General features: G+C 56.6%; 774 protein-coding genes, 17 tRNA genes, 2 other RNA genes, 4 pseudogenes and 2 riboswitches (1 of these 799 cut by a window edge). Of the genes and pseudogenes, 334 read left to right on the top strand and 463 right to left on the bottom strand.

Translation table 11 applies throughout. From position 1 onward, the window contains the following. From hemC to bchM, 7 genes are all read right to left on the bottom strand, one after another. Nucleotides 1–826, bottom strand: the 5' portion of a protein-coding gene (gene hemC / locus CAUR_RS13620) for a hydroxymethylbilane synthase (RefSeq protein WP_012258453.1). 149 nt of this gene lie to the left of the window's left edge; only the first 826 of its 975 coding nucleotides appear in the window; the start codon lies at nucleotides 824–826; its stop codon lies beyond the left edge, outside the window. An 8-nt stretch (nucleotides 827–834) separates the two neighbouring features. Continuing rightward, a complete protein-coding gene (gene hemA, locus CAUR_RS13615; RefSeq protein ID WP_012258452.1) occupies nucleotides 835–2,139 on the bottom strand; it encodes a glutamyl-tRNA reductase in 1,305 nt (434 codons plus the stop codon). A 180-nt stretch (nucleotides 2,140–2,319) separates the two neighbouring features. Next, nucleotides 2,320–3,618, bottom strand: a complete 1,299-nt coding sequence (locus CAUR_RS13610) for a BCD family MFS transporter (protein ID WP_012258451.1) — start codon at nucleotides 3,616–3,618, stop codon at nucleotides 2,320–2,322. Then, nucleotides 3,615–7,391 (bottom strand): magnesium chelatase subunit H, encoded by a 3,777-nt coding sequence (locus tag CAUR_RS13605; RefSeq protein WP_273067666.1) that lies wholly within the window; start codon nucleotides 7,389–7,391, stop codon nucleotides 3,615–3,617. The genes CAUR_RS13610 and CAUR_RS13605 overlap by 4 nt, the downstream gene beginning before the upstream one ends. 81 nt (nucleotides 7,392–7,472) lie before the next feature. Further along, nucleotides 7,473–8,600, bottom strand: coding sequence for a magnesium-protoporphyrin IX monomethyl ester (oxidative) cyclase (gene acsF, locus CAUR_RS13600; protein WP_012258449.1), 1,128 nt, complete (start codon nucleotides 8,598–8,600; stop codon nucleotides 7,473–7,475). Nucleotides 8,601–8,665: 65 nt separating this feature from the next. Beyond that, on the bottom strand, nucleotides 8,666–9,001 hold the full coding sequence (locus CAUR_RS13595) for a hypothetical protein (protein ID WP_012258448.1): 336 nt from the start codon (nucleotides 8,999–9,001) through the stop codon (nucleotides 8,666–8,668). Between the two features lie 36 nt (nucleotides 9,002–9,037). Beyond that, on the bottom strand, nucleotides 9,038–9,724 hold the full coding sequence (gene bchM, locus CAUR_RS13590) for a magnesium protoporphyrin IX methyltransferase (RefSeq protein ID WP_012258447.1): 687 nt from the start codon (nucleotides 9,722–9,724) through the stop codon (nucleotides 9,038–9,040). Nucleotides 9,725–10,130: 406 nt separating this feature from the next. Here bchM and ltaE point away from each other — a divergent pair, with 406 nt between their 5' ends. The 15 genes from ltaE (at nucleotide 10,131) to cbiB (ending at nucleotide 28,742) form a co-directional block, all read left to right on the top strand. Next, nucleotides 10,131–11,204, top strand: coding sequence for a low-specificity L-threonine aldolase (ltaE, locus tag CAUR_RS13585; protein ID WP_012258446.1), 1,074 nt, complete (start codon nucleotides 10,131–10,133; stop codon nucleotides 11,202–11,204). Between the two features lie 176 nt (nucleotides 11,205–11,380). Next, the gene (locus tag CAUR_RS13580) at nucleotides 11,381–13,150 is read left to right on the top strand and encodes a GGDEF domain-containing protein (RefSeq protein ID WP_012258445.1); all 1,770 of its coding nucleotides are present in this window, start codon (nucleotides 11,381–11,383) and stop codon (nucleotides 13,148–13,150) included. Further along, nucleotides 13,137–14,654: a threonine ammonia-lyase, biosynthetic gene (gene ilvA, locus CAUR_RS13575; protein WP_012258444.1), complete on the top strand. Its 1,518-nt coding sequence runs from the start codon at nucleotides 13,137–13,139 to the stop codon at nucleotides 14,652–14,654. Before CAUR_RS13580 ends, ilvA begins: the two co-directional genes overlap by 14 nt. Before the next feature lie 474 nt (nucleotides 14,655–15,128). After that, nucleotides 15,129–15,563, top strand: a complete 435-nt coding sequence (locus CAUR_RS13570; protein WP_012258443.1) for an iron chaperone — start codon at nucleotides 15,129–15,131, stop codon at nucleotides 15,561–15,563. 313 nt (nucleotides 15,564–15,876) lie between these two features. After that, nucleotides 15,877–16,998 carry a beta propeller repeat protein gene (locus CAUR_RS13565; RefSeq protein WP_012258442.1) on the top strand — a complete coding sequence of 374 codons (1,122 nt, stop codon included), beginning with the start codon at nucleotides 15,877–15,879 and terminating at the stop codon, nucleotides 16,996–16,998. Further along, complete coding sequence (locus CAUR_RS13560; protein WP_012258441.1) at nucleotides 16,995–17,291, top strand: MoaD/ThiS family protein; 297 nt, start codon at nucleotides 16,995–16,997, stop codon at nucleotides 17,289–17,291. Before CAUR_RS13565 ends, CAUR_RS13560 begins: the two co-directional genes overlap by 4 nt. Nucleotides 17,292–18,158: 867 nt before the next feature. Then, entirely contained in the window at nucleotides 18,159–18,569 is a 411-nt protein-coding gene (locus tag CAUR_RS13555; RefSeq protein ID WP_012258440.1) for a cupredoxin domain-containing protein, read from the top strand. A 412-nt stretch (nucleotides 18,570–18,981) separates the two neighbouring features. Beyond that, a riboswitch (cobalamin riboswitch) is annotated at nucleotides 18,982–19,130 on the top strand. A 126-nt stretch (nucleotides 19,131–19,256) separates the two neighbouring features. Further along, nucleotides 19,257–19,865 (top strand): cob(I)yrinic acid a,c-diamide adenosyltransferase, encoded by a 609-nt coding sequence (gene cobO / locus CAUR_RS13550; RefSeq protein WP_012258439.1) that lies wholly within the window; start codon nucleotides 19,257–19,259, stop codon nucleotides 19,863–19,865. A gap of 12 nt (nucleotides 19,866–19,877) precedes the next feature. Then, a complete protein-coding gene (gene cobN, locus CAUR_RS13545; protein WP_012258438.1) occupies nucleotides 19,878–24,140 on the top strand; it encodes a cobaltochelatase subunit CobN in 4,263 nt (1,420 codons plus the stop codon). Between the two features lie 29 nt (nucleotides 24,141–24,169). Further along, nucleotides 24,170–25,225, top strand: coding sequence for a nicotinate-nucleotide--dimethylbenzimidazole phosphoribosyltransferase (gene cobT, locus CAUR_RS13540; RefSeq protein WP_012258437.1), 1,056 nt, complete (start codon nucleotides 24,170–24,172; stop codon nucleotides 25,223–25,225). Nucleotides 25,226–25,241: 16 nt separating this feature from the next. After that, nucleotides 25,242–25,982, top strand: a complete 741-nt coding sequence (locus CAUR_RS13535) for an energy-coupling factor ABC transporter permease (protein WP_012258436.1) — start codon at nucleotides 25,242–25,244, stop codon at nucleotides 25,980–25,982. Continuing rightward, entirely contained in the window at nucleotides 25,979–26,281 is a 303-nt protein-coding gene (locus tag CAUR_RS13530; RefSeq protein ID WP_012258435.1) for an energy-coupling factor ABC transporter substrate-binding protein, read from the top strand. The genes CAUR_RS13535 and CAUR_RS13530 overlap by 4 nt, the downstream gene beginning before the upstream one ends. Next, the gene (gene cbiQ, locus CAUR_RS13525; protein ID WP_012258434.1) at nucleotides 26,253–27,047 is read left to right on the top strand and encodes a cobalt ECF transporter T component CbiQ; all 795 of its coding nucleotides are present in this window, start codon (nucleotides 26,253–26,255) and stop codon (nucleotides 27,045–27,047) included. Before CAUR_RS13530 ends, cbiQ begins: the two co-directional genes overlap by 29 nt. Beyond that, entirely contained in the window at nucleotides 27,044–27,790 is a 747-nt protein-coding gene (locus tag CAUR_RS13520) for an energy-coupling factor ABC transporter ATP-binding protein (protein ID WP_012258433.1), read from the top strand. Before cbiQ ends, CAUR_RS13520 begins: the two co-directional genes overlap by 4 nt. Next, a complete protein-coding gene (gene cbiB, locus CAUR_RS13515; protein ID WP_012258432.1) occupies nucleotides 27,777–28,742 on the top strand; it encodes an adenosylcobinamide-phosphate synthase CbiB in 966 nt (321 codons plus the stop codon). The genes CAUR_RS13520 and cbiB overlap by 14 nt, the downstream gene beginning before the upstream one ends. A 756-nt stretch (nucleotides 28,743–29,498) precedes the next feature. Here cbiB and CAUR_RS21245 read toward each other — a convergent pair. Continuing rightward, on the bottom strand, nucleotides 29,499–29,732 hold the full coding sequence (locus CAUR_RS21245) for a hypothetical protein (RefSeq protein ID WP_044233642.1): 234 nt from the start codon (nucleotides 29,730–29,732) through the stop codon (nucleotides 29,499–29,501). Between the two features lie 470 nt (nucleotides 29,733–30,202). Here CAUR_RS21245 and CAUR_RS13505 point away from each other — a divergent pair, with 470 nt between their 5' ends. Genes CAUR_RS13505 through CAUR_RS13445 form a run of 13 tightly spaced genes read left to right on the top strand, consistent with a single transcriptional unit; the run spans nucleotide 30,203 to nucleotide 44,516 of the window. Next, nucleotides 30,203–31,597, top strand: a complete 1,395-nt coding sequence (locus CAUR_RS13505; RefSeq protein WP_012258431.1) for a sirohydrochlorin chelatase — start codon at nucleotides 30,203–30,205, stop codon at nucleotides 31,595–31,597. Then, entirely contained in the window at nucleotides 31,594–32,118 is a 525-nt protein-coding gene (locus tag CAUR_RS13500; RefSeq protein WP_012258430.1) for an NAD(P)H-dependent oxidoreductase, read from the top strand. Before CAUR_RS13505 ends, CAUR_RS13500 begins: the two co-directional genes overlap by 4 nt. Then, on the top strand, nucleotides 32,115–32,777 hold the full coding sequence (locus CAUR_RS13495; protein ID WP_012258429.1) for a precorrin-8X methylmutase: 663 nt from the start codon (nucleotides 32,115–32,117) through the stop codon (nucleotides 32,775–32,777). Before CAUR_RS13500 ends, CAUR_RS13495 begins: the two co-directional genes overlap by 4 nt. 12 nt (nucleotides 32,778–32,789) lie before the next feature. Continuing rightward, nucleotides 32,790–34,022: a cobalt-precorrin-5B (C(1))-methyltransferase gene (locus CAUR_RS13490; RefSeq protein ID WP_012258428.1), complete on the top strand. Its 1,233-nt coding sequence runs from the start codon at nucleotides 32,790–32,792 to the stop codon at nucleotides 34,020–34,022. Continuing rightward, on the top strand, nucleotides 34,019–35,239 hold the full coding sequence (locus CAUR_RS13485; protein ID WP_012258427.1) for a bifunctional cobalt-precorrin-7 (C(5))-methyltransferase/cobalt-precorrin-6B (C(15))-methyltransferase: 1,221 nt from the start codon (nucleotides 34,019–34,021) through the stop codon (nucleotides 35,237–35,239). Before CAUR_RS13490 ends, CAUR_RS13485 begins: the two co-directional genes overlap by 4 nt. After that, nucleotides 35,232–35,960 carry a precorrin-2 C(20)-methyltransferase gene (cobI, locus tag CAUR_RS13480; RefSeq protein WP_012258426.1) on the top strand — a complete coding sequence of 243 codons (729 nt, stop codon included), beginning with the start codon at nucleotides 35,232–35,234 and terminating at the stop codon, nucleotides 35,958–35,960. Before CAUR_RS13485 ends, cobI begins: the two co-directional genes overlap by 8 nt. Further along, nucleotides 35,957–36,781: a precorrin-4 C(11)-methyltransferase gene (cobM, locus tag CAUR_RS13475; protein ID WP_012258425.1), complete on the top strand. Its 825-nt coding sequence runs from the start codon at nucleotides 35,957–35,959 to the stop codon at nucleotides 36,779–36,781. The genes cobI and cobM overlap by 4 nt, the downstream gene beginning before the upstream one ends. A gap of 19 nt (nucleotides 36,782–36,800) precedes the next feature. After that, the gene (cobJ, locus tag CAUR_RS13470) at nucleotides 36,801–39,152 is read left to right on the top strand and encodes a precorrin-3B C(17)-methyltransferase (protein ID WP_012258424.1); all 2,352 of its coding nucleotides are present in this window, start codon (nucleotides 36,801–36,803) and stop codon (nucleotides 39,150–39,152) included. Next, a complete protein-coding gene (cobA, locus tag CAUR_RS13465) occupies nucleotides 39,142–39,921 on the top strand; it encodes a uroporphyrinogen-III C-methyltransferase (protein ID WP_012258423.1) in 780 nt (259 codons plus the stop codon). Before cobJ ends, cobA begins: the two co-directional genes overlap by 11 nt. 54 nt (nucleotides 39,922–39,975) lie before the next feature. Further along, the gene (locus CAUR_RS13460; RefSeq protein ID WP_012258422.1) at nucleotides 39,976–41,400 is read left to right on the top strand and encodes a cobyrinic acid a,c-diamide synthase CobB; all 1,425 of its coding nucleotides are present in this window, start codon (nucleotides 39,976–39,978) and stop codon (nucleotides 41,398–41,400) included. Continuing rightward, nucleotides 41,397–41,951: a bifunctional adenosylcobinamide kinase/adenosylcobinamide-phosphate guanylyltransferase gene (gene cobU, locus CAUR_RS13455; protein WP_012258421.1), complete on the top strand. Its 555-nt coding sequence runs from the start codon at nucleotides 41,397–41,399 to the stop codon at nucleotides 41,949–41,951. Before CAUR_RS13460 ends, cobU begins: the two co-directional genes overlap by 4 nt. Beyond that, entirely contained in the window at nucleotides 41,930–43,015 is a 1,086-nt protein-coding gene (locus CAUR_RS13450; RefSeq protein WP_012258420.1) for a pyridoxal phosphate-dependent aminotransferase, read from the top strand. Before cobU ends, CAUR_RS13450 begins: the two co-directional genes overlap by 22 nt. 31 nt (nucleotides 43,016–43,046) lie before the next feature. Next, nucleotides 43,047–44,516, top strand: a complete 1,470-nt coding sequence (locus CAUR_RS13445) for a cobyric acid synthase (RefSeq protein ID WP_012258419.1) — start codon at nucleotides 43,047–43,049, stop codon at nucleotides 44,514–44,516. A 940-nt stretch (nucleotides 44,517–45,456) separates the two neighbouring features. Here CAUR_RS13445 and CAUR_RS13440 read toward each other — a convergent pair. Beyond that, nucleotides 45,457–46,530 (bottom strand): tetratricopeptide repeat protein, encoded by a 1,074-nt coding sequence (locus CAUR_RS13440; protein ID WP_012258418.1) that lies wholly within the window; start codon nucleotides 46,528–46,530, stop codon nucleotides 45,457–45,459. Nucleotides 46,531–46,554: 24 nt separating this feature from the next. Further along, nucleotides 46,555–47,928, bottom strand: coding sequence for a tetratricopeptide repeat protein (locus CAUR_RS13435; RefSeq protein WP_012258417.1), 1,374 nt, complete (start codon nucleotides 47,926–47,928; stop codon nucleotides 46,555–46,557). Nucleotides 47,929–48,683: 755 nt separating this feature from the next. Here CAUR_RS13435 and bchN point away from each other — a divergent pair. From bchN to bchL, 4 genes are read left to right on the top strand one after another with little or no spacing between them, the layout of a single operon-like run. Continuing rightward, on the top strand, nucleotides 48,684–49,964 hold the full coding sequence (bchN, locus tag CAUR_RS13430) for a ferredoxin:protochlorophyllide reductase (ATP-dependent) subunit N (RefSeq protein ID WP_012258416.1): 1,281 nt from the start codon (nucleotides 48,684–48,686) through the stop codon (nucleotides 49,962–49,964). Nucleotides 49,965–49,976: 12 nt separating this feature from the next. After that, nucleotides 49,977–51,602, top strand: a complete 1,626-nt coding sequence (locus CAUR_RS13425) for a ferredoxin:protochlorophyllide reductase (ATP-dependent) subunit B (protein WP_012258415.1) — start codon at nucleotides 49,977–49,979, stop codon at nucleotides 51,600–51,602. Further along, a complete protein-coding gene (locus tag CAUR_RS13420; RefSeq protein WP_012258414.1) occupies nucleotides 51,599–52,888 on the top strand; it encodes a Coenzyme F420 hydrogenase/dehydrogenase, beta subunit C-terminal domain in 1,290 nt (429 codons plus the stop codon). The genes CAUR_RS13425 and CAUR_RS13420 overlap by 4 nt, the downstream gene beginning before the upstream one ends. 57 nt (nucleotides 52,889–52,945) lie before the next feature. Continuing rightward, nucleotides 52,946–53,767, top strand: coding sequence for a ferredoxin:protochlorophyllide reductase (ATP-dependent) iron-sulfur ATP-binding protein (bchL, locus tag CAUR_RS13415; protein ID WP_012258413.1), 822 nt, complete (start codon nucleotides 52,946–52,948; stop codon nucleotides 53,765–53,767). 1,173 nt (nucleotides 53,768–54,940) lie between these two features. Here bchL and CAUR_RS21240 read toward each other — a convergent pair. Next, nucleotides 54,941–55,084, bottom strand: coding sequence for a hypothetical protein (locus CAUR_RS21240; protein ID WP_157866448.1), 144 nt, complete (start codon nucleotides 55,082–55,084; stop codon nucleotides 54,941–54,943). Between the two features lie 753 nt (nucleotides 55,085–55,837). Between CAUR_RS21240 and CAUR_RS13405 the strand changes: the two genes are divergently transcribed. After that, nucleotides 55,838–56,869 carry a Uma2 family endonuclease gene (locus CAUR_RS13405; protein WP_012258412.1) on the top strand — a complete coding sequence of 344 codons (1,032 nt, stop codon included), beginning with the start codon at nucleotides 55,838–55,840 and terminating at the stop codon, nucleotides 56,867–56,869. Nucleotides 56,870–57,085: 216 nt separating this feature from the next. Here CAUR_RS13405 and pgl read toward each other — a convergent pair whose 3' ends face one another. From pgl to CAUR_RS13370, 7 genes are all read right to left on the bottom strand, one after another. Next, nucleotides 57,086–57,835 carry a 6-phosphogluconolactonase gene (gene pgl, locus CAUR_RS13400; RefSeq protein ID WP_012258411.1) on the bottom strand — a complete coding sequence of 250 codons (750 nt, stop codon included), beginning with the start codon at nucleotides 57,833–57,835 and terminating at the stop codon, nucleotides 57,086–57,088. Between the two features lie 159 nt (nucleotides 57,836–57,994). After that, on the bottom strand, nucleotides 57,995–58,978 hold the full coding sequence (locus tag CAUR_RS13395; protein WP_012258410.1) for an aminoglycoside phosphotransferase family protein: 984 nt from the start codon (nucleotides 58,976–58,978) through the stop codon (nucleotides 57,995–57,997). Continuing rightward, nucleotides 58,975–62,343 (bottom strand): flippase activity-associated protein Agl23, encoded by a 3,369-nt coding sequence (locus CAUR_RS13390; RefSeq protein ID WP_015909245.1) that lies wholly within the window; start codon nucleotides 62,341–62,343, stop codon nucleotides 58,975–58,977. The genes CAUR_RS13395 and CAUR_RS13390 overlap by 4 nt, the downstream gene beginning before the upstream one ends. 25 nt (nucleotides 62,344–62,368) lie before the next feature. Next, nucleotides 62,369–64,822 carry a flippase activity-associated protein Agl23 gene (locus CAUR_RS13385; protein WP_012258408.1) on the bottom strand — a complete coding sequence of 818 codons (2,454 nt, stop codon included), beginning with the start codon at nucleotides 64,820–64,822 and terminating at the stop codon, nucleotides 62,369–62,371. Between the two features lie 88 nt (nucleotides 64,823–64,910). Beyond that, nucleotides 64,911–65,198 carry a hypothetical protein gene (locus tag CAUR_RS13380; protein WP_012258407.1) on the bottom strand — a complete coding sequence of 96 codons (288 nt, stop codon included), beginning with the start codon at nucleotides 65,196–65,198 and terminating at the stop codon, nucleotides 64,911–64,913. Between the two features lie 234 nt (nucleotides 65,199–65,432). Then, nucleotides 65,433–66,668, bottom strand: a complete 1,236-nt coding sequence (locus CAUR_RS13375) for an MFS transporter (RefSeq protein ID WP_015909244.1) — start codon at nucleotides 66,666–66,668, stop codon at nucleotides 65,433–65,435. Between the two features lie 92 nt (nucleotides 66,669–66,760). Next, a tRNA-Val gene (locus CAUR_RS13370) sits at nucleotides 66,761–66,837 on the bottom strand. A gap of 172 nt (nucleotides 66,838–67,009) precedes the next feature. Here CAUR_RS13370 and ppk1 point away from each other — a divergent pair. After that, nucleotides 67,010–69,109 (top strand): polyphosphate kinase 1, encoded by a 2,100-nt coding sequence (ppk1, locus tag CAUR_RS13365; protein WP_044233899.1) that lies wholly within the window; start codon nucleotides 67,010–67,012, stop codon nucleotides 69,107–69,109. Here the strand turns inward: ppk1 and CAUR_RS13360 are convergent. Next, on the bottom strand, nucleotides 69,093–70,298 hold the full coding sequence (locus CAUR_RS13360) for a DUF3095 domain-containing protein (protein WP_012258404.1): 1,206 nt from the start codon (nucleotides 70,296–70,298) through the stop codon (nucleotides 69,093–69,095). The two genes, ppk1 and CAUR_RS13360, sit on opposite strands and share 17 nt — an antisense overlap. 49 nt (nucleotides 70,299–70,347) lie before the next feature. Between CAUR_RS13360 and CAUR_RS13355 the strand changes: the two genes are divergently transcribed. Then, complete coding sequence (locus CAUR_RS13355) at nucleotides 70,348–71,754, top strand: peptidase MA family metallohydrolase (RefSeq protein WP_012258403.1); 1,407 nt, start codon at nucleotides 70,348–70,350, stop codon at nucleotides 71,752–71,754. 405 nt (nucleotides 71,755–72,159) lie between these two features. Here the strand turns inward: CAUR_RS13355 and CAUR_RS13350 are convergent, their stop codons facing one another. Together CAUR_RS13350 and CAUR_RS13345 are read right to left on the bottom strand one after the other, a co-directional pair. Continuing rightward, entirely contained in the window at nucleotides 72,160–73,419 is a 1,260-nt protein-coding gene (locus CAUR_RS13350; protein ID WP_012258402.1) for a serine hydroxymethyltransferase, read from the bottom strand. A gap of 132 nt (nucleotides 73,420–73,551) precedes the next feature. Next, on the bottom strand, nucleotides 73,552–74,283 hold the full coding sequence (locus tag CAUR_RS13345) for a metal-dependent hydrolase (RefSeq protein WP_012258401.1): 732 nt from the start codon (nucleotides 74,281–74,283) through the stop codon (nucleotides 73,552–73,554). A 205-nt stretch (nucleotides 74,284–74,488) separates the two neighbouring features. Between CAUR_RS13345 and trxA the strand changes: the two genes are divergently transcribed. Further along, nucleotides 74,489–74,842 (top strand): thioredoxin, encoded by a 354-nt coding sequence (trxA, locus tag CAUR_RS13340; RefSeq protein ID WP_273067920.1) that lies wholly within the window; start codon nucleotides 74,489–74,491, stop codon nucleotides 74,840–74,842. A gap of 41 nt (nucleotides 74,843–74,883) precedes the next feature. Continuing rightward, nucleotides 74,884–75,162 carry a metal-sensitive transcriptional regulator gene (locus CAUR_RS13335; protein ID WP_012258399.1) on the top strand — a complete coding sequence of 93 codons (279 nt, stop codon included), beginning with the start codon at nucleotides 74,884–74,886 and terminating at the stop codon, nucleotides 75,160–75,162. Nucleotides 75,163–75,219: 57 nt separating this feature from the next. On the opposite strand, the gene CAUR_RS13330 is transcribed toward CAUR_RS13335, so the two are convergent. Next, nucleotides 75,220–77,178: an alpha-amylase family glycosyl hydrolase gene (locus tag CAUR_RS13330; protein WP_012258398.1), complete on the bottom strand. Its 1,959-nt coding sequence runs from the start codon at nucleotides 77,176–77,178 to the stop codon at nucleotides 75,220–75,222. A 267-nt stretch (nucleotides 77,179–77,445) separates the two neighbouring features. Between CAUR_RS13330 and CAUR_RS13325 the strand changes: the two genes are divergently transcribed. Both CAUR_RS13325 and CAUR_RS13320 read left to right on the top strand, forming a co-directional pair. Next, on the top strand, nucleotides 77,446–78,216 hold the full coding sequence (locus CAUR_RS13325; RefSeq protein WP_242604929.1) for an ABC transporter permease: 771 nt from the start codon (nucleotides 77,446–77,448) through the stop codon (nucleotides 78,214–78,216). A 37-nt stretch (nucleotides 78,217–78,253) separates the two neighbouring features. Next, complete coding sequence (locus CAUR_RS13320) at nucleotides 78,254–79,276, top strand: ABC transporter substrate-binding protein (protein WP_012258396.1); 1,023 nt, start codon at nucleotides 78,254–78,256, stop codon at nucleotides 79,274–79,276. 247 nt (nucleotides 79,277–79,523) lie between these two features. Here CAUR_RS13320 and CAUR_RS13315 read toward each other — a convergent pair whose 3' ends face one another. Beyond that, nucleotides 79,524–81,098, bottom strand: coding sequence for an alkaline phosphatase (locus CAUR_RS13315; RefSeq protein WP_012258395.1), 1,575 nt, complete (start codon nucleotides 81,096–81,098; stop codon nucleotides 79,524–79,526). Nucleotides 81,099–81,580: 482 nt separating this feature from the next. On the opposite strand from CAUR_RS13315, the gene CAUR_RS13310 reads away from it, so the two are divergent. Beyond that, a complete protein-coding gene (locus CAUR_RS13310; RefSeq protein WP_012258394.1) occupies nucleotides 81,581–81,838 on the top strand; it encodes a hypothetical protein in 258 nt (85 codons plus the stop codon). Between the two features lie 600 nt (nucleotides 81,839–82,438). Next, the gene (locus CAUR_RS13305) at nucleotides 82,439–82,822 is read left to right on the top strand and encodes a TIGR04086 family membrane protein (RefSeq protein ID WP_012258393.1); all 384 of its coding nucleotides are present in this window, start codon (nucleotides 82,439–82,441) and stop codon (nucleotides 82,820–82,822) included. 209 nt (nucleotides 82,823–83,031) lie between these two features. Here the strand turns inward: CAUR_RS13305 and CAUR_RS13300 are convergent, their stop codons facing one another. Then, nucleotides 83,032–83,952, bottom strand: a complete 921-nt coding sequence (locus CAUR_RS13300) for an RluA family pseudouridine synthase (RefSeq protein WP_012258392.1) — start codon at nucleotides 83,950–83,952, stop codon at nucleotides 83,032–83,034. Then, on the bottom strand, nucleotides 83,949–85,082 hold the full coding sequence (locus tag CAUR_RS13295) for an aminotransferase-like domain-containing protein (protein WP_012258391.1): 1,134 nt from the start codon (nucleotides 85,080–85,082) through the stop codon (nucleotides 83,949–83,951). The genes CAUR_RS13300 and CAUR_RS13295 overlap by 4 nt, the downstream gene beginning before the upstream one ends. 137 nt (nucleotides 85,083–85,219) lie before the next feature. On the opposite strand from CAUR_RS13295, the gene CAUR_RS13290 reads away from it, so the two are divergent. Beyond that, nucleotides 85,220–86,614: a S41 family peptidase gene (locus CAUR_RS13290; protein WP_012258390.1), complete on the top strand. Its 1,395-nt coding sequence runs from the start codon at nucleotides 85,220–85,222 to the stop codon at nucleotides 86,612–86,614. Nucleotides 86,615–86,705: 91 nt separating this feature from the next. Here CAUR_RS13290 and CAUR_RS13285 read toward each other — a convergent pair whose 3' ends face one another. Continuing rightward, the gene (locus tag CAUR_RS13285) at nucleotides 86,706–87,527 is read right to left on the bottom strand and encodes a universal stress protein (RefSeq protein ID WP_012258389.1); all 822 of its coding nucleotides are present in this window, start codon (nucleotides 87,525–87,527) and stop codon (nucleotides 86,706–86,708) included. Nucleotides 87,528–87,534: 7 nt separating this feature from the next. After that, nucleotides 87,535–88,710 (bottom strand): hypothetical protein, encoded by a 1,176-nt coding sequence (locus CAUR_RS13280; protein WP_242604928.1) that lies wholly within the window; start codon nucleotides 88,708–88,710, stop codon nucleotides 87,535–87,537. Nucleotides 88,711–88,792: 82 nt separating this feature from the next. Here CAUR_RS13280 and CAUR_RS13275 point away from each other — a divergent pair, with 82 nt between their 5' ends. Next, nucleotides 88,793–89,284, top strand: coding sequence for an MOSC domain-containing protein (locus CAUR_RS13275; protein WP_012258387.1), 492 nt, complete (start codon nucleotides 88,793–88,795; stop codon nucleotides 89,282–89,284). Between the two features lie 4 nt (nucleotides 89,285–89,288). Here the strand turns inward: CAUR_RS13275 and CAUR_RS13270 are convergent, their stop codons facing one another. The 4 genes from CAUR_RS13270 to CAUR_RS13255 form a co-directional block, all read right to left on the bottom strand. After that, nucleotides 89,289–90,161 (bottom strand): universal stress protein, encoded by an 873-nt coding sequence (locus tag CAUR_RS13270; RefSeq protein WP_012258386.1) that lies wholly within the window; start codon nucleotides 90,159–90,161, stop codon nucleotides 89,289–89,291. 122 nt (nucleotides 90,162–90,283) lie between these two features. Next, nucleotides 90,284–91,186: a DNA adenine methylase gene (locus tag CAUR_RS13265; RefSeq protein ID WP_012258385.1), complete on the bottom strand. Its 903-nt coding sequence runs from the start codon at nucleotides 91,184–91,186 to the stop codon at nucleotides 90,284–90,286. 19 nt (nucleotides 91,187–91,205) lie between these two features. Beyond that, nucleotides 91,206–92,075 (bottom strand): NotI family restriction endonuclease, encoded by an 870-nt coding sequence (locus tag CAUR_RS13260; RefSeq protein WP_015909241.1) that lies wholly within the window; start codon nucleotides 92,073–92,075, stop codon nucleotides 91,206–91,208. Between the two features lie 18 nt (nucleotides 92,076–92,093). Beyond that, complete coding sequence (locus CAUR_RS13255; RefSeq protein ID WP_012258383.1) at nucleotides 92,094–92,570, bottom strand: hypothetical protein; 477 nt, start codon at nucleotides 92,568–92,570, stop codon at nucleotides 92,094–92,096. 536 nt (nucleotides 92,571–93,106) lie between these two features. On the opposite strand from CAUR_RS13255, the gene CAUR_RS13250 reads away from it, so the two are divergent. The 12 genes from CAUR_RS13250 to CAUR_RS13195 all read left to right on the top strand — a co-directional run bounded on the left by CAUR_RS13250 (nucleotide 93,107) and on the right by CAUR_RS13195 (nucleotide 103,977). Further along, nucleotides 93,107–94,360, top strand: a complete 1,254-nt coding sequence (locus tag CAUR_RS13250) for a glucose-1-phosphate adenylyltransferase (RefSeq protein WP_012258382.1) — start codon at nucleotides 93,107–93,109, stop codon at nucleotides 94,358–94,360. 84 nt (nucleotides 94,361–94,444) lie between these two features. After that, entirely contained in the window at nucleotides 94,445–95,686 is a 1,242-nt protein-coding gene (locus CAUR_RS13245) for a glucose-1-phosphate adenylyltransferase family protein (RefSeq protein WP_012258381.1), read from the top strand. A 29-nt stretch (nucleotides 95,687–95,715) separates the two neighbouring features. Beyond that, nucleotides 95,716–96,900, top strand: a complete 1,185-nt coding sequence (locus CAUR_RS13240) for a class I SAM-dependent rRNA methyltransferase (RefSeq protein WP_012258380.1) — start codon at nucleotides 95,716–95,718, stop codon at nucleotides 96,898–96,900. A 276-nt stretch (nucleotides 96,901–97,176) separates the two neighbouring features. Continuing rightward, nucleotides 97,177–98,385, top strand: coding sequence for a glycosyltransferase family 4 protein (locus CAUR_RS13235; RefSeq protein WP_012258379.1), 1,209 nt, complete (start codon nucleotides 97,177–97,179; stop codon nucleotides 98,383–98,385). Nucleotides 98,386–98,408: 23 nt separating this feature from the next. Then, nucleotides 98,409–99,503, top strand: a complete 1,095-nt coding sequence (gene aroC / locus CAUR_RS13230) for a chorismate synthase (protein WP_012258378.1) — start codon at nucleotides 98,409–98,411, stop codon at nucleotides 99,501–99,503. After that, a complete protein-coding gene (locus CAUR_RS13225) occupies nucleotides 99,496–100,095 on the top strand; it encodes a hypothetical protein (RefSeq protein ID WP_012258377.1) in 600 nt (199 codons plus the stop codon). The genes aroC and CAUR_RS13225 overlap by 8 nt, the downstream gene beginning before the upstream one ends. A 24-nt stretch (nucleotides 100,096–100,119) precedes the next feature. Then, nucleotides 100,120–101,088, top strand: a complete 969-nt coding sequence (locus CAUR_RS13220) for a prephenate dehydrogenase (RefSeq protein WP_012258376.1) — start codon at nucleotides 100,120–100,122, stop codon at nucleotides 101,086–101,088. Nucleotides 101,089–101,700: 612 nt separating this feature from the next. Further along, on the top strand, nucleotides 101,701–102,822 hold the full coding sequence (locus CAUR_RS13215; RefSeq protein WP_012258375.1) for an STAS domain-containing protein: 1,122 nt from the start codon (nucleotides 101,701–101,703) through the stop codon (nucleotides 102,820–102,822). Between the two features lie 40 nt (nucleotides 102,823–102,862). Beyond that, nucleotides 102,863–102,952: transfer RNA gene (locus CAUR_RS13210), tRNA-Leu, on the top strand. A gap of 6 nt (nucleotides 102,953–102,958) precedes the next feature. After that, nucleotides 102,959–103,033 (top strand) — tRNA-Val (locus CAUR_RS13205). A gap of 18 nt (nucleotides 103,034–103,051) precedes the next feature. Beyond that, nucleotides 103,052–103,127 (top strand) — tRNA-Phe (locus tag CAUR_RS13200). A 160-nt stretch (nucleotides 103,128–103,287) separates the two neighbouring features. After that, nucleotides 103,288–103,977, top strand: a complete 690-nt coding sequence (locus CAUR_RS13195; RefSeq protein ID WP_012258374.1) for a CPBP family intramembrane glutamic endopeptidase — start codon at nucleotides 103,288–103,290, stop codon at nucleotides 103,975–103,977. Between the two features lie 887 nt (nucleotides 103,978–104,864). Here the strand turns inward: CAUR_RS13195 and CAUR_RS13190 are convergent. Further along, nucleotides 104,865–105,668, bottom strand: coding sequence for a Uma2 family endonuclease (locus CAUR_RS13190; RefSeq protein WP_012258373.1), 804 nt, complete (start codon nucleotides 105,666–105,668; stop codon nucleotides 104,865–104,867). Nucleotides 105,669–106,760: 1,092 nt separating this feature from the next. Between CAUR_RS13190 and CAUR_RS13185 the strand changes: the two genes are divergently transcribed. The 3 genes from CAUR_RS13185 to fahA all read left to right on the top strand — a co-directional run bounded on the left by CAUR_RS13185 (nucleotide 106,761) and on the right by fahA (nucleotide 111,011). Next, nucleotides 106,761–106,836 (top strand) — tRNA-Arg (locus CAUR_RS13185). Nucleotides 106,837–106,912: 76 nt separating this feature from the next. Next, nucleotides 106,913–108,079, top strand: coding sequence for a homogentisate 1,2-dioxygenase (locus CAUR_RS13180; protein ID WP_012258372.1), 1,167 nt, complete (start codon nucleotides 106,913–106,915; stop codon nucleotides 108,077–108,079). A gap of 1,672 nt (nucleotides 108,080–109,751) precedes the next feature. After that, complete coding sequence (gene fahA / locus CAUR_RS13175; RefSeq protein ID WP_015909236.1) at nucleotides 109,752–111,011, top strand: fumarylacetoacetase; 1,260 nt, start codon at nucleotides 109,752–109,754, stop codon at nucleotides 111,009–111,011. On the opposite strand, the gene CAUR_RS13170 is transcribed toward fahA, so the two are convergent. Both CAUR_RS13170 and CAUR_RS13165 read right to left on the bottom strand, forming a co-directional pair. Continuing rightward, nucleotides 111,003–111,788, bottom strand: a complete 786-nt coding sequence (locus CAUR_RS13170; RefSeq protein WP_015909235.1) for an APH(3') family aminoglycoside O-phosphotransferase — start codon at nucleotides 111,786–111,788, stop codon at nucleotides 111,003–111,005. The two genes, fahA and CAUR_RS13170, sit on opposite strands and share 9 nt — an antisense overlap. Nucleotides 111,789–112,561: 773 nt before the next feature. Beyond that, complete coding sequence (locus CAUR_RS13165) at nucleotides 112,562–113,698, bottom strand: M20 family metallopeptidase (RefSeq protein ID WP_012258369.1); 1,137 nt, start codon at nucleotides 113,696–113,698, stop codon at nucleotides 112,562–112,564. A 284-nt stretch (nucleotides 113,699–113,982) separates the two neighbouring features. Between CAUR_RS13165 and CAUR_RS13160 the strand changes: the two genes are divergently transcribed. From CAUR_RS13160 to meaB, 3 genes are read left to right on the top strand one after another with little or no spacing between them, the layout of a single operon-like run. Further along, nucleotides 113,983–116,136, top strand: a complete 2,154-nt coding sequence (locus CAUR_RS13160) for a methylmalonyl-CoA mutase family protein (protein WP_012258368.1) — start codon at nucleotides 113,983–113,985, stop codon at nucleotides 116,134–116,136. Next, entirely contained in the window at nucleotides 116,133–118,334 is a 2,202-nt protein-coding gene (gene scpA, locus CAUR_RS13155; RefSeq protein WP_012258367.1) for a methylmalonyl-CoA mutase, read from the top strand. Before CAUR_RS13160 ends, scpA begins: the two co-directional genes overlap by 4 nt. 19 nt (nucleotides 118,335–118,353) lie before the next feature. After that, nucleotides 118,354–119,490 carry a methylmalonyl Co-A mutase-associated GTPase MeaB gene (gene meaB / locus CAUR_RS13150; protein WP_012258366.1) on the top strand — a complete coding sequence of 379 codons (1,137 nt, stop codon included), beginning with the start codon at nucleotides 118,354–118,356 and terminating at the stop codon, nucleotides 119,488–119,490. Between the two features lie 43 nt (nucleotides 119,491–119,533). Here the strand turns inward: meaB and CAUR_RS13145 are convergent, their stop codons facing one another. The 7 genes from CAUR_RS13145 to CAUR_RS13115 form a co-directional block, all read right to left on the bottom strand. Further along, nucleotides 119,534–120,211 (bottom strand): response regulator transcription factor, encoded by a 678-nt coding sequence (locus CAUR_RS13145; protein ID WP_012258365.1) that lies wholly within the window; start codon nucleotides 120,209–120,211, stop codon nucleotides 119,534–119,536. A 533-nt stretch (nucleotides 120,212–120,744) separates the two neighbouring features. Then, nucleotides 120,745–121,287 (bottom strand): acyl-CoA thioesterase, encoded by a 543-nt coding sequence (locus CAUR_RS13140; RefSeq protein ID WP_012258364.1) that lies wholly within the window; start codon nucleotides 121,285–121,287, stop codon nucleotides 120,745–120,747. 359 nt (nucleotides 121,288–121,646) lie between these two features. Further along, nucleotides 121,647–122,462 carry a class I SAM-dependent methyltransferase gene (locus tag CAUR_RS13135; protein WP_242604926.1) on the bottom strand — a complete coding sequence of 272 codons (816 nt, stop codon included), beginning with the start codon at nucleotides 122,460–122,462 and terminating at the stop codon, nucleotides 121,647–121,649. A 23-nt stretch (nucleotides 122,463–122,485) separates the two neighbouring features. Continuing rightward, entirely contained in the window at nucleotides 122,486–123,802 is a 1,317-nt protein-coding gene (locus CAUR_RS13130; RefSeq protein ID WP_012258362.1) for a WD40 repeat domain-containing protein, read from the bottom strand. A gap of 507 nt (nucleotides 123,803–124,309) precedes the next feature. Further along, a complete protein-coding gene (gene mobA / locus CAUR_RS13125) occupies nucleotides 124,310–124,927 on the bottom strand; it encodes a molybdenum cofactor guanylyltransferase (protein WP_012258361.1) in 618 nt (205 codons plus the stop codon). Between the two features lie 32 nt (nucleotides 124,928–124,959). Next, nucleotides 124,960–126,207 carry a transcription termination factor Rho gene (gene rho, locus CAUR_RS13120; protein WP_242604925.1) on the bottom strand — a complete coding sequence of 416 codons (1,248 nt, stop codon included), beginning with the start codon at nucleotides 126,205–126,207 and terminating at the stop codon, nucleotides 124,960–124,962. A gap of 26 nt (nucleotides 126,208–126,233) precedes the next feature. After that, the gene (locus CAUR_RS13115) at nucleotides 126,234–127,241 is read right to left on the bottom strand and encodes a DNA-directed RNA polymerase subunit alpha (RefSeq protein WP_012258359.1); all 1,008 of its coding nucleotides are present in this window, start codon (nucleotides 127,239–127,241) and stop codon (nucleotides 126,234–126,236) included. A gap of 314 nt (nucleotides 127,242–127,555) precedes the next feature. Between CAUR_RS13115 and CAUR_RS13110 the strand changes: the two genes are divergently transcribed. The 5 genes from CAUR_RS13110 (at nucleotide 127,556) to CAUR_RS13090 (ending at nucleotide 131,845) form a co-directional block, all read left to right on the top strand. Further along, a complete protein-coding gene (locus CAUR_RS13110) occupies nucleotides 127,556–128,101 on the top strand; it encodes a TlpA family protein disulfide reductase (RefSeq protein ID WP_012258358.1) in 546 nt (181 codons plus the stop codon). 57 nt (nucleotides 128,102–128,158) lie between these two features. Continuing rightward, nucleotides 128,159–128,893, top strand: coding sequence for a prolipoprotein diacylglyceryl transferase (locus CAUR_RS13105; RefSeq protein ID WP_012258357.1), 735 nt, complete (start codon nucleotides 128,159–128,161; stop codon nucleotides 128,891–128,893). Nucleotides 128,894–128,944: 51 nt separating this feature from the next. Next, nucleotides 128,945–130,219 (top strand): response regulator, encoded by a 1,275-nt coding sequence (locus CAUR_RS13100; protein WP_012258356.1) that lies wholly within the window; start codon nucleotides 128,945–128,947, stop codon nucleotides 130,217–130,219. Between the two features lie 167 nt (nucleotides 130,220–130,386). Then, nucleotides 130,387–130,692 carry a circadian clock KaiB family protein gene (locus CAUR_RS13095; RefSeq protein ID WP_015909232.1) on the top strand — a complete coding sequence of 102 codons (306 nt, stop codon included), beginning with the start codon at nucleotides 130,387–130,389 and terminating at the stop codon, nucleotides 130,690–130,692. A 10-nt stretch (nucleotides 130,693–130,702) separates the two neighbouring features. Further along, nucleotides 130,703–131,845, top strand: coding sequence for a histidine kinase dimerization/phosphoacceptor domain -containing protein (locus CAUR_RS13090; protein ID WP_012258354.1), 1,143 nt, complete (start codon nucleotides 130,703–130,705; stop codon nucleotides 131,843–131,845). 76 nt (nucleotides 131,846–131,921) lie between these two features. Here CAUR_RS13090 and CAUR_RS13085 read toward each other — a convergent pair whose 3' ends face one another. The 7 genes from CAUR_RS13085 to CAUR_RS13060 all read right to left on the bottom strand — a co-directional run bounded on the left by CAUR_RS13085 (nucleotide 131,922) and on the right by CAUR_RS13060 (nucleotide 136,873). Beyond that, nucleotides 131,922–132,554, bottom strand: coding sequence for a translin family protein (locus CAUR_RS13085; protein WP_012258353.1), 633 nt, complete (start codon nucleotides 132,552–132,554; stop codon nucleotides 131,922–131,924). Nucleotides 132,555–133,061: 507 nt separating this feature from the next. Beyond that, complete coding sequence (locus CAUR_RS13080) at nucleotides 133,062–133,703, bottom strand: cyclase family protein (protein WP_012258352.1); 642 nt, start codon at nucleotides 133,701–133,703, stop codon at nucleotides 133,062–133,064. Next, nucleotides 133,700–134,527 (bottom strand): ABC transporter ATP-binding protein, encoded by an 828-nt coding sequence (locus tag CAUR_RS13075; protein ID WP_278043619.1) that lies wholly within the window; start codon nucleotides 134,525–134,527, stop codon nucleotides 133,700–133,702. Before CAUR_RS13075 ends, CAUR_RS13080 begins: the two co-directional genes overlap by 4 nt. 13 nt (nucleotides 134,528–134,540) lie before the next feature. After that, nucleotides 134,541–134,843, bottom strand: a complete 303-nt coding sequence (locus CAUR_RS21770; protein ID WP_278043618.1) for an ATP-binding cassette domain-containing protein — start codon at nucleotides 134,841–134,843, stop codon at nucleotides 134,541–134,543. Then, entirely contained in the window at nucleotides 134,821–135,516 is a 696-nt protein-coding gene (gene modB / locus CAUR_RS13070) for a molybdate ABC transporter permease subunit (protein ID WP_012258351.1), read from the bottom strand. The genes CAUR_RS21770 and modB overlap by 23 nt, the downstream gene beginning before the upstream one ends. An 8-nt stretch (nucleotides 135,517–135,524) precedes the next feature. After that, nucleotides 135,525–136,304: a molybdate ABC transporter substrate-binding protein gene (modA, locus tag CAUR_RS13065; protein ID WP_012258350.1), complete on the bottom strand. Its 780-nt coding sequence runs from the start codon at nucleotides 136,302–136,304 to the stop codon at nucleotides 135,525–135,527. Then, complete coding sequence (locus CAUR_RS13060; protein ID WP_012258349.1) at nucleotides 136,304–136,873, bottom strand: PadR family transcriptional regulator; 570 nt, start codon at nucleotides 136,871–136,873, stop codon at nucleotides 136,304–136,306. The genes modA and CAUR_RS13060 overlap by 1 nt, the downstream gene beginning before the upstream one ends. 247 nt (nucleotides 136,874–137,120) lie before the next feature. On the opposite strand from CAUR_RS13060, the gene CAUR_RS13055 reads away from it, so the two are divergent. Further along, nucleotides 137,121–138,053 (top strand): molybdopterin-dependent oxidoreductase, encoded by a 933-nt coding sequence (locus tag CAUR_RS13055; RefSeq protein ID WP_012258348.1) that lies wholly within the window; start codon nucleotides 137,121–137,123, stop codon nucleotides 138,051–138,053. 516 nt (nucleotides 138,054–138,569) lie between these two features. Here CAUR_RS13055 and CAUR_RS21765 read toward each other — a convergent pair. The 4 genes from CAUR_RS21765 to CAUR_RS13035 form a co-directional block, all read right to left on the bottom strand. Further along, the gene (locus CAUR_RS21765) at nucleotides 138,570–138,695 is read right to left on the bottom strand and encodes a His/Gly/Thr/Pro-type tRNA ligase C-terminal domain-containing protein (protein WP_083772572.1); all 126 of its coding nucleotides are present in this window, start codon (nucleotides 138,693–138,695) and stop codon (nucleotides 138,570–138,572) included. Further along, entirely contained in the window at nucleotides 138,692–140,311 is a 1,620-nt protein-coding gene (locus CAUR_RS13045; RefSeq protein WP_012258347.1) for a glycine--tRNA ligase, read from the bottom strand. The genes CAUR_RS21765 and CAUR_RS13045 overlap by 4 nt, the downstream gene beginning before the upstream one ends. Nucleotides 140,312–140,582: 271 nt before the next feature. Next, on the bottom strand, nucleotides 140,583–141,443 hold the full coding sequence (locus tag CAUR_RS13040; protein WP_012258346.1) for a tyrosine recombinase: 861 nt from the start codon (nucleotides 141,441–141,443) through the stop codon (nucleotides 140,583–140,585). Between the two features lie 80 nt (nucleotides 141,444–141,523). Next, on the bottom strand, nucleotides 141,524–141,709 hold the full coding sequence (locus CAUR_RS13035) for a hypothetical protein (RefSeq protein WP_015909230.1): 186 nt from the start codon (nucleotides 141,707–141,709) through the stop codon (nucleotides 141,524–141,526). 133 nt (nucleotides 141,710–141,842) lie between these two features. Between CAUR_RS13035 and CAUR_RS13030 the strand changes: the two genes are divergently transcribed. Together CAUR_RS13030 and CAUR_RS13025 are read left to right on the top strand one after the other, a co-directional pair. Continuing rightward, complete coding sequence (locus tag CAUR_RS13030; protein WP_012258345.1) at nucleotides 141,843–142,814, top strand: diacylglycerol/lipid kinase family protein; 972 nt, start codon at nucleotides 141,843–141,845, stop codon at nucleotides 142,812–142,814. A gap of 29 nt (nucleotides 142,815–142,843) precedes the next feature. Beyond that, nucleotides 142,844–143,833, top strand: coding sequence for a TolB-like translocation protein (locus tag CAUR_RS13025; RefSeq protein ID WP_012258344.1), 990 nt, complete (start codon nucleotides 142,844–142,846; stop codon nucleotides 143,831–143,833). Here CAUR_RS13025 and CAUR_RS13020 read toward each other — a convergent pair. The 7 genes from CAUR_RS13020 to CAUR_RS12990 form a co-directional block, all read right to left on the bottom strand. Then, a complete protein-coding gene (locus CAUR_RS13020; protein WP_012258343.1) occupies nucleotides 143,830–145,311 on the bottom strand; it encodes a nitronate monooxygenase in 1,482 nt (493 codons plus the stop codon). The genes CAUR_RS13025 and CAUR_RS13020 overlap by 4 nt on opposite strands. 190 nt (nucleotides 145,312–145,501) lie before the next feature. Beyond that, nucleotides 145,502–146,083, bottom strand: coding sequence for a 5-formyltetrahydrofolate cyclo-ligase (locus CAUR_RS13015; RefSeq protein WP_012258342.1), 582 nt, complete (start codon nucleotides 146,081–146,083; stop codon nucleotides 145,502–145,504). Between the two features lie 331 nt (nucleotides 146,084–146,414). After that, a complete protein-coding gene (locus tag CAUR_RS13010; RefSeq protein WP_012258341.1) occupies nucleotides 146,415–146,750 on the bottom strand; it encodes a DUF4491 family protein in 336 nt (111 codons plus the stop codon). 33 nt (nucleotides 146,751–146,783) lie between these two features. Further along, nucleotides 146,784–147,197: a DUF4491 family protein gene (locus CAUR_RS13005; RefSeq protein WP_012258340.1), complete on the bottom strand. Its 414-nt coding sequence runs from the start codon at nucleotides 147,195–147,197 to the stop codon at nucleotides 146,784–146,786. Nucleotides 147,198–149,575: 2,378 nt separating this feature from the next. Continuing rightward, nucleotides 149,576–150,220 carry an NUDIX hydrolase gene (locus CAUR_RS13000; protein WP_012258339.1) on the bottom strand — a complete coding sequence of 215 codons (645 nt, stop codon included), beginning with the start codon at nucleotides 150,218–150,220 and terminating at the stop codon, nucleotides 149,576–149,578. A 2-nt stretch (nucleotides 150,221–150,222) separates the two neighbouring features. Continuing rightward, nucleotides 150,223–151,044, bottom strand: coding sequence for a PHP domain-containing protein (locus CAUR_RS12995; protein ID WP_012258338.1), 822 nt, complete (start codon nucleotides 151,042–151,044; stop codon nucleotides 150,223–150,225). Continuing rightward, nucleotides 151,041–151,559: a rhodanese-like domain-containing protein gene (locus tag CAUR_RS12990; RefSeq protein ID WP_012258337.1), complete on the bottom strand. Its 519-nt coding sequence runs from the start codon at nucleotides 151,557–151,559 to the stop codon at nucleotides 151,041–151,043. The genes CAUR_RS12995 and CAUR_RS12990 overlap by 4 nt, the downstream gene beginning before the upstream one ends. An 88-nt stretch (nucleotides 151,560–151,647) precedes the next feature. Here CAUR_RS12990 and CAUR_RS12985 point away from each other — a divergent pair, with 88 nt between their 5' ends. The 4 genes from CAUR_RS12985 (at nucleotide 151,648) to CAUR_RS12970 (ending at nucleotide 157,515) form a co-directional block, all read left to right on the top strand. Continuing rightward, nucleotides 151,648–152,613: an MBL fold metallo-hydrolase gene (locus tag CAUR_RS12985; RefSeq protein WP_012258336.1), complete on the top strand. Its 966-nt coding sequence runs from the start codon at nucleotides 151,648–151,650 to the stop codon at nucleotides 152,611–152,613. Nucleotides 152,614–152,717: 104 nt separating this feature from the next. Next, on the top strand, nucleotides 152,718–153,578 hold the full coding sequence (locus CAUR_RS12980; protein WP_012258335.1) for a phosphate regulon sensor protein PhoR: 861 nt from the start codon (nucleotides 152,718–152,720) through the stop codon (nucleotides 153,576–153,578). Between the two features lie 105 nt (nucleotides 153,579–153,683). Further along, nucleotides 153,684–154,883 carry a 30S ribosomal protein S1 gene (gene rpsA, locus CAUR_RS12975; RefSeq protein ID WP_012258334.1) on the top strand — a complete coding sequence of 400 codons (1,200 nt, stop codon included), beginning with the start codon at nucleotides 153,684–153,686 and terminating at the stop codon, nucleotides 154,881–154,883. Nucleotides 154,884–155,013: 130 nt separating this feature from the next. Beyond that, nucleotides 155,014–157,515 carry an ATP-dependent Clp protease ATP-binding subunit gene (locus CAUR_RS12970; protein ID WP_012258333.1) on the top strand — a complete coding sequence of 834 codons (2,502 nt, stop codon included), beginning with the start codon at nucleotides 155,014–155,016 and terminating at the stop codon, nucleotides 157,513–157,515. A gap of 117 nt (nucleotides 157,516–157,632) precedes the next feature. On the opposite strand, the gene CAUR_RS12965 is transcribed toward CAUR_RS12970, so the two are convergent. The 7 genes from CAUR_RS12965 to CAUR_RS12935 form a co-directional block, all read right to left on the bottom strand. After that, nucleotides 157,633–158,940, bottom strand: a complete 1,308-nt coding sequence (locus CAUR_RS12965) for a DUF190 domain-containing protein (RefSeq protein ID WP_012258332.1) — start codon at nucleotides 158,938–158,940, stop codon at nucleotides 157,633–157,635. A 17-nt stretch (nucleotides 158,941–158,957) separates the two neighbouring features. Beyond that, nucleotides 158,958–159,338 (bottom strand): fluoride efflux transporter CrcB, encoded by a 381-nt coding sequence (gene crcB / locus CAUR_RS12960; RefSeq protein ID WP_012258331.1) that lies wholly within the window; start codon nucleotides 159,336–159,338, stop codon nucleotides 158,958–158,960. Nucleotides 159,339–159,918: 580 nt separating this feature from the next. Continuing rightward, complete coding sequence (locus CAUR_RS12955; RefSeq protein ID WP_012258330.1) at nucleotides 159,919–160,908, bottom strand: ABC transporter permease; 990 nt, start codon at nucleotides 160,906–160,908, stop codon at nucleotides 159,919–159,921. Continuing rightward, nucleotides 160,892–161,842, bottom strand: coding sequence for an ABC transporter ATP-binding protein (locus tag CAUR_RS12950; protein WP_012258329.1), 951 nt, complete (start codon nucleotides 161,840–161,842; stop codon nucleotides 160,892–160,894). Before CAUR_RS12950 ends, CAUR_RS12955 begins: the two co-directional genes overlap by 17 nt. An 86-nt stretch (nucleotides 161,843–161,928) precedes the next feature. After that, the gene (locus tag CAUR_RS12945; RefSeq protein ID WP_012258328.1) at nucleotides 161,929–163,098 is read right to left on the bottom strand and encodes a COG1470 family protein; all 1,170 of its coding nucleotides are present in this window, start codon (nucleotides 163,096–163,098) and stop codon (nucleotides 161,929–161,931) included. 402 nt (nucleotides 163,099–163,500) lie between these two features. Then, the gene (locus tag CAUR_RS12940; RefSeq protein ID WP_015909229.1) at nucleotides 163,501–163,947 is read right to left on the bottom strand and encodes a hypothetical protein; all 447 of its coding nucleotides are present in this window, start codon (nucleotides 163,945–163,947) and stop codon (nucleotides 163,501–163,503) included. A gap of 612 nt (nucleotides 163,948–164,559) precedes the next feature. Further along, entirely contained in the window at nucleotides 164,560–165,288 is a 729-nt protein-coding gene (locus tag CAUR_RS12935) for a class I SAM-dependent methyltransferase (RefSeq protein WP_012258327.1), read from the bottom strand. 711 nt (nucleotides 165,289–165,999) lie between these two features. Here CAUR_RS12935 and CAUR_RS12930 point away from each other — a divergent pair. The 5 genes from CAUR_RS12930 to CAUR_RS12910 all read left to right on the top strand — a co-directional run bounded on the left by CAUR_RS12930 (nucleotide 166,000) and on the right by CAUR_RS12910 (nucleotide 169,388). Next, the gene (locus CAUR_RS12930) at nucleotides 166,000–166,227 is read left to right on the top strand and encodes a type II toxin-antitoxin system Phd/YefM family antitoxin (protein ID WP_012258326.1); all 228 of its coding nucleotides are present in this window, start codon (nucleotides 166,000–166,002) and stop codon (nucleotides 166,225–166,227) included. Continuing rightward, entirely contained in the window at nucleotides 166,224–166,535 is a 312-nt protein-coding gene (locus CAUR_RS12925; protein WP_012258325.1) for a type II toxin-antitoxin system VapC family toxin, read from the top strand. The genes CAUR_RS12930 and CAUR_RS12925 overlap by 4 nt, the downstream gene beginning before the upstream one ends. A gap of 270 nt (nucleotides 166,536–166,805) precedes the next feature. Beyond that, nucleotides 166,806–167,150, top strand: a complete 345-nt coding sequence (locus tag CAUR_RS21915; protein WP_353846948.1) for a transposase — start codon at nucleotides 166,806–166,808, stop codon at nucleotides 167,148–167,150. Continuing rightward, nucleotides 167,057–167,584, top strand: coding sequence for an IS5 family transposase (locus tag CAUR_RS12915; protein WP_157866446.1), 528 nt, complete (start codon nucleotides 167,057–167,059; stop codon nucleotides 167,582–167,584). The genes CAUR_RS21915 and CAUR_RS12915 overlap by 94 nt, the downstream gene beginning before the upstream one ends. Nucleotides 167,585–167,651: 67 nt before the next feature. Next, nucleotides 167,652–169,388 carry a TIR domain-containing protein gene (locus CAUR_RS12910; protein WP_012258323.1) on the top strand — a complete coding sequence of 579 codons (1,737 nt, stop codon included), beginning with the start codon at nucleotides 167,652–167,654 and terminating at the stop codon, nucleotides 169,386–169,388. Here the strand turns inward: CAUR_RS12910 and CAUR_RS12905 are convergent. From CAUR_RS12905 to CAUR_RS12835, 14 genes are all read right to left on the bottom strand, one after another. Continuing rightward, nucleotides 169,360–172,611: an O-antigen ligase family protein gene (locus CAUR_RS12905; protein ID WP_012258322.1), complete on the bottom strand. Its 3,252-nt coding sequence runs from the start codon at nucleotides 172,609–172,611 to the stop codon at nucleotides 169,360–169,362. The genes CAUR_RS12910 and CAUR_RS12905 overlap by 29 nt on opposite strands. Before the next feature lie 421 nt (nucleotides 172,612–173,032). Beyond that, a complete protein-coding gene (locus CAUR_RS12900; protein WP_162015882.1) occupies nucleotides 173,033–173,176 on the bottom strand; it encodes a hypothetical protein in 144 nt (47 codons plus the stop codon). Between the two features lie 19 nt (nucleotides 173,177–173,195). Next, nucleotides 173,196–173,441: a hypothetical protein gene (locus CAUR_RS12895; RefSeq protein WP_015909226.1), complete on the bottom strand. Its 246-nt coding sequence runs from the start codon at nucleotides 173,439–173,441 to the stop codon at nucleotides 173,196–173,198. 769 nt (nucleotides 173,442–174,210) lie between these two features. Then, nucleotides 174,211–174,849 carry a dihydrofolate reductase family protein gene (locus tag CAUR_RS12890; protein WP_012258321.1) on the bottom strand — a complete coding sequence of 213 codons (639 nt, stop codon included), beginning with the start codon at nucleotides 174,847–174,849 and terminating at the stop codon, nucleotides 174,211–174,213. A 59-nt stretch (nucleotides 174,850–174,908) separates the two neighbouring features. Beyond that, nucleotides 174,909–175,295 carry a DUF1428 domain-containing protein gene (locus tag CAUR_RS12885; RefSeq protein WP_012258320.1) on the bottom strand — a complete coding sequence of 129 codons (387 nt, stop codon included), beginning with the start codon at nucleotides 175,293–175,295 and terminating at the stop codon, nucleotides 174,909–174,911. 15 nt (nucleotides 175,296–175,310) lie between these two features. Continuing rightward, the gene (locus CAUR_RS12880; RefSeq protein WP_012258319.1) at nucleotides 175,311–175,886 is read right to left on the bottom strand and encodes a DUF4256 domain-containing protein; all 576 of its coding nucleotides are present in this window, start codon (nucleotides 175,884–175,886) and stop codon (nucleotides 175,311–175,313) included. 163 nt (nucleotides 175,887–176,049) lie between these two features. Next, nucleotides 176,050–176,415 (bottom strand): DUF2200 domain-containing protein, encoded by a 366-nt coding sequence (locus CAUR_RS12875; RefSeq protein WP_012258318.1) that lies wholly within the window; start codon nucleotides 176,413–176,415, stop codon nucleotides 176,050–176,052. Nucleotides 176,416–176,521: 106 nt separating this feature from the next. After that, on the bottom strand, nucleotides 176,522–177,268 hold the full coding sequence (locus CAUR_RS12870; protein ID WP_012258317.1) for a class I SAM-dependent methyltransferase: 747 nt from the start codon (nucleotides 177,266–177,268) through the stop codon (nucleotides 176,522–176,524). 71 nt (nucleotides 177,269–177,339) lie between these two features. Beyond that, nucleotides 177,340–178,152 (bottom strand): arylamine N-acetyltransferase family protein, encoded by an 813-nt coding sequence (locus CAUR_RS12865; RefSeq protein WP_012258316.1) that lies wholly within the window; start codon nucleotides 178,150–178,152, stop codon nucleotides 177,340–177,342. A 185-nt stretch (nucleotides 178,153–178,337) separates the two neighbouring features. Then, nucleotides 178,338–178,895 (bottom strand): dihydrofolate reductase family protein, encoded by a 558-nt coding sequence (locus CAUR_RS12860; protein WP_012258315.1) that lies wholly within the window; start codon nucleotides 178,893–178,895, stop codon nucleotides 178,338–178,340. Nucleotides 178,896–179,271: 376 nt separating this feature from the next. Continuing rightward, nucleotides 179,272–179,832 carry a dihydrofolate reductase family protein gene (locus tag CAUR_RS12850; RefSeq protein ID WP_012258313.1) on the bottom strand — a complete coding sequence of 187 codons (561 nt, stop codon included), beginning with the start codon at nucleotides 179,830–179,832 and terminating at the stop codon, nucleotides 179,272–179,274. 134 nt (nucleotides 179,833–179,966) lie between these two features. Then, on the bottom strand, nucleotides 179,967–180,521 hold the full coding sequence (locus tag CAUR_RS12845; RefSeq protein ID WP_012258312.1) for an alpha/beta fold hydrolase: 555 nt from the start codon (nucleotides 180,519–180,521) through the stop codon (nucleotides 179,967–179,969). 147 nt (nucleotides 180,522–180,668) lie between these two features. Continuing rightward, nucleotides 180,669–181,418 carry an SDR family NAD(P)-dependent oxidoreductase gene (locus tag CAUR_RS12840; RefSeq protein WP_012258311.1) on the bottom strand — a complete coding sequence of 250 codons (750 nt, stop codon included), beginning with the start codon at nucleotides 181,416–181,418 and terminating at the stop codon, nucleotides 180,669–180,671. 168 nt (nucleotides 181,419–181,586) lie between these two features. Then, complete coding sequence (locus tag CAUR_RS12835; protein WP_012258310.1) at nucleotides 181,587–182,000, bottom strand: nuclear transport factor 2 family protein; 414 nt, start codon at nucleotides 181,998–182,000, stop codon at nucleotides 181,587–181,589. A 68-nt stretch (nucleotides 182,001–182,068) separates the two neighbouring features. Between CAUR_RS12835 and CAUR_RS21910 the strand changes: the two genes are divergently transcribed. Both CAUR_RS21910 and CAUR_RS12825 read left to right on the top strand, forming a co-directional pair. Then, nucleotides 182,069–182,440 (top strand): IS5 family transposase, encoded by a 372-nt coding sequence (locus CAUR_RS21910; protein ID WP_012258309.1) that lies wholly within the window; start codon nucleotides 182,069–182,071, stop codon nucleotides 182,438–182,440. Beyond that, nucleotides 182,347–182,874, top strand: a complete 528-nt coding sequence (locus CAUR_RS12825; RefSeq protein WP_083772569.1) for an IS5 family transposase — start codon at nucleotides 182,347–182,349, stop codon at nucleotides 182,872–182,874. The genes CAUR_RS21910 and CAUR_RS12825 overlap by 94 nt, the downstream gene beginning before the upstream one ends. Before the next feature lie 29 nt (nucleotides 182,875–182,903). Here CAUR_RS12825 and CAUR_RS12820 read toward each other — a convergent pair whose 3' ends face one another. The 8 genes from CAUR_RS12820 to CAUR_RS12785 form a co-directional block, all read right to left on the bottom strand. Beyond that, nucleotides 182,904–183,146: a dihydrofolate reductase family protein gene (locus CAUR_RS12820; protein ID WP_278043617.1), complete on the bottom strand. Its 243-nt coding sequence runs from the start codon at nucleotides 183,144–183,146 to the stop codon at nucleotides 182,904–182,906. Nucleotides 183,147–183,153: 7 nt separating this feature from the next. Then, nucleotides 183,154–184,152, bottom strand: a complete 999-nt coding sequence (locus CAUR_RS12815) for an IS701 family transposase (protein ID WP_012258307.1) — start codon at nucleotides 184,150–184,152, stop codon at nucleotides 183,154–183,156. 71 nt (nucleotides 184,153–184,223) lie between these two features. Further along, nucleotides 184,224–184,589, bottom strand: a complete 366-nt coding sequence (locus tag CAUR_RS12810) for a dihydrofolate reductase family protein (RefSeq protein WP_015909222.1) — start codon at nucleotides 184,587–184,589, stop codon at nucleotides 184,224–184,226. A 122-nt stretch (nucleotides 184,590–184,711) separates the two neighbouring features. Then, complete coding sequence (locus CAUR_RS12805) at nucleotides 184,712–185,095, bottom strand: VOC family protein (protein ID WP_012258306.1); 384 nt, start codon at nucleotides 185,093–185,095, stop codon at nucleotides 184,712–184,714. 71 nt (nucleotides 185,096–185,166) lie between these two features. Next, entirely contained in the window at nucleotides 185,167–185,469 is a 303-nt protein-coding gene (locus CAUR_RS12800; RefSeq protein WP_012258305.1) for a putative quinol monooxygenase, read from the bottom strand. A 177-nt stretch (nucleotides 185,470–185,646) separates the two neighbouring features. Beyond that, the gene (locus CAUR_RS12795) at nucleotides 185,647–186,237 is read right to left on the bottom strand and encodes a dihydrofolate reductase family protein (protein ID WP_012258304.1); all 591 of its coding nucleotides are present in this window, start codon (nucleotides 186,235–186,237) and stop codon (nucleotides 185,647–185,649) included. Nucleotides 186,238–186,400: 163 nt separating this feature from the next. Beyond that, on the bottom strand, nucleotides 186,401–186,802 hold the full coding sequence (locus tag CAUR_RS21905; RefSeq protein ID WP_423191606.1) for an MBL fold metallo-hydrolase: 402 nt from the start codon (nucleotides 186,800–186,802) through the stop codon (nucleotides 186,401–186,403). Nucleotides 186,803–187,163: 361 nt separating this feature from the next. Continuing rightward, nucleotides 187,164–187,760 carry a DUF4126 domain-containing protein gene (locus CAUR_RS12785; RefSeq protein ID WP_012258302.1) on the bottom strand — a complete coding sequence of 199 codons (597 nt, stop codon included), beginning with the start codon at nucleotides 187,758–187,760 and terminating at the stop codon, nucleotides 187,164–187,166. 186 nt (nucleotides 187,761–187,946) lie between these two features. Here CAUR_RS12785 and CAUR_RS12780 point away from each other — a divergent pair, with 186 nt between their 5' ends. Next, nucleotides 187,947–189,818 carry an ABC transporter ATP-binding protein gene (locus CAUR_RS12780; RefSeq protein WP_012258301.1) on the top strand — a complete coding sequence of 624 codons (1,872 nt, stop codon included), beginning with the start codon at nucleotides 187,947–187,949 and terminating at the stop codon, nucleotides 189,816–189,818. Nucleotides 189,819–189,875: 57 nt separating this feature from the next. Here the strand turns inward: CAUR_RS12780 and CAUR_RS12775 are convergent, their stop codons facing one another. After that, nucleotides 189,876–190,049: a hypothetical protein gene (locus CAUR_RS12775; RefSeq protein WP_015909221.1), complete on the bottom strand. Its 174-nt coding sequence runs from the start codon at nucleotides 190,047–190,049 to the stop codon at nucleotides 189,876–189,878. Nucleotides 190,050–190,470: 421 nt separating this feature from the next. On the opposite strand from CAUR_RS12775, the gene CAUR_RS12770 reads away from it, so the two are divergent. From CAUR_RS12770 to CAUR_RS12745, 6 genes are all read left to right on the top strand, one after another. Further along, on the top strand, nucleotides 190,471–191,073 hold the full coding sequence (locus CAUR_RS12770; RefSeq protein ID WP_012258300.1) for a hypothetical protein: 603 nt from the start codon (nucleotides 190,471–190,473) through the stop codon (nucleotides 191,071–191,073). Nucleotides 191,074–191,184: 111 nt separating this feature from the next. Beyond that, entirely contained in the window at nucleotides 191,185–191,901 is a 717-nt protein-coding gene (locus CAUR_RS12765; RefSeq protein WP_012258299.1) for a response regulator transcription factor, read from the top strand. Between the two features lie 7 nt (nucleotides 191,902–191,908). Beyond that, nucleotides 191,909–193,333, top strand: coding sequence for a HAMP domain-containing sensor histidine kinase (locus CAUR_RS12760; protein WP_242604924.1), 1,425 nt, complete (start codon nucleotides 191,909–191,911; stop codon nucleotides 193,331–193,333). A gap of 354 nt (nucleotides 193,334–193,687) precedes the next feature. Further along, a complete protein-coding gene (locus CAUR_RS12755; RefSeq protein WP_012258297.1) occupies nucleotides 193,688–194,236 on the top strand; it encodes a DUF305 domain-containing protein in 549 nt (182 codons plus the stop codon). 372 nt (nucleotides 194,237–194,608) lie between these two features. Continuing rightward, nucleotides 194,609–195,304: a response regulator transcription factor gene (locus CAUR_RS12750; RefSeq protein WP_012258296.1), complete on the top strand. Its 696-nt coding sequence runs from the start codon at nucleotides 194,609–194,611 to the stop codon at nucleotides 195,302–195,304. After that, nucleotides 195,301–196,440 (top strand): sensor histidine kinase, encoded by a 1,140-nt coding sequence (locus CAUR_RS12745; protein WP_012258295.1) that lies wholly within the window; start codon nucleotides 195,301–195,303, stop codon nucleotides 196,438–196,440. Before CAUR_RS12750 ends, CAUR_RS12745 begins: the two co-directional genes overlap by 4 nt. A 366-nt stretch (nucleotides 196,441–196,806) precedes the next feature. On the opposite strand, the gene CAUR_RS12740 is transcribed toward CAUR_RS12745, so the two are convergent. The 10 genes and pseudogenes from CAUR_RS12740 to CAUR_RS12700 form a co-directional block, all read right to left on the bottom strand. Then, on the bottom strand, nucleotides 196,807–197,940 hold the full coding sequence (locus CAUR_RS12740) for a Uma2 family endonuclease (protein WP_012258294.1): 1,134 nt from the start codon (nucleotides 197,938–197,940) through the stop codon (nucleotides 196,807–196,809). Between the two features lie 878 nt (nucleotides 197,941–198,818). Next, complete coding sequence (locus CAUR_RS12735; protein ID WP_012258293.1) at nucleotides 198,819–199,514, bottom strand: metal-dependent transcriptional regulator; 696 nt, start codon at nucleotides 199,512–199,514, stop codon at nucleotides 198,819–198,821. 209 nt (nucleotides 199,515–199,723) lie between these two features. Then, complete coding sequence (locus CAUR_RS12730) at nucleotides 199,724–200,086, bottom strand: antibiotic biosynthesis monooxygenase family protein (protein ID WP_012258292.1); 363 nt, start codon at nucleotides 200,084–200,086, stop codon at nucleotides 199,724–199,726. 16 nt (nucleotides 200,087–200,102) lie between these two features. Continuing rightward, nucleotides 200,103–201,166: pseudogene (locus tag CAUR_RS12725) on the bottom strand (FecCD family ABC transporter permease). Further along, nucleotides 201,163–202,227, bottom strand: coding sequence for a heme/hemin ABC transporter substrate-binding protein (locus CAUR_RS12720; RefSeq protein WP_012258290.1), 1,065 nt, complete (start codon nucleotides 202,225–202,227; stop codon nucleotides 201,163–201,165). Before CAUR_RS12720 ends, CAUR_RS12725 begins: the two are co-directional and overlap by 4 nt. Continuing rightward, nucleotides 202,208–203,023 (bottom strand): heme ABC transporter ATP-binding protein, encoded by an 816-nt coding sequence (locus tag CAUR_RS12715; RefSeq protein WP_012258289.1) that lies wholly within the window; start codon nucleotides 203,021–203,023, stop codon nucleotides 202,208–202,210. The genes CAUR_RS12720 and CAUR_RS12715 overlap by 20 nt, the downstream gene beginning before the upstream one ends. A gap of 283 nt (nucleotides 203,024–203,306) precedes the next feature. Then, entirely contained in the window at nucleotides 203,307–204,986 is a 1,680-nt protein-coding gene (locus CAUR_RS12710; protein ID WP_012258288.1) for a b(o/a)3-type cytochrome-c oxidase subunit 1, read from the bottom strand. A gap of 39 nt (nucleotides 204,987–205,025) precedes the next feature. After that, nucleotides 205,026–205,514: a cytochrome c oxidase subunit II gene (locus tag CAUR_RS12705; protein WP_012258287.1), complete on the bottom strand. Its 489-nt coding sequence runs from the start codon at nucleotides 205,512–205,514 to the stop codon at nucleotides 205,026–205,028. Then, entirely contained in the window at nucleotides 205,511–205,672 is a 162-nt protein-coding gene (locus tag CAUR_RS20965; protein WP_012258286.1) for a hypothetical protein, read from the bottom strand. Before CAUR_RS20965 ends, CAUR_RS12705 begins: the two co-directional genes overlap by 4 nt. 16 nt (nucleotides 205,673–205,688) lie before the next feature. Continuing rightward, on the bottom strand, nucleotides 205,689–206,330 hold the full coding sequence (locus CAUR_RS12700; protein WP_242604923.1) for an SCO family protein: 642 nt from the start codon (nucleotides 206,328–206,330) through the stop codon (nucleotides 205,689–205,691). A 563-nt stretch (nucleotides 206,331–206,893) separates the two neighbouring features. On the opposite strand from CAUR_RS12700, the gene CAUR_RS12695 reads away from it, so the two are divergent. Next, entirely contained in the window at nucleotides 206,894–208,378 is a 1,485-nt protein-coding gene (locus CAUR_RS12695; RefSeq protein ID WP_012258284.1) for a phytoene desaturase, read from the top strand. A 188-nt stretch (nucleotides 208,379–208,566) separates the two neighbouring features. On the opposite strand, the gene CAUR_RS12690 is transcribed toward CAUR_RS12695, so the two are convergent. Continuing rightward, nucleotides 208,567–208,776 carry a hypothetical protein gene (locus tag CAUR_RS12690; protein WP_015909218.1) on the bottom strand — a complete coding sequence of 70 codons (210 nt, stop codon included), beginning with the start codon at nucleotides 208,774–208,776 and terminating at the stop codon, nucleotides 208,567–208,569. Nucleotides 208,777–208,969: 193 nt separating this feature from the next. After that, on the bottom strand, nucleotides 208,970–210,535 hold the full coding sequence (gene murJ / locus CAUR_RS12685; protein ID WP_012258283.1) for a murein biosynthesis integral membrane protein MurJ: 1,566 nt from the start codon (nucleotides 210,533–210,535) through the stop codon (nucleotides 208,970–208,972). 101 nt (nucleotides 210,536–210,636) lie between these two features. Between murJ and rpsT the strand changes: the two genes are divergently transcribed. Next, on the top strand, nucleotides 210,637–210,921 hold the full coding sequence (rpsT, locus tag CAUR_RS12680; protein ID WP_012258282.1) for a 30S ribosomal protein S20: 285 nt from the start codon (nucleotides 210,637–210,639) through the stop codon (nucleotides 210,919–210,921). Nucleotides 210,922–211,038: 117 nt separating this feature from the next. On the opposite strand, the gene holA is transcribed toward rpsT, so the two are convergent. Genes holA through CAUR_RS12665 form a run of 3 tightly spaced genes read right to left on the bottom strand, consistent with a single transcriptional unit; the run spans nucleotide 211,039 to nucleotide 214,622 of the window. After that, complete coding sequence (gene holA, locus CAUR_RS12675; protein ID WP_012258281.1) at nucleotides 211,039–212,010, bottom strand: DNA polymerase III subunit delta; 972 nt, start codon at nucleotides 212,008–212,010, stop codon at nucleotides 211,039–211,041. Then, complete coding sequence (locus tag CAUR_RS12670) at nucleotides 211,982–213,130, bottom strand: hypothetical protein (protein ID WP_012258280.1); 1,149 nt, start codon at nucleotides 213,128–213,130, stop codon at nucleotides 211,982–211,984. The genes holA and CAUR_RS12670 overlap by 29 nt, the downstream gene beginning before the upstream one ends. A 16-nt stretch (nucleotides 213,131–213,146) precedes the next feature. Then, nucleotides 213,147–214,622, bottom strand: a complete 1,476-nt coding sequence (locus tag CAUR_RS12665; RefSeq protein WP_012258279.1) for an NEW3 domain-containing protein — start codon at nucleotides 214,620–214,622, stop codon at nucleotides 213,147–213,149. A 365-nt stretch (nucleotides 214,623–214,987) separates the two neighbouring features. On the opposite strand from CAUR_RS12665, the gene CAUR_RS12660 reads away from it, so the two are divergent. From CAUR_RS12660 to CAUR_RS12630, 7 genes are all read left to right on the top strand, one after another. Beyond that, nucleotides 214,988–215,311, top strand: a complete 324-nt coding sequence (locus CAUR_RS12660; protein WP_012258278.1) for a hypothetical protein — start codon at nucleotides 214,988–214,990, stop codon at nucleotides 215,309–215,311. 449 nt (nucleotides 215,312–215,760) lie between these two features. Then, nucleotides 215,761–216,381: a hypothetical protein gene (locus CAUR_RS12655; protein ID WP_012258277.1), complete on the top strand. Its 621-nt coding sequence runs from the start codon at nucleotides 215,761–215,763 to the stop codon at nucleotides 216,379–216,381. A gap of 7 nt (nucleotides 216,382–216,388) precedes the next feature. Further along, nucleotides 216,389–217,789 carry a tRNA (N6-isopentenyl adenosine(37)-C2)-methylthiotransferase MiaB gene (gene miaB / locus CAUR_RS12650; RefSeq protein ID WP_012258276.1) on the top strand — a complete coding sequence of 467 codons (1,401 nt, stop codon included), beginning with the start codon at nucleotides 216,389–216,391 and terminating at the stop codon, nucleotides 217,787–217,789. Next, the gene (locus tag CAUR_RS12645; protein ID WP_012258275.1) at nucleotides 217,767–218,615 is read left to right on the top strand and encodes a tetratricopeptide repeat protein; all 849 of its coding nucleotides are present in this window, start codon (nucleotides 217,767–217,769) and stop codon (nucleotides 218,613–218,615) included. Before miaB ends, CAUR_RS12645 begins: the two co-directional genes overlap by 23 nt. A gap of 582 nt (nucleotides 218,616–219,197) precedes the next feature. Further along, nucleotides 219,198–220,577, top strand: a complete 1,380-nt coding sequence (locus tag CAUR_RS12640) for an AAA family ATPase (protein WP_012258274.1) — start codon at nucleotides 219,198–219,200, stop codon at nucleotides 220,575–220,577. A 91-nt stretch (nucleotides 220,578–220,668) separates the two neighbouring features. Next, nucleotides 220,669–222,132: a TadA family conjugal transfer-associated ATPase gene (locus CAUR_RS12635; RefSeq protein WP_012258273.1), complete on the top strand. Its 1,464-nt coding sequence runs from the start codon at nucleotides 220,669–220,671 to the stop codon at nucleotides 222,130–222,132. Between the two features lie 279 nt (nucleotides 222,133–222,411). Next, complete coding sequence (locus tag CAUR_RS12630) at nucleotides 222,412–223,806, top strand: phytoene desaturase family protein (protein ID WP_338067498.1); 1,395 nt, start codon at nucleotides 222,412–222,414, stop codon at nucleotides 223,804–223,806. A 781-nt stretch (nucleotides 223,807–224,587) separates the two neighbouring features. On the opposite strand, the gene CAUR_RS12625 is transcribed toward CAUR_RS12630, so the two are convergent. The 47 genes from CAUR_RS12625 to rpsL all read right to left on the bottom strand — a co-directional run bounded on the left by CAUR_RS12625 (nucleotide 224,588) and on the right by rpsL (nucleotide 253,449). Further along, nucleotides 224,588–225,337 carry a 3-oxoacyl-ACP reductase family protein gene (locus tag CAUR_RS12625; protein WP_012258271.1) on the bottom strand — a complete coding sequence of 250 codons (750 nt, stop codon included), beginning with the start codon at nucleotides 225,335–225,337 and terminating at the stop codon, nucleotides 224,588–224,590. A 14-nt stretch (nucleotides 225,338–225,351) separates the two neighbouring features. Continuing rightward, the gene (locus CAUR_RS12620; protein ID WP_012258270.1) at nucleotides 225,352–226,098 is read right to left on the bottom strand and encodes a 3-oxoacyl-ACP reductase family protein; all 747 of its coding nucleotides are present in this window, start codon (nucleotides 226,096–226,098) and stop codon (nucleotides 225,352–225,354) included. An 8-nt stretch (nucleotides 226,099–226,106) separates the two neighbouring features. Beyond that, nucleotides 226,107–227,063 (bottom strand): ACP S-malonyltransferase, encoded by a 957-nt coding sequence (fabD, locus tag CAUR_RS12615; protein WP_012258269.1) that lies wholly within the window; start codon nucleotides 227,061–227,063, stop codon nucleotides 226,107–226,109. Nucleotides 227,064–227,266: 203 nt separating this feature from the next. Next, nucleotides 227,267–228,271, bottom strand: a complete 1,005-nt coding sequence (locus CAUR_RS12610) for a beta-ketoacyl-ACP synthase III (RefSeq protein WP_012258268.1) — start codon at nucleotides 228,269–228,271, stop codon at nucleotides 227,267–227,269. 102 nt (nucleotides 228,272–228,373) lie between these two features. After that, nucleotides 228,374–228,559 carry a 50S ribosomal protein L32 gene (rpmF, locus tag CAUR_RS12605; RefSeq protein ID WP_012258267.1) on the bottom strand — a complete coding sequence of 62 codons (186 nt, stop codon included), beginning with the start codon at nucleotides 228,557–228,559 and terminating at the stop codon, nucleotides 228,374–228,376. A 12-nt stretch (nucleotides 228,560–228,571) separates the two neighbouring features. Then, a complete protein-coding gene (locus tag CAUR_RS12600; RefSeq protein ID WP_012258266.1) occupies nucleotides 228,572–229,105 on the bottom strand; it encodes a YceD family protein in 534 nt (177 codons plus the stop codon). A 69-nt stretch (nucleotides 229,106–229,174) separates the two neighbouring features. Further along, nucleotides 229,175–229,609 (bottom strand): hypothetical protein, encoded by a 435-nt coding sequence (locus tag CAUR_RS12595; RefSeq protein WP_012258265.1) that lies wholly within the window; start codon nucleotides 229,607–229,609, stop codon nucleotides 229,175–229,177. Beyond that, a complete protein-coding gene (coaD, locus tag CAUR_RS12590) occupies nucleotides 229,606–230,091 on the bottom strand; it encodes a pantetheine-phosphate adenylyltransferase (protein ID WP_012258264.1) in 486 nt (161 codons plus the stop codon). Before coaD ends, CAUR_RS12595 begins: the two co-directional genes overlap by 4 nt. 3 nt (nucleotides 230,092–230,094) lie before the next feature. Then, nucleotides 230,095–230,673, bottom strand: a complete 579-nt coding sequence (rsmD, locus tag CAUR_RS12585; protein WP_012258263.1) for a 16S rRNA (guanine(966)-N(2))-methyltransferase RsmD — start codon at nucleotides 230,671–230,673, stop codon at nucleotides 230,095–230,097. An 83-nt stretch (nucleotides 230,674–230,756) separates the two neighbouring features. After that, entirely contained in the window at nucleotides 230,757–231,155 is a 399-nt protein-coding gene (gene rpsI, locus CAUR_RS12580; protein WP_012258262.1) for a 30S ribosomal protein S9, read from the bottom strand. A 90-nt stretch (nucleotides 231,156–231,245) separates the two neighbouring features. Further along, entirely contained in the window at nucleotides 231,246–231,680 is a 435-nt protein-coding gene (gene rplM, locus CAUR_RS12575; protein ID WP_012258261.1) for a 50S ribosomal protein L13, read from the bottom strand. Nucleotides 231,681–231,685: 5 nt separating this feature from the next. Beyond that, nucleotides 231,686–232,522 carry a tRNA pseudouridine(38-40) synthase TruA gene (gene truA, locus CAUR_RS12570; RefSeq protein WP_012258260.1) on the bottom strand — a complete coding sequence of 279 codons (837 nt, stop codon included), beginning with the start codon at nucleotides 232,520–232,522 and terminating at the stop codon, nucleotides 231,686–231,688. Next, nucleotides 232,522–232,872 (bottom strand): 50S ribosomal protein L17, encoded by a 351-nt coding sequence (rplQ, locus tag CAUR_RS12565; RefSeq protein ID WP_012258259.1) that lies wholly within the window; start codon nucleotides 232,870–232,872, stop codon nucleotides 232,522–232,524. Before rplQ ends, truA begins: the two co-directional genes overlap by 1 nt. Nucleotides 232,873–232,887: 15 nt before the next feature. Then, nucleotides 232,888–233,844 carry a DNA-directed RNA polymerase subunit alpha gene (locus CAUR_RS12560; RefSeq protein WP_012258258.1) on the bottom strand — a complete coding sequence of 319 codons (957 nt, stop codon included), beginning with the start codon at nucleotides 233,842–233,844 and terminating at the stop codon, nucleotides 232,888–232,890. A 44-nt stretch (nucleotides 233,845–233,888) separates the two neighbouring features. Further along, nucleotides 233,889–234,509, bottom strand: coding sequence for a 30S ribosomal protein S4 (gene rpsD, locus CAUR_RS12555; protein ID WP_012258257.1), 621 nt, complete (start codon nucleotides 234,507–234,509; stop codon nucleotides 233,889–233,891). A 193-nt stretch (nucleotides 234,510–234,702) separates the two neighbouring features. Further along, the gene (rpsK, locus tag CAUR_RS12550) at nucleotides 234,703–235,113 is read right to left on the bottom strand and encodes a 30S ribosomal protein S11 (RefSeq protein ID WP_012258256.1); all 411 of its coding nucleotides are present in this window, start codon (nucleotides 235,111–235,113) and stop codon (nucleotides 234,703–234,705) included. 20 nt (nucleotides 235,114–235,133) lie between these two features. After that, nucleotides 235,134–235,517 (bottom strand): 30S ribosomal protein S13, encoded by a 384-nt coding sequence (gene rpsM, locus CAUR_RS12545; protein WP_012258255.1) that lies wholly within the window; start codon nucleotides 235,515–235,517, stop codon nucleotides 235,134–235,136. A 96-nt stretch (nucleotides 235,518–235,613) separates the two neighbouring features. Next, nucleotides 235,614–235,730: a 50S ribosomal protein L36 gene (gene rpmJ / locus CAUR_RS12540; RefSeq protein WP_012258254.1), complete on the bottom strand. Its 117-nt coding sequence runs from the start codon at nucleotides 235,728–235,730 to the stop codon at nucleotides 235,614–235,616. A 48-nt stretch (nucleotides 235,731–235,778) separates the two neighbouring features. Beyond that, nucleotides 235,779–236,000, bottom strand: coding sequence for a translation initiation factor IF-1 (gene infA, locus CAUR_RS12535; RefSeq protein ID WP_012258253.1), 222 nt, complete (start codon nucleotides 235,998–236,000; stop codon nucleotides 235,779–235,781). A gap of 12 nt (nucleotides 236,001–236,012) precedes the next feature. Further along, the gene (locus CAUR_RS12530) at nucleotides 236,013–236,681 is read right to left on the bottom strand and encodes an adenylate kinase (RefSeq protein WP_012258252.1); all 669 of its coding nucleotides are present in this window, start codon (nucleotides 236,679–236,681) and stop codon (nucleotides 236,013–236,015) included. A 147-nt stretch (nucleotides 236,682–236,828) separates the two neighbouring features. Then, the gene (gene secY, locus CAUR_RS12525) at nucleotides 236,829–238,181 is read right to left on the bottom strand and encodes a preprotein translocase subunit SecY (protein WP_012258251.1); all 1,353 of its coding nucleotides are present in this window, start codon (nucleotides 238,179–238,181) and stop codon (nucleotides 236,829–236,831) included. 54 nt (nucleotides 238,182–238,235) lie between these two features. Beyond that, nucleotides 238,236–238,748 carry a 50S ribosomal protein L15 gene (rplO, locus tag CAUR_RS12520; RefSeq protein WP_012258250.1) on the bottom strand — a complete coding sequence of 171 codons (513 nt, stop codon included), beginning with the start codon at nucleotides 238,746–238,748 and terminating at the stop codon, nucleotides 238,236–238,238. Beyond that, complete coding sequence (gene rpmD, locus CAUR_RS12515) at nucleotides 238,745–238,942, bottom strand: 50S ribosomal protein L30 (protein WP_012258249.1); 198 nt, start codon at nucleotides 238,940–238,942, stop codon at nucleotides 238,745–238,747. Before rpmD ends, rplO begins: the two co-directional genes overlap by 4 nt. Beyond that, nucleotides 238,942–239,478 (bottom strand): 30S ribosomal protein S5, encoded by a 537-nt coding sequence (gene rpsE, locus CAUR_RS12510; protein WP_012258248.1) that lies wholly within the window; start codon nucleotides 239,476–239,478, stop codon nucleotides 238,942–238,944. Before rpsE ends, rpmD begins: the two co-directional genes overlap by 1 nt. 29 nt (nucleotides 239,479–239,507) lie before the next feature. After that, on the bottom strand, nucleotides 239,508–239,870 hold the full coding sequence (rplR, locus tag CAUR_RS12505) for a 50S ribosomal protein L18 (protein ID WP_012258247.1): 363 nt from the start codon (nucleotides 239,868–239,870) through the stop codon (nucleotides 239,508–239,510). Between the two features lie 90 nt (nucleotides 239,871–239,960). Beyond that, nucleotides 239,961–240,524, bottom strand: a complete 564-nt coding sequence (gene rplF, locus CAUR_RS12500) for a 50S ribosomal protein L6 (protein WP_012258246.1) — start codon at nucleotides 240,522–240,524, stop codon at nucleotides 239,961–239,963. An 18-nt stretch (nucleotides 240,525–240,542) separates the two neighbouring features. Continuing rightward, a complete protein-coding gene (rpsH, locus tag CAUR_RS12495; RefSeq protein WP_012258245.1) occupies nucleotides 240,543–240,944 on the bottom strand; it encodes a 30S ribosomal protein S8 in 402 nt (133 codons plus the stop codon). Between the two features lie 55 nt (nucleotides 240,945–240,999). Continuing rightward, a complete protein-coding gene (locus tag CAUR_RS12490; RefSeq protein WP_012258244.1) occupies nucleotides 241,000–241,185 on the bottom strand; it encodes a type Z 30S ribosomal protein S14 in 186 nt (61 codons plus the stop codon). A 56-nt stretch (nucleotides 241,186–241,241) separates the two neighbouring features. Then, nucleotides 241,242–241,784 carry a 50S ribosomal protein L5 gene (rplE, locus tag CAUR_RS12485; RefSeq protein ID WP_012258243.1) on the bottom strand — a complete coding sequence of 181 codons (543 nt, stop codon included), beginning with the start codon at nucleotides 241,782–241,784 and terminating at the stop codon, nucleotides 241,242–241,244. Nucleotides 241,785–241,838: 54 nt separating this feature from the next. After that, nucleotides 241,839–242,171, bottom strand: a complete 333-nt coding sequence (gene rplX / locus CAUR_RS12480; protein WP_012258242.1) for a 50S ribosomal protein L24 — start codon at nucleotides 242,169–242,171, stop codon at nucleotides 241,839–241,841. Then, nucleotides 242,171–242,539: a 50S ribosomal protein L14 gene (rplN, locus tag CAUR_RS12475; protein WP_012258241.1), complete on the bottom strand. Its 369-nt coding sequence runs from the start codon at nucleotides 242,537–242,539 to the stop codon at nucleotides 242,171–242,173. The genes rplX and rplN overlap by 1 nt, the downstream gene beginning before the upstream one ends. 2 nt (nucleotides 242,540–242,541) lie before the next feature. Continuing rightward, a complete protein-coding gene (rpsQ, locus tag CAUR_RS12470; protein ID WP_012258240.1) occupies nucleotides 242,542–242,811 on the bottom strand; it encodes a 30S ribosomal protein S17 in 270 nt (89 codons plus the stop codon). An 18-nt stretch (nucleotides 242,812–242,829) separates the two neighbouring features. Next, on the bottom strand, nucleotides 242,830–243,036 hold the full coding sequence (rpmC, locus tag CAUR_RS12465; RefSeq protein WP_012258239.1) for a 50S ribosomal protein L29: 207 nt from the start codon (nucleotides 243,034–243,036) through the stop codon (nucleotides 242,830–242,832). Continuing rightward, a complete protein-coding gene (gene rplP / locus CAUR_RS12460; protein WP_012258238.1) occupies nucleotides 243,023–243,478 on the bottom strand; it encodes a 50S ribosomal protein L16 in 456 nt (151 codons plus the stop codon). Before rplP ends, rpmC begins: the two co-directional genes overlap by 14 nt. Further along, nucleotides 243,465–244,196 carry a 30S ribosomal protein S3 gene (gene rpsC, locus CAUR_RS12455; RefSeq protein ID WP_012258237.1) on the bottom strand — a complete coding sequence of 244 codons (732 nt, stop codon included), beginning with the start codon at nucleotides 244,194–244,196 and terminating at the stop codon, nucleotides 243,465–243,467. Before rpsC ends, rplP begins: the two co-directional genes overlap by 14 nt. A 15-nt stretch (nucleotides 244,197–244,211) precedes the next feature. Further along, the gene (rplV, locus tag CAUR_RS12450; protein WP_012258236.1) at nucleotides 244,212–244,553 is read right to left on the bottom strand and encodes a 50S ribosomal protein L22; all 342 of its coding nucleotides are present in this window, start codon (nucleotides 244,551–244,553) and stop codon (nucleotides 244,212–244,214) included. 91 nt (nucleotides 244,554–244,644) lie between these two features. After that, a complete protein-coding gene (rpsS, locus tag CAUR_RS12445) occupies nucleotides 244,645–244,932 on the bottom strand; it encodes a 30S ribosomal protein S19 (protein WP_015909214.1) in 288 nt (95 codons plus the stop codon). A gap of 233 nt (nucleotides 244,933–245,165) precedes the next feature. Continuing rightward, on the bottom strand, nucleotides 245,166–245,990 hold the full coding sequence (gene rplB / locus CAUR_RS12440; protein ID WP_012258234.1) for a 50S ribosomal protein L2: 825 nt from the start codon (nucleotides 245,988–245,990) through the stop codon (nucleotides 245,166–245,168). A gap of 75 nt (nucleotides 245,991–246,065) precedes the next feature. Beyond that, the gene (gene rplW, locus CAUR_RS12435) at nucleotides 246,066–246,350 is read right to left on the bottom strand and encodes a 50S ribosomal protein L23 (protein ID WP_012258233.1); all 285 of its coding nucleotides are present in this window, start codon (nucleotides 246,348–246,350) and stop codon (nucleotides 246,066–246,068) included. A 2-nt stretch (nucleotides 246,351–246,352) separates the two neighbouring features. Beyond that, nucleotides 246,353–247,021: a 50S ribosomal protein L4 gene (gene rplD, locus CAUR_RS12430; RefSeq protein ID WP_012258232.1), complete on the bottom strand. Its 669-nt coding sequence runs from the start codon at nucleotides 247,019–247,021 to the stop codon at nucleotides 246,353–246,355. Between the two features lie 12 nt (nucleotides 247,022–247,033). After that, nucleotides 247,034–247,666, bottom strand: a complete 633-nt coding sequence (rplC, locus tag CAUR_RS12425; protein ID WP_012258231.1) for a 50S ribosomal protein L3 — start codon at nucleotides 247,664–247,666, stop codon at nucleotides 247,034–247,036. A gap of 110 nt (nucleotides 247,667–247,776) precedes the next feature. After that, the gene (gene rpsJ, locus CAUR_RS12420; protein ID WP_012258230.1) at nucleotides 247,777–248,085 is read right to left on the bottom strand and encodes a 30S ribosomal protein S10; all 309 of its coding nucleotides are present in this window, start codon (nucleotides 248,083–248,085) and stop codon (nucleotides 247,777–247,779) included. Nucleotides 248,086–248,147: 62 nt separating this feature from the next. Beyond that, complete coding sequence (tuf, locus tag CAUR_RS12415; protein WP_012258047.1) at nucleotides 248,148–249,353, bottom strand: elongation factor Tu; 1,206 nt, start codon at nucleotides 249,351–249,353, stop codon at nucleotides 248,148–248,150. A 46-nt stretch (nucleotides 249,354–249,399) separates the two neighbouring features. Then, nucleotides 249,400–250,323 carry a class I SAM-dependent methyltransferase gene (locus CAUR_RS12410; RefSeq protein ID WP_012258229.1) on the bottom strand — a complete coding sequence of 308 codons (924 nt, stop codon included), beginning with the start codon at nucleotides 250,321–250,323 and terminating at the stop codon, nucleotides 249,400–249,402. A 25-nt stretch (nucleotides 250,324–250,348) separates the two neighbouring features. Further along, nucleotides 250,349–252,457 (bottom strand): elongation factor G, encoded by a 2,109-nt coding sequence (fusA, locus tag CAUR_RS12405; protein WP_012258228.1) that lies wholly within the window; start codon nucleotides 252,455–252,457, stop codon nucleotides 250,349–250,351. Between the two features lie 65 nt (nucleotides 252,458–252,522). Further along, the gene (rpsG, locus tag CAUR_RS12400; protein ID WP_012258227.1) at nucleotides 252,523–252,996 is read right to left on the bottom strand and encodes a 30S ribosomal protein S7; all 474 of its coding nucleotides are present in this window, start codon (nucleotides 252,994–252,996) and stop codon (nucleotides 252,523–252,525) included. A gap of 12 nt (nucleotides 252,997–253,008) precedes the next feature. Beyond that, nucleotides 253,009–253,449, bottom strand: a complete 441-nt coding sequence (gene rpsL / locus CAUR_RS12395; RefSeq protein WP_012258226.1) for a 30S ribosomal protein S12 — start codon at nucleotides 253,447–253,449, stop codon at nucleotides 253,009–253,011. A 110-nt stretch (nucleotides 253,450–253,559) separates the two neighbouring features. Here rpsL and CAUR_RS12390 point away from each other — a divergent pair, with 110 nt between their 5' ends. Beyond that, entirely contained in the window at nucleotides 253,560–253,838 is a 279-nt protein-coding gene (locus tag CAUR_RS12390) for a hypothetical protein (protein ID WP_157866444.1), read from the top strand. A gap of 89 nt (nucleotides 253,839–253,927) precedes the next feature. Here the strand turns inward: CAUR_RS12390 and CAUR_RS12385 are convergent, their stop codons facing one another. Then, on the bottom strand, nucleotides 253,928–254,296 hold the full coding sequence (locus CAUR_RS12385; protein ID WP_015909212.1) for a hypothetical protein: 369 nt from the start codon (nucleotides 254,294–254,296) through the stop codon (nucleotides 253,928–253,930). Between the two features lie 181 nt (nucleotides 254,297–254,477). Here CAUR_RS12385 and CAUR_RS12380 point away from each other — a divergent pair, with 181 nt between their 5' ends. The 5 genes from CAUR_RS12380 (at nucleotide 254,478) to CAUR_RS12360 (ending at nucleotide 258,529) form a co-directional block, all read left to right on the top strand. After that, the gene (locus tag CAUR_RS12380; protein ID WP_012258224.1) at nucleotides 254,478–255,227 is read left to right on the top strand and encodes a WecB/TagA/CpsF family glycosyltransferase; all 750 of its coding nucleotides are present in this window, start codon (nucleotides 254,478–254,480) and stop codon (nucleotides 255,225–255,227) included. Between the two features lie 288 nt (nucleotides 255,228–255,515). Continuing rightward, nucleotides 255,516–257,069, top strand: coding sequence for an acyl-CoA carboxylase subunit beta (locus CAUR_RS12375; RefSeq protein ID WP_012258223.1), 1,554 nt, complete (start codon nucleotides 255,516–255,518; stop codon nucleotides 257,067–257,069). 147 nt (nucleotides 257,070–257,216) lie between these two features. After that, entirely contained in the window at nucleotides 257,217–257,675 is a 459-nt protein-coding gene (locus CAUR_RS12370; protein ID WP_012258222.1) for an ATP-binding protein, read from the top strand. Between the two features lie 23 nt (nucleotides 257,676–257,698). After that, entirely contained in the window at nucleotides 257,699–258,130 is a 432-nt protein-coding gene (locus tag CAUR_RS12365) for an ATP-binding protein (RefSeq protein WP_012258221.1), read from the top strand. Nucleotides 258,131–258,160: 30 nt separating this feature from the next. Beyond that, nucleotides 258,161–258,529 (top strand): STAS domain-containing protein, encoded by a 369-nt coding sequence (locus tag CAUR_RS12360; RefSeq protein ID WP_012258220.1) that lies wholly within the window; start codon nucleotides 258,161–258,163, stop codon nucleotides 258,527–258,529. A gap of 52 nt (nucleotides 258,530–258,581) precedes the next feature. Here the strand turns inward: CAUR_RS12360 and CAUR_RS12355 are convergent, their stop codons facing one another. From CAUR_RS12355 to CAUR_RS12340, 4 genes are all read right to left on the bottom strand, one after another. Then, the gene (locus tag CAUR_RS12355) at nucleotides 258,582–259,583 is read right to left on the bottom strand and encodes a bifunctional ADP-heptose synthase (protein ID WP_012258219.1); all 1,002 of its coding nucleotides are present in this window, start codon (nucleotides 259,581–259,583) and stop codon (nucleotides 258,582–258,584) included. Nucleotides 259,584–259,629: 46 nt separating this feature from the next. Continuing rightward, nucleotides 259,630–260,853, bottom strand: coding sequence for a pyridoxal phosphate-dependent aminotransferase (locus tag CAUR_RS12350; protein ID WP_012258218.1), 1,224 nt, complete (start codon nucleotides 260,851–260,853; stop codon nucleotides 259,630–259,632). A 2,658-nt stretch (nucleotides 260,854–263,511) separates the two neighbouring features. Beyond that, nucleotides 263,512–264,582 carry a DICT sensory domain-containing protein gene (locus CAUR_RS12345; protein WP_012258217.1) on the bottom strand — a complete coding sequence of 357 codons (1,071 nt, stop codon included), beginning with the start codon at nucleotides 264,580–264,582 and terminating at the stop codon, nucleotides 263,512–263,514. 477 nt (nucleotides 264,583–265,059) lie between these two features. After that, nucleotides 265,060–266,196: a glycoside hydrolase 5 family protein gene (locus CAUR_RS12340; RefSeq protein WP_242604921.1), complete on the bottom strand. Its 1,137-nt coding sequence runs from the start codon at nucleotides 266,194–266,196 to the stop codon at nucleotides 265,060–265,062. A gap of 790 nt (nucleotides 266,197–266,986) precedes the next feature. On the opposite strand from CAUR_RS12340, the gene CAUR_RS12335 reads away from it, so the two are divergent. Both CAUR_RS12335 and CAUR_RS12330 read left to right on the top strand, forming a co-directional pair. Then, nucleotides 266,987–268,378: an FAD-dependent oxidoreductase gene (locus CAUR_RS12335; RefSeq protein WP_012258215.1), complete on the top strand. Its 1,392-nt coding sequence runs from the start codon at nucleotides 266,987–266,989 to the stop codon at nucleotides 268,376–268,378. A gap of 90 nt (nucleotides 268,379–268,468) precedes the next feature. Continuing rightward, nucleotides 268,469–271,474, top strand: coding sequence for a protein kinase domain-containing protein (locus tag CAUR_RS12330; RefSeq protein WP_012258214.1), 3,006 nt, complete (start codon nucleotides 268,469–268,471; stop codon nucleotides 271,472–271,474). A gap of 342 nt (nucleotides 271,475–271,816) precedes the next feature. Here the strand turns inward: CAUR_RS12330 and CAUR_RS12325 are convergent, their stop codons facing one another. Continuing rightward, nucleotides 271,817–273,046 carry a glycosyltransferase gene (locus tag CAUR_RS12325; RefSeq protein WP_012258213.1) on the bottom strand — a complete coding sequence of 410 codons (1,230 nt, stop codon included), beginning with the start codon at nucleotides 273,044–273,046 and terminating at the stop codon, nucleotides 271,817–271,819. 38 nt (nucleotides 273,047–273,084) lie between these two features. Beyond that, the gene (locus CAUR_RS12320) at nucleotides 273,085–274,200 is read right to left on the bottom strand and encodes an aromatic ring-hydroxylating oxygenase subunit alpha (protein ID WP_012258212.1); all 1,116 of its coding nucleotides are present in this window, start codon (nucleotides 274,198–274,200) and stop codon (nucleotides 273,085–273,087) included. A gap of 74 nt (nucleotides 274,201–274,274) precedes the next feature. Between CAUR_RS12320 and CAUR_RS12315 the strand changes: the two genes are divergently transcribed. The 11 genes from CAUR_RS12315 to CAUR_RS12265 all read left to right on the top strand — a co-directional run bounded on the left by CAUR_RS12315 (nucleotide 274,275) and on the right by CAUR_RS12265 (nucleotide 286,582). Next, nucleotides 274,275–274,889, top strand: a complete 615-nt coding sequence (locus tag CAUR_RS12315; RefSeq protein WP_012258211.1) for a sulfite oxidase-like oxidoreductase — start codon at nucleotides 274,275–274,277, stop codon at nucleotides 274,887–274,889. Beyond that, a complete protein-coding gene (gene nfi, locus CAUR_RS12310) occupies nucleotides 274,876–275,568 on the top strand; it encodes a deoxyribonuclease V (protein ID WP_012258210.1) in 693 nt (230 codons plus the stop codon). The genes CAUR_RS12315 and nfi overlap by 14 nt, the downstream gene beginning before the upstream one ends. Before the next feature lie 80 nt (nucleotides 275,569–275,648). Further along, nucleotides 275,649–278,123, top strand: a complete 2,475-nt coding sequence (locus CAUR_RS12305; protein WP_012258209.1) for a lamin tail domain-containing protein — start codon at nucleotides 275,649–275,651, stop codon at nucleotides 278,121–278,123. Nucleotides 278,124–278,175: 52 nt separating this feature from the next. Next, nucleotides 278,176–279,147, top strand: a complete 972-nt coding sequence (locus CAUR_RS12300) for an ROK family protein (protein WP_012258208.1) — start codon at nucleotides 278,176–278,178, stop codon at nucleotides 279,145–279,147. Nucleotides 279,148–279,273: 126 nt separating this feature from the next. Continuing rightward, nucleotides 279,274–279,426, top strand: a complete 153-nt coding sequence (locus tag CAUR_RS12295; RefSeq protein WP_162015784.1) for a hypothetical protein — start codon at nucleotides 279,274–279,276, stop codon at nucleotides 279,424–279,426. Next, the gene (locus tag CAUR_RS12290) at nucleotides 279,423–281,372 is read left to right on the top strand and encodes a hypothetical protein (protein WP_012258206.1); all 1,950 of its coding nucleotides are present in this window, start codon (nucleotides 279,423–279,425) and stop codon (nucleotides 281,370–281,372) included. Before CAUR_RS12295 ends, CAUR_RS12290 begins: the two co-directional genes overlap by 4 nt. Before the next feature lie 63 nt (nucleotides 281,373–281,435). Continuing rightward, entirely contained in the window at nucleotides 281,436–282,347 is a 912-nt protein-coding gene (locus CAUR_RS12285) for a HEAT repeat domain-containing protein (RefSeq protein WP_012258205.1), read from the top strand. 6 nt (nucleotides 282,348–282,353) lie between these two features. After that, a complete protein-coding gene (locus CAUR_RS12280; RefSeq protein ID WP_012258204.1) occupies nucleotides 282,354–283,163 on the top strand; it encodes a PIG-L deacetylase family protein in 810 nt (269 codons plus the stop codon). Next, a complete protein-coding gene (locus tag CAUR_RS12275) occupies nucleotides 283,160–284,218 on the top strand; it encodes a lipid II:glycine glycyltransferase FemX (protein WP_012258203.1) in 1,059 nt (352 codons plus the stop codon). Before CAUR_RS12280 ends, CAUR_RS12275 begins: the two co-directional genes overlap by 4 nt. Nucleotides 284,219–284,223: 5 nt before the next feature. Next, entirely contained in the window at nucleotides 284,224–285,753 is a 1,530-nt protein-coding gene (locus CAUR_RS12270) for a UDP-N-acetylmuramoyl-L-alanyl-D-glutamate--2,6-diaminopimelate ligase (protein ID WP_012258202.1), read from the top strand. Then, nucleotides 285,746–286,582 carry a beta/alpha barrel domain-containing protein gene (locus CAUR_RS12265; protein WP_012258201.1) on the top strand — a complete coding sequence of 279 codons (837 nt, stop codon included), beginning with the start codon at nucleotides 285,746–285,748 and terminating at the stop codon, nucleotides 286,580–286,582. The genes CAUR_RS12270 and CAUR_RS12265 overlap by 8 nt, the downstream gene beginning before the upstream one ends. A 450-nt stretch (nucleotides 286,583–287,032) precedes the next feature. Here the strand turns inward: CAUR_RS12265 and CAUR_RS12260 are convergent, their stop codons facing one another. The 3 genes from CAUR_RS12260 to CAUR_RS12250 form a co-directional block, all read right to left on the bottom strand. Next, complete coding sequence (locus CAUR_RS12260; RefSeq protein ID WP_012258200.1) at nucleotides 287,033–289,405, bottom strand: RCC1 domain-containing protein; 2,373 nt, start codon at nucleotides 289,403–289,405, stop codon at nucleotides 287,033–287,035. 412 nt (nucleotides 289,406–289,817) lie between these two features. Further along, nucleotides 289,818–290,921, bottom strand: coding sequence for a hypothetical protein (locus tag CAUR_RS12255; protein WP_012258199.1), 1,104 nt, complete (start codon nucleotides 290,919–290,921; stop codon nucleotides 289,818–289,820). A gap of 137 nt (nucleotides 290,922–291,058) precedes the next feature. Next, nucleotides 291,059–293,170, bottom strand: a complete 2,112-nt coding sequence (locus CAUR_RS12250; protein ID WP_242604920.1) for an ArnT family glycosyltransferase — start codon at nucleotides 293,168–293,170, stop codon at nucleotides 291,059–291,061. Nucleotides 293,171–293,470: 300 nt separating this feature from the next. Between CAUR_RS12250 and CAUR_RS12245 the strand changes: the two genes are divergently transcribed. Next, complete coding sequence (locus CAUR_RS12245) at nucleotides 293,471–294,247, top strand: iron-sulfur cluster-binding protein (RefSeq protein WP_012258197.1); 777 nt, start codon at nucleotides 293,471–293,473, stop codon at nucleotides 294,245–294,247. A gap of 63 nt (nucleotides 294,248–294,310) precedes the next feature. On the opposite strand, the gene CAUR_RS12240 is transcribed toward CAUR_RS12245, so the two are convergent. Both CAUR_RS12240 and secG read right to left on the bottom strand, forming a co-directional pair. Beyond that, nucleotides 294,311–295,975: a peptide ABC transporter substrate-binding protein gene (locus CAUR_RS12240; RefSeq protein WP_012258196.1), complete on the bottom strand. Its 1,665-nt coding sequence runs from the start codon at nucleotides 295,973–295,975 to the stop codon at nucleotides 294,311–294,313. 3 nt (nucleotides 295,976–295,978) lie between these two features. Then, entirely contained in the window at nucleotides 295,979–296,194 is a 216-nt protein-coding gene (gene secG / locus CAUR_RS12235; protein ID WP_012258195.1) for a preprotein translocase subunit SecG, read from the bottom strand. 285 nt (nucleotides 296,195–296,479) lie between these two features. Here secG and CAUR_RS12230 point away from each other — a divergent pair, with 285 nt between their 5' ends. The 3 genes from CAUR_RS12230 to CAUR_RS12220 all read left to right on the top strand — a co-directional run bounded on the left by CAUR_RS12230 (nucleotide 296,480) and on the right by CAUR_RS12220 (nucleotide 300,549). After that, nucleotides 296,480–298,315, top strand: a complete 1,836-nt coding sequence (locus CAUR_RS12230; protein WP_012258194.1) for a phosphoenolpyruvate carboxykinase (GTP) — start codon at nucleotides 296,480–296,482, stop codon at nucleotides 298,313–298,315. Between the two features lie 324 nt (nucleotides 298,316–298,639). Next, nucleotides 298,640–299,200 carry a TRAP transporter small permease subunit gene (locus CAUR_RS12225; protein WP_012258193.1) on the top strand — a complete coding sequence of 187 codons (561 nt, stop codon included), beginning with the start codon at nucleotides 298,640–298,642 and terminating at the stop codon, nucleotides 299,198–299,200. A 14-nt stretch (nucleotides 299,201–299,214) separates the two neighbouring features. After that, nucleotides 299,215–300,549, top strand: a complete 1,335-nt coding sequence (locus tag CAUR_RS12220; RefSeq protein WP_012258192.1) for a TRAP transporter large permease — start codon at nucleotides 299,215–299,217, stop codon at nucleotides 300,547–300,549. Nucleotides 300,550–303,506: 2,957 nt separating this feature from the next. Here CAUR_RS12220 and CAUR_RS12215 read toward each other — a convergent pair. Continuing rightward, nucleotides 303,507–304,718, bottom strand: a complete 1,212-nt coding sequence (locus CAUR_RS12215) for a TRAP transporter substrate-binding protein (RefSeq protein ID WP_012258191.1) — start codon at nucleotides 304,716–304,718, stop codon at nucleotides 303,507–303,509. A 133-nt stretch (nucleotides 304,719–304,851) separates the two neighbouring features. Beyond that, nucleotides 304,852–305,757, bottom strand: a complete 906-nt coding sequence (locus CAUR_RS12210) for an AEC family transporter (RefSeq protein ID WP_012258190.1) — start codon at nucleotides 305,755–305,757, stop codon at nucleotides 304,852–304,854. A 737-nt stretch (nucleotides 305,758–306,494) separates the two neighbouring features. Here CAUR_RS12210 and CAUR_RS12205 point away from each other — a divergent pair. Together CAUR_RS12205 and CAUR_RS20955 are read left to right on the top strand one after the other, a co-directional pair. After that, complete coding sequence (locus CAUR_RS12205) at nucleotides 306,495–306,890, top strand: response regulator (RefSeq protein ID WP_012258189.1); 396 nt, start codon at nucleotides 306,495–306,497, stop codon at nucleotides 306,888–306,890. A gap of 93 nt (nucleotides 306,891–306,983) precedes the next feature. Further along, a complete protein-coding gene (locus CAUR_RS20955; protein ID WP_015909202.1) occupies nucleotides 306,984–307,136 on the top strand; it encodes a hypothetical protein in 153 nt (50 codons plus the stop codon). Between the two features lie 7 nt (nucleotides 307,137–307,143). Here the strand turns inward: CAUR_RS20955 and CAUR_RS12200 are convergent, their stop codons facing one another. The 4 genes from CAUR_RS12200 to CAUR_RS12185 are packed head-to-tail and all read right to left on the bottom strand — an operon-like array spanning nucleotide 307,144 to nucleotide 311,584. After that, nucleotides 307,144–308,646 carry a tRNA nucleotidyltransferase/poly(A) polymerase-related protein gene (locus tag CAUR_RS12200; protein WP_012258188.1) on the bottom strand — a complete coding sequence of 501 codons (1,503 nt, stop codon included), beginning with the start codon at nucleotides 308,644–308,646 and terminating at the stop codon, nucleotides 307,144–307,146. 6 nt (nucleotides 308,647–308,652) lie between these two features. Beyond that, nucleotides 308,653–308,892, bottom strand: a complete 240-nt coding sequence (locus CAUR_RS12195; RefSeq protein ID WP_012258187.1) for a nucleotidyltransferase family protein — start codon at nucleotides 308,890–308,892, stop codon at nucleotides 308,653–308,655. A gap of 6 nt (nucleotides 308,893–308,898) precedes the next feature. Then, nucleotides 308,899–309,138 (bottom strand): nucleotidyltransferase family protein, encoded by a 240-nt coding sequence (locus CAUR_RS12190; RefSeq protein WP_012258186.1) that lies wholly within the window; start codon nucleotides 309,136–309,138, stop codon nucleotides 308,899–308,901. Continuing rightward, nucleotides 309,128–311,584, bottom strand: a complete 2,457-nt coding sequence (locus CAUR_RS12185) for a penicillin acylase family protein (protein ID WP_012258185.1) — start codon at nucleotides 311,582–311,584, stop codon at nucleotides 309,128–309,130. The genes CAUR_RS12190 and CAUR_RS12185 overlap by 11 nt, the downstream gene beginning before the upstream one ends. A 712-nt stretch (nucleotides 311,585–312,296) precedes the next feature. On the opposite strand from CAUR_RS12185, the gene CAUR_RS12180 reads away from it, so the two are divergent. The 6 genes from CAUR_RS12180 (at nucleotide 312,297) to rpmE (ending at nucleotide 317,462) form a co-directional block, all read left to right on the top strand. Further along, nucleotides 312,297–313,214, top strand: coding sequence for a polyprenyl synthetase family protein (locus CAUR_RS12180; protein ID WP_012258184.1), 918 nt, complete (start codon nucleotides 312,297–312,299; stop codon nucleotides 313,212–313,214). Between the two features lie 72 nt (nucleotides 313,215–313,286). After that, entirely contained in the window at nucleotides 313,287–315,056 is a 1,770-nt protein-coding gene (aspS, locus tag CAUR_RS12175; protein WP_012258183.1) for an aspartate--tRNA ligase, read from the top strand. A gap of 442 nt (nucleotides 315,057–315,498) precedes the next feature. Beyond that, entirely contained in the window at nucleotides 315,499–316,422 is a 924-nt protein-coding gene (locus CAUR_RS12170) for a response regulator (protein ID WP_012258182.1), read from the top strand. Between the two features lie 126 nt (nucleotides 316,423–316,548). Continuing rightward, on the top strand, nucleotides 316,549–316,860 hold the full coding sequence (gene rplU / locus CAUR_RS12165) for a 50S ribosomal protein L21 (RefSeq protein ID WP_012258181.1): 312 nt from the start codon (nucleotides 316,549–316,551) through the stop codon (nucleotides 316,858–316,860). Nucleotides 316,861–316,874: 14 nt separating this feature from the next. Further along, nucleotides 316,875–317,150 carry a 50S ribosomal protein L27 gene (gene rpmA, locus CAUR_RS12160; protein WP_012258180.1) on the top strand — a complete coding sequence of 92 codons (276 nt, stop codon included), beginning with the start codon at nucleotides 316,875–316,877 and terminating at the stop codon, nucleotides 317,148–317,150. A gap of 12 nt (nucleotides 317,151–317,162) precedes the next feature. Continuing rightward, complete coding sequence (gene rpmE / locus CAUR_RS12155; protein ID WP_012258179.1) at nucleotides 317,163–317,462, top strand: 50S ribosomal protein L31; 300 nt, start codon at nucleotides 317,163–317,165, stop codon at nucleotides 317,460–317,462. A gap of 892 nt (nucleotides 317,463–318,354) precedes the next feature. On the opposite strand, the gene CAUR_RS12145 is transcribed toward rpmE, so the two are convergent. Together CAUR_RS12145 and CAUR_RS12140 are read right to left on the bottom strand one after the other, a co-directional pair. After that, nucleotides 318,355–319,323, bottom strand: a complete 969-nt coding sequence (locus CAUR_RS12145; RefSeq protein ID WP_012258178.1) for a helix-turn-helix transcriptional regulator — start codon at nucleotides 319,321–319,323, stop codon at nucleotides 318,355–318,357. A gap of 2 nt (nucleotides 319,324–319,325) precedes the next feature. Next, entirely contained in the window at nucleotides 319,326–319,520 is a 195-nt protein-coding gene (locus CAUR_RS12140) for a hypothetical protein (protein WP_015909199.1), read from the bottom strand. 159 nt (nucleotides 319,521–319,679) lie between these two features. On the opposite strand from CAUR_RS12140, the gene CAUR_RS12135 reads away from it, so the two are divergent. From CAUR_RS12135 to rfbB, 3 genes are all read left to right on the top strand, one after another. Next, nucleotides 319,680–320,822, top strand: coding sequence for a 5-(carboxyamino)imidazole ribonucleotide synthase (locus tag CAUR_RS12135; RefSeq protein WP_015909198.1), 1,143 nt, complete (start codon nucleotides 319,680–319,682; stop codon nucleotides 320,820–320,822). Between the two features lie 50 nt (nucleotides 320,823–320,872). Beyond that, on the top strand, nucleotides 320,873–321,367 hold the full coding sequence (purE, locus tag CAUR_RS12130; RefSeq protein ID WP_012258176.1) for a 5-(carboxyamino)imidazole ribonucleotide mutase: 495 nt from the start codon (nucleotides 320,873–320,875) through the stop codon (nucleotides 321,365–321,367). A gap of 125 nt (nucleotides 321,368–321,492) precedes the next feature. Then, nucleotides 321,493–322,506 (top strand): dTDP-glucose 4,6-dehydratase, encoded by a 1,014-nt coding sequence (gene rfbB, locus CAUR_RS12125; RefSeq protein ID WP_012258175.1) that lies wholly within the window; start codon nucleotides 321,493–321,495, stop codon nucleotides 322,504–322,506. Nucleotides 322,507–322,581: 75 nt separating this feature from the next. On the opposite strand, the gene CAUR_RS12120 is transcribed toward rfbB, so the two are convergent. Next, entirely contained in the window at nucleotides 322,582–322,797 is a 216-nt protein-coding gene (locus tag CAUR_RS12120) for a hypothetical protein (RefSeq protein WP_012258174.1), read from the bottom strand. Continuing rightward, on the bottom strand, nucleotides 322,785–323,507 hold the full coding sequence (locus tag CAUR_RS12115) for an LOG family protein (RefSeq protein WP_012258173.1): 723 nt from the start codon (nucleotides 323,505–323,507) through the stop codon (nucleotides 322,785–322,787). The genes CAUR_RS12120 and CAUR_RS12115 overlap by 13 nt, the downstream gene beginning before the upstream one ends. Before the next feature lie 67 nt (nucleotides 323,508–323,574). Here CAUR_RS12115 and CAUR_RS12110 point away from each other — a divergent pair, with 67 nt between their 5' ends. Continuing rightward, entirely contained in the window at nucleotides 323,575–324,156 is a 582-nt protein-coding gene (locus CAUR_RS12110) for a thymidine kinase (RefSeq protein WP_012258172.1), read from the top strand. A gap of 63 nt (nucleotides 324,157–324,219) precedes the next feature. Here the strand turns inward: CAUR_RS12110 and CAUR_RS12105 are convergent, their stop codons facing one another. From CAUR_RS12105 to CAUR_RS12020, 17 genes are all read right to left on the bottom strand, one after another. Beyond that, nucleotides 324,220–324,882 (bottom strand): PspA/IM30 family protein, encoded by a 663-nt coding sequence (locus tag CAUR_RS12105; RefSeq protein WP_012258171.1) that lies wholly within the window; start codon nucleotides 324,880–324,882, stop codon nucleotides 324,220–324,222. A gap of 1,100 nt (nucleotides 324,883–325,982) precedes the next feature. Then, a complete protein-coding gene (rsmG, locus tag CAUR_RS12100) occupies nucleotides 325,983–326,699 on the bottom strand; it encodes a 16S rRNA (guanine(527)-N(7))-methyltransferase RsmG (protein WP_012258170.1) in 717 nt (238 codons plus the stop codon). Further along, entirely contained in the window at nucleotides 326,696–327,313 is a 618-nt protein-coding gene (gene nadD, locus CAUR_RS12095) for a nicotinate-nucleotide adenylyltransferase (protein WP_012258169.1), read from the bottom strand. Before nadD ends, rsmG begins: the two co-directional genes overlap by 4 nt. A 12-nt stretch (nucleotides 327,314–327,325) precedes the next feature. Further along, nucleotides 327,326–327,568, bottom strand: a complete 243-nt coding sequence (locus tag CAUR_RS12090; protein WP_012258168.1) for a hypothetical protein — start codon at nucleotides 327,566–327,568, stop codon at nucleotides 327,326–327,328. Between the two features lie 11 nt (nucleotides 327,569–327,579). Then, nucleotides 327,580–328,482, bottom strand: coding sequence for a hypothetical protein (locus tag CAUR_RS12085; protein WP_012258167.1), 903 nt, complete (start codon nucleotides 328,480–328,482; stop codon nucleotides 327,580–327,582). Nucleotides 328,483–328,576: 94 nt separating this feature from the next. Beyond that, nucleotides 328,577–329,224, bottom strand: coding sequence for a hypothetical protein (locus CAUR_RS12080; RefSeq protein WP_012258166.1), 648 nt, complete (start codon nucleotides 329,222–329,224; stop codon nucleotides 328,577–328,579). A 520-nt stretch (nucleotides 329,225–329,744) separates the two neighbouring features. Further along, nucleotides 329,745–330,665 (bottom strand): PDDEXK family nuclease, encoded by a 921-nt coding sequence (locus tag CAUR_RS12075; protein WP_012258165.1) that lies wholly within the window; start codon nucleotides 330,663–330,665, stop codon nucleotides 329,745–329,747. A gap of 53 nt (nucleotides 330,666–330,718) precedes the next feature. Beyond that, the gene (locus CAUR_RS12070) at nucleotides 330,719–331,726 is read right to left on the bottom strand and encodes a CRISPR-associated protein Csx14 (protein ID WP_012258164.1); all 1,008 of its coding nucleotides are present in this window, start codon (nucleotides 331,724–331,726) and stop codon (nucleotides 330,719–330,721) included. Nucleotides 331,727–331,728: 2 nt separating this feature from the next. Further along, nucleotides 331,729–332,250, bottom strand: a complete 522-nt coding sequence (locus CAUR_RS12065; protein ID WP_012258163.1) for a PIN domain-containing protein — start codon at nucleotides 332,248–332,250, stop codon at nucleotides 331,729–331,731. A gap of 328 nt (nucleotides 332,251–332,578) precedes the next feature. Then, the gene (locus CAUR_RS12055) at nucleotides 332,579–333,544 is read right to left on the bottom strand and encodes an RAMP superfamily CRISPR-associated protein (protein ID WP_012258161.1); all 966 of its coding nucleotides are present in this window, start codon (nucleotides 333,542–333,544) and stop codon (nucleotides 332,579–332,581) included. Then, the gene (locus tag CAUR_RS12050; RefSeq protein WP_012258160.1) at nucleotides 333,519–333,986 is read right to left on the bottom strand and encodes a hypothetical protein; all 468 of its coding nucleotides are present in this window, start codon (nucleotides 333,984–333,986) and stop codon (nucleotides 333,519–333,521) included. Before CAUR_RS12050 ends, CAUR_RS12055 begins: the two co-directional genes overlap by 26 nt. A 10-nt stretch (nucleotides 333,987–333,996) precedes the next feature. Continuing rightward, nucleotides 333,997–334,881, bottom strand: coding sequence for an RAMP superfamily CRISPR-associated protein (locus CAUR_RS12045; RefSeq protein WP_012258159.1), 885 nt, complete (start codon nucleotides 334,879–334,881; stop codon nucleotides 333,997–333,999). Further along, nucleotides 334,874–335,680 (bottom strand): type III CRISPR-associated RAMP protein Csx7, encoded by an 807-nt coding sequence (gene csx7 / locus CAUR_RS12040; RefSeq protein ID WP_012258158.1) that lies wholly within the window; start codon nucleotides 335,678–335,680, stop codon nucleotides 334,874–334,876. Before csx7 ends, CAUR_RS12045 begins: the two co-directional genes overlap by 8 nt. Further along, nucleotides 335,677–336,132 carry a hypothetical protein gene (locus CAUR_RS12035; protein ID WP_012258157.1) on the bottom strand — a complete coding sequence of 152 codons (456 nt, stop codon included), beginning with the start codon at nucleotides 336,130–336,132 and terminating at the stop codon, nucleotides 335,677–335,679. Before CAUR_RS12035 ends, csx7 begins: the two co-directional genes overlap by 4 nt. Then, nucleotides 336,129–337,331, bottom strand: a complete 1,203-nt coding sequence (gene csx10 / locus CAUR_RS12030) for a type III-D CRISPR-associated RAMP protein Csx10 (RefSeq protein WP_012258156.1) — start codon at nucleotides 337,329–337,331, stop codon at nucleotides 336,129–336,131. The genes CAUR_RS12035 and csx10 (CAUR_RS12030) overlap by 4 nt, the downstream gene beginning before the upstream one ends. After that, nucleotides 337,315–337,983 carry an RAMP superfamily CRISPR-associated protein gene (locus CAUR_RS12025; RefSeq protein ID WP_012258155.1) on the bottom strand — a complete coding sequence of 223 codons (669 nt, stop codon included), beginning with the start codon at nucleotides 337,981–337,983 and terminating at the stop codon, nucleotides 337,315–337,317. Before CAUR_RS12025 ends, csx10 (CAUR_RS12030) begins: the two co-directional genes overlap by 17 nt. Then, nucleotides 337,983–339,647 carry a Cas10/Cmr2 second palm domain-containing protein gene (locus CAUR_RS12020; RefSeq protein WP_012258154.1) on the bottom strand — a complete coding sequence of 555 codons (1,665 nt, stop codon included), beginning with the start codon at nucleotides 339,645–339,647 and terminating at the stop codon, nucleotides 337,983–337,985. Before CAUR_RS12020 ends, CAUR_RS12025 begins: the two co-directional genes overlap by 1 nt. Before the next feature lie 1,210 nt (nucleotides 339,648–340,857). On the opposite strand from CAUR_RS12020, the gene CAUR_RS12015 reads away from it, so the two are divergent. From CAUR_RS12015 to CAUR_RS11965, 11 genes are all read left to right on the top strand, one after another. Then, nucleotides 340,858–341,640, top strand: a complete 783-nt coding sequence (locus CAUR_RS12015; RefSeq protein ID WP_012258153.1) for a DeoR/GlpR family DNA-binding transcription regulator — start codon at nucleotides 340,858–340,860, stop codon at nucleotides 341,638–341,640. A gap of 10 nt (nucleotides 341,641–341,650) precedes the next feature. Beyond that, complete coding sequence (locus CAUR_RS12010; protein ID WP_012258152.1) at nucleotides 341,651–343,162, top strand: sugar ABC transporter ATP-binding protein; 1,512 nt, start codon at nucleotides 341,651–341,653, stop codon at nucleotides 343,160–343,162. Between the two features lie 75 nt (nucleotides 343,163–343,237). Next, nucleotides 343,238–344,269, top strand: a complete 1,032-nt coding sequence (locus CAUR_RS12005) for an ABC transporter permease (RefSeq protein WP_012258151.1) — start codon at nucleotides 343,238–343,240, stop codon at nucleotides 344,267–344,269. Continuing rightward, a complete protein-coding gene (locus CAUR_RS12000) occupies nucleotides 344,259–345,272 on the top strand; it encodes an ABC transporter permease (protein ID WP_012258150.1) in 1,014 nt (337 codons plus the stop codon). Before CAUR_RS12005 ends, CAUR_RS12000 begins: the two co-directional genes overlap by 11 nt. Before the next feature lie 57 nt (nucleotides 345,273–345,329). After that, nucleotides 345,330–347,456 (top strand): rhamnose ABC transporter substrate-binding protein, encoded by a 2,127-nt coding sequence (locus CAUR_RS11995; protein ID WP_012258149.1) that lies wholly within the window; start codon nucleotides 345,330–345,332, stop codon nucleotides 347,454–347,456. Between the two features lie 121 nt (nucleotides 347,457–347,577). Beyond that, nucleotides 347,578–347,901: an L-rhamnose mutarotase gene (locus CAUR_RS11990; RefSeq protein WP_012258148.1), complete on the top strand. Its 324-nt coding sequence runs from the start codon at nucleotides 347,578–347,580 to the stop codon at nucleotides 347,899–347,901. Nucleotides 347,902–348,108: 207 nt separating this feature from the next. Next, a complete protein-coding gene (locus CAUR_RS11985) occupies nucleotides 348,109–349,392 on the top strand; it encodes an L-rhamnose isomerase (RefSeq protein ID WP_012258147.1) in 1,284 nt (427 codons plus the stop codon). A gap of 45 nt (nucleotides 349,393–349,437) precedes the next feature. Continuing rightward, entirely contained in the window at nucleotides 349,438–351,630 is a 2,193-nt protein-coding gene (locus tag CAUR_RS11980) for a bifunctional rhamnulose-1-phosphate aldolase/short-chain dehydrogenase (RefSeq protein WP_012258146.1), read from the top strand. A gap of 12 nt (nucleotides 351,631–351,642) precedes the next feature. Beyond that, on the top strand, nucleotides 351,643–353,079 hold the full coding sequence (locus CAUR_RS11975; protein ID WP_012258145.1) for a rhamnulokinase: 1,437 nt from the start codon (nucleotides 351,643–351,645) through the stop codon (nucleotides 353,077–353,079). A 702-nt stretch (nucleotides 353,080–353,781) separates the two neighbouring features. Beyond that, nucleotides 353,782–353,994 carry a hypothetical protein gene (locus CAUR_RS11970; RefSeq protein WP_044233614.1) on the top strand — a complete coding sequence of 71 codons (213 nt, stop codon included), beginning with the start codon at nucleotides 353,782–353,784 and terminating at the stop codon, nucleotides 353,992–353,994. Between the two features lie 1,009 nt (nucleotides 353,995–355,003). After that, the gene (locus CAUR_RS11965) at nucleotides 355,004–355,213 is read left to right on the top strand and encodes a hypothetical protein (RefSeq protein ID WP_015909192.1); all 210 of its coding nucleotides are present in this window, start codon (nucleotides 355,004–355,006) and stop codon (nucleotides 355,211–355,213) included. A gap of 620 nt (nucleotides 355,214–355,833) precedes the next feature. Here CAUR_RS11965 and CAUR_RS11960 read toward each other — a convergent pair. After that, complete coding sequence (locus CAUR_RS11960) at nucleotides 355,834–356,820, bottom strand: zinc-dependent alcohol dehydrogenase family protein (RefSeq protein ID WP_012258144.1); 987 nt, start codon at nucleotides 356,818–356,820, stop codon at nucleotides 355,834–355,836. Between the two features lie 560 nt (nucleotides 356,821–357,380). Between CAUR_RS11960 and CAUR_RS11955 the strand changes: the two genes are divergently transcribed. Both CAUR_RS11955 and CAUR_RS11950 read left to right on the top strand, forming a co-directional pair. Beyond that, on the top strand, nucleotides 357,381–358,700 hold the full coding sequence (locus CAUR_RS11955; protein ID WP_012258143.1) for an MBL fold metallo-hydrolase: 1,320 nt from the start codon (nucleotides 357,381–357,383) through the stop codon (nucleotides 358,698–358,700). 20 nt (nucleotides 358,701–358,720) lie between these two features. Then, nucleotides 358,721–359,002, top strand: a complete 282-nt coding sequence (locus CAUR_RS11950; RefSeq protein WP_012258142.1) for a DUF3006 domain-containing protein — start codon at nucleotides 358,721–358,723, stop codon at nucleotides 359,000–359,002. 414 nt (nucleotides 359,003–359,416) lie between these two features. On the opposite strand, the gene CAUR_RS11945 is transcribed toward CAUR_RS11950, so the two are convergent. The 10 genes from CAUR_RS11945 to CAUR_RS11900 form a co-directional block, all read right to left on the bottom strand. Beyond that, a complete protein-coding gene (locus CAUR_RS11945) occupies nucleotides 359,417–360,292 on the bottom strand; it encodes a helix-turn-helix domain-containing protein (protein WP_012258141.1) in 876 nt (291 codons plus the stop codon). A 259-nt stretch (nucleotides 360,293–360,551) separates the two neighbouring features. Beyond that, the gene (locus CAUR_RS11940; protein WP_015909191.1) at nucleotides 360,552–360,695 is read right to left on the bottom strand and encodes an AAA family ATPase; all 144 of its coding nucleotides are present in this window, start codon (nucleotides 360,693–360,695) and stop codon (nucleotides 360,552–360,554) included. A gap of 1 nt (nucleotide 360,696) precedes the next feature. Continuing rightward, nucleotides 360,697–363,024 carry a TIGR03986 family type III CRISPR-associated RAMP protein gene (locus CAUR_RS11935; protein ID WP_012258140.1) on the bottom strand — a complete coding sequence of 776 codons (2,328 nt, stop codon included), beginning with the start codon at nucleotides 363,022–363,024 and terminating at the stop codon, nucleotides 360,697–360,699. 10 nt (nucleotides 363,025–363,034) lie between these two features. Then, nucleotides 363,035–363,595 (bottom strand): type III-D CRISPR-associated protein Csx19, encoded by a 561-nt coding sequence (csx19, locus tag CAUR_RS11930; RefSeq protein ID WP_012258139.1) that lies wholly within the window; start codon nucleotides 363,593–363,595, stop codon nucleotides 363,035–363,037. Then, the gene (locus tag CAUR_RS11925) at nucleotides 363,592–365,067 is read right to left on the bottom strand and encodes an RAMP superfamily CRISPR-associated protein (protein ID WP_012258138.1); all 1,476 of its coding nucleotides are present in this window, start codon (nucleotides 365,065–365,067) and stop codon (nucleotides 363,592–363,594) included. The genes csx19 and CAUR_RS11925 overlap by 4 nt, the downstream gene beginning before the upstream one ends. After that, nucleotides 365,064–366,692, bottom strand: coding sequence for a type III-D CRISPR-associated RAMP protein Csx10 (gene csx10 / locus CAUR_RS11920; RefSeq protein WP_012258137.1), 1,629 nt, complete (start codon nucleotides 366,690–366,692; stop codon nucleotides 365,064–365,066). Before csx10 (CAUR_RS11920) ends, CAUR_RS11925 begins: the two co-directional genes overlap by 4 nt. Further along, a complete protein-coding gene (locus CAUR_RS11915) occupies nucleotides 366,689–367,351 on the bottom strand; it encodes an RAMP superfamily CRISPR-associated protein (protein WP_012258136.1) in 663 nt (220 codons plus the stop codon). The genes csx10 (CAUR_RS11920) and CAUR_RS11915 overlap by 4 nt, the downstream gene beginning before the upstream one ends. Continuing rightward, entirely contained in the window at nucleotides 367,338–368,960 is a 1,623-nt protein-coding gene (locus CAUR_RS11910; protein ID WP_012258135.1) for a Cas10/Cmr2 second palm domain-containing protein, read from the bottom strand. The genes CAUR_RS11915 and CAUR_RS11910 overlap by 14 nt, the downstream gene beginning before the upstream one ends. After that, entirely contained in the window at nucleotides 368,957–370,303 is a 1,347-nt protein-coding gene (locus CAUR_RS11905) for a PDDEXK family nuclease (protein ID WP_242604918.1), read from the bottom strand. The genes CAUR_RS11910 and CAUR_RS11905 overlap by 4 nt, the downstream gene beginning before the upstream one ends. 65 nt (nucleotides 370,304–370,368) lie before the next feature. After that, nucleotides 370,369–371,253, bottom strand: coding sequence for a CRISPR-associated ring nuclease (locus CAUR_RS11900; protein ID WP_012258133.1), 885 nt, complete (start codon nucleotides 371,251–371,253; stop codon nucleotides 370,369–370,371). A 67-nt stretch (nucleotides 371,254–371,320) separates the two neighbouring features. On the opposite strand from CAUR_RS11900, the gene CAUR_RS11895 reads away from it, so the two are divergent. Then, nucleotides 371,321–372,475, top strand: a complete 1,155-nt coding sequence (locus CAUR_RS11895) for a CRISPR-associated protein Csx3 (RefSeq protein ID WP_012258132.1) — start codon at nucleotides 371,321–371,323, stop codon at nucleotides 372,473–372,475. 324 nt (nucleotides 372,476–372,799) lie between these two features. Here CAUR_RS11895 and CAUR_RS11890 read toward each other — a convergent pair whose 3' ends face one another. Further along, entirely contained in the window at nucleotides 372,800–373,801 is a 1,002-nt protein-coding gene (locus CAUR_RS11890) for a glycosyltransferase family 2 protein (protein WP_012258131.1), read from the bottom strand. Between the two features lie 236 nt (nucleotides 373,802–374,037). Here CAUR_RS11890 and CAUR_RS11885 point away from each other — a divergent pair, with 236 nt between their 5' ends. The 6 genes from CAUR_RS11885 (at nucleotide 374,038) to CAUR_RS11860 (ending at nucleotide 381,773) form a co-directional block, all read left to right on the top strand. After that, the gene (locus CAUR_RS11885; protein ID WP_012258130.1) at nucleotides 374,038–374,739 is read left to right on the top strand and encodes a GntR family transcriptional regulator; all 702 of its coding nucleotides are present in this window, start codon (nucleotides 374,038–374,040) and stop codon (nucleotides 374,737–374,739) included. 6 nt (nucleotides 374,740–374,745) lie between these two features. Then, on the top strand, nucleotides 374,746–375,954 hold the full coding sequence (locus CAUR_RS11880; protein ID WP_012258129.1) for a CaiB/BaiF CoA transferase family protein: 1,209 nt from the start codon (nucleotides 374,746–374,748) through the stop codon (nucleotides 375,952–375,954). Further along, entirely contained in the window at nucleotides 375,954–376,907 is a 954-nt protein-coding gene (locus CAUR_RS11875) for a hydroxymethylglutaryl-CoA lyase (protein WP_012258128.1), read from the top strand. The genes CAUR_RS11880 and CAUR_RS11875 overlap by 1 nt, the downstream gene beginning before the upstream one ends. A 45-nt stretch (nucleotides 376,908–376,952) precedes the next feature. Further along, on the top strand, nucleotides 376,953–378,998 hold the full coding sequence (locus CAUR_RS11870; RefSeq protein WP_012258127.1) for a hydantoinase/oxoprolinase family protein: 2,046 nt from the start codon (nucleotides 376,953–376,955) through the stop codon (nucleotides 378,996–378,998). Between the two features lie 22 nt (nucleotides 378,999–379,020). Then, nucleotides 379,021–380,955 carry a hydantoinase B/oxoprolinase family protein gene (locus CAUR_RS11865; protein WP_012258126.1) on the top strand — a complete coding sequence of 645 codons (1,935 nt, stop codon included), beginning with the start codon at nucleotides 379,021–379,023 and terminating at the stop codon, nucleotides 380,953–380,955. A gap of 173 nt (nucleotides 380,956–381,128) precedes the next feature. After that, the gene (locus CAUR_RS11860) at nucleotides 381,129–381,773 is read left to right on the top strand and encodes an N-carbamoylsarcosine amidohydrolase (protein WP_012258125.1); all 645 of its coding nucleotides are present in this window, start codon (nucleotides 381,129–381,131) and stop codon (nucleotides 381,771–381,773) included. Between the two features lie 80 nt (nucleotides 381,774–381,853). On the opposite strand, the gene CAUR_RS11855 is transcribed toward CAUR_RS11860, so the two are convergent. Next, nucleotides 381,854–381,929: transfer RNA gene (locus tag CAUR_RS11855), tRNA-Ala, on the bottom strand. A gap of 43 nt (nucleotides 381,930–381,972) precedes the next feature. Beyond that, a tRNA-Ile gene (locus tag CAUR_RS11850) sits at nucleotides 381,973–382,049 on the bottom strand. A 184-nt stretch (nucleotides 382,050–382,233) separates the two neighbouring features. Here CAUR_RS11850 and CAUR_RS11845 point away from each other — a divergent pair. Genes CAUR_RS11845 through CAUR_RS11835 form a run of 3 tightly spaced genes read left to right on the top strand, consistent with a single transcriptional unit; the run spans nucleotide 382,234 to nucleotide 384,581 of the window. Further along, entirely contained in the window at nucleotides 382,234–383,250 is a 1,017-nt protein-coding gene (locus CAUR_RS11845) for an ABC transporter ATP-binding protein (protein ID WP_012258124.1), read from the top strand. Nucleotides 383,251–383,265: 15 nt separating this feature from the next. Next, on the top strand, nucleotides 383,266–384,369 hold the full coding sequence (locus CAUR_RS11840) for an ABC transporter ATP-binding protein (RefSeq protein WP_012258123.1): 1,104 nt from the start codon (nucleotides 383,266–383,268) through the stop codon (nucleotides 384,367–384,369). Between the two features lie 23 nt (nucleotides 384,370–384,392). After that, nucleotides 384,393–384,581, top strand: coding sequence for a hypothetical protein (locus CAUR_RS11835; protein WP_179944190.1), 189 nt, complete (start codon nucleotides 384,393–384,395; stop codon nucleotides 384,579–384,581). 61 nt (nucleotides 384,582–384,642) lie between these two features. Here CAUR_RS11835 and CAUR_RS21235 read toward each other — a convergent pair whose 3' ends face one another. The 3 genes from CAUR_RS21235 to CAUR_RS11815 form a co-directional block, all read right to left on the bottom strand. Then, nucleotides 384,643–384,891: a hypothetical protein gene (locus CAUR_RS21235; RefSeq protein WP_179944188.1), complete on the bottom strand. Its 249-nt coding sequence runs from the start codon at nucleotides 384,889–384,891 to the stop codon at nucleotides 384,643–384,645. 579 nt (nucleotides 384,892–385,470) lie between these two features. Then, nucleotides 385,471–388,524 carry an ATP-binding protein gene (locus CAUR_RS11820; RefSeq protein ID WP_012258122.1) on the bottom strand — a complete coding sequence of 1,018 codons (3,054 nt, stop codon included), beginning with the start codon at nucleotides 388,522–388,524 and terminating at the stop codon, nucleotides 385,471–385,473. After that, nucleotides 388,521–389,210: a phosphoribosyltransferase gene (locus CAUR_RS11815; RefSeq protein ID WP_012258121.1), complete on the bottom strand. Its 690-nt coding sequence runs from the start codon at nucleotides 389,208–389,210 to the stop codon at nucleotides 388,521–388,523. The genes CAUR_RS11820 and CAUR_RS11815 overlap by 4 nt, the downstream gene beginning before the upstream one ends. Before the next feature lie 222 nt (nucleotides 389,211–389,432). Here CAUR_RS11815 and CAUR_RS11810 point away from each other — a divergent pair, with 222 nt between their 5' ends. The 7 genes from CAUR_RS11810 (at nucleotide 389,433) to CAUR_RS11780 (ending at nucleotide 397,909) form a co-directional block, all read left to right on the top strand. Continuing rightward, on the top strand, nucleotides 389,433–389,675 hold the full coding sequence (locus tag CAUR_RS11810; RefSeq protein WP_012258120.1) for a cyclic-di-AMP receptor: 243 nt from the start codon (nucleotides 389,433–389,435) through the stop codon (nucleotides 389,673–389,675). A 6-nt stretch (nucleotides 389,676–389,681) separates the two neighbouring features. Beyond that, on the top strand, nucleotides 389,682–390,857 hold the full coding sequence (locus CAUR_RS11805; protein WP_012258119.1) for a glycosyltransferase family 4 protein: 1,176 nt from the start codon (nucleotides 389,682–389,684) through the stop codon (nucleotides 390,855–390,857). 220 nt (nucleotides 390,858–391,077) lie between these two features. Further along, nucleotides 391,078–392,391 carry an adenylate/guanylate cyclase domain-containing protein gene (locus tag CAUR_RS11800; RefSeq protein ID WP_012258118.1) on the top strand — a complete coding sequence of 438 codons (1,314 nt, stop codon included), beginning with the start codon at nucleotides 391,078–391,080 and terminating at the stop codon, nucleotides 392,389–392,391. Between the two features lie 236 nt (nucleotides 392,392–392,627). Continuing rightward, a complete protein-coding gene (locus tag CAUR_RS11795; RefSeq protein ID WP_012258117.1) occupies nucleotides 392,628–392,843 on the top strand; it encodes a hypothetical protein in 216 nt (71 codons plus the stop codon). Next, complete coding sequence (locus CAUR_RS11790; RefSeq protein ID WP_012258116.1) at nucleotides 392,840–393,232, top strand: type II toxin-antitoxin system VapC family toxin; 393 nt, start codon at nucleotides 392,840–392,842, stop codon at nucleotides 393,230–393,232. Before CAUR_RS11795 ends, CAUR_RS11790 begins: the two co-directional genes overlap by 4 nt. A 130-nt stretch (nucleotides 393,233–393,362) precedes the next feature. Continuing rightward, nucleotides 393,363–393,785: a hypothetical protein gene (locus CAUR_RS11785; RefSeq protein ID WP_012258115.1), complete on the top strand. Its 423-nt coding sequence runs from the start codon at nucleotides 393,363–393,365 to the stop codon at nucleotides 393,783–393,785. A 362-nt stretch (nucleotides 393,786–394,147) separates the two neighbouring features. After that, nucleotides 394,148–397,909, top strand: coding sequence for an AAA family ATPase (locus CAUR_RS11780; RefSeq protein WP_012258114.1), 3,762 nt, complete (start codon nucleotides 394,148–394,150; stop codon nucleotides 397,907–397,909). 463 nt (nucleotides 397,910–398,372) lie between these two features. Here CAUR_RS11780 and dnaK (CAUR_RS11775) read toward each other — a convergent pair whose 3' ends face one another. From dnaK (CAUR_RS11775) to CAUR_RS11760, 4 genes are all read right to left on the bottom strand, one after another. Then, nucleotides 398,373–400,247 carry a molecular chaperone DnaK gene (dnaK, locus tag CAUR_RS11775; protein ID WP_012258113.1) on the bottom strand — a complete coding sequence of 625 codons (1,875 nt, stop codon included), beginning with the start codon at nucleotides 400,245–400,247 and terminating at the stop codon, nucleotides 398,373–398,375. A 119-nt stretch (nucleotides 400,248–400,366) separates the two neighbouring features. Beyond that, a complete protein-coding gene (locus CAUR_RS11770) occupies nucleotides 400,367–401,584 on the bottom strand; it encodes a flavin monoamine oxidase family protein (RefSeq protein ID WP_012258112.1) in 1,218 nt (405 codons plus the stop codon). Between the two features lie 496 nt (nucleotides 401,585–402,080). After that, nucleotides 402,081–403,007: a LysR family transcriptional regulator gene (locus CAUR_RS11765; RefSeq protein WP_012258111.1), complete on the bottom strand. Its 927-nt coding sequence runs from the start codon at nucleotides 403,005–403,007 to the stop codon at nucleotides 402,081–402,083. A 4-nt stretch (nucleotides 403,008–403,011) separates the two neighbouring features. Further along, nucleotides 403,012–403,767, bottom strand: coding sequence for a TerC family protein (locus tag CAUR_RS11760; RefSeq protein WP_012258110.1), 756 nt, complete (start codon nucleotides 403,765–403,767; stop codon nucleotides 403,012–403,014). Between the two features lie 678 nt (nucleotides 403,768–404,445). Between CAUR_RS11760 and CAUR_RS11755 the strand changes: the two genes are divergently transcribed. The 4 genes from CAUR_RS11755 to CAUR_RS11745 are packed head-to-tail and all read left to right on the top strand — an operon-like array spanning nucleotide 404,446 to nucleotide 409,165. Further along, nucleotides 404,446–404,946 (top strand): hypothetical protein, encoded by a 501-nt coding sequence (locus CAUR_RS11755; protein WP_012258109.1) that lies wholly within the window; start codon nucleotides 404,446–404,448, stop codon nucleotides 404,944–404,946. 30 nt (nucleotides 404,947–404,976) lie between these two features. Next, a complete protein-coding gene (locus CAUR_RS11750) occupies nucleotides 404,977–408,075 on the top strand; it encodes an AAA family ATPase (protein WP_012258108.1) in 3,099 nt (1,032 codons plus the stop codon). Nucleotides 408,076–408,130: 55 nt separating this feature from the next. Then, nucleotides 408,131–408,274: a hypothetical protein gene (locus CAUR_RS20945; protein WP_015909190.1), complete on the top strand. Its 144-nt coding sequence runs from the start codon at nucleotides 408,131–408,133 to the stop codon at nucleotides 408,272–408,274. A gap of 3 nt (nucleotides 408,275–408,277) precedes the next feature. Beyond that, nucleotides 408,278–409,165 carry a metallophosphoesterase family protein gene (locus tag CAUR_RS11745; RefSeq protein WP_012258107.1) on the top strand — a complete coding sequence of 296 codons (888 nt, stop codon included), beginning with the start codon at nucleotides 408,278–408,280 and terminating at the stop codon, nucleotides 409,163–409,165. Here CAUR_RS11745 and CAUR_RS11740 read toward each other — a convergent pair. Continuing rightward, nucleotides 409,105–410,010, bottom strand: a complete 906-nt coding sequence (locus CAUR_RS11740; protein ID WP_052303786.1) for a PIG-L deacetylase family protein — start codon at nucleotides 410,008–410,010, stop codon at nucleotides 409,105–409,107. The genes CAUR_RS11745 and CAUR_RS11740 overlap by 61 nt on opposite strands. A gap of 516 nt (nucleotides 410,011–410,526) precedes the next feature. Here CAUR_RS11740 and CAUR_RS11735 point away from each other — a divergent pair. The 4 genes from CAUR_RS11735 to CAUR_RS11720 all read left to right on the top strand — a co-directional run bounded on the left by CAUR_RS11735 (nucleotide 410,527) and on the right by CAUR_RS11720 (nucleotide 416,024). Next, nucleotides 410,527–412,818, top strand: a complete 2,292-nt coding sequence (locus CAUR_RS11735; protein ID WP_012258105.1) for a delta-60 repeat domain-containing protein — start codon at nucleotides 410,527–410,529, stop codon at nucleotides 412,816–412,818. Between the two features lie 207 nt (nucleotides 412,819–413,025). Then, nucleotides 413,026–413,844, top strand: a complete 819-nt coding sequence (gene proC, locus CAUR_RS11730; protein WP_012258104.1) for a pyrroline-5-carboxylate reductase — start codon at nucleotides 413,026–413,028, stop codon at nucleotides 413,842–413,844. Next, on the top strand, nucleotides 413,845–414,618 hold the full coding sequence (locus CAUR_RS11725) for a hypothetical protein (RefSeq protein WP_012258103.1): 774 nt from the start codon (nucleotides 413,845–413,847) through the stop codon (nucleotides 414,616–414,618). It abuts the gene before it with no gap. Between the two features lie 5 nt (nucleotides 414,619–414,623). Continuing rightward, nucleotides 414,624–416,024 carry a MurT ligase domain-containing protein gene (locus tag CAUR_RS11720; RefSeq protein ID WP_012258102.1) on the top strand — a complete coding sequence of 467 codons (1,401 nt, stop codon included), beginning with the start codon at nucleotides 414,624–414,626 and terminating at the stop codon, nucleotides 416,022–416,024. A 529-nt stretch (nucleotides 416,025–416,553) separates the two neighbouring features. On the opposite strand, the gene CAUR_RS11715 is transcribed toward CAUR_RS11720, so the two are convergent. The 12 genes from CAUR_RS11715 to CAUR_RS11660 form a co-directional block, all read right to left on the bottom strand. Further along, on the bottom strand, nucleotides 416,554–418,329 hold the full coding sequence (locus CAUR_RS11715) for a peptide ABC transporter substrate-binding protein (RefSeq protein WP_012258101.1): 1,776 nt from the start codon (nucleotides 418,327–418,329) through the stop codon (nucleotides 416,554–416,556). Nucleotides 418,330–418,571: 242 nt separating this feature from the next. Continuing rightward, entirely contained in the window at nucleotides 418,572–419,534 is a 963-nt protein-coding gene (locus tag CAUR_RS11710; protein ID WP_012258100.1) for a P1 family peptidase, read from the bottom strand. Next, nucleotides 419,531–420,043, bottom strand: coding sequence for a zinc ribbon domain-containing protein (locus tag CAUR_RS11705; protein ID WP_012258099.1), 513 nt, complete (start codon nucleotides 420,041–420,043; stop codon nucleotides 419,531–419,533). The genes CAUR_RS11710 and CAUR_RS11705 overlap by 4 nt, the downstream gene beginning before the upstream one ends. A gap of 13 nt (nucleotides 420,044–420,056) precedes the next feature. Continuing rightward, on the bottom strand, nucleotides 420,057–420,383 hold the full coding sequence (locus CAUR_RS11700; protein ID WP_012258098.1) for a cyclic-di-AMP receptor: 327 nt from the start codon (nucleotides 420,381–420,383) through the stop codon (nucleotides 420,057–420,059). 34 nt (nucleotides 420,384–420,417) lie between these two features. Then, nucleotides 420,418–421,098: a dTMP kinase gene (gene tmk / locus CAUR_RS11695; protein ID WP_012258097.1), complete on the bottom strand. Its 681-nt coding sequence runs from the start codon at nucleotides 421,096–421,098 to the stop codon at nucleotides 420,418–420,420. Between the two features lie 70 nt (nucleotides 421,099–421,168). Further along, a complete protein-coding gene (locus CAUR_RS11690) occupies nucleotides 421,169–422,788 on the bottom strand; it encodes a R3H domain-containing nucleic acid-binding protein (RefSeq protein WP_012258096.1) in 1,620 nt (539 codons plus the stop codon). A gap of 6 nt (nucleotides 422,789–422,794) precedes the next feature. Next, on the bottom strand, nucleotides 422,795–423,790 hold the full coding sequence (locus CAUR_RS11685) for a hypothetical protein (protein WP_012258095.1): 996 nt from the start codon (nucleotides 423,788–423,790) through the stop codon (nucleotides 422,795–422,797). Further along, a complete protein-coding gene (pdxT, locus tag CAUR_RS11680; protein WP_012258094.1) occupies nucleotides 423,787–424,359 on the bottom strand; it encodes a pyridoxal 5'-phosphate synthase glutaminase subunit PdxT in 573 nt (190 codons plus the stop codon). The genes CAUR_RS11685 and pdxT overlap by 4 nt, the downstream gene beginning before the upstream one ends. A gap of 43 nt (nucleotides 424,360–424,402) precedes the next feature. After that, entirely contained in the window at nucleotides 424,403–425,284 is an 882-nt protein-coding gene (gene pdxS, locus CAUR_RS11675; RefSeq protein WP_012258093.1) for a pyridoxal 5'-phosphate synthase lyase subunit PdxS, read from the bottom strand. A 268-nt stretch (nucleotides 425,285–425,552) separates the two neighbouring features. Beyond that, entirely contained in the window at nucleotides 425,553–426,569 is a 1,017-nt protein-coding gene (gene aroF / locus CAUR_RS11670; protein ID WP_012258092.1) for a 3-deoxy-7-phosphoheptulonate synthase, read from the bottom strand. Between the two features lie 95 nt (nucleotides 426,570–426,664). Beyond that, entirely contained in the window at nucleotides 426,665–427,084 is a 420-nt protein-coding gene (aroH, locus tag CAUR_RS11665; protein ID WP_012258091.1) for a chorismate mutase, read from the bottom strand. Between the two features lie 240 nt (nucleotides 427,085–427,324). Beyond that, nucleotides 427,325–427,909 carry an ANTAR domain-containing response regulator gene (locus CAUR_RS11660; protein WP_012258090.1) on the bottom strand — a complete coding sequence of 195 codons (585 nt, stop codon included), beginning with the start codon at nucleotides 427,907–427,909 and terminating at the stop codon, nucleotides 427,325–427,327. 169 nt (nucleotides 427,910–428,078) lie between these two features. On the opposite strand from CAUR_RS11660, the gene CAUR_RS11655 reads away from it, so the two are divergent. From CAUR_RS11655 to CAUR_RS11640, 4 genes are all read left to right on the top strand, one after another. Then, the gene (locus CAUR_RS11655; protein WP_012258089.1) at nucleotides 428,079–428,732 is read left to right on the top strand and encodes an O-methyltransferase; all 654 of its coding nucleotides are present in this window, start codon (nucleotides 428,079–428,081) and stop codon (nucleotides 428,730–428,732) included. A 253-nt stretch (nucleotides 428,733–428,985) separates the two neighbouring features. After that, nucleotides 428,986–430,758, top strand: a complete 1,773-nt coding sequence (locus tag CAUR_RS11650) for a GAF domain-containing SpoIIE family protein phosphatase (RefSeq protein ID WP_012258088.1) — start codon at nucleotides 428,986–428,988, stop codon at nucleotides 430,756–430,758. A gap of 73 nt (nucleotides 430,759–430,831) precedes the next feature. After that, nucleotides 430,832–430,921 (top strand) — tRNA-OTHER (locus tag CAUR_RS11645). A gap of 56 nt (nucleotides 430,922–430,977) precedes the next feature. Then, nucleotides 430,978–431,277, top strand: a complete 300-nt coding sequence (locus tag CAUR_RS11640; RefSeq protein WP_012258087.1) for a hypothetical protein — start codon at nucleotides 430,978–430,980, stop codon at nucleotides 431,275–431,277. Between the two features lie 895 nt (nucleotides 431,278–432,172). Here CAUR_RS11640 and CAUR_RS11635 read toward each other — a convergent pair. The 12 genes from CAUR_RS11635 to mbhE all read right to left on the bottom strand — a co-directional run bounded on the left by CAUR_RS11635 (nucleotide 432,173) and on the right by mbhE (nucleotide 442,941). Beyond that, a complete protein-coding gene (locus CAUR_RS11635; protein WP_012258086.1) occupies nucleotides 432,173–432,709 on the bottom strand; it encodes a hypothetical protein in 537 nt (178 codons plus the stop codon). 54 nt (nucleotides 432,710–432,763) lie between these two features. Beyond that, nucleotides 432,764–434,170, bottom strand: a complete 1,407-nt coding sequence (locus CAUR_RS11630; protein WP_012258085.1) for a DHA2 family efflux MFS transporter permease subunit — start codon at nucleotides 434,168–434,170, stop codon at nucleotides 432,764–432,766. Between the two features lie 163 nt (nucleotides 434,171–434,333). Further along, nucleotides 434,334–434,930 (bottom strand): TetR/AcrR family transcriptional regulator, encoded by a 597-nt coding sequence (locus CAUR_RS11625; protein WP_012258084.1) that lies wholly within the window; start codon nucleotides 434,928–434,930, stop codon nucleotides 434,334–434,336. A 248-nt stretch (nucleotides 434,931–435,178) separates the two neighbouring features. Continuing rightward, nucleotides 435,179–436,465: an MFS transporter gene (locus tag CAUR_RS11620; RefSeq protein ID WP_012258083.1), complete on the bottom strand. Its 1,287-nt coding sequence runs from the start codon at nucleotides 436,463–436,465 to the stop codon at nucleotides 435,179–435,181. A 240-nt stretch (nucleotides 436,466–436,705) separates the two neighbouring features. Further along, a tRNA-Sec gene (locus CAUR_RS11615) sits at nucleotides 436,706–436,799 on the bottom strand. Nucleotides 436,800–437,045: 246 nt separating this feature from the next. Next, complete coding sequence (gene mnhG / locus CAUR_RS11610; protein ID WP_012258082.1) at nucleotides 437,046–437,399, bottom strand: monovalent cation/H(+) antiporter subunit G; 354 nt, start codon at nucleotides 437,397–437,399, stop codon at nucleotides 437,046–437,048. Continuing rightward, on the bottom strand, nucleotides 437,399–437,668 hold the full coding sequence (locus tag CAUR_RS11605; protein ID WP_012258081.1) for an MrpF/PhaF family protein: 270 nt from the start codon (nucleotides 437,666–437,668) through the stop codon (nucleotides 437,399–437,401). The genes mnhG and CAUR_RS11605 overlap by 1 nt, the downstream gene beginning before the upstream one ends. A gap of 12 nt (nucleotides 437,669–437,680) precedes the next feature. Beyond that, a complete protein-coding gene (locus tag CAUR_RS11600; RefSeq protein ID WP_012258080.1) occupies nucleotides 437,681–438,193 on the bottom strand; it encodes a Na+/H+ antiporter subunit E in 513 nt (170 codons plus the stop codon). 8 nt (nucleotides 438,194–438,201) lie between these two features. Beyond that, nucleotides 438,202–439,719, bottom strand: coding sequence for a proton-conducting transporter transmembrane domain-containing protein (locus CAUR_RS11595; protein WP_012258079.1), 1,518 nt, complete (start codon nucleotides 439,717–439,719; stop codon nucleotides 438,202–438,204). Nucleotides 439,720–439,746: 27 nt separating this feature from the next. Continuing rightward, complete coding sequence (locus tag CAUR_RS11590) at nucleotides 439,747–440,097, bottom strand: sodium:proton antiporter (protein ID WP_012258078.1); 351 nt, start codon at nucleotides 440,095–440,097, stop codon at nucleotides 439,747–439,749. Further along, the gene (locus CAUR_RS11585) at nucleotides 440,094–440,582 is read right to left on the bottom strand and encodes a Na+/H+ antiporter subunit B (protein ID WP_012258077.1); all 489 of its coding nucleotides are present in this window, start codon (nucleotides 440,580–440,582) and stop codon (nucleotides 440,094–440,096) included. The genes CAUR_RS11590 and CAUR_RS11585 overlap by 4 nt, the downstream gene beginning before the upstream one ends. Next, nucleotides 440,569–442,941 (bottom strand): hydrogen gas-evolving membrane-bound hydrogenase subunit E, encoded by a 2,373-nt coding sequence (gene mbhE / locus CAUR_RS11580; protein WP_012258076.1) that lies wholly within the window; start codon nucleotides 442,939–442,941, stop codon nucleotides 440,569–440,571. The genes CAUR_RS11585 and mbhE overlap by 14 nt, the downstream gene beginning before the upstream one ends. Nucleotides 442,942–443,288: 347 nt before the next feature. On the opposite strand from mbhE, the gene CAUR_RS11575 reads away from it, so the two are divergent. Beyond that, nucleotides 443,289–443,666: a cupredoxin domain-containing protein gene (locus tag CAUR_RS11575; protein ID WP_012258075.1), complete on the top strand. Its 378-nt coding sequence runs from the start codon at nucleotides 443,289–443,291 to the stop codon at nucleotides 443,664–443,666. Between the two features lie 9 nt (nucleotides 443,667–443,675). Here the strand turns inward: CAUR_RS11575 and CAUR_RS11570 are convergent, their stop codons facing one another. Further along, nucleotides 443,676–444,779, bottom strand: coding sequence for a calcium/sodium antiporter (locus CAUR_RS11570; RefSeq protein WP_012258074.1), 1,104 nt, complete (start codon nucleotides 444,777–444,779; stop codon nucleotides 443,676–443,678). Nucleotides 444,780–445,138: 359 nt separating this feature from the next. Between CAUR_RS11570 and CAUR_RS11565 the strand changes: the two genes are divergently transcribed. Continuing rightward, nucleotides 445,139–446,143, top strand: a complete 1,005-nt coding sequence (locus CAUR_RS11565; RefSeq protein WP_012258073.1) for a TerC family protein — start codon at nucleotides 445,139–445,141, stop codon at nucleotides 446,141–446,143. On the opposite strand, the gene CAUR_RS11560 is transcribed toward CAUR_RS11565, so the two are convergent. Next, nucleotides 446,129–447,070 carry an alpha/beta fold hydrolase gene (locus CAUR_RS11560; RefSeq protein WP_012258072.1) on the bottom strand — a complete coding sequence of 314 codons (942 nt, stop codon included), beginning with the start codon at nucleotides 447,068–447,070 and terminating at the stop codon, nucleotides 446,129–446,131. The genes CAUR_RS11565 and CAUR_RS11560 overlap by 15 nt on opposite strands. 283 nt (nucleotides 447,071–447,353) lie before the next feature. Here CAUR_RS11560 and panB point away from each other — a divergent pair, with 283 nt between their 5' ends. Then, nucleotides 447,354–448,199: a 3-methyl-2-oxobutanoate hydroxymethyltransferase gene (gene panB / locus CAUR_RS11555; RefSeq protein WP_012258071.1), complete on the top strand. Its 846-nt coding sequence runs from the start codon at nucleotides 447,354–447,356 to the stop codon at nucleotides 448,197–448,199. An 852-nt stretch (nucleotides 448,200–449,051) separates the two neighbouring features. Beyond that, nucleotides 449,052–449,897 carry a pantoate--beta-alanine ligase gene (gene panC, locus CAUR_RS11550; protein ID WP_012258070.1) on the top strand — a complete coding sequence of 282 codons (846 nt, stop codon included), beginning with the start codon at nucleotides 449,052–449,054 and terminating at the stop codon, nucleotides 449,895–449,897. Between the two features lie 573 nt (nucleotides 449,898–450,470). Here panC and CAUR_RS11545 read toward each other — a convergent pair. Further along, the gene (locus tag CAUR_RS11545) at nucleotides 450,471–451,826 is read right to left on the bottom strand and encodes an aminotransferase family protein (protein ID WP_012258069.1); all 1,356 of its coding nucleotides are present in this window, start codon (nucleotides 451,824–451,826) and stop codon (nucleotides 450,471–450,473) included. A 144-nt stretch (nucleotides 451,827–451,970) separates the two neighbouring features. Between CAUR_RS11545 and CAUR_RS11540 the strand changes: the two genes are divergently transcribed. Next, nucleotides 451,971–452,612, top strand: coding sequence for an NUDIX hydrolase (locus tag CAUR_RS11540; protein ID WP_012258068.1), 642 nt, complete (start codon nucleotides 451,971–451,973; stop codon nucleotides 452,610–452,612). A 682-nt stretch (nucleotides 452,613–453,294) separates the two neighbouring features. On the opposite strand, the gene CAUR_RS11535 is transcribed toward CAUR_RS11540, so the two are convergent. The 6 genes from CAUR_RS11535 to ribD all read right to left on the bottom strand — a co-directional run bounded on the left by CAUR_RS11535 (nucleotide 453,295) and on the right by ribD (nucleotide 462,336). Further along, nucleotides 453,295–454,467 (bottom strand): S1C family serine protease, encoded by a 1,173-nt coding sequence (locus CAUR_RS11535; RefSeq protein ID WP_012258067.1) that lies wholly within the window; start codon nucleotides 454,465–454,467, stop codon nucleotides 453,295–453,297. A 368-nt stretch (nucleotides 454,468–454,835) separates the two neighbouring features. Beyond that, the gene (locus CAUR_RS11530) at nucleotides 454,836–455,789 is read right to left on the bottom strand and encodes a TIGR01777 family oxidoreductase (protein ID WP_012258066.1); all 954 of its coding nucleotides are present in this window, start codon (nucleotides 455,787–455,789) and stop codon (nucleotides 454,836–454,838) included. 3,120 nt (nucleotides 455,790–458,909) lie between these two features. Next, on the bottom strand, nucleotides 458,910–459,377 hold the full coding sequence (ribH, locus tag CAUR_RS11525) for a 6,7-dimethyl-8-ribityllumazine synthase (RefSeq protein ID WP_012258065.1): 468 nt from the start codon (nucleotides 459,375–459,377) through the stop codon (nucleotides 458,910–458,912). Next, on the bottom strand, nucleotides 459,364–460,572 hold the full coding sequence (locus CAUR_RS11520) for a bifunctional 3,4-dihydroxy-2-butanone-4-phosphate synthase/GTP cyclohydrolase II (RefSeq protein ID WP_012258064.1): 1,209 nt from the start codon (nucleotides 460,570–460,572) through the stop codon (nucleotides 459,364–459,366). The genes ribH and CAUR_RS11520 overlap by 14 nt, the downstream gene beginning before the upstream one ends. Then, on the bottom strand, nucleotides 460,572–461,180 hold the full coding sequence (gene ribE, locus CAUR_RS11515) for a riboflavin synthase (RefSeq protein ID WP_012258063.1): 609 nt from the start codon (nucleotides 461,178–461,180) through the stop codon (nucleotides 460,572–460,574). The genes CAUR_RS11520 and ribE overlap by 1 nt, the downstream gene beginning before the upstream one ends. Beyond that, nucleotides 461,161–462,336 carry a bifunctional diaminohydroxyphosphoribosylaminopyrimidine deaminase/5-amino-6-(5-phosphoribosylamino)uracil reductase RibD gene (gene ribD, locus CAUR_RS11510; RefSeq protein ID WP_012258062.1) on the bottom strand — a complete coding sequence of 392 codons (1,176 nt, stop codon included), beginning with the start codon at nucleotides 462,334–462,336 and terminating at the stop codon, nucleotides 461,161–461,163. The genes ribE and ribD overlap by 20 nt, the downstream gene beginning before the upstream one ends. Nucleotides 462,337–462,487: 151 nt before the next feature. Then, a riboswitch (FMN riboswitch) is annotated at nucleotides 462,488–462,620 on the bottom strand. A gap of 659 nt (nucleotides 462,621–463,279) precedes the next feature. On the opposite strand from ribD, the gene CAUR_RS11500 reads away from it, so the two are divergent. Then, on the top strand, nucleotides 463,280–463,429 hold the full coding sequence (locus CAUR_RS11500; RefSeq protein WP_015909185.1) for a hypothetical protein: 150 nt from the start codon (nucleotides 463,280–463,282) through the stop codon (nucleotides 463,427–463,429). Between the two features lie 292 nt (nucleotides 463,430–463,721). Here CAUR_RS11500 and ettA read toward each other — a convergent pair whose 3' ends face one another. Beyond that, entirely contained in the window at nucleotides 463,722–465,398 is a 1,677-nt protein-coding gene (gene ettA, locus CAUR_RS11495; protein ID WP_012258061.1) for an energy-dependent translational throttle protein EttA, read from the bottom strand. A gap of 616 nt (nucleotides 465,399–466,014) precedes the next feature. On the opposite strand from ettA, the gene CAUR_RS11490 reads away from it, so the two are divergent. The 4 genes from CAUR_RS11490 (at nucleotide 466,015) to cdd (ending at nucleotide 469,006) form a co-directional block, all read left to right on the top strand. Further along, a tRNA-Gln gene (locus tag CAUR_RS11490) sits at nucleotides 466,015–466,088 on the top strand. A 152-nt stretch (nucleotides 466,089–466,240) separates the two neighbouring features. Continuing rightward, nucleotides 466,241–467,179, top strand: a complete 939-nt coding sequence (locus tag CAUR_RS11485; RefSeq protein ID WP_012258060.1) for a ribose-phosphate diphosphokinase — start codon at nucleotides 466,241–466,243, stop codon at nucleotides 467,177–467,179. 86 nt (nucleotides 467,180–467,265) lie between these two features. Beyond that, the gene (locus tag CAUR_RS11480; protein WP_012258059.1) at nucleotides 467,266–468,618 is read left to right on the top strand and encodes a hemolysin family protein; all 1,353 of its coding nucleotides are present in this window, start codon (nucleotides 467,266–467,268) and stop codon (nucleotides 468,616–468,618) included. Then, entirely contained in the window at nucleotides 468,599–469,006 is a 408-nt protein-coding gene (cdd, locus tag CAUR_RS11475; protein WP_012258058.1) for a cytidine deaminase, read from the top strand. Before CAUR_RS11480 ends, cdd begins: the two co-directional genes overlap by 20 nt. 306 nt (nucleotides 469,007–469,312) lie before the next feature. Here cdd and CAUR_RS11470 read toward each other — a convergent pair whose 3' ends face one another. After that, a complete protein-coding gene (locus tag CAUR_RS11470) occupies nucleotides 469,313–469,501 on the bottom strand; it encodes a hypothetical protein (protein ID WP_157866442.1) in 189 nt (62 codons plus the stop codon). Nucleotides 469,502–469,639: 138 nt separating this feature from the next. Next, nucleotides 469,640–470,293, bottom strand: a complete 654-nt coding sequence (locus tag CAUR_RS11465; RefSeq protein WP_012258057.1) for a hypothetical protein — start codon at nucleotides 470,291–470,293, stop codon at nucleotides 469,640–469,642. A 90-nt stretch (nucleotides 470,294–470,383) separates the two neighbouring features. Between CAUR_RS11465 and ffs the strand changes: the two genes are divergently transcribed. Beyond that, an RNA gene (ffs, locus tag CAUR_RS11460) (signal recognition particle sRNA small type) lies at nucleotides 470,384–470,482 on the top strand. Here the strand turns inward: ffs and CAUR_RS11455 are convergent. From CAUR_RS11455 to CAUR_RS11450, 3 genes are all read right to left on the bottom strand, one after another. Further along, nucleotides 470,482–473,439: an ATP-binding protein gene (locus CAUR_RS11455; RefSeq protein WP_012258056.1), complete on the bottom strand. Its 2,958-nt coding sequence runs from the start codon at nucleotides 473,437–473,439 to the stop codon at nucleotides 470,482–470,484. The genes ffs and CAUR_RS11455 overlap by 1 nt on opposite strands. A 702-nt stretch (nucleotides 473,440–474,141) precedes the next feature. Beyond that, on the bottom strand, nucleotides 474,142–474,294 hold the full coding sequence (locus CAUR_RS21900; protein WP_353846971.1) for a PIN domain-containing protein: 153 nt from the start codon (nucleotides 474,292–474,294) through the stop codon (nucleotides 474,142–474,144). Between the two features lie 247 nt (nucleotides 474,295–474,541). After that, nucleotides 474,542–474,799, bottom strand: coding sequence for a hypothetical protein (locus tag CAUR_RS11450; RefSeq protein ID WP_242604917.1), 258 nt, complete (start codon nucleotides 474,797–474,799; stop codon nucleotides 474,542–474,544). A gap of 1,276 nt (nucleotides 474,800–476,075) precedes the next feature. Between CAUR_RS11450 and CAUR_RS21560 the strand changes: the two genes are divergently transcribed. Then, entirely contained in the window at nucleotides 476,076–476,327 is a 252-nt protein-coding gene (locus tag CAUR_RS21560; RefSeq protein WP_242604916.1) for a hypothetical protein, read from the top strand. A 78-nt stretch (nucleotides 476,328–476,405) separates the two neighbouring features. Further along, the gene (locus CAUR_RS21820) at nucleotides 476,406–477,074 is read left to right on the top strand and encodes a transposase (RefSeq protein WP_338067497.1); all 669 of its coding nucleotides are present in this window, start codon (nucleotides 476,406–476,408) and stop codon (nucleotides 477,072–477,074) included. A gap of 181 nt (nucleotides 477,075–477,255) precedes the next feature. Here the strand turns inward: CAUR_RS21820 and rplL are convergent, their stop codons facing one another. The 10 genes from rplL to CAUR_RS11395 all read right to left on the bottom strand — a co-directional run bounded on the left by rplL (nucleotide 477,256) and on the right by CAUR_RS11395 (nucleotide 482,250). After that, on the bottom strand, nucleotides 477,256–477,654 hold the full coding sequence (rplL, locus tag CAUR_RS11440) for a 50S ribosomal protein L7/L12 (RefSeq protein WP_012258053.1): 399 nt from the start codon (nucleotides 477,652–477,654) through the stop codon (nucleotides 477,256–477,258). 69 nt (nucleotides 477,655–477,723) lie between these two features. Further along, complete coding sequence (rplJ, locus tag CAUR_RS11435) at nucleotides 477,724–478,272, bottom strand: 50S ribosomal protein L10 (RefSeq protein ID WP_012258052.1); 549 nt, start codon at nucleotides 478,270–478,272, stop codon at nucleotides 477,724–477,726. A gap of 210 nt (nucleotides 478,273–478,482) precedes the next feature. Further along, nucleotides 478,483–479,196 (bottom strand): 50S ribosomal protein L1, encoded by a 714-nt coding sequence (gene rplA / locus CAUR_RS11430; protein WP_012258051.1) that lies wholly within the window; start codon nucleotides 479,194–479,196, stop codon nucleotides 478,483–478,485. 58 nt (nucleotides 479,197–479,254) lie between these two features. Next, nucleotides 479,255–479,680, bottom strand: a complete 426-nt coding sequence (gene rplK / locus CAUR_RS11425; protein WP_012258050.1) for a 50S ribosomal protein L11 — start codon at nucleotides 479,678–479,680, stop codon at nucleotides 479,255–479,257. Nucleotides 479,681–479,757: 77 nt separating this feature from the next. Continuing rightward, nucleotides 479,758–480,321, bottom strand: a complete 564-nt coding sequence (nusG, locus tag CAUR_RS11420) for a transcription termination/antitermination protein NusG (protein WP_012258049.1) — start codon at nucleotides 480,319–480,321, stop codon at nucleotides 479,758–479,760. A 23-nt stretch (nucleotides 480,322–480,344) separates the two neighbouring features. Then, the gene (gene secE / locus CAUR_RS11415; protein WP_012258048.1) at nucleotides 480,345–480,572 is read right to left on the bottom strand and encodes a preprotein translocase subunit SecE; all 228 of its coding nucleotides are present in this window, start codon (nucleotides 480,570–480,572) and stop codon (nucleotides 480,345–480,347) included. Between the two features lie 72 nt (nucleotides 480,573–480,644). Then, nucleotides 480,645–481,850, bottom strand: a complete 1,206-nt coding sequence (tuf, locus tag CAUR_RS11410) for an elongation factor Tu (protein WP_012258047.1) — start codon at nucleotides 481,848–481,850, stop codon at nucleotides 480,645–480,647. Nucleotides 481,851–481,958: 108 nt separating this feature from the next. Then, nucleotides 481,959–482,034: transfer RNA gene (locus CAUR_RS11405), tRNA-Thr, on the bottom strand. 42 nt (nucleotides 482,035–482,076) lie between these two features. Further along, a tRNA-Tyr gene (locus tag CAUR_RS11400) sits at nucleotides 482,077–482,162 on the bottom strand. A 12-nt stretch (nucleotides 482,163–482,174) separates the two neighbouring features. Continuing rightward, nucleotides 482,175–482,250 (bottom strand) — tRNA-Thr (locus CAUR_RS11395). A 160-nt stretch (nucleotides 482,251–482,410) separates the two neighbouring features. Here CAUR_RS11395 and CAUR_RS11390 point away from each other — a divergent pair. Continuing rightward, nucleotides 482,411–482,752 carry a hypothetical protein gene (locus CAUR_RS11390; protein ID WP_012258046.1) on the top strand — a complete coding sequence of 114 codons (342 nt, stop codon included), beginning with the start codon at nucleotides 482,411–482,413 and terminating at the stop codon, nucleotides 482,750–482,752. Here the strand turns inward: CAUR_RS11390 and CAUR_RS11385 are convergent. After that, complete coding sequence (locus tag CAUR_RS11385; protein WP_012258045.1) at nucleotides 482,747–483,088, bottom strand: cupin domain-containing protein; 342 nt, start codon at nucleotides 483,086–483,088, stop codon at nucleotides 482,747–482,749. The genes CAUR_RS11390 and CAUR_RS11385 overlap by 6 nt on opposite strands. Before the next feature lie 294 nt (nucleotides 483,089–483,382). On the opposite strand from CAUR_RS11385, the gene CAUR_RS11380 reads away from it, so the two are divergent. The 3 genes from CAUR_RS11380 (at nucleotide 483,383) to CAUR_RS11370 (ending at nucleotide 485,773) form a co-directional block, all read left to right on the top strand. Further along, nucleotides 483,383–484,789: a glucose-6-phosphate isomerase gene (locus tag CAUR_RS11380; protein ID WP_012258044.1), complete on the top strand. Its 1,407-nt coding sequence runs from the start codon at nucleotides 483,383–483,385 to the stop codon at nucleotides 484,787–484,789. Between the two features lie 70 nt (nucleotides 484,790–484,859). Next, nucleotides 484,860–485,246, top strand: coding sequence for a hypothetical protein (locus tag CAUR_RS11375; RefSeq protein ID WP_012258043.1), 387 nt, complete (start codon nucleotides 484,860–484,862; stop codon nucleotides 485,244–485,246). Then, nucleotides 485,243–485,773, top strand: coding sequence for an adenylyltransferase/cytidyltransferase family protein (locus CAUR_RS11370; protein ID WP_012258042.1), 531 nt, complete (start codon nucleotides 485,243–485,245; stop codon nucleotides 485,771–485,773). The genes CAUR_RS11375 and CAUR_RS11370 overlap by 4 nt, the downstream gene beginning before the upstream one ends. Nucleotides 485,774–486,014: 241 nt before the next feature. On the opposite strand, the gene CAUR_RS11365 is transcribed toward CAUR_RS11370, so the two are convergent. Beyond that, nucleotides 486,015–486,296: a hypothetical protein gene (locus CAUR_RS11365; protein ID WP_179944189.1), complete on the bottom strand. Its 282-nt coding sequence runs from the start codon at nucleotides 486,294–486,296 to the stop codon at nucleotides 486,015–486,017. Here CAUR_RS11365 and CAUR_RS11360 point away from each other — a divergent pair. Then, on the top strand, nucleotides 486,283–488,049 hold the full coding sequence (locus CAUR_RS11360) for a hypothetical protein (RefSeq protein WP_012258041.1): 1,767 nt from the start codon (nucleotides 486,283–486,285) through the stop codon (nucleotides 488,047–488,049). The genes CAUR_RS11365 and CAUR_RS11360 overlap by 14 nt on opposite strands. A gap of 722 nt (nucleotides 488,050–488,771) precedes the next feature. Here CAUR_RS11360 and CAUR_RS11355 read toward each other — a convergent pair. The 20 genes from CAUR_RS11355 to CAUR_RS11260 all read right to left on the bottom strand — a co-directional run bounded on the left by CAUR_RS11355 (nucleotide 488,772) and on the right by CAUR_RS11260 (nucleotide 516,475). Then, the gene (locus CAUR_RS11355; RefSeq protein ID WP_012258040.1) at nucleotides 488,772–491,879 is read right to left on the bottom strand and encodes a DUF6519 domain-containing protein; all 3,108 of its coding nucleotides are present in this window, start codon (nucleotides 491,877–491,879) and stop codon (nucleotides 488,772–488,774) included. A gap of 49 nt (nucleotides 491,880–491,928) precedes the next feature. Next, entirely contained in the window at nucleotides 491,929–494,061 is a 2,133-nt protein-coding gene (locus CAUR_RS11350; protein ID WP_012258039.1) for a hypothetical protein, read from the bottom strand. Between the two features lie 16 nt (nucleotides 494,062–494,077). Further along, nucleotides 494,078–496,597, bottom strand: coding sequence for a putative baseplate assembly protein (locus CAUR_RS11345; RefSeq protein ID WP_012258038.1), 2,520 nt, complete (start codon nucleotides 496,595–496,597; stop codon nucleotides 494,078–494,080). Beyond that, a complete protein-coding gene (locus CAUR_RS11340; protein ID WP_012258037.1) occupies nucleotides 496,594–499,104 on the bottom strand; it encodes a putative baseplate assembly protein in 2,511 nt (836 codons plus the stop codon). The genes CAUR_RS11345 and CAUR_RS11340 overlap by 4 nt, the downstream gene beginning before the upstream one ends. 2 nt (nucleotides 499,105–499,106) lie before the next feature. Next, the gene (locus CAUR_RS11335) at nucleotides 499,107–499,457 is read right to left on the bottom strand and encodes a GPW/gp25 family protein (protein ID WP_012258036.1); all 351 of its coding nucleotides are present in this window, start codon (nucleotides 499,455–499,457) and stop codon (nucleotides 499,107–499,109) included. Further along, nucleotides 499,457–499,777 (bottom strand): hypothetical protein, encoded by a 321-nt coding sequence (locus CAUR_RS11330; protein ID WP_012258035.1) that lies wholly within the window; start codon nucleotides 499,775–499,777, stop codon nucleotides 499,457–499,459. The genes CAUR_RS11335 and CAUR_RS11330 overlap by 1 nt, the downstream gene beginning before the upstream one ends. Continuing rightward, the gene (locus CAUR_RS11325; RefSeq protein ID WP_012258034.1) at nucleotides 499,777–500,262 is read right to left on the bottom strand and encodes a phage baseplate assembly protein V; all 486 of its coding nucleotides are present in this window, start codon (nucleotides 500,260–500,262) and stop codon (nucleotides 499,777–499,779) included. Before CAUR_RS11325 ends, CAUR_RS11330 begins: the two co-directional genes overlap by 1 nt. Beyond that, entirely contained in the window at nucleotides 500,259–501,386 is a 1,128-nt protein-coding gene (locus tag CAUR_RS11320; protein ID WP_012258033.1) for a hypothetical protein, read from the bottom strand. Before CAUR_RS11320 ends, CAUR_RS11325 begins: the two co-directional genes overlap by 4 nt. Before the next feature lie 5 nt (nucleotides 501,387–501,391). Then, nucleotides 501,392–501,688 (bottom strand): hypothetical protein, encoded by a 297-nt coding sequence (locus CAUR_RS11315; protein WP_012258032.1) that lies wholly within the window; start codon nucleotides 501,686–501,688, stop codon nucleotides 501,392–501,394. Between the two features lie 11 nt (nucleotides 501,689–501,699). Next, nucleotides 501,700–502,332: a hypothetical protein gene (locus CAUR_RS11310; protein WP_012258031.1), complete on the bottom strand. Its 633-nt coding sequence runs from the start codon at nucleotides 502,330–502,332 to the stop codon at nucleotides 501,700–501,702. A 14-nt stretch (nucleotides 502,333–502,346) separates the two neighbouring features. Next, nucleotides 502,347–503,294, bottom strand: coding sequence for an eCIS core domain-containing protein (locus CAUR_RS11305; protein WP_012258030.1), 948 nt, complete (start codon nucleotides 503,292–503,294; stop codon nucleotides 502,347–502,349). Nucleotides 503,295–503,308: 14 nt separating this feature from the next. Next, complete coding sequence (locus CAUR_RS11300) at nucleotides 503,309–507,583, bottom strand: DNA/RNA non-specific endonuclease (RefSeq protein ID WP_012258029.1); 4,275 nt, start codon at nucleotides 507,581–507,583, stop codon at nucleotides 503,309–503,311. After that, the gene (locus tag CAUR_RS11295; RefSeq protein ID WP_012258028.1) at nucleotides 507,580–507,831 is read right to left on the bottom strand and encodes a hypothetical protein; all 252 of its coding nucleotides are present in this window, start codon (nucleotides 507,829–507,831) and stop codon (nucleotides 507,580–507,582) included. The genes CAUR_RS11300 and CAUR_RS11295 overlap by 4 nt, the downstream gene beginning before the upstream one ends. A 27-nt stretch (nucleotides 507,832–507,858) precedes the next feature. Next, a complete protein-coding gene (locus CAUR_RS11290) occupies nucleotides 507,859–509,814 on the bottom strand; it encodes an ATP-binding protein (protein ID WP_012258027.1) in 1,956 nt (651 codons plus the stop codon). Further along, complete coding sequence (locus CAUR_RS11285) at nucleotides 509,811–511,118, bottom strand: Pvc16 family protein (protein WP_012258026.1); 1,308 nt, start codon at nucleotides 511,116–511,118, stop codon at nucleotides 509,811–509,813. Before CAUR_RS11285 ends, CAUR_RS11290 begins: the two co-directional genes overlap by 4 nt. Then, a complete protein-coding gene (locus CAUR_RS11280; RefSeq protein ID WP_012258025.1) occupies nucleotides 511,115–511,897 on the bottom strand; it encodes a hypothetical protein in 783 nt (260 codons plus the stop codon). Before CAUR_RS11280 ends, CAUR_RS11285 begins: the two co-directional genes overlap by 4 nt. Beyond that, complete coding sequence (locus CAUR_RS11275) at nucleotides 511,878–512,579, bottom strand: T4 family baseplate hub assembly chaperone (RefSeq protein ID WP_242604914.1); 702 nt, start codon at nucleotides 512,577–512,579, stop codon at nucleotides 511,878–511,880. Before CAUR_RS11275 ends, CAUR_RS11280 begins: the two co-directional genes overlap by 20 nt. A 2-nt stretch (nucleotides 512,580–512,581) precedes the next feature. Further along, nucleotides 512,582–513,106 (bottom strand): phage tail protein, encoded by a 525-nt coding sequence (locus tag CAUR_RS11270; RefSeq protein ID WP_012258023.1) that lies wholly within the window; start codon nucleotides 513,104–513,106, stop codon nucleotides 512,582–512,584. A gap of 79 nt (nucleotides 513,107–513,185) precedes the next feature. Further along, on the bottom strand, nucleotides 513,186–514,766 hold the full coding sequence (locus CAUR_RS11265) for a phage tail sheath family protein (protein WP_012258022.1): 1,581 nt from the start codon (nucleotides 514,764–514,766) through the stop codon (nucleotides 513,186–513,188). A gap of 905 nt (nucleotides 514,767–515,671) precedes the next feature. Beyond that, nucleotides 515,672–516,475 (bottom strand): alpha/beta hydrolase, encoded by an 804-nt coding sequence (locus tag CAUR_RS11260; RefSeq protein WP_012258021.1) that lies wholly within the window; start codon nucleotides 516,473–516,475, stop codon nucleotides 515,672–515,674. A gap of 1,112 nt (nucleotides 516,476–517,587) precedes the next feature. Here CAUR_RS11260 and CAUR_RS11255 point away from each other — a divergent pair. From CAUR_RS11255 to CAUR_RS11245, 3 genes are all read left to right on the top strand, one after another. Next, nucleotides 517,588–518,235, top strand: coding sequence for an AP2/ERF family transcription factor (locus CAUR_RS11255; protein ID WP_012258020.1), 648 nt, complete (start codon nucleotides 517,588–517,590; stop codon nucleotides 518,233–518,235). Between the two features lie 476 nt (nucleotides 518,236–518,711). After that, nucleotides 518,712–519,347, top strand: coding sequence for a cupin domain-containing protein (locus tag CAUR_RS11250; protein ID WP_012258019.1), 636 nt, complete (start codon nucleotides 518,712–518,714; stop codon nucleotides 519,345–519,347). A 4-nt stretch (nucleotides 519,348–519,351) separates the two neighbouring features. Continuing rightward, entirely contained in the window at nucleotides 519,352–519,753 is a 402-nt protein-coding gene (locus CAUR_RS11245; RefSeq protein ID WP_012258018.1) for a hypothetical protein, read from the top strand. Between the two features lie 672 nt (nucleotides 519,754–520,425). On the opposite strand, the gene CAUR_RS11240 is transcribed toward CAUR_RS11245, so the two are convergent. The 6 genes from CAUR_RS11240 to CAUR_RS11215 form a co-directional block, all read right to left on the bottom strand. Beyond that, nucleotides 520,426–521,286 (bottom strand): DUF2085 domain-containing protein, encoded by an 861-nt coding sequence (locus CAUR_RS11240; protein ID WP_012258017.1) that lies wholly within the window; start codon nucleotides 521,284–521,286, stop codon nucleotides 520,426–520,428. A gap of 662 nt (nucleotides 521,287–521,948) precedes the next feature. Further along, the gene (locus CAUR_RS11235) at nucleotides 521,949–522,446 is read right to left on the bottom strand and encodes a metallophosphoesterase family protein (RefSeq protein WP_012258016.1); all 498 of its coding nucleotides are present in this window, start codon (nucleotides 522,444–522,446) and stop codon (nucleotides 521,949–521,951) included. A gap of 3 nt (nucleotides 522,447–522,449) precedes the next feature. After that, complete coding sequence (locus tag CAUR_RS11230; protein WP_012258015.1) at nucleotides 522,450–522,875, bottom strand: arsenate-mycothiol transferase ArsC; 426 nt, start codon at nucleotides 522,873–522,875, stop codon at nucleotides 522,450–522,452. Beyond that, nucleotides 522,872–523,972, bottom strand: coding sequence for a C45 family autoproteolytic acyltransferase/hydrolase (locus CAUR_RS11225; RefSeq protein WP_012258014.1), 1,101 nt, complete (start codon nucleotides 523,970–523,972; stop codon nucleotides 522,872–522,874). Before CAUR_RS11225 ends, CAUR_RS11230 begins: the two co-directional genes overlap by 4 nt. Beyond that, nucleotides 523,969–524,940, bottom strand: coding sequence for a GNAT family N-acetyltransferase (locus tag CAUR_RS11220; protein ID WP_012258013.1), 972 nt, complete (start codon nucleotides 524,938–524,940; stop codon nucleotides 523,969–523,971). Before CAUR_RS11220 ends, CAUR_RS11225 begins: the two co-directional genes overlap by 4 nt. After that, nucleotides 524,937–525,923 (bottom strand): GNAT family N-acetyltransferase, encoded by a 987-nt coding sequence (locus CAUR_RS11215; protein ID WP_012258012.1) that lies wholly within the window; start codon nucleotides 525,921–525,923, stop codon nucleotides 524,937–524,939. Before CAUR_RS11215 ends, CAUR_RS11220 begins: the two co-directional genes overlap by 4 nt. A gap of 494 nt (nucleotides 525,924–526,417) precedes the next feature. Between CAUR_RS11215 and CAUR_RS11210 the strand changes: the two genes are divergently transcribed. Then, nucleotides 526,418–526,639 (top strand): hypothetical protein, encoded by a 222-nt coding sequence (locus CAUR_RS11210; protein ID WP_157866440.1) that lies wholly within the window; start codon nucleotides 526,418–526,420, stop codon nucleotides 526,637–526,639. 2,177 nt (nucleotides 526,640–528,816) lie between these two features. On the opposite strand, the gene CAUR_RS21230 is transcribed toward CAUR_RS11210, so the two are convergent. Further along, the gene (locus tag CAUR_RS21230; RefSeq protein WP_157866438.1) at nucleotides 528,817–528,960 is read right to left on the bottom strand and encodes a hypothetical protein; all 144 of its coding nucleotides are present in this window, start codon (nucleotides 528,958–528,960) and stop codon (nucleotides 528,817–528,819) included. 597 nt (nucleotides 528,961–529,557) lie between these two features. Here CAUR_RS21230 and CAUR_RS11200 point away from each other — a divergent pair. Further along, nucleotides 529,558–530,241, top strand: coding sequence for an HAD family hydrolase (locus CAUR_RS11200; RefSeq protein WP_012258011.1), 684 nt, complete (start codon nucleotides 529,558–529,560; stop codon nucleotides 530,239–530,241). Between the two features lie 1,069 nt (nucleotides 530,242–531,310). On the opposite strand, the gene CAUR_RS11195 is transcribed toward CAUR_RS11200, so the two are convergent. From CAUR_RS11195 to CAUR_RS11135, 13 genes are all read right to left on the bottom strand, one after another. Beyond that, the gene (locus tag CAUR_RS11195; RefSeq protein ID WP_012258010.1) at nucleotides 531,311–531,676 is read right to left on the bottom strand and encodes a cytochrome C oxidase subunit IV family protein; all 366 of its coding nucleotides are present in this window, start codon (nucleotides 531,674–531,676) and stop codon (nucleotides 531,311–531,313) included. 9 nt (nucleotides 531,677–531,685) lie between these two features. Continuing rightward, on the bottom strand, nucleotides 531,686–532,474 hold the full coding sequence (locus CAUR_RS11190) for a cytochrome c oxidase subunit 3 (protein ID WP_012258009.1): 789 nt from the start codon (nucleotides 532,472–532,474) through the stop codon (nucleotides 531,686–531,688). An 80-nt stretch (nucleotides 532,475–532,554) separates the two neighbouring features. Then, on the bottom strand, nucleotides 532,555–534,213 hold the full coding sequence (gene ctaD / locus CAUR_RS11185; RefSeq protein WP_012258008.1) for a cytochrome c oxidase subunit I: 1,659 nt from the start codon (nucleotides 534,211–534,213) through the stop codon (nucleotides 532,555–532,557). Nucleotides 534,214–534,216: 3 nt separating this feature from the next. Next, complete coding sequence (gene coxB / locus CAUR_RS11180; protein WP_012258007.1) at nucleotides 534,217–535,209, bottom strand: cytochrome c oxidase subunit II; 993 nt, start codon at nucleotides 535,207–535,209, stop codon at nucleotides 534,217–534,219. A 46-nt stretch (nucleotides 535,210–535,255) separates the two neighbouring features. Further along, nucleotides 535,256–536,095 carry an SCO family protein gene (locus tag CAUR_RS11175; protein WP_012258006.1) on the bottom strand — a complete coding sequence of 280 codons (840 nt, stop codon included), beginning with the start codon at nucleotides 536,093–536,095 and terminating at the stop codon, nucleotides 535,256–535,258. Nucleotides 536,096–536,128: 33 nt separating this feature from the next. Next, complete coding sequence (locus CAUR_RS11170) at nucleotides 536,129–536,533, bottom strand: hypothetical protein (RefSeq protein WP_012258005.1); 405 nt, start codon at nucleotides 536,531–536,533, stop codon at nucleotides 536,129–536,131. Between the two features lie 13 nt (nucleotides 536,534–536,546). Beyond that, nucleotides 536,547–537,209: a cytochrome c3 family protein gene (locus CAUR_RS11165; RefSeq protein WP_012258004.1), complete on the bottom strand. Its 663-nt coding sequence runs from the start codon at nucleotides 537,207–537,209 to the stop codon at nucleotides 536,547–536,549. Between the two features lie 24 nt (nucleotides 537,210–537,233). Next, the gene (locus CAUR_RS11160; RefSeq protein WP_012258003.1) at nucleotides 537,234–537,839 is read right to left on the bottom strand and encodes a c-type cytochrome; all 606 of its coding nucleotides are present in this window, start codon (nucleotides 537,837–537,839) and stop codon (nucleotides 537,234–537,236) included. 50 nt (nucleotides 537,840–537,889) lie between these two features. After that, nucleotides 537,890–541,012 (bottom strand): TAT-variant-translocated molybdopterin oxidoreductase, encoded by a 3,123-nt coding sequence (locus CAUR_RS11155; protein WP_012258002.1) that lies wholly within the window; start codon nucleotides 541,010–541,012, stop codon nucleotides 537,890–537,892. A 382-nt stretch (nucleotides 541,013–541,394) separates the two neighbouring features. After that, complete coding sequence (locus tag CAUR_RS11150; RefSeq protein ID WP_012258001.1) at nucleotides 541,395–542,795, bottom strand: (Fe-S)-binding protein; 1,401 nt, start codon at nucleotides 542,793–542,795, stop codon at nucleotides 541,395–541,397. A 19-nt stretch (nucleotides 542,796–542,814) separates the two neighbouring features. Further along, the gene (locus tag CAUR_RS11145; protein WP_242604913.1) at nucleotides 542,815–545,448 is read right to left on the bottom strand and encodes an FAD-binding oxidoreductase; all 2,634 of its coding nucleotides are present in this window, start codon (nucleotides 545,446–545,448) and stop codon (nucleotides 542,815–542,817) included. Nucleotides 545,449–545,477: 29 nt separating this feature from the next. After that, nucleotides 545,478–546,758, bottom strand: coding sequence for an FAD-binding oxidoreductase (locus tag CAUR_RS11140; protein WP_012257999.1), 1,281 nt, complete (start codon nucleotides 546,756–546,758; stop codon nucleotides 545,478–545,480). 5 nt (nucleotides 546,759–546,763) lie between these two features. Beyond that, on the bottom strand, nucleotides 546,764–548,212 hold the full coding sequence (locus tag CAUR_RS11135) for an FAD-binding oxidoreductase (protein WP_012257998.1): 1,449 nt from the start codon (nucleotides 548,210–548,212) through the stop codon (nucleotides 546,764–546,766). Between the two features lie 1,167 nt (nucleotides 548,213–549,379). Here CAUR_RS11135 and CAUR_RS11130 point away from each other — a divergent pair. Next, nucleotides 549,380–550,375, top strand: coding sequence for a small ribosomal subunit Rsm22 family protein (locus CAUR_RS11130; protein ID WP_012257997.1), 996 nt, complete (start codon nucleotides 549,380–549,382; stop codon nucleotides 550,373–550,375). Between the two features lie 63 nt (nucleotides 550,376–550,438). Then, on the top strand, nucleotides 550,439–553,534 hold the full coding sequence (locus tag CAUR_RS11125; protein ID WP_012257996.1) for a PAS domain-containing protein: 3,096 nt from the start codon (nucleotides 550,439–550,441) through the stop codon (nucleotides 553,532–553,534). Here the strand turns inward: CAUR_RS11125 and CAUR_RS11120 are convergent. The 24 genes from CAUR_RS11120 to CAUR_RS11005 form a co-directional block, all read right to left on the bottom strand. Then, nucleotides 553,523–554,758: a glycosyltransferase family 4 protein gene (locus CAUR_RS11120; RefSeq protein WP_012257995.1), complete on the bottom strand. Its 1,236-nt coding sequence runs from the start codon at nucleotides 554,756–554,758 to the stop codon at nucleotides 553,523–553,525. The genes CAUR_RS11125 and CAUR_RS11120 overlap by 12 nt on opposite strands. A 4-nt stretch (nucleotides 554,759–554,762) precedes the next feature. After that, on the bottom strand, nucleotides 554,763–556,148 hold the full coding sequence (locus CAUR_RS11115; protein WP_012257994.1) for a phenylacetate--CoA ligase family protein: 1,386 nt from the start codon (nucleotides 556,146–556,148) through the stop codon (nucleotides 554,763–554,765). Further along, entirely contained in the window at nucleotides 556,148–557,014 is an 867-nt protein-coding gene (locus CAUR_RS11110) for a carbohydrate deacetylase (protein WP_012257993.1), read from the bottom strand. The genes CAUR_RS11115 and CAUR_RS11110 overlap by 1 nt, the downstream gene beginning before the upstream one ends. After that, nucleotides 557,011–558,237 (bottom strand): glycosyltransferase family 4 protein, encoded by a 1,227-nt coding sequence (locus tag CAUR_RS11105; RefSeq protein ID WP_242604912.1) that lies wholly within the window; start codon nucleotides 558,235–558,237, stop codon nucleotides 557,011–557,013. The genes CAUR_RS11110 and CAUR_RS11105 overlap by 4 nt, the downstream gene beginning before the upstream one ends. Next, nucleotides 558,159–558,971 carry a glycosyltransferase family 2 protein gene (locus CAUR_RS11100; RefSeq protein ID WP_012257991.1) on the bottom strand — a complete coding sequence of 271 codons (813 nt, stop codon included), beginning with the start codon at nucleotides 558,969–558,971 and terminating at the stop codon, nucleotides 558,159–558,161. Before CAUR_RS11100 ends, CAUR_RS11105 begins: the two co-directional genes overlap by 79 nt. Then, the gene (locus CAUR_RS11095; RefSeq protein ID WP_012257990.1) at nucleotides 558,968–560,158 is read right to left on the bottom strand and encodes a glycosyltransferase family A protein; all 1,191 of its coding nucleotides are present in this window, start codon (nucleotides 560,156–560,158) and stop codon (nucleotides 558,968–558,970) included. Before CAUR_RS11095 ends, CAUR_RS11100 begins: the two co-directional genes overlap by 4 nt. Further along, nucleotides 560,151–561,509 carry an O-antigen ligase family protein gene (locus CAUR_RS11090; RefSeq protein WP_012257989.1) on the bottom strand — a complete coding sequence of 453 codons (1,359 nt, stop codon included), beginning with the start codon at nucleotides 561,507–561,509 and terminating at the stop codon, nucleotides 560,151–560,153. The genes CAUR_RS11095 and CAUR_RS11090 overlap by 8 nt, the downstream gene beginning before the upstream one ends. A gap of 12 nt (nucleotides 561,510–561,521) precedes the next feature. Beyond that, entirely contained in the window at nucleotides 561,522–562,427 is a 906-nt protein-coding gene (locus CAUR_RS11085) for a glycosyltransferase family 2 protein (RefSeq protein ID WP_012257988.1), read from the bottom strand. A gap of 1 nt (nucleotide 562,428) precedes the next feature. Then, nucleotides 562,429–563,436, bottom strand: a complete 1,008-nt coding sequence (locus tag CAUR_RS11080; RefSeq protein ID WP_012257987.1) for a GDP-L-fucose synthase family protein — start codon at nucleotides 563,434–563,436, stop codon at nucleotides 562,429–562,431. A 21-nt stretch (nucleotides 563,437–563,457) separates the two neighbouring features. Further along, nucleotides 563,458–564,498 carry an NAD-dependent epimerase/dehydratase family protein gene (locus tag CAUR_RS11075; protein WP_012257986.1) on the bottom strand — a complete coding sequence of 347 codons (1,041 nt, stop codon included), beginning with the start codon at nucleotides 564,496–564,498 and terminating at the stop codon, nucleotides 563,458–563,460. 21 nt (nucleotides 564,499–564,519) lie between these two features. Beyond that, on the bottom strand, nucleotides 564,520–566,040 hold the full coding sequence (locus CAUR_RS11070) for a putative HlyD family type I secretion protein (protein WP_012257985.1): 1,521 nt from the start codon (nucleotides 566,038–566,040) through the stop codon (nucleotides 564,520–564,522). A gap of 3 nt (nucleotides 566,041–566,043) precedes the next feature. Beyond that, nucleotides 566,044–567,453, bottom strand: a complete 1,410-nt coding sequence (locus CAUR_RS11065; protein WP_012257984.1) for a tyrosine-protein kinase domain-containing protein — start codon at nucleotides 567,451–567,453, stop codon at nucleotides 566,044–566,046. 218 nt (nucleotides 567,454–567,671) lie between these two features. Next, entirely contained in the window at nucleotides 567,672–568,967 is a 1,296-nt protein-coding gene (locus tag CAUR_RS11060) for a glycosyltransferase family 4 protein (RefSeq protein WP_012257983.1), read from the bottom strand. Nucleotides 568,968–568,972: 5 nt separating this feature from the next. Beyond that, nucleotides 568,973–569,953: a glycosyltransferase family 2 protein gene (locus CAUR_RS11055; RefSeq protein ID WP_012257982.1), complete on the bottom strand. Its 981-nt coding sequence runs from the start codon at nucleotides 569,951–569,953 to the stop codon at nucleotides 568,973–568,975. Nucleotides 569,954–569,956: 3 nt separating this feature from the next. Beyond that, on the bottom strand, nucleotides 569,957–570,646 hold the full coding sequence (locus CAUR_RS11050; RefSeq protein ID WP_012257981.1) for an acyltransferase: 690 nt from the start codon (nucleotides 570,644–570,646) through the stop codon (nucleotides 569,957–569,959). A gap of 20 nt (nucleotides 570,647–570,666) precedes the next feature. Beyond that, nucleotides 570,667–571,449 (bottom strand): sulfotransferase domain-containing protein, encoded by a 783-nt coding sequence (locus tag CAUR_RS11045; protein ID WP_012257980.1) that lies wholly within the window; start codon nucleotides 571,447–571,449, stop codon nucleotides 570,667–570,669. Continuing rightward, nucleotides 571,450–573,159 carry a bifunctional sulfate adenylyltransferase/adenylylsulfate kinase gene (locus tag CAUR_RS11040; protein ID WP_012257979.1) on the bottom strand — a complete coding sequence of 570 codons (1,710 nt, stop codon included), beginning with the start codon at nucleotides 573,157–573,159 and terminating at the stop codon, nucleotides 571,450–571,452. 60 nt (nucleotides 573,160–573,219) lie between these two features. Further along, on the bottom strand, nucleotides 573,220–573,951 hold the full coding sequence (locus CAUR_RS11035) for a polysaccharide deacetylase family protein (protein WP_012257978.1): 732 nt from the start codon (nucleotides 573,949–573,951) through the stop codon (nucleotides 573,220–573,222). A 48-nt stretch (nucleotides 573,952–573,999) separates the two neighbouring features. Next, the gene (locus CAUR_RS11030) at nucleotides 574,000–574,899 is read right to left on the bottom strand and encodes a glycosyltransferase family 2 protein (RefSeq protein ID WP_012257977.1); all 900 of its coding nucleotides are present in this window, start codon (nucleotides 574,897–574,899) and stop codon (nucleotides 574,000–574,002) included. 90 nt (nucleotides 574,900–574,989) lie between these two features. Next, a complete protein-coding gene (locus tag CAUR_RS11025; RefSeq protein ID WP_012257976.1) occupies nucleotides 574,990–576,312 on the bottom strand; it encodes a nucleotide sugar dehydrogenase in 1,323 nt (440 codons plus the stop codon). A 44-nt stretch (nucleotides 576,313–576,356) separates the two neighbouring features. Continuing rightward, nucleotides 576,357–578,111, bottom strand: a complete 1,755-nt coding sequence (locus tag CAUR_RS11020; RefSeq protein ID WP_012257975.1) for a PQQ-dependent sugar dehydrogenase — start codon at nucleotides 578,109–578,111, stop codon at nucleotides 576,357–576,359. Further along, nucleotides 578,108–579,607 (bottom strand): VanZ family protein, encoded by a 1,500-nt coding sequence (locus CAUR_RS11015; protein ID WP_015909173.1) that lies wholly within the window; start codon nucleotides 579,605–579,607, stop codon nucleotides 578,108–578,110. The genes CAUR_RS11020 and CAUR_RS11015 overlap by 4 nt, the downstream gene beginning before the upstream one ends. Next, a complete protein-coding gene (locus CAUR_RS11010) occupies nucleotides 579,591–580,859 on the bottom strand; it encodes an ABC transporter ATP-binding protein (protein WP_012257973.1) in 1,269 nt (422 codons plus the stop codon). The genes CAUR_RS11015 and CAUR_RS11010 overlap by 17 nt, the downstream gene beginning before the upstream one ends. A 3-nt stretch (nucleotides 580,860–580,862) precedes the next feature. Further along, a complete protein-coding gene (locus tag CAUR_RS11005; protein ID WP_012257972.1) occupies nucleotides 580,863–581,750 on the bottom strand; it encodes an ABC transporter permease in 888 nt (295 codons plus the stop codon). 276 nt (nucleotides 581,751–582,026) lie between these two features. Here CAUR_RS11005 and CAUR_RS11000 point away from each other — a divergent pair, with 276 nt between their 5' ends. The 8 genes from CAUR_RS11000 (at nucleotide 582,027) to CAUR_RS10965 (ending at nucleotide 588,219) form a co-directional block, all read left to right on the top strand. After that, a complete protein-coding gene (locus CAUR_RS11000) occupies nucleotides 582,027–584,357 on the top strand; it encodes a xanthine dehydrogenase family protein molybdopterin-binding subunit (RefSeq protein ID WP_012257971.1) in 2,331 nt (776 codons plus the stop codon). 3 nt (nucleotides 584,358–584,360) lie between these two features. Beyond that, a complete protein-coding gene (locus CAUR_RS10995) occupies nucleotides 584,361–585,590 on the top strand; it encodes a molybdopterin molybdotransferase MoeA (RefSeq protein WP_012257970.1) in 1,230 nt (409 codons plus the stop codon). 141 nt (nucleotides 585,591–585,731) lie between these two features. Then, entirely contained in the window at nucleotides 585,732–586,850 is a 1,119-nt protein-coding gene (aroB, locus tag CAUR_RS10990) for a 3-dehydroquinate synthase (RefSeq protein WP_012257969.1), read from the top strand. A gap of 134 nt (nucleotides 586,851–586,984) precedes the next feature. Beyond that, on the top strand, nucleotides 586,985–587,134 hold the full coding sequence (locus tag CAUR_RS10985) for a hypothetical protein (protein WP_012257968.1): 150 nt from the start codon (nucleotides 586,985–586,987) through the stop codon (nucleotides 587,132–587,134). A 2-nt stretch (nucleotides 587,135–587,136) separates the two neighbouring features. Next, nucleotides 587,137–587,451: a nucleotidyltransferase family protein gene (locus CAUR_RS10980; RefSeq protein ID WP_012257967.1), complete on the top strand. Its 315-nt coding sequence runs from the start codon at nucleotides 587,137–587,139 to the stop codon at nucleotides 587,449–587,451. Continuing rightward, nucleotides 587,438–587,653, top strand: a complete 216-nt coding sequence (locus tag CAUR_RS10975) for a ribonuclease HepT family protein (protein ID WP_012257966.1) — start codon at nucleotides 587,438–587,440, stop codon at nucleotides 587,651–587,653. The genes CAUR_RS10980 and CAUR_RS10975 overlap by 14 nt, the downstream gene beginning before the upstream one ends. 13 nt (nucleotides 587,654–587,666) lie before the next feature. Next, complete coding sequence (locus CAUR_RS10970) at nucleotides 587,667–587,972, top strand: nucleotidyltransferase family protein (RefSeq protein ID WP_012257965.1); 306 nt, start codon at nucleotides 587,667–587,669, stop codon at nucleotides 587,970–587,972. A 43-nt stretch (nucleotides 587,973–588,015) separates the two neighbouring features. After that, nucleotides 588,016–588,219: a HepT-like ribonuclease domain-containing protein gene (locus CAUR_RS10965; RefSeq protein WP_012257964.1), complete on the top strand. Its 204-nt coding sequence runs from the start codon at nucleotides 588,016–588,018 to the stop codon at nucleotides 588,217–588,219. Here CAUR_RS10965 and CAUR_RS10960 read toward each other — a convergent pair. After that, complete coding sequence (locus tag CAUR_RS10960; protein ID WP_012257963.1) at nucleotides 588,200–589,006, bottom strand: IS5 family transposase; 807 nt, start codon at nucleotides 589,004–589,006, stop codon at nucleotides 588,200–588,202. The two genes, CAUR_RS10965 and CAUR_RS10960, sit on opposite strands and share 20 nt — an antisense overlap. Nucleotides 589,007–589,443: 437 nt before the next feature. Then, complete coding sequence (locus tag CAUR_RS10955) at nucleotides 589,444–592,218, bottom strand: N-acetylmuramoyl-L-alanine amidase (protein ID WP_242604911.1); 2,775 nt, start codon at nucleotides 592,216–592,218, stop codon at nucleotides 589,444–589,446. An 838-nt stretch (nucleotides 592,219–593,056) separates the two neighbouring features. Here CAUR_RS10955 and CAUR_RS10945 point away from each other — a divergent pair. Together CAUR_RS10945 and CAUR_RS10940 are read left to right on the top strand one after the other, a co-directional pair. Next, nucleotides 593,057–595,687, top strand: coding sequence for a sensor histidine kinase (locus tag CAUR_RS10945; RefSeq protein ID WP_012257961.1), 2,631 nt, complete (start codon nucleotides 593,057–593,059; stop codon nucleotides 595,685–595,687). Further along, on the top strand, nucleotides 595,684–596,874 hold the full coding sequence (locus CAUR_RS10940; RefSeq protein WP_012257960.1) for a hybrid sensor histidine kinase/response regulator: 1,191 nt from the start codon (nucleotides 595,684–595,686) through the stop codon (nucleotides 596,872–596,874). Before CAUR_RS10945 ends, CAUR_RS10940 begins: the two co-directional genes overlap by 4 nt. 175 nt (nucleotides 596,875–597,049) lie before the next feature. Here CAUR_RS10940 and CAUR_RS10935 read toward each other — a convergent pair whose 3' ends face one another. Further along, nucleotides 597,050–598,834 (bottom strand): ABC transporter ATP-binding protein, encoded by a 1,785-nt coding sequence (locus CAUR_RS10935; RefSeq protein ID WP_012257959.1) that lies wholly within the window; start codon nucleotides 598,832–598,834, stop codon nucleotides 597,050–597,052. 140 nt (nucleotides 598,835–598,974) lie between these two features. Continuing rightward, entirely contained in the window at nucleotides 598,975–600,723 is a 1,749-nt protein-coding gene (locus CAUR_RS10930) for an ABC transporter ATP-binding protein (protein ID WP_012257958.1), read from the bottom strand. 834 nt (nucleotides 600,724–601,557) lie between these two features. Between CAUR_RS10930 and pufB the strand changes: the two genes are divergently transcribed. The 5 genes from pufB (at nucleotide 601,558) to CAUR_RS10905 (ending at nucleotide 605,699) form a co-directional block, all read left to right on the top strand. Then, complete coding sequence (gene pufB / locus CAUR_RS10925; RefSeq protein WP_012257957.1) at nucleotides 601,558–601,719, top strand: light-harvesting antenna LH1, beta subunit; 162 nt, start codon at nucleotides 601,558–601,560, stop codon at nucleotides 601,717–601,719. Between the two features lie 27 nt (nucleotides 601,720–601,746). Continuing rightward, a complete protein-coding gene (gene pufA / locus CAUR_RS10920) occupies nucleotides 601,747–601,920 on the top strand; it encodes a light-harvesting protein (protein ID WP_012257956.1) in 174 nt (57 codons plus the stop codon). Nucleotides 601,921–602,168: 248 nt separating this feature from the next. Continuing rightward, nucleotides 602,169–603,413 carry a cytochrome c-554 Puf2C gene (gene puf2C / locus CAUR_RS10915; RefSeq protein WP_012257955.1) on the top strand — a complete coding sequence of 415 codons (1,245 nt, stop codon included), beginning with the start codon at nucleotides 602,169–602,171 and terminating at the stop codon, nucleotides 603,411–603,413. Between the two features lie 73 nt (nucleotides 603,414–603,486). Further along, nucleotides 603,487–604,410 (top strand): chlorophyll synthase ChlG, encoded by a 924-nt coding sequence (chlG, locus tag CAUR_RS10910; protein ID WP_242604910.1) that lies wholly within the window; start codon nucleotides 603,487–603,489, stop codon nucleotides 604,408–604,410. Between the two features lie 29 nt (nucleotides 604,411–604,439). Then, nucleotides 604,440–605,699, top strand: coding sequence for a geranylgeranyl diphosphate reductase (locus CAUR_RS10905; RefSeq protein ID WP_012257953.1), 1,260 nt, complete (start codon nucleotides 604,440–604,442; stop codon nucleotides 605,697–605,699). Between the two features lie 663 nt (nucleotides 605,700–606,362). Here the strand turns inward: CAUR_RS10905 and CAUR_RS10900 are convergent. From CAUR_RS10900 to nifJ, 7 genes are all read right to left on the bottom strand, one after another. Continuing rightward, a complete protein-coding gene (locus CAUR_RS10900) occupies nucleotides 606,363–607,754 on the bottom strand; it encodes a dipeptidase (protein WP_012257952.1) in 1,392 nt (463 codons plus the stop codon). A 54-nt stretch (nucleotides 607,755–607,808) separates the two neighbouring features. Next, nucleotides 607,809–610,343, bottom strand: a complete 2,535-nt coding sequence (locus CAUR_RS10895; RefSeq protein WP_012257951.1) for an SDR family NAD(P)-dependent oxidoreductase — start codon at nucleotides 610,341–610,343, stop codon at nucleotides 607,809–607,811. 94 nt (nucleotides 610,344–610,437) lie between these two features. Continuing rightward, on the bottom strand, nucleotides 610,438–611,862 hold the full coding sequence (locus CAUR_RS10890) for a pyridoxal phosphate-dependent decarboxylase family protein (RefSeq protein ID WP_012257950.1): 1,425 nt from the start codon (nucleotides 611,860–611,862) through the stop codon (nucleotides 610,438–610,440). Next, the gene (locus CAUR_RS10885; protein ID WP_012257949.1) at nucleotides 611,859–613,196 is read right to left on the bottom strand and encodes an MFS transporter; all 1,338 of its coding nucleotides are present in this window, start codon (nucleotides 613,194–613,196) and stop codon (nucleotides 611,859–611,861) included. The genes CAUR_RS10890 and CAUR_RS10885 overlap by 4 nt, the downstream gene beginning before the upstream one ends. A gap of 27 nt (nucleotides 613,197–613,223) precedes the next feature. Beyond that, nucleotides 613,224–613,898 carry a TetR/AcrR family transcriptional regulator gene (locus CAUR_RS10880; RefSeq protein WP_012257948.1) on the bottom strand — a complete coding sequence of 225 codons (675 nt, stop codon included), beginning with the start codon at nucleotides 613,896–613,898 and terminating at the stop codon, nucleotides 613,224–613,226. 310 nt (nucleotides 613,899–614,208) lie between these two features. Beyond that, nucleotides 614,209–615,273: a dihydroorotate dehydrogenase-like protein gene (locus tag CAUR_RS10875; protein WP_012257947.1), complete on the bottom strand. Its 1,065-nt coding sequence runs from the start codon at nucleotides 615,271–615,273 to the stop codon at nucleotides 614,209–614,211. Then, nucleotides 615,270–618,851 carry a pyruvate:ferredoxin (flavodoxin) oxidoreductase gene (nifJ, locus tag CAUR_RS10870; RefSeq protein ID WP_242604909.1) on the bottom strand — a complete coding sequence of 1,194 codons (3,582 nt, stop codon included), beginning with the start codon at nucleotides 618,849–618,851 and terminating at the stop codon, nucleotides 615,270–615,272. Before nifJ ends, CAUR_RS10875 begins: the two co-directional genes overlap by 4 nt. Before the next feature lie 237 nt (nucleotides 618,852–619,088). On the opposite strand from nifJ, the gene CAUR_RS10865 reads away from it, so the two are divergent. From CAUR_RS10865 to CAUR_RS10810, 13 genes are all read left to right on the top strand, one after another. Next, complete coding sequence (locus tag CAUR_RS10865; RefSeq protein ID WP_012257945.1) at nucleotides 619,089–619,646, top strand: DUF2064 domain-containing protein; 558 nt, start codon at nucleotides 619,089–619,091, stop codon at nucleotides 619,644–619,646. Between the two features lie 745 nt (nucleotides 619,647–620,391). Further along, a complete protein-coding gene (locus tag CAUR_RS10860) occupies nucleotides 620,392–622,002 on the top strand; it encodes an SBBP repeat-containing protein (protein WP_012257944.1) in 1,611 nt (536 codons plus the stop codon). Between the two features lie 65 nt (nucleotides 622,003–622,067). Then, a complete protein-coding gene (locus CAUR_RS10855; protein WP_012257943.1) occupies nucleotides 622,068–624,275 on the top strand; it encodes an SBBP repeat-containing protein in 2,208 nt (735 codons plus the stop codon). 272 nt (nucleotides 624,276–624,547) lie between these two features. Further along, nucleotides 624,548–625,666 carry a heat-inducible transcriptional repressor HrcA gene (hrcA, locus tag CAUR_RS10850; protein ID WP_012257942.1) on the top strand — a complete coding sequence of 373 codons (1,119 nt, stop codon included), beginning with the start codon at nucleotides 624,548–624,550 and terminating at the stop codon, nucleotides 625,664–625,666. Nucleotides 625,667–625,696: 30 nt separating this feature from the next. After that, entirely contained in the window at nucleotides 625,697–626,296 is a 600-nt protein-coding gene (gene grpE / locus CAUR_RS10845; protein WP_012257941.1) for a nucleotide exchange factor GrpE, read from the top strand. Between the two features lie 39 nt (nucleotides 626,297–626,335). After that, nucleotides 626,336–628,183, top strand: coding sequence for a molecular chaperone DnaK (dnaK, locus tag CAUR_RS10840; RefSeq protein WP_012257940.1), 1,848 nt, complete (start codon nucleotides 626,336–626,338; stop codon nucleotides 628,181–628,183). A gap of 62 nt (nucleotides 628,184–628,245) precedes the next feature. Next, nucleotides 628,246–629,367, top strand: a complete 1,122-nt coding sequence (gene dnaJ / locus CAUR_RS10835; protein ID WP_012257939.1) for a molecular chaperone DnaJ — start codon at nucleotides 628,246–628,248, stop codon at nucleotides 629,365–629,367. A 49-nt stretch (nucleotides 629,368–629,416) separates the two neighbouring features. Beyond that, nucleotides 629,417–630,175: a 23S rRNA (guanosine(2251)-2'-O)-methyltransferase RlmB gene (gene rlmB, locus CAUR_RS10830; protein WP_012257938.1), complete on the top strand. Its 759-nt coding sequence runs from the start codon at nucleotides 629,417–629,419 to the stop codon at nucleotides 630,173–630,175. 402 nt (nucleotides 630,176–630,577) lie between these two features. Continuing rightward, entirely contained in the window at nucleotides 630,578–630,730 is a 153-nt protein-coding gene (locus CAUR_RS20935) for a hypothetical protein (RefSeq protein WP_015909165.1), read from the top strand. Nucleotides 630,731–630,742: 12 nt separating this feature from the next. Continuing rightward, nucleotides 630,743–631,393: a GNAT family N-acetyltransferase gene (locus tag CAUR_RS10825; RefSeq protein WP_012257937.1), complete on the top strand. Its 651-nt coding sequence runs from the start codon at nucleotides 630,743–630,745 to the stop codon at nucleotides 631,391–631,393. A 275-nt stretch (nucleotides 631,394–631,668) separates the two neighbouring features. Further along, the gene (locus CAUR_RS10820) at nucleotides 631,669–632,934 is read left to right on the top strand and encodes a Glu/Leu/Phe/Val family dehydrogenase (protein WP_012257936.1); all 1,266 of its coding nucleotides are present in this window, start codon (nucleotides 631,669–631,671) and stop codon (nucleotides 632,932–632,934) included. Nucleotides 632,935–633,006: 72 nt separating this feature from the next. Then, nucleotides 633,007–633,375: a response regulator gene (locus tag CAUR_RS10815; protein ID WP_012257935.1), complete on the top strand. Its 369-nt coding sequence runs from the start codon at nucleotides 633,007–633,009 to the stop codon at nucleotides 633,373–633,375. A gap of 26 nt (nucleotides 633,376–633,401) precedes the next feature. After that, on the top strand, nucleotides 633,402–634,091 hold the full coding sequence (locus CAUR_RS10810; protein ID WP_015909164.1) for an HAD family hydrolase: 690 nt from the start codon (nucleotides 633,402–633,404) through the stop codon (nucleotides 634,089–634,091). A gap of 76 nt (nucleotides 634,092–634,167) precedes the next feature. Here CAUR_RS10810 and CAUR_RS10805 read toward each other — a convergent pair whose 3' ends face one another. The 4 genes from CAUR_RS10805 to CAUR_RS10790 form a co-directional block, all read right to left on the bottom strand. Next, nucleotides 634,168–634,422: a hypothetical protein gene (locus CAUR_RS10805; RefSeq protein ID WP_012257933.1), complete on the bottom strand. Its 255-nt coding sequence runs from the start codon at nucleotides 634,420–634,422 to the stop codon at nucleotides 634,168–634,170. An 80-nt stretch (nucleotides 634,423–634,502) separates the two neighbouring features. After that, nucleotides 634,503–635,456: a thioredoxin-disulfide reductase gene (gene trxB / locus CAUR_RS10800; protein ID WP_012257932.1), complete on the bottom strand. Its 954-nt coding sequence runs from the start codon at nucleotides 635,454–635,456 to the stop codon at nucleotides 634,503–634,505. A 117-nt stretch (nucleotides 635,457–635,573) separates the two neighbouring features. After that, nucleotides 635,574–636,782 (bottom strand): DUF58 domain-containing protein, encoded by a 1,209-nt coding sequence (locus tag CAUR_RS10795; protein ID WP_012257931.1) that lies wholly within the window; start codon nucleotides 636,780–636,782, stop codon nucleotides 635,574–635,576. A gap of 148 nt (nucleotides 636,783–636,930) precedes the next feature. Beyond that, nucleotides 636,931–638,493: an ATP-binding protein gene (locus CAUR_RS10790; protein ID WP_242604908.1), complete on the bottom strand. Its 1,563-nt coding sequence runs from the start codon at nucleotides 638,491–638,493 to the stop codon at nucleotides 636,931–636,933. A gap of 454 nt (nucleotides 638,494–638,947) precedes the next feature. Between CAUR_RS10790 and CAUR_RS10785 the strand changes: the two genes are divergently transcribed. The 8 genes from CAUR_RS10785 (at nucleotide 638,948) to CAUR_RS10750 (ending at nucleotide 646,067) form a co-directional block, all read left to right on the top strand. Further along, on the top strand, nucleotides 638,948–639,244 hold the full coding sequence (locus CAUR_RS10785) for a hypothetical protein (RefSeq protein WP_012257929.1): 297 nt from the start codon (nucleotides 638,948–638,950) through the stop codon (nucleotides 639,242–639,244). 78 nt (nucleotides 639,245–639,322) lie between these two features. Continuing rightward, entirely contained in the window at nucleotides 639,323–639,688 is a 366-nt protein-coding gene (locus CAUR_RS10780; RefSeq protein WP_012257928.1) for a roadblock/LC7 domain-containing protein, read from the top strand. A gap of 71 nt (nucleotides 639,689–639,759) precedes the next feature. Further along, complete coding sequence (locus tag CAUR_RS10775) at nucleotides 639,760–640,254, top strand: roadblock/LC7 domain-containing protein (protein ID WP_012257927.1); 495 nt, start codon at nucleotides 639,760–639,762, stop codon at nucleotides 640,252–640,254. Nucleotides 640,255–640,320: 66 nt separating this feature from the next. Then, nucleotides 640,321–640,908, top strand: coding sequence for a GTP-binding protein (locus tag CAUR_RS10770; protein ID WP_012257926.1), 588 nt, complete (start codon nucleotides 640,321–640,323; stop codon nucleotides 640,906–640,908). Between the two features lie 48 nt (nucleotides 640,909–640,956). Continuing rightward, a complete protein-coding gene (locus CAUR_RS10765; RefSeq protein WP_012257925.1) occupies nucleotides 640,957–641,757 on the top strand; it encodes a DUF4388 domain-containing protein in 801 nt (266 codons plus the stop codon). Nucleotides 641,758–641,847: 90 nt separating this feature from the next. Continuing rightward, on the top strand, nucleotides 641,848–643,365 hold the full coding sequence (gene purH, locus CAUR_RS10760) for a bifunctional phosphoribosylaminoimidazolecarboxamide formyltransferase/IMP cyclohydrolase (protein WP_015909162.1): 1,518 nt from the start codon (nucleotides 641,848–641,850) through the stop codon (nucleotides 643,363–643,365). A gap of 58 nt (nucleotides 643,366–643,423) precedes the next feature. Then, on the top strand, nucleotides 643,424–644,041 hold the full coding sequence (gene hisIE / locus CAUR_RS10755) for a bifunctional phosphoribosyl-AMP cyclohydrolase/phosphoribosyl-ATP diphosphatase HisIE (RefSeq protein WP_012257923.1): 618 nt from the start codon (nucleotides 643,424–643,426) through the stop codon (nucleotides 644,039–644,041). A gap of 25 nt (nucleotides 644,042–644,066) precedes the next feature. Continuing rightward, nucleotides 644,067–646,067 (top strand): hybrid sensor histidine kinase/response regulator, encoded by a 2,001-nt coding sequence (locus tag CAUR_RS10750; RefSeq protein ID WP_012257922.1) that lies wholly within the window; start codon nucleotides 644,067–644,069, stop codon nucleotides 646,065–646,067. A 3-nt stretch (nucleotides 646,068–646,070) separates the two neighbouring features. Here CAUR_RS10750 and rimM read toward each other — a convergent pair whose 3' ends face one another. From rimM to ffh, 4 genes are all read right to left on the bottom strand, one after another. Then, the gene (gene rimM, locus CAUR_RS10745; protein WP_012257921.1) at nucleotides 646,071–646,580 is read right to left on the bottom strand and encodes a ribosome maturation factor RimM; all 510 of its coding nucleotides are present in this window, start codon (nucleotides 646,578–646,580) and stop codon (nucleotides 646,071–646,073) included. Between the two features lie 63 nt (nucleotides 646,581–646,643). Further along, on the bottom strand, nucleotides 646,644–646,871 hold the full coding sequence (locus CAUR_RS10740) for a KH domain-containing protein (RefSeq protein ID WP_012257920.1): 228 nt from the start codon (nucleotides 646,869–646,871) through the stop codon (nucleotides 646,644–646,646). A gap of 22 nt (nucleotides 646,872–646,893) precedes the next feature. Then, complete coding sequence (gene rpsP, locus CAUR_RS10735; RefSeq protein WP_012257919.1) at nucleotides 646,894–647,163, bottom strand: 30S ribosomal protein S16; 270 nt, start codon at nucleotides 647,161–647,163, stop codon at nucleotides 646,894–646,896. A gap of 145 nt (nucleotides 647,164–647,308) precedes the next feature. Then, nucleotides 647,309–648,661: a signal recognition particle protein gene (ffh, locus tag CAUR_RS10730; RefSeq protein ID WP_012257918.1), complete on the bottom strand. Its 1,353-nt coding sequence runs from the start codon at nucleotides 648,659–648,661 to the stop codon at nucleotides 647,309–647,311. Between the two features lie 179 nt (nucleotides 648,662–648,840). On the opposite strand from ffh, the gene CAUR_RS10725 reads away from it, so the two are divergent. Continuing rightward, nucleotides 648,841–651,276 carry a PP2C family protein-serine/threonine phosphatase gene (locus tag CAUR_RS10725; protein ID WP_012257917.1) on the top strand — a complete coding sequence of 812 codons (2,436 nt, stop codon included), beginning with the start codon at nucleotides 648,841–648,843 and terminating at the stop codon, nucleotides 651,274–651,276. Next, nucleotides 651,273–651,800, top strand: a complete 528-nt coding sequence (locus CAUR_RS10720) for a hypothetical protein (protein ID WP_012257916.1) — start codon at nucleotides 651,273–651,275, stop codon at nucleotides 651,798–651,800. Before CAUR_RS10725 ends, CAUR_RS10720 begins: the two co-directional genes overlap by 4 nt. Before the next feature lie 481 nt (nucleotides 651,801–652,281). On the opposite strand, the gene CAUR_RS10715 is transcribed toward CAUR_RS10720, so the two are convergent. The 4 genes from CAUR_RS10715 to rpsO form a co-directional block, all read right to left on the bottom strand. Continuing rightward, on the bottom strand, nucleotides 652,282–653,973 hold the full coding sequence (locus tag CAUR_RS10715; RefSeq protein ID WP_012257915.1) for a RecQ family ATP-dependent DNA helicase: 1,692 nt from the start codon (nucleotides 653,971–653,973) through the stop codon (nucleotides 652,282–652,284). A gap of 189 nt (nucleotides 653,974–654,162) precedes the next feature. Beyond that, nucleotides 654,163–655,014 carry an alpha/beta fold hydrolase gene (locus tag CAUR_RS10710; RefSeq protein WP_012257914.1) on the bottom strand — a complete coding sequence of 284 codons (852 nt, stop codon included), beginning with the start codon at nucleotides 655,012–655,014 and terminating at the stop codon, nucleotides 654,163–654,165. Between the two features lie 117 nt (nucleotides 655,015–655,131). Next, nucleotides 655,132–657,399, bottom strand: coding sequence for a polyribonucleotide nucleotidyltransferase (gene pnp / locus CAUR_RS10705; protein ID WP_012257913.1), 2,268 nt, complete (start codon nucleotides 657,397–657,399; stop codon nucleotides 655,132–655,134). A 238-nt stretch (nucleotides 657,400–657,637) separates the two neighbouring features. Continuing rightward, nucleotides 657,638–657,907, bottom strand: a complete 270-nt coding sequence (gene rpsO / locus CAUR_RS10700) for a 30S ribosomal protein S15 (RefSeq protein ID WP_012257912.1) — start codon at nucleotides 657,905–657,907, stop codon at nucleotides 657,638–657,640. Between the two features lie 653 nt (nucleotides 657,908–658,560). Here rpsO and CAUR_RS10695 point away from each other — a divergent pair. From CAUR_RS10695 to CAUR_RS10675, 5 genes are all read left to right on the top strand, one after another. Beyond that, complete coding sequence (locus CAUR_RS10695) at nucleotides 658,561–660,171, top strand: gamma-glutamyltransferase family protein (RefSeq protein WP_012257911.1); 1,611 nt, start codon at nucleotides 658,561–658,563, stop codon at nucleotides 660,169–660,171. A gap of 38 nt (nucleotides 660,172–660,209) precedes the next feature. Continuing rightward, nucleotides 660,210–661,721, top strand: a complete 1,512-nt coding sequence (locus tag CAUR_RS10690; RefSeq protein ID WP_242604907.1) for an acyl--CoA ligase — start codon at nucleotides 660,210–660,212, stop codon at nucleotides 661,719–661,721. Nucleotides 661,722–661,747: 26 nt separating this feature from the next. Then, a complete protein-coding gene (gene coaA / locus CAUR_RS10685; protein WP_012257909.1) occupies nucleotides 661,748–662,704 on the top strand; it encodes a type I pantothenate kinase in 957 nt (318 codons plus the stop codon). Between the two features lie 27 nt (nucleotides 662,705–662,731). Continuing rightward, nucleotides 662,732–663,712: a 2-dehydropantoate 2-reductase gene (locus CAUR_RS10680; protein ID WP_012257908.1), complete on the top strand. Its 981-nt coding sequence runs from the start codon at nucleotides 662,732–662,734 to the stop codon at nucleotides 663,710–663,712. A gap of 326 nt (nucleotides 663,713–664,038) precedes the next feature. Beyond that, entirely contained in the window at nucleotides 664,039–664,908 is an 870-nt protein-coding gene (locus CAUR_RS10675) for an ABC transporter permease (RefSeq protein WP_012257907.1), read from the top strand. Nucleotides 664,909–666,497: 1,589 nt separating this feature from the next. Here the strand turns inward: CAUR_RS10675 and ftsH are convergent. The 9 genes from ftsH to uvrC form a co-directional block, all read right to left on the bottom strand. Beyond that, nucleotides 666,498–668,462 carry an ATP-dependent zinc metalloprotease FtsH gene (gene ftsH / locus CAUR_RS10670; RefSeq protein ID WP_012257906.1) on the bottom strand — a complete coding sequence of 655 codons (1,965 nt, stop codon included), beginning with the start codon at nucleotides 668,460–668,462 and terminating at the stop codon, nucleotides 666,498–666,500. Nucleotides 668,463–668,658: 196 nt separating this feature from the next. Beyond that, a complete protein-coding gene (gene hpt, locus CAUR_RS10665) occupies nucleotides 668,659–669,204 on the bottom strand; it encodes a hypoxanthine phosphoribosyltransferase (RefSeq protein ID WP_012257905.1) in 546 nt (181 codons plus the stop codon). Nucleotides 669,205–669,206: 2 nt separating this feature from the next. Next, a complete protein-coding gene (gene tilS / locus CAUR_RS10660; protein WP_012257904.1) occupies nucleotides 669,207–670,631 on the bottom strand; it encodes a tRNA lysidine(34) synthetase TilS in 1,425 nt (474 codons plus the stop codon). Between the two features lie 52 nt (nucleotides 670,632–670,683). Next, a tRNA-Met gene (locus tag CAUR_RS10655) sits at nucleotides 670,684–670,758 on the bottom strand. A 497-nt stretch (nucleotides 670,759–671,255) separates the two neighbouring features. Beyond that, entirely contained in the window at nucleotides 671,256–672,293 is a 1,038-nt protein-coding gene (locus CAUR_RS10650; protein WP_012257903.1) for a sigma-70 family RNA polymerase sigma factor, read from the bottom strand. Nucleotides 672,294–672,529: 236 nt separating this feature from the next. Continuing rightward, nucleotides 672,530–673,447, bottom strand: a complete 918-nt coding sequence (locus CAUR_RS10645) for a pseudouridine-5'-phosphate glycosidase (RefSeq protein ID WP_012257902.1) — start codon at nucleotides 673,445–673,447, stop codon at nucleotides 672,530–672,532. 56 nt (nucleotides 673,448–673,503) lie between these two features. Then, nucleotides 673,504–674,673, bottom strand: a complete 1,170-nt coding sequence (locus tag CAUR_RS10640; RefSeq protein ID WP_012257901.1) for a DUF58 domain-containing protein — start codon at nucleotides 674,671–674,673, stop codon at nucleotides 673,504–673,506. Nucleotides 674,674–674,680: 7 nt separating this feature from the next. Further along, nucleotides 674,681–676,288, bottom strand: coding sequence for a propionyl-CoA carboxylase (locus CAUR_RS10635; protein WP_012257900.1), 1,608 nt, complete (start codon nucleotides 676,286–676,288; stop codon nucleotides 674,681–674,683). A gap of 16 nt (nucleotides 676,289–676,304) precedes the next feature. Next, the gene (gene uvrC, locus CAUR_RS10630) at nucleotides 676,305–678,260 is read right to left on the bottom strand and encodes an excinuclease ABC subunit UvrC (protein WP_012257899.1); all 1,956 of its coding nucleotides are present in this window, start codon (nucleotides 678,258–678,260) and stop codon (nucleotides 676,305–676,307) included. Nucleotides 678,261–678,618: 358 nt separating this feature from the next. On the opposite strand from uvrC, the gene CAUR_RS10625 reads away from it, so the two are divergent. Together CAUR_RS10625 and CAUR_RS10620 are read left to right on the top strand one after the other, a co-directional pair. Beyond that, entirely contained in the window at nucleotides 678,619–679,650 is a 1,032-nt protein-coding gene (locus CAUR_RS10625) for a metallophosphoesterase (protein WP_015909160.1), read from the top strand. 1,106 nt (nucleotides 679,651–680,756) lie between these two features. After that, a pseudogene (locus CAUR_RS10620) lies at nucleotides 680,757–681,818 on the top strand (IS630 family transposase). 101 nt (nucleotides 681,819–681,919) lie between these two features. Here the strand turns inward: CAUR_RS10620 and CAUR_RS10615 are convergent. The 6 genes and pseudogenes from CAUR_RS10615 to argS all read right to left on the bottom strand — a co-directional run bounded on the left by CAUR_RS10615 (nucleotide 681,920) and on the right by argS (nucleotide 688,522). Continuing rightward, entirely contained in the window at nucleotides 681,920–683,098 is a 1,179-nt protein-coding gene (locus tag CAUR_RS10615; protein ID WP_012257896.1) for a Fic family protein, read from the bottom strand. Between the two features lie 8 nt (nucleotides 683,099–683,106). Then, nucleotides 683,107–683,244, bottom strand: a pseudogene (locus tag CAUR_RS10610) (JAB domain-containing protein); the annotation flags it as partial. Nucleotides 683,245–683,626: 382 nt separating this feature from the next. Beyond that, nucleotides 683,627–683,797 carry a hypothetical protein gene (locus CAUR_RS21550; protein WP_015909159.1) on the bottom strand — a complete coding sequence of 57 codons (171 nt, stop codon included), beginning with the start codon at nucleotides 683,795–683,797 and terminating at the stop codon, nucleotides 683,627–683,629. 80 nt (nucleotides 683,798–683,877) lie between these two features. Next, entirely contained in the window at nucleotides 683,878–684,684 is an 807-nt protein-coding gene (locus tag CAUR_RS10600; protein WP_015909158.1) for an HAD-IIA family hydrolase, read from the bottom strand. Nucleotides 684,685–684,994: 310 nt separating this feature from the next. Continuing rightward, nucleotides 684,995–686,701 carry a DUF262 domain-containing protein gene (locus CAUR_RS10595; RefSeq protein WP_012257894.1) on the bottom strand — a complete coding sequence of 569 codons (1,707 nt, stop codon included), beginning with the start codon at nucleotides 686,699–686,701 and terminating at the stop codon, nucleotides 684,995–684,997. 96 nt (nucleotides 686,702–686,797) lie between these two features. Further along, nucleotides 686,798–688,522 (bottom strand): arginine--tRNA ligase, encoded by a 1,725-nt coding sequence (gene argS / locus CAUR_RS10590; protein WP_012257893.1) that lies wholly within the window; start codon nucleotides 688,520–688,522, stop codon nucleotides 686,798–686,800. 1,060 nt (nucleotides 688,523–689,582) lie between these two features. On the opposite strand from argS, the gene CAUR_RS10585 reads away from it, so the two are divergent. From CAUR_RS10585 to CAUR_RS10555, 7 genes are all read left to right on the top strand, one after another. Continuing rightward, entirely contained in the window at nucleotides 689,583–690,602 is a 1,020-nt protein-coding gene (locus tag CAUR_RS10585; protein WP_242604906.1) for a LacI family DNA-binding transcriptional regulator, read from the top strand. Between the two features lie 157 nt (nucleotides 690,603–690,759). Continuing rightward, on the top strand, nucleotides 690,760–692,097 hold the full coding sequence (locus tag CAUR_RS10580; protein WP_012257891.1) for an ABC transporter substrate-binding protein: 1,338 nt from the start codon (nucleotides 690,760–690,762) through the stop codon (nucleotides 692,095–692,097). 63 nt (nucleotides 692,098–692,160) lie between these two features. Next, the gene (locus CAUR_RS10575; RefSeq protein WP_012257890.1) at nucleotides 692,161–693,051 is read left to right on the top strand and encodes a carbohydrate ABC transporter permease; all 891 of its coding nucleotides are present in this window, start codon (nucleotides 692,161–692,163) and stop codon (nucleotides 693,049–693,051) included. A 13-nt stretch (nucleotides 693,052–693,064) separates the two neighbouring features. Beyond that, nucleotides 693,065–693,988, top strand: a complete 924-nt coding sequence (locus tag CAUR_RS10570; protein WP_012257889.1) for a carbohydrate ABC transporter permease — start codon at nucleotides 693,065–693,067, stop codon at nucleotides 693,986–693,988. 111 nt (nucleotides 693,989–694,099) lie between these two features. Continuing rightward, the gene (locus tag CAUR_RS10565; protein WP_012257888.1) at nucleotides 694,100–696,265 is read left to right on the top strand and encodes a glycoside hydrolase family 65 protein; all 2,166 of its coding nucleotides are present in this window, start codon (nucleotides 694,100–694,102) and stop codon (nucleotides 696,263–696,265) included. Nucleotides 696,266–696,348: 83 nt separating this feature from the next. Further along, a complete protein-coding gene (pgmB, locus tag CAUR_RS10560; RefSeq protein WP_012257887.1) occupies nucleotides 696,349–697,011 on the top strand; it encodes a beta-phosphoglucomutase in 663 nt (220 codons plus the stop codon). Between the two features lie 646 nt (nucleotides 697,012–697,657). Beyond that, nucleotides 697,658–698,836, top strand: coding sequence for a CPBP family intramembrane glutamic endopeptidase (locus CAUR_RS10555; RefSeq protein ID WP_012257886.1), 1,179 nt, complete (start codon nucleotides 697,658–697,660; stop codon nucleotides 698,834–698,836). A 299-nt stretch (nucleotides 698,837–699,135) separates the two neighbouring features. Here the strand turns inward: CAUR_RS10555 and CAUR_RS10550 are convergent, their stop codons facing one another. Both CAUR_RS10550 and CAUR_RS10545 read right to left on the bottom strand, forming a co-directional pair. Further along, the gene (locus CAUR_RS10550; RefSeq protein WP_012257885.1) at nucleotides 699,136–700,089 is read right to left on the bottom strand and encodes a lamin tail domain-containing protein; all 954 of its coding nucleotides are present in this window, start codon (nucleotides 700,087–700,089) and stop codon (nucleotides 699,136–699,138) included. A gap of 20 nt (nucleotides 700,090–700,109) precedes the next feature. Next, nucleotides 700,110–700,186, bottom strand: a tRNA-Val gene (locus CAUR_RS10545). Nucleotides 700,187–700,231: 45 nt separating this feature from the next. Between CAUR_RS10545 and CAUR_RS10540 the strand changes: the two genes are divergently transcribed. From CAUR_RS10540 to CAUR_RS10530, 3 genes are read left to right on the top strand one after another with little or no spacing between them, the layout of a single operon-like run. Beyond that, on the top strand, nucleotides 700,232–701,494 hold the full coding sequence (locus tag CAUR_RS10540) for a CCA tRNA nucleotidyltransferase (protein ID WP_012257884.1): 1,263 nt from the start codon (nucleotides 700,232–700,234) through the stop codon (nucleotides 701,492–701,494). A gap of 30 nt (nucleotides 701,495–701,524) precedes the next feature. Beyond that, nucleotides 701,525–702,592, top strand: coding sequence for a M42 family metallopeptidase (locus tag CAUR_RS10535; RefSeq protein ID WP_242605129.1), 1,068 nt, complete (start codon nucleotides 701,525–701,527; stop codon nucleotides 702,590–702,592). Between the two features lie 9 nt (nucleotides 702,593–702,601). Further along, on the top strand, nucleotides 702,602–703,873 hold the full coding sequence (locus CAUR_RS10530) for a S41 family peptidase (RefSeq protein ID WP_012257882.1): 1,272 nt from the start codon (nucleotides 702,602–702,604) through the stop codon (nucleotides 703,871–703,873). A gap of 1,181 nt (nucleotides 703,874–705,054) precedes the next feature. Here CAUR_RS10530 and CAUR_RS10525 read toward each other — a convergent pair. Together CAUR_RS10525 and CAUR_RS10520 are read right to left on the bottom strand one after the other, a co-directional pair. Next, nucleotides 705,055–705,130, bottom strand: a tRNA-Asp gene (locus CAUR_RS10525). Continuing rightward, a tRNA-Glu gene (locus CAUR_RS10520) sits at nucleotides 705,131–705,207 on the bottom strand. Nucleotides 705,208–705,444: 237 nt separating this feature from the next. Between CAUR_RS10520 and CAUR_RS10515 the strand changes: the two genes are divergently transcribed. The 6 genes from CAUR_RS10515 (at nucleotide 705,445) to CAUR_RS10490 (ending at nucleotide 713,741) form a co-directional block, all read left to right on the top strand. After that, nucleotides 705,445–706,329 carry an acyl-CoA desaturase gene (locus CAUR_RS10515; RefSeq protein WP_012257881.1) on the top strand — a complete coding sequence of 295 codons (885 nt, stop codon included), beginning with the start codon at nucleotides 705,445–705,447 and terminating at the stop codon, nucleotides 706,327–706,329. A gap of 289 nt (nucleotides 706,330–706,618) precedes the next feature. After that, nucleotides 706,619–708,085, top strand: a complete 1,467-nt coding sequence (locus CAUR_RS10510; protein WP_012257880.1) for a circularly permuted type 2 ATP-grasp protein — start codon at nucleotides 706,619–706,621, stop codon at nucleotides 708,083–708,085. A 65-nt stretch (nucleotides 708,086–708,150) separates the two neighbouring features. Then, entirely contained in the window at nucleotides 708,151–709,104 is a 954-nt protein-coding gene (locus CAUR_RS10505) for an alpha-E domain-containing protein (protein WP_012257879.1), read from the top strand. A gap of 34 nt (nucleotides 709,105–709,138) precedes the next feature. Further along, nucleotides 709,139–710,080 carry a transglutaminase family protein gene (locus CAUR_RS10500; protein WP_012257878.1) on the top strand — a complete coding sequence of 314 codons (942 nt, stop codon included), beginning with the start codon at nucleotides 709,139–709,141 and terminating at the stop codon, nucleotides 710,078–710,080. 982 nt (nucleotides 710,081–711,062) lie between these two features. Further along, nucleotides 711,063–712,448, top strand: coding sequence for a CUAEP/CCAEP-tail radical SAM (seleno)protein (locus CAUR_RS10495; RefSeq protein ID WP_012257877.1), 1,386 nt, complete (start codon nucleotides 711,063–711,065; stop codon nucleotides 712,446–712,448). A gap of 24 nt (nucleotides 712,449–712,472) precedes the next feature. Continuing rightward, nucleotides 712,473–713,741, top strand: coding sequence for an ATP-grasp domain-containing protein (locus CAUR_RS10490; protein WP_012257876.1), 1,269 nt, complete (start codon nucleotides 712,473–712,475; stop codon nucleotides 713,739–713,741). A 45-nt stretch (nucleotides 713,742–713,786) separates the two neighbouring features. On the opposite strand, the gene CAUR_RS10485 is transcribed toward CAUR_RS10490, so the two are convergent. Then, on the bottom strand, nucleotides 713,787–714,089 hold the full coding sequence (locus CAUR_RS10485) for an oxidative damage protection protein (RefSeq protein WP_044233591.1): 303 nt from the start codon (nucleotides 714,087–714,089) through the stop codon (nucleotides 713,787–713,789). A gap of 66 nt (nucleotides 714,090–714,155) precedes the next feature. Here CAUR_RS10485 and CAUR_RS10480 point away from each other — a divergent pair, with 66 nt between their 5' ends. Continuing rightward, complete coding sequence (locus CAUR_RS10480) at nucleotides 714,156–715,046, top strand: methionyl-tRNA formyltransferase (protein WP_012257874.1); 891 nt, start codon at nucleotides 714,156–714,158, stop codon at nucleotides 715,044–715,046. Nucleotides 715,047–715,203: 157 nt separating this feature from the next. Continuing rightward, on the top strand, nucleotides 715,204–716,265 hold the full coding sequence (locus CAUR_RS10475) for an STAS domain-containing protein (protein ID WP_012257873.1): 1,062 nt from the start codon (nucleotides 715,204–715,206) through the stop codon (nucleotides 716,263–716,265). A gap of 570 nt (nucleotides 716,266–716,835) precedes the next feature. On the opposite strand, the gene bcp is transcribed toward CAUR_RS10475, so the two are convergent. Further along, on the bottom strand, nucleotides 716,836–717,303 hold the full coding sequence (bcp, locus tag CAUR_RS10465) for a thioredoxin-dependent thiol peroxidase (RefSeq protein WP_012257872.1): 468 nt from the start codon (nucleotides 717,301–717,303) through the stop codon (nucleotides 716,836–716,838). A 150-nt stretch (nucleotides 717,304–717,453) separates the two neighbouring features. On the opposite strand from bcp, the gene CAUR_RS10460 reads away from it, so the two are divergent. Then, the gene (locus CAUR_RS10460; protein ID WP_012257871.1) at nucleotides 717,454–718,494 is read left to right on the top strand and encodes a ketopantoate reductase family protein; all 1,041 of its coding nucleotides are present in this window, start codon (nucleotides 717,454–717,456) and stop codon (nucleotides 718,492–718,494) included. Nucleotides 718,495–720,150: 1,656 nt separating this feature from the next. Continuing rightward, a complete protein-coding gene (locus CAUR_RS10455) occupies nucleotides 720,151–720,294 on the top strand; it encodes a hypothetical protein (protein ID WP_157866432.1) in 144 nt (47 codons plus the stop codon). Between the two features lie 482 nt (nucleotides 720,295–720,776). Here CAUR_RS10455 and CAUR_RS10450 read toward each other — a convergent pair whose 3' ends face one another. Next, nucleotides 720,777–721,517: a response regulator transcription factor gene (locus CAUR_RS10450; RefSeq protein WP_012257870.1), complete on the bottom strand. Its 741-nt coding sequence runs from the start codon at nucleotides 721,515–721,517 to the stop codon at nucleotides 720,777–720,779. Then, nucleotides 721,480–722,133: a protein-methionine-sulfoxide reductase heme-binding subunit MsrQ gene (locus CAUR_RS10445; protein WP_012257869.1), complete on the bottom strand. Its 654-nt coding sequence runs from the start codon at nucleotides 722,131–722,133 to the stop codon at nucleotides 721,480–721,482. Before CAUR_RS10445 ends, CAUR_RS10450 begins: the two co-directional genes overlap by 38 nt. A gap of 407 nt (nucleotides 722,134–722,540) precedes the next feature. On the opposite strand from CAUR_RS10445, the gene CAUR_RS10440 reads away from it, so the two are divergent. Beyond that, nucleotides 722,541–722,801: a hypothetical protein gene (locus CAUR_RS10440; protein WP_083772560.1), complete on the top strand. Its 261-nt coding sequence runs from the start codon at nucleotides 722,541–722,543 to the stop codon at nucleotides 722,799–722,801. A gap of 143 nt (nucleotides 722,802–722,944) precedes the next feature. On the opposite strand, the gene msrP is transcribed toward CAUR_RS10440, so the two are convergent. The 8 genes from msrP to CAUR_RS10405 form a co-directional block, all read right to left on the bottom strand. After that, on the bottom strand, nucleotides 722,945–723,892 hold the full coding sequence (gene msrP / locus CAUR_RS10435) for a protein-methionine-sulfoxide reductase catalytic subunit MsrP (protein ID WP_012257868.1): 948 nt from the start codon (nucleotides 723,890–723,892) through the stop codon (nucleotides 722,945–722,947). 163 nt (nucleotides 723,893–724,055) lie between these two features. Further along, nucleotides 724,056–724,640 carry a hypothetical protein gene (locus CAUR_RS10430; protein WP_015909150.1) on the bottom strand — a complete coding sequence of 195 codons (585 nt, stop codon included), beginning with the start codon at nucleotides 724,638–724,640 and terminating at the stop codon, nucleotides 724,056–724,058. A gap of 59 nt (nucleotides 724,641–724,699) precedes the next feature. After that, on the bottom strand, nucleotides 724,700–724,834 hold the full coding sequence (locus tag CAUR_RS21760) for a hypothetical protein (RefSeq protein ID WP_273068779.1): 135 nt from the start codon (nucleotides 724,832–724,834) through the stop codon (nucleotides 724,700–724,702). Nucleotides 724,835–724,874: 40 nt separating this feature from the next. Next, entirely contained in the window at nucleotides 724,875–725,450 is a 576-nt protein-coding gene (locus tag CAUR_RS10425; protein WP_012257866.1) for an ANTAR domain-containing response regulator, read from the bottom strand. 136 nt (nucleotides 725,451–725,586) lie between these two features. Beyond that, nucleotides 725,587–728,205 (bottom strand): CapA family protein, encoded by a 2,619-nt coding sequence (locus CAUR_RS10420; RefSeq protein WP_012257865.1) that lies wholly within the window; start codon nucleotides 728,203–728,205, stop codon nucleotides 725,587–725,589. Between the two features lie 83 nt (nucleotides 728,206–728,288). Further along, entirely contained in the window at nucleotides 728,289–729,125 is an 837-nt protein-coding gene (locus tag CAUR_RS10415) for a metal ABC transporter permease (RefSeq protein ID WP_012257864.1), read from the bottom strand. Continuing rightward, nucleotides 729,122–729,955: a metal ABC transporter ATP-binding protein gene (locus CAUR_RS10410; RefSeq protein WP_012257863.1), complete on the bottom strand. Its 834-nt coding sequence runs from the start codon at nucleotides 729,953–729,955 to the stop codon at nucleotides 729,122–729,124. The genes CAUR_RS10415 and CAUR_RS10410 overlap by 4 nt, the downstream gene beginning before the upstream one ends. 90 nt (nucleotides 729,956–730,045) lie before the next feature. Beyond that, nucleotides 730,046–731,137, bottom strand: a complete 1,092-nt coding sequence (locus tag CAUR_RS10405) for a metal ABC transporter substrate-binding protein (RefSeq protein WP_012257862.1) — start codon at nucleotides 731,135–731,137, stop codon at nucleotides 730,046–730,048. 212 nt (nucleotides 731,138–731,349) lie between these two features. Here CAUR_RS10405 and CAUR_RS10400 point away from each other — a divergent pair, with 212 nt between their 5' ends. The 17 genes from CAUR_RS10400 (at nucleotide 731,350) to CAUR_RS10320 (ending at nucleotide 748,243) form a co-directional block, all read left to right on the top strand. Continuing rightward, nucleotides 731,350–731,715, top strand: a complete 366-nt coding sequence (locus tag CAUR_RS10400; RefSeq protein ID WP_012257861.1) for a hypothetical protein — start codon at nucleotides 731,350–731,352, stop codon at nucleotides 731,713–731,715. Between the two features lie 103 nt (nucleotides 731,716–731,818). Further along, nucleotides 731,819–732,340 carry a tRNA (adenosine(37)-N6)-threonylcarbamoyltransferase complex ATPase subunit type 1 TsaE gene (gene tsaE / locus CAUR_RS10395; RefSeq protein ID WP_242604905.1) on the top strand — a complete coding sequence of 174 codons (522 nt, stop codon included), beginning with the start codon at nucleotides 731,819–731,821 and terminating at the stop codon, nucleotides 732,338–732,340. Continuing rightward, nucleotides 732,340–733,017 (top strand): tRNA (adenosine(37)-N6)-threonylcarbamoyltransferase complex dimerization subunit type 1 TsaB, encoded by a 678-nt coding sequence (gene tsaB / locus CAUR_RS10390; RefSeq protein ID WP_012257859.1) that lies wholly within the window; start codon nucleotides 732,340–732,342, stop codon nucleotides 733,015–733,017. Before tsaE ends, tsaB begins: the two co-directional genes overlap by 1 nt. A 266-nt stretch (nucleotides 733,018–733,283) precedes the next feature. Further along, nucleotides 733,284–734,000, top strand: a complete 717-nt coding sequence (locus tag CAUR_RS10385) for an FhaA domain-containing protein (protein ID WP_012257858.1) — start codon at nucleotides 733,284–733,286, stop codon at nucleotides 733,998–734,000. A gap of 3 nt (nucleotides 734,001–734,003) precedes the next feature. Then, on the top strand, nucleotides 734,004–734,465 hold the full coding sequence (locus CAUR_RS10380; protein ID WP_012257857.1) for an FHA domain-containing protein: 462 nt from the start codon (nucleotides 734,004–734,006) through the stop codon (nucleotides 734,463–734,465). A gap of 323 nt (nucleotides 734,466–734,788) precedes the next feature. Further along, complete coding sequence (locus CAUR_RS10375; protein ID WP_012257856.1) at nucleotides 734,789–735,145, top strand: NADH-quinone oxidoreductase subunit A; 357 nt, start codon at nucleotides 734,789–734,791, stop codon at nucleotides 735,143–735,145. 2 nt (nucleotides 735,146–735,147) lie between these two features. Then, nucleotides 735,148–735,942 carry an NADH-quinone oxidoreductase subunit B gene (locus CAUR_RS10370; protein ID WP_012257855.1) on the top strand — a complete coding sequence of 265 codons (795 nt, stop codon included), beginning with the start codon at nucleotides 735,148–735,150 and terminating at the stop codon, nucleotides 735,940–735,942. Beyond that, the gene (locus CAUR_RS10365; protein WP_012257854.1) at nucleotides 735,935–736,456 is read left to right on the top strand and encodes an NADH-quinone oxidoreductase subunit C; all 522 of its coding nucleotides are present in this window, start codon (nucleotides 735,935–735,937) and stop codon (nucleotides 736,454–736,456) included. The genes CAUR_RS10370 and CAUR_RS10365 overlap by 8 nt, the downstream gene beginning before the upstream one ends. Nucleotides 736,457–736,531: 75 nt before the next feature. Beyond that, nucleotides 736,532–737,641 carry an NADH-quinone oxidoreductase subunit D gene (locus tag CAUR_RS10360; RefSeq protein ID WP_012257853.1) on the top strand — a complete coding sequence of 370 codons (1,110 nt, stop codon included), beginning with the start codon at nucleotides 736,532–736,534 and terminating at the stop codon, nucleotides 737,639–737,641. Continuing rightward, nucleotides 737,638–738,714, top strand: coding sequence for a 4Fe-4S dicluster domain-containing protein (locus CAUR_RS10355; protein ID WP_012257852.1), 1,077 nt, complete (start codon nucleotides 737,638–737,640; stop codon nucleotides 738,712–738,714). Before CAUR_RS10360 ends, CAUR_RS10355 begins: the two co-directional genes overlap by 4 nt. A 17-nt stretch (nucleotides 738,715–738,731) precedes the next feature. Beyond that, entirely contained in the window at nucleotides 738,732–740,054 is a 1,323-nt protein-coding gene (gene nuoH / locus CAUR_RS10350; protein ID WP_012257851.1) for an NADH-quinone oxidoreductase subunit NuoH, read from the top strand. 52 nt (nucleotides 740,055–740,106) lie between these two features. Then, a complete protein-coding gene (locus CAUR_RS10345; RefSeq protein WP_012257850.1) occupies nucleotides 740,107–740,757 on the top strand; it encodes an NADH-quinone oxidoreductase subunit J family protein in 651 nt (216 codons plus the stop codon). 2 nt (nucleotides 740,758–740,759) lie between these two features. After that, nucleotides 740,760–741,077, top strand: a complete 318-nt coding sequence (gene nuoK / locus CAUR_RS10340; protein ID WP_012257849.1) for an NADH-quinone oxidoreductase subunit NuoK — start codon at nucleotides 740,760–740,762, stop codon at nucleotides 741,075–741,077. A gap of 133 nt (nucleotides 741,078–741,210) precedes the next feature. After that, nucleotides 741,211–743,409 (top strand): NADH-quinone oxidoreductase subunit L, encoded by a 2,199-nt coding sequence (gene nuoL, locus CAUR_RS10335; protein WP_012257848.1) that lies wholly within the window; start codon nucleotides 741,211–741,213, stop codon nucleotides 743,407–743,409. 3 nt (nucleotides 743,410–743,412) lie between these two features. Continuing rightward, the gene (locus tag CAUR_RS10330) at nucleotides 743,413–745,077 is read left to right on the top strand and encodes a complex I subunit 4 family protein (RefSeq protein WP_012257847.1); all 1,665 of its coding nucleotides are present in this window, start codon (nucleotides 743,413–743,415) and stop codon (nucleotides 745,075–745,077) included. 44 nt (nucleotides 745,078–745,121) lie between these two features. After that, the gene (locus CAUR_RS10325) at nucleotides 745,122–746,633 is read left to right on the top strand and encodes a complex I subunit 4 family protein (protein WP_012257846.1); all 1,512 of its coding nucleotides are present in this window, start codon (nucleotides 745,122–745,124) and stop codon (nucleotides 746,631–746,633) included. 23 nt (nucleotides 746,634–746,656) lie between these two features. After that, entirely contained in the window at nucleotides 746,657–748,243 is a 1,587-nt protein-coding gene (locus tag CAUR_RS10320; RefSeq protein WP_012257845.1) for an NADH-quinone oxidoreductase subunit N, read from the top strand. Nucleotides 748,244–749,035: 792 nt separating this feature from the next. Here CAUR_RS10320 and CAUR_RS10315 read toward each other — a convergent pair. The 5 genes from CAUR_RS10315 to CAUR_RS10295 form a co-directional block, all read right to left on the bottom strand. Further along, the gene (locus CAUR_RS10315) at nucleotides 749,036–749,932 is read right to left on the bottom strand and encodes a sulfurtransferase (protein ID WP_012257844.1); all 897 of its coding nucleotides are present in this window, start codon (nucleotides 749,930–749,932) and stop codon (nucleotides 749,036–749,038) included. Between the two features lie 208 nt (nucleotides 749,933–750,140). Continuing rightward, a complete protein-coding gene (locus tag CAUR_RS10310) occupies nucleotides 750,141–751,493 on the bottom strand; it encodes a dihydrolipoamide acetyltransferase family protein (RefSeq protein ID WP_012257843.1) in 1,353 nt (450 codons plus the stop codon). A gap of 29 nt (nucleotides 751,494–751,522) precedes the next feature. Then, complete coding sequence (locus CAUR_RS10305) at nucleotides 751,523–752,518, bottom strand: pyruvate dehydrogenase complex E1 component subunit beta (RefSeq protein WP_012257842.1); 996 nt, start codon at nucleotides 752,516–752,518, stop codon at nucleotides 751,523–751,525. A gap of 92 nt (nucleotides 752,519–752,610) precedes the next feature. After that, nucleotides 752,611–753,684, bottom strand: coding sequence for a pyruvate dehydrogenase (acetyl-transferring) E1 component subunit alpha (gene pdhA / locus CAUR_RS10300; RefSeq protein ID WP_012257841.1), 1,074 nt, complete (start codon nucleotides 753,682–753,684; stop codon nucleotides 752,611–752,613). A 567-nt stretch (nucleotides 753,685–754,251) separates the two neighbouring features. Next, on the bottom strand, nucleotides 754,252–754,719 hold the full coding sequence (locus CAUR_RS10295) for a CBS domain-containing protein (protein WP_012257840.1): 468 nt from the start codon (nucleotides 754,717–754,719) through the stop codon (nucleotides 754,252–754,254). A gap of 981 nt (nucleotides 754,720–755,700) precedes the next feature. On the opposite strand from CAUR_RS10295, the gene CAUR_RS10290 reads away from it, so the two are divergent. Both CAUR_RS10290 and rsmI read left to right on the top strand, forming a co-directional pair. After that, a complete protein-coding gene (locus CAUR_RS10290; protein ID WP_012257839.1) occupies nucleotides 755,701–756,678 on the top strand; it encodes a GDP-mannose 4,6-dehydratase in 978 nt (325 codons plus the stop codon). Between the two features lie 3 nt (nucleotides 756,679–756,681). Further along, entirely contained in the window at nucleotides 756,682–757,557 is an 876-nt protein-coding gene (rsmI, locus tag CAUR_RS10285) for a 16S rRNA (cytidine(1402)-2'-O)-methyltransferase (RefSeq protein ID WP_012257838.1), read from the top strand. An 8-nt stretch (nucleotides 757,558–757,565) separates the two neighbouring features. On the opposite strand, the gene CAUR_RS10280 is transcribed toward rsmI, so the two are convergent. Further along, a complete protein-coding gene (locus CAUR_RS10280) occupies nucleotides 757,566–758,633 on the bottom strand; it encodes a glucose-1-phosphate thymidylyltransferase (protein ID WP_012257837.1) in 1,068 nt (355 codons plus the stop codon). Nucleotides 758,634–758,757: 124 nt separating this feature from the next. Between CAUR_RS10280 and CAUR_RS10275 the strand changes: the two genes are divergently transcribed. The 3 genes from CAUR_RS10275 (at nucleotide 758,758) to CAUR_RS10265 (ending at nucleotide 762,358) form a co-directional block, all read left to right on the top strand. Continuing rightward, nucleotides 758,758–759,657, top strand: a complete 900-nt coding sequence (locus CAUR_RS10275; protein ID WP_012257836.1) for a dihydrodipicolinate synthase family protein — start codon at nucleotides 758,758–758,760, stop codon at nucleotides 759,655–759,657. Between the two features lie 97 nt (nucleotides 759,658–759,754). Next, nucleotides 759,755–760,810 (top strand): 3-deoxy-7-phosphoheptulonate synthase, encoded by a 1,056-nt coding sequence (locus CAUR_RS10270; RefSeq protein WP_012257835.1) that lies wholly within the window; start codon nucleotides 759,755–759,757, stop codon nucleotides 760,808–760,810. A 318-nt stretch (nucleotides 760,811–761,128) separates the two neighbouring features. Then, nucleotides 761,129–762,358 (top strand): DarT ssDNA thymidine ADP-ribosyltransferase family protein, encoded by a 1,230-nt coding sequence (locus CAUR_RS10265; protein WP_012257834.1) that lies wholly within the window; start codon nucleotides 761,129–761,131, stop codon nucleotides 762,356–762,358. 600 nt (nucleotides 762,359–762,958) lie between these two features. Here CAUR_RS10265 and CAUR_RS10260 read toward each other — a convergent pair. Next, entirely contained in the window at nucleotides 762,959–764,359 is a 1,401-nt protein-coding gene (locus CAUR_RS10260) for an aspartate kinase (RefSeq protein WP_012257833.1), read from the bottom strand. A gap of 107 nt (nucleotides 764,360–764,466) precedes the next feature. Beyond that, nucleotides 764,467–765,435 carry a quinone oxidoreductase family protein gene (locus CAUR_RS10255; protein WP_012257832.1) on the bottom strand — a complete coding sequence of 323 codons (969 nt, stop codon included), beginning with the start codon at nucleotides 765,433–765,435 and terminating at the stop codon, nucleotides 764,467–764,469. A 246-nt stretch (nucleotides 765,436–765,681) separates the two neighbouring features. On the opposite strand from CAUR_RS10255, the gene CAUR_RS10250 reads away from it, so the two are divergent. The 6 genes from CAUR_RS10250 to CAUR_RS21755 all read left to right on the top strand — a co-directional run bounded on the left by CAUR_RS10250 (nucleotide 765,682) and on the right by CAUR_RS21755 (nucleotide 770,179). Continuing rightward, on the top strand, nucleotides 765,682–766,311 hold the full coding sequence (locus tag CAUR_RS10250) for a class I SAM-dependent methyltransferase (protein WP_242604904.1): 630 nt from the start codon (nucleotides 765,682–765,684) through the stop codon (nucleotides 766,309–766,311). A 39-nt stretch (nucleotides 766,312–766,350) separates the two neighbouring features. After that, nucleotides 766,351–767,658: a CpXC domain-containing protein gene (locus CAUR_RS10245; protein WP_012257830.1), complete on the top strand. Its 1,308-nt coding sequence runs from the start codon at nucleotides 766,351–766,353 to the stop codon at nucleotides 767,656–767,658. 51 nt (nucleotides 767,659–767,709) lie between these two features. Beyond that, nucleotides 767,710–768,834: a glycosyltransferase family 9 protein gene (locus tag CAUR_RS10240; protein ID WP_012257829.1), complete on the top strand. Its 1,125-nt coding sequence runs from the start codon at nucleotides 767,710–767,712 to the stop codon at nucleotides 768,832–768,834. Nucleotides 768,835–768,909: 75 nt separating this feature from the next. After that, nucleotides 768,910–769,314, top strand: a complete 405-nt coding sequence (locus CAUR_RS10235; protein ID WP_012257828.1) for a hypothetical protein — start codon at nucleotides 768,910–768,912, stop codon at nucleotides 769,312–769,314. Beyond that, nucleotides 769,315–769,749, top strand: coding sequence for a cbb3-type cytochrome c oxidase subunit I (locus CAUR_RS10230; RefSeq protein ID WP_012257827.1), 435 nt, complete (start codon nucleotides 769,315–769,317; stop codon nucleotides 769,747–769,749). Nucleotides 769,750–769,792: 43 nt separating this feature from the next. Further along, entirely contained in the window at nucleotides 769,793–770,179 is a 387-nt protein-coding gene (locus tag CAUR_RS21755; protein ID WP_012257826.1) for a LysM peptidoglycan-binding domain-containing protein, read from the top strand. 118 nt (nucleotides 770,180–770,297) lie between these two features. Here the strand turns inward: CAUR_RS21755 and CAUR_RS10220 are convergent, their stop codons facing one another. The 6 genes from CAUR_RS10220 to CAUR_RS10195 all read right to left on the bottom strand — a co-directional run bounded on the left by CAUR_RS10220 (nucleotide 770,298) and on the right by CAUR_RS10195 (nucleotide 779,452). After that, nucleotides 770,298–770,711, bottom strand: coding sequence for an ATP-binding protein (locus CAUR_RS10220; RefSeq protein WP_242604903.1), 414 nt, complete (start codon nucleotides 770,709–770,711; stop codon nucleotides 770,298–770,300). Nucleotides 770,712–770,767: 56 nt separating this feature from the next. After that, complete coding sequence (locus tag CAUR_RS10215; RefSeq protein ID WP_242604902.1) at nucleotides 770,768–771,136, bottom strand: STAS domain-containing protein; 369 nt, start codon at nucleotides 771,134–771,136, stop codon at nucleotides 770,768–770,770. Then, nucleotides 771,129–773,123, bottom strand: coding sequence for a glycosyltransferase (locus CAUR_RS10210; RefSeq protein WP_012257823.1), 1,995 nt, complete (start codon nucleotides 773,121–773,123; stop codon nucleotides 771,129–771,131). Before CAUR_RS10210 ends, CAUR_RS10215 begins: the two co-directional genes overlap by 8 nt. 10 nt (nucleotides 773,124–773,133) lie before the next feature. Further along, complete coding sequence (locus CAUR_RS10205; RefSeq protein ID WP_012257822.1) at nucleotides 773,134–775,197, bottom strand: cellulose biosynthesis cyclic di-GMP-binding regulatory protein BcsB; 2,064 nt, start codon at nucleotides 775,195–775,197, stop codon at nucleotides 773,134–773,136. 3 nt (nucleotides 775,198–775,200) lie between these two features. Then, the gene (locus tag CAUR_RS10200; protein WP_012257821.1) at nucleotides 775,201–778,023 is read right to left on the bottom strand and encodes a response regulator; all 2,823 of its coding nucleotides are present in this window, start codon (nucleotides 778,021–778,023) and stop codon (nucleotides 775,201–775,203) included. Nucleotides 778,024–778,528: 505 nt separating this feature from the next. Then, nucleotides 778,529–779,452 (bottom strand): DMT family transporter, encoded by a 924-nt coding sequence (locus CAUR_RS10195; protein WP_012257820.1) that lies wholly within the window; start codon nucleotides 779,450–779,452, stop codon nucleotides 778,529–778,531. A 111-nt stretch (nucleotides 779,453–779,563) separates the two neighbouring features. On the opposite strand from CAUR_RS10195, the gene CAUR_RS10190 reads away from it, so the two are divergent. Beyond that, nucleotides 779,564–780,271: a plastocyanin/azurin family copper-binding protein gene (locus CAUR_RS10190; protein ID WP_012257819.1), complete on the top strand. Its 708-nt coding sequence runs from the start codon at nucleotides 779,564–779,566 to the stop codon at nucleotides 780,269–780,271. Between the two features lie 26 nt (nucleotides 780,272–780,297). Here CAUR_RS10190 and rlmD read toward each other — a convergent pair whose 3' ends face one another. From rlmD to CAUR_RS10170, 4 genes are all read right to left on the bottom strand, one after another. Then, on the bottom strand, nucleotides 780,298–781,497 hold the full coding sequence (gene rlmD, locus CAUR_RS10185) for a 23S rRNA (uracil(1939)-C(5))-methyltransferase RlmD (protein ID WP_012257818.1): 1,200 nt from the start codon (nucleotides 781,495–781,497) through the stop codon (nucleotides 780,298–780,300). A 464-nt stretch (nucleotides 781,498–781,961) separates the two neighbouring features. After that, complete coding sequence (locus tag CAUR_RS10180) at nucleotides 781,962–782,969, bottom strand: STAS domain-containing protein (RefSeq protein ID WP_012257817.1); 1,008 nt, start codon at nucleotides 782,967–782,969, stop codon at nucleotides 781,962–781,964. Between the two features lie 282 nt (nucleotides 782,970–783,251). Beyond that, the gene (gene thrC, locus CAUR_RS10175) at nucleotides 783,252–784,580 is read right to left on the bottom strand and encodes a threonine synthase (RefSeq protein ID WP_012257816.1); all 1,329 of its coding nucleotides are present in this window, start codon (nucleotides 784,578–784,580) and stop codon (nucleotides 783,252–783,254) included. Nucleotides 784,581–784,598: 18 nt separating this feature from the next. Further along, on the bottom strand, nucleotides 784,599–785,027 hold the full coding sequence (locus tag CAUR_RS10170; RefSeq protein ID WP_012257815.1) for a tetratricopeptide repeat protein: 429 nt from the start codon (nucleotides 785,025–785,027) through the stop codon (nucleotides 784,599–784,601). Between the two features lie 512 nt (nucleotides 785,028–785,539). Between CAUR_RS10170 and mltG the strand changes: the two genes are divergently transcribed. The 4 genes from mltG to CAUR_RS10150 are packed head-to-tail and all read left to right on the top strand — an operon-like array spanning nucleotide 785,540 to nucleotide 788,974. Continuing rightward, complete coding sequence (gene mltG / locus CAUR_RS10165; RefSeq protein ID WP_012257814.1) at nucleotides 785,540–786,610, top strand: endolytic transglycosylase MltG; 1,071 nt, start codon at nucleotides 785,540–785,542, stop codon at nucleotides 786,608–786,610. Then, nucleotides 786,601–787,458: a shikimate dehydrogenase gene (gene aroE, locus CAUR_RS10160; RefSeq protein ID WP_012257813.1), complete on the top strand. Its 858-nt coding sequence runs from the start codon at nucleotides 786,601–786,603 to the stop codon at nucleotides 787,456–787,458. The genes mltG and aroE overlap by 10 nt, the downstream gene beginning before the upstream one ends. After that, nucleotides 787,455–788,198, top strand: a complete 744-nt coding sequence (locus CAUR_RS10155; protein WP_012257812.1) for a prepilin peptidase — start codon at nucleotides 787,455–787,457, stop codon at nucleotides 788,196–788,198. Before aroE ends, CAUR_RS10155 begins: the two co-directional genes overlap by 4 nt. Continuing rightward, the gene (locus tag CAUR_RS10150; protein WP_012257811.1) at nucleotides 788,198–788,974 is read left to right on the top strand and encodes a nucleotidyltransferase family protein; all 777 of its coding nucleotides are present in this window, start codon (nucleotides 788,198–788,200) and stop codon (nucleotides 788,972–788,974) included. Before CAUR_RS10155 ends, CAUR_RS10150 begins: the two co-directional genes overlap by 1 nt. 449 nt (nucleotides 788,975–789,423) lie before the next feature. Here CAUR_RS10150 and CAUR_RS10145 read toward each other — a convergent pair whose 3' ends face one another. Together CAUR_RS10145 and CAUR_RS10140 are read right to left on the bottom strand one after the other, a co-directional pair. Next, a complete protein-coding gene (locus CAUR_RS10145; protein ID WP_012257810.1) occupies nucleotides 789,424–790,716 on the bottom strand; it encodes an adenylosuccinate synthase in 1,293 nt (430 codons plus the stop codon). Between the two features lie 112 nt (nucleotides 790,717–790,828). Beyond that, nucleotides 790,829–792,031 carry an aspartate aminotransferase family protein gene (locus tag CAUR_RS10140; protein ID WP_012257809.1) on the bottom strand — a complete coding sequence of 401 codons (1,203 nt, stop codon included), beginning with the start codon at nucleotides 792,029–792,031 and terminating at the stop codon, nucleotides 790,829–790,831. A gap of 287 nt (nucleotides 792,032–792,318) precedes the next feature. Between CAUR_RS10140 and CAUR_RS10135 the strand changes: the two genes are divergently transcribed. The 3 genes from CAUR_RS10135 to CAUR_RS10125 are packed head-to-tail and all read left to right on the top strand — an operon-like array spanning nucleotide 792,319 to nucleotide 793,754. After that, nucleotides 792,319–792,897 (top strand): hypothetical protein, encoded by a 579-nt coding sequence (locus CAUR_RS10135; protein ID WP_012257808.1) that lies wholly within the window; start codon nucleotides 792,319–792,321, stop codon nucleotides 792,895–792,897. Nucleotides 792,898–792,948: 51 nt separating this feature from the next. Beyond that, entirely contained in the window at nucleotides 792,949–793,320 is a 372-nt protein-coding gene (locus CAUR_RS21895; protein WP_012257807.1) for an IS5 family transposase, read from the top strand. Further along, complete coding sequence (locus tag CAUR_RS10125; protein ID WP_423191605.1) at nucleotides 793,227–793,754, top strand: IS5 family transposase; 528 nt, start codon at nucleotides 793,227–793,229, stop codon at nucleotides 793,752–793,754. The genes CAUR_RS21895 and CAUR_RS10125 overlap by 94 nt, the downstream gene beginning before the upstream one ends. 3 nt (nucleotides 793,755–793,757) lie before the next feature. Here the strand turns inward: CAUR_RS10125 and CAUR_RS10120 are convergent, their stop codons facing one another. The 5 genes from CAUR_RS10120 to hisC are packed head-to-tail and all read right to left on the bottom strand — an operon-like array spanning nucleotide 793,758 to nucleotide 797,541. Next, nucleotides 793,758–794,744: a PrsW family intramembrane metalloprotease gene (locus CAUR_RS10120; RefSeq protein ID WP_012257805.1), complete on the bottom strand. Its 987-nt coding sequence runs from the start codon at nucleotides 794,742–794,744 to the stop codon at nucleotides 793,758–793,760. Beyond that, nucleotides 794,741–795,358 (bottom strand): imidazoleglycerol-phosphate dehydratase HisB, encoded by a 618-nt coding sequence (gene hisB, locus CAUR_RS10115; RefSeq protein ID WP_012257804.1) that lies wholly within the window; start codon nucleotides 795,356–795,358, stop codon nucleotides 794,741–794,743. The genes CAUR_RS10120 and hisB overlap by 4 nt, the downstream gene beginning before the upstream one ends. Beyond that, nucleotides 795,330–795,656 (bottom strand): nucleoside triphosphate pyrophosphohydrolase family protein, encoded by a 327-nt coding sequence (locus CAUR_RS10110; RefSeq protein ID WP_012257803.1) that lies wholly within the window; start codon nucleotides 795,654–795,656, stop codon nucleotides 795,330–795,332. Before CAUR_RS10110 ends, hisB begins: the two co-directional genes overlap by 29 nt. Further along, nucleotides 795,653–796,438: an inositol monophosphatase family protein gene (locus CAUR_RS10105; RefSeq protein WP_012257802.1), complete on the bottom strand. Its 786-nt coding sequence runs from the start codon at nucleotides 796,436–796,438 to the stop codon at nucleotides 795,653–795,655. The genes CAUR_RS10110 and CAUR_RS10105 overlap by 4 nt, the downstream gene beginning before the upstream one ends. Continuing rightward, on the bottom strand, nucleotides 796,435–797,541 hold the full coding sequence (hisC, locus tag CAUR_RS10100; protein ID WP_012257801.1) for a histidinol-phosphate transaminase: 1,107 nt from the start codon (nucleotides 797,539–797,541) through the stop codon (nucleotides 796,435–796,437). Before hisC ends, CAUR_RS10105 begins: the two co-directional genes overlap by 4 nt. A gap of 109 nt (nucleotides 797,542–797,650) precedes the next feature. On the opposite strand from hisC, the gene fabF reads away from it, so the two are divergent. The 4 genes from fabF to CAUR_RS10080 all read left to right on the top strand — a co-directional run bounded on the left by fabF (nucleotide 797,651) and on the right by CAUR_RS10080 (nucleotide 806,931). Continuing rightward, nucleotides 797,651–799,066: a beta-ketoacyl-ACP synthase II gene (gene fabF, locus CAUR_RS10095; protein WP_012257800.1), complete on the top strand. Its 1,416-nt coding sequence runs from the start codon at nucleotides 797,651–797,653 to the stop codon at nucleotides 799,064–799,066. 84 nt (nucleotides 799,067–799,150) lie between these two features. Then, a complete protein-coding gene (gene holB, locus CAUR_RS10090) occupies nucleotides 799,151–800,173 on the top strand; it encodes a DNA polymerase III subunit delta' (protein WP_012257799.1) in 1,023 nt (340 codons plus the stop codon). A gap of 11 nt (nucleotides 800,174–800,184) precedes the next feature. After that, the gene (locus CAUR_RS10085; protein ID WP_012257798.1) at nucleotides 800,185–805,260 is read left to right on the top strand and encodes a DEAD/DEAH box helicase; all 5,076 of its coding nucleotides are present in this window, start codon (nucleotides 800,185–800,187) and stop codon (nucleotides 805,258–805,260) included. A 78-nt stretch (nucleotides 805,261–805,338) separates the two neighbouring features. Then, nucleotides 805,339–806,931, top strand: a complete 1,593-nt coding sequence (locus CAUR_RS10080; RefSeq protein ID WP_012257797.1) for an ATP-binding cassette domain-containing protein — start codon at nucleotides 805,339–805,341, stop codon at nucleotides 806,929–806,931. Here CAUR_RS10080 and CAUR_RS10075 read toward each other — a convergent pair. From CAUR_RS10075 to CAUR_RS10060, 4 genes are all read right to left on the bottom strand, one after another. Further along, nucleotides 806,928–808,001 (bottom strand): response regulator transcription factor, encoded by a 1,074-nt coding sequence (locus tag CAUR_RS10075; RefSeq protein ID WP_012257796.1) that lies wholly within the window; start codon nucleotides 807,999–808,001, stop codon nucleotides 806,928–806,930. The two genes, CAUR_RS10080 and CAUR_RS10075, sit on opposite strands and share 4 nt — an antisense overlap. 380 nt (nucleotides 808,002–808,381) lie before the next feature. After that, nucleotides 808,382–809,596, bottom strand: a complete 1,215-nt coding sequence (locus CAUR_RS10070; protein ID WP_012257795.1) for a sugar ABC transporter permease — start codon at nucleotides 809,594–809,596, stop codon at nucleotides 808,382–808,384. Between the two features lie 56 nt (nucleotides 809,597–809,652). Next, complete coding sequence (locus CAUR_RS10065) at nucleotides 809,653–811,176, bottom strand: ATP-binding cassette domain-containing protein (protein ID WP_012257794.1); 1,524 nt, start codon at nucleotides 811,174–811,176, stop codon at nucleotides 809,653–809,655. A 122-nt stretch (nucleotides 811,177–811,298) separates the two neighbouring features. Next, nucleotides 811,299–812,462 carry a sugar ABC transporter substrate-binding protein gene (locus CAUR_RS10060; protein ID WP_012257793.1) on the bottom strand — a complete coding sequence of 388 codons (1,164 nt, stop codon included), beginning with the start codon at nucleotides 812,460–812,462 and terminating at the stop codon, nucleotides 811,299–811,301. A 555-nt stretch (nucleotides 812,463–813,017) separates the two neighbouring features. On the opposite strand from CAUR_RS10060, the gene CAUR_RS21750 reads away from it, so the two are divergent. Continuing rightward, on the top strand, nucleotides 813,018–815,768 hold the full coding sequence (locus CAUR_RS21750; protein ID WP_012257792.1) for a winged helix-turn-helix domain-containing protein: 2,751 nt from the start codon (nucleotides 813,018–813,020) through the stop codon (nucleotides 815,766–815,768). Here the strand turns inward: CAUR_RS21750 and CAUR_RS10050 are convergent. Next, entirely contained in the window at nucleotides 815,765–816,829 is a 1,065-nt protein-coding gene (locus tag CAUR_RS10050; protein WP_012257791.1) for a homoserine dehydrogenase, read from the bottom strand. The genes CAUR_RS21750 and CAUR_RS10050 overlap by 4 nt on opposite strands. A gap of 178 nt (nucleotides 816,830–817,007) precedes the next feature. Here CAUR_RS10050 and CAUR_RS10045 point away from each other — a divergent pair, with 178 nt between their 5' ends. The 4 genes from CAUR_RS10045 (at nucleotide 817,008) to CAUR_RS10030 (ending at nucleotide 822,431) form a co-directional block, all read left to right on the top strand. Further along, on the top strand, nucleotides 817,008–817,706 hold the full coding sequence (locus CAUR_RS10045; protein ID WP_242604901.1) for a cyclic di-GMP-binding domain-containing protein, MshE-related: 699 nt from the start codon (nucleotides 817,008–817,010) through the stop codon (nucleotides 817,704–817,706). A 277-nt stretch (nucleotides 817,707–817,983) separates the two neighbouring features. Beyond that, a complete protein-coding gene (locus tag CAUR_RS10040; RefSeq protein WP_242604900.1) occupies nucleotides 817,984–820,002 on the top strand; it encodes a hypothetical protein in 2,019 nt (672 codons plus the stop codon). Continuing rightward, nucleotides 819,987–821,159 carry a glycosyltransferase gene (locus CAUR_RS10035; protein ID WP_242604899.1) on the top strand — a complete coding sequence of 391 codons (1,173 nt, stop codon included), beginning with the start codon at nucleotides 819,987–819,989 and terminating at the stop codon, nucleotides 821,157–821,159. The genes CAUR_RS10040 and CAUR_RS10035 overlap by 16 nt, the downstream gene beginning before the upstream one ends. A gap of 18 nt (nucleotides 821,160–821,177) precedes the next feature. Beyond that, the gene (locus CAUR_RS10030; protein WP_162015877.1) at nucleotides 821,178–822,431 is read left to right on the top strand and encodes a glycosyltransferase; all 1,254 of its coding nucleotides are present in this window, start codon (nucleotides 821,178–821,180) and stop codon (nucleotides 822,429–822,431) included. 81 nt (nucleotides 822,432–822,512) lie between these two features. Here the strand turns inward: CAUR_RS10030 and CAUR_RS10025 are convergent, their stop codons facing one another. Continuing rightward, entirely contained in the window at nucleotides 822,513–823,976 is a 1,464-nt protein-coding gene (locus tag CAUR_RS10025; protein ID WP_012257786.1) for a Kelch repeat-containing protein, read from the bottom strand. A gap of 429 nt (nucleotides 823,977–824,405) precedes the next feature. On the opposite strand from CAUR_RS10025, the gene CAUR_RS10020 reads away from it, so the two are divergent. Together CAUR_RS10020 and CAUR_RS10015 are read left to right on the top strand one after the other, a co-directional pair. After that, a complete protein-coding gene (locus CAUR_RS10020; RefSeq protein ID WP_012257785.1) occupies nucleotides 824,406–826,691 on the top strand; it encodes a hypothetical protein in 2,286 nt (761 codons plus the stop codon). A 92-nt stretch (nucleotides 826,692–826,783) separates the two neighbouring features. Beyond that, nucleotides 826,784–827,590: a hypothetical protein gene (locus CAUR_RS10015; protein ID WP_162015874.1), complete on the top strand. Its 807-nt coding sequence runs from the start codon at nucleotides 826,784–826,786 to the stop codon at nucleotides 827,588–827,590. A gap of 254 nt (nucleotides 827,591–827,844) precedes the next feature. Here the strand turns inward: CAUR_RS10015 and CAUR_RS21225 are convergent, their stop codons facing one another. The 4 genes from CAUR_RS21225 to CAUR_RS09995 form a co-directional block, all read right to left on the bottom strand. Continuing rightward, nucleotides 827,845–827,988, bottom strand: a complete 144-nt coding sequence (locus CAUR_RS21225; RefSeq protein ID WP_162015872.1) for a hypothetical protein — start codon at nucleotides 827,986–827,988, stop codon at nucleotides 827,845–827,847. A gap of 553 nt (nucleotides 827,989–828,541) precedes the next feature. Next, on the bottom strand, nucleotides 828,542–830,578 hold the full coding sequence (locus tag CAUR_RS10005; protein WP_012257782.1) for a hypothetical protein: 2,037 nt from the start codon (nucleotides 830,576–830,578) through the stop codon (nucleotides 828,542–828,544). Nucleotides 830,579–831,540: 962 nt separating this feature from the next. Continuing rightward, a complete protein-coding gene (locus CAUR_RS10000; protein ID WP_012257781.1) occupies nucleotides 831,541–831,858 on the bottom strand; it encodes a hypothetical protein in 318 nt (105 codons plus the stop codon). An 11-nt stretch (nucleotides 831,859–831,869) separates the two neighbouring features. Next, on the bottom strand, nucleotides 831,870–833,030 hold the full coding sequence (locus CAUR_RS09995; RefSeq protein ID WP_012257780.1) for an aminotransferase class I/II-fold pyridoxal phosphate-dependent enzyme: 1,161 nt from the start codon (nucleotides 833,028–833,030) through the stop codon (nucleotides 831,870–831,872). Between the two features lie 69 nt (nucleotides 833,031–833,099). Here CAUR_RS09995 and CAUR_RS09990 point away from each other — a divergent pair, with 69 nt between their 5' ends. Then, on the top strand, nucleotides 833,100–835,502 hold the full coding sequence (locus CAUR_RS09990) for a hypothetical protein (protein ID WP_015909141.1): 2,403 nt from the start codon (nucleotides 833,100–833,102) through the stop codon (nucleotides 835,500–835,502). A 243-nt stretch (nucleotides 835,503–835,745) separates the two neighbouring features. On the opposite strand, the gene CAUR_RS09985 is transcribed toward CAUR_RS09990, so the two are convergent. Next, nucleotides 835,746–838,907, bottom strand: a complete 3,162-nt coding sequence (locus tag CAUR_RS09985; RefSeq protein ID WP_012257778.1) for a S8 family serine peptidase — start codon at nucleotides 838,905–838,907, stop codon at nucleotides 835,746–835,748. 472 nt (nucleotides 838,908–839,379) lie between these two features. Here CAUR_RS09985 and CAUR_RS09980 point away from each other — a divergent pair, with 472 nt between their 5' ends. The 3 genes from CAUR_RS09980 to CAUR_RS09970 all read left to right on the top strand — a co-directional run bounded on the left by CAUR_RS09980 (nucleotide 839,380) and on the right by CAUR_RS09970 (nucleotide 841,491). Then, nucleotides 839,380–840,096 (top strand): hypothetical protein, encoded by a 717-nt coding sequence (locus tag CAUR_RS09980; protein ID WP_015909140.1) that lies wholly within the window; start codon nucleotides 839,380–839,382, stop codon nucleotides 840,094–840,096. Nucleotides 840,097–840,345: 249 nt separating this feature from the next. After that, entirely contained in the window at nucleotides 840,346–840,744 is a 399-nt protein-coding gene (locus CAUR_RS09975) for a hypothetical protein (RefSeq protein ID WP_012257776.1), read from the top strand. 69 nt (nucleotides 840,745–840,813) lie between these two features. Beyond that, nucleotides 840,814–841,491: an SOS response-associated peptidase gene (locus tag CAUR_RS09970; protein WP_012257775.1), complete on the top strand. Its 678-nt coding sequence runs from the start codon at nucleotides 840,814–840,816 to the stop codon at nucleotides 841,489–841,491. Nucleotides 841,492–842,226: 735 nt separating this feature from the next. Here the strand turns inward: CAUR_RS09970 and murA are convergent. Continuing rightward, the gene (gene murA, locus CAUR_RS09965; protein ID WP_012257774.1) at nucleotides 842,227–843,519 is read right to left on the bottom strand and encodes a UDP-N-acetylglucosamine 1-carboxyvinyltransferase; all 1,293 of its coding nucleotides are present in this window, start codon (nucleotides 843,517–843,519) and stop codon (nucleotides 842,227–842,229) included. A 1,181-nt stretch (nucleotides 843,520–844,700) separates the two neighbouring features. Beyond that, nucleotides 844,701–846,080: an MATE family efflux transporter gene (locus tag CAUR_RS09960; protein WP_242605120.1), complete on the bottom strand. Its 1,380-nt coding sequence runs from the start codon at nucleotides 846,078–846,080 to the stop codon at nucleotides 844,701–844,703. 113 nt (nucleotides 846,081–846,193) lie between these two features. On the opposite strand from CAUR_RS09960, the gene CAUR_RS09955 reads away from it, so the two are divergent. After that, on the top strand, nucleotides 846,194–848,164 hold the full coding sequence (locus CAUR_RS09955; protein ID WP_012257772.1) for an amidohydrolase family protein: 1,971 nt from the start codon (nucleotides 846,194–846,196) through the stop codon (nucleotides 848,162–848,164). Further along, entirely contained in the window at nucleotides 848,161–848,817 is a 657-nt protein-coding gene (coaE, locus tag CAUR_RS09950) for a dephospho-CoA kinase (RefSeq protein WP_012257771.1), read from the top strand. Before CAUR_RS09955 ends, coaE begins: the two co-directional genes overlap by 4 nt. Here the strand turns inward: coaE and CAUR_RS09945 are convergent. Then, on the bottom strand, nucleotides 848,805–851,321 hold the full coding sequence (locus tag CAUR_RS09945; protein WP_012257770.1) for a transglycosylase domain-containing protein: 2,517 nt from the start codon (nucleotides 851,319–851,321) through the stop codon (nucleotides 848,805–848,807). The two genes, coaE and CAUR_RS09945, sit on opposite strands and share 13 nt — an antisense overlap. Before the next feature lie 345 nt (nucleotides 851,322–851,666). Between CAUR_RS09945 and CAUR_RS09940 the strand changes: the two genes are divergently transcribed. Beyond that, on the top strand, nucleotides 851,667–853,379 hold the full coding sequence (locus CAUR_RS09940) for an AAA family ATPase (protein WP_012257769.1): 1,713 nt from the start codon (nucleotides 851,667–851,669) through the stop codon (nucleotides 853,377–853,379). 26 nt (nucleotides 853,380–853,405) lie between these two features. On the opposite strand, the gene CAUR_RS09935 is transcribed toward CAUR_RS09940, so the two are convergent. Next, on the bottom strand, nucleotides 853,406–853,750 hold the full coding sequence (locus tag CAUR_RS09935; RefSeq protein ID WP_012257768.1) for a nucleotidyltransferase family protein: 345 nt from the start codon (nucleotides 853,748–853,750) through the stop codon (nucleotides 853,406–853,408). Continuing rightward, a complete protein-coding gene (locus CAUR_RS09930; protein WP_012257767.1) occupies nucleotides 853,747–854,196 on the bottom strand; it encodes a nucleotidyltransferase substrate binding protein in 450 nt (149 codons plus the stop codon). Before CAUR_RS09930 ends, CAUR_RS09935 begins: the two co-directional genes overlap by 4 nt. A gap of 310 nt (nucleotides 854,197–854,506) precedes the next feature. Here CAUR_RS09930 and CAUR_RS09925 point away from each other — a divergent pair, with 310 nt between their 5' ends. Next, nucleotides 854,507–856,951, top strand: a complete 2,445-nt coding sequence (locus CAUR_RS09925; protein WP_012257766.1) for a glycoside hydrolase family 31 protein — start codon at nucleotides 854,507–854,509, stop codon at nucleotides 856,949–856,951. 917 nt (nucleotides 856,952–857,868) lie between these two features. Here the strand turns inward: CAUR_RS09925 and CAUR_RS09920 are convergent. Beyond that, nucleotides 857,869–858,264, bottom strand: coding sequence for a hypothetical protein (locus CAUR_RS09920; protein WP_012257765.1), 396 nt, complete (start codon nucleotides 858,262–858,264; stop codon nucleotides 857,869–857,871). A gap of 156 nt (nucleotides 858,265–858,420) precedes the next feature. Here CAUR_RS09920 and CAUR_RS09915 point away from each other — a divergent pair, with 156 nt between their 5' ends. Further along, nucleotides 858,421–859,611 carry a methionine aminotransferase gene (locus CAUR_RS09915; RefSeq protein ID WP_012257764.1) on the top strand — a complete coding sequence of 397 codons (1,191 nt, stop codon included), beginning with the start codon at nucleotides 858,421–858,423 and terminating at the stop codon, nucleotides 859,609–859,611. 16 nt (nucleotides 859,612–859,627) lie between these two features. Further along, the gene (locus CAUR_RS09910; RefSeq protein WP_012257763.1) at nucleotides 859,628–861,145 is read left to right on the top strand and encodes a carboxypeptidase M32; all 1,518 of its coding nucleotides are present in this window, start codon (nucleotides 859,628–859,630) and stop codon (nucleotides 861,143–861,145) included. Between the two features lie 296 nt (nucleotides 861,146–861,441). Here the strand turns inward: CAUR_RS09910 and CAUR_RS09905 are convergent, their stop codons facing one another. The 7 genes from CAUR_RS09905 to CAUR_RS09875 form a co-directional block, all read right to left on the bottom strand. Continuing rightward, nucleotides 861,442–862,473 (bottom strand): WXG100 family type VII secretion target, encoded by a 1,032-nt coding sequence (locus CAUR_RS09905; RefSeq protein ID WP_012257762.1) that lies wholly within the window; start codon nucleotides 862,471–862,473, stop codon nucleotides 861,442–861,444. Nucleotides 862,474–862,809: 336 nt separating this feature from the next. Then, the gene (locus CAUR_RS09900) at nucleotides 862,810–864,270 is read right to left on the bottom strand and encodes a dihydroorotase (RefSeq protein WP_012257761.1); all 1,461 of its coding nucleotides are present in this window, start codon (nucleotides 864,268–864,270) and stop codon (nucleotides 862,810–862,812) included. A 12-nt stretch (nucleotides 864,271–864,282) separates the two neighbouring features. Further along, complete coding sequence (locus tag CAUR_RS09895; protein ID WP_012257760.1) at nucleotides 864,283–865,209, bottom strand: aspartate carbamoyltransferase catalytic subunit; 927 nt, start codon at nucleotides 865,207–865,209, stop codon at nucleotides 864,283–864,285. Beyond that, a complete protein-coding gene (pyrR, locus tag CAUR_RS09890; RefSeq protein ID WP_012257759.1) occupies nucleotides 865,202–865,750 on the bottom strand; it encodes a bifunctional pyr operon transcriptional regulator/uracil phosphoribosyltransferase PyrR in 549 nt (182 codons plus the stop codon). The genes CAUR_RS09895 and pyrR overlap by 8 nt, the downstream gene beginning before the upstream one ends. A gap of 228 nt (nucleotides 865,751–865,978) precedes the next feature. Next, nucleotides 865,979–866,581, bottom strand: a complete 603-nt coding sequence (locus tag CAUR_RS09885) for an MBL fold metallo-hydrolase (protein WP_012257758.1) — start codon at nucleotides 866,579–866,581, stop codon at nucleotides 865,979–865,981. A 526-nt stretch (nucleotides 866,582–867,107) separates the two neighbouring features. After that, on the bottom strand, nucleotides 867,108–867,263 hold the full coding sequence (locus tag CAUR_RS21220) for a hypothetical protein (protein ID WP_162015870.1): 156 nt from the start codon (nucleotides 867,261–867,263) through the stop codon (nucleotides 867,108–867,110). 245 nt (nucleotides 867,264–867,508) lie between these two features. Then, the gene (locus CAUR_RS09875) at nucleotides 867,509–869,155 is read right to left on the bottom strand and encodes an acyl-CoA synthetase (RefSeq protein ID WP_012257757.1); all 1,647 of its coding nucleotides are present in this window, start codon (nucleotides 869,153–869,155) and stop codon (nucleotides 867,509–867,511) included. Between the two features lie 917 nt (nucleotides 869,156–870,072). On the opposite strand from CAUR_RS09875, the gene ssrA reads away from it, so the two are divergent. From ssrA to CAUR_RS21215, 3 genes are all read left to right on the top strand, one after another. Continuing rightward, nucleotides 870,073–870,433: a transfer-messenger RNA gene (ssrA, locus tag CAUR_RS09870) on the top strand. An 875-nt stretch (nucleotides 870,434–871,308) separates the two neighbouring features. Then, nucleotides 871,309–872,283: a tetratricopeptide repeat protein gene (locus CAUR_RS09865; protein ID WP_012257756.1), complete on the top strand. Its 975-nt coding sequence runs from the start codon at nucleotides 871,309–871,311 to the stop codon at nucleotides 872,281–872,283. Nucleotides 872,284–872,966: 683 nt separating this feature from the next. Continuing rightward, nucleotides 872,967–873,110, top strand: coding sequence for a hypothetical protein (locus CAUR_RS21215; protein WP_157866430.1), 144 nt, complete (start codon nucleotides 872,967–872,969; stop codon nucleotides 873,108–873,110). A gap of 894 nt (nucleotides 873,111–874,004) precedes the next feature. Here the strand turns inward: CAUR_RS21215 and CAUR_RS09855 are convergent. Genes CAUR_RS09855 through CAUR_RS09845 form a run of 3 tightly spaced genes read right to left on the bottom strand, consistent with a single transcriptional unit; the run spans nucleotide 874,005 to nucleotide 876,507 of the window. Next, nucleotides 874,005–874,679: a M23 family metallopeptidase gene (locus CAUR_RS09855; protein WP_012257755.1), complete on the bottom strand. Its 675-nt coding sequence runs from the start codon at nucleotides 874,677–874,679 to the stop codon at nucleotides 874,005–874,007. A gap of 56 nt (nucleotides 874,680–874,735) precedes the next feature. Then, entirely contained in the window at nucleotides 874,736–876,004 is a 1,269-nt protein-coding gene (locus CAUR_RS09850; RefSeq protein ID WP_012257754.1) for a glucosaminidase domain-containing protein, read from the bottom strand. Beyond that, nucleotides 876,001–876,507, bottom strand: a complete 507-nt coding sequence (locus CAUR_RS09845) for a hypothetical protein (RefSeq protein WP_012257753.1) — start codon at nucleotides 876,505–876,507, stop codon at nucleotides 876,001–876,003. The genes CAUR_RS09850 and CAUR_RS09845 overlap by 4 nt, the downstream gene beginning before the upstream one ends. A gap of 388 nt (nucleotides 876,508–876,895) precedes the next feature. On the opposite strand from CAUR_RS09845, the gene CAUR_RS09840 reads away from it, so the two are divergent. From CAUR_RS09840 to CAUR_RS09825, 4 genes are all read left to right on the top strand, one after another. Further along, nucleotides 876,896–878,512, top strand: coding sequence for an ATPase AAA (locus CAUR_RS09840; RefSeq protein ID WP_012257752.1), 1,617 nt, complete (start codon nucleotides 876,896–876,898; stop codon nucleotides 878,510–878,512). A 1,445-nt stretch (nucleotides 878,513–879,957) separates the two neighbouring features. Continuing rightward, nucleotides 879,958–880,677, top strand: coding sequence for a succinate dehydrogenase cytochrome b subunit (locus CAUR_RS09835; protein WP_012257751.1), 720 nt, complete (start codon nucleotides 879,958–879,960; stop codon nucleotides 880,675–880,677). Between the two features lie 38 nt (nucleotides 880,678–880,715). Next, on the top strand, nucleotides 880,716–882,689 hold the full coding sequence (locus CAUR_RS09830) for a fumarate reductase/succinate dehydrogenase flavoprotein subunit (protein ID WP_012257750.1): 1,974 nt from the start codon (nucleotides 880,716–880,718) through the stop codon (nucleotides 882,687–882,689). Between the two features lie 95 nt (nucleotides 882,690–882,784). After that, entirely contained in the window at nucleotides 882,785–883,567 is a 783-nt protein-coding gene (locus tag CAUR_RS09825) for a succinate dehydrogenase/fumarate reductase iron-sulfur subunit (protein WP_012257749.1), read from the top strand. Nucleotides 883,568–884,005: 438 nt separating this feature from the next. Here CAUR_RS09825 and CAUR_RS22045 read toward each other — a convergent pair whose 3' ends face one another. The 3 genes and pseudogenes from CAUR_RS22045 to CAUR_RS09815 form a co-directional block, all read right to left on the bottom strand. Beyond that, nucleotides 884,006–884,323: a restriction system modified-DNA reader domain-containing protein gene (locus tag CAUR_RS22045; protein ID WP_273067090.1), complete on the bottom strand. Its 318-nt coding sequence runs from the start codon at nucleotides 884,321–884,323 to the stop codon at nucleotides 884,006–884,008. Nucleotides 884,324–884,359: 36 nt separating this feature from the next. Then, nucleotides 884,360–885,103, bottom strand: a pseudogene (locus CAUR_RS21205) (DNA-methyltransferase); the annotation flags it as partial. Between the two features lie 44 nt (nucleotides 885,104–885,147). Continuing rightward, entirely contained in the window at nucleotides 885,148–886,314 is a 1,167-nt protein-coding gene (locus CAUR_RS09815; RefSeq protein ID WP_015909136.1) for a glycosyltransferase family 4 protein, read from the bottom strand. Between the two features lie 237 nt (nucleotides 886,315–886,551). Between CAUR_RS09815 and CAUR_RS09810 the strand changes: the two genes are divergently transcribed. Further along, nucleotides 886,552–887,673 carry a trans-sulfuration enzyme family protein gene (locus CAUR_RS09810; protein ID WP_012257747.1) on the top strand — a complete coding sequence of 374 codons (1,122 nt, stop codon included), beginning with the start codon at nucleotides 886,552–886,554 and terminating at the stop codon, nucleotides 887,671–887,673. Nucleotides 887,674–887,676: 3 nt separating this feature from the next. On the opposite strand, the gene CAUR_RS09805 is transcribed toward CAUR_RS09810, so the two are convergent. Next, nucleotides 887,677–888,237, bottom strand: coding sequence for an HD domain-containing protein (locus CAUR_RS09805; protein ID WP_015909135.1), 561 nt, complete (start codon nucleotides 888,235–888,237; stop codon nucleotides 887,677–887,679). A 691-nt stretch (nucleotides 888,238–888,928) separates the two neighbouring features. Here CAUR_RS09805 and CAUR_RS09800 point away from each other — a divergent pair. Beyond that, on the top strand, nucleotides 888,929–890,050 hold the full coding sequence (locus CAUR_RS09800; protein WP_015909134.1) for an AAA family ATPase: 1,122 nt from the start codon (nucleotides 888,929–888,931) through the stop codon (nucleotides 890,048–890,050). Nucleotides 890,051–890,414: 364 nt separating this feature from the next. Here CAUR_RS09800 and CAUR_RS09795 read toward each other — a convergent pair whose 3' ends face one another. From CAUR_RS09795 to CAUR_RS09700, 21 genes are all read right to left on the bottom strand, one after another. Further along, nucleotides 890,415–891,044, bottom strand: a complete 630-nt coding sequence (locus CAUR_RS09795; protein ID WP_012257744.1) for a response regulator — start codon at nucleotides 891,042–891,044, stop codon at nucleotides 890,415–890,417. 97 nt (nucleotides 891,045–891,141) lie between these two features. After that, on the bottom strand, nucleotides 891,142–891,978 hold the full coding sequence (gene mutM, locus CAUR_RS09790; RefSeq protein ID WP_012257743.1) for a bifunctional DNA-formamidopyrimidine glycosylase/DNA-(apurinic or apyrimidinic site) lyase: 837 nt from the start codon (nucleotides 891,976–891,978) through the stop codon (nucleotides 891,142–891,144). Nucleotides 891,979–891,988: 10 nt separating this feature from the next. Next, complete coding sequence (locus tag CAUR_RS09785) at nucleotides 891,989–892,402, bottom strand: molybdenum cofactor biosynthesis protein MoaE (protein WP_012257742.1); 414 nt, start codon at nucleotides 892,400–892,402, stop codon at nucleotides 891,989–891,991. Nucleotides 892,403–892,405: 3 nt separating this feature from the next. Beyond that, entirely contained in the window at nucleotides 892,406–892,660 is a 255-nt protein-coding gene (moaD, locus tag CAUR_RS09780) for a molybdopterin converting factor subunit 1 (protein ID WP_012257741.1), read from the bottom strand. Nucleotides 892,661–892,674: 14 nt separating this feature from the next. Further along, nucleotides 892,675–893,445, bottom strand: coding sequence for an SDR family NAD(P)-dependent oxidoreductase (locus tag CAUR_RS09775; RefSeq protein ID WP_012257740.1), 771 nt, complete (start codon nucleotides 893,443–893,445; stop codon nucleotides 892,675–892,677). Nucleotides 893,446–893,448: 3 nt separating this feature from the next. Next, the gene (locus CAUR_RS09770) at nucleotides 893,449–893,919 is read right to left on the bottom strand and encodes a cryptochrome/DNA photolyase family protein (RefSeq protein WP_012257739.1); all 471 of its coding nucleotides are present in this window, start codon (nucleotides 893,917–893,919) and stop codon (nucleotides 893,449–893,451) included. Then, nucleotides 893,916–894,335: an FAD-binding domain-containing protein gene (locus tag CAUR_RS21530; protein WP_242605119.1), complete on the bottom strand. Its 420-nt coding sequence runs from the start codon at nucleotides 894,333–894,335 to the stop codon at nucleotides 893,916–893,918. The genes CAUR_RS09770 and CAUR_RS21530 overlap by 4 nt, the downstream gene beginning before the upstream one ends. Further along, on the bottom strand, nucleotides 894,305–894,736 hold the full coding sequence (locus tag CAUR_RS21525) for a hypothetical protein (protein ID WP_242605118.1): 432 nt from the start codon (nucleotides 894,734–894,736) through the stop codon (nucleotides 894,305–894,307). Before CAUR_RS21525 ends, CAUR_RS21530 begins: the two co-directional genes overlap by 31 nt. A 199-nt stretch (nucleotides 894,737–894,935) precedes the next feature. Next, nucleotides 894,936–896,945 carry a hypothetical protein gene (locus CAUR_RS09760; protein ID WP_012257738.1) on the bottom strand — a complete coding sequence of 670 codons (2,010 nt, stop codon included), beginning with the start codon at nucleotides 896,943–896,945 and terminating at the stop codon, nucleotides 894,936–894,938. Further along, the gene (locus CAUR_RS09755; protein ID WP_012257737.1) at nucleotides 896,935–897,144 is read right to left on the bottom strand and encodes a hypothetical protein; all 210 of its coding nucleotides are present in this window, start codon (nucleotides 897,142–897,144) and stop codon (nucleotides 896,935–896,937) included. Before CAUR_RS09755 ends, CAUR_RS09760 begins: the two co-directional genes overlap by 11 nt. Nucleotides 897,145–897,170: 26 nt before the next feature. Further along, the gene (locus CAUR_RS09750) at nucleotides 897,171–898,145 is read right to left on the bottom strand and encodes an AAA family ATPase (RefSeq protein ID WP_012257736.1); all 975 of its coding nucleotides are present in this window, start codon (nucleotides 898,143–898,145) and stop codon (nucleotides 897,171–897,173) included. 242 nt (nucleotides 898,146–898,387) lie between these two features. Beyond that, nucleotides 898,388–900,787, bottom strand: coding sequence for a peptidoglycan recognition protein family protein (locus CAUR_RS09745; protein ID WP_012257735.1), 2,400 nt, complete (start codon nucleotides 900,785–900,787; stop codon nucleotides 898,388–898,390). Between the two features lie 42 nt (nucleotides 900,788–900,829). Further along, nucleotides 900,830–902,911, bottom strand: a complete 2,082-nt coding sequence (locus tag CAUR_RS09740; protein WP_012257734.1) for a putative glycoside hydrolase — start codon at nucleotides 902,909–902,911, stop codon at nucleotides 900,830–900,832. A gap of 987 nt (nucleotides 902,912–903,898) precedes the next feature. Then, nucleotides 903,899–906,844 (bottom strand): GAF domain-containing protein, encoded by a 2,946-nt coding sequence (locus tag CAUR_RS09735; RefSeq protein WP_012257733.1) that lies wholly within the window; start codon nucleotides 906,842–906,844, stop codon nucleotides 903,899–903,901. A gap of 480 nt (nucleotides 906,845–907,324) precedes the next feature. Beyond that, complete coding sequence (locus tag CAUR_RS09730; RefSeq protein ID WP_012257732.1) at nucleotides 907,325–908,104, bottom strand: anti-sigma factor; 780 nt, start codon at nucleotides 908,102–908,104, stop codon at nucleotides 907,325–907,327. Nucleotide 908,105: 1 nt separating this feature from the next. After that, a complete protein-coding gene (locus tag CAUR_RS09725) occupies nucleotides 908,106–908,699 on the bottom strand; it encodes a sigma-70 family RNA polymerase sigma factor (protein ID WP_012257731.1) in 594 nt (197 codons plus the stop codon). Between the two features lie 182 nt (nucleotides 908,700–908,881). Further along, nucleotides 908,882–909,616 carry a ferritin-like domain-containing protein gene (locus CAUR_RS09720; protein WP_012257730.1) on the bottom strand — a complete coding sequence of 245 codons (735 nt, stop codon included), beginning with the start codon at nucleotides 909,614–909,616 and terminating at the stop codon, nucleotides 908,882–908,884. A gap of 125 nt (nucleotides 909,617–909,741) precedes the next feature. Next, the gene (locus tag CAUR_RS09715) at nucleotides 909,742–910,638 is read right to left on the bottom strand and encodes a histone deacetylase family protein (protein WP_012257729.1); all 897 of its coding nucleotides are present in this window, start codon (nucleotides 910,636–910,638) and stop codon (nucleotides 909,742–909,744) included. Beyond that, nucleotides 910,639–911,724, bottom strand: a complete 1,086-nt coding sequence (locus tag CAUR_RS09710; RefSeq protein ID WP_012257728.1) for a calcium/sodium antiporter — start codon at nucleotides 911,722–911,724, stop codon at nucleotides 910,639–910,641. A gap of 97 nt (nucleotides 911,725–911,821) precedes the next feature. Beyond that, nucleotides 911,822–912,124 carry an RNA recognition motif domain-containing protein gene (locus CAUR_RS09705; protein ID WP_012257727.1) on the bottom strand — a complete coding sequence of 101 codons (303 nt, stop codon included), beginning with the start codon at nucleotides 912,122–912,124 and terminating at the stop codon, nucleotides 911,822–911,824. A 388-nt stretch (nucleotides 912,125–912,512) separates the two neighbouring features. Continuing rightward, a complete protein-coding gene (locus tag CAUR_RS09700) occupies nucleotides 912,513–913,544 on the bottom strand; it encodes a polyprenyl synthetase family protein (protein ID WP_242605117.1) in 1,032 nt (343 codons plus the stop codon). Nucleotides 913,545–913,737: 193 nt separating this feature from the next. Here CAUR_RS09700 and CAUR_RS09695 point away from each other — a divergent pair, with 193 nt between their 5' ends. Then, entirely contained in the window at nucleotides 913,738–914,163 is a 426-nt protein-coding gene (locus CAUR_RS09695; protein WP_012257725.1) for a BlaI/MecI/CopY family transcriptional regulator, read from the top strand. A gap of 59 nt (nucleotides 914,164–914,222) precedes the next feature. Here the strand turns inward: CAUR_RS09695 and rimO are convergent, their stop codons facing one another. The 3 genes from rimO to CAUR_RS09680 form a co-directional block, all read right to left on the bottom strand. Then, nucleotides 914,223–915,590, bottom strand: a complete 1,368-nt coding sequence (rimO, locus tag CAUR_RS09690) for a 30S ribosomal protein S12 methylthiotransferase RimO (RefSeq protein WP_012257724.1) — start codon at nucleotides 915,588–915,590, stop codon at nucleotides 914,223–914,225. 207 nt (nucleotides 915,591–915,797) lie between these two features. Next, nucleotides 915,798–916,295 (bottom strand): YajQ family cyclic di-GMP-binding protein, encoded by a 498-nt coding sequence (locus CAUR_RS09685; protein ID WP_012257723.1) that lies wholly within the window; start codon nucleotides 916,293–916,295, stop codon nucleotides 915,798–915,800. A 24-nt stretch (nucleotides 916,296–916,319) separates the two neighbouring features. Beyond that, entirely contained in the window at nucleotides 916,320–917,132 is an 813-nt protein-coding gene (locus CAUR_RS09680) for a helix-turn-helix domain-containing protein (RefSeq protein WP_012257722.1), read from the bottom strand. Between the two features lie 294 nt (nucleotides 917,133–917,426). On the opposite strand from CAUR_RS09680, the gene CAUR_RS09675 reads away from it, so the two are divergent. Together CAUR_RS09675 and CAUR_RS09670 are read left to right on the top strand one after the other, a co-directional pair. Continuing rightward, complete coding sequence (locus tag CAUR_RS09675; RefSeq protein WP_012257721.1) at nucleotides 917,427–917,618, top strand: hypothetical protein; 192 nt, start codon at nucleotides 917,427–917,429, stop codon at nucleotides 917,616–917,618. Next, entirely contained in the window at nucleotides 917,615–917,788 is a 174-nt protein-coding gene (locus tag CAUR_RS09670) for a hypothetical protein (RefSeq protein WP_015909132.1), read from the top strand. The genes CAUR_RS09675 and CAUR_RS09670 overlap by 4 nt, the downstream gene beginning before the upstream one ends. A gap of 99 nt (nucleotides 917,789–917,887) precedes the next feature. Here the strand turns inward: CAUR_RS09670 and CAUR_RS09665 are convergent, their stop codons facing one another. Together CAUR_RS09665 and CAUR_RS09660 are read right to left on the bottom strand one after the other, a co-directional pair. Next, nucleotides 917,888–918,778, bottom strand: coding sequence for a restriction endonuclease (locus CAUR_RS09665; RefSeq protein WP_015909131.1), 891 nt, complete (start codon nucleotides 918,776–918,778; stop codon nucleotides 917,888–917,890). Between the two features lie 32 nt (nucleotides 918,779–918,810). Beyond that, on the bottom strand, nucleotides 918,811–920,148 hold the full coding sequence (locus CAUR_RS09660; RefSeq protein ID WP_012257719.1) for an amidohydrolase: 1,338 nt from the start codon (nucleotides 920,146–920,148) through the stop codon (nucleotides 918,811–918,813). Nucleotides 920,149–920,322: 174 nt separating this feature from the next. Between CAUR_RS09660 and CAUR_RS09655 the strand changes: the two genes are divergently transcribed. Next, on the top strand, nucleotides 920,323–920,979 hold the full coding sequence (locus CAUR_RS09655) for a hypothetical protein (RefSeq protein WP_012257718.1): 657 nt from the start codon (nucleotides 920,323–920,325) through the stop codon (nucleotides 920,977–920,979). Nucleotides 920,980–922,746: the final 1,767 nt, after the last annotated feature.

Here is a 922,746-nt window from a genome sequence, read left to right as displayed (position 1 = left end):
GAGTACCAACCATCCCGCGCAGATGCATACCGGTATCGGTCATAACCGCGTGAGCTGCCACCGGAATCTGACAGCCACCTTCCAGACGGCGCAACAGCGCACGTTCAGCGAGTGCCGCTGCTCTGGCTGCCGGATCGTCAAGTGACTCTACCAGCGTGCGCGTTGCCTCATCATCGGCGCGGGTCTCGATAGCCAGAATACCCTGCGCCACCGCCGGCAGCATCACCGATGGCTCAAGCGGATACACAACCGCTTCGCCGATCTGTGCGCCGGGGGTGCCATCCCACAAACCCAGCCGCCGCAACCCGGCCGCAGCCAGAATGAGCGCATCGTACTGACCGGAGGCCAGTTTACGCAGGCGCGTATCAACATTGCCCCGAACGTCAGTCAATTGCAGATCGGGCCGATGATGGCGCACCTGACTGGTTCGCCGCAGGCTTGACGTGCCCACCCGTGCACCGGCAGGCAACGTAGCGAGATCGGTGCCCAAACCGGCCTGACGGACAACCAGCACATCACGCGGATCAACGCGCACCGGAAACGCCGCCAACACCAGACCATCCGGGGTCGCCGTCGGCATATCTTTTGCGCTATGTACGCACAGATCAACCTCACTGGCCAGCAAGGCATGCTCAAGTTCTTTCACGAACAGACCTTTATCACCGACCGCCGACAAGGCCACATCGAGCACCCGATCACCGGTGGTCGAAATAATCCGCAGCTCAACCTCTAATGAGGGAAAGGCCGTGCGGAGCGCGTCGGCAACCCACACGGACTGAACACGGGCAAGTGCCGAACCACGAGTACCAAGCAATAAACGTGCCATAACTCCTCTCAATGCTCCAGATTAAAGAGTTCGGCCAGAATGGAAGCATAGCGTTTGCCCTGACCATGCGCGGCGGCTTCGCGCAGGCAACGGGTAGGCAGGTGCAACAGCTTGTTCACGATACTCCGCGACAGCCCTTCAATGACTGCCCGCTGTTCGGGTGAGAGATCGTGCAAGCGACGCAAGGCACGGGCCAGTTCCTCATTCCGTACCTCCTCAGCCCGCTGGCGCAACATTGTCAGTACCGGCAGGGCCTCCTGGGTACGCATCCAGGACAGAAACTCCTGCACCTGCTCTTCAACAATCTGTTGGGCAATCTCCAGGACTGCGCTCCGCAACTCAATCGTATGACTCACAACCTCACGCAGATCATCAACCGTGAAGAGGTGTACACCGGGAATCTGGGCGACATCAGCCGCAATGTCGCGGGGCACGGCCAGATCGATCAACAACATCGTCGGCGGATCGCACTCACCACAGGCGCGAGCCCGCTGTTTATGGGCAATCGCCTCGGCCACGTGATGGCGGTAAATAATCGGTACCGGTGCTGCGGTCGAGCTAATGACAATGTCGGCGCGGGCCAACGCCTGGGGTAGAGCACCGAAATCAAGCATCTCAGCACCGTAGCGTTCGGCCAGGGCGGCAGCACGCGCCGACGTGCGATTGACAATCGTCAATCGATCAGCACCGTTGGCGATCAGATTCTGGGCGGCAAGCTCGCTCACCTCACCGCCGCCGATCAACAACACCTCACGGCCCCGTAGATCACCGAGCCGACGACGGGCAAGCTCAACACCGGCCTGCGAAACACTCGCCGCCCCTTTCCCGATAGTCGTTTCGTGGCGCACCCGTTTCCCGGCGACCAGGGCAATCTGAAACAGACGGTGCAAGATCGAACCGACACTGCCGATCCGTTGCGCCGCTTCGTAGGCATTGCGCACCTGACCCTGAATTTGGGCCTCTCCCAAAACCAGCGAACGTAACCCGGCGGCAGTTGCACACAAATGACGGGCAACGGCTTCACCCTGGTAAAAATAGAGCGTGTGGACAAAGCTCGCGGCTGGACGACGGTGAAAAGCGGCCAGAAAATCGACAACGTGTTGGGCCGTCGTTCCAGGGTTCGTTACACCGTACAATTCAACTCGATTGCAGGTCGAAAGAATCACGGCCTCGGCAAAGAGCGGCGGCGTGCCGGTTTCTGAACTGGTCAATTGCATCAGGGCTGAAGGCAAATCAGTCTGGCTGAAGGCAAGTTGTTCGCGAATCTCAACCGGCGCAGTCGTATGATCGAGACCGGCAAGGAACAGATTCATACTCCTGATCCTTTGCTTTGCAAAATGCTCACGGCAAGACACCGAATGGTGAACCATTGTATCCAGACAGGCGGATGGCGACAAAAACCCCGCCCGCCCGCCCCGACGCCCCTTCGCGTTGATACGGGCCGTATCATTATACTGCAAATAGTTTCAAAATCTGCGTATTTCTATACTTTTCTATGCATCGCCCATTGCGGCAACCAACTGTCCCAGCTCGCGGCGCTGACTACGGAAGGCACTCACATCAATTGCCCGCAGCATCACCAGTGCCGTACAGAGGATAAGCGCTTCAATCAAAAAGACTGTGGCATATGCACCGGTAGAACCCACCACCAGAGCCGCGAGATCACGGATCACGCCGGCCAGCAAGTTGCCCAAACCACGGGCAGCAGCATCGGCAACGCCCCAGGCGCCGATGAAGAGGCCAACCTGTTGTGGTGTTGTCATATCGAGCATTAGCGCCAGATTGGTTGCTGTTGCAATGCCGGTACCAAAACCGAGCAGCGCAATCGCTGGAACAAACAACGGCTCGACATGCAAGATGCCGCTAAGTGCGATCAAGGTTAGACCAACCGCCGCAATCGAGCCGCCGATCATTGCGCCACGCTTGTTGCTGAGCCAACGGCTGAACACAACACCATGCAACAGCAGAGCAAGGAGCGTTGCCCCACCCCAGACGGCGGTCAATTGGGTTGTTGATCGCACATCCATCCCAAAAGCCTGGGCGCCATACGGTTCGAGCAAGACATCCTGACCCAGGATAGCGGACAGCATAAGCATCAGATAGACGAAGAACCGGCGCGCAAGTGGATCACGGACAACCGTTCGCACCGACTCGGCAGCCGAGTAGCGCTCTTCGTGACTCAGCGGGATTGCGTTGCGCGGCTCAAGGCCGATTAAACCGAGTGCACCAACCGTCAGTGCCACGCCAGCACAGATGGCAAAGACCTCGATTAACCGCTCCGGCGAATAGGGTTCCAGTGCGCGACCGGTGCTAATCGCCGTCCCAATCACTGCCGTAATCATCATAAACCACATGACGGCAATCGTGCGCGAGCGCAGGTGTGAAGGAGACATATCACTGGCTAACGAGAGATACGAAACAACCGCAGTATTGAAGCCCACTCCCCAGATACCGAACACGAGGAGCGCCAGCGCCAGCCCCGGCCAGAAGCTGGCATCCATTGCAAATGCAGCGAAGGGGGTGAGAGCAGCACCACCGATGCAGAGCAGTAAGCCTAATGCAATATACGGAGTGCGCCGATAGCCCCAGAACGGATGGCGATCAGAGAACTGACCGATAAAGACCTGCATTGGCGAGAAGAGGTGGGGAAGAATGATCAAGGCAGCAACGATACTGGCCATCAAACCGAGTTCGTGGATCATAATCCGATTGAGGACACCGGTAATCGGCACCAGACTAATCGCCACCGCGACGTGCAACATGCCAAGGCGAATCATCTTAAACCAGCTCATCCTACACTCCTCTCTTCGGTAATGCCTTCCAGTCGATCTTCGAGGTCCTGATAGATTTCCTGCAGGCGGTTGAGGGTTGCTTCATCGGCAGCCCAGAAGCCACGTCCGGCAGCTTCGAGCAGACGCCGAACAACCCCGGCGGTCGCAGTTGGATTGAGGGCGGCCATCCGTTCACGCATCGCGTCGTCGAGTGCGTAGGTGGCTGCAATTTCGTCGTACACCCAGTCTTCTACCGCATTCGCTGTTGCACTCCAGCCATAGGTATGACCAACACGCGCCTCTATCTCGCGCACACCGGCAAAGCCGTGGGCGAGCATGGCTTCGTGCCACTTCGGATTGAGCAATTTCGCCCGCGTTTCAAGGCGCAGCATCGTTTCAATCGAGGCCACGCGACTGGCGCCGGGTGAGCTGATCGCATCGGCAACCAGTACCGGCGGCGGTTCGCCACGCAACCTGGCAACACTCTTTGCCATCCCGCCCAGGTTTTCGTAGTAGTTGTCAATATCCGTGAGACCCACCTCAAAGCTGTCGATGTTCTGGAATGTGGCCTGAACGTGACGCAACGCGCCTTCAAGCAAGCTACGGGCTTCCCGCCATTGCCCATCAGCAGTACGAACAAAGCTTTTGCGTGATAGAAAGGCGTCGCTGAGCTGGTCGTCGTTCTCCCAGGTACCACTCTCGACCAGGAAGTTGACATTCGCTCCGTAGCTTCCAGGCGCATTGGCGAAGACGCGAATGGCCGCTTCGGCTAACGAGACGCCAGTCTCGGCCACCTGGGCGAGCGCATGCGCCCGCACAAAATTCCACTCTGGCGGCTCATCGGCAGTTGCCGCCAGATACGCCGCCCGATCAATCAGGCGCATCTGATGGCTGAGCAGATCGCGGAAGATACCGCTCACCGTCACCACCACGTCGATCCGGGGGCGGCCTAGCTCGGCGAGTGGGCGCAGCGCGACATCGGACACATTGCCCAGTTCATCGATGACCGGACGGGCGCCGATCAGCGCCAGCACCTGCGCGACAGCTTCACAATCGCTCTTGAGATTGTCGGTACCCCACAACACAATCGCGATGCTGGAAGGAAACTGGCCCTGCTCACGACGCAAGCGCTCGATCAGTTCAGTGGCCAGCGCTTCACCACGCTGCATTGAGGCCGGCGTAGGCACCCGGTAGGGATCGAGTGCAAACAGATTCCGTCCGGTCGGCAGCACTGCCGGATTGCGGACTGCATCATTGCTCGGGGAGGGAGGGATAAAGCCACCACGCAGACCGTGCAACAGATTCCGTAGCTCGTGATTGGTCAACAGACCGGTACGCAATTCAGCCAGTTTCGGCCAGAGGGGGCGAAGTGCGGTTGCCGGCACCAGATCGGCAAGTGCAGTGGATGCCGCACGCGCGCCAGTCTCGGCATCAGGGGCTTCGGCATAGGCCAGCATCGCCGCCCTTCCTCGCTCTTCGATCAACCGAAGCTGGCTTTGGGCCGCCAGATCGCTATGTAGGCGCGTGCATAAATCAGCGTAATCAATTCCCATCCCACGGGCAATCAAAGCGGGCAAACCACCATCTGGTTGTAAACTGGCGTAGAGCAGGAGAAAGTCGGCCAGCTCAGCCGGTGCCGGGGGTTGGCCGAGGACGTGCAGGCCGAGAGGGATCATGCGCTGCTCGATCCGCAGTAGCTCGTGAGCCAGACCGGCAACATCAGCGTAATCATCACCACTGGCCGCCATTGGAATGCCTAATTGCGCTGCCCGCTCGCGCACATCGCTCACCAGGGCAGGATCGGGATGGCGTTCAAACTGATCAATTGCATCGCGCAGCGTCCGCAGCCCTTTGTACAGCCCTGCCTGTTGCACCGGTGGTACCAGATAGCTCACCAGTGTGGCCGCGCCGCGCCGCTTTGCAATCGCCGCCTCGCTCGGATTGTTCACACTGTAGACGTAGAAATTGGGCAACGGCCCGATCAGGCGCAGCGGCCAGCAGCGGGCACTCAACCCAACCTGCTTGCCCGGCATAAACTCCATTGCGCCGTGTGTGCCAAGATGAATGACAGCATCGGCGCGGAATTTGTGGATCAGCCAGGTGTAGAATGCGGCAAAGGCATGATTCGGGGCAGCATCTTTCGCCAGCAACAACCGCATTGGGTCGCGCTCGTAGCCAAAACTGGGCTGTACCCCGACAAAGACATTTCCAAACTGACGACCGAGAATCCGAATCCCACGATTGTCGCGCAGCAGATCACCCGGTGCCGGTCCCCAGTACGGCTCGATGTCGGTATACGCCGGGAAGAGCCGGCGATACTCGTCCGCGCTGAGCCAATCGGCGATGTGCGCATCGGCACCGTGGGCCGGTCCATCGGCCAACAGAAGCTGGCGTAACGCATCAACGCTTTCCGGCACCTCAACCTGATAGCCGTCGGCAGCCAGCGCCTGTAACAGACGAAACAGACTGGCAAAGACATCGAGATAGGCGGCAGTGCCAACCGTGCCCAGGGCCGGGGGAAAGTTGTAGATCACCACCGCCAGCCGCTTCTGCGCGTTCGGCATCCGACGTAGGGCCACCCGGCGCGCAATCCGGTCGGCAATCTGCTCGATTTCCGCCTGGGCTGGGGCAAAGCGCTGACCATCAGCCGCCGGCCCGCCAAAGATCAGCGGTTCGGCAGCACCTTCCAGTTCGGGAATGGCGACACTCAGCGCCTGCTGCACCGGCACCAGACCGTTATCATCGGCGCGCCAGTCGTCGATTCGTTGAAACGCCAGCGGTACCAGACTGAGGTATGGACGGTCGAAGCGAGTTAATGCCTCGGCAGCCTGCTGAGGCTGGCTCTCGGCTGGGCCACCAACCAGAGCAAACCCGGTTGCATTGACCAGCAGGTCGACATCGGCCAGCTCCTTATCGAGCAGCGGACGCAAATCAAGCCCGGCAGCGTAGGCGACACGGGCTTCCAGCCCGCGCGCCTCAATAGCGCGGGCCAATGCATCAATATGCGGGGTATTCCCACTCAACACCACCGTCCGCAGGGTCAGAATACCAACCTTACCCGCAGACGGTATGCGTTTTCCACGCCAGCGGTAGTAATCGTTCAACGACGTAAAGAGATCGGGCGCGTCGGGGTGGTAGATCGCCGTATCGGGATAGGTTAGTGGGTCAAGCTGTGGCAGCTTTGGGCGCGGCGATGGGCCATAACGACCGATGAGCACGCAAAGCAGGCGGTAGAGATTCTCTGGCGAGGCATTCAGCCAGTATTGATGACTGGTAATGTAGGTGTACAAATCGCGGGACGTGCCGGGGATAACTTTCAACACCTTACTTAAATTGCGCAAAATCGCCAATTGACGCCGGGCCTCGCCTGCACCACCCTGCGGTCGGAGCTTCTGCACCCAACGACGAAGTGGCCCCGGTTCGTTCTCGCTTTCGCGCCGCAACGAAAAGCCACCGATCCGGGTACAACGGATCAGTGCCGGATTTGAGGTAATAATCAGCGTTGGTCGTTCAAAATGGGCCAATCGTTCGACCAGTGGCCGCACCAGGTCTTCGCTGAACAGGCGTGCCCCGAACACCAGATCGGCCCTTGCCAGATCGCGGTCGAGTTTCGCCCATCCTGCGGCATTACTCAACGTTGCCGCATCGTAGATAGCCAAGCTCAGATCAACCTTATGATCGCGGCGCAGCCGCTCGGCAGCCACCAACAGCGCCGGACGATGATTACCGTCGATGGTTAACACCACAACGTGCATGCGCATTTCCCCATCACTCGTACCGGGCGAAACCGGAATTGCGACAAAACCGGAGCCAGACGGCAGGAAATGTTCCTGCCGCCAGTACCGACAGCAATGTATACCCGCGAACGGACGATCCTAATCGGCTGCTACCACACGCTGCGGACGGTTAGGACCGGGATAATTGGGGAAGCCGGGCAAGCCCTTCCAGCGAATCGCCTCCGTCGTTTTACGGGTGGGCAACCGATAGATAGCCAGCAGGCGGAGCGCAATTGCCGCTTTCAGGCGGGTCGAATGGGCCATTGCAATCGGATCCTTCCGGCTCTCCAGCGCCCGCAAAGCCCGGTCGTATTCAACCAGCTTATCCATGTAGGCGAAGAAGCGTGGATCATCGAGATTCATCGTCTCGGGATAGACCTGGGTTGCAATATCGTTGCACAGCCGGATCACCGTCTGATCGTAGTCACGCCAGTCGAGACCGAGCGCGGCGTAGAAATTGGATCGGCGCGCATCGTTGAGATACATCGTCGCGTACACAGCGAGCAAGAAGAACCGGATCCAGCGCCGGTTAACGCCCTCAAGCATCTCAGGTTGCGAGCGCATCAGCAGGGCAAAGAATTCACCGTGGCGATATTCATCGTTGCACCACTGCTCAAACCACTTGAAGATCGGATGGATGCAGTACTGCGGATTACGTTCGAGGTGACGATAGATAGTGATGTAGCGCGAATAGCCAATCTTTTCGGACAGGTAAACGGAGTAGAAGATAAACTTCGGTTGGAAGTAGGTATACTTCTTCCGCTTCTGCAACACCGTCAGATCGAGGGCCACATTCAGATCGGCCATCGTGCGGTTGAGAAAGCCGGCGTGCCGACCTTCATCGCGGCTCATATACTTGAAAATGGCCCGCAGCGTCGGATCGTGCAGATGCTTAACCATCTCGGCATAGAGCAAACAACCGCTGAACTCCGCAGTACACGAACGCTCAAGAAAATCGATAAAGGAATCGCGTTCGGGCATATCATCGAAATCCTGCAAAAATTCATCGGTGCGGCGGAAGTGGGTGCGGTTGTAATCGTAGGCAAACTCGTCGCGGATCCAATCGAACTCGTCGCGCAGCCCATTGCGGTCGATTTCCAGTCTGTCGATAGCCTTAAAATCGGTCGTGTAGAAGCGAGGTGAGAGGATAGCTTCCTTCAGCGCATGGCGAGTCGTGCGGCTAAACTCACCGGGCATTTCCATCATCAGCGGATTAATCCAGAACATTTCAGCGCTCCTTTGCGATCTGGCAATTCCTGACGTCTCACGGGCCAAAGGCCCGATCACCAACACTACGGATGCTCAACCAGCTCGTTAATCTCGACCAGACTGCTCTTCTTGGTCAGAAAACGGCGGAGGGCACTGGCCTTGTAGAGCCGGATCGGGCTGCGATAGCAGATCTCGCCGCTGGTACGACCATCTTCGGTCGGCGGGAGATGCATAATTTCGAGCGTATCGCCAGGTTGAATCTCCATACCGGGTGGCAGATCGACGTGGAAGTGAAAATGTTCGTGCTCGCTCTGCAAGCGAACAAAGCCCTCACCTTCCAGCAACACCTCACGGTTGTACCACTTGTGCAGTGCAAACGCGGCTGCACCAAGGGCCAGCAATGCCAGCAATCGTCGCATAGTGTACTCCTGTAGTTACGTTTCTGAACTACAACCTTATGAAACTAGCCGCACGGCTTCAATCAACGTAACGTGATAAAACCGGCTACGGATTGGTTGCACCCGCCGTACCTGCAAACCAGACTGGCTCAGCATTGCAGCCACCTCGTGATCGCGGATCATCTGAATCTCGGTGCGTCGTTGACTATGCGGGAACCAGCCGCCGATCCGGTGTAGCGCAGCCAGCAGCGTGCTGTAGGGAGCGTATGTGAGAAGCAGAGTATGTTCGGTAAGCTTTGCCAGATGGGTGCAGAGCTGACCAAAGGCCGGCTGAGGGTAGTGGATCAAGACATCGAAACAGGCGACAAGCTGGGCCGGTTCACGTAACGATTCAATATCGGCCTCGATGCACTCAACTCGATCAGACAGCCCGGCCTCAGCAACTGCCTGCGCCGTTGCAGCGACCATTTGCGGTGCAATATCAGCGGCCCGAACCCGATAGCCACGACGGGCCAGCATCAGACTAAACAGGCCAACGCCACAGCCAACATCGAGCGCAGTGGTTGGTGGTGGTTGATCGTCAAGCCACGAATCGGCAATCGCCAGCATGCGTTTATGACCGTCACGAATGCTCTGCCTCACCAGTGAAAGAGGGGCATTCCCGTAAATAGCCGACCAGCGTTCAAAGCCCAAACCGTTGAAATAGTCACGCAATTGAGCCTTGTGCTGAGATAGCTCTAGCACGACTGCCTCCTGGTTGTCTTACAACGTAGTCCAAACCTGGAACTACGTTCACAAAGAATTCCTATCGACCGGCAGGTTGAAACGTGGCTGTTCTTGATCTGGAATAGCGTAGTGCAGAATCAAAACTACGAATCTTCAAATAAATTGTAGCATGAGAGTCAACAACATGGAATATAGACAATGATTGTGCAAAATCTTTGCGTTTCATATCAATTGAGCAAAAAGGCATTGCAATGCGGTTAACGAGCGTTGGCAGTACAGAGAAATAGTGACGCAATTGGGATAGCATTGTTGCATAGAGTACACATCTCTCAGCAAAAGCAGTCATACAACCATCATCGCAGAAGCACGTGCTATAATTGGGCAGCAACATTTTTGATTGCCCGTACACCGGAGGATTCTGGCTATGCAAGGCTATGCTCTGCCTCTCGCTGATCCGCTGCCTGATCGGATCGATCTGCGCAGTGATACAGTAACTTTACCCAGTCCGGCAATGCGTGCTGCTATGAGTGCAGCGGCACTCGGTGATGATGTCTATGGTGAAGACCCCACAGTCAACGAGCTGGAACGACTGGCCGCCGAACGAGTTGGCAAAGAAGCCGCGGTACTGGTCGTCAGCGGCACAATGGGGAACCTGGCTGCCATGCTCGCCCATTGTCAGCGTGGTCAACGGGTGATTCTCGGCAACGAGAGCCACATTTACCACTACGAAGCTGGTGGGGCGAGTGCGTTGGGTGGACTGATCTACCATCCGCTGTCAACCGATCCCAACGGCTGCATCGATCTGGCAGAACTGGCCGAGGCAGCAACGACCATCGACGATGCCCACTTTGCGCCTCCGGGGGTTATTTGTCTGGAAAACACGCACAACCGCCGCGGTGGGGTTGTGCTAACCCCTGATTATCTTGCTCAGGTGCGGCGGATCGCCAATGATCACAGCTTGCCGGTGCACCTTGATGGTGCACGCATCTTCAATGCCGCCGTTGCCCTGGGTGTACCGGTGACCGACCTCACCAGGCACGTCGATACGGTCATGTTTTGCCTCTCGAAAGGGCTATCTGCCCCGGTTGGTTCGCTGGTCGCCGGCCCTGCCGATGTGATTGCACGAGTACGTCGGGTGCGCAAAATGCTCGGTGGTGGCATGCGTCAAGCGGGGGTGATTGCCGCAGCCGGTATTGTGGCCTTGACCGAGATGGTTGATCGCCTGGCTGAGGATCACACTAATGCCCGCCTGCTGGCCGCCGGTCTGGCTGAATTGCCGGGTATCCAGATCGATCTGAGCAAAGTACAAACCAACATCGTGCGCTTCACCTTTGTCCATCCTCGTCTGAGCGTCGAGGCATTCCTGGCCGCCCTACGTAAGCGTGGCATTCTGATGGGTAGTATGAGCAACACCAGCATCCGGGCTGTGACCCATTACGGCATCGAGGCAGCGCATATTGAACAGGTGGTTAGCGCAGCGGCTGAGATTCTGGCCTGATAGATGTTCAACGACACGCCAGGACTGCGATCACCGGTTTCGGGTGTTGTTAGTGAACAGGTCGAGTTGAGAGGAAGCACAGCAGGCAGTAGACCGGCAGGCGCAGCATCAGAACACCTCAACCCCTGATCTACATGCCTCTATTTGGAGCTACCCTGCTCCAACAGGTATGTTCTATGAACCATGACACCTCTTCTGAACAATACATTCTGGTCACAGGTAGTGGACAGGTTCTGGCAGTAAGTGATACAGCTCAATCATTAATCCCTCATATCTCACCATTGCTACCTGATCTGATCAACGGAGCAGGCGAGGATACCGTCCTGCTCAACGGGCGCACGTACCAGATACACCGACACCTTCTGAAGAGCGAGAGCGGCGAGTCATACGGTCTGCTCATCTCATTGCAACAGACAAGCGCAGTGCAATCATCCGATCCCCGGCTCGGGGCAATTGCGCTCGCCCTTTCAGACAAATTAGAGATCAATCACGTTCTGGAGAACGTTGTGCGCTTCGCGATGGATCTGCTCAACGCTGACGCTGGCGCACTTCCCATCTACGACCCGGATACCGACCGTCTGTTGCCGGGGCATCTGGTCAATTTACCGGTTGATCTGATCGTACCGGTGATCGGGCAACGCCGTGGCCTCATGTGGCAGATTGTCCATCAGGGAAGCTCAATTCTGATCGCCGATTATGCAGACCATCCGGCGGCACTACCGGAACTGGTACAGGTCGGTGTACGTTCGTTACTGGCAACCCCTATCATTTACGGCAAAACACCGCTTGGCATCCTGGCGATGTATCGTTTGCGCAATGAACCATTTAGCGAAAGTGATCGCGAGTTACTCCAGGCAATCGCTCGCCAGACGGCTATCGCTCTCCAGAATGCCCGTTTGTATCAGCGCGCCATTCGCAACGCCGACGAGCGCTTTGCGTTGTACCAGGCCAGTATCGAGATCGGTGCTACCCTTGATCTTGAGCAACTGTACCAGGTAATCTATCGCGCCACAACACGGTTGGTCAGCCATCAACGTTTCGTAATTGCGATCCCGACCGAAAACCGGATGGTTGAATATGTTCATATCGTGACCCCCACCGGACGACAGGCACCGCAACAGGTACCACTACACTGCGGACTTGCCGGCTACGTCTTGCGTTTTGGCGTGTCACTACGACTATCCGGTGCACAGGCTCTCCCAGAACCGGCTGTCCAACTGCTGCCAGAAATTGAAGGTGAACTCGCCGACGGCTCGTTACTGGCAGCCCCGCTGATTGTTGGTGATCGGATCATCGGTGCTCTCCTGGTGTGGAGCAACCACCACGATGCTTACACCATGGCCGATTTGAACGCGCTTGAACTGCTGGCAGCAACTGTAGCCGTGGCGTTGCACAACGCATTTCGCTTTGCTCAGATCCAATCACAGGCAATCACCGATAATCTCACCGGGTTAGCAAACCGGCGCCACTTCCTTCAGGTACTGCACCAGGAAATGGAACGTAACCGACGCTACCACACACCGGTCAGTATCGCGATGATCGACGTTGATCACTTCAAACAGATCAACGATACCTTTGGTCATATCGCCGGCGATTATGTACTCCGTGAAATTGCCCGACGCTGTCGCCAACAATTGCGAGATGTTGATGTTCTGGCCCGCTACGGGGGAGAAGAATTTGGTCTTATCTTACCAGAAACCACCTATGAACAGGCTTTGAAAGCTACGGAACGGCTACGAACAGTTCTGGCAACCACGCCGATCATGATTGATGGTCGGCAGATCAATCCGACCATCAGCATCGGTGTTGCATCATTTCATCCAACCGTCTATCCCGATCCATCTTCACTGATTGCCGACGCTGATCGCGCGCTCTACCTGGCCAAACAACAGGGGCGCAATCGCGTCTGCGGTGTACAGGAGCTGACCAACGATGCCCAACCCTGATTTTACCTACGTTCAACGCATCCTGACCAGTCGGGTCTATGATGTTGTCAAAGAGACCCCATTGCAACATGCGCCTCTTCTCAGCGCCCGCCTGGGAGCACAGATCTTTTTCAAACGTGAGGATCTGTTGCCCATCTTCTCTTTTAAGCTCCGTGGTGCCTATAACCGCATGGCTCATCTCAGTCCTGCCGAGAAAGAACGCGGCGTCATCACAGCCTCTGCCGGCAATCACGCCCAGGGAGTCGCCTTTTCTGGCCAGCAGCTCGGCGTGCGCACGCTGATTGTCATGCCGGCAACCACCCCAGAGATCAAGGTGGCAGCCTGTCGGCGTCGGAATGCAGAAGTTGTCCTGTACGGCGACAGCTATAGTGACGCTGAAGCGCACGCCTACCGCTTACAGCAAGAATTGGGCTTAACCTTCATCCATCCCTACGACGATCCGCTGGTGATTGCCGGTCAGGGTACGATTGGGCTGGAGATTTCCCAACAGATGCGCGCCGAGCGATACCGTGTCTTCGTGCCGGTAGGTGGCGGCGGTCTGATTGCCGGCATCGCGATCTTCTTGAAGAGCATCAATCCCAATATTGAGATCATTGCCGTCGAGCCAGATGACTCTGATGCGATGTACCAGAGCGTCCGGGCCGGCTATCGGGTCACCCTTGATCAGGTCGGAATCTTTGTTGATGGCGTGGCAGTTCGGCGGGTTGGCGAACACACCTTTGCGATTGTTCAGCGCTACGTCGATGATTTTGTGCGGGTGACAACCGACGAGGTCTGTGCGGCGATCAAAGATGTCTTTGAGGACACCCGGGCCATTATGGAGCCAGCCGGCGCGCTGGCCGTCGCCGGGTTAAAGCGCTATATCGCCGAACACGGGGCCGATCTACCGGCAGTAGCCTTAACGTGTGGCGCTAACATGAACTTTGACCGTCTGCGCCACGTTGCCGAACGGGCCGAAATTGGCGAACGGCGTGAGGCGTTGTTTGCTGTGACCATCCCTGAACGACCCGGCTCATTCAAGCAATTTTGTCGCGTGATCGGACCACACAATATCACCGAATTCAACTACCGCTATGCACCGCGCCCCGAAGCCAATGTCTTTGTGGGTGTACAACTGACCAATGCCAATCAGCGCCACGAGCTGGCCGAACGTATGCGCAACGCCGGTTATACGGTGCTTGACCTGACCAACGACGAGCTGGCAATCATTCATCTACGCCACATGGTTGGTGGACGAGCACCCGAAGCAACCGACGAACGGCTCTTCACCTTCGAGTTCCCGGAGCGACCGGGAGCGCTCTTGCAATTTCTCGAGTCGCTCGATGCCTCGTGGAACATCAGCCTCTTCCACTACCGCAACCATGGCAGCGCCCATGGGCGGGTACTGGCCGGTATTCAGGTGCCCGATGCCGATCTCGACCGTTTCTACGCCTCACTGGCTCGCCTGGGATACCCGTATCAGGAGCAGAGTGATAATCCGGCGTACCACCTGTTTTTGAAATGAGCAACGCCCCCGGTAGAGCCGGGTGGCGGAGCGATTGAGCGCCACGATTGAACAGAATGCCCGTCGCACCAGATGGTGTGACGGGCAGTGCAGAGTTTATTATCAAACCTAATACAATTCAATACCCAACAATCGATCCAATCCGTCACCTTTCGCCATCCCCGTTCTCACCGCATCCCGCCTGAAGAACACCGCCAGGTGCGGATGGTGCCACGCCTGACGGCATCATCACGTGCATCGGCGCACCCCGCGCCACCTGCGTTGTGCCGGCGCACCCCATAGATCGTCGCGGATCACCGCATATCTGGTGCCAGGCCGTGATGCACCGGATCGCCCACGATGTGAGATGACGCCAGATAACGAGGAATTTGTGCAGATTCTCCTCACGACAACATATCACACCTTGACAAGATATGCCTGCCGTGATATTATCGATTAGAACATTTATTCTATTGTACAATAAACAGAGAGACTATGGCATCAGAACCAAACGAAGGCTTCACCGCCGAAGAGCGGGCGGCAATGCAAGAGCGTGCCCGCGAGCTACGCACTGAACGGCAGGCCAAAAAAGGGAAGGCGGACGGCGAGCGTGATGTTCTGACCAGAATTGCCGAAATGCCTGAGCCGGATCGCACGATAGCCGGGCGCATTCATGCCATCATCAAAACAGTTGCCCCAGAGCTGACACCGAAAACCTGGTACGGTATGCCGGCGTATGCCAGAGGCGGCAGTGTCATCTGCTTCTTCCAAAGTGCCAACAAATTCAAAACCCGCTATGCGACCCTTGGCTTCACTGATACCGCGCACCTTGACGAAGATGACATGTGGCCGGTAGCGTTTGCGTTAAAGGAGCTAACCCCAGCCGTTGAAGCACAGATCAGCGCGTTGATCAAAAAGGCAGTACGGTGAACAACACTGATACACGGGCAGCAGTTATCACGGCGAGAACGTAATCAGGTTTGTCCAGACATATCATCGCAAAGTGACTGGTAACCCAATCCGGTAAGGGACGGTGAACAGGAGAATCACTGCAATCGGCGCACGGTCTGGCACAGAACGGCAGCGCCACCATCGAAAGGGTGTTTGAGGTGAACGTGTCACCTATGCGCGCCGCACCGGTGTTGAGCGGGATTGGGTTATTTTCGGAACATCTGCACGCGAGAGGGTTCGCTACGAATGCCGGAGTTACCCGGTACAGGAAGAACGAAAGACAGGAAAAACAATGAGCACAGTACGCCTGCTGGTCGGTACCCGCAAAGGAGCCTTCATCTTGACCACGGATGAAAAACGCAGCCAATGGCAAATCAACGGCCCGTATTTTGCCGGATGGGAAGTATTTCATCTCAAAGGCTCACCGGTTGATCATAACCGCATATACGCTTCCCAATCAAACGGCTGGTTCGGACAACTTATCCAACGCTCTGATGATGGAGGTCAGACCTGGCATCCGATGAACAACGAGTTTCGCTACGAAGGTGTTCCGGGCACTCATCAATGGTATGATGGCAGTCAGCATCCCTGGCAATTCCAGCGTGTCTGGCGTTTAGAACCATCGCTCACCGATCCGGACACCGTCTACGCAGGTGTAGAGGATGCAGCGCTCTTTCGATCAACTGATGGCGGCCAGAGCTGGCAGGAATTAGCCGGCTTACGTTCAGTAAAGGGCCATCTCTGGCAACCGGGTGCTGGAGGTCTTTGTCTGCACACTATTCTGCTCGATCCACACAATCCTGATCGTATCTTTGTTGCCATCTCGGCTGCCGGCGCGTTCCGTAGTGATGATGGCGGACAGACCTGGCAAGCGATTAACCGTGGATTGGCCTCGCCAGGCGAATTGCCGGATGCTACCGCAGAAGTGGGGCATTGTGTTCACAGTCTGGCGTTACATCCTTCACGTCCTGATGTCATATTCATGCAAAAACACTGGGATGTCATGCGTAGCGATAATGCCGGTGAGTGGTGGTATGAAATTAGCAACGATCTTCCCAGTGACTTTGGTTTTCCTATTGCAGTGCATGCCCACGAGCCGGACACCGTCTTTGTCGTCCCTATTAAAAGCGACTCAGAACACTTTCCCCCTGAAGGTGCACTTCGTGTCTATCGGGGTCACCGCGATGGTGAACGGTATCACTGGCAGGCACTAAGCACAGGTCTACCGCAAAGCCACTGCTACGTCAATGTGCTCCGGCAGGCACTGACAGTTGACACATTAGATCCGTGCGGAGTCTATTTCGGTACAACCGGCGGACAAATCTACGCATCTGCCGACGACGGTGAGCACTGGACACCACTGGCAAGCCATTTACCGCCGGTTCTCTCGGTCGAAGTGCAGGTTATCCCATGATCCGCATCATACTGCCTTACCATCTGAGCAATCTGGCCCGTATTGACCGCGAAATACAGATTGAGGTTACCGGGCCAGTAACCCAGCGTTCGCTATTGGATGCGCTGGAACGCACGTATCCAGCGCTACGTGGTACTATTCGCGATCACGTAACGAAACAACGGCGACCTTTCATCCGCTTTTTCGCGTGTGGTCAAGATCTCTCACACCTATCGCCCGATATACCGCTGCCTGATGAAGTTATCAGCGGTGCTGAACCATTTCTGGTCGTTGGAGCGATGGCCGGTGGCTAATGTTGTGGTAGGGAGGAGAAACTATTTCGCGCTTCCATGCAGCAATCACGCGCTGGATGGGATTGCCTTGCGTGCATGACGAGCGGGTAAGGCAACTAATCCAGCGCGTGATGGCACCGAAGATAGTCGTTAGCCATCCTCGCTGCCACACCGGCAGCCTGGGAGCAGGATATAATAGCGTTGGCGATTGGCAAGCATTCATGCGCCTGGGCGACCGTCTGAGAGCACGACAGCACAGCTTTTATGAAATAAGTTTTAGCAACCTTCCACCTGGTTACACCCTGGCCGCAGTATCACACCTCTCAACCTCCGCTACACCTTAGCACTTGCTATCACAATGGGATTAGAGAGCGGTGCTGATTCTATCGACATCTTACCACCTTTAAGATCACCAACCACGACATTTAATACCTCGAAAGTAATACCCCGAAAGTCAGGCTATAGTGGATAACCTTATCACATTCGTGAACCGGTAGACCGCAGGCAACAGTTGCACGTCATCCATCGAATATATCGATGGCTCCTATCGAATATGCAACATTCGCGATATGTGCAAGTCTGGCAATTTTGAGTTAAACGAAGGAAAAATATCTTCAGCAACTTTACATTGTTGTGAAGCTACATTTCACTTCTGCATTACTGCATGTAAGTTTAAGGTTTAGTAAACAGCTCATTGCTAATAAATGCTTATAACAAAAAAAAGACCAACCTTGACAAGACAATCATGCGGTTATATTATTCATAACGAACAGATATTCGTTTAATCAAACATTTACTTGATCCACCCTTCAATATCTTGTAATCAACAGTGACATTGAAGGTTAGTCAAGTATTCCCTCTTTCACAATCCCAGAAAGGAGATGCCTTATGAAGAAAATCGGTCTGCTCCTATTAGTTATCATTGCATCCATCATCCCCATGACAGCCTGTGGACGCAGGAACAGTTATTCAACCAATATTGATGTAACGATGGTTGATTATCAATATGAGCCAAATGAGATTGATATCCCGGCAGGCCAACAAATTACGCTCAATTTAACCAATAATGGCGCTGTCCACCATGAATTTGTTATCATGAAGCTGGGAACCACAGTTGGCGAAAGTTTTGGAGATGAAGATGAAGAGAATATTTATTGGGAACAAGAGGTAGAACCCGGTCAGCAGATGAGTGTTGCCTTTACCGCCCCAAGTGAGCCTGGTGTTTACCAGTTTGTGTGTGGCATCGAAGGGCATTATACGGCTGGCATGAAAGGAACAATTCGCGTAGTTGCACCGTAAATATGCACTTTACCCTGAATGCGAAGCAACGATAGGTGACTTCAATACCCTAACCTGATTGAGCGCAGGGACGATCAGGGTATCGTCCCTTTTACATTTGTGTATGAAGGTTCTCCGGATAGGAGAACAGGTCGTAATACGTTCTATGAATGCAAATCGGTTGTGATATGCCATGATGTTGGAAGCGGCATGTGGTAGTTCAAACTACAAACCGTAGTGACACTTCTGCACGAGTATGAACATGCCCTGGTTGTATGGCTAACGAGTGATGTGGGATGTTGCATACCCTACTAAGGTTCTGCGTTGGTGTGGGCAACCAATATGCAGAGATGTTGTTGGTAACAAAACCTCCAATGCAACACACATTCCCGCCTCAACCTGTGCTATAATCAGACCACTGTTGCACTCTGCCAAGTTCGTAGATCGTCGCGGTGACCCGTTGGCCCGGATGCCAGGGCGTAAAGGTGGAAGGAAGCTGGTGAAAGTCCAGCACTGTGCCGCAACTGTAACCGGCTGTTTCAGGCCGGAAGTCAGGACGCCTGCCGCGATGTGTTGTTCGTTCAGCCCTTCTCGAGCCAAGGAGGATGAACGAGACCTGCATGCTTTGTACTTGCAGTGTTGTCGTTTCATTACCCCGACCCGAGAAGGTCGGGGTTTTTGTTTATATGTCAACAGAAGGAGACTGCCGTGTCTGATGAGACAACCACACCGGTTGGGCCGGGTTCGTCGCCAGAAGCTGAAGCCCGTCGTAAAGCAGTGCGCGCCAGTCATACACCGAAGGGCCTGGTGATTGTTAATACCGGCAATGGTAAAGGAAAAACTACTGCCGCGCTCGGTGTCTTGTTGCGCGCCTGGGGGCGCAATATGCGTGTCGGTGGTGTGCAGTTTATCAAGCACGAGCAGGCGAAATTCGGTGAATTACGCGCGCTTGAACGGATGGGAATTACCCTGACCCCGCTCGGCGATGGGTTTACCTGGACGAGTCGCGATCTTGATGAGACGCAGGCACGAGCAGTACACGGTTGGGAGGTCGCTAAAACGCAGATTATCAGTGGCAATTACGATGTCTTTCTCCTCGATGAGTTTACGTATGTGATGCACTACGGCTGGGTACCTGCCACTGAGGTGGTGGCATGGCTGCGCGCAAATAAACCGCCGATGCTGCACCTGATCATTACTGGTCGTTACGCACCCGCCGAGCTGATTGAATACGCTGACCTGGTGACTGAAATGCGGGAGGTGAAGCATCCGTTCCGTGATCAGGGGATTCGGGCGCAACCGGGTATTGAGTATTGAGCGAGCAGAACGATGGCTGAACAACTCAAGCGCAATATGGTGCAGCGCCTTGATGGGCGGATGGTAAATGCCGGCGCACGACGCGGGATGTTGATTGTCTGTGCAACCGGATGTTGTTGTGGTCACACCGAACGCGGGTTTGCTCCGGTATTGACCGATCTCTACCACGAAGAATGGGAGCGACGACGCCTGCGTAATCGGGTGCATCTCAGTCAAGGCGGGTGTCTGGGGCCATGCCCGCTGGCGAATGTTGCCCTCTTGCTGTTTGATGGCCGTCCGTATTGGTTTCACTCGCTCAACGATCCGGCATTGATCCCGATCCTGTATGATTTCATTGAAGAACTGCTGAATACCGGCCAATCAGCAGCCCTGCCACCGGCATTGATCCCTCACGTCTTTAATGGTTTTAGTTGGGACGGTGTTACTGCGCCGATGGTTGCCACCGAACGGATTCCGACGGTGGCCGGTAATGGCATTCTCGTGTTGAGTCAGGCAGATACCGATCTGCTGGCGCTTGAGCAGGCGTTGACGTTGCTTCCCGATGGGTTTGCACCGGTACGCATGGCGCATATTGGCCGCCTGACCGAGCCGGCAGCGATTGACCGCTTGCTTGAACAGCATTTGCCGGCGGCAGCCATTGTGTTGGTGCGGCTCCATAGTGCAGCTTCGTTTACATATGGTTTGGAGCGCTTGCAGCAGTGGGCGGCAACCACCGATGGGTTCCTACTCTGTCTGCCGGCAGTTGAGCAGCTTGATCCCGATCTCATGGCTCGCTCGACGGTTGGTGTGCCTCTGGCCATGCTGGTAAGTGCCTATTTTCAGGCGGGCGGCGCCGTGAATCTCGCCAATGGTTTGCAATGTCTGAGCGATCACCTGCTGGTGAGTGGTTGGGGCTACGATCCGCCTGTTGAACTACCACTCCACGGTATATACACCCCACCCCAACCATCGCGCCGGGGCAGAGTCAGACAAACGGCGAACCCTGTATCACCCGCCAACGATGGGCCGGTCGTCGGTCTGCTCTTCTACCGGGCACATTTGCTGAGCGGGAATACCGGATTCGTGGACGCGCTGATCAATGGGTTGCAGTCCCGTGGCCTGCGGGTGCGCGCTGTCTATACCCAATCTCTGAAAGCGATCAATGCGGAAGGTATCCCGATTGGGCTGGCTTTGATCGAACAGGCGGGGACGGTGGATGTGATCATCTCTACCCTGAGTTTTGCGCTTGGCGATGATGATCCGCATCCCTTTACCCGTCTCGACGTGCCGGTGATACAGGCCCTCCTCAGCAGTAGCAGCCGGGAAGCCTGGCAACGGGACGGGCGTGGTCTGGGGCCGCTCGATACCGCGATGAATGTCGCCCTGCCGGAGCTTGATGGACGAATCATCAGCGTACCGATAGCGTTTAAGGCGCAAGAAGGTGAAGCGGCTGCGCGGTCGCTGCCTGACCCTGAACGAATTGAACGACTGGCCGGACTGGTCTGGCGATTGAGTCAACTTCGGCACAAACCGAATGCACAGAAGCGGATCGCTATCATCTTGACTAACAGCAGTGCCAAAGCGCAGCGGATTGGAAATGCAGTTGGTCTTGATGCACCTGCCTCGCTGATGCGTCTGTTTGCTGCGTTGCAAGATGCCGGCTATTCCGTTGCTGGCCTGCCGGAGCATGGTGACCGTCTAATTGCCGATTTGATTGCTCGCTGCTCATACGACGAGACCTGGCTGACGACTGAGCAGTTGGCACAGGCGTATCGCATTCCCAGCACGACCTATCAACGCTGGTTTGCCGAATTACCATTGTCGTTACAAGAGGCGATGACGCGCCAATGGGGACCGCCACCGGGTCGTGCGTATGTTCATCGCGGGGAGCTGGCGCTGGCGGGGTTGGAGTTTGGCAACTGCTTTGTCGCCCTGCAACCACCACGTGGATACGATATGGATCCAAACGCCATTTACCATCGCCCCGATTTACCACCGCCTCACAACTACTACGCGCTCTACCGCTGGTTGCGTGATGTGTGGCAGGCCGATGCCATCATCCATCTCGGCAAACACGGTACGCTCGAATGGCTGCCCGGTAAGGGGGTTGGCTTGAGTGCCACCTGCTTCCCCGATCCCTTCCTGGGCGATATGCCTCTGATCTATCCGTTTATCATCAACGATCCCGGCGAGGGGACACAGGCCAAACGGCGAGCGCATGCGGTAATCATCGACCATCTCACGCCACCGATGACGAGTGCCGGCGCGTATGGTGACCTGGCCGAACTGGCGCACCTGGTCGATGAGTATTACCGCATGGAACGGCTTGATCCAACGAAGCTCCCGCTGTTGCAACGCCAAATCTGGGATGTGTTGCAACGCAGCCAACTGGCCGACGACTTGCGCTACATTCTCCAGGCCGACCACGGCGATCACCGTCATGAATGGGACGGCAGCGTGCTGGAAGATGGTACGCCTACCGTGCTGGCCGAGTTGGAGGGGCGCGAGGTAGCGCATCTGCTTGAGGATATTGAAGGGTATTTGTGTGAACTGACCGGAGCACAGATTCGCGACGGTCTGCACATTCTCGGCACGCTGCCGGAGGGTGATCAGCTTGTTGATCTGGTTTACCACCTCTTGCGATTACCCAACCTGCACGCACCGGCACTGCCGGCGTCTGTCGCCACCGCACTCGGTGTCGATTGGTATGCACTCCAGAACACACCGGGACAACGGCGCAATGGTGACGATCACTTTTTGACGAATGCCGATGTGATTGCCCATATCGAAACGCTCTGTCGCGATCTGCTGCGGCGGCTTCAGGCAGAGCACTGGCAAGCGGCGATGATCACGTCAGTAATCGAACAGGTGCTGCCGGCGTGTCGTGATACCACTGCGGTTGCGACAGCACTGCAATACGCCTGCGATTGGATTATCCCCCGCCTGCGGCAGAGTGCAATTGATGAGATCGATCATCTGCTGGCGGCACTGGCCGGGCGCTTCGTTCCACCAGGGCCGAGCGGCGCTCCGACACGCGGTATGGCGCACGTCTTGCCCACGGGACGCAACTTCTACAGTCTCGATCCGCGAAGCGTACCGGCAATGGCAGCCTGGGAGACCGGGCTGGGACTGGCGAATGACCTGCTGCGCCGTTATCAGCGGGAATACGGTACGCTGCCGGAAAGCGTCGGTATCAGTATCTGGGGTACCAGCCTGATCCGCACTGCCGGTGACGACGTGGCGCAGGTTATGGCGCTGCTGGGAGTGCGTCCGCGCTGGCAACGCGAAAATCGTCGGGTAATCGGTTTTGAAGTCATTCCACTGACGGAATTGGGCCGGCCACGTATTGATGTTGTCTGCCGGATTAGCGGTTTCTTCCGTGATGCCTTCCCGCATCTGATCGAGCTGCTCGATCAGGCGATCCAAACGGTCATCGACCTCGATGAACCGCTCGAACTGAATTTTCCCCGCAAGCATGCCTACCTGACCGCACAGGCGCTGGTCAATGGCGGTACCGATCAGGAAACGGCCCAACGCGAGGCTCGCTATCGCATCTTTGGTAGTCCACCGGGTAGCTATGGCGCAGGTATGTTGCCCTTAATTGACGGGCAAAACTGGACGAATGACGCCGATTTGGCCAGGGTGTATCTGCGATGGGGCGGATATGCGTACACGGCAACCGAACAGGGAGTACCGGCTGAAACGGCCTTTGCTGCTGCACTCAGCACCGTCCAGGTTGCGACCAAAAATCAGGACACGCGCGAACACGACATTTTCGATAGCGATGACTATTTTCAGTTCCACGGTGGCATGATCGCGGCCATCCGTGCGCTCAGTGGGCGTAATCCGGCCCGCTACTTTGGCGACAGTAGCGATCCGGCTCGCCCGCGCACGCGCGATCTGCGCGAAGAGGCGCGCCGCGTCTTCCGGGCGCGGGTCATCAATCCAAAGTGGCTGGCCAGTATGCGCCGGCACGGGTACAAAGGCGGCCTGGAGCTGGCGGCAACGGTCGATTATCTCTTCGGCTATGACGCCACAGCCCAGGTGCTGGCAGATTGGATGTACGAGCAGGTGACGACCCATTACATCCGCGACCCTGAGATTCAGCAGTGGTTACACGAAGTAAATCCGTGGGCGCTCCAGGCAATCGCCGAGCGGCTCAACGAGGCCATCGGGCGGGGCATGTGGCGCCATCCTTCACCTGAAGCGCAGGCCGCTATCGCCGAGGTTCTGGCACAGGGGGAGGAGTTACGTGAAGGGTTTTCAGCTCCTCGCGACATTGATCGCGAAGGGTAGGGTACAGAGCGTAGAGGAAGGAGAGGAAGATGGACCTGGTACAAAGCACCATCAACCAGATCGGCCCCCTCGATGATCGGGCAGCGACGGCTGCACGCCGTCGGCAAGACATGCTCACCAAACCGGCAGGATCGCTGGGGCGATTGGAAGAGCTATCAATCCGTATCGCGGGTATTACCGGTCGTGAACGGCCACGCCTGACCAATCCGGCAGTCATCGTGATGGCTGCCGATCACGGCGTAGCCCGCCAGGGTGTGAGCGCATTTCCGGCTGAGGTCACGCCCCAGATGGTCTTGAACTTTCTGCGCGGTGGGGCGGCGATCAACGTCCTGGCCCGCCATGTCGGAGCACGGGTAATCGTCGTTGATATTGGCGTAGCGACCGATCTGCCTCCACATCCCGACCTGGTCAGTCGCAAGCTGGCGTATGGCACTGCCGATTTCAGCCAGGAACCGGCGATGAGCCACGAAACCGCCCGGCAAGCCATTGCCGTTGGGATTGCCTGCGCGAACCAGGCTATCGATAGCGGCGTTGATCTGCTGGCGACCGGCGAGATGGGCATCGCCAACACCACCGCTGCCAGTGCGGTGGTTGCTGCCATCACCCGCCGCCCGGCGAGTGAGGTCACCGGACGCGGCACCGGCATTGATGACAGTGGGCTGGCGCGAAAGATAGCTGTTATCGAACAGGCGTTGCATCGCCACCAGCCCAATCCAGACGACGGGCTTGATGTGCTGGCGAAGGTGGGTGGCCTCGAGATCGGCGGCCTGGCCGGCGTGATTCTAGGGGCGGCGGCCCGGCGGGTGCCGGTGGTCATCGACGGCTTCATCGCCGGCGCGGCAGCGTTGATCGCGGCAACGCTGGCACCGGCAGCCACTGCCTACATGATCGCCGGTCACCGTTCGGTTGAGCGTGGACATGCGGCGGTCTTTTCGCACCTCGATCTCCAACCCTTGCTCGACCTCAACATGCGGCTCGGTGAGGGTACCGGTGCTGTGCTGGCGATGTCGATCTGTCAGGCGGCCTGCAAGATTCTCGACGAAATGGCCACCTTCGCTGAAGCCGGTGTGTCTGAGAAGGTCTGAAGCAAGGAGCACTGCTATGAAACACCGTTGGCTTCTCATCAGTCTCGGCGCAGCCATCCTGATCGTATTCGAGGCTCGACCAGCTTACGCGATGCACATTATGGAGGGGTTCTTACCGCCTCTGTGGGCGCTCTTCTGGTTCGCCGTCGTCATCCCATTCTGGATCATTGGCTTTCGCCGCCTGCGCGCTATCGTGAACGACAAGCCCGAATTGCGCTTACTGCTCGGTTTTGCGGCTGCGTTCACCTTTGTGCTTAGCGCACTGAAGTTACCCAGTGTCACCGGATCAAGCAGCCACCCCACCGGTACCGGCCTGGGAGCCATCCTGTTCGGGCCGTGGGTGATGAGTGTGCTCGGTTCAATTGTTTTACTGTTCCAGGCGCTATTAATCGCCCACGGCGGTCTGACCACGCTCGGTGCCAATGCGTTCAGCATGGCCGTTGTCGGGCCATGGGTCGCCTGGCTGATCTGGCGTGGCCTGAGCGGACGCCTTCCATTCTGGTTGACGGTATTCCTGGCGGCAGCGCTGGCAAATCTCTCAACCTACGTCGTGACCTCGCTGCAACTGGCGCTGGCGCACCCCGATCCGGTGGGTGGGATCGTTGCTTCGTTCATCAAATTCGGCACCATCTTTGCCATTACCCAGATTCCGCTGGCGATAAGCGAAGGTATTCTCACGGTGTTGATTATGAATGCGCTGCAAACGACGGCTGCATCCGAACTGCAAGCCCTTGCAATGAAAGGGGTACGTTCATGATGACGCCCAAACCGTTGTCGTGGCCGGTGATGATCGTGCTCTCGCTGATTGTCATCGGTCTTGCAATCACACCGATCTTGCTGATCCGCGATACGGAGTTTGGTGGCGCCGACGCCGCTGCCGAAGTGGCGATTGTCGAAATCAATCCCGACTACGAACCATGGTTTGCTCCGCTGTTCGAGCCACCGGGTAGCGAAACCGAAAGCCTCTTGTTTGCGTTGCAGGCCGGGTTAGGAGCAGGCTTCATCGGCTTTTTCTTCGGCTGGCACCATGGCCGCCGGCGACGCCCGGATCGGTGACATGCTACGGGTGATTGATCGCTATGCGTTTAGCAACCGGCTACGCAATGTTGATCCGGCTCAGAAGAGCGGGATCGCTCTGGCAACGATCCTGCTTTGCTTGCTGCTGGATCGCCCACTGGTCGGTTGGATTGCCACGGTCTGGATGGTTGGGATCATGGCCGGCTATGCGCGAATACCTTTGCACGTCGTGATTGCTGTACTGACAACCGAGAGCGTCTTTCTCGTTCTCTCGGTTGTCGGTATCGCGGTGAGCGTCGGTTTTGAAGCATCAGAAGCGGCACTCCGGTTGGGGCCGTTGTGGATAGGCTTTCATCACGCAGCGCTCCCTCTCGCGCTCCAGGTGTTTAGTCGGGCACTGGGGTGTACCGCCGCTCTCAACTTTCTGGTCTTAACGACACCGCTCGTCGATCTGATCGAGCTGATGCATCGGTTGCGCGTGCCAGCACTCCTGGTTGAAGTTATGATGCTGAGTTATCGGGCGATTTTTGTGCTCCTCGACACTCTTGAACAGATGGTCACTGCGCAAACTGCACGCCTTGGCTATACCTCGTGGCAGTCAACACTGCGCAGTTCAGCGCTGATCGGCAGTCGCTTGTTTGTCATCGCCTACCAGCGGAGTCAGGCGCTCGAACAAGCTCTGATCGGGCGTGGCTTCGATGGCGATGTGCGCGTACTACCACTATCGTACCGGACTGAACAAACCCTCTGGCTGATCGGTATCCTGATCTTCGTTAGCCTCTTTCTGGCAAGGTGGTGGTCATGACAGCAGCGCTGACGTTTGCAGCGGTATCGTACCGCTTCACCGGTAACCCGACACCGGCACTTCACCGGGTATCGCTCTCGATTGACCCCGGTCGGCGGATTGCTGTCCTGGGGCGCAACGGCGCCGGCAAAAGTACGCTGCTCTTGCTGGCCGCCGGCATCTTGCGCCCCCAAGAAGGGCAGATTCGCCTGGGCGACACGCCGATCAGCTACTCACGTTCGGGATTGCGGCACCTGCGCCGGCATGTTGGCCTGGTCATGCAATCACCTGATGAACAACTCTTCAGTGCCAGTGTCTGGCAAGACATCAGTTTTGGGCCACTCAATCTTGGTCTTAGCCCTGCCGAAGCCCGGCGCGCCGTCCACGAAGCGGCTGCGTTGTGTGATGTGAGCGATCTGCTCGACCGACCCACCCATGCGTTGAGTGGGGGGCAGAAAGCACGAGTGGCACTTGCCGGCGTATTGGCCATGCGACCACAGTATCTGCTGGTTGATGAGGCAACATCAGGATTAGATCGCTGGGCACGCCGACAGATCGTACAGGTATTTGATCGACTGGCTGCGCAGGGCAAGACGGTCGTACTGGCGACGCACGATCTGGCGCTTGCCCGCCGCTGGGCCGATTTGGTGATAGTTTTGGATGCGGGTAGCGTGGCAGCCGTGGGAACGCCGGCGCGTGTGTTTGCTGATGAGACCCTGCGTCACCTGATTGCACCGGCAGAGGACTGGCATGATGATTGGTGAAGAGCTACGTCGGCGTTGCGCGATTGCCCTCCTGGCCCTGGTGCTCGACTTCGCGTTGGGTGATCCGCCCAACCAGCTTCATCCGGTGAGCCTGATGGGGCATTGGTTGAAATGGGGGGAACGATTAGCACCAGCGACACCGTTGGCCCGCCTGGCCTGGGGTGGTGGGTGGCTATACGGGGGCTGGTGGCTGGTGGGGAGAGTGGCTTCCCGCCTGCCGCGTCATCTGCTGGTGCAGGGGGCATGCGTTTCCCTGCTTCTGGCCTACCGGGGACTTGATCGAGCAGTTGCCGGGGTGGAACAGGCGTTGCGAACGGGCAATCTTGCAGAAGCGCGTCATCTGCTTGGCTGGCACCTCGTCAGTCGGCCAACCGCCGACCTTAGTGCGGCTGAAGTGGCCGGTGCAGCCATCGAGTCGCTGGCCGAAAATCTGAGTGACAGCATCATCGCTCCTCTGTTGGCCTTTCTGGTGGGTGGTCTGCCCGCCCTGGCTATCTACCGCCTGACCAACACCGCCGATGCGATGTGGGGGTATCGCACAGAGCGCTACGAGTATCTGGGCAAAATTGCTGCCCGCTGCGACGATGCCTTCAACCTGGTACCGGCCCGCCTGACCGCACTGCTACTTGCGCTGGCTACCCACCTGATCAACGGACGGGGGTGGCACGCCTGGCAGACCGCCCTGCGTGACGCCCGGCACACTGCTTCGCCGAATGCCGGCTGGCCGATGGCTGCTATGGCCGGTGCGCTGGATACCGTCCTCACCAAACGCGATCACTACGCCCTGGGTGATGGGAGCTGTATTCCTGATGCGGCGATGATTGGGCAAGCGCGCCGTATCGTGCAGGTAGCAATGGCGATAGTGGTGAGTGGACTGTGGATCGGCATACTTACCGGTGCAGGGATACGGCGTGCCGCGCCTCTGCACCCAGATGCCACGCTAAGGGGGTGACGGGATGCCGGCAATCTTACCCACAACTCCTCCCCCCAGCGAGGGAATCACCTTCAATTCCTCCCCCCAGCGGGGGGAGGTTAGGAGGGGGGCGGAATTGATGCGAATGGGAACCATTATGGAGCATGTCCGTCACCACTCCCCTGCTCCTCGCCCTAGGGGAGAGGAGTGGGGGTCTGGGGAGCGAGAGGAAGGGAACCCCCCACCCCAGCCCGCCCCCGCTGGGGGCGGGGGAATTACCTTCAATTCCTCCCCCCAGCGAGGGAATCACCTTCAATTCCTCCCCCCAGCGGGGGGAGGTTAGGAGGGGGGCGGAATTGATGCGAACGGGAACCATTATGGAGCATGTCCGTCACCACTCCCCCGCTCCTCCCCTAGGGGAGAGGAGCGAGGGTCTGGGGAGCGAGAGGAAGGGAACACCCCCACCCCAACCCGCCCCCGCTGGGGGCTATGCATTACCCATACCTCGCATACTGCCTTGCCCGCGTGCCGGAGCGGGTCGGGGGCGTGATGACGGGCGTGATCCCCAGCCGGGAGCTGGGAACGCGCGCCTCCGGCGCGCATGGTGCCGGTACCATTGCTGGAGGGAGGAGCCAGGCGCAAGCTCCCACCCCTGGCGGCATTCACAAACGGCCAGGACAGATGAACGAACCCAACGTATACCCTATCAGGAAGCCCTGGCTCACACGTCTGCCCTCCCCGCTATACATTACCCACAACTGGTGTCAACCACGTGCGTATCAGCGGGTATGATCGCTATTGGTGCTGGTTTGAGCGACTGGCCCGGGGCAGTTCGCTGCTCAAGCCGTGCCGGCGCGTGCTGGATTGATTGCCGTATCCGCTCGTCATGCGCGTGTCGCGCAGTTTGGCGTGCGGCAGCCATGCTGCCGCGCCAGCCGTACTCACGATTCGGCTCGTGGCATACCGTTGACCCTGCTGGTCACGAGGATGGTGGATGTATTCGTGATGGTCATCGAGTCGGTCAGGCATGCATGCGATCCCTGCGCGTAGACGTATTGTTACACCAGGTTCGTGCCTGCGTACCAGCGGTCATGGCCAGACCCTGCCGACGGTGGATGGAATGCCTCCACAGGGAGCGCTTGCAGCCCGACCTAACGCAGCGTGACATGTGGGTAATGCATAGCCCGCTGGGGGCGGGAGGATGCCCTCACCCCTCACCACTCCCCCGACAGAAGTGGAGTGGGGGTCTGGGGAGCGAGAGGAAGGGAACACCCCCATCCCAGCCCGCCCCCGCTGGGGACGGAGGAATTACCTTCAATTCCTCCCCCCAGCGGGGGGAGGTTAGGAGGGGGGCGGAAGCAAGGTGGGCGGGATGCATACGGAGCACGTCCGTCACCACTCCCCCGACAGAAGCGGAGCAGGGGCTGGGGGGTAAAGTGAAGGGAGGAAGCCAGCCGACGTGTACACCATCTACAGCGTAATGAACGGAGACCACGACGATGACCAGAACAGCAATCTTACTGATCGGGCACGGCACTGATGACAGTGATGGTCTGGCCGAGTATCGCCAACTGGCCGGCATGCTGCAAGAGCGGCTCGATCTCCCAGTGCAGCCATGCTTTCTCGAACTGGCCGATCCTCCGATTGGGCAGGCGATTGACGAGTGCGCGCGTGCCGGGTATCAACGTTTGATCGCGATACCGCTGCTCCTAGGCGCAGCCGGCCATCAGAAAAATGATATTCCTGTTGCACTTCAGCAGGCGCGCCTGCGCTGGCCGGAACTTACCATTCAATACGGTACGCCACTCGGTGTGCAGTATTCACTGCTCAAAGCACTGGCCGACCGTCTGGCAACGGCAGAAGCAGCCGCCCCACCTGTACCACGTGCCGAAACCGCCCTGGCCCTGATCGGGCGCGGCAGCAGTGACCCCGACAGTAACGCTGATGTTGCCCGCATGGCACGTTTGCTGTGGGAAGGTCGTGGCTATGCTCACGTCACTTATGGCTTTTACAGCATTACTACACCGCGAGTACCGCAAACGCTCGATGCCTGCATCGCGCTAGGTGCGCGTCGCATCATCGTGATCCCGTATCTGCTCTTCACCGGACGCATTCTGCGACGGATCATTGCTCAGGTCGCTGCGGCCCGCCAAACATATCCCGATCACGACTTCGTTGTGACCGAACACCTTGGTCTGCACGAAGGTGTCCTTGCCGCCATCATGCAACGGGTACAGGAAGCCATGAATGGTCAGTCGGCGGCCAACTGTGACGTTTGTAAATATCGACGGCTCTTTCCAGGGTTTACCGCCGACTTCGGGCGCCCCCAGACCAGCGATCACGAACACGGCTTACGCGGCGAAGCATCTGGCAGTATGACGAACATCCTCCCGCCTCGCTACCGTGGTGGCCGGGCAGTGAGCGCAGCGCCGATGACTGCCGCCCCGCTTGTCTTTGACGAACATGGGCAGGTCGCGTGGGATCGTATCTGGGGCGGTGATGATCCTGACAATCCCTTCTGCGAGCTGGCACTGGCCGGTGGCCCGCCCCACCGGGGAACGCTGCTTGAGCCGGTCGATCCGGCAACGATCCAGGCCGACCCGGCAGGCTACGCCCGTGTCATTGCCGAACTCCGCCGGGCATTGACGATGGTCACCGATCTGCCGGTAACGACCGACACCGCCCCTGGCTGGATCGGTCTGGTCTGTGAAAGTGAAGAGATGGCAATCTGGCTCTTGCGGGCAATTATCGTGGAAAATGTCAGTGTCCGTCGCGAAGACCGCACGCTACTCTTACCGGCGGGGCCGCATTTTCGGCTGGAGGGAGAGATCAAAAATGTGGTCACGGCAGTTGCCAAGACCTATCACTACTGGAAGGAGCATATACAGCGATGACAACGCCAACCTGCCGCATCTTCATCCTGCACGATCACGGTGAGCACGTGACCCAATTGGCGCAGGCGATTGGAGAGGGAGCCGCCGGCGTTACCGGTGTCACGGTTAAGATCAGTCTGCCCCATCACGCGACGAAAGCCGATTTGCTGGAGGCTGATGGGATCATTATCGGCACACCCAATTGGACTGGCATCAAGGGCACCCTCAAGCGCTGGCTCGATACAACCGGTGATCTGTGGGAAGAGGGTAGCCTGTCCGGGAAGGTAGGGGCAGCCTTCACCAGTAGTGCCGGGCGCCATTCGGGTACCGAATTTACGCTGCTCTCGGTGCTGCACTGGATGTTGGGCAGCGGCATGATCATCGTTGGCTTACCGTGGAGTCCGTTGATGGAACAGGCTGGCTCGTACTACGGAGCAACCGCAGTTGGCACGATTACTGAAGCCGATCTGATCCAGGCCAGGGCACTGGGGCGACGGGTTGCTGAACTTGCCCTTCAGTTACGCCGGGGAGCAGCATCATGAACGACCAATCGCCATTGGTATCGGCAGGAGCCGACATTGCCGCCCGTTCGTTTGCGATTATTCGGGCCGAATTACAGGCGCGCAACCTGATCATCCCGCAACCGCTCGCGGCAATTGTCGAGCGCATCATTCACACGACTGCCGATTTCGAGTTTGCCGAACTGACTAGAGCCAGTGCCGGTGCGGTAGAAGCAGGGATCAACGCACTCCGGCGTGGATGCCTGGTGATTACCGATGTCCAGATGGTTCGGGCAGGCATCGATCAACGACGCCTGCAACATTTTGGCGGCAGTGTAGCCTGCTTCAACGACAACCAGGCGGTCATGGAACTGGCCGCGGCTACCGGCCTTACCCGCAGTGCCGCCGCTATGCGCTGGGCACACGAGCAGGGGTATCTGAACGGCGCGCTGGTCGCGATTGGCAATGCACCGACGGCCCTGTTTGAATTGATCAGCCTCATTGACCAGGGTGCCCGCCCGGCCATCGTGATCGGTATGCCGGTCGGCTTTGTCAACACGGTTGAAAGCAAAGCCGCGCTGATGAACCGCACCGATGTGGCCTGGATCGTGACCATGGGGCGCAAGGGTGGCTCACCGGTTGCCACAGCCACCGTGAATGCCCTGCTCCGCCTGGCAACCGGTGAAGACAACAGCGCGTAACGGAGATCAACTATGGCCGATATGGTTCCGCCACGCAACAAACGAGGGTCGCGTACCGGTTACACCACCGGCAGCAATGCGGCAGCAGCAGCCAAAGCAGCCACCATTGCGCTGCTAAGCGGGCACTGGCCGGATCAGGTCACGATCACCTTGCCGATTGGCGAGACGGCCACCATGACACCGGCGGTCACCCGCCTCGATGCCGAACAGGCGTACTGCTGCATGGTGAAAGATGCCGGCGACGATCCTGATGTGACCCACGGTGCCCTGATCTGTGCGTTGGTGCGCATTGTGGAAACGCCGGGAATCCACCTGGATGGTGGCGAAGGCGTTGGGCGAGTCACCTTGCCCGGCCTCGGCTTACCGGTCGGTGGGCCGGCCATCAATCCGGTACCGCGTCAGCAGATCACGGCGAATGTGCTCGACGCCGTGCGCGAATATGCTCCCGGCGGCGAAGCCTTTCTGGAACGCCTGGGGCTTGAGGTCATCATCAGCGTGCCTGATGGTGAACGGATTGCGCAAAAGACCCTCAATCCGCGTCTCGGCATCATCGGCGGGATCAGTATTCTCGGCACGACCGGTAAAGTCTTTCCGTACAGCACTGCCGCCTGGCGCGCGAGTGTCATTCAGGCGGTTGAGATGGCTGCCCGCAACGCCGTTCCCAAAATTGTTTTATGCACCGGCGGTCGATCAGAAAAGTTTGCCATGCAACTCTTCCCTGAATTGCCAGAGCTTGCGTTTGTCGAATTGAGTGTCTTTACCGGTGATGCTCTCAAGACCTGTGTCACGCACGGCGTACCGGCGGCAGTCTTCGTCGGCATGATCGGCAAGATGATCAAAACAGCGCAGGGGCATATGCAGACCCACGTGGCGGGCAATCAGGTTGATTTTGCCTTCCTGGCCCAGGTATGCCGTGATGTCGGCGCACCAGAGTCATTTGTGCAGGCGGTCGCACAGGCCAATACCGGTCGCCATTTCCTCGAACTCTGCCAGGAGCATGGCCAACTGGCACCGCTGCAACGGATCGTCGAACTGGCCCGCGATCAGTGCCTGCGCTTCATCGCCGATCACGGCGGTGCGATGGACTTCGAGGCCATTCTGGTCGATTTCGATGGTCGGGTATTGGCACGGGCAGCAGCTACAGCACCGGCGCATACCAGACCGGCGTCGCTGCCGGCACCGCTGATCGAGCGTCTACCCAACGATCCGTTGCCTGAAACTGATGAGCCGGTGGAGGATGCATGAGTCGACGCACGCCCATTCTTGTGGTTGGATTGACGGCTGCCGGCAGCGACGGTCTGTCATCCGCGCTGATCGAGCGCGTGCTCCGCGCCGATCTGCTGGTAGGCGGGCGACGGCACCTGGCGGCGTTTCCTGATTTTGCCGGCGAACGGTTAACGATAGAGGCGAGTGTGGAACCGGCGCTGACCCGTCTGCACGCAGCGTGGCAAAACGGCGAGGTGGCAGTGGTGCTGGCGTCGGGTGATCCACTCTGGTACGGCATCGGCAGCAGTCTGCGCCGTGTGTTTCCGCCAGACGCACTGGAAATCGTGCCGGCACCAACCTCGGCGCAACTCGCATTTGCGGCGCTGGCCGAACCCTGGCACGATGCGGTCTTGCTCAGCGCGCACGGACGCCCGTTAGCAGCCATCATTCCTGCTGTGCTCACCGCGTCCAAAGCGGCAATTCTCACCGATCACCATCAGACACCGGCTGTCGTTGCGCAGGCACTCATCGCCGCCGGTCTGGCGCCAGAAAGCCGCTGCGCCGTCTGTGAACAGCTTGGCGGTACGAAACAGCGAATCGTCCAGGCCACTCTCACCGACATTGCAGAGGCGACCTTTGACCCCCTGAATGTCTTGATCGTCTGGAACGACCATCCCCGCCGACCATTTCCACCCGGCCTTACCGATGAAGCCTTCAGCACTGAAGCCGGCCAACTGACCAAGCGCGAAGTACGTCTGCTGAGCCTGGCCGAACTGGCTTTGCAACCGGGTGAGGTGATGTGGGACATCGGTGCCGGCAGCGGCGCGGTCGCTATCGAAGCTGCGCGCGCCTGCCCAACCGCGCAAGTCTACGCGGTCGAGCGGCGTGCCACCTTTATCGGTCATATCCAGACCAACCTGGTGCGCTTTCCGGCGCCCAATCTGCACATCACGCACGGCGAAGCTCCGGCAGCCTGCCATGACTTGCCCGATCCGCACGCCATCTTTGTCGGTGGTAGTGGCGGGCGCCTTGCCGAAATCGTGGCTCTGGCCCGCCACCGACTACGACCCGGTGGCAGACTGGTGCTCAACCTGATAATGACCGGCCATCTCGCCGAGGCGGTGCAGCTTTTGCCCACCGCACGGGTTACCCAGATTCAAGTCAATCGCGGCACGCCCATCCAATCCGATCTACGCTTTGCCGCACTCAACCCGGTGTACATCGTTGTCTGGCGGAATGAGGAACACCATGACTGACACACCAGAACTGATCGCGGTCGGGCTTGGCCCCGGCGATCCCGAACTGATTACGGTTAAGGGGCTACGTGCTATTCAGGCGGCTGATGTGATCTTTGCGCCGCAGAGTCGCGATGGCGATGCCAGTATTGCGCTCCAGATTGCCACCCCGTGGATCGATCAATCGCGACAGCGCATTATCACGCTCCCCCTGCCCATGACCCGCGACTCCGGACAGTTACGCCCGGCGTGGCAGGCCGCTGCGACCGTGATGCAGCAGGAATTCGGCCAACACCGCCGCGGTGTCTACCTGTTGCTCGGCGATCCCCTGCTCTACGGCACATTCGTCTACCTCTGGCGCGAGCTGCGTGCTGCGGCGCCAGACATCACGGTCAGCATTATCCCTGGCATCACCTCATTTGCCGCTGCCGCTGCCGCCGGTGGCATCCCACTCACCATGGCCGATGAGCGCCTGATCGTGGTGCCGGCCAGTTACGAAACCGATGCCGGTGCTCTGCAACGACTGCTCAGCGATTTTACCACCGTCGTGTTGATGAAAGCAGGCACAGCATTGCCGGCTATCGTCGCGGCACTACACCAGCTCAACCTGATCGATCACGCCCTCTACGCCGAACGGGTTGGCTTAGCCGGTGAGTTTATCACTCGTGATCTGCGCACACTCGACCTGAACCATCGTCCGTATCTGTCACTCGTAATTGTTCGTCGCGGAGAGCTACTATGACCTACCCTGCTATTCCAGGAACTGTCTACTTCGTGGGTGCCGGCCCCGGTGCACCCGATTTGATAACAGTGCGTGGCCGTGATCTGCTGGCCCAGGCCGATCTCATTCTCTACGCCGATAGTCTGGTTGACGCGGCCTTGCCGGCAGCCTACGCTCGCGCCGATGCCCGCATCCTCGGTTCGGTTGAGATGCACCTCGAACAAATTGTGCGGCTGATGTGCGAGGCAGCGCGAGCCGGCCAGGTCGTTGTGCGGCTGCATAGTGGCGATCCGGCACTCTACGGCGCCATCCACGAGCAGATGGCTGCTCTCGACGAAGCCGGTGTGCCTTACGAGATTGTACCGGGTGTGACTGCTGCATTTGCGCTCGCCGCCCGCCTGGGGGTTGAGCTGACGGTTCCTGAACTGGTGCAGACAATCATCCTGACCCGGCCCGCCGGACGCACACCGCTCCCCGAACACGAACAACTGAGCCGAATGGCGGCCCATGGCGCATCACTGGCGATCTATCTCGGCATTACCCGGATGCAACAGGTCGTGCGTGATCTGCTGACCGGTGGCGTCTACACGCCGGACACACCGGTCGTTGTTGCCTACCGCATTACCTGGCCCGACGAGGTGATCATTCACGGCACATTGGGCGACATCGCCGAAAAGGTGAAAGCTGCCGGCTTTACCCGGCAGGCATTGATCCTGGTTAGCCCTGCGCTTGATCCGGCCAACAAGCGTACCGACCGGCCAACCAGCCGGCTCTACGATCCAACCTACAGTCATCGGTTGCGCCGTCGCCGTGAACCGGCTGATGAGACGGCAGAGGCATAACAGCCGGGAAGAGGTTCGTATGACAACAACAGCCATCTTTGCCCTCACCCGTAACGGCGTTGAACTGGCCACTCGCCTGGCCGCAACGTTACCGGCAACTATCTGGCTCCCAGAGCGGTTTGCTGCGTTTGCGCCTGGTGGACGCTGCTACACCAACCTCAGCGCAGCCGTGCAAACAGCCTGGCAACAGAGCAAAGCAATCATTCTGATCGCGGCTACCGGCATTGCTGTACGCCTGATTGCCCCGCTCCTCCAGGCGAAGACCAGCGATCCGGCTGTGATCTGCCTTGATGAACAGGGACATGTAGTCGTGCCGTTGATCGGTGGTCATCGCGCCGGTGCCAATGCCCTGGCCCGGCAGATCGCTGCACTCACCGGAGGTCAGGCTGCGATCACCACCGCCAGCGATGGGCAGGGGTTACCGGCGCTCGATCTGATCGGTCAGGCGCAGGGCTGGCGCATCGCCACCGACTCGGCCACCACCCACGTGATGGCGTGTCTGGTCAATGGTGATCCGATTGGGGTCTGGGTTGACCCCGACCTACCCGCTGCACGGGCACTGCTCGGCGCCGAACTGGCACCGGTAGCGACAGTCGAATGGGTCGCCGATTCCGAAGAGCTAACCAACCCACGCTTCGCAGCAGCCATTGTTGTCTCACACCGTCGCCTCGATCCGCTGTGGCACAAACTACGCGATAAAGGGTTGCGGTACATGCCTCCGGTACTGGTGATCGGGATCGGGTGTCGGCGCGATGTACCGGTACACGAACTCGCTACCGCCGTCTCCGCGACCCTGGCGACCGCCGATCTTGCCCCGGAGTGCGTGGCAACTATTGCGACCGCCGATCTCAAGGCTGACGAAGCCGGCATCAGCGATCTGGCGCGGCAACTCGGTGTACCGCTCACTATCGTCACAACTGCTCAGCTCCAGACCCTTGACCCGACAGCCTTTAGCCCCAGTGCGGCCAGTCGCTTCGATATTCCCGGTGTGGCCGAACCCTGCGCCACCCTGGTCGCGCAGGGGCCACTGCTGGTACCGAAACAGCGCTTTGCCCGTTGCACCGTCGCTGTTGCTTTGCAGCAGGCAACGTTCGGTAGCGACACCACACCGACCGGCCAGCTCACCCTGGTCAGCATCGGCCCTGGCGATCTCGCCCACCTGACCGAAGCGGCGCGACTGGCCCTGATCAAAGCCGAGGTCATCACCGGTTATGCCCGCTACATCGATCTGATCCGGCCCCTGCTGCGTCCAGACCAGGAAGTTATCGCAACACCGGCGATGGGTGACGAGATGGGGCGAGCGCGCCACGCCATTGAGCTGGCCCGCAGCGGGCGGCGGGTGGCGCTGATCAGCAGCGGAGACATCGGCATCTACGCTATGGCCGCACCGGTCTTCGAGAACCTTCAGGCCGGCGGCTGGGATGGGCGACACCCACAAGTCGAGGTCATTCCGGGGGTGAGCGCATTTCAGGCACTGGCCGCCCGCATCGGCGCTCCGATCAACCACGATCTCTGCCTGATCAGCCTGAGCGACCTGCTCACGCCATGGCCTCTGATCGAACGCCGGCTACGAGCTGCGGCACATGCCGACTTTGTCGTTGCCCTATACAACCCCCGCTCGCAGGGTCGAAACTGGCAACTGGCCACAGCACTCTCTATCCTGCGCGACCACCGACCGGCAACGACACCGGTCGTCTTTGGCCGGCAGGTGAGTCGCGAAGACGAACAGATTACGATAACCACCCTGGCCGACGCCGATCCGCAACAGGCCGACATGCTGACCCTGGTGCTAATTGGGAACAGTCAGAGCTTTCATCTGGCCGGCCACGTCGTCACCCCGCGTGGCTACACGACCCAACCAGCCCGACCGTCAGACTTTCTTATGTCAAACAAAACAACAGATTACCCGATTGTGATCACCAAACCGGCCCACATGCCGGCAGTGGTGATTGGTGGTGGTGCGGTTGGCGAACGCAAAGTCCGTGGCTTGCTGGCCGCCGGCATACCGGTACGGCTCATCAGCCCAACCGCAACCGACCAACTGATGGCGTGGGCGCAGGAAGGGCGCCTGATCTGGGAACGGCGCACATACCAGTCCGGCGACCTCACCGGTGCCCGGTTGGTCTTCGCCGCCACCAATGATCGTGCAGTCAATGCCCGCATCGCTGCGGCGGCGATTGCCGCCGGCGCACTCTGCAATGTCGCCGATGCCCCAGACGAAGGCGATTTTCACGTTCCGGCAATCTATCGCAGTGGCGGGATCACGATTACGGTGAGCAGCGCCGGCACAGCCCCAGGTCGGGCCGTTGCCTTGCGCGATGCAATCGCCGATTGGCTAGACAGCATTGGAGTTCACAACCATGAGCGGTAAAGCATACCTTGTCGGCGCCGGCCCCGGTCGCGCCGATCTGATCACAGTGCGTGGGTTGACGGTGTTGCGCCAGGCTGATGTCGTGCTCTACGACCGGCTGATCGCCGCTGCCCTGCTCGACGAAGCACCGGCTCACGCCGAACGCATCTTTGTCGGGAAAAGGCCAGGCCACCACGCCTTTCGTCAGGATGGGATCAACGAGACGCTGGTGCGCTTGGTGCGCGAAGGCTTACAGGTGGTGCGCTTGAAGGGTGGCGATCCCGGCGTCTTCGCCCACGTCGCCGAAGAAGCGGCTGCCCTGGCCGCCGCCGGTCTACCCTTCGAGATCGTTCCCGGCGTGTCATCGGCCCTGGCCGTTCCTCTGTACGCTGGCATTCCGCTGACGTGGCGCGGCGTAGCGACTGCCTTCACCGTTGTCTCCGGCCATGAAGCGACCCCACACGGTTGCAGCGGCATCAGTTGGTCACTCCTGGCCGCCTCGCCAACCGTGGTCGTACTGATGGCCCTCGGTCGGCTTGAACAGGTCTGTTCGGCCCTGATCGCTGCCGGACGCAATCCCGACACTCCGGCAGCACTGATCAGCCGGGGTGCCACATCCCAACAGGCAACCTTGCGGGCAACGCTGGCAACCCTTTGCGACCAGCAACGGCTGATCCAGCTCCCACCGCCCGCGGTGCTGGTGGTGGGAGAGGTTGCGGCGCTGGCAGATCGACTTGCCTGGTACAACCCTGCCCGATCTCCTGGCGACGCCATGCTGTGGGAAGAGTAGCGATACCGCACCCATTAGCCATGGATAACGAGCGGAATAGACGGAGTACATGCGATGCAGCTTCCCCGACTGTTGCTCGCCGCACCGATGAGCGGGAGCGGCAAAACGACGTTGACTGCCGGTTTGATTGGTGCCCTCCGGCAACGCGGCTTGCGGATTGCACCCTTCAAGTGCGGCCCGGACTATATCGACCCCGGTTACCATGCGCTGGCTGCTGAACGACCCTGCCACAACCTTGACTCCTGGCTGATGCCTGTCGATCAGATCGCCGGCATCCTGGCCCGCCGGAGTGGCGATGCCGATCTGGCGCTCATCGAAGGCGTCATGGGTCTCTTCGACGGCTACGGTACCGACGATGACACCGGCAGTAGTGCTCACATTGCCCGCTTGACGGCAACCCCGGTGATCATCGTGCTCGATGCCAGAGCGATGGCGCGCACGGCTGCCGCGCTGGTTGCCGGTCTGCGCGACTTCGACCGCCGGCTGCATATCGGCGGGGTCATTTTGAATCGAGTCGGTAGCCCACGCCACGCTACCATCATTCAGACGGCCATTGAACAGACGATTGGGGTGCCGGTGTTGGGGTACCTTGAACGGGCTGAAGGGTTGACATTACCCGAACGCCATCTGGGGCTGGTGCCGGTGGCCGAGCCTGGGCATTGGCAAGAGTGGTTAACTGCGGTCACCAACCGAATTGCGGCTACCGTCGATCTTGATCGTCTGCTCGCGATTGCCCGTAGCGCTCCGCCCCTTACCATCCCGCCGCTCCCGACCGTCACCGCAACCGATCAGAGCAACAGACCGGTCATCGCCGTGGCCCGCGACGAAGCCTTCAACTTTATCTATCCCGACAACCTCGACCTGCTGGAAGCTGCCGGTGCCCGCCTGGCCTTCTTCAGCCCCTTGCACGACAGGGCACTACCGGCAGCGACTGCCGCGATCTACCTGTGTGGTGGGTTTCCCGAACTCTACGCTGCGCAACTGAGTGCGAACCAATCTCTGCGTGACGCGATACGTACCGCAGCCGCAAGCGGCATGCCGGTATACGCCGAGTGCGGCGGACTGATGTACCTGACCGAATCTCTGATCGATCAGCACGGCCAGACCTTTCCAATGGTCGGTCTCTTGCCCGGTCACTCACGAATGACCCGCCGTCTGACCCTCGGCTACCGCACGGTCGTTGCCCAAACCGATACCTGGCTCTGGCACGCCGGCGAGACCATCCGCGGCCACGAGTTTCACTACTCGGTGTGGGAAGAGCGTCCGCCAACTGTCACTCCCCTCTACACCTGTCTGCCCGACGCTTTGCGACCACAATCCGCAACGGAAGGCATTGTCAATGGTCAAACCCTGGCGTCGTACATTCATCTGCACTTTCTGAGCTGCCCACAGGCGGCGACGCGATTCGTGGCGGCGGCAGGCCGGTATCAGACCGGCCAGAAGGAAGAGCGATATACCAACCGGGGAGATGCTGTATGAGTCAGATTGTTCTTTTCACCGGCGGCGCCCGCAGTGGCAAGAGTCGCTGTGCCGAACACTATGCGGCCCGGCTGAGCGAACAGATCGTCTACATCGCCACTGCCACTGCCGGCGACGATGAAATGCGCGAACGGATTGCCCACCACCGTGCCCGTCGCCCGGATACCTGGCACACCATCGAAGCCCCGACCGGCGTGGCCAGTGTGCTTACCGATCTCCCGCCCGGCACAGTCGTCTTACTCGACTGCCTGGCGCTGCTGGTGAGTAACCTCTTGCTGGCCCACGAAGCGGCACCGGAACCGGCGATTGATGACGAAATCACCGCGATGCTGGCCACCATTGCCAGCCGCAACCTCACCTTTGTTGCGGTCACGAACGAGGTCGGGATGGGGATTGTGCCGGCGTACCCGCTTGGCCGGCATTATCGCGATCTCCTGGGTCGGGTCAATCAGCAGATCGCCGCCGCCGCCGCCGAAGTCTATCTGGTGGTATGCGGCATACCAGTCGAATTACGCTCTCTGGAGGCAGCATGGATGCGTACAAACCGGTAGTGCACGGTGCGCTCGACGAGGCTGAACTGGCCCGGCTTGGCCTGCGCGCCGACCATCTGATCGACTTCAGCAGCAACATCAACCCCTTCGGGCCACCAGAATCGGTTCTACAGGCGCTGCGTACCCTCAATCCAGCCCCCTACCCTGATCGCAGTTGTCTGCACCTGCGCAGGCATCTGGCAGCCATCCATCACTGTCAGCCGGAGGCCGTTCTGGTGGGAAACGGGGCGAATGAGCTGATCCACCTGGTAGCCCGTGCCCTCGGTGAACCCGGTGCCACAGCTCTGGTCGTAGCCCCAACCTACGGCGAATACGCCTACGCCTCACACCTGGCCGGCATGCGGGTGATCGAGATACGGAGCACCGTTGGCAACGGCTTCCAACCCGATCTCGCCGAACTCCTGCTCACCATCGAACGACTGCGTCCACGGCTGATCTGGCTGTGCTCCCCCAACAATCCCACCGGGGTCAATCTGTCGGTAACGACGATCACAGAACTGGCTCATACCTGCGCACTTCATCAAGGCTGGCTCATCCTCGACCGGGCCTATCTGGCGTTGGGTCGTGACGAGACCGGTCACGATCCACTCGACCACAACAGCCCGTCGCGCCTGATCCGTATCTACTCGCTCACCAAAAGCTATGCGGTTGCCGGCCTCCGCATTGGCTACATGATTGCCGATCCCGACGTGATAGCCGCAACTGCCCGCTTCCAACCGGCGTGGAGCGTGAGCAGTGCAGCGCAGGCTGCCGCCGCAGCGATGCTGCACGATACCGGCTTTCTTGCCACCACGCTCCCGGCGCTATGGGATGCCAGCAGCGAACTGGCCCAAAACCTGCGCCAGATCGGCCTGACCGTCTGGCGCGCCCATCTGCCGTTTATGCTTGTCCATTGCGACAATGCGGCACTGACCCGCCAGCAACTGCTGGTGCGCGGGTGCGTTGTGCGCGACTGTACATCGTTCGGGTTACCGGAATGGGTGCGGGTTGCGCCCCGACGCCCATCCGAGAATGCCCGGTTACTGGCAGCCTGGCGCGATGTCCACGCCAGAACTCAGGTATAAGCCCGCGCTGTTACAAACGAGAGGATTGACAATGCAAGCGCCTGTACTCATGGTCGTCGGAACTGCATCATCAGTTGGCAAGAGCACCCTGGTCACCGCCCTCTGCCGGTTGGCCTATCGGCGCGGACTTCGAGTAGCACCGTTCAAAGCCCAAAACATGAGCAACAACGCTGCCGTCACCGCCGACGGCAAAGAGATCGCCCGCAGCACGGCTGTCCAGGCCGCTGCTGCCGGCATCGCGCCGACAGTGGCGATGAATCCCATTCTCATCAAGCCCGAAGGCCAGCGGCGCAGCCAGATCATCGTCGAAGGCCGGCCCTGGCAAAGCCTGACAGCGACCGATTTCTGGCAACGCAAAGCCCAGCTCTGGTCGGTCGTAACCCGCAACCTGGACCATCTGCGGGCAACGTATGATCTGGTCATCGCCGAGGGTGCCGGTAGTCCGGTTGAACTCAACCTGAAACCGGGCGACATTGTCAATATGCGCGTTGCGCGCTATGCACAGGCTCAAACCATCCTGGTCGGCGACATTGATCGCGGCGGTATCTTTGCCCAATTACTGGGCACGCTTATGCTGCTCGAACCCGAAGAACGGCAGCTCATCACCGGTTGTATCGTGAACCGGTTTCGCGGCGATCCCTCCCTCTTCGCCGACGGCGTAACCATCCTGGAAGAGCGCAGCGGATTGCCGGTGCTGGGAGTCATACCGTGGCTGGACGACCTGGGGCTACCCGAAGAGGATGCGGTTGCACTGGAGCAACCGCCGGTCGCGCCTGCCCACGGCCTGATCATCGCCGTGATTCGTCTACCCACCATTGCCAACTTCGACGACTTCGATCCGCTGGCCCGCGAGCCGGGTGTCGTCGTGCGCTACATCGATCACCCGCTTGAACTCACCGGTGCCGCTGCCGTTATCCTGCCCGGCGTCAAACACACCCTCGCCGCCCGGCACTGGCTCCACGAACGCGGATTTGACAACGCACTCCGGGAATTCACCGGCGCCATTGTTGGTATTTGTGGCGGTTATCAACTGTTGGGTGAACGGATCAGCGATCCACTGGCGGTTGAAGGGAGTGGCGGTGAGGCCGCCGGTCTGGGCTTACTGCCCATCGAAACCATCTTCACCACTGCCAAACAAACAACCCAGACCATTGCCTGCGCTCAGGTTCCCTGGGCCGGCAATGAGCCACTGCAAGGCTATGAAATCCATATGGGGCAAAGTTACCGACGCGGCGAAGCGCCGGCATTCCTGCGCATCATCCAGCGCGGCAACACTCCCACGAGCGCCGACGATGGTTGCATCAGCTCTGATGGCCGGGTCTGGGGATGTTACCTGCACGGCATTTTCGCCAATGACACATTCCGGCGGGGCTGGCTTCGCCGGTTAGGCTGGCAACCACCCACCACACCCGTGGCAAGAGCCGATCCCTTTGACCGGTTAGCCGATCATGTTGCCGCTGCGTTGGGGCCGGCAGTACTAGACCGTTTGATGAGAAGATAGGAGATAGGAGGTAGAAAATAGGTTGAGAAGAAGGGGCCGATTGTAGAAGAGAGGAGAGAGGAAATAGTTGGGAAGGGGGATGGTTGTAGAAGGTAGGAGATAGAAGATAGAAAATAGGTTGGAGGAAAGGGGTTGGCGGCATGATTGTAGAAGAGAGGAGAGAGGAAATAGGTTGGGAGGGAGATGGTTGTAGAAGGTAGGAGATAGAAGATAGAAAAATAGAAGATAGAAAATAGGTTGGAGGAAAGGGGGGGGGCGGCATGATTGTAGAAGAGAGGAGAGGAAATAGGTTGGGAAGGGGGTGCTGATGATTAGAACTTATTTCATAAACGCTGTGCTGTCGTGCTACCAGACGGTCGCACGGGCACCTGCACGCCTGCCCATCACCACCGACAGCCTACCCGGCTCCTGACTCGTTGGCAGAGGGCAACTCCGGTTATGCCATCACGCGCTCGATGGGTTGCCTTACCCGCCTGTCATACACGTGTCGCGACGTTTGGATTGCAGCAGCTACGCTGCCGCGCCAGCCGTGCTTACGATCCGGCGCGTGTCCCACCGTTACCCATCCTGGTCACAGGGATGCTGGATGTGCTTGTTTCGATCATCGAGTCGGTCAGGCATGCATGCGATCCCTGCGCGTAGACGTGTTGTTGCAATAAGTTCGTGCCTGTGCACCAACGGCCACGGCCAACCCCTGATGGCGGTGGCGATGATGCCTGCGCGCGGGCTGGAAGCCCGCGCCACGGGGAGCGCTTGCAGCCCACTAACGCAGCGTGACATGTGGGTAATGCATAGCCCAGCGGGGGCGGGCCAGGGTGGGGGCGTGTCGCATAGTACCTCTAAAAACAGCGCAAGCCACTCACGCTATCCCAACCATCAGCTCGACGCTACCCGACAGCGCCGGAAGGAAGTCATCCTGGAGAGCGCACTGGTGACGTATTCACCGCAACTGCCAGCCCTTGTCTCCCACCCACAACCGCACCGGTGTCCGCTGGCGCGGCAATTCAAACACGAGAGGGACACTCCGCAAGCCACTTTGGGCCGTGAACTGGTCTTCCAGGGCCAGGTCACCGTACAGACCGCGGCCAAACTGATCAAGGTAGCGCAGCGAAGCACCTGGCAGAGGATAGTAGCGTTGACCTGTATCGTCTTCGATGGTAAACAGACCGGACGGCAGCGTGCGCTCACGCGACGCTTCATTACTCACTGCGATCAAGGCAATTAACAACCGACCATCGGATTGGAGCAAGCCCAACGCACCATCGACCACCACTACATCATCCGGTCGCAACAGACTGATCTGCCAGCCATCGTAGGCCACAAACTGACCGAAGGGATTGGTATCCGGCACCGGCGAAGGGGAAGGTAGCGGCAGTGGTGTCGGCGGTGGCGGTGATGGTGTCGGCACCGGTACCGTAACTGCTATCGTCTGCACCGACAATGGTGATGGTAGGGGGCCAATGGCCGACTGCGTCGGCGGTGTAGCAACGGATGGCGCTGCCTCGAACAGTTGCCCGGCAAGCATGACTATCAACCATCCACCCAACACCAGCAGGACGACCAGCAACCACCAGCCGCGCCAGCGGGTCTGCTGGTCTGTAACCGGCGTGACAGCTTGTGGTTGAGGAAGAGTCTGCGGCGAGACAACTTGCTGCGGTTGCATCACAGCAGTATCCGACACCGAAGGAGAGGGTGGAATTGCGTCAATATTCAGCGATGACGCTACAGGTAAAGACTGTTGAGTGGGATGCAACGCTGCACCAGCGCGCTGGTGCAGGTCGGGGGGCAGGGGTTGGAGCACAGCATTAGCAACTCCAGCACGACGCAAAGCCTCTTCCCGCTCGGCAGCACTCTCGGCCACCCGTGCCAGCCCAATCCACACCCGCCGCTCAGCAGGCGCCCGGCGACTCAAAGCCCGAAAGATACGCCGGGCCATCACAAAATCACCGCGGCGCGCTGCTAACGCGCCGCGGGTCAGCCATTGCTCAAGATCGTCAGGAGTCAAATCCCCCACCCATCCTCCCCGAACACGACGCAACTACACGCGAGGTAAGACCAGCCAGCCTTGATCGGGATTGCTGCGCGCAAAGAAGACCAGATCAGTCGCATCGGGGGCGACATCAAACAGAATTGCCACACTGCGCACAAAACCGTCAGCAGGCACCGGCTCGCTATGGCTCAAGTCGGCATTGATCCCCCGGATAAGGTACGCATCAGACGCATCGAGGCGCGGTGTCCACACCCGACCCTGGGCATCCTTCAGGACGAAGAAGTCCAGCGGTACCGGCTGATCCTGACCGGTCGTGTTACGGACAAACACCAGCACAACCACGAAGCGACCGTTGTTGGGAGTAATCCCATTGAGTGGACCAATAATCGGTGCTGCATAGGTTGGCTGATTGAAATCGTAAGCCCATCCATTACTGGTCAGCTCCGTACCAGGACTCACCAGTGTCGGGTTCGCCAGCGCCGGATCGGGCGTTGGTGGAATCGGCTCTAGTGTCGGCTCCGGTGTTGGTTCCGGTGTCGGTTCCTCAGTCGGTGCCGTAGTTGGTTCAGGCTGGGGTTCGGTCGGTGTTGTCGGTGCCAGCGATGCCTCGGTTGTGGCCGCAATACTGGTCGCCGCCTGTGATGTAGCCTGAGCTGGAGAAGGTGTCGCCACCTGATTGCGCTGCGACAAAAAGATGAAGCCAAGACCGATACAACTGATCAGCAGCACTGCCAGGAGCACCAACGTCAATGGGGTCAGGCCACGCTTTGCCGGCACCGTCTCTTCGTCCATATCATCTCCCCTCTGCGGTGGTGGCCCTGAGCGACGGAAAAGGCCACCAAACAAGCCTCCGCTACGGGCCGGTTTCGCCGGCTTGCTACTGCTACTGCCCCGTGCCCAACTGGTGCTGGGACGACTTGTTCGTGGTGGTTCAGCAGCACGTGACGGACGGGGCGGCGGTGCAGAGGTCGATGCAGGCGACTCACTCTCACTTGTCGTCTCCGGTCGTGGTGTTGCCGGATCGCGTCGCACCGGGCCGGCATCGGTCGCCATCACCTCAGACAGCGCATCAAGCTGGGCGAACGGATCGTCTTCGTCAATATCGGGCATCGTTGATACGGGAGCTGGTGCCGGGGATGGTGGTGGTGATGGCGGTGCCGGCGGCGGAGCTGCTTTTGGTGTCACACCCAGAGCCTGCAATCCCTTTTTAGCCATCTCATTTTGCGGATCGAGGCGTAACACCTGTTCGAGTGCAGCTTGCCGCTCTTCGCGATCCGCTGCCACACCGGCAAGCCAGAGCCATCCTTGAATATTCTCTGGATGTTCACGGGTCAACAGGCGGAAGAGCCTACGCGCTTCGTCTTTCTCCCCTTTCCGCGCCGCCTCAATACCAAGTTGCAAGATGCTGTCGGGATCCGCCATGACCTGTCCTTCCTTCTACTTCCGCCCCAAGGCAGTGATCAGGATTCTGTGGTAATCGCGCCTATTCTAGCATGGATACCGGCAATGGTCAACACATTTTTGATCAAATAGCGCACTCATACGCCATGGACAGCAAGCATGGACAAAAAAAGTGCAAAGAGTTTTGCAGGTAAATTGAACATCTGTCTCATTTCACTCTTTCTGCCTGCCATTATCAACCTGACCCGCGTTGTCGATATCCATCCATAGCACTGGTTCGGTAATGCAGGCAGTGCTTAGACATTCCTCTGATGCAAGTGCGTTCAGTGGAATGATACTCTGCTTGATATGCAAACATCACCTCCCTTCAGCAGCTCAGGGGTGGAAAGAAAATACGAGCTAACGCAACTTCTACTGCACCAAGCCACCCTGGCACAGCCCGCTGGTTGACCTCTCCCGCCGTGCGGGTTTGGATATTCCAGATCGCCCCCAAGCCCTATCTCCTGCGTACACTCGCATGCTGTCCGATCCCGAAGATACACGAGCGAGGAGTCGGAGCTGAGGACACCCAAGACATCACTAGGCTCTATACTCATGCATAAGTCTGACTGAAGATAGGAAAAAGCATTCACCTCTGCACGCTGTCATCGCATCCTCCCCTCCCTTGCACGGCTTTTGCACCAAATTTGTTTATACTTCACCTTCTTGCTTTTTATGCTAAAATGTTTCTAAATCCGGTAGTTCCAAATGGGTACTACAATCTGCGAGGAGGCGCTATGCAGTCAAAAGCGACTCCCATCCGTGAGGATGGTATTTACCACTCGTTCTGCGGCCTGGTCAGTGTCGGCTGGCTCTATCAGAAGATCAAAGACAGCTTCTTCCTCATCCTCGGCACCCATACCTGCGCTCATCTGCTGCAAAATACGCTCGGCGTGATGATCTTCGCCCGACCACGTTTTGCGGTCTCACTGCTCGAAGAGTCTGACCTGAGTTCATCACAACCCGACATCTCGGCCCAGATCGAGGAGATCAAGCGCGAGCACCATCCCTCCGTGATCTTTCTGCTCTCGTCGTGTACGCCTGAAGTGATGAAGGTTGAGTTTGAAGGACTGGCAGCTTCGGTCAGCACACCGGAAGTGCCGGTGCTGTTTGTGCCGGCCTCTGGCCTCGATTATACGTTTTCGCAGAGCGAGGATTCGGTGTTGCAGGCGCTGATCCCCTTCTGCCCACCGGCACCACCGGACGATAAGCGGGTGGTTTTCCTTGGCTCGGTCAATGATGCGATTGCCGATGACTTTTCGCTCGAAGCGGCACGCCTGGGCATTCCGGTCGCCGGTTTCTTGCCCGCCAGCCATTTCACCGAGTTGCCACCAATTGGACCGGGGACTGTCATTGCCCCGCTCCAACCCTATCTGCACAAGACCGCGACCCAATTGCGCAATGAACGTGGCTGCACGGTGCTCTCTTCGTTGTTCCCCTTCGGCCCTGATGGAACCCGTCGCTTCTGGGAAGATTTGGCAGCTCAGTTTGGGATGCAGGTCGATCTGAGTGAGCGCGAGGCGGCAGCCTGGGAGCGGATTAAACATCATACCGATCTGCTGCGCGGTAAGAAGATTTTCTTCGCCAGTGATACGCTGATGGAATTGCCACTGGCTCGTTTTCTCAAGGCGTGTGGAGCCGAAGTTGTCGAGTGCTCTACCCCCTACATCAATCGCCGCTTCCACGCCGCCGAGCTGGCGGCACTCGATGGAGTCCGTCTCGTCGAACAGGCCAATTTCCATCGCCAGTTGCGCACAATTACCGAGACAAAGCCCGATCTGATTATTTCCAACATCATCACCACCAATCCGCTGGTCGGTCAGGGAACGGTTGCCAAGTGGGGTACTGAATATTGTTTTCTCCCCATTCACGGCTGGGCCGGCGTCAATAATCTGGTGACATCCTTTACCCGCGCTCTGCAACGCCATGCCCGTCTCGATCCACTCGGCTCCGATCCGATCTGGCTGACCGGTATGATGCCCGGTTCGTCCGGTGGTGTTATCTCTTTGCAATCCTAGAGGAGACGATTCATGCGGCTGGCTTACTGGATGTATGAAGGGACTGCTCACCACGGTGTGGGCCGGATCGCCAACAGTATGCGGAATGTGCACGCCGTCTTTCACGCCCCCCAGGGTGATGATTATGTCAATGCCATCTTTGCGATGCTCGACCGCACACCCAATTTTCCGGCCATGACGACCAGCGTGGTCAGCGGTACCGACCTTGCGCGCGGCACGATCCGGCTGCCCGATACGCTGCGTCAGGTGGAAGAACGAGTCCACCCCGATCTGATTGTCGTGGTTGCCTCGTGTTCCACCATTTTGTTGCAAGAGAATCTTGAAATCGCGGCTCAGCATGCCGGCTTGCAGTGCGAGGTGATGGTGTACGATGCCAATCCCTACCGTATGCAAGAGATAGTTGCCGCCGAGAGTCTGTTTACCGATCTGGTGAAGCGCTTTGCTAAACCGCAGCCCCGCACCGAACGTCCGACAGTGAATATCCTCGGCCCGGCGTCACTCGGTTTTCACGCCCGCCACGACCTGATCAGTCTCCGGCGTATGCTGAAGACGTTAGGGCTTGAGGTGAACGTGGTTGCACCCTGGGGCGCGAGTATCGCCGATCTGCGCCGTTTGCCGGCGGCATGGCTCACGATTGCTCCCTACCGCGAGCTTGGTCTGCGTGCTGCCATCTATCTCGAAGAGCAGTTTGGGGTGCCGGCCCTCCTCGATGCACCGATTGGTGTCCAACCCACGCTACGCTGGATCGAACGTCTCCGTGAGCTACTGGCCCAGGCCGGGGCCGATGTGCCAATGCCACCGCTGACCGCCTTCTCACTCGACGGTATGTCGGCACCATCTGCTGTGCCCTGGTTCGCCCGTACCGCTGATATGGATAGCTTTTCCGGCAAGCCGGCCTTTGTCTTCGGCGATGCCACCCACGTGGTTGGAGTCACGCGCTTTTTGCGCGATGAGCTGGGCATGCCGATTGCCGGCGCCGGCACCTATGTCAAGCATCAGGCCGATTGGGTGCGTGAGCAGTTGACCGGCTATGTCGATGAGGTGCTGGTAACCGATGAGTTTCAGGTGGTGGCAGACCGCATTGCTGCCCTGCGCCCTGAATTGGTGTGCGGCACTCAGATGGAACGCCATACCTCACGACGGTACGATCTCAACTGCATGGTCATCTCACCGCCAACCCACATCGAGAACCATCTCCTCGCCTATCGCCCCTTCCTGGGTTTCGACGGTGCTGATGTCATCGCCGATGAGGTCTACACGACCTGTACCCTCGGTATGGAGAAGCATCTGATCGATCTGTTCGGTGATGCCGGCCTCGATCTGCCCGAGAAAACCGAGCGCACTCCTGTCGCTGAACCGGCTCCAGTAGCGGCAACGGTCGAGAGTCCCCAACCGCAGAACGAACCGGCTATCGCCGTGGCATCTGCTCCATCTCTCACCAGCGCACCCGCGACACCCACACCTGCCGCCGTCGTTGATCCAGTGTGGGCTGCCGATGCGGAAGCTATGCTCAAGAAAGTGCCATTCTTTGTGCGTGGCCGGGTGCGCGGGAATGTCGAGAAATATGCCCGTCAGCGTGGTCACGCGGTCATTACGGCAGAGGTGCTGCTGGCCGCGAAGGAGGAGCTTGGCGCATGAGCACAGCCCTTTCTCCCAACGTGCCTCGCCGGCCAAAACCTTCGCGTCAACTGGCCGAGATCGCGCTGCTCTCTCGCGAAGAGCGCCTGGCCGGACGACCAAAACTGTGTAGCGATTGCGGCATCTGCACCGGCGAATTGCGGCCATTCATGGCGCAGAGCTGCGTCTTCGTCAACAACCGTGCTGAAGAGATCGAGCGTCGCCTGCACGGACGCAACCGTCGTGACGGCGATGAACTCCTCTTTGGCATCTATCGCGATCTGCGCGTCTTCCGCATGCGGCCACCGGTGCCCGATGCCCAATGGAGCGGCGCTGTCACCAGCCTCGGCGCTCTGCTCCTCGAACACGGCCTGGTCGAAGGGGTGATTACGACCGGTGCAGTGCCCGGTACCCGGTATGCGCCTCTCCCCATTCTGGCCCGTACTCCAGACGAAGTGCGTGCGACTCGCGGCAACAAACCCTGCCTTGCGCCAACGCTCGACGTCCTGACCCAGGTCCGCCAGAGTGGGTTGCGCCGGATTGCTTACATTGGCACCGGTTGTCAGGTTCACGCCCTGCGCGCAATTGAAGATCAGCTCGGCCTGGAACGCCTCTACGTCATCGGGATTCCCTGCACCGACAACACAACCTATCCCGATCTGCAACGCTTCTTGCAGGTTGTCTCGCGCTCGCCGGAGACGGTTATTCATCACGAGTTTATGCAGGATTTTCGTATCTGGCTCAAACACGAAGACGGTTCGGTCGAGAAAGTCAACTTCGTCGATCTCGATGTTGACCGTCTCGGCGGCCAGTTAGGGGTCTTTCCACCGGCCTGTCTAAGCTGCTTCGATTACCAGAATGGGCTATCGGATTTAACCATCGGCTACATGGGCGCACCACTACCACCCGACGAGCGCTGGCAGTGGACTCTCATCCGTACCGAACGGGGGGCTGAACTCTACGATCTGCTGCGCTCCCACGTTGAGGAGCGGGAGCCGATCAGCGGCGGCGACCGCACGCGAGGTATGCCGGCCTACATCCAGATGCTGCGCCAGCCGCGCAAACGACCGCCCTGGCCAATCCGCCAGCTCGTCGCCTTCATCCAGCGCCGTAGCGGGCCAAAAGGTCTCGAATTCGCTCGTTCGGTCATCGAGATGAAGCTCCTGCGCAACCTGCAATTCGTCCGTGAACGGCATGGTCGGCTGGAACGACGCATCGTACCCGGTTACGTCTACCGTGCGCTCGCCCGCTATGCCGATGTCTACCGACGCGAATTCAATCGCGATCTCGAACCATCCGCCTCGTAACGTATACGTACAGGTTATTCGCAGCCGGCATCGCCGGCCCAAAAGAAGGAGTTGTCCATGTCCCTCATCCTCGCAATCTATGGCAAGGGTGGGATCGGCAAGTCGACCACCTCGGCCAACCTCTCGGCGGCAATGGCGCTCAAAGGCGCCAAAGTGCTCCAGATCGGTTGTGATCCGAAGCACGACAGCACCTTTCCGTTAACCGGCCATCTCCAACCGACCGTGATCGACGTGCTGGACAGCGTAAATTTCCATCTCGAAGACGTGAGTAAGGAAGATGTGATTCGCACCGGTTTTGCCGGCGTTGACACACTTGAGTCCGGTGGTCCACCGGCCGGTAGCGGATGCGGCGGCTATGTCGTGGGTGAGACGGTCAAACTGCTGAAAGAATTTGGTCTCTACGACAAGTACGACGTCATCGTCTTCGACGTACTCGGCGACGTGGTCTGTGGCGGCTTTTCAGCACCGCTCAACTACGCCGACTACGGCCTGATCATTGCCTGCAACGACTTCGACAGCATCTTCGCCGCCAACCGGCTCTGCCTGGCAATATCGCAAAAATCACAGCGCCACAAGGTGAAACTGGCCGGCATCATTGCCAATCGCGTGGACTACGAATATGGCGGTGGCACCAACCTGCTCGACCAGTTTGCCGAGAAGGTCGGCACCAAAGTCATTGGGCGCGTTCCGTACCACGATCTCATTCGCCGCTCGCGGCTCGCCGGTAAAACCCTCTTCGAGATGGAGGGGCCGGGGAAAGAGGAATGCACGCGCCCCTTCGAGGAGATGGCCGAATATCTGTTGGCACAACCGCAGGCAACAGTCCCTCAACCATACCACGACCGCGCCATTTTCGAGGCCATTGGCGGCTGGCGATAGGTCCCTGCAACGGTAGGGGTAATATCCTATCTGGATGGTAGAGGTCATACGCCATCCAACCTCACCCTAACGATGCACCTAACATCAAATCTTGCTCAACAAGGTGCATCGTTCAGGTGTACCACCGGCGCGTCATAAGCAGGCGGTCGCCAGACTGTAGGGGCACGGCATGCCGTGCCCCTACGACTCTCGTCGGCAGGGGTCATGCCTGCAATGCAACCGGATTTGATACGAGTGTTGCACCGTTGTGCGCACGCCTCCGCCTCGCCCCTCTGGAAGCCGGACATGCGCTCGCCTGCAAGCTGGAAGCGCGCGCCTCCGGCGCACCCCTCTGGAAGCCGGGCACGCGCTCGCCTGCGATCTGGGAGCGCACGCCTCCGGCGCACCCCTCTGGAAGCCGGGTACGCGCTCGCCTGCGATCTGGGAGCGCGCGCCTCCGGCGCACCCCTCTGGAAGCCGGGCACGCGCTCGCCTGCGATCTGGGAGCGCGCGCCTCCGGCGCACCCCTCTGGAAGCCGGGCACGCGCACTGCTGCAAGCTGGGAGCGCACGCCTCCGGCGCACCCCTCTGGAAGCCGGACACGCGCTCGCCTGCAAGATGGGAGCGCGCGCCTCCGGCGCGCCCTTCTGGAAGCCGGGCACGCGCTCGCCTGCAAGCTGGGAGTGCGCGCCTCCGGTGCGCTCCTCTGGAAGCCGGGCACGCGCTCGCCTGCGATCTGGGAGCACGCGCCTCCGACGTCCTCCTCTGGAAGCCGGGCACGCGCACTGCTGCAAGCTGGGAGCGCACGCCTCCGGTGCGCCCCTCTGGAAGCCGGGCACGCGCACTGCTGCAAGCTGGGAGCGCGCTAGAGGCGCGCGCTCCCCAGCCTGTAGTATCTGTACCCGACGGCATATCGCACCCCTGAACCAACTTGCGACAGCAAAAGCTATCCTGCACCCATAGTTCCCGCCCCCAGCGGGGGCGGATTAGGGTGGGGGCGAGCCGTAGCGCACTGCTGAACAACATACTAAACCAGTCAATACACCTGCGACGACCCGCTGGTGGTACGCCTGACAGCGCTTCACCACGGCTGTTACAACCCGAATGATGCATAGTGTCGGTTCAGATTTGATAGAATCCCCCCGCCCCCGCTGCGCTATGCATTACCCATACCTGGTGTCAACCACGTGCGTATCAGCGGGGATGATCACCATAGGTGCTGTTGTGAGCGACTGGCCCGGCGGCAGGGCGCCACTCCAGCCGTGCCGGCACGTGCTGGATGGATTGCTGTACCCGCTCGTTATGCGCGTGTCGCACGGTGTGGAGTGCGGCAGCCATGCTGCCGCGCCAGCCGTACTCACGATCCGGCGCGTGGCCCACCGTTACCCATCCTGGTCACGGGGATGCTGGATGTGTTCGTGCCGATCATCAGTCGGTCAGGCATGCATGCGATCCCTGCGCGTAGAGGTATTGTTGTACCAGGTTCATGCCTGCGCACCATCGGCCACGGCCGGCACCCGACAGCGGTGGAGAGGATTGCCTCCACGCAGGCTGGAAGCCTGCGCCACGGAGAGCACGTGCAGCCCGGCCTAACGCAGCGCGACATGTGGGTAATGCATAGCCCGCTGCGCAGGAGAGAAGCCAGTGATGATGGCGTTCAGCGCATATTCATGCCCAATCTCTCGCATGTTTTACCCGTCCTCACAGCAGTGTGAGTAGACTATTTGCAGCCGCTGCGGCGTTTACCCACCTTCAGTAAAAACCTCAGCCCGCCTGATCCAGACCATTCAGCACATTGCTCTTTTTACCTTGTCTCTCCATAACCCTGGCAACTGCTCACCCCTGTTCCAAATCTTGCGTAACTTTTGTGACCATCACCCGGTTTATTTAAGGGATGCTTTTTGAGCCAGGAGCACACAATGCCATTCTCATCTATCCCACCTGCTCGCTGCGACAGTTCGTGTTTGCCGTATGACACACATCAGAACGTATCCACTACCCATCGATCAGTTTGCAACCCAGCCGGTGTGATACAATACAGTTCTAATGCTGCACTCACACCGATACCCACACCGGGAGAGAGGTATCACCATGAGTCAATCTCGCTCCGAAACAACACTGGTATCAGCCCCATCGTCTCCGGCTACGGACGATCCGTTTCGCTACGGCTGGCGGTTTGTGCGCCGACCCACCCCCGACGATCCCGATCATCTCGAACAGGTGCCACTCACCCTCGACGATGTCCTCCATCCGGAGGTGGGAGACTTCATCGTGCATAGCGACCGCCACGAAACCGACCGGGTGTATCTCACCAACGTGTTGCGGGAGCGGCTTGAGTCGACGGGTGAGGCCATCGTACTCACCGATGTGCGAGTGGCCTGGGACGTGCCCGGTCTGCGACCGCACGGCCCGGATGTAATGGTCATCCCCGGCATTGCTCAACGGCTCGATTGGAGTACGTTCGATGTACGGGAGGAGGGTCACCGACCGGCATTAATCATCGAGATCACCTCTCCAGAAACCCGTCAGAAAGATATAAAGGACAAAGTCAGACATTATGCCCGCGCCAGGGTGGCACAATATGTAATTGTGGACAACACATCCCGGCATGGGCCACGTCGGCTACGCTTGCTCAACTATCGCCTGGCAGGGCGGCGCTATGTGCTGCACAAGCCGGATGCAGACGGGCGGATATACCTGGATGTCGCCCGGCTCTGGCTGGGGATCGTGGATGACCACGTGGTGTGCTACAACGAACGAGGGGAGATTGTGGGCGATTATACGATGATGGCCCAGCAAGCCCGGCGCGAAGCCGCAGCCCGCGCCGCTGCCGAAGAACAGGCCCGGCGCGAAGCTGAAGCCCGTGCCCTGGCCGAGGCACAGGCACGGCTTGCCGAAGAACAGGCCCGGCGCGAAGCTGAAGCCCGTGCCCTGGCCGAGGCGCAGGCACGGCTTGCCGAAGAACAGGCCCAGCGCGAAGCCGAAGCCCGTGCCCTGGCCGAGGCGCAGGCACGGCTTGCCGAAGAACAGGCCCGGCGCGAAGCCGAAGCCCGTGCCGCCATCGAGTCACGTCTGCGTGAGCTTGAGGCTGAGCTACGCCGATTACGTGGTGACACAGCGTAACCCTATCTCAGTCTTCGCCACCCGGCACGAGCGGCTGTCACCAGCTCGTGCCGGCTATTAACTGAAATACAATAAAACCCGGGTAGCGATACGCCTCAATGTGCGGAAAGAACATCGTGAACAGATACGCTGCGTGGCTGCTGACATATCACTTTGCCGCGTTCGCACCACTGCAAAGCACGGAGCATGGGCATCGTGAATAGTTGACGCACGTGGTTACTGCGTCACCCTCTCTGCCGCTGCCCGATCCAGCATCCAATAGACCGTCCCTGCTACCGGATTAATCAGGCGCGTTGGTTGTGCCATTGCGTCACCGGTATCGGCCAGCGCGGCTGCCACGGCTGCTGCCTTGTCGGCACCGCTGACCACAAATACCACTGCGCGTGCCGTATTCAATGCGGCTGGCGTTAAACTCAGACGCAGTGGTGGTGGTTTCGGTGCATCGGCCACAACCACAGTCAATGCGCCGGCAGGAATTGCCGTCAGAACCGGATGCCGGGGAAACAGCGATGCAGTGTGGCCATCCGGCCCCATGCCGAGCAATGCTACGTCAATCTGGCCGCCATGCGCTGTCAGCAACGCTGTTAACTGCTGCTGATAAATGGTGGCTGCCTGTTGCGGATCACGATAGTAGGTCGGCACCGGAAAAACCTGATCGGCATGTACCGGTACGTGATCGAGAAACGTCTGTCGTGTCGCACGATAATTGTTCTCGCTGTCGTCGAACGGTACATACCGTTCATCGGCAAATACGATACTCACCCTGCTCCAGTCAATCTGTTCGCGCAACGGTGCATTCGCGAGCAATGGATACAGGCGCGAGGTCAGGCTTCCTCCCGAAAGCGCAATTAACGCCTGCCCACGATTATCAATTGCGGATCGAATCTGCTCAGCAACAAATGTCGCTGCCATCCGGTACAGCTCATCGGCGTGCTCGTAGACCCGAATCGATTGCTGTTCATTCATGGATGTGTCCTGAACTGGTACTGTACGCTATCAACAGGTGTTGAAAGCGTAGCAATGAGAAACCAGATATTCCCTGCGCGTCCACTGCGCTCCGATCTGGACAGGTACAGGGCAGGTATACGCTCGTCCACATCGATAGCCGATTGAATACCACGTAGATCAGCTTACCACACCGGCAGCCAGCATCCGCCGGGTCTCTTCAGCATCCGTCTCGTGCGGCAATCCCCGCGCATAGCGATCACACGCGCTCCACGCACAACTCAACAGGCAAAGCAGATGGAGTCGCTCGCTTTCCGCCACGCTCAACGCTCCAGCACTGCAATAGCCCTCGTACAAGCCTTCACGCCAGGCTGCCGGTAAATGGGCACGCAACCCGAATGCCAGATCAAACAAGCCGTCACCACTAACGAACCAACCAGGTTCCTCAAACGCCTCAAGATGTACGTGCTGACCGCCGACTGTACAGCGCACGGCGTGTGGGCCAAAGTTCCCATGCATCAGCACCGGCGATGGGCAATCAAGGCGTGGATCGTGCAGAACTGCCTGTAATGTCTGTACCTCTTCCGGGCTAAAGATCAACTGTGGTATCGGCAACCCGGCCAAACGCTGCCCGATAGCGATCAAAACGTGTCGCCAGCTCAGACGTGGCCAGCGACCACTGATGGTTGGCCGGCCAAAACCCGGCATTTGTTGCCGGTGCAAGCGACGGAGGGCGCGTCCGGCCTGGCGAGCAATACTATGCAACAGATGTTCATCATCAAGATCGGCAGCAGTTTTACCGGCTACAAAACTCTCCAGCGTGTAGGCAAACGGCACAAAAGCTTTACTCAAATCGCGCTGGATAAGGCGTGCTCCCGGCAACCCTCCTGCTGCCAGGCCGCGTAAAAATGTGACATGGGCCGATAAATCATCTTCAGGTGCTACCCGCAGGATGACATGCTCACCCGACAAGGTCAGCCGTACCAACAGATGGCGGTCGGTCTGTCGATAGAGTGCGGCGGCCTGGGGACGCAGGTTGAGCGCCCGTACCACCATTGCCGTATAATCTCCCAGCCTGCTCAGGCTACGCTGCCAGGCTTCGCTAAGTTCGGTCGCCGCCGGCGAGACGGTATGATTAAGATGACGAAAATCGCTAACGATCATGGTGTCGAAGGCGCAAGCGCCGGTAAACTAAAGCGTGCCGCTCGCCCACTCAGGCGATCAACAATCCAGACACTCCCATCAGTCGCAACGACAATGCCACTCGGACTGGCGATTGGCACACTATCACTGCCAACCCCAGTCCACCGCAGCAATGGTTCACCGGCAGCGTTTGCCGTTAGCACGTGCTGACGGGACGGTACCGCAATGTAGACGGTTCCCTCCGGGCTAACAGCCAGCATCGGATCGTCATAGGTATTGGCCTGCCAGCCCGGCACCGGCCACGTTGCCAGTGGGATCGGATCAATGCGACCATCAGCACCACGACCGAACACCTGTACCCGTCCGTTCCAGGTATCGGCCACGTAGAGATTACCTGCCGCATCAAACGCCAGACTGGTTGGCTCGTTGAATTGACCCGGTGCACTCCCGGCACCACCGAACTGGTAGAGGAACTGTCCATTACTGTCGGTAACGACAATTCGCTTGTTGCCGGTATCGGCAATGTAAACATTATCCGCCGCATCAACCGCGATCCCACGTGGCCCAAAAAAGCCGAGTGGTGCTGCTGCATTGCGTGCCGGATCGCCCTCGGTGATCGTTGCCCGCCGACCATCACCGAGATCCATATCACCGCTCCCCCAGCTCGCTATTGGGCGCAGATCGGCACTGTATTTGACGACCCGCGCATTCCAGGTATCGGCAATGTAAAGATTGCCCTGACTATCGAAAGCCAGTCCTCGCGGTTCGTAGAACTGATCCAGACCGTTGCCCTGACCACCAAAATTACGAACCAGTGTACCATCGGGGGCAAAGACTTCAATGCGGTGGTTGTAGGTATCGGCCACGTAGATCTGCCCCTGTTGGTCAATAGCAATCCCTGTCGCACCACTTCCACCGCTTGACAATCTAACCTCGTTCAAGGCCGCTAGCCGCAGTTCGGGCGCTGCGGTAACAGTCGTTGTTTGAGCCGTCCCACCTGCCAAATCGCGCCGTAGCCACACCTCGACCTCGCGGCCACTGAGTATCAACGGCTCCGGCAACTGACGGAAGAGCAGATAACGACCCAGGGTCGGCCAGTTTTCGCGTTGGAACGGCCAGAGCAGCACATCAAATGGCCCGTGCAACTCACTACTCAAATCGCGGCCACAATCGGCCTGGGCAGCGGCTGCCGACCAGGTACTGTAGTAGAAGCGCTTATACCCCGGACTCTGCGGTGAACACTTGTTACCTTCGGGAAACCACCAGTTGAAGACCCCTGCCTGCCCGTAAGGTTGCACATACGACTCGCGCAGAATATCGCGCAGCCGATCCGTGACGAAGGGACGGTACAGCATCACAATAGGGGCCAGATCACGATTACCGTCGGGCATTGTCACCGTTAATTGATCTACCGACGGCACCCGCCCCAGCTCACTTCCGTTCACCCAGGATATGTTCTTGAAGTCGCGCAGATACCACTGCAAAGGCCAGGCCAGCGAACCTTCTGCGCTCCTGTCACCACCATCCAGAATGAGTGGCATAGTCAAACCACCGGTGGGGTCTTGTGGCCCCCGGTTACCACGGGTCAGATTAATCGCCAGCTCACGAATATCGGCAGCATAGCGCGGTACATCAGGCGCGGTTTGGGTGTAAATGAGTGGTTCAACCGGGACATCGGGATGATCATACACCACCAGCCACGTGGCCCGGATCATATACGCCGCCAGCAGTAACGAGACCGTGATCCCCAATGCTGCACTGACCGAACGAATACCCAACCGTCCTATCAGCGAAAGCAACGCATAGATCAGACCAAACACTATCAGGAGTGGAACAATTGCCTGTAAGATTGCTGTCTGCCCACCTGTACTCAAGCGCCAGAAGGCGACCCCAATAGCTACGCCAAGCAGAACCACTGTTAATGGTACGAGCCATATCTGGGCATCAGGCCGCTCGCGCCGGATAACATCAATGAAACGGCCACAAACCCACGCTGCAAGCAGATTACCAGGCAGGGACATATGAACAACCAGCCACGGCATCTTTTCGCCTGCCCACGAGAAGATGATTATGGCGGTAAAAAACCAGAAAACGACCAGAAGGGGGTAGAGCGGCCATGGTGCCATTGCTTTCAGGCGTGCTGACTCATCAACATCGGCCAGATCGCTCGCCTCGGCATCGGGCGCAGATGACACCGCTTGCCGCTTGATCTGCCAGCGCCGTATCACCGCGACGATCATCGCTCCCACCACCCCCAGTCCACTGAAGACGGCCAGGGGTTCATACAGCGGCAACAGCATCAGATAGTAGTACCAGGGCTGATCACCACGGGCGTATTCTTGCTGGCTACCCAGCCAGTAGATAAGACCAGCCGTAATACCGTCAATCGCCCCTGGCAGATAGGTAAAGAAACTGGTATACAGCACCAGGTATATGCCACCCAAAATCGCCAGTGCCGTCCATAATGTGTTGCGTTCGGTTTGCCACAACGCACGCAGACGCGACGTCAATACCGATTCTGGCGGCCAGAGACGCTGACAGAGCCAGGCCAGCACCAGCGCCGAAGCAATCAGAAATGCCTTCTCGCCAACGTATAAGCCACGACCAAAGGGCAATGGCGGATTGATGATCATCAGCGCCACACACAAACCGATGACCACCAGCAACACGATATTCAGATAGCGTGCAAAACGGCTCTCGGCCAGCAGTCGCATCAATACGAAAACACCGAAGATGAACAGCAGAATATAGTAGAGTTCGTGAGTAGCAATTGCCAGTGCTAACCCTACCGCGACCAGATACAACCACTGCGCTCTTCCGGTATCGATCCAGCGCAATGCGCCGATCACCATCCACAGTTCCCACAGTACCATCAGCCCATCGTGGCGGGCAAACCGGGTGTAGTAGAGGAGTGACGGCGAAAAACCAAGGAGAAGAGCGGCAATGAGCGCCCCGCCTCGCCCCAGATACGGACGCAACCACCAGGCCGATGCTACCAGACCAATCCCGGCAAGCGCCATCGGCAGACGAGCCTGTGCATCGCCATCACCAAACAAAAAGTAGGCCAGTGCGGTCAGAAAGTAGAGTGATGGGCCATGGTAAACCGGATCGTAGCAATAGGTCTCGTGGTACAAACCACCACGGGCATTACCATTTTCGTCAAGACCATTCCAGCACGAAAATGACCCTGCCCCGGTATACAGCCGCCAGCTCGACCAGGCGTGGATCGACTCATCGTGGTGCAACGCCATGCGATCCAGCCCCCACAGGTGAGCAATGATGCTGGCGATGATAATCAATGTATATGCTGCCGTCTCCCAATTCAGCCAGCCGGCTCGTAAACGCCGGCTGAGCAGGCTTTCGGTTGCGAAGGTCTGTGTTGCCATAGTGATCCGTACTGTGAGTTGTTGCCTACTCTCCCATCCGCAGTGATCCACCAAGCCCGATCCCGATCTGGCGCGCCAGTTCTGGCCGTACTGCAACGACAAAATCGGTTGAGCCAAGCCCGGCCGGTGGCTGCCGGAACATCAGATATTTCCACAATTGGGCTGTCGTTTCATAGTCGAGTGGATTGCGTAACAGCCGTTCGAGCAGCGAACTACCGGTACCATTGATACGATACGTCTGATCTTCGGGAAACCACCAGCGCAAGGGGTAGCGCTGCAAAACGAACCCTTGCAGATAGGTTCGATTTTCAGGATAGCGATCCAGATTCTCTTGCAAGATCAGTACCGCCTGAATATCAGCCGGTGGTGGGCCGTTCAGTCTGCCCCCCGGTACCGAAACTGCGCCCGGCCAGTCTCGCAGGTACCAGAGCCAGACCGTCTCGTTGTCGTACATCACCGGCAGGCGCGTCCCCCCGGCCCGCCGCAGGGCCGCCTCTTCCAATCGTCGCACCACCCGCATCACATCGGGCGAGGTTTGTGTATACACCATCATCTCACGCGCAACATCTCCGGTCTGATATGCCAGCCGGACGCTGCTACGCACGGTATACAGACCAATCGCTACCATCAGGCAGATGGTCGTCAGTGCGGCGGCGACAGTCCATCCCCAACGCAGTGCACTCCCAACGATGAGAAGAATGACTAATGCCAGAATGAAGAGCAATACCATCCAGGGTTGAATGGGTGATGTTGGGCCGGCAGCGACCGTAATCGAGATCAGCAGAAAACCCAGGCAGATGATCAAACCGAGCAGTAGACCAAAGCTAAACAACGATCCCCTGGGAAGACCCAACCATCCCGCGCGATTGTCCTTGAGCCAATGCCTGGTCTCTGCGGAAAGCGGCGCCAGATCACCGGCCCCTGACGTGCGGGTCTCAACGTCCGATCCGGCAGTGACTTCGACCGGTGTTGCCAGCTCATCCCACATCTGCTGCCAGTATGCCACCTGCTGCTGAGCCATTTCGACGATTCTGGTCGATCCCCAGGCCAGCAAGAGGGTGAGCGGAAGCGTCAGATGAATGGTAAGCCACGGCATCTTCTCGCCAGCCCAGGTGTAAATGGCGAAGGCAGCGACTGACCACCAGGCAATCAAACCGACAGCAAACGCCTCTGGACGGCGCTGCCGCACCGCCTGGACGGCGAGCGGTAAGCCGATCAGCATTCCCAATACCAGCAACGGCTCGTAGATCGCAAGAATAACCGCATAGTAGTGAGCCGGCTGACTGCCGCGCTGCACGTTGTGCTGGGCCAACCAGTACAGGAGCGAACCGGCCACCCCCGAAATCAGCCCCAGCAGGTTGGTCAGAAGGGCAGTGAATAGCAGTGTATAAATGGTAGCAAAAATAATCAGGGCAACCTGCCAGCGCCGATCAGCAACCAGACTGCGACATAGCAGAGCTGCCGGCTCACCGCGCATCAGTGATCGTTCCCACGGCGTCGTACCTGTGGCATCACGGCGGAACCAGATGAGCCAGACGAACACTGCCAGTATGGTGAGCGACAACACCAGCCCACTCAAAATCGCCGGATGGTTCACAAAGCGACCAATATCGGCCAGATAGCGCAGCCCATTCTCCCAGACACTCCGCCCACCATCATTGTCAGCGCGATTGCGCACCAGCAGCGCGTAACCGTTATCTTCGGTTTCGAGCGGAGGCCAGCCGAAGATTGGGCCGGGTTGGGCCACCTCAATCGCCCCATTCGCATCACGGCGCGCATGATGGGCTCCATCAACTACCGCTGTGCCGGGAAGAACAAAGACCAGCAGGGCCAGTATCACCCCCAGGCCGGTAAGCAAGGCGATGCCGGGCCGATACACCTGCCAGCAGAAGAGCATCGCCAGCGGCACAGCAAAGATCAAGATGTAGAGATATGTGGTCTCCTGATTGGTCAGCATCAGGGCGAGGGCAGTGATCCCCAGATATAGCCAGCGTGGCCGCGGATCGGCGGCGTAGCGCACAATCGCCACAAACACCAGCATTTCACAGACAACCGAGTAGATGTCGTGACGAAAAAAGCGCCCGACGTAGAGCGCCACAGGTGAGATCAACAAATACAGGCTGGCGACCAACGCTGCCCGCCGCCCAATGACCGGGCGGAGCAATATCGGACTCAAGGTCAGCGCAATACTGAACAGGGCTGCACTCAGCCGGGTCGTTGTATCATTATCACCAAACAGGAAAAAAAACAGCGCCCCCAGGAAGTAGAGGAGTGGGCCGTGCAAGAGGGGATCGTGCATATAGCCGCGCCCACTGAAAAGAAACCACGAGTATGCCGCGTGCAACGTCTCGTCGTGGTGCAACGCCCGATCACCCAAGGCCCACAACCGACTCACAATCGCCAGCACGGCAATGACCGCGTAGCAAAGCTGTTCTACTGTTGGAGTCCAGCGCCGTTCAACGATCTCTGCAATTGACATAGATTCCAGTGCATTGCGAAGTACACCGCATAAATCGCAGGCATTGTACACGAACGCACAACGCAGAGCAAGCCTCACCCGCAAACATTCAGTACGGGAAGAAATCCTCCGGCATCAATCTGGTATCGCTGAGCAATGCTATCAGCCGGTGCCCATCACGCTGCACCTGGCTAATCCGTGCCCCAACGTAACGTTCCTGTTTCCGCCAGTACACCAGATCGTCAACCCGAAGATCGATATGCTCTGGTCGCAAATAGCCACCGGTGCAATCAATAACTATCTGCTGCTCGGTCAATTCATCAACCGGTAAATCGGTATAGCGTCGTCCATACCCACGACGAATCACCAGAATTGTACGAAGTGAAGGTTGTGACATAACCAACGTATGTTTCTAATCAAACCCAACATCCTGATGTTTACTATGACCAGGCTACATTCATCTCTCTACCAAAACTTTTCACCGACAGTCTGCCCATCCAGGCAGTGTGGCGTAACAAGTCAAAACTCTACCTTCATACTGGCCTGATCCGGCATCGTCTTCTCCGCAACCCTGTCAATGTTCAAGAGACGTGCACCATCATACCGCAGGTTGCTGCTACACAAAATAACGCTAACCAATCCGCAGCCATGCAAAGAGAGCCAACCCCACCAAACGCATCGCTCCGGCTATCAGCAGCACGGTGACGATACCGATGGCGTCGGCGAGTGAGGTGGCGATTAAGGGCATCATGAAGAGGGCCAGGTTTTGCAACGTCTGGAAGAGGCCAACGTAGGTAGCCTGTTGCCCGGCAGGGATCGTGCTCAAGACCAGATCAAAGTTCACCAGGTCATTCCCGGCCACACAAAAATTGACCAGTCCGGCCAGCAGTGCCAGCAACCAGGGCGCTTCAGTGATCGCCAGTCCAAAGGGATAGAGGGCCATGCCGAGACTGCTGGCCAGCAAGACGCCCCTATTCCCCAACCGGGGCACACCGGCAGACCAGACCGCATATGCGATTAGTAGCACACCATTCCCAATCGTGCTAATCAAACCGATCCAGGCGTCGTTCAGCCCGGCTTCACGCACATAATAAAGTGGGATCAGCGGAATAGCCATTGCCACCCCACCCCGAAAGACAAACGCACTTAGGGCGTAACGAACAAATGCCGGCGGTGCCTGCCGTAAAGCGAGCAGTAATGCGCCTTTCTTATCACTATCAGGGGCCGGCTTCCGCTCAGGCAACAGGATTGCCCGCGAAAAGAAAAAGCTCAGCAGGCCACCAACGACCGATCCGATGAAGACCACCTGATAATTGAGCGGAAAGGGGAACAATTCAAGCACCGTACCAATAATAGCAACCGTGACAGCAGTGGCAAGACCGAGACTCGACCAGCGCATACTCATCAGGGCGTAGCGACGCTGTGGCCCGGCTACCCCACCCATCACAATGGTGAAGGCAACGTTGACAAAGGTCGAAGGAATGGTCACCAGCGCCCAGATGATAATAATCGTCCACGGCACCGCCTCAAGCGGCAAGAAGAAAGGCAGACAGCCAAACACCGCATACGAAGCCAACACCCAGAACCGCATGCCCGAATACCAGATGACGATGTTGCGCTGTCGTTCGAGAAAGCGTCCGATGGGCAGTGCAAACAACGCACCTGCCAACGCCGGCAGTGAGGTAATCAAACCGACCAGCAGACTTGACGCCCCCAAACGAGCCAGAAACACCGGCAGGAAAACGCTAACCCCCGTAACAATACCGACCCCAATCCCATCGATAAGAACGTTCCGCACATTCCGCTCGGTTACATCGGTCGGATGCAGGAGTGCACGCAGCTCGGCGCGCGAAATGAGTGGTCGCATGGTGAACTGCCTTTGATCGGCCCGCACGCATTGCGAGCGATCCCTCATCGGGGCGAAAATCAGTGCGCGGCCAATTGGCCGCGCAAAAGGAGTGGTGGGCGATACTGGACTCGAACCAGTGACCTCATCGGTGTGAACGATGCGCTCTAACCAACTGAGCTAATCGCCCTCGTTCTGGCGAAGAGTATAGCACATTTGGCCGGTTTGTGCAAATAATCGATCCCTACTATACTATTGCTAAGTTATCGCTTGCGTTTATGCGTTATCCCATAATTCTTGCTTGCCGGTATCACATTCGCACCTGTCTCTGGTCGACAGGTGCCATGTTAACGGTTATTGTTATGACAGTTCCATCAACCATATCTGAAACGCAATCCCTGGCTGAAGCACGTTACTTCAATCGCGAATTGAGTCTAATCGAGTTCAATCGTCGCGTGCTTGAAGAGGCGATGGATGCACGCAATCCTTTGCTTGAGCGCGTGAAGTTTCTGGCAATTTTTGCCTCCAATCTTGATGAGTTTTTCATGATTCGCGTCAGTGGGATCAAGCAACAAATTCGGGCCGGTGTTCAAAAGCGTTCACCCGATGGCCAAACGCCGGCAGAGCAGCTCAGTGCGATTCGCCGCATTTTGATCCCCCTCCTTGAACAGGAACGCAAGCTTTTGCTTTATGACTTGCTTCCCGCCCTGCAAGAACAAGGGATTGCGATTCTCAATACCGCCACTCTCAACGATGATCAGCGAGCCTGGGTAGCCGATTACTTTCGACGGCAGGTGTTTCCCGTCTTAACTCCACTCGCATTTGATTCGAGTCGCCCCTTCCCGTTTATCTCGAATCTGAGCCTCAATCTCGCGGTGGTGATTCGCGATCAGGCAAAGGGTGAACTCTTTGCCCGCGTTAAGGTACCTGAAGTGTTACCGCGTTTAATTCCACTCCCATCGGAGTTGTGTCCACCTGTCGGCGATCTGCCCACCAGCCGCTGCCATTGCTTTGTCTGGCTCGAGCAGGTAATCGCCGAACACATTGATCAACTGTTTCCGGGAATGAATGTGGTGGAAGTGTACCCCTTCCGGGTCACCCGCAACGCTGATGTTGAGATTGAGGAAGACGAAGCCGACGATCTGCTGGCTACAATTGAGCAAGGGTTACGGCAGCGCCGGTTCGGCGAGGTGGTTCGGCTGGCGGTCGATGATGCGATGCCCGAACGCATCTGCCGCTTACTGGCAGCTAATCTCAAGGTCGGTGCCGAAGACATCTATACCGTGCGTGGCCCACTCGGTCTCAGCGATCTGATGCAACTGACCCAGATTGACCGGCCAGACCTGAAAGATCCACCGTATGTTCCCCGCCTGCCGGCAGTGTTGAAAAATACGCCAAATCTCTTTGAAGCGATTAAGAAGCAAGATATACTACTGCACCATCCGTACCACTCTTTCACCCCGATCATTGATTTTATTCAGGCGGCAGCCGAAGACCCACAGGTGCTGGCGATCAAGCAAACCCTGTATCGAGTCGGTCGCAATTCGCCTATCGTTCAGGCATTAATGCATGCTCGCGAGCAGGGTAAGCAGGTAACCGTCGTTGTCGAACTCAAAGCCCGTTTCGATGAAGAGAACAATATCATCTGGGCACGGGCGATGGAACGTGCCGGCGTCCACGTCGTGTATGGTCTGGTAGGTCTGAAGGTACATGCCAAGCTGGCGATGGTAGTTCGGCAGGAAACTGACGGCATTCGGTGTTATGTTCATCTCGGTACCGGCAACTACAATGCGGCAACCGCCCGTATCTACACCGACCTGGGTCTGCTTACCTGCCGGCCTGAAATTGCGGCAGATGTGGTTGATCTCTTCAACTACCTGACTGCGTATAGCCGGCAGAAGGAATATCGAACTTTGCTGGTAGCACCGGTGAACTTGCGTCGCCGTCTCACCGAATTGATCGAAGAGGAGATTGCCCTCCACCGCTTACACGGGAATGGGCGGCTTATCTTCAAGATGAATGCGCTGGTTGATCCCAAAATTATCGATGCGCTGTATGCTGCCTCGCAGGCCGGTGTTCAGATCGATCTGATCGTGCGCGGGATGTGCTCGCTGCGGCCACAGGTGCCAGGGCTTTCTGAAACAATTCGCGTGCGGTCAATTGTTGGCCGGTATCTTGAACATAGTCGGATTTACTATTTTCACCACGGCGGCAAACCAAAGATCTATATCGGAAGTGCCGATTTGATGGAACGCAACCTTGATCGGCGCGTCGAAGAGCTATTTCCACTGGTTGATCCGGTAGCCATGCAGTACGTTACCGAGACGCTGCTCAGTACCTATCTCGCAGACAATCTGCGTGCCCGTGAGCTGCAACCCGACGGTCGCTATGTTCGGATAACGCCTGATGACGCTGAGGTAATCGATAGTCAAGACCCGAAACGGATCATCCCTGGTTGTTAATCAATTCGGCTGATTGGTTGATAGCTCTCAGGCGTTGTTTGAGATCACGCGCTGCCAGGGTAAAGCCTCCATCGGCACCGTCAACAAAATGGATCTGGCGCCCCATTCGCTCAAACACCAGACACGTGAGCATTACTTCAGGCGAGCGGTGCGCACCAAATACCAGATCACCGGCGCTGAATCGGGAGTGCAGTAGCTCCAACAACTGATCGTGGCGCTCGTCTGGACCAGAGATGATCATGCGCAAGGCGTCGTCGTATTTCCGGTAGTCAGCGGCAGCCGTGACGTGTTGGCGATACCGATCCCACCACGGATCTTCGCCGCGCAGGCGCTGCAACCAGCGGTAACCACGAACACCCAGGTTTAGACCGTAGATTTGGGCCCAATAACGTAGCTGCGCCAGTCGACCATCGCCCCCACGCAAGCGGGCTTCAGGCCAGAGCCTACCGGGTTTGGCACTTGCCTGCATCATCGTGTAATGTAATGGATGATACGCCTGATCGCCGCCGTAAATCTGTTCAATCGCTTCAATGATCGAACGATACACTGTCATTGAACCGATTGGGTCTGAGCGAAGGCTGGCCTGGACGATCAGGCACAATGCGGCTCCATGCGCTGGCGGAATAGTATCCCACCGACATTCAAGGCCACTCAAATTGGCAGCATCCGCATCACCGGGATGGATTAAACGCTCTTCAGCACAAACTTCATCTTTGATCAATTGCTCGGCATAACTGATCCCACCGCCACTAAATACCGCCTGCACCACCTGTTGCGTCAGTGCCAGTCGACCGACCAGCACCTGATAGCCGGCATTCGTGATTGTGGTCACCGGCACTGCCCCAACCCGTAACTCCAGGTTAAACGCCTGTTGCGAGAGCGCACTTACCGCGCTTAAGGCTTGCGCAGTCGTTTCAGCCAGAGTCGGTGGTACAGCAATTGACGCCCCGTCACCTCCAAACACAAACGGAATCTCTATCTCACCGGCAACATTCAGTGCGGCTGTAATTGTTGCCGCACCGATCATATTGACCTCCTTATACCGGCCTTCAGCGACGGCCCGTGTTGACCCACGCACATCGCAAATGAAGACGGTCCAGTCGGCGGGTAACGGCTGATAAGCATTCAGATCGGTAATCTCACCGAATCTGCTCATCGTAGGAAGGCGGGCAAAGAAATCTATTGTCATTGTCTCTCTCCTGGCATCTTGTGATCAAACGTGGTACACTGAGCTTACCATGAACTGTTTGGTAACTACGATTATGATCAGATTACGACTCTGGCTGATTGCCCTTGGCGCTCTCTGCGTCTTCTTAAGCGGGAGTGTAGCTCTTGCTCAACCCACGTGGGTCGAGCAGAGTACGACCCACTTTCGGATCATTTACACTCCTGATGATGCGACGATTGCAGACAGGTATGCTCCTATTATTGACGATCTCTATAACGAGCTTAGCACCATTTTTGAGTTTCGTCCGGTGACGCCGCTCACCTTACGATTGTATCCTACCAGTAATGCGTACTTCGCCGCCAATCCGGCAGCCCGCAACGTTCCAGGGGTGATTGCCCATGCCGATTTTCGGCGTCGTGAAGTTGTGGTGATTGTCGAAAGGGCGCGATTACAGGATGAAGTCTCTCAGCTCAACAATCTACGCCACGAGTTGACCCATATCTTCGCTGCGGAATTGAGCGACGGCAAACTGAACGTGGGTTTGCAGGAAGGGATTGCGCAGTATATGGAGTTGCCGGGGCCGGATCGCGATGGTAAGCTGGCGATATTGCGTGCCCTCTGGCAACGGAATGAGTTGTGGCCGTGGGCTGTGCTCGATGATCGAAATGCGATCTATGGTCAACCCGAATTGAGCTATCCACAGACCTGGTCAATCGTCACGTTTTTAATTGAGCGTGATGGTTTTGAGCGGTTCCGGCAATTTCTTACCACTCTGGCTGAAAGCAGCGGCTACCGGTCGGCAATCTCTGACGTGTACGGTGTCTCAACCACAACCCTCGAAGCCGAATGGCGCGCCTGGCTGCCCGGTTTTCTCCAGATCGAAGCCGACCAGATGCGGCCAGTGAGCATTGATCTAGAGCCAGTACAACAGTTGATCGCGGCAGGTGATTACGAAGCGGCACTCCGTGAAGCAGAACGGCTCAGGACGATTGCGGATGAAGAGACGCAACCGACCCTCGCTGCGCTACAGGCGCAAGCCCAAACCGGCCTGCGGGCCAATCAACTGACCGTAGCAGCTCGCACTGCATTGCTGCAAGGAGAATACGAGCAGGCAGAGCGGTTGATCGGGCAGGCAGAGCAGGCTTACCGCGAGATCGGGGATCAGCGGCAAATGACGATTCTTGCCGAATACCGGGCCCGCGTCGCACGTGGCTTACAGGCAAGTGAGACGTTACGCCGGGCAAGTGAACAGGCACGCCAGCTAGATCTGGCCGGCGCCAGTGCCAACGCTGAAACGGCGGCTCGCGAGTTTGCCGCTCTCGGTGATGAAGTACGCCGCGACAACGCATTGGCCCTGCGTCGTAGTCTGGCTGCCCAGCAACGCACGATTGCTGTGGCTTTGCTCTTCCTCGGTGCGGCTGTTTTGTCCATTCGGTTGATCAGCCGCCAGCTTATGACACCTTCCCGACCGTGGTGATACACGGCAGATCAGGTGATCATGGGGAACTAGAGACAGATCACGATACGGGTATCACAGACGTATCACCCGCTTTTGCGCTATGTACGCGGTGACATAAAACGTGATCTGCGCTACGTTGGGATAATCCTGTGAATGCAGTGTATAGGCCGGTAAAATATCACTGCAATGCCTGGCACACGATCCAGGACGTACCCGTTTGCCCTCTGGTTCTCTACATCTCGTGTATGGAAATGTGAACGGGCACATGAACAGGCGGCTAGGGGCGGGTTCTGAACCCGCCCCTACTGCCCGTCCATCTACTCATCGATAACATCCAGACTCATGTGTTGCCCGGCGGAAGCGTGTGCTCCCGGTGCGTCAGGAATGGATGTTGTTAACCCTCATTCTCTCCCGGCGACCGGATTACCCCCGTACCTGCACCATATCAGCAGGCACCGGGAAATGCCGGCACAAATCGGCGACTTCGCCTGCGATCCGATTCAGGCGGGCTTCATCATCGGGGTACATCAGCACCTCGCCAATCCAGGCCGCAATCTGAGCCATCTCTGGTTCGCGCATACCGCGGGTCGTTACCGCGGGTGTCCCGATCCGAATCCCACTCGTCTTCATTGGCGGTTGTGGATCATCGGGGATGGCATTTTTGTTGACCGTAATCGCCGCTTTATCAAGTGCGCGCTGTGCCTGTGCGCCGGTTAGGCCCGTACTGCGCAGATCGACCAGCATCAGATGATTATCAGTCCCACCGCTAACCAGGGTCAGCCCCTGCGCCATCAATCCCTCGGCCAGCGCACGGGCATTGCGGCGGATTTGCGCCGCATACTGCCTGAACTCAGGCCGCAATGCTTCACCGAAAGCAACTGCCTTACCGGCGATCACGTGCATCAATGGCCCACCCTGCGTACCGGGGAAGACGCTTGAGTTGAGTTGTTTCGCAAAATCATCACCCATCAAGATCAAGCCGCCCCGTGGCCCGCGTAACGTCTTATGGGTAGTTGTGGTAATCACATGAGCGTGACCGACGGGTGATGGATGCTCGCCGGCAGCCACCAGACCGGCGATATGGGCAATATCGGCCATCAACAGGGCGCCAACCTCATCGGCGATCTGACGCATCCGGGCAAAATCGATGATACGCGGGTATGCACTTACTCCCGACGTGATGAGCTTTGGCCGGATTGCCCGTGCTTTGCTTGCCAGATCGTCATAGTCGATCTGACCGGTTTGCGCGTCCACACCGTAGAAATGGACGTTGTACCACTTACCGGAGAAATTGACCGGGCTACCGTGCGTCAGATGCCCACCGTGATCCAGGCGCATACCGAGAATGGTATCACCGGGCTGGAGCAGAGCCGTAAACACGGCGATATTGGCCTGCGCCCCACTGTGCGGTTGCACATTAGCGTGGGACGTGCCGAACAACTGACAGGCCCGTTCAATAGCCAGTTGCTCGATGGCGTCAACAAACTCGCAACCACCGTAATATCGCCGACCGGGCAAACCCTCTGCGTACTTATTGGTCAAGACCGATCCCTGCGCCTCCATCACCGCCAGGCTGGTATAGTTCTCGCTGGCGATTAACTCCAGACCCTGGCGCTGGCGTTGCGCTTCCCGCTCGATCAGATCGGCGATGATCGGATCAGTTGCTCGAAGATGTTCAAGCATAGTCGTTCCCCTGTTTACTATGACCTCAGTTACAACACCTGTTCACAAGTAAAGTGTGCACCACCCTGCCCTCAGCATCATCGTCTTGAGGAGCAGGCCAGGTGCACCAGACAAACCGTTATTACTGACTGCTTAACTGACCGACTCGCCGGGCTTCAGCGCGATCACCTCGGTCGTCACCCCAAATTCACGGCAATGCTCGATCAACGCCTCCGGGGTACCGGTTAAGATGGGGAAGGTACCGTAATGCTCAGGAATCGCGTATTTCGCTCCGATTAGCTTCAGTGCGTATGCCGCCTGTCGGGGATCCATTGTAAAGTGGTCACCGATAGGCAGGATCACCAGATCGGGGCGATACAGCTCACCGATGATCTGCATATCCATCGTGACACAGGTATCGCCAGTGTGGTAGACCGTAAAGCCGTTGCTAAAGCGCAATACATAACCGGCAGCCGTTCCCAGATTGATGATCTGGCCATTCTCGTAAATGGTACTCGAATGGTGAGCGGTCGTCATCGTTGCCCGTACATCGGCTACAGTAACCGTGCCACCTTTGTTGAAGCCAACTAACTGCGCTGCCGGAATACCTTCGCCTTCCAGGTACGGAACCATATCGTACTGACACACAACCGTTGCCCCGGTTTCACGGGCCAGATCAACCAGATCGGCAATATGGTCGAAATGGCCGTGGGTAACGAAGATGGCAGCCAGATTCTCGCGCACACGCGCTTTCCATGGCTCTGGACAGACCGGGTTTCCATCAACCCAGGCATCAATCAAGATGTTGCGACCTTCCGGTGTGGTTAGATGGAAGGTGCCATGACCGATCAGTGTGATCGTGACATTGCGTCCGAGCGTTGCCAAGGTTGCCTCCTTCCCTCACAAAATATGAGCACTTCGCAGGCCAGATAGTCTGATAGGAAACCGAATAGTGTTGTGCTGATGACGTTTTCAGTATAACATAGAGCACGAAGATGTCTTTCGACTTTTTCCCTCTTGACAGATGCTCTTCTGCGCGCTATAGTATACCCCCAGGGGGTATCTAATACAGATACTGCCTGTATGATTACTGTGGAGGAGGAATAATTCAATGGCTAAGCCGATTGAGGTACACGACTCGGATTTTGCCGAGAAAGTTTTGAAGTCGAAAACGCCGGTTGTGGTTGACTTTTGGGCACCGTGGTGTGGGCCGTGTCGCGTGATTGCACCGATTCTCGATAAACTGGCCGGCGAATACGCAGGCCGTTTGACTATTGCCAAGGTCAATACAGACGATAATGTTCAGTATGCCTCGCAGCTCGGTATTCAGGGTATCCCAACGCTGGTTATCTTCAAGGATGGCCGCGAGGTAGGCCGCCTGGTCGGCGCTCGACCAGAAGCGATGTACCGCGAAATCTTTGATAAAGTTCTGGCAATGGCGTGAACACACCATCGCCGGAACCAGAATCTGCGGGTGAAGCAGCAATGAGCACGGGGGTTCGTCCGCTTGCGCCAGAACGACGCGACGAAGTGTTACGGCGTTTACGGCGAATCGAGGGTCAGGTGCGCGGTATCCAACGGATGGTTGCCGAAGGCCGCGATTGCCGTGACATTGTTCACCAGATCGCAGCAATTCGGCAGGCCCTGGCCAGTGCGAATAGTGTTGTGCTGGAATGTTATGCCCAACACTGTCTAAACGACGCAGAAAACTGTCGAGCTGAGACGATTAACGAGTTGATAGAGCTGTTCAAGGACGCTTGTTAGGACGTTTGCTCGAAGGTAGTGGCAGGTGCGACCCTCTGGATCGCACCTGCCATTTGTTTATCTCTGCCACGACGGCGTTAGCCAGACAAACTGATACGGCTGTAGAGTCAGTGCTGTTGTGGCCGATACCGGCTGTTCCTGGATCAGGTCGAAGAGTTCAAGACCAGGGCCGTACATACGCAGCAGGTTCCCGGCTATTGACTGAGGATATTCCGAGAAATTGGCCAGTACCAGTACTCGCTGCGATCCGGTTTGGCGCACATAGGCCAGCACGTGGCGGTTATCGCTGCGCACAACCTCCATCATGCCATCGCGCAGTGCCGGCAGGGAGGTTCGTAGATGGATCAGTCGGGTTAACGTACTGAAGATCCGACCAGGTATCGTTGTCGGGTCGTGGCGTTGATCCATCGCGACCTGATTGCGCAACGGACGATGCACCCAGCGACTATCGTCAGCCTTCGCCGGGTCGCTTACGTACCCGTAATCATTGAGCGTGCCAACCTCATCGCCAAGGTAGATCAACGGAATACCACCGATACTCAGCACAATGCTGTGAAGCAGGATAATCCGGCGAATTGCTATGTCAATGGCCTGGGGGTCGCCGCCAGCCAGTGCCTGTTCGAGACCTGCCAGCGATGCCAGCGTACCGGACACGCGCGCATCACCGGTATCGGGGTTTTCTTGAAATGGCAACCCACGGGCAAACGAACCGGGAAAGCGTCCGGTGTAGAAGGCATTCAGAAACTGGCGATGCCCCCAGGGATCGATCCCCACCGCACGGGCATCGTTATCATCAAATGTCCAGCCAATATCATCGTGTGAGCGCAGGTAATTGATCCAGGCACATCCGGGCGGTAGACGGAAGCGATGGCTGAGGGAATGTGCCAGTAGCTTGACTTCCCGCGTCGCCAGCGTCTCCCAGAGCAATGCCATCAGCAGTGGATTGTACGAGAGCTGACACTCCTGTGGACTGACGTAACTTAGCACGTCATCGGGATGGACAATCGCCTCCGATTTGAAGAGCAGAGCTGGCGCTGTGATCCGCGCAATCGCGTTGAAGGCTTGAATAATCCGGTGGGCTTCTGGTTGATTCTCGCAATTTGTTCCCATTCGCTTCCAGATGAAGGGGACAGCATCGAGGCGCAACACAGCCACGCCGAGATTGGCCAGGAAGAGCATCTCGGCAGCCATTGCCCGAAACACTGCCGGATTGGCGTAATTGAGATCCCACTGAAAACTGTTAAAGGTTGTCCAAACCCAGCGCTGCATATCGGGCCGCCACGTGAAGCTCCCGCGTCGCACGGTTGGAAAAATTTCGCGCAATGTCCGCTCATAGGCATCAGGCATGGTTCGATCCGGGAAGAGGAAGTAAAACTCTTGATAATCGGGGTCACCGGCCTGCGCCCGTCGCGCCCACTCATGCTCGTCAGATGTGTGGTTAAACACAAAATCGAGCACAAGACTAATCCCAGCAGTATCAAGCTCACGAGCCAGATCGGCCAGTTCGGCAGTTGTCCCGATATGTGGATTAACCCGTCGGTAACTACTTACCGCATAGCCACCATCGTTGTTGCCCTCCGGCGCTTCAAACAGGGGCATGAGGTGAAGGTAGGTTAATCCCAGCTCGCGAAAATATGGAATAAACTCGCGCAAACGGGCAAGTGTCCCGCAGAAACGATCAACGTAGAGGACACCCCCCATCATGCGTTCCGATTGAAACCACTCGGTATCAGCTTCACGCAACGCATCACGCTGTTTGAGCCAATCCGGTCGTTTCAACCAGCTCTGCGCCATTGCCAGCAACAATTGTTCAAGGTGGTAGAAGAAGTCATATTGCGTACCGTAGAGACCGAATAGCAATTCAAAGAGGCGCGGCCACTCTCGCCGCAGGCGTTGCTCAAATACATTCCATTCCCCCGCAGCGCCACCGGCTTCGGCAAATGCCTGCGCAACCCGCGGTAATAGTCTGGTCAATGACCGTGCTGCTTCCCGTTGAATTCGTTCCCAATCGTGCATGTCTGAACCTCGCCAATACACCGCCCGGTCGGGCAATAGTTTCCAGAGCACAAGTATCGCTGAAAAGCATGAATCTGGCAACAGATGGTCGAAAAACACAGCAGTCCTGCACATACGGTACTGCCAACCAGACAACTACCGGCAGAACTGACCAGTACGATGGAACATTATGTCAAAATCGAGAAGAAGGGTGAGCACCGCGACGAGGGTGTAGATTTCGCTTCTCTATTTCCACCTCATGACCAATGTATGGTAAGATATGGCGCTATGGTTAAGACCACACCGCACAACCTGTTTCGCCGCCTGGGACCAGCACTGTTGCTCGGTGTTGCCCTCGTGATTGGGCTAGAGTGGGGACTGCCGGCTGCCGGTATTCCGGCTTACCTGCTCCCAACCCCATCGCGCGTAATAAACGCTGCACTTCAGCCTGAAGTGCGGCTGATATACCATACCGGTGCTACCGCCAGCGCCGCGCTCCTTGGGCTGGCAATCGGTATTTGTATCGCGCTTACCCTGGCCATCGCCTTCATCTTTGTCCGTCCGCTGGAAGATGCCCTCTACCCGTGGATTCTGCTCGGACAAAGCCTGCCTTCGGTTGCGCTGGCCCCACTGCTTACCATCTGGTTGGGTGACGGCATTGCCCCTCGTGCTGCGATGGCAGCACTCTTTGCCAGCTTCCCGTTGCTTATTGCCACCATCAGCGGTCTGCGGCGTCCGGCACCCGAACAACTGGCCATGATGCAGGCTTATGGCGCTTCACAATGGCAAATCTTGCGGATGCTTCGTTTGCCGGCAGCGCTTCCATTCATCTTCAGTGGATTGCGCGTCGCCGGTGCGCTGGCCGTTATTGGGGCGCTGGTTGGTGAACTGGCCGGTGCAGGGCGAGGTCTAGGCTACCTGATTACGACCTCTACCTACCGGCTAGCCACAGATCGAGCCTTTGCTGCTGTCGCGGCAGCCGCCGGCTTAGCACTGGTATTACACGGTATTTTTCTTCTACTTGAACGGATCATTGTGTTCTGGGAACGGGAACGGTAAGTGCGGCGTGGACCAGGTTGAACAAAGAGGATCGCATATGTCACACCGTACCTTACTACCATTACTCCTGCTTGTGGTGTTGCTTGTCGTTACCGGTTGTACGAACACAGCCCCAACCAGCACGTCGCCGGAAGTGACGAAGGTCACGATGCGATTGCAATGGCTGCCCCAGTTTCAGTTTGCCGGCTATCTGGTTGCCGAAGCACGCGGCTACTACCGCGATGCCGGCCTGGATGTGACCATCTTGCCCGGTGGACCTGATGCCATACCGCTGCCGCTGGTTGCGACCGGGGCCGACACCTTCGGTAGCACCGGGGCCGATACGATTCTGATCAGTCGCGAACAAGGCATCGAGGTTGTCGCACTGGCAACCTGGTTTCAGGCCAGCCCGGTCGCGTTTATGGTGCATCGTGACAGCGGTATTCGCTCACCGCAAGACTTCGTTGGGCGTCGGGTCGGTATGTTCTACGGCGACAATGTTGAAACCGAATATCGGGCATTGCTGGCAGCTACCGGTGTGGATCCGGCCAGCGTCATCGAAATACCAGGCGATTACAGCCTGGCCCCCTTTCTCGAACGGCGCGCCGATGTCTGGCCGGTGTATGCAACCGACCAGCCGTATACGGCCCGTGCTGCCGGCGCTGATATTGATCTGATCCTTGCCCGTGATTACGGTGTTGAGCTGATGGGTGATGTGCTCTTTACCACAGCCGAGTTTGCCCGCAACAATCCGAATACAGTACGTGCGTTTGTGCAGGCTACGTTACGCGGCTGGCAAGAGGCATTGAATGATCCGGCAGCCGCTATCGAAATCATACTGGCCCGCAGCCCTGACTTCGACCGCGGTCATCTGGAGTTTGAAGCCGCCGAAACGATCAAGCTGCTCCGCTACGGGATCGGCGAGCGCTGTGTTGGCGCCAGTGATCGTGCAGTGTGGCAGAAAGAGGCGCAACTGCTGCGCTCGTTAGGTGTGCTGAAGAGCGATATCGATCCCGAAACTGTTTTACTCACCGACGCGGTTGATGAGTACTACCGCTCACAAGGCATTGAATGCCGATAAGGTTCTGTAGGGGCGGGTTTAGAACCCGCCCCTACAGATGGTGCATGTACCCAATCACGCGATGAACGAGGGGGCCGAAAGGATCCATTTTGAATCGCGTGCCGGACATTGTATGTTGCAGATGTGACATGAGCGCTGGCGTTAGCGATCTGGCGGTTATAGCGATACAGCTACGTGCTGCGATAACATGTTGGGGCGACAGCTTATCTTCTGTCGCCCCACATAACGCTCAGAATACTGCCATCGTCTAGCGAGACGGAGCTGTCTGACCAACAGATGATGGCAATCCCCGACCAAACAGCGTCAGATACATCAACCGATACACGTCAGTATTGTCGAACCGTCCGCTAAACGTGCGCGACATCTCAATTGCGTTCAAACCCTGCGCACGAGAGATAATGCCACCCGACACATCAGGCGTGCCAACCCAGCTTACGGCGAATGCCATACGATTGCCGTAAGCGTCAGGCTCACTCAGGAATGGAGGCGAGTTGCGGCCATAGCGGCCATCAAGCGGTGATCGCACATTCTGCGCACTGTTGCCTGTGGGATTGTTATTGTAATCGCTGACGTTGCGGGTTGGATCCCAGGCCCCAACTTGCATACCACCAGCATCGCTGTCGGCTGCGGTCAGAATCAGCGTTCGTCGATGCCGCTGTTGGAAGTTTTGCGTAACCTGGATCAGGTCGTTGGCATGCTTCAGACCGGTCAGCGTACCAATCGCGTTGTCGTTGTTCCCAAAGTTATCGACACTCTCCACCTCGGCAACCATAATGAAGGGCTTACCGGCCTGCCGGGCACAGCGTTGTATGATCGTAAGCGCCAGATCGGCCATCTCGGCAACAGTCGGCGGATTGTACCCTAATGTACCGGGAGCGCTGCCGAAAAGGATGAGATTGGTCCGCTTATCATTGACGTCAATCGCAGGATCGACCAGACCGGCGGCAATCAGACGCTCTTCCGGCACATCGTTAAAGATGTCGTCGGCAGCGAAGAGACCCAACACGTATGGTGCGTAGCGACGATCACTGTTGACCCGCTCACGCAGGGCTTCAAACTCGGCACGAGTACGGACGATCACGTAGCCCTTTGCTTCAAACTCACGCAACAGATTCCGACCATCGGTACGAGCAGGCCCGGCACCGGTGATCGGATCGGTGTGAACGTAGCAATCCAGATTAATGTTGTCGGGCGTGCAGGGTGGCGTACCTTGCGGTAAGAAGAAGCGTTCACCACCGGCCAGAATGATGTGTGGCGGATGCTCACCCTCAAAACCGGGCCGGCCATCAATTATCTGGCCAACAATCTCGTTGTCCTCGTTACGGTTACCGACTTCAGAAACAAACGCACCAGTACCTGGTTCGGCTATATCGCCGTCGTTGACCAGGGCAACAGGATGGCCATTGTTAATAGCCTCACGTACAATGCTACCCGGGTAGCCAGAGAGGGCAAGAATACTGCGGGCGCTATCACCATCACCATCTTTACCGAAAGAACCAAGTCCTTCAACCTTGTAACCAAAGGCGTGCGTGGTAGCGCCACCGTTCGATGTCCCGGTCAAAATATCCGCCATGTGACCGCGGTAGGCGGCCATTTGCGGCAGCGTATCCCACGGGCTGAGGGCGTCAGGACCGTACCAGTAGATACGTGCAGCCGCCCAGTGATTCAAACCCGCCCCATCGGGGTGAAGGAAGATCACATTACCGGTCGGTGAGGAACGGCGTAATTCGGGAATTCCCGTTCCGGCAACAGTCACTGAAACCGTTGCCACCAGTAGGGCGAGGGTGACAATCAGGCCGAGGACTCGTTTCTTGTTCAACATGCGTCTCTACTCCTTCTGAGCCTCAACGAAACATCCCCGCCAGGAAAACACCGCACGATGAACAGGATTTGCAGATTGTAGTCAGGCATCAAGACTGGCAGTCGAAGACGGAGTAGAGATGAAAGCGCGAGCAAGGCGTGACGGTAGAAGCCAAAACTCTTGCAAGCCGACCTCTTGCAAACCCGTATCTGATTTTGCAGGTGTTATCCATGGCTTGAAAGGAGTATAGAGAAGTATTTTTAAGTCTATGTAAAGATCATGTAAAACGATAATTATTCTCAATTCAAAAATTGTCTTATCACCGAAAATTGCAGCACCGCGAAGGATATATTCCACACCAGTCAGGGAATTTTTTCTCGGTATACCCTTGCGCTTTTAGGCAAAATTGATGCATACTACTTAATAGTGATCAGGCTATCACGTTGCGCCAATGTCGGCGCGATATTTCCCAAACGTATCACCATCTGTAAGGAGTGCCCTCCATGGAGCTGCTACTGCAACTACTGGTTGCGGGAGTCTGGACGTTAGCGCTTGTTAATAGCCTGCGTCGACTGGTACGCCTGGCCCGCGTTTCTCATCTGCAACGTTGGGACAGCAATATTCGGGTGCGATCTGGACTGAACCGAATCTGGTGGTGGCTGGGCCGGGAAGAGTTCTGGCACCCGGCACGCTATGATGTTGCGTATGCACTCCAGATTTCACTCCTGGTGTTTCTGTTCGTCTGGCATATGGCGAATTAAGGAACTTTCCCGCATCGTCCTCGATGCCGGCAAAGCCGGGCTGTACAGATCGAATATTCCAGACGTGCTGAAGGCTTATCGCCGTACCAGAATGTAGCTACAGAGAGGCAGCGGCGAGACGACCGGCTAATTGCCAAATCTCACTGTGACCGGAAGCCAGTGCTGGTATGAGGGGCGACGCATGCGTCGCCTCTACGACGCTGACGATAACCCATCAGCGACGCGCTGGTGGCGCACCCGGTAACATTTTAGCACGAGGATCACACCTTTACGATGCAGATTGTTGTGCAAGATTTGGTATCACTCCGGCAGTGTTCTCTTGCAACCCCTTCAGATAGCTTTCACATCTCTGTAGATCGTAATATATCGCACACACACCATAAACACGGCAATACTTGCAACCCCTTCAGATAGCTTTCACATCTCTGTAGATCACCCTGTCAAGACTCCTCACCTGGTCAAGCCTTTTTCTGTGCTATGATGCAACCGGATGAGAGCCTGAACGAACGATCCCTGCGGGACGGACTGGCAGGCTCAAGCAGCGTCCAGAGATATAAATCTGTCGGATAGGCGTTTAGCATCGGTAGCGGGGAGATGCCTGTGAATATCCGCTGGACCGCAGTTATTTCCGGTTTCATGACCGATTTCGCACTCACTATTCTCTTGCAGGTGTTCATTGTTCTCATTGGACAAACCACGGTCTTTACCGATCCATCACTGCAAAATCCGATCCACATCGTGCTCATTTTGATTGGTGCCGGCCTGACCGGCGTGGGCGGATTTGTCGCCGCCTGGCTGGCAGGTGAGTCATTTGCCATGCATGGCTTTCTGGTAGGCGTAGTTGGCATTCTGGTGGCAGCATTGGCCAATGTTGGGGTTGTGGTACCACCGTTGTTGTTGCTGGGACAGGTTGTCGGCTGTATTTGTGGCGCCTTGGGTGGTGTGCTGGCCGGGCGTTTGCGTACCTCAGTAAGGATTAAGTAGAACCAGTTTGTGCAACCAGGAGCAGGGTGTACTGCTCGATAATCCCTTTCTACAATCGGCATGCCACGTTGCACACAGTACCGAGACTGCCCTTCTGCACTTGCTATGCTCTATCCCAGGCACAGGTGGGAACAGCCGGGCTATTGCTCTCTACCAGACAGATGGGTGGGTTTTGAACCCGCCCCTACGCGGTATGTTCACGAGCATCGTCATTGGCGCAGACGGTCAATCACTGTCAGAATGAGAGATGGTGGCGGACAGAAGAGGTGTAACGAACGCCCGTGGATCGGGTGCGGAAGCTGGAGTTCGGCAGCATGCAGCAACGGATGGGTCAGATGCAAACCGGCGACATCCACTACCCCACCATACCGTTCATCACCGAGGATCGGACAACCGAGCGCCGCCAGGTGTAACCGAATCTGATGGGTTCGTCCGGTCAATGGCATTGCTTCTACCAGGGCCGCATTCGCGAATTGTCGACGGAGCGTAAATCGGGTGTGCGCCAGTCTAACCCGTTGCCCGTCCGGCAATACACGCCCGATGTCAGCCTGATCGTAGAGACGCCAGCGTCCACCTGCCGCCCGCCCATGCCCGGTCACAAGATCAGCCGTTACCGGCGGATGACCGCTACAAACGGCCAGGTACTGCTTCATCGCCAACCCACGGGCAAACGCAGTCTGCAAAGGTGCATTTGCGCGCGGGGTTTTGCTCAACACCAGAATCCCACTGGTGCCAAAATCGAGCTGGTGGGCCAGGTGCAACACCGGTGGTACGCCGTCACGTACCGTCAACAACCGCTGCACCACGGCCAGCACACTTCCCTGCGTGTCCCAGGGGGTATCGCCCACATAACAGGCGGGCGGTTTATTTACCACCAGCACATCATTATCTTCGTAGATAATGTTTTCAAGCGTCAGTGGCGCATCACAATAGCCATGGGTTGGCGGAAAGCGTACCGAAAGTGTCTCGCCGGCAATTGCCAGCGTGGATGCCGCAGCCCGACGTTTTCCCAGCCATAGGCCGCCCCGCTGTGCTGCCACTCGTCCGGCTTCTCCCAGTCGGTCAGCGGCAATATCCCCTAGCGGACGCCCATGATCTTCAGAGGTTACAAGGAAGGAAACGGCCTTCATCCCGCTTCTCGTAACACCTTACCCAAACGGCGAGCACCCTCGATCAAATCGGCTTCGGAGAGGAGCGAAAACGCCAGGCGAAGCTCGTGTCGCCCACCGCTACCGGCGTAAAAGCGTTCACCGGGAATATACGAGACACCAGCCGCCTCTGCGATTGGCAGCAGGGCCGTGGTATCAATCGTCGGCGGAGTACGCAACCAGACAAAAAAACCGCCTAATGGTGGCCGCCATGTCACACCTCTCGGCATGGTGCGGGCCAGCGCTGCCAGCAACGTATCGCGTCGCGCCCGCAGTCCATTACGTAACCGCAGCAAGTGCGGCTCAAAGTCACCGGCACGGAGTAATGCGAGAACAACATGGGCGGTAAAGTGATTGACCCCACCTCCGCTATCGAGCATGCCAGAGGAGACACAGCGCTGGATCAACGACGACGGCGCCTGCATCCAACCCAGCCGTAGACCAGGGGCCAATACTTTGGCAAAACTGCCTAATCGGATCAGCATGCTCCCAGGCGCAAAACTGGCGATTGGTGGCGGTGGCGGCAAATCGTACCACAATTCAGCATACGCCTCGTCTTCAATAACGGTCAATTCGAGCGCAGTAGCCAAACGGGCCAGCTCAGCCCGTCGTTCAGCACTTAGCGTCACACCACTCGGATTGCGAAAACTCGGCACCAGATAGAGGAAGGCGATCCGTTCACCACGCTGACGTAACAACCTGACCAGGGTCGCCACTGCGGTGACGTGTACCCCTTGTTGATCGCCGGGAAGCATCACCGGGCGCAGTTTGTAATCGCGAAAAATGCGTAGCGCCAGGTGATAGGTCGGCGCTTCTACCAGCACGACATCCCCCGGCTGACTCAAGTGCTTACAGAGCATATCGAGCGCCTGTGAGGTACCACCGGTAATCATCAGTTCGTGTTCGGCGATTGCTATCCGCTCGGCTAACAATGCGATCAGGCGTCCCGGCCCCTGCGCATAGCCATAGGTCAACGCTGCCGGTGCATCGTTGGTCAGCGTCCAGGTTGCAGCCCGTAATAATTCAGTATGTGGCAGGAGTTCAGCAGCCAGATGCCCCCAACCAAACTCGATGACTCCTGGGCGTTGTACAAATTGAATGTCCGGCAGCATAGATCGTTACCCTCAAAGACGGCTACAATACGGAGAGCACCTTTTCCTAAGCAAGCTCTCACGGTACGAGTGTAGCGCTAATGGTATCATATTGTTGAGCAGCAATTGGCTGGAAACTGTTTATACATCTGAACACTATGCAGCGTTTACGAATTATTCTGCTTATTGTAGCCACAATCCTTATCACCGGTTGCACCTTCTCGTGGGACGAGTTGTCAACCAGACCGGTCGAACAGGAGCGACCGGCGCCGCCGGCAACGCGCCTGCCGGCATCAACGGCGACACCTGCACCGGCAGGCGGTGCCGCAACGATGCCGGTATTGACACCAACTCCGGCACCTGTTGCGACGATTGCACCGACACCCACGCTAGCACCGCTTAGTCGTGAAGAACGCCTGAACATCTTTCAAGAGGTCTGGGAGACGGTGCGCGATAATTATTTGTACGAAGATTTCAACGGTCTCGACTGGGAGGCAGTGCGAGCCGAGGTGCAGCCGAAGGTCGAAGCAGCCGCGACTCCGGAAGAGTTTTACACCATTATGCGCGAGATGATTGCCCGGCTGGGTGATGACCACTCGCGCTTCGAGTCACCGCAAGAGGTAGCTGCCCAGATCGCTGAAGCACGCGGTCAGTTGCAGTATGGCGGGATCGGGGTAAGTGTACGCACCGTTGACGAAGGCGGTCTGATCACCAGAGTGGTGCCTGGCGGGCCAGCCGATCAGGCCGGTATTCTACCGCGTGATCTGATCGTCGCGGTCAACGGCATTCCATTTAATGATCCTGAAGCCTTCGGGCCGGAAGGGGCTATCGGTGCAGTCCGTGGCTTGCCGGGAACCAGTGTGCGACTGACGATCAAGCGCGGTGACGAAGAACCGCGTGATATTGAGGTAACGCGCGCTATTATTGACATCGCTATCTTTAATCAAGTCACTGCCGAACGATTAACCGGCGATATTGGTCTGTTATACATTCCCAGCTTCTACGTTGACAATGCCGACTCCCAGGCGCGTGATGCTCTAACTGCTTTGCTGGCCGGCGGTCCGTTGCGCGGGATGATCATTGATGTTCGCGACAATAGTGGCGGCTACATCCACGTCATGCGCAACATTATTGCCCTCTTCCACGATGGCGGCAGTATTGGCGCTTCGGTGGGACGAAATGAGCGCGAAGAGCAACGGATTCCGCGTGGTCGCACCATCCCCGAATTGACCAGGATTCCGGTCGTGATCCTGATTAGCGAAGAGACTGCCAGCGCTGCCGAGATGTTCACTGCCGGTATGCGCATTCTCCGCCAGGCAACCGTTGTCGGTGTGCCCTCGTCAGGCAATACCGAAAACCTCTACGGCTACGATTTTAGCGACGGCTCCCGCTTATTGCTGGCCGAAGTAGCGTATCAGTTGCCTGATGGAACGCTCATCGAAGGCACCGGTATTATCCCCGATGTGCTGATCGAGGCCGAATGGTGGCGTTTCCCGCCTGAACAAGACCCGCAGTTGCTGGCTGCCAAAGAGATATTGAACGCACAACCTTGAGATAGACGGGCACGGCCAGCCGTGCCCCAAAGCCGGTTAGGAACGACGACAACGACCTATCGTGGCCCAACCCATCACACACTGATCCATCCTAGCGAATCACCAGCACCGGGATCGGGCTACGTTCTAACAGATCGCGCGTGACATCCTGCAGCGACAGACGTTGCAGCATACGTACCCAGCGATCACCCGGCTCAGGCACAACATCGCTGACTTCATGGCTACCGATCACCAGCAGATCGTAATGCTGCGCTTCACTCAATAACGTCTCTTCGACCAGACCGTTAAGCACCTGCAAATGACAATCAACACCCTGGGTGTTGAGTTCTTTCACCAGCCGTCGGAGCATCGTACCGGTCAATTCGTCAAGTTGCAAGGCAACTTCCTCTGTTAATGGAGAGGCCACAAAACCATCGAAATAGACAACCTCTTGCGAAGAGACGTGCAGCACAGTCACACTGGCCTGAAAAGCACGGGCGATCTGACTCACCAACGGCACACACCGCAACGACTGCTCTCCCCCGGCACTGGCAACAGCGATCCGCCGAATGGGGGAAGCGGATACATGTCCCTGCACGCGCAGAAATGATACTGGTAGAGCTGCGAGCAGATTGAATTCGAGCCGTCGCCCGCGAATGAAATGAGGGGGAAATGCCGGCACAATGAGCAAATCCGGTCGTTCAGTCTGCACAGCACTCAGAATCGCAGCCGCAAAGGTTGTTTCCTGACAACGATGCTGCACGGGAATGGCAGTGTCAATGTGCAACTGATTGACAACCTCATCCAGATCGTTTTGCCCGGAAACTGGTGTAATGAGCGTCACCCGATGAGCACAGGCCGCAACAATTGGTGCAGCAAAGGCGAGTAGCGCTGTGCGCTGAGGATTCTGACCAACATAGAGGGCAATGTGCATAACGTATTCACCATCTCACAAACAACAACAACAGCGGCACGACAAGCATGATCCCCAGAAAAGCGACTAAACGCGGCAGTGAATGCACAATCCTCTCCTCCAACCAGAGCAGAACGCGGGCAAACCACCGGTAGAACAAGAGCAGAACAATCAGTGAGAAAAAGGCAACACAGATCATCTCAACCAGCACAATGGTGAATGCAGCTGCGCCTCCGACGAGTAACGCCGCAACTAACGTATCAATGAACGTTGTGATATTGGCGCCCATAATATACGGTAACGCATTTTCGCGTCGAATAACACCGCGCACCGTCAGCGGCACCAGCATCGACAGCGATACCGAAACCGAGAGCGTAAATGAGGTTACCGCAGCGCCGAGCAGGAACATCACCCACGGTCGGTAGAGGAGTTGGCCGGCCTTCCCAAACACCTGCTGACCACCGGGAACTTCAGGGATAGCCCGATCAAGCAGACTGAACGCACCGAGCAGCACCAGCGCTCCAACCACCAACAACGACCACTCTGGCAACAGCCGAACAATCACGGCAACAACGGGATCGATAATCAGATCAAGCACGGAACTAAGCGGACTATCGGCGCTGGCCGATATTACTCCCACCAACTGCGAACTGAGCAGCCAGTATCCCAGCCCCAATGCCGGCAGATAGATGGCCGCTGTCGTCAGCAGTGACAGCACACCAATCGCAACACTGGCCGCCCGTCGATGGCCGCGCAGATGGTACAGAAACCCAACAAACAGGACAATAAATGAAGCACCCAGGCGCGAGCCGGTAATCATGGTAAAGGTCTGCACGCCATCAATAACACCCGATGCAAAAAAAGAGACAGCCACGGCGGCCACCGGCGATCCACTCAGAAAGATGTAAGACAGCAACCAGCCAAAACCGAGCGCACTTGCCGCAGAACTTATGTCTAGCCACCCTATCAGCACTCGTCCGTAACCGGCAGCACCGCGCTTGAGCAACTCTAACGCCAGCACAAAGGTGATCAAACCGATAAGCGCAAATCCACAACGCCGGCACACTCCCCGCCAATGCCAGCGCAATGTAGTCGAGGATGCTGCGATGCGCGCCTCAGATGATCCATTTGTGTCGGCAGCAGGCGTCTCAACCACGGCTGCCTCTAGCGGAGGAGAAGGTTCTTGACGAGATGACGGGTTCATATATTTACAACATAAAGTTATGAGCGGACTAATAATCTGGTATGATAGCCAGAAATAGCCAGTTTGAGAAGGGGAAAAATAGATGGATCGCAAACCCATTCAGGGCAGAATTGTACAGATCAATGTAAGTCCCAAAGGCGGCGTACCCAAATTCCCGGTACCAGCCGCCGAAATAACAATCCATGGCGTGCGTGGCGACCACCAGCGTGATCGCGAACATCACGGCGGGCCACGCCGGGCCGTCTCACTCTACTCGGCTGAACGGATTGCCGCCTTACAGGCGGAAGGCCATCCGATTGCACCAGGAACAACCGGTGAAAATCTCACGATTAGCGGCCTTGATTGGGCGCAGATCGGCATCGGTGATCGTCTGCTGATCGGTTCGTGGGTCGAGTTAGAAATTACTGACTACACCACACCCTGCAACACCATTGCCGGATCGTTCCTGCGAGGTCAGTTTACCCGCATCAGCCAGCGTCTCCATCCCGGTTGGAGCCGACTCTACGCCCGTGTCATCAACGAAGGTGAAGTACGGGTCGATGACCCGGTCACACTCATCAAAACTGGCGCATAGTGCATTACGGACGGACAACCAGCACCGGCACGGGACTGGCACGAATGATTTTATCGGCAACACTGCCCATCACCATGCGCTGCCAGCCACCCTGGCCGCGCGTAGCCAGCGCAATCGCATCAACCTGTAGCTCACGACTCAGGGTGAGCAGCGCCCGTGCCGGTTGATCAGCAGTACCTACCGCTATATCTGCCGGCACCCCCTGCGCTTCCAGCCTGGTTGCCAGTGCCTGCAAATACGCTTCAATCTCCTGCTTTTGTGCAGTCACTTCGGCCTGATCCGCACCACGGCGCTGTACCAGAACACGGGACAGCGTTAAACGAGCGCCATCAAGCGCTGCCAGACTCTGGACCGGTGCCAAAATCTGCTCGGCACGCGCCGAGCCATCGAGGGGAACGAGAATACGACGCAGCGGTTGCGCAGCCCGCGACGCCGATTCTCCCGGTCGCATCAGCCAGAGTGGGGTGTGGGTCAACCGCAACAACGACTCGGCCACGCTCCCCAGCCAGAAATGCTCAAACCCACTCCAGCCATGCGTCGTCATCACGATCAGATCGGCATTGATCGCCTGTGCATGTGCCGCCAGCGTCTCGGCAACAGCCCCTTCCAGACGGGTAACGACCGTCTGCACGCCATTGAAAACCGGCTGAGCAGCAACTTGATTCAGGTAAAAGCGTTCGTGTTCAGCAGCCAGAGAATGCAATTCGGCATCAATCACCGGTAGCGTTTCGATCACGATGGGGGTCAACGAATTGGGATAATGCACATGCACCAGATGCACGGTAGCCTGAAATGCGCGCGCCAGCCGGGCTGCGGCTGCCAACGCCTGCTCGCCCACGACTGAACCATCAAGCGGAACGAGAATGGTGCGAAACATAGCGCGCCTCCTTGTCAATTGCACGTCAGATCATTATGAATTGTCTTTATTCAGACGCAGAAACAAGTTAGACGCAAACTACCAGATAACAATATGCTAATAGTTACGCTCGTAATGTATAATCAGTCATCAAGCCAGGACAATTCTTTACCAATAACAAGCTCATTCATTGTTGCGTGATGTGTATTCTTCATTGGGATTAATCTCGTCTGGAATGCATATTTTTGTGCCATCAGTTTTACTTCTTCTGATTCATCATATGTCATTAAAAAATCACCTGCAAGTGATTGACACAATTGAAACAAATGCTCGTGATTGATATGATGGTGTTTGTACAATCGTTTTCCCGCCTTTTTCCCACCGGCGGTATAGGGTGGATCGATAAAATATACAGCATCGGCACGAGAGGCATACTCGGTCATAACGAGCAATCCATCATCGCAACGAAAATCGATACGATCAACAATACGTTGGAGATCAAGCAAACGGCGAGCAAGAGTCTGAGGATACCAGCGCGAACCGATTCCCTTCCCATTTTCACCGGCTTTCATAAACCGGGCACCATCAGCTAAAATCCCGCCCCGTAGTGTTCGATTGCGCAAAATCGTCTGAAACGCCCGTTCACGTTTCGTCGTCGGTGCCTTTGCCAGTTCCGCCAGTACAGTTTCTCGTGTCACGGTAAAACTCAGAATACGCTCGACCAGCCATTCCACATCACCCTGAACGATGACTTCCCAGACTGCTGCCACATCAGCGTCTAGTTCTACCATCACGACTCGTTCTACCAACTGCTCAAATAATGCGGTTAAACTAATAATCCCACCACCAGCAAATGGCTCCACCAGAAGATTCGGTTTTACCGACATACTGGTCATCCATTGACGAAACGTGGGCACAAACCAGGTCTTACCACCCGGATATCGAAAAGGACTGCGTTGTGGCACAGAAGCCACATTAACCGGAGCATGTGATTTGGATCGATTATCTAACTCAGGGAATAGTGATACCTGTCGTAAGCCAGTCATGATAGAGACAACCTTTCGGTCAGAGATTTGAATGGCGCGTCTGCCGTTGCTCATGAAGTTTCGCTTGCAGAAACTTGATAAAGTCTTCCGAACGACCCGGTGATGATGTTGTCATCACTCGTATAACCTGCTCAAAGTCAGTAAATACCTCCGTAACCTTCTCCAGATAATATCGCTCTGTTCCTTCATGAGCCTGCCTGCCAGGCATTAAACGGTAAATAAACCAGGCCATGTTTGCATCTTGTGGCGGTATTGACGCCAGTTGTGGTAACGTTTGAAAGAACTGCTCGTCCACTACAACCGCCATTTTCTTGTTCCAGGCCCTAAGGATAGCACCTTTATACATAAGTTGTGGTACAAGCCGTTTCCGTGAAGATGAGAGATAATCAGGACGCGGTACAGGTGTTTCTCCAATCCAATCTCCGACAATATAACCTTGAGGGTCTCTCATATAATGCTCAAAAAAACTGCGAACGTTACCTGAAATGTATACTGCCTGTATCTCAATAGCTCCAAAATCAGTAATCCTTCCTTCGTCATCATAAGAAACCAGTACAACATCAATATTGCCTGCGGATTTACCGAAAGCATCTGGCAGGCGGATTTCTGTCAAAATACTCCATCTTGTTCCTTCCCCAAAGAAGAATAGAGCAGCATCCTGAGCAATCAGCCAGTTCTGACGAAAACGAATTGGACATGTTATGACCGGCTCATTATTATGATAAATAGCGCAAACACCTAGCGGATTGTTAGCTTTATCCTTTGTACACTTACGATCCTGACCTTGAAACGGGCACAGCCGTGCCGAGCGACAGCGCGCCGCTGCCTCAGATTGATCGGTGATTTGATAACCAAACACCTCGGCCAGAGGCTGTTGTGTCTGCGCCATTGCACTCTCTTTCATCAGTTAACGAAAATCGATCCGCACCAGTCGCCAATGATCACCCTCTTTGAGCAATCGCGCTGAAAAGGGTTGGGTTCCGCCATCGGTATAGTTCAGAGTACCGGCTATTTCAGCCGTGCCTCCCTCCGTGTCGGTACGGATATTGAAGCTGCGCAACGACATGCCTTCAACTTCGCGGAAGAGCTGGCGGTTAGCGAAGAGACGTTCCAAATCGTCACGTGAAACAGACACACTGCCCGCATCAGCAAAGAGAGCCTCGGCTGCCGCAATATCCTGCCTTCGGCCTGCATCCATAAAATCGCGCACAACCTGCTGCATGGCCGATGTTTCATCTACAAGTCCACTAAATAATTGCCACCCACCAAACGCTAACAGTGCACAGCAGAGCACCAACGACAACAATCCTGCACCAATTCCGATCAACACCCAACGCAGCGTTCCACCTGATTGCGGCTGAGCTGGAGGAGGATAGAGGGTCATGATCATCTCCTGAAGCTGTCGCAGTAGTCTACGTATATGATAGCAAATGAAACGGTTTCGTCCAGATTGTTTCTGGTGATGGGAAGTTAGGAGTTGATAATTGATGGAGTCTTCTACGCCTGCATGATCACCCTATCACTAATTAAAAGCAGTATCATGGTGGTAGACGAAATTGTGTCGAACAGGTTGCAGAAACGGACGCATTGAATGTAGTGCGAGGCGATGGCTGCGTAGACGACGCATGCGTCGCCCCTACATACCGGCGCTGGCGTCTGGCGGTGCATCGTTCAGGTGCTGTGTCAGAGTCATCGTTAGCTAGTGTGTCGTGACTTCTACTCTGCCAGATTTGGACCTATGGAGAAACCGCTGCGACCCACACTTGAGTGTAGGCACGGTTGGTGTCGTGACGGTGGCGCAAGCGATCAACGAGTGTGGGTTGGCAGCCCGCTCTACGGAGACAAACTGACGTTGCACAATTACCCGCATGCGTTTACAATCGAACGCGCAGCCGGGTTTTGTAAACATACGGGAGGCATATGCGCATTGTAGCGATGATCATGGCAGGCGGCGAAGGAACTCGGCTCAGTGTGCTTTCGGAAAAGCGCGCCAAACCTTCAGTGCCCTTCGCCGGTAAGTTTCGCATCATTGACTTTACCCTCTCGAATTGCGTCAACTCTGGCATCTTCGATGTTGCCGTTCTGACGCAATACCGGCCCCATTCACTCAACGAACATATCGGTATTGGTAAACCATGGGACCTCGACCGTGCCCGTGGCGGTGTGCGCCTGCTGCAACCGTACCAGGGTCGCCGTGACGAGTCGTGGTATCGGGGCACAGCCGATGCCATTTATCAAAACCTGAATTACATCCAGGAACGGCGCGCCGATCTGGTGTTGATCCTCTCTGGCGACCATATCTACAAGATGAACTATAACGACATCATTAAAACCCATCTCCAGAAACGGGCCGACCTGACCGTGGCGGTGATGGAGGTTCCCATCGAAGAGACGGATCGCTTCGGGATTATGACAACCGATGAACATGACCGCATTATCGAATTCACCGAAAAACCGAAGGCGCGGGACAAGGGAAATCTGGCGTCGATGGGCATTTATGTCTTTAACGCCGATATTCTGATCCGTCGGTTGTCTGAGGGTGGGCCGGAGAAACCACGGATCGACTTCGGCAAGGACGTGATTCCAGCTATGGTCGCCGAAGACCGTGTGTTTGCTCATCGCTTCAAGGGGTATTGGGTTGATGTCGGGACAATCCAGTCGTATTGGGAAACGAGTATGCAATTACTCGATCCATCACTCGATTTCGATCTCTTCGATCCCAACTGGCTGATCCGCACCCGCAGCGAGGAGCGACCACCGGCCAAGATCGGGCCGCAGGCCAAAGTAACCCAATCGATCATCTGCAATGGCTGTACGATCCGTGGCACGGTTATCCATTCGGTCTTGTCGCCCGGAGTGTACGTTTCGCCGGGGGCCATTGTGCGTGATAGCGTGGTGATGAACGATACCTGGATCGGCCCTGGCGCAGTACTCGACCGGGTGATTGTTGATAAGAAAGTCGTGGTTGGTGCCGGTGCTCGCCTCGGTTTTGGCGATGATCTAACCGTTCCCAATCGAAAACAACCCGATAAACTCAATAGCGGGGTAACTGTTGTCGGTAAGTCGGCGCACATTCCAGCCGGCATTACGATTGGCCGTAACGTTGTGATCAACGCCGACCGCGATGCCGAAGATTTTCCCGCAGGTGATGTTCCATCGGGCGAGACGATCTGACACGCAGGACAGATCACAGCCATCAGGGCTGTGACAGATGCAGGCGCCGGACCCGTCAAATGCTCAGTTATCAACGGAGTCGACATGATACGCACACTCGTGATGATTCTTGCCGGTGGCGACTCGCCGGCCCTCAGTGTTCTCACCGCTGAACGAACTGAGGCCGCAGTACCTTTCGGCGGTAAGTATCGAATTATCGATTTTGCCCTCTCGAATTGCGTCAATTCGGGCTTATACAATGTTGCCGTCCTGACCCAGTATCGCCCCCGCTCGCTGCATGCCCATCTCGGTGTCGGCCGTCCGTGGGATCTCGACCGGGCGCAGGGCGGTTTGCGCTTACTCCATCCATCACCCACGCCCGATGGCGGTGGCTGGCAGCGCGGTACCGCTGATGCAGTGCGCTACAACCTCGATTTCGTTGAGGATCAGCAGGTAGATGCGGTTCTGTTACTGGCTGGAGATCACATCTACAAGATGGATTATGGCCCCCTCCTCAAACTCCATGCCGAACAAGAGGCGGATGTGACGATGGCGGTACGCAGCGTTAGCCCGCACGATGCTCACCGCTACGGGATTGTGTCGGTTGGCAGTGATGGCCGGGTTGATCGCTTCGTCGAAAAACCTCGACGCGCCGACTCTAATCTGGCTTCGATGGGGATTTATGTCTTTCGCAAACAGTTTCTCATCGATCTCTTACGTTCGACCGATGCCGTTGATTTTGGCCGTCATCTGCTTCCCCAGATCGTGAGCAGCGCCCGTGCTTTCGCGTACAATTTTCAGGGCTATTGGGCCGATGTTGGTACAGTACAGGCCTATTACGAGGCAAATCTGGCGCTGCTGGCCGAGACACCGGCCCTCGATCTATACGATCCAGAGTGGGTAATTCACACTGTTAGCTCGGACCGACCGGGTGCCGAGATCGGCGTCCAGGCCAGAGTCGAGAACAGCTTGCTAAGTGACGGCTGTCGCGTGTACGGCACAGTCATCGGGTCGGTACTCTCACCGGGTGTCGTTGTTGCCGCCGGTGCGGTGGTACGCGATTCAGTAGTGCTGGGTGATGCAGTGATTGAGGCAGGTGCTGTCCTTGACCGCTGTATCATTGATGAAGGGGTGCGCATCGGCGAAGGGGCACACGTCGGGTTTGGTGATGATAATACACCCAACGCTGAAGCACCAGAACGCCTGAATACCGGGCTAACCCTTGTTGGCTTGAAAGCACAGATTCCGGCAGGAGTACGTATCGGTCGCAATGTTGCCATCAAACCGCGCACGCAGCCGGCTGCATTTCCGGCTGATGGTCAGGTACCGAGTGGTGCTACCATCTAAATGAAAAAAACCGGCAATTAGTTAATAACATGTCAACCATTACCGAACTGACCATAGAACCATCACTACGCTCACGTCTCCAGCAAGGTCATCCGTGGGTCTACCGCAATCACCTGATCGGTGGCGAACGATTGCGCAGCGGGCAATGGGTACGCGCCCGCTGCGGTGGTTTGACCGTTTACGGTTTATACGACGAGCAGAGTCCTATTGGCTTGCGAATCTATAGCCGGAATGGTATGCCAGACCAATCCTGGTTTCGCGAACGAGTCTGGGAAGCATGGGAGCTACGCGCACCATTACGGGCAGATGGGCAGACAACAGCCTATCGCTGGATCTACGGCGAGGGGGATAATCTGCCCGGACTGGTGGTTGATCGGTACGGCGATTATGCCGTCATCCAGACCTACGCCGACAGTGTGCAAACGGTGATACCGGCCATTACTTCTGCTCTGCGTGCTATCGACCCTGACCTGCGTGGTGTGATCCAGCGACCACGGCAGACCGATGATAAGGACGAGGGTGAACCGGTGTTGTTGTGGGGCGAATGGCCGCCCCGCGACCTGGTTGTACAGGAGCATGGTCTCTTCTTCCAGGTTGATATTCTCTACGGCCAGAAGACCGGCCTGTTTCTCGACCAGCGTGATAACCGGCGCACATTAGAAGGTCTGGTCGCAGGCGCCAGGGTTCTCAACTGTTTTGCCTACACTGGCGGCTTCTCGCTCTACGCACTCCGCGGTCATGCAGCCGAAGTTGTGAGCTGCGACATCGGTCGCGGGCTAGCAGAAGCGACTGCCACAAACATAGCGTTGAACCGGTTACCCGCCGAACGTCACCGTTTCATAACTGAAGACTGCTTCGCTGTACTTGATCGCTTTGCCAGACAAAACCAAACCTTTGACGTTGTCATCCTCGACCCACCGAGTTTTGCCCGTACCCGCACCAGTCAGCATGCCGCAATGCGTGCCTACGTGCGCCTCAACATGCTTGGATTGCGTTGCGTGACTCCCGGTGGATTACTGGTCAGTGCCAGTTGTACGGCCCAAATCGGGCCTGAACAGTTCCGCTCGCTACTTGGGGAAGCAGCGGCTCAGGCGCATCGTCGCCTTCAGATCATTCACGAAGCCGGCCATCCATTGGATCACCCGGTACCGGCAGGTTTTCCTGAAGGACGTTATCTGAAATACATCATTGCCAGGGCACAAACGCTGGTGTAGTGCCAGGGTATGCGCAGGCAACCAACACCACTTCACGACAGTTCTGAGACGGGCAGAAACAGGCAAGTGGATACGAGCGATCTGGATGTATCAGCCAGGGCACACGACTATGCGCCCTATCACGTACAGCCATTACCATCACGTGCAGCAGATCAAGTACCGGCACGGCTCTCCACCGGTGCCAGCACCCAACATACCACGTGCACAAGTGATGTATAGGTCGTGATAGTGCACATCGTGGATATATGAAATAAGTTGTATGCTATAATTTTGCGCATGCACGTTCTCCAAATTTCGTGGGAATATCCCCCGCACATCGTTGGCGGTCTTGGCCGCCACGTTGCCGACCTGGCGCCGGCTCTAACTGAACACGACGTGATCGTCACCGTTCTTACTCCGCAATTACGCGGCGGAGACACCTTCGAGCGCCACGAAAACCTCACTATCTGTCGTGTTACTGTGCCTCAATTTGACACTGACGATTTTCCCACCTTTGTTTCGCATACCGGGCGGCACCTTGAACAGGCAGCGCATGCCCTATTCCCCGGCGGGCGTCCCGATCTGATACACGTCCACGACTGGCTCACCGCCGAAGCCGGGATTGCTCTCAAGCACCACTGGCGCATCCCACTGATTGCAACCATCCATGCCACTGAACGGGGCAGGGGACGGGGAGCGCTCAATGGTCATCGCGCACAACAGATCAACGATCTGGAATGGCGCCTGACCTACGAAGCCTGGCGTGTGATTGTCTGTTCTCACTTTATGGCCCATCAGATACGCGAGTACTTCACGACGCCTGCTGACAAGATCGATGTGATCTCTAACGGTGTTCACCTGCCCCCACCGCCCTTTGCTACGCCTGCTGAATGGGTCGCCTTCCGCCGCCGGTTCGCCGCTGACACCGAAGCGCTGGTGATCTTTGTCGGGCGACTGGTCTACGAGAAGGGTGTACACATTCTCTTAGAGGCGTGGCCGCAGGTCGTAGCCGAAATGCCGGCCCGGCTGGTCATTGCCGGTACCGGCAGCGCACTCGATGAACTGAAGGCACGTGCAGCCACTCTTGGCACAACCGTCGAATTTCTCGGTTTCATCAGCGACGAAGACCGCAATCGCCTCTACGCTGTCGGTGACATTGCCGTCTTCCCTTCGCTGTACGAACCATTTGGCATTGTGGCCCTGGAAGCATTTGCCGCCGGCTGCCCAGTGATCGTCTCGAATACTGGTGGCCTCGCGGAAGTTGTCCAGCACGAGCTGAACGGCCTTGTGGTGCCGGCAGGTGATGTCGGAGCACTCGCTCATGCCCTGCTCAACAGCCTGCGTTCTCCTGCCGAGTCTCGCCTGCGAGCGGCCCGTGGCGCAGCCCTCGCCCGTGCTTACTATACATGGAGTCGGATTGCCGGCGAAGTCAAAGCAGTGTACGATCGAGTCTGGACGGAATGGAAAGCCGGCTCGTGGGGAAAAGAGATTATGCGTCGTGCTTGAATATCATCAATCATGGAGATGTTATGCCAGGCAATACATTTGGTCATGTCTTTCGCGTAACTACCTGGGGCGAGTCACACGGCCCGGCGGTTGGTTGCACTGTCGATGGCTGCCCGGCCGGTCTACCCCTCGACGTTGCCGATATTCAACGTGAACTGGATCGCCGTCGCGTCGGCCAGAGTCGGGTCAGCTCACAGCGCCGGGAAGCCGATGAGGTGCAGATACTTTCTGGCGTCTTCGAGGGGCGTACTACCGGTACCCCGATCACGATGCTGGTATACAATACAGACGCTAAATCACACCATTACGAGAACATCAAAGATCGCTACCGTCCCGGCCACGCCGATTACACCTGGGATGCCAAGTACGGGTTTCGCGACTGGCGTGGCGGCGGACGCTCATCGGCACGCGAGACCATCGGGCGAGTCGCGGCAGGAGCTGTCGCCCGCCGTCTGCTGGCAACGTTTGGTATCACACTTGTTGGCTACACGCTGCAACTGGCCGATCTGCGGGCTGAAGTCTTCGACGAAGCAGAGATCGAGCGCAATATTATGCGCTGTCCCGATGCCCGTGTCGCAGCGCTGATGGTCGAGCGGGTTGATCAAGCCCGACGAGAACTCGACTCATTGGGGGGCATCGTTGAAGTGCGCGCACGTGGTGTACCGCCCGGTCTCGGAGAACCGGTATTTGACAAATTGCAGGCCGATATTGGCAAGGCGATGTTCTCTATCCCGGCCATTAAAGGGGTCGAAATTGGTGAAGGGTTCGGGGTCGCAATGCTACGCGGCTCGCAGAACAACGATCCGTTCATTCGCCGGGATGATGGTACCATCGGAACTGTATCCAATCATCACGGCGGTATTCTAGGTGGCATCTCAACCGGCGAAGAGATCGTTGTGCGACTGGCCGCCAAACCACCGGCCAGCATCGCCCAACCGCAGCAGACGGTTGATCGCGACGGAAATCCGGTCACGATTGAAGTGCATGGACGGCATGATCCAACCGTCCTGCCCCGGCTGGTGCCGGTAGCCGAAGCGATGCTGGCGTTAGTCCTGGCCGATCACCTGCTCCGTCAACGACTTGCCCGCGTGACGTGGGAGGATAGGAGTGATGACTGATCAGGAGGAAACCCCGAAGGTAAGACGCTGGTTACCACTGCTGGCATTGCTGGCCGGCCTGTGCTGGGCACTGGTTATCAGCGTGATCCTCAGGGTCGATCTGATTAGCGAGCCAAATCTCCTCTCGCCGTGGCACCTGCTCTTCTATATCCTGACGCTGGGAGCAGGTATCCTGACGTTCTGGCCGCTGGAAACATGGCTTGAACTTCCCGGTCTTACCATTGAGGGCACCCTTGGAGCAGGAATGCTCCTCGTAACCCTCGCCATGGTACCGGCACCTGATGGCACCCTCCTCGATCAATCAGCCGCACCGGCCTACCTGGTGATGCTGATTGCCGTCTTACTCAGCGTCGCCGCCATCGTCAGACCGGTGATTGCCGTGCTGAGTCGACGCTGGCTTGCGCTGCGGGCATGGGCACTTGACAACCGTCGGGTACGGCGCGAGGCATACGAATGTGGTCTCTTTGTTGCCGCAGTACTGGCCCTGGCCGCATTGCGCACACTTGATCCGATCAAATTCGTTGCTCTGGCAGTGATTATCGTACTGATTGAAATTCTCCTGTTATCATTCATTGGCGTCGAACCGGCATAACAAACGAAGGAAAAGGAAGAGGTTATGATCCGTATTGCGATTATCGGCATGGGTCTGATCGGTACCTCACTGGGCATGGCATTACGCAATGCCGATCCAAAAGAATCACCACTCGGCTCGCTAGAGGTGATCGGTTTTGATCGCGAGCCACGAGTAACCCGTGAAGCGCGGGGAAGACTGGCGATTGATCGTGAGGCACGCACGCTCGCCGACGCAGTACGGGAAGCGCAAATCGTGGTGATCGCGACACCGGTACGTGCAATCCAGGACGTATTGCGCGATCTGGCATCGCACCTGCCCGCCGGAGCCATTGTTACCGACGTTGCCAGCACCAAAGCGCTGGTATGTCGGTGGGCCGCCGACCTATTGCCGGCAACCGTCGCCTTCGTTGGCGGCCACCCCATGGCCGGACGCGAGCAATCGGGGCCGGGTGCCGCCGATCCCGATCTCTTCCGTAACGCGATCTACTGCCTCACCGCCACCAGCACCACGCCGGCACACGCCGTCGAAGCGGTAGAGGCCCTGGTGCGCACAGTGGGCGCAAAACCGTACTACATCGACCCGGAAGAGCATGATGCCTACGTCGCCGGTATCTCGCACCTCCCGCTACTGTTATCGGTTGGATTGGTGACCGCCACCGGCAACAGCCCGGCCTGGAAAGAGATGGCACCCCTGGCGGCAACCGGTTTTCGCGATGTATCACGGCTGGCGTCAGGAGACCCACAGATGCAGCGCGACATCCTGCTCACCAACCCACATGGCCTGACGCGCTGGATCGACGAACTCATCCGCTTCCTGGTGACAGCACGTGAACAGATCGCAGCCGGCGATGTAGCAGCCATTGAACAGATGCTAGAGCAGGCCAAAACCACCCGCGACGCCTGGCTGGCGAGCAAACCACACCTGCGCCCCGGCGAAGCTGAATTTACTAATTTCCCCACCGTCGAACGACCCAGCCTGATCGGATTTCGCTGGCCGAAGCGCGAGAAGTGAGAGACATAGATCTACCCAGGTTGCTACCTTTGTCACCACAGAGACACAGAGGACACAGAGGATGGGGATAATTCAGGTTGCTACTGTGCGGCGTGACTTAGCGCATCTATGGGAACTGGTTGCTCCCAAAATCTGCGGTTACGCCATACAGTGTTGAGTGCAATGTCATGCTGTTCATCCTGACAGTTAGCCTCAATGGTCTGCTCACTGCATAGGTGGCAACTTGGACTAGATCTATACGCTTCAGCAAGATAACCTGACTACCCTATTACTTAGCCAACAGCGTGCAGAAACCTCACTTCCGCACGCTGTGTGATTCTGCCTGAGGATAGCAAAATGAGTACGGCAGAATGTGTAGAAAGCGGTTTCATTCCCGCTATACGATCTAAGTTTGTAAAAAAGCAAACAACCTTGCAGCCAAAAAGGATTGACAACGAACAGTATTATATAGTACACTAAAAATATTACTTATGATACCCCTGCTTGCTGCAAACATCTCATCTATCGTCTATGCAGCAAATTGTTGTTTTTGTTAATATCGCAATTATTTCCAGATCGCACGTCTTTTTACATCACATAAAAACCATCATAATCACAATATGGAGTACCATTATGAATCGCTTCCGAAACTGGCTCCTACATATCGACGCAACTGACCCGGAAATCCAACGGCGCGGTAAGATTCTGGTTTCTCTGAGTATCGGTGTGGTTATCGTGCTTTTAACTGTTGGCCTTGCCCTCACCCTTATCCAACCCACAATTGGGCGATTGATCAATCTGACGCTGGCAACACTGGTTTTTGTGGCATCTTTCATCCTCGGCAAAAAGGGACTTGTAACTATTGGTGGCTATCTGCTCATCATACTGACAACAATTGGGGCATTGAGTGGTGAAATACTTAACCCGACATCACCATTTAATGCGTTTTATCTTGTTCCCTCCATCTTACTCGCCAGTATCCTGCTTAAACCATTTCAGATTTGGGTAGTATTAGGTCTCTGTCTTGCCAGTATATTTGCAATCAGCCAACTCATCCCACCAGACATCAGAACCAGTGGCAACCTCAATCTGGCATTGGCGCATCTGACAGTGCTGCTCATCGTGAGCGCTTTTATTTCGTTTATCGGTGCGCAAAGTCTGGCCTCTGCACTTACCGAAGCCAACGAAGCCCGCCGGCGGGCTGAAGCGGCTAATCAGCAGCTTGCCGAACTGAACAACTCACTGGAACAACGAGTGACCGAACGTACCGCTGCGTTACAACGTCTCAGTGAAGAGCAACAAGCGACCCTGGCCCGCCTTGAAGAGAGCATTGCTGCACAACGCAATCTGCAACAGACCATTGCTTCTCTATCCGTACCGGTGCTTCCCGTTCGTGATGACACCATTGTGATCCCACTGGTTGGTGCTGTCACCACTGACCTGCTGGCTCATTTCAACAGCACAGCCCTGGACGCTACCGAACGATATGGTGCCAGGACGTTGATTATCGATCTCACCGGTATTGCCCTACTCGATACCCTCGCTGCAGCGACAATCGTACAAACCGCGACGGCTGCTCGTTTGTTAGGTGCCGAAACCACGCTGGTTGGCATTCGGCCAGAGGTGGCGCAAACGCTGGTGAGTCTTGGCGCATCATTTACCGGCATACGCACTGCTGCCACCTTGCAAACCGCGCTCTTCGCACAGCAGCGTGGCGGATCGCGGCCAGCAAGGGATGCACCGGGCGCTATTTGACAACTACCTCACGATTTCGTATAATAACGAGGCGTTGAGCGCCCAGGTGGCGGAATTGGCAGACGCGCTAGGTTGAGGGCCTAGTGAGCTAACCACGCTCGTAAGGGTTCAAGTCCCTTCCTGGGCACCATAGCTGGGGCGATTAGCTCAGCGGTAGAGCACCTCGTTTACACCGAGGGTGTCGGCGGTTCAAATCCGTCATCGCCCACCAATTACAGTATAGCGATGTGCCAAGATAGCTCAGTTGGTAGAGCATCGCACTGAAAATGCGAGGGTCGCCGGTTCGAGTCCGGCTCTTGGCACCACAATCTGACAGATGCCCGCTCTGGATGCAGAGTGGGCATTGTGGTTTTTAGCGACTGCACGGTGATCAGACCGCAACGTTTGTTGTGTACACTTCCGTCGCAATCGCACGTCAATGGCATACGATGAGAGACGACCGTATTTCTGATTGCGGAGGCGATTATGCGTGTACCTGCATCTGTCCAACCAACCAGGTCATTGTTGGGTGATCCCCGCATCCGCTGGGGTGGTGGTCTGGTCGCGGCAGTCTGGCTGATTGGTCTCGTCGGTGGATTGACCGGCCTGAGTGAGTGGCCGGCCCTCGTGCTCTACGTTCTGGGTGGATTGGGCGTTGCATTAACGCTGGGACGTACTCTCGGCTGGGCGGCAATTGGGGTAACGAAAAGAAATTTGCGCTCAGCAACTATCTGGGGTGCCGGGATCGGTCTGGGTCTGATGTTCCTCGATTGGGTGAATACCTTTTTCTACTACCGTGGCGGCGGTGAACCAATGGCAGCCATGGAAGCCATTCTGGTCGGCATGGGACTGCTCTACCTCTTCCCTGTCCTGGTACTGGCAGAAGAGCTGCTCTGGCGAGGTGTATTGCTGATTGCGCTCCGTGAGGCCGGCTGGAATCCTCATCTGACCGTTGGATTGACCACCCTGCTGTACGCCCTCAATCATCTGTTTGTCGCACCGGTGCCCCTGTTTGAGCGCTGGTTGATGGTGGGCATGGCCCTCCCCATTGGGGTGATCGGAGGGTATCTGGTGCTACGCACACGCAATGTCTGGGCAGCAGTGTGGGTACACGGGTTGAGCATTGTGGCGATGATCGCCGACATCTTTATCATTCCTGGCCTGGCACGAGGCTAAGACTCGGTGGTCGTAGGATTGGTCATCGTACCATCATACCTGCGACCTATCCACATTTTGTGGATAGATGTGGATAGAGGCACAAGATGTAGTAGCTAACCCAGGTTGCTGCCTTTGTCACCACAGATACACCGAGGACACAGAGGATGTTGATAACCCATATTACTACCGTGAGGCGTAACGTAGAACGTCCGTGAAAACAAACTGGCTGCTACCCAAATCGTTATACAGTTACGCCACACGGTGTTGAGTGTAACGTCGTGCTGTTCATACTGGCAGTCAACCTCCGTAGCCTATCCCAGTGTAGATGGCAACTTGAGTTAGTAGCTATTGTCTGTGCTGGTTTACTCGTTCGTGTCTACAGAGAGTAGGGAAGGGGAAGAAGTGGTTTCATCTCCAGGCTATACCTGTTCCGCTGGATAATATCAAATCTGGCGTCACAGCGGTCATAGCGGGCAATTCACCGATTGCGTCGGCACTACACCTGAGCCAGGATGTACGGCACCAGACTTCTCGCTGTGCGTGCCGTGAGGTCACACGCTGAAGGGAACGCCGGTTCCAGGCGTGGTTGCTCGTGGCGCATTGGTTTGGAGTGCGGAAGCGTGGCTTCCGCATTCGCCGTGTTTACGTTATCACCTGCAGCCAGCCCCCACCCCCGTGAAGCGATATGGTGTGTGAGAGGAGGCATGGGTCGCGGGGAAGGGTAGGGTAGGCCGATGGGATTCCGGTGACGTTGATGCATCGGCACAAGCCGGAAGTCTGCTGGATAAGAAGTGATACCGGTGCTGCACTACCAACACCGGGGCACGCTATCTCATTGCCAGCTTCTCAACGACAGGATGAACCTCATCACCATTGACCCGCCAGTCGCACCCCACCGGCAACATTCACTCCTGTTCTGCATCTGGATCAATACCCAAAGCACGTAACCGTGCCGCCAATCGCTCAGCCCGCTGACGCTCCTCTTCGGCTCGTTGGCGCTCTTGTTCAGCCCGCTGACGCTCCTCTTCGGCTCGTTGGTGCTCTTGTTCAGCCCGCTGACGCTCCTCTTCGGCTCGTTGGCGCTCTTGTTCAGCCCGCTGACGCTCCTCTTCGGCTCGTTGGCGCTCTTGTTCGGCCTGTGCCTGCAACTCCACGAAACTCAGAAATGGACGACCGTCCGGCCAGTACAACTGCATACCGCGATCCGTTCGCTTGAACGTGATTCCCAGACGCGGACTGACCCAGCCATCTAGTTCGTTGATCACCCGCAACCGACCGTCAATCCGTTGCCAGCCGCTCATATCGCCATGTTCCGGATCGTACAGGTAATACTCGTCCACCCCATAGATGTCGTAAAACTCCTGCTTCGCCGCCCGTTCGGTTAGCGTATTCTCTGGCGACAAAACCTCAAACACGACCTGGGGCGCAATCCCGTTTTCTTCCCATTGGCGATACGATCCGCGATCCCCTTTTGGCCGGCCAAACACCACCATGACATCGGGCGCTCGCCGAATATCAGGACGGCCTTCAACCGGATACCAGAGCAGATCACCCGCCACGAACACATCGTCCCGCTCACGGAAGATGGCATCGAGATTCCCCTGAATGGTGACGATTGCCCGGAATTGTCTGGTATTGTCAGCGATTGGCATGCCGTCACTATCGGGGTAGACGATGGCAGGCACAACAGCCGACTGCTCGCTCATCATTCACCTCCTTATATCGAACATTTGTACGATAATTATACAGGTGTTTTTGGTGATTGTCCAGTATCAGCGACACCGGAAACTATCATCCATTACAGACGTGATCGTGACGAGCGCACACGGCATCCCTGTGAGCAGGGTGAACGACGTGGCACGCATTCGGTATGAAGCATGTCTGGTGCGGCAGTCAGGCCGCCGCACTCCAGATGACGCGATGCGCACATGACAGGCGTGCAGGGTAACCAATCCAGCGCATGCTCGCACGACCAGAGCTGCTTTCTTCCCTGCCAACTGGCCGGGAGCAGGATAGGCTGTCTTCGTTGATTGGCAAGTGTTTATTGGGCTGTGCGATGTTCGAGCAGCACGACAATACAGCGTTATGCGATAAGTTCTGCGACCCCAATCAAACACGTACCGTGGCAGCTTCAGAGGGCTGACGCTTCGCCTGACGTTGTGAACATACACCCACCGGTGAATGCAACACTCCCACAGTTCCCTTTTTGATGCGGTAACAGTGTAGCTGTTGCTACCTGGCAACACATTGCGTCACAAGGCTTACGGCAGGCTTCCCGATCACTACCAGCAATTATCATGCTACTTCGTCCAAGTCCCCCGCAATGGACTGTCGCATTCCAGCAGGTCTTGTGCAAGCAACAACTTACTACCCACCAGGAGCATCGCATTCGGGGTACGATGAGAGGCATCTACGAAGGATGCACTATCCGGTTGCATGACCTTCGATCTGGATGCAGATGATGCCGGCTCCAGGCTGCAATGCTGATCATAAAACTAACCCAAGTTGCCACTTATACTGTGAGTATGTCACGGAGGCGATTGCAAGGATGAACAGCATGACGTTGCACTCAATACCGTATGGCGTAACCGCATGTGATGTGAGTAGCAGTCAGTTCCCATGGACGTATTACGTCACGCCTCACGGTAGCAATCCGGGTTATCCACATCTTCTGTGGCCTCTGTGTCTCTGTGGTGACAAAGGTAGCAACCTGGGTTAGACTGCGGTAGCGCGAGGCATTCTCTCGCCACCCCACCAACGTTGCACAACTAAGCCAGCTATGCTACACTAATAGGGCCGATGGCCCGGTAGCTCAATGGATAGAGCAACGGTCTTCGGAACCGTTGGTTGGGGGTTCGAGTCCCTCCCGGGTCGCCAGATCGCCCGACGCCACGAGCGTCGGGCGTGTATCTCTAGCGTCCAGAACGACACTCGCGGCACAAGGAGGTGTGCGATGCCGTTTTATCAGCGTCTCGGTCAGGTCCCTCACAAGCGCCATACCCAGTTCCGTAAGCCCGATGGCAAACTTTACCGCGAAGAGGTAATGGGACTGGAAGGGTTCCACGGAATTCAATCAATCCTCTACCACCACTTTCTACCACCACGGGTGCTCCGCACCGAGTTGATCGGTTCAGCTAAACCAACGTATGTCGATTTCGGCCCGATTCGTCACCGTGCCTTCGCCACCGCGAATGTGCCTGCCGGCGGTGATGCAGTGAGCGCCCGCGTTACCCTGCTCGGTAATAATGATGTGACGATTGGGATTAGCCGGCCAACGGAAAGCATGACCTTTTTCTACCGCAACGCTCAGGCGTATGAGGTCTGGTTTACCCACGAAGGCAGCGGTGAATTGCTCTCGCAATTTGGCCGCTTGCCCTTCAGCGCCGGTGACTACCTGGTCATTCCCTTCGGCACTACCTGGCAAATGCGGCTGAATGAGCCGGCACGGTTCCTGGTGATTGAGTCGGCCAGCCAGATTGCGCCACCCAAACGCTACCGCAATCAGTTTGGGCAACTGCTCGAGCACGCCCCCTACTGCGAGCGCGACATCCGTGGCCCAAGTGAATTGCTCACGTTTACCGACACCGGTGAGTTTGAGGTGCGGATCAAGGTGCGTGATCAGCTTACCCGGCATATTCTTGATCATCACCCCTTCGATGTGGTCGGCTGGGATGGCTATCTCTATCCCTGGGCTTTCTCGATTCACGATTTTGAGCCGATCACCGGACGGATTCACCAGCCACCACCGGTCCATCAGACGTTTGAGGGGCACAATTTTGTCGTCTGCTCGTTTGTGCCGCGATTGTTCGATTATCACCCGGAAGCAATTCCAGCGCCGTACAATCACTCAAACGTGAATTCTGATGAGGTAATCTATTACTGCGACGGCAACTTTATGTCACGTCGTGGTATCGAGCGCTGCGATATTACGTTGCACCCCGCCGGTCTGCCCCATGGCCCTCAACCGGGCAGCACCGAAGCCAGTATCGGCGCGAAAGAGACTCACGAGCTGGCGGTGATGATTGATACATTCCATCCACTGCACCTGACCGCAGCCGCGCTGGAGCTGGAGAAGGCCGGGTATATGGATTCGTGGAGTGTTGGCGGGCCGGAGGGCTAGGCTGTACCACGCGCAGACCATCGGTACACAGCGCACCGTTACGTCTATCTGGTGATCGGGCAGTCTATCGGGTACTGGTGTGCAATCGTATGGCTGCCCGGTATCTTTAGCCGGCAGCCTGATCGCCGCCGGACGTGAGCGGGAGTGACCTGGTTTGTGGCACAGGTCGGTGGGCGCGGCAGCATGGCTGCCGCGAGCCAGACCGGCGAGACGTGTATTCTGGACGCAGGAAGCAGTTGTAGGCGATCTCGCTAACGGAGCATCGCTAATGCACTAACCGGTTCACGTGCCGTCATGTTCAGGGGTAGCACCAGTGTCATCGGTGGTGCATGGGCGATGGTGGTGCCGCATCTGGCAGTGCGTTGCGACCCGCTCCCGCCCTTACCTGATATAGGGGCGGGTTCTAAACCCGCCCCTACGGGCGGTGCCTGTGCCGTTCACCGTACCATACACGGGATGCGGTGAATGAGGGACATCACCCGATCACGCCGGTCGTCATCCCAGACCCGGTAAACGGTATTTCCGCTGCACACGCCGGGGTGGATACGGGTTTCCGGCGAGTTACCCGTGTCGCGCAGTTTGGCGTGCGGCAGCCCTGCTGCCACAGCAGTCGTACAAACGATCCGGAGCGTGGCGCACCGTTACCCATCCTGGTCACGTGAATGCTGGACGTACTCGTTTCGTTCATCGAGTCGGTCAGGCATGGATGAGCTACCTGCGCGTAGACGTTGTGTTGCAATAGGTTCTCGCCTGCACACCAGCGGCCACGGCCAGCACCTGCCAACGGTGGAGAGGATGCCCGCACGCGGGCTGGAAGCCCGTGCCACAGAAACGGTCTCGCTGTAGTCCTGATCATGCAGCAGAACGCTGCGGAGCGTGTGACCGCATTGAGTGGGTGGCGAAAGATGCGTCGTGTCGCACGAGGCGCTCTGCGGTATCATACCGGCTGCTGGGTGAGGAAGCCGGTAGCGCCGGTGCCGGACAGCTCCCGCTGGCGCGGGCTGGGGCAGGTGGTGAGCGCGCCGGAGGCGCACGCTCCCAGGGGATACTGACACGCCTTCGCCGGACGCGGGTAGCACCAGTGCTGGATGGCTCCCGCTGGCGCGGGCTGGGGCAGGTGGTGAGCGCGCCGGAGGCGCACGCTCCCAGGGGATACTGACACGCCTCCGCCGGGCGCGGGTAGCACCGGTGCCGGACAGCTCCCGCTGGCGCGGGCTGGGGCAGATGGCGAGCGCACCGGAGGCGTGCGCTCCCAGGGGATACTGACGCGACTCCGCTGGGCACGGGTAGCACCGGCGCCGGATGGCTCCCATGGCAAGGACTGGGGCAGATGGTGAGCGCCCGGCGGAGGCGCGCGCTCCCAGGGGATACTGACGCGCCTCCGCCGGGCGCGGGTAGCACCAGTGCCGGATGGCTCCCGCTGGCGCGGGCTGAGGCAGGTAGTGAACGCGGCGGAGGCGTGCGCTCCCAGGGGATACTGACACGCCTCCGCTAGGCGCAGATAGCACCGGTGCCGGACAGCTCCCGCTGGCGCGGCCTGATGCAGGCGGTGAGCACGCCGGAGGCGTGCGCTCCCAGGGGATAGCGGTACGTGTCAACCACGATGGAGCGCTTCAGGGCGCAGCGTGAGCGTAAGATAGATATTGGGCCAAGACGTTTAACCAGATTTGATATGAACCCTATGCCACTCACCAGTTTTGTGCCAGTCGCGCCTGATAGCGACTTTCCACTGGAAAACTTACCCTACGGGGTCTTTCGGCCCCGCGCCGGTGGCCCGGCCCGTATCGGTGTCGCCATTGGCGAGTATGTGCTCGATCTTGCTGTGATTGATGAGGCCGGGCTACTATCGGCGACCCCGGTTGGCGGTCGTGGTATGTTTGCCCAAGACTCGTTGAATGCGTTTATGGCTGCCGGCCCGACAGCCTGGCAGGCAGTACGGTCAGTGCTGCAACGCCTGCTCACCGCCGATGAACCAACGCTCCGCGACAATCAGGTCCTGCGCGACGCCGCACTGCTGCCGCAACACACCATTGATCTGCTGCTACCGGCCCACATCGGCGATTACACCGACTTCTATTCGTCGCTGTACCACGCCAGCAACGTCGGCAAGATGTTGCGTCCCGACAATCCACCTCTCTTTCCAAACTGGCGCCACCTGCCGGTTGCCTACCATGGACGGGCGAGTACCGTTGTGGTGAGCGGAACACCAATCCATCGTCCATATGGTCAGACCAAACCGGCTGATAGCCCGGCACCAGTCTATGGCCCGACGCGAGCACTCGATTTTGAGCTAGAGCTGGGTATGTTCATTGGGCCGGGCAACGATCTGGGCAGTCCAATTCCCATCGACCAGGCTGAAGACCATATCTTCGGCTTTGTGCTGGTCAATGACTGGAGTGCCCGCGATATTCAGGGGTGGGAATACCAGCCGCTCGGCCCATTCCTGGCCAAAAACTTCGCCACCTCAATCAGCCCCTGGGTAGTGCCACTGGCAGCGCTGGAACCGTTCCGTTGTCAGGGCGAACCGCAAGACCCACCACCACTGCCGTATCTGCAACCCGTGCGGCCCGGCCATTTTGCCATCACCCTGGAAGTCTGGCTGAACGACACCCGCATTTGTCAAAGCGACAGCCGTTATCTCTACTGGAGCTGTGCGCAACAAATTGCCCACCACACTGTAAACGGCTGCCGCCTGCGACCGGGTGACCTGCTGGCCTCCGGTACGATCAGCGGGCCGGACAAACACACTCGCGGTTGCCTGCTCGAACTCACCTGGCGTGGCAGCGAACCATTGACCCTGCGCGATGGCTCGCAACGGCGATGGCTCGAAGATGGTGATACCGTCACAATGCGCGGCTGGGCACAGGGTGACGGCTATCGCATCGGCTTTGGTGCGGTCAGCGGTACGATCCGCAGAGCCACGCTAGAATAATTCGTCCAGCATGCGGTAATACGCGATTTTACCGGCATCAACCTGTTCAAGGCCGTAACACGCAAAAAAGTACTGCTCGTACTGGGGACCTAGATTATAACGAATACTCCGTGAGGCAATCGCCAGATCGTTGTAACGGTCGGCAACTCCTGCCCGCCCCCAGTCAATAAAGCCACCGATCATACCATCGCGCACAATGATATTAGGCAGACAGTAATCGCCATGGGTGAACACCAGATCATCTGTCGCCGGGCGCTCGCGTTCCAGAGCGGCCAGAATATCCTGAGCGGTCGTGCTACCGAGCCGCTCCGGATCAAAATCGGTCTCATCAACCAGACCGTTCAACACATTGGCACGCGCCTGCATCAACCGCAACTCAAGACCGGCATCGAACGGGCAGGTAGCAGGATCGAGCGCGTGGATCATGCGCAGGCCACTCGCCATCAGCTCAACCAGCGCTTCCGCTCGCAGCGTCGCCATCGCCCTGACCCCATTCTGACCGGCCACCTCGGTCGAAACCAGATATTCATACCGGTCATCGGCCACATACACCAGCACCTCCGGCACCGGCAGTTTACCCTGCAACCAATCGAGGATACGGGCTTCCACGTGCAGCGACGGCGTATCGGCAAGCGACTGCATCTTCAGGTACATACAACGACCATCCTGCTCGATACGATAGACCTGCGCCGCTGTACAACCATCTGTCATCAGTTCAACACTGCTACCCTGCAAGAGCCGCTGAACAGCTACGGGAAGTTCGTGACTGCGCACCATACGACCTCATTCATTCCTACCAGACCATCTGAAACAGACATTGGCCGATCCTGCATCCGGGCGACTCGTCACTCCCTGCCTATCCCGACCCTCTGGTAGCTTATCGCCGGCCATCCCTCTCCAGAGAGTTTTATGTCAATGTCGAGCCTCATTCACCGACACCAGGTGCATATCGCACCAGTTAACCTACCAGACCCAACAACCACCTTGATATGGCCGATCCTGCATCCGGGCGACTCGTCACTCCCTGCCTATCCCGACCCTCTGGTAGCTTATCGCCGGCCATCCCTCTCCAGAGAGTTTTATGTCAATGTCGAAGAGCCGATGCGATTGACTGACACCCCCACCCCAACCCGCCCCCGCTGGGGGCGGGGGTATGCTCTCGTCTCCTCCCCCCAGCGGGGGCATCCGCTCGTCTCCTCCCCCCAGCGGGGGCAACCCGCTCGTCTCCTCCCCCCAGCGGGGGCATCCGCTCGTCTCCTCCCCCCAGCGGGAACAACACTCTCGTCTCCTCCCCCCAGCGGGGGGAGGCCGGGAGGGGGGCGGGAATAACCTCTACGGGAGCCACCCGGAGCACGCCCATCTCCCCACTCCCCCGCTGGGAGAAGCACCCGCTCGTCGCCTCCCCCCAGCGGGAACAACACTCTCGTCTCCTCCCCCCAGCGGGAGCAACCCGCTCGTCTCCTCTCCCCAGCGGGGGGAGGCCGGGAGGGGGGGCGGGAATAACCTCTACGGGAGCCACCCGGAGCACGCCCATTCCCCCGACATCCAACCTACAACGTCTCAAGCAGCGCACAGAGCAATGCCGTGCGATCAATCAGACCCTGACGGCTGATCTGCTCGTGTTCAGCGTGCGCTCCGGCACCGGGGCATCCCAAACCGTCGAGAGTAGGAATACCGAGCGCAGCGGTGAAATTGCCATCACTGCCCCCACCAGTACTGCCTTCCTGGATCGTCAAACCGAGCGCAGCACCGAGTTCCTGAGCCTTCGCGAAGAGCGCGATACTGGCCGGTGTTCGTTCCATCGGTGGACGCCGGACGCTGCCGCGCACCGTGAGGTGAACCCCTGGAGTCACCGGCTGCAATGCAGCCATCCCGGCTTCGATCCGGGCAGCCTCTGCCTGCGTCCAGACCCGCACATCAACATCCATCCAGGCTTCAGCCGGTACCACATTCGGGCGGGTACCACCACCGGCTACCCCCACATTAACCGTCGTCCCCAGCGCCGGATTGGCCAGTGCATTCACGGCTAAAATCTGGTGGGCCAGCTCGGTTAAGGCACTCGCCCCCTTTTCAGGTTCGACCCCGGCGTGCGCTGCCCGTCCAGTTATGGTCACGCGAAAGGCACCGCCACCTTTGCGGGCCGTCTTCAAGGCACCATCCGGCTCGGTCGGTGGTTCAAGCACGAGCACATGCGCCGCCTGCGCTGCTGTGGCTTCAATCAACGCCCGTGAGGTCGGGCTACCGATCTCCTCATCAGACGTCAACAACAACACGACAGGCCGCCGCAGCACCGGTGCCGGTTGCCCAAACCCACCCAGTGCCGCGTAGATCATCGCAATACTGGCCTTCATATCGTAGGCACCCGGCCCAAAAGCCCGATCATCGGTGACAGTAAACGGACGTTGCGCGACCGTCCCTGCCGGCCAGACGGTATCGTAATGGCAGAGCACCAGCGTCGGCGGCAGCGATGGTTCATTCGCATTGGTAACCATCACTCGTACATGATCACCCCCTGACGGATTGGCAATTCGTTCAACAGTTCCCACCCGCGCGAACAGCGTCATCAGCTCATCGGCCAGCCTGTCGAGCAGTGGTTTATCGGTACTGGGCGATTCGATATGGACGAGATGGGCAATCAGATCGAGCAAACGGCCTTCGTGGGCTGCAATGGTCGCACGGTCAAGCATAATTCCCTCTCAAAATGGCGATGGCGGTTATGGGGGATAGTATAGCGTAAAGCGACTGGAAACTTATGCGTCGGTAGTATGAATCATATACCGTTTACATGTTCCTGCTCAGCCCAGGTTATCACCCTGTAACCCGCCCCCGTATGATGAACTCTTGAAATCACCGATAGCTCAGCATACACTCATCCTATCCAGGTAGATCAATCTTGCACTGGATCAGTCCCCATCTACGGTATACTAACGACAGCAACACCCGCTACCATGCTGTCGGCAAGGAGATGGCTATGACGCACGATGCGCAGGAAACGACAACGGAGTCAGCGGTACCGGAACGCTTGTTTGATATGTTCACGCCGGCGAGCTACGCTGAATGGCGTGCCGCCGCCGAAAAGACGTTGAAGGGTGTACCGTTCGAGAAACGCCTCGTTAGCAAAACCTTTGAAAACATCCTGCTCCAACCCATCTACAACGCCTCGGATATTGCCGATCTACCTCATCTCGGGTCGCTCCCCGGCTTTGCACCGTTTGTGCGCGATACCCGCATCCTGGGGCCGGTGCGCGAACGCTGGCAGGTAGCGCAAGAATTGCCCTATCCGACCGCGACCGAGGTGAATCAGGCCGCTCAGGCCGATCTGCCCCGTGGCCTGACTACACTGAATGTCCCCCTCGATCAGGCGACCCGGCAGGGCATTGATCCCGATGCCGCCGCACCCGCTCAGGTTGGTGCTGGTGGAATGTCGCTGGCAACCCTCGATGACGCTCGCCGACTGTTTGATCAGCTTGATCTTGCCCGGATACCGCTGCTGATTCAGACCGGTGCCTTGAGCCTGCCGGTGGCGGGCTTGCTGCTGGCCGCGGCTGCTGAGCGTGGATTGTCATCTGACCGGTGGCAGGGAACGCTCGCTGCTGACCCGCTGGGCAATCTGGCTGCTGAGGGATCGCTACCGGCATCGCTCGAACGGTGCTACGACCTGCTGGCCGAGTGGACGCGCTGGGCAATGACAAATGCGCCTCACCTGCGCACTATCATGGTCAGCTCTTATGTCTACCACAACAGCGGTGCCAGTATCGGGCAAGAGATGGGTTGTGCCCTGGCGACCGGGGTGGCGTATCTGCGGGCCATGCAGGAGCGCGGCCTGGATGTCAACGAGGTCGCGCCTCGCATGCAGTTCGCCTGCTCGGTTGGCGCAAACTTCTTTCTGGAAGTAGCCCGACTCCGGGCGATGCGCATGCTCTGGGCACGGATTGTCGCTGCCTTCGATGGGAATGAACAGGCCCAACGCATCCATTTGCACGTGCGCACTTCGGCGTGGACGAAGACCCGCTACGATGTCTATAACAATATGCTCCGTGCCACCGGCGAAGCGATGGCTGCCGTGATGGGTGGTGCGCACAGTTTGCATATCAGCCACTTCGATGAAGCCTGGGGTCTGCCCGATGAATTCTCGCGCCGGATTGCCCGTAACCTCCACATCATTCTGCAAGAGGAATGTAACTTCTTCCGGCTGATCGATCCGCCGGGTGGATCGTGGGCGGTCGAGAAGCTAACCGATGAGATCGCCGCTCAGGCATGGGCTTTCTTCCAGGAGATTGAACGACACGGCGGGATGGCTGCGGCCCTGGCGGCTGGTATGCCACAAGAGGCCATTGCCGCGACCCGCAATGAACGCTTCGCCGCCATTGCTCAGCGTCGCGATGTGATCATCGGGATTAACATGTACCCCAATCTCGACGAAAAACGACCGGAGTTCCGCCAGATCGATCATCTTCAGCTGCACGCCGCTCGTGCCGCCGATCTCCGCCATAGCCGGGATAACCGTTCCGACGAAGCGTGCCGCACCGCGCTCAGCAACCTGGCCACTCAACGGTCGGTGGCGGCAGTGCTGGCAGCAGTACGCGCTGGCGCAACTCTGGGAGAACTGAGCTGTACGCTCACCGCTGCTGATACCCCAGCTCCCCAGGTCACGCCACTCCCGACCCACCGGGCGGCTGAGCAATTTGAACAATTACGGGATGCGGCTGATGCCTATACGGCCCGCACCGGTCGCCGCCCAGCAGTCTTTCTTGCCAATATCGGCCCCCTTGCCCAACACAAAGCCCGCTCTGATTTCGCCACCGGTTTCTTCCAGGCAGGTGGATTTGCCGTTATCAACAACGATGGTTTCGCCAGCGTTGAGGAAGCGGCCAATGCTGCCCTCGCCGCTGATGCCGACATCGTCACAATTTGCTCTACCGATGACACCTACCCCGCAGTAGTACCGGCCCTGACCCATGCGATTAAAACCCAACGCCCGACAACCACTGTCATTCTGGCCGGCTATCCTACCGATCTGATTGACACGTACCGCGCTGCCGGGATCGATGAATTCATCCATCTACGCGCCAATTGCTACGACATCCTGGCCCGGCTGCAACGCTTGAAAGGAGTGGCCGCGTGAAGAACCCCGACTTTACTACCCTATCGTACCGTGATCCATGGCCTACATCCGATCTTGGCCAGTGGCAGGAACGCGCTGAGCAGGAGGCCGGCCAACCTCTGGCCGATCTGGTCTGGCGGACGATGGAACAGATCGAGGTGAGACCGCTCTACACCGCAGCCGATCTGGCCGGCCTGGAGCACCTTGGCTTTACCGCCGGTATCCCCCCGTACCTGCGCGGGCCGTATCCTACCATGTACGTCACCCAACCCTGGACAATCCGCCAGTACGCCGGTTTCTCGACCGCCGAAGCCAGCAATGCCTTCTACCGGCGAAATCTGGCTGCCGGTCAAAAGGGCTTATCAGTCGCCTTCGACCTGGCGACCCACCGCGGCTATGACTCCGACCATCCGCGGGTGGTGGGTGACGTTGGTAAAGCGGGTGTCGCCATCGACTCCGTGCTCGACATGAAAATACTCTTCGACGGCATTCCGCTCGATCAGATGTCGGTTTCGATGACGATGAACGGTGCTGTGATCCCGATCATGGCCTTCTTCATCGTCGCCGCTGAAGAGCAAGGGGTGCGCCCGGAACAACTCACCGGCACAATCCAAAACGACATTCTGAAAGAGTACATGGTGCGCAACACCTACATCTACCCACCCGAACCGTCAATGCGCATCATTGCCGACATCTTCGCCTACACGGCGCAGCACATGCCCAAATTCAACAGCATCAGCATCTCCGGCTACCATATGCAAGAGGCTGGTGCCAGCGCCGACCTTGAACTGGCCTACACGCTGGCCGACGGGCTGGAATACGTGCGCGCCGGCCTGAAAGCCGGCCTGGCAATCGACAGCTTTGCGCCGCGCCTCTCCTTCTTCTGGGCCATCGGCATGAACTACTTCATGGAGATTGCCAAGATGCGGGCAGCACGTCTGCTGTGGGCAAAAATCATCAAACAGTTCAACCCGCAAGACCCGCGCTCGCTGGCGCTCCGCACCCATTGTCAGACCTCCGGCTGGAGCCTGACCGAGCAAGACCCCTTCAACAATGTGGCACGCACCTGCATTGAGGCGATGGCGGCGGCGCTCGGTCACACCCAATCGCTGCACACCAATTCACTCGACGAAGCGATTGCCTTGCCGACCGATTTTTCGGCCCGCATCGCCCGCAACACCCAGTTGTACCTGCAAGAGGAGACCGGCATCTGCAAGATCGTCGATCCGTGGGGCGGTTCGTACTACCTCGAATGGCTCACCGACGCATTGGCCCGCCGGGCCTGGACGCATATCCAGGAAGTCGAGGCCCTCGGTGGGATGGCCAAAGCGATAGAGGCCGGCTTGCCCAAATTACGGATCGAAGAAGCAGCGGCCCGTCGGCAAGCCCACATCGACTCTGGGCGAGAGACGATTGTCGGGGTGAACAAATATCGTCTCGATTACGAAGAACCCATCGAGATTCTGGAAGTCGATAACACCGCTGTGCGCCAGAAGCAGATCGAACGCCTGCAACGCCTGCGTACCGAACGTGACGAAGTCCGTGTTCAAGCCACGCTCAACGAATTGACCCGCGTGGCGGCCTCTGGTGAAGGCAACCTGCTCGCTGCGGCCATCGAAGCGGCCCGCGCTCGCGCCACACTTGGCGAGATTTCGCTGGCAATGGAAAAGGTGTTTGGGCGGTTCAAGGCTGAAATTCGCTCCATTTCTGGTGTCTACAGCAGCGAATACAGCGATGTAGAACAGATTCACCACGTGCGGGCAATGGCCGACGCCTTCGCCGCTCTGGAAGGGCGCCGACCGCGCATACTGGTCGCCAAAATCGGCCAGGACGGTCACGACCGGGGGGCCAAGGTGGTCGCTACCGCATTTGCCGATCTCGGCTTCGATGTGGATATTGGTTCACTCTTCCAGACACCGGAAGAAGTGGCGCGTCAGGCGGTAGAAAATGACGTACACGTGGTGGGGATCAGCTCACTGGCCGGCGGTCACAAGACTCTCTTGCCCCAACTGGTCGAGGAGTTGCGCAAACTGGGCCGCGAAGACATCATGGTCGTGATCGGTGGTATCATCCCACCACAAGACTACGACTTTCTCCGCGCCCACGGTGCAGCCCTGATCTTCGGCCCCGGAACCATCATTCCGGTCGCTGCCGAGAAGCTGTTGCGCGAGTTGCAACGGCGTCTCCACGGTGATAGCGTCGCTGCACCGGCATCGTGAAACGAGGGTGAGAGGGATCATGACCGATAAGCAGCAGCCTTCATCTTCTGGCGAACTACCATTTGCGCTATCGGTACTGGCCGGGATTGCCAGCCGTCACGACGGCCTGCCCGGTAGCGCTCCGACGGTACCATCGGCACCTGCCGGAGTAGCCCGTCGCCAGTTGACGGTCGAGGAGTACGTAGCCGGTGTTCGCAATGGCGACCGGGCTATTCTGGCCCGTGCGATCACCCTCATCGAAAGTAACGCTCCGGCGCATATGGCCCAGGCGCAGGCAGTATTGGCTGCGCTGCTACCGTACACCGGTGGTTCGCTGCGCGTTGGTATCACCGGCGTGCCCGGCGTCGGCAAAAGCACCTTCATCGAAGCCCTCGGCACCATGCTCTGCGAGCGTGGGCATCGGGTGGCGGTACTGGCTATCGACCCTTCCAGCAGCATCTCACGTGGCAGTATCCTCGGTGATAAAACCCGTATGGAGCGGCTGGCCCGCCATCCCAACGCCTACATCCGACCTTCCCCCAGCGGTGGTAGCCTGGGTGGCGTGGCCCGCAAGAGTCGGGAAACGTTGCTGCTCTGCGAGGCAGCCGGTTTCGATATCGTGCTGGTCGAGACGGTTGGAGTTGGTCAGAGTGAAACCGCTGTACGTGGGATGGTTGATTTCTTTCTATTGCTGATGCTGGCCGGTGCCGGCGATGAACTGCAAGGGATCAAGAAGGGGGTGATCGAGCTGGCCGATGCGCTGGTGATCACCAAGGCCGATGGCGATAACCGGGCACGCGCAATGGCAGCCCAGGCCGAGTACCGGCATGCATTGCGTTACCTGACCCCGGCCACACCGGGCTGGAAACCGCCGGTACGCACCTGCTCGGCGCTTACCGGCAGTGGCATTGCCGAAATCTGGCAGGAGATCGAGCGTTTTCGCGCTGAGATGACGGCGAGTGGTGTCTTTGCGGCACGCCGTCGGGAACAGGCTCGCGACTGGCTCTACACCCTGATCGACGAACAGTTGCGCACCCTCTTCTTTGCGCATCCCGCGGTACGTGACCGACTACCGGCCCTCGAACAGGCAGTAGTCGAAGGAACAGTGCCGGTCGTCAGTGCCGTTCAGCAGCTCTTCGCGGCACTTGGCGAAACCCAACCCCAACCAACACCGTAACAGAGACGCGAAGGGCGAATGGCCCTTCGCGTCTCCTAAACGATCAGGTATCTTCGCGGAGAATGTACCCCACACTGCGAACAGTATGGATCAGGCGCGGCTCACCATTCGCCTCAAGCTTCTGCCGCAAATAGCGCACGTACACTTCCAGAATATTACTCTCGCCGCCGAAGTCGTAATTCCAGACCCGGTCGTAAATAATATCGCGAGTCAGCACCTGATTGGGATGACGCATAAAGAGTTCGAGCAGATCGTACTCTTTCGCCGTCAGCTCGACACGCCGGTCTCCTACCCGCAACTCACGCGAGCGCGTATCGAGAGTTAAATTGGCGAAACGCAGCACATCCTGCGCCTGCCCGGACTGCCGACGCCGCAACTGTGCCCGAATGCGGGCGAGCAGCTCTTCAAAGGCAAACGGCTTCACCAGATAATCATCGGCGCCGGCTTCCAGACCGGCCACCCGATCACGCACGGCATCACGCGCCGTGAGCATAATGATCGGTACGTTCGAGTCGGCACGGAGACGACGAGCGACTTCGAGACCATCGATCCCCGGCAACATGAGGTCAAGGACAATCAGATCATACGTGCCCGTCGATGCCAGCTCAAGCCCGCGTGTCCCATCGAAGGCCACATCAACCTGATAGCCTTCCAGGCTCAGACCACGGCGTAGAAACGAGGCTATTTCAGTTTCGTCTTCAATCACCAAGATACGTGTCATGCCTTTAGTATACGAACAGGAAGCGCAACCGTCAATTTTGCATACTGGCTCATATCATATCTGGTATAGTCGTCGTGAAATACAACATCGCAACCTTGAGCACGACACCACGATACGCAAGTGCTGATACGCTCCGGGGAACGCGAGCCTCCGGCTCGCCCTGAGAAGGTACACCTACCCCGGCGTGGGCGGGTTGGGGTGGGGGCGTGTCGCAGCGGATTTCCCGTGGACGGGTAGGGGCGGGTTCAGAACCCGCCCCTCCAGACGGTGTATGTTTCCGTTCACATTGCCATCCGAGCGGTGGCGAAAGGGTGCGCCCTGGATCGCTTGCCATGCATCATATATTTCGGATACGATCTCACCCATCACTGTCAGATCAGGTCTATCGTGAACGCACATCGCACCCGTGAGACAGGCCAACCGATGCGAGACGAGTGGGGTAGCGAACACCACCTATGCTAAACGACACAAACTGTGCATAACCGGGCGTGGCAGGTAGCCAGTCCAGCGCGTGATTGCGCCAGGGATGGCTGCTAATGCGGCTCACTATCCAGCTCATTGAGAAAATCTTCTGGATGTTGACGAATCTCCAGGCTGCGCTGTTCGATCTCGCGGCGCAACTCTCTGCGCAGGCGAGCGGCCATCCAGCGCCGCCGTTGCTCGGCGGTTTCGATACGCACAGGTGGGACGGGGCAGGGGCGGAAATTCTCATCAACCGCCACCATCGTAAAATAGCAGGTCATAACGTGACGTTGAGTACGGGCGGTAATATTTTCGGCGACGACGCGAATCCCAACCTCCATCGAGGTATTGCCGGTGTAGTTGATCGACGCCAGAAACGTCACCAGCTCGCCAACGTGAATCCGGGCGCGAAAGATCACCTGGTCGACCGACACCGTAACCACGTAGCGACCAGAATACCGTGAGGCGCAGGCATACGCTACCTGATCGAGCAGCTTCAGAATATGGCCGCCATGCACGTTACCGGCAAAATTAGCCATATCAGGAGTCATCAACACCGTCATCTGTAGGGTACGGAACTGTTCCGGCTGTGGCTGCTCATGAGAGGGCTGCATACATCGCTCCGTATTCCAGGTACCAAAGTTTTTTCCTGTTTTTCAAGTATACGTACCTGAGATACTTCCCGGCAACGGCATTAATATAGATCACTTCTCGTTCCTTACTTACCTAACCCAGGCTGCCACTTACGCTGTGAGTAGGCCACGTGAGGCTGACTGCCATGATGAACAGCACGACGCTGCGCACAATACCGTGCCGCGTAACTGAACTGTATAAACCATGCGGGTAGCAGCCAGTTCCCATCGACACGCACCTTCACGCCTTACGGTAGCACTTCGGGTTATGCCTATCCTCTATGCCCTCCGTGCCTCTGTGGTGATAAAGGTAGCAACCTGGGTTACCTGCTCCTTGATCGCTATCGATCATCACCGGGTTTCACAAAAAGTAACATATGGTAGCGCCAGAGACCGGCATTGAGGGTCTTCTTCTGGGCAATACAACCACGCATCGCAGCAATTTGTTCTGCACTTTGCAAGCGAAGGGCGCGGAGAAGCAGTGCTGCCGGTAGTGTCAGGCGGGCAAAATCACCGAGAAACTGGAGCGAAGGACTGGTGCTCAAGGTCAGATCATCGTGGCGGAGAAGAAGCAAACCTGATTTCACTGCCAGTTCCACCAGCTCATCGGCAGTGAGGAGATCAGGCATAGCCCAGGGTCGCAGCCAGGCCCGTAATCGATTCCGCTCAGCAGGTGACAGATCACGCCGGGCCGCAAACCGGTCGGCAATAACCAACCGACCACCGGGACGCAGCAGACGAACAATCTCGGCCAGCAACGCCGGTTTATCGGGCGCGTGACAGATGCTCTCCAGCATCCACACCACATCACAACAGTGACTACGGAGTGGCGCTACTGCGTAATCAGCACAGAGAAAGGTAGCTTTCCCGCCTCGTCTGGCCCGTTTGGCCTGTTCAGGCACAATCGTCAAACCGATCACCGTTCCCTGGTGAATAGCAGCGATCCGATTGGCGCTGGCACCGGCCCCACAACCGGCATCGAGCAGACACTCACCAGGCGACAGACCGGCAACGGCCAGCAGGGTCTCATCGATAGAACGGAGCGCAGAGCGGTGACTGCGTACCTGCTGCCACAACCCCGCATGCATCGCCTGCGATCCGCGAATCCAGCCCAAAACACGGAACATCCAGTCGGTCTGCCGATAGAAGGAGCGCACTGCATCCTGCTGAGCAAGCATAGTTATTGAAATGACCAGATACGCACGGTTGCGTCGTAGCTACCACTGGCCAGCATGTCGCCATCTGGAGTAAACGCGACACAGGTAACGCTCTCGTTATGTCCAGACAACTCCCAGCGTAACCCACCATCACTGACGTGCCAGACACGTACAATCCGACCATAATGCGCACTGGCAAGGTAACGGCCATCAGGACTAAATGCCACGTCGAAACACGCCCCTGAAGGGGTAGCCAGAATTTGTAGCGGTTGCCCATCGGCCACTCGCCAGACAAAAATAGCACCATCGCTGCCAGCACTGGCCAGCAAACGACCGTCGGGACTCACCGTCATGCTAAAGATTGCATCGCTATGACCACGCAATGTCTGCACCAATGTCCGACTGTCCACATCCCAGACCCGAATCACCCGGTCATAGCCGGCAGAAAAGAGAAGTGAGCTATCCGGGCTAAAGGTGACACTATTGATCAACCCTTCGTGGCCGGGTAATTCAGCAACCGGCTGGCCGTTTTGCGCGTCCCAGAGATACACCACCGGGTCCCAACCAGCGGTAGCAATGAACCGGCCATTGGGCTGGAATGCTACGCTGAAGAACGCACCATGACGCTGTTCATCACCGAGATGAAACAGTAGTTCACCATCTTCGATCCGCCAGACCCGCACGCCGTGTTGACGACCGGCTGCTGCAATGAGCTGACTATCAGGGCTGAAGTCAATAGCATTAATTTCGCCAATATTACCGCTAATGACGCGAATCATCTGATAATCGGGCAGACGCCACAACCGGATAGCACCATCCCATGAACCAATGGCCAGCATCTGCCGGTCTGGACTGAATGTCAGGCTATTCACCCAGCTTTGCACTGCGATCATCTGGCGCAGCAGGGGACGCTGAACCGCTAACGAGGACAGAGGAGGCTGCTCGAGTCGGAAAAAGCGATGATGGGCGGCCAGAGTCTGTCGGCTCGGCCGTAACGCGAGACGCGATGGCTGACGCAAGCGTCGCCCGGCCAGCGCACCGTACTCACTATCACGCAGTTCCGGTGCAATCAACACTTCGAGCGTCATTGCATCAATTGTAAGTAGACCAGACTGGAAAAGGAGCTGCAAATCGGCACGTAACAACAGAGCATTGTGGGGTTCAGCCGGCCCCTGCGGGTCGATCAACACCGGTCGCAATACAGCGCCGACCTGACAGCCACTAATGGCGCAGGCTCCATCATACGCTACAAACAATGTTTGCCACAGGCTATCTAGTGCCGACGGTACGGGGTCGGCAGGTGGCTCAAACGAACTATGAGAGGAAGAACGCTGCTGCATTGTTAAACCCAATTGTTACGCGCGAACAACAACCACGTGGTGATCACAGGATAGAGCCTGTAGATAAACTAATCCTGTGTATGGCGGTTTGACAAGATAACATTTCTTTCAAATGGGTGACAATCGCAGCGGCGACCCACCGACATCTATATCAGCTACAGAGGGTAGTGATGATCGCTCCAGATGACCTCACCACCTGCCAAACGGCCAAACACTATCGCGCCAACCCGCTGTTGTACTACATTATATAGTACTATGCACAGGTTATAATCAGGTAGCACAGAGTGTCAGACACCGAACGTATCGCCCTGTCTCCCGCCAAGGCACGATGTATACGGGCCATCGCGCTTCAGAGCACCAGCCTGGCAGCTACCGGGCATGCACCAGGCTGGTGCGCACCATGTGCCGGCAGTGACGAGTGAAGATGATGAGGAAGGGATGCCTCTGCACCACACACAGCCCTGTTCGTGCAGAACGGCCTGGATGAGATCGTTATTCAGTGCCGGTTTAAGATTTTTTTAACCAGTGCTGGATTTGTGCGAGATCATCTGGCGTATTAATATTCACCAGCGAACGTGCTGCCGGATCATACCGTTGCCACAGCTCAGGGCCGGGATCAACCCAACGCAGTGACGTGAGCGCAACCTGAAGCCGGCGTTCACCGGTAGCAAACACCTGCCGCAGTGGCGCCAATGCGCTTTGGCGATACACTGCGAGGAGTGGTTGAGGCAGATCGGGCGAAGAGGGAGCAGTCGGCGCCAGCACATCACCGGTAAAAGACCAGTCTGCCAGCGCCGCGAGTAATTCAGGCACGATCAATGGCATATCCGCCGCAATCACCAATGCAGCAGCGGTGTGCATTGCTTGCAGACCACTGATGACACCACCCAGAGCACCGCTTCCCGGCTGTTCATCGGCGACAATGCGTGCCGGCAGATCGGGCCAGGCCACACCATCGTTCATGACCACGATAATATCAACACACAGTGGTTGCAGCAACGCGATGGCATGCCCCAACAGATGCGGCCCGTGATCGCCCCATAGCCGCAAACGCCGTTTATCGGCACCAAAACGCCGACTACGTCCACCAGCAATCACAATACCGCTTAACGGATGCCTGGACATAACAAGACATTATTGATAGGAGCAGTTGGTATTTACGAGCCAACCTTACCGAGTGAGGCGAGAAACTCGGCATTGCTCTTCGTCTTGGCCATACGGGTCAGCATCAGCTCTGCACCCTCGTTTTCGCCGACCATGCTAACCATCCGGCGCAACATCCAGCTCTGGCGCAGGGTCACCGGATCGAGCAAGAGGTCTTCGCGGCGGGTTCCCGAACGCTGGATATCCACGGCGGGGAAGATGCGCTTCTCGGCCAGTTTGCGGTCGAGGTGCAGTTCCATGTTCCCGGTGCCCTTGAACTCTTCGTAGATAACATCGTCCATGCGCGAACCGGTATCTACCAAACAGGTGGCAATGATGGTCAGTGAACCGCCATCCTCGATATTCCGCGCCGAGCCGAAAAAGCGTTTGGGCGGGTAGAGGGCTGCCGGATCAACACCACCGGAGAGGGTGCGCCCACTCGGTGGCATGGCGATGTTATAGGCACGGGTAAGACGAGTCAGCGAATCCATCAGGATCACCACATGGCGCCCGTGCTCAACCTGACGCTTGGCCTTTTCCAATACCAGTTCCGCGACCTTGATATGCTGCTCGACCGGCTCATCGAAGGTAGCCGCCACCACCTCACCCTTCACCGACCGTCGCATGTCGGTAACTTCCTCCGGGCGCTCGCCGATCAACAACACAATGAGCTGAATATCGGGCGCGTTGGTCGTCACACCATTGGCAATCGCCTTCAGCAGCATCGTCTTGCCGGCTTTGGGGGGAGCGACAATCAACCCGCGCTGCCCACGCCCAATCGGAGCGATCACGTCAACAATGCGGGTTGGCAGAATATTTGGCTCGGTCGAGAGGACAATCTGCACATTCGGATGAATGGGGGTTAACTGCTCGAAGAGGGGGCGCTTCTGCGCCATTTCAGCCGGCAGACCGTTGATCCGTTCGACATAGAGCAGTGATGGATAACGCTCAACCTCTTTGGGTGGGCGCACCCGACCTTCAATCATATCACCGGTACGCAGATTGAAGCGACGAATCTGCGACTGAGCAACATAGACGTCATCGTTGCTGGGGCTGAGGCGCGCATTGCGCAGGAAGCCATGGCCATCAGGCACAATTTCCAGTAAACCAGCACCCTGCGTTGTGACCGGTTCTTCAACAACTGTGGTCGTTACAACCGGTGCGGACAAAGCCTCACCATCAGCAGGTGCTCCGCCATCTCCATTCACCCGACGGCGACGGCGACGAGTTCGCTCTGTAGTTTCACTGGTTCCTGTTGTCATACGTTTTTCTTCCATTGTGTAGTTTTTTACTCCTCTTTGTGAGATGATTCGCCGGGATGCGCTGTTTCACCGGATGGAGCTGCCGGTAAGCGGCTCGATGAGCCAGAACGATAGCCAAGCGCCTCCAGACGCTGATGAATCTCTTCAATACCCTTCGCACCCAGGTTTCGGATACTCATCAATCCGCGGTCATCAAGCCGCAACAACTGGCCAATCGTGTGAATCTCTGCCCGTCGCAGGCTATTGTAGGTACGTGTGCTCAAACCAAGTTCGTCAATTGTCCGACTGGCAATCTCTTCGGGGATAGGCGGTGGTAGATGTGCCGATGGTTCTGGCTCTTCCGGTTGGTTCAGATTCACGATCCGCCCAAAATATTGGGCCAGAATCTGCGCCGCGTGGCTCAATGCATCACCCGGTTTGATGGTGCCATCCGTCCAGATTTCGAGGATCAGCCGATCATAGCCGGTCAGCGGATCATCCCCCATCTCTTCAACCAGAAAGTTGACACGGGGAATTGGGCTGAAGAGGGCATCCACCGCGATTTCGCCAATTGGCATGCCACTCACCGTATCGGCCAATTGCACTCCCCGCCCACGCTCCACGGTCAGTTGCATTTCAAACGTTGTATGCTCGTCGTCGATGGTGCAGATGTAGTGCTGAGGATTCACAATTTCTACCGTGCTGGGGGCATCAATGTCGCGCGCGAACACCGGCCCAGGACCCTGTTTGATCAACTGTAGTGCTACCGCACGGTCACTGTAGGAACGGAGACGAATCCCTTTGATATTGAGGACGAGTTGCGTGCCATCTTCAACCACACCGGGAATGCTGCTGAATTCATGAATGACTCCTGACACCTTGATCCGGGTTACAGCAGCACCGGGAATAGACGAGAGCAACACCCGACGAAGCGCATTCCCTAGTGATGAGCCATGACCACGCTGTAAGGGAGCAATTGCAAACCGACCGTAATTCTCAGCCGCAGCGACAAGAGTAATGCGAGGGGTAATAAACGACAATTCAAGTGTTTCCATATTCCTGTTCCAAAACACTCCGAAACTCTGATCGCACCCGTGGCGTTTGTGCTCAATCCGCACATCCAACGCATGGTGCGTTTCGCCGGCCCACGGCGTTTCGACTCCATCAACTCAACCACAGTAGCGAGAGCGGAAGCTGTGCTTACAGAGCGCCTTTTCGGCGGCGCTGTAGCGCAGTTGGTGGCAGCTTAGAACTACCACGTGTTGCGCGTGACCTTACTATACTGGTGAGAGTTACACGCTGTGTCGGTCACAGACTCCTTATATAATACCATAAGTCACAAAAAGCGTGGGAGACAAAAGGAATTGTTATGATGAATGCACAGAGCCACAACTGGCTCAGCACCATACTCATTATCGTCGGTGTAGCCTGGATTGTGATCAGTCGCCCGCCGGATATGAACCCTACTGTGCCGGTGCCGCAACCGGGTTTCGTAGCACCGGCTATTGTTCTCCCGCAGCTTGACGGTCAGACGCTGTCCCTGAGTGAATTGCAGGGGCAGGTGGTAATTGTTAATTTCTGGGCCAGTTGGTGTGGCCCGTGTCGGGCTGAAATGCCTATGCTTGAACAATTATACCAGGCCGAGCGGAGACGTGGGTTAACGGTGCTGGCAGTCAACAGTACTGTCCAGGACAATCCGGCGGATGTGTCGAATATGCAGCGCGATTTTGGGCTTAGTTTCCCAATCGTGCTCGATTACGATGGTTCTGTCGGTAATCGCTACGGGGTGCGGATGTTGCCTACCACCTTTATCATAGATCGCAAAGGGGTGGTGCGTCGGGTACTGTTTGGTGGACCGTTAAGCGAAGCGAACCTGCGCAATGTGATCGAGCCGCTGTTAGCTGAAACAGAATAACGGTGGTTTACCAACATCGTCTTCCTGTCAGATTAACATCACTGGTAATAACTGTATATGCTTCCAGCAATTAACATTGGCCCATTTGCTCTTTATACCCCTGGACTGATCTTTCTGTTGGGCGGCTGGCTGATTGTACAGGTGGTGGGTCGCGCTGCCGGTGTCTACAGACTGTCCGGTGACCGTATGGAGATAATCGTTGCCCTCGCCCTACTTGCCGGCATTGTCGGTGCCCGGCTGGGATATGCACTCATGTCGTGGCCCTACTATCTCCGCGATCCCCTGGCCCTGGTAGCTCGCGATCTCCAGGCATTTTCCTTGCCGGCAGGTGTACTGACCACCATACTCGTCGGCGGCTGGCAGATCTGGCGGCAGCGCTGGCCGCTGTGGGTCACGCTTGATGCGTTGGCACCGGGTATAGCGCTGGCAGCCCTCACCTACGCACTGGCTCAGTTCGCGAGTGGTGACGGTTATGGCTTGCCGACCAATCTCCCCTGGGCAATTCACCTCTGGGGTGAACCACGTCATCCAACTCAGCTCTACGCTGCATGCGTCGCCCTGCTTGCCCTGATCGTCTGGCGACAATCCTACCGTCGCATTCAGACTCCCGGCGTGTTGTTTCTCACCATCTGCGGGGTACTGGCAGCCGGTACGTTAATCGGCGACGGGTTTCGAGCCACCGGTTTACTTTTGCCGGGTAATATTCGCTTTTCACAAGTTGTTGCGTTGATTGTTTTCATCATAATTGTACGAATCTGGCCCAAATTAACGTTGCAACATAATATGCAATAACGCGGTATACTAAAAGTAATATTGTCTTCTCAGTCTATTGTGAGAAAATACATGCGAGTCCTGATCGTCGAAGATGAACTGATTATTGCCCAAGACCTTAGTCACACCTTGCGACGAATTGGCCACTCAGTGATTGATGTTGTTACCAGCGGTGAAGAAGCTCTCCAATCTGTGAGCAAGCATACACCCGACCTGGTATTAATGGATATTCGCTTAAGTGGTGCTGTTGATGGGATTGAGGCCGCCCGTCATATTCACAGTCGGTGGGGGATTCCGGTCGTCTTTCTGACCGCCCACGCCGATGATCAGACAGTACGCGAAGCGTTACTGGCCGAGCCATGGGCTTACCTGCTGAAGCCGTTTGACGAGCGTGAGCTTGAAGTGGCCATCGCCGTTGCCGCCTATAAACATCGGTTGGAACGACGCCTCAGATCGAGTGAACGCCATCTACGTACCACATTGACCAGTATCGGCGATGGTGTGATTGTTACCGATCCGCAAAGTCGCATTACCTTTGTCAATCCGGTCGCTGCCCGCATGCTCGGCATTACCCCGGATGAAGCAATCGGCTGGCCACTGGCTCGCATCTATACCCTGGTCGTTACCCATACCGGTTTACCAACCGATAGCACAACATCAAATCAGACAGTGAATGGCCTGCCGGCACCGGTTACCCTGCTTACCCGGAACGGCGAGCAGTTGTTAGTGGAACATACCATCACCCAAATTACTGCCGATGATGGTACCAATGAAGGGGTCGTGATAGTCTTTCGTAATGTCAGCGAACGACAACGGGCGATCAATCAGTTACAAGAGGCGAAACGGCAGTTGCATCAGGTTCAACTGCAACTTGAACAGCAACGACAGTCGATCAATACACTCGGCATACTTGCCCGCACCTTGCGCGAAGTAGCATCGTTACCGGAACTCTACACTGCAATTGTGAATGCAGGTGCGACCCTTCTGCCTGACTATCGCGGTACGCTCCTTATCTACAATCCCGAAACAGACCTCGTTCACCCCGTCGGCCACTGGGGCGAACCTCTGGTACACCGTCCTGTACGCCGATGTACCTGCTGGGGCGAGCGCCGCTGGGTACTCAGTCGCACCCACGACGACCATATGTGCCATTTTATCCCGCAAGGGTTACTCGGTGAGCGTATGTGTTTGCCAATTCAACAGCAACATACTGTCGTTGGTCTCCTGAGTCTGTACCATCAACAGCCGGACAATGGTAATGGTTATCAGGTAGCCGTCGCCCTGAGCGATCTGGCCAGTCTGGGGCTAAGTGCCTTTGCCCAACGTTTCACATCCGACACACCATGATGACGCACTGTTTTGGTGAAGGATGTGTCATACTGTTCGACCCGGAATGGGGTACATGCAGGCATTGCCCTACCTGTACCACGCTTGTCGCCATATATGAGAGGTGATCATTTCGTACCAACCGCATTTCGAATCGGCACCTCAGCGTGCAGCAGGGAGTTGTATTGATGGATAGCACGAATCAGTCAGTTGTACCACTGCTGCGGTTGTACGTTGCCGGTGCAACCAGTCGCTCGACCCGTGCTATCACGACAGTACGGCGATTTTGTGAGCGCCACCTCGCCGGTCATTACCGGCTTGAGATCATAGATGTATACCAGCAACCAGATCGCGCACGCGAGGATCACATTATCGCCACACCGACCCTGCTGATCGTCGAGCCGGGACCGCCAACGGCATTTATTGGCGAACTACGTTCATCCGATTGGCCGCGAGTGGCAGCAGCATTGAACTTGTTTCCCAATGACGAATAGGAACTGTCGTATGGAAAACGAGCCACAGATGAGTCAGCCTGACATTGCCCGACTCCAGGCTCGCTTAGCCGAGCTTGAGGAACTGGTTCGTGCATTGCAGATGGGCGAAGCCGATGCATTGGTCATTGATGGGCCACGTGGGCCGTTGGTATATACGCTGCGTGGCGCTGAACATCCATACCGTGTCCTGGTTGAGACAATGAACGAAGGCGCCCTAACCTTGCTCAGCGATGGCACGATTTTGTACTGCAACAGTAAGTTTGCCGAGATGGTCGGTTTAGCGCAGGATCAGCTTACCGGGCGGTCGCTCCTCGACCTGGTGACGCCAACAGATCGCTTGCTGTGCGCCGAGTTGCTGGCAACCGGTGCTACCGGTTCGAGCAAAGGGCCAATTACGTTACAGGCGGTGAATGGCGTTCAGCGTCCAGCCCAAATCTCACTACGTGCACTGCAAAACGAGACTGAAGCCGATATGTGTGCCGTTGTCACCGATCTCTCCGGGCCACAAGCAGTCGCTGCCCAACTGCGGGCTGCCCTGGCCGAGAAAGATTTGCTGTTGCGCGAAGTGCACCATCGGGTCAAAAATAATTTGCAGATCGTCTCCAGCCTCTTGCGCCTGCAAGCCGAAAATATTAGCGATGAGCGAGTCAGCGCCGCCGTCCACGACAGTCAAAATCGCATTCGGGCATTGGCTCTCGTCCACGAGCAACTGTATCGCTCCGAAAGTCTGGCGCATATCGATATTGGGGAATATCTGCAAAATATCGCGACCAGTGTCTGGCGCTCGCTCAGTATGCGCGGCAGTTCATTACGTCTGGTGAGTGAGATTGGACAAAGTATCAGCATCAATATCGACCAGGCTATTTCACTTGGTCTGATCGTCACCGAGCTGGTTTCAAATTGTGTCAAGCATGCCTTCCCAGAGGGTATGCAGGGCGGCATTATCAAACTGAGAGTGGTCAGAGACGCAGACGCACTTCAGGTCGAGGTTGCCGATAACGGTACCGGTATGCCGGCCCAGGCCGCCAGCAGTGGTAGCCTGGGTATGCAACTGGTGCATGGGCTATGCCGGCAACTCGGGGCAACGCTGGATATTGTGTCCGATCAGGGAACAACGGTTACGATTCGAGTACCGGCGAATCGCCTGGAGTAGGGGAAGGAGTAACGGTACCATCTATCCTATCGCGTTGCCTGAATGACAGCGGTGGAACGAGACAATAATTACCCGTTCAATCAACATTCAAACGTGCTTCAAGCGCCTGCATAGCAGCGGTCAACTGTTCCTGGCGCAGGGCAGCCGTCACATCACCACGAGTCCGTTCAAGCACCGCACGTAAGGCATCAGTTGAACGACGCAATCCCCCGGTAATTGCTTCCGGGTAATCCACCGTGATCAACGCACTGTAGATATCGTCCATGACGGTCAGCAACTGTTCAACGCGCGACACATCTCCCCGTCGCAAGTCGTCAAGAATTGCCCGTCGCAGCTCACTGGCAGCTTCAGCCAAACCGTTGAGATAGGCTGCCGGTTCCACACCTATCATCTCGCCGGTCGGTGGCGCATCGCCGGCAAGGAATGCCACGACCAGATGCGCTTCGGCAAATTCTTTCAGGGCATCCTGGGTATACCCTGCATAACGAACCTCTGGCGCGCCGGCAGTAGCGTCGTACAGCTCAGCCACAACTTCACCGGCCATCTCCAGCAAGTGGCGGGCAGTGGCAAAATCGCCACGATGCGCAGCCCGAATGCTGTTAGCACTCTGCCGTACCAGTATTCGCGTGGCGGCAATTGCCCGTTCACGTGCGGCATGAATGCTTTCAAGCTGCACCACACAGCCAGCAACTATCTGCTCTATACTCATAGCCAACCTCTTGCCTCTTATGTGTAGAAGGTATTATAGCAAAAAGCTACCGCCGCGACGATCATCAATCAGGTGGTGATTTCTTCACGAGAAAATGCTATCGCCTACTCGCAGCAGAATTCATCTCATAAAGCTGTGCCGTCGCGCTAACAGGCTGTCACACAGGCTCATAAACGCTTGCCAATCACATATTGCTTCCAGTCTGACGGGACGGAAGCGAAGAGGGCTGACGACCATCTCCAGTGCCATCACCCACTGAATTGATTACCTTGCCCGCTCGTTATGCGCGTATCGCTCACTTGGAGTGCGGCAGCGTAGCTGTCGTACCAGCCTTCGTGCCAGGCACGTCTCACGCCGTTCACCCTGCTGGCCACGGTGATACTGTGTGTACTCGTCACGATCATGGAGTCTGTCAGTAATGAATGAGAGAACTTCGAGATTAGCAGCTCCCTCCGGGGCATCCTGCTGCGGCAGAAGATACGTGAGCCTGTATGTGCTTGTCCGTCCTTAAACATCTGCCCAGGCCAGAACGCGGGCCGGCGCACCATCGGCCCCGGCCAGTTTTAAGGGCAAACAGGCAAAGGTATAACGTGCGCCACAGGTCAGCACGGCGAGATTACAGAGATTTTCGACGATCAAACACTCTGCCCCCAACAAGCGTACATGCGCCGCATCGCTGCCATCAACCGTTGAGTCAACACTCAACGCATCGATTCCGACCAATCCAACCTGCTGCTGCACCAGGGTGTTAGCCAGCGCAGCACTGAGGTAGGGATGGCGGAAATAGTGATCGCTGCCCCAAAAATCATCCCAACCTGTACGGAAGAATACCATCATACCCGGCCAGATCTGATACCCGTCCAACACCGTCGGCTCAATCGGCGTATTCGCCGGATAGCCACGCACATCGATCACCTCACCCTGACCAATGAAGCGTTCAGGTGGGAAGTCATCGATGCCAGGGCCGTGCGCAAACCGGTGGCGCGGCGCATCGAGGTGTGTCCCGCTATGGCTACCCAACGCAAGTGAGCTGACCTGCCAGGGCGGGCTAAGCATTGGTGTAATTTTCACCGGCGGATCGCCCGGGTAGACCGGCATGCCCGAACTGATTGGGCGGGTAAGATCATAGACTGTCGATAATGCGCTCATAGGTGATGCGATACCTGTGAATACACCGGCACTGATTGCGGACTATGATCCGGAATGATCACAACACTTTCAGGCCGAAAGCCGATCTGGACATCCTGGCCGGCACTTATGTCCATGCCGATATACGCAGTATAGGGATGGGCAATCTCGATAGTCATCGCCCCAACTGCAACCCACAAATGGTTGAGTCGGCGGCCAGGCCGCTGCTCGATGATACGGGCTGCCAGCAGGTTATGGCCGGCAAAGCGGGTTAGTGGTCGGTCAGGGTAGACGAGCCGAATCTCTTCGGGGCGGATAAACGCCGTCACCCACGAACCAGGGGCAGGCGGTGGTGATGGGCAGACGGCTTCAATCCGGTACCCTTCCCATTCCAGCCACAAACGGTCAAGTTCTACCGCCACGACTCGCCCCTTAATGATATTACTCAAACCGAGCATCTGCGCAACCCGAAGGGTAGCCGGAAAACGACAGACCTCGGCCAGCGCACCGATCTGCGCGATTTTCCCTTCCTGCAGAATAGCAATGCGCTGACCAACGGCAAATGCATCATCAAGATTGTGGGTGACGTACACCACAATCAGACCACGCTCGGCCTGAAGGGCGCGTAAATCGGCGTGCAATTGAGTACGTACTGCATGATCAAGGGCAGAGAACGACTCATCGAAGAGCAGCACATTGGGCTGTGCAGCCAGTGCACGAGCAATCGCTACTCGTTGCTGTTGTCCACCTGACAGCTCATGCGGCATGCGCTGGGCGAGATGGACAAGCTTCATCTGATCCAGTAGCTCGTATGCACGCCGCCGTGCTTCGCGCCCACGCCCCATCGGCAACGCCACATTATCGAGTGCCGGTCATATGCGGAAACAGCGCATACTGCTGGAAGACGTAGCCAATCCGTCGGCGCTGTGGCGGCAGGTTGATCTGCGGTTGACCCGGGTAGCGCTGGAAGAAGACCGTCTCATCAAGCGTAATCCGACCGGCATCAGGTTTCATCAACCCGGCGATGGCCTGGAGCGTCTGGGTTTTGCCGGCACCTGATGGCCCAAACAACACCAGAATCTCGGCGCCAATCGTGAATTGCACGCGCAGCGTAAACGACTCAAGCCGACGCTGAATGTCAACGCTCAACGTGGATGCCATACAGATCCTCGTGGACAATCATCGTTTGTGATTTGGGTCTCTGCTCCAAACGCCGCACCAGCCACAGGCCGGCGAAGGCAATGCCGGTCATCACCAGCACCATCAGATGCGCATCGGCGTAGCGCTGCGCCTGCACTGCATCATAGATCGCAACCGGCAACGTTTGCGTGCGACCAGGAATGTTGCCGGTCACCATTAAGGTCGCCCCAAACTCGCCCAACGCACGGGCACTGCCGAGGATCACGCCGGCAATAATCCCGCGCCGGGCCAGGGGTAATGTGATTCGCCAGAGGATGCGCCACTCACTCAGTCCCAGTGTGCGCGCTGCCTGCTCCAGTTGGGGGTCTACATTGCTTAGCGCCGCCCGGCTACTCTGAAACATCAGGGGCAAACCAACCACCACCGCAGCAATCACTGCCGCCGGCCATGAGAAGAGCAGGCGTATCTGAAACCATTCTACCAGCGGACTACCACTGCCCAGCGCCAGCAGCAGATAGTAGCCAACCACACTGGGGGGTAGCACCAACGGTAACATCAGCATCGTCTCAACCACGATCTGACCGGGAAATGTCCGGCGTGCCAGTACCAGTGCCAATGGCAAACCGATCAGAACAATACACAACGTAGCAATGGTTGTAACCTGTAACGATAACCAGAACGCCGACCAGGACATACACCCTCTCATGGAGTTTGCGAGGTAGCGGGTAAAACAAAGCCGTATTTTTCCATCACCGGTCGCCCTTGCGGGCCATTCACGAACTCCATAAACTGGCGGGCCGCTGCCGGGTAACGACTGCTACGCACGATTCCCGCCGCCTGGATCAGAGGATGGTCGGGATGCAACTCAGTTGGAATAAGCACCCAATAGCCATTACTCTGCACACTTAACGAGAGCGCGACAATCGCCACCTCAACATTACCGGTATCGGCAAAGGTTAGCGTCTGTGCCACATTTTCCCCGAATACCAGACGATCCTGCACCTCGGCCCAAATACCGGATCGCTCGAGTGCTTCGCGTGCCGCCTGCCCGTATGGTGCGTGTTCAGGATTAGCAATCGCAATCCGCTGGTAAGCCGGATCGATCAGATCGCTCATCTGTTGCGGGCGAAGACCACTATCTGTGCGCGTCCAAATGGTAATCCGGCCCTGCGCATACACCGTCAACGAGGACGGATCAACAATCTGCTGCGCTGCCAGGTCTTCGATAAAACTGCGATTGGCAGCGTAGAAGAGATCAACCGGGGCGCCGCGTTCAATCTGCTGGGCCAGTTGACCGGTTGAGCCGAAATTGAAGACTACCGGAATCCCGGTTTGCGCGGTAAAGAGTGGCCCGATTTCATTGAAAGCCGGCATAAGGTCGGCGGCTGCGGCTATCGTCAGGCTGGCAGTATCAGGTTGTTCGGCATTGCAACTGCTCAACAAGAGTATCGTCATCAGAAACACACACCACCCGCGTGCCATCAGACGCCTCCCTGCGCTTGCCGGTTCCACCGCTGGTTCAACTCATACCGGCATTCTTCCAGCCAAAGCACGGTTGCCTGTAACTGCCCGGAGCGATAGCGTAGCACGAGCCGCTCAAACGAATTGACAGGTAAGCTGGCGATCCGCTGCTCATTCTCTGCCAGCCACTGCCGACAACAGGCTAACTGACGGTCAAGCAGTTGGCCGGCCTGCGCTGCCCCCTCGTGGCAGGCAAAATAGAGCTTCGCCATAAATTCAAGCCGGATATCCCGTCCATGCGCCACCGGCGTTGTCACCCAGGCAACAAAGAGCGCTTCACCCGCAGGCGTGAGCGAGAGAATCTTGCGCGGTGGCCGGCTCCCCTGTAGTTCAAGCTGATGCGTCAGATATCCATCAGCTTCCAGCCGGTCAAGCAATGCGTACAGATGACTCTGCTTGACCCGCCAGATAAAACCAAGGGCCTTTTTCTGCTGTAATTGCTGGAACAGCTCATACGGGTGCATCGGCTGTTGACGCAGCAAACCAAGCAGTGCCGGTTCAATTGTGAGTGACTGTTTCTGAGAAGCCATATCTGTGCGTATATCGGCCCTACCGGTGTTCAAGTTGCCAAGGGAATTACCGGCATCCGCTCATCGATACTTCTCGTGTTGAGTATTCACAATGTGAATACTGTACCACAATCAGCAATCACCGGCAACCTGATACCTATCTGAACGTTTTGTAGTCTGATTGGACGCAACTGTCATCATTTATCCACCCTGAGCCACTATACTACGCACAGCCGAAGTAATTTCCATAAATGTCTGGACATACGCTATGTCACTTGACACGATTCCCTTACCAAAGGAAGGCACGCTTTCCAAAGACTATCGGATGCAGGTCACCTGCGAAGAGCCGCCAAACCTCTTGCCACCACTTGCAATTCTTGACGAGGCGGTGACGCCGGTAGAGCGGTTATTTGTATGCAATCACCAGCCCATTCCCTCTCTATCCAGGAAGCATTGGGAACTGACAATCGATGGTCTGGTACGGCATCCGTTGACTATTGGTTTTAGCGATTTGTTCAGGGAACCAACCAGTAGCTTCTTCGCCGCACTCATTGGCAGGTCGCAGATTGCTGAAGGTTACGCCTCGATTGCGAATGTCGAATGGATCGGTGCACCGGTAGCACTGTTTCTCGAAGCAGCAGGCATGAAGCCCCAGGCCGGGTTCGCCGCCTGTTGGAGCTACGGCCCCCAACCGATGGTGCGTTATTTGCCACTCAGCAAACTCTGGCAAGATGGCATGCTGGCGTATGCGATCAATGGTCAGCCACTACCACCCCTGCACGGCGGCCCGGTACGACTGATTGTACCGGGATGGAGCAGCGCTTACTGGCTGAAATGGATTGCGCAGATTACGCTCCTTTCACCAGAAAGGGCACCGGCAGCAGCCCATGTCGATGGATCACTGGCAATTGATTGTTGCCTCTTCAATCTCCCTAATGGTGTGCTCAGGCCTGCCAGATATACCACCCTGCGCGGCGCGGCATGGTCGGCCGCACGTGGTGTTGCCCAGGTAGACATTTCCATCGACGAAGGTCCCTGGCAGACAGCCACCCTCGACCAAAACCTGGGGCCACGCGCCTGGCGACGTTTCTCATTTCGCTGGTCAGCTTCGAGTGGAACGCATCTGCTTGCTGTTCGTGTCAGTGACAATAGTGGTCAGAGTGCAGTGCGACGCTGGCAGATTGACGTGAGGAGTTCGTGAGAAGCAACGGGGTGATGGCATTATTCACGAATTAACACCACATCTGGTAGCAGAGAAAGCACGCGCTATCCAATCATCACCCTGGTGTCGCACCTGCACGATGCACGTCTATGAACAAGAGCTGTCATGATTGATGATTAGGAGGTAGGGGCACGGCATGCTGTGCCCCTACCTTGTCGCCGCATCAGGTTGTTCTGAGTCTATACCCACAATGACCCACCTGTTGATCGCTGGCGGCACGTTTAGTGACACCTCAACACAGGTATGACACTTGAACGATGCTCATCGTTGAGCAAGAGTTGATACAATTCGGTCTAAGCTGAGTGGTAACATTCAGGTGGTGATTCTTGCGCCTATCACTGAACAGAAGCCCCGTATCCACGTAGTTGGAACACGGGCTGCCGTCCGTGCGACAAGGGGGTAGGCTGATCGGCCTCTCACCACTCCCCCGGCTCGCGAATACCTGCAAGCCGGGGGAGTACCTTCACCCAAAATTGGCTGACGGCATACGAACGGTCACGCGCTTACTCTATCACGCAGATACGCCTCTAATTCGGCAATTGGTACCCGTTCCTGCGCCATAGTGTCGCGATCACGGACGGTAACGGTACCGGCCAGGGTCGGGTCTTTACGAACGGTCACGCGCTTACTCTATCACGCAGATACGCCTCTAATTCGGCAATTGGTACCCGTTCCTGCGCCATAGTGTCGCGGTCACGGACGGTAACGGTACCGGCCAGGGCCGGGTCTTTACCCTGACCAATCGTATCGAAGTCAACCGTGATACAGAACGGTGTCCCGATTTCGTCCTGACGACGGTAGAGTTTGCCAATCGCACCGGTATCATCGTAGATCGTGCGCATCCTACCGCCGGCCTGCAACTGTCGGCGCACCGCTTTGGCGGTAGCGACAATCTCTTCGTGGTTGCGCTTCAACGGAAAGACGGCAACCTTGATCGGCGCCAGGCGTGGCTTGAGGCGCAGAACTGTGCGATAGTGCTCGTCGATCAATGGCTGCGCCTGGCCACGTAATTTCTTACCCAGTTCGATCTGATCGGCACCGGGCATCGCCAGTAACTGCTCAACTTCAGGTAAGCGTTCGGCCAGCGCCTGGGTAAGCTCTTCGCCACGGGCCAGAATCGCATCGCGGGCTTCGCCGCTCAACTTCTCGCTGCGACCAACCGACTTGAGAAACGCATTGAGCGCCTCACCGACCGCGGCCAGTTTCTCGCCGGGAATCGCTTTCGTCAGCTCCTCTGCATACCCCTCGCACATCACAGCCAGCATACACCGGCCAACCCCAGCCGACGGCTCGATGACGTAAGGCACCACATGGCGACCACTGGCCTGATCGAAGTAGGTCAGGCGGGCAATGCTATCTTCGTTGTGATTCACACGTGCGGTCAGATTGAGCTGCGCCTGATCTTTGCTGTGGGAGCCGAGATCGTAGTCAGTTCGATTCGCAATCCCCTCAATCTCTTGCACGCCGATGTTGGGATACTCATACATCAAATCGAACGTCCGCTTCGAGTAATGGGCCAGCTCAGCAGTCGGCACATCGTAGATAGTAATCCGACTACGCGGAATACCGATCTGCTCCCACCAGGCCAGGCGGGCTTCAAGCCAGCGTTGATGCCACTCTTCATCGGTACCGGGCATCACGAAATACTCGATCTCCATCTGCTCAAATTCGCGAACCCGGAAGAGAAAATTGCGTGGATTGATCTCATTGCGGAAGGCTTTCCCAACCTGCGCAATCCCAAACGGCAACTTCCGCGCCGAGGTCGTCAGGACATTGGCAAAGTTGACGAAAATCCCCTGCGCCGTTTCCGGGCGCAAATAGGCAAACGAGCCGCTGTCAGCCACCGGCCCGATCTGGGTCCGAAACATCATATTGAAGGGGCGCGGTTCGGTCAGATCGCGTGAGCCACAGTTGGGACAAACACCCTGAATATGGTCGGCCCGCCAGCGCATTTTACAGTTCCGGCAATCAACCAGGGGATCGTTGAAAGTCTCTTCATGACCGGAATATTTCCAGACCAGCCGATTCATCAGAATGGCCGCATCAAGACCTTCCATGTCATCGCGTTCGTAGACGTTTGTTCGCCACCAATCAGCAATGATATTATTCTTCAACTCCACGCCAAGGGGGCCGTAATCGTACACACCCTGTAACCCACCATAAATCTCGCTGCTGGGGAAGATAAAACCACGACGCTTGGCCAGCGCCACGATCTGATCAAGTGATGTAGCCGGCACGATATTCCTCCTTTGCGCAACGTCTGACAACAAAAAACCGGGCGCCGAAGCGCCCGGGGACGCATCACTCTGACGCGCGGTTCCACCCCGGTTAGCGACCGTAGTCGCTCACCTCAATCACGATTCAGCTCCCCGGCGCCGTTCCGCCATTCAGGGCCACCAGGCTCGCACCGTCCCTAGTTCGCTGTGCGCCCGTCGCGACGTACTCCTCCGGATCATCGCCGATGTGCTGCGAGTATAGCACACGCAGTAGCAACTCGCAACCATTATATCAAGACGACTCCTCGGCAAGGTGTGCATACATCTGCGTCGTAGCAATCGAAGCGTGGCCCAGGCGCTCTTGCAATTCGCGCAGATCAACACCGTTCCGCAATTGATGGGCCGCGAACGAATGACGCAACATATGCGGCGTCAAATCGTGCATACCAACCTGTTCGGCATACGTCTTAAGAATCAACCAGAAGCCCTGACGGGTCAACCGTTTACCACGATGATTTAAAAACAGTGCTTCCGGATCATCAGGAGCCTGGCGCGCCAGTTGTGGACGGGCAATGTCAAGATACTCCTCCAGCGCAGTCAATGCCGGATCACTCAGCGGGATTGTCCGTTCCCGCCCCTGGCGCCCCCGACAACGCACCGTTCTGTGATCAAAAGCGACATCATCAACATTTAATGCAACCAACTCGCTTACCCGCATACCGGTAGCGTACAAGACTTCAAGCATTGCCTTGTCGCGGATCCCTTCGGGTGTACCGTTTTGTAGCGGCACCTCCAGCAATTCATCAACCTGATGCTGAGAAATAGCACGTGGCGGGAACCGATCAACCCGCGGTGCATCGAGTTGATCGGTAGGATCATGATGAATAACGTTACGCTCTTTCAGAAATGAGAAGAACGACTTGATCGCCGCCAAACGACGCGCCATCGTTGAGTTGGCGTACCGCTTCTCTTTGAGATTGATCACGAACGCCATCATCGTCTCACTGTCGACGTCTGACCAGTGTTCAATCCCGCGCTCGTGGAGAAACGCACAAAGCTGATCAAGATCGGTACGATAGGCGATGGTCGTGTTGGCCGACATCTTGCGTTCGTCGGCTATATAAGCAAGGAATTGCGCTACATACTGGTTCATGAGTCTTGCCTGCTCATTGAAGGCTAATGGAAGGTCTTAGAGTACCGTGTATGGTAATGGAAAGCTGACGGTGTGTCAATTCAAAAGCAGCAGCTCTCTTTGAACCCACAGCGCTGACAGCGATAAAATCCGGCCCAGCGCTGCATCTGCGCCTGGCAGGCAGGGCACTCGCGTTCATCATCATCGGCAGGTTGTGGACGGCAGATCTGCTGCTGTGACACCCGCTCTTGCTGAAGCCGAGGTTGTACCGACGGCGATTGACTCATCAGTGACCTCCTATACCTTTCACGTTGCCCACCTATTGTACCATGCGTTATCCAGGCGTCATCCAGGACGATGGTACCATACCAGATTCTGATATACTGACCATAGCTTGTTGAACAGAGAGAGAAACAGTCCATGCGTACATTGATTGTCTTCAACCCGACAGCCGGCCACGCTGAACAACTGGAGGCTGAACTGGAAGCAGCAGCACAGGTCTGGCGCGAACAAGGTTGGACAGTTGAATTACAACCGACCAATGGCCCTGGTGATGGTCGACGATTAGCCAGCCTGGCAGCCAACAACGGTTACGATCTGGTGGTTGCTGCCGGTGGTGACGGCACCATCAATGAAGTAGTTAATGGTCTGGCAGGCAGCCAGACAATTCTGGCTACGCTGCCACTAGGTACGATGAACGTGTGGGCACGCGAGTTGGGGTTACCGCTTCAGCCACGCGCCGCAGCCCAGAAACTCTGCTCGTGGTCACCGCGTCCGATTGATCTGGGACGTGCCGGTGATCGCTATTTTCTGCTGATGGCCGGTATTGGGTTTGACGCCGCCATCACCGCGAATGTCCGGCCCGACGAGAAGCGACGATTTGGCGCATTGGCGTATGTGATGCGTGGGATTGAAGAGGTGATGCGCATTCGTGGCACTCGTGCCCGTATCTGGCTCGATGGTCGTCAGATTAAAGCGCGAGTGTTGATGATTGTGATCGGTAATTCCCAATTGTACGGCGGGTTGGTGAAAATCACGCATCGTGCCAGCATTGACGACGGGTTACTGGATGTCTGCGTGATTAAAGGGGATAACGGAATTAACGCGATTGGTCACCTGATTGCAATCTTGCGCCGTCGGTTTAGCCTGAATCCCGATATTGCCTATTATCGCGCTCATACCATTGAGGTCATCACCCAGCGCCCGTTACCGGTGCAGGTCGATGGTGATCCGATTGGGGTTACACCGCTGCGCTTCACCGTCGTCCCATCAGCGTTGCGCGCCCTCCTCCCACCCGATCTGCCCGATGATCTGATTCAGCAGCCACCGCCTGGGGCCAAACGCTGGCCACAACGATTACTGGCCTGGCTGCGTCGTCGGATTGATATCTGAGCACTACATTCACCAAAATAGACAGAACTATGCAACGACGACTACCAGTTCATTATGTCCTTGTATTGCTGGTTTGCCTGCTTGCCGCGTGTGCGACACCTTCCAGCCCCAGCACCCCAACGCCCCCTCCAGCCCTGCAAGGCGACACCTTGAGCGGTCGTCTGCTCTTTAGTCGTGACGATGGTATCTGGTTGTGGGAAGGTCGCACAGCGCGTCGCTTAATCAATCCACCGGTAACCCAACCGGCTTTCAATCCAACCGGCAACCAGATAGCCTGCATCGTCTTGCATGCTGGTGCAAGTGATCTGGTAATTACTGATACCGCGGGGGCAATGCTCGCGCAACTGACCCGCAACGAGCCGGCAGCACCGCCCGGTAGCATCGAGAGAGTGTACAGTGCGAAATGGGCATTTTATCCGACCTGGCTCCCTGACGGAAGTGGCGTCCTGGTATCCGCCCAAATAGCGCCCCCCGTTGGCGATCCGCCAGCCGATGCGCCCCTCGCCATTGTGCGCTACGATGTGAATGGCCGGCAGCAGGTTGTGTTTAGTGACGCCAACGCTCATCTGGGCAAAAGTGTCGTGCTGCCCTCCGGCGATTTTATCGTTGTGCGTACCCCGCTCGGCAGCGATGGTCAGCAGCAACTCTTCCGCATTAGCAACAATCAGGCTACGCCATTACCAGGAGCACCAACACCAGCATACGATCCGGCTCTCAGTCCCGATGGTACCTGGCTGGTTTTTGCCGTTGGCATTAATGGCGGTAGCGATCTATACGCAATGCCGGCCAACGGCGGTTCGCCGATTCGCCTCACCGACATCGGTTCTGCGCGATCACCGGCTTTTGCGCCCGACGGTAAAACACTGGCATTTCTGGCAATCCCACCCGGCGGGCGTGGGTTTGATCTCTACCTCGCCGAAGTAGCCATCGCTGGCGACACTCTGCAACTCAGTCCGCCCCGCCGGCTTTCGACCGACTTTGCCATCAATGCCGATGGTGGGCTGACCTGGGCGCGCTAGATACCAACCTGATCGGCTACCGTCGCAGCCGGCTTCGTTGCCAGCGATATGGCCGCAACCGGTGGACGTTGACCGAGCAGATACGCTATCACATCGGCAGCCGAATAGCCCTGCGTCACATCAAAGATGGTGGGTAGACGCCGCAAATCATCACCGCTCGTAAGCAACGGCGGTTCGACACCAATATCGGCGCGGGCCTGACCAACGCCAATATTCGACATCAACGCATTGCACAGGCACCGCCGACCCTCGGTATCGCACAGATTACCACCCTTCTTCACAAAGGTGGCAATCGGTTCACTGGCACAGCGATAGCCAATCGTCCCTTTTGGTGTGCGATACATTGTTCGCAAATAACCCAGGTCACAAATCCGCTGGCGCGGGACTCCCTGGGCGGGATCGTTATCCCAGCGTACCACCTTGAACGGGTAGCCGGTCGGCGATGCGCGCGGATCGGTAAAGACATCAACCGTACCACGCGCTGCTGCGTCGAGCACCGAACGCCGCAGCGGTTCGGCCAGTCCAGAGTCGTTACAGAAGGCAAACAGCGTCCCAACCTGAATACCCATCGCCCCGGCAGCCCGTGCTGCGGCCAGCCCTTCCGGCGAAGCGGTACCACCAGCCAGCCAGAAGGGTAGGCCAAGGGCTGCAACCTTTGTCGGATCAACCAGATCACGCGGCCCATACAACGGCTCGCCACGTTCGTTTAGCTGCAATTCGCCACGCGGCGGCGCATTATGACCGCCTGCGGTTGGCCCCTCGATGACCAATCCATCAACACCAGCGATCTTGCGTGCGAACATGGTTGCCAGCGTAACACTGGCGACGATGGGAAGAAAGAGCGGACGACGCAGTGGCGGTGGTTCACCAGCCCAGTGTTCACGCGGATCAAACGTTATGTATGTAGGAGGTGCACCTTCATCGCCTTCGATCTCGGCAGTCAGGCGAGCAGGAAGATGCGCAGCCAGCGCATCGAGTGCAGCCGGAATCTCGCGCGGAATACCCGCTCCCATAATGATCACATCGACTCCTGCCAGCAGTGCACCGTAGAGCAGCGCAAGGTTGGGCAATTGAATCTTGGTCAACAGATTCATGCCAATTGGGCGATCATGACCCTCTTTCGCCAGCCACACCTCAACAAATGCCGCCAGGATGGCTATCTGCTGCCGTTCCTTACTCACCTTCAAGTTGTACATCGGCAACAGATCGTAAGGCTCACCTGGGGCACGACCATCAGGCCGGAAATAGGCGGTTAACACACGTTCGGCCACGCCAGGAATCGGAAAATGCGCCATTGCTCGTCGCATAGCGCCATCAGGATCGCCATCCTGCAAACGCCGAATCAGAATGGTATCGATACCGGTACCAGAGACAACACCGAGCTGACCACAGGCTGCAACCGCCCGTGCCAGTCGCCAATCGGAAACGGCGGCACCCATACCACCCTGAATAATCATCGGCAAATCGCTGGCGCGCATCGATCTCCACTCCTTATACATTTCAACAGGCAAACGAACACTATCGCTGCCAGATACGACCCAGAGGCAGCAACTGCTTCCGTGTAGCAACAAGCGGGGTTAACGAACTGTTCATCGGTCGGCAACGGAAATCAGGCCCTCTCTGATGTATGATACCGCAGAGCAGCTTACGATGCCAGATAAGAAATCGCTACCGGTAATGCTCATGTCGGCGACGAATGCCATCCTCGCAGACGACCAGATCAAGCGGGTAATCGTGGGCTTCACGGGGAAGTTCAGCGACCTCCTGATCGGCAAAGGCCACACCAACAGCGACGGTCGATGCAGTTGCCAACAGCGCATCGTAGTAGCCACCACCATACCCCAGGCGGTACAGATCGCGATCAAATGCCAGCAAAGGCACAATCGTTAGCGACCATTCACCCGGGTACGCAGGCATGAGGCGACGTGGCCGGCGAGTACCAAACCGGCCAGGCACCCAATCCTCTTCAGACAGACTGGCGATCCAGCTATGACGAAGCTCTCGTTGTCCCCCGACAACCGGCACTGCCACAGCCTTTCCTGCCGCCAAAGCAGCCACGATGAGAGGCCGGGTATCCACTTCCGAGCGCATTGGAACGTAGCAGTGAATTGCCCGGGCCGCCGTAAATACGGGCAGCGACTGCACCAGTGCACAAATGCGGACACTTCGCTGATCGCGATCAGCTAACGCATCACGACGCGCTTGCATCAGAGCACGCAGAGCTGCTTTCTGATCGGCAACGTCGGTCATGATTACTCCTGCGCAATGGCATCTTCGCAACCACCGGCTTGTTGTGCCGGGCAACGAGCCGGTTCATTGAAGTGGCCGCAAGTGACAAACAGCTAACCGCTGTTCTCCCGTCGCACAGCCAGAATATGCGACACCTGATTAACACCCTGGCTTCAGCCTACACCCTGAAGTTATCCGCTACCGATGGATTATATCATTGCCTGCCACATCCCTCACCCTGGCCGTCGGCAAAACTGGCGTGCGGAAGCAACATACTTCCGCACGCCAGACAACGGCACTGTTCAAGAGCACGCACGTCGGAGAGCAGACTCCATCGTACCATCCACCTCATCTACAGGTGTGGAGCCTTAATCCGCCGGATAATCTCAACGAAAGGCGGCTGTGGTTTGGGATTCGGGTTACGCGGAAACCAGCCCAATTCGGCACGCACTGCCTGTTCTTTCAACTCAGTAGCGCCCCAGATGAACGAAGCGCCGGTAACACCCAGTAAGGCCGACCAGCCGGCATCAGCGACAAACAGTGATAACACGATAATCCCGATCCCGAACAACAACGGATACGGCCACCAGAGATAGCCGAGATAATATTCCATTCTGATAACCCAGAAGAAACCGAAACCGATGATACCTAGACTAAACAGACCGATGGCCAGACCTTCCCAGTACATAGCTTGCTCCTCGTCGCATTCACATGGTGCCGGCTAAACAGTCTCCGGTTCACGCTCGCGCACCGGTTGTTGCGGAAGAATCAGTGCCTCACCCGGTTCACGGTCGAGTGGATCGTGGATAGTTGCCCGACCTTCGGCCAGGTACCGGGCATGGCGTGGATTGTGAGGATTGGCAGGCGCGTGGCCGTGGCGTACCCGGCGATCCTGACGCACTAGCTCGAACGCATCCCACCACAGCGAAATGCCGACAACACTACATACACCACCGATGGTGACATTCGCGCTGAAGAGGGCCACCAGGTTGAGCAGCAGGCCGGCAATAATCAAGACGACCATTGGCGGACGAATATCGGCACATTTCGCTTCCAACCAACGCACCCCAACGTGCCCCCACCAGATGCTGAGAAATGTTGCAATTGCTAACCAGAGACCACTCGTTTGCAGCATGTCATTCCCTCACAAATCTACACAAATCTTAGTAATCTTCAGCAGTATCCCATGGAAGATGCGCCATGTCAAGCGAAGCAAATGACGGGGTTGCCCGAACGAAACTTTCCATCACACTAAATGCGGAGAGGGGTCTTTTGTGATTGCAGTGCGTTTTTTCACAAATAATCTGCAAGAGTTTGCATCGATATGATACTGCCAAGGTATAACAATCCCATCAAAAAGGTATGAGGTTATCTCATAGATGCCCGCTCCCAGCGGGATATGCATGACCTACATGTCGCAGGTAGCCGGTATGAGGTATCGGTCGTTTCACAGGCCGCCAGGGATGTTCTGACCGTGCCCGGTAAGGGCGCACGGCCGTGCGCCCCTACCACTGCCGGTACGGGATGCTGCCGCCATCCACGGGACGATAATCGTCACCGGCTGAAACCCGATGATGTCCGATCAGGGTGCAGCAGCACCCATGGCGGGGATGAGCGCCCGTTTGGGAAGCACCTGGTCCTACCCTATCCAGCAAGACACCCCCGTCCACCACCCTATGCATTACCCATACCTCGCATACTGCATTGCCCGCGTGCCGGAGCGGGTCGGGGGAGTGATGACGAACGTGCTCCCCAGCCGGGAGCCAGGAGCGCGCGCCTCCGGCGCGCATGGTGCTGGTACCAGTGCTGGAGGGAGGAGCCAAAAGCAAGCTCCCGGCCCTGACGGTATTCACGGACGACCAGGACAGATGATCGAACACAACGTCTACCCTATCAGGAAGCCCTGGCTCACACGTCTGCCCTCCCCTCTCCCGCCCCCGCTATGCATTCACAACTGGTGTTAACCACGTGCGTATCAGCGGCTATGATCGCCATAGGTGCTGTTGTGGACGACTGACCCGGTGGCAGTGCGCCGCTCCAGCCGTGGTATCACGTGCTGAATGGGGTGCCTTACACGCGCATCATGTGCGTGGCGCGCAGTGTGGAGTGCGGCAGCCATGCTGCCGCGCCAGCCGTGCTCACGATCCGGCGCGGATTGCAGCGGGCTCCCGTGCCAGTACGTACCCCTGCTGATGGGGATGGCTGAGCGCAGGCCGGTAGCCTACCCCACAGCGTGCTGGTGCCGGTAGTGTGGAGGGGTGGGTTCGGTAGGGGCGGGTTGAGAACCCGCCCCTACGGACGGTGCCTGTACCGTTCACCTGACCATCCACGGGATGCGGTGGATGGGAATGTCTTGCATCGCGTGCCATGGATGGTTGTTCAGAGGTGATCGCAGCCGCTACGTTCCCCGTTCCCGCGCAGCGCTATGCCTCACCCATACCCAGGTTGTCAACCGCTTCGCTCATCAGTCGAACCTATCTCATCGTGCGCGATCCTGGGCACTATCGCGTTGCCCTGCTGTCGCGTGGGTCTTACGTCACGAACGGAAAGCGGATGATAGCAGCGAAGGTAGCCGTTGGATCAGACCACGGGGAAGATGTCCAGCCTGCGCACCAGCGGCCATGGCCAGCCCCTGCCGGCGGTGGATGGAATGCCTCCACAGGGAGCGCTTGCAGCCCGACCTAACGCAGCGCGACATGTGGGTAATGCATAGGTCCGCCACCACGGTGTCCATCCGGCTGCCGTCGGTGATCCCTGCGGCGACGGACGGATGAACCGGATAGCTTCGGCATCACGACAGGGCTGGTGCCGAGCAGTGATGCCCGGGGAAGCGCATGCTGCGATAGCCCCTGATGAGAAGCGCAGATGGTAACTATAGCGTTATGGGTAATGAAAAGGCCGGGAGCGGGGATGGTGCTATTACCCATCATATCAAGTCTGCTTCAACGGAGATCATCGCTCAGGATCGCACTATCACGCCAGCGACCTGAGCGCGGATACGCCAACCAGCCTTCCCACGGAGTCATCTTACGCTCCGCAGGGGATACTCTTCCCAGACCAGATTCCCCGTGTCGCGTGGTATGAAGTGCGGCAGCGTGGCTGCCGCAGCAGCCACATTTTCGCTCAGGTGTGAGTCAGAGTGGTTTCCCCGTGCCGGTACGTGAGCCTGGTACCAGGGATTCTTAAGCTCAGGCTAGAAGCCCGAACCACACGGCGCGGCATCAGTACCACGCTGATCACGCCGCAGGGCGCTGGACGCGAAGGTATCCTCAACAATGGTGCGCAGTACTTTTCAAGATTTGATGTTACATCACAAAACAGAGCGTATCTCTTCAGCAATAGGCAGCAGTAGCGCGATGCCCTGTACCGCCATCACGATCACGCTCGTATCGACTGTGGTCCACCCAAAAGCACGTCACCAACCAGCCTTCCACTCGGCCCGGTAACGTAACTCTCTGGCCCACAGTCAGACACGGTGCATCTCACCGGCAAGAGCTGCTGCACACCGGGCAATTACCCAATCATTCCATTATTCATCCAGGCTGCACACTCTTCGTGCATTACTGCCCGAAACCGGCCCCAGCTTGCCCACTTGCCCCTGATTGCCGGATCGGACGTATCAGAAAGCTGTCGCAACTGCTGTGCCAGATTCACCAACTCCGCAGGCGGTATTGTACGGAATTCGTCAACCTGCTCATTGGGATCGCTCGCCTGCAACGTACCGGCCAGCTCATCCAGTAAGAAGACATAGCTGACAAAATAGTACGGTATCTCAACATTACTTTGATAGGTAATAATATTCAGAAATCGATTGATGCGCACCGTGAGACTCGTCTCTTCTGCAACCTCACGGGCCAGCGCTGTGCTGATGCTCTCATCCGGCCCAATCCCACCGGTGAGCAAACGAAACACATTGGGTGGGTAATAGGTTTTACGCGCCACAATCAGGCTGCCATCAGGACGGCGAATAACCATCCCCACTTCGCCAACCCGATCTGTTTTGCGCAACGGATCGAATCTGCCATCATCGAGGTATACATGGCAGTAACGAGGCGCACCATACGCCGCAACGAGATCGACAACTTCGGCTTGATGATGCGCTGGAAGGCGAGACAAAGCTTCTCGCCAATCCATTGTGTCTTTGCGATGGTGTTTCATGATTACCTGCTGAGATAGTCGATGATCGTTACATCAGTTCGCGGCCAGCTAGCCAGCGTCTGATGGGGATGATGCGAGTCACTCCCCCCAGAAACCAGCAAGCCGTGACGTGCCGCCGCAGCCAGCAGGCGCTCACGGGTGGCTGCGTCGTGCGTTGGATAGAAGACTTCGATCCCATCCAAACCAACCGCGGCCATAGCTGCAATATCTTCATCAGTCGCCGGTATTGCATAGATGCCTTTGCTCCGTCCGGGATGCGCCAGTACTGCCAGCCCCCCCAGATCATGTGCCACCCCGATCACCTCTTGGACGCTGAGTGGTCGGTAGGCAGCAGCGAAATGGGTCAGGATAAAGCGCATACCGGCCTCTTCATCGCCTTCACCGGCCACCCGGCCCGGTAATTCATTGTGGCGGGCCAACACCAATGCCACATCGGCGACGGTTGGCGGTCGATCACGATCACTCAGACCGGGCATGACAAAACCGGCAGCCGCCAGATCACGCAACAACTGCGCAGCATCGGCAGCATTGCGATGAACCACCTCGGCGCACAGGTCGAGCAGTAACGGTGCCTCCGGATCAACCGCGTAGACAAGCGTATGCCACAATTTACCATTGAAGGCACTATCAATTTCAACCCCACTCACCACCTGAACCCCGTAATGCATGCCGGCCATGGCCGTGGTAATCACATTGGCTGTCGTGTTATGGTCGGTCACCGCGATCATGGTCAGACCCTGGGCTGCCGCTGCAACCGCCAATGCTACCGGTGTCCAGGTTGCGTGATGAGGTGTTGCATTTGTGTGAATGTGTAAATCGATCATGGTTGCTCCAATGGCAGATTAGCCGCCTGCCACGCTTCAATCCCACCGTCGAGCGCTGCTACCGGCCCGTAACCGAGATCGCGAAAGATTTGCGCCCCCCGCTGACCGGCTGTTGGGCGGCTGGCATCGCCATAGGTAACAATAATCCCTCCAGGAGTCAATGCAGCCAGCCGCTGATTGAGATCAGGAGTTGCCAGACTCAATGCACCGGGCAGATGACCGGCCTGGTATGCCTCACCGGCCCGCATATCGACGAAGATGACCTGGCCGGCCTGCCATCGCTGGTACGCCTCGGCAACTGAAATCGTTGGCGCTGGAGGACTATTGGCCGGATCGCCGTGTCCAGGGGCTGTCTCCACCGTTGGAACAACAGTTGGCACGGCTGCTGGCGTTGAAGCACTGTTTCCGGTGATAACAAAAGCCAGGATACCGGCCAGCAACACAATACCACCAATCACGAGTGGTAATTGCCAGGCCGGTGCCTGCCTGGTTACTGGTGATTCAAAATTATCCATACGTCAAACATCGCCTTGTCTAGTTCTTGTCGTATTATAATGCAAGCAGGATACCGCCAACGCGCTGCGTCATTCAGCAGGATTATGTATGCTCACAACAATTTTACCCGATGTGTACCAGCTACGTCTGCCACTCCCCTTTGCCCTCAACCATGTTAATGTATATCTGCTCCGCGATCCACAGGGATGGACGGTCGTCGATACCGGCTTACATACACCCGCCGGCGAAGCTGCCTGGCAAGAGGCATGGACTGCGCTCAACCTCGACCCGGCTCAGATTCATACAATTGTCTTGACCCATTTCCACCCTGATCACTTTGGGATGGCCGGCTGGCTCCATCACCATTCCGGTGCCCGGGTACTGCTGGCCCCACGGGAAATCGAACTGGCCCAGGAAGTCTGGGTACAGCGAGCCGATCACGACGACCCCAGTTTACGCCATTTTCTCCGTCATGGTATGCCCGCCGATCTGGTCGATAAAGTCGTCGGTGCCATTGCCGGATTGCGGGCTGCGACCCGACCGCACCCACCCCTGACCCCCCTGCCACCCGGTAGCCAGGTAACGATGGGGGGGCGTTCTTTTGTCGCTATTCATGCCCCTGGCCATAGTGATGGGCAGTTAATCTTCTACGCAGCCGATGAGCGGCTGGCTCTGGTTGGTGATCAGGTGCTACTCAAAATCACGCCTCATATTGGCGTCTGGCCGGAAAGTGAACCCGATCCGTTACGGAAATATCTGGCCTCGCTGGCTGAACTGGCGACGCTGAAGGTCGATCTGGCCCTTCCCGGTCATGGCAAACCGATCACAGAGTGGAAGACGCGCATTAGTGAATTACAGGTGCATCACCACGAGCGATTAGCCGCTATGCTCGCCGCAGTGCGTAACGGTGCCGACACTGCCTTTGCCGTGGCGCAACGGGTATTCGATGTTGAGCGCTTCACCCCACACGAAGCTCGCTTTGCCATCGCTGAAACCATTGCCCACCTCGAAATGATGGTTGTCGATGGTTTACTGCAACGCCATGACGACGAACTGGTACGGTACACACTGTAAGACCACGTTCGCCAATCTGTAATCTACGCTCGTTAAGCGTACCTCAACGCATATGGTACCCTGCACATGCCATTCAGAATGATGGCTATCGGCAAGGCGCCCCTATGCGTTGGATAGATTCGTCAACTATCGTCATTGGAACGTGCATCATTGCACTCGCTGGCATCTTCGTTGCACCACCAATCACCATCCTGGCGTTGGTGGTCTGTATCGCCATGCTGCTTTGGGAACGGTATCATTTTGTCAAGGCTACCCGTACCCTCATCACCCACCTGCGCCGCAATCCAATTGAAACGAAACTGGAAGTAGGCACCGGTGTATGGGGCGAATTGTGTCATACGCTGAATCGCCTCTTGCAACAATGGCGTACCGAACAGCACCTGCAACGGCTCCAGCTCACCCAGCCGGCACTGCGACAGATCGATCCGCTCAGCCTCCATCCACCGGTCTCCGGCATGATCACACCTGTTGCAGTACTGGCGATTGGACGCCTTACCATCACCGATCCCCTCACCGAAGCACAGGCGCGCTTCGCACTGATCCGCGAACAGATCGCGCCACATCAGGCGCTGATCGAGTGGCGTCACGATCACCTCCTCCTGATCTTCGGGATTTTACACGCCGATACCGACCCGATGAAACAGGCGATCTCGTTCATCTCGGCTACTGTCCACGCCGCGCAAACTGTCGGTCTATCACTCCCACCACTCAGCCTGAGCAGTGGCCTGGGCCGGATCGGCGTCGTGCCCGTTCTGGGGCTGCATTTCAGCGGCGAACCACTGGAGCAGGTAAGCGTGCTGATCCGCCAGACTCCGCCGGGAATGATAACCTGTAACGATGAAGCCTATTTCCACTTGCGTCGCCTCGGCCTGCTCCCACTGAGCACCTTTCAATCAACGACCATCGGTCGTGGATACGCCCTGACTGTCACTGAACTCGCCGGGCAACGAAACGCAGAATCGTGATCGCATCCTTGCGTTTTACAACAGCCCGACGTATAATATTTCTACGTATCACTCCGACCAAGCCCCGTCGAATGGCGCGCCGCCGCTTCTGCGCAGGGATTTTTCATGGAAGAGCTTAATCATGCCGGCAACAACACAAACGAAGACATTCGCCAACCTGATCTAAACGACCTGCTCGACCGTGGCGATCAGGCACTGATGGAACAGATTCTACGCGATCCGACTCACGCCTATCGCAACCTCAAACACGGCGACACGGTCGACGGTCGTATTATGCAGATTAATCGCGACGAGATTCTGGTTGACATCGGTGCCAAGGCCGAAGGCGTCATTCCAAGTCGAGAGATGCAGACCCTCAGCGAGGAGGATCGCGCTGCACTTAAAGTAGGCGACACAATCCTGGTCTTTGTGGTGCAATCGGAAGATAAGGAAGGTCGGGCAATTCTCTCGATTGACAAGGCCCGTCAGGAAAAGAGCTGGCGTGCATTGCAAGAGTGTTACGAGCGCGGCGATATTATCTATGCCCGCGTGAAAAACTACAATAAAGGTGGTCTCCTCGTCGATCTCGACGGTGTGCGCGGCTTTGTACCGGCATCCCAGGTGTCGAGCATTAGTCGCGTCTCGGAGACGCAAAAACAATCCGAGATGGCACGACTGGTGAACGTGGAGCTGCCGCTGAAGGTGATCGAGATTAATCGCAACCGCAACCGGCTCATCCTGTCGGAACGCCAGGCCCTGGTCGAAACGCGGGAGTCGAAGAAGGATGAGTTGCTCACATCGCTGCGTGAAGGTGATGTGCGCGACGGTGTCGTCTCTTCGGTGTGCGACTTTGGTGTCTTCGTTGACATTGGCGGCGCTGATGGCCTGGTTCATCTCTCGGAAATCTCGTGGTCACGGGTCAAACATCCTGGCGAAGTGTTGAAAGTCGGCGATAAAGTCAAGGTCGCTATTCTCAACATCGACCACGAGCGGAAACGGATTGCGCTGTCGATCAAACGCACGCAGAGTGAGCCGTGGACGCGAGTAGCCGAACGCTATCAGCTTGGTCAGATTGTGGAAGGCACAATCACCCAACTGGCTTCGTTCGGAGCTTTTGCTCGCATTGAAGACGGGGTCGAGGGGCTGATCCATATCTCTGAAATGGGAGATGAACGGATTCAGCATCCACGTGAGGTGTTGAGTGAAGGTCAGGTCGTACAGGCGCGCATTATTCGGATTGATCCCGCCCGTAAACGGATGGGGTTAAGTCTGCGCCTGCACGCCGAACCAACTGAGAGTAGCGAGAAAGAGGAAAATCCCGATTAACGGCTATAACGAACCGATCAGGATGGCGCTCCTGGTCGGTGTTTCAGATAAAACAACGGGTGTTGTTCGCTATCCCCGGTCTGTCAAAGCCTGATAATCGTTTCCTCCTATTGAGTGAGCGGAGAATCATATGTCTGACCTCTACAGCAAATTTACCAAGCGCGCCAAGCAAGTGCTGCAACTGGCAGCCGAGGAAGCACGTGCGTTCAATCACCCATACATTGGTACCGAGCATATTTTGCTGGGCTTGATCCGCGAAAGTGAAGGGATTGCTGCGCGCGTCCTCGATGAGCTGGGTGTGAAATTGCCCCAGGCCCGTAGTGCGGTCGAGTTTATCGTTGGCCCTGGCGAAAGCACAATGGTTACCGACCAGGAGCTGACGGCACGGGCGCAGAAGGTGATTAAGTATGCTATCGAAGAGGCGAATCGCCTCAACCATCACTACATCGGCACCGAGCATCTGCTGCTGGGGTTGGTGCGCAACGGTGAGGGGGTGGCAACCGGTGTCCTCGATATTCTCGGTGTCTCCCTCGAACAGGTGCGCAATCAGGTAATGCGTGTCTTGCGCCACGGCACAGCCGGCGCAACTGCTGAAGGACGGACTGCTCCCGGTACGACGCCGACGCAGCGGCAGTCGAAGACCCCGTATCTCGACGCACTGGGTACCGATTTGACCGAGATGGCCGAGCAGGGTCGTCTCGACCCCATCATTGGCCGCCAACACGAGATCGAGCGCGTCATTCAGATTCTCTCACGCCGCACGAAGAACAATCCGGCCCTGATTGGTGAACCGGGTGTCGGTAAGACAGCCATCGTCGAGGGCCTCGCCCAGCGCATCGTTCAGGGTGATGTGCCAGATAGCATTAAGGGCAAGCGAGTTGTTACGCTCGACATGGGTGCGCTGGTTGCCGGTACCAAGTACCGTGGTCAATTTGAAGAGCGGTTGAAGCGCGTGATCGACGAGATCAAGGAGTCGCGCTGTATTCTCTTTATCGATGAGTTCCACACCATCATCGGTGCCGGTGGCGCAGAAGGGACGCTCGATGCGGCCAACATCCTCAAGCCCGCTCTGTCGCGTGGAGAGTTGCAAACCATCGGGGCCACAACCCTCGATGAGTACCGCAAGTATATCGAGCGTGACGCCGCTCTGGAACGCCGCTTCCAGCCGGTGATGGTTGATGAGCCGTCGATTGAAGATACCATCCAGATTTTGCGCGGGATCAAGTCGCGCTACGAGGATTTCCATCAGTTGCAGATCAGTGACGAGGCGATCCGGGCAGCGGCAGTACTCTCGGCACGCTACGTCCCTGACCGCCAGCTCCCCGATAAGGCGATTGACCTGATTGACGAAGCGGCGTCACGGGTACGCATGTACCGCTCGGCGACACCGCCGCGCCTGCGCGATGCCCTGCGTGGCCTGGAGGCGCTGCGCAAAGAGCGCGAAGCCGCCCTCGAAGATCAGCAGTTTGAACTTGCCAACGATCTGCGCGAGCGCGAAGAGCGTATGCTCAGCCGCATCCAGGAGATCGAGGCCGAGCTGGGTACCCGCAGCGACGAACGCTACGAGCGCCCATACGTCACCGAAGAAGACATTGCCGAGGTCGTTGGCATGTGGACGGGCGTGCCCGTGACCCGGCTGACCGGTAATGAAACCCAGCGCCTGATGCAGATGGAGGAGTTCCTCCATAGCCGGATCGTCGGTCAGCACGAAGCCATCGTCACCATCTCGAAAGCCGTGCGTCGCGCCCGTGCCGGCCTGAAAGACCCGAAGCGCCCAATCGGAAGCTTCATCTTCCTCGGCCCAACCGGTGTCGGCAAGACCGAGCTGGCCAAGGCACTGGCCGAGTTTATGTTCGGCACCGAAGAGGCGCTGATCAAGATCGACATGTCAGAGTTCCAGGAGCGCCACACGACCTCGCGCCTGGTTGGCTCGCCGCCCGGCTACATCGGCTACGGCGAAGGTGGTCAACTGACCGATGCCGTGCGCCGGAAGCCGTACAGTGTCGTGCTGTTTGATGAAATCGAAAAGGCGCACCCCGATGCCTTCAACCTGCTGCTCCAGGTGCTGGAGGATGGTCATCTGACCGATGGTAAAGGGCGACGGGTCGACTTCCGCAATACCATCATCATCATGACCAGCAACGTCGGCACCGAACACATTCGCCGCGCATCGCGGATTGGGTTTGGTAGCAACGCCGCCGAGATCGATCAGAACGATATGCGGCGCAAGGTGGATGAAGCGCTCAGAATGCTCTTCCGGCCAGAGTTCCTCAACCGGATCGACGCGACCATCATCTTCCACCCGCTCACCACCGAGGAGATTCAATCGATCACCCGGCTCATGCTCAAGCGTGTCCAGACCCAGCTCGACGAGCACCAGATCAAGCTGGAGGTGCAACCCGACGCCCTCGAATTCCTGGCCCGCCGCGGCTACGATCCGGCGTTCGGTGCCCGCCCCTTGCGCCGGGTGATCACCAACCTGATCGAAGACCCGCTGGCGGAGGGGCTGCTCTCTGGTCAGTTCCGCGACGGCGATACAGTTATCGTCGATACCTTTGAGGATCAGTTGCGCCTCCGTTCACAACGCGAGATCGACCAGGAACACGTCGAGGAAAGCCCGGCACTTGCCTGAGCGGTAAGGTAGAGACGAAGCGAGGAGCCGTAGAGGCTCCTCGCTTTGGGTTTGGTGAACTCTTGCTTTTCACGGCTGGCCTGGCGCGCTTGCACCGCAAAATGTGCCAGGCCATCCCTACTCCCGTTCCTGCCCCCCCTCACCACCAGAACCCAACAACGCCCCCAACAGCGCCGCTCGCCCGACCATTCCCACCAGCCTGCCTTCTTCATCAACCACCGGCAAACGCTTGATACGCCGTTCGATCATCAGCTCAACGGCACTGATAATCGGCGTGTCGGGATTCACCGTCAGCACCGGGCTGGTCATCACTGCTGCCGCCGTCAGATTCTTGAGCGCCAGCTCCAGCTCTGGCGGACGGGCACCGCCACCGATCCAGACCGCAAAGCGCTGTAACAATCCCGGTGCTACCGGACGAGCCGCCCGGCGGAGAATATCACCGTCGCTGATGATACCGACGACACGCCGATTCTGATCGACAACAACCACCCGCCGTCGGGGTGTCGAAAGAATACGGTCGAGTGTCTCAGCGAGGGGCGTTTCCGGTGTAACTGTCGGTACATCGCGAATCATGACCTCTCCAACGGTTTTGGCAGTGGTGAGTATTGAACCCGGCAGAACCTCACTGCTTGAGGCGAACGTATTCGCCACCGTCTGCAACAGATCGGATCGGCTCAACATCCCAACCAGGCGTCCGGCTTCATCAACTACCGGTAAGCGCTTGTGATCATGCTCTGTCATGAGCAGGGCAGCCTGGGTAAGCGAAGCTGTCGCAGGAATGGTAGTAGGGTTGGGGGTCATTACATCAGCGGCCCGTTCGGGACGAGCAGCCACTGCTGCCAGATGAGCCGCACGCTCGGCGCCGGGTAGTAACTGCTGCAAATGCAGTGGCAACTGGCTCACCCCACGCTGGAGCAGATCGGCATCAGTAACAATACCGATCACACGACGTTCGGCATCAACCACCGGCATTGCCCGCAAACCGCGTTCGAGTAGCAGACGTACCAGCTCGCCTACCGATGTTTCGGATGTGACGGAGATAACGTCGTGATTCATCACATCGGCTACCCTGAGATGAGCAGGAAGAGCACTTCCAGTCCGCCTCGCTACCTTCACGACCTGCACCGGCGAAAGCACGATCAAACCCTCTTGCACCAGCTCGCTAAGTTTGGGCAACAACCGTTGTAAGCGGTCACTCCGATCAATGCAGGTGATCACCAACGGCAACCGGCTTGGAATATCAACCAGGAGATCGCTGTGAAAGACCCCGTGGGTACCGTACCCCCCAGCCCCACGAAACACGGTCACCCCCGGTGCACCGGCAGCCCGCAGCGTATCGACAATACGGGAAGCGACGGTACGGCCTTGCAAGCTATCTCCCTCATCGATGTAAATCCAGAGTTGTTGAGTCACGGTCTGCTCCATTGGAGACCTCCTCTCTGCTAGCCACCAAACCACCGACCTAAGCCGACGCCGATGATAACGGCAATCAGGCCGCCGACAACGCTTCCTACCATGTAGCCTATTGCGGGCAGCCAGTTCCCACTGCTCAACAGACTGAAACTCTCATAGCCAAAGGTTGAGAAGGTAGTAAAACCGCCCAAGAGACCGGTAACCAGCATCAAACGTACCGGCTCACTCAGCGTCAATCGCGTGGAGATGAGCGTTAACAATAATCCGATCCCCAGACAACCGAGCAGATTGATGATGAAGGTACCGTAAGGCCATGCCGTACCAAACCGCTGAGCAGCCCACAGACCGATGCCGTAGCGCAGGTTGGCACCGATAGCTGCCCCCAGGGCAATCGCCAATATGTTGTTCATCAGTCCAGTTCTTTTCTCAAAGCAGAACCCAACAAAGCTACTTGTATTGTACGCCGATTTGTCAACTACGACTATGCCAAACACGCAGTAGGGGCGGGTTCCCAACCCGCCCCCTATGATCTCCCCCACCGCCGTGGATACAACTTCCCGACCGGATGGCCCATAACCCACGGTTCGGCGTAGGGGCGGGTTCCCAACCCGCCCAACCCTCCCCCCGACCTGAATACAACTTCCCGACCGGATTACCCATAACCCACGGTTCGGCGCAAGGACGGGTTCCCAACCCGCCCAACCCTCCCCACCGCCGTGGATACGGCTTCCCGACCAGATCGACTGTAGGGGCGGGTTTGGAACCCGCCCCTACAAAACCCGCCCCTACGGAATCCGTCTATCCGCATCACGACGAGTGACGTATCGTCTCACCAGGCACTATGTTCGTGTGTACACAAAACCGGTTCCCGAACACCCGATCATCGCCTCCAAAGACCGTGCCTTACGCCAAACCCAACCTATGCGCGCAACTCGCTAAAAGTGCGGGAAGGGAAATCCTCTCATCCCTCCCCGCACGAACAGCGCAGGCTTACGCCCGCACCTCCTGGCGCTGAAACAGAATGTAACCGACCGCAAACAACACAATCGTCGCTGCAATGAGGCCAGTCGCGTGCGGCCACGTGAGCAGAATGCTTTGCATGGCCGGCAATGGTGTGCCAGGAATGGCATTGTGCAACTGGATCGGCAAGATCAAGCCCAACGCCCGCACAGTCGGATTGAGCATCGCCAGCGCCACCTCCGAGAAGAGGGTGTTGGGCGAGATACGGGTCAGCATCAGTTCGAGCTGAATCTGGTTGATCAGCGCCTGTGTATCACCGGGAGGTACCGGTTGCAAGGTGCGCGCCAGCAGACTCGACAGAATCCCCCAGAATACGGTGAAGAACAGCCAGACCGCAATCGCGGCCAACGCTGCGGTGGCCGGCTGGCGAAAGATGATCGAGAAGAGCATTGCCAGCGCCAACCAGATACCACCGTAAAAGATGGTCACCAGCAAAAACCAGAAGATACGCAGCGTCTCTTCACCGGTTGGCGGTACCCCCAACTGGAGCAAGCCCATCCCGATGATCAACAACCAGATCGCTGACAATGCCAGGGCCAGGGTGCCTAAACCGGCCAGAAACTTACCCAGCAGAAGCGCATCACGGTAGATCGGTTGCGCCAGAACCTTCGACAACGTGCGCTGGTTGAACTCACCATTCACCGAGTCAAAGGCCAGCGCAATCGCGAGCAGTGGCACCAGCAGACCCAGAAAGCCGACAAACGCCGGCAAAGGATCACGCGCCGTTGTGAAGAGGCGCAAGAACAGGAACTCATCACCACTACCGGTACCGGCACGCAAGTTTTGCGCTGCTGCGTAGACAGTGCCAAAGGCGGTGAGTAAGATTAACGCCTCCAGAATCAGCATCCGCACACTGGTCAGGTAGTCGGCCATCTCTTTCGCTACCACCGCCCACAGCCCCGTCCACGGTGAACCCTCACGTTGCTGCCGGGCCGTTGCCATGCTAAGCTGTCGCTGCATAGGCTGCTCCTTTCTGGAAGTAGCGGGCATAGACCTCATCAAGACCCGGTGTGTCGATGCTTAAACCGAGTAAGCGTCCACCGGCCTCCACCACTTTACGGGCAATCTCTGCCCGCACATCAGTACGGGCTTCGACATTGTAAAAGCGCGTACCGTCCTGGGCCACGTTCAACACATCAGGGAGTTCACGCAGAGCCGGCGCCACCGCCTCACCGCCCTCTACCTCCAGGTGAATGCGGTAGGCTCCACCAAGCACGCGCTGCGCCAGCTCACTGACTGTCCCTTCCAACACCATCCGGCCTTTGTGGAACAGGCCAACCCGATCACATACCGCCTGTACCTGTTGCAGCAAGTGGGATGAGAGCAGCATCGTAATCCCACTCTCCTTCAATTTCCGGATCAGGTCGAGGAATTCGCGCACTGCCTCCGGGTCGAGCGCCAGTGTCGGCTCGTCCATAATGATCAGTTGTGGTTGCTTGATCAGCACCTCTGCCACCCCTAAACGCTGGCGCATACCTCGCGAGAAGGTCTTCACCCGCCGATCAGCAACATTGCTCAGACCAACCTGCTCAAGCGCTGTGGCAATACGCTTGCTCATCTCCGGCTCACGCATGCCATTCAGCTTTGCGATGTAGTTCAGATTTTCGCGTGCTGTCAGGTTATCGTAAAAGCCAACCTGGTCGGGCAGATAGCCAACCCGCGCCTTGACACTCAACGGTTGCCGGGCCGGGTCTAAGCCCAACACCCGCACACTACCGCTGGTTGGCTCAGTCAAGCCGAGCAGCATCAGAATCGTGGTGGTCTTACCGGCACCATTCGGGCCGAGCAGACCAAAAATTTCACCTTTACGCACAGTCAGATTGAGGCCGTCAACGGCAGTGAATGTACCGTACTGTTTGGTCAGATCACGGCACTCAACCACAACCTCTGCCATAACACCACCTCCCGGCTAGATTTGCACTGGTCGTCTCGTGCAGCAACAAAGGGATGGCAACGGTGAGCCGTCACCATCCCCACCTGCTAGCGCCGTCCGAACCGCATCACTGCCACGCCAACCCCAACCACAGCAACAGCGATCAGGGCAATGCCAACCAGCCCCCACAGCGTCGAGGTCAGCACAGTGAAGCGGAACTCACTGGTTGCGGCAGCGGCATCAGCCGGGCGAGCGGTAAAGGTCACCAGATAGTCGCCGGCAATTGCCTGGTTCGAGGGCTGCACCTTCGCCGTGACTTCAACTACCTGATCGGTAGCCAGTTCTGGAATCTGCTTCGGCTCAAACTCAACCGTCCAGCCAACAGGTGGCGAAGCGCTCAACTCAATGTTCCGGGCCGGCGCACTACCATTATTGCTTACCACCAGCTTCACCTCAGTCTGTTCGCCAATGCGCGCTTCACCCGACAACCGACCATCAGGGGTCGTCAGGAGCAGTTGTGGTTGACCGGTAATATCGGCGACCAGGCGTGTGGTTGCCTGCAAATCACCACCACGGGCCAGAATACCGATCTCATAGGTACCGGCAGGAACATCAGTCAGCGCACGAACCTCAACACTCAAATTCTTCGACTCATTGGGGCCGAATGGCACACTGGTAATGCTCTGACCGGAGAGTTTGAAATCGACCTGGAAACCGCGCGGTGCTTCGGCGAGCAGACTGACTGGCACCTCCTCAGTGCTCTCATTCTTGAGGGTCACATTGTAGCGGAAGGTTGTGCTCGGCGAACCACGCAGTGTGGGCAGATCAACGTTGAACGACAGACCGGCTGGATTGGTCGTCTTCTCCTTGAGGGTCAGGGCAATCGGAAGCGTTACCTCTTGCGAGACACCGGTGGCAACCGCCAGCATCTGGTACTCACCGGCCTTCACATCGGCAGGGGGTTCAATCCGCAGATCAAACGTCGCATTGTTGTTCGGCTCAACATACGCCGACTGGATCACCCGGCCATCACCGCGGAACGTTGCCGTCCAGCCATTGGGCACATTCCGCAGACCAAGCCGCACGATTTGGGGAGTCGTCTCCGTACCAAGCGTCAGCTTGAACGTCACCGTATCACCAACTGTAGCTTCTTGTGAAGGATAACGAGTATAAAAGAAGAGATTCCGCTGGCCTTCCTGTGCCATCGCCGGCGCTGCACCAGCAACAATCAGAAGCGCCAGCATCACAAGTACGCTAATGATGCGAAGCGTGCGCATCGTTCACCTCTCTTACTACTGACACCTGATCATCTGTCGCGGTGACCCGCTCAATTGTGAGAACATAGAGAATGATGATTAGAAGAAGATTAGCGGAGTGTTAGTGTTGTCTATGAGAAGACAGGAGATAGGAGGTAGAAGATAGGAGATAGGAGATAGGAGGTAGGAGGTAGAAGATAGGAGGTAGGAGATAAGAGTGTAGAAGAAGAGAGTGCAGGGAGATTGTGGGTTGGGTTTTGGGCCATCCATCATTCACCCACTCACAGATAACGATGGACCAGCTAATGTGATACATATATCGCGCACAACACCTGTCACCTGTCGTGTGATGCTATAAGTAGAACTTATTTCATAAAAAGTTGTACTGTCGCGCTCTAATAACTATAACTATCTCCGGTGCCATCACGTACTGGATTGGTTGCCTTGCTCGCTCATCATCCACGTGTGGCGTAGTTTGGAGTGCGGCAGCCATGCTGCCGCGCCAGCCGTGCTCACGATCTGGCGCGTGTAACGTCGTTGACCCGGCTGGTCACGCGGATGCCGGGTGTGCTCGTCATGAACATCGAATCGAGTGGCAATGAATAAGATGCCTTCTCGTAGATGTTTTTTGAAATAGGTTCTAGTCCACTTCTGAGTACAGCGGTGAGGTTTGGCATAGCGGCAGGTCTGACAAGGGTGGACACGAGCGGTTGTAGAGACCGGTACAGCACGCAGTTGCAAACCAGGCGCAGAATAATTATCTGACGTCAAATCCGGTTTACAAGAGCTTGTTTCATAAAAACCCATGCTGTCGTGCTCTTTGCCTGTCACACAGGCGAATGAACTCTTGTCAATCACCCACGACAGCATATCCTGCTCCCAGGCTGCCGGTATGGTAATAAGGAGGGCTGACAACCATCGACGGTTCTATCACACGCTGGATTGGTTGCCTTACCCGCTTGTCATGCACGTGTCGCGACGTTTGGAGTGCGGCACCATGGCTGCCGCAGCAGCCGTACTCACGATCCGGTGCGTGGCATGCCGTTGACCCTGCCGGAATTGCGGATACTGTGTGTGCTCGCCACAACCATAGAGTCTGTCAGTAATGAGTTGAGATAGCTTCTATGTAGATATTTTTTGAAATAAGTGCTAAAATTCATCGCCCATAATCGCACCATCATGCTGACAGTGACATGAGCGCGGATACGGAGAACAGAGTTTCCGCTGCGCACGCAGTGAGATCACACACCGACGAGGACACAGTTTCCAGGCCGGGTTGCTCGTGGCGCACGTTTGGCCGTGCGGAAGTCACGCTTTCGCATCCACTGCACGCACTGGCGGGTACAGGTCGTAGCGCGGGTCGGGATCGGTACGTGAGCCTGGTGACGGTGCATCTTGTTAGTCAAGATTTGACATAGCCACCATGATCAACACAGCGTTCCGTCAGCAATTCGGTACATCTGACCCACGCACGCTCAACTGCTAGCCATGCTTTGTCAGCGCATACTCCCACAGCTGATGTGGTGCAACATGAGGCGATGTGGATCGACTGAAGAGGATGTGCACAGGGAGAGTGTGCAAATGGCGCTGCAATGCTTCACGTGAGAGCGCATGAACTGACTGCGGATACAACCTAAACCGGTAAAACAGATGGTAATCAAGGATACCAAGCCGCTTGCCAAGCCAGTATAAGCGTCGACGCAACTGTATACGATACATCCAGCGTATATGGTGACAAACATTGAAAAAGATCAGACCACCTGGTTTGAGCACACGAGTGAATTCAGAAACGATCTGAAATAGAGCGTAGCGGTCTGGAATATGCTGGAAAACCCCAAATGAAAAGACAAGATCGATACTGTTATCCGGTAGATCAATGCGATCTCGCTGTGTAACGAAAAACTGTGCCCGGTCGAGGTCTTTGTGTAAATTTCGCGCTTTCTGTATTAGCGCTTCCGAGACATCGTACCCAACGTATTCATCAAACCACGCGCAGAACGCAGGTGCCAGCCGTCCGATTCCACACCCAAAATCAAGCACCCGGTGAAACTGCTGCGGATAACCGAGTTGAGAAATTTCCCGACGCAAATCCTCGACCTGAACATAGCCAGTCTGCCAGAAAGCTGGCAAATCCCAGTCGCTTTTACCGGTCATTGCCCAAAAGGGATTGAGCTTACCCAACGCATCCCACTGCTGACGATTGATATTCATCAGACCCCCCATTTTATAATAAAGAGGTAACCATGGGCGATTGTGGCATAAAGAGAAGTATTATCCGCCCCCATAACACTTTAGCGTGTGTAATCAATCATTGCATCTCGTATGACGAGCAGGGAATTGGAATATTTCCCGATCTGAAGGTGGGGTTTTTCGTGTACATTGGGGGCATATAGCTTATCTTAAAAATATCTTACAACTATAACCGCCAATCAGGCTTATTGCATAAAAGCTGTGCTGTCATGCATCCAGACTGTCACCCAGACTCACGAACGCTTGCCAATCACCACAGCCTGCCTATCCTGCTCCCAACACCTCGGTGTGGCAGCGAGCAGCGCTAGCGACCATCAATGCAATGGTGCCATCACCCGCCTGGCTAATCGCCTTGCCCGCACATCATGCGCGTATTGCATCGTGTGTGCGATATTCATGCTGCCGCAGCAGCCGTGCTCACGATCCGGTGCGTGGCGTGCCGTTGGCCTGCTCATCACGGGTATGCTGTGTGTCCTCGTCACGCTCATGTAGTCTGTAGCTTCTACATCTGTTGAAAAGAGCCATTGGCAAGCACGACATTGATGAGCACTCTCAGCAGGCAAATATCCCCTGTCGTAATGGTCTGGCTACGCTGAAGTCACTTTCAGTTTTGCCATGCTATACTACGTGTTATATGGAAGATAACAACTTTAACGTCAGAGGAGGCATGGGATGCAGCAAATCAGCGTAGACGAGGCAGCCGGGCAACTGGCCAGTCTGATCGATGCTGCGGTACGCGGCGAAGTCATCTTGATAACGACCGACGATCACCATGTCGTTCGATTGGTTCCGGTCAAACAGGTCAGACAGCCACGTCGTCCTGGTAGTGCCAGAGGTATGATCCGTATGACGGATGACTTCGATGCGCCGCTGGAAGATTTTCAGGAATATACAGTGTGAAACTACTGCTCGACACTCACAGTTTCATTTGGTTCATAGAAGATAACCTGTCCCTCAGTCTCCGTGCTCGTACATTGATTGAGGAGCCAACCAGTGAAGTGCTTCTCAGTGTGGCGAGCGTTTGGGAGATGGCTATCAAAGTCAGCCTGGGGCGGCTTCAATTGAGCCAGCCCTTCGAGCTGTTTATACCCCATCAACTGCTACTGAACGATATTACTCTGCTCGACATCACTCTCAATCACACTCTGAAGATTGCAACGTTACCATTTCATCATCGCGATCCGTTTGATCGTCTGCTGATTGCGTAAGGTCTGGTTGAAGGAATTCCAATCATTAGTGCCGATAGTATTTTCGATATGTATGGCATGAGTCGGCTCTGGTAGGGTGAAGAATGAGCCTGACCAGTAAGACATCTATCTGGAGTCGTTGTAACGAAACCGGATGTTAGCCAGTATACTTAAAGCGTATTATGCCGCGTTGCGTAGAGCAAAGCTCTACTCCAAGGCCAGAACCTATTTCAAAAATGTCTGCTTACGCTAGAATGGCGGTATGAGCAGACATGACCTCACCGACGACCAATAGGCGGTGATCGAACCGCTCATCCCCAAGAAAAAAAGCACACGGGGTCGTCCATGCACCAACGACCGACGGACACTCTGAACGACACGCTGTCTGTGATGCACACGGGCTGTGCCTGGGCAGACCTGCCAAAGGAGTACGGGGCACCCAGCACCTGCTGGCGACGATTGCACGAGTGGTCGCAGGACGAGACGTGGGAGCGCAGCTGGCGCACCCGCTTGAGCCACCGCGATGCCGACGGCAAGCTGGCGTGGGCACAGGCGTTGCTGGACGGCAGCGTCGTTCCGGCGAACAAGGGGGCCATGGCGGAGGCAAAACGAAGGTTGGCAACGGCTCGAAGGTGATGATCGTGGTCGATGGCAACGGCGTGCCCATCGGCCTGCACATGGACAGCGCACAACCGCACGAACGCACCCTGGCTGAACCGACGGTGCAGAGCATTCGTGTTCTACGCAGACGCGGTCGGCCCACCACGCGACCGAAAGCATTGGTAGCAGATAAAGCCTACGATAGCGCCGAGGTTCGCCGGACCCTGCGTCGGCGAGGGATCACACCCACCATTTCACCTATTGGGCGGCCCAACCGCACGTACCCCAAGCGCGGGCATCCGATTCGTGCCGGCACACGCTACCGGCAACACTGGAAGGTCGAGCGTTGCTTCGGTTGGATGGACAATTGCCGTCGGTTGGTAGTGCGCTATGACTGTCATCTGCATATCTATCGTGCGTTTTGTCTCGTCGCTATCATTCTGTGGTGTATTGACCGAATTTTGAAATGAGTTCTAGATAAAATATACTCATCACGTAGAATGTAGAGCAAGACTTATGTAGTTGTAGAGGAATGCTATGATCAATACCAATGCCTGGGATGTATTTATATCATACGCTAGCGAAGATAGAGAAACGGTTGCAGCGCCACTCGCTGAGGCATTACGCGTTAATGGATTGCGAGTTTGGTACGACCAGTTTGAACTCACTCCAGGGAAGCAATTATTACAATCCATTGACGAAGGGTTGCGAGAGTCGCGATTTGGAATAGTTGTATTATCACCCCATTTTTTCGCAAAAGAATGGCCTCTGCGTGAACTGGCAGGACTGTATACACGATCTATCCAGGAAGGTCAAAAACCTTTTATTATACCAATATGGTATCAACTCAATGTATCTGAAATAGCAAGATACTCTCCGCTCCTTAGCAATATCATCGCAATCCCATGGGACAGTGGCATTGAAATCGTTGTTCAAAAGATACTTTCCGTAATCAATGCAGGCCGTGTTGCAAATCCAGATCAACAATACATCAGAGTATTATCAGAGGTTTACAATACCCTTCACCACGAAGATATTGATGAAGAAATAAAACGTATACTTGCAATGTATCCTCTCCATCTTATCCAGCAAGCACTTGAGGCACTTTTACGTAAAAACGATTTACGATCTACAGTTCGTGCGAAAGCGTTTTCAATACTATGCAAACATCAAATCAGCAGAACCGAAATCATTAATGAAATATTGGCAAGTACAAACACATCCTTACTCAAAGAAATTATCACCATCCTATCGAGCACTAACATAATGCTGTCGAAAGAGCAAATTCACATTCTTCTGAGCAATCCCCACCTTCCTCGCTCTACAACTGGTCTTGGATCAATAATCCGACGAATTATTCAGCAAGATACGACCTACTCCTCCGAAGTATTTTTGCCAGCGGCAAAACATCCATCCTGGGAAGTTAAATATGACTGTATTCGATCAATTATCCGAGTTAATGATAAAGAAACGCTACGAGTTTTACTACCATTTTCCACAATGAGTTATTGGAAGGCACGGCGAACAATCGTTGAATACATTCGTGAGCGGATTCAACGAGGAGACTTAAATGCTGATGATAGACAGATTGCCGAACAGATTCTGTTGCAGATATGCTCAGACGGCAAAACGGCCGAAAAAACACCTACTATGAGATTAGCAAGAGAAACGTTAGCAACTCTTCAGGGAAAAACATTAAAACATACTAATAATCCTGTTATTTCAATTTTATTCATATCTAGTGATCCAACAGACACGGATAGACTTCGACTAGGTGCCGAAATTCGTGAACTACAGGAGCGATTACAATTGTCTAAATTGCGAGATTGTTTTATACTACATCAGCGCATGGCTGTTCGACCAATCGATATCATTCAAGCACTCCTTGATCTAGAACCACAAATTGTACATTTTTCTGGACATGGTAACGCTCGTGGAGCATTATACTTAGAAGATCGACAAGGAAAAGCACTACCTGTTGAACCGGAAGCGCTTGCAGCTCTCTTTAAACAATTCTCTAATCAAGTACGTTGTGTCATCTTGAATGCGTGTTATTCTGAAACACAAGCAAAAGCAATCTCGCAACACATCGAATATGTGATTGGCATGGATCATACCATCAGCGATGAGGCTGCGATTGCATTTTCTGTCGGTTTCTATCAGGGACTGGGAAGTGGTCGAACCATTGAAGAGTCCTACCACCTTGGCTGTGTTCATATCCATCTACATGGACTACCAGAACATCTCACTCCGGTATTGTTGAAGCGGGTATAGACCACTCCCTCACCACCACCAGCAACCAAAAGCTAAACGCCAGATCAGGCCAGAAGTAGAAAGCGTCAACCAGACCATGCGTCAGCGCACCGGCCATCGTCGCCGCAACCCCAACTGCCAGCGCCAGCGAGGGTGCGTGCATTGGTACACGCACCATGCGCCAGGTTGCCCACCCCAGCCCCAGCAACAGCAACGGCCCGCCACGGAGCAGGAGATCGAGGATCAGATTATGGGGATGCGCAGTATACACCTCGTTGGTATCACGGAGCGCCGGGTCAATGTATTGCTGATAGACAACCAGAAACTGGTCGAGACCGATCCCCAATGGATGGTCGGCCAGCATTGCCAGGGCCGCGCGCCAGGTGGATAGGCGAATAGTGCTGCTGCCGGTGAGCAGACTCAAGCGCTCGATACCGAGCGCAGACAGCATAATCGCCATCAGCAGAACACCCACACCAGCCCCGATGATCAATCGATAACGGAGCCGGGGGGTAGCAGCAAAGAAGATCAAACACCCACCGGCAACCAGTGCTCCCAGGTAGGCGCCCCGCGAGAAGGAGACGGTCAACGCCGCTAATGCCAGCAACGCAATCCCGGCAAACGTCAACGCAAGCCACTGCCTGCGTTGCTGCCATGCTGCCCATGCCAGCGCTGCGGCTAACGGCCACACTCGCCCCATTGCCAGACCAAGATTGTTGGGATGACCGTACAAACCGGTCGCCCGCACAACGCCCTCAGTTGCAACCAGGTCAGTACCATGACCGATCTTCGTGCCGAAGAGTGGCACCAGATTGACACCGCCAACCTGCGCCAGCGCCACTAACGCCGAGACGGCACCAGCCGCCAGCCAGCCGATCAGGGCAGGATAGACCACTGCCCGCCCCTGCCGCTCGTGCCACCAGATCAAGGCCGCGAAGAGCAGCGGCTCAATGATCATCCAACGCAGCTCACGCAACGCAGGGCCGCGCATGTCGGCGATGATCACGCCCCAGATACCACCGATCAACACCAGCACTGCCGGCATCATTGCCCACACTGCTACCGGCAGTGCGGGCAATGCCGGCCAGCGCATACGCCGCCAATCGCGGATGAGCGTTGCGACTGCTGCGATGATCAGTGTAACTTCGTGCAACGGGAGATAAATGCCACTGTCGCGGATACCGAAACGGGAATCGAACAGACCCTTGGGCAGGAAGTACAACGGTACCGTGATCACTACCCAACGCAGCGCCAGATCAGGCCGGGCAATGCTGAGGCCGATAAAGGGCAACAGACCGATCATCGTCAACGGGAGTTGAGCTGAGGCACGATACGCAATCGCAAGAGTGATCCCCTGCAAGGCAAAGATGATCCACTCGCGGCGACTAGCAGCGATCTGTGACCAGCGAGCGATCAGGTGATCGAGCAGCGCGAGCGCTGTGCGCATGGTAAGTGCGCCAATGACCGCAATACCGGCAAATAAGAGCAGTGGCCCGTAGTCAGCCGGAAATTGCCAGGGAAGATCGCGCACAACCGCAAAGCCGGTCGGTGCCGATCCACCGCGCAGCTCGATAACGTGAGTAGTATCGGCCAACCCATGCACAGCATTTGCCTTCAGCGTGATCGCATCGCCATCGAGAAGCACCGTTGTCGGCGATCCACCGTAGAACTCCAGACCGGTACCGGCAAACCGAACACGCCAGCCATCAACTGTTCGCTCAACTGCCGGATGGCTCCAGTCGTGAACGCCAACGTGAGCGACAGGCGGCGCTTGCATATACGCTTGCACGATCTGGTACGATGACAAAAGCTGCCAGTCACGGCTGACCAGTGCGAAATAGGGGGTCGGATCGGCGGGGTCGGGTTCGGCATAGCCGCCATAACGCAGCATCCAGATATTCATCACCCCCATCCAGGGCCACTCGCGACGGGCGCGCTCAATCTGGGCAACCAGATATGCCCCCTTCGTCTGTTCATCAACCGGCGGCCCCCACACGAAACGACGTTCTGCCGGAATCGTATCTGGCGCAGCATTGTAGCCGAACTCAGTTACCCACACCGGCGTCGCGACATCACCGTGACGCTCCATTACCTCACGCAGCAAGACGACACGGCTGACGTCGTTGCGCGTATCAATAGGCCGGTGCCAGTTCCAGTTATCACGTCCTCGCAAGAAAACGTAGCGATGTTCGGTGGGTGGTTGACCAAGACCGTAATTCTGAGCTGCCATAATATCGAAGTAAGCAGCTCCTCCCAGACGATAGATTGCATCGAGATATTCAAGCTCAGTCATTGGCGCACGCGGATCAAGCCCATCCGTCGGCGCCAGACCGGGGAAGAGGACAACGGCATCAGGGTTGGCAGACTTCACCGCTTCATAACCAACCCGCAGCAGGGCAAGAAAATCTGCCGGTTTCGGCTCTTGCCAGCCCCATTCATTCTTAAGGTTCGGTTCGTTCCAGATTTGAAAGTAGGTTACCTTCCCCCGATAGCGCGTTACCAGCTCGGTCAGAAAGCGACCATAATCCGCCAGATCATCAGGCGGCCCGGTTGAGTTGCCATCAACTGCTAGCCCGGCCACAAATTCCGGCGTTGATCGTCCCTGCTCGCGCGCCCAATCGGGTGGCCGATCCACGCGCATAATCAACTCGATCCCGTGCGCTACCGCTGCATCTACAATGCGGTCGTACTTGGCCCAACTCGAAACAACCCCAATCGTTGCCTCGTTTCGCCGGTCGGTGAAATCACCCCGCCCGTGAATCTCAATATCTTCCCAGGGCACCTGCATGCGCACGTAGCGCGCACCCAGCGCACGCACCAGAGCAAAGGTACGGTCGGCAGCCGTTGGATCAGGTTCAAGGTGAAGATTAAAAACATTGACCCCCAATGCCGGGCCATCGGTGTACGGGAAGGGAGAGGAAATTGGCGACCGGGAAGCAATTCCGCGCAGCGCAGCATTATCAAGCCAGACGACAACACCGAGTGCAGCAGTCAGCAGCACTCCCAGACTACAGAGCAAGAACATGCGAAGAACGGTGTTGCGCCACATAGCGCGGAGAGTATAGTCGAGCAGATGTCTGATGTCAAGCAGGAGCGGTGAGGCGTAGTTGGGGAGGAAATAGGAGATAGAAGAGAGCAAATAGGAGGTAGAAGAGAGCAAATAGGAGATAGAAGAGAGCAAATAGGAGAAGGGAGCAAGTAGAAGCAGCAGTTTCTGCAACACGATCAGACGATGTGATGGCATGAGACGATCAGCGTTTTGAGGATACGCATCAGAAGCACGATTGCGACCTCTGGCTCATTGTGATAGCGCTGCACCGCTGTGTACTGGCGCTGGGCTATCCCCTGGGAGCGCGAGCCTCCGGCTCGCTCATCATCTTAAGCAAGCGTCTCCCCTCTCTTTATCCTCCGTGGCGCTGTAGTGCATCTCCCACCACTGCAACATCACAACCCCAGCACTGGGTTATCCCCTGGGAGTGCGCGCCTCCGCCTCGCTCATCACCTCACGCAAGCCTCTCCCCCTGGGAGCGCACGCCGCTTCACTCATCACCTCACGCAAGCATCCACCCCTGGAAGCACGAGCCTCCTACTCGCTCGTCACCTCACGCAAGCATCCACCCCTGGGAGCTATGCATTACCCACAACTGGTGTCAACCACGTGCGTATCAGCGGGGATGATCGCTATTGGTGTTGTTTTGAACGACTGGCCCGGTGGCAGTGCGCTGCTCCAGCCGTGCCGGCACGTGCTGGATGGATTGCCGTACCCGCTCGTTATGCGCGTGTCGCGTGGTTTGGAGTGCGGCAGCCATGCTGCCGCGCCAGTCGTGCTCACGATCCGGCGCGTGGTGGAGCGGTGCCCCGGATGGTCACAGCACGAACAAATAGCTGTATCTCGTTCTCATCCCGCCCACCGGCAGGAATACCGCTTCCAGCCCGGATTGCCCTCGTATGGAGTGCGGCAGCCATGCTGCCGCGCCAGCCGTGCTCACGATCCGGCGCGTGGCGTACTGTGCCCCCATCCTGGTCACGGGGGTGCTGGATGGGATCGTGCCGATCATCGCGTCCGTCAGGCATGCATGCGATTCCTGCCCGTAGACGGTTATGTTGCAAGAGATTCGTGCCTGCGCACCAACGGCCACGGCCAGCACCTGACGGTGGTGGCGATGATGCCGGCACGCGGGCTTCCAGCCCGCGCCACGGGGAGCGCTGGCAGTCCGGCCTAACGCAGCGCGACATGTGGGTAATGCATAGCCCTGGGAGCGCGCGCCGCCGGCTCGCTTATCACCTCACGAAAGAGCATCCTCCTGGGAGCGCGCGCCGCCTCGCTTATCACCTCACGCAAGCCTCTCCCCCTGGGAGCGCGCGCCGCCTCGCTTATCACCTCACGCAAGCCTCTCTCCCTGGGAGCACACACCGCTGCCTCCCTTATCACCTCACGCAAGCCTCTCCCCCTGGGAGCGCGCGCCGCCTCGCTTATCACCTCACGCAAGCCTCTCTCCCTCTGTGTCTCTGTGGTTCATCTCCCACCACTGCAACGCAACAGAACCAACATTCGGGGAAGACAACAATTTACCGACTAACGCACCTTCTGTCGTATCAGGAGACATTATCTCAGTCTTCTGCTCTCCCCTCTCCTACGCCACATTCAAAGATGAACAGGCTATATGAGCAAACCCTACTTCTGCTGGAGCTACCAGGCAGGCTTACCCTCATGAACTGTCTCCAGCAGTATCTGCAAATTTTCTGGCTGTTTCGAGATGGGTTAACTTACCCGGCTCACTGCTACCCTTTAGTCAAACAAATAGTCCTGGTGTACCACGATTAACCGGCATAGCCCTCCCTTTCACAGACGAACATAGCGCAGGTGCGTCGCAGTAGGGCTTGCAAGCACTCTGTCAATCCGAAACTGCGGTAGCGGCTCATGCAGGTTCTCGAACAGACGCCGTCCACCGCCGAATATGACCGGGATCAAAGCGATTTCCAGCTCATCAACCAAACCCAGGTTCAGGTACTGCTGGATAACATTTGCACCACCGGAAATGCGGATGTCACGCTCTCCTGCCGCTTCCCGTGCCAGCGCCAGAGCCTGTTCTGGGCCGTCATTGACAAAGTAGAATGTGGTTCCACCCGGACGTACCCAGGGATTGCGGCGCTCGTGCGTCAGTACGTACACAGGCGTGTGAAACGGCGCTTCTTCGGGCCATCCACGTTCACCACCTTCAAACATGCGCTTGCCCATGATATGGGCGCCAGTGCGCTCGAAGGTGTGACGCACCATGTCGTTAACCGGGCCAGTCTCACCTCCAGTTCCCAGTTTTAGCTTCTCGCGCAGATACTGTTGACTGAGCGCCCAGGCCATCAGTGCACCCCATTTCGCGCCCCAGTTTTTGTAGGTTGGGTCGCTGAAATGCGCCATGTCCATACCTTCCGGCGCCATGAAGCCGTCGAGGCTGAGGCTAATGTTGACGAATACCTTGCTCATAATGTTCCTCCTGGATGTAGGATAGCGATCCGATGTCACTCAGTCCTTATTCGCCTCGATCAGCATGGGGGTGAAACCGCCGGCAATGAGGCGGCGACCGTCGAAGCGGGATGCCAATTTTGAAATTGCATGCGCGGGTCGTCTGTTACCTTCGTCATCCCTGCATCCCGAATAGCTTTGTCGGGCCATTCGACAAATGACAAAACAGCGGTTTCGCCCTCGCGTGCGCCGGCTACTTGAAGAAAGGTCGGGTATTGGCCGGCATCCAATCGTACCTCACTCGCATGGTATGTTGAAGCCCCAGAGCCGATGGGATCGAGCCAACACTGGACAACGCGAACGGCGCCGTATTCTCGCAACACCTGCGCGGAAATGTAGGCCAGTTCCTCGTAGGCCGTTTTGTTTTCGATAGGGACGGGGACAAGGTAGAAGTCAAAATAGGGCATACCCGCGCACTCCTTTCATACCCTCAGCTTTCCTCGAAATCCTCGTGCGGCATAGTAGGACTCGGCGCCGTTGTGATAGGTGAAAACGTGGTTGTAACGCCGGTCGCAGAAGAGCGCACCGCCAAGCGCGCGGATCTCGGGCGGAGTCATCACCCAGCTCGAGGTCTTCGTATCGAACTCCCCAAGCTCTTGCAGCTTTCGATACTCCTCCTCTGTCAAAAGCTCGATACCCATCGCGGCGGCCATTTCCAGCGCACTGCTTTGAGGCTTGTGCTCTTTTCTGGCCTCGCGAGCCTCACGGTCGTAGCAAAGACTTCGGCGTCCGCCCGGACTCTCCGGTGAGCAATCGTAAAACAGGTATTCACCCGTTTCGCTGTCGTAGCCAACCACATCTGGTTCGCCGCCGGTTCGTTCCATTTCGTTGAGCGACCAGAGCTTATCGGGATGCGCTTCGAGCCTCGCCTGCACGCTCGACCAATCAAGACCTCTGTGACGGTGCATATTCTTTTCAAAACGGGCCTTCAATGTCTTGAGGAGTTGCTCGTGTTGTTCGGCTGATAGTGTGACTTTCTCATCATGAATTTTTTGCATAGCTTCATTCCATCTATAACCAATGTTCTCATCCAGATACGATACGTGATAGGAATGGAAGTGCTGATCATGCTAATTGCAGCACTCGCACTACGTGGTGCACCTTCACTGCATCATGCCAGATATACTCGTCGGCGCTTACAAAAAGGCAGGTGTAGCCCACTTACGAGGCACGGAGAATCTTCTCCATCTTGCGGCCCTTCGCCAGCTCATCTACCAGCTTGTCCAGATACCGCACCTGCTGGGTCAAGGGGTCTTCAATCTCTTCAACCCGATAGCCGCAAATCACACCGGTGATCAACGAGGCATTCGGGTTTAACGTTGCCTCGGCAAAGAAGGTCTCAAAGGTCGAATTTTCCCGGATATGTCTGAGAATATCCGCCTCGTCGTAACCCGTCAGCCAGGTAATGACCTGATGCAGCTCGGCTTTGGTTCGCCCCTTCTTCTCGATCTTCGCCACATAGTGTGGGTAGACCGAGGCGAAGGTCATCGTGCGAATGCGTTCGTTGTGGTTGGTAGCTTTGTTCATAACTGTAGATCCTGTTGATCCTGATGGATGGTGCCTGACGCTCCGGTAGCAGCGGCGAGTTACTAATCAGATCGAGTAATGCACATTTTATTCATTCGCTTTCAACTCATAGAGGTTTTCGACCCGTTACCACTCGTACAGGCGGAAACATGTGGAAGTTCAATCCAGAGCGGTTGACTGCATGCCAGCCTAATTCTTTTAGAGTCTGAACATACTCATCAGTACACTGAAAATCGAGCAAGGCTACCTGACCATTTGGCTTTAACACGCGTGCAATTTCACGTATGGCTTGCTCGCGACCCTCTTTTGTGGGAATGTTGTGGATTGCTAAACTTGAAACGACCACATCAATCGTATTGTCTTCAAAAGGCAATTTGCGCATATCCCCTGTTTTCACTTCCACAAAATCGGCAACCCCTTCAGCTTTTGCATTCGCCAGCGTGGCTTCTGGTGTATTGCCAGATAGATCTTCATGCTGCCAAAGGTCTATCCCAATAGCTTTGCCTGTTGTGAGTCGTCGAGCGGCTGCGACGAGCAACAACCCTCGTCCACAGCCCACATCCACAATCGTTTCTGTCCCACGCAGAGCCAGTGAATCGATTAACTTTTCTCGTAGTTGAAGTTTGCCAACTTTGCTGCTCCATATCATCAGGAAGGCAGTTACAACCATACTCGTTCCAGCTAGTAGCCCCCAGGCCAATAGGATTCCGGCTATCAGCGATTGTATAGATGCAAAGACATATTGCAGAACGATACCTGCAATCATGGAGGCAATACCGGCGATGAGCAAGTTGCGGATGACCGGCGGAGCGTCTACTCCATAATCACTTTTCATCGAAGGCGTTTTATTCATAGCGACACCAGGTCGTATTGGATGCTTTGCTAATCATGCGAGAATATACGAACGCCGGAGATCAGCCGCCGCTAGTATGTTTCGAGAATAACAGACCTCCTCATTGCGGTCGGCTGCATCCCCTGGTTCGGCGCGGCTTCGATACCAAAGTGTGTGCGCAACACCTCCCCATACTCCTCCGCACTCCCCAACTCCCGCTCCTGCCGCTCACCCCCTCGCGTGATAATCAGCCGCCGCTCACTCAATGTCACCCGCCCATCCGCTGTCGCCAAAGAACAGATTCGTCGCTGCGTGAAGTGTGACTCAGGTGAGGTCTGATGATAGCGGCACATCCCTGCATAATCAGCGTAGACGTGCGGCTCCAGGCTGAAGCGGTATTGCGCCTGCCACTCGTCGCCCTCTCGGCGCTCCATCAGGATTAAACGCCCGTCGCCGACCTCCTCAATGCGGTAAGCGCGCCGACCCTGCACCTGCTCCGTACGCGCATCCAGAAGCAGCGGCTCACGGAAAGAGTCACCGAAGCCAACGTCTACCAGCCAGCGCTCCGCAAGTGTGACCATCAAGGTCATGTGGTCGAACTCCGGCCCGAACTCACCGCGCTTATTCATCACGCCTGCCGAGAGCATCTCAACCTGGAAGCCTAAGGTCCGCAGCAAGGAAGCGAACAGCCCGTTCAGCTCGTAACAGAAGCCGCCGCGCTGGCGCAATACAATCTTCTGGAAAAGGGCTTCATCTGTGAGGACGATAGGCTCATGCCAGTGGATGCTAAGGTTCTCGAAAGGCACTGAGAGCAGGTGCGCTAGGTGCAACCGCCGCAAGGTCTCGGCGGTGGGTGCCAGCGGGCCAGCATAATTGATGCGGTTGAGATAAGCAGTTATATCCATGCGAGACATATCTCCTGTTTCACGACTCGTAAGCGCCGAACGGTGTGCGTTACCTGCGTGTGGGCGGGCGTGGACTCTGCTTGGGAGCAGGAAAAACTCGAAGCCAGAAAAATGCTCGAAAATGCCGCAGAGTCCCACACGTCAGATGCACGCTTTGTTGGGCGTGTTTTGCAGAAAAGATATTTCTATTTGGTTTCGTTCTTGTCAGGCTTGTAGGAAAGAACAACAACGCCTGAACTGAATGTCTTTGTCTCAATTAGTTTTAGAGATTTTTTCTCGCTCCTATCTTGGAAAAGGCGCTTCCCGCTTCCAACTACAACAGGAAAAACCATGAGTCTATATTCATCAATAAGGTCATATTGCATTAGCGAATTGACAAGAGTGCCACTTCCAAAAATCAAAATATCGAGACCCGTCTGCTGTTTCAATCTTGATAGTTCATCATAAACATTGCTTCTGATGATTATTGAATTATTCCACGTGGCTTCTTGAAGGGTTGTAGAAACAACATACTTGGGAATGCTGTTCATTCTTACGCCATAATCTCCTGTGCCAGACATGTTTGGCCAGGCGGCTGCAAACCCTTCATAGGTTATTCGTCCCAAAAGAAGAGCGTCGCAAGCAAAGAGTTCGTCATATTTGTACTTCTGCTGTTCTGCACTCCCAAACTGGAAAGACCATTGATTTGGGGCTTCCATAACACCGTCCAACGTCATGAACATTGATACAACGATTTTTCTCATGTGAATTCTCCTTTTCTACTTGTTAAAAGATGTGTTTTGGTGATTAAGGCATAAGACCAATATGCAAACTTTTGAGGGCGGCCACCTGCGCTCCGCGGAGGTGAGCCAACAGCGCGAGGAGTCCTGCGCCGCACCCGGCATCGAGCAGGCGCGTGCCAGAGGTCACGCGGGCGGCATCGAGTGCGACACCGAAAAGTGGCAAGCACACCTGCTCCACGTAGGTGGCCCAGTCCTGAGCACGAGACCCCCAAAGCTGACCTTGAATCGTTGCATTACCCATAAGCGTTACTCCTAACGTTCACCAAATCCATATTTATGCATGCTAACGCTCCGGTTCAGCGGCGGCGCGCAGCGGACCGTCCGCTGGAATCCGTTGTTAGCCGCGCACGCACCGGTAGTGCATAGTGACCGCACCGTTGCGGAGCGGCGTCGCCGAGACTAGCTCGAGCCGTCGCGCGCTGGGCAGCCCGCTCTGGTATAGGGTCGGGCCGTGGCCGACGATCCTGGGGTGGACGAGGAACTTGTATTCGTCGATCAGATCCAGCCGATCCAGCTCGGTCGCGAGTTTGCCGCTACCAAGGAGTACACCGGCTGGGGTCGCGTCCTTCAGCATTTGCACGGCCGTGCGCAAGTCACCGGCGAGGTGGTGGCTGTTGGCCCACAGGAAGTCCTTTCGTGTCGACGACACCACGTACTTCGGCTTGGCCTCCAGCTTGACCGCCCACTCGCGCATCGCTGGCGGCGCCTGCACGTCGCCGCGGGCGACCGCCGGCCAGTGGCTCTCCATCATCTCGTACGTGACGCGGCCCCACAGCATCGCCCCGCTCTCGTCCATGAGGCGGGTGAAAAAAGCGTGTGTCTCGTCGTCGGCAATTCCCTCCCGGTGGTCGACGCAACCGTCGAGGGTGACGTTGATGCTGAAGGTCAAAATTCCCATGGCGGTGAATACCTCGTAGCGGGCTAACGGCCTGGGCATCACCTGCGGGCGAAGCCCGTCAGGTGCATGCCCTTGTTAGAATACACGTCTGTCCTAAGCAGAAACGCAGGAGGTACCCCCAAAGGTGACTTAACCTAAAGGGATCTAATACCACTGACAACAACGCGACGGTCTCCTCGCGCAAAGGCATGACCCGCCCCGTCGACTTCATGGCGTTCTGCGCGCGGGATGTGTTTGTGGTAGACGGCCATGTGCGCGAAAGGCACGATCGAGTCATCGCGGCTGTGATAGAGAAGGATGCGTTTCAGCCCCGATAATCGATCAGCGAATCCGTCCGGCAAGTAGAATTCCTCAACCTTCCAATCCGGCTCACCCCAAAATGGACATGCTATCATGACAAGACCCGATGCCGCTAAAGATTGTCTTCTCTCAGCAACGAACTCGAGAATCATGGCACCACCCATCGAATGGCCAACCAAGACGCCGTCGTCAGGGAAATTGACCAGCTCCGTGTCGAGGGCGTCCAGCCACTCAATGGCGTGTGGCTCCTCAGGACTAGGCATGAACGGCGCGCGTATCCGATAATCCTGAGCGAGCTCCCTTCTCAGGAATGCAATGAGCTCCTGGCTGCCGAATTCTGGATCGTCGACTGCACCGCCAGCACCGTGAATGAACACCAATTCCCGCATTAGATCACTCCTAGCCTGTCTCACAATCCGGACGGGACGCATAAAGGACTTCAGCGCGAAGAACCGTTTCGTGCATTCTAACGCTCCGGTTCAGCGGCGGGCCGCGCAGTGGACCGTCCGCTGGAACCGGTTGTTATGCGCAGCTAATTACTGTGCAGTATACCCGCCATCTATAGAATGGACACTTCCGGTCATGAAGGCAGCACGCTCACTTAGCAAATAAGCTACAAAATCTGCTACCTCTTCCCGCGTTGCAAGCCTCTTCATTGGGTGCAAGCTCGCCATCCAGTCCGTGACCTCTTTGCCGGAGTCCATTATTCGTGGTGTTGCAACATAGCCTGGAGCAACTGCACATACGCGGATATTCGACTCTGCCAACTCTAGTGCGGCCGAACGAGTCAATCCAATTACCCCGTGTTTCGCTGCGGTGTATGCAGCCATACCTGCCAGGCCGACCAAGCCATTGGCAGACGACATATTTACGATCGCTCCAGAACCATTGGCGAGCATCGCGGGTATCTCATATTTCATGGAGTAGAAAATACCGGTGAGATCAGTATCAATGACCTCACGCCATATTTCTGCTTCTACGTCTTGGACCGGCACGCCAGCCGGACCAGTTACACCAGCGTTATTCACAGCCATATCAAGCTTCCCAAATCGCTCAATGGTGCGCTTAACTGCGGCTTCCATCGCCATTGGATTGCGCACGTCTGCCTCAAGAGCCAAAGTTCTTGCTCCCTTCGGATCAATTCTCCTGCAAACTAATTCCAACGGCTCAAGGCGACGACTAACCAGCACAACCAAGGCCCCGCCAGCAAGTAGACGCTCTGCGATTGCCTCTCCGATTCCGGTACCCGCACCCGTTACGAGTGCGACCTTTCCTTCAAATTCCATACTCATCCTCCGAGATTGAATTTTTGCGCATAACGATTGAGCTAACGCGCCGAGCGAAGCGAGGTCGCGTTGAGCGAATTGTTCGACGTGCGATACTGCTAAAAATTTCCATTCACAATTTCAGCAATCTTTTGCAACGCTAGGAGGAAACACCAGTTAAGAGCAACTCTAATCACTATCGGGTTTAGTCTCCACAATGAAAGATTTAATCAATTTGATCTTTTTGTGCTTGGCCTGGCCCGCAAAAATATAAAAATCCCCAAAATCGACCACCCTGCCGTCAGCAAAAGTGGCCTGGCCCGTTGCGGCACAATCGGTCCCGTGGGTGACGATATAGTCTATTTTTAGCTCGGAAACTGGCGAATCTTTCATCTCCTTCAAGAACTCCGCAACAGCTTGCTTTCCCTTAATCGTTGTCTCGCCAGCCAGGTGCCAAACAATGTCATCGGTCAGATAATTCAAAACCTCCTTGATGTTTGTGCGGGCCAAAGCGATGTAAAAATCGCGCAGCTGCGCCTTCCTCGGCGCATTGCCGCAATCTTCTTTGCAAACTACCTTCAACTCTGCCTTCTGTTGGGTCATACCGTTGATTCCTCCAACTTGTTACTAGAACCTATTTCAAAAATGTCTTCTTATGCTACAATAGTGGTATGAGCAGACATGATCTCACCGACGACCAATGGGCGGTGATCGAACCGCTCATCCCCAAGAAACCACGTGCGCGGGGTCGTCCACGCAACGACGACCGCCGGACACTGAATGGTATTCTGTATGTGCTCCACACAGGCTGTGCGTGGGCAGATCTCCCAAAGGAGTACGGCTCCCCCAGCACCTGCTGGCGACGATGGCACGCGTGGTCGCAGGACGGGACGTGGGAGCGCATCTGGCGCACGCTCCTGAGCCGCCTCGACGCCGACAGCAAGCTGGAATGGGCACGTGCGTTTCTGGACGGCAGCTTCGTTCCAGCGAAAAAAGGGGCACTGGCGGAGGCACAACGAAGGTCGGCAAAGGCTCCAAGGTGATGGTCGTGGTAGATGGCACTGGTGTGCCCATCGGCCTGCACGTGGCGAGCGCACACCCGCACGAACGCACCCTGGCTGAAGCGACGTTGCGGACCATTCGGGTGCCACGCCGACGCGGCCGGCCCAGCACGCGACCAAACGAAGTGGTGGCGGATAACGCCGATGACCGTGCAGCGTTGCGCAGCGACGTGCGTCGGCGTGGGATCACACCCACCATGCCATCTCGTGAGCGGCGCAATCGTCAGCGGCCCAAGCGCGGGCGTCCGCTGCGTACCGGCGCAAGCTATCAGCACCGCTGGACGGTCGAGCGGTGCTTCGCGTGGATGGACACGTATCGTCGGTTGGTGGTGCGCTATGATCGTCATCTGCATAGCTCTCGTGCGTTTTGTCTCGTCGCTATCATGTTGTGGTGCGTTGACCGAATTTTGAAATGAGTTCTAGGAGAGATGTTTGAGAGATGTTTCTATTTGGTTTCGTTCTTGTCAGGCTGGTAGGAAAGAGCAACAACGCCTGAACTGAATGTCTTTGTCTCAATTAGTTTTAGAGATTTTTTCTCATTCACATCTTGGAATAGCCGCTTTCCGCTTCCTACTACAATGGGAAAAACCATGAGTCTATATTCATCAATAAGATCATATTGCATTAGCGAATTGACAAGAGTGCCACTTCCAAAAATCAAAATATCTTGACCTGTCTGCTGTTTCAATCAGGAGTTACGCAGTTGAGAGCTGGGTAGAGCGTGGATGAGCCAGGTAGGCTCGTATCGCCTCACGGACGATGGCGGCTGTGGCCTCAAACCACGACGTGCCTGTCCGCAACCGGTGCCATGCCAGGCGGAGGAAGGCCCGCAGCGCCAGACCGATGTGATTCCGCTGGGCACGAGCGGCGCGGTGCTGGGCGCGTTCAATGCCACAGTACTGCGTGATCCCGCGATGGTACGCTTCGATCCGCCACCGGTACCGGGCGTCCTCCACCCACTGGTCGGCACGCATCGCCAGGTCGCTCGTGGCCCAGTCGTCACTGCCACCGGCTGGGGTGGCTATCGCGACCACCTTGATGAAGCCATAGCCCTTCAGATGCACGATGGTGCCCGCAGCCGGAATCGGGACGTCCCGGATCGGTCGGTTGCCCGACCCATCAGGATCACCCAGGCGATTGGCGTTCAGGTGGGTCAGCCACTGCCAGGGCAGCGAGCGCACCAGCGTCAGGTTCTCCAGGCTCGCATACCAGCTGGCGAAGGCAAGCAGGCGAGGCTGAAACCCGCGTGCGGCCGCCGCCTGCACCATCGCCCGGACGTGGTCGTTCTTGGTCAACCCATCGTGGGCGTTGTCGTCGATACGGAAGTCACAGGGCAGGTGGGCATTCCCATCAGTCCACAGCATCCTGATCAGATTGATACCTACCACCACCCGCTGATGTTTCCCCGACCAATGGCGGGTAACCAGCTCCATCGCCCGACTATATGGCTTGTCCAGCGTCGTGTCGTCGATCATCAAGCAGCCCGTGGTCAACGACACCCAGGGGCGTACCTCGTCCCACACGGCAGTGCCATCCGCACGACACCGGTGCAGCAGACGCGTGTAGGCATCATGCGCCGGACGGTTCGTGGGCGCTCCCGGATGGCAGCGTGCTGCTTCTGTATTGCTGAACACGTGCTGCGCTGCGACCAGAACGTGGATATAATCCAGTTCGTCACATGTCGGTGGGTTCATCAGCGTACACCTCCATCATCAGCCAGAAACACGGGAGACGGAGCGACAAGTGCAACAAGTGTGAACACGGTTTATCGCCTCACGTATACTTCATCGGGAAGGAACTGCGTAACTCCTATCAATGTTGATAGTTCGTCATAAACATTGCTTCTGATGATTATTGAATTATTCCACGTGGCTTCTTGAAGGGTTGTAGAAACAACATACTTGGGAATGCTGTTCATTCTTACGCCATAATCGCCTGTGCCAGACATGTTTGGCCAGGCGGCTGCAAACCCTTCATAGGTTATTCGTCCCAAAAGAAGAGCGTCGCAAGCAAAGAGTTCGTCATATTTGTACTTCTGCTGTTCTGCACTCCCAAACTGGAAAGACCATTGATTTGGGGCTTCCATAACACCGTCCAACGTCATGAACATTGATACAACGATTTTTCTCATGTGAATTCTCCTTTTCTACTTGTTAAAAGATGTGTTTTGGTGATTAAGGCATAAGACCAATATGCAAACTTGTGTGAAACGCCCAACGCCTGAATTAGGCCGCACTCGCACCCAACATCCTGTTACCCCACGCGCGTTGCGATCCACCAAGTGGTACCCCCGGCGTCTTTGACCCCGCCACGCTTGTCCTCATCGCCTTTCTGCACGGGCTCCTGGATGGAAACTGCACCTTCATCCAACGCCTGTCTGTAAGTGGCATCCACGTCCTTGACATAGATATGCACATGGGCCGGAACGGGTGGCCAGCCTGGTGCAGAGTCAGCCAGCATGACTACCGTATCGTCTATCCGTACCTCCGCATGCATTAGTCGGCCTTGGTCATCTGGGAAGCTCCTCAGTAGCTCACCATTGAAGACGCGCTCAAGGAACCGAATTGTTGCTGCCGCATCTGACACGATCAGATACGGCGAGACGGTTGTGTAGCTGTCCGGCTTGAAGTCAGTCATGAGGGTGTCCTTGTGTGGCCTAACGCCTGAATTAAGCCGCACCACGAAGCGGCGTCGGCTTGAATGAATTGTTAGGCGGCGGCTCCGATGCCATGACCGCCAACTGGAACAGTCTCATGGTGCTCGTCCAATGCTGCAATCAGTGGTCTGCCACAGGCAATGGCATCTTGGACAGACGGCAGTGAGAGTGACGCCTTGTGGCTCTCTGGGCTGTCCCAAACCTCTGTGATCCAGATTGCGTCAGGATCTTTGGGGTCTTGAGCGACAACATAACTCAGGCAGCCCGGCATGCTCGAAGCACCTTCAACGAGAATGGCGATCAATGCGTCACGCTGTCCTGGTGTGGCCCGCATCTTGCCGATTAACCCATACATGCTTTTTCTCCAGTGGTTGAAACCATTGATGCAGCAGTGAGTGCCACGCAACCAACGACGGCTGTAACGACAAATATTCGTCTGCTGAGATGCACGTGAGCCGCCTAACGTTCCGATTCAGCAGCGCTATCGCGCCGTCCGCGGCAACCAGTTGCTGGCAAACAACTATGAGAACACCTACCGCGCACGCACATATCGACACACTAACGCGCCGGTGCTGGCTCTGGCACTTGATACCAATTCAAATGGAATCAGCGCTCCGCCCCTGGGGAAAATTGTCTTCCCCCCACCGAGGACAATCGGTTCTATTGTAAGCAACAACTCATCGACAAGGTCGGCGGCCAGCAACGTCTGAACCATCATTGCGCTGCCATAAACGTAGATATAGCCACCCGGCTGCGCACGGAGATCGGCCACCGTCTTCACGAGATCATCGCCCCGAATAATCGTGGTCGGATGCCATGTGATGTCTTGATCGGTGAGCGTATTGGAAACCACATATTTCTGCACACGGTTGATCCAGCCAGCAAAAGGGTCTCCGGAACGTCCAGGCCAGGCGGCGGCTGAATTCTGGTAAGTACGACGACCTTGCAAGAGTGCATCGCTCTGACTGGCCAGTTCGTCGAAGATACCCCCCATTACTACCGGGTCGAAATACTGTACCGACCATCCACCGTAACGAAAGCCCCCGTCGGTGTCTTCATTGGCTGCCCCTGGAGCCTGTACCACGCCGTCGAGACTCATAAATTCTGTGATGAGTGTTTTCATCGTTGCTCCCGCGTCATTGATGTTCTGATGAATGTGTGTGAACCAGACCAAAGCCGGATTAGGTACGGGCATCCGCAGTTGGCCTGCCGTATACAGATCATCGAGTTCGCCGAACCGAACTGCTACGTCGCCGTCGACAATGATCGAATATTCACCAGCATAATCACCGTCTGCATGCCATCTGTGCGGTCTTGCACTGGGACAAGCCACAGCCCGGGAAGCAGTGCGCACTCGCCGTCGCCCAATACGTATTAGATGGCGGGCGTATCAAGCCACTTGCAAAGGGTGCAGGCATCCTTGTTGCGAGTGTCATCACGCTCTCGATGCTGGACATTGTCGGCTTGCCGGCAAAGAGATGATTGCCGCCACAATGGTCGAAGGGCAGATGAGTGTTGACAACGATGTAAACGCTGGCGAAATCAAAACCCTGCTCGTTCAACGGATAAGTTTGGAGAGGCATAACCGCTGCCGGGTGAAGTTCTGTTATGCCGGTATCGACCAGCCTGCGCCCGTTGGGATGAACAATGGCATGTACATAGATATTCACTCCTTCACAGCAGGTCATTCGGCAATGAGGATGGACGTGACAGCGATTGCCTTTTCCACGGGAATGCGGCTTGATCGTTGTAGACAGCATAGAACATGTTTTCTAATTTGTCAAGACGACAAATCGCTGTCGCTCCGCCTGGTACCAGCAACGTTAAGCGGAGCGCCTGATAGTTGGCGAGATAGGTCACACAACGTCATCGACCATCGCCAACGTGAACAAATCCTTCCAGCCGCCGTATCGGCGATAGAACTCGTGCAAGCGATTGGGAATCTACAGCGCAAGCGGTTGCTGTTGTTGCAACCTTATATTTACTGCACTGATTAATTCAGATCGCCTTTACCACGTATGTAACCGGTCAACGATCAAACCCTCATCTTCACCGTACACGCGAAACGCCGTTGCGCCGCGGGTTTGCTTCGCGCCAGACGCGTACAGCACCGCGAATGAAACGAAAAGCAACAAACGCCAGGATCAGGGCAATAACGAACGCCAGCACCGGTAAGAAGATCGATAACAGGCTGAGTACAAACGACAGCGCATCTTCCAGAAAGCTCACAAATGAGTTGGCTGTCCCTCCGGTAGCAGCAGTCACCGCCGGACGAATACTGGTGCGCGCACTCTGGGTACCAGCAGCGGCAATGATCGCCGCACCGGCAACAACTGCTGGATGGATAGCGACAATATCACTTGAGGCAGCCAGGGCAACGATTGCGCCGGCAATTGGACTGATAACCAGGCCGATAATGTGCAGGACACTATCAACCGCCGGGACTTTGTCGCCGATAAAATCGACAATGGCCAGTATCACCAGCACAATCATCGTGATCGGGTGTGAGAGCAGATCGAACGGTTCACCCAATTGAATCAGGCCAAGGCGGGAGAGAACACTGACGGTGAGGAGAGGAAGATACGCATTAAGACCGGTAGCCGTTGCCAGACCCAATGAGCTGGCCAGCGCAATGATTGTCTCCATAGCCATACTCCGCGGTTGAACGGGTTGCACAAGCGCATTATTCTTGCATGCAGAAAACCTGCGTTACCCGACTGGTAACACTCTCTGATTAAACGCGCAACCGGGCTGAAAAGTTGCGCGGCGATTAGCGTATCATGCTAACACACTGCTACCCATCCTGGGTACCACAAAGCACACGGAGCTGGTATGTCTCGTCCATTTGGCGGTCGTCCGCGTCCATTCCCTGTCCGATCACGTCCACAAACCTGGCGGCAATGGGTACAAGAGACCCGTAAAGCCTTACGCAATGTTCCCGCAGCCTTCCGCCTGGTCTGGCAGGCTGATCGCACCCATACGATTGCGATGGCATGTATCACGCTGCTGGCCGCAGGGTTGCCACTGGCGCAGGCGTATATGGCTAAACAGATTGTTGATACCGTTGTTGCGGCTGTGCAACAGGGTCTTACCGCGTTGAGTGGCCTTGAGCAAACGTTGCCGTGGTTGTTGGGTGAATTCGGGCTGATTACGCTGGGAGCAGTGCTGATGCAGATGCGAACGCTGAGTGAACACATCTTGAATGCCCGGCTGAGCAATATGGTCAACGTCATGATTATGCAAAAAGCGCTGCTCCTCGATCTGCACTATTTTGAAGATGCTCAGTATTATGACAAGTTGCAAAACGCACGTCGCGAAACCAACTGGCGGGCCATGGCAATGGTGAACACCGCATTCAGCGCCATTCAACAAATATTGACCCTTGGCTCGTTTGCGGCCAGTCTGCTCTGGTTTAGCCCTCTCATAGCGTTGATCTTGTTTGGCGCAACCATTCCGGCCTTTCTCGCTCAGACTCATTTTAGCCAGTTACGGTTTCGCTTACTGACCTGGCGCGCACCAGAATTTCGCCGCATGCAGTACCTTGAACATCTGCTGACCGTTGATACTGCGGCGAAAGAGGTAAAATTGTTCGCACTTGGTTTGCCACTGCTGCAACGCCATCAGGAACAGTATCAACGCTTCTTCACTGAAGATGCAGCTCTGGCCCGCCGCCGTTCGCTGATCAGCATGGTGTGGGGGGTCGTAGCCAGCGCCGGTTATTACGTCGCATACGGATGGATCATCTGGCAAACAGTGGCTGGCGCAATTACCATTGGCGGCATGACCTTCTATTTGACCCTGTTTCGCCAAAGTCAGTCAGTCGTGCAGACCTTGTTCGGCAATCTGGCGCAGCTCTACGAAGGTGGATTGTTTTTGGGAAATCTATTCGATTTTCTGGCGCTGGAGCCACAGATGCGCAGTGGTCGCAATCTCCCGGTACCACCCATCATCCGCCACGGCATTGAGTTCCGTAATGTCAGTTTTCGTTATCCCGACCGGGAAGATTGGGCATTGCGCTCGATCAATCTGCACATTGCACCGGGCGAGAAGATCGCCCTCGTAGGCGCAAATGGGGCCGGCAAGACGACCTTAATCAAGCTGTTGACCCGACTGTACGATCCGACTGAAGGTCAGATTCTGCTCGATGGTGTCGATCTGCGCGATTATGATCTTGAGCAATTACGCCAGCGGATTGGCGTCATTTTTCAAGACTTTGTTCGCTATCAGGCCACTGCGCGCGAGAATATTGGGTTTGGTCAGATTGATGATCTGGCTAACGAACCGCGCATCCGTTCGGCAGCCGAGCGGGGCGGGGCTGATGAAGTGCTGCGTCATTTGCCTGACGGCTACGAGACGATGCTGGGACGCTGGTTTGAAAATGGGGCCGAACTGTCGGGTGGGCAATGGCAGAAGATAGCGCTTGGCCGCGCCTTTATGCGTGATAGCGAAATCCTGGTGCTCGATGAGCCAACGGCTGCGCTCGATGCCGAGCGTGAATACGAAATCTTTCAGCGCTTTCGTGATTTAACTGCCGGACGGATTGCGGTGTTGATTAGCCATCGCTTCTCGACGGTACGGATGGCAGACCGGATTGTGGTGCTCGAACACGGGCAGATCACCGAGATGGGTACCCATCAGGAATTACTGGCCCGTGATGGCACTTACGCACGGCTGTTCCACATGCAGGCAGAGGGCTATCGGTAGGCAACATTATGTTGAGTAGCAAATACGCTCGTGTTGACCCTGATTGTGCTACATCGCTTACCCTTCACGTGAGGCGCGAAACGAAGTCGGCTGATGGATGCGGTCGGATGGTGTTCGTTGAATGCGCTGGCGTCGGGGACGCGACACATATGCGATCAGCGGCCAAACCAAAGCGGCAATGACTAACACCAGTAAGCCCTGGGTCAACATGATTACGCCAGCCATATCCATCTTCGTAGCTCCTTGCCGAATGAAGAACTATCTCAAGCTGCTAGTAAGTATACTCTAATATAGTGATTTTGTAAACCAGATACCGTAAAAACGAAGAGGGTAAAACCTGAACTGCGGAGATACACGTACCTGATGGATAGCACAGGTGTAGCGTACTGAAGCATGGCTTCTCGCTCCGCGATCAGACCTGGAAATTGTTGGGCTAGCGATCCAGCAATGCTTGAGGTGCATTCTGCTCGTCAATACCCACAACATCCTCCGCACCGTGCACCAATAACGCTGAACACATGCTGTACATTGAATGGATTGGCCTTACCCGCATCTTCAGAATCTCTTCAGTTTTTCTTCGGTTTCTATTCAGGCTTGATCGGTATACTGCCTTTGCCGACAGCAATGAGGACGGCAAGGAAAGGATACAACGATGATACGTTATCTCGCTATGTTACTCGGCATTGCGACGCTCGGTGCACTGACCTGGCCTGCCGGTGCAGTGCATGCTCGACCGGGCCAGCCCGACACTCCAATCACTGTCACCGGAACGGTCGTGTCGTTCAACTATGCGCCACGGGGCGAAATAGATGGCTTCTATCTCGATAGCGGTGTCGAAGTCCGTACACCAAAGCATTGGGAATGGGAACTTTCCCAGACCATAACCATCGGCTCGTCGGTACAGGTAGATGGCCGCCAGCGTATTGGCCGCCGGGGTGAAATCCACGTCAAGGCACAGGTTATTACCAACCTGACCACGAACGCCCGTTTAGTCATCGAAGAGGTCGTCAACCTGGAAGGCCAGGTGGTAAACTACACCTATAGCCGCAGTGGCCGAATTGATGGCTTTGTGCTCACTACCGGCGATGAGGTACGCACACCACCACACCTATCGGCAGCTATCACGAACACGATCCCGCCTGGTTCTGCGGTACAGGTAGCTGGTGTGCGCAAAACCGGTAAATACGGTGATGTACATATCAAACCCGACACCATTACCAATCTTGCAACCGGCACGGTAATCGTCATTCCGTAGCAAGAAGGCAACGCTTATTGTGATGCTGTCGGAAGGTTTGGGTGCGACCACGATGGTCGCATCCGAATTCCATTTCAACCGCAACGGCTGCTACGAGTCAGGGGTAGTTTTATGAAATCAACAGAAACTGATCGCGAATTACACATTCTGGTTATCGAAGATGAGCCAACCATCGCCGAATCCCTCCGCGTTGGCTTAACGTATGAAGGTATGCGGGTCACTGTGACAACCGAAGGGCGGAGCGGTTTACAAGTGAGCGAAGAGCAAGAGGTTGATCTGGTCATCCTTGATCTGATGCTCCCCGACATCGACGGCATGGTTGTTTGTCGGCGCCTGCGCGCTCGTTCCAGCACGCTACCCATCATCATGCTGACGGCCCGTGGTGAGGTGCAAGAGCGGGTACAGGGGTTACAATTAGGAGCCGACGATTATATCGTCAAGCCATTTAGCTTCGATGAATTATTAGCCCGCGTCTACGCTGTCTTGCGGCGAGCTGGTGTCAGTCGGCCATCAACCGTGCTGCGGATTGCCGGTCTCACCCTCGACACCGAAACCCGGGAAGTGACGCTTAATGGCCGGCAATTAGAGTTGACCCCCACCGAATTCGCACTCCTTGAGCTATTCATGCGCCATCCCCGTCGGGTATTTACCAGAGAGACCCTGCTCAGTCGGGTATGGGGGTTCACGTATGTCGGCGACTCAAACATCGTTGAAGTACATATGAGCAATCTACGTGAAAAGATAGGTGATCATGAGCGCAAACTCATCCGTACCATCTATGGCGTCGGCTACTGTTTACGGCCTGAAGATGAAACAGCAGTGGCATAGATTATCGTTGCGGCAACGACTGGCGTTGTTGTACAGCGGCCTGCTGGCCCTGCTTTTATGTCTACTTGGCTTCGGCTTCTACCTCGATATGCGCCAGTTTCTCTTTGAGAGCACCGGTCTGCGGATTCGAGCGCAAGCCAAACCAGTGATCGAACAATACCTGTTTGAGCACCCTGACCCGGCTACACAGTTGCCGTTAATTGCCGAACAGTTGAGCCGTGATCTGACCTCGCGCGATACCACCGCTCTGATCTTCGATCAGGCAGGGGCGTTGTTAGCCAGTGGTCGCCGATTACCAGAAGAGCCGCCGGCTCAACCGGTCGAAGCTTCGTATGTCAATATGGCACTGGCCGGCCACAATAACGTGAACGTTATTCAGGATGATGGCGATCAGCGGATGCTGAGCCTGCTGATCCCACTACGACCGGCACCAGGAGCACCCCAAGTGTTTGGCGTGGTGCAAATGAGCACTCCCTTAAGCCCAATTGAGACGACTCTGCAACGCCAAAGCATCATTATTGTGTCAAGTATCGTCATCGTTCTCCTCGCAGGCAGCCTCATCGGCTACTGGTTAACCAGCTCGACGCTGCGGCCATTAAGCGACTTAATCGTTGCCTGTCAGAAGATTGCCCAGGGCAATCTCCGCCAGCGCGTACCGGTGATTTCGCCGCACGACGAGATTGGCAAGCTGACGCAGGCTTTTGACGAGATGGTTGAGCGCCTGGAACAAAATTTTCAGGCTCAACGACGCTTTATCGCCGACGCTGCTCACGAAATGCGCACACCGCTAACCGCATTACGCAGCGGGCTAGAGGTGCTGTTACGCGGTGCCCAGGATGACCCGCAAACGGCCTTCCGCCTGATCCAAAGTATGCATCGTGACGTTGTCCGCCTGTGCAATGTCAGTGAACAGTTACTCGACAAAGCCCGCTACGAGTCGGGTCGTTCATTGAACATACAACCGGTGACAATGACCGATTTTCTCGTCGAATTTACCGCCCAGGCCCGGCTCTTAGCCGGCGAACGACGGGTAATCCTCGAAAGCGGGCCACCCATTCAGGCCTGGATCGATGGCGACAGCGTCAAACAAGCGCTTTTTCACCTGGTTGATAATGCGATTCAACATACGGCGGCGAACGGTACCATTCGCTTAGGCTGGAAGGTTGATCAACAACGGTTGTGCTGTTGGGTGAGTGATAATGGCGAAGGAATTGCCGAGGCCGATCTGCCCCATGTCTTTACCCCATTTTATCGAGGTGACCGCTCCCGTTCGCGCCGAACCGGTGGTACTGGCCTGGGACTCACGCTGGTGCAGAGCGTTGCCCACGCTCACGGTGGTGAGGTTGCGATTTCGAGCCGGCAAGGCGAGGGGACAACAGTGACGATCATTCTGCCTCTCACACCACCACAGACAAATCACAGTAGAACTTAGAACATGTTATGTAAAGTTGAAATTGAGGATGAAAAGGTGCGAGAGCTGCATCCTATTCACCGTATCACTCTCGATCAGGTGACTAACGCACTATCACGATGGCACATTGATGGGCAAGCGCTGCCTCTACCGTCGCAAGGCACTACGTTGATGCCCATTGCAAACAGCGATAGTGTGAGGATTCGGCGTGTTCTCAGGTATTCAGGAGTGGTGCACGTTTGCAGAAGCGGTTCTCATGGCAAGCCAGAATCGCTTCTAAGCAATCATTAAACCACACTTGAACAAATCTTGAGCTTCATTCTGCATACTGGCTCTGCTGAAGTCGGTAATGACGTGTATATGCAGAGGTGGTAGATGCAGCGACTATTTGTGTTCTTGCTGGTGATCCTGGCGGCGTGTAGCCAGTCAACACCCGCAACCCCAATGAGTGGCATGGATCACTCAACAATGCCGATGGCCCATGGCAATGAGCCATATGATGCCCTGTTCATTGATAGCATGATCGTCCATCACGAAGGCGCGGTCACAATGGCCCGCCAGGCCTTGCAAGAGAGTCAGCGTGCCGAGATTCGGCAACTGGCCGAGGCGATTATCGCGACCCAGGAAGCCGAGATTGCCCAGATGAAAGCATGGCGACAGGAATGGTATCCCGATCTGCCACCAACCGCCGGTATGGCGATGGAGATGGGGCCAATGACAGTTGCCGAGGGTGATGCACCGTTTGACCAGCGTTTTATCGAAGCGATGATTCCTCACCACGAGGGTGCGATTGCAATGGCTCGTGATGCGCTGGAAAAGGCCGAACATGCCGAGATCAAGGCGCTGGCCGAGGCGATTATTTCTGCTCAGGAGGCCGAAATTGCTCAGATGCGCGAGTGGCTGCGCACGTGGTTCGGCAAATAGCAACATGTTCCTGTGACCGGATAAAGAGACCACATGCGAGCAGTGTCGGGCGGTAAATCAGCTTCATCTGTGACTGAACAGCGCAAGGCACTGCTCTCACTATCTTTCCTCTGCAAGTTCTGCTCCACAGCACAGCGCCTCACCTGTTGGATCGATGGCAAGTGTACTCCTCTCGTTCAGTCAATCGCAGTCCTGGCCGCATGTAGCCGCATCCTCTTTGCACAAGTGGGGCGAACCGGTAGGTTCTCGATGCAAAGCATCTTCGTTGTTCACACACAGCGCAACAATTTGTTATGATGCTGGTAAGCCAATCTCTCTGCGCAAAGCGAGAGAACGTAACGTTGGGTCATTGCATCATATCGCGGATTGACCATGCACACACCCCTGATCCTCATTGTTGATGACGAGAATCGGTTGCGCGAACTCATTCAGCGCTACCTTATTCAGGCTGGGTTTCGCGTCGCCCATGCCGGCGATGGTTTGAGTGCCCTTGCCCAGGCCAGGACACTCCGCCCCGATCTGATCATCCTCGATCTGATGTTGCCGGCACTCGACGGTTTTGAGGTCTGTCGCCAGTTACGAACATTTTCTGATGCATACATCTTAATGCTGACCGCAAAAGTAGAGGAACCTGATCGCGTCAAAGGGTTGGAGGTTGGGGCTGATGATTATCTGGTGAAACCCTTTTCACCACGTGAATTAGTGGCCCGCGTGCGCGCCATGTTTCGGCGTCCCCGCCAATCGGGGTATATCGATGAACCCTCGACAATGACGGTTGGGCCACTCACTATCGATAGTGAATCGCATACTGTGCGGTTAGATGGAGTACCCATCAATCTGACCCCGTTAGAATATCGGCTGTTAACCATACTGGCTGCCGCTCCCGGACGAGTCTTCTCACGCGCCCAATTGCTTGATCAAGTTTGGGGAAACAATTACTTCGGCGATGAACACGTTCTGGAAGTACATATTGCGAATTTACGCAAAAAATTGGGCGATGACCCGGCGCGCCCCCGCTTTATCTTTACCGTCCGGAGTGTTGGTTATCGATTCGGAGAACGAACGTGAACGGTTGGCTGAAGCGTGGTGGATTACGCTACCGTCTGTTATTGTCCCATCTGCTGACCATTGCTGCCGGTGCGCTAACTCTCTTGACGATCACAATCATCTTTGCCCCCGGCTTACACGATCAGTTGATGATCGCCTGGCTGGGGCCGCACTGGACTGAGACGGCTGACGCAAGTATGGTCGAGATGGAACGTGCAACCAATGCGATTTTTACGCTGGCTATGATACAGGCATTGACCATCAGCAGCGGCGCAGCCGTCACCGTCGCGATCATTGTGAGTCTGGTAGCTTCACGACAGATCGTACAGCCCATTGATCATCTGTTGCAGGTTACACGTCGCATAGCTGCCGGTCACTACGCTGAACGGGCACCGCTGATCGGAGATCGCGAACTGACACGCCTGGCTGCCCAGTTTAACATGATGGCTGAGGCCCTTGAACGTGCCGAACAGCGTCGTGTCGCCCTGATCGGTGATGTCGCGCACGAACTACGCACCCCTCTGGCGACCATTGCCGGCTATGTTGAGGGAATACTGGATGGCGTTGTTGAAACTGATGAGGCGACCTGGGCACTCGTTCTCGACGAAGTCAACCGTCTACGCCGATTAACCGATGATCTCCAGCAGCTATCGCGGGTTGAGTCGCGCCAGATCACGCTCGCACCAACTCCGGTAGACCCGGCTCATCTCATTGAGGCTGCGGTAACGCGACTAACCCCTCAGTTTACGGCCAAAAACATTGAGCTACACGTGAACATCGAGCAGCACCTGCCGCCGGTATGGGCAGATAGTGATCGCATCCTGCAAGTTCTGATCAATCTCTTAGGCAATGCGTTGCAATACACACCGGGGGGCGGACGGGTTGTGATCGGGGCAGAGCATGCAAGCGAGGCTATCCGCTTTTGGGTGCAGGACAGCGGAATTGGCATTGCCGCCGAACACCTGCCTCATCTGTTCGAGCGCTTTTATCGGGTTGACAAGTCGCGTACTCGTGCGACCGGTGGCGCAGGCATTGGCCTCACCATTTGTAAGGGGTTGGTTGAAATGCATGGTGGACAGATTTGGGCTACCAGTGCCGGGCCGGGGTGCGGTGCAACCTTTTACTTCACGCTCCCCCTCTACGGACAACACGAGTAGAATCCAGATCGTTTCTTTTGAGCTATTTTGTTTGTGCCACAGGCAAGACAGCAGTAATAGGAAGACAATCTGATGAATCCACCCAGAGATACGCTGCCGGGTTATCTTCGCACTCAGTGATCCACGTGTTCCTTACCTGACTTACAGCAGCTAGACTGCCATACCCTCTGTGATCCGTTCTGGATGGAAGAAAACGAACTTTCGTAGCTGTCGATAACACACAACGCTTGTACGTGCTCGTCATAACCAGGTAGCAGGTTCCCGTAGCACAGTCACTGCGGCGAGATCGTCAGTTAATTGCTCCGTGTATACCACCGCCCTCGCACAACCCTCCGACGATGTATCGGGTCACTGATGCACATAGTTCTACCCTTCCCCCCGCAGCCGACGCAATTCTGCCTCAAGCTCGCGTAAACGGGCCTCGACCTCAGCCCGCGCAGCCGCTTCTGCCGCCCGTGCCTCGGCTTCACGCCGCGCCTGCTCTTCGGCAGCAGCGCGCGCCTCGGCTTCGCGCCGCGCCTGCTCTTCGGCAGCAGCCCGTGCCTCGGCTTCGCGCCGGGCCTGCTCTTCGGCAGCAGCGCGGGCAGCCGCTTCTGCCGCCCGTGCTTCGGACTCACGCCGGGCCTGCTCTTCCGCGGCAGCGCGCGCCTCGGCTTCACGCCGCGCCTGCTCTTCCGCGAGCCGTGCCCGCTCTTCAGCCGCCGCCCGCGCTTCGGCTTCACGCCGCGCCTGTTCCTCAGCAGCGGCGCGGGCCTCAGCTTCACGCCAGGCCTGGGCCTGCGCCGCTTCCGCCTGCTCCATCATCGCGGTGTAGTTCCCCATCACCTCGCCCCGCTCGTTGTAGCACACTACGTGGTTGTCCGCGATCCCCAACCACAGCCGGGCACTCTCCAGATACACCCGTCCGTGCTCGTCCGCCGGGTGCAGCACGTAGCGCTCCCCCACCAGCCGGTAGTCCAGCAACCGCAGCCGGAGCGGCTCTTCCCGCTCCAGATAATCCACGATCACGTACTGCGCGACCCCCGCCCGTGCATAGTGCTCGACTTTGCGCACCAGATCGTTCTCGCGAGTCTCCGGTGAGGTGATTTCGATGATCAACGCCGGGCGCTGCCCCTCCTGGGCGACGTCAAACGTGCTCCAGTTGTCCCGTTTGGTGATGCCGGGAATCACCATCACGTCCGGGCTGTGTGGCCGCAGTCCGGGCACGTCCCAGGCGATGCGGATGTCACTCATCACGATGGCTTCGCCGGTGCGTTCGAGCCGCGCCTGGAGCACATCGGTGAGATAGCGCTGGTCGGTTTCGTGACGGATGCTATGCACGATGAAATCTCCCACCTCGGGATGGAGAACATCCTCGAGGGTGAGTGGCACCTGCTCGAGGTGGGATGGGTCGTCGGGGGTGGGACGGTGCACAAAGCGCCAGCCGTAGCGAAACGGGTCGTCGGCTGGGGGCGCCTGTCGTGCGCGGGTACGCGACACCTGTGATTTGAGTTGGGTCATCGTGATACCTCCCTGGTGGTGTGGGATGTGGTATGGGAGCAGCGTTGGGATGGTATTGTAGCACACCATCTGTTCGGCGTGCCGGGTGATACCGACGTTGGGCGTACTGCTCGGTACTGATCGGTGAACAAAGGCAATAGCGGAGAGCGCATGGAAGAGAGCACTGCAACATAATGCACCCCTGAACGAAATGGCGTCCTGTATATAAACCGGTTCAGGAGCGCAAACGTTGCGCGGAAACATGAAAAGAGAAGCAAGGTGATCGGATAAGGGTGGGTTGGTGTGTGGGATGTCCTGGTGGATAGTTCACCTGGCGGTTACGAGGGCAGCCTTACTACCATGAGTATGAGCATAGCACTGCTGAGAACAGTGAACGCATGAATCTGCTATCCAATGACTATCCTGGCGCTGCTCCTGAATGCAACTGCACGTGAGTCGGTCAGTGCATCTGCAACGACCCACCGATGATATGCCCGGTAGTGATTCAGCACAGGCATGCCAGCCTGACTGATGCACAGTGTCAGTCAGGATTTGATATGACCAACAAGCAATTAAGAACATAGCGTGTAGAGACAGGTATATCATCGCGTAGCGTCCCAAACTAACGGAATGAAACGCCACAGCATCTTGCAGGCCCACCCGTACCACATACAGGGCGAGGATTTCCACATGACTACATACTCTTCACACTATAATTTAAGAGGTATTCAATGCCTGAAATAAAGAAAGATCAATCAGCACCGTTTATAACTGAATTGTTTATGACCTAAATCTCGCAGTATTCTTATGTCTCATAAAGCGTAAGCCTCAATCTCACCGGTACTCCTATTATCAACTTTATCTGAAACATCTCACTTTCTCCTAAGAGACGGTGAAAACTATTCAACAACGACGAATAACGCACTGGCAATCCGCGGCCCTAACACCAGCACTCGCTGATCCACGACAATCACGTAGCGCTGGAAGGGATCGGGCACACGCACAAAGCTACGTCCTGGCAGAAGCTCATGACTCCACAATCGCTGTAACAGATGTGTTTCATAGCCAACCCACTCGGCAATACGAGTGAGACGACAACGCTGCCCCATCGGTGCATTCGGTAAGCATACCTCCGTCGTTGCCAGATCACTGCGCCCAGGGATCGGATTACCATGCGGACACACCGTCGCATGGCGGGTTAATTCAACCACACGTTCAAGAAACAGGGGCGAAACAACTGGCGCTAACCGGGCAGCCTCGCGATGAACAAATATCCACGGCACGCCAACCACATCCAACAAAAACCGCTCCAACAAGCGATGGCGGACGATCAGGTGCCGGGCCAGCAAATAACCATTTGCGGTTAAAGCCAGTCCACCTCGCTCTACAGCCGTAACCAACTGGCGCGTGAACAGATGCTGCAATGTCTGCAATAGCTGCTCAGGCTCAATATGTAAACAACGCACCAACTGGTCAGCAAAGACCGGTTCGTCGTGTTCAGCCAGATCGGCCAGAGCGAGCAGGCAGGTGGCTTCAGGTTCGGCAAGCCGCATGGTTCCTTGTACGAAAAAGAGCGGTAGATGGGATGTAACCATGAATGACGCTCCTGTTGAATTACAAGCAGACCACCTATCAGGTTATGACATCAACAAAAATTATGTCAATTTGATGTAGATCGGCGTCATATAGGTCCAGGCTGCACGACGCCGATCTACCAGTGTTTCCTCTCCAATCCGTGAGGTATTTACCCGCTCTCAATGCCAGGCACCGATCAGTTTGATCATTGCCCAAAACGCAAGCGCCATCACTCGCCATGTACTTTGAACGGCTTCCCCCGTGGCTCAGGCACCAGATCGGGCCGGGTTGTATCGAGAATAATCTCGTGCAATTCGAGTTTATTGGGGGCAATGAATGCTTCTTTCGGCAACGTACCGGAACGAGCGTGCCCCTGACGAAATTCCTCTGAGCGCACCCACGCTTCAAAGTGTGCCCGGCTCTCCCACGTCGTTAGCACGATATAGGGGTCACCCGGATTGACCGGACGGAGTAACTGGTTACTGATAAAGCCGGGCATTCGATCCACCAGACGGGCACGATTGCGGAATGTCTCTTCAAACAGGTCTGCATAGTCGGGATGAACAAAGATGCGATTTGCAGTTGTGATCATGCTGTCTCCTTCCATCTCAACTGAAGCCATAGTGTCGGCGTGTACGCAAGATCAAGGCCAGAAAGAATGGCCCACCCGCGAAAGAAGTGAAAAGCCCTACCGGAATTTCAGCCGGTGCTGCCAGTGTACGAGCCAGCAGATCGGCCAGATCAACAGGGTTGCGCCACCAAAGGCACAGGCTGGAATGAGCCAGCGATGATCGGGACCGATAGTCAGACGCACCATATGGGGAACAATCAGACCGATAAACCCGATTGGCCCGGTCAGCGCGACCGCTGCACCGGTCGCCAGCGCCGCCATCAACACCGCTGCCCGCTTAATCCACTCCACATTCACACCAAGATGGCGGGCTTCCGCCTCACCCAGTGCAAAGAGATTGAGATAAAATCCCAGCCTCGGCGCTAACACAAGCACGATCAGAATTGGCGGAGTCGCAGCCAGAACCGTCTCCCACAGCGCTCCCCCCAATCCACCCAGTGTCCAAAAGACAATCGAACGCAACTGATCATCATCGGCAAGGTAGGTCAGCAGACCGGTTGTTGCCCCCGCTAATGCATTAAGTGCCAGACCAACCAGCAAGAGCATCGCCACATCGGTTCGACCATGCCGGCGCGACAGTCGGTAAACGAGCAGTGTCGTTGCAGCGCCGGCCAGGAATGCAGCAACCGGTAAGGTGTAGATACCAAATACTGCCAGACCACTAATGATGGTGAAGACAGCTCCCAGCGCTGCCCCGCTACTCACCCCGATCAAACCGGGGTCGGCCAGGGGATTACGGAAAATCCCCTGCAAGAGTGCTCCACTTACCGCCAGCGCTGCACCGACCAACCCGCCGAGCACGACTCGTGGCAGACGAATATTCCATAACACTGCCATCTGTTGTTGCGAAACCGCTGTTTCAACTGAAACACCGATCTTGCTCAACAGAATGGCTACTACCACATCAGGCGGAACGGCCACCGCACCAATACCGACCCCCAACAAGAATGCTACAGACAAGACCACTGCCAGTATCGGCAATAACCAGCCCCGCCCGGCAAAACGTAAGCGGAGGCCAGGAGCAACGGACGTCACACTCATGATCCACCCGTTTGTGCTACAGCATCCTTGAATGCTGCCACCAGATCGGCCAATGCCTGACCGGTGCGTGGCCCCATCCCCAACAGATAGAGATCATCGAAGTCTACCACCCGACGCTGTTGACCGGCTGGAGTGTCGGCAAGACCGGGAATTTGCAAGAGACCATCAACACCACCAACCGACTCCAGACCTTTAGTGAGCACCAGAATGACATCAGGCTGCGCAGCGATTACAACCTCTGCACTCAACGGCGCGTAGTTTACGATACCGGCCTCAGTTGCCGCGTTGACACCACCGGCGGCGGTAATCATGGCATCAATCGCAGTATTGGCACCTGCCACCTGCTGAACATCAGTCCCCCGCAGATAGAGGAACAATACACGGGGTGGTCGAGGTAGCGTTGCAGCATCAGCCCGGGCACGCGCAATCTCTGCCTCCACCTGGCCGGCAAGCTCGTATCCTCGTTCAGGAATGCCGAGGGCGCGGGCCACAAAGAGAATCTTCTGCATCGGCGCATCCATCGTCGGCGGATCAGCCACCAACGCTACCGGAACACCCGCAGAACGAATCTGCGCCAGCGCCTCCGGTGGGCCGGCAGCCTCATCACCAATCACCAGCGTCGGGTTCAACGCCAGAATACCTTCGGCATTCAAACGCCGTTGATAGCCAATGTTAGGCAGGGACTTGGTCTTCTCGGCAGGATACGTCGCACTGGAGTCCACACCAACGATATAGTCACCCATTCCCAGCGCGAAGATGATCTCGGTAATATCGCCGGTAAGACTGACAATCCGGTCAACGGACTCAACCACCACCGTCTCACCCTGATAATCGGTCACCGTTGCCGGTAAAACAGGCGTAAGTACAGCACTGGTCGGTTCAGGTTCAGCGACCGGCGCTGTCGTTGGCACAGGAGCAGCAGTCGGCGCAGGAATAGCAGTTGGTATCGCCGTTGGTTCCGGTACCGCTGTCGGTACTGTTGCCGTTGATCCGGCTCCACAAGCACTCAGCAAAACCAGAACGAGAGCAAGGGTTAGCGACTTAACGAGCTTCGGCCACATAGGTATATCTACTCCCCGTCATATCTTCTGGTAAGCTCAAAACAAGAGGTGTTGCCGCTCGCGGATGCGGTTGCACCGTAACCGGCACACCGTACACATCGCTTAGCAACTCAGCGCGCAGTACATCCCATGGCGTTCCAAGTGCACATAGCGCACCTTGATGCATCACTCCGATACGATTGGCATAGAGCGCAGCCAGATTCACATCGTGCAAAACAATCAGAGCGGCGCCACCCTGATCGGCTGCACGGCGGGCGAGGTGTAACACTCGATGCTGATGACGCAAATCGAGAGCCGCAGTCGGTTCATCGAGCAGCAGAATCGGCGTGGTCTGGGCCAGCACCCGCGCCATCTGAACTCGTGCCTGTTCGCCACCGGAAAGCGTCGGTAAGGGGCGCGCAGCAAACGACGCTGTTTCTGTTTGCACCAAAGCTTCCTGAGCGATGGCCCGATCATGATCGCTTTCCGCATAACCACGTAAATGCGGCGCCCGACCCATAAGCGCCACTTCCAGCGCGGTAAAAGGGAAAGTTACCACAATTTGCTGGCGCAACACGGCGCGCCGTTGCGCCTGTGCCAGCGCCGACAGTCGGTGAAGTGGCTCTCCTTCGAGCCAGATTTCACCGCTGGTAGGGGGCAAATCGCCGGCCAGCAAACTCAAGAGCGTGCTTTTGCCGGCACCATTCGGGCCAACCAGAGCAACAACCTCACCGGCGGACAGGGTCAGCGATACCGACTGCACCAGCCAGCGTCCGTTAATGTGATAGCCAATATCTTGTGCAACCAGGAGTGTCATAGGCGGTGACCATTGTCTAGGTATGTGCTAAGCGACGCTATTAGAATACTCTAATTTAACTAGTTTGTCAACCAAAAACCGTAAAAATTAAACACTCGGATTGCTCAATAACGACCGAAATCGTGCGGAAAAGCAAAAGAGGCAGGCACTTGCCTGCCCCTCGTCTCTCCGCTGAACCGGCGCTCTTTACCAGACACGCCGTCCTGGTATGTCGAAGGTTGCCGTATTAGGAAAAGAGGCAGGCGTTTGCCTGCCCCTCGTCTCTCCGCTGAACCGGCGTTCTTTACCAGACACGCCGTCCTGGTATGTCAAAGGTTGCCGTATTAAGGATGTCAATAATCGTCGGCAGATAGTTGATCAAGATCAACACCGCCGCCACTGCCACCCATACCAGCAACCGGTCGAGAATTTTTGGCGCATCTTCCGGTCCGGAGAGGGCACGCGCAAAGGTAATATCAGGAACTTCAGCCAGCTTCTTTCCTCGTGTCAGCGTCATTATCATATTGAGGTAGTAGAAGATGGCGCTGACAAACATGATCAGGCCACCGATCATGGCAAAGAAGAGGAAGAAGCGCCATTCGTCTTGTACATACGGTGCACCGCCAATGTCAGTACGGCGCGGCATGCCACGCAGCCCCAGCTCGTGCATGAAGTGCGAGAAGAGGCCCATACCCACGAACCAGAGCCACGCCTGCGCCACACCCAGACTCTTGCTCCACAGGGCACGTCCGGTCAGGTGCGGTACCAGCCAGTACGTAATCCCCATAAAGCTGAGCGCCACTGCTGTGCCGACGGTCAGGTGGAAGTGACCGGAAATCCACGCGGTGTTGTGAACAACCAGGTTAACGTTGTACGAGGCATTGACCAGGCCGCTGATACCGCCAAAAGCGAAGAGCATCATTGCCACAATCTGGGCCGAAATCTCAGGTTTACCCCACGGCAGGTTGAAAATCCAGGCCAGCCAGCCTTCACCACCGTTACGCCGTCCCGCATACTCTAGTGAGGCGACAACGTTGAAGAAGGTGAGCAGGCTGGGGAAGAAGACGCCAAAAGTAAAGACGGCATGCACCAGTTTCCAAATCTCGGAGATGCCCGGATCGGTCACCTGATGGTGCATACCGATGGGAATCGACAGAATGAGGAAGAGAATGAATGAAACACGGGCCATTGGATCGCTGAATAGCTTGCCACCCGCCTGCTCAGGTACCAGCGTGTACCACGAAATGTACGCCGGTAACAGCCAGAAGTAGACAATCGGGTGACCGGTGAACCAGAAGAGGGTGCGTGCCAGCACCGGATCGGTGCCGCCAACCAGGCCCAGCGACCACGGAATCACCAGGAAGATCATCTCACTGGCGACACCAATAGTCGCAATCGTCCACATCAGCATCGTCACAATCGCCATAAATGCCGGCAGTGGCGTGCGTTGACCCGGATTATCGGCCAGCCATGCGTTCCGGGTAATAATCATGTTCACCAGCAACAACCAGGTACCGGCCACCACCAGCGTCAGCCCAATGTAGAAGAGTGCATCGGCTTTCAGCGGTGGATAGAAGGTAAACATCACGGTTGCGTTGTTGGTGAGCAATGGGATGGCTGCCAGCACCAGACCGGCACCCATGACCCAAAGCGTGGCCCACGCCAGCCGGCTGTTGGCGAGAGGGCGATTGAGAGCTTTAGCAAAGATGTAGGTCAAAAAGCCGATGATGTAGAAGGTGGTGAAAACGAGAACGTTTAAGACCCCGTGAACGGTCAGACCCTGGTAGTAGCCGCCGGGCAAGACAGGTTTGACCGGTGTATAGAGATCAAGCCCGTTGTAGCGCAGGATTTGCAACACACCCATCAATCCGCCTACTGCCAGCGCGGCAAAGGCGATGAAGATGTTGATCCCGGCAAGCTTACGCTCAACGCTCAAGTCGGCGCTGATTGCCAACGGGCGAGCACGTGCTGCGATACTGGCCATGCAATTCTCTCCTTGTATTCCAGCCGAGCGCTCCATCGCTCAGTTCACAATGACCTTACCGAACATGACGTGGTGGCCGGCCCCACAATACTCGTGACACACGATCAGATATTCACCAGGCTTATCGAACGTCGCCGTTACGCGCGAAACCTGACCAGGAATAACCATCACGTTGACCGGTGCACCCTCGATTTTGAAGCCATGGATCACATCTTTGCTGGTCAGAATAAAGGTGACTTTTGAACCGGCAGGAATCTCAATCGTATTCGGCGTAAACATGAAGGTCTGCGCCAGCATGATTGCCTCGTAGCGCCCAGGGGCAATCTCGCGAAGACCGGTCTGGCTGAAGGTGGCATCAGCACCGGCTGCCACTGCACTGACACTGACCCTTCCCGCAGTTGTCGGCACACGCACACCTACTGCAAAAGCGGTTACCAGAATGGCAACCATCATCGAGACCGGTATCGCGACACTGGGAAGAATCCAGGCCACCTCAAAGAGATAGCTGATAAATTTCTTGTCTTTCATGACGCTGGTATCCCTCCATTGTTCAACAGGGTCAGATAGACTTGCATCCACAGGATGCTCAGTGCGAGCAAGAAGCCGAGCGTGATCATGAGAGCACCACGTGGCGGTTCATGATCATCGTCGTGCTCGTCGTCCGACGGGCGGCGATACTCTGCCATTCTGTCCTCCTCGTTTTTACTCCGGATAACACACAAATAGATGAGACGCTTCGTACACGAGCCGCATGGCGCCCTGGCTACCCATCTCACGGGCGATGAGATCGATATCGCGCAAGGCGGTAGCCAGAGGTGGCCCTTCAGCCGGGTACGAGGTGCGGATCATCCCGCTGGGATCAATGAGAAACGTTCGTCGCTCAGCGTACAATTTGCCATGTTCATCAGGTTCGGTGTAATACACCCCAAGTCCACCACCGACGATCATTTTTATTTCTTGTGGATCGCCGGTCACAAACCTCCAGGTTTGCGGATCCACCCCCAGCTCGCCCGCCAGTGCCGCAAGGTCGGCCGGTGTATCGTGAGCAGGATCAAGCGTGATCGTAAGAAAGAGAACCTCGCTCCCCAATCGCCCACTGCTCTGCAGCACCTGTCGCAATTCAAGTAAACGCCTTGTCTGCTCGGCACATTCGTCACCACAACGACGGTGCATGAGACTGACAAAGACCATCCGCCCTCGCAGATCACTGTCGAGCAGGCGCGTGCCCCGTTGATCGGTAAGGGCAAATGGCGGAAACGGTTCACCGCGTGGCAGTACTTTAACTGGTCGGGCAACGACGAACCAGATCAGGGTTGCCAGCAGTCCGGCCAGTAATGTTGACATCAACGCTATTCCCAGGCGCATGCTGAATCCGTCTAGCTATACGCTCTCGCAAGCCGAGTATACAGGTCTATTGCCTACAGCAGAGTAAAGCGGCTATAACAAGCAGTTGTAGTCTTACAACTGTTTGCTCTTGTATTCACCGTGAATTCAACCACGATATATGAATAATTCGTCTCGTGCATAGCAACGTCGCTACACCAAATTGTTATGTCGAAGTTTTGCATGGGAAGCGCATGACACCTTGTGTACGACAACGACAACGACAACGTACCGACGACCTCAGCAACCCTGTCACCTGAGCACTTTCGCCTCACGCTGCATATCGTTGGGTATGACTCCTCTGGGGGTTACCTACACCTGCCACGGAGCGATCTCTGCCCGTTGACGATTGTTCAGCCTGTTATAGGTACGTTGGAGCCTGCTTTCTCCATCCGGTTGTTATCCTTTCACTTCACGGCAATAAATTCTTTCTACACACAGTCACACCTCTCTTTACAATCGGCATGGCCGGTCTCCGTCTGGCGTTCCGGCGCGCCACAGAGCTTTCCAGAGGTACTTGCTGTATGGGGCAGAAAAGGATTGTCGTGATTGGTAGTGGATTTGGTGGCCTGAGTGCAGCAATTCGCCTGGCAGCACAGGGGCACCTGGTCACGATTCTCGAACAGCGTGACCGTCCCGGTGGTCGGGCCTATGTCTATCAAACTAAAGGTTATACGTTTGATAGTGGGCCAACGGTGATCACCGCCCCCTTCATGTTCGATGAGCTATGGCAGTTGGCCGGCAAACGACGGGAAGATTACTTCATGCTGGAGCCTTGCCGTCCCTACTATCGCCTTTTCAATCACGAGGGCCGCTATCTGGAGTATGGGGAAGATGAGGAGGCGTTGCTCGAACAAATCCGTCAATGGAATCCGGCCGATGTTGAGGGTTACCGGCGCTTCATCGCCAGCACTCGCCCGATTTTCGAGAAAGGTTTCAGTCTCATTGATAAACCGTTTCTCCACATTGGCGACATGCTGCGCGTGGCCCCCGATCTGATTCGCCTCAAATCGTACCAGAGTGTCTATCAATTCGTCTCGCAGTTTTTTCAGGATGATTTTCTCCGCCGTTGCTTTTCGTTTCATCCGTTGTTTATTGGCGGTAATCCCTTCGATGCGACCTCTATCTACGCGATGGTGCATTATCTCGAACGGCGTTGGGGAGTGTACCACGCTCGCGGCGGAACCGGCTCGATTGTGAAGGCGATGGTTCAACTCTTTACCGAGCTTGGTGGTCAGCTTGAGCTAAATGCCAAAGCCGTTGAGATTGTGATCAATGGGCGGCGTGCCCAGGCGGTGCGCACGCAAGATGGCCGGTTATTCCCTGCCGACGTAGTGGTCTCGAATGCCGATGTGCCACAAACGTACATGAACCTCATCCCACCGCGTTACCGCAAAGTGCAAACTGACCGGCGTCTCCGTCGGTTACGTTACAGTATGTCGCTGGCTGTGATCTACCTGGGCATTAACCGTCGCTACGACGATGGCCGGCTGGTGCAGCACAACATCATCTTCAGCGAGCGCTACAAAGGTCTCCTCGACGATATCTTTAACCGCAAGCGACTGGCCGATGATTTCTCGCTCTATCTGCACCGACCCTCGCACAACGATCCAACAATGGCGCCTCCCGGCCACGAAGCGCTCTACGTCCTCACGCCGGTACCCAATCTGGCAGCGCCGATTGACTGGTCTGTCGCCGGGCCACGCCTGCGCGAGGCGATTTTGACCTTCCTCGAAGAGCATTACATGCCAGGATTACGCCGGCATATCGTGGTCGAGCACATGGTCGATCCGCGCTATTATCGCGATGCACTCAACAGCTATCTGGGCGCCGGCTTTTCGATTCAACCCATTTTGACGCAGTCGGCCTGGTTCCGCCCGCACAACCGCTCGGAGGATATTGACAACCTCTACCTGGTTGGTGCCGGTACCCATCCCGGTGCCGGCTTACCCGGTGTGATCGCATCAGGTGCAATTGTCGCCAATCTCGTAAGCCAGGAACAGGCGTGAGAGAGCAGGAGGAGAGGGACGTACCGTTACCCCTCCCTCTCCTCCCTGTGCCCTCGGTGCCTCTGTGGTGTTCATTCCAGGCGCCGGCTTACCCGGCGTGATCGCATCAGGTGCAATTGTCGCCAATCTCGAATCTCGTAAGCCAGGAACAGGCGTGAGAGAGCAGGAGGAGAGAGGGACATCAGAACTTACTTCATCAAGCTGTACCGTCGTGCTACCCGACCATCACCCAGGCTCATGAACGCTTGCCAATCACCAAGGACAGTATATCCTGCTTCCAATCTGCCGGTACACAAGCGAGGCGGGCTGACGACCATCTCCAGGTCAATCACTCGTTGGATTGGTTGTCTTGCCCGCTCGTCATGCGCGTGTCGCAGCGTTTGGAGTGCGGCAGCCATGCTGCCGCAGCAGCCGTGCTCACGATCCGGCGCGTGTCACACCGTTCACCCCGCTGGTCACGGAGATGCTATATGTATTCGTCACGATCAATGAGATAACTTCTATAGTTACCCCTCACTCTCTTCCCTGTGCCCTCGGTACCTCTGTGGTGTTCTTCCCATCCAGAGCACTATCGACTTTCAGTTCGCACTCTCACCTGGCGAACCGTCGTCTGATACCCTCAAACAACACGTACAGAGCCGCCCCACCTCCACCCAATCCTATCAGCCCGATAAGCAAACCAGGAAGATCGTCCGGCCAGCGATACGCAGAAAAAGGCGTCGCACCGGGTATCAGCTCTCGCATATACCACCAGCCCAGGCCAATAACCACGCTGCTAAAGAGGGCCGAAATCATCCGCTTCCACAAATCTGGCGCATACCAGATACCCGGCAAATGTCGTCTCAGCACCATCGCGAGCAACAGCGCCTCAATTGAATTCGCCATACTGAAGGCAATAGCCAGACTACCAATATCCCCGCCTCGCGCCAGCAATACCATCCCCAGCGTGATATTGATTGCTACCTGCATCAGTCCAATCAACACGGGCGGCCAGGTACGTTGCATCGCGTAAAAGGTGCGAATCATGATCTCTGAAGCAGCAAACGCCGGCAAAGCAAACGCATAGCCGGTCAACGCGGCTGCGGTATATTGCAGAGACACTGCATCAAACGCCCCACGTTCAAACAGCACACGGGCAAGGGCCGGGCCAAGCGTAATCAGCGCGGCAGTTGCCGGCAGGGTCAACCAGAGAATCCGTCCCAGCGTGGCCCGCACATCGTCCATCAATTCCGGCAATTGACCCTCTGCGACCAGCCGGGCCAGACGAGGGAAGGCAACCGTGCTCAGGCTCAGGGCAAACACACCATACGGCAGCAACATCAATTGATACGCCCAACGCAAACCGGCCAGTTTGGCATCACCATCAGGCAAACGGGCTGCCAGCGCAAGCGTTGCCACAATACTCAGGTGGGCTGCTGCCTGACCAATAACACGCGGTCCCATTGCACGGGCGACTCTCCCTAGCTCTGGCAAGTGACGACCAAGGTGCGGTCGCAGGTGCATCCCTAGATCGCGTAGTGCCGGTATCTGAATGCACAAATACCCCAACGCGCCAATGACAACCCCCCATGCCATGCCCCAAATGCCCAACCATGGCGCGCATAATGCGCCGGCGGTAATGCCGAGGTTGTAAATACTCGGTGCTAACGCAGGCATGGTGAAGCGATCCCGTGCGTTCAGCGCAGCCATTGCCAGGCCACCCAAACCTAACAGCAACGGCGAGAGCAGGAAGAGCCGGGTAAGTGCTACAATCAGATCAAGCGTCGCCGACGAAACCCCCTCTCCCCCATACAGCAGTGGCACCAGCCACGGCGCGGCCAGGAACAGGATGGCACTGGCCACGCCGAGAATAATCAAGGCCCAGGTCACAACCGCTCCGGCCAGCTCCCAGGCTCGTACCGGATGTTCACGCTCCCACAATTCAATAAACACCGGAATAAAACTGCTCCCCAGCGCCCCACCGATAATCACCAGGTATAGCAGATCAACCGTGCTGATAGCAGCACCGTAGGCAGCCATTTCAGCCGAAGTACCAAAATAGTATGAAGCCACGATGTCACGTATCAGCCCGGTTATCCGGCTTAAGATGAAACCACCCATGACGATCAGACTGTTACGCTGAGCGCTCAGACGGTGGAGGACGGTACTCAGTTGCACGGTCGGCGTTCCTATGCTATACTTCAGAACTAGCGCGGCGAGCGCTTGCTCGCCGCTTAACGTGTCATATAACGTGCCAATTATATCCGAGGAGTTTGACCTTGGCGAACACGAAATCGGCAAAAAAGCGAATTCGGAGCGATGCGCGCAAGCATCTGCGCAATCAGTCGTACCGCTCGCGGGTAAAGACGATGATCAAGAAGGCCGAGCTGGCGCTCGCGAATGGCGTTGTTGATGAAGCCGCTCTGCGTATGGCTTATAGCACGCTCGACAAGGCGGCAGTCAAGGGCATTATTCACAAGAACAATGCTGCTCGCCGTAAATCGCGGTTGGCCCAGAAGGCAAAGAAGGTTGCACTGGCTGCCCAGGCTGGTTCTGCGGCGTAGGTTTGGGTAAGGGCAACGCTTTCCATAACACAGTGTTGCCCTTTTTTCTTTCTCCCCTTTACACGTATAACCGTATTTTCTCCCGTAACTGCTCTGTAGTGTCTGTGCTGGGAGCTGCTAACGCTTCCCCACCTCTTGCGGCATCTGACACACTTCCACAACAAATAGTTCAAGTGCTGTTTCGGCCTGGATACGTCCGGTCTTGATCGCGTGATCAAGTTCGAGCAGACGATCATGGGCGTGTATCAGTTCGGGAAGGCTGAAGTTACGCGCCTGTTCAGTTGCCTTTCGGGCCACGAATGGTTTCAGGTTCAGCTCGGCAGCAATCTCATCAGCGCGACGCCGTTGACTGAGCAGTTGCCTGACCTGCAAGAGAATTCTGATCTGACGAGCCAGCATAAAGAGCACGTAGGGCGGTGCCTGGCCATCTTCAACCAGTGCTCGTGCGCCGCGTAATGCCGGCCCTAACCGTCGCGAACTTAATTCATCGAGAAAGGCAAACAGATTTTGCTCTTGTTGATCGGTAACCAGGCGATCTACAGCCCGCAGATCGATCTTCCCATTGCGACCCACATAACTGGCCAGTTTGGCCAGCTCGTTAGCCAGTAACCGGCTATCATTCCCTGCCAGTTCGACCAGACGTTGGGCGGCGGCAGATTCAATCGTCGCATGCAGCATCTTCGCCCGCTGTTCAATCCAGCGGAGTAACTCTGCTCCCTGGAGCAACGGGAATTCACGAACGACACCATGCTTGCTGAGGTATGTGAAAAGCAGATGTCGGCGATCAACCTCTTCTTGCTCCACAAACACCAGATCACAGGTTGCCGGCACACGCTCGCAATAACTACGTAATTCTTCGCGCCCCTTCCCTGCCTTACTATGCTTCAACGCATCGTAGACGATCACCAGTCGCCGCTCGGCAAGAAACGGGTGTGCCTCACATGCCGCAACCAGTTGCTCGATAGTGAGCTTCCGCCCATCAAGCACACTGACGTTGAGGTCAGCGACCTCTGCGGGCAAACCGGCCCGCAACTCAGCCACCGCCTCGCTGCGCGCCAGTTCATTGGGTCCGTAAAACAGATAAATCATGGTTATTCTCTGTATCAAGGGCCTGAGCAATTGCTACCACGAGACGGGCAGCCCGGTCGGCTAATGATGGATCGAGGACTGAAGCGCGCTGAGGTATGGCTTGAATGCTCAGGGTGCGAAATCCACGCTTCCAAAATGGTGACAGCAGATCATCATCACTTGCCAGCGGCCGCGGTTCGAGATCAATGCCTGGGTCGTTACGATCAGCGATCATTGCTAACTGGAAAAGGTGCGGATCGGCGCTGACCTGACGAAAGATTCCGCTCCGACTAATCACCGCAAGCTGACCGCCGGCAAGTGGCCCCAATCCAATGACCGACGTGTCCGCCGGATCAAACGGATAGCGTTCGAGCAACATCTTTATCCCATTGCGATCATAGTATGCCGCACCTACAGCGACGGCCCACACCTCAACGTGCTGCAACGCGGGTAGTTGTTGACCGGCCAGTACCAGTGCTGCCAGTGCCGCCAGTCCACCATCAGGCTGGGACAATGGTGGCTGACGCTGGCATGCCCACCAAAAGCCAAATACTCCCCCTAACCCCCCAATGATTAATACCCAACGCCACTCCGGCCATATGGTTGTACTAACAGCTACCAGAATTGGCAAACAACTCACACTCAAACGGGCAAGTAAACCTTCATACGTCGGTGCAATAAAGACCGTCATACCACGCCATGCTGGAGGCGTATCAAGCGGAGCCAGGATGATCAATCTGTGCTGTGGCTGGCGAGGGGTCTGGGTGAGCGACTCTGTGACTGGACGCGCCGCTACAATGTTCTGACTGGTGTGCCGTCGGTGCCAGACAGGAAGTTGCGCATACAGCGTATCGACCAGCAACAATACCATCAACCATGGCCCAAAGATCAATCCAACGAGAGGTTGCCAGCCGGTGAACACTGTGATTATCGCCAGAAGGAGTGCTACTGGCACAAACCGACTTCCCGGACGATCAGTTGCCGGTAAAGATCGCGTATCAACGCTAAAGCCCGCCTGTCGCAGGCGGGCATTCATTTGGGCTGCTGCTATTGCTTCTGCCGCCGACGTTGCTCTACGCGGGCCAATTTGTTCATTCAATTCAGCCAGTAAGCCGGCGCTGTCGATCATCCGAACCGGCATTGCTCTTCTGCTACTTCTATGGTGTTGGTGTCGGTGTTGGCGCTGGCGTATTTGTTGGATCGGTTACCACCGGTGCTCTGATCGGCGTTGATGTCGCCGGTGGCACCACAGGATTGTCCGGCAGGCCGGGTAGTGGCGACGCTGGCCGCCGGCAATCGGTTTGACCTGGCAAACAGAGTAACAAGACAAGATCATACCGGATGAACTGATTGCCGATGTCACCAACATTTTTCACTTGCACAAAATAGAAACCATCAACGCTGGGGGTAAACTCAATCTGTGAGTCCAGCGTATTCCCACCCGGCACGTCATCGTTGATGTCAAGAATACTAACGCCATCACGGTCTGCCAGTACCAGTACCGTATCCGCACCAGCCTGGGTGTCATTATTGACGGTATTTGGTCCTCGGTAACGCCGGGTATCAGTGTAAATCACATAACGCTTCCCGGCCTTGGCAAAGAACGTCACCCAATCGGCATCACCGGTTGGGCACAGGCGTCGATTTTCTTGTACTTCGTTAGACGTAATCAAACGTGCCTGCTCAGGCAAGCCGTCTGGTTCAAAGATATCCAGACAGACCGACTCAGCAGTAGCCGGGGTCGGGCCATTGCTCTCATCCAACAACACAATCACGTATGAATAATCGGTACCACCCCTGCCGGCAGTGTCACGCACTTTGATGTAATACGTACCATCGGCCGGAATACGAACCGTAATCCGTGGTCGTGTATCACCAGGGTTGGGATTGGCCGGATCGCGATTGTAGAAGTCATCGTTAAAGGCCACCCGGTTCAACTGGCTATCGAGCAATTCTAATGAAAGGTCAATACCCGGCCGCATCACCGGTACATCAATCGTGTAAACCTTGCCACCTACACCACCGAAGTAGAGCCAGTCTTCATCGCCGGTCGGACAGATCACGTGTTCTTGGGGAATCTGGACATCGATACGTTTAGCCTGCGCCGGATTATTATCTGGCTCGAAGCCATCGCTGCAAATAAACGCTGGTGTTGGTGTTGGTGGAACAGGAGTAGTTGTTACAGTTGGCGTTGCTTGCGCAACCTGAACAATAATGCGGAAGAGAGATGTTACGTTTTGTGCACTGGTGCGAAATGCAAGGATATCAATCGTGTAGGTCCCGGGAGCAGCAGTAGCCGGAATATCGAAGAAGAAGGTAAAGCTTTGCGAAGAATTGGCTGGAATGTTAATCGGCTGACCGGGCGATATGGTCAGCGGTGACCAGCCTGACGGCATATTGGCGGAAATACCAAAATTGTCCGACGCTCCGCGGTTTTGCAGCGTTGCATTAACGGCAAGCGATATTTGTCCGGGTTGTCCACTGGTTGAAACCGAGGTTGGGATCCAGGAAAAGTCGATTGTTTGTGCAAGCGGTGCAGCAGTAACCGGAATTTGGGGAAGGGCAAGAAGCAATATCAATAAGGTCGTACATGCTGCGACCAGAGCGTTCCACGTGCGTGATGAGATATTCATGCTACTTGCCGGCTCTTACTGCATACAAGGCAACGAATCCGACATCATTATACAGGGAAGCCGGCATAGGTGTCAAACCTTTTGTTAGACTCGCGACTACTCACCTCTTGTTCATCCTCTATCGAAAGGAACTCGCCGGTAGAGACGAGTGCTCTTTCTCTCCTTACACTGTCATCTCTCCATGGTAAATCGTCTCGGCTCTTTTTAGTCCTCGGCGATATGATAAAAATATCAAACATTAATGATTAAAATATCTATACCTCAAGTAATCACCTTCTCCCTTGTCAAACCTGCCTGTAGCGGTATGCTGTACGGTAGGGGAGTGTATCTTGTTCAAGGCGCCAGCACGGCGCAGGAGGGAAACCATGGACATTACAACAGAAGTCGTTCATGGCTGGCGCTTGCTTGCTCGCGTACAAGAGCTGCTTGATGAGCCAGATGTGCAGCAGATAGTGATACGGCATGATCAGGGCGACTCACTTATCGTTATAGATGTCCCCTCCATGCGCTCCGGCGTGACAACGCGGCCGGTGCTGTCAGCCGTAAAAGCGATTGCTGGTGAACTATCCTATGTCTTACTGGAAGTGGTGCGGAGTCGAGGTTTAGAGCGACAGGTTGGTGGTGCGATAACTGATGAGGAGTTTGATCGCGCTATCGATGTGATTGAACCGGTGTTTGAACGCTATTAGCAGCTATCTCGAACAGAGCACACTGCTGAATAATCCTTAGCAATGTGTTCGCAAATACACGTGCTACCTGGTACAGCGTGTGGAAGCCTTGTCGCTTCCACACATATGTTTGCCCTTCCCATCCTTTATTCCCAACTGATAGCTTCTCTGCGACATTCATACCCTCAGTCCCACCCTGACCGATAGTCTGAAAGCCTGCCTCAATTCATCGATGTCCACAGGCTTACCTGCCGGCGTAGATTAATCCCCCGTTTTCGCCTGAAACTGATACGTTGAATCCCTGCCTCACTACGTGGAAGTCGATAGGTTGACAGGCCAGCTCAATGTTTGAAAACCTCTATAGGCTTGTGAAAGAAGTTTGCCCTCTTCCCGTCTGTGCCGATAAGCACAACCTTGCCCAAATATGGTATACTTTATTGTGCGTTTTGCGCTCAGTGAGGAGAACTTGTATGTCAACTCATGCTCCTGCCGAACTCGATCTGGCAGTTGCGTCCCTGATTATGGTGCGACCAGATGAAGATCGCGCCGAATACGAAGAACAATACGAGAGTGTGGCCGCCGTGCAGGATCAACTGCGCGAGCTTGGAATTGATATCGATCTGCTTAGCCAGCCCGGCGTCGAGGTCTGGGAAGGGTCAATTGAGACAATGGGTGCACTCTATCAGTTGGCTCGCATGGCTGCCCACCTCGAACGTGGTAACGATCTGGCACCGATTATCGCCGACGGCCCAGTGCTTGAAGAAGATCTCGACCGCGCTGTGACTGATGTCTGGGATGAGCTGGTGCCCAGCCGGTATCGTCATTTAATCAACTTGCAAGGCATCAATAGCTATTATCTGCCGGTCGATTTTGCCGATCCTGTTTATCTGCCGTTTGAAGACGACAATGGTGAGGAAGACCAGGCCTTCTTCGGCTCGTCGGTGCAGTTGTTGCGTGAATTGTCGGAGCTGGCTCCACAATTGATCAAGGCTGGTGTGTCACCACGTTCGGACGCTTTCCGCTGCCTTGAGTCGCTCCGCGAGGCAGCTCGCCAAAGCGTCGAGTGTGGCTTACCCGTCATCGTTTGGTAAGGGTTCCATGCAGGACGTGATCTTTTTCGACCAGCGCCCCCGTCCAGATCGTGATCAGACGCCGCGCGAGCGGCGCTATTACGTCTGGACTGTTGGGTGTCAGATGAATATCTCAGACTCTGAACGGCTTGAAGCTGCGCTGCAGGGTGTGGGCTATAGCCCGGCAACCCGTCCTGAAGATGCCAGCTTTATTGTGCTGAATTCGTGCAGTGTGCGCGCTTCAGCCGAAGAGCGTATCCTTGGTAAGCTCGGTGAGTTGGTCCGGGTTAAGCGGCAGCACCCCGATACCCGGATTGTACTCTGGGGTTGTATGGTTGGCCCCAATAATCGCTCCATCTTCGCCGATCAATTACCGATGGTTGATCACTTTGTTTCACCTTCGGCTGTCGATGAGGTGGTAGCCCTGGCGCCTAACCCCATCTACACGCTCGACGAGCCGGCATTGCCCGTGCGTGACTGGAGCCATCCGCCGGTATCGGTGCATGTCCCCATTCAGTACGGTTGCAATATGACTTGCTCCTACTGCGTGATTCCGCTGCGCCGGGGTCGTGAACGCTCGCGACCACTCGCCGAGATTGTCGAAGAGGTGCGCCGTATTGTGGCTCGTGGCGCGAAAGAAATCACGCTCCTCGGCCAGATTGTCGATTCCTGGGGGCACGATTTGCCCGGTCGCCCTGAACTGGCTGACTTGCTTGAGGCTGTTGATCCCACGCCGGGTTTGCTGCGCCTGCGCTTCCTGACCTCACATCCGGCCTGGATGACTGACCGTCTGATCGAGACGGTTGCCCGCTTGCCGCGTTGTCAGCCAGAGATTAATCTACCGGTACAGGCTGGTTCTGACCGGGTCCTCAAGCTGATGCGTCGTGGCTATACGGTTGCTCGCTACAAGACGCTGATTGCCAGGATTCGCGCTGCGATCCCTGACATTTCACTGACGACCGACATTATCGTTGGTCATCCTGGCGAAACCGAGGATGATTTCCGTCAGACGATGGATCTGTGTGCTGAAATCGGTTTTGATAAAGTCCATATCGCGGCCTTCTCTGCCCGTCCCGGTACACGGGCTGCCGAACAGGAGCAAGACCCGGCCCTCGCTGTACCACCTGCCGTGAAAGAAGAACGCCGCCGCCGGCTCGAACAGTTGCAAGAGCAGATTGCTACCGAACGCATGGCTCGCTTCCTCGGCCAAACAGTAGAGGTATTGGTTGAGGGTGAAAGCAAGGGGAAATGGCGTGGTCGTACCCCTGGCAACCGCCTGGTCTTCTTCAGTCACCCTGCCGATCTAACCGGTCAGTTGGTGCCGGTGAAGATCACCGCTACCAGCCCATGGTCGTTGCAGGGAGTGCCGCAATTAGATGATTCTGTTAATGCTCAATCCAAGGAGAATGGCCTTGTCAAAGCAAGATGAAAAGATGCGCATTCGCCGCCGCTTGCAAGAAAAAGCCATTGAACTGGCTGCCCTTAACCGCTGGCAAGAGGCGGCTGATTTGAACCAACAATTGTTGCGGGTAGGTGAGGATGTTGAGACCTACAATCGGCTCGGAAAAGCGCTCTTCGAGCTGGGCAAGTATGCCGATAGTCACCGTGCCTACCAGAATGCGTTGCGTCTGAATGCAGCCAATCCAATTGCGCGCAAGAATGTGGCGCGCCTTGAAGCATTGCTGGCCCGTGGCATCACCGAGGCGCCTATCACCCGCTCAACCCGCCAGCAAGTGGATATGCGCATGTTTATTACCGAGACCGGACGTACTGCACTGACTTCGTTGGTTGATGTGCAACGCGGCCCTGCGGTCGATGCGCTGATCACCGGTGAGAAGGTCGAATTGCGGGTCGAAGGCAAGATGGTGTATGTCGTTGATCTCGATGGCAACCTGATTGGACGCATCGAGCCGAAGCTGAGCCATCGCCTCGTTGAACTGATCAACGGTGGTAACCGTTACCTGGCAGCCGTGGTGCAATCAGACTCACGCAACGTTCGGATTTTGATACGCGAGGTGTACCAGGATCCGAGTCAGCGCGGTCGCGTCTCATTTCCCGGCAAGCTGGGCGAGGGGGCTACAATCCTCTCCTCGTTGCGCTTCGACGATTACGAAGATGTGCTCGACGAAGAGGAACTGGTTGAAGAACCAGAAACGTTCGACGATGACTTTGTCGGTAGTGATGATGAGGAAGAGATCGGTCTTGATGAAATCGATCAAGACATTGGCGACGACGACGACAATCTTGAAGAGTAGGATGTTCGTCTGAGGCTGGTATGTCTGCACAAACACAGGGCGATAGACATATCGCCCTGTGTTTTTTTGTGCGAGGTGAGCCTCGGGCTGAGATGTGCCATCCGCGAGTCAGTAGGGCCAACATTTGATATGAGGACGTATCTCATAAAGTGGAGTGCGGCAGCGTGGCTGCCGCAGCAGCCGTACTGACGATCAAGTGCGTGTCATACCGTTTACCCTGCCGGTCACGGATATGCTGTATATTCTGGTCACGATCAGGTAGACTGTCAGTAATTAATGAGACAACTTGTACACAAGTGGTGCCACGTGTAGCATATTCCCCATCCACCGTCCCTGACGCCGGTCGCAAGTTACAACGATTCTGGTCACGAGAACGACAGGCATGCACATCGCGGATCGTGACACAGGTTTCAAGCCTGATCGCTCATAGACTAATGTTCACTCGCGCTATTATCCAGTTACCATCCACAAACATCTCTTGCGCTATGCCTGCCAGATCGCTATACTACCTGTAGCGGGCATCATGCCTCGTTACTGGCAGACAGCCCAACGATACTCGTCATTTGGCAGAAAGGGTAGGCTATGAGCTTCCGTTTACACGAAGTAAATCCAACTCCTACCACTCCTGGTGCAACGCCTAACCGAATGCCTGACATACCACCACAACCAACCAACATTGCCGAAACCGGGCTGTCGATGGGGTTTTTGACCGACCACATTCTGAAGGTTATCTATTTTTCGGGTGCAATCACCGGTCAGAAACTCGAAGAGACGGTAAAGCTGCCGTTTTTAGGCGTGATTGATAAAGTGCTCGAGTTTCTTAAACTTGAGGAATACGTTGACATTATCGGTGCTGAGGGTGGTTTTAGTGAACGTTCCTTCCAATATGTGATTACCGGCAAAGGCCGGAATAAAGTTCACGAGGTCATTGATCGAAACCAATACGCCGGCCCGGCACCGGTTCCTCTCCAGCAATATGTCGAGGTTACACTTCGGCAGAGTATTGGCGAGCTAGTGATCGATCAGGCCACTATTCGCAAGGCGTTCAGCCACCTGGTGGTTAGCGAGAAGATGCTGGACAAAATTGGCCCGGCGGCCAATTCAGCGCGTTCACTCTTTTTATACGGCCCTCCCGGTAATGGAAAGACAACCATTGCTGAAGGTATCGCGAATCTGCTGGGCGGACTGGTCATCATTCCGTATGCCGTAGAAGTTGATGGTCAGATTATCAAAGTCTTCGATCCGCTCAACCATCAAGTCGTACAGATCAATGAAGTCGGCCACGCGGATGTTCCACCAGGACCATTCGGCGCAGCAATGACCGCAATGCCTGCCACTGTCTACCCGGATGCCCGTTGGGTTGTGTGTAAACGTCCACGGGTAATGGTCGGTGGTGAACTTGAGCTGGAGCAACTCGAATTGATCTTCGATCCAGTTTCAAAGGTCTACGAGGCTCCATTCCAGATGAAAGCGAATGGCGGACTCTTCTTGATCGATGACTTTGGCCGCCAAAAATGCCGTCCACAAGACCTTCTCAACCGCTGGATTGTTCCTCTGGAAAAGAAAGTTGATTTTCTCGCGCTTCAAACCGGCAAGAAGATTCAGGTTCCGTTCGATGTGTTGATTGTCTTCTCTACCAACCTGAATCCGAGAGACCTGGTTGATGACGCTTTTCTCCGGCGAATTCGCCATAAGATTGAGGTACCTAACCCGACACCAACCGAATTCCGGGCAATCTTTCAACTTGTTTGCAAGAGCAAACGCATTCCTTATAGCGATGATGGGTTACGCTATCTGATCCAGGAGCACTACATGAAAGTCGGGCGCGAATTACGTGCCTGTCATCCGCGTGATCTGTGCGATCAGATACTCGACGAGGCCAAGTATCGGGGTATCCCACCGGCAATGTCTCGTGAGTTGATTGATCGTGCATGTGAAGCCTATTTCGTCAAGCTTGGTTAAACATCCATCCAGATAAGGTGCTTCGTGTACGCGCCAGTGCTACTGACGTTCGGCGAGAGTTCGGATGGACAACTAAGGAGGTTTTATCGCTATGTCGCTGCTCAAACGTCTCGGTAATCAACCACAGCCAGAGCCTGCTCCGGCTGTTGCTACACCCCCGCCTGTAGCGGCAACCGTGGTGCCGGCTCCAGCGCCGCCTCCACCGGTGACGCCCCCTGCTGCCCCAGCACCAGCTCGCCCAACGGTTCAGGACGCAACTCCGGCCAATGATCAGAAACGGATGCTGGAACTGTCGCTCTGGATTGTTGACCGCATTCAGGCTTCGTTGGGGAATCAAACGGAGCTGAAGCGATCTCCTGAGACGGAGCGACTACTCCAAGAGCGCTTCGCTCGTATTTATCAACAGGCGAACGTGCAACTTTCCGACCAGGATGTCAAAAAGCTCTTCGCAATGGTCTGCGATGAGCTGTTCGGCTTCGGCCCACTTCAGCAGTTGCTCGACGATGATAGCATTTCCGAGGTGATGGTCAATGGACCATACAAGGTCTACATTGAACAAAAGGGCAAGCTCAAGCTCTCTGATGTACGTTTTGCATCTGATGAGCATGTGATGAAGATTATCGACCGGATCATCCGGCCGCTCGGTCGCCGCATCGACCGCAAGTGGCCGATGGTCGATGCTCGTTTGCCCGATGGCTCGCGTGTTAATGCGATCATCCCGCCCTGCGCTATCGATGGCTCAACGATTACCATTCGTAAGTTTTCCAAGAACAAGCTCAAGGTCGATGACCTGATTCGCTTCGGTTCGATGACGGCTGAAATGGCAGAATTTCTCCGTGCCTGTGTCGTCTCGCGCTTGAACATTGTGGTTGCTGGTGGTACCGGCTCCGGTAAGACGACATTGCTGAACGTGCTGTCGAACTTTATTCCCGAAGACGAACGTATCGTAACGATTGAAGACAGCGCCGAGCTTCAACTGGCCCAGGATCACGTGGTTCGCCTCGAAGCCAAACCACCGGAGATCGACGGTACCGGGCGGGTGACGATCCGCGACCTGGTGATCAACTCACTGCGTATGCGACCGGAGCGGATTGTGATTGGCGAATGCCGTGGTGGTGAGACGCTTGACATGTTGCAGGCAATGAATACCGGCCACGATGGCTCGTTGACTACCCTGCACGCAAATACGCCACGCGACGCTATCGCTCGTATGGAAACAATGGCGCTGATGGCGGGTATGGAAATGCCGCTAAAGGTTATTCGTGAACAGATCGCCTCGGCAATTGATCTGATTGTCCAGCAAACCCGCCTCGAAGATGGTTCACGCAAGGTGGCCTATATCACCGAAGTGCAGGGCATGGAAGGTGATACCGTCGTTTTGCAAGACATCTTTAAGCTCGAGATTCTGGGCAAGACGGGTGAAGGTAAGATACTGGCCGAATTACGCCCAACCGGTGTCCGGCCCAAGTTTACACCTCGTCTGGAGGCTCATGGCTTCAAACTGCCGCCCAGCATCTTCGGCGCTCAGATACCCGGTCAGCGCGGTCGCTTCTAGTTAACCGGTACACCGGGTTTGTGTTAGAGATTGACAGTCTCAGGGTAGCCATTTGGCTGCCCTTGTCTTTTGGTTGCCTCTGTGATGGTACGCAAAGCCCACAGAGCATACGCTCGACGTGGAGCAATCCTTAGCGGGCAGATGATACTGACAAAAACCATATAATATCAAAGACACATCTGACACTATGAAAACCTCACCACTCCCAATTATCGTTGTTGGCGGTGGCCTGGGGGGGCTGGCCGCCGCAATTCGGCTGGCTCCCAGGGTCGTCGAGTTATTCTGTGCGAGAAGAATGAACGACTCGGTGGTAAGCTCAATCTCCATCAGGCTGCCGGATATACGTTCGACACCGGGCCATCGTTATTGACGATGCCGTGGGTGATTCGCGATCTCTTCGCAGCCGCCAATCGTTGTATGGACGATTATCTCCGGCTTGAACAGATTGAACCGACCTGTCGCTATCTCTGGCCTGACGGTACGCGCTTCGATGCCTGGCAACGGTTACCCCAGTTGATACAGGAGATTGAACGCCTTAGCCCACCTGATGTTCCCGCGTTCTTTCGCTTCATGGCACATACCAGTCGAATCTATGATGCAGTTTCCGGACCATTTTTGTTGCGTCCGTTCGATGGCCTGCGTGAACTGTTGACCCCATCGCTGATCCGCCATGCCCTGCGGATCGACGCGCTGCGCAGCGTTGACACTGCGGTACGTTCATTCTTTCGCAGCCCTCATCTACGCCAGGTCTTTAACCGGTATGCGACCTACAACGGTTCATCACCCTACCGATCACCGGCCACATTTAACCTGATTGCCTATATTGAACTGGCCGAGGGTGGCTGGTATGTTCGCGGTGGCATGTATCAATTGGCTGTTGCGCTGAACCGGCTAGCTACTGAGTTAGGGGTTGAAATTCGTTTGCAGACACCGGTGACTGAGGTGATCGTCGATCACAGTCGTGCCTGTGGTGTCCGTCTGGCCGATGGGAGTAACCTACCCGCTGCGGCGGTGGTCGTGAATGCAGATCCGCAGTATGCCTACACTCACCTGATCCCTGACGGTCGGCAAGAGGCGGATCGCCTCGCTCGCCATGAACCATCGTACAGCGGCGTCGTGCTCTTTCTCGGCGTTGAAGGCGAGTTTCCGCAATTGGCTCATCACAATATCTTCTTCAGTGCTGACTATCCCGGTGAATTTCAAGCCATCGTGCACGAGCACCGACTGGCTCTTGATCCAACTGTATACGTCGCTGTGACCTGCCGCACCGACCCAGAGCACGCACCACCCGGCCATCTCAATCTATTCGTGCTGGTTAATGCACCTGCCGATACTGGTCAGATTGACTGGGCAGCCGTGATGCCAGCCTACCGCGACCATATTATCGCCAAACTTGAGACGATGGGTTTGCCAGGGTTGCGGCAGGCCATTCGCTATAGCCATTTCTGGACGCCGTGCGATCTGGCCCACCGTTATAACGCTGCATTTGGTTCGATCTATGGGCTTAGCTCGAACACACCTTTCTCTGCATTCGCCCGTCCGCCACTGCGGGCACGGCGCGTGCGCCAGCTCTACTTTGTGGGTGGGGGAACCCATCCGGGCGGAGGAATTCCACTGGTGCTGTTGTCTGGGCGGGCAGTTGCTGCTCGTATCGCGGCTGATATGCCTGTCTAACAAAAAACTCTTTACACTTATTTGCAATAACAGGAATGGTTTGAACCATATTTTAACTTTACGACGGTAAATCGTAGAAACAATTGCGGTTTATCATCGTTAAGTTGCGATGAACTACTTGATTTACGGCCATCGTAGTGCTATTATGAGGTCGAAGCCTCGAGAGAACATCAGAAAGCAAAGGAGGAACGAACCACTTACGTGTAACCGGAAGGCAAGCGCTTCATCTCTAGTGTAAAGAGTTATGTGTGGGTAGGTTGTAGAGGTGAAGCGTAAGTTCGGGGAAACGCCCTCATCAATAAATGTATAGGTTATAAAGATGAGGGGCGGGGAGACGAACAGACAAGCGCCAGGGTACTGCGGAGTAACTGGATGCTGTGCGAGCTGTACGGTTACCTCCCAAACAAACTCACCGCGTTGGGGAAGAAAGAGCTGCTGTCCCACGCCAGATGGTGAGATAATCCAATAGCAAAAGCTGGCCCGGCGCATTACCTGCTGAAGGCAGAGCAGCTAAAGGACCTGTGCGGGTACGGTGGTGTAGAACTTCCTGAGTGCGCTGATGAACTCTCGAGGTGGTGGGTTAGTCAGGTAAAGTTGTAGGCTTGGCAAAAAGTCACCTTTAGTCGCGATGCGGTAGCAGTGCTACCGCATCTGCGTTTTTATGTGAACTGTCAGCGTGAACTCACATTAGCGACATCCGCTACTCGACAATCACTCAATCCCTGCAAGTACGATTCACCTATCAACCTCTGTGTCTTCTGTATCTCAGTGGTAGTATGCATCAAGCCATCGTCCAGCCACCATCGACCATCAACGTTTGGCCGGTAATATACGAGGCGGCCGGTGAGGCAAGAAACAACACTGCTGCGGCAACTTCCTCCGGCTTACCCAAACGGCGGAGCGCAATGATACCGGCACTCCACTGCTGGATTTCTGCAGGAATCACTTCTATCAAGTCGGTCTCGATCATACCCGGCGCAACAGCGTTAACTGTTATCTGCCATGGAGCAGCTTCACGGGCCAGTGCTCGTGTCAAACCGATGATCCCGCCAGCCGCCGCAGCAAAATCGGCCTGACCGGGAAAGCCCGATGTACCGTAGAGCGCCGCCAGATTAACAATACGTCCATAACGCTGCTGCATCATCGGTCGCAATGCTGCTCGACAGGTGTGGTAGATGCCGGTCAGATTCGTCTGAATCGTCTGCCGCCACCGTTCACTGCTCATCTCGCTTAATGGGCCGTAATCGGCAATACCGGCACAGTTGATGAGTATGTCGAGTTTTCCCCAGCGCTCTATTGCTGTGGCTACCAGCACATTGCCACTATCCGGCTCGCGCACATCGATTGCCAGCGCTGCGGCTTCACGACCAGAGGACTGGACGGCCGCTACCACATCAGTCGCGGCTGCTTCATTGTGGTGATAACCTACCAGCACTCGGGCACCATAACGGGCCAGACCCTCTACCACTGCCTGTCCGATACCGCCCGAACCGCCGGTGACGATTGCTACCTGTCCGTTGAAATCAATCATGATCGCATCCGTCGTTAGGGCATCACCCAACCGCCGTCAATTGTCAAGACATGGCCAGTGATGTACGAAGCACGAGGCGAAACGAGAAAGCGGATCGCAGCGGCAACCTCTTCCGGGCGGCCAAACCGACCGAGCGCAATCGCCTGCAACGCCCAGGCGCGTAGCGCTTCAGGTACCGTCTCAACCATATCGGTCTCGATATAACCCGGCGCAACAACATTGACCGTGATACCATCACGAGCCACTTCACGCGCCAGTGATCGGCTCAGACCAATAATACCGGCCTTTGCTGCGGCGTAGTTCGTTTGACCAACATTACCGGCCAGTGCCGCCAGCGAACTGACCGAAACAATCCGACCATAACCGGTGCTCCGCATGATCGGCACTACCGCACGGCAACACAGAAACACTGAGGTCAGGTCAGTCTCGATCACCTGTTGCCACTGCTCAGGGCGTAGCCGTGCCATTGGCGCATCGGCGGTAATACCAGCGTTATTCACCAGAATATCGATCCGTCCCCAGCGTGACAGAGCCGCCTGTATCATTCTGGTGACCGCCTGTTCGTCGGCAACATCAGCCTGATACGGTAGAGCTTCACCACCGGCAGCAGTAATTTCTGCGGCCAGAGATTCAGCCGCACCGGCACTACGCTGGTAGTTGATCACTACACGTGCGCCAGCGTTAGCCAGCTCGATTGTCGTGGCACGCCCAATTCCGCGTGCACCACCGGTAACAATAGCAACCTGACCTTGTAATTCCATACTATGCTCTATACAGGTTGCATTGCAGTTAGCGCCCGGACATCCTCAAATGTCGCCACATTAATCAGCCGCGCTGTCGGAGCAATACGGCGGATCAGGCCGGTAAGCACTTTTCCTGGCCCGATTTCGATAAACGTTTCGACTCCGAGGTCAACCATTCGTTGTACCGAGGCAATCCAGCGCACCGGAGCGACAACCTGTGCGACGATCTCGCGCCGGACATCATCGGCGTCGTACAACGGTTCGGCTGTGACATTGGCAATTAAAGGGATGGAGAGGTTACGCACGGTGGCATGAGCAATAGCCTGAGCCATTCCTTCAGCAGCTTCGATCATGAGAGGGGAATGGAAGGCAGCACTCACCTTGAGCGGAATGACCCGTTTGGCACCACGGCTTTTAGCCAGCATACTGGCATGCTCCACAGCCACGACACTACCACTGATGACCAGTTGGTCGGGAGCGTTATAGTTAGCGATCACAACGGTGCCATGAGAATGATCGTTTTGCAGTGCAGCACTGACTTCTTGACAGATCTGTTCGAGAATAGCGGCATCGAGGCCAATAACTGCGGCCATACTCCCTTCGTGGGCAGCGGCCATTAATTCACCTCGTCGTCGTACAAGTTGCAGAGCGGTCTTGAAGTCAAGTGCACCACCGGCCACCAACGCCGAGTATTCACCCAGGCTATGACCGGCTACGGCAATCGGTTGTTCAAGGCGATCTCCCAACAATTCGGTCATTGCAGCCAGTAAGGCCATGCTGGTGGTAAGCAGCGCCGGTTGAGCATTTGCAGTGGCGGTAAGGTCGGCTTCTGGCCCACAAAAACACAATTCACTCAGGTTGAAATCAAGCGTTTCGTCCGCTGTAGCAAAGATCTGACGTGCGGCGGGTGATGCTGCAATCAGATCACGACCCATGCCTACGACTTGCGATCCCTGACCAGGGAATACCCACGCAATACTCATGGTCTGTTTGCCTCTTCCTGCTCTGCCGACACGACCTGTTTCCTCCCCCCCTTGCGTGCACCGGCGTGACGGTTTCGCGCTATTCCAGATGCTCTGGTTTGCTGATGACGAATATTGTTGCGATCTACCCTATTACTGATCTCCTCGATCTGAAAATGTGATCGCCGTCATATCTTACCAGGATTTTCTCAACAGATGAACAGCTAGCGACTCGGTTTACCCCAGCGTACCAGGCCCGATCCCCACGTCAGGCCACCACCAAAGGCAGTTAACAAAACATTATCACCAGCCTTGATTCGCTCCTGTTGGGCCGCTTCATAGAGCGCGATTGGGATCGAAGCTGCTGATGTATTCCCGTATCGGTCAAGATTAACCATCACCCGCTCTGGTGGAATCTCGAGACGACGAGCGACAGCATCAATAATCCGCACATTCGCCTGATGAGGGATGACCAACGCAATGTCATCAACAGTCAAACCGGCATCCTGGATCACCTGTAACGCCGAATCACTCATCTCGCGGACGGCATGCTTAAAAATCTCCCGTCCGTTCATATACACATACTGACGACCCGCCTCAAGAAGATCGGCAGTAAGCGGCATACGTGTACCACCGGCATCCACCGCCATCAAATCCTCGAGTTCACCATTTGCACTCAGCGTCGAAGCCAGTAAACCGAGCGGTTCATCGGTTGCTTCGAGCACCACAGCGCCTGCACCATCACCAAACAGAACACAGGTATTACGATCATTCCAGTTAATGTAGTGGGTAAAGATATCGGCTCCGATCAGCAACAACCGCCGACTTACACCACTTTTAATCAAACTGGTAGCGACAGTCAACCCGTAGACAAAGCCACTACAGGCTGCTGCTAAATCAAACGCTGTTGCGCGCGGAATTTGCAAATTTGCCTGTACGGTGCAGGCAGTAGCCGGAAATGGTCGATCAGGCGTGCAGGTGGCGACAATCACCGTATCGATAGTCGCAGGCGAAACACCGGCCATGGTCAGCGCTTCACGCCCGGCAGCAGTGGCCAGTGTCGAAGTACTTTCACCAGGCCCGGCAACACGTCGTTCACGGATACCGGTGCGTGTGCGTATCCATTCGTCAGATGTATCAATCCGTTGCGCCAATTCGTCATTTGTGATCAGCCGTTGTGGAACGGCCATACCCCAGCCGATCACTGCTGCGTAACGTTCCCTGCTCACCCTCACGCCCTTTCTATCTACTTATGATGAAAGGCTGCCAGCCCGATGACCCCGGCAGGCAGCCCTTTCATGCCCGATTCCCTGTAGAAGACAAGCGTATGGTTATTCCGACGCCACTTTGAGCACTTGCCGGCCCTTGTAGTATCCACAAGCCAGACACACGCGATGTGCCCGCATCAGTTCACCACAATTCGGACACACGACCATAACTGGCGGGGTAAGGGCAAGGTGCTGGCGGCGGTTGCCACGCCGATGGCGCGAGACTTTTCGCTTTGGTACTGCTCCCATGATTGTTACTCCTCAATGTTGATTACGTTGCCGCTTGGCCCATTCTCGCAAAGCAGCAAAACGGTCATCGACGAGTGTATCGTCGTCCTCAATTCCCTCAGACGCAACAGTGTAATTGACTGGCTGATCACGGTAAGCCGGTGCAATTGGATTCATCGGCAAATTGATCAGCGCGTAGCTACGGATCGCTTCACCAATATCAATATGGTGCAACTCATCGAGCATGAAAGGATCATCTTCGACTGGTTGCGGTAACTTATGCCCATTCACCACATCAACAACAGCGTAAAACTGATCGCTGAAATCGAGGTCAAGTTCATAATCAAACGGTTCGAGTGAACGCACGCAGGTAAGCGTCACAGTACCGTGAACCGTTACCTGAGCGAACACTCCAGCCGCTGTCCGGGTCAGGCGCAGGCGGCCGGTAATATTACGAAGCGTCAACTCCTCGTCAAGCGGCAAGGCTGGCTCACTAAACGAGATGTCTCGTCGCGCTCCCATTTCTTCGCGCAGTAATTGCGCGAGATTAAATCGTAATGCAGTCATAGCATCCACCCGTGGCGCACCGTTGTTCCGCCACAAGCGCCGAATTATAGGCGAGAGAGCGGAGGATTGTCAAGCGCCCGATTGGCGTTCTTCCAGCGCGTGCAAACCATTGCGTACACTGCTCAACAGCTTACTCAATCGTTCATCAAGTTCCTCGAGAACCTGCCGGGCATACGCATCAGCACCAGCTCGCACCTCTGCTGCTTCCTGTTCAGCCTGTTGGAGCAGGCGCTCGCGTTCTGCTTCAACAGCAGCCAGCAAACCCCGCTCGCTTAACACCTCCTGGACACGGGCTTGCGCTGTCGCGAGCAGTTGCTCTTGCTCAGCAATAATCCGACGAGCACGCCGAATCTCTTCGGGAATAACGGTGCGCATCTGATCGATAATCTCGAGTACCCGCGTCTCATCGATCAACGTTCGCCCACCACTGAGGGGGAGGCGGATCCCGGCAGCGATCACCTCTTCTAACTCGTCAATCAAATCATCCAGTTCGATGGCGATCACCCCCTCTGTGCGAATTTCTCCCGTAAAGCTGCCACAACAACCGGCGGCGTAAACTCAACCGGATCACGTCCAAGGCTGGCCATTTCCCGTACTGCTGTGGAGCTAATGTGGGCAAACTGGCGTCCAGCCATCAAGACAACGACTTCGATATTCGGATCAATCGTCTGATTGACCTGAGCCATCTGAAACTCGGCTTCAAAGTCACTGCCGGCACGCAGTCCCCGAACAATGGCACAAGCCCCAACCTGGCGGGCAAACTCAACGGTAAGCATCTCATAGCTGGTTGCCTCAACGTTCACCAGATCGGCAGTTACAGCCTGTAACAGTTGCAAGCGCTCGGCTGTGGAAAAGAGCAACCGCTTCTGGGGTCGATCAAATACCGCCATGATCACACGATCAAAAATTCGTGTTGCACGACGGGCAATGTCGAGGTGAGCATACGTAACCGGATCGAAGCTGCCAGGGTAAATAGCGATGCGCATAGGTTACTGTTGTGTTTCGGACGTGTTCATGGATGTCAATTCGTAGATCGAAAAGCACGAATCACCCAGTCGTCGAAATTTGATTCGGTGCAGACCAGGGTAGTCATCATCCAGTTCAACACGGGGTGAATGCCCGACAATTAACAAGCTCCCTTCCTTGCCGACGCCACTGCTCGCAACGAGTTGCATTGTCGCCTCGATTGTCGGATCAGCGTATGGAGGATCCATGATGATTATATCATAGCGTCCAATGCCACGCTGCCGATGAAGAAAGCGATCTACCGGCATATGGTAGATATGGCCTTGCTGCTCGAAACGAGTATGCCGCAAGTTATCGGCAATAATTGAGCAAACATGGGCATTTCGTTCGACAAAATCAGCACTATCAGCACCACGTGACAGACATTCGATGCCGAGCGATCCCGTACCAGCATACAGATCGAGCACCGACCCACGGATTGGGCCATACCCTTCCAGCACTGAAAAGAGTGCTTCCTTTACCCGATCAAGCATCGGGCGTGTACCCAGTCCTTTCGGTGCTTTTAAGCGATGCCCTTTAGCTTTGCCGGTAATGACTCGCATCTTGCCGTCGCAGTATATAACGGATGGCAGACGGTTGTTCTGCAAACCGTCTGCCTTCTACAGCATTCCCTGACACGCACCGTTTAACGCTTGGTGTACTGGGGCGCCTTGCGCGCACGCTTGAGACCGACCTTCTTCCGCTCTTTCATTCGTGGGTCGCGGGTCAGCAGGCCAGCCTGCTTGAGCGTTGGCCGCAATTCGCTATCATAGTCCAGTAACGCACGAGCAATGCCATGGCGAACAGCGCCAACCTGGCTTGAAATGCCGCCACCCTTCACTTTTACCAGCACATTGAAGGTGTTGAGGTGATTCGTCAACACCAGTGGTAAGCGAAGTTCGTGCTGGAACAGCTCACGACGGCCGAAGTACTCCTCCGGCTTTTTCCCATTGACGATAAAATCCCCACTACCGGGGAAGAGGCGTACCCGTGCCACCGCAGTCTTGCGGCGGCCGGTGCCCTGATAATAGCGCTTGCCTTCCATTCCTTCTCCTCACCACCTGTGCACCACGATGGTGCTACTTCATAATCTGCACACGGAACGCAATTGTTTCCCACTCAGCGACCCACAACCTTACCAGCGTGGGATATAGGGTTTTGGTTGCTGCGCCGCGTGCGGGTGGTTCGGCCCGGCGTAGATGCGCAGCTTACTTAGCAATCGGCGACCCATGCGGTTTTTTGGCAACATGCGCTTCACCGCGAGGCGCAGAATGCGGTCAGGATGCTTTGCCAGCATCATTTTGTACGGTGTCGCCTTGATACCACCCGGATAACCGGTGTGGCGGTAGTAGATTTTTTGATCCGGTTTGCGTCCGGTCAATACGATCTTCTCAGCGTTCACCACGATCACGAAATCACCACCGTCAATTGACGGCGTGAAAGTTGGTTTGTGCTTGCCGCGCAGCAGTGTACTGATCTGTGTTGCCAGCCGACCGAGCACCTTACCACTCGCATCGATGACATACCAATCACGCTGCACTTCTGTTGGTTTTTGATGATAGGTCTTCACAGCACCTATTCCTCGTGTACGTAGGACGAAGGCTGTTCGACCTTCGTCGTGCCATTTTGCCGTTTTGAAGGTTCCACCCAGCGGATCAGGCCAGGCGGATAGCGTACTGCCGTTAATGTTAAGCCGTGAGCCGGCGCCGTTGGACCAGCCAGGCGGCGATCCCGACTCGCCAACACCTCTCCAAACTGATCGACGGTCATCCGCCCACGCCCAACCAGCAAGAGCGTACCGACGATCATCCGCACCATATGCTGGAGGAATGCATTTGCCGCTACTTCGATAGCCAGTAAACGCCGCTCAAACCATTCATAATCCCCAACCCGCGTCCAATACATGGTGCGAACGGTAGAACGTTGGGCAGGCGTTGCTGTTGTAAATGCAGCAAAATCGTGCGTTCCCTCCAGCAATTTGAGCGCTGCCGTCATTGCCGCCACATCAAGTGTACCTGCGTAGTGCAAGACTTGATGGCGAAGTTGTGGCAACGGCGCTGCTGCACAGTCTATCAGGTAACGATACTCACGCTGGATCGCACTAAAGCGAGCGTGAAAATCTGGTACTGCTTCCCCGACATTCTGAATGGCCAGGTCAACCGGCAGGTGAGCGTTCAAACCGCGCCAGATTGTTTGTAAATTGTGGCGCGTTGTGGTCTGGACGTGAGCGACCTGACCAGTCGCGTGAACTCCGGCATCGGTTCGGCCTGCCAGCACAATCCGACGCCGCTCTTGCGTCAACGCTTCCCATGCCGACTCCAGGGCACCCTGCACAGTTCGGATGTCAGTTTGCCATTGCGACCCGGCAAAATCGGTGCCGTCATAAGCTAACAGCAGCGCAATCGTGCGCATCAGATCAACTCAATCAATGCCATCTCGGCTCCATCACCCCGGCGTGGTCCCAGTTTTGTGATCCGGGTGTACCCACCATTCCGGCCACCGTAGGTGGTAGGAGCAAAGGTAAACAGTTTTCGCATTGCCTCCTTGCTGGCCAGCTTCGAGAGGGCCATACGGCGGGCATGCGGTGTATCTTCGCGCGCAATTGAGATGAGAGCTTCAACTTCGGGCTGGACAGCGCGCGCCTTTGCCAGCGTTGTCTTAATCTTCTTATGCTCAATCAGGGCGATCATCAAGTTGCGGTAGAGCGCCTTACGATGCTCATACGACCGCCCCAATAATTTTCCGGCATGTCGATGTCGCATGGTCGTATCCTTGTATTAGCGCGATGCTCCACTTTGCGGAAGCACTCGCGGAATATAACCCCGTTCGATCAGTTTATCGCGAATTTCTTCCATTGACTTCTGGCCAAGATTGCGAACCGAGAGCAACGCCTTCTCGTCCATCTGAAGCACTTGACCAATTTTGGTAATTTCAGCCCGTTTTAAGCAGTTGTAGGTACGGGTTGAGAGGTCAAGCGTCTCAATCGACGTATCATAGACATGAGCCGGTATCTCCAGCCCGTTTGTCTCCGGTTGGGCTGCCGGTTCAACCATCAATCGGTTAAAATTCGCAATCGTCGTGTAGTAATGCACCAGGACGCGAGCCGCGTAATCAAGTGCTTCCTGCGCCCGTATCGTACCGTTTGTCCAAACCTCAAGGATTAGCCGGTCGTAGTCGGTAGCCTGTCCAATACGAGTGTTTTCTACCACATAATTAACCCGCGGTACGGGCGTAAAGATAGCATCGATTGGAAACTCACCGAGCGGCAGAATACCTCGTTGATCGGCTGACAGGTACCCGCGACCGTGTTCAATCGTTGCCGTTATCTCAATCCGCGCCTGATCGTGCTCAAGCGTACAGATATAGTGTGTAGGGTCAACGACCGACAGTCCTTCTGGCAACATCAGATCAGCAGCCGTCACAATCGCCGGACCCTGTTTCTGGATCGTTGCCTGTACCGTTCCCTCGTGGCGACCGCGTAAATGGATGCCTTTCAGGTTTAAGATCAGTTCCACGACATCCTCGGTCATACCGGGGATAACATCCGTCTCCTGATAGACACCCGCAATGCGCACGTGGGTGATCGCCGATCCGGGAATAGCCGTGAGCAGCACGCGCCGAAGCGCATTGCCGAGCGTATGCCCATAGCCCGGATCGAGCGGCTCGATTTTAAAGCGCCCAAAGGTTTCAGTTGCTTCAACAACCTCAATCTTTGGTTGTGCAATATCGAGCACTGCTGCCTCCCATTTCTTTGTTCACGTCCCACAAACGGGAGCGTCTACCGGCTATAGAACTCGACGATCAACTGCTCGTTAATGCCGGCCTCTGCATCTTCACGACGTGGTAAAGCAACGACTGTTCCAGAAAGCTCGGCTGCGTTAAGACGGAGCCATTCCGGCGCCCGATGCTTATTCAGCACACCACTATCAACCAGATTCTTGAAGTAGGTACGGCTACGGCTCTGCGGGCGTACTGCAATAACCTGGCCGACCTTCACCGTATACGACGGGATATTTGTTTTGCGACCATCAACAACGATATGGCCGTGGTTAACCAATTGCCGTGCCTGAGCGCGTGTGGTAGCAAAACCGAGGCGATACACAACATTATCGAGTCGGCGTTCAAGCAGACTCAACAGATACTCACCGGTAACACCACTACGCCGCGATGCCTGCTCAAACAGGCGGCGGAACTGGCGCTCAAGGACGCCGTATAGAAATTTTGCCTTCTGTTTTTCGCGCAACTGCATGCCATAATCGGACAACTGCCGGCGACGGGCCGCAGCACCGTGCTGTCCCGGCGGATCCGACCGCTTATTCAGAATGCGCAGACCTTTTTCGGTAATTCCGATGCCGAGTCGTCGGCTTACCTTGCCGACTGGTCCTATATATCGCGCCATAGTCTTATGTATCCTTTGTTCACTAATCCTTCACTGGCGTAGTTATAAGCTACGCATCTCTGTTCCAGCCTGTGAGATGGGCGCCAGTGCTGCCGGCGGCAGACACTACCGCAGTGGGCGTCCGGGAACTAAGCCCTCCGGTTCCAGGTGCGGTCGTCTCACAGTGCAGCATAACAACAGCGAAAACGTCCAATCAGACCCGTCGCCGCTTCGGTGGCCGGCAGCCGTTATGTGGAATCGGTGTCACGTCGGTAATTGCAGTAATCTGCAAACCGGCAGCCTGCAACGAACGGATAGCGGCTTCGCGTCCGGCGCCAGGGCCTTTCACAAAGACCTCAACCGAGCGCATACCATTTTCCATTGCTTTGCGTGCCGCATTCTCCGCAGCCACCTGAGCGGCATAAGGTGTGCTCTTCCGCGAACCCTTAAATCCACTCTGACCGGCACTGGCCCAACATACGACCGCGCCTTGCGGATCGGTAATTGTAACGATTGTATTGTTGAACGTGCTCTGAATATGCGCCTGACCCCGCGGCACATTCTTTCGCTCACGGCGCTTACCGCGCTGGCGTGTCGTGGTAGTCGTTTTTCCCTTGGCGGGCATGCCTCACTCCTTAATTGCAACTATTTCTTGGTCGCCTTCTTCTTGATACCGATCGCCTGACCGCGCCGCCCACGGCGTGTACGCGCATTGGTGCGAGTGCGCTGCCCACGTACCGGCATACCACGGCGGTGGCGCAGGCCCCGGTAGCAGCCAATATCCATCAGGCGTTTGATATTCAACTGTACCTCACGACGCAGATCGCCTTCAACCCGATATTCGCGATCAACAATTTCGCGAATACGCCCAACTTCTTCTTCGGTCAGGTCGCGCACCCGGCGTTCTGGATTCACATTTGCCTTGCGCAGAATCTCCATGCCGTTCGAGCGCCCAATACCGTAGATGTAGGTGATCGCAATCTCGATCTTCTTGTTGCGGGGAATATCAACCCCGGCAATACGTGCCATGCCAGACCTCTTTGCTCCTGATACACTCTGCCGGCCAACTGATACCGGCGAGCATGCACCACTTTACCCGTATGAATGGTTAACAATTAGTCGTTGTTATCCTTGCCGCTGTTTATGCTTCGGTGTACGCGAGCAGATCACCCGGATCACGCCCTTGCGCTTAATCACCTTGCAATACTCGCAGCGCGGCTTTACCGACGCTCGCACTTTCATTGTTGCCTCCTTTGCGGCGGCGGACGCCGCCGTGCTGCGTCGCGCCCCCTACTTATAACGATACGTAATACGTCCCCGGGTCAGGTCATATGGCGATAATTCAACCAGCACCCGGTCTCCCTTCAAGATACGAATGTAGTTCATCCGCATCTTGCCCGAGATGTGAGCCAGTACTTCGTGCCCATTATCGAGCTGTACCCGGAACATTGCGTTTGGCAATGGTTCCGTGATGGTACCCTCCATCTCGATGACGTCTTTCTTCTTTGACATATGTCTCCTAACCTACGGCTGCGCTGGAGCCAGATATGGGCTGAGCGCTTTTAGCATTGCCTCTGTCACGAGCGCGATCTCACGTTGACCATCGATTTCGTGCAGAATACCCTGTCGCTGATAGTATTCAATCAGCGGCATTGTCTGAGCAAAATAGACATCTAATCGGTGCTGCGCCGTCTCGATCGAGTCATCGCTCCGTTGATAGAGTTTGCCGCCGCAGGCGTCGCAGATACCTGGCCGATGCGACGGGAAGTAATAGATATTGAAGATCGCACCACAGGTGCGGCACGTCTGCCGACCGGCAATGCGGCGCAGCAAGACATCTTGTGGTACGGCCAGAAAGAGAACAGCATCGATACGTGCGTTGTGGTCGGCGAGCGCCACTTCCAGTGCCCGCGCCTGCTCTTGCGTGCGCGGAAAACCGTCAAAGATAACCCCTGACGCGCAATCAGGTTGTTGAATGCGTTCAAGGATCATCCGAATCACGACTTCATCAGGTACCAATTCCCCCCGATCCATGTAGGACTTAGCCAGCATACCCAATTCAGTCCCTTCGCGTAGGGCTGCACGGAAGAGATCGCCACTCGCTACATGCGTAAGTCCCGTGCGATCGGCAAGGGTTTTGGCCTGGGTGCCTTTGCCGGCACCGGGTGGTCCTAGTAAGATAACGTTGGTCATGACTCGGCGCTCGCTCAACTTCAAAAACCGCACATTATCTGTTGCACGGTATGACCATCTGCCTGTCTCACAAAGACGCTGCCCAACCGGCATGCCGGCGAGCAACGAGCTTTATTGTACTACATTTTCCCGGTTTGTGTGCAACGACTATCTGGTCAGAAAACCTTCATAGTCGCGCATGATCAACTGCGCCTCTAATTGACGCATTGTGTCTACCGCAACACCGACCACGATCAAGAGCGCCGTACTACCCAAACCAATCTGGACGCCGGTAATCGATTGGGTCAGGAACGGAAGCACGGCAATCAGGCCCAGGAAGAGCGCACCGGCCAGAGTAATACGGTTGAGCACCTTCATCAAATACTCTTCCGTCTTCTTGCCCGGGCGAATGCCGGGAATAAAACCACCGTTGCGCTGTAGATTTTCGGCCAGGTCCTGCTGGGTGAAGATGACAACCGTATAGAAATAGGTGAATCCCACTGTCAACAGGAAGAGCAGCGTCATGTAGACAATGCCACCACCCTGACCGGTTGGGTTAAAGGTATTGTAGAAAAAGCCAGCAATGGCATTCCCAATCCCTTCGGCACCGGGGCGATAGAACCACGATGCCACAATGCCAGGGAAGATGATAATGCTTTGAGCGAAGATCAACGGGATCATACCAGCCGAATTCACCTTCAGCGGGATGAAGCTGCTCTGACCACCGTAGACCTTATTGCCGCGCACACGTCGGGCGTACTGGACACGAATCCGACGCTGACCTTCCTGCACCAGGACAATACCAACAATTGTCAACAGTGCAATTGCCACAAAGCCTATCAGACCCAAAATGGTACTGAAATCACCCGCCTGGCTGATCTGGAAGCCCTGGATGATCAATCCCGGTAGGCGCGAAACAATCCCCCCGAAGATGATGATCGAGATACCATTACCAATACCACGTTCATTGATCTGCTCACCCAACCAGATCAGTAGCATGGTACCGGCGACCATCGTCGTCAGTACAGTAAATGTGGGCAAAAAGTTGGCACCCAGATCGAACGGAGTACGGAACAACGACAGTGTCGGGTCGTTGTTTGGATTAATCGTGCGTTCGAGGGTCAGAGTCTGACCATACGCCTGCAAATAAGCCAGCGGAACAGTCAACCACAACTGATAGCGATTCAGCCGCAGACGACCCTGTTCGCCTTCTTTCTGCAATTCCTGAAGAGCAGGGATCAAGGGTTGCAGCAACTGTATAATGATTTGAGCCGTAATGTAGGGGTAAACCCCCATTGCTGCAACCGAGAAATTCTCCAGTGCCCCACCGGCAAAGAGATTCAGTAACTGAGCCAGTTGGTTGGTTGCCAGCGCCTGGCGCAACTGCTCGAGTGTTGTCGGATTGATGTTAGGTACCGGAATATGCGCGATCAGACGAAACAGGAATAGCATCCCCAGTGTGAAGAGGATGCGACGCCGTAGATCGGGCAACTGAATAGCACGAAGTACAGCCTGTAGCATGATACTACTTCCTATGAATGGCGAGAACCTGTGAGGTTCTCGCCACATGACCGATTACGACTGGCGGGCATTGCGCATGCTCGGATTTGGCCCGCGTGAGCGTGAATGGCGTTCAACAACCCATGTGAGATCGATGGCTTTCCCACCAGCAGCTTCGATCTTCTGGCGAGCACTGGCCGAAAACTTGTGCGCCTTGATAACCAGTGGTTGCGTGAGTTCACCATCACCTAAAATTTTCACCGGCATTCGCTTCCGGCGTACCAGACGGCGTGCCAGGAGCGTTTCGGGTGTGACCTCAAGATCGACTGGCCAATCGACCAGGCTGCCAACGTTGACCACTTCATATTCAACGCGGAACTTATTAACAAAGCCCCGCTTGAAGGGCATCCGCTTGACCAGACGGTTCTGACCACCTTCAAAGGTGCGATAAGGGCCGGGACCGCTGCGGGCCTTTTGCCCCATCATACCCTTACCGCCGGTTTTTCCTTTACCCGAGCCGTGGCCGCGACCAATTCGCTTACGCTTTCGGTGCGCACCCTCGGCGGGTCGTAAATCGTGAAGTTTCATGCCTGCACCTCGTCCTCAACCTCTTCCACCTTCACGAGGTGCTGCACCTTAAACAGCATCCCGCGCACCGATGGATTATCCGGTTTGAGTACACTCTGATTCAACCGGCGCAAGCCCAGCGCGGCCAGGGTCTCCTTCTGGTCGCGCGCATAGCCAATTGCGCTCTTCACATACGTTACGCGCAGCTTACCCATCAGGCTGCCTCCGTTTCCCGTCGTGTCCGGCGCTCCATCAGCTCTTGAGGCGTCATATCGCGCCGGCTCGCCATCTCGTGCAGCGATGTCATCTCGCTGAGCGCCTTAAATGTTGCTTTCACAACATTTACCGGATTGTTGCTACCGTAGACCTTTGAGAGCAGGTCTTTAATTCCGGCTGCTTCGACAACCGGACGGACACCACGACCTGCGATAACACCCGTTCCAGGTGCTGCCGGGCGCAACATGACCTTCGTAGCCGCAAATTTCGTCACGACCTCGTGGGGAACGGTTGCATGCACCAGCGGCACACGAATCAAATTACGCTTCGCGGCCTCGGCGCCTTTCCGGATTGCGTCCGGCACTTCTGCCGCCTTGCCCATTCCGATACCGACGTGGCCTTTGCCATCACCGACGACAACAACCGTACTGAAGCTAAAGCGCCGACCGCCCTTCACGACCTTTGACACGCGGTTGATCTGGACGACGCGCTCCTCGAGCTCCAGCGTTTCGGGGTTAATACGTTCTCGTTTCACAGTTCCTCCGCTACGCTGCCCTTGGGCAACTAGAAGTTCAGACCAGCTTCGCGGGCCGCTTCGGCCAGCGCTTTCACCCGTCCGTGATACTTATAGCCGCCGCGATCGAAGACCACCTTCGTTATCCCGGCCTGTAGCGCTCGCTCGGCAATCAGCTTACCGACTAGCGCTGCCTCTTGGGTTTTTGTCAACTCAGGGCTGCCACTCCATCCCTTCTCGTTAGTAGAAGCAGCCACGAGCGTATGACCAACAGTATCATCAATCACTTGTGCGTAAATATGAACATGGCTCCGAAACACGTTAAGGCGTGGCCGTTCAGGCGTGCCAAAGACACGCTTTCGGATGCGATTGTGCCGGCGAAGCCGGAGTTCACGTGGTGTTCGTTTTCCCATACGATCCTCAACACTGCCGCGACAGAGATTCCATCCCCTGTCGCTCGCTGCGGGGTGATAGCTGCGGCACAATAACCGCAGCTATCCCGACTACTTCGCCTTCCCAGCCTTCCCGGCCTTGCGGCGAATCTTCTCTTCTGCGTACTTAATGCCCTTGCCCTTGTATGGCTCCGGTGGGCGCAGGCTACGGATCCGTGCCGCCTCCTCACCTACCTGTTGCTTATCAATACCAACAACTGTCAGAGCCAGCGGGTCATTGGCCGACTTACGTTCACCAACGATATAGCTAATGTTCGGTGGTGGCTCGATACGAACAGGGTGCGAGAAACCCAGGTTGAGCACCAGGGTTTTCCCTTCGAGCTGAGCACGATAGCCAACGCCGTTAATTTCAAGCGCTCGTTGCCAGCCCTGGGTGACACCCACCACCATATTGTGAATCAGGGTACGGGTCAAGCCGTGCAAAGCGCGGTGCAACTTCCCATCAGAGGGGCGCTGTACGGTAATAACGTCCCCTTCCTGGCGAATAATCATCTCGGGATGCAATTGCTGGCTCAGGGTTCCCTTCGGCCCCTTCACCGTCACGAGATTCTGCTCGCCGATGGTAACCTGAACACCTTTCGGCACGGTAATCGGTCGTTTTCCAATTCGCGACATGATACTCCTCCGTGCGCGTTACCAAACGTAGCAGAGCACTTCGCCACCGACGCGCTCGCGCCAGGCTTCGTGGTCGGCGAGCACTCCCTTGGGCGTTGACAGGATGCACAGCCCAAGACCGCCGCGCACTCGTGGAATGTCGGTACGCTTGGTATAGATGCGCAGCCCCGGCTTGCTTACCCGCCGTAAGCCAGTAATGGCTGGCCGGCGGTCGGGCAGATACTTCAGCGTGATCGTGATGGTCTTATGCGATTTACCATCATCAATCACGGCATAATCTCGAATAAAACCTTCACGCTTGAGGATGCGGGCAATCGCCTCTTTCATGTTCGATGCCGGCATCGATACTGTCGTATGGCGTGCCATACACGCATTGCGAATGCGTGTGAGCATATCGCCGATAGGATCATTTACACTCACGGTATGCCTCCTCACCAATCGGGCGTCAATAGCACTTTTGATTGCCGCACAGCACTCACCAGCTCGATTTGACGACGCCCGGAATGAGGCCCTTCAACGCATGTTCGCGGAAGCAGATACGGCACATCCCGAACTTGCGGATATAGGCCCGTGACCGACCGCAAATCTTGCAGCGATTGTAGGCGCGTACCGAAAACTTTGGTGGCCGCTGGGCCCTAACAATCCACGACTTCTTAGCCAAAGGAATACCTCCTCAAATGCGTTGAACCAGTCAGCGCAATGCGCTCTTAGTTCAAACTAATCACGAAATGGCATGCCGAGTCGTTTGAGCAATGCATACGCCTGCTCATCATTCGGTGCACTGGTGACAATTGCCACCTCTAGCCCACGAATCTTATCGATCTTATCGTAATCAATATCTGGGAACACAATCTGCTCGCGCAGACCCAGACTGTAGTTTCCGCGGCCATCGAACGAGCTTCGGCTGACACCACGAAAATCGCGAATTCGCGGCAGGGCCAGCGAGCAGAGTCGATCCAGGAAGTCGTACATCCGATCTCCGCGCAAGGTAACCATTGCCCCAATCGGCATCCCAGCGCGCAGCTTAAACGATGCAACCGACTTCTTAGCCCGCGTAACTACCGGCTTCTGACCGGTAATCGTTGCGAGGTCATTAACGGCGGCTTCAATCGCCTTCGCATTCTGCACCGCCTCGCCGACGCCAACATTCACCACAATCTTGACGAGGCGTGGCACTTGCATGATGGATTTGAACTTAAACTCCTCCATCAATGCAGGGACGACCTCTTTCTGATACTTTTCTCGTAATCGAACGGTCATGGCGCTTTCTCCAGGGGCTTGGCGACAGACTCCGCTGCGCCGGCCCTGAACAGACTACTTATCAATTACAGCATCACAGGCCTTGCAATAGCGTACCTTGCGTGGTCGGCCTTTGTGATCAGTCTCTTCAAGGAAGCGCTTGCCTGTGCGTGAGGCACGGCCACAGCTCGGACAAATCAGCATCACGTTCGATGCGTGGAGCGGCGCTTCCATTTCGATAATACCGCCAGGGCGACCAGGGCCACGCGGCTTCTGGTGGCGCTTAACGATATTAATCCCTTCGACAACAACCCGGTTGACAGCCGGCAGGGCGCGCTTAATTTTTCCCCGGCGCCCCTTATCTTTGCCGGCAATCACCAGCACTTCATCACCAGTCTTCACATGCATCACAGCACCTCCGGGGCGAGCGACACGATTCGCATAAACTGCTTCTCGCGCAGCTCACGGGCCACCGGGCCAAAGATACGGGTGCCGCGAGGGTTATTTTCCTTACCGATCAGCACCGCTGCATTATCATCAAAGCGGATATGAGAGCCATCAGGCCGACCATATTCTTTGGCCGTGCGGATAATTACCGCCTTGACGACATCGCCCTTCTTGACCTGGCCGCCGGGTGTAGCAACCTTTACCGAGGCAACGATAATATCGCCAACCCGACCGTAGCGCACCCGTGAACCTCCGAGGACCCGGATACACATGATCTCTTTTGCCCCGGTATTATCGGCAACCTTAAGCCGTGTTTGAGGCTGGATCATGGCTATTCCTCCTCGCCACGCTTCAGAATTTCCACCACCCGCCAGCGCTTTGTGCGGCTCAGCGGACGGGTTTCTTCAATCCGTACCGTATCACCCACTTTACAGACATTTTCTTCATCGTGGGCGTGAAACTTCTTCGTGCGTCGAATAATCTTGCGGTAGAGGGGATGTGGCTTGAGATAATCCACAGCCACGACTACCGTCTTGTTCATTTTATCGCTGACGACACGACCCACCTTTGTCGTCTTGCGCTTTTGTTCTACGGTCATCATGCCCTGCTCCATAATTCGTTAGCCGAGCTCAGCCTGCGCCAACTCGCGTTCGCGCAGAATGGTGAGAATGCGCGCAATCTCTTTTTTCACCAATCGCGGCCGTGCCGTGTTGGTCAACTTGCCGGTAGCCTTTTGGAAGCGCAAATTGAACAACTCGACCTTATACTCGGCCAACTTCTCGCGCAGTTGCGCATCATCGAGGGCGCGCAGTTCATTCGCTTTCACTGCTCACCTCCTCGGGCTTTGCCATCGTTCCCTGCTCTTCGCGATCAATCACCTTGCACTTAATCGGCAATTTTTGCGCAGCGCGACGCAGGGCCTCATGAGCTACATCTTCGCGAACACCGGCCAGCTCGAACATGATCCGACCAGGCTTAACGACAGCAACCCAGTGGTCAACTGAACCTTTTCCACCACCCATACGGGTTTCAGCCGGCTTGCGGGTGACAGGCTTGTCTGGGAAGATACGGATCCAGACCTTACCACCACGCTTGACGTAGTTCGTAATTGCACGACGGGCAGCCTCGATCTGGCGGCTGGAAATCCAGCTTGGTTCGAGGGCCATCAGGCCATACTCGCCGAACACGACATTGTTGCCGCGGTACGAGAGGCCGGGGCTACGCCCTTTCTGCATCTTGCGGTACTTCGTGCGCTTAGGCAGAAGCATTGCTATTCCTCCTCGGCTGACGTTCACGCCGCTCGGGAGCGGGCGTGGGCGCGGTCGTTGCTGGTTCAGCCGGGGACTTGGCGACCTGGTTCGGGAAGACCTCTCCCTTGTAAATCCAGACCTTCACACCAATCCGGCCATAGGTAGTGTGCGCATGTACCTGGGCGTAATCGATATCAGCGCGCAGCGTATGGCGTGGCACGCGACCCTCAGCCTCTTCGTGTACACGCGACATCTCGGCGCCACCGAGGCGACCCGAGCACCGCACCTTTACTCCCTGTGCTCCAAGACGCATGGCGCGTTGAACCGCCTGCTTCATTGCGCGCTTATAGCTCACGCGCCTGGTGATCTGTTCACCAATGCTCTCCGCGACCAACTGAGCGTCAAGTTCGGGTTGATGGATTTCTTTGATATTAAGCTTAATCTTCTTCCCGGTCTTGCGCTCCAATGCACTCTTCAACGTGTCAACATTCGTGCCGCGCTTCCCGATCACAATGCCGGGTTTAGCCGTGTAGACCGAAATCTCGATCTTATTGGCCGAGCGTTCGATCTCGATCCGCGACACGCCAGCGCTTTGCAATTCCTTGCTAATCAGCTTGCGCAGCTCGATATCTTCGTGGAGCTGACGAGTGTACTCTTCGCCTTCGGCGAACCACTTCGATTGCCAGTCCTTGATATAGCCGAGCCGGAAGCCAATCGGATGTACTTTGCGCCCCAAGCGAGCCTCCCTCTACTAGTACTCCGACCTGTCGGCTACCACCACAGTAATGTGAGTGGTCGGTTTGCGGATGCGATTCGCCATACCACGCGCCCGTGGCATAATGCGCTTCAAGACCGGACCCTGATCGGCATAGATGGTCTTGATGTACAACGACTCGCGATCCATGTCAAAGTTGTGTTCGGCATTTGCAGCAGCCGACTTAATAGTGCGAGCAACCTCACGTGCTGCCTTTTGTGGCATATAGCGGAGAGTTGCCAGCGCACGATCGACATTCATACCGCGCACAACATCCATGACAAGGCGAACCTTCAATGGTGAGATTCGCACATAGCGGGTAACAGCTTTTGCTTCCATTGCTCTTCTCGTATCGCTACCCGAAGCATCACCACAAGCGTGCTATTTTACCACGTTTCTGGTAAGATGCAATCGAGCCTATCAGCGGGAGCTACTTCACTTTCCCGCGCTTATCGGCCTTTTTGCCACCATGGCCACGGAAGAAGCGTGTGGGCGCGAATTCGCCCAGCTTATGCCCGACCATGTTTTCCGTAATATAGACGGGCACGTGCCGACGGCCATCATGCACCGCAATTGTATGACCAATCATCTGCGGGAAGATGGTCGAATCGCGCGACCACGTGCGAATCACCCGCTTCTCATTGGCCTTGTTCATCGCTTCAATTTTATCGAGCAATTTAATATCGACGTATGGCCCCTTCTTCGACGAGCGGGACATAGTTCCTGCTTTACCAGTCCTGCGACAAGTGCAGACCTGGAAGGCTGCCTTTCTCCAGCCACGTTTGACGCTTCAACGAGATTAACCGCAAGCGGTTGTACAATCTCTCCACGCCCGTTTATAGTCTCCGTGAACCTGTTTCGGCGACTGTAAAGACTCTCAGCACATCCGACAACCAATCGTTGTTGCCCGATATGGCAGGGCAACAACGATTATCACCCGACAAGACAGCGTTACTTGCGCCGGCGAACAATGAAACGGTCGAAGCGCGGATTGTGACGCGTCTTGACGCCACGTGCCGGCTTACCCCACTTCGTCTTTGGCGTGCTCATACCGCGAGGTGCCCGGCCCTCACCACCACCGTGGGGATGGTCGCGGGGGTTCATAGCAGCACCGCGCACGCGCGGACGACGGCCCAGCCAGCGTGAACGACCAGCCTTGCCGAGACGAATGTTCTGGTGATCAACATTACCAACCTGGCCGATAGTTGCCATACAGCGCAGGTGGATCATGCGCATCTCACCAGAGGGCATGCGCACGATGGCATAATCACCTTCTTTAGCCATCAATTGGGCCGCAGTACCTGCCGAACGAACCAACACACCACCACGCCCGATTTCAAGCTCGATATTGTGGATCTGGGTACCGAGCGGGATGGCGCTCAGCGGTAATGCATTGCCGACCCGAATTTCCGCATCAGGGCCGCTCATCACCGTGTCGCCGACTTTCAGACCAAGTGGCGCGATGATGTAGCGCTTTTCGCCGTCGGCATACGCCAGCAGCGCGATGCGAGCGGTACGATTCGGATCGTACTCGATAGCCTGTACCTTCGCGGGCACGCCAAACTTGTTGCGCTTAAAATCGATAATGCGATAGAAGCGCTTATGGCCACCACCGCGATGGCGCACGGTAATCCGGCCCTGGTTATTACGGCCAGCTTTCTTGCGCAACGGTTCGATTAAGCGTGGCTCTGGTTCTTTCTTTGTAATCTCCTCGAAGGTCGAAACCGACATATTGCGGCGACCGGCCGAGGTTGGTTTGTAGATACGAACTCCCATTGTTGTTCTCCCTCTACGGGCGACGGCTCTTCAGTGCGAACCGTCGCCAATCACTACCTTCATTCCGGCAGTGATTTATGATCCGAAGATCTCGATCCGATCGCCTTCGGCAAGGGTTACTATCGCCTTCTTCCAATCGCGAGTATAGCCCATCGAGCGACCACGCCGACGAAGTTTACCACGAACATTCATGGTATGGACTTTCGTAACCCTCACGTTGAAGATCGTCTCGACCGCATGCTTAATTTGCGGTTTGGTTGCCTCACGGTGTACCTCAAACGTATACTTGTTGAGTTCCATGAGACTGGTATTCTTCTCGGTGATCAGCGGACGGATCAGAATATCATACGGCGTCAGCATGGTTATTCCTCCTGCGCCGGCGTTGCCACGCGAGTGCGCTCGCCGAGATAGCTTTCCACTACTTCAACGGCAGCTTTGGGCATCACGATGTGATCGTAGACCAGCAGATCACGCACGTTGAGGTAGTGTGCCAGCAATGTTTTCACTTGCGGCAAGTTGTTGGCCGAGCGGCGCAGATTTTCATTCGCCGGACTCTTGCTATCAATCACGACCAGGGTTTTCTTGTCGGCAAGGCCGTGCGCCTTGAGGAAGGCGATAAAATCTTTGGTGCGCGGCCGTTCAAATGTCAGCTCATCAACAAAGCGAATTTGATCGGCAGCAAACTTCGCCGACAGTGCCGAGCGTACACCCAGCCGACGCATCTTTCGCGGCATAGCCAGGCGATACGAGCGTGGATGGGGACCATGGGCTACACCACCACCCTTGTGATGGGGTGCACGGATCGAACCCTGGCGGGCACGTCCGGTGCCCTTTTGGCGATAGAGCTTGCGCGTTGATCCCTTTACCTCGCCGCGACCACGTGTGTTGTGAGTACCAAGGCGGGCATTGGCGTTTTGCATCACAACATATTGATGCATAACAGCCACGTTCGGCTCAATGCCGAAAATGTAATCGCTAACCTCGATGGCGCCCACCTGTTCGCCGGCCTGATTATAGAGTGTTGCCTGCATCGTTTTTCTCCTCTAGCCCTTCACCGCTTTGCGGATCTGAAGCAGGCCATTGCGGGCGCCAGGAACGGAGCCCTTCACCAGTAGCAAATTCTGTTCGGGCAACACCTCGACAACCTCCAGATTCTGGATGGTAACCCGAGTGCCACCCATACGACCGGCCATGCGTTGACCTTTCCATACACGGCCCGGGGTTGTACCAGCACCGATAGAACCAGGGGCACGATGGCGGTCGCTCTGACCGTGCGTCTTTGGACCACCGCGGAAGCCGTGACGTTTGACGACACCGGCAAAGCCGCGACCCTTTGATGTGCCAGAGATGTCAACTTTCTGGCCGGGCCGGAACAACTCAACCGTCACCACTTCACCAGGGGTATGGGCCTGGGGATCATCGGCGCTGAATTCGCGCAGATAGCGCAACATCTTGCCACCCGATGCCTTCAGGTGCCCCTGTTGCGGTTTGGTCAGCTTGCGCGGCTCAACTTCTTCATAACCGAGCTGCACAGCGCTGTAGCCATCGCGCTCCGGTGTGCGAATCTGGGTGACGATGCAGGGACCGGCAGCAATGACCGTCACCGGAATGGCCATGCCTTGCGCGGTGAAGTACTGCATCATCCCGATTTTACGACCTAACAATCCGTGAATCATTGATGCACCTCCGCAGCGTGCGTCTTTGCGCAGCGGCTGCATTTCCGACGCTCGTTCCTCTGATTGACAAAGAACGAAAGTGTCATCAGAGCACTTACGTCTATTTTCTTCTACAACTTAATCTCAATATCGACGCCAGCCGGCAGATTGAGTTTCATCAAAGCATTAATCGTTTGCTGGCTTGGATCAAGCACATCGATCAGTCGCTTGTGCGTGCGAATCTCAAACTGCTCTTGAGAGTCCTTATCGATAAAACCAGACCGGATCACGCTATAGCGCTCGATCTTGGTAGGAAGCGGAACAGGTCCGGCAACCAGCGCACCTGTTCGCTCGGCTGCCTCGACAATCTGGCGTGCAGACTGATCGAGGATCTTATGGTCATACGCCTTCAGGCGAATACGAACTTTCTGTTTAGCCATCTTTTTCTCCAATCAACAGGGACGTGGTGGAGACCACGCCCCCGTCACCGGTTTACGCTATGCTAATCCAGGATCTTGGTTACGACACCAGCACCGACAGTGCGGCCACCTTCGCGGATAGCGAAGCGCAAGCCCTCTTCGATAGCCACCGGGACGATCAGCTCAATCGTCATCACCACGTTATCGCCCGGCATCACCATCTCCATCCCCGCCGGCAGACCAATCGCCCCCGTCACGTCGGTCGTGCGGATGTAGAACTGCGGGCGGTACCCCGAGAAGAATGGCGTGTGGCGGCCACCCTCTTCCTTCTTCAACACGTAGACCTGCGCCTCGAACTTCTTGTGCGGCTTGATGCTGCCCGGTGCGCACAACACCTGCCCGCGCTCCACATCGGTGCGCTCAATGCCACGCAGCAGACAGCCGACGTTGTCACCGGCAATCCCTTCGTCCAGCGTCTTCTGGAACATCTCTACACCGGTCACCACCGTCCGCCGCGGCGCGTCGTTGGTCATGCCCACGATCTCAACCGTGTCACCGACCTTCACCTTGCCGCGCTCGATCCGGCCCGTCACCACCGTGCCACGGCCCTTAATCCCGAACACGTCCTCAATCGGCATCAGGAACGGCTGATCCACTGCCCGCTGCGGCGTTGGAATGTACTCGTCCACCGCATTCATCAGCTCCAGAATACATTTGTACTCTGGGGCGTTGATGTCCTTGCTCGGGCTTTCCAGCGCGTTGCGGGCGCTGCCGCGCACAATCGGAATCTCATCACCCGGGAAGCCGTACTTGCTAAGCAGCTCGCGCAGCTCCAGCTCGACCAGCTCCAGCAGCTCCGGGTCGTCCATCATATCGACCTTGTTCAGGAAGACCACGATGGCCGGCACCTGCACCTGGCGGGCGAGCAGAATGTGCTCGCGGGTCTGCGGCATCGGGCCATCGGGAGCGCTCACCACCAGAATGGCGCCGTCCATCTGGGCCGCGCCGGTAATCATATTCTTGATATAGTCGGCGTGACCGGGGCAGTCGACGTGCGCATAGTGGCGCTTGTCGGTCTGATACTCGACGTGGCGAATGGCAATCGTAATGCCACGGGCGCGCTCTTCGGGGGCGTTGTCGATCTGGTCATACGCCATAAACTGAGCTGCACCCTTGAGCGACAACACCTTGGTAATCGCAGCGGTCAGAGTCGTCTTGCCGTGGTCAACGTGACCGATGGTGCCGACGTTAATGTGCGGTTTCGTCCGCTCGAATTTCTGCTTGGCCATTGTTTGATTCCTCCGCGTTCTTGCGCGATCTACTTAATCCCTATCATCAGCCAGAGATGGCTATTTCCCGATCAGACCAGGCGGCGTAGATAGCGGTTGGTAGCAGCCGATGCGTTGTTTGTTCAGGAATTGCCAACTCACCAGCACTCACATAACCGGCAAACGGTGCCATCGTCTCTGCAAGCAAATTACCGATGGTCAACGCTGAAATAGTCGTTGCATAGGCGCACACTAACACTCCGAGTGGTTGCTGGCTCAGCAAACGAGCGCATTGGGCCAGCAAATGCGGTAATTGTTCGTGTAAGCGCCAGATTTCACCGTTTGGCCCACGCCCGAAGACTGGCGGGTCGAGCAAGATCAGATCATACCGATTACCACGCCGCAATTCACGGGCAACAAATTTACCGACATCATCGATCAGCCACCGGATGGGGCGATCCGTCAGTTCGGCCAGCGCCTGATTTTCTTGTGCCCAACGCACTGCGGGCTTAGAAGCATCAACGTGGGTAACGTGAGCACCACAGCGCGCAAGATGCAGGCTACTCAAGCCAGTATATCCAAACAATACCAGTGCTCGCGGTTGCGAGCGGCGTTGCACCTGGCGAGCCAGCCAGTCCCAATGGGCACTATGTTCCGGGAAGACACCAGTATGACGAAACGGTGTCAGACGAACCCAGCAACGAACCCCATTGGCATCAAGTGGCCAGCGTTCGGGCAAGGAATGGTGTTGATGCCACTCGCCTGGCCCGTCTTCGCCACGCGAACGACGAAAGGTTGCATCGGCCTGCTGCCACGCGGACGCCGGCAAGCGGGGCGTCCAAATCGCCTGTGTTTCCGGTCTGGCCAACACGTATGGCCCGAACCGCTCCAGCTTGGCACCGTGCCCTGAATCGAGCAGCTCATAATCGGCCCAGCGCGGCGGTGTTAACAGGCGCAGCTCCATCGTCGTCGAAAAAAGGGACGACCGCACGGGGCGACCGTCCCCGATCCCCTCACTAATTCGCACTACGCTTCTCGATAATCTCCTTCGCCAACGCTTCAGGCAGCGGCTCGTAATGGTCGAATTCCATTGACGACGTTGCCCGACCCTGCGTTGCCGAACGGAGATCGGTCATATAACCGAACATATTTGCCAGCGGCACGAAGGCACGAACCACCTGCGCATTACCGCGGGCCTCCATTCCCTCGATCCGACCACGGCGAGAGTTGAAATCGCCGATTACCGTACCGAGGAACTCTTCGGGAGTGACCGTCTCAACCTTCATGATCGGTTCGAGCAATTGCGGTTTGCCGCGACGCACAGCATCTTTCAGACACATCGAGGCGGCGATCTTAAAGGCCATTTCCGATGAGTCGACCTCGTGGTACGAACCATCGTACAGCGTGGCCTTGACATCAACCACCGGATAGCCGGCAATTACACCGGTCTGCATCGCTTCACGCAAACCCTGCTCGACGGCGGGAATGTACTCTTTCGGAATGACACCACCAACGATGGCATTCACGAACTCGAAGCCACTTCCAGGAGGCAGCGGCTCAAACTTGATCTTCACGTGACCGTACTGACCCTTACCACCAGTCTGGCGCACAAAGCGCGTCTCCTGATCGACCGGGATCGTAATCGTTTCACGGTAAGAGACCTGCGGCTTACCCTGATTCGCCTCGACCTTGTATTCACGGCGCATCCGGTCAAGGATCACTTCGAGGTGAAGCTCGCCCATACCCTTGATAATCGTCTGACCGGTCTCCGGATCGGTGTAGACACGGAAGGTCGGGTCCTCTTCAGCCAGGCGGCTGAGAGCAATCGACATCTTATCCTGATCGGCCTTCGTCTTCGGCTCGACAGCCAGCTCAATCACCGGTTCAGGGAAGCGGATGCTTTCGAGCACAATCGGATGGTCGGGGTCACAGATTGTATCACCGGTGTATGAATTCTTCGGGCCGACCATTGCGGCAATTTCGCCGGCATACACCTCTTCAATATCCTCGCGATGGTTGGCATGCATGCGCAGGATACGGCCAAGGCGCTCACGCTGATTGCGGGTCGAATTCAGGACGTAAGAACCCTTGGTGATTTTACCGGCGTAGACGCGGAAGTAGGCCAGCTTCCCAACATACGGATCGGCGACAATCTTGAAAACGAGCGCCGTGAATGGTGCGTCGTCACTGACCGGGCGAGTAATAACCTCAACCCCTTCATCACCCATCACCTGACCGGGGAGCGTACCGGTAATAGCCGGGCGGTCGAGCGGCGACGGCAGATATTCAACCACTGCATCAAGCAGCTTCTGCACACCTTTATTACGCAACGCCGCACCACAGAGCACCGGCACCAGCTTGCGCTCGATAGTCGCCTTGCGCAGACCGCGCTTCAGCTCTTCGACGGTCAACTCCTGCCCTTCGAGGTAGAGCAGCGTCAACTCATCGTCGGTTTCGGCGATCATCTCGATCAACTCATTGCGAGCCTGCTCGGCAGCGGGGCGCAGTTCGGCAGGGATCTCCTCTTCGCGAATATCCTTACCAAGGTCATCGTAATAGACCGTGGCCTTCATCTTGAAGAGGTCGATGGTGCCGCGGAACGAGTCCTCAACCCCAATCGGCAACTGGACGATAGCCGGCTTCGCGCCGAGGCGATCCTTAATCATCTGCACACAGCGCTCGAAGCTGGCACCGACGCGATCCATCTTGTTAACAAAACAGATGCGCGGCACATTGTATTTATCGGCCTGTCGCCAAACCGTTTCTGATTGAGGTTCAACACCAGCCACGCCGTCGAACACGACGACGCCGCCATCGAGCACGCGCAGTGATCGTTCCACCTCTACAGTAAAATCGACGTGGCCGGGAGTATCGATAATGTTAATCCGATACTCTACGCCGTCCAGGCGCCAGGGCGCAGTCGTCGCAGCGGCGGTAATCGTAATCCCGCGCTCCTGCTCCTGCGGCATCCAGTCCATTGTCGCGGTACCTTCGTGAACCTCACCGATCTTATACGTGCGGCCGGTATAAAACAGAATCCGCTCGGTCGTTGTGGTCTTACCCGCGTCAATATGGGCGATAATGCCGATATTGCGTACCTTGTCGAGTTCGATCTGACGTGGCATACCCGTCACATACTCCTAACGTGAGGCAACCGTAGTTGCCATAAACATCTTGCCGATAGCCGGGATTAGAGCCGGCCATAGTGAGCGAAAGCACGGTTGGCTTCCGCCATGCGATGGACATCTTCCTTACGCTTAATCGTCGTACCGGTATTGTTATAGGCATCGATCAACTCGGCAGCGAGGCGTTCAACCATCGGCTTACCGGTGCGAGCACGAGCCGACATCAACAGCCAGCGCATAGCCAGCGAATAGCGACGGTCGCTCTTAACTTCAACCGGCACCTGGTAGGTAGCACCGCCAACGCGCTTCGGTCGCACTTCAATTGAAGGGCTGGCATTCCGCAGCGCCTGCTCAAAAATCTCCATTTGCGGCTTCTTAAGCCGCTCGGCAGCCAGATCAAGCGCCTGATACACGATGCGCTCGGCAAGACTCTTCTTGCCGCGCTCCATGACTTTATTAATAAATTTCTGAACGAGAACGCTATTGTAGCGTGCATCAGGTGGAATTGGTCGTCGTTCAATATTACCGCGACGGGGCATAACGCACCTCTCCTACTTCTTACCACCACCCTTGCCAACCGGCTGGTTCTTCTTCGTACCGTACTTACTGCGACCCTGCTTGCGCCCATTCACACCCTGGGTATCAAGCGTACCGCGAACGATGTGGTAGCGCACACCGGGCAAATCCTTCACACGACCGCCGCGGATCAGCACAACCGAGTGTTCTTGCAGATTGTGACCCTCACCGGGAATGTATGCCGTCACCTCAAGGCCGTTGGAGAGCCGCACGCGAGCGATTTTCCGCAGCGCCGAGTTAGGCTTCTTCGGCGTCATGGTGGTCACTTTCGTGCAGACGCCGCGCTTTTGTGGCGATCCGCGGCCGCGAGTCAGCTTCCCCTTCAGCGAGTTGTAGGTGAAGCGCAGGGCCGGGGCTTTGGTCTTCTTTACCACCGGCTTGCGCGGCTTCCGAACAAGTTGGTTAATGGTCGGCATGTAATGCTCTCCTTCAAACCGGCCTGCTAACAACAATCTCTTGCAGACAAAATAATAACTGGCCCAAAGATCTGGTCGCAGTATGCCACTGCGCCTTAGAAGTGGGCCGCATGGCGCACAAAGATTTCGCTGCGCATTTCTTCGCAGCAGTTATGGAGTATAGCACCGGCTTCGGGCTTTGTCAAACACTGTGGATAGGTTTAGAACCTATTTCAAAAAACATCTACGAGAAGGTATCTTCTTCATTGCCACTCGATTCGATGTTCATGACGAGCAAACCTGGCCTCCGCGTGACCAGCCGGGTCAACGACGTGACACGTGCCGGATCGTGTGTACGGCTGGCGCGGCAGCATGGCTGCCGCACTCCAAACTACGCCACACGCGGATGATAAGCGATCAAGGCAACCTATTCAGCGCGTGATGGCACCGGAGATAGTTATTAGAGCGCGACAGTACAACTTTAATTATGAAATAAGTTCTAGGGTGCAGGAGGTTCACGCCTGGATTGGGCTGCTGCGCGTGCTTGTTCGATAGTTTCTTTGAAGGCAAAGATATGCGGACGCCTCGTAGAGTAGAAGATACCAACAGCTTCACCTTGTGTGAAACGATGATATTCAGAAGGGAGGACCTCAAAATCTCGGCGATACATTTTCCCTTCATAGTCACGATATTCTACGACGATCCGATAACGTCCATATTTCCGCACAACCACGGCTGTGGTTTCGATCCCGTTTGCCAATACCTCTTGAAACTGTGAGATACGCTGTATATAACTAAGTGCAATTATTCCAACACCAATGATCGGCAATCCGCAAAACATTACGAAGCAAAAGATTTCGTTATTCAATGGCAAACTCCCGTATTGCAAGAATGGACAAGGAGATTTGATGCTTGAGTACACTATACAACCCGTATTGCGTCCTGTCGAGAGGTTTCATCCACAACGCATACAGGTAATGCAACAAACAGCATTTGTAGCCGGATGCGGTATGATGAGAAGCAATAGCAGATAGAATAACAGGTGCCTGATGCAGAGCGGTCGGATCACGATACTGGGAATACCGATTGATGATGTCACCGAGGCAGAAGCATTGGAGAGGGCACATAGCTTTCTGCAAGATGGAGGCTGGCATCAGATTTGTACGGTGAACCCGGAATTTATCATGGAGGCACGCCGAAATCCAGCTTTTCGGGCAGTATTGCAGGCAGCAGATCTGAACACGCCGGATGGCTTTGGGGTGCTGGTGGCGGCGCGCTGGCAGGGTACACCGTTGCGTGGCCGGGTAACGGGGGTTGAATTAACGCTTGGTCTGGCCCAACTCGCCGCAACGCATGGCTATCGCATGTTCTTGCTCGGTGCAGCACCGGGTGTTGCGGAAGCAGCGGCAGTCGTGCTCAGATCGCGGTGGCCGGGGCTGCATATTGTTGGCTGCTATGCCGGCTCACCGGCAGCGGAATATGATGAGCAGCAGCGCCAGATCATTATGCAAGCGCAACCACATATCCTGCTGGTAGCGTATGGTCATCCACGACAAGAGTTGTGGATTGCACGTAACCAGCCATTTATCAAGGTGCCGCTGGCTATCGGTGTGGGCGGTACCTTCGATTATCTGGCCGGCAGGGTACCACGCGCACCACGGTGGCTCCGCCGGATGGGGTTAGAATGGGCATTCCGGTTAGTGATGCAGCCGAGACGTTGGCGGCGTATCATTGATGCTGTTCCAGCATTTCTATGGACTGTCATCTGGGAAGGACGGCGCAGGGAAGAGGTCGGGTAGAGAAGCTAACTGACACATACGGCGGTCCAGCAGACAGATCAATCACAACGGGTGGGAGCAGTGGTCTGTGTAAGCACGTATCACAAGGCAATAGTTATGCAGCAGGCCCGGCAATAATTATGGATGTGTGTACCATGTGATCATGGAGAACTTCTGCATATTACACAGCGCACTACGTAGGGTAAGGAACAGGTACGGCCTTCATCCCTCAGAGTGTTCTATTCGCCATACTATGATGAGTTCGCATATTACCGGTAACGTCAGTTGATGAAAGAAATGGGGAATGCCATGACGCAGACAACCGCAGAAAAGATTGCTGCATTGCGTGAACGACGCGAACGGGCACGAAATCAAGACCCGGTGGCAATCGCCCGGCAACACGAACGAGGGAAATTAACGGCGCGAGAGCGAATTGATCGTCTACTTGATCCCGGTTCCTTCGTCGAACTTGACGCATTTGCTGTTCATCGTACCTCTGCGTTTGGTATGGAACGGCGCAAACCATTGGGTGACGGCGTGATCACCGGGCACGGTACGATTGATGGTAGACCCGTTTGTGTGTTTGCCCAGGATTTCACTGTGTTTGGTGGGTCATTAGGCGAGGTGTTTGCCGAGAAGATTTGCAAAGTCATGGATCTGGCTTTGCGCATGGGTGTGCCCTGCATCGGCATCAACGATAGTGGTGGAGCACGTATTCAGGAAGGTGTGGTAAGCCTGGGTGGTTATGCCGAGATCTTCTACCGTAACGTCCTCAGTAGTGGTGTGATACCACAATTATCGATTATTGCCGGGCCATGTGCAGGTGGGGCAGTCTACTCGCCGGCAATGACCGATTTTATCTTTATGGTCAAAAACATTAGCCAGATGTTCATTACCGGGCCGGATGTGATCAAAACCGTCACCGGCGAAGAGGTTGGCTTTGAAGAGTTAGGCGGGGCGATGACCCACAATACCCGCAGTGGAGTGGCGCATTTTGCCGCCGACAGTGAAGATGAATGCTTCGATCAGTTGCGGACACTGCTCTCATTTTTGCCATCCAACAACATGGAAGACCCGCCGTATCAGGCGCCAACCGATGATCCGGAGCGGATGGACGAAGATTTGCAAAGCATCATTCCCGACAATCCACGCAAAGCCTACGACATGATTAAGGTTATTGAGGCCGTGGTAGATGATGGGTTCTTCTTCGAGGTGCAACCGGCATGGGCAAAGAACATCGTCATCGGCTTTGCCCGTCTGGATGGTCACGTGGTTGGGGTGGTTGGCAATCAACCGCTGCAAATGGCCGGTACGCTGGATATTGACAGTTCCGTGAAGGCAGCGCGCTTTGTACGCTTTTGCGATGCGTTTAACATTCCGCTGGTTACATTCGTGGATGTACCGGGCTTCTTGCCGGGCACACAGCAGGAATACGGCGGAATCATCCGTCATGGAGCCAAACTTCTGTACGCATACTGTGAAGCAACTGTACCGAAATTAACGGTTATTACCCGTAAAGCGTATGGCGGAGCCTATGATGTGATGGCGAGCAAGCACATTCGCGCCGACTTCAACTTTGCCTGGCCAACCGCTGAAATTGCCGTGATGGGTGTTGATGCAGCGGTACGCATTATCTTTCGCAAAGAGCTGGCTGAAGCAGATGATCCGGCAGCACGGCTGGCCGAACTGGTTGAAGACTACCAGAATCGTTTTGCCAATCCGTATGTTGCCGCCGAACGTGGGTATATTGATGCGGTTATCGAACCGCGTGAGACACGACCGGCCCTGATTCGCGCCTTACGCCTGGCACGCACGAAGCGTCAGAGTCTGCCAGCCCGTAAGCATGGCAACATTCCATTGTGATTTTTAAGCGTAACCTGTGCATCCCGATCTGTATTAAGCAGTCTCTTGAAACATTTCTGGTGAAATCTGGTAACAATTTTACCTGTCACTATGCTATGATACAACTATCAATTGGAACTTCATTGGTCCGTGGTAGGGATAGACGGCATGAATGACAGAGAGGGCGCAATTGAACAGGTTATTGAACTGCGCCTACCGAGTCGGCTGGGATATGAACGAATTGCAATGGATACTGCGGCTGCGCTGGCGAGACGTATGGGTTTTCCTGCTGAGCGGATCGATGCCCTGCGCACAGCGATTGGCGAGGCTGTAACCAATGCAATTGAACACGGTAATCAGGCTGACGCGGCAATGAAGGTTGTGGTTGTACTGATGGTACGACCTGATGAGCTGATCATTAGTGTTGCCGATCAGGGCCGACAGGCGTTAGACCCGGCACGAACGCACATACAACCACGTATTACCGATGCCTTCCAGCGGGCAGATAAGGGAGGCTGGGGAATATGGCTGATGCGTGAATTGATGGATGAGGTAGAGTTTACACTGGCACCGGGTGGGGGTAATCAGGTACGAATGGTTGTCCATCTCGAGCGTCCATCCACTTAGTACAAGTAGCAGGCTGAGAAGATATGCAGCTCACGATCCCCAGTATTCTCGGCTATGAAGTGATTGCACGTGATGCGGTTGCTTCACTGGCAAAACGATTTGGTCTGGCACCAGAACGGATCGAGGACATTAAAACGGCGCTATGTGAAGCCTGTACCAATGCCATTGAACACGGTAATCATGCTGATCCGCAACGTAAAGTACGGGTTGTCTGTACCATTGATGAACAGCATCTTATCATTGAAGTGTGCGATGAAGGAACAGATCCACCCGTACTACCAAAAAAGCCGGTTGAGTGGCCGATCTGTCCCTACACGTCATTTCGTGGACGAGGACTGATGCTTATGGCTGCACTGGCTGATGAGGTAACTGTTGTACCTGATGCGCTAACCGGTACCTGTGTTCGATTGATTTTTTACCGCCATCCCACTAATGTAGTAGTTGATGTATCGTGACCTGGAATGGTTCCATATGAGGAGCGATCCATGCTAGAGGATGAATTAACAGTCAATATTCGTCAACGTGACGGTGTTGCGGTTATTGATCTGATCGGGGATGTGACAACTTTTGCTGAGGAAAAGATCAATAACGCCTATCGTCAAGTTACGGCCAGGGGTGAACGGTTCATCTTATTCAATTTTCGCCAGAATGATTACATTAACAGTGCCGGAATCGCAATTCTGATCGGTATTGTGACCGAAGTCAATCAAAACGGACAGCGACTGGCGGTAAGTGGTTTATCGCCCCATTTTCAGAAAATTTTTCGCATGGTAGGGCTGGCACAGTACGCCGAAATCTATCAAACGGAAGATGAGGCAATCAGTGCATTTAGGCGTTTGAACACACTTGAATAATCCAGCGTTCACACAAGGGGCAGGTGGCAGGGAGCAGGCGCAAGGCCTGCTCTTATCTTGTTGCAGCTATAGCTGCCCGTAGCTCTGCAGGAGTAACGACTGCGTTGCCAAACCGTCGCACAACCAGCGCAGCAGCGATATTCGCCAACATAGCGGCAATGCTGCCCCGACAACCGGCAGCCAGGGCCAGCGTTGCCACAGCAATAAAGGTATCTCCGGCACCAGTAGTATCGAACACTTCGCTGATGTGGTAGGCCGGAATATGTTGATACGGTTCGTGATCGCCAATCAAGACCAATCCAGCCGGCCCACGAGTAACAATGACGAGATGAGCGGCAAGATCGTGATAGAGGCGGGTAACCCCCTCGGCAATCACCGCTTCGTCGATGAATGGCATACCCAGGGCAGCAGCGGCTTCCGCGTCGTTGCAACGGAAGAGATCGGCGTGGCGATAATAATGTGAATGGCCTTGCGCATCAACGGCAAAGATGACATCGTGTTGACGGCAAAGCGTTCGTACCGCATCGACTACGCGCGGTGTGAGCAGGCCAAGCTGGTAATCAGAGCAGATCACGGCATCTGCGCCCGGTAATTGTCCAGCCAGTGCGGCAATCACCTGTTCTTCAATCTCAGCAGACAAAGGCTGACGGTCGAGATAGTCCAGCCGGGCAACCTGTTGCGGCAGGCGGGGAGCGGCATCGGCCAGAATACGTGTTTTGCGCGTCGTGACGCGATCCGTAACTGTAATGACGCCGCTATCATCAATGTGTGCTGCCTGTAGCAGATCACGCAAGTGTTTGCCCTCTTCATCGTTGCCGACAATGGTAATCAGGCTGGCTTGAGAACCGAGCGCGACGATATTGCGAGCCGGATTGGCTGCTCCACCGAGAATGGTTTCCCGCCGCAAAAATTCAAGCACCGGGATAGGTGCTTCACGGGAGAGGCGTGTCGCACGACCGTAAAGATATTCGTCGAGTGTAATATCCCCGATCACAATAATGCGATGCCCGGCGAGAAGCGCTGGATCGGGGAGATGAGTAGCCTGACAGGTCATAGGAAATGAATCAGGCGGCTACCTTCCCGGTAGCCGCCAACAATGTCTAGGCAGCATCGTTGCCAAGGACGGCCTCACGGAAGCGTTGCATGCCAACGCGAATCTCCTCGCTCCCGGTGGCATACGACAGGCGTAGATAGCCGGGTGCGCCGAAGGCTTCGCCGGCGACACAGGCGATGTGTGCCTCTTCGAGCAGGTAGAGGTTGAGTTCATCGCTGGTTGTGCAGACCTTGCCGTTACGCAGTGGCCGGTTGAGCAACGCACTTACGTTAGGGAAGACGTAGAAGGCGCCATCAGGTACAGTACAGGTCACACCGGGGATTTCAGCCAGCAGACCGAGGATCAGATCGCGCCGACGCTGGAATTCAGCCGTCATTGCGGCAACGGTTGCTTCGATGTCTGGGTTGGGTGTATACGCCGCCAGGGCCGCGTCCTGCGAGATACTCGATGTGTGGGTGCTGGTGTGGCTCTGAATTGCCTTAATTGCTTCGATAATCGGCTGTGGCCCGGCCACGTACCCAACCCGCCAGCCGGTCATGGCATACGCCTTCGCTGCACCGTTGACCACCAGGGTTCGTTCGGCGAGATCAGGTGCTACCCGTAACAGACGAGTGTATGGCACATACGAAATCGCATCGTAGATTTCGTCGGTGATGATGATCGCCGGATGATCACGAAGCACGGCAGCCAGCGCAGCCAGCTCCTCGGCACTGTAGACGGCACCGGTCGGGTTCGAGGGGGAATTGAGCACGACGATCCGTGTTCGCTCACTCAAACTGGCGCGGAGCTGATCAGGAGTGAGTTTGAAACCAGTCTGCTCACTGGTCTGAGGAGTAACCGGAGTAGCGCCGGCCAGTTTCGCCTGCTCCACGTAGCTTACCCAGTAGGGTGCCGGGATAAGTGCTTCATCGCCTTCGTCACACAGGGCCTGAAAGGCGAGGTAGAGCGCTTCTTTGGCGCCGGTGGTGACGGTAACCTGCCCGATCCCGTAGGAAAGCCCCTGATCGGCACTTACGCGAGCGGCGATCACTTTACGCAGCTCAAGCGTTCCGCCGGTCGGCGTATAGTGCGTATGATTGGCCTGGATACCGGCAATGGCAGCCTGCTTGATTGGTTCGGGGGTATCGAAATCAGGCTCACCAACACTAAACGAAATGACCTTAATGCCGGCAGCGCGCATTTGGGCAACGCGAGCAGTCATTGCAGCAGTGGCTGAGGCTTCGAGCGAGGCGAGACGGCGGGCAAAACGGTAATCCATTCTGGCAGACATGTAGCTCTCCTGTCTGGATATAGGTTCATAAACCTGGTGCAGACATCGGTGTTGCAGGTACACTTGCGGCGATTATACCAGAGGTGGAAAACTTGCAGATCATTGTGCTCGCTATTCTCTTGTTGTCGATACACGGAACTGGTTTTGAGGAGTCATCTCATAAACTCGTAGCGTAAATACACGTCGTGCCTATGAGCAGATGGGTGATGTCACATTTTGATACGGTAATCCCAGTTGCCCCCTTACGTCACCACAGCGGTGCGGATCGTTGATCGCGACGGGGGGATGGGTGGAACACGGATGGACGCGGGTGAGGCGGATGCACGCGGATAGATCGTCACCCAAGGTGCTCTCTTATATCACCACAGCGACACGGAGGATGGTCATACCAGATGTGTGTGACGTAGTGCGTCTACGGAACTGGCTGCGACCCAAACGATGCATACCGTTCAGGTACGCTGCACGATGTTGTGCGCAGCGTCGTGCTGTTCATCATCGCAGGTAGCCTTTCGTGGCTTGCTCACAGCGTAGGTAGCAACTTGGGTTATGGTGCTTCTTTCAGATTGTCAGACCCGCGCCGGCTCGCTGCTAGCGTGCTAGCAGCGAGCTGCTGGTGAGTCGGCACAGGCGTATAAACTGGTTTGAGAGCCTTCACATTCAGGGGTGGCGCCAGCTTAATGTGTGGCAAGCGCATCATAGTGGAGCTGCGTCTAGTGGTGATATGCGGCACGCCCCAACCTTTACCCGTCCCCGCTGGGGACAGGAATCACCGGTGCCGGGTGCTGCCGCTGGTGTAAGCTGGTTCAGGGTGGCGATACCCTGCTGGGCGCAGGTGGTGAGTGAACTGGAGGCTCGCGCTCCCTGGGTGTACAGACCCGCCTCCACCCTCACCCGCCCCCGCTGGGGGCGGGAACCACTGGAACCGGGTGGCTTCCGCTGATGGAAGCTGGTTCAAGGTGGTGATACTCTGCTGGGCGCAGGTGATGAGTGAACTGGAGGCTCGCGCTCCCTGGGTGTACAGACCCGCCTCCACCCTCACCCGCCCCCGCTGGGGGCGGGAACCACTGGAACCGGGTGGCTTCCGCTGGTGGAAGCAGGTTCAGGGTGGTGATACTCTGCTGGGCGCAGGTGGTGAGTGAGCTGGAGGCTCGCGCTCCCTGGGTGTACAGACCCGCCCCCACCCTCACCCGCCTCCGCTGGAGGCGGGAACCACCGACGCCGGGTGGCTTCCGTAGGTGCAAGCTGGTTCAGGGTGGCGACACCCTGATAGACACAGGTGCGACGGACAGGTGCAGGTGGTGAGTAAGCCGGAGGCGTGCGCTCCCTGGGTGTACAGACCGCCCCCGCTGGGCTACGCATTACCCACATGCCACGCTGCGTTAAGCCGGGATGCAAGTGCTCCCCGTGGCGCAGGCTTCTAGCCTGCGTGGAGGCATCACCTCCACCACCGTCAAGTGCTGGCCGTGGTCGCTGTTGTGCAGGCACGAACCTGGTGCAACTAAACATCTACGCGCAGGTATCGCATGCATGCCGGACCGACTCGATGATCGGTATGAGTATACATTCAGCACCCCCGTGACCAAGATGGGTAACGGTATGCCACGCGCCAGATAGTGAGCGCGACCGGCGCGGCAGCATGGCTGCCGCACTCCATACGAGGGCAATTCGGGCTGGAAGCGGTATCCCTGTCGGTGTGCGGGATGGGAACGAGATACAGCTATTTGTTCGTGCTATGACCATCCGGGGCACCGCTCCACCACGCGCCAGATAGTGAGCGCGGCTAGCGCGACAGCGTGGCTGCCGCACTCCACACCGTGCGATACGCGCATGACGAGCGGGTACGGCAATTCATCCAGCACGTGTTGGTACGGCTGAAGCGGCGCACTACCACCGGGCCAGTCGCTCAAAACAGCACCAATAGCGATCATATCTGCCTGATACGCACGTGGTTGACACCAGTTATGGGTAATGTATAGGCTACGCGGGAGGGTTGAGCGTAGCGGCTGGGATCACATCTGAACAACCATCTATTGCACGCGATGCAGGACATTCCCATTCACCGCATCCTTTGTATGGTAAGGTGAGCGGCACAGGTACCATCTGTGGGGGCGGGTTCATCTGTGGGGGCGGGTTTAGAACCCGCCCCTACGGAAGCCACCCCTACGCACCACCGGCACCAGCACGCTGTGGGGCAGGCTGTTGGCCTGCGTTCAGCCATTCCCACCATCAGGGTCGCGTAGGCGACAGGCGCACGATAGCACAGCGTGATGACATTAGCTCAAGCACCCTGCCCCACGGTTCGGCACGACGTCTCCCACTGCAATCATGCCGCGTTCCGTTCCTAATACGTACCGCTCACGATACGACTGTTCCCTGACATGTTGCTCACGATAGCACATGATTGACACCATGCGTATAGTTATGGGTAATGCATAGCCCGCCGGGGGCGGGAACTACTGGCACCGGATGGTTTCCGCTGATGCAAGCTGGTTTAGGGTGGCGATACCCTGCTGGGCGCAGGTGGTGAGTGAGCCGGAGGCGTGCGCTCCCTGGGTGTACAGACCCGACCCACCCTTACCCGCACCCGCCGGGGACGGGAACCACCAGCGCCGGGTGGCTTCCACTGATGTAAGCTGGTTCAGGGTGGCGAAATACCTTCTACGAACGTGGTCGTATTTCCATACCACTCAACTCCAGTGCAGTCATGATGCCTTCACGCAACGTACTGCGGGTACGCACATCACCGAGATCAATACCCAAATTGATCATAGTTTGAGCGATGGCGGCACTGATACCGGTGATAATCACTTGTGCGCCAAGCAAACGGGCAGCTCTGATGGTCTGGAGCAGATAATTAGCGACCGCAGTATCAACCATTGGCACACCGGTAATGTCGATGATAACAACATCGGCCATCTGTTCGGCAATACTTGATAGCAGGTGTTCCATTACATGCTGTGCTCGCCGAGAGTCAATAGTCCCGACAAGCGGCATGAGCAGAACCCCTTCAAACAGCGGCACAACCGGCGCGGCCAGTTGGGCAATCGTTTCTTCGAGCGTAGATTGACGCTCGTTAAGCTCTTTGAGCTGGTCTGTCAACTGACGCTGGTTATCATAGCGCCGTTGCAGGTGAGCGACCATATCGGCGACAATCTGGGTGAGGTATGGGCCGCGTGGATTGCACGGCGGGAACTGGGTGCGGGCATGATCCAGTTCGGCAGCACGATCAGGTCGGTAGCGCTCGACAACGGGAATAAGACGATTAAGAACAGCATCCACCACTTCAGGCTGAAACGTGAGCAGGGTGGCAAAGCTGCGGTCAGCCTCACGCTCAACCGGTACCTGATTATCAAGACCGCATAACACAGCGCAAAACCATTCGGTCAGTACAAGCAAAAACCACTCCTGCCGCAGAGGATCGTCTGATGCCAGCGTCACTGCGATATGGCGCTCTTCGGGTACCGGCGGGATGCCACCGGCAAAAATGCAAATCGAGCTGGCAATATTGGCCAGCTCAAGATAGCGTTGCGTCTCCTCCCGCCAGTGGCTGCTTTCTTGAAAGCCGGTGAAGATAACACTCGGCAACTGATTACGGATGATGCAATCTTCGAGGGTGTGGCTGATGTCAACGAGGGTTGCCTTGCTGGCAAGAAAGGGCTGGACATCGGGAGCAAGGGTTTCCCTGATCAGGGAAAAGAGTGATGGTAGTGGTGAAGGTGTATCTGCCATTGACAGTTCCCTTTTTGAAATCCCGGTTGTTGCCAATAATGTCGCCAGACGATGACGCAAAGGACGGTAGTGATTCTGGTACGAAGTGAGATGAGTTGAGAGATTGCATTGTAGTCAGCCAGAAGGTACTTCAACCATTCTTCGACATCATATGCTCTTGAACCTCTGGGTTACGTTGCTGATATGATCTTCGTCGCTGGTATAGGCAGGAGCCCAGGCTACCGTTCTGGTTTGATCAAGACAGAGATCGCAAGAGCTGGGGGTTTCTGCTTGACCAGGACGACTTACCTTGCCACGAAACTGGTGGCGTGTGTTTGCCTCACTTACAATATTGCACCCGTTGCCGTTACTCACAATAACGGTAACTGTGCAGTTGTTTTGAGACAGGTTTTATTTGAAGCATAAGAGAATGGTATCAGAAATCAGAGCGTCGTCAATAGAATCATCGCCATCAACACACGATATAGATCAAGATGATCACTTCTCCACGTCATCCGGTAGCCTACCGGTACGAGCATATTCCTGTACTGCCAGGTAAATCGCCCGCGGTGTGCCATCGGGATGCACGAAGTTCCAGGCATCGGGATACGAGCGGGTGAGAAATGGTGTGCTGAATTGCCAGAGGATGGTGGCTTCCAGCCAGGGATAGTGGCGTGATTGTTCGTAGGTGGCGATTGTCCAGCGTATCCGATCAGCAGGACGCACTGCACCACTCCAACGCGGATGGTCGTTGTAGCCGCCTTCGGTGATGATGATGCGCTTGTCGCTGCCGCCCAGGCGGTCGAGTAGTTCGCGTACCAGTTCGATGCGGCGAAAATTGACCCGGTCAACGCCGGGTTCAGCATCTGGCGGTTCCTGGCCGCCGTAGGCGTGGACGGCCCACATGTCGAAAAAGGGGAATGCTCCAGCGTCGGCGAGCGAGGCCAGGAATTGCATATCGTCCATGCGCAGATTGCCGCCTTCCAGGCTGGGGCCAGGCGATAGTGCGCCGGCGATGACGATGGCCTCTGGTGCGGCTGCTTTGATCGCCGGGTAGGTCTGTTTGAGCAGATCGGTGTATGCACCGGGATCGGGCGGTCGTTCACCCCACTCGAACCGTAAGTTGGGTTCGTTCCAGATGATGATATGACGCACGCCCTGCGGAGCGTAGCGTTCGGCAAACGCCGCCGCAAAATGGGCAAAATCGGCAAAGTGGGCACGATCAAGGTAACGATCGGTGGTGTTGGGTGGGCGTGCCCAGGCCGGTACGATGTCGAGGCGGGCCACGACATTGAGACCCTGCGCTCTGGCGTGGGCAATCACCAGATCGGCACCTGTCCAGTCGAAACCGTAACGTGAACGGGGCTGAATGTAGGCCCAGGGAAAGAGTTCTACGATCCAGCTTGCCCCCATCTCGTTGACCTGGGCCAGAGTACGTCGGATGTAGGCTTCGTCGCCGATGCCGGTGAGACGGGTATGAACGCCGATGAGAGGATTGGTCGTCGCTACCGTGCGTGATGGTGGCAGGTTGATCGGTCGAGGCAGGCGCGGTAGGAAGAACTGGAGTCCGCTGAGCAGTATCAGGGTTGCGATGAGAAGGTAGATGCGCAGGCCGGCAGCTAGTGAACGTATCATGAGCATGTTGGCAGCAGGTGTACGAGTAATTGGACACAGGTATTGTACCACTCAGATCAAATTTTGAGAGGATGAGATCACATCTGAAAAACCATCCATTGCACACGATGAGAGGCATTCCCATTCACCGAATTCCCGTGTATGGCAAGGTGAATGGCACAGGCACCGTCCGTAGGGGCGGGTTGAGAACCCGCCCCTACGGAACCCGCCCCTACACACCACCGGCACCAGCACGCTGTGGGGCAGGCTGCCAGCCTGCGTTCGGTCATCCTCATCATCAGGGTTACGTATCGGCACGGGAGTCCGCTGCAATCCGCGCCGGATCGTGAGTACGACTGGCGCGGCAGCATGGCTACCGCACTCCAAACCATGCAACCCGGTCGGGAAGACGAATCCACGTCGGTGTGTGATACGACGGTGTGGCAGCGGAAACGTGGTGTGTCGTTTCGGGTGGCGCGAGGGTGATAGGTGAATGGGTCACGCTTGCGCGGCGATCAGGTTTGGTATTACTGCGCGCGGTGGCGTGCTGATTGTGGTCGGATGTTGTGGGCGAGGGGCGAGAGGAATTCTCTCGTTTATGGCGATGGGCGGTGGGCTGGTACGGCCTGCGCGAAGGCTGGAAGGTGCAGGAAGCGGTAAAAGTATGTCTGCGATCCGACGCATGGTCAGTGATGGAGAGGGGACGTTGTGCAATAGCTGTTCATTTGCCTTGCGTGGGATTCGTAGCCGTGCTATAAAGATAAAGGCGAAGGTTGTTCATTTTTGCACATAGAACAGGAAGCGCAGTCCTATGCGAATCGTTATTGCAGGTGCCGGGCCAGCCGGTATGGTGGTTGCCCGCACGATGGTTGAGCGTGGTCATGATGTGATTGTGCTCGAAAAGCGGGATGTGCCCGGTGGTAAGGTGTCGGCGTGGCAGGATGCCGATGGTGATTGGATCGAGAGTGGGTTGCACGTTTTCTTTGGGGCATACCATAATTTGCTGGCGTTTTTGGAGCGGTATGGCCTTGGCGATACGTTTAACTGGAAACCGGCAGAGATGATTTTTGCCTCTGAACGCCATGGGCTGGCACCGATCCGGTTTGTGCCGTGGCTGCCGACGCCGTTTAACGGTCTGGCCGGTGTGCTGGCGTTTAAGCCGTTACCGCTGCGGGATAAGTTGCGGATGGGGCTGGGATTGCTGCGGGTTATTCTCGGTGATCAGGCGTATGTTGATGCGCAGGATAATGAGACGTATGCCTCGTGGCATTTACGGCACGGGATGGGTCAGCGTTCGCTCGATGAAGTGATGCATACGATGGCGCTGGCGCTGAACTTTCAACGTGCCGACCGGGTTTCGGCCAAGCTCCCCTTGACCGCTATGCTGCACTTTGCGCACGAGAAGGAAGCGCCACGGATGGCGTTGGTGAAGGGTTCGCCTGATACCAATATCTGGCGGCCTTTGATTGCGCAGATTGAGCGTTTGGGAGGGAAGGTTGAGCTGAATGCCCGCGTGTCGGCTATTGAGTATGATAGCGAGACAAATCAGGTTACCGGTTTTCGGCTGGACGATGGCCGGCTGGTGACCGGCGATGTGTATGTGTCGGCGATGCCGGTACACAATCTGCGTAAGGTGATTCCGCCGGCGCTCCGTGAGTTGCCCTACTTTGCCAATTTGAGTCATCTGAAGGGTTCGCCGGTGATTACGATGCAGCTCTTCTTCGACCGCCGTATTGCGGGAGTGGATAATTTGCTTTTTAGTGCCGGCACGCACCTCAGTGTGTACGCTGATATGGCTATGGTGGCTCCGGAGTACCATAAGGGGGAACGGAGTATTATGCAGTTTGTGGTTGCGCCGGCAGCCGAGCTGATTACGTTGCCCGATGATGAGCTGGTGCAGTTTGTGATGAGTGAGTTTGTCAGGCTGCATCCGAATGCCCGTGAGGCGAAGTTGTTGAAGTATACGATTGTGCGGATTCCTAATTCGGTGTATCAGGCGTTACCGGGTGTTGATAAGTACCGACCGGATCAGGCGACGCCGGTACGCAATTTCTTCCTGGCCGGTGATTACACGCGCCAACATTTTCTGGCTTCGATTGAGGGAGCGGTGATCAGCGCCAATCGGTGCGTCGAGCGGATTACCGAGGCGCAGGCGCGCGGTGATCTTGTGTTGCAACCGTACATGAGCGTAGCAGCCGATTGAGACATCCCGTATACTGATGATAGACCAAAGCAACCAGTGCTGATGTCCACAGGTTGACTCTAAGAAGTTTTGTATTTGCTAAGGGCTGCTATGCTCGCCATCGATTCTCTGCTCAACGGACACTACCGGATCACGGTTGCGCTCGATGCTTATCCTGATGCCGGGTTGTATCGAGCGATTGATCAGCGCTCTTCGCTGCGGGTGTTGATTACCGCACTGCCGCAACCCAATCAGGCTGCGGTTGATGATGTGCTGCGGCTGGCACGGGAACTGGCGCAGATACAGATGCCGGGGTTGCTGGCACTGCGCGACTATTTTGTCCTGGATCAGGTGTGTTATCTGGTCGCCGATGATCCTGGTGGTTCAGACCTGGAGCGCTTTGCGCGTGAGCGCGGATCACCATTGCCAGAGAGTGAAACCCTGGCTATCGTTGATCGGTTGTTGATGGTGCTGGATCGGTTGCACCATCACCAGCCGCCGCTCTTGCTGGGTGATCTGCGCACCTGCGATCTCTGGTCGTCACCAGAAGGTGGGTTGAGCCTGGCCCCCTTTGCCTGTGTCCGCCATATTGGGGCTGAGACGACGCCATACCGGGCACCTGAACTGTATGATCACAGTGTTGAGCCGGCACAGGTGAGTGATATTTATGCGATTGGCGCGGTGCTGTACCATCTGCTTACCGGTTGGCCGCCACCGCCCGCCAATCAGCGGCAGAGCGGAATGCCGCTCAATTCGCCGCGTGCGCTCAATCCACAGGTGTCGGTATTGGCCGAACAACTCACGCTGCGCGCGCTGGAGATGAAGCCGGCGAACCGGTATCAGCGGGCAAGCGAGATGCGTAGTGCGCTGGAGACGGTGCGCCTGATGGCGGGCAGGCCAATGGGGGCTACGGCACCGATTGAAAAGCCGGTTGCGCCGTCCGCCACCGTTCCTGCCGCACCTCCACCACAACCCGCGACGATTGCCACGGCTGCACCGGCCACGACATTACCACCGGCACCACCACCAACGACGACGGCAGCACCGGCGGCAGGAGTAGCCGCGCCCACCGCTCCGCCCCGCCCGTTGATCAGTACCTCGTGTCTGCTGGCAATCGTCGGTGGCCTGGCAGTGGTTGCGGTAGGGGTGTGTGTGCTGCTGGCGGTGCTGGTGGGTCTGTACATGACGAATGCTTCGTTGTTTGGCTTACCCGGTAATACGGTCGCAACGCAATCGACTGTTGCGCCTGCGCCGACGACAAATGAAGCGCCGGCGGTTGATTTGTTGCAACAGGTCAACGCGATTACTCAAACGGCGCAACTGCGGGAAGATAGTCTGGGGGCAGCGGCTTACAGTCCTGATGGCTTGCTAGTAGCGGTGGCGGTAGGATCGGCGATTCAGTTGCGCGATGCTTCCTCTTTTCTCGTTCAGGCGACGCTGAGCGGTCACGAGGGCGATGTCAGTTCGCTGGCATTTAGCCCCGATGGGGCAATTCTGGCTTCCGGTGCTCAGGATGACCCGGTGGTACGGCTGTGGGATACCGGTACTGGCCGTGAAATTGCACAACTCCGTGGACACAGCGACTGGATTCGCTCACTGGCGTTTAGCCCCGATGGTCGCTTGCTGGCGTCGGCTAGCGTTGACCAGACGATTCGGATTTGGGAAGTGACAAGCGGGCAGACAACAGCCATCCTGCGTGGTCACACCGATCTCCCCGGCAACGTTGCGTTTAGCCCTGATGGGCAATGGCTGGCTTCAGCCTCACGCGATGGTACGGCCCGGTTGTGGGATGTGAGCAGTGGACAGCAGATTGATGCTTTTAGCTTCAGCGCACCGGTTGATCCCACAACTAACGCCCCCTTCTGGCTGACCGGTATCGCTTTTTCTGGCGATGGCCGCCAAATCGCAGTTGGCTCAGTCAATGGCAATGTCTATCTGCTCGATGCAGCAACCGGCAATGTCCAGCGCGAGTTGCGGGGGCATGATGGTTGGGTAGTAATTCGCGGGGTTGCGTACAGTCCTGACGGTCGCCTGCTGGCCAGCGCGAGTCTTGATGGTAGCGTTCGTCTGTGGAGTCCGACGAGTGGTGCTGAGCGTGGGGTGTTGCAGCAGCGTGGTTTGCGCTTGCTTGGACTGAGCTGGAGTCCAGATGGCACCCGCATCCTCTCGTCGAGTGATATGGGCGGGAATCTGGTCATCTGGGACGTCGAATCCACGCAGGTTTTGCAAAGTTTTCAAGTGACTCAGGGGGTAGTGACTGGGGTACGGTATAGCCCCGATGGTCAACGTCTGGTGGCAAGCGGAGCGAATGGCGCTGTGCGCGTTCACATGCTCGATAGCGGTCGCACGACGAGCCTGGATGGTGGTGCAGCAACAGCCCAGTACATTGATTTCATCGGCGATGCTGAAGTTGTGGCAATCAGCGAAGCCGGCGAGATTGTAACCATTGATCTGACCGGTAGTCGGCCCAACGAGCAGTTGAGCGGCATGAACGGATTTCCCCTCAACCTGACGGTCAGCCCGGATCGCAGCATGATTGCGGTGGGAAACGAACAGGGTGAGGTCTATCTATGGGAAACATCCAGCCGGCAATTTTTGCGTCGGCTGAGCGGGTTGTCGGGGCCGATCTATTCACTTGCGTTCAGTGACAATGGAGCATATCTGGCTGCGGTGACCAATCAACCTGCTGACGCACCGCAGATTGCGGTCTGGGAAATGGCGCGTGGTGGGCAGCCCCAGATTCTGCGTGGTCATAATGGGCCGGTGACCAGCCTGATCTTCGTCAATAATCTTTTGCTAAGCGCCAGTAGCGATGGTCTGCTGCGCGTGCGAGACGTCACCCGCAACAACAACGAGGTCTTGCAAATTGAAGTTCCCCAGAATTGGGGCTGGTTCACCAGCCTGGCCGTGACCCCTGATCACACCCTTCTGATTGCCGGCACGATTAGCGGGCATCTGCTGTTCTACCGTCTGGACGACGGAACGCTGCTGCGGGAGATCGATCTGGCAGAGTACGGTGCGGTGCTGGCCGTTGCCGTAACGTCTGATGGCACACAACTGGCGGTGAGCACCCGTGATGAAGGTATCCTTTTGTTCGATCTGATGCCTGATCGGTGAAATCTTCCTCGTATGATCGGCGTGTTTGCCCCGTGAGAACGCTCGTCAAGCAATTGGCCATCAACCAGTCAGCACCGTGCTGGAGTCAGGAGGGCTGAAGCCCTGCCTGACAACATGCAAGCTCCGTTGGGGCTGGCGTGCGGGCTGAAGCCCTCCCTCACGACCTGCAAGCCCCGTTGGGGCAGAGAACCCTCCCCGCCGGCAGGTTAGCCCCGCAGGGGCTTCGATGAATTGATGCAGGGTTTTAACCCGCCGATCCCTTAACCCGCCAGCCTCCTTAACCAGTCGCTCACCAACCCACCTGTTCATCAACTCGACATTCCATTCACCCAAAACTGACTACTACGCTGCCCATTGTTCAATACGCTGAACAGCAACAGCGACACCACCCTCGGCACGCATGCGACCACTGACCATCGCAGCGCGAGCACGATGTACCGGATCAAGCGCTTGCTGCAACGCTAAGCTCAATCGCTCAACCGATAATGCCGACACCGGGATTGGTGGTGGGTTGGCACCGGTCTTGTGCGCACGCCAGGCCCAGAACGGCTGATCGGCAGCGAAGGGAACGATCACCGATGGAATGCCGGCGCGGAGGGCACTCGCTGTAGTGCCTGCGCCACCGTGATGGATCATTGCGCTGGCACGGGGCAACAGCCAGTCGTGTGGCATTTCATCGGCGAGATAGATGGTATCAGGAACCTGATGTGGCGTAAGACCCGCCCATCCGCGCTGAATAATGCCGCGTTGTCCGGTACGCTGAAGCGTTTCCAGCACGATGCGCGCAATGTGTGGAGCATCATGCGTAGCCATACTGCCAAAGCTAATCACTACCGGTGGTGGGCCAGCAGCCAGAAAGGCTTGCAGATCAGGCGGCGGTTGCCAGTTCGTCGCTTCTAACCACCACGAACCGGTTTGCACTGTCAGCGGGGCAGACCCCGGCGGAACCAGAACGGCACTGTAGGCTTGTAACAATCCAAACTGGCGTCCCGGTGCCGCCCATGGCAAGCGTGATGGCCCAATATCAGGCGCTCGGCGGTGGAGGATGCGGTAGCTCAGGCTTTGGGTATAACGAAAGATGGTGTGGGCAAAGACATGGCTGAGCCGACGACCGGCCAATCCAATCCGATCAGTAGGCCACGCAATGTTGGCGATGTCGGCTGGCGGGTCGAAGAAGGGAAAGAGATCGACGGCACATTCAGGCAACCCGTATTGGGTTGCGTAGAGATGACCGAGAGCGACGGTCAAAAATGAATGGACGATCATGTCGGCGGAGCGAGCCGCTGCTTGAATACGCCGGGCTACTTCAATGCCCAACGGTAATGCAAAACGGGAGATGATGCCAATCAGACGCAGCGGTTGCTGGCGTGACTCATCGGCGATCTGACGAGCCAGTACCTCAACATTGCCGGGCAGAGGCAGAAATGTGATGTGATGATCAGCCGCAAGGGATGCAAAACGTGCGGGTGCAGCCAGAACAGGGGTGTGACCGGCCCGATACAACGCAGCACCAAGCGCAATAAAGGGCTGTACGTCACCCCGACTACCATAGGTAATCATCAACATGCGCATACTGTCTCGTTAGATAACAATACCCGATTCCTGCACCATCATGCGCTTTGCTCTCCCATCACCCGCAGGTATTCCTGGTCAAATTGCCAAAGCAACCCTTCCGATTGGGCATAGGGGCCAGGACGATAAGCACGCGAGCTGATGCCCTGCTGGGATAATTCACAGACGTGCCAGTCCTGGCGATTGGTTCGATCCCAAAACTCGACTGCATCCGAGGGATCAAAGTCGGAAGCAGCCATCACATCAGGGTCAAAATACCACTCGCAGATAATCGTTGTGGCATCGGGTCGGCGTGGGATCAGGCGATGCGCCATCATATAATCGGGATGCAGACTCAGCAGCAGGTTGGGGAAGATAGAATAGTAATAGACACGTTTATGATCTTCGACCGGCAGGTTGGGCAGGGGCGGTCGCCGGGTCTGTCCGTTCAGAGTCATACTTTCGTGGGTAAGTTCCATATAACCGCCGAGAAATGGGCCACTGGTCAGATCATTCCGTCCGCTTTGCCAGGGCGAGATAGCAACCAGTTCGGGATGAATCAGCGGACAATGGTAACATTCAGAATAATTCGCCACAATCAGCTTCCAGTTCGCAGCCACCTCGTAAGTAATGCGGGCACCGCGCCGCAAGCGCGCCATCTCCCAGGCTTGAAACTTGCCGATCAACGGTGCGAACGCTTCTGTGAATGGTTGTGGCTGGTCAGCTAACGACACAAAGATGAAACCGTCCCATTCAGCTACCGCCGCACTGAGGAGAGGCCAGTCATCCCGCCGAAAGCCGGGCGCATCCTGCATATAACGAGCAGCCGCAAGCGTCCCGTCGAGGCGATATGTCCAGGCATGGTACGGGCACATGATCGTTTCGTGAAAGCGACCTTGCATCTCAGTGCAGAGACGTGCACCTCTGTGACGACAGACGTTATAATGAGCGTAGATTTGACCATCGTGGTTGCGGAGCAGGATCAGACTCTCGCCGGCAACTTCGATCAGACAGTAGCTCCCGGCTTCTGGAATGTCGGCGCTCCTGCCAACGCACATCCACTGAGTGGCAAAAATCCGCTCTTGTTCGCGGGCAAACACGTCAGGACTGGTAAACCAGACTCTGGGCAGGGTGTAGGCCGGGCGATCAATGGAAGCACGAACAAAGGTCGTCATACTCACCCCCGTGCATTTGCGGTATAATACCGTTTGAAAAGATAATCCTATCGATAGTCTCAAAGGAGGGACGAATGTTCAACCCTTTCAAGCGGAAAGACCAGGCTCAATCCGATCAGAGTCATCGCGTCCCGCCGGGCCAGTATGTTACCGAGAAATTTCCAGTATTGCACTACGGTTCTGTTCCTAAGTATACCAATGTTGAGGAGCAGTGGGATCTGCGCTGTTGGGGTGAATTAGCGGAACCGGTGCGCTTCAGCTTCCGCGAATTTCGCGCTTTGCCAACCACCACCATCAAAACCGATATTCATTGTGTAACACGCTGGAGCAAGCTCGATACAACCTGGGAAGGGGTTAGCTTCCGCGAGTTTCTCCGCCATATTCCACCGCTGAAGCCATCGGCCCGCTTTGTGATTGCGCATAGTGAGCAGGGGTATACTGCAAACCTACCGCTTGAAGCCCTCCTTGACGATGATGTGATGCTGGCATACAAATATGAGGGGCAGGAGCTGACCCCAGAACATGGCTATCCGCTGCGGCTACTGGTGCCAAAGAAGTATTTCTGGAAGAGCGCCAAATGGCTGCGGGGGATTGAATTTCTCGACCATGATCGGCTGGGATTCTGGGAGCGTTACGGCTACAACAACAACGCTGATCCCTGGCGTGAAGAACGGTATGCCGACGATTGATACCAGTGATGAGCGAGTCGCCGCAGCCATCGCCGAGCAGCAGGAACTCCGTGCCCGTGTACGCTTGCACGACGACTACAGCGAATTACAGCTCGTTGCCGGGGTCGATGCCGGTTTTGAAGCCGATGGTACGCTCATTCGGGCGGCGGTTGTGGTTGTGCGGTTACCCGATCTGGCACCGGTTGATTATGCATTGGTGCGGCAACCGGTGACCTTTCCCTACGTGCCCGGTCTGCTTGCTTTTCGCGAGGCACCGGCAATTATCGCTGCGATCAGACAATTGCGGACGACGCCTGATCTGATCATCTGCGATGGTCACGGCATTGCCCATCCGCGCCGGTGCGGCATTGCCTGTCATATCGGTGTGCTCCTCGATCTACCGGCAATCGGTTGCGCAAAGCAACGTCTGATCGGGCGATTTACCGAACCCTTGCCTGAACGCGGTGATCGCAGTCCGTTGTACGATGGCGATGATCTGATTGGATGGGTGGTACGCACCCGCGCTACTGCCCGACCGGTCTTCATCTCTCCCGGTCATCGAGTCAGCCTTGAGCGCGCCCCCGATCTGGTGATGGCCTGTACCACCAGATTTCGCCTGCCCGAACCGACGCGCCTGGCCCATCGCCTGGCTTCGCACGACGACGCACCGCTCACCTCAGATTCTCCGCCACTGTTGTAAAAAAGTCGAAAAAAACCGCGTACCTTTTCGCGGGTTTGCACGGTTTCTATAGTAGGAAGCAAACCAACCGGAGGGAAACCGTGCGCTGGTTTATCATTGGCTTGATCGTCGTGCTGGTGATCGGCAACAACTGGCGAGCAATCGAAGCGCAGACGCCGCAGGTGCTCATCAATGAGGTCATGCACAATCCGGCAGTTGGCCCGGAGTGGGTCGAGCTGTACAATCCGGGTTCGCTACCGGTCGATCTCAGCGGCTGGCGGATCGATGATGCGGTCATCGGCGGCCCACACACACTCATTGGTGCAGGTGTGGTTATTGAAGGTGGCAGTCTCCTCGTCATCACCCTGTCCAGCGCGATTCTCAACAATAACGATCCTGATCGGGCGCAGTTGAGCGATACGTCAGGTCAGATTGTTGATCAAAGCCCGCTGACCATCGTCAGTCGTGACCAGACAATTGCCCGTCAGCCAGACGGCAGCGACACCTGGCAAACCGGTGCGCCCTCACCGGGAGCGTGGAACAGCGGTGTACCACCACTGCCGGCCCACACCAGTTCACCCACAACGGAGACAACCGGCTTGCCGGTGTCACCCGACCCGATCACAGCGACGAGTACAACCATCACAGCGGCGGCAACCGTCGTCACCACCACCAGCGCGGCGATTGAGACGGCTACCCCTTCGGCGACGGCCACTGCCACCGCGACGGCAACTGTCACAGGCACCCCCACCGCCACCCCACCAGCCGCCTTCGACCAGGTAGTGCTGAACGAAATCGCCGCCGCCGGTGATCAGGAGTGGGTCGAACTCTACAATCGCGGGCCGAACGAGGTCGACCTGGCCGGATGGTGGCTGGAGCGGATCGGCAGCAGCGGCAGTCGGGTCGTGCGCGAACTGCCGGACACCATCCTCCTCGCCGGCGCGCACCTCCTGCTCCCCCTCGCCAAAGGCACCCTGCCCGACAGCGGTGCCCGGCTGAGTCTGGGCTGGGGAACGATAGCAATGAGTCAGGCGATTGACTACCCGGCGCTGATCGCGAGCACCGTCTACGCCCGCCTGGGCGATGGCGCAGAGCAGTGGCAGGCGCTCGCCCAGGCCACACCGGGCACGGCAAATGTGCTGGGGGAACCAACGAGCACCCCATCTCCCACCACGACTGCCACCAGCATACCCACTGCCACTGAGACGGCAACGCTCACCCCTACCGCCACCCCACCAGCCGCCTTTGACCAGGTCGTGCTGAACGAAATCGCCGCCACCGGTGATCAGGAATGGGTCGAACTCTACAATCGCGGACCGGGGGAGGTCGCGCTGGCCGGATGGTGGCTGGAGCGGATCAGCAGTAGTGGTAGTCGGGTGGTGCGCGAGCTACCGGACACCACCATCCCCGCCGGTGCGCACCTCCTGCTCCCTCTCGCCAAAGGCACCCTGCCCGACAGCGGCGCCCGGTTGAGTCTGGGCTGGGGAACGATGGCAATGAGTCAGGCGATTGACTATCCTGCGCTGACCGCGAGCACCGTCTACGCCCGCCTGGGCGATGGAGCAGAGCAGTGGCAGGCGCTCGCCCAGGCCACACCGGGCACGCCAAACGTGATCACAGAGCCAGACGCCCCGATCATTACCGATACCGCAACCACTACCGCCACCGGTTACCCCACTGCCACGCGCACGCCGACACCAACCCGCACGCCGACACCAACCCGCACCCCGACACCAACCCGCACGCCGACACCAACCCGCACGCCGACACCAACCCGCACCCCGACACCAACCCGCACGCCGACACCAACCCGCACCCCGACGGTGACGCGCACCCCGACACCAACCCGCACCCCAACTGCAACCCTTACCTCAACCACAATCCCAACGGCCACGCCGACCCCATGGCCGGTTGGGTCAGTCGTGATTCGTGCGCTGCTACCGGCTCCCGCAGTTGGGCAGAACGAATGGATTGAGCTAAGTACACAACACACCCTACCGGTCAACCTGGAAGGATGGTTCTTCAGCGATAGCAATGGCCAGCGTCGCCTGCTATCAGGATTACACCTGGAAGCGGGGGCAACACTCCGCATACCCATCACTCGTGCATTTCTCAACAACAGTGGCGACACGGTCACATTGCACGATCCGGCGGGAACACCAATTGACACCTTTACCTACGTTGCAGCAGCGGTTGATCAGGTTATCGAGCGCGAACCGCTGATGGTACCAATAGCAACGGAGTGGGAACACGCCGGCGCATCTGCTGTCGTTGCGCCTGACGCAACCGACAGCGCACAGCCGGTTATCACAACGCCAGGATTACGACCAACCGAACGACGACCGGCTTCGTTAGCGCTCCGTTCACCGCAGCCCGGCTACCTGAGTGTGACTGCTGCTCCCTCGCCAACCGCAACACCATCAACTGTGCAAGCAAATATCTGTCAAGACTGTACGCAACCGGGTTGGTCGTGGTCACGGATCGCAGCGGCAATATTGGGAGTTATCTCCTTCCTGCTCTTTGTTACTGAACCAACACCACAACGGACTGCGCGCAGAGAACATGATGTGCTATAATCTCACAACACCGGTGCCGACCATTCGCTGAAATGCAGAGAGGAACAGCCCTATGAAAGATCTGCCTGCCCTTATTCGAGAACGGTTGACGCAGAACCTCTGGGGCGTCCTTGGGAATCAAGGCTACATCCTTGGGATCGACCTGGGCAGTTACGGATTACGAGCTGCATTGGTCGACTTGCAGCACCACACCTACCAGAATGCCGCTCTCGAGTCGATTGATCATGAAGACCCAGAGACAACGGTACGCCGGGTTATCGATCTGGCGCGAGATTTGATGGCGCAGGAAGGTGTTACCGTCGAGCGCCTGGTACGGGTTGGCGTAGGCTTTAGCGGCCCGGTTGACCTCCGCCATGGCACGGTACGGCTGGCCCCACGGCGACCGGGGTGGGAAAATTACCCCTTGCAAGAGCGTTTCGAGCAGGCGTTTGATGCCGTGACGCTCATTGACAACGATGCGAATCTGATCGCCCTGGGAGAGGCAACCTTTGGTGTCGGCAAAGGATGCCAGCATCTATTTTACTTTCACCTGAGCAGTGGCGTTGGCGGGGGCGCAGTGCTGAACGGTCGCCTGTACCATGGCGCCCACTCAATGGCCGGCGAAATCGGGCATGCAGTGGTTGCCCACGGCTGGGATGGCGATGGTCGCCCGGAGACCCTGGAAGAGCTGGTTTCGATAGGAGGATTAATCCGCCGGGCAGCCGCCGCAGGGCTTGCCGCGGATCGACTGGAAGATATTTTTAGCGATCATCCGATTGCCCGCAAGGTAGTACAGCATACCGTTGATCTCATGGCCACCCGGATTGCGCAAGTGATTGCACTGCTCGATCCAGAGATGGTTGTCCTGGGAGGAATCGTTGTGCGGATCGGTGGTGATCGCTTCGTGGAAGCGATTGCGACCAGAGTGAACGACTTCATCGCCCCACAGTTCGCCCGTCCCGTACCGGTGGTAGCGTCAATCCTTGGCCCCGATAGCGTCGCAATTGGCGCTGTCGCGATGGCACTCGATAGCCTGTCGGATTGAGCTTCCCATTTGCATATCGCGCTGAGCAATGCTACAATAGGATAAGCTATATCGTACACCCTACGGATAGCAGGGAGGCAAGTTGCGCCTCTCTGTTTCCTGTTGTCTATGATGTATTACGGGGGAATGATGGACGCGAAGACGATTGTGTTTGGCGAGACGGCCATTGATCGCTTACTCCAATGGTTACGGGCGAGTGGTGAACCCAAAGATGTACACGAGCTGCTGCTGCAATATCTCGAAATTCTTTGCAAGCTGGTGACGGAGGAGAGTGAATGACTGCCACGACAGGAACGCTGGCCGATGAAGTATGGCGGCTTATGACCGCGCAGGGTGTCCTCTTCGCCGTTGATGCTCCTATTCGCCAGACCCTGAGTAATCTGGTTGAATTTTTTGCGACGCGCCTGCAGCGCGATCCTGCTCAGGTGCAGGCCGAGCTGGAAGCAGCACTGGCGGCTGATGAACGCTTCACCCGCGAAGAGGTGCAGGGTCAGGTGATCTATGTCACCTCGCGGCAGGGGCGTTATATTCCCCGTGATACAACCGATCCGCATACATTTAAGCAACGGCTCTATGAGCCTGAGCATCCATTGCCGGTTGATGATTTGAGCGTCGTAGTTTCGACATCGCCACCCGCGATTACGACGAATGAACCGGTCTATATTTCCGATTACTGGATCGAGCAGGCACGGCTGCTTGCCGCTGCGCAGATGCCCTCGCCACCAGCCGAAAAACCGTCGGTGGAAGTGACCGAGACGGTGGTGATGCCTAAGCAACCGGCTGCTGAAACTACAATGGCACAGCCGCTGAGCGAAGTACCAGCAACGGTTGAAGTGCCGCCGACAACACCTGCCGAACCGGTCGAGGCGGCAGCAGTCACGGCAGAACCGGCAGTCGTAGCTTCTGAGCCGACTCCCGGTGAGCATTCGACCATTATGACTGTTGATGGGTTGACCATCGACCTCAGTCGTTCACCCGCCGAGATCGTTGCCGAGCATGGCCCAGCGCTCGAACGGATTCTGGCCGAACGCCTGGCACAGGACCCGCTGCGTCGGATTGTGAGCTTTGGGCGACTACACTACCCTGAGTCGGGTCTGATCGGCTTCGGGAAGAACGATCTGCGTAAGATTCGCGACTATATTCTGGAACGGAACGAGCCGCTCCTCGACACCGAAATTATTGCCGACCTCTACTATCACAATCCGCGCCAGTCGGATTACGAGACGTTTCGCTTCTCGCTGAATTACCGTCTGTCACGCGAGAAGGATTTTGAGTTTGTCGGTGTTGAGGGTGCAAACATCTGGTCAACGAAGGGCTTGCCAACGATTGGCTCGAAGCGAGTTAAAGCGGCTGAGATGGGGCAGTTGACCTCGTATCTCATCGAGGGCTTCGATGATAGTCTGGCCGATCAAAGCGCTGAGTCGATCATCTCCAGCGGCAGTGTCACTCGTTTGCTAACCTTCTTTGAATGGGAGTATGGGTTGCTCCCGCTCGATGCGGCATTGGCAACGCTCTTACCTGCTCCCCTCTTACCTGACCAGCGTACTGCGGTCCTTCGGTTTGAATCACCGCAACATTACAGTAACTACCTGGTTGAAGTGCGCTATCCCACCGGTAATCGTGGTGGCTGGTTACAAGGGCTTGAGGACTTCTTCCGTGAGTATCTCGTACCCGGTGCCCTGATCACGATTAGCCGCACCGATGCGGTCAATGTCTTTAACATCACCTACGAAGAGGCCGGTGAGACAACCGAGCGCCTGCTGACCTTCGATGAGAAGAAGAACCGGTTTGCTTTTGCGAACCTGACCTTCTATTGCGCAGTGGATGATGATCTCTTACCAACGCAGAACCGCTATGGGAAGCTGCGTAATCTGAAGGCTTTCCCAATGAGTGAACGGCGGAAGGCCGAGATGATCCTTGAGCACGTCTGCGAGACGATGGGCGAGCGGGGTGGAACCCGCGAGCAGCCGGTGTATCGGGTTTCATTCGCCGATATTTATGTCGCATACAATGTTCTGCGCCCGGCTTCGCGCTCATTCCTGCAGGCCCTGCTCGATAGTCATGCGTCAATTGCGGCAGATCCCACTGCCTCTGGTGATTATCTCTTCACCATGCCACAGGTTGATCGGGATGATACGGAGGAAGAGGAGACGACGGACGATATCGATCTGCCTCAACCGACGTTGCGCCGCCGAAGTGGACGCTATATTGAAGAAGATGAGTAGATGTGACAGGCGGCGATCACCAACCCTGATCGCCGCCTGATTGTCATCGTATACAGGTTTACCATGACGCTGAGTTTTGCCGAGCGTGTCGCTCAACTTGATACTGCTGAGACTGCCCCAACCCGCGTCGATCTGAAATTGCTGGCCAACCTGGGACCAGAGAGTGTGTACATCTTCTGGGAGCAGTGGCAGCGGTTTAGTCTGGATCGCCGACGCCATATTATGCACTTGCTGGCCGAGCTGGCTGAAGAGCAGATTCAGCTTGATTACCGACCGGTGTTTCGTGCCTGCCTGGCCGATCACGATGCTGAGATTCGGGTGCTGGCGATTGAAGGGCTGTGGGAAGATGATCACGAGCAGATGATGGATCGTCTGATCCAGATGATCCACGATCCGGCTGGCGAAGTGCGGGCAGCCGCAGTGATCAGTCTGGCCCGCTTTGCCTATCGGGCTGAAATCGGTGAATTATCGCTCAGTGCTGCCCAGCGACTGCTTAACGCATTGCTCCAGACTGCTTCTGACCCTGAACAACCATCAGAAGTACGCCGGCGTGCAGTTGAGGCATTGGGGTATTTTGCCGATTCACAAGAAGCGCAGGCATTGGTTGCCCGTGCCTATAGTATGGACGACATCTATATGCGCGAGAGCGCCGTCCTGGCAATGGGCCGCTCGATGCGACCGCAGTGGTTTCCGTACATTTTGCGTGAGTTGAAGAGTCCATCGCCATCACTGCGCTACGAAGCAGCACGCGCTGTGGGTGAGATCGGTGAAGATGGACGTGAGTTGCTCCCTGCATTGTTACCGCTGGTCGATGATGAAGATACCGAGATTGCACTGGCTGCAATCTGGGCGCTTGGGCAGGTTGGTGGCTCCGATGCCCGCCGCATTCTGAAGCGGATCGCCCGTTCACGCGACGAGGTGCGCGCCCAGGTTGCCCAGGATGCGCTCGCTGAACTCGACCTTGATACCCTCTGAGGATGTATGCCCCTGGTTACCGATCAGGCCATGGCCTTGCCTGATGGCTATCGCCATATTGTGTTGTCGCCGCATCTTGATGATGCGGCGCTTTCCTGTGGCGGCTTGATTGCCCGCCTGACTGCAACCGGCGAACGGGTGCTGGTTGTTAATATCTGTAGCGGCTCTCCGCCGAGTCATACGGAATTCAGCCCGTTTGCACAAACCCTCCATCAGCGCTGGGGCTTACCACCATCGGCAGTGGTGGCTCATCGTCGCGTCGAAGACGCTGCCGCGCTGGGAGTGCTTGGCGCTGATGCACTATTACTGCCGGCACTGGACGCCATCTACCGCCGACCTGATGCGTATGCCGACGAGCAGAGTCTCTTTGCAACACCGGTCGTCGATGATCCCCTTACCGATGTGGTGGCGACCCTGATCGCGACTCTGATCAAACGCTATCCGCGAGCCACGTTCTATGTGCCGCTGGCGGTGGGTATGCACGTCGATCATCAACTGGTCTTCAGCGCAGCAACGACCAGTTTGTGCGCAGCCGCTATCCATTTCGCCTGCTATGAAGACTTTCCGTATGCCCGTCAGCCGTCAGCGGTTGAACAACGCCTGGCAATGATCGGTCGTGAGTTGTATGCTCCACGCTACATTCCACTTGATGAGACACTGCTCCAGGCAAAGATCAGGGCAATTTCCGCCTATTCCAGCCAGTTGGGCGTCCTCTTCGGCAATGCAGCAGCGATGCCGGCTGCGGTAACCGAATATGCGGCGCGTGTCGCTTCACCGACAATGCGCTATGCCGAACGGCAATGGGTGAGTTTATGAAGGGTCGGTGGCGGGTTGATGTTCCATCTGCCGCGCAGTGGGATGCCTTTGTTGCTTCCCATCCCCAGGGAAATGTGTTGCAGGCCAGTCCGTGGGGTGCTCTGAAAGCCCGCTTCGGCTGGCATTGCCGACGCATCGCAGTTTACGACGACGATGGCACTATCCGCGCCGGTGCCCAGGTGCTCTTCCGCCGCTACGCCGGCCTGGCCTTTGGTTACACACCGCGTGGTCCCCTCCTGTCCGGCGATCCGGCGCTCGATAATCACCTGATCGATGGCATGCGTCGGCTCGGACGCCAGATGCTGGCGGTCGCGATCCGGCTTGAGCCAAACGTGCGTGAAGATGACGCTCAGGCTCCCCATCTCCAGACCTGGTTTACCCGACATCGGCTGGTAGTCGCTGAACCGATCCAACCACGCAGTACGATCCTCGTTGACCTGCAACCACCTGTAGAAACCATATTTACCGCGTACTCGAAAGGTCATCGGGCCGATATTCGGCGGGCCGAGCGCATTGGGGTGACGGTACGGACCGGCGGCGAGGCCGATCTGTCAACGTTCTATGATATTATGCGAGCAACCGGTGAGCGGGCCGCCTTTGCGATTCATAGCGCTGCTTACTATACGACCGCCTGGCAGTTGCATCAGCCACATAGTTGCCTCTTGGTTGCTGAATTGAATGGCATGCCGGTCGCGTCCCATCTGGTCTTCGCCGATGCGCGCTACGGTCGCTACCTGTACGGTGGTTCAACAGCAGAGGGTTTACGCAGTGGTGCCAATCATCTGCTGGCGTGGCACGCCATGCGTTGGGCACGCGAGCAAGGGTGTATCGGTTACGACCTGTGGGGCATTCCCGATGCGCTTGGGCAAGCGGCGACGGTCGCTGATGAAGCTGTGCGCACAGCCCTCGAGCAGGCTGCGCAACAAGACCCGCTGATTGGTGTCTACCGCTTCAAAAAAGGTTTTGGTGGTCGAATCGTTCGTTTTATGCCGGCTTTCGATCTGGTCCTGTTGCCATTACTCTATCCATTGGCGCGACGAAAGATTGGAGGATAACGTCAATGACGGCAAAAACACTTGCCAGTCTCCTGAACAATGTAGCTGTCCAACGGCTAATTGGCGAACCACTCGTGCCTGTGCAATCGCTCACCTACGACTCGCGGCGTGTTGAGCCGGGGAGTCTGTTTGTTGCCATCCGTGGGCAGCACAGTGATGGTCACCAGTTTATTGACCAGGCTATCGCACGGGGAGCTGTGGCCGTGGTGGTCGATCAACGGTATTGGGATGAACGACCGGTTGCCGTGCCGGTAGTGGTGGTCGCCGATAGCCGGGTGGCCCTGGCACCACTGGCGGCTGCGTTCTACGACTATCCCGGACGTGAATTGACCACAATCGGGATTACCGGTACCAAAGGAAAAAGCACAACGACCGATGTGACGGCCCAGCTCCTCGCTGCTACCGGACGTATGGTGGGCATGATCAGCACCGTCGATTTTCAGATTGGGAATCGCCGCTGGCCTAACGATACCCGTCAGAGCACACCGGAAGCACCAGAGGTGCAGGCATTGCTGCGCGAGATGGTCACTGCCGGTTGCGATACAGCCGTTATTGAAGCGACATCCCACGCTCTCTCGCCACGCTGGGGGCGGCTGGTTGGCTGTGCGTTCGCTGTGGCTGTAATGCTTAATATCGGCCACGAACATCTCGATTACCACGGCACATTCGAGCAGTATCGGGCCGACAAAGCCCAGCTCTTTGCGCTACTTGGCGAACGCAGTGGTTCGCGCTGGGCAATTGTCAATGCTGACGATCCAAATCATGCGTATTTCCTTGATGCTGCACCTGCCGATGCGGTGCGGCTACGGTATGGTTTACACGAGCCGGCAGATGTCCAGGGACAGATACTCCACAGTGGGCCGATGAGCAGTGTGGTGCGGGTAACGTCACCCTGGGGCACCACCGATCTGACCGTTCCGCTACCGGGGCGATTCAACGCCAGTAATGCGCTGGCCGCGCTGACAGTCGCTCTCAGTCAGGGCGTTGCGCTCGAGGCAGCCGCTGCCGCCCTGGCCGGCGTGCGGGCACCACGTGGCCGGATGGTGCCAATTGATGCCGGGCAACCATTCGCGGTGATTGTAGACTATGCTCATAATCCCGATTCGTTCGAGCAGATCTTTGCCATGCTGCGGCCCCAGGTGCAGGGGCGAATGATCGCGGTTTTCGGCAGTGCCGGCGAGCGTGATGTTGCCAAACGGGCTATTCAGGGAGAAATTGCCGGTCGGATGTGTGACTTGCTGGTGCTGACCGATGAAGATCCACGTGGCGAGGATCGCGAGGCAATCATTGCCCAGATCGCTGCCGGTGCCGAACGGGCCGGCAAACGACCCGGTAGTGGGTACCTCTGTATTCCTGATCGGGCACAGGCCATTCGGGCTGCCATGGCCGCCGCACAACCCGGTGACCTGGTGTTGTTGCTGGGCAAAGGACATGAGGGTAGCATTATCTACGCCGACTTTTCACTGCCGTGGAACGAAGAGCGCGAAGCCCGGCAGGCACTGGCCGAGTTAGGATACCATCGGTCGCATGATTGAACTGGCACCACACAATCCGTATGGCCTGACGATTGCTTCACCGGTCATTGCGGCTGCCGGCAGCCTGGGTGACGTGGTCGGTGTAGCGCGCTGGTTAGGGTTGCAGCGGGCAGACGCTGATCACGGTCTGGGTGCAATCATCAGTTCGACAGTGACGATGAGCGGACGACGTGGCCAGCCACAGTTGCTGGCTACACCTGCGGGTACGCTCTACCATCACGGCGGTTTTAGCCTCGGCGTCAGGCAGGTACGCGAACGGCTGGCGCCACGTTGGGCAACGTACCACGTTCCGATTCTGGTGAGTCTGGCCGGCCCGGATGCAGCAGCCGTTGCCAGTGATCTGAACGATACGCCGGGCATCGCCGGTTTTGAACTGGCCCTACCTGCACTCACTGCGGTTGAAGCGGCCCAGCGTGTCAGCGCGGTACGACAGGCAACAGTGCTACCGTTGCTGGTACGTCTCCCTGGAGAACTGCCCGATCCGGTTGCCGTAGCTACAGCCTGTGCTGCGGCGGGAGCCGATGCGCTTGCGCTGATCGGTGGTATGCCGGGGTGTATGCCCCAACCATCCGGCGAACTGGTGTACGGGCGGTTGGGCGGACCGGCCATCTTTCCCATTGCCCTGCGGATTGTCGCCAGTGTTGCCACGACGGTACAGGTACCGGTGATCGGTATGGGTGGTGTGACAACGCCAGCCCATGCTCAGGCCATGCTACGCGCCGGAGCACGGGCCGTGGCCTTAGCCAGTGCGCTGGTTACCGATCTGCGACGTGGGCAGACGATTGCCGGTAGTTTGCGGGGAGACAACTTCAAATCAGAAACCATATAGAAGGTATCTCAACATTGCTGAACAAACACTATCAGATAATGGTCTGGTATACGACTCAACGGCGTCAGGATACAAGTTGCAATGGTGATCCGTTCACAACGTAACTACGACGCAGGGAACGTAACACAGGATTCGCCAACAATATTATTAACACCTTCCTGGAAAATACAGCTATCCGTAGAGAGATTTGTTCGAGACGAGTCTCAATACGATGGCATTATTTCGGCAGCACGCGATGGTACTGCCACGTGATTGCCGCCATCAGGAGATGCATTGTGGATGCGTATCGCTTGATGACGATTTAAACGAACAGGCATAACACAAGGTTAGGCTCAAACATTACCTTCGCCAACCTCACACGACAGGATACTTCGGGTAGACGCTACGCCAAAATCTATCAAATATGAAGGTGTCAGAACACGTGGACTATGTCGGTATCCTTTATCAACTTCACTTCATTGTCAGCGGCAGAAACACGTTCAACCTGTCCACGACATCGACAGGGACACTTCTCCACAAAGGACGTCCATCACCTAATTGAGCGTAGAAGTTATCGCCCCAACACTTCACCCCTTTATCCGTAGTTAATGCACAGGTATGAAAGAAACCTGCTGCGATGGCATCGACGTTACTCTCCAATCTGATCACATCTACCGGCGTACTCCGGTCGTGCATCGAGCCATCACCCAATTGACCGTAGAAGTTATCGCCCCAGCACTTCATCCCACCACTCACAGTCAGCGCGCAGGTGTGTGCCCCACCTGCAGCGATAGCTGTCTCACTACCTTCCAGTCCTATCACTGTCTGAGGAAATCTACGCAAGTTCGTCGTGCCATCACCTAGTTGACCATCATAATTACCACCCCAGCACTGCACCTGTGCGCTGCCCGTAGTCAGCGCACAGGTGTGATGCAAACCGGCAGTGATAGCTGTTACACCACTCCACAGACCAAATACATCCACCGGTATATAGGGTTGGCCCACCGTAATATTTCCCAGTTGCCATGATGAATTACTGCCCCAGCACTTGACCCCACCGCTCGTCGTTAACGCGCAAGTATGGAATAAACCCGCAGTGATAGCAGCAACACCACTCCCCAAGCCGCTTACGTCTACCGGTATACTACGGTCACTCCTGGTGCCGTCCCCTAGTTGACCACTATCGTTAGCGCCCCAACACTTTACTCCACCATCAGTCATCAACGCACAAGTATGCCACCAACCAGCAGCAATAGCCGTCACATCGCCGTTCAGTCCTATCACATCTACAGGCGTGCCGTAAAAATTCATCGTACCGTGCCCCAATTGACCATAAAGATTACTCCCCCAGCACTTGACCCCATCACTCGTGGTCAGCGCACAGGTGTGATTCCCACCGGCAGTGATAGCCGTCACACGACTTCCCAACCCTATCACATCCACCGGCGTGTTGCGATCAATCATCGTGCCATCACCTAGTTGAAAATTGAAGTTCCTTCCCCAGCACTTAACCCCACCACTTGTAGTCAACGCACAGGTGTGCGCTCCACCAGCAGTGATGGTCACTACATCACTCTCCAACCCACTTACATCCACGGGTGTGCTGCGAGCGGTCGTGGTTCCATCCCCTAGTTGAACATCATAATTATAGCCCCAGCACTTGACTCCACCGCTCGTAGTCAGCGCACAGGTATGCGCTCCGCCAGCAGCGATAGCTACTACACCAATCCCCAGACCCGCCACATCCACCGGTATACCGGGTTGATGCGCAGTGACATTTCCCAGTTGACCATAAAAATTATTTCCCCAGCACTTAACCCCGCCGCCTGTGGTCAAAGCACAGGTATGTCCCCCACCAGCAGTGATGGCCGTCACACCACTTTCCAACCCTATCACACCCACCGGAACATTACGCTCAGTCATTGTGCCATCACCCAGTTGCCCAGAGGAGTTATTCCCCCAGCACCTCACTCCACCGACCGTGGTCAGCGCACAGGTGTGTTCCCAACCAACAGCGATGGCCGCCACATCGCTCTCCAGACCTGCTACATCCACCGGGGTGATGTGAGAATATATCGTTCCACCACCCAATTGACCTTCGAGGTTATCACCCCAACACTTAACCCCACCGCTTGTGGTCAATGCACAGGTGTGTCCCTCACCGGCAGCGATGGCCGCCACACCGCTCTCCAAACCTGCTACATCCACCGGTGTGTTACGATCGTTCGTCGTACCGTCTCCTAATTGTCCGGAGGAGTTATCACCCCAGCACTTGACCCCACCACCCGTTGTCAGCGCACAGGTATGTTCCCAACCGGCAGTGATGTCGAAGACTCCACGCCCCAGCTCCACCACATCTACCGGCGCGCTGTAAGGTATCTGCGTCTCATTGCCTAATTGACCGGAGACGTTAGCGCCCCAACACTTAACCCCACCGTTTGTGGTCAACGCACAGGTGTGGCTCCCACCGGCAGCGATGGCTGCCACACCGCTCTCCAAACCTACTACATCTACTGGCGTATTACGGTCGTTCATCGTACCGTCACCCAGTTGCCCAGAGGAGTTATCACCCCAGCACTTGACCCCACCACCCGTTGTCAGCGCACAGGTGTGATAACGACCAGTAGCGATAGCAGTAATGTTACGAAGAGATGGCAGGGAGGTCATATGAATTGTGGTATCGGTCACAAATGGCTGATACCCGGGATTTTGCAGGGTGAGTAAATTGGTGCTTTCCAACGTAGCAAACGGATATTGGGGACGATGCCAGACACCTATTCCGGGGCCATTACTGTTCAGCAGTACTAGACTCAACATCAGGGTGATAAGCGAGTGTGTTTTCACATGCTCTTCTCCTTGTTGTGGCAAAGCTGACTCTTACGGACGAGATATTGTCGTTATACTGCGTATCATATCCAATCCGGTATCAAAGAAAGCCTGACACGCTATCCAATCATCACCCTGGTGTCGTACCTGAACGATGCACTTCTATGAGAAAGGGTAGGGGCACGGCATGCCGTGCCCCTGTCGCCGCATCAGATTGCTCTTAATCCACGTCCACGATGACTCAATTGTTGCACATCAACCCCGATACGATACCTGAATGATTCCTATCGCTCTTTCACTGCTGCACAAGTGCAACACGATCATATTCCAATAACGACAACGACAGACCTCACCCGGCATCACCAATAACTGTTCCTCGTCAGACACCAGTCGACGAAAGCCCATACACAATGCGTTTCCATACTGTTATTTATGGCAACTGTTGGATAAACAGATTACTACCCAACGCCTGACCAAACTGCCGATAATCGCCAAGCAATCTGCGATAATCGGCAATAAACTGATAGCCAAGACCGAGGTTTTGATTCTGCTCGTCCAGATAATTGACGACCTGTTCGATTGCGGCTAATTCATCACGCAGCGATTGGCTGTACGCGACTTCATCACGACTCGCCATTGCCAGCACCACCTCGAGCCGCAGTATAAACTCGATGAGGAACGGATAGCTCAGGGTCGGATCAAATTTCGCACGCCATCGCTGTTGATACAGCTCACGTTCGTTTTGCTGCGCCCGTTGCTGTACTTGATTGACCAATTGAGGCAGAGCAGCATCTTTCTGTTCACCACGTCCCTGAAACGCATTGCCGATGATGTTCATCGCACCATTCCAGTTTCGCCCGAGCAGCTCAAAGAATACATCAAACCCCGTCACCTGCTGTTGCGCAATCTGTTCCAGCTCACGTTGCCATTCTTTGCGCAGCACAATCCGTAGCTCACGGAGTTCCTGCCGCAACTGCCGTAATTGCCGACGTTCATCTGGCGAGATTGGCCCGGCACACAGTTCACGAGCGGCGTAGAAGACTCCTTCGAGCTTAGCCTCCTGATCTATCCGCCGATACGCAATCAGCAGATCAAGTTTTGTCTCCATCTGCTGCATACGATGTGCCAGATCAGCCGCTGAAATCACGTTTGCAACACTGACCACAACGCCACTGATGGCTGCTAACCGCTGGACCACATTCGGCGTCAGACGAGCGATTTCAACAGTCCGCCCCGCGGCATCAACCAGGATTGGGCGGGAACCATTCCCCATTACGGAGAGTTGTCCAAGACCCAACAGCCGGTTACCTTCGGGCGAAAAGGTGACGGTCAGCACGTTCTGGTCCAGCGCAACCGACTGGATCAGGATGTTACCCGACTGAGCCAGGCCGGTACCCATTAAACGGTAGTTGAGATTTGCGAGGATGGATTCTTTGAATGCCCCGGCAAAGATGTCTGGTTGTGAGATCAATTCATCGAAGCGTTGCTGCCCAAATGGCCATGGAAAATAATACGGCGCGAGTGGATCTGACATGTTCGATCTCCAAAGACTGTGCTGGTGGATACATACGTTGTACCGCGATCTGGCTGCGATATAGTATACGAATGCGGAATTACCAGCCAATTACCGGATGCTGTCAGATCTGTTGTTCACCTGCACTGCACCTGACCTCATTTCAGCATCACTTCCCGGACATGGACATGGGCCGGTTCACCAACTCCCACCTGTAAAATCTCCAGGCGCACCTGCTGTGCGCTGAGCAGCTCTGGTATATCAAGGTACACCGTCGGATCTGGCGGCAGCCCACGGTATGATTGATTGAAGGTTTTGGTCTCACCGTCAGGCGTGGTGACGGTTACCCGCAGATCGAGATCCATACTGCCGAGGGTCAATCCCACCTGGCGCAGTGGACGCGGGTTGGTAAACCGCAGTTCAATGACAAGCGGGTTGGCTTCAAAACCACGGGCCAGCGTCAACGGCTCACCATCAAAGAGGTTAGGGACGCTGCCAATGTCGAATGGGGAATGGGCAACAACCACTGACTGACCTTCCAGCGTGTACGGAATTTCAACCAACCGCTGCCGCTCAGCACGTTCAGCGGCCAGAATCTCGTCGATATTGGCAACGTACTCTAGCCGTACCACATAGAACCCTGGCTGACCATCGGGGTAGGGAATGATCTGTTCCGGTGGCGACAGGATAAACTTCCCACTCTGCTGGGCCAGCCAGTATTCACCGGCAGTCATAATGAACACGTCGCGTTGCCGATCAAGATCGCGGCGCTGGTAGCGGTAGGCATCGATGTTGATAAATTCGATACGACGCTGCTGGGCAGGGGTGAGAAAAAAGCTGGCAAAACTGTTTGGATTGTTCGCCCACGTTGGCGAAATGCGAAGGATAATGTGCGGATCACGGTCAAGCAGCGCAGGAATCGTCTCGCCAAAAAGCTGCTGCGCCCCGTACTGCATCCCGTTGAGGCCGTAATCGCGAAACCAGAGCGGACCACCAAGGATGGCATAGTGGGTCATCGTCAGACTGCTGATGACGAGGATGACGCCGAGGATGACGGTCACGAAGCGTTGTCGCGAATGGCTCAGGAAGGCAAGAAGCATATCCAGCCCGATGACAGCCAGCAGGGTTGCCGGAATGACCATCGCCAGCATGCGGGTGATGGCCGGCCCAACCAGCGCACCGCTGAAAGGTGCCGCAAGCAGGGCAATGAGAGGTAGTCTGTAGCGCACATCCCGCCAACGCCACAGACAAACGACCAGGCCAATAGCGATGAAGGGAAGCAGGAAGAGCGGGAGATGACCGGCGTCAGGAAACCGATGCCGATCAAGGTCTACTGTGTTAGGCCAGAACCAGTAACGCGGATCAAGGCCCTGCAGGTACAGGCTCCCAAAGCGTTGCAGCTTCTCGGTGAGTGGGATGGATTGTATCCAATAGGAGTTGAGGGAACGGAAATGCTCAAACAGCGCTTCAGGATGCAGCCAGCGAAAACGCAACCACGGGATGGCAGCGAGCAGGATCGCGATAGAAGCAATCCCAATCCGTTGCGGTGAGCGGCTGAGATGGTAGCGGAGATCGCTGATCAGCAAGAGCACACCACTCACCAGCATCACCCCCTGCCCATTGGCATAGCTGTAGAAGGTGGCGGCACCGAACAGGATCACCACAACCAACCAGCGATCATCGTAAAAACGGTAGAGCACATACGTCGCCAGAAACACCGCATAACAGGCGACCATCAGTACCGTTTCAAAGGCGGTACGGGAATGGAGAAACCAGGCCGGCAACGTACACAATACCAGGATTCCCAGCCACCAGCGCCGGCTGTGATAGCCGAAACGCAACAGCAATGCAATGCCCACCGGTGCCAGAACACTCGCGATAACGGAGGTGGCACGGGTCATCCAGACCGATGGCTCAAACCCGAACAGGATGATACTGAGGGCATGGAGGTAAACACTCAAACCCAGGTTCCATTTTTCCACATTGCGAAAGTAGGTCGGAAATAGGGTGCCCTCACCATCGCGAAAACCGTTGGCAATCAGATCACGCGCCAGTACACTGTGGATGGCCTCGTCGCAGAAAAAATAGATCGGGAAGCTGGTCAGATCGGTCAGGCGGGTATAGAGGTAGAGAAGCAGGCTACCAGCCAGAAGCAACAGTTCACCAAACGTCAGGCGTGAAAGCCAACCGGTACCGGATAAAGGTTTGTGCCACCAGGCCTGGCCGGCAGGTGTATGTGTCTCAGTCGTGGGCAGGGGAAGATTCGCCATAGCTGAACTATTTTGATGTTGCCTGTGTGCTATCAGAAAGTTTGTGTGTCGTATTATAACGCCAGTTCGGTACAATGCATGACGTGTGCGTTGACACCGTAAAACGTATATACTGGAATATGTACTGGCGGTCATTACTGGCTCGACAACCAGTGAATTATATAAAGCTATCAGATTGATAACAGTTTCTGCCCAAGCTGTTCTAACGATCAGGCCCCTCTTCAGACATTTGTGCATTATCGAGCAGATTGCACTCTACACGCATGGAAGAGATGGCTTCTGTATCTTCGGAATCACAATATGCACCTGTACCACACAGCAACGATCCACACGTACCGCCAGTTTGAGCAATTGATTTGGTTGAGCGTAAAGGCAGCATCGCTGGCTCGCCATGCTCAGCCCGGCCAGGTTGCTCTGGTGCGTCACTCCCAACCGGGACTTGACCCGCTGCTGTGGACAACACTCTTTCTGGCTGGTGCCGATCCGGCCACCGGCACGGTCGAATTTCTCATCGATCCTCGCGATCCGGCGGTGATCTGGTTGTCTGATCTATCGCCGGGAACTGCGCTCGATCTTTGCGTGCCGGGTGGGAAACACTTCTCCCTCAAGCCAACAACCCAGACCCTCTTGCTGGCAGGCACCGGCGCAGCCCTACCGGCTTTGCTCTTCCTGGCCCGCCAGCAGGCCGGCAGACAGAATATTGCGCTGTTTATGGCTGGAGACACCGGTTTTCTACCCCCTCCTTTTCTCCTGCCACCGACAGTAGAAATTCAGATCAGCCAGGCCGGCGAGGCAACATTATTCGATCTGCTTACGTCATCACCACAGAGTCCGCTACGGTGGGCCGATCAGATCGGCCTGGCATTACCACCCACGATGCTGGCACTGGCGGCAAACGTCATTCGATCAACGCGCCTGCGCTGGCAACCAGGACTGGCCCAGGTTGTGGTGGCCGGATCACTACCGTGTGGGATAGGGGTCTGTCGGGCCTGCCAGATCGAAACCCGTCATGGCTGGCAGCGACGTTGTGTAGAGGGACCGGTGTTTGACCTATACGATCTTCGCCTGTCGCTGTGAGACAGGCGATACACCATCTGACTAGAGCGGAAGTGTAGACATGTAGACCGGCAAACAGCCTCTCTACGGCAAATCACCTTCGATACGGCGGAAGCTATTCACAAACCAACGCTGCACATCACGAAAACGATCCTCGATCCCGAAGAGTGTATGGGGGCCGAGATCGGGATTAGCGAAGGCGCGCCCTTGCAGGTTTGCCGTCGTTACCATCACGTACATCGGCTGGTAGAGGGTAATTGCCGGTGACAGTTCCAGCCAGCGCTGTTGAAAAGCGTGATAAAACTCAGCCCTGGCTATCAGTTCAGGCTCAGCCCGCGCCTGTTCGAGTAAAGTATCAATGCGACTATCCTCTAATCCGGCATAATTGAGGCCGTCATCAGCCTGACTGGAGTGCCAGAGGCTATAGGGGTCGGGGTCAGGCCCGATCCGCGTCCAGGTATGGATGGCAGCCATAAAATCGCCCTGGCGTAGGCGCTCGGTCAAAGTTGTGACGTCAACCGACTCAACAAACACTTCCACACCGATAGATCGCCACTGGGCAGCGATAGCCTCTGCCACTGCTACACGCCGCTCATCGCGGTCAACCAGCAATGTAAAGCTAAGACGCTGTCTTCCACGCTGGCGAATACCGTCATCGCCCGGTTCAAAATCAATTTCAGCCAGACGTTCGGCGGCTACGGATGGTTCAGCCGGCATACGACGCAGGGCAGGATCATCGGCCCAGGTACCTGGCAGGAGAGGGGTATCTATCGGCTGCGCCATCCCATTAACAACCGTCTCGATCAAAGCATCACGATCAAGGCCGAGTGCCAGTGCCCGGCGCAGGGGAATATCCTGGAACAACGGCAAACGCAGATTGAATGTGAGCAGGGTATATTCATCCATCGGCAAGACAATTTGCTGCTCTTCCCCAGGAAGATCGATAGTTGCAAGATTGGTTCCCCAGCGTTCTGCAAAGCCGTTCACTTCACCACGTGACAAAGCGGCAATCGCGGCTTCGGCGGTACTTACAAACCGCAACTCTATTTGATCGAGAAAGGGCCGACCATTGTAGTATGTCGGGTTGGCGGTCAAGATAGCCGCATCGGAGCGTAATTCAGCCAGCCGAAACGGCCCACTACCCACCAGACGACGGGCAAACTCGCTGGCCGGCCATTCAGCAGGCGAAAGACCACGGAGCAGATGAGCGGGGAGGATCGGCACGCGGGCAAGGCTTGGAAAGGGAGCAAATGGCCCTGATAACGTCACCCGTACTGTGCGAGTATCGACACGCTCAATTAAAGCAGTGCGCCAGAAGCCGGCAAGTGCCGGTTCACCCGCTACATCCAATGTCTGCAACGTCCGAAAGGTAAAAACAACATCGTCAGCGGTGATGGGGGTACCATCGTGCCAGCGCAGCCCTGGTCGCAGGTTGAACGTATAGATTTCGCCGGTGGCATCGACAGTATAGCCTTCAGCCAGGGCAGGTTCGATCAAGCCATCACTCCCAATACGGGTTAATCCTTCAAAGAGGAGGCTGATCAACGTGCGCCCAACCGGATCGGCGACCGGATCATTGAGCAGAGGAATGGGCGTGATCGGCGAGCCGACGACAGCCTCAATATACACACCACCAGTTGCCGGATTATCGGTCGATGCACTGAGTGCGGCGAGTCGACCAAACAAAGCGACTATCAGCGCAATGCCGAAGAGGGCAATCGCGATTTGCCAGCGAATACGACGCGCCATACCCTAATTGAAAATCGGCAGGCTCGTGATCAGGGCCAACAGCAGAAAGGTAACCCCAAGGGCAATCGTGGCCTGATACAGTGTCTTCTCGATGCCTCGGCGGGTACGATAGATTGAACTGCTATCACGATTAATCCCACCACCACGCGACTGCAAAATGACCAGGACACTCATCACCACACTGATCACGAGGATCGCAATGTACAGGGCTGTTTCCATTCGACGTCTCCTCAGTAGAGTCTTTATGCAACGCCACCGGATCGGCAGGCGCTATAGTATACCATATTCACTTGCGATACGTTCGCAATCGCCACGGTACTGGAATAACGACCAGCCGAAACAGATGCGAGAGACCTGATCATCAATCCAATCGTTATTGGTTTCATGCGAAATAGCACTCGGTTCTGCACTCATCATTGTTTCTCGCCATGTTATGATTATCATTGTTCAATGTGTCACAGTCATCGCCCGCCAATGGTGCCGTGAGCGAAAGGAAGGCTTCGTATGCAATTTCCGGCATACATTAAACACCACCGGTTACGCGAGTGGATTTCAGACATTGTCGCACTCTGCGAACCGGCACAAGTTCATTTTTGTGACGGAACACCGGCAGAGTACGACACGCTCTGCAACCAGATGGTAGAAAACGGAACATTCATTCGACTCAATCCCAAACTACGCCCCAACAGCTTTCTCGCCCGCTCAGACCCCTCAGATGTTGCTCGCGTTGAAGATCGTACCTTCATCTGTAGCATCTCGAAAGACGATGCTGGCCCCACTAATAACTGGATGCCGCCGAAAGAGATGAAGGAAATCCTGCTCAAATTGTTTAAAGGGAGTATGCGGGGCCGTGTCCTGTACGTTATTCCCTTCAGCATGGGGCCAATCGGATCACCCATTGCCCACATTGGTATTCAATTAACCGACTCGCCATATGTCGTGGTCAACATGCACATAATGACCCGCGTCTCAACTAAAATTTACGACGTATTGGGTGAGGACGGCGAGTACATCCCATGCCTCCATAGCGTTGGAATGCCGCTGGAACCGGGTCAGCCCGACGTACCCTGGCCCTGCAATCCAACCAAATATATTGTTCACTTTCCCGAAGAGCGTTCGATCTGGAGTTTCGGATCGGGGTATGGCGGTAATGCTCTGCTTGGTAAAAAGTGCTTCGCATTGCGGATTGCGTCGGTCATGGCCCGGCAAGAGGGCTGGCTTGCCGAACACATGTTGATCCTGGGAGTAAAAGAACCATCTGGACGCAAGACCTATGTAGCGGCAGCGTTCCCCTCGGCATGCGGAAAAACCAATTTTGCCATGCTCATCCCGCCTGACACCTTCAAGCGAGAGGGATGGGAAATTACAACCGTCGGCGACGACATCGCCTGGATCAAACCCGGTGCAAATGGCAAACTCTACGCAATCAATCCTGAAGCAGGGTATTTTGGTGTTGCGCCGGGCACATCATATAAAACCAATCCCAATGCGATGGAAAGCTGCCGCGCCAATACCATCTTCACCAATGTTGCGCTCACCGATGACGGCGATGTCTGGTGGGAAGGCATGACCGATGAACCACCGGCACACCTGATCGACTGGCAGGGGCGTGATTGGACACCGGGATGTGGCCGCCTGGCAGCCCATCCGAATGCACGTTTTACAGCACCGGCCAGGCAGAACCCGGCCATTGATCCGGAGTGGGAAAATCCGAATGGGGTGCCGATTGAGGCTTTCATTTTCGGTGGTCGACGTAGCCGGGTGGTGCCACTGGTCTATCAGGCGTTCAACTGGACCTATGGTGTGTATCTGGCCGCCACGATGGGTTCAGAAACAACCGCAGCAGCGATGGGGCAACAGGGTGTTGTTCGCCGTGATCCGTTTGCAATGCTACCATTCGCCGGCTACCATATGGGCGACTACTTCAATCACTGGCTGAGTTTTGGCCGTCGCTTGCGCAATCCACCGCGAATCTTCAGCGTCAACTGGTTCCGCAAAGATGAAAACGGTAAGTTTATCTGGCCAGGTTTTGGCGAGAATATGCGAGTGTTAAAGTGGATCATCGAACGTGCCCACGGCCAGGCCGTCAGTGTCGAAACACCGATTGGCTGGGTACCACGGTATGAAGACATCGACTGGCGTGGTCTCAGCTTTAGCGCCGAGCAGTTTGAACAGGTGATGGAGTGTAACGTCGGTGAGTGGCAGCAAGAGATATTACTGCACGAAGAACTGTTCATCAAACTATACGACCGTCTCCCGAAAGAACTGTTATCGGTACGCGACTTAATCCTTTCGAGCCTCTGGCGTATGCCTGAGAAATGGGGAGCGACCCACGAATAACACCTGTACAATGTGAACATAGGAGGGGGCGGCGTGCGCAACATGTACGCCGCCCCTAAATAAATATAAATATCAGGTTTACAAGCATCCGCGAGCTATCGGGTAGAACGAATTTAAGCATAAACTGGGAGTGCGTTGCTTCGGAAAGCAATTTTGACAAGAGTACCGATTCCGTGTACTATTGGACTATACGTTTGCGAATTCCCATAGTGTAATACTACACACATCATGCGTGGAAGCGAATTGCAACAATTATGTTGCTAACTGATCATGGCTCATTCTTGCGTCGTGAATAACGCTTTGATCAGGAAAGGAAGGGTTAGTGTGCCGATACTGTTACGCATTTCACGAATTATCGATACCTTTACTGAATGGGTCGGACGTATAGCTTATTTTCTAGTTCCCATCGTTGTTGCGGTTGGGGTATGGAACGTTGCAAATCGGTACGTTGGACGGGCAATTGGGCGCACCCTTGGTTCTAATTTCTATATTGAAGCCCAGTGGTACATCTTCTCTTTAATCTTTTTGCTCGGTGCTGCATACGCATTAAAGCATAATGAGCACGTGCGGGTTGACGTATTTTACAGTAACTTTTCACCACAACGCAAAGCCCTAGTCAATTTTTTAGGAACTCTCTTCTTCCTCATACCTTTCTGCGGATTGCTTATCTACTTCGGCTGGCCGTATGTCGAGCAATCATGGCGCATCCGCGAAAATTCGCCTGACCCCGGTGGTCTGCCAAGGTATATCATTAAAACATTCCTGATAGTCAGCCCGACTCTCCTGATTATTCAGGGTATATCTGAAGCGATAAAATATTTTGCCGCCTGGCGAGGTGTCCTTGATCCATCGCAGGTTGAGGAAGAGCACGAGACGCGCTTGTAATTTGTGGAGGATTCATGTACGACTGGCTCGGACCCACGATGTTCCTTGGAGCGCTGGTCATTCTCGGGATCGGCTATCCGGTTGCATTTTCGCTGGGGGCAACAGCGATTGTCTTCGGTATCATCGGCGTTTCACTTGGCATCTTTGACCCCATCATCATTCGGGCGATGCCATCACGTATCTTCAACGTGATGTCAAATTACACCCTGCTGGCAATCCCTTACTTTATCTTCCTCGGCTCAATGCTGGAAAAATCTGGCCTGGCAGAGGACTTACTCGATACGATGGGGATTCTCTTCGGCCCCGTGCGGGGTGGCCTGGCGATTGCGGTTGTCGCTGTAGGTGCTTTGCTGGCAGCCACTACCGGCGTTGTTGCCGCAACAGTGGTGGCAATGGGATTGATTTCGCTGCCTATTATGTTGCGCTACAACTACAACAAAGAGCTGGCTTGTGGCGTGATTTGTGCTGCCGGTACACTAGGGCAGATTATTCCACCTTCGGTCGTTCTGGTGGTTCTCGGTGACCAGATCGGTGTTTCGGTTGGCAAACTCTTTCTCGGCTCGTTGATACCAGGACTTTTGCTGGCAGCGGCGCTGGCATTTTACTGTTGGATTGTTGCTTTACTGAAGCCAGAAATGGCACCAGCACTTCCATTATCGGCACGTTCGATCAGTGGTGCAGCCCTGGCGAAACGAGTAGTGCAGGTGATGATTCCCCCGCTTCTGCTCATTGTCGCCGTACTCGGTTCTATTTTCTTCGGTATCTCGACGGCAACGGAGGCGGGGGCTGTTGGCGCACTTGGGGCAACGTTGCTGGCGGCTGCTAATCGACGATTGACCTGGAAGAATTTCGTGGCGGTTTGCGATGCCACGATGCGCGCCACAACGATGGTTCTCTTCATTTTAATTGGCTCGACCGCATTCGCCCTGGTGTTCCGCGCCTTGAGCGGCGATAAGTTTGTGTTCGATCTGATGGCGAACCTGCCCGGCGGTGCCTGGGGCTTCCTGGTTGTCAGCATGCTTATCGTCTTCTTTCTCGGTTTTTTCATCGATTTCTTCGAGATTTGCTTTATTGTGATCCCGCTCTTCGTTCCAGTAGCGCAGGCTCTCGGATTTGACCTGATATGGTTTGGTGTGTTGCTCGGCGCTAATTTGCAGACCTCGTTCCTGACACCACCATTTGGTTTCGCTCTCTTCTACCTGCGCGGTGTTGCCCCTCCAGGCATTACAACTGCCGATATTTACCGGGGTGTTGTACCGTTCATTGCGATCCAGCTTACGATTGTCGTTGTTTTGATCTTCTTCCCGCAGTTGGCCCTCTATCTGCCGGCGATCTCCTTCGGCCAGTAGAGAATTCACTATTCGCTGATACTGTACCGCATGAAACCAGCAGAGTGCGTAACCAATGCACTCTGCTGGTTTCATGTAAAATCAGCCATGCCAAATCTTGAAGATGTCGGGTATATTCAGGGTGTCATAAGCCGTACTGACTGCCAGGACTGCCAGCAATAAGCCGCCGGTGGTTCCGCAGAGACGGATTTACTGGTTCACGGGCAGTCGCATGCAGGAGCTGTGCCAGCGTGATGAGAGACAAACGGGGATGATAGATAGTGCTGCGTCCAGCAGTGCCTCGCGCCACACCCCCATCCCAACCTAACCTGCCCCCACTGCTTTTCATTACCCATGTGTCGCACAAAGGATAGGCACTAGCAATACGCTGAACGCCCTCACCTCCGGCCCCGCTCCTGCGGCGCGGGCTATGGCATTACCCACATGTCAACCAGTAGCCGGTATGATGCGCTGGTCGTGTCACGGGCTACCAGGGATGTCAGGACCGTGCCCGGCAGGGGCGCACGTCCGTGCGCCCCACCAATATCAGGACTGGATGATGCAGCCACCCACGGAGCGACGATGGTTACCGGCTGGCATCTGGTGATGTCCGCTGCTGTGTCCAGCAATCGTATGCGACACGCCCAACCCTCACCCGTCCCCAGCGGGCTATGCATTACCCACATATCGCGCTGCGTTAGGCCAGGCTGCAAGCACTCTCCGTGGCGCGGGCTTCCAGCCCACGTGCCGGCATCCTCGCACCGCTGTCAGGTGCTGGCCGTGGCCGCTGGTGCGCAGGCACGAACCAAGTGCAACAACACCGCTACGCCCAGGTATCGCATGTATGCCTGACTGACTCGATGATTGTCACGAGCACATCCAGTACCGCCGTGACCAGGATGGGTAACGGTGTAACACGCGCCGGATCGTGAGCACGGCTGGCGCGGCAGCATGGCCGCCGCACGCCAAACCCTGCGCCACGCACATGATGCGTGCGTAAGGCAACCCATCCGACACGTGATAGCACGGCTGGAGCTGCGCACCATCACCGGGCCAGTCGCCCACAACAGCATCCATAGCGATCATCCCCGCTGATACGCACGTGGTTGACACCAGGTATGGGGAATGCATAGCGGGGGTGGGAGAGGGGAGGGCAGACATTTGATCCAGGGCTTCCTGATAGGGTAGACGTTGTATTCGTTCATCTATCCTGGCCGTCCGTGAATGCCGCCAGGGGCGGGAGCTTGCGCCTGGCTCCTCCCTCCAGCACTGGTACCGGCACCATGCGCGCCGGAGGCGCGCGCTCCCAGCACCCGGCTGGGGAGCACGCCCGTCATCACGCCCCCGACCCGCTCCGGCACGCGGGCAATGCAGTATTTAAGTTATGGGTAATGCATAGCCCACCGGGAGCGGGAACTGCCGGTGCCGGATGGTTCCCGCTGGCGCAGGCTGGTGCCGGTGAGGAGCACGCCGGAGGCGCACACTCCCAGTCCCTCCAGACACACCCCCACCCTCACCTGCCCCCGCTGGGGCGGGAACCAGCGGGGGCGGAATGGCTATCGTTGTCGCGAGCTGGTTCCAGTGGCGAGCACGCCGGAGGCGCGCGCTCCCAGGGGATAGCAGGCTGGTGCAGGTGGTGAGTGAGCCAGAGGCGCGCGCTCCCAGTGCCTCCAGACACACCCCCACCCTCATCTACCCACGCTGGGGGCGGGAACCAGCAGGGGCGGAATGGCTATCGTTGTCGCGAGCTGGTTCCAGTGGGGAGCGCGCCGGAGGCGCGCGCTCCCAGGGGATGGCAGGCTGGCGCAGGCACTGAGCACGCCGGAGGCGCGCGCTCCCAGGGGATGGCAGGCTGGCGCAGGCGGTGAGCACGCCGGAGGCGCACGCTCCCAGTGCCGCCAGACACGCCCCCACCCTCACCCGCCCCCGCTGGGGGCGGGAACCAGCCGTGTCGGAATGGCTATCGTTGTCGCAAGCTGGTTCCAGTGGGGAGCGTGCCGGAGGCGCGCGCTCCCAGGGGAATGGCAGGCTGGTGCAGGTAGCGAGCACGCCAGAGGCGCGCGCTCCCAGTGCCGCCAGACACGCCCCCACCCTCACCCGCCCCCGCTGGGGGCGGGAACCAGCGGGGGCGGAATGGCTATCGTTGTCGCGGGCTGGTTCCAGTGGGGAGCACCCCGGAGGCGCGCGCTCCTTGGGGATGGCAGGCTGGTGCAGGTGGTGAGTGAGCCGGAGGCGCGCGCTCCCAGTGCCTCCAGACACGCCCCCACCCTCACCCGCCCCCGCTGGGGGCGGGAACCAGCGGTGTCGGAATGGCTATCGTTGTCGCGAGCTGGTTCCAGTGGGGAGCGCCCCGGAGGCGCGCGCTCCCAGGGGATAGCAGGCTGGTGCAGGTGGCGAGCGTGCCGGAGGCGCGCGCTCCCAGGGGAATGGCAGGCTTTGGTACCACAGTATGACACCTGAAGGTGCGACCTTCAGGTGTCGTTAGAACCTATTTCAAAAAACATCTCCCATTGCTGACCGACTCCATGATCGTGACGAGCACACACAGCATCCTTGTTTCCAGCCGGGTCAACGACGTAACACGCGCCAAATCGTAAGCACGGCTGGCGCGGCAGTATGGCTGCCGCACTCCAAACTTCGCAACACGCGCATGACAAGCAAGTAAGGCACCCAATCCAACGAGTGATGGCACTGGCGATGATCGTCAGCGCTCCTCGCTTCCATACTGGCAGACTGGGAGCAGGGTAGACTTTCGTTGGTCATTGGCAAGCGTTCACGGGCCTGGGCAATGGCCGGGTAGCACGACCGTACAGCTTTTATGAAATAAGTTCTAGAAAATCTGCAATGACTGCTATTAAACCAGAGTCACTGAACAGTCGGTAGAGATGCCTGGCCGTGCCCCTACCGGGTTTGCGTACAAACAAAAAGTCGGGTGAAGCCTCTGCTCCACCCGACTTTATTACTTCCAATGCTCGAATTTAAACGGGGTTGTTCTTAACGAAATTATTGAATGGCAGCTCGTTGGTCTGGTGCCAGCGCTGGATCTTCTGGCGGAAAGCGTTCCAACCGGGTAAGATCTCGCGGAAGGCTGCCGAGCTGCTTTCATACTCAGCATACAACTCGAATGCTGCCTTTTGGGCCGCGCTGAGAATCTCGTCGCTGTAGACGCGCAACTGCTTACCCTTGGCAACAATACGCTCAAGAGCATCGTTGTTCAGCGCATCGTACTTGGCGAGCATGTTCATGTTCGATTCCCATGCTGCAACCCGAAGGAAATTCTGGTACTCCTTCGGCAGCTTGTTCCAGGCATCGAGATTGAAGACTGCGTGCAGGCTAGGACCCGGCTCCCACCAACCCGGCGCGTAGTAGAACTCGGCTGCATCAGGCAAGCCAAGTTTCTCGTCGTCGTATGGACCGACCCACTCGGCAGCATCGATGGCACCGGTCGAGAGCGCCTGGAAGATTTCACCACCGGGCAGGGTCTGCGTAACTACGCCGAGCCGTAGCATGACCTGGGCTCCCAGACCGGGGATGCGCATCTTGAGACCCTGCATATCGGCAACAGTGTTGATCTCGCGACGGAACCAGCCACCCATCTGGGTACCGGTATTACCGGCGGCAAAGCTAATCACACCAAAGTTCTCACCCAGCTTGTTGACGGCCTGTTCACCACCACCATGGTAGAGCCACGAGTTTTGCTGTTGGGCAGTCAAGCCAAATGGCAATGAAGTCGCAAACGCCCACGCCGGATCGAGACCGACATAGTAATAGAGTGCGGTGTGGCCCGACTCGACGGTACCCTGCGAAACGTTCTGAAGTACTTCAAGACCGGGGAACAGTTCACCAGCGGGGAAGGTGGTGATTTTGAACATGCCATTCGACAGCTCGGCAACCCGCTCGGCCAGCACTGTTGCACCACCATAGATGGTATCAAGCGCGATTGGCCAGCTCGTGCCCATACGCCATTCAACTGCCGGCATTGACGAACCCTGAGCGGGGGCTTGCGTTGCCGGTGCCGGGGCCGTGGTTGCTGCTGCTGTCGGTTGTTCACCACCTGCTGCCGTCGGCTGGGCAGGCGCCGAAGTGGGTGGGTTGGTCACAGCCGGAGGCTGACCACATGCTGCCAGAGTCAGACCAAGGCCACCGAGAACGCCTGCTGCGGCGCCACGCAGAAACTCTCGTCGTTTCATGTTGTGCTCCTGGGCAATCTGAATAATGAATATTCGGTACTTTAATTATACACGAAATCACGAAATTACGCAAATCCTGATGTTATTGATCGAAAAACATTTGTTGATTCAGTGATTTGCAAGTCAAAGCTCTTTATAGTAAGACTAAAACTATGGCCAGTGAAATGATACTAACCAGATTCGAGAATAACACGGTAGCCGTAACAAATTCTGGGAGCAGTTCATTCTCCATCGCAATAATGCTGACCAGGACTGCCGTCGGCATACTGGCCTGCAAGATTCCAACGTTACGTTCTAATTGCGGTAACGCAAACCAGCCTACGGTAGCAAATGCCAGCACCGGCCCGCTAATCAGCCGAATGGCGCTGGCAATGAGGAGGTCTGCGTTGATCCGTGGAATGCCGGCAGCTGCCAGTTGTGCTCCTAACACGACTAGCATGGTCGGAATAAGCGCACCGGAAAGGAGTTCCAGCGGACGCATCACCACCGGCGGTAGGCTGATGTTGAGCCAGTTAAACAATAAGGCCGGCGGCAGGGCAAGGAGAGCAGGAGTGCGGAAGACCTGCGCTGCCATCCCCAGACTAAAACCGCGGCTGAAGTTTGCAGCACCAACGCACACAATAAATGCCAGTACCAGATTGGCCAAAAAGTAAACGGTGGCCACACCAAGTGCTACCTGACCTTCGGCGAACTGAATGATCGGTAAGCCAAAATTACCGACATTACCAAAGGCGGCAATCATCACATACGCCGCGGTCATTTTGGCACTGCGCCTCAATAGCCTGGCAACCAGGAAGGCAATCACTATCGAACCGAGGTAGACCACTGTGATGAAGCCGATCATACGCCCGGCCAGGCCAGCTTCGATGCGCGTTTGGCTGAGGATGTAAAAGACAAAGGCGGGGGTCAAAATAAAATAGGCGAATCGCGAGAGGGTACGGGCTTCGAGTTGCAGCCGGGGGCCGGTAATGTAACCAAGCAAAACCAGCAGAAAAACCGGGGCGAGCACATTCAGGAAGATGCCGGGTAGTTGACTCATAACTGGTGTTCTTCTTTACAAAAGACCCATATAGGTTACGTTGCGATGGCGGCAGGACAATGTTTTCAGGCGACGTAGTCTTGTTTTATTATCACTCGCTCTATCCTCTGACGAAATCAGGTGTGTATGCCTTATGTTAGCCGCGAGTACTGACGAACATGTCCTTCATCGTTAACAGACCAGATCATCGGAACCAGAACGCACACCCTACCTGTGACCGGTACGACTTATACCTGACCTCGAGTACGATGGCAACGGGAGCCAGGCTTCCGCATGCCAGATCACATACTGTGGGCATCACGGAGCGTAAACGATGTTCAGTCCAGCGCGTGATTACTCCGTGAACAGGCGACAAAGCTTTTCCTTTCAGGTACACTAAAAGCAAGACATGCTGTCTCTGGTACGTTGGAAACGTTCATCAGCCTGTGCTGGCGTAATATGATGGAGGCACGGTCTTATGAGATACGTTCCGTTAGAAGAGCAGATGTTTTGCCAGAACTTGCAGTAAGACAGTGAGCGTTCATCAGCTTTAACCCACCTTTTGTACGGCCTTTACAGGTGTGTCTGGTTCTCAGGTGCTACTGTCATGTTCATGTCTCCCTGGTCATGCGTATAATACCACTTCTTCGGTGCTTGCCCGTCATGCAGGGCTGTGATACAATACCGCCATATTCGCCAGTTGCGGGGTGGATTGTTTACAGGTAACAGGGCTTGTGGGAGGTTAAGGAGTTTCTCCTATGTCCGATTTTTCCGGTCGCAATCCGGCAATCATTCTAGTCGAGGATGAGCCTGATATTCTCATCATCTTGCATCGCTTGATGCGAGATTTGACCGGGGGATACGATATTATTACCGTCAACAGCGGTGCTGACGCGCTTGCCCAGATTGCGCTCAGGAAAGTGCCGCTCGTCATCACCGATTACAATATGCCAGGTATGAATGGCTTGCAGCTTGCGGCTGCGATCAAGGAGACTTCGCCTGATACCTGTGTGGTGATGATTACAGCCTATGCGACGCCTGAGCTAGAACGACGCGCTCGCGAGCAACGTATCGATTATTATTTGTCTAAGCCTTTCCCGCTGGATCGCCTCGAACAAATCGTGCGTGATGTACTGCGCTCATACATCAGCTAGACATCAGATCGCTGTCATTCTCTCTGCGTAGCCTCCTCGTTACGATGATGACGCCTGCCATTCAAGCGTTACCATTTCAGACGGAGGCACGTCATGAACGATTTGGTGTCATTCCTGCCATCGTTGTTGTTGTTTGGGATGATTGCACTGACCCTGATCCTGTTGCCGCTCCTTGACGATGATCGTCCTGCCGCCGGTGAACGGCAGCAGACCGACCAGATCCGTTTGCCGCGCCGACCACGCTGATGATCCGTTATCCGTGATCGGTGGTCTGTAGTGTGCGAGCCAGCGCAATCGCCTCTTCAGGACTATGAATCTCTCCCGCCAGTTGCGCTTCGTGGATTAAGCGTAACAGGCGACCTACTTCCGGCCCCGGTTTGATCCCCAACGCAGCCATTAGGGTGTCGCCACGCAGTAATGGTGGCGGCGGTGGGGTCGGCGCGTTCCAGTAATGGTTCAGCATCATTGCCACCCAATGGAGATGTTCCCGCCACGCCATTGGGTCAAGCCAGGGGCCACGGGTTGCCAGATGGTCGGCCAGTTCGTGCAAGAGAATGTCAGGCCCGGCATCGCCGGTATCACGGAAGAAGCGGGCAATCCCCCGTTCCGTGAGTTGACCACCACTCCGCATTTGGCCTGGACGCATATGTTCACGAACAATGCAGGCCAGGTATGCGGTATCGGCCCGACTGAGCCGTAAGCGCTGAGCGATGATCAAAACGCGCTCGGCACCCAACCCCTGATGGCCGTAGAAGGTTACTGTACCATCGGGATGGCTGACTTTCGTCTGCGGTTTGGCGTTATCGTGGAGCAGGGCTGCCAGTTTTAAGAGGGCTGCCCGCCGGACATTGCCGCGCCGTTGGTGGAGAAGAGCCTGATACTGATCGGCAAACGGGAGTATGCGTTCCAGGTGGGGATGGGTCTGGACGGCAACAGGTGGCTCGCCGTTGTCAATCAGCCAATCCAGCGCGGCAACTGTTTCCAGCATATGGGCCAACACCGGCAGAAAATGGACGTGCGGCTGATCGCAGGTACGTGCCGCTTCCAGTTCGGGGAAGATGGCGGTGAGTGCGCCGACCTGATCCAGGAAGCGCAAACCGGCAGCGGCAGCTAACCCATCGCAGAGCTTGAGCAATTCGTCACGGATGCGTTCAACGGCAATCGCTGATAGCAATGGGACTACCTCACGCGCAGGGGTCACCAGTTCGGGCACAGGGATGAGCTGATGGGTGGCGCGAAAGCGACCGGCCCGAATCACGCGCAACGGGTCATCGCGTAGACTGGTCGGGGTACACGGGCGCAAGCGGCGTGCGGCAAGATCGGCCTGCCCGTCGAGTGGATCAAGTAATGCACTCCAGTCGCCCCAGCGTGCTGCATCCAACGGGAGTGCCAGCGCATTTACGGTAAAGTCGCGCAGGTAAAGATCGGACACAATATCGGTTGCCCGCAGGCGGGCGCAGTCGATCACGATGCTATCAGGCAGCACGACGCGACCGGTATCACGTTCGCGATCAAGCAGCACGAAGGTGCCCTGGCCGGCATCGGCCAGCGCCTGCGCGAGCGCCAGGCCACTCCCGTCAATCGCGAGATCGAGATCAACCGGCTGGTGCCCGGTTAAAAGCTCTCGGACTGCACCACCGACCAGCCACACCGGGCGCGACGTACAAGCGGTAATAAGCTGGAACAGGTTGTTAAGCTGGTCATTCACCATAACACGAACCAGGATCACGTCGCCACAGATGTCCTTAGTCGGCAAGTAAGGTCAGCACCTGTGTCGAATGGCGTTCAACCGCCGGGCGGCTCCATAAGCCAGGCCACTCCCGTCAATCGCGAGATCGAGATCAACCGGCTGATGCCCGGTTAAAAGCTCTCGGACTGCACCACCGACCAGCCACACCGGGCGCGACGTACAGGCGGTAATAAGCTGGAACAGGTTGTTAAGCTGGTCATTCACCATAACACGAACCAGGATCACGTCGCCACAGATGTCTTTAGTCGGCAAGTAAGGTCAGCACCTGTGTCGAATGGCGTTCAACCGCCGGGCGGCTCCATAAGCAAGGCCACTCCCGTCAATCGCGAGATCGAGATCAACCGGCTGATGCCCGGTTAAAAGCTCTCGGACTGCACCACCGACCAGCCACACCGGGCGCGACGTACAGGCGGTAATAAGCCGGAAAAGATTGTTAAGCTGGTCATTCACCATACTATGAACCAGTATCACGTTGCCACAGATGTTCTTAGTCGGCAAGTAAGGTCAGCACCTGTGTCGAATGGCGTTCAACCGCCGGGCGGCTCCATAAGAGCGGATGATACGCGCCGGCCCGCCAGGCTGCAATCATATCGGCGTAGTGCGGGCTGGCCGGATGGCCGCTTTGCCCGCCGGGAAGAATAGCACGCGAGTTATCCCAATCGTTCAGATCAAAAATGAAGCGTACCGACACCCCATTGGTAATTTTCATGCCGGCATTATCGCGCGGCAGGTAGCAGTGGTTGACGGTATCGAGATCGCCACCAATCGGCCACGGCCCCCGATTGAAGAGCGGGGTAAGCGCCGGCACACTGCCCAGGGGATGGCGGAGGGTCAGGGTGTGTAAGCGGCCATACTGCCAGCGGTTGGGGTCATCGCCGAGCCGTTCGGTAAGTTCAGCCACGGTCCGCCCCAGTGCCGCCCGCAAGACACCGCCCCAACTGCGGCCCTGACCCAGCCATGCATCAGGCTGGTCGAGTGGCTGGCTGGCCATGCGCGCCAGGACGGTTGGCAAGGCACATTCGAGATAGATGTTGGCCGGCAGAACGCTGAAAGACCCCAGCGCAGCCGGTGCCTGAAAGAGATCGCTGATTTCCTGGTACACAATGCGCAGCAAGTGGTAACGCAGTCCCTCATAGATCGCTCCACCGACGCTTTCGGGGTGCAGGTGACCATCCCAGGTGACAAACAGATCGCGAACGCGCTGCTCCATGCCGGGTTCGAGCTGTAAGCGAGCGACCTGTTCGACCAGGGCCTTGCCGGGCAACGAGACCACATCGCCCTGGATTCGGGCAAAACTGCGCACGTCGTGTTGTTTGTGTTCATCAAGCAATGCCTGAATGCGCTGGGCGCGATAGGGATTGAGCCAGAGACCACGGATCGGAGCGCTGGTCGGGTAGCGCTCATCGATAATCCGGTGGTTGGCAGTGACCAGAGCACCAGCCGGCGGATCGAGCTGGCTGGGCAATTCGACAAACGGAATGTAGCCTGCCCATTCGTACTCGCCGCTCCAGCCGGGTACCGGTAACGAACCGTCGCTCTGTCGGCGAATCGGCAGGCGCCCGGCCAGGCAGTAGCCAATATGACCGTCGATGTCGGCATAGACCACATTCTGCGGGGGGACATCCCAGTCTTGCAGGGCCGCCCGAAATTCATCCCAGTTCTGAGCGCGGTTGAGCCTGAACACAGCTCGCGTAAGGGTTGGCGAGGGATCAAGGGCGGTCCAGCGCAGGGCCAGTGCCTGCGTCGTGGTATCGGTTGTGGTCGGTTCACCGCGCAACGCACCGGCCACCGGATCAATGATTGGGCCGTGATGCGTGATACGGACATCGATGACCGTAGGTTCAGTCTGCCCCTTGACGTGGATCGTCTCGCGTACCACCTCGGCAGTCAGCCATTCGTCGCGCCAGCGATACCGCAGCGGATCAGCGGCATCAAACTGCTCGATGAAGAGGTCTTGATTATCGGTGCGAGCGTTCGTGAGTCCCCAGGCAATGCGACGGTTGTGGCCGATAATCACGCCACAGGTGGCCGGAATCGTCGCCCCCGCCACGTGAAAATCACCGCCCTCCAGGTGAACCTGATACCAGAGGTTGGGGAGCGAAAGGTTGAGATGGGGATCATTCGCTAACAACGGGCGACCGCTCGTTGTACGTTGCCCGGAGACAACCCAGGCGTTTGAACCCTGCGGCGTCTCATTTTCACCGGTGAAGAGAGCCGCGTCACTGGCCAACTGCAACGCAGCCGCGCCGAGATCAGGTGTGTAGTGAGCATCCGCCGGCACGGTCAGTGGACCATCTTCTGGATAACGAGGGCGCAATGCAATGGCCCGCTCCACCCCAACCAGAGCGACGATCTGCGCCTGCAACAACTCTTGCATCCAGTTACTCGACAGCGTGAGTGCCATCATTTTCGGCCAGACCAGCAAATCGGTCAGTTCCCACGGTTGGGGCTGAATGCCGAGAATGGTAAATTCGAGTGGTAGGCGATGAGTGGTCTGATCGATACAGGCATTCACGCCGCGCAGATAGGCGGTCATCAGCGTCGCGGTCTCGTCATCGAGCAGCGAGACTTCGCGCTGCACCAGGCGGCTAAAGCCCAGGGTGCGAATGAAACGGTCAGAATCGAGGGCTGCCGGCCCGACAATCTCTGCCAGGCGACCGTGCCCAATCCGGCGATGCAGCTCCATTTGCCAGAGACGATCCTGGGCGTGAACATAGCCAAGTGCACAGAAGAGGTCGTCGTTGTGTTCGGCGTAGATATGAGGAATACCCCAGCGGTCACGACGTACTTCAACCGCTGCGCGCAGGCCGGGTAGCCTGATACGACCGCCGGTACGGGGGAGAGGACGGCGTAACGCTGTGATTGCACCAATACCGGCCAACGCCGCAAGTGCGCCGGCGGTAATACCGATAGCCTTTCCGATACGGGTGGGGTTGAGCGTCACGATTGACCTCCGTTTCAGACGAAAAAGCGATATATCTATGTTAACCCAAGTTGCTACCTTATATCACCACAGAGGCACAGAGGACACAGAGGATGGGCATAATCTGAGTAGCTACATCAAGGCGTGAATCCGTGCGTCTATGGGAATTGGCTACTACCCCCCATGGTTCATACGGTTACGCTTCAGGGTGTTGTGCGCAGCGTCGTGCTGTTCATTATAGCAGTCAGCTTACGTGGCCTGCTCACAGCGTAGGTGGCAACTTGGGTTATGTTACTGCTATGAATTCCACACGTGTTTGGGTTATGCAGTATTACTTATCTGAGACGGATACGAATGCTGCTAATAGTTGTATATGTTACGCCATCATATCACATGTGACAACGTGGCCGCCAAATGGTACAGAGCAGCATATTGAGCAGATCATGTGCATTTGTAAAAAGCTATACGATGACAATGAGGTTGGATCAACAACGACCGGTGGGGTGAGGATTCTGCATACCTCTGGTACGGGGTATGCAGAACAATGACTTCCGCACGCCAAAGAGTGACCCAGACCGGCAGTGTGGCGGAATATACGAGATCCCTGCCGGGATGGCTGTTTTCGCGTCTGGCAGACGGGGAGCGTCGCTGCACCAGTCGCGGTTGACAGTGGTACAGGGATAGCGTATCTTTCCTAGTAATGGGCGATAAAACATAGCTAAAGTGACAGACCATGACCTTCGCTATCCCATCAGAATTGCATCACGATCTGTTGCGGGTTGAGCAGATTCTTCAAGAGCGGATGCGAGCGCGCTATAGCGTTATTGCAATGGTTAATCCACACGTAGTTACTGACGCAACAGATCGGTTGCGGGCACTCGTTGTGCTGGCGGTTGCCCGGTTGGGCAACTACACCGATGCACAGGTAGTCCATGCGGCTGCTGCCGTTGAATTGATTGAAGCAGCAACCCGTGCGCATGACACCTTGATTGATGAACACGCCCGACGGACAGGTCGCGGAGCGAACGGATCGTGGGATCATGGTGTCGTCCTGATGATAGGTGACTACCTCTTTGCCCTGGCTGCCGGCGAAATGGCACGCAGCCCTGATCCACGGATTATCAGTCTCTATTCACAGGCAGTCATGCAGGTTTGTGAAGGGCAGTTGATCACCATTACCAGCCTGACCCCGCCGGAAACAGCCCTGGCCACCTACTGGCAGCGCACTGAAGCGCTCTCAGGGGCATTACTGGCAGCAGCAGCCCAGGCCGGAATACTATGTGGCAATCTCCCGGATACGTTGCTTGAGCCAGCAGCACGGTTTGGTATGCATCTGGGGCTGGCGCGGCGTCTGGCGACCGAAATTCGCGATCTGGAAGCGGAAGGCAGACTGTTACAGGCGGGTAATATTCCGCTGGCGCTCCTGTTTGCGGCCACCGAACCGCTGGCCCCAGAAGTACAAGCGGTATTTGATCATCCCACTCCAGCAACGATTGCCGCCGTCTTACCGCTGATTCGCAACCACGGGCTACCGAAGGCACGTGCCGCACTTATTGAACAACAACACGCAGCCCGGCAGGCGCTCCAACAGTTGCCTGCCGGCAGCACAACTGCCTGGTTGAACCAATTGATCGATGAGACTGGCGCATAAGAGACCTGAATGCCTGTGTTATAATGCGACGGCTAAGCAAGCAATGCTGCTTTCAATTCGGCAGGAGTGTCTATGTACCGTTCACATACCTGTGGTGAGTTACGTCCGGCACACGCCGGTCAGGAGGTGACGCTGGCCGGCTGGGTTCATCGTCGGCGCGACCACGGCGATCTCATCTTCATCGACCTGCGTGATCGCTATGGGATCACGCAGGTTGTTTTCAACAGCGCCCATCCAACCGCCCACGAGGTTGCCGAAACTGTTCGCTCGGAATATGTGCTTCAGGTTCGCGGGAAGGTACGGATTCGCCCCCCAGAGGCGGTGAATCCTGACCTGGCCACCGGCGAGATCGAGCTGGAAGCGTCGGAAGCACAGGTGCTGAATCCGGCCCGCACACCACCCATTTATATTGCTAAAGAGGGTGGTGAAGACGAGTCGGTGCGATTGAAGTACCGGTATCTCGATCTACGGCGCGAACGGATGCAGCGCAACCTGATCTTACGCCATCGCGTCGTCAAATTCATTCGTGACTTCCTCGATGCGGAAGGTTTTCTTGAAATTGAGACACCAATTTTGATCAAATCGACCCCGGAAGGTGCGCGTGACTACCTGGTGCCGTCGCGATTGCATCCGGGCAAGTTCTACGCCCTGCCGCAAAGCCCACAGCAACTGAAGCAACTGTTGATGGTTGCCGGTTACGACAAATATTTTCAGATTGCCCGTTGTTTTCGTGACGAAGACCAGCGTGCCGACCGGCAACCGGAATTCACGCAGCTCGACATGGAGATGAGCTTCGTCGATCAAGACGATGTGCTTGATCTGATCGAGCGCATGTTCACCGCCCTCTGTCGCACCGTCGTCCCCCACAAACATCTGCCCACACCCTTTCGGCGGTTGTCGTATGCGGAAGCGATGGAGCGCTACGGCTCGGATAAACCAGACCTGCGCTACGGTTTGGAGCTGGTCAACCTGAGCGATCTGCTGATCGAGACACCATTCCAGGTCTTTCGCAATGTGTTGAACAGTGGTGGGCAGGTCAAAGGTATTCGAGCACCGGGCTGTGCCCACTTCTCGCGCAAGCAGATTGATGAGTTGACCGATGTGGTACGGGCTGGTGGCGCTAAAGGGTTAGCCTGGGCAGTATTACCGACAGATGGTGGTGAGGTACGGTCGAGCTTTGCCAAAAACCTGGCACCCGGCGAGTTTGCTGCTATCGTCGAACGGATGCAGGCTGAAGCCGGCGATCTGCTCTTAATCGTCGCCGATCAACCGGCAGTCGTTGCCGCTTCGCTCGACAAACTGCGTCGCAACCTGGCCGAACGGCTGCAACTGGCCGATCCGAATACGCTCTGCTTCGCCTGGATCGTTGACTTCCCGCTAGTGGAATGGAACGAAGACGAGCAACGTTGGGATGCCGTTCACCATCCATTTACGGCACCCAAAGATGAAGACATGCACCTGCTGGCAACCGATCCCGGCAAGGTACGGGCGAAGGCTTACGATCTCATCCTCAACGGCTATGAAGCCGGTGGCGGCAGCATCCGTATTCATCGCCGCGATGTTCAGCAACAGATCTTCTCGCTGCTGGGGATTAGCGAAGAGCTGGCCCAGGCGCAGTTTGGGCACATGCTCGAAGCCTTTGAATACGGTGCACCTCCCCACGGTGGCATTGCCCCCGGCATTGATCGCCTGGTGATGATTCTGGCCGATGAACCGACCATTCGCGAGGTGATGGCCTTCCCCAAGACCCAGCAAGCGGTTGATTTGATGACGAATGCACCATCGCCGGTGGATGAGCGGCAGTTGAAAGAGCTGCATATCAGGATCGTGATGCCAGAATAAGCCGAGCCTGATAGTTGTGAAGTGCGAACGTATCACAAGCCTGCCGGGTGTAAAGCCCGGCAGATGTGTTGTAAGACGGCAGGTGTGCAATAACACGATCACCTGTGCACCACTTTACCTGTAATCCCAGACGGTCTACCTCTTCAGAAACTGACAGAACATGGGAGCGTATAAAGCAGACAGAGCCGGGCGATGCACTGAACACCCTCACCTCCGGCCCATCTCCTGCGGCGCGGAGGCGAGAGCAGAAGCCTGCTACGAACAGAGCCGGCACAATGCCCTATTTGCCGGATGCACGACACCGGCTTCTTACAAATTCTTCATCAAATTAGTACCTTTGACCTGACGACAAAATCACCATAAACCGGCTATACTATAGGATGCACGACGTCCATGCCGCCGCCGCGCCTCGAGGCGCGGCGTTGCGTTCGCCGGAGCGGTTATGCCTAAGCGCATTTTAGTTGTTGATGATGATCCGAATATTCGCCGGCTGGTATCACTCGCTCTCACCGAGGACACACCGTATGAGGTAAGTGATGTATCCTCGGCGGAAGCAGCTCTCCTCCACATCTCCCGGCAACCGGTCGATCTGTTATTTACCGACGTGCGGATGCCGGGAATGAGCGGGATCGAACTCATTCAACGGGTACGTCAACTTGATCCGGGTACGGCGGTCGTTGTCTTTACCATTAGCCCGGAGGATTTGTCACCACAATTGAAAACAGAGTTGCAAATTGACTACGTCTTGACGAAACCGGCCACCGCTGAACAATTACGGCTGGCGGCAACGACCCTTCTCGATCCGATCAAGCCGGCTGCGGCAAGCCGTCCTGAAGCCCCGGCGGGAGAGACGTCCGGTGGCAGTCGCTTCAGTCAACGACTGGCGATGCTCCGTTCCCGGCAACCGGTGCAGTCAGCATCAACCGGATCATCGAATGTGGCGATGCGCCTCACGCCGCACCAGAGTGGCCGTAGCGGACGGAGTTATTCCGAAGCGCAACTTGAGCGTATGCGCCAATCGCTGAAGGACCTGGCGCTGGCGCCGGATGTCCAGTGTGCGATTCTGGCCGATATGAGTGGGCTGGTCCTCAGCCACTGGAGTCGCCGACGTGATATTAACGTGACGGTTGTTGCTGCACTGGCAGCCGGTAACACGCTGGCACTGGCCGAGATTGGCCGCCATCTGGGGCAACAGCGGCCTGGTCATCTGGTGATCCACGAAGGGCAGGATCAAAATATCATTATGGCTTCTGTTGATGATCTGATTCTGCTGCTGGCCATTGGTGCCAACGCTTCACTCGGTTGGGCGCGGATTGCCGCTCTGCGTGCCTGTGAAGAGATGGCACGTATCGCTCACAGTGAATAGCACGACTGCGCTGTTTGACACTGAGCACACCCTTTGCTATACTACGCAAGGCAAAGGGCGGTGCAACCGCTCTGTTTTCATGTTGTCTCGACGCTAGGATAGCGTCGCCCCAAGGAGAAGAAGACCGTGTATGCAATTATTCGTGACCGAGGCATGCAATACCGTGTCGAGCCGGGCCAAGTCCTGACCATCGACCTGATCAGCGCCGAACCGGGTAGCCAGATCGAGCTGGGGGAGGTGCTTTTGGTGGGCGACGCGGAACAGGTCAAGGTCGGCTCGCCGCTGGTCGAAGGTGCTGTGGTGCGGGCAGAAGTATTGGGAGAGCAGAAGGGCGATAAGATCGTTGTCTTCCGCTACCGCAACAAGACCCGCTATCGCCGGCGCACCGGTCATCGCCAGCGCTACACTAAAATTCGGATTAGCGAGATCGTCGCCTGAGAGGAGCTTGAACGATGGCCCACAAAAAAGGTGTAGGTAGCTCGCGTAACGGACGCGATAGCAATCCAAAAATGCGCGGTGTCAAGCGCTTTGGCGGCGAGCATGTTCGCGCCGGAAACATTATCGTCCGCCAGTGTGGCACCAAAATTAAGCCGGGTGAGAATGTTGGGGTAGGTCGTGACTGGACTCTGTACGCGCTTGTTGATGGCGTCGTGCAGTTCGGCCACTATTCACGCACCCAGAAGATGGTGAGCGTGATCCCAGTTACTGCCGCAGAAACGGCTCATTAGAGAGGACGTGTCGTGAAACAGGGTATTCATCCCAAGTATTACACTGATGGCATTGTGTGCGGAACCTGTGGGACGGTCTGGAAGATTGGTTCCACTCGTCCCAATCTGCGAGTTGAGATTTGCGCCAATTGCCATCCGTTCTACACCGGCGAGCAGCGGATTGTCGATACTGCCGGCCAGGTTGACCGCTTTATGCGGCGGTTGAATGTGGCGCAAGAACGCCAGAATGAGCGCGAGAGCCGGCGGGCAGCTCGTACTCAGCCGGAAAAGAAGAGCCTGCTTAAAGAGATTTATGGTGAAGATGCCGAGTAGGCTATCGGTTCGCTTGCGTTCGGTAAGGTCGGCTTTTCGCCGACCTTTTTCGTTTTCGTTCACGGTGACTTGTACTTCCAGAAGAATGGTGCATCAGCACAGGCACCGTCACCGGTTTGGGTCGTCAGTTTGGCCCAACCTTCTCACCGTAAATGGTCACCAGCGCTGCTCTCTTCTATACCGGCGGGCTGGGAGCAGGATATGCTTTGATGATTGGCAAGCGTTCATGAGCCTGTCCGACAATCCGGTAGCGCGACAGCACAGCTTTATGAAATAACTTAAGTTGCTACCTATGCGGTGAGCAGGCCATGGAGGCTGACTGTCAGGATGAACAGCACGACGTTACACGCAACACCGTGTGGCGTAACCGCATGCACGATGTGGGGAGTAGCCAGTTCCCATAGACGTGCTACGCGCACGGTAGCAACCCGGGTTATCCCCGGCCTCTACGTCCTCCGTCTCTCTGTGGTGACAAAGATAGCAACCTGGGTTATGAAATACGTTCAGGCCATCCGGTCATTGTTCCGTGGATGTACGGCTCAGCTTCTATGCCCGCGCAGTTCGCTCGCAGAGGGAATGCAGCGTCAGCGCCGGTAGAACTTGTTTCAAAAAACATCTACCAGAAGTTATCTCATTCTACCGACCGACTCCAGGATCGTGACAGGTACACCGCATCGGCGTGACCAGCCAGGTCAACGACGTACCACGTACTGGATCGTAAGCACGGCTGGCGCGGCAGCATGGCTGCCGCACTCCAAACGACGCACCACGCGGGTGATGGGAGAGCAAGGCAACCAATTCAGCGCGTGATGGCACTGGAGATGGTTATTAGAGTGCGATAGTACAGCTTTTTATGAAATAAGTTCTAGACTCTTCGACCTGGACCGCCAGATCACACATAGCGCGCCAGCATCTGGCGAGCGTGGTTGATCACTTCGTTACGCAATTCTTCTGGCGCCAATACCTCAACATCGGCGCCCCAGCTCAAGACCCAACTCAAAATCTCGCGAATACCGCCGACAGTGAGGTGAAGATCGCAACCGCCATCAGCATTGTCGATGAGCTGCTGGCTATGGTGCCAGCGATTTTCGCGAATGCGGGGTGCAACCTGAGGGGTGAAACGCAGATGAATCGTGACTTCGGCTTCGCTCATAACGGCCCATGCCCGCGCCAGATGGTCGTATGGATCGAAGCCTTCAGGAATGTGGTAATGCTCGTCGAGTAACTCAGCGTGTTCGATGCGCTCAACCTTGAAGGTGCGCACATCATCACGGAGACGATCATAGCCGATGACGTACAGGCCCGGTGTCATGCGCACAACTTCAAGAAAATAAGGGGCAATATCACGTTCGGTTGCCGGTCGGTTAGGCGCTCGATAGCGGATCCGCACCATGCGCCGATCTGCCCAGGCTCGGGTCAGTCGTTCGAGGATTTCGACGTAACGCGGACTGGGTGGCCGTTCGCGAACAAGATTGGCGAGGCGGGCGATATGACCGGCAATCGTCTGATCAGGGAGACCGGCGGCCAGTTGATCGAGGGCCGAGACAATATGGGGATTGTGTTCGTCGCTGTGATGGCTCAGGAGGCGAGCAGCAAAGAACAGCGCAACGGCTTCATTGAGGTTTAGACGGATCGTTGCCAGATAGGCATTGCGGTCGATCCCGTACTTGCCGTTGTGCTGCCAGATCGGCGCACCACTCTCGCTCAGAATGTCGAGATCGCGATAGATGGTGCGCCGATTGACACCACATAGTCGAGCCAGGTCAACCACACTCAGCCCATCGGGGGCGTTGTAGAGCTGGTGTTCAATGCGGCGGAGACGAGCAGCTTTGCTCCGCACACGATCATTGGTCTCGGACATATCTACAATACAAATGAAGCGACTATCATCCCAATTATGAGTAGTCCGCCCCACACGGTGATCCAAAACAGATCACGGCGTACATCGGCATACTCACGGCTGTAATCAGGCGGCTCAATCGAACGCGCAACCGGGCGTCGTACCGGGCCAGGACGCTGATTTGATCGACGACGATTGCTACGCGAAGAGATCGACATACGACAAAACTCCTTGATCTGGTTTAGTGTTCCTGTCGTATTATAACGGAAGTTGTGTTGTTACCGGCAGCTTGCACATCCGCTCTTCTGAGGGTACTATACCCGACGTAGATTCATGACGGTTCAGACTCAAACGAGGCTTTATTGCTCAATAACTATATGCGTATTGGAATCTTTGGTGGTGGACAACTGGCCCAGATGTTGACCCAGGCGGCAATTTCACTGGGGATTGAGATCGTGATCTGCGAACGGGTTGCGGATAGTCCCGCTGCGCGCTATACCCAACACGCCATCGTTGGCCCCTGGGAGGATGAGACGGTACTGACTACGTTTGCCCATCAGTGCGATATTGTGACGCTGGAAAATGAGTTTATCGATGCCGGCCTGCTCGAACGGGTCGTCGCTCAGGGGGTACCGGTCTGGCCGGCACCGGCAACTGTAGCAGTGGTGCAGGACAAATTGTGGCAGAAAGAACGGCTGGCCGCTGCCGGCCTGGCCGTACCACCGTTTCGTTCTGTTGCGACCCCGGATGACGTCCTCACTGCGGCCCAGGCGTTCGGCTGGCCACTCGTGCTCAAGACACGTCGTAACGGGTATGATGGCTATGGCAATGCGACGCTCCGCACGGCAGAAGATGTGCTGCCGGCCTGGGAACGGCTTACCCGCGGTGGTAGTCCGTTGCTGGTGGAGGCGTGGGTACCTTTTACGTGTGAACTGGCAGTGATGGTGGTGCGTGGACGTGATGGCACCATCGCGTCCTATCCTGTGGTAGAGACGGTGCAGCAAAACCACATTTGTCACATTGTCCGGGCACCGGCCCCGATTGAGGCAAAGCTGGCCGCACAGGCGACCGATCTGGCTGTAGCGGCTATTCAGGCTGTTGATGGAGTGGGTATTTTTGGGGTTGAGTTGTTTGCCCTGGCCGATGGTCAGGTGCTGATCAATGAATTAGCGCCCCGTCCCCACAACTCTGGTCACTACACGATTGAAGCGTGCGTAACCTCGCAATTTGAGAACCACCTGCGTGCTGTTGCCGGATGGCCGTTGGGAGCAACCGCACTCCGCTCACCGGCAGCGGTGATGGTCAACCTGCTTGGCCGTCGTAATGGGCCGATCACCCCAACGGCGATCACCGCAGCGTTGGCCGTACCCGGTGCCCATATGCACTTTTATGGAAAGCGCGAGGAGCGCATCGGACGTAAGATGGGGCACGTCACTGCGCTTGGGTCAACACTGGCTGAAGCAGAAGCCATTGCCCGTCAGGCGGCGGCGCTAGTGGCGATGCCGGACGGGCAGCAATGATTAATCGTTCTGGGCCAGATACAGCATTTCTCGCGGATAAGGAACGAGCGATGACAGATCATCCATTAGTAGGCATTATTATGGGCAGCGACAGCGACCTGCCAACCATGCAGGGCGCAATTGATGTCTGTCGCGAATTCGCCATTCCCTACGAAGCACGGGTTGTCTCGGCCCATCGCACCCCGCTCGATATGGCCGAATATGGCATGACAGCCCATCAACGCGGTATTCGGGTGATCATTGCCGGTGCCGGCGGAGCGGCCCATTTACCCGGCATGATTGCGGCGCACTCACCTTTGCCCGTGATCGGGGTACCTGTCCCCAGCAAGGCCCTCAACGGTCTCGACTCGTTACTCTCGATTGTGCAGATGCCGGCGGGAGTGCCGGTAGCCACAGTCGCGATTGGGAACGGTCGCAACGCCGGTTTGCTGGCCGTCCAGATTCTGGCGAGTGCCGATCCAGAACTCCTGGCGCGCGTACAGGCGTACAAAGAGCGCATGGCCGCTGAGTCGCGGGCCAAGAACCGCATCTTTACTGAAATGTAATATGATGGCCTGTTGTTGTCATCGTGCTGCGCATCCGGTATGCTATAACCCAATTGCGGGTATACCGAACGCTCGCAGGATGTTGCAGGTCATCATTCTGGTATATGAAAGGAACAGGCCGTCCTATGCGGAATCTGCTCGTTACCGGCGGAGCCGGCTTCATTGGCAGTAACTTTGTCCACTATATGCTTGGCAAATATGATGATTACCGGATTGTGGTGTACGACAAGCTGACGTATGCCGGTAATCTGGCTAACCTGGCCCCGGTTGCCAATGATCCACGCTTTGCCTTTGTGCAGGGCGATATTTGTGATATTGATGCAGTACGGCAGGCTGTACGTTCGTACAACATCGACACCATCGTCAACTTTGCCGCCGAAACGCACGTTGATCGGTCGATCATGGCCCCTGATGCCGTCGTGCGCACGAACGTCAACGGCACCTGGGCCTTACTCGAAGTGGCCCGCGAGTTTCAGCTTGAGCGATTTCACCAGATCAGTACTGACGAGGTGTACGGCGCTATTCCGGCACCGCGCCGGTCACGCGAGGGTGATCCGCTCGAACCGCGCAGCCCCTATTCGGCCAGCAAAGCCGGTGCCGAGCATCTGGTGTACGCCTACTACATCACCTATGGCGTACCAATGACGATTACACGCGGCTCGAACAATATTGGGCCGTACCACTACCCGGAAAAGGCGGTACCACTCTTCACCACCAACGCGATTGACAATCTGCCCCTGCCGATCTATGGCGATGGCCTGCAAGTGCGCGATTATCAATACGTCCTCGACCATTGCGAAGCGATTGATCTTGTGCTGCACAAGGGTCAGATTGGGGAAGTATACAATGTGGGTACCGAGGTCGAAACGCCCAATATCGAAATGGCCCGCAAGATTCTCGATATTCTCGGCAAGCCCTACAGTCTTATTCAACACGTCACCGACCGGGCCGGTCATGATCGGCGCTATGCGCTCGATTGCTCCAAATTACGCGCGTTAGGCTGGCGTTCACGCCATACCTTCGACGAAGCACTTGAAAAGACGGTGCGCTGGTTCGTTGAGAACGAAGCCTGGTGGCGACCGATTAAATCGGGGGAGTATCTGGAATACTACCGCCGCCAGTATGTCGAACGGGGGTAGCATACCGGCGGTGAGGTTACAGCCAATCCCAGGGGCGACCGATTGGCCGCCCCTGTATTATTAAGCAGATTTGCATCAAACCTGGAATCCGTCAGCCGATCTCACCTCTACCAGATAGCCGTCGGCGGTGCGTCGGAAACGAACATGGCGCGGCACCGGCGGCAATTGCCGGCGGGCCAGTTCTTGATCAACACAGGCCATAATCTCGCCCCATAGCCCCGCTTCCCCCCGATAGTAGCGAAGCAACAGCGCACACAGCTCAGCACTGGCCGGCCAGATTAGTGTGTCCACGGTTCAGTTCCTCGCTTACCGTGTCGATGCTGGTACGACTGCACAACATGCGCACAAATCTGTTGAGGGTCATCGCAGATCAGTAACCGATCAATATCAGTTTGGGCAATCGTGCCATGGGCAAGCAGGGTATTGCGTGCCCAATCAAGCATCCCCTGCCAGAAATCGGAGCCGTACAGAATAACCGGAAAGTCGTGAATTTTTCCGGTTTGAATGAGCGTTAACGCTTCAAACAACTCGTCAAGGGTACCAAAACCACCGGGAAAGATCACAAATGCCTGGGCATACTTAACAAACATGATTTTGCGAATGAAGAAATAGCGAAAACGCACTTCGAGATCAACAAAAGGATTGGCGCCGGTTTCAAATGGCAATTCAATCGTACACCCAACCGAGCGGCCACCACCGGCACGCGCGCCCTTATTCGCCGCTTCCATCAGACCGGGGCCACCACCGGTAATGATCGTAAACCCGGCCTGGGCCAGCAGGCGGGCCGTTTCGGTAGCCGCAGCGTAGATTGGCGATGCCGGTGGAATGCGGGCCGAGCCAAAGATCGAGACGGCAGGCCCCAGGCCGGCCATATTCTCGAAACCCTCGACAAATTCACCCATAATGCGCAATACCCGCCAGGTATCCGTATGGGTAAAGTCGTGAACCTGCCGATAGGGATCGGTATGCAACAATCGTTCGTCTTCTGTCTGTCGTGACATGGTATGGTATACTCCGCAAATTGATGGGCAACACTGCCCATAGGATACTACAAATTCAGGAGGAGTGATGACTCGCCCAAGCGATGGTGGCCGCATCGAGGTGATTTGCGGCTGTATGTACAGCGGGAAGACCGAGGAACTCATTCGGCGAATGCGTCAGGTACGGATTGCCCGCCAGTCGTACCGCATCTTCACACCGCGTATGGATACGCGCTATGCCGAAGGGCAGGTGGCGAGCCATAGCGGGAGCCGGCTCGAGGCAATCACAGTGGCGACCATGAAGGACATTCTGGCCCATGCCGAGGATGCCCAGGTTGTGGCCATTGATGAATTGCACCTCTTTGATGATGATCCGGCCGAAATGGTACGTGGGTGTCAATGGCTGGCCAATCGCGGTGTGCGAGTGATTGTAGCCGGCCTTGATCTAAATTATCGCGCCGAGCCATTTCCGGCCATGATGCATCTGCTGGCGCTCGCCGAGCAGGTAGACAAGCTATACGCCATTTGTGTGAAGTGTGGCGCCTACGCAACCCGGTCACAACGATTAATTGACGGCAAACCGGCACCCGCCGATGCGCCCACCATTGTGGTGGGAGGGCTTGACATGTACGAAGCGCGCTGCCGGACCTGTTACGAGCCAGCGGTATAAGCTGTAGCAATGGGGCGAGCATCAGCCCGCCCCATCACCAGGTGCATTGGAGACGAATGTCAATCAGCTCAAGCCGAGTTTACGCTTCAGCTCAGCCAGCTCGCTATCCACCTCGGTCTCTTTTTCCAGATCACGGAAGCGTGCTTCGAGCGAGTCCCCTTCCAGTTTCGCCATTGCTTCGGCGCGGGCCAGGCGGTCATCCACCTTTTCTTCGAGCTGATCGAGCTTATCAAGGGCACTGACCCGACCAATCGAAGCCGCCGTGCGCTGAAGTGCCTCTTGGGTCTGAGCACGGTTCTTTTTGGCGATAATCAGCTCTTTGCGTGCTTTAACCTCAGCGATCCGGGTTTCGAGGTCAATCAATGCCTGCTGGAGAGCTTCCACCTGCTCTTCCTGAGCCTTTTCCTGGGCACGGTATTGCTCAGCCAGTTTCTGCGCCTGCACCTTACGCGCCAATGCGGCTTTCGCTAACGCTTCGTCACCAGCACGTAACGCACGCTCGGCCTTAATTTGCCACTGCTCGGCCTCACCCTCGGCAGCAATACGCCGCTGTTCAAGGCGGGTTTCATCAGCCATCGCCTGAGCAACCCCCGTTCGCGCCTCGTATAGCTCGTTCGTTAACTGGCGCAGGTACTCGTTCGCCATCTTCTCCGGATCCTCCGCTTTGTCGAGCATGGCGTTAATGTTGGCACTGATCAGATCTTTAATTCGACCGAGAATGGACATGGACGCTCCTCCTTTGGTTGCGACATGAAACAGACCCTGGCTGTAGAGATACGTGTCCGGAGATGAGATGCTGCCTGCATTGTAGCACGCCGATCCCGCTTCTACAACCCTATGATCTGTACGAGTCAAAAGGCAGATAAGTTGCAACGTGCTACCGACTGGCTGGAGGCCATGAGGGAGAGATACAGCACGGCTTCCGCACACCAAACCGGCGAGAGGGGTCAAATCCTGGATAACCCAAGTTGCTACCTTTATCACCACAAAGACACGGAGGACGCAGAGAATGGGTATACCCCGGAATTGCTCCTGTGAGGCGTGACGTAGCCCGTCTACAGGAACTGGCTGCTGTCCACATCGTGCATGCGGTTACGCCATCCGGTGTTGCGTGCAACGTCGTGCTGTTCAGCCTGGCAGTCAGCCTCCGTGACGAGCGATGGCTTCGTTAAAACAGATTTGATAGACTGTCCGCACGCAAATGCAGCGCAAGGGTGATAGGGAGCAAGCGGGTCGCGCTGGCGCTGATCTCAGTGATGCGACACGCCCCTATCACAGCCTGACCCCGCTGGGGATGGGAACCAGCGGCACCGAATGGCACCCGCTGGCACGTGCCGGTTCAGGTGCAGAGCGCGCCGGAGGCGCGCGCTCCCAGGGGATTCTGCCCCCCACCCCAGCCCGCCCCCGCTGGGGGCGGGAGTCAATGGGTCGGCGAGGTTCGGCAATGCATGCGCTTCCAGGTGATGAGCGAGCTGGAGGTGTGCGATCCCAGGGGATACTGCCCCCCACCCCAGCCCGCCCCCGCTGGGGGCGGGAGTCAATGGGTTGGCGAGGTTCGGCAATGCATGCGCTTCCAGGTGCTGAGCGAGCTGGAGGTGTGCGCTCCCAGGGGATTCTGCCCCCACTCCTGCCCGCCCCCGCTGGGGGCGGGAGTCAATGGGTTGGCGAGGTTCGGCAATGCATGCGCTTCCAGGTGCTGAGCGAGCTGAAGGTGTGCGATCCCAGGGTGATACCGGTTTTGCGCACGATGGTGATCAGGTGGCGCGGCGGGGTGACGTTGGTTTGAGGTACGCACGACATAAGCTCATGCCGGCGGGTATCACTCTCTACAAAGGCCGGCGCGCCGGGATGCCAACGGCGCGGGGGAAGCGGTTGGGAGTAGGAGCAGTTTTGGTTACAATCACCAGACTACGTGGCTCTTCATCAGGAATCTCGACCGGCAGGCAGGCGCTGACTTCACCACCAAGCAGGGCGAGGGCATTCTGGGCAGCAGCAATTTCTACTTCTGGATGCCGCCCTTTGGGAGCAAGCAGATGCCCGCCGAGGCGCAAGAGTGGCAAGGCGTATTCGAGCAACACCCGTAATTCGGCGACGGCACGAGCAGTCACCACCTGATAGTGTTCGCGTTCGGTGGGGTTTTGGCCGACGGTTTCAATGCGCTCGTTTAACACTCGAATATTGTGCAACTGAAGGCAATCAATGACGTGACGCAGAAACGTGGCCTTTTTGCCGGTAGCCTCTACCAGAGTAACCGGCAGCGCAGGATAGAGGATTTTGAGCGGCAGCGCCGGGAAGCCGGCACCGCTCCCAATATCGATCAAACTATCCGGTGGTGTTTCCCAGACCCTGGCCAACCAGAGCGAGTCGAGCAGATGCCGGCGAACCATCGCAGCCCGGTCACGAACGGCAGTCAGGTTAAAGCGTTCGTTCCAGGTCATCAGCTCGTCCAGATAGCGTTCAAACTGCGCCAGTTGGTGATCGTTCAGCGACAGACCCCAATCAGCGGTGGTTTTTCTGAGCAGATGGGCAGTGCTATTGGTCATGCTTCCCCGGCTTGATACAGGCGATGGCGAGTAATGTAATCAAGAACGGCGTCTGGCAACTGGTAGCGTACCGGACGACCGGTGGCAAGGCGGTGGCGCAGATCGGTGCTTGAGATGGCAAGTTGAGGCCCCTTAATGACCGTTATCCGACCAGTGAAAGCGGGCACGGCAGCAAGCAGGGTTGCCGGATCGAAGAGATGCCCGGGCCGTTCAACAACTGCCAGATGGGCGATACGGGCAATCTGATCCGGATCGCGCCAGCGGGGCAGGTCGCCGGCAGCATCGGCACCAACGATAAGGGTGAGATGCACTCCAACACCATAGCGCTCCTGACAAATGCGGAGCGTATCGATGGTATACGAGGGTGGTGGTCGTTCCAATTCAAGCGGCGAGGGAATCAGTGCAGCATTCCCGGCACAGGCCAGCCTGACCATCGCCAACCGGTGATGGGGGGCAGCACTGTGGGTCGGCTTTAGAGGCTGGGCAGCAGCCGGAATAATCAGAACCTGATCAAGGTCACAGACCCAGCGCACTTCTTCGGCAATGGCGAGATGACCGAAATGAATTGGGGCGAACGTACCTCCATAAATCCCCAGGCGGCGAACAGTGGTCATGGCTTGCGCAGCTTATTCTTCACTCAGCTCGCGTGCTTCCTGAAAAAGGTGCCAGACGAGCCAGACCAAATCGTTCTGATCATCGGGATGGAGGTCATCGATATACGGCCAGATCAGCTCGGCAACATCACTTCGCGGCAAAAGACAAACCCGCTCTCCGAGCGCATAATGCAACTGAATTGCCAGCTCATCGGCAAGCTCAGTGAGATCGCGTTCAGGAAGCCTGTCATCGGTTGTATAACGGTAGCCGCGCATACCAGACCACCTTACCGTTGCCTGAGTGCACGGGTTCGCCGATCATCTTCATAATACTCTTCCTGGTCGCGTTGGGAAATCTGGCGTGTTACCGATTCGTGTTGCCCGGTAGCGGATGCGCGACGCGGCAAGAGGGAATTATCGGTCAACGTCTCAGCGACGAAATCGAGATACTGTCTGATGTCCTCGTTATCTTCAAGACTGTTGAAAGGAATGGTTGCCCCGCTCACCGTTTTCACACTCTCGCCAATATCACGGAGCGTAGCATCAATCCCTTTAACCAGACCGCGCATCACTGCTGCCAGTTCTTCCCGTTCCTGCACCGTAAGATTGGCAAACCCGATGAGCGCCTTCTCTTGGGCGCGGAGCAGCGTGGCACGGAGAATGGCAATATCGGCCTGGGTTTGTAATTCATACCGACGCACAAGATGGGCCTGACGCACCTGTTCAACCAGCTCTTCCGAAGTGACAGGAGTCCAGAGCAGGGCGGGGATGATAATGAATCCGATAATGCCAATCAGCACCTGTTGAATGACCAGACCGGTACTCTGCACAACAGGTTGCGAAGCCCACCAGGTCCACTGAATCTCAAACGAATAATAGACAAGGTAGAGTGCGGCAATCATCACCGCAACATATCCCCAGGTCCGCGCATTAATCTTCTGGAGGAGCATACCACCAGGTGACCACGGGATCAGGAACGACATCAGGCTTGGTGGTGCCAATACCAGAATAGCGGTATAGGCAGCAGCGATAATCCAATTACCGGTCAACTGGCTCTGAACCCCCCACCAGTAGACGGCAGAGCCTATCATGGCAATGAACGCAAGAATAGCCAGCAATGACTTTGAGGTGAACTGCCATCCACCCCGGCGACGTTGTCCGCGCACCATTTCCAGATAGCGACTGCTCACGGCGGTTTCCTTGCTACTAAAAATAACGATTACCAACAATGCCGACAAAGGCGAAACCTATTATACTACCACACTGCAACAGAGGTGCAACCAACTACTTAGGTTGCACCTCTGGAGTCAAAAAAACGAATGTCTCAATCCAGTCGGAGTATCCGGCAGCCCGAATCCGTTCGAGCACAGCGGGAGAGAGTGCGGTAATGCCATACCCGCGATTCACTTCATACGGTACTTCAAGGGCAGGCTGACCATCTTCACGAAATGTGAACGTTGCCTGTACCATAAAATCACCACTTACAATACCAAGGAGAACTTTTTGTTGGTTTACTGGATCGTACCAGTAAAGTTCACTTCGTTTCGTATTGTATAAACGAGGAGGATCAATAATTTGCCGGTCCAATTGCTGGGCGCGCCAGCGTTCTTCCGGCGAGAGCGAGGGTAACGTCGGCAGCACGAGGGTTGGTGCTGGAGGAATTGTTGGCGTTGGCGGTACAACCGTAGGAGGTTGCGGCGTCGCCACAATCAGCGCAACAGTTGCGGTATATGACATCACAGGTGCAACAGTAACTGACGCCGACGGCAACAGCGTCGGCACCGCTGAAGCGCGCAGTGTTTGTGCCAGTGGTGGCAGTGTAGCCGGTAATGGTCCGTTCACATCAATATTCGTTGGCAATGTCGAAAGACAACCACTTAACAATGCGACAACCACACCTGCCAGGAGCAACCAGCGGTAACGGTGGCTCATCGCTCAAAACCATGCGCTTTCTAAGAGAAAGATAAAGCACCCCTTCCCGGCAGAAGGGTATTCCCATGGTAGTACAGGTTGTGGCAGATGTCAATCATTTCTGGCAAGAAAATAGAGAAATTGTCTCAACAATTGGTGGTGGGCGAGTGTGGGGGTGAGGCACCATCCACGTGTCGGTAGGTGTGTGAGGTGTGGCTCACCCCCGATGCTGTTGCACGTTGTATGACCTGATACAGTATGATGTGGCTGTTCAGGGTGTGGTATAGCAAGAGTGAAAGCACGACTTTTACACGTCAAACGAGACGACACTTTCATCCCTTTCAGCGACTTGCCGGGGACGATCTGAAGAGGGGGACTGGGGGGGAGGCGATGGCAATGGCTTCCCCTGCCCACTATCATAGCGCTGCCTTCTTCAGCCGTAGTTACGACCAGAGCATTAAGGTATTGTCTGGGTGTAATGATGGGGTGTTGTTGGTTGTTCGGAATTCAGTCAGTGCAGCAGTCTGCTAGAGTATGACTATCAGGGTCGCTGAGATGACTGGTTTCCATAGCCGTGCCTCTTCAATTTCAATATATTCATAATTCGCTGCTTAAGCTCATCTTCATCTTCTTTGCTTAGACTGCCGTTGGTCAACTTGAAGCTTGTCAACTCGATCACCTCAATACCATACGCCGCTGCCAGGTTCTTGTTATTGTCGTCTACTTTGTCTGCGGAGACAAGGAATTTGAAAACGTAGGTACCCAAATATCGCTGCTCCGCCACTGCCTGAAGCTGGTCAATGCCAGACTTGGCTCCCTTTTTTTTGGCTTCGATCACGCCTATTTGGTTGTCTAAACGGATGAGGAAATCTACCTCCAGAGCCGGTTGGTTCTGGGGTCGGACACTGGCGAGTATTTCCAACCCAGGAATAGTTCGCAGCGTCTGATGTATCTGTTGCTCAAACGGGTCTCTTGGCTGTGCTGTGGTGTATTTCCCAACCTGGACGCGTAAGTAATCGTCCAGAGTGATGGAACCCGGTATTTCCTTCTGCTCTTGCAGTTGCACGTCCTTCTGTTCGGTAAATCGATAGCGATAGAGCAAACTACGACCACCTTCAGTCTGGAAGTACACAAAGGGAGTGCCAAATTCGGAGACGACCTGAAAAGCGGCCAGAGACATGATTTTGGTACCACCAGTCAGGTTGAAGATGGTGTTGTGTCCTTTGAAGTTTGTCTGGATGAACTGCTGCAGATCGTTTCGGATGGCTGGAAGATCATAGGGATCAACGCTAAGTAGAACACAGTTAATGCTTCCGCCTTCTAGCACGTTCTGTAACCGTTCTGCGATTGCTTTGGTTCGTTCAGTGTGCACCAATACCGCTATATCAGGTCGGAGATATCGAGTTGGTAACAAATTGGCCGCTGGCTGTTCGCCTATCAGTAGGATCAATGCTAAAGGCATAGAAAAACTCCTCTTTGACAGTCTTAGCCGCCAGTCCTCTGGGGCAAAACGAATTATCTTTCCTTCCGTTGCACATACCGTTCCACGTGGCGACGTGCTGCTTCCAGTTCACCTTCTGTTGTAGCTGTGGTCACCAGACGCAATTGAAAGCGAATGTCGGTACCAAGGCGTGCACGGACAATAAGATCTCGCGGTTGTTGTGCGCTAACGCCAGGCTCACCCTGACCCCATTGTTCCCCGCGAACCTCTACCACAAACGGCGCGTAGCCTATCAGTTCTTTGGCAAAACCTTCTATCCGATCTTTGTAATGATGAGATGAAATGTGAACTTTGGGTTCTATCTGCCGTGCTGGGGGCAAGGCCTCTACCAAGTTCAGAATTGCTGCCACACTTTCACCAAGCGGTGTAGGCGTGCCATCTGTTGTCAACAGGCCAGTAGAAACGAGCATGGATTTCACATTTTTATCGATAGGTGTTCCTCCAGCCAGCGCCTCGCGAATGTCGGGAAGCATAGGAAACAGGGCAATGAAAGGTAGATCCACCAGTTGAGGACGATCTTTAGGATCGCGATTAACAAGGGGGGGATGAAGTCGTGCATTGATCTGCTCGGGCTGTAGGCCTCGCAGTTGTCCAATTTCCCCTTCCTCTTCCAACCAGGGAGGTACCCAGATATGAAATAGACACTCGGCACCATAAAACTGGACGGCCAAAGCCAGCAGTGCTGACATTACTTTCCGCCCGCCGGCGATACTCACAAACAACCGATGATTGTTTCGGTAGGTGCGCAACTGAGTGCAGGCTATCTGCATGAACTCCACTGCCGCCTTGGTAGAGTCAATATCGTGGTATGTTCCGACAGAAATCGGTACGATCCAACTGATTTCACAGTGTGCTGGAAGATGTTTCATTAGCAATTCCAGTGAACTGAGTACATCATAGTCCTCGGTGTAGAGCAACACTACTCCGTCTGGATGAAGACTCTGCTCTTCTAGCAGTTCGATAGCTTCGGTGATCACTGCCGGGGCAGTGCCTAGCGTGGCGATGAGGAGTTTTTTTGACATTTTTACAACCTCCCTTGAATCAGATCTACCGGAGATACCACTCTTAAAGCGCATGGCTTTCTCTGCTGAAGCCCTCGTGCAACCTGACTCCACTTACGATCTCTCGTGACCAGGTATGCCCTGCGAACAAGGCCATTCGCAATGATCAAGCTATCGGTTAGAGCATTTTTACCCAACGGAGATCGGTGATCTCGCAAAATATCAAGAGCAACCTCTTGCGCCCTCCTTGAACAATGAATAAGTCGGATACCATAGGTTTCAAGTAACTTTTTGACTCTCGAAAGATCGCGTTCAATAGCTTCCTTTCCTCTTGTTCTTGTCATAAGCGACTCCTCTTCCTCAACTCCATCTGTACTCGTTTCTTGCAGTATCGGACTGTACAATTCCATTAGGCTGACTAACGTAAGAAAGGTATGACCCTGTTGAGATGCGAGTGCAAAAGCATCAGCAGCTACTTCCTGATCACCTGGCCTGTCATCCCGCAAGTAATCAATGAGCACAGAGGTGTCAAAAATAAAGCGCATACTCTCTACTCCGACCGCAATGAACCTCGTAGAGTCTTGATTCGGAGCCACCACGCCACATAACCTAGCACAGTACTACATTCTTCTATCTGGAGGCGTTTCAGGGTATTTCGCTGGGATTTGACTGCCTGTGCGATCAAGCTGTTGGCTCGCCGGATTGCCGGCCGCAAGGTATCATCATGCGAGAGCTGCTCAGCGTACTGGATGGCCCGGTCTAGACCGTGCTTTTCGACGACACCCATCTATCGCATCCACTCGTTGCGCGAGACTTCAGGAAGGTCTTCGGCAATCTGTTCAGCAAGTTGGATCTGGTAATCAACTGCAGCCATCAGTACACCTCCCTGGGACACGGCTCATTCAGGGATCTTGCTTGATCGCGGAACTTCGTCCATGCCTTATCATTCAGCAGCGTGTGATCCGCCAGCCACGTTCGCACAGAATCTGAGATGGGCATTTGCTCCCCACCAGTAGATAAAGCAGCTAGCAGGTTAGAAGAAGGCGTTATTAAATGAAGTCCTACCAATTTCCATCGCACAGCTCCGAGACAGCGCGGTTTTGCACCACCAAGCTTGATAGGAAAGGCTGACACGACCGCATCCCCTTGATCACCGTCCAGTCCTATAGCTCGCATCATTATTCCCATCTCCGCAGCAGTGGTGTTTTCAAAGTAAAGTGTAGTTTGAAAGCGAGTACCTTTGGGTACTACCTCCAGGAAGCGATGATTTTTCTTTGGTTGCATGTCCAAAGGCTGGAATTGCTTCGCCTGATAGAATTTCCGACCCTTCGTCTGACGCGGTGGCCAGAGGTCAGCAATCTTTATCTTGGTGGGTTCAACCTGACTCAACAGCACCGCATCCGAGAAGTGAACGCGACCCCGATGACCAGTGGAGCCAAATAACCGACAGGCTGGGCACAGCGAATTCTCGTTTTTACATCCCTCGTGCAATTGAGGCACTCGCTCACCTTTGGCGATTTGTCGCACGCATGAATTCGAGATAGCCTCCACCACGCTGCGTACCGCGCCCTTTATGCCTGTTCCCGGAATAATTAACTGATCATTGCGTCGCGCAAAAGCATAGTAAGACCGCTCACAACCTTGCAAGGTGAATAAACCAAACTCACCACTACCCACGAAGAGATAGTCGGATACCACCTCTAGCTCTAATTTCAACCGACCACTCCAGTCCCTATAGCTTTCATGGGTAGGAGGTTCATATTTCTGGGGAGGTCGTTCCTTGTCCAGTGGTACCCAGAAGAAAGGCTTGGGTTCAACCGAGACCTTCTGCCTTGCCATCACATCCTCCTTGCACTGTCAATAGTTCTCTAAGGCTGATAAAGGTGGCAATGCCGTTGCAGTAATAGATCATGGCTTTGAAGCGTCCATTCGAGCTTCCGTGGGGATAGGCCGGAAAGTTTGGGTTGACTCGGAGATCATTCAGGTTCTGCAGAAAAAATGTTCCTTCTTTAGCTTCCCATATGCCAGAGATGGGATCCAGACCATCCACGGGATCACTGGTAAGCAGCAGTGCCTGATAATTGTTTTCTGTCCGCCACCAGCGTAGTTCCCCTTGCGGACCGAAAACCGCACCCTGCTCTCTCCAATCTTGTGGCATTCCTTCACCCATCGTGAGACAGGCACCATCAGCAATCCAATGGTAGAGAGGTTGCCCTAATGACCGGGCATAGCCTTCCAGGTATCCCAGTCCGACCCGCAGCACATAGGCATAGACTTTCATAGCAGACTCCTCACGTAGTGCCTAGCTTGTCTGTTACTCTTTGAGCAACCTCATCCCATCTTTTAGGATCGTAGATACGACGAGTATACAGCCCGAGGGGTTCGGTTCGTAGAGGATCAGGCATTCCGTTTAGGGTGAAGGTAGTGCTGAGACCGTATCTTGTCTTCTCCTCGTCACTTACGAAGTCTGCCAATCCTCGCCAGAGTCCGATCTCCATGCCAGAGGTGACTTCGTCCAGGCGAGCTTCCTGCACTTGAACGGCCACCTCACCAAACCCCCGGTTTTTGCCAAAGCCAATTTGGAGCAGGCCACTGTTCATACCCTGGAATGCCAGGACAAGTAATCCCAGTTGCCAAAGTTCAAAATTTTCCAAAATCAGGTACCCTTCAAAGGTACCAGCAACGGCTACTTCCATCTCAAATGGGCCATGAGCTACAGCATGGCTCAGCCGGGAGATAGCAACTCCGTAGCGGATCTCGGTCTTGACTTCATCCACGGGCAGCAGGTCAGTGAAGGCAACACGACCTTTCAGACGGGTATGGCCGAAGAGGCGACAGGCACCACAGGAGTTTTTGTAAATCGTGGCGCTGTTTTCTTCTTTCCCGAGTTTTTTAGCGCAGCTTTCATCTTCATCAGGAAAGGTGGGGCAGGCCCACTGCCAGGACGTGTGGTCATCAAGAGTACGTAGTGCCTTCTCTACAAACCCACGTACTACCCCCTTGAGGGACGAGCCGGGAATGTAGACTGTCTCGCCTTTCTCAGGATGATATGTGCGCACAAACTGCATATCTGGCAATGTAGGGTTAGCAGAAATGCCACCAGCTTTGATCAGTAAAGGACCGCGGGGACTGATCTGGAAGGCTACACTGAGAGCGTTATATCGTGTCTTATGCATCGCCTGCCCCCCTTTCCTTCAGCCACTCGCGGAACGTTTGCAGAAACTGCGTCGCAGCCACCTCACTCGACTTGCGCTCTAGCAGATAGTCCATCAAATTGCTGATACCTACTCGCTGTATCTTGATTTCTTGAAGTTTTCCCCAGCCCGGACCGCGGGTAGTCTTACCACCAATTGCAATACCACCCTCCTCCCAAAGCCGCAAGACTGTGAGGAGAAAACCAATTTCCCACTCTTCCAGGTTCTCGGCCAGGATCTCCAGACCGAAGCGCGCCCCGGGAATCACAGTCTCAAAATCGTACTTGATACCTGAACGAGCTGTGCCCAGATCTCGATCAATACCCACGCCGTCACGGATCTGAGTGAGCGTTGGCAGGTCTTCTGGGTTAAGCAAATACGCATCCCTGAAAGCAACCCGTCCAGCAAACCAGGGAGATCCGAAAAGACGACAGGCGGTGCAACTCTCTTTCCAGACAGTCTCGGCGAAGGACTGGTCTGTTTCCGCGTCGTTCAGGAGCTGTTCCTTCTTCTTAGCCGGAATGCATGGGGCGTCAAAAGGATCACATGCCCAAAAATCTGGTCTACGATCCCAGGTGCGCAGGATTCGTTCCACCTGGAAACGCACCACGCCCTTAATGGAAGAGCCGGGAATGAAGGGCAGACCATCCGGTCCTTTGATCACAGGCATGTCAGTACCAGTTGGCTCCAGAGAGAGGCGGCTGCTCACAGACAAAGCCGTCTGCATTACCAGAATTGCCTGGATTCTGGTCTGACTAGCGAATGTTGCGAAGACACTCATTGCTTAACCTCTCGCTGAGTCGTTCCCTTAGCATCCCAGACGTGCCAGCGCACTGTATAGCCAAGCGTGCGCCGCACCAGTTCCATGTGTACATCGCCAACTAACTGAGAATTGTCGGTACCCACAATCGATTGAGCTTCGCTTCTGAGACTATCCAGAAGGCTGTTCGCCTCCTCCGCCCATTCAATGTAGATTTCCTTCCGGGCTGCCTGATAGCGGATAAAGAGTTCTACTGGCAGCCAGGAGGGACTCTGTTCAGCAACAGCCTGGATATTACGGAGTTGTCGCTCTTTGTGGTCTTTGTCGCTAAGAGGTTTTTTTTCTACATTCTCAAAGATCTGAGCCAGTTTGTCTGCCAAATCTCTAGACATCTGGACTAACTTCTCCTCTCTGCGATCTATCTCGCGCAAGATATGAGCATTCTTCCTGGGATTATCGGTAAACTTTCTCATTTCTCTTCTACCTCCTGATGGAATGGATGACAAACCAGAAACTCGCCAAAGCCTTCATCTCGTCGCTTGCCGACTCCCTGTTCCTCCAAAGTTTGTAGAGTAGAGATGATCTCATCCAACGTTCCATCCCAGCGGTACACGTAAACACTACCCATACGGGCAGCCAAGTTGGTCGGTTTGGGCAAACCCCAGGCGGTAGACCAACCACCGGCAAAATCAGGGCGCGTCATCCACCAGACTGGTTCCAGTGCCTGTCCGTTGATACGCAGGATTGGTGCCAAAGCAGGTATACCGCTATCCTGGAATACGCCAGGACTTAACAAGTCTACAGAGAAGTATGTGCCTTCTGGCTTTGCAGGAAGATCTTCAGCGTTGGTAGCCAAAGATTTCAGATCTTGCCAGCAATGAACCAGTATCTCATTGAAAAGCCTTACTCGCTCCTCGATATCGGGAAAACCTACCACCTCAGCTTCCTCAGCTTTTACACGACCATAACCTCGCGTGTGAAGGGCACCAATCGCGATGTGATTAATGGCCTCTATAAGGTCTGCCACATCTGATCGCTCACCATATATGCGTCCCAGAAAGACCAAGTCGGACACCTTTTCATCTGGTTGAACCGTTACCGGACTTAAGGCGTTCGCCGTGTACAGCACCTGTTCTACGGCAGCGCGTCGGTATCGACTGATCCCCACTTTTGTCTGTGAGTGGTAACGTAGCCGTGATTGGCAGTAGCGTTCAGTGGTACCGTCACGGTAGACTGTGTAAAACCCCGTTATCGCTTCCATACGGCTGCCACATGTGAGACATGTTAGAACGAACGGCGCGGCAAAACAGGCCCCGGCTCTTTCAAGAAGAGAGTATGCCAGTTGAGGTATAAGGGCATCCACAACCCCATGGCCCTGATTGTCGGGATGTGGTTCCTTTTTGAAGCCACTTGCCTGTTTGCATGTTAGAGCACTGAGTGGTAACGGAAGGGCGTAACATATTGGACGCCATTCTGTTGTGGGGAAAAAGTTTCCAATACGCACACGTTGCACAGTGGGCAAAATATCCTGCCGACCCTGGATCAGGAGCCATTCAGCCCATGCACCCCGCAGTATCCGGCCTGGAATGTACTGAGTTGGACTCAAAAACTGAGAGCTGGCCCGTACATCACCTAATATGAGAGGGTTATTTGGCTTAATCTTCAGCCACATTTTGGCCCCCTGACCATTGACTCCAAAGCATTTCCAGATGTTGTTGAGAGACTGGCAAGCTATTCACAGTAGCCTCAATCCTCGTTTTTTCAATCTCCAGCCATCCCATACCTCGTGTACGTCCCCCACCGATACCAGACATCGATCTTGCAGCCAGGATGACTAATGCGCAGGCCTGCATAGCGCTCGTCTGATCTGGAAAATATCCCTCGCAGATTGCCGTAGCTTCAAGCAAACCAGGTGAAGTAGTCTCGATAAAGAACAAACGTCCTGGCAAAGCAGCACGCCGTTGGCGACTGATTGAAACGCCACTTCGAATTTGCGTCATCGTATCCAGTTCAAATCGTACATCCTGAAAGCGAAGGGGTGCCGGAAAACGCGGATGACCGAATACTTGACAAACAATACAAAGATGGTTCGGATCAGGGCACATTGTATTTGGGGTCGGCCCATTACATACTTTTTGACCCCAGGTATGCAGAAGTACCTCAGCCCGATCCCTCAAGGCACCCTTCATCGTAGTCGCGGGGATAACGTACACACCATCAGACGATCTTGACAATGCCTTATCAGCTCCCCATCGCCATCGATTCCCTGCGGTATGAAAAGCTGTTGTTAGAGTAAAGTAAAATTTCAAGGATAAACGCTCCATTAGTCTTGCTCCTCTATCTGAACATCAGCCCGCATTGCCCGCAATTCGGCCAGTTCCAGGATATCGAGCAGGGCAGTTTGCCAGCCAACCCTACTATGCTTTTTGTATACTTGCCAGAGAGATGAGGGTGCTTTAGTTTGATAACCCTGCTGTGTGGCTAGTTCGCCCACCTCCGATAAAAAGGTGGTCAATTGGAGACGATCTTGATCGCTTCTACGGGCAATGTCGTAGTAAATCATGTTGAGCGAGATCCACATTCCCCTGTCTAACATTTCACCCCATCGATGGCGTAAAGACCTAGGCCATCGGGATGCTTCCTTTACCAGTGCGATGGACTTTCTGGCCCGATCAAGGCTGTACGGCCTGGCTGTGAGTCTATTAATATCACGCTGGTAGTAGCTCATCAAAGCCTCAGCCTTTTCTGCAGCGATAGGAGTAGGTAGCCAGAGAAAAGTTAATGCACTCTGAGGATGTGCTTGAACCATTTTGGCTTCTCTTTTAGCACTCCTGAGTAGATCGTTAGCGAGATACTCCAGATAGCGAACTGGATGCTTGACATCAGCAACGGCAATCCCACACGAGGCTGTAACTGCTTGCGGCCAGCTCTGCGGCCAATAGCCCAAGTTTTGTGTCACCCGGCTCTTAATCTCTTTTTCAAACCGCTCCAGGAACCGTATTGCTACTTCCCAGGCATAACCTGCCTGGATCAAGAGTGTTACGTCATCACCACCAATATTAACAATTTCAAAGGGCCAGTATCTGTCAACTTTCTGCAATTCCTCGCTGCATACCTCCCATAAAGCCTCAAACAGGGCCTGTTCAGTTCCTTCCCTTAATGCTTGTGAAAGAGCTGCAAATTCCTCCTGACTACTAACCCGTTGCAGCAACTGGCCAATATCGTTCCCATCGGCATAGAGAAACGCCACATAGTTACGACGAGCACTCTTCACTAAATGGTCTAAATCTGGAGGATGCCTGGCTGTAAGATTGCATTGCCGGTATTTTTGATAAAAACGCACATTAAATCGGCCCCGAACAGTGTGTGCTTCGCTTCGCACTCCTGTTCTGTGCCGTTGCAAACAGACTACACATAATGATACTATCTCGACTTGTTCTTGCTCTTCAGGTTCGTAACGGTGAACGTTCTCTACGGCAACTCTTTTACCACATGCTTCGCACCTCTTGCCAAAGGGGATAGCCTCGAAGAAAGGGGAGTTTGACCTCTGATACTTCATTCTACGAACCTGGGCACTCAGAAAAGCCACTCGTCGAGCAAAATCGCCGCTCTGCAGAGTTGGTTGATGAGCATCCCAAAGCCGCTTTGACCATCCATTGTGAGGATGACTTGCAGGCGCAGGAGGTAATGGGTCACTTTCATGAGAGATTGTCACTGTAGCAGTTAGCGTATGCTTCAAGTAAATATCCTCAATAGCTTCCCTGGCATCATTAACTTTGTCTTCTGGAAGCTCGAAAAGGAAGCTGCCTCCTGAGCAATAAATTTTCTTTCCACCCAGCTTTTCAATCTTTTTCGTAACCTCATCTTCGCATTCCAGGAGCAGTTGACTGCCGCCACGAATCTGAGGCAGAGAAGATGTTTCAAAAACGAACTCTTTGATAGCATCTACATCACCGTGCAGAAGTATCTGTTGTCCACTTTTGCTCATAGAGGCCTCTCCAGTAAAATAACAATAACACCCCCCACCAGAAATACCAGCAAGAAGCACACAAGGGATCGACAGTCGTGCTGAATGTTCCTGCTAATTCCTTCCTACCCACGTGACAACAGACAGTTGTCTAAGAAGGAATGGGGCGCTATCAGTCGAATGGTGATCCGCTACAGGCCATCGGTTTGTATATGTGTCATATTGTACACGTAGAAGTGGTCTTTTGGCAGATGAAATGACCTCTGATATGCCGATGATTCTGGATGCCGGGTTTTACATCGAGGGCAAGGGTGATCGCAAACGCCACAAGCCTGACGAGCCGATACCGTTTCGGGGGGGGTGACACCCAGAGAAGCCTGTCCTGATCCCTCACATCACAACCCTGTGCAGGGTGTCGCGGTAGAGCGTCTGGGTTTGCGAATGTGTTGGCGACCCGTCGGGGAGTAAAGCGCCAGTTAACCACTTGCACTTACCCCTAAACGGAGCGGTTGCGTTTGCGAATGTGTTGGCGACCCGTCGGGGAGTAAAGCGCAGAACCGGTGGGACGTGGTTTGTACAGGGTAATATCACATCTTCATTGATACGGTGCATCACAACTACTGGTCTCGGCGCTGTCGATCAGTTCGGTGATGGAGGTTGCCGCGCTCTGAGGGGTGGATTTTCCACCTGTGCTCGTCCATGACCTGCACCACGGTCACGGGATGAGCGCGGAAGATGGTCAAGTCTGACCGCTTGTCCTCCTTGTAACCGGCAGGGAAACCGCTGCGACCCGCACCGGAGCGTGAGCACGGTCATGCGGCAGTGTGGCTGCCGCACTCCAAATGCTGCGCTGCGCCACTGACAACCCTGGCTGACAACGGTACCCTCGCCGAAACGGGAGACTACTGCGGGCTGAACGGCAATGCCAGTTCTGTGCGTCCGCGCTCAGGCGTGGTGGCAGAGGGATTGTCGGGCCACGGGTTATGAACGCTCGTGCACCCGATTTGATATAACCGAATGCGGCGATCATCCAGCAGCACGCGATTCTCTCGAATGTACGAGGGAGATGCTCGCGATCCGCTTCTCACCCGGTATTGGTGGTGAGAACTGGTTACGACCTTCTTTCACTCCCCACTAAATTCGTAAAATCTCGTAAGTACTTGACAAATCTTGAAAATCACTATAGACTATGGAAACCATTCCCGATAAGTATCGAACGGGGCAATCGTGTATGACAGATCACAGCAATGATGCGCTTCCGCCAGAAGTACGGCGTGATCAGATTATGGCCTTGCTCCAGCGCTACGGTCAGATCACTGTGAAGTGGTGTGCCGAGCAGCTCGGTGTTTCTGAGGTGACGATTCGGAGCGATTTTGCCATTCTCGAACGCGAGGGTATGCTGCGCCGGGTGTGGGGTGGGGCTGTTTTGGATCGACCGCTCTGGCCTGAAGGCAGTTTCGCTTCGCGTTTGAAGCAGCAGGCAGCCGAGAAGGAGCGGATTGCCCGTATTGCGGCTGAGTTGATCGTCGATGGTGATACGGTGATGCTCGATGCCAGTACGACGGCCTATGCGATTGCCCGTCAGATTGCGGATCGCCGTAATTTGACGGTCATTACGAATGGGATGCATCTGGCGCTGGCGTTGGGCGCTAATCCGGCAATTACGACGATTGTGATCGGTGGGCAGGTGCGCGGTGATACCGGTTCGCTCACCGGTACGCTGGCCGAAGAGATGTTGCAACGACTGCACGCTGATAAGGGTTTTTTTTCGGCACGTGGTCTGACTGTGGCGAAAGGTTTGACCGAAAGTTCTATTCCCGAAGGGTTGCTGAAAGCTGAGATGGTGCGCCACGTGGATCGGGTGATTGCGGTGCTTGATAGCAGTAAGCTCGGTCAGACGGCGTTGACCAGCTTTTGTCCGGTGGATGCGATTCACCATTTGATTACCGCCGGGCCGGATGCTCCGGAGCGGAGTGCACCGTTTACCGGTTTTTTTCCGATCACGATTGTGTAGTGAGGGTTGTATGCAGGTTTCGCCGGTGCTTGAGATACGCGATATTTCGCGGCGGTTCGGTAATACGCAGGCGCTCGATGGCGTCAGTTTGCGGTTGTATCCGGGTGAGGTGCATGCGCTGCTCGGTGAGAATGGCGCCGGTAAGTCTACGTTGATCAAGATTATGACCGGTGTGTACCAGCCTGATAGCGGTCAGATCCTGCTCGATGGCCGTCCGGTGCATATCGGGAGTACGCTGGCTGCACAGCGGTTGGGGATTGCGGCGATCTATCAGGAACCGCTGATGTATCCCGATCTGAATGTGGCTGAGAATATTTTTATCGCTCACGCCGGTCGGGGGCCGTTTGTCGATTGGGGACGGATGTACCGCGAGGCGGAGGCGCTGCTGGCGCAACTCGATGTGCGGCTGGATGTGCGTCTGCCGGCCCGTGGGTTGAGTGTCGCTGCCCAGCAGACGGTAGAGATTGCGAAGGCGCTGGCGCTTCAGGTGCGTGTGTTGATTATGGATGAGCCGACGGCAGCGCTGTCGGCGCATGAAGTGGAGCAGCTCTTTGCAATTGTGCGACGTTTGCGCGATCAAGGGGTGGCCATCCTCTTTATTTCGCACCGGATGGAAGAGGTGTTTGCGATTGCCGACCGCATTACGGTGTTTCGTGATGGCCGGCTGATCTCTTCAGCGCCACGCGCTGAGGTGACGCCCGAACAGGCGATTCGTGATATGGCCGGGCGGAGTGTTGAGCAGCTCTTTCCGCGCCGTCATACGGTGCGCGATCAGGTGCTGGTAGAGGTGCGTGATCTGAGCCGTCAGGGTGCGTTCCAGGGGATTTCGTTTGATGTGCGGGCTGGGGAAGTGTTGGGCTTTGCCGGTCTGGTTGGGGCACGACGCACCGATGTGGGGCTGGCGCTCTTCGGCATCGCTCCCGCCGATAGCGGGACGGTGCGGATCGATGGGCAACTCGTCCGAATTACCAATCCCCGTCAGGCTATGCGTCACGGTATCGCGTATGTCAGTGAGGATCGGCGCGGTCTCGGCCTTTCGTTGCCTATGTCGATTGCGGCCAATATCACCTTACCAACGCTCCGTCGCTATCTCAATCCACTCGGTTTGTTACGACAGGCAGATGAGATTGCGACCGCCGAGGCGTATCGCCAACGGCTGGCCATCCGGGCACCCTCAGTGGCGGTCGAAGTGGGCAAACTGTCAGGTGGCAATCAGCAGAAGGTGATGCTGAGCAAATGGCTTAATACCCGGCCTCGTTTGTTGATCCTCGATGAACCAACCCGCGGGATCGATGTTGGGGCAAAGGCTGAGGTGCACCAGATGATTGATGATCTGGCGGCGGAAGGGATTGCCATCATTCTCATCTCGTCGGATTTGCCCGAGGTGCTGGCGATGAGTGATCGGGTGTTAGTGATGCGTGAGGGCCGACAGATGGCGATCTTTTCACGTCAGGAAGCAACTCAGGAACGGGTGCTGGCAGCGGCGATGGGCCAAATGTATGACGGGATGCCGGTCGGGTGATTCCCTAGAGAACGGCATGGAACAGTTGATCACGCGCTGAGGAAGATTACCGGTAGGTCAGGTAGGGAGCACACCATGAATACGTGGCGACAGCGGATTCGGCCAGAGCAGATCCGCGAGTTGAGTTTGATCGGGTTAATCGTCATTGCGCTGTTGATTTTTGGCTGGCAGATCGAAAATTTCCTCTCGGCGCGCACGTTTAACCGCATTACGTCGAGTGTGGCGATTGTCGGTATGGTAGCCATCGGGCAGACGCTCGTGGTGCTGACCCGCAATATCGATCTGTCAGTAGGTTCTATCGTTGGCTTTACCGCCTATTTTGTCGGTGCGCAACTGGCCGCGAATAACGGCTTACCGCCGCTCGTTGCGGTAGGGCTGGCCCTGCTGGTGGGCGGTACGATGGGTCTGATCAATGGTCTGATTGTGGCCTATGGCCGGGTGCCGGCGATTATTACAACCCTGGGGACGCTGGCAATCTACCGGATGTTGCTGATTAATTACGCGAATGCACGCACGATTACTGTCGACTCGCTGCCGTCGTGGGTGGTTGAGTTGAGCAGACAGAATCTCTTCTCTATCGGTGATTTTGCCGTTCGACCACTGTTTGCGATTACGGTTGTTGCCGTGGTGGTGTTTCAGTTGGTGTTGGGCTACACCATCTTCGGTCGGCGATTGTACGCGATTGGTTCCAATCCCGAAGCAGCACGTTTTGCCGGTTTGCCGGCTCAGCGTATGGTGCTGGCAGCGTTTGTGCTCTGCGGCATGCTCGCCGGGTTGGCCGGGTTCCTGTTTCTGGCCCGCTTTGGCAATATCACGGCGGTTGCCGGGCAGGGCATCGAACTCGAGTCGGTGGCGGCAGTGGTTGTTGGTGGTGTGAACACGTTTGGCGGATCGGGAACGGTGCTGGGTGCGCTATTGGGTGCTTTCCTCATCGACTTGCTCGGCCAGGGGCTGTTGCGCTGGCTCGGTATCAGTGAGTTCTGGCGTGATGCTCTCTTGGGATTGTTGATCCTGCTGGCAGTTGCTTCAGACTCGGTCATTTTAGGCTGGCTACGCCGTTTGTGGGCAGCGCCGGCCTTGCGTGCGGAGGTCGGCCATGAACGCTAAACTGCGTCGCCTGCTGAGTTGGGAGGGGTTGTTACTGGCAGTTTTGCTGCTGGTTGCAATCATCAACACCAATCTGGCTCCGGCGTATGTAAGCCTGAATAATCAGATTAATCTCTTTCAATTGTCAATCGAGAAGATTATTGTGGCGCTGGTGATGACCTTCATCATCATCAATGGTGAGATCGATCTGTCAGTGGCGTCGGTGATGGGGTTGGCTGCCTGTATCGTGGCTGTTCTCTTCGAGCAAGGCATACCGATGGAGCTGGCGATTGTGGTGGCGCTGCTGGCCGGTGCGTTGTGTGGCGCATTCAACGGTTTCTGGGTCGCCTATGTCGGGCTACCGTCGCTGGCAGTGACCCTGGCCGGTATGATCGGGTTTCGTGGCGTGGCCCGGATTCTGATCGAGGATCGTTCGATTGGAGGTTTTCCAGCCTGGTTTACTGCGCTTGGACAGCAACCACTGATCGGCCCATTCCCTTTCAGTCTGATCGTCTTTGGCTGTCTGTTCGCGATTGCCTTCGTCGTTCTGCAATACTCCGGCGTTGGTCGTCTGGTCTACGTGGTGGGCCATAACGCGGCGGTTGCCCGCTATTCCGGCATCGATGTTGCCCGGCTGAAGCTCGGTCTCTTTGTCGCCTCTGGTCTGATTGCGGCGCTGGCCGGTATTTTGCTGGCAGCCCGGCTGGGTGCTGTGCGAGGGAATACCGCCGATGGGTTTGAGCTGGATATTATCACGATGGTGCTCCTCGGCGGCGTAAGCATCTTTGGCGGGGTCGGCAATCTGGTTGGCGTCGGACTTTCGATCCTCGTTATCCTCAATCTGCGCAACGGGATGTCGTTGCTCAATGTAACGGGCAACGTGCAAACCGGTGTTGTGGGCTTGTTGTTGATCCTCTCGGTGTTGTTGCCTAATCTGGCTCAGATTGTGCGTGAACGCTGGCAACGACGCATTGTACAGCGAAAGGAGGTGCCTGCCGAAATCGAGACCAGTGTTTCGTCGTAGATGACAGGTATCGAACAGTGGTGTTCAATCGTTGCTCGTGGTTAGAGGAGTGTGTCTATGAAGTTGACAAAATCCCATCTCTTTCCGGTTGTTCTGCTGATCGTCGCTCTGTTGCTGGCAGCCTGTACACCGCAAGCTCAGACGCCTGCCCCAACCAGTGCCCCGGCACCGACCAGTGCCCCGGCGCCAACCAGTGCTCCTGCGCCGACGACTGCACCAACCGGTAGCGTTGTGTCGGCAACACCTGGTCTGGATATCGATATGATCCTGTTGCCCAAGTTCCTGGGGATCGCCGTCTTTGATCAGGCATACGAAGGCGCTAAGGAAGCACACGCCGAACTGCAAAACAAGGGCGAATTGATCTTCACCGGGCCAACCGCCGAGAACTCGGTGGCCGGGCAGATCGAGACGCTGACCAACGCGGCGACGCAGGGCGTGAAGGCGGTGATGCTCTCGAATAACGCCGGTGACCAGATTGCCGCCGCTGCCCAGGCAGCCCAGGCGGCAGGGGTGAAGGTGATCACCTGGGATTCGCCCATCCCCTCGGCGCAAGGCGAGAGTGTCTTTGTCGCGCAGGTTGATTTCAACGAGACCGGACGAGTGATGGCCGATATGGCGCTGTCGATCCTTGGCCCAGAGGGTGGTGAGTTTGCCATTCTCTCGGCCTCGCCCGATGCCGCCAACCAGAACGCCTGGATTGCGGCGATGAAAGAGGTATTGACCGAGCCGAAGTATGCCAATCTCAAACTGGTTGACACCGTCTACGGCAACGACCAGTCCGAGGAAAGCTACAACCAGGCGTTGGCGCTGGTCGATAAATACCCGAATTTGAAGCTGATTATGGCCCCCACCACCGTTGGCATCGCGGCGGCAGCCAAGGCGATGACCGACGAAGGGCTGTGCGACCGGGTCAAGGTGTCAGGGCTGGGTCTGCCGTCCGAGATGGTTAGCTACACGCTGAGCGGGTGTGCGCCGCAGTTTGCCCTCTGGAGCTTCACAGACCTGGGTTATCTGACCTATCATCTGACGTATCTGATCGCTTCCGGCGCATTACAGGGGGTTGAGGGTGAGCGCTTCAACGCCGGGCGGATGGGTACCTACACCATCGAGAAGGACCCGACGCGACCAAACGGGCTACGGGTGCTGATGGGGCCGTTCACCGTCTACACTGCCGAAAACATCTTGCAAGAGGTTGAGGCACCGAGCGGGACGGGTAATGCTCCGATCACGTTGCAACCGGGCTTGCAGGCCGATATGATCCTGCTGCCCAAGTTCCTGGGGATCGCCGTCTTCGATCAGGCACACGAAGGCGCCAAGGAAGCGCACGCCGAGTTGGGCAATCCGGGACAGTTAATCTTCACCGGGCCAACCGCCGAGAATTCGGTGGCCGGTCAGATCGAGACGCTGACCAACGCGGCGACGCAGGGGGTGAAGGCGGTGATGCTCTCGAATAACGCCGGTGACCAGATTGCCGCTGCTGCCCAGGCAGCGCAGGCGGCAGGAGTGAAGGTAATCACCTGGGACTCGCCCATCCCCTCGGCGCAAGGCGAGAGCGTCTTTGTCGCGCAGGTTGATTTCAGCGAGACCGGGCGGGTGATGGCCGATATGGCGCTGTCGATCCTCGGCCCGGAGGGGGGTGAGTTTGCCATTCTCTCGGCCTCACCCGATGCCGCCAACCAGAACGCCTGGATCGCGGCGATGAAGCAGGTCTTGACCGAGCCGAAGTATGCCAATCTCAAACTGGTTGACACCGTCTATGGTAACGACCAGTCCGAGGAGAGCTACAACCAGGCGTTGGCGCTGGTCGATAAATACCCGAATTTGAAGCTGATTATGGCCCCCACCACCGTTGGCATCGCGGCGGCAGCCAAGGCGATGACCGACGAAGGGTTGTGCGACCGGGTCAAGGTGTCGGGGCTGGGTCTGCCGGCAGAGATGGCCAGCTACACCCTCAGCGGGTGTGCGCCGCAGTTTGCCCTCTGGAGCTTCAAAGACCTGGGTTATCTGACCTACTATCTGGCCTACGGCATTGCCACCGGTCAGTTGCAGGGGGTGGAAGGTGAGCGCTTCAACGCCGGGCGGATGGGCACCTACACCATCGAGAAGGATCCGACGCGACCGAACGGGCTACGGGTGCTGATGGGGCCGTTCACCGTCTACACTGCCGAAAACGTGAATGAGTAATTGATGTTGCAGACGGCAGGGAGATCATCCCTGCCGTCGCTCACACTAAAGATAGGCGTAGTGATACTATAGAGATGTTTCCATTGTTATCAATGATCTTGTTACCCCCGGAGAGGCAACCATGAAACGAGTTGGTTTCACGCTCAAAGTCAAACCGGAGCTGATCGAAGAGTACAAGGCCCATCATGCCAATGTCTGGCCGGAGATGCTCGACGCCCTGCGCCGGCATGGCTGGCACAACTATACCCTGTTCATGCGTGATGATGGGTTGTTGTTTGGCTATGTTGAAGTCCCGGAGAGTTTTGAGAAAGCCCTGGCCGGGATGGCTACAGAAGAGGTGAATGCACGCTGGCAGGCAATGATGGCTCCCTATTTTGAGAATCTTAGCGGTGCATACGCCGACCAGAGCATGGTGCAACTGGAAGAGGTATTTCATCTGGATTGACACTGGCAGATGATGCCCATCTGCACTACACGCTGACAGCAGGTGTCACGTCGGGCGCACGACTCTGTTATGTATGGGAAGAGTTGCATAATGGGCGACACCTGATCGTTGTCCGCAATAGATAGGGCAGCGTCACTAGCGCGGCCCGGATATAACGAGAGATTGATACCGGACGACAGGCCGGTTATCCGGCACAGGAGGAAACGTATGACCTTTACTGCTCCGACGCCGGCGCAGATTGAAGCAGCGTACACTGTAGCACGTGAACGTTACGCGGCCCTCGGTGTTGATACTGAAGCGGCAATGACAACCCTGGCCACTGTCAGCCTGAGCCTTCACTGCTGGCAAGGCGACGATGTAGGCGGCTTTGAAAATCCCGGTGGCCCGCTAGAGGGTGGCATCGCGGCAACCGGAAACTATCCCGGCAAAGCCCGCAACGGCGATGAATTACGCAGTGATCTCGATCTGGTCTATCGCCTCTTACCCGGTCGGCACCGGCTCAACCTGCACGCCATCTACGCGGAAACCGGTGGGGTTAAGGTGAGTCGGGACGAGCTGCGCCCTGAACACTTCGCCACCTGGCTGGATTGGGCAAAAGCAAACGGTCATGGGATCGATTTCAACCCGACCTGCTTTTCACATCCACTGGCAGCGGATGGGATGACGCTGGCCCATCCCGATCCGGCGATTCGCCGGTTTTGGATCGATCACTGTATCGCCTGCCGGCGAATTGGGGCACACTTTGGGCGCGAGCTGGGAACACCGTGCGTCACCAATATCTGGATACCCGATGGCATGAAAGATAATCCGGTTGACCGGTTAGGGCCACGGCAGCGCTTGCGTGAATCGCTGGACGCCATTCTGGCCGAGCCGCTCGATCCGGCGCATAACCGCGATGCCGTTGAAGCCAAGCTCTTTGGCATCGGTTCTGAGAGCTATGTCGTTGGCTCACACGAGTTCTACCTAGGGTATGCGGTGAGTCATCCAGGACTGCTGATCTGCCTTGATAGTGGCCATTTTCATCCGACCGAAGTGATTTCCGATAAGATTTCGGCAGTCTTACTGTTTGTTGATGAACTCCTGTTACACGTCAGTCGCGGTGTGCGTTGGGACAGTGATCACGTAGTCACACTTTCAGATGAAACCCAGGCGATGATGCAGGAAGTGGTGCGTGGTGGGTTTCTGTCACGCACGCATATCGGCCTCGATTTCTTCGACGCCAGTATCAATCGGGTAGCGGCCTGGACAATCGGCGCCCGGAATGTTCTGCGGGCGTTACTGATCGCCTTGCTTGAACCTACGGGACGGCTCCGCGAACTGGAACTGGCGGGTGATACAACTGCCCGTCTTGCCATCCTCGAAGAACTCAAGGGAATGCCGTGGCAGGCGGTCTGGGACATGTACTGTTACCGTCACGACGTTCCGATAGGGATCGCGTTTCTCAACGAGATCCGTCACTATGAAGCAGCAGTCCTGGCGATGCGTAGCTAGTCGTTGCGACAAACAAGGTCTCTTCGTCAGACAGGGAGTTTCCTGATGAACACAGATAACACTCGGTTTCGCCATGTCAAGTATGGGTGGGATGCAGCCTATGCAGCGACACTCGATCCGGTAGCACGTCTGGTATACCGCTCGAATCTGTTAGGGAGTGATCAGCGGATTACGAATACCGGCGGCGGAAACACATCGGCTAAGATCACCGAGCGTGATCCACTCACGGCAGCGCCGGTCGAGGTGTTGTGGGTGAAAGGTTCAGGTGGTGATTTGCGCACCAGCACCCGCGCCAATTTTGCTTCACTCGAACTACGCAAATTACGCGAATTGCGCACGATGTATCTGCGCGATCCGGCTCGCGGCCCGAAGACTGCCATCGAGGATGCGATGGTTGATCTCTACCCGCACTGCACCTTCAATCTCAACCCACGGGCGTCATCCATTGATACACCGCTCCATGCGTTCATTCCCTACCGTCACGTCGATCACATGCATCCGAATGCGGTGATCGCCATCGCTGCTTCACGCAACGGCGAGCGATTGACGCGCGAGATTTACGGTGATGAGGTTATCTGGATGCCTTGGCAACGTCCGGGTTTTGATCTCGGTCTGAAGCTGGAGCAGATTTGTCGTGAGCATCCGCAGGCGAAGGGGGTCATTCTCGGCGGGCACGGATTGATCAATTGGGCCGATGATGATCAGGAATGCTATGAGCGGACGCTTGATCTGATCGAGCGTGCAGCACGATACATCGAAGCCCATGATCGTGGCGAGGCAACGTTTGGTGGTGCGCGCTATGATGCACTCCCATTTGAACAACGCCGCTCAGTTCTGGCGGCCATCTTACCCTGGCTGCGAGGGCAGATCAGCCAGCAACGACGCTTCATCGCCACCATTCAGGACGATGCGACCACGCTCCGCTTTGTCAATAGTGTCGATGCACCTCGCCTGGCCGAATTGGGCACCAGTTGTCCTGATCATTTTCTGCGGACGAAGATTAAGCCGCTTTACATTGACTGGCATCCCCAGGCGGAAACGCTCGACGATTTACAGCGCAAACTGGCCGTAGGACTTGAACGCTATCGCGCCGATTACACCCACTACTACGAAACCCACCGCCGTCCCGACTCACCACCGATGCGCGATCCGAATCCAAGCGTGATTCTCATTCCGGGACTGGGGATGATCGCCTGGGGCAAAGACAAGAGCGAGTCGCGGGTGACGGCAGAGTTTTATACGGCAGCGATAGAGGTGATGCGCGGTGCTGAAGCGATTGACGAATACACTGCACTACCGCTACAAGAAGCCTTTGATATCGAGTACTGGCAGCTTGAAGAGGCCAAACTGCGACGAATGCCGCCGGAGAAGGAGCTGGCCCGTCAGGTGATAGCTGTCGTCGGTGGCGGGAGTGGCATCGGTCGTGAGGTGGCTTTACGGCTGGCTAACGAGGGTGCGCATATCGTTTGTGTGGATAAAGATGGAGCAGCGGCGCAGGCAACGGCACAGGCGATCATTGATCGCCACGGGATGGGCATTGGGGTTGCCGGGAGTGATATTTCGGCTTGCGGCCCGGCAATCGGGCTGGTGGCCGACATCACGGATCGCACCAGTGTGCGGACAATGCTCGAACAAGTTGTACTGGCCTACGGCGGTCTGGACGCCGTAGCGGTGACTGCCGGTATCTTTGTCGCTCCCGATAGCGAAGGCCGCATTCGCGACGAACAATGGGCATTAACCTTTGCCATCAATGTCACCGGTCACTATCTGGTGGCCGATGAAGCTGCCCGTATCTGGCGTAAACAGGGTTTACCGGCCAACCTCGTCTTGACAACATCGGTGAATGCAGTAGTTGCCAAGAAGGGATCGCTCGCCTACGATACCAGCAAAGCCGCAGCCAATCATCTGATCCGTGAACTGGCTATCGAACTGGCACCGCTGGTGAGGGTCAACGGTGTAGCCCCGGCGACTGTCGTGCAAGGAAGCGGCATGTTTCCGCGTGAGCGGGTGATCGCGTCATTGACCAAATACGGGATTCCGTTCACTGCCGACGAACCGACCGACGTGCTCACCGACAAACTGGCCCGTTTCTACGCTGAACGCTCACTGCTCAAGCGCCCAATCACGCCAGCCGACCAGGCCGAAGCCTTTTTCCTGCTCCTGAGCCAGCGGCTGAGTCAGACAACCGGCCAGATCATCACGGTTGACGGCGGACTCCACGAAGCCTTCCTGCGTTGAGGGGGCAACACCATGACAGAACTGGCACATTTTATTGCGATTGACATCGGTGCTTCGAGCGGGCGCGTCATTCTAGGGCGTTGGGACGGCACACGCTTCACCCTGGAGGAGATCCATCGCTTTCCGAATGGGATGATCGAGCGTGACGGTCATCTGTTTTGGGATGTCAATCGACTCTGGCACGAGGTGCAGCACGGACTGCGTACCTACGCCCGTCACGAGCAATCAAGCCGGTTAGCCAGCATTGGGATCGACACCTGGGCAGTCGATTACGGCCTGATTGATGAAGCGGGTAATCTCATCGGTGATCCCTTCGCCTACCGCGATGCTCGCAATGAAGGCATGGCCGAGCGAGTTGATGCGATTATCCCGCCGACCGAACTATATGAGCGTACCGGGCTGCAACGGCTCCCTTTCAACACCCTCTACCAGTTGTACGCCGAACGGCAGGGTGACCGCTTGCCGCGAGCAGCCACGATGTTGCTTATACCCGATCTCTTTCACTACTGGCTGACCGGGAAACGGGTCGCCGAGTATACCAATGCGTCAACGACCATGTTCCTCGATGCCCGACGACGGGTATGGGCAACCGATCTCCTGGAGCGGTTGGGCATCCCAACTCACTTGCTACCACCACTGGTTATGCCGGGAACGCCGCTTGGCCCTCTCGTGCCCGAACTGCGTGAAGCGCTCGGACTGCCGGGCAACGTTACGGTGGTGGCGGTCGGCACGCACGACACCGCCAGTGCCGTTGCTGCCGTACCTCACCTTGATGCCCAGAGCGCCTACATCAGTAGTGGGACGTGGAGCCTGGTAGGGGTGGAGCGCAGCGAACCACTGATCAATGAAGCTGCCCGCCGCCTGAACGTGACGAACGAAGGTGGCGTGTATGGAACGATTCGCCTGCTCAAAAATGTCAGCGGATTATGGCTCTTGCAAGAGTGTCAGCGCTGCTGGCAGGCCGATGGCCTGAACCTGAGTTGGGATGCGATCATCGCGCAGGCTGCTGCTGCACCAGCAGGACGTTCATATATCGACCCCGACGCGCCAGAATTCCTGGCCGTTGGCGACATGCCGGCCCGCATCCGCGAATACTGCCGACGCAATGGTCAGCCCGTACCAGAGACGGTAGGCGAGATTGCCCGCTGCTGCCTCGATAGCCTGGCGTTACGTTACCGAGAGGTCATTGATGCGCTGGCCGATCTCACCGGTCAACCGATCACGACGGTACGGATTGTTGGTGGCGGCAGTCAGAACACGCTCCTCTGCCAGTTAACGGCCGATCTGTGCCGGCGACCGGTAGTTGCCGGGCCAACCGAAGGCACGGCCCTGGGCAACATTCTGGTGCAGGCGATAGCGATGGGGTATCTGCCTGATCTGGCGACGGCACGGCAGGTTGCTGCGGCGTCGGTCAGCCAGACTACATACCGGCCGGGGGTGTTGATGTGAGGATTGGGTGGCGCGGTGACCGAATGAGGAACAGGTGAAGCCACCGCGCGCCCGCACCTCGGCCACGGGAAGAGCAGAGGTGCGGGGAAGTGGTGTACGTTGTGTTCCGCCACGCCTGGAAACGTATGCTACTGGCTCTCCCTGCGTCTGCCGATCCGGCAGCACCGTGCGGTGTGCTGTAACACGCCCCCACCCTCACCCGCCCCCGCCTATACATTACCCACATGTCACGCTGCGTTAGGGCGGGCTGCCAGCGCTCCCTGTGGCGCAGGCTTCCAGCCTGCGTGCAGGCATCATCTCTACCGCTGGCAGGCTTCCAGCCTACCCCACGGTCTAATACACTGGCTACCGCCGCTACCACTGCGACCATCCGCTTCCCATTCGTGACGTGAGACCCACGCGACAGCGATGCAACGCGATAGTGACCAGGATCGCGCACAATGAGATAGGCGCTGCACATGAGCGAAGTAAGGTCAACCCGGGTATGGGTAAGGCATAGTGCCGCGCGAAAGCGGGAAGCGTAGCGGCTGCAATCACATCTGAACAACTATCCACTGCACGCGATGCAAGACATTCCTATTCATTCCTATTCACCGCATCCCTTGGATGGTCAGGTGAACGGTACAGATACCGTCCGGAGGGGCGGGTTCTCAACCCGCCCCTCCGGAACCCGCCTCTACACACCACCGGCACGAGTACGCTGTGGGGCAGGCTGCCGGCCTGCGTTCAGCCATCCCCATCATCAGAGTCACGTACCGGCACGGGAGTCCGCTGCAATCCGCGCTGGATCGTGAGCGTGGCTGGCGCGGCAGCATGGCTGCCGCACTCCACACCGCGCGACACACGTATGACGAACGGGTAAAGCAATTCATCCAGCACGTGCCGGCACGGCTGGAGCGGCGCACTGTCACCTGACCAGTCGCCCACAACAGCACCTATGGCGATCATCCCCGCTGATACGCACGTGGTTGACACCAGTTGTGGGTAATGCATAGCCCGCCCCTGCTGGAGGGTGGAATGGCTCTCGCTATCGTGCGTTGGTTCAGGGGATGGTACCTCGTTGGAAGCAGGCACGATGTGCGGTATCAGTAGCGCGTCGGCGGCGCGCGCGCTTCCAGAGCGGACAGACACGCCCCCACCCTCACCCGCCCCCGCTGGGGGCGGGAACTGCCAGGCCAGGATGACTCCCGCTGTTACACACTGGTTCAGGGGGCGATACTACGCTGGAAGCAGGCACGATTGCGGTTTACGTAGTGCGCCGGAGGCGTGCGCTCCCAGGGCGGACAGAAACGCCCCCACCCTCACCCGCCCCCGCTGGGGGCGGGAACCGCCAGGCCAGGATGACTCCCGCTGTTACACACTGGTTCAGGGGACGATACTACGCTGGAAGCAGGCACGATGTGCGGTTTCCGGTGGGAGCGCGCCGGAGACGCGCTCCCAGGATGAGCTGGAGACGCGCGCTTCCAGAGCGGATAGACATGCCCCACCCTCGCCGCCCCTGCTGGGGGCAGGAACCGCCAGGCCAGGACGACTCCCGCTGTTACACACTGGTTCAGGGGGCGATACTACGCTGGAAGCAGGCACGATGTGCGGTTTCCGGTGGGAACGCGCCGGAGGCGTGCGCTCAGGACGCGCCTCCGGCGTGCGCATAGCAGTACAACGCTCAGGTGTGGTGTCATGGTGATCATTGCATGTTATGACCGCTATTGCACCAGATGTTAGATCACGGTATGCCTCCTGCAACGTGATCGCAAACTGAACTGACACTCCGGTAGTCAACTAACAACCAACCGTGATTGTTCTTTTTTGCACAAACCCTCTTTCATTGGCTATGCTTAGTTCTGATGTGAGGTACCGAACGTGCCTTTCATCCAACGAACGACAATGGCGTCAGTTCGTTACCCAATAATCGAGGAGGGTACCTATGGGAGATACCTGGTTAGAATTGGCTGCGGCTGAAATCCACCAACGTGATCTGATCCGTAATGCCGAACGTGAGCGATTAATTCGTATGGCAAAGCGGTCGAACCGCGATGCCGAACGTGAGCAACTAGAGCGTGTGGCGAAGCGGTCGAACCGCGAGCGGACGTGGTGGCAGCGCATGTTAGAATGGGTACGGCGTACCAATGCCTGATCTGATAAGCCTCTGTTCCTGACTATGCCTGGAACAGGGGCATTCTTTTGCACCACACCGGGATGTGGCCCGCGATACACTGGTGAGCGCATAGTGGGCTATGGTGTGTGCGGAAGCATGGCTTTCGTACTCCCAACCATACGACCCGTGTCCAGCCTTCTGCTATCCACCGGCAACTGATAGACCGGCACACCCCTTTCGGCAGTGATGTGTTGGGACGGAGCAGATCATCATCGCCGAGGGTATCAATCCTCATTGGTTGGCCGCGCTCCTTTACGACGCTTTGCTGTGTTGTCAGTGATGATCTGGACGTTCCCGGCAAGACGAACGTCTGGCCCGCGCTCGTACATCCTCACCAGGGATAATTACCGGTACGAGTCCGCGCTGCGACCCACATCTGCCTGTGCGCACGGAGGATACGGAAGCGTGGCCACCCACTCCAAACTATGCGCTTCTGTATCCACATCAGATTGCCACTGGCGTGATGGTGCAATCACAAGTGATGATTGCTCGTGAACCGATGTAGATATAGCATACCCGGCAGGGTTCTCATCCAATGCGCTCCCCTGTCGTCTGCGAAGATAGATTCTACGCAACCATTCACCTGATCGCCCCACCCCTTACGAAATCTGGATCACGGCGGCACCCTGTAACTTCCCCTGGCGGAGTGCGTTCAGGGCTGTGTTCAGTTCGGTGAGTGGAAAGGTCTGGACGGTTGTCCGCACCGGGATTTGTGGCGCGATCTGCAGGAATGCCTCGCCGTCCTCACGGGTTAGGTTGGCGACCGAGCGCAATACGCGCTCGCCCCACAGCAATTCGTAGGCGAAGGCAGGAATCTGGCTCATATGAATGCCGCCACAGACGACAACGCCCCCTTTCTCGACGGCACGTAACGCATACGGAACGAGATCGCCTACCGGGGCAAAGATGATTGCGGCATCGAGTGGCACCGGCGGCAGCTCGGTTGAACTGCCGGCCCAGACTGCGCCTAATTCGCGGGCAAAACGTTGCCCTTCAGTATCACCGGGACGGGTGAAGGCGAAGACTTCGCGACCCTGCCAGCGTGCAACCTGCGTCATCAGGTGTGCTGCGGCACCGAAGCCGTAGATACCCAGTCGCTCGCCAGTACCGGCCAGGCGGAGTGCCCGATATCCGATCAGACCAGCGCAGAGCAACGGTGCAACTGCGGTTGCGTCGTAGTCGGTGGGTAGAGCAAAGCAGAAACGTTGATCGGCAACGGTATATTCGGCAAAGCCGCCGGGTCGGGTATAGCCGGTAAACTGCGCCTGATCGCAAAGATTTTCGCGCCCATCACGGCAAAAACGGCACTCGCCACACGTCCAGCCCAGCCAGGGCACCCCAACCCGTTGCCCAACCGTCCAGCGTGTGACCCGCTCGCCGAGACGCTCGATAGTACCGACAATTTGATGACCTGGAACAAGTGGCAGGTTCGGCGCTGGTAATTCCCCATCGATAATATGAAGATCGGTACGACAGACAGCACACGCCTCAACCCGAATCAAGACCTCTTCGGGCTGTGGTGTTGGCACCGGAAGATCACGGTATTCGAGCGGTTGACCAGGTGCGGTGAAGACCATTGCGCGCATGGCGTGCCTCCAGAAGAGAACTGAATTAACCGGGATGTTGATCGGTCATACATGATTGCAGTATAACTAAGGTCATCGCGTTCATCCGTGCAGCGTGCATGCATTTCGCTTTACAGTACTGCACGGATCACGTCGTTTGGAGTGCGGGTGTGATGATTCTATTGATGCGTCAGCGTGGCTGCCTCACTCTCCAAAACGATGCGACACGCGCATGACGAGCGGGCAAGGCAAGCAAGCCGGTGAATGATTCCACTGGAGATGGTTGTCATCCCTGCTCGCTTCCATACGGCAGCCTGGGAGCATGATATGTTGTCGTTGGTGATTGGCAAGTGCATGAAGCTGTGCGCTTGTCTGGTAGCACGACAGCACAGCTTTATGAGATACGTTCTACCGTACTCTGTTCCGGTCGCATGGTACACCTGACCTCCTGATCGCTCCCACCGGTATGCGGCACTCATACGCATTCCGTTGTGACCAGGTGATCCAGTATGTGCGACCTGCACAGTCCCGGCTAACACCTGTGCTACGTCAGAGTGATCGTCAATGAAAGGGAGATAACGATGCCCCGTCAGACTACGTGCCCTTTCTGTGGTGCAATGCTACGATCATCGGCCAGATTCTGTAGCATGTGCGGAAGAGACCTTCGTCGTCCAGCCACACCACGGCAACGTCCTGCCAGATCGCGTTTCCGGCTGAGCTGTGGTGGTCTGGTGATTGGCGTGATCGGACTCATTCTGATCTGCGGCGCTCTCAACGCTCTCTTGCCAGACCGGGCCGTAACATCAGGTACGGCTGATCAAGAGCGGCAACAATCTGTCGGCACGACAGGTAATGATACTCCAACCACACGACCACCAACCCCAACAGCCACGCAGGTTCCATCGGCTGCGCCGACCGTAACCGTCGCGGAACCCATTATCGCCGGGGAGCAACCCCTGGAAGTGCATGTGATTGATGTTGGTCAGGGAGACAGCATTCTGATCCGCACCCCAGAGGGGAAAACGGCGCTGATCGATGGTGGATACGACAACGGCCTGGCACTTGCCTATCTCCGTGAGCAGGGGATCAGCCAGATTGACGTGATGGTAGCCTCGCATCCGCACGCCGACCACATTGGCGGGCTGGTTGAAGTGCTGAGAGCGTTGCCGGTCAAAGGGTTCTGGACTTCCGGCGCAACCCATACCACCGGCACCTACGAACAGCTCCTCGATGCGATTGATGCGGCAAGGGTTCCGTATTATGAAGTGCAGCGCGGTGATACCATTCCGCTGGGTCGGTTAAGCTTTGAGGTGCTGCACAGCAATCCCGATGCCGACGATCTCAACAACACCTCGGTCGTGCTGCGCCTGGCTTACGGGAATGTCTCGTTTCTCTTCACCGGCGATGTGGAGGCGGCTGCCGAGCTGGACATGCTATCAACAGTGCGTGAGCGTCTCAACGCCACTATTCTGAAGGTCGCTCATCACGGATCGCGCACCTCTTCAACAGCCGGGTTTCTGGCGGCAGTCCAGCCGAGGATTGCCGTCTACTCGGCTGGACGCGACAACAATTACGGTCATCCACACCGCGAAACCATTCAAGCCCTGCAGCAAATAGGGGCCGAAGTGTACGGCACGGATGAACACGGCACTATCGTTATTGTCACCGACGGCGTTGACTACCAGATTCAAACCGGGTATGATCGGCCACCGACTGCTGCACCGGAAATGCCCGGTACTGCTCCTTCATCCAACAACACGACCCAGGGTGATCGTGATTGCAGAAATTTTGCGACCCAGGCCGAAGCCCAGGCATTTTTCCTCGCCAACGGCGGTCCGGCCCGCGATCCACACCGGTTAGACGGTGACGACGATGGAATTGCCTGTGAAAGCCTCCCTTAAAACATGAAAGGAACTGCGGTATGGAAGAGGTTCGGTATGAGCAGGGCGTCATTGATCGCTTTGAAGGTGAATACGCAGTGATCCTGATCGGTCAAACCCAGCGACCGCACGATGTGATGCGCACCATGCTCCCGCCAAATGCCCGTGAAGGCGACTGGCTGCGCATTCAATGGCTAGCGGATCAAATAACCGCGATTGAACTCGACCCGGAAGCAACCGATGCTGCTCGTCGGCGCATCCAGGCCAAATTAGCCCGTTTGCGCCGGGGAGATCATCTAAAACGGGAAGAACCCGGCGAATGAGGTGAAATTCGACAGCATATCTGTCAACACTGGTCAGCATATCTTTGCAAGTTGATGAAGACAAATGACCGTCGCGTCCAGCCGGGTGCGCAATCAGGCAGGCTGTACCAGTCCCGGCGGCCAGACATGACAGAGAGGTTAGAACCTATTTCAAAAAACATCTACGAGAAGGTATCTTCTTCATTGCCGCTCGATTCCATGTTCGTGACGAGCACACCTGGCCTCCGCGTGACCAGCCGGGTCAACGACGTTACACGCGCCAGATCGTGTGTACGGCTGGCGCGGCAGCATGGCTGCCGCACTCCAAACGACGCCACACGCGGATGAGGAGCGAGCAAGGCAACCAATCCAGCACGTGATGGTACCGGAGATGGTTATTCGAGCGCGACAGTACAACTTTTTATGAAATAAGTTCTAGCCATTACTGCGCGGCCATGGGGCGAGACGGATCACATCCTGATTGGCGACGGTAGACAACTTCGCGAACAAATCTGTTGTTGCGGGTGAGAGAGGGATATACGTGTGCATGGACAATAAGCCCATACTGGTTGGAATTTGGGAACGGCTGGAAACATAACTGAGGAGACCGTACACCGGGTGGGTATACTGATACCAGAAATTTTCAGCACTCGTATCCTCAGTCTCAAGATGAGCACGTTCCCAAAAGCGTTTGAACTCCCGATATTGCATTAAATTGTCCAGCAACTCAACAAAGTAACCATCAGCGCGAACCCGTAAGGAAATCGCACGAAACAATTGCATATTATGCCGGGCCACCTCGTCCCACATTGTACCCACAACCCGCCGAAAATCATATTCCGTTCCAAACACCACTCTCATCAAATTATAGCCATGGGGCAACAGAGGAGCTGTTTCAATCAGTTCCATTGGAATGTTAAAAAATCTGATGGTGATCATATTAGCTGCGATAATATTCACATATTGATCCGTCACAAACGCCGGTACGTTCATATTCCTGATCATATCGATCAGATATTGCAGAGACTCTTCTGGAGAACGCTTATATGTTGCGCTCTTTTGTTCGATAATACCGGTTGCCGCGAAGAAAAACTCACGCCGCTCACCAATCGTCAACTCCAGTGCATCGGCCAGTCGCAGGAGAATATCGGCATCCAGATGGGCCAGTGAACCATTTTCAATCCGTTCTATCGTCCGTTTCGGAAGCTGCGTGCGCTCCGCAAGCACCTCCTGCGTCCACACCCGCCCCTTCTCGTCACGATGTTCGCGCCGCAGGGCCTGCACCAGTTTGCCAAAAGCTGCTCGTTCCATGGCATGCTCCTCAACCGGTTATGCACGGGACTGGTAGTACGTATGATATATGATGACTATTTCCAGATTGTTACCAGAGATGGGTTTACTGATGAATGTTTACTCAAATAAACTATGGAAGTGAAGATGGTCGTTAGCTCTCCTCACTTCCATACCGGTAGACTGGACGCAGAATATGCTGTCGTTGGCGATTGGCAGGCGTTTATGCGCCTGTGCTACAGTTTGGTAGCACGACGGCATAGTTTTTATGAAATAAGTTCTAATGCAAGAGCAGTAGTGCCCGAATCAGCGCACTCTTCCCACTCGAATTACGTCCAAATAGCAGCGTAATTGGCCGCAATTCGACCCATCCACTATCTTCAAAACCCATGAAGTTCTGTATGCGAAAAGCTGTAACGGTCATCTTATTGTTTCCTCATAGTAAGTTGCAGGCGTCCCTGTTTATTGAAGCCAACAACCCAGGCCCGAATGGTCTTCCCGACCGGAAAACGTGCCTCCATGTTGGCAAGGTCTCGCGCAGGCGGATTCAGACGATCACGAGTGATTGATGCTTCATGACCGAGGATCTCAACCACGACCCGGCCTGGTTCGACGCGCACGACTTTGCCTTCCAGATACATGCCTTCGCTCACTTCATCAATAGAGGCAGGCCGGCTTAACTCAGCTCCCTTTGCCGCCGATGGACGCCTGGCAGGCGATGAACGGGTTCGACCGGCGGGATCGACATGCAGCGGGTCGGGCAGAACCGGACGATCCTTATATTCATTGATCTTGCCCCGTCTGATATTGGGGTCCTGGCGCTCGATCTCCATATAGCGTGTCAGAGCTTTGTCCGGGCCGGGCCATTCCAACAGGCATAGTAACATTTGAATGCGCTCAACCTCGACCAGACTCTTATGTTGTACTGCCCCAATCCGGCTGCGAATAAAGAGATCGAATGCATCAACGAACGCTGGAATACGATCTGTGGCTGTTGTCTTCCCTTCCTGCCAGTTCTCACCATCGAAGAGTTGCTGATAACGTTGCTTTCGATTTTCAAGCAGAAGGTTAACATCAATCTTGATAGCGCCCATACCGTAGGGTTTACCCATACCGATGCTGTGACGGTACTCTCTTCCCGCTTCACCGGGCAAAGTCAAGGCCCACAACAACGCACCTAATTCTTCCATAGAGAGATTCTCGAAGTGGATGCGCCAGCGGAAGCGCACACCGGCGGCAACCGGACGCATCTGTGTGTGTTGTGTATCGTGTTCTTTTTCACGCCCACGCTCATCATGCAACTTGTCCAGCGCCTCCTGGACATCGGCGACAGTAATCTCACCCTTATGCCAGTAGAGTTTGTGACCACGAATAACACTTGTCGTTGGATCGGTGTAGTCATTACGCTCCCTTACCAGTTTGGGGTTGCCATTGCGGTCACGTTCCTGTTCCTGTGGATCGGGTGTGCGCTGAGTCAGGTAGTGCTGGAAGGTAGTTGGCTTGGGACTGCCCAGGATTTTGGGTACAACCGGCTCGGCTGCCAGCCAGATATCGGACTGACCCGGCTCGAGCAACGCATCGCACACAAAGATACGGCTGGCGTAGGCACGTGCTTTACCTTCACCCTGGGATTTGCTGTAGCCGAAGATCGCTTCGGCAAGATCGAGATCTTCTTCGCGGCGTAGCTCGTTTGGCACGAAATTGATTGGCTTATGCTGATAGGGCAGACGCATCATCATGGTGTGACCAAAGAAAACGAGTTGGCCGTTTTCCATCAGATAGAATACAGGTTGGCCGTCGCGCAAGACGCCGCCTTTCCCCAACAGGCTTTCCTGCTCCTGGCTGATTTGATCCCTGTACGCTGCAATCAGATCATCAGGGATGCGAATTAGTTCAGCCTGATCGTCTGGCGGATAGATGACAGCCTCACTGCGTTTTGAAGCCATCGGTCCGCTCCGCACCAGTGCACCCTCGATCAGCCCATCGGCTGGCTTGGCCGAGGCCCGGATTACTCTGGCGTATTTGATGCGCAGGAAGCCGCCACGCACATCCTGGTAGTCATATGGACCAGTCTGGAAATAGATCTTCGATGCGTTCTTGCAACCAGGAATCTGCGAGAGATGTGCAGGAATGCTGTCGCTCCGAATACGGGCAAAGGTAGTTCCACCGATCTCTCGGGCAGGGCGGATGAAGAACTCGCCGCGATCTTCCTTAATATACCCGGCTCTGACCAGCGGCGTGTAGTGCCAGGCCATTTTTTTATTGCGATTGGGACGCTGCTCATCTTCACGCATGATGCGTTCACGGTATTTTTTGCCATGAGTGGTGGTATCGCCGACCGCCCGGTAAACCAGTAATTGCTCCGAGACCCACTGCACTTTGCTGTAGCTGATGATCTCTACAAGCTGACGTAACATTCCGCGCAGACTGCTGCCCGGAATGCGTGGGGTTTTATCCGGGTCGATGGAGAAGAAATCTGGCTTGTTGCGCACTCGTTCACGCCAGGGCGCCTGATCATCCTCGCCACGTTCCTGGCGCTCAAACTCTTCAGGAGTCAGCGGTGCACGCACGTAGATCGGCGAAGCGGTGGTAATCACACACTCAATAGTGCCGCTATGCCGTTCAGGATCGTAACGATCCTGGTCCGGCAGCGTATCCGGATCGATGGTAACGATCTTCTCCGGCAGCGGCACAAAATTATAGGGTGCTCTGGCAATCTCTTTGGTTGGGTTTACGTGCCTGGGAATGTTCATAAGAATCTCCTTATGCTTCCGGCAGAAGCTGAACCAGACGGCTCAGCGTAATGCTGGCTTCGCCGTCCTCGTTTTCGCTGATGTAGTGACGCACGCGCAAGCGTAGCTGGTGGTGCTTGAGCTGTGTGGGCGTTACAACAATCGGAACTGCGTGACGCATACCCTGAGACCCCTCACGCAATAGCGTGAAACCGTTCGAGGTGGCGTCCACGGTATCACCCCACAGAATCTGATCTTCGTCAATGATGTCATCATCGTTACCCGGAACATCGACAACCAGGCGGGCGCGCCAGCCATTATCGTCGCGCCAGAGCAACAGCTCTCCCGCCGGGCTGAACAGGCGCGCCTGTTGCAGGGTTGAGGGATGTAGCGATGGAGATGCCGGAGCGATGCCATGCGACGTATGCAGCTCACTATTATCGATACGACCCCAGATCACGCCGTCGTCGGCATGGGCGAGCAGGTAGCGCAGGTTATACTGCTGCGCATGTTTCACCATCCAGGCAGCCGGATCGGTGTTGAATTCATCGTCCACAGGAACACCGGTAAGCTGGTAGGAGATCTTCGTCATCGCTTTACCTCCGCGTGCAAGGCTGCAACGTAATGCTCAAGAGCATCACGGTCACTCGGAATCAGACGTTTGCCGTCTGCAAGGCTGATTGTGAGTGGCTTACCTTTGTGCTGCGGTGTTTCAATCTCTGCACTTACACCCTTCAATCGTCCGCGACCGATGCCGGCTTCACCTCCCAGCGGTAAGTCACCGGTCCACAGATCTTTGAGCAGTAACAGCAACAATCCGATTTCGGCATTTTCAGGGTTGCGGAGCGTCAGATCAACGGTGACAAGGGTGTCGTTCTTACCAAAGACCGGCTGTTCATTGAATAAACCCGTTCCATGGACGCTGCCGGTAAAACGGTCAATGCGAATACGGTTCTGTACCAGATTCACCGGGTTCTCGATCACCGTTTCGTTGACAACGAGGCGACTGGAGCGAGCCTTTTGTTTTTTGTCGCCAGTGATCTCGGCAGGGCCGAAGATACTGTCAATCATGGTCTGGGCCTGCTTATCATCGGCAATTGTGCGCAGAATGCGCCCGGCACGATGGCGTAACGCGCCCGCCAGGCTGGTACCTGAAAGAACCGGCTTGCGTGTTCCACCTGGCCGGGCGCTATGCAGGTGTACGGTATCCGGGCCACGATCCTGTTCATCGAACCCGGCACGGATCAGGATGGAACCGTCAACGACGAACTGTGCCCGAATCCGGCAAAAGCTACGCTTGTCGCTACTATCCGCGAGAGTCACATTCAGGAGACCGGCAATGCTCTGACCAGATCGCCGTTCACTACCGGTGGCGTATTTCCAGTCAGGATGATCTTCTGCTAACCAGGCCAGCAAACCGGCAGGCTTTGTGAGATCGTAACGGGTAACACGCCATTGCGTAACCCGACACACGCCAAAACCGCGTCGCTTCCGTAGCCCGATGGCTATCTCACCTGCCTCAAGCCCCTGAAGAGCGAGGACAAGCATTTGTTTTACCTGCTGCTGATTGTTACCCTGACTGAGAAGCAGTTCCATCCGAATAGGGAAAGTCGTACCGGCTTCCAGGAGCTGAAGATCGTACTTGTAACCACGCGGAACACCATTATCGAAATCAACTTTCGCAGTGCGCGTTATCGGATCAATGCGCACCCCATCACGCAGCTCGATCTTTGATGCCTCACCCAGGGCATCATCGATAATCAATGCGCTCTGATCACCATCGTCGTTGCCCTTCTGCCCACCGAAAAGCGCTTCAATCCATGGGTCCGATGCCTGTTTCTCAAAACCGTGGCAGCGCTCATATAAATAGTTGCGCAGCGCACCCGCCAGCGACGTGCCCGGTAGCAGTGCTTTTCCGGTCACTTCGTCCAGCAACAGTGGCATATCCACAATGCCATCAGTATCACCATTGCCCAGGTGGGTTGGGGTCTGCAACACCAGATCACCCTCGATGATCCAGCGTTCGCTGATCTGGCGAGATGTTGCCAGGGGATGCGTACTCATTGACGGCCTCCATCTTCCCTGCGGCGCTCTTTTGCCAGTCTGGCGAGAACACCGTCGATCAGGCGGATCGTGTACTCACGGGCCAACTCTGTATCGTCCCTGGTACTAACCAGCACATTGGCACCGATGCGTTTGGATAGAGTCTGAGCACCGATCTTGTCCCAGACGGTCTCTGGCTGACTCAGACGCTCTTCCAGCCATTGCGACAGCCGTTCCTCCGAACCGAGACGTGTTCGGTCAAACTGATCTCTGACCGAACGCCGTGTTTTAATGTTCTCGTCCAGATATTTCTGCAACCGTGCGAGATCGCCGTTGGGTAACGCTTCGCGGGCGATAATCCGCAATCTTGATAGCTGAGTATTAGAAATGGATAGATGTTTGGGGCGAATATCGTTGATTGCCTTGCGAAGTTTAGCATCCAGCTCTCGACGCAACATACGCATAGCCATCTGCTGTGCAATATTGCGTGCCGGGCCATCAAGGTTCGGCACTAGTTGATCAATCAGACTCACCACCGGAGGATCCACTCTGATCAGCTCCGTCTCAGTCTGCCAGTTGAATGCGAGACGACCAAAACCCTCAGCCCGTCGCTCGCCAATACCATCCCATTCAGCACCGGCAATAGTTTGGGCCGGGATGGGTGATCTGGCGCGAAAGACAAAGACGCTGCCCCCGGCAATTGCCTGTGCTTGTGGTAACGGTAAGCCCCAAGCGCGATTGAACCCACCCACTTCATCCAGTCGCCAGACGCTGCGCTGCTCTTCCTCGCCGGCAATCGGGTGAATGTGCTCAATTTCGACGCTGAGCAATTGTTGCAGTGCCGGTCGCAGATCCCAGGTATATTGACCGGTATTCGGATCGCGTACCAGAGTGTCGCTTAACAGGGTGACAACGAACGTCTCGCCGGCATCGATTGGGACGATCTGTTTGGGTATCTCTCGCCACACCTGAATATTCTGTGGTGCATCCACTGCAACGGTAACCCGTCCATAGCCGCTGTTACTCGATCCACCAAGACGATAGATGTGTCGGAGCAGTGAGGACAGCAGTTCAACGTCGTCATCTTTATCAACCAGAACCCAACCGGCAAATGTTTGCCCCTCTTCCAGCGCATCGTACTGAAAAACGGCACCACTCACTTCGGTCGCACGACCTTTTACACGATCACGCTGCGTATGCACATTGATGCGGCGTTTCGGGGATATGAAGAAGATATTGCTATCGTCTATCCGACAGAAAGGTTGCGAGTCCCTTGCCGCCCCGACAAACTGTACCGTCTCCTCATTCACGGCATCGATAACCTCAAGCGCAAAGTCATAGATAGGCGACTCCTCACCCTCGACATGGAATAATGATCGAGGTGTTGGGAGTGTTCTTCTGCCGCTGGCATCGGCAGGATAGGCGTTGAGGTAGCGGGTGCGTCCATCGAAGAAGAGGCGTCGGGCTTCCTCTTCACGCGCATCAACGGCAACGATGCCCTTGTTCCGCGCATACATAGCTACTGCTGCACCACGCACCAGACTGCCGGGCACATACGGATAGGAGACACCACTGTTAGGATCGCCAGCAATGCGTGTCGCCAGTAGCGGTTCCAGTAATGTCACACGGTAGGGTATGATGTTCATTGTCCCACCTCCCCGGCAAACACGCGAAAGTACCGCTCAGTAATGTCTACACCGTCGCTGTCAATCAACCGTGCTTGCAGGCGACCGCGCCCTCGATTACGCCCAGTGCCGGCACGTCGCCACGCCAGAATGCAGGCTACCAGCAGTGCCAGTGTTTGCGCATCTGGCTCTGCCGCAAACTCAAGGGTCGCTTCAAACATCGTACCAGGCAACACAACGCGCAGCGAGCGCAGGCTACCTCGTTCAGGAGCGCCGTACTCATTCATCGAGGTCTGGCGACGAATGGCCGTCAGCGATTCCAGAACCTCATCAGCCGACAACTCACCATTGCGTACTGCCATCTTGATAGCAGTCCGCAGCGCATCAGGCAGACGCGCATCGCTAACTCGAAGCATCCCGGTGTCTGCGATAGTGCTCCCTGGACATCCAAACAGACGATAAGCCGTCTGACGCCATTGGTCGGCACGCTGCTGTACCCCAAGGGCGTACAGAATGTTGGCACACTCTTCCGCCAGCAAGCCTTTCAACGTGCGGCCACGCAAAAATGGTAATCCATCAGCATCGTGCTCTACCTCTTCGTCGACCAGACCGGCAACACCATCACCACGCCCAAAGGTAGCGGCAGAACGCAGATCGAATTGAAGTTTATACGCCGGCATGTGCGGCCTCCTCCTGTTCCCCGAGAGAATCCGCAACGATCTTTTGCAGGTCTACAAAAAAATCCATCATCTCAATGGCGTCAAAGTACACGCAACGATCACCTGCCCAACCGCTTTGTTCGTAACCCAAAACATTGAGCGAATGGGAAACGGGCAGTTGCCCGAGTTGATATGTATGGAGAAATTCCCGTACTTTGTCAGGTCCTGCACGTAAGGCTTCGCGGAGGCTTTTCACTTTATTGCGGCGGTCAAACCATTCGCCGTGTTCATCGATGAATTGGTCCAGCAACGTTTTGAAGACCGGCCAGCTACGCCAGGTTTGTTTAGAATCGTCAAGCAATACCGGACGCATAGAGAGCGAGCCGCGCCTGATCGTGTATTCACGCAGACGAATCTCATCTAACGAACCGGTAATACCACTCATTGCGATGTGCCAGTCCAGGGCCGAGCCATCGATCCCTGCCTGTTTGAGCATCTGTTTGGCGGAACGGCAGAGCTGCTCACTTAAACGGTAGGCACGGGCAAAAGGATAGTGCGTCTTGACAATGGCGACGCCGGCACATGCATACGCTGGTTTACCCTCGAAAGCCGGTTCATTTTTCGTTGCAGCCTCAAATGCTTCCAGATAACGCACTGCCAGTGATAGACCGTAACTGCCGTGGCAGACAAACGTCACATCATCACCACCAAACACGATGGGACGAATAGGAAATTTCTGGCGATGACGGTTGGCAAGTTCATCGTCGGCAATAAAGGCTGCTGCCATCAGGTCAACGACGCTATTCAGAGCCTGAGTAGCAGCGTGCTCAAGACTGTGCGAGAAGTTGCGGATTGCTTCAATATACGCCCGGTTCTGCTGAGGGGTGCCGTAGCGACGGGCAATGGCTTCCACCCGCCGCCCAATCCCATTACCATCAGCATGAACAACCGCAATATAACTTTCTTCACCCTTAACTCGACCTAAATCATCAAAATCGCGCGGAATTTCCCAGTTTCCCTGCTCTATCTGCGGCAATCTGGCTTTCAGGCGTTCCACACTCTGATTTTGGACCTTTGCATCACTTTTTGCCCTGATTTCCAGCGATACCGGCTTTTTTTCAACGATTCGGGATGCGACCAGTCCGGTCGAAGCGCAAGGCACCGTCACACCCAGCCCCAGCAGTGGCATTGAGGGAGTCCGATGATGTTTTTTGCGCGCCAGATCAACACCTAACGTCGTACTGACAACCTGTGATAGGGCTTCCTTCGTCCAATCAAAACGACGGTGCGCCACTACAACTTCCAGACCAGGGGCTTCGCGCAGAACCCGCCGCGTCCATCGACTAGTAAATGCGCGTGCCAGATCCATGGTCTTGAACAGGATCACCGTATTGCCACCACCAGCGTAGATAACCTCTGCGTCCAGGGTGTCGATGGTACGGTTATTATCAAGTTTGCCTGTAGCCACATCCACCACGTTGTGAGCAGCAGGGAGCGCCTCGTACACCCATTGATGCGTTGCCCGTTCGACCAGCTCAGAACCGCCGATATTCTCTTGCAGCCTGTTGCTGCCAAAGATATACCCCTGGATTTGGGTGGTATCGATAGCGGTCAGAATATATTCGGTCATGCGTGCCTTCCTTCCCCTGTGATGAGAAACCACTCGGCCATACGGTTGATCAGATCTGGCATATCCCGACGGCCAAACACGCGCACCTTGCCTTCCGCATCCCACGAGCGTACAATCTGGCGTTGCAGGTTTTCGGGTGTATCTACCATGCAGACCAGACCCACACACGCCTCATCGCCGGCCATATTACGGGCGCGGATATACGCTTCAAAGAGTTTCAGTTTGCACATTCCGGGATTCGTGTCGGTTGTGCATGAAATGGCGTAGAGCCTGTATCCCTGCATCACGCCTATATCAATGTCGTATTCCGGACTGTCCGATTCGCTCTGCGGACGGATGCCCATACCGATGTCATGGATTCGACTTTCAGGTCGCTGCGCGCGTATCTGGCTCAAAACATCGAATACATAGTGTTCCAGCCACTTACCGTCCAGCCATTCACACAGGTGTTTGATCCTCGCAAAACCAGACCGTTTCGTTGCCTCTAGCAGTCGAAAGTTACTGTCACTCGTGGCAAAAGAGGTACTCATCTGCCTGGCGACCGTTTCCAGAGATTTATCTGTCGGCAACTCAATGTGCAGGTTTTGAAGCCGGTTTTCCTTATCCCATTCGTGGAATTTCTGGGTACGGGTGTTTTTGCGCAAAACCTCGTCGCACCACGTTCGCCACGCCTTAATTGCATCAGGGTTTTGGTGAACGCCGGCAAGAACGGTAGCCAGTTCGGAAAGCTGCACTGCCCTGGCAATCGAGTCTTGAAGCCTGAACGCATGCAATTTGACAATGTCCTGAATAGAGGGTTGCACTTCGTAGAGCAACGGCTCAGTCATAAACGCCGGCTCATTACCATGCTCGATATACATCCTGTTCGTGCGTGCGTCCAGATAACTCAAGGTTACCGGTCGTTGGGGTTTCTGGTAGTCTCGTATCACCTGAGTTGCGTGCACCGCCATCATTTTGGTGCCACCCGTATAGTTGAGACCAACGTGCTTGTCTCCAATGTGTTTCAGCGCATGCTCAATGTGCCGGCGAATGTCAGCACCATCCGACTCATTGACACATACAAACTGCGGTTGCCGGTGATGTTCAGCCCAGTAGCGCGCCAGACGTTCTGCCACAGTCCTGGTTTTGTCGGAGTGAACCAGATAGAGTTGCCCCTGCGACCTTAACATGAGCGTCGCTGCTACGAAATTTGGCAAGGGGTTGGTACCGACCAGCAAAAACAAATGATCGCTCTTATAACGATCCTGAATGGCAGGTTGAGTTGTCACTATCTCCCCCGTGTAGAAAACGGCATCTGATGCGCTTTCCCCCCTCCCCCCCATCCTACCCCTTCCACCCTGCATCCACCTCACCACTGCTACTGAAAAACAATCATCACCTCTTGTGATTATTCATCGCACACGCTCTGCTATACTCGTTCCACGAAGCCGGCAAAGTGATCGCGGAGAAACCGGTAGTCGAGGGATTCTGCATCGGAGATATGCCAGGCAATGCGGCATTCTGCCAGGATGGCGGTTTTGTGGGAATTCACGGTGCTCAATGAGATCGAGAGCTGATCGGCAACCTGATCCGGACGTAATCCCTTCGCAAACGCTCGCAAGACATCGCGCTGGCGGGTTGTGAGACGATCCCAGACCTGCTGACAGCGTGGATCGTCACTAAGGAAGCGTTGTAGCTGATCTTGGATCGAGCGAGAGTCGGGTTGGGCCAGCAGGCGGAGGCCGGGAAAGTAGGCTCCCCAGGGTGTGAGCGGAATCTGAATCAGTGACACCCCATCTGCGGGCTGAACGTGCATCTGGGCACCGTCTTTGACACGCTGTAACGTGGTTTCGGGGGTGTGCATATGCCAGAGTCGATCCTGGTGGTCACAGTAGAGTGCTGCAATTGAGGTTGCCAGGAGCGCCATCATGCGCCGACCACCACTCAGGCAGAGATGGAGCCGTCGTCCGTTCGTTTTCAGATCAACGATGAGTTGGCGAATGGCCTGAAAGGCGATTTCGACATCGGTTGTGGTACGGATGTCGGTTAATTCGCTACCGTTTGCACCAATAGGTACTTGCCGCAGCCGACAACGTCGACCAGCGTAGTAATCATCGACAAATTCTCGTTGTAGCCGCTGCCAAGCCTGACGGGTGCGTTCGTTGGTGAGTGCAAGGTGAAGGATGTAGACTTCCTGAATGGGTTCACCGCGGGCGAGGAGCGCATCCAGAGCAAAGGTGACAACTTGCGGTTGTCCACCGAGGGTGGCTACAAGCACAGCCGATGGGTCTGTTGGCAAAACAATGTCTGGCATATCTATTAAATATCGGCAATAATGATGTTGATTATTGTAGCATCATTCTTTGGGTTTGGATGGAAAGATGAACACGTTTCCTGCAGTGCTGATCGGCGGCCCTCCACACAGCGGCAAATCTGTTTTGACGTACCTGCTCACGCAGTACCTTCGTCAGCGAGGCATCGAACATTATGTTTTGCGTGCATGTCCTGATGGTGAAGGTGACTGGAGCCAGGAGTCAACACCCGATCTGGTGCGCTTGCTACGGCAGAAAGGGGCATTTGATCGGACGTTTGTTGATCGGGTTTGTCGCGATATAGAACAGCGCCATTTGCCGCTGCTGGTGGATGTAGGAGGACGGCCTACGCTCGATCAGGAACGGATTATCCAGAGGTGCACACACGCCATTGTACTTTCAGCCACCCCGCAGGGAATGGACGAATGGCGTAACCGTGTTGAGCAATATGGATTGATTATTGTTGCAGAATTGCACTCAGAATTGCACGGGAGCGATCAGATTGAGGTTGAAAAACCGGTGCTGCGTGGGGTGATTAGTGGTCTTGAACGGAATGCCCCGACCGGTGGGATAGTAGTAGAGGCATTGGCCAACCGGCTTGCCCGCCTGATGCATTACGACCAGGCTGAACTGGTACAGCAGCATTTGCAGCGAGCGCCTGCGGAACTCGTGGTTGATCTTGATCGGCTTGCCAGGCAGATGTGGGTAGAGGCCACGCAGCGTAGATGGATACCACCTGATCTTCCACAGATTCTGGATAGTATTCCGGCAAAAACGCCCCTTGCTATCTATGGACGTGGCCCAAACTGGCTCTATGCAGCACTGGCAGGCCACACTGCCCCTGCGCCATTCTCCCTCTTCGATCCCCGGCTCGGTTGGGCGCAGGCCCAATCCCTGCGGCGTGTGCCACAACCTGTGGCTGATGTTATTCGCTGGCAGACCAGAGAAGAGCAGGATTATACCCTGCTGAAAGCACATCTGTTAGAACCGTATCTCGATTACGATGATTTGTCTGCCCTGACGGTGCCGCGGCTTGATCCACAACGGGGAGTAGTAGTGAGCGGTAAATTGCCCTTCTGGCTGCTCACCAGCCTGATCGTAACCTACCATGAACATCCGTGGCTGGCAGTTATTCAGCCACAACTCAATCCTAACAGCGTCATTATCTTTAGTCGATGCGAGGATTATCGCCCCGGCAATAGTATCCAGGTTGTGCTTGATTAGAAGGTAGCTCATACACCGTGTAAAGCTGTGCGATGGCAGGTATGTCCTATCCATCAACGGGCAACCTGCTACGTCGCCAGCGTATATGCTGCCGGTGTAGAGCCACACGGCACGCCCTATCGCTCCTTGCCACCCACCCCCAAAACACCTCGCGGCAACAAAAACATCCTCAACAACACTCCTCTCCCCTCCCTCCTCTCTCCTAATCTCTCTCCTAATCTCTCTCCTATCCCCTATCCCCTATCTCCTATCCCCTATCTCCTATCCCCTATCTCCTATCTCCTATCCCCTATCTCCTATCTCCTATCTCCTATCTTCTATCTCCTATCTCCTCCCTCCCCCCAACTGCCGCCGCACCCGCCACGTACCGACGAGACCCAGCGGCGGTTCGATCCAGCGTGCCAGTTCACCGAGCGGTGCCGTGCGGCGCGCTTGAATGTGTCGGCGCTGGTGCAGAAGCTGTGGCCATTCAGCCAGCGCCATGAGTCTGCCGGCCAGCATGTCGGGTTGCCGACGCAGCACGGCATAGGTGACCGCCAGCACGTCGTAGGCCAGGATCGACGGCAGGCAGGCAAGGAGGAGTGGCGTGGGCAGGCAGCGGATCACCATGCGCAGCCGGTTGCGGCCCAGCAGGCGCTGTTTGAGCGGGCTGAACATGCCGGCAGTCGCCGAGTAGACATGGCGGGCACGGGCGGTAGGGGCCAGCACACACTCCCAGCCCCGCAGACGGGCGCGCCAGGCCAGATCGGCATCTTCCAGGTAACTGAAGAAATCGGCAAACAGGCCGGTATCGGTGATCATCGTCCGCCGTAGCAGGGCAAGCCCGCCACTGGCACCGAAGATGGGTTGAGGATTGGTCGGCAGTTGGGTTACAGCCATACCAAGGGCATAGTCGGTAGCAATCCCATCGGCGTGGAACCGAATCCCGGCACCGGCAACGATCTGTGGCCGGCGGCTGAAGGTCAACACTCCCGCTGCCCATCCCGCCTGCGGATGATCACGCAGGGCTGCCCAGAGCGCATCAACACAACCCGGCTCAGCCAACGCATCGTCATTGATCAGCATTATCAGATCGGTCTGGGTTGCCGCAATCCCTGCATTGACCCCACCGGCAAAGCCGGCGTTGTACGGCAATGCAATGACGCGGACGGTCGGAAAATAGCTGCGTACCCAATCCCCGGCCCGATCACGCGAACGATTGTCAACCAGCACGATCTCATCGTGGGGAAGCATTTGAGCCTGGATAGCGCTCAGGCATGCCGGAAGAAAGCGTAGTGCGTGATAGGTTGGAATGACAACGGCAATCGGCGGACGGGTATGACTCATAGATGCGCTCGTCGGGTTGCGATGGTTGCGTGCTGCCCCGCATTATACCAATCAAACGACCGATGTTGTATACGATCATCGCTTGACAGGGCACGGCTATTCTGCTATATTGTATACAATCCTCTAACGGCATAGATATTATAACTGTTTAGCATAGCTTTTACCCGATTGCGAAGGGCTATCTTTGCTCATTAGCGACGGCCATCTTTTACGGCATACTACTACAATCTATTGTAATGAACAAATTGTATACAACTGATGAAACTTCTGCCGACCAGGTCTACCAGCGGCTACGCCGACTGTTAATAGAGGGGCATTATCCTCCCGGCTCGCGCCTGATCGAAGAACGGCTGGCGCAAGACCTTGGCGTGAGTCGGACGCCGGTGCGGCAGGCATTGGTGCGCGCCGCCGCCGAAGGGCTGGTGCAGATTTTTCCCAATCGTGGCGCTGTGGCGCGTAGTTTTACCGTTGATGACTTGATCGAAATGTATGATTTGCGCGCCTTGCTTGAGGGGCACGCAGCCTATCTGGCTGCCCGGCGGATTACCGCCGAACAGCTTGCCCGGATGGAGATGGCGGCAACCGCTCTCGAACAGTCACTTACGCTGACTTTCGAGCGGCGTCAGGACGAAGTGCATTTTCTGGTCGAACACAATGCTGTTTTTCACCAGACCATTGCCGAGGCTGCCGGGAATCAGCGCCTGATCACGATGCTCAACCAGATTGTGGCGGTTCCGTTGCAGTTTCGCTCGTTCTACTGGTATCAGCCTGATCAGCGCCAGATTTCCAATTTCTTTCACCGCAGTATCCTCAATGCGCTGCGACTCGGTGATGGTGACCGCGCCCGCGCAATGATGCGCGAACACATTTTTTACGGTCGAGATGTTCTGTTGCAGAGCCGGAGTGCGGAAGAGACGGCCGCGTCCGGCGAGGAGTAAGCTATCGTGAGTTCCCAACGTCCACCACGACCACTCGATGATGTTCGGGTGCTGGAATTGGGTGCATTTCTGGCCGGGCCGTTCTGTGGTCAGTTGCTGGCCGATTTCGGCGCTGAAGTGATCAAGGTCGAACCTCCCGGCAAGGGTGATCCGATGCGCGAATGGGGGCGCCACCGCTACAAAGGGCGCACGCTCTGGTGGCCGGTGTTAGCCCGTAATAAGAAGTCGATTACGATTGATTTGCGCACACCCGAAGGACAGGCGTTGGTCAAGCGCCTGGTGCCCCACGTGGATATGGTGCTGGAGAATTTTCGCCCCGGTACGCTTGAAGAGTGGGGGCTGGGATGGGAAGAGTTACACGCGCTCAATCCCGGTCTGATTATGATCCGGGTGAGCGGGTTTGGTCAGACCGGTCCTTACCGCGATAAGGCCGGCTTCGGTTCGATTGGCGAGGCAATGGGGGGGATTCGGGCGATTACGGGCTTTCCGGATCGTCCGCCCACCCGGATCGGGATCAGTATCGGCGACTCGCTGGCGGCTACGTTTGCTGCGCTGGGTGCCCTGGTTGCGCTGCATCAGCGTCAACGCAGTGGACAGGGGCAGGTGGTTGATATTGGTATCTACGAGGGTGTGCTGGCCCTGATGGAGAGTATGATCCCTGAGTATCAATTGACCGGCCATATCCGTGAGCGCACCGGGAACATTCTCCCTAATGTTGCCCCCTCAAACATCTACCCAACGGCTGATGGAAGCTGGTTTGTGATTGGGGCGAACGCCGATACCATCTTCACCCGTCTCGCCCAGGCTATGGGCCAGCCCGAACTGGCTACCGATCCGCGCTTCGCAACTCACCAGGCACGGGGTGAGCATCAGGCCGAACTTGATGATCTGATTGCAGCCTGGACGTTGAACTATACCGCCGACCAGTTGCAGGTCATGATGGACGAATACGGCGTCCCTGCCGGTCGCATCTACACCGCGAAAGAGATGCTCTCCGATCCGCATTTTATCGCTCGCCAATCAATTATCGGCGTCCACGATCCCGATTTGGGCGAGATCAAGATGCAGAATGTGGTACCACGGCTGTCAGCCACCCCCGGCGGAGTGGATTGGACCGGTCCTGCGCTCGGTCAGCACAATCGCGAAATCTTTACCGATCTGCTTGGTCTGACGGAGGATGATCTGGCAATGCTGCAAGCGAAGCGGGTGATTTGATGGAAGCAGTAACGATTGTTGACGTCGCACCCCGTGATGGGTTGCAGAACGAGCCTGACGTGTTAGAGCCGGCCACCCGGGTTGAGTTGATCGAGCGCCTGCTCGCAGCCGGTGTGCCACGGATCGAGATCGGTTCGTTTGTTAACCCGCGTCAGGTGCCGCAGATGGCCGGAATTGATCAGATTGCACGGATGTTGATTGAACGTGGTCATAATCTGGCTGCCCGTACCACGAATGATCTCTTCCGTTTTACCGCCCTTGTCCCCAACCAGCGCGGCTATGAACTGGCCGCTGCCGCCGGACTACGCCACGTGCGGCTGGTGCTGGCCGCCAGTGATGGTCTGAATCGGGCAAACTTTAAGCGCACAACCGCCGAGTCGCTGATTGAATTCAGCCGCTTCGCGCTCAATATTCGACGTGATGGTCTCACGTTCGGGGTGGCAATTGGTGCCGCCTTTGGGTGTCCGTTCGATGGCTATGTTTCACCCGAACGGGTTCGTGCGATTGCCGAACACGCTGTCGATATTGGTGCCGGCGAGATCATTCTGGCCGATACGACCGGGATGGCAGTACCGACACAGGTTGCGGCATTGTGTCGGACGATTCTAGATCGCATCCCCGATGTCACAGTGACGCTCCATCTGCACAATACGCGCAATACCGGTTATGCTAACGCCTTCGCCGCCTGGCAGGTCGGTATTCGTTCGTTCGATGCTGCGCTCGGTGGGATCGGCGGCTGCCCATTCGCACCGCGCGCAGTAGGCAATATCGCCAGCGAGGACCTGGTGCATCTCTTCAACGGTCTTGGGGTACCAACCGGGATCGATCTGTCGGCGCTCATTGCTGCATCCGACTGGCTCAGTGCCACACTTGGCCGCCCCTTGCCGGCACTGGTCGGGAAGGCCGGGCCGGTCTATCCGCAGGTGGTGTCAATGGCACCCTACCTGTCATAAGCTACTGTCCGGGGAGTACGTGGTTTTATCGGGAGGAATGGAGACATGAGTTATCGCATTGGAGTCGATGTTGGTGGAACGTTCACCGACCTGATGCTCTTCGATGAGGAGAGCGGACGCTACTGGCGCTACAAGACCCCATCCACACCGCACGATCCGTCAGAGGCGGTGCTGTCCGGGATCGCGGCGATTTGCCAGCAAGCCGGGATTGCTCCGTCGCAGGTAGCGCAGATCATGCACGGCACAACCGTCGCGACCAATGTTATTCTCGAAGGCAAAGGCGCACGAGTTGGACTGATCACTACCGAAGGGTTTAAGCAAATCCTGCATCTTGCCCGCTCACAAACGCCCGGCCCACTTGCCGGCTGGATGATTATGATCAAGCCCGAACCACCGGCAACCCTTGCCGACACCCGCGAGGTACGCGAACGCATGAGTGCCCGTGGCGAGGTGGTTCGCCCCCTTGACGAAGCCCAGGCCGAAGAGGTGATCCGCGAACTGGTCGCTTCCGGTATCGAGTCACTGACCATCTCGCTGATCAATTCGTATGCCAACCCCGACCACGAGCGTCGCCTGAAAGCGATTGCGCAACGCATTGCCCCCCAGCTCCCGGTTACCATCTCTTACGATGTACTGCCGGAGTTTCGCGAGTACGAGCGCACGCTTACCGCGACCATGAATGCGTATGTCAAACCCAAGGTCAAAACCTACGTCCACAATCTCGATCAGCACCTGCGCCAACAGGGCGTGCAGGCGAAACTCAATATTCTGCGCTCCGATGCCGGTTTGATGACTGCCGAAACGACCGAGGAGAATCCGGTCTATACCCTTCTCTCCGGTCCTTCCGGTGGTGTAGCCGGAGCGTTGCATATCGCGTTGCGCGCCGGGTATCCCAATATTCTGACCTTCGATATGGGTGGTACGTCAACCGACGTTTCGCTCTGTATGGGGGAACCCAATATCGCCCGCGAGACGGTGCTCGGCTACTTTCCGGTAAAAGTTCCTTCGGTTGATGTGCGCTCGGTTGGTGCCGGTGGCGGTTCGATTGCTCACGTGCCTGCCCTGACGCGAGCGTTGCGGGTTGGACCACAGAGCGCCGGAGCGGTGCCCGGTCCGGCCTGCTACGGAAAAGGTGGTACCGAACCGACGGTGACCGATGCCAATCTGGTCTGTGGGTATTTGCCACCGAGCATTCTCGGCGGGGCAATGCAGCTCGATGTCGCCGCAGCCAGGGCTGCCGTTCAGAAGATCGCCGATGCCACCGGGTTGAGTCTGATGGCCGCAGCCGAAGGGATTCTGCGCATCGTGAACGAAAATATGTTCGGTGCCCTCCGCCTGGTCAGTGTGCAGCGCGGGTTTGATCCGCGCCAGTTTGCGCTGATGGCCTTCGGTGGCGCCGGGCCACTCCACGGCAACGCCCTGGCCGAACTCCTCGGTTGTTATCCGGTGATTGTGCCACCCGCACCCGGTCTGCTCTGCGCCCTCGGAGACCTGAGCGCCGATTACCGTGATGAGTTTGCCCGCACCTACATCCGCACCGTTGATAGGGTTGACCAGGAAGAGATGGTCGGTATGCTGCGCGATCTGGGGCGTGAAGCGCAGGCAATGCTGAGTGAAGAGGCGATCCCGCCATCCCGCCAGGAGATTCGCTACTTCGTTGATATGCGCTACTACCGACAGGGCTACGAGATGCCGATTGCCGTCAGCGAAGCCGAATTCGATCAAGACCTGATCCCGATCCTGGTGCAACGCTTCAACGAACTGCACGACCGCACCTACGGTTTTATGCTCGACAGCAACGTGGAAATTGTGAACCTGCGCGCAGTCGGGATTGGGCGCGTGACGAAAGTTGAGCTGCCCGAAGCCGAACCGGGTGACCCAGATGCCAGCAGTGCTTACAGCGGCGATCATCAAATCTACCGCCACGGTGAATGGATCACGGCAAAACTCTACGACCGCAACAAGCTGCGTCCGGGAATGCAGGTCGAGGGGCCGGCGATTATTACCGAGGTTGACAGCACTACGGTGGTACTACCCGGCCATACGGCAACCGTTGATCGCTACTTCAACCTTCTGATCAACCGCAGTTAAACTGCTACAGCGAGGAGAATCTATGGCGACCAATCTCAAAATTGCGACGATCCCCCAGATCGAGATCGATCCGGTGACGCTCGATATTATCGAGAATGCGCTCAAGAATACGCGCTATGAGATGGATGCTGTGCTTTACCGCACAGCAATGAGTCCGGTGATCCGCGAACAGCACGATCAGTTTCCGATGATCACCGATCCGCACGGGCGGATGGTCGTTGGTCAATTCGGCTCGTACATCGCCGGCCTGCTCGACAACTGGGATCAGACCATCGAACCGGGCGATGTTATTCTGCTCTCCGATCCATACCTCTGTGGTGGTGCCATCAGCCATATCAACGATTTGCTGGTGATGCTGCCCATCTTCTACGGCGAAGGCGATGAGCGGGAACTGGTCGGCTGGGCAAGCATGTTCGGCCATGCCCAGGATGTCGGCGGGCCATTGCCCGGCTCACTGCCGACTACGGCGACGACCATCTTCGGCGAAGGTTTGCGGCTGCCGCCGGTCAAAATCTACGAGCGCGGGAAGCTCAACCGGGCAGTCCTCGACATTATGCTCAACAACGTTCGCCAGCCTGAAATGAATCGCGCCGACCTGATGGCGATTATTGCCAGTTGCCGCACCGCCGAGAAGCGCGTGATCGAGCTGTGCAATCGCTTCGGTAAAGATGTCTATCTGGCGGCTACGCAGGCGCTCCTCGACCGCACCTACCGGGCGATGAAGGAACTGATCGTGCGCAACCTGCCCGAAGAGCCACAGTCGTTTGAAGATTACGTTGACGACGACGGTCTCGGTAATGGGCCGTTCAAGATGAAGCTAACCATCTGGCGTGAAGGCCACGAAGCCTACTTCGACTGGACAGGCACCGATCCCCAGGCGATGGGGCCGATCAACTTCTACCTCAACGAGTCGATGTTCAAGATGTTCATCGGCGTCTACCTGATCATGGTCTTCGACCCTCAAATCCTGTTCAACGACGGCTTCTACCCGCTGCTGCACGTCACCATGCCGAAGGGCAGCCTGATCCAGCCCGAATTCCCGGCAGCACTCGGCTGTCGTACCCACGCCTTGACACGCCTGTTCGATGTGCTCGGCGGTGCGCTGGCCAAGCGAGCGCCTGAATTCACAACCGCCGCCGGTTATGGCACCTCACCCTACCTGCTCTACTCAGGCTATGATAAGGATGGCGAGTTCTTCTATCTGATGGAGATCAACTACGGTGGGATTCCCGGTCGCCCAATTGGCGACGGTATGGACGGACACTCGTGGTGGCCGTTGTTCACCAACATCCCCACCGAATATCTGGAGAGCTACTACCCGATCCGTATCGAGCGTTACACCAGCATCATGGACTCAGGCGGTGCCGGTTTCCATCGCGGAGGAAACGGGATCGAGAAGATTTACACCTTCCTTGAACCGGGTGAGATTTCGATCCACGATGACCGCTGGCTGACGCCACCGTGGGGCAACGTCGGCGGCAAGCCGGGGAGTCGTTCGAGCAAGCTGCTGATCCGCACCGACGGCACCCGCCAGGTCTTGCCCAGCAAGTGCGACCAGATCGCGGTCGAGCCGGGAGATCAACTGGTGTATCGGACTGCCGGTGGTGGCGGCTGGAAAGACCCGCTCACCCGGCCACCAGAGGCAGTACAGCGCGACGTGCGTTACGGATTGGTAAGCCGCGAAAAGGCGCTGAACGATTACGGCGTCGTCCTCCGCGACGATCTCACGATTGACGAGGCAGCTACCGAAGCCAAACGCGCCGAACTGGCAGCAGCACGCGGCGAAATTAAAGGCTTTGACTTCGGGCCACCGCTGGAAGAATTGCTGGCCAATGCCGAAGCCGAAACCGGTCTCCCGGCACCGCGCAAGCCGCAACCGGTACGCTGGGCCATGGCTCGCGCCGCTCGCCGCGAGCGAATGGCGTCGGCGCAGCAGCAGGCTGTAACTGCCGACTGATAGTTGCCAGAATTATGGGGGTGACAGGATATCCACCAGGGGATGGTACCATCCCGCTGCCTGTCACCCCAGCCTCTGCTGTTCGGCAGCATAACTAGAGAGCTTTCACAGCGGTTCAAGCAATTATTTCCTGCACCCTCTCCCCCGTATCTGGCGGAAGGAGGATATTGTTCATGGCCGATTACGATCATCTCACCGCCGACTACCGCCGGCACGGCCTGGCCGGACGGGTCGGCTTTGGCACCTCGCCGGCTTTACTGGTTATCGACTTCATCAAAGCCTACACCACGCCCGGATCGCCCCTCTACGCTGCGCCAGGCGTACCCGACGCGGTGCGGGCCAGTCAACCACTGCTGGCAGCAGCTCGTGCAGCGGCGATCCCCATCATCTACACCACGGTCGCTTACGCCAGTGATGGCCGTGATGGTGGTATCTTCGTCCAGAAAGTACCGGCACTCCGCCAGCTCACCCACGAATCACCGCTTATCGCCATCGTCGATGAACTTGCGCCGCAACCAGATGATCTGGTGATCGAAAAGAAGTATGCCAGCGCCTTCTTCGGTACCCATCTTGCCGCAACGTTAACCGCATTACGGATTGACACACTGATCATGATCGGCTGTTCGACCAGTGGCTGCATTCGGGCCAGTGCAGTTGACGGCATGCAACACGGATTTCGGGTCATTGTACCCCGTGAGTGTGTCGGTGATCGCGCTCCGGAACCCCACCTCGCCAACCTCTTCGACATCGATGGCAAATACGGTGATGTGGTCAGCGTGAGCGAGGTACTGGCGTACTTGCAGCAGTTTGCCGGCTGAGAGCGTATGCTGCGTCAAAAAAACCAAAGGCCGTGGCATAACCACGACCTTCAGCACAGCAGGAGGGGGGAGATGAATTGTGGTGGAGCGAAGGGGATTCGAACCCCTGACCTTCTGCGTGCAAAGCAGACGCTCTACCAACTGAGCTATCGCCCCAAAATAAGAGAGAATAGAGAGACATTCTCTATTCTCTCCTGGTTGGTGGGCGTAGGTGGACTCGAACCACCGACCTCAATCTTATCAGGATTGCGCTCTAACCTGCTGAGCTATACGCCCTCACAACGCCGAAGAGTATAGCACAGCCTGGGGATCATGTCAAGTCATGCGAAATCCTTGACAGTAACCGGTTTCTTGTGGTACTATCCCCAACATCCGCACAGGAAAAGGTAAACATAACAAAGCAGAGGCATGGTCACGTTCGCCAGAAATTCAGTGCGACACCGTAACAGAGGATTAATGTATGGCTCCATTGCTAGAAGTTCGTGACCTGCGCACCTATTTTCACACGCAGGACGGCATCGTCAAAGCAGTTGACGGTGTTTCTTTTTATGTCAATCGCGGCGAAACCCTCGGCATCGTGGGCGAGTCGGGGTGCGGTAAGTCGGTTACATCGCTCTCCATTATGCGCCTGATTCCCAGTCCGCCGGGCAAGATTGTCGGCGGGCAAATTTTATTTGACGGCGAAGACCTGCTCCAGGCCAGCGAAGAGGAGATGCGCCACATCCGCGGGAATCGGATCGCGATGATCTTTCAAGACCCCATGACATCACTCAATCCTGTCTTGACGGTAGGGCGTCAGATTACCGAGTCGCTTGAATTGCATCTCAAGTTGAGCAAAAAAGAGGCACGTGACCGGGCCATTGAGTTGCTTGATATGGTCGGGATTCCCTCGGCCAGCAAGCGCCTCGACAATTATCCGCATCAGTTTTCGGGTGGCATGCGGCAACGGGTGATGATTGCAATGGCGCTGTCGTGCAATCCTGAATTACTCATTGCCGACGAGCCTACCACTGCCCTCGATGTGACGATCCAGGCCCAAATCCTTGAGTTGATCAACCGCCTGCGTGAAGAGCTTGAGACAGCGGTTATTCTGATCACCCACGATCTCGGCGTGGTCGCCGGTATGACTGACCGTGTCACGGTAATGTATGCCGGCAAGGTGGTCGAAGAGGGACCAACGAGCGAGATCTTTGCCAATCCACGGATGCCATACACGATTGGATTGCTCCGTTCAATTCCGCGGCTCGATGAAGAGCGTGGTCGTCGCCTGACACCCATTCGGGGTCTTCCACCCAATTTGATCGACCTTCCCCCTATTTGCCCCTTCAGTCCACGCTGTGATTATGCACGTGAAGAGTGCCTGGCAAGCGTGCCGGAATTACGCAGCGTTGGCACCGATCATCGAGCGGCCTGTCATTTCGACATTACGCTAGAGACACCTGTTCCGCGAACGATGACCACCGATGTGGCGGCTTGATAGATGAGGCGATGCATGACTACGCTGAAACAATCATCCGGTGAATACCTCATCGAGATCAAAGATCTCCGTATGTACTTCCCGGTAACGCGCGGAATTATCTTCCAACGACGGGTTGGTACGGTCAAGGCGGTCGATGGGGTGAGCTTTAGTATCAAACGCGGCGAAACGCTCGGTCTGGTCGGCGAGTCGGGATGTGGCAAGAGTACAACCGGACGTGCAATTCTGCAATTGTACCGACCAACCAGCGGTCAAGTGTTGTTTGAAGGTACCGATCTAACCAAACTGAAGGGAAATGCGCTACGCCAGATGCGGCGTCGGGTGCAGATGATCTTCCAGGACCCCTACGCCTCGCTCAACCCGCGCATGACGGTTGGTGATATTATTGCCGAACCGATCCGGGTTCACAAACTACGCGAAGGGCGCGCCGTGCGTGAACGGGTCGAAGAATTGCTGCATCTGGTTGGCTTAAACCCCGCCTTCGCGAATCGCTACCCACACGAATTCTCCGGTGGGCAACGTCAACGGATTGGTATTGCCCGTGCGCTGGCCGTCGAACCAGACTTTGTGGTCTGTGACGAGCCGGTATCCGCGCTCGATGTCTCCATCCAGGCCCAGGTGGTCAATTTGCTGGAAGAATTGCAGGACAAACTCGGTCTGACGTACCTCTTCATCGCCCACGACTTGAGTGTGGTCAACCATATCTCTGACCGGGTAGCGGTGATGTACCTGGGTAAGGTGGTCGAACTGGCCGAAGGGCCAAAGCTCTATTCGATGCCACTCCATCCATACACCCAGGCACTGCTCTCGGCGGTACCAATTCCCGACCCGAAAGTGGAAAAGCAGCGACGCCGGATCATTCTTGAGGGTGACGTACCCAGTCCGCTCAATCCGCCACCTGGATGCCATTTTCACACCCGCTGCCCGATTGCCATTCAAAAGTGCAAAGAAGAAGAACCGCCCTTCGTGGATTACGGAAATGGCCATTTTGCCGCATGCTGGCGTGCACGCGAAAGTATCACGCTGATGCCGGAAGTGGCACGCAAGCAAGCCGAGGCCGTCGCCGCACGCATTGCTGCCGATGCCGGCAAGGTGAAGAGCATCTCGCACGAGCATTAAACGTGCATTGACGACCATCATCGGTGTCATCACGCACTGGATTGGTTGCCTTACCCGCTCGTTATGCGCGTGTCGCAGCGTTTGGAGTGCGGCAGCCATGCTGCCGCACCAGCCGTGCTTCGTGCCAGGCGCGTGGCACGCTGTTGACCCTGCCGGCCACACGCATTGCTGCCGATGCCGGCAAGGTGAAGAGCATCTCGCACGAGCATTAAACGTGCATTGACAACCATCGTCGGTGTCATCACGCACTGGATTGGTTGCCTTACCCGCTCGTTATGCGCGTGTCGCAGCGTTTGGAGTGCGGCAGCCATGCTGCCGCACAGCCGTGCTTCGTGCCAGGCGCGTGGCACGCTGTTGACCCTGCCGGCCACACGCATTGCTGCCGATGCCGGCAAGGTGAAGAGCATCTCGCACGAGCATTAAACGTGCATTGACAACCATCGTCGGTGTCATCACGCACTGGATTGGTTGCCTTACCCGCTCGTTATGCGCGTGTCGTAGCGTTTGGAGTGCGGCAGCCATGCTGCCGCACCAGCCGTGCTTCGTGCCAGGCACGTGGCACGCTGTTGACCCTGACGGCCGCACGCATTGCTGCCGATGCCGGCAAGGTGAAGAGCATCTCGCACGAGCATTAAACGTGCCTTGACGACCATCGTCGGTGTTATCAAACCTGGGAGCGTGCGCCTCCGGTGCGCTCACCACTGAACCCAGTTCAGCTCGCGCCAGCGGGAATCATCCGGCACCGCCAGTTCTCACACCCACCGGGTGCAGGTGAAAGTGGGACATGTCGCATATGACCACCAGTAGGGGCGGGTTCCAAACCCGCCCCGACCGGTACCCAACCCGCCCCGACCGGTACCCAACCCGCCCCGACCGGTACCCAACCCGCCCCGACCGGTACCCAACCCGCCCCGACCGGTACCCAACCCGCCCCGACCGGTGCCCAACCCGCCCCGACCGGTGCCCAACCCGCCCCGACCGGTGCCCAACCCGCCCCGATACATCTGCCCGTTCACATTGCTATACGAGGGAAGCGGCAAGGGTATGGCGCAAGGGTACATCCTGGATCACGTGCCATGCATTATTAGATGCAACATTATGTCAATCACCTCGCCCGTGAGCCATGACTTCTTCCACCATCCGTGCCCGAACTTCTTTGATGGCCGCCAGCAAGCGACGCCGGCCACCAACCTCGGCAATCTCTTGCGCTTCGGCGAGTATCACCCGCGCTTCGGCGGGAGGTAGCAGTGGTGCCAGCCAGATCCGAATCTGGGCTGCCAGATGACGCGCCCCTAACGTATCGGCCTGCGCCAGCGCCGACGAAAGGTAGTGTACAGCGCACGTTGTTTCACCGCGCCGCAAGGCGACCAGACCCACATTCGCCGTGATACCAGCCACTCGTTCGGGAATATTCAACTGCGTCGCTAAAGCCAACCCTTGTTGGAACCGGGCAGATGCCGTTTCCAGATCATTCTGGGCCAGCGCCACCTCACCGGCAGTCGAAAGCAGGTATGGTTGCAACGACAGCATACCCCGCTCTTCGGCGAGAGCCATGGCCTCGCTGATGATCGTGGCTGCTGCATCGACTTCCCCACGGAGCAGGCGATGATACGCCTGATTATTACGTGCCAGGATACGCCAGGTAATCCCCTCGTCGCCGGCCTGATCTGCAATTTCCTGCGCACGCTTGTAACGGGCAATGGCGGTATCGAGATCGCCTTGCTGAGCCGCAATATTGCCGAGTTCAAACGTCACCTGTGCCAGTGCCGCCCGCTGAACAGTCGACTCATCACCCAGTATCTGCGCGGCAGCCACGAGCCGTTCGGTGGCTGCGGCAAGGTCGGCACCTTCAAGCGAGAGGGCTGTTCCCCATAGAAAGAGTGCCGTGGCCTGATCGTGCGGGTGTGCAGTTGGTTCAATCTGACTGACCAGCGCAATCACTTCAGCGTAGCGTCCCTGCGGGATCAAGGCCCGTGCCAGCGCCAGACGGGCCGCGAGTGCTTCCTGCGGGTTCTGCGCCGCCGCAATCGCATCACGAAAAGCATCAACTGCGGCTGCCGGTGCACCGGCCTGTAAACGTGCCTCGCCAAGCCTGACCAGTGTCGCCGAACGCTGGCTCGCGGGCAGACCTGCCAGGGCCTGGGCATAAAACTCTGCCGCCTCTGGCCACGCTGCCAGGGTCACCGAGCGTTCCGCAGCGCGAAGCGCATACGTCGCCGCCCGTTCAACCAAACCAGACCTGGCAAAATGAAAAGCAATCTGCCCGGCCACATCATCAATCCGATCACGGTAGAGCGCCTCGATAGCTTCACCCACGCGCCGGTGTAGCATGCGTCGGCGTAGATCACCAACATCACGCCCCACCACCTCCATCGTCAGGCTGTGGTCGAAGCGAAACCAGGTAGCCGAGAGCGGTACGACCAGGCGAGCTGCCAGCAATTCATCGAGGGCATCCAATGCCGCTTCTTCTGATAGAGCTGCGGCCTTTGCCACCACGTTAAAATCAAAATCCCGCCCCACCACCACCGCTGCATCCAGCACCCGCCGTGCCGGTTCGGAAAGCCGGTTCAGGCGCGTTTCAATCAGATGGTACACCGTCTGCGGTACCACCGGCTGCGATGATAACGCTCTAAGATCAACCATACCGTCGGCTGTGAGCCAGCCACTCGTGCGCGCATAGCGTACCAGCTCGGCGATCATGTAGGGATTACCTTCAGTACTTTGTTCCAACCAATCGGCCAGTGGATGGGCAAAAGGCCCACTCAAATGACGGGCAATCGCCAGTACTGCCGTTGTAGGGAGACGATCAATCGCCAGGCGGAAGAAGCGATCTTCCCGCACCAGCGCACGGATCAGACCGGCCAGTGCACTCCGCGGCTCGGGCGGACGACTGGTTGCCAGTACAACCAGATCGACATCGGCACTGCGTCGTAACAGGTAGCCAAGCAGCCCCAGTGTACTCGTATCGGCCCATTGCAGATCATCCAGCAACAGGCTTACGCGGGTCTGACGGGCCAGTTCCATCAACAGGCGGGTTACCGCTTCCCAGAGCCGTGCTTCATTGGGTGGATCAGCAGGTGGCGGGGCCAGATCGGGCAACAAACGACCTAATTCGTTCCACCAGATCGGCATAAGCTGCACCTGAGTGCGAAGCTGCGGCCACTCAGGGTGGGCAATCAGGGCGTGTAGCGCTGCGTTGATGGAGAAGTAGGGAAGGGTCTGCTCTAGCTCACGAGCAGCACCGGTAATGACCAGGCCACCGCGCTGCGTCAGAAACTCTTCTGCGAGGCGTGTCTTGCCAATACCGGGCACCCCTTCGATCAAGACCAACCGACCGGGTTTGACTTCGCCGTACAACGTCGCCAATTCAGCCTCGCGCCCGCTGAAAGGCAGGGGGCCGTTGGAGAACGCCGGGCGAACAGGGGCTGGTGACAGGGTAGGTGTTACAATCGTATCGGTAATAATTGCATCGTAGAGCGCCTGCGTTTCGCGCATCGGTGGGACACCCAGCTCTTGATCAAGCAGATCGCGCAAACGCTCAAACCGACGAATCGCCCCTACCCGATCACCACTGAGATACGCCAGACGCATTGCATCGCGCTGTACATCTTCCTGCAACGGATCAATGGTCAGGGCATGATCGAGCGCGGCAAGTGCTGCTGTCATCGCACCACGCTGTTCGTGGAGACGCGCAAGGCGTAGCCAGCCACGCCCAAGCAGCAGGCGTGTTCGCTCACGTTCAGCTTCAAGCCAGGTCTGAAACGGCTCGCAGTCGGGAAGGTCAAAACCGGCCAGCAACTCAACCTGGTCAACCGGCAGCGCAGCCGTCAATGCAGCCACATCGACCTGTGGATCGGTGATGAGCGCCTGTATCTGGCGCAGATCGACCGTGGCTACCAGTGATAGCCACTCTTCATCTGCCACCAACGCATCCCCAACCGTCTTACGGATAGCGTAGAGGGTAGAGCGAAGAAGCTGCTGCGCCGCACTCCGCTCGTGATCAGGCCAGAAGAGAGATAGCACCTGCTCGCGTTGCACCGGTTGGGAATGAGCTGCCAGGTAGTAGAGCAAAGCCCGGCTCCGTCGCCGCGGCAATGTAACCGCGTGATCGGCAACCACAATGCGCGGTGGCCCTAAGAGCTGAACAACTATCATGTATCCTCGTGGTTGGTTACAGCGTGATCTGCTTGAGCGGCTTGCAGTAACTGCCGCACCTCGTCATCACTGGTCTGTCGAAAGTCATTGTACCAGTAACTCAGCGCATAAAACGGTTCAACAACCAGTACTGCCACAACATCATCGGCAACCGACCGCAGTATCTGCACCGATTCTTTACTGGCGACCGGCACCGCAACCGCGATCCAGCGTGGGTGTTGCAAGCGGACACAATCCACTGCGGCGTGCATGGTCGCACCGGTTGCCAGACCATCATCCACAATGATAACCGTCTTATCCCGCAACTCAGGTGGCGGACGTTGTCCGCGATAACTCCGGGCACGCCGCTCAATTTCAACCTGCTCAAGGGCAGCCACCTCTTCAATCACATACGCCGGAATCCGTAACTCGGCGATAATCTCGTGATTCAGCACCCGCACCCCACCTTCAGCAATGGCCCCCATCGCCAGTTCGACCTGACCAGGCACACCCAGCTTGCGTACCAGCAAGACATCGAGCGGTGCCGACAGTGCCCTGGCGACCTCGTATGCCACCGGCACACCACCTCGTGGTAAGGCCAACACCTGGAGCGCAGGACGTTCGGCATAATGGCTCATACTCCAGGCCAGTGCCCGTCCGGCTGCACGGCGATCCGTGAAGCGAAGGAAACTCGCTGGTACCGGCATAGGAGCCTCCTCAAGGGAACGGACGATCTCACTGCGCGATGAATACCAGCTATTACTACGGCAGGCAGGCATCAATCCAGTACCTGCCTATCAACGCAGATCATCACGTTACACGAATCATAGCACACCAATTGTTCACCAACAATAGTGAAAGATTGACGAGCGGGGCTGCTCTCCGTATAATCTCGGCAGCAACAGTTACGAGATCACGAAAGGGCGAGTATGAAGTTAATCATCTTCGTAACCGAGGATGCACATGCGGATGCCGGCGTTGATGCTCTCGTTGCCGCCGGTTTTCGGGTGACACGGCTGGCGACAACGGGTGGCTTCCTGCGCCGTGGCAATACAACGTTGCTGGTTGGGGTTGAAGACAATCAGGTTGATCGGGCACACGAGATCATTCAGCGCGCCGCGCCAGGAACGCTGGCAATCACGATGGATCTTGAGCGATACGAACGGTTATAGGATATCGTGCGCATCCTGTACATTGCTTCCGGCATCCCGACACCAGGTACGGTAGGCGGCAGTATCCATACCCTGGAGGTGGCGCGTGGACTGGCCCATCTCGGCCATGATGTCCACGTGGTTGCAGCCAGTCGCGAACTACCGCTGCATCATCTTCGCCTGAGACCACTGTTCAGGCTTACAGCCCGGCCATACGCCGGGTTTACGCTTTATCATCAAGATATCCCCAAGGCATTGAGCCTGCTCGGTGCTGCGGCTGTGATCAGGCTGGCACGTCAGCTTCGTCCCGATCTGATCATGGAGCGCTACTACAACTTTGCCGGCGCCGGGATGATTGCCGCGCACCGTTTGCAGATTCCAACTATTCTCGAAGTAAATGCTCTGATCGTCGATCCGCCGACAGTCCTCAAGCGCCGCCTTGATGACGCCTTCGGTAGTCCTTTCCGGCACTGGGCGGAACAGCAATGTCACTGGGCAGATCGGATCGTCACGCCACTGCACACCACCGTACCACCCGCCATCCCTCGTGACAAGATCGTCGAATTACCGTGGGGTGCCAACGTTGAGGCATTCAAACCGCCAGCCGCACCGGTGCCCGGCCCACCCAATATCATCTTTATGGGAACCTTTCGTCCCTGGCACGGCGTAAGTGATTTCGTGCGTGCAGCTCGTCTGTTGATCGAGCGCGGGCACAACTATCGCTTTACCCTGATCGGCGATGGCCCTGAACGAGCTACGGCAGAGGCTCTCGCCGCAGAATATGCTGATCGCTTCACATTTACCGGCGCCGTCGCCTACGAACGCCTACCCCAACTCCTGGCTCAGGCCCACCTCGGTGTGGCCCCATTCAACACCGCCCCCCATCCGGCACTGCGTACCGCCGGATTTTTCTGGTCACCACTCAAAATCTACGAGTACATGGCCGCCGGGCTGCCGGTTGTCACCGCTGCCATTCATCCACTCACCGACGTGATCCGGGAAGGTCAGGAAGGTGCCTTGTTTCGGGAAGGCGACATCGTCGATCTGGCCGCAGCAATCGAGCGCGTACTGAGCGATCCACAGGCAGCATTTGCCATGGGCCGTCGTGCCCGCGAGCGCGTGGTTGCCGAATTCTCGTGGCAACGGCATTGTGCTGAACTGGAGCGGATTGCACTGACCCTTGTACAGCATCGGCACAGATAGCCGTTCACGCTTCCAACTCAGCAATCTCCTGGAACTGGAAATCAATAGAACAGGCCAGCAGCGTGCCCGGCACGAGCATGCGATACCTTCTATCAGACCTCTCCAACATGTTTCAATCTTCGCTTCAGCATGTCTTCAGAATCTTTTTTTAAGATGTTGATACAACCCTTATGGGTGTAGATATGAATCAAACCACTGTACTAACGAACAGGAATACCATATGCACTACTCACTCAGACAACCGACGAGTGTAAATGATACAGCCTCTATAACTGAAGACCAGGGGCGAGGTTCGCCGGGTCTACGATTCGTTTCTGAATGCGCCACGAATTCACTCTTTTTCCCCTTAGCTGCGGTTGGATGCGAAGCAGTTACGGTATCACCCGGTGTCTATTTTTCTTCCGCCCTACCCTATATTCTGATCACAGCCGGCCTGTTACAGACCTGCTACTTGAGCATCTACGCCAACAACTCGTCATGGCATCGCCTAACAGGGAACCTGATTGGCCCAATCCTCTACAGTATCGGTGGTTATATTTACGAAGGCCCTCATTTCTGGTTTCATCTCTTACATTTTGCGTATTGGGGTTTTGCCCTCACGATTGCTATACTCCAATTTCTACGCGCCCAAATTGCTCTGACAGCCATCAATCCTATCGTGATCATTAGTGAAAATATCATTCGCACCAGCATCATCCTCTTCTTGTTTTACACTTTTCAAGAAGATCAACCGTTCAATCAGCACCTATCCATTCAGCAATTTTTCAACAACCCTGATCATCAAATAATCACATTTCTCATCCTGTTGCTCGGCACCATTGCCGGGCTGACCCATGCGTACAGTGAATGGCACTTACGTCTGCTCACTAAAACAATCAGACAATTCAACAGGTTCGCTGAATGGTTGCTCGGTCGTAAACTACTACATCTCTCGCTAACAAATCCAGATCAATTAACCCTACAACGTCGTGAACGCAGTATATTGTTCATGGATATTCGCGGTTTTACGACATGGAGTGAACACAGAACGCCCGAAGAAGTTGTGCAATTACTCAATTCGTATTATCAGATTATTGAACAGGTATTTTCTGGCTATCAAGTTATCAAGTACAAACTATCAGCCGATGAGGCAATGGCCATTTTCCCCGACCCGACGACAGCCATTCAGGCTGCCATTATGATTCGGTCACATATTCAACCGTTGCTCGACCACGAGCAGTTGGGTGTTGGAATCGGTATCCATCACGGCCCCGTCGTTGAAGGACTGTTAGGTAGCCGTGGGGTCAGGTTTTATGATGTGATCGGAGATACGGTTAATACTGCGAAACGCCTGGAAAGCGTCGCTCGCAAAGGTGAAATCCTGGTCTCTAGCCGTGCATATCAAGCCATTAACGAAGGATGTTATCGAATTACGCCAGATATTATTACCGTCAAAGGAAAGAAAAACCCCTTACAGGTCTATGTATTCTCCGAAACCACCCATCTCACCAATGCCGAACCATCAGCCTGCCAGGCAGAGCCTGAACATGAATGATATTCGCTAGAACCTGTTATGGACTTTTGAGTTCTGATCGTATAACATTGAGGTATGACACGAACAACCATCCGAGTGATAGTTCTGGCGCGATGTGGACGTTTGTTGCGCCCTTCCTGACGCTGATGGATGAATCAGGGCTGCACGGAACTATCCGTTGCGCAGATTGAAGGCGGGGGTGTGTGAATATGCTAGATGTGGCAGCAATTCAGTCGTAAAGAAAGGAATTGCATACAATGAAGGCTTTTCGAACTGAGACCGTTCTTCACCAAAACGGCGTTCTTATCGTAAGGGGGGTGCCTTTCTACGCTGGAGAAAAAGTAGAAGTAATTATTCTTAGCCCGCCTATCCAACGAGCAGGCGTCGAGCGATATCCCCTGCGTGGCAAGCCGATTCGCTATATCGACCCATTTGATAGTGTTGCACACAATGACTGGGATGCATTGCAGTGATTGTACTTGATACTCACATCTGGATTTGGTGGGTGCATGACCCGTCGCAACTCACACAGGCGCAAATTGAAGCGATTACGAATAACGAAACGGAACTGATTGGTATCAGTGCCATTTCATGCTGGGAAGTTGCTAAACTTGTGGAATACAAACGTCTGGAATTGCCCTTGCCTTTAGAAGAGTGGTTTGAACAGGCATTGAGCTATCCTGGGATGCAGCTTCTTGCACTAACGCCAGAGATTGCTATCGAGTCAACGCGCTTACCAACCCCATTCCATCGCGATCCAGCAGACCAGATCATTGTTGCAACCGCAAGAATTTACGGATGTCCACTGGTAACATCTGATGAGAAGATATTGCAGTATCCGCACGTGGTAACAATTGGATGAATACGTAAACGCCGCGCAACCAGCGTTCATCTGACGCCGCTTCGCTGCACTGCGCGGCACCAGTAAAGCGCAGGCCGCTGACCCGCGGCGCTAACGAGTCATAGGTTTAGATATAGAAGCCATAAAGTTTGTGAATAACTTAAAACATACACTTCGGAGCATTGACACTTCAGGCGACAATCCAGCCGTTTACGTTACGCCCAACCACGATCTTTTAGTAAAACTAAGGCGTTACATCTTCGAGAATGTGGAGAGGCAGAGTATTTCCGTTGATGAAGGCGACTGGCGGAATTCTTCATTCTTTGGGGATATTTTGGATAATGAGCGATTTGAGAGGCGAATTCGCTATTGCGTTATCAGGCTTCGGGAAGTCAGTGTTTCGGAAACCGAGTTCTTCGCGTATATCTCGCAAGCCTTGAGTATTGCCCTTGAACGCTTCCAGAAATACCGTCAGGGCAAGAAACCACAACAGCGGTCAACTACAACTTTGCAGCGTTTGTTTGTTGAAGAAATAGCCAGGTGCTTTGAGATTTGGTACTACCCTTTAGATTGATCAAACCCCTCTGCCCTTGTGTCAGCACATCGACACTCAATGGTTTTCGCAACTTTGATCAGCAACCCATCCGAAAAATCTGAGCCAGGTAAAGGCAATACCTTCACCTGGCATCCAAATAGACGATCTGGATAAGCTTCTGGTCAAGACCCGCGGCTCAGCTTCTCCTTAACGCAAGTCACTTGCTTACAGAACATCGCCACACTTCAGAAACATTGTGAATAGCAATACATTCAACAAAACTTGCACAACACCGAAAGCTGATCAATAATCGCTCAACAATCTGTATCAGCTATAATAATATCATCGTGGACATTCCAAGACGCAGCGGTTGGCTATCAAACCACCGATGGACGCTTGTCATGATGCTCGCAAATCTCGCTGAACTGGCCTGCTACCTTCCCGGCCTGATCCGGCGACGGCTACAAAATATCGGGGCTGATGGCCGCCTTGAAGCGGCAAAAGAGACGTTTCCGGCAGCCATCCTGTTTGCCGACCTCTCAGGATTCACCGCGCTGACCGAACATCTGACCCACACCAATCCGGCTGGTACCGAGGAGCTGACGCAGATTCTCGATCTCTATTTTGGTCATCTGGTGCGGATCGTGACCGTCCACGGTGGTGATGTGATCAAGTTTTCCGGTGATGGATTGATCGCGCTCTGGTACGGTGATGAACCATTACCCGTATTGACTCGCCGGGCAATCCAATGCGGTCTGGCAATTCAGATGATGATGTCGCCTGCGGTCTGGAGCACGGAAGTCATCGACGAGGCAGCACGACGACTACGCGCCCGTGTCGGAATCGGGGCCGGCGATGTCACCCTGATGCATCTTGGCGGCATCTACGACCGCTGGGAACTCCTGATCGTTGGTGATGCAGTACGCGCAGCCGGTGCAGCCGAAGCTGCCGCACCACCGGGAGAAGTTGCCCTTACCGCCAATGCCTGGGAGCTGGCGCAGCCATGGTGCGAGGCCGAGCCTCTATCTGACAGCCACTGGCGCTTGACCGCCCTACTCGACGATGTGCCGCTGCGCGCATTCACCACACCGGTTATCGATCAGGAGCAAATCGAATTATTACGCTCGTATGTTCCGAAAGCGATCTTGAGCCGTATCGATGCCGGTCAAAGCGCATGGCTGGCCGAACAACGTTATGTCACCGTACTCTTTGCCCATCTCGGTGATCTGAATGCCACCACCCCATTACCGGCAGCGCAAGCGGCAGTACGCGCCCTGCAGACCTGCCTCTACCGCTATGAAGGCAGTATCAATCGTCTGGGCATCGACAACAAGGGGCCAACGTTGTTAGCGGCATTTGGCCTTCCTCCCTTTGCCCACGAAGACGATGCACTACGTGGGGTGTTAGCTGCTCACGATATTGTCAATACGCTCTCGAATCTGGGTTTTTCCTGCACAATCGGCCTGACGAGTGGGCCGGCACTCTGTAGCTCGGTGGGCGGTCTGGAGCGGCGCGAATACACCATGATGGGTTCGGTTGTCAACCGCGCCGCCCGTCTGATGCAGGCAGCCCGCCAACAGCAGATACCGCTCCTCTGCGATGGCGAAACCGCCGCAGCCTGTCGCGAGCGGATCACCTTCAACGCCCTGCCGCCATTACACCTGCGCGGCATTAGCGATCCGGTAACCGTCTTCCAGCCGGTGCTCAACATCACTGATGATACCAACCGCCAGCTTATCAGCAAGGCACGTTACAACCACGCTTTTGTCGGGCGCACCAGTGAGATGGCTTTGCTGCTCGACCGCCTCGACCGCTTGCAACGCGGGCAGAGTGGCGGTGTGATGATCAGCGGCGAAGCCGGTATCGGCAAATCACACCTGGTACAGGAGTTTCTCAATCAGGCCCGTGCCCAGAATACGGTTATCCTCTCTGCAACTGCGCGCGCTATCGACCGTAGCCCTTACCATACTATTCGTAGCGGTTTACTCGAATTACTCAACGATGTACGGCTGGCCGTCCTCAGCGATGACATTTACCATATTAGCCGTCAGTTGTGGCCCACGAACCTGACCACGATAGCTAACCCCACAGCGTCACCTGACCAGGGTTACGCCGGGCGTGTCCACGATGGATTAATTGCGGTCTTGAGCAAAGCCGCCGAGCACGCACCGCTGATGATCGCAATTGAAGACGTACAGTGGCTCGATGAACCAACCTGGAGCTTGCTGATCAATCTGCTCGAACAGCCAGTCCCCATCTTGCTGATCGTGACCGGAAGACCACCACTCAACCAGACCGAGGAGCAGCGTCGCTTCCTGTATCACCCCCTGGTTGACCATATCAAGCTCCAGGGCCTGAGTCCGCCAGAGATCCACGATTTGATCGCCCATGCGCTGGATGTCAGTCAGGTTGATGAAGCAATCTGGCGCATGATTGCCGATCAGACCCAAGGGCATCCATTCTTCAGCCTCGAACTGGCTAAGGCACTACGCGATGCCGGTCTGTTAATGCGCCAGCATCAGATGTGTCGTTTTGTGCCAGGAGCAACGAAAACGGCCCTCCAGATGGTGCGTTTACCGGCAACAGTACAGGGATTGATCACGAGCCGCTTCGATCAGTTAACCCTCGACCAGCAACTGACCCTGAAAGCAGCCAGTATTATCGGCGCCGAATTTGATCCGACGACACTGGCGGCGATTCACCCATCCGGGCTAAGCGAGGCCCAATTGACCGGCCAGCTCTTCGCGCTCCAACAGGCCGGGTTGATTGTTCTGGAACGCTTTGAACCACACCTGCAATACGCCTTCCGCCCGGCAGCGATTGCCGAAGCCATTTACAATCTAATGAGTTTTGCCCAGCGCCGTCAACTACACGCTCGCCTCGCAGCATACCTCGAACAACATACTGGACACGACCCTCTACGTGCCATCACGATTGCTCACCACTGGCAGGCAGCCGGCGAAACGCTGCGCGCTAAACCGTTTCTCGAACAGGCGGGAGAACTGGCACTACATACCGGTGATTATGCCAATGCAATTGATCTGCTGAGCAAGGCTCACCAGATAGGTATCGACGAAGAAGCATCGGTTATTGGGCGCCGGGAACGACTGCTGGCAGAGGCCTACTACGGTCAGGGGCGCCTTGCCGAGAGTTATCGGCTGTTACAGAGTGCACTTCGTCACCTGGGGTACCACCTACCTGTTAGACGGCGCAGGTTGATCTGGTCGTTATTCATCGAGGTCATTCAACAGATTCTCATCCTGCTGGGTATCCCCAAACGAGACCTACCGGCAGGCAAGAATGCAGTAGAGATTGCCCGCGCTGCTCATCTACTGGTACAGATCGATTATTACCAGCACGACCCGCTGACGATGCTCTACAGATTATTGTTTGCAATGAATCTGGCCGAAACCACCCGCTTACCGACAATCCAGGCGCGTTCATACGCCAGTATGGAAATAGCGCTGAATCGCTTACCAATGCTGGCCCGATTGTACCGCCGTAAAGCGATGAGACTGGCCAAACGCCTGAACGATCCCTCGACAATGGCCTGGGTAGCCCAGATGCAAGGTCTGGCCGCACTTATCCGTAGTGAATGGCGTCAGGCCCAGGCGGCCCTTCAGTTCGGCATGAGCATTGCTCAGCAAACCGGCGAAACTCGCCGCTGGCTCGAATGTCGTGCTTTGCTGGCAATGGTACAGTTACGACTCGGTGATGTACCTGAAGCATTGGCAGGTGCCGGCGAGATTGCCATGCGCAGCGAACGTAGCCGCGATCATCAGGTGCAGGTATGGGGTCGTTTAAGCGCTGCCGAGTTCTATCTGGCGAACGGTGATGTTGCCGCAGCGGTGAGCGAATGGCAGGCCGCGAGTAATTTGTTTACCGATGCGAACCGAATCAGCCGTGCCGATCAGATCTGGCATACCGTTCTGGCCGCTCGTATCGCGCTGATGAGCGGTGAAACCCGGCAGGCCCACGAGCTGGCCGTGCAAGCCCTTCAGCAGATAAACGGTGCCCCTCCCCCGGCCCTGTATCTGATCCGTAGTTATCGGGCTTTGCTCACTATGCCGCTTTCACCGAAGCAACGCTGGATGGCGCGCCTGATTCGCTGGCAGGTTGGACTGCTGTTCCCGCTGGCACTACGCGATGATAGCGGCAGATGAGGGTAGGAGTGGGTCTGATATCACATTTAACAGAAGTCAAGACACACTATCTACCGTCACCTTCGTGCTACACCCTCAAGCATTCCACTTCGGTGCGCAAGAAAGAGGTGTTACATCTCCAAACCGGTTGGTAGGGGCGGGTTCAGAACCCGCCCCTACGCCTGACCGGATGCACCGGAGGTACCGCGGTACGCCTGGATCCCGACACGCAAAACATGGAGCGCCTTGACAGATAATGTTCGCTCATCACACATCATACGCGACCTGGTACATCACAGTCTGGCACCGGATACGCTGTGATCCCTGACACTCCGTGGCGATCATCGGCACAACCCGGATGAATGCGGCAATAGTGTCAGATAAGATTTGACCTCAACCCTGCCTCCCCCTCACCCATGATCGCCCATGTAAAAGTGCGGCAGCAAAAGCTGCCGCACTTGCAAGTCACGGGTGATAGGAGCGCTTAGTTCACGGTATACTCACCCTCTACCACGCCATCGTCTTTGCGACCACTGCTACCGGCACCCGGCGCAGCGCCATCACCGTAGGCCGCCTGCGAGACCTTAAACATCGCCTGCTGCAAGTCGTTCGAGAGTTTCTGAATGCGGTTGCGATCCTCTTGCGCAATCGCTTCGCGCAGATCCTTGATCAGCCCCTCGATGCGACCACGCTCGATGCTGTCAACCTTATCACCCAACTCCTTGAGCGACTTCTCGGCCTGATACGCCAGGCTATCGGCCTGGTTCTTCAGCTCAACCAGCTCACGGCGAGCCTTGTCTTCAGCAGCGTGAGCCTGGGCATCGCGGATCATGCGCTCGACCTCTTCTTTCGAGAGGTTCGTGCTGGCCGTAATCGTGATCCGCTGCTCCTTACCGGTCGCTTTGTCGCGTGCGCTCACGTTCAAGATACCGTTCGCGTCAATATCGAAGGTCACCTCAATTTGCGGCACGCCACGCGGCGCCGGCGGAATTCCTTCGAGGCGGAACCGACCCAACGTGATGTTGTCGGCTGCCATCTCGCGCTCACCCTGCAAGATGTGAATGTCAACCGCCGTCTGCCCATCAGCCGCCGTCGAGAAGATCTCGGTCTTGCGGGTGGGGATGGTCGTGTTGCGCTCAATCAGCTTCGTCATCACCCCACCGAGCGTCTCGACACCGAGCGAGAGCGGCGTTACGTCAAGCAAGAGCACATCCTTGACTTCACCACCCAACACACCGGCCTGGATTGCCGCACCGACCGCGACCACCTCGTCCGGGTTCACGCTCTTGTTCGGCTCCTTGCCGAGCATCTTGCGTACCAGTTCCTGCACAACCGGCATCCGGGTCGAACCACCGACCAGCACCACCTCATCGATCTGGCTGGGTTGCAGACCGGCATCCTTCAACGCCCGCAACACCGGCTCGCGCAGCCGTTCGGTCAGGTGTGCCGTCAACTGCTCGAACTTCGCCCGTGTCAGCTTCATCGCCAGATGCTTCGGCCCGCTCGCATCGGCAGTGATGAAGGGCAGGTTGATCTCAGTCTCCATCATCGAGCTGAGTTCCATCTTGGCCTTCTCAGCCGCCTCTTTCAAGCGTTGCAGCGCCTGGCGGTCTTTGCTCAGATCAATACCCTGATCCTTGCGGAACTCCTCGATGATCCAGTTGACGATGGCTGCGTCGTAGTCATCACCACCGAGGTGAGTATCACCACTGGTCGCCTTGACCTCGATCACACCATCACCAACTTCAAGGATGCTCACGTCGAAGGTACCACCACCGAGGTCGAAGACCAGGATGGTCTCGTCTTTCTTCTTATCCAGGCCATACGCCAGCGCAGCCGCCGTTGGCTCGTTGATAATACGCAGCACTTCCAGACCGGCAATCTTACCGGCATCCTTCGTTGCCTGGCGCTGACTGTCGTTGAAGTAGGCCGGCACCGTGATCACGGCCTGCGTTACCGGCTCGCCCAAAAATGCCTCGGCATCGGCTTTCAGCTTCTGCAAGACCATTGCCGAGATCTCTTGCGGCGCATACTCTTTGTTCGTCTGTGGTACGTAAATCCGTACATCGTTGCGTGGCCCCTTCACCACTTTGAACGGCACACGCTCACGCTCTTCGGTCACTTCGTCGAACGAACGCCCGATAAAGCGCTTCACGGAATACAGTGTATTTTCTGGGTTGATGGTCGCCTGTCGCTTGGCGGTCAAACCCACCAGCCGCTCACCATTCTTGGCGAACGCTACCACCGATGGCGTCGTGCGGTTGCCTTCCGCGTTCGGAATGACGACCACATCGCCACCTTCCATAACTGCAATGCACGAGTTCGTCGTGCCAAGGTCAATTCCTACAATCTTGCCCATATTACTGGCCTCCCATTGCAACGTTGTTGTGTCCCCTGCGGGCTTTTGTATCTGTGTGTAGTGTACCTGTTTTCTACCAACGATACACTAGCGGTATGTTAGAGGTGTGTTTGAATCTGCTACCTCTGGGCCAGCAGGATCGCCCGCGCCGCCCGGCGCCCACTCTCAAAAGCGCCATGCACCGTCGCAATCTCCGCACCGGTCACCGTTGCTTCACCGGCAAAATGAATGGGACCGAGTGGTGCTGCTAACGCGACACGCGCAGCCGGCGTATTGGCTGCACTGTAACTGTACGCCCCCCGACTCCACGGGTCGCGCGACCAGTCAACCAGACGCCCATCCCGATAGTACGGCCTCACATCCACCCCAAACAGGTGCTGCAACTCACCCAACGCAACACTGATCGCCTCATCTTGCCCCAAATCGGCCACCGTCAATGCCTGCCGCCCACCCATATAGCCCATCAGCGTGGGCGTGTGGGCGCTCAGCACCGGCCACCAGGTCGCAATCACGCCATCCGTGCTCAGCACCGTAAAATCCGGCCAAAACTGGCGGTCAAACCAGATCACCAGTTTGGTCACATGCCCCATCGGAATCGCGTTTATCGCCACCTGTTTCTCTGCCGGCAGCGGCGGCTCAAAGGCCGGAATACCGGCTTGCAGCAATGAAACGGGCACCGTCACCACCAGATAGCGCGCCTGAAGCCGTCGCCCATCGGCCAGCTCGACCTCAACCTGATCGCCATCCCAACGCACCAGCGTTACCGCTACCCCCAGCTCAATCCGCAGACCGACGCTGAGCGGCGTCAGCAGACGCTCGTACCCGCAATCGATATGAAAATTATCTTCGCCGATAGTACTCAAACGCCGTTCACGGGCCAGCGCGGTCGCACTCAACCGATTGAGATCAGCGCCTTCAATATTGGCCAGCCAGCGCCCAACCAGCACCTTCACCTCTGGCGGCGCGGCTGACTGCTCAATCAGTTCGGCAACACTCAACTCAGGGCCACGATAATCGCAGATATGCTGATAGAGCGCGATCACCGACCGCCCAAACGAATGGTCTACCAGAATCCGGCCACCGACCACGAACAGACGATCACGGCCCCACCGCGAAGTCGGCAAACCGGCCCGCCGCACCAACTCCCAGGTTGCCGCCCGCTGCCCGTGAATAAACTCAGCCCCACATTCAACCGGCCCGTAGCGCGTATCCGTCCAAATACGACCGCCAATCCGCTGCCGTGCCTCAACCACGAGCACCTGCAAACCGGCAGCCTGCAACGCATGGGCAGCGGCTAAACCGGCAATACCCGCTCCAATCACCAGTACATCGTACATAACAACTCCACCGGATATGGATTTGACGACATTCAATCCGTGGTTGCACCCCAGGCGCTACAGCCTGCGCCGCTGCTACCCGTCCTGCCTTCATTGGCGAGAGCGTGTACGCACGCCGATCACCAGTACATCTGGCTATGGGCTTGACGGCATTCAACCCGTGGTTGCACCCCAGGCGCTACAGCCTGCGCCGCTGCTACCCGTCCTGCCTTCACAGACGAAAGCGTGTACGCACGCCGATCACCAGTACATCTGGCTATGGGTGTAACGACATTCAACCCGTGGTTGCACCCCAGGCGCTACAGCCTGTGCCGCTGCTACCCGCCCTGCCTTCATTGGCGAGAGCGTGTACGCACGCCGATCACCAGTACATCTGGCTATGGGTTTGACGACATTCAATCCGTGGTTGCACCCCAGGCGCTACAGCCTGTGCCGCTGCTACCCGCCCTGCCTTCATTGGCGAGAGCGTGTACGCACGCCGATCAGACTCTCGTCGTCACGCCGACAAGCCCAGGCGCAGGAGCGTTGACCGTGCCTCTTCACCCAACAGGCATTCGACCAACAGATCAACAATCCGGGCCGTCGTTCGTTCACGCAACCGTATTAGATACCACTCCTGTACCAGTGGCTGACCGGCTAACGCCACCACCCCCAGCCGATCCAGACGTGTGGGCAGCACACTGACCGGCAAAAAGGCCAGCGCCTGGCCGGCCTCTACTGCTGCCCGCAGCAACAACGGACTATCGGTTTCACAGACAACACGCAATTCGCCAACCGAAAGGCCACGCCGTCGCAGACCATCTTCGATAGAACGGCGCAACGGATGGCCGACACGTGGCAGGGCCAGGGGATAGTCACGAAGCACACCGACTGGTACCTGTTCCTGCTGCAACAGGTCATGCCCAATTACCGCCGTCAATGCCAGCCGTTCACCGGCCAGTAAGCGCGTCTCGAAACCACGTCGTCGCGGTGCATCGCTCAAAATTGCCAGATCAAAGCGCCGCTCGGCCAGTCCTTCAAACAAACGCTCAGCCTGCTGCAACTCGATATCTACCGTCAACGCCGGATACTGACGCTGCACAATCGTCAACAGATGTGGCAGAAATGCCTCAACTCCCCCGGCGAGACAACCAATCGCCACCCGCCCACCAACCTGACCGCGCAACGCACTGACCGCCTGTACCGTGCGTTCGGCCAGGGCTACCATTTCACGGGCGCTGGTCAGCAACTGCTCACCGGCCAGCGTCAGCACCATCTGTTGTCCACTCCGCCGAAACAGCCGGACACCGCCAACCTGCTCCTCTAACGCCCGAATTTGCTGACTCACCGCCGGTTGTGAGAGGTGCAGTCGCTTGGCGGCGGCTGAAAACGAACCCGTCTCGACGACGGCAAGAAAGGTTTGCAAGTAGACGGTATTCAGCATACGATCAATGGCTCAGTTTGGTTGTGTCGTAGCGTTGATGCAACTGCACCGGCTGGCGCGCCCTGGCTGCGACCCGCAGATTCAGCAACTCGACCATCACCGAAAAGCCCATCGCGAAGTAGATATACCCCTTCGGAATGTGCAGTTCAAAGCCTTCGGCAACCAGCGAAAAACCGATGAGTAACAGGAAGCTGAGCGCCAGCATCTTGATCGTGGGATGATCGCTGACAAACTTTGCAATCCCTTCGGCCAGAAAGAGCATCACCCCCACCGCAATGATCACCGCAGTCATCATCACCCACAGCGCATTCGCCATACCAACCGCTGTAATGACCGAGTCGAGCGAGAAGACGATGTCCAGCAAGATGATCTGAAAGACCACCGCCTGCATCGTTGTCGCCGCCGCTGATTGTTCGGTATGCTCAGCCCCCTCCAGCTTCTCGTGGATTTCAGTCGTTGCCTTGTAGATAAGGAACAGACCACCACCGAGCATAATCAGGCTACGACCGGTAACATGCCACGGCCCGATCTCAAAGAGCGGCTGGGTGAGACCGGCAATCCAGCTAATCGAGAGTAACAACAGGAGTCGGGTGATCAGCGCCAGGGCCAGACCGATCTGCCGCGCCGGACGTTGCTGCGCAGTGGGCAATTTGCCCGCCAGAATGCTGATGAAGATGATATTATCAACGCCAAGCACAATCTCCATCATCGTCAACGTTACCAGCGCCAACAGATTTTCGACCGAAAAGATAGCTTCCATAACCTTCTTGTACCTTCCGTGTGCTGAAAGGAATTGCACATTGCGCTAATAGTAGCACTCGCCAATAGCCCGGTCAATAAGCGATCACTAGAACTTATTTCATAACTCAAGTTGCCACCTATGCTGTGAGCAGGCCAGCGAGGCTGACTGCCCGGATGACCAGCACGACATTGCACGCAACACTGTATGGCGTAACTGCACGAACGATATGGGGAGCAACAAGTTCCTGTGGACGTACTACGTCACATCTCACGGAAGCAACCCGAGGTATCTACATACTCTGTGTCCTCCGTGTCTCTGTGGTGAATAAGGTAGCAACTTTCATAAAAAGCCGTGCTGTTGTGCTACCCAACCATCGCACAGGCGCATGCACGTTTGCCAATCATCAAAGACAGCCTACCGCTCCTGGCCCGTTAGCAGAGTGCAGCTTCGGGCGTGTTATCAACTCGCTGAATTGGTTGCCTTGCCCGTTCGCCATGCGCGTGTCGCGGAGTTTGGAGTGCGGCAGCCATGCTGCCGCAGCAGCCGTGCTCACAATCCGGCGTGTGGCACGCCGTTGACAATACTGGTCACGGGAATGCTGTGTGATGGTCACGATCATGGAGACGGTCAGTAATGAATGAGATAACTTCTAACCTGATATAATGGCAATAGCGACAGTACACATAGGTGAACAGTATGACCTGGCAGTTAGCGCAGCGTAATCCCGAACGTCTGACCATTCACTTTATTCCCTGGCTAACCTGGAGTTTTGTTGGCCTGGTGGCTTACGGTGTAGGCACCATCGTGCAGTCAATCGTTGCTGGCAACCAACCATTGACCAGCGGTACTGCCATCGCCGTTGCTCTGCTCGTTGGCATGGCATTCTTTGCCCTGATCACCGGTGGTCAGTTGGGGATTTGCCAGATTGACTATCGTCGCAAACTGGTGACAGTTACCTCGTATGGGCTACTCGGACGCAGGCACCAGGAACGTCAGCTCACCGATGTCAAGGGGTTAGAAGTTCGCGTCTTGCGCCGGGCACAATATCGGCTGCTCCTGGCCCTTCGTTCGGGAGAACGCTTACCGCTGGCCCCATTTTATCTGATTAGCTTCAGCGATCAGGGCATTCGCCGCATCGCCGAAGCCCTGAACGTCGAGCCAGAACTGATCCCGGAGAAGCCTGGCGGGCGCAGATAGCGCCCGGCATGACAATACTGAAGTCACGCTATGATCCCTCTACAACTGGCCCTGCGCAACTTTATGTGCTACCGCGCCACCGAAAATGGTGATCCGCTCCGCCTCGACCTCGACGGCCTGCACGTCCTTTGCTTATCGGGCGAAAATGGGGCCGGGAAATCCACCTTGCTCGACGCGATCACCTGGGCATTATGGGGCGAAGCGCGCCGACCCGACGACGATCTGATCACCCAGGGCGAGACAGAAATGATGGTGGAACTGGTCTTTGCCCTCGACGGACGCAAATACCGGGTGATTCGCCAGCGTCAACGCGGGCGGAGCAGTGGACGCGGCACAGGCGCCGGCAAAACCTGGCTTGATCTGCAACAGTTTGACGGTACCACCTGGCGCCCCATCGGCGAAAACACCATCCGCGAGACCCAGCGTAAAATTACTGAACTGTTGCGCATGTCGTATACCACCTTTGTCAACGCTTCCTTCCTGTTGCAGGGCAGAGCTGACGAGTTCACCAGCAAAACCCCAGCCGAACGCAAAGAGGTACTGGCCGAAATCCTCGATCTGGCCGAATACGCCGAACTCGAACGCCGTGCCCGTGAACGGGTGCGTCTGCTCGAAGCCGATCTGATTCGGGTACGCGGCCAGCTCGAAACACTCCAACCAATAGCCAATCAGGTACCATTCTGGCAGCAAGCCGTCGCTGAAGCCGAACAACGACAGCACACACTCCAACAGCAACGCACAGCGCTGGAAGCAGAGTTCACCCAGGCATCCGAAAAGCTGCGTCACCTGGAGCAAGAAGCGCATCGGCAACGCGAAGTCCAGAACCGCATTGCCATCCTGACCGGTGAAATCCAACGCTACAGCAATGAGCTACGTGAGCTGAACGCACGCATTGCCCAGGCTGAACAGACCATCGCCCAACGTCCGCTCATCGAGGCCGGTCTGGCCGAATTGCACGCAGCCCGTGCCGACCTGGAACGGCTTGAGCAGCTTCGTACCCGCTACGACGAACTAATGGCCCGCAAACGCGAGCTACAACAGGAATTGAAGGCTGAACTCAACCTGCTCAACGAGCGGTTGTCACACGCCATTCAGCAACTTGATCGGCTGTACGCCGAAGCTCAACGCCTTGTTGGATTGCAACAACGGGTAGCAGCGATTCGCCAGCGCCTCCGCGAACTGGCACCGGTTCACGAACGGCTGGTACAGTGTCAGCACCAGCGCACTGCGCTTGAACAACATCTGAACCACATTCGTGACCTGGTCATGCGACAGCGCCTTCTCCAGAATCAACTCGAACAACAGCGGAATACGCTGCAAAGTGAGCTAAACCGTTCGCATCAGGAACTTGCCCGCCTCGACCGCCAGCTCAGCGATGTTGAAACCTGGCGAAATGCGTTGCGTGCGGCCCAGGATGCCCAGGCTCGCGTCCAAATCCTTGAAGCCGAACAGCTTAACCGGCGTCAACAAGAGCAAGTCGTGCTGGATCGCTTGAGTGCAGCACGGGCGGAGGCTGCTCAAGCCCGCCGCGACATCGAGACATTGCAGACCAACCAGGCATTACTCGCCACCGGCAAAGGGGAATGCCCGGTCTGTCGGCGTCACCTGGCCGCCAACGAAGCCGACCACGTGTACGCCCATTACCGGCAAGAACTGGAACGGCTGCAAGCCCAGGAGACCCAGGCGAAAGCAGCGATCCAGGCCGCCGAACAAGAACTGAAACAGATTCGCAGCACCCTGACCAGCACAGAACAGGAACTCACCAGACTCCGCCAACAGGCTGCAACCATTGAATCCCTGCACCACCAGCTCAATCAGGCTGCCACCTGGCAAACCGAACGTGACCAACTGGCGCAGCGCATTGCCACCCTTACCGGGCAACTGACCACCGGCTCCATCAATCCCGCGGTACAGGCCGAACTGGACACCCTGATCACCGACCTGGAGGCGGCGGGTGACATTGAGAGTGTGCAACGCGACCTCCGCATGCTCAACGACGAGATGATGACACTTGAGCAGCAGTTGCGCGAACACAGCCGGCTCGAAGGCGAATTGAGTACCTGCCAGAACGACATTGAACGCATCGAGCATGCACTGCGTGATCTTCCCGCTGCCGAAGCGACCGTAGCCGAATTGCAACGCCAGATCGCCGAAAATGACTTTGGCCACGAGATTCGGGTTGCCGGACGCCAGGTGGTTGCCGAACTTGAATCCCTCAACTACCGACCGGAAGACCTCGAAGCGACACGTGCCCTGGTACGCAGCCTCACCCGCTGGGAACAGGCAGAACGCGATCTACTCCTGGCCGAGCAACGCTACGCCACCGACCTCAAACTACGCGAGCAGACCCAACAGCTCTGCGATCACGCCGAACGCGAACGGCAAACCCTGCACGCCGAAGCTGAAGCCCTGGCCCATCAGCTACGAGTCTTACCGACCGTCCAGGCAACGGTCAATCAGGTAAAACAGCAACTCAGCGCGAACGAACAGGCACTTCAGGCCGCCGGACGCGATCTGGCCGAAAAGCAAGCCTACTACAGGCAGGCCGAATCGGCGGCAGCCGAGGTTGAGTCGCTTCAGACCCAGGAGCGTCAGCTTAGCGAACGCACCGCCCTCTTTGCCGAGCTGGCGGAAGCCTTCGGCAAAAAGGGCGTTCAGGCCATGCTGATCGAAACGGCCATTCCCCAACTCGAAGACGAAGCTAACCGGCTGCTGGCCCGCCTGACCGATGGGCAGATGCATCTGCGCTTCGAGATGCAGCGTGACACCAAAAAAGGGGACACGGTAGAGACGCTGGAGGTACGGATCGCCGATGCCCTGGGCACCCGTGATTACGCCGCGTTTAGCGGTGGTGAAGCGATGCGGGTCAATTTTGCTATTCGGATGGCCCTTTCACGACTACTCGCCCACCGGGCCGGTGCCCGGCTCGAAACCCTCGTGATTGACGAAGGGTTTGGCGTGCTCGATGCCGATGGTCGTGAACGCATGGTCGAAGCAATTACCGCTGTGCAACGCGATTTTGCTCGCATCATCGTGATCACGCATATTGATGATTTGAAGGATCGCTTCCCGGCGACGCTCGAAATTCGCAAAACGCCGCTCGGTAGCCGCTGGGAACTGCGTGGATAGAGAGACACTCCTGAAGTTGAACTAACCTGCTCTGCCCAAGAAGAAAGGAACCGCCGTGGAGATCATACCAACGCTACTCAAGTATGGCTTCGTACTGGCAGTCGCAATCGAACTCCTGCTCATCGTGCGCGCCATTGTCCGTCTTGCTCGCGAGAAGGCTCGTGCCGGCGATACCACATCCTCAACCAGCGGAGAGTAAACTATGCCATTTCGCATTCTCCACATCTCCGACATCCATACCGGCCCACCGTTCAATCCCGCTGCCGCTGAACGGCTGATCGCCGACGCTCACGCACTAAACCCCGATCTCCTCGTTATCTCAGGGGATTTTGTGCAACGCGCCGATTTCTCTCGCCAATGGCAGGCCGCCTGTGAGCTACGCCGTCGTCTACCGCAGCCACAACTGGTCGTGGCCGGCAATCACGATGTCCCCCTCTTCCTGCTCCACGAGCGGCTGTTCAGACCATTCGACCGCTATCGTCGCTATATCACGCCTGATCTGAACCCGGTCTTCACCGCACCCGGCATCGCCGTGATTGGGGCATGCACCGCGCATGGCTGGACGATTGACGGCGGCAGGCTCAATCGCGACCAGATGCAGACACTACGCAGCCAGCTTGCCGGTCTCGCTGCCGACACCTACAAAGTTGTGGTCTGGCATCATCCGGTTGGCTTTCCGCCTGCGTACCAGCGCAAACGCCCCCTGGTTGCCAATGCCGGCGAAGCGATGCAACTTCTCGCCGAATTTGCCGTCGATCTGTTGCTGTGTGGGCATCTCCATCTAAGCTTTGTCGGCAATACCCGTGATTTTCTACCCGAACTCCGGCATGGCACCTACATCGTACAGAGCGGTACAACAACATCGCGCCGCGGCTACGGCGACGAGCACGGCGCGAATACCTGCAATCTAATCACTATCGAGGCTGATGGCGCCCGTGTCCAGCACCTCCGTTTTGATCAACGCAGCACCGGCTTCCAACCGGTCGCCGAACACTGGCTACCGCGTCCCAACACCACCGGCAGCGATCATCACCACGTAACACCGGCAAACAGATCGTCTTCACGCACATCGGGCGTCGCCGGCGGATAGGCACGCATAAACGTATCTGTCCGCCCCAGCAAACTCAACACCTTACTCAGCGGGCCACGGGTCAGTGGCCCACCGGCTCCCTGGCTGACGTGAGCCAGCGCCGCGGCTCGCGCCTGGGCCTGCACCGCGGTCGTATCAATCCGGGCATGGGTCGGAAACTCAACATTGGCGAGCTGAGTCAAATCAACGTCCCGATTACGACCAAAAGCCTTTGGATCACGCCCGAAGAGCGGCATCAGCCTGACCAGCAAACGCAACAGGCGCCGCGAGAAGGTCGTGTAATAGAGCTTTTGTGGCGCATACGGCGCACCGGCTGCCGGAAAGGCTGCCGGATCACCCGCCGCGTGAAATGCGGCAACCGTTGCCTCGTGAATAGCAATGTGATCGGGATGCCGGTAACCACCGATGGGATCAAACGTGATCACCACCTGTGGCCGGAAGTGCCGGATCAGACGCACCAACTGCTCAACCACCTGCTCACGTGGCTGATTTATAAGAGCCGCCGGGTGCTGATTGGCTGCGCTACCGGCCATACCCGAATCGCGATACCCAAGCAGCGTTACACTACTCAACCCCAACGCCTCGGCAGCGCGCAGCAACTCTGCCCGTCGCAACGCCGCCACCGACTCGTACCCTTGCAACAGTTCGGCATCAACCGTTCCCTCTTCGCCACCGGTTGCACAAATCAAATGCACGGCAGCACCCGACCAGGCATAACGGGCGAGCGTTCCACCCGGTCCAAAACTCTCATCATCAGGATGCGCAAACACCGCCAGTAGCGTCGGTCGCATACCAACCGCCACTGCCGGGCGTAAGACTATCGTCTCTTCGTGAGTAAGGGTCATATGTTTTACACCTGACAGCATTCAAAACGATCTCGAAGCGATACACACGAATCACATCGTACAACACAATGCAATTATCTTGCTAACCGTAGCACCACTACTGCGCCTGCTTGTAGCAGCATCGTACCACGCATAGTCATGATACACGGAAACAAGTTTTGCTCCTGAAGCTATAACCGTCAATGGGTACAACCGAAAGACAACCGTAACATTGCGTATAGAATCACAGATATCAATCCCATTAAATCAACAACTGCATGGATTCAGGTGTTTTTGCAGATTGACAAAACATATTGACCTGAAAATTGATACATTCGTCGATGGTTGATAAGCTTTACAAGATCATCATGAGCAGTTACCAACCCTTCACACCAAATAGAGGATTCGCACGTTGTTAAAGAAAAAGACAGCGTTATTGTTATGATAACGCTGTAACAATTTCTGCTCAACGTTTAGACCTATCCCCACGGTTCACTCAACACCAACAAAACCGCTTACAGAAACGAAGGACCACCTATGAACACCATTGCATCCCACCTGACAGGATGGCTTCTGACGGGGCTATTGCTATTTGCGCTCATCACACCGACAACCGACACCTCCCTTGCCCGACCCGAGTCATACGGGGATCAGGCTATTCCCACCACAAGTACTACCGATACGTTATTTACAATGAACCCGGCCATCTTTACCTCACCAGGAACCGTTAACACACTGGTTCCGCTAAGCGATGGTCGAATGTTAATTGGTGGACGTTTCGTCAGTATTAGTGGGCAGCCGACTCCACGTAGTCTGGCCATCCTCAAAAGTGATGGAACTGTTGACACTACCTTTCAGGTTGACAGCCGCCTTACAGTGCTAGACGTCTATGAAGCTGCCGTCCAGACCGATGGCAAGATCATCATTGCCGGTAGATTTATAGTATCACCGTCAATACTCACCTATTTCCTCTTGCGCCTTTACCCGAATGGACTGTTGGACGAAACATTCAACACCGTAGGCATCGGTGGACCGGTTCTTGCCGTACTGATTGATGGAAGCAAGGTAGTGATTGGTGGAGCTTTTTATCAACCAACTCCGTATGTTGCCCGTCTGAATCCTGACGGAACGGCTGACTCTACCTTTAACGGTACAGGCAGTGGCCCCAACGATACTGTACGAGATATTGCCAGACAACAAGACGGCAAATATATCATCGTTGGTGACTTTACTCAGGTGAACAACACCCCTCAAACTGGTATCGCTCGTCTGGGAACCAATGGTGTGCTCGATACCGGATTTGTGCGCGGCGGTTCGATGGTGAGTAAACGAGTAGCCGTGTTACGCGATAATTCGGTCGTCGTTGGCCGCGAGGACATTTGCGGTGATAGTTCATTTGCGTGGTACACGCCAGATGGTGTGCTCAAACGCATGCCTCTCGATCTCGATCCCGATCCAAACTGGCTTGCATCGATTACCGCCTTAGTAGCACTGCCCGATGGTGGGTTCTTGATCGGGGGCTGGTATTCAGCAGTATGTATCAATGGTTTCCCAACGCAACATCAGGGCGAGGTATGGCGGTATACCGCTGATGGCACATTTAGAACAATGGTCAGTTTTGGCGACAACTCAGATATTCTGGCCCTCGCAGTCCGCAGTGATGGTCACGTTGTCGTTGGTGGGAAAGGCTTGCCTGTACGTTCAAGCGAGATCGGCATCTTCGATGGATTGGCGCTGCTTAATCCTGCCTACAATGGTTTAGAGAGAGTACCTGCATTCCACCCGCTGGTTGGAGACGAAGCAACTATCTACAGCATCAGCCGTTATGCAGATGGCAAACTCCTGATCGCCGGTAATTTCAGCCACGTCAACGGTTCTCCCCACTTTGGCCTGGCCCGTCTCCTCGCCAATGGCACCCTCGATCCAGACTTACATCCATTTGCGAACGATCCTGGTGGATACAGTCTCCCTACGCTCGTGTTACCCAATGGCAGCGCACTTACAGGGTTTAGGTCTAATCAACTTTTCCTGGTTGGAACGAACGGCAACCTCACCAATATCTCCGCCTTGAATGATTATCGTTCTGTGACTGCATTAGCGATTCAAAGTGACAATAAAGTGTTAGTCGGATCGTGGGGGTGGCTAAGACGACTGAACGCTGATGTTTCAGATACGGATCCGACCTTCACGATTGGTAATGTCAACGGGTCAGTCTATGCGCTTGCTGTGCAAGGGAACAAGATTGTTGTGGCCGGCGATTTCAGCAGCTACAACGGAGTCAACGTACCCGGCCTGGTTCGCCTCAATAGCGATGGCAATATTGACGACACATTCACGCCCCCGGCATTTCAGACTGAATATTCCCAGATCGGTTCTCTGTACAGCATCACACCACTACCTGATGGTGATTTAATAGTGGGCGGATACTTTAAAACGGTCGATGGCGAAGAACGTCCAAATCTGGTTCGTTTGAATAATGACGGAACAGTAGACACTGGCTTCTCTTCCCCAACCAGTTTTCATACTGTACAATCCACGTGTCTGGCAGGAGATGGGTCACTATGGGTCGGTGGGATAGCGAACACATATGGGCGTCACCCGTTTCTCACTCATCTTGATCGCAACGGGCAGATCATGCCCACTACCTTTCCAAATACTTATCAAGCTGCTCACTACTTTGATGGCGCAATCCACAAGCTGCTGTGCGACGCCAACGGTTTGACCTGGGTAAGTGGGACGTTCAGCCTGATTGATGGAAAACCATTTTACGGGCTGGCCAGATATGCCCCCCTGCGCAGTCAGGTCTTTCTCCCCCAGATCATCAGATAATCAGCACCAGAGATGCAGGTTTTGGGTACTGAAGTCTGGCTTCAGTACCCAAAACCTCAACGATAGCGTTCCAACAACATCTGACTCACCTGCCTCAATCTACACTTCCTCTTCCCCATCCATCCCGTGGTATCATATTCCCCAGAACAGACATGGTTTGCCGTCCAACGGCAAACAGGTAAAGCACTAGCTACAGGTACAACAACTATGCTCTCAGATTTACCAATTGCCGTTATTGGGGCCGGCGCGATGGGCGAAGCAATTATCGGTGGCCTGTTGCGCAACGAGCTGGTTGCCGCCGATCAGATTTTAGCCAGCCATCCCCGCGAAGACCGCCGGCGCGAACTGAGCCATCACTACGGCATTCAGACCACGCACGATAATCTGGCCGCTGCCCAATGGGGACGGGTGGTCATCTTCGCCGTCAAGCCGCAACAGTTACGCCGGGTGCTGCCACCACTGCGCGGCGCCCTGCGCGACGACGATCTGGCGATTTCGGTCATCGCCGGCGCTACCATCGCCTCGTTTGCCGAGGCGCTTGACCATCAGGCCGTTGTGCGCAGTATGCCCAACACTCCCGCCCAAATCGGTTGTGGAATGACGGTGTGGACTGCGGCACCGGCAGTGAATGAGCGTCAGCGCGGCTGGGCAGCCACTGTGTTGGGTGCGCTCGGTCGTGAATTGTTTGTCGATAACGAGACCTATCTCGATATGGCAACCGCGATCAATGGCACCGGGCCGGCGTATGTCTTCCTGATGATGGAAGCGATGATCGATGCCGGTGTTCACCTTGGCCTGTCGCGGCGGATTGCCGAAGAGCTGGTACAACAGACGATGCTCGGCTCGGTGCAATACGCCATTCAGAGCGGTTTGCATCCGGCACAGTTGCGCAATGCGGTCACCTCTCCCGGTGGCACCAGCGCCGCCGCGTTGAGTGAGCTTGAGCGCGGTGGTCTGCGCACTGTCCTGGCCGATGCCATTTGGGCGGCTTATCGGCGGTCGGTTGAATTGGGAAGGAATGGTTAGATGGCGGTGAGCTACGCGCGGGCGCGCTTAACAACCGAAGACGACCGTCGCTACCGGGCCTTTGTCGAGCAGTTCAAGCTGCAACGCAAAAATCAGAAAGCGATTCGTCCACCACGCCAGCGCGATATTTTTGGTGGACAGGCTGAAGCTGCGTTGCGCGATTGGCTGGCTACTCACCTGACCCTCGACGAACGCCGGATTCTTGAGTACGAAGAGCGTCGCAACCGGACGGCCCAGATTAAGTATCGCGAGCTGGATGCCCTGGCAATTGTTGATGGCACAGCCTGGGTGTTCGAGATCAAAGCCAGCCGTACTGCCAGTGCCCTGCGCCGGGCAGTTGCCCAGCTTAACGAGACCCGCCAGATTCTGCGTTTGCTCTTTCATCGGGTGGGCATCACGATTTTGCTGGTTGACACCGGTATACCGGCTGATAGCGCTGCCGCCGATGCGCTGATGGCAAGTGATCATCCGCCACCCCGCCGACCAGAACCGCTCGCCGAAGTGCTTGCCGCCCTGCCACAACTGCACCTGATTGACGACCTGTCCCTCCGCTCCGCAGCGGATGATCAGGTCAACCTGATGTTGTTCAGTGTCGATGATATTATTGCGCTGGTCGGTGCCGAAAACCTGGCATTGGATTGGGAAGAAGATGATCTCTTCGATGAAGAGGTTGAGACACCCCCATCAGCATCGCTCTTTGCCAGCAGTGGCGATGACGATGACGACGATGACAATCCGCTGGCTGCTGCTCTGCGCAAAGCAGGCTTGAGTTAAAAGCTATGTACCGTCTCCGCACAACCGCAGCACTCGCACTCGCTCGCACTGCCGGCACCCTCTCGCGACGGTTGGGATTAGGTGGTGGTACCAGCCTTCCCGGCCAGGTCGCGCGCATCCTCGATCCGACCATTCTGACCAACTTCTGCACCGCTTTGCCCGAAGGTGTGGCGTTGATCGCCGGTACCAATGGCAAGACGACCACCAGTCGCATGGTCGCTACAATTCTTGAGCAGGCTGGCAAACCACTGCTGCACAATCGCGCCGGCGCGAACCTGTTGCCCGGCCTGACCACAGTCGCCATTGCCGATGCCGACTGGCGTGGACGGCCACACGCACACCAGGCACTCTTCGAGACGGATGAAGCGGCGCTGCCCCAGGCCATCGCCGAGACACGACCACGCCTGGTTGTGCTGCTGAACCTGTTTCGCGATCAGCTTGATCGCTACGGTGAGATCGACACCATCGCCAGCCATTGGCGCACAGCGCTGCAAACGCTTCCCCCAACCAGCACCGTCGTCTTCAATGCCGACGATCCGGCACTGGCCAGCATCGTGCAAGGGTTATCGGCTCAGATTATCGCCTTTGGCCTGGCAGATGTTCGCCAGGCCACCGGAGCGGCGCTGCACATCGCCGACTCACAGTTCTGTCATGTCTGCGGCCATCGCTATCACTACCAGCACGTGTTCTACGCCCACATCGGTCACTATGCCTGCCCGCAGTGCGGTCAGCACCGTCCTGAACCTGACATTGCCCTCACCGTGCTTGAACCACGCGGACTTGATGGGAGTGACCTTCAGATCACACATCCCGGCGGTACAGTCCAGTTCCGTTTACCACTACCCGGCCTCTACAATGCCCAGAACGCTCTGGCAGCCACAGCAGCGACGCTGGCGTTAGGTATAACCCCTGCGACTATTAGCAGTGCCCTCCAGAACTTTCAGGCCGCTTTTGGTCGGATTGAACGAATTACTGCCGGCCCGAATGGGCCACCGCTCTTGATCGCGTTGATCAAAAACCCGGTCGGTGCTTCCGAGACGGTACGGATGTTTACGACGGCCACCGACCAACCCCTGCATCTTTTGATTGCCATCAACGACCGTTTCGCCGACGGCACCGATGTCTCGTGGTTGTGGGACGCCGATTTTGAACCGCTGGCACAGCGGGTTGCCCACGTCACCGTCAGTGGCACCCGCGCTGCCGATATGGCCCTGCGTCTCGACTACGCCGGTGTGGCCGGTGAGGTTATCACCGTCATCGATGATCTCCCTGCTGCCCTGGATGCCGCACTATCCAGACTGCCACCCGGTGAAACACTTGCCGTTCTGCCTACCTATACCGCCATGCTCGATTTACGGAGCGAAATCAGTCGCCGCGGTTGGGCCAAACCCTTTTGGGAAGCGTAACCGCGACGACCTGTGTGCTGGAGGCCGATGCGGTACACATCTGGCAGGAGAGAAAGCGTGGTACAGTTTCCAGACGGGATTGCCCGGAGACAAAGCCACGCTTCCGCATCCGCCGGTGCGCAACGGTAGATGCGGGGTGTAGCGCGTACCCGTGCCGGTACGTCACCCTGGTAACAGGGATGGATGAGTTGGGGCGGGAAACCTGCCCTACGAGGAGCGACATCGCAGCAGAACGCCGTGAAGCGTATGCACGCACGGTGTCCTCAACCAGGACACACTGTATCCATTAACTCAAGTTGCCATCTATGCTGCGAGCAGGCCATGGCGGCTGACTGCCAGGATGAACAGCACGACGTTGCCCGCAACACCGTGTGGCGTAACCGCATAAACGATGTGGGGAGTAGCCAATTCCTATGTACGCGCTCCATCACGCCTCACGGTAGCCACCCGGGTTATCCGCATTCTCTGTGTCCTCCGTGTCTCTGTGGTGACAAAGGGAGCAATCTGGGTTATCCATCAAGATATGATCTTACTCACCGGCAAACCGCCACTCCTGGATATTCCACGTGAACGGTGCCGTTGGATTGAGCCGCCAGCCGCTCAAACCAGGACGGGCAATCAGCGCATCAATCCGCTGAAAGAGTGGCAACACCGGTACCTCCTGCGTGAAGAGCTGTTGCTGGCGGAGGTAGGCAGCAATCTGCTCATTGGGATCAAGCGCCGTCGTCGCCGTATTAATGGCCTCATTCGCCTCGAAGAAGCACCAACCGGCAAAATTATTTCCCGTCCAGTTGTTTGCTTCACCCGGCACCCCGCTGCAACTCCACAACTCCCAACCCCGCGGATGCGCACCGGCAATCCAGCCAAACAGCGCTAACTGGAACGTTCGCTGATACAACGGCCCTTCAGTGCTGTACAACTCGCCCGGCGGCAATGGTACGACCTCAATATTCAAACCAACTTGAGCCAGATCATTCGCAATCTGGCTTGCCACCGCTTCGCGCAATGGCGAATTGGCCGTGGTCACCAACGACAGCACAATTGGCAAACCTTCATATTCACGCCAGCTATCACCATCGGTATCAAACAACCCCGCTTCATCGAGCAAACGCCGGGCCTCGTCGGGATTGTAAGCATAGCGCGTAATCTGGTCGAGAGGCGGTTCGCCGAGCTGTCCTGGTAGAATCCAGCTCTCCAACACATTGCTCCGCCCGCCGAGGAGCTGTTCAACGAGCGCCGAACGATTGATGGCATGGGCAATGGCCCGGCGAACCCGAATATCTTGCAGCAATGGCACATCAAGATTGAAATCGAGGTGCTCCCAGATCGTATTCGGCGAGGTACTGAGCTGAAGTTCTTGTTGATCGGCACGGGCCAGCAATTGCTCGAGCAAAGCCGGTGTTGGCTGCTCAATGAATGCCAGATCTAATCCGCCACCACGCACCAGGTCTACCAACTGACCGGGTTCACTGCGAAAAGCAATAACAATGGTATCGAACGGCGCTGCCTCGCCCCAATAAAACGGATTACGGACTAATTCGAGCGTTCCCCCCTCAAAGCTTTTGATCGTGTATGGCCCATACCCCAGCGGACGGCGGACAAATTCACTCTGACCAATCTGCTGTGCATCCAGATCGGCCAACAGATGGCGCGGCAATGGCGTCCAAAAACTGGTGATATACGCCGGATCGGTAACATCAGGGCGCAACACCGCTCGCGTGGTGTATTCGTCGATCTGCTCGTAGCGTTCTGTCATTGCCAGCCGACTATTCGCCGCCTGACCGAGGTCGATCTGTTGTGCCAATTCGTAGGCAAATACCGAATCGGCTGCGGTCACCGGTGTCCCATCAGCCCAGCGCAGATTGGGGTTCCAGTGAAACGTCACGCTCACCTGAGTGACATTATCGGTCGTTTCGGTGGGTGTTTCCGAGATTTGTCCCAACGCATCACGAAAGACCGTCACGGTTGCTGTCATTACATCACCATTTGCGAAGGCGGGCAGGCGGGTTAACACGCCGGTTGGTTGCAGTTTGAAATCAACTGCCAGCATAGGTGATGGGAAGATCAACTCAGTCAGTGGCGATGTTAAACGCTCATCGGTGGGATTACTGTGATACGGCAGCAGATCGGGTGGTTCGGTCACCATCCCGATGCGCAACACCTGTTCTCTTACTACCGTTGGTGTTGATTCTGGAAGCGCCGTACTCACAAACGGAGTGGGTGTCGGCACATCGACAACAATCGTGCAGCTCACCAGCACCATCAACGCAAACTTGGCGATCAATGATGTTATAAAACGCTTCATGGCGTAATCTTTTCTATTGTACCGAGTAACTACCTGCCTTACCGCATGTGGGTACGTTCTTGATGAACGAATGCGACGTTGCCGGATGGATACGACTGCACATTAACCGGGGAAAGAGTGCAAGACCTAACGGGCAGACAGCTACTGCTAACGTTATAACCTGTATTTCGATGATACCACTATCTGTGCATCAGGGGAACAGGAAAATGAAGCCGGATGGATCAACACGCGAAACCTGAGACTTACAGATCGCGTGCTGCCGGTACGCCAGCCGCTGCTGTGGCAGCCTGAACGGCTCGCATAATTGCAGTTGCCAGCACATCAGCCGCAACCGCACCCAACGTCACCAGTGGTGGTGCTTCATAGACACCCGTCGCCAGCGCAAAAACGGTATCACCATCGAAAGGTGAATGCGCCGGACGAATCGCCCGCGCCAGGCCATCCTGGGCCATCATTGCCAGTCTGGTTGCAGCCGCCTTGTCAAGCCGGGCATCGGTTGCCACAACCGCAATCGTTGTATTCTGTCCGGTGGTATCGGCAAACGAGCGGCGACTCAATCCACTGCGCAGTAACGCACTGGTACCGATCAGCGATTGATCGGGAGCGCGCGCACCGGCAATGATACGCCCATGGTCATCTACGACATCACCAAACGCATTCACCACCGCCAGCGCACCTACCGTTACGCCATCAGCGAGTGTTTCGCTCCAGCTACCAACACCGCCTCGCATTGCGGTTGCCATACCGCCAACCTTACCGACGGTCGCGCCAATACCGGCGCCAACACTCCCCTCTGCAACAGCGGCTTCCGCTGCCATACAAGCCGCATAACCCATCGTAGCATCCGGCCAGACGTCAGACCGGCCAATGCCCAGGTCAAAGATAACTGCCGCCGGCACAATCGGCACCTTCGTCAGGCCAACATCAAAACCGTAGCCACGCTCGTGGAGCCACGATACAACCCCTGTCGCTGCCGCGAGACCAAAGGCACTCCCACCTGTCAGCACCACAGCATGCACCTGTTGCACCAGATTCACCGGATTGAGCAAATCGGTCTCGCGTGTTCCCGGTGCGCCACCGCGCACATCAACACCAGCGGTTGCTCCATTAGGCGTGAGCACAACTGTCACCCCGGTAAGCGCATCCTGGTCGGCAACCTGACCAACCAGGACACCTTGAACAGCCGTGATTGCTGGAATAATCATCGTTGAGTCACCTCTACTGGCGGTGCAACCGCATAAGCCTCGGCCCGTACCGTTGGTGCGCTGCCCGTCTGGGAGTGACCACAGTACGGACAAATTCGCCACGTGAGGTCAACAACTTTCTGACATGCATCGCAGCGCCGGCGCAATTGCGTATGGCAATGCGGGCAGAACAGATAATCTGGTTCAATAGGCCGTTGACATTCGGGACAAACAAACTGTTCTTCGAGATCGCGGCGCAGAAATTCTTCTTCCAACGTCCGCTCATACTTCTCGGCCAGCGTTTGAGGAGGGCGCAGGATCAAATGCAACGGGATGCCCAAAAAAGGCAACAACAACACGATCCCAACCGCCAGCACTTGCACCGAGACATCTTCGGTACGCCGACGAATATCGCGATAGGCCCACAGGACCGATGCTGCCCATAGTAAAACCGCATATGCGCCTAGAAAAATTGCTCCCAGGCGAATAAGCGGTAAGATATTGGCTAAAAACTCTTGTATTGCTTCCATAATAATATCGCCATTATAGCTTACGTGTCTCGGCGCGTAACACAAACACCGTCGCCCCACCGACCTGCACTTCAAGCGGTGCCGGTGGATAAAATTCACCCGACTCCGCAATGGGTGGCATGGGTGAAACATAGCGGGTACGGGTCGAACAGTGCTCCCGAATAATACTGATTACCGGGTTTACCTGCTGATCTTCTACACTAAGTAACAGCGTCACATTGCCCTCGCGCAAAAACCCACCCTGGCTGCTCAGGCGTGTTACCCGATAGCCGTGCTCGGTTAGCGCTTCTACCAGATTTGTTGCGTCTTGAGACTGAACAACAGCAAGAATGAGGCGCATGATCTTCACCCTTATATGCTATGCAATACACGCATCATTGCGCAGCAAGCGGCATCACCTGCGCTAACCGGGCCATCACAACCTGCCAGATCTGTTCGGCTAACTCATCTACCGGTTGATCGGCATCCAACGCATACCAGCGCTCAGGCTCTTGCGCCATCAACTCGTTGAAGCCCTGAGCTACCCGTTGATGGTACGCCAGATCACGAGCATCGAGTCGATTCCATTCCGGTGGTTGCACACTGCCAGGTTCAATTCGTTCACGACTGGCGCGTTTACGCTGCAAACCGACTTCAACATCAATTCGCAAATACAGGGTCAGGTCGGGTTTCAAACCACCGGTAGCAATATCGGTAATCGTCCGTAACTCTTCAAGATCGCGACCCAGACCGTACCCCTGATAGGCAAACGTCGAGTCGGCGTAGCGATCACACACCACGATACCACCGGTTGCCAGGTATGGCCGGATCAACTCGCTCACCAATTGGGCCCGGGCTGCCGAGAACAGCAGTATCTCGGTTGTTGGTGCCATCTCGGTATGGCGGAGATCCACCAGAATGCGCCGAATCAATTCACTGATGCGAGTACCACCTGGCTCACGAGTCAAAATTGTAGGGTAGCCGATAGACTGTAATCGCTCATACAATCGTCGAGCCTGTGTGCTTTTCCCGGCTCCTTCCGGCCCTTCAAATGTGATAAAGAACCCTTGTTTCATGAAATCGCTACCAGCAATGACGGTTTAACCTTCGTTAAGGATAGCCGATCTTCAGCAATCTGTCGATCTGCTACCGGAAGATCTTCACCCGTCGGTTAGGATCATCACCCCGACTCTCCGAGCGCAGATTATACCGATCAGCCATCTGATGTTGCAAGCGACGAATATAGCTGCTGCGCGGCGTTAACTCTACTGCGTTCCGCTCGCCATTAATCACCTGCGTAATCGCCTGCTCCGTTTCCAGCAACGCCTCTTCAACCACCGAATCGTTGCCAAAGGGCGCTGGTTCATCGTCAACCAGCTCGCGTAACTGGAAGACCTGGGCGAGCTGTCGTTCCATCTGGGTAATCGTATTATTGCGCAACACATAGACCGGCACACCCTGCTCTTCCGCCTGCCGCAACTGTTGCGAACTTTGCCGGTAGTAGTTTTTCAGCGTCATGACCAGAGTAGCCTCTTTCAAATCACGTACAATCACCGCCGGCACTCGCAGGCGTTCAATCGCGCTTTGCAACCGGTTACGACTGACGCCGAATGGAAAGATGCGCTGTGGTGGCATTGTTAGTGTGGAGGAAGCGGAGCCATTGCGATCACGTAAGCGGGGACCGCTACCACCCATCTGGCCTTGTTCACGGCCACCACGACCGCGCCGCAGACCAAATGCCGGGGCATCAATTGGCGCCCGTCGCACCGGTTCCCGGTGGACCACACCGTTTGCATCACGGAAGCGCTGTTCGCAGGGAGGGTCTTCACCGCGCAAAATCGCATCGACGGCTGCCGCAACATCGGGATAGACCATCACCCTATCCCAGGACTGAATCTCAACCAGAATGCTGAAGGTCGGTGGCGCCTTCCGCTCTAACACCGTCTTCTGCGTGCCACGGCGCCGGGCCTCTTCATCACCCAGGGTCACTGCCTGAATACCACCGACCAGGTCGGACAGCGTTGGATTGACCATAAGATTATCAAGTGTATTCCCGTGCGCTGTCCCGACCAACTGAACGCCGCGCTCAGCGATAGTACGGGCTGCTGCCGCCTCCAGCTCAGTACCGATCTCATCAATGACGATCACTTCCGGCATGTGGTTTTCGACCGCCTCGATCATCACGTTATGCTGTTCGGCAGGTCGTGGCACCTGCATCCGGCGGGCCCGCCCAATACCGGGATGGGGAATATCACCATCACCGGCAATCTCATTTGAGGTATCCACAATCACTACCCGCTTCCGCAGTTCATCACCCAGGACACGCGCCGTCTCGCGTAACAGGGTTGTCTTGCCGGTACCCGGTTTCCCTAACAGCAGAATACTCTGACCGGTCTCGACCAGATCACGAATAATATCAACCGTCCCATACACCGCCCGCCCAACGCGGCAGGTCAGACCAATCACCACCCCACGGCGGTTGCGAATCCCAGAGATGCGGTGCAGAGTACGCGGAATACCTGCGCGATTATCTTCACCAAATTCACCAATACGCTCGATCACATATTGGATGTCTTCGGACGTCACTTCACGATCACTCAGGAACAGCTCGTGACCGCGATACCGGGCTTCTGGCAGGCGTCCCAAATCCATCACAATTTCGAGCAAATTATCCTGATCATTTGCCTTCCGAATCGCCTCGCTAATCGCCGGCGGCAGCGTTGCTAACAAGAGCTGAATATCATTGCTCGTATCCGTTACAGCCATACCTGCTTAGCACTCCTCCCGTGCAGTTGGTGGCAACACATACCGACGCACTGACACTCTCGGCTCCAACCCAACCTCTAGCGATGGTGCCAGTACCGCTCGACGGATCGGCATCACCATATGTTTCACCAGTAAGGTCTGCTCGCCAACCGGTTGAAAGCCGAGGCGCATTGCCGGTTCAAACAATTCTTGTTGATACTCGCGCAGCAAGAGATAGACCGGACGGCTATCGCTGAGCTGCGCCAGACCAAACCGCAAGACATCTACTGCCTGCTCACGTTCATCAGGCCGGATGATCAACGAAAAGACGTGGCCATTCGGCCCACTGAGCAGACGCAAATAAGCCACCAGATCATCATCAGGGCCAAGCACCCATGCCTGGCGACGTACCAGGGAATAGGCCTCATGCAGCGTCCAGTTACGGGCGTTGTACACTTCCGCCTGTTGGACGAGATGCGGTGTTGCCATACCGTAGAGTTTATGTATCGCCCAGTGGTCTCGACGTGCCTGCATACGCATAGGGGCCAGGCGCGTACCCTGATCCCAGTCCGGGCCAGAGAGATGAAAGAGATGACGATGGGTGTAGGCCTGGAAGCCAACCTGACGGAAGATTTCCCGCAATTCGTTGTGCTGACAGGGTAGCGCTGCGTAGAGGCGCTGCACCGAGTGGTGCGCAGCATTCGCGCACAACTGGTGCAGCAGATGGAACCAAAGCTCGTAATCACTGGGAGTATGTTCGCTCCGCGTTCCGTTGGTCGCCAGATAGATCACATCTTGTTCTGGCCGGCCACGACGACCCATCGCCTGTGCCAGGGCAAACCCACCACCTTCAGCCAGCACCAGGGTTGTTCGTTCCCGATGATTGCCGGCCAGCATGCTTTGCAGAGCAAACCAGAGCGGCCGATGGCTATACGCCAGCAGTCGTTCGGTGTAGAGCACCTGTTGATAGCGAGGTTTACGCCGCAGCAACCAGAGATCACCCGGCGTTACAGTTCGAATCATAGTTCCAGAAAGAGCCGGTGAACCCGATCATCATCGGTCAGCTCAGGATGGAACGTAGTCGCCAGCAAGCGACCCTGCCGGGCAGCCACCACGCTGCCGTCCTCCAGCCAGCCAACCGCCTCGCACCCCGACCCCACGCTGATAATACGCGGGGCCCGAATGAAGACACCTTGCAATGGCTTCTCACCGATAATCGGCATTGTAATCGGTGCCTCGAAGCTGTCGAGCTGGCTACCGTAAGCATTTCGCTGAATGGTCAGATTCATCAGGCTCAACGTAGGCTGACCGCCCTGTTTCTGATCGGTAACGACACTGGCAAGCAAAATGGCTCCAGCGCATGTACCCCAAATCGCCAGATCACGACCGGCACGCGCCCGGATTGGTTCCAGCATCTGATAAATCGTTAGCAGCCGACCTATCGTCGTGCTTTCGCCACCGGGAATAATCAACCGTTCGACCTGTTCAAGCTGACGTGGCAGACGCACCTCAATCGGTTCAACCCCGATTCGGCGTAGCACGGCACAATGTTCACGAAAATCGCCCTGAAGGGCTAACACACCAACTGTCATACCTCATTCTATGCGGACGGGGGTGACCCCGTCCGCCCCCTCATTACCAGCCGCGGCGAGCCATCAACTGATCGGCTGGAATCTGATCAATGTTGATACCAACCATTGCCTCACCGAGGCCCTTGCTCACCTCGGCAATAATCTCCGGGTCATTGTAGTGGGTTGTTGCCTCAACAATGGCCCGTGCCCGCTTGACCGGATCGCCACTCTTGAAGATACCCGAACCAACGAAGATTCCATCAACGCCAAGCTGCATCAGGAGCGCAGCATCAGCCGGGGTAGCAATACCACCTGCGGCAAAGTTGACGACCGGCAATTTACCTTCAGTCGCCACCTGCTTTACCAGCTCATAGGGAGCCTGGATCTGCTTGGCGTAGGTGAACAATTCATCTTCATTCATCGACTGCAAGCGCCGAATCTCGCTGTACACCGCACGGGCGTGTCGCACAGCCTCGACCACATTACCGGTACCGGCTTCGCCTTTCGTGCGCAGCATTGCCGCACCCTCGGCGACACGGCGCAGCGCTTCACCAAGATTACGACAACCGCAGACAAACGGCACACGGAACTTATGTTTATTAATGTGATGCTCTTCGTCGGCAGGAGTCAATACTTCGCTTTCGTCAATATAATCAACGCCAATCGCTTCCAATACCTGCGCTTCAACGAAGTGACCAATCCGTGCTTTTGCCATCACCGGAATGGTTACCGCCTGCTTGATCGCCAGGATCAGCTCTGGATCGCTCATACGGGCCACGCCACCCTGAGCGCGAATGTCAGCCGGTACCCGTTCCAGCGCCATCACTGCCACTGCCCCGGCCTCTTCAGCAATTCGCGCCTGCTCTGGGGTGACAACATCCATGATGACGCCACCTTTCAGCATCTGCGCCAGCCCAACTTTCGTCGTCCATGTCGATTTTTCCATATTGCCTCGCTCTAAAATATCAGGTGACGCTGGTAAATCTCGTCATAATATTGTACCACGCTGTACCGGTGAGGGCAATGCATCGCAAGGCGGAACGCAGGATAGCGCATCAGCAGGCCAATCATCCGCGGCCACAAGTAACGTCAACCAGATCACGAGACGGCCACAGATCACCGTATTTTACGAGGAGCACAGTCATTGTGCGGCGTTTGGGCAGCTATGCCGGGGAGGAGAGCACTTCGTTGTGCGCTCCTGACATGCGTGGTAATTACCAGGTCTTGCCAACAACTTTCGCGATGGCTCGCATTTGGGGCACCAGGCCCATGAAGTTCTCTGGGTTCAGTGACTGGCCGCCGTCCGACTTTGCCCGATCAGGATCGGGGTGAACTTCAATGATCACACCATCAGCACCGGCGGCAATTGCAGCCAGGGTTAATGGTGGAACCAGATACCACTTCCCGGTACCGTGACTCGGATCAACAATTACCGGTAGATGTGAGCGCTTCCTGGCTACGGCTACTGCATTCAGATCGAGGGTATTGCGGGTCGCCGTCTCGAACGTGCGGATTCCGCGCTCACACAGAATCACATTTGGATTACCCTGGGCAATAATGTACTCAGCCGACAACAACCACTCTTCAATCGTAGCCGATAAACCGCGCTTGAGCAGCACCGGCATGCCGGTACGCCCGACCTCTTCCAGCAACTGATAATTCTGCATGTTGCGGGCGCCGATCTGCAAGACATCGGCATAGCGGGCAACCAGATCAACGTCAGCCGGAGTCATAACTTCGGTCACAATTGGCAATCCCGTCTCGGCACGTGCCTGCGCCAGCAACTGTAAACCAACCTCACCCAGGCCACGGAAACTGTAAGGCGATGAGCGAGGCTTGAACGCACCACCGCGCAACATGTTCGCCCCAGCCTCGCGTACTGCACGGGCGGTCGCCATAATCTGCTCTTCACTCTCAACCGAGCACGGGCCGGCAATAATTGCCAGGTGCCCACCGCCAACCTTTACATCACCAACCGTCACCACCGTATCGCTGGGCTTTACCTCACGGGATACCAGCTTGTAGGGTTGCGTGATGCGCAGGGTCTCCTTCACACCGGCAAAGTGTTCTAGCTCTTCCCGCAAGGTTGGCGGGATCGCTGCCCCCACCACCGCGATCACCGTGCGCTCCTCACCAACGGTCAGATGGCCGCGCAAATTGTGTTCGCGCAGCCGGTTTAACACCGCTTCAATCTGTCCAGGGGTTGAGTCGGTTTGCATGACGACAATCATGGAACGGTCCTCCTCAGGCATACAAGAACAGGCATCGGTAGACAAAACGGGCACAACACGCAACGCTGCGTGTCCGGCAGGGTCTTGACGACGACTCATGGCAACTCCTCCGGTGAAAGTGGTGTCACCACGCGAAAGGCGTTCATCGCAGCAGCCCGTTCGGGTCGCAGACCACGGGCACCGCGAATGTACACATGGACGACTTCGTCGGCGCGTTTGGTGGTATTCCAGTGGATCAAAACACGAATACAACGGGGTAAACTACCTGGCACAGCCATTTCGTGACCACAGAGGAGGGCAGTATCTACCCAGCCAATTGCGCGGGCTGCCACAGCGGGAAATTCGGCATTCAGGTCGGGAGTCGTTGTAAAAATGGCACTGGCGATGTCTTCCGGCTTAATGTCGTTGGCTTCGATCAACAATGTGAGCAATTCGTGCGTTGCGGACAGAATAGCTTCGCGTGTGTTCTCGCTACAGGTCGTCGCCCCTCGTACTCCACGACAACGAACGTCCATCGGCTCTCCTCCCTGGGCAACAACAGAAGGGGCGCGAGGTTTTTCGCCTCGCGCCCCTTTGTGATTGCTCTATGCTATCGTCTATCTCCAGGAAATGCGAAGCGACCAGTCCGGTTTTCGGCTGGTAAAGTAGAAAAAGTAGGTATAAAAGCGCGAACCGACCATGAGATCGCTTCCTTGACTATCTACTCGCTTCGACGAGGCAACTATACCACAGCCGCAATGTTCCGTCAAGCACCTTCATGAACCGAGCAGCTCTTCCGCTTCGATTATCGCCTGCGCAATATCCTTCATCTTCGTGCGTTTATCACGGGCACGCTGACGTAAACGTTCATACGCATCGCGTTCGCTCAGACCGAGACGTTGCATTAAGATACCTTTTGCCCGCTCGATCAGTTTACGTGCTTCAAGTGCCTCTTGCAGTTCGAGATTTTCGTTCCGCAGATTCTGGATTTCACGATGACGGGCCAGCGCAATCGTGATGGCTGGTGGCAATTCCTGCTCGTTCACCGGCTTCACCAGGTATGCCAGCGCCCCCGCCGCCTCCGCCCGCCGGATGGTCTCTTTGTCGGCGAACGCCGTTAACATCACCACCGGAATACCGGTTTGATCCCGGATTCGGGCAGTTGCCTCGGTGCCGTCCATCTCCGGCATCCGAATGTCCATAATCACCAGGTCTGGTTTCAGGCGTGATGCCAGCATCACTGCCTCGGTGCCAGTCCGGGCAATCCCAACCACCTCGTACCCCAACCCCTTCAGTTGGTCCTCCAACGTGAGCGACACGAGATCATTATCCTCGGCAATCAGGATGCGAATCGCGGCCACGGCTGCCTCCCGCTGCAAGCTATCCAAAAGTGATGACTAAGATCATACCACAAGATGCCCGATGGTGTGATACAATTTAAGCGAACGACGAAGTGTTTGCGTATGCAACTGACGCTACAAGAGCGGCAGCCGTACACACCGCCAACGTGAGCAGGGTGAGGAGAGCGTGATGCGCTACGATATCACGAATATTGCAATCGAAGACTATCTGCACGACCTGATGCCGCCGCGCGATGAGGTGTTGGCTAATCTTGAAGCACGTGCCAGACAGCAAGGTTTATCGCTGGTTGGGCCGGTACAGGGGCAATTTCTTTACCTGCAAGCGCTGATGATGAACGCCCGTCATGCGCTGGAGGTTGGTATTACCACTGGGTACGCCGCCATTTACATTATGAAGGCACTTCGTCAGACCGGTGGCAAGATGACCGCTATTGAACGGAATCCTGAGCGAGTCAAACTTGCCAGTGAGGTGATTGAAGCCGCCGGCATGCGCGATTTGATTACCATTCATCTGGGCGAATGGCGCGAGCTGTTGCCGTCACTCCGTCAAGAGTTCGATCTCATTTTCCTCGACATTCTGCGTAATTCATCGAACGATGAACAGGCCCTGCAGGCGCTTGAGTTGTGTGTATCATTGCTCAGTCCGGGTGGTGTTTTGATCGCAGACAATGTCTTGTGCAGCGCTCAGGTGCTCGAAGAAGACGCTTCACCGCTGGTACGCGGCATTCAACGTTTCAACCGTGCAATTATGGAACACCCACTGCTGGAGTCGGTGATTATTCCATTGCGCGACGGCGTGTCGATCAGTCGCAAGAGGAAGTGATGATTGGCCCATGCGCTGCTTGATGTATTTCACGAATTGATTACCAGTCGTTGTTGTTGGTTTGAGAGAGAGTGTTCGATCTGACCTGGCGCGCAGCCAGGTATACCAACAACGATTGGTAATCGCTTTCTTCTTTCTTCACCGTCAGCAGTCGTTATTTTCCGGAATAACCATCAATCGCAGTTACATTCACGCCTCTTCAATGACATGTGTTTGCTAATCTGTGCGGATTCATAACTTCCGGTGGATTTTTATGCCGTCTTCGGAACGACAAAACCGTATCGCTGAATGGTCTGCGTTGCGATTGCTGGCCCAAACACTGAACCAAACGCTGAACCTGCGGTCGGCGCTTGACGCAGCACTCATCCATATTCTTGAGTTGACCGGCCAGGAAGCCGGCTGGATCTATCTCCGTGATGAAGGTGATCAGTTTATTCTGGCAGCGCGCCAGCGATTGCCACCGGCCTTGACCTATCCCGGAACGATCTGGCAGGGTGAATGTGTATGCCAGGAAGCCTGTCGTACCGGCCAGATCCGCCAGGAACCGATACTTATGCCGTGCTCACGATTGCGCGGTGCTGTTGGCGACAAGCGGGGTCTGACACACCATATTTCGGTTGAGTTACGTGATAGCTCTCGCCCGGTGGGTATTCTTAATCTGGCGACGACCCAATGGGCCAAACTGGAAGCTGTTGATCAGCAGCTCATCGCAGCCATCGGTGATCTGTTAGGTACAGCTATTGCCCGTGCTCACCTCTACGAAGAGTTCAGCGTGCGCCGTGTGCAGGAACGGCGCGCGCTGCTTTCTCTTTCCCAGGAGCTGCTGGTGACGGATGACCTCGAACCGACGATTCAACGGCTGGTACGGATCGGTGCACGCTTGCTGGACGCTGATGCCTGTGCGTTTATCGAAGCCGATGAAGCAGGTGGACGGGCACTTCTACGCGCATGCCACGGCTGGGAATTGCCCACCGTTAGCGCATGGCCGCTGATTCTTGATGAGAACCACCCGCATCTGTGGTATCTCCCGGAACGAAGCTCACAGCTAGCCGCAGATGCGCTGATGCGCCTGCCCATTTTGCTGCGGCGCCAGAGTTTTCAAGGTCACCTGCTGGCACCGGTCGAACTTGGTGGTGTGCAAATTGGCTTGCTCATGGTGAATACCATCAATCCGCGCAGTTTTCTCGACAGTGAAGCCGAGCTGCTTGGGCTGCTCGCCAGCCAACTGGCTCAGATGATTGATCGTGAGCGCCTGTATCAAGAAGCATTGGCCCGTCAGCGTCTCGAACGGGAACTCGATCTGGCAAGTGAAATCCAGGCCAGTTTCTTACCCGATTGTTGTCCATTTGTACCCGGCCTCCAGATTGAGGCGTTTTACCAGGCGGCCCGTCAGGTTGGTGGCGACTTCTACGATTTTATTGAGATACCGGCTACCACACCTGATGGTCAGTCTCGTTTTGGGGTTGTCATCGCTGATGTAACTGATAAAGGCGTGCCAGCCGCCCTCTTCATGGCCCTCTCACGCACACTCTTGCGCGCCAGCGCCATTGATGGACGTTCGCCGGTTGCTGTCCTGGAGCGAGCCAATCGCCTGATCCTGGCCGACTCGCGCGCAGGATTGTTCGTCACCTGCTTTTATGCGCTCATCGATCCGGCTACCGGTCGCGTTACCTACGCTAACGGCGGTCACAACTATCCACTCCTCTACCGTCAGGCAACCGGTCAGGTCATCCCCCTCGCCGCCCAGGGCATTGTCCTGGGGATTATCCCGGATCCGCACTTCGTACCGGGCGAGATTGTGCTTGACCCCGGTGATATTTTGCTGTTCTACACCGATGGTATCACCGAGGCAATGAACCCACAACGCGATCTCTTCGGCGATGAGCGGTTGGCGGCAGTCTTGCGCGCCTCTCATCAGCATGCACCGGGTGACATCGTTGATGCTGTACTTGCCGCAGTGCGCGAATTTACCGGCGATACGCCCCAAACCGATGATATGACCATGGTCGTGATCAAGCGCGTGTGATTACCTGCCAGTCCTGCCTGACTTGCACAGATCCGAACAGCCCATTATAATAGGCGATGACATGACGTGGCACGGGGAGATGACGGAGTGGTTGAACGTGCCCGTTCGAAAACGGGTAGGGCCTAATAAGCCCTCGTGAGTTCGAATCTCACTCTCCCCGCCAACATACCGGCGCCCGACCTGTTATCAGGTTGGGCGCACCGATTCTTGAGGTGATGTATGACACCGGTCGAGCAACGGCTGCGCGAACAGTTAGAGGAACAGATTCGTCTGAACGAGTGGCTCTACGAGCAGCTTGAGCGACAACGGGCGCTCAATGCCGAATTGCGCCGGGCAGTTGCCGATCTGGCTCGCGCATTTCAGGAATCGCTCGCCTCAGCAGTTGAAGCCGGTGAGGCAGGTGATCTGGCCGCAGTACGACGCCTGACAAGAGCCAATCAACAGCACTGGCAGCATTACCTCCAGCAAATTGTGGCTGCCGCCAATCGGCTCGCAACCAATGATGCGGATAAGGGATGATGTGGAGGGAGAGGAGATAGGAGATAGAAGATAGAAAATAGGAGATAGAAGATAGAAAATAGGAGATAGAAGATAGAAGATAGAAGATAGGAGTGAGAAGGCAGGAAGTAGAAGTACTGGAGAGCTGTGCAGGGTGGTGGGATGGTAGGAGCAGTTGGTGTGATTTGGGTGAGTATCGGTTCGATGATTGCGGATCAGCCCCTCACCTCACCCCATGCCCCCGCTCCTCTCCCACCAGAGTAGAGGAGCGGGGATGATTGTTTCAGAGGAAGTGCACATTTTTTTGTTTCTGAGGGACACACCAAATGCAGGCATACGAAACCAGAGCCGTGCTGGTGTGTCTTGGGATGATGCCTGGTGGGGTGTGGTCAGGACAATCCCTGCTGGCATCTGACAAGACCAATGCAGGTTGTGCTGCAACATTTCCAGTCTGGTGTAAGAGCGTTCATAAACCTCAAACCAACGTCACTTCGACGCTCCACCTGAGCACCGTCGTACACAAGACCGGTAGGTTTCCCCTGAGATCGCGAGCCTCCGGCTCGCGTATCACCCGGAACTGCATGCATTGCTGAACCGCGCTGAACCATTGACTCCCGCCTCCAGCGCATGTGGGACAGTAGCACGTGGTGTACCAGATGGTGGACGAGCCGGAGACTCATGCTCTCGGGGAGTATTCCCACGCTCGTGCACCGCAGCGGATCGCTCAAGGATGCCGTGTGAGGGTGATGGTAGATAGCGTTCTATGACTATTAAGCCAGATGTGATGTAAGAGTAGGGGCATGGCCTGCCGTGCCCCTACTGCTCTCAGCCGGTCACGTGGGCAACCAGGTGATCGGTTCTCTCCTGAACAAACCAGTCGCATTCCACTGTGACCGATCTGCCTGGCAGTCGTTCATCATGCGAGTTCCTTTTGGGGGGTAAGGTGAACAGACGAACCAACGGCGTGATAAGTGGCGCCACGTGTGACAAGGAGCCAGATCACGATCATGTGGGTAACAACGAAGGCCGGGACAGTGAAGGTCGGGATGAACCAGCCCGGCCCAAGCGCGTATTGCGCCGCAATGTCATTCCATATCCCCTGGGCAAAGGCATTAACGAAATCGAGCAGCCCAACCAGTGAAAAGAGCCAGACGAGGATAAGTGCACGACGCCAGCGCAATCGGATCGCGACCAGAGCGAGAAATGCCAGCCCAACGGTGATCAGGTCGCCATATGCGCCCGGTATCGCGAAGGCAGCGGGAAGCGTGTCGGTCACACCAGGTACCAGGAAGACCAGGCCAATCGTGCGGAGGGTGTGAAAGAGAAGGAGCGGGGTCAGCGCTGCCGTAAGTTCCAGCCCTGCCAGACGCGGGACGATGTACCAGCGAGCGATCAGCGCATAGGTGACCAGGCTAAGGATGACTTGCAAGCCGAAGATTTGAGTAGCATTCATAAAAATATCTCCACAATGTGGTCGCACAGCAGACGTGCTGTACAACAATCCTCGTTACAGTTCGGTGGGCTGGACAGCGGCGGGTACGATCACGGGCTGCGGCGCGGTCGCCAGACCAAAGCTCATCAGCGTCACCCCCAAACCACCAGCCATCATCAGGGCAAAGATCGGTGTGAAAGCCTGAGCAGTGGCAGGCGTGGCACCGAGCAGAAGTACACTCAGAGTGACCCCGATAACACTGGCGAATTGGCGTAACGCCTGGAAGACCCCACTCCCGCCGGCTAGCTGGTCGGGCGTCAAGTGCTGAACGGCTACACTGCTCAAGAGCGGAATGATGAGCGCAACCCCCAAACCGGAGAGCAACATTGCGGGTAGCCATACCGACAGGAACTGAGGATATGATCCGGCTCCCACCAGCAGCAGAAATGCCCCGGCAGTGTAGAAGAGTCCCCCCGGAATGAGCAGTATCCGTTGCCCCCAGCGTGTCGCCAGCCGACCGGCCAGCGGTGCGCCGAGTACCACCATCAGGGGGCCAGGGGTGATGGCCAGCCCGGCCTGGAGCAGACTGTAATCCCAGACGCGGGTCAGAAACTGGATCGAGCCAAAGAACATCGCAGTGAATGCAATGCCAAAAAGCACATTCGCCAGGTTCGCCAGCCGAAAATTGCGCTCGTGGAAGAGCCGCAGATCAAGGGCCGGTTGTGCCACGAGCTGTGAACGACGGAGAAACAGGCCGAGAACGACCAGACCAGCGCAAAGGGCGGTAACGGTTGCCGGGGACTGCCATCCCCAATGCTCGCTTTGCACCAGACCAACCGTGAGCAGGCCGGCACTCAGACAGAGCAGGGCCACACCTAGCAGATCGGGCCAACCGGCGGCAGACATGTCGCGTGACTCGGCGATCACTCGCCAGCCCAAACCAACTGTCAGCAGCCCAATCGGTAGATTGAGGAAGAAGATTCCCGGCCAGCCGAAGACTTGCACAACCCATGAACCAAGCGGCGGCCCGGCGACAACTGCGAGCGCACCAACCGCACCCCAAAGCGACACTGCCAGCGTGCGGCGGGCAATCGGGAAGGCGGCGAGCACGAGGGCTAGTGCCGCCGGTGAGAGAAGTGCGCCACCGAGAGCTTGAAGCGCACGAAAGCCTATCAGCCAGTTAATCTCGGATGCCATCCCGCAAAGCAGGGATGCAAGCGTAAAGATGATTGCTCCCAACAAAAACATACGCCGCCGTCCAAACCGGTCAGCCAGACTACCGGCAGGCACGAGCAGTGCACCGTAGACAATGGTATAAGCGTTCAACACCCAGGACAGTTGAGCCACATCAACAGAGGCGAAGCTGGCCTGGATCGCCTGGAAAGCGACCAGGAGCACCAGACTGTCCAGCATCACAGCAAAAACGGCCAGACAGGTGATGGCGAAGACGAGCCAGGGCGAACGGATGGTAGGGTCGTTCATGAGAATGCCTTTCTCAGTTTGCACGGCATAGAGAATGGAAACGTGAGCGAATCAGAGTGGTTGGAATTGACGCAATGTCGTGATGAAGCAGGGTTTCCTCCTTTCGCCAGACGGCGCCACAATGAGACCGTTCGGTCTCAAAACAGACCAAAAAAAGAGCAGATCAGGCCAACCGCACCTGCTGCGTGATATAGGTGGCAAGATGTGTATATGCATGTTCTAAGGGCGTGGCGGTTTCCAGAATACGGGCAAGCATCACTGCTCCTTCCATCGTCGCAATGATGAGCAGTGCCAGCCGGTCAGCGTCAACCTCCGGGCGAATCTCGCCACGGGCAATACCGGTCTGTACCAGCGTTCGGATGGTCTCGCGCCACTCGTCAATAACGGCACGTACCCGCTCACGTAACATCGGGTTGGTATCATCGCTCTCGATGGCAGTGTTGAGTATCGGGCAGCCGCCGACCAGCGGTGGACGTTCAGCGTAACTACGAAAGACATCCAGAAAAGCGATGATCGTATCCACTGTGTGCTTGTGCCCTGCCAGACCAACTGCGAACCGCTCACGGACTTTCTCAGCAGCATAGTCAAACGCAGCCAGCGCAAGCTGCTCTTTACTCTCGAAATGCCGGTAGATCCCTCCTTTCTCCAGCCCCGTCGCTGCCATAATGTCACTGATCGCGGTGCCGGCATAGCCTGAAACATTGAAAAGCGCCGCCGCCTGTGCCACGACCCGCTCGCGGGTCTCCTGCCCCTTCCGCATAGCTTTCTCCGTCAAAAAAGAGACCTTTCGGTCTCAATTGTACACGACACCACGCACATTGTCAATATAGGTTGGGAACGCAGCCGGTTAGGGGAGGCAAAGGGATGTACGTATGGTATGAGCTATTTCATCAACTGGACGTGTGCCCCGCGTAACACAGCGGTCGTGGGCTGATCAATGTCACCCTTCCGTACGATCCTTCGGCGCCAGACCGAACCACGTGCCACGGCACATGTGCATAACAGGAATCAGCTCTCGAGTTCACCTGTACTGAGCGGTGGCAGGCTCCTTACCCGCCACACACCCCCGAATGCAAGGGGAAGAAGAGCGAGGAAACTAAGCATAGCTCCTGCCCAGACGGTTGGCTGTAAACCGATGGAGGTTGCCAGGAGACCGCCGATCAACAAACCGCTCGGAATGCTGGCCCAGGCGATTACCCGAGCCGTTGCCGTGACTCGTCCCAGCATAGACGGTGGAGTGATGCTTTGGCGGATCGTTAACTGACTGATGTTGTAGGCTACTACTCCCAGTGCACGTACCAGGTATCCCGCGATGATCAACGGTAATGGAGCCAATGGTGCCAGTGCCATCAGGAGGATACCAACAGCGTGCAGAATGAGAGCTACGGAGAGGGTCGGCCCTAACCCCCAGTGTCGGACAAAACGACCCGTTAAGGTTGCAGCAATCAGAAGACCCACATTGCCTGCACTGAAGATTAGACCGGTTAGTCCGGCATCCAACCCCAGGGTGCGAATGATATAAAACAGCAAAATACCCTCCACCAAAGCCCAACCCACACTCATCAACATCGTACAGCCCAGAATCGAGCGCAAGAGCGGCTGCCGCCAGAAGTAGGTCAGCCCTTCCTTAATCTCCATCCCCAGGGAGCGTGGTTGTTGTGGTTTTGATGCGGTTATGTCAGATCGCGCTTCCTGATGGCGAATACCAAAAAGAAACAGGGCTGAAATGAGATAGCTGAGGGCATCCAGGATAATCGCGATGGGGGCGGTCAGCAGCGTTATCAATGCGCCTGCCAGGCTTGGACCAACAATTCGTGTTCCAGATTGAGCTACTTCTAAACCGCTATTTGCTGCCACAAGCTGCTTTGGCGGAACCAGAGTTGGAACCCAGGCCTGATAGGCGGTATCAAAGAATGTGGTGAATACCCCGCTGAGTAGAACGACCACGTAGAGATACCAGATCGAGAGCCAACCTGACATGTAGACCACAGGAATAGTGATCAGGATCAACGCCCGGGCAATATCACACCAGATCAACAGGGGTTGACGTTTGCTCCGATCTACAATAGCGCCCGCCACAAAGCCCAATACTACCATCGGTACCCAGCCAAGCATCGCCAGGACACTGGTTTCGAGGGGCGTAGCGTTCAAGGTGGTAACGGCGAGAATAGGCAGACCGAGAAAGGTGATTTGGGTGCCCAGCTGGCTAATCGCCGTTGCCCCCCAGAGACAGAGAAAATGACGGTTACGCCAGACGCTGCGTTCCTGAAAATCGTCATGATTGAGCGGTGTCATTGTATGCGGAGAGAGGCGTGTACGCCATACAACTTGCTCACAATTCCGCCCTGTCTATCATACGGTTACCGGCGAAGGCGATGAGCAAGCGCTACTGAAATACAATCAGGCGATGGGATTGCAAACGTTAAGCAATCGCTGATCGGTTGAATGCTGCCGGGATGTTTGAGGTTTCATCGATACCGGCGCATTATGGGATTGCGGATACACAACGCCAGGAAACTCGTGAAGTCTATCACACGAGAGCGCGTGGGAGTCGAACCCACCGGCGTAGTTCGTCACTCCGCCCAACGGTTTTGAAGACCGCGACAGCCACCGGGCCACATGCGCTCTCACCAGCGATTGTAGAGTGAGCCAGGGGGGTTGTCAACTCTGCGGTGCAGCGTGCAGGTCGGAGGTAGCGCACATTCACTATCGAGGTTTTGAACGTGGTGATGACCACACGGCCTGGCGGGAATTGACAAAACGTCACCCGGTCTTATCCTGGGTGACGTGTACGCGCAACGGTTCCCGTCGTGCGAGATACCTGATCGTTATGAACGACCATCTCCCGATATGTGAACAGTACACCTGATCCAGGCTAACGCAACCGCCCCTGCTCCATATCGTACTTCCCCGCCAGATCGTCCTGCACTGTCTGTGGTGCCCGCTTCACGCCGGTCAGGTAGGCTGCCCGGTCGAGCATATGAGCGGCGACCGGTGCCGTCAGGAAGAAAAAGGCGATCAGGGCAACCATCTTGGCCGCTGCCACCAGATCGCCGTGATGCGCCGCCACCGACAGCAGAACACCGGTAATACCCAACGTCCCCGCTTTACCGGTCGCATGAACGCGCGTATAGAGGTCGGGCAATTTCAGCATCCCGATTGCTGCCAGCAGCATGAACAGCACCCCGATGGTTGCCAGGATCAGGGTCACAATCTCGTTCAGGCTCATCAACTGCGCCCCTCCTCGATATACCGCGAAATCGCCACGGTACCCAGAAATCCCAGTACGGCGACAACCAGAATTGCGTCGACCAGACTCAATTGGTCGGTAATCACTACGTAGAGCGCAACCAGCGCCACCACGTGAACCATCAGCGTATCAAAGGCCATTGCCCGATCAGGAATGCTCGGCCCCATCAGGAGGCGAGCGGTGCAAAGGATCATGGAGATGGCAACGACCCCCATTAAACCGGCAATAATCATCGTAAATAGCGTCATGGCGTGCAACCTCTATGGAAACAGTTCCATCACCCGCCGCTCGAAGTTTTGCTTAATATCCTCACGCACGGCATCGGCATCTTGAACATCGATACAGTGAATGTAAATTGTACGGCGATCAGTCGCCACATCGAGCGAGACGGTACCCGGCGTTAAGGTGATCAGATTGGCGAGCACTGTAATCCCGGCATCACTTTTTACATCAAGTGGAATCGCAATAATACCGGGCCGAATATCGGCCACCCGCCGAAAGAGCACGATTCGGGCCACATCCAGGTTCGCCTTGAGAATACTCCACAAGGCAAAACCGATAAAGGCGATCCATTTGAAGGTCAGGCGAGCATAGTGCCGGTTATCAATCCGAGATCGCCCCAACCCGCCATCGGTAAACGGCATGCTCAGGAAGCGGCTGGCCAGTGACACAATCGCAAAACTGACCAGGAAACCGACGATCAAATCGGGCAGGGTAAAACTGCTCTGCAATGCCATCCAGGTGATTGTCAGCAAAAGGATCAATACAATCATAATCACCTCTACCGCATAGCCGCCTGATATACCGCTTCACAGCCATCACTACCACAGACAGCCGTAATGTAGATTGTCCGATCAAAAAACTGTTGCGCGGCGATAGTATTGTAATCGACCAGCGGCCCGGCCAGTAGCCCAAGCGCGATGCTCAAAATCACCAGAGCAGCCCCTGGCGCCAGCAAGCCGAAACTAACCCGTGGCAGCCGATTCACGTCCTCGTAGGATTTCTTCCAGAAGACCTCATTCCAAATCTTCAACATCGAGAAGAAGGTGAGGATACTGGTACCGGCAGCCACTGCTGTAATCAGATACGCCTGCTGACTCACGCCGACCTGGAGCAAGATCAGCTTGCCGATGAACCCACTCAGCGGTGGAATGCCGGCCAGCGACAGAATACCGACGAACCAGAAGATTGCCAGCCACGGTTCACGCCGGGCCAACCCACCCATCTTTTTCAGATCACCGGTACCGTAAATCTGTTCAGCAGCGCCACCGATAAAGAAGAGCGCCATCTTCACAATCATCACATGGGCGGTGAAGACCAGACCGGCAGCCAGCCCGGCTACACTGGCTAATCCCAACCCCATCACGCTATACCCGATCTGACTGATGATGTGGAAGCTGAGAATACGCCGCACATTCATCTGGGCAACCGCACCCAACACACCTATCACCATCGTCAACCCGGCCAGCAGCGTAATCCACGGCGCGTAGATCGCCAGCTCGTTTTGCAGCATCAGCCCAAAGACCCGGTATAGCGAATAGACACCCACCTTTGTCATCAAACCGCTGAAGATTGCGGTTACCGCTACCGGTGGCGTGTGGTAGCTCGATGGCAACCAGAAGAAGAGAGGCACAATCGCCGCTTTGCTACCGAATGCGAAGAGGAAAACGCCGGCCAGCACAGTCTGCAAACCGGGATTGGTCAATGTAGCCATACGCTCGGCGATGTGCGCCATATTTAACGTGCCGGCAAAGCCGTACATCAGGCCACAACCAAACAAGAAGGCAGTACTGCCGAGCAGGTTGAGCACAACGTATTTCAAGCCACCTTCGAGCTGATCGCGACTACCACCGAGGGTAATCAAACCAAATGAGGAAACCAGCAAGACTTCAAACCAAACGTACAGGTTGAAGAGATCACCGGTAAGAAACGCACCACTCACCCCTAGCAGCAATAACAGCAACAGTGGGTAGTAGAAATAGCGTTCACGCTCGCGATCAATCGAGTAAAAGCTATAGACAACCGTCGTCAGCATGAGGAGCGCGGCCAGCATGACCATCAACGCGCTCATGCCATCGGCAACCAGCGAAATACCAAACGGTGCCAGCCAGCCCGACGCCTGGGCGACCAGTGGGCCACTCTGAGGTACCACGCTCATCAGCCAGAGACCATAGCCGAGATTAATGAGCACACTCGCCAGCGTAATTGCACGTGCAATCATACGCTGATGACCAAACAGAACGGCCAGAGCAGCACCGATCAATGGTGAGACTATTGGAACGAAGAGATGAAAGACCATGCTTCTTTCCTACGCCAGATCGCAACACTATAACTTATCGGTTGTTGACAGATCATCGAGATCGTCGCTCCCCACCGCCTGATTCGAGCGATAGGCCAGAGCCAGTACAAAGGCAGTGAAACCGAAACTAATCACAATCGCCGTCAGGATCAATGCCTGCACCAATGGATCAGCCGATCCGGGGAGCGGTTGTCCGCTGGCATCAACCAGCGGTGGTGCACCACGTCGCACACCATCACCCATTGTGAAAATGAGCAGGTTGACGCCATGGCTCAACATAATCAGACCCAGGATCAGCTTCACTACCGAACGGCGCAAGATCAGATAAGTGGCCCCACCAAACAGAGAGCCGATTGCTATCGCCAGCAGAATGATCATGCAACCTCCTCTTGCTCAACAGATGCCGATTTCATTTCCGGCAAGGGGAAGAGTGTCGGCTCTTCTACCAGCAGGAGTGCAATCTTCGTGGTTACACCAATAACCGTAAAGTAGACTCCAACATCAAACAAGACCGGCGTACCAATCTTACCTACCCCGGGAATGGGTTCTGGTATCCAGAACGCCTGCATATAGGGGAGACCGGCAAACAGCGCCGGCAACCCCCAGATTGCCCCGAAAAAGACACCGAAAGCCGCCAGCAGCAGGTAATTGACCGGCAAAATGCGTTTGGCCGTTTTCGGGCCAAAGGCGACTATCTGCAAAATGATCGCACTTGAAGCCAGCAGACCACCGATAAAGCCACCACCCGGCAAATTATGGCCGCGCAGGAGCATAAAGATTGAAAGCAACAACAGCACCGGCATCATCAACCGGCTAATCGTGCGCAGAATTAACGAGTCGTATAAGGCACTATCTCTGGGCATCGACCGGTTCGTTGACCGGTTCGGTTGTGGTGACCCGCTCTGGTGTCGCATTGTCTTTCCCCTGTCGTAACCGTAACAAGCCATAGATACCAAGGAGCGCGATGAACAAGACCGTAATTTCGCCCATGGTATCGAAACCGCGGAAGTCAACCAGGATTACATTCACGACGTTGGCGCCTTTGCCCAGTTCCAGACTATTTTCCAGGAAGAAGGGTGCTAACGGCGCAAAACTATCGTTTGTGGCCGCTGCCAGTACCAGACCACCCATCAGCACACCCATGACCGTCGCCACAATCGCATCGCGCCGCCGCACCCAGGCCGACGAGAAGCTCTCGAAGCGTACCGGTAGGACGGAGAAGACCAGTAACAGAAACACGGTTGAGAGCACTTCAATCAGCAACTGGGTCAATGCCAGGTCAGGCGCTGAGAAGAGAACGAAGAGGAGCGATACCATTGCGCCGACAACACCAACAGCAATGATGGCTCCCAGACGGGTGCGAGCGTTAATCGTGGCAATAACTCCAATCGGTATGAGAGCCGCCGCCAGTATCTCGTAGAGCTGCAACTGTGGATCGAGATCGAAGCGAATCGCCCCAAGTCCAAAACTGACAAACGGAACACCAACGAAAACCAGCATGGTGAGCGCCGTGAGCAGAATATATCGGCGCAGACGGCCTTCCTGAATGGTTCGCGTCAACGCGGTAGCACCGGTCAGGGTACTCTCGATCAGACGGTCGAAGATCATATCGCCGCGTGACCAGGCCGGCCAACCGCGTAAACCGGCCAGTTGATCGACGAAACGGAACATCACGACGCCAATCACAATCGCGCTCAGACTCACCAGCAGTGCGGGATTAATCCCGTGCCAGAGCGCCAGTTTCACGTCAAGCGGCTGACCATAAATAGATGCACTGGCCGCAGCGATCAACGTACTGATCGGTCCCAAAAACGCGATAGGGATGATCAATGACAATACTGCCGGAACACCAGGACCGATCAACATCCCCGGTGCCGGATCGGTAATATGCTGCTGCATCGCTGCAACACTGCGCTGACCGAGGAAGGCATTGCTGAACAGGCGCCAGCCAGTAATCAGATAGGCGATAGCAGTGATGGCAATGGCTGCCACCGCCAGCACACTTAATGTCGCACCCAACTCGGTTTCCAGCGCTGCTTCGAGCATTAGCTCTTTGGCTACAAAGCCAAACATCACCGGAATGCCACCAAATGAAAGCAAAGCCAGCATCGTAATCACCATCGTCTGCGGCATGTACTTACGCAGTCCGCCGAGACGACGGAGATCGCGCGTCCCACACTCGTGGTCAATCACCCCGGCAAGCATAAACAGGGCCGATTTGTACAGCGCGTGGGCCAGAATATTTGTCGCCACACCTTCGGCACCGTACTTCCCACCCAATCCGATCTGCATCGTCAAGGCACCCAGCATGCTGATCGTGGTATAGGCCAGCATCGCCTTCAGATCGAACTGCCGCATCGCCACAATCGCAGCGAAGGTCATTGTCGCCCCGCCAACCACTGCCAGCGTCACATCCCACAGCGCGGTTCCACCCAGTGCCGGGCTGAGTCGCGCCATGAGGTATACCCCGGCCTTGACCATTGTGGCCGAGTGGAGAAAGGCACTGGCCGGTGTCGGTGCCTGCATCGCACCGGGAAGCCAGAAGTGGAAGGGTATCTGGGCCGATTTGGTGAAACAGCCAAGCAGAATTAAGATCACTGCTGCCGGGTAAAGCGGATGCGCGTGCAACGTATCGCCAGCCGCCAGAATATCACTGAACTCGTAGCTCCCAACCGCCTGACCAAGCAGTAACAAGCCGACGAGCAGCGCCAGTCCACCGCCACCGGTTACCAGGAGTGAATGTAGGGCGCCCCGCCGGGCATCGGCATAATCGTGCTTGTAGCCAATGAGCAAATACGACGTTACCGAGGTCAATTCCCAGAACACAAACATCGTCAGCACATTGCCGGCCAGCACCAGCCCCAGCATCGCACCCATAAACAGCATCAGGTAAGCCAGAAAACGGCCAAGACCGCTGTCAGATCCGAGATAGTGGCCGGCATAACCGACGATCAATGTCCCAATGCCAGAGATAATGAGGGCAAACAGCAGGCTCAAACCATCAAGCGTAAAGCTCAGATGCAACCCTAGCGCCGGCACCCACTCTATCCGTTCAGTCACCAGCCCGCCTTCCCACACCGGCGCAGCCTGCGCCAGCGTCAGACCGAAGATGAGCAACGGGATCAACGCCAACCCCCACGCAATTCGGTCACGCGCCGGGAAGCGGGCGAGTAATGCCAGGGGAGCTGCCGCTAGCGCAATGAATACAAGCGGATAGATCATGCTCTCCTCGTTCAAACACTACAAAACGCTACTACCACCTGACGTGGCACGGTACGACACCATCAGCGAAAGTGGCAACGGCTGGACAACGTTCCAGTTGTATCAGCCTGCTGGTAGGGATATCGTGTACCACTTTTTTACCAGCACTATTGCCTGAACAACATTTGAATGTGTTGGGTTTGCAGCCATTGTACTCCAAAACGGGGATGCTGTCACACTCCTGATAATAACGGCGCTGGACACGATTACCACGCACCGTGATCGTGTCCAGCCCGGCTCGCCACACACTCAGCGAATATCTGGTAGAGTTATCATGCAAGAAAACAATGTTTGAGTACGAGTGAGCTATGAGCAAAGTACACACCATCTCCATCTTGAAAGCACTTCAGGTCATCGGTATCGCTCTTCTGTTTCTGACAATTCTCAGCGCCTGCGGTGAACCGCTGCGTGAACGTAGCATTGAGGTAACAGCTACCGAAATGCGCTTTGATCCCGACCGCGTAGAGGCTCGCACCGGAGAACAGGTCTTCTTACGCTTACGCAACCGCGGCGAAATAGCGCATAGTCTGACCATTGAGCTACCCGCCGGAGACCGTACCGTCTCGGCTGATCCGGGTGTTGATGCGGTACTGGCCTTTCGCGCTCCAGCCCCTGGAGAGTACCGTTTCTACTGTCGTATTCCCGGCCATGAAGCCCAACAGGGTGTTCTGGTCGTTACCCCATGATGACCGTCATTACGAGGTCGCCCAGTCACGCCGACGGATGGCGTTGATGGTCAGAATAGCCAGGGTGAGCAGCGTGATCGGCAAGACGAAGAGCATCATGATGCCGCTGAACGCGGGCAACGCATCGTGTTCAGTCGCAGCCAGGATGAGATAGGCTGTATACGCCACATAATAACCGAGAAAGAGTGCCCCCTCCCAGCGGTTGATGCTCAGGCCAGAAACAAAGATCGGCATAACGGCAAAGGCCACGGCAATCATCACCGGCAGATCAAACGTGATGACCGACGGCGCCACCACCAGACCACCAGGTGTTACCAGCGATGCAATCCCCAGAATACCGAGAATATTGAAAATGTTGCTCCCTACTGCATTGCCAATCGCAATATCGCGTTCCTGTTTGAGAGTGGCAACAATAGAAGCAACGACTTCCGGTAACGAGGTACCGGCAGCCACAATCGTCAAGCCAATCACAACATCACTAATCCCGATGGCACGCGCAATAGCTGTTGCACTTTCGACCAGCCAGTTCGAGCCGAGTGCCAGTAACCCCAATCCAACAATAATCATCACAAGCTGCATAACCCAGACCGCAATAGTCGGGCGTTCGCGCAGTTTTTGTGAACCATACTCCTGTGCATACTCCTCCTGCACGGCGGCACTCTCCTTACGGCTGGCATAGATTGACCAGATGGTATAACCAAGCAGTAAGCTGAAGAGTAACAATCCATCCAACCAGCCAATCGTACCGTCGAATGCCAGCACTGCTAACAAGAGAGACACCGCAATCATGAAGGGTACTTCACGTCGAATGAGTTGTACGGCAACGATCAGTGGGCTAATCAGGGCACAGGCACCCAGGATGAACAGAATATTGAAAATATTACTCCCTACTACATTACCTATCGCAATATCACTTTTGCCGGCCAGACCGGCCTGAACACTCACCGCCAGCTCCGGTGAACTGGTACCAAATGAGACCACTGTCAAACCGATGACGAGCGGTGAAACTCCAACCAGGGCTGCCAGGTGACTCGCACCACGCACCAACAGCTCGCCGCCAATCGCCAGACAAACCAGTCCGCCTAGCATCAAGCCGATTGTTATGGCATCCATAAGATTATTGATGTTCTCCTTTTGCACAGGATTTGACACGATGCACGTTTATACATTATACGTAACAACCATCGCCCTTGCGAGGGCGAATCTTCGTTGTATGCGCTACCGAAGGAGAGCAGCAGCAATAGGGAAAATTCCCCTATGAGGAATGGCAAAAATCCTGTATAGTGCGTAACGTTGGGGAGTAGCCGCCCGCCGACTGCGGGTTGATGTCGCCGTCAAGACGGAATGCAACATTCCCGGTGGCATCGCGTATCGGGCAACCGTACTGGCGAGACCGACGCAGTGGTGAGCTGCGTTTGGCTCGCCTTTTTGTTGTGGTAAAAAACAAACTGTACGACAGGGAGAAAAGCACAATGTTCGATGCAGTGTGGGTCTGGATCGGTTTTAACCTCTTTGTACTGGCCCTGCTGGCCCTCGATCTGGGGGTATTTCACCGTGACGCGCACGAAGTCTCGTTACGTGAGGCGGCAATCTGGAGTGTCGTCTGGATTTCACTGGCGCTGGTCTTCAATCTTGGATTGTATCTCTTCTGGGATCAGATCATGCCGGGTAGCAGCTTGAGTGCCGGCGAGGCCGGGCTGGCCTTCCTCACCGGCTATTTAATCGAAAAAGCGCTGAGCGTTGACAATATTTTTGTCTTCGTATTGATCTTCTCGTATTTTGCAGTGCCGGCCAAATACCAGCACCGCGTCCTGTTCTGGGGGATTCTCGGTGCGCTGATCATGCGGGGCACCATGATCGCCGCCGGCGCGGCACTCATCAAGCAATTTCACTGGATCATCTGGGTCTTTGGCGCCTTCCTGATCTTTACCGGTATTCGCATGGCCACCTCGCAGCACGAGGAAGTAGAGCCTGATAAGAACCCGGTAGTACGCCTTTTCCGGCGCTTTATGCCGATCAGTGATCGCTACGACGGGCAAAAGTTTCTCACCCGCCAGAATGGCGTACTAATGGCAACCCCGCTGCTGCTGGTGTTGGTGATGGTTGAGACAACCGACCTGATCTTTGCAGTCGACTCAATTCCGGCCATTTTTGCGGTGACCCAAGATCCGTTTATCGTGTACACATCGAATGTCTTCGCAATCCTGGGCTTGCGGGCACTGTACTTTGTGCTGGCCGGTGTCGTTCATCTCTTCCACTACTTGAAACTGGGTTTATCAGTAGTGCTGGCCTTCGTCGGTGTGAAGATGCTGCTGCCTGATGTGAGCGCAGCCCTGATCGGTACGAGCTGGAAGATTCCTACCGGTATTTCACTCGGCGTGGTTGCCACGATTATCACGGTATCAATCGTAGCCTCGCTGATCAGGGCGCGACTGGTTGAGAGCAGCGAACATGCCGCTCCATCAAATACAGTCTAACGGCTCACCCTGAAGCTCCAGATCTACCGCAGACATAGCAGGAGATAGCCCACTGATCAATTCGCAAATGAGATCGGGCTGCTCCTGCTGTGGCACGTGACCACAGCGAGAAAGGTAAATGTATTGTGCCCGTCCCTCCAGCACGACTTCCATCGACTCAATCAATTCACCATCGACAATCACGTCGTGATCACCACTGATTAAGACCGTTGGCGTCTGACATTCGCTGACCAGATCGAGATACTGTTCTGCCCGGAAGAAGGCATCAATCGCCAGCCAGCGCAAGGCCGAGAGAGTTGCCCGGCGTTGCAGCGGATGATGAAGGCGCTTCCAGACGCGCCGACGGAGAAACCGTCGTTCACGAGCCGGCAAGTCGTAGAGGCTATAGTAGAACGGCTGTAGGCTCAGAAAAGCCAGTTCCTGCGAACGACGCATACTGTTCATCACCAGCTCACCAAGACCGGGAATGAGCAGTGGCCACCACTGACGCGGTGGAGTACGCCGTTTAACCGGTAAACATCCACTAATCAGAATCTGTTGCTGGATCAGGTGAGGCAGGCCAATGCTGAGACGTTGGGCAATCATTGCCCCCATTGAATGGCCAACAAGCGTAATCTGTTGGAGTTGCAACGTGGTGATAAATTCGGCCATGGTGCGGGCAAAAAACGTCAGGCTATACCCGCCTTTAGGCCCGGAACTACGGCCAAAACCCGGTAGATCAGGGGCGATCACCCGATACATTTGCGAGAGTGGTGAAATAATCGCACGCCAGGTATCGGCTTCATCACCCAGGCCATGCAAGAGAAGGAGCGGTGGTAGGTTAGTGGAACCGGCAGCGTAGTAGAAGATGTCCACATCACGCAGCGCAACCCGACGAGCGTAAGGGACAAGATCAACGGGGATATCCATCGTGGGTTCTCGCTTCATGGCGCTACCTTTATGCAAGGAATCTTTTCTAATTTTAGAATACACAAGTTGGTTTGTCAAATGTTTTTAAGCATGACAACACTACTATTTTTACACGATGGTACGTCGTAGATTTACGGTGAGATGTGATCAAAGGTATTTATCAATATTGAGATAACAACTCAATAAGGCATAAAAAAGCAGGGCATCTAGCGAAACAACCAGCTTTTTCCGTTGGTGTGCTACAATCGAGCAATCAAATAGCCGGAACGACCGGCAGAGCACAACTAATAAGGAGCCGGCAATGCGCATAACCATTCGCGATATTCAGCAGATGCGCGATCGCGGCGAGCGAATCCCAATGGTCACCGCGTATGACTATACCTCGGCTCAGATTGCTGATCGCGCCGGAATTCCATTGATTCTGGTAGGGGATTCGTTAGGCATGGTCGTGCTGGGCTACAATTCTACCGTACCGGTGACGCTTGACGACATGATTCACCATACGCGCGCCGTCGTGCGTGGTACGCAAAAAGCCCTGGTTATCGGTGATCTCCCATTCCTTACCTACACATCACCAGAGCAGGCGATGCAGAGTGCCGGACGGATGTTGCAGGAAGCCGGTGCGCAGGCCGTCAAGCTGGAAGGCGGTGTGCATATCGCTCCTACCATTGCCCGCCTGGTTCAGGCCGGGATTCCGGTGATGGGGCACATTGGCTTTACGCCACAGGCGGTTAACCAGATTGGGTTGCGCGTGCAAGGGCGACGGGCTGCTGAGGCGCAACGACTGCTCGCCGATGCGCTGGCCGTGCAAGAAGCCGGTGCCTTCGCGATTGTGCTGGAGCTGGTACCGGCAGAGCTGGCCCAGGCCATTACGGAACGGTTGCGGATTCCGACTATCGGGATCGGTGCCGGAGCCGGCTGTAGCGGTCAGGTGCAGGTCTGGCACGATATGCTCGGTCTGTACAGCGACTTTTTACCCCGTCACGCAAAGCGGTACGCCGATCTGGCAACAATTATTGCCGAGGCGCTGAGTCAGTACGCCAGTGATGTGCGTAATGGTACGTTCCCTGGCCCTGAACATAGCAGTCGGATGGATCCGGCAGAGCTAGCCGCAGCGCTGGGGAGTCAAGATCAGGCGACGGAATAGGCAACGATGACGAAGAACCTCTTCGGGCATCATCCCGCAGCGGTTTGCAAAGCTGCTCGTTGCGGCTTGGTGAGCGCGCCGGATGTGTGCGCTCCCAGGGGATGCTGACCCGCCCCCACCCTACCCCGCCCCCAGCGGGAGTGGGAACCTCCGGCGACGGCTGGCTCCCGCTGGCGCGTGGTGGGTCTGGCTTGCGTGACCTCGCCAGATGAAGGCATAGCGGGCGGTTACGGGGTTTCCTGACCCGCCCCCACCCTACCTCGCCCCCGCCGGGCGGGAACCTCCGGCACGGGTTGGGTCAGGGGGTGTGATGCCTCGCTAGACGAAGGTACAGCAGGTGGTTGCAGGTGATGGGTGCGCCGGAGGCGCGCGCTCCCAGGGGATGCTGACCCGCCCCCACCCTACCCCACCCCCAGCGGGGGTGGGAACCTCCGGCGACGGCTGGCTCCCGCTGGCGCGTGGTGGGTCTGGCTTGCGTGACCTCGCCAGATGAAGGCATAGCGGGCGGTTACAGGATGTCCTGACCCGCCCCCACCCTACCCCATCCCCGCTGGGCAGGAACCTCCGGCACGGGTTGGGTCAGGGGGGGTGATGCCTCGCTAGACGAAGGTGGGTGCAGGTGGTGGGCGCACCGGAGGCACGCGCTCCCAGGGGATGCCGGTGCTGGCGTACCGCTGTGATATGCTCTTCCTTCACCATACGCTCAACGCAACACTACGTAACCAATTGTTGTAAGATGGTGTAGCCTCACCTCGCGGGATGAGGGTGAGCAGAGACTCAGAAATGCCACATTGTTATTGATGATGGGTGCGATCAGGCTCAACGTTGAGCAAGACAACGAGGAAACATGCTATGAAAGTCCTACACACAGTCGCCGAATTTCGACAGGCACGGGCGGCGTTTGATGTCCTGGGGTTCGTGCCGACGATGGGGTATTTGCATCAGGGACATCTGGCGCTGGTTGAACAGGCCCGTCGCGAATGCCCGGCAGTAGCGGTGAGTATCTTTGTCAATCCAACGCAGTTTGGCCCTAACGAGGACTATGCCCGCTATCCACGCGATACTAACCGCGATCTGGCGCTGCTCGAAGCAGCCGGTGTTGATCTGGTATTTATCCCTTCGGTCGAAGAGATGTATCCGCCCGGATTCGGCACCTATGTCATTCAGCCTGCCGCTGATGAGGTGCTGGAAGGGGCGGCCCGACCCGGCCATTTTCGGGGTGTCGCGACCGTTGTCTGTAAGCTGTTTAATATTGTGCAGCCGACCAAGAGCTACTTCGGGCAGAAGGATGCCCAACAGACGGTTGTAGTGCGTCAGATGGTTCGCGATCTAAATCTCCCGGTTGAGATTGTGATTGTACCGACGGTACGCGAACCTGATGGTCTGGCGCTCAGTAGTCGTAACGTCTATTTGAACGCCGAACAGCGAGCCGCCGCACCGGTGCTCTACCGGGCACTGCGCACCGCTGCCGAACGCTACGCTGCCGGTGAGCGTGACGCCGAGACGCTGCGAGCAGTGATGCGAAGTGTGCTCGCCGGGGAGCCGCTGGCCCGACCGGATTACGTTAGCGTGGCCCATCCGCTCACGTTGCGTGAACTGGATCGGATTGGTGCGGACGGTGCTTTGTTGTCGATGGCCGTGCGCTTCGACCAGGTGCGCCTGATCGACAACTGGCTGTTGGAAGGGGAAGGAAAATAGACGATAGTGAGCGGGTTGACCCTCACCCCCGGCCCCTCTCCCGCGGCGCGGGAGAGGGGAGATGAGAGGTTTGATTCAGGGCTTCCTGATGCGGTAGACGTTGAGTTGGCTGATGTTTTCCGTCTACCCATAAGCATTGCGGGAGAGGGGACTAGAGACCTCTGCCACGGCATTCTGATGCGGTAGAAATCGCGCTCTATCAATCCGGGATAAACGCTGCACCCACGCCTGTAGGGGCGACGCATGCGTCGCCCCTACGACGACGCCGACCTCACCCGCACCTCGCCAATGAATGCCTGGTATCGCTTCGATACAAGGATCACACCTGAACGATGCAGGTTGTTGCGCAAGATGTGGTGTTCGGACGTGGAACAGGCTGCCAGCCTAAGCTCATGCATTCCCTGCATCGGGGGCACGTACCGGTAGAGCTAAACGCTGCACCCCTCGCCTGTAGGGGCGACGCATGCGTCGCCCCTACGACACTCACCGCTTCGCCAATGGACACCTTGTACCGCGTCTACCCACCCCTGAACTTTGCCCAGAGCGGGAGAAGTGAGGGGCAACTTGCCGACATCACGCCTTAACCGCAGCTACCGTGGCTTCAATCGAGTCGGCGATGATTTGCACGATCTGATCGATCTGTTCGTAGGTGGTGACCAGCGGCGGCGCCAGACAGATCGTGTCCCCCACGACACGGGTGAAGAGGCCGCGAGCAGTCATCTCTTTTTGGACGCGCACGCCGACGTTGGCACTGGCAGGGAAGGGCGCTTTGGTTGCAGTGTCTGCGACCAGTTCAATTCCGGCCATCATACCTTTACCTCGGACGTTCCCGACATGCGGTAGGGCGTACAGCTCTTGCAGTCGCCGCAGCATGTAATCGCCAACTTCGGCGGCCCGCTGCACCAGGCCCTCGCGTTCGATGATGGCGATGTTGGCCAGGGCAACGGCACAGGCGGTCGGGTGGCCTGAATAGGTGAAGGCGTGCATCCAGCGCTGTTCGGGTGGCACCGACTGGATAGCCTCGTAGATGCGGTCGCTCACGCCGATGCCACCGAGGGGAATGTAGCCCGATGTAATCCCCTTCGCGAACTGGGCAATATCCGGCTCGATTCCGTAGTGTTCCAGCCCAAACCAGCGCCCGGTACGCCCAAACCCGGTGATGACTTCATCGCTGATCAAGAGCACATCGTAGTAGTCGCAGATTTCGCGAATGCGCTTGAAGTAGTCGTCTTGCGGGGGAATGACGCCACCGGCCCCCTGCACCGGTTCAGCGATGAAGGCTGCAACCGTGTCCGGCCCTTCACGTACAATCGCCTCTTCGAGCAGGTTGGCTGCGGCCACCCCATCGCTCAGGTGCGGGGTAGGATTGACGAAGCGGTAGGGGTACGGCGACTCGATATGGATGAATCCCGGTACACGCGGCTCAAACATCGGCCAGTACGCGGGCAGGCCGGTAGCACTCATCGCCGCCATAGTGACGCCGTGATAGCCCTTCATGCGCGAAATAAACTTGACCTTCTCCGGCTTGCCGACCGCCTTCCAGTAGAAACGTGCGGTCTTGAACGAGCTTTCGGTGCTCTCGGCACCGCCCGAGGTGAAGAAGAAGTGGTTGATACTCGGATAGAAGAGTTCGCTGAGTTTCCGCGCCAGTTCAATTGCCGGCAGGTTCGTCGAGCCAACGTAAGCCGAGTAGTAGGCCAGTTGCTTCATCTGGTTGCAGGCCGCTTCGGCCAGCTCGGCCCGACCATGGCCGACATTGACATTCCACAGTCCGCTCAGACCGTCAATATACTCGCGCCCCTCGGCGTCAATCACAATTGAACCACGACCGGCAACCCAGATTTTCGGATTCTGGTGCGCCGTCGGGTGGGTGAGGGGGTGGATGAGATACTCATGGTCGGCCTGAAGCTGTTCTTGCAGGGTGTTCACGCGCTCCTCCTTGTTGGGAATATCGGTGTTGATGGTTGGATTGTAGCGGAGAAGTGGAGAGACGGCAAGCTGTACCTGCGCGGCAGGTGGTACGCAGTGGATAGGGTACAATATCAGACAGACACATAGAGGTTGGAGACAGCTATGAGCTGGAGAAGACAGATCGAGTTGATCGAGGCGGCCCTGGCCGCCCCGTCGCCACCGTCGAGCGAGCTACTCGTGTTACGTCGGCTCGACGGTACGCCACTGCGTCCGTTTCAGCCGCCGCCAGGTGTAACCCCACGCGCATCGGCAGGGCTGCTCTTACTCATCCCCCACGCCGACACCTTACACATTCCGCTGACAGTCCGTTCGAGTCGGGTGACCACCCATCGCGGTGAGGTGTCGCTACCGGGTGGTGGCATTGATCCAACCGACGATGGGGCAGTGGGGGCGGCGCTACGCGAAGCTCAGGAAGAGATAGGTATCAATCCAACCCAGGTTGTCGTGATCGGTCAACTCTCGACGTTCTACATTCCGCCGAGTAATAACTATCTGACGCCAATCGTTGGCTTGTACCCAACCTCATGCGAGCTGCAGCCCGATCCCGAAGAGGTGGAACACGTCTTCACCGTCCCCCTGGCGACACTTCTCGATCCGGCCACGGTGCGCGAGGAGATTTGGGAGCGCAACGGTACGCCGATGCGGGTACCCTTTTTTGCCTTGAACGGGTACAAGGTATGGGGGGCAACTGCGCTGCTGCTGAGTGAATTTGTGGCGCGGTTGCGGCGCGCGGGGCAGGGATAGGCTGTCTGAATAACTCAGTTGGGGTGGGGCATGATCGCCCAGGTTGCTACCTTTGTCACCACAGAGGCACGGAGACACAGAGGATAGGAACACGAGTTGCTACTTTGAAACGTGACGTAGGCGCGTCTATAAGAACCGGCTGCTACCCAAATCGTTCATGCAGTTACGGTGCAGGTGTTGCGCGTAGAGTCTTACTGTTCATCCTGGCAGGCAGCCTCACATGACCTGCTTGCGGCGTAGGTGGCAACTTGGGTTATGACGTGAGATCGCATGTGTGCAAAGACAGCGCCGGCGTGATGGGTGGTCAGCGGGTGACGGGTGATACTACGACACACCCCCACCCCTGCCTGCCCCTACTGGGGCGGGGATCGCCGGAGCAGGATAGTTCCCGCTGTCGTGCGCCGGTGCAGGGTGGCAATATTCCGCTGACAGCAGGCGGCGAGCCAGAGGCGCATGCTCCCAGCGTTTTCCAGATGGCGCGCCGGAGGCGCACGCTCCCAGTGTTTGCGCACAGCGGGACTATATTCGGGTGCAGTGTCCTGTTCGTTATTACGTTAGATTTGATACGGCACAGAACACAACAGGCGCAGCAGCATGGCTTCCACACGCACCCGTAACATGACTAAAGGTGTGGCACTATTTCTGCCACACCCCAAACCTGTGACGCGAACACGCCTGGCTCTCAACGCAGGTCAGCCGGACGTTCACCCAGGGTCACCGACACCCGCTGCTCCTGTCCATCGCGGAGGATGGTCAATTCCACCGTATCACCAGGGCGATACTGCAAGAGAAGCTGGCGCAGCGAGACGGTGCCATCGAGGCGCTGATCATTCACGGCGAGGATAATGTCGCCTTCACGCAAACCGGCCTGTGCTGCGGCGGTGTTCGGCAAGACGGCGGGCTGGCCACTGATACCGGCATTGATATAAGCGCCATTCTGCACCGGCAGATTGTACTCTGCGGCAACTTCACCATCGATCATCAGGTAGGTAATACCCAGGAACGGATAGCGCACCTGACCGGTACGGATGATCTGGTCGGCAACGTTGGCGAAGATGCTGCTCGGCACCGCGAAGCCAAGTCCCTCAACCGGCGCACTCGACCCGAAACCGAGATCGTTGCGTACAACCAGCGTGTTGATGCCGACGACTTCACCGCGCAGGTTGATCAGCGGGCCACCGCTGTTCCCACTGTTGATCGCGGCATCGGTCTGAATCAGACCCTCCATCCCACTACCGGGCACCGAACGGTTCAGTGCGCTGACCACACCGGCAGTCACCGTGTTGCGGAAATTACCGAGTGGACTACCGATAGCCAGCACCGTTTCGCCGGGCTGCAACGCCGACGAGTCACCGATAGCGGCGACACCCGGCACCTCGCCATCGACTTTCAGCACTGCAATATCATTGAGCGAGTCGGTACCAACCAGCTCAGCTTCGCGGCGGGTACCATCAGCGAAGAGTACGTAATAACGATTACCCCCACTGACAACGTGGTTGTTGGTGATGATGTAGCCCTGATCACTGATAATGACACCGCTCCCGCTCCCCTGACCGGTGCTGCCGGTAACGGTGACGGTGACAACTGCCGGCGCTACGCGCTTCACGGCTTCAACCATCGCATCAGAGACACTGACAACCTCGACCGGTTGGGTAACGGTTTGGTTTGCGGACGAAGTTCCATTGCTTGCAGTGACCGGCTGGGCATTGATGGTCGTGACTGTGGCCGCGACCTGAGCCACGGTCTGGCGGGCCACCAGATAACTGACCAGACCGCCGGTTGCGGCACCACCGGCAACGCCGATAAAGATGCCGAGTAAGAAGACAAAGATTAATGCTAAACGATTAACATTCATCGTACACCTCCCTGGCGTCAGACGACAACGATGCCGTCGTTTTCGCTAAGAGTATCATGACGGGAAGTTTTTAATGTTTGGTTAGAAGGTTGTTAGAAGGTGATGAGATTTTGGGGGAGGAAGTAGGAGGTAGGAGGTAGGAGGTAGAAGATAGGAGATAGAAGATAGAAGATAGGAGATAGAAGATAGGAGGTAGAAGGTAGGAGGGGAAGAGGAGGGGGGGTGAGTGATATTGGGGTATTGCGGACGAGTGGGGGGACTTGCTTCCGTAATCTCAGTAAGAAATACAACCGTTTGACCGTGAAGGAAACTCGTGCCGCCGAAACGATGTATCTGCCTAACTCAAAGTTCCCCCACCCCTACCCCGCTCAGCGCTTCACCGGCTCCGGCAGATCGAGCAGATCGCGGAGGGCCGGTTCCAATGTGGGAAACCGGAACTGGTAGCCGAGGTCGAGAGCTTTGCGGGGAACGGCATTCTGGCCGTAGACGACCAGATCGGCCATTTCGCCCAGGGCAATCCGCAAACTGAATTCAGGAACCGGTAGCCAGGAGGGTGAGCCGAGCACTTTGCCGACGATAGCGGCGAAGTCGCGGTTGGACAATGCCCCCGGCGCGGCAGCGTTGAGCGGGCCACGCACCTGATCGTTTTCCAGGGCAAAGCGAATTAAGCCTACCTCGTCGTCAGGGTGAATCCAGGGATAGACCTGCGTGCCGGGCAGGATGGGGCCGCCGGTCATGAGCTTGAAGGGCAGCATAATCTGCGGCAACGCTCCCGATGTGGGATCGAGCACCAGACCGGTGCGTAAGCGCACGGTGCGCACGCCGTACTCTTCCGCACGCACGGCTTCTGCTTCCCACGCCACGCAGACCTGCGCCAGAAAATCACGTCCCGGCGGCGAATCTTCGGTGAGCGGGGTGTTGTCGCGATACGGGCCGTAGTAGCCAACCGCCGACGCACAGACGAAGACGCTGGGTCGCTGCGACGCGGCAGCGATGGCATTGACGATACCACGGGTGCCAATCACCCGACTGTCGCGAATCTCTGCCTTGTATTCGGGTGTCCATCGTTTGCCGAGCAAACCGGTCGAAATCGGTGCCCCGGCCAGATGAACCACCGCCCAGGCACCATCAACCGCAGCCGCCCACGGCCCCTGTTCAGATGGCTGCCAGGCAACATAATCGGCAGCACCGGGCAGGGTTGACCGTGCCCGCGCCGGGTCACGACTGAAGATGACCAGGTGGTAGTCGTTGCGTAATTCGGCAACCAGCCTGCGCCCGATGAGGCCAGTTGCCCCGGTGATGATAATGCGTTTTGTGCTCATATTATCATCGTACCCTGCATACGTAACGCTGTCAATGGTCGGCCTTTGCTGAAGCCGTGCGTTACTATGGATGAGCCGTACATCGTCCAGCGCCGAATAGTCGTTCGCCTGTGCGGGTGGCAGATGCTTCAGCCTACCAGTCAGGTGGTGAGAGGTAAACGTCCGTTTTCAGAACTAATGTTCTAATCTGAAATGTTCAGTCTATCTGCCGGAAAGCAGGTGCCTGCCGGCGTATCGGTATCACGGCGTGCTTGCTTTCTCCATGCATTACCCACCTGTCACGCTGCGTCAGGCCGGCTGCAAGTACCCCCTGTGGCGCGGGCTTCCAGCCCGCGTGCAGGTGTCATCGCCACCGCCGTCAGGGGCTGGTCGTGGCCGCTGGTGTAAAGGCTTCCCACCTGCGCCACGGATTGATACACCGTCTACCATCGCCACCACTGCGACCATCCGCTTTCCGTTCGTGACGTAATACCCTCACCACCGCAGTGCAACGCGATAGTGCCAGGATCGTGTATGATGAGATAGGTACTGCTGATGAGCGAAGCGGTTGACAACCTGGTTATGGGTCATGCATAGCCCAGTGGAGGCGTGCTCCATACTGGTGCTCGTTCACCGCAATCCCGGCCCCCCTCCTAACCTCCCCCCGCTGGGGGGAGGAACAGGCAGAACAGATGAGCGCACCTACCGTCATGGCATCAGGACGCCCCAGTGCAGCTCGCCATGCTCCCCGCTCCCCTATGCATTCCCCACCTGTCACGCTGCGTCAGGCTGGACTGCCAGCGATCCCTGTGGCGGCTCCCCGTGGCGCGGGCTTCCAGCCCGCGTGCAGGTGTCATCGCCACCGCTGTCAGGTGCTGGCCGTGGCCGCTGGTGCGCAGGCACAAACCTGGTACAACCAAACGTCTACGCGCAGGGATCGTATGCATGCCTGACTGACTCGATGATCGGCACGATCCCATCCAGCACCCCCGTGACCAGGATGGGTAACAGTATGCCACGCGCCGGATCGTGAGCACGGCCGGCGCGGCAGCATGGCTGCCGCACTCCAAACCGTGCGCCACGCACATGATGCGCGAGTAAGACAACTCATCCAGCACGTGATAGCACGGCTGGAGTAGCGCACTGCCACCGGGTCAATCGCCCACAACAGCACCTATGGCGATCATCCCCGCTGGTACGCACGTGGTTGACACCAGGTGTGGGTAATGCATAGCCGGCGGGGACGGGTGTACGTTCTCGGCTCCTCCCCCCAGCGGGGGGAGGTTGGGAGGGGGGCTGTTGCAAACGGTGAGTGAACCTCCGGATCGTCTCTCAGAGGAGACCGGCTGTCAGGCGACGTATGGGTAATGAAAAAGTGACCGATGAGGAATCCGCTGTACCCCGCCCTTAATCGCGAGCACGGCCGGCGCGGCAGCATGGCTGCCGCACTCCAAACCGTGCGCCACGCACCTGATGCGCAAGTAAGACAACTCATCCAGCACGTGATAGCACGGCTGGAGTAGCGCACTGCCACCGGACCAATCGCCCACAACAGCACCTATGGCGATCATCCCCGCTGGTACGCACGTGGTTGACACCAGGTGTGGGTAATGCATAGCCGGCGGGGACGGGTGTACGTTCTCGGCTCCTCCCCCCAGCGGGGGGAGGTTGGGAGGGGGGCTGTTGCAAACGGTGAGTGAACCTCCGGATCGTCTCTCAGAGGAGACCGGCTGTCAGGCGACGTATGGGTAATGAAAAAGTGACCGATGAGGAATCCGCTGTACCCCGCCCTTAATCGCGAGCACGGCCGGCGCGGCAGCATGGCTGCCGCACTCCAAACCGTGCGCCACGCACATGATGCGCGAGTAAGACAACTCATCCAGCACGTGATAGCACGGCTGGAGTAGTGCACTGCCACCGGACCAATCGCCCACAACAGCACCTATGGCGATCATCCCCGCTGGTACGCACGTGGTTGACACCAGGTGTGGGTAATGCATAGCCGGCGGGGACGGGTGTACGTTCTCGGCTCCTCCCCCCAGCGGGGGGAGGTTGGGAGGGGGGCTGTTGCAAACGGTGAGTGAACCTCCGGATCGTCTCTCAGAGGAGACCGGCTGTCAGGCGACGTATGGGTAATGAAAAAGTGACCGATGAGGAATCCGCTGTACCCCGCCCTTAATCGCGAGCACGGCCGGCGCGGCAGCATGGCTGCCGCACTCCAAACCGTGCGCCACGCACCTGATGCGCGAGTAAGACAACTCATCCAGCACGTGATAGCACGGCTGGAGTAGCGCACTGCCACCGGGTCAATCGCCCACAACAGCACCTATGGCGATCATCCCCGCTGGTACGCACGTGGTTGACACCAGGTGTGGGTAATGCATAGCCAGCGGGGACGGGTGTACGTTCTCGGCTCCTCCCCCCAGCGGGGGGAGGTTGGGAGGGGGGCTGTTGCAAACGGTGAGTGAACCTCCGGATCGTCTCTCAGAGGAGACCGGCTGTCAGGCGACGTATGGGTAATGAAAAAGTGACCGATGAGGAATCCGCTGTACCCCGCCCTTAATCGCGAGCACGGCCGGCGCGGCAGCATGGCTGCCGCACTCCAAACCGTGCGCCACGCACATGATGCGCGAGTAAGACAACTCATCCAGCACGTGATAGCACGGCTGGAGTAGTGCACTGCCACCGGACCAATCGCCCACAACAGCACCTATGGCGATCATCCCCGCTGGTACGCACGTGGTTGACACCAGGTGTGGGTAATGCATAGCCGGCGGGGACGGGTGTACGTTCTCGGCTCCTCCCCCCAGCGGGGGGAGGTTGGGAGGGGGGCGATGTCAGGTGTCGAGCGCGCCGGAGGCGCACGCTCCCAGTGAGCGATTGGAGGGTTGTGCTCCCGGTGAGCGCACCGGAGGCGCGCACTCCCAGTGAGCGATTGGGGGGGTGTGCTCCCGGTGATCGCGCCGGAGGCGCGCGCTCCCAGTGAGCGATTGGGGGGGTGTGCTCCCGGTGAGCGCGCCGGAGGCGTGCGCTCCCAGGGTATACCGACGCTTGCGTGCCACGATGGAGCACTTAAAGGCACCGCGTGAGGGTGATGGCAGGTGGCTTGCCATGACTCATATTAAACCGGACTCGATACCATCAACCATTTAGCCTCTGCAACAGCGTAGCCATCTCAATCGCGGCGGTGGCCGCTTCAAAGCCTTTGTTGCCGGCTTTGGTACCGGCGCGCTCGATAGCCTGCTCGATGTTGTCGGTGGTGATGACGCCGAAGATACACGGGACGCCGGTTTGCAGGCTGACCTGGGCAATCCCGCTGCTGGCAGCGGCAGCGACGTGCTCGTGATGCGTGGTGGCACCGCGAATCACGGCACCGAGGGCAATGATTGCATCGTAGCGACTGCTCTCGGCCAGGCGATGGCATACCAGCGGCAACTCGAATGAGCCTGGTACCCAGGCAATGTCGATATGATCCGCAGCTACGCCATGCCGCAGCAGTCCATCTCGCGCACCTTCGAGCAGACGGTTGGTAATCAGGTCGTTCCAGCGGCTGACGACAATCGCTATCCGTAAGCCACTGCCGATATACGTGCCTTCATAGATGGTCATAGATGCACTCCAGTTGATGTCCTAGACGATTCCGTTTGGTGAGCAGATAGGCAATGTTGTGCGGATTTGGTGTACCACAGATGGGAACCTGCGTCACGGCAAAGCCAAATTCGCGTAAGGCAGCTACTTTCTGCGGGTTGTTGGTCAGCAGATGAACGGTGCGCACGCCGAGATCGGTAAGAATCTGTGCGCCAACCGTATAGTCGCGCAGATCGGCAGGGAAGCCGAGTTGTTCGTTTGCGGCCACGGTGTCAAATCCCTGTTCTTGTAGGGCATAGGCGCGCAGTTTGTTGTGCAGGCCGATGCCACGACCTTCCTGGCGCAGGTAGACCAATACCCCACAGCCGGCAGCAGCCATCTGATGCAGCGCGGTATCGATCTGCTCGCCGCAATCGCAGCGGAGACTCCCAAATACATCACCGGTCAGGCATTCAGAGTGGAGGCGCACCAGGATCGGCTGATCAGGTTTGGGATGACCGATGATCAGCGCAACTGCTTCGTGGGGGGCACAACGGGCGCTGTACGAGACGGCGCGAAACGTGCCATAGCGGGTTGGAAGCTGCGCTTCGGCCATGCGCTCAATCAGACGTTCGTGACGTTTGCGGTAGGCAACCAGTTGCTCGACGCTGATGATCTTGAGGTTGTGCCTGACGGCGAAGCGGACAAGATCAGGGCCACGGGCCATCGTACCATCGTCGTTCATTATTTCGCAGATGACACCAGCCGGTCGCAGGCCCGCCAGCCGGGCCAGATCAACTGCCGCTTCCGTCTGACCGCGCCGCTCCAGGACACCGTTGGGCGCAGCCCGCAGGGGAAAGACGTGACCCGGTTGTACCAGATCGTGCGGGCCACTGTGTGGGTCAACCGCAACGCGAATCGTATGCGCCCGGTCGGCAGCCGAGATACCGGTGGTAACGCCGTGAGCAGCTTCAATTGATACCGTAAAATTGGTACCGAAACGAGCCCGATTCTGCCGTACCATCGGCTCTAGCCCCAGACGGTCGGCTATCTCGCCGGCGAGCGCCAGACAGATCAGCCCCCGCCCTTCGCGCGCCATAAATGCAATTGTTTCAGCAGTGACGTGTTGTGCAGCACAGGCCAGATCGCCCTCATTCTCGCGATCAGCATCATCAACGATGATGATCATCCGGCCAGCCGCGTAATCGCGCAGCGCTTCTTCCACTGATGCGAACATTAGCGAGCCTCCTGGCGATACGCCTCAAGCAGGCGTTCAACATACTTGGCGATAATATCAACCTCTATATTCACCAATGCTCCCACCGTCTGACGGCCCATGATGACTGCCGATTGGGTATACGCAACCAGGGCAACGGTAAACGTCTCACGCCCCATCTCGGCCACCGTCAGGCTGACGCCGTCAACCGCGATGTAGCCTTTTTCGACGATATACGGCAGCAAAGCAGCCGGCGGGCGGATTGTCACTCGCTTTGAGTCACCTTCAGGCACAATCGCTACAATCTCGCCAACGCCGTCGACGTGCCCCTGCACGTAATGCCCACCCATCCGACCACCAAACGCCAGTGCCCGTTCGAGATTCACCGGGTCACCGACGTGCAGCCGGCCCAGATTGGTGCGACGCAAGGTCTCTGGACTCAGGCCGACGGTGAAGCTATCTGCGGTGAGTGCCGTCACCGTCAGACAGGTGCCATTGACGGCAATGCTATCGCCGATACGCGTTCCCTCAAGCACAGTGCGACAGGTAATCGTGATCTGGTTGGCCTGTTCTTGCGTGCTTACGATATGAGCAACTGTGCCCATCTCTTCAACAATGCCGGTAAACATCAGCAACCTCCTCAACATCCCACCACGGTGCATCAACTGCCGTGGCAATCAACAACGCATCCTGGTCGTATTGTTCAAGCCGCCGGAGCCGATAACGGCGAGCCATCGCCATGCAAGCGACGCCAGGTCCGGCCATTGGCCCTGGCGCCAGGGCATCGTTCACGACACGCGCCCCGATAAATGCCCAAATCTCGTCAATCAAACACTCGGCATGCAATGCGCCGAGCAACATGGCTCCGCCTTCAACCAGCAGGTGGTTGTAGCCCTCGTGAGCCAGATAGTGCAACAACGGTGCGAGAGCGACGCGCCCGGTAGCATCTGGCGGGAATTGCACAACCCGCACGCCACGGGACTGCATGGCAGCCAGCCAGGCTGGCTCAGGCTGAACACAGGCGATGAGCGTTTGACCGGGAAGATCACCACGTACCACACGGGCGTGCAGAGGTGTCTGGCCGCGACTATCAACAATGACCCGCAGGGGGTGGCGTGGTTCGCGCCAGTGCTGATCAAGGCGCGTCGTCAACTGCGGATCATCATTGCGGATAGTGCCAACACCCACCATAATCACATCCACCTGATCGCGCAGGCGATGCACCTGGGCACGGGCTGCCGGATCGGTGATCCAACGGCTATCACCACTCGCAGTGGCAATACGGCCATCGAGCGTCATGGCGTACTTGGCGGTCACCAGTGGCCGACCACACTGCACCCGACAGCGAAACGGAGCCAGTTGCCCGGCTACAGTTGCCGCTCCGGTCGTGATCCGGTACACCTCGATCCCGGCAGGCTGCAACACAGCGGCTGCCCCGTCTCCCATGCGCGGATCGGGATCGTGGGCAATGAAGAAGACCCGCCGGATCCCGGCGGCGATGATCGCCTCAGTGCAGGGCGGCGTGCGCCCGTAGAAGGTGCATGGTTCGAGCGTGGTGTAGAGGTCGGCCCCGCGTGCCCGCTCACCGGCTGCGGCCAGGGCTATCCGTTCGGCGTGTGGACCACCGGCGGGCTGGGTTGCGCCAAGCCCAACTACCTGCCCATCACGCACAACCACCGCCCCAACCGGCGGATTGGGGCTGGTGCGACCGACAACCGCCGCCGCCTGTTGCAGAGCCAGTTCTACGGCATATTCGAGCGTGAAAACGTGTGGTTGATGGTTCATCGCGACACCCCTGAACACACCTTCGGGGCATCGCGGAGGAAGCGGCAACGCAGAGGAAGCGAGCGCCCGGCTACTACCGGCGCAGTCGCCAAAACAGACAAGAGCATACAATAGCTCTTGCCTCTTCATCTGCTATCGTGCCAAACCAACCGCCGACCTTCTCCCATCCGGACTATACCGTCGGCCCCGGAATCACACCGGGTCCTGCCTTACGGCTCGCGGGCTTGTGTGGGCACGCCACCATTACCGCCGATCAGGAATTTCACCTTGCCCCGAAGGTCTTCGGATTTTGTCGCCGTAGCGACGTATATGGGGTACGATACCCGGAAAATGGTGGGCTGTCAACTCATTAGTTACTGACAGACTACATGATTGTGAGAGAGTTCACACCATCCCGGCGACCAGCAGGGTGAGCAGGGTGACACGCGCCTGACATCCTGTGGATAGCGGCATCATCCCGCACCGGCATGGCTATGCATTACCCACAACTGGTGTCAACCACGGGTGTACCAGCGAGCATGATCACCATGGGTGCTGTTTTGGGCGACTGGCCCGGTGACCGTGCGCAGCTGTGTCGCAGGGTTTGGAGTGCGGCAGCCATGCTGCCGCGCCAGCCATGCTCACGATCCAGCGCGTGGTACGCCGTTCCCACTCCCTATGCATTACCCACAACTTATGTCAACTACGTGTGTATCAGCGGATATGATCGCCATGTATGCTATTGTGGGCAACTGGCTCGGTAGCAGCGTACAGCTCCAGCCGTGCTATCACGTGCCGGATGGGTTGACTTACGTGCGCACCATGTGCGTGGCGCAGGGTTTGGCGTGCGGCAGCATGGCTGCCGCGCTAGCCGTACACACGATCCGGCGCATGGCCCGCCATTACCCATCCTGGTCACGGCAGTACTGGATGTGCTCGTGACCAATCATTGAGTTGGTCAGGCATGAATGCGATACCTGGGCGTAGAGGTGTTGTTGCACTTGGTTCGTGCCTGTACAACAACGGCCACGACCAGCACCTGACGGCGGTGGAGATGATGCCGGCACGCGGGCTGGAAGCCCGCGCCACGGTGAGCGCTTGCAGCCTGGCCTAACGCAGCATGACATGTGGCTAATGCATAGCCGGCATCGAGAGGGGCGCATAGCCGTGCGCCCCTACCGGGTGCGGTCAGGGCGATCCCTGTTGCCCAATGGCACGACCGATGCATCATACCGGCTACTGTGTGACGTATGGGTAATGCATAGCGTGCAGCCGAAAAGCAGCCGGGGGTGAAGGCGATCAACGCATCGTCAATCCCCCGCTCCTCTTCCCCGGTGGGAGAGGAGCGGAGGCAAGGGGGTGTGGTATGGGGCAGCCACGACGTGCAGGCCCGAACTCTCTACCTGCTACCGTGTCAGACGACGGTAGACGATGCGGTGTGGATGATCGGCCTCAGCACCTTTCCGCCGTCGGTAATCGGCAGCGTATTCAGAATAGGTACCGGGGAACCAGACCACCTGGCTATCGCCCTCGAACGCCAGAATGTGCGTGGCAACCCGATCCAGAAACCAGCGGTCGTGCGAAATGATCAGGGCACAACCGGCAAAGTTTTCCAGTCCCTCTTCGAGTGCCCGCAAGGTATGCACGTCAAGATCGTTGGTCGGCTCGTCGAGCAGCAGCACATTGGCCCCGGATTTGAGAATGCGGGCCAGATGGACACGGTTACGTTCACCACCGGAGAGGCTGCCTACCAGCTTCTGCTGGTCGCTGCCGCTAAAATTGAAGCGGGCACAATAGGCACGCGAGTTAACCTGACGACCACCCAGCACAATCTGGTCGTTTCCTTCCGAGATCGCTTCCCAGACGGTCTGCCTGGGGTCGAGCACTTCCCGACTCTGATCGACATAACCCAGCTTTACCGAAGCCCCAATCTCCAGTGTTCCGCTGTCAGGCTGTTCCTGCCCGACGATCATACGGAAGAGCGTGGTTTTACCGGCACCATTTGGGCCAACGATACCCACAATTGCCCCTGGCGGAACATCAAAACTGAGATTTTCGTACAGCAGTTTATCGCCGTAAGCCTTCGTCACCCCGTTCGCCCGGATCACCAGATCACCGAGGCGAGGGCCTGGTGGGATGTAGATTTCGAGTTCTCGATCACGCTGATCCTGATTCTCGCTGAGCAGTCGTTCGTAGGCGGCAATCCGGGCTTTCGACTTGGCGTGCCGCCCCTTCGGTGCCATATTAATCCACTCCAGCTCACGCTGTAGAGCCTTTTGTCGTTGCGATTCGGCCTTCTCGCTCTCGGCCAGCTTCTGGCGCTTCTGCTCAAGCCAGCTCGAATAGTTGCCGCGCCAGGGAATGCCATGCCCACGCTCAAGCTCTAAAATCCAGCCGGCGACATTATTGAGAAAGTGGCGGTCATGCGTCACCGCAATCACTGTTCCCTTGTACTCTTGCAAATGGCGTTCGAGCCAGGCCACCGACTCGGCGTCAAGATGGTTGGTTGGCTCATCGAGCAAGAGAATATCGGGCTGCTGAAGGAGCAGGCGACAGAGCGCGACGCGCCGGCGCTCTCCCCCCGACAAGACCGCTACCGGCGTATCACCGGGTGGACAACGCAACGCATCCATTGCCAGCTCTAACCGGCTATCGAGGTTCCAACCATCGACATGATCGATCTTGTCCTGAAGTTCGGCCTGCTCGGCAATCAACGCATCGTAATCTGCGTTCGGGTCATTGAACAGCTCGGTGATTTCGTCGTAGCGCCGCAGCAACGCCACCGTTTCGGCCATTCCCTCCTCGACAATCTCACGTACCGTCTTCGTATTGTCGAGATATGGCTCCTGTTCGAGCAATCCCACCGTATAGCCGGGAGAGCGGGTAATTTCACCGGTGTAGTCCTGGTCAATCCCGGCCATAATCCGCAGCAACGAACTCTTTCCCGAACCGTTAACACCGATGACACCGATCTTGGCACCGTAAAAGAAGGAAAGGCTTATATCCTTCAGGATTTCGCGGTTAGGTGGTACCACCTTCCCTACGCGATACATCGAGAAGATAATTTTCTGGGTATCGGTCATAGCATACTCCTTGCGACTACTCCACGCTGCCCCCTAGTGTAGCATAGGCTGCGATATGGTCGGCAGATCGATGTCGCCTGTTTGACGAGAAGTGATTACAAAAAGCTGTTGGTGATTGTTCTAGTGTTGTCCAGATCGCGACGTAGAACCTGTTTGAACAAACATCTACATAGAGGCTAGCTCATTCACTCCTGACCGACTCTATCAACGTGACGAGCACACATAGCATCTCCGTGACCAGCAGGGCCAACGACGTGACCCGCACCGGATCGTGAGCACGGCTGCCGCACGCCGAACGCAACGTCACGCGCATGACGAGCGGGCAAGGCAACCAATCCAGTGCGTGATGGCACTGACGATGGTCGGCAGCCTGGGAGCAGGATATGTTGTCGTTGGCGTTTAGCGAGCGTTCATGAACCTGTGCGACGGACGGGTAGCACAACAGCACAGCTTTTATGAAACAAGTTCTCGTCTACGCGACAACTGCGCGGCACTGGCATCCCGTTGGAACAGCGTAACAATGGGCAGCCGCAGCAGATAGCCTGTGCGGTGGGTGTGTTCGTCACCAGATCGTTGACAACAGACCCATACACTTATGGTATAATACTCAGCGAGGTGCCGGGTTGTGTAATGGTAGCACCACGGACTTTGGATCCGTTTGTCCAGGTTCGAATCCTGGCCCGGCAGCCAACCCTCCGATGACGCGATGCGGTAATGGAACTGCTGAACTCACACAATTTATCAACAACGTGGAAGAGGTCAGCACTTCTGGTCTCGCGTGTAACAGGTGCGCAGTGAGCATGCTCGCTGCGCGTTTCTATTCAGGAAAGAACTGCTGAACCATGGATGGTCGTTTGCTCATTTTTACCGGCAATGCCAACCCGGCATTAGCGCAAGAGATTGCCCGCAACCTGCGCATCAATCTGGGCCGGGCACTGGTTGGTACCTTCAAAAATGGCGAGACACGGGTCAAGATTCACGACAATGTCCGTGGCTGTGATGTGTTTGTGATTCAACCCACCTGTACGCCGGTGGACCATCACCTGATGGAATTGCTCATCATGATCGATGCCTTCCGGCGAGCCTCGGCAGCGCGGGTCACGGCGGTCATTCCCTACTATGGGTATGCCAAGCAAGAGAAGAAGACCTCGGGCCGTGAGCCAATCTCGGCCAAGCTGGTAGCTAATCTGATCCGCACCGCCGGCGCTGACCGCGTTCTGACGATGGATCTGCACGCTCCAGCCATTGAAGGGTTCTTCGATATTCCGGTTGACCACCTGCAAGCCTCGCCACTGCTGGCCGATTACATTCGCGAACTGAACCTGCCTAACCCGGTTGTCGTCTCTCCCGATACCGGGGGCGTGGGGCGGGCCAATCGCTTTCGTGAGCGGATTGGTGCCGGACTGGCGATTATTGCCAAACAACGACCCGAACCAGATACAGCCGAAGTTATCGAAATGGTCGGTGAGGTTGAGGGGAAGACGGCAATCATCGTCGATGATATGATCTCAACCGGGGGAACCCTGATTGAAGCAGCCCAAACGCTGCTGGCCCGTGGCGCACGGGCTGTGTATGCCTGTGCTACCCACGGTATTTTTGCCGAAAACGCCTTACAGTTGATCGCCGAGTCCGATCTCGTCGAGACGGTAGTCACCAACACGATCCCTCAACCACCAACCGCCGCAGCAGCCCGGGTGCGCACGATTAGTGTGGCACCATTGTTTGCTGAAGCGATTATGCGTATCCACAAAGATCTATCACTGAGCGCGCTTTTTTCCTGATGACGCGGTCGTTGTGCGCCCGAAGGGAGTATCAATTCGGGCGCCATTGTTGAGTGAAGCGCGCCACTCTGTTCCGCGAAAGGAGGATGATTCTCTTGGAAGACCCTGGCCCTAGTTCGCTCGTTATCGGTATTGGCCTGTGTCTAATTGCGCTGGGTATTACCTCAGCCGCCGACACAGCCCTGATAACGGTGAGTCGTCCCCGGCTGAGCAGCCTGCTCGCTTCGGCTGGTCTCGGTACACGCCGCTTTGCGGCCCATTTTCTCGATGAACCATACCGCATCAAATCTGCCATTATCTTTCTCAACGCAACCCTGACGATTACCGTCACGGCCCTGACTATCCAGCTCGTTGCGCCGTATGGGCTGTCAATGATTATCGGCAGTCTGGCGGGATTGCTGTTTGCCATTTTACTCCTGAGCGAAGTTGTCGCCAAAGCCCTTGCTCTGCGGAGTCCCGACACGACGATCCTGATCCTCGCCCGGCCACTGGTCGCCATTGCAATGGTGTTATGGCCGGTGATGGCAGTGATCAATATCATTACGCGCCCCATTTTTACCCTCTTAAGCGGCCAACCGGCTCCTCCCACGCCACTGGTAACCGAAGAGGAGTTGCGGCTGATGATGAGTGCCGGCGAAAAGGCCGGTTGGATCGAGCATGAAGAGCGCGAGATGATTGAGGGGGTCATGGATTTCGGTGATACCCTGGTGCGCGAGATTATGATTCCGCGGGTCGATGTGGTAGCACTGGAAGTCAATAGCCCGCTGAAACGTGCGCTTGATGTGGCGATTACGCGCGGCCATTCGCGGATTCCTGTGTATGAAGAGACCATTGATAACGTTGTCGGTATTCTCTACGTCAAAGACCTGATCCCCGTCTTGCGCGATGGTAAGCACGATACACCGTTGCGCGATCTGCTCCGACCGGCATACTTTGTGCCGGTAACGATGAAGGTCGCTGCCCTGTTAGAAGATTTGCAGCGGCGGCGAGTGCATATGGCCATTGTGGTTGATGAATACGGTGGTACTGCCGGTATTGTAACGCTCGAAGATTTGATTGAACAGATTGTTGGTGAAATTCGTGATGAGTACGATACCGAAGAGCCGGCCATCGTTGAGGTTGGGCCGAACGAGCTGATCGTTGATGCCCGGGTGCCGATTGATGATGTCGCCGGGTTATTAGAGGTCGAATTTCCCGAAACGACTGCGGATCGCATCGGTGGTCTGGTCTACGAGCAATTGGGGCGTATCCCGCGTGAAGGCGATCAGGTGGTCTGCAACGATGTGACCATCACCGTGCTCTCGATCAAGGGGATTCGTGCCGAACGATTACGGATTGTCCGGCAGGCACCGGCTGAAATAACAGCGGCAGCGCCGGTGGATGCCGAAAAACCGCTGTTGCCGCTTCCTAAAGAATTGCATGGATCCAGTGGCCCTTGAGCAATTGATCGCCGCGGCATTGCATGCCCGGCAGCGTGCATATGCACCCTATTCACACTTCGCGGTTGGTGCCGCCGTCCTAACCGATGATGGCCGTATCTTTAGCGGTGCCAATATTGAGAACGCATCCTATCCTCTCACCATCTGTGCCGAGCGGGTAGCCCTGTTCTGCGCTCACATGGCGGCAGCCGGGCCGGTCGTTGCGCTGGCTGTGGTGACCCCAACACCAACAGTTGCCAGCCCATGTGGCGCCTGTCGTCAGGTGATCTTTGAACTCGCGCCACAGGCGCAGATCGTTCTCCTCAACCACGACGGTAGCGAACGCCGTCTGACCACGCCACAGGAGTTGTTGCCCTTCGGATTTGGGCCAGATCAGCTCACCAGATAGAACCAGCGCAAGGCAGGGGTTGCTGTCGGCATCATCAACCAGGTAGATATGCAACGAGCGGAACGGCAATATGAACGGGCATATGTACAGTCCATAGGGGCGAGTTTGCAACCCGCCCCTACGGCATTCGCCCATCCGTGCCAGACAGATGATCCTCACAGATCGTTGCGGATTTGACATCAGGAGTACCGGGAAGGGTACGTGTGGCAGCATAACTCCCACACGCCAGTGCGAACATCTCACCCGCCTGCTCGCCGGTAAAAGATACCAGAACCTATTTCAAAAAACATCTACTTAGAAGTTATCTCATTCATTGCCGGGCGACTCCAGGATCGTGATGAGAACACCCTGTATCCACGTGACCAGCCGGATCAACAGCGTGCCACGCGCCGGATCGTGAGCACGGCTGGCGCGGCAGCATGGCTGGCGCACGCCAAACGCTGCGTCATGCGCATGACAGGCGGGTAAGGCACCCCATCCAACGAGCGAGGACACTGGTGATGGTCGTCAGCCCGCCTCGCGTTCATACCGGCAGCCTGGATGCAGGATAGACTATCATTAGTCATTGACAAGCGTTCATGCACCTGTGCAATGGTCGGGTAGCACGACCGTATAGCTTTTATGAAATAAGTTCTATTCGCGGCGAGGCTGACTGCTATCTGGCGGCGTAGCCGGCATCGGCAACAATGGCGCAACCGGCGCCACCAGCCGATCAACGATAGCTCCCAGTCGGGTGAACTGTGGCCCTAATTCAGTCTGGGCAAGTGGGATATTCACCGGTACGTCAAGCTCAACCGGGATTGACGTGACCAGTTTGACATTCATATTCAGATCGACCGGCAATTCCAGGCCGGCCGGCAACACAATCGCTACACTGGCATTGAGATTACCACCACCACCGGGAAACGCGATTTGGGCAGGGGCCTGAAGTGACACTGGCTCAGTCAGCGTCACTACGTTGCGCTCGGTCATGATTGTCTCGCCGTTGATCGGAACATCAAGCTCAATCGGCAGACGTGTGCTTAGAGGCACGGTATACACAATCGTCGCCGATTCAAGTTTATCAACCACATCTTGCAGCTCAGCCAGGTTATTAGCGGCAAAGGCCGGCAGATTCTCGGTAAGCTGCGCTACCTGACGCTGATACATCACCAGAATGCCGATGACGATGCCAAGCACAATCAGCAGAACGGCATTCATGATGAAGGATGTCCAGATCATCGCCTTGTAGAGAGGGGCGATCCGCGCATAGCGCTTTGGGGGGCGAGAAGTGGTTTCGCTGCTCATACAACCTCCTGCAACTATGATTGTCTGGAATAATACCACGGCTATTCGTAGATGCAAGGGTTGCACAATGCGGATTTTCGCGTATAATACAGGTGTGCCGCGAACGGCAGATACTTGCGGAACCCCGCCAGGACCGAAAGGTAGCAACGGTACGCGAGTTCCTCTGGGTGTTCGCGGCGCATGCTTTTTCAGGCTCGATCATCGGCCACAATAGCCGCAGCGATTTCAGCCAGCAGTGACGTACCACCGATACGACACAGGATGGGAACTGTCTGCTCAAGCGCCCGGAACATCTCTTCACGACCGATAGCGGCCTGGCGCAGCATCGCTGCCAGGCGCTGGAGCATTAGCGGGTCGGCAGGATCGAGTGCAGCGACAATGGCCAGCTCAGCCCGCACCCGTTCGTTACGCCGGCGGATACGACGGGCCACTCTGCTCGCTAATGCGATCTGACCTTTTCCGGCCAGGGCTACCACTAACGCGGCGCGATAGCGACTCCGGGCCTCACCGGTCAGCAGTTCATCGGCAAGCTGATCGGCGAGCGTGGCATCAGCAGCGACCAGATATGGCGCCGACACAATCAACGCCCGCGCCCGCTCACCAACAACGTCCAACGAACGGATTAATGAGATGGCATTGATCACATCGCCGGCACGCATGCGGGCAATTGCCAGGTCGGCACAGGTACGTGCCCGTTGTTCGGGAGCAACTATTGCAGAGGCCTGGGCAACCGCTGCATCCCAATTGCCGGCAGCCGCCAACTGACGGGCAATCTCGTCACGTGCCCAATCACGCTCATCGTCGTCGGTCATCTCGGCCAGTACAGCCTGCGCTCCGGCGTAATCGCCAGCCTGAGCGCAGGCCACGGCTACCCGCGATAGCGCACGCTCAAGTTCCTCGCCACTCAACTGGTGCGCAATGGCCAACGCACGCTCTCGACGCCCGATGGCAGCGTGAGCAGCGGCAAGCGCTGCCAGCAAGATCGGGCGATCATCACCCTGAAGCGCATCGATCTCGCGGGTTGCCCGTTCGGTCGCCAGATTAGCGACCAGACCTTGCAGCAAGATTCGTAACTCCAGCAGGGTTGTCACGCGCAATTCACGGCTACTGATGCGTTCAGCGGCTGCCAGGGCGTCACCGTCCTTTTCGGCCAACGCGAAGACCCGTGCTAAGCGGGCCAGGCCGCGATCCCGTTGATGTTGACCCGGTAGCGCCATAATCCGTTGTAACGCCGCATCTTCGTCACGCAATGCCAGATCACATGCCAGCTCAATTTCGGCCCAGGCCCGCGCCGTCTCGATCCGAATCTCTTCCAGCAGCATCTGACCACGCGGATCGGCGATCCGCGCCAGCGCCACGGCTACCTCGGCCTGTGCCCAGGCGGCCCGGTTTTCATGCAGAATTGAGCGTGCCAATCGCCAGGCCCGGTCGTACTGGCCGTTATTCAACAGATACCGCACCACCAGCGTCTCGACATGGGCACGCCGTTCCAGCAGATCGATCCGCTCGGCGCAGGCCAGAGCCTGATCGGGATCGTGGGCTTCAATGCAGGCCGTTGCCAGTGCTTCAATCATCTGGTCGCGAGCATCACGCCAGGCGCGCGAGACCGGCTGCGCTTCAAGATCGAGTGCGCGCGAGAGCAGTCGCATCGCCGCGCTCCGCATATTGACGCTGTAACAGGCTTCGCCGAGCTGACGCAAGACCGCTGCCTTCGGCACGCCATCAGGCAACTGCTCAACAATCGCCGTCACCCGACGCAAACTTCCCTCACGGCCAGAGGCGTTGACGGCGGTGAGAAATGCCGCAGTCACCAGTTCACCACTCAACTGACGAGCACGCGACGCCAGCGTACCGGTCACGGCGGCCATGCGGGTGAGCGTCAGTGGCGTCGTAACAGTCGTATCCTGAAGCATCCAGCCGGCATCACGCAACGCACCGGTTAACCCTTCACGCAGCTCTCGTTCACGTAGCCAGGCGAGTGGTTGCGCTGTCGGCAAATCGGCTGAACGACGCTCCGGCGCACACAAGACAGTATGACGGGCCAATTGCCGACCCAAATAGCGATTCGCCGGATCGAGAGGATTGCGACGTAATTGCCCGGCACACCACTGGGCCAGTTCGCTATGCGCAATGTCTATTTTGTCGGGAAAATGATGGGCCAGAAACAGGCGCAATGCACGATGAGCATAACGCACCAGCAACAGCGAGTCATCGTCACTCACGCGCCAGAGATGAATATGCACCAGCCCCTGCTCTTCCCAGCGATCCAGGATCAGTTGGGGATGTTCGGCACTTACTGCTGCCAGTGCTGTCACCGGCAACGGCTCACCCGCGGCGGCTAAAAACATCGCCAGTCGTTGCTCAGACGGTGTCAGCGTCTGCCACCAGTGATACAGAAGACGATCAAGATCGGAGGGAAGTTTGCTTATATCGAGCAAACCCAGATGCAGCCAGCGCTCAGCCCAACTGAGGTAGAGCAGATTACCCTGGGCCGCATTCAACAGCGCTTCACGCCATTTCGGTGGACAATGACGCCGATCCAGCAATTCCATTTGCGTTTGCAGAAGCGCACGGTCAGCGGTGGGCAGAGACAGCCGGGCATCCGGTTCAATTGGCAACTGGCCGTGGACGATCAGCGTTACCCCAGGCGGTAGATCAAACGGCAGCGGTAACGGCAGCGGGCGCAGTGGTTGCCGGTCGCGGTCTGGGGCACTCACCAGCAACACCAATGGATGGTCGGGATCGGCAACTTCGTGCAACAGCCGCTCACAGGCCGCCGGATCGGTCAACGCAGCCGGATCGAGCAAGGGCAGATTCGGGCGTCGTGTAGCCACGATCTGGGCATAGAATGCCAGAGCACCGTTGCCATCATCATCATCGGCCAGCCAGAGTGGCCACTCAGCAAGCACTGCCAACTGGCACAACAGAGTCGTCGCCCCCGACCCAATAGGGGCGTCAAGCGCAATAATCCCGCGCTGTTCACGCAGTGTAGCAAGCACAGCCTCACGCAGCACCGAACGATCAATCGCAGAGCGTAGGCAGGATTGCACCCGTGCCTGCTGCGCTCGCAACGCCGGTGCCACAGCAGCGTACAACTCAGGAAATTGCTCAACAGCGCGAAATGCGCACGGTAGTATCGGCTTCATCAAGCATGTAATATACCACAAGATGCATGGCCCTATTGGCGGGAGCGCTGTGGGGGAGTCTGCGTCCGTGGTAGTAGGCTATGCATCACCCACATGTCACGCTGCGTCAGACCGGGCTGCAAGCGCTCCCCGTGGCCCGTGGCGCAGGCTTCCAGCCTGCGTGCAGGCATCCTCGCGACCGCCGTCAGGTGCTGGCCGTGGCCGTTGGTGTACAGGCACGAACCTGGTACAACCAAACGTCTACGCGCAGGTGTCGTATTCATGCCTGATCGACTCGATGATCGGCATGATCACATTCAGCCCCCCGTGACCAGATGGTTTACGGTATACCACGCGCCGGATCGTGTGTACGGCTGGCGCGGCAGCATGGCTGCCGCACTCCAAACCCTGCGACACGCACATGATGCCCGCGTAAGGCAACCCATTCGGCACATGATAATACGGCTGGAGCTACGCACTGCCACCGGGCCAGTCGCTCAAACCAACACCAATAGCCATCATACCCGCTGATGCGCACGTGGTTGACACCAGTTATGGGTAATGCATAGGTGGTAGTAGGGGCGGGTTCAGAACCCGCTCCAACAGAACCCACCCTACCCGCCCATTCGGATCATGCAGGTGATACCAACGGATAGTTGCGGAGGGTATGGACAATTACGGTGCGCAGCATATCTGGTAACAGGCAGTGATTCACAGTATCACTCAAGGTTTGGATATTATGTGTAAATCAGGAATGTTCACAAAATCTTTTGTATTATGAGTAACAAGCGGAATATTGTGGCGTAACGCACAAGCAGCGATCCAGGCATCAGCACAAGAGATAGGCCGACCAACACGCTTTCGGTGAGCAACAATCTCTCCGTAACACTACGCTATTTCATAGTTGTAGGGAATTACCACAAATCGACGGATAGTTTCACGAAGCTGGTCTCGTCTTTTTTCGCCCCAACGTGCAAGTTCTGCGCCGGCCCACAGCTCACCGACAGTATAAATGAGATAGCCAATCGCTTACCGGAAAGATGTTCCTTATAAAGTCCTGCTGTGGAAGCCCCTTTCATGATATACGAGACAATATTTGTATCGAGGAGCAAATAATCAGATCTCATAACGAGTGCTCTTCAGCATCTCCCCATTTACGTAGATCTTCGACAAACTGCTCAAAACCATCATCAGTTGCACCGGGCCATGTACCATACAATGATTCCATGTTATCTACCGGTTGGACACGCTGTTGTCGTGCCAGTTCATCAATTGTTCTGGAAGTCCAGAAATCGTATGCATCGCTTTCTGTATCAAGCTCTAATGGCTCAATGCTATGTGTACGCACATAGCGAAGTGTACCGGTAGCCGGATTGATCATTGATCACTGCTTCCCCCACGACCCGCACGAAGCGTCCTATCATGGACCGGACATCAGGCTCCTGCTCCTCGGTAAATACACACGATACAGCATTGCCTGAATGCGGTTGCAACGATATGCGCCGACGCCTGAGATCGGTCAGAAACATATAACCTTCCACTGTCGTCAGGACGTGCTGTCGAATCAAATCAAATTCGCGGGACGTGTACCTGACTCGTAGCGGATAATCATTTCGATAAAGGGTAAACGTTATACGCGAGACACCCTTCAGAAATAGATGACCAATTGTACTCCAGGCAAGCAATAGTTCTCGATCAAAAACAGGGTTTACAACATCTGAAAATGCTTGAAATTCGTTCAAATTGATAAGGGCAGTTTCAAAAATGTACATCACCTCTTCGTCATCCCAGACTGATCGTGATGCGGTAGTTCTCGCAAAGGAAAGTACAGTTGAAGGACTGCCATGAGTAATTTTTACCAGGTCTATGTCGATCAGTTGTCGAAGATGCTGCCTGGTGAAAGTCTTATCAGTCTTGTCTTTGCGACCAAGGAGAAGGAAGCCCGTTCGGTATAACACTTTCTGAAAACCCGACAAAAAGGCTGAAAGGTACGACACAGGGATGCGACCCCCGCGAACCGCCTCGCCTTCCAGCATCACTTCCAGAAATCTATTCATAGCATTCACTCCTGTGGAGTATATTGCAACCATTTCAGACTATCTTGACCGTGATTTCAACGATACAGGTAGACGTATCAAAATGGAAAGTAAAACATTTTGAAGATACATACACGTTGCGCAAATTATCACTACAGGCAGAGGAACGTGATCCCTGATTTACACTTCATGAACGTGAGCTGATGTTTATGAAGTGTTCAGCGAATACCCATCTGTTGTGATAAATCTTTTTGGATGTACATCATCATTGTACCATACCAGGAGATGGTATGCCATCTTTCGCTTACCTGAGCTGAAAGCTGGCGTCTTGCAAAACATGTAGGTTCCGGTATGGACAGATTCATGGTCCCAGCAGGGCTGTCACCTCGTCAGGGAGGGCGTCAACCTGTCTGACGGCAGCGGGAGCAGTTGCAAGCTGGCGAGCTAATATGGCGGCGGGTTGATACAAATCGGCAAGTTGAAACCCTGCCTCAAGACATAGACAGGAGTTACGCAGTTCCTTCCCGATGAAGTATACGTGAGGCGATAAACCGTGTTCACGCTTGTTGTACTCGTCGCTCCGTCTCCCGTGTTCCTGGCTGATGATGGAGGGGTGCGCTGATGAACCCACCGACATGTGACGAACTGGACTATATCCACGTTCTGGTCGCAGCGCAGCGCGTGGTCAGCACCACCGAAGCAGCACGCTGCCATCCGGGTGCCACGACGAATGGTCCGGCGCATGCTGCCTCCACGCGTCTGCGGCACCGGTGTCGTGCGGATGGCACTGCCGTGTGGGAAGCGGTACGCCCCTGTCTGTCGGTGACCACGGGCTTCCTCAGTATCGATGACACGACGGTGGATAAGCCGTAGAGCCGGGCCATCGAGCTGGTCACGCGCCAGTGGTTGGGCAACCAGCAGCGGGTGGTGGTGGGCATCAATCTGATCAGGATGCTGTGGACCGATGGGAACGCTCACCTGCCCTGCGACGTCCGTAGCGACGACAACGCCCACGACGGGGTGACCACGACCGACCACGTCCGGGCGATGGTGCAGGCAGCAGCAGCACGCGGGTTTCACCCCCGCCTCCTCGCCGTCGCTAGCTGGTATGCCAGCCTGGAGCACCTGAACCTGGTGCGCTCACGGCCCTGGCCGTGGCTGACGCACCTGAACGCCACTCGCCTGGGTGATCCCGCTGGGTCGGGCAAGCGACCGATCCGGGACGTCCCGATTCCAGCTGAAGGCGCGGTCGTGCAGCTGACGGGCGATGGCGTCAGCACGGTGGTCGCGCTGGCCACCCCAGCCGGTGGCCGTGACGACTGGGCCACGAGCGACCTGGCGGTGCGTGCCGACCAGTGGGCGGAGTTTGCCCGGTACCGGTGGCGCATCGAAGCATACCATCGCGGTAGCACGCAGGACTGTGGCAGTGAACGTGCCCAGCACCGCGCTGCCCGTGCCCAGCGGAATCCTATCGGTCTGGCGCTGTGGGCCTTCCGCCGCCTGGCATGGCACCGCCTGCGGACAGGCACGTTGTGGTGTGCGGCTAAAGCCGCCATTGTCCGTGAAGCGATACGAGCCTACCTGGCCCATCCACGCTCTACCCAGCTCTCAACTGCGTAACTCCTGGGAAGTATCAAACGTTCAGCATTCCAATCAATAGCAAAGGGGTGTGGCAAGGTAACAACCTCACCACACCCCATTTTGTGCGCAAGATGGTGGGGCGGGTTGGCAACCCACCCCTACCGGTATCGAAATGCCTATGACACCTTGTGCAGCTTGCGCATGGAAGAGTCGAGCAGAATTACTTGATCTCGACCACTGCACCGGCCTCGGTCAGCTTCGCCTTGGCTGCCTCAGCCTCTTCCTTGCTCACACCCTCGCGAACCGGCTTGGGAGCACCCTCAACCAGGTCCTTCGCCTCCTTCAGACCGAGGCTGGTCAGCTCGCGCACGACCTTAATGACCTGAATCTTGTTCGGACCGGCCTCCTTGAGGATGACATCAAACTCAGTCTTCTCCTCAACCGGAGCAGCAGCGGCAGCACCATCACCGGCCGCAGCGACCGGCATCGCCGCACCCATCGCCATCACGGGGGCAGCAGCGGTAACGCCCCACTTCTCTTCCATCTTCTTCTTCAGCTCAACCAGCTCGAGGACATTCAGGCCCTCAATCATCTCGATGATTGAATCGATCTTCGACATGGTAGGTACACTCCTTATCGTGATAGAGATAACTATTCAGACATCACATATACAATCCGCAGGCGACGATTACGCCGTTTCTCCCTGCGGCTGAAGCTGATCAATCCGTGCCTGCAAAACGTAGAGCACGTTGGAAATCGCGGCGTTAAGCACACCGACAACCCCAGAGACCGGAGCAGCGATACCACCCACGACCTGGGCGAGTGCCTGCTCGCGTGACGGGAGCTTGGTCACCTGCTCAAGTGCATCTGCCGGCAGCAAGGTGTTACCCAGCAAAGCCCCGCGAACGGTGAAGCTCTTATTCCCCGACTTGAGGTAATCGAGCAGGGCTTTTGCCACTTTCGAGACATCATCGTAGCCGAGAGTCACAGCGGTTGGGCCGGCCAGCAACGGATCGAGTGCCTCGTGGCCGGTATTGTGAGCAGCAATCTTGAGGAGCGTATTCTTCGCCACCACAACCTCACCGCCATGCTCGCGCAACTTGCGGCGCAACTCGGTCATATCGGCCACGCTCATACCCTTGCCGTCACCGCGATAGTCGGCCACGACAACCAACTGAGCGCGGTTTAGCTTTTCGGTCAGCGTGCTGACCGTTTCAATTTTACGCGGCGTTGGCATCCATTTCACCTCCTCTCAAAGCAGATCAAAAACGGTCGCCCGTCTCTGAGACAGGCGACCGAGCACAGCGCAGCCATAGCTGCGCACTATCGACAGAGTGAGTCAGCAACTCACGACTATCTCATCTCAGACGCCACCTCGGTCGGCGGCCCACAGGCCATTAGGAGCAATGCTCACCGACTGTCTCAGGCAGCTAACGATGCAAATCTATCAGGCTTTCAGATTCTGGGCAGCCACCGGATCAACCGGCACGCCCGGACCCATCGTACTGGTCAGGGTTACACTACGGATATATGTACCCTTTGCACCACTCGGCTTGGCTGCTTTCACCGCGTCCATCAGCGCAACGAAATTCTCGCTCAACTGCTGTGGGGTGAAGCTCACTTTGCCGATAGCCACGTGCAGGATACCGGTCTTATCGTTGCGGATCTCAACGCGACCGCCCTTCACTTCACGAATCGTGCGTGCCAGATCGGCGGCCGGAACGATAGTACCGCTCTTCGGGTTGGGCATCAAGCCACGCGGACCGAGTTTGCGACCAATCCGACCGACCTTACCCATCATATCGGGCGTTGCAATGGCTACATCGAAATCGAAGAAGTTCTCGCGGTCGATACGGGCAATCAGGTCATCGCTACCGGCGTAATCAGCACCAGCATCGAGCGCAGCTTGCACCGCTTCACCCTGGGCGAAGACCAGCACACGAACCGTCTTGCCGGTGCCGTGGGGCAGGGCAACAGTCGTGCGAATATTCTGATCGGCGTGACGCGGATCGATACCCAGCCGCAAGTGCGCCTCGACTGTACCGTCAAACTTTGTGTACGAGGTCTCTTTCACCAACGCCAGCGCTTCGGTCGGTGAATAGAGGCGAGTCCGGTCAACCTTCGCCAGAGCGGCGAGATACTTTTTTCCGTGCTTTGGCATAGCAACTACTCCAGGTGGTGATGGCGGATCGACGAATCCTCCCACCAACTAACAATCACTATTCAACGATCTTGATACCCATACTGCGTGCCGTACCGGCAATAATCCGCTCAGCAGCCTCAATGTCATTGGCATTCATATCAGGCAGCTTTTGCTGAGCAATCTGGCGCAACTGGGCACGAGTAATTGTACCAACAGTCGTGCGTTTCGGCGTACTGGCACCCTTCTGAATACCGGCTGCCTTCCGCAGCAAATCGGCCGCAGGTGGGGTCAGCAGACGGGCAACGAAGGAGCGATCACTGTAAACCGAAATCTCAACCGGCACAATACTACCGGCCTGAGATGCCGATTTCTCGTTATACTCCTTCACGAAGGCCATGATGTTAATGCCGTACTGACCGAGCGCCGGACCAACGGGTGGCGCTGGTGTAGCTTTGCCAGCCGGCAATTGCAGTTTAACGACTGCGACGAGTTTCTTAGCCACGACACAACTCCTTGCATAACGGGAAAGCGCATAAACGACTTTCCCTCCCTCGCACAACCAGCGAGGTGACGGATATCCTATTCTACCAATCGTGTTACTTGCAAGAAATCAAGCTCAACCGGCGCTTCGCGGCCAAAGAAAGAGACCAGAACACGCACTCGACCCCGCTCGTGATCAATGGCATCGACAATGCCCTCGAAGTCGGTGAAGGGGCCATCGATAATCTTGACAGCCTGGCCCTTCTGGTAGCTCACACGCACCTTCGGTGTTTCGCCTTCCATCTGGCGCAAAATAGCCTTGACCTCTTCATCATCAAGGGGAGTAGGCTTATTGCCATGCCCAACGAAGCTGGTTACGCCAGGGGTATTGCGCACCACATACCAGGAATCATCGGTAAGGCGCATCTGTACCAGGACATAGCCGGGATAGATCTTCTTATTTACCGTGCGGCGCTGCCCATTCTTGATCTCAATTTCCTCTTCGGTAGGCACAATAACCCGGAAAATCTGGTCTTGCATCTCCATGGATGCAATGCGATGTTCCAGGTTTTTCTTTACCTTGTTTTCATAGCCCGAATAGGTATGGATCACATACCAGCGCCGGTCATCGGCCTCTTTTTCTTTTTCCTTTTCCTCAGACATGGCAATCCCCGTTCGCGAACAGCTTACTGGACGAGGCTGACAAGGCTCGTGTAGAGGAAGGTGAAGATCGTATCACCGATGAAGAGCAGCAAGCCAATCACAATCGACACCGCAATCACGAGCATTGTAAGACGGATCGTCTCTTCGCGGCTTGGCCAAACGACTTGCCGTAACTCGCTGCGCGTTTCGCGAAATGTGCGCACGAGGATGTTTTCTTGAACGTCACGCTCAGTATCTTTGGCCACGGCCATTTTATACCCTTCACTTTGAAGCTGCCGACGGCATGAAAGCCGCCGACAGCTTAGCGAATCCGGCCTCAGACGTTAATCGAGGATCTTGGTTACAACACCAGCACCGACGGTGCGGCCACCTTCGCGGATTGCGAAGCGCAAGCCCTCTTCGATAGCCACCGGGACGATCAGCTCAATCGTCATCACCACGTTATCGCCCGGCATCACCATCTCCATCCCCGCCGGCAGGCCAATCGCCCCCGTCACGTCGGTCGTGCGAATGTAGAACTGCGGGCGGTACCCCGAGAAGAATGGCGTGTGGCGGCCACCCTCTTCCTTCTTCAACACGTAGACCTGCGCCTCGAACTTCTTGTGCGGCTTGATGCTGCCCGGTGCGCACAACACCTGCCCGCGCTCCACATCGGTGCGCTCAATGCCACGCAGCAGACAGCCGACGTTGTCACCAGCAATCCCTTCGTCCAGCGTCTTCTGGAACATCTCCACGCCGGTCACCACCGTTCGCCGCGGCGCGTCGTTGGTCATGCCCACGATCTCAACCGTGTCACCGACCTTCACCTTCCCGCGCTCGATCCGGCCCGTCACCACCGTACCGCGCCCCTTGATCCCGAACACGTCCTCAATCGGCATCAGGAACGGCTGATCCACTGCCCGCTGCGGCGTCGGAATGTACTCGTCCACCGCATTCATCAGCTCCAGAATACATTTGTACTCTGGGGCGTTGATGTCCTTGCTCGGGCTTTCCAGCGCGTTGCGGGCGCTGCCGCGCACAATCGGAATCTCATCACCCGGGAAGCCGTACTTGCTGAGCAGCTCGCGCAGCTCCAGCTCGACCAGCTCCAGCAGCTCCGGGTCGTCCATCATATCGACCTTGTTCAGGAAGACCACGATGGCCGGCACCTGCACCTGGCGGGCGAGCAGAATGTGCTCACGGGTCTGCGGCATCGGGCCATCGGGAGCGCTCACCACCAGAATGGCGCCGTCCATCTGGGCCGCGCCGGTAATCATATTCTTGATGTAGTCGGCGTGACCGGGGCAGTCGACGTGCGCATAGTGGCGCTTGTCGGTCTGATACTCGACGTGACGAATAGCAATCGTAATGCCACGGGCGCGCTCTTCGGGGGCGTTGTCGATCTGGTCATACGCCATAAACTGAGCTGCACCCTTGAGCGACAGCACCTTGGTAATCGCAGCGGTCAGGGTCGTCTTACCGTGGTCTACGTGACCGATGGTGCCGACGTTGATGTGCGGTTTTGTCCGCTCGAATTTCTGTTTGGCCATGGATTTCTTGCTCCTTAAGACAAAGGCGCGAAAATATGCCGCTCGTGCCAACAACTATGGCACGAGCAGCCAGGCGAGATTCGCGCTTCTCTCGCCATCACTGTCGGCTGGAGCCTACGACGGGACTTGAACCCGTGACCTCGTCTTTACCAAAGACGTGCTCTACCGACTGAGCTACGTAGGCGAACAGGAATAGAGAAGCAGAACGCGCTACTCTATTCACTTGTGGTGGGCCGGGCAGGATTCGAACCTGCGAAGGCGTAAGCCAGCGATTTTACAGACCGCCCCGTTTGGCCACTTCGGTACCGACCCGTTTGTTAACGATGGAGCCGACGCAGGGACTTGAACCCTGAACCGGCGGTTTACAAAACCGCTGCTCTGCCAATTGAGCTACGCCGGCGCATATCGACGGCGTTGAGCCATCGCTCAGCGTGTAGCATTCTAGCACAATCTGTCGTTTTGTGCAAATGGGCAATCGTTCCCTATCGGTTTGCCGTTGACTTCAGAGTACGTTATGATGAAGAGTATCACCGGTGAACAGATTGCCAGGGAGTGAACCCATGCAATGGTTGCGCAGACTCTTTGGAGGGCGGAGCGAGGAGGCACCGTTTATGCTGCTCCATGTGCGCTGTCAGCGATGCGGCGCAGTGGTACAGGTGCGGATTAATCTCTACAACGATCTGTCGGCAGAGTACGACGACCGCGAGGAGATTAGTGGTTACTGGATACGTAAAGAGATGATGGACGACCGCTGTTTTCGACTGATGACGGCGGAGTTGCGCTTCGACCGCCAACGCCGCCTGTTGAGTCAGGATATTGTTGGCGGTCAGGTAATTACAGCAGAGGAATATGCCGCAGCTCGCCGGGCCAGCAACGAGCGGATGTCCAACTCGTCATCATGATCCGGCTTCAGCCTGTCGCTGCAGAAAATCGGCTCGTATTGGATGGAAGAGATCGAAGAAGACGGAATCTTCTTCCATAATCGCTTCGTGTTCGACCCCACCGGGAATGTGGACAATCTCGAGCGGACCGAGTTCACGCCATTCATCACCTACGCGAAACCGTAGACGACCACTGATGACGAGGGTCATCTGTTCGTGGGGATGACTGTGGGCTGGTGCCGTGGCCCCCTTTGGCGCATCAACCCGCACTGCCATTAATTGCTGACCGGCAAAGGGGCGGAGATTCATCAAGCCGATGGCAAAACTTTTGATGTCTGCGCTCTGGACGGCATGCATAGCGACTCCTTCAGGTGATGAAATGCTGTCGTTTGGGGATGACCGGGACTGTGCATTTGTTGAGTGCATCTTATCGCTATCTGAACGGAAACGCAAGGGAGTGATTGTTAGTGCCTCACACAGCACGTTGCCGAGCCGAAGCCCGTCTATAGCACCACGCAGATGAGTGTTATACTGTGTGCGCAATGACAATCAGCACTGATAAGCTCATTGTGATCACATGCAAGTGACGGCACTGCTTCACTTCTGCGTTTGCGGAAGTTGCGTACACACCAATTAGTGAAGGAGTTGAGTATGCGCTATGAGGATGCCGCGTGGCGGGAGAAGCAACGCATTCGGCTCGATGTGAATAATGTGTTTGGAACGCATGGTTTGACCCCGGCTGAACTTGAAGCAGAAGCTCCACGCGCCGCCGCAGCGATTGCTGCCGTCCAGGAACGACGGGCCGATCTCGGCTGGCCGTTGTTGCCGGATCAGGACGTGACGCCGTTTGAGCAGTTTGCCGCTGCCCATCGTGATCGGATTGATACCTTTGTCGTGCTGGGCATTGGTGGTTCGGCGTTGGGGAACATCGCAGTGCAGACGGCAATCAATGGGCCGTTTTATAACCTGCTACCACGCGAGCAACGTGGCTGGCCGCGGCTGCTGGTACTCGATAATTCGGACCCGGAATTGAATGCAGGTGCGCTACGGATGCTCGATCTCCGGCGGACGATGTTCAACGTCATTAGCAAGAGCGGCACTACCGCCGAGACGATGGCTTCATTTCTTTACTTTCGCCAGGCGCTGGTCGAGGCAGTCGGCGAAGACCGGCTCGGTGACCATATCGTGTTGACGACCGATCCCAACAGTGGTTTTCTGCGCCAGATTGGGCAGCGTGAGGGCTGGACGATGTTCGATCTCCCGCCAAAGGTCGGTGGCCGCTTCTCGGTATTGACCTCGGTCGGGTTGTTGTCGGCGGCGATGACGGGGGTGAATATTCGTGAGCTACTGGCCGGTGCCGCTTACGGTCGCGAACTGGCCGCCAACCCCGATCCGTTGCGGAACCCGGCAGCCCTTGGCGCACTCATCAACTACCTCTGCTTCCGCAAAGGCAAGCCGATTGTGGTGATGATGCCGTATGCGAACCGGCTCCGTGATGTCGCCGACTGGTTTGCCCAATTGTGGGCCGAGAGTCTGGGCAAGGCGGTAGATCGCCAGGGCAAGCCGGCGCGGGTCGGGCAGACACCGGTCAAGGCTTTGGGCGCAACCGATCAGCATTCGCAGGTTCAACTCTATATGGAAGGGCCGTATGACAAGCTGATCAATTTCATCGCCGTTGAACAGTACGCCGAGACGGCCCCCATTCCAACGGCATACGCCGATCTGGAAGGCGTGAGCTATCTGGGTGGGCATACGATGGCCGAGCTGATCCAGGCCGAACAACAGGCCACTGCGATTGCGTTGAGTGAAGCCGGTCAACCAAACATCACGCATATCTTCCCGGAGATCAATGCCTTTACGCTCGGTCAGTTCTTTATGCTGATGGAGATGCAGACGGCGATTGCCGGTGAGCTGTACGACATCAACGCATTCGATCAACCGGGGGTTGAGGCCGGGAAGATCAACACGTATGCGCTGTTGGGCCGGCGTGGGTTTGAGGAGCGGCGAGCAGCGATTGCTGCCCGTGCGCAGGCGCTTGATTCGCGGTGGGTCGTGTAAACATTGCGGGTACAGGTACGAACCGGTGAGGCGTCGTTGCCGATGCCTCACCGGCAGCAGGGTGGCAACGATGGCAAAGTTCTTTCCAGCGCCACTATGGGTATCGTCGGCGGTCTGTGTGGTGATCGGGTTGATCGGCGGGAGCGCGTTCTGGTGGGCTTCACGAGCGTGGAGCATCTTCATTGCCGCATTTCTGTGGGCACTGATCGGCACGGTTGGAACGGTGATCGGGCGCAGTATCGGCGAGCGGCTGCGCTACGGTGACTGGCGGCACGCCGGTCGGCTGGTGCCACTCCAGACGATCACGCCGATGGGTGGATTTCTGGCGACTGCCCTCCTCATCGGCGCACCCCTGACGGGCGAGCAGATTGGTCTGCTGGGAGGTGCGGTGCTGGTTGTGATGGTCTTGTGCTGGCTGGGTTTACCGCTTACGTCGCCGTTTCGGGAACGACGATGAACATCTACCCGCTACCTGAACTGATTGCATTGCGTGCCACCTGGCGGGCCAGTGGTTTGAAAGTAGTGTTCACGAACGGTGTCTTTGATCTGCTCCACGTCGGGCACGTCCGGTATCTGACAGCAGCGCGTGCGCTTGGTGATCGACTGATCGTTGCGATTAACAGCGACGAGTCCACCCGTCAATTGAAGGGATCGCTGCGCCCTATCGTCCCGGAGGCGGAGCGGGCAACGATTGTAGCCGCGCTGCGCTGCGTTGATGCAGTGACCATCTTCAATGAGCGCACGGCGGAGGCAGTGGTAGCCGCGTTAGCGCCCGATCTGTACGTGAAGGGGGGCGATTACGGGCAGGGAACCACATTTGACGCCGCCCGCCTACCCGAAGCGCGGGTCGTGCAGGCGCTGGGAGGTGAGGTGCAGATTCTGCCGTTTAGCGAGGGGCACGCGACAACGCGGCTGATCGAGCGGATCGTTGCGCGCTACGGGGGGGAGGGGGGGAACGCGGATGGGCGCGGGTTTGGCGGATGAACGCGGATGTATCCCTTCTATCACCACAGTGGTGCGGATTGTTGGGCGCTGTGGAACACGGATGGACGCGGATTAGGCGGATGAACGCGGATGTATCTCTTCTATCACCACAGTGGTACGGAAGACACAGAGGGTGGGCATAATTCGCGTTGCGCCCTTAAGGTGTGAATGACGTAGTGCGCGATGGGCACTGGCTGCTACGAGTGGAAACAGCCACAATCGATCTGGCAGTAGTCAGCGATCATGCGATCCGGTATGATACGAGGGTGATCCGGTACACCTGTACTTCGCCGTGTACTGTGCGGCGAGTAAAGCTGGCCGGCGGGTCGATCTTCTCCCGATTGGCAGTGGCAGTGCAGGCTGGTCTGGCCGGCGCGAAGGCGTTGAGGATTGTATCGTGGGTAAGCAGTCTGTCAGAGTCCTCCGTCAGATATACCACATCGCTGATGCTGTGGGTGAGTTCGAGCCGTAGAGCGGGGTTGGGGGTTCCGGCGATTTGGGGAGATGCTATGGTCGGCAACATGCCGCTCAAGACCTTTCTGGAAAGTGTGGAGCGTCAGTTGGCTGCATGTTCGGCTGAGGAGCTGCGGGATATTCTGCGCAAGGTGGCTCGTCAGGTACCGCCCGCGGAGCGCAGAGCCTTCCTGAAACAGCTCCGCGACAGTAGGACTGCTACTGTTGTGCCCCAAACTGCCTGGGAGGGGCTGCTGGATGCGATAGACGATCTGGAGGCCAGGCTTGAGAAAGCCATGAAGTCGGTCGATGAGTGGATGGATCGCTTCGGCTGGCAGTATGAGTATGAGGAGGATGACGTAGGCCCCTACCGGGAGTTCATTGAGCCGTTGACGAGTCTCTTTGAGCGCACGGCGCTGGCCTTTGACCACGGTGAGTTCGCTCTGGCCCGCCAGGCTTACCGTCGCCTGTTTCGCCTGCTGGATCAGGTAGACGATTACGGCTACCGCATCTCTCTCTACGACCTGACTGACCTGGATCAGAAGGATGCCATCGCCCGCTATCTGCGGGCTGTATATCAGACCGAACCGCTGGACCGGCGTCATCGGGTCTTGTATGAAGAAATGCGTCGCTTGGCCTTTTCGTATCAACAGTTGTACGGTGATGCGCCGCGGCTGAAGGATTTTATCCAGACCGCGCCGGATCCGCTGCCGGAGCAGGATGCTTTTTTACGGAAATGGAGCGCTTTTCTGCGGAGGCAGAACGACTCGTTGGCCGATATCTGGCTGTGCGAGGTTGTGCGGCTGGTCGAAGGCAAGGCTGGGCTGGAGCGGCTGGTGCGCAGCAAGGGGCATCAACGTCCGTACATCTATCTGGATTGGTTCACCGCACTGGAGGAGGAAGGTCAATACGCGCAGGTTCTGACCGAGGCGCGGCTGGCCCTGCAGAGCCTGCCGGATGACCTTCCCATTCGCGCTGTGATTGCCGATCATCTGTGCGCGGCAGCCTCGGTCCTGGGTGACCGGGAGAGTCTGCTTGAAGGTCGCTGGCAAGCCTTCGTCGCCATGCCTGAACTGTCCCGGCTGCTCGATCTGTGGGAAGCTGTGCCATCTATGGAGCAGCGCCCGCTCTGGATGCAGCGCGCAGTCCAGAATATGCAAGAGCCGCGCAGCCGTAAGGCAACATTGCCACCTGGCGATCCGCCGCTCCCGACGCTGGTCTACCTGAAGCAACCCTCCTTTTCTTCCGATGCCCTGTTGGCCCACGCCCGGCTGCTGGCCGGCGATCTGGCCGCAGCCCACCAGGCCGTCGCCAGGAAGCCGGTTCTGGAAGAGGGCAATGCTGTCAACGCCCAGACCCTGGTGCTCGCCTGGCTGTTGGTGCTGCTTTCGGGTCGGGAGCGCAAAGACCTGCCGCCTAACCTGGAGCATTTCTGGCGGAGGACCCTGCAGGAGATTATTGTTGACGATGGGATGTATGATCAGCACATACAGCACGAGCTTACCCAACGGACGGATCACATCTATGCCGACTACCTGGCATGGGGACGTGCAAGCGGCTTTTTGCATCTGGAAGCCGCAGACGCAGAGAAATATCTGGCCTGGTGCCTGGACACAGCTCGTAAGCGGATCGAAGCTATCGTCAGCAATCAGTATCGTGACATCTACGATGAGGCTGCCAATCTGACCGTGGCCTGTGCCGAGCTTTTGCGTTTGCGCGGAGACGATAGGGCGGCTGATGAGTTGGTGGCGCACATCTGCGAGCAGTTCCATCGCTATCGAGCTTTCCAGCGTGAACTCCGGAGCGCTCTTGCCCGAAAGTGATGATATTGAACGAAACTGTGATCAGGTGGTCTGTTGTTCGACGCGCCGGAGGCGCGCGCTCCCAGTTGCGGTGAGAGCACTGGAGGCGTGCGATCCCGGGGGGGATACCGACACGCCCCCACCCCAGCCCGCCCCCGCTGGGGGCGGGAACTAGCGGTGCCGGATGGTTTCCGCTGGCGCAGGCTGGTGCAGGTGAGGAGCGCGCCGGAGGCGCGCGCTCCCAGTCAGTGTGCCGGATGATGAGCGCGCCGGAGGTACGCGCTCCCAAGGGGGATGCCGACACGCCCCCACTCCAGCCCGCCCCCGCTGGGGGCGGGTGTAGACGGTTCAGGGAGGGTCAGTAGTGTGTAAGGTACACGGGGGGAGCGCGCCGGAGGCGTGCGCTCACAGGGGGATGCCGACACGCCCCCACCCCGGCCCGCCCCCGCTGGGGGCGGGTGTAGACGGTTCAGGGAGGGTCAGTAGTGTGTAGGGTACACGGGGGGAGCGCGCCGGAGGCGCGCGCTCCCAGTCAGTGTGCCGGATGATGAGTGCGCCGGAGGTACGCGCTCCCAAGGGGGATGCCGACACGCCCCCACCCCAGCCCGCCCCCGCTGGGGGCGGGGGTGGCCGGTTCAGGGGGGATCAGTAGTGTGTAGGGTACACGGGGTGAGTGCGCTCCTAGCTAGTGTGTCGGGTGAGGAGTGCGCCGGAAATGTTTATGCCCCACGCAAGCATAGCCCTTATACGATTTGTATCTGGAGATTGGCGACCCGTTCGCTGAGGCGAGCGATGTCAAAGAGGGTTGCCTGTCCAGGACCTTGATTGCCAATGTAGGTGGCCGCATCGGCGAGACACCAGCCGAGGGGGGCGATAGCTGAACCGGCGGCAGTGGTTGGGGGTGTGCGAGTGCGCGGGGCGGCCATGGCAGTGAAGGTGTTGGCTTGCATGATCAGGTTGCGGCTGAGGGTGATGTTGAATACTCCTTCGATGATATTGCTATCGAGTAAGAGGCGAGCACAGATGTCTTCGGGTAGCACGGGGTTGCTTTGATCGGTCAATGGCTGCAATGTGTTAAGCAGGGCAGCACCAATGGTGAGGGCAACCAGATGGTTGCTACGCAGGTGGATTGTGCCCATGAAGGAGCTGTTGATTTGCAGGCGTGATCCACCCGGTTCGTTGGGCTGGCGATCAAACGCGCGTAGCCGTCCGGCGAGTTCGGCGATCTGTTCGCGTGGCGCCGGCATGCCGTAGAGGCTGATGATTCCGGCAATGCGGTTGTGTTCCAACAGGATCATGTCGTCTTCGTCGAGGAGGTCGGCGATGAGGCCGAGATTTTCGCCGCTGAATAGCCGACGCTGGTGGAGCATGAGCGCGGTGCCGGGGCGGGATTTTACCGCCGATAGGTGCAGATCGAGCAGGATGCCGAAGAGTGTGGCTGTATCTGCCCGGGGCGCCTGTAACGCCGTGGTCAGTTTCGTGAACTGCACTATTTCGCTAGCCGACAGGGAGTTCATTCGTTCGGAGACTTGGGCCGCTATGTTACGGGCGTGTTGCTGGCGCTGTTCGGGATCGAGGCGGGCCAGCTCTTCGGCAATGTTGCGGACCGGTTCACGCCACTCTGGGAGCATAAGTCGATTTTCATCAGCGAAGAGATCGGCGAGTGGCGCCAGTTCCGCTTTCGCAAATAGATCGCGGAGTGGCGGGAAGGTTCGCTCAGGCATCGCTGCGACGAAGCTGTTGCCACTCAGGCGAACCGTATCGCTATCGACAATGCTCAGTAGTGCGCTACTACCGGGTCTATTATCTTGTCCGCTCGCAGTCACGGTTATGCCGCTGAACTGGTTGTCGGTGATGATCAGGTGGGGGCAGCGGGTAAACGAGAGCGCAGCCGTTCCCGGTTCGGGGGTGAAGGTGACAGTGATGGCAAGGTTGTGGAGGACGATGGAGTCAATCCCGATAAATTCTAGCGGTGCGGTCAGGCGCAGATCGGTGGCGAAGCTGCAACCTTTGATCTCAAGCTGTAAGGGACGGTCTTCGAGCGAGGGATCGAGGCGGAAGCCGCCAACTTCGTGTACGCCAGGACGCAGGCAAAAGGTGAGGCGGCGTTCGCCACGGGCCAGCAGTTCTTTGAAGGCGGTGTTGAGGTCGGGAAAGTCGCCGTCAATGCCGATGGTGACGCAACACCCGCCCCGGCTCTGCCGTTCGAGGCCGGCATTGAAGAAGATGCGGGGGAGTATCGGTTCGCCGGTATTATCAACGAACGGCTTGCCGTCGATCTCGACCAGAAATGCTTCGACCCGTTGACTCTGGGCGGTCGGGCCGAGTCGCCACCGGCACGAGTAGATGCCGTTTTCACCGGTGGTAACGTCAATGCTGGTGCCGGTCACGCTCCCGGCTGTGAGTTGGCCGGCTGCGGTTGGTGGTACGAGTTGAAAGCGTACTCTCGCATTGTTTACCGGTTGCTGTCCGTTGGTGACGGCAACCTGTAACGGTTGCGGGAGTAGTTCGCCCGGTAGAGCGGATTGACCGTCACCGCCTGCACCGTAGAAGTGGATCGATTCAGTGAGCGGTGGGAAGAGCCGCCGGCAATCACCGCGCTTTGTCCAGGTTGTGCCGCTGAATTCGAGTAGTGCCAGTCGGCAATAGGCGTGGTGGACGCCGTGCGGTCGTTGGGGGATCGGCTGTTGAGCGGTGTCACGCGGCCATTCGATGTCGCCGGTGGCAACCCGCGCCGGAATGAGCCAGTAATCACCGGGGCGGAAGGTGCCCGCTTTGAGCCGAATCTGTACGCCTTGTTCGAGATCGGTCCAGGCGGCAGCGTTGATGGTCACGATCACTTCGCCGTCGGGCATGTCCCAGCGCCGCACTTTGGGATTGCGCGTGAACGCACTGTAGGCAACGGTCTGACCGGCAGGATCGATGGTAATGACCTGACCTTCGATTTGGACGATTTTCACCAGTAGCCCCGACTCCCCCCGCCGCTCGCGGTCGTCGTCGGTGAGTTCGACCCATTGGTTGGGTGCCAGCCCTAACACTTCATCGCGCCCGGTACTGCTCACGGTTAGGCGGTTGGGATTGAGTGTATCCTGCCCGCTCCAGCCAACCACGACAGAACCATTTTCGCGCGACCATTTGAGGGCAACGCGGGTCGTAGAGACAATGCGATGAACTTCAACCCGGTAGAGCTGGTTTTCTAAACCGCGATAACCGGCTGTGGCCGGCACGATGCAGGGGTCGGTCACCGTTGGATCGGGTTCGGCACGGGCTTCGAGCTGACCGGTACTGCCGGCCAGCAAGGCGTCCCAGGCGGGAGTGGTGGATGCACACGAAAGTGACGCTCCCAGGTCACCAAGGCGCAGGAGTTTGACCTGCGCCATGACGCGCAGGCGGGTGGTGGTATCGGGGCCACCCAGAGCCACTTCGCGCAACGCAGGGTCTTCAAGCGCGGTGATGTGTCGCTCCCAGACATCGAGGTAGGCAAGGTAGGTGCCGGCAGGGAGCGCGGTACCGGCGGGCAGACCGGCCAGTTCGGCCAGGTCGGCTACCGGTAAGTCGGGTTGTGCGGTGATCGGAACGGTCTGATCGTTTTCAACCCGGATGCCGGCAACGTAGTAACGACCGGCGGTCACGGTGAGGGTGCCGCCTGTTATCACGATGTCAAAGCCGGCCTGCCCCTGGGGGCCGCCGCACAGGCCGATTAGATCGCGCCGGACGGTGCGGTCATCATCAAGATCGATGGCAATCTGTTCATTCCAATCGGCATCGAGCGCGACCCGCCCCTGCTGATTGAGTACACCACTGTAGTGTTTGGTGCGGTTGAACGTCCAACGGGTAAAATCACCGCGCATAGGAGACTCCTTATCGAAAAGAGAAGACAGTGCCGTTACACCGTATCTGCTATGTTGCTAACCAGACACCGGCAGCGAGACCGACGCGCAGGTATTCGTGCAACGCCTGGTGGAGATTTGCGAGACGGAAGGCTTGCTGGATGAGGTAGAACGCTCCCATTTCGTTGCCATCTTCAGCCCCGCCGGTAATGGCATCGGGGCAGGAGCGAGCGAGTTGCATGTAGGCCGGATGACCGAAGCGTGTGCTGGTGAATGATGGTGTGACTGAGAGGGTGATCGTCTGCCGCTGAGCTGCGGATAGGGCCGAGACGGGGATGCCACGATCAGCCGCAGCAGCGGCGAGGGCCAGGTCGGGCTGGCAGCGAAAGCGGCGGGGGGCGCGCGATCCCGCCGCCAGGAAGCTGAACCGGCTGCAACCGATCTGGCGGCGGGCGGCGACGACGCGACCCAGCATGATGCTTTCGGAAATGAGGTCGATCTGGCGCACCCGCACTTCACCGTGTACCGTGCAGCGAATAAAGCTGGCCGGCGGGCCGATCTTCTCCCCATTGGCACCGGCAGCGCAGGCTGGGCTGGCCGGCGCGAAGGCGTCGAGGATTGTATCGTGGGCAAGCAGTCCGTCAGAGTCTTCTGCCAGATATACCGCACCGCTGATGCTGCGAGTGAGTTCGATGCGCAGATCGGGGTTGGGAGCGGCAGCCTGAATGGTGGGTCGGGTGGGGAATTGGGGGGCGCCGGTGCTATCGAGGTGCCAGCCGGGGACGAGGGTGCAATGGAGTAGTTCCAGGCGTTCGAGGGCGCCGGCGGCGATGTCGATCCCGCCTGCGATCCAGCAGCCGTTGAGTCTGAGGGTGGCTTTGTTGCCGTTGCCGATGATGCGGAGCGGGTTGGTGAGGTGGATGAGCGGGCGCTGGCCGTCGGCGGCCTGTATGACGAGGGTGCGACCGGGCGTCGTGGCGATGGTGAGGTCTTCGCGATAGGTGGCGCTGTCGAGGATGGTGATGACGCCAAGCGATGCCGATGAGGAACTCCAGACGGCGAGCGCTGCGGTGAGGGTAGTGGCGTCGGCGCTGATCCGTTGGGCGACGGTGGCGGCAAAATCGCCGGGAGTTGGATTGATGAGGGTGGTGCGACGGGTATAGGGGCCGCCGCCGATGTCGGCAACGAAGCCGTAGGTGTAGTTGACCACCAGGTCGGTCGGTACGGTGCCGCCGGGGAAGGTGAGCCGACCGCGTTGCGGGTCGACGGCGACTTGAAACGGAGCAGATGGCCGACGCCAGTCGCTGAGGTCGCAGATGAGGATTTGGGATGGTGGAACGGGTACGAGGCTGCCGGTGCCGTCGGGTACCAGTATTTGAAAAGCGGACCGGGCGGCAGGCAGGTAGGCACTGTCGCTGATGCTGCCCTGGCGGAGCGCGGCGAGGTCGTCGTGGAGGGCGCGGCGACGCAGGGGCACCGGTAGATCGGGTTCTTCGGCGAGGTGGGTGATTTCGATTTCGGTACGGGGCCGGTTGAAGAGGGGAATGTCGTTGCCGAGGGGGCTGAACCAGTAACGACCATCAGGCGGGTCGGTGACCGGTCGCGGTGTGACACCCTGGATGGCGTAGGGTTGGATGCGCCATACGAAGAGGCCGAGGTTGGGGATGTTGTAGCGACCGCGACCGTTTTCGATCCGGCGGACTTCGGCGGTACGGTTGAGGGTTTCGAGCGGGCCACCGGTCAATTCAAGCCGGTTGGCGTCGCGCAAGGAAGCCGTCGCCGGGCTATCCAGCCGGATATGGTTGAGATGCTGGGTGGTTGCCAGGTGGGTGAAGTATTCGACGACCCGACACGGCCAGCCGGTGACATCACGGGCGAGTTGTTCGAGGACGGGTGCTGTCCCTTTGCGGCGGCGGTAGCGTAGGGTATTGGCGACATAGGCACGCAGGCTGACATCGGTGACGGCGGTCAATTCACGGAGTGAGCGCACACCGAGGAGGTCGCCGATGTAGGGGATGACCCAGGCGGCGCAGGTTTCGATGAACCAATCGTCGTAGAGATCGCCGATGTCGGTTTCGATCCGGGCCAGTTCGTCGCCGATGATGGTCAACAGCGCACGCAACGGTTCACCCTGTGCGGCATCACGAATGCGGTAGACAGCCGGCAACAGCTCGTATAAGCGATCACGCGGATGGATGGACATAGCAAGCCTTTCCCAACTACGGCAGAGCTGCCTCGATCAGTGTCAGGTTGATCCCGTTTGGATCGAGCACGAGCAGTTCGGCAGGCGCAATGGTGGCGCCGATCTGACGGGCAGGTCGGGCAACGAGGAGTGACGGATGGGAACCGGTGCGCCCGCCGGCATACGCCAGTTCGTCGAGGTCAACGGCGATAACGCCCGTCATTGACTGTATGCACGCGATGACTTCAGCGGCGGTCACCGGCTGAGCGAACTCGCGTGCGGCGAAGGAGAAGGTGGTGGTGAGCGCAGTTTCAATTGCCAGCCGGACATCATCGGCGCGATAGCGCCGGTCGTAGCGGACAGTGGCCGTAAGTCGGAAGGTGAGAGAGCTGAAACCGGCCAGTTCCATCAGCATTGCCGGATCACGCACGGCATCGATAGCGAGACGCAGGTTGGTCAAGAGTGGATCGGTCGCTGCCGGTGAATCGCCGCCGGCGGTCGCCACCGTCAGGTGGATAATCATCTGTTCACCGTGACGAAACGCAGCGGCCTGCGCTTTGCCGATCCCGGCGAAGGCATTGGCGAAATCGGTAACATCTTGCAGCGAGACGATGCGGTCGAGGGTCAGGACGGTTTGCGGGGCATTCTGGCGCGCACCGTCAAGGGTCTCCGGGTCTTCAGCACCGGTCGCCGCAAGGGGATTGGTGACGCTCCGCACACCGGGCGGGCGGGTCTTGAGCAGGGTGAGTGCGCCTGCATCTACTTCACCGGCCAGGCCGATCCCAAACCGATAGGTGGCGACAATGTTTTCCTGGCCGGTAGGCAAGCGTGCGCCGTGCACACCGTCGCCGAATAGGACGGTTGCGGTGCCGTTGTCGTCGATGCGCACGACATAGGATTGTTCATCAGGATCGGCAAGGTAGAGTGAAGGTACTTCCGTCCACAGTACGCCATTGACGCGCACCGTCAGGGTGGAAGCCGTACCGGTAGGAGTCGTTGCCGACACATAGGTCAAGGGGGACTTCTTGAGCCGGAATTGCTGATGAGAGCGGCTGCCGTCGCCGCTGCCGATTGGCGCCGCGGTGGTTTCGCCGTGGGTGGCAGCGACCACGTTGGCGTAGATGACGGTGGTTGAGCGGATCAGGCTGATCGTATCCAGCCCTTTATCCTGTAACACGATGGTGGTGAAGTCGGCAGCGGGATGGACTGCTGCGACGAATACTACGGCAACGGTGGGATGTTCGTCGGTGAGGCTGCGCTTGCCGCTGACGATGAGCGGTTGGCCGGGTTGGAGATCGCTAACGACACCGGCCACGTCGAGGTACTTGCCGGTCACCGGGGTTACGATTGGCTCGGCGGCGACGGCCAGCAACTCGCTTTCGGCCAGTACCAGGGTGGAGCGCCGAGTGAAGCGGTTGAGGTTTTCGGTCGTATCAACGGTCAGGCGCGTGACCTGACCGGAGAGGGCAAAATTGGCGACTCCAACCGATTCATTGCGGGTCACGCGGTAGAGTTCAGCGTAGCCGGGAGTGAGCAGGGTGATCCAGCTTCCCGGTACGATTTTGGGGTATGCGGCATCGAGTTCGAGCTGAGGGTTGTTACTGTCGATGGCAAACCCCGGCCATTCGGTAGGCAGCGAGCTGGCCGAGCCGGCGTATTGGGCTTTGACATCCGCCGGCATCAGGCGCCAGTCAGGCGCGTTAAAGCCGAAGAGGTGGGCAGTACGGCGCAGGGCAAAGACCTGCGGTTGCGCAGCCGGGCGCATGGGCGGTCGATCCGAACCCAGGCCGGGTTCCCAGGTTACTACGGTGTAGCCGCCGTTGGGGTCGGGGTAGGGGGTTACCGACAGCACACGCCGGAGGTCCCAACGCTCGTTGCCGGGATCGCGCTCGCGTTCGCTACCTACCAGGAGCAGATAGTCACCCGGTTGCAGGCGCGTATCAATGCCGGCCAGATAGAGGGTTCGTGAACCTTTATCGAGCTGCTGCGGTTGAGTAGGTCGCGGACGCAGCAGATTCCAGGCTTTCCGGGCAACAAAGTCGCCGGTCGTCTCGAAGGTCTGAGGTAGCTCGCCCTGCTTCACCGGAATGCTCTGCACCTGTGTTCCGGCAGGGATGAGGGTCTGGGCCGGTGCCGCAGGCGAGTCGTCGAGGGTGAAGGCGAGATAGGTCGAGGCAGCGACGCCGGGTTTGAGTTCATACCCGATGGCGCGGGCCAGATACAAGACCGACTGGCGTTCGGTGGCCGTGCGGAGAAAGCCCTCGTTGGCGATCCGCTCCTGGTAGAAGGTGAGGACATCGGCCAGCGTGGCGGCTGCATCGAGCAGCGCCAGCGAGGGATCGGCAGGATCGCGGGTGGTCAACATTGCGAGCGGACGGCGTCCGTCGGCAACCGGTTGTTGGGCGAGGCGGGCGATCATGCGACGGAGAAAGGATTGGAGGGTGCCCAACCGATAGTGGAGGGCAGGCTGCGCAGGCGGATTGGTATGCGGTGACGGTAACACGAGCCGTTCGTCACAACCGCACGGTGCGTTGGATGCGAGCTGATCACTGCTCATTGGCCACCCTCCATGATGAACTCGATGCGCCCGTGCTCAGGTCGGTTTGGATCGGTATCGCAACGGATAATCTCGCGGCGACCGACATCGATCTGGCCTTTGGCCAGTTCGCCACGGGAAGCCTGTCCCCAGCGCTGAAAGCGGGTCGGTTTGCCAGAGCCGCCGGCGGTGTCGATCCAGCGCACACCCGGAATAGCCATCACTGCGGCCACGATCTGGCTCAGATAGAGCGGTTGACCGAAGGTGAAGTTATCGGGATGGAAAAAGGTACGCGGACTGAAGCGCTCAAGCAGGGCGGCTTTGACATTCGCTGCGAAGTAGCCGGGTTCGACACAGACGATGAAGGCCAGATCGAGGGCGACATAGATCGGGCCATCAATCTCGATATCCTGTCCGGCCATGCGGTAGCGTTCGAGAAATATGCGCAGGTCGGTTTCAAAACCGGCATCTACCGGCAAGCCACCACGCCGATCAACGGTGATAAAGATCGTATACCAGCTTCCCGTCCAGCGCCGGGTAGCAACCGCCCGCTGCACGTCGGGGTGGCGTTCGGCCATTACTGCGTAGTCAGCAGGGGTGACGGCCCGCTCCTGGCGACGAAAGGCTTGCGGTGCGTACTGGCGAATCGCCGCGCTGGACTCTGGTTCGCTCCCACCGCGAGCAGGCAGCGGATTGCGCACCTGCTGAATCCCGCTTTCAGCGGTTACGATATGGGCCAGCGCGTCAGCACCAATATTGCCGATGGTGCCACAACCGACGCGGTAGTGCGCAACAAGCGGTTCAGCCGATGCCGGCGCTCGTCCATTGCGATCATCACCAAAGCGCAGGTACAAACGTCCATCCTGCTCTAATTCGGCGACGAATTCGGTCTGGAAGCGATTGCTGCCGAGCAGATCGGGTACCGGTCGCCAGAGACCGGCAGGGCTGGTGAGGGTGATGGCCGGCAATGTCGCGGGCGGTTGGGTATCGCTCACCAGACGGGTTGCCGGGATTGTGTGTTCGGCCGGATCGAAGGGAGCGGTGAAGGTAATGCCGGTACGGCTTAATACGGGACGGTAGCGTAATGGGTCACGCACCGCCGGTAACTGCTCGGCGGGCAGAGTTTCACCGTGATCGGCGAGAACGATATTGCCCAACACGACACTGGCCGGCTGGTAAGCTTCGCCGCTCTCATCACGATCATCGGCGGGTACCGCCACATCACGCAGATCGAGAACAAACGGCAGCGCATCGGCTGCCAGCCATTCAATGTCGGTGACCGCAACCGGATCGGCGGTCGGCGGATCGGCAAACTGGCCGCCGAGTGGATCACTGGCAGCGATGACGCGGGTCAGGCGAACAGCATGGCGGCGCTGGGGGTCGGCATCGGCGCGATAGCCGGTCTGCGGATGGCGCCGCTCGATGAAGACCAGCACATCGCCAGGGCGCAGGGTTGCACTCAGATCGCCACGCAGCGTTGCCTGGGTGCTGCCAACCGGTAAACAACAACCTTCATCCCCCCAGGTGTACACCGTCATCTGGTTGTGCGCAGGAAAGAGCCGTGCCTCATGCATTGTCTCGAAGACCAATGGTCGTTGTTGACGGGCGAGAGCAAGTTCGGGCGAGTCGGGCAAGATGCGCACCGGAGCACCACCAACTCTGGTCAGCAGCGGTGTGTTCGCCGGCAAGGTCAATGGCGCTGTGACCTGCACCTGCACCCAGGTACGGGCATTGGCGCCATCGTGTGGCACATAATCAAGCAGTCGGGCATGGCGACGGAGCGAAACCCGTCGTCGGGCCGTATCGAGGTAGGCTTCAGTTGCCACTGCATCCTGGTAGTAGCTGAGGTAATCGCCGATGTAGGCCAATCCCTCGACAATCGCCACACCAAGATCGGCAGGGTTGCGTTCACGCCAGTCGGGTGCGACAACGGCCAGACGATCAAACAGCATCTGGCGCAGGCTGGCATAATCGCGAGCCAGATAGTCGATGGGCGGATTCGTTGCGGGCTGGGGCGGGCACGGTTGATCAGGAGCGCAATCGAACTCCGCCGGGCAATCGACCTTGAACGAAAACTCGACCATACTCAGTACCGGATCGAAGCCGGTGGGAGGTGCGGGATCGGTCGGTGAACGAACCAGACGGAAGGTATAGGGGGAAAAGTCACCGGCCTGATTCACCCGTACCACCAGCGTGCGGTCGGCAGCCGGCAGCCCGTTGTAGAAAGATCGTTCGGCAGGGGTGATCAGGCCGGCAGCGACATCGGCTGGACTCGCATCAGCGGCGCGGAGAACCCACACCACCCTGATCCCGGTAACGCGCACGCCGCCGTCAATCCGCACATTCAGCGCACTCAATCCCCAGGGTGCCGGCTTGATCATCTGCACGAGCAGGGTGCGCTGGCGTGGCACGCCAGGCGGCGCGTCCTGATCGAGCACTTCCAGAAAATCAATTCCGTTCAGCGGTATCGCGCTCGTGCCCAGCACTTGTGCCCGGCGCACATTCGCACAGCGAAACTGTATGCCCATACTTAACTCGCAATCTCAACCACACGGCGCTGCTGGGTGCGTTGCACGACATACTGCACCGTCACCCGCAATCGCTCGTCTTCAGCCGCTATGGCCACCGTCTCGACCCGGATCAATTCACCCAGATACTCTTGCAACGCTCCCTGTACCATAAACTCCAGTGCCGTCGCCAGTTCGGTGCTGTTCGGTGCGAAGATCAAGCGGTGCAAACCGGCACCAAAGCCCGGTCGATTGACTCGTTCGCCGGGAGCGGTGAAGAGGAGTTGTTCAATCAAATGGCGAATATGGTCATCATCACCGGCCTGGGCAGTACGCCCGCTGCCGTCAATCGTGTACGGAAAGGCGATCTGCATCAGTTCCCCCTCACCCGCATCTGCGTCATCACAATATTGACCGGTGTGCCATTAGGGACGCACGTGGCCTGACTGTCTTGCAACAGGACCGGTACACCACCGGCCCGTACCCGACTCGCGCCAGTTGTCCATTGGGCAGTGACGCATGGCATTGGACCGCTGGCCGTTGAAAAAGGGCATCCAGCGACGGTATGCGGTGCGCTGATGGTAACAATCGGCTGCCCGCCCACCCGTACCCTGGGGTTGGGAGCAGTGGCCTGCGCCTGACCACCATGAGCACAGAGCACCGTCGCCCCGACGTGGAGAAGAAATCCCGGCATTATGTCACCTCCAATGCTCCATCATTGAGCGAAATCTGTGGCCCGGTTAGCTTGATCGAGGCCCCCTGCCCATTTACGATCTCGATCCCGGTGGCCGAGATTGCAATCCTGGCCCCGGTTGTTGTTTCAATCGTGATCCCGCCTGCTCCCGGCACATCGTTGATGGTGATGGTGGCCGTGGCCGTCTTCCAGACCTTCATCTCGGCCAGCGCAGGTGAGGCCGGCACTTCACCTGGCGCCCAAAAACAGCCGCTCCAGATCGGGTAATCGGGATCGCCCCCCTCGAATTCCACCCACACATTGGCACCGGTCGGCGGGACGAGGAACAGACCGACACTATTGCCGGCAAAGGGCACACACGGCATTGCCCAGCTCAGGCGACCATCGCCAAGCACTGCTGGGACACTCACCTGCACCCGCCCCTGTTGCAGCGGATCGATATTGTTTTCAACTTTGCCACGGTATTTGCCGAAAAACTGATTCATGGCAGCACCACCGGTACCGTCGAACCAAGACCTTCGCGGGTCAACGTAAAGCTCTGCTTATACCCTTCACGACTGATCTGGTGTTTGACCTGTTTGACGTAGTAGAGGCCATCGTAACTAAAGCCGGCACCGCGCAGACCTACCAGCCCGCGCGCCTGCAACAAACTGCCGTACCGTCCGGTATCAAGGTCACCTTCGACCGTCAACACATCGCTCGACGCATCGGTAGCAGCCTGCGCCTGGGCCATGGCCTGTGCCACACCCAGACCGGCGCCGCGAAAGATGGTGCTGCGGGCAAACGAGGCGAGTGCCGGCATGCTGGCAAGGGGTGGACGCAGGCTGGCGAACGAGCGCACCGGGATGCGCTGACCGGTTGACCGATCCTGCACCTGGCCGGTAAGCGTTGTTGCAGTTAGCGGGTCGTGTTGAAAATTGATCGAGGTGACATTCGTTGCCGAACCCATATTGACCGTTAGTGCCCGTTGGGGAACGCCGATCCGTACCGGCGGTCCCCAGTAGGCGGTGTTGGTCAGCGGTGCCGGGCCGGGCATCACGTAAAAGACGTAGGCAAACCGTTCGGCCATCTGACGCAGGTAGGCCAGATCGGTTGCCTGTTGCACCGGAATCCGTTCGGTCGGCAACGGTGCATCAATCGTTGGCGGCGGAATGACCACCGGGATCAAGCCGTACTGGGCATAACCAGCGATAATCTTGAGGGCAATCACCGCTTCAGGTTGGGCCGGATGCTCAACCGACTTTTCTTCCCGATCCATCGCCACGCTCACATCTTCGCCGGTGATGGTGAGCGTTGCTGAACCGGGCTGATCGCCGGGTTGGAGCTGTTGATTGGTGATGAGACCGTCCATCAGCACCTGGGGCAATGCACCGAACCAGACGATCAGCACCAGGCGGTTGCCGGTGCGGAGCACCGGGCCGGCGAGCAGTGCATAATCGAGCACATCACCCGCTTCCCGTCCGATCTGAAAGACGACCTGAAACCCCGACCGGCCTTCGTCGCGATGGGTCACTTCAACGCTGGTTATGGCTGCCAGCAGTGGCGGTGGCGCAGGCACCGGAATCGTCGGGCCGATCAGCATTGTCAGCCGGGTACTACGTAAACTCATTGCGATCACCCTTCAAAGGTCGGCACTGCGACCCGCAATAGCCGCCCGATCTCAGCCGTCAGATCAAAGGGATTCATAGCATCGTTGGCATCACAGATTCGCCAGAACTGTTCGGGGTCACCGAAGGCGTTGGTAGCGATCAGATCGAGACGGTCGGCACCGGTTACTTCAATCTCGGCCAGGAGGGGCATAGCAGCACCCTGCGGTAAGAAGCGACGACGCAGATAGACAATTTCCCGGCCATCGGTATCGGTGTAGATTGCGGTTGCGATCCGATAGTAGCGGCTGTTGGGATTAAACAAGGCATTCCTCCTTACAACGACAGTGATCCGGCACCGGTCGCATCAAGCGAGCTACTCCGCGCCGTCGCTGCCATCGTCTCTTTGACAATCTGATGAGCGAGAAAGAGATGGTAACCGGGATTCGTCAGTGGCAGGTCGTTGTAACTCAGCACCCGCAAACCGAGCGAGACTTTTGCCCGAATGGGGTTGAGCTGCGGATCATGCGCCTCTTCACTAATGCTAAACTCGGTCAGGCGAACCGGCAGCACGCGCTTCGGCCCCCAGATGAAGAGCGTGAAGGGCGCCTGTGGTGGCAGAATTTCAATCGTGCCGGTATTGAGCAGGGTCGTGTTTGCAACTACTAGACTGCTTTTTGGATAGATGAGCACTTCCAGGGCCGCCAGTTGTGGGTGTAAACCAAGTGCCGCTCCACCCTGTTCGAGCTGGTCGGTCGCGTCGAGTTCAACATCCAGCTTGATCGTTTCAACCGGTGCGCCCTTAATCCGCAGCGCATCACTGCCCTCACTGCCGGTTTGAGCTTCAAGGGTACGCGACAGCGTGTCGGGGTTGTACTGAAAGATGATGACAGCCGGCTGCGGATTGGGCAGATCGAAACTGACCAGAGCACCTTTCAGCAGACGTGGTGAACGAGGAAACGTGGTCATAGGGCATCCTTGCTTCAGGGGCAGCGCAATACTGCCCCACGGAATGGATCAATCGCATCCTGGGCCGCCTGGGCGTCAGCCTGCCACTGTTGTTGCAGAGCGGTCAACCGATCCTGGGCCTGCTGCATCGCATCCGCAGCGTCGCTACCGGTAACCGTGAAACTGACAGCCCGAAAGCGTCCTTCCAGAATAGCCCGCCAGCGCTGGCCGATCCGGCGATGTTCGGCTTCATGAGCGTCGAGGGTTGCCCGCATCGCCTGCCAGGCGGCAACCTCGGCATCACGGTTGGGCCGATCCGTAGGTTCCCATTCAGGTCGGTCAATCGGACAGTCAACACCAACCGTAGCCGAAGGCGTTCCCCGTGCAGTCACCCGCACTCGTCCGTCACGTAAGGTCTCACTGCGGGTCTGCACACCACCGTTGAAATCGTAGGTGCAACGGGTTTCGGCCCATTCCGGCGCGTAGGGCGAGTTGGCGTTCAGCCAGTCAACCACATCGTGGCAGCGTAACGAACCGGGCACACGGTAGCACTGAAGCAGTGGCTGAGCCGGCTCCGGCAGCGGACGCAGGCGATGGATTGGTGCTGGCGTTGTTGCGGTGTTAGCATGCTGTTCAGCCTCCGCCTCAAGCGCGTGCAGACTCTGTCCGTGCGTCCCTTCAGCCTGCTGTACGACATGCGTCAACTCGTGGGCCAGCAAGCGTTGTCCGGCAGGTGTATGCGGAGCGTATTGACCGGGAGCAAAAAAGACATCGCGCCCGATGGTGTACGCTGCGGCACCGAGACTCCGGGCAGTAACCGCAGCCGAGCAGTCGTGATGAATACGAACGGTGCTAAGGTCATACCCGAAGCGCGGCGCGAAGCGGGTGCTGGTGGCCGGGTCGAGGGGATGGGTATGCTGCCTCACACCAGAGTGGGCCACATACTGAGATTGGGATTGCAATTGACGAATAGCCGAGCGCATAATAATCCCTTACTTCATTCTTCATCACGTCGCTGAAAAACATCTCGTGCGCGAGGAACTGTCTCCTGACCAACCAATCCTTCACGAGACTGTCCAATTGTGAGTGAAAGACGCAGACGCGGATCAAAGGTTAAGTTAAAGAGAGGTTGATCAGGACCATTACCAGAACGGCGACCAACAGACACGACAATCGCTTGTGGAATGCGCTCAAAAGCCGTGGCAGCAGCAAGCTGTTGCGCAGCCGTCAATTGTGTTCTTTCCGTCTCGCCGAGCAAGCGAGCAAAAGGATCGCCACCATATTGTGCTTCAACATCCGCATAAACGGCTTCGCCGGCATCGACGTGTGTTTGTACTCTCGCCTCAAACGCGCTAAACCAGCTCCTATTCATTCTCGCTTCCATCGGTACTAAATTGTGCCAGCGGCCATCTCCACCGTAGCGACTGGCAATCAGGTGACCGGCATCAAACGTGGTGTTAATCGAGACTCCTTGATCTGCCAGATGTCGGATCGCGTCGTTGACCGGTCTTGATACACGTGCCTGATCTTCAGCATCGCGTGGTTGTTTCTTGCCCAGCCAACCGTGAGCACGTCTGGCGCGATCCCCTTGTGGGTTGTATTGGATGACACCAGGTGTGAAATCAGACGGCACATTGCTTGCCCGCACCATAACTGCTGACAGCGCTGCAATAAGCTGATCAAGTTGACTCTGAATATTGCCGCCGCGCTCCTGAGCGGCACGGGTTGCTGCCTGTGTTTGCCGTGTCTCAACTGTGGTTGATAGTTGCCGGGCATGGGTAAGTTGTTGAAGCAGGCGATTTTTGTCAGGACCTTCGGGTAGTGCCTGGATGCGTTGCTCAAGCCCGGCAGCAAATTGATCAAAATCTTGCTCTTGACTGGCAATTGTCATCACGGCCCGCCCGTTGATGATACGCACATAGAGATGATGCTGACCATCAGCGGTAAAGGGAATTGCCAGCTCACCAGAGGGACGAGCCGCAGTTGACGCAGCATCCCCCCCACCCCGGAACATACCCCGTACCCGCTCGATCAAGCGGTCGAGGGCGCGATCAACGACAGCCCGCACCTGTTCAATGATCTCGCGAACTCGCCTGCCGACATTACCCAAACCGAGCAGACGCGCCAGCAGATCGATTGCCAGCGGTAACAACCGGGCCAGAACCTCTTCCACCCGCTGCGCTGCCGGCTGAATGACGCCACGGGCAATATCGCCAATGGCGTTGACCACCGTCTGCACGACTTCGATAATGCGCGCTAACTGGTCACGCAAGAAGGTGAAGAGGTTGTAGGCGGCGATGATCAGATTGACAATCGCTCCCACCGGATTAAACATCGTCGCCAGTCGGGTAATCGCCGCCATAACAATCCGTTCGAGCAAGAAGTTTTTGATGCTATCGAACACCATATCGCGCAGACCGGCCAGATCGTCGCGTATCCGCTGCCAGAGCGCATCCCATCCGCCTTCGATCAACGTTTGCAGGTAACCGGCAACAAATTCAATCACGGCAACGGCCTGGGGGCCGATCAAACGCACTGCCCGCTCGCGTAGCCGTTCCCAGGTTAAACCCAGGATTTGCTGGATCAGGCTCAGGACTCCCATGAGGTCAAACCGTTCGGGCAACGTAATTCCGGCCCCACCGAGCGCACCGGTTAGCCAGCCGATAATGCCGGCTTGCAGGTGGCTCAAGAAATTGTCGGCAAATTGCCGCACGCCGTTCAGAAATGCGTCGACCAGATTGCTGACAAAACCACCGGGATTGTCCAGAATCATCTGGAAGGTCTCCTGAGCGCGACCGATAAACTGGTAGAACGTCTCTGGATCAACCCCGGCCACCTTCAGCACCGCTTCCAGTGCCATGCGTGCCAGCGCCGCCCAATCACCGGTAAGCACGGCCTGGACAACGCTGAGCGCAGCGGTGAGTGCGGCCTGATAGGCGTTGATGATCGCGTTCAAACCGGCGCGTAAGCCTTCGACAATCGCGGCAATTCCGGCTTTGAGGGTCGCTGCTGCCGTGTTGACAACGTTCTGCGCAAAGGCAACTGCGCCGTCGATGGCAGCATTGAGTCGGGCTGCCAGTTCGGGGAAGATACTGCCGATCAGGGTATCGATCAACCCCTTCAGGAATGCCCCAAATGCGGCAATCAAGCCATTAATAAACGATACGGCAGCGTCGATCAGCCTCATTGCAAATGCTTTTGCTGCATCCAGAATGGCATTCACTGCCCGCCGCACCGCATCGAAGATCGCGCCGATTGCCCTGGTCAATGCCGCGAAGGCATCACGTATCGCATTGACTGCCCGATCCCACCAGCTCTGTTCTTCGGCTTCACGGGTAGCACGATCCCGTTCGGCTGCGGCCTGTCGCTCACCGTCTGCTACTTCAGCCTGGGCATCACGTTCCGCCGTAGCGTACTGCTGCGTGATCTGCTCTTCATCAGCCCGAACTCGCTCGTCAACCTGGCGACGCTGAGCGGTACGCTCAACCGTTGCCTGTTGCTCGATGTCGGCCACTGCCGCCTGTTGCGCGGCCAGGGTCTCCTGACGAGCGTTCTGGATCTGGTTGCGCGCCTCCATCACCCCGTCCCGTTGGCGGGCATCGGCCTGGGCCGATTGCTCCTGAGCCTGGGTTTGCGCCTCGCTGATCGCTGCGGCTTGTTGTTGATCGCGCTCGGCACCGGCGTCGACTACCTGTTGGTGGGCAGCGGCCATATTCGCCGCCATTGCCGCATGCTGCTGCTGATCAAAGGCTACCTGTACGTCGGGGGGTAGACCCAGCTCAAGGTATGCCTGCGGTCCTTCCGGCATGGTCGGTGCGGCAATAGTCGGTTGTATCAGCTCACCCACAGCGTAGGCTTCATCGAGGGCCACCGGTTGCGCCTGTTCAGGTCCGGGGCCATTGATCACAGCCTGCGCAGCCTCATCACGAAGCTGGCGCGATTGGCTGACACCTTCGTGCAGGTGATTGTCGATCTGCTCTGGATCGGCGCCGTCGGTCAGTGGTATCTGTGGTGGTACCCCAGGTGAGGTAACAACTGTGTCGTCCTGAACCTGCACCGAGCGCAACTGTTCAGCAATCTGGGTCGCCCGATCTTCGGCTGTACCGCTCATCAGACGCGAGACATCGGCAGTGAGGCGGTCGTTGGCAGTATAACGACCGGGATCGGGCGTTAATGGCACTTCGCCACGCGGTAACGTTCCTTCAACGGTCAGTTCAGGGGGGCGGGTGTCCGGTGATACCACCGTCAATGGTGGTGGCTCTTCGACTGCTGAGGTGAGGGTGGCGTGGATGTCCGGCACGTCAGCATTGAATTGAGCGACTTCTGCCTTCGCCAGCCGATCCGTGTCGGTGCCCAGGGTTGCCGCAGATTGGGCTTTGAGGGTTGGTGGCGCGTCGGCAAACGCCGCCATCAATGCCTCTGGATCGGAGGCTGCGCTCAGAGTGGCACTGGCTTCTGCCATGGCCGCCTGCTGGGCCGCTACCTCGGCCTCACTGATCCCCGGTGTCGGTGCTGGTGGCAATTCCAGTGGCGGCTGATCCGGCTCAAGCGCCGGCACCGGTAACGTTTCAGCCTGGGGGGCAGATGCCTGGCTCTCCGCTGTCTGGCTCGATGGTGATGGTTGCGGCATGCGGTCAACGGTGCGCTGAAATGCCATTGTCGCCGGCTCAGCAGTCGGTGATGGTGGAGTGGTTCGCCGTAATGCCAGGGCAGTAGCGGGGAGCGTGGTGGTAACTGCCAGATGGGGTGGTACCAGCGCTGTGGTTGCCGTGCGTTCGACCTGATCGGCCAGCGTTGCCGCCTCGTGCTCAGCCGGATCGTTCGCCGCCACCACCTGCTGGTTGGGCATGGGCGCAGCCGCCGATTGCATCTGAAGCGCGTGTACAACTTCGTGGGTGATCAGGGCAAGTGACGGATGGGGATCGGCGAGAAAGATCGCTCCCTGATAGGTAAGCGCTTCAGCGTGCGCCAGCGCCAGAGCCTGCGCGGCAACCGGATTGGCATAGACCGGAATCTGCGCGAGGGGTTGGGCGAAGTGCACCTCCAGATCAGCACGATGCGGTAATGGCACCGGCGGGAAGGTCATCGCCTGCGCCAACAGCTCCGTCAGCCCAACGGTTTCGTGAGCGGAGAGTGGCCGTGCCGCTTCAGCACCATCCTTGTCGGTCGCGTTGACGCGCCGGGACCTGGGCCGGGCAGGGGTGACCACCACCGGTTTCCGCCGGGCCACTTCACCGGTCTGGGCAGATTGCCGCACAACCACCCTGATCATTGCACACTCCGCAATATGGTCAGCGCCATCTGCCGACCGATAGCCTCCGGCGTCATCCCCGTCAGGCGCAGGGTACCACCATCAACCAGATCAATCTCGCGATAGCGCCACGTTGACGCCACCCCCTCAGCCTCCAGCAACAGTCGGGTCAATTCATCGACCAGCGCGGCCCGGACTCGTTCCCGGTCAATCCCAGGACAACCAACGAAGAGCACTTCCTCGATGTGCAGATCAATCTCAACAGCCATCAGGCGCTCCTCTCCCGGACAAGCCGGCTACCGACGACCCTGAACTGAACGGGTGCGATCAATGGTCGAAAACCCCCGCAATTCCGTTTCCGTCAGCGGCTTTTCGAGTCTGGCGTATTCACTACGCGCAGCGCTCAAAATATGCGCCATCTGCACCGGTTCACCGGCCTCGGCAGCCAGAAACGCAGCGTTGAGCGCGATGCTGCGAATATTTCCCCCGGCAAGATTCAACTGGGCCAGCTTGCCCCAATCCAGCCCGGCGAGGGGTGTGTGTGGAGGAAAGACGCGCTGCCAGATACGCTGGCGCTGAGCTGTATCGGGGAACGGAAAATTGACGATAAAGCGAATTCGCCGCAGAAAAGCGGTATCAATCGCCTGCTTCATATTGGTGGTGAGAATGGCTAACCCCTGGTACGCCTCCATCCGCTGCAAGAGATAGCTCACTTCCAGATTGGCGTAGCGGTCGTGGCTATCTTTGACCTCGCTGCGCCGCCCGAAAAGGGCATCGGCCTCGTCGAAGAGGAGGATCGCGCTGCCACCCTCCGCAGCATCGAAAATGCGCCGCAGATTCTTCTCGGTTTCGCCGATATACTTGCTGACCACCGCACTCAGATCGATGCGATAGAGATCGAGACGCAATTCGTTAGCCAGTACCTCAGCCGCCAGCGTCTTACCGGTACCGCTCGGCCCGGCGAAGAGGGCGCTGATACCAAGCCCCCGCCTGTCGCGCAAACCAAAGCCCCACTCTTCGTACACGCGCACCCGTTGCCGCACCTGCGCCACCATTTGGCGGAGTGTCATCAGATGTTCTTCCGGCAGCACCAGATCGTCCCAACCGACCCTGGTCTCGATTCGCTGCGCCAGACCATCAAGCCGGGTGCGCACCTGAAGCCGACAGGCATCCCACCAATCGGCTTCACCATCACCTGTGGTCGTCATAGTGACGGCCCGAATCGCGTTTGCGCCGAGCGTAAACTGCTGTAACAACCGATCCAGATGACCGTTCAGACTCCGTCCGTGCTCGTTCAGTATCTGTTGCCAGAGCGCCTGCTGCTCGCGCCGATCCGGCTGCGGCACCTCAAAGCGCACAACCAATCGTTCACTCATCGGCAACGGATCGGCGCTGGACAGGATGACCATCCCCTGTACCCGTTCCAGCCAGTGCGCCAGCGCCCGTGTCGGTTCGGTATCCCCCACACTGATCAAGAGCAACCCACCGCTCAGCGCCGCTTCCCGCTCCCAAATCCGGGCCAGCGTCTCCTGTTCGATCATGTCCGGTGGTACATCCTCGGCCCGCAGCAGATACACGACGCGCCCCACGTGCTCGCCAACCGCAACCGCAATTGCCTGCCGTTGCGCCGGATCAGCACCACACATCTGCACCGGCGAAGGTTCAGCTTCGCGTTCCCACAGCGCGACAATCCGCTTGACCAGATCGGCATGCGCCTGCGGCAGCGGGGTGGATGGTCGCAGCAGACGCAGCAATGGTTGCAGGCGGCGATCCAGGGTTGCTACTCCCAACAGATAGAACAATACCCGCTCATCAATGCGGAGCGGAGTCGTCACCAGTGGTTCACCCTCAGCCATCTCGATCAATCGCCAATATCGCAACGGTGCCGTCGGCGTGAACGCACTCCAATGCGCACCCGGCAACAGCGATAACGCCATCCCAACCGTTGGCCGAAAGCGGTGTGGATCGCCTTGCCATGCGGCACAGGCTGCCGCCAGCTTGCTATCAAGTTCGACACCGGCGCAAAGCAAGATCAAGCCAGTCTCAAAGTCAGATAGGCCGAAGATGATCTGAAGTCGGTCCAGCGCCGATAATGCCGGCATGTCAGCCCGCGCTGCCTCTAATGCCTGCAAGGCATGGGCGAGAGACTGATCAGCGCTGGCGCCGGTTACACGACAACGAAGCACCGCCAGCGCCGCCACCAGGTACCGGTGATTCGCTGTCAACCAATCAACTGTTGTTTCGGTCGTCATGGCACTGTCACCGTTGGCCCACTAAAGACGCCACCACTCATCTCAAGCTGGCTTTCAGCCCCATCAACCTGCACCCGTACCAGATAGGTTCCCGCCGGCACACTGGCCGTCGTAAAGGTCAAAACGTCATCGGTATCATTAGGCGGCAAGGCCGCCGGTCGTGCCGGTAACGCAAACGCAAACGACAACGGTGATCGGTTGACCGGCGGTGGCGTTTCGTCAAGCAACAGTACGACTCGTTGTTGTTTGCCTACCGGCGGCGTCAGGGTGATGGTAAAAGTGACATTCCCATCACCATCCCGTGGGCCGGCTGTGGCCGTAACGATGGGGTGTAAGACAAACGCTGCCACATTCGACTCAACGCCGCGGTGCGGGGTGGGGGGCGTCCCAATCTGTAACCGATGCACAACCTGCACTGCCTGGATACCGGCACGAAGCGTGGACGGCAACGGTGCGATAAGCTGCGTGTCGGTCATCTGGTCGGGCACCACTTCAGTCTCGCCAATCCGCAAGACAACGTCATCGCCGCGCAATTGCTGGCCACGTACCACCAGTCGGTAACCAGGAAGGATCGGCTGCTGCACGCTAATCGGTTCAGCACTGTTGCGCTGTGAACCGATCTGCGTAATCCGTGGTTGCCGGAATGGCAACACGTAGAAGTTGCGCTGCCGCACCGGCAATGCCTGACGGGTTGGTCGCCGACTCTCGATCAAAACCACCGATGCCTGATAGGCCACACTGGGCCGGTACGGTGATTGCAGACTCGACCAAATCTGCGAAATCTCTTCAAGCGTCAACGGTTGCGGCGTGATTTTGACCTGTTCAATCTGGTCGGCCAGATCGGCAGCCACCAGGCTGGCCCGCGTCGTCCCCGGTAAGCCCACCCCACTGACCGGTGCCGGTGGGGCCAGCGCAGTCCGAATGGCATCACGGGCCAGGACAGGTGTTTCGTGCAGGAGTTGCATCGCATAGCCAAGCAACAGCTCGGCCAGGTAATCCTGATCAGTATACGCGGTGAGCAGATAGTGCAGATCGAGCGCTAATGGCGGATCGCTCACCAGATCGCCACCGGCAGATCGGGAAGGAAGACCATAATTCCGCCAGCCGGCGTTGAGCGTTGTCCGGTAGAGAAAGAGATTGAGCTGGCCACTCCCCGGCGTGAACGAGGCCAATGCCTGCGCCGGCGACAGTACGCTCACCGTGACATCACCCAGCGTACCGGTGATGTCGTGGTCGATCAGACCATCTTGCAACAGATCACGCAACACGGCGGTTACCGCAGCGATTGCCAGCGCGTTACTCATCGCTTTCCTCCATCACGTCGCCGGAGATACTCATCAAGCGTGAGCGCCGGTCGCGTCTGCCGCGACCGTGGTTGCGCCGGCGGGATTGTCACCGGTGGCGCTGCCCGTACCTCAATCCGCCCGATGGTGATCGAGATGCGCGGAGAACGCGGTGCCGGCGATGGCCCGGTTTCCGCCGACGCAGCCGGAATAAGCGGCATCACCGATTCCAATCGCTCAGGTCGCGCCTCTGCTTGCGGTTGCAGTGTGGCCGCCCGCCCGACTGCTGAGACTGGTTCATCCGGCGCGACGTGATGAGTCGGCGCTCCAGCTACGTCAGCCGGTAGCCAGGCCGCTCGTGCAGGATGCAGAGGATGATTGTCCGTTATCGCCGGATCGGTTCGTGGGGCCGATTCCCGCTGCCCCTGTGGTGGCACATTCATCTGCGGTGTGACACCGGTTGGCGATTGTCCCCACACCGCCGGTACACCGTCAATCGTCGGCAATGCCAGCAGATGATTCGGCGGCGATAATGTCTCACCACGATGCACTGGCGAAGTAGCCGGTGCAGTCGCCCCTGGAGCGGACGACGTGATGGGTGGGGGGATTGCCGGCACCACCGGCGGCATAAGCGGCAACGCTGAGTCCGGCATCCCTGTCGGCTGAGCGGGTAATACAGCCTCATAGGCGTGATCTGACGCTACAGGCACCTCGAATCGCGATGGCAGACGTGGCTGAACACTATCCCTCAGTTCACTGCCAAAGCTGCGGGCCAACAGATTAGCCAATGGATCGTTCATCGCTCACCAACCGCAGATAAAAAGCCCGTCGCCAGGGACTAAGAGCCAGAATGTCGCGTTCGCCCCAACCGTAAGCACGGGCCAGCGTATGCACATCGTGCAATAATCGGCGTGCCCAGGCATCAATCTCTTGCCAGACGAACGCCGTCACATCAAACGGCGCCGACCACGCATGACCGCACTCCGGACAGGTCAGCGCAATGCGGAAATCGAGCAACGGATCGGCCTCCGCCATCGCCGTAGCTACGGCGGTCAGGGCATCACCCGACAACGCTGCCGGTGCCTCAAGCAGACAGCGTTCGATGATCAGCCGTGGCGTTGCCGCACCCGCCGGGAAGGCCAGCAGATCATCACTCGTCGGCAACCGAAAGGTGATCGTCTCCCCTGCGTGATCGACCTGATGCACGGTTGTGGTGGGGGACAGCGCGCGCAGATCGGTTGTCGCCAGCGTAAACTCAAGCCGTGCCGCGCATTGCTGACACCGCACCACACAGGGCATCTGGGTGCCAAAGAGCCACTCTCGCACCAGCAACAACAGCGCATCGCGAGCACCAACAGGTAGCCCGGCCAGCGGCTGATCCTGGAAAAACGGCGTCAACAGCGACAGCGCCCGCACAACCGGCGGCTGCGCCATACCCGTCTCCCAGATATGCAGTACAGTTGAAGCCGAAACCGTCATCATTGCTACTGCGGCTCAGTAAAGGTCGGTTCGTCCGGTTCGCCGATGTCGTAATCGCGCTCCCAACCCTCGTTTTCCAGTTTGATGCTCTGAATAGCGACGGCGTTGGCATTCGCATCGAGTTCGGGCAGCGCCTGATACTCCGACACCCAACAACGGTAGACTTTGTACGCAATCGCGAGCTGACCGGCTTCGTTGTAGACCTCGATGATGATGTCTTTGCGAAAATCCTTCAGCGAAACCTCTGCTCCCAGGCCGGAACCGTAATTCCACACCTTATTCGCCCACTTCTCAAATTCGGTGTCGTGGGTGACACCGCGCTCAAGCGTAATCGGCTCGTACTTGGTGCGTCCCGGCGACTTGCGCACGTTGCTGGCATCACCGCCTTCGCGATGCTCAACCACCTCGGTAGTACGCTTCAAGGCAGAAACCTTACTCACACCGGCCACATACCGACCATCCCACTTGATGCGGAACTTAAAATTCTTGTAGGGATCAAAGCGCTGCGCATTCACGCTAAACTGAGCCATAGAGTGTCCCCTTATCGCTGCAAATCCAACCGCTCACCCCCGACCCCGCTCCGAAGTGACAAGCCGCAGAGAGTTTCGATCAGACTGCAATCTGACCGGCCAACTGCTGAATCTTGATAATGACAAATTCAGCCGGTTTGAGTGGCGCAAACCCAACCACGATATTGACCACACCCATATTGATGTCGGTTTGGGTCGTTGTCTCACGGTCACACTTCACCAGATACGCTTCACGCGGGGAGCGACCTTGAAACGCACCCTGGCGAAAGAGCGTTTGCATAAAGGCACCGACGTTCAAGCGAATTTGTGACCACAACGGTTCATCATTCGGCTCGAAGACCACCCATTGCAGACTGCGGTAGAGCGTCTCTTCGATAAACAACGCCAGCCGACGCACCGGAATATACTTCCATTCCGACGCCAACTGATCGGCACCCCGGTACGTGCGTGCCCCCCAAACCACATTGCCACTGACCGGAAATGAACGCAGACAATTCACTCCCAACGGATTGAGCTGCCCTTGCTCGCCATCGGTAAGATTGACGGCTAACGCCCGCACACCGAACAGGGTCGCGTCCTGACCAGCCGGTGCCTTCCACACCCCACGCTGCGCGTCAGTACGGGCAAAAACACCGGCAACCGCACCACAGGGAGCAAATTCCTCCAGGCGATTCTCGCGCAACGGATCGGGTATCCGCACCCGCGGAAAATAGATCGCCGCGTGATCATCCCGCGCCACTGCCGCACTGAACGTACCAATCCCACTTACCGCCGCTGCAATACTCTTCCAGCCAGATGGCGCATCGATGATCAGAAATGCCCGCTCCGAGCGGCAAAATTGCAGAGCCCTCGTCCAGACCGCCTCACTCACATCCGTATCACGGGTAAACGGCGGGATACAGAGCAAATTGAAGAGATCGGCCTTTCGCAGAGCATACACACCGGTCTTATCATCAAAACTACCCTCGTATTGCGCACTGGTCAGTGGATTGCCATCAGAACCGTTCGTCGTTGGCGCGGTGAAGGTACTGAGATCACCTGCTGTGCCAGCAACCGCCGGACGCACCGTCGGGAACGTACCGGGATACGGATCGGGCACCCGTAACAGCAGCGACTCCTGAGCCAGCACTGTTCCCACATAGCTCGGCGCCGTCGGATCAATCGAGACATTACGGAACGTTTCCCGCCGCGCCGCCTGCAACGGATTGCTCCCCGGCACAACCTCAACCACGGTCAGATTAAAGACCTTATCAGCCTCGGCGCTGCTCAAAGGACGGGTATCGTGATCAATCGCAATCCGCAAATCATTACCCCAGGCACCCTCACTGCTCGCCTCCAACACCAGGTTATCAGGCCCACTGACCGATGCGAGGCTGAACTGTGCCCGCTGCGCACCGTTGGTCAGGCGCACGATGAGCGCATCGGTACCCCCATTGAGAAAAAAGTGTTGCACCGCATAGCTCATCGTACTGGCTTCCCACAAACCACCAAAGAGGCGCTCATAATCACCAAAATTCTGAATCCGTACCGGATCATTCACCGGGCCGCGCCGCGCCCGCCCAACAAAGGCGGTAATCGATGTCGCCACACCGGTGATAGTGCGCACGCCACTCGGCACCTCTTCAATGTACACACCCGGATAAGACAGCGTAACCGGCATACAATTGCTCCTTGAACAGACCGACCTCTCCGCCACCCAGACTCACCAGCCCACCCCATCTCATCAGCGCAACTCCGCGGCTTGCAACAGTACTACCGCTCCTGACTCCGATCACACACGGCGATCCATCAGGCGTATATTGCCCCCGTGATCCGTTTCATGGCCGACAATGCAGTCATCGGTTCGCCATGGTCAGTCACCGCAGGAGTGCGGAATCGTGGCTTCCACATCCTCAATACCAGGCGCATATTGCACCGCTCACCCTGCCGAACACGGCAACCACGCCCCACAAGCATCTGACCTGTCAATGATGAATGATCCGACCTTCCTGCACCGCAATCACACGCTGGATTGTCTACCTTCCACACGCACCGATCCACGTGTCGCGTAGTTTGGAGTGCGGAAGCCACGCTTCCGCATCCACCGTACTCAATACCAGGCGCGTATTGCACCGCTCACCCTGCCGAACACGGCAACCACGCCCCACAAGCATCTGGCCTGTCAATGATGAATGATCCAACGTCCCTATCACGACAAGCCAGCGGTAGCAAGCGAGACCCTGATACGCAACCTACCATTCCAGATCAACAGCAGCAGTGGCGCGCCCAACGGGCCAGCACAAACAAACATCTTCCTCGACTGAGACAAGACCGGGAAAAGAGAAGGAAGCGAGAGGAATGAAGGCGATTAAAGTTGAAAAGAAGTTATGATTGGATATATATATTTCCCGGTATTCATATCGCGCTTACATTATAACCATCTTGTCAAGACCGATATTCCGGGAATTTATCAACTTTTCTTTAACTTACATGTATTCCCATTGTATTTTTATTCACAAACCAACAAACAACCTCCTCATTTATCCGAAATATCTAAAAATTATCTCTAAATTAATCAAAGAAAACTCATGGTAATTCCTTCAACGCCACCTGAATTGCATGATGGTACATAGAAAATGTCATCAAATTGTTATGATCACCACCAACAATCGGATAAAAGGCCAGCGGCGCTCTTACTTCGCGCGCCAATCGTTCGCCATCGGCGAAAGGCACCACCGAATCATTCGTGCCGTGAATAATCACCACCGGACAACGCACCTGACCGATCCACTCATGAGAACGCAGAGGATACTTCAGCAAAAAGGGTGGCACCCACGGAAACTGCCGACGGGCAATCGCTTCAACACTGTAGAAGGGACTCTCAAGGATCAGTAGCGCCGGTTGATACACAGCCGCCAATCGCGTGGCCAGCCCGCTCCCCAGCGATCTGCCATAGAGCACAATCTGCTCTTCAGGATAGCGTTGCCGCACCCATTCATAGACAGCGGCAGCATCGGCGTGCAACTCCGCCTCACTCTGAATCGTGCCCGTGCTCTGACCATACCCGCGATAATCAACCATCACCATCTCGTAACCATACTGAACCAGCTCCGGCGCCACCTCTCCCCAGGTGCGCAAACTCCCGGCATTCCCGTGAAAATAGAGGATCACCCCTTTGGCCTGAGACCGACGAAACCACAAAGCGTGGAGCTGCGCCCCCTCAACCGGAATCAAGACCTCTTCAACCGGAATACCAAACTCATAATGCGTACCAGGCGGGTCACGATCAGGAAAAAAGATCAGACGTTCTTGAAACGTATAGATTACTCCGCAGATCGCTGCATACCCTGGAACGAGAATAGTGATGAGACGGAGGATGGTTGGGAGCATGTTACAAATCCTTATCATCAGACAATCAAGAGCATACACTACACATGATATACATGCCTGAGTAAAAAACCCCCTTAAACGGACAAAAAACCATGCTGATAAGCGGCAATCCCGCCGTGGCTTCAAGATCGTCGGGCGTGGTCGCAACCCACTACCTCATCCCTTGGATGGTAAGATGAACGGTACAGGTGCCATCCGTAGGGGCGGGTTTAGAACCCGCCCCTACGGAACCCGCCCCTACGGAACCCGTCCCTACGGAACCCGCCCCTACGGAACCCGCCCCTACGGAACCCGCCCCTACGGAACCTGCCCCTACGGAACCCGCCCCTACGGAACCCGCCCCTACGGAACCCGCCCCTACGGAACCAGCCCCTACGGAACCAGCCCCTACGGAACCCGCCCCTACGGAACCAGCCCCTACGGAACCCGCCCCTACGGAACCTGCCCCTACGGAACCCACCCCTCCACACCACCGGCACCAGCACGCTGTAGGGTAGGCTGTCGGCCTGCGTTCAGCCATTCCCCATCATCAGGGTCGCGTAGGCAACAGGCGCACCACAGCACAGCGTGATGACATCAACTCAAGCACCCTGCTCCACGATTCGGCACGACGTCTCCCGCTGCAATCACACTGCGTTCCGTCCCTGATGAGCACCGCTCACGGTACGACTGTTCCCTGGCGTGTTGCTCACGATAGCACATGGTTGACACCATGCGTATAGTTATGGGTAATCCATAGCGCACTACGGAAGCGGGGCCGGGAGTAAGTTCATTCAGCACCTACCCAAACCCTATCTTCCGCATACGTTCGTATATCCCATCCATCCCTATTCCATAGTCCCCCCAACTCCTTCCCCCGCCAACTGTCGAAAAGGAAACTTTTCCTTAGCGTAATTGTGACAAAATCCATCGCTTTTTCAAAATTTGTGCAACAAATCACAAATTATATCGCGGTAAATTAGACGCTCCATCCAGCCAAATTTGTACTTTTTTGCCCAGGATTTCTGTGCAGTTGGCGGGCAAAATATGGTAATATAGAAAGCAGAGGTTTCAACCTTCGATATAATCACTATGGTACAGGCTATCTGAGGTTTCAAAAGGAGCAATCAGCAATGCCTCGTCGACACGCTGTGCGACCGGTGAATCTGCCGGCTTCCGAGCCGACAACCACTAATGGGCATCCTCAATCACATCCTGACGATGATCCGATGTCCGTCCTGCGCTATGAGCCGCTGCCCGATCTCGATCCAGAGCAGGCTCGTCAGTTGCTATCGGCGCCGACCACACCGGTTGTTGCTGACACGAAGAAGTTGCCTGCCCGTCTCCGCCCCAAGACCACAAAGCACAAGGGGATTACGCGCATTGACCACCCGGCCAAGCGCACGTTCGGCTATTTTGTGCGCGTCACCTGGAATAAGCAGCGCCGCAGCAAGTTCTTCTCCGACTCGGTGTACGGTGACAGACTGGCCGCACTCGCCGCAGCTATCGAGTGGCGAAACGCAACCGAACGCGAGCTAGGCAAGCCGCGGACCGAGCGTCAGGTCATCGGTGTTGCCCGCACCAGCACCGGTATTGTCGGTGTACGGCGCACGATCAAAGATGGGCGTGAGGTTTACGAAGCGACCTGGCGTGATGGCAATCGTATTCGCCGCACCTCTTACTCGATTGCCAAGCACGGTGAGCGCCGCGCCCTCGCCCTGGCCCGCCGCGCTCGCGAAAAGTACGAGCGGCAACGCCAGCGCACCCCGGCAGCCGATTAGCACCCTCCAGGTCTTTGTTGATTGCTTCCCCCCTGCATCGTGGTATGCAGGGGGATTTGTACATGTTGCACAATGCCTGATCACAGGCTGTCTGTCACACCCACCGGCGTATTGCCCGCATCCCGCATGCGCCACCAAACCAGGCTACGCCAGAGAGCGCTACTGCCAGATGTCACCGGCACCGGGCATGTTTTCAATGCTGACCCAACAACGTTAGACAGCACAATCCCACCCTGATCTGACCGGCCTTGTCGCTACTGTCTTTCCTGGCGAACAACACACGCTCACTGCGGGTCACCAGCACCTCACGGTTTGGTTGGTCTCAGACATCGCTGCCACCTGTGGATCAAAAACACCACTATCGCCGTTGGTTGAGTTACTGAAAGACAACCATTTTGTTGTGTGAAAATCAGAAAAATGTCTTATAATAATGAACAGATCAAGCTGCCGAGTTAGAAAGATAGCCGGTGCCACCTATGGTTGATCCAGTGAGTAGTCCGCATCTCGTTGGTGAAATTGGCAATGTAGACGTTGGTACACGCATTCGGACCCTGCGTGAACAACGGCGCTTATCAATCCGCGCCCTCGCCGAGGCGAGCGGGCTTGCCGTCAATACCCTCAGTCTGATTGAAAATGGTCGCACGTCACCGAGTGTCAGCACCTTGCAACGTCTTGCAGTGGCTCTACAGGTTCCGGTTAGTACCTTCTTTACGCCCGATGTGCCACAGCAACGTATCGTCTTCACCCCGGCAGGTCAGGCCATCGCCAGCCTCTTCCCGCACGGTGCCATGGCCGATCTCGCCCCAGGCATGATCAACCGCACCCTCGAACCGCTGCTGGTCACGCTCGAACCCGGCGCCGGTAGTGGCCCTGAAGCAATTGTCCATACCGGACAGGAATTTGTCTTTGGTTTAAATGGGCAGATTCAGTACACCGTTGCCGATCAGATGTTCATCATCAATCCGGGTGATAGCCTGCTGTTCGAGGCCGCTCTCCCCCACCGCTGGCATAACCCCGGCCATACGCCAGCCCAGGTGCTGCTGGTCTTGTGTCCGCTTGAATTACCCCGGAGTGTGATTGCCCGTCATAGCCCTTATCAGGGAAGGAGTTGAAACGATGCCAATCCGTGCCTTACACCTGAGCGAAGATGGAGTCAGCCGCGCCGAACAAGACATCACGTTAACCCGGATTGCGCCCGGTCAGATTACGCTCAACAATCAGCAGGTGCTGGCAATCCGCGCACTTGATCGCTGCACGCTCGCCCTCGAAGTTCTCGGCGAAACCCATTACCTTCCTTCCGCCGATTACTGGCATGCGGCATCCGGCAACAGCCGTATCGATGCCCAACGGGCCGGCTGTCTGTTGGGGCATCTCGACTGCCTGGCAATCGCTGCCCATCAAGTGCTGACGGCCTTCACCGATCAAGCCGACCTCTCCCCCCAGGCCCAGGCCGCCCTGACCAACCTCCGCGCAGCGTTGACCAGTCTGGAACTGGAAGCGAAAAAGAATGGTCGTTAATGCAATGACCTCTACATGCAACGCCCACACCACCACGCTGCGCTGATCACATACCGCTGACCTGCTGTACTATCATCACCTGGTTGCATCATGAGGAGCGGGTGAAAAACCCGCTTCTCTGTCGTCTTTTTAACCTTACCGCACAAGGCAGCGTCTACCCAATAGCACGCCCGTGCCAGTTGGGAGAGTGACCTGGGCGAATCGATGATTGGTAGTCGGCTCCTGTATTTATTATGTCAAGTTTTAAAACGGTAAGAATAACTCTGAGCAAGCACCATCCCCTGGGAGCGCGCGCCTCCGGCGCGCCTGCCAGCTTCCCCCTGGAACCGCGCGCCTCCGGCGCGCCCTTAACATGACACAGCACGCGCTACCGACTGCCACTGCACCGCGCACACCCACCCCAGGCAAGAGCGGGATGAAGTGGAAACAGATCGCATATCACCTCGCTGGGCGCAGCAAAAACACGACCCAACAGCCGATGATCACATGACACTACCCTCAAGCGAGCAGAACTGAACCGGTCTTTTTGCCCCAGCGCCACCCTACCAGCAACTCACCGGTGGTATTTCAGTACCGTTACGATGCCGGAACACTGCGCAAGCGCAGAGGGGTATGACACGCTGTATCCCTACCGCGTACCGCCACATCAGCCCGCACCGACGACCAACTCCGCTACGGAACAAGTGGCGGCGGCAAGGCACCCTGGACTTCCAGCTCTACCTTCCAGCGTGCCAGCACGGCCAGCAGCAGCAGCGTAACCAGAAAGCCGGCAATTCCTGGTAGCAACAATTGCCGTGGATGACGAACCCGACCACTCAAACCGGCGAAGGCACTCACCGGCAACCCAATCGCAAACGTCATGACTCCCGTCACCCCAACCACGCTGATCAGAACCAGCGGCCAGGCCAGTAGAGCCTGGTCGGAAGCTATCGCCAGCACGACCAGCGCCAATGCGCCAACCACCCACCCCATATCAGCCCAACTGCCAATCGGCGCCTGCGTGGTATCGATAAGGTCGGGGGCAAGCAGCGTTTGATTCGCCACCAACAACAAACCAACCGCCATCGCTACACCAAACCCCAACCCGGTAATCAAACGCAGATCATTGCGCGGCGGATAGACAGCACCCCACCCCAGTTCAGCCACAGTTGAATTCAGGCCATCAACACCCATGATCACAATCAACCCCAGCAGTGTCAGACTAACCGGCAGTGGCGGCAGCCGTCCGGCCCGCCAGCGCCCACGGCAGGCAATCACACCCAGGGTTACCATGAGGCCGAGATAGATGCCACTGTCACGGGCACAGAGCGGAAACTGCACACCACCCACTTGAAGGTTGTGACTCTGGGCGCAAATTCCGTGGACGGCAAAAAAGAGGCGTCGTTCCAGGTCAAGGGTTGCCGCAACCAGCGGCAACAAACCGATTGCCACTATCATCCCGACCAAAAGGCTACCGATTCGCCAGCCATTGGGTTGACGCAAACCGGTTACCAACCGTTTTCCGAGCAGAGATTGTCTATTCTCACCACCCATACAACCTCTCTTCTCGTGGTTTGGAAGCTCTTTCGTCCATCTGTGTCGCACCCGAATGGGCGACCTTCCCCCACGCAGTGATCCACCTGTCTGTTGTTTGGCGTGCGGCAGCCCTGCTCCCACCTCCACACCGCTCAACACCCGCCACGTGTCGCACCGGTCACTCTGCCAGGTACGGAAACGACACATGAGCCATTTATGATCATCATGTCAAATCCGATGTAGGAGAAGTCATTGCTTGTGATTACACTTATCATGCTGGTGGTGATCAGATCGCGAACACGAGAAAAAACGTTTCTGCTGCCCACATCGCGGGATCACCCCCCGGCGTGGATACCGTTTCTCGGTTGCGTTACCCGTGGCGCATGGTTTGGAGTGAGGCAGCATGGCTGCCGCATCCACCGTACACACCGACAGGCGTCGGTCACATCGCTGACCCGTCCCGGTACGTCACCCTGGTGAAGAGGAACAGCCTTTCTCCCTGCCCACATCGCGGGATCACCCCCCGGCGTGGATACCGTTTCCCGGTTGCGTTACCCGTGGCGCATGGTTTGGCGTGCGGCAGCCCTCTCCCACCTCCACGCCGCTCAACACCCGCCACGTGTCGCACCGGTCACTATCCTGACCTCTGGCTGTTCAGTGATCCACGCAGTACCTGCTCATCAACGTATTGCCCGCGGACTATCCGTCAACGGAATGAGCACCGCCTGCGCCGTACCATCATGCACCGTCAGCCGGGCGACCGACAGACCCGCACCCCGTGGCGCACCGGCTGTCCCCGGATTCAGAAACAGAACGGAATTGTGTACTTCGCACAATGGCCGATGGCTATGACCAAAAATGTAGACATGTGGAGATCGCCCATCAGCAGTCTTTGGTAACGATTGCACAAGATGGTTCGGCTTGCCACCGATATGGGTCAGATAGATCAACACACCCTCACGCTCGATCCAGCGACTCGCCGGATACGTCCGGGCCAGTTCCGTTCCACTATCAGTATTACCGTGAATAGCAATCACCGGCGCCACTGTCTCAAGCTGCCCCAGCACCGCTTCATTCCCAATATCGCCGGCGTGTACAATCAACTGAACCCCGGACAACACCTGTAAAGCTGATGGTGCCAGAAAACCGTGAGTATCAGAAATAACCCCTATCTCCATTATTCAACTCCCGCTCAACTCCTTCTGCAATGCTGCGATCCCTGCCTCAATCCGTTGAAAAGCCGGCTCAGGCTCCAACACGTCGGTATCAGGTACCTGCCAGTAGGCAATTCGATCAGCCCATGCCGGAAAACGCTGCTGCATCAAAGGCCGATGTTCAGGTTCGTTCAGTGCAATCACCAGCGTTGCCTGCGCCAGATCGGCCTCGCACAGCGTTCGTGGCAAAGGCAGCTCATCCGGCGTCGTAAATCCGCACTGTTGTAGCCGCTCAAGCACCGGTGGCCAGATCGACCCGCGATTGCGTGACGAGAGTGCCAGACCGCGTGACGTAGCCTGCCAGCCTTTAACCTGCATGGCATTGAAGAGCAGCTCAGCATAGCGACTACGATAGTAGTTTCCGGTGCAGACGAAGAGCACAGTCCTCTTCACCTCGCCACCTCCAATTCATATCGCACATAGGCATGCTCACACGGTGGCCCGTCGGTCGCATACAACACACCGGCAGTCACATCCATAATCACCGAGGCGACCGTTTCATAATACTCATCAGGTGGATCGGCAGGATCAATATGAAAACAGACCGAATAGGGGAACTGCTCGTGATCACGCAAGGCCGCCTGCACCTGTGCCAGCGATTGTGGACGAGAGGCCAGCAGCGAGCGTAATCGTTCTTGCCGCCAATACGAATGAGGATAACGCTCAATCTGCCGCTCCACAATACCGAGTGCTGCCGGATCGGTAAAATGGTTGGCGTGAACCAGACAACCGTTAGTACAGCCACTGATCGCCAGCGCCGCCGGTGCTGCTTCAATATTGACCACCCGATCAGGTACCTGTGCCAGCAGAAAATTGGCTGAACCGGCCCGCTCTTCGCTCGTAATCACCGCCTGCGCTTCAGTCAGTGAGCGTGCCTGCAATATCTCGTAACAACGCACATGAAATGGTCGGCGCAGACTGGCCCAATCATCACCCGTACTGCTCAAGCCATTGATGAGCAGGGCCAGACCGGCAGCATTCAAGCCAATCTTCCCCCCAAAAATACCGGCCTCAGTGAAAGCCAGCGTGCGCAGCCCATCCGGTGCAATCGTGCGCAGAATCGCCCCCCGCACCCCCTGAATCCAGTCCCAGTTTTCGCCCACCAGCAAATGACCGTTATCTGTCTCTGACGGCAACAACGCAAAAGCGGTACAACCATCAGGCTTACCGGTACCCCGCTCATACTCGCGAAAGAACTGATAAAACAGCTCATAACGCACATTCAAAGCCGCAATCGCTGCCAGATCAACCCCTGCCCCCTCGGCAATGCCGCGCATACCGGCTGCATAATCCTGATTTTGTTCAGCGATCACAGCCGCATAACGCAGCGCCCGCCGCCAGACCTCATCCGGTGGTATCCGCAACTCACGCTCGAAGCGCGTCATATAGATGCGAAGGTTGGCAGCAATCGCCTCGCGCAACGCACGGCCATGCTGCCAACCCTGAGTGTAGGCATCGCCACTCAATTCAACTAACGGCAACCCGTTCACGTCACCTCCTCATTCTGCTCACACCGGTGGAGAACAATCCACACCGGCCCACGCCGAAAACCTAACCGTTCATTGATATGCCACATCGCCAGATTCGTACTGTCGTTATCGGTACGAATCCCACTCAGCCCCTGCGCCCCGGCATACGCAATTGTACAGAGCTTCAGCGCCAGCGCAATACCCCGGCCACGGTAATCGCGCCGCACCGCCGTAAACCCAACCTCGACATCAGTACTATCATCAATAGTTTCTAACGTACTGATCCCCACGATCTGCCCCTCGTGTACCGCAGCAAAGCTGCCCTCCCACAGCGCGCCGTGGTCAGGCTGATAGAGCTTGATCCACTGATCGTAGGTCGGCATCGTGACCGGAAATGGCGACGGTACATCACCGGTTGTTTGTCGTTCAAACTCGTACAACTGCTGCCAAAACCCCTGATCGGCTGTTGCCAGCGCCGCAAAGCTGATTAGCTCAATCTGCTGCGCCGTCACCCGCTCAATCGAACCGCTGAAAGGTTGCGGATCAAAGGTTGCCAGATCAAGCCGGGAAACCCAAACCCGCCGACTCTCGTGGAACTGCCGCCGACCGGCAAACATCAACCCGGCCTGCCAGTCCTCACGCACCTTAAGCCAGATATGGTGCGGTCGCAGCGGCTGCCAGGCCATCTGCAGATGCTGCCAGAGTGCCCGGCCCAAACCTCGCCCCTGAACGGCCGGATGCACAACGATCTGCATCTCCAAATGGGTAGGATCGGCACACCATGTCGGCTGATAATATTCGGCATACCCACCGGCCCTACCATCAAGTTCGCCAATCCATCGGCAGAGTGGCAAATTCGGATTGTGAATTTCATCACGAATACGCCATTCTATCGCCGATAGCGGTGCATCCGGCGCCAGCGCATTATAGACATCGGCCATCACGCGATAATCTGCATCCTGATGTTGGAAAGGTCGTATATGGATCATACACTATCCAGGTCCTTCACAAATTCAACCCAGGCCGGTTGTTTAACAAACCCCAGCACATCATTAATCTGCAACATCGACCGATTGGTCGTTGCATTATAGGTACGCACTTCGCGATAGCCTGCGGCCTGCGCGAAGGTAAGCGCGTGTACCTTAAGCGCCATTGCCAGACCACGCTTACGATACGCTCGTCGTGTCGCCGTCAGACCGGTCATCAACACATCAGGCTCAGCCGATTTCCAGAGTTGACTGAGCGCAGCAATCTCTTCCCCGTCCAGCGCCAGAAAATATCCTTCCGGGTAGAGCGTTGGGTCGTTGAACAGAGACTGTTCCCACGAAGCGAAATCGGGCGGCGTAAACGGTTCCGGCTGCGGCACATCTGCCCGCATCTCCATCGCGGCGCGGTACAGGCGCTGGCGAGCATCCGGTAATCGTGTCAGCAATTCTCGCAAATTGCAGATCGTGAAACCCTGGGCCACGACACGATCAATGGCAGCGCGAAACGGTGCCGGATCAAAGGTGTGCAGATCAAGTCGCGACTCCCAGGTCCGCATCTCTTCCCGAAAACCACGTCGGGCGAGAAACTGCATCCCACGTTCCTGATCCTCACGGCAATTCGCCCGCACCTGTAACGGATGATGGCGACTCTGCAAATCACCCATCAATACGTCGTAGCAATAACGACCAATACCCTGGCCCTGCCACGTCGGAAGAACGGCAATACTGACAAAGAACTTGCGTGGGTGATACATCCATTGTGGCTGAAAATACTCGGCGACCCCTACCACCTCCCCGTGCACCTCAGCAAACCACCGCTCCTGAATACAGTGAGCTGGCCGCCTGGCATCCCAGTGTTGAACCTGTTCAACCGTTTCGAGATTGTCGGGAAATACCGCATTACCAATTGCAACCAACAGAGCATAATCCGCTACCGACCCATCAAATGGTCGTAATCGGACATCCTGATCAACATTGATCGCCATAACCTCTCCTTGAACGCACCGTAGCAGAATTCCAGGTGGTGAAACGATGCTCTGTGGTAACAACCACCTCACGGGCTACCCCGGTGATAAAACCATCCCGGTCTGTATTGTATGCTGCGCACCTGCTGCTGCCATCAGTCCATCGGCTCAATATACCGGGCCACCATCATAGGGGGCAGCGCAGGCCACAGCCTGCAATCAACGCATATGAACTTATTTCATAAAAGCTGTGCTGCCGTGCTCCGAGACTACCGCGCAAGCTTCTGCACGCTGACCAACCACCAAAGCCAGTATCCTACTCCCAGTCTGTCTGCCTGGCAGCGAGGAAATCTGCCGACCATCTCCAGTGCCATCACTCGCTGGATTGGTTGTCTTGTCCGCTCATCATGCGCGTGTTGCGACGTTTGGAGTGCGGCAGCCATGCTGCCGCGCCAGCCGCGCTCACGATCCGGCGCAAATCGTAGCAGTTTCCTGTCTGATCACGGAGCCGACATATGTGCCGGACACATCCGTCTGGTTTGATCATCCGTGATAATCTGCCTGCACGCAAAACCGGCACCAGCACGCCGTACCCGCCATCAACGGCGTATCGCACCCCTGAACCCACTCGCGCCAGCGATCACCATCCGGCACCGGCAGTTCCCGCCCCCAGCGGGGGCGGGCTAGGGTGGGGGCGAGTCTGTACGCCCTGCGAGCGTGCGCCTCCGGCGCGCTAACCGCTTGGCATCCCGACTGGGAGCGCGCGCCTCCGGCGCACTCCTCACCGGCAACAACCCGCAGTGCCCGCCATCAACGGCGTATCACCCCCCTGAACCCACTCACGCCAGCGGTCACCATCTGGCACCGGCAGTTCCCGCCCCCAGCGGGGGCGGGCCAGGGTGGGGGCAAGTCTGCACGCCCTGCGAGCGCGCGCCTCCGGCACGCTCCTCACCGGCACCAGCCTGTGCCAGCGGTCACCATCCGGCACTGGCAGTTCCCGCCCCCAGCGGGGGCGGGCCAGGGTGGGGGCGAGTCTGTACGCCCTGCGAGCGTGCGCCTCCGGCGCGCTCATCGCAACTGGGAGCGCGCGCCTCCGGCGCGCTTACCTCGTGTACCCTACACACTACTGACCCTCCCTGAACCGTCTACACCCGCCCCCAGCGGGGGCGGGCTGGGGTGGGGGCGATGCCCTGCAAGCGTGCGCCTCCGGCGCGCTCACCGCCTGGCATCCCGACTGAGCGCACGCGCCTCCAGCGCGCTCGCCAGCCCGCGCCGTGCCCGCCACCAACGGTGTATCACCCCCCTGAACCCACTCGCGCCAGCGGTCACCATCCGGCACTGGCAGTTCCCGCCCCCAGCGGGGGCGGGCCAGGGTGGGGGCGAGTCTGTACGCCCTGCGAGCGTGCGCCTCCGGCGCGCTCACCGCCTGGCATCCCGACTGAGCGCACGCGCCTCCAGCGCGCTCGCCAGCCCGCGCCGTGCCCGCCACCAACGGTGTATCACCCCCCTGAACCCACTCACGCCAGTGGTCACCATCCGGCACCGCGGGTTCCCGCCCCCAGCGAGGGCGGGGTAGAGTGGGGAGCGATGCCCTGCGAGCGTGCGCCTCCGGCGCGCTCATCGCCTGACATCCCGACTGGGAGCGCGCGCCTCCGGCGCGCTCCTCACCGGCACCAGCTTACACCAGCGGGAGCCACATCCGGCACCGCTGGTTCCCGCCCCCAGCGAGGGCGGGCTAGGGTAGGGGCGATGCCCTGCGAGCGTGCGCCTCCGGCGCGCTCATCGCCTGACATCCCGACTGGGAGCGCGCGCCTCCGGCGCGCTCCTCACCGGCACCAGCTTACACCAGCGGGAGCCACATCCGGCACCGCTGGTTCCCGCCCCCAGCAAGGGCGGGCTAGGGTAGGGGCGATGCCCTGCAAGCGTGCGCCTCCGGCGCGCTCATCGCAACTGGGAGCGCGCGCCTCCGGCGCGCTTACCTCGTGTACCCTACACACTACTGACCCTCCCTGAACCGTCTACACCCGCCCCCAGCGGGGGCGGGCTGGGGTGGGGGCGATGCCCTGCAAGCGTGCGCCTCCGGCGCGCTCATCGCGTGGCATCCCGACTGAGCGCACGCGCCTCCAGCGCGCTCGCCAGCCCGCGCCGTGCCCGCCACCAACGGTGTATCACCCCCCTGAACCCACTCACGCCAGCGGTCACCATCCGGCACCGGCAGTTCCCGCCCCCAGCGGGGGCGGGGTAGATTGGGGAGCGATGCCCTGCAAGCGTGCGCCTCCGGCGCGCTCATCGCTTGGCATCCCGACTGAGCGCACGCGCCTCCAGCGCGCTCGCCAGCCCGCGCCGTGCCCGCCACCAACGGTGTATCACCCCCCTGAACCCACTCACGCCAGCGGTCACCATCCGGCACCGGCAGTTCCCGCCCCCAGCGGGGGCGGGGTAGATTGGGGAGCGATGCCCTGCAAGCGTGCGCCTCCGGCGCGCTCACCGCTTGGCATCCCGACTGAGCGCACGCGCCTCCAGCGCACTCGCCAGCCCGCGCCGTGCCCGCCACCAACGGTGTATCACCCCCCTGAACCCACTCACGCCAGCGGTCACCATCCGGCACCGGCAGTTCCCGCCCCCAGCGGGGGCGGGCTAGGGTGGGGGCGATGCCCTGCAAGCGTGCGCCTCCGGCGCGCTCACCGCCTGGCATCCCGACTGAGCGCACGCGCCTCCAGCGCGCATGGTGCCGGTACCAGTGCTCGAAGGAGGAGCCAGGCGCAAGCTCCCGCCCCTGGCGGCATTCACGGACGGCCAGGATAGATGAACGAATACAACGTCTACCCTATTAGGAAGCCCTGGATCACACGTCTGCCCTCCCCTATCCCACCCGGCTACGCATTACCCATACCTGGTGTCAACCACGTGCGAATCAGCGGTGATGATCGCTATGGATGCTGTTGTGGGCGACTGGTCCGGTGATAGTGCGCAGCTCCAGCCGTGCCAGCACGTGCTGGATGGATTGCCGTACCCGCTCGGCATGCACGTGTCGCACGGTTTGGAGTGCGGCAGCCATGCTGCCGCGCCAGCCGTGCTCACGATCCGGCGTGTGGCACACCGTTACCCATCCTGGTCATGGCGGTACTGGATGTGCTCGTGACAATCATAGAGTCAGTCGGGCATACATGCGATACCTGGGCGTAACGGTGTTGTTGCACTTGGTTCGTGCCTGCGCACCAGCGGCCACGGCCAGCACCTGACGGCGGTGGCGAGGATGCCGGCACGCTGGCTGGAAGCCCGCGCCACGGAGAGCGCTTGCAGCCCGACCTAACGCAACGTGACATGTGGGTAATGCATAGCCCAGCGGGGGTGGGGGGGATGTCCCGGCACACTGCCAGACGCAGCACCACCGTCACCTGCTCATCACCCACCACGCAGGCGAACTACACATGCACCAGTTCGCGCACCGTCAACGAACCATCAGCATCTCACCAGTGGCACGCCTGCCAATGCCTCAGCGCAGTGCCGACAACCTGTACGATGCATAGGCAAGAGTTGATACAACATGCGCCGACACGAGCTTGCATGAAACAGCACGCACATCAACTCAAGTACAATGAGTGTGGAATCTATACATTGGCAGCAACGGATCGCTGATGCAAAGGAGACCTGAATGCCGATCCATGCCCTCATCTTCGACTTCGACGGCCTGATGGTCGATACCGAGACACCCGCCTTACAAAGCTGGCAAGAGATCTATGCCGAATATGGTGTTACCCTAAGCGTCCACGATTGGGCGATCACCCTTGGCGCAAACGCCGGATTTGATGCTCATGCCCATCTCGTCGCGTTACTCCGGCAACGCGATCCCCAATTGGCCGAACAAGTCATTGCGGCACGCGATACGATCCTCGCTCGCCGACAGGCCCGCAAGGATGAACTAAGCGCGCCACAAACGCTTCTGCCCGGTGTTGCTGAGTTGCTAGCCGAAGCACACTCAAAGGGCTTACCCTGTGCAGTTGCCAGTAGCAGTAGCCGGCGCTGGGTTGAAGGCTGGCTTGAACGTCTAGGCATACGCCCCTTCTTCGCAACAGTCGTCACGGCTGATGATGTAGCAGCAACAAAACCGGCACCCGATCTCTTCCTGGAAGCAGCTCGCCGCCTGGGTCTGCCGCCAGCAACCTGCCTGGTACTCGAAGACTCCCCCAACGGCATCCGGGCTGCCCGGGCAGCCGGCTGCCCGGTCGTCGCCATCCCCGGCGCGATCTCCGGGCAGGTTCCGCTACCGCCTGCCGACCTGACATTGCCCAGCCTGGCCCACACCACACTTGCCGACTTACAAGCTATCTTTCGCTAGCGATGCCCGAAACCATTCCGCACATCCACAGCGCAATCACGTGCTGGATTGGTTAGCTTTCACCGGCAAGGATTCACGTGTCGCGTGGGGTCGAAAGGGTATACCCTGGATCGCGTGCCACGTATTGGATTGTATCTTCGATATAACCCTTGCCGTTTGTGGATGATGGTAGGGGCGGGTTCAGAACCCGCCCCTACTTCAATGAACGTTGCATGTTGCTGATCATATTGCCATCACGTATGGATGATTGACGATGTCGTCGCGCATGCGATTTAGGGATGCCTGGCTACGGATGATGTGGTCGTTCTCATTGCGCCGCCAGATGAGTACCCCAGATGTGCCGCAGTATTTGTAAATCCCACGGGCAGACATGTTGTGCATCGACGAGTAATGTGCGTTCATCGCACATGTTGAACGACCATGGGTAGCACTGCCTATCACCGGATATGCCACGAACCGTGACTATCCATTCCGCTGCGACGATCCGTGGGAATTACCGGCACAACCCGGATGGATGCGAGGTGAGTAGAAGAACGTGGCTATGCCTCAGCAATGGCACCATCCGCACCCGGCGGTGGTCATCACAAGAGATGCGGCGAACGAGGGGGTGTCGAAAGGTATGCCCTGGATCGCGTACCACGTAGTGGATTGTATCTTCGATATCATCCTTGCCGTTTGTGTGGTGATAGGGGCGGGTTCTGAACCCGCCCCTAACGAACCCACTTCGCTGGACATTGCATGTTCCCGTATCAGATTGAACTCAAGTTGCCACGTATGTTGTGAGCATACCACGGAGGCTGACTTTCAGGACGAACAGCACGACGTTGCTCTCAACACCGTCTGGCGTACCGCATAACGATGGAGGGAGCAACCAGTTCCCAAGAACGTGCTACGTCACGCCTTACGGAAGTAACCCGAGTTATCCACATCCTCTGTGCCCTCTGTGTCTCTGTGGTGACAAAGGTAGCAACCTGGGATATCAAATTTAACACACCTTACATCGACAGTCACCAATAACAAAAGGGCCGGTCATTTTCTGACCGGCCCTCACCCACCACACCAGGAAGAGTTACGGTAACGGTCCACCCTGCGGTGGCCAGCCACGGGCAACGTAATCGCCCATGGTAATTACAAATAGAATGATCAGCCAGACAAATGCACCGGCAGCGTAGACCTGAGAGATTCGGCTGCTGACCTTCACATGCATAAAGTAGAGCACAATCAAAACCGTTTTCGCGATTGCAATGCTCATTGCAATCGTCACCGCCAGCCAGCCCGGAATATGGATCAGGTTCTTCTCCACCCACCAGGCAGCGACGGTCAGCACCATAAGCACCATCAGCGCTCCGAAGACCCGATAATAGGTCCCCCGCGAGATATGGGCATGCCCGGCGCCGTGGTGGTGAGCATGTTGATGTTCGTGTCGCTCGGCCATCGCGCCCTCCTAAACCAGATAGAAGAGTGGGAAGAGGAATACCCAGATAATGTCAATCAGGTGCCAGTAGAGACCACCAATCTCAACCGGCGTAAAGTAGGTTGGTGAGAACCGATCCCGGAGTGCCATCACCGTGATCGTCCCCATCACTCCCAGACCGATGAGCATGTGGATGGCATGCAGGCCGGTCGCACAGAAATAGAGAAAGAAGAATAGTTGATGACCGGATTGCATCAGACCGGTGGAAGCTCCATGACCGGCACTCGCCCCATGCGTAGCACCCGCCGTGCCGTGCTCTGCAGGAAATAAGAAACTACGTCCTGGCACCAGACACTCATGGCTCTCGTGCAAATCGGTGCCGGTAATCCAACTGATCGGGTCTTTCGCACCGGCACAGTGGGCAAACTTTTCACTATACTCGTAACCCTTAATGACCAGGAAGGTCACTCCAAGCAGCATCGTCAAGACCAGCATGGTCAACAACCGACGCTTGTTACCCTCTTCGGCAGCATTGACTGCCAGCGCTACAGTTAATGAGCTGACCAGCAGCACGACGGTATTTACCGTGGCCAGCGGTGTATTCAGCAGTGCCGCCGACTCTTCCCATGCTTCGGGAAAAGCCCATCGGTAGACAATGTAGGCCATGAAGATACCACCGAAGAGCATAATTTCGGTGACCAGGAAGGCCCACATGCCTAGCGTTGCAGCCTCTTTCTGCTGTTCCGGCGTCTCGAACTGATGTTGCAGTTCCGGGCCGTGCGTATGGGCGTGTGCCTCTTCGTGAGTGATCGTTGCCAACGCTCTCTCCTCTGCCTTTACCTATCAACGCCACTACCGACAATCTTGTACCTGGTGTTCTGCTATCAGTACCACCAGCCTTATAGTGGTGAACCCGGTCGCCAGGACGCCGCATCACGCTCGGCAGCTTCCGGCGGATACGCATACGCCTCTTCGGTCACAATCGGCGTCTTATCGAAATTGTGGGTTGGTGGTGGTGATGAAGTCTTCCATTCCAGACCGGTCGCTCCCCACGGGTTGTCACCGGCAATCCGCCCCTTCCACAGCGAGATACCCAGATAGATAAGAGGCACGATGAAGCCAATCGCCAGAATGCTGGCACCAGCCGTGCTCATCACGTGCAAAATCTGGAACTCCGGCGGATAGACGTGATAGCGCCGTGGCATACCCAGGTAGCCGAGAATAAACTGGGGGAAGAAGGTCATATTAAAGCCAACGAAGATGATCAGTGCCGCAATGCTGCCCCAGGTCTCGTTGTACATGCGACCAGTCATCTTCGGCCACCAGAAGTGAATGCCACCCAGATAGGCCATAATCGTACCACCCACCATCACGTAGTGGAAGTGAGCGACCACGAAGTAGGTATCGGTCACGTGCAGGTCAACCGCTACCACACCGAGGAAGATACCGGTCAGACCACCGATCACGAACAGACCGATAAAACCGAGCGCGTACAGCATCGGCGTGCGATAGCTGATTGAACCCTTGTAGAGCGTTGCCGTCCAGTTAAAGACCTTAATCGCTGACGGGATTGCAACCAGCATAGTGATAAACGAGAAGATCAGCCCCGCGTACACCGACTGGCTGCTCACGAACATGTGGTGCCCCCAGACCAGAAAGCCCAGGATAGCGATGGCAATACTCGAAAAGGCAATGAACTCGTAGCCGAAGATTCGCTTGCGCGAGAAGGTGCTGATCAACTCGCTGACCACACCCATTGCCGGCAAAATCATGATGTAGACTGCCGGATGCGAGTAGAACCAGAAGAGGTGCTGGAAGAGGAGTGGATCACCACCCAGCGCCGGATCGTAGATACCGACACCCCAAACCCGCTCGACGATCACCAGCAGCAGCGCGATACCCAATACCGGTGTTGCCAGAATCTGAATGATACTGGTTGCATAGTTCGCCCAGATGAAGAGTGGCAAACGGAACCAGGTCAAACCAGGTGCCCGCATCTTGTGGATGGTGACGATGAAATTAAGACCGGTCAAGATGGAGGAAAACCCCATAATAAACGCACCGGTAATCGTCATCACCACGTTCGAGTTGGAATAGGTTGAGCTGAAGGGAGTGTAGAACGTCCAGCCGGTATCAACACCGCCGAAGACGGCTGCGATCAGGGCGAAGATACCACCGATCATGTAGAGATACCAGCTCAACAGATTCAACCGTGGGAATGCCAGGTCACGGGCACCGATCATCAACGGCACCAGGAAATTACCCAGCACCGCCGGAATCGACGGGATCAGGAAGAAGAAGACCATGATCACGCCGTGCAGCGTGAAAGCCCGGTTGTAGACATCCGACGACATCAGATCGCCCTGCGGGGTGATCAACTCAATCCGTACCACAGTAGCAGCCAGGCCACCGAGCAGGAAGAAGAAGTTAATCGCCAACAGGTAGAGTATTGCGATCCGCTTGTGATCAACCGTCAGCAACCACGACTTGAGCCAATCAATAAACGTTCGCGAATGATCGTGAATATAGCTCGTCTGTGGAAGAGAAAGCGTGCTCATAGACTAATTCCCCGTGTCGGCGAGTGACTTAATATACGCAATCAATTGGTTAAGCTGATCCTCGCTGATCTGCCCCTGATACGATGGCATAACCGCAGGATAGCCGGCCACAATCTTCGCATTCGGATTGAGGATCGACTCACGCAGATAGTTCTCATCAGCCGTGACTGTCGAGCCATCAGCCATTTTCTCTGTTGCTCCGTACAAACCCTGCATGCTCGGTCCAACGCCACCACCGGCCATTGCGTGGCAGCCGGCACAACCCAGGCTTGTGAAGAGTTGACTACCCGCCGCAGCCATTGGATCGCCGAGATTTGCAGTTATCGTCGGCTGGCCCGTATCAATCGAACCATCAGGTAACACTACCGGCCCAGGAGTTGCCAGCCAGCGCTCGTAATCGGCCAACGGCATGGCGACAACCCGACCAATCATCAGCGAATGTTCAGTACCACAGTACTCGGCGCAGAACAGATGATACTCACCGGGTTTGGTCGCCTCGAACCACATGATTGTGTAGCGGCCCGGCAACACATCTTGCTTCACGCGGAACGCCGGAATGTAGAAGCTATGAATCACATCTTGCGATGTCATTATCAGCTTCACGGGCTGGCCAATTGGAACGTGCAGCTCATTATTCTCGCGCTTACCGTTTGGATGCTGCACGTGCCACATCCATTGCTTGCCGATCACATAGACATCCAGAGTGCGCGCCGGTGGAGTTCGCATCTGTACGTACAAAAACGCACCCCAGAAGAAGACCAGCATGACCAGTATTAACGGGATTATCGTCCAGGTCAGCTCTAGTTTAAGGTTGGAGTCAACCGGATTACTCCGATCAACCTTCTGACTACGGTGATAACGAACGATCAGATAGAGAATAACAAACGGTAACACCCCGGCAAAAATGAGGCTCAGGGCCACCAGAAAAAAGTAGAGCTGATCAACCTGGGTTGCAAAGGTTGATGCCTGATCGGGAAATAACGGAAAATCGCGCATACCTTCGTCCTGTCCGGGGGCATTGCCGCCCCAGTCGCAACTACCACTAAGCCGGCACCGATTCACGTGGTGGCGGCAAATTACCGCCGGGTGTTGAACGACTCAACGTCACAATCAGCGTAATAATCCCGATCACCGTCAGGACACCGGCAATCCGTAGGATCGTCATAATCGCCGGAGTATAACTACCGGTAACCGGATTGTACTGGTAGCACAGTAGCAAAATCTGATCAATCGCACTACCGACCTTACCAGACGATGCCTCAACAATCCCAAGCCGCACATCAGAGGCATTAAACTCAATCCCAAAGAAGTAACGAGCCGTTTTACCTTCTGGGGTCAGCACAACGAATCCGGCCGCGTGCGCGTACTGATCGATGGTTTCGTCATAGACATACCTGAAACCAATGGCATCAGCAACACGCCGGATCTGCTCCTCACTACCGGTCAGAAAATGCCATCCCTGTTCGGCATCGGGCCGGGCATAGCGTTGCAAAGTCAACGTTTTCACATTGGCCGCCATCATTGGCGTCTCAAGTGGATCAATACTGATATTGATCACCTGAAAATCACGTCCAGCGGTAAGCGTCACCTGTTGCAGTGCCGCCAGCACCCCTTCGCGCACAAACGAACAGAGCATGGGGCACTCGTAGTAACTCATCACCAGCACAACCGGCTGGCCGGAAGTGAAGAACTGCTCCAGGCGAACCTGCTCCCCTTGCTCATCGATAAAGACGGCATCGAGCGGCACCTGTTCGCCCATGCGCTGCTCGAAAGCGACATTATCAGCCGGATTTGGGCGGCCACCTTGCGCTGACACCACTGCGGGTGCCAGCAACAAGATGGCGAACCAGCCAATCAGCGTGATGAACGTCCGGCACTTCATGACAACATCTCACGATCTAGTGATTGATACCGGCTACTTTACGGCATCCAGGCCGTGTTCAAGGATTAATTCCATCGCTCGCTCGATAGGAATATGCGCACGACCGGTCCGTTCATTCACCCAGCCATAACTCTCCAGGCGCTCGGTAGCCTCGGTGATAATCCGATCACCATCAACGCGCGGATTTTGTTCGAGGCGCGGCGCTGGTGGTATCTGCATCTGCGACATCTCACTATTTGAGAGTATATTGCTGGCATCGGTTACCGAACCGGCAGTGATCACCAAAAGCCCTGCCATCAAGCCAAAAGCCAGCAATAATACGACGCCAACTATCACCACGCCCCAAATTATCGGCTGTGAACGAGCATCACTCACTTCATGATTGAGCGCCAGACTCTCGGCGGAAGGACCTTCACTATGGGCATGAGCGTGACTCATAGGACAATCTCCTCTAGCGATGGCACACGAAACAGTTGGTGAGACGGCCATCGGTAGGAATCTGATACTCGATCACCAGTTGTTGCCGTTCGGCCAGTGACAGCGCATTCACATCCCACTCCATATTGAAGACCTCTTCGCGGGGGCGAATGTAGTCTTCCGGTGCCCGGTGACACCCAAGACACCAGCCCATATACAGCGGTTGGGCTTTGGCGGCCAACTGTTGTTGATCGATTCGGCCGTGGCACGAGCTACAACCAATACCCTTGGCAACGTGTACCGAGTGGTTGAAGTAGACAAAATCGGGCAGGTCGTAGATGCGGTTCCAAACAACTGGCTCGCCGGTCTGATAACTGTCTCGCACCACCTGCAGCAAGGGACTGGTTGTCCAGACCTGCGAGTGGCACGACATACAGGTTTCGGTTGCTGGAAAACCAGCCGTGGCAGCCTTTTCGACGGTTGCGTGACAGTAGCGACAATCGATCTTCAGTTCGCTAACGTGGTGTTTGTGGCTGAAGGGAACCGGCTGGGCTTTGGCAACTCCTACATCAGTATACCATGGAGAGAGGTAGAAGCCGACCATCGCCGCGATGATTCCGATCACCAACAGCACCAGGCCGAAGAGACTGGCCAAAAAGATCGCATTTGCATTACGCGGAAAGATTTGAGCAGACATACGTCACGTCTCTCGCTCTCTAGCCTAGCGGCCGGCTCTTACTTGCTCTAGCTCAGCCTCAGTCAACAGGGCAACATCGGCATTCTGGCTTAATTGCAGCGCACGCACGTAAGCTGCAATAGCCCAACGATCTTCGGGTGGAATACGTGAAGCATAGCTGTACATTCTGCCGACGCCGTTGGTGATCACGTCGAAGAAATAGCCTATCTGCACAGTACGCAATCGATCTTGATGCAGACTCGGCACTGTCATTGGTCCACGATAGGCAATCACCCCTTGACCATCACCGACCAGACCATGGCACGGAGCGCAGAAGGCATTGTAGCGTGATTGACCATGCGCAAGCAGGGCAGCATCAAGTCTGATCTCTGGTGGCAACTGATCGGCCAGTTGCCCTTCGATCCGTCCGGTCATCAGGGGCGAATCAGGATTATAACTGTTGAGCGGTACTGTATTGGCCGGCGGCGGCTGCATCGCCCGGCCGTCAGGAAAGAAGGTACTGACATCGTTTGGCTTGTACTTGGGCTGGTCATACATATCAACGTGACACGCCACCAACAAAAAGCAGAGTGGCAGCCACGCCAGCCGTACCAGCCGGGTCAGGATTGATTTACGAACAGAGTACACCATACGCCAATGCTCGCTTCTAGTGCTGGCCAGATACACTGGCCAGCGTGCTGCTACCCTGCATGACTCCCACCATCGAGTGCTTCGCTGGGATTACGTACCCGTGCCAGATAGCTCGTGCGTGGCTTGAGATTCAGCTCATCGAAGACGGTATAGTTGTGTGGCTGCTGCTTGATCTGAGCCACCTGACTATTCGGATCGTTGATGTTACCGAAAACAATCGCCTGGGTTGGGCAGACCTGCTGGCAGGCGGTGACAACCTCGCCATCACGGATTGGCCGATTACCTTCGACCTTCGCCCTGATGCGCGCTGCACTGATCCGCTGCACACAGTAACTGCACTTCTCCATCACACCCCGATTACGGACAGTCACGTCGGGATTGCGCATCAGCTTCAGGCTTTCACTGGTCAGATCGCTGTACTGCAAGAAGTTGAACCGACGCACCTTGAAGGGGCAGTTGTTCGAGCAGTACTTCGTACCGACACAGCGGTTGTAGACCATGTTGTTGATGCCCTCGGCATCGTGCACTGTCGCTGCAACTGGGCAGACCAGCTCACAGGGAGCCTGCTCGCAGTGCGCACAGGTCATCGGCATCAAGTAGGCTTCTGGATTGTCGAGGTCTTCGCCAGCGTAGTAGCGATCAATCCTGATCCAGTGCATTTCACGACCGCGCGAGACCTGGTCCTTACCGACAATCGGGATGTTGTTTTCGGCCTGACAGGCAATCACGCAGGCATTGCAGCCGATACACGCCGACAGGTCGATGACCATGCCCCACTGATTACCAACGCTGTAGTCGTAGCCAGGGAGAGACCCAGGCATCAATGACTGATACTGTGGCTTCTGCTCAGGTGAACCGTACTTTTCGGTGTAGACCTCTTTGGCAATATATTTCGGGTCTTCCTTAAAGCGGGCAAATTCACCGGCACGTACCACATCGCGCCCTTCGAGCGTCCAGTGATCCTGGGTGCTGACCAGCAGGTAGCGTTCATTGGTCGCTGTTATGCTTACACCACTGATCAACCACGGGGTTGCGCTGGCCCGTAGACGATAGGTATTGAAGCCGGCACCGGCAGCCACCTGACCACCATGCTCACGGCCATACCCAAGGGTTACCGTGATCGTGTCATCGGCATGGCCCGGCACAATCCAGATCGGGAGTCGCAGCGTACCAACCGGTGTTGTCACATCGATCATGCGACCATTTTCACCGGCCAGGCGTTCCAGCGCCTGCTCACGCGCCCGCCCCGGCGCAGCCAGACTGGCCGGATCGAAGGGTAGATTGAGCAAACGAATCGCAGTTCGTGGACTGACGAGCGCTGCATTATCCCAGGTCAGCTTCGTCATTGGACGTGGCAACTCTTGCAGCCAGCCATTGTTGGCGAAGCGACCATCCCAAATTGCCGGATCGGGGCGGAAGATCAGCTCAAGCCCTGCTGAAGGTGCCGGTGCTTCCAGACGCAGACCATTCACCAGCGCAACCTGCACAGGGGCAAAGCGAGAGCCTTCGATCACACCTGTGCTCAAAGCACGCTTGAAGAAATCGTCGAAAGCCGCATCTTCAAGGCCGGTCTGTTGCTGCCAGTAAGACCGCACAATATCGTAATCGGTCGCACCGATATTACCATTCAACACTGCCAGCAGCTCGTGTGCCGAGCGCGAACTGTACAATGGCCGGATCAGCGGCTGAACGATGCTCGCTGTCCCATCGTAGGCACGGGCATCCGACCACGACTCGAGGGGATGGGTCAGCGGAATAAACCAGGTCGCCAGCACTGCTGTCTCATCTTCGTAGGGATTCAGTACCACGACCTGTTTAGCCTGGCGCATTGCCTCAGCAAAACCCAGGTCTGCCGGCGCGGTGAAGGCAGGGTTGCTATCAATAATCACCAGCAACTCGACGCTCCCGGCGCGCAGATCGTTGACCAGAGTTACCAGGTCCTGCGGATCACCCGGCTGGGCTACCGGCTCGGTGTACTCCACCGTCGTCCCAACGGCACCGAGCTGAAGATTGATGGCGTGGGCAATCGCGTGCACAACTGGTGGCTGCGCTTCACCAACCACCACCACCGCCCGATTGCCGGCCCGGCGCAGATCGTCCACCACAGCAGCAACCCACTGCTGCTGAGCTTCGTTCAAACCGGTCGCCGGCACCACTGCGGTTACACCCAACTGCGTCGCGATAGCGGCTGCCAGTTGACCAACCATACCGGCAGATACTGCCAGGCGGTGATCGGCAATCGCACCGGTTGGCGAGAAGACCGGTTCAGCGACGTACAACCGACTCATCGCAGCGGTCTCTTTACGCACCCGCCGTCGTTGCATCAGATCGCGAGCGTAGCGCACACGACCAGGACCTTCGCTGACAAAATCGGCGTCTAGCGCCAGCACCACATCGGCCTCGGCAAAGTTGTAGCGCGGCTCATACGGCGACCCAAACGCCAGCCTGGTACCGGCATAGGTATTGCTGCGGCCAATCGGATCGTACTGAATCCAGCGCGCCGCCGGGAAATTGGTCAGCAGCTCGTTGATCTGGGCGCGGAGCGTCGGCGAAGTGACCGTCGGGGTCAATAGCCGCAGACCCTGTCCCTGCAACGCACGCTGCACCTGCAAGGTCTCGGTAATCGCACCAACGAACGTCTCCCAGGTACTGAGCAGACCACTACGGCGCACCGTCTCAGGCCGGTCAGGATCGTACAATGCCAGCAACTCGGCCTGCGCAAACGCATCGGTTGCACCAAGGCTGGCCGGATGCATTGGGTTGCCTTCGATCTTGGTTGGACGCCCCTCGTGGCTCTTGACCGTCACACCAAGGGCAAACCCGTCGAGCATCACAGCGGTCGCGTAGTAATTTGGAATGCCGGGAATTTGATCACGCGGTGCACGAGCAAAGGGCGCAACCTGCTCTTGCGGCTGTTTGATCGCAAAGGTACAGCCAGAGAGTCCGGCAAGCGCCAGCGACGCTCCCATCAACTTGAGGAATGTCCGACGAGAAACCGGATCAGCCAGTTCACTCGCTCCTTGCGGAAATTCACGAGCAACCAGCTCTCGAAATGCCGGCGTATCGACCAGTTGATCGAGTGAACGCCAGAACTGTTTGCCACGCGCCTGCTGTAGTTGGGCGCGAACGGCCTCGATCTCGGGCGCGGCAGGGTGAAGGTTCATCTCACTCATTTGCGTGGCCAGACTAGATACGTAGCGGGTCCAATTCCGCCCTCAAACTTGTGAATTCAGGCACATTCAACCGTTTTCGATTATAACAGAAAGCTACGCTGTCAATGCTGTAGGCTTCATACCTTTTGCATCCAGGTTTGGTATCTACCAGGAATAGTGGAAATCTCAATGCTTTCTAACCCAGATAGTTGCTACAGAACTGACGATAGTCGTAGCCAATGAAATGCCGGCATCGTAGCCGGCTGCGGCGCGATCTTTGTGCCTGTTAGTGCAATTATAGTAGCATACTTTGCGGAAAATGCGCAACATGAACAAGCCCTGTGCAGGTCATCTATCATTGCAATGACTGCACAGGGTTGTGAGAAATCACTGATAGCTGTTGTCAGGCCGAGGCTGCAAAGACTCGATACGACTCATCAAGCAATTCGATAATATATCGCACCTGAACATCTTTACCCCGACGGCGCAGTTCACCGGCCAGTTGGAGAGCACAACCGGGATTGGCGGTGGCAATAATCTCGGCACCGGTCGTGAGCGCGTTGTCGATTTTGCGCGCACCCAGGCTCATTGCCATTTCGGGCTGGGTGACATTGTAGATACCGGCACTGCCACAACACAATGACGACTCCGGCATCTCTTTCAAGGTCAAACCGGGGATTGCCGTGAGCAACACTCGTGGCTGCGCACTGATTCGTTGGGCATGCACCAGGTGGCACGGCTCCTGGTAGGTGACGGTGAGGTTGAGTCGACCCAAGGCGCTGCGATTGAAGTCGATACCGGCGAGAAATTCGTGAACGTCCTTTACTTTGGCGCTAAACCGTTCAGCACGTTCACGCCATGCTGGATCGTCGTGCAAGAGATGCCCATATTCTTTGAGGGTGCTACCACAACCGGCAGCGTTGACGATAATCGCATCGACGCCCAGCCCTTCAAACGCGGCAATATTGCGCCGGGCCAGCTCGCGTCCACCATCGAGATCACCACCGTGCGTATGCAACGCACCGCAGCATCCCTGATCGGGTGGCAGAATGACTTCACAACCATTCTTGCGCAATACTCGAATCGTCGCTTCGTGCACGTGGGCAAAGGCGGTGCTCATAATGCAGCCGGTAAGCAGGGCCACGCTGTAGCGACGTTCGCCCTCGGCGGGAAAAATCTGACCCTTCGGTACGCTGTAATGCGAACTGATCGGGGGCAGCATTGCTTCGGTATCGGCCAGACCAAGTAGCTTGAGGAGACCACTCTTGCGGGCCAACCATTGAATGCCACTGCGCTGGTAGAGACGCATCGTGGTTGAGAAGAGGCGAAACAGCTCCATGCGCTTGAACAGTAACCCGAAGACGGCACCGCGCAAGGCACGCTGCCAGAGTGGCCGCGGCGGCAATTTCGGTTCAGGTGCACCGGGTGTGGCCGGCGGCCCGGCTTTGCCGGCTCGCGCCTGCTCGATCTGCGCCCGGCTGGCCTCGAGAATCGCGCCGTACTGCACCCCCGACGGGCAGACTGCCTCGCACGCCCGGCAATTCAGACAGAGGCTCATCTGCTCTTGAAACACTTCACTGGCGAGGCTGATGCGCCCTTCATCAACAGCTTTCATCAGGTAAATACGACCACGTGGCGAAGCCATTTCCAGCCCGGTTTCGCGGTACGTAGGACACGACGATAGACACAAACCGCAGTGGACGCAGGTATTAATGATGTCGGAACTGGGTTTATCTTTGGCGCTAAAGCCGATGAGTGGAACTGTCGGCTGCACCGATGATGGCGAAGATTGGGTAACAGTCACAGGTGATTCTCCTCTTGGCTTATACACGAGTATCGCTAAACCAGAATGCCGCTGGATTCATGTGGTTGTGCGGATCAATCGCTACCTTGAGCGCCTGCATGCGGCTGAGGGCTACTGGTGGCTGCCCCCATACAGAAGCCTGAGGAACGAACATCGGTGGCGCCGCCAGTATGCGCGTGTGTGGAAAGGCAGCGACCAGGTCGGCGTGAAAGGCAGCGATTGCGGTGAAATCGCCAATCGTTTGGATGTAGATGATGCCGGACAACGCATGCGCTGTTATCTCAATCGCCACCTGATGTCGGGCTGCACACTGCTCGATAGTCTGGATCGCAGTTGCACATTGGGCCGGCCAGACCCCCACTCGTAGCAAGACACCGTTGGCGATTGGCGCATAGCGAGCGACTGTCTGTTGCCAGAACGTTGTCTCCTCAACATCTCGTAGTACAGTCACAGACACATCGTGCCGGTGAGCCAGCGCGGTGGCTTCGCGCATGTGACGTTCAACTGCTGCCGGATGACCCTCGGCACGCATTGCAACCACAATAGCCTGCGTATCGGCCAGATATTCAACGGCTGTCGGCAAGAGACGACTGGCCGCCAGATGGTCGATCAATGTCCAGGCAGCGGTTGGCGTGGACAGATGGGCAAGCAGGGTTGCGCTCGCCGGTGGCTGCGGAAAGACCTTCAGCGCTACTGCTGTGATGAGACCAAGCGTCCCGGCACTGCCAACGTAGAGCTTCACCAGATCATAGCCGGTCACGTTCTTGACCACCTGCGCGCCGAGACGTACCGGTATGCCGTCCGGTTCAATCACATCGAGGGCCAACACCCAATCACGGAACGAGCCATAGCCCAGGCGTCGTGGCCCATCAACAGCGGTGGCGACCAGACTGCCTAAGCTCCGCTGGGCATCGGCCACATCGAGGGGAATCATCTGACGATGTGGCGCAAGTAAGCTCTGCAATTCGGCCAGCGTGGTACCGGCAGCAACTTTGATGGTCAGGTCGTCCGGTTCGTAGACGAGCGCACCACGCCAGTGCTGCGTCGAGACGGTCACGGCGGTGGGTGATCGTGCGGTGCAACCACCGGTTGGCACAACGGGAAGGCCGGCGTGATGGCAGACCCGCAGCAATTCGGCAGCAGCATCTGGTGTTGCTGGTGCCACGCATGACCCAGGGGCAGGCGCTGACGTCACACTCGCCGGGTCGCGCTGTTGCAGCCGCATCGCCCGAGCCGCGGCCAGATCAGCCGGTGGCGTATCGGATGGAAAGATTTTAGCCGGGTTGAAGCAACCGGTCGGGTTAAAGACCTGATGAATCGTGGCGTGCAATTGCAATTCAGCCGGCGAGAAGAAACGGGGCAGGTATTCACACTTTTCCAGGCCGATCCCATGCTCACCGCTGACCACACCACCGTGCTCAATACTCAACTCGAGGACTCCGGCAGCAATTGCGTGTGCGCGCTGACGCTGATCAGGATCACGAGGATCGTACAGCACCAGTGGGTGCAAATTACCATCGCCGGCGTGGAAGACGTTGCATACTTCCATACCGTATTCGGCCCGTAAACGTTCAACGTGCTCCATCATCAGCGGTAATCTGGTACGCGGTACGACGGTATCAACCAGATAGTAGGCTGGCGCCAGTCGACCAATTGCCCCGGCCACCGATTTGCGCGCCATCCAGACCCTGGCCTGCGTCGCCGGATCACGAGCCGGACGGAGGTCGAAAGCGCCGTGATCGCGACAGATGGCAATAATCTGATCCAGTTGGTCATCGAGGCCATCTTGAACGCCATCGACCTCAATAATCAGGGCGGTTGTACCGGTCGTTTCAGGTAACCCCAGGCTATACGCACTGTTCACTGCCCGAATTGCATTGTGATCCATGACTTCGAGCGAAGTGGGTAATGAACCAGAGGCAATCACGGCGCTCACTGCTGCCGCCGCAGCAACAACTGTTGGGAAGAGAGCCAGCACGACGCGCACCGCTTCAGGGAGTGGCGTTAGCCGCACAATCGCCGCCGTGACAACCCCCAGCGTTCCTTCACTTCCGACAAGCAGACCGGTCAAGTCATACCCGACCGGATCGATCACCCCATCACCCGTCCAGTAACGCTGACCGGTATGATCAACCACCTCAACGGCGAGTACGTGATTGCTGGTTACCCCATACTTCAGACAATGTGGGCCACCGGCGTTGGTGGCGATATTGCCGCCAATCGTACTGGCACGCTGCGATGAGGGATCGGGGGCAAACTGATAGCCAAGGGGGGCAAGATGGGCATTCAAGTCGGCGTTTACCACACCGGGTTGAACGACGGCCAGCCGCGAACGAACATCAACGGTCGTGATGTCGGTCATGCGAGCGGTACTGATCAGCAGGCCACCACAGAGAGGCACAGCCCCACCTGCAATACCCGTACCGGCACCACGTGCTACCACGGCCAACCCTTCGCGGACGGCCAGACGCACAGCAGTTGCGACCTGGCCAGCATCTTTCGGTAGCACCACAAGCTGTGGCGGATGGGAGACAATCATGCTGCCGTCGGAGTCGTAGGTCAGCAATGCCTCTGGCGCAGTCACTACCGCATCAGCGCCAAGGATAGCTCGCAACTCGGCAACAAGTTTATCCGGCACGACAACCGGGGTCACGGTATACTGCTCCTTTGCCTGCAGGGCCATCAGACCACAAAACGACCGGGATTCAAGAGATGTTCGGGATCGAATTCCTGCTTGATCCGCTGCATCAGATCAAGATTCGGGAGCTGTGCGCCGAACACCGGCGCCTCAACCACGAGGGCTGCCGGCGCTGCCATGATTGTTGTCTGCGGGGCAGCTTGAAGGATGGCAGCATGCCACTCGCGCAACTGATCGACAGCACCGCGTACCCGTAGATAGGCAACCCCATTCAAAGCCCTGACTGATCCCTGTAGCGGCACATTCAGGCGCTGTGCCGCCATGCGCACCGTAGCCAGAACCCCCGGCATCGTAGCGGGTAAACAGGTAACGCGGACAACCAGCTCATCTGCCGCAACCGTTGCCGTCTGCGGCAGATCGTTGATCGCCGTCCAGAGACTGCTATGCGCCTCATCGCGTAGCACTTCAGCCCGAACCCCAGCCTGGGTTGCGAACGAGGTTACATCGCGCAGGTGGCGTTCAACTGCTGCCGGTAAACCCTCGCTGCGCACGGCCAGCGCGAACGTCGCACCGGTCAGTTCAACTCCCTCAAGATATTCAACCGCCACCGGCGTCAGTTGACTGGCAGCGATGGCATTGACCACTTTCCACAATGGTTCGGGGCTTGTGGCACGGCATAGAATACTGGCAGACGCTCGCGGTTGGGGGATCAGCTTGAAGTTCGCGGAAGCGATAATTGCCAGCGTCCCAAAGCTGCCGAGGTAGAGCTTCATCATATCGAAGCCACTGACATTCTTGACCACCATCCCGCCGGCTTTCGAGATACGGCCGGTCGCCTCAACAACCCGAATCCCGATCAACAGATCGCGCGCCGAACCGTACCCCAGCCGACGTGGGCCATCCATTGCTGTAGCCAGCAACCCACCAATCGTCGCTCGTTCAGGCAGTGGCGCATCGATAGGCAACATCTGACCATTGGCTGCCAGCGCAGTGCTGAGCGCACCCAGCGTCATCCCGGCTTCGACCGAAATGGTCAGATCGTCGGGCGTGTAGTCCAGAATACGGCTCAAACGATTGGTGATTACAACCGCAAAAGGACGGGCAGGCGGACGGCCCCACATCTGCTGCGTACCACCACCCCACGGCACAATTGCCACCCGCTCCGCTGCCAGGCGAGCGACTGTCTGGGCTAATTCCTCAAGCGAGCCGGGGGCAACCGTTAGTAATGGCGATTGACCGTAGATTGCGTACCCAGTGGGATGATCAACTACGTATTGTTCACCAACCAGCGCTGTCAGATCAGCAAGCAATGATCCGTCATTCATCTGCGTTAACTCGATTTCAAAGCACTCCAGGCCACACCCGAACGTCGCAACGCTGCCAGTTCACCACAACCACGGCCTTTGGGAAACACCTTGCCGGGATTAAACAAATCGTGCGGATCGAAACTCTGATGCAGACCGGCCATCGCAGCCAGATCATCGGTCGAGAAGAGCAGCGTCATATAATCCTGCTTTTCGACCCCAATCCCATGCTCGCCGCTGATCACCCCGCCAAAATCAATACTCACCTGCATCACACTGGTCGCTGCCTCTAGCGCACGCTGATTCTGTGAGCGGTCACGGCGATCAAAGAGAATAATGGGATGGAGATTGCCATCGCCGGCATGGAAGACATTGGCAATCGGCAGCCGGAATTCACGCGAAATGCGACCCACTTCGTCCATGGTTTGGGGCAACTTCGTGCGCGGCACAACCGTATCAACCAAATAGTAGGTTGGGGCGAGGCGTCCCATCGCGCCAAAGGCATTTTTGCGCGCAGCCCAAACCTGATTCTGCTCAGCCAGAGTACGGGCCGGGCGTACATCGATGGCCCCGTTGCGCCAGCAAATCGCTGTCACATCGTTCAACAGCTCATCAAGGCCGTCTTCGACACCATCCACCTCAATCAGCAGAGCAGCACCGGCTGCTTCGGGCAGACCCAGCCGGTACATATCATTCACTGCTTTAATCGCCAGGCGATCCATGATTTCAAGCGCTGCCGGTAATAAACCACTGGCAATCACCTGCGAAACGGTATTCGAGGCACCGGCAATGTCAGGGAACAGAGCGAGCACAACCCGCACCGCTTCGGGCAGGCGGGTGAGCCTCAACCAGGCAGCAGTGACAAAACCGATAGTACCTTCCGAACCGGTGATCACACCGGTCAGATCGTAACCGGGGGTATGCGCACTGCCATCACCCGTCCAGACAATCGAACCATCGGGCAACACAACCTGCACGGCCAGCACGTGGCTAGCGGTAATCCCGTATTTCAGGCAGTGTGGGCCGCCCGAATTATTGGCAATATTCCCACCAATCGTACAGGCTTTCTGAGAAGAGGGATCGGGAGCAAATTGATAGCCAAACGGCTTCAGATACTGTGACAGCTCCCAGTTAATCACACCGGGCTGGCAGAGCACGCGCCCATTGGCAGTATCAACCTGCAAAATCTTGTCCATGCGAGCGGTGGAGATAACGATGCCACCCTGCATTGGTGTAGCACCACCGGCCAGACCGGTACCGGCGCCACGGGGAACAATCGGCATACCAGCACGCGCAGCCAGCCGGACAATCGCCGCCACCTGCTCGGCACTGGTTGGCAAGGTCACTACGTGCGGCTCGTGCGTATCCATCACACAGCCATCGGCGTCGTAGGTAAGCAACGCATCAGGGTTAGCCACAACACCGCGTGGGCCGAGGATACGCTCAAGCTCTGCGATTAGTTCAGCACGGTTCATTCCGCACTCCTGCGGCCAGCCGGGCCGCACCCTGTGGGGTTTTAATAGGAAATACTTTCAGAAGTGACTGGTTATGTATGTAGTATACCATAAATGCGGTCTGACACCAGAGATCGCCAATAGTTCGTGGGAAGTCCAGCCTGATTCTTTCCTGCTGACATGCCCTTCAGGTCAGGAGCATTTTTTGATCAACGCAACTTCTACCTCATCAGGAAGGCCCACTCATCAGGAAGGCCCATCGAGGGTGAGGGTATGTAGGGCATCTCTAAAACCTGTTTCCTGTATACGTTTACGTGTTCTAATCCAAGTTGCTACCTTTATCACCACAGAGACACAGAGGACACAGAGGATGGGTATAACCTGGGTTGCTACCGTGAGGCGTGATGTTGCACGTCTACGGGAACAGGCTGCTACCCACGTTGTTCATTCAGTTACGCTATACAGTGTTGTGGGTAACGTCGTGCTGTTCATCCTGACAGTCAGCCTCCATAACCTGCTCACAGCATAGGTAGCAACTTGAGTTAATAAAAACGTCTCCTGGAAGTTATCTCATTCATTCTCTATGTATCGTGACGAGCATACAGCATCCTCGTGACCAGCAGGGTCACCGGCGTGACACGTGCCGAGTCGTAAGCACGGCTGCTGCGGCAGCATGGCTGCCGCACTCCAAACGTTGCGACACGCGCATGACGAGCAGGTAAGGCAATCTATCCAGACAGTGCGTGATGGCGCTGGCGATGGTCAGCAGCCCGCCTCGCTCTCATAGCGGCGGCCTGGGAGCGGGACAGACTGTCGTTGCGATTGGCAATCGTTCATGCGCCTGGGTGACAGTCTGAGCACAACCGCACAGCTTGTATGAAATAAGTTCCAGAGTATGCGCAAAGTTCTACCCGCCAACCAGCCTCAGTCCATCGCACTGCCATCTGCGCTCCGGCCTCTGGTCGCGGATGAACGGATCGCTTGTCAATGACTACCTTTCATCGTTGGTATAATGCAGCACGTGCTGTGCAGAGTGTGCGGACGTATCACTGCCGCCCGTTGCGCAGGGTTACATATACTGCACCTTTGTCATCGGTTTGGGATAGAGGTGAGACGAGTTGAATCCAGGCCTGGTGACAAATATTTCGCTTCTGGAAGGGTTGGCTTGACCGATAACATTGGAAGATTATGCAACTACCGACAACTCTGCAGAATGCACTAGAGCGAATGATCGCCGCGCAGCCGGCTTCGGCACTTGAACGGACTGCGCTACAACTATCGGCCCGGTACCGCGAGACGGGCACCGATGCGCCGGTCATTGCCACAACGATTGAGGCAGTCGCCTACGCGGCCTGGCGCATGCCAGCCACCTATGCTGCCCTGCGTGCTGTTTTCCGCCGATTAGCTGAAGCACAGCCCGATTTTACACCCAAACGGATGCTTGACATTGGTGCCGGCAGCGGTGCTGCGATCTGGGCCGCGACCGAACAATGGCCTTCACTGCAACAGGTGGTAGCAATCGAACGGCAACCGGCGATGGCCCGGATTGGTAAACAACTAACAGCCAATGCCGATCTCCCCGCTATCGTATGGCAACAGCAGGATGTGCTGACCCTGGATCGCCTGGCTGAAAGTGATCTGGTGGTCGCCGGATATGTCTATGGCGAAATCGAACCAACAGCCCGTACCCTTGTGCTGAGCCGACTATGGAAAGCTGCTGGTGGCGCATTGGTATTGGTTGAACCGGGAACACCGACCGGCCACACGACCATCTTGCACGCACGCAGTGAGCTGATCAAACGGAATGCTCACCTGCTGGCGCCATGTCCGCATACCGCAGCCTGTCCATTGGCTGAGGGAAACGACTGGTGCCATTTTGCGCAACGCATTGCCCGCCCGGCGTTTCTGCGCCGGTTAAAAGCCGCCGAAGCACCGTTTGAAGATGAGAAATTTGCGTACCTGATCGCATCTCGCCATGAGGGCAAGCCGGTTGGCGGGCGAATCATCCGTCATCCGATCATTCACAGCGGACGGATTGAACTCCAGGTTTGTACAGAGCGGGGACTGCAAGCGATGACCATCACCCGCAGTCAAAAAACTCTCTGGCGCCATGCCCGTGACAGTGGTTGGGGCGATCCCTGGACAGACAATCCCCCCACGGGTGGAAGCAATCACGATGACTGAAGTGATATAATAGTAGATACCCGGTGCGATCCGTCGCCTCGGTTACATATTAAGGATACCGTTATGGCTGACGCTCGCACCCACCTCATCCTCTTCGCAATTGACGATCTGCGTGAGCCGATTGCCCAAACTCTTGCACCCTTTCCCTTTATCAGTTACTCGTTCGCGACAACACTGCCGGAGCTGCTTGATGTAATCAACCAACATCATTCAGCCATCGTTTTGTGTCGCGCAGAAGATTACGTCAATATGCCGGTTGGCCTTGCGATCATCATCCTCTGCGTAGATGATGATCTGCTATTCGCCCATTTTGCCAATCAACCGGCTATTGTTGACGTGTTATTTGAAAACCGTCTTCAGCGCCTGCCATTCATCGTGCAACGAGAGATACGACAACAACAAGCCCTTGACCGGGAAACCCGCCGGCTGCGCATGATTATCGAGCACGCACCGCATGGTGTGATCGAAGTAGAAACGAGCAACCGGCTTATTCGCTGGACAAATCCGGCTATGAATCAGCTCTTTGGGTATTCGGCGGCAGAAATGCGCTCGCTACGCCTGGAAGAGATGCACCCGGATGAAGAACGGGCAACTGCCATTGATACATTTCACCGGATGGTCGCAGGCGATGAGTCTCCCATTCTGAACGTGATCTGTCAGCGACGCGACGGTTCCATCTTTTACTGCAACATTGCCCCAGGAGGTGTATATGGCAATGGTCAGCGACTGATCTTTATCTTTTTTACCGATGTTACCGACGAATACCAGAGTCTGCAAACGCTACGGGTGAACGCCTATCGGCTGGAACTGGCTTTACGCGCTGCCAATCAGGGGCTGTACGATATTGATGTGCGCAGTGGGTTAACTATTGTCAGCGACGAATATGCCACGATGTTGGGGTACGATCCAGCCACATTCACCGAAACAAACCAGCGTTGGCGCGAACGGCTGCACCCTGCCGACGCGGCGATGGTGTACCAGACGTATCTCGACTATCTTGCCGGACGCATCCCTGAGTATCGGGTGGAATTTCGCTCGCGGATGCAACAGGGCGGTTGGAAATGGATTCTCTCGGTTGGCGCTATTGTCGAACGTGATGCTCAGGGTCATCCATTACGCATGCTCGGTACACATACCGACATCAGTGCCCTGAAGCGATTGGAATTTCAGGAACGTTTACGGGTTCAGCTCTTCACCAGCCTGCTAGGAGGTGAAAGTTTGGAGAACCTTATGAACATTCTGCTAAAGGCTTTTGAGGAGGAGCAGCCCGATACGCGCTGTGCCCTCGTCCTCTTTGATACGACGAGTCGTCGACAAACGCACGTCATTGCCTCAAACCTGCCATCAGGGTTGAACGATCTGCTTGAAGAGGGGCTGCGACAACCATCACAATCGCGCTGGCAAGCAATTCTTGCCAGGCAACGGCTCTGGATACCAGATTTGCGGCTCGACCCGCAATGGACATATTACGCTGCCTCTGCTCAACACCACGGTTTCACAACCCTTTGGGCGGAACCGATTTCCGGGGCAGGTGGAACCATCATCGGCGCATTTACCGTCTGGTCGGCCCGCAACACACTGCCACAGCGCGATGATCAGATTCTCCTCCAATTCGTCGGGCATCTGGCCGGGCCGGTGATCGAGCAGCACATGATCGCCGAACGCCTTCGGCTCAGTGAAGAACGCTATACCCTGGCCGAACGGGCCGTACAGGATGGGGTATGGGACTGGGACATCATTAACGGCGTTACCTACCTCTCGCCGCAGTGGAAAGCGCTCTTTGGCTTCGGCGAAGATGAATTACCGAACGCGATTACGACCTTTTTCGAGCGCATTCATCCCGATGACTGGCCAGAGGTGACCAAAGCCCTCGACCGCCACTTTGCCGGATACGAACCGTTCCACATGGAATTTCGTATGCGTTACCGTGACGGCAAGTATCGCTGGGTACTGGCACGCGGCGAGGCATTGCGCGACAATGAGGGAACGGTCACTCGCATGGTTGGGGCATTGAGTGACGTTACCGAACGCAGACAGCTTGATGAACGAATCCGCGAGACCCAGAAACTGGAAGCTCTCGGCCTGCTGACCGGTGGCCTGGCCCACGATTTTAATAATCTGCTCGGCATCATCATCGGTAATCTTGATCTGTCGCTGAGCGACTGGCAAGGGGATGAAGCAACCCGCCAGGCCATTGACTCTGCGCTGCAAGCAGCGCTGCGTGGGGCCGAATTAACCAAAAGTCTGCTGGCAGTTGCCCGTCGCCAGCCGCTTGCCCCCACCAGCATTGATGTATTGCAGGTCATCCGCGAGTTTTTGCCGTTGATTCAAGTCACCGTGGGATCGGCGATCAAGGTTCAGTTGATCGAGCAAGCCACCAGCCCGGCTCGTGCCGACCGGGCCGGCCTCGAAGCCGCGATCCTCAACCTCGTCATCAACAGCCGCGATGCAATGCCGCAAGGTGGCTCGTTGACTATCAAAATCAGAGAGCAACATGTGACGTCAGAAGACACCATGTTGCTGGCGATTCTGGCGCCCGGTTGCTACATCGCTATCGATGTCACCGATACCGGAATGGGTATGACCCCGGAAGTTGCCGAACGGGCGTTTGAACCCTTCTTTACGACCAAAGAGCGCGGACGCGGCACCGGGCTTGGCCTGGCAATGGTCTACGGCTTCGCCCGTCAATCAGGGGGGACGGCACAGATTTATTCGACCTCTGGCCTGGGCACAACGATCCGGTTATATCTGCCGTGTACGCAAGGTATCGTGCCGGAAGTTGTGTCGCCCGTGCCGCTCGCAGCACGGCGTGAGGCGCGGATTCTGGTGGTTGACGACGACGCTGATCTACTTCAGATCACTGCAACTACGCTCCACAATCTGGGCTACACCGTCTTTACAGCCACTGCCAGCAAAGCAGCACTGACAATTCTGCAGGATGAAGCGATTGATTTGCTTCTGACCGATGTGGTCATGCCTGAAATGGATGGGCTTATGCTGGCCGCAGCAGCCCAACAGATTAGCCCATCCCTCAAAGTACTGTACATGAGTGGTTTTGCAGCATTGCAAGGCACCGACATGAGCAATCTGGCAGTAATTGAGAAGCCATTTCGCGCCAGCACCCTCGAAGTTGCCGTGCAACAGGCGCTAAACGCGTAGCTCTTGATAGACTGCTGCCCCTAACACGGCCAACACCTCGGACGCCAACCGGCGACGATCAAAGCGCTGTTCGGCCAGCAGACGGGCATTCCGCCCGGCCTGGCGGGTAAACTCTGGATGGTCGCACATATACACTATCTGCGCCGCCAGATCGGCGGGATCACCGGCACGTGCATAGCGACCGCATTGATGTTCGGTGACGAGGTGTTGCAGCCACCCCGGTGTATTGACAATGACCGGTTTCCCTGCTGCCAGTGAGTCGAACAGTTTGTTGGGTGAACAGGTTGCCAGTACCGAAATAGCTTTGAAGATAGTCAGACAGACATCAGCCGCCGCTACCAGATCAGCTACCTCCGCTTTGGAGAGTGGATCAAGGAAGCGCACATTACGCAGACCGTAATGGCGACTCTGTTCTTCCAACCACGAGCGCTGACGTCCCTGACCGGCCAGTACGATCAGAATATCGTTACGTCCCTGGTGTTGCAAAACCCGTGCCGCTTCTATCACCTGGCTTAAGTCGTTAGCTTCACCCATCGTGCCGAAGTAGAGCACCAGGAACGGTGGATTGCCAAGCTGCTGCCGCCAGTGGCGGCCACCACGCTGGGGATGAAAGAGATCAAGATCGGCAGCGTTCGGAATAACACTAATCTTTTCCGGAGCTACCCCAGCATCGATCACCCCTTGCCGCATACCAGGTGAGAGGGCGATGATATGTTGTGACCGCCGATAAATGGCTCGTTCAAGCCAGCGTGCAGCCAGAATGAGGAGGGGATGCCGAAGTACACCCATCTGGATTGGTGCCTCTGGCCATAGATCGCGTACTTCAAAGACCAGTGGCACGCGATGCCAGCGGCTGGCCAGCATACCGGGAATCCCAATCGTCAAGGGAGTGCTGGTAGCAAACACCACATCAGGCCGTTCCACCCGTACCACTGCGATCAGGCTGGCCAGAGCAAAGAGCAGAAAGGCGATAATGCGTTGGCCGTAGCTAATTGCCGTGCCCCGGCTATAGTCGGCATAACCGGCCCGTACCTCAACCACGTTGATCCCATCAACCACGCGCCGTCGCCACAACCCGCCAGACCATGGCTCCTGGCGGTTGGCAGCAGTAACCATGGTCACCCGATGGCCTTGCTGAATGAAGAAACGCGCAAACTCATAGGAACGTGTACCGCCTACCCCGGTGCGGGTTGTGAAGTATTGATGGAGATAGAGGATATGCATCGTACTACACCTCGATCTCGCGCACGACGTGCCGCAATTTACCGGCACGGGTTCGTGGCAGGCGTTCAACCAGTTCCCAGTCGATGTGCATCGTCGGCCCCAAATAGCGGCGTGCCGCTTCGATAACAGCTTCCATCGAAGCCGGGACAAAATCAGATGCCGGTACCACGCGGATCACAATGCGATCATGGGCAACCTGAGCAATCTGACTCTCTTTGATGCCCACCCCCGGCTTAGTCACATGGCTCAGTCGTCCAATCCAACGCCCATCAGGCGTCTTGATACGATCATCAATCCGCCCTTCAATCGCCAGCCACGAGGGACTATGCCGACCACAAGGACAGTCATCGGCAGCGAGAGTTGCCAGATCGCCGGTTTGATAGCGAATAAACGGTGTGCCTGAACTGGCAAATGAGGTGACGACAATCTGCCCGGTTTCACCAGGAGCGACCGGGTTTCCCTGCTCATCAACGACCTCGGCGATAGCCGCCCGACTCAGGACGTGATAACGATGATGCTCGCATTGCCATGCGATCTGTCCAACCTCACCGGTACCGTAGGTCTGAACGACCGGACAACCAAACGCCTGCTCGACGACGGCTTGCTGTTCGAGCGAGATACCTTCGCTATCGGTGATGATTGCCCGTAGCGCCGGTGGCCGATCACCGCTCTCCAGGATGTACGTTGCCAGCAGGTGCCACGACGTTGGATAGCCGGTGCCATACACAACTGCATGGTCTCGCAGCGCTTGCAGATAGTGTGGATAATATGCCGGAGCAAGATGGTAGGCCGAGCATTGTAATTGACGGTAGAGATCAATCCAGACCCAAAATGGTGGTTGTGTACGGGTGTAAGGGGTCACGTAAGCACCAGAGAAACGGGCCCGTGGTTGACCAAACTGACAATCTAACGATTCCAGCACAGCATCGGCTACGGCCTGATTGTAACGAGTTGCCTCGCGGTCAAGGTAGAAGGTCAGCGGCGTTCCGGTCGATCCACTGGTTTTGCGCGGCCAAAGAGTACGGCGATTGAGATCGGGGGCGACCAACGCGAGAGGATTGCGCCGAACCTGCTCCTTGCTGAGCATTGGTAAACTGGTCAGATCAGCAAGGCTGGTCAACGGGCGATCTGGTAAGGTATCGCGGTAGAACGGCACGCGCCGACGAACCTCTGCCAGCAAGTGGTTTAGGCGATGAAGCTGCCATTCCTCTTGATCCGAGCGAGGGCGAAAGTACCAGGCCGGATTATGTTCAGCAACCAGACGCCGGTAATCACCGTGACGGCGAAACCATTCGCGACGCACTGCTTCCGCATTCACCAGAATCCGTTGCAACCAGCGGGGTGAATGATCGTAGAGTTGTTGCTGAGAGGGAAGCGGTACCAATCTCATCACAGCACCTCGAAACCAACCGGCTGTACGCCCATTGCTGCCAATCGCTCTACTAATGTCGGATCGCGAAAGACTTCAAATTCGCGCAGGCGCGATTCGGTTAGACCCCCGAAGAGTCCGGGAATAACCCGCGTTGCCGGGTGGATAACCAGTTCGGCGGGGAGACGACGAGGCCAGGGTATGCGCGCTATAATCTGATCGATAGCAACCTTTCCCGGCCCAAAGCCCGGTGTGCTCACCACACCGGCCGGCATCCGTAAACCTCGCTTCTCCGCCGCAGCGGCCCAACGCGCAATGATTTGCCCCTTTAACCAGTAGATTGGATGGGTAAGATAGTACCGCAACGTCGAACTATGACGAGGCGCTGTAATCCGCCGGTGTGAGCGCATAGCCGGAATACCGAGTCGGTGGGCCAGATCAACCACCAGCGGGAAGAGGCGGGGCAACACATGCACATTCTGGTGAGTATTCCAAAATGCAGGCTGTCCGATCAGTTCAACAAATCGAGCGTGCTGGGCCTGCAATTCAATGACAACCTGAGTCGGTGATATGCGACGCGACAACCAGCGCTGCCGAAACTCTGCCGCCGGCCAGAATTGTCCATTGGGGGCAACCAGATCAGGCACTTCAGACAACGGTGCTACCGGCGTACCTGCTGTCAATGTCCAGTGGATTCCAATCGAAGCAGAAGGAAAATCCTTCGATAGGCGATCAGCATCGGTATATGCCGGCATATTGGTCATAACACAAGTTGCCCGCAATGCCCCGGCAGCGAGGCATTCTTCAATAGCTCGATTCACTTCAGGGCACATGCCATAATCATCGGCAGTGATGATCAACTGATGGGGATTGCGATAGTTGCTCATAACAGCTCTGCGTATAATGCCAGCAAATATTGTGCTTCACGTTGCCAGTTGTATTCATGAATTACCCGTCGCCGACCCTCAGCTCCCATGGCCTGTCGTAATGTCGGGTCATCGAGTAAGCGCAGGATGGCGTTGGCGTAGGCTTCGCTATCGTCGGGTGGCACCATTATTGCACAACGACCATCACCAACGAAAGGACGACTCGGTGGCAGATCGCTAAGAACTACCGGCATACCGAGGGCCATGAACTCAAACAGCTTGGTCGGAATGTTGTGTTGGAACTTCGGTAGATCCGGAAGGGGAATAAAGCCTATCCGGCCCTGCCGCACGCGAGGTGCCACCTGATCGTGTGGCACCGGATCGGGATCGATCACGAAATCGTCTTGCAAGCCACGACGGGCCAACTCTTCCCGCGCCCACCCGATCTCCGGGCACCGCCCGAAAAAGAGCCAGCGCACACAACGACTTCGCCGCCGCAATGCTTCGGCAACTGCGAACGTCACTTCGAGATGATAGCGCGGGATTGTCCCGTGGTAAACCAGATCGAACGGTGCATCTTCAGCCGGGGGTGGCTGTTGAAGGAAGAGATCGAGCTGCGGAAAATTATGCACTGTCACTACCCGCCTGGCGCGAAATTGCCGCAGGTAAAGATCGGCCACACCGCGATCAGCCGTAATAATCGCATCGAAGGTCCGTGCAGCCAGGCGCTCAAGCGTAGCTATGCCAAGTTCTAATCCCTTGCGCAGCAGAGGATTGACATGATGCTTCTGACGGATATATGCCGTGTTATTTTCGTGACAATCGAACACGACACGAGCGCCAGTCGTTGCTTTTAACCACAGCCCAAGCGGGATCAATTCGGGATCGTGCAGGTGGTAGAGATCGGCCCTGAGCTGACGCGCCAGGGCAGCCGCCCGCCGTATCCGTTGCCAGCGACGTTTCAAAGCCAGCTCTAACCGTTGTTCGGCAGGTGCGCCTACACTGTGCAAATGAACCGCCTTGCGCTCCAGTTCGGTGACCGGCAACGGTACCAGGAGATGAGTCTCGTAACCGGCTGATGCCAGGCTCGCACATTCACGGTAGAAGATGCGTTGATCGAACGGTGGATGGACGGTCGAGATATGCACAACCCGATGGCGGGCGATCAAAGGCCGCTCAACCGGGCGCGCCACCGTTCTGGCAGCAGCGGTATCATCGGGTAGATAAGAGTGCGGTTGAGCCATCGCATTCCCCCAAAGATGGTCTCGTATAGACGCAATTCCCATGGTGCGTACACCGTCTGTAATGCCCGTTGCCGTTCGGCATCACGCAGTGCTGAACGTCGACTGCTAACCCCACCACCGTCGAAGATGGCAACCTCTTTCGCGACGTGTCGATAACGCACGCGCCGCCGCAGGATCATGTTGAGCAGATAGGCGTAATCGGCCAGAATCCGGTAATCGGTGGCAAAGGGTTGAGTAACATAGATTTCACGACGGACAAACCAGACCTGCTGACAGATCATTTTGCGGTATAGCCAGAAGCGATTGAGCCGATCAGGGTAGGTAATCAACCGACCGGCACCGGCATGCCCGGTTCCCAGATGCGGATGCTGGACAAACGAGCGCACATCACCGTAGAGAAAATCGGGTTCGCCACTGCGGGCAATCTCCTCCGCCACTGCCGAGAGCACGTCTGGCCCAGCAAACCGATCACCAGCGTTGAGAAAACAGACATACGTTCCTCGGGCGTGGGCAACCCCCTGATTCATGGCATCATAAATACCGGTATCAGGAGAAACGATCACCCGCACACCGAGAGCCTGGAGACGCTCGACTGTACCGTCGGTTGAACAGCCATCTTTCACCAGGTATTCAACGTCGGCAAAATCTTGTGCCAGCACGCTACGTGCCGTCTGCTCGGCATCTGCTGCGCAATTCAAGGTAATCGTAATAATGCTGAACAGTGGTTGCTTCACGTTGCGTCTCCTGAACCGATTGAACGCTGATAGCGTGCCCATTGTGCTTGATAGCGCCGGCGATGTTCTGGAATAAATTTGGCTTGCAACGCTGGTGGTAATCGTCTCACCAATGCTGGTGGTGTCTGTTCACGTACCAATTGAATCAGAGAGGCTCGTGGTCGCCACCAGAGCAGGTATGTCAGATAATCTCGCCAGGCCCGCAGCCGTTCCTGTTTCTGGGCTACCTGTACCATCTGCGCGTAGCGCGGATCGGCGAGCAGACGCTCAATATCGTCGGTACGCCGTTGTTCAACGACCACCCTCCCGGCTGCTATATCAGCCCGTAACGCTTCGATAGGCTGTGGATGGCGGCCAGCAAAACGACACAACCAGTTGCGAGTACCGTACTGATCCATAATCCGCAGGCCGTTTGTCAGATTTACTTCGCTGAGCAGATCGAGATTTTTCTGCAAACGACCACGCTCGCGTTCCCACGGTTGATTCTGGTAATACGCCCCTTTACGGGTATACTGGTGCGGAAACACCATGTAGTAGTGATACATCCACACCCCAAACGCATCAGCATGTACAATCCGACGCCGGGTCACATTCCGCCCACGTTCATCCACAATCGTCGGCGGGCGATGGCTGTCGTAGCGGTACCCTGGCCGCCAGCGGAAGACTCGCCGATAACGGCCCCACGGCTCGCCCTGGTATTGTCGATGCCAGAAAAAACCACCATCGGCCAGGTAATCAAAGCCACCCCAGAAATGATAGGCTCGAAAACAGAGACAACTGGTTTCGGGATGCTGCTGGAGATACGCTGCTACCCGGGCAATATCGGCGGGATGGTAAAACTCATCAACATCAATCTGCCATAACCAATCACCGGTTGCCCGTTCAGCATACGCACGACTCTGTTCGTCCTTCTCGCCCGGCCAGAAGCCATTTGGATGGCCACACATCTCGGCAGTGACGATGATCAATTTGTCGTCAGGGTCTTCTTCCGCTTTGAAGCGGTACAACGTTTGTAACGTACCGTCAAGTGAATGACCATCAGGGGTGGCCGAGTGGGCTGCCCGTGGACTGGCACCTTCTGCCACAATGATCTGATGCGCATAGGGGTAAATGGCACGCAAATTGTAGCGTAGAAATGGCTCGCCATTGAGCACAATCATGCCGAACGTGATCCGCGGGTCATTCATTGCTGTACCCCTGCTGTAACTGCATGCTGACGTACTCGCATAGTGCCGGCAATGGTTGATGAGCAGGAGCCGTCGCTACACCGATACTGAGTGCCCACACTGCCCAAAGCGGCCAGTGCAAATGAGCGGTTGACATCGTATTTCCCGATGCCTGGCCGTGTACCACCGCGAAGAGAAACAAACTAAAGAAGACAACCCGCCAAATGGACCGATCATCGTTGGGGGTCTGTGCCCAGACCGCCGGCAACCGACGCAATGCCCAAACGAGATAACCAATCAGGAACACCATCCCAACCAGCCCCTGGTCGGCCAGGGTACCGATAAAGATATTGTGTGACCAGAGTTTCTGTTCAAACCCCCACCCCCACACCGGTGAAGCGAGAAAATAGTTCCAGCCAATCAACCACAAACCACCGCGATCTTCAAAGACATTGAACGACTCGCCAAGACCACTCTCACCTTCCCGTACCACCAGGTGGGGAGCAACCTGATAGAGAAAGACGACAATCACTACGATTGCAGCAATCGCCAGCGGTACGCGCCAGGGCTTCTTGCCCGAACGCGACAATGCCCAGGCGAAGATCAAACTGGCAGCTAATCCCGCCCCGCTGAGTGATTGCCGGGCGCCGGTAAGAAATACTCCGTAACCACAGAAGAGCGCCAGAGCAAGCACGGCTATCATCGACCATAAATGCCGGGCCTGGAGGAAAAGGCCAAGTCCCAACAGAAACGCAATACTTAAGTGGTGGGAGAAGAAGTTGTATTCACGAATACCAAGATTCCGATACGGCAACGATGAAAGACCAGGATCACTTAACAGATAACTGAGCGGAACATCGATGAAGCGCAGCGCCGCATACAACCCATAGGCACTGGCCAACAGGTAGGCAAGTGCAAACCGTCTTGCTGCACCAGCGTCACGGATCACCATCAAGGCAACGAGCGAGCCAAAGACAATGAACAGCAATACCGGACGCGCAATTGTCATCTTATTCGTATAATCAAACAGAAAGAGTACACAAAGCGCCCAGCTCCACCACAATCCCATCCACGGTATGATCCACGAATCGGTAGCCGGCACCAGTTGGCGGGTGGTTGCATCGAGTCGCTGTGGCAACAACGACCACGGTCGCACGACGTGGAGATACCGGATGAGTGCCAGTACAATCGTCATCAGCAACGGCCATGTAGCTGCGCTCGGCCCCACGAAGACCGTGCGAGTCCAGAGTGCCACCGACAAATACATCGCCAGCGGAATCTCTGGCCGCCCACGCCAGACAGCATAGAGGCACACTAATCCGAGCAACGCCAGTTCTATCGGGTTCAGAATGATTGGGCCAGGAACAATCATCGCATCGCCTTGCTAGCACTCTACACCGTAGGCGCGATACAGCCGATTCCGCAAACTGGCGTGTTTTTGCCAGAGCCACCAGAGCATGCGCAGGCCGGCATAGCGGTATATACTAACCGGTTGACCATAACGCCGCTGGAGCAGGGCATGCTCGCGCTGCCAGACCGCATGCAGAGTGGCGGTTTTCGCTTCTTCGTGCAGGCGAAAGTCACCGAGCGGCGGACCGGGCAAACGGCGGCTGGGACCGGCTGCGCTGAGGCGAATGAAAAGATCGCGATCCATGCAGAAACGTAACTGGCGATCAACCCCACCTACCTGTTCATACACACTGCGCCGCCAAAAGCACCCTTGCTGCGGCCAGCGATGCACACCCAGGAGTGCAGTCAGGGTCGGATTAGGCGGTAACGCGAAAATCCGGGCTGTTACCCGCCCTTCAGCATCGATGAAATTCACATCACCGCTGGCGAAGGCCAGCCAGGGCCGTTCGGCAAAGAAGCGACCGACTCGTTGCAGCGCACCAGGCTGCAACCGATCATCAGAATTGATCCAGGCCAGGATCTCACCGGTTGCCCGCGCAAAACCGTCGGCCAATGCTGCTGATTGACCACCATCCGGTTTGGATTGCCAGTAGCTTAGCCATGGTGCGTAGCGGCGAATGATCTCAACACTACCATCGCGGCTGCCGCCATCCATCACAATGTATTCAAGGTTCGGATAACCTTGCAACAATACCGAGCGAATGGCCTCTTCCAGGTAGGCAGCCTGCTGATACGACGGTGTTACAATCGTGATACGCGGCCACCCACCTGGCCGCTGGGGAGCCGGTGGCGTTGCGACCGTCCACGGCCAGCCCGACCGGTTAGCCGGTGGTGGTGGTAGATCGGTAATTGCTGGTGCCGAACCATGTACCATTGTCATATCAGTGTGCCTCACCAACTGCTCGCATTGCCATAAGCGACTCACGCTGGCTGCGATACCATGCAATCGTTGCCCGCAGACCATCGGCAAACGTCGTTTCGGCCCGGAAGCCAAACCGCTCCCACGCCCGGCTCACATCGAGCTTACGACGCGGTTGACCATTGGGCTTCGTCGTATCCCAGACAATCCGCCCGCGAAAGCCGGTCAGATCGGCGATCAAGGTGACCAGATCGCGAATGCTAATTTCGTAACTACTGCCAATGTTCACCGGTGCCGGATCGTTGTAACGCTCACTCGCCAGCAAGATACCTTCAGCAGCATCAGCGGCATAAATGAACTCGCGGGTTGGTGAACCGTCACCCCAAACCACAATCTCATCGTCACCGCGTTCGGTGGCTTCAATACATTTGCGGATCAGGGCAGGAATCACGTGCGACGTTTCTAAATCGAAATTATCGCGTGGGCCGTAGAGATTGACCGGCAATAGAAAGATCGAATTGAAACCGTACTGCTGGCGGTACGCCTCACCCTGCACGAGCAGCATCTTTTTCGCCAGACCGTATGGCGCGTTCGTCTCTTCCGGGTAGCCGTTCCAGAGGTCGTCTTCCTTAAACGGCACCGGCGTATATTTGGGATATGCACAAACCGTACCAATCGTCACGAACTTCTGTACGCCAAACCGCCAGCTCTCGTGCAAAAGCTGTACGCCCATCATCAGGTTATCGTAGAAGAACTCTGCCGGATGATCGCGATTGGCACCGATACCGCCAACCCGGGCCGCCATATGGATGACAATATCGGGTTGCGCATCGGCTAGAAGCTGGCGAATAGCCTCAAGCTGGCGCAGATCGTACTGGTGCGAACGTGGAACAACGATCCGCCGCGCACCACGCTCATGTAGCTTTTCGACTACATACGAACCGAGAAAGCCGGCACCACCCGTCACTACAACAGATTTGTCCTGCCAGAACTCATAGCTATCAGGCCAGTGATGATTGTTGAGATGCATAGAAACCTCACAGAGCAGGGCTTACTGGACGATGAACTGAGCGTTGCGGTACTGGCTATCAAGTGCGTCTTTGATCACACCGTTCGTCAAGACACTGGCCACCTCGCGAATGCCCTGTTCGACGCTAATCCGCGGTCGGAAACCGAGGCGTTCCCGGATTTTGGCAAACGAAACGCGAATATCGCGCATATCACCACCGAAGGTCAAGTCTTTGTACTCGACCACAGTTCCCTCGACGTGTCGTTGCACCAGGGCCACAATTTCATCCTTGGTGTAATTCCCCTCATCACTCCCCACATTAAAAATCTCGCGATTGACAACCGCCTCCGGAGCTTCCAGACCCAGCAAGATTGCATCACATACATCGCGCACGTGCACGAACGAACGCGCATAGCCGCGCTGATAGATGATCAGTTTGCGGCGTGTGATCGCTTCGAGGACGAACTGGTTAATGATGAGATCAAAACGTGTGCGGGGCGACACCCCAAACAGCGTGGCGAAACGGAAGAGAATCGGCATAGTCGCTGCCCCGGCCGTGTTTTCGCGCAGGAACTGCTCGGCCGCAATCTTCGTCTCGGCGTAGAGTGATTGCGGGTTCAGCGGCGACTCTTCGGTGACCGGCTTGCCATCAGGAGAGAGACCGTAATTGCTGTAGGTGGAAGCAAAGACGAAACGCCCAACCCGTCCAGCCTCAGCGGCGGCGAAAACCCGTTTGGTTCCTTCAAAGTTATAGCGCCAGGCGACCTGCGGCCCTACCATCTGACAGGCTGGAAAACCGACAATTGCTGCCAAATGAATGACCGCATCGAACGATGCAGGTGGCAAATCACCGACGGCAATACCATCACCGGTGGCACGCAGGGTCGCCGGATCGCAAATATCGCCTTTTGCAAAACGGAAGCGCGGATGATGCCAGTAGCCTAACAGAGACGCGCCCCCGAAGAGAAGGTCGTCTACCACGGTTACCGACCAGCCCTGATTCAAGAGCACGCCGGTTAGTAAAGAACCAATATACCCTGCGCCACCGGTAATCAAGGCATGAGGCGTCTTCGCACTCGTCATTTGCTTCCTCCTCCAGGATGGTTACTGACCTGCCGAAAAGACGACTTGCGCATTCATATTCCAGCGCAGCCGCTGATCCCAGCTATCGGGAATAATGCGCACGGTATACGTCGTACCGATACCGGTCTCCTGACCAATCGGTTCGATGTAGCTGACCCTTCCGCTCAGACGTAGATCAGGGAGAGCGATGAAACTGATCGTGACCGGATCGTTTTCCTGGATCAGGCTGACATGAATTTCACTCAAGTTAGGCACCACAATTTGCCACTGATCCAGCGTTGCCAGGGTGATAACCCGCTGATTGGCTTCAACCGTCTGACCAGGTTGCACCGTTACTGTGACCACCGTCGCATCAATCGGTGCTCGAATCTGGTACCGTTCACGGTTCAATTCAGCCCGCCGCACCTCAATTTCAGCGCGCTCGATCCGTGCCTGCGCAATCGCGATCTGGGCGCTGGTTGGTTCAGCTACCAGACGGGCAAAATCAGCTTCAGCCTTGCGCAGTTCTGCTTCGTAAACGGCAACTTCATTGGGATGATTGATAGTCAGTTGCGCCAATCGCGCCTCGGCCTGCAAGATTCGCTTCTCGGCAGCCGCAATCTGATCAGGTGTGGCCGGGCGTGACGCATCGGCCAATAAAGCCTCGGCCTGTTCCACCTCTGCCCGATAAGCCGCAATCTCGCTAAACTCGTTCTGACGCACCGTCTCTAAAGCTACCCGCGCTTCTTGCAGACGCCGCTCGGCATTTTCGACGGCTCGCAACAACCGGGTTTCATTATCGATTTGCGCCTGGGTCAATTGACCACCATTCGCCACAATCTGCTGATTGGCCCACGCGGTGCGCGAATAGTCATCCTGCGCATTACGCAACTCGTTCGCCAATCGTTCGATCTGCGACTCGAGCTGGGTCTTTTCACCTGCCAGCGTATTGATGCGAGTTTGCAAGCGAGCTTTGGCTTCGGCTACTGCCGCTTCCAGACGGGCACGATCCTCTGGCGTAATTCCCTTCTGCAAGCGCTCGAGCACTGCGCGCGCCTCCCGCAATTCAGCCTGGACAGCAGCAATATCGCTTTGGGTGACATTTGTCCGCCCATCGGCCAACCGGGCACGGGCACGTTCAATTTCGGCTTCAGCCTGGGCAATTTGCTCGGGAGTAGCTCCACTACGCAACTGCTCATAATTCGCCTGTGCCTCTGCCAGTGCTACCCGCGCTTCAGCCAGTGTCAGATCGAGTGCCCGAATATCCAGGCTTGCCATAACATCACCGGCCCGCACCCGATCCCCGGGTTTAACCAGCACCTCGACGACCGATCCGCCATTGACAAAACTGAGATCAAGCACGGTCATTGGCTGAACACGTCCATTAGCGATCAGGGTGCCATTGACAATGGTCGGAGCAGCAGTTGAGGCAGGTACCGGCGATGATTCAGTCGCCTGCGGCGTCGCCACAGCTACCGCTTCGGTATCAGGCATCGTCTGCTGAGTACATGCACTTAGCAGCAACGCCAGCATGGTGATCAACATCAACCAGAAACGTCGCATAGGTCAATCTCCTGCATCGCCAACGGTCTCACTGCGGTTAGCCACCACCATCGCAGGCGTCGATTCGGTGCGACGTGCAACTGGAAGAGCGAATCGGCTGCGGCGTTTACGAACACCATTCAACACGATCCCCAGACAGGCAATACCGGTCTGTTGCAACAGCTCCAGCATTTGCCGCAGATCACCCTCAGTCGTTTGGTCGGATCGCACGACGGCCAGGGTCGTATCCACTGCACGCAATAACAGGGTGGTATCGGCAAAGGTTAAGAGCGGGGCAGTATCGATGATGATGACATCAGCACACTGACGCAATGCGCCCAGCACCTTCTCCAGATGCACCCCACCTAGCAATTGAGCCGGCAATCCCAACACATTACCCGCTGTCAGCACGTAGAGGTTTGCCTGTGCGGTAACCCGGAGAAATGGCTCAATAGCCTGAGCAGTGCTGCTAAGCAGGTTCGAGAGACCACCCTGATTCGGTAACTCAAACAATGTGTGCTGAATTGGATTGCGGAGATTCGCATCAACCAGGATCACGCGCCGTCCGGTTTGTGCCAGCGCTACCGCCAGGTTAGCCGCTGTCAGACTCCGCCCCTCACCGGCTACTGCACTGATAACGGCAATCATCTGCGGACGAACGTCGGCAGCCAGCGCGTCGAGATGCAGCCGGAACATACGATACGCTTCGGCATCGAGCGATGCCGGTTCCCTAAGCGTCACCAATTGGGCTGCCGGCGTTGATCCTTTGAGTCTACCAACGGTAACCAGTGGCCGCCCACCACCGCGCCGGCTCAAATCGCCCTCATCGCTGATCCGGGTATTGAAGTAGTCGTAGAGAAAACCAATCACAATTGCAATCAGTACTGCAATGAAGGCACTGAGGACGATGTTGCGGGTATAATCCGGGCTGACCGGATTGCGTTTCGCATACGCCGGATCGACGACGATCAGGGTTGATGCCTGTGCGTAGGGATTATCGAGCAGATCACGCTCCAGAGCCTGGAACGAGGCAACAATCGCATCGGCCAGTTCAACAGCACGTTGCCGGCTGGTATCACGTACCGAAAGCAGAAATAGCTCGGTCTTCCCAACTTCAGTTGTGCTGGTACGTGCCGCCAGTTGCGCAGGCGTCACTCCTTCAACCATTCCAGCCGCCCGCTCCAGCACCGGCCGTACCAGCAACAATTCACGTACCGTCAGTGCATACCGTTCACGTGCCCGGAGATCTTCCAGGGTTGGTGAAGGGCGGGCAAAGATACCCTGATCCTGGTTCACCATGAGCATTGTTGAGGCTTCGTAAAGGCGGGGCTGGGTCTGCGAGTAGGCATAACCTACGCCTCCACCAACGAGCGCAAACAGGATGATCAACCATGCCCAGCGCCAGATAAAGAGCAGGTAGTTTTTGAGTTCCAAGTGACCCTCCACACGGTGCGTACAAGAGGTCTCTTGCACGTGCCAGATACAACGAAATCTCTCACGATCATCTGGTCTGTGGCGTGGAGCAATGTGTGATCGGGGAAACAGACCGTTTGACAACCATTATATAGACGCTCTACCACATCGCACTGTAGTTGTAGCCGGAAAACGTGACAGTGAGATGTCATCTACAGAAGTGCGTTATAACAAAACGTTCATCGCCGCAGGCGTACCCCAGGATCGGTATGAGCCGACGTAGTAATCTGGTGATAGAGTTCAAGATAGCGCTGCGCCTGCAATTCCTGTCGGTATTCGGACAGAGCAATCGCCCGACACTGCCGACTCATCATCTGTCGCTCATCGGTGTTGGCTAACAGGCGCTGCATTGCTGCTCGCAACGCTACCACATCACCAACCGGCGCCAGCCAGCCGGTTTGCCCGGGACGCACAAGCTCGCCGATGCCACCGGTATCAAAACCGACCACCGGCGTACCACACGCCAACGCTTCCAGCACCGTACTCGGCATGTTGTCTTGCAACGAAGGAATGACAAAAAGATCAGCCGCACTGTACACCAGGGCCAGTCTGGTATCTTCATCGATCACGCCCAACGAACGATGCGCTATCGGTGCAGCTATCGGCGGCGGATTCCGCCCAATCGAAACTAACAGCAACTCTGGTTCGTCACTCATACCAGCCAGCGCCGCCGTTAGCTCGGCAAAGCCCTTACGTCGGTTTGCCACCGAAACTGCCACGAAGAGGACGATCTTCGCCTGTTGAGGCAAGCCCAGGGTCGCCCGGGCATACGCTTGATCGAAGGGGGCGAAAACGGTTGTGTCGAGGCCGTTGGGAATGATGTGCACCGGTAAGTGCCCGAACAGCGAACTACGCTGTACTTCAGCCGCAATCCAGCGGTTGAGAGCGACGATATGCAGACGTCCGGCAGGCACTGCGGCCAATGCGGCGCGTTTGCGTCGCCAGATTTGATGCGAGAGATCATGGTCGTTATGCGATCCGAGCTGCGGACAGGCACCACAGGCCGCAGTATAGCGCTCACACCCCTCGTTATAGTGACAGCCACCGGTGAACGGCTGCTGATCGGATAGCCGCCATACAACCGGCACCCGCTGGGGCACGACACGAAAGAAGCTGGTATAGTCAACCAAACCGGCCACCCAATGCAAATTGATGACGTCACACCGCGGCAACGCCTGCACCAGCTCTGAGCCGTAGCGACTGCGATCATCACTAAATGGCTCCAGCCCGGACGGTCGGGTCTGGAGGTATGGCTTCATCGCCTGCCGGATGCGCCAGCCCCGCCAGCGCCGTTGCCAGCGCTTGACGATACTCACGGTAGCAGGCAGAGTCTGTACGGTTGGATCATCACTACGTCGGTTTGCCACCAGCATCTGCGACCGACAGCCCGCCGCAAGTAAGGCTCGATGCAGACGATAGGCTGCTCTGGCCGCACCGCCGCTTATATCGTTGGTGCTGAGATGAACCACGTGCATATCCGTCACCGTGCCGGTAAACGTCGGCGAGCCAGCGTCCCCACTGCCGGTAATGAGTAGAGCATTTCAGGCAGTGCTCGCCGGTAGTATGCCGGAATAAACGGTAAAGCAAAACCGGCTTTCAGCCAGTCAATGTACCGTTCCCGACCACGGTAGAGCTGTCGCCATCGTCCGTAGTACGTTGTCCAGATCACGCGCGTAATGGCATCACGGCAGACAGCCCATTCGTGCGGATGTTGTCGTGCGTATGCACGCAACACCGGATGCTGGTGCAGAAATGCCAGAAACTGCCGTGATGCCCGCGCCAGACTGGACACACCCACCGATTTGCCAAAACTGGTGTCGTAGATGCGATGGCGAAACACCGCTTCATCGCAGTAGACAATGCTACGATCAATGCTGAGGACAACCAGAAGAGCGTTATCTACCCCATTACCACCATCGAAATCGGGGTACCCACCAACTGCCCGCAGATCGGCGGTACGCGCCAGATTGGTGGTAAAGCAGACGAATTTGTGCTGGTTATGGCCCCAGCGACGGATCCAATCAGGGCCACGCATCACTCGCGGCGGCAATGGTCGGTCGGCGGTCGAAGCCACGACCCGGTTCTGTTCATCGAGTACTTCAACCCGGGAAATGGCAGCGGCTGCCCCAGTATGAGACTCCAGAGCTGCCACCATAGCGGTCAGATAGCCCGGTGCCAGTTCATCATCATCGCTCAGCAGGACAAAATAATCACCACTGGCGGCGGCCAGCAACTGATTAAAGTGCGGCACAATCGGCACCGACGTTGGGTTCTGACGAAACACAAAGGGGCGTGGATAATACTCACGCACCAGATTCAGCACAGCGTCGCCATTACAGCCATTATCGGAAACAATCAACTCAATAGCCGGATAGTCCTGATCAGCTACTGATCGGATGGCCTGGGCGACGTAAGTTAGTCGCTTGTAAACCGGGATTGCCACCGTTACCGTCGCTGCCATTGTTCACCTCGTACGTTCCACATCCTGCTCAGTTCGCTCACGTACAATACGCGCCGGAATACCGGCGGCAATCACCCCTGCCGGCAGACTGCGGGTTACAACACTCCCGGCTCCCACCACCGTCCCGCTACCAATCGTGACCCCCGACAGCACCACAACCCCGTAACCCAACCAGACATCATCTTCCAGCACGATAGGCCCCTTGCTAGTCAGGGGCTGGCTCCCTATCGGCTGACCGGGTGCTGTACCGTGGTCGTAGGGGTAGAATGCACATTGTGGTGCAATCTGGCAGCCACGCCCGATGACAATCTGTTCAATATACGCCGATAGTTGACAGCGGGGCTGAATACCGGTTCGTTCGCCGATTCGCAGACTACCACCACGACCACATTCGATGATCGTATCGCGGTGGAGTTCTACGTAATCACCCAGATCAATCTGGCCGCCATCCTGACGCTGATAGATCACAACGCCGTCGCCGATAAAGACATGCCGCCCTCGGCGGATACGACGACCACTCAATTGGGCCGATGGCGAAACATAGCCCTGTGGATAGTGATGAGCGAGCGCGACCCGTGCTTTGTATGGCGCGTGCGGCCACGCTGCCAGCCATGTCGCCACTTTCCCCCAGCGCCCAGGGCCGGCCTGCCGCATCCACCAGTCAGTCCAGAGCCGTACCAGTCGTTGTCGCATAACGGCTTCTCCCGCTATGATCAGGCCGCTCGATCTCCGTAACCGGCAGCCAGCATGCCCGCGCGATGGTATTGCCAGAACAGTTCCTCATCGGCGGGCGAAAACAAATTGCGCCAGTCGCCAGATCCACCTTTGCGCACGAAGAATGGCGTTGCAGCGCCATTGGCAGCCTGTTCCTTGGCGCGCATGCGCTCGAACGACGAGGCGGCAACCGCTGCCGCGATCTGGTCGTCGGTGGCCTGAATATGGCAGAAATTGAGGATACGGCGCACCTGTGAGGGCGTATCAGCGTAGAGATCTTCGTACTTCACCACCAGCAACTCAGCGCCGCTGTTCAGCCACCCCAACACGTGATCCGACCAGCGTCCCCAGTAGATGTCACCCACGATGATCTCGTGCAGACTTACCGGCTTATCCGACCGCCGGTTGCGCCAGTGATAGTACGATGTCATCGCATCACGACCATCGCGCACGATGTAGATGGCCCGCCGAAATACCGGTCGGTAGTGCAGATGGGTCTTCACAAACCGCGGGCGCATCTGGTTAAAAGGGGTTGTTGGATCGGCCATGTAGACCAGATCGCCTTTGATATGGCTGTCTGGAACGTAGCGCCCAAAGCCCTGGAGTCCCAATTCCTGGCCGGCCAGCAGGTTGGCCAGCAAAAACCGCACCCAGGTATTCCCCGACTTGGGGAACGAGGCCAGATAGTAAAAATCGGGTTGCGGTTTAAAACCTAAATCGGCGTTTGGGCCTTTCAACCATTGCCGTAGTGTGCGCCGGGCGTGTGCGAAGACATCTTTCATTTATCCCTCCAGGAAACCCTTCTCTTCCAGATAGCGAATGATCTTGCGCGCATTCTCTTCCGGGGTCACATCCGTGGTGGTCAGGGTCAACTCAGGGTTGACCGGCGGTTCATACGGATCATCAATGCCGGTAAAGCCACGTAGCTCACCACGCCGGGCTTTTGCGTATAGCCCCTTGACATCACGCTGCTCACACACTTCGAGCGGGGTGTCAACAAACACCTCGATGAACTGATCGCTGCCGATCATTGTCCGACACTCATTGCGCGCCGCCCGATAAGGGCTGACCGCCGCACAGATGACCGCACCACCGGCTTTCACCACGGCACTGGCAACAAAGCCGATCCGCAGAATGTTGGTATCACGATCTTCCCGCGAGAAACCCAACCCTTTCGACAAGTGGGTACGCACAACGTCACCATCCAGGACTGTTGGTGTACGGCCCCGTTCCAGCAAGAGCACATTCAAGATGGCGGCAATGGTCGATTTTCCGGCCCCACTCAGACCGGTAAACCAGACACAAAACCCTTGCCGATGGCGAGGTGGATACATCTGGCGGAGAATCTCGGCAGTTTCCGGGCGCGTAAACCACTCAGGCAGGAGCCGCCCTTTCGCCAGATACTCATCTCGCACCTGTGTACCTGAAATAGAGGAAATTTCGGCCCCTGGCGGCACCTCGTCGATTGTGACATAGCGCCCTTCCCGTTTGAGATACACCAGTTCGGTGAACGGGATCATCGTCACACCTATTTCGTGCGCATAATGAGCCAGTAGCTCTTGCGCCGCATACGGCCCATAAAACGGCTTACCTGTACTGTCGTTCCCAGGGCCGGCATGGTCACGGCCAACGATGAAATGATTTGCACCGTAATTGCGGCGGATGATGGCGTGCCAGACCGCTTCACGCGGGCCGGCCATGCGCATCGCCAACGGCAACAGACTGAGTAGAGTACGACCAGGATCGTAGTATTTTTCGACCAGCAACCGGTAACTACGAACACGGGTAAAGTGATCGATATCACCGGGTTTGGTCATGCCAACAACCGGATGGATCAGCAGGCTGCCATCTACTTGCGCTGCGGCCCGCTTGGTCAGCTCTTCGTGGATGCGATGCATCGGGTTGCGCGTCTGGAAGGCAACCACATTTGGCCGCCCCATTGCCTGTAACAGACGCCGCACTTCAGCCGGGGTACGACGGAGATCGGTAAAGTCGTAGTAGCGGGGCAAATTGATAACGCGCAGGCGACCGGCAGCATAAAACTTGCCCCAACGCGCCATTTCGGCCACCAGCGGATGGTGTGGATCGGTCGTACCCAGGACGGCCAGTGCTTCACGTTCGGCATCCCACCGGTAGATGTCACTTATCTCCATAATGGCCAGGGGATTGTTATGAACATCGCGCAGGACGATGCGGTCGCTACCGAAATGGCTCTTTTCAACCGGCAGTGTCACCGGAATTGGCCAGAGGGTACCATCCGCCAGCCGCATCTCTTCCAAGACACGCTCGTAATCTGCCCGCCCCATAAAACCGGTCAGCGGTGAAAAGCCACCGGTAGCCAGCAGTTCCAGATCGCACATACTGCGCATGGAAATTTGAATCGAAGGCAGACGTGAGGCTTCGGCAAGTACGTCATCGCGCTCTTCAGCCGACACGCACAGATCAATCAGACGACCACCATACGGTGAAATGAGAAGATTGTCATTGGGCATAAGATTCCTTAACGTGACAACACCAATCGGCGCGTCCACAATGGTCGCGCCTCACAATCATTACAACGCCGGACGAAACCAGGGCACCCGCACCGGTGTTCCGGCACGGATCAACTCAGGTACTGTGACAAAACGATAGGTACGTTGCAACTCGGGTAAGGCCATTGCCAGTGCCGACACCAGACTGGTACGGTCGGCTGCCTGGGGATCACGTGGATTTGCCAGGCGGTCATGGAGCAAGATAATACTCCCTGGTCGCACCTGATCTACCAGCCGTGCAGCCAGTTGCGAGGCCGGTTGTGCAATCCAGTCTTCAATATGAAATGTCCAGCCAACAACTTCATACCCAAACAGGAGGGCATCGAAGCGTGAACCGTAAGATTGCCCGCCATAGGGAGGACGAAATAAACGCAGCCGGTATGGTGCGAGTACCTGCTGCGTCTGCCACAATTCACGCCAGCGTTGCCAGCGCCGGGTTTGTGGCATACGAATGTGACTGAAGGTATGGTTCCCAATCGCATGACCGGCGGCTACCATTCGTGTCACCAGATCACGCTGATCGACAGCATGTTGGCCGAGCAGAAAAAAGGTTGCCCGAAGCTGATACTGTTCACACAGATCGAGAATCTGCGGCGTAAAGACAGGATGTGGCCCATCGTCGAAGGTTAACGCGACCAGCGGTTCAGTCGTCTCTACCCGCACCAGCGTACCGAAGAGACGCCGACCGATTGGAGCGAACCAGCGTCTGACATGCCGGCCAGACCTGTATGTGACAAAAGATTGAGGAATCACAGTAACCTTTCAAGCACTGACCAGGGAGGAGCGAAACGATTCTCACACCTAAATCGCCAGCGGCGGGCACCGGTATTGCAGACTGCCCTGCAACAAACCGATCAACCAGGCATTCATTCGCAACCATTCGGCGAGATGTTCACGTTGTCGAATCTGGACAACCCGCCCTACCTGACGCAACCAGCGCCGCGCATACGAGAGCCAGGGTGAAAGTGATCGGCGCGGTGTATCAGTCAGATGGCTGTAGCGACGGGCCAGGGCTACATTGGCAATCGCCCGTTCCCTGGTTTGACGTAGCATCCCGACCAGCGTATCGCGATAACGCACATAGACGAGGGCATCCGGCACGAATGTCAGCGGAACCTGACACTGTAACTGCACTCGAAAACAGTAGTCAGTGTCCATCAGACGCGACAGGGTCTCATCAAAACCACCGACCTGATCGTGCAGGGTTCGTTCAATTGCCAGCCCCGAACCACCGGCGTGGGGCAGATACGGTGGATAGCTCACCCGCTGCAAGCCATCGGCCTGTGGGTTGCGTCGTGTTCGGCTTAGCCACGAATGATGATTGAGATGTTCAATATCGAAACGGGAAGCAACAAAGGGAAAGGTATCGAGTGCCTGGCCAATTGCTGCTACCCAGCCCGGAGCCACCACATCATCGGCATCGACGAAGGCCAGGGCCGTGCCACGCGCATGGCGTACACCCTCATTGCGGGCAAACGCTCCGCCACGCCGGGCACCGGCATCGATAATACGCAGATTCGGCATACGTACCAGAAAATCTGCCGCTACCCGTCGTGATTCGTCGCGTGAACCGTTATCAGCGACGATCACTTCCCATGGTCGATCCCATCGCTGGCTTGCGAGCGCCGTCAATTGTTCACCCAGTGTTGTTGCCGCGTTGTAGCACGGAATGATGATACTGAGACGCACCTCACGCTGCACGGTATCCCTCCTCGTCACTCCCCATCGTTCCGTACTACCGTTATGCCAACACCGGGTGAATCAATGATGATTGGCATACCGGCGTTCAGACTACAATACTGTAATCTTTGTTCGTAACTCACCCTGAATGTTGCGGGTTGCGTTGCGTGTATCCACGATTGCCGGAGCCAATGTCACGATCCGCTCGTAGTCAAACGCACGATGATTGGTGATAATGACCGCGCAATCACACTGACGGAGCAACTCGTCAGTTAATGGCACTGTTTGCATACACCGACCATCGTGCAGCTCAAATTGGGTAATGTGCGGATCGCAGGGAATCACCGTTGCGCCGTCGGCAGTCAGCAGATCGTAGACCTTAAATGCCGGTGATTCGCGATAATCATCGACATCCGGTTTGTAGGCAATCCCAAGCAACAGGATAGTACTCCCGTTCAGTGGCTTACGGGCACGATTAAGCGCCCGTACAACCAGATCGTGAACGTGCCGTGGCATTTGACTGTTGATTTCACCGGCCAGCTCAATAAACCGGGTCGTCAGATCATACGCCCGCGCCTTCCACGTCAGGTAGAACGGATCGATAGGGATACAGTGACCACCCAGCCCTGGCCCAGGGGTAAACTTCATAAAGCCGTAGGGCTTGGTCGCAGCGGCATCGATCACTTCCCAGACATCAATGCCCATTCGGTCGCAGAGCAACGCCAGTTCGTTGACCAACGCAATATTGACGGCGCGAAAGATGTTCTCGAACAGCTTCGTTAGCTCGGCAACATCCGGCGAGCTAACCGGCACCACCCGACTGGTGATATAGCCGTAGAAGGCACCGGCCAGTTCAGTGCAGTGTGGTGTCACACCCCCCACCACCTTCGGCGTATTCTCAACGCTGTAACCCTTGCTACTCGTCTGACCGGGATCGATGCGTTCGGGTGAGAACGCCAGAAAAATCTGTTCGCCAACCTTCAAGCCGGAGCGCTCGATCCGGGGCATGATCAGTTCACGGGTGGTACCAGGGTAGGTAGTACTTTCCAGAATCACCAGTTGACCGGGTCGAATGCTGGCGGCGACATTTTCACTCGCCGCTTCGACAAAGCGCATATCCGGTTCGCGCGTTGCGTTGAGCGGGGTGGGAACGCAGATGACCAAAATATCACATTCGGCCATCCGACGAACATCGGTTGTTGCCTCAATCCGACCCGCTTCGCGCAGAGTCGCTAACGCATCACTGGATACGTCGCCAATGTAGCTCTCGCCGCGATTGACCTGCGCGACACGCATTGGACTGACATCAAAACCAAGCACGGAAAACCCAACTCGCCCGGCACGCTCGGCGAGCGGTAACCCGACATACCCTAATCCAATCACACCGACTTTTGCAGTGCGGCCGTGGATGCGATTCATCAATTCGTGGAACATGATGGTGTCGTCTCCATAATATCTCTGGAATGTACGATTTGATATTATAGGCGAGGTTTTTTACGGCGACCCCAAACCCAGTTCACTGCCATCAGCCCAATGACTCCAACCACAATACCAATCCCGAATGACGCCCAGGCCAATCGTGAGCGGAGCAGGGTCATCACTTGAGTCAGCCACCCCCGGTCTGCCGGTTTCGCCAGGAGATAATCGGCAATGATGGCAGCCTCTGCCGGACTAACGCCGAGATTGGGCATCTGCGAACCGCGATTATCCCAGCGTGGCTCCACGATTTGATTAATAATCCATTGCCGGATGGCAGCTTCACCCTCGGCGTTCAGCACCGCCGCTCGCGCCGGACGAGTCGAAACCCAGGGTTCTTCTTCCAGTTTGTCGAGATCGGCAAGTAACTGGCGGTATTGTGCATTGTTGAGCCGGGCCTGAATGTTTGCAATCAGTAACTCGCGACTCAGCGGTGGACCGGCTGCACCACCAAATCCACCATCACCATTGATCTGATGACAACCAAGACAACCGCGCTCGCGGAGGATCTGGCGCGGATCTTCTACCTGCATCGGGCGGTAGGGATAGCTGTTCGTCGCATCGGGCACAATTTTGTAGATCGAGGTCTGCCCTGCCTGATTCTCGTAGAGTGGTGCAAAATAGAGGCCGTCCGGCCCGAAGGCAACGGCTACCACCATTTGCTCTTGCTTCCCACGAAAGCGGAGAAAGTATTCTGGAACCGACGATACCCGACGCTGTTCCATATTGTAATCAATGCGCACGATACCGGGCATCTTTCCCCGCCGCACCGAACCGGCCATACCGAGAAAGAACTTTCCTGCGTAGGCCGTCCCCAAGAGTGAGCTGTCCGGTGAGAGATATTGTAAGGTGGTTGGACCAAGACTCGGCACCCAGACATACGCTGCCCGGAGATGAATGCTACTCTCTTGACCATTCCAACCGTAATCTTCCCCTCGCTCTACTTCTATAAATCGATCCGTACCGACGCCGTTATCGGCCACAAAGACGCGGCCATCAACGATACGCATCGCGTATGGGTTACGAAAGCCGGTTGCCCACACATAATTTTGTGCTTTTTTGATGTCATTGTCAATGTAGAACGGATTATCGGGTAGCGGTTGACCGTCCAGACTCATCCGATAGATTTTGCCAACCATCTGATCCGGATCACGGGCCAGATGCGGCTGCCAGGCCTCGCCAATCCCGACAAACAACTGATCACCAACAACCTGGCAGGGGCCGATATGATGAGCCAGACCTGACTCGTAACCGGCAAAAACTTCGGTAAAGGCAACCGAGCTGGCCGGGGTTACACCAAACGTACCGGGTGTAGTCTGGTAGCGTACAATATTATTCCGCAAACGGCCACTCGCATCGGTGTAGAGGAACGTCACAAAAATATACCCGTACTCTGGATCAAGGCAGATGCCGCCCATACCACCCTGACCACGCCCGGACGGAAGCTCTTCTGTCGGATTAAACCGAAACACGCTTTCGGCAAAAGTCAGAATAGTGCGATCATTAGTGACGACTTTAATCGTACCTCGCAACTCGGTTACAAAATAGAGCGGATCTTTCGGATCAGGGCCTGGTTGAGGAACAAAGGCAATCGCACTGGGAAAATGATAGCCGGTCGTATCTTCGACGATGGTAAAACCTTCAGCTACGGCCCAATCACTTCGCCAATCGAATGATGGTGATTGCGCCAGCATAATATCGTTCGTCGTAACGATGATCAGAATGAGCAAAAGCAAGCAGTATAGTAGCTTTTTCATAGATTATCATCCGCTGAATATGACCTGGTTAACCAATACGCCAGGGTGCATCCAACAAGCACCGTCGCACTGCTGGCCACCAGCATCCCCCCACTCAACGACTGGGCAATAACCAGCCAGGGCGCACTACTGATGAGCAGTGGCCCTACTACCGCGATGGTGATCGGTGGCCAGCGCCCACCGCGCCAGGGCAAGCCAGCCAGTGCCAGCGGAAGACAGATCGCTCCGGCCAGCGCAATCGTCCAGCCCCCGATCTGATGCGTTTGAACCGGGAGCCAGCGATTGATCAGCGCTTCGCCCGGGCCAAAGGTGTACCATTGCGGGTGTGCCTGACCATCAACAAAGAGCCGGGCAACGGCACCGTCATAACTCAACGCTAACAGCCGTGGTTGCCCGTCAGGGAAGACATCGGCAAAGCGCAACGGTGGCCGGTCATCGGCTACACGGGTCAGCGGCAGCCGCATCCGTACCAACAGGTCGGCACCTGCCTGAATCAAACTGATGTTGTGTCCATCAATGCCACGGCCAAAATTGACAATCAGGCCCTCTGTGGTGCGATCTGGTTCGCGGGCAGCCACCTGAGCGACCAGCGTAAATGCTCGTGTCCGGGCAATCTCCGCTGCCACGCCACGCAATGGCTCACTGCTCATCAGCCAGCGCTGATACCCCACACCTACCCCGGATTCGGTGAGGGTGGGCCGACCCTGAGCCACCAGCGGACGCGCAAATGGCCCATTCCCAGCCGGGGGCAGCTCGCTGAAATCGTAGGCGAATAACGGTTGCCTCGCGATTGCATCGCCCGGGGTCTGTACCGCTTGCGCATCATCTGCGGTAAAGGCCCGATTGTAGAGGGCGGTAAAGCCCACATAACCTGGCCAAAAGCGCCGCCCGTCATCGGCAGCGCCGATTTGAAGCGTGTAGCGATCCGACCACGTCGTTGGCAGTGTTGCTCGTTGCCAGCGCGTGACCATCCACGTGCTGCCGGCCAGCCAGATCGCCAATCCAACAAACACGACCCACGCCGGCGTCATCCGTACACCCTGATGTATCCAGAAGCCGAGTCGCTCGACCAGGGGAAGCATTGGCTGCGCCAGCCACCACGCTCCCAAAGCTGCGCCCGACGTGTTCGCAACCACATCCAGTAGCGCAGCGGTGCGACCGGGAATGGTCAGTTGGGCAACCTCAATCCCGAGCGCGACAGACGCACTCAACAGGATGACACCAGCGCGCTGCCCAGGTAGAGGCACGCTACAACCGGCCAGAAACCAGCGTAACGCCATGCCTAACGGAATAAACAGAACAATATTTTGCGCCATATCAAACGCATGGCTCAGGCCGGTCATCAGCTCGAAGATTGGATTGGCCGGCCATGGTCTGGTGAAAGCAAAGGGGTACAAAGTCACCATCCCGACGAGCAGGATGGTTGGTAAGAGCAACGCGACACCATAGCGACGCAAAGCATAGTGGTGACCCATAGGTTCAGGCTGACGGCTCATAGATCGTCGTCCACGGTAAGAGTGGTCGCACCACCCCGGAAAGATTGCCGGCCCAATCACCACGTGCTGAGTCACCTTCCAGACTATCAATCACCTGAAAAGCAACCGCATCACGTTCGGCGAATTGACCAATCGGCGGATCGAGAGTGGTCAGCGCTGCTTCGACGTACAGTGACCCCTCAGCCAGAAAATTGCCGGGAATGGTCACCCTGGAGACATAGCGACCCGGCAGTCGTGGCCGCCGCCGCCATTCGGGGTCAAGATCGAGGGTGGTAAACACGGCGATATTATCTTCGTTGTAGAGACGAAAGTGCGGCATCAATACATAGCCACCGGTTGTTACCACAAACTCCATCTCAAGCGTTACCGGTGTCCGAATATCAATCGTGTCCGAGACATCGCCATCAACATCGCGAACACGCACTGCCCGCAGGTGGGCAATTTCCTTGCCCGGCGCACTCGCCCGATCCGGCCAGACCCGTTCCGCAATCGAATGTGTGCCCTTCCCCAGATAGACACCAACCACCTGCTGTGCCGGTCCATCGGCCACCACCTGCCCCTGATTGAGCAGAATGGCCCGCTGACACATGCGCAGGATGGATTGCATGCTGTGCGAGACAAACAGGACGGTACGCCCCTGCTGACCTACATCTTGCATCTTGTTGAGACACTTTTTCTGAAAGCGCGCATCGCCGACGGCCAGTACCTCATCGACAATCAGAATTTCCGGCTCGAGATGCGCGGCAACTGCGAAGGCCAGCCGCACATACATGCCCGATGAATAAAACTTCACCGGCGTATCGATAAACTTCTCTACCTCGGCAAACTGGACAATTGCGTCAAAATTGCGATCAATTTCGCGTTTGCGCATGCCCAAAATGGCACCGTTGAGATAAATATTCTCGCGCCCGGTCAATTCGGGATGAAAACCGGTGCCAACTTCGAGCAAAGAAGCCACCCGACCGTACAATTCGGCTCTGCCCCGGGTTGGTTCGGTAATGCGCGAGAGCACTTTCAGCAGGGTGCTCTTCCCGGCACCATTACGCCCGATGATCCCAACCACTTCCCCTTGCTGAACATCAAACGAAACACCGTTGAGTGCCCACAGCTCGGTCGTCGTCGCTTTCTGCGTGCGACCACGCAGACGCTCGGCAATGGCATCGCGTAGCGTGACGTATCCCATATCACGCTGCCTGATCGCACCGATCCGATACTGTTTTGCTAAATCACGGGCCCGAATTGCGTAGTGCATAGGCTAGATAATATCGGCAAACTTACGTTCCACCGCCTGAAAGTAGAACAAACCGGAACTGAATATTGTTACTGCCATCATGACCGAGATCAGCATCAAGAGACCGGGAGGTTGCGTTCCCAGCAATGCCCAGCGAAAACCTTCGACAACGCTCACCATTGGGTTGAGCGCGTAGAGAAATTGCCAGTACCCTTCCACCAGATTGCTCGGATACACGACCGGCGTGGCAAACAGCCAGAGTTGGATGAGAAACGGAGTAGCGTGCCGCACATCACGGTAGCGGGCGTTGATCGCCGAGAGCCAGAATCCCACGCCCATGGCAGTAAACATTGCCAGCAACAGAAAGAGCGGCAAGAGGAACATTGCCGGGGTTGGCGGCCACCGGTACCACACCATCAATGCCAGCAGGATGAGAAATGACAAACCAAAATCAACCACACCGGCCAGAACACTGGCGGTAGGAATTGCCAGCCGGGGGAAGTAGACTTTGCGTACGATACTGGCACTGCCTACCAGACTATTGGCCGCCTGCCCAACCGTGTTGGCAAAGAACTGCCATGGTAGCAGGCCGGCCAGATTGAAGAGCGGGTAAGGAATACCGTTCGTATTGACACCGGCCAACCGCCCAAAGATGATCGTGAAGACGACGAGCTGTAACGTTGGTTGAATGATGGCCCAACTGGCGCCCAGCAGTGTCTGCTTGTAACGTACCTTAACATCACGCCAGACCAGAAAAAAGAGTAGTTCGCGGTAAGCCCAAAGGTCACGCCAGTTGAAATGCCACCATCCCTTGCGCGGCTCGATAATCGTTGGTGCCTGCACATCTTCTGCTGATGAATGTGCTGTAGAGGGGTTGACTGCCGACGTGCTGGAGGGTTCAAGAATTGCCATAGTGCTCACATCATCCGTAACATTCATCTGCGCAATATTGCCAGAGCAGGAGCGAAGAGGTATTGTGGCAGCGCGTTCTTCGTTTACATTTGGTTAGAAATTCTCCCCCCTATGTAGCATAGTCGGTTTACGGCCATCATGCAATTACAATTTCTTCAATCATACGCTTCCAATCGAGCCTCTTCAATTCGCCGGATAAGGCCGCAAATTCTGGTATCATGCCTGTAGTATCTAAGAAGGTTTCGTTGTTAACAAAAAAGAAAGGCAGGTCGAACGATGGCCTATGCAGCCCTGATCGGTGCTGAAGTCAAGCGCCGTGAAGACCCGCGTCTCGTGCAGGGGCAGGGCACATATGTGAGCGATTTGCGCTTGCCGGGTATGCTTTATGTAGCAATTGCCCGTAGTCCGTATGCCCACGCCCGCATTGTCAGCATTGATAAGGCAACGGCTCTTACCTTGCCGGGAGTCGTTGCGGTCTATACCGGTACCGATCTCCTCGATCTCTGTCAGCCACTGCCGTTAGCCAGTTCTGGCGAAGGTGGCAGTGGCCCCCAGCGCTATACCGGTCGCACTCGCTATGTGCTGGCCGTTGAGCGAGTTCGTCACGTTGGCGAAGCAGTTGCCGCTGTGGTTGCGCATTCTCCGGAAGCAGCACTTGATGCGGCACTGGCTCTGGCGATTGAATGGGAACCTCTCCCGGCAGTGGTTGATCCGCTAGCCGCCATCGATCCGGCAGCACCGGTGATCTTTGAAGACCTGCCCGATAACATTGACCATCGCCGCCGCCGCCAGAAGGGTGATGTCGAGGCTGCATTCGCCTCTGCCCATCGGGTTGTTCGCCAACGAATGGTCAATCAGCGTCTGCTCGGTTTTCCGATGGAAGGCCGTGCTGTCGTGGCCGCCCCCGATCCAACGAACGACGGGGTAACCCTCTGGACGAGTACGCAGACCCCACATCAGGTACGTGGCGATGTCGCCAGGGTTATCGGGCTTGATGAGAATCGGGTGCGTGTTATCGCCCCCGATGTCGGTGGTGGCTTTGGGGTCAAGATCGGCATCTATCCCGAAGAGGCATTGCTGGCCGCGTTAGCCCGCCAGCTTCACGCACCCCTACGCTGGGTTGAACATCGACTTGAGCACGTTCAGGCCACTACCCACGGTCGCGGTCAGGTGTGCGACATTGAAGCTGCCGTCACGGCTGAGGGGGAAATCACCGCATTGCGGATGCGCATCGTCGCCGATCTCGGTGCCTACCCGCTTGCTCCCGGTTTGCCCGACCTGACCACCGCCATGGCTGTCGGGGTCTACAAGATTCCCGCCGTTGATCTGGAAGCGGTATGCGTGTATACCAACACCACACCGGTTGCCGCCTACCGCGGCGCAGGCCGCCCGGAAGCCGCTTACTACATCGAGCGTCTGATGGATCTGGTCGCTGCCGAGCTGAATCTGGACCCGGCAGAGGTGCGCCGGCGCAATTTTATCCCCCCGGATGCATTTCCGTACAAAACCCCGACCGGCCTGACCTACGACAGCGGTGAGTATGATCGGGCGCTGACCAAGGCGCTCAGCCTGGCCAATTACGAGCAATTACGCGCCGAGCAGGCCGCCCGCCGGGCTGCCGGTGATCGGATGTTGCTCGGTATCGGAATCGCCTGTTATGTCGAAATGTGTGGCTTCGGCCCTTATGAGAGTGCCCAGATCAAGGTAGAGCCGAGTGGTACCGTTACCGTCACCACCGGTATTTCACCGCACGGTCAGGGGACAGCCACGACCTTTGCCCAGATTGTCGCCGATCAGATCGGCGCCGATTTCAACCGCATTGTCGTCAAACACAGCGACACTGCCCTGACGCCGATGGGTATCGGCACGATGGGATCACGCTCGCTCGCCGTGGGTGGCGCTGCGCTGGTACGTGCTGCAACCAAAGTGCGCGAGAAGGCTCGCCAGATTGCGGCTGCAATGCTCGAAGCGAATGTGGCCGACATCGAGTTCCACGAAGGCCGGTATGTTGTCCGGGGTGTCCCCGACCGTGGGCTGACGCTGACCGAGATTGCCCGCCGCGCCTACAGTAATAAACTGCCACCGGAGATTGATCCGGGTCTGGAAGCGGTTGACTATTTCCGCCCCGCTGACCTGATCTACCCCTTCGGCGCGCACGTCGCTGTCGTTGAAGTTGATAGCGAGACCGGCCATGTCCGTATCCGGGACTACTATTCGGTTGATGATTGTGGGCCGCGGATCAGCCCGCTCATTGTCACCGGCCAGGTACACGGCGGTCTGGCCCAGGGTATCGCCCAAGCCCTCCTTGAAGAGGTGGTGTACGATGCCAATGGTCAGTTGCTGAGCGGGACGCTAATGGATTACGCTGTACCACGGGCCGATCTCTTCCCGCCCTTCACCGTTGACAAGACGGAAACACCGACCCCCCTTAATCCTCTCGGTGTGAAAGGGATCGGCGAAGCAGCTACCATCGGCTCGACACCGGCCATCACCAATGCGGTGATTGATGCGCTTCAACCGTTTGGTGTACGGCACATAGATATTCCGTTGCGGCCCGAAAAGGTCTGGCGGGCAATCAACAATGGACACCTCGAAAAAGGAGAGTGATCGATGGCTGAGATGCTCCGCGAATCGCCGTATCCAATGGTCAGCATCGCCGAAGCCACAGCGACGATCATGGCGCAGGCTCGTCCGCTGGCGAGTGAGGAGATTGAAGCGTTTTCCGCGCTCGGTCGAGTATTGGCCGGTGACATCACGTCACCGGAAGATATTCCTGACGTGCCCAAGTCGGCGATGGACGGCTATGCCCTCCGCGCCGCCGATGGTCTTACCCCTCGGCGCGTGGTGGGTGAATTGACCGCAGGCGGTGCCGCAGCAGTTATGCTTGCGCCCGGTGAAGCCACTCGCATTATGACCGGTGCCCCACTACCACCCGGTGCCGATGCAATGATCCCGGTCGAACTGACCACAGAACGCGATGGAATGCTCTACATCCAGCGCGAGCTACAACCCGGCGATTACGTCCACGTTGTCGGCCAGGACGTCAGACGCGGTCAGACCGTCTTGACCGCCGGTACTACCATTGGCGCCGCCGAGATTGGTATCTTAGCGACCCTCGGCATCACCCGGATTCCCGTGTATCGCCAGCCCCGGGTCGCCATTCTGGCAACCGGTGATGAAGTGGTCGAGCCGGGCAGTCCCCGTCCTGCCGGTGCCGTGCGCGATAGCAACCGGTATGCGTTGATGGCCGCAGTCCGCGAGGCCGGCGGCATCCCGATCTCACTCGGTATCGCCCGCGATGATCGGGATGTACAACGTCAGGCGATCCTGCACGGTCTGGATCAGGCCGATGTCCTGATCACCAGTGGCGGGGTCAGTATGGGGACGCGCGATCTGATCAAACCGTTACTGGCCGAACTCGGCACCGTCCATTTTGGTCGGATTGCCTTCAAGCCGGGGAAACCAACCACCTTCGCCACCATCGGCGGCAAGCTGGTCTTCGGCTTACCGGGCTATCCGGTCTCTTCACTGGTATCGTTCGAGGTCTTCGTTCGCCCGGCGCTGCGGGCATTGCAAGGTGATGCCTCACCGTTCCGCCCCCAGATCGAGGTCACCCTGGCCGAACCGGTCCGCCCATCACCTGATCGCCCTGAGTATCAGCGCATTATCGTGCGCTATCAGGAAGGACGCTTCACCGCAGTCACAACCGGTAGCCAGAGCAGCTCGCGCCTGCTCTCGCTACGTGGTGCCAATGGTCTGTTGCTCGTACCGGCTGGCGACACGGTATATCCTGCCGGTAGCACCTTGCCCGCACTCCTGACCGGTCCGCTCATTGTGTAGAGGATACAACTCGTGGAATGGTTTCTGCTCCAAACCGTCGAACCGTGGCCCGGTCCACTGACATATCTTGGTATCGCCCTTTTACTGATTGCGGCGCTGATGACGATCATCAATCGGCGTCGCAAACCCTGACAGCGAACAATGATCACAACCACGCTCACAGTTACGACCAGCACAACTTCCTACCCGGTCATCGTCGGGGCAGGTATCCTGTCCAACCTCGCCGACTACCTGGCTGAATGCGCCCTGCGCGGGACAGCCTGGATTGTTGCCGATGAACACCTGACCGCCATTGCCGATCAGACCGCAGCCCACCTGACAGCAGCCGGGTATCGCGTTCACACGACCACTGTGCCATCAGGTGAACAGAGCAAATCGTTCGGCGAACTGAACCGACTGTACGACTGGATGATCGAACACGGAATCGAACGCCGTGATGTCGTCCTGGCCCTCGGTGGTGGCGTGGTCGGTGACCTGGCAGGGTTTGCGGCAGCGACCATCTTGCGCGGTGTGGCCCTCGTCCAGATACCGAGCACGCTCCTGGCGATGGTTGATGCTGCGGTAGGTGGTAAAACCGGCATCAACCACCCGCTGGGCAAAAACCTGATCGGAGCCTTTCATCAACCACGGCTGGTGTTGGCCGACACCAACCTGCTGGCGACACTACCGGCTCGCGAGCTACGCGCCGGCTGGGCCGAAGTGATCAAACACGGTGTCATTCGCGATGCCGAATTGTTTGACGCCCTGGAAACACTCGCCGCAACCCAACGCTGGCACGCCGACAATCCGGCTACCTGGGATGCGACCGATCCGGCCCTCACCGGTGAACTGACCAACATCATCGCCCGCGCTGTTGCGGTCAAAGTCGACGTTGTATCACGTGATGAATTTGAACGCGGCGAACGCATCACCCTCAATTACGGACATACCATTGGTCACGCCATCGAGCAACTGCTTGGGTATCGCCTCCTGCACGGCGAATGCGTCGCCATCGGCATGGATGCCGCTGCGCGCATTGCCGTCGCCCTGGGCATCTGCCCGCCGGCCCTGGTCGAACGACAGCGTAACCTCCTCGCCGCCTACGGCCTATCAACCGCGCTGCCGGCAGACCTTGACCGCAGTGCGATCCTGACCCTCATCGGTCGTGACAAAAAGGTACAGGCCGGAAATGTGCGCTGGGTCTTGCCAACCGCTATCGGTCAGGTCGTCGTGCGCGCCGACGTGCCGCTTGCGGTGGTTGAAGCGGTGCTGGCGGGGTAATACGGTGAGCAATACCGCTACTGAACGCCTTTCAGTGTGCTACAATGTAAAGCGTTTACTCGCCGCAGCAAGCCAAAAATTCCTGTACCGGGCAGATTGTGTGTGCCGAAAGGGAACATTCCGGTCATGACAACGTGCGAGAACAAAAGGCTGCCTTCGTTGTCAAACACAACCTGACCGCAGGCGCGGATGACATCTTCGTCAACGGCGACTCGGCCATCCGTGGTGCGCAATCGCTGGATGGCATGTTCAAGGCGCGGTTGTTTGGTGGTAAGAAGGGGTAGCTGTGCCGTTCCCGATTGACCAATACAAGGAAGCTATTGGCGACTTTTGCCGTCGCTGGCAGATTGCCGAGTTTGCCGTGTTCGGGTCTGCGTTGCGCGAGGATTTTGGTCCTGATAGCGACATTGATGTGATGGTCACGTTTGCACCGGGTACACAATGGTCTTTCCAGCACTGGCTGGCGATGATCGATGAGCTGGAACGCATCTTTGGCCGCAAGGTTGACCTGGTTGAGCGGCGTGCAGTCGAGGCGAGCAAAAACTACATCCGCCGGAAACATATCCTGACCCATCTGGAGCGCGTGTATGTGGCGGGATGAAGCCTACCTGCTTGACATGCTGATCGCCGCCAGGAAGACCTGCCAGTTCGTTGCCGGTCTCTCCTGGGAGGAGTTCCAGCGCAGTTCGCTGCATCAGCACGTGGTTGCCAGGGTGCTGGAACATAGTAACAGCGACTCGGTCATCCGCGGTGCGCAATCGCTGGATGTCTTTTCAAGGCGCGGTTGTTCGGCGGTAATGTAAGCGGAGGCGTCGGATGAGCGGAAGCATCACCATACCACGTGAAGCTCTTGCCGACTTTTGCCGGCGGCACCATATCCGTCGCCTGGCGCTTTTTGGGTCTGCGCTACACGGCGACCCTGGCCCGGAGAGCGATATAGACCTCCTGGTGGAATTCGCGCCGGGACACGTCCCCGGCTTGATCAGGTTAGCCCGGATGGAGCGTGAACTGTCCGCCCTTTTTAATGGGCGGAAGGTTGACCTTCGCACGCCCGAAGATTTAAGCCGATATTTTCGCGACACCGTGCTCAAGGAAGCAGAGGTGCAATATGCCCAAGAGTGATCGCATCCGTTTGCAGCACATGCCAGACGCCGCGTAAGAGGCTATGGCGTTTGTCCAGGAAATGACGCGTGAAGCCCTGGAACGTGACCGCAAACTGACCCTGGCTCTGGTGAAAGAGATCGAAATTATCGGTGAAGCTGCTTATCAAGTGTCCGCAGCCACGCGGGAGCAGATGCCGGATATCCCATGGGAAGACATCATGGGCATGCGGCACCGGCTAGAGCCTGTTATGAACGTTGAACCATGAGAGCGACAAACCGATGGGCCAACAAGATGGCGAAGGCGACGACATGCAAGCCGGCCAGCGTCTCCGCCACACGTTCGTCGTCACGTACCAAGCGACGGAAGCGCGTCATCCAGGCAAACCTGCGCTCGACCACCCAGCGCCGCGGCAGCAAGACAACGCCTCGCTTGGCGGTCGGCAGCGTGACCACCGCCAGGCGACTGCCGTGGGCGGCGGCATCGGCTGCCGGTTGCTCACCGGTGTAGCCCTGGTCAACGACGGCCACCTCCACCGTGTCGCCAGGTATCTCCTGCATGCGCTGCGCCAGCGCCGCCACCTGCGCCCGGTCTTGCTCGTTGGCTGGCGTGACCACAACCGCCAGCAGGTGCCCCAGGGTAGCCACCGCCAGATGCACCGTCGCGCCGTTCCGCCGCTTGTGTCCATCGTACCCGGCACGTCCCCCGCGTTCCGGTGTCGACTGGAGCGTCCGGCTGTCCACAATGACAGCGCGAGGCTGGGGCGTGCGGTCAGTGATGTCACGCAGCAGCATCCGCACGTCATGCACCATCTGCGCAACCACGCCCGCCTTCAGCCAGCGCTGGGTCTGCTGATACACCACGGGCCACGGCGGCACGTCAGTGGGCAGCATCCGCCACGGCGCACCGGTACGCAGAAGGTAACGCAGCGCATTGGAGACGTCGCGCAGGGGGTATTTCCGCTGCGGTGCTGCTTCGTCCATCAGCGTCAAATAGGGCGCGACAAACGCCCACTCCTCATCGGAAACATCACTGGGATACGCTTTTCGTGTCATAGCGTCATGATATACGAGCAGAACCGAAAAGTCCATAACAGGCTCTAGTGCATGCCTGCTTTGACATCAATCTGGACATCCTCTGGAACACGGTTGTCTAAGACTTGCCGTTGCTGATAAAGGCATTACAACAAGCCCTGGAGGAAGGATAACATATGCCAAACGGCATCCATACCATACACCAGACTGGAGCACCGCCTGATCCTGCTCGCCGGCTCAACAACCTCTTCGACTACGAAAGCAACAACAACCTGCTGCCGATTGCAACAATGTGGCCGCTGGCTATGACGCCAGCGGCCACAGATACCTGTACCGACATTCGCGGGTACGCGGTTGCAGACCTTATTCAGTCTTCCTCATTGATGCCCATCAAGCCGGTGAGACGCCCGGACAACCTGGCATCCTGGTATAAAGGCGTCTCCGCATCGCCACCCGACTCATTCCCGTGTCACCAGTGGGAGCATCACCTGATACACCGTCACATTGCTATCAACCCGAAACTGGAGACTGACGACCTCAGACTCATTGCGATTGCTGTCGAACGCCTGATACCGCAGATGGTAGTCGCCATCAGCCAATGCCCCTATCTCGATAAACGGTTCGGTGGTTGTTACCCATGTCTCGCCATCCCAGGAATAGCGCAGCAGTGTGCTCCCACCACCCAGGTCCGAGGCACTCAACCGCAAACCGTCGAGACGCCGGAACAACGACCCAAGTATCTCACCACTGCTCAGACCATCCCGCACCAGTTGAAAATCGCTTGCCCCCGGCTCCTTCACCCGATAGCCAACCGCTGCACTCCCGTCGAGTTCAAAATACTTGACGGACAGGGTGTGGAGACCGGCCGTCAGCGTGATCGTACCGCTCAGCGTTCGGAGTGGATGCAGACCGGTATTCGCCACGACCAATCGCTCGTTCACCCACAGCCAGGCCCCATCGTCACTACTCAGCTCGAAGGTGTACTCTCCGCTTACCGGCGCCACGAAGGTGCGAGTCTGTTCAATCAGGAAGTGATTATTGCGCTCAGGCACCGGCCCTCCGTCTCCCCACTCGCGCAGGTCGCCATACCAGACAAAACTCCCCAACAGGGCACCACGGCGAATCGAGAGCGGGTTCTGGGTGCGGGCCAGCAGGCGTTCAGGCGTATTGGCTAACTCATAAACCATCGCCAGCGGTTGGAACAACCCGGTATAGCGGGTAACCTGCGGAGATTGACGTTCCGGCGTGATCGTAATCTGTTGTTCGGCTTGCGCCAGAGCGACATAGCTGACATACTCGTGGATCGCGCCGGCCCGTAATGTCACCACGCCCGGCGTGCGAAACCGCACGTAGCCGACAATGGTTTGCGTCTCACCGGGATCGAGACGGCCACTGATCCCCCACCGCCACGGATAGCCACCCGTCTCACCGGCACAGGTCACCGTGCGATCTTGCGGGCCTAACATCACACGGAAACGACCTGCCTCTTTCGGAAAGGTGGGATAGTCCTGGTTTGCCGCACCGAGAAAACATTCGCCTTCATCGTAGACGTAGCCCTCACGTTCAAACTGATCGCTACTCAGGTCGAACACGCTCCCACCCTGGGGGTCTTGACCGTAGATCGGGTCAGAACCGACATTACGGACGGTAAAGCGCACCGGCAACACCTCACCGGCGGCAATCGTCGTCGCGCCATATTCAACGGCAACCAGTTCCATGCGCTGGCGAGAGGTATCAATCGGCTGCCATTGCACAGCATCAAACAGCACTGCTCGCTGGCCGCTGAGCGGTTCACCGGTGAGGTCTGAGAGATAAAGACTGGCGGTACTGGCAGCAAAATTGTAGGTACCAAGATCGATCCAGCCGGTTTGAGCAGCCTGATTGACTACCCGTTCCACTACGCCACCGGCCGTCGTAATGCGGTACCGCGCCTGTTGACTTACATTCAGCGCAGTACAACCGGCAGGCACGTGGACTAAAACCCGGTAGACACCAGAAGCCGGTAAGTTGGGGCGCCAGGTTGCGTAGTTTGTGCTCTCAGACTGTTTATCAGTTGCGAAGGTATACAGTGTTGTACCACCGTATCCGCACGCCATCTGATACCAGTTCGCGTTGCTGCGGGTGAACCCACTCTCGTGTTCTTCAACGATCAGATCGCCATTGTCGGGCTGACTTTCACCTGCCAGCCGTGCCTGAACCCGCTGCCGAATCTGCGGCAACAGATTGAAGAGCGCATCACCTGGACAGGTGGTATGGCCCGGTGTCACCTGGCGATGACCACTGATATGATCAATCACCGCACCGGGATTGAACGGCGAGCAGAAGCGGGAGATTGAACACCCATAGTAGAAACTGCGCCCAAACGGATCGATCCGCTTCTGGTCAGCCTTCCAGGCTAACAGAGCCACCAGTGAGTCAACAGCCGCAGCCGTTGGTGCCGCGCTGCTATACGTACCGATCAGCGAAACACCCATTGAACCATAGTTGGCCGTATCGTGAAAACCAACGACATCATCGCCACCGGCCCGACCCTCGTAGATGACACCATTCGGATCAATCAGGTAGTTGTAACCAATATCACCCCAGCCCCGTGTGTAGGTATGGAATGACCAGATTGCACGCACCCGGTCAGCCCAGGTCTGACCTTCGGCCAGGGTGTTGGAGTCGGCAGTGTGATGAATCACCAGATGGCGTACCGGATAGTAGGCCGGTGGCGCCAGCGGGCTGGTTTGGCCGTGAGGATTGCCCCACGCTGTCCGACTGACAACCGGCGGACGGGCGACTGCTGCCGGCTGGCTGGACATCGTCGCGGTTGGTGCTGCGGGGCCAAAACGACTATCCACCGTACTCACGAGGAGCGAACGGAATGTGGATGGCGCCGAAGGTGCATCAACTCGCACCTGATACCAGTGCCGGTCGGCACCGACGTAGACCATCTCGCTCCAGTGCAGATCGGGGCCATCCGCAGGTTGCCACAGCTCATCATCTTCCTGCACCTCGTACCAGTCGCTCCAGACCACACCATCGGCACTGACCCGCAAAGCCAGTCGCGGATTGAGGTCGGGGGCTGCTGACCAGCGCAGCAGCATGTGGGTAAATGGACGAGGGGCTGGCGTCGGTGGGGTGAGGAACCCGTCGGCAGCCGGCAACAATGGCAGTGTATCACCCGGCGCAACTGTTTGATCGGCTACAAAAAGTTGTTCATCAGGCCGTCCATCAACAGTTCGTTCCAACCCTGCCGATCTTGCCGACCATGGTAACATCAGCGCCCAGAGGATGCCGATACATATCACAAGACGAAACCAGGAAGTCATCGCACACCTCGGCGATAAGATAGCTTCTCCGTCAATCATGCTAACGATACTGCGTCGTAAAAGGCGAGAGGTCTGGGTGACGAAATGATGACAGACCAGGAAGTCATCTCTCCTCTCCCATCTGTGACAGGCTTTCCAGGAGAGTTCGCATGAGAACTTATTTCATAAAAAGCCGTGCTGTTGTGCTACCCAACCATTGCACAGGCGCATACACGCTTGCCAATCACCAAAGACAGTCTACCGCTCCTGGCCCGTTGGCAGAGCGTAGCTCCGCTCGTGCCATCAACTCACTGAATTGGTTGCCTTGCCCGTTCGCCATGCGTGTGTCGCGGCGTTTGGAGTGCGGCAGCATGGCTGCCGCAAGCAGCCGTGCTCACGATCCGGCGTATGGCACGCTGTTGACCATACTGGTCACGGGAATGCTGTGTGATAGTCACGATCATTGAGTCGGTCAGTAATGAATGAGATAGCTTCTAGTAAATGCTTTCTGAAATAAGTTCTACGCAGCCCAGGACTTCAAGCTGTGCCAGCACAAAGACCTTGCGCTTCTGATATCCACATAGCATAGGTTTTTAGCCCGCGCCAACGGGTGTATCATTCCACAGACAGGTGAACCGTCTCACCAAGTCCTGTCTCACTTACTGTAAGGCATCCGTCATCTCGTGATAATTGCGATCTACACCACTTTCTGTTACCATACATAACGATTTCATAACCAACAGCCGTGTCACGGCTACCAACATAGTTGTGTGCATTCATGATGAACGCCATTCGCTCAAGCATACAGCTCAAAATCCTGCTCCTGCTGCTCGGTCTGGCCTTACCACCACTGATTATCGTTGGATGGCTCGGACTGAGCAGTTTGAATATTGCCCGTGAAACGGCTGTCGTTGAGGGCACAAACGCCCTCCGCCAGCAGGCGACCGCCAGCCTGCGCCAACGTGCCGCCGACAAGGCCCAGTTTTACGATGCATCGCTTATCGGTGTCCAGCAACAAGTGGAAACCGTTGCCGGTTACGCCCTGCAACGCTACAACGCACCGGTAGTCGAATTCAGCAACGAGCGGGTCTGGATAGCGCCCCGACCCAGCGAAGACTTACTGCGAACCTACGCTGCCGAAATCGGGTATGTGCGCCGCGTTATCCCTCTCTTGCGAGAAATCGTGGCTAGTAACCCGCTGGTCAACATTGGCTATATCGCGCTGGAAACGGGAGGCATTATTGCCTTTGACAATGAAGCCGTTATTGATCAGTTGTTAACCCTCGAATCGTTCGATCCACGGGTACGACCGTGGTACGTCAAAGCCCGTGACGCCGGCACAACGGTGTGGACGGAACCGTATGTCGATGCCAACACCGGCTTACTGGCTACAACGTGCGCCAGCCCGCTATATGACCAACAGGGTCAATTCATCGGCGTCGTTGCCTTCGATCTCCTGCTCGAAACGATTCAACAAGACCTGTTGACGGTTGATGTTGGTTCGAGCGGGTATGCCCTGCTCATTAATGCGAATGGCGATGTTGTGGTACGGCCAAACATGCAAGCGAATGGACGCTGGGATCAGCCATACCAGACCGAAAACCTGCTCAATTCAACCAACACCGACCTCCGGGCTGTCGCCGAGCAGATGGTGGCACGGCAATCAGGCGTGCAACTCATTCAGGAAGATGGGCAGGCCAGCTACGTGGCTTATGCCCCCATCACAACTGCCGGCTGGAGTGTGGCGCTGGTGATACCCGCCAACGAGATTGATGCACCGGCAATCGCCACCGGTCAGCGCCTCAGCGAGAGCCAGAGCCGATTATGGAATCAGCTTGTCGTAGTCTTGTTGATGATCATTATCTCCATCGGCTTTCTCGGACTCTTACTGTCGTTCTCGTTCACCAGTCGGATCAGCGTTCTCCGCGAGGGGGTGCAGGCGGTAGCGGGTGGCGATCTCTCGCGACGCCTGCCCGTAGCCGGAATTGACGAGATCGGGCAACTGGTTGACGCCTTCAACCGCATGACCGATACACTTCAGAGCAAAATCGTCGAGCTGGAAGAAAATGCCCGTCAACTCGCCACCCTTAATGCCGTCTCCAATGAATTAAAAAGTATTCTCTCCTGGCCGGTCTTGCTAGAGACTATTCCAAAAGTGGTGTGTGAGCGATTTGGCTTTGATCGGGCGGTACTGTATCTGGTTGACGGTGATGTCTTGCGGGCTGTAAGTGCTTCATTTGGCCCCGGCAATGAAGATCAGGCACAGCAGTTTCTCGCGGTTGCCAACGCGCATCCACTGCGGGTAGACGGTGGCAGTGTCGAAGCAGATGTCGTGCGGAGCCGGAAAGCTATCATTGTTGATAATCCCTGGGAACATCCGCGGGTTGACAAGATCAAACAAGCCGCCTCAGCCAGTCGTTCGTATGTCCAGGCGCCTATCTTTGGTCGTAACGATGTGGTGATCGGGATTATTTCGGCAGATTACAAACTGAGTCAGCGTCCGGTGCAGGCCCGCGATGCCGCCCAACTGCTGACCTTTGCCAGCATGGTTGGTCTGACGATTGAGAATGTCCAGCTCTACAACGACCTTGAACAACAGGTAGCGCGACGAACCGAAGAGCTGCGGGTGGCGTTGGAACGGGCACAACTGGCCGACCGGCGCAAGAGCGATTTTCTGGCCAGTATCAGCCATGAGCTTCGCACACCGTTGAACGCCATCATTGGCTTTTCTACCGTGTTACTCGATGATACCGATCAGCCGTTAACTCCGACGCAGCGCGAAGACATCCAGAGTATCAATCGGAACGGACGCTTCCTGCTTCATCTCATCAATGAATTGCTTGACCTGGCTCGCATCGAAGCCGGTCATCTCAATCTGGAAATTAGCAATGTCAATCTCTATAATATTACGAGCGAGGTCTGTGATACCGTCCAGACGCTGCTGAGAAACCGACCGGTGACGTTGCGCAATGCAGTCCCGGTCACCTTACCCGACATCGCCGCTGATGGTGATCGACTGCGGCAAATTCTGTTTAATCTCCTCTCGAATGCAATCAAGTTTACAGAACGTGGTACTATTACAGTAAGCGCACGAGTGCATGATGAAGTAAATGAAGACGGGAAAGTCGGGCGGTATGTTGCGGTCAGCGTGTCAGACACCGGCATCGGAATACCGCTGGAACGACAACACGAAATCTTCAACGAATTTGTTCAGATTCACGGTCGCCGGTCACGGCTCAGCGGTACCGGTTTAGGATTGGCGATCACGCGCAAATTAGTGCTGGCCCAGGGGGGAAGAATTTGGGTTGATAGTACACCAGGGATTGGTTCAACATTTACCTTCACGATACCGGTTGCGCAACCGGCATTGCTGGCAGCGCCGGTAAACATTGACACAACGACGCCATGAACCAGTTGCCACAAATTCTGTACATTGAAGACAACCCAGACAATCAGCGTCTGGTTCAGCGAGTACTCAGCGCTCGTGGCTATCAGGTCGTCATCGCCGAAGACGGCCCTGGTGGTCTCGCGCTTGCCCGCACGACCCATCCGGCGCTAGTGCTGGTCGATCTCGGCATCCCTGGTCTCGATGGCTACGAGACGACAACCCGCCTGCGTTCGCTGGCCCACATGCACAATGTGCCGATTATCGCCCTGACCGCAGATGCCTCACCCGGATCACGCGAACGTGCCTTAGTTGCCGGCTGCGATGGGTATCTGAGTAAGCCGATTGACGCCCGTGCGCTGCCGGCGCAGATCGCCGAATTCATTGAGGGGCGTCGCGAACGCTTGCCGGAAGTCATGGAGACGGAGCTGTTACGCTCGTACAACCAGAAGCTGGTCGAGCGGCTTGAGGCACGGGTACGTGAACTGACACTGGCCAACGCCCAATTGCAAGACCTCGACCGGATGAAGGATCAGTTCCTGGCTACCCTCTCGCACGAACTCCGCACTCCCCTCACGTCGCTCCTTGGTTATCTCGAACTCTTCGACCGCGGCATGCTGGGTCCGCTCACACCACAGCAGGAAGAAGCGGTTCGCGTCATGCGGCGTAGCAGCGAAGTGCTGGCCCGCCAGCTCAACAACCTGCTCTACTTTCAAGAGGTACGCAGCCGATCACTCAATTTCGTGCAATTACAGCCGCTCGATATTCTGCGCCCACTTATCGCCGCCGCTCGCGAACGGGCAGCCCAGGCGCAGTTGCAGTTCGAGGTCCTCCTTTCAGAAATGCAACCTATTGAGGTTGACCGCTCGGCATTTGAACATCTGGTACGCAATCTCCTCGACAACGCCTTCCAATACACCGAACCCGGTGGGCGAGTGCGGTTCATTGTCCGTGATGAACCAACCCGCCTGATCATTCGGGTCGAAGATACCGGGATCGGCATTCCTGCCGGCGAGCAAGAAAAAATCTTCCTCCCCTTTTACCAGGTTGATCATTCGCTGGCTCGTGGTCATCCCGGCAGTGGACTTGGGCTGGCGATTGTACGCCATATCGTCGAAGCGCACGGTGGTCAGATTGCGCTGCGGAGCGCCCCTGGCGAGGGAAGTGCGTTTACGATAGCTATTCCGCGCCGACAGGTAGCCGGTGGGTGATTGATCACCACAAAGACACAGAGGGCACAGAGGGTTTTGTAAGAGTCTCTGTGTCCTCTGTGCCTCGGTGGTGAATACATACCAGGCTGTGTCGACTATCACCACAGAAACCCAGAGAGCACAGAGGGTTTTTACGAGTCTTTGTGTCCTCTGTGCCTCGGTGGTGAACATCCACCTACTCACTCATGCCGGCAAACTGCAACTGATACAGGCGGTAGTAATAGCCGTGCCGCGCCAGCAGCTCATCATGGGTTCCGTCCTCAACCACTCGCCCCTTGTGCAACACGATAATCCGATCAACGTGGCGAATGGTGCTCAGACGATGGGCAATGATGATGCTCGTGCGCCCTCGCATCAATCGCGCCAGTGCCTCCTGGATAAGAGCTTCGGTCTCGGTATCAACACTGCTGGTTGCTTCATCGAGAATCAGCAATACTTCGGGGTTAAAGGCAATGGCTCTGGCAAAGGCCAGTAACTGGCGTTGGCCGATAGAGAGATTCGCTCCCCGTTCGCGCACTTCGTGGTTGTAGCCACCCGGCAGCCGTTCGATAAACCGGTGGGCACCGACCAGTTCCGCAGCGGCCCGCACCTGATCGTCACTGATCGCGTTATTGTGCAGGCGAATATTACTGGCGATAGTCCCACTGAAACAGACCGGGTCCTGCGGCACGGCTGCAACGTGCCGTCGTAATTCAGCCTGCGGCAGATCGCGAATGTCGATCCCATCGAGCGTGATACTGCCCTGCTGCACATCGTAGAACCGGGCTAGCAGCCCGACCAGCGAACTCTTGCCGGCACCGGTCGCGCCAACGATAGCAACCGATTGTCCGGCAGGAATATGCAGACTGATCCCGCGTAACACGGGTTCCTGCGGATTGTAGCCAAACACGACATTGCGCAACTCGATCTCGCCCCGCACCGGCGTCGGCAGGGTACGGGGTTGCACCGGGTCGCGGACCTCAGCCTGTGTATCGAGCACCGCAAAAATCCGCTCTGCCGATGCCATCGCCGACTGCAAAACGGTATACCGTTCAGCCAGATTACGGATGGGTTGAAAGGCGCGTTCGAGATATTGAATAAACGCTACCAGCATACCCAGCGATGCCCAACCGGCCAGTACGCCGTTGCCACCGCCCCACAGCAGTGCTGCCGTACCGATGGCGGCCAGCAGGTTGACCGATGGGATAAAGATCGCGAAGATCAGTACTGAACGGATGTTGGCCTGCATGTAGTCATCACTCAAACGTGCAAACGCTGCCCGACTACGTGCTTCCCCGTTGAAGAGCTGGGTCACCAGGACACCGCTGATCTGCTCGCTGAGGAAGGCATTGATCCGGGCCAGGCGCTGCCGTACCAGGCGATATGCCGCACGCATAAAGCGCTGGTAGATGGAAACAATCAGCATCAAGACGGGCAACGTCGCCAGACTGATCAAGGCCAGACGCCAGTTCAGCACAAACATCACCACAATAATCCCGATCAGGGTCAGTAGATCGGCCACAATCATCACCACACCCTGAGTCAGGAACTCGTTGAGCGCATCAACATCATTGGTAATGCGCGTGATCAACCGCCCCACCGGGTTGCGATTGAAGAACGAGAGGCTCATGTACTGAATGTGACGAAAGATCGCAACTCGCAAATCCTTCATCACCTGCTGACCGACGCTGTTGATGAAGTAGGAATGGCTATAGCGGAATAGAAAATTGGCCAGCAGCGCACCAAGAAAGGCGACAAAGTAGGGCCAGACACCGTCAATGACACCGGCACTAATCGGACCATCGATGGCCTGTTGGATCAACAACGGCGGCACCAGATCAGAGAGGATCGCTCCGATCAACAGCACAATTGCAACACTAAGCCGCCCCCAATAGGGAATGACATAGGTTGCCAGACGCCGCACCAAACGGCCATCGTAGGCTTTACCGAGAATTGTGTCATCATCAAACTGATGTGCCACTCTGAACTCCTTATGACTGAAAACACGCCAGACCTGCTTAGCGCCTATTCAGATATACCCCGGTGAGTCTGATGATTATGATTATGAAGGCAATGCCTTCACCCAATCCCGTAAGGTTCTGCTGACACATTCCGAACCTGCTAATCATCACGTTCCAGCTCCGCGGCGATCAACTCGCGGCGATACATAGCTGCATAACGTCCGTTACGGGCAAGCAGTTCTTGATGCGAACCACGTTCAACAATCTGACCTTCGTCCAGCACAATGATCTGGTCGGCATCACGCACGGTGGCAATCCGCTGGGCAATGATGATAGTCGTTCGACCGGTCATCTCGGTGCGGAGGCCGGCCAGAATCTGGGCCGCCGTGTGAGTATCAACGCTACTCAACGCATCATCGAGGACCAGAATCCGCGGATCGCGCATTAAGGCCCGGGCAATCGCAACCCGTTGTTTCTGACCACCAGACAGCGTAACTCCTCGTTCACCAACCATCGTCTCCATACCACCGGGTAGCTGATCCAGATCATTGACCAGACGAGAGACCTCAACCACGTAATTGAGGCGATCAGGATCAACCGTTTCGACGCCGAACCCAATATTCTCGCGCAACGGAATACTGAAGAGAAAACTCTCCTGCGGCACATAGCCAATCATTCGTCGGAGTGCAGCCAGATCGAGATCACGGATATCAATCCCATCAACCAACACCTGCCCGACATCAGGATCGCGCACGCGACCAAGGAGATTGATCAACGTCGTCTTCCCGGCACCGGTCGCCCCAACAATAGCCAGCACCGTACCTGCCGGCACCCGGAACGACAGATCGCGCAGCAGCCATTGCTGATCGGAATGGCCGGCCCGCACACCCACACCACGAAACTCAATTTCGCCCTCGCCGGCAGGCAGACGTGGCGTTGCCGGCGAGGTAATCAGCGGTTGACGGCGCAGAATGTCACTTAACCGTTCGAGCGAAGCGGTTGCCTGTTGAAACAGATTAACCATCCAGCCCAGAATGATCATCGGGAAGGCCAACAGCGCCAGATACGCATTGAACTGCACCAGCTCACCGATGGTCAGCGTCCCGGCAGCTACCATCTGCCCACCAACCAGCAAGATCAACGCCGAAATCAGACCGAGGCACAGTGTCATTGCCGGCCACAACGCGCCCGACAGCAGCACATAGCGTAGATTCAGATCACGATACCGCTCGTTATCAGCGGTAAACACCGCAATCTCAGCCTCTTCCTGAGCAAAGGCTTTCACTGTGCGAATACCGGCAAAATTCTCCTGGGCACGAGTCGACAGCACACCAAACTGATCCTGCACCCGATGGAAAATCTGGCGCATCCGGCCACCGATAGCGACAAACACAATCGTTGCCAACGGCAACAACAAGACCACAATCAACGCCAGCACCGGCTGAACCAGAAACATCAACACAGCGGCAGCCAGAAAGGTCAGAATCGCAGTAGCGGCACCGTTAAGCCCAGGGCCAAGAAACTGACGAACCGCACTCAAATCGTTCGTCAGACGTGCCATCAGATCGCCGGTGTAGTGTTGCTGATAAAACATCTGTTCAAACGACAACAGACGATCAAACAGATCGGCACGCAGATCGTTCTCAATTCGATACGACGTCACCGCAATCAACATGCGCTGGGCAAATTTCAGGCCACCATCAATGATAGCCAGACCAATCAATGCGCCACCAAACCAGATCAATTCCAGCGGAACGATAGTGCCGTTGGCAACCCGATCAACTGCCAGGCGCAAGACCAGCGGAGCGAGAGCGCTGACGGATGCGCCAAGGGCTGCTGCCAGCAAGCCCAGCAGCAAACGACGACGGTAACGATGCAGATACGGAAATAACAGACGCAGGTGGTGCATAGCAACTCCTGACAAGACAAATATCGTCATAGCAGTATAACCGGTCTGGTGAGAGATTGGCGTCAGTCGCAGGATGGAAGTTCTTTTCAGGAAACCATGAATGATGAAGATGGTAGGGCACAAAAAATTCAGCACCTGCACCTATGCAATCAGAAGACTGCCGTGACGCAACGCATCCATACTCAACTAGAACTTATTTCGTAAAAATCTGTGTGGTCGTGCTACCCGACCATCGCACAGGCGAAGGGCTGACGATCATCTCTAGCCAATGCCATCCTGGTTGGATGGGTGGCCTTGCCCGTTCGTCAGGCGTGTGTCGCGGAGTTTGGAGTGCGGCAGCGTGGCTGCCGCATCAGCCATGCTCACGATCATGCGCGTGTTACGCCGTTTACCCTGCTGGTCACGGGGATACGGTGTGTGCTCGTCACGATCTATGGAGTCGGTCAGTATTGAGATAACTTCTAGCAACCCAATAACGCATCGCTGGGAGTCAGGGCTACCCAGCCGTAACATCACGCAGGTACGCTACGAATCAACCGAATCATCGACCAACAACATCTGCACGCACCCAACCCAAAGCAGTTACAGGCATTTGAAACAACCTGCTTACTGAGCACGGAATGCCAGAAGAATCGCAACCTGGGATTGTCTTTTTTCTTAAAAGCAACGGATTGACATTTTTCTTTGATTTCTATATAATTTAAGCAACACACCGCCGTTGCATGGTCTTCAACGAATACCGCTGAAGGGCGCTTACGATAGCGGCAGTTTCGCAGGAGACCAGCCGGGTGTCGGTCACAATCTCGCCGGTAGCAGAAGAGTGGAGGTTCGCCCATGCGCGACGACGATGATCTGGTTCCACCAAAATGGCGTCCGCTGTTTAACAACCAGGACTGGCTGCTGCACGACATCGTGGTGAAGTCGTTCTACGGCTTTGGTGTCATTGCAGCCATTGCCCACCTGCTGGTCTATCTCTGGAAACCGTGGCTTCCCTAGATGATGTAGAGTGAGGAGGGACTATTCATGCAGCCTCGCAGCCCGGTGCGGACGAATATCGTCATTTTTACTATTCTCGGTTTTGTGGTGGCGCTGCTTATCCACTTCATCGTTCTGAGCAGCCCAGAGTACAACTGGCTGTCGAATGCCGAAGGCGGTGCTCTGCTGTTAAGTGCAGCGCGTGCGCTGTTCGGGATTTGACCGATGGCGGGCCGGCCACGGCTCGCGTGAGACGGCAACCGCCAGCAGCGTTTCTGCTGGCGGTTGTTGTTCGCAGGCGACGGAGATTCGGCGTTTTTGCACATAAATAAAAAAATTGACCTCAAAAAACAATTCGTGTATACTTAGTACCGATACATAGTCAGGGGCGGCGTCGCCCTTCCGCCGCAATCTCGCGCTTGCATCGGCGCCGATAATATCGGTTCGCCGATCTGGATCAGGAGAGGCCCATGCAATCGTCACGACCAAGTGATCGGCAATTGGCGATCGTTGTTTCGGTGGCGGTGGGAATCGTTGTCGCGGTCATTACGACGGCCACCTTCTGGTGGGTATACGATTTGACGTTAGGCCGTGCGCAACGGGAGGCCGCACAAACAGCCGGTGCACGCTGGAGTCCAAGTGACGGGATTAAAGTTATCACCAGCTCACCTCCGGTCACTCCCACCGATGGCCGCCAGAACTGGATGGGTACGCAGGCATGGAACGAAGGAGTACAGGCTGGTCAGGCCTGGATCCAACAGTATCCAAATACGGTAAATGTCCAGGTGCTGATTGGGATGAGTTCAGCCCAAATCTGGACGTACATGCAGCAGTATGTTTCGGGTGCCCTTGGCGTTGGTTGTCAATATTGTCACAACATCAACAACTTTGCCAGTGATGAATATCCGCAGAAGATTGCCGCCCGGAACATGTTGCGTCTGGTGCGTGACGTAAATGCAGAGTTCATTGTCAACCTCCCCAACTGGCAGGGGAATTATGTCCAGTGCGCAACCTGTCATAACAATGCACCTAATAATCTTGAGGGATTCGGTGCTCAATTTATCAATTCGGTGCCACCGATTAAGGTAACGGTTGATCCGCTCGATGCCAATGGAATGGCGATCCTTGACCCGGCGCAGAAGCCCGAAGCGATTCGCGAGCCGGTGCTGCTCAAAGATGCCATCCTCTTCTATATTTACAATTATCAGGTCTGGAAGCCATTCGATCCCAATGATCCCGAAAGTGGGCGTGGTTCACTTGCCCTGACCTATGATGGCGGTCGCACGCAGGATCAGGTGACCATTAACCAGAACGTGATGAATTATCAAGCCTGGTCGCTTGGGGTTGGCTGTACGTTCTGTCACAACTCGCGTAACTTTGTGGCCTATGAGCTGAATCCGGCTGGCGATAATGTCCTTAATCCGCTGTACGCCTACAATAAGTTGAAGGCACAACGTATGTTACTGCTGACAACCTGGCTGGCCGAGAACTGGCCGCGCTACGGCGCGATTGCTAAACCGGAAATTCCTACCGGTAGTGGTGCAGCCAGCCGCTATTCGTACCAGCGTCTGGGTGATGGTCAGATTTACAATGTGCCCGGCTGTTACACCTGCCACCAGGGGAATAATATCCCACTGGCGTCAATCAATCAGGCCAATATTCCATCTGGTGATGCAGGGATTGTGGTCTTACCACCTCAAATTCGCGGACGGTAAACGATCGTGTTGAAGGGGGCGTGAATGCGCCCCCGCGCCATCAATGCGCTAGAGAGCATTTCCCATGAGCGACATGAGCGATCAAACCAGGCTATCTTCTCCTCCGTCGCTACCCCTACACAAACAGCCCCAATCGCGCTATGCATGGTTGGTGCGTTCAATCCAGTTGATGAAACCGGTCACCTGGTTCGCACCAACCTGGGCCTTTATGTGTGGCGCTATTGCCAGCGGTGCCCTGGGCTGGAATGAGTCGATTGGCCGTCTGCTCCTTGGTATGTTTATGGCCGGTCCCATCCTGTGTGGCCTGTCACAAGTCGTCAACGATTACGCCGACCGTGAAGTCGATGCTATCAATGAGCCGCATCGCCTCATTCCTTCGGGGCAGGTCTCATTACGGCACGTCTATATTTTGACCGCTGTCCTCACCTGGATCGGAGCGAGTATTGCCCTTTTCCTGGGTCGACAGGTTGCTTTTTTTGTCGCGCTGGGCCTGGTGTTCGCTCTCGCCTACAGTTTGCGACCGATCCGGGGCAAGCGTAATGGCTGGATCGGTAACGCACTGGTGGCTATCTCTTATGAAGGTCTGGCCTGGATGGCCGGCCACGCCGCGTTTGCCCCGCTGACCGGTGAGAGTGTGACGATTGCACTCCTCTATTCGCTCGGTGCTCACGGTATTATGACCGTCAATGATTTTAAGAGCATCCGTGGCGATACCATTATGGGTATCCGTTCGATACCGGTACAGTACGGCAAGGTGATGGCTGCACGGATGGTCGTGACAACCATGGGTGTGGCCCAGATTGCGGTGATCGGGTTGCTGTTCCATTGGGGCCATCCGGTTGCGGCAACGGTTGTCGCGATCTTACTGGCAGCGCAGAGCATTCCTAACGCCCGCTTTATCCGTGACCCTGAAAACAATGAGGTCTTTTTCAACGCGACCGCGATTATGCTCTATGTCTGGGGCATGTTGGCGGCGGCGATTGGTCTGGCAGCTTGACGGGCTTGTGCCCCTAGAGGTGAGTTGGAATGGCACCACGGGTTCTGATAGTTGGCGCATCGGTAGGCGGAGCGACCGCAGCCATCACGCTGCGGTCGTTCGGTATCGAGACCATCATGCTAGAAAAGGAGTTGAGTAAGGCTAAGCCGTGTGGTGGCGCAGTACCGCCAGCCGCCTTTCGTGAATTCGATCTCCCGACCAGCCTGATTGATCGCAAGGTAAAGCAGTGTCTGATCGTGTCGCCGTCGGGCCAGGAGACGCGCGTACCGGTAGCCGGCACGATCCCCAGTGACGATGATTACGTCGCCATGGTGCGGCGCGAGGTCTTTGATAGCTTTTTGCGTCAGCGTGCCCAAGAGCGTGGTGCCGATCTGATCCACGCCCAGTTGACCGGTTTGCGGGTTGACCGGCGTGGGGTTGTCGCCACCTACCGCACGCCATCCGGCCATGAAGGTTCGGTCTGGGCCGATGTGGTCATCGGCGCCGATGGTGCCTATTCGCCAACGGCGAAGTTTCTCGGCTTACCCCATCTCCCCCGCGCAGTGGCCATTCAAGAGCGCATTAAGCTCTCCCCAGACAAGATGGCGCGCTGGGAGGAGACGGCTGACCTGTACCTCGGCTATGAAGTCAGTCCCGATCTGTACGCCTGGGCCTTTCCCAAGCGTGACCATATCGCCGTAGGTATCGGTGCCGGACCTCGCCATAGTACCGCAGCAAAACAGTTGTTGACGAACCTCAAGCGGCGGCTTGGTGATGCCCTGGCTGGTGGACAGACGATCCTGCGCGAGGCGCACGCACTGCCGATGGAACCTCGACCACATATGGCGTTTGACCGTGCGATGCTGATCGGGGATGCCGCCGGGTTGGTCGTACATACCTCTGGCGAAGGTATCTATTGGGCAATGAAGAGTGGCCAGATGGCAGCCCAAACACTGGCCGAGTATCTCGATGCTCCCAGTGCGGCAAACCTGCGCCACTACGAACGGCGCTGGTGGAAACAGTACGGCACAATGTACCGCTTCTTGCGCTTTTTGCAGATGTGGGGCTACGGTAACGAGCGGCAGATGGAGGTATTTACTGAAATGTGCCGTAATTACGATGTGCAACGCTTAACCTTCGACAGCTATATGCACAAACAGATGGCCCCCGCGCCCTGGCTGGCCCAGTTGCGGATGACTGCCGAGATTATTGCCAGTGAGGTTCGCAATTATCTCCGCCCACGAACGCCGATACGAGAACAGTTGGGATTGACGGTGGTCGAAAAAGAGCGCATGGTCGCCGCAGATTAGGCGGGGCGGGTTCCCAACCCGCCTCCAACCTGTCCGTACCCATCCCGCCCCATTCCGACGGTAGGGGCGGGTTCCCACCCACACCCAACCTGTCCGTACCCACATCCCGCCCCGTTACGGCGGTCTATGCGTTACCCACTTGTTACCCAGTAACCGATATGACGCCCCATATCACATCGTCATGGATACGTGGCTGGGCTTCCAGCCCGCGTGCAGGCATCCTCGCCACCGCCGTCAGGTGCTGGCCGTGGCCGCTGGTGCACAGGCACGAACGTCTACGCGCAGGTGGCGCATTCATGCCTGACCGACTCGATGATCGACACAAGCATATCCAGCATCCCCGTGACCAGGATGAGTAACGGTGTGCCACGCGCCGGATCGTGAGCACGGCTGCTGCACTCCAACGGTGCGGCACGGGTATGACGAGCGGGTAAGACAACCCATCCAGCACGTGCCGGAACGGCTGGAGCGGCGCACTGCCACTGAACCAGCAGCCGGGGAGGTGGTCGTTAGTGCCTGGCACGCGGTCATGCGCCTGGGCGACAGGCGCACGATAGCCCAGCGTGATAATAGACGTTCAAGCACCCTGTCACGCCTCACAGTATCAACCTGGGTTATCCCCATCTCCTCTGTGTCTCTGTGGTGATAAAGGTTGCAACCTGGTTATCTTAAGACATACGCATCTGCCAGTTCGGCCAGATAGTGAATGATCATTGCACTGCCGCCAAACAGGCAGGGCAGAAATATCTTTTCATTCGGCGCGTGCAGGTTGTCGTCAGGCAGGCCAAAGCCGGTAATGACGAGCGGCGCTTGCAGGTGTTTCTGGAAGGTTGCCGCAATTGGCAGCGTGCCTCCGCCAATTGAGAAGGCCGCCGGTCGCCCAAATGCCTTTGCGAAGGCTGTTGAAGCCACCTGCACCGTCGGATGACGATAATCAACCAGCACCGGCCACGATGCACTCAATACCTCTACCGATACCTGCACGGTTGATGGTGCCTGCTGCTGTAAGAAGTTCCGCACCAGTTCACCAATTTCAACCGGGTCTTGATGTGGTACCAGACGCATCGAGAGTTTGGCCCTGGCCTGAGCCGGGATCACCGTCTTTTTGCCCGGCCCCGTGAAACCGCCACTGATGCCGTGGATATCAAAGGTTGGCCTGATACTCGCCCGCTCAAGCGGTGTAAAGCCCTCTTCTCCGGCCAGCGCCGGCACACCGGTCAGCGCCTGCAATACCGCATCACTCACCGGTAGGCGATTGATAAACGCTCGCTCTTCGTCATCAACGATGCACACTTTCTCGTAAAACCCCGGTACCCGAACCCGGCGTGTATCACCATCTTGCAGTGCGGCAAGCAGGCGCACCAGCACGTTGAACGGATTATCCACCACACCGCCAAAGGTACCGGAGTGGAGATCGGTCTTTGGGCCACGCACAGTCACTTCCAGATAACAATTGCCCCTTGTGCCGTAGAGGATGAGTGGTTGTTGTGGGCTGAGCATCATCGAATCCACCAGCAACACCGCATCACAACGCAGCCGTTCTGCCTGATCGGCCACGAAACGATGAAGCAGCGTACTCGAAACTTCTTCTTCGCCCTCGATGATCAATTTAACGTTAACCGGCAAACGACCGCTGGTCTGGAGCCAGGAAGCCAGGGCAAAGATCACGGCCATCACCTGGCCCTTGTCATCGGATGCGCCGCGAGCATAGAGGTTCTCACCGACCAGCGAGGGTGTAAAGGGTGGTGTATGCCATTCAGCTACCGGGTCGGCAGGCTGTACATCGTAATGGCCGTAGATGAGCAGCGTTGGCGCCTGTTCGGCACCAAGCCATTCGCTGTAGACCAGTGGCAGCCCGTGGTCGGCGACAATTTCGGTGTGGTGCATCCCAATGTGCCGCAGGCAGGTTGCCAGCCATTCAGCGGCTCGCACCATATCGGCCCGGTGGGCCGGATCCATGCTTACACTGGGGATGCTGAGCAATTCGTACAGTGCAGACAGATGTTGATCACGATGTTCCGTAAGATAACTTAATGCAGCGGCCACCGGGGTCATCGCATCCTCCTTGATGAATACCTGGCTTGAAAGCAGAATCGCTTACCGGTTATTCTACTCTACAATCCACGGCAGACCGCTGACGGCACTGCTGCGTTGTTCGGGATCGGTGATGACGTTGATCAATGCCGGTTTTCCCGCTGCAAAAGCGCGCCGTATAGCCGGCGCCAGTTCGTCGAGGCGCGTGACATATTCGCCGTGCCCGCCGAGAGCACGGGCCAGTTCATCGTAGCGGGTTGGATTGAGCGCTGTGCCGACGATGGCTGCGTCTCCCCACCGTCGTCGCTGACCGTCGCGCGTTTCACCCCAACCGGCATCGTTGGCGACGACTACCACAATCGGCAACTGGTGGCGTACCGCGGTATCAAACTCCATCCCACAGAGACCAAAGGCACCATCACCCATAATTGCCACCACCGGTGCATCGGGTCTGGCCCGTTTGGCCCCGATAGCAAAGCCTAAGCCGACGCCGAGATGTCCGGTACTGCCAACCCACAGCACGCCGCTGGGGACGTAAGCGTCGAGGTATTGGATGGCGAAGGCTGCACTGTAACCGCCATCGACAACCTTGATCGCTTCGCGGGGAAGGCATTCGGCCAGCGCCTGCATCAGTTCAATCGAATGGATTGGTCGTTGATCGCGGGTTGATAATTGGGCCGCAGCAGCCGTTTGCTGGCGCATTGCAGCGATACTACCGTGCGCCAGCGCCGGCCATTCTGCATCCATTGTCCACGGCCCGGTTGCCGACACCATTGCGTTCAATTGCCGCAGTGCCTGCGCCGCATCGGCGACAATTCCGATCTCAATCGGTCGTGTCTTGCCGATACTTTCGGGATGGAGATCAATCTGGGCTACCGGTGCATCAGGCGAGAAGAGCGGCGGTCGTCCATAACCGATTGTCCAATCGAGCCGGGTGCCGATAACCAGAAAGGCGTCGGCCAGGGCGGCGGGAGACGGGTAAAAGCCGGCTGCCAGCGGATGATCGTCAGGGATGATGCCGCGTGCCAGGTTGCGCGTCAACACCGGAATGCCGGTTGTCTGGACAAAGCGAACGAGTTCGGCTTCGCCGTGCGCCCACCAGACCCCGCTGCCGGCAATAATCAGGGGCCGACGTGCCTTGCGTAGCATCTCGATCACCTGCCGGAGCAAGTCGGGATCGGCCAGCGGGCCGCTCGTCACCCGATAGTGACGCGGTTGAGGGACGGTCTCAACATCAATGGTCGCCTGCATCACCTCAAGTGGAAAGTCCAGAAAGGTCGGCCCAGGCCGACCGGTAGTTGCATGTCTGATGGCAGCAGCCGTGTATTCGGGTAGGCGCCTGGTCTCGAAGCAGGTGCGTTGCCATTTTGTGATCGGGCGCACGAGCCGGAGCTGGTCAATCGCCTGCATGACTCCAATATCCCGTCCGGCCAGTGAACCCTGCGCCGAAACGACAATCATCGGCACCTGCGCTTCATAAGCTACCTCGATCCCGGCCACCGCATTCACCAACCCCGGCGCAGCATCAACGGTGAGCAAGGCAGGACGACGCGCCAGTCGGGCAAACGCATCGGCCATATGGGCGGCATGCATTTCGTTGCGGGCATCGATGACACACAAGCCCTCTTCACGACAGGCATTGACGATCTGATAGTTGTGACCACCAACAATGGTGAAGGCATGGGTGATACCCGCTTCCCGCAATGTGCGTACCACCAGCCAGCCACCATCACCGCGCACTTTCGGCAACGGTGGTGGCGTTGGTTCGGCTGTCAGCCGGTAGATAAACCGTACCAGATCATCGTGACTCATCTGCTGACGCAGACCCAGCAAGCCGGTACGCTCAGGAGCGCCAACTCGCCGACGAATCGGTGGCGGATCGGCATCGGCAACGTCGAGAATGGCCTGGGCAACTTCAGCGGGATCACGCGCTGTCTCCCAGGCAGCGGATAGGGCAGACGCCATTCGTAAGACACGATCAGCGTAGGGACTATCAGGTTTCAGCGCTGAACGGGCCTGGGCAATCGCATTCGCCGGCATCGCCGTCTTGAACATCCCACAGGGTTGAACGACCGAGACGTGGATGCCGAACGGAGCCACCTCTTGATACAGACTGTCGGAAAAACCTTCCACTGCATGCTTGGTTGCAGTGTAGAGACCTTGAAACGGGAAGCCGATGACCCCGCTATCCGATGAAAGATTGATAATCCGCCCACCCCCAGCCGCCCGCATCACCGGCAAGACAGCCTGCGTGATCAGCATCATCCCGATGATATTGACATCGAACAGGCGCCGGATGTCGGTCAATGACACCTCTTCGAGCGGGCCACCGTGACCCAGACCGGCGTTATTCACCAGCACATCGATCCGTCCAAACCGGTCGATCACCGCTGCCACACCAGCCTGGATGGTCATCGGATCGGTAAGATCGATAGCAACCGGAAACAGACATCCGTCTTCTGAGGAAGGTAGCGCGGCGAGCAGTTCGAGGCTACGGTCGGCAGCAGCGACATACTCGCCACGTTCGAGAAGCTGTCGCACGAGGCTGCGCCCAAAACCACCTCCGGCACCGGTGATCAACCAGACTCGTCGAGAGATTGTCGCCGTCATACTACCCCTTCCTGCAGCTATGCCGCATCACAAGCAAGGCCAGCAAACCATCAGTGGCAACCAACATCCAGGCAGCGGGTGACAGGAACTACCGCTAAAACAGCGCATTGAAGACATCAATCACTAGTTCATTGGCAATCGCATCGGGCAGCGCATCGAGCACTTCGTTAATCAGAGCCATATCGGTCGGTAACCGGCCTTCAGCCAACCCGATGGCCTGCCAGAGCTGTTGTACAGCGGACGGAGAATGATCAACGGTCAGCGAACGAACGGCCATCTCAACCAGATTGCGGTCAACCGGCGGCCAGTGGCGCACCTCGGCAACGCAGGCTGCAAGATCGGCGAGCAGTGCATCAACGTAGCCAGCTACCCCATACGAAACCGAGAAATGGATGTTACGTGGCGAGTGTGGAGCTGACAATTGCGGCTGAACATACCATCCACGCCGACGCATCGCATCGGCCAGTTGAAAGACGTTGATGGTTGGTGAGGCCACAGCCACCATACTCATCACCGGTTGACCCAGCACCTGAAGATCGGGAATTGCCGCAATCCCGGCAATCAGACGGTCGGTGGCGTCCTGGACAACCGCCACGATCTGACGATAGCCGACGGCACCGAGGTAACGCAAAAGTGCCCAGGCCGCCGCCAGCGGCCCCGCCGAACGAGAACTGAGCACCGTTGGGTTGATGACCGTATAGGCTGTGGTATCGGTCGAAGCAAACAACTGATAGCGGCGCAACGCACGATGGCGGTAGAGAATGACCGATGCCCCTTTGGCGGCGTAGCCATACTTGTGCAAATCAACCGAAAGCGATGTCACCCCCGGCACACTCAGATCGAAGGGCGGAATCTCACGACCCAACTGACGTAGAAACGGCAGATACATCCCACCAACACAGGCATCAACGTGGCAAAGCAGGCCGTATTCCTGGGCAAGTGCTGCGATGTCGGCCACCGGATCGAGCGCACCCTGGGCATACGAAGGCGCTGACGCCACCAGCATAATGGTACGCTCGTTAATCGCGGCCCGCATCGCCGCCACATCAGCCGCGAAGGTTAGCGGGTCAAAATCAACCACGACCGGCTTGACGCCCAGATAGTGCGCCGCTTTGTGAAAAGCGGCATGGGCAGTACGCGAGAGCACCATTTCGGGTTGATCAATCCCTGGCCGCTGGTGGCGTGCCCAGTCACGAGCCGTCTTGACCGCGAGCAGAATACTCTCAGTCCCACCTGATGTCACATTCCCGCACGTCTCTTCATCACCACCGAGCAGATCGGCAACCATCCGCACCACTTCCTGTTCGAGGTGAGCGGTGCTGGGAAAGGTGGTGGGATCAAGGCAATTCTCGGTCAGATAATGGAGATACGCCTGTTGCATGAGATCGGTTGCCGCTGCATCTGGTTGATAGACATACGCCCACACCCGACCGTGTTGCCAATCGAGATCGGCCATTTTAAAGCGCTGTAGTGCGCTCAGAATTTCGGCTGGAGCCATTCCTGTAGCAGGAAAACTCACGACACAACCCTTTCCGGCGCCAATGCCGCTTTCGGCGCTCGCTCCAACGGATACTTCCACATACAAAAGACGATGATCAAGGCGGCGATAATTGTCGTGCCACCGATCAGAAAACGAATGCCCCAAATGGCGCCAGGAGTTTGCAGATCACTCCCGGCGACATAGCCGGCCAGCGACAGCACACTCGCAAAGAGCACCCCTTGCGCCGAGAAGGCCAGTTTGGTAATCCCACCATTCATCCCGAAGAAGATACCTTCCCGGCGTACACCATGGCGAGCCGCGTCGTCATCGATCACCTCGGAGATCAGCGGAAACGGCATCAACATCGAACCGGCAAGCCCTGGCACCACCAGCAGTGTGCCCATCAGGCCGGAGACAAAATCGGTTGCCAGCATCATCATCACAAAACCGGGAATAAAGCAGAGACTGGTAATCATCCAGGCGCGCCGCGGCCCGATCCGGGTGACCAGTGGTCGCCAGGCCAGCAGCATCGGAATGGTGAGCAAAATCGGCACTCCCAGCAGAATCGCTTCTGCATCGCCAGCGCTCAGCCGGATACCGGCCACTTCGATAGGCCCCTGAATACCCAGCGCATATTTGCGCCAGAATGGGAGCATAGCAGCCAGTGCCAGCCAGACATACTCTTTGGCGATGTTCGCGCCAATAAACCAGCGAAACGGTCGACTGGCGAGCGTAATCCGCAACGCGGTGAGCAGATGTACCTGCTGACCGTCATGCTGCACCGGAGCTTCACGCACCCCAATCATTGCGATCAGGTAGCCCACCCCTACCAGCGTTCCCATGATTGCCCCCATCCAGATGTAGCCCACCGTCTCGGCCAGAATCGGCGCCAGAATAAACGACAGCAGAAGGGCAATGGTCGCCAACACCTCACGGGTTGCCGACAGATTGATCCGTTCGCGTAAATTAGGGGCTACTTCAGGAAAGAGCGAATTGTAGGCGATAATGGTCAGGCTGTAGAGGGTATCGAAGATGAACAGAATGATGAGAAAATAGGCGGCTAACAACCAGGGTGACTGCCCCGGCGGTGTCCAGAGAAAAAAGAATGAGAGGCCGAGCGGCACTGCGCCAAAGACGACATACGGCACACGCCGTCCCATTGGTGTGCGCGTGCGGTCGGATAACTGCCCCATCAAGGGGTCATTAATCGCATTCCACAAACCGTAGATTGTCCAGATAATACCGGCAGTAGCGGCACTTAGCCCTAACACATCCACATAGTAGAACTGAATCCGATTACCGAAGACCTGGTAGGCAATTGTGTTGGCAAAATTGCCCATCGAATACGTGATGTAGCGCAGCAGCCGACTCATACCTCGCTCCTTCCTGGATCACCGCCCTTATGTGCTATTGCCGGGTTCTGATGGATCGGGAAAGCCCAGCAACCTGGCCGTGTAAAGGTGCAAAAATTGCTTGAAGGCGGCCACCCGCTCCGGGTCGGCAGGATCAAGTCGCAGACCGGTCGGATCGAGTGGCCCACCGGCAAAGTAGCCGTAGAGTATCCAGGTAAAGCTATGGAGGATGAGGCGCAGATCAGGCGTTGGCGCAATAGAGCCGGCAGCCTGCGCACGCTGCAAGAGATCAAGCACCAGCGTATAAAGCGGTGCCGAGACCTCAGCTTCCAGCGCACCCGGCGAATCATCCTGTTCGAGCCAGCGCCGCAGCCAGAGGCGCGGCATTTCGGGATGGGTCAGCGTAAGATCAACCAGCGCGTCAATCAGATCATTGAGCCGCTGTTGGAGCGCTACCGGATCAGAGATGAGCGCTGGTGGAATGTCACCAATATGGGCGGTAATCACTGCCTGTTCGCGTTCGGCTAACCGTCGAAAAACGCTCCGGTAGAGATCGAGCTTGCTACCGACGTGGTAGTGAATGGTTGCGATATTCAAACCTACGGCTGCGGCCAGCGCACGCATCGACATGCCGTGATAGCCATAACTGGCGAAGAGTGCCGCGGCGGCAGCGAGAATACGCTCAGCACTCCCACCGGCTTCAGTCTGACTTTCATGCATCATTGCATCGCTCCTAAACTGCTAGGCCGCTGTGAACACGCTGCAATCTGTGGTGATAACCTGAGCCAGGGTGATGGTGATTGAGCGATTCACCGACTCATTCGTGCGCTGTTGTGAGACGCTTCATTGCGTGGATGTATTTAATCAATCGCTTGATGGAATGAAGTATAGACATACGACGGGTGGTTGTCAAGAGGTGGGGTGATGATGGTAGAGTATCTTATCCGTTCAAGATCATTGCTCATCAACACACCGACGGTCTGGGTGTCCAGACCGTCGGTGGCAAGGAAGACAGCAATGCGCGCGTTAAAGACTATGTCTCGTCGATAAATGGATAGAGCATCCGACCGGTCAGATCGGTATGGCTCCCCAACGCATACGGTGGCCGGTAATCTTCCAGTACCCGAATGTAGTTTGCCCGCTCAAACGCTGCCGGCTCGGCCACTGCCCGCTGGCTCATACTCCCACGGAGTTGTGAAATCGACTCATACTCGTGTTCGGTGAGCCATAATTCCATATCGTGCAGAACACTGCGCAAGACATCGGGTGCCCGCCCACGCAGTAGGGCTGAAGCCATCATGGCTACGCTGGCACCTGCCATCAAGCCCTTCAGAGCATCAATGGCGCTATGCACACCACTGCTAATCGCGAACTCCACTGGAATCCGCCCGTAGAGCAGGGCAATCCAGCGTAGTGGCAGACGTAATTCGGCTGATGTGCTCAGTTGCAGGTTCGGGCGCACTGTCAGTTGTTCGAGGTCGAAATCGGGCTGGTAAAAGCGGTTAAACAGCACCAGTGCATTCGCACCGGCTTCCATCAATCGCCAGGCGAAATTGGGCAAGGCGGTGAAATAGGGGCCAATCTTGACCGCCAGGGGAATGGTGATCTCGGCCCGCACGGCACGCACCAGTTCCACATACGTATCTTCGAGTTCACTGCTGGTGATGTTGGTATCCACCGGTATGAAATAGATATTTAATTCGAGTGCATCTGCTCCCGCTTCCTGGATCAGACGGGCATAACGCACCCAGCCACCTGCCGACACGCCGTTGAGGCTGCCGATCACCGGAATACTCAATGCGCGTTTCAATGCCGCCACCTGTTCGAGATAGCGTTCCGGGCCAACGCTGTACACACCGTGTTCGGGCAGATAGCTGAGCGCTTCGGCGAAACTCTCGGCGCCGTAGCTGAGCATCCGATCAAGTTCGAGGCTGTTTTGAATGATCTGTTCCTCGAAGAGCGAATACATCACGATTGCGCCCAGGCCGGCCTCTTCAAGCTGGCGGGCCAGCTCAACGTTCCGGCTAATCGGAGATGCCGCAGCGACCAGCGGTGTGCGCAGTGGCATCCCCAGATAGGTCGTACTCAGATCAATCATCGCAGCCCCTCCTTGGTTTCAGCCAGCAGCTCATTTGCCATCCACTGTAAATGGGCCCATTTCAGCGCTACCTGCCGCCGCAAACTGGCGAGCAACTGTTCGTAGCGCGCCGGATTAGCCTGTTGTAGCATCTGGAAGCGTCCTTCGCCACGCAGGTAGACTTCAGGATCGATAGTTGGTGCCTTCGAGTCAATCGTCAGCGGTGAGCCTTCGTGAATAGCCGGATTGTAACGGTAGAGCGGCCAGATGCCCGACTCGACTGCCAGGCGCTGTTGTTCCAGCCCACGGCGTAGATCGTAACCGTGCGCAATACAGTGGCTGTAGGCAATAATGAGCGACACACCGGGATAAGCTTCAGCCTCCTGGAAGGCGCGCAGGGTCTGGACATCATCGGCCCCAAACGCGACGCGGGCTACGTAGACATCACCGTAGGTCATCGCAATCTGAGCCAGATCTTTCTTTACGCCACCCTTGCCACTGGCGGCGAACTTGGCAACTGCACCGGTTGGCGTTGACTTGCTGGCCTGTCCACCGGTGTTGGAATAGACTTCCGTATCCAACACCAGAATGTTCACATCGCGCCCCGAAGCGAAGACGTGGTCGAGACCACCAAAGCCGATGTCGTAGGCCCAGCCATCACCACCCACAATCCAGATACTGCGTCGGATCAGCACATCGGCCAGCGCCAGCAGATCACGCATCTGTGGTGCTTCTGGCGGATTATCCTGCAACAGCTCAGTTAGACGCTGCTTGAGGATGGCTACCCGTTCACGCTGTTCACGAATACCGGCTTCTGTGCGCTGATCGGCATTGAGCAAGTCCTCGACAAACTCAGCACCGAGCAATGGCCGTAACCGCTGAAGCAGCATCTGCGCGTGCGCGAGTTGCTGATCGATGCTCAACCGCATCCCCAGCCCAAACTCACCGTTATCCTCAAAGAGCGAGTTACACCAGGCCGGCCCCCGCCCCTCGGCGTTGGTCGTCCAGGGGGTGGTCGGCAAGTTCCCACCGTAGATCGACGAGCAGCCGGTCGCGTTCGCAATAATCGCCCGATCACCGAAGAGCTGGCTCAACAACTTGAGATAGGGGGTCTCGCCACAGCCGGCGCATGCGCCGGAAAACTCCATCAGCGGCACAAACAACTGCGTGTGCTTCACGCTGCCCATCGGGATCTGCGTGCGGTCAACGTCAGGTAGCGAGAGGAAGAAGTCCCAGTACGTCGCCTCGCGTGCGCGAATGGGGGCTTGTGGTTGGAGATTGATTGCCTTGCGACCGACAGCCCGCTTGTCTTTCACCGGACAGGCTTCAACGCAGAGGCCACAACCGGTACAATCTTCGGGTGCGACCTGCAAAGTGTAACGCTGACCGGGAAACTCTTTGAAGCGGGCCGGTGCGCTCAGGAAGCCTTCAGGAGCGCCGGCGAGTGCCTCTTCAGGGTACACCTTCGCCCGAATCGTCGCGTGCGGGCAGACGAAGACGCATTTGTTGCATTGGATACAGATATTCGGATCCCAGACCGGTATTTCGAGCGCGATATTACGCTTCTCCCATTTGGTTGTCCCGGTGGGGAACGAACCGTCGATTGGAATTGCGCTTACCGGCAACTCATCACCGCGACCGGCAATCATCGCGCCCAGGACATCCCGTACAAATGCGGGGGCGTTGGCCGGTACCGGAGGCCGCATCGCCAGACCGTTATCTTCAGTCGGCGGTGGAATGGGCACTTCGTAGAGACGATCAAGGGTGCGATCCACGGCTGCCCAGTTCTGCCGTACCACTGTATCGCCGCGCCGACCGTATGTCTTCTTGATAGCCTGTTTGATTGCAGCAATCGCCTCATCGCGCGGCAGCACACCGCTAATGGCGAAGAAACAGGTCTGCATCACGGTATTGATGCGTCCACGCATGCCGACTTCATTGGCGACAGCGGTGGCATCAATCACATAGAAACGTAGCTTCAGATCGCGAATCTTGCGTTGCACTACCGACGGTAACTGATGCCAGACCTGATCCGGGCCGTAGGGGCTATTCAGCAAGAACACTCCCCCAGGCGCTGCATACTGCAACACATCAAACCGTTCGAGGAAGCTAAACTGATGGCAGGCGACGAATTGCGCCTGACCCTTGCCGATCAGGTAGGGTGTTGCCAATGGGGATGGGCCGAAGCGCAGGTGTGAAATGGTTACCGACCCCGATTTCTTCGAGTCGTAGACGAAATAGCCCTGCGCGTAACGTTCGGCATCACCTTCGCTACTATCACCGATGATCTTGATACTATTCTTGTTTGCGCCGACGGTACCATCAGAACCCAGCCCCCAGAACACACAACGGACGGTGCCCGGCGGATCGATGCAGAGGTCTGGATCATATTCAAGGCTACTGTTGCTCACATCGTCGATGATACCGACGGTAAAGTGCGCTTTCGGTTGGGGCTTGTTCAACTCGGCAAACACTGCTGCCGCCATCCCTGGCGTGAACTCCTTCGACGACAGACCATAGCGGCCACCGATGATCGTGATCGGCTGCCCGCGCAGAGCGGCAACGACATCGAGGAAGAGCGGCTCACCGGCAGCTCCCGGTTCTTTAGTGCGGTCAAGCACGGCAATCGCTCTCACCGTTGGCGGCAGTACGGCGCGGAATGCGGCCTCTGCAAACGGACGGAAGAGCCGAACCTGTACCACCCCAACCTTCTCCCCCTGTTGATTAAGATAAAAGGCAGTCTCACGAGCTGTCTCACCACCCGAACCCATCACGACAATCACCCGCTCGGCATCAGGCGCACCGAAATAGTCGAAGAGGTGATACTGCCGACCGGTGATACTGGCGAAGCGATCCATCTGCGCTTGCACGACGGCGGGGAAGGCGTCAAGGATTGGCTGGATACGCTCGCGGGCTTGAAACGCCACATCGGGATTCTGCGCGGTACCGCGAATGACCGGATGTTCTGGCGACAGCGCATGCGCACGCTGATCATGAACCCACTCATCTTTAATCATTGCCCGGATTTCGTCATCCTCAAGCGCAATGATTGTATTCACCTCGTGCGAGGTGCGAAATCCGTCGAAGAAGTGGATCACCGGCAACTTCCCGGCCAGCGAACTGGCGTGGGCAATCAGGGCCAGATCGTGTGCCTCTTGCACCGAAGCCGAGGCCAGCATACCCACGCCGGTCGCCCGTGCTGCCATCACGTCGGAATGATCACCAAAGATTGACAACCCCTGCGTCGCGATGGCCCGGGCAGCCACATGGAAGACACCGGGGGTCATCTCAGCCGCCATCTTGAACAGGTTCGGGATCATCAACAACAAGCCCTGCGATGCCGTAAACGTCGTAGTCAACGCACCGGTCTGCATCGCACCGTGCAGTGCACCGGCAGCCCCACCCTCTGATTGCATCTCGTAAACAGTGGGCACCACACCCCACAGATTAGGTTTACCGGTGGCGGCAAAGGCATCGGCCTGTTCACCCATCGGGGTCGAAGGAGTTATCGGATAAATTGCTATAACTTCACTCAGTTGATAGGCAACATTCGCAACCGCTTCATTGCCATCGAGTGTAATCCGTCGCGATCCCATCATTGCCTCCTTGCCTGTATGCAGGAATCGTTTCGCCTGCCTTGTACCAGTATAGACATATCAAGGGAAGACTACCGATAAAACTCAGGCAACCAGCAGTGATGATTACTTCATTCTGTAACCATTCGGCACAAAAATTTCATCTATTTTTTAACTTCAGCTCAACTTTTCTGTTCCACGAAAGACTACGACCGTCTATAATAGGCGTGGTTTCGCATACAGGTACTACTGGAGAAGCGCATGCAGCGCACAACCCTGATCCTCGACCGATCATCTGCTCTGCGGGAGACCTTTGGCATTGAAGCCAGTTGGTGGTCTAACGCCTTCGTCACCGATCTTCAGGCACTGGTTCTGCGGGTAACCGGCGTTCCTGCCCGTGTTACCGCGACCATTCAGATCGCCGCTGAAGCAATTGAGGGGCCGTTGTTGATCGTGAGCGGCGACACTCCTCACCTTCCCGAAAGCCGGATCCGCGATGCGTATACATTGCTGGATAACGGGGCAGACCTGGTGATCGGCCTGTGTGATCGTGGAGGCTGGTATGCGCTGGGAGTACGTCAATCAACAGCGATAGGCAGGATTCCCGTAACCTTAGAAGATCTTCGCCCCTGGTTGGACGGTTTGCAACGACGTGGTCTGCACGTTGCGCGTCTTCCACTCTGGTTTCGGATTACCTATCCCTCCGACCTGGCAACGCTGGCTGTCGCACTCCGCACCATGCCGGGCAATTATGCCCCGGCAACCCGTCATCTTTTAGGCGATAACGCGAGCGCCCTGGAACGGGAGTGGGGGGCGTAGTTGTTGGTTCAATATCTTAGCAAGGCGATCAGAGAAAGGGTGACCTGAGACATAGAGAGCGGGAAGAGACGACCAGATCACACAATGAAAGAAGACCACCCTGGCTATCCACGAGCACAGACTCCGCTGAATGACATCCGCACACAACAGCAGGACACGAGCAGCATTCCGTAGCACGCAAAAGAATATCACATACACGAACTACGAGAGATATGTCACACCACTAGCATGCCATCCGCCGAGCACGAATGGATATGGTGTAGATGTGCGGCTGTGCCTCGCAAATCATACTAACAACAAACATCAATCGGCCCTGGGAAAGCCGAAATGAACAAGAATGAGGACTTCTCCAGTGCTCTTTTTGCCTAACCAGGACTCGCTTGCATCACCATCGATGAGCCAGATATTGTGGCTGGAGGAAGATAACGCTACCTGGCTACCAAATCTCTCACCAATTCGACCAGATCGAAACAGAGTTGAGAGTCTTCCCCAACATAATCGCACCTCACCACGCCACATCAGATCACAATAGCCCACAGTGCAGAAATATTAACCTGTCCATTGTCAGGCGCCGCTTGACAACGAACAATTGGTATGACTACGATTGTTCTAATCTGGTGACCAACCACACCACAATCACAACACCAGACGGGCATTGTCGTCATCACCACACATTCCTCCGCCCCTGAACCACGCACTGTAATGCCCTCTTGATCGGCGAACTACTTCACCTGAGAGGTGCACGATGACCAGCACTTCTTTCCCACGCTTAACGACACCCTTTCCCCACTGTCACCGGCCACTACCAGCGATCCTGACCCTCAACCTGATACTGGCCTTACTTTTCACTCTGATCCAATCGCTCACTGCCACACTTCCCTCGCTTGCCCCATCACCGGCACCGCCGCTTCCTTACGCTCGCGCTGATAGTAACTTCTTCATCGAAAATCGCGGCCAGTTTGACCCTAACGTTGTGGCAATACTGCCTGGCCGTAACGCCCGTCTGGTAATGAGAAATGACGGCCAGCTACAGCTGTCCGTCAACGGTGCTCCACCACTCACTCTGTCGTTCAACGTTGAGGGGAGCCACACCGCACCCCAGGTCAACCTGCACGGGCCGCTGGCAACCAAAGTTTCATTCCTGACCGGCAACGACCCCAGTCGCTGGCAGACAGGCGTACCGGTATGGGAAGCAGTGCGTTTGAGACTGGCGCCGGAATTGATGCTCGAGCTGACCGTGACTGAACAACGGTTACGCATCCGCGCTATCACCGATGATCCTGCTATGCTTACTCGTATTGAGATGCAGGTAAGTGGCGGTGACGTGATTGGTGTTACCACGGGCGAACTGACTGTGCAGGCCGGCAACCGGTATCTCCTGTTACCACTGCTGGAGGCGGTAACTCGCACTGGAGTAGCCCATCACCTGACCATTGCACCGGTTATCGTAGCCGAAGGAGTCGTGAAAGCACCGGTTAGCACGTCGTTGGGTAGCGATGAACACAACCCGCCAGCGTCTACGCAAACCAGCGTTGCAATGATGCTGGGAGCAAGTACGTTTTTGGGTGGTTCGTACGGCAATGCTCGCGATGAAGGTAACACGGTTGCTCTGGACAGACAAGGTTCGGTCTATGTGGCAGGGCATACTGGCTCGTTCGACTTTCCAACTACACCTGGGGTGTTTGGTACATCGTACTACGATAACGGTGATGCCTTCATCAGCAAACTAAGCAGCGACCTCTCCACACTCAACGCCAGCACTGTCTTTGGCGGCTCCAGATATGATAACGCCCAAACTCTCACACTCGATGCGCAGGGCAATGTCTATCTGGCAGGTATTACCGACTCAGCCGATTTCCCGATCACGCCTGGAGCATTTGCTCCATCGTACAATGAAAATAGTAGCGGTTTTATCAGCAAACTAAGCAACGATCTAACTACATTACTTGGCAGCTCTTTTCTCGGAGGGAATAATAATGAAAATATTAAGTCTATTGCCGTTGACACACAAGGTAACGTCTATGCGGTCGGATATACCTTTTCCGCCGACTTTCCGACTACACCGGGTGCGTATGATACCTTTTGGGATGCTACCTCCGATGGCTTCGTGAGCAAAATAAGCAGTGATTTCACGACGCTACTCGCCAGCACGTTTCTCAGTGGAAGTCGTGATGATCAAATTGGTGCAATCGCTCTTACTACCGATGGTACTATCTTCGTGGTTGGTCAGACATGCTCTCCTGACTTTCCCACTACCGCAAATGCCTATGATAAATCCTTTGATGGCAGGTATATAGATGCTTTTGTAAGTAAACTCAGCAATGATCTATCAACACTCATTGAGAGTACTTTTTAGGTGGAGATGATAACGATCAGGCGACCACCATCGCCATCGATGATCGGGGGAACGTCTACGTCGCAGTGAAAGGTAGTTTTGCCGACATTCCCATCTCGCCAGGAGTATCCGATCCCTCTTCGGATAATCGCAATGGCTCTTTTGTTATCAAATTAAGTAGCGATCTCGCCTCGCTACTCGCGAGCACTTTTTTCAACGACAGATATAGCAGTATTCATGGAATTGCTATCGACACCCAGGGCAACGTCTACGTGGCTGGAGAGACCGCTTCTACCGATTTCCCAACTACACCAGAAGCGTATGACCGGTCGTATAATGGCAGTCATTATGATGGCTTTGTGAGTAAGCTGAGTAATGACTTAACCACTATTCTTGCCAGTACATTCCTCGGAGGAAATGATACAGATGAAATAAAAGCCCTCACCCTCGATACCAGGAACAACGTCTACGTGGTTGGCACAACGAGTTCGCTCGACTTTCCAACTAGTAGTGGAGCATTTGCGAGATCGTACCATGGTGGTATGACGGATGCCTTTGTAAGCCGGCTAAATGGTGATCTGACCACGCTGCTCGCCAGCACCTTCCTCGGCGGTTCTCGCGAATCTAACGGTAACGATAGAGCCAATTCGATAGTTATTAGCAACCAGAATTCCATTTACGTCGCAGGCAGCACAACGTCTATCAATTTTCCGACCACATCGGGAACATTTGACACTTCATACCATGAAGGTCCTGAACCCGATGTTAAAGACGCCTTTGTGAGCAAGCTGAGCGATGACCTCACCACATTATTCGCCAGCACCGTCCTCGGTGGTTATAATGACGATCAGATTAACACCCTTGCCCTTGATCCCCATGGCAATGTCTATGTAGCAGGTTGGACCGGGTCGTCCGACTTCCCAACCACACCTGGAACGTATGATACGTCAATTGATGGTTACGCCGATGCTTTCATAAGCAAACTCAATAGTGACCTCTCCTCTCTCATGTTCAGCACGTTTCTCGGCGGTAGAGGGTGGGAAAGTATTACCGCCTTCGCCTTTGATATCCAGGGCAACATTTATGTAGCAGGGGCAACATCCTCGGCTGACTTTCCAACTACTCCAGATGCCTATAACCCCTCGTTCAATCATTCCTACAATGCCTTTGTGAGTAAGCTAAACAGTAACCTCTCCATTCTACAGGCCAGCACGTTCCTTGGTGGCAGTGCTGGCGACATTATTGCTGATCTCACATTGGATGGTAATGGTGACGTATATGTCGTAGGCGCAACCAACTCTAGTGACTTCCCAACTACTTCTGGAGCGTATGATCCATCATTCAATGGCTCTAATGATTTTTATGATGATGCCTTTGTCAGCAAGTTAGACGGTACGCTTGCTCATCTCATTGCGAGTACATTTCTCGGAGGTCTCTATATAGACTATGCAGTAGCAGTCACTACTGATTCTCAGAGAAATGTCTACGTAGTGGGGGTAACCTGGTCTAATGACTTCCCAGCTACATCAGGAGTGTATAACAGCTCATTCAACGGGTATGAAGACGGTTTTGTGAGCAAATTAAGCAACGACCTGTCTACTCTACTCGCCAGCACCTTCTTTGGAGGCAGTCATAGGGATCTACCCGGGGACATCGCTTGGACACGACAGGGCACCCTTGTCGTAGCAGGAAGTACCGCTTCGGCAAATTTTCCCACCACACCAAATGCGAGCGATCCATCACTCAGTGGTTTTTTCAACGCTTTCGTCAGCAATTTCAGCAGCGATCTGGCGACCCTGCGTTTCAGTACCTTCCTCGGCGGGAGTCAATGGGACGAAGCCACCGCTATTGCCATCGATCACCGGGACACCATATATGTAGTCGGATCTACACAATCTACTGACTTCCCAATGACTACTGGCGCATACGCCACAACCCTCCGAGGCAGTGAAGACACCTTTATTAGCAAGTTGACATACACCTTTACCAAAACCAGTCCTGACCATAACGCCATCCATCCACCGTCCAGCATCACCTTGCAGTGGCAATCTATCGACAACACTGTTCACCACTACCGTTACTGTCTTGCCACTACTCCTGACTGCACACCCACAATCAACGTCGGTAATCGTACCAGTGTGACCATAACCAACGTCAGTCCTGATACGACCTACTACTGGCAGGTGCGCGCCTGTGCTGATAGCGACTGTACAACGTTTATGGATGCTGACAACGGGCAGCATTTCTCGTTCACGGTACGCTTCGCTATCTACCTGCCGCTCACGATCAGGTAGGCAGGCAGGGTATGGCAATGGGTCCTTGCTACCACAGCACCACCGGCATGGTGACAACCTCTATTGGTCGCCTGCGCAGTACATCCTTAGGAAAACCTGGCAATCATCCCGCACCGGTTCATCTTATGCTCCACCCCCCCGTGACAAGTGGCGAAACTTGTGCTATACTCTCTAACGGCGTGCATCAGATGCACGCCAACCTTTTACGTTAGAAGACTTAGCACTCTCACCTCACGAGTGCTAACCAGCGACCAGCGAGGCAGGATACAGCGATGAGCGGACCTCTGACCGAACGCCGGCAGATGATACTCAAGCTGGTCATTCAAGAGTTTGTTGATACGGCAACGCCAGTTGCCTCCGAGACGCTGGTGCGTAAATATCGCCTTCCCGTCTCCTCGGCGACTGTGCGTAATGATATGGCTGCGCTCGAAGAGTTGGGCTTTCTCACCCATCCGCATACGTCGGGCGGGCGGATTCCGACCGATGCCGGCTATCGCTTTTTTGTCGAGAATTTAATGGAGCGCACCACTCTCTCCCCCGCCGAGCAGCGCATGATCCGCCACCAGTTTTATCAGGTGCGTGGGGAACTCGATCAGTGGGTGCAACTGGCCTGTGCAGTGCTGGCCCGCACGGCGCACAATGCCTCGGTGGCTACTGCGCCCCGCGCCGAGCAGCTCCGCTTTAAGAGCCTGGAGCTGATCGCCATCCACGAGACGATGGCGCTGGCGGTGATTGTCTTTCACGGCGGGATTGTGAAGCAACAGACGCTGCCTATCGAGCCGGGACGGACTCCCGAAGACCTGCGTCGCGCTGCCGGGCTGGTGAGTGATTTGCTGGCCGATGCTACGCTCAGCCGGGCCGAAGAGCTGGCCGCTATCGCAACCTTTAATGGGGTGCCACTGAGCGAGTTTGAACGCACGCTTGTCGATCTGGTAGTGCGGGCAATGAGTGTGTTTGAAGAGCAGGCGCAGGAACAGATTTATTCCGATGGCATCCTGGAAATGCTGAGCCAGCCGGAATTTTTGCCTGCCAGTGGCCGTGATGATGCCGAGCGAGCCATTGAACGCCTGCGCCGCACGCTGGAGATTTTGAAGAGTGGTCGTGGCCTGAGTCCACTGATCCCCCAGGCCCTCGCCTCTGGTGGCGTTCAGGTGATTATCGGTGGCGAACACAGCGAAGATACCATGCGTGATTATAGTGTTATTCTGGCCCGCTACGGCGTGGAAGGCGCATTGGTAGGTGTGCTCGGTGTGATTGGGCCGACCCGGATGGCTTACCCACGCTCAATCTCAACCGTGCGTTATATTGCGTCGCTGATGACTAATCTGCTGGCCGATCTGTACCACGTTAATACCCGTCCTTCTGATATAGAACCTGCCGCTGAACTATAGGCGGTGTATAGTAGATAATGAGAGGAACCTATGCCAGACACTGAGGAAGTGAAACCTGAGACAACCACCGAAGCTGCTGCACCTCAGTCAGCAGACAAGGCTGTAGCCGAAACTCCTGACACGACGGTAGAGGCTGCTACGTCTGAAGCCGCTGATCCGGCAGCCGTCATTGCCGATCTGCAAAACCGCCTGGCGCAGGCCGAAGCCCAGGCTGCCGAGTACAAGGATCAGTGGATGCGAGCGGTCGCCGATTACCGCAATTTCAAGCGCCGCACCGAAACTGAACGCACCGAGCTGGTGCGAAATGCTGGCGCAGCCCTGATCTTGAAGCTGCTGCCGGTGCTCGATGATTTCGAGCGCGCTATTGCCAATATTCCACCCGACATTGCCGAAACACCGTGGTGGCAGGGCACGCAACTCATTGCCCAGAAATTGCGTACCATCCTCGAAAGTGAGGGAGTTAAGCCGATTGAGGCATTGGGGCAAGAGTTTAACCCCAACCTCCACGAAGCGGTGATCTATGAAGATGCTGAGGGTCAGGAAGGTAAGGTCATCGCCGAATTGCAGCGTGGTTATCTGCTGCACGACCGCGTGATCCGTCCGAGTATGGTCAAGGTAGGTCGCGGATAAAGTCGCCAAAAGCCTGTTTAAGGTAAAGGGTAGTTACCAATGCCAAAAGTGATTGGGATTGATCTGGGGACAACGAATTCGGTGGTTGCAGTGGTTGAAGGGGGTGATGTCGTTGTCATCCCCAACGCTGAAGGTTCGCGCCTGACCCCCTCCGTTGTTGCAATTACAAAATCTGGCGAGCGAGTTGTCGGTCAGGTTGCCCGCCGACAGGCCGTCACCAATCCTGAGAATACGATCTTCTCGGTAAAACGGTTTATTGGCCGTAAGTTTAACGAGCCTTCGGTGCAACGCGATAAAGAGCTGGTGCCGTATCAACTCACTGCGGCTCCCAACGGCGATGTCCGCGTTTTGATGGCCGGTCGTGAGTATGCCCCACCAGAGATTTCGGCGATGGTTTTGCAGAAGCTCAAGGCCGATGCCGAGGCATACCTCGGCGAGCCGGTAACTCAGGCGGTGATTACTGTCCCGGCCTACTTTAACGATAGCCAGCGCCAGGCTACGAAAGATGCCGGCAAGATTGCCGGCCTCGAGGTGCTGCGTATTGTGAACGAGCCAACGGCCAGTGCGCTTGCCTATGGCCTGGATAAGAAGGGCCAGGATGAGCTGGTGGTCGTCTACGATATGGGTGGCGGCACTTTCGACGTCAGTATTCTTGAGCTGAGCGAAGGTGTGATTGAGGTAAAGGCTACCAGTGGCGATACCCACCTCGGTGGGGACGATTTTGACCAGCGGATTATTGATTGGCTGGCCGATGAGTTTCAGAAAGAACACGGAATCGATTTGCGCAGCGACCGGGTAGCGCTTCAGCGCCTGAAAGAAGCGGCTGAAAAGGCCAAGATGGAGCTTAGCTCGTTGATGCAGACCGAGATCAGTCTGCCATTCATCACGGCAGATTCCAGTGGCCCGAAACATCTGAGCGCTACGCTGACCCGCTCGCGCCTCGAACAGCTCTGCGCCGATCTGATCGAGCGCAGCATGGGGCCGGTTCGCCAGGCGTTGCGTGACGCCGGTTTGCAACCCAGCCAGATCGATGAGATCATTCTGGTTGGTGGTCAGACCCGGATGCCGGCAATTCAGGCCGCCGTCCGCAATTTCTTTGGCAAAGAACCGAACCGCAGTGTGAACCCAGATGAGGTAGTCGCCATTGGTGCCGCTATCCAGGCTGGTGTACTGGGTGGTGAAGTCAAAGATATTCTGCTGCTCGATGTAACCCCGCTAACGCTCGGTATTGAGACTTATGGCGGCGTCATGACGCCCCTTATCGAGCGGAACACGACCATTCCAACCCGCAAGAGCCAGGTCTTTTCAACCGCCAGCGATAACCAGACCAGTGTAGAAATTCATGTCTTGCAGGGTGAACGGGCTGAAGCGCGCTATAACAAGAGCCTCGGTCGCTTTGAGTTGTCGGGTATCCCGCCGGCTCCTCGCGGTGTGCCACAAATTGAAGTCACGTTCGATATTGACGCCAACGGGATTGTGAGCGTTAGTGCGCGTGATAAGGCAACCGGTAAGGAACAGCGAATAACGATTACCGCCTCTTCCGGTCTCTCGAAAGAAGAGATCGAGCAGATGGTGCGCGATGCCGAACTGCACGCAGAAGAGGATCGCCGACGTCGTGAGCTGATTGCAGCACGAAACCAGGCCGATAGCATTCTGTACACTGCCGAAAAGTCGTTACGCGAAGCCGGTGACACCCTCGACCCGGCCTTGCGGAGCACGGTTGAAGAGAAGATGATGGCCCTGCGCAGTGTGGTCGCCGATGATAACGAGCAGATGATCCGCAATCGGATCGCAGAACTGGCCGTTGCGCTGCAACAGATCACAACCACGACAACGTCGAATAATGCTGCCGGCACAGTTGAAGGTGAATACAAGGTTGAAGAGTAGAGTCGTCGGCAAGTTGAGATACACGTGCAGCCTGAAGGCAGCATACACAGCGAGGAATGTCTATGACAGCGGGTGCCAAACGCGATTACTATGAAGTACTCGGGGTGAGCCGCAGTGCAACGCCCGACGAAATCAAGAAGGCGTTTCGCCGTCTGGCCCGTCAGTATCACCCCGATGTCAATAAATCGCCGGACGCTGAGGCAAAATTCAAGGAGATCAACGAAGCCTACGAAGTGCTCTCCGACGAACAGAAGCGGGCAATGTATGATCGCTTCGGTCACAATCCACCCGGTTTTGGTGGTGTCGGCGCCGATCCGTTTGGCGGAGTTGATCCCTTTAGCTCGATCTTCGATGCCTTCTTCGGGGGTGCCGGCGTGGGGCGCAGCACACGCGGGCCATTGCGTGGTGCCGATCTGCGCTACACGCTGCGGCTCACCTTTGAAGAGGCTGTCTTCGGTACCGAAAAGGAGATCGAGTTTCGCCGGCTCGAAACCTGCCCGGCGTGTCAAGGCTCTGGTGCTGAACCGGGCACAGAACCAACCCGCTGTCCCCGCTGTGGCGGTACCGGTGAGATTCGCCAGCGTGCCCCCATCTTCAATATGGTCACCGTCACAACCTGTGACACCTGTGGCGGTACCGGTTATGTCATTCCCATTCCCTGCCGTGAGTGCCGCGGTGAAGGCCGGGTGCGCCAGACCCGCAAGATTACGGTGCGGGTACCGGCTGGCGTCGATGGCTCACAACAAATTCGGATCAGCGGTGAGGGTGAGGCCGGCCCCCGCGGTGGGCCACCCGGTAACCTGTATGTCGCCCTTGATATTCAGCCTCACCCCATCTTTGAACGTGACGGCAACGACATTATCCTCAATCTGACCGTGAATGTCGCCCAGGCGGCACTCGGTGGGGAGGTTAGTGTGCCGACCCTCGAAGGCAGCGAGCGGTTACGCCTTCCACCTGGAACGCAACACGGGCAGACCTTTCGCCTGCGCGGCAAAGGTGTACCCTACCTCCGCCAGCAAGGGCGCGGCGATCAGATTGTGGTGATCCGGGTAGACATCCCAACCAAATTGACCGAGCAACAACGGCGTCTGTTCCAGGAATTAGCCCAAACCTTCACCTCCCCCGGTGATGATCATCACGATGAAGGATTTTTCGGGCGCATCAAAGATGCCTTTGGTCTGTAGACCCTTGCCGGTGTGGTAAACACCGGCACATAGCTTGAGAGAGTTGATTATGGCAACCGAGTTGCTATACGGGCGCAACGCGGTACGCGAGTCTCTTCGCGCCCGCCGTCGCGTATTCCACCGTTTGTATGTCTCGCAAAGTGTGCAGGAAAGCGGTATTATCGCTGAAATTATCAATCTGGCCCAGCAGGCCGGGGTGCCGGTTGAACGCATCGAACGCCAGACCCTCGACCGCCGTCTGCGTGATGCCAATCATCAAGGAGTCATGCTAGAGGCTGAGCCGTACCCTTACGTTGAACTCGACACCTGTCTCAATGCCGCTGCCGAACGCCGCGAGGCAGCGTTACTCTTGTTGCTCGACCATCTGCAAGACCCGCAGAATATCGGTACCCTGCTCCGCACCGCCGAAGCGGTAGGATGCCACGGCGTGGTCATCCCCGGTCGGCGTGCCGCCGAGATCACACCGGCAGTCGTTAACGCCAGCAGTGGCGCCGTAGAGCACCTGCGCGTCGCTATGGTGACAAACCTCAATCAGACCATCGAAGAGTTGCAGCACGCCGGCATTTGGGTGGTCGGTCTCGAACAAGATGAACAGGCCCAGGATATTGATGCCGTTGACCTCGATCTCCCGCTGGCCCTGGTCATCGGCGCGGAAGGCACCGGTATCGCCCGCCTGGTACGGGAACGGTGCGACTTTTTAGTCCGCTTGCCGATTGTCGGCCAGGTTGGATCACTCAATGCGGCTATTGCCGGCAGCATCGCCATCTATCACGCCTGGCGACAGCGCCATCGCCCGGTTACCGATTAGATTAGATGGTGATCACTACAGCGTAGTACCGACTTCAGCCTGTGCCACGTATGCGGCAAAACCAGCGCACGGATGGCAAGAGAGGAATCTACTCGTCCATGCGTTAGCCGGTACAGAATAAGCCGCTTATGTCGAGCAACAATAGCGCCTGACCGTCCGATGTACCGATGACCAGAACACAACGAAAATCGCATGGGCACTATACGTGGTCAGACTCCAGTGCGGATACGTGTGGTATGCACTGATCTGCACTGGAGCCTGCCCGGTGGCAGAAGCCAGGCTTTCGCACTCGACACAACGCAACCCGTGCATCGCAGAGTCAATCCATCGGCTCTCTGCATTCTGGCTTGAAGCCCTCTCATGTCTGCGCTAGAATATGCAACGAAAGGTAAAGGAGGATATATGCGTTGGCTCTTAATAGCTGCCCTCGGCGCAGCAGTGGGATATATCGTACTTTTGCAGCGTAAACTGGCCGCCGCTGAGCGACGTGGAGACATGTATCGCGATATTGCACAGCGGCTGGAACTTCAGCTTGCCGGCTTAAAAGCATCTTGATCCTGTGTGCGCATGTACGCCACGATACCGCCACAAACTGGCACTTCGGCCAGTGATATTACGATTCGTCCGGCACGCCTGAGCGATATTGATGCAATTGTTGCCTTGCATCGAGAAGCATTTGCCGACACCTTTGGCGCAGCATTCGGCCCCCAGGGGAGCGAACGCGGTGCGCGTGCTCTGGCTGCCGGTTGGCGCCGGCAAGGGCCAGCCGCCCTGCGTGGGATGTTCGTGGCTGAGTATGCCGGTCAGATTATTGGCACGATCAGCCTGCGCACCCGCGACATGGTCGCCGGTAGCGGTGGCTTCGCCGAGTCGGCATTCTTCGAGATACTGGGATGGTGGGGAGCACTCCGCTCAATCTTCGCCCTGTCACTGCTCGACCACCAGATCGGCTATGGCGAAGGGTTTATCGCTGATGTCGCCGTAACACCCGCCTGGCGACGGCGCGGCGTGGCCCGCACATTGCTGCAATACGCCGAAGACGAGGCACGCGCACGCTCACTGACCTACCTCGGTCTGTACGTCCGCGAAACGAATCAAGCCGCTCGCACATTGTACGAGCGGCTTGGCTTTCAGGCAATGCATGTTCGCCATTCACTTTTCGGACGACTATTCTTCGGGCAGAGTGGATGGCTGTATATGCGTAAAGAACTCTCGTAATACCGGTGCGTACAGGTTGCTACCGGGCATCTATCGGCGAACTTGATAGACACCCTGGATCAGACCGGCTTTCATCAGAAACATCATATCTGGTATAATCAGGAACGCTTGCCAATGGTGAGCGGTAAGCCTTCGCATGGCTTGTATATCAGGCTCGCGAATGGCCGCGACACGTGTGAGCCGGTAGTAACCCTTATCGTCTTCAAGGGCGATAGAGGCATAAATAATATGAAGCACAGGTTACAACGAATTGCATCAATGAAGAGGAAAAGACAATGACGTCTCACCAGATTAATCCGTTCCACGTCGCGCAACGACAGTTCGATCAGGCCGCCGAGATGCTGAATCTGCCCGATGATATTCGCGCTATTCTGCGCGTGCCCCAGCGGGAGCTGACGGTCAACTTCCCGGTGCAGATGGACGATGGTACCACTCAGGTCTTCACCGGTTATCGGGTACAACACAATCTGAGTCGTGGCCCGGTAAAGGGCGGTATCCGCTACCATCCCAGTGTTGATATCGATGAAGTGCGAGCACTGGCAATGTGGATGACCTGGAAGTGTGCGCTGGTCAATATTCCCTACGGTGGTGCGAAGGGTGGGGTGATCGTCGATCCCAAGCAACTGTCAATCGGCGAACTGGAACGGCTGACCCGGCGTTTTGCCACTGAAATCAGCATTCTGCTCGGCCCAGAAAAAGATATTCCTGCGCCCGATGTTGGTACCAATGCCCAGGTGATGGCCTGGATTATGGACACGATTTCGATGCATCGCGGCTACACCGTACCTGCTGTCATCACCGGCAAGCCGGTCAATGTTGGCGGCTCGTTAGGCCGGGTAGAGGCAACCGGGCGCGGTGTGATGCTGATGGTTCGCGAAATGGCGCGTAAACTCGACTGGTCGCTCGAAGGATTGCGCATCGTTGTGCAGGGGTTTGGCAACGTCGGTAGCACAGCGGCGTATCTGCTGCATCAACTCGGCTGTAAGATTATTGGGGTTGCTGATGCCTCTGGCGGTTACTACTGTGCCCACGGGCTTGACATTCCAGCCATGCGGGCATACACCGACCGCCAGTCGTTCCATTTGCTTGAGGGGTACCAGGCGCCAGGGGTAGAACGTATCAGCGGGAGCGAATTGCTCGAATTGGAGTGTGATGTTCTGATCCCGGCAGCGCTCGAAAACCAGATTACCGGTAACAATGCCGAACGTATTCGCGCCAAACTCATTGTGGAAGGGGCAAACGGGCCGACAACCCCCGACGCCGATGCCATTCTCGGTGAGCGGGGGATCATCATCGTACCCGACATCCTGGCTAACGCCGGTGGAGTGATTGTCTCCTATTTCGAGTGGGTGCAGGGCCTGCAAGAGTTCTTCTGGGACGAACAAGACATCAACGAGAAACTGGAACGCATTATTGTCGGTGCATTTGATCAGGTGTACGCAATGGCTACCCAACGCCAGATTCCGCTCCGTCTCGCTGCATATCTCCTGGCGGTACAGCGAGTGGCCGATGCTAACACGACGCGCGGAGTCTATCCATAAAGCAACGTGGGTGGTGCAATGAGGGTTCGATAGTGCCGGCATTCCCTCATTGCACCACAACGGGAGAGAATCATGCAGATCGTGCTCGTCGAAGATAATCCGCTGATGCAGCAGTTATTCGCTATCTTTCTGCGTGGGCACGGCTTCGAGGTAACGGTTGCCGCTACCGGTGCTGCCGCACTGGCGGCTCCGGTCTCGCTGCCGGCCCTTTTTATGATAGACCTGCGTCTGCCGGATTGTGACGGGTTTGAGCTGCTGCAACAGTTGCGTGCGCATCCAACACTGAGGCAATGCCCGGCTATTGCCCTGAGTGGTCTCGGCGAGGGTGATCGACGTGCGGCCATGGCGGCAGGTTTTGATCGCTTCCTGACCAAACCAACCGACTTAGATGAGTTATTGCAAACGATCACCGAATTAATCGGAGATAATCCATCCCGCTGAATCCACGATCACCGATGAGAGTGACAATGAGACGGTTATTGCTGTGGGATATCGACGGAACCCTGCTTTCGACGGATGGTATTGCCGCGAATGCCATGCGTACCGCATTGCGGCAACTGGTTGGCCCACATGTGCGGATCGAACGCACCTCATACGCCGGTAAAACCGACTGGCAAATTGTCCGCGAGAGTCTCCCTTCGGTGGACGAGGCCACCATTCAATCACGTTTGCAAGAGTTTATTGCCCTGTACACCGCCGAACTCACCGCCCAACGGGAAGCGTTGATTGCACGCTCCACCGTGTTTGCCGGTGTGGTTGAAGCGTTGCATGCTCTTTCGACCCACGCCTATCAGGCGCCACTGACCGGCAACGTCGCTGCGGCAGCCCGGATCAAGCTAGAGTGTACTGGCCTTCTTCGCTGGCTTGAAGTCGAAGCGGGTGCTTATGGCGACGATCACTTCGACCGTCTGGCTCTCCCGCCGATTGCCGCAGGGCGGGCACGTGAGCGGTATCGCTATGCATTTACACCGGCGGACGTGGTGATTATCGGCGACACGCCGCGCGACATTGCCTGTGGCCGGGCATTCGGTGCGCGGACAGTGGCAGTCGCCACCGGCCCGTTCAGCATGGCAGAACTGGCCGAATACAACCCAGACGTACTCCTGCCCGATCTGCGCGACACTGTTGCCGTCGTAGAAGCGGTACTGGGGAATTAAGGGCAACATAAAGACCGAGGGAAGGCTGCCAATAACCAAATCCGCCTTCCCCCCTGTGCGAGCCAGCAGTCAAATCTTACAATGCGCGTGGCCCGCCATGCAATTCTTCAACCAGATGCGCTCGCGCTTCAACCACACTCATCTGCGTTGAAGCATAAAGCGATGCCGCTCGCATAATCGCTTTGGCCTGATCGGCGGGCATCGCACGCACCTGCTCGAGTGTCAACCCTTGACTGCGCAGATATTCCAGAATGTAGGCTTGCTCGAGGTGCTCGTAACCTTCCCGTGCGCCAGCATCAACCAGCCCGTCATTATTGGGTGTCGCTGTCATAGGCACCTCCTTTGGTGTTGTCGTAGCCTTATTATAGCGACACCCTTACCCTCTGTGAAGAGATAAAATTCGCAACCATGTCAGGCGACCGACACCGTTGCTTTCGAGCGGGCATGCTCTTGCTCGGCCAGATACCAGGTCGCCTCCATCGCAGCCCGGCAGCCATCGCCGGCAGCCGTAACGGCCTGTCGATAGATGTGATCGGTCACATCACCCGCAGCAAAGATGCCGGGAATGTTGGTACGGGTACGACCATCGGTCACGATATACCCACCCTCGTCAAGCTCAAGGATGCCGCGGAACAAGTCCGTATTAGGCACGTGGCCGATATACGGAAATACCCCATCGGTCGGTAATTCACTCACCTCACCGGTTTGTAGATTGCGCAATGTCACCGACTCAACTTTATCTTTGCCATTAATCGAAACTACCACTGAATTCCAGATAAAACGCACTTTTGGATTACTAAATGCCCGTTCCTGTAAAATTGGATCGGCGCGCAGCGTGTCGCGGCGATGAACAATCACTAATTCATCGACATACCGGGTCAGGAACAAACCCTCATCAAGCGCACTGTTTCCGCCACCAACAACGACGACCTTCTTGCCCCGGAAGAAAAAGCCATCGCAGGTGGCACAATAGCTGACGCCGCGATTGGCCAGCTCTTCTTCACCCGGTACACCGAGCTTCCGTGGCGAGGCGCCGGTGCTGACGATAATCGCATCGGCAGTAACCGTCTGCCCGCTATCGGTATGAATGGTAAAGGGGCGCTGGGCAACCTCTACTTTCGTCACCAGCGAGTCGAGGAATTGGGCACCGAAACGGGCCGCCTGTTTCTCCATCGCCTCGGCCAGCTCGAAACCACCAATCCCATCAACAAAACCAGGGTAATTCTCAACTTCACTGGTCGTGGCAATCAAACCACCCGGTTGCAGGCCACGAATGACCAGCGGTTCAAGATTCGCCCGCGCAGCATAGAGCGCCGCCGTCAGGCCAGCCGGGCCAGAGCCAATAATAACGACTTTGTGATGCATATCAACCGTCTCCTTGCAACAGCATTATTCACACAATAATCTCACTGTGCGACGCTTTCATCGCCGCCAGCAAGAAGGAGTATAACACGGGCGAAGCGTGCTTGTCTGTAATCCAGATTACCCCCCTGGGGTATATGATACGGAAATCGCTTCTGTTTCTTCGATTCGCCGTGGTGTCCAATGGGTCTGAACACCGGGTATCGCCGGTGGTGGCCGATCACCGCAGAAGAGCCAGACCACCCGGAAACCGAGTTCGCGAAGGCGTAACAATGCTGCGCGTATCGGATCGGAGGCAACTGCACCGATTAACACGATGGTGGCGCCGGGATGCAATTCCGGCGTAATCAGCCGTAGCAGACGGGCACCGGGTAAGACTGAGTAAGCCGTCAGACGCGCCAGGGTCTCCATCATCTGGGCAAGCTGATGAGGACTACGCCCCGGCGGCAACCGCACCAGATGCTCATCTTCCACCGGTGCGCCATTGACGTACAGCCCAACCGCATGACCGGCACCGATACTGTGTTGAGCCAGCGTTGCCGTGACACTGATCAGATGCTCAACCAGATCGGGATCGATACCCTGAAAGTAGAACTCAAATGTATCGAGATCGAGCACCAGGGCCAGAACATGGGATGTAGTCGGCTCGTACACACGAGTTTGTAGCGTCCCGGTACGCGCAGTCGCCGCCCAATGCACATCTTTCAGCGGGTCTGACGGCGTGTAATCACGCACACCAACCACCCGTAGGGGATCGCGGAGCAGGGCCGATGCCCGCATCAAACCCAGCGGATCACGTGCAGGCAGGCCAAGATCGGCCAGACTGAAGAGCCGGGGGTACACCAATAGAGAGACATCGGCGGCAAACGTCGCATCGCTACGAAAAAGACCAAAGGGATCGCCACTCTGAGCCTGCGCCGGCCCAAACCGAAACGTTCCCCGTCGGTCACAGCGCAGCCGATAACGCCAGATCACCCGCTCGTACCAGCGCAGGCCGGTGCTGCGTCGAATCAGGCTACTCTGCCGACTCCCACTGAAGATCACCGGTGCATCAATGACCGTCACACCACTGGGGATAGCATCGAAGATGTGAAGCTGAGCCAGCGGTAAAAGTTTACGGTTGGTCACCGTAATCGTGAGGATCACCTCATCCCCAGGAAACGCCCGCAGATGGCTCAATGTGCGCTGATATTCCACGCGCTGCAAAGCCCACCGCTGCCAGAGACGAGCTACACCAATACTCACCAGCACCGTCGCCGCCAGCAAGGCCAGCGCCGCCTGACGAAAAATCAGAGCCAGTATCAACAAGATCAGGAGTGAGGGCACCATACGCATACACCCGGCGCAACATGACGATCCAGGAACCATCGGCAGCCGATAACCACCGGTGTTATCGTCAATTCAACATACGTCCATCTGTTCCAGCTTTACGTGATGAACCCAACGCACAATCGCAAACCGATACCCGAACGGATCGCTATTCGCCGGGCAATTGCCGTCGACTGAGGGGGATGGTAAAGAAGAATCGCGACCCACGACCAACCTGACTTTCAACCCAAATCCGACCGCCATGCGCCTCAACAATCGCACGGGTAATAAACAGCCCCAGCCCACTACCGGGTTGATCGCGGCGCAGGCGTGTATCGACCCGATAAAAGCGCTCGAAGATCAGGTCTTGCTCTTCAGGGGGAATACCGATACCCTGATCAGACACATAGACGATGGCCATATCGCCCTCGGCACGGGCGCCGATACGAATAACCCCCCCGTTCGGACTATACTTCACAGCATTCTCGATCAGATTGGTCAACACCTGCCGCATCCGTTCATAATCGGCGTAGACCGGGGGCAGATCATCAGGCACCCGGATTTCAAATTCAATCCGTTCGCCAACCTGTGCCGCAAAACGGCGCACAACATCTGAGACCAGCAGATGGAGCGCCACATCACTCCGTTCCAGCCGCAGACCACCGGCAGCGATACGTGACACATCGAGCAAATCCTGAATCTGACGGGCCAGACGGTCGGCCTCTTCACTGATCACCTGCAACGCTTCACGATATTGCTCAACCGTAAATTGCCCATCGGGGCGCAGCATCGTCTCGGCAAACCCCTTGATGATACTCACCGGTGTACGTAACTCGTGGGAAATAACCGAAATAAAGGTATTCTGGCGCTCCTCCTCCATCTTTTGCGCCGTAATATCGCGAACATTGGCAATCGCACTTAGAAGCTGACCATGGCTACCGCGTTGTGGTGCATAGCGGTTCTGAATAAACAGATCGCGGCCATCGCGCGTGGTAATCCAGCCTTCAACTACCGGATTGGCGAGGTCGGGCCGGCGCTGCAACGGACACTCGTTCAGGCAGATATTGACTCCGTGTGCATTACGAATACCCAACACTTCAGCACAGGGCCGACCAATCGCCTCTTCGCGCGACCAACCGGTCAGTTGTTCCATCGTATGGTTAAACGTCGTAATGCGCCAGCGCCCATCAATAATCATCACCCCATCAGCCGACTGCTCGATCAGAGCATTCAAATGTTGTTTCTCGCGCAACACACTCTGAAACAGACGGGCATTACCAACGGCAATGGCCGCCTGATCGGCAAAATCCTGCAGAATCTGACGGTCGTCGGCAGAAAAGGCTACATTGAGCGCTGCGCGAAAGACATAAATCACTCCGAGCGGCGTATCACGCACCGTCAACGGCAATGCAATCATCTGGCGGAGGGGAATGCCGGCATCAAGTGAAACATCACGCAGCACCTGCGGGCCATAACGACCGAGATCGGCAATCGGGATGCGTAGCAACGGTGCGAAGGCCGGCCAGAGTTCACGAGGCAACTGCGCCGAAGCGCGAATGCGCAGGACACCATCCTCTTCGTCAAACAACGCAATAAAACCCAGCGTGCCGGCTAGCAGCTCAACCGCATAGGTAATCACCAGATTCAGCACACTACCCAAGTCAAGCTGCGCAGTGAGCGCCCGGCTGATCTGGAGCAAATATTCACGCTGGCGGAGGCGAAGATCGGTCATTTGGCTCATTGTACCACAGAACCGGCAAAAGAACGTTGATGATTATACTCACATGTGTAAACATTTACACCATACTAAACCGATCTACAATACCATTGTCAAACATTCTACTCCGATAAAGACCCTGTCAGAGTCCATGGCTAACGATTGATCTTCATCCCATGCGACCGACGACCAGATACGTCACAGCAGCTTCTCAGAAACAGGCGGTTACTATTTACACAACGACTCGACAATATCAATAACACGTGGTATGATGATAAAAGATTACACTGTGAACCAACACCATTACGACGAAATCCCTCACCAGACAGGTATCGGCAGCGCAGTGGATGGTAACAGGCGGCAAGGATACAGAAAAGCCTGTTTCTGGCAACGGATACAGTGATCAAAAGTAGAAACAGACCGCTACCGGGCAGGCAAATGTCCGCCAGTTTGTGGCGAGGAGATCGGCATGAAGGTAAATCTGAGCAGCAAACGTGCCCAGAAGCTGATTCGTGAACACAGACTGACCCCTGAAGAGATTCAGCAGATCGTTGCGGCAGCCAGGATCAATCTCGCCACCTTTGATCCCGACTACCGGGCCAACGTCACCCAAATTGCCGACGAATTACAAAAGAGCCGCCCAACCATCTATGGTTGGGCTGATCGGGCACTGGCGGCAACCATCCATTCGTTGCGCAACATTCGTACCGGACGACCACCGAAAGATCGAGATCGGAATAACCTGAGTGGTGATATTGGAGCATAAATGGAAACGGATTGGTTCAACGACCGTGTATAATAGATACCAGTGCGCGGATGAATTCCTGCGCCAGAGCGAGGCAGCATGAGCAGTGAGCTGAAAGATCTTCTAACCCGGTTTCGCATGGTCGAGAGTGTCGAAGCCGCCGCCGTGGTGGCAACCGACGGTCTGTTGATCGAGAGCATTGCCCGACCCGGTGTCGATATCGACGCCATTGGTGCTGTTGCTTCAAACGGTCTGGCGATGGCTGATGCACTGGGGCGTGAAGTCGCCAAAGGTGGTACGGTACAGGCAGTCCTCGAATACGAAGACGGCCTGGTCATCATCGAACCGATCAGCAGCGATGCCATGCTCTTGCTGCTCACCAATTCCCGTGACGATCTCGGTTTGCTGCGGTTTCTCGCTGCCAAACATCGTGACGAGATGATCGATGCGCTCAGCGCAATTTAGCAGTGGTATGTTATAATTTTGGAAAGTAACGCATCGACACCCGCCACTCTCAGACGTGAAGGTAGGCTGCGATGGATCCTCAGTTGACAAGTATCATCGTGCCCTCGGAAGAGATCGCTCATATTGAAGAGTGTCTCTCCCGCCTGGTGGAAGACACCGGCAGCGACTATGCACTGCTCCTCGACAAAAGTGGTCAGGTCATCTCCTCGAAAGGTGATGGCGACCGGCAAGACATTACTGCCCTTGGCGCGCTAATTGCCGGCGTCTTTGCTTCCTCGCGGGAAGTGGCCAAACTTTTGCGCGAACGTGATTTTCGGGCATCCTTCCAGCAAGGTGTGCGCGAAAATATCTTTATCGCCCTGATCGAAGAGCAGTGGATTTTGTGTATCATCTTCAACAAGGGCACCCACATTGGACTGGTAAAGGTTCTTACCAAGAAGGCAACCGATGAACTGGCTGCCGTGCTCGAACGGGTACGTCAGCAACACAAGGCCCGTGATGAAGTGCTCGGTTCGGCTTTCCGTACATCGATGGAAGATACCATTGATCTGCTGTTCCGCGATTAACCGCGCTTCTACCCTGCTGATTGGTCGCGTCGGTGCCTGGTGCCGACCGACTTCGCGAGAGAATCTATGGCTCTGATCAATGTCGCTGCACGTGAAATACATTGTAAGATCGTTTACTACGGCCCTGGGATGTGCGGCAAAACGACCAATTTGCAGTACATCCACAGTCAGGTACCCAAAGAGGTCAAGGGCGATCTGCTCTCGATTGCCACTGAAACCGAACGCACCCTTTTCTTTGACTTTCTGCCCCTTGATCTAGGTAAGGTGCGCGGTTTCCAGACCCGTTTTCATCTCTATACCGTGCCCGGCCAGGTACTGTACGAACGCACCCGGGTCGCCGTTCTTAACGGGGCTGATGGTGTGGTCTTCGTTGCCGACTCACATAAGAATAAGATGCAGGAAAATATCAATAGTCTGCGTGAGTTGGCCCAAAATATTACCCGACAGAATAAACGCTTCGCCGATTTCCCGATTGTGTTGCAATATAACAAGCGAGATCTGCCACCTGATGTCCTGGCTCCGGTGGCAATGATGGATCACTTCCTGGGTGTGACTAAGATGAATTGGCCGCGGATCGAGGCTATCGCAACCAAAGGTGTGGGGGTCTTCGAGACGTTGCGAGCGATTAGTCGGGTCGTGATTAGCAAGCTGTGATGTTGCCAGGGGCAATATTACACACGCGAGACAAGGTGAGGGACAGCTATGGCGCTGGCAGGCGATTTGAGCGAGTTTTCGCTCACTGACCTCATCCAGTTGTTGCAACTGAGTAAGAAGACCGGCGGTGTTGAGATTGATGGCCGGCGAGGAACCCAGAAGCTGACCGGATGGATCTTCTTTCGCGATGGAAAAATTGTTGATGCGAAACTGCCCGGTCTGGAGCCACTGGAAGCGGTGTACACATTTTTCACGGTCACAAGCGGGCCGTTTCGCTTTCACGAGGGTGTGACATCGCCCCAGACGACAATTACTGCCAGTAATGAGTCGATTATTATGGAGGGCATCCATCGCCAGGAGACGTGGTCGCAACAGCAAGCGACAACCCCTACCCTGGCAATGGTACCACGCCTGGTGCCCAATCCGGCTTCGGGTAACGTTGAGATCAGCCTCAACGCTGAAGAGTGGCGCGTCCTGACGATGATCAACGGCAAACATACCGTTGGTCAGATTGCCCAACGCAGCGGTCTCGGTGAAGCCCGTACCTGTGAGATTATTGCTAAACTGATGCAGAGTGGTCTGATCGAACGCCGCGAAGCTGCCGCTGGCGAATCGCTCGCTCCAGAATTTGAGCAGATCGCTGCCGGGTATCTCGGTGCCGGCGCAAATGTGTTACTGCAGGAAGCCTATCGCATCGCCGGTGTCAATGATCCTTCACGCGCCTCTGCCGCCGAAATGCTGGCAGCCGCTGATGCCTTTGAAGCTGAAGCCCGCCGTCTGATCGGAGCCGACCGGGCCAGTCAGGCCGCGGCCCAGTTGCGCGAACGGGCCCGTGAGTTGCTCGTTTGATCTGTGGTACAATGGGGCTACGCGACCCTGCCCGTCGCTGCGGGCAGGGTTTCGCTTTGGGTTGTCTCTGTGATTGGTGAGGAGCGTGTTGTGCGCGCATTGATGAGCGTCTACGATAAAACGGGGATTGTCGAATTTGCTCAGGCTCTCCACAATCTTGGCATTGAGATTATCTCAACCGGTCAGACCCAACGTGTATTACGTGAAGCAGGTATCCCGGCTCTACCTGTCAGTGACGTCACCGGTTTTCCCGAAATTCTTGATGGCCGGGTGAAAACGCTCCATCCTGCAATTCACGCCGGCTTGCTGGCGCGCCGTGATGTGCCGGCTCATATGGCCGAACTGGCTGCCCATAATCTACAACCAATTGATCTAGTCGTAGTAAACCTCTACCCCTTCGCCGCTACCATTGCCCGCCCCGACGTGACAATGGCTGAAGCGCAAGAGCAGATTGACATCGGCGGTGTTGCATTGCTACGGGCGGCGGCCAAGAATTTCCCGGCAGTGCTGGTACTGGTCGATCCGGCCGACTATGCCGGCGTGCTCGATGGCTTACGCGCTGGCGATGTGCCATTGAGCGAACGACAGCGCCTGGCCGCAAAGGCGTTTGCCCATACCGCTGAGTACGATGCGACCATTGCCGCATATCTCCGCACCGAGCCACTGCCCGATGTGCTGCCGTTGGCCTGGCGAAAATATCAGCCTCTGCGCTACGGCGAAAATCCTCACCAGGCCGCTGCCCTGTACGGTGATTTTGGTGCCTTCTTCCATCAGTTGCACGGCAAAGAGCTAAGTTATAACAATATTCTTGATACTGCCGCCGCGCAGGAGTTGATTGAAGAGTTTCCTGCGACTGAAGCGGCTGCGGTTGCCATCATTAAACACACCAATCCGTGTGGTGTAGCTATCGCTGCCGATCTCCATAGGGCCTGGGAAGCAGCATTTGCCACCGACCGCGAAGCTCCGTTCGGTGGCATTATTGCGGTCAACCGACCAGTCGATATCGCGTTTGCCGAAGCGGTAGATGAAATCTTCTCGGAAATCATTATCGCACCTGATTTTGCCCCCGATGCCCTGGCCTTGCTCCGACGCAAGAAGAATCGGCGGCTGCTCCAAAGCGTGCGCCCGATTACCGGTGCTGATCGCTGGCAACTGCGGAGCGTTCCCGGCGGTGTGTTGGTGCAAGAACCTGATCATGCTCCTCTGGTTGCTGAAGAGTGGCGTGTCGTCACCAAACGTGCCCCAACCGATGCCGAAGCTGCTGCGCTCCGCTTCGCCTGGCGCGTAGTAAAACACGTGAAGTCAAATGCGATTGTGTATGCAGCTCATGACCGCACTCTTGGCATCGGTGCCGGACAGATGAGCCGGGTAGATAGCTCGCGCCTGGCTGTCTGGAAAGCCCAACAGGCCGGGATCGATCTGCGAGGCAGTGTCGTGGCAAGCGATGCGCTCTTTCCCTTTGCTGATGGTGTTGAAGCGGCAATTGCTGCCGGTGCCACCGCCATTATTCAGCCCGGTGGCTCGGTACGCGACGAAGAGGTGATCGCTGCGGCTGATGCCGCTGGCGCGGCGATGGTCTTTACCGGACGCCGCCATTTCCGCCATTAGATACACTGACAACCGTTACATAGCTGCCTTACAGAATATAAGGAGGTACACCGGACGCATGGTGTCCATAAGTGATACAGAACTACTACCAGCTATCGTACAACATGCCCGCAGCGGCGAAGTATTGATGCTGGGATATATGAATAAAGAGGCGCTAACGGCTACCCTCACCAGCGGCTTTGTCACGTTTTATAGCCGCTCGCGCCAGCGCCTGTGGCGTAAAGGTGAAACCAGTGGCAACACCTTACGTCTCGTCGAGATTCGACAGGATTGTGATGGTGATGCCTTGTTAGTCCTGGCAGAACCGGCCGGCCCAACCTGTCATACGGGCCGGCCAGGTTGTTTCTTCCGCGATCTTGATGAAACGGAAGTTTCTGGACCAGTACCGCCAGTCGCCATTCTGGCGCGTCTGGCGGATCGTATCCAGGCCCGCCGCGATTCTACGCCAGGCGAGTCCTACACCGCTAAGCTACTCCACGGCGGTGTTGATCGGATCGGCAAGAAGATCGGCGAGGAAGCAGCCGAAGTGATTATTGCCGCCAAAAATGGGAACCCGGCAGAGATCGCCTACGAATTGGCCGATCTCATCTACCATAGCCTGGTGTTGCTGGAACAGCAAGGTATGACAGCAGAGGCGGTGTGGGCTGAACTGGCCCGTCGCTATAGCTCCTCGTAATCACTGGAGATTGCGGGATAACCGTATGAGCAGTTGGGCTGGCCACGTATTGGTTGTCGATGACGATCCGCAGTTACGCGACCTGTGTCGGCAAACGCTGGCACGGGCCGGGTTTGTTGTAACAACGGCGGCTGATGTCACGACCGCGTTGGAGGCACTGGAACAAACGGTGTTTGATCTGGTTATGGTTGATCTAATCATGCCAGGGATGAATGGCCTCCAACTGCTCGAATTGATCCGATCACGTGACATCAGTGTGCCCATTTTGATCGTCAGTGGTGCTGCTTCTATCGAGCAGATTTCCTACGCCATGCGCCTCGGTGCCCGTGGTCTGTTGATCAAACCGTTCCGCGCCCAGGAATTGGCCGATATGGCCCGCGAGCTGGTTGCCAAACGGCAGGCCATCCGGGCCAGCGACCGCCTGGCTGCGTTGCGCCCGCTGTTGCAAATCAGTCAGCATCTGTTGGCCGAGCTTGATCAGTCACGCCTGTACGCTTTGATTATCGAAACGGTACGGGTTGAGGTACATGCTGAACGCGCTTCACTCATGCTATTGGAGCCGGATGAGCAGGCTCTCCGCATCGTGGCCTGCACTGGCCTGCCTGACACAGTCGGCATTGGTGCCCTGATACCGGTAGACAGGAGTATCTCTGGATGGGTAGTTCGTCATCGCCAGCCACTTCTGATCGATCAGCACCTTGTCTCATCACCCTGGTACAAAGAACTCAAGCCTCATCTCCTGTCCCCTGAACTGACTACCGCGTTGTCGGTTCCTATCATGGCCGGCGAACGTGTGCTTGGTGTGCTTAACGCAGCAAAAGCGACGCTCGATGCGGCCTTTACGGCTGCTGATCAGGAACTATTACAACTACTCGCCGGGCAGGCAGCCGTGGCGATAGAGAATGCCCGGTTGTACAGTGAGGTCTTGCGTTCAGAAGAGCGCTATCGCGCGCTCCTCCGTCATGCCAACGATGCAGTCTTACTGCTCGATGCAACCGGGATGAACGTTCTCGATGCCAATTTAGCGTTGACCCGCCTGTCGGGGTACCCGGGTGAGGAAATACTGCGGCTCAATCCTTGCCGATTGTTGCCAACCTTGCCTGCCCTGTTAAGCACTGCGGTCAACGGTCGCGCTGAGCACAGCGAAATCGAAACGACACTCTGTACCGCCGATGGACATGAGACTGCGGTGGCAGTGAGCGTCAGTGTGGTGCCCGATGGCGATCAGCGCCTCTTTCTGGTCATTGCCCGCGATATTAGCGAGCGACAGCGTCTGGCGCGCGAACTTGCTCAGGCTGAAAAACTTGCGGCGATTGGTCGTCTGGCTACCGCGATGGCGCACGAGATTAATAATCCACTGCAAGCGCTTTCAAGCACAGTCCACCTCTTACAGCACTCTGATTTATCACCCGAACGACGCGATCTCTATTTGACCAAGGCTGCCGCTGAACTTGATGGGTTAATTCAGCGCGTGCAACGCATTCTCGACATCTCACGCCCGAATCTCGATGGCCGTCGCCCGGTTGATCTCAATCAAGTCGTAATCGACGTGATTGCAACGTATCGCCAAACCCTGATCGCTCGCAACATTCGTTATATTGGTGAACTGACCTCAACGCTGCCGTGGGTCACAGCCGTCATCAGCCATCTGAAACAGGTGTGTCAGACACTAGTCCAAAATGCAATCGAGGCCATGCCAGAGGGAGGCACGCTCCGCATCCGCACCTATCTGCGTCCACCAGACGGTGAACCAGACCGGGCATCCTTCTGGCGTGCCGGCGGTGGTTCGCGCCAGTTTCCTTCTGAGCAGGCGGTCGTGTTAGAGATTAGTGATACCGGGGTGGGCATTGCCCAGGAAGAGGTACCCAAGATTTTTGAACCGTTTTACTCGACGCGATTTGACGGGCTGGGAATAGGTTTGTCGCTCTGCTACAGTATCGTGGATTTTCACGGTGGCGAGTTATGGGTGCGTTCACAGCCTGAGCAGGGGACAACCTTTAGAGTTATTCTACCGATTGCCCAGTAAGGTTCAATCGAGTAAACCGGCAATTGGGCGGATCACCAGGCGCCGTTCACCGACATCAATTGCCACAATAAAATCACGGACCATCGGTACCAGCGCATCAGGGCGTCCGCGACGAGTAATCACCACGATCTCACCGGCACCGGTTTCGAGAATATCGCGCACCTCACCAATATCTTCGCCACTGTCAGTAACTGCCTGCATACCGATCACATCGTGATAGAAGAACTCATCTGCGGCAAGTGGGGCGGCATCAGCCGCAGCAATGTAGACTTCTTCACCGCGCAAATCAGCCGCTGCATCCCGATCCGTGATCGTTTGCAATTGAATAATGAGCAGCCCCGGTTTGTGCATGTAGAGGCGCGAAACCTGGTGAGGGACACGTTTCGGCCCGATAAAGACGGTGCGCAGATGGCGAATCAGATGCTCAGGATGACTGGAGATAGAATGTAGCCTGATCTGACCACGCACACCAAAAGGCGCACCAAGAGCACCAATATAGAGCAGATCGTCCATAACAACCCACAACAAAGCAACCGATCGGCGCGGATGGCCGACCGGTTGCCGATGTCTACCGACTTACTCGATATCGACGTGTACTCGCTTCTTTTGACGGGCTGCTGCAACACCCATCAGATCGCGAATTGCCTTTGCCACCCGTCCATTGCGCCCAATGACTTTGCCGGTTTCGGATGGTGCAACCGACAAATGATACGTGATCGTGAAACGCCCACTACGTTCCTTGATGCGAACCGCTTCAGGCGTATCAACCAGATTACGAGCGATATATTCGAGGAGCGCCTTCATTGAAGCTCCCTCCACTGTAGGACTAGGCTTCGGCAATGACCTTACCCTGCTCGTCGAGTACATTGACCCGCTTCAGTAGCTTCACCACAACTTCAGTCGGTTGGGCACCAACACCAAGCCAGTACCGGGCACGGTCGGCTTTGATCTCCAAAACCTTCGGCTGACGGGTTGGCAGATAATAGCCAATAGTTTCGATAAACTTACCATCGCGCGGCGAGCGCGAATCAGCAACTACAATGCGATAGCTCGGCTGTTTAGTCTTGCCGGTGCGGCGCAGACGAATTTTAACCATAGGTTGTATCGTTCCTCACACTCAGACCAACAATAACGCACTAGTTCTATAGTATAGCACAAAATTATCTTCGCGTTGCAAGTGTCTCAGCAACACGGCCATTAACGCAAACCGTCATTTACGGATCACCTATCAATACCCTGTGTCAGCGCAGGCGACGCAGCAGTTCGTTTGGATCGATACCACCACGACCCTTACCGCCTTTACTGGCCAGTTGTTTCATCATGCGCTGCATCTGTTGAAACTGCTTGACCAATTGACTGACCTCTTGCACCGAGGTGCCACTGCCACGGGCAATACGCTCGCGCCGACTCCCCTTGATGATTTCCGGTCGTCGTCGCTCTTCAGGAGTCATCGAGTAGATAATGGCTTCAACTCGCTTGACATGGCGCTCATCAAGCAACTCTTCATTCCGGGCTAACTGATTGAGACCGGGAATCATTGCAATAATTTGCTGCAACGGCCCCAATTTCCGCATCTGGTGGAGTGAATTGAGAAAGTCCTCGAAGTCGAATTCACCCTTGCTAAGACGCTTCTGCATCTTCTTCGCCTGCTCGGCGTCGTAGAGCTGTTCGGCGCGTTCAATCAGTGATAACACATCACCCATGCCAAGAATGCGCGACGCCAGTCGATCAGGGTGGAAGACTTCGAGTGTATTACCATCAACCTTCTCGCCGGTCGAGAGAAATTTGATCGGCACACCGGTCACAGCACGAACCGACAGCGCTGCACCACCCCGTGCATCGCCGTCCATCTTGGTCATCACCACGCCGGTTAGCTTGACACGCTGATTGAACGTCTCGGCCACACGCACCGCTTCCTGACCGGTCATGGCATCAACGACCAGCAACCGCTCGATAGGATGCACCCGATTCTCAATCTGCTCCAGCTCTTGCATGAGCGGCTCGTCGATCTGAAGCCGACCGGCAGTGTCAATAATGACCACATTAAACAGTTCCTTACGGGCATGTTCAAGTGCATGCTCGGCAATATCCGGCGGGCTGGCCTGTGTGCCTTCGCTGTACACCGGAATATTGAGCTGCCGACCCAATGCCTGTAATTGCGTAATTGCCGCCGGACGATAGACGTCAGCCGCAACTAGCAAGACCCGCTTACCCTTCTTGCGCAAATGGAGCGCCAGTTTGGCAGCTAATGTCGTTTTACCGGTACCCTGCAAACCTACCAGCATGATCACTGTCGGGCCAGGGCGTGCCTCTTGCAGGGGAACGTTTTCTGTACCCAACAGGTTGATCAATTCTTGATGAACGATCTTGATCACCTGTTGATGTGGGGTCAGGCTTTTGGTGACCTCTTCGCCAATAGCCTGCTCGGTCACTTTAGCCACAAACTCTTTGACGACCCGAAAGTTAACGTCGGCTTCGAGCAGGGCCAGGCGCACCTGCTTCATCGCCTCACGGACATCATCTTCGGTGAGACGACCCTTACTGCCTAGTTTTTGAAAAACGGCCTGTAAGCGATCAGAAAGACTTTCAAACATAGCCGGTACTCGTTTCGTTGTGACTTGCTACGATCAGTATTCTTGCTGTTAGCATTGTACGGGTGAGCAGCGCTGGCGTCAATGTTATCTGGAACCGAACCTTGCGTGCGTCGCTTGTGGTGCTTGTGAGGTCTGGTGCTGAGTCAGGCCCCAACCACTTCTGGTATAATCGCTATAGTATGCAATCACTTGAGATTCATGCAGACCACCGTGTTGCGGTGGCCGGAGCAATTATCACAAACAGTACACGAGCGCTCGTCGTAACACCTGCTCCTCACCAGCAAGTGGCGGTTACGCGCGGTCAGCTTTTTGTGTTATGTGAACCGATAGGCCCGGTTGAGCGTGCTGAACACGCCTGCCGAATTGTCACCCGAAGCATTCGCCACACCTTCTACGAGAGCGAAGCTACCAGCGCGGCATCGGCATTGCGCATAGCAATCGTCAACGCCAACAAAGCGTTGTATCAGGATAACATGCGACATTCGCCGACCCGTCGTATGACTGTCGGCGTTACTGCGATTGCCCTGCTCGGCAACGATCTCTTCATCGCCCAGGTGCAACCGGCTCAGGTCTTCTTGCGTTGCAGCGGAAAACTCCGTGCTATCCCAACCCATCCGTCCTGGGATCCGGCTCAGGTGAATGCAGCACAGATTGCGCTCACCAACGCTCTGGGAGCCAGTCTGTTTGTTGAGCCAGAGTTCTTTCGCGCCGTCGTACAGCCAGGTGATGCTGTGTTGTTGAGTAGCAGCACCCTGATAGGTCACTTCGATCCACCAACAATGGCAGCACTCCTGGCCCAGGCAGATGCGTCTGCAATCATCAATACGGCTCACGCTCGCATCGCCGACTTGCCATCAGCCGAACTACTGGCGTTCACTGTTCACGAACCGGCCCCCCGGCCCACACCATCGCCGACGCCTTCTGCACATCAGGCGCAACCGGATAAGAGACAGATCGCAGTTGCAACCGAACCGAAAGCCGATCCACTCTTTACCCTACCACCACAACCGGCTTTTACGCCGAATCCACCGCCACGTCCAGCCCCTATCGATCTTGGCGAACCACTGGCGGAACGTGTTGTACGGCAGACTGCACCGTTACCCCCGTCGAGTGTTTTAGGCGAGGACCCACCACAATCGATCCCGATTGATCTGGGGGACACCTTCGCCAATGGTCAACCGTATGGCCTTCGGCATCCCATACGGCCACCAGACACTATGACGTGGAGTGAACGACTGGCATGGCCGTGGCTGGCCCTGAGTGACATGGTGCGCGAATGGCGACGTGAGCGACAATTGCGACGCAAAGCATTGACAATCAGTAGTTATGTGCCGCGAGGGCGTGGTCTGACCTATCGCCGTACCGCGCCACCGATTCCCTGGCCGTTATTGCTGGTCACTGTGCTGATTGTCGGTGTTGCGATTGTATACGGCATTAACCTCTCGCAGCAGAATAACCTGCAACTGGCGACCGAATATCTGGTCGCGGCTGAAGAACGAGTCGCCGCAGTGCGCACGGCACCCGATGAGACAACGGCTCGTGAGGCGTTACTCATTGCGCAACAGGCGATTGATGTGGCCCGTGCCAGCCCGGAAATTACGACCACCAATCCGGGGTTGTGGCTACGCTTCAGTGAACTCGAACGCGAGTACGAGCGATTACTGGCGGCAGTTGACCGGGTTTCTTTTCTTGAACCAACCTTGCTGGCAAGTCATCCGTTGCCGAATGGCATCTTTACTACCATTGTCGTACCGCCAGCAATGAGTAGTGTCACCGATCCGGCAAACCTGACAGCACTGCGCTATCTATACGCACTGGATAGCGATCCCGAGGCTGCTCGCCTCTACCGGATTCCCCGCGACGGCGGTACGCCAGAGCCATATCTCGAACCTGGTCAGACTGTCGGAGCGGCGATTGTTGGCTCTTTACGCGCAGCACTCTGGCGTATCGACCAGGTGGTAGCGATTGATCAGGCTCCAAACGGGTTCGGTTATTACTTCCGCCAGAATGACACCTGGAACTACTCGAAACTGGGAAGTTCCGAAATCTGGATCGATCCTGAACGGCTCGATGTCGAGGAGTATGCCGGTAATCTGTATATCTGGGGTGCCCAGCCTGGTGAAGTGTTAAAGTTTTCGTCTGGTCGCTACGGCGATACACCTGAATTCTGGCTCAACCCCGGCGTGACCCGCGATGCTGCTGTCCTTTCGGCAATTGATATGGCGGTTGATGGCAGCATCTACTTGCTGCAAAAGAATGGCACAGTGCTGATCTTTAGTTTCGGGCAACTGGTAGGCCAGCTTACCCCCAGCAATGTCTCGCCCCCTATCGCCGAGGTGTCACGGTTTGTGATTACTGGCCCACCTGATGCCGGTTACATCTTTCTGCTCGAACCGGCGCAGGAGCGCATCTTACAGCTTGATAAGCGCACCGGTGAGCTGATCCAGCAGCTACGGGTACGCGCCGACAGTAACCTGCGCTTGAGTCAACTGACTGCCCTGAGTATCGATATGAGCAGTGCCCGTCCGATACTCTACATTGCCAGTGCCGGTGATATTGTGCGTGCCGAACTCCCAACACCGCCACGCAGCTTTCGTGAAGAAGCCCGCCCATGAAACACGTTATCCTCTGGTGTTGTTTGCTGCTCCTGCTTAGTGGCTGTGGTGCAGCCGATCTGGAAGAAGACATCGGTTTAGGGGGTGTTACTCCTGAAGCGGTGGTCGAGAGCTTTCTTGAGGATTTTAATACCGCCCTGGCCGATCCAATGCTTCGTGAGCCAACCGCCCGCCAGGTGTGGGCGAGCCGCCTGGCAAGTTATTTTGCCCCCAGCGAACGCGCCGATCAACGCCTGCTGATGCAGGAGATGCTCAACGGGTTTGTAAATAGTAATACGCAACCTGCCCGTGGCAGTCGTGCAGAGGTTGTGATTACTTACGACCGTACCCGCGTGCTTCAGGCCGATGATCTGACAGCCCTGGTTGAAGTAGTCAATGGCGTGATTACAGTGCGCTGGCGCGATGCGGAAGATAACGTCATTCTTGAACGCAACGGTGCCCTGCTGCGCTTGATCGGACGCGAAACAGGCGGGTTGCCGGTAGTTCGGGTTGATGGCCGCTGGTATTTGACCGAAGCCGGTTAGCGTAGCTTTGGAATGCGGCAGCCACGCCGCTGCATCCACCGACCTCCGTACCGGAAGCATATAGTAACGCCACACCCACTCTACCAAATCTTGATTGATACTGTGCGTCACTCCTGATGCCACTCATTGCGGTGCATCAGTCCGGTGATAGCGTTTGCCGCTCGCCGAGGGTTTGATCTGGCACGCACCCGTCCATCACCTGTACCACGGTCGACAGGCTGGAAGCCTGCGCCACGATCCGCACCTCCTCACACGCAGTCAGCCAGACCTGACAGACGTGCTCTGCACGCACATCGTCCCCGTGACCGATGGGGAAACCGCTGCACCCCGCCCTTGATCGTGATCACGACTGGCGCAGCAGCGTGGCTGCCGCACTCCCCACCACGCACCACGGGCAACGGTATCCTCGCCGAACCGTGTTCCAACTCTGTGGGATCGGCAACGCCGATTCGGCGGTTCCACGCTCTGGGACTGACATCACTTAATGCCACTCGCGCCTGCCAACTTTAAGTGCCCGTGATGAGGAGCAGACGTCGCAACCGATACGACAGGCGGCAAGTTGTTGACCAAAATACGCTGCCAGTATCTGGTGTCGGCAACGCTGACTGCGAGCGTAATCGACCATGGACTCAATCCGCTGCTCCTGATATTGCCGGAACCTTTCCAGCCAGCCCTCGACACGCTCGCCTGCGTCGGCTGGCGGTGACAAGAGTTCAATGAGCGGCAGGCGTAGTCCCGGTCGGTAACGTAGCAGGCCAGCGGCTTGCGCTTCTAACAACACTGCTTCAATGTGAGCTACCGGAATGTTGTGCTGATGGGCAAGGAGCATGAGATCGATTTCAATCGCTTCCCGTGGAAGATGGTGTAACCAGTCTGTGGCAGCTACCGTCCCGGTTCGTTCGACCACCGCTGCCAGCGGCAGGTCGAAATGACGTTTGAGCAGACCTACCTGTTCCAAGACACTGATCCCGACTCGCGTCAGCACTTCACCAGCGGGACCAAACTGGGATTGTAACGCATCAAGATCAATCACACCTGCGGGATAGGTGATTGTACGCCTGACTTGACGGTACAACTCACGCAGATTCTCGCGGGTAATTGTCGTTGATTGCAACCAGGTCCGCAATACACGAGCATCATTCTCGCTGAAAAAGAGAATACAGCGCGCCGGCAAGCCATCACGCCCGGCCCGGCCCGCCTCCTGGTAGTAGGCTTCGAGTGAGGCGGGAAGATTGTAGTGGATGACAGCACGAATATCGGCTTTGTCAACCCCCATCCCAAACGCGACTGTCGCAACCAGAACCCGCGTCTTTCCGTTCATGAACCGCTCTTGCACACCTGCTCGATCAGGATGCAGAGCGTGATAGTGATCGGCAGCAACACCGGCAGAACGCAGCTCCAGCGCCAGGTCTTCACAAGTCTGGCGCGCACGGGCATACACGATGATTGAGCCATTGATCTTCCGGCAGAGTTCAATCAGACTACGTGCCTTTGACATCCCTGGTCGCACCTGGATCACCTGAAAAAACAGGTTAGGGCGAAAGACAGGTGCCTGAACGACCGTCAGCGGGCCGATCATCGTTTGCAGCGTATGGATCGTATCAGAGGCAGCCGTAGCTGTCACAGCCAGAACTGGCGGTTGGCCGAGTTCGTTCATCGCCCGGTTGATGAACAAATAATCAGGGCGAAAATTTTGTCCCCATAAGCTGATACAGTGCGCCTCGTCGATCACAAGACGGGACACGCCACAGTGACGAAGCGCAAAAAGGAATGAGCGTTGTCGCAGGCGTTCGGGAGCGACATAAACCAGTTTGTACTTACCGGCAGCAATTGCCCGTAAGCGGTCGCGCACCTCTCCTGCGGTAAGGGTGGAGTTGATGATGGTTGCCCGTTCCTGGACGGCAGGTGGTAACCGGTCTACCTGATCCTTCATTAACGCGATCAAAGGGCTAATCACCACTGTGGCCTGTGGTAAAAGCTGGGCCGGTAACTGATAGGTCAACGACTTGCCGGCACCGGTCGGTAAGACGGCCAGGGTCGATTCGCCACGCAATACACGGCCGATAATCTGCTCTTGATGAGGGCGGAACGTACTGAAACCAAAAACATCGCGCAAAATGACGGTGGCTTCAGATGGCAGGTTTGAGGTAGAGGGATGTTGCTGAGTGACCATAGCCAATACCACTGATATAACACTGCCGGCAGCATTTGAGTCAGTGTAGACCGTACATATATATAACCGTCTACACCGCGCAAAGGGTACGCCAGAATCGGGTTTTTCTTCCAACGTCAGAGGAAGGTGTCTCGCCGGCGGGTCAAAGCGACAGACAGTGGCACCAGGATGTCACGCATCAGCGCCGATTCAGCGGTGAGGGATTGGCTGCGCTAACCAGCGGGCAATCAGCCCGGCCACCTCTTCAGGGCGCTCCATTGGGAGCATATGTCCGGCTTCTACCTCGGCGAAAGTAGCGTGCGGCAGCATTCGCTGCAACCGTTGCCAGACCGAATCGGTAATCAGGTCAGATCGTGTCCCCCGCACAATCATGAGTGGGATGCGCAAACGTCGTAAATCACGCCAGGCATCAAGTGGGGAAGACGCAAAAATATGAGCTTCCCAACGTTTTGGCCAGGCCAGTGTGTAGCCCCGGCCATGCGGACGTAACCCACCCTGCAGATATCCTTCGAGTGCGTCAGGGGTAAAATCGGCGAACACCCCACGACCCTGCCAGCGCTGTCGGGCCTCATCAACGCTGGCAAAGTGATCGCGCCGGCGTAAAGCACCCTGAGCCAGGGGAAAGCGGTATCCCTGACCACTCTGACGTAACAACCAGATCAGTATCTGCAAGCGTCGGCGAAAGAGCACCGGATCGATCAACACAATCCGCTGGAAGAGTTCAGGCCGTTCTACTGCGGCGTACAATGTCAGAATACCACCAAGTGAATGGCCGATACCAACCACCGGTTCGCCGGTCACCGCCTGAAGATCGGCAATCAAATCAGCAGCCAAATCGCGCCATGTCCCTCCCGGCTGCGCATCCCCATCGACACGCAGCGGACGTGGCCGGTATCCCAGAATGCGCCCAAAGGACGCAAGCCCGGCGGCGAGAGGGACGTAGGCTTCTGGTGGAAAGCCATTGGCAGGCGCGATATGGATGAGACGAGGGCCAGAACCCCCGAGCTCACAATGGGTAAGAAGAGTAGTTTGAGTTGTCATTACAAATCAAAAGCAGAATTTGCAAACTGCTCACAGCCACTCTAACCGCAATGTGAGCCACAAAGCAATTACCGCGATTTCACACGGAGCTTTGTGGCATCACACCCTCCTCTCCATCTAATCATCCCGGCGGCGCGGGCGTGGCCGGTCACCTTCACGGCGCGGTCCACGCAGCTCGTCACGCAGGCTTCGCGGCTCATCGCGACCACCACGCTGTTCTTCGCGTGGACGCGGGCGTGGTGCGGCACCAGCAGCTTTGCGCTCTTCGGGCGTTTCGCCGGTCAGCACTGCCCGTCGGCTAAGACTAATCTTCCCTGTGGTGCGATCAATATCGATCACCATCACATTGATTTCATCGCCGAGCGAGACCACATCCTCAACGTTCTCGACCCGCTTTTCATCAAGCTCCGAGACGTGAACCATGCCGTCTTTACCGGGCAAGATATTCACAAACGCCCCAAAAGGCTTAATGCTGACCACTTTACCGAGGAAAATGTCACCAACCTTGGCTTCGCGGGTCAACCCCTCGATCATGCTGATCGCCTGCCTGGCTGCGGCACCATCAGGGGTTGTGATAAAGACACGGCCATCGTCTTCAATATCAATCTGCGCACCGGTCGTCTCACAGATATTGCGGATCGTCTTACCGCCGGGGCCAATCAGGGCGCCAATCTTATCAACCGGAATCTGGATCGTCATAATGCGCGGTGCATAGATTGACAGCTCTGGCCGTGGTGCACTGATCACCTCGTTCATCTTATCAAGAATGAACAGGCGACCGGCACGGGCCTGTGCAAACGCCTCGCGCATAATCTCATAGGTGATACCGGTTGTCTTGATATCCATCTGCAAACCGGTAACACCTTTTGCCGTACCGGCCACTTTGAAGTCCATATCGCCGAGGGCATCTTCCAGGCCCTGAATATCGGTCAACACGCGCCAGCGGCCATCTTCGCCGGTAATCAGACCCATGGCCACACCGGCAACCGGCGCCTTGATCGGTACACCGGCATCCATCAGGCTCAGCGATGAACCACAGACCGACGCCATTGATGACGAGCCATTCGAGGAGAGCACCTCAGATACCAGCCGGATCGTGTAGGGAAAATCCTTCTCATCAGGCAACACGGCGTACAGCGAGCGTTCGGCCAATGCACCGTGACCAATATCACGCCGTCGTGGTGTCCCAATCCGCCGCACTTCGCCCGTGCTAAAAGGTGGGAAATTGTAGTGATGAATGTAGCGTTTGGAAGTCTCGATACCGAGATCGTCCACTTTCTGCTCGTCGCCGGGCGAACCGAGGGTGGTAATCGTCAACACCTGGGTCTGACCGCGGGTAAAGACCGCCGAGCCATGCACACGAGGGATCACCCCGACTTCGATACTGATCGGACGAATTTCATCGAGCGCCCGGCCATCGACCCGGATACCTTCATCGAGAATAGCGTTACGCACTTCATCTTTCAGAAGCTTCTCAAACGCCTTTGTGACCTCTTTGGTGCGGTTCGCGATCTCTTCTTCCGGTTCATCAGCAGTAAAGTGGGCAATCACTTCAGCCTTCAGCGCTTCCGTTTGAGCTTCACGTTCTTGCTTGATTGGACTGCGTACCGCTTTGCGCAGCCGGTCACCCATCCACGCACTGATGGCCTCTTCGAGCGAGGTGTCAACCACCGGCGGCGTGAAGGGACGCTTCGGTTTGCCACAAAGCTGAACCAGTTGCTCTTGTAGATCACAGATCTGCTTGCAGACCGCATGGCCATCAATCACGGCCTGAAGCATCTCGTCTTCGGTCAACTCGTAAGCGCCGGCTTCAACCATCAGCACTGCATCTTTGGTACCGGCCACCACCAGATCGAGCCGGCTATCGGCAATCTCATTCATCTTGGGATTGACCACCAACTGACCGTTCAGATGCCCCATCTGCACCGCACCAACCGGGCCGGCGAAGGGAATATCGCTGATACACAGCGCTGCGGAAGCGGCAATTATTGCCAACGGCCCCGGATCGTTCTCCATATCAATCGAGAACGTCGTGATAATGACCTGAACCTCGTTGTAAAAACCTTTGGGGAAAAGTGGCCGCAGGGGGCGGTCGGTCAAGCGGGAGATGAGAATCGCCGTGGTGGTGGGCCGACCTTCGCGCTTGAAGAAATTACCCGGAATTTTGCCGACCGCGTACATCTTCTCTTCGTAATCAACGGTCAGCGGGAAGAAATCGGTTCCTTCACGAGCTTCTTTGGCGCAAACGACGGTGGCCAACAGCATCGTATCGCCATACCGGGCTACAACAGCACCATCAGCCTGTTCGGCAAAACGCCCGGCTTCCAGGGTGAGCGTTCGGCCGGCAATCTCCGCACTTACCGAATAGATATTCCGTTCTGTCATAAACTCCTATTACTCCTTACCAGACCAGGGTGCCCTTGCACCCAATCAACGGTATCCGGTCGCCGGTTGCGACCGGTGCGCGGAGTTCGGCACTGGTGTATACGCATGGAGAGTCACACGCGCACGCACCAATCCCGAACCACCGCGCCTGACAACCAACAAGCAAAGAGCGCCGGGCGGCGGATGCCGCTGGCGCCCTGCATACCCTTATCTTACACTGACGGTTGCCTCTATCATACTAGCGACGCAGACCGAGGCGATTAATGACGTTGCGATAGCGTTCGCGATCTTTCGATTGCAGATAGTTGAGCAGCCGCCGCCGTCGCCCGACAAGCTTCAGCAAACCACGACGCGAGTGGTGATCGTGAGTATGAACGCGAAGATGTTCAATCAACTGGTTGATGCGCTCGGTCAGTAGCGCTACCTGTACTTCGGGCGAACCGGTATCAGTTTCGTGGATCTGATAGCCGTTGATGATCTGCGATTTTTCTTCTTTTTCAAGCGCCACGAGCGGTTCCTCCTCGTGTAATCGCGCACGGGCCGGCGCAGCCCGGCGTTCCTGATATAAGCGTCGGTATTATAACACAGTTCGTTGAATTTTGCCAAATTTATGTCGTGCTGAGGGTGCGGGATGCCCTGGATTGATGTTCACCGACGCGAAGTGCCTGAGTATGCGGTGGTTCGCCTGATGTTTGATCCGTATCGAACGCGCATTATTGGAGGGGTGGGCGTCACTTCTCGCTGTGCCGGTTTCACCACAGAGACGCAGAGGACACAGAGGAAATCGGTCTATGATCGTGATGATCGCACACAGCATCCCCGTGACCAGCAGGGTCAATGGCGTGACACGCGCCTGATCGTGAGCACGGCTGCCGCACGCCAAACGTCGCGACATGCGCATGACGAGCGGGCAAGGCAATTCATCCAGCACGTGATGGCAGCGGAGATTGTCGGCAGCCCTCCTCACTTTCGTACCGGCAGACTGAGAGCAGGATATGCCGGCGTTGGCGATTGACAAGCGTTCACACGCCTGGTCAACAGGCTGGAGGCAGACAGCACAGCTTTGGATGAAATAAGTTCTTCTGTCAAGCCGGAACACAGTTCATTGTATAATCAAATATCTTTTCACAATCTGTCTGTCGAGCGCGAAGGAGCCTTGCCATGGATCTCAACCTGCACCATTTTCCTTATCCCGGACGGCGAGTACCGGTGATTGCCGAGCGCGGAGTGGTTGCCAGCAGTCACCCCCTGGCATCTCAAGCCGGTATGCACATATTGCAGGCTGGTGGGAATGCGGTTGATGCAGCTATTGCCACTGCCGCGGCGCTAACCGTGCTGGAACCAACCTCAAATGGGCTGGGGGGTGATGGTTTCGCCCTGATTTGGGCTGGCGATCATCTGTACGGCATCAATGGTTCGGGAGCAGCACCGGCCAGGTTGAGTCTTGACGCACTGAGCGCTGCCGGGCATACCGATATGCCAGTTTATGGCTGGTTGCCGGTAACCGTGCCGGGCGTTGTGCGCATGTGGGGAGATATGCACGACCGGTTTGGGCGTTTGCCGCTCGCGCAGGTCCTGGCCCCAGCCATCAGTTATGCCGCTGAAGGCGCGCCAACACCACCGATGGTCGCTTACTTCTGGGCACGAGGGGTTGCAGCCGCGCACAACCGTCACGGGCCTGAGTTTGCCGGTTTCTTGCCCACGTTTAGTATTGATGGACGGGCACCGCGACCGGGTGAGCGTTTCGTCAGCCCTGGTCACGCCCGTACCCTGCGCCTGATCGCCCGTCATGGCGCTGATGTCTTCTATCAGGGTGAAATTGCCGAAGCGATTGACCGCTTTGCGCGCGCTACCGGCGGTCTGTTACGGGCAGATGATCTGGCCCGCCACCGTTCGGAATGGGTAACACCAATCAGTATGCAGTACCGTGGCTATACCGTCCACGAGATTCCGCCGAACGGTCAGGGGATTGCGGCGCTGATGGCACTTGGGATTCTCGATCACATCGAGCTTAACGGCTATGCCCGCGAATCGGCAGCATCGTTCCACCGCCAAATCGAAGCGATGAAACTGGCCTTTGCCGATGCCTTCGCCTATGTTGCCGACCCGGCCAGTGTAGCTGTGCCCATCAATGAGATGTTGAATCGGCAGCGGCTGGCCGAACGTGCGCGCCTGATCGGTGAACAGGCCCAAACCTATGGCCCGTCCGCCCTGCCACGCGGTGGTACAGTCTACTTCGCTGCGGTTGACCGTGACGGGATGATGGTGAGTATGATCCAATCAACGTATATGGGATTTGGTTCAGGGGTGGTGATCCCTGATTACGGTATCGCCCTGCACAACCGTGGTTGTGGCTTCGTATTAACACCCGGCCATCCGAATCAGGTCGCTCCCGGTAAACGACCATTTCACACGATTATTCCCGGTTTCCTGAGCAAAGATGGCGTTCCCATCGGCCCCTTCGGTGTAATGGGAGCACATATGCAACCACAAGGGCATGTGCAGGTTATCGTTAACACCCTTGATTACGGAATGCACCCCCAGGCCGCACTGGATGCACCGCGCTGGCGCTGGGAGCGCGATGGCACGCTGCGGCTTGAGCTGGAAACACCACGCCACGTCATTGAAGGGCTGGCCGCTCGCGGCCACCAGGTGGTGGTCGAAAGTGAATTGGGCGGCTTTGGCCGGGGACAGATTATCTGGCGTCTGGCCAGTGGCAGCTATGTAGCAGGTACTGAACCTCGTTGTGATGGGCTGGCAATTGGATGGTGATCATTACCGACGGCATACGAAACAATAAACGATGGGGGATGAAGACGATGTACCGTACCGTGTATGATCTCCTGACAACTGGAAGCGATACCGATCCTGCGCTGATTGCACCGGGTGGCCCGACCTGGAACTTTGCCGATCTGCGTGCCCAGGTGTACCGTCTGGCCGAGTGGCTCCAGAACCATGGACTGGGACGCGGCGACCGGATTGCGATTGCGCTCGGCAACGGCCCGGCGATGGCGATCACCTTTCTGGCTGCGGCTACTGCGGCGACGGCTGCACCACTTAATCCCAAATATCGGCGGGACGAATTTGCCTTCTACTATGAAGACACCCAGGCCCGCGCATTAATTGTTGCCCCTGGCGAGGGCGACGAAGCCCGGGCTGCATTGCGTTCAGACATGCTGCTGATCGAAGCCGCCTTCGACAGCAACCATCAGCTTACCTTCTCGACATCTGGTACCGCCGGATCACCACGCCGCGATGGCCTGGCCACACCCGACGACATCGCCATGATCTTGCACACCAGTGGCACCACCAGCCGGCCTAAGCGGGTACCTATTCGCCATCGTAATCTGGCCGCCTCGACCAGCAACATCATCACTACCTATCAATTGAGCGCGGCGGATCGTTCGCTCTGCGTGATGCCGCTCTTCCACATTCACGGCATTGTTGCCTCGTTGCTAAGCCAGTTAGCCGCCGGTGGAGCTGTTATCTGTCCACCAGGTTTTGATGGTCTCAAATTCTGGAGCTGGGTCGAACAAGAGCGTCCAACCTGGTACTCGGCCGTCCCGACGATGCACCAGGTCCTCCTGGCCCGAGCCGGGCGCAACACTGCTATAATCAAAGCTAACCCATTCCGCTTCATCCGCTCCTCAAGTGCACCTCTACCTCCGGTTGTGATGGAGCAAATGGAAGAGGTCTTCGCGGCGCCGGTGATTGAAAGCTACGGCATGACGGAGGCTTCACATCAGATGACCTCGAATCCGTTACCACCCGGTCGGCGAAAACCCGGCTCGGTGGGGATTGGATTCGGGGTAGAAGTGGGTATCATGGACGAACACGGCCAGTTGTTGCCGGCAGGTGTGAAGGGCGAGGTCGTAGTGCGCGGGCCGAATGTCGTTGATGGGTACGAAAATAATCCTGAAGCCAATGCCACAGCATTTGTGAATGGATGGTTTCGGACCGGTGACCAGGGGTATCTCGACGAAGATGGCTATCTCTGTCTGACCGGTCGTATCAAAGAGTTAATCAACCGCGGGGGCGAAAAGATTTCGCCCCTGGAGATTGATGACGTACTGCTCCGTCATCCGGCAGTCGCCGAAGCCCTGGCCTTTGCCGTGCCACATCCAACGCTGGGTGAAGAGGTGCATGCCGCCGTTGTATTACGCGAAGGCATGAGTGCTGACGAGCGTGAATTACGCGAGCACTGTGCCCGCCTGCTGGCCGATTTCAAAGTGCCTCGTGCAATCCATATTCTGAGCGCACTACCACGCGGTGCCACCGGAAAACTACAACGGATCACGATGGCGAAAACACTGGGATTGTAAGCAACGGGAGAAAGACAGGAACCGGCATGATCCTGAAGTCAGAATTTGAACGCCGCCTTTCACCATACATGAGTTTTTCGCGCTCAGAATGGGCAGCACTTCGTAACGGTACTCCCTTACCACTCAGTGCAGACGAGTTAGACACGCTGGTCAGTCTGAATGACACCGTCTCAATGGAAGACGTTGCCGACATCTACCTGCCACTGGTGCGCCTGCTACAAATCTACTACGACAATGCCTGTCGATTGTACCAGGCCACCAGTGCATTTCTCGGCTCAGGGACAGCACGAGTACCGTATGTGATCGGCATTGCCGGTAGTGTCGCGGTAGGGAAGAGCAGCACAGCGCGCATCCTGCAAGCGCTCCTGGCGCGTGGGCCTGGACGCCTCAAAGTCGATCTGATTACAACCGACGGCTTTCTTTACCCAAACCGAATCCTCCAGGAACGGGGGATTATGCACCGTAAAGGGTTTCCTGAAAGCTATGATCGGCGACGCCTCTTGCAGTTTATGGCCGATATTAAATCGGGGTATGGCCCGGTGAGTGCGCCAGTCTATTCACACCTTATCTACGATATCGTGCCCGATCAAACGCAGGTTGTTGATCATCCAGATGTTCTGATTGTTGAAGGGTTGAATGTGTTACAGCGTGGTTCCAATACTCGACGCGAACCACAACTCTATGTATCAGACTTCTTTGACTTCGCGATTTATGTCGATGCCGATGAACGCGATCTTGAACAGTGGTACATTGAACGATTTTTACGGCTGCGTGAAACGGCCTTTCGCGATCCGTCGTCATACTTTCGCCGCTACGCTGAGCTGAACGAAGAGGAAGCTATCGCTACCGCACGACGTATCTGGCGCGAAATTAATTATGTCAATTTAAAACAAAACATAGAACCGACGCGCTGGAGCGCCGATCTGATTCTGGTCAAAGGACCTCGCCACGAACTAGAGCGAGTCTATCTTCGCAAACTGTAGGAACACGTACAAGGAGTAGCGGATCATATGCGCATCTGTATTGTTGGCGCCGGAGCGATTGGTGGCTGGTTGGGGGCAAAGCTGATCCAGGCCGGAGCCGAAGTAACAATGATCGCTCGCGGGAGCCATCTGGCAGCCATTATCGAACACGGGTTGACCGTCGAATACCGTGATGGTCGGCGCGAGGTGGTGCGACCGGCACTGGCGACCTCTGATATGACGGTTGCCGGTCCACACGATGTTGTGATCGTAGCAGTCAAAGCACAGTCCTTGCCGACGCTGGCTGCACCCATGCGAGCGCTCTACGGCCCCGACACAGCCGTTGTCTACGCTCAAAACGGCATTCCCTGGTGGTATTTTTTCCGGCACGGTGGCCCATACGAAGGTCGGCGGATCGAGGCAGTTGATCCCGGTGGTGTGATTGCTGCCCATACCGAGATTGAACGGGTTATCGGCTGCGTCGTCTATCCCGCCGCCGCCATCGAACGTCCTGGCGTCATCCGACATATTGAAGGAAACCGTTTTACACTCGGTGAACCCGATGGCAGCCGGAGCGAGCGTGTGGTACGCCTGAGCAAATTGCTGGAGTCGGTCGGTTTACGAGCGCCGGTCAAGACCGATATTCGCAATGAAATCTGGCTAAAGTTGTGGGGAAATCTCTCGTTTAACCCGATCAGCGCATTGACCCGCGCTACTATTGACCGCATTATCGCCGATCAGGGCACGTACAACCTGGCGGCAACAATGATGGCCGAGGCACAACAGGTCGCCGAACAGCTAGGTATTCGGTTTCCGGTCTCGATTGAACGCCGCATCCGCATGGCCGAGGAGATCGGCGCTCACAAGACCTCGATGTTGCAAGATATTGAAGCGAAGCGACCAACCGAAATTGATGCCCTGCTGGGAGCAGTGGTTGAGCTGGCCGAATTGACCGGTACGCCAACCCCGACGCTGCGGGCCATATATGCCGTGACGTCACTACTGGATCGAATCAACTGTGAGTCGTGATGGGTGCTGTTGACGGTGACAGTCCGACGCACCAACGGCACATCTGCCTGCTTCAAGCCGAGAAGCTGTTGCGTACATCCACGGAGAAACCACACCCTGGATTGAATGCCTTTCACGTGCAGTGATATACGTGTTGCATGGGTCGGGTGCGGAAGGCATGCTTCCGCACCATAATCATCTGCCAGACGCCTCTACATCCAGGTCTCACAATAGGTCTCATGCTCTATAATGGTGACAGGTAACACGTCTCGCTTGAATCTGCACCCTCTCAACAGCAGAGGCGCGATAACACGCATCCAGACTCGTCCAGCGGCAAAGGTATACGTATGCATAGCATCATTGTTAACCCGGTATTGACCCGTGAACTCTTCGGTCGGATTCGTGGACGCAATGCCTGGCTTATTCTGAGCGGCTACCTGACTATCATTGGCGCTATTACGCTGCTAATTTATGCGGTATTTATCAGCTCGGCCAGCCCAAATGACCCTAACACGGCCCGTACCATCGGTAAAAGCATCTTTTTCACTGTGATGACTGCGGCGCTGGTACAGGTTTGCTTTCTGTCACCTTCACTGACAGCAGGGGCAATTGTCGGTGAAAAAGAACGCCAGACTTACGATTTACTGCTTGCCTCGTTGTTGTCACCACTTCAGATCATCACCGGTAAGCTCTTGTCAGCAATTGCGTTTGCATTGTTGCTCATCACGGCTTCTCTCCCAATTGCCGGTCTATCCCTTCTTTTTGGCGGCATTACTGCACAAGAAATCCTGATCGGGGTGATCAGTTTGTTGATCACGGCCATCTGCTATGCAGCAATTGGCCTTTTCTGGTCAACGGTGATGCGCTCGACGCTTGGTGCAACGGTAATGGCGCAGGGAACGGTGATCGCCATTCTGTTGCTGGTACCATTTCTCTTCTTCGTGATTTCACTGTTGATCGGCGCGTTTGATGCCGATCCTTCGCCGCTCTACGTCTACACCATGGGGCCATTCATTTGCCTGCATCCGTTTATTGCCCTGGGGATAACGGCTACCATCCTTGAGGAAGGCGGCGATCCATGGCTCTGGACAGTTCCTTCGTCTGTCGGCAATCTCACAGTACCCTCACCCTGGCTGGTCTATATAGCGCTTATGATTATCGTCACGGTGATTTGTTTAAGTCTGGCCCTGCAGCGGATACGTCCGGCTGAAGAATAGGCGGAATACGGGTGACAGTGACGTGGGATAAGTATATGATAACCCAAGTTGCTACCTTTATCACCACAGAGACACAGAGGACACAGAGGATGGGTAGAATTTGGGTTGCTACCGTGAAACGTGACGTAGTATGTCCATAGGAACTGGCTGCTCCTCACACCGTTCATGCGAACATACCATACGGTGTTGCGTGTAACGTCGTGCTGTTCAACCTGGCACTCAGCCTACGGGAACTACTCACAACATAGGTGGAAACTTGGGTTATGATAGCAAATCTTGATCCTTTGCATCATTGCCAAGACCATCAATCATCATTGCAAAGCCTCTTCATCAGAGTCGCGTACCGGCAGAGGGACGCGCTGCGATCCGCCGACTCAAAATGTATCCTTCCACTACCCCTCGTTCACCGCATGCCTCGTATGTCGATGAGAATGGGCATCTGCATCGTCCGTAGGGGCGGGTTCCAAACCCGCCCCTACGGAACCGCCCATCCGTATCGTGTCAGGTAATTTCAAACCTCAACTGACACTGTGCATCATTCAGGACAGGGCCGTGCTGGCGCACGGACGGGCGTGCTATCTGTGAGCCAATAGTGGTGCGTCGCAGGCAAACTAACCGGTTCACGTGTAGTCGTTCAGGTGCAGCGCCAGCTTGATGGGGGGCAGGCGTGTGATACTTGCTTCCAGCAGTACACCGCGACACGCCCCCACTCTAACCCGCCCCCAGCGAGCTATGCATTCCCCACATGTTACACAGAAGCCAATATGACGCCTCATATCCCATCGTGATAGATCCGGTGCCATACCTCACGCACACCGTATGGTTAGGCGAGCCAAGCAAATCCTGCCCCGCACGGCTGCTGTGATCCGCGTGCCATACCTCACGCACATCGTATGGTTAGGCGATCCACGGCATTCTGCTGCGGTAGGCCAGACTGCAAGCGCTCCCCGTGGCGCGGGCTTCCAGCCCGTGTGCCGGCATCCCCGCCACCATCGTCAGATGCTGGTCGTGGCTGCTGGTACGCAGGCAGGCACCTATTGCAACAAGACGTCTACGCGCAGGTAGCACATTCATGCCTGACCGACTCGATGATCGTCACGAATACATCCAGCATCCCCGTGACCAGGAGGGGGAACGGCGTACCACGCGCCGGATCGAGTGTACGGCTGGCGCGGCAGCATGGCTGCCGCACTCCAAACCCTGCGCCACGCACATGATGTGCGCGTAAGGAAACCCATCCAGCACGTGATAGCACGGCTGGCGCTGTGCGCTGCCACCGGGCAGTCGCCCAAAACAGCACCCATGGCGATCATACCCGCTGATACACCCGTGATTGACACCAGTTGTGGGTAATGCATAGCCCAGCGGGGGCGAGAAACACCGGTAAAGGATGGTGCTCTCTTTTGTGCGCCGGTTTGGGGGTGAGATACTCTGCCGGAAGCGCAACATAGGCTGTATCCGGTAGCGAGCGGGGCAGAAGCTCGCGCTCCACTAAACCAGATTTGATGTCAGATGGCTGCCGATAATACAAAGCATCCCTACCGGCGGGGTTGCCAGTAGGGATGCCCGATTACAACTAGACAGCGAAATTACGCCGGAAGTGGGTTGGTACCGCCAAAGCCGTGCTGTGACGCATCAGGCTGTGTGGAGCGCTCTTCAGCTCGCCCATTAGGCGTGCTGCTCTTGCTCAGATCGAGCGCCAGCGGCTTTACCCGACGGATCATCTCCTCGAGCTGTTCGCCATCAAGTGTCTCGTATTCGAGCAACGCATTCGCCATATCGTCAAGCACAGCCCGGTTCTGAAGCAGGATTTGCTGCGCCGTTTCGTAGGCTTCGGTGACGATTGCATGCACCTCTTCGTCAATCTGGCGCGCCACCTCATCACCGTAGTTGCGCTGCTCGCTGATCTCGCGACCGAGGAAGATCAGCTCTTCCTTCTCGCCGAAGACCATCGGGCCAAGGCGCTGGCTCATACCGTAGCGCGTGACCATTGCCCGGGCAATACGGGTGACTTGCATCAAATCACCAGAAGCGCCGGTTGTCACCTCGTCGTTGCCGAAGACAATCTCTTCAGCTACCCGGCCACCTAACGAGACGGCCAGTCGTGCCTTGAACTGGGAAACGGTGCGCAGGCTCAGACTATCCTCATCAGGCAGGAAGAGGGTATACCCACCAGCCTGTCCACGTGGAATGATCGTCACCTTCTGCACCTTATCGGCCTTCGGCAACGCAGCACCGACAATCGCGTGACCGGCCTCGTGGTAGGCCACCACCAGCTTCTGGCGGTCGGTCATCACGCGCGAACGCCGCTCAGGGCCACCGATAGCGACCCGCTCGACCGCATCCTGGAACTCTGCCATGCTGATCTTGCGCTTCGAGCGACGTGCAGCCAGAATCGCTGCTTCGTTCACAACGTTCATCAGATCGGCGCCTGAGAAACCGGGTGTCTGACGAGCGATTACCTCAAGATTGACATCCTCAGCCAGAGGTTTGCCCTTGACGTGAACTTTCAGAATCTCGATCCGACCCCGCACATCGGGCGCATCAAGCACCACCTGACGGTCAAAGCGGCCTGGTCGCACGAGAGCCGGGTCGAGCACATCGGGCCGGTTCGTCGCGGCGATCACGATCACATTCGTGTTGGTGTCGAAGCCATCCATCTCGACCAGAATCTGGTTGAGCGTCTGCTCACGCTCGTCGTGTGAGCCACCCAAACCGGCACCGCGCTGCCGACCGACGGCATCGATCTCATCGATGAAGACGATACAGGGTGCATTACGCTTGGCCTGATCAAACAGGTCGCGCACACGTGAGGCACCTACGCCAACAAACATCTCTACGAACTCAGAGCCAGAGATGCTGAAGAAGGGAACACCTGCCTCACCAGCGACTGCCCGCGAGAGCAACGTCTTACCGGTACCGGGCGGGCCAACCATCAGCACACCACGCGGAATGCGTGCCCCGAGCGCGGCAAACTTGTCAGGAAACTTGAGGAACTCAACAATTTCGGCCAGGTCCTGCTTTGCCTCTTCCTGACCGGCCACATCGGCGAAGGTAATTGTGGGCTTATCGCCGGCAAACATCCGTGCCCGGCTCTTGCCAAACGACATCGCCTGATTGTTGCTCCCCTGCGCCTGACGCATGAAGAAGACGAAAAAGCCGATGAGCAACAGGGTTGGCAGCAGAATGGTAAAGATACTGAGTAAACCGCCCCAGGCCGGTGCCGGTTGCACGGTTACGTTGATCGTCCGCCGACCGTTCTCGTCGTACAGCGGTACGTTGTAGTCGGCCAGCAACTGCATCACGCTATCCGAAGTTTCGACCCGTGAGCGATATTTCTTACCATCCTTGTAGGTGACAATAATCTGTTCGTCGCCAGCCTGCGCCTGAATTTCACTTACCAGGCCAACCTGAGCATCGGCGATGACATCGGCAATGCCTTTCTCCTCAGTCTGGCTGGCACCCTGACCGAAATATTGGAAGAACAGCGCTAGCGCTGCAACCAGAATGATGAGATAGACAAAACTATTCTTCAACCAACGATTATCATTCATACTTCATCTTTCTAGAGGGGTTGCCTCGCCATTTCCTGGTAGACCAGACAATACTGAGGAATGAACCCCACTTATGAGGAATATGCGAGCGAGACGGCAATCAGCCATCCTGTACGCCGCTTGTTGGAATTATAGCATCAGCCGATCACCGACGGCAAGGGAACAGATTACACTCAGAATGTGATCTGGATCACAACTACGCTGACTGGTAGACCTCAGGGCGCAACACGCCAATGAAGGGGAGATTGCGATAGCGCTCTGCATAATCCAGGCCGTACCCAACCACAAAGGCATTCGGGATGTCAAAACCAATGTAGTCAACCGGCACATCTGCTGTACGTCGTTCAGGTTTGTTGAGCAACGTGCAGATGCGCAGACTGGCCGGATTGCGCCGCAGCAATTGCGACCGCAGGTACGCCAGGGTCAGGCCGCTATCAATAATGTCTTCGACAATCAATACGTGGCGCTGCGAAATGTCGGTGTCGAGGTCTTTGATCAAACGCACCACACCCGACGACTCGGTACTGGCGCCATAACTGGCAACCGCGATGAAATCAATCGCAAGTGGCAGATCAATTGCCCGCGCCAGATCAACCATAAACATGGCGCAGCCCTTCAGAACGCCGACCAGCAGCAGATCACCGAGGTCGCGATAATCGGCACTGATCTCAGCAGCCAGCTCCGCAACCCGCTGTTTGATCTGATCTTCCCCAATCAAGATGTAATCAATGTCCTGACGCATGCTTACTCCTGTCTTGTTGTGGCAGAGTGAACGATCCCAATCCACATTGTAGCCTGATTCGGCTCAGATGCAGCGACGCCGGCAGCAACTCGCAAGCCAACGACCCAGAGAATCTGATCATCGACAGTGGTGAGAATCGGCCAGGCAGCCCGCAGCATACGTGGCACGCGCAAATCAACGAACACATCTTGTAAGCGTCGCCGCCCCGGCGCACCGGCAGGCCGCATCCGATCACCGGGGCGCCGTGGTCGTAACTGCAAAGGAGCAGACGGACGCTGAGCCAGTCCTAACCACCAGCGGTCAGGATGCGCCGGGGGATGATCCTGCACGATACACTGCCAGTCATTCGCCAGTGGCACGATCCCCCGATCCGGTAATGTCACAGGTGTTGTCAACTGCGGGGCAGGTGGCGGTAATGCCGATGGCAAGTGCAATGTCACTGTCTGCTGATCGCACACCAGTGTAACCTGGGGAGCGATCTGCGTCGAGCGACCAGACTGCCCTCCGATGAGATGCAGTGCGGCATCGAGATGGGCTAACCCCGGTTCCTCTGCACCGAGTTCAGCAATCGCACGCCGCAACGCATAGCGGCGTAGGGCTGGATGGATACTCATCAGGGCAGCACGCTCAAATACCACTTTGTCAGACTGCTGCTCAACGATGAGGTTCGGCCACTGATCTGCCAGCATGGTCTGAATAAAATCGTAATCTTCAGCACAGATACGGGCAGTACGAGTAAGGGCAGCAGTGATCTGAGGATTCTCGCTTGCAAGCTGAGGCAAGAGCACATGCCTGATACGTGCCCGCACGTAATGGAGATTGCGGTTTGTTGGATCGTCGCGTGGGGTTAACTGATGAGCAGCGCAGTACGCCGCCAGTTCAGACCGACTGACCGTTAGCAGTGGTCGCAACAATGGTGGGCCGTGGGGCGGAGCCTGTCCGCTCTCAATCAGGGCTGCTGCCCATTCCGACCACTCAACCCGCGCCCGCATACCGCGCAAGCCAGCCGGCCCGGCGCCACGGAGTAAGTGCATCAAGACCGTTTCCGCCTGATCATCAGCCTGATGAGCAACGAGCACAGCATCGACGTGTTCGGCGAGGGCGGTTGTGGCAAGAAAGGTGTAGCGTGCAGTTCGCGCCTCGGCAGGTGTTGTTCCTGGTGGCAAGTGGGCACGTCCGACAATTGCCCGTACCCCCCAGGCCGTCGCAGTAGCAGCGACGAAGTCGGCATCTGCCGCAGATTCAGCACCTCGCAGGCCGTGATCGAGATGCGCTACAATTGGGGTCGGGCCACCAGCACGGTGCAATGTGCAGAGCATGTGCAGCAGGGCAAGTGAGTCGCTGCCGCCAGAGACAGCAACCAGCAGGCGAGCAGAAGCCTGCTCGACGCCCTCAGCACGTAAAAACTGGCGCAATAGATCAAGCATGGTGGTATTGCACGATGAACGGAAACGCCGGTGAGCGTTGCTCACCGGCGACTGGTGCCGGAGGCGGGATTCGAACCCGCGACCTAACGATTATGAGCCGTTTGCTCTACCGCTGAGCTACCCCGGCACAGCTCCCAAGTCTATCACTGAAGAGGAATTTCGTCAAGTTGTGAACACCAGAAATCATCACCACGATGAGGTAATACGACCAGGTTATATCAACGCTCGCGTAGGGGCAGGTTAAGAACCCGCCCCTACAGAACTCGCTCATCGGTATCCGGCAGGTGACAACCACGGATCATAGTTCACCGAATATCCGGTGATAAGCAGTGATACCGTGCATCACTACTACACGCCACGGACAACCCTATCTGGCAACCGTATCCTCTCTAAAACGTGATTCTGCCGCGTGCGCTGCGGCAAGACCAGTCCTACACTGCTGTGATCAGGCTCAGTGGCAGGGTGATCCTCTCACCACGATACGGGCCGTCTGGCGGGCACGGACGGTGTCAGCGATAGTAAAACGTGCGTTTGGGCAATACCGGGGAAATCCCATCCCAAACGCACGTCAGGTATCGTTGTGTGGCTACGGCCAGACAGGTTGGCGAACAGAGTCTTGTGCAACTACTCCAGATAATCGCGGAGATGCTGCCCGACTTCAGGACTACGCAAGCGCCGCAGAGCCTCGGCTTCAATCTGCCGTGCCCGTTCGCGCGTCATACCGAGCACACGCCCTACCTCTTCGAGCGTCCGACGCCGGCCATCAACCAGACCGTAGCGCAAATCGATGATCCGGCGTTCCCGATCATTGAGGCGGTCAAGGGCAGCACACAGATCGCGGCGCAGCAGCTTTTGAGCCGCCATTTCTCCCGGTGTCGGCAGTTCTTCATCGGTCAGAAAATCGCCAAGTGTGTGCTCACCTTCATCGCCGACCGGTGTTTCCAGCGAAACCGGACGACGCGCCGCTTCGAGAATGCGCTGAATACGCTCAACCGGCTGGCCAAGCGCCATTGCAATCTCTTCCGCCGTCGGCTGACGTTCGAGCGATTGCGCCAGACGTTCGGCGATTCGCTTCACCTGCCCAACCGACTCGCTCATATGCACCGGCAACCGGATTGTCCGCCCCTGTTCGGCAATCGCCCGCGTCACCGCCTGGCGAATCCACCAGGTTGCGTATGTGCTGAAGCGATTACCCTTATGGTAATCGAACTTCTCCACCGCACGCATCAGACCGATATTACCTTCCTGGATCAGGTCAAGCAGCGCAAGACCGCGCCCGACATACTTCTTGGCAATGCTCACGACCAGGCGCAAATTGGCCTGGATGAGATGGCGGCGTGCCTCTTCACCCTGCTGAACTGCCTGAAGGAGTTCGTAGCGTTCTCGCGGCGTCAGGTCGGTCGCTGTAGCAAGCTGGGCTTCAGCCTCATTACCGCGTTCAATACGCTCGGCCAACTCGATCTCTTCAGCAGCGGTCAGAAGAGAGACGCGGCCAATCTCTTGCAGGTAATGCTGAACAGCGTCAAGGGTTGGCTCTACCTGCTCGATATCGCTCAGATCGGGAGAGAGAATCTCTTCTTCGTGCCCGAAACGTTCATCACGCTCGTGCGTGTGCAGTGATACTTCTTCTTTTTCCCAGGTTGACAATCGACGCTTGAGCATTGGCGGGCACTCCTGCCTAACTATGCAGCTATGACAAGACACAACAAAAATCCCTCCGCTCACGCGGAGAATGCCTACAGAGGCGCCCAGCACGTAACGAAACGGGGTAACGTGTGAGGTTTCAACCGTCGAGGATGTGACGGTGCAAGCTGTTACATCTGATAACAGCGATAGTTAGTATAAAAGCAATAACGCAATTTGTCAAGTACTTTGCACACGGTTTGTTCACCCAGGTTTCAACCCAATTCACTGATCCGAACCGCAACTTCAGCGGCTACACGGGTATTGTTTCGCAGCAAAGCGATGTTAGTCTCGATACTCTCGCCGCTGGTCTCTTCGGCCATTGCTGCCAGGAGAAACGGCGTGACTGCCGGCCCACGCACACCTTCTGCCTCAGCACGAGCCAATGCCCGACCAATCGCGGCTTCGACAGCCTCTCGTTCCAGGGCATGGCGTTCTGGTGGGGGGACGCAGAGCAGCATACCGCCAGGAGCAGCAAATGTGTGGTAACGGCGCTGAATACGCCACATTCGGGCGGCTGCCAGCGCATCAGCCGCCACAGCCGCTACTGTCAGGCCGCTATGGGGTGTGTAAAAGGCCGGGAATTCTACCGTCTGGTAGCCAACCACCGGTACGCCCTGAGTCTCCAGGTATTCGAGCGTCGCCGGCAGGTCGAGGATTGCCTTCGCACCAGCACACACAACCAGCACAGGTGTACGACCCAATTCGGTCAGATCGGCACTCACATCCCAGCTATGGGTTGCGCCACGATGAACGCCGCCAATCCCACCGGTAGCGAAGACCTCAATCCCAGCCGCAGCCGCGAGCGCCATCGTTGCCGCCACTGTTGTGGCGCCATCGGCGTGATCGACAATTGCCGCACCAATATCACGCCGACTCAACTTGCGCACCCGATCACCACCAACCGCCAGCCGTTCCAGCTCATTGCCATTCAGACCAATGACCGGCACTCCTTCGATCAGACCGATAGTCGCCGGTACCGCACCCGCAGCACGCACTTCGGCTTCCAGACCCTCCGCTACGGCCAGGTTGTGGGGGTAGGGAAGGCCGTGGCTAATTAATGTGCTCTCCAGCGCAACCACTGCCCGCCCTTCTTCGAGCGCAGTGGTAACTTCTTCAGCAATGCGCAGCATAGCAATGTCTCCTCATTATGTACTGCACCGGCATAAACGACAGCGTTTATTACTTTTCACGCACAAGGAATAATCGCACCTGTACGATCTATTTGCAACGTGACGATACCATACTGTTGGGCCTGGAGAAGATCGCTCAGAAACGGATCGGTCAGGACCAATACCACTTTCATTGCACGTTGACGGATAGTCACCAGAGTCGTCAGGATTTGGGTGCTCAGGGCACCGGTGATCAGAACCAGGGTTGCGCCGGGACGTAGGATAGGCTCGCCCGTTATTACCTCTTCGATCAGTGGCACGTCTGTCGCCGGTTCGAGCCGACCGAGGCGAACCAATAGTTCGCGCAGATGTTCAATGCCGGTCGCAGGCAACAACGTGATGCCAGCTTTGCGGTGTAACGGATCGTAGCCGTTGCTGCACAAGCCAACTGCCTGACGCCGCTGGATAAGCGTGGAAGCCAGGGAAGCTGTGGCAACAACTGCCCGTTCACGATTGTCGTAGGCAAACCGCCCCGGATACTCAGCCTCGGCAAAAGCCAGCACGATCAGGGTTTCACGGGCAATGGTAGGGGTCAATTCACGTACCTGAAGATCACCGAGACGTGCGCTTGTTTTCCAGTCGATCCGTCGCGGCGGATCGCCCACCTGATAGGTACGAACGCCAGTTTTCTGAGTAGCGTCCTCGAACAGACTCAGGTGATAGCGCTCCTGACTGTAAGGGAGAGCTGCGATCAGATGAAGCAAGCGCAACGAAACGACTGCCGGGGTGACAGTGATTGGTGTTGGTTGCTGTTCAGTAAGCTGAATCTCATTCTGCTCAAACACCGAGCCAATCCGCAGGCTGAGTGGCCCCAACCAGTAGAGACCACGCTGACGGCATTGAATCGGGTAGCGCAGGGTATGCCTCTGGCCGGGCCAGAGGCTCAGCACCCATTCCCGGCGGGGGACATTACCTAGCATAACCGGAATGTCCTCCCGCACCACCAGGTATGGTAACGGCAACCAGCCACGGTAGGTCACGTGAATCTCGACCTCGGCTACCTCATCGGGTGCCAGCGCCAGAGGTGCACACCGTTGCCAGGTGATCTGGTTACGGGCAATGCGTGGCCAGAACCAGCCTATGACCTGGAGACCTATCAGGGTGTAGGCCACAAAGCCAACGACCGGCTGCGGATCAAATATCAGCCAGATCACGGCAATTCCGGTCACGATGCGTAAAGGTGTCATGGCAGACCTACATGCGAAAGACGCCGAAACGGGTCGGTTGCACCGGCGCTTCGGCGGCAGCCGCCAGTCCCAACGCCAGCACGCGCCGCGTCTCTACCGGGTCAATCACTCCGTCATCCCAGAGCCGGGCACTGGCATAATACGGATGCCCCTCCTGCTCATATTTAGCCAGAATCGGCGCCATGAAGCGTTCTTGCTCTTCAGGGGTCATGTCCTGACCACGAGCACGCAGATTGTCACGTCGGATAGTGAGGAGGACATTCGCAGCCTGCGTTCCACCCATCACGCTAATGCGCGCGTTCGGCCACATCCAGAGCTGGCGGGGCTGATAAGCGCGCCCGCACATACCATAATTACCGGCACCAAAGCTACCGCCGATAATCACGGTAAACTTTGGCACATTCGCACAACTGACAGCCGTCACCAATTTAGCGCCATCTTTCGCGATACCGCCATTCTCATACTGCTTGCCGACCATAAAGCCGGTGATGTTTTGCAGGAAGACAAGTGGAATATTGCGCGCACAACACAGCTCGATAAAATGAGCACCCTTGAGAGCACTTTCGCTGAAGAGAATGCCGTTGTTGGCGAGAATCCCAACCGGGAAGCCCTCGATATGGGCAAAGCCGCAAACCAGCGTGGTGCCGTAGCGCGTCTTGAATTCGTGCAAGCGGCTGCCATCCACAATCCGGGCAATTACTTCGCGCACATCGTAGCTCTGGCGAAAATCGCGCGGTAGGATGCCATAGATTTCCCGTGGATCGTAACGCGGCGGCTCCGGATCACGCAATTCCCAATTTGCTCGCTGGCGCGGCCCCAAATGGGCAACGATGTCGCGGACAATCGCCAACGCCTCGCGATCATCGTTGGCAAAATAGTCGGCCACCCCAGAGATACGGGTATGAACATCGGCCCCACCCAGTTCTTCAGCAGTTACCTCTTCGCCGGTAGCTGCCTTGACCAGCGGTGGCCCACCGAGAAAGATGGTGCCATTGCCCTTCACAATCACGACTTCATCACTCATGGCCGGGACGTAAGCCCCACCGGCGGTACAACTGCCCATCACACAGGCAATTTGGGGAATGCCTTCGGCTGACATCTGGGCCTGGTTGTAAAAGATGCGACCGAAATGGTCGCGGTCGGGGAAGACCTCGCTTTGCAGCGGGAGATAGGCTCCGCCACTATCAACCAGATAGATGCAGGGCAGGCGGTTTTCGCGGGCAATCTCCTGGGCCCGGAGGTGCTTTTTCACCGTCAGTGGGAAATAGGTGCCGCCCTTCACAGTGGCATCATTGGCGATAATCATCACCGGGCGCCCGGCTACGCGGCCAATCCCGCAAACGATGCCGGCGGCAGGCACCTCTTCATCGTAGACGTTGTAGGCAGCCAGCGCACCGATCTCAAGAAAGGAACTATCAGGATCGATCAATGTATCAATCCGGTCACGCACAAAGAGCTTGCCGCGTTCTTCGTGCCGACGACGCTGTTCAGCACCGCCACCCTGGCGAATCTGGGCCAGGCGTTCGCGGAGATCGGCAGCCAGTGACTGATGATAGGCAAAGTTGGCCTGAAAATCGGGGCTGTTGGGTTGGATATGCGAATGGATAATTGACATTGCTCTTCTCCGACAACTACAGCAAACTCTTCAGCTCTTCGGCAGCCTTGCGCGTCATGCCCGGCACGGCAGCAAGCTCATCGATACTGGCCTGACGAATGGCGTCAAGAGAGCCAAAAGCCTTCAGCAGGGCACGCTTCCGTTTGGGGCCGATACCGGGAATATCTTCCAGGGATGAACGAAGGGTCGCTTTGCTACGTAGCTTGCGGTGATAGGTTATGGCAAAACGATGAGCCTCTTCATCAATCCGCTGGATCAGGGCCAGGGCTTTGCTATCACGGGCCAGCACTAGCGGCTCGCAATCGAGCCGAATCAGATCGAAACGATTGCGATCAGGGCCTTTGGCAACCCCAACCACCGGAATCTGGGTAAATCCCAGGTCGCGGAGGGCCGCCGACGCAGCGGCAACCTGCGCCTGCCCACCGTCAACCAACAGCAGATCGGGCAACTCAGCCCAACTCTCCAGGGCCTGTTGATCGGTATTGCCCGTCTCAGAGGTCTTATTGTCGTCATCGGCAACCATCCCGGTGACGGTTTGGGTCTCGCCAAGTGCCTCAGCCGCCCGCCGGAAACGACGGCTGATCACTTCGTGCAACGAAGCAACGTCATTGGCGCCACTCACCGTCTTGATCTTGAAGCGACGGTAATGGGCCGGACGGGGTGATCCGCGCTCGAACACCACCATACTGGCAACTGAGTGTTGTCCCTGAATATTCGACACATCGTAGCACTCAATGCGGTGGGGCAGGGCGGGCAGCTCAAGCAGATCGCGCAACTCGCTGAGCGCAGCAACAGCACGTTGCTCGGAATTGAGCCACTGTTCGCGAATTTCGCGCAGCTTCTGACGTGCGTTGTTGGCAGCCAGCTCAACCAGTTGTCGCTTCTCACCCCGGCGGGGCACCGTAATTTCGACCCGATGGCCGCTTTTCTGTTGGAGCCACGACGCGATTATCATTGGCTCCTCAACATGATCGGCCAGTAACAGGTTGGGTGGAATGTTGGGGGCATCCTGGTAAAACTGAGTGAGAAATGAGGTCAGCAACGCTTCATCACTCTCGCCTTCGGTGCCCTGGAGGGTAAACGGTTCGGCATTGATAAGTTTACCGCCCCGGATGAAGAGCACCTGCACCACCGCACTGCCCTCTTCGCGGGCAAACGCGATCACATCTTGATCAGTGTCAACCGTGCGTAAAACCTGCTGGCGTTCGGAAATCTTCTCGATAGCCTGAATGCGATCACGCAGGTATGCGGCACGCTCGAACTCAAGCTGTTCAGCGGCCTGCTCCATCTGGGCACGTAACTCGCGCACGATTTGATCGCTCTTGCCTTCGAGGAAGCGACAGACGGCGTCAATCGCCTGCCGATAGGCTTCTTTTGTCACCAGACCGGGCACACATGGGCCTAGACAGCGCCGCATCTGGTAGTAGAGGCAGGGCTTGCCCAGTTTACGGTGACGGTTGAATTTGTCGTCTTTACACTCGTAGGGCGGGCGAAAGGCAAAGAGCCGATTGAGAACATCGAGCGCCTGATAGACGGAACCGGGACTGGCGTAGGGGCCAAAATAGCGTGCGCCATCGTTGAGCACCTGACGGGTAGCGAAGACACGCGGCCAATCTTCGTTGACCGTTACCTTGATGTAGGGATAGGTCTTATCGTCTTTGAGCAAAATATTATACGGAGGGCGATGCTGTTTAATCAGGTTCATCTCGAGCAGCAACGCCTCTAATTCACTTTGAGTGACGATAATGTCAAAATCGGCAATATGGCTAACCAGCCGCCGGGTTTTGCCGCTCAGGCTGCGCGGTGAACCGAAATACGAACGCATGCGGTCGCGCAGCCGTTTACTCTTGCCCACGTAGAGCAGACGGCCATTGGCGTCTTTCCAGAGATAGACGCCGGGCTGGTCGGGTACCAATCGCAGCCGTTCGAGAAAGGCCGTGTGATCGCGGATGGCAGTATGACTAAGATCCATAGCGCCCGGATGTTACCTCATCATCGTTGAAGGTCGGCATGTTGTGTATCTTTACCATGATTTTGACAGGTATCTCAATCATATCATACCGGTGATGGTAGTAGTAAAGAAATCGTCGCGTCGCCGCAGTGACGCCATCTATCGGTGAGAGCGATTATACCGCGGCGCATGCTGACAATGATGAGAGAGATGAGTGACCGGATAACAGGTTGGTTACTCTGTTCAGGTATTATTCATCTTAATGGTATATTGTCAATGGCGAGGGGGAGAGAGTACGCAGGATGGGCTGCCAATGCAAGAGATGCCTGTCCTGCGTCCTCTTTGTACGACAGATTCGTCGTCGACTCAAGGATGTGCTATGACAACCACGCTACCATCAATTCGCAAGCAGCGAGATCGGCAACCACGCCTGCGTTATTCACCGCGCTGGATTGGGGCAGGGCTGGCCGGGAGCGTCCTGGCGGGTGTAGCCGGTTTCTACGGTGGATTACCGATCACGCTCGCGCTGGCGGGCGCAGGTGCAATGAGTGCAGGCTATGCCCTTACCATCGAACCCCGGCGGATCCGGCTGACGGTGAAAGACCTGTCTTTTGAGCACCTGCCATCTGGGTTGGATGGTTTGACTATCGGGCAGTTGAGTGATCTGCATCTTGGTCATCGCTACAGTTTCACAAACGCGCATCAGGCGATTGATCAACTGCTGGCGACACAGCCCGAAATCATTGTATTGACCGGCGATCTGGTGCAAACGCGCGCCGCGATCAGTCGGTTGCCTGATGTGCTGCGTCGATTGCATGCCCCGCTTGGGGTTTACGCCGTACCTGGCAATCACGATTATTGGGAAGGGATGCCGCATATTGCGACCATGTTACGCGAACACGGCATTCAGTTGCTGATCAACCGCCATCGCCTGATCGAGCGTCAGGGCGCTCGTCTGTTGCTGGCCGGGGTTGATGACCACTGGGATGGCAGTCCCGATCTGGAATTGGCAGTAGGTGGCGCCCCAGCCCACGACTTCCGCATCCTGCTCGCTCACTGTCCCGATATTGCCGATGAAGCCGCCACAGCCGGCTTTCATCTCCAGCTCTCCGGCCATACCCACGGCGGCCACGTGCGATTGCCTGGTTTAGGGCCGCTCTGCCTGCCACGCCACGGATGGCGCTACGACATGGGACATTTTCAGGTTGGTTCGATGCACCTGTTTGTCAGTCGTGGGATCAGCGGCCTGCCGCTCCGCCTCGGTTGTCCACCCGAAGTCAATCTGTTCCAGTTGCGTCGGATCGCCGCCGAAACTGGCGACGCACAAAGCGCCACATTGCGCGCACACGGCGATCACGGCGAAGCAGCCAGATTCCAACGACCATCAGCGGGATCGCCGGCCAGAGATTAACCGGCGACGTACCGTGGCGAAAGGCGGGCAGATTGGCAACCAGCCAGATACACAGGGCGCCCAAATAGCCGGCGATACCGGCTTTGATCCCAACCAGCAGCGCCAGCGTCAACAATGCCAGTGGCCAGCCCGCCGGATGGTCGGGAATGTGACCGAACAGCAACGGCACGATCAACAATGCCACTCCAAGCGAGGCGAGGGCGATTGCCAACCGGCGACGAAGGCCGGTCGGTTGCTCGAAGACGAGTTCGTCGCGGTACGGCTGAGGTGGAGGCGGAACGAGTTCGAGCAGATTACCGGGTGATGCAAAATCGTAGGGTTGCACCTGCCAGGCCAGGGTCAGTCCTTCCTGGGCCGCTTGCGATGCCAGAGCGGCAAGATCAGGCCGTGTAGCAAGTGGAGGCGGGAGAGTCGCGAGATCGGCGGGCGCCGCCGGCAGATGCACGGCAAGGTCGAGCGGAATCGCAACTCGTTGCCGCACATGCAACGCGCACAACAAGCCATACACCTGGCGAGCGCGATACGGATCGATGAGCATGGCATCGCGCAGGGTGAGTGGGCCAAGAGCACGTTGGATCCATGCGGTCAATAATTCGTCGAGCAGGGCACGGCCATCGGGATCGAGCACCGTATCAAAATCGCCGGCCCGCAGACGGCCACGGATCGTTTCTGGCGACTGAGTACGGATCAGATCCAGGACATGGGTACGGTCGTAGATCACAATAGCCGGCTGAATCATACGCTTCTACCAGGCGCTTCTATGTAAAGCCAAAACGACATGCATGATATTCACGCTTTTGTCGTTTCGTGTCAAATCGGTATCGAGCGATCACAGTACATGCGCAGGGGCGACATACGTCCGGTACCGGGCATGGGAGTGCGGAAGTATGGACTCCGCACCCTGCGCGGTGCTGTGCCTATACGAAGAACGAGTGGAGTTCCCGGTAGGATTCGATCTGAAACCGGTTCCAGCGCAGTGAGGCGGCTAGTACTTTACCACAGTGATTTCTGGGGTCTCCTCCTCTCTGCAAATCCCAGGAGAGAAGGAGACCATACCCAGGCCAAAGAAACACCTGGCTCAGTTGACCGAGGAACAACGTACATAGTTGCACGACCTGCTCAGAAAAGGAGAAGCAAGAGCCCGAATGCTCACCCTAGCCCGCATTCTGTTGCTCTCGGTGGAAGGGAAATCAGACGACGTCATCACCGATGCCCTGAACGTTTCCACAAACCATTCGGAACATCCGCCGGCGGTTCGCCGAAGCGGGGATGGCGACTGCTTTGACCGAGCGCCCTCGTCCAGGAGGACATCCCATATTGGACGGAAAACAGGAAGTATGTCTGGTAGCGCTGGCCTGTAGTGACTCGCCAGAAGGGCGAGCGCACTGGACAATGCAGTTGCTAGCAGACAAACTGGTGGAATTGGGGTGGTGGATTCTATCTCTAACGAAACGGTTCGGCGGGTGGTAGACAAAACGACATTAAACCCTAAACCCTGGCAGAACAAGCACTGGTGCAGTGCGCAGGTGACCGCAGATGTCGTGTGGCGGATGGAAGATGTGCTAGACTCGTATACGGCGCCCGATGACCCGAAGTGTCCGGTCGTGTGGTTGGATGAACGGCCGGTGCAGGTGCGGAGCAATGTGCGGGAGCCACTGCCGATGGAACCAGGGCTGCCCCGACGAGTGGATTATGACTATGAACGAAACGGGACTTGCACCCTGGTTCTGGTGTTCCAGCCTTGAACAGGATGGCGGAACGCCACAGTGACCAAGCGCCGAACCAGTGCAGCATTTGCCTACCAGATGACATCGCTGGTCAATGACATCTTCCTAGAAACCGACGTCATCTGGGTGGTGCTGGATAATCTACACACCCATACACTGTCAGCTTTGTACCGGACCTTTCCACCCGAGAAAGCCCGACGGGTTGCCCGAACGCTGGAGTTTCATTACACGCCAAAGCACGGCAGTTGGCTGAAGATGGTAGAGCTTGAGTTCTCCATTCTGGTGCGCCAATGCCTGGATCGGCGGTTACCGGACAGAGAGCGTGTACGACGAGAAGTGGAAGCCTGGGTACAGGTGCGGAATGCTGCCAGAGCGACGGTGAATTGGCGCTTCACGACCGCAGATGCCCGAACCACGCTCCAGCGGCTATATCCACAATAATCCTTGTGGTTAAGTACTCCTGCATAGACTTGAACTTTAGTGCAATTGTCCTTCATAGATTTGCACTTTTGGGCCATGCAGTGCAAATCATCTCCAATGCCTCATGCCGGATTGTGAACGATGCGTAGAATTTCAGCAGCAATATACACTTTCCCATAGGTCACCTCGCCCTCCTGCTGCAAAATCCCTGCGCTCACCAATTTTTCCACGGTCTTTCTGGCACTGTGGTATGAGCCTACCTGCAACAGCCGCTGGACTTGCGGGATGGTAAGAATTGGACTGACAAAAAGTGCATCCACCAGCCGCAAGGTTAGCGCAGAGGTTCTTGCCTGGGATAGCCGCCGATGCCAGTCCTCTCGTAAGTCTTGCAACTCGCGGGTGCGTTGAACGGCGTCCCGAGCCTGCCCGGCGACACCACGAAGGAAAAAGAGCAGCCAGGTACGCCAGTCGCCTCGCTCGCTCACTCCCAACAGCAAGTCGTAATAGTCCTGCCGATAACGATACAGGTAGGCGCTCAGGTACAGCAACGGCAGCGGCAGCAACTGCCACTGGACGAGCAAGAGCGAGATGAGGAGACGTCCAATGCGTCCGTTGCCATCCACGAAGGGGTGGATGGCTTCAAATTGATAATGGACAAAGGCAAGGCGCACCAACGGCGGATAAACATCCTGGCTGTGCAGGTACTTTTCCAGCGCGTCCAGGCACTCGTACATTTGAGGCACCGGCGGCGGTACAAACGTTGCTTCGTTCAGCGTACATCCTGGCGACCCGATCCAGTTCTGGGTGCGGCGAAATTCGCCCGGTGTGGCGCGTTCGCCACGCACGCCGGCCAAAAGGCGTTCGTGCAATTCACGCATTAGGCGCAGGCTGACGGGCAGGGTCTCCAGGCGCTTCAAACCGTATTCCAGAGCGTTCACATAGTTGAGCACCTCGCGTATGTCCGCCTCCGGCGGTGCTTCCATGCCGGGCAAAGGCAATTGTCCTGCCTCATAGGCGTACAAATCTGCCAGGTCGGCCTGTGTCCCCTCAATGCGGGATGAAAGCACTGCCTCACGCCGCACAAACGGCCCAATGAGCAGATGGGGATTGGGAATGCTGCGTCCAAGACCGGCCAGTTCACTGATGGCACGGTCGGCCTCAGAAAGGACAGCAGTTACCTCCCAGTCTGCCAACAGGTGCGGAGGCAAGGGGTGGGGTACAAAAGCCCAATAAGCTGTCTCTCCCTCCCCAACGCGGATGACTTGCCCGGCAGTACTCTGACGAAAACGCTGTGGATCCATGAACAACCTCAGAAAATGGTCTGTCGCTGATATTTCTCGATCCATTCCTTATCAGGAAAACTGAAATAGCGTCCATCACCGATGATCAGATGGTCAAAGACGCGAATATCCATCGCCCGTCCAGCAATAACCAGGTCACGAGTAAGCAGTTTGACTTATGTCCAAACTCGGTGCAGTAGGGTACATTCATACGTGTTCTTGCGCCGCAGTAAACCCCAATGATTGACCGGCTGCACCACTTTTAAACATGAGACCGTTCGTTTTTCCCCCGCATGCTGAAACAGCTCGTCGGTTTCGGTATACTGATCGTCCAGTGGGGTATCCGGTTATCCGGTTGCCGCTGGTGGACGTTGTGCTGCATCGCCCGCCGGAGGGTGTGGACGGTAGTGCGGCTGCTCCCCACTTCCATTGCCAGCACCGTCGACAGTTCTCCTTTGCATACCCCCGCACGAGCAGAATCACCTGCGCCGGACGAAGCTGCTTCCCTTGAACGATCGTTCCTGTGTAGACGTTGTACACCCGGAGACACTAACGACAGCGATAGACCGTCACTCTACTCCGGCTGGTGCGCCGAAAGCGACGTGCCGCGTCGGCGCCACGCCCACAACCTGGGCATGTTAAACCGTTGGGATGGAAATAGTCCATCACCCACTGTTCACTGTGTTCCTCATCGAACAGGTCACTCAGCGGAAATGCCATGGCTCACCTGTGATACGACGGGTCTCATGCGAATATACTACATTGCACTGAGTTTGAACATGAGCCGACCAGACTTGATATCAAGATGTGCGCAAACTCGCCTGCCAGCGCTCGAGCAGTTCGGGCAGATCGGCGACAATCAGGTCGGGGCGGATGGGGCCGGTTGTCGCTTCAGCCAGCGTACTGACGCCGGTCAAGACCAAAACAGAAGGCATGTTTGCGGCGATTGCACCGGCAATATCGGTATCGAGCCGATCACCCACGACCAGCGTCTGCGCCGGCGTTGCGCCAAGCAAGGTGGCACCAATGAGAAACATGGTTGGCGACGGCTTGCCGATCACGAGCGGTGTAACATCGGTTGCCGCACTGAGTGCTGCGGCAACCGCACCGGCGCCGGGAATGAGACCCTCTTCGCTGGGAAAGGTGCGGTCGGGGTTGGTGGAAATGAAGCGTGCACCACGCCGGATATGCAGCGTTGCCCGCTTGAGGCGGTCATACGTCAGCGTAAAATCGGCCCCTTGCACGACCAGATCGGGGGATTGATCGTCTTCGACAAAGTAGCCATCAGCGAAGAGCGCTTCACGTAGCCCTTGCATCCCAACCACAAAGACGCGGGTACCGGCGGGGTACTGGTCGCGCAGATACCGAGCCGTCGCCTGCGCCGAGGTAATCACCCGATCCGCCGGCAGCGTAATCCCCATTGCTGCCAGCTTCGCCTCGTATTGCTGCGGTGTCATTGAGGCATTGTTGGTGGCACAGGCAAAGGCAATCTGCTGTTCGGTGAGAAACTGGAACAGATCGGAAACTCCCGGCAACGGCGTCTGCCCCCGGTACAGCACACCGTCCATATCGAACAGAACGGCGCGGATGGTATTGAAGGAGAACATCTTTAGCCTTTCCATGATAGCAGTGCGAGCATATTGGCGTCTCGCAAACCATCTCAGTTCAGAACAGAAGTTATCTCTTTGTTGAGCATATCGCAAGTATTGACCAACAGTCAATCGGCCGGATTGTCAATACCACGACATGCCAGAACCCTTGCAATTACGCGGAAGCTGTACACACTTCGTAACGACCGATAAACTGGCTCGTTATGGGCATGATGATGCGTGAGGAGCAGAGGCGGCAACCCGGATTTTGCACAACCAGACGCGCAGGGGAGAGATGCTGTAGAAGGATGGATTTGTGAAACAACATCTACAGATCGATGCGCCAGATTGCTGAGGCAAGCCTGGCCATCTCATGCTGTCGTGCAGCCAGGCGCTCTGGCGTCCACTCTTCTTCGTCGGCCAGTTTTTTCGTGAGGTGAAACTGACTATCCTTGTAAATAGCTCGCTTCTGCGCAAATGGTTTATTAGCGGCGTCTTTATTGCGACTACTCTCAAGCATCGTCATATTGCCCAAACGATAGATGAAGGAGTCTATATCGCGGTCACTAAAAGCATCCCATCCCGCATCGGGTGACTGCGGCAAAATATGTTCAATGGTATACGCAGGGGAGTCTTGATCAAACTCGATCCCACCAACCTGCCGCTCGAGCTTGCTCAGGATATATCGCACGATCCGCGCATTACGACTCTGGGTGGTTTTAATCGATTTCTCGGCAAAATCTGCCCGGAATGCAGCATCACTACGATAGATAGGATATAAGGCTTGCAACGCAAGGTGAACATTCGTTATCGTTCCCTCGTGAATCTTTTTCGCCACTTCGTGATATAGTCGCTCCTGTTCACCTGGATGCCGTGAACCAATGACATTGTAACGAAACGAGATAACGACCGTTGCTCGCAGCAACCTGGCAAAATCCTGTTCAGCAAACCGGCGTCTGGCCGCCATCAGCATCGGATAGGGCTGGCGTACCGAAAAAAGACGAAGCTCGCGAGCCGAGATCTTCCAATCGGAAGGCCAATCTGAACCCTCGGGTTGGGTGAGAGCAAGGTAGGTATCGACATCCTCGTCCATCTCGCGCAACAGCGTAAATACCGCTTCACGACTCTGGATGCGGCTGCGGATCGTCTTGAACAGCTCAGACTGGCGCGCAAAGCTATACCGACTGTTCCAATGCATCCGAAGAAAATCTGGAAAGCTCTCACTACCTAACCGACCAACCAGTCTTTCCCAACGGCGCTCCAACTCTTCTAATTCACCTGTCGCCTGTTGACCGCGAGCCAGGACGGAAAAGAGATAATTTTTGAGCAGATCGGTCGCCGATAAACGAACACCACGGGCATTGAGGGTCTCAAAAACACGGTACGCATTGAGTTCATCGGCTACCGTGATGACAGTGAAGAAGAGCTTATCACTCATCGTCTCAATAAACTGCGCCAAAGCACGGCCTTGATCGCTATCGGTTCTGGTATATTCATTGAGACGACGTTCAAACCATTCAAAAGCTTTCCGCATCGTCAACGTGGAAGCCGGAAACCCACGCTGCGGAAGCGGATCGGTCAGCGTAACCAGATAATCTCGATAATACGGATCGTTCTGCCGGTTGAGTGAGAGCTTGTTCTGCGTCATAAGTGTTACCGGATTGAGGTAACCGATATAACTGGCCCGTAACTGCGTCAGACGAATCTGATTGGCCTCGGCCTCAACACCGCTGCTGATGAGACGCTTGAGCAAGCGCATTGCCGCCAGAACGATCAGACTCAAGGTGGTGAGGCGCTGCTGACCATCGATAACCTCAAACACCCGATTGTCAACTGTCTGGAGTACCAGATAGCCCATGTAGTGGGCAGGTTCACCATCGGCAGGGAGGGTGCTCTGAATATCGAGCCACAGATCTTCCCACTCTTCCTCACCCCAGGAATAGTCGCGCTGGAACGGCGGTATACGGTAGGTAAGCCCGTTCCCCAAGAGCTGGCGGTAGGTTCGATTTTCTGTGCTGAAATTAGTTGCTGTCATACGCACCTCAAGCTCTGCCCGAGGGTTGGATATGTCGTAGCAAAGAGCACTCTCCAAACACCTGCCCGTACACCTGATCGCCAGCGTAGAACCTGCCTACATCCGTTCAGGTGCCTGAATACCCAGTAACGCCAGTCCATTCCGTAGTGCATTGGCGGTTGCCGACACCAATTGCAGACGCGCTGCCCGCAAGGCTGGAGTTTCAGCCCGCAACACCGGGCACTGCTCGAAGAAGATACCGAACTCGCGAGCGGTGGTGTAGCACCAGTCGGCAATCACGAAGGGAGCGTAGCGCGCACCAGCTTCGCGTACCGCTTCAGGCAGGCGCGCCAGATGGCGAACCAGACGTTGCTCGCTCGGATGGGTGAGCAGCCCTGGATCGACCTCAGTGCTCAGCATACCCTCTTCGGCGGCACGGCGCAGAATCGAGCGGCAGCGTGCGTGTGAATACTGGAGATACGCGGCACTATTCCCTTCAATCGATAGCATGCGATCCCAATCGAGCGTAATGTTGCGGCGAGGGTCCTGGTAGAGGTCGTTGTAAATCACTGCCCCAATACCCACTGCCTCAGCGATCTGTGCCCGTTCTTCCGGTGACAGGGTTGGGCTTTTTGCATCCACTAGTGCCCGGGCACGGGCCACAGCATCGTCGAGCAGTGATTCGAGGTAGACCATATTCCCTTTCTTGGTGGAAAGGGGCTGACCGTCGGGAGTGGTAATAACGCCAAATGGGACATGGATCAATTCAACATCGAGGGCATAACCCATTGCCCGCACAATCGCGAAGAGCTGTCGAAAATGCAGTTCCTGGCGGGCGTCGACCACATAAATGATGTGAGAGGGATTGAACTCTTGCAAACGAAATTTAATCGTCGCAATATCACGGGTGATGTAGACAGTACCACCATCGCTCCGCTGCACAATAAACCGGGGCAGCTTATCAAGTTCGGCGACAACCGCCCCATCAACATCACGAAACGCTGCGCCCGATTGAAGCGCTTCTTCGATCACCCCAGGCAGCATCGCTTCGTAGAAACTCTCGCCATAGGCGTAATCGAAACGGACACCCAGCCGGTCATAGTTGCGCTGGGCTGCCCGCATCGTCAGATCAACGCACCACTGCCACAGCTCACGGGCAGTTGGATCGCCCTGCTCCAGAGCCAGCGACCAGCGCCGGGCTTCGTCTTCAAGGGGCGGATTATCTTTCATCTCGGCGTTGTAGCGAGCGTACAGCGCCTCCAGTTCGGCCATCGCCGCTTCACCTTCGTTCTGCGGGCGACCATAGCGCTGCATGGCGGCCAGGATAATACCAAACTGCGTCCCCCAATCACCCAGGTGATTATCACCGATCACGCGATAACCGAGGGCGCGGAAAATATGCACTAACGCCTGCCCGATAATCGTTGAGCGGATATGACCGACGTGCATGCGCTTGGCGATGTTGGGTGATGAATAGTCGATAACCACCGTCCGGTTAGCACCATCGGCCACAGAGCCGTAGGCATCGCCGTATGTCTCAATCTCTGCCATCACGGCTGCGGCCAATCGCTGTGGGTGGAGCGTAAAATTCAGAAAAGCACCGGTAGCCGTCACCTCGCCAATCAGCGAATCGGGTGGCGGAACAATAGCCGTTGCCAGATCGGCAGCCAGACGCACCGGATCGACGCCGAGTGCCTTTGCCGCTTTGAAGGTCACAAATGTGCGATCAGCGGGAATGTTTGGTTTTGGTGTCGTAATTTCAATCAGATCAGCCGGTACTTTGCCGGTGGCGACAATAGCCGCTTGAATATCGCTAATAAATCGTTCGAGCGCGTAGCGCATACGTGTGCTCCTTGTATTGCTATGTCAAGCCTTAGTATACCGCATATCGTCGGGGACAGGCGTCGTAAGGAAGTATGGATTCCAGCAGCCACATGGGGAGATAGAGCCAGGTGACGACACCAGGATGCCCTCACCCCCAACCTCTGGCCTATGCATTACCCACATGTCACGCTGCGTTAGGCCGGGCTGCAAGCGCTCCCAGTGGCGGCTCCCCATGGCGCAGGCTTCCAGCCTGCGTGGATGCATCCTCGCCACCGCCGTCAGGTGCTGGCAGTGATCGCTGGTGCGCATGCACGAATCTGGTACAACTAAACTTCTACGCGCAGGTATCGCATGTATGCCTGACCGACTCGATGATCGAAACGATCACATCCGGCTTTGCCGTGACGAGGATGGGGAACGGCGGACCACGCGCCGGATCGTGAGCACGGCTGGCGCGGCAGCATGGCTGCCGCACTCCAAACCCTGCGACACGCACATGATGTGCATGTAAGGCAACCCATCCAGCACGTGATAGCACGGCTAGAGCTGCGCACACCGAGCCAGTTGCCCACAACAGCACCTATGGCGATGATCCCCGCTGATACGCACGTGGTTGACTCCAGTTGTGGGTAATGCATAGACCTCTGGCCGGGCGTCGGTAGAGCATGGTCATCGCCAGCAGGAGCACCGCTCCACCACGCGCCTGCACGTGAGCATGGCCGGCAAGGCAGCGTGACTTCCGCATTCCACGACGTGCGCATCAAGCAACCCGGCCTGGAACCAGGACCCACGCTGGTGTGTGTCCCACGGCGTGTGCAACAGCAACACTGATACTGCGTACCCACGTTCAAGAGCGGTATCGGCGTGATCGGTGGATAGCGTGCTATGACCATGCGCTGAAGCGAAACCACACGGCGCACTCATCCACCGGGAACAATCACACGGCGGGATGCAAACCATCGTCACACCCTGGTTCGCCAGATAATTCCCAGGCGAACGTTCGCTTTTTCCTCTTGACAAGTCACCAGGTGGGGTGTATGATAAAAGCGAACGTTCGCCTAGGAAACTTGTGATGCCTATGACAGCCTCGAAAGTCACGCTCAAAGATGTAGCGGCGCGCGCCGGTGTCAGTTATCAAACTGTGTCTAAGGTGCTGAACGGCGATATGCAGGTCGCGCCCGAAACGATGGAGCGGATTCAGGCGGCAGTTCAGGAATTAGGCTATCGGCCAAACCGCATTGCGCGCAACATGCGCGCCGGGCGTAGCTTTATGATTGGGTATTCGTGGACGCAAACCGAACCCGGTCAGGTCAACCACATTCTTGACCAGTTTCTGAGCAGTATGGTGCGTGAAGCGAGTGCGGTTGGCTATTACGTTTTGCCATTTCCATTTTCCGAAGGTAAATCGCAGATTGACTCGTACCGCGATTTGATCCGAAGCGGCAATGTAGACGGATTTGTTCTTTCGAGTGTGAATTATCACGATCCGCGGATTCAATATTTACTGAAACAAAAATTTCCCTTCGTCGCCTTCGGTCGCTCTAACCCGGAGTGGGATTTTGCCTGGGTAGATATTGACGGCGCTGCCGGGACGCGACAGGCTATCGAGTATCTGATCGGGCGTGGTCATCGGCGCATTGCTATCCTGGCCTGGCCGGAAGAATCACGGGTCGGTAATGACCGGTTGCAGGGATACCTTGACGCTATGCGCGCCGCAGAGATTGATATCGAACCAGGCTATCTGTTACGGGGGGAAGGAACGTTCGAGGTTGGACGGGCAATGACCCTGCATCTGCTAGAGTTGCCACCCGAACGACGACCGACGGCAATTATGGCGCTTAACGACACGATGGCAATTGGGGCAATGGCCGCAGCCCGTGAATGCGGTCTGGAGATTGGCACCGACCTGGCGATTATCGGTTTTGACGATGCACCTATGGTGCAATACCTGTTTCCTCCGCTCACCAGTGTGCGCCAACCGATTGCCGAGGCCGGTCATAAATGCGTTGAGCTGCTGGTATCACTAGTAGAAGGACGCCCAATCGAGCAACATCACATCTTACTATCACCATCCCTGATCATCCGCGCTTCTGCCTGACAACAATCGATAATGTTCGTTCCTGATCATCGGCTGGCGATGATCGGGTAGTGGGTTATTGTGCTACGCGAGGAGGGTAAAAAATGGTCTGAAATCGCATCATTTTTCACAATCTAATCAGTGCTGAATTCTCTATTCATTGGTGAAAGGAGTAGGTATGCATCGTCTGATCAAATTCCTCATCATTCTGACCGTGCTGGCATTGGGGTTGAGTGCCTGTGGTCAGACCACTACCCAGCAACCAACACCGGAGCCGCAAACCGTCCGCGAGACGGTGACAGTGCGTGAGACGGTGACAGTGCGCGAAACGGTCGTTGTCCCGGCAGAAAAGATCGAGGTGCGAGTGTCGGGGTGGGCTTCCAGCCCGGCTGAAACTGCCCAGCTTGAGTCGCTACTCTATCGCTTCTCGGTTGAAAATCCAGATATCCTTGTGAAGTACGAGCCAATCACCGGCGATTACAAGCAGGTATTGCTGACCTCGATTGCGTCCGGCACCGAACCAGACATCTTCTACGTCGATATCTTCTGGTGGCTGGAACTGGCTGCAAATGATGCCCTCTTACCACTCGATGACTTGATGGCAAGCAGTGGCGTCTCACGCGACGATTTCATCCCTTCACTGATCGATGCGTTCACCTACGAGGGTAAGACCTACGGCATTCCGAAGGACTTCAACACCCTTGGTATGTTCTACAACAAGGACCTCTTCGACAAAGCCGGTCTTGCCTATCCGACCGATGACTGGACATGGGACGATCTGCGTGAGGCAGCGGCAGCACTCACCGATTTGAGTGATCCGAACCGTCCAATTTATGGCTTCTGCACGCCACCCGATCCAGGTCGGTTCCCGGTCTTCGTCTTCCAGAACGGTGGCATGGTCATGAACAGTGACTACAGCGACACCATGCTCGACAGCGAGCCAGCGGTGAAGGCAGCCGAATTCTACACCTCGTTCCGCACGCAGAACATTGGTGCGCTGCCCTCGGATCTGGGTGAAGGCTGGCAGGGCACACTCTTTGGCAAGGGTCAGTGCGCCATGGTCTACGAAGGTGGCTGGCTGATCCCGTACCTGCGCGATCAGTTCCCCAACACCAAGTATGGCGTGGTCATGCCACCCGCCGGCCCTGGTGGTGAAGGCAATCTGATCTTCACCGTCGCCTGGGGTGTCTCGGCCAACACCAAGAACCCCGATGCAGCCTGGAAGGTGGTGAACTTCCTGACCAGCGAGGCCAGCCAGAAGACGGTGCTCGAAAGCGGGTTTGCGCTGCCGTCACGGCAATCGTTGCAGAATAGCGACTACCTGAAGAACAATCCCAACTCGGCTGCTATCTTCAACGGTTCGTTCTTCGGTGCACGACCCTTCTTCTGGGGTGCGGCTGGTTCAGATGTGAATGACCAGATGTCGAAGGCGCTGGAGCGCATCTTCAAGGAAAATCAGCCCGTTCCAGATGCAATGAAACAGGCGGCGGATGCGATCCGAGAAGCATTGCGGTAATTAAGATGTGCAGCGGCCGGTTTTTCCGGTCGCTGCACCCCACCTGAGCACGGGAGGATTACAATGCGTTCGAGAATTGACCGCCGCAAAATTGTGGAAGCCCTAAACGGATACCTCTTCATTTCGCCCTGGTTGATCATTTTCGTCATCTTCAGTCTCATCTCGCTTGGCTACGCGGTCTACCTCTCGTTCACCGAATACAATCTGCTCCGACCGCCGCGCTGGTGGGGAATAGAGGGTTATCAGCGGGTGCTGGAAAACGAACTCTTTTTGACCAAAGCACTACCCAACACCTTCAAATATGTGCTGATTGTAGTGCCAATCCAGACCTTTCTCAGTCTGGTACTGGCCTTCGCGATGGATCAAAACCTGCGCTTTCAACGCTTTTTCCGAACTATTTTTTACCTGCCATCGGTCACTTCGTCGGTCGTGATTTCACTCATCTTCATCTGGATTTTCGCGCCACAGGGTATCTTTAACCAGATTACCGGCCTGACGGTCAACTGGCTTGACGATCCGCGTACCGCGTTTTACGTGATTATGGGCATGAATATCTTTACCACCAGCGGTACCTTAATGCTGATCTTCCTGGCCGGTCTACAGGATATTCCGCTGGCAGTCTACGAGGCAGCCGAGATTGATGGTGCCAATGGGTTGCAGAAGTTTTTCTACATTACTATCCCGATGTTGCGTCCGGTGATCTTCTTCGTGGTGACCGTTGGGGTTATCGGCTGCTTCCAGGTCTTCGACCAGATTTATGTTATGACCGCCGGTGGGCCACTGGATAGCACCACCACCATTACCTACCTGATCTACAAGTGGGCATTCCGCGACACGCGCATCCAGATGGGGCAAGCCTCGGCGCTGGCAGTGATTTTGACCCTGATTATCCTGGCCGTCACCCTCTTGCAGCGCCGGGTGATCGAGGGTAGCGGCAGCGGTGCTGAACGTTAGAAAGGTGAGAGCGATGGCAGTAACCACCCGTTCCCAACCCCAGGCCTACGAGCAGACTGTCTTCTTTGACCGGCTGCGCAAATATCTCTTCTTCGCGATGCTGGCCTTTTGGGCTGCGCTCTCTATTGCACCGCTCTACTTCACGCTGGTCTTCTCTTTCAAGCCGGTCGCTAATGCCTACACGCCACCCATCTGGTTGCCGATACCGTTTACGCTGGAAAACTATCAGACCATTCTCGGCACCTTTGAACTTTTCCCGCGTTGGGTATGGAATAGTGTTTTTATCTCGGTCATCGTCACCGCTTTCCGTGTGCTCTTTTGCGCGATGGCCGGTTACGCCTTTGCCCGCATTGAATTCCCGCTCAAGAACTTCTGGTTCAATCTGCTCTTGATTTCGATGATGATGCCCGGCGTGGTCACCCTCATTCCATCATTCCTGATCATTGGGCCGGGCCTGATCCGTGGTGGTCTGGAGCTGGGCGATCTCCGTATTCCCACTGGCTTCGGTCTGATCGATAATCCGTGGGGTGTGATCCTACCCGGCGTTGCCGATGCATTCGGCGTCTTTATGATGACTCAGTTCTACAAATCGTTCCCCAAAGAGCTGGAAGAAGCCGCGATGATGGACGGTTCGGGGCGCTGGGGAACATTCTTCCGCATCGTATTGCCTATCAGCCAGACTCAGTTGATTACGCTCGCCCTATTGACATTTCAGGGAGCGTGGAATAACTTCATGTGGCCGCTGCTGGTCTTGCGCTCGCCAGAGCAATTCACTCTGCCGATTGGCTTGCAGTGGTTCCGCGGCGAATATTACACGCTCTACTCGGTCATTCTGGCCGGCTCAATTTTCAACACACTGCCGATCCTGATCATCTTCTTCGTCTTCCAACAATATTTTGTGCGCAGTATCGCTGCCACCGGTTCAAAGGAGGGTTAATCGTCCGCAATCGTCGTTTTGTCACGTCGTACCAACGGGCAGCGCCGGGATGCGCTTGTTTCGCGGAGCTGCCCGCCTTCTTTTCGCAGTTTATATCACACGAGAACGGGTATGTGGATACTTGCTGAACCATCATTCGAGCCAACCAAACAACATCACAAAGAGACCATCTTTACCATCGGGAACGGCTATCTTTCGACCCGCGGTGCCTTTGAAGAGGGCTATCCTAACGACCGTCGCGCCACTTTCATCCACGGGGTCTTTGATGATGCGCCGATAGTCGTTACTGAACTCGCCAATGCACCCGACTGGCTGGCTACCCAGATTGTGCTTGACGGTGAGAAGTTCTCGCTGGCTAGCGGTACCGTTCTGGCCTATCGGCGTGAACTTGACTTACGGACGGGGGTGCTGCGCCGTGAAGTGCGCTGGCAATCGCCCCAGGGTCGCGCGGCCACCATCATCTTTACCCGCTTTGCCTCACTGGCCGACCAGCACCTGCTGGCATTGCGCTGCGAGATCATTCCTGAATTTGACGGGCAGGTTGAGCTGCGGAGCGCAATCAACGGTCAAACCGACAACGAAGGGTTGCTGCACTGGCGACCAATTGCCCAGGGTCAGCTCGCCGATGGCACCGTCTTCTTACGCACGCGCACCCGCAAGAGCGGGATTGAGCTGGCGCTGACCATGCGCGTAAGTGGTTCTGACACTGCAACCACCACCTTCTGGGATGTGGAGAATGTGCCAACCCTGCAACAGGTCTATCAGGCGCAGGCCGGTGTCCCCATCGTAGTGACGAAGTTTGTCGGTGTTGCCACGTCGCGCGACGATGCCAACCCCCTGGAGCTGGCGCATCGACACCTTCAGGCCGCAACTGGCTGGGATGAGGCGCTGGCGGCACAGCAGCAGGTCTGGGCCAAAGAATGGGAGCGCTGCAATGTGGAAATCGAGGGCGATGAAGAGGCCGATCTGGCCGTGCGTTTCAGCATATTCCAGCTCCTGATTGCAGCGCCACGTCACGACCCACGGGTCAATATCGGCGCCAAAACCCTCTCTGGGTTTGGCTATCGCGGTCATGCCTTCTGGGATACCGAAATCTTCATGCTCCCGCTCTTCATCTACACTGCACCAGACATTGCCCGTAATTTGCTGGACTATCGTTATCTGACGCTACCGGCTGCCCGCGCTAAAGCCCGCGCTGCCGGCTACGAGGGTGCCTGGTACGCCTGGGAGAGTGCCGACAGCGGCGAAGAGGTAACACCAACCTGGGTGCCGGATTTTCACGACAAAAAGAAACTGGCCCGCGTATGGACTGGCGATCTGGCGATTCACATCTCTTCAGACGTTGCCTACGCGGTTCAACAATACTGGCAGGCCACCGGAGACGATGCGTGGTACATCGAGCGCGGTGCCGAAATCGTTCTCGACACGGCCAAATTCTGCGCTGCTCGTGCTGAATGGCTGAACGACCGCGGCTGCTATGGCTACACCGATGTGATCGGCCCGGACGAATATCACGATCACGTCAACAACAACGCCTATACGAACCTGCTGGCGCAATGGAACCTGCGCGCTGCGCTGGAGACATTGGCCTGGCTTGACCAACACGCACCGCAGAAGGCTGCCGAGCTACGCCAGCGCCTCGATCTTACGCCTGAACGTTTACAGCACTGGCAAACGGTAGCCGAGAAGATGTGTGTAAACGTTTCACCCGACGGCTTGATTGAACAATTCGACGGCTTCTTCAAGCTCAAGGATGTCAATCTGGCCGACTACGAACCACGCACCAAATCAATGCATGAAATCTTCGGCATTGAGGGTGCCAATGAATATCAGGCCATTAAGCAACCGGATGTGTTGATGTTGCAATACTTGCTGCGCGAACACTACAGCGACAGCCAGATTCGGGTCAACTACAACTACTACACACCGCGCACCGATCACACCTACGGCTCATCGCTTGGCCCACCGATCCAGGCCATTGTCGCCTGCCAGATGGGTGATGTTGCCGAAGCCTACGAACACTTCATTCGGGCCGCACGCGCCGATCTACGCGATGTCCGTGGCAACGCCGGCGACGGTATCCACGCCGCGTCGGCGGGTGGTGTCTGGCAAGCGGTGGTCTTTGGCTTTGGCGGCTTGCGCGTGCATCCAGACGGGAGCTGGGACATTCAACCGCGACTTCCCCAACACTGGCAGCGTCTGACCTTCCGCTTTACGCTGCGGGGCAAAACCTATACCGTCACCTGCTACCCCGACGGACGTTACACCACTGCGTAACCAACAGCAGGAGTGCAATCCCCACCATTGCACTCCTGTTTGTTAATAGTTGTTTCACAAATGTGAACTAAAGGAATAGCTTTATGACAATTCAAGGGTTCATCTTCGATCTCGATGGTGTACTCACCGATACCGCTGAATACCATTATCGGGCCTGGAAGCGGCTGGCCGACGAACTTGGCATTCCGTTCACGCGCGAGGAGAACGAAGCGCTGCGTGGCATCCCCCGCCGCGAGTCGCTGCTCCTTCTGCTCAAGGGGCGCACCTACCCAGAAGCGGTACTCAGCGAACTTATGGATCGCAAGAACGGCTACTATCTTGAGTTTATTCGCGAACTATCACCACGCGATGTGTTACCGGGCGCACGCGAACTGTTGCAAGAGATTCGGGCTGCCGGGTTGAAGACAGCACTCGGCTCGGCGAGCAAAAATGCGCGTGAGGTGATAGAGCGGCTGGGCATCGCCGAATTGTTCGATGCCGTTGCCGATGGCTATAGTGTCACCCGCCAGAAACCGGCGCCTGATCTCTTCCTTCACGCCGCCGCACTCCTCAACCTGCCGCCATCTGCGTGTGTGGTTGTAGAGGATGCTGAAGCCGGCGTAGAAGCAGCGCTGGCGGGTGGATTTTACGTGGTGGGAATTGGGCCTCAGGAACGGGTAGGGCGCGCGCACATCGTGCTTCCGAGTCTGGCGGAGGCGCGATTGAGTGATCTGTGTCAGCAACTACTGCACTATGCAGCGGACTGAGTTCTGGTCTCAAACACCCGCTTAGCACATACCGACTCCGCAGAGGATTTCGTGCTGTGAAGCCTGTTTCCAGCCTGCCAGACCTGGCGGGCTGGAAACCTTTCTAATAGCGTGCAAGGCCTTTTGGGACCAGACAGAAGCACGTTCAGCAACCACACTCCGTCACCAGGACAACCTCATACCAAATCTTGCGCAACAATACGCATCGTTGAGGTGTGCCACCGACTCGTCGGTGGGTTGTCGTCAGCGTAGCAGGAGGGGCACGACATGCCGTGCCCCTACGATGCCTGTCATACCGGCGCTGGCGTCCAGCGGTACATCGTTCTGATGCAGGATCAGGGTAATCCCTGGTCGGTGTGGCATAATTTCTACTCTACCAGATTTGATATCACAAGGGCTTTCGCGACGTAAGGGCAGGGTTGCAATCCACTGGTTCTGCCACTTGCCGATCCGCGCTTTCCCACCGGCTCGCCGACCGGTAAAGGAAGCCCATTCTCTTCCAAACCCACCTCCCTCAAATGGTGGAGCTATATTCCCTCGTTGTGGTCTTGCGCAAACGAAACGGATCGGTCACACTGTTCGTATACGAACCATGTAATAATGCTTTTCAGAAGTATCACGTTACGCTGGTGGAGGAATTACAGCCATGTCAGAACCAATCGTTCTCTCAACCGAACAACCACCAACACCCTACCGGCCAAGGGCCTGGCTCGCTGGTGTGGGAATCTATATCTTCTTAGTGAGCATCGGAATCAGTATCGGTGGCGAGTTCGAGAGCTTTACTGCGGCAAGTTTTAATGTGCTTCCATTCGCTATCCTGGCAATTCTGGCCTACTTTGCCGGTACATCGTTCAACTGGGCATGGATCGCAACCGGCTTATGGTTGATGATCGTTATCGCTATAACTGCTCTGCTGACGTTCGGTTTTGGTGCTGTGAACATCATTGGTATACCTCTTGGCGATATTGATCCGGCGAATCCACCAGCGCTGACCCAATCTGCCCTGTTGAGTATCCTGATGCTCATACTGGGTATTTTTGGGGCGATTGGGATCGGGTTTCTTACCCTGCTACCGCCAGTGCGGCGGAGATTGGCACGATTCATTCCGATTGAACCAGCATCATTCGTGCATGCTATCGCCCTGGCCGCGATTGTCTCCATTACCCTGATGTTATTTGTCCCTCTCCTGCTCACCGGTGAACCACCACTTTTGAACTTGGTGCGCTCTCTCAGCGGCGAGGAACTTAATAATACCAATCCTGACGCCGAATTGCGTAATCAGATCTACGGACTGATCTGGACAATTCCGGCAGCACTTCTCGCCGTTGGCTTCGGCATTCGGCGCAACCTGTCCGCTACTCTGTCACGGCTAGGTCTGGTCATGCCGACAAGTCAGCAGTTCTGGAATGGGATCGGTCTTGGGATTGGGTTGGCCATCGCAATGTTGTTTCTGCTTAGTCCGCTGCAAGAGTGGATCTGGCAGAGTCTTGGCTGGCCGACGACTGACGAAGATGCCTTCCTCGAACTCATGTCATACGCCATCAGTCCGATAGGTGCTGTTGTCATTGGGGTGACTGCCGGGTTGGGCGAAGAGCTGGCAATACGTGGTGTCTTGCAACCACGCCTGGGCATCTTGCTCTCCAATCTCTTCTTCGTCAGCCTGCACGCTTTTCAGTACCACTGGGATGGTCTGCTCGTAGTGTTTGCCATCGGCATGATCTGTGGTCTGATACGAAAGTACACAAATACAACGACCGCGGCTCTGGTGCATGGGACGTACAATTTTGTACTGGTAATGATGGCAGCGCTCGTCGAAAAGCTGTAACAACCGGTTCACGTATCCGTAGGGGCGGATTCAAAACCCGCCCTCGCCCATTCACATTGCCATACGAGGGATGCGGCGAGCGCGGGGGCAAAGGGTACGCCTTAGATCGTGTGCTATGCACTGGACGATACCAGATTTGATATAACACAAACAATGCGCACCTGACCATCCCGGATCACGGCCAGATCGCTTTCTTTAACGCAGGTAGAGGTCAATCGCTTTGTCGTGCATGCCTGCCAGCATCACGGATGTGTGACAAGGCTCACTGTCACACCATGTTCGTACATAAGCGATTACCATCAGGGAACCTGATACGCACTGACCAGACGCCCCTGCGCATCAAGCAATTGTGCAATATCACCGGTGCGCCAAACCGCCTCGTCACGTCCCCAATAGAAATTACCAACACTTAGATTATTGGTTCCAGGACCGGTGAAGACGTAAAGATCAACTTCTGGTGAGAGAATAAAGGGGGGAAAGACAAAAGTCGGCCGTTCAGGCCGCGAGATATTGACAATCCGCCAGCCAGCAATACTGATATCGTTCTCTTCTAGCGAATACAGATTCACATATTCATCGTTCAGCGAGGATGTATCTGGATCATACGGAAAAACCTCAATCGTGACTGCCAGACCGGCCGGTTCGGGGGTGGTGGTTGTTGTCGGAGTCCTCACCGATGTGGGAGTTGGTGTCCTCGGCGAAGCTGTGGCAGTTGCTGTTGGCGTGCCATTTGCCTGACCAGTCGCCGTCGGTGTGCCGATCAACGGCGTGGTTGGTGTAGCAGTTGGCCTGGTTGGTGATGGCACGGATGCCGTAGCCGTCGGTATAGCCGGCAAAGCGGTGGTTGGGCGTGCGATAGCGGTTGCAGTTGGGAGAGGGGTTGCAGTTGGGAGAGAGGTTGCGGTTGCGGGAAGTGGGACATCGACGTAACAGAGCATACTGGCCAGAAGTTGCTGGTTACTCCGCAGCCTTACCTCTACCGGATAGATACCGGGAGGTTCGTTAACCCGCAGGGGGATACGCCAGTTACCGGCAGGATCGCTAAACCCACCACCAACGACTTGCCCGGCAAACAGGACAATCAGGCCCTGCAATGGCGGCGCATTACTACCACTAAGGACAACGGTTTGCTGCCGTGGACACGACAGAGCCTCTGGTTGAGCGTAGAGGCGATAATCGAGGAAAAGGATAGAGCTGGCCGCAACCAGTATCGCTACAAGGAGAGTAATTGGGTAGTAACGCTGCTTATGCATGGGGCGTGTTACAATGAATGTGGTGGGCGATAGTGGATTCGAACCACTGACCTCCACGATGTCAACGTGGCGCTCTAACCAACTGAGCTAATCGCCCGACGGTCAATATCGTATCATTGAATGCCTGCTCTGTCAAGCGCACATGAAAGATCTGATAACGCGACTCGATCCCAAATTACAACATCTGCTGGCTCGTGCTGCCGCCCTGGCCGCAGATGTTGGCGCGACATTGTGGCTGGTTGGCGGTGTTGTACGCGATCTCTGGCTTGAGCTGCCGATTGGCCGTGACATTGATCTGGCTGTTGAGGGAGACATCAATCAACTTATTGTTCCTTTAGCGGATGCCTGGGACGGTACCATCACGGCGCGCCACCCGGCGTTTGGGACGGCGACGATCACTGTCGGGCACTGGGTGATCGATCTGGCACAGACGCGCACCGAACGTTACCCCAAACCCGCAATACTACCCGAAGTGCAGCCGGCACCCCTAACGAAAGACCTTTACCGACGAGATTTCAGTATCAACGCCATGGCCGTCCAGATTATTGCCGATGGCGATCAGCTCTTATCGGCGCCGCTCATTGACCCCCTGGGTGGAGTTGCCGATCTGACAGCCCGCCGCCTGCGTCTCTTGCACGATCAGAGCCTGCGCGATGATCCAACTCGCCTCTTGCGCGGGGTACGATTAGCCGCACGCCTGCAACTGACGCCCGATGCTGCAACAGCCGCTCAGATCGCCGACGCACTGGAAGCAGGTTACCTGGCCTTGCTCTCACCTGAACGGATACAGACTGAACTCTGTCTGACACTGGAGGAACCCGATCCGGCTGCTGTGATTGCACTGGCCGATCAATGGGGACTCACCCCTCACGTCATCCCCGGCCTGCACTGGACGCCGGCTCTGGCCGAGCGGCTAAGCCGCTATCGCCAGGACACCAGCGAGATATCCAGACTGGCACCGGACGGATTGGTAATCGCCGGTCTCGTGCTCTACGACCTGAGCGATGATGCACTGACACAGGTTCTACATCGCTACCATCTTCCTGCGCCGGCAAGGAACCTGATCCAGGACCTGATCGCACTACGCCCGCACATCGCTACCATTGCCGCCGCTACCAGTCCGAGTGCTATCGATACGTTACTACAACCCTATAGCATAGCTGCGATTGCTGTGCTACACTACGCGACAGAAACTTCAATTCAGCAAGTGGTATCACGCTATTTACACGAATGGCGACCATTGCGCCCCCCACTCAACGGCGATGATCTGCGCCATTTAGGGGTACCAACCGGCCCGCAAATTGGGCAACTTCTGCGCCGGCTGCGCGCAGCTACACTCGATGGCCTGATAACAGATCGTACAACTGCCGAACAATGGGTTCGCCGGCATCTGGTCGATTCCTGATAGGTGAGAGAGGAAAAATCTGTGGATGCAATGCTGCAACTCTTGAAAGATCTGACCGAGGCTCCCGGCGCTTCCGGCTATGAGAGTCCGGTTCGCGCAGTCATGCGCCGGTATCTGGAGCCGGTCGGCGAGATTGAATTCGACCACCTGGGAGGTATTATTGCACGTCGGACAGGAGTCAGCGATGGCCCACGTATCGCGCTGGCTGCTCATCTCGATGAAATTGGGTTGCTGGTGACCCGGATCACCGATGATGGATTTCTCAAATTTCAACCACTTGGGGGCTGGTGGGATCACGTGCTCTTAGGGATGCGGGTGGATGTGATTACCCGCCAGGGAGCCATTCCCGGCATGATCGGCGCTAAACCACCTCATATCCTCGGCAACGATGAACGGAGTCGTCTTGTTGACAAGAAGACGATGTACATTGACATTGGCGCTACGTCGCGCGAGGAAGCTATTGCCTGGGGGGTACGACCAGGAGATGCTGTTGTGCCATTTGGCCCACTTACCCCACTGCGCAATCCCGATCTGCTGATGGCTAAGGCGTTAGATAATCGCGTTGGTTGTGCAATTGTGGTTGAGACATTACGTCGCTTAGCCACCGAACACCATCCCAACATTGTCTTCGGGATCGGCAATGTCCAGGAAGAGGTAGGGCTGCGCGGTGCCGCAACAACGACCTATATTGTCAAACCTGACATTGGCCTTGCGATTGATACAGCCATTGCCGGTGACACCCCTGGCGTCGGCGCTGACGACGCTATGAGTCGACTCGGTCAGGGGCCGGCGATGCTCTTGATCGATGGCTCACTCATTGCTCACTCGGCCTTGCGCCATCTCGTGATTGATGTTGCTGCTGAGGAGGGGATTCCGCTGCAATTTGATCTGATGCCCGGCGGTGGCACTGATGGTGGCCGGATGCATCTCTTCGGCAGTGGTGTGCCCACAGTCGTGCTTGGGCCGCCGGTACGCTACATCCACTCCGCTTCGGCCATTGTGCATCGGCGTGATGTAGAGCAGACGGTACAGTTACTCCTGGCCCTGATTCGACGCCTGGATGACAAGACAGTTCAACGATTGCAATACGAGGCGTAAGTAACCATCATGAATAGCGTGATTCGACTCCTTCAAGCCCGTCTACCACTCTGGCTGACAATACCGTTGCTGTTTATAACGCTTATCGGTGGTACGAGCAGCGGCATCTGGGTCGGGATATGGTTGAGTTCATCACAAAGCCAGCAGACGGCCACCTGTCCCGAAACCGATGCCATCTGCGCCGACTTTGCCGTCTTTTGGGAGGTCTGGCAACTGGCGCGTGAACGGTACGTTGATCCGACGGCTGCCGATCCGGAACGGATGCTGGAAGGCGCAATTGACGGAATGGTAGCGACACTCGGCGATGAGGGGCATACGCGCTTTTTGACGGCTGCCGAAGCCGCACTGTGGCAGGAATCGCTGAGTGGCGCATTTGAAGGGATCGGCATTTACGTGGGTGAACGTGATGGGTCATTGCTGGTGCTGGCCCTGATTGAGGGGTCACCCGCAGCCGCTGCCGGTTTACAACCGGGAGACCGGATTCTGGCTGTTGATGGAGCCTCGGTTGCAGGCTGGTCGATTGATGAACTGGTAGCACGGGTGCGTGGCCCGGCAGGCACAGCGGTCACGCTAGAGGTGAGTCGTCGTGATGTTGACACGCTGCGGTTTACGATTACGCGGGCCAGAATTACGGTGCCGAGCGTGAGCTGGGCGCTCCTTCCCGACCGGATTGCTTTGATCCAGATAACGTCGTTTGACGAGCAGGCAGCACGCGGCTTGCGTAACGCACTCACTGAAGCGCAAGCCGCCGGCGCCGAGCGGATCATTCTCGATCTCCGCAATAATCCCGGCGGGCTGCTGAGCGCCTTACTCACCATTGCCGGTGAATTCTTGCCAGCCGAAACACCGGTGTTAATCGAACGGGGTCGTGATGGCAGTCAGCGAATCAATGCCACGCGCACTGCCGGGATTGCCCAGGATATGCCAATGGTCGTCTTGATCAATGGTGGCTCGGCCAGTGCCGCCGAGATTCTGGCCGGGGCATTGCAAGATGCCGGTCGGGCAATCCTGGTGGGTGAGACAACGGTAGGCACCGGTACGGTGTTGACACCTTTCCGGCTCAAAGATGGTGCCCAACTCCTGCTCGGCACCCAGGAGTGGCGTACACCGGCCGGACGACAGATTCGTGGGGTTGGAATTACGCCTGATCGCGTCGTTCCTCAACCTCTGGAAGCACCTATCCTGTCGCCTTCCAGTATTCGTAGCCTGAGTGCGAACGAACTGGCGAGCATTGAGGATGCCCAGTTACTGGCAGCGATTGCCGTCTTCAACGAGCGCTGAGCGATCAGAAGCCGAATGAGTGACGGATAGATTGCTCATTCCGCAGCAATGCTGTGACAGACCAGATAGCCACCTGACGTGGCCGATCAGCGGCAAGAAGTACCGCCTCCACCAGGACAGTGTGTTCGCGCTGCATGGTGGGCGGTACGACTGACACCCTCTGATATACGTGGACTATGCATTACCCACATGTCACGCTGCGTTAGGCCAGGCTGCAAGCACTCTCCGTGGCGCGGGCTTCCAGCCCGCGTGCTGGCATCATCGCCACCGCTGTCAGGTGCTGGCCGTGGCCGCTGGTGCGCAGGCACGAACCAAGTGCAACAACACCGCTACGCCCAGGTATCGCATGTATGCCTGACTGACTCGATGATTGTCACGAGCACATCCAGTACCGCCGTGACCAGGATGGGGAACGGTGGGGCACGCGCCGGATCGTGAGCACGGCTGCTGCGGCAGCATGGCTGCCGCACTCCATACCGCGCGACACGCACATGATGCGTGCGTAAGGCAACCCATCCGGCACGTGATAGCACGGCTGGAGCTGCGCACCATCACCGGGCCAATCGCCCACAACAGCACCCATAGCGATCATACCCGCTGATACGCATGTGGTTGACACCAGGTATGGGGAATGCATAGCGGGGGTGGGAGATGGGAGGGCAGACGTGTGATCCAGGGCTTCCTGATAGGGTAGACGTTGTGTTCGATCATCTGTCCTGGCCGTCCGTGAATGCCGCCAGGGGCGGGAGCTTGCGCCTGGCTCCTCCTTCAGCACTGGTGCCGGCACCATGCGCGCCGGAGGCGCGCGCTCCCAGCTCCCGGCTGGGGAGCACGCCCGTCATGTCATCACTCTCCCGACCCGCTCCGGCACGCGGGCAATGCAGTATGCGAGTTATGGGTAATGCATAGGATATACGTGATGGGGGGTAATTGGCCGCCTGGCAGTGCGTCGCTACCGCACACGAACAGATGATACGAGCGGCGTTCCATCCCTCTCTACATATAGCAGGCCGTAGCACCTGCACCAGGATGACTATGGCGCTCTGAAGATTGGGTGGTATGATTGACTCCATGACATGAGGGTAAACCCAGACTGTTCAGTAGCCCTATTGAGTTATACAGCAGACGTTGAATAAACAAAGACAGCCGGTGTATACCGGCTGTCTCTGCTTCCGCCTTGTTGGCGGGCCCGACGGGATTCGAACCCGCGACCTCCACCTTGACAGGGTGGCATCCTAACCGCTAGACGACGGGCCCTGGTGACCCCAGCGGGATTCGAACCCGCGATCTCCACCTTGAGAGGGTGGCGTCCTGGGCCGCTAGACGATGGGGCCAACCCGCTCAACACGCTGGGAGTATACCACAGGTTCGCAAAGATTGCAAATCGGGCTTACGACCGAACATATCATCCCCGAATCGGTGCCGTATTGGCTCAGGCGTGACTGTAGTCATCCCTGATTATCGCAGCCGATGACTAAAGATTAGCCACCCGCTACTTCTCGCTGCGACCGTATCACCCTATTCTTGTGATAGGAAGAACATATTTTGTCAGCGTTCGAGGAGATCATCATATGGCACGCACCGTTCCGGCAACCGAACCAAAGTTGGAGAAGTCGCCACTTGAAAAGTTTGTGGTTCTGCTGATTGTCGTTTTACCGTTTCTGGGCACTATTTATGCGATGGTCATGCTCTGGCAGCAATATGTGGACTGGCTCGACGTGACGTTGATGCTGGTGCTGTACGTGATTTCTGGTCTGGGCATTACCATCGGCTTCCACCGCATGCTCACCCACAAGAGTTTTGAAACCAGCCGCCCACTCAAGGCCCTCTTTTTGATTATGGGATGTATGGCCCTGGAAGGTGATCCCACATCGTGGGCTTCCACCCATATTCAACACCATGCCCACTCTGACGACGAAGATGATCCGCATAGCCCGCTTGAGGGTCTCTGGCATTCGCATGTCGGCTGGCTCTTCACCCACAAGAACAATATCGAAATGTATGGCAAATGGCTCACCAAGGATCCGACAGTGGTCTGGGTAACCAAGACGTGGTACGTGTGGGCAGCCCTCGGCATTATTATTCCAACCCTGATCGCCGGTTGGAGCGGTTTAATCTGGGGTGGTCTGGTACGTATCTTCCTGACCCACCACATTACCTGGAGCGTCAATTCGATTTGTCATACCTTCGGTCGCCGCGACTACAACACACGCGATGCCAGCCGCAACAACTTCATCGTTGGGCTGCTCGCCTTCGGTGAAGGCTGGCACAACAATCATCACGCCTTCCCCCGCTCGGCCTTCCACGGTCTGCAATGGTGGCAGGTTGACATCTCGGCCTATATCATTCGGGCACTAGAGAAGGTTGGGCTGGTGTGGAACGTGCACCGTGTGAAGCCAGAGGATTTGCGTAAGCGCCAGCGCACCCCGGCTCTGCACGAAGTGATGGGTGACTGATCAGTACATAGTTTACAGTTCGGAAGCGCAGTGCAATCTCTTGCACTGCGCTTTTGTTGCAGATGTGACTATTCTTGCTGTTGGCAGGCTGTTTTCCTGACCAGAGCACAAAATCCTCTCACCCTGATCTCCCCATTTGACGAAGATCGACATAAGTATTACCATTGTGCGCAACACGTTTGCTGGCAAGAGAAGACGAGCGGGCAGCGTCGCCCACGGCTGGCCGGGCACAGGTGATCATTCATAAGAACGCGGTGCATGATGAATACCGCAGGTGGATGCGACGCATATGCCTGAGCAACAAAAGTCTGTTACCGGTACATCACTATTTGAACGCTACACCCTCTCCCAGGCCTACGACGAGATGTTCACCGCCGAGGGGGATATACGCCCGGCCTACAGTGAGCTGGCACGTCTGTTGTGCAGCATTAGTCCCGCTGAATTGCAACAACGGCAGCGGTACGCCGACCTGACCTTCCTCAATCAGGGTATCACCTTTACCGTGTATGGTAATGATGCAGGGGTTGAACGGGTCTTTCCCTACGATCTGTTGCCACGGATCATCGCCGCCGACGAGTGGCAACACATCGAACGCGGTCTGCATCAGCGGATTGTGGCGTTAAATCTCTTCTTACACGACGTATATCACAACGAAAACATTTTGCGCGATGGGATCATTCCCCGCCATCTGGTCTACAGTTGCCGCCACTATCGGCGCGAAATGCGTGGTCTGACGGTTCCCCGCGGCGTCTATACTGCGATTGTCGGGACTGACCTGGTGCGTTTGCCTGATGGTCAATTTGTCGTTTTGGAAGACAATCTGCGCGTACCCAGTGGGGTAAGCTACATGCTCACGAATCGCGCGGTGATGAAGCGAGCGCTACCCCGTCTGTTCGGTGCGTATGGCGTTCGCCCGATTGACCACTACGGCCAGGCACTGCTCGCCACTTTGCGCGCACTGGCACCGGCTCATCGCCCCGAACCGACTATCGTGCTCTTGACGCCCGGCGTGTTTAATTCGGCATATTTTGAACACACCTTTCTGGCTCGACAGATGGGGATTGAGCTGGTGGAAGGGCGTGATCTGCTGGTGCATAACAACATCGTCTACATGCGCACAACCAAAGGACTGCAACGGGTCGATGTAATCTACCGCCGAATCGATGATGATTTTCTCGATCCAATGATCTTCCGGCCTGACTCTGTTCTTGGTGTCCCTGGGTTGTTCAACGCTTACCGGGCAGGGACTGTGGTCCTGGCTAATGCGATTGGGACTGGCGTTGCCGATGATAAAGCTATTTATGCGTATGTGCCGGACATTATTCGCTATTACCTTGGCGAAGAGCCAATCTTACCGAACGTAACAACCTATCTGTGCGACCGACCTGATGAGTGCGCGTATGTGCTTGAACACCTTGGTGATCTTGTGGTTAAGGCAGTGGGCGAGTCGGGCGGTTATGATATGCTGATCGGGCCGCACAGCACCCGTGAAGAGCAGGCCCAGTTTGCCGAGCGCATTCGTGCACAGCCACGAAATTATATCGCGCAACCGACATTGCAGCTCTCGCAGGCGCCGTGCTTTATTGATGGCGTTATCGAACCACGCCACGTTGATTTACGGCCATTTGTGCTGTTTGATGGTGAGCGAACGACAATTGTACCGGGAGGATTGACTCGGGTGGCATTGCGACGCGGCTCGCTGGTGGTCAATTCGTCGCAGGGCGGCGGTAGCAAAGACACCTGGGTGCTGTACTGACGAGGGATCAGGGCCGGTCAGCGGAATGCAGGACAGGAAAGCAATGATACGGATGCAGGAAATGTATGCTCTCGCGCGTTGCCGATAACCTTTTCTGGATGAGTCGCTACCTCGAACGAACCGAGCATACCGCTCGCCTGATTGGGGTTGGACTGACCCAGATTCTCGATCAGACACCGCAAGCCCTCGTACCACGATGGCAGCGTCTGTTAGCCGCCTTGCATGTTGAACTGCCAGGCGATAGTCTGAACGATCTGCAAAGCATTACTCGTCTCTTAACTACTGATGCGACGAATCCGGCCTCGATCAGAGCCTGTATGGCACGGGCACGCGAAAATGCGCGCCAGGTACGCGAACAGATCAGTTCAGAGATGTGGGAGCATATCAATCAGCTCTACCTGAATGTACAGGCGATCAGTATCGAGCAAATCTGGCAAGACGAACCGGTCGAATTCTATCAGATGATCAAAGAGCGGCTGCACTTAATTCAGGGCATTACCGATGCTACCATGAACCACGGTGAGGGCTGGCGTTTTATTCAGGTGGGGCGTTATCTCGAACGGATTTGGGCAACAACGCTGCTGCTCGAAGTCTTCTTCCGGCCCTATTTAAGCGGCAATGAGAGCACCATTGATGCAATTGATTGGGTTGCACTGCTGAAGTGTTGTACGGCGTTTGAAGCCTATTGCAAGGTGTATACTGCCGATGTGCAGCCGGCGCGTGTCGCCGAATTTCTCTTGCTCAATGCCGAAAGTCCGCGTTCGATCAGATTTGCCGCCGATCAGGTACAGATGAGCCTGGAACAAATCGGTCAGCTTGCCGGTACCCGTCACGCGGCACGAGCCGAACGATTGGCCGGGCGTCTCCGTGCCCAACTCGATTATGGTCAGGTTGACGAAATTATCGCCGATAACCTGCTGCTCTTTCTCAGCCAGATTCGGCAACAATGTAGCGCAATCCATGATGCGATTTACCAGGCCTACATCAGCTATCCGATTGATCAGGCACTACCGCAGTAGGGCCTGGATATAAGCGCTTTGCGAGCGTCGGTATATGTACTACTCGATCCTGCATAAGACGCGCTTTCGCTACAGCGCGCCGGTGACCGAAAGTCAGACTGAAGTCCGCATGTGCCCGCGCGATGAAGGGTACCAGCGACTCGTAGAGTTTCATTTAACCACCGCTCCTTTTGCCCGTATCAACCACTACCGCGACTGGCTTGGCAATGAGGTCTACCATTTTGACGTTGCCGCAGCACACCGTCAGTTGTTAGTGATTGCCGAAGCGGTCGTCCAGATGTTCCCTATCCCGCCATTACCTGATAAACTCGATAACACTACCTGGCAGATGCTCGATCTACTGGCCGAGCGAGGGGAGTGGTGGGATTTCTTAATGCCCAGTCATTTTATTCAAATGACTCCCGCCTTGCTTGATCTGGCCCGTGAACTTGGGGTAGAGCGGCGCACCGATCCTCTGAGTCTGTTGCGCGAGCTAACCCATCAGATGGCCCAAACCTTCGCCTACGCGCCGCAGACAACCCGCGTCGACTCGCCAATCGATGAAGCATTGCTGGCGCGGCGTGGTGTGTGCCAGGACTTTGCGCATATTATGATTGCCCTGGTACGGCGGGTCGGCATTCCCTGTCGTTATGTCAGTGGCTACCTGTTTCATCGCACCGAAGATCATGATCGTTCGGAAGAAGACGCCACCCACGCCTGGGTAGAAGCCTTCTTGCCGGAATTGGGTTGGATTGGATTTGATCCGACAAACGATCTCATTGCTGCGGAGCGGCATATTCGCGTGGCCGTTGGTCGCGACTATGCCGATGTACCACCCACTCGCGGTATCTATCGCGGGCAGGCCAGCAGTCAACTGGAAGTAGGAGTGAAGGTGCTCCCCGCCGCGGTACATATTGATGAAGCCGAAGTTCTGCCGCAGATCACGACCGCCAGTGTCCAGGCCGAACTGGCTGCTCAGCAGCAACAGCAGCAGTGATCCGATGTGTCGTTTTCCGTGCTGACGTGCTGCCGACGAACTGCTGAGGGAACGTTGCAGGTGCACGAGCATCTGGAAGCCCTCAACCCCGGCCCTCTCCTACTCATAATCATAACCCAGGTTGCTACCTTTGCCACCACAGAGGATGGGTATAAGCCGGATTGCTACCATGAGTCGTGACAGAGCGCGTCGATGGGAACCGGATGCGTCCCACATCGTTCAATCCAGGTACGCCGCACAATGTTGCGCACAACGTCGTGCTGTTCATCCTGGAAGTCAGCCTCTGTGGCCTGATCACAACACAGGTGGCAACCTGGGTTCATCATATCTTGATGGATACTGTGAACCATTGTCGCGGATACGATTCGGTATTCGCGCCACGGCGTCGATACCGCTCCCCGTGGAGAGAGCAGGTGGCCCGCACTCGTCAATCGCCGGTGCCACTGCTATGGGACGGAAAGAGTGATGATTTGGATAGCATCTATTGCAAAAAACATTGACTAGATTCATTACAGATCGACTCAATGATTGTGGCGAGCACATACAGCATCCTCGTGACCAGCATGGTCAACGGCGTGACACGCTTCGGATCGTGAGCACGGCTGACGCGGCAGCATGGCTGCCGCACTCCAAACGTCGCGACACGTGCCTGATAAGCGTATTACGGCGAATGGGTTGCCTGGAGCGATGATTTCCAAACGTCGCGACACGCACATGATGAGCGGGCAAGGCAACCAATCCAGCGCGTGATGGCGCCGAAGAAGCTCATTAGCCCTCCCTGCTGCAATACCGGCAGCCTGGGAGCAGGATATACCGGCGTTGACGATGGGCAAGCGTTCATGCGCCTGTGCGACCGTCTGGAAGTACGACAGCACAGCTTTTATGAAATACGTTCTCGTGTGTCTGATATTACACCAGATTTGATGTAACATCCTGATGGCCCGCTGTTCGTCAACATCTCAGTTTGGAGTACAATATCATCATGAACGTCTTACTTATCTCAACCTATGAACTTGGCCACCAACCGCTCAGCCTGGCATCACCCGCCGCGTGGCTACGCCGGGCAGGGGCAGATGTGGTTTGTGTTGACACCAGTGTCACACCGTTGACGGCAGAAATGGCCGCCAATGCCGCACTAATCGGAATCTCGGTACCGATGCACACGGCCACCCGGCTGGCGTTGGATATGTTGCCACACCTGCGGGCAGCAGCACCAAACGCATATATTGTCTGCTACGGACTGTACGCTCCGCTCAATGCCGCAATCCTGCATCAGGCTGGGGCCGATTGTTGCCTGGGTGGCGAAGTTGAGGAACAGCTCACGGCGATCTGGCAGCACATAGCCGCCGGCAAACGCCCGTCAGTTGCCGACACCATTCTCCTCAATCGGCTCGATCTCATCCCGCCTGACCGGAACGGCTTACCGCCTCTCGACCGCTATGCAACGTTGATCAGCGGTGGCAAGACCCATCTGGCCGGGTATACCGAAACAACTCGTGGCTGCAAACACCTCTGCCGTCACTGCCCGGTTGTCCCGGTTTACAACGGGCATTTTCGCGTGGTACCGCGCTCAACCGTGCTGGCCGACATCCGGGCACAGGTCGCTGCCGGAGCGCGCCATATCACCTTTGGCGACCCGGATTTTCTGAATGGCCCCGGCCACGTCTTACCGATTGTGCGCGCTATGCACGCCGAGTTTCCCGACCTGACCTACGATGTCACGATCAAGATCGAGCACATCATTCGGTATGCTCATCTGTTGCCGGAACTACGCGCAACCGGCTGTATCATGGTCGTGAGCGCCGTTGAAGCGCTCGATGACACCATCCTGACCCGCTTTGCCAAACGTCACAGCCGGGCCGATGTGGTGCGTGCGGTTCAGCTTCTACGGGAACACGATATTGCCCTGAATGCAACATTCGTGGCCTTTACACCGTGGACAACACGCCAGGTGTATCGCGACTTTTTGCTTGGTATCGCTGAATTGGGCCTGATCGAGAGTGTTGCTCCGGTTCAGTACGGCTTACGGCTGCTCATACCTGAAGGATCGCGGTTGCTTGAGCTGCCCGATGTACAGGCGCTGGTTGAGCCGTTCGATCCGGAGGCGCTGGTGTACCCCTGGCGGCATCCCGACCCGGCGATGGACACGTTACAACGCGAGGTGATGGCGCTTGCCCAGTGCAGCGAGCAGTGTGGCGAGTCGCGCAGCAGCTTCTATCTGCGACTGCTCGACCTGTGTGATCGGATTATTGGCCCTGGCCCGCGCCCGGCGACCGTGCCAGATGCTGCACCGGTGCCAAGGCTGAGCGAACCGTGGTACTGTTGTGCTGAACCGACAGACAGCCAGTTGATGGCAAAATATTTGTAGCCTGTGTACGGGAATGCGACAGCTATGACCGAGATCGGTATGCGTCCACATCTGTTGTTGCTCACCACACCATCATCGTACCGGCTGCCAGCCTTTCTGGATGCAGCCGGGCGGATCGGTGTCCAGATAACGGTTGCTGAAGACACCCCACCCGCCTTGAGTCGGCCATTGCCGGGGCGCTTATTGATTGATTTTAGTGATCAGGCAGCAGCATTGCAGGCCATCCGCAATTTGCACGCTAACCAACCGTTGAGCGCTATCCTACCGGTTGACGACAGTGGGGTTGAACTGGCGGCGCTGGCCTGTGCCGATATTGGGCTGCCCTTCAATCGGCCAGAAGCCGCCGCTGCTGCTCGTGACAAACATCTGATGCGTCAGCTCTTCGCCCGTGCCGGAGTACCGTCACCGGCGTTTCGCCTCTGCACCACCGCCGACGATCTACCGACGCTGGTGCAGTCGGTCACGTTTCCCTGTGTTGTCAAGCCCCTGCGCCTCAACGGCAGTCGCGGCGTTATCCGGGCCGATAACCCGGCCCAGTGCCTCGCGGCAATCCGCCGCCTCGCCGCCTTGCTCGACCGGATTGAAGGGGCAGGGGTGCATGAGTTCTTGATTGAAGACTTTGTGCCGGGATTTGAGGTTGCGCTGGAGGGATTGATCGATCACGGCCAGGTACAGGTACTGGCGCTTTTCGACAAGCCTGACCCGCTCGATGGGCCGTTTTTTGAAGAGACGATCTACGTCACACCATCACGCCTACCGGAAGCAACGCAAGCGGCAATTTGTGCAGTAACCGCAGCAGCGGCCAGGGCTGTGGGGTTAGAGCGTGGGCCGTTGCATGCCGAGCTGCGGATCAACGAGTGCGGGCCGTGGATGATCGAGTTAGCTAACCGCAGCATCGGCGGTTTATGCTCGCGAACATTACGTTTCGGCACTGATGCCTCTTTAGAGGAATTGATTTTGCGCCAGGCTGCCGGTCTACCTGTGGACACCCTCAGTCGCGAGGGACAGGCGGGTGGGGTGATGATGATACCGATCCCACAAGCCGGTATCCTACGCGCCGTTGATGGAGTGGCTGAGGCATGTGCAATTCCCGGTATTGAGGCAGTCGAAATTACGGCACCGCTCAATTACCCGCTGACACCCCTACCAGAGGGTGACAGCTATCTCGGCTTCATCTTTGCTCGTGGTTCTGATCCGGCGACCGTCGAGTCAGCACTGCGCGCCGCACATGCCTGCCTGCGCTTCACCATCGTTCCGGCAATCGAGCTGGTGCCGTCTACCGTTAGCCTGTAGGGCAGAGCGGGAGTGGCACACACGCTAATAACTCCCACATCAGTCCTATTTGCGACGCGGCCCTCCCTTCGCCGGAGCAGCGGTTGGTGGTGTCCACCCTTCAGGCATAGGAGCATTTTCGCCGAAAAAGAACTCTTCCATGGCTTTCATCAGGATTTGCTGCGCATTCGGATCGCCTAAACTCAGGCCATAATGATTGATAATCAGCGTTGCCTGTTGTGGCCACAGTCGCCAGGCCTGGGCCGACACCTGTTCGTAGATGCGCTGCCCAAGCGGGCCAGGGAAGGGTGGCCGATCCAGACCGGGAAGTTCGCGACCGAATTTGACACAATGCACCATTCGCGCCATAGCTCTTTCTTTCGTGTGTACAAACGGTAATACCATGAGTATTATACCCGAAAGCAAAGTATAACCATGCGCATCGTTCTCTTTGCCATTCCAGGCCCGATGGCACTACCAGTCTTGCAGGGTCTGCTGAGGTTGCCGGTTGAGGTGATCGGGCTGGTGCATCCGGCACCGGCGGGTATGCCGGCGTTGACCCAGTTACCGGCGGCTGCACCTGCACGCAACCCTACGCTACTCGCACCGGCAACAGCGGCTACCATTGCCGATGCAGCCGGGATTCCGCGCTATGCCGTTCGGCGAGATGCTATTGCCGAGATCGGTGAGCAGTTGCGTCGGCAGAAGGTAGACCTCGCGATTGTTGCCTGCTGGCCCTGGCGCATCCCGGCAGCATTGCTTGAGATACCACGCTACGGCTGGCTCAACCTGCACCCATCGCCATTACCAGAACTCCGTGGCCCGGAACCACTCTTCTGGGCGTTGCGATTGGGCTGGACGCGCACGGCAATGACCCTGCACCTGATGGATGCGGACTTTGATCACGGCCCGATTGTCTGCCAGGAATGGTTTGATCTACCGCCCGGCGAGCGTCTACATACGCTGGAAACACTCGCCGGACAATGCGCCGCCACAATGTTACCGACCGCACTCAGCCAGATCACCAGTGCAGAGTGGCGACCGTCACCCCAGGCAGCGGGTGGCAGTTACTTTCCTTCACCCCGGACACAGGACTTTGTGTTGACTGCGGAATGGTCGGTACAACGGGCCTACGCCTTTGTGCGGGCAATTGCTGAATGGGGCATACCGTTTACCTTCATTGTGGCTGATGGTCAACGTGTACAGATTACCGATGCGGTTGAATACCAGCCTCATAAACATTTAGCAATGCCTGTCGTTGAACAAGATGGCCGACTGGCACTCCAGTTATGCAACGGCGTCCTGATAGGCATCGCGCCAGATTGAACAGAGCGGTAGATCGATTTTTTACCATATTTGTCAGTACACTGATAGCGGTGTTACAATTGCACAAATGTTTTTTGTTGATCCGCCATGTACGCATCTACACGCAGACTGATTGCAGATTACAGTTTTGCCTGTTTACGATGCCTGGAGATATGTCATGACGAACGTACAAACTCCCAACAATGCTCATACAATAGTTCAGCAATGGCGAGAGCAGATTCTCAGTAACCTGTTATGGGCACTAGTCGTTCTGGGGGGTATTGCGCTCATCGTTGGTTCGTGGGCAGATTACAGTGCGGCAGGTGAACGAGCGTTACCGTATATTGGAATATACTTCCTTACTTATCTGTCCATTGTCGTCATTTCTTTGGTACGACGCTTACAGGCAAAGATACGCGCTCTGCTGCTCCTGATTGTACTGGGAGCGATTGCGACCTTTCTGCTGGTAACGTTTGGACTGGTGGGGAGTGGACGCATTCTCTGGCTCGGTATTAATGTGCTGGCATTGATCTATTTTGATCGGTTGGGAAGTATCGTCGCGCTCATTCTTTCGCTGATCGTCATGATGATCACAGCAGCCATCTATGTGACGGGCAATGCGTCTTTTGTAACCCCAGAGACACTGGCCGTTCAAGATACCATCGAAGACTGGGCCGGTTCGATTGGACTGTATCTGGCCACCAACATGCTGACCCTCATCCCATTTCGCTATCTCCTACAACGGTTGGAAGGTCTTGCCCAGCAGGCGACTGCTGAAGCAGTCCGGGCCAGGCTGCACGCTCAACAGGTCGAAGTACATGCTCAGGAGTTAGAGCAACAAACAGCCCAATTACAGCGCACGGAACATATGTTACGGAACGTGGTGCAATCGCTGGAAACCCCAACGGTCGAGATTGCCGATCAGGTGTTGCTGGCACCGATTGTTGGTCAGATCGATCATCAGCGAGCTGATACGCTGTTAAAACGGTTACTCAGTGTGGTTAGCGAACGCCGCGTGAAGCTGATCGTGATTGATGTGGCGGGTGTGCCGGCCTTTGACACCATGGCTGCTCAGAGTCTGATGCAGACGGTGCAGGCGCTCCGGCTGATCGGGTGTGAGGCAGTGATCACCGGTATTTCACCGGCGATGGCGCAAACGATTACGGCACTGGGTATTGATATGAAAACGATAGCGACTGCCCGTTCCCCACAAGATGTATTGTTGCGCAACATGATGTAGGTGCAGATAAGAGGGAACGTGCCCAGATCAGACTCGACAGAGCGGATTTGGTATTAGACAAGTCTGGTCATGCAGACGATGTACCCGCCTGACACTGTGGAAGCGATTGCGGGGCGGTGATGAAGAACGCTACGGTATCGAGATAGCCGGGTCGGTTGATCAATGATCGCTGTCTAAAGACGCAGACCGGATCGCCGCACTAACCACGCTACACAACGGTTTCTCTGCTTTATCCCAGGTATCACGTGTCGCGTGTATTGAGTGCGGAAACAACGCTTCCGCACTCAATGTGACGCTCCCTAATCAGGGAGTGGGTCATACAGCGGCGTAAATCGCTCTCGCCATGGCACGCGGCGACTATAAGCCCAGCGCTGCAAGAGCGCGTTTGACACTATCGGCGGGACTCACTTTAATTTCAGCGCTACACAACGGTTTCTCTGCTTTATCCCAGGTATCACGTGTCGCGTGTATTGAGTACGGAAACAACGCTTCCGCACTCAATGTGACGCTCCCTGATAAGAGAATGGATTATACAGCTGCGTAAATCGCTCTCGCCATGGCACGCGGCGACTATAAGCCCAGCGCTGCAAGAGCGCGTTTGACACTATCGGCGGGACTCACTTTAATTTCAGCCTGCACAATGCGACCCTCTTCATCGATGACGAAGTGGGAGCGAATGATGCCCATATATTTCTTGCCCATCATCGACTTCTCGCCCCACACCCCATACGCCTCGGCAACACTGTGCTGCTCATCGGCTAACAGGATGAAAGGCAAGTTGTGTTTCGTTTTGAATTTGGCGTGGGATTTGGTGCCATCAGGACTGATCCCGATCACGACGGCGTTCTTTTCTTCAATGACCGGGTATGAGTCGCGGAAACCGCAGGCTTGTGATGTACAACCGGGAGTATCGTCTTTGGGGTAGAAGTAGAGAATAACCCGCTTGCCGCGAAACTGGCTGAGTGAGACCGGTTCGCCGGCTTCGTTCGGAAGGGTAAAGTCGGGAGCCATCTCGCCAACTTGTGGTGGTGTTGCCATACCTTTTGTTTCCTGATCTATCGCGGATCCTGCACTACCATGCTACCACAAGTTGCACCACGAAGACACGTCACAATACCCTCCTGCTCAATGTCGTAGCAACCAGATTTTCCGCTATACTGAAGGCGAGTGTGTATAGAGGAGGAATCAATGACCATCGTCATTGTCGGTGGGGGGGCAATCGGGTTGTTGCTCCTTTCACGGCTGGCCCAGGCCAGCAACGGGCAGCCGGTCGCGCTTTTGACCCGCCCAAACGGCGCAGCGGCGTTGCAAGCCACACCGTTACAGGTGAGTGGTATCGGGGCATGTTCACTAACCGGTTTGACGGTTGCCGGTGCAGTAGCCGATTTACCAGCAGCGTTTCAACAACCGGCGCTGGCAATCTTGTGTGTCAAAGGCTACGATACGAACGGGGCGATTGCCACCTTACGCGACCTCAATCCTGGATCCATCCTGACGCTGCAAAATGGGCTGGGCAACGAAGAAGCGCTGGCCCAGGCTTTTGGCGCGGATCGGATTATTGCCGGCGCAATTACAACCTCGGTTGACGCTACCGGCCCCACGACGATCACTGTGACGAAAGCGGGTGGAATTGGGTTAGCGCCGGTAGGCGGAACAAGTAATCTCACACTGGCCGAAACGGCGCTGAGCAATGCAGGCTTTACTGTCCAGCGTTATCACGACTACCGCGCTATGAAATGGTCGAAAGCGCTGTTGAATATGCTAGGAAATGCGACTGCTGCGATTCTCGATTGGTCGGTTGCGCAGGTCTACGCCGACCGCCGGCTGGTGGCACTGGAACGGACCGCCGTGCGTGAGGCGCTGGCCGTGATGCAACGCATGGGGATACGACCGGTCAATTTACCCCGCTATCCGGCGGCACTGCTGGCCTTCGGCATTCGCTGGCTACCACCGATCATCCTCGATCCGATTTTGCGCCAGCGGGTAGCCGGTGGCCGGGGCGGTAAAGATCCGTCGCTGCTCCGTGATCTGCGCGCGGGACGTAGCCGTTCCGAAGGGGAGTTCTTGTACGGCGCGGTGGCCGCAGCCGCCACCGCCCACGGGTTACAGACGCCGGTCAATGCCGGTCTCTGGCAGGTGTTGGGGGGTATCGTGCGCGGTGATCTGCGCTGGGACGATTACCGCGGTCAACCTGAACGGTTGCTGGCGGCCTGTGGAATGGCGAAGTGAGCCTGATATGCATCCACATCCGTCTTCGGCAGACAGTACCCTCACTGCGTCTTGACGTGTGGAAGTCGTGCTGCCAACCAATAGCCAATCTGTCAGATAAATGATATTGTACAGGCAGGGTGATGAGCGAGCCGGAGGCTCGCGCTCCCAGTGGGAGTGATACGCCGCTTTCCTCTTACCTGGTTTCTGTCTTTGTATCACCCCCACCCCAGCCCGCCCCCGCTGGGGGCGGGAGTCATCGGCGCAGACCGGGTGGTGAGCGAACTGGAGGCTCGCGCTCCCAGGGGGAACATTCCGCTGGTGAAAGCACTGCGGATCGTGCAGGGTGATGAGCGAGCCGGAGGCTCGCGCTTCCAGGGTAGACCATCGTTTGCGCACAGTGTGTATCGCTCAAGGTCAGGGCCAGGGTGATACTTTTGCTGTTTTCAGATGGGTGAGGCGAAACACCCCCACCCCAGCCCGCCTCTACTGGGCTATGCATTACACACATGTCACGCTGCGTTAGGCCGGGCTGCACGCACTCCCCGTGGCGGCTCCCCGTGGTGCAGGCTTCCAGCCTGCGTGCAAGCATCCTCGCCACCGCCGTCAGGTGCTGGCCGTGGCCGTTGGTGTACAGGCACGAATCTCTCGCAACGTAACCGTTTACGCACAGGGATCGCACGCATGCCTGACCGACTCGATGATCGGCCCGAGCACATTTAGCACCCTCGTGACCAGGATGGGTAACGGTATGCCACGCGCCGGATCGTGAGCGCGGCTGGCGCGGCAGCATGGCTGCCGCACTCCAAACTGCGCGACACGCCCATGATGCGCGTGTAAGGCAACCCATTCAGCACGTGATACCACGGCTGGAGCTGCGCCCTGTCACCGGACCAGTCGCCCACAACAGCACCCATGGCGATACCCGCTGATACACACGTGGTTGACACCAGTTGTGGGTAATGCATAGGCGCCTACAGTGAGAGGTGTGGGGTAGGGTTCACCTCCACCCCAGCCCGCCCCCGCTGGGGGCGGGAGTCATCTACGCAGACCGGGTGGTGAGCGAGCTGGAGGCTCGCGCTCCCCTATGCATTACCCACATGTCACGCTGCGTTAGGCCGGTCTGCACGCGCTCCCCGTGGCCCGCGTGGAGGCATCCTCGCCACCGCCGGCAGGGGCTGGCCATGGCCGCTAGTGCGCAGGCTGGACGTCTTCCCCATGGTCTGATCCAACGGCTACCTCCGCTGCTATCATCCGCTTTCCGTTCGTGACGTACGACCCACGCGACAGCAGGGTGACGCGATAGTGCCCAGGATCGCGTACAATGAGACAGGTTCGACTGATGGGCGAAGCGGTTGACAACCTGGGTATGGGTAAGGCATAGCGCTGCGCGGGAGCGGGGAGCGTAGCGGCTGCGATTACCTCTGAACAACCGCGATGCACGACATTCCCGTCCACCGCATCCCGTGGAAGGTCAGGTGAACGGCACAGGCACCGTCCGTAGGGGCGGGTTCTCAACCCGCCCCTACCGAACCCGCCCCTCCACACTACCGGCACCAGCACGCGGAGGGGCAGGCTGCCGGCCTGTGCTCAGCCATCCCCATCATCAGGGGAACGTACCGGCACGGGTGTCCGCTGCAATCCGCGCCGGATCGTGAGCGCGGCTGGCGCGGCAGCATGGCTGCCGCACGCCAAACTGCGCGACACGCGCCTGACGAGCGGGTACGGCAATCCATCCAGCACGTGATAGCACGGCTGGAGCGGCACACTGCCATCGGGCCAGTCGCCCACAACAGCATCCATGGCGATCATACCTGCTGATACGCACGTGGTTGACACCAGTTGTGGGTAAGGCATAGCCGCTGGGGGTGGGAGAGGGGAGGGCAGACGTTTGATCGAGGGCGGCCTGATAAGGTAGACGTTGGGTTCGATCATCTGTCCTGGCCGTTTGTGCATGCCGCCAGGGGCGGGAGCTTGCGCCTGGCTCCTCCCTCCAGCACTGGTACCGGCACCATGCGCGCCTCCGGCGCGCGCTCCCAGCTCCCGGCTGGGGAGCACGTTCTTCATCACTCCCCCGACCCGCTCCGGCACGCGGGCAATGCAGTATTCGCGTTATGGGTAATGCATAGCCCCGCTGAGTGCGGGGGAATGCCTCCGCCCAGCGGGGGCGCCTCTCCACAATTCCCCCCGCTGGGGATAGGTAAGGAGGGGGGCGGAAGTCAATCTTGCTCTCGTAGCAGAATATTGAGGGAGAGAAACTAACGCGCTGTAGCCGGTCGTGGATGGATAAGACAGGGACTACGTCACACCGGTACATCGGTAGCATTGATGCGGCGCGCCCCGGGAAAATCGACAAAGCGATAGCCAACGCCGCGTTCGGTCAGAATATATTTTGGGTTGGATGGATCTTCTTCGATCTTCTGGCGCAGATAGGTGATGTACAAACGCAGATAGTGACTTTCGTCGCGGTATTCTGGCCCCCACACCTTGCTCAGCAGCATCTCGTGGGTTAGCACGTAACCGGCATTCTGAACCAGATGGTAAAGCAGGCGGTATTCGGTTGGTCGCAAATTGACGCGCTTGCCATCGACCAACACTTCGCGGCGGGCAAAGTCGATACTTAACCGATCATCAACCTTCACCAGGGTTTGAGGGATGGGAGGTTGGGTGTAATGGCGGCGCAGGACTGCCCGAATACGGCTTACCAGTTCGCGCTGGCTGAAGGGCTTGCCAACATAATCATCCGCCCCAAGTTCCAGACCACGCACCCGATCTTCTTCTTCATCTTTGGCGGTAAGAATGATCACCGGTACCTGGGAGAAGCTGCGGATACGCCGGAGCGCCTCAAAACCGTCCATCACCGGCATCATGATGTCGAGCAAGACGATGTCGGGCATCTCTTCGCGCACCTTTTCGACCGCTTCGCGGCCATTGGTGGCGGTTGTCACCCGCATGCCTTCCAGTTCAAGATTCATGCGCATGAATGTGATCATGCGCGGCTCGTCATCAACGACGAGAACTAATTTGTCTTTTAATTCGCTCATGGCTCCATTGTACCATACGCTGCCAGCTTTGTCTGCCAATAAGGCGGCTCAGCAGCAAAATTCCTAACAGACCGCCGGCGATTAACGCCGGACGGGGGTCTTTGCTCAGCCACAGGTAGTGTATCACGGCCAGGATTGCGGCCAGATAGACCAGGCGGTGCAGGCGGCGCCACCAGTGTTTTAGTCGCCGTTGCCAGCCACTGGTCGAGGTGATGGCAAGGGGCAAGAGGAGGGCAAAGGCCAGTAAACCGGCAATGATGTAGCGCTTCTCGCTGATTGTTTGCAGGATCAGGCTGAGATCGAAGCCGTAATCCAGGGCCACAAAGATGGCAAGGTGCAGGCCGGCATAGCCAAAACTGTAGAGGCCGAGCGGACGACGCCAGCGCATGACCTGCTTCCAGCCAAACCAACGGTTTAGCGGGGTACATGCCAGGGTCGCCAACAGGAGTATCAGGGCGAACCAGCCGGTACGTTGGGTCAGGTATTGAATCGGATTGACGGTTAGGCGATCAGCCAGCCCATCACCGATGAGTAGCACGAGTGGGAGCAGGCCGATTATATGGGGAATGATGCGGAGTAAAGGCGATATGTGTGGTGCTGCTAGTTTGCCAGACATAGGCTTGTAGGTTTCGATACCTGTGAATGTTCGTGGTTGGATGCCTATTTCAATATATCGCAGTTCCTTCAATCTGACCATATGATGATGAAGAGGAGCTGGCTGACAACTGCCAGATCATGGTGATGGCGACAATAGCTCACCAATTCTTGAGAGGCCAGATGATTATCGTATGTTGTAGCTATCATCAGCAGGGTGAGCGGTACAATACACCTCTGGTATTGATCACGGCGATGGCGGAAACCAGGCCGCCGCCCTCCAAAGCAACCCATGCCTGCGGAGCGGGAAGGATTCAATCTGCCACGTGATTGATCTGTAGATAGATGTACGGAATAACAGCATCCCCGTGACCAGCCGGGTCAACAGCGTGCCACGCACCGGATCGTGAGCGCGGCTGGCGCGGCAGTATGGCTGCCGCATTCCAAACTTCGCGACACGGGCATGACGAGCGGGCAAGGCAACCTATTCGGCGCGTGATGGCACTGGCGATGGGCGGTAGCCTCTTCGCTGCCATACCGGTTGCCGGGAGCAAGAGCCGTGACCAGCCGGGTCAACAGCGTGCCACGCACCGGATCGTGAGCGCGGCTGGCGCGGCAGTATGGCTGCCGCATTCCAAACTTCGCGACACGGGCATGACGAGCGGGCAAGGCAACCTATTCGGCGCGTGATGGCACTGGCGATGGGCGGTAGCTCTCCTCCTGTCACATCGGCAGACTGGAAGCAGGATATGCTGTTGTTGGCGATTAGCAGGTGTTCATGCGCATGTGCGATAGGCTGGGAGCACGACAGCACAGCTTTTATGAAATAAGTTCTAGTAATTACGGGCCAGATCCATCCCGGCGTACAGGGCAGCGACCTGTTCGGCATAGCCGTTGAAGAGCAACGTTTTGCGCCGGCCAAGCTCGCCGATGCGCCGTTCGGTGGCCTGCGACCAGCGTGGATGGGGAACGTCGGGATTGACGTTGGCGTAGAAGCCGTATTCATGCGGTGCGACTGCCATCCACAACGATACCGGCATGGTATCGGTTAGTTCAATTTTGACGATGGATTTGATGCTTTTGAAGCCGTATTTCCATGGAACTACCAGGCGCAGTGGGGCGCCATTTTGCGGCAAGAGGGTACGACCGTAGAGGCCGGTGCTCAGGATCGTTAAGTCGTGCATTGCCTCATCGAGGCGTAGTCCTTCAACGTAGGGCCATGGGAAGTAGCGGTCACGCTGCCCTGGCATCTGATCAGGGTCGTAGAGGGTCTCGAAGCGAACGAACTGGGCCTGTGCAGTTGGTTCGACGATGGTCAGCAGTTTGTGGAGCGGGAAACCCTGCCAGGGGATGACCATTGACCACCCTTCGACGCAGCGTAGACGATAAATGCGCTCTTCCTGGTCGAACATCGAGAGGATATCTTCGATAGCAAAGATCCGTGGCTTGTGTACCATCCCTGTCACTTCTACTGTCCAGGGGTGGGTCACGAAACCGGCGGCCCGGTGCGCAACCGCTTCTTTGTCGGTCGTGAATTCGTAGAAGTTGTTGTAGTTGGTGATCTGCTCGAAGCTGTTGGCCGGATCGCCAAGCTCGTCGCGGGGGGTGGTATCGTCGGGTGCTACTGCCTGCCCCGGACGATCTGAGGGAACATTCAGACCACAGGCGCTCAGCACGAGGCCGGCACCCAGTGCGCCGATGCCACCTAACAAGGCCCGTCGGCTCAGGTAGAGCGACTCTGGAGTTATCTCGGAAGAGCGAATTGAGGGATCGCGATACATAGCAGTCCTTTGCCGAATGTGGTTATCGAGAGAGTTGCCGTCAGCAAAACCACCACGGTTAGCCGACAACTGAATTCAACGGATGACATCCTCGCCTTGTGCAGAGACGTACTACTGGTATTATACGGCCTGGAGCGGAACATGGATGGACGCGGGACGTATGTTATTCATCCACCAGTGTCAAAATCAGCCGACGTACCTGCCACAACCGTCGGTCGGCGCCCTCTGGCCGCACGCCGAGATCATCGCGAATCTGGCTGATCTGGAGGCGAATGACATCGATAGGGCCTTTTTGCTGCTCGGTGCTGAGGTTGTAGGCCCGATCCAGTGCCCGTCGGGCGGTCATCAACGCTCGATCAGCTTCGGCCATGTCGTTGCGCTGCAGGGCGTTGACCGCTTCGTCGAGGGTGATGGCAGCGCGCAGCAGGTGGGTGGCAGTTCGTAAGCGGGCGTTTTCGGCCTGAAGATCGAGGATGGAGAGCCGGATCAGTCCCTCGTCTACCGGCACCGGTGGCAAGGTCGGTTGGGGGGTAGGGATTGGTGTGGGGGGGATGGTCGGCAGTGGCGTGACCGTGGCAATCTGCGGTTCAGCCGGGATTGGTGCAGGCTGGAGCCAGGTTTGCAGCAGGGTGAAGAGGCCAAGGCTGATCAGGATGGTCAGCAGATGCGGTACCAGCAGGCGGACGTAGTGTCGCCAGCGGGACGAGGGTGATGGCAGTGGCGATGATGTCGGCTCAGAAGATGACATTGCAGCGGCTCTGGTTGTTCGCATTCGCTCGTAGTTGGACAAGTGGCGATGATGTCGGCTCAGAAGATGACATTGCAGCCCAAACGTGGAGGGGTTATCTGCCAGCGTACCGAGATAGCCGCCACCGGTAACCGGTATGACGCAAAGCGGCTTAGCCGTTGTAGCAATTGATAGCCACTTTGCGTCGTCCGCACCTCATAATCAAGACGGGAGTGCCTGTTGCGCAGAGGCACCTTAAATCTCGTGGGCGAGAAGGATGGCCTGGGCAATCTCCTTCATCGACTTGCGGGTGTTCATCGAGAGCTGCTGAATCTTGCGGAAGGCCTCGGCCTCTTTCAAGCCCTGGGTGTCCATTAAGATGCCCTTGGCCCGCTCGACCAGTTTGCGCGTCTCAAGTGTCTCTTTCAGATCGGCAACCTGGCGATCCATCTCCAGAAACTCCTGGTAGCGGGCAATGGCAATCTCAATCGCCGGTAGCAGTTCGGCTTCGCGGAAGGGCTTGACAATATAGTTCACGACACCGGCTTCTTTGGCCCGCTCGACCAGATCGCGGTCAGAGTAGGCCGTGAGCAGCAGCACCGGCGCAATCTTCTCTTCGGTCAAGATGCGAGCAGCTTGAATGCCGTCCAGTTTCGGCATTTTGATATCCATCAAGACCAGATCGGGGCGCAGCTCGCGGGCGAGATTGATCACACTCACACCGTCACCGGCTTCGCCAACCACCAGATAGCCAAGACTGACGAGAGTCTCTTTGAGGTTCATGCGGATGATTGACTCATCGTCGGCGATCACCAGTCGCGTCTGGGGCATACGCTCTTCTCCTCTATGTTGAGTAATAACCTGCAATTCCGCAGACAGGTATATACGTTCGTTGATGCGAGCAGTATATCATTCAACTGTTTGCGAATCAACCGTCTGGAGACGGCTTTGTGCCCGGCTGACACTATTATATGCCAAGCAGTTTCCGCAGTAAATCATCGTCGTCGGGACGATGCCCCAGGGTAGTCCCAGAGTCGGCATCTGACTTGAACTGCTGTGTTGTTTCTTCAAATGGTGTGTCCGGCGTGGTTGGTGCTGGCAGGTCAGCCGTCATTGGCGAGGTTGTGCCGGTCAGTTCATCTTGCCAGCGTGACCATTCAGCGGGCGGGACATCGGCAGCGCTATCATCGGTCAGTGGGCCAAGCTCCGCCAGCCAGCGCTCGCGTTCGGCGGGTGGCAAATCGTTCCACTCGACCGGTTGATCGCCGATATAGCCATCCAGACGGCCCTGGCGATGATCGGTGACCGACGCCTCATCGGCGGTATCGAACCATTCAGCCAGTTCGTCGCCGTTGAGCGGATCAATGGCCGATGGGGGCGAGGCAGCAGGCATACGGGAAGCATTCGGAGTTAGCGCAACCCGTAGTGTTTGCGGTCGGTCGTCAGCAGCCTGGCCGGTAGCCGCCGATGGTTCTGGCAAGTCCTGGGGTGGCTGAGTGTTGCGCGAGGCGGTGCGGGTTGGCTGGCGCCATCCCGGAGTCTGGCGCTGGGTCGAGGACTGTTCGGAGTCACGACCTTTGAACATCTTGCCCAGCCAGGAACGTTTGGTAGTCTCAGTTTGGGGTGCCGGTTGACTGTCGCGACGTGAAAAACCGCGCAGCGACTCCTGCCAGGCATCACGTGCTGATGAACGGGCACCGGTGTCCATGCGATAACCACTCCGGGTAGAACGAGCCGCCGGTTGTACGTAGCGCTGGCTGAAAAGGTATAGATCGTATATTGCCGACAAAATCAGTCCAACCAGTATCAATGATACGACAATTATCGCGCCGAGAAGCAACGGAAATCCATCACCGCTGCTCTGCACTGCGCCGACCACCGTGGCCGGTGATGTGACCGGTGTAGCGGTTGCCAGTGCAGCAGCACTCGCCGACGCAGGAGCCGTCGGGCACAGTAGCGCAGATACCTGTGAACCCACTTCACGCCCCAATAGCCCCAAACGCACCTGCCAGAGTGGATCGGCGGGTAACGGCACCATGGGATCAAGCTCAAACCTAGCCCGTTCAAAGTACTGCACGATCAAATCACGTCCGGTATTGGGGTCACGTTCGGTTAGTGCGCCACTGATCGGGTAGCCAAACACACTAATCCCACCATACCGTTCATAGAAACTGCGGAACAGTGGATCAGCGAAAGCGGACGGATCACTCAGATCGGTACGCGGTGTTACCGGCTGATCCGGATAACCAAGCCGAAAGGCGACGACCCCGACATGCGAGCCAAGCACCCGATTGGGCCAGTCATTACCCGGATGCAACTCCAATCGCTGACGTTCAGTGTACAACACGGCAACCTCTTGACGACAATCACCGGCCAGCTCGCGGGTAACCGGCCCTAATGGTAGACCGAGCAACGCAATCCCCTCGATGAGAGAACGTGTCTGTTCCCCACCGAAGGTCTGATAAAAGCGGGCAAAGTCGCCGGTAATCGGGGTTTGCGGTGCTTCCGGTAACACCAGTGCCGGACAAACTTCGATCTTGCCGGTTGGCGGTACGGATGGCACAGCGTGCAATTGACCGGGATCACCCATCAGCAGGGCAAACTCACGCGGGACTGTTGGTAACGGCGTCGGCCCCTGGGCACCGTTACCAGGCGTGATCGGCAGATAACGGAGACCACTGACACGGGCTGCCCCGTCTTCATCGCGGGTCACACCGATGTACATGAGGGCAGCCGGAGTGGTAGCGGTACCGATCAGATCACCGGCAGAAAATATGACCAGCCCTTCGCGATCCGCAGCGCGCACCCAATCGACCGTTGCGGTCTCGCCGGGGATACTCCCAATCACCAGATCGGCACCGGCAGCAATCAGATTACGGGCAGCATTGATCCGGGCCTGGGGCGGATCAGGGTCGGTGGGTTGACCCCAGGCTGCCATCACAACAACCAGATCGGTCTCCTGCCGGGCCTGCTCAATTGCAGCACTGATATTGGGCAAAATACCGGCAGTATTGGCAAGTAGATGAATTTGATTGCGAGGATCGGCATTTCCTTCCAAACCCCAGGTGGCACTGAGAAAGCCAAGGGTCAGCGGTGAAGCCGGATGGGGTACCGTCACCTTGAGAAAGGGGGGATGGGTCTCGCCATCTGCCACCGCACCGTGTTGAAAAATGCCGTAGCGGCTTAGATTTTGCAGGGTAGCATCAACACCAGTCGGGCCAAGAGTGAGCAAGCGCGGCTGAGCAGTCCCCAACAAGAGCAGATTACTCTCGGCTAACGCAGGAGCCAGAGCAGGTAATGCCTCGCCGGCCAGTGGCCCGGCCAGCGTCGCCATAGCCAAATCGGCAGCCGTCAGGAATGGACGCAGTGCGGCAAAAGCCTCAGTGTAACTGGGTGTCTCAATCCCGCCAGGAATCAGCGCATCGGGGATAACTGCACCGGCAACCGCCAGTGTGTACTGCACGGTATCACCTGCGCCACAGCGGTTGAGCGCCAATCGCGCACCTGCCGGCGGCTGCGCCTGGACAACCGGTGTGGTAAACAGCATCACCAAGACACTGAAAACCAGTAATAGCCGACCCGTCATTGTTGCCTCACCTCCGCCGGCACCCCGGCAGAGCGAACTATGGCAGGCATTCATGCCTGTACTGCAACAATTGTACTACAGGATCAGGCTGTCCGGTGAGACAGGCGGGAACCGGCCCAAACCAGTACAAAGATGGCCGTGCTGGTAAGTACAATAGCCGCGCCGGAAGCAATGCTGAAGTAATAGGAAGCGTAAAGACCGACTACCCCGGCGACGATTGCCAGCAATGCTGCCACCAGCATCATCGTGTGCATGCGATGGGTCAAGAAGGCAGCCGTTGCCGGCGGTGTGACCAAAATCGCCAGGGTTAAGGCCACCCCAACCGTCTGAATCGCCACCACAATCGACACGGCCAGCAACGCCAGCAACAGCAGATCGAAGAAGCGAACCGGCAAGCGCAGGGTGGTAGCCAGCACCGGATCAAACGTAACGACCATCAACTCCTTGTAGAAGAGGATGATGAGCGCGATGACGATCAGGCCCAACACGGCAATGCGCCAGAGATCATACTCGCTAACGCCGAGAATATTGCCGAAGAGAAAATGTGATAGATCAACAGCCGAATTGCGTACCGTTGAGATCAAGGCCACTCCCAGGGCAAACATCGCGGCGAAGACGATACCAATGGCGGTATCCTCACGGATGCGGGCGGCGCGACTAATTGCCCCAATTGAGAATGAACTGACCAGTGCTGTGCCCAGTGCCCACCAGAAGAGTGCACCACGATCAGCACCGTTTAGGAGATAGCCGACTGCAATGCCGGGCAACATCGTATGCGCCAGCGCATCACCCAAGAAGGCCATGCCGCGCAGCACGACATAGACGCCAACCACCGCACAGATAACCCCGACCAGCAGCGCCGCCAGCAAGCCGCGTTGCATAAATGAGTAGGCCAGGGGGGCAGTAAAAAAATCGATCATAGACCGCCATCCGGATCAGGATTACAACAACTATCAGCGACAGTAAGCAGCCCATCACCACTCTGCAAGAGATGAAGATGCCCGCCATAGGTAGCGACCAGATGGGCAGCAGTGAAGGCTGCGCGAGCCGGTGCGCACGCAATCAGGCTACGATTGAGGAGCATCACCCGATCAAAATAGCGCGCTGCCTGCTGCAGATCGTGCAGCGCCGTCAAGACGGTGACGCCTTCCTGGCGTAGCGTAGCCAGGGTGCGAAAGATCTCGTCTTGCGAGGGAATATCCAGCCCAACCAGTGGTTCATCCATTAATAACAGGCGTGCTTCTTGCGCCAACGCTCGCGCCAGAAACACCCGCTGTTGCTGACCGCCTGACAACTGACCGATCTGGCGATTGGCAAACGCTGCCAGCCCAACCCGTTCTAACGCTCGTTGGGCAAGCTGCCGGTCATGCTGAGAAGGACGACGGAAGAGACCAATGCGACCGACCCGGCCCATTAAAACCACATCACTGACCGAAACCGGAAAGCGCCAGTCGATCTGCAACCGCTGAGGCACGTAGGCAATCTCATTCGGCGCGACCCGCTCTTGGCCGAAATAGCGAATCTCGCCGCTGGTAATCGGTTGAAGGCCGGCGATAGCTTTCAGTAGGGTACTTTTACCGGCACCGTTTGGCCCGACAATTGCCACTTGCTCACCCACATTGATAGTCACCGAGACATCGTGTAGCGCCTCGTTCTGCCGGTAATGGACGGTGAGATGACGAATATCTAACGCGGGAACCGTCGTTACCGGATCGGCAACTGTCGGTGCGATGACTGATGAAGCTGTCATAATCGCCTTCCTTCAGGCATAAAAACCGGTGCAGCATCAGTGATGGTGACAGCATCACTGATGCTGCTCTATTGTACGCGAGAACGTAGATTAACTACGCAACCCATCAACAATTGCCTGGACATTAAAGCGCATGTAGTCGAGGTACGTCGCGCCTGGCCCGTTCGCATCGGTCAGCGACTCGGTTAACACGGTGATAATGCGCACGCCGGTATCGCGAGCGATCTGCTCGGCGATCTGCTGATTCGCAACATTACCAACAAAGATGGCCGTCACGCCATAGTCGGCAATCAGGTCTTGCAACGCTGCCAATTCCTGAGCCGAGGGGGCGGCACTCGAACTTACCCCAGGAATAATTGCCCCCAACTGGCGTAACCCGTACTTATCGGCCATATAGCCAAAGATAATGTGGTCAGAGACGAGTAAGCGCCGTTCTGCCGGGATAGAGGCAAATTGATCGGCAATCCAGCGATCAAGATCATCGAGCTGACGCTTGTAATCGGTTGCCCGGGTAGCGTATGCTTCAGCGTGATCTGGATCGAGACGGCTCAGCGTGGTATAGATCAGATCAGTCCAGATTTTCACGTTAGCCGGATCCGTCCAGGTATGGGGGTCAACCGACCCTGCCCCGTGCTCGTCGGCATGTTCATCACCATGCTCATCACCGTGGGCGTCAGCCTGCGTGTTGCTGTGATCGTCGGCGTGGGTATCACCGGCAGCACCGGCTGCCTCTGTTCCGTGTTCGTCGGTGTGCTCTTCCTCGTGGGCATGACCGGTAGCTTCCGCTTCCGTCAATGCACGCAGGGCAAGGTTCGCCGACAGATCGACGACTTCAGCTTGCGTCCCTGAACTCGCGATCAGACGATCAATAAACTCTTCATAGCCGGCACCAACCGTGAAGATGACCCTGGCTTCACTCACTCGTGCCAGGTCTTGAGGTGTCGGCTCAAAGCCGTGGGTGTCGGCCCCAATCGGCACAATCGTCTCGACCTGAACCCGATCACCACCGACCTGACGCACAACATCGGCCACGATACTGGTACTGGCCATAACCAGCATTGGTTGCGCTGAGGTGTTGTCCGTCGCCGGTACTGCGGTGGGCTGACTCGCCGGTGCTTGCCCACATGCTGCCATCAGCAGCATACCTGCGAGCAAAACGGTTATCTGTTGTATGAAACGCATCGTTTGATCCTCCTTAATGAAACATTGTTTCAAAAGAGATTATGTGCCAAAGAGCACCTGTTGTCAAATGCCGGCGAATCGGGGCGGGTAATGCAATCGGTTCTACGTAAAACAAAATTTATGGTATACTATACGAAGAATATCTCCCCCATCAGTGTATTGCCCCGTCGCTCGCACGCGAGGCCAGGTCCTCAATGGAGGAGGATTGGAGTATGAAGGTAACAGTTCGTGATGCTGCCGCCCACGCCCGTCGGCTTGGTTACCACGTCATTGCCGCAGAGCAGTTACGTGCCACTCGTTGTTTACTGGTGCTTGCTGAGCCGTCGGGGCAACCGTTCGCTGTTCTCATCCAACGTCGTGCTCTGATTACTGCCGCCGATGTGCAGGACTTTGCCGAAATGCTGTTTTTGCGCCGTTTGGATCGCGGCTTGTTGATTGCAGTGGATGGTGGGTTTAGTAACGAAGCCCGACGGACTGCGCAGGAGTTGCGTCAAGCAACGATTACGCTCGCAACAGACATCCCACCGGCAAGTGGCTTTGCACCGGCTGGCCTGAGTCCGGTCGTTGATCTCAAGTAATACCCGGTACGCATCTCGCTCTCTTTAAGGGCGAGCGAGAATGCAGGGACAGGGAACAGCATACCCGCAATTTTTCCATGCCCGGCTATGGTACAATAGGGCTATGACCGATCAACTGTTGTCGGCGGCCCAAACGCCGCATGATCTCGATTTTATCAGTCATAGTCCGACCCAGACTGAACGTATCGGCGCGCGCCTTGGTCACCTGCTGCGCGCCGGTGATTTGGTGTTGCTTTCAGGTCAACTCGGTGCCGGCAAAACCCATCTCATTAAAGGTATAGCTCGTGGCCTCGGCTACGACGGCCTGGTGACCAGCCCAACCTTTGTCTTGATCAATGAATATCGGGCCGATGCTGCCCATGGACGGCTACCGATCTATCACGTCGATCTCTACCGGGTGCGTGATGTGACCGAATTGATTACGATTGGTCTTGATGAACTCTGGTTGAGCGAAGGCATTTGCCTGATCGAATGGCCTGAACGGGCAGCGACGGCAATGCCGGCAGAACATTTACACATTGTGCTCAGCCATGTGAGCGAGACCAAGCGGCAGATACGGCTGACGCCCCGTGGGATGCGTTACCGTGAACTACTGCTTAGGTTTAAGGAGGAGACGTTCGGCTAATGTTGCTCGCTATCGACACCGCTACCGCACTGACCGGTCTTGCTCTCTATGATGCGCACGGCCCATTAGCCGAAAGCGTCTGGGAGTCGGGACGTAACCATACTGCGCAACTCTTGCCACAAATCGATGCGCTCCTGCGCTACATCGGTGCAACACCAGCCGACGTGACCGTGCTGGCGGTCGGATTGGGACCGGGGAGCTGGAGTGGTCTGCGGGTAGGGTTGAGTCTGGCGAAGGGGATGGCACTGGCCGGCGATCTGCCATTGATTGGGATTGCAACCCTTGAGGCGTTGGCGTACCAGTACGCGCCGACCCCATTGCCGGTCTATCCACTGATACGGCTGGGGCGTGATCGTTATGCGACGGCTCCTTTTGTGGCGCAGGATCGCCTTGAGCGCCTGGCGCCTGATCGTAATCTCACGCTCGCTGAACTCTGTGCCGACGTGAGTGGGCGTGCGCTCTTTTGTGGTGATCTCGATGCAGCGACGATAGCTGCCCTGCAACGCGGTTTGGGTGAGCGGGCTGTGTTGCCGGCACCGGCAGCCCGCTTGCGGCGCCCGGCGTATCTTGCCGAACTGGCCTGGCAGCGCCATCTTGCGCGTGATTACGATGATCTGGCTACGCTTGAACCCCGGTACCTCGGTGAGCCGGTGCGAACACCGGCACAACATACCTGAAGCACGTTGTTACGTTTTGTCTTGCAAAGGTCGCGGAGCGGTTCGGTTGTCCGTGAGACCAGATAGTCACGAGCTGTAGATCGCTCTTGTAATGACAGGCAGGCCTGTACCCCTGCCTGGCTATAGCGGTTTCAAGCTGGTGTCGGAACCATGTGTCTCTGCCATTCAACTTGCCACCCATCTACGCTTCGCCGATAATGACGGTATAGTATGTGTAGATGTTTGCCGGCAGCGGCCGTTGATCCAATTGCCATGGGGGAAATGCCATGTCTGCCCTACGCCGATTTGAACAGTTTATGGAGCAGATGGTCGAAGGATCGGTAGCGCGTATCTTTCGTAGTACGATTCAACCGGTCGAGATTGCGCGTCGGTTAGAGAAGGCGATGGAGAGCAACCAGACAATTAGTGTCAAGCGCGTGATTGTGCCGAGCAGCTACCGGGCCTTTTTGAATCCGCAAGACTTCGCGATCTTTCAACCGGTACGCCAGCAGATCGAGCAGGAACTGGCAACCTACCTGAGTGAGCTGGCCGCCGAACGCAATTTCACGATGCTCGATCATCCGCGGGTGGTGATCACGGAAGATCCGGCCGTCCCCCGGCGTTCGATCCAGGTCGAGGCCGAGATGCGCGACAATCAATCCGATCAGCCGACGATGACGATGATTATGCAAAGCGACCGCGCCCCCGGACGGTCATCAGGTGCTTTTTTTCTCTTGCAGATCGGCAATGCACCACAGGCGCTGCCCATTGCTACCACAACGGTTACTATCGGACGTGGCCTGGATAACGATATTATTCTGGAAGACACGCGAGTCTCACGAAAACACGCCCAACTGCGTTATCGCCAGCGTCGCTTCTGGCTGACCGACCTGGGGAGTACGAATGGTACCTTTGTGAATGGTGAACGGATCAGTGAACGGGCACTCCGTGATGGTGACGTGGTTTCGCTGGGTGGGCTGGAACTGACGTTTCGTGAGGGCTGATCCATGTTTTTCGATATTGCCAGCATCTCGATTGGAATTATCCTGCTTTTACTGCGCGTGGCAGTTGTGTTTCTCCTCTACTTTTTTCTCTGGCAAGTGGTTCAGGTAATCCGGCGCGATCTCGCCCAAACATCGGCTGCCCCACCGCTCGCCAGCCCCTATGGACAACTGGTTGTCACCAGCTCTGGACAGAGCGGAGTCGCTGTCGGTAAGGTCTTTCCATTGAATCCGGTGACGGTGATTGGCCGTAGCCCGCATTGCGATATTGTCCTCAACGACTCATTCCTCTCCAGCGAACATGCCCGGCTGGAACGGCGGGGTGGGGTCTGGTTGCTCGAAGACCTCAATAGCACGAATGGAACCTTTCTCAACGGCTTTGAAGTGACCGGATTGACAGAGGTGCATCCCGGTGATGCGATTCGTGTTGGCCGGGTCGAGCTACGTCTGGAACAGGGAGCGGCCTGAGAGGGTTGCAGGCTGCCCGATCTGGCGCAGGCCCATGGGTTGATCTATCAGCTCCCAGACCATTCCTCACATCGACAATAAGTTCATAGCCTTTTGTTATAAGTTTAATGCAGATCTGGTATAGATTTACCGACAAATTGCTCTGCCACAGCCAGCGCACATCCTGGCCTGATCTGCACTGACATTCAATAACGAGTGCGTAAATCTTCGTGCTTGATTGTCAATTGTTCACGCCGGGGACTGTCAATCTTGTGAGCATTGCGACGTATTTGTGATATACTTCTCATTACCTTCACACGTTACTGCATCACGGAGGATAGGCAATGCTGGCCAATTATGCGTTGATAGGCATCTTCCTTGTTGCTGCAATCAGCTTTCCGTTGATCCCGTTGGTTTTAGCCTTCTTTCTGCGTCCCAAGCGGCCCACACCGCTCAAGACCAGTACGTATGAGTGTGGTCTGGAAGCGATAGGTGATGTTCACGTGCAATTCAAGGTGCAATACTACCTCTACGCACTGGCCTTTGTGATTTTCGATATCGAAGTGATATTTTTGTATCCGTGGGCAGTAGCATTTAATGCAGTAGGTCTTTACGGCCTGATTGCAGCGACCATCTTCCTCCTGATGCTGTTTGCCGGTTTGCTCTACGAGTGGCGTAAAGGCGCCCTAGAGTGGGTGTAACCATGGCTGAGATTGATCCAACCCAGCTCGAACTCGAACGCCAGGGTATCTTGTTGACGACGGTGAACCGGTTTTATAACTGGGGTCGTCGTTCGTCGATCTGGCCTATGGCGTTTGGGCTGGCGTGTTGTGCAATTGAGATGATGGCGTTCGGGTTGAGTCGCTATGACGTTGCCCGGTTTGGCGCCGAGCTGTTTCGGGCGTCGCCGCGGCAGGCCGATCTGATGATCGTCGCCGGCACGGTGACGAAGAAGATGGCCCCCCAGGTGGTGCGGCTCTATAATCAGATGGCCGAGCCGCGGTATGTGATCTCGATGGGGGCCTGCGCAACATCCGGTGGCCCCTTCCGTGATGGGTACAATGTTCTGCGTGGTATCGACCTGTTGATTCCAGTTGATGTGTATGTACCCGGCTGCCCCCCACGCCCTGAAGCACTCCTGCACGCTCTGATGACGTTGCAAGAGCAGATTGACCGGCAGAAGCTTGGGCGAGTGCGCTGGTACGGGAGTGGCGATAAGCCGCAGACGGGCGACTTTCCGGTACCAACTTTTGGGGCGAAGGGATTGGAAATCGACGGCAAGCTGGTCGATCCGGTTGGTGGGTTGCCGTTGCTCAGCCCATATACATCGCCGAGCCATGGCGAGCACCGTTCGGGGCAGATCGAGCATCCTGAAGTGGTACGCCAGTTCCCAATCATGGATCCCGAAGTAGAGCTTGAGAATGCGCTCAAGGCGCGTGGGATCGCTCCTGAGATCGCAGCCGACGACTTGAAACGGAGTGTGGTGAACGATGCCTGAACTGACACCAACCGATCTGCGGACACGACTGGCCACGGCGCTGCCGGATGCCCTGATCGAGGTGGAACCCCTGGCGATCACGCCACCACCTGCTCACGGCCCCCAACCCGGTCTGTTTCATCCACCCGATCCGTTTATTCACCCCGATCATCTCGTTGCGGCAGCCCTTTTTGTGCGCGATACGCTCGGTTATGCCTTTCTGTCCGATATTGCCGTGGTCGATTACCTTCACGCCGGCTGTTTTGAATTAGTCTATCGGTTCTACCATCCGGCAGGCGGTCCGGGTATTGTGTTACGGGTACGGGTACCACGGGATGCGCCTTCCGTGCCATCACTCACGCCACACTGGCCGGCAGCTAACTTTCATGAGCGTGAGGCGTTCGATCTGTTTGGCATCGAATTTGTCGGCCATCCATACCTGCGGCGCATCTATATGTGGGACGAGTTTGAAGGTTTTCCCATGCGCAAAGATTTTCCTCGACAGGGAGACAAATATCTGGGTAGCGACGAATAGTCAGGCTTGATTGTCAATACTATTGTTCATATCTTCGCTTGCAAGAAGCGATACCCATAGAGAACTGGTGTCGATATGCTCCAAACGCAAGAGCTGCAAGTCAATATTGGGCCACAACATCCATCAACTCACGGTGTCTTCCGCATGCTGGTGACGGTTGATGGTGAGACGGTGGTTGATCTTAAGCCGGTGTTCGGGTATCTGCACCGCAATCACGAGCAGATTGCCGAAGCGAATTCGTATCTGCAAAATATGCCCTATACCGACCGGCTCGACTATTTTAATTCGATGGCCAACAATCACGCCTATGCGATGGCGGTCGAGCGATTGGCCGGGATTGAGGTGCCTGAACGGGCAGAGTACATCCGGGTGCTGATGGTCGAGCTAACCCGTATCCTCAATCACGCGAGTGCGGTTGGTTTCATGATCAACGATATGGGGGCCTGGCAGACGCCGCTGGCATTCGGGATGCGCGAGCGAGAGAAGATTCTCGATCTGTTCGAGATGGCAAGCGGTGCCCGTTTGATGTGCAACTATTTTCGCTTCGGCGGTGTGGTGCGCGATCTGCCCCCTGAATTCATTCCCAATTTGCGCGAGTTGTTGATCGCACTGCCGGCCTATATTGATGAGCTAGAGCGGTTATTACGCGATAATGAGATTCTGTTACAACGGGCAATCGGCATCGGTATCCTGCCCCGTGAAGTCGCGCTCTCGTATGGCGTGACCGGCCCGGTGTTGCGCGGTTCGGGCATTCCCTACGATGTACGCAAAGCCGAACCGTACAGTGTTTACGACCGCTTCGATTTCGATATTCCCGTCGGTAAAGTAGGTGATGTTTATGACCGTTTTCTGGTACGCATTGAAGAGATGCGCCAGAGTAAACGGATCATTGAACAGGTGCTTGAGCAGTTGCCAGATGCGAAGGGCGGGCACATCAACCCCAAGGCCCGCCAGAATGTCCGGCCACCGGTCGGTGATGCGTATGCCCGCATTGAGTCGCCAAAAGGCGAATTGGGCTTCTACCTGGTCAGCGACGGGAGTGGAAAACCGTACCGTTACAAAGTGCGAGCACCGTCGTTTATCAACCTGACGCCCCTGGCCGATATGTGTCGTGGGTACAAGGTGGCCGATATTGTGGTCATTCTCGGCAGCATCGACATCGTGATGGGAGAGGTGGATCGATGACAGCACCACCATTCGAGATAGAGATTCCACGTGGGCGTGTGATTGAGGTGCAGCGCGATGACACCCGTGTCCGACGGGGCAGTGGTTTGCTGCGGGGGATGGCTGTGATCTGGAAGCACTGGAAGGAGTCGTTCCGCCTGAACCGAAGCTATCGGCAGATTCACGGTACCTTTACCATCCAGTATCCCGAAGAGCGACCGCGCATCCCCGAAACCTACCGCAACATGCCCATCCTCCTCTACGACGACGAAACCGGTCACGAACTCTGTACCTCGTGCTTTCAGTGCGAACGCATTTGCCCGCCACAAGTAATTCATATGACGCAGGCGAAAGACCCGGCTACCGGTAAGCCAGTACCGGCTGTGGCCGAGTTTATCATCGAGTACGATGCCTGCATGAGCTGTGGTTTCTGCGCCGAAGTCTGTCCGTTCGATGCGATCAAGATGGATCACGAGTTCGAGTTATCGACCGACGACCACAGCAGTCTGACCGTGCATAAAGCGCAACTGAACCGACCCATCAGTTACTACGAGAAGATCGCTCCCACAATGTGGGCTGAAGTTCGCGAGAGTGCATTGAAGAAGTTGCAGGGCAATATTCGCCGGCGGCCAGACGTGATCGGGATTGCCCCCCATCTGACCGAACGGATTGCTGCCCGGCGAGCGGAACTGGCTGCGCAGGCACCTGCTTCACCACCTGAAGCTGCTACACCGGCAGCTCCCGCCGAGGCTCGCAAACTGTCCCCTGAAGAGAAGGCGGCGAAACTGGCGGCCATCCGGGCGGCAAAGGCTGCCCAGACCGGTGATGGCACGTCCCCTGCTGAAGGTGCATCACCGACAGCGCCTGCTCCCGCCGACGACAAAGCGGCGAAACTGGCGGCCATCCGGGCGGCCAACGCGGCGAAGAAGGCCGCCGAAGGCGCCGCTCCCGCTCCAACCGGCGATGCGCCGGCGGCTCCGACTACCCCTGCCGACGAGAAAGCGGCGCGGTTAGCAGCCATCCGGGCCGCCAACGCAGCGAAGCGAAAACAGGCCGAGGAACAGGCACGTGACGGTTCGGGAGAGGAAGCATAACCCGACGGAGAACCTTCATGTACGACATCTTGCAGGGACTCATTAACGGTACCTTTGGCTGGGGATGGCCCGATTGGTTGATCAACCTGATCGGCTACATCATTATTGTGACGATTGTGCTGATTGTTGCCCCGTTACAGATGCTCTTCTTCACCTACTACGAGCGGCGGGTAATTGCCCGCATGCAAGATCGGATCGGCCCCAACCGGGTTGGCCCAGAGGGCATCTGGCAGCCGATAGCTGATGGCGTCAAGATGTTCACCAAAGAAGACATCGTACCGGCGGCAGCTGACCGGATCGTTCATTTTCTTGCCCCGTGTGTTGTCGTTGCGCCGACAGTCTTGATGTTTGCGGTTGTGCCCTGGGGGCCGGGTATGACACCGGTTGATTTGCCGACCGGTCTCCTCTTCTTCTTCGCTGTCTCGTCAATCAGTGCGGTTGGATTGATGATGGCCGGTTGGGCCAGCAACAACAAGTTTTCGTTGCTGGGAGCGATGCGGGCAGTGGCCCAGATGGTCTCTTACGAAATTCCGGCAGTCCTCTCGCTGATCGCCATCGTGATCATTGTCGGCTCACTCTCGATCAACGACATCATCAATTATCAGTCTGGCCTGCTGATCAGCAATCGTGATCTGCCCGGCATTCCTGACCTTGGTCTGGGCTGGTTCATCTTCACCCCGGTCGGTTTTGTTGCGTTTGTCGCCTTCTTCATCGCTGCCCTGGCCGAAGGTGAGCGCACTCCGTTCGACATTCCTGAAGCCGACTCAGAGATCGTGGCCGGCTACATGACCGAGTACAGCGGTATGAAATTCGGTCTGTTCTACCTGGCTCAATACGTATTGAACTTCCTGCTCTGTGCTATCACGGCCATCATCTTTCTGGGTGGCTGGCAGGGGCCGGGGGTGAACTGGCTCTACGCGCAGGCAATTACACCAACCAATCCTAATGGTAATGGCTTATTCAATGTACTGGCCGGCATGCTGGGCGTCTTCTACTTCCTGCTCAAGACCTACATCTTCTTCTTCGTGATGGTCTGGCTCCGTGGCGCCTTGCCCCGCTTGCGGATCGATCAATTGATGGATTTTGGTTGGAAGTTTCTCATTCCATTAACACTGGTCAATCTGTTCAGCGCCGCGTTGTGGGTTGCCTTCACACGCTGGGGGCCGGCAGAGGGGATGCTGCTGACAATGGGCTGGTCACCGGTGCTGCGCTGGCTGGCGGCCTTTGTGATAACCCTTGCCATTAATCTGGGGGCCTACCTCTGGCTGACACAGGTCTACGCCGCATCGCAGGCCGAACGACGACGGGCAGAGCTAGAGGAATTGAGTGCCACGCTGTGAAAACAGCGAATCCGGCAATGAAAACAGCGAAGTGCTGGAGTAGGAAAGCGTGATGGAAATCGTTGTCCAAATTGTATTCGGGGTGATAGCCCTCTTTATTCTGGTTTCGGCAGCGATGGTCGTCTCGGTGCGGAATGTGATCCACGCCGCGCTGTGGTTAATTGCCTGTTTTTTTGGCGTTGGCGCGCTCTACATGCTGCTCGAAGCCGAATTTCTGGCCGTGGTACAGGTCTTGATCTACGTCGGCGCCGTATCGGTGCTGATCCTGTTTGCGATTATGCTCACCCGCCAGATTACCGGTGAAGGGATTCGCCAGCTTACAACACGCTGGCCGGTTGTGCTGGCGATTGCAGTCCTGCTCTTTGCCACCGTGATGGCACCCACCCTGATCAACCAGCAGTGGAATGTGCCGCCGGCACCACCAATCGGTACCCCGGAACCGATTGCCGGCCCGGCTGAGCTGGGGCGCGGTTTTGTGAATGAGTTTTTACTCCAGTTCCAGGTGGTTGGTGTCCTGTTGACCGTGGCCCTGATCGGGGCGATTGTCATTGCCTATGAAGAACGGGCACGGCGGCGTAAGGTGCTGACCCTGGCCGAAGAGCTGGAATTGAAGCGTTTGCGTGAGCAAGCATCACCACCATCGGCAGAGCCGGTTGAAGAAGAGACGGTCGTGCAGACAATCCAACCGACCAGTGAGAGGTAATCATGCTAAATGCAGTTCCATTACCGGCAGTCCTGACGTTAGCCGCTGCGCTCTTTTGTATTGGCCTGTTCGGGGCACTCTCGCGCCGCAATCTGATCGGTGTTTTGATGGGTGTTGAATTGATGTTAAACGCTGTCAACATCAATCTGGTCGCATTCTGGCGCTACTTCGAGCCGCGCTATATCACCGGTCAGACCTTTGCCATCTTCATCATTGCAGTCGCGGCTGCCGAGGCAGCGGTCGGCCTGGCGATGGTGATTGCTGTCTATCGCCATTATGTGACGGTTAACGCCGATGAAGTGGATCAACTGCGCGGATAAGTGACACCGGTAGCACAGCTTCTCAGGAAGTAGCAAACCGGTACTGATACGCACAGAACATTCAGAACAGAATTGCAGTTGGGTGGCAGGCTCGTACACTCGTGGTACGAGTTGAGACGACGGGAATCGTACTATGGCGTTTTTTCTGCAATATGCGTGGCTGATTCCATTGCTGCCGTTACTGGCCAGCGCGCTCATTACGCTGACCCCGCTGCGTCGGGCTGCGCTGGCAAGTGCGTGGCTGGCAACCGGGCTGATGATGGGGTCAACGGTTCTGGCCCTGGGTCTTCTGGCCGCAGTTGCCGGCGGATGGGCGCTGCACGACGGACAACTGGTGCAACTTGCCGGCCATCACGGCGAACACGGTGCCTTCACCTTTCCCGAACCGAATGTCGTGCAGCGGTTCGTGTGGGCGCCAACCGGTGATACCGCATTACAGATGGGTATCTACATCGATGGCGCTGCTGCCGCAATGCTGGCGATGGTCACGATTGCCTCGACCTGCATTCATCTCTTTTCGATAGGCTACATGGCGTCTCACCCGCGGCAGAGCCGCTTCTTCAGCTTTATCGCTCTCTTTACGGCGGCGATGTTGCTGATGAGCATGGCCGATAATCTGCTGCTCTTCTTCATGGCCTGGGAGATCATGGGTCTCTGTTCATACCTGTTGATCGGCTTTCTCTACGAGCGACCCAGTGCAGCGCGGGCAGCGGTGAAGGCTTTTATCACTACCCGCATCGGGGATGTGCTGCTGCTGCTGGGTATTGTCTACCTCTATGCCCAGGCAGGTGGGATTGGGTTTGGCAACGATGAAGGCGGTATCTTCTTTCCGCCACTGCTGGAACGATTGGCAAGCGAAACCGGTGCCCTGGGCTTAAGTCACGCTGCCGGAATTGCACTGCTCCTGTTTGGCGGTACGGTAGGGAAATCGGCCCAATTCCCGCTCCACGTCTGGTTGCCTGACGCAATGGAAGGCCCGACCCCGGTATCCGCACTCATTCACGCTGCAACGATGGTAGCGGCAGGTGTGTTCCTGGTGGCACGAACCTTCCCCATCTTTACTGCCGATCCGACAGCGCTGGGCGTGGTGGCCTTTATTGGTGCCTTTACTGCTCTGTTTGCCGCCACCATCGCTATTGCCCAGTTCGACATCAAGCGCATTCTGGCCTACAGCACGCTCTCGCAACTCGGCTTTATGGTGGCCGCACTCGGCGTAGGAGGATGGGTGGCGGCGATGTTCCATCTAATCACCCACGCCTTCTTTAAAGCGCTGCTCTTCCTCGGTTCAGGTTCGATCATTCACGCCATGGAACAACAGCCTGCGATCCGGCAGATTCACCATCACGACGAGTATGCTGCTCAGCAGACTGCCCAGGACATTCGCAATATGGGTGGCCTGCGCACGCGCCTGCCGTGGACGTTCTGGACGTATACAGCCGGTTATCTGGCCCTGGCGGGGATCGTGCCGTTCGCCGGCTTTTGGAGCAAGGATGAGATTCTGCTCGATGCGTTCAAGCACAATCTGGCAGTGTACCTGACGCTCAGCGCGGCTGCATTTCTGACTGCGGTGTATATGACCCGCCAGTGGTGGCTGGTCTTTTTCGGGGAGTACCGTGGTGCGCAGCCGGTGGTGTTCGTTAATCCCGATGCACCGGCATCGGCCTCTGACCACGATCATCACCACGACGACCATCAGCATGCCCACGACCACGGTGAGCACTGGCATGAAGACCCACGGATGATCGCGCCGCTGGTGATACTGGCAAGTTTTGCCCTGACCGCCGGCGCACTCAATCTGCCCTTCGATCTCCCCTTCGGTCACTGGCTGGCCGATGTGTGGGGGCAAGAGGCAGCGAAGCTCGATCCGCTGGTGGCCGGTCTCTCACTGCTGATTGCCATAGCCGGGATCGCCGCCGGCTGGTTGAGCTATCGGCACGCCTTCACCTCTGCCGATGACACCGATCCGCTGGCAGCCCGCTTCCCAGCGTTATTTGCAGTTCTCCATGCCAAATACCGCATCGACGAATTGTATGCTGCAACCTTCGGCAGACTGACCCGTAGCCTGGCCGTGGCCTGGTCGTTGATCGACCGCCAGCTCATTGATCGCCTGATTGACGGTATGGGTCGCTTTACCTTCGGTTTGGGCAAAGTAAACTTCATCATCGATGACACGCTGTTGAACGATGGGCCAGACGGTTTGGCAAGTGGCACCCAGGGCAGTGGCCGACAGGCGCGCCGTTTACAAACCGGCAAGGCACAGGATTATCTGATCTACGTCTTTGGTGGCTTGCTCGCACTGGCGATGTTCTGGCTGTATGTAGTTGGGCGGTAGCGTATGAATCTGCCAGAGTATCTTATTCCTGCTGCTGATGGTATTCCGTGGCTCACCCTGTTGGTGCTGGCGCCATTGGCCGGTATTGCGCTCATCGGGTTGGCGTGGCTGCTCAAGTTCAATGAGCAGACGGTGAAAGCTGGGGTGCTGGCCTGGACGGGTGTGCCGTTGTTGCTGGCCGGCATGGTCTGGGCACGTTTCGATCCGCTGGCCGTGGCGAGCGGGCAGGGTGCAGTGCAATTGGTTGAGCGTGTCCCCTGGATTCAGGCGATCCGGGTTGATTACTTTCTCGGCGTGGATGGGCTGAGCCTGCCGCTCGTGATCCTGACGGCAGTTATGACGCCGTTGGCCGTGATTGCCAGTTGGGGTGTACGTGAACGGTTGCATGCGCACCTAGCGTTGCTGCTCTTACTCGAAGCGGCGATGCTCGGTTATTTTGTCGCGCTCGATTTCTTCTTCTTCTTCATCTTCTGGGAATTCAGCCTCGTGCCGGCCTTCTTCCTGATCCAGGGCTGGGGGCGCGAACAACGCCGCTATGCCGCTTTCAAGTTTTTTGTTTACACGATGGCCGGCTCGTTGGGCATGCTCCTGCTCTTCCAGGTGATCTATCTGGCGATGCGCCAGGTCGGCATGCCTACGTTCGATCTGATTGCCCTGGGACGGCTGGGGCAGGGATTGCCGGTAGCCGGTGTCGAAGGCACCTTGCGCGATATTCTCTTTGCCTATCTTGAGCAGATCGGTGTAACCAATGCCCTCGGTCGCTATCCCCTGCTCTACAGCAGTATTGCAATGTGGGCGATTTTCATAGCGTTCGCGATCAAACTGGCGGTCTGGCCATTCCATACCTGGCTCCCCGACGCCTACGCCGAAGGGCCAACTGCGGCGAGTATCCTGCTCTCGGCAGTGATGAGCAAGATGGGGGCGTATGGCATGCTCCGCCTCCTGCTGCCCTTTACGCCCGACGCCGCCCAATACTTTGCCCCGGTGCTGGCTGCGCTGGCCGTCGTCGGCGTCGTTGCCGGTGCATTTGGCGCCCTTGGTCAGGTCAATGGTGACATCAAGCGCCTGATTGGGTATACCTCGATCAACCACATGGGCTATGTAATGCTGGCAATTGCCGGTGCGGCGGCGGCAGGCGAAGCCGGGATCGATGCGCGGGCCAGTGCAATTAACGGTGCCCTGGTGCAAATGGTTGCTCATGGCCTCAGCACAGGGGCGCTCTTCTACCTGGCCGGGGTGTTGTATGAGCGCACCGGGCGTTGGGAACTCAGTGGTTTAGGTGGACTGCGCGCCAGTGCGCCAACGTTTGCCGGCGTGATGGGCATTGCACTCTTCGCGAATCTGGGTTTGCCTGGACTGGCCGGCTTTGTGGGTGAATTCTTCATCTTCCGTGGGGCGTGGGCAACCTTACCCTTCTTTACGGCGCTGGCCGTGATCGGACTGGTGGTAACTGCGCTGGCGCTGTTGCTCATGTTCCAGCGCATTTTTCTGGGGCCGGCAACCGGCACACCGCGTTCTATTCCCGATCTACGCCCACAAGAATTCTGGGCCATCGTGCCGATTCTGGTGCTGTCGTTGCTGATTGGTGTCTATCCCGGCCCGCTGATTGGCCTGGGCAATGCCGCTGCCGGACAACTGGTCGCTATTTTTGTTCGTGCCCTGAGTTAGACGCGAAGATTGTCATCTGCGGATGAATTGCACAAAGGTGACCCATGGGGTTGATAACGCTTTCCGCCGACATACCCTGGTTGAGCCTGATCTGGCTCAGTATGCTGGTGCCGGCCATCATTATTGCGTTTATTCCTGATCGTTACCCCGATCTGATGCGTTGGGTCGGGACAGGGTTTGCGCTCATCTCGCTTATCCTGTCGCTCCTGGTCTTCCTGGCTTACGATCCGGTGCGCGGCGGTTTTCAGTTTGTCGAGTATCTCGACTGGATACCGCAGCTTGGGATCAGTTACCTGTTAGGGGCGGACGGCATCAATCTGCCGATGCTGCTCCTCAACGGTATCGTGATCTTTACCGGTGCCCTGATGAGCTGGAATATTGAAGAGCGCATCAAAGAATATTGGGTCTGGTTGTTACTGCTGACAACCGGCGTCTATGGGGTGTTTAGTGCGCTCGACCTCTTCCTCTTCTTCGTGTTCTACGAGCTGGCAGTGCTGCCGATGTACCTGCTGATCGGCATCTGGGGGAGCACGCGCAAAGAGTACGGAGCAATGAAGCTGACCCTGTTCCTGATGGCGGGCAGTGCGCTGGTGATTATCGGCATGATCGGTCTCTATTTCGGCAGTGGCCTGCGCACCTTCAATATGCTGGTGCTGGCCGAACAAGGCTTCATTGCCGGCGATCTGCAACGCCTGCTCTTCCCCGCGCTCTTCGTTGGCTTCGGAGTACTGGCCGGCATGTTCCCCTTTCACACCTGGAGTCCAACTGGACACGTGGCAGCACCGACGGCAGTCAGCATGTTGCACGCCGGCGTACTGATGAAACTGGGAGCCTACGGATGTCTGCGGGCAGCTATGTGGTTGATGCCGATTGGTGCGCGCGATTGGCTGCCAATCGTCGTGATCCTGACCATCCTCAACGTGGTGTACGGTGCCAGTATTGCGATGGTTCAGCGCGACGCGAAGTTCATCATCGGCTATTCATCGGTAAGCCACATGGGTCTGGTGGTAATGGGGTTGGCTGCCGGAACGCAAATAGCAGTGATGGGCGCAGTCTTACAAATGTTTGCGCATGGCATTATGACGGCGCTCTTCTTTGCCGTGGTCGGGCGCATGATCTACGACCGAACCCATACCCGGCAGTTGCCTGAATTAGGTGGCCTGGGCCGGGTGATGCCCTTTGCGGCTGCGATGTTTATTCTGGGTGGTCTCTCGTCAATGGGCATGCCGGGACTGGCCGGCTTCTGGGCCGAGTTCAACATCTTCATCGGTGTCTGGGAACGCTACCCGCTGGTCGCAGTGATTGCGGCGTTGAGCATCCCGATCACCGGTGCCTATATTCTGCGGGCAGTCTGGGCCGTGTTCTACGACGAAGTCAAGAACCCCGAATTCTTGCATCTCCCCAAACTCACCTGGCAAGAGTACAGCGGGGCACTGATCCTGGCACTGGTGCTGGTAGGGTTGGGCCTGTATCCGGCGTGGATGACAGAGTTGATTGATACCGGCGTGCGACCTTTAGTAGCGCGTCTCGGTGAAGTTATGGTGGCGATGCGCTGATTGGGAGAGACAAAGAGGGTCGTATGTTTCAACTGACCGACATCCCGCGCCTGTTACCTGAAATTTTGCTACTGGTGCTGGCGCTGCTGGTACTGGGATCGGATATTCTGGAGCGATGGGGCCGCACGCCGGAGGCACAACTTGAGCGTGTAAAATCATCGGCCTCGCTGACTGCGATTGGGTTGGGGATGGTACTGGTAGTGGCGCTGCTGCAAAGCGGTTACCTGTATCAGTTGCCTGAAACAGCTCCGGTCAACTTCTTTACCAACATCATTCGCAACCTGCAAAGTGGTGGGCCGGGTGGTGATCCGATCATCGGCGTCTTCGCCACCGATCATCTCACAATGATTGCCCGTTTGCTGATCATCGGTGCCGCCCTGGTCACCAGTTTGCTCTGCCTCGACATTCGGCCAAACGCCCATCCGGGAGAGTTTTACGCGCTGATCATCTTTGCCACCCTTGGTATGTGTCTGATGGTCGGTGCCAATGAGCTGTTACTGGCGTATCTGGCGATTGAACTCACCTCAATCCCGCTCTACCTGTTGGCCGGTTACTTCCGCAACGATCCACGTTCGGCAGAAGCGGGGCTGAAATACTTTCTCTTCGGTGCAATCTCGTCGGCAATCCTGCTGTACGGCATGAGTCTGGCCTTCGGCGCTGCGCTCAATGCGGTAGGCGGAGCGACCAACTTCAACGACCTCACCCGCTTTGATCGGATCGGTGCATTCACCGGATCGAGCGGCGGTCTGCTCACCCTGGCGATGCTCTTCATCGTGGCCGGCATGGGCTACAAGCTGGCCGTAGTTCCGTTCCACGGCTGGTCGCCTGATGTATATGAAGGATCACCGACACCCATCACCGCTTTCATTTCAACCGCCTCGAAGGCCGCCGGTTTCATCCTGCTCTTCCGGTTACTCACAGAGACATTCCCGGCGATGGCAGGCGCACCAACCCTAAACGAAGAAGCCGGGGGATGGACAGCCGTGCTGGCGGTGCTGGCCCTGCTAACGGTTGTGATCGGAAACCTGGCCGCCCTCCCGCAGACGAATGTCAAGCGCCTGCTGGCCTATTCGAGCATCGCGCACGCCGGGTTTGTGCTATTAGGCTTGCTGGCCTGGGCCGCTGCGCAACCGTTTGACCGTGAACAGGGACTGATTGCACTGCTGTACTACCTGATCATCTACAGCCTGACCAACCTGGGAGCGTTCGGTGCGCTGGCATTGATTGGGCAGCAGACCGGTGGCGATGATCTCGATCATCTGCGCGGCCTCTCGCGCCGCAACTTGCCGCTGGCTCTCCTCTTCACCGTCTGTATTCTCTCGCTGGCCGGGATTCCGCCGTTAGGCGGCTTTTTCGCCAAGTTTTACATCTTCATGGCCGGCTGGCAGAGCGGTGCGACCTGGCTGGTCGTGATTGCGGTCGTGATGACAATTGTAAGCCTCTACTACTACCTCCGGCTGCTGAAAGCAATGTTTATCGAGCCGGCACGTGATGAGGCTCCGGTGTCTATGCCACGCGGGATTGGGGCCGCACTGACGATTGCGGTGATCGGCGTACTGGTGTTGGGTATCTTTCCCAATCTGATTTTGAGCGTGCTGGAGCGGGTGTAAGTTTGGTGATGGGGTGATGCCGGTTTGGCTATCCATTCCCATACTGAACCGCTGCCGCCGCACCGTCGCCAGCCTGCATGGTGGTCGCCATAGGGTGAGAGTGTTGAATCCGCGCATCCGCATCAGATGCAGTGCCAGGGTATAGTAGGGGCGGGTTCTAAACCCGCCCCGCTAGATATTGCCGTGGAACACAGAGGACGGGTCGTAGGGGCGGGTTCTAAACCCGCCCCGCTAGATATTGCCGTGGATCACGTCTTGTGCTGAGAAATGAAGGACGGATCGTAGGAGCGGGTTCTAAACCCGCCCCGCCAGATATTGCCTGGATCACGTCTTGTGCTGAGAAAAGAAGGACGGATCGTAGGGACGGGTTCTAAACCCGCCCCGCTAGATATTGCCGTGGAACACGGAGGACGGGTCGTAGGGGCAGGTTCTAAACCCGCCCCGCTAGATATTGCCTGGATCACGTCTGGTTCTTAGAAAAAGGAGGACAGATCGTAGGGACGGGTTCTAAACCCGCCCCGCTAGATATTGCCGTGGAACACGGAGGACGGGTCGTAGGGGCAGGTTCTAAACCCGCCCCGCCAGATATCGACGTGGATCACGTCTTGTGCTGAGAAATGAAGGACGGATCGTAGGGGCGGGTTCTAAACCCGCCTCGCCAGCCCCCCAACCGAATCCGCACCAACCTGGACGGGCATATGCTGTTTCACATTGTCATACGAGGGAAGCAGTTCATCGTTCAAATGCGGTACCAGGGTGATAGTTGGATAGCGTGCTGCGACTGATGTGGTACTACTCGCCCGACGACGCTTCCGCTCGTTCAAGCGGTTTGGTTGGATCGTTACCCCACTCATTCCACGAACCATCGTAGATCGCGACCCGGCGACCACTCACCAGTTCAAAGGCGATGGCTGTGGGTGTCGCCGAAACACCGCCGTTGCAGTAGGCGACGACCTCACGATCAGTCGTGGCGTCAGGATCAATTCCGGCGGCAAGAAAACGTTCGCGGAGTTGATCGGGTGAGAGATAGGTTTGATGCGGCCCGCTGACCAGGCTCTGATAAAAGACATTGCGTGCACCGGGGATGTGGCCGCCGCGAGCGGCACGCGACTCGAAGCCTTGATACTCCCGTTCATGACGGGCATCAATCAAGAGCAGATCGCTACCCAGGGCTTGCAGCACCTGGTCGGCGGTCTTACGCAGGTGTGGCTGGGGGCGAGGGGTAAAGATCGCCGGCGGATAGTCTGGCACTTCCGTCGTCAACGGTCGGCCCTCGGCAACCCATTTGACCATGCCACCATTCAGCACGCGCACCTGCTCAAACCCGTAATACCGTAGTACCCACATCAGACGCCCGGCAAACATCGAATACCAGTCGTCGTAGGCAACCACTACACAATCGTCACCGATACCGCGCTTTCCCAATTCTTCAGCGATTTTGGCGGGTGGTGCTACCTGCACAGGGGTTGGATCGTCAAGATCAACAATATCACGTGTCCAATCAATGTAGACAGCGCCGGGAATATGCCCGGCGGCGTAGTCGTCGTGGCGGGCAAAGTAGTGCGGTTTAGGGGCAGAGGGTGGCAAAACGGTACCGCGCATGTCAACGATGCGGAGTTTGGGATGCCCAAGATGGGCAGCCAGCCAGTCGGTTTCGACGAGTGGCCCTGATGGTAATTCCAGGCTCATACGATCCCTCTTTGTATCAGCACGCTGGTGGGTTATTGCACCACAGAGGCACAGAGAATAGCCACCTCTGTGTCCTTTGTGTCTCTGTGGTTAAAACAGTGGCACCACAGAGGCACCGAGCGCACAGAGAATAGCCCGCTCTGTGTCTCTGTGGTTAACACATACGACACCACAGAGGCACAGAGCTTGTTCCGGCAGTCACGGACCGTTACACGATGATATTCATCGGTGCTTCCAGCAGCTTGCGCAGCTCTTGCAGGTACTGCGCACCCACGGCACCATCGATCACCCGGTGATCGGCGCTTAAGGTGAGATTCATCACCTGTCCGATCACGATCTGGTCGTCACGCACGACCGGTACCTTCCGCACGGCACCAACGGCCAGCGAGGCAGCCTGGGGCACCGAGATGATCGACCCGAACTCAACGATGCCGAACATACCGAGGTTGGTAACCTGGAATGTTGCCCCTTCGAGTTCGTTTTGCTTGATCTTCCCTTCGCGAGCACGCAGCGCCATATCGCGGATTTCGGCGCTAATCACGCTAATGCTCTTCTTATCGGCATCGCGCACAACCGGCGCTACCAGACCATCGTCGAGTGCAACTGCAACGCCGATATTGATCTGGTTGTGGCGCACGATACCCGGCTGGCCGTCAGCGGTCTGGCTGAAGCTGACATTCACCGCCGGCACCTTTGCCAGCGCCTTTGCCGCCGCCTTCACCACAAGATCGTTGACAGAGACGCGGGTACCACCGGCAGTGATCTGTTCGCGCAGCGCCATCAGCGCATCAGCATCCACCTCGATAGTGAGGTAGATATGCGGCACACCCGGTTTACTGTCGGTCATGGCCCGGGCAATCGCTTTGCGCATCCGGCTCAGTGGCTCAGCGCCGGCCAGTGCCGGAGCCGGAGTCGGTGCCGGCGCACGGGTTGGGGCAGGTGCCGGTGCCGGTGTGGGAGCCGGTGCCGAGGCAGCGGCTGGAGCGGGAGCCGGTGCCGGGACAGCGGCTGGAGCGGGAGCCGGTGCCGGAGCAGCGGCTGGAGCGGCGGTACCACGCCGGGCAGCAAACTCTTCCACGTTTTCCTTGATAATCCGCCCGCCGGGGCCGGTACCAACAACCTGGCGGAGATCGATGCCCAACTCTTCAGCCAACCGACGAGCGACCGGAGAGGCCTTGATCCGACCATTTTCATCACCACCGCCGGGAGCCGCTGCGGTCGTCACCAGTGCGGGGGCTGGGGCAGGGGTCGGTGCGGCTGCCGGCTCAGGAGCTGGTGCGGCTGCCGGTGCAGGGGTTGGTGCAGGCGCAGCCGCAACCGGGGCCGCACTATCACCAATGATGGCAATCGGCTGACCAATCGGTACCGTCTGCCCTTCCGGGATCAAAATCTGCTGCAAAACCCCGGCTTCAAACGCTTCCAGTTCCATTGTGGCCTTATCGGTCTCGATTTCGGCGATAATATCGCCCACCGCGATCTGATCGCCGACCTTCTTCAACCAGCGGCCCACAGTACCTTCCGACATTGTGTCGGAGAGACGAGGCATGGTTACTTCACCCATGGAGCCTCCTGTAATTCATTACAGAACAGTTATCGCATGCGCCTGGTGCCGCGCATTACCTGTCGAATAGCGTAAATCAGGCTGTTAGCATTCGGCTTTGAAGCAGCCGATAATTCCTTGGCGTATGGCAGCGGCACTTCGAGACCGGCCACCCGATAGACTGGCGCATCGAGATAATCGAACGCCTCTTCCTGGATCGTCGCCGCGATTTCAGCCGTCACCCCGTATGAATACCAGTCTTCAGCGATAACGACCGCACGATTGGTCTTCTTCACCGACTCAATGATTGTGGGGCGGTCGAGTGGCCGGAGCGAGCGCAAATCGACGACCTCGACGCTAATCCCCTCTTGTTCCATGCGCTGGGCCACCTGGAGAGCTACCGCCGTCATACGCGAATAGGAAACCACGGTGACATCAGTCCCCTGACGCTTGACTTCCGCAACCCCAATCGGCACGACATAGTCATCGTCTTCGGGGACTTCGCCCTTCGTGTCGTAGAGGGCCAGCGACTCGATAAAGATGACCGGGTCATCATCACGAATGGCGGCACGCAGCAAGCCTTTAGCATCGTAGGGAGTTGCCGGTGCCACAACTTTCAGACCAGGGCAGTAGGCAAACCAGTTCTCGAAGGACTGTGAGTGCGTCGCAGCCAACTGACCGGTACCGCCGGAAGGAGTGCGAATCACGAGCGGCACACTCACCTGACCACCAAACATATAGTGAATCTTTGAGGCGTGGTTAACGACCTGGTCGATAGCGACCAGAATAAAGTTAATGGTCATAATCTCGACGACGGGACGCAGCCCCAGCATCGCGGCGCCAATCGCCACGCCGACAAAACCTTCTTCAGCGATGGGGGTATCAACTACCCGCTTCGGGCCAAACTCGGCCAATAAACCCTCGGTAACCCGATACGAACCCTGAAAGACGCCGATCTCTTCGCCCATCAGAAAGACGTTCGGATCGCGAGCTAATTCCTCACCAAGCGTATCGTTCAGAGCCTGGCGATAGGTAATCACAGGCATAGAAACCTCTTTGCATTCAACAATTGCCGGATGTATGGCCGGCTATCGCGGAACTTATTGATCAGATACATGCGTTACGTACTCTCACATCGTTACACATCAAACTCGCCGCGATTGATCTTCACTGCCCGAATGGCATCTTCGGCGGTTGGTGTGTTGGGTACCGGTGTGGCGTACATATATTTGTAGAGGTCCTCGAATTTCGGATCAGGGCTATTGTTCGCGAAATCGATGGCCTCTTGCACTTCACGCTCAACTTGTTCGGCGATGCCCTTCAACCAGGCATCGTCAACGACCCCATGGTCAAGCAGGAGGGTAGCAAACTTCCGAATCGGGTCGTACAACTCGCGTCCCCGCCGCACAGCCTCCGGGTCACGGTAGCGATCCGAGTCGATCACCGAATGGCCACGGAAGCGGAAGCTCACGGCATCGATAATCGCCGGCTCGCCTTCGGCTTCGGCGCGTGCCCGCAAGCGGCGAACGACATCGCGCACAGCCAGGACATCGGTACCATCAACGCGCTCGCCGTGGATGCGGAAGGAAGCACCTTTCTTCCACAAATCCGGCTCTGATGAACCGGCCTCGACCGAGGTGCCCATACCGTAGCCGTTATTAACGATGAAGAAGAGCACCGGACACTTCCAGAGTTTCGCCAGGTTCAGCGACTCGTAAAATGCCCCGATGTTCGTCGTACCGTCACCCATCTGGGCAACAACCACACCGGGCTTGTTCTGGTAACGCAGTGCATAGGCTGCACCGACTGCCAGCGGTACCTGACCACCAACGATGGCATAGCCACCCATAAAATTGGTCTTGCGGTCGAACAGATGCATCGAACCGCCACGACCACCAGAGACACCCGTTTCCTTACCGAACAATTCGGCCATCACCGGGCCAGGGGGAACACCGCGCGCAATAATGTAACCGTGCTCGCGATAATTAGTGAAGATGTAGTCGTCTGGAGTCAGGGCAGCCATCAGACCAACGATGGTTGCCTCTTCACCGAGATTGAGGTGGCAGTATCCGCCAATTTTAGCTTTTACATACATCTCGCCGGCGCGCTCTTCAAACCGACGCAACAATAGCATTTGATAGTAATAATGCTTAAGTTCGTCGGCGGTGGCGCGTTCAAGTAGGGGCTGAGCCGTCTCGGCTACTTCGGCCATAGTGAGAACTCCTCTCGTATGCTGGGCGTTCCGCTCCGGCTTGCTGAGGGTTTGGGTTGTTTTAGCCGTTTTGGTCCGCCGTCTGATCCCTGTACCACGCTCCCACGAGCGTGAATTGCGCTCTATATTTCACCCGACCCGCAGGTCTGGGATTGCGCCCAATGGTAGTTAATGCTGGACAGTCAGGTTGCAATGCCAGATTGGTACATGACTGATGGGACACTTGCAAAACGTACTATGCACGAATTTGCATTGCCATCAGCTTAGGTAAGCAGATAGCCCCTGTGTAGCTGTGATGCACATGCATCGTTTTGGTTGTAGAAGTGCTTACAGCGTAATAACACAGGTCAGTTGGCGTGATACATCTTTTGTGAGGTGTATGCCAACAGATAGTCTCAAGCCCGGACATCTTTACACCGTCTGGCAGCGAGATCGACGATATGAAATGGCATACCTGTTGCTATTATGTATCACTCACCGCGCGTACACAACGATGAAGAGTGATAATTGATGCCGGGCATCTTCTCACAATCGGGTTCACCAGAAACCAGTACACGCTCAACGACATTACATCCCTGGCGGAACCACCTCGTGGGTAAAGGCATGCGTATCGGCTCCACAACGCGGGCAGTGTTTGGGTGCTTCAAGCGCACGGACAATCTCGCCACATACGCCGCAGACCCAACGCATTGCAATCTGGCGCACGAGATCGGAACGGCTGACAATGCCTACAACTTTGCCGTTTTCAACGACCGGTACCCGCCGAATACGCTGGTTGGTAAGCAGATGCTGAATCTGCTCAACTTCGGTGTCGGGGCTGACACTGATTACACTTCGGGTCATAATTTCTTTAACAGTACGCCCCTCTTTGGCGATCAGGTCGTGCTCGGTGACGAGGCCTACCAGCATACCCTGGGGGTTAACAACCGGTAGACCACTGATCCGATTGCGTGTCATCAAGCGGGCGGCATCCTCTACGGCAGCATCATCAGTGACGCACACCACATTTTTGGTCATGATCTCACGCGCCTTCATTCCGCTTTACCTTTCATTTCAACCTGCTGTTATCTGCAATCGTGACATTATTCACGAGAATGGTTGCTCAAACAACTCTTCTTTAGTATAGCAGAGATTGGCAAGGTGGCGGTGTGCGGTAGGTCACGGGATGGAATGAGGAATGCGCTTTTTTAACCCAAGTTGTTGCATTAATTTATTCCTCTACTACCCTCTGCGACCTCCGTGTCTCTGTGGGGACAAATACAGCACAGAGGATAAGGAACCCAGGGTACTACTCTTATTTGTCTCCACCCCAACCCGCCCCGCCAGCTATGCATTACCCACATGTCGCAGGTAGCTAGTGATGCATCGGTCGTGTCACGAGCCAACAGGGATGTTCTGGCCGTTCCCGGTAGGGGCGCACGGCCGTGCGCCCCTACCACTGCCGGTGCGAGATGTTGCCGCTTTCCACAGGATGACAATGGTCATCGGCTAGCACCTGATGATGTCCACTCAGAGGGCAGCAACGCCAAGGGCAGGGATGAGCGCCCGTCTGGGACACACCCAGTCCTGTCCCACCCAGCAAGCCATCCCCGTCCGCCACCACGGTATTCATCCGGCTGCCGTTGGTGATCCCTGCCGCGATGGACGTATGAACCGGATAGGTTTGGAGTCACGACAGGGCTGGTGCCGAGCGGTAATGCCCGGAGAAGCGCAGGCTGTGATCCTCCCTGATGATACACGCGGATGGTACCGATAGCGTTATGGGTAATGGAAAGCCCGCCAAGCCGGAGGCTCGTGCTCCCAAGGGATAGCAGCGCTGAGATGGATCGTCGGGGCGATGGTAGATAGCGCATCGTGACTTCTATGACACCAGCAATGTAGCATCACGATGTGGGTACTGTGAATCGGGAAGTCGCCTTCGCCCCCACAACCCGCACAACCTGTTCAGATCGTCTCCTGCGCCTGCCTGCCGACCAAACGTGGTATGATAGGCGACGGCTGTAACGAGGAGGTGTTATGCGGGTCTTTATTACCGGTATTACCGGGCCGGTCGGCAGTTTTCTGGCCGATTATCTGTTGACAATACCTGGCGTGGACATTCACGCCTTCAAGCGCTGGCGTAGTGATCCGCGTCCAATTGAACATTTGATCGGACGGATCACCATTCATGAGGGCGATATTGAAGATGCGTTTGCGATAGATCGGGCCATTGCCACCGCACGCCCAGATCGCATCTTTCACCTCGCAGCGCAGAGCTACCCCAGTGCTTCCTGGGACGCGCCGATTCTGACGATGCGGGCTAATGTGGAAGGCACCATCAACCTGCTTGAAGCAGCGCGCCGGCACGTGCCGAAGGCGCGTATTCATATTGCCGGTACCAGTGCCGAATATGGGCCGGTTCGCCCTGATGAGGTGCCGATCAGCGAGGACCATCCCTTACGACCGGCCAGTCCATACGGGGTGAGCAAAGTTGCTGCTGAATTGAGTGGCCTGCAATACCACGCCAGTTACGGGTTGCACGTGGTGGTGACTCGTTCGTTTAACCATGTCGGCCCCCGCCAGGGAGATCGTTGCTCGATCCAAACCTTCTGTCGCCAGATGGCGTTAATCGAGGCCGGGCAGCAGGAACCGGTTATGTATGTCGGCAATCTGTCACCCAAACGTGATTTCACCCATACCCGCGATGTTGCCCGGGCACTCTGGCTACTGCTGGAACACGGTACGCCGGGTGAGGTGTATAACCTCTGTTCGGGGCAGGCGGTACGCATCGGTGATATTGTGGATATGGTGATTGCAATGGGGCGCGTACCGGTGACCGTACAGGTCGATCCGGCCCGCCTGCGCCCGGTCGATGAGCCGATCCTCCAGGGAGACAACCGCAAACTGCGCGCAGCTACCGGCTGGCAACCCGAAATCGGGATCGAGCAGATCGTGGCTGAAGTGCTTGATTACTGGCGTCAACAGATAGGCAGCAACCAGCGCACGCAGATTTGATGTATGGGAACACTCTACCTTGTTGCCACACCAATCGGCAATCTCGAAGACATCACGCTCCGCGCATTACGCATCCTGCGCGAGGTACGTCTGATTGCTGCTGAAGATACGCGCCATACCCGTATCTTGCTCGATCACTACCAGATCACCACTCCCTGTATCTCGTACCACGAGCACAACAAACTGGCCCGTCAGGCTGATCTGCTGGCTGCGCTGCAAACCGGTGATGTTGCGCTCGTCTCTGATGCGGGTACGCCGGCCATTGCCGATCCCGGTCAGGAGCTGGTGCAGGCCTGTCTGGCCGCCGGCCACACCATCGTACCGGTGCCCGGCCCCAGCGCACCATTGGCCGCATTGATTGCGTCGGGCATGGCAACTGACCGGTTCGCCTTTATCGGCTTTCTCCCCCGCCAGCAACGCGAGCGCCGTGAGTTACTGAGCGACATTGCCGATCTGACGCTGACGATCATCTGCTTCGAGACCCCACACCGGCTATTAGAGGCACTCGCCGATATTGGCGATGTTCTTGGTGCCCGTCAGATCGCCATTGCCAACGATCTCACCAAGCGATTCGAGATGATTATGCGCGGGACGGCGGGTGAGCTGATCGAACACTTTACGCATCAGCCACCACGTGGAGAGTTCACTATCGTGATCGCCGGTGCCGCGCAGACGGAGAGCCGCAAACGCGAACGACACCGGCTACGTGCAGCAGCTCCAGCGGCTGAACCGGCAACCATTGCCGCCCACCTGCGGCGCCTGCGTGCTCAGGGATTGAGTGCCAGCGCCGCAGTTCGGCAGACTGCGCAAGATCTGAATGTGGCGAAAAATACCGTCTACGCGATCTGGCTGGAGATCGCCGCCGATGAGACGGCGTAGAACCGATCTCACAATACGCCGACCGAACTGTTATCCCCGAGCATAAACCGATACGCCTTTGGCCGCAATGGACTACGCCCGATCTCGACATTCCGCCCGATCAGGCTATCTTCCAGGCGGTGTGGCAGACCACGGATCGTGCAGTATTCAAGCACAATGCTATGCTCGATCTCACATTCCTCAATGTGGCAGTGGTGATAGATTGAGGTGAACGGGCCGACATAGGCGTTCACGATCCGGGTATGCTCACCAATAATTGCCGGGCCACGGATCGTGCTATTGATGATTTCTGCACCTGGCTCGATGATCACCTTGCCGATCAACTGCGAGTCGCGGTCAACATACCCTTGCACTGAAGGTTCCAGCTCTTCGAGCACCAGGCGATTGGCTTCCAGCATATCATCCTTCTTCCCGGTGTCGATCCACCAGCCCTCGTGAACGTAGGGATACACGTTGTAGCCGTTGCTTACCAGCCACTGGATAGCGTCGGTAATCTCAAGTTCACCGCGTGCTGATGGTCTGATTGCCTCAACCGCTTCAAAAATATGGTGATCGAACATGTAGATACCGACCAGCGCCAGATCCGACTTCGGCTCACGCGGCTTCTCAACCAGACGCACGACCCGACCCTCATCATCGAGTTCGGCGACACCAAACGAGCGCGGATCGCTGACCTTTTTCAACACAATCTGGGCATTGTAATCGCTCCGCCCAAATTGCTCGATTAACGGACTGATCCCACCCTGAATGCAGTTATCGCCCAAAAACATCACAAACCGGTCATCACCGAGAAAGTCACGACTGATTTTCACGGCATGGGCCAGTCCCAGGGGTGCTTCTTGCGGGATGTACGAAATTTTCACGCCCCAGCGCCGACCATTGCCCACCGCTGAGCGAATCTCATCACCGGTATCGCCAATAACAATCCCGATGTCGGTAATTCCGGCGTCGCGGATCGCTTCGATTACCCGAAACAAGACCGGCTTGTTGGCAACCGGCACAAGCTGTTTTGCACTGGTGTAGGTAATCGGTCGCAGTCGAGTTCCTTTACCGCCACTGAGCACAAGACCTTTCATAAACCGCCTTTTCTATGGTCAAACCTGATCACGCTTGCTGCTGCTTGATTCTACACCATGTCGCGGAAACGGCAACTTATGGTAGAGTCAACGGAGGACATGAGAACAGGAAGGAGACATTCATATGGCAGAGCCTCGTGGGATTATCAGCGCAATGCTTACCCCCTTCACCAGTGATGTTGGCCCGGTGGATTACGAGTGGTTGCCGGGATACCTGCGCTTTCTGGCTGATGGCGGACTCCACGGTGTGCTGGCGCTGGGCACCACCGGTGAGGGGCCGTCGATGAGTGTGGCCGAGCGAATCCGCACCCTTGAGATCATAATGGCGCACCGGGGGGAGTTGAGCGTGATTGCCGGTACCGGCTGTGCTGCGCTTACCGATACGATTGCGCTGAGCCGGGCAGCGATTGATCTGGGTGTTGATGCGATTCTGGTCATGCCGCCGTTCTACATCAAGCAACCGGACGAAACCGGCATTCTGGCCTACTTCCGGGCACTGTGCGATGCGTTACCGGCCGATGCGCGCGTGATGCTGTACCATATTCCGCAGGTGACCGGGGTGCCGATCACGAGGACTATCATCGATGGCTTGCTGGCGAGCCACGGCACCCAGTTTTACGGTTTGAAAGACAGTAGTGGCGATTGGGAACACTCTAAGATGCTCATTGACAGCTACCCGCAATTACGCATCTTCACCGGTAGTGATCGCCTGATTGCCCGTGCTCTGGCCGGTGGCGCTGCCGGCGCTATTACGGCGCTCTCCAGTGCGTTTCCGAAACTGGCCCGTGCAGTGTTCGATGCGTTCCATCAGGGTGGTGATGTAGCGGCAGCCCAGGCTCGCCTAAGCGCTGTACGCGATCTGGTGAACCCGATCAACACACCACCAGCGCTCAAAGCGGCATTAACCTGGACAAGTGACTTGCCGGAAACGGCGCTGCGGCTTCCGTTGCTGCCCTTGAGTAACGAGGAGGTCGCTGCTCTCCGTGCTGCTTACGAGCGGATCATGGCCGGTACAACGCCCTGACCTGCCGGTCAGCCGGACAGCAGCCGAATGAGGCAAGCCAACCCTTGACTCGCGTTATACTACCTGTAACGAGAACACATTGAGAACTGGCAACGGTATGAACCAGACACCTTTAGCTAACCTGCACGTTCGCGAATTAACCCCTCTCCAACCACCGCGAGCGTTGAAAAACGAATTACCGATCACACCGGCGGCAGCGCATACGGTCGCTGAAACCCGTGCTGCTATTCGACGCATTTTACGCGGTGAAGACCAGCGCCGCATCATGGTCGTTGGCCCGTGCTCGATCCACGATCCCGAAGCAGCCCTTGAATATGCCCGCCGTTTGCAGGCATTGCAAAAGCCATTGGGCGATCAGTTGGTTATCGTAATGCGGGCCTACCTCGAAAAACCACGAACGACAGTAGGCTGGCGCGGCCTGATTAACGACCCACACCTCGATGGTTCCTTTGATATGGCTGCCGGTCTCCGCATTGCCCGACAATTGCTGCTGGCGATCAATGAGCTAGGGGTACCGGTTGCGACCGAGATGCTCGATCCGATCAGCCCACAGTACCTCGACGATCAGATCAGCCTGGCAACTATCGGTGCCCGCACGAGTGAAGCGCAGACTCATCGGGCGCTAGCCAGCGGTGTCTCGATGCCGGTCGGGTTCAAAAATGGCACCGACGGCGGGATTCAGGTTGCCGTCAATGCCTGCGTTTCCGCCGCAGTACCGCACAGCTTTCTGGGCATCGATGAAGACGGGCGCAGTGCCGTCGTGCGCACAACCGGCAACCCCGATAGCTTTGTCATCTTGCGCGGTGGGCGGCATGGGCCGAACTATCACCTGGAGTATATCGTCCAGACCACCCGCCTGATGCGTGAAGCCGAACGACAGCCCGCAGTGATGATTGACTGTAGTCATGCCAACTCCGGCAGTGATTTTCGCCGGCAGGAGGCCGTCTGGCAAACGGTGCTTGGGTATATGGTAGAGGAACCATTGCCGATCATCGGCATGATGCTGGAGAGCAATCTCTTTGAGGGCAAGCAACCGCTGGTTGCCGACCGGAGTATGCTCCGCTACGGCGTCTCGCTCACCGATGGCTGTGTGGGTTGGGACACCACCGAACGACTCTTGCACGAAGCACATCTGGCCCTCTCGCGCAGGTAGATGCAAGCGTTAAAGACCATGAGAGCGTACAGAAAAAGGCTGTCTTGAGCACGCCTTGAACAACCTCACCCCGGTCTCCCTTCCAAGCTGCACGGGAGAGGGGAGACCGGAGATCTGAATCAAGGTCTGCCTGACGTGATAGCAGTTATGTTAGCTAAAGTATTCTGTCCATCACCGAACACAGGCAGGTGGTGGACAAGACAAATAGCACAGGGGGAAGCCTGAATAGAAGCGCTTGAGAATGCAAATCTTTAAGCGCTTCTACGAATTTACCCATTATGCAAGAGTACAGACGTATATCAAATCTGGTGCGATGAGATGTTTAGTACGCACTCTAATACGTATTCCCATCGTTTTTGGGGAGACGACGAGTCAAGAAAGCATATAAAAAGACTATATCATATTACTCACATTGACAACCTTGCATCTATTTTGCAATACGGCATTCTCTCACACCGGCAGGTTGAATCCCAGAACGTCTCGTTTACGCCGATTTATAATGAGAACATCGTTCACAATCGAAAAGAACGCTTAACTCCGGATCAGAGAAGTTTATGGGATTATGCCAATCTCTATTTCCAACCGCGCAATCCTATGCTTTACAAGGTGTTAAGCGAAAAGAGTACAAGAGAAATAGTCATACTAGGGGTCAAACCACAAGTCTTAGATACAAAAGGTGCATTTATTGCGCTTGGTAATGCTGCACACTCACAGACCGAAATCGTGGATGTCGCAACGGGTCGGAAAGTCATTACTGGTGAATTCTGGCCAATTATACACAGTGACTGGTGGAAACCCGAAGACGGTACGAAGCGCAAAATAATGGCCGAATGCCTTATACCACATGTGATTGTGCCAGAGGCAATCCACTCGATCTTTGTAGCGCACCCCAGCGTTGCAGATACAGTGCGTAGTATTATTGCCGAGATTCCTTGTCCAGTAGAAGTAGTTACAGAACCACACCTGTTTTTCCAACCCAACCGCCAGGGCAGATTGACCGAAAAACTATCCTGGGTTGATGGCGATATGTTCTTTTCCAAGATGCAAACGCTCACGATCAGTGTCAATACAGTAGGAGTTATGGGGAAAGGTCTGGCTTCACGCGCCAAATACCAGTTTCCCGATGTGTATGTCATCTATCAGGATGTATGTAAAAATGGCACGTTGCAGATGGGTAAGCCATACCTTTACAAACGTGAAGGATCGTTGGATGAAGATTTGGCAGATGAGCCATTGAGCTTACCTCATCCGAATGCCAGTAAGTGGTTTTTACTTTTCCCAACCAAACGGCATTGGAAAGAGCGATCTGACCGGGAAGGGATAGAAAAGGGCTTACAGTGGCTGGTATCTCATTACAGGGATGAGGGAATTCAATCTATAGCTATCCCTGCCTTGGGATGCGGGTTGGGTGGGTTAGACTGGAAAGAGATGGGGCCACTGATATGCAGGTATATGGTGCAGATGGATATTCAAAGCTGCATTTATCTGCCTCAAGAGCAAAACATCCCACTCGAATTGTTGACCAGCGAATTTTTGCTGGGAACCTGAATTTTGTTACCGGTACAATCCTGAAAGGCAGGTGTATTAGAAACCGGTTTGCTGACATACTGTCGTTCTACTGAACCTTTGGAGTATTGTTAGAGTACGGAAGCCATGCTTTCGTACTCCACATCGGCGATACGAGGATTGCGGTGCGTGGGAGAGGACTATCCAGAAGTTATCCTATTAACTACTGACAGATACCGTAATCGTGACGAGTACTCTCAGCATCCCCATGACCAGCAGGGTCAACATCATGACACACGCCGGATCGTGAGCACGGCTACTATGGCAGCATGGCTGCCGCACTCCACACCGCGCAACACGCGCCTGACAAGCGAGCAAGGCAACCAATCCAGTGCGTGATGGCACTGGAGATGGTCGTCAACCCTCCTCACTGCCATACCGGCAGCCTGAGAGCAGGATATGTTGTCGTTGACGTTTAGCGAGCGTTCATGAACCTATGCGACGGGCGGGCAGCACTACAGTACAGCTTTTTTGCAATAAGTTCTATATCTGCTATTAAACGTTTGGCAGTCAAGGCGCGAAGAACATGAAGACCGGCGCGGGCACTATACCCGCGCCATGCTGTTTCATCGAACAGATCGCTTACCCTACAAAAGCCGCATGCACTGCCCGCACAGCAGCATCGGCGTCGGCCTCGGCGACCACCAGCGAGATGTTATTCTCGGTGCTACCCTGTGCAATCGCGATCACGTTAACCCGCGCTGCACCCAACGCACCAAACACCCGTCCGGCAATGCCCGGCGTGCCCCGCATCCCTGATCCGACCACTGCGACAATCACGACCGGGGCGATGGTGCCGATGTGATCGACATCGTGGGCCGCAAATTCGCGCGCCAGTTCGCGACGGAGTTCTTCTACCACCCGCTCTGACTCATCACCTGGTACGGCAAAACAGACGCTCTGCTCGCTGCTGGCCTGCGAGATAAGCAGAATGTTGGCGCCAACGCGGGCAACTGCGCCGAAGATACGGGCTGCCACACCGGTGAGACCCAGCATACCCGGCCCACCTACCGTGATCAGACTGAGACCCCTAATGGCAGTGATTGCCCGCACACTTTCGCCGTCACCTTCCGCATCGATTAATGTTCCCGGATGGCTCGGATTGAAGGTATTGCGGATGCGAATGGGAATACGCCGATGCACCAGCGGCTGTACGGTCTTCGGATGGAGGACGTTGGCACCATAATAGGCCATCTCACCCATCTCGGCATACGAGAGGCGGGGTAAGGTTCGGGCTTCCGGCACTACCTTCGGGTTGGCCGAAAGGACGCCGTCAACTTCTTTCCAGAACCAGACCTCATCGGCATCGAGATCGGCCCCCAAAATGGCACAGGTGTAATCCGAACCGCCACGACCCAATGTCGTCGGCACACCCGCACGGGTCGCGCCGATGAAACCGGTGACGACCGGCACCTTGCGGTCGGCCAGCATTGGCAAGAGCCTGGCCCGGCTCCGCTCGCGCGTATCCGGTTCGATAGGCGAGGCATTCCCGTACCGATCATCGGTCACGATAAGTTCAGTCGCATCAATCGCCTCGGCATCAATCCCGGCGCTGCGCAGCGCAGCAGCGATCAGGCGCGCATTGAGCCGTTCGCCAAGACCGCTAAACAGGTCTAATGCCCGCGGAGTCAATTCCCCTAACACGGCAATACTGCGTGAAAGGTTACTCATGTAGTCGAGCATGGAACGGATCTGCGGTTCGAGCGCCGCACACTCCGCTGGCGATGCCACCTCTGCTGCTGTGCGCATATGCAGATCGAGCAGACGAGGGGCGATTTGCGCAGTCGCATCACCATTTCCCGCCGCTGCCGCTTTCGCCGCTGCAATCAGAGTATCGGTCGTGCGCAGATCAGGGGCATTCATTGCCGACACCACCACGACCACCTCGTGATCGCGGGCATACGTACCAACAATCTCGGTTACACGCCGGATTGCATCGGCACTACCAACCGAAGTACCACCAAACTTCATGACCAGACGCATGGATCTGTCTCCTCTCTACTTATGAAAAAACGTCGCGGAGCGCTGTGCTGCGCATCTCCGCGACGTAGATACCAGGAAGAAATCCCGACTGTATGGCAACAGGCCAATTACGGGATCAGTAACAACTTGCCAGTAGTGGCCCGACTGGCCAGGGCAATCTGCGCCTCAGCCGCTTCACTCAGCGGATACCGCCGGTGAATGCGAACCTGCAACTCGCCGGCACCGATCCAGGTAAACAGATCACTGGCGCGCCAGCGCAACTCTTCAGGCGTGGCAATGTAGTGGAAGAGGGTGGGCCGCGTCATAAACAGCGAACCCTTGCTACTCAGCAACAATGGTGAGATCGGCGGCAAGGGGCCACTGGCATTGCCAAAGGTAACGAACATCCCCCGTGGACGCAGGCTATCGAGACTGCCTTCCAGCGTACTGGCACCGACCGAGTCGTAGACCACATCGACCCCACGACCGTTGGTAAACGCCCGCACCCGCTCGACAAACGACTCGCGGGTATAGATCACCACTTCATCGGCACCGGCTGCGCGGGCCAGTTCGGCTTTTTCATCAGTCGAAACGGTGCCAATCACCCGTGCTCCCAAACGCCGGGCAATCTGGATCAACAACAGACCTACGCCACCCGCCGCAGCATGCACCAGACAGGTATCCCCTGCTTTCAGCGGAAAGGTGCTGAACGTCAGATAGTGGGCTGTCATGCCCTGCAGGAGCACTGCCGCTGCTGTCTCCAAATCGACATTATCGGGCACCCGTACCAGCTTATCGGCTGCGGCCAGGGCATATTCGGCGTAGCCGCCGCTGGCGGTCGTACACCCAACCCGGTCACCGACTGCCCATTCACTCACCCCTTCGCCAACGGCATCAATCGTACCGGCCACTTCTAACCCCAGAGTAAACGGCAACGGTTGTGGATAGAGACCGGTACGATGGTAGATATCGATAAAATTAACCCCCGCCGCGGCCACCTTAATCCGCACCTGTCCTGGTGCAGGTTCGGGAAGGGGAATATCAACCATCTGCAACTGCTCTGGCCCACCGGTCTGATGAATCTGGATCGCCCGCATGACGCACCTCGCTGAAAGCTCACCCTTGCGCTCGGATCGAAAACCGACCTATACTATAACATAGTGCGATCACTTTGATGTTATAGCGTTTACGTCAAATCACATGAACAGCGCGAGCAGACATACTGGTTGAACGTTGAAGAAGTCTCTTTGCACTCACTCCAGATATGCGGTTCCTCGCTGCAAGCATACAAGTTTTCAGGACAACATCGACTACCGGTGTCTATATACGAGATGGGGGCAATAGTGCGGCAGAGCGGTCTTCCACCTGAGTATTTTGAGCGTTATGATGAGAGCGATGATCGCCTCTTCTATCTTTACCCCCGCCTGACAGCCCACATCGACGAAGCTGCATGCCGGGCTGTCACCAATTTGATTCGCGAGGAACTCCCGCAGGGTGGTTGTCTGCTCGATCTGATGAGCAGCTATGTCAGTCACTTACCGACTGATATTCCGCTGAATCGGGTGGTTGGGCTTGGCCTCAACGAAGAGGAGATGCGGCTCAACCCACAACTCCACGAGTATGTTATTCACGACCTCAATGCGCAGCCACAGTTACCATTCCCCGATGCCACCTTCGATGGGGTGATTTGCACCGTCTCTGTGCAATATATGACGCGACCTGTCGAAGTCTTTGCCGATGTTGCCCGCATTCTCAAACCGGGTGGCCCCTTCATCGTTACCTTCTCCAACCGTTGCTTTCCCAGTAAAGCGGTACGTATCTGGCTGGCGACCAACGACCGCCAGCATCTGGAACTGGTGCGTTGCTACTTTGAACTGGCCGGCGGCTTCACGAATATCCGCTGTCTTGATCGATCCCCTCATCACTGGCTCAGTGATCCACTCTACGCTGTTGTCGGGCGACGAGTGGTATAATCAGCGATCAGTGAAGTGATTAGACACTGGAGAAAATCGATGCCTTCGGCACCTCCGCAACCGGTTCAACTTGCCTGTCCTGCCTGCGGGACACGTTTTCGTTCGTTTATTTTCACATTAGTTGATGGTGGTGATCAACCAGAGCTTAAGGGAGCGCTGCTGACCGGCCAACTCAACGTCGCGGCCTGTCCCCGCTGTGGTGTGGCGAGCGTCCTCAGCGCACCACTCGTGTATCACGACGCCGGCAAACAGCTTTTTCTGGTGTACGTTCCGCAAGAACTCAACAGCCAGCCGCAAGAGATTGATCGCTTTATCGGTGATGCATCCGCATTTTTCCTCCGCTCGTTGCCGCCCGACACGCCACGTGCGTATCTGCTGGCACCACGTCGTTTTCTCAGCCTGCAATCGCTCATCGAGGCTATCTACGAAGCGGATGGTGTTTCAGCGGAAGATCTACGCCGACAGAACCGCTACGTCGAAATCCTTACCGAGCTTGTCAATCTGGTTGAGGATGATGAGCAATTCGCGGCTGCGGTACAGCGGTATCACGAAGAATTGACCCCGGAATTCCTTACGACCCTTGAAGCATTCATCGGCGCTACCAACGAGACTCAGGCGCAAATGCGGGCTATGCTCGTAAAAGTCCGGGAAAAGCTCCTTGTTCAACTCGAACGCCTCACCGAGCAGGCAGCGATTGCCGAGCTGAAAGAGGCTATCGAGCGGTTGCGTGCCGCCAGCGATGAGGAATTACCTGATCTGGTCAGCGAACTGCGGTTGCTCATCGATTACAGCTTTTTCCAGATGTGGACCGAGCAGATCGAGGCCGCTACTGCCGCCGGTGATACTGAGACGGCACAGCGTCTGACCGAACGCCGGGCGCGCATCCTGGAGTTGATCGAGGAGATTGATCGGGCATCGCAAGAGCTGTTTGAACGCGGAACAGCCCTGATTAATGCTGTGCTGGCAGCCCCCGATCCGGTTGCCGCATTGAAAGCGCGGGCTGATGAAGTGACTGATGATTTGCTGGTCGTCTTGTCGGCAAACATTGCGGCGGCACGGTACGCCGGTGATCAAGCGTTGCTCGAACAGCTTGAACGATTGACAACCACGATCAAAGAAATTATCAACTCACGGCTGACCCCGGAAGATCGCTTTATTAACGAACTCCTGATGCAAGAGACGACGGCAGAAGCGACGCGCTTGCTGCGCAAGAACATGACGAAGATCACTCCCGAACTGGCACGCCGGCTCAATGAGCGGGCCGAGGTGGAAGAAAAACGCGCTCAGCAGGCCAATGCCGAACGCCTACGGCAACTCGCCCGTGAGGTCAACGCACTCTTGTTCTAAACCTGGCCAGAGGGGGTGTTGTCTCACTCCCCTCTGGTCATCCATCCCACCATGCGCGCAACACTGCTACATCTGCTGGCAATCACTGCCCGGCCATTGGTTCGGCGTTCACCGGTGCACCCACCCCAACGGGTTCTTGTTATCAAACCCGATCATCTCGGTGATCTGCTGCTGGCAACACCGGCACTCACCGCGCTGCGAGCTGCATTACCGACTGCACACATAACGGCGTTGGTCGGGCCATGGGCAGCTTCGATGTGGGCACAGATGCGTGAGATCGATACCCTGGAGACACTTCCTTTTCCGGGCTTTAATCGTGACGCACCAAAACCACTACCGTGGGAGCCGTATATCCTGCTCTGTCAGACGGCACGTCGGCTACGTCAACAGGCTTATGACGCTGCACTCATCTTGCGCGATGATCACTGGTGGGGCGCAGCACTGGCCCTGCTAGCTGGGATTCCACAGCGTATCGGCTTTGCTCATCCGTTGTGCACATCACTGCTGAGTGTCGCATTACCATACCAGCCTCGCCAACACGTCACCCAACAGGCACTTGATATAGTCGCAGCGCTTACCAACACTCTGCCCACTGCCACAGCGTTGCGCTATACCCCAACCGACGCTGCCCGAACGTGGGCTATCGCCTGGACACAACAGCATCTCAAACCAGATGAACACCTGATCATTATTCACCCCGGTACGGGTGGGCCGACTAAACACTGGCTACGCGAGCACTGGAGCAGATTGATACAAGAATTATGTCAACCAGGACGACGCATTCTCCTGACAGGCAGCCCGGCGGAAACCGCAGAACTGACCGCGATTGCGGCTAGCAGTCCTGCTGAACTACTTATGTCAAGCAACGATCTGACGATTGACCGGCTGGCGGCGCTGTTTGCTCACGCCAGGCTGGTAATTGGGGTTGACAGTGGACCACTGCATATCGCCGTCAGTCAGGGGGTGCCAACCATCCACCTCTTCGGCCCCAGCGATCCGTTGCGCTTTGGGCCGTGGGGCGATCCTGCCCGCCATCGTGTGCTGAGTGCCGGTCTGCCGTGTAGTCCGTGTGGGGTGTTTGCCACCTGCCCACGTGCCACCAACCCGCCAGAATGTATGGCTGCAATCACGCCGGAACAGGTGTTGGCAGGTGTTGAAGCGTTGTTGGGAAAGTGATTGACACCGATTCTGGCGGCTGCTACAATAACTCGTTGTAATCAAAGGTACTCTCTCAAACGTTATGAGAGATATATGCCGGTTTTAACACGTAGCTTTGTCAAAGCATCCCTGATCACCCTGGTGGTGGGGCTGCTGATTGGCATCTGGCAACAAATACCCGGTTTCAGTATACCTGGCCTGTCGCCGGTGTACCTTCACCTGCTAACGTTTGGCTGGCTGACCCAGTTGATTTTTGGGGTCGCACTCTGGATGTTTCCGGTGTATACGAAAGAACAACCACGCGGCCCGGAATGGCTGGGATGGACAATCTTTGCCTGCCTCAATCTTGGGCTGTTGCTACGCCTGATCTTCGAGCCGTTGCAGGGACTGGCGCCGTCCATCGTTGGGGGTTGGATGCTGGTGCTTTCCGCCCTCTTGCAATGGCTGGCAGGGGTTGGTTTCATCATTAACATCTGGCCACGGGTGAGGGGTAAATAGATGCCACGCCTGAGTCGCTATTTCATCCGTGCTTCGCTGATATATTTGTTGCTGGGGCTTACCGCCGGCGCACTGATACTTACTAACAAAGGTATCCCTTTTGCGCCGTTGGTCTGGGTCTTGCTCCCGCTACACATCGAGACGATGTTTGTGGGATGGATGAGTCAACTGGCGTTGGGGGTTGCGTTCTGGATTTTGCCCAGGCTGGCAGGGGATGCGCCGCGCGGGAACGAACGCTGGAGCTGGGCCGCTTTGGTATTGATCAATCTCGGCCTGATCGTTGCGATGGCTGCGCCGTTTAGCCAATGGCCCTGGCCGAGCACGCTGGCCCGTTCGCTTGAAGCGGTAGGATTCATTGCGTTTGTCTTGGGGAACTGGCGACGAATCTATTCGCCCACATTTGGGTTGCAAACACTGAGAAGAAACCAGGGTTGAAGAGCGAAACGACCGCCAGGTTGTAACTATCGAGGGGGGAGATGTGCTACGCCGCGTATGGATTGGCCTGCTATGGTTGCTCGTGGTGGGGAGCAGTATAGGGCTTGCCGCCTGCCTGCCCGAACCACCACCACGCAACATTCCAACAATGCCGGTCATTCTCGATATTACGCCTGCACCAACCCTTGACATTGATGCCACGGCGACGGCCTATGCCAGCGCGCCACGCCCGACCCCGACAATTGCCGCGCTGTATGTGGTGCAGGCGGGTGACACCCTCAGTGCGATTGCCGAGCGCTTTGGCGTCACGGTTGACGAACTGGTGGCGGCCAATAATCTGACCGATCCCAATTTTCTGCAACCCGGCCAGACACTGCTGATCCCATCGTTGATCGCTACACCCCGCCCAACAACCACACCGACACCGTAGTTGAAGGGTGGCGATTGGGGTGCGAGGTTGTCAGGCGGGCTGAAGATCTGCCTGACAACCTGCCAACTCCGGAGTCCCTTCCACGTCGTGAGGCAGGGTTTTAACCCGCCGAACGCGGTCAGGCTGTTTTATGCAGTAGCACTAATCGCCAGCAGTTCACGTTACGAAAGCGTCGGTATTGCAGCTTATCGAGAATGGCCTGGGCAATTGCCAGTCCACGCCCGCGCTCTTCCCAATGTTCGGGCATAGCAATCGTAGTGTCTGGCATCGTCCAGGAAAGACCCTGATCGACAATCTGCGCCTCAAGAATGGTTGGTGTGCAGCGTAGTCGTAATTTGATCGGTGGATCACCAGGCACAACAGCGTACTGCAAAATATTGGCAATCACTTCAGCCAGGGCTGTACCAAACCGCATGCGTGTCTCTGCGCTGAGGTGGGTAGCGGCCCAGAACGTAGCCAGTGCGGTATGCAATTGTTCAATCCCTTCCGGGAGCTTCGCACTCAATTCGTAATCGTGTTCGATCCAATGCATAACCTGTCTCTTCGCAATGACCGCACCTGGTACCACATGCTGTGTCCGCCTGACCATTACAAACTGGCCTGTAACGCCTCTGTAACATTAGGAAACGGGCGTAACACCCGATTGAGGGTTGTCAATTCGAGCATGGCCAGGGCCTGTGCGCCCGGCTGAGCCAGGCGCAAATCACCCCCGGCCAGTCGCGCAGCTTTTAGACCACCGATGAGTGCCCCTAGCCCTGAGCTATCGACAAAGCTCACCTCACTCATATCAATCACAAGTAATCGAAAACCTTCATTGACCGCTTTGACCAGGCGTTGTTTCACATCATTTGCCACCAACAGATCGAGTCGCCCGCGCAACTGCACAACTGCTGCCTGTTCACCCACCGGATTGACGGTAATCTCCATGGTGACCTCTCTGATAACGTCGTTAAGCATACTCTGACGATGACTCCTCTGCAGGTTGGTACAATGCGGCGTCGATGACCACGCTGAGCATAACCAGATCGTACACGGCCCAGAAGACATTGACAAGTACCGGCATTCCATCGGTACGCCATCCCAGCGCCAGTTGGAGTAAACCTACTCCAATTGAAACTGCCAGCAAGACCATCATCAACAGTTGCCAGCGTACTAACCCAAAATAACGCCCCGCCTGCCTGGTCTTCGGCGTCACGATAAAGCCCAGTTTCTTACCAAACCAGACATTCGCTGCGGCTGTGACCACCGCCTTGATCCAGATGGGGAACAGGGCCAGACTGTACTGCTGACCGCGCCAGGTCGGTCGGCCCCAACTGATCACAGCAAAGAGCAACTGATTGACCAGCAAATATGGGGTCAGGCGCCAGAAAAATTCTGCCGAGAGCGCATTGACCGGTAACAACCCAAAGATCAGGAAGAGCACAGGAGCGATCAGGTATATGATCGTTGGCAAACCGGAAAAGTAGCTCCACATGGTATCGAGATAGGCCAGCCGTTGCCCGATGCTCAGCCCTGGCAAGAAGAGAGGATTCTCGCGTAAAAAGACCTGGATCGTTCCCTGCGCCCAGCGTAAACGCTGTTGCAACGCACTCCGTAAATCTTCCGGTGCCAGACCGTGCGCCAGAATCTCGTCGTGGTAGACCGAACGCCAGCCGCAAGCATGCAGACGCATCGAGGTTGACATATCTTCGGTGACTGAAATAGTAGAGATGGGCAGATAATCCATGGCCTCATTTACCAAGAGTGGAATAAGTTGCCGGACTGTCTCGATTGCCGCCAGGGGAGAGCGATCCCGCCTGGCCAGCTCGGCCAGTACTGCTTCATCGTGCAGCGACTGCATAATCTCGGCGGCTTCCACTGCCTGAATCTCGGCCAGATCGGCCATAATTTGCCGCAAATTTGCCGCAACCACCATCCGCGCCGCATCTTCGGCCCGGCGCTGAAATCGTTCGGTGACCTCTTGAAAAGTATCACCGCGATCAAGCTCCTGACGGGCAAGCTTTACTGCCCGCCGTAGGGCCTGAAGGGCAGGTGCGATCTGTGTTCGTTCGGATGGCGCCAGTTGCCGCTCAGCCCGCCGGATAACCGTATCTGCCTCTCGTAATGCCCGCCGGATACGCCGCTCTACATCGCGCACGAAGAAGCGGATACCGGTACGCGCCAGTGCTTCACGCCGCAGCACTGCATTTGAGCCACAGAAAAAGGCTGCATTCCAGCCATCTTTGCCTTGTTGAATTGGCCCATAGAAGAGCGGCGCCTGGCTACCGAAGGGATCGCCGGGCGGCACATTGATGAAATACTGGGGTGTCTGGACTAACGCCACCTTCGGATCGCTAAAATACCCCAGGGTACGATCCAGAATCTGCGGCAGAGGCACCTGATCGGCGTCCAAAATTAGAATATAATCACCGGTAGTATGTTCCAGCGCATTGATCAGGTTACCGGCCTTGGCGTGCCGGTCAAACCCTATCCATGCGGCTGAACGGGTGATGTAACCACACCCCTCCTCAGCAGCCATTGCACGCATCGCCGGACTATTGCCATCATCCAGGAGATACGTCTGATGAGGGTAATGTATGGCCAGCGCCGCACGCACCGTCTTCCGTACCAGTTCAACCGGCTCATTGTAACAGGTGATGTAGACATCAACCCGCAAACCTGGAGGTGCAGGTGGTGGCTCGCCCCGTTCCCGCAGCCGAAACACGGTCAGACCGAACAAAAAACTACTGATGTAGCTGTACAGTTCGGCCCCGAACAGCGCCAGGGAAAAGAGCCATGCATCCCAGTTGAGCGAAGCCGTGCCGCGCCAGAGCAGGTAATATGCACCCAATACCAGGTTGGTCACAACGAGGATTTTGATCAAACCACGCCGAAACGCCGCCCATTCATCAGTGCCCCAACCAACCACCCGCTCTAAGGCTGTAAGGGTGAAGGACGGATTCATCGTCTGCCTCTTATTTTCGCCGCAACCAGCGGATACGGATCACCAGCACTGCCGTTGCTACCAGAGCAATCAACAAGATCGATCCAACTACCTGCCAGGCAGGAAAACGTTCGAGCAGGGTCACTTCGATGCGTGGTGTCAACGTTTGCGGCGGTGTCTGAAGCGGATTCGTTAGTGACACCACCGTCGGGTCGGGATCGGCAGTGATCTGGGCCTGACTACCACGAAGCACCCGCAACAATGCCCACTCGCGCAACGCCCGTACTCCGAGCCGCAGACCATCACTATCAGCCGCATCGATGAATAGCACGTGCGCACCTGACTGCCACGGTGACGGCACAATGCTCAGGGTTGCCTGCACACTCCGACCAGGCTGGTACACAAACGGCGTATTTGACGGCGTATTGATCATTGCTGCCAGTGGATGTCGTTCCCGACTACCCAAAATAACCAGTGGCCCGTTACGATTATCACCAATGTCATTCGCCGTCAGTAAGATGGGTGGTGGCACATCCTTGAGCGTCACCCAGCGCCCCATCGCAGCGGCCAGCTCTAATCCAGCTTGAACTTCATAGATGGTCGGTTGGGGAGGTAACACCAACCGGGCATTTGTATCGGCCAGCAGCGCTGCTGGAAAACGCCCAAGATCATCAACGGCTGCCGGATCGTTGGGCAGACGCCAGGCTGATGTCGGCTCGATCACAGCCCATGCAGCCGACGGGTCTACTTCCTCACAACCGCTGTTTGGAAGATCGAGGTAGAGACGGATCTGAAGGTCAAGCCGACGGATCGGCGTGCCTTCCAGATCGCTGTTGAGTAGATCGGCCGGTAAGGTAAACCGATATTGCACTGGGACATTCGTTTCAACTTGCAAACGCTGCGATCCCAGGGTAATCCCATTGACGGCAGCGCTCACCCAGGAAGTTTGCGCTCTCAAGCCGGACGCAGTGGCAATTTGCAGATCGAGCGTACCACCTACCCGGACATCCCAGCCGGATGGCCGCTCGAAGGCGAAGTCGATCTGATGTTCACCAGCGCCCACCACCTGCCGACGATCTACGCCGAGCTGAGCAAAACTGGCGGCCCCATCACGCCAGGCTGCCGCAGGAAGCTGTGGTGGTGGTTGGGTTACGGCCAGCACCGCTGCTGCCGGCAACGAAGTGCTCAGTGCCTGAGCAGCAAAACGCAATGCCGTCGGCGTCGCTCCAGCTACCAGCAATCGTGGTGGTGATGCCGGTTCCACCATCAACAACCCATGATCGGGCGGCACTTCCTGACCGTCAACTTCATACGCTCTGCCATTCCACCGCACAGAACCCCAGTTTCCTTCGGGCAATGAAGCTAATGCCACCACGATGGTTGGAAGCTGTTCGGGAACAGTATCGCTCACGGTCAACACCGGAGCTTGCTGCGCTAACGCAGCCCAGCGGCCAATGGCGAAAGCGACCTGCCCGGCAGCCGCCAGCGTAGATGGTTCAGTTGTCGGGTGCAAGACAATTGTCGGCGGCGCCCGCACCTCCGGCGCGCTGAGTGGTAATGGCGCAAAGAGTGCAGCGACATCGGCCAGGGTTCCGGCTTCAACAGGCTGGAGATCGAGCCGAAGGGTTGAATCGCCCTGCACGACCGTCCAGAGAGCCGGGTTTTGCACTTCTTCGCAAATATCATCGGTCAGTCGCATGTGCAGACGAACCTGAATAAACAGACCAGGCCCGTCAAATCCCGCGATTGGCAGAACAACTGACAGCACCCCCTCTTCGGCATTGTCAGGAGTTAAACGGGCACTACCCAACGCACGTCCATTAAACACGACGGTGATGGTAGAGCGATCAGCCCGCAAGAGAGGTGAATGGGTGAAGCGCAGAGTCAAGACACCATTACTGCGCGGACGTAAGCCGGTCGGAATGGGAAAGTAGTAGTCCAGCACTGTATCAATACCGAAAGCGGTGCGATCACCGTAACCCAGATCGGCAAACCGGTGGATTGCCCCCTGTGCCGCCAGCGGCGCCGGGAACGCAAGCACCTGAAGAGACAGAAAAAGCCTCAACGTCCATCGCAGCAGTTGCTTCACAACCATAGGTTACGCCTCTGCAACCACATCTCGTGCCAGTACGACTACTGTCAGATCATCGGTGAGCGGACCAAGCAATGCCGGCACTGCCAGCAAGCGATCTACGATTGCAGTCGCCGACATACCATCATTGAGCAGATCGTTAATCTGAAGTGGATCGCGAGCTAACGCCGGCCACGGGTCGAGCAGGCCATCACTGAACAACACCAGCGCATCGCCGGGATGAAGCATCGTCTCGCCCTGGCGATACGGTTCGTGCGAAAAGATGCCGAGCGGTGCTCCACGAGGTTCGAGGCGATCACATTGTCCACCGTGACGACGAATGAAACCCAGGCCATGACCGGCATCAACGAAGGCCAGGGTATGGGTCAATAGATTCAACTGCAAGTGACAAAGGGTCACAAAACTACTGGTGCGATCCAGATCGGCGTGTAGGGCTTTGACGGCATAGCGCATATTGACTTCCGGCGTCGTATCACGAGCAACCGAGCGGATAACAGCGCGCGTGGTGGTCATCAACAACGCTGCCGACATTCCCTTCCCCATCACATCACCGAAGGTCAGGTTCAACAAATGGGGAGCCGGAAAATGCCAGTCGTAGAAATCACCACCGACATCACGCGCCGGAATACAGCGCGCGGCAATGCTATACCCTGGTAAGCGCGGCATCTGCTGCGGCAACATATCGGCCTGAATCTGAGCAGCGTGTTTAATCTCTGCTTCCAGCTCACGCCGCTTCTGATCGAGCCGCCGCTGCAACGCCAGATTCTCACGTCGTAATCTGAGATTGGTCATTGTCCGCTCAAGCACAACCAGCAGCTCTTGCCGATCAATTGGCTTTCGCAGATAATCATCAGCCCCGTGTCGGATAGCATTGACAGCAATCTGCTCGGAACCGAAGGCAGTCGTCATAATTACCGCCGGTTCAGCCCCATTACGCCGCACCTGATCGAGAACATCAATTCCACTCATTTCGGGCATGAGAATATCAATTAGCGCAATATCCACCCCACCCTGGGCAATGCGCTGCAGCGCCTCCATCCCACTCTGAGCGACTTCCACCCGATAGCCAGCATCCATTAACCAGATTTGCAAGAGTCGGCAAATATTGGGGTCGTCATCTACCACCAGCACAAGCGGTGCCTGATTCAGACGAGACGGTGTGATCGGTAGTGCGTGTCGTTGTGGCGGCTGAGTCAGAGACACATCGGCCACAACCACCTGATTACGTCCGTTGTGTTTGGCCTGATAGAGAGCTGCATCGGCCTTCTCAATCAGCGCACCGGCATCCAACCCCATATGCCACTCGGCGACGCCAGCCGAAAAGGTAACGCGCAACGGCTCACCTTCACGCTGATGCTCGATATGCGCAAACCGTTCACGCAGACTGTCAATCACCATCGCTGCACTACCGGCACGAGTATCCGGCATCACAATGAGAAACTCTTCACCACCGTAGCGCCCGATAACATCGGTTGCCCGTAATCGCTGGCGCAAGAGGCGGGCCAGACTCTTTAATACCCGATCACCCACCTGGTGGCCGTAGCGGTCATTGACCTGCTTAAAGTGATCGATATCAAGCAAGGCAACTGCGAGCGGCTGTGCATTGCGCCGCGCCCGTGCCACCTCGCGCATCAGGAGGTCTTGGGTAACGCTATGATTGAACAGCCCGGTCAGACCATCTCGTACCATCAGGCTCCGCATTGTCCGCGCCCGCCGAATCCGCGAACTAACCGCGGCGATCAGATGCTCCAGATTGATCGGCTTGGTGAGAAAATCATCACCACCACGGGCCAGTGCCGCCAACTGCACTGAACGATCAGTCTCCCCGGAAAGAAAGACAATCGGTACGCTATGATATTCCGGTTGCTGACGAATAACGGCTGCCAGTTCCTGTCCATTGCAGTCGGGCATATACACATCGAGCAAGATCAGGTCGGGTTGCTGCTCGGCGAGCAGGTCTGGCACTTCCATAGGATTGGTTGTGGACACAACCCGCATCCCAACCGCACGAAGCGCCAATGCGTACACCTCGGCCATCAATGGCGAGTCGTCAACAATGAGAACCATATACGGCTCGCTGCTCGTGCGCTGGGTCAACTGATCGATCTGATCGATCAGCAGACCCACATCAAGAGGACGGGTAAAATACCCGCATCCGCCGGCTCGAACAGCAGCCAGCCGCAGATGGAAATCTGCGGAAGTGGCAGTAAAGATGATCGGAATCGTGTCCCCATACCGATCATGCAAGATAGCTGCCGTAGCAATGCCACTCTGAACACCATCCTGCAAATCGACATCGAGCACAACAAGGTTTGGCAACTGGCGTTCAACCGCGGCTAACAAATCGGCACTGCCCAGAAAACTCTCGGTAACATAACCAAAATATGCGATCTGGCGTGTCAACTCAGCAGTCTCTTCAGCATTACAGCCGGCAACATAGATCAGAATTGCATCACTTGCCACCTGGGTTGATTGAACGGATACCTGAGATTGCAACTTGCGTTCACGCAGCGCATCCAGCAAACCCATCACCAGTGGCACAAGATCAGACAGCGCTGTTAGCTCCTGATTAGTAGATAACCGGGTTTGTAAGGCGGCATCAAGGGCACGGGCGGCATCACTTACCGCCTGCAAGCCAAACGTAGCTCCTGAACCCGCCAGATTATGGGCGATACGCTGCAAAGCAACCAGATCATCGCGTTGCAGCGTACCATCCTGCCATCGCTCCCAGAGAGTGGTGATGTGCGCAATCTTGTCTTCCAGTTGATGAAGATATTGTTGCTGCAACTCGACAAAGAGGGAGTGGGCTTCATTAGTGTTTCGACTCATACGGTATATTGCTCCCTCAGTCGCCAATAGTACCGGTCGCGTCCGACAATAGGCGACACTGATGACCTTTTGTTATCTATATCGATTGAACGTGTTCTGCTATCCGTATCAACCGATGATCAGTACCATTTTAGTTACGAAATGCTGAAGATAATTGTTCCGTCTCAAAATACAACGATTGGGGTAGCCAATCATTATTAGATTGCAAACCGATTCAGTACCGGGAAGAACAATTTCACCGGGTTTTGATCAACGACTTGTGATGTTGAGCGGGTCGGTGATACCTGGAGCATTGTATTAGATCAGTCTGATCTTACTTTTGGTTCGCTCTGTTATGTGTAGGCTTTCACAGCAACCGAACCAGCATCGCCAACTATCACAAGTCGCATCCATATAGTTCATGTATATCACGTATTTTCAGATACGGGGCACAATCCTGCCACCATGTCACCAAATAACGAAAACACCGGTTGTATGTGTTGCAGAGCGAGCCTGATAGTGTCAATTATACGCGATGACGACCTGACTTAGCTTTGGATGGTGGGGTCACAACAACCAGGGCAACCCCAATTGAGGCCACCACCAAACCTATAATTGCCAGCAACCCTAACCGTTCACCGAACAACAACCACGCCTCCACCGCCGTTGCCGGCGGCACCAGGTAGAAGAGGCTCGACACACGGGCTGCTGAACGTGCCCGGATCAAGACCATTAAAAGCAGAATAGCACCTATCGATAGAACAAGGGTGAGCCACAACAATGAGCCAATCAGCTCTGGTCGCCATTCAATCTCATGCGTTTCAAAGAGCAGTGCCAGTGGTGCTGTCAATGCCAGTGCTCCCAGATACTGTGCCCAGGTACCGCTTAACAGCGGCAGACCCACACCAAAGCGTTTCTGATAAAGGGTACCGGCCGTGGTCGAGAGTAACGCAACGATTGCACCGGCTAATGTTATCGGTGTCACAACCGGTGTGTCGGTAAACAGCAACTTATCACCAACAACTGCCGTTACACCCACCAGTCCTAACGCGAGTCCCAGCCACTGCCGGGCAGTAATCTGTTCACCCAACGTCCACTGACTGAACAGTGCTGTCAGGACAGGTTGCAGACTGACAATTAAGGCGGTCAATCCCGCCGGCATACCACCATCAATAGCAAAAAAGACCCCACCCAGATAGCCACTGTGGAGCAAGACCCCGACAATCGCACTGTGCCCATACGCAACTGGCTGGCGCAACCATGGCTGGCGAAACATGATCGTCAGCGCACCCAGCAAGATCAGTACCAGCACGAAACGAATGCTAAGAAACGTGAATGGCTCGATATGGGGCAGGCCATAGCGTGCCCCAATAAAACCGGTACTCCAGAGCAACACGAAGAGCAGTGGAGCAACATTGGCGAGCAGTGATGTGGTCGTTTGGCTTTTCATACATACCTTTTTTCAGCATTGCAAAACTACTATACATTGAAGATTGAGTTTTATGCTACACTAGACTATGTGCCGGATGTCACGATATGAACCTGACAGAGGAGGTCGCAGATGAGCTGGCGAGGTTCTGGCAGAAGCAATTTCCGTTCGCGCAGCAGCAGTAATGGAGGTTCGACGTTTTCGGGAGGAAGCGCCGGTGGGCCACCATTGATTGTGATGATGGGTCTGGCATTCGGTGCTGGTTTGATTATGTTGATTGTCATGATTGCATCCAACGCAACGGCTGGCGGCTTTGTGGCTGCGACACCGCGACCAACTGCTACCCCACGCCCTACGGCTGCACCTGCCCCAACGCAGCCCCCGGCGGCTCAACCAACCACCGCTCCGGCCACGCAGGCAGCCAATGCACCGGGTGGTTCGAATGTGGTCAATGAAACGCCTGCCCAAACAGTTGAGGTACGTGCTGCTCCAGATGCCCTGGCGTTTGCCCAAACATCACTCTCCTTACCGGCAAATACGGTCGTGCGCCTCGATTTCGTCAATCAGAATAACCTGGGTGTCCAACACAACTGGGTGCTGGTAAATGGTGGCGATGATGTAGCCGCCGCTGTCAATACTGCCGCTCAAAATAACGCCGATGCTCTCTTCGTGCCACCACCTGACACCCCAAATGCACTGGCCTGGACGGCGATGCTCAATGCTGGCGAGAGTGGCAGCGTCACATTCCGTACTCCAGCCCCGGGTACATACCTTTACATTTGTACCTTCCCCGGGCACTATCTGGCCGGTATGAAGGGAACATTAACGGTAACGCCGTAGCGATTTTCTGATGCCGACGGTTGCGGCTAGTCGTTTACGCGACGTTCCAGCACTGCCATGACTTCAACGTGTGGTGTGTGCGGAAACATATCGTAGCCGCGTAAACCGACAATCCGGTACGCCGACTGCAAGTGTTGGAGATCGCTGACCTGCGTCAATGGATTACACGAGACATAGACAATCCGCTGCGGGGCGATTCTGATTAATTCCTGGCAAACCGGCAGTCCTAACCCGGTACGTGGAGGATCAACCACCACAACTGGCAGGCTGCCGGTTGGTTGTTCCCGCAAGTAGGTCAGCGTATCCGCACAGATCGGATGTATATTCGACACCTTATTCATCAGCGCATTCTGGTGGGCAAGCTGCACACTCTCAGCTACTGACTCGACACAATCGACTCGCGCGGCTGATTGTGCCAGATGTAGACCAATAACACCAACGCCACCGTAGAGATCGGCGACCCGCATCGTAGCATCAGGTGCGGCTGCGGCAACTGCGTCATTGATCAGCCGTTCGGTCAGATGAATATTGTTCTGAAAGAAGGTATTTGGCCCGATAAAGCAGGTAAAGTGCCCAACCCGCATTGCCAACCGATCAGCTCCCCAGTACCGGCATACTTCGCCAAACGAGACATCGGTGAGCGAGTCGTTGACCAGCCAGTGAAAGCCGACCACTCCCGGTTGAGCCAGGGCGGTAGCAGCCAGATCTGCCATTACAGCCTCCTCACCGCCTCCAGCCGTGACGGCAGCGAGCAACAACTCATCATCAGGACTACGCCGTACCACAACGTAGCGCAAAAAACCGGTATGGGTGCGCACATCGTAATCGGGTAGTCCCAGGTCAAGCGCATGCCGCCAGACTGCCTGGGCAGCAGCGAAGGCAGTTGGTGGGATTAGATGACACGTCGTCAATTCGATGATGTAGTTGAATTTACCGCGAGCACGCAGCCCGAAGCGCCCCTTGGTGGCAACGTAATCCATCCGGGTACGGTAGGCAAACGGGTCAGGTGAGGCAACGACTTCTAAAGCCGAGGCGTCAATCCCACCTTCTGCGTACAGCATGCGCAGGATCGTCGTTTTTGCCGCGACCTGATCCGCATAAGTGCGATCCTGAAAGGCACAGCCACCACATTCACGAGCATGTGGGCACAGCGGCGTCACAGGTTGACCGGCCAGAACGCGATCAACGATTGCTTTACGGAGGGTTTTAGTGGTAAAAGGTGGCATATATCAAGCGTACTTCGCATTCAGTTTCAAAACAGGGATCGAGTAGCACAACGTTTACATTCACGAACATCGCCCTCAGAACAATACCCTCACGCTGACGGGCGTGTATACGCAGCTTTACCTGGAGTACGGAAGCCCTGCTTCAATATTTCCCATCTGTGACACAACCGGCGGTACGAGTTGGTTTGAGGTTCTCTCCAGTGCGTCTTAACGATATTACTCGTTCATCACGATGATGCAGATGCCACAAAGAGTCGCATCTGCAAAAAGATACTGATGTAGCACGGGTTTCAGAGTGCTACAGTTTTTGCATAATCAGGTCGCGTTGTTAGGTGGCGGATCACTTAATCTGTAACGTAAAACGCGACATGCCTTTATTGCTCTACATACGTTAGCATCTGCCAGACGTTGTTTAACCATGGTGAGGCAGCGAGAGCATAATGGGCTATCGCTGTTCACCTGCATCAATTCAACAATTCATCGCCACCGTTGCGTCGGTTACGAATAACCGATGTCTGCGTCTCCATCCAGCGTTGCAATGCCTCTTGTGGTGAAGCAGCCACCTCAAGTTCACTCAGCTCAATCCCGATATGGGTGAGGGTAAGCGCCACCTGTGATGAAATACCGGTGAGGGTGACTCGACAACCAAGCAATCGCAGGGCGCGCACCGTCTGCGTCAACGCATTGGCAACCGCTGTATCGATGACCGGCACGCCAGCGACATCGATAATCACCAGGTTAACCCGTCGTTCATAGACCAGTTCCAGCAGACGGCTGGTAATCTTACCGGCCCGACGACTATCGATACCACCAACCAGAGGCGCCAGCAGCACACCATCGGCGATTCGCACCGCCGGCGTTTCAAGCTGGCTCACCAGTTCGAGCAGCTCTTGCTGACGTTGGTTTTGCTCTTGCAATTCCACACGCTGCTGTTCAATTGCGCGTGCGCGTTCTTCTATCTCACGTCTGGCAGCCTCGGCCCGGGCCGCATTTTGTTCAGCCTCAACCCGTGCTCCGTCAAGCGCAAATCGGGCAGCGGCAAACGCAGCAACCTGTACCAGATAGCTTGCCAGTACACCAATATCGGCATAGACACTATTGAATAGGCCATCATTCAAGACATCACGCCCCAACAAGATGCCAATCATTGCCAGACCGATACCGGCTACCCACTGCGTATTGGTAATCGCGACAGCAAAGGCCAGGGGAGTGAAGAGCACTATCGTTTGTTCATCAAGCGGTAACCCAAACGCCACCACCAGCGCCACACCGGTGGTGGCAAAGGCACGTGCGCCTTCCCAACCGCGCCAGTAGAGCCAGGTTGCTACACTAAAAATCGCCGAGACGATGAGGGTCAGGATAATCGTCAGCAGCGGATCGCCGACGATGAGATTGACAAGACCACGAATCAGTGTATAGCCGGCCATTCCGCCCATCAGCACAAATGCCAGTTGCCGTTGATCAATTTTCACACAGCCTCCCCATCATACTCCAGGATGTATTTGGACACACAGGCAGAGGTCAGACCCACCGTATGGAAGCGTCACCAACATTGGCCGCTGCTCTTGCCTCGCGGGCGCATAGGCTGAAGCCCGTGCAACGTTTCCCGTATCGATAAGCAATCCGGCCAGACGGTATTATTATCATCTTACCTCACCGCACCGATGAAGAGCAAGGCAGATGACAGTTGCACCTGTATCACACTGCTGTTGCTCTCATCGTCGGTGATTGTCCGACATTCTTTAGTTCGAGCCTCAATCTCCAAACCGCTGGGCAATTGCCCGGCGCACCGCGTCCACGTCAGGCGGTAATTCTATTGGGGGATTGGTGTACTGCCCGACAACATCGCGGAGCGTACCTTCATGATACTCTACTTTGAAGCGGCTGAACTTGAGGCCGTGAGCAGTTGAGATGACAACAACCCGATCACTTCGCTTGATCTCACCCCGTTCCACCAGTTTGATCAGGGCTGCCAGCGCGACCCCAGTATGTGGACAGGCGTAAGCGCCAGTTCGATCAGCGCGAGCCGCAGCATCGGCCAGCTCCTGTTCGGTCGCCTGTTCGACGATGCCGTTGAAGCGTTTGAGAATGCTGATTGCGCGATTGATGCTTACCGGATCGCCAATCTGAATTGCACTGGCGGCAGTAGGCTGAGCCTTAATCGGCTCATACTCGCGAAAACCGGTTAGGTACGAGCGGTAGAGTGGGTTGGCATTGGCGGCCTGCGCCGTGACGATCCGTGGCAGTCGATCAATCAGGCCCAGTTCGTGCATCATCAACAAACCCTTGCCCAGAGCAAAGGTGTTGCCTAGATTGCCACCCGGAATGATGATCCAGTCTGGCACTTCCCAGTCAAATTGCTGTACAATCTCGATCCCAACCGTCTTCTGCCCTTCGACCCGCAGTGAATTGAGCGAATTGGCAAGGTAGATACCGTTGTCGGGATTGGCAGTAATCTCGCGCACGATCCGCATACAGCCATCAAAATCGGTATCAAGCGCCAGTACCAGCGCACCGTGGGCCACCGGTTGTACCAGTTGAGCGATACTTACCTTCCCTTTCGGCAGGAAGACAATGGTAGGAATGCCGGCTGCTGCTCCGTAGGCCGCCAGTGCCGCAGACGTATCGCCGGTTGAGGCGCAGGCGATTGCCCGGATCGGCTTGCCCTCGCTGATCATCTGCTTGACCACACTAACCAGCACTGTCATACCGAGATCTTTGAACGAACCGGTGTGAGAATTGCCACACATCTTGATCCAGAGGTCTTCCAGCCCGATTTCACGCCCGAAACGCTCGGCCCAAAACAGGTTGGTTCCACCCTCAAACATACTGACCACGTTGTCGTCAGATACAATCGGGCAGACCCACTCTTTCTTCCCCCACACCCCACTACCATAGGGCCAGGCTGTCCGCATCCAGCGCTCATCAAACAGGCGCTTCCATTCTTCCGGGCTGCGTTGGGCCAACGCTGCCATATCATGCTGTACTTCGAGTAAGCCTCCCGACCGGCTGTAGTACACGACCTCGGTCAGAGGATAACGTTCGTTTGGGTCATCCTGGGCAGCAAACCATGCGTGATACATATCATTCGCTCCTGCAACCTATTCCAGTTCAGCCTGAATTTGGGCCAGAATCCGTTCAGCCTCGGTGCGCCAAAATCCGGGTGGGGCCAGCCGCACGTACTCGGTCAATTCGGCAATAGCGGCCCGACTATGATGATTGAATCGATGAAACAGACCACGTTGCAGGTAGGGATCAGGCCAGTCGGGACGTATGCAGGTTGCTGCATCCAGATCACGGATCGCGGCGTGATACTCGCCTAACTCGCGTCCCCGGATCAGACCCCGTCGGTAGAGGGCAATCGCCAGGTCTGGCCACGCAGCCAGTGATCGATCAAAAGCACGAACTGCCTGTCGGTACACATCGCGATCAACGGTTCGTAAGCCAATCTGACACAGGCTCAAACCGTACAGATACCACCAACCGGCCTGTAACCGTTGCCAAAACGATGGGAGGGACGCTTCACTCATGGCCTTCTCCGACCTGCAATGCTGCTGTGCAGAGGAGTATATTTCTCGAACGTCTATCATACACTATCTACGAGGAGAGCGTGAACGTAACCGGGATTCACACAGCAGGCAGTTTTTTTCTACCAGGCAGTGCATGGGCCGCGTCGTATGGAGTAGAGCAACCCTATCTCTGCACCACCTCACCTCACACCACTATCAGCGCAAAGACAGGTCGCTGCATATGCACGGGCACGACCACAGCGGCAAAGGACAGGGCTGGGTGAACCGTGTGGATCACGACGACGGTTACTTCAAGACAGGAAGAGCCTTGTTAGATGCGATACGTTCAGCACGACACCGCATCTCTCTGTTGCATGAGATGAGTTGCTGGCAGAAGAACATTCTGAAGCACAAGCGGTCTGCTATAATTGCCATGGAGATTGTAGACTGTACATGGTCTACAATTACACGCTTGCAGATCACATACATATGCTGCACTGGCAGCCACTGCCAATGCTAGGGAGGATTGGTCAATGCGGCATGTCCGCGCACTTCTGTTAGGTCTTTCATTGCTGGCTCTGGTAGTCTCGTGTGGAGGATACATCTTTCTCGGTGAATTGCGCGCAACCCCGGCGACTACCGGCGAACCGGTTGAGTTCATTGTTGAACCCGGTGAAACTGCTGACGATATTGCCACCCGGCTGGGTGAAGCCGGTCTGATCCGTCAACCGGCGCTGTTTCGTTTGCTGGTACGCTGGCGTAATCTTGATCAGCAGATTCAGGCCGGACGCTACATTCTCAGCCCGACGATGACCATGAGCGATATTTTGAAGGTGTTGCAGAGTGGTCAGGTGGTGAATGACATTCAAATCACGATTCCGGAAGGATTGCGGCTCGAGGAAATAGCGGCCATCATCGCAGCGGCAGGCCTGGTCAGCGAAGATGAATTTCTGGCGGTTGCCCGTGATGGCGAGCGCTTCCGTGCCGATTACTTCTTGCTTAATAGTCTGCCGGCGGGTGCGACCCTCGAAGGGTACCTCTTCCCAGACACCTACCGTTTTGCGCCATCGGCAGATGCTGAAACGATTGTGCGCAAACTACTCGACCGGTTTGTCGAGCAGTACAGTACCATCGAACGCTCGGTACGGGTTCCCGGCGTTACTGTCCATCAAATCGTAACGATGGCTTCAATCATCCAGCGTGAAGCTGCCTTGTTGAGTGAAATGCCTCAAATCAGTGCAGTATTCTGGAATCGGCTCAAGCCCCAGTATGCCCCACTTTTTGGCGGTGGCCTGCTCGGTGCTGATGCAACTGTACAGTATGCCTTGGGATACGATCCCATTGAAGGAACCTGGTGGCAGCGCGAACTGACGGTTGACGAGCTGGCGGTGCAAAGTCCGTACAATACGCGAGTTACGCCCGGCCTGCCCCCAGGGCCAATTGCGGCTCCTGGCCTGGCTGCACTGACGGCGGCTGCCCAGCCCGATGAGACATCACCGTATCTCTTCTTCGTCGCCAGTTGTGAGCGCGATGGTTCGCATAAGTTCGCTACTACTATCGAAGAATTTCGTGTCTATGAAGCGGAGTGGCTGGCGTGTCAGTAGGATCAACCACTACAGCAGAGATTTTATTGATCGGCGACCCGGTAGCACACTCACGTTCACCGGCGATGCACAATGCGGCACTGGCAGCATTAGGGATTGCAGCTCGCTATCGGGCAGTACAGACTACTGCTGCTGAATTACCTGATCGTCTCGCCGCGCTACGTCAGCCTCACTTCCTGGGTGCGAACGTGACGTTGCCACACAAACAGGCGGTCATCCCCTTACTCGACGAGATCGAACCGGCAGCAGCGCGGATTGGGGCGGTGAATACGATTGTGCGTCAGCCTGATGGCAGGTTGTTGGGTGTGAACACGGATGCTCCCGGTTTACTGGCCGATCTGGCGGCTGCCGGTTGGACACCGGTCGAACAAGAGGTTGTCATCCTGGGTGCATCAGGGGCAGCGCGTGCTGCCACTTTCGCACTGGCTGATGCCGGAGTGAACGGAATCACGATTGTTAATCGGAGCCTGATGCGTGCTATTGATCTGGCCGCAGCCGCAGCCGCCAATCAGCCGGCTCTGCGTATTCGTGCCTTGTCCCTGAGCGATCCGGCAGTAACAGATGTGATTGCACATTGCACGCTTTTGATCAATGCCACCGCCCTGGGATGGCACGATGACGAAACGCCTATCGCTGACCCACCGGTAGGGGCACATTGTCTGGTCTACGATATGGTCTATCGAGAAACAGCTCTCTTACGCGCCGCAGTCGCTCGCGGCGCACGGGTGCGCGATGGGCGTGGGATGCTGGTTGAGCAGGGCGCACTGGCTTTTGAGCGTTGGACAGGCCGTCCGGCGCCACGTGAAATTATGTGGCAAGCCGCTTTTGGGGTGGAGCACGGGCCATGATGGATCTCATCGTTGTGGTAATCGGTCTGGTGCTGGGCAGTCTGCTGAATGTGATGATCATTCGCCTGCCACGAGAGCGACGGCTCATCGGCTGGCCGCGTTGTATCCGCACCGGTCAACCTTTACGCTGGTGGCAGTTATTACCGGTGATCGGCTGGCTACTCCAGCGTGGTCGCGCTGCCGATGGTCGTCCCCTGCCGGTCATCTATCCATTAGTGGAGATTGGCAGTGCGCTCTGGTTGTGGCGCCTCTACGAACTCTACGGTTTTGGGCCACTCTTTGCCTATCTGGCCTTCGTTGGAGCGGTCTTGATCGTGACCGGCGTGGTTGACTGGCTTTACCGCTGGATCTATACATTTGTCATTCTAGGTGGAGCAATTATCGCTTTCATCTGGGGTTCGCTGGTTGGTGCCGGCTGGCGCGAATTGTTGCTTGGTGGACTGATTGGTGGGGTTGGGTTTTTCTTTCTGTACCTGCTGGCACTGATCTTGTTCCCGGCTAAATCGGCACCTTTCGGTCTAGGGGACGTCTATCTGGCTATCTTCATCGGTGCCGCCCTTGGATTACGTCACCTCGGCCCGGCCCTGATCTACGGTGTCTTCATGGCCGGTCTGGTGGCGGCTGGTATCCTGATCGCTCGCCGCTTCGGACGTCAGACACCGGAATATCTGCCCTATGGTGCCTATTTGTGTCTGGGAGTGCTGATCTACGTCGCACTCGGTAGTTACCGGTTGATGTGATGAACACACCTGTGATCGGCTTGATTCCGGCTGGTGGGATGGCAACCCGTCTGGGGCCGTTACCGTGCAGCAAAGAACTCTTGCCGGTTGGTTCCTTCCAAACCCCAGACGGCCTTCGTCCACGACCGGTCATTACCTATCTCCTCGCGCAGTGGCAACGGGCTGGTATTGGCCAGGCGCTGATTGTGGTCAGACCTGGCAAATGGGACATTCCTGCCTATCTGGGTGATGGGAGTGCCTTTGGGCCGCGCCTCGCCTATCTGACCGTTCACGAACCGCACGGTGCAGCCTACACCCTGGCTACCGCTCTCCCTTTCATTCAAGATCGTACCGTTGTCCTCGGTTTACCTGACGTCATTCTGGCACCAGACGATGTCTATGCGACCCTCCTGAGTCACCACAGCACAGCTCAACCGGACCTCACCCTCGGTCTCTTTCCATGCACACACCCTCAATCAGCAGACATGGTTGCACTGGCGGCTGACAGTTGTCGGGTTACAGCCATCGAGATCAAGCCTGCGCAAACCGATTTACAGTGGACGTGGATGGCGGCTATCTGGGAGCCGACAGTAACCACCCTCTTAGGTGAGGTCGTAGCTGCTGACCGCACTGCGCGTACCCAGAGACAGACGTGCCCGGAATTACACATTGGTGCCGTCTTCCAGGCCGCTATTGCCCGTGGCTTGCGTGTTGAAGGCGTTACCTTTGCCGACGGTAGAGCACTCGATATTGGAACACCCGCGGGTTGGGAAGCGGCAGCGCACTTTACAGGTTGAGATTGATAAGCTGCCGACAAGAACGCCGGATCATACTAACGCTTGTGCAACGATGCACATTGTTCAGGTGTTCCCCCCCGTGCTAAGGCGCCACCAGCGGCTCGCTGGTGGATCGGCACAGTGCAAGAGCGTCGGTTCAGCACTTCCGTGCTCAGGTGCGCTGCATAATCGGATAGGGTATCACGCGACTACTGCTCTCAGAGGTAATCCAAGACATCTCCCCACCCTAACCCATCCAGCGGGGGCGGGAGTCACTGGTGCAGCGTGCGGTAGTACTGTGTCAGGGTGTGAGCGAGCCGGAGGCTCGCGATCCCAAGGGGATACCAGTCTCAGGCGCAGCGGGGCATCGTTCAGACACCCCGCTAGAGTGGGGATAGTGTATTCGGCTTTCTCTGCTACCAGATTTGACACGAGCTGTACACAACAACCTTTTACCCCGACGACACCCCTCAAAACACATCAGCCACCATAATCGTCTGGTCGCGACCTGGGCCAACCGAAATAATGCCCAGGCGGGCACCAACCAACTGGCAAATGCGCGCCACATACGCCTGAGCAGCTTCGGGTAAATCGGCAAAGCGACGAACATGCCGCGTTGGTTCACTCCACCCCGGCAGTTCTTCATAAACCGGTTCGATCTGATCAAACAGCGCTGTCGTGGTAGGGGGATATTCCAACAGGGCGTCGTGCAGTTTATAGCCTGTACAAATCTTGAGTGTCTCCAGGCCATCGAGCACATCAAGTTTCGTGATTGCCAGGGTATCGACGCCGTTTACCTGCACTGCATAGCGCGCCATCACCGCATCAAACCAGCCTACCCGTCGTAGCCGACCGGTTGTGGTGCCAACTTCTGCCCAGGGTGTACCGATCTGACGCAGCACATCAGCCACCGACCCATCAACTTCAGTAGGGAACGGCCCTTCGCCGACGCGGGTTGTGTAGGCTTTTACCACCCCGATCACCGAATTGATATGCGTCGGACCAATACCACTACCCTGACATGCACCGGCAGCACCTGGAGGTGAGGAAGTCACGAATGGATATGTGCCGTGATCAATATCGAGCAACGCACCCTGCGCACCTTCTAGTAGTACTGGCAGATCCTTCTCTAATGCCCGGTGGATGATCGGATGAACATCGGTGATATGATTGGCAAGCCGTCGCCCATACTCCAGATAGGTCAAATAGGTATCGTGCAGTGAGAGCGGACGGGCATTGTAGAGTTTGGTCAGCAGTCGATTCTTCTCTTCCAGTACTGTGCGCAACCGGTTTAGCAGCGTCTCTTCGTGCAACAAGTCACCCATTCGGATGCCGGAGCGGCTCATCTTGTCGGCATACGCCGGGCCAATACCACGACCGGTGGTACCAATCCGCCCTTCACCGCGTGCTTCCTCTTGCAACTGATCGAGCTGAATGTGATACGGCATGATCACATGCGCGCGATCACTGACAAACAATTTAGCCGTGGAAACACCCCGTGCTTCAAGCTCCTCAATCTCTTTGATGAGTACTTCCGGATTCACCACCACGCCAGGGCCGATGACATTGACGATGCCCGGATCGAAGATGCCAGAAGGCACCAGATGCAGTTTAAAGGTACCAAGATGGTTGACAACCGTATGTCCGGCATTATTGCCGCCACCGTAGCGAATGACCAGCCGCGCCCGCGCAGCCAGCAGATCGACCAGATGGCCTTTACCCTCATCGCCCCATTGAGCGCCAATTAATGCAACTACAGGCATCGCCTCTCTCCTGAAAGATTGATTCTGCTACGAGTCAGATTCTGATCACCGGCTCGTTTCCTCTTCGACTCCGCCCGACATTCTCTGGTAACGTGATCGCTGATCATTCTGATCAAGCGCGCAGTGCCGCTCGCAGACCAGACAATGCCTCATCAACGTGCTGCGGCTCGATGATCAGGGGCGGGAGCAGGCGAATGACATCTTCACCAGCCGTAGCGACTAACAGACCATGGCGATGAGCCGCTTCACGTACAGCACTCGCAGAACCGGCAATGCGCACACCACGCATCAGGCCACGTCCGCGCAATTCGATCACCTGATCGGCGTGTTCATTAGCGAAATCCTGCAACGCTTCATCGAGATAATTACTTACCTGCTGGACATGGGCCAGGAAAGCCGGATCGCTAATTTTGCGGAACACGACGGTGCCAACTGCAGTTGCCAGCGGATTACCGCCAAAGGTTGTGCCATGGTCGCCTGGATGAATGGTATCGGCAACGTGTTGGCCCATAAGCACCGCACCAATCGGCAGCCCACCGGCTAACGGTTTGGCTACCGTCATCATGTCTGGCTGAACACCGAGCTGCTCGTGTGCCCAGAGCGTGCCGGTACGCCCAACCCCGCACTGAATTTCATCAAAGACCAGCAATGCGCCATAGCGCTGGCACAGTTCGCGCACTCCCTGCATAAAGGCCGGTTCAGCGGCACGCAGGCCACCCTCGCCCTGCACCGGCTCAACCACCACGGCACAGACATCATCGCCCATCACGGCTGCCAGTGAGTCCAGGTCGTTGTAGCGAGCAAAGCGCACACCGGGCATCACCGGCATAAACGGCTCCCGGTATTTTTCACGGGCGGTAATGGCAACTGCTCCCATAGTACGCCCGTGAAAACTGCCGTCGAAGGCAACAATCGTTGTCTTGCCTTCGCCAACATGGGCACGAGCGTAGCGACGTGAGAACTTAATCGCCCCCTCAATCGCTTCAGCTCCACTGTTGCAGAAAAACGCCTTGGCAAACGCCGGGCTGCTCTGCACCAGGAGCTTTGCCAGTTCAATTGCCGGTTGCGTGTGGTAGAGATTGGAAACGTGGATGAGGCGTTCAGCCTGATCATTGATCGCTTTCAGAACGTCACGATCACCATAGCCAAGCGCATTCACCGCAATGCCGGCGACAAAATCGAGATACCGCCGACCTTCACTATCGTAAAGATACACCCCTTCGCCACGTTCAATGACGAAATCGGCGCGTACATAGCTCTGCAACAGATATTGGTGATCGGCTTGAATCAGTTCTGCGGCGCGTTCGCCGGTCATAGCATATCCTTTCCGTCGCGGTGGATGATACGTTCACAGGCGCAATTATACCACCGGCAGCAGAGTCGCTGTGGTAATGACGGTTGTCGCTGAACGTTCGGTGGAGGGCGCACGATTGGCGGATAGTGCCGTATAACTGTGCTACACAGGGTCCGGTAATGCTTCCGTCCTCCACTGCTTCACAGGTAGTCCTAACCGAAAATCAACCTGTTGTACTATAGACGACGCTGATCACTTTCGGTACGATGATTTGTAGTGACATCATCCTGAAAGCTGTGAGGTCTGCCGTGACAGCCGTCATCGCCCAAACCCCTCCTCTCGATCCGCTCAACCAGATCATTACGCTGCTTGAGCAGCTTCGCAATCGTTTACCATTCGCCGAAGAGGAGCTGGTACGCCACACCCAGTTACGCGCTATTCTTGCCGAACAACAGGAACGGAGTGCGGAAGCCCTTGCTGCATGGCGTGCTGCACTGGCAACTCGCTGGGAGTGCGAGGTGCGTGCCCAGCGGCTCTATGCGCACGTGCGGCAACAGGTGATCGATGTTGTTGGCGCTGATACGCGATATTTACAACTCTTTGAACCAGACTCGGCAGCCGGTGCATTGACTGCGACCGATCTGCTGAATACTTTGCGCCGTCTGGCCGTTGTGCTGAGTTTGATGCAGCCTGTTCCTTCTTTCTGTGAACAGGCACAGGCCGACATTCAGGCTATGGCATCCGAATTGCAGGCTGCTATTCAGCACGCCGAACAGTGCGAAGAAGAGCGGCGCCGGGTGCAAGCTGAACAGCGCCTGTTGCTCGATTTGTGCCATCGTTCGTACCGCCGGACACGACAGCGGATTGCCAGTCATCTAGGCGGATGACATACTGCTAGAACCTATTTCAAAAATGTCTTCTTATGCTACAATAGTGGTATGAGCAGACATGATCTCACCGACGACCAATGGGCGGTGATCGAACCGCTTATCCCCAAGAAACCACGTGCGCGGGGTCGTCCACGCAACGACGACCGCCGGACACTGAATGGTATGCTGTATGTGCTCCACACCGGCTGTGCCTGGGCAGACCTGCCAACGGAGTACGGGTCCCCCAGCACCTGCTGGCGACGATGGCACGCGTGGTCGCAGGACGGGACGTGGGAGCGCATCTGGCGCACCCTCCTGAGCCGCCTCGCTGCCGACGGCACGCTGGACTGGGCACACGCGTTGCTGGACGGCAGCGTCGTTCCGGCAAAACAAGGGGCACTGGTGGAGGCACAACGACGGTTGGTAACGGCGCGACGGTGATGGTCGTGGTCGATGGCACTGGCGTGCCCATCGGCCTGCACGTGGATAGCGCACAACCACACGAACGCACCCTGGCTGAAGCGACGGTGCGGACCATTCGGGTACCACGCAACCGCGGCCGGCCCAGCACGCGACCACAAGAAGTGGTGGCGGATAAAGCCTACGACTGTGCCGCGTTGCGCAGCGACCTGCGTCGGCGCGGGATCACACCCACCATGCCAGCTCGTGAGCGGCGCAACCGTCAGCGGCCAAAGCGCGGGCGTCCGCTGCGTACCGGCCCAAGCTATCAGCACCGCTGGAAGGTCGAGCAGTGCTTCGCGTGGATGGACACGTATCGTCGGTTGGTGGTGCGCTATGACCGTCATCTGCATATCTACCGTGCGTTTTGTCTCGTTGCTATCATTTTGTGGTGTATTGACCGAATTTTGAAATAGGTTCTAGACTGCCGGCACTTTCGGGGCCAGTTGGGCCAGTTCGCGGCGAAGCTGGTTGATGCGGGCAATCGTGTTGCGCTCATCACCAACACCGGTTGCCAGGTGATGCTTTTTATGCGCCAGTTCTGCGCAGGCTTCGTAGAAACGACTAGCGGTGGCGTTGCGTAGCCGGTTGCGGAGCTGACCACTGAATGATTTCGCAGCATTGTAATGACCCGGTGCAATAATGCCGGCCATCACCTCTTCTGCCAGGTAGGTAGCGATGTGATGCTGCTCGCGCCGAATCTCCCAGATCACCAGGCCGAGGACAACGATCCAGAACGACCAGTCGACCAGTAACGTCAGGCCGAGTCCGGTGAGGCCAAACTCACCGGCCAGGAATACGGCCATGGTGTTGTGGAGAGCGTGCAGGCAGACAGCCAGCAGCCAACCGGCAAAGGGGGAAATGAAACGAATAAAGCGGTTCGGGTGCAGCCGCGACATCGCCAGCCCCAGGCCGATCCAGGCAGTATACACAGCGTGGCCCCATCCGCCGAGAATGACGCGCAAGATGAAGAGGGAGATTAAACCGCCAACCCCACTCTCCTGATAGCCCATGAAGTAGAGGTAGAGCAGGTTTTCAGTGGCGGCAAAGCCTAATGCGGTGATGGCGGCGTACAGCATCCCATCGAGCCGCGAGTCGAACTCTTCGGGGAAGGCGAGCATGATAATGACAACGGCAATCCCCTTCAGACTCTCCTCTACCAGCGGCGCCAGCAGGGTTGTGCCGGCAACTTCAGCAGAGGCTTCCCCAATGAAGATGGCCAGCGAGACCTGCGCCAGCCCTGTCCAGACGATGGCGCCAAGAGTTGCGACAAATGCACCCCAGATGAATGCCCCAAACAATAACCGGCGTGGCTCTTTCTCAAACCGGTCGAGCCAGTAGGCAATTGCAGCGTAGATGAATGCCGGTACAAAGCTGAGGATGGCAGCAGCGACAAACCCGATCATAGGACACCCTTCGTGCTCGGTATGGTTCCCCCTAAACGCGCATCAATGCGGGTAGCGGCATCGAGTGCCCGCCCGAACGCTTTGAACAGAGCCTCGATCTTGTGATGGTCGTTGCGCCCGTACATCACCTGTGCGTGGAGATTGAAACGACCGTTGAAGGCAACACTCTCAAACAAATGGGCCACCAGATCGGTACCGAGCTGTCCTACGCGCATTGTAACAAAATCAGCCTGTACCACACAGTACGGTCGGCCACCAAGATCGACAGCAACCAGCGCCAGTGCTTCGTCCATCGGCACAAAGCTGTGTGCGGTACGTACAATGCCGGCCCGCTCACCGAGCGCCTGATCAATGGCCCGACCCAGGCAAATACACACGTCTTCGGCAGTGTGATGCTCATCAATGTGGAGATCGCCCTGCGCCCGCACCTGAAGGTCGAACAAGCCATGGCGTGCCCACAACGTCAGCATATGGTCAAGAAAACCGATACCGGTCTGCACATCAGCCTGTCCACTACCATCGATGGTGAGGGTAAGGGTAATGTTTGTCTCACCGGTCACCCGCTCAATGGTCGCCCGCCGGATTCTATTCACTACGCTGCTGACTTCGCTCACTGCTAAATCCCTCCGGGTAACGCCGTCGCAGTTTCTCGATGTTGGCCGCCATGACGGTACTCAAGCGCACATCAAGTGCATCGCAGGCCAGAGCCGCATACCAGAGAATATCACCCAACTCTTTCAATAATTCTTCACGATTGAGTGGATGACCATGAAACAGATGTTTTTTCACGGTGTCGGCAAACTCGCCGGCCTCGCCACTCAGGCCAAGCGCCGCATTGGTCAGACGCTCACGCGGTGTCAGACCGGCAGCCAGCGTGCGCATTGCCAGTTCTTGATAGTTATCGGCGTTCATGACGACTCCTCGCCAGCAATGAGGCTTAACAGTTCGGGTAAGACATGGCGATTGCTGCCAATGCCTTCGTTGTGGTAAATGGTCGGCACACCCTGCCAGTCGGTGTAGGCACCACCAGCTTCGCTCAAAATCGGCAGCAGGGCTGCGGCATCCCAGACGTTCATTGCCGGATCGAGCGCAACTTCGGCGCGACCGGTGGCTACCAGAACGTAGCCGTAGCAATCGCCCCAGGTGCGGAACAGGCCGGCACGCTTCAGAATACGCTGAAAAGCTTCTGATCGGTTGTAGCGTTCGTAGCCGTGAGCCACCGTCCCGACGACCAGACTCTCGCGTAGGCTGGAGACAGACGACACCCGACAGGGTTGATTGTTCCAGTAACAACCCAAACCCTGCGCGGCTGCCACAGTTTCGGCCAGCGCCGGGATATGGATGACACCAAGCACAGGTTCACCTTCCCGCAACAATCCAATCAGCACTCCGTAGAGTGGCACGCCCCGCACAAAACTTTTCGTACCGTCAATCGGATCAAGCACCCAGCGGTAGGTAGCGTGTTCACTCCCGGTCAGACCATCTTCTTCACCAAGGACGGCGTGATCAGGGTAGGCCGCCTGAATAGCGGCGCGCAGATGACGCTCGGCCTCCCGATCAGCAATCGTCACCGGCGACTCATCGGCTTTGTGTTCAACAGTGATACCACGCTGAAAATAGCGCAGCGTGATCTGGCCGGCCTCGTAAGCGATCTGGCGGGCAAAGTCAAGCGTGTGGGCAAGTGATATGCTCATCGGGTCACCTCAGCAAGCATCGCGATCAGCGCATCTGTCTGGGCAGGAGTACCGACGCTGATCCGAATATAGCCATTAAGCAGCGGCGTCTGATAATGGCGCACTAACACACCGCGTCGTTCGAGCGCCAGTTTGAGTTCGCGGGCATCACGCCCTTCGACCCGACAGAGGATGAAATTCGCCACACTTGGAAAAGGGGTTAGAAACGGGAACGTATTGAGATGCTGAAACAGACGCTCACGTTCGGCGACGATAGCCTGCACCCGCGCCCGCAATTCGTCGGCGACGGCGAGTGATGCCACAGCGGCGGCCTGAGCAGCAACCGAGACATTGTACGGTTGCTTGATCTTCCAGAGTTGCTCACTCAGCCAACGCGGGAACAGGCCATAGCCTACGCGCAGCCCGGCCAGACCGGCCCATTTGCTGAATGTGCGGAGAATGGCCAGATTTGGATACCGGTCGAGCAGATCACTCGCACCGACCGGTGCGTGTTCTGGCTCAGCAAACTCAATGTACGCCTCATCAACAACCACCAGCAGTGGCAATTCAAGAATCTGGAGTAGTTCGCTGCGTGGCAGTGGGTTGCCGGTTGGGTTGTTAGGCGAGGTGAGGAAGATGGCTTTGGCACCCTGCGCTGCTGCCCGGGCAATGGCCGGTAGATCAAGACTGAAATCGGCACGGCGCGGGATACTGATCACCCGCCCACCACAGATACCGGCATCAAACCGGTACATGCCGAAGGTAGGTGGACAATCGATGATCGCATCGCCGGGACTGATAATCAGGCGTAAAACCAGGTCGATCAATTCATCGGCACCGGCTCCGCAGAGGATTTCCTCCGCTGACCGACCGGTGTAATCGGCCAGCGCCTTCCGCAGCGCCGTCTGCTCTGGGTCGGGATATATATGGTAGGTCGCAGTCGCCTGAAGTGCGGCCAGCGCTGCCGGTGCTGGGCCGTAGGGGTTTTCATTCGCATCGAGCTTGACAATCTGCGCCACCGGCAGGCCAAGGCGATCAGCCAGCACTTCTAGCGGTACAATCGGGGTATATGCTTCCAAATCGGCAATCTCAGGACGTATCAGACCGGACAGAACCGACATCATAGTAACTCCATAGTGACGAGGGAGCGCATACCAGCGAGTATGATACCACAGACACAACAGCTACGTGGTATAATTCAAGCCTTGAATAGTTGAATTGAGGGAGGAAGCAATGACCCCACGAGCACTGGATCGGCGCGCAGCGTTGCGGGCCGAACTGCTCGGTCTCGTGCGAGAGCATGTGCCCGACGAAGCTATTGAAGCGCAGATCGAAGCACTGTTGGCCGAGGTATTGGCTGAAGAACCCGTTGTCGAACCACAGCCGGTTGTAACCGATCATCTCCCCCCTGACCAGCGCATTGTGGTGACCGGTCTGGGCGTTATCTCGCCGTTTGGGGTTGGTGTTGAGCCATTTTGGGCTGGTCTCGTTGCCGGGCGCAGTGCGATTGGTCGCATCACCTTTTTCGATCCGAGTGATTATCCCTGTCAACTGGCAGGCCAGGTAAACGATTTTCATCCACAGGAGTTCATGGATGCGAAAGAGGCGCGCCGGATGTCCCGCGCCAGTCAGATGGCCGTAGCCGCTGCCCGGATGGCCCTTGACCACGCTCGCCTGCCTCTCGAACGTATGGCACGCGATGAGATCGGTGTTCTGATCGCCAGCGGGACTACCTCGATGCCCGATGTAGAACAGGCAGTCACCACACTGATCCAGCGTGGTGGCATGAAAATTAGTCCTTTCTTCATTCCGGCAGCCCTGCCGAATATGCCATCCAGCCAGGTCGCCATTCACTTCGGTTTACGCGGCTACACAACTGCGATCTGTACCGCATGTGCTGCCGGCGCGCAGGCAATCGGTGAGGCGGCAGAGATCATTCGGCGCGGCGATGCCGAAGTGATGCTGGCCGGTGGCGCCGAAGCTCCCATTACTGCCCTCAGCCTGGGTGCATTCTGTGTCATGCGCGCTTTGAGTACGCGCAGTAACCACGAGCCGACACGGGCATCGCGTCCGTTTGATGCGCTGCGCGATGGCTTTGTTCCCGGCGAAGGGGCAGCCGTGCTGGTGCTTGAACGTCTGAGCAGTGCCCAGCGACGTGGCGCGCCAATCCTGGCTGAGTTGATCGGGTATGGCGTCTCTGCCGATGCCTATCACGTTACTGCTCCCGATCCAGATGGTGAAGGGGCGGCGCTGGCAATCCGGCGGGCATTGCAACAAGCCCGACTGGCACCGCAACAGGTTGATTACATCAATGCCCACGCCACCAGTACACCGGCAGGTGACATTGCGGAAACCAGAGCGATTAAGCAGGTGTTCGGTGAATATGCATACAGTGTGCCGATCAGTTCGATCAAATCGATGATCGGGCATCTCACCGGTGCTGCCGGCGCAGTTGAGGCAGCAGCCACCATCCTGGCACTGCACCACGGTCAGATTCCACCCACCATCAACCTCGAACATCCCGATCCCGAATGCGATCTCGATTATGTGCCGAATGTTGCCCGTCAGGCAGCCATTCAGGTCGCAATCTCGAATTCGTTCGGGTTTGGCGGGGTGAATGCGGTGCTGGCCTTCCGCAAAATGCCGTGAGCGGATACAATGGTATGGATGGATCACGGCATCCGCTTGCCGTGCGATCTGTTGCCAGCCGCCTGCAAACGATGATTACCTGATATGTGGCATGTGTACGGTCACGAATGGGCCATTGAACAGCTCCGCAGTAACATCCGCAGCCAACAGGTAGCCCACGCCTACCTCTTTGCCGGGCCACAAGGACTCGGTAAATCGCTGCTGGCATTGCGCATGGCGCAGGCGTTGCTGTGCGAACGGCAGACCGGTGATCCCTGTTTGCAATGCCGTTCCTGTCGCCGTATCGATCACGGCAGCCATCCCGATGTCCGCATTGCCGGGATGGAAACCCAGGCCGCAGCCGCCAAAGCCGAAGATGCCGCTCGTCAGAAAGAGCTGAAAATTGCCACGATCCGCGAGTGGCAACGCGATCTGGCCTTGCGCCCATACGAGGCACCGCGCCGCGTGCTGATCCTCCACGACGCCGACCGCCTCAGCGAAGAGGCGGCAAATGCGATGCTGAAGACGCTGGAAGAACCACCAGATTACGCTACGCTGCTGCTGGTGGCGCATAGCAATGAGTTGCTGCCGACCATCGTCTCGCGCTGTCGGGTGCTGCGATTACGACCGTTGCCACGGGAGCAGGTAGCGAGCGCACTTCGTGATCAGGGTGCCTCCAAAGACCAGGCTGAGATACTGGCCGCCTGGAGTAACGGACGAATTGGCTGGGCCATCAATTTGTTCAACGATCCGTCGGCACAGACTGCCCGTCGTGAGTGCCTGGATGCGTTAATCGCGCTATCGTCAGCCCCGATCACGAGCGGACTGCAATGGGCTGAAGAACGGGCCAAAGAATATCGGGCCGGCGATCAGGCAACCGTCTTGATGTGGCTCGAATTGTGGCAGAGCTGGTGGCGTGACGTGATGTATGTTGCTGCCGGCTGTGATGAGGCTATCACCAACATTGATCGTCGGCCTGAATTAGCAGCCCTGGCCGGTCGGGTAACGCCCGCAACGGCGTTTGCTTTTCTCCAACAGATCATGACGGTGAGCCGGCAATTGCTGGAAAACGTCAACCCGCAACTGGCGCTTGAACACCTCGTCTTGCACATACCGCGCTCTGGCTAGCGGAGGAAGTCATGCATCATCCATCGATCTTCGCTCTCCACGCAGCAGTCATTGACGACTATCGGACATTTGTCGAGTCGTTTATCCGCATTGCTGATGATCGGATTCGGGCTTCGGTTGAGGAGAAACTTGCCCGGCAGGAACTCTGGCCAGAGCCGCTTGTTCAGCTCAGCCCAACTTACAAGATGGCGCAAACCGTCGATGATCTGGCGCGGGCCGGGATGATCAGACCGGAAACTGCTCACTTCTTTCGTACAGCCTCGAATGCACCGTTTCGTCTCTATCAACACCAGTACGAGGCGGTTGAACGCGCTGCTCGCGGCGAGAGTTTTGTGGTGACTAGCGGCACCGGTTCCGGCAAAAGCACCTGCTACTTTCTGCCCATTATTGATGATCTGCTGCGCCAGACCAAACCTGGCAGCGGCGTGCAGGCACTGATCATCTATCCGATGAACGCACTGGTCAACTCGCAAGAGCAAGCTCTGCGCCGTCTTGCCGATCAGTATCGCGTGCAGTACGGACGTGAATTCCCGATCCGCTTTGCCCGTTATACCGGTGAAACCAGCGAAGAACTGCGACAAGAACTCCGCCGTAACCCACCCCACATTCTGCTGACCAACTATGTCATGGCAGAGTTGATGCTGGTGCGCCCTGACGACCAGAAGCTGATCGGCGAGACGATGAAGGGGTTGCGCTTCCTGGTTTTCGACGAACTGCACACCTACCGTGGCCGCCAGGGCGCCGATGTTGCAATGCTGATCCGTCGCCTCAAACAGCGCTGCGCCGCTCCCGACATTCGCCATATCGGGACATCGGCAACGATGGTAGCCGGCTCAGAGGCATCTGCCGAAGAGCGACGGCGAGTGGTGGCCGAATTCGCTTCTCGTTTCTTTGCCCATCCGATCAGCGCCGATCAGGTGATTGAAGAGACCCTTGAGCCACTGACGATTGGTGGTCAACCGACGGAAGCCGAGTTACGCACCGCCTTGACCGAACCCCTCCCGGCAGGCGACAATCTGCTGCGCTGGGAAGCGTTGCGCCGCCATCCACTTGCCCGCTGGCTCGAATACGCCCTGGGCATCCAGACCGATACCGATGGCCGGCTGGTACGTCGCCCGCCGCGTACCTTGAGCGATGCGGCCAGTGAACTGGCTGTAATGACCGGCTGCACTCCCGAAGAGAGCCGCAAGGCGATCCAGCGCATGCTGGAAGAGGGTAGTGCCATTCAGCGCTCTGACGGTCGCCGGGCGTTTGCCTTTAAGTTACACCAGTTTATCGCCCAAAGTCACCGGGTGTATGCCAGCCTGGAAGATCGCCAGACCCGCCAGATTCAGCTCGAAGGCGTGCTGCGCAATCAACAGGACAAGCTCATGTTCCCTCTTGTCTTCTGCCGTCATTGTGGTCAGGAGTATTACGATATTGTGTTGAAAGAGAAACGGCAGGCAGTCCCACTCCTTGACTTACGGATGTATGAGGACGACCGCAGCGCCCGTCAGGGATATTTAATGCTGGCTCACGAATCTGATGACTGGAGCGAGGAAAAACTACCTGACGAGTGGTTTAATGCCAGGGGCCTGTTGGACAAGAAATGGAAATCGCGGGTACCGAGAAAGATGTGGGTGCAGCCTGACGGTAATTGTAGCGAGTATCCACTTCCCAACAGCCAGCCCATGTGGTTTCAAGAGCGGCCCTTTACCATTTGCCTGAATTGTGGTGAATGGTATGACGGACGGGCGACAGAGTATACCAAACTCAGCACCCTCTCCAGCGAGAATGTATCAAGTGCGACTTCAATCCTCGCCATTTCGCTGTTGCAGCACGCGCAACGTACCGGAGCTGCCAGCGACCGCTTGCTCTCGTTTGTTGACAACCGTCAGGACGCCGCGTTGCAGGCCGGTCACTTTAACGACCTCATCCATATTGCTGTAATCCGGGCAGCACTGGTGGAAGCGTTACAAACCCATGGTGAACTGAGAGACAGTAACGTTGCGGAAGAGGTTGTCAAATATACCACTCTACAGCTCTCCGACATTGCCAGGAATAGTGAGCTGCGTAGTAATGCGCCAATGGCAAAGGAGGTATGGAAGACCTTCACCGATCTGGTGGAATACTGGCTGTACGAAGACCTGCAACGCGGCTGGCGCAGCATCGTTCAACCCAATCTTGAGCAACTCAAGCTGCTCAAGATTGCTTACACCGGACTCGATGAATTTTGCACTGACAACGCAATCTGGCAGGGTGTGTTGCAGCGCGTCCCGGTGGATCAACGAACGACAATTGTGAACATGGTGCTTGATGCTATGCGGCAGCGGCGGGCAATCAGTGCGCGCTGGTTGCAAGAAGAGAACCAGGGTGAGCTGACCAGACGGATAACGAATCACTTGAATGAATTTTGGGGATTTGATGCTGACGATGCGAGCGGTCTCCAGCCTGCAACCTGTGCCGTAGTACGCGGACAGTCCAGCAAGCCGGTTAATGGCATCTCGCTCGGCCCCCGTAGCCGCCTTGGACGGGACATTCGCAAGAAGCTCAATCTGCAACCAGATGAATACATCACGTTGATGAAAGCACTCCTTGATGAGCTGGCAGGGTATGGACTGGTCGTCCGCCTGGAGCCAATCGCCGATCACCAGCGCTTTCAGCTCAACGCAGCCTGTCTACGCTGGTGCAAGGGTGATGGTCTACAACTAATGTCGGCAGATCACCCATCCTCAGATCAGAACGGTGTGCAAAAGGATCGATCCAATCGCTTCTTCCGTCAGTTCTACCTGCAAAAGGCGCAATCACTGGCCTCGTTGGAAGCTCGCGAGCATACAGCGCAGGTGGTGGCACCGGGTGAACGCGAGCGTCGTGAGAAGCGCTTTCGCTGGACAGAAGCGGAACGAAACGATCCAGGCATCAATCGGCCTCTCCCCTTCCTGGTCTGTTCACCAACGATGGAACTGGGCATTGACATCGCCGACCTGGAACTGGTACATCTGCGCAATGTGCCACCAACCCCGGCCAACTACGCTCAGCGTAGTGGACGGGCCGGACGCCAGGGCCAGCCGGGGTTGATTATCACCTACTGTCGTGCCAACCGTCCCCACGACCAGTACTTCTTTCGCCGCCGCCACGAGATGGTAGCCGGTAGTGTCCAGGCACCGCGCATTGATCTGACGAGTGAGGCGTTGGTACGTGCCCATCTGCACGCGATCTGGCTGGCCGCAGTCCGCCTACCGCTGGGGCATTCGATTGGCGATATAATTGATCTCGATAAGCAAGACCTGCCCCTCACCCCAAACACGCTCCACCAGATTCGGCTATCACCGGCACGCCTGCGTGACGTGCGCGAACAGATTGAGTCGGCGCTGTTGAGCGATGATCTCAGACGGATCGCACCGTGGTACAGTGAACGCTGGCTGGAAGATGCCCTCAACGAAGCACCAGAGCGATTTGATCGAGCGTTTGATCGCTGGCGCGAATTGTACCGCATCGCCATGCGGCAATCAACTGAAGCGAACAATCTCTTGTATAGCCGCGATAAAAAAGTGCAGGATCAAGGCAAACGGCTCCTGGATGAAGCACTGCGCCAGCGCAACCTGCTCCTGCAAGACAATGTTGCCAGCGAGGAGAGCGATTTCTACCCCTACCGCTACCTGGCTACCGAAGGCTTCCTGCCCGGCTACAACTTCCCGGCGCTGCCGGTGCGTGCGTGGATCAAACGTGGTGATGGTGAGTTCATCCCGCGCCCACGGGTGCTCGGACTACGCGAATTCGCGCCGCACAACTACATCTACCACGAAGGCGCCAAATGGGAAGTGGTCAGTTTTCGCACTGCGGCTGATGGCCTGCACAATCGCCGCTCAGCACGCAAACTCTGCTACACGTGCGGAACATTTACCGATCCCGGTGATGATCGCTGTCCGGTGTGCGAAACGCTGTTCGATGGTGAGAACAGCTACCTGGCGACCCTGCTCGATATGCCGAATGTGACAACCCGGCGCCGTGAGCGTATCACGTCTGAAGAGGAAGAACGGCGGCGGCGCGGCTTTGATATTCTGACCACCTTCCGTTTTGCGCCCAACAATGCCCATCAGATGAAGGCGCATATTGTCAACGCCACCGATCACCTGTTTGAGCTGACATATGCCCCGGCAGCAACCATCCTCACCATCAATCGGGGCTGGTTAGCCGGCAAAGAGTCTGGCTTCCTCGTCAATCTCGACACCGGCGACATCGTCAGCGAACAAGACCTGCTGGACGATAATGGGCCGCCACGTGCGAAACCACCGGGCGAGCGGGTCTTTATCAGCGCCCAGGAAACGCAAAACATCCTGATGATGCGGTTTATCGGTCAGCAGACAGGTATCACCGCGACCGATTGGATTAGCCTGAAGCATGCGTTACGCTTTGGCCTGGTCGAGACATTCCAACTCGATGCGGATGAAATCGGGATCGAAGTCGTTGGCCGTGACCAATGGCAATCACTCCTGTTCATCGAGAAGAGTGAAGGTGGCGTTGGCGTGCTACGACGGCTGATCGAAGAAACAGCCGCTTTTCCGCGCATGATTCGTGCTGCCCTGGAGCTGTGCCACTTTACGGTAGACGGTCAGGATACGAAACCGGAATGCACGGCGGCGTGCTACGACTGCCTGCTCAGTTTCTCGAACCAACACGAGATTTTACAGATCAACCGGCATACGATTCGTGATCTCCTGGTGGCCTTGAGTCAGGCCGAACTGCGGCGCGAAAGCAACCGGCGTTCGTATGATGAACATCTGGAGTTCTTACTATCGCGCATCGATCCGCAATCCGACCTGGAGCGCCGCTTCCTAAAAATGCTCAAGGCGCACAATGCCCGGCTGCCTGACAATGCGCAAGAACGGATCGCTGAACTGAATTGCGTTGCCGATTTCTTTTACGACCCCAACATCTGCGTCTTTTGCGATGGCAGCGTCCATGACGAACCAACCCAACAGACGCTTGATAGTCAGATTCGACGCGATCTACGCGCACACGGTTATCGGGTCATCGTCATCCGGTATGATCGCGATTTAGAGGAACAGATTCGATCATACCCTGACGTATTTGGTATCAGCGGATGAATTGATGGCGCAATCCAACGCTCGTTCTCTGCCAGACAGCCACGCACTGGTAGAGAGCACAGGTACCGGAGTCGAGTTATGTTGCCGCTGCTGAGCGTGCGCGAATTACATGTGGTCTTCGCCGCCAAACCGATCTTGAGCGGGATCACGTTTGATTTACGCCCGGGTGAGATTTTGGGCGTGGTCGGCTTACGCAGCGCCGGTAAGTCGGTTCTTTTACAAGTCCTGGCCGGCATCTACCCGCCAACCACCGGCGAAGTTCAGATCGATGGTATACCACTGGCCTGGAAAGCCCAATCTGCGCGGCGCCTGGGGATTGAGTTCGTCCCACAAACCCCGCCATTAGTCGAGATCATGCCGGTGCTAAACAACATCTTCCTTGGGCGCGAGCGAGGCAACCGTCGGCTCGATCAGGCCACGATGGCGACCATCGCTTATCAGTGGCTTGACCGGTTTGGTTTACCGCCAGGACTGGCCCATCAGCAAACGGCTGACCTGACCGAAGAGGAGCGGCAACTGATCGCACTCATCCGGGCTTTCGTGCGGCCTGTCCGGCTGTTGATCCTTGATGAAGCCTTCTCGGCACTGAGCTTTATGCGCCAGCAAGCCGTCTTGCAATATCTGCGCGAACTGGCGGCAACCGGCGTCGGCATTATCTTCAGCAGTGACGACCTTAATCTCATTTTCAGCATCACCAACCGCATCCTGGTCTTGTATCAGGGGCGTCAGGCCGCACTGCGAACGACCGGTGATACGACACCGCGCGATATTGTCGAGCTGATGGTCGGTTCGGTACGCCAGGAACGAGTCACACCGCTGATTTGGGCCTTTGAAAACTACTATCAGGCTCAGCAACAGGCCGAGACACTGCGTCAGCGCCAGCAACAATTGCAACACAACCTGGACGAACAAGACTCGCTGAATCGGGAACTGGTACGGCAATTACAAACCCAAATGATCGCCCTGGATCAGCTCAATCGGGCTTTGCAAGAGGCAAATCATCGCCTGATTGACGAACGTGAAGCCGAACGGAAAGCCCTGGCCCGTGAACTGCACGACCAGGTCATCCAAGACCTGCTCAGCTTCAATTATCAGCTTGAGCACGTCGAAGAGGAGATTGACCAGGAAAGCATCCTGGAAGAATTGCAGCATATCCGGCGGGGCATCCGGGAAGTTGTCGCCATGCTGCGCCAGATGTGCAGCGATCTGCGTCCTCCTACCCTGGATAGCCATGGTCTGGCGGCTGCCCTCCGCTCCCTGGTAAGCCAGTGGAGTGAGCAAACCGGTATTCGTGTCGAGCTGAAAATCGCTGAACCGTTAGAACGCTGGTCAGAGACCATCGAACTCACCGTCTTTCGGATCGTGCAAGAGGGGCTTAACAATGTGCGCAAGCATGCCCGTGCGACGCAGGTCGTGCTTGAAGTGCGCCGGACATCAGCAGCGGGGATTATGGTTCGCTTAGCCGACAATGGCAAAGGGATGGCTACCCCACCCGATCTGCGCAGCCTTTCAGAGCAAAAACACTTTGGCCTAATCAGTATCAGCGAACGAGTTTCCCTCTTACGCGGCACCCTGCGGATCGGCCCCTCGGCATGGGGAGGATTAGAGTTACAGGTTGAAATCCCCAATCCAGCACCCTTCCCGACAACCGAAGGGATTGGGGTGGTTTAGAGAACTTTCCGCTTACGGCGCAGCGCATCCTCAACTACCTGGCGCACCGTAGCGGCGTCGAGGTCTTTTTTGTCGAGAAACGCCAGAGCGCCTGCCTCTAGACCCAGACGGCGAAACTCGCGATCAGGGTAGGCACTGATCAAGATCACGCGCACATCGGCCTGAGTCGTTTTGATGCGGCGCAGACATTGAATCCCGTCACCGTCATTCAAAATAACATCAACAAACACCAGATCGGGCGTGATCTGCTGAAGCAATCGCACTGCCTGATGACAATCTTCAGCCTCATAAAGCTGCGCTTCGCCACAGGCTTTGCCGATCATCCGCTTCAATTGCGCACGATACCGTTCGTTATCGTCAACGACCAGCACGGTCAACGGTGCGGCACCGCTACCTGCGGCCTCACGGTTCTGGGCCGCTTCGTAACCGGTTTCAGCCAGTAGTTCAGGGTGATGAATAGCGAATTGATACGCCTCAAGCCGGCTACTCACGTGAATAGCACGGTAGAGTGCTGTCAGATGGTTCTCGATGGTCTTGACACTCAGATCCATTTCTTGCGCCATCCGCCGGTTGTCGTAACCCTGGGCAATCAGGCGCAAGAGTTCGCGTTGGCGCCGGGTCAGCGTGATATGCGGTGAGCGGGTGATCTGAGGTGCTGCCTGAATAATCCGGCTCAGGAGAGGGCTGGAAATCCAGTTCCCGCCGGCCATAATGCGTTGCACCGCCAGTTGCAGATCGCTGAGGGGCTGATCCTTGAGGTGATAGCCATTCACACCAGCCGCCAGCAGACCGACCACATAGGACTGATCGTCATAGGCACTGACAACCAGAATCTTCATTGCCGGATAGGTAGCGTGAATCTGGCGAATCGTGGCAATTGGCTCAAAATCAGGCATAGCGACATCAACGACCAGCAGATCGGGCTGGTGTTGCGCCAGCACGGCCAGTAATTGCGGCCCATCAGCCGCCTCGCCAACCACCTCAAACTCCGGTAGACTGGCCAGCGCGCTCCGCAATCCGGCGCGCACCACCGCGTGATCATCGGCCACTACAACGCGCGTTGTTCCCATTGCCAATGCCTCACTACAATCCCAACCCAGGAATTATCTCCGCTTCATTGCCAGTAGTTGTTCATTGAGATAAAGGATATTATCCCCGAAAAAGGATTGTGAGGCAAACAGGGGTAACTCGGAGCAATGTTGTATCATCGGCACCGGGTACGCTATGCAAACACCGCGAGCCAGGAAAACCGACATCCTGCTTATAGCCAGTGTAGCTGAAAAAGTTGAGGACTGTACCGCGTTGCACTGATCACAAATGCGGAAGGTCGCGCAGCAGATACCCTTACACAAAGGATGGGGCGGGTTGTGAACCCGCCCCATCCTCGCTGGCGCACCACAAGGTCCGGCACCGCCGAACCATCATCCAGTGATGAAACAATCGCCAACCGTCACGCTGAACGACCGCGCCGGCGTGTGGTAACGTCGAAGATCACCGCTGCCACCAGTACCAGACCACGCACGATGTATTGATACGCAATATCAATACCCATCAGGTTCATACCGCTGGTCAACGAGACGTACACTAGAGCACCGATGATCGAGCCAATCACATTCCCAACCCCACCGGCAGCCGAGACACCACCGATATATGCGGCTGCAATCGCATCCAGCTCAAAGAGCGTACCGGCAGTTGTGGTCGCCGAGCGCAATCGCGAGGCAAACAGCACCCCCGATAGGGCTGCGAGCATACCCATTGAAGCAAACACAATATAGGTAATGCGCTTGACACTGATCCCGCTCAACTCAGCTGCTTCAGGGTTACCACCAACCGCATAGATATGCCGTCCCAGCACCGTCTGCGTCGTCACAAAGTGATAAATTGCTACCACCAGCAGCACAATGACCATCGTCCACGACAGGCCATTGTAGCCGGCCATGATCCAGGCCAGTAAGCCGATCAGCGTCGAGATGAAGACCAGCTTGAGCACAAACATATCGAGGGGCAACACCTCGAAGTTATACGCCAGCTTTTTGTTCCGGGTGCGGATCTCACTCAAAACGTAAGCCACAATTGCCACTACACCCAGCAATAAGGTCAGCGTGTGATAACCGGGTATCAGGCTGAAAGGTACATCAGGAATAAAACCGTTACCAATCGCATTAAATGTCTCGTCTTCGATGATAATCGTACCGGTACCGGCAGTCACCAATTGCAAGGCGCCACGGTAGATCAGCCAGCCGGCCAGCGAAGCAACGAAGGACGGAATCTTCAATTCAGCTACCGGAAGAGCGGTCAACAAACCGGCGAGAGCACCCATCACCAGTACCATGGGCACGACCACGATGGTGGGTAATTCCCAAAAACGCAGGGCAATTGCGGCGACGGCACCGAGAAAACCGGCCAGAAAACCGACCGACAGATCGATATGGCGAATGACGATCACCAGCGTCATCCCGACCGCCAGCACCGCAATATAACCGGTCTGGTTGATCAGGTTGCTCAGATTACGCGACGAAATAAAGATACCGTTCGTCGTGATCGAAAAGATGATCATGATGACGAACAGGGCGATGAACATACCATATTGACGGATATTCTGCCCCAGCACGTATTGTAAATTAGCCAGAAACGTTGCCTGTTTCACTTGGGTTCTGGTAGCCATGCCAACTCCTTACCTCGATGTAACACCTATCATCACTCCTCGTTGAGGATATACCGTTAATAATCGACTGCCAGGGCCATAATCTTTTCCTGGGTTGCCACGGCAATTGGTAGATCGCCCTTAATCCGACCACCGGAAACGACATAGACCCGGTCACTCATACCGAGGACTTCGGGCAATTCCGATGAAATCATGATGATGCTCATGCCATCTTCGACCAACCGATTCATAAGTTGATAGATTTCATACTTGGCCCCCACATCGATACCACGAGTCGGTTCATCGAGAATCAAGACATCAGGACGAACGAAGAGCCATTTACCGAGACACACCTTTTGCTGATTACCACCACTCAGATTGACAACCTGTTGCTCGATGGTAGGAGTTTTGATATTCAACGATTTACGGTATTCTTCAGCAACCTGAATCTCAGCGTTTCGATCAATAACGCCCTTGTTCGCCAGCGCACGCAGGTTCGCCAGCGTGATGTTCTGGCGCACGTCCTGGATGAGGATCAAGCCTTTTGCTTTGCGGTCTTCCGAGACGTAAGCCATACCGGCGGCAATCGCCTCACGCGGATGTCTGAACTCACGTTTACGACCTTTGAGCCACAATTCGCCACTCACGCGATAACCCGGTGCATTGCCGAACAGACTGAGCGCCAGCTCGGTGCGACCGGCACCCATCAAACCGGCCAGGCCGACAATTTCGCCGCGCCGTACCTGCAAATTAACATCGCGCAACAGATAGCGGCCCGCTTCTGCGGAATAGACTGTCCAGTTGCGTAGCTCAAGTACCACCTCGTCACCGGGCTGATGATTGCGTGGCGGGTAGATATTCGTAATTTCACGCCCAACCATATTGCGGATCAGCGCCTGTTCGTTCACTTCGCCCTTGTGAGCATCGAGGGTACAGACCGTCTTCCCATCACGGAGAACGGTCACCGTATCGGCAACTGATAACACCTCTTTCAGCTTGTGTGAAATCAGAATGCAGGTCACACCCTGATCGCGCAATTCGCGTAACAGGTTTAACAGGTTCTCACTATCATCTTCATTCAGCGCAGCCGTCGGCTCATCAAGGATCAAAATTCTTACTTCACGGCTTAGCGCCTTCGCAATTTCGACCAGTTGCTGCTTACCGACACCCAAATCCCGGATTTTGGCAGCCGGATTCACGGTGAGCCGCACCTTGCGCAACATCTCATCGGCCCGGCGGATCGTCTCGTTCCAGTCGATAATCCCATTACGACTAACTTCGTGGCCGAGAAAGATATTTTCGTAGACGGTCATTTCTGGTACCAGGGCCAGTTCCTGGTAAATGATACCGATCCCAACCCGCTCACTGTCAGCAATGCTGAAAAAGCGCTGTGGCTGACCATCAATCAGAATTTCGCCACTGTACGAGCCATACGGATAGACACCGCTCAAGACCTTCATCAATATCGATTTGCCGGCCCCATTTTCGCCTACCAGACAATGGATTTCACCCCGTTTCACGCTGAAAGTGACGTTATCAAGTGCGCGCACACCGGGGAACTCTTTGGTAATCTGACGCATCTCCAGGATCGGGGTTTGCATGCTACACCGCCTTGCGTATTCTTTTTACCGGAGTGTGTTTCATAAGTTTACCGCAATTTTGGCATCATTTAACAGACCGGGATTGCAACAGGCAACCCCGGTCTTTATGAAGAGAGATTCTTTTAGGGCAGATTGGTGAAGTCGCTGGCGCTGTAGTAGCCGGAGTCAATCAGGGCTGCGCGCACGTTGTCGCGCGTGACCGTCACTACCGGCGATTGAATGGCGGGGACGTCCTTCTTGCCGTTGTTGTAAGTGCCACGGGCTTCGGGCTGCTGATCCTGAAGGAGTGCAACCGCTGCCTTGATAGCGTCTTGCACCAGCGTGCGCACGTCCTTGAACACGGTCATCGACTGGCGGCCATCGATGATGTATTGCACAGAAGCCTTCTCAGCATCCTGACCGGTGACAAAGTACTCGGTGACATCCTTATCAGCAGCGAAGGCATCGGCGATTGCACGGGCGGTACCGTCGTTCGGGGCCAGGATGTAGACTTTGCCCTTGTCAGCAGCGGTCGCCGCAGTCAGGTTTGCCTCGGCCAGATTCTTGGCGGTGTTGAAATCCCAGTTGGTGGTCACCTGACCGATGATCTTCGCCATCTCGTCGCGGGTGAGGTCGAGCTTGTTCTGGAGGGCAACCGCCTCGCTCGAATTCTTGATCACGAATGTGCCGTCGGCAATCTTGGGTTGCAAGACTTTCCAGGCACCCTCGAAGAAGAGGAAGGCATTGTTGTCTGAGGCTGCACCGGCATACAGGTAGAGCGGATTACCGGTACCGCTGGCGTGATCAACCAGATACTGCGCCTGTTGTGCGCCCACAGCAATGCTATCGAAGGTGACGTAGTAATCAACCGCATCAGTCTCGCGGATCAGGCGGTCGTAGGAGATCACCTTCACGCCAGCCGCCCGCGCAGCTTCAGCCGCCGCCGCTGCCGCCGTACCATCGTGAGGGCAGATGATCAGGACCTTAATGCCCTTGGCGATCAATGCCTCAACGTTCTCCTTCTCCTTAGCCGACGAACCCTGGCTGAAGAGAATCTCAACCTGATAACCGGCCTGCTGCAATGCTTCGCGGAAGCGTGTCTCATCCTGGATCCAGCGGGGTTCATCTTTAGTAGGAAGGACAATCCCAACCGCAAGCTGCTGCGTATTGCCGGTGCTCCCACCGGTGCTACCACCCGTACTCCCACCAGTGTTGCCACCGGTGCTGCCACCACTGCCACATGCAGACAAAAGGAATGCAATGGCTGTCAACAGAGACAGCAACAACCCGAACGTCTTCTTCGACATGAAAGTCCTCCTTGAATACAAACATCCCAACTCATTGCGAACAACACTGATCACAACACGCAGAAATCGTTTGCTGCCGGTACACCTCCCTGTGTGTGTAGCAATTCACTATCCAGATACCGCTATTGAAACATAACGGCACCGGATTGCCCAGTCGTCTCACCCTGAAAAACGGTGGGGGATCACCCCTAGTCGCACATTAGGGGAAAACCCCTAGAGTCGGTCAGGCTTATTTGTCATTGGGCGTGGTAGGACACCATCAGGAAAAGGGGGCTGCCGGCGGAAGTCATCTCGTATATGCAGACGGCACTCCCCTGGAATGGACATCCACAACGTGATGTGTGTATCTTCGCGTATAGCGGGAAGCTTTCAGCAACACACTCCCGGTATAGCGTTATGTAGCCGTTGCGTAGAGCGTATGCAGATTACGCAGATAAGCGCAAGCCATCTTGCATAACACCGACCTACCATTCGGGCATCAGCCGTGGTAGACTAGATAGTGCAACGGTGTTCCAAACCAGCTACCAACTTTCCATCATTGCACGGAGACGGCATATGATGCCACTTGTGCGCACCAAATTGCAGCCGCCGGAAGTGCGGCCTTCGTTGCTTCCACGTCCCCGCTTGTACGAACAGTTACGGCTTGCCCTGCACAGTCGATTGGTATTGATTGCGGCACCGGCCGGCTACGGTAAAACATCGTTGCTGGCTGAATGGATTGTTGAGGCCCGCAAAGAATGGTCACACATTGCCTGGTTGAGTCTTGATGAGACCGACAATGATATTCGCCGTTTACTGGCCTACTTGCTGGAGGCGTTGAGTAATTTGCCACATGAGCGACGTGCACAGTTGCAGGCACTGTTAAGTGAAGACTCTGAAATTGATACGACACAATGGTGTGCTGAACTACTGAACGATCTGGCCGAGACAGCCGGGCCAACGGTCATTGTGCTCGATGACTACCATCTGATCAACGATCCGCTCATTCATAACGCGATTACCTTTCTCATCGATCACCTGCCACCCCGTTGCCGTTTACTGATTGCCAGCCGCCGCGATCCACCACTGCCTCTGGCGCGCTGGCGCGCCCGTGGTCATCTCACCGAGTTGCGTAGTTTCGATTTGGCCTTTAACCCTGAAGAGACGGCAGCCTTTCTGCTTGAAACGATGGAACTACCCTTGAGTCGCGATCAGATCGTGGCATTACTGGAAAGTACTGAGGGCTGGCCGGCCGGCTTACGACTGATTGCACTGGCGATCCGTGATCGGGTTAACCGTGGTGAATTGATTGATGAATTAATCAGTGGTAATCGCTACGTTGCAGATTATTTAATTGAAGATGTATTTAACCATTTATCACACCAGTTACAACAATTTCTCCTTCAGACATCCATCCTCGATCAGTTGTGTGGAGCGCTATGCGATGCAGTTATCGGTGTCCATGATGAAACAGAGGTACGAACACCGGTTCAATCAAGTCAACAAATCCTGACCGAACTTGAGCGTAACAATCTCTTTCTCTTTCCGCTCGGTAGCGAGCGGGTCTGGTACCGGTATCATCATCTGTTCGCCGAGGTTTTACGGGATCGACTGATGGCAAGTCACTCACCAGACCAGGTGGCGATCCTGCATCGTCGGGCCGGGGCGTGGTACGCAGCGCATGGCATGCTGACGCAAGCAGTCAACCATGCGTTGCAGGCACAGGCATTTGACGATGTTGTTGCTATGCTGGAACCAATTGGTTTAGCGGTCATTTCACAGGTCGGCGAGGTAACGCTCCGGCGATGGTTACCATCTCTTCCTGTAGAGGCTTTTGAGCGTCATCCACGACTGGCTCTCTTACGAGCCTGGCTGGCGACGGCAGATTATCAGGTTGATGAGGCTGCCCATTGGATTGCGGTTGCCGAACGCGCCCTGGCCGGCGTCGCCAGTGGTGCAGCAACGCCTATTGGACCAATTGCGAATTTACGCGGTGAATTGAGTGCGGTACGGGTACGTCTGGCGGCCTTACAGGGTGATACCGATCAGGTGATAGCAGAAGGAAAACAGGCGCTGAACTGGTTGCAGAGCGATTACCAATCACTACGGATGCGAATCGCCAAAGACCTGGGTTACGCCTGTATTGCCCAACGCGATCTGGTACGGGCAGAGCAGTCGTTCAGCGAAGCCATGGTCAACGGCTTTCACGTTGGCCTGCCGTACATTTCAGCAATGGCAACGATCGATTACGCCTATACGCTCATGCTGCGTGGCGCATACACGAACGCGATTAATGCCTGCCGGGATACCATCGATCAAATGATGCATCACCAGCGTAATCGAACCGTTCCTGGTATTGGCTTACCCTTCCTGGCCCTGGCCGACCTGCATACGATCCGCCACGAATTTGCCGGTGCCTTACCGGCCCTGGCCGAAGCGGAAAGTGCGATCAAGTCAGGACATACCACCAGTTATCTCTGTCTGCTGATCGTCATGGCACGGGTAGCCCGTGCCCGCAATGATCTCCCCGGTGCGCTACGGATCATCCGGCAGGCCCGCTTTATGGCGCGCCAGCGGCGAGTGGGCTGGGTACGTGCTGTACTGGATGGTTTAGAGTCTCAAATTATGATCGAGCAGGGTGATTTGGAAGCAGCCGGCCAACTCATCACCAACATTGTGGCCACGCCAAGTGAGTTTCAATATCTGCCAACAGCAGCATTTTATGCTCGTGAACACATAACTCGTGCTCACTATGAATGGCGGCTGGCTCACTACCAGGACACTGGCGACTGTCAGGCACTTCACGATCTGGCAATGGAATTAAGTACACCATCAGGCACAGAACTCTGGCAACGTCTCTCACCACTCGATGCGGCATTGCTGCGCGGATTGGCCCTGGCAGCAGCCGGTGACGATGCCACAGAGGCTATCCTGAGCGCACTCGATCTGGCGACCAGCGAACGGATTGTTACCCCTTTTCAACAGGCAGGTGAACCGCTACGCCGCATCCTCAACCAGCTTTTGAGCCGGCAACGACTGCCACCGTTTGGGGAATACCTGCTCTCGCTCCTTGACGATTATGAACCTTCGCCGATTGCTGTACTGAGCACGCCTTCATCTGATGCGCTGCCCGAACCGCTCAGCCAGCGTGAGATCGAGGTACTACGGTTGATGGCCGAAGGGCGCAGCAACCAGGAGATTGCCGGTCACCTGATTATTGCCATCAGTACGGTAAAATCGCATGTTAACAACATCTTTAGTAAACTGGGCGTCGCCTCGCGCACGCAAGCGGTAGCACGCGGGCGACGGCTCGGTCTGATTCCTTAATGACGCTTCAGACGATGACGAATATCAATCACATCACGTAGCATAGCCTGACAGGTACCGAGAGGGCCATCTTCGAGACTGCTGACCGTTGAACGACCGGCACTATCGCTGTAGATGACAAAACCCATCTCGCCATGCGCCAGTCGGGACAATGGATGGTCGGCTGTCAACACCGTTGGCGCGACCGAGAGAGTATACGTTCCATCCGTTTGACGCACGGCAGTGGCAACCAGCGAGATGCGTCCACCGGCACGCCAGGCCGCTGCCAGATCGTCGGCGCTCACTTCACGGATACCGCGCACCTGTACATCGGCCAGTGTTGCCGGCTGATTGAGCACCGCATTGGCGAAGATGACCAGTTTATTCGCGGCATCCCAGCCATCAACATCAAGTGAGGGATCGGGTTCGACGATGCCCTGCCGCTGTGCCTCGGCCAGGGCAGTGGCGAAATCGGCACCGGCAGCCATCTGTTCGAGAATGACCTGGGTTGTGCCATTCACCACCAGTTCTGCGCGTTCGATCTGGGCACCAGCCAGATCACGTCGGCCAAAATTAATCGTCGGCAAAGCGCCGCCAACCGCACCAGAAAAGCGCAACGGTGGACGCTGGCTATGGGGTGAAAGATCATCAGCCCAATCGCTAAGTCTCGCCAGCTCTTGAAATGCCAACACCAGCGGGCCTTTACTGGCCAGAACCGCAGCTTTGCCGCGTTGAAGCGCTGAGCGAACGATGTCAAGTCCTGGCTGACCATCACGAAGATTGGTTGGCGTTGCTTCTAACACGAGATCATATTCGGCTGTCTGCGCCAGGGTAACCGGATTGAGATCGGACCGAAAGGCCGGCAACTCTCGTACTCCAAGCCGCCGTCGTTTGAGATCAACAATCGCTGCCAGATCAAGCCCAGATGGATCAAGGGCGACACCCGTAGAGTCGGCAACGCCGACAATCTTGAGACGGAAGCCATAGCGACGCGGTAAACGCTCAGGATCGGCGATTAACATCTCAAGGAAGGTGCGACCAATATTCCCTAAACCGGTAAGAAGAGTGTGAACGGTGTCCATAAGTACTTAAGTACTCCTATGCAATCATGACTTGAGCGTGTATAATATAAAGTCACACACAGCAGTTAAGCAAATCAAGATTTGCGTCGCAGCACCTATGCAAAGGGTATACGACAGGGTCTACCAAATGAAACAGTGTCAGGTTCCGTGCCCGTTCATCGCATTACACAGCCAGGATATGGCAAGTATTCGTAAACACTTGCTTGAAGGTCACCAGTGTCGTGATGCCTGGGTAGCCTTGAGCAAGCTGGTACAAGATGCACGCCAGCGCAAAGATTGTCTGGAACGGGCATCAATTCTGGCGCCTGATGATGAGGAGCTACAGATTGCGTATCTGGAAGCACGACTGGCTGTTGATCCTGCTGACATGTTTGCCCAGCAACGGCTGAACGAAATCCGCACGATGCGATTACTTTCCGACGTAAAGACGCCCTATTTCCACGAACCACCGAAGCCACGGTTAATCGGCGACATTCTCATCTCGATAGGAGCCATTACCGAAGCGGAACTAAATGAAGTGCTGGCCGAGCAACGTCGTGGTAGTCTGCTGGTATCGGATCGACGGATCGGGCAACTACTTTTACGGCGTGGCATGATCACACCTGCCAAACTCGCCAAAGCCTTGATCATTCAGCAGCAAGAGCGGAGTCGGGCACGCACAGCACCCCAGGTGTTAGGCGAATATCTGGTTGAAAAGGGATATATCACTGCTGCCCAACTGGAAGCAGTGCTCACCGAACAGATTCGCCTGGATCAGCAAGGAAAGCGCTATAGCCTGGGTCAGCTTCTGGTTCGCATGCATCTAATGTCGAAAGAAGCGGTTGAGAAAGCGGCCCGGGAGTACGAGCAAATCTTCTGGCAGCAATTTAACACGTAGTTTAATATCCTGAATGCAGAGCCTTTCAAGCATTCCGCGATACAGCGTGGGCTGACAGGCAACTTGCTTACCCGTTCGGTGCTACAGTGAGCAGCGCTGCGTGGCACGTGGAAATACAGCTTCCGTCCAGCAAGCATTGATCACTGTCAGCTTAGAGTGTGCGTCACCGCTCCCCTCACCGATAGATGGCAATATAGCTGCTGCAAACTATGCAATAAGGCGTGCTACAATAAGCACGCCTTTTGGCAGCATTGCACTATGGGTATAGAGTTTACCTGTGATTACCACTCGCACATACACCTTTTCCCGCCTGGAAATCTGGTTACCAATCATCTGGTTGGCGGCGGTTATCAGCATGGCAGCGCCAGGATTGCTCTGGTGGATGACCTGGTCATTGCTCCAGGTACCGTTAACCATAGTGGGTGGTTTGTTGCTCTTTACAATTCCTGGACTGGCCACATTACGCTGGCTGTACCCCATACCACTACTCTGGTTTGAACGGTTAGCCCTTGCTACTAGCCTCAGTTGTGTTGTCATGCCAATCCTGCTGCTGTTCAGTGAACTGATCGGCTGGCGCTGGCATGGTGGAGCAGCCTGGATTCTGCTGGCTGTGCTGGCTGTTGTAGCGTTCTGGCCACTGCAACCCTACCGATTAGCAACGTATTCGCACAGACACCTGATCGGATGGATCGTGGTGTCGCTCACTATCGCTGCTCTGGCAGTGCGCCTCTTTGTCGTCCGCACGGTTCCGGTGGGATTATTCGGCGACTCATACCATCACACTGTCATCACCCAGTTGTTAATTGACCACGGTGGTCTGTTTCACTCGTGGCAGCCATACGCACCGGCGATAACCTTCACTTACCACTATGCCTTTCACGCCATGGCCGCATGGTGGCACTGGCTCACCGGTATCTCAGCCGCTCAGGGGGTTATTCTGGTGGGACAGGTGATGAATGGTCTGGCCGTGCCATTGCTGTATCTATTGACGGCCCGTCTCACCCATTCACGACTGACCGGTGTATGGGCTGCACTGGTCGTTGGCTTCCTCAGTTTTTATCCGGCATATTATGTCAATTGGGGACGCTATACCCAACTGGCCGGGCAGACGGTCTTGCCAGCAGCGGCCATCGCCTGGATGACGTTGATTGACCGGGCATTGCAGCCACATCGTTCGTGGCGCGACCTGCGCCATCCATTGTTCCTGGCCTGGCTAACAAGTGCCGGGTTGGCCCTGAGTCATTATCGCGTGGCGGTACTGGCAATCTGCTTCGTTATCGCCTATACCATTGTCGGCGTTGGGTTGCGAACCCCGCTGCGATGGCAGATATTGCTCCGTCTGGGTGCTGTGGGTGCAATTGGTGCGCTGGGAGCGGTGTTGCTGGCCTCTCCCTGGCTATGGCGCGTGCAGCAAGGCCAAATCACGCGCCTGGCTTCCGCGCTACTCAATACAAGTGCTGAAACCAGTAACCCTATCGCACTTGAGACGATTGGCGCTGCATTTCATGCCGGCCTCTTTCCATTCGCTGCACTGGGACTGGCGAGTCTGCTCTGGCGTCGGCAGAGTAGTGGGGTCGTCCTGGTGGTATGGGCCGTCCTGGCATGGCTGGTAGCCAACCCACAACTGCTTGGACTGAACGGGCAGGGGATGATTACGGCATTCACCGTCTTAATCGGCGCATACCTGGCAATCGCTCCGGCTGCCGGTGCCGGTTGGTTTTTCTTGATGCGTAGTCTGGCACTGGTATTGCCGGTGAACTGGCGGCACAACGTTGGTACGATCATAACTGCGCAGCTTATCACAGGTCTGGCAATCCTCGGTTGGGGCACACACATGCAGGCAACCATCCTTGATCCGGCATACCAACTGGCGACACCGGCTGATCTGGCGGCAGCACAGTGGATTAAAACTAACCTGCCGGAGGATGCGGCAATTTATGTGAACGGTTTCCCGGCTTACGGTGGGTATGTCTATGCCGGAAATGATGGCGGTTGGTGGTTGAGTTTTCTCACCGGTCGTCGCACCAATCTGTTACCAATGGCGGTAGGGTTTGAAGCCGTCGATCCGCCCGATACCCTACGGAATATCGCCCAACTGAACCAGTCGATCCAACAACACCCAATTGGTAGCGCGGAAGCTGCAACTGCACTCCGTGCGAACGGGTTCACGTTTCTCTACAATGGACCAGCCGCCAATCCGGCGAACGAATACCTTGATCCGGGACAGATCGATCAATCTCCCTATTATGAGGTTATCTACCGCCAGGACGGAGTAAGCATTTGGAGGATTCGCTAGTGCGTATTGCAGTTGTGGGACCAACATATCCTTTTCGCGGTGGTATTGCCCATTACAGCACCATGTTGGTTCACCACCTTCGAGCGGCCGGGCATACCACATTTTTCTACTCCTTTACCCGCCAATACCCGACCTGGCTCTTTCCAGGCCGTAGTGATCGCGATCCAAGCACTGCACCGCTACGGGTTGAGTGCGAGTACTTGCTTGATCCGATAAATCCCTTTACCTGGTGGCGTCTGGTGCGCCGGGTGCGAGCCGATCAACCCGATCTCCTTTTATTACAGTGGTGGGTTCCGTACTGGACACCCAGCCTGACCGTTATTTCGAGTCTGCTTAAACGGCCACCGGCAACGAAGATTGCCATGATCTGTCACAACGTATTACCACATGACGGCGGCGGAGTGATTGATCGGCGGCTGGCGATGACAGTACTGCGCCGGGCTGATGCCCTCATCGTACACAGTGAACCAGATCGCTACCGGGCGCGGGCCTTGCTCCCTCATGCCCGGATTGTGAAGGCATTTCTGCCCACGTATGAGCCGATCTTGACTAATGCAGCCTCTGCTGTCAATGCCGCACTGCGCCACCAGTGGCAGGTACCTGACCAGCGTCGGATATTGCTCTTTTTTGGATTTGTTCGCCCCTACAAAGGGTTGGAATATCTGATTCAAGCTCTGGCTCAGGTTCGGCAACAGCTTGACGTTCATTTGCTCGTCGTGGGTGAAATCTGGGGATCGCCGGCATACTATCAGCGCTACGCAGCCGAGTTTGGGGTGACTGAGGCAATAACATTCGTTGATCGCTATGTATCAAACGAAGAACTGCCGGCAATCTTCAGTACGGCCGATGTTGTTGTTTTACCTTACGTCTCGGCCACCCAGAGTGCGGTTGTCCAGCTCGCGTTTGGTTTTGGTAAACCGGTGATTACAACCAATGTTGGTGGACTACCAGAAGTTGTGCAAGATGGAGTTACCGGCCTGATTGTGCCGCCACAGGATGCGCATGCCCTCGCCCAGGCCATTGTGCGCTATTTCCAGGATGATCTGGCACCGTGCCTCACGGCTAATGTACAGGCTTCAGCTACCGAACGGGCCGAGTCCTGGCCACGATTGGTGTCAATCATTACCGATCTGGCACACGAACTGAACCGAAGATAGATGTTTCTTGCAGAATACATGAATATATTCGCACATACCCGTCAGCAACAGGGGAAATTGCCTGCCAAACGGCGGATCGTTTTTCTCTTGCCAATGGGCATTGAACGGCCTTCCGGGAGGCGTTATCTCAACATTGCGCGCGGTCTGGTTCAGCAAGGGTTCCAGGTGCGCATCCTGGCCCTCCATCCTGATCTCGCCAGTTGTGCCCAACGCCGGTTTGTAATCGATGGTGTTGAGGTCTGGTATGTCGGACAGATGCACGCACGCAAGGTCGGTAGCACACCGGTACGATTTACTCCTCTTGAACTACTTTTTGTGCTGCTCTCCTCAACACTTGGCATGATGTGGGGGGTGCTGTGCTCGCCGGCAGAGTGGTATCATCTGGGAAAACCACAACCGATCAACGGCCTGGCGGCGCTGCTTGCAGTGCGTCTCTGGCGGCGACAGCCATTTCTTGTCGATTGCGACGATGACGAGGTAACGGCCAACCGCTTTACTGCACGCTGGCAACGGGCCGTCTTTGCCTTCTGGCAATGGCTGTTGCCGCGTCTGGCCGCTGGCATTACCGTCAATACCCGCTATCTGGCAGATCGAATGGCCCGGCTGCAACGCCCCTGCGTCATTGTGCCCAACGGTGTGGCCCGTGATTTTCTCCCGCCACCACAACCAATCCGCACAGCTCTCAGGCAGGCGTTGAGATTACCCGCAGGGCCGGTGATTGCCTATGCAGGAACCCTGGCTCTCCACAACCATCCAGTTGATCTCCTGTTGCAGGCCTTTGCTCAGATTATCATCCACTACCCAACGGCACGCTTGTTGCTGATCGGTGGCGGTGAGGATTTGCCGGTTATCCAACGCTATGTATCACAACAATCCTGGCGCAACCAGGTTCTTTTGACCGGTCATGTTTCGCATCAGACGGTACGCGCTTTACTGGCATTAGCCGATCTCAGTGTTGATCCAGTTTACGATGATGCGGTAGCGCGTGCTCGCTGGCCACTCAAGATCGCGGAAAGTCTGGCTTTGGGTGTGCCGGTGGTGACCGGCGATGTTGGGGATCGCGCCGAAATCCTGGGGTACGGTACAGCCGGGATCGTGGTACCGCCTGGTGACGCCACAGCACTGGCCACAGGCATTACAGAACTGCTAGCCGACCCGGCACGCCTGACAGCAATGGCCGCCGCAGCTCAGGTGCAGGCGAAGCGGTACGATTGGGAGCTGCTGTCCAAGCGTTGGGCAACGATCTATGATTGGGTGTCACGCACCTCGTAGTCAGAACAGATTCTATTCCTGACTCTCCATTATTATCGTTGGGACAAGGGGGATCGGTGTAGCGAATACTGGAACAGGTCACTACTGCCCCGGAATAAAGATGACGTACAGCGCACGATATTCGCTTAACATACCCTGTGTACGACTATCGCCAACGAAGTAGATGTTGGAATCGAGGAGGACAGCATCGGTAGAGATATTCGCTTCTGCCGGCAGCGGAGTACTGCTCCAGGCATCGGCCACAATGTCGTAAGTCAACCCCTCACGCCGTTCGCTATCGAAGATCAGCAACGTACTGGACAGTCCAACCACTGCGGGACGGGCAATCGCCTGTGGTAGTGGAGCTATTGCCACCCAGCGGCGATTCGGGTCATTCCCCGGTTCGAGACGATGGCTATCGCGCAGCGGCCCCTGTTCACCCTCGCCACCAATAACAAAGAGGCGGCCAGCGGCAACCGCAACCCCCGCATCACGTCGAGGTTGCGGTAGTGGAGGTGCCGTCTCCCAACGCTCACGTACCGGATCGTAGACGAAGACATCGCTCCGTACTGTGGTACCATCCCAGCCACCAATCAGGTAGAGCTGGCCTTCCCAGGCCGTGAGTGCGTAGCGACTGCGCGGAGCCGGCAGAGGAGGCCCGGAGTACCAGCGTTGTTCACGGGGATCGTAGATCTCGAGCCGATCAAGGACAGTACCATTACTATCTTCGCCTCCCGGCACGTAAATCAGGCCACGTAGCGTAACGGCTCGCGCATAACTCACAGCGGTAGGCTTATCGGTCAGTCGCACCCAACGGTCAATCTCAGGATCGTAGCGATCAACGGCAGCACTGACAACGCCGTTGCGCTGTCCACCAATGACGTACAATCTGCGTTCAAGATCGTAGCCGGTCAGCGCGAAGTGATCGCGAGGTTCGTTCAATGGCTGACGCAGAAACCAGCGCTGCTGAGCATCGATGATCGGCGACGAGGTTGGCGCAGCGGTCACCGGCATCGTGCCGGCTCGTGCATTGATGACCAGGGTTGCTACCGCAATAACGATAACGACAATCCCACCGATCAGCCACGGGAGCAATTGTGCCAAAGTCGTCTTTGTTGCAGGTGGTGCAGGCGAGGATGCGGTGATAGTGACAGGCTCCTTAACCGGGGTTGAAGGTGCAATGTCTGCCGGTTCTGGCGTAGTTGGCGGTTCGGTATTGAGAGCAAGCGGTTCAGTCGACTCAACAATCGACACTGCCGCATCAGATACGGCAGAAGCAGTTATCGCCGTTAACTCATCACTTGGTGCGGTTGCTTTTGCAACCTCCGCTTCATCAATAGCAGTCTGATTGGTCTCGCCAACGGTCACAATCCCGTTGCGAATGGCATAGACGGTCGCCTCGGTGCGCGACTCCACACCGATCTTCGCGAAGATATTGCGCAGATGAACTTTGACCGTGTTGACACTAATGTTCAACGCAATTGCAATCTGCTGATTTGTGGCACCCGTGGCAACGAGACGGAGGATCTCGCGCTCGCGCTCACTGATCTGAGATTCATTCGTCATATGGCGACATACCAGAACGTAACTGCTTCACGTTGATCATAACACATGCCCGAAAGCGTCATGTCACAGTCATGCCCACGGAAGAGGTAAGTAACAATGTTCAAGCTGTGATCATTGAAAAGCCAGGTGATCGCGACGTGAACGCACGTGGTACCTGTGAGTAGATTGAGCTACGACACATGCCTGGCATTGAGCACGGGAGGTGCGGAGACATGGCCTCCGCGCTCCAGACAATACCACATGGGCATTACCGAACAGGAACGGTTTCTATCCGGCGCGTGATTGTGCGATACATGTGCAAAAGAGCTTCTACCCATAAATCATTATTTTTTTGCCTGCTTTCGTTCATGATACGAATGATCTGTGACAGCAACCGAGAGGTTCCCGTATAATATATCGATAGTCATCCCTGCGTTGTAAACAGCTTCTATGATGATTGGCCGATTGCGACTTGCTATCCTCGTCTTGTATGCCACACTGAGTTTGCACATAATTCAGTGGGTCTGGCCATCGCCAACCTATGCCCAATCAGGTGTTTCACTTGAAGTGTTTACGCCATTCGCCGGTCAGTACGTCGTTGGTGAATGGTTACCGGTACGAGCAACCCTGCGCAACGCCGGTGCCACGATCACGGCAACGATCACCGGTAGTCCGGCAGACGATCCGGCGCAATACGCTCGTGTTATCCGCATTCCAACCGGTGGACAGGAGACGATTTGGCTCTACGTCTGGATCCGTCAACCGGCTCGCGCCGTCACCATTACGGTGTCTGCCAATAACGTGATCCTGGCCCAGCAGGAGCTACCGCTTCTCTTACGTCCAACTGATCGGATGCGGGCTGTGCTGGGAGAATCGCCGGTCAGTGGCGACCTTTTTGCTACCGGTAGCCTGCAAGTAGCCGATCTTCCCGATCATGCACTCGGTCTGAGTAATCTCAGTGTATTGGCTCTTTTTGAATTGAGTGAACCGTTGTCACCCTCACAACAGTCGGCATTGCTGGCATGGGTACACAATGGTGGTCACCTTATTGTCGGTGGTGGCCCGGATGCCATTACGCTGCAAACCAATCTACCTTCGACATTGCAGGCGGCACAGATTGCCGGAGTAGCCGCCCTTGATCGGCAACCACTGGCCGATCTTGCCGAAGTGGCATTTCCCAACCCTTTGATCGGTCTCAAACTACAACCGGTTAATGGCGCTTATGCGATTGGCAACCCGACAGCACCACCCTGGATCGAGTATCCGGTCGGTCATGGACGGGTCACCCAACTCGCATTTTCGCCAGATAGCCTGAACACCTGGGCCGGACGTGACCTGTTCTGGTCGGCCTTAGCCCAACCGGTACTGCTGGCCCAAACAACTATTGGTAGTAGCGCTCAGCTTACCAGCCGCCAGATTGAGGCGTTGCGTCCGGCATTAAGCATTCTGCCGGCTATCGACATCCCGGTTTTCGGTCAGAGTTTCCTGGCCCTCACCATCTACGCTCTGGTGGTCATCCCATTCCTGATCGGCATATGGTGGTGGCGTCACCGCGTTCTGCCGGTGACAATCCTGTTTTTAGTAGCGGTCATTAGCAGTGGGAGTAGTCTCTGGTGGGCCAATGCCAACGCTGCGCCGGCCTATACATCGTTACGCCTGACCCTGATCGAACAAATTGACAATCGACAGGCGATTGCCAATAGTGCGCTGGTGATGCTATCGGCAATGCCACGGACTGAGACGGTATCATTCACAAGTCCGGCTTTTCTGCGACCACTGAGTATCGGCGCTGACCCCAACGGGGATGCAATGGTACTGAATAATCCCCTGTTTCAGGAGACAACGCAGATTGCGGTGCAACTGGCACCGTGGGAGCGGCAAAGCCTGCTGGCGTCCATGGTGCTTCCGGCGCTGCCAGTGCAGGCAACGCTGGTCATTGATCAAGAGCGCTTACGGGTGGATCTGCAAAACGACAGTTCAGTGACGCTGCGCGACACCTACATTATGTATGGAGACCAATTAATCTTCTTCGGTACTCTGCGGCCTGGTGCCCGTTCAGTAGCCCGTTGGCCGGCCGTTTTCGCCGAAGCACCGGTAAACGCTTCCCCAGGTCAGCTTATTGTCAATGATTTACGCGAAAACGGGTTGCTACCGAATCGCAACATTGAACAGCTTGTCTCTCTGCGAACAACATTCATTGATGCAGCGGTCAGACCGGTGTCGGAACGGTTTGATCCAGGCCCTTTTCTTATCGCGTGGCTTGATCGTGATCCGACTACATCAACCATACCAGATGGTTGGAGTGAAACCTTGTTGGTAATGCGCCCCCACATTGTCGGTCAGGGACAGTTGATTTTGCCCGTGGGCTGGCTGCGCATTGATCCGAAAAGCACACAAACTACCAGTTGTTCGAATGATAATGGCATCCTGATAAGCAATGCTGCCGGTGATGTGCATCTTCGTCTACCCGCCGATCTGGCTCAATTACAGGCAGAGACGATCCAGGTACACGTGAAAACGGTTGACCCTCTTGCAGATCGCCAACTTGTCATTCAGGCTTATAACTGGCAGACTGCGAACTGGAGTCCGGTAACGGCTACCGATCCGACTCGTTTTACTATCGCGTCGGCGGCTGCCTACCTGCGCAATGGTGAATTGCGCTTACGTTTCAGCAATTCTTTCGATCAACCAACGTGCATTATTGTCACCGGTGGGGTGCAGGGAGTTGTGCCGTGATAGCAGCATTCCAGGGTGCATGGCAGCAGCTCGTTCAAAGCCGACGGGTGAGCATATGCGTGATGGGTACCGTATTCGTGATGTGGTTAGCAATGCTCAGTTCTATCCAGCTCGCGAATATCGGCGTCAACATCGAGTTACCCCTACGCAACGCGCAAGTCGGTCGTCTCCTCGCTACCAGTTTCTGTCTGGTTTTACAGGGTTGGTTGCTCGCGATCACCCCATCACTTGCATTACGCCTGTATCCAATATTTGCGCAACCGACACCCATATCACCGGTGCAACTGCTGGCTCGTATACTGGCGTTGTGGGGAATGATGTTGATCATCATCATTATTGCCGTGCCTTTCCTCAGCATCTTGCCTCTCTTCGGGAGTCTGAGTCTGGCCGAGATGATCTGGGTGCTGATCGTGATCGTGATGACGAATCTCCTGCTTTGTACGATATGTATCTGTTGGCTCACTCTGGCCCGAACACCACCGGCAGGTTTGTTTGCGACATACGGTACAATTCTGGCCTGGTTGATCGTGCCAATCCTGCTGATTGCCACTAACGCTGTCCCTCCTGCTTCGGCACGGGTGATCGCTGCCTTCAACCCATTGACTGCCCTGGTCGCACCGTTGGCACCAGCCTTCCCGCTCGATGGGCCGATTGCAAATAACCTGGATATGCTGCTCCAGATTACCCACGGCGCTATCGAGCGAACTGTACCACTACACCAACCTTATCTGGCCGGCAGCGGTCTTATAGGATGGCTGATCTTTGGTCTGACCAGTTTTCTTGCCCGCCCTCTGCCCCGTCGCTGGCAACGCTTCGATACGCTCTGGCTGATTGGGCTGGTGGTCTATCTAATATTCATGTTTTTGGAGCCTGAATGGTGGAGCGCAGCGTTCCGTTGAATTGTCAGGAGGAAGGAGAAAATAGGGTGGAGGAAGGAGGAAATAGGGTGGAGAAGAGAGGAAATAGGGTGGAGGAGGGAGGAAATAGGGTGATAGAAGGGAGGAAATAGGGTGGAGAAGAGAGGAAATAGGGGAGAAGAGAGGAAATAGGGTGGAGAAGGGAGAAAATAGACGGATGGGTTCGTAGGGGCGGGTTCGGAACCCGCCCCTACGAACCTATGCATTACCCATAACTGGTGTCAACCACGGGTGTATCAGTGGGTATGACCGTCATGGGTACTGTTGTGGGCGACTGGCCCGATGGCAGTGCGCTGCTCCAGCCGTGCTATCACGTGCTGAATGGATTGCCGTACCCGCTCGTCATGCGCGTGGCGCAAGGTTTGGAGTGCGGCAGCCATGCTGCCGCGCCTGCCGTGCTCACGATCCAGCGCGTGGTACACCGTTACCCATCCTGGTCACAGGGGTGCTGGATGTGCTTGTTTCGATCATCGAGTCGGTCAGGCACGAATGCGCTAACTGCGCGTAGACATGTTGTTGCACCAGGTTTGTGCCTGCGCATCAGCGGCCACGGCCAGCACCTGACGGCGGTGGAGAGGATACCTCCACGCAGGCTGGAAGCCTGCGCCACGCCACCCGCGCCACGGGGAGCGCTTGCAGCCTGGCCTAACGCAGCGTGACATGTGGGTAAGGCATAGCCTACGAACGGGTGCATGTGTCGGTTCACCCTGCCATATGAGGGATGTGGCGAAGGAGGGGATGGCGAAAGGGTACGCCTTGGTTCGCGTACCATAGATTGTATGTTTCAGGTTTGGTATTATCCCATCGCGAAGACAGACTCAATTCGCTCTACTCCAGCCGCAACACCGTGTCTTGCATGACAGGAGAGAGGCGACAATCACGCGGAAGTATATTCCTTGCCGGATTGCTCGCCTACCCTCACCCGGCATCTGATCATCGGATTACCCGATAAATAACAATACCCTCGTGGGCAAAAACCGCTTCATAACCCGGCTGTCCGGCAAACAGTTCAGGACGCAATGGCCCCTTTGGTGAGGTGTAGATATAATCAATCCGCTCGGCAGCTATCAGACTCGCTATATCAACCTCTTGCCCGTTACCGAGGTCAATGATGCGCTGACTGCGTTGTTGTGTAGCCTGGACATCCTCCGCTTCACCATAGATGAAGAGTACCGGCGGCGTACTTGTCCAGCGTCCGGTCAGGGGTAAAATCCACCACCCCCCATCCGTTCCCCGCGCCACACCGGGCAACCAGGGCGCAGCATTGATCAAAAATCGGGCTGTGGGAGGTGTCTGTTCGGCGATCCACGTTAGGGCGACCCGGTCGGCTGAAGTTGCCAGAATGGTCACCGGGTTCACAATTGTGCGCTGTTGATACGCCCCCCACAGCGTACACCCCAGTAGCAGCGCGATAGCAGCCATCTGCGTCCAACGACGCTGCGGCCAGATCAGGGCAACGCTACCACCGATGAGATTGCTGAGTGGTAAAAACAGGCTGATCGCTGTAATGTCAACCGGCAGTAGCCAGAGAAAGGGCAGGCGTACCGTCAAGGGGTTTATTGCCAGCAACAGCAACCCTACGCCACCGATAAGCCACGTGCGCTGCACCACGGCGTACAAGATCAACACCAGACCGATAGGCGGTGCCAGATAGCTGATCAACCAGGGGTTTGACAGCACAACCAGCACGCCTACCCAAAGCACCATCACCGCAGCAGCCCGTTGCCGGTAAAACACGCCTACCACGCCAGCAAATAACGCTAGCGTGACCAGCCACTCGTTCGGTCCGATCCACATCAGACTGTCGCTCAGTTGCACATACGAACCGCCACTCGTCAGGCTACGCGCACCGGTTGCTGCCGGTAGCAAGATCTGCCGCACCAGTACGAACCACCATGGCCCGGCAAGTATCAGTGCTACCAGGCCGGCTCCCATCGCCTCGACCAGCCGGCTAACGATTGCCGGGCGTGTCTGGTGTAATGCCCAGACAGTGCTTTGCACAGCAATGAGCGCACCACCAAACACAAACATGCGCATATGCACCAGACTCAACCCGGTGATGATCAGCGTGTTCAGGAAAAGCCAGCCCAAACGTTCACGGCGCGTATTGGCATCCAAGCATTGCTGCCAGCCTATTGCCAGCGCAACAATCTGTAATAACCCACTTAACTGTGTATACCGCCCCCACGAGACGTAGTATGCCGGCATCCACGAAATACAGCCCACGATTGCGGCAGCGATCACTGCTGCCAGCGGTCGCCGCCAGATCAGGAAAGCCAGTGCGGCAGCGGAAAACCCTTGTATCCAGTTGAGTAGTTGCCCGCTCCATAAGATCATTGCCGGCAAGTCACTCCTGCCAAGATGCCATGCTGCCGCGATCAGCACGTGGTAGCCCCAGTGATATGGCATGTCGGTGACCGGTAGATATGGGGTCAGTGTCCAGGGTACCCGTCCGGTCTCGGCGGCAACCCGCACCATCAGGGCATGATGTACCGAGTCGACCCAGGCCGGAAATGCCAGATCGGCAATCTGTACCGCCCGCAGCCAGGCACTGATTGCCAGTACACTCAGCAACAACCAGCCTGTTACCGATGATCGCACCTGAACCGGGGCCAGATCACGCCAGGCATCGTACAGCGCAACAACGGCCAGCAGGATCGCCACACTTATCAGCAGCCCTACCGGTATCGCCAACCCGACCGCCGTCACCCACAGATAGAGCAGCGGCACAAGGCTCAAACCCAGGCCATTCCAGATAGCGATACGCAGAAGCCAATGTGGACGTTCTCCAGGCATCCGACGTTCGAGCAGATACCCAGGTACCATCAACCAGAAGCCGGTTGCCAGTATCACCCTGGCGGCTGGAACAAAGCCTGCCACCAGCGCTGCTATCAACATACCGATCAACCAGAGTTGACCGGTAGAACAGCGGGCAAGCAGGCTGGCCGGTGAGGTGATACTTATCCGCATAGCTGTTCCTGGTGAACGATGTGGCTGGCTCGAATCAGACTGTAGTCAGAAGCCTGGCTTCTATTCTTGAACAATACTGTGCATTACAGCATACCACCGGGTATGAGGTCATCCGTGTGTATCTGCTGCATCCGCAAGTATCCGTGGTCATCATATACAGGACACGGATAGACGCGGATTGGGCTGATAAACGCGGATAGTTCATCACCGGGTATGAGGTCATCCATGGGAGTCCGCCGCATCCGCGAGTCTCCGTGGTCATCACACACGGGACACGGATAGACGCGGATTGGGCTGATAAACGCGGATAGTTCATCACCGGGTATGAGGTCATCCATGGGAGTCCGCCGCATCCGCGAGTCTCCGTGGTCATCACACACGGGACACGGATAGACGCGGATTGGGCTGATAAACGCGGATAGTTCATCACCGGGTATGAGGTCATCCGTGTGTATCCGCCGCATCTGCACGTATCTGTGGTCATCACATACGGGACACGGATAGACGCGGATTGGGCTGATAAACGCGGATATTTCATAGGAAACAGAGAATCAGGTGTTACGCATTGCATCTTGCCAGATTTGGTGTACATCACTCAAGTTGCCACCTGTATTGTGAGCGGGCCATAGAGGCTGACTGTCAGGCTAAACTGCACGACGTTGCCCTTAACACCGGGTAGTGCAATCGAAGTTTCCACGGACGTGCTACGTCATACCTCACGGTAGCCACCAGGGGTATATCCATCCTCTGTGTCATCCGTGTCTCTGTGGTGACAAAGATAGCAACTTTGGTGATACATATACACCGGCAGTGCCAGGCAAGGGAAGTGCGGAAGGATGGCTTCCGCACCCCGTAAGATGCAACACACCTCTCCCTGCTTCGGTTGAAGCGTTCTGTGCATCCGTGTGATGCTGGTGCTTCACCGCTTACCTGCTCATCTCCCTGCAGAAGCCTCTCGTAACCTAACCCACCAGCCAGAAGATCAGACCAACGACGACCACCGCTATCACCAGCAGGAGACTGAGCAATTTTGCCTGCTCAACCGAACGACGCCGGGCAAGCAGTGGACGGGCTTCTGGGGCGTAGGGAACGTCGGGCAATTCACTCAGGAAGATTGCACCCAGTACGGCGGGATTGGTAAACAGGGTCTTGAAGAACGCAGTAATCAGTTGGCGCGCCGTGATCAACGGCGGCGCCCAGTACGCCTCTTCGGGTGTCAGTGGACGTCCGGTCAGTGCACAGCGCAGCTCAGTTGTTGATTCATTCTCGTGCAATGACATAACCTGTCTCCTCAGGCAATACGACGCACAAAGCGCTCGATCCGTTCGAGGGCCTCTTCAATCTTGTTGAGGGCAGTAGCATAACAGGCACGGACAAAGCCGGCACCGCTCGGCCCAAAGGCGTCACCTGGTACCACGGCAACCTGTTCACTGTGTAGCAATTGTTCACAGAAGGCTTCACTGGTTAGCCCAAGATGCCCAACCTGGGGAAAGGCGTAGAATGCCCCCTGTGGCTCAAAGGTTGGCAGACCGATGCTGTTTAAGCCGGAGACGATAACTTTTCGCCGCCGATCATATTCGCGTACCATGGCCTGCACCGCTTCTTCGCCGTGCAGTAATGCTTCCAGACCGGCATATTGGCTCATCGTCGGGGCCGACATAATCGCATATTGATGGAATTTGCGCACGGCAGCCGTGATCTCAGCCGGTGCCGCCAGCCAACCCAGGCGCCAACCGGTCATGGCGTATGCCTTCGAGAAGCCGCCCAGCAAGACGGTTCGCTCGCGCATACCCGGCAAGGCGGCAAAGCAGGTGTGTTCGACGCCGTACACTAACCGGTCGTAGATTTCATCGGAGATGACGATCAGATCGTGCCGCTCGGCAACCGCGGCGACTTCCAGCAACCGTTCACGACTGAGCACAGCACCGGTTGGATTGTTGGGATAGCCGATCAGAATCGCTTTGGTGCGTGGTGTTACTGCCGCTTCCAGGGCTGCGCCACTGACTTGAAAGCCATCAGCTACGTTCGTCGGTACGTAGACGACACGCGCATCGGCAAAGGTAACACAGGCCGGATACGCCACAAAGCAGGGTTCAGGCACCAACACTTCATCATCAGGATCGAGAAGCGCCAGAGCCGCCCCCAGCATCGCTTCGCTGACACCGACGGTAATCAGCAGTTCGGTTTCGGGATCGTATTGCACACCATAGCGGCGGGCCAGATGTTCGGCGAGGGCAACCCGCAATTCCAGCAGACCAGAATTTGAGGTATAAGCCGTGGTACGGTCAATCGATGCCTGACCGGCAGCACGAATCTGGTCAGGCGTGATAAAATCAGGCTCGCCAACGCCGAGCGAAATGACATCGGGCATGGTGGCGGCAATATCGAAGAAACGGCGAATGCCTGATGGTGGGACGGCGCGAATGCGGCGAGCAATGCGTTGGCTGGTCATAACAGTTCTCCTTTTGTGACATATCTGAGCGCCATTGCTCAGCGTGTTTAATCTTACCATATGCGTTCTATGTTGCTCATTGGTCGCCGGCTTTTGATGATGATCTTGATCGGTTTGGTCGTGGTGTACCTCTGGTATGCGTTCGATCATGTACGCCTGCTGGCTGGCTTTCCCTTCCCCATCGACTACGGCGAGGGGCCATTGCTGGCCCAGATCGATCAGCTTCTAGCCGGGAGACCGATCTGGCAGTTGTACGCCAATCCGAGTCAGGAACCGTTTTTGATCGTCAATTATCCGCCACTCTTCCTGATCCTCAGCACTATGCTGGCATGGATCACCAACGACCCCTTGCTGGCTGGGCGTCTGGTTGCGCTCGGCGGTGCTCTGGCCGGCGCGGCTGCGCTGGCTGCGTTGATCGGACGCCGCAGCGCGTGGATAGCTCTGATCTGGTTGACTATTCCGGTGGTTATTGAATGGATGCCATTCATGCGGGTCGATTTACCCGGAGTGGCGCTGGGCTTGTGGGCAGTGTGGGTAGCCCGTCATGAGCGCATCCCGGCAATACCGCGTGGAATAGTAGCCGGCTTGCTGGCGGTTGGATGTCTCTTGACCAAACCATCGCTGATCGCCGGGCCGACCGCCGTCGGGGTCTATTTCGTCGCTGAATGGATTCGTCATCGTTCCCAACCAACAGCACCCACCGTTCGAGCAGCAATCACCTTTTTCACGACGGCGCTGATAGCTGGCGGCGGTATCGTTGTCGGTCTGGTATGGCTAACCCAGGGCTGGTTCTTCCTGCACGTTATTGCCGCGAATGCTAACCGCTGGGAACCAACCCTGGCTACCGATTTCTGGCGTCAGCAATTGACGCTACGCTGGCCGCTCCTCATTACTGCGCTGATCGGTGGTGGTGTGGTGTGGCACAGCAACCAACGGGCGCTGTTGCTGCCGGTGCTGGCCTATCTCCTCGCCGGCACCGTCGGCGCTATCGGGGTCGGCAAGGTTGGTGCCTATGCCAATTACTTCTTCGAGTGGTATGCGGGGCTGATCTGGTTAAGCGGCCTGGGCTGGTCAGTTGTATCAACTCGCTTCACGCAACGACCGCTGCTTCAGCTTAGTCTGCCTGCTCTGATGATTATCAGTCTCCTCTACTATCCGCCACGCTGGGATGCCAATCGCCTGCGACCGGCGGGATTACTCGAACCATCCCCACCGCGCCTGGCGATAGGGCGCTACGGGCTGTGGGCCGATGCCCAACGTGAAGCGGCAGTGCTGGCAGCATTGAGCCGAACCAACACGGTGCTGGCCGCCGAAGCCCAGGCCGCGGGCAATGTCATCTTTACCGATCTGCCCGGCCTGGCCAGCGGGGCGGGAGTGCTGGCCCGCATCCCGGTGTTTGAATTTCGTCAGTTACTCGACCAGGGTTTAGCCGACCAGACCCCCATTCTGTACGAACTGGCCAACGGCAATCCGCCGCTCATCCTGCTCGACTACCTCGGCAACTGGCTGACGCCGGAGATGATCGCCATTATTCGCCATCGCTACGCCCAGGATGGCTCGATTGGGATCATTGACCGCTACCGTCCGATTGCCACTGGCCCAACCTACCCGCCGTTGCAGCCGTTAAGCGGGGGTGGCATTCAACTGGTTGGCGTGCAACTTACCCCGCCGCCCGGTGCGCAGTACGAGCCGGGCGACCTGGTGGTGATCAATTTGCGCTGGTCACGCCTCGATCCCCATCCTACTGACGATCTCAGTGTGGTGGTGCAGCTACGCTTCGCCGGTGATCGGGTAGCAATCCAGAGTGAGCGTCGTCTGATCTACGGCGCCCTGCCGCCATCACGCTGGCCGGAAGCCAGCCCGATTGACCACCTGCAACCAATCGAACTACCGGTAGAGCTGCTGCCCGGCAATTATCAGATCGCTGTGGGACTGCGCGACCAGAACGGCAATGAGTTACTTCCACCCCAACCGGTTGCCGACCTGTATGTCGAACCCCAGGGAGGGATGTTCTTTGCCGAAACCGGCTATTTCGTCCCGGCAACCTTCATGCGGTTTTGGGCCGAGACAGGTGCGCTCGAACGGAGTGGGTTCCCCCTGACACCTGCGGTACCCTTCGCCTGGGGCTGGTTTCAATGCTTTGAACGGACATGCCTGGAATGGCGGGACGGGAGCGTCCGCATGCGCCCGCTCGGTACTGAACTGTACCTGGCGGAAACCCTGCGCAGCACGCAGTGTCAGGGATATTCCCCGGCGCATACTGTCTGTGCCGGTTTTTCGGTACCGGAAGTGTTTGGTGCAACACTGGGCCAGACACTCAGTGGCGAAATTCAGCGCAACGGTTGGATTGTGCAATGGACGGAATATGCCCGTCTCGAACGCAGTCCAGACGGAACAACCTTTAGCCTGGGGCGGTTGGGTGATGAGACCCTTCGCCTGCCGCCGGGCGTGCGTTACCGCTGGCCGGAGTAATACCACTTCTTGATCGGGAAAGTAGATTGTTCAGGTGTGCCACCGGCGAGGCGGTAGGGGCACGGCATGCCGTGCCCCTACTGTTTTGACATCAAAAGTCGGTAGGTGGCCGTCGGCGTAGGGGAGACGCATGCGTCGCCCCTACTGTTCTGACATCATAGACAAAGACACAGCCTCACCAGAAACACATGACGGCAGGCAACAGATTGCCTGCCGTCAAGCGGTTATGTGATAGACAGCCGATTAGCGGACGATAATTGCACTGGCCTCACGGCCACCCGGCGCAAAGGAGTATTGCAGCAGAATGCCGGAGTCGGTCACATCAGCCGGTGCATTGAAGCGGTAGATCGTCGTGTTGAGCGATCCATTTGCCGGTACCACACCACTGCCAACGTCAATATCGAAGCGTGGCGCACCCAGCACCGTACTCATACCTTCGATCTTGCTCAGCTCGAAGCCGGTGAAGTAGTTGTCGTAGGTATACGCATCGACATTGATCTGCTGACCAAGGCCGGCAACCCCAATCTGGCTACCACACATGGTCAGCACCGTGTTGGCGCTATTCGTTGCATGGCCGGTGAAGAAGAAGGCGCTATACGGACCACTCAACGGACCGACAAAGAAGGCGTTTCGACCATCAGCCGCAAATGCACCCGACGGCAGGCTCAGCTCAGCCGTAAAGCCGACATAGTCAGGTGTGCCATCGCGGTTGGTATCGAACAGCAGATCGATCTCGACCGGATAGTTGGAATGGGTGATCTGCTGATGGGTCGTGACAGCGAATTGAATGACGGGGCTATTAGCCGGGCAGAAGCCGGTTCCATCAAAGGCACGCACACCGACGTACTTAAGATCCATCGGCGGCATCTGCATACCGGCACCTGGCGACGCAGAGACAAACGGGTTCTCACCAATCAGTGTGAACGGATCAACTGAAACCGGGTTGGCGCCGTTATTCGTCAGACGTGCCGTTGCCGGAGTGCTGGTCGTCGCCCGTACCGAGGCCGGCGCCCGCACATTGCCCGACGCTCGCGGCAACACATGCCACGGCATCGTCAGGTCATTGGTGGTACCGGGTGCATCGAGCACCAGATAGCCATCAAACTCAACCGCCGTCAGTGCTGCACCATTCCCACCATTTGACCCTGAATTCAACACCCAGGCCGGCAACTTCGTCGGGTCGATGCGCAGCGTCAGCGTAAAGGTACGTCGGCTGCGTGGGGGCACCGTGATCGTCGTCACCGAGGTGCTGGGAGTGATGGCACCGGTAGCCGCATCATTGGCGAAGCGGAAGGTAGGCGTAATGGTGTAGGTAAGTGGCGAATTACCGTAGTTCCGAATCACAATCGTGCGGCGGAGCGTGGTCGGGTTACGGGTCGCCTCAACCAGGCCAAACGAGATCGTGGCCGTACCGTTCGAGAGTTCCCAGGCACTGGCCTGTGCAGCAATCGCTCGATTGATGCGTACTTCACCGCCACCGATCCGTGTGATCGGAGCCAATGCCGGCCCGACAAATACCGGTGGCCCGTTGAAAATATTGGTCTCGGCGGTATTGATCAGACGCGCTTTCAATTCCCACGGTGCAAAGCTCCAGTCAACCGCATTGTAGAGCAGAGCCGCAGCACCGGCCACCATTGGCGCAGCGCCTGACGTGCCACCGAACGGCTCAACACCGGTACCGCTACCGGCCACCGCCGACAGTGAAGCACCCGGTGCACCGATTTCGGGCTTAATAATCTGCCCGTACATAATCTGGTCGCCGTAGGTCATCTGCCCCAGCGTCGGCCCGCGTGATGAGGTGCCTACCACACTGCCAGCGTTCGTTGCCGGTGTATCGAAACCGATGGTCGTGGCATTGCCAACCCGTGCCTTCAGCGCATTACCGGCCGCCTGCGTGATTGACAGCACCGGCACAGTCGGTGTTCCGCCACCGAAGCTAAAGGTGGGTGGTACCGCACCAGCCGCGTTGTTGGCAACAATCACCGCTACTGCGCCGGCAGCAGCACCGTTCGAGCCTTTGATACTGATTGCGCAGACACCGCGATCAACCAGCAGGATTTGCCCGGTCAATGAACCGGCTGGATATGCTGTACATCCAAGTGCGTTTCCTAACGATGCACCATAGACCAGCGTCCCATTCACCGGAGTATTGGGAATCGGTGCCCAGGGCTGGGCAATGCCATACACAGTGGTGCTCAGCACCGTGATCGGATACGAGGCATCACTGGGTACAGCCGTCTGGGCAACCGAAAGCGCGGTGCGGGCACCGGCCGGCGTACCGGTGATGTAAGGCCGATCAGCGCTATTACCTGCCGACGCCACCACCAGAATACCCAGCGGCTGGAGGTTATCTACGGCAATCGCCGAGTCGTCATCGTAGTTTTGGCCATACGATGCGCCCAACGACATATTGACGATATGCATCCGATCATCGGTCACCCCATCGCCGTTCGGATCGGCAGACCAATCCAACCCCTGGAGGATTGCCACACCGCTACACGACGACGACACCGCCGAACAAACTTTCACCGCAAACAGATCGACTTCTGGTGCCACCCCCTGCTCGCCACCAATGATGTCAGCGACGTGCGTGCCGTGACCACCGGCACAGGTGCCACTGCTCAAGCCAGGCGCACCACAGTCGATTGGGTCGGGATCAGGCGCTAGCGGGCCGTTGGGCCAGACCTCACCTACAAAGTCGTAGCCACCCTTTACCCGATCAGTCGGGAACAGACCATCGAGGGTCTTATTGCGCGAATCTGAGGGGCTTGTTCCATACGCTGCCTGATATGCTTCCAGCGTGCCAGGGCCACCAAACGCAGCGTGGGTATAATCGATCCCGCTGTCGAGCACTGCGACCCGAACATCTTTCCCGCGGAAGCCGGCGGCCTGCACATCGGGCGTTGCACCGATGTATGGTACCGTCTCCATCGGTGGTTGCGTTGCCCGTTCGTAATTCACAACCGGATTAATCCGCACCACTTCAGCATCGCGGGCCAGGGCAGGCAATGCAGTGCCATCAACTTCGGCGATCACCGCATTCAAAGCGACCCGCAAGCGGGCAACTTCAACCAGGGTTGGATCAATAGCCCGCAGCCGACTCAACACCCGATCCTGTTGCTGCGTAATCCGTTGAAGCTGAGCTGCCTGCGCGGCACCTTCAGGTACCCGTGCCGTCGGATTCTCGCTCAGTCGAATCACAACTTGTTGCCGGCCACTCACCCCAATCAGGCTGGGCGAGAGGGCAGTAGGAGCACTTGTCAGCGTTACCGGTTCCTCAAGGCGTAGCGATTCCAGATTCGGAAGTGGGCGTGGGGGTTGCGCAGCCGATGGCGCAATCAAGGCAATCGTAAGACCGATGCTGATGATAACAGCAAGGAGATGACGTTTTGTTGATAAACTCATAGACTCCTCAGCTCATAATACACTATTCGGCAGTGTGACTGAACAAAGAGTTCGCACCTTATTCCGTCACGACAATCTTCGGGCCAGACACTCCTCCTTTCCGCTCAAACACGATCAGGCTTCCCACAACATCGGTGCGCAGGCAGAGTGGTGTGCAACAAGGCGCACGCTTTTGTATTGAAGCGTGTCAGGTGCATTGTGTCTCAGCAGCGACGATGCTGGTAGGATGAGCTGAGGTTGTCGGGAAGCTTGCGAGCAAAAGATTAAGCTGACTAAACGAATCTGTCAAGCAAATTTTTGCAGGAAGCAGGTTACAAAATATTTATATTTTCAAACAGCTAAATGAAAAACTTCTCACATAACCTGTCGGTTCTCCGGTACCTTACCCTACCTCATCCTGACAATGTGGTTCGGTTCTGGAGCCTACTCTGTGCTATACTATGTACAGCATCACTCACGGTGGAGGATTCCAGTGTCTACAATCAATGCGTTATCAATCGTTATTTGCGCTGCGAGCGACACCAACCTTGAACAGGTCCTCAACGCTGCTCAGATCGCTGCAACACGTTATAGCGCCAGTTACGAGATCATCATCGCTGCCGGCCCTGCTGCTACAAATAGCGCTGCCCGTCTTGCCGCGACCCGCCCGTTGGTCTGCGCAACCTACCACTCCCAACCCCGCCGCATGTCCTATCTGCTCCGCGATGCTTGTACGCTGGTAAGCGGCGATCTGGTTTTGGCGTTAGACGCGACCAGTCCGGTGTCAACGCTTGCGCTTGAACGATTGCTCGCCGCGTACAACAATCAAGATATGCTGGTGGGAGTACGTACACCTGCCCCGACCGATATACTCCAACAGGCACACACGGCCCTTCTCCGGCAGGTGCTGGGTAGTGACCAGAGCGATCCACTCTTGCCGTTAGCTCTCTTTCGCAGTGAGTTGATCGATCTGCTTCCCGGCGACGGTGAACTGGCTCCACCGCTGGCGCACCTGTATGCCGCTGCTCGCCGGCGCAAGTATGTGATCAATCAGATCGCATTGCCTGCCCAGAGTACCTCTGCCCATCGTACCAGCCTCGCCGATCTGGCAGCTCTCATCGGGCAAGGCCCGGCCCGTGGCGCCCGTCCTGCGCTTGGTGTCCTGGCCGTTGTCGGTAGTCTCTGGCTACTTCTCCGCCGCCGACGGTAGGCATTGATGAGACGGTACGGTAATGTCGAGAGGTGGTTATAACGCGGAACCGCCCATCTCTGGCCGACCTGCCACTATCTGCGGTCATATCAGCTTGTACGATAAGTACAACGGCATCGCCCCGAAAACGGGTTCCTATCTGTTATCACCAGCTTCGTCGCCTCGATCTACAACATTCTCCCGCCAATGGTCGTCTTATCACTGTCGAACGCTGGCAGTGCATATCCATAGCCTGTAAGGAGGAAGACGATGAGTCAACCGGAGCAAAAACCCGATCAAACACCCGACCTGGCAGCAGAACTGCGCGAATTGGGGCAACAGATCGAGGCTGCCCTGCGGAGCGCACTCGAAAGTGAGCGGGCACGCCAGTTACAGCAGGAATTGCTGAATGGACTGCGGGCAGTCAATGAGCAGGTACAGACAGCCGCCAAAATGATCGCCGAAAATCCACGGGTGCAAGAGCTGGCCGAACGTGGTCAACAGGCGCTACATCAGCTTCAGCAGAGTCAGGCTGCCCACGACCTGCAACAGACCCTGGCCAGGGGAATTGCTCAGCTTAATGAACAACTTGCCGAACTCATCAAGCGGATGCAGTCACCGCCACCCGCTACCGGCGAAACCACTCGACTCGACAAGGACGAGTCTTAACATGCGCTGGCAGCGTCGGGTATTCGCGTTATCGCCCCATACCCAACGTTGCACCGGCAGGGAGCAGCTATGTGCGGACGGTATACCCTGGCTGTCAGTCCGTCCAGACTGGCGGCCCGTTTTTCCGTGACTCCACCACTCGATCTCCAGGCACGCTATAACATTGCGCCAACGCAGTCGGTCATTGCTGTACGTGAGACGACAGAGGGGCGCCAGTTAGCTACGCTACGGTGGGGCTTGATCCCGTCCTGGGCGAAGGATGCTACTATCGGTAGCAGAATGATCAATGCGCGCAGTGAGACGGTGCTGGAGAAACCTTCATTTCGTGCAGCTTTTCGGCAGCGCCGCTGTCTAATCCCGGCTTCCGGGTTCTATGAATGGCAGACGTTACCAACCGGGAAGCAGCCGTTTTATTTCACGTTACGCGATGACGATCTGATAGCGTTTGCCGGTCTGTGGGAGCAGTGGCGTTCGCCTGATGGCACGGTGGTAGAAAGTTGTACCATCCTGACAACGGCTGCGAATGAGATCGTTGCGCCCATTCACGAGCGGATGCCGGTGATTATCCCTTCTGATCTCGATGCACTCTGGCTCGATCCGGCAGCAGATATCGGTCAGCTTTACGATCTCTGTCGCACACCACCGCCGGTCACCCTTCACTGCTATCCGGTCAGTCCGGCAGTGAATCAGGTACGTAATGATAGCGAGGCGTTAATTCAACCGTACAGTAGCCTCACTTCGGGATAAAGCCCCTTGTTGTGGCAATGCCGGAAGAACCACACTATGATAATTCAAGTTGCTACCTTACCTCACCACAGCGGTGCGGGGCGTTGAGCACGACGGGGGGGAGGGGGGAACACGGATGGACGCGGGTGCGGCGGATGAACGCAGACAAATCGTCACCCAAGGTGCTCCCTTATATCACCATAGAGGCACGGAGGATGGGCATACCAGATGTGCGTGACGTAGTGCGTTTACGGAACTGGCTGCGACTCAAACGATGCATACCGGTCATGTACGCTGCACGATGTGGTGCGCAGCGTCGTGCTGTGCATCATCGCAGGTAGTCTTTCATGGCCTGCTCATAGCGTAGGTGGCAACTTGGGTTATGATAGTGATCGCCAGAAAGGAGCGGTGAATTGGGTGGTTCGCATCGGTTTGTCAGGTTTCTAATGTCCGCCAGGACAACGCACATGCCTGACAGCACGATCAGTTCACCATCAATGCAGCGAACCCGACCATGACGAATGTCTGGCACGCGCCCCAAAACGCACCCGTTAGCCCCCTCTGCCGCATCCCCCGTATGGCGATGTGAAAGGGTAGGGGCGGGTTTTGAACCCGCCCCTACCAAACCCGCCCCTACCGTCGCGACGGAGACAGATGGTCATGGTTCACCGCATATCCGATGACAGGCAGTGATGCACTGTATCGCTCAAGATTCGGTCAGAGAGGACTTTTGCTCGCTGAAGGCGGGTAGAAACTCTACGAAGCCCGCACCCGCTCGATCCGTGCGCCCAGCGCTGCTAACCGCTCTTCAATCCGCTCGTAGCCACGATCAATCTGCCCAATGTTGTAGATGACGCTACGCCCTTTGGCACACAAGGCCGCTGTCACCAATGCCATACCTGCCCGAATATCAGGGCTGGGCAAGCCATCAGGTTCGCCGTACAGTTGCGATGGCCCGACCACCACTGCCCGATGCGGATCACAGAGCACAATGCGCGCTCCCATGCCAATTAACCGGTCAACAAAGAAGAGTCGACTTTCAAACATCTTTTCGTGAATGAGCACAGTACCACGCGCCTGCGTTGCCACAACAATCGCCGTACTGATCAAATCCGGGTTGAAGCCGGGCCACGGCGCCGAGTCGATCTTCGGGATTGCACCGTGCAGATCGTGACGCACCACCAGCTCTTGATCGGCTGGGACAACAATATCCTCACCTTCCTCGTGCCAGGTAACTCCTAACCGGCCAAACATAATTTTGGTCATGCGATGCTCGCGTGGACGGGCACCAACAATCCGCAATTCACTACGGGTCACGGCAGCCAGGCCAATCAGCGAACCCACCTCCATGAAATCAGGGCCAATCGTGTAATCGGCACCGTGCAGGCTGGTTACTCCCTCAATCTCAAGCAGATTGGTGCCGATGCCGCTGATCCGTGCGCCCATACGATTCAAAAAGTGGCACAGGTCCTGGACGTGTGGTTCAGAGGCGGCATTCGCAATGGTGGTATGCCCTTCGGCAACACAGGCCGCAATAATTGCCTGTTCGGTACCGGTGACACTCATCTCATCCAGAAAAATGTCGGCCCCACGCAGGCCATTCGTCGTCAGAATATAGCTGGTGGGAGTAACTTCTACGTGAACCCCCAACGCCTGAAGTGCTAACAGATGCGTGTCGAGCCGGCGTCTGCCAATGGCATCGCCGCCAGGACGTGGCAGCGTGACATATCCCCGCCGGGCCAGTAGGGGGCCGGCGAGCAGCGGCGAGGTACGGATGCGCCTGGCCAGGGTGGTGTCAGGTTCACCCGCTACCAGTTGATCGGCGCGCAGATGGACAACATTTGCCTCTGGCCGATCAACATACACACCGAGATGTGCCAGGAGTGCCAGCTTGGTACGGACATCTCCAATATCAGGAATATTCCGCAACGTTACAGGCTCACTGGTCAACAGACTGGCCGCAAGCAATGGTAGCGCAGCATTCTTGTTGCCGGCCGGTCGAATTGACCCTGATAGCCGATGACCACCTTCAATCACAAAATGATCCATGTTTGTATTCCTCGACTTCAAAGAATCGACTGCGTGCATCCAAACAAGATCGCCTTGCCCGTGAGCAGAGAACCATTCTGCCCGGCGGGCAAGTGGCGCCCCATTATATGGCAATAACAGAGCAAACTCTATCCAGTTTCAGACAAGCTCCTCGCCATACGCCAGCAGAGCAGATGTGGCGAACCTGGTGTATGGCGCTTTCTGATGAGTAAACGTCCGTTGCGACGCTGATTTACCTATGCACTCACAGCACGAAACGTTGGGATCGCATGTTGCCAGATGGTACACTTTATAGTCAATCTTGACTTGCACTGTGTGTCATTCAGGTTATCAGAACCGTGCCGGCGCACTGCTCGTGCCACCGCTGAAGCGCTGGTGGGTCAGTACAGATACCCAAATTTGGTTCACGGACAGTCGCAGGCAGGGGCAGCGCCAGCGTGATGGAGAAATGAGCGGGTCAGGTTGGGGCTGCGTCCAGTAGTGGTATGCGACACGCCCCCACCCTCAATCGGCAGTACAGGATGACTCCCGCTTGCGCGCTCTGGTTCAGGGTGGCGAAACCCTGCGAGACGCAGGTATGGTGGGCTGTAGCAGGATGGCCGGAGGCGCGCGCTCCCAGGTTGGATATGATCCGCTGCTGCCATTTCCGTCAGAAGACCAGCGTCGCGAATGGCTCACGACCTGGAAGACTAGCCAGGTGTCCCCGGTTACAACGCTCTCGCAATGACCGTGCGTGCTGTAAGCAGTCAGGCCGACCCTGGCCGCCAGGATGCGATCCGCTGCTGCCATTTCCGTCAGAAGACCAGCGCCGCGAACGACTCACGACCCGGCAGGCCAGCCAGGTGTCCCCGGTTACAACGCTCTCGCAATGACCGTGCGTGCTGTAAGCAGTCAGGCCGACCCTGGCCGCCAGGATGTGATCCGCTGCTGCCATTTCCGCCAGAAGACCAGCGCCGTGAACGACTCACGACCCGGCAGGCCAGCCAGGTGTCCCCGGTTACAACGCTCTCGCAATGACCGTGCGTGCTGTAAGCAGTCAGGCAGAGCCTGGACGCCGGGATGTGATCCGCTGCTGCCATTGCAGTCAGAAGACCAGCGCCGCGAATGGCTTACGACCCGGAAGACTAGCCAGGTGTCCCCGGTTACAACGCTCTCGCAATGACCGTGCGTGCTGTAAGCAGTCAGGCCGACCCTGGCCGCCAGGATGTGATCCGCTGCTGCCATTTCCGCCAGAAGACCAGCGCCTCAAATGGCCCGACGATCAGGAAGGCCAGCCAGATGCCCCACAGCGCCGGCAGCCACCATAACACAATCACCAGCGCCAGCCCGACACAAATCCAGATCGCTGAACCGCTGATCACCAGCGGTGAGAGGGTGTCGCCCAGACCGCGCAGGGCACCGCCAAGGGCAAAGGTAATCGCCCACGCCGGCTGCGTCAGGGCAACCACGCGCACCGCAGCAGCTCCCTCGGCAACCAACTGTGGGTCGCTGTTGAACAGCCGTACCAGCCCCTCGGCGAAGATCATGAATAAGACACCCAGGCCACCCATCCAGATCAAGGCCCAGCGCATTGCGATGGTGGCAATGCGGCGGGCTTCTGCCGGACGTTGGGCACCAATCGCCTGCCCAACCAGCGCCGTTGCGGCCAGGCCAAAACCGATGCCGGGCAGGAAGGAGAGCGAGAGCACGTTGATCGCCACGCGATGAGCGGCGAGTGGCACTGTGCCCAGCGTGGCTACCACCGGCGTCAATGTGGCAATCGCGCCGATGATCAGCACCTCTTCCAGTGCTGCCGGCATTCCGATGCGCAATATATTGCGCAACACGCGCATGCGTGGCCACCACCCACCACGGCCACCGGCCCGCACACCATTGCGCCCCCGCCATAGCACACCGACCAGGAGGATGGCACCGGCAAAGCGGGCAATAACCGATCCCCAGGCACTACCAACCGCCCCCAACACCGGTAAGCCCAGCCAGCCGAAGATCAATGCTGCACTGGCAATAACATTGATCACGTTGGCAAAAGCCGTGATGATCATGGGAGTACGTGTGTCACCGACTCCGCGTAAGACGCCGCCGATGAGGAACATCATGGTCAGTGTGGTGATGGTGCTCATGGTCACTGCCAGATAGTCAATCCCAACCTGGCTGACATCGGGGGCCAGGCCGAAGAGGCCGATCAGCGTGGGCGTAAGCGGCAATCCAATGGCGGTCACCGGCAGCCCGATAAGTATACTCCAGAGCAATCCCTGGCGCGCCAGGAAGCTGGCCTCTTTCAGCCGTCCACCACCGTATGCCTGCGCGACCAGCACCGCCACGCCAACCGATAACGCGCTCAGTGCGCCTGTCGTGACATAGATGACCTGCAATGCCGCGCCGACCCCGGCCAAAGCGACGGCTCCTAGCGAGGCGACCAGGATCGTATCAACGACGCCGAGCATAGTCTGGAGCAGATTTTCGCCAATGACCGGCCAGGCCAGCCGCAAGACGCGCTTCTCCAGTTGGGCGTGCGACGGGGCAGGATGGGTTGTGATCTCTTCGTTTTCGATTGAAAGCATTTCTGGTTGCATCGCCGTCAGTATACCCGACATCGGTACTTTGGTGGATCGCACCTTTGCCCGATTTCTCGTACAATGAAAGGAAGAAGGTGAGTGACAAAGGAGGCATTTTCATGGAGCATGTTGACACCCTACTCACCGGCGGCACGGTCGTTACGATGGACTCAGCGTGGCGTATCTTTGCCGATGGTGCCGTCGCTATTCGTGATGGGGTTATTGTAGAGGTGGGGCCAGCCGCTGAACTAAACCAGCGGTATACGGCTACGGAGACGATTGATTGCCGCGATTGCGCGATCATTCCGGGGCTGATCAACGGCCACGCCCATGTGCCGATGAGCCTCTTGCGCGGCCTGGTTGCCGACCAGCAGCTCGATGTCTGGCTCTTCGGCTATATGTTTCCGGTCGAGAGTCAGTTTGTTGACGCCGAGTTTAGCTTCACCGGTACCCTTTTGAGCTGCGCCGAGATGATTCGTGGCGGGACGACGACCTTTGTCGATATGTACTATTTTGAAGAAGAGGTCGCCCGTGCTGCCGATCAGGCCGGGATGCGGGCGATTTGTGGGCAGACGGTGATGCGTTTGCCCACCCCTGATGCCGATTCGTTCGATGCCGGGATCGAGCGGGCGCGGCGTTTTATGGCCGAGTGGCGCGGTCATCCCCGTATTATTGCGACGGTTGCCCCCCACGCGCCGTACACCTGCACCGATGAGATTTACCGCCAGGCGGCAGCGTTGTGTGCTGAGTTTGGTGCACCACTGATCACGCATCTTTCTGAAACGGCCCGCGAAGTTGAAGAGAGTATCCGTGATCGTGAAGTGACCCCAATTCGATATGCCAAACGGGTGGGCGCGTTCGATGTACCCTGCATTGCAGCCCACTGTGTTCACGCCACCGAAGATGATCTGCGCCTGTTGCGCGAAGCTCAGGCCGGGGCTGTGCCTTGCCCGACCAGTAACCTCAAACTGGCGAGTGGCGTGGCACCTTTCCGCCGAATGATCGAAACCGGGGTGCGGGTTGGTCTCGGTACCGATGGCCCGGCGAGCAATGACGACCAGGATATGTTTACCGAGATTCAACTGGCGGCACTCCTCCCGAAAGGCTTGAGCGGCGATCCAACGGCGGTTCCGGCACGTGAAGCCTTCGCGCTGGCCACCTGCTGGGGCGCTCGTGCGATTCACCTTGACCATCTGATCGGCTCGCTGGAAGCAGGGAAACGCGCCGATATTGCCGTTGTTGAGCTGCACCGATTGCACAGCGCACCCCGCTACACCTACGCTCCCGATGCCATTTACTCCCACCTCGTCTACAGTAGTCGGGCTGCCGATGTGCGCGATGTGCTGGTGGATGGCAACATCCTGCTCCGTGATCGTCAGTTACAGACCATTGACGAGACGGCAATTATTGCTCGCGCACAGGCAATTGCGACGCGCATCAACGAATTTCTTGCCACTCGCGAACGGAATCTGTTGGCCAAGATTCTGGCCCTCGGTGGTGTGCAGCAGGCGGAAATCTTCGAGATACAGGTGAAAGCCCGCCTGCATCCGGCAGATGTCGAGCGAGTACTGGCAGTACTCAACCATCCGGCAATCACCGTCACGAAAACCAGTGAACGCACCCAGTACGACACCTATTTCATCTTCGCCAACGGTGAGCGCATTCGGATACGAGAGGATCACCGTACCGATCCCGGTGCCCGCCCCCAGCCCAAGTATACGCTCACCCTGATGGCCGAGGCGCGTCGTTTTGATCACCCCAAGGCGATGATGTTGTCACGAGCGCGGTATACCGCGCCCGCCGATCATACCGTGCGCTTCTACCGCGAATACTTTCAGCCCGACCGGATCGAGGAGCTTGAGAAGCAGCGTCGGCGCTGGCGCATTCTCTACCGCGATCATGATTTCGCGATCAACCTCGATACGCTCATCGGTCAGGCAGATCGCGGCCCATTCCTCGAAATCAAGAGCCGCACCTGGAGCCGCCGTGATGCCGAGCGGCGAGCCGAACTGATCAGTGAATTGCTGGAACTGATCGGTATTAGCGATGACGCTCTGGTGTTGCAGGAATACGTGGAGCTGGTGGCATGAAGCATCCCGGCATCTTTCTGATCGGTCTGACCGGCGGTATCGCCTGTGGCAAGAGCACTGTTCTGGCGATGCTGGCCGCCCTCGGCGCGCGCACTATTGATGCTGATCGGGTAACACACCGTCTGCAACAACCGGGGACACCGGTGTATCAGGCCATTGTCGCAGCGTTCGGCCCCCAGATTTTGACCGCACCCGGCGGTGCGATTGATCGCCGTAAGTTAGGGAACATCGTGTTTAACGACCAGGCGGCACTGAAGAGGTTAGAGTCGATCGTCCATCCGGCAGTACGCACCGAAATACAACGGTTTCTGGCCGAGGTCGCCAATGCGGGTGGGTATGCCACCCGCCTGCGACCTGTCGAACGTCCGATTGTGGTGATTGATGCAATCAAGCTCATCGAGTCGGGCTGGGCTGACGAGTGTGATCAGGTCTGGGTCGTCACCTGCCCGCCTGAACAACAGATTGAGCGCCTGATGACAACCCGGGGGATGTCGCTGGCTGAAGCGCAGGCCCGGATCGCCGCACAACCTCCGCAAGAGAGTCGCTTCAGCCGCGCCCATGTCATTATTGACAACAGCGGTTCGCAAGCGCGTACACGTGCTCAGGTTGAAGCGGCCTGGCAACAGGCTCTGGTCGCCAGTCACGGCGCGTAGGTCACCTGTCGGCGCTCTTCGATCACGGCCCCATCGGCCAGGGTGACTCGTAGCCGAACGGTATACGTACCGGTTGGCCAGGCACCGGCATTCCACATCCCAAGCAACCCCTGCTCAACCGGCTGGCTGCTCTGCCCCAGCACCTGCCAGTCGGTTGGATCGCCACCGCTGCCAATGTCAAGAATAAAGGGACCGCGAGCAGTACCCTGGATAAAGACCAGGGTATTGGTAATCACACTATTCTCGGCGAGGTCGAGCAGGGCAACAGCGCGATCCGGCTCGCGGGGTGGCGGACAATATCCGGTCGGTGGTGTCCGGCCATTGCGGCGCGCCCAATCGGCGACTTCGGTAGGGTAGACGGGGAACGTCTCCAGGCGCACCTCTTCGGGCGGGGTATATGTCGTTGCCAGACACGAGCCATCACCGGCTACACGCACCGTTTGATAGGTGATATTGCTCACCGGCCCGGTACCGGCAACGAAACGTTCGGTAATGACCTGGGGACACTCCGGAGTAGGGGGGCCACCGGTCTCGGCACACACCGGCTGTTCGACGACTCCGTCAGGCGGTATGAAGGACTTTGCCTCCCGATTGGCGTGGTAGCGCAACATCAACTCACGCCAGATCAGACCGGCGCCGTTAGCACCGGCCACTTCCGCCATCGGCTGATTATCGTTATTCCCCACCCATACCCCGATTACCACAGCACTGGTATAGCCAATTGCCCAGGAATCGCGATAATCATTACTGGTACCGGTCTTCACTGCGGCCTGAATACCCGGCAATTCCATCACATTGTTGCGCCCAAAGACCAGCCGGCGCGCCGCATTGTCGCTCAGAATATCACTGATCAGAAATGCAATTTGTTCGCTCTGCGGGCCAAGCAACGGCTTAACAGGGGGTGGCTGCCAGGTATGCAACATCTCACCCCGACTATTTGTCACGCGCAAAATAGCTACCGGTCGGAGCTGGCGCCCCCCTGCCTGTAGTCCAGCATAAGCGCCGGTCAGCTCCAGCAGGCGCACTTCGTTACTCCCTAACGCCATTGCCAGCCCGTAGCGGCTGGGATCGGTAAAACTGCTCACCCCAAACTGACTCATTAAATCGACAAACGTTTCTACGCCGACAAACTCCAGCGCCTTCACCGCCGGAATATTGAGCGAATTCGCCAGTGCCAGGCGCAGACGCACCGGCCCGCGGAAGCGGCCATCATAATTGCGCGGCTCGTACACCACCCCATTCATCTGCCAGCGCGTCGGTACATCCCAGAGTACGGTTGCCGCTGTCCACCCCCGCTGCAAGGCAGCAGCGTAAATAAACGGCTTCAACGCCGATCCAGGCTGACGGAGGGCCAGGGTTACATTCACCTGACCATCAGGCGCGTTATAATCAACACTCCCCACCATTGCCAGAATCTGACCATCAGGGGCGAGCATGACCACACCGGCATTGCTGGCATTGCGGGCGCGCAGGGTTGCGATCTGTTCGGCGGCAACCTGTTCGGCCTGCGCCTGCCAAAACGGGTCAAGCGTGGTGATCACGCGCAAACCGCCACGATTCACCATCTCCTCGCCGAATTGCGCGACGAGCAGGTCGTAGACGTAAAAGACAAAATGGGGCGACTGAATAGAAACGGTGGGGCGCACTAACCGAATCGGCTCGGCAAAGATCGACTCGGCTTCGGCGGGGCTGATGAAACCGGCATCAACCATCTGATTCAGCACAATGCGCTGACGGGCACGCGCCGATGGCAGGTTCTCAAACGGATTGTAGTTCGAGGGCGACTGCGGCAAACCGGCCAGCAGGGTTGCCTCACCGCGACTCAATTCCCAGACATGCTTACCAAAGTAACGTTGGGCTGCCGCCTCAACCCCATACGCCTGCGCACCGTAATACACCTCGTTCAGATAGAGCGAGAGTATCTGTTCCTTACTATACTCCTGCCCAACCCGAATCGCCAGAATTGCTTCGCGAATTTTACGTTCAATTGTCTGCTGCTGAGCTTCTTCAGGCGTCAGTAAAATTGCCCGCACCAACTGCATAGTAATCGTACTGGCGCCTGAAACGGTCTCACCAGCGTTCACATTTTGCCAGAAAGCCCGCACAATACTCGGCAAATCCACCCCAGGATTGGTATAGAAATTCGCATCTTCAACTGCTACCGTTGCATCGCGTAAAATCTGGGGAATACGCTCCAGCGCTACTGGCACCCGTACCCCTGGCCCAATCACCTCGTACAACAGCGTAACGCCATCGCGGGCGTAGATGCGCGTATTCTCGAAGCTACGGTACTGATCGATCAGCTCCGGCGGCGGCAAATCGCGACCGTAGTAGAGATACAGGCCCATCAGCCCCATCATTCCCATCAATACCAACACCAACAGCGTAAAAAAGAGCCGATTGAGCCAACGCCCAACAATCAGCAGGCCCCGAATCGGCCAGGGTGGCGGTAACGGCTTTCGCCGTCGAAAACGTGGTAAACGTGGACGAGGACGCCGTGTCATAGGGTGCAATACCGATAACGTATCCAGACGAATGATCCATTCCTCATAGTACTATAGCGCGATTTGCAACGGCTTGTAGTGAAAAAAATGTCATAGCTGGTGCAGGTAACGTGGCATAGGCAAAGGCTTCTTCGTCGTCGTTGTGAGAGATGTTTGAGATGAAATCAGTATGGTACAATCTTCATCAAGCAACAGCGGCGCACTGGAGAGATACTGGCATTCTGAACATAGTACCGTTCAATGTTCGGGTAAAACGGGGGTAGGAAGTTTGATTAGTAAGCATGAGATGGACTGAATGTACATTATCCCGGCAAAAACGACATAAACCCGTTTTGGTGATCGACGATGCTAACAAAACTGACCATTCGTAATTTCAAACTCTTCACAGATGTTGAGATTGAACTGGGCGAACGAGTTATTTTCATTGGCCCAAACAACTCTGGCAAAACATCAGCATTACAGGCACTGGCGCTATGGGATATTGGCGTCAAACGCTGGCTGGAACGACGTGGCGGCGGTACCGTTCCAACCAAGCGCCCTGGAGTTACCATTAGCCGCCAGGATTTGATTGCCATTCCAACCCCGGCTGCGAATCTCCTCTGGCGTGATTTGCACGTTCGCGAAAGCGTAAGGCAAGACCATAAAGTAGCGACCCGCAATGTGCTGATTGAAATTGGTGTTGAAGGCGTCAATGACGTGCCCTGGGAATGTCGCCTGGAGTTTTACTACGCAAACGAAGAGTCATTTTACTGTCGGCCACCCCTGTCAGATCAGGAAAAGGTCTGGATGAACGTACCAGAGAATCTCAAACATCTTCAGATCGCCTACCTGCCACCAATGTCCGGCCTGGCTGCCCGCGAAGATCGGCTGGAAATAGGCTCCATTCGCGTCCGTTTGGGAGAGGGTCGCACCGCTGAAGTGATGCGTAACCTGTGCTGGCAGGTGTTGCAGAGTAACGATGGCGAGAACAAATGGCAGGAAATTTGCGATTCCATTCGTCGTTTGTTTGGTGCGACGCTGCATAAACCAAAATATATTCCTGAACGGGGCGAAATTGTGATGGACTATTCCACACGCTCAGGAACAACCCTGGACATTTCTTCCAGTGGTCGCGGACAGCAACAAACATTGCTCCTCCTGGCGCATATGGCTGTGCATCCGGGTGCTATCCTCCTGTTGGATGAGCCTGATGCACATCTTGAGATTTTGCGTCAACGGCAGATCTACACGGTGTTGTCAGACCAGGCAGAAAAGATGGGGAGTCAGATTATTGCCGCCAGTCATTCAGAAGTATTACTCGCCGAAGCAGCCGACCGCGATGTTGTGGTCGCCTTCGTCGGCAAACCACACCGCATCAATGACCGTGGTACGCAGGTGTTGAAAGCGCTCCGGGAAATCGGCTTCGATCACTATTACCTGGCCGAGCAGACTGGCTGGGTGCTGTATCTGGAAGGTTCGACCGACCTGGCCCTGTTGAGTGCATTTGCCCAACGCCTCAACCATCAGGCTCAGGAATATCTGGCCCGACCATTTGTACATTATGTTGCCAATCAGCCACGTAAAGCTCTTGAACATTTTTACGGCTTGCGTGAAGCAAAACCCGATCTGGTAGGGATTGCGATCTACGACCGTCTTGAGAAACAGTTGTCGTCAGACCCTTCGCTACGACAACACACCTGGCGGAAACGCGAGCTGGAGAATTATGTGTGTCAGCGTGAGACACTGCTGGCGTATGCGTTAGCCGAAGGTGAACGGATCGCGGAACCGCTCTTCGCTCAGGAATGGCGTTATGCCATGGAACAGGCGATCAATGATGTCGAACAGGCCCTTCGTATGTTAGGCAAAGACCCATGGTCTGACGACATTAAAGCCAGTGATGAGTTTCTCACACCACTATTCCAACGGTTTTACGCCATTCTTCAGCGGCCCAATCTAATGAGCAAGACCAATTTTCACGTTTTGGCGAAGCACGTTCCCCTGCCAGCAATCGATGCCGAAATTGTGCAGGTTCTTGACGCCATTCTGGAGGTTGCCCAACGCGCCCGGCCAGTCGAGTAGCCATCAGCTTCACCACGTTCCGCATCTCAATCTTCCCGGACGTTGTCGGTACTCATTGCCGGTTGCACCACCACATACCCGCGTTCAATCTCGTGATGGAATGAAGGCGGAATCCGTGCCCAATCCACCACATCAACCCGAATCGGGAGATTACTGGCGACAAACGCTTCCCGTAGTGCAACGATATGGTCACACGGCTGTGACAAATGACGAGGGTTCCGCACCACCAGATCGAGATCACTGGCGGCAAATGCCTCGCCCCGCACCCGGCTGCCGTAGGCCCAAACCTCGTATTCGGGGACGTATGTTTGCAAAATCGTGCGTACCTGGGCGAGATATTGGGCGGGTAGATCAAGGTATGGCTTGGTCATAGGTCATCTTCGACAATGGTTTTGCCGGTACGGAGACGTTCTGCCAGTGCATACGCATCGCGGATGAAATCAGGCAACAGTGTCAACGTTTGCTGAACAAAGGCGTCACCGTAATCGTGAGCCGTGCTGTTGCGATTATCGCGATAGGTAAACCAACGCTCAACTTCAGGGATGGACAGCAGAGAGTGTTGGGCGGCGAGGCGTAGCAACTCGCGTACCGGCGTTGCTTCTAGTCGGCGAATGCCGTAGCCGAAATCGCGCAGGCGGCGCCGGATCAGCCGGAACGAGACCTCCTGAGCCAGTTCAAAACCCTTGATGATCGCCATCCGCAAGACTTCCTGCGTCGTCGGTTCCTGCTCTTCCACGGCACGCTGATACATAGAATATGCCGTCTCCAGCGCACGTAATGTGTTCTGCAGATGATCGGTATTGATTGGCGTCGTCATTGGGCCTCACAATTACGTAAAAGTGATTGTACGACGATATTGTAATGGTTTGTAGCACAGTTTGCCAGGAGGGGCAGTTATCTGGTGTCGCCGGTTATGTCGAAACGGTATTCTACATCCTCACAGAAAGTGTGAACGCCTGAGTCGGATCACCCTCGTCAGGTGTGCGGAACGATCAGGTTCCAGCCATCTACCAACACTGACGGTCATCGCTCTCTTCAGATATTACTCTGTCATAAAGATAGCTCTCTCTATCTCCTTATGCTACAATCATCCCTCGATACCGCTTTTGCACATTGAGGAGTTCGCCATGTCGCAAGCCCCGGCACGGGTAGGACTGACCGATACCCGCTATTTTATGCCGTTATCCCGGCTTGGTGCCGTCCAGTCCATTGAACGAGGCATTCTTGCCGCACTCGACCATGAGTGGCTACGGGTGGAATGGATTCGCGAAGATATTGTGCGTTTGAAGATCAGTCGTGGCGGTCATTTTGATGAGCATCCGTCGTATGCCGTCTGCGTTGATCTGAATCATGCGCCGATACCGCCATTTACCGTCGCCGAAACGACGACATCGCTGGTGTTGCGCAGTGCGCGGCTGGAGGTGATCATCGGTCGTGATCCGTTTACGATTACGATCCGGCGGAGCGATGGTAGTTCGGTGATGACCACCGCAACCGGACCTGATGGGCGGCCATGGGCGTATGCAACGCTCAATGATGCCTTCGCGTTTCATCGAGTTTGTGCCCGTGATGATGCCTTTCTCGGTTTGGGTGAGAAGACCGGACGCCTGAATCGGAAAGGGCGGGATTTTATCTTGTGGAATAACGATGTACTGAGTCCGCATGGTGAAGCCGAATTCGCCGTCGGTCGTGATCCCGCCGATCCGCGCACGAAGAATACCAGCACGGAGTTCGATCCCTATTACATCTCAATTCCGTTTTTCTACCATCTCGATCAGACGGGGAATGCTGCCGGTTTTTTTCTTGACAATCCATACCGGGTGCATGTCGATTTTTCGCCTGCCGAGACCTACGGCATCTGTGCGTTGGGTGGTCAATACACAGAGTATGTGCTGGCCGGGCCACGGATTGCCGATATTCTCGAAGGATTCACCTGGTTAACCGGTCGGCTGGCGCCGCCACCAATCTGGGCGCTTGGCTACCATCAATGTCGCTGGCACCGCTATAGTCAGGCTGACATCCTGACTCTCGCAGCCCGACATCGTGAACGACGCATCCCGTGCGATACACTCTGGCTCGATATCGAGCATATGGATGGCTATCGCGTATTCACCTGGAATCACGAATTGTTCCCCGATCCGACAGCCCTCGCTCGCCAGTTGTACGAACAGGGCTTTCGCCTGATCACAATTGTCGATCCCGGCGTGAAGGTCGATCCCGATTTTGCGTTATTCCGCGAGGGGGTGGCGCACGATCTGTTCTGTCGAGCGGCCAGTGGTGAGTTGTACATCGGGCAGGTCTGGCCCGGTCGCACGGCGTTCCCTGATTTTGTGAAACCGGAAGCACGTACCTGGTGGGGCGAGCAGAATGCACGTCACGCGCAGTTGGGCATTGCCGGTATCTGGAATGACATGAACGAACCGGCAACCGGTGATATTCCGCCGTATGCGATGCGCTTCAACGGTGGCCGCGAACCGCACGAACGCTATCACAATCAGTACGCATTGTTGATGGCGATGGCGACGGTGGAAGGATTACACACTGCCTTCCCCAACCAGCGCACGTTTGTGCTGTCACGGGCCGGCTTTGCCGGGATTCAACGGTATGCCGCTAACTGGATGGGTGACAATTGTGCGCGTTGGGATCATCTCTGGATGAGTATGCCGATGGCCATGGGGACAGCGCTATCCGGGCAGGCATTTATCGGCGCTGATATTGGCGGGTTTGCCGGTGACACCCAACCCGAACTTTTTGCCCGCTGGATGCAGTGTGCCGCGTTGACGCCATTCTGTCGCAATCACAGCGCCTACGGCCACATCGATCAGTATGTCTGGTCGTTTGGGCCGGCTATCGAGCAGATTGCCCGCAACGCGATTGAATTACGCTATCGCCTCATGCCCTATCTGGTCACGGCCTTCATGCGAACCGTGGAAACCGGTGAACCGGTACAGCAACCGCTGGTCTTCGCCTATCAATACGACCGCTTAACTCTCGAGATAGACGATCAATTTCTGGTAGGGCGCGACCTGCTGGCTGCGCCGGTGTATACACCGGGCACGACGTCCCGACAGCTCTACCTGCCCGCCGGTGAGTGGTACGATTGGCATACCGACACGCGGTACGCCGGTGAGCAATTTGTGGTGATACCGGCACCGCTCGACCGCCTACCCCTCTTCGCCCGTGGCGGGGCCGTTATTCCACTCTGGCCGGATGCACCGGCTTCAACAATGGGCTACTACCCGGAAACCATCGAGTTACACCTCTTCATTCCAACGCACGATGGTGTCTACACCGCAGAGTTACACGAGGACGATGGGTTGACCCTGGCGTTTCAACAGGGTGCATATTACCGTACCCTGTTCCGGGTCGAACGCCGTGGTCAGGAACTCACGATCAGCGGTTCGACGCGCGGTGATGGTTTTGCTGAATGTGCCCGTACATCCTTCACCCTTGTCGTTCACGGGGCAACCCCGGCGATGGCGGTGGTGAATGGAACACCCCAGGCGTTCGTGAATGGCCGAACGACATTTACCAATCGCGGCGAAGCGTTTGTCGTCTCGTTCACGGTGTGATGCGGTGTAGAGACAGCGAGAGCGCACTTCTGATCCTCTTCTCCCGCTGAGCAGCGCGGGAGAGGGGCCGGGGGTGAGGGTGTTCTCCCACCCTCCCGGCCTCCCCTCGTCGGGGGAGTGGGGAGTAGGGAGGGGCGTGCGCCATCATGGTTCCCGATCACCTCAATCCCAACCCCTCACCTCACCCCCCAGTCCCCGCTCTTCTCCCACCCAGGGAGAGGAGCGGGAGAATGATGACGGGCGTGCTCTCCAGCCGGAAGCTGGGAGCGCGCGCCTCCGGCGCGCATGGTGCCGGTACCATTCCCTTACACGCCAGCCATGCACATGCTCACCATATGGAGGGTAGCAGCCATCCTGCCGCGCCAACTGCGCTCATCGCTCCACCGCTGAGGAATCGGTTAGCCTGCCAGGCGCTGGTGGCGGGCCGTGCCCTCCAGCCCCCGCTATGCATTACCCACAACTCGGATACTGCATCGCTCGCGTACCGGAGCGGATCGGGGGAGATGGTGCAGGCATTCCCCGGCCCCCAGCGGGCAATGCATTACCCATAACTCGTGTGCGGGAGCGGGGGTGATAGCCGGCGAGTCGGCGGGTTAAAACCTCTTCGGGGCTGGCCTGACGGCGGGGATGGTGATCCTTTGCCCCTGCGGGGCTTGCACGCTGTCAGGCAGGGCTTCAGCCCGCACGGCTGGCCTGCCGGCGGGGAGCAGGACGCTGCGGGACACATGACCACCTGGTATGCCTGATGAACGATGTGCTATGAGGGGTCGTACCGGCTGTTAGGTGACATGTGGGTAATGCGTAGGGGGCGGGTGGGGATGTGCGGCTCGCGCTCCCAGAACCAGTCTATCGCGCTCTACCAGCTAACGAGGGAATCAAAAAGGGCAGGTGTTCTACCTGCCCTTTCTGCCGACTCTTTACGCTTCCTCGTGCTTTTCGACAATCTGCACCTTGTTGCTGGTTGGTGGTGTGGTTGGCCGCCGATTCCAGCTCAGGAGTTGCCCCAGCAAAGCCCACATCCGCTGTTCCACCTCGGCTTCGCGACCGCGCAGCAACAGGCTGACGCCACCCAACAGCAGAATGCCCGGCCACAGCAGTTTGAACAGCGACAGCAACGCTAAACCAACACCCCACAAGAGCGCCTGCACCGCTTCATCGGTGCGGCCCAGGTTGCGTTGACGGCGGTAAATGGCGATGCCACCCCCGGCCAGCAGCGCAATCGGAACCAGCCACCAGAGCTTGAAAATTGTCACCACGCCGAGGGTGATTAAAAGAATCCCAATCAGGCGGGTTTGATCGTTCTGTAGCGACATGTGTTTCCTCCTTCAACACCAGGCCATTGCACTTCTGCGGCTATGACGTAGTCTTCTTCGCAAAAGTTGCAGTACTCTGTGGTACCATTAGTAAAGATGCAGGGTTACACTGTAATACGGGCACGCTGTACCTGTAACTTCTTCCAGGGGTGCACGATGACACTATCACTCAGCGCCGAGCGGGTTCGTCAGTTTGGTACCACGATTTTTGCCGAAATCAGTGCGCTTGCCGTGCAATGTGGTGCCGTGAATCTGGGCCAGGGTTTTCCTGATTTCGCCGGGCCGGAATGGGTGAAGCAGGCTGCGATAGAGGCGATCACCGCCGATGCCAACCAGTATGCACCCTACATCGGTGTGCCGCGTCTGCGAGAGGCGATTGCGGCAACCTGGCAGGCCCAGGGCTGGCGGACAGTCGATCCGGTGACTGAAGTGACCGTCACCAGTGGCGCAACTGAGGCATTGTTCGGCGCAGTGCAGGCACTGGTAAATCCCGGCGATGAGGTTATCCTGTTCGAGCCGTTTTATGATGCGTATTTGCCCGATGTGACGATGGCCGGCGGTATTCCCCGTTTTGTCCGCCTCCATCCCCCCGGCGATGGTCATGCAACGTGGTGGTTCGATCCGGCAGAGTTGCAGGCCGCTTTCTCGCCGCGTACCCGTCTGCTGATGCTGAATACACCCCACAATCCAACCGGTAAGGTATTTCGCCGGGACGAGCTGGAGCAGATCGCCGATCTGTGCCAGACTTACGACGTGATCGTGATTTCTGATGAGGTATACGACCAACTGGTCTTTGCCGGCGCAACCCATATACCCATCGCGACGCTGCCAGGCATGTGGGAACGGACATTGACCATTAACAGTCTGGGCAAGACCTTCAGCCTCACCGGTTGGAAAATCGGGTACGCAGTTGGTCCAGCCAGCCTCAACGCCGCCCTGCGCGCCGCGCACCAGTGGATTACCTTTGCGACCGCGACTCCATTGCAATTTGCCGCCGCGGCTGCCCTGGAAGGAGCTTTGCATAACGGCTATTATGAACAGTTTCGCGCTGAATATACAGCTCGTTATCGTCTGCTGGAAGAGATTCTGGTCAGTGTCGGCTTTCCAGTCCTGCCAACCGAAGGCAGCTATTTCCTGATGGCCGACATTACCCCCACCGGCTTTCACGACGATGTCACGTTCTGTCGCTACCTGACGCAGGAGGTTGGCGTTGCTGCTATTCCCCCTTCTGCTTTTTACGCCCGGCAGCACGATTTGCCGCTGCTGGCCCGTTTCTGTTTTGCCAAGCGTCCTGAGACGCTGCGCGCCGCCCAACAACGGTTGTTGGCCTGGCGACAGCGCAGTTGAGAAAGAGAGAGATGTCATGGAAACCCGTCTCCAAGAACTTCGTGCTCGCCTCCAGGAGATTGACGATCTGAACAGTGCTGCTGCTGTACTGGGTTGGGATCAGAGCACATATATGCCACCCGGTGGTGCAGCCGCCCGTGCCCGTCAGCTCGCGACCCTCTCGCGTCTGGCCCACATGAAGAGCACCGATCCCGAATTGGGCCGGTTACTGGCCGAATTGATGCCCTACGCCGAGCAATTGCCGTATGAACATCCTGATGCGGCCTTAATTCGGGTTGCCCAGCGCAACTACGAGCGCATGACTCGCCTGCCCACCGATCTGGTGAGCGAGATTGCCGCCCATACGGCGGCCAGCTATCACGCCTGGACCCAGGCCCGCCCGGCGAACGATTTTGCCACCATGCTGCCGTACCTCGAACGCACCCTCGAACTGAGTCGGAGGGTTGCCGATTGTTTTCCCGGCTACGAGCATCCGGCTGATCCGCTGATCGACTTTAGCGACTATGGCATGCGGGCGTCGGTGATTCGTGATCTGTTTGCCCGTCTGCGCGCCGGCCTGACCCCCATCATTCGGGCGATTGTTGCCCAGCCCCCCATCGATGATTCCTGTCTGCGCCAGTATTACCCGCGCAACGACCAGCTTGCGTTTGGTGAGCAGATTATTCGGCGCTTCGGCTACGATTTCGAGCGTGGGCGGCAGGATTTGACTCATCACCCCTTTGCCACCAAGTTCTCGGTCGGCGATGTCCGCATCACAACGCGCATCAACGAGCACGATCTGGGTGATGGTCTGTTTAGCACACTTCACGAATCAGGCCACGCGATGTACGAACAGGGGATCGAACCCGCCTTTGAAGCAACACCGCTCTGCAACGGTGTTTCGGCTGGCGTACACGAAAGCCAATCGCGGCTGTGGGAAAATCTGATCGGACGTTCACGTCCATTCTGGGAGCATTTCTACCCTGAACTTCAGCAGACCTTCCCGCAGCAATTGGGGAACGTACCGCTCGATACGTTCTACCGCGCAATCAATCGCGTGCAGCCATCCCTGATTCGCACCGATGCCGATGAAGTGACGTACAACCTGCACGTGATGATTCGGTTCGACCTGGAGCTGGCGTTGCTTGAAGGTACGCTGAAGCTGCGTGATCTGCCGGACGCCTGGAATGCGCGCTACGCTGAAGATTTGGGTGTAACCGTTCCCGATTATCGTGATGGCGTACTCCAGGATGTACACTGGTTCGGCGGGCTGATCGGTGGTGCCTTCCAGGGCTACACCCTGGGCAACATTCTCAGTGCTCAGTTCCTGGCCGCAGCACGTGCTGCCCATCCTGCCATCGATGACGAAATCGGTCGCGGCGAATTCGCAACCCTGCACGGCTGGCTCCGCGAAAACATCTATCGGCACGGCAGTGTCTTTACCCCTACCGAGCTGATTGAGCGCGCGGCTGGTGGGCCGATGCAGATTGAACCGTACCTGACATATCTGCGCACAAAATACTCGGCAATCTACGGCATCGATTTGTCATCGTAAGCCGCGTTTATCGCTCTCGTAATGTCAGAGCGTCGTGGAGTCGCCGCGCTGTGTAGAGCGGAACAGCAGACGGCGACTCCACGATTAACATATATCCCCATTCTTAATAAGGTTCGCCAATGGCATTGGTTCTGAGGTGGGACGCACCGAAACACAGCCTGTCGTGCCCCTCCTCTCGCCAGTAGCACGACCGCTGACGTTTCCACACAGGTATGCCCCCAAGTTCAAGGCGGTGCTTCTGCGCCACCAAAGAATGGCTACAGACTTGTTGCTGATAACACAGACTGAACTCCACGTTACTCGTGGATAAAGTACCGCGGCCTAAAGCTACTGCCTAAGCCGGCATTGCCTAATCGCACATCATTGATGTTCATTCCGCCAGCCTGAGCAATACGGAGATCGGCTACTGAATCCCCCTGCTGACCGGGACGAATGACGGCAACATGACCGGGATCGGATGCGAGCGCCGGCTTGCCGGCATTGACGTGTTCTTTCAGCAGACGCAGCCCTTCAGGTGTTGATGGATCAACTTCACGCCATCCATGCGCCGATGCCTGCGTTGTAAGCCAGCGATTGAGATCGGCAGCATTGACGGTTGCCCGATCTCCGGGTACGCCCGTCCCCAGTTCGGTCTTTGTCGGCAAAGGTACCCCCATCACCCGCATCACATCGCCGGCAAACGTATTGCAGTAGGTGTAGTTATCGGAAGCGTAGCGTGGGTTGCCGGCAACCCCAAACTGGTTGATCACCGCAGCGTACAGTTCAGGATGTCGGTTACCGGGCGCACTGGTGATCGGCGCGTCGAGGGGAAGCTGACCGGGTTTACCGTAGGTACTATCCATTCCGGCAACGGGCGTCCGACCATCAAGCTGACTCACCAGAATTTCACTACCGTTGCTGAGGCGTATGCGCTCGTTCAGAATCGGTGGCAGAGCACCGGTTGCCGGGGCAGGGGTTGGTTCAGGAGCCGTTTCTGGTGGGGTTGCCGGCGTTTCGGGAATGGGTGTCATACGTTCAGAACCGCTGATGTTACGTCCAGCGCTACTGCCATCTCCGAATCTGCTCCCGGCCTCTTCAAGGGCATTGGTAAACTGTTCGGTACGTCGCGTGAGCTGACCAAGCGTCTCGCACAGTGTCGTATACTGACTCCGGATACGCTCCCAGGCGGCTTCTACCTGTTGCCGATGGTTCCCCGCCCATGGCCCACTCTGCAGAGCGGTCATCGCCTGTGTGGCCTGCGCAAACGCATTCTCTATCGAACTGCTGCCCTGGCGCAGAGCATTCAACGTTGCCCGTAGTGCATCAATGTCAGCCTGAATCGTTGCCATACCGAACTCCTCTTGCTGCGGCTGGTGCGTGTTGTTATGGGTTGGAAAATGATTCTGCTCCAGAGTATACCTGACGTGTTTCGCTCATTCTTCGCTGGGGGGTGGGGGCCGCAGAGAGAAGAGAAGACAGAACGCAAGTAAGTGATGAGCACCCTACATGTCAGTAAAGGGTAACACTATAAAAACAGACACGTCCCAGGCTCCTGTGACGGTCAAAGGCAATTAGCACCGTGATGGGATTGAGTCAGACGCCTGGATCAACAGCGAGCAGCGGGCAGGCACGTGCCACATGTATGGCAGGGGTGCGGAAGCCATATTTCCACACCCCGCAAACCACTACTCCGCCCCCAAAATACCCTCCAACCGCGAAGGTTGCGGGGCGGCCTGCGCCTGCCGACCAAAATCCTCACGGCGAAAGATAATCTTACCGGCAGCCATGGTGAGCATCACCTGCCCCTTCAGGCGCTGACCACGCAGTGGCGTATTGCGACCACGCGATGCAAAGTGATCTGGGTCGACCACCCAACTGCGTTCGGGATCGAAGATGACAATATCGGCAGTAGCGCCTGGGCGGAGATTGGCCGGTGAGCGGTTGAGCACCTGCGCTGGTCCTTCGGTGAGTTTGGCGATCAGGTTGACAATGTCCATCTCACCACGGTGAACGAGGGTCAGGGTGAGGGCCAGGGCCGTTTCCAGACCACTGATGCCGGGCGGGGCAATCCCATATTCGCAGTCCCGGTCTACCAGCGCGTGAGGGGCGTGATCGGTGGCAATCGCATCAATCACCCCATCGCGCAGCCCCTCCACCAACGCCTCAACGTGTTCGATACTGCGTAAAGGCGGGTCAACCCGGGTTGAGCTGTCATAGGGTGGCAACAGCGCCGGATTGAGCCACGACGGCAGGCTCAGATCGGGATGCGCACCGGGCCGCCCGGTCTCAATCTCGTTGCGCTCTTCCAGCCATCCCAACAGCCAGCGGTCGCTCAGCGTCAGGTGGTGTGGTGTGACTTCAGCCGTGACATGGACGCCGCGAGCGCGAGCGGCGCGAATCAGCGCCACGCTGCCGGCTGTACTGACCCGACTGATATGCAGATGCGCACCAGTCGCTTCGGCAAGGGCAATATCGCGGGCGACAATCGCCTCTTCGGCAGCCGCCGGAATAGCGGGTAAGCCCAATCGAATACTGACGGCACCTTCGTGCGCTACTCCGCCCGCCGCCAGATACGGGTCCTGACAACTGACCATCACCGGTAATTTGAGGGCCGCGGCATAGGCGAGGGCATGACGCAGCAAGGCCGTATTGGCAATCGTCCGCCCACCATCGCTGAAGGCAATACAACCGGCTTCGGCCAGCTCTCGCATCTCACTCAGCACCTGACCCTCATTGCCCATGGTTAATGCGCCGATCAGATCAATCCGCACTCTGGCGTACTGATCGGCCAGCTCACGCAACTGACGAATGGCCGCCGCATGATCCGGTGTTGGTCGTGTCGTCGGTCGGGCGCAAAGAGTGGTAAAACCGCCAACCGCCGCAGCGGCACTAACACTGGCAATAGTCTCTTTGTGCTCTTCACCCGGTTGGCGCAGGTGGGTGTGGAGATCGGTAAAACCGGGGGCAACCACACAACCACGAGCATTGATCACCTCTACATCAGGTGCTAATGGTTCGCGATCAGTGTGCAGATCGGCCAGATCGTACAACCGCTCAACTTTACCGTTGGCAACCAGAATATCGCCAATGGTGGCTACACGATTGGCCGGATCGATAATCGTGCCATTTTTAATCAGATAACGCATTGCCATCTCCTCTCAACCGGCCATTCGATAGAGTAACGCCATCCGCACTGCGACGCCATTGGTGACCTGCTCTTCAATCACTGCCGGTGATGCGGTAGCCACTTCGGGAAAGATTTCGATCCCTTCATTCATCGGGCCGGGATGCATCACAATCGCATGTGACGGCAGGCGGGCCAGGCGTTCGCTGGTGAGGCCATAGATCCGAGTGTACTCGCGCAACGCCGGCAGCAATCCGCTTTGCATCCGTTCTTTTTGCAGACGCAACGCCATCACCACATCCGCTTCCGGCAGCAGTGGGTCGAGTTCATACGCAATCCGCACCTGCGGCCAGGTCGCCGTCCAGAACGCCGCCGGGCCGATCAGGGTGGGAGGGCCACAGAGCGTCACCCGCGCACCGAGACGGGTCAAGCCCCACAAGTTGGAGCGCACCACCCGGCTATGCAGAATATCGCCGACAATAACGACGTGCAGATCGCGGATTTGTCCCAATCGACTCTGCATCGTATAGAGATCGAGCAGTGCCTGCGTAGGATGGGCATGGCGGCCATCGCCGGCATTGATAAGCGAGCCACGAAAGTGACGCGCCACCAGATAAGGCGCACCCGACTGACTGTGGCGCATAACAATGATGTCGGCACCCAACGCTTGCAGCGTGCGCACCGTATCAACCAGCGACTCACCCTTCTCGACACTGCTCCCCCGTGCGGTAAAGGCGACCACATTTGCCGACAAAGCCCGCGCTGCCAGCTCAAACGAGATGCGCGTGCGCGTACTCTCCTCAAAAAACATATTGACCACAGTTTTACCGCGTAGTGCCGGTACCTGCTTAATTTCACGGCTCAGCACCTCGCGCATACTCTCAGCCGTTTCCAGAATCTCCTCGATCTCAGTCGCACTAAAGTTATCGAGATCGATTGCATGACGACGTAATTCAGTCATTGGCAGAACCTCGCAGAATCACAACCTCATCAACCCCATCGGTCTCGCGCAAACGCACCATCACCCTCTCGGAGAGCGAGGTTGGTACATTCTTCCCCACAAAATCGGCCCGAATCGGCAATTCACGATGACCACGGTCGATCAGAACAGCAAGCTGAATCCGGGCCGGACGCCCCAGATCGGCAATCGCATCGAGTGCTGCCCGCACCGTGCGACCGGTAAACAGCACATCGTCCACCAACACCACCGTCTTACCGGTAATATCAATCGGCAAATCGGTCTTACGCACCCGTGGCGCCGGCCCACGCAGCTTCAAATCATCACGGTAGAGCGTAATATCGAGTTGCCCCACCGGTATGCGCGTCCCTTCAAAATCGGCGATTGCGGCTGCGATGCGCTCCGCCAGCGGCACACCACGGCTCCGAATCCCAACCAAAACCACATCGCGCAGACCGCCATTGCGTTCATCAATCTCGTGCGCAATGCGTACCAGCGCCCGCCGAATCTCATCAGCCGACAGAATCTGTTTTTCATTTCCCATGCGTTCCTCCGCAGCGAACGGACTGCGCAAACAAAAAATCCCTGCCCGCAGGTGCGGGATCAGGGAAAAAACACAGCGATAATATGGGCCACGCTGACGTGTAACTCATCAAATTACTCCTTCACAGCCTCACGGGGCTGTATTAAAGGCGAACAGATCGTACCACAGCCCGAAACGAGCGTCAATGATAGTGGCGGGGGAAAGATGACAAATTGGCAACAAATCCATTCAATCGATCAACTCACTCAACTGCCTGATCGGACCGTGAGCGGGATAGACCAGGTGCGCCCCTTTGGCCTGCAAACACTGCCAGCTCGCGATCACAACCGGATCATCGAAAGCGTATCCGGGTAGAGGCAAATCACCGGTAAAGACACTACCGTCATCCAGCAGGAGCGAAACACAGTGGTCTGTATGACCGGGTGTATGCACGATCTCGCCGCCAATCCCCATCTGCGCGAGAAGCGGTCGACTCTGGGCACATGTGATCACCAGATTACCGTGGTCGGTAATATCAACATACTGATCGGCTGGCTTTGTCCAGCGCTTCATCAGCGGAATCGCCGCTTCTTGCAGATCAACGACCAGCAGCGTAACACCTTCGCGCTTTAATTCCTCGGCCAGACCGGCGTGGTCGATATGGTAGTGGGTGGCAAGAGCGTAGCGCAATTCGGACAATGGAATACCCATACGTTTCAGATTGGCCTTCATCGTGCCGAGAGTCCCCGGCCAGCCAATATCTACGAGGAGACGGGCAGTGCCAGCACTGATCACCCAGTAGTTGGTTGACCGATAGCCGACGTTGACAATGGTGTGTGATTGGCGTGTCATTGGCTTGAACCTGTGTCAAAAGCACGTATCAGAGGAACAGCTCTTTTGGATTGGTCTGTCAGGATTAGATTCACGTCCTCCCTGTAATCCCTTAGCCTTTGCAGTGCCAGCCTCACCACCGCAACGCCGGTATGACAGAGAGGATGAACTGGCGGAGAATCGCATCATCGTACAGTGTGGCGAATACAATACGACGAAGCGCGGTTTATTGTACTACACCTACCTGCTGCCACAGCCAGCGCGAGGCTCTACGACAGAGACGCCGGGAGCGCGCGCCTCTGGCGCGCCCCCTGAAACCGCACGTTGTACCTGCTTCCAGCGAGGTACCGCACCCCTGCGCCAACTTACGACAGCGAATGCCATCCCGCACAAGAAATTCCCTCCCCCAGCGGTCTATGCATTACCCACAACTGGTGTTAACCACGTGCGTATCAGCGGGTATAATCGCTATGGGTGCTGTTGTGGACGACTGAGCCAGTGGCAGTGCGCCGCTCCAGCCGTGGTATCACGTGCTGAATGGGTTGCCTTACACGCGCATCATGTGCGTGTCGCGCAGTTTGGAGTGCGGCAGCATGGCTGCCGCGCCAGCCGTGCTCACGATCCGGCGCGTGGTACGCCGATACCTCTCCAGGTCACGGAGGTGCTGGATGTGCTCGTGCCGATCATCGAGTCGATCAGGCATGCATGCGACACCTGCGCGTAGACGTATTGTTGCACCAGGTTCGTGCCTGCGCACCAGCGGCCATGGCCAGCCCCTGCCGGCGGTGGCGATGATGCCTGCACGCAGGCTTCCAGCCTGCGCCACGGGGAGCACGTGCAGCCCGACCCAACGCAGCGCAACATGTGGGTAATGCATAGCCCAGCGGGGACGGGTCAGGGTGAGGGTGTATCGCAGCGCACTAGTGTCAGTCACGATTAGATACAAAACTACGCTTCGGCGATAGCCTGTCGTGACCGGGCCTGTTCGCGCAAAATAAACTTCTGAATCTTACCGGTTGACGTCTTCGGCAAGGGGCCGAAGGTAAACTTCTTGGGAATCTTGTAACCGGCCAGAAAACGCCGACAGTGCTGCTGTAACTCCTCCTCGGTGACGGTAACCCCTTCCCTTAGCTCGATAAACGCATGTGGTACCTCGCCCCACTTCGGATCGGGCGCAGCGACCACCGCAGCCAGCATCACTGCCGGATGCTTGTAGAGAGCATCTTCCACCTCAATCGAAGAAATATTCTCGCCACCAGAGATAATGATGTCTTTTGCACGGTCGGTGATCTTGATGTAGCCATCTGGATGTACTACCGCCAGATCACCAGAGTGGAACCAGCCATCGCGGAAAGCAGCTTCGGTCGCGGCTGGATTCTTGAGATAGCCCTTCATAACGATATTGCCGCGAAACATCACTTCACCCATCGTCTGCCCATCCCACGGCACCGGCTGCATCGTCGCCGGATCAAGCACACTAATCGCCTCTTGCGCATGGTAGGTTACCCCCTGGCGTCCGTTGAGATGCGCCTGTTCGGCAATCGGGAGCGTATGCCAGTCGGGTTGCTTTGCACATACCGCTGCCGGCCCGTAGGTTTCGGTCAGGCCATAGACATGGGTAATATCAAAGCCAATTTCGGCCATTGCCTGCAAAACGGCTGCCGGCGGTGGCGCGGCGGCAATCAGACCGCTGACCTTATGGGTGCCCCGGCCTTCGCGCCAGTGCGGAGGGGCATTATTGGCGATCAACGAATGAACAATCGGGGCACCGCAGTAATGAGTGACACGGTACGTTTCAATCGCCTGCCAGATCAACCCGGCATCAACTTTACGGAGACAAATGTTGGTACCCGCGTTCGCAGCTATCGTCCAGGGAAAACACCAGCCGTTGCAGTGGAACATCGGCAGCGTCCAGAGGTAGACGGCGTGATGGGGCATCCCCCACGAAACAATATTGGAGAGGGCATTGAGATAAGCCCCACGATGGTGATAGACAACACCTTTCGGATTGGCCGTTGTGCCTGACGTGTAGTTAAGCGTAATTGCTTCCCACTCATCGGCAGGATAGATCAAGTCAAATTCAGGATCGCCACTGGCGAGAAACTGCTCGTATTCAAGACTACCCAACCGCTCACCGGGGCCGGTGTACAAAGGATCGTCTACATCAATGACGGTCAACGTTCGGTTACACTGTTCCAACGCTGCTTTCACCACCGGCGAAAATTCGCGGTCGGTAATCAAAACTTTCGCTTCACCGTGGTCGAGGATGAAAGCAATCGTTGCGGCATCAAGCCGGACATTGATGGTATTGAGAACAGCACCAGCTCCTGGGACACCGAAATGACACTCGTACATTTCGGGTGTGTTGCTGAGAACGACAGCGACCGTATCGCGGAAGCCGACACCGAGCGCACGCAGGGCTGAAGCAAGCCGTCGTGATCGTTCGTAGACCTGTGCCCACGTATACCACCGTTCACCGTGAATAACTGCCGGCAAATTGGGATAGACCATCGCAGTTCGTTTAAGAAACGAGAGCGGGGTCAGGGGCGTGTAATTTGCTGCGTTCTTGTCCAGGCCAAGCTCATACATGTGCATCGGACACACCTCCTCGTGCGGTTTGCCACACCTGCTGAGGTCTGCATCAGGCGCAGACTCCCTGCCATGCATTGGCGTCTAATGTGATACAGTCGCGGAAATTGTTGACTGTATTATACCGGTTTTGTCGTCTATCGTTGGCGGGTAGTACTGGTGTAGCTGAACGTCGTTGCGCTCACTCTAGCAGCACTCTCCCCGATGGAAACCAGCGCCATTTTGGCGTGCGGCAGCGTGGCTGCCGCACAGACCGCACGATCAGGCGCGTGGCACAGAGACAACGTGCGTTTAGAGCACGTCCGTCGGGTTGACGGTTCGGGAAGAGCTGCCTGCGTGTAAGTGCGGTGCGGATCGTGGATCAGGCGTCTGGCCTGTCCCTCCCATGCTCATCTCGTGAGTACTGGTGATGGACAAGCGCAGGCGGGAAGTTCATCCCCTGGCGCAAGGCAATCCCATCACTAGAACGTATCTCATAAACGCTGTGCTATCGTGCTCTCAGACTGTCGTCCAGGCGCATGAACGCTTGCCAATCGCCAATGACAGTCTCCCCAGCTCCTGGCCTGTTGGCAGAGAGCAGCTCCAGTCGCGCTGGATGGGTTGCCTTGCCCGCTCGTCAGGCACGTGTCACAGCGTTTGGAGTGCAGCAGCCGTGCTCACGATCCGGCGCGTGGCACGCCGTTGACCCGGCTGGGCCAAAGGATGCTGAATGTGCTCGTTACGTTCATAGAGTCGGTCAGAAGTGAATGAGCTAACTTCTAGCAGATGCTTTTTGAGATAGGTTCTACAGCGTTGCGCTCTCAATATGCAACGCACATCAGCAGAAGTGAAAGTGGTGCCGATACACCTCACAACTAACAAATCTCTATCGTAAGACTGATTGACAACCGTGTTGAGCGAGATATACTACGAATACAGCCTGCGGGGATGCTCTGGTTTCGACAGGGAGTGAACGCCGTAGACTGCAGGTCGTGCCGCCCAGTCACGTAAAAGGGGCAAGGCAACAACTGCCAACACCAACACTCGGGCCCAGGCTCGCCTGGCCCTCGCCGCTTAATAATAGCGGCGCGCTCGCCGTAGCTCCCCCGATGGTTACGGGTCGAGCGTCAGCAGTCGGGTGCTCCGGTAACGCCTGCCTGAGCGTTATCGGCTAAGAGATCAGGCTGGCCCAACGGTCGCTTTGCCACTCGTGCGACTGCGGGTGAGATGAAACGAGGGGCTAAACCTGTAGATGTCTGCGGTCTAGCTTTCTGGACGGGGGTTCGACTCCCCCCATCTCCACCACACACCACAGCGCGGAGCGATATGCTCCGCGCTGTTCGTTTGCGAAAGGCTATCAATCCACGGTCACACTTCATCTTTTACGATAGGATTTTCTGACATCATGGCAAAACTCTCAGACTGTTGGTTGCCGATGATAAGAAACTACTACAATTTGTCGTATATTCGTGTGGCACCAGAAATGGTGACTTGACTCACCAAAATTGGTGAGTGGAACACTTGAAAGCGTTTCTAGTTAGCATCTATAATACTACTCGATACTGTAAAGCAAAACCGTATTAAATCTATCTACGAGATTTGATCGCAACTCTTTACAGCATGATTAGTCAACTGCAACGTTCAACACGGATGGTCAAAGTTCTGAAGTACAAATGTTCAGATGCAGACCCGCTGCCGTTGTTGTAAATAATACCCTCTTTCTTTAATTTCAAAGATGTTTCTTTAGCAAAAGTCAAGATTTTGGCACACATGTACAGGGTGATTGCCCATACAGGTTGTCGCCTGCTGTCACTCATCGGTGATATTTCGAGTGACCGATAAATACTGTTGTGCCAAAAACCGGTTGCCTCTGTCATCTCTATTATCAGGAGCGTGTGATGCACCCATACACACCATCATGACCTGATAGTGGAGCAGAATTGGTTCACACAGCATGATCACACAGGCTAACCGGTGTTCTGTTCAAATGCCAGCTTTCTGAAAGGAGGCAGCCCAATGTGACCGTAGATGTCACAACTCCCTGCTATGCTGTACGTAGCTATATCGCACGAACGTACATCGCAGACCCACGTATCGGGATGACACGGTATCGCAGCCACGTACAGTGAGCAGCCCTGCGCCATCACTGAGACGAAGCCAGCTGCGCGAAGGAGCTACCTATGGGCTTTCAATCATCAGACCTGGAGCAACTGCAACCGTATTGGATCGCTCATCACTGGATCGGACAAGTTCTTCTGCGTACTCCAGAGCTTCCCGGGATCATCGCTGTTTTATTGTGGATGGTTCTTGGTGGCGTTGTGTTGATAAATGCTCTACCGGCAGTATTGTGCAGCCTCTGGTTCCTGAGTCGATACCTGCTCATCCGCCAGACGTACCGGCTGCTGAATAACGGGCAGTACCATTCGGCAATGCGGCTCGCCCAGATAGCCAAATCGCTCAATCCGTTCTCGGCTGACGTGCACTGGCTGCTGGGCCTCATCGCACTCCAGCGCAATCGGCCACGGGTAGCGATAGACCACTTGAAGAAAGCGTGCCGGCTTGATCCTGACAATCCCCAAGTATATGCAGCGTTGAGTGCAGCGTTCGTTGAAGCTGAAGAGCCAAAGCTGGCTATTCAGTATGCAAAAAAAGCGCTTGCAATGAACCCTGGATTGTATGGTGCAGCTATGGTGCTAAGCGATTGTACACCAGATAGTGAACAGGTCGAACACTATTTACGTCAGATGATCAATACTGTTCGACGTCCGGTTGAGCGTGCTGTTGCCTGCTGTGCCCTCGCTAATTATTTGATTGAGATAGGACGGCGTAGTGAAGCAGAATCTTTCCTGGCTCAGGTGATACCTCTTGTGCCGGCCTGTCCTCCGGCCAGTCGTGGGCAGCTTCATTACCGTCTCGGCGAATTGTTGACCGCCTGTGGCAAACACGATATGGCCCGCGATCAATTCTTGCTCAGCATCAAAATCGATCCCAGGGGCCCGTGTGCTGCCAACGCCTGGCGAGCGGCTGCACTTGGTTTCATTGAGGAGCATCGTTCGCGACATCATCAGCCGCTGGCAAGCCATGAAGTAGGCGGTACTGATGTGATAACTTCGTTAGAGGAAATGTCAAGCAAGCGACGTTCACGTTCGGGATGAAGTGCCGCAGATGCAGAGCGGCAGATTGGTTCGGCGGGTTGAAACCCCGCCTCAATGCGTGGAAGCTCCTTCGGGGCTGACCTGGCGGCGGGAAGGGGCCGGGTGCTGGCGGCGGGATGATGGTGCGGCGGGTTCATCGTTCGGCGGGTTGAAACCCCGCCTGTGGAAGCCCCTCCGGGGCTGGCCTGGCGGCGGGAAGGGGGCCGGGTGCTGGCGGCGGGATGATGGTGCGGCGGGTTCATCGTTCGGCGGGTTGAAACCCCGCCTCAATGCGTGGAAGCTCCTTCGGGGCTGACCTGGCGGCGGGAAGGGGCCGGGTGCTGGCGGCGGGATGATGGTGCGGCGGGTTCATCGTTCGGCGGGTTGAAACCCCGCCTGTGGAAGCCCCTCCGGGGCTGGCCTATGCATTACCCACATGTCACGCTGCGTTAGGCCGGGCTGCAAGTGCTCCCCGTGGCGCGGGCTTCCAGCCCGCGTGCCGGCATCATCGCCACCGCCGTCAGGTACTGGCCGTGGCCGCTGGTGCGCAGGCACGAACCAAGTGCAACAACACCGCTACGCCCAGGTATCGCATGTATGCCTGACTGACTCGATGATTGTCACGAGCACATCCAGTACCGCCGTGACCAGGATGGGGAACGGTGGGCCACGCGCCGGATCGTGAGCACGGCTGGCGCGGCAGCATGGCTGCCGCACTCCACACCGCGCGACACGTGCATAACGAGCGGGCAAGGCAACCCATCCGGCACGTGATAGCACGGCTGGAGCTGCGCACTATCACCGGGCCAGTCGCCCACAACAGCATCCATAGCGATCATCCCCGCTGATACGCACGTGGTTGACACCAGGTATGGGTAAGCGTAGCCGGGTGGGAGAGGGGAGGGCAGACGTGTGATCCAGGGCTTCCTGATAGGGTAGAGGTTGGGTTCGATCACCTATCCTGGCCGTCCGTGAATGCCGCCAGGGGCGGGAGCTTGCGTTTGGCTCCTCCCTCCAGCACTGGTACCGGCACCATGCGCGCCGGAGGTGCGCGCTCCCAGCTCCCGGCTGGGGAGCACGCCCGTCATCACGCCCCCGACCCGCTCCGGCACGCGGGCAATGCAGTATTTGAGGTATGGGTAATGCATAGCCCGCTGGGGGCGGGAACTGCCGGTGTCGGGTGGTGACCGCTAGCGCAGGCTGGTGCCGGTAAGGAGCGCGCCGGAGGCGCGCGCTCCCAGCTCCCGGCTGGGGAGCACGCCCGTTATCACGCCCCCGACCCGCTCCGGCACGCGGGCAATGCAGTATTTGAGGTATGGGTAATGCATAGGGGCTGGCCTGACAGCAGGGAGGTTTACCCCTATCCCCAACGGGGCTGCCACGGCGTCAGGCAGGGCTTTAGCCCACCTGATGGAGCGGAGCCTTGCGCGTGCTCCCGACCCCAGCCCCAACCGGGGCTTCCAGGCTGTCAGGTAGGGCTTCAGCCCGCTTGACGGGGCGGGTTCCAGGCGTGCTTCGGCCTAGCCCCAGCAGGGCTTCCACGTCGTCAGGTAGGGCTTTAGCCCGCCTGAAGGTTAACATCCAGAGACCGACAAAGGAATGGCGAGATCAGTGCCATCAACAGATCGGTTACGGCGAGATGGATGGTCCGGTGCGCGACCCCGGAAACGACACCGAACAGGGCCTGGTTGCCATCTCGTCATTACCTGCGCGAGAGCCGTTTTAAAACCGGTTGGTTCTCATCAACGGCCAGAGGCTGCAAAGACATTGTAATCGAGAGGGTTCTGATTGACCCACTGTCCATCACGCCAGACCCAAACCTGGTAGTCAAGGTGTGGCCCACTCGACATACCGGTCGAGCCAATGTATCCGATCACATCACCGGGGTTGACCCATTGCCCATCACTGACGGCAAAGCCTGACAGGTGAGCATATCCGGTGCGATAGAGTTCGTTAGTAACCCAAACATGGTTACCGGCAGGCCAGCTATTCGATGTGATCTTGACCTGACCGGCATGGGTGGCGTAGACCGGCTGATTCCAGGTACCTTCTGGATCGGCTTTTCCATCACCGTTGCCATCGATAGCCAGATCAATCGCCCCCCAAACCGCTGCCGGCGCGTGGGTGCCGACACCATAACCTTGCGTCATAACGGTATTGGCAACACCGAGCGGATTTCCGGTGGGCACGAGCGAATCGCTGAGTCCCCGTCCCTGCGGCTCGGCTACGCCGATCAGTCCTTGTTGGGACGACACATCAGTGCTACCGACAATGTTCGCTGCCAGGGATGCACTCGCATGTACCGGACCGCGCCAGCCACTGAGCACAGGCTGGTTAGATCGATTCATCGTATTGAAGGCAACAAATGCCAGGAGTACGATGGCAGCAAAGACAAAGATAGGAAAAAAGACTCGCATAGTGTGTTTCTACCGCAGATGTTGGATAAACGTGAACCTGTTTAGTTATCGATCACTCATGGAATATTGCCGGCGCGCCATTGATCAACCAGCCGCGTAACGACATTGATGTATCCCTGAACATCATTCTCTATCGACGGTGCGTAAATCGGGATGACTTCAGCCACTGTCTGAAGACCGCGGCCACGAATGTATTCCACATCGATCAGGCGATACCAATCGGCAATACCGGCTTCCCAGTTGGGGTAATCGCGAAACCGGCCATAACAAGTTGGGTAGCCGGCACAAATAATATTTCCAACGTTGTGGGTTGTGCTACCATCTGGCTTAAAGCCGGCCCAGTTCGGATTGGTACCGGCCCCGCTTTCATGAATAAAGAAGGCAAGGGCATAGGCTGGATCAATGTTATATTCCACACCAAGGCGGTACCAGATTTCGCCGGTACCGGTCGCCGGTGAACCGTAACTTTGCAAAATCCGATCAATCTGTGCTGGTGACAGGCTAGGTGCAGTTCGTAGCCGATAATCGCCAGGCGCAGGAACCGTAATGGCTGCTGAGGCAATACTGGCGGCTACCGAACTATCATTCACTCTTGCGTACTGAAAGCTCAAAAATGGTGATGCAACTGCCAGACTGAACCACAATCCAACAACAACAATACTGGTAACGGCAATTGCCAGCAGCACGAGCGGTTGATTAAACCAATCGGCAATCGTAAGTGGTTCATGCCGACGGTATGTCGGTGGTGGTAAGATCAACTCGTCGGTAAGCTCCGCCGGTACAGGCACGAACGTTGTTTGCCGCTCAAAGCGAGGTACTTGACTAACGACGGTTGTAACCGGTGCTCGCTTTGGCTCCGATGATGGATGCTCCGCTGGTAGATTGTGTCTGGCACTAATGGGAACAACCCGCCCGGTTGATAACGACGCCGGTTCTGGTCTGTTCATTCTGGGATGAGGCGGCGCTGATGGTCTACTCATCGATCCACCGGATCGAACCGGCGGGGTCAACTCTTTGCCTGCTGTTGGTTGAGCGTTCCGGGCCGGCTCAGGCGTCCGCCGATAGCCTGGATGAAGCGGAGGCGCTGATCGAGCTGATTGTCGGGCACGCTCATAAGCAGCCCGTACCTCATCGGGAATCCGCAAACCCTGCGGTTCGACCGGCGTATGCGATACAGATGATTGATCCGCCAGTGCCGCATCAAGATCGGCAGTGAGATCGGCCAGCGGCTGCGTCGGCGCATGCACGATCTCCGGATCCTCAATTGGAAAGAGAGGCTGGCCTGGCCGTCGTGGCCCTCTCTTGCGATTGGAGAACGTGCTCACTTGCCCCACTCCTGTGCCAGTCGATGCCACTCTTCTGGCGTTGGCAAACGAAATGTACCATCACGGTTAAGATAGACCAGTTGCTCTTGATGGATTGTCACGACCAGATCGGCCAACCCATCGCTGTCGGCATCTTCTAATGATAATACCACAGGCGTCAGATCTTCGCCTAACCCAAACAAGTATGGGCCTTGCCAGGTCTGCATCTGGCTCGTGTCACCACCCGGAATAACCATAATCACAATTTGCCGATCAAGATTGAGCGCCATAAACCGCGAAGGATGGCCGGAGCGCTCGGCAGGTAATCCGGCATAGCCGGTCAGATGGGTGGTTCGTGGCCTCCCATAATGCCAATCGTCGATGATTGTGCGACCAACGTCGGTGATAGTTCCAACCAGGATGGTAAGCGCGCCAATCGCTAGCGCGATCACAGCTCCCTGTATGATACGGCCTATTCTGAAGGTTCGTTGCACCCGGTGTAGTTCACGACTGGTAGTTGCCATGCCAGCACTCCTCTGCGAGCTTTACAAGACTGCACCTGATCATCATTATTCGGGAATAAATCCTTCCACATATCGTCCCTAACCGGTTGACGATCTGCCAGGTATTGCCGCCGGGCCATGCCTTGATGTAGATGGATGTTGGCGAAATTTTCAACACTGAATAGAACAAGTGTTCTAATTCTACCAAAGATCGGCACCGTCGTCAAGCTCTCTTTTCTCATTCTGATGATGAAAATCGTTCAACAAAATATGTTGCTGGTAGTACGATGGTTCGCTATCAGCATTACAATGAAAACAGTGACACATGCTGGCAGAGTTGCCGGGCCGCCGTTCCCCCGCAGGCAACGGCTATGCTGAACGTTCTCCCTGATGACGAAGAAGAGGCGCTATGCGTTATTTACTCGATCAACGTTCTTACGACGAAATGTTAGCGCGCAAGAGCCACCCGCGTGATTGTTACGTGCGCAATCAGGAGTATTGTCATCACCTCTACATCGATGGCGTCAAATACACTGTCGCCCGTGCCGTATATGCCTGTCTGAAAGAGGCGCAGGCAAAGAACGATGTTGACGCATTACTCCACCTTCAGATGCACGTTACCGATCTTGAACGGTTGATCGGTGAGGCGCGTGCCCGCGGTGAAAACGTGGCAACGCTCCGCATGCTGGGCGATCCTCCCCCTACTGAAGATGAAGCGCGTCCGCAACTCAATAATTCATTTCTGCCCGCACAACCAACAACGCCGGCAGAAACCGGTCTCAACCGTACATTCCTTACCGAGCAGTTCTTGCGCATTCTCTACAACAAAGGGCGAGCAACCGGGATGGAGCTGGCTGAAGCGATGGGGCTGTTCTACCGGGTGATTGAGCAAATCATCATCGACCTGCGGAATGTCGAACAGATTGATATTGTCGGTCAACGTGGTTTCGGCGATATTAACTACGAGTACGTGCTGACGCCACGTGGACAGACGGCAGCGCAGGCGGCGATGGAAAAGGTTCAGTACACCGGTGTCTGCCCGGTACCGCTTGAACGCTGGATCGAGTCGGTGAAAGCGCAGACGGTGAAGAACGTTAAGGTAACGCGCCGGAATATCCGCGATGCGTTCGAGGGTCTGGTGATCGATGAGTCCATTCTGAATATGGTTGGGCCGGCGGTCAATTCCGGATCATCGGTGATGCTCTTCGGATATCCCGGCAACGGTAAGACAACGATTGCCGAGCGTATTACCTATCTGATGGGTGACGACATCTTTATTCCGTATGCGGTGTATGCCGATGGCGCCATCATCAAAATGTACGACTCGGTTATTCACGAGCCGCCTCGTAATCCTCTACCAGAAGATGTTGAATACGACCGGCGCTGGGTTCGGATTAGTCGACCGGTGGTTATTGTTGGCGGTGAGCTAACGCTCGAACAACTCAATCTGATCTACAACCCGACCTCAAAGGTCTACGAGGCGCCGTTTCAAATGAAAGCCAACTGTGGCATCTTTTTGATCGACGACTTTGGTCGCCAGCAGGTGCGCGTGTTCGATCTGCTCAATCGCTGGATCGTGCCCCTCGAAAAGCGTTATGACTTTCTCAATACGGTGTCAGGGCAAAAGATTCAGATTCCGTTCGATCAGCTCATTATGTTCAGCACAAACCTTGATCCCAAAGACCTGGGTGACGATGCTTTGCTCCGTCGTATCAAGTTCAAGATCGAGATTATCGATCCAACCGAAGAGCAATGGCGAGAAATCTGGAAGATCATGTGTCGGGTTCGCAAAGTTCCCTACGATGATCGCAGCATTGATTATCTGATCGCCAAGTGGTTTCGCCCCGATCAGCGGCCGTTTCGGATGTGTCAGCCGCGCGATATTCTCGACCAATTGATCGCAATTGCCCGCTACAACATGGAGACCCCAACCCTTAGCCCGGACTTGCTCGATGCCGCCTGCCTCTCGTACTTCCCCAGCAAGGAGAAGAAGAACTTTGGTGCTAAGGTGCGGTTGGATCTTTAGACGAACATATTATCTGGTTCTGATTGACCGGTTGGCAATGTAAGGATGACCGGTAACCATTGAACCTTTGTCCGCATCTATCAGCGTAGCATTCCTTAGGGGCAGGCCTTGTGCCTGTCCCTTTTGGGTGAGGAATGCATAATGATGCATAGATAACCAAAGTTGCCACCTTAATTTAATTTGTCCTACACCACCATCCGTGCTCTCATTGCCTCTGTAGTACAACGATCACCACAGAGACACGGAGGATGTTCAGAACTTATTTCATAAAAAGCTGCACTATCATGCTATCAGACTGTCGCATAGGCGCACGAGCGCTTGCCAATCACCAAAGATCGTTTGTCCTTCTTCTGTCTTGTTGGCAGAGCGAAGCTCCGGTCGTGCCATCACGCTCTGGATTGGTTGCCTTTGCCGGTCGTCATGCGCGTGGTGCGCGGTGTGGAGTGCGGCAGCCATGCTGCCGCAGCAGCCGTACCCACGATCCGGTGTGTGTCATACCGTTGACCATGCTGGTCACGGGGATGCCGGATGTGCTCGTTACGATCATAGAGTCGGTCAAGAATGGGATAACTCCTGGCAGACGTTTTTTGAAACAGGTTCTATTATAAAATCTGGTTTGATGGAAATCATCGCTCGTGATCACCTCATCACAATGGCGGCGACCTGAGTGTGGAGACGAAGAGCAATATTGTCGCTGCACAAACCGGCATGAATACCGCTACGACCTGCACGTGATCGTGAGTAGGGGCGGGTTCAGAACCCGCCCTACAGACGTTGCATGTACCTGTTCAGATCGCCTTACCACGCGACACGAGTAGCCCTATCTGGCAACGGTATCGCCTCCGAAATGTAATCCCAACCCAGGTTGCTATCTATACTGTGAACTGTCCACAGAGACTGACTGCCAGAAATAGCGCGACGTTGCCCGCCTCACCGTGTGGCGTAACCGCATAAACGATGTGAGGAGCGGCCAGTTCTATGGATACATTTCGTCACGTTTCGTGGCAGCAACCCAGGTTATACCCATCCTCTGTGTCTCTGTGGTGACAAAGGTAGCAACTGGGGTTATGATAGCCTGCCTCTGATGCCTGTATAATTCCGCAGCATGCCCAACATCATCGACCACCCACAACCGATTGCGCCAGATTTGCGCCTTCTTACAGACTTTTTTGCTATTGATTCAAGATCGGATCGTTCTTTGCTGCATTCATTCGCTCAGGGCTGATGGTTGTTTATGGCTTCAACAAGCCTCGTACCTTTCTTCACAAGAAGTTATTGAATGGTTGCAAGCGGTAGACAATTGATCGTAATTCCGTTATAATTCTGTAGCGGTAAGATACTTTGTAGGATAAATCACGGATATTTTCCTGCTACTGCCGGCTCTGGCCGGCAGTCAATTATCGTCTGTATCTTGCGCAGAGCTTGGTTTCGGGAAGGATGGAACGATGACAGGAGTGCTCACCCTCACCCGCACGTCGGTCGGCAAAAAAGTGATTATGGCGCTGACCGGCTTCGTTCTCGTTGGCTTTGTCGTTTTTCACATGTACGGTAATTTGAAGATGTATCAAGGCCCTGAAGTGTACAACGCTTATGCGGCCGGTCTGCGCGAACTTGGCTATCCCATTTTCGGTCACGAGCATTTGCTTTGGATAGCGCGCTTTATCTTGCTGGCTTCGGTATTTTTACATATTTGGGCCGCCACCAGCCTGACCCTCCAGAGCCGGCGCAGTTTGCAGGCGAGCAGTATTTCAACGGTACGCCGTTATGGGCAGCACAAGCGCCAATCAGGGTATGCTGATTATACGATGCGCTTTGGCGGGGTGTTGATCTTTTTCTTCATTATTTATCACATCCTGCATCTGACCTTCGGCGTCGTCGGTTATGAACCCGGACAATTCATCCATCCCCACGGTGATGTGTACGAAACCTACAATAATGTAGTGTATGGCTTTCAAAATCCACTGATTGTTGGCTTTTATCTCCTGACCATGGTCTTCCTGGCCCTTCATCTCTACCACGGTGTCTGGAGTATGTTTCAGACGCTGGGCTGGAACAACCGCACCTATGATCGGTTATTGCGCGGTCTGGCAATTGTTGTCGCAGCAGCCGTTTTCATTGGCAATATCTCATTCCCGTTGGCGGTCTATTTCGGCTTTGTCGCGTAGATGGTCCCGACCAACGCTAGAAGAGCGAGGAAATTCGCATGAGCGAGACGAAGAACGAGACGACTGTTCGTACCGGGACGCGGCAGGTTGAGTATGTCAGTGTCCTTGACTCGAAAGTCCCGACTGGCCCGATTGAGCAGCGCTGGGATAAGCATCGCTTTGAGATGAAGCTGGTCAATCCGGCCAACCGCCGAAAATACACGATTATTGTGGTCGGTTCTGGACTGGCCGGAGCGTCGGCAGCCGCTACGCTGGGTGAAGCCGGGTACAACGTGCTTTGCTTCTGCTATCAAGATAGTCCGCGTCGCGCGCACAGCATTGCCGCTCAGGGTGGTATCAACGCAGCCAAGAATTACCGCAACGACGGCGATAGCATTTATCGCCTCTTCTACGATACCGTGAAAGGTGGCGATTTCCGGGCACGTGAGAGTAATGTCTACCGCCTGGCCCAGGTCTCCGTCAATATTATCGACCAGTGCGTGGCCCAGGGTGTGCCGTTTGCCCGTGAGTACGGTGGCTTGCTTGATAACCGCTCGTTCGGTGGTGCCCAGGTGGCGCGCACGTTCTACGCCCGTGGTCAGACCGGCCAGCAGTTGCTGCTCGGCGCGTACCAGGCCCTGAGTCGCCAGATCGCCGCCGGTACCGTGAAGATGTTCCCCCGTACCGAGATGCTTGATCTGGTGGTAGTTGATGGGCGAGCGCGAGGGATCATTACCCGCGATATGGTAACCGGCAAGATCACGCGCTACGCTGCCGATGCGGTTGTGCTGGCGACCGGTGGCTACGGCAATGTCTTCTATCTGAGCACAAACGCCAAAGGGTGTAACGCCACAGCGATCTGGCGCGCTCATCGCCGGGGGGCGTTTTTCGGTAATCCCTGCTTTACCCAGATTCACCCAACCTGTATTCCGGTCAGTGGTGAATACCAGAGCAAGCTGACCCTGATGTCGGAGTCGTTACGTAACGACGGCCGAATTTGGGTACCGAAGAAGAAGGGAGATACCCGCCGCCCGCAGGATATTCCCGAATCAGAGCGCGATTACTATCTCGAAGAGCGCTATCCCAGCTTCGGTAATCTGGTGCCGCGTGATATTGCCTCTCGTGCTGCCAAGCAGGTGTGTGATGAGGGGCGCGGTGTTGGTCCTGGCGGTCTGGGGGTTTATCTTGACTTCGCCGATGCGATCAAGCGCCTGGGCCGACAGAAGATTGCCGAACGCTACGGTAATCTCTTCGATATGTACAAGCAGATTACCGGCGAAGACCCGTATGAAACGCCGATGCGGATTTATCCCGCCGTCCACTATACGATGGGTGGGCTGTGGGTTGATTATAACCTCCAGAGCACGATCCCCGGCCTGTTCGTGATCGGTGAGGCGAACTTCTCGGATCACGGTGCCAATCGGTTGGGTGCATCGGCGCTGATGCAGGGTCTGGCCGACGGTTACTTCATTCTGCCTTACACTATCGCCAATTTCCTGGCCCAGGTTAAGCCCGGTGGTGTCAGCATCGACCGTCCTGAGTTCGCTGAGGCCGAAGCCGAAATCAACCAGCGTATTCAACGCCTGCTCAGCATTCGCGGCAAGCGAACCGTCGATTCGTTCCACCGCGAGTTGGGCAAGCTGATGTGGGATAAGTGCGGTATGGCACGCAATGCGGCCGGCCTGCGCGAGGCGTTGCAGCGCATCCCTGAGATTCGCGCCGAGTTCTGGGAGAATGTGAATGTGCCCGGCGAGGCCAACGATCTCAATCAGGCGCTGGAAAAGGCCGGACGAGTAGCCGATTTCCTCGAACTGGCCGAGTTGATGTGTCTGGATGCGCTGCACCGTGAAGAGTCGTGTGGCGGCCACTTCCGCGAAGAATACCAGACACCCGACGGCGAAGCACTCCGCAACGACGAGCAGTTCTCGTATGTGGCTGCGTGGGAGTTTACCGGCGATCTGGCGAAACCTCGCCTGCACAAAGAGCCGCTCGTCTTCGAGTATGTCAAGCCGACCCAGCGCAGTTATAAGTGATCCGGTTGGATGCTGGCGATGTTCGGACAGGTTCCTGTTGCTATCAGTTTAACTGCTGCCGGTTGATATAAGCAATCGGTGGCCGGAGATAGAGTATGAAGATCACGCTGAAGATCTGGCGGCAGAAGAATCGCAATACTCCCGGCGAGTTCAAGACGTATGTCATGGATAACGTCAACCCCGATATGTCGTTCCTCGAGATGCTGGATGTGCTTAACGAGGATCTCATGTCGCGGGGTGAAGAGCCGGTAGCGTTCGATCACGATTGCCGGGAAGGTATCTGTGGTATGTGCTCTCTGATGATTAATGGCGTTGCCCACGGCCCCAAGAACGCCATTACCACCTGTCAATTGCACATGCGCAGTTTCAAAGATGGTGATACCATTACGGTCGAACCCTGGCGTGCATCGGCATTCCCGATCCTGAAAGACCTGGTGGTTGACCGGAGTGCGTTTGACCGGATTATTCAGGCTGGCGGATACATTAGTGTTAGCACCGGATCGGCACCCGACGCCAATACCATTCCGGTATCGAAAGTAGCTGCTGACCGGGCAATGGACGCCGCAGCCTGCATTGGCTGTGGTGCCTGTGTGGCCGCCTGCCCGAATGGTTCGGCGATGCTGTTTACGGCGGCAAAGGTCACCCACCTGGCGCTGCTGCCCCAGGGCCAGCCAGAGCGGTATCAGCGAGTCGTCAATATGGTGGCACAGGCTGATTTCGAGGGTTTCGGCAATTGTACGAATATCGGTGAGTGCGCTGCGGTCTGCCCCAAGGAGATCAGCCTTGAGACGATTGCCCAGCTCAACCGCGATCTGGTGATGGCAGCGCTTCGCGGTATTGAACCGAATACGCCGATTGTGCCGGCGACGACTCGTTAGGCTGTTCGTTATCCACTGTGTCCACGTAATCCCTCTTCCACCGGTGTGGAAGAGGGATTTCTATAGCGCCGGTAATCTCAAATCTACTGCATCTGAACGACGCACTGCCAGACGCTGGCGCTAATGGGACACGGCGTGCCGTGCCCCTACTGACTACAACTCACCGATGCGCCGTCGGCACATCTGGATGACTCCCATCGTTGAGCAAAATGGGGAAACCATTGCGCTGCCGTGCCTGATCGCGGCTGGCGCGGCAACGTTGCCGCCGCACTTCATACCACGCGCCACGGGCAACCCTGTCTGACAAGGGATGATCACACTGTGCACGAAGTCAGCACGCTGGTTCGGCGCATCCGCGCACAGTCGTAGTGTCGGGGTAATCGTTGAGTCGCGTGTCTCGAACACTATTACCCGGCCTTGATACAACCATCACCTCGATCACAAATGCTCCGCCCGATATCGTTCGCGTAGCTCGTCAATACTGATCAGGGAACCATCGACTTCCTCAACAAACCAGTACTCCCAGCCGTTAAACGCCGGTTTGTTCTGGGCCCTGGCGGCAATGGCGTGAATTGATCCGCTAACCCCGTTCCACACGACATGGCCATCAGCCTTGACCGTAGCGATAACGCTGCGGTCACGATTCGAGAGTTGCTGACCAACCGCGATATAGCCCGCCGCGATAAGTTGACCAAATGCCACTCGCGGCGCATCCCGTTTTGAAGGGGTGGTCAAGAGCTGGTGATCGACCGCCACCGGCGTAATGGCAGCCAGCCGGTCGCGGGCAATCGCAACATACGTCGGGTCTTGTTCGATCCCCAGATAGTGCCGGTGTAGCCGTTTGGCAACTGCGCCGGTGGTACCGGAACCGAAGAATGGATCGAGCACGACATCACCCGGTTGTGATGAAGCAAGGATGACCCGGTACAACAGAGCTTCTGGTTTTTGGGTGGCATGCGCTTTACGGCCATCAATTTTGATCCGTTCGGCACCGGTACAGAGTGGGATATGCCAGACATTCTGCATCTATTTATCATCATTCAGATGTTTCATCGCCTGATAATTGAACGTATAGGTCTTCTGATCAGCCGATTTTTTTGCCCAAATAAGGGTTTCGGTCGCGTTTTGAAAGCGGGCACCACGAAAATTGGGCATTGGGTTCACTTTATGCCAGATCACATCGTTCAAAATCCAGAATCCGAGGTCCATCATAATGGCACCTACGCGAAAAATATTGTGGTAGGTGCCAATCACCCAGATAGTGCCGCTATCTTTGAGAATGCGCCGACACTCGCGCAACCAGGCACGGGTGAAGGCATCATAGGCGGTCAAATCAGTAAACTTATCCCACTCATCATCTACCCCTTCGACAAGGGTCTGGTTTGGTCGCCGCAACTCGTTACGCAGTTGCAGGTTATAGGGCGGATCGGCGAAGATAAGATCAACAGACTGATCTGGAAGTTTTGGCAAAATATCCAGACAGTTTCCACAAATGATCTGATCGATTGGAAGCTGCGTGTATTGTTCGGTATCCATATCTTAATCAGCAAAGTCATTCCGTGATCGCATTTCACCGATTGTTACCGATGGCGAACAACCGGTGCTGCTTTCGCTACTTGTTCGAGAACGTTGAGCGTAATCGTAGCCGTATGCCGATATGAAAAACTGGCGGCCTGGGCCAGTCCGCGGGTGCGCAGATCGGATCGTAGCGCCTCATCGCTCAAGAGACGATTGATTGCGGCTGCCCAACCGGCCACATCATCGGGTGCGATGCGGAGTGCGGCGGCTCCAACAACCTCCGGCAATGAACTGGCGTCGCTTACAATCACTGGTGCACCACACGCCATTGCTTCCAGGGGAGGCAAGCCAAACCCTTCATACCGCGATGGATAGGTAAAGATGGTGCATGCCTGATAGAGCAGGGGGCCGTCGTCAACCGGAACATCAATGCGACGGACAGCCTTCGTCAGATCGAGATCGCGGATCAATTGATCAATATCGGGAAAGAGGCGGGGATCACGTCCCAACGCTCTCCCGGCAATCGCCAGCGTACAGTGGGGATGCCGGCCATGTACAAGCGCAAACGCACGTAACAACGTTCCCAGATTTTTTCGTTCATCAAGCCCACCGACATAGTAGATGAAGGGCGGTTGCACACCATAACGGGCGGCAACCAGCGCCTGAGCGGCGTGTACATCAGCGGCTGGACGGTATTGATCACCGGCAGCCAGATAACTCACCGTAACCCGGTCAGATGGGATGGCCAGGTAGTTCAAAATCGTACTCCGGCTGAACGTCGAGAAAGTTAACACATGCGCACTGCGCAGAGCTGCGCGCCGAACTAATGCCATATAGGTCCGCACTGCCCAACTTCCCCGGTAGGCCGGCAAGAGCAACGGTATCAGATCGCCGATAGTGGTGACGACCGGTTGACGTGCCCGTAATGGTGGTGCAAAGTAGGGCACAAAGATCACTGTCGGTTCGCCGTTGCGAGCCAGGCGTTGGGTGATGACAGGGATGGCAATCTGTTCAAAGATGACCTTTGCGATCTGGCGTGGGCCGCCAATCTTTACCGTGATCCCCTCAACACCAACCGGAAGTGCAGGAGTTTTGGTACCAGCCGGTACTACCATCAGGTAACGATGCTGTGGTGCCAGACGATGCAACCAGGGCAGTAAATGATGCAGATACTGGCCGATGCCCACGGTCGGCTGGGACCAAAAGCTGCCGTTGATCACGATCTGCACAGCAAACTCCTCAACAATTCGCAAAGGCAGGGGAATTGGTGCTACGCGGTTTATTGCTCTAATAATAGCCATTGTTGGAGCGATTGTTACAACATTGTACCGCAATTCGCAATTCCGTCAATCGCTTGACTGGTCAATTGACACTCTTCGTCGTCAATGTGATAATCACCCGCACAACCGTAGTCTCCTGGGCATGGCCTTCTCTTACAAGAGCCGCCTCTGAACGTAAGGTGTAGTATGGCACGACATTCTCAGCATCTCAAACCAGAGTCATGGCTGGTAGCAGCCGGACGCACGATTGAAGCCGGTGCGCCGCTCAATGTTCCGCCAATTCCGGCATCCAATTTTCTTATCGGTCAAGGGCGTTCATATGCCCGAAATGATGCAACGCCAACCTGGGAAGCCGTCGAAGAGATTGTTGGTGGTCTTGAAGGCGGACGAGCAGTGGCGTTTGCGTCGGGAATGGCGGCGATTGCTGCCGTGTTTGATCAATTGCCCGCCGGTGCACAGGTTGTGTTACCGGACGATTGTTACCAGGGTGTGACCGGGCTAGCAATGGCCGGGGAAGCGCGTGGACGCTGGTCAGTGCGCCGGTTGGCGCTTACCGATACCGAAGGCTGGCAGCAAGCCTGTGCCGTGGCCGATCTGGTCTGGCTTGAGTCGCCTTCAAATCCGTTGCTCGTCGTTGCCGATCTCCCGGCAATCTGTGCTGCGCCGCGCAAGCCCGGTACCATCGTCGCGGTAGACAATACCTTCGCCACCTCGTTGAACCAGCAGCCACTCGAGTTTGGGGCAACCCTCTCCATTCAATCGGCCACCAAGTTTATCGGCGGACATTCCGACTTGCTCGCAGGTGTGGTAACGACTCGTGATGAACAACTCTGGCACGATTTGCGACGGTCGCGTGAATTGACCGGAGCCACCCCTGGCGCCTTCGAGGCATTTCTGGCGGCGCGTGGTGCGCGCACGCTGGCATTGCGGTTGGAACGGGCGCAGCACAATGCGATGGAGCTGGCCCAACGGCTGTCCCACCACCCGCTGGTTAGCTGTGTCCGTTATCCGGGTTTGCCAACGCATCCAACCCATGCCATTGCCTGTCGCGTATTGAAGGGGTTCGGAACCATTATCTCGTTCGACCTGCGCGGTGATGCCACATTTGCCGATGCAGTCTGCCGCAATGTCAGCCTGATCCGCCATGCAACCAGCCTGGGAGCTGTTGAGTCAACTATGGAGCGACGGGCTGCGATTGCCGGGCAAGAGCATCTGCCACCCACGCTACTGCGGCTTAGCGTTGGGATTGAAGATGTTGATGATCTCTGGGCAGATCTCGATGGAGCGATCCGACGGGCCGCACAGTGAGGATCAACCGGACGACCGGCTGCGTTCGGTACGTAAATGTGCGGCCAACGCGGCGACTGGCGGAAACTCTGTTGCCCACTCGTCATCGAGCGGCCAGAATGAGTCAAGACCGCGGACACCGCTGCGTTCGTAGGCCAGCGCCTGAGCCATCAGCTCAAGCCGATCAACCGCTTTGACCAACCGGGCCTCCCGTGAGGTACCGTCAACATACTCATCCCACAGCGTGAGATACTCATCACTGCGGGACAGATGACCGATCAACGCCGCCAGGCCATCCCGTTCGGCCTGGCGCTTCGCCTCTTTGCCAAGTAGTCGAGTGGCCGATGCCGGCAAATCGCTCAACAGCGACTCGGCCAGGTCGTGCAACAAGGCAATTGCCAGCAATCGCCCGCGATCAATGTCGGCAATCTGATCCCCGATCAGCAGACAGAGAACCGCCACTCCAAACGAGTGTTCGGCAACACTTTCGACATCACGTACTCCACGTTGTAACCAACCGGTGCGCGGCAGCAATTTGAGTGCCAGGAGATGCGGGATAAGTGAACTTAACGCAGGTGATTCCATGTGATTCTTTCCAGAAATGTCTGATACATGCATGGGATTGCCAATCGTGTATAGGTAACAACAATGACTAAGTCAAATCCAGTTCAAGAAACGTCATCGCTCATACCGACAGCGACCTGAGCGTAAATGCGGAGAACGGCGTTTCTGCTACGCCCGTAGTGGTATCACACGCGGCGTGCATACGGTTTCCAGAGCGGGTTGCCCGTGACGCATCGTGTGGCGTGCGGCAGCCACGTTTCCGCACCTGGCATGCGCACCAGCAGGCGCGGGGCGCAGTGCATACCTGTACCGATACGTAACCCGAGTGAAGGGCATGACTCGTGAGCTGGAAGCGCGCTTCACCGGGAACTGCCGGTGCATTGCGGATAATGCAGCAACACATCGTGCAGGGGTAGGGCTGACCAATGACGATTGAGCGCTTCGGCGATGATGCACAGTATGAGTTAAGATTTGATATACCACTGGTGTACTCTGGTACAATACAGGGGTAGAGAACAATCTACTCTCTTTCCCTCGCGATCACGTACCAAACTTGAGCTTCGTATTATACAGAATAACACAATTGCTGAGGCAAGGGACGTTGTAAAGACATCGTAGCACTACCGAGGCACTGAGAGAACCTTTGGGCGGGTAGGGTTGTGGTCATTTGCGGATGCGGGGTGCCGGGAAAGACATGAGGAAGGATGGGCACATGCAACTGCAAACCATCAAGGTTCAGGGATTCAAATCAATCCGCGAACTGGAATTTTCGCTACGCCCCCTCAATATCTTGATCGGTGCGAATGGTAGCGGAAAATCAAACATCTTAGGCGTCTTTGCATTTCTCCGCGCAATGGTTGAACGCCATTTACAGATGTATGTTGCCCGAGCCGGCGGGGCAGATCGCATACTCCACTTCGGTCAAAAAAACACCGACTCATTGCAAATTGAATTGTGGTTTACGAAGAAAAATAGGCGGGCCAGGGGGAATATCATCGCAAATGGATATCGCTGTGCGCTGGTTCCAGCCGTAGGAGATCGCTTCGTGTTTGCCGAGGAACGCGCATTCTTCCATGACCGCCGCTACGAGAAGCCCGTTGAAACACTGTTGGGTTCCGGTCACGAAGAGAGTCTGTTACCGGCCAGTTACGGCAGAGGTATCCCGGCGGATGTCTTCGAGGCAATGCAAAGCTGGATCGTGTATCACTTTCACGATACCAGTGATTCGGCTAGAGTGAAACAAACTGGCGATATTGACGATAACTATTGGTTACGTCAGGATGCATCGAATCTGACCGCATATCTGTACTATATACAGCAACAAGCGCCAGACCATTATCGCAATATTGTCGATGTTATCCGCATGGTTGCCCCCTTTTTCGATGATTTTGTGCTCCGACCCAGTCCGTTTAACCCTAACAAAATAAAACTGGAATGGCGAGAGCGAGGCAGCGATACCTACTTTGATGCTTATGCTCTCTCTGACGGAACCCTACGCTTCATCTGCCTGGCAACGCTGCTCCTCCAACCGGCACGGAAGTTTCCGGCCATCATCTTACTTGATGAACCAGAGATGGGGTTACACCCTTACGCCATACACGTACTGGCCGAATTGCTACATAGTGCAGCCACGCAAACGCAAGTCATTGTGGCTACTCAATCGGTAACGCTCGTTAACCAGTTTGAGCCGGAAGACATCGTTGTTGTTGAACGACAGGATGGTCAGCCTGTCTGTAGACGCTTGACGATGGAGGAGACTGAGACGTGGCTCGACGGTTACGGGCTGGGTGATTTGTGGGAAAAGAATATTCTTGGTGGCAGGCCACTGCCATAACGCATTCCTGGAAGGCATCTTACCCGTCATTGCAGTACGTGTTGCGGTTGAATAACTCTCAACCATCATCCCAACGTAGCATTATGCAACAACCTGACGTTGAGCGCCTCTCATATCACACCTGGTAGAATAGAAGCTATACCACACCAGTCAATACTATTGCACCTGAACGGTTGATCACCGGACAACAGGAGGGACGACGCATGCGTCGCCTCTACAACGCCGACGACCACGTATCAACTCGCCGGTGACACGCTTGAACGATGATCACCGGACACCAGTAGGGGCACGGCATGCCGTGCCCTTACTTCTACTGGCGACATATGATTGTTCTTGTACGGTGCGCACGTCTTGCAGCAGACTCTCACTCAACACTCCCCTCGCGCGGTGCAAGCAGGCGGTTCGTGCGCAGTGTAGCGAGGGTCTGGGCTGCTTCCTCGGCCATGCGCACGATCCGATCCAGGCTGACCCGGAGGGCTGGATCAGATATCTCTTCGCGTACCAGTTGCGCTTCTCCCATGATCACCGTTAAGGCCTGGCTGATATGGTGAGCTGCGCTGCGCACGGTTAGACGCGCTTCATCCACTTCGCTGCGTAATTCTTCGTAGTTACGGACTTGCTGCCGAAGCTGATCGTAGCTGACCGCACGACGGAGCGTGTACCGGAGGGTTTCGTGGTTGATCGGTTTTGTCAGGTAGTCGAAGGCACCGAGTCCCAGGGCTTCAAGCGCCGCTTTCGGCGAATCGTTTGCAGTCGTGACGATAATGAGTGGCCGATCTGGTTCCAGGTTTAACCAGTTGAGAATATCAAACCCACTGCCATCGGGTAAGCCGAGGTCAAGCAGAATGATTCTTGGCCGACGCGAGAGGATCGCCAGACGAGCTTCGGCAATGTTGCGTGCAGTATCTACGGCATAACCGTCGCGCCGCAGCATTGTGGTGAGGGTGAGTTGCAGGATTTGATCGTCTTCCACCAGGAGAATTGGTTCTTGCACCGGATTACCCCATCATGTGAGTGGCAGCCGCCGGCCACAGGAGAGCCGGCCCTGGTAATTCTTAAACCAATCTTCAACCTGTGTGTATTGTACACACTTATTCCGGTTGTTGCATGGTAATCTGACAGGTCGGACAGAAATAGGTGCTCCGCTGAGCGACCACAATCCGTTCAATCGTGCTCTGACAGCGCGGGCACGGCTCACCGGCCCGGTCGTAGACATTAAAATGCTCTTGTTGCGTACCCTGTCGGCCATAACCGTCACGGTAGTTGCGCAACGAACTGCCCTGGTTGGTGATAGCTTCCTGCAGCACGTGCCGGATGGCATGGTGTAGTTCGTTGATCTGTTCCGGCGTAAGCATTGCGCCTGGAGTCAGCGGGTGAATGCGGGCCAGCCAGAGCGCTTCATTGGCGTAGATGTTGCCAATGCCGGCGATCAGGTGTTGATCGAGCAGCAAAGCTTTGATCGGTGCCCGGCGGTTTTGCAGGCGTTCGGCTAATGCAGAGGGAGTAAAATCAGCGGCGAGCGGTTCTGGGCCGTGGACTGCATCCAGAGCGGCCAGCCCTTGCCGGTCGAGCAGGTGGACGCGGCCAAACTTCCGCTGATCGTTGAAGATGAGTCGCCGCCCGTTGTCGAGATCGAGGGCAAAATGGACGTGCCGTGCCTCAGATGTCTCCGGTTCGGCAACCAGCAATTGTCCCGACATGCGCAGATGAATGGCCAGAGTCCACTCACCATCGAGCGACAGCAGCAGCCACTTTGCTCGCCGCCCAATCGCCTCGATGCGCCGTCCGGCAATCAGTGCGGCGAATTCATCAGGTGACGGTGTCAGCATTTTTGGCCAGTCAAGTTTGGCCAGCCCGGTAATTGTGCGTCCCTGAAGCTGCGGGGCGAGGGAGCGGGCAACAGTTTCAACTTCAGGAAGTTCCGGCATAGTACGTTACCTATTCACGCCATTCGGCTTCACCATCGGCCCAATGCTCCTGTTTCCAGATGGGCGCAATCTCTTTGATTCGATCCATAATGTAGGCCGCAGCCGCAAAGGCGGCGTCGCGGTGCGGAGCCGCAACAACAACCAGCACTGCCGTCTCGCCAATCTCTAGCCGACCGACCCGGTGGTGGACACAGACCCGCCCAATCGGCCAGCGCACTCGTGCCTCGTCGGCAATCTGGCGTAACACCGGCACGGCCATTTCGGTGTAGGCTTCGTACACCAGAAATGCCGTAGGCCGTCCACCGAAGTGGTTGCGAACCACGCCGCTAAAGGTGACAACAGCCCCATCATTGGGCGTCTGGACTGCCGCTACCAGTGGCGCTGGATCAAGCGGTTCTGTGGTAATGACAAACGGTTCGACCATACATCAACTCCGTCCGCCACTTACCGGCGGGATAAAGGCGACCTCATCGCCGTTGGCTAACACAGTCGTCGGTTGGGCAAACTGTTGATTCACGGCAAAGAGCAGGCGTCCGGTATAACCGGTCAGGCGGGGATATTCGGCAGTTAGTTGTTCCCACAATTGACCGAGGGTTGTCCCTTCAGCCAGAGTGTAGCTGGCCTCGCTACGCCCAACAATATCGCGGTGTCCGGCGAAGAAGCGTACCGTAACCGTAATCATCAGCCTCCTCCTGACTAGAGCCGGGCTTCCCAGCCACCATCTGCGGTAATGACGGCCCCGGTGAGATAGCCGGCGGTTGGACTGAGCAGGCAAAGGATGACACTGGCCACCTCTTCTGGGGTGCCCAGGCGCCCAAGTGGTACCCGCCGCGCAAAGCTGCGTAACGCTTCATCGGGACGTTGTGCGTTCAGCAAAGCGGCATTGGCGCGGAGCAGTGAGGTGTCAATCATGCCGGGACAGACGCAATTCACCCGTATCCCATCGGCAGCGCCATCGAGCGCCATTGCCCGGGTGAGCGCAATGACCCCACCTTTCGAGGCTGAGTAAGCGGCCCAACCAGCTTCGGCCCGTAACCCGTAGACCGAAGCAACATTGACGATGGCCCCACCGCCGCGTCGGCGTAATTCGGGCATCACAAAGCGCGAAACCAGGAATACACCGGTCAGATTCACGGCAATAATCTCTTGCCAGAGCTGAACGGTCGTGCTTTCAATTGTCCCCGGTTGTTGAATCCCGGCGTTGTTCACCAACAGGTCAATGCCGCCGAACGTTAGCACTGTTTCATTGGCAATCCGGGCCGCATCGGCTTCATCACTGACATCGGCGATAACGGCCAGCGCCCGCCCGCCCCAGGCGTTGATACCGGAAACCAGTGCCGTGGTAGCCGCTTCATCACGGTCGGCAATTACCACTGCGGCCCCTTCACGGGCCAGTGCAAGAGCGGTTGCGCGCCCGATCCCCTGCGCACCGCCGGTAACGATGGCTATTTTGCCTTGAAAGTCCATGGTTCACTCTTCCTCTGTGGCCGGCAATGATGGTGCTGAGTTCCCCGCCTGAAGTGCCTCGGCTGCCACCCGTCGCCAGAAGGCACTGAACCGGCGTGGTGGTTCGCCACGCCACATCACGAATGCCGGTGGCTCGTAGATCATAACCTGTAACCCGCCGGCCCGCAACGCAGCCACATACTCACGAAACCGCGGCGCAACGCTGGCCGTGACATGCACCGTCAGCGCCTGGTGTTCAGCCGCAAAGGCGCGTACTTCGTCAACCACAACCCCGCGCCGGATACTGCCGACCCGTCCGGCAATCGCCTCTAACGCACATTCGTACAGAAAAAAGAGCCGCTTGAAGCTCAGTTGCGCCGTCGCCAGAAACGGTTCATCGAACACAAACACCGCCGGCGCCGTTGGGTTGGCGACCAGCGCCGGATCGGTTGGGCTGAGGCTATCGCCGTGAAGCCAGACAATCCCGCCGCTCATCGCCTTCCCTCCAGTTCGGCCAGTGTCACCCCGAACAGACGCCAGGCCAGGTTTTCATAACTGTCATCAAATGGACAGCCCACCTTTGCCAGCGGGCAGCGAGCGCAGAAGGTGCCGGCGCTAAACCGTTCGACATTCTGCCGGTTGAAGATGTAAGGCTTATGGCTGAACGTGCTGTTCACCCATTGCCACGACAGGCTATTCGAGGCCGGATCTCCGTCGAGCAGATGACGGTAGAAGAGATCGGCACCCTCACGCCAGTCAACCCCTAACCAGTGAATGAGATACGCCGCAACCCACATGCGGGCGTGGTTGTGCATATAACCGACCGTGTACAGCTCGCGGAGCGATTCATCGATGCAGACCAGACCGGTGGTCGCCGCAGTCACGTCTGGTGGTAGACGACGCCGAGGCACACGAGCTTTGTGTTTTGCCGGCTCAATATCGTATCGTGGTGAATCCGGTCGCCGAGATGGGCATACACAAGCTGCCAGAATGCCCGCCAGGCCAGCTCATTGACAAATTTTTCGGTGTCTGGAGTGATACCAAACCGGCCCAATATCGAATCGCGCACTTCGGCCAGGCTTAGCATCCCGTGGCGCAGGTATGGCGAGAGCATGGAAACGCCGCGTTGCACCACATCATTGCGAGTACGGGCATAGTGGTGAACGTTAAATGCGCGCAGCCGACGGAGTGCTGCCCGCCGCCCGCCACGAATCGGCGACGGTTGGGCCGGACCTTGAAAAAGGCCGGCCAGCGCTTCCGCCAGATAAGCGGCCTGCTCTTCACGGGTTGTCAGATCGGTACGGAGTTGCATTGGTTTCAGCTCAACTGCTCTTATCGAGTATACCACGAGTTCGGATGACGGCGAGTATTGCCCGGCACCTTCTGCTGGATGGCCTCTCACCCCAACGAGACCGGTCGGCGTACCATAGGGTGCAAAGGCTGCGCTCACTCCACAGGGTGCGTCCCTTCACTGTCGAAGCGACGAGATACGTTCAATTGTCAGGGCATCATTACCGCGACTGACCAGAGCGTGATTGACGAGTGATCACATCGAGTCGGTCAATCCGTTGCAGCGAGCCAATCAGCGTGCGTAACTCATCAATAGTAAAACCGGACGCATCCAGTGCAAGCCGTACCCCGGCATTACGTCGGGAATTATTTGTCTCAATCGCTACCCGATAACGTTGGCCACGCACCGGTTCGATCCGTACCCGCCAGGGGCCGATCACCTCAACCGGAATGGTCGTATCGAGGCCCGGCAAGCGGTCGTAGGTCAGGATCAACCGACGGCCATCACCGGTGTACAGCACGCCGTTGATGGTCGAGCCACGAAACCGCACCAGTAGCTCACGTTCGATCCCGGCAGGTATCGCCGCCGGCAGTACGAACGTTTCGGGAAGACGCTGAAGGTTCGTTGCCCCAACATCGATCACATTATTCTCGCGCACCAGTGGCCATGCCGGATCGGCGATTGGTTGAATTGCTAAGCCCTCAGTTTCTGCTCTGCCATTCCAGGCCCGCTCGAACGTGAACGCATCGCGAATCTGCTCACCGGTCACCAGCCAGTTAAACGCAACCAGGCGCCAGACCACGCGGCTGGTCTGAGTGCCACCGGGCGGACCGACCAGCTCGGTAATACTCAGCACATGCCCGTCTTGTTCGCTAATCGCCATCAAAACCAGCACCGACTCGGCAGATTCTGCCGGCAGATCGAGTGGACTGATGCCGCGAAAACTGACGATGGAAGCCAGGCGCTCGCCGATGCGTTGCTGGCCTAACAACCGCAGATCGGGGGCAGTCGACGCCTGACGCAGGTATGCCGGCACGATAGCCCATGGCCCGGTGGTGAGACGGGCACGATAGGCCGCCTCTTGCTGTTCAGGCGTTAACACACTCATCACCAGCTCCGGCTCGTTGGGATTGGCCCGTACCGGCAGATCACCGTATAACGTCGGTGCATAAGCGCCATCGAGCGCATAGTAGAAGCGCCGGCTCCCATCACCGAGCTGAAATTCGTAAGGCGCACCACCTTCGACGTGGCGCAGTTGCAAGCGGTGACGGGCAGGATTATCGCGGTCATGCCAGATTTCAGCAAAGAGCGGGGCAATGGTGCGATTGTTGAAATACCACAGGGTCTGATACCGGGCCTGCCAGACGGGGGGGCCTTCTGGTTCGGGAATACCACCGTGCGCCAGTGCCCGTTCAATCAGGGCAGCGGCACTCAGTGCAGGTTCGGCGGCACTCGTCGTCACCACTGTAAAGGGATTGCGGATCAGTCCCGGTAAAACGAGTACGGCAACAATACTGATGAGTGCTACCAGTTGCAAAAGCGGTAACAGGCGGGCAAGCCGATGTTGCGGTGTCTGTGCCGTTTTCAACAGTTGGGCACGAACACTATCAGGTAATGCAGTGGTATTGCGATAATGACGGATCGCCGACATCAACGCCCGACTAACCGCCTGCCATTCACGCTCGAACTGTCGGCAGGGGGTGCAGGCAGTTAAGTGCCGGCGGATCGTCTCGAAGATACGGAGATGTTGGGTTGGATCAATGAGCGCCTGGCGGATCAGCGAACACTCCCGACTGCTCTCTTCAGAGGGGAGGGTATGCCCAAGCGCTGGTGCCAATGCCTGCATCGCCTGAACAAGGGTTGTCATTGCGCTATCGGACGGTATCCCCAGAATGGCAGCAAGCCGACCCTGATCAACGCCGGGCAAACTATATGCCAGCACTGCTACCCGCTGGTCGAGGGGTAAGGCCCGTAAGGGGCCAAGGAGCGGTGCTCCTGGCGGGGCCGGCAATCGCCGCAGCGGCTGGTCAGCAAAACTGGCTCCCGCAACCTGGTAGAGCCGGGCCAGCAGGTCATCATCACGCCAGACCGCGGGTGGATCGCTACGTACTGATTGCAACCACCGCTGAAGCAGGCGGCGGGCCGTTCGTTCATCGGGGGTCAATGCCAGTGCCCAACCGTATAGCAGATCACCGGTATTGACCAACCAGTGCGCCAGTTCAGTGATCATCTTCAATCCGCGTTGATTGTGTCGCCGCCTCATCGTCGGCGGCCAGTTGTTGTTGTAATCGCCACATCGTTCTCATCCGTGCCCGTTGCCACGCTGCACTCTTGGGGCCGGTTTCACGCAACAACACAATGCGCTGGAGAGCAAGGTGCAACGCAGCACGCCGACCGGCCTGCACGGCACCTTCTTTCTGATCGTCCATTGCCAGACCCCCTCATTGCCGGTGACTCAACCGGCAGCCATCCGTTCAAAGCGCCGACCGGCCCGCGCCCCCGGCACCGGTACCGCCGCCAGGACCTCATCAATAATCGTCTGCGCCGTCACATTGCGTACTCGTGCCGCCGGACTGACAATCAAACGATGGCTGAGCACCGGTTGGGCCAGGACCTTCACATCATCAGGGGTCACAAAATCCCGTCCGTTGAGCGCGGCCCAGGCCTGCGCAGCGCGATAGAGGGCAAGCGCACCACGGGTACTGGCACCGAGGTACACATCACCGTGATCGCGGGTTGCAGTGGTCAGCGCCACGATATACTCAACAATCAGGTCATCCACATGAACCTGTTTGATCACCTCTTGCAGATGCAAAAGATCGTTCATATCAACCACTGTTGGCAACGTTTCGAGCGGATGGCCTTCACGTTGCCGCTTCAGAATCGCGATCTCATCGAGTCGGTCGGCATACCCCAAATGCACTCGTAACAGAAAGCGGTCGAGTTGGGCTTCCGGGAGAGGAAACGTGCCCTCGTACTCGATTGGGTTTTGGGTAGCCAGCACGATGAACGGCTGCGGCAGAGCGTGTGTCACGCCATCAACCGTGATCTGGCGCTCCTCCATCGCCTCAAGCAACGCCGACTGCGTCTTCGGTGTTGCCCGGTTTATCTCATCGGCCAGCACAATCTGCGCCATAATCGGCCCAGGCCGAAATTCAAACTCGCGGGTCTGCTGATTGAAGATCGAAACACCGGTAACATCACCCGGTAGCAGATCGGGCGTGCATTGAATGCGTTTGAAGCTCGAACCAATCGAGCGTGCGATGCTCTTCGCCAGCATGGTCTTGCCGGTACCGGGAACATCCTCGATTAAGACGTGACCACGGCAGAGCAACGCAACCAGTACCAGCTCAACGATCCGCCGTTTTCCAACGATGACTTGTTCGACATTATTGACAATACGTGCAGCAATACGCTGAACCTCTTCCACAGGTACCTCAATTCAGATGACTATTTGTCGGATGCAAAAGCAGTATACCACGATCACGCGGCGCGGGAAGGGTGCGGCAACTGGTTCGAGCTGAGTGGGAATAGGGGAAGAGAACGGGTAAGAGCAGGAACACTGCTGGTTATGAGAATACCATGAATGTTGCAGTCCAGGCACACTCCACAGGTATGGTGTTCAGACTGCAACATTCATAGCAACCACAGACGCTAACAACCTCTGCCCGCCTACGGCAGTGGAATACCAGGCGAGGTACTACCGCCACGAACACCATTGCCGGGATAGATCGAGCGTTCGGCCACGATGGGCTGATTACTGCGCACAATGGCAGCCACAGCCGTTTCATCGGGGAATGCCTCCTGGAGCGCCAGTGTGTAACGGGCACCCGCCGGAATACGCACACTCAGGCTGGTCTTTGTTCCATCGCCAAAAATGACCTCAATGGTGGCAATGGTGGACAATGGGCTAACATTTGACAGACACAGATAGTAGCTGGCATCACTGGTACGGCCATCGATAAATACCCAGCGGTACGCCGGAGACTGGGCACCGGTGCCAATGGTACCGACCGCACCACCGGCAAAGTACATTGCTCGCTCCACCGCAACGGGACGATCCGCAATGACTTCGGTGGCGAAGCCAAGATCAGGAACAACTTCGTTGACATCAATTGCCAGTTGTGCCCGTGGAGGAATTGCATAACGGCGAGTAGCCGCAATCCCATCCGGGCCACGGAAGATTGCTTCGACATTGGCCGGCTGATTGTTCGGATTCAGCACCAAAAACTGGGTGCGAAACTCGCCTTCGGTAGTACCCTCGGCAAACAGCCAGCGCCGCGAGAGCGTATCGATACCTCGACCGGTATGCAAACCGCTTCCATTCGGGCCAAAACGCATTGTGCGCTCAACCGCAACCGGCTGGTCGGCAATGACCCGCATCCCAAAACTCGCATCGGCGAGCGGGCGAGAGCCATCGGGGAGCGTTATATCGTGTACCGCGACCACCAGACGATTCTGGGCGCCGATCTGCACCTCTTGCTCGAAGACGGTTCCATCGCGGCGCATATACGTGATCTGCGCTCTGGTGTCGTTGGGTTGCGGATTAAAGATGATGAGATAAGTTTGGGTCTGGTTGGTTGTACTCCCTTCGGCGAAATACCAGACCCGCGATAGGCGGTCAATACCAGGCCCGCTATCTATGTCGGTTGTGAGAGCCATAGAGCGCTCGGCCAGAATCGCTTCGTTGGCTTCAACAATTGCCGGCAGCGCACTTGCGTTCGGAGCAATCTCATTCACATTCACGTCAGCTCGACCACCACCAGGTACCTGGATTTCACGGATGATCGGTTGCCCGGTTGGGGGGAAGAGTGTCACCCGTGCTGTAGCCGGACGTGGTGCGGGATTGTACATACTCAGCCGCTGACTGTAACCTGCGGTATTACCTTCAGCGAAGTACCAGCGTGCACGAACTGTTGATCTGTCAACCTGTGTACGCAATAATGGCAAAAGTTCGCGCGTTGGCGGGTACGGATCAACCGCCGTAGCACTGACCTCGAAATGACCGGCGATGGCGGGGCGTAATATCCCGTCAGTTGCGGTCGGTTGCAGATCAGTAGGAGCGATGGCATACGTCTGGGTGAGCCATGCCAGCAAGGCGACGAGTCGAGATTGGGCAGCGGCTGAAGGTGCCTGATCGGCAGGCGTGAGTAGCGCAACATGCACATCCGCCTCACTACCGGCAACCTGGCGCACCAGCGAGGTTGGCCCTCCCAGCCGGCCTTCAAAGAGATTCCCTTCGTTGTCAATAATGTAGTGATATATCAGATCGTCCCAGTCGAGCACGCTGGTCTGATAGATAAGCAACGCACGGAGATATGACAGAGTCGCTGATGGCGGAATATCGACAGCCAGTTGATGGATGACGACCCCTCGCGGATCACGACGATCAGGTCGGGCCGCTGCCGGTTCGGCCCAATCGGTACGAGCGATGTGCAGCGGGCGCGGTGTCAAGACGGGCTTCCCAAACAGAATTGGCCGTTGTGGTAAACCGGCGGCGAAGACCGGTGGCGAAATCTGGGTTGCCAGGTAGGTGATCGTCACCTCATTGAGCACTGCAGAAGCGCGTGGTACCTCGCTGGTAAAGGTCGCACGTAATTGCAGATAGCGGGTATCGTCTGGCAGTACCAGCGGAGCCGCAGTCGTAAACGCATCTGGATCGGCAGCAGGTGGTTCATCGGCCACGACGAGCGGTTGCCATGGCCCCCAGCCCTCATCGCCATTCGCAGGTGGCGTTGTGCGTGCACGCAGTTCCAACCGTACAGCGGTGCCGGTAACCAGATCGGCACGCCAGACAGCACCGACAGCGTTGGTTGCAAACGCTGTTTCAAACGGCGCCGAGAGAAAACTGCCCTCGTTTGCCTCGGCTGCCAGGCGTAATTCACCACCAGCGTTGTTCACGACCAGCAGATTTTGACTCTCACCGGCCTGCCAGTCGCGCACACTGCTCAGGCGCCAGCTCGACACCTGTGCCGTCAGCGCGACTGGGCGAGCAATGACCGGTAGCGTCCATACCAGCATGCCGGCCAGAGCGATGAGCAGGCTTAGTCTCAGCCCTGTGTGTCGGATCATAAGTAATGCCCCGCTGCAAACTCGTCGACGACTCCTCCGTTGCTATGGTGTTGGGCGCACGGCGCCGTTGAAGGCACCTTTGTAAATATTCGCCGAGTCGTAGAGTAGCCAACCCGATGCAGCTTCCGGTTGCTCTTCGGTGGCGTCAATCTGAGCACGCACTTCAGCCGGGCCGTATTCGACGACTACCGGCGACCAGGGATCGGTGTGATCCTGAAGCCATGGGCGTTGCCGTCCATAACTGCCTGCCATCTGACGGCCACCATTCCGTACTGCAATCTGGAGCGTTTCATACGGAAATTTGACCGGCACCGCAATGTTCTCCAGTCCACCCCACCACAGCGATGGATAAGGCATTGGGCAAACGTAATCGGTATGCTCACCCATCCGTGCCATATCCTGCGCAATGGTGAGCGAAGGGCCATTCACTACCCGCCCAAAGACATCAACTGACATAAAGGCACCGGCTGAATTTACTGCGTGGTGGGCACGTTGCATGAACTCGATAATGACATCGTACATGCGACCTGGATTGCCGACCGGATCGATTGGTTCGCTGAACAGCAGCTTATCGCGAAACTCTTCTCTGGTACCGAACCAGTCCGGGAAGCGGATGTAATCAAAATTGATCTCGTCAAACCCCATCTGAGCCGCTTCAACTGCCAGCGCGATATTGTAATCCCAGACATTCTGATTGGTCGGATCGAGATAGGCGTAACGAATCCCAGGTCCTGGATAGTCGGCATACACCTCACCGGTTGAGCGCAGGCGGATTGACCATTCAGGGCGCGCATCAGATAACGCATTATCGTGCGAAAAGAGCTGGACGCGCGCAATCGTGTAGATGCCACGCTCTTTCGCTTTAGCCAGGATGGATTGGAAATCGACCCTTGGCGTGCTCAATCCCAGTTCACGGACCAGCGGTACCTGGGAGTCATAGTAGACCATGCCCAGATCATCGCGCAGATCGCTCTTGATATCGATCACTATCGCATTTAGTTCGGTACGATCAATCAGATCAAGAAAACGATCAACCAATCGTGGCACCGATGCCACCGCTGCCGTAATGTAGATTCCCCGCACGTAGAAGGGTTCCAGCTCAATCTGCTGCGGCATATTACCAGGCTCAATCGGGATCACCCGCTTGGCATACCCCGGAGCCAGTACCTGCACAAAACCACGTTCAGGCAGGTCGGGCAGTCGGAAGCGACCCTCGATACTATCGTTGATGCGAGTAAATGCAACGGCAGTTGAGGTCAGAGTCTCGGTGGCGATAATCGCCGCATTGGGCACCGGTTTACCGGTAGTAGCGTCGATAAGCTGTCCAATGAGCGTATCGGGACGAAGCGTGACGTCGAGACTTGTCGTGCGGGTAAACGGTTGTGTCGTTGTTGCAAAACCATCGGCTTCGACAGTGATCTCACCCTGTTCGGCAGGAAGATCACGAAGCAGATAACGCCCTTCGGCATCCGTCGTCGTTCGCACATCAGCCAGTGTCACCGTTGCACCAGCTATGGGTTCGCCGGTATACACATTGGTGACCTGGCCGCGCAACGTGTTCGGGCGCACACTGACGTCGAGTCTGGTCGCGCGTGAAATTGTCTCGCTCGCCGGAGCGTAATCAGGTGCGCGTACCGTCACGGTAAACGACTCAGGCACACCGGCTAGCGTGTACTGCCCATCGGCATCAGTCGTTGTGCGCAGGGTATCGTCATTATTCAACAGCACCTCGGCCCCACTGACCGGCGCGCCGGTGTACGCATCGGTTACCCGACCACTAAGGACGTTGGGACGAAGCGCTGTTGTAATCGTGACTGTAAAGACACCGCTCTCACCCACACCGGGTTGACTGGCCAGGGGTAGACTTATCGGCTCATACGCTGGTGCCTGTAATGCCAGCGTGTCTTCGGGTCGCCAGCGTTCGGTTTGAAAACGCCCCTGTTCATCAGTGGTTAGGGTCAGATCGCCAATCGCTACCGTAGCATTGGGAACGGGTGCACCGGTGTAGGCATCGGTAACTGTTCCAGTTAATACAACTGGCCGTGATGCACAGCCAGTGATAATCATGATACAGAGCAAACAGAGTAACCAGAGGCGAACAGTTCGCCGCGAGAACAACACCATGGTTGGCAGACTCCTTTAGTTGGAATGAAACGTGCCATCATTCGGCAAACACCGATTGAACGTATCTTAAAGTGCCGATAGACGGCTGTCAAGTGATTGAGAGGTGATAGGAGGTAGGAGATAGGAGATAGAAGTTAGGAGTTAGAAGTTAGGAGTTAGAAGTTAGGAGTTAGAAGTTAGGAGTTAGAAGTTAGGAGTTAGAAGTTAGGAGTTAGAAGTTAGGAGTTAGAAGTTAGGAGTTAGAAGTTAGGAGTTAGAAGTTAGGAGTTAGAAGTTAGAAGTTAGGAGTTAGAAGTTAGAAAATCAATATTGATAGACTATTTTTGTTTTTGCTCTCTATCTCCTATTTCCTATCTCCTATTTCCTATCTCCTATTTCCTATCTCCTATTTCCTATCTCCTATTTCCTATCTCCTATTTCCTATCTCCTATTTCCTATCTCCTATTTCCTATCTCCTATTTCCTATCTCCTATTTCCTATCTCCTATTTCCTATCTCCTATTTCCTATCTCCTATTTCCTATCTCCTATTTCCTATCTCCTATTTCCTATCTCCTATTTCCTATCTCCTATTTCCTATCTCCTATTTCCTATCTCCTATTTCCTATCTCCTATTTCCTATCTCCTATTTCCTATCTCCTATTTCCTATCTCCTATTTCCTATCTCCTATTTCCTATCTCCTATTTCCTATCTCCTATTTCCTATCTCCTATTTCCTATCTCCTATTTCCTATCTCCTATTTCCTATCTCCTATTTCCTATCTCCTATTTCCTATCTCCTATTTCCTATCTCCTATTTCCTATCTCCTATTTCCTATCTCCTATTTCCTATCTCCTATTTCCTATCTCCTATTTCCTATCTCCTATTTCCTATCTCCTATTTCCTATCTCCTATTTCCTATCTCCTATTTCCTATCTCCTATTTCCTATCTCCTATTTCCTATCTCCTATTTCCTATCTCCTATTTCCTATCTCCTATTTCCTATCTCCTACTTCCCTGCGTTGACCAACGACTGATCAAACAACACTTCATAAATAACATGAGGTTCCTGTTTACCTTTCAAGCGCACGGCACCCAATTCACGCAACTCATAAGGCGATTGATTGCCAAGTGCTTGCATCAAGTTTGATGAAATAATAATCTGACCGGCTTGAGCAATACTGCACAAACGTGACGCCGTATTTACCACATCACCAATGAGTGTATAGTCTTGACGCTGATCTGAACCGATATTGCCGACTACCGCTGAACCATAGCTAATCCCAATACCCATGCCAATCTCGAAAGTTAGTTCTTCTCGCCAAATTTGTGCCAGCCGGGCAAATGCCTGTTGCATAGCAACCGCAGCCATCACGACACGCTGAGGATCATCGGGATGGCTGATTGGTGAACCGAAGACGCCAATCAAGCCATCACCCAGAAACTTATCAATAGTGCCATCATAGGCATAGAGAGCATCGGTCATCGCGGTAAAAAACCGGTTGAGGACACGTTCCACCAGCACATGAGCGTCCAACTGCTCGGTCAAGGTTGTAAAGCCGCGCATATCGGCGAAGAGCACGGCAACCGTGCGTTCCGTTGGTGTGCCGAAATCGCTACCCGCACTGAGCAGCCGTTCAGCGACTTCCGGTGATACGTAGCGGCGAAAAACGCTGCGTACCCGTTCACGCTCCTGTTGTTCCAGGCGCTTGATTGGGCTAATATCGCGAAAGACGACGACCCGCCCCAGGGTTTTTCGGTCCACGCTACGCACCGGAGCAATACTGACACTAAAGTGCAGGTGTGGCTGCGGTTCGATTTCAAGCGCGGTCGATCCCTCTTGGTCAAGCGCAGGCAAGATGGCGCGCAGCGCCGGAAACTGATCAACAGGCTGACCATAATGCGTTTTCTGGTCGATCTGCAAACGGGAGAGGGCCGCTGAATTGGCCAGCAACAGGCGAGCCTGCGGATCAATGAGCAAAATAGGATCGGTTGCACTCTGCAAAATAGCATTGAGTGTTGAACGCTCGTCATTTACAATCTGGTACAGTCGGGCATTTTCAACAATCTGGACAACAAGACTTGCCACCGTGGTGAGCAATTCTAGTTCAGCCTGCCCAAACTGCGCACGCCGATTCACTTCCAGGCATAGAAAACCTTGTGTTTGCTTTTTCACCCTCAGCGGTGCCAGCAAGAGATTATCCAACGCTTGAGCTGTAAAGATCGATTGCAGAGATGCCAGAGTCAGATCGGATCGTTCGGCAAGATCAGTTACATAGCATGGCTGTTGCACCATCGCAATTTTGGCGGCGATGTAAGGATTCTGTTGCAGTATACGAGAAAGTTCTTGATCGAATGATGATTCTTGACCATACGATGCAACGATTGTATCGGCAGGTTTGGGGCCAAACAGAACGATAGCAGTCCATTTAGCCTGAAAAATCTGCGTAACTGCCTTAGCAATCAGTTGCATATCAGTAGCCGCAGTGAGCTGAGCAGTTAACGCAAGGGAGAGACGGTTAATGTCGTTAAGTTGTCTGATGCGGCGCTGTTCGCTCTCAAACAGGCGCGCATTGCTGATGGCAATCGCCAGTTGGTTGGCAATTGCCTGTAAGATAGCCTCGTCATTGCCGGTAAACGCACCTGGCTGCGGACTACGTACCTCAATTGTGCCCAGCAACTCACGACCCAACAGGACCGGAACGCTCAGTGCTGAACGCGCCAGTGCTTCACCCGGCAATACTGGAACAAAACGCGCATCCTGGCGCAGATCATCAATCCGTAGTGGTTGTTGCTGGCGGTACACCCATCCACTCAACCCTTCTTCGAGGCTGGTGACTACCTTCGTTTCACCTAATAGATTAACCCCGGCAATCGCACGCAGCTCAAATTGATTGTCCTGACGTAGTAAAAGTGCGACCAGAGGGTATTTGAACTGATGGTGGATCATCTGCACCAGTAACCGGCTCAACTGATCCATCTGCATCAATTCAGAGAGCATCCGGTTAATCTCGTTGATCTGGCGCAACTCTTCGGCACGACGGGCCAGTAGCTCTTTCTGCTGCTCACTCAGACGATAGAGGCGAGCACTCTCCAGCGCCACCGCAGTCTGAGCAGCTACTGATGACAGTAGTTCCAGATGTTCGTTTGTGAAATGACCAGGGGTATGGTGTACCAGGGTAATAACCCCCCACGCGCGGTTGTCACGGATGATCGGCATAGCCGCTACTGAACGCACGTCCTGATGGCGTTCGGAGGTTACCAGCCAGCGCGAATCGGTGCGCGTATCGGTGATTAGGATTGGGCTACGCGACCGCAATGCCAGACCGGCCACACCGTAACGCAAAATGTCCTGGATTTCACCGGATGCTGGATGCTGGCTGCTTGAATAGAGGAGAACCTTTTCCTCGATGAAACCGGTCAGAATGATACTGGCACGAATGGCGCCAATCGCATCGGCCAGATGGTTGAGAAAACCTGTGAGAAGAACATCTAATTCGATACTGGAACCCAGATCACGCGAAAGATGCAGCAACAATTCCGTCTTACGCTGCTCTTGCTGGAGATTGCGTTGGGCACGTTGCAGACGGAGCAGGGCGCGTACTCGTGCCAGCAACAGGGTGTGGTCAACCGGTTTAAGCAGGACATCGTCTGCACCGGCATCGAGATGACTGACGCTGGTGTTCAGGTCGGCATGGGCGGAGACGATGATGATTGGAATGAATGGTTTAGTGCGGTCTGCTTTGATCCGGCGGGTTATTTCGCCTCCATCGACCCCAGGAAGCGCCAGATCGAGCAAGATCAGGTCGGGAGTGATTAACTGGAGAAAGTTCAGCGCCTCTTCGCCCGTGGTTGCTACCGAAACCCGGAAGCCATGGCGGGTGAGAATAGCTTGAAAAATACGACGAATGTCATTATCGTCTTCAACGATAAGAATGTGTGCTGATTCGGACATAAACACTCCCTGACAGGAAGTTCCGATTAGTAGTATAACACGTCTGAAACGGTTTTTCTCTCGTCTTCGGAGTGAGTACTATTTCTGTAGTTGGGAAGAGCCTATCTGCATTGACTCGGAACCTGCCTTTCCAGGTAATCATCTGACACGGGCTGCTCTGGCGCGAGGCATGGTATTCACCCACTGACCAGGCAGTGGCCGATGGATGACAAACCCTGTCTTAAACTATTGCAGTCGTGTCAGGATTGAACTTAAGGCATGGCAAAACAACCCCGTGCGTCGGGGTAGCACCGGCAGAGTCAGGGTGTTGCCAGATAGGGCTTTAGTCTTGCCAGGTCGGCAAGTGCTCTTCAGCAGATCTGCCTGGCTTGTCAGGCATAGCCTTCGACAAGCGCAGAGTATTCGACCATCTGGTCAATACCGGCGACATTCATCTCACCGTTTGGCTGCGCTGATGGCAGCTCGCAACCGGTTCAAAGGTCAGCTTATCTGGCCGGCAATCAAAACCGGACCGGTGGGGCCAGGGCTGCCGGGAGCCGGTTCAGCCGTAATGGCCAGTGTCACGCCACTCGCCACCTGTGCTGCCGGCAAGCGGACGAAGCCATAGCCATTCGGGTCAACAGTAAAGACACCACCACTGACAGGAGCAGCATTACCTTCGATGAGCCAGAGCTGATAGACCTGATCGGCGGAAAGAGGTGGTAGGGCTGCAATAACTACCAGATTCCCTTCTGGATCACGAAATACCGATCCCTGACCATTGTCCCCTTGCAGTGCAGCCAGAGGGTCTGGCGTGACAAGGACGGCGGCCAGTTGTTGAGATGCAGCCTGCGCAGTCGCAGCGATCATTTGCGCCTGATCGCGCTGTTGAATGATCGTTGCCAGTTGAGCTTGCAAACTGTTGATGTACCAGACCAGACCAAAGACAGCGACGGCAAGGACTACCGTCAAACTGCCGAGAACTGCCTGCCAGCTTCGCCACCAATGCCGGTAGGATGAAGATTTCTCGACCTGTGTTGAGCGACGTCCTACGGCATAATCGATGGTTCGCTGGCGCCACTCTGGAGGTAGTTTCGGTTGTTCGAGACCATACGGCAACAAATCAGCAGCCGCACGCAGCTCGGCCAGAGTTTGCTGTAATGCCGGTTGCTCTGTCAGCAGACGTTGCACCCGTTCGCGCTCTGCCGGTTCGAGCGCATCGAGTGCGTAAGCCGCCAGCAACTCGGTTATATCGTCAGATCGTTCCGATGAAGGTTCCATGCTACGACTCCGCCAGCATTCGCAACAGTTCACGCAATTTTGTCAAACCAAGTCGCAATCGTGTTTTGATAGTACCAAGTGGTTCACCAAGTCGCTCGGCAATCTCTGCTTGCGTCAAACCACCGTAATATGCCATCTCAATTGCCTGGCGCTGTGGTGATGGCAGGTCAGCCAGGGCTGCGCGCACTGCTTCACGCAAGATGCGTTGCTCAACATCGTGTTCAATGTCTGAGGATGTTGAAGGATGAGGTGTAGCATCAATGCCGGTCAATTCACGGCTGCGCCCTCGTTCACGTTTACTGCGGAGCGCGTCGATTGCCCGATGGCGGCTGATACCAATAATCCAACCCGCCACGGCACCGGCCTGGCGACGAAAGCCACCTGCCGTCTGCCAGATATTCTGAAAAACGTCTTGCATAACCTCTTCGGCCGTCTGCCGATCACCGGTGATACGCAGCGCAATCGCGTATACTAATGAAGCGTACCGATCATATAGCTCGCCGAGTGCAGCTTCTTCACGCTGAACAATCAAGTCGATGAGCAATTCATCGGTCAGACCACGGAGACCAGTATCTTCAGGTGGTTGCGATGGCATTGAATACGAGACCCTCTGTTCAGTAGAGCTATGGCGATACTGTATTATAGCTGAATTGACCGGCACAAGTAATGATTGCCCACCCACAGTTGTTCCCCTCTCCTGTGCAGCCGCTAAACATACACAAGCCTGCCAGGAGATGCTCTCCCTGGCAGGCCCGGCCTCTGCCTGACACGACGCGCTTAGAATACCCTGGTATAGGGTTGGGTTGGATCGGACTTCACACCACCGAGAACGGCCGCAATTTGAGCAGCAGTGGGTGCGGTGACCGGCCCGATGAAGCCCTGACCGCCTTGCAAGAACGGTGCCAGCGTGGGCACTGCATCAGAAACGTTGTAGTAAATCGGTAGCGGTAAGGGCAGGTTGTTCGGGGCAAAGCCGCCAATGTCACGGATCAAGGCCAGGTGCTGCGCTTCGCTGCACGCATGCTGGGCCGTGGTGCCGGCCAGCCGATCAGCACCCAATTCGGCAAAGCGGCGTGTGGCTGCAAGGTAAGCTCCGACAAACGCGGTCTCGGCATCTGCTCCGACCTGAACGAAGAGGGCCGGGTCACGTAGCAAATTGGCCGGAACATAGAACTGATTGGTCAAAGCCTGACCACCGTTGCTGACCAGAAAATCGAGGTGGTACTTCTCGGCATCGAGGGCCAGCTTGAGGTAGAGAATGTCCTCTTCGTGCAGTTTGAATTGGGCTGAGGTTAACGCAGCGTAGTAGAACGTGGTTGCCAGTGTCTCGGCTGTTGCAGCCAGGTTCAGAATAAGCTGTGGATCGTCTTTGCGATCATGGCCGGCTGAGGCAGATTGAATCCCGAACAGATTGGCGAAGCTGGCAACAACCAGACCGCCACCGATACCGGCAATGCCCTTAATCAGACTCCGACGAGAGAAGACACCCTGATTTGTTTGTTCGGCTGTCACTGTCTTACCTCCGCTTTCAGATGATGTTTGGTGCATGCCCGTGCATGCGCCTTCATCTATCTGTGCGAAGGTTTTGCCATTTTGGATGTCAGGATCGGAACATCTATGCCAGGAATTTGGAAAGATCACCGTAAACCGGCAGCAGTGGCAATGGTATGGGTGTGAATGTCAACAGTGTCACTGATCTGACGGGCATAGCCGCCGGCCATCGTCACCGCAACCGGTACGCCTGCTGCCCGGCAGTAGCTAAAGACCAGACGGTCGCGCTCGGCCAGACCGGCTTTGGTCAGGCTCAACCGACCCAGCCGGTCGTCGTAATAGGGATCGGCACCGGCCAGATAGATCACCAGATCAGGGCGGGCAATTGCAAAGACCTGGCGCACCCCCCACTCCAGCGCATCGAGATAGGCCGTATCGCCAGTAGCATCAGGAAGGGCAATATCCAGGTCACTCTGCTGTTTGCGAAAAGGAAAATTGTGAGCGCCGTGAATCGAAAAGGTAAAGACGGTTGGATCACCCGTGAAGATGGCCGCAGTGCCATCACCCTGATGCACATCGCAATCGATGATGGCAATGCGTTGAACACGTCCTTCGGACTGCATGGCGCGTGCGGCGACGGCGGCATCGTTGAACACACAATAGCCGGCGCCGGCATCGGCGAAGGCATGATGGGTACCACCGGCCAGATTCACGCCTACCCCTTCGCTCAGGGCTACCCGACAGGCGGCTATCGTTGCCCCTGCCGAACGCCGCGAGCGTTCGACCATCTGCGGCGACCAGGGAAAACCGATGCGCCGAATTTCGGCACTGGTCAAGTGTCCATTGATGACCCGCTCAACGTAGTTCGCGTCATGCGCCCGGCACAGCTCGGTGATACTGGCCGGTTCGGGAACGTGCAACCGCTCAGGCGTTACAATCCCCTCACTCAGCACCCGCTCCCGAAGCAGCGCATACTTCTCCATCGGAAAACGGTGCCCTGGCGGTAGTGGCAAGACAAACGTATCAGAATAAAAGGCGCGCATCTACTCCGAAGCATTCATTGAAAGCTGACGCTGGCGACGCTCTTCCCCCAGCCAGCGCAAGGCTCGAACAACCAACAGAGCGACAGTGAGAGGAATCAATACCAGACCTACAACTGTAGTATAGATCGACAATCCGGCACTGCCGGTTGCCTGCAAAACCAGATACAGCGTATAGCTCAGGTAATAGACCAGTAAGAGACTACCTTCCCGTTGCGACACCATCCGGCGGGTAAAGAAAATCGGCCAACAGATGATCGCTGCCCCAAGCATCACCGGTAGGTCAAGCCAGATCGTTGCTTCAGGCACGGCAATCGGTTGTGGTGACAGGATCATCGTCGTACTCAGAACAAGGAGCAGATTGAGAATATTACTCCCGATCACATTCCCAACCGCAATATCACGTTCACCCCGTAAACCGGCGATCACCGATGTCGCAATCTCTGGGAGTGAGGTACCAACAGCGACAATCGTCAGCCCGATAATCAACTCACTCACGCCAAACCAGCTTGCAAAGGTAACTGCACCATCGACCAGCCAGCGCGCACCCAGAATGAGTAATACCAGGCCGCCGACGACCATTGCCAGTTGGAGAACAATCGCACGCCAGTGCCGTTGAGTAGTTCGAGCATGATGCAGTGTCTCGTGAGTGCTATTTCGCGGCCACATAATCCATCCATAGCCTGTCAAGGCCAGCAGCATAATCATCCCATCAACCCACGATAACGTGCGATCAAGGGCGAGCAAAAAGGTCAGGAGAGAGGCGCCGATCATAATTGGCAGGTCACGGCGGAAAATTTGCTGATCAACCGGCAGTGAGCCAAACATCGCCGCTACACCCAGAATGAGCATCACATTGGCAATATTACTCCCGACGATGTTGCCGAGTGTAATGGCGCCCTGGCCGTCGAACGCAGCTTGCAGGCTAACGGCAATTTCCGGGGAACTCGTACCAACGGCAACAACGGTCAGACCAATAATCAGCGAAGAGACACCCAGGCCGGCAGCCAGACTGGCTGCCCCGCGCACCAGCAGATCGGCACCCAATACAAGCAGCACAATGCCTGCGATGAAAAGAACGACAACCATAATCTATATCCTGACACAACATACCCCCTGTCAATGACAGGGGGCAGAGGATCCCGCACACGAGCCAGTTGAGGCGCGACCGGCTCGAAGGGAAGCGTTAGTAACGCCGACCGCCGAAGCCGCCGCGATCACCGCCGGAACGAGGGCCGCGGGAACCCTTGTCCTCGGCTTCATTGACTCGAATTTCACGCCCGTTGATCGGACGACCGTTCGTCTGGCTGATCACAGTCGCTACATCAGCGACTTCCATTTCGACAAAGCCGAATCCACGTGAACGACCAGTCTCGCGATCGTTAATCACCCGTGCGCTACGTACATCGCCGTAGTCCTGAAAGAAGGCCTCTAGCGTTGCATCATCAACGCTCCAGGCCAAATTACCGACAAAAAGCTTCACGTACATTCCGGTCCCACTCCCTCCGCGTTGGTTGATCAACGCAGTCACTCACGGGGCTAATGCCCACAAACCACGCCTCCGAAACAAACACCGGACGCTTCGCCTCAGAGCGAACGGCGGCCCACAGCGCCGCGTGCTGTTCCTCAGGCGTGGAGGTCATGCGGACGGGGGAGTCGATCGGGCCTCAAACGGACGAACGGACTCTCGCGGCGACGTGACGCTGTGTAACGGCTATAGTGTATCACATTTGCAGCCGGATGAAAAGACGGTTGAGAGTTCTAAATTCGAGCATGTCATTAGTTTAAGAGAAACAGATTAGGTTCTGTGCCCGATGACATCAAGCGAGTGGCACAGACTCTGTCATGACCACGCTCATACACGGCAGAGAGACCACCTACGCCTGCCGCCCAATCAGACGTTGCGTCAGTGAACGTAACTGATTACGGGCTGCGGCTGCCGCCGCGGTAGCCGGATTCAGGCGATCCAGGGCTTTGAAGGCGTCCTGATGATGTTCATTTGCCATTGCAGCGCAGAAGGCACGTGATCCGGCAGCATCGAGAATAGCCATCGCCTGCATCACAGCAGCCTCGTCGAGTGTGGGCTGGCGGTAGAGGTCAGCCAGACGCTCGCGTTCAGGGCTATGCGTCAACGCATGCACAACCGGTAGACTGACTTTACGGCGGTAGAGATCGGCAGCGAACGGTTTACCGGTCTGTTCGGGAGCACCCCAGATACCGAGAATATCGTCTTCGATCTGGAAGGCCAGGCCAACCGCTCGCCCAAAATCGGCCAGTGCAGCCACCGTCTCTCCGTCAGCGCCGGCGGCACGGGCACCGAGTTCCGCAGCGCCGGCGATGAGAGCGGCAGTTTTGCCACCGATCATCGTCAGGTAATCAGCGGGAGTAATACTCAGATCGCCCTCAAAGCTGAGATCAAGGTATTGCCCTTCGCAGATGCGGAGGATGATCTCATCGAAACGACGCAGAATCGATAACACCCGCTCTGCCGGCAAGCCGCGTTCGCTCAGGCGGTGAATAGCCAGATGAGCGATGACAAACATGGCATCGCCGGCATTGATGCCATGGGCCAGCCCCCAGATGTGCCACAGTGTGCGCCGTCCACGCCGCATAGCACTGTCATCTTCGATGTCATCGTGGATGAGCGAGAAGTCGTGCAATAACTGAATACCGGCGGCAAGCGGCAACGCCTGTTGCGGATCACCACCGGCAGCCGCACAGGCCAGTAATACGAGCTGTGGCCGGATCAACTTGCCTGGATCGGCGTCCGCCGGCGTCAAATCCTCATTGCGCCAGCCGAGATGGTACTCCTGCATGGCGTAAAACCGGCTCAACCGCCCTTCGACCACCGGAAATGCAGCACGCATTTCCGCCTGAATTTGATAACGAACGTCTGGTGTTGCTGTCATATTCATTACAAATGGTTTACAATTCTAACAGCCGAATACGACGATTTGTCGTATAAATAAGCGAGAAATAGTACTACCGATGAGTCATCGCCGTGTAATGTTTTCCTCTTCTCGAAATGCCTGTAACGCCGTACACTCGCTCTCAAGAAGTGCTGTGCTATCGCTACCGTCAACGCACGTAAAGGGGTGTATTATGGCGTTCAACCTGCGTTTCCGCTTCAGCCCGACGAAAGATGGTCTGGTTAAGGTACTGGGTCCACTCGAGACAGAGATTATGCAAATCCTCTGGCAAGAGGGATCGAGTACAGTGAAAAAGGTACATCGGAAGCTGGCCCAACAGCGCGATATTGCGTACACAACCGTTATGACTACTATGAGTCGCCTGGCCGATAAGGGTGTCCTGAATCGTGAGCGCGACGGGCTGGCATACGTGTACACCCCGGTTATCTCTGAAGATGAATTTGTTAATTTGGTTGTACGACAGGTTCTGGATGGCCTACTTGATGATTATAGCGATACTGCCATTTCGTACATGGTTGATTATCTGGCAAAAAATAATCCTGCCGAATTGCGTCGCCTCCAGCGTGAGATTAGTCAGCGGTTAAACGGAACAAAGTAATCGCTTTCCCAAACGGTGAGTGGCGTGGATTGACATCCGCGCCACTCGCTGCTGTTCATCTACGACAGAGCCTCTCCCCACAAGTCGTACGCAGTCGCCTGGGTAACCTGTACCGGTATCATTGTACCCGCTGGATAGTTGCCCCAGACAAACACCTGACCGTCAATCTCAGGTGCATCACGGAACGAGCGCCCGATACTCAGCGCACTGCCATCATCTGCCGTGCCATTCCCTTCGATCAACACCTTGATCGTTCGCCCCACCCAGCGCTGATTGCGCGTATAGGAGATGGTTTGTTGCAGACGCATCAGCTCGTGCCAGCGCCGCTCGATCACCTGGGGGCGTACCTGATCGGGCAATTCGGCAGCTGGTGTTCCTGGTTCGCGGGAGTAGCGAAAGGCACCGACCCGGTCGAGTTGGGCAGTTTGCAAGAACTCCAGCAGGGCGTGGAATTCAGCCGTGGTTTCGCCGGGATACCCGACAATGAATGTTGAACGGATGGCAATATCGGGCATCGCAGCCCGTAGTTCAGCGATAATCCGCAGGGTGCGGTCGGTGTCCGGTGGCCGGCGCATCCGCCGCAGCGTAGCCGGATGCGCATGTTGCAACGGCATATCGAGGTAGTGGCAGATTTGAGGGTAGCTGGCCATCGTGGTAATCAGCCGCTCGCTGATACCGTGCGGGTAAGCGTACATCAGGCGAATCCAGGTCTCTGGGGGCGTTACCTGACACAACTCGGCCAGGAGCGTGGCCAGACCATCTTTCAAACCAAGATCACGTCCGTAGTCGGTCAGATGCTGCGCAACCAGCACAATCTCCCGGACGCCTCCGGCAACCAGTTCTTGCGCTTCCGCCAGCACCGCACCGACCGGCTTCGAGCGCATATCGCCCTTGAAGCTGGGAATTGTGCAGAAGGCGCAGCGCAGGTTGCAGCCATCGGAGATTTTGAGGTAGGCGGAGGGTGTCTGGTGTGTGCGCCGAATCTGCGTTGTGCGCCAATCGGCATACGAGGTCGGCTGGCCGTTTGTGGTCGTCGTCAGTGGAATGGTGGCCACCGGTTGCCCTGGCGTCAACGGAATAACCGGGCGTTCCAGTTGCCCGACCAGCGCGTTGATCTGCGTCCACTGCTGCGTACCCAGCGTTGCGTCTACGCCTTGCACACCGGCCACCTCGTGTGGATGGCTCTGCGCCATACAACCGGCGGCAATGAGCCGTTGACCGGGGCGTTTACGCCCGGCCAGTTCTTTCAGGACACCAAGGGTTTCGGCACGCGCAGCCGCGATAAAACTACAGGTGTTAACAATAATAACATCGGCCTCTTCAGCCGAAGCAACTGCCTGATGACCCTGTGTGCTGAGCAGCCCATCCATTCCCTCGCTATCGACAGCATTTTTGGGGCATCCCAGCGTAACGATGTGATATTTCATTGGTTACGTTCTCTATATATTGTTGTACATTCTTGTAAAAGGATACAGCATCCTCTCGTTCCATTATAGATCGAGTTTCAGCGCGAGCGTGTACCAGGGCCGGTCGCCCGTGCCATTGGCGAGAGGGTTTTTACCGTGATCGCGCAAAACCTCCGCTGAGCATGAAGGTATCAGGAGGATCACACCGGGCACCGCCAGGGAATATGGTTAGCGATAATTGGTCATCTGCAAAGGTACTGGAATCTCGCCTTCGCGTTCGCGGAGAAATGCGATTACCGCCTGTAATTCATCACGGCTCTTCCCGGCGACGCGCAGTGAATCACCCTGAATGCGGGGCTGCACTTTGGGAAAGCGATCCCGGATCATCTTGCTCAATTTCTTTGCCAGCTCACTATCGATGCCACGGCGTAGCGTCACCACCTGACGTACCCGCCCACCACTGGCATCGGTAGGTTTGCCGTAGTCAAAGATTTTAAGTGACAGCTTGCGGCGCAGCGCTTTTGTCTCCAGCACATCACGCACACTCCGCAGGCTCATCTCGCTGTCAGCTTCAATGATCAGCTCTGTTTTCGTCAGGGTGATTGTTACACCAGCATCTTTCAGATCGTATCGTGTTTGAACTTCACGCAGGGTTTGGTCAACCGCGTTCACCAGTTCTTGTTGATCGAAATCTGACACAATATCAAAGCTATTTTCGGCGGGCATGGACTTACTCCCTATCAGAATGTACTAATTTGGTGGCCATGACCAGTTGACCGGCTGGCCGGGCACGGTGCCGAGTGGTCCCTGTTGCAGCCCATTAACCGTCACTTCCACATCGGTAGGGTTTCCAGCCCGAATAAAGACGCGACGCTGGGCTGTAAAGGTGCGTTGATCACCGGCACGCATAATCGCCTCAAAGACAGTACTCCCATCAACCTGTACTCGTACCCAGGAATTCTCGTTGCCACGCACATTGGGAACCCGTACTTCAACAACAATTGGCGCGGACTGAGTTGCTTCCGGTTCGGGAGTAGGTGAGATTGCCGGGGTCAGCACCACGGGCGAAGGAGTTGGCGTAGCGACGAGATTGACTGTGGTCGGTGGTGGGCTAGGCGTCGGTAGCGGTGAAGGGGGCACAATTGTCGGTGAGGGAGCGATGCCGGCTGGAGGAGTGGCACGCTCGCCAATCCGACCCAGAGCGCTGAGGCCGACATAGGCCAGACCGACAAGCGCCAGGGTTATAAAGAAGATGGCAAAAAAACTGGGCAGCACATACATGCGCGTGCGGGGAGGGTTAGTTGCCGGAACAATCCGAATCTTGTCGGTAGCACCACGTTCCCGCCGGTAGAGTTCAATCATCTCATCTGGGGACAACCCCAGGTATTGGGCATAATTCCGAATAAAGCCACGGGCAACAACATCTCCTGGCAAACGCTCGAACGCCCCTTCCTCTAGCGCTTGCAACGATTGCAGAAGAATGCGGGTGTCAGCCGCTGCCTGAGCTAGTGAAATGCCGTTCGCTTCCCGCGCCCGTCGTAGACGCGCGCCCAACTCACTCATAACGCTTCCTTCTGCCGCAATGCTGGCTCCCTACCATCCTCCCCTATGGTATGGTGATATTAGATACTTTCTTCCTGGGGTCAGTATACCACAATCATCATTTGCCGCTAACAGCAGAGCGCAGAACCGCTCACGTTATTGTTTGCAAATCAATGTCAGGCACCGATCTGGTACGGCCCGGTCAGAACTTTTGCAACGTTGCCTGCTATTCACTCGTATCATAAGCGAGGGATAATTCCCGCATCTCCGCTAAAACTACCTGCTATATAGTGTCATAGTCAGGGGGAGAAAACCATGATGAGCACATTGTTTTTGATCGCAATTATCATTGGCGGCTTGATCGTAGTCGCCCTGATTGTCTCAGGTATCTTCTGGTTTTTAATCCAGATTGGCGTGATTGTAAAGAAAGCGGCTGAACCGCCTACACAGGATTACGGTAGCTACTCGCTCGACCAGGGACGCGATGTTGGTGAACGAGAGCGATGATTGATATGTTCAGCGTACTGGAACGTGAAGCAATCATTATTGGTGTTATCGTCGGCATCGTCGCGACTGCCATATCCTTCCTCCTGGCCGGAAGTCCACTCGCGCTTCATCTGATCGTGATAACGGTGGCGGGGGGCTTGATTTGTGGCCTGGCAATGCTTATAAAGTAGCACGCGCAGATAGGCGTCGCTTGCCGGCCTGGCCTGGGCGAGAGATCGCTCAGGTCAGCTAATCCTATGCGCTTGTCACTGAGAACAATGGTCTGGACGTTATCCATTCCCAAAATAGTCGGAGTCAACTCGTTTGAGTTGATAGGTAGAGACGGTTGCCACGCCTACATCGTAGTCGATCATAAGCTCCGCTAAACGTTTTCCATCAATCAAGACGATCTTCGTATCAATATTTGCAACATAATTAATAGCCTCAGCCGAGAAAGTAGAAGTTGTAATGAAAATACCTTTTCTTGCTCGCTTTCCCATCAAAGCGCCAACAAATTTTTGAATTTCTGGGCGGCCAACAACGTTATCCCACCGTTTTGCTTGAATATAAATCGTATCAAGACCCAGCCGATCTTCATCAATGATACCATCGATTCCTTCATCTCCAACCTGGCCAACGGCCCGTGCGGCATCACGCCGCGAGCCACCATACCCCATGTTCACGAGTAATTCGACAACAAGTCGTTCAAAAAACGCCGGAGGGCTTTGCTTTACCAGTTTGAGCAATTCTTGAGCCAGGTTATTTCTGATCTCTTGATAGGCATCTTCAAGAACCTCTTCAGGTGTTTGTTCTTTCTCTTCAAAGATTGTTAATTTCGGTCGTCGCCGAAACTCAAGATATTCGGGAAATTGTTCCAGAAATCTTATATCAATTCGCGAAGGGTTTTGTTGCAGAACTTGCTGACCACGAGCGGTAATGCGGTAGTATGAGCGTCGGGTTGTTTCGAGCAGTCCTGCTTTGGCTAGATACGTTCTGGCCCAGCCGACGCGATTGTAAAACAAGGTTTGCTTACCGCTCGGCAGCAATTCGCGTAACTCTTCTTCACTTAGGGAAAATGTCTCGGCAAGACGATCCAACAAACCCTGGATCGAGTGCTCTTGACCATCGGCCATCACCCGTAGCATGGGCAGCATGATCGTTTGGAAATCGGGAATTGGCATATCGACTCTGCCATCAGATATCATCTACTCGGCTACCGGCTCGCCTGCGCTTCAGGGTACGTCGCAATCCGTCGTTCGCCCTGGCGTTGGGTGAGACGCTCGATCCGCGCAGCCACCTCGCGTAACACTCGCGGTTTATCGATGGTAAGCAGGGTACGCCTGTGCATCAGGATGCGACCATCAACGATCACTGTATCAACATCGGCAGCCTGCGAACTGTAGAGCAACGCTGCTGCCGGGTTGTGCAGCGGCTGCGTATGGGCAGTTGCGCATTGTACCAGGGCAAGATCGGCACGGGCACCAACCTGCAAGACACCGATCCCGTCCCATTGCAACGCGCGGGCACCGGCGCCGGTAGCCAGTTCGAGCGTAGTTCCGATTGGCATACAACGGGCATCACTCTGGCGTAGCTTTTCGAGCAGGGCCAGCAGGCGAGCCGACTCCAGAATATCGTAGGTGTTATTGCTTGCCGCACCGTCACTCCCAAGCGCAACGGTGACCCCCGCTTCGCGCATTGCCAGCGTTGGCGCAACACCGATGCCCAGTTTCATCTCGGTTTTCGGAGTAACGGCCACCGCTACACCATGGGCTGCCAGGGTCGCAATATCCTCTGGTGACACGTGGGCAACGTGCGCTGCCAGGGCCGGTACGTCGAACAGGCCGGCGTTGCGGGCGACGGAGACCGGTGAACAGCCGTGGGTAGCGAGACTCTGGGCCACCTGGGCTGCGGTTTCGGAAAGGTGAATATGAATACCGACGCCGAGTTCACGCGCTGTCTGGGCCACCCGTCGCAACAACGATGGTGTGCAGGTATACGGTGAATGCGGCCCCATCCAGACCCGAATCCGATCTGCCTCAGCACCGTGCCACTGCTCGACAAACTGACGTGCCTGACTCAATTGTTCGTGTTCATCAGCCCCCGAAAAGATCGTCCAGGCCAGCAGTGCACGCATCCCCGACTCCTGCACCGCCTGGACAATTGCATCCATAGCAAAGTAATGATCGGCGACGCAGGTCACACCCGCTTCGATCATCTCAGCTAGACCGAGCAATGTGCCCCAATAGACATCTTCAGGGGTGAGATTGGTCTCCAGCGGCCAGATAATGCCGTTGAACCACTCTTCGATGGGAACATCTTCAGCGACACCGCGAAACAGACTCATCGCGGTGTGGGAGTGACTATTGATCAGACCGGGAATAGCAAGCAGACCATCAGCGGCCAGAGTTTCACGAGCAAGACCGGGGCTGATGTCGGGAGCGATGGCGACGATACGTCTATCGGTAATCGCAATATCGTGTTGCGGCAGCACGGAAGGAACGCCGTTGGCGATCTGAAGTACGTCGGCGCGTTGAACAAGAAGATCGTACATAACGTTTCTCTATATTGATATTGCACTTCGGTTATTATGGGCATTGTAACCGGAAATCTCAAGATTGACAAAAATTGAACATTTGTGCTATAATAGTCTCAGCGCCGGCATTGCACAACAATAGCCACCAGGCGCAAAGGGACGAATCGGTACGGAGAATTAGAGGAGGAAGCCATGCCGGCCAAACCACAGAGCGAACGCAGTGTCACCCGCACCTATCGTACAGCGATCAAACTCGGCGACGACTTTATCACCATCGAAGAGACGATTACCCTGCCAATTGATGCTGATGATCAGATGGTTCAGCAGGCCGTTGATCTCGGCTGGCGGATTTTTCGCAGCCAACGCGAAGCAGTCGAACAACAGATCGCCCACATTCGCGAGCAATACACGCCGGCAACGGCCATTACAGTGCGCGATCCCGATGCACCGGCCAGTGAGCGACAGCGCAACTTCATCGCTGCCCTGCAACAGGCATTGGGTTGGTCGGGTGAGCAACTCGCCAGCTTCGCCCAGCAGCATGGCTATGATCTGGTCTCGCTCAACAAAGGCCAGGCATCGGCCTTCATCGATGAGCTAAAGCGTCTGAGTGATGAACACCAGCGGGTTGTCATCGCCGAAGAGCGTGCGCGCTACGCAAATCAGCCGATCACCGATAAGCAGCGGAACGCCATTGCTTCACTGGCCCGTGACCTCTCACTCGATCCCGACGCCGAAGCACAGCGTCGGTTTCAGGCTCCGGTCGCTCAGCTTACCAACGAACAGGCAGCCACGCTGATTAATGAGTGGCAGATGGCTCAGCGGGCAAGGGATGGTCGCCGGTCAGGGTAGGCAGGGTTGTAAAAGTCATCTCATTCATTATTGACAGGCTCGATCATCGTGACGAGAACGTCCGCTATCTCCATGCCCGTAGAGACGGGCGATATATGCGAGCGTATGCGGGAAAGAGGGGCTGGGGATGAGGGGCGACGAGTCGGCAGGTTCAGAGCCAGCGGGTTAAAACCCTGCCTCACTTCCTTGAAGCCCCTTCGGGGCTGGCCTGCTGGTGGGGAGCAGGCGCCATACGCACGCATGAGTAGCCTCAGCGGGGCTGCCACGTCGTGAGGGCGAGCGTCAGCCCGCACGAGCGCAGGGCTGGCCTGGCGGTGGAAAGCAGGACGCTGCGGAACCCATAACCGCCTGGTGTGCGTGACGAACGATGCGCCGTGTCCAGCACGATGCGCTATGAGGGGTCATACCGGCTGCTGAGTGACATATGGGTAATGCATAGCGCACGCGGGAGAGGGGCGACAGAAGTCTTCTCCAGGGCATCCTGATGCGTTAGCTGATATGTTCTGTTCACCTGTGAGCATGGACGTGCGAGCCTCCGGCTCCATCCCCTTGGGCGCACGAGCCTTCGACGCCGTCACCCTGGGAGTGCGCGCCTCCGGCGCGCCCAAAACCCGTGTCCGTTAACCCTGCCGACACTCACCGATTCAATTCGCGTCTCCGGTGTTTGAAGTACGGCAGCCAGGCTGCTATATCGGCCATGCTGCGTGATACCAATCCGTGGAATGCACCGGTCATCGGTCGATGGTAGACGAAGGGACACAGCAGTGTCGTGCAGTAGGCCGGGTGATGGGGTAAATTGCCGAGCACACCTCATTCCTATCCGCCCTCTCTTGTTAGATCGCTCTCCCACGTGGCCGACAGGGTGAAACCACGCTACATTTCAGGGCATCTTTTACGAGACTGACCGGAATGCAGTATGCTCACTTCTCACCACCCTGGGAGCGCGCACCTCCGGCGCGCTCAAAACCTGTGTCTGCTAAACCTGCTGTCAATCGCCGATCAATTCGCGTCTCCGGTGTTTGAAGGACGGCAGCCAGACTTCTGTATCGGCCATGCTGCGTGATACCAATCCGTGGAATGCACCGGTTCACCGGTCGATGGTGGAACAGAGGGACACAGCAGTAGTGTGCGGTAGGCCGGGTGATGGGGTAAATTGCCGAGCACACCTCATTCCTATCCGCCCTCTCTTGTTAGATCGCTCTCCCACGTGGCCGACAGGGTGAAACCACGCTACATTTCAGGGCATCTTTTACGAGACTGACCGGAATGCAGCATGCTTACTTCTCACCACCCTGGGAGTGCGCACCTCCGGCGCGCTCAAAACCTGTGTCTGCTAAACCTGCTGTCAATCGCCGATCAATTCGCGTCTCCGGTGTTGGGAGGACGGCAGCCAGACTTCTGTATCGACCACGCTGCGTGATACCAATCCGTGGAATGTACCGATTCACCGGTCGATAGTGGAACAGAGGGACACAGCAGTAGTGTGCGGTAGGCCGGGTGATGGGGTAAATTGCCGAGCACACCTCATTCCTATCCGCCCTCTCTTGTTAGAACCTATTTCAAAAAAACGTCTACGAGAAGTTATCTCATTCCTGACCGACTCTGTGATTGAAACAATCCAATCTCGCACCTCCGTGACCAGTGGTGTCAACGGCGTGCCAGGCGCCGGATCGTGAGCACGGCTGCTGCGGCAGCATGGCTGCCGCACTCCAAACGTTGCGACACGCGCATAACGAGCGGGCACGGCAACCTATCCAGCGCGTGATG

It is taken from the genome of Chloroflexus aurantiacus J-10-fl (assembly GCF_000018865.1).
Taxonomy (GTDB): Bacteria; Chloroflexota; Chloroflexia; order Chloroflexales; family Chloroflexaceae; genus Chloroflexus; species Chloroflexus aurantiacus.
The sequence above is the reverse complement of the archived record's forward strand: the minus strand, read 5'-3'. Positions and strand labels throughout refer to the sequence as shown.

What these genes read in the sequence shown, in the direction of transcription:
- CAUR_RS10940 (WP_012257960.1), top strand. Translation starts at nt 595,684, where the DNA reads ATGAACCAGTTGCCACAAATTCTGTACATTGAAGACAACCCAGACAAT.
- CAUR_RS12845 (WP_012258312.1), bottom strand. Translation starts at nt 180,521, where the DNA reads ATGCGGGAATTGGTGTTCATTCACGGTGCTGGCGGTGCAGTCGACGAT.
- CAUR_RS10295 (WP_012257840.1), bottom strand. Translation starts at nt 754,719, where the DNA reads ATGAAGGCGCGTGAGATCATGACCAAAAATGTGGTGTGCGTCACTGAT.
- CAUR_RS11310 (WP_012258031.1), bottom strand. Translation starts at nt 502,332, where the DNA reads ATGACCACGTTTCCTCGTTCACCACGTCTGCTGAAAGGTGCTCTGGTC.
- CAUR_RS11455 (WP_012258056.1), bottom strand. Translation starts at nt 473,439, where the DNA reads ATGAAGCCGATACTACCGTGCGCATTTCGCGCTGTTGAGCAATTTCCT.
- CAUR_RS10570 (WP_012257889.1), top strand. Translation starts at nt 693,065, where the DNA reads ATGGCAGTAACCACCCGTTCCCAACCCCAGGCCTACGAGCAGACTGTC.
- CAUR_RS11115 (WP_012257994.1), bottom strand. Translation starts at nt 556,148, where the DNA reads ATGAGATTGGTACCGCTTCCCTCTCAGCAACAACTCTACGATCATTCA.
- CAUR_RS12740 (WP_012258294.1), bottom strand. Translation starts at nt 197,940, where the DNA reads ATGACCCAACTCAAATCACAGGTGTCGCGTACCCGCGCACGACAGGCG.
- CAUR_RS10400 (WP_012257861.1), top strand. Translation starts at nt 731,350, where the DNA reads ATGAAGGTAACAGTTCGTGATGCTGCCGCCCACGCCCGTCGGCTTGGT.
- CAUR_RS12290 (WP_012258206.1), top strand. Translation starts at nt 279,423, where the DNA reads ATGACTGCCACGACAGGAACGCTGGCCGATGAAGTATGGCGGCTTATG.
- CAUR_RS13405 (WP_012258412.1), top strand. Translation starts at nt 55,838, where the DNA reads ATGAGTCAATCTCGCTCCGAAACAACACTGGTATCAGCCCCATCGTCT.
- CAUR_RS12320 (WP_012258212.1), bottom strand. Translation starts at nt 274,200, where the DNA reads ATGACGACCTTTGTTCGTGCTTCCATTGATCGCCCGGCCTACACCCTG.
- CAUR_RS10995 (WP_012257970.1), top strand. Translation starts at nt 584,361, where the DNA reads ATGGCTGAGATGCTCCGCGAATCGCCGTATCCAATGGTCAGCATCGCC.
- CAUR_RS10405 (WP_012257862.1), bottom strand. Translation starts at nt 731,137, where the DNA reads ATGCGTTTCATACAACAGATAACCGTTTTGCTCGCAGGTATGCTGCTG.
- CAUR_RS13350 (WP_012258402.1), bottom strand. Translation starts at nt 73,419, where the DNA reads ATGCTTGAACATCTTCGAGCAACTGATCCGATCATCGCCGATCTGATC.
- CAUR_RS11980 (WP_012258146.1), top strand. Translation starts at nt 349,438, where the DNA reads ATGAACACAGATAACACTCGGTTTCGCCATGTCAAGTATGGGTGGGAT.
- CAUR_RS11250 (WP_012258019.1), top strand. Translation starts at nt 518,712, where the DNA reads ATGGTTGATCCAGTGAGTAGTCCGCATCTCGTTGGTGAAATTGGCAAT.
- CAUR_RS11255 (WP_012258020.1), top strand. Translation starts at nt 517,588, where the DNA reads ATGCCTCGTCGACACGCTGTGCGACCGGTGAATCTGCCGGCTTCCGAG.
- CAUR_RS12025 (WP_012258155.1), bottom strand. Translation starts at nt 337,983, where the DNA reads ATGGAGCGTTTATCCTTGAAATTTTACTTTACTCTAACAACAGCTTTT.
- CAUR_RS09675 (WP_012257721.1), top strand. Translation starts at nt 917,427, where the DNA reads ATGATGAGCACATTGTTTTTGATCGCAATTATCATTGGCGGCTTGATC.
- CAUR_RS12255 (WP_012258199.1), bottom strand. Translation starts at nt 290,921, where the DNA reads ATGTCAGATCCACTCGCGCCGTATTATTTTCCATGGCCATTTGGGCAG.
- CAUR_RS11350 (WP_012258039.1), bottom strand. Translation starts at nt 494,061, where the DNA reads ATGTCCATCCATCCGCGTGATCGCTTATACGAGCTGTTGCCGGCTGTC.
- CAUR_RS12835 (WP_012258310.1), bottom strand. Translation starts at nt 182,000, where the DNA reads ATGACCCAACAGAAGGCAGAGTTGAAGGTAGTTTGCAAAGAAGATTGC.
- CAUR_RS13295 (WP_012258391.1), bottom strand. Translation starts at nt 85,082, where the DNA reads ATGCTGCCGGACATTCAATTTGTACAACGCCCAGGAGTCATCGAGTTT.
- CAUR_RS11865 (WP_012258126.1), top strand. Translation starts at nt 379,021, where the DNA reads ATGGCGACCAATCTCAAAATTGCGACGATCCCCCAGATCGAGATCGAT.
- CAUR_RS13380 (WP_012258407.1), bottom strand. Translation starts at nt 65,198, where the DNA reads ATGTCACAACCTTCACTTCGTACAATTCTGGTGATTCGTCGTGGGTAT.
- coaE (WP_012257771.1), top strand. Translation starts at nt 848,161, where the DNA reads ATGAAGCATCCCGGCATCTTTCTGATCGGTCTGACCGGCGGTATCGCC.
- CAUR_RS11325 (WP_012258034.1), bottom strand. Translation starts at nt 500,262, where the DNA reads ATGAATCAGTTTTTCGGCAAATACCGTGGCAAAGTTGAAAACAATATC.
- CAUR_RS11650 (WP_012258088.1), top strand. Translation starts at nt 428,986, where the DNA reads ATGCCGTCTTCGGAACGACAAAACCGTATCGCTGAATGGTCTGCGTTG.
- CAUR_RS12065 (WP_012258163.1), bottom strand. Translation starts at nt 332,250, where the DNA reads ATGCGCTTTATTTTTGACACCTCTGTGCTCATTGATTACTTGCGGGAT.
- CAUR_RS10585 (WP_242604906.1), top strand. Translation starts at nt 689,583, where the DNA reads ATGACAGCCTCGAAAGTCACGCTCAAAGATGTAGCGGCGCGCGCCGGT.
- rpsJ (WP_012258230.1), bottom strand. Translation starts at nt 248,085, where the DNA reads ATGGCTAAACAGAAAGTTCGTATTCGCCTGAAGGCGTATGACCATAAG.
- nadD (WP_012258169.1), bottom strand. Translation starts at nt 327,313, where the DNA reads ATGACCACTGTTCGCCGCCTGGGGATTTATGGAGGTACGTTCGCCCCA.
- meaB (WP_012258366.1), top strand. Translation starts at nt 118,354, where the DNA reads ATGACCGATAAGCAGCAGCCTTCATCTTCTGGCGAACTACCATTTGCG.
- CAUR_RS10535 (WP_242605129.1), top strand. Translation starts at nt 701,525, where the DNA reads ATGCTGCAACTCTTGAAAGATCTGACCGAGGCTCCCGGCGCTTCCGGC.
- CAUR_RS13520 (WP_012258433.1), top strand. Translation starts at nt 27,044, where the DNA reads ATGACAGCAGCGCTGACGTTTGCAGCGGTATCGTACCGCTTCACCGGT.
- CAUR_RS12635 (WP_012258273.1), top strand. Translation starts at nt 220,669, where the DNA reads ATGTCGCTGCTCAAACGTCTCGGTAATCAACCACAGCCAGAGCCTGCT.
- CAUR_RS10385 (WP_012257858.1), top strand. Translation starts at nt 733,284, where the DNA reads ATGTCTGCCCTACGCCGATTTGAACAGTTTATGGAGCAGATGGTCGAA.
- CAUR_RS10210 (WP_012257823.1), bottom strand. Translation starts at nt 773,123, where the DNA reads ATGAATCCGTCCTTCACCCTTACAGCCTTAGAGCGGGTGGTTGGTTGG.
- CAUR_RS10215 (WP_242604902.1), bottom strand. Translation starts at nt 771,136, where the DNA reads ATGCTTAACGACGTTATCAGAGAGGTCACCATGGAGATTACCGTCAAT.
- CAUR_RS12895 (WP_015909226.1), bottom strand. Translation starts at nt 173,441, where the DNA reads ATGCCTGACGGACGCGATGATCGGCACGATCCCATCCAGCACCCCCGT.
- CAUR_RS10970 (WP_012257965.1), top strand. Translation starts at nt 587,667, where the DNA reads ATGAGCGGAAGCATCACCATACCACGTGAAGCTCTTGCCGACTTTTGC.
- CAUR_RS09990 (WP_015909141.1), top strand. Translation starts at nt 833,100, where the DNA reads ATGTTGCTCATTGGTCGCCGGCTTTTGATGATGATCTTGATCGGTTTG.
- CAUR_RS10195 (WP_012257820.1), bottom strand. Translation starts at nt 779,452, where the DNA reads ATGAAAAGCCAAACGACCACATCACTGCTCGCCAATGTTGCTCCACTG.
- grpE (WP_012257941.1), top strand. Translation starts at nt 625,697, where the DNA reads ATGCCAGACACTGAGGAAGTGAAACCTGAGACAACCACCGAAGCTGCT.
- aroH (WP_012258091.1), bottom strand. Translation starts at nt 427,084, where the DNA reads ATGGACGTTCGTTGTCGTGGAGTACGAGGGGCGACGACCTGTAGCGAG.
- CAUR_RS13170 (WP_015909235.1), bottom strand. Translation starts at nt 111,788, where the DNA reads ATGGTGCGCAGTCACGAACTTCCCGTAGCTGTTCAGCGGCTCTTGCAG.
- CAUR_RS13390 (WP_015909245.1), bottom strand. Translation starts at nt 62,343, where the DNA reads ATGGCAACACAGACCTTCGCAACCGAAAGCCTGCTCAGCCGGCGTTTA.
- ltaE (WP_012258446.1), top strand. Translation starts at nt 10,131, where the DNA reads ATGCAAGGCTATGCTCTGCCTCTCGCTGATCCGCTGCCTGATCGGATC.
- CAUR_RS10305 (WP_012257842.1), bottom strand. Translation starts at nt 752,518, where the DNA reads ATGCCTGTGATTACCTATCGCCAGGCTCTGAACGATACGCTTGGTGAG.
- CAUR_RS12900 (WP_162015882.1), bottom strand. Translation starts at nt 173,176, where the DNA reads ATGGCTGCCGCACTCCAAACCACGCGACACGCGCATAACGAGCGGGTA.
- rpsA (WP_012258334.1), top strand. Translation starts at nt 153,684, where the DNA reads ATGGAAGAGCTTAATCATGCCGGCAACAACACAAACGAAGACATTCGC.
- CAUR_RS13095 (WP_015909232.1), top strand. Translation starts at nt 130,387, where the DNA reads ATGGATAGCACGAATCAGTCAGTTGTACCACTGCTGCGGTTGTACGTT.
- CAUR_RS12620 (WP_012258270.1), bottom strand. Translation starts at nt 226,098, where the DNA reads ATGGAATTACAAGGTCAGGTTGCTATTGTTACCGGTGGTGCACGCGGA.
- CAUR_RS11720 (WP_012258102.1), top strand. Translation starts at nt 414,624, where the DNA reads ATGTACCGTCTCCGCACAACCGCAGCACTCGCACTCGCTCGCACTGCC.
- CAUR_RS13145 (WP_012258365.1), bottom strand. Translation starts at nt 120,211, where the DNA reads ATGACACGTATCTTGGTGATTGAAGACGAAACTGAAATAGCCTCGTTT.
- CAUR_RS11575 (WP_012258075.1), top strand. Translation starts at nt 443,289, where the DNA reads ATGAGCAAAGTACACACCATCTCCATCTTGAAAGCACTTCAGGTCATC.
- CAUR_RS11530 (WP_012258066.1), bottom strand. Translation starts at nt 455,789, where the DNA reads ATGAGCACAAAACGCATTATCATCACCGGGGCAACTGGCCTCATCGGG.
- CAUR_RS11750 (WP_012258108.1), top strand. Translation starts at nt 404,977, where the DNA reads ATGATCCCTCTACAACTGGCCCTGCGCAACTTTATGTGCTACCGCGCC.
- CAUR_RS09700 (WP_242605117.1), bottom strand. Translation starts at nt 913,544, where the DNA reads ATGACAGCAACACCAGACGTTCGTTATCAAATTCAGGCGGAAATGCGT.
- CAUR_RS11375 (WP_012258043.1), top strand. Translation starts at nt 484,860, where the DNA reads ATGGCAAAGTTCTTTCCAGCGCCACTATGGGTATCGTCGGCGGTCTGT.
- rsmD (WP_012258263.1), bottom strand. Translation starts at nt 230,673, where the DNA reads ATGCGAGTCATTACCGGCAAAGCTAAAGGGCATCGCTTAAAAGCACCG.
- puf2C (WP_012257955.1), top strand. Translation starts at nt 602,169, where the DNA reads ATGCAATCGTCACGACCAAGTGATCGGCAATTGGCGATCGTTGTTTCG.
- CAUR_RS12145 (WP_012258178.1), bottom strand. Translation starts at nt 319,323, where the DNA reads ATGTCCGAGACCAATGATCGTGTGCGGAGCAAAGCTGCTCGTCTCCGC.
- CAUR_RS09830 (WP_012257750.1), top strand. Translation starts at nt 880,716, where the DNA reads ATGAGCGAGACGAAGAACGAGACGACTGTTCGTACCGGGACGCGGCAG.
- CAUR_RS12020 (WP_012258154.1), bottom strand. Translation starts at nt 339,647, where the DNA reads ATGAGCAAAAGTGGACAACAGATACTTCTGCACGGTGATGTAGATGCT.
- CAUR_RS10965 (WP_012257964.1), top strand. Translation starts at nt 588,016, where the DNA reads ATGGCGTTTGTCCAGGAAATGACGCGTGAAGCCCTGGAACGTGACCGC.
- CAUR_RS13270 (WP_012258386.1), bottom strand. Translation starts at nt 90,161, where the DNA reads ATGTTTCGCACCATTCTCGTTCCGCTTGATGGTTCAGTCGTGGGCGAG.
- CAUR_RS09975 (WP_012257776.1), top strand. Translation starts at nt 840,346, where the DNA reads ATGAGTCAACCGGAGCAAAAACCCGATCAAACACCCGACCTGGCAGCA.
- pgmB (WP_012257887.1), top strand. Translation starts at nt 696,349, where the DNA reads ATGACAATTCAAGGGTTCATCTTCGATCTCGATGGTGTACTCACCGAT.
- CAUR_RS21770 (WP_278043618.1), bottom strand. Translation starts at nt 134,843, where the DNA reads ATGGCATCCACGTTGAGCGTTGACATTCAGCGTCGGCTTGAGTCGTTT.
- CAUR_RS10600 (WP_015909158.1), bottom strand. Translation starts at nt 684,684, where the DNA reads ATGTTCTCCTTCAATACCATCCGCGCCGTTCTGTTCGATATGGACGGT.
- CAUR_RS12230 (WP_012258194.1), top strand. Translation starts at nt 296,480, where the DNA reads ATGCAATTTCCGGCATACATTAAACACCACCGGTTACGCGAGTGGATT.
- CAUR_RS09900 (WP_012257761.1), bottom strand. Translation starts at nt 864,270, where the DNA reads ATGCGTTATCTGATTAAAAATGGCACGATTATCGATCCGGCCAATCGT.
- CAUR_RS11585 (WP_012258077.1), bottom strand. Translation starts at nt 440,582, where the DNA reads ATGCCCAGAGATAGTGCCTTATACGACTCGTTAATTCTGCGCACGATT.
- CAUR_RS10515 (WP_012257881.1), top strand. Translation starts at nt 705,445, where the DNA reads ATGGCACGCACCGTTCCGGCAACCGAACCAAAGTTGGAGAAGTCGCCA.
- rplD (WP_012258232.1), bottom strand. Translation starts at nt 247,021, where the DNA reads ATGCAGGCAACACTCTATAATCAGGCCGGCGAACAGGTGGGCGCCATC.
- CAUR_RS10750 (WP_012257922.1), top strand. Translation starts at nt 644,067, where the DNA reads ATGAGCAGTTGGGCTGGCCACGTATTGGTTGTCGATGACGATCCGCAG.
- CAUR_RS12625 (WP_012258271.1), bottom strand. Translation starts at nt 225,337, where the DNA reads ATGATTGATTTCAACGGACAGGTAGCAATCGTCACCGGCGGTTCGGGC.
- acsF (WP_012258449.1), bottom strand. Translation starts at nt 8,600, where the DNA reads ATGTTCTGGATTAATCCGCTGATGATGGAAATGCCCGGTGAGTTTAGC.
- CAUR_RS10480 (WP_012257874.1), top strand. Translation starts at nt 714,156, where the DNA reads ATGCGCATCGTTCTCTTTGCCATTCCAGGCCCGATGGCACTACCAGTC.
- CAUR_RS11120 (WP_012257995.1), bottom strand. Translation starts at nt 554,758, where the DNA reads ATGCATATCCTCTATCTCCATCAATACTTCACAACCCGCACCGGGGTA.
- CAUR_RS10445 (WP_012257869.1), bottom strand. Translation starts at nt 722,133, where the DNA reads ATGTCTGGCAAACTAGCAGCACCACACATATCGCCTTTACTCCGCATC.
- CAUR_RS10020 (WP_012257785.1), top strand. Translation starts at nt 824,406, where the DNA reads ATGATGATTGGCCGATTGCGACTTGCTATCCTCGTCTTGTATGCCACA.
- CAUR_RS13000 (WP_012258339.1), bottom strand. Translation starts at nt 150,220, where the DNA reads ATGAAACACCATCGCAAAGACACAATGGATTGGCGAGAAGCTTTGTCT.
- CAUR_RS11655 (WP_012258089.1), top strand. Translation starts at nt 428,079, where the DNA reads ATGCGCTACGATATCACGAATATTGCAATCGAAGACTATCTGCACGAC.
- CAUR_RS10475 (WP_012257873.1), top strand. Translation starts at nt 715,204, where the DNA reads ATGACGAACGTACAAACTCCCAACAATGCTCATACAATAGTTCAGCAA.
- CAUR_RS10860 (WP_012257944.1), top strand. Translation starts at nt 620,392, where the DNA reads ATGACCAGCACTTCTTTCCCACGCTTAACGACACCCTTTCCCCACTGT.
- CAUR_RS13055 (WP_012258348.1), top strand. Translation starts at nt 137,121, where the DNA reads ATGTCACTTGACACGATTCCCTTACCAAAGGAAGGCACGCTTTCCAAA.
- CAUR_RS12865 (WP_012258316.1), bottom strand. Translation starts at nt 178,152, where the DNA reads ATGGATATAACTGCTTATCTCAACCGCATCAATTATGCTGGCCCGCTG.
- CAUR_RS13555 (WP_012258440.1), top strand. Translation starts at nt 18,159, where the DNA reads ATGAAGAAAATCGGTCTGCTCCTATTAGTTATCATTGCATCCATCATC.
- secE (WP_012258048.1), bottom strand. Translation starts at nt 480,572, where the DNA reads ATGGCCGTGGCCAAAGATACTGAGCGTGACGTTCAAGAAAACATCCTC.
- CAUR_RS12860 (WP_012258315.1), bottom strand. Translation starts at nt 178,895, where the DNA reads ATGAGAAAAATCGTTGTATCAATGTTCATGACGTTGGACGGTGTTATG.
- CAUR_RS10265 (WP_012257834.1), top strand. Translation starts at nt 761,129, where the DNA reads ATGTTTAGTACGCACTCTAATACGTATTCCCATCGTTTTTGGGGAGAC.
- CAUR_RS10370 (WP_012257855.1), top strand. Translation starts at nt 735,148, where the DNA reads ATGGCTGAGATTGATCCAACCCAGCTCGAACTCGAACGCCAGGGTATC.
- pdhA (WP_012257841.1), bottom strand. Translation starts at nt 753,684, where the DNA reads ATGGCCGAAGTAGCCGAGACGGCTCAGCCCCTACTTGAACGCGCCACC.
- CAUR_RS11520 (WP_012258064.1), bottom strand. Translation starts at nt 460,572, where the DNA reads ATGTTCGCATCAGTGGAAGAAGCGCTGCGCGATTACGCGGCTGGCCGG.
- CAUR_RS10280 (WP_012257837.1), bottom strand. Translation starts at nt 758,633, where the DNA reads ATGAAAGGTCTTGTGCTCAGTGGCGGTAAAGGAACTCGACTGCGACCG.
- CAUR_RS10580 (WP_012257891.1), top strand. Translation starts at nt 690,760, where the DNA reads ATGCATCGTCTGATCAAATTCCTCATCATTCTGACCGTGCTGGCATTG.
- rplC (WP_012258231.1), bottom strand. Translation starts at nt 247,666, where the DNA reads ATGATTCACGGATTGTTAGGTCGTAAAATCGGGATGATGCAGTACTTC.
- CAUR_RS09865 (WP_012257756.1), top strand. Translation starts at nt 871,309, where the DNA reads ATGGGCTTTCAATCATCAGACCTGGAGCAACTGCAACCGTATTGGATC.
- CAUR_RS11210 (WP_157866440.1), top strand. Translation starts at nt 526,418, where the DNA reads ATGTGCCGGACACATCCGTCTGGTTTGATCATCCGTGATAATCTGCCT.
- CAUR_RS11885 (WP_012258130.1), top strand. Translation starts at nt 374,038, where the DNA reads ATGAACAAATTGTATACAACTGATGAAACTTCTGCCGACCAGGTCTAC.
- CAUR_RS11900 (WP_012258133.1), bottom strand. Translation starts at nt 371,253, where the DNA reads ATGCCAGACATTGTTTTGCCAACAGACCCATCGGCTGTGCTTGTAGCC.
- CAUR_RS11715 (WP_012258101.1), bottom strand. Translation starts at nt 418,329, where the DNA reads ATGAAGCGTTTTATAACATCATTGATCGCCAAGTTTGCGTTGATGGTG.
- CAUR_RS11125 (WP_012257996.1), top strand. Translation starts at nt 550,439, where the DNA reads ATGGCTGACGCTCGCACCCACCTCATCCTCTTCGCAATTGACGATCTG.
- CAUR_RS13190 (WP_012258373.1), bottom strand. Translation starts at nt 105,668, where the DNA reads ATGATGAGCGAGCAGTCGGCTGTTGTGCCTGCCATCGTCTACCCCGAT.
- CAUR_RS12980 (WP_012258335.1), top strand. Translation starts at nt 152,718, where the DNA reads ATGCGTTGGATAGATTCGTCAACTATCGTCATTGGAACGTGCATCATT.
- CAUR_RS10000 (WP_012257781.1), bottom strand. Translation starts at nt 831,858, where the DNA reads ATGTCATTGCACGAGAATGAATCAACAACTGAGCTGCGCTGTGCACTG.
- CAUR_RS09955 (WP_012257772.1), top strand. Translation starts at nt 846,194, where the DNA reads ATGGAGCATGTTGACACCCTACTCACCGGCGGCACGGTCGTTACGATG.
- rpsM (WP_012258255.1), bottom strand. Translation starts at nt 235,517, where the DNA reads ATGGCACGTATTGCCGGGGTTGATATTCCCCGCAACAAGAAGATCGAG.
- rpsG (WP_012258227.1), bottom strand. Translation starts at nt 252,996, where the DNA reads ATGCCCCGTCGCGGTAATATTGAACGACGACCAATTCCACCTGATGCA.
- CAUR_RS13460 (WP_012258422.1), top strand. Translation starts at nt 39,976, where the DNA reads ATGCAGCTTCCCCGACTGTTGCTCGCCGCACCGATGAGCGGGAGCGGC.
- CAUR_RS12375 (WP_012258223.1), top strand. Translation starts at nt 255,516, where the DNA reads ATGACGCAGACAACCGCAGAAAAGATTGCTGCATTGCGTGAACGACGC.
- CAUR_RS10325 (WP_012257846.1), top strand. Translation starts at nt 745,122, where the DNA reads ATGGGGTTGATAACGCTTTCCGCCGACATACCCTGGTTGAGCCTGATC.
- CAUR_RS09805 (WP_015909135.1), bottom strand. Translation starts at nt 888,237, where the DNA reads ATGGAATCACCTGCGTTAAGTTCACTTATCCCGCATCTCCTGGCACTC.
- CAUR_RS10245 (WP_012257830.1), top strand. Translation starts at nt 766,351, where the DNA reads ATGCCTTCGGCACCTCCGCAACCGGTTCAACTTGCCTGTCCTGCCTGC.
- CAUR_RS11090 (WP_012257989.1), bottom strand. Translation starts at nt 561,509, where the DNA reads ATGATTGTTCCTGGCCCAATCATTCTGAACCCGATAGAACTGGCGTTG.
- CAUR_RS09670 (WP_015909132.1), top strand. Translation starts at nt 917,615, where the DNA reads ATGATTGATATGTTCAGCGTACTGGAACGTGAAGCAATCATTATTGGT.
- CAUR_RS13445 (WP_012258419.1), top strand. Translation starts at nt 43,047, where the DNA reads ATGCAAGCGCCTGTACTCATGGTCGTCGGAACTGCATCATCAGTTGGC.
- CAUR_RS10740 (WP_012257920.1), bottom strand. Translation starts at nt 646,871, where the DNA reads ATGAAGGCGCTCCTCGAATATATCGCTCGTAATCTGGTTGATACGCCT.
- CAUR_RS10315 (WP_012257844.1), bottom strand. Translation starts at nt 749,932, where the DNA reads ATGAGCCTGGAATTACCATCAGGGCCACTCGTCGAAACCGACTGGCTG.
- CAUR_RS13215 (WP_012258375.1), top strand. Translation starts at nt 101,701, where the DNA reads ATGAATCGCTTCCGAAACTGGCTCCTACATATCGACGCAACTGACCCG.
- CAUR_RS09745 (WP_012257735.1), bottom strand. Translation starts at nt 900,787, where the DNA reads ATGATCCGACACACAGGGCTGAGACTAAGCCTGCTCATCGCTCTGGCC.
- cobU (WP_012258421.1), top strand. Translation starts at nt 41,397, where the DNA reads ATGAGTCAGATTGTTCTTTTCACCGGCGGCGCCCGCAGTGGCAAGAGT.
- CAUR_RS10365 (WP_012257854.1), top strand. Translation starts at nt 735,935, where the DNA reads ATGCCTGAACTGACACCAACCGATCTGCGGACACGACTGGCCACGGCG.
- cobM (WP_012258425.1), top strand. Translation starts at nt 35,957, where the DNA reads ATGACCTACCCTGCTATTCCAGGAACTGTCTACTTCGTGGGTGCCGGC.
- CAUR_RS10865 (WP_012257945.1), top strand. Translation starts at nt 619,089, where the DNA reads ATGCAGCGCACAACCCTGATCCTCGACCGATCATCTGCTCTGCGGGAG.
- CAUR_RS12695 (WP_012258284.1), top strand. Translation starts at nt 206,894, where the DNA reads ATGGGGCAGAAAAGGATTGTCGTGATTGGTAGTGGATTTGGTGGCCTG.
- CAUR_RS12075 (WP_012258165.1), bottom strand. Translation starts at nt 330,665, where the DNA reads ATGCCTTTAGCATTGATCCTACTGATAGGCGAACAGCCAGCGGCCAAT.
- CAUR_RS10320 (WP_012257845.1), top strand. Translation starts at nt 746,657, where the DNA reads ATGTTTCAACTGACCGACATCCCGCGCCTGTTACCTGAAATTTTGCTA.
- CAUR_RS21235 (WP_179944188.1), bottom strand. Translation starts at nt 384,891, where the DNA reads ATGGCTGCCGCACTCCAAACGCTACGACACGCGCATAACGAGCGGGTA.
- chlG (WP_242604910.1), top strand. Translation starts at nt 603,487, where the DNA reads ATGAGCGATCAAACCAGGCTATCTTCTCCTCCGTCGCTACCCCTACAC.
- mbhE (WP_012258076.1), bottom strand. Translation starts at nt 442,941, where the DNA reads ATGATCTATCCGCTTGTATTCATTGCGCTAGCGGCAGCTCCCCTGGCA.
- CAUR_RS12905 (WP_012258322.1), bottom strand. Translation starts at nt 172,611, where the DNA reads ATGCCATCACATCGTCTGATCGTGTTGCAGAAACTGCTGCTTCTACTT.
- CAUR_RS13020 (WP_012258343.1), bottom strand. Translation starts at nt 145,311, where the DNA reads ATGCGCGCCAGCGATTTGCCGATGATTATTCAGGGTGGTATGGGTGCC.
- CAUR_RS20955 (WP_015909202.1), top strand. Translation starts at nt 306,984, where the DNA reads ATGAACGATTTGGTGTCATTCCTGCCATCGTTGTTGTTGTTTGGGATG.
- CAUR_RS10065 (WP_012257794.1), bottom strand. Translation starts at nt 811,176, where the DNA reads ATGCAAACCCCGATCCTGGAGATGCGTCAGATTACCAAAGAGTTCCCC.
- CAUR_RS13385 (WP_012258408.1), bottom strand. Translation starts at nt 64,822, where the DNA reads ATGTCAATTGCAGAGATCGTTGAACGGCGCTGGACTCCAACAGTAGAA.
- CAUR_RS10885 (WP_012257949.1), bottom strand. Translation starts at nt 613,196, where the DNA reads ATGAGTCGGCTGCTGCGCTACATCACGTATTCGATGGGCAATTTTGCC.
- hisIE (WP_012257923.1), top strand. Translation starts at nt 643,424, where the DNA reads ATGGTGTCCATAAGTGATACAGAACTACTACCAGCTATCGTACAACAT.
- bchL (WP_012258413.1), top strand. Translation starts at nt 52,946, where the DNA reads ATGTCCCTCATCCTCGCAATCTATGGCAAGGGTGGGATCGGCAAGTCG.
- CAUR_RS10895 (WP_012257951.1), bottom strand. Translation starts at nt 610,343, where the DNA reads ATGACGGCGACAATCTCTCGACGAGTCTGGTTGATCACCGGTGCCGGA.
- CAUR_RS11365 (WP_179944189.1), bottom strand. Translation starts at nt 486,296, where the DNA reads ATGTTGCCGACCATAGCATCTCCCCAAATCGCCGGAACCCCCAACCCC.
- CAUR_RS11110 (WP_012257993.1), bottom strand. Translation starts at nt 557,014, where the DNA reads ATGAGCAACTATCGCAATCCCCATCAGTTGATCATCACTGCCGATGAT.
- CAUR_RS13040 (WP_012258346.1), bottom strand. Translation starts at nt 141,443, where the DNA reads ATGAACCAGTATGTAGCGCAATTCCTTGCTTATATAGCCGACGAACGC.
- CAUR_RS11740 (WP_052303786.1), bottom strand. Translation starts at nt 410,010, where the DNA reads ATGACCCTTACTCACGAAGAGACGATAGTCTTACGCCCGGCAGTGGCG.
- CAUR_RS13035 (WP_015909230.1), bottom strand. Translation starts at nt 141,709, where the DNA reads ATGAGTCAATCGCCGTCGGTACAACCTCGGCTTCAGCAAGAGCGGGTG.
- CAUR_RS13090 (WP_012258354.1), top strand. Translation starts at nt 130,703, where the DNA reads ATGGAAAACGAGCCACAGATGAGTCAGCCTGACATTGCCCGACTCCAG.
- csx10 (WP_012258137.1), bottom strand. Translation starts at nt 366,692, where the DNA reads ATGAACATCATACCCTACCGTGTGACATTACTGGAACCGCTACTGGCG.
- CAUR_RS13290 (WP_012258390.1), top strand. Translation starts at nt 85,220, where the DNA reads ATGCAGCGTTTACGAATTATTCTGCTTATTGTAGCCACAATCCTTATC.
- CAUR_RS12135 (WP_015909198.1), top strand. Translation starts at nt 319,680, where the DNA reads ATGCGTATTGGAATCTTTGGTGGTGGACAACTGGCCCAGATGTTGACC.
- CAUR_RS12330 (WP_012258214.1), top strand. Translation starts at nt 268,469, where the DNA reads ATGCTCGCCATCGATTCTCTGCTCAACGGACACTACCGGATCACGGTT.
- CAUR_RS11390 (WP_012258046.1), top strand. Translation starts at nt 482,411, where the DNA reads ATGCAATGGTTGCGCAGACTCTTTGGAGGGCGGAGCGAGGAGGCACCG.
- CAUR_RS11020 (WP_012257975.1), bottom strand. Translation starts at nt 578,111, where the DNA reads ATGAAAAAGCTACTATACTGCTTGCTTTTGCTCATTCTGATCATCGTT.
- CAUR_RS12965 (WP_012258332.1), bottom strand. Translation starts at nt 158,940, where the DNA reads ATGGAGCAGACCGTGACTCAACAACTCTGGATTTACATCGATGAGGGA.
- CAUR_RS13250 (WP_012258382.1), top strand. Translation starts at nt 93,107, where the DNA reads ATGCGCATTGTAGCGATGATCATGGCAGGCGGCGAAGGAACTCGGCTC.
- CAUR_RS12655 (WP_012258277.1), top strand. Translation starts at nt 215,761, where the DNA reads ATGTCAACTCATGCTCCTGCCGAACTCGATCTGGCAGTTGCGTCCCTG.
- rpmD (WP_012258249.1), bottom strand. Translation starts at nt 238,942, where the DNA reads ATGGGTAAGCTGCGCGTAACGTATGTGAAGAGCGCAATTGGCTATGCG.
- CAUR_RS12275 (WP_012258203.1), top strand. Translation starts at nt 283,160, where the DNA reads ATGAAGGGTCGGTGGCGGGTTGATGTTCCATCTGCCGCGCAGTGGGAT.
- CAUR_RS13245 (WP_012258381.1), top strand. Translation starts at nt 94,445, where the DNA reads ATGATACGCACACTCGTGATGATTCTTGCCGGTGGCGACTCGCCGGCC.
- CAUR_RS11935 (WP_012258140.1), bottom strand. Translation starts at nt 363,024, where the DNA reads ATGAACATTCCCAGGCACGTAAACCCAACCAAAGAGATTGCCAGAGCA.
- CAUR_RS13395 (WP_012258410.1), bottom strand. Translation starts at nt 58,978, where the DNA reads ATGATCGTTAGCGATTTTCGTCATCTTAATCATACCGTCTCGCCGGCG.
- CAUR_RS11195 (WP_012258010.1), bottom strand. Translation starts at nt 531,676, where the DNA reads ATGGCCGAGCGACACGAACATCAACATGCTCACCACCACGGCGCCGGG.
- CAUR_RS11535 (WP_012258067.1), bottom strand. Translation starts at nt 454,467, where the DNA reads ATGAATGTTAATCGTTTAGCATTAATCTTTGTCTTCTTACTCGGCATC.
- CAUR_RS10765 (WP_012257925.1), top strand. Translation starts at nt 640,957, where the DNA reads ATGGCGCTGGCAGGCGATTTGAGCGAGTTTTCGCTCACTGACCTCATC.
- CAUR_RS11095 (WP_012257990.1), bottom strand. Translation starts at nt 560,158, where the DNA reads ATGAATGACCCGCGGATCACGTTCGGCATGATTGTGCTCAATGGCGAG.
- nifJ (WP_242604909.1), bottom strand. Translation starts at nt 618,851, where the DNA reads ATGATGGGATCGCGACGGATTACACTCGATGGCAATGAAGCGGTTGCG.
- CAUR_RS10170 (WP_012257815.1), bottom strand. Translation starts at nt 785,027, where the DNA reads ATGAGTGAAGCGTCCCTCCCATCGTTTTGGCAACGGTTACAGGCCGGT.
- CAUR_RS12955 (WP_012258330.1), bottom strand. Translation starts at nt 160,908, where the DNA reads ATGCAGCGACAGCTTAGCATGGCAACGGCCCGGCAGCAACGTGAGGGT.
- CAUR_RS10460 (WP_012257871.1), top strand. Translation starts at nt 717,454, where the DNA reads ATGACCATCGTCATTGTCGGTGGGGGGGCAATCGGGTTGTTGCTCCTT.
- hrcA (WP_012257942.1), top strand. Translation starts at nt 624,548, where the DNA reads ATGAGCGGACCTCTGACCGAACGCCGGCAGATGATACTCAAGCTGGTC.
- CAUR_RS09755 (WP_012257737.1), bottom strand. Translation starts at nt 897,144, where the DNA reads ATGGACGATCAGAAAGAAGGTGCCGTGCAGGCCGGTCGGCGTGCTGCG.
- CAUR_RS11620 (WP_012258083.1), bottom strand. Translation starts at nt 436,465, where the DNA reads ATGACACCGCTCAATCATGACGATTTTCAGGAACGCAGCGTCTGGCGT.
- CAUR_RS10680 (WP_012257908.1), top strand. Translation starts at nt 662,732, where the DNA reads ATGCGCATCTGTATTGTTGGCGCCGGAGCGATTGGTGGCTGGTTGGGG.
- CAUR_RS11025 (WP_012257976.1), bottom strand. Translation starts at nt 576,312, where the DNA reads ATGTTCCACGAATTGATGAATCGCATCCACGGCCGCACTGCAAAAGTC.
- CAUR_RS11795 (WP_012258117.1), top strand. Translation starts at nt 392,628, where the DNA reads ATGAAGGCTTTTCGAACTGAGACCGTTCTTCACCAAAACGGCGTTCTT.
- CAUR_RS10770 (WP_012257926.1), top strand. Translation starts at nt 640,321, where the DNA reads ATGGCTCTGATCAATGTCGCTGCACGTGAAATACATTGTAAGATCGTT.
- CAUR_RS12240 (WP_012258196.1), bottom strand. Translation starts at nt 295,975, where the DNA reads ATGGCGCGTCGTATTCGCTGGCAAATCGCGATTGCCCTCTTCGGCATT.
- CAUR_RS12365 (WP_012258221.1), top strand. Translation starts at nt 257,699, where the DNA reads ATGCAGCTCACGATCCCCAGTATTCTCGGCTATGAAGTGATTGCACGT.
- rpsL (WP_012258226.1), bottom strand. Translation starts at nt 253,449, where the DNA reads ATGCCGACCATTAACCAACTTGTTCGGAAGCCGCGCAAGCCGGTGGTA.
- CAUR_RS12380 (WP_012258224.1), top strand. Translation starts at nt 254,478, where the DNA reads ATGCAGAGCGGTCGGATCACGATACTGGGAATACCGATTGATGATGTC.
- CAUR_RS21225 (WP_162015872.1), bottom strand. Translation starts at nt 827,988, where the DNA reads ATGGCTGCCGCACTCCAAACCTTGCGCCACGCGCATGACGAGCGGGTA.
- pgl (WP_012258411.1), bottom strand. Translation starts at nt 57,835, where the DNA reads ATGAATGAACAGCAATCGATTCGGGTCTACGAGCACGCCGATGAGCTG.
- CAUR_RS21750 (WP_012257792.1), top strand. Translation starts at nt 813,018, where the DNA reads ATGATGCCACTTGTGCGCACCAAATTGCAGCCGCCGGAAGTGCGGCCT.
- CAUR_RS10345 (WP_012257850.1), top strand. Translation starts at nt 740,107, where the DNA reads ATGGAAATCGTTGTCCAAATTGTATTCGGGGTGATAGCCCTCTTTATT.
- CAUR_RS12295 (WP_162015784.1), top strand. Translation starts at nt 279,274, where the DNA reads ATGATGGACGCGAAGACGATTGTGTTTGGCGAGACGGCCATTGATCGC.
- CAUR_RS11055 (WP_012257982.1), bottom strand. Translation starts at nt 569,953, where the DNA reads ATGGCAGCGACGGTAACGGTGGCAATCCCGGTTTACAAGCGACTAACT.
- CAUR_RS09970 (WP_012257775.1), top strand. Translation starts at nt 840,814, where the DNA reads ATGTGCGGACGGTATACCCTGGCTGTCAGTCCGTCCAGACTGGCGGCC.
- panB (WP_012258071.1), top strand. Translation starts at nt 447,354, where the DNA reads ATGCGCATAACCATTCGCGATATTCAGCAGATGCGCGATCGCGGCGAG.
- rplL (WP_012258053.1), bottom strand. Translation starts at nt 477,654, where the DNA reads ATGTCGAAGATCGATTCAATCATCGAGATGATTGAGGGCCTGAATGTC.
- CAUR_RS12720 (WP_012258290.1), bottom strand. Translation starts at nt 202,227, where the DNA reads ATGTGGCCGAAGCTCGTTAAGTCGCTAACCCTTGCTCTCGTTCTGGTT.
- CAUR_RS10450 (WP_012257870.1), bottom strand. Translation starts at nt 721,517, where the DNA reads ATGAGCGAATTAAAAGACAAATTAGTTCTCGTCGTTGATGACGAGCCG.
- CAUR_RS12215 (WP_012258191.1), bottom strand. Translation starts at nt 304,718, where the DNA reads ATGAAACGACGAGAGTTTCTGCGTGGCGCCGCAGCAGGCGTTCTCGGT.
- CAUR_RS10530 (WP_012257882.1), top strand. Translation starts at nt 702,602, where the DNA reads ATGAATAGCGTGATTCGACTCCTTCAAGCCCGTCTACCACTCTGGCTG.
- CAUR_RS10650 (WP_012257903.1), bottom strand. Translation starts at nt 672,293, where the DNA reads ATGCTCAAGCGTCGATTGTCAACCTGGGAAAAAGAAGAAGTATCACTG.
- CAUR_RS13580 (WP_012258445.1), top strand. Translation starts at nt 11,381, where the DNA reads ATGAACCATGACACCTCTTCTGAACAATACATTCTGGTCACAGGTAGT.
- CAUR_RS11170 (WP_012258005.1), bottom strand. Translation starts at nt 536,533, where the DNA reads ATGAGTCACGCTCATGCCCATAGTGAAGGTCCTTCCGCCGAGAGTCTG.
- CAUR_RS11940 (WP_015909191.1), bottom strand. Translation starts at nt 360,695, where the DNA reads ATGACCGTTACAGCTTTTCGCATACAGAACTTCATGGGTTTTGAAGAT.
- CAUR_RS10625 (WP_015909160.1), top strand. Translation starts at nt 678,619, where the DNA reads ATGACAACCACGCTACCATCAATTCGCAAGCAGCGAGATCGGCAACCA.
- CAUR_RS12285 (WP_012258205.1), top strand. Translation starts at nt 281,436, where the DNA reads ATGACGCTGAGTTTTGCCGAGCGTGTCGCTCAACTTGATACTGCTGAG.
- CAUR_RS13530 (WP_012258435.1), top strand. Translation starts at nt 25,979, where the DNA reads ATGATGACGCCCAAACCGTTGTCGTGGCCGGTGATGATCGTGCTCTCG.
- CAUR_RS13260 (WP_015909241.1), bottom strand. Translation starts at nt 92,075, where the DNA reads ATGGCGCAGACACAACAGCCTCTGGCCGAGGTGTTTGGTTATCAAATC.
- CAUR_RS12765 (WP_012258299.1), top strand. Translation starts at nt 191,185, where the DNA reads ATGAAATCAACAGAAACTGATCGCGAATTACACATTCTGGTTATCGAA.
- tsaE (WP_242604905.1), top strand. Translation starts at nt 731,819, where the DNA reads ATGACCGATCAACTGTTGTCGGCGGCCCAAACGCCGCATGATCTCGAT.
- CAUR_RS12000 (WP_012258150.1), top strand. Translation starts at nt 344,259, where the DNA reads ATGAACGCTAAACTGCGTCGCCTGCTGAGTTGGGAGGGGTTGTTACTG.
- CAUR_RS11595 (WP_012258079.1), bottom strand. Translation starts at nt 439,719, where the DNA reads ATGGTCTTTCATCTCTTCGTTCCAATAGTCTCACCATTGATCGGTGCT.
- CAUR_RS10205 (WP_012257822.1), bottom strand. Translation starts at nt 775,197, where the DNA reads ATGGTTGTGAAGCAACTGCTGCGATGGACGTTGAGGCTTTTTCTGTCT.
- CAUR_RS12665 (WP_012258279.1), bottom strand. Translation starts at nt 214,622, where the DNA reads ATGAATATCTCATCACGCACGTGGAACGCTCTGGTCGCAGCATGTACG.
- CAUR_RS11040 (WP_012257979.1), bottom strand. Translation starts at nt 573,159, where the DNA reads ATGCCCAATGACAATCTTCTCATTTCACCGTATGGTGGTCGTCTGATT.
- CAUR_RS11860 (WP_012258125.1), top strand. Translation starts at nt 381,129, where the DNA reads ATGGCCGATTACGATCATCTCACCGCCGACTACCGCCGGCACGGCCTG.
- CAUR_RS09905 (WP_012257762.1), bottom strand. Translation starts at nt 862,473, where the DNA reads ATGGCAACGATTCAGGCTGACATTGATGCACTACGGGCAACGTTGAAT.
- CAUR_RS11800 (WP_012258118.1), top strand. Translation starts at nt 391,078, where the DNA reads ATGCACTACTCACTCAGACAACCGACGAGTGTAAATGATACAGCCTCT.
- CAUR_RS12690 (WP_015909218.1), bottom strand. Translation starts at nt 208,776, where the DNA reads ATGGCTGCCGCACTCCAAACGCTGCGACACGCGCATGACGAGCGGGCA.
- CAUR_RS11770 (WP_012258112.1), bottom strand. Translation starts at nt 401,584, where the DNA reads ATGTACGATGTACTGGTGATTGGAGCGGGTATTGCCGGTTTAGCCGCT.
- proC (WP_012258104.1), top strand. Translation starts at nt 413,026, where the DNA reads ATGCTCTCAGATTTACCAATTGCCGTTATTGGGGCCGGCGCGATGGGC.
- hisC (WP_012257801.1), bottom strand. Translation starts at nt 797,541, where the DNA reads ATGATGTCGGTTCTGTCCGGTCTGATACGTCCTGAGATTGCCGATTTG.
- CAUR_RS12340 (WP_242604921.1), bottom strand. Translation starts at nt 266,196, where the DNA reads ATGATACGTTCACTAGCTGCCGGCCTGCGCATCTACCTTCTCATCGCA.
- CAUR_RS11870 (WP_012258127.1), top strand. Translation starts at nt 376,953, where the DNA reads ATGAGTTATCGCATTGGAGTCGATGTTGGTGGAACGTTCACCGACCTG.
- CAUR_RS11725 (WP_012258103.1), top strand. Translation starts at nt 413,845, where the DNA reads ATGGCGGTGAGCTACGCGCGGGCGCGCTTAACAACCGAAGACGACCGT.
- CAUR_RS12270 (WP_012258202.1), top strand. Translation starts at nt 284,224, where the DNA reads ATGACGGCAAAAACACTTGCCAGTCTCCTGAACAATGTAGCTGTCCAA.
- CAUR_RS10270 (WP_012257835.1), top strand. Translation starts at nt 759,755, where the DNA reads ATGAACCAGACACCTTTAGCTAACCTGCACGTTCGCGAATTAACCCCT.
- CAUR_RS09945 (WP_012257770.1), bottom strand. Translation starts at nt 851,321, where the DNA reads ATGACACGGCGTCCTCGTCCACGTTTACCACGTTTTCGACGGCGAAAG.
- pdxT (WP_012258094.1), bottom strand. Translation starts at nt 424,359, where the DNA reads ATGACAGTTGGTGTGTTAGCCCTTCAGGGCGATTTTCGTGAACATTGT.
- CAUR_RS11875 (WP_012258128.1), top strand. Translation starts at nt 375,954, where the DNA reads ATGGAAGCAGTAACGATTGTTGACGTCGCACCCCGTGATGGGTTGCAG.
- rsmG (WP_012258170.1), bottom strand. Translation starts at nt 326,699, where the DNA reads ATGACCAATAGCACTGCCCATCTGCTCAGAAAAACCACCGCTGATTGG.
- CAUR_RS13220 (WP_012258376.1), top strand. Translation starts at nt 100,120, where the DNA reads ATGATCCGTATTGCGATTATCGGCATGGGTCTGATCGGTACCTCACTG.
- CAUR_RS10495 (WP_012257877.1), top strand. Translation starts at nt 711,063, where the DNA reads ATGAACGTCTTACTTATCTCAACCTATGAACTTGGCCACCAACCGCTC.
- CAUR_RS13435 (WP_012258417.1), bottom strand. Translation starts at nt 47,928, where the DNA reads ATGGCGGATCCCGACAGCATCTTGCAACTTGGTATTGAGGCGGCGCGG.
- CAUR_RS21220 (WP_162015870.1), bottom strand. Translation starts at nt 867,263, where the DNA reads ATGCCTGATCGACTCGATGATCGGCACGAGCACATCCAGCACCTCCGT.
- csx7 (WP_012258158.1), bottom strand. Translation starts at nt 335,680, where the DNA reads ATGAGTGTCTTCGCAACATTCGCTAGTCAGACCAGAATCCAGGCAATT.
- CAUR_RS11890 (WP_012258131.1), bottom strand. Translation starts at nt 373,801, where the DNA reads ATGAGTCATACCCGTCCGCCGATTGCCGTTGTCATTCCAACCTATCAC.
- CAUR_RS12250 (WP_242604920.1), bottom strand. Translation starts at nt 293,170, where the DNA reads ATGGCGAATCTTCCCCTGCCCACGACTGAGACACATACACCTGCCGGC.
- CAUR_RS10725 (WP_012257917.1), top strand. Translation starts at nt 648,841, where the DNA reads ATGCAATCACTTGAGATTCATGCAGACCACCGTGTTGCGGTGGCCGGA.
- pufA (WP_012257956.1), top strand. Translation starts at nt 601,747, where the DNA reads ATGCAGCCTCGCAGCCCGGTGCGGACGAATATCGTCATTTTTACTATT.
- CAUR_RS10565 (WP_012257888.1), top strand. Translation starts at nt 694,100, where the DNA reads ATGTGGATACTTGCTGAACCATCATTCGAGCCAACCAAACAACATCAC.
- CAUR_RS13080 (WP_012258352.1), bottom strand. Translation starts at nt 133,703, where the DNA reads ATGAGCGCATTATCGACAGTCTATGATCTTACCCGCCCAATCAGTTCG.
- rpmA (WP_012258180.1), top strand. Translation starts at nt 316,875, where the DNA reads ATGGCCCACAAAAAAGGTGTAGGTAGCTCGCGTAACGGACGCGATAGC.
- ftsH (WP_012257906.1), bottom strand. Translation starts at nt 668,462, where the DNA reads ATGAATGATAATCGTTGGTTGAAGAATAGTTTTGTCTATCTCATCATT.
- CAUR_RS12825 (WP_083772569.1), top strand. Translation starts at nt 182,347, where the DNA reads ATGGGCACGTGCGTTTCTGGACGGCAGCTTCGTTCCAGCGAAAAAAGG.
- CAUR_RS11810 (WP_012258120.1), top strand. Translation starts at nt 389,433, where the DNA reads ATGAAGTTAATCATCTTCGTAACCGAGGATGCACATGCGGATGCCGGC.
- CAUR_RS11105 (WP_242604912.1), bottom strand. Translation starts at nt 558,237, where the DNA reads ATGGCTCAACCGCACTCTTATCTACCCGATGATACCGCTGCTGCCAGA.
- CAUR_RS11320 (WP_012258033.1), bottom strand. Translation starts at nt 501,386, where the DNA reads ATGAGTTTACGTAGTACCCGGCTGACAATGCTGATCGGCCCGACGATT.
- nfi (WP_012258210.1), top strand. Translation starts at nt 274,876, where the DNA reads ATGCCGACGATTGATACCAGTGATGAGCGAGTCGCCGCAGCCATCGCC.
- CAUR_RS11700 (WP_012258098.1), bottom strand. Translation starts at nt 420,383, where the DNA reads ATGCGCCTCATTCTTGCTGTTGTTCAGTCTCAAGACGCAACAAATCTG.
- CAUR_RS09925 (WP_012257766.1), top strand. Translation starts at nt 854,507, where the DNA reads ATGTCGCAAGCCCCGGCACGGGTAGGACTGACCGATACCCGCTATTTT.
- CAUR_RS09960 (WP_242605120.1), bottom strand. Translation starts at nt 846,080, where the DNA reads ATGCTTTCAATCGAAAACGAAGAGATCACAACCCATCCTGCCCCGTCG.
- CAUR_RS13180 (WP_012258372.1), top strand. Translation starts at nt 106,913, where the DNA reads ATGCCGTTTTATCAGCGTCTCGGTCAGGTCCCTCACAAGCGCCATACC.
- CAUR_RS10075 (WP_012257796.1), bottom strand. Translation starts at nt 808,001, where the DNA reads ATGGGAACAACGCGCGTTGTAGTGGCCGATGATCACGCGGTGGTGCGC.
- CAUR_RS11760 (WP_012258110.1), bottom strand. Translation starts at nt 403,767, where the DNA reads ATGGAAGCTATCTTTTCGGTCGAAAATCTGTTGGCGCTGGTAACGTTG.
- ettA (WP_012258061.1), bottom strand. Translation starts at nt 465,398, where the DNA reads ATGACCGATACCCAGAAAATTATCTTCTCGATGTATCGCGTAGGGAAG.
- CAUR_RS21905 (WP_423191606.1), bottom strand. Translation starts at nt 186,802, where the DNA reads ATGACCTGCTGTGAAGGAGTGAATATCTATGTACATGCCATTGTTCAT.
- CAUR_RS11380 (WP_012258044.1), top strand. Translation starts at nt 483,383, where the DNA reads ATGCGCTATGAGGATGCCGCGTGGCGGGAGAAGCAACGCATTCGGCTC.
- CAUR_RS10440 (WP_083772560.1), top strand. Translation starts at nt 722,541, where the DNA reads ATGGCTGCCGCATTCCAAACTTCGCGACACGGGCATGACGAGCGGGCA.
- CAUR_RS13085 (WP_012258353.1), bottom strand. Translation starts at nt 132,554, where the DNA reads ATGAGTATAGAGCAGATAGTTGCTGGCTGTGTGGTGCAGCTTGAAAGC.
- CAUR_RS12775 (WP_015909221.1), bottom strand. Translation starts at nt 190,049, where the DNA reads ATGGATATGGCTGGCGTAATCATGTTGACCCAGGGCTTACTGGTGTTA.
- CAUR_RS09895 (WP_012257760.1), bottom strand. Translation starts at nt 865,209, where the DNA reads ATGACTGAATTACGTCGTCATGCAATCGATCTCGATAACTTTAGTGCG.
- rplX (WP_012258242.1), bottom strand. Translation starts at nt 242,171, where the DNA reads ATGCATGTGAAGACTGGTGATGAAGTGCTGGTGATTGCCGGCAAAGAT.
- CAUR_RS11450 (WP_242604917.1), bottom strand. Translation starts at nt 474,799, where the DNA reads ATGATCAATCCGGCTACCGGTACACTTCGCTATGTGCGTACACATAGC.
- CAUR_RS12055 (WP_012258161.1), bottom strand. Translation starts at nt 333,544, where the DNA reads ATGGCAAGGCAGAAGGTCTCGGTTGAACCCAAGCCTTTCTTCTGGGTA.
- CAUR_RS13535 (WP_012258436.1), top strand. Translation starts at nt 25,242, where the DNA reads ATGAAACACCGTTGGCTTCTCATCAGTCTCGGCGCAGCCATCCTGATC.
- CAUR_RS12045 (WP_012258159.1), bottom strand. Translation starts at nt 334,881, where the DNA reads ATGCATAAGACACGATATAACGCTCTCAGTGTAGCCTTCCAGATCAGT.
- CAUR_RS09935 (WP_012257768.1), bottom strand. Translation starts at nt 853,750, where the DNA reads ATGACCAAGCCATACCTTGATCTACCCGCCCAATATCTCGCCCAGGTA.
- CAUR_RS13325 (WP_242604929.1), top strand. Translation starts at nt 77,446, where the DNA reads ATGGTTAAGACCACACCGCACAACCTGTTTCGCCGCCTGGGACCAGCA.
- CAUR_RS12990 (WP_012258337.1), bottom strand. Translation starts at nt 151,559, where the DNA reads ATGGATAATTTTGAATCACCAGTAACCAGGCAGGCACCGGCCTGGCAA.
- CAUR_RS11245 (WP_012258018.1), top strand. Translation starts at nt 519,352, where the DNA reads ATGCCAATCCGTGCCTTACACCTGAGCGAAGATGGAGTCAGCCGCGCC.
- CAUR_RS11165 (WP_012258004.1), bottom strand. Translation starts at nt 537,209, where the DNA reads ATGTCTGCTCAAATCTTTCCGCGTAATGCAAATGCGATCTTTTTGGCC.
- CAUR_RS11950 (WP_012258142.1), top strand. Translation starts at nt 358,721, where the DNA reads ATGGAAGAGGTTCGGTATGAGCAGGGCGTCATTGATCGCTTTGAAGGT.
- rpsP (WP_012257919.1), bottom strand. Translation starts at nt 647,163, where the DNA reads ATGGTTAAAATTCGTCTGCGCCGCACCGGCAAGACTAAACAGCCGAGC.
- CAUR_RS10015 (WP_162015874.1), top strand. Translation starts at nt 826,784, where the DNA reads ATGCTCAGTTCTATCCAGCTCGCGAATATCGGCGTCAACATCGAGTTA.
- CAUR_RS10030 (WP_162015877.1), top strand. Translation starts at nt 821,178, where the DNA reads ATGAATATATTCGCACATACCCGTCAGCAACAGGGGAAATTGCCTGCC.
- CAUR_RS13425 (WP_012258415.1), top strand. Translation starts at nt 49,977, where the DNA reads ATGCGGCTGGCTTACTGGATGTATGAAGGGACTGCTCACCACGGTGTG.
- CAUR_RS09885 (WP_012257758.1), bottom strand. Translation starts at nt 866,581, where the DNA reads ATGACACGCCAATCACACACCATTGTCAACGTCGGCTATCGGTCAACC.
- CAUR_RS10635 (WP_012257900.1), bottom strand. Translation starts at nt 676,288, where the DNA reads ATGTCAATTATCCATTCGCATATCCAACCCAACAGCCCCGATTTTCAG.
- CAUR_RS11990 (WP_012258148.1), top strand. Translation starts at nt 347,578, where the DNA reads ATGAAACGAGTTGGTTTCACGCTCAAAGTCAAACCGGAGCTGATCGAA.
- rplQ (WP_012258259.1), bottom strand. Translation starts at nt 232,872, where the DNA reads ATGCGACATCGACATGCCGGAAAATTATTGGGGCGGTCGTATGAGCAT.
- CAUR_RS12810 (WP_015909222.1), bottom strand. Translation starts at nt 184,589, where the DNA reads ATGAGAAAAATCGTTGTATCAATGTTCATGACGTTGGACGGTGTTATG.
- rplE (WP_012258243.1), bottom strand. Translation starts at nt 241,784, where the DNA reads ATGACCGTTCGATTACGAGAAAAGTATCAGAAAGAGGTCGTCCCTGCA.
- CAUR_RS20935 (WP_015909165.1), top strand. Translation starts at nt 630,578, where the DNA reads ATGCGTTGGCTCTTAATAGCTGCCCTCGGCGCAGCAGTGGGATATATC.
- CAUR_RS12035 (WP_012258157.1), bottom strand. Translation starts at nt 336,132, where the DNA reads ATGAGAAAGTTTACCGATAATCCCAGGAAGAATGCTCATATCTTGCGC.
- CAUR_RS11175 (WP_012258006.1), bottom strand. Translation starts at nt 536,095, where the DNA reads ATGAAGTGCCGGACGTTCATCACGCTGATTGGCTGGTTCGCCATCTTG.
- CAUR_RS21215 (WP_157866430.1), top strand. Translation starts at nt 872,967, where the DNA reads ATGGCTGCCGCACTCCACACCGCGCGACACGTGCATAACGAGCGGGCA.
- CAUR_RS12890 (WP_012258321.1), bottom strand. Translation starts at nt 174,849, where the DNA reads ATGAGCAAGGTATTCGTCAACATTAGCCTCAGCCTCGACGGCTTCATG.
- CAUR_RS11045 (WP_012257980.1), bottom strand. Translation starts at nt 571,449, where the DNA reads ATGAAAGATGTCTTCGCACACGCCCGGCGCACACTACGGCAATGGTTG.
- CAUR_RS13235 (WP_012258379.1), top strand. Translation starts at nt 97,177, where the DNA reads ATGCACGTTCTCCAAATTTCGTGGGAATATCCCCCGCACATCGTTGGC.
- CAUR_RS09665 (WP_015909131.1), bottom strand. Translation starts at nt 918,778, where the DNA reads ATGCCAATTCCCGATTTCCAAACGATCATGCTGCCCATGCTACGGGTG.
- CAUR_RS13495 (WP_012258429.1), top strand. Translation starts at nt 32,115, where the DNA reads ATGAACGACCAATCGCCATTGGTATCGGCAGGAGCCGACATTGCCGCC.
- CAUR_RS10500 (WP_012257878.1), top strand. Translation starts at nt 709,139, where the DNA reads ATGTACTACTCGATCCTGCATAAGACGCGCTTTCGCTACAGCGCGCCG.
- CAUR_RS12070 (WP_012258164.1), bottom strand. Translation starts at nt 331,726, where the DNA reads ATGTCAAAAAAACTCCTCATCGCCACGCTAGGCACTGCCCCGGCAGTG.
- CAUR_RS12985 (WP_012258336.1), top strand. Translation starts at nt 151,648, where the DNA reads ATGCTCACAACAATTTTACCCGATGTGTACCAGCTACGTCTGCCACTC.
- CAUR_RS11765 (WP_012258111.1), bottom strand. Translation starts at nt 403,007, where the DNA reads ATGCTGAATACCGTCTACTTGCAAACCTTTCTTGCCGTCGTCGAGACG.
- mutM (WP_012257743.1), bottom strand. Translation starts at nt 891,978, where the DNA reads ATGCCGGAACTTCCTGAAGTTGAAACTGTTGCCCGCTCCCTCGCCCCG.
- CAUR_RS11215 (WP_012258012.1), bottom strand. Translation starts at nt 525,923, where the DNA reads ATGGCGATCAATGTTGATCAGGATGTCCGATTACGACCATTTGATGGG.
- CAUR_RS11995 (WP_012258149.1), top strand. Translation starts at nt 345,330, where the DNA reads ATGAAGTTGACAAAATCCCATCTCTTTCCGGTTGTTCTGCTGATCGTC.
- CAUR_RS12750 (WP_012258296.1), top strand. Translation starts at nt 194,609, where the DNA reads ATGCACACACCCCTGATCCTCATTGTTGATGACGAGAATCGGTTGCGC.
- CAUR_RS11015 (WP_015909173.1), bottom strand. Translation starts at nt 579,607, where the DNA reads ATGAGCCGTCAGCCTGAACCTATGGGTCACCACTATGCTTTGCGTCGC.
- csx10 (WP_012258156.1), bottom strand. Translation starts at nt 337,331, where the DNA reads ATGTGGCTGAAGATTAAGCCAAATAACCCTCTCATATTAGGTGATGTA.
- CAUR_RS11955 (WP_012258143.1), top strand. Translation starts at nt 357,381, where the DNA reads ATGCCCCGTCAGACTACGTGCCCTTTCTGTGGTGCAATGCTACGATCA.
- CAUR_RS10555 (WP_012257886.1), top strand. Translation starts at nt 697,658, where the DNA reads ATGTCAGAACCAATCGTTCTCTCAACCGAACAACCACCAACACCCTAC.
- cbiB (WP_012258432.1), top strand. Translation starts at nt 27,777, where the DNA reads ATGATGATTGGTGAAGAGCTACGTCGGCGTTGCGCGATTGCCCTCCTG.
- rplF (WP_012258246.1), bottom strand. Translation starts at nt 240,524, where the DNA reads ATGTCGCGAATTGGAAAACGACCGATTACCGTGCCGAAAGGTGTTCAG.
- CAUR_RS09910 (WP_012257763.1), top strand. Translation starts at nt 859,628, where the DNA reads ATGGAAACCCGTCTCCAAGAACTTCGTGCTCGCCTCCAGGAGATTGAC.
- CAUR_RS09940 (WP_012257769.1), top strand. Translation starts at nt 851,667, where the DNA reads ATGCTAACAAAACTGACCATTCGTAATTTCAAACTCTTCACAGATGTT.
- CAUR_RS10550 (WP_012257885.1), bottom strand. Translation starts at nt 700,089, where the DNA reads ATGCATAAGCAGCGTTACTACCCAATTACTCTCCTTGTAGCGATACTG.
- CAUR_RS13310 (WP_012258394.1), top strand. Translation starts at nt 81,581, where the DNA reads ATGGAGCTGCTACTGCAACTACTGGTTGCGGGAGTCTGGACGTTAGCG.
- CAUR_RS12715 (WP_012258289.1), bottom strand. Translation starts at nt 203,023, where the DNA reads ATGACACTCCTGGTTGCACAAGATATTGGCTATCACATTAACGGACGC.
- argS (WP_012257893.1), bottom strand. Translation starts at nt 688,522, where the DNA reads ATGCGCTACGCGCTCGAACGATTTATTAGCGATATTCAAGCGGCTATT.
- CAUR_RS11710 (WP_012258100.1), bottom strand. Translation starts at nt 419,534, where the DNA reads ATGATTATTCCAGCAATCACGGCTGTTCAAGGTGTCCTGGTTGGTCAG.
- CAUR_RS10490 (WP_012257876.1), top strand. Translation starts at nt 712,473, where the DNA reads ATGACCGAGATCGGTATGCGTCCACATCTGTTGTTGCTCACCACACCA.
- CAUR_RS11600 (WP_012258080.1), bottom strand. Translation starts at nt 438,193, where the DNA reads ATGATTGTATTGATCCTTTTGCTGACAATCACCTGGATGGCATTGCAG.
- ribH (WP_012258065.1), bottom strand. Translation starts at nt 459,377, where the DNA reads ATGACCATCTATGAAGGCACGTATATCGGCAGTGGCTTACGGATAGCG.
- CAUR_RS12360 (WP_012258220.1), top strand. Translation starts at nt 258,161, where the DNA reads ATGCTAGAGGATGAATTAACAGTCAATATTCGTCAACGTGACGGTGTT.
- CAUR_RS13420 (WP_012258414.1), top strand. Translation starts at nt 51,599, where the DNA reads ATGAGCACAGCCCTTTCTCCCAACGTGCCTCGCCGGCCAAAACCTTCG.
- CAUR_RS10330 (WP_012257847.1), top strand. Translation starts at nt 743,413, where the DNA reads ATGAATCTGCCAGAGTATCTTATTCCTGCTGCTGATGGTATTCCGTGG.
- CAUR_RS10220 (WP_242604903.1), bottom strand. Translation starts at nt 770,711, where the DNA reads ATGCATTGGATCGAACACGATTACGAATTGAGTGCGAAGCTCCCGGAA.
- CAUR_RS10505 (WP_012257879.1), top strand. Translation starts at nt 708,151, where the DNA reads ATGCTCTCGCGCGTTGCCGATAACCTTTTCTGGATGAGTCGCTACCTC.
- CAUR_RS11280 (WP_012258025.1), bottom strand. Translation starts at nt 511,897, where the DNA reads ATGAACGATCCATTGGCTAATCTGTTGGCCCGCAGCTTTGGCAGTGAA.
- CAUR_RS12840 (WP_012258311.1), bottom strand. Translation starts at nt 181,418, where the DNA reads ATGGAATTTGAAGGAAAGGTCGCACTCGTAACGGGTGCGGGTACCGGA.
- CAUR_RS10255 (WP_012257832.1), bottom strand. Translation starts at nt 765,435, where the DNA reads ATGCGGGCGATCCAGATTCATCAGACCGGTGGGCCAGAGCAGTTGCAG.
- CAUR_RS12180 (WP_012258184.1), top strand. Translation starts at nt 312,297, where the DNA reads ATGACCTTCGCTATCCCATCAGAATTGCATCACGATCTGTTGCGGGTT.
- CAUR_RS10780 (WP_012257928.1), top strand. Translation starts at nt 639,323, where the DNA reads ATGAGCAGTGAGCTGAAAGATCTTCTAACCCGGTTTCGCATGGTCGAG.
- CAUR_RS09825 (WP_012257749.1), top strand. Translation starts at nt 882,785, where the DNA reads ATGAAGATCACGCTGAAGATCTGGCGGCAGAAGAATCGCAATACTCCC.
- CAUR_RS12645 (WP_012258275.1), top strand. Translation starts at nt 217,767, where the DNA reads ATGGCCTTGTCAAAGCAAGATGAAAAGATGCGCATTCGCCGCCGCTTG.
- CAUR_RS11295 (WP_012258028.1), bottom strand. Translation starts at nt 507,831, where the DNA reads ATGGCTGTTGAGATTGATCTGCACATCGAGGAAGTGCTCTTCGTTGGT.
- CAUR_RS11290 (WP_012258027.1), bottom strand. Translation starts at nt 509,814, where the DNA reads ATGACGACCGAAACAACAGTTGATTGGTTGACAGCGAATCACCGGTAC.
- CAUR_RS09840 (WP_012257752.1), top strand. Translation starts at nt 876,896, where the DNA reads ATGCGTTATTTACTCGATCAACGTTCTTACGACGAAATGTTAGCGCGC.
- CAUR_RS11010 (WP_012257973.1), bottom strand. Translation starts at nt 580,859, where the DNA reads ATGCACTACGCAATTCGGGCCCGTGATTTAGCAAAACAGTATCGGATC.
- CAUR_RS13100 (WP_012258356.1), top strand. Translation starts at nt 128,945, where the DNA reads ATGCGAGTCCTGATCGTCGAAGATGAACTGATTATTGCCCAAGACCTT.
- CAUR_RS11340 (WP_012258037.1), bottom strand. Translation starts at nt 499,104, where the DNA reads ATGGGCATACAGTTTCGCTGTGCGAATGTGCGCCGGGCACAAGTGCTG.
- CAUR_RS10930 (WP_012257958.1), bottom strand. Translation starts at nt 600,723, where the DNA reads ATGCACCACCTGCGTCTGTTATTTCCGTATCTGCATCGTTACCGTCGT.
- CAUR_RS11160 (WP_012258003.1), bottom strand. Translation starts at nt 537,839, where the DNA reads ATGGTGTACTCTGTTCGTAAATCAATCCTGACCCGGCTGGTACGGCTG.
- rplA (WP_012258051.1), bottom strand. Translation starts at nt 479,196, where the DNA reads ATGCCAAAGCACGGAAAAAAGTATCTCGCCGCTCTGGCGAAGGTTGAC.
- CAUR_RS10675 (WP_012257907.1), top strand. Translation starts at nt 664,039, where the DNA reads ATGCATAGCATCATTGTTAACCCGGTATTGACCCGTGAACTCTTCGGT.
- rplP (WP_012258238.1), bottom strand. Translation starts at nt 243,478, where the DNA reads ATGCTTCTGCCTAAGCGCACGAAGTACCGCAAGATGCAGAAAGGGCGT.
- CAUR_RS10235 (WP_012257828.1), top strand. Translation starts at nt 768,910, where the DNA reads ATGCCGGTTTTAACACGTAGCTTTGTCAAAGCATCCCTGATCACCCTG.
- CAUR_RS09730 (WP_012257732.1), bottom strand. Translation starts at nt 908,104, where the DNA reads ATGGAACCTTCATCGGAACGATCTGACGATATAACCGAGTTGCTGGCG.
- fahA (WP_015909236.1), top strand. Translation starts at nt 109,752, where the DNA reads ATGAACCCTATGCCACTCACCAGTTTTGTGCCAGTCGCGCCTGATAGC.
- rpsI (WP_012258262.1), bottom strand. Translation starts at nt 231,155, where the DNA reads ATGGAAGGCAAGCGCTATTATCAGGGCACCGGCCGCCGCAAGACTGCG.
- CAUR_RS11915 (WP_012258136.1), bottom strand. Translation starts at nt 367,351, where the DNA reads ATGCCGGCGTATAAACTTCAATTCGATCTGCGTTCTGCCGCTACCTTT.
- CAUR_RS13330 (WP_012258398.1), bottom strand. Translation starts at nt 77,178, where the DNA reads ATGCACGATTGGGAACGAATTCAACGGGAAGCAGCACGGTCATTGACC.
- CAUR_RS13165 (WP_012258369.1), bottom strand. Translation starts at nt 113,698, where the DNA reads ATGCTTGACCGTGCGACCATTGCAGCCCACGAAGGCCGTTTGCTCGAT.
- aroF (WP_012258092.1), bottom strand. Translation starts at nt 426,569, where the DNA reads ATGATTGTCGTCATGCAAACCGACTCAACCCCTGGACAGATTGAAGCG.
- CAUR_RS12350 (WP_012258218.1), bottom strand. Translation starts at nt 260,853, where the DNA reads ATGTCTGCCAGAATGGATTACCGTTTTGCCCGCCGTCTCGCCTCGCTC.
- CAUR_RS11570 (WP_012258074.1), bottom strand. Translation starts at nt 444,779, where the DNA reads ATGGATGCCATAACAATCGGCTTGATGCTAGGCGGACTGGTTTGTCTG.
- CAUR_RS10575 (WP_012257890.1), top strand. Translation starts at nt 692,161, where the DNA reads ATGCGTTCGAGAATTGACCGCCGCAAAATTGTGGAAGCCCTAAACGGA.
- CAUR_RS09715 (WP_012257729.1), bottom strand. Translation starts at nt 910,638, where the DNA reads ATGCGCGCCTTTTATTCTGATACGTTTGTCTTGCCACTACCGCCAGGG.
- aroB (WP_012257969.1), top strand. Translation starts at nt 585,732, where the DNA reads ATGATCACAACCACGCTCACAGTTACGACCAGCACAACTTCCTACCCG.
- CAUR_RS10085 (WP_012257798.1), top strand. Translation starts at nt 800,185, where the DNA reads ATGCATCATCCATCGATCTTCGCTCTCCACGCAGCAGTCATTGACGAC.
- panC (WP_012258070.1), top strand. Translation starts at nt 449,052, where the DNA reads ATGAAAGTCCTACACACAGTCGCCGAATTTCGACAGGCACGGGCGGCG.
- CAUR_RS12785 (WP_012258302.1), bottom strand. Translation starts at nt 187,760, where the DNA reads ATGGAGACAATCATTGCGCTGGCCAGCTCATTGGGTCTGGCAACGGCT.
- CAUR_RS13115 (WP_012258359.1), bottom strand. Translation starts at nt 127,241, where the DNA reads ATGGAAACACTTGAATTGTCGTTTATTACCCCTCGCATTACTCTTGTC.
- dnaJ (WP_012257939.1), top strand. Translation starts at nt 628,246, where the DNA reads ATGACAGCGGGTGCCAAACGCGATTACTATGAAGTACTCGGGGTGAGC.
- CAUR_RS13015 (WP_012258342.1), bottom strand. Translation starts at nt 146,083, where the DNA reads ATGACCGACGTTGCCGATCAGAAAGCAGCTCTGCGTGCTCTGATGCAA.
- CAUR_RS13610 (WP_012258451.1), bottom strand. Translation starts at nt 3,618, where the DNA reads ATGAGCTGGTTTAAGATGATTCGCCTTGGCATGTTGCACGTCGCGGTG.
- CAUR_RS11625 (WP_012258084.1), bottom strand. Translation starts at nt 434,930, where the DNA reads ATGCGGAAGGGGCAGGAGACCCGCGAGCGGGTCGTGGCACAGGCGGCG.
- CAUR_RS09760 (WP_012257738.1), bottom strand. Translation starts at nt 896,945, where the DNA reads ATGATCACTGAACTGGCGCACTGGTTGGTCAATACCGGTGATCTGCTA.
- rplW (WP_012258233.1), bottom strand. Translation starts at nt 246,350, where the DNA reads ATGCTGACGCCGTATGATATTCTGATCCGTCCGCTGATCACCGAGAAG.
- CAUR_RS13565 (WP_012258442.1), top strand. Translation starts at nt 15,877, where the DNA reads ATGAGCACAGTACGCCTGCTGGTCGGTACCCGCAAAGGAGCCTTCATC.
- holB (WP_012257799.1), top strand. Translation starts at nt 799,151, where the DNA reads ATGTGGCATGTGTACGGTCACGAATGGGCCATTGAACAGCTCCGCAGT.
- nuoK (WP_012257849.1), top strand. Translation starts at nt 740,760, where the DNA reads ATGCTAAATGCAGTTCCATTACCGGCAGTCCTGACGTTAGCCGCTGCG.
- CAUR_RS12530 (WP_012258252.1), bottom strand. Translation starts at nt 236,681, where the DNA reads ATGACCAACGTTATCTTACTAGGACCACCCGGTGCCGGCAAAGGCACC.
- CAUR_RS11815 (WP_012258121.1), bottom strand. Translation starts at nt 389,210, where the DNA reads ATGCCGGTACCAGCGAGTTTCCTTCGCTTCACGGATCGCCGTGCAGCC.
- CAUR_RS11755 (WP_012258109.1), top strand. Translation starts at nt 404,446, where the DNA reads ATGACCTGGCAGTTAGCGCAGCGTAATCCCGAACGTCTGACCATTCAC.
- rplO (WP_012258250.1), bottom strand. Translation starts at nt 238,748, where the DNA reads ATGAAACTTCACGATTTACGACCCGCCGAGGGTGCGCACCGAAAGCGT.
- CAUR_RS21560 (WP_242604916.1), top strand. Translation starts at nt 476,076, where the DNA reads ATGAACCCACCGACATGTGACGAACTGGACTATATCCACGTTCTGGTC.
- CAUR_RS13060 (WP_012258349.1), bottom strand. Translation starts at nt 136,873, where the DNA reads ATGGCTTCTCAGAAACAGTCACTCACAATTGAACCGGCACTGCTTGGT.
- CAUR_RS21550 (WP_015909159.1), bottom strand. Translation starts at nt 683,797, where the DNA reads ATGGCATTTCCGCTGAGTGACCTGTTCGATGAGGAACACAGTGAACAG.
- rsmI (WP_012257838.1), top strand. Translation starts at nt 756,682, where the DNA reads ATGGGAACACTCTACCTTGTTGCCACACCAATCGGCAATCTCGAAGAC.
- CAUR_RS13160 (WP_012258368.1), top strand. Translation starts at nt 113,983, where the DNA reads ATGACGCACGATGCGCAGGAAACGACAACGGAGTCAGCGGTACCGGAA.
- CAUR_RS13265 (WP_012258385.1), bottom strand. Translation starts at nt 91,186, where the DNA reads ATGACTGGCTTACGACAGGTATCACTATTCCCTGAGTTAGATAATCGA.
- pyrR (WP_012257759.1), bottom strand. Translation starts at nt 865,750, where the DNA reads ATGGGAAATGAAAAACAGATTCTGTCGGCTGATGAGATTCGGCGGGCG.
- cdd (WP_012258058.1), top strand. Translation starts at nt 468,599, where the DNA reads ATGGATCCAGTGGCCCTTGAGCAATTGATCGCCGCGGCATTGCATGCC.
- CAUR_RS13025 (WP_012258344.1), top strand. Translation starts at nt 142,844, where the DNA reads ATGCAACGACGACTACCAGTTCATTATGTCCTTGTATTGCTGGTTTGC.
- CAUR_RS10785 (WP_012257929.1), top strand. Translation starts at nt 638,948, where the DNA reads ATGAAGGTAAATCTGAGCAGCAAACGTGCCCAGAAGCTGATTCGTGAA.
- CAUR_RS12910 (WP_012258323.1), top strand. Translation starts at nt 167,652, where the DNA reads ATGATCAATACCAATGCCTGGGATGTATTTATATCATACGCTAGCGAA.
- cobN (WP_012258438.1), top strand. Translation starts at nt 19,878, where the DNA reads ATGGCTGAACAACTCAAGCGCAATATGGTGCAGCGCCTTGATGGGCGG.
- CAUR_RS10820 (WP_012257936.1), top strand. Translation starts at nt 631,669, where the DNA reads ATGACGTCTCACCAGATTAATCCGTTCCACGTCGCGCAACGACAGTTC.
- CAUR_RS21910 (WP_012258309.1), top strand. Translation starts at nt 182,069, where the DNA reads ATGAGCAGACATGATCTCACCGACGACCAATGGGCGGTGATCGAACCG.
- nuoH (WP_012257851.1), top strand. Translation starts at nt 738,732, where the DNA reads ATGTACGACATCTTGCAGGGACTCATTAACGGTACCTTTGGCTGGGGA.
- CAUR_RS11260 (WP_012258021.1), bottom strand. Translation starts at nt 516,475, where the DNA reads ATGCTCCCAACCATCCTCCGTCTCATCACTATTCTCGTTCCAGGGTAT.
- CAUR_RS09995 (WP_012257780.1), bottom strand. Translation starts at nt 833,030, where the DNA reads ATGACCAGCCAACGCATTGCTCGCCGCATTCGCGCCGTCCCACCATCA.
- CAUR_RS09660 (WP_012257719.1), bottom strand. Translation starts at nt 920,148, where the DNA reads ATGTACGATCTTCTTGTTCAACGCGCCGACGTACTTCAGATCGCCAAC.
- CAUR_RS09705 (WP_012257727.1), bottom strand. Translation starts at nt 912,124, where the DNA reads ATGTACGTGAAGCTTTTTGTCGGTAATTTGGCCTGGAGCGTTGATGAT.
- CAUR_RS11005 (WP_012257972.1), bottom strand. Translation starts at nt 581,750, where the DNA reads ATGGCAATTCTTGAACCCTCCAGCACGTCGGCAGTCAACCCCTCTACA.
- CAUR_RS12315 (WP_012258211.1), top strand. Translation starts at nt 274,275, where the DNA reads ATGTTCAACCCTTTCAAGCGGAAAGACCAGGCTCAATCCGATCAGAGT.
- CAUR_RS12730 (WP_012258292.1), bottom strand. Translation starts at nt 200,086, where the DNA reads ATGATCACAACTGCAAATCGCATCTTTGTTCATCCCGACTATGCAGAC.
- tilS (WP_012257904.1), bottom strand. Translation starts at nt 670,631, where the DNA reads ATGCTTGATCTATTGCGCCAGTTTTTACGTGCTGAGGGCGTCGAGCAG.
- rpsS (WP_015909214.1), bottom strand. Translation starts at nt 244,932, where the DNA reads ATGTCCCGCTCGTCGAAGAAGGGGCCATACGTCGATATTAAATTGCTC.
- CAUR_RS12940 (WP_015909229.1), bottom strand. Translation starts at nt 163,947, where the DNA reads ATGCTGTCGTGGGTGATTGACAAGAGTTCATTCGCCTGTGTGACAGGC.
- CAUR_RS11705 (WP_012258099.1), bottom strand. Translation starts at nt 420,043, where the DNA reads ATGGAAGCAATACAAGAGTTTTTAGCCAATATCTTACCGCTTATTCGC.
- tuf (WP_012258047.1), bottom strand. Translation starts at nt 481,850, where the DNA reads ATGGCCAAACAGAAATTCGAGCGGACAAAACCGCACATCAACGTCGGC.
- CAUR_RS10110 (WP_012257803.1), bottom strand. Translation starts at nt 795,656, where the DNA reads ATGAACGCCGATAACTATCAAGAACTGGCAATGCGCACGCTGGCTGCC.
- CAUR_RS12875 (WP_012258318.1), bottom strand. Translation starts at nt 176,415, where the DNA reads ATGAACAAAGCTACCAACCACAACGAACGCATTCGCACGATGACCTTC.
- bcp (WP_012257872.1), bottom strand. Translation starts at nt 717,303, where the DNA reads ATGGCAACACCACCACAAGTTGGCGAGATGGCTCCCGACTTTACCCTT.
- CAUR_RS21820 (WP_338067497.1), top strand. Translation starts at nt 476,406, where the DNA reads ATGCTGTGGACCGATGGGAACGCTCACCTGCCCTGCGACGTCCGTAGC.
- CAUR_RS10695 (WP_012257911.1), top strand. Translation starts at nt 658,561, where the DNA reads ATGGATCTCAACCTGCACCATTTTCCTTATCCCGGACGGCGAGTACCG.
- CAUR_RS13005 (WP_012258340.1), bottom strand. Translation starts at nt 147,197, where the DNA reads ATGCTGCAAACGAGTGGTCTCTGGTTAGCAATTGCAACATTTCTCAGC.
- fabD (WP_012258269.1), bottom strand. Translation starts at nt 227,063, where the DNA reads ATGAGTATTGCGTGGGTATTCCCTGGTCAGGGATCGCAAGTCGTAGGC.
- CAUR_RS10945 (WP_012257961.1), top strand. Translation starts at nt 593,057, where the DNA reads ATGATGAACGCCATTCGCTCAAGCATACAGCTCAAAATCCTGCTCCTG.
- CAUR_RS13485 (WP_012258427.1), top strand. Translation starts at nt 34,019, where the DNA reads ATGAGTCGACGCACGCCCATTCTTGTGGTTGGATTGACGGCTGCCGGC.
- CAUR_RS11630 (WP_012258085.1), bottom strand. Translation starts at nt 434,170, where the DNA reads ATGAACGACCCTACCATCCGTTCGCCCTGGCTCGTCTTCGCCATCACC.
- CAUR_RS11500 (WP_015909185.1), top strand. Translation starts at nt 463,280, where the DNA reads ATGAATGCGATACCTGGGCGTAGAGGTGTTGTTGCACTTGGTTCGTGC.
- CAUR_RS12115 (WP_012258173.1), bottom strand. Translation starts at nt 323,507, where the DNA reads ATGTCACGACAGACAGAAGACGAACGATTGTTGCATACCGATCCCTAT.
- CAUR_RS12755 (WP_012258297.1), top strand. Translation starts at nt 193,688, where the DNA reads ATGCAGCGACTATTTGTGTTCTTGCTGGTGATCCTGGCGGCGTGTAGC.
- CAUR_RS12670 (WP_012258280.1), bottom strand. Translation starts at nt 213,130, where the DNA reads ATGCCGGTTCGGATGATCGACAGCGCCGGCTTACTGGCTGAATTGAAT.
- CAUR_RS11735 (WP_012258105.1), top strand. Translation starts at nt 410,527, where the DNA reads ATGAACACCATTGCATCCCACCTGACAGGATGGCTTCTGACGGGGCTA.
- CAUR_RS20965 (WP_012258286.1), bottom strand. Translation starts at nt 205,672, where the DNA reads ATGGCAGAGTATCGCCGCCCGTCGGACGACGAGCACGACGATGATCAT.
- CAUR_RS10905 (WP_012257953.1), top strand. Translation starts at nt 604,440, where the DNA reads ATGGCACCACGGGTTCTGATAGTTGGCGCATCGGTAGGCGGAGCGACC.
- CAUR_RS12080 (WP_012258166.1), bottom strand. Translation starts at nt 329,224, where the DNA reads ATGAGCCACCGTTACCGCTGGTTGCTCCTGGCAGGTGTGGTTGTCGCA.
- rlmD (WP_012257818.1), bottom strand. Translation starts at nt 781,497, where the DNA reads ATGCCACCTTTTACCACTAAAACCCTCCGTAAAGCAATCGTTGATCGC.
- CAUR_RS12930 (WP_012258326.1), top strand. Translation starts at nt 166,000, where the DNA reads ATGCAGCAAATCAGCGTAGACGAGGCAGCCGGGCAACTGGCCAGTCTG.
- CAUR_RS10070 (WP_012257795.1), bottom strand. Translation starts at nt 809,596, where the DNA reads ATGGCTACCAGAACCCAAGTGAAACAGGCAACGTTTCTGGCTAATTTA.
- CAUR_RS11240 (WP_012258017.1), bottom strand. Translation starts at nt 521,286, where the DNA reads ATGGGTGGTGAGAATAGACAATCTCTGCTCGGAAAACGGTTGGTAACC.
- msrP (WP_012257868.1), bottom strand. Translation starts at nt 723,892, where the DNA reads ATGTATCGCGATCCCTCAATTCGCTCTTCCGAGATAACTCCAGAGTCG.
- CAUR_RS12795 (WP_012258304.1), bottom strand. Translation starts at nt 186,237, where the DNA reads ATGAAAACACTCATCACAGAATTTATGAGTCTCGACGGCGTGGTACAG.
- CAUR_RS11330 (WP_012258035.1), bottom strand. Translation starts at nt 499,777, where the DNA reads ATGCCGGGATTTCTTCTCCACGTCGGGGCGACGGTGCTCTGTGCTCAT.
- truA (WP_012258260.1), bottom strand. Translation starts at nt 232,522, where the DNA reads ATGCGCACGATTGCGCTGCTGTTAGCTTATGACGGCACCGATTTTGCC.
- CAUR_RS13570 (WP_012258443.1), top strand. Translation starts at nt 15,129, where the DNA reads ATGGCATCAGAACCAAACGAAGGCTTCACCGCCGAAGAGCGGGCGGCA.
- CAUR_RS10190 (WP_012257819.1), top strand. Translation starts at nt 779,564, where the DNA reads ATGAGCTGGCGAGGTTCTGGCAGAAGCAATTTCCGTTCGCGCAGCAGC.
- nusG (WP_012258049.1), bottom strand. Translation starts at nt 480,321, where the DNA reads ATGTCTGAGGAAAAGGAAAAAGAAAAAGAGGCCGATGACCGGCGCTGG.
- CAUR_RS12050 (WP_012258160.1), bottom strand. Translation starts at nt 333,986, where the DNA reads ATGAAAGTCTATGCCTATGTGCTGCGGGTCGGACTGGGATACCTGGAA.
- moaD (WP_012257741.1), bottom strand. Translation starts at nt 892,660, where the DNA reads ATGATTACGGTTACGGTACGCTTCTTCGCCGGACACCGCGATATTGTT.
- CAUR_RS11285 (WP_012258026.1), bottom strand. Translation starts at nt 511,118, where the DNA reads ATGAGTAACGCGCTGGCAATCGCTGCGGTAACCGCCGTGTTGCGTGAT.
- CAUR_RS12600 (WP_012258266.1), bottom strand. Translation starts at nt 229,105, where the DNA reads ATGACTGCATTACGATTTAATCTCGCGCAATTACTGCGCGAAGAAATG.
- rpsD (WP_012258257.1), bottom strand. Translation starts at nt 234,509, where the DNA reads ATGGCGCGATATATAGGACCAGTCGGCAAGGTAAGCCGACGACTCGGC.
- CAUR_RS09915 (WP_012257764.1), top strand. Translation starts at nt 858,421, where the DNA reads ATGACACTATCACTCAGCGCCGAGCGGGTTCGTCAGTTTGGTACCACG.
- aroC (WP_012258378.1), top strand. Translation starts at nt 98,409, where the DNA reads ATGCCAGGCAATACATTTGGTCATGTCTTTCGCGTAACTACCTGGGGC.
- CAUR_RS12870 (WP_012258317.1), bottom strand. Translation starts at nt 177,268, where the DNA reads ATGAATAAAACGCCTTCGATGAAAAGTGATTATGGAGTAGACGCTCCG.
- CAUR_RS10060 (WP_012257793.1), bottom strand. Translation starts at nt 812,462, where the DNA reads ATGTCGAAGAAGACGTTCGGGTTGTTGCTGTCTCTGTTGACAGCCATT.
- CAUR_RS10420 (WP_012257865.1), bottom strand. Translation starts at nt 728,205, where the DNA reads ATGACGGGTCGGCTATTACTGGTTTTCAGTGTCTTGGTGATGCTGTTT.
- CAUR_RS09655 (WP_012257718.1), top strand. Translation starts at nt 920,323, where the DNA reads ATGCCGGCCAAACCACAGAGCGAACGCAGTGTCACCCGCACCTATCGT.
- CAUR_RS11945 (WP_012258141.1), bottom strand. Translation starts at nt 360,292, where the DNA reads ATGGAACGAGCAGCTTTTGGCAAACTGGTGCAGGCCCTGCGGCGCGAA.
- CAUR_RS12345 (WP_012258217.1), bottom strand. Translation starts at nt 264,582, where the DNA reads ATGGCAGATACACCTTCACCACTACCATCACTCTTTTCCCTGATCAGG.
- CAUR_RS11275 (WP_242604914.1), bottom strand. Translation starts at nt 512,579, where the DNA reads ATGATGACGGTTTCGGCTTCAACTGTACTGCATATCTGGGAGACGGGT.
- CAUR_RS13030 (WP_012258345.1), top strand. Translation starts at nt 141,843, where the DNA reads ATGCGTACATTGATTGTCTTCAACCCGACAGCCGGCCACGCTGAACAA.
- CAUR_RS09810 (WP_012257747.1), top strand. Translation starts at nt 886,552, where the DNA reads ATGGCACGACATTCTCAGCATCTCAAACCAGAGTCATGGCTGGTAGCA.
- CAUR_RS12265 (WP_012258201.1), top strand. Translation starts at nt 285,746, where the DNA reads ATGATTGAACTGGCACCACACAATCCGTATGGCCTGACGATTGCTTCA.
- CAUR_RS11960 (WP_012258144.1), bottom strand. Translation starts at nt 356,820, where the DNA reads ATGCGCGCAATGGTCTTCACCGCACCTGGTCAACCGCTCGAATACCGT.
- CAUR_RS10875 (WP_012257947.1), bottom strand. Translation starts at nt 615,273, where the DNA reads ATGATTGATCTGAGTACGACCTATCTGGGGATGCCACTGCGCACACCG.
- crcB (WP_012258331.1), bottom strand. Translation starts at nt 159,338, where the DNA reads ATGAACAACATATTGGCGATTGCCCTGGGGGCAGCTATCGGTGCCAAC.
- CAUR_RS13320 (WP_012258396.1), top strand. Translation starts at nt 78,254, where the DNA reads ATGTCACACCGTACCTTACTACCATTACTCCTGCTTGTGGTGTTGCTT.
- CAUR_RS10200 (WP_012257821.1), bottom strand. Translation starts at nt 778,023, where the DNA reads ATGAGTCGAAACACTAATGAAGCCCACTCCCTCTTTGTCGAGTTGCAG.
- CAUR_RS12140 (WP_015909199.1), bottom strand. Translation starts at nt 319,520, where the DNA reads ATGTCGATCTCTTCGCGTAGCAATCGTCGTCGATCAAATCAGCGTCCT.
- CAUR_RS10615 (WP_012257896.1), bottom strand. Translation starts at nt 683,098, where the DNA reads ATGGATCCACAGCGTTTTCGTCAGAGTACTGCCGGGCAAGTCATCCGC.
- thrC (WP_012257816.1), bottom strand. Translation starts at nt 784,580, where the DNA reads ATGTATCACGCATGGTTTGCTGCCCAGGATGACCCAAACGAACGTTAT.
- CAUR_RS11465 (WP_012258057.1), bottom strand. Translation starts at nt 470,293, where the DNA reads ATGAGCAGCGAAACCACTTCTCGCCCCCCAAAGCGCTATGCGCGGATC.
- CAUR_RS11640 (WP_012258087.1), top strand. Translation starts at nt 430,978, where the DNA reads ATGACACCGGTCGAGCAACGGCTGCGCGAACAGTTAGAGGAACAGATT.
- CAUR_RS13595 (WP_012258448.1), bottom strand. Translation starts at nt 9,001, where the DNA reads ATGCGACGATTGCTGGCATTGCTGGCCCTTGGTGCAGCCGCGTTTGCA.
- CAUR_RS11070 (WP_012257985.1), bottom strand. Translation starts at nt 566,040, where the DNA reads ATGCGACGTTTCTGGTTGATGTTGATCACCATGCTGGCGTTGCTGCTA.
- mobA (WP_012258361.1), bottom strand. Translation starts at nt 124,927, where the DNA reads ATGTCCAGGCATCCGTTAAGCGGTATTGTGATTGCTGGTGGACGTAGT.
- CAUR_RS12970 (WP_012258333.1), top strand. Translation starts at nt 155,014, where the DNA reads ATGTCTGACCTCTACAGCAAATTTACCAAGCGCGCCAAGCAAGTGCTG.
- CAUR_RS10155 (WP_012257812.1), top strand. Translation starts at nt 787,455, where the DNA reads ATGATGGATCTCATCGTTGTGGTAATCGGTCTGGTGCTGGGCAGTCTG.
- rho (WP_242604925.1), bottom strand. Translation starts at nt 126,207, where the DNA reads ATGACAACAGGAACCAGTGAAACTACAGAGCGAACTCGTCGCCGTCGC.
- murA (WP_012257774.1), bottom strand. Translation starts at nt 843,519, where the DNA reads ATGGATCATTTTGTGATTGAAGGTGGTCATCGGCTATCAGGGTCAATT.
- CAUR_RS11060 (WP_012257983.1), bottom strand. Translation starts at nt 568,967, where the DNA reads ATGCACGTGGTTCATCTCAGCACCAACGATATAAGCGGCGGTGCGGCC.
- CAUR_RS10140 (WP_012257809.1), bottom strand. Translation starts at nt 792,031, where the DNA reads ATGACCGGCGAACGCGCCGCAGAACTGATTCAAGCCGATCACCAATAT.
- CAUR_RS11965 (WP_015909192.1), top strand. Translation starts at nt 355,004, where the DNA reads ATGGGAGATACCTGGTTAGAATTGGCTGCGGCTGAAATCCACCAACGT.
- CAUR_RS10640 (WP_012257901.1), bottom strand. Translation starts at nt 674,673, where the DNA reads ATGACACCTTTACGCATCGTGACCGGAATTGCCGTGATCTGGCTGATA.
- CAUR_RS10485 (WP_044233591.1), bottom strand. Translation starts at nt 714,089, where the DNA reads ATGGCGCGAATGGTGCATTGTGTCAAATTCGGTCGCGAACTTCCCGGT.
- CAUR_RS11075 (WP_012257986.1), bottom strand. Translation starts at nt 564,498, where the DNA reads ATGACGAGTGCGAAGACGCCTCATGCCTTGATTACCGGTGGCGCAGGG.
- CAUR_RS09930 (WP_012257767.1), bottom strand. Translation starts at nt 854,196, where the DNA reads ATGACGACGCCAATCAATACCGATCATCTGCAGAACACATTACGTGCG.
- CAUR_RS12735 (WP_012258293.1), bottom strand. Translation starts at nt 199,514, where the DNA reads ATGGTTACATCCCATCTACCGCTCTTTTTCGTACAAGGAACCATGCGG.
- CAUR_RS13240 (WP_012258380.1), top strand. Translation starts at nt 95,716, where the DNA reads ATGTCAACCATTACCGAACTGACCATAGAACCATCACTACGCTCACGT.
- dnaK (WP_012257940.1), top strand. Translation starts at nt 626,336, where the DNA reads ATGCCAAAAGTGATTGGGATTGATCTGGGGACAACGAATTCGGTGGTT.
- CAUR_RS13360 (WP_012258404.1), bottom strand. Translation starts at nt 70,298, where the DNA reads ATGACAATAGATTTCTTTGCCCGCCTTCCTACGATGAGCAGATTCGGT.
- CAUR_RS12110 (WP_012258172.1), top strand. Translation starts at nt 323,575, where the DNA reads ATGACTCGCCCAAGCGATGGTGGCCGCATCGAGGTGATTTGCGGCTGT.
- CAUR_RS12660 (WP_012258278.1), top strand. Translation starts at nt 214,988, where the DNA reads ATGGACATTACAACAGAAGTCGTTCATGGCTGGCGCTTGCTTGCTCGC.
- CAUR_RS12815 (WP_012258307.1), bottom strand. Translation starts at nt 184,152, where the DNA reads ATGAACCCACCGACATGTGACGAACTGGATTATATCCACGTTCTGGTC.
- CAUR_RS13285 (WP_012258389.1), bottom strand. Translation starts at nt 87,527, where the DNA reads ATGCACATTGCCCTCTATGTTGGTCAGAATCCTCAGCGCACAGCGCTA.
- CAUR_RS10880 (WP_012257948.1), bottom strand. Translation starts at nt 613,898, where the DNA reads ATGATGCATGAAAGTCAGACTGAAGCCGGTGGGAGTGCTGAGCGTATT.
- CAUR_RS13280 (WP_242604928.1), bottom strand. Translation starts at nt 88,710, where the DNA reads ATGAACCCGTCATCTCGTCAAGAACCTTCTCCTCCGCTAGAGGCAGCC.
- CAUR_RS10455 (WP_157866432.1), top strand. Translation starts at nt 720,151, where the DNA reads ATGGCTGCCGCACGCCAAACTGCGCGACACGCGCCTGACGAGCGGGTA.
- CAUR_RS11540 (WP_012258068.1), top strand. Translation starts at nt 451,971, where the DNA reads ATGAGCTGGAGAAGACAGATCGAGTTGATCGAGGCGGCCCTGGCCGCC.
- rfbB (WP_012258175.1), top strand. Translation starts at nt 321,493, where the DNA reads ATGCGGAATCTGCTCGTTACCGGCGGAGCCGGCTTCATTGGCAGTAAC.
- CAUR_RS09800 (WP_015909134.1), top strand. Translation starts at nt 888,929, where the DNA reads ATGCAACTGCAAACCATCAAGGTTCAGGGATTCAAATCAATCCGCGAA.
- CAUR_RS12220 (WP_012258192.1), top strand. Translation starts at nt 299,215, where the DNA reads ATGTACGACTGGCTCGGACCCACGATGTTCCTTGGAGCGCTGGTCATT.
- CAUR_RS10715 (WP_012257915.1), bottom strand. Translation starts at nt 653,973, where the DNA reads ATGGTCACTCAGCAACATCCCTCTACCTCAAACCTGCCATCTGAAGCC.
- trxB (WP_012257932.1), bottom strand. Translation starts at nt 635,456, where the DNA reads ATGCATCACAAAGTCGTTATTATTGGCTCTGGCCCGGCTGGCCTGACG.
- mnhG (WP_012258082.1), bottom strand. Translation starts at nt 437,399, where the DNA reads ATGAGCCTGAACGAGATTGTGACCCTGATCCTGGCAACCATCGGGGTG.
- CAUR_RS10960 (WP_012257963.1), bottom strand. Translation starts at nt 589,006, where the DNA reads ATGACACGAAAAGCGTATCCCAGTGATGTTTCCGATGAGGAGTGGGCG.
- tsaB (WP_012257859.1), top strand. Translation starts at nt 732,340, where the DNA reads ATGTTGCTCGCTATCGACACCGCTACCGCACTGACCGGTCTTGCTCTC.
- CAUR_RS11140 (WP_012257999.1), bottom strand. Translation starts at nt 546,758, where the DNA reads ATGAATGACGGATCATTGCTTGCTGATCTGACAGCGCTGGTTGGTGAA.
- CAUR_RS11305 (WP_012258030.1), bottom strand. Translation starts at nt 503,294, where the DNA reads ATGCGCTCGGCTATTCGTCAATTGCAATCCCAATCTCAGTATGTGGCC.
- CAUR_RS10775 (WP_012257927.1), top strand. Translation starts at nt 639,760, where the DNA reads ATGGATCCTCAGTTGACAAGTATCATCGTGCCCTCGGAAGAGATCGCT.
- CAUR_RS12850 (WP_012258313.1), bottom strand. Translation starts at nt 179,832, where the DNA reads ATGGGAATTTTGACCTTCAGCATCAACGTCACCCTCGACGGTTGCGTC.
- CAUR_RS12770 (WP_012258300.1), top strand. Translation starts at nt 190,471, where the DNA reads ATGATACGTTATCTCGCTATGTTACTCGGCATTGCGACGCTCGGTGCA.
- CAUR_RS13275 (WP_012258387.1), top strand. Translation starts at nt 88,793, where the DNA reads ATGGATCGCAAACCCATTCAGGGCAGAATTGTACAGATCAATGTAAGT.
- CAUR_RS11385 (WP_012258045.1), bottom strand. Translation starts at nt 483,088, where the DNA reads ATGCATGCCGTCCAGAGCGCAGACATCAAAAGTTTTGCCATCGGCTTG.
- CAUR_RS10120 (WP_012257805.1), bottom strand. Translation starts at nt 794,744, where the DNA reads ATGATCGGGTTTGTCGCTGCTGCCATCCTCAGCTTTGTACCGGCATTC.
- CAUR_RS12335 (WP_012258215.1), top strand. Translation starts at nt 266,987, where the DNA reads ATGCGAATCGTTATTGCAGGTGCCGGGCCAGCCGGTATGGTGGTTGCC.
- CAUR_RS12640 (WP_012258274.1), top strand. Translation starts at nt 219,198, where the DNA reads ATGAGCTTCCGTTTACACGAAGTAAATCCAACTCCTACCACTCCTGGT.
- CAUR_RS10145 (WP_012257810.1), bottom strand. Translation starts at nt 790,716, where the DNA reads ATGCCTGTAGTTGCATTAATTGGCGCTCAATGGGGCGATGAGGGTAAA.
- CAUR_RS10005 (WP_012257782.1), bottom strand. Translation starts at nt 830,578, where the DNA reads ATGCGGATAAGTATCACCTCACCGGCCAGCCTGCTTGCCCGCTGTTCT.
- CAUR_RS13450 (WP_012258420.1), top strand. Translation starts at nt 41,930, where the DNA reads ATGGATGCGTACAAACCGGTAGTGCACGGTGCGCTCGACGAGGCTGAA.
- CAUR_RS11155 (WP_012258002.1), bottom strand. Translation starts at nt 541,012, where the DNA reads ATGAGTGAGATGAACCTTCACCCTGCCGCGCCCGAGATCGAGGCCGTT.
- CAUR_RS12300 (WP_012258208.1), top strand. Translation starts at nt 278,176, where the DNA reads ATGAAAGATCTGCCTGCCCTTATTCGAGAACGGTTGACGCAGAACCTC.
- CAUR_RS09920 (WP_012257765.1), bottom strand. Translation starts at nt 858,264, where the DNA reads ATGTCGCTACAGAACGATCAAACCCGCCTGATTGGGATTCTTTTAATC.
- CAUR_RS12280 (WP_012258204.1), top strand. Translation starts at nt 282,354, where the DNA reads ATGCCCCTGGTTACCGATCAGGCCATGGCCTTGCCTGATGGCTATCGC.
- cobI (WP_012258426.1), top strand. Translation starts at nt 35,232, where the DNA reads ATGACTGACACACCAGAACTGATCGCGGTCGGGCTTGGCCCCGGCGAT.
- tmk (WP_012258097.1), bottom strand. Translation starts at nt 421,098, where the DNA reads ATGAAACAAGGGTTCTTTATCACATTTGAAGGGCCGGAAGGAGCCGGG.
- CAUR_RS12800 (WP_012258305.1), bottom strand. Translation starts at nt 185,469, where the DNA reads ATGTATGGGTTAATCGGCAAGATGCGGGCCACACCAGGACAGCGTGAC.
- CAUR_RS11560 (WP_012258072.1), bottom strand. Translation starts at nt 447,070, where the DNA reads ATGAAGCGAGAACCCACGATGGATATCCCCGTTGATCTTGTCCCTTAC.
- CAUR_RS11270 (WP_012258023.1), bottom strand. Translation starts at nt 513,106, where the DNA reads ATGGCTCAGTTTAGCGTGAATGCGCAGCGCTTTGATCCCTACAAGAAT.
- rpmJ (WP_012258254.1), bottom strand. Translation starts at nt 235,730, where the DNA reads ATGAAAGTGCGAGCGTCGGTAAAGCCGCGCTGCGAGTATTGCAAGGTG.
- CAUR_RS12885 (WP_012258320.1), bottom strand. Translation starts at nt 175,295, where the DNA reads ATGCCCTATTTTGACTTCTACCTTGTCCCCGTCCCTATCGAAAACAAA.
- modB (WP_012258351.1), bottom strand. Translation starts at nt 135,516, where the DNA reads ATGTCCTGGTCGGCGTTCTGGTTATCGTTACAGGTTACAACCATTGCT.
- CAUR_RS09835 (WP_012257751.1), top strand. Translation starts at nt 879,958, where the DNA reads ATGACAGGAGTGCTCACCCTCACCCGCACGTCGGTCGGCAAAAAAGTG.
- CAUR_RS11605 (WP_012258081.1), bottom strand. Translation starts at nt 437,668, where the DNA reads ATGACGCTATTTACGATGATTATTGCCGGTTTAATGGGGGTCGTTGCC.
- CAUR_RS13500 (WP_012258430.1), top strand. Translation starts at nt 31,594, where the DNA reads ATGACAACGCCAACCTGCCGCATCTTCATCCTGCACGATCACGGTGAG.
- cobJ (WP_012258424.1), top strand. Translation starts at nt 36,801, where the DNA reads ATGACAACAACAGCCATCTTTGCCCTCACCCGTAACGGCGTTGAACTG.
- CAUR_RS12355 (WP_012258219.1), bottom strand. Translation starts at nt 259,583, where the DNA reads ATGACCTGTCAGGCTACTCATCTCCCCGATCCAGCGCTTCTCGCCGGG.
- CAUR_RS11265 (WP_012258022.1), bottom strand. Translation starts at nt 514,766, where the DNA reads ATGCCGGTTACGCTGTCTTATCCGGGTGTGTACATTGAAGAGGTGCCG.
- CAUR_RS12370 (WP_012258222.1), top strand. Translation starts at nt 257,217, where the DNA reads ATGAATGACAGAGAGGGCGCAATTGAACAGGTTATTGAACTGCGCCTA.
- CAUR_RS13315 (WP_012258395.1), bottom strand. Translation starts at nt 81,098, where the DNA reads ATGTTGAACAAGAAACGAGTCCTCGGCCTGATTGTCACCCTCGCCCTA.
- CAUR_RS12780 (WP_012258301.1), top strand. Translation starts at nt 187,947, where the DNA reads ATGTCTCGTCCATTTGGCGGTCGTCCGCGTCCATTCCCTGTCCGATCA.
- CAUR_RS13375 (WP_015909244.1), bottom strand. Translation starts at nt 66,668, where the DNA reads ATGCGACCACTCATTTCGCGCGCCGAGCTGCGTGCACTCCTGCATCCG.
- CAUR_RS12710 (WP_012258288.1), bottom strand. Translation starts at nt 204,986, where the DNA reads ATGGCCAGTATCGCAGCACGTGCTCGCCCGTTGGCAATCAGCGCCGAC.
- CAUR_RS09875 (WP_012257757.1), bottom strand. Translation starts at nt 869,155, where the DNA reads ATGCACATGTATGAGCTTGGCCTGGACAAGAACGCAGCAAATTACACG.
- fusA (WP_012258228.1), bottom strand. Translation starts at nt 252,457, where the DNA reads ATGCCACGTCAGATCGAACTCGACAAGGTACGCAATATCGGCATTATC.
- CAUR_RS12010 (WP_012258152.1), top strand. Translation starts at nt 341,651, where the DNA reads ATGCAGGTTTCGCCGGTGCTTGAGATACGCGATATTTCGCGGCGGTTC.
- CAUR_RS10795 (WP_012257931.1), bottom strand. Translation starts at nt 636,782, where the DNA reads ATGGTGCCCTCACTCCTGATCTTGTTGATACTGGCTCTGATTTTTCGT.
- rplV (WP_012258236.1), bottom strand. Translation starts at nt 244,553, where the DNA reads ATGGAAGCAAAAGCTGTTACCCGCTATGTGCGAATCTCACCATTGAAG.
- rplR (WP_012258247.1), bottom strand. Translation starts at nt 239,870, where the DNA reads ATGGGAAAACGAACACCACGTGAACTCCGGCTTCGCCGGCACAATCGC.
- CAUR_RS11780 (WP_012258114.1), top strand. Translation starts at nt 394,148, where the DNA reads ATGATGCTCGCAAATCTCGCTGAACTGGCCTGCTACCTTCCCGGCCTG.
- CAUR_RS10410 (WP_012257863.1), bottom strand. Translation starts at nt 729,955, where the DNA reads ATGACAGCTTCATCAGTCATCGCACCGACAGTTGCCGATCCGGTAACG.
- CAUR_RS11975 (WP_012258145.1), top strand. Translation starts at nt 351,643, where the DNA reads ATGACAGAACTGGCACATTTTATTGCGATTGACATCGGTGCTTCGAGC.
- rplJ (WP_012258052.1), bottom strand. Translation starts at nt 478,272, where the DNA reads ATGCCAACGCCGCGTAAAATTGAAACGGTCAGCACGCTGACCGAAAAG.
- pnp (WP_012257913.1), bottom strand. Translation starts at nt 657,399, where the DNA reads ATGACAGAACGGAATATCTATTCGGTAAGTGCGGAGATTGCCGGCCGA.
- CAUR_RS10425 (WP_012257866.1), bottom strand. Translation starts at nt 725,450, where the DNA reads ATGCCCCAGACGCGACTGGTGATCGCCGACGATGAGTCAATCATCCGC.
- CAUR_RS11845 (WP_012258124.1), top strand. Translation starts at nt 382,234, where the DNA reads ATGGCTCCATTGCTAGAAGTTCGTGACCTGCGCACCTATTTTCACACG.
- CAUR_RS11480 (WP_012258059.1), top strand. Translation starts at nt 467,266, where the DNA reads ATGATTCTCTTGGAAGACCCTGGCCCTAGTTCGCTCGTTATCGGTATT.
- cobA (WP_012258423.1), top strand. Translation starts at nt 39,142, where the DNA reads ATGAGCGGTAAAGCATACCTTGTCGGCGCCGGCCCCGGTCGCGCCGAT.
- CAUR_RS09785 (WP_012257742.1), bottom strand. Translation starts at nt 892,402, where the DNA reads ATGGTCGAACCGTTTGTCATTACCACAGAACCGCTTGATCCAGCGCCA.
- CAUR_RS12995 (WP_012258338.1), bottom strand. Translation starts at nt 151,044, where the DNA reads ATGATCGATTTACACATTCACACAAATGCAACACCTCATCACGCAACC.
- purE (WP_012258176.1), top strand. Translation starts at nt 320,873, where the DNA reads ATGACAGATCATCCATTAGTAGGCATTATTATGGGCAGCGACAGCGAC.
- ffh (WP_012257918.1), bottom strand. Translation starts at nt 648,661, where the DNA reads ATGTTTGAAAGTCTTTCTGATCGCTTACAGGCCGTTTTTCAAAAACTA.
- CAUR_RS12950 (WP_012258329.1), bottom strand. Translation starts at nt 161,842, where the DNA reads ATGGCAGAGGTTGTGGTTGAGTGCCGTGATCTGACCAAACAGTACGGT.
- CAUR_RS12705 (WP_012258287.1), bottom strand. Translation starts at nt 205,514, where the DNA reads ATGAAAGACAAGAAATTTATCAGCTATCTCTTTGAGGTGGCCTGGATT.
- CAUR_RS12205 (WP_012258189.1), top strand. Translation starts at nt 306,495, where the DNA reads ATGTCCGATTTTTCCGGTCGCAATCCGGCAATCATTCTAGTCGAGGAT.
- CAUR_RS12210 (WP_012258190.1), bottom strand. Translation starts at nt 305,757, where the DNA reads ATGAGTCAACTACCCGGCATCTTCCTGAATGTGCTCGCCCCGGTTTTT.
- CAUR_RS11000 (WP_012257971.1), top strand. Translation starts at nt 582,027, where the DNA reads ATGGCCTATGCAGCCCTGATCGGTGCTGAAGTCAAGCGCCGTGAAGAC.
- aspS (WP_012258183.1), top strand. Translation starts at nt 313,287, where the DNA reads ATGTACCGTTCACATACCTGTGGTGAGTTACGTCCGGCACACGCCGGT.
- CAUR_RS09680 (WP_012257722.1), bottom strand. Translation starts at nt 917,132, where the DNA reads ATGAGTGAGTTGGGCGCGCGTCTACGACGGGCGCGGGAAGCGAACGGC.
- CAUR_RS11135 (WP_012257998.1), bottom strand. Translation starts at nt 548,212, where the DNA reads ATGAACCGTGCTGAACTAATCGCAGAGCTTGAGCGTATCCTCGGCCCA.
- CAUR_RS11485 (WP_012258060.1), top strand. Translation starts at nt 466,241, where the DNA reads ATGGATGGTCGTTTGCTCATTTTTACCGGCAATGCCAACCCGGCATTA.
- tuf (WP_012258047.1), bottom strand. Translation starts at nt 249,353, where the DNA reads ATGGCCAAGCAGAAATTCGAGCGGACGAAACCGCACATTAACGTCGGC.
- CAUR_RS10360 (WP_012257853.1), top strand. Translation starts at nt 736,532, where the DNA reads ATGCTCCAAACGCAAGAGCTGCAAGTCAATATTGGGCCACAACATCCA.
- CAUR_RS13560 (WP_012258441.1), top strand. Translation starts at nt 16,995, where the DNA reads ATGATCCGCATCATACTGCCTTACCATCTGAGCAATCTGGCCCGTATT.
- CAUR_RS11235 (WP_012258016.1), bottom strand. Translation starts at nt 522,446, where the DNA reads ATGGAGATAGGGGTTATTTCTGATACTCACGGTTTTCTGGCACCATCA.
- CAUR_RS10240 (WP_012257829.1), top strand. Translation starts at nt 767,710, where the DNA reads ATGCGCGCAACACTGCTACATCTGCTGGCAATCACTGCCCGGCCATTG.
- rimO (WP_012257724.1), bottom strand. Translation starts at nt 915,590, where the DNA reads ATGAAATATCACATCGTTACGCTGGGATGCCCCAAAAATGCTGTCGAT.
- CAUR_RS11080 (WP_012257987.1), bottom strand. Translation starts at nt 563,436, where the DNA reads ATGCATCTCAACAATCATCACTGGCCTGATAGCTATGAGTTCTGGCAG.
- CAUR_RS12880 (WP_012258319.1), bottom strand. Translation starts at nt 175,886, where the DNA reads ATGCAAAAAATTCATGATGAGAAAGTCACACTATCAGCCGAACAACAC.
- CAUR_RS10025 (WP_012257786.1), bottom strand. Translation starts at nt 823,976, where the DNA reads ATGACGAATGAATCTCAGATCAGTGAGCGCGAGCGCGAGATCCTCCGT.
- CAUR_RS21245 (WP_044233642.1), bottom strand. Translation starts at nt 29,732, where the DNA reads ATGCCTGACCGACTCGATGACCATCACGAATACATCCACCATCCTCGT.
- CAUR_RS11925 (WP_012258138.1), bottom strand. Translation starts at nt 365,067, where the DNA reads ATGAGTACGCATCCCCTGGCAACATCTCGCCAGATCAGCGAACGCTGG.
- coxB (WP_012258007.1), bottom strand. Translation starts at nt 535,209, where the DNA reads ATGCGCGATTTTCCGTTATTTCCCGATCAGGCATCAACCTTTGCAACC.
- CAUR_RS11085 (WP_012257988.1), bottom strand. Translation starts at nt 562,427, where the DNA reads ATGACAATGGTACATGGTTCGGCACCAGCAATTACCGATCTACCACCA.
- rplN (WP_012258241.1), bottom strand. Translation starts at nt 242,539, where the DNA reads ATGATCCAGCCTCAAACACGGCTTAAGGTTGCCGATAATACCGGGGCA.
- CAUR_RS11840 (WP_012258123.1), top strand. Translation starts at nt 383,266, where the DNA reads ATGACTACGCTGAAACAATCATCCGGTGAATACCTCATCGAGATCAAA.
- CAUR_RS12005 (WP_012258151.1), top strand. Translation starts at nt 343,238, where the DNA reads ATGAATACGTGGCGACAGCGGATTCGGCCAGAGCAGATCCGCGAGTTG.
- CAUR_RS09855 (WP_012257755.1), bottom strand. Translation starts at nt 874,679, where the DNA reads ATGCGAGTCTTTTTTCCTATCTTTGTCTTTGCTGCCATCGTACTCCTG.
- CAUR_RS10375 (WP_012257856.1), top strand. Translation starts at nt 734,789, where the DNA reads ATGCTGGCCAATTATGCGTTGATAGGCATCTTCCTTGTTGCTGCAATC.
- bchN (WP_012258416.1), top strand. Translation starts at nt 48,684, where the DNA reads ATGCAGTCAAAAGCGACTCCCATCCGTGAGGATGGTATTTACCACTCG.
- modA (WP_012258350.1), bottom strand. Translation starts at nt 136,304, where the DNA reads ATGGCACGCGGGTGGTGTGTGTTTCTGATGACGATACTCTTGTTGAGC.
- CAUR_RS10510 (WP_012257880.1), top strand. Translation starts at nt 706,619, where the DNA reads ATGCCTGAGCAACAAAAGTCTGTTACCGGTACATCACTATTTGAACGC.
- mltG (WP_012257814.1), top strand. Translation starts at nt 785,540, where the DNA reads ATGCGGCATGTCCGCGCACTTCTGTTAGGTCTTTCATTGCTGGCTCTG.
- CAUR_RS13010 (WP_012258341.1), bottom strand. Translation starts at nt 146,750, where the DNA reads ATGTACTGGGAAGGTCTGGCCATCGGTCTGTTTAGTCTAGGTATCATC.
- CAUR_RS11050 (WP_012257981.1), bottom strand. Translation starts at nt 570,646, where the DNA reads ATGCGACAACGACTGGTACGGCTCTGGACTGACTGGTGGATGCGGCAG.
- CAUR_RS10275 (WP_012257836.1), top strand. Translation starts at nt 758,758, where the DNA reads ATGGCAGAGCCTCGTGGGATTATCAGCGCAATGCTTACCCCCTTCACC.
- CAUR_RS10815 (WP_012257935.1), top strand. Translation starts at nt 633,007, where the DNA reads ATGCAGATCGTGCTCGTCGAAGATAATCCGCTGATGCAGCAGTTATTC.
- CAUR_RS12325 (WP_012258213.1), bottom strand. Translation starts at nt 273,046, where the DNA reads ATGCGCATGTTGATGATTACCTATGGTAGTCGGGGTGACGTACAGCCC.
- CAUR_RS10790 (WP_242604908.1), bottom strand. Translation starts at nt 638,493, where the DNA reads ATGACCGATCTTCGCCTCCGCCAGCGTGAATATTTGCTCCAGATCAGC.
- CAUR_RS11685 (WP_012258095.1), bottom strand. Translation starts at nt 423,790, where the DNA reads ATGATTCGAACTGTAACGCCGGGTGATCTCTGGTTGCTGCGGCGTAAA.
- rpsK (WP_012258256.1), bottom strand. Translation starts at nt 235,113, where the DNA reads ATGCCCGCCAAGGGAAAAACGACTACCACGACACGCCAGCGCGGTAAG.
- CAUR_RS10900 (WP_012257952.1), bottom strand. Translation starts at nt 607,754, where the DNA reads ATGACCCCGGTGGCCGCTGCATTAAGTTATCTTACGGAACATCGTGAT.
- CAUR_RS09685 (WP_012257723.1), bottom strand. Translation starts at nt 916,295, where the DNA reads ATGCCCGCCGAAAATAGCTTTGATATTGTGTCAGATTTCGATCAACAA.
- CAUR_RS13195 (WP_012258374.1), top strand. Translation starts at nt 103,288, where the DNA reads ATGCGTGTACCTGCATCTGTCCAACCAACCAGGTCATTGTTGGGTGAT.
- infA (WP_012258253.1), bottom strand. Translation starts at nt 236,000, where the DNA reads ATGTCAAAGAAGAAAGACGTCATCGAGATGGAGGGTACCATCACGGAA.
- CAUR_RS09985 (WP_012257778.1), bottom strand. Translation starts at nt 838,907, where the DNA reads ATGAGTTTATCAACAAAACGTCATCTCCTTGCTGTTATCATCAGCATC.
- CAUR_RS10430 (WP_015909150.1), bottom strand. Translation starts at nt 724,640, where the DNA reads ATGTCATCTTCTGAGCCGACATCATCGCCACTGCCATCACCCTCGTCC.
- CAUR_RS10975 (WP_012257966.1), top strand. Translation starts at nt 587,438, where the DNA reads ATGTGGCGGGATGAAGCCTACCTGCTTGACATGCTGATCGCCGCCAGG.
- CAUR_RS12105 (WP_012258171.1), bottom strand. Translation starts at nt 324,882, where the DNA reads ATGTCCATTCTCGGTCGAATTAAAGATCTGATCAGTGCCAACATTAAC.
- CAUR_RS11345 (WP_012258038.1), bottom strand. Translation starts at nt 496,597, where the DNA reads ATGAGCAGTGATCAGCTCGCATCCAACGCACCGTGCGGTTGTGACGAA.
- CAUR_RS12945 (WP_012258328.1), bottom strand. Translation starts at nt 163,098, where the DNA reads ATGCGCACGCTTCGCATCATTAGCGTACTTGTGATGCTGGCGCTTCTG.
- CAUR_RS13255 (WP_012258383.1), bottom strand. Translation starts at nt 92,570, where the DNA reads ATGACCCTCTATCCTCCTCCAGCTCAGCCGCAATCAGGTGGAACGCTG.
- CAUR_RS10540 (WP_012257884.1), top strand. Translation starts at nt 700,232, where the DNA reads ATGAAAGATCTGATAACGCGACTCGATCCCAAATTACAACATCTGCTG.
- CAUR_RS21230 (WP_157866438.1), bottom strand. Translation starts at nt 528,960, where the DNA reads ATGGCTGCCGCACTCCAAACCGTGCGACACGTGCATGCCGAGCGGGTA.
- coaA (WP_012257909.1), top strand. Translation starts at nt 661,748, where the DNA reads ATGATCCTGAAGTCAGAATTTGAACGCCGCCTTTCACCATACATGAGT.
- CAUR_RS11745 (WP_012258107.1), top strand. Translation starts at nt 408,278, where the DNA reads ATGCCATTTCGCATTCTCCACATCTCCGACATCCATACCGGCCCACCG.
- CAUR_RS09770 (WP_012257739.1), bottom strand. Translation starts at nt 893,919, where the DNA reads ATGAGCGGCGGGATTGTCTGGCTTCACGGCGATAGCCTCAGCCCAACC.
- ilvA (WP_012258444.1), top strand. Translation starts at nt 13,137, where the DNA reads ATGCCCAACCCTGATTTTACCTACGTTCAACGCATCCTGACCAGTCGG.
- CAUR_RS11335 (WP_012258036.1), bottom strand. Translation starts at nt 499,457, where the DNA reads ATGCAGATCGCCTTTCCGTACACGATTGACGGCAGCGGGCGTACTGCC.
- uvrC (WP_012257899.1), bottom strand. Translation starts at nt 678,260, where the DNA reads ATGGATCTTAGTCATACTGCCATCCGCGATCACACGGCCTTTCTCGAA.
- CAUR_RS11905 (WP_242604918.1), bottom strand. Translation starts at nt 370,303, where the DNA reads ATGCAGGGTGGAAGGGGTAGGATGGGGGGGAGGGGGGAAAGCGCATCA.
- CAUR_RS10595 (WP_012257894.1), bottom strand. Translation starts at nt 686,701, where the DNA reads ATGACAGCAACTAATTTCAGCACAGAAAATCGAACCTACCGCCAGCTC.
- CAUR_RS11220 (WP_012258013.1), bottom strand. Translation starts at nt 524,940, where the DNA reads ATGATCCATATACGACCTTTCCAACATCAGGATGCAGATTATCGCGTG.
- CAUR_RS10720 (WP_012257916.1), top strand. Translation starts at nt 651,273, where the DNA reads ATGAAACACGTTATCCTCTGGTGTTGTTTGCTGCTCCTGCTTAGTGGC.
- CAUR_RS13075 (WP_278043619.1), bottom strand. Translation starts at nt 134,527, where the DNA reads ATGGGGCGTGGGCGCGAAGCACGGCGGCGTGCATACGAGCTACTGGAT.
- ribD (WP_012258062.1), bottom strand. Translation starts at nt 462,336, where the DNA reads ATGAACCATCAACCACACGTTTTCACGCTCGAATATGCCGTAGAACTG.
- CAUR_RS09845 (WP_012257753.1), bottom strand. Translation starts at nt 876,507, where the DNA reads ATGGCAACTACCAGTCGTGAACTACACCGGGTGCAACGAACCTTCAGA.
- CAUR_RS11300 (WP_012258029.1), bottom strand. Translation starts at nt 507,583, where the DNA reads ATGATCAGGGTGGTTGTGCGGCAATCTGCCCAGACCGGTGAAGTGGCC.
- CAUR_RS11200 (WP_012258011.1), top strand. Translation starts at nt 529,558, where the DNA reads ATGCCGATCCATGCCCTCATCTTCGACTTCGACGGCCTGATGGTCGAT.
- pdxS (WP_012258093.1), bottom strand. Translation starts at nt 425,284, where the DNA reads ATGGAAAAATCGACATGGACGACGAAAGTTGGGCTGGCGCAGATGCTG.
- CAUR_RS11985 (WP_012258147.1), top strand. Translation starts at nt 348,109, where the DNA reads ATGACCTTTACTGCTCCGACGCCGGCGCAGATTGAAGCAGCGTACACT.
- ctaD (WP_012258008.1), bottom strand. Translation starts at nt 534,213, where the DNA reads ATGAGCACGCTTTCTCTTCCACAGACGAGCTATATTCACGATCATTCG.
- coaD (WP_012258264.1), bottom strand. Translation starts at nt 230,091, where the DNA reads ATGCGCATCGCTATTTACCCTGGCAGCTTCGATCCGGTTACGTATGCT.
- CAUR_RS09735 (WP_012257733.1), bottom strand. Translation starts at nt 906,844, where the DNA reads ATGTCCGAATCAGCACACATTCTTATCGTTGAAGACGATAATGACATT.
- CAUR_RS21525 (WP_242605118.1), bottom strand. Translation starts at nt 894,736, where the DNA reads ATGCAACTCCGTACCGATCTGACAACCCGTGAAGAGCAGGCCGCTTAT.
- CAUR_RS11355 (WP_012258040.1), bottom strand. Translation starts at nt 491,879, where the DNA reads ATGCGCGGTGATTTTACCCGTTGGACGTTCAACCGCACCAAACACTAC.
- CAUR_RS11130 (WP_012257997.1), top strand. Translation starts at nt 549,380, where the DNA reads ATGCAACTACCGACAACTCTGCAGAATGCACTAGAGCGAATGATCGCC.
- rimM (WP_012257921.1), bottom strand. Translation starts at nt 646,580, where the DNA reads ATGGACGATCTGCTCTATATTGGTGCTCTTGGTGCGCCTTTTGGTGTG.
- CAUR_RS13355 (WP_012258403.1), top strand. Translation starts at nt 70,348, where the DNA reads ATGAACTGTTTGGTAACTACGATTATGATCAGATTACGACTCTGGCTG.
- CAUR_RS10690 (WP_242604907.1), top strand. Translation starts at nt 660,210, where the DNA reads ATGAAGACGATGTACCGTACCGTGTATGATCTCCTGACAACTGGAAGC.
- CAUR_RS10710 (WP_012257914.1), bottom strand. Translation starts at nt 655,014, where the DNA reads ATGACAACTCAAACTACTCTTCTTACCCATTGTGAGCTCGGGGGTTCT.
- CAUR_RS11565 (WP_012258073.1), top strand. Translation starts at nt 445,139, where the DNA reads ATGTTCGATGCAGTGTGGGTCTGGATCGGTTTTAACCTCTTTGTACTG.
- CAUR_RS13140 (WP_012258364.1), bottom strand. Translation starts at nt 121,287, where the DNA reads ATGCAGCCCTCTCATGAGCAGCCACAGCCGGAACAGTTCCGTACCCTA.
- CAUR_RS12935 (WP_012258327.1), bottom strand. Translation starts at nt 165,288, where the DNA reads ATGAATATCAATCGTCAGCAGTGGGATGCGTTGGGTAAGCTCAATCCC.
- CAUR_RS10050 (WP_012257791.1), bottom strand. Translation starts at nt 816,829, where the DNA reads ATGGACACCGTTCACACTCTTCTTACCGGTTTAGGGAATATTGGTCGC.
- CAUR_RS12805 (WP_012258306.1), bottom strand. Translation starts at nt 185,095, where the DNA reads ATGACTGACTTCAAGCCGGACAGCTACACAACCGTCTCGCCGTATCTG.
- CAUR_RS11635 (WP_012258086.1), bottom strand. Translation starts at nt 432,709, where the DNA reads ATGAATGCTACTCAAATCTTCGGCTTGCAAGTCATCCTTAGCCTGGTC.
- CAUR_RS11690 (WP_012258096.1), bottom strand. Translation starts at nt 422,788, where the DNA reads ATGGCTGTAACGGATACGAGCAATGATATTCAGCTCTTGTTAGCAACG.
- CAUR_RS10290 (WP_012257839.1), top strand. Translation starts at nt 755,701, where the DNA reads ATGCGGGTCTTTATTACCGGTATTACCGGGCCGGTCGGCAGTTTTCTG.
- rpmF (WP_012258267.1), bottom strand. Translation starts at nt 228,559, where the DNA reads ATGGGAGCAGTACCAAAGCGAAAAGTCTCGCGCCATCGGCGTGGCAAC.
- CAUR_RS13110 (WP_012258358.1), top strand. Translation starts at nt 127,556, where the DNA reads ATGATGAATGCACAGAGCCACAACTGGCTCAGCACCATACTCATTATC.
- secY (WP_012258251.1), bottom strand. Translation starts at nt 238,181, where the DNA reads ATGCTACAGGCTGTACTTCGTGCTATTCAGTTGCCCGATCTACGGCGT.
- ppk1 (WP_044233899.1), top strand. Translation starts at nt 67,010, where the DNA reads ATGACAGTTCCATCAACCATATCTGAAACGCAATCCCTGGCTGAAGCA.
- CAUR_RS10045 (WP_242604901.1), top strand. Translation starts at nt 817,008, where the DNA reads ATGGCAAGTATTCGTAAACACTTGCTTGAAGGTCACCAGTGTCGTGAT.
- CAUR_RS10105 (WP_012257802.1), bottom strand. Translation starts at nt 796,438, where the DNA reads ATGAGCATATCACTTGCCCACACGCTTGACTTTGCCCGCCAGATCGCT.
- CAUR_RS09725 (WP_012257731.1), bottom strand. Translation starts at nt 908,699, where the DNA reads ATGCCATCGCAACCACCTGAAGATACTGGTCTCCGTGGTCTGACCGAT.
- CAUR_RS11360 (WP_012258041.1), top strand. Translation starts at nt 486,283, where the DNA reads ATGGTCGGCAACATGCCGCTCAAGACCTTTCTGGAAAGTGTGGAGCGT.
- CAUR_RS13505 (WP_012258431.1), top strand. Translation starts at nt 30,203, where the DNA reads ATGACCAGAACAGCAATCTTACTGATCGGGCACGGCACTGATGACAGT.
- CAUR_RS11910 (WP_012258135.1), bottom strand. Translation starts at nt 368,960, where the DNA reads ATGACCGAATATATTCTGACCGCTATCGATACCACCCAAATCCAGGGG.
- CAUR_RS21895 (WP_012257807.1), top strand. Translation starts at nt 792,949, where the DNA reads ATGAGCAGACATGATCTCACCGACGACCAATGGGCGGTGATCGAACCG.
- CAUR_RS12170 (WP_012258182.1), top strand. Translation starts at nt 315,499, where the DNA reads ATGCCTAAGCGCATTTTAGTTGTTGATGATGATCCGAATATTCGCCGG.
- CAUR_RS09740 (WP_012257734.1), bottom strand. Translation starts at nt 902,911, where the DNA reads ATGGTGTTGTTCTCGCGGCGAACTGTTCGCCTCTGGTTACTCTGTTTG.
- CAUR_RS11895 (WP_012258132.1), top strand. Translation starts at nt 371,321, where the DNA reads ATGAACACGTTTCCTGCAGTGCTGATCGGCGGCCCTCCACACAGCGGC.
- CAUR_RS12015 (WP_012258153.1), top strand. Translation starts at nt 340,858, where the DNA reads ATGACAGATCACAGCAATGATGCGCTTCCGCCAGAAGTACGGCGTGAT.
- hemA (WP_012258452.1), bottom strand. Translation starts at nt 2,139, where the DNA reads ATGAATCTGTTCCTTGCCGGTCTCGATCATACGACTGCGCCGGTTGAG.
- rlmB (WP_012257938.1), top strand. Translation starts at nt 629,417, where the DNA reads ATGGCAACCGAGTTGCTATACGGGCGCAACGCGGTACGCGAGTCTCTT.
- CAUR_RS12245 (WP_012258197.1), top strand. Translation starts at nt 293,471, where the DNA reads ATGCACCTGTACCACACAGCAACGATCCACACGTACCGCCAGTTTGAG.
- holA (WP_012258281.1), bottom strand. Translation starts at nt 212,010, where the DNA reads ATGATTTATCTGTTTTACGGACCCAATGAACTGGCGCGCAGCGAGGCG.
- CAUR_RS12390 (WP_157866444.1), top strand. Translation starts at nt 253,560, where the DNA reads ATGGCGCACAAAGATTTCGCTGCGCATTTCTTCGCAGCAGTTATGGAG.
- CAUR_RS12700 (WP_242604923.1), bottom strand. Translation starts at nt 206,330, where the DNA reads ATGTCAACATTACTGGCCGGACTGCTGGCAACCCTGATCTGGTTCGTC.
- miaB (WP_012258276.1), top strand. Translation starts at nt 216,389, where the DNA reads ATGCAGGACGTGATCTTTTTCGACCAGCGCCCCCGTCCAGATCGTGAT.
- CAUR_RS13225 (WP_012258377.1), top strand. Translation starts at nt 99,496, where the DNA reads ATGACTGATCAGGAGGAAACCCCGAAGGTAAGACGCTGGTTACCACTG.
- CAUR_RS10645 (WP_012257902.1), bottom strand. Translation starts at nt 673,447, where the DNA reads ATGCTGCGCATTGCTGAAGAAGTTACCACTGCGCTCGAAGAAGGGCGG.
- CAUR_RS13130 (WP_012258362.1), bottom strand. Translation starts at nt 123,802, where the DNA reads ATGCAGCAGCGTTCTTCCTCTCATAGTTCGTTTGAGCCACCTGCCGAC.
- CAUR_RS21240 (WP_157866448.1), bottom strand. Translation starts at nt 55,084, where the DNA reads ATGGCTGCCGCACTCCACACCGTGCGACACGCGCATAACGAGCGGGTA.
- cbiQ (WP_012258434.1), top strand. Translation starts at nt 26,253, where the DNA reads ATGGCCGCCGGCGACGCCCGGATCGGTGACATGCTACGGGTGATTGAT.
- CAUR_RS11370 (WP_012258042.1), top strand. Translation starts at nt 485,243, where the DNA reads ATGAACATCTACCCGCTACCTGAACTGATTGCATTGCGTGCCACCTGG.
- nuoL (WP_012257848.1), top strand. Translation starts at nt 741,211, where the DNA reads ATGGCGTTTTTTCTGCAATATGCGTGGCTGATTCCATTGCTGCCGTTA.
- CAUR_RS13490 (WP_012258428.1), top strand. Translation starts at nt 32,790, where the DNA reads ATGGCCGATATGGTTCCGCCACGCAACAAACGAGGGTCGCGTACCGGT.
- dnaK (WP_012258113.1), bottom strand. Translation starts at nt 400,247, where the DNA reads ATGGGCAAGATTGTAGGAATTGACCTTGGCACGACGAACTCGTGCATT.
- CAUR_RS10825 (WP_012257937.1), top strand. Translation starts at nt 630,743, where the DNA reads ATGTACGCCACGATACCGCCACAAACTGGCACTTCGGCCAGTGATATT.
- CAUR_RS13300 (WP_012258392.1), bottom strand. Translation starts at nt 83,952, where the DNA reads ATGAAGGCCGTTTCCTTCCTTGTAACCTCTGAAGATCATGGGCGTCCG.
- CAUR_RS09775 (WP_012257740.1), bottom strand. Translation starts at nt 893,445, where the DNA reads ATGGACTTTCAAGGCAAAATAGCCATCGTTACCGGCGGTGCGCAGGGG.
- ribE (WP_012258063.1), bottom strand. Translation starts at nt 461,180, where the DNA reads ATGTTTACCGGCATTGTTGAAGAGATGGGCACAGTTGCTCATATCGTA.
- CAUR_RS10810 (WP_015909164.1), top strand. Translation starts at nt 633,402, where the DNA reads ATGAGACGGTTATTGCTGTGGGATATCGACGGAACCCTGCTTTCGACG.
- CAUR_RS13335 (WP_012258399.1), top strand. Translation starts at nt 74,884, where the DNA reads ATGAGCACGGGGGTTCGTCCGCTTGCGCCAGAACGACGCGACGAAGTG.
- CAUR_RS10310 (WP_012257843.1), bottom strand. Translation starts at nt 751,493, where the DNA reads ATGGGTGAAGTAACCATGCCTCGTCTCTCCGACACAATGTCGGAAGGT.
- fabF (WP_012257800.1), top strand. Translation starts at nt 797,651, where the DNA reads ATGACCCCACGAGCACTGGATCGGCGCGCAGCGTTGCGGGCCGAACTG.
- CAUR_RS11590 (WP_012258078.1), bottom strand. Translation starts at nt 440,097, where the DNA reads ATGATCATTCTGCTGGCGATAGCAATCGGCTCTCTGTTTGGTGGGGCC.
- cobT (WP_012258437.1), top strand. Translation starts at nt 24,170, where the DNA reads ATGGACCTGGTACAAAGCACCATCAACCAGATCGGCCCCCTCGATGAT.
- CAUR_RS10150 (WP_012257811.1), top strand. Translation starts at nt 788,198, where the DNA reads ATGAACACACCTGTGATCGGCTTGATTCCGGCTGGTGGGATGGCAACC.
- CAUR_RS10415 (WP_012257864.1), bottom strand. Translation starts at nt 729,125, where the DNA reads ATGATCGATTTTTTTACTGCCCCCCTGGCCTACTCATTTATGCAACGC.
- hpt (WP_012257905.1), bottom strand. Translation starts at nt 669,204, where the DNA reads ATGCGTCAGGACATTGATTACATCTTGATTGGGGAAGATCAGATCAAA.
- CAUR_RS10380 (WP_012257857.1), top strand. Translation starts at nt 734,004, where the DNA reads ATGTTTTTCGATATTGCCAGCATCTCGATTGGAATTATCCTGCTTTTA.
- CAUR_RS13105 (WP_012258357.1), top strand. Translation starts at nt 128,159, where the DNA reads ATGCTTCCAGCAATTAACATTGGCCCATTTGCTCTTTATACCCCTGGA.
- CAUR_RS10080 (WP_012257797.1), top strand. Translation starts at nt 805,339, where the DNA reads ATGTTGCCGCTGCTGAGCGTGCGCGAATTACATGTGGTCTTCGCCGCC.
- csx19 (WP_012258139.1), bottom strand. Translation starts at nt 363,595, where the DNA reads ATGACGAAGATCTCCTACCAGCTTACCGGTGTTCCTGTGGACGATGAA.
- CAUR_RS09710 (WP_012257728.1), bottom strand. Translation starts at nt 911,724, where the DNA reads ATGGTTGTCGTTCTTTTCATCGCAGGCATTGTGCTGCTTGTATTGGGT.
- rpsQ (WP_012258240.1), bottom strand. Translation starts at nt 242,811, where the DNA reads ATGATGACCGTAGAACAAAAGCGCAAGACGACAAAGGTGGGTCGTGTC.
- CAUR_RS10230 (WP_012257827.1), top strand. Translation starts at nt 769,315, where the DNA reads ATGCCACGCCTGAGTCGCTATTTCATCCGTGCTTCGCTGATATATTTG.
- CAUR_RS10260 (WP_012257833.1), bottom strand. Translation starts at nt 764,359, where the DNA reads ATGCGTCTGGTCATGAAGTTTGGTGGTACTTCGGTTGGTAGTGCCGAT.
- secG (WP_012258195.1), bottom strand. Translation starts at nt 296,194, where the DNA reads ATGGAAACAGCCCTGTACATTGCGATCCTCGTGATCAGTGTGGTGATG.
- CAUR_RS12090 (WP_012258168.1), bottom strand. Translation starts at nt 327,568, where the DNA reads ATGCGCGGCTACCGTTATACAACCGATGACAGGCTTCCTGAACGCGAT.
- rplB (WP_012258234.1), bottom strand. Translation starts at nt 245,990, where the DNA reads ATGGGAGTTCGTATCTACAAACCAACCTCGGCCGGTCGCCGCAATATG.
- CAUR_RS09695 (WP_012257725.1), top strand. Translation starts at nt 913,738, where the DNA reads ATGGCGTTCAACCTGCGTTTCCGCTTCAGCCCGACGAAAGATGGTCTG.
- CAUR_RS10805 (WP_012257933.1), bottom strand. Translation starts at nt 634,422, where the DNA reads ATGACAGCGACACCCAATAATGACGGGCTGGTTGATGCTGGCGCACGG.
- pufB (WP_012257957.1), top strand. Translation starts at nt 601,558, where the DNA reads ATGCGCGACGACGATGATCTGGTTCCACCAAAATGGCGTCCGCTGTTT.
- CAUR_RS10355 (WP_012257852.1), top strand. Translation starts at nt 737,638, where the DNA reads ATGACAGCACCACCATTCGAGATAGAGATTCCACGTGGGCGTGTGATT.
- CAUR_RS11820 (WP_012258122.1), bottom strand. Translation starts at nt 388,524, where the DNA reads ATGATAGTTGTTCAGCTCTTAGGGCCACCGCGCATTGTGGTTGCCGAT.